The organism is Paenibacillus sp. MER 99-2, assembly GCF_023714095.1.
Taxonomy (GTDB): domain Bacteria; phylum Bacillota; class Bacilli; order Paenibacillales; family Paenibacillaceae; genus Paenibacillus.
Genome location: NZ_JAMAUZ010000001.1, coordinates 173,015 through 1,095,760, shown reverse-complemented (window position 1 = coordinate 1,095,760; position 922,746 = coordinate 173,015). Strand labels below are relative to the sequence as shown.

The following is a 922,746-nucleotide window of genomic DNA, read 5'->3' as shown; positions in this document are numbered from 1 at the left end:
GGCAATTATCACACTCGCCACAAGAATCCACCATACATCCAACACCTACGCGGTCGCCCACTTTATATTTGGATACACCTGTACCTACATCCGTTACAATGCCAGCAATCTCGTGTCCAGGAACGAGTGGATAGTTCACAGGCCCCCAGTCACCGTGTGCAGTATGAATGTCAGAATGGCAAATGCCCGCATATTTAATCTCGATCAGTACGTCACTAGTATCAAGATCCCGTCGTTTAATTTCGGCATTTCGAAATTGTTGGTCTGGTCCGTCAACTGCTCTCGCTTTAGCTATAATCAATGTAAAAACCTCCTATTCATTTCGAATACAGCATTATCGTACCCCCTACAGTTAACTCTAGGTCAAATACTTTTTTTTATTAAGTTCCAACTTTGACATCTAATCATGCGACATGGTAGTATTCACTCGGATCAATCCTATAGTTAACTCCAAGTCTATCCTTAATGGAAAGGAACATCATATATATGACATATTCGATTGGCGAGGTTGCCAAAAAATTAGATCTTACGGTGTACACACTGCGCTACTACGATCGAGAGGGACTCATGCCTTTTGTTGAACGGACTGCTAATGGAACTCGGTTATTCAAGGAATCTGACATTGATTTTCTTAAGATCATTCAATGTCTGAAAGCAACCGGGATGCCAATCAAAGATATCAAAGACTTCATTGCCTGGTGCTCTGAAGGAGACTCTACGTTGAAGCAAAGGTACGACATGTTTACAGAGCGCAGAGCTAGCGTAGAAGCTCAGATTGCGGAGCTACAGAAGACGATGGAAGTGATCGACCATAAATGCGCGTATTATGAGAGTGCACTAAGTGTGGGTACAGAAGAAATACACAAAGTGAATACGGGTAACCCTATCACTAACTAACTGTTACGTTAACATCCAATATCATCGACTTAACCTGTGATGTAACACTGAAATCTAATACCTTCAACTTCTATCCATTGCTACTTCATTCACACCTCATCATGAAGCTCAACTTCTATGCAAATTAGACCTCCGTAACTTAGACGGAAGTCTTATTTGTATTTGTATCTTTATTTTATATAGGTTACTTGGCTGACAATAGACTGTCAGTAATAAACTTCAGTTGACCCTCCAACGTTACCGGATCATTGTATGTATCCGAGGTAGGATCAAGTTGGAACACGTGATTCGCTTTAACTGCAGGCAGACTCTTCCATAGGTTGTGCTCGTAAACTTTCTTAGCATCACTTGTATCACCAGACCATGGGCTAGTGAAAATGATGTCTCCCGCATATTCGGGTAATACTTCCATAGAGATGGAAGCCCATCCTGTTCCACTGTCGATTGCTTCTGCTTGAGCCTTGGTTGGTGCCTTGAGCCCAAACTCGCCATAGATGATTTCACCTCCACGGCCGTAATTATGACCGAAGACATATAATCCTTTGTCGTAAGGATTCAGAATGGATACGGTACGATTTCCTACAGCCTCTTCCACTTTAGGCTTTAACTCGCCAATCTGCTTTTCCCAATTACTTATCCAAGCTTGCGCTTGGTCATCTCTATTGGTCAGCTTGCCTAGTTCGAGCAATAGCTCTCTGAAAGGACGTTTACCATATTCAATCTGTACTACAGGTGCAATGAGTGATAACTGATCAATTCCCTCTGTCCCCGTATATACGATAAATAAATCAGGTTTTAAACTAACCAGTTGCTCTGGTGTAGGCACTTCTCCCAGATCAGTAACTCCTGCTGCTGTGAGTTGATCCTTAATGTACTTGTTGTTCATTGCACCGGTTAAAGCTCCAACAATTGGAGCATCTAGAGCAACAAAATAGCCAGTTGTGAACGCGGTTAAGTCAACGATTCGTTTCGGATCTTTAGGTACCTGAACTTCTCCTGCATCGGATTGAAATGTAACTAACTCTTCTTCTGCAGTTGTAGATCCAGCTGACGTTGTATCCTGATCTGTCTTCGTTTCTGACTCTGCTGTTACATTAGTACCCTCACCTCTTGAAGCATTAGTGGCTACAGATTGTCCGCACGCACTTAGTACGAGCAGAACAGCAAGTGCCATCATGAGCCATATAGAAGTTTTCCCTTTACGCAAAATAAACCCACCTCTTATTTGATATTGATAATCATTATCAAATAATATCATGCTATGAAACAACTGACAAGCATATTTCATATGTCGTTGTTAGTGTTATTTTCTACTCTTTACGAAATTGAAACTTGCAAGTCAGTTAGCTAAACAACTATCATCAATAGAGTAGAATATCCTTTATAAGAGAAAAAGAGCTGATCATTGGAAGCATCAACGCCCAATGATACATATTCAAGGAGGACAAGATGGAAGACATTATATTGTGGTTAAAGTATTTATTATTAGGTATTGTACAAGGTGCGACAGAGCCCATCCCGGTTTCCTCCAGTGGACATCTGATTATTGCCCAACGACTTATGGGGTTGAAGCAGAACGGATTGTCATTTGAGATTTTGACCAACACAGCGTCTCTACTAGCGATCATTTTTATTTTCCGGGAAGATATCAAAAAACTGATTATCGGTGCATTAGGTTATCTGCGAACGCGAAAACAAGAATATAAAGCAGACTTCATGTTTTGCTTATACATAGTGATTGGTACAGTTCCAGCTGCTGTCGCTGCAGTGCTGTTCAAAGATCAGATTGAAGAAATCTTCTCGTCTGTATACACCGTTGCCATCGCACTATTAATTACTGGGGTTGCTCTATGGCTGATCCGTAATCTTCGTGGACGCAAGCAGGACGGGGATCTCTCCACTAAGGATGCGCTGTTGGTTGGTCTTGCTCAGGCCGTTGCGCTGATTCCAGGCATAAGCCGTTCTGGGGCTACAGTCATTGCTTCTATCGCCGTTGGTATGAAACAGGAAACTGCCTTAAAGTTCTCGTTTATGCTCTATATTCCTATTAGTATCGGCGGACTCATTCTAGGCGTATCTGACATTGCCAACGATCCGAACCGCGGCCAGCTTGCTATTCCTTATCTGATTGCATTCATCACAACCCTCTTCGTCACTTACTTCTCCATGAGATGGTTTATGGGAATTATGGCGAAAGGCAATCTTAAATATTTCTCGTATTACTGTTTTGCAGCGGGTACATTATTGCTTATCTTTTTATAAAAAAAACAAGTACACAAAAAAGGAACAATTGGCCCGTCGCCATTTGTTCCTTTTTCAATTCAACTACCCATTCTCCGTTTATAACCTTCCGTCTGATCGGCAGTCTTTGCATTAGGTGCCTAGTAGCCGTGGCATATATTCATCGTAGGCATCTGAGATCAATTGCTCGTGCAGAGGACTGCTCGTTATAATCGCTTTTCTTTTGGCTTTCAGTATAATCTGCTCCACATCTGCGAAGCTGCAGCCTTCTAAACGCTGACACATATAATGTTGCACATCAGGCTGGTGTTCGAACTGTCCGACCAGCTTGCTAATATAGCGTTGCCTGCTCGGAGCATCTGGCATAGCGTAATTCATTTTGGTATCAAATCTGCGCCAGATTGCATGATCCAATTGTGTTTCAAGGTTCGTTGCAGCAATACATATACTGTCCCCTTCGAACTCATCTAGGCATTGCAGCAACGTATTCACAACCCTGGCCATTTCTTTTACCTCATCGTTACTTTCTCTTGTGCGCGCAATGGCGTCGAACTCGTCCAAGAAGAGCACGCATGGATTCACCCTCGCGTATTCAAACAATTTACGCACATTGGTACTTGTTTCCCCAAGATGACTATGAATGATCGCATCCAGACGCACAAGCACCAACGGCAAGTTCAAACGATCTGCTACATACGATGCGGTTAACGTTTTCCCTGTGCCTGGCGGCCCAAACATGACCAATTTATTAGGGATCGGAACTTCATGTTCTGCAAAACGATCCTTCATCCCAAGAATCGTTATAAACTCTTCAATAATGCGTTCATTCTCCGCCGAGAATACAATATGTTTGGCTTTACGTGCACATTCCTTGGGTGAATAGAATGCAGCCATATCAATCCCTTTTGCTCGAGGGATACGATTGATGTGATTGGTTTTACTCATTACGCTAACTCTCCTTCAACGCTAATCAAGCGGTATCCATTAGAATTGTTGATGATCTATAAATAAGTATGATCCGTCATTCGATTTTTATTCGTAATAATTACTATTAAAAGATATCATACAATCTCCTTTTTGCCAAGGATGTACCTATTTTAATGAAAAAAGCACCACCATGGACTTGTCCTGTTGCAAGCTGAGACATTATTTGCTATTCTAAATGTGCATCGTTGTGTGTAACGCAAAAAAGCCCTCAAGTATTAGAGAGCAATAAAGTTCAGATTAGCAAGCGGCAACTTGCAGAATCTGAGTATGTCTTATACCAACGAATGTAATCCCACTACAAAGCGAGGTAATTAATCATGGCAAAAGACGTATTGTGTGAAGTAAATTCTTGTGTTCACTGGGCTCAAGAGAACAAATGTAATGCAAGCTCCATTTATATCGTAAGCCACAGCTCCAAAAAAGCAAGTGAGTCTGCGGAAACAGACTGCAAAACTTTTGAAGTAAAATAAGATAATTCATTGTTTGAAGTTAAAGGAGCCCTAGCCGGTTCCTTTTTCTTTTTGTATTGTAACAAGAATGATAATTATTATCAAGCCTTTCTTACAAAAAAATCGTTATTCCCTTAACGCGCTCGGATGCACACTGGACGTTCTTCATACGTAAACTACGAAAGCAGTGCGTATGCCTATGCACGATTAGATCCAAGAGGTGAATAACGATGCCCGTTAAAAATGGCAAACAGTATGTTGAACGTATCAATGCCCAAACTGTACCTGTGTGGTACAAAGGAAACCTAGTGACCGGAAACCGTTCAGACCATCTTGCTTTTGCTGGTTTAATGGATACTCAGGCCAAAATGTATGATATGCAGCACGACCCGTTGCTTGCGGCTAAGATGACCTATGCCTCCCCAGTAGATGGCAAACCAGTCGGTCTCTCCTTTCTGCCCCCCAAAAGCGTGGATGATCTAGAGAGACGCCGTATCTCCATGAATCTATGGTCTAATATGCATCATGGCTTCTTAGGTCGCTCCCCTGATTACATGAATACTGCAATTATGTCCTTTTATACTGCCGCAGACCTACTGAATGACTTATCGCCACAATATGCTGAGAATTTGAAAAACTACTATGCTTATTGCCGTGACAATGACATTACACTCTCTCATGCATTCATTCAGCCCCATGCCAGCAAAATCTCCGGACAGATTGATGCAACCGAGGATGCCATTGCGGCTAAGATTGTAGATCGAACACCTGATGGATTGATCATCAACGGTGCATTCATGATGGCAACTCAAGGTGCCACTTGTGATGAGATTTTTGTATATCCATCCCCTTCTCCAGCACCATTTGAAGATGAAAATCCGTTTGCCTTCTCCTTTGCTGTCCCGAATGATCTACCAGGCATCAGCATGATCTGCCGAGATACGTATGCAGCAGATTCACGTTATAACTATCCGCTCAGTTCCAGATATGAAGAGATGGATAACATCGTTATTTTTGACCATGTATTAGTGCCTCATGAACGAGTCTTCTTCGCCGGAGATGAAGAAATGTCCTCACGTTTATTCAGTGGAAGTCATTTCCACATCTACGCAGGACATCAAGTTTTGTGTCGCTATATTGCCAAGACTGAATTTATTTTGGGAACGATACAGTTACTTACGGAAACACTGGATCAGGTCTCCGAGACTCATGTCATTGAAAAAACAGCTCGCATATTAGCTGGGCTTGAAACGTTAAAGGCGTTAGCTATTGCGGCAGAAACCAATGCCATACCCGATGGTAGAGGATTCTTACTGCCTGCTCCCAAACCTCTGATGGCAGCGAACATCTTGTACCCGAAACTCTATCCTGACATGATGGATACGATGCAGTTGTTAGCCTCCAGCGGCATGATTATGATCCCGCAACAAGAGGAGTTCCAGTCCGATGTAGCTGCTCATCTTAATACGTATCTTAAAGGCACCAACTCATCATCTGTAGAACGCACTGCACTGTTTCGTCTGATCTGGGAGCTAGGTTCAGGTTCCTTCGGTGGCAGACAGACCCAATTTGAGCGGTTCTTCTTTGGCAATACGATAACGGTATCCAATCGACTGTATGGTACTTACTTGAAGGATCAGACCTACCGCGAACTCGTTCGCAGCTTCATCACAGACACAAAATGACGACATTTGTAACGTTTAATTCGGTTAAACGAGATGATCGTACACCGTCATAAGCTCAGAAGCGGGTCTTCCATAGTCCACATGCCTGAACGCTGGCTGGTCTCCATACCCGATATGAAACACACCTAGCACTTTCTCTTCAGGGGTTAGACCCATCAGATTCATGAACACTGGATGATGTTGATAGTCGTTCATCTTCCACACAGCATGCAAACCTTTTTCTGCTGCCAGTAAGGAGAATCGTCTGCTCCATGCTTTTGCTGGTAACAATTGATCCTCTCTGGCAGCAGATGGGGCTACGACGACTAGATGTGCTGGGATCGCTTCAGTGTACTGATACGTAGCCCAATCCCCATAACGATCAGCCAAGTGAGGAGGATAGCTCTGCCTAACAGCCTCCAAGTATAACTGGCGACCTTCCCCCGCGAACAACATAAAGCGCCACGGCTCTGAACTCATTACATATAATGATGGGTCTGCTTCATCCAACAATTGTCCAATAACAGCTTTTGGGACAGGAAGTGGACTAAATTCACAGCTTCCAGCTTGACTTCTCACATTACCCATCTCATGCTTCGTATGGCTAGACATGGTATCAATCCTCCTTCATCTCACTTTAGCTTCTCTACATTAACCAGGTTTTCTTCGTCTCAGTTTCACTTCTACGTCGATCAGCCTCTTCATGAATACGAGCTTTGTCACGCGCACTGAATTGGTCTGATTCTACATCTTCGGCTTGCGGTACACTGTCTCGAATCAAATGAATATAATCCATAGAACGAGCAAGTGACTTCCGTCCAGGCATAAAACGAATTTTACGTCCTTCCAACAAACAATACACTTCAATTATGCCAGGCAGTTTGCCAAAGGCCTCATAACAAAACACGCTTGTCATATGTTGAAAAGCTTCAACCACATTTGGGTCATAACCAACCATATATTTCTGGATTAACAGTGAGTCCCAGCCTTCAGGCTGCCAAGCTGCATGAAAAATCATCGACAACTCCATAGACAGAGAAGGAATCTCTGTTTTCCACTGCTCGAACAAAATCGAAGGATGCTGCAGGTCTTCGTTTGTCCGGATGATACGTGATAACTCATCAATGATCTTATTTTTTACTTCCCAGTATTGGAGCACCGATTCGAATCCCGTTGTTTTTTTGGGCCACCATTTCTCCAGCATGTACTGCACAGGCACTTCCTTACGCACATCCGGATCCATACTGTAAAAGGCATTCACGGCGTGACTGACTGCATACTGGACTCGATGTCTCCATAGGAGTTGAGATGCCTGCGTAATCTCCGGTTCTGGGCGAATGAACCGGTGTGGACTCCGCAGCATCTCCTCTAATTTGTAATCTTCAAGCAGTCGTGTTGAGATTCCCGATAACCCCAATGGAACGCCTGCTTGAACATGTTGTTTTAACATTTTCTCTAGGAAACCTGTAATCCGGCAGCAATGAACTTTTTGCCAAAGTCACGGCAAGTATCCTTCTCCTGCTCCAGCGGACTATATTCGATTTTAAGCATCTCTGGATATACTTCCGCCCCACGCTCCTGCAACTTCTCTGCCGCCAGATCAACCGCTCCGCAGTACTGCTCATAGGAAGTATCACCACTACCAAATACTGCGGCTCTTTTCCCGGTCAGATCCAACTCATCCAGCTCTTCATAAAAATCTAGAAACTCATCCGGTAGCTCGCCGTCTCCCCAGGTGTACACTCCAATTAGAAATCCATCATAATCCAGCACATCCGCTGCATTACAATCCGTTACAGACTTCAGATCCGCCTCATGACCACTCTGTTTGATTCCTTCCACAATCAATTCAGCAATTTCTTCCGTATTTCCTGTCATACTTGCATAAGCCACTAACAATTTAGCCATCTATTATTCCCTCACTTTATATAATCATGGATATTCGATTCACGAATGAAGTAACATTTGAATTATCAAAATCATATGTGATAATGATTATCATTGTCAAATTAAATTTTCCAATGTAATCAATTTTAGTATACGGAGCTACCTCAAAAACAACACTAAAATGCATATCGTTATAGAACTTTACATTATGACATGGAGCAACATATCTTGCGGGTTCGTTTTCTTATAGGTCTTGCGCCCCCCTAACTGGCGTATATGTCTATTTTTGTTGTACAATAGTATCCAAATGACTTTTGAAGGATGGATAAATGAATATGTACGTAGCTAATCAATGGAAGGATTATGAAGTAATTGATACTGGAGGCGGCGAGAAGCTGGAGCGTTGGGGCGATGTCATTTTGCGCAGACCCGATCCACAGATTATCTGGCCACTTAAACAAGAAACGAATGAATGGCGTCAGGTGCACGGTCATTATCACCGTAGTTCTTCTGGTGGCGGCAGCTGGGATATGAAACAGCCGATTCCAGAACGCTGGACAATCGGTTATGAGAACCTCAAGTTTCACATTAAACCAACTAGCTTTAAGCATACGGGTCTGTTCCCTGAACAAGCCGCTAACTGGAGCTGGATGATGGATAAAATTAAGAACGCAGGTCGTCCAATATCCGTACTGAACCTGTTTGCATACACAGGCGGTGCGACCGTTGCTGCTGCCTATGCAGGCGCTTCTGTTGTACATGTGGATGCAGCTAAAGGCATGGTACAATGGGCAAAAGAAAATGTGCAGTTATCTGGACTGGCAGATCGTCCTGTTCGATTCATTACAGATGATGTATTCAAATTCGTACAACGGGAAGAACGTCGTGGTAACCGTTACGATGCGATTATTATGGATCCTCCTTCCTATGGTCGTGGACCTAATGGAGAGACTTGGAAGCTGGAACAGAACCTGTATCCGTTCCTTAAGTCCTGCATGAATATTTTGTCGGATAATCCGTTGTTCTTGCTCATTAACTCATATACAACAGGTATCTCTCCAACGGTATTGCGTAACATGCTTACGATGACGATGTCCGCTCAATATGGAGGCAACATTACCGCAGGCGAGATCGGTTTGCCGATTACACGTAGTGGTCTTGACCTGCCTTGCGGCATCTTGGGCCGCTGGGAGTCCTGATTATGTCTGATCATTCACACAGTACGGTAGGTATCCCTATTTTGTTTGAGGATAATCACTTGCTCGGTATTGTTAAACCCGTGAACGTCCCAACTCAGGAGGATGCTTCTGGAGATCCGGATCTACTTACACTGCTTAAGCAGGATCTGAAGGAACGCTACAATAAACCGGGCAATGTGTATCTTGGTCTTGTTCATCGGCTCGATCGACCTGTCGGCGGGGCGATGATCTTTGCCAAAACATCCAAAGCAGCTTCTCGTTTGTCTGAGACTGTTCGGGGACGAGATTTCCGCAAAATATATACAGCTGTTGTACATGGCAAGCCACCAGCTCAACGTGGTACGCTGAAGCATACGTTGCTGAAGGATGCCCGTACAAATACAGTTACCGTTGTACCCCCAGGTACACGTGGTGGTAAAGATGCGGTATTAGACTACCAAGTGCTCGGCCAGAATGACCGGTACAGTCTTGTGCGTGTTGAACTACATACTGGCAGATCCCATCAGATTCGGGTACAGATGCAAGCCATCCATTGCCCTCTGTTCGGAGATCAGAAGTACGGCGCAGGAGTGAATAAACCAGGCCAGCAGATCGCCCTCTGGTCTACTATTGCAGGATTTCCCCATCCGGTGACCAAAGAAGAGATTACGCTAAAATCGCTTCCTCCACGGGAATTCCCTTGGGCTGAGTGGCCAGTTCAAGTGTATGAGCACGCTTTTCAAAATTAGTACAATAACCGTGTATCCCGCTTAGACATGGGTACACGGTTTTATTCTATTGTGAAAGGAAACTTCATTCTTATGACACCATTCACACAAAATGTCGTCTCCATCATTTCTTCTATTCCCGAAGGCAAGGTCATGACCTATGGACAGATTGCCGCTCATGCGGGGAGTCCACGAGCAGCAAGACAAGTTGTACGTATTCTACACTCCATGAGCCGGAAAGAACGTCTTCCTTGGCACCGGGTCGTGAATGCCAAGGGTGAAATTGCAATTCCAGATGAACATTCAAGACTGATCCAAGAAACCGAACTGATCAGTGAAGGTGTAGAATTCAAGCTAGATGGAACCATTAATCTTGAATTATTTGGTTACCAACCTGAGCTTGAATAGCAAAACAGAGCCCGGACAGATTGATCTGTCCAGGCTCTGTTTTTTTGTACGTTTATTTTACATGAAGCATTAATCCTTACGCTGTTGCGTTGACTTCTGCAGATTCTTGAGGAGTCGGATCGACAGCCGGTTTTGTTTTGCGAATAAAGAACGCCATTAGCATCGCCACAACCGTCATACCAGTCGCTACCGTGAAGGCATAGTTAACACCATAGATCGTTGCGTCAGCTGTCGCACGCAGCATTGCTGCTTGGTCATCTGGGTTAATCTGCCCTTGAGCAAGTGTATCTGCCAAGTGAGATTTCAGCTTACTACTCATAATAGTGACAAGGATTGCCGTACCGATTGCACCTGCCACGGTACGCAGTGTGTTAGACATTGCCGTACCATGTGCGTTGAGACGCTGAGGGAGCTGGTTCAGACCAGCAGTCTGAATTGGCATCATCAGCATGGACATCCCGAACATACGAGCTGTGTAGATAAACATCATATAACCATATGTTGTATCGATTGCTAAACGGCTAAGTCCCCAGGTTGTAATAGCTGTTATCGCAAGACCCGCGACGGACAACCAACGCGCCCCTACTTTATCGAAGATCCGACCTGTAATCGGGGACATAATTCCCATTAGGATTGCACCTGGCATCATCAGAAGCCCTGATTCAATCGGTGAGAACCCACGAATGTTTTGCAAGAAAATAGGTAGCAGGATCATACCTGCAAACATAGCCATCGTTACAAGCATGTTAATAATTGTTGTTAGAGTATACATGTTGTATTTGAAAATACGGAACTCCAGAAGCGGATGATCTGTTGTCAATTGACGGATAACGAATAGAACGAGGGAAAGCGCACCGACGATTAGACAACTGATAACAACTGCGCTACCCCATCCATCTGTACCTGCATCACTGAAACCATACAGCAAGCTACCAAATCCGAGTGTGGATAGAATAACGCCTGGATAATCCAATTTCGGTTTGGATTGACGTGTTACATTTTTGACAAATGCGATACCGATCCCTGTTGCGATAATAGAGAATGGCAGAATGATGTAAAATAACAGTCTCCAAGAATAGTGTTCTACCACGTAACCTGACAATGTTGGTCCAATCGCTGGAGCCAAAATCATCGCAATCCCCATGGTACCCATGGCTTGACCACGTTTCTCAATCGGGAAGATTGTGAGGAACACAACGGTCATCAGCGGCATTAGAATACCTGCACCTGCTGCTTGAATGACACGACCGACCATAAGGATCGCAAAGGTAGGACTAATCCCACAGACTAATGTTCCTAATGTAAAAAGCATCATAGCAGTGATAAAAATCTGACGTGTAGAAAACTTGGCAATAAGATATGCCGTAACGGGAATCAGTACCCCATTGACAAGCATATATCCAGTTGTAAGCCATTGAGCCTTATTCGCGTTAATCGCGAGGTCTTCCATGATCTTAGGAAGAGCTACATTCATCAGTGTTTGATTCAAGAAGGCTACAAAAGCACCAATTAACAACGCGGCAACGATTGGCCCTTTCTTGATGTTGTCCATCCCCATGGATGGCGCTGTAGCGGTTGTACTCATTGATTGTTCATCTCTCTTCCTTCTAACTTTTCAATCATTTGGGTATGGATTCTTAGCAGATGATCAAGATCTTCCTTCGGAATATCCAGAATAGGCGATACTCTTTCCATCCATAGGTGATGTGTCTCCTGCTGCGCCTTCTCCCCTTTATCCGTAATCTGCAACATAACGGATCGGCGATCAGCATGCGAACGAGTCCTGATGATGTATTCACCTTTCACGAGACGCTCTATAACCGCACTCATAGAGCTGCTTCCCATATGGCAAAGTTCTGCCACTTCGTTAACTCCGATTGAAGGTCGCTCCTTCAGAATGGATAACACCATAAACTGAATAGAGGTCAACTCGATCTGCTTGTTTTCATTCCAGAATGCTCGAAAGAGCATTTGATTCACCTGTCGGAACGAATTAATAATATAGAATACTTCATACGTATCAGTCATTGTTTCACCCGTTTACTTTTGGAATATAATATTTCGTACACGAAATATCAGGGGAACAATTACTTATTATAACAAAAATATTTACATAGTCAACTCTTTACATATGATTTTTAAAATAATATTAGAGCATATTATATTTGATATATAAATTATATAAGCAAGCCCAGTAGAAGCTAATCAGTTTGATTGTAGCTTTTCCTTGAACGATGAGATTATGCAGCCATAGTCTCGAACTGTAAGGTTGTTCTTGTCATCATAATCGCCAAAAACCTCTATTCCACTTGAGGTGAAATAGAGGTTTGATAAATTCGAGAGTAAGATTGAGTTAAGTTACGATTTTACACGTTTAGATAAACAAATTATGATTCGCCTGATCTGCTTGTCCGAGATAATAACCAACACCACCAATGACAGCCTGATCCATTAATTCCTCACGCTGTATGCCCATCAGATCCATCGACATCTGGCAAGCCACAATCTCTACCCCTTGTGAGATAGCAGACTGCATAAGTTGTTCCAGCGAAGCGACATTATTTTTTTTCATCAAACCTCGTATCATCTTCGGCCCTGCACCAAACATATTCATCTTGGAGAGTCCTAGCTTGAGACTGTTGCTTGGCAACATCATATCAAACATACGAGCCATACCTGTTTTAACAGGTGCTTGCAACCTCTCTTGCTTACGTATGATATTTAAGCCCCAGAAGGTGAAAAACATCGTTACTTTCCGTCCGCTTGCTGCCGCCCCATTGGCAATAATGAACGAGGCAATGGCCTTATCGAGTTCACCGCTGAATACTACCATCGTACTAGCTTTATCAAGTTGTTGTGAATGGCTTGTGACAGGTGTAGTATTCTTAGCCAAAACTGCTTCAATCACCCCGCCCTTGTCCCTCTCCAGCTTAAGGACGTCAGATCCGGACATCGTAGCCCATGCCTTCACATCCTCATAGAATCCTGGATCGGAAGCTTTCACTCGAAGTGTTTGCCCGTCTGCCAACTGGTCCATTTTTTGTTTCACCTCAATCAAAGGCCCTGGGCAACTCAAACCACATACATTCAATTCGTTATCGATGCGAAGTTCATCTGATGAATTTACAGATGATCCTTGCTTTGTTTCGTCATCCATCAGAATTCTCCCTTGCGTTTCCTGTACTTTATTCATTTCATTACCGTTAGTTCCATTATTGTTGTTACTTCCGTGATCCCCATCGCCGCTTCCACTTAAGACGGTTGCAGGTTTAAATTGCACCTGATGATAGGTTTTGTACCCCCCGCTTAAGTTTTTCACCTTATAGCCATGCTGACGCAGAATTTGTGTGGCGGTATAACCACGAAGGCCAACCTGGCAATAAACCCAAATTTCTTTGGAAGCATCCAGCTCATCGAGCCGTTGACGCAGCTCATCCACCGGAATGGACAATGAACCTGGAATACTCGCGTTACGGTGTTCAAGGTCACTCCTCACGTCTAGTAATATAGACTCCGCAGGATTGCGCTCTGAGAGTCGATCATACGTGAATGAGTCTACTCGGCCCTCGATCATGTTTTCAGCAGCATACCCAACCATGTTTACCGGATCTTTCGCAGAAGAGTATGGAGGTGCATAGCTCAATTCAAGTTCCGTCAGATCTCTTACATTTCCTCCGAAGTGAATCGCCACCGCAATATCATCAATTCGTTTGTCCACCCCCTCATAACCAACAGCTTGTGCACCTAGAATTTTCCCATCTGGAGCAAAGAGCAATTTTAATGTGACAGCACTGGAGCCTGGATAATAGGAAGCATGGGACGCGGGATGTACAATCACACTGCGATAGTCCTTCTGCATTCGTTTGAGCGTTTTCTCATTGCTTCCGGTAGATGCCCCCGTCAACCCAAATACTTTGATGATCGACGTTCCCTGAGTCCCTTTGTACGTAGTTGACAGACCAGCGATTTGATCCGCTACAATGCGTCCCTGTTTGTTCGCAGGACCCGCAAGCGGAATCGCTGTCTGCGTCCCATGAATGTAATCCTTTACTTCAATGGCATCACCGACCGCATAGATATGAGAGACACTGCTTTCCATCCTTTCATTGACGAGTATATGTCCACGCGAACCTAGAGCCACGCCACTGTTCTGCAAGAATGAAGTGTCTGGTGTAACGCCAATCGCCAGAATGACTAGATCAGCAGATAATACAGAACCATCCCACAGTTCTACGCCGATACCTTGATCCAACGTAAGGAAGCCTTGAACGCGTTGCGAAAATATAAGTTTTACTCCATTTTGCTCCATCTCTTGAGCTAGCGCAGCAGCAAGTTCAGGGTCAAGCGGTGTTAACAGTTGATCATTGCCTTCTATCAAAGTTACATCGAGTCCAGCTTGCTTCAAATTCTCAGCCATCTCTACACCTATAAATCCTCCACCAATAACAATTGAACTTTGGTTGTTATGAGAACTTATTTGTTCTTTGATTCGATCAATATCCGGAATGTTCCGCACGGTATAAATTAACGGGTTCTCTTTACCAGGCAGATCAGGCACAAGCGGACGTGCGCCAGGTGACAAAATCAAGTCATCGTAGCTTTCCTCGTATAGACCACGTTCAGCACTACGTACGTGCACAGTGCGTTTAGTTGAATCAACAGCTATAACCTCACTTTTGGTGCGAACATCGATGTTGAATCGTTCCTCCATACCTTTCGGAGTCTGTACGAGTAGTCGTGCGCGCTCTTCAATTGTACCTCCAATGTAATAAGGCAAGCCGCAGTTAGCAAATGAAATATAAGGTCCCTTTTCAAACATAATGATCTCGGCATGTTCGTCCAGGCGCCGGAGGCGTGCAGCAGCAGATGCACCCCCAGCGACACCTCCCACGATTAACACTTTTTTACGTTTATTCATCTTCGCATTCATCCTTCTCGAATAAAATCATGATCAACTGCTCTACACGTGCATCAGCAAGTACGTAATTCACTTCAAGACCATTTCGCTCGGTAGCAACAATTCCTGCACTGCGAAGCTTCTGCAAATGCTGTGACACCGTCGATTGCGGAAGATCCAAACACTCCTGCATATATGAAACGTTACATTTCTTTTTGCGCATCAAACCTCGAACGATACATAAACGCACCGGGTGAGACAGCGCCTTAAGAAACTCAGCTGGTTCGTCAAACTGTTTTAATTGATTCCGATCAAAAGCAGGAAACTCCAAAATAAGCCCTCCTAAAACGTTATAACGTAATATTACGATATAGTGATTTTAAAGTCAATTTTATTTTCTAAAAGTCTTCTAACATGAATTCAAATGTTGTGCTGTTGATACGATTCTAATAAATTCAGGCTCAAAAAACAGACTCCCGGCTAATAAAAACCAGAAGTCTGTTCAGTAATTCTTTTTTGTTTTCTAAATCACCAAATATGATACTACCTAAGCCACCCTTATAAATACATTAACTTAGTTTAACCTGAACTCGTTAAGGCTGGCTGTTGAACGTTGGTTTTGGGTGTTGTCATTTTGCCAAGGAGGTATACCAGTAGTTGTTGATTGTGCATCGAAATATTACTAAGCACTGAATTCATGAAGTCATTGCGAATAGCAATGCCTCGCTCTGTCTCCTTCCGTCCTTTATCCGATAGAGAAACCCAGACGATCCGTCTGTCCTGATTATCTCGATCTCTACGGATCAGATCATTCTTCTCCATGCGATCAAGCAACATCGTTACCGCCGCAGGCGTTGTCGCCAAAAAAGGAATCAAATCAGATGGCTTCATTCTCTGGTGATCCTCAAGAACCTCCAGTACAGCCAACTGAGCTTCAGTTAGGGAGGGGGCTAATTCTTGATCCATATGCAATTTATAGTCCTTCGTTAACCTTGACCAGCATTTAGCAAAATCGGAATTATACACGTTATATCGCTCCTCTCTGCATCCGGTTATCACTTCACCTGCTTAAGTTTTCGCCCTCGAAAGCCGCATTCCTGCTGGGTTTTTGCAATTTCCTAGCGATCGACCCTAATCGACGAAGGTTGTTAAACTTCGCATGAAAGCTCTCTTGTAATCCGCCTCATAGCTACAAAAAAAGACTCCTCACATGACAGCATTAACTGTACTGTGAAGAGTCTTTCATTAGGAACATTTTGAAACTTATAATGTTGTGCCAGACTGATCTTCCGTAAAGTCTGCCAGCAATTCCATAATTTCGTCTTGTTTATCTACATGTACAAGTAACTTACCGATGTGCTTACGCTCTGTGATCGGTACACCTTCCGAAGAAATCGCATGCGTATGCCCTTCCTTCGTCATTACATTGAAGCTACGTTTTTCACGACAATAGAAGGCTGCTGCAATACGGCTACCGTTCGGTTTAACGCGCTTGCCTTCCTTGAACTCAAATGTCGCAAGACCTTTGCCTCCGCGGCTCTGTAACGCATAATCGAGCAATAATGAACGTTTGCCATAGCCCAGATCAGACAACACAGCAATTTCACCTTCATCGCCCTCTACCCATAGAGCAGCAACCACTTCGTCTGTATCTTTTAGCTGTATCCCGCGTACGCCACCAGATACCCTTCCCATGGGATTCACTTCATCCTCACGGAAACGAATCGCCATCGCTTCTTTGGTAATCAGCATAATTTCTTTGTCACTCGTGCTTAAGTGGACAGATAATACCTCATCATCCTTGCCTACTTTGCACGCCGCCACAGCACCCGAACGTTTCGTTACATACTCTTTTAATTCGGTTCGCTTCACCTGGCCTTTACGAGTCACAAACACCAGGCTATGATTCGGCTCCTCAAATGACTTCACTGCAAGCACTGTGGATATCCGATCATCTTTGGCAAGTGGAATCACATTGACAATGGCTGTCCCTGGATCTTTCCATTTGAACTCTGGCACCTGATGAACAGGCAGAAGGAAGTACTGTCCTTTCTTGGTGAACACCAGCAGGTTTTCAAGTGTATTTACTTCGAGGACTTGCGCAATATAGTCCCCTTCTTTTACACCGCTTCCGTTACGTTCCCCACCAGATCGGGAAAAGGACTGCATACCTGTACGTTTAATGTATCCTTCCTTAGACAAAGTCACAAATACATCTTCCGCATTAACCAGCACTTCCAAATTAACCTTAAGCTCTTCGACTTCACCTTGGATTGCAGAGCGGCGATCAATACCGTATTTCTCGCGAATCTCCAACAATTCCTTGCGAATAACTCCGATCAACTTGCGGTCACTATCCAGAATAGCGCGTAACTGTGCAATCTTTTTCATCAGATCGCCAAGTTCCTTCTCCAGCGAAGTGATCTCCAGATTCGTCAGACGGTATAATTGCAGGGTCAAAATCGAATCTGCCTGACGCTCGGAGAACCCAAACATCCACATCAGATTATTTTGAGCATCCTGGCGATTTTTTGATGCTTTGATCGCAGCGATTACTTCATCCAAAATGTTCAGTGCTTTAACGAGCCCTTCCAGCACGTGTGCACGGTCTTCCGCTTTCTCCAGCTCATACTGAGTACGGAACGTCACAACTTCACGCTGGTGGGCAATATAAGCCTCCAGAATCGCTTTTAAGCCTAATTGCTGCGGCGCTTTGTTGACTATCGCCACCATATTAAAGTTATAGGTGACCTGTAAATCGGTTTTTTTGAGCAAATAAGCCAGAATACCCTGTGCATCTGCTTCTTTTTTCAACTCGATGACGATCCGTAGACCTTCACGCCCACTCTCGTCACGTACCTCAGCAATGCCTTCGACCTTTTTCTCCAGACGGATGTTCTCCATCGCCGTGACCAGGCGAGACTTTACGACTTGATAAGGAATCTCTGTAATGACAATCTGCTGTCTGCCACCACGCATATTCTCGATATCCGTTTTGGAGCGAATGTAGATACGTCCTTTACCCGTACGGTACGCATCCAGAATGCCATCTCCGCCCATGATCAATCCACCTGTAGGAAAGTCAGGACCTTTCATGAACATCATGATCTCTTCAAGTTCAATCGAAGGTTTCTCCATCACAGCAATACTTGCATCAATGACTTCCCGCAGATTATGCGTTGGGATCTCGGTTGCAAAGCCAGAAGAAATTCCACTTACCCCGTTAACCAGCAAGTTCGGATAACGTGAAGGCAATACAACGGGCTCTTTAGCAGTATTATCAAAGTTATCCTTGAACAAGACGGTACGTTTTTCAATATCACGTAACATCTCCATTGCAATCGGTGACAAACGCGCTTCTGTATAACGCATCGCTGCAGCCGGATCATCATCCTGCGAGCCCCAGTTACCATGACCGTCCACCAGCATATGGCCCATTTTCCATGGCTGTGCCATCCGCACCATACCATCATAGATGGAGGAGTCACCGTGAGGGTGGTAGTTACCCATAACGTCCCCAACGGTTTTGGCAGACTTACGATACGGCTTCTCAGGCGTATTACCTGAGTCATACATGGCATACAAAATACGCCGCTGCACGGGTTTTAACCCATCACGCACATCGGGGATTGCCCGATCCTGAATAATGTATTTGGAGTAGCGACCGAAACGGTCACCGACGACCTCTTCAAGAAAGGCCGGCATAAATTGTTCTGATAGACTCATTCCAAGCACCTTCTATTCTTCGTACTCTGTAAAGTCAACGTTCTCTACAATCCAGCGTTTACGCGGGTCTACTTTGTCACCCATAAGTGTAGATACCCGACGCTCTGCTTTTGCCGCATCGACAATCTCAACTTTGAGCAATGCACGCGACTCCGGGTTCATTGTCGTTTCCCACAGTTGATCAGGGTTCATCTCGCCTAATCCTTTGTAACGCTGAAGTTCGACGTTTTTACCTAATTCTTTCATGTAATTGGCCAACTGTTCATCCGTCCAAGCATAACGAACGGTTGACATTTTGCCTGATTTGCTAGTGATTTTGTATAGCGGCGGCTGAGCAATGTACACTTTGCCCTCATCAATCAAAGGTTTCATATAGCGATAAAAGAACGTAAGCAACAATACCTGAATATGCGCACCGTCTGTATCGGCATCTGTCATAATGATGATTTTGGAATAATTGCTGTCTTCAACCGCAAACTCGGTACCAATACCTGCTCCAATGGCAGCAGTAATGGCACGGTACTCTTCATTTTTCAAAATGTCAGCAAGCTTGGCTTTCTCTGGGTTGAGCGGCTTTCCTTTTAGCGGAAGAATAGCTTGAATTTTGGAATCCCGCCCTTGTTTCGCTGAACCTCCCGCTGAATCTCCCTCTACAATAAACAGCTCATTCCGGGAAAAATCCTTCGATTGTGCAGGAGTTAACTTACCGTTTAGATTGGAGCTTTCGCTACGCTTTTTGCCTGAACGCATCTCGTCACGTGCTTTACGCGCCGCTTCTCTTGCACGAGAAGCCTGAACTGCCTTACGAATCAGCGTCTGCGCAACCTGTGGGTTCTCTTCCAAAAAGCGCTGCATGTTCTCTGCTACGACAGAATCCACTACACTTCGAGCAGATGCGCTTCCGAGTTGGTCTTTCGTTTGACCGACGAATTCAACCTCAGACATTTTGACACTAATAACAGACATCATACCTTCACGAAGATCGTTACCTTCTAGGTTTTTGTCCTTTTCCTTAATCATGCTCGTCCGTCTTGCATATTCATTCATCACACGGGTGTAGGCTGTCTTGAATCCGGTCTCATGTGTTCCCCCACCCCTAGTAGGTATGGAGTTAACAAATGACGCTAGCGTTTCGGTATAACCTGCGTTGTACTGAATCGCCACTTCGACTTCGATATCATCCTTCTCCGCAACAAAATGAATGACATCATGCAGCACATCTTTATTTTCGTTCAGATATGCTACAAATTGACTTGCTCCACCTTCATACATGTACTCATCTTGATTCCCTGAGCGCTCGTCTTTGAGCACAATCCGTAGACCGGAGTTTAAGAAAGCAATCTCTTGCAGACGCTCCGCAAGTGTATCGTAATTTAACTGAATACCATTTTGAAAAACACGAATATCCGGCTTGAACGTAACCTTCGTTCCGGTACGATTAGTGTTACCCAGCACTTCAAGACCTGTAATAGGCTCTCCGACATGCTCCACACCTTTTTTATCTTGCCAATATTCGAATCGTTGACGATGAATCTTACCATCACGGAAAATTTCAACTTCTAGCCACTCAGACAAAGCGTTCGTCACCGAAGCACCAACGCCGTGAAGTCCGCCAGATTTTTTGTATCCTGATCCACCGAATTTTCCGCCTGCGTGCAAAATCGTAAACACGACCTGGGGAGTAGGAATCCCTGTTTTATGTATACCTGTCGGAATTCCCCTTCCGTTATCCTGAACCGTAATGGAACCGTCCTTATGCAGGGTGATATCGATTTTGGAGCAGAATTTGGCGAGATGTTCGTCGACAGCATTGTCAACAATTTCCCATACCAAATGATGCAGACCTGAAGAACTGGTGCTGCCGATGTACATCCCGGGCCGTTTCCGAACCGCAACCAGTCCTTCAAGTACTTGAATGTCGTCCGCGTCGTAGCCTGAAGACCCTTGTCCCCCGCCTGTCGAACCTGCCGACATATCGATTTGCTCGACCATTCATGCTCCCCCTTCTTCACTACCAACTAAAAAAAATTCTAAAATGCAAACAGATGTTTTCTTATCCTTGTCCATTTTAATTCAAGATATCCCGTTTCGTAAAGACAAGGAATGACACAATGAGTGAAGCAATGCCCCAAACACTAAGCACAATAAGGGAAAATGACAAATTCATTCCTTCAATTGGAGGTAATCCACCTGACAAATAATTAGGAAGTTCAAGGTTTACCATGAAGAGATATTTGGCTGTTTCCCACGAAGCCGCCATATTCGTAAGGATCGTTCCTGCGATAAGAGCAGCCATCATAATGACAATACTTGCAGCTGTACTCCGTACCAGAACGGATACCATAAAGGCCAGCATTGCCACAATCACACTAACAAACCAAATTAACCCCGCCTGCATAAGCATATACTGCCACTGATCTACAGCATGTACAGTTGACATATCCACTTCTGTCCCCACAATCTTGAAGCCCGTGAAGACCGGCATCGTAAATCCTTTATATCCAAAAACAGCGCCCGATATGGCATAACAGATAACATAAGCCGATACCACGATAATCGAGACAAACATGATCAGCGTGATCAGTTTGCTTAGCAGCACTTTCCATCGCCTAACCGGACGAGTTAAGAGCATTTTAATGGTTCCTGTTGTACGTTCTCCTGACACAAGATCTGAAGCAATCGCCATGATTAATAAGGGGATAAATAAACCAACCGCATTGTTCATGAACTCTCTCGTAAAGGTAACACCACCCGGTTCTTTCGGATTGATGTCATTTTCCAGATAATATTGCATCTGCTGGATATACACCGTTCTATATTTCTTAAATTCTTCAGGAACCCGATCACTGCCAAGCGAGTTCTGATTATCAGTAATAGCCTGTTGCAGTTCAAGTCGCCAATCGCCGTTAAACTTGTCCTGATTATTTTGCGAAGATTTCATCTGTGCATACGTAAACATCGGTACCAGAACGGCCAGAACGATAAAAATAATATAAAGGCGTTTTTTCTTCACCATTTTAATCGTTTCGTTGCGAATTAATGGCATGATATTATTCAATGGATTCACCTTCTGTCATTTTTAAGAATAGTTGTTCCAGTGTAGGCTGGATACGCTGCACACCTTCCACTTGAATCCCGGCTTGAACCATTTGTTGTACCAGATCAGGGATCCGTTCTTCGGGCATTTCAGCGACAACAGCGTTAGAACCAAGTCCTGCAACAAGGGTGTCATCCATCACATCGCCAGGTCGATCGACCAGCGTAATTCCTGCATCAAACAGCAACTTTTTGCCTTGTTCCAGGGGTGTAAGATGCCATATTGCTATCTTCGAATGGTCTTCAATTAATTCATGAACGCCACCAACCGCAAGAACACGTCCAGCACTAATAATGGCTACACGATCACAGAGAAGCTGAATTTCACTTAACAAATGACTGCTGACAAATACAGCCATACCTTCACTAGCGAGCTGCTTGATAAAGATACGTAATTCCTTAATCCCCTTAGGGTCAAGTCCATTCGTCGGTTCATCCAAGATGAGCAGACGTGGACGTCCAAGCAGTGCTTGGGCAATCCCAAGCCGCTGACGCATTCCCAGAGAATACGTTCTAACCTTGTCATGTATCCGCTGATCGAGCCGAACAATATCAACAACTTCCTGAATGCGGTCGTGATCCACACCAGGCTGCATACGAGCGAAATGTTCAAGGTTCTCCCACCCGGTCAAATATGTATATACCTCTGGATTCTCAACGATCGAACCAACATACTTCAGAGCTCTCTCCGGATCTCGGTTCACATCATAACCACAGACTTTAATTTTGCCTTCAGTTGGTTTGATCAGATCCACAAGCATACGAATGGTGGTTGTTTTACCTGCTCCATTGGGTCCAAGAAATCCAAAAATCTCGCCTGGCCTAACGTCAAACGTAACGTCCTTAATAATCCATTTACGTCCAATTTTTTTCTTCAGATGTTGTACGGATAATACCGAATCGTATTGCTTCTCTGCCATTTATTTAGCGCTCCCCTCTGCCGGTGTCTCTGCTTGATATTCCTGTGCAATCCGAACCGCAATCTGTTCATAACCTTGTCCATTCGGATGGAAATGATCGGATGATAAATATTCCCCGAGATGATTCTCAAATAGATCAAATGTAGGAACAAGGGTCATATTATCTTCGTTGTCCAGAATAGCAGAAGCCGCATCGTTCCATGCTGAAACTACTGCATTGCCGGGCTTCTCCAGTTCTTTCACATCACCAAACGGATTATACAGACCAAGGTATGCAATCTGCGCAGTAGGATTGATTTCCTTTACTTTCTTCAAAATTTCCTGAAGGCGTTTAGATGTTTCCGGTAAAGCGGCTGACAAAGATTCTGCCGTCGGTGGATCTTCCCCCTGCAGAACTTGTCCTCCCTGGAACAGGTCATTCGCACCAATTGAAATGAGAATAAAATTGGACTGTTTCAGCACATAACGTACGCCTTGTTCATCAAGTTTCGTCAATAAGGCATCCGTTCTCAGTCCATTAACACCAAGGTTATTCAAAACCTGAACATCGTAACCTTCATCTTTTAGAATATTTCCTGCACGTCTAACAAAGCCGAGACCCTGATCATCTCCTGTACCTCTTGCTAGGGAATCCCCAATAACAGCCATGCGTATCTTGCCATCCTCTACGACAGCCGGTTCATCCTGTTTATCGTTTGATGCAGCCGCCTTATCACCTGAGTTTAGCGATGTGTCCCCTTCAGGATAAATGACGTCTTTTATGGCGTACCCGAATCCAAATAACAGCAACAAGGTTGCCAGTATCGAAACTGTACCTACAATGCGCCAGATCCATGGCGCTGAATCCAGCATTTTTTTCTGCTTTTTCATCCATCACATCTCCACTCATCACACCGCTACGGTGTATATAAATTTATAAATGACTTTACACTAAAGATGATGTTTTCTTAAATAACATAAATCTTCTGTCGTTAATTTGCAAACTTTGTCATGGTAACTGTAAAATGCATTTTCATTATGTCATTTTACGGCAAAAAGGTTATACCATACACAGAAGTTTATCTGTGTTGGCATAACCTTTTTGGAAGCTTTATTTTATCATATATTATTCTTCATTACACATATAGCTGAACTTATTTACCTACGAACTCTTGAGCCCAGTATCCGTTGTAGTATCCAACACCGATTTGAGTATAGTTTTTGTTCAGAATGTTTGCACGGTGACCTTCACTGTTCATCCAAGCTGTAACAACTTCCTGTGGTGTTTTTTGACCTTGGGCAATATTCTCCCCAGCGTAGCTGTAAGTTACGCCAAACTGTTTCATCATGTCAAATGGAGAACCATACGTTGGTGATTGGTGAGCAAAGTACTTATTGTCACTCATATCTTTGGCTTTCGCAAGAGCAACTTTATCCAGGAGTGCATCGGAAGCCAGTGCATTTAGACCAGCTTTGGCACGTTCAGCATTCACCAATTTTACAACTTGAGCAGCAAAATCAGACTTAGTGCTGTCGGTGTTCGTGTTGTTTGTATTACCTGCATTGCCTGTGTTGTTTGTATTACCTGCATTGCCTGTGTTGTTTGTATTACCTGTGTTTCCTGTATTCGAAGGATCTTTAGCTGGCGTAGTCGCAGGCTTGTCTTCTTTAACTGGTTGTGCTGGTTTAGCAGGAGCAGTAGGTGTAGTCGGCTGAGCTTCAGGCTCTTTAACCACTTGGCCATTCGTAACAGTGAATCCATTGTCTTTCAACCATTTCTCCAAGAAGGTTTGCAAGCTACCTACATCTGTAATTTTGTATGATTGCTTATATGTGGATGGGTTAGCAGCAGATGCGGAGGCAGGGAGCATAACCCCTACAGCCAATACAGCTGTCAAACTTCCAGCGACGACAGTTTTGATCAAGTTCTTCTTCAAATAATTCATCTCCTCAAAAATTAATTATGACAACTTTGTAATGAATACTCTAGCAGTATATCAATTAAGAGGAGTGTTGTGAACCTTTAAAATATGGAAAAATGACTTTTTTGTCATTTTTATAACTGTTTCAAAGCTGACTCAACGGTTTAAATGACTGTGCTAACGGTATAAAACGACTTTATCACGGTGTACATCAAAAACTATTTTCTGAGATAGATCAGAAGAAAAAAGCCCACAATCCTACGCTTTATTGCTTTATGTAACTACATATCGAAAAAAAAATGGCATCCAGACCGATAAAGCTTGTCCGAATGCCATCATTTTGTCTTGTTAAACCACAGAGGGAGCCCTGTTGGGTTCCTCTAAAGGAAAAGACTTTACTATCTATAGAAGGACTTTACTGAAACGATATCCTTTTTTATTGAAGCCAATATGCTCGTAGAAAGAATATGTTGGTGAAGTAGCTTCGCGATTACCTCCGGTAACAAACAGCTGTTTGCCGCCTTTCTGTTTGCCCCAAGCCTCTGCACGAGCCATCAAACGACGACCAATTCCGCCTCCACGATGTTCTTCTCCCACAATTAAAGAAGTAATCTGTGCTGCTGGTTCTGGATAGGCATGACTTTGCACACATTGCAAGCCAATCACACCAATAATTTGTTCATCCACTTCAGCAACAAGCATGCAAGCATTCGGATTGTTCTCCAACCCTTCGATACGCTCTTTCATAACATTTGTTGTTGTTGGATAGCTGACCTCTCGCATCAATCCTGTTACCGCTTCTGCATCTCGCAGTTCACACTCTCGGATCATCAGTACAGGGGCCTGGGCATTATTGGACATGATTTACCTCCACTTTCAGCATATTTGCGGCTTGAACCGCTGTTTTTCGAGCTTCTTCCACATTTGAGTCTGCACTTAACGCTACAGCCATTCGGCGTCCAACCTTGGTCTCAGGCTTACCAAAAACTCGAACCTGAGTACGTGGAAGTGCCAATGCTTCTTCGATACCGCCTATAGTAAAGTCAGATGTTTCATCAGTCGCTTTCAGCGTAGCTGAAGCTCCCGGTGTGAGCAAATGTACGCCCGTTACCGGAAAACCAAGGATAGCACGGACATGTAATGCAAACTCAGAACAATCCTGAGTAATCATTGTAACCATGCCTGTATCATGTGGACGAGGGGATACCTCGCTAAACACAACACCATCCGCAGTCAGAAACAGTTCAACCCCGAAGAGTCCATATCCGCCAAGTTCATCGGTAACAGACTTGGCAATATGACAAGCTTGCTTCCATTGTTCCGGCGTCATCGCATGAGGCTGCCAAGATTCGACATAATCCCCATCCTTCTGAATATGACCGATCGGAGGACAAAATACCGTCCCTGATACAGATCTTACAGTTAACAGCGTAATTTCACTCTCAAATTTCACGAAGCTCTCTACGATGACACGTACAGACTTGCCTCTAGCTCCCGAAAGAGCAATGTTCCAGCAGTCCTCTACATCATCTGGCGTACGGCATACACTCTGCCCTTTGCCCGAAGAACTCATCAGTGGTTTGATCACACAAGGTGTACCCAATTCACGAACAGCTTCTTGAAGTTGTTCCAGATTGTCTGCAAATAGATAAGCTGCTGTTGGAAGTTTCAATTGTTCCGCTGCCAGACGACGAATACCTTCACGATCCATCGTTAAACGAGCAGCACGAGCCGTAGGTACGACACAAAATCCTTCTTCCTCAAGCTCAAGCAGAGCTTCTGTCGCAATAGCTTCGATCTCAGGTACAATATAATGCGGTTGTTCCTTACGAATCAATTGTTTCAGAGCCTCGGCATCTAGCATGTCGATGCAGTATGACCGGTGTGCAACCTGCATTGCAGGTGCATTCTCGTAACGATCAACAGCGATCGTTTCGACTCCCAGCCGCGTGGCCTCAATAACGACCTCTTTTCCCAATTCTCCGCTGCCTAATAGCAGCATTTTTTTGGCTTGAGCCGAAAAAGGAGCACCCCACATGTTCTTTCCAATCCTCCCAAAGAGAAATCTTCTATATCTGTCTCTCTATTTTCGGGGTTTTGGTTAAAGATTGCAAGAGTACTCCCTATTTTTCTTGTGAATTTTACAAGATTTTTTCTGTTTTTTCGATCAAATTTTACAATTATTGCTTAGCGTTTTGGCACTCTTTCCAATCTTCCCAGAAATAAGGATATAAATATAATGTTAAAGCTTGTCATGTAAGAGGCTCAACATCTCGGAGATCTCAGTCACCTTTCATGATAGAGGAGAAACCGATTGACGAACGATGAGAAAACGTAAATCTTCTCCTACATGTCTACGACAAAACATTTCATTGCCCACTTATGAACGGGATATACTCCGATTTTTATCACGGAAGAGCTCATTATGGGAGGAAACATACGCCATCCTAGCTGCCTCTGGATTCAAGTATAGTTTCGCACGATTCACCGCAACGATTGCATCATTAAAAGCCCCAGCTATGAGCCGTACTTTGCTCTCATTGGTGGCACAATCTCCAGCTGCAAATACACCCGGTAGGTTGGTCTCAGCGTGTTGACTCATCAAAACCATTCCGTCACTCATTTTTAATCCACAACTGGCAAGATCACTTAGATTACTTGTATATCCATGGCTAATCACTACTTCATCCACATCCAATAAGATATGCTCTCGGTTCAACGTATGCGTAATGCCAACCTGGTTAATGCGTTCACCATTGGTTTGTAGCTGTGTAATCTGATACGGAGTTCTTACATCCGCTATCTCGTACATCTCGCTGACATTCCGTTCCATTGCACGAAATTCAGATTGACGATGAACCACGTTAACACGTTGAGCAACTTTAGCAAGTTCAATGGCCCAGTCTACAGCACTGTTGCCTCCACCTGAAACAAGCACACGTTTACCTGCAAAGTATTCCGGGTTTTGCACCGTATAGTGAAGATTTACATGCTCATTATCATTTGATTCCTGGAGCTCTAGCCTCTGAATTTCAGCGACGCCACGACCTACTGCGATGATCATCGTTCGGGTATAGTGGATCTCCCCCTCAGTGGTATACATCGCCAATATTCCGTTATCCAGACGAGAGAAGCGTTCCATCTGACGATTGAATATAACCGTTGGGTTAAATGTGTTGGCCTGCTGTACAAGCCACTCTATCAACTTCGAACATTTCATAGGTGGTAACCCACCTACATCCCAAATCGTCTTCTCGGCATAGGTGTGCAGAAATCCGCCAAGTTGATCTTTACCTTCAATAATTTTGACCTTCATCTCACGCATGCCCGCATAAAAGGCCGCATACATTCCGGCAGGGCCGCCTCCAATGATGGTTACATCATAAATATCTTCTTCACGCATTGTGAACACATCCTGTATTCATTAGTTATGAAATGCGAGACTCGATAGCGGAGTCCATTTTCTACAATTCATTTTTCTCCTCAAAAGCAGCAACGATATCATCAATCACATAGCTATCTGCAAGTGGAGCCATACCTAGATTGAACCATTCCTTGCCACCTACCATGTACACATGATCTCCCTTGACGGCTTTTAGATTTTTCCACAATGATGTCGATAACATCTGTTCAAATTTCTTTTTAATTTCCGGATTATTCTCGTCATCAAGCTGAACGATTAGATGATCTGCATCGTACTCAGGCAGCACCTCCAGGGATACGGACATGGCCTTTTCGGACTGCGGGAAATTAGGAACCGGCTTCATTCCGAGTCGTTTGTGTACAAAGTTGCCTCGGTCGATGTTTTCACCATGCATTACAATTTCTTTTTCCATGACCCGAATATACAGCACCGTTTCATCACCAATCAGTTTGTTCAATGTGTCAGCAGCTGTCTTCTCCTTCTGCACTAAATCTTGTATGACCTTCTCGGCCTGCTCTTCCTTGTCTACAATTTTGGCGATATCACGAAGCTCATCACGCCAGTCATCACGACCTTGCAACAATACAGTTGGGGCTATTAGCGTCAACTGGTCATAGTCTTTTTCAGACCACCAGGCTGGAGCAATAATTAAATCAGGATTCGCTTCCATAATAGCTTCAAAATTTGGTGTTTTGCCAATGCCCATTTTCATCGTATTCGAGAAAGGCTCTGACAGATATGAAGGAAATTCGTCATGATAATTTTGTACAGCAACAGGCACAATACCAAGGGCATACAAAAATTCTGGATATACTACGGATAGACCAACCACCCTTTGTGGTGATTCTGGAATTTCAATTTCGCCCATCTCACTATTCACTGTTTTTACGTTACTTTCTTGTGACGTTGCTCCACTCTCCACATGATCCTGTCCGGAGCCCGTGCTTACTTCCTGCCCCTTCGCACCACACGCGGTAATAACGAGCAGAATCAAAATTGTGCTTACTAAAGTTAGCCATTTAAATCTCATTTCTGTATGTACCCCCTATATGTCAATAAGTAATGACAATGTCTAATTAATAATAATTATCATTATCATCGTGATATAGGAGTAGTATAATTAAATTTAGTCTAGCATGATATTGACGATTCAGACTTTTTACTATGGACGATCGTGCCATAGCTTTAATAGTTCGTGCAGCATAAGTTCATGGGTAAACGCAGTATAATCGAGCAGAACGCTAGACATTAATATGTCCACCTTACCGTTTCGTACAGCATCAATGTTATTCCATTCGTCTGAAGCTCGAAGGCGTGTCCAAGTCTGTTTAGAAGTCTCATCTTCACCTATGATCAACAATAATCTTGCAAAATGGAGCATGGATACTTCCCGTAGGGTGACGGAATCCTTGTTCCAGAGAGCCTCTGTTCCTGAAGGAGCATTCATTTCCATATCTTGATAAAAGACAGAAGCAATACTTCCAGGTCCAAGTACCTGCAGATGCTCACCGTACACTTTCAAGACGAGCAATTCGTCTTCACGAATCGTCACTGCAAGCTCCCTCTTCACTTGGGCTGCCTGCTCTTCGTACCGCTTAAGCCACACATCCGCGATATCCGATCTATCCAAAAATCGAGCAACAACTCTCAAATGCTCTTTCCAGTCATTGTTTTCCCAAGGAATCGTGCAGACGGGAGCAATGGTCTGAAGCTGACTTTGCAAAGACTCAGACTGATCTGTTGATACAGCAACAATATAATCTGGTTGAATGGATTCAAGCTGTTCCAGCCAAGTGTCCTCCACTTCTGCGAGTGGGATCACCTTGTCCGTCTGATATTTTCGACGGTAATAATTCGTCCACGGATGACGTGCTGGAGCGGCACATGGGATGATCTGCAATGCAAGCAGGATGCCAATACTGAACGGATGAACGGCAGCAATTTTTTGTTTGCTATTGCGTATGAATGCGGCTGGTGGAATACCCGAGATTTGTTTGAATTTACGGCGGAAATATGATTCATCCTGATAACCTACATATGAAGCAACATCCTTAAGTCGATAATTGTGATCGTTCCTCATCAAAATCTGGGCCTGCTTGATTCGGTAAGAGGTCAAATAGTCCACTACACTACAACCATATCTCTTTTTAAATACACGCATGAAGTGCCTTGAACTCATTCGCGCAACAGCTGCCAGCTCCGGAATGCTTATTTTATTCGTATAATTCTGCTCCAAGTAGATCTTCACCTGTTCAACAGGTAAAGCCTGTTCATTCTCATCTGCAAGAACACCATCGGAAAATATGGTATACATTAGCTCCTGAAATCGAATCTGACCGTAATACCGTTGCAAGCCGTCTTTGTCCATGATGAACTGATAGATCATCTGACAGAGTTCACCAACAACAACGGGTGAAAGGGATGTGAGCTCACCGTTTAGCTCATAACGGAGAAGCTGCTTCATTCGATCCAAAGCAACCAATCTGTCTTGCTCTCGTGTAAATATTACATCAAAGCTCATATGATACACACCGTATTCGTCTAAGGAATGTACATTCGCCTCTACTAATTGCCCAGGAAAGCCGATATACAGTCCACCTGAACGCAACTCCACAAAATTACCGTCGATCCTTAACCAGCCCTGTCCACTAACCACAAATATAAGCAGATAAGTTTCAATAAAATGCTTTTTCAAGAACCATTCGCTCATATTCTCATTTGTATGATCTATATAAGTGAGCTTAAAATGCATATGATCCAACGGCTCAAACCGAGCTGATGGTATAGTCGCAAAGGTATCGTGCAAAAATCTCCCTCCAGCCCTAAGTATCGATTTTCTCTAAGTTGTTTCAATATAACATATGAATTCTAGCTTGATCTAAGATAAACGTTTCATAAGATGACCATCGTTTGTTGATTGATTTTATTGAATTGACAGTAAGGGGAGTACTAGATAAAAAAACACCCCGGTAACCTTTATACTTGCCTCCAACGAATAGGTTGCTCTTATCCGAGAAGATCAAGTTAAAAGAATACCAGAGTGTTCTAGTTTAAAATCTTATACGCTTAGGAAGTGTTCAAGTTTGCTCTACAAAAATTTGTACTGAGCCTCAATAAGCCCATTATACACACCTTGCTGTTTAATCAACTGATCATGGTTTCCTTCTTCTTTAATTTCACCATGATCCAGTACAATAATATTATCCGCATTCCGAATCGTCGAGAGACGGTGAGCGACCATAAAGGATGTTCTACCCTGCAACAGAACCTTCAATGCCTCTTGGATTTTCAGTTCAGTTTCCGTATCAATACTTGCTGTCGCTTCATCCAGAATTAAGATACGCGGATTAGCTAGCAATGCACGAGCGAAGGATAACAGTTGGCGTTGACCCATAGATAAGACATTGCCGCGCTCTTCAACTTCGGTATCATACCCACCTGGAAGCTTCATAATGAATTCATGAGCGTTTACTGCTTTTGCAGCGTCCTCCACTTCTTCATTTGTTGCATCCAGCCGCCCGAATCGAATATTATCACGGATCGTACCAGAGAAAATAAACGTATCCTGCAGTACGATACTGATCTGACTTCGTAAGCTCTCTACGGTTACATCCCGAACGTCCCGACCATCAATCGTTAAACGCCCGTCAGATATGTCATAGAAACGGCTGATTAAGTTAATGATTGTACTTTTACCGGAGCCTGTGTGACCCACTAGTGCAATCGATTGACCTGCGGCTGCTTTAAAGCTGATTCCCTTAAGCGCCTGTCTGCCTTTCTCATATTCGAACACTACATTGTCAAATACGATGTCCCCTTTAATTGCAGGAAGTGGCTTCGCACCCGGTTTATCTGCAATGCTTGGCTTCTCATCCATGAATTCGAAGATCCGCTCCGAAGAAGCCATCGCAACCAGCAATTGATTGTACATTTGACCTAGACGGTTGATTGGATCCCAGAAGTTACCAACGTAGTTGGCAAAGGCAACCAGTAAGCCGACCGTCAGTTGATCCTGTTGAATTAGGTAAGCACCAAACCAGAACAGAATTAATGTACCAAAGCCACCCGTAATCTCAATGAGTGGTCCGAAGCCCTGGTTCATCGCTGATGCTCTATCCCAAGACTTCTTGCTGGACATGTTCATATTGTCAAAGTATTTCATGTTCTCTTTTTCCTGCGTATACGCTTGAGTCACTCGAATCCCTTGAATGGATTCATTCAAGTGGGAGTTAATACGGGAGTTCTTCATACGTACGTCCTGCCATGCACGACGGATCAACACACGCAGTTTGGTCGAGATAATAAACATAATTGGAACCGTGATAATGACAGCAAGCCCCAGCTTCCAGTTAATTAGCATCAAAATGACGATGATACCAAGCAACTGTACACAGTCGATCATGACGTTAACTGCACCATTCGTAAACAAGTCCTGCAAGGAGTTAATGTCATTCGTGACACGTACAAGCACTGAGCCTGCTGGTCTTTTGTCAAAAAAGTTAAAGGACAATTTCTGGATATGCTTGAACAGATCTGACCGAAGATCGTAAATCACTCGTTGACCAATAATATTGGTCAATTTGATTCGATACGTATTCGCACCCCACTGAATTAAATACAGCGCAAGTACGGAACCAGCGATTAAATAAAGCATGGTCATACTAGGTAATCCTGTTTGTGGTGCAATCGCACGGTCAATCGCCAAACTGATCAGGAACGGTACAGACAATTTTGTGATTGTTCCCAGAATCATCATTAATATAACAAGTGGTAAGAGTTGCCTTGCATAAGGTTTCATATATGCAAACAATCGACCAAACTCTTTCCAGTTAAACGGTTTTTCAATAACTTCGTCATCTTGATATACGAATCGTTCATTTAATTTCTGATTCGAAGTCCCCTTGACCTCGCGCCTATCTGCTACCGTATCGGCACTCATGAGTTCACCTGCTCCCCAGCCTCCCGCTTACCGCGGGCAATGTAATCTGCATATTGAATTTTATAAACATCCTGATATGGTCCAGGTACTTCAATAAGGTCTTTGTGTTTCCCGCGCTGCACGACACGCCCTTCATCGAGCACCAGAATCTCATCTGCATGTCGTAGAGAAGATATCCGGTGGGCAATAATAAATGTCGTTCTACCACGCATGACCTCTTGGAAGCCGGATTGAATCTCATGCTCGGTTTCCATATCTACCGCACTGGTTGCATCATCAAGCACTAGAATTTTCGGGTTTTTCAACAAAGCTCTTGCGATCGCAATCCGCTGTTTCTGACCACCTGAAAGACCCATTCCGCGCTCACCGACAACCGTGTCATACCCTTCCGGGAACTCCATAATGAAATCATGTGCTTTGGCCAGCTTCGCTGCCCGGATAATTTCATCCATCGTTACATTTTTCAAACCGTAGGAAATATTGTTACGAATGCTTGAGGAGAACAGGAACGTCTCCTGAAAAACTGAAGCGATCTGACTACGTAAACTACGAATACCGATGTCTTTAATATTTTTTCCATCCAGCTTAATCGTGCCCGAGTTCACGTTGTACGCACGCATCAGGAGCTGAATAATCGTCGATTTTCCTGACCCTGTTCCGCCAAGGAAACCGATGACTGTTCCAGGAGGTGCATCAAAATTGATATCTGTCACAGCTGCCATCTTGTTGCCATACGCAAAGGTTACTGACTCGAAGGTTACATGTCCTTTAACATGATCTGCCTCCATAATAAGTGGATCTTCTGTTTCTTGTACATCTACTGGCGTATTCAATAGTTCTAGTACGCGTTCACCCGAAGCTTTTGATTGAGTATAGTTGTTGATATGGAAACCGAGGTTCCACATTGGTCCAATTATGTACCAGATCAAACTGAAAAAGGCAACGAGTTCACCAAGTGTTAGCGTTTGCTGAATAACCATTCTGCCACCGATGACCAAGAGCAAGACCACACTTACAGAAGCAAGGATCTCCATGATCGGAAAATAATGACTCCATAAGGTTGCTGCATGAATCTGATTCGTTTTGTAACGTTCGTTGCGTGTAGAGAACTTCTCCACTTCATAAGGCTCACGAGCAAAAGATTTAACCGTACGCACGCCTGTAATATTCTCCTGTACGGCTGTCGTGAGTGAACTCAGCGCGAGTCGCATTTCCTGGAACGCAGGGTGAATTCGGGATTCGAATCTTAGCGCAACGAAGGCAAGTAGAGGAATGCAAATGAGTGTATACAGGGTAAGCTGCCAACTCATCGTCATCATCATAATTGCGCCGAATACGACCATTAATACCATGTTGAGAATCTGGGCGAAGCCAAACCCGATAAAGTTCCGGATCGCTTCCAAATCTCCCGTGAGGCGGGACATCAGATCTCCCGTTTTGGCCGTGTCATAATAACGGAAGGATAAAAATTGAAGCTTTTCATAACAAGCATTACGAAGCCGGTATGCCAAAAAGTTACCCAGTCGGCCTCCAAAGAAACCGTGTAAAAATTGCATGCCCGCTTTTAAAATAACAACACCTAACACCGTCAAAGCAAGTATGGGAACGTCTTCAAAATTTCGCGGTATAATTACGTTATCAATCAAAATCCTTAGCAGGTTCGGATATACAAGCCCGAGTGCAGTCGCTATGGCGAGGAACAAGATTGATACAAATAAATACGATCGCTTTTCCCAAAAAAAGGTTTGCAGTTGCCTGAGAACATCCATGTTTCTCCTCCTCTTGTCTAGTTCAAAATAGTATGAACATTTATGAAGTTTATCACCGTCCCCCCTTCGCGGCAAAGCGAATAACAGACCATATTCAGGCTACTTTCTCCTTAATGCGGCATTAACAGGGGTAAACAACCACCTATCAATCAAATGTTTGAATATTCTCTTCATTTCAGGTTGTTCGTACAAAAAAAAGGCTCCCTTGTTGACCTCTTGGTCGGGAGCCTTTTTGAACATGAATTTATAGGTACACACTTCGTGTAGACTTATTCGTGTACGAATTGCTGTATTTGTAGGGAAAGAGCATTCCATTCGTCTGCGAGTATGCCGCTAGTCAACGTTTCGTTCAACGCGTTTACTGCTTCTTGTAGTCTCTCCTCCAACTGTCTGGATTGATGCTGTAACGACTGCTGAAGCCGCACATCATAGAATTCAACAAGCTTTTGTTGCGCAGGAGGTAACACATCAGCAACCATTTGTTTGATGACAGGCTCCAGCACTTCTTGCAGTCGCTGACGTCCGCCTCCTTCGAAGAACTGCTTCGGATTGCGTAAATAACTCTGATAGATTTTCCAGCCGGATGGCTCCTCTAATCGAATCTCCTCAAGAACCGGTGTTGTCCATTCCTCATTAAAGGATAAAGATAGATCCATTCCGCCAGATAAACGTTTCAGTTCCTCAATACAATCCGTGATCTGCTTCTGCAACCATGTCTGACCTGTCTGTTCTAATCGCAGTGTCGTTGCGAGCAGTTCCTGTTCAAGCTCAACCGCGATCATGCGCAACAGCTCACGTCCACATGCGGCAAAGGCACTTTTCAACTGACCACGATCTTCTCGTAGTACAGAGGGATGGAATGCCTCAGCCATAAATGTACCAAGTCGATATCCGAGTCGCTGTCTGACATGGAAGAGCAATTCACCTGTCTCTTGTGTCAGCTCCTCTTTCATAGAACGTTCAGAGAGGGTGCGTATACGACCAACGGATTGATCCATGATGGCATTCAGCTCCAGACGACGCTGATCTAATACCTCTTCACCTTGTACCGCATCCTCTGCTCTCTGCTTCAAGCGCTGCACCACACGGTTCAACTCTTCTGCTGCTCCGTGAACAGCAAGATCGGCAAGCTCTCTACCAGCAAAGCGATTAAATTCTTCTTCAAACCGCGTGAAACCTGATTGCTGAAGCAGCTCTTCATTGCCCGTACTCTTGCCATCCATCGCAAGCAAGCTAGACACCGGGAATAATCGAGGTGAACGAATTCCGTTTGTTCGAAGCTGGGTGCTCACATGATCCAGAACCTGTTCCAATTCCTCTTCTGACGAAGAAAGATCACTCGCATTCACAACGAAGAACATCTGATCCATAGCGGAACTGTCCTTCACCCGCCCTAATTGATTCAGGAATTGTCGATCTCCTTGTGAAAAGGCATGGTTATAATACGTTACAAATATAAGCGCATCCGCATTCTTCATATAATTAAACGTTACTCCGGTATGACGGGCATTCACCGAGTCAGCTCCTGGCGTATCCACCAGGACAATGCCTTGCTCCGTAACTGCACAACTATAGTAGAGGTCGATGCTATCAACAAAACAGGACTTCCGTTCATTCGCCACAAAGTTACGATAACCAGCCAAATCAACTAACACATCTTGACCCAATTGATCCGCTGTATCCTCCCAACCAGCCGCAGCCGCTTGTAAAAAGCTATAATGCGGTCTTCCCGCTGGATGTACATCTTGAGGCGACAGAGATTGGACGCGCTTCTGCCAATCTGCTCCCGGTTCACCTAAGCCAAGCAAGCGGAACGAATATGCCAGATCCTCTTGGAAGGCATTCCGAGTCTTCATCCGGACTCGGGCAGTGCCATGCTCCGCTCCACCGGACGGAGCCATAATGCGGTTAATCGCCGCTGTTGTTGGGTGCGGCGAGACCGGTAAGATAGCTTCGCCGAGCAAAGCGTTGGCGAAGGAGGACTTACCCGCGCTGAACGCACCGAACAGCGCGAGTGTAAACGTGCCGCCGGCAAGCGAAGCCGCGCGTGCACGCAGATCCCGTACCGCCGACCCCATGGCGGGGTACGGCTCCACCACCGCAGCGGCGGCTTCCAGCCGTGCCGCCGCTGCGTCCAGGCGCCGGCGACGCTCAGCGCCAGCCGCCGGGTGCCCTTGCGCCGCTGCTGCTGTGCGCGGCGGCGTTGCCTGTGGCTGCGCAGCCACAGGCGTGGTGCCCGTGTGCGAGCCGGGAGCTTCGCTCGGCGGCTCATGCGCGGGCACTTGCGGGCTCCGCACCTCCGGCAATAGCCCGGAGGGGAGGGAGCCCGCAGGAGGCAGCAGGCTGCGCAGCCCTGCTGCCTCCGCTGCGGCGGCGCGCTGGAGCGCAGTGTAGCGCGTCGCCGCAGCGGATTGCGCCAGCAACGCTGTGCGGCTGGCGTCCAGCGATTGAAGCGCGGCTTCGCCTTGCGCGCTCAGCGCCTCAAGCATGCGGTCGACCAGCATCATGGCCGACTTGCGGTAGCGAGCCTCAATTTCGCCTCGCAACTCTTTGCTATATTGAAGTATATACTCAGGAGACAGCTCTGCACTGGCACTTCGTTTCATCTCTAGCAAAGTTTCATCTATAACAGGAAGCTCCGCATTCAGCGCCTGTTCCCAATCAGCTCCCCAGAGCTGATGAGATTCACCCAGCTTTCTAAGCATCGTGCGGATATGAACCTCCACTTGTCCCTGAACTTGATCTTTCAGCAAGCCAGCAAGCTCCGTCGCTCGCCGTTGTTTCTCCTGCTCTGTTTTGCCACCCGAAAATAGGAGCCCTACACGGAATCCAGGTTTGCGGCTTTCCAGAAATGCACCTGCCGACGTACGGATATCCGCTGGCGTGAGATTGGCATTAGCCAGAAGCGGTTCAAGCTCTGCCCGAAACTTCTCTCGTTCCCGTGACGGCTTGGAACGAAGCTCAGCTTCTTGCTGCTGAATTGCCGCTAGCTCATGCTCCAATCGCTGCAAACCTTCCTGCCCACCGATTTCCTCAAGCAGACTCGCTTCTTCCTCTTCTCGTTCTTCCGCTCGCCGCTCTAAATGTTGTTCTGTCACATGACTCGCGGAACTCAACAAACTATGCTGGATCAGTCCCTCTTTATGTTCCAACATATGTTCAATAAGCTCAGGAATCTGCTTCCACTGGTTGTAGCGGTGATCCTTATCTCGAAGAGATGTGAACAATAACCCATCATATCGAACTTCCCAAGCATTAAAGATCGTTTCAACACCCTCAATATACGTATCAAACGAAAGCTCTTTTTCTCGATGCTTATCAATCTGATTCACGATCAGGAACAGCGGTTTGCCCCAATCCGACAAACTTTTAGCAAACGACAGGTTACTCTCTGACTGCACATGATTATAATCCATCACATAGAACACAACGTCAGCTAAATGAAGTGCTGAATGTGTTGCCAATCCATGACCTCGATCTGTTGAATCCACACCGGGTGTATCTAACAGTACTGCACCATTTTTCAGCAAGGGAATATCATCCCACACTTCAATCGAACGGTATGCGCCACCATTCTTGCAATATGCTTCTAACTGCTCAGGGGAAACCTCCAGCGAACTGTTAGCACCTGATGCATTGTCAGCGCTTTCGTCATTCGTCATATGAATAATCGCTCGTGGAGCCCCATTACGGATCGATACGACGTTAGCACTTGTAGGCACAGGACTTGAAGGCAGTACCCGTTTACCACACAAACTATTAATCAGACTAGACTTACCGGCTGAGAAGTGACCGCAGAATGCAATGGTTAACTGTTTCATTTCCGCTTTGCGGATCAGATCTGTTATAGCCTGTACTGCCGTATGGTCTCTCGTCTGCTCCATTGCCTCTCGCAGTGGAAGCAGAGGTTTAGCCATCTCTACTGGATAATCTGTTTTCGTCATGACTGGCCTTTCCCCCTGGCTCCTTAATTTGGCATCATTCATGATAATGCCTTTCTCTTATAGAAGTTGTTCAAAAAGTCCGCTTGGATTATAAAACTAAAAAATCTCATACTTACTCAGCATTTTCAGCATTAAAGTTGGATTCCTTTTGAACTCGCATTTATAATAGTCCCATTTTAACATTACCTCGTGCGAATTTGAACGATTTCTATGTAATAACGCATAGACAAAGCATCTTTTGCACTACAGATTCTGTCAACGCTCGACTTCTGATTACACACTTGCCACTTCAATGACAGAATAATATTCCGAGCGCTGTTATCCCCAGTTTTTCTTGCATTCCCTTTTTCAATGGGAAAATTCGGATATAAAAAAATAAAACCGAATATATCGGTTTTATCGATGGTACTTCACGAACATGCTGCACCCTTAATATGCGGTATTGCTCCGTAATGAGCATGTCAACATAGATGCAACATATCCATGGGTATAGGTGTAATATTAAGAAACCGCGTTCTCCATTGTAGGCAACAAGATTTCAAATACTTGTCCGTGCTGAAGAATTGTAATATTTCTTCCTTTGTCTCTCATAACTACAACTTCTGGTTTTGTGGACATGCGCTCCAAATAATGCTCAGGCACGTCGCCAGAATGACTTACAGTGATACCTTCGACTTCTTTTTCTTCATTTTCAGCCATTTCCTGCTCCACAACTTGTTCAAAAATATCGGAGAAGGCTTCAAAATTGTCAGTGTACACGGAAATGCATTTCATCGTTACTCATCCTCTTCTAGTCATTAATTTATTTTTCGTTTTGGGGTACTGCTACGTTCCTTATCTTTCCTGATTTGGGACGTTTTCATACGCTTTTTCCCTTCTCTGCATATATCCAGCAGAGGGCAGATCTGGCACGCTGGGTTCTGGGCCTTACAATGGTAACGTCCAAAAAAAATGATCCGGTGATGGGTCAACGTCCATTCATCTCGGGGTACGCGCTTCATCAATTTTTTCTCGACTTCAAGAACAGAGTCATCCCAACCAGCTAGTCCTAGCCGCTTGGACACACGTTCTACATGCGTATCCACCGCAATGGCAGGAACGCCAAACGCATTAGAAACAACAACGTTCGCGGTTTTCCGTCCGACCCCTGGTAGCGTCACAAGCTGATCATGTTCCTGCGGTACATCACCGCCATACTGCTCTATTAAAATACGGCACATGTTCTGGATATGCTTGGCCTTGTTTCGATACAGACCGATTCGCCGAATATCCTGTTCCAATTCCTCTAGAGGAACCGCCAGATAATCAGCAGGGCTCGTATACTTTTGAAACAAGTCTGCGGTTACCTTGTTTACTGTTTCGTCGGTGCATTGGGCCGACAATAGGACAGCTACCGTCAATTCAAACGCATTGCTGTGATTTAATTCGCAATGTGCATCAGGAAACATCGATTCCATCGTATCGAGTATGTGCCTAACTGTCGCTGCATTCATGAAGAGCTACCTCCCACAGAATCACCACACATGGTGGAGCCTTACTTCCAAACTTATTTCGAGTACTTTACGAGGAGACAAAAGCTTGCAAAAAAAACGTCCTGATGCGGGAAAGATCCCGCATCAAGACGGTCATTCTTTGATCCTCGAAAAGAAACGATTACTGTTTTTGGATCTCCATCACGATGTTGTTCAGGAGATACAATACAATATTATCATTATCTCTGAGAGATTGCACGCTTAAAGTGTTGTCGCCCTGGTGAACATATACTCCTGTACCAAGTGCAAAACGATAGTTTGTATCCGTAGTTGTCTCACGTTTCACCAGAATTTGGTTCCCTACGCCATCGTAAGACCAGAACTGTTTGCTCAGGATTGTCATCACTCTGAAACGAGTGGAGTGATCCGTATCCTTCGTCATTTCAACCCGATCACCCACAGTAAGACTTCCCAGTGACGTTAAAGTAGAACCGGACTTAATTACTTTGACGGAACCGCTAACCGGAACTGTCTCGGATTGACCGTTGAATAGTTTCAATGTAACTGAAGTTGCATCAACTGAAGTGACCTCTGCGAGTGTACGTTTAACAACCTGAACAGCTTTAGGTGTAATTCCTTCAAACGTAACGTTGATCAAGTTTCCTACTGTCAATTGTGAAGTAGTTAACGTCTGACCGCTTTCTCCTGTCAGCGTCGCTTGATCGAAGTAAAATTGGCTTGTCAGCAAATCCGATTTTACACGAACACGACCATTGGTTTCAATACCCGTAATTTCGAATTGAGCAACGGTGTTCAGAGCGACCTTTTGGATATAATCCTGATTCGCGCCCAACGTGACCGTAACGTTGTCGCCAATTTTCAAATCTGAGAGACTTGCACCAGACTTATTATATATTTCCACTGTAGGAGCGATTGTATAAGGAACGGTTATTGTCTGATTGCCAGACAACAAACTAATTTTCCGGTTGGAAGTATCAATATTGCTAATGGTACCCTCATACTTGAAAATAACCTTAACGGAAAGCGCACGAGTACCTACATATGTTAGATCCAGCTTGCGTCCTTCGTTTAGCAGAGACTCCAGACCTGCCATAGTTGGCTTCGTTGAATTATAATCCAACTTTGTTTTTTCATCCAATGTAAATACAAACGGTTTTTTGTTGCTATCCAGCACAGTAAGTACTTTTGTTTTAGCGTTATAGGATACTACAGATGCACCATTCATCGGTTCCATTTGGCGGCCAATGACCTGGATCCGTGTAACACGATCTTCAGCGTTCAATGTTAACTCTACCTGATCTCCATTTGTTGCATCTGTGATGAGATCATTTAATGAAGCATCCTGTATTCCGTTAATAATAACTTCCGGTTTCTCAACCAGCAGCTTAGCTTCAAGGGAGCCACCTTCACGCTTGAATGTCAATGTAGACTGATTCCCACCAATCTCCACCAGTGTGCCTCGAACCGATTGCTCCACACCCTGTGACAATTCGATCGTTTGCAAGATGCTATCCCTCACCGTATATTTCACAGCGCTTCCCGGCTTAAGCTCAGCCAGTGTCAAAATCCGATCCTGATAACGAATCATAAGGCTGTCACTATACGTATATTGCTCTGTTGTTCCTGCTGTAGTAACCAGTTTAATCGTTTTGCCAGATGTTACGACCTCAGCGACTACACCCGTATCACTCTTGTTGACAATGCCCGACTTCACACGAATGACTACTGTCTTCTTGTCAGTGGAGAAGGTCTCACGTTGCACTTCAATGATACTGTCTGCTGTAATATCCGATAATTTAATTGCTGATCCGTTCTGATCAATGAATGCTGTGGATTCATCGTATCCGAATGTCTCGTAGTTTTCACCAACGAAGACACCAATTTTATTACCTGACAGCGAACGCGCAAACGTTCCTTCTACTGTCTCTACCTGAGGTGTTGCATCGATCACTTCCACATAGGAAGCATTACCCGCTGAACCAACCACCTGCACTTTGGTATACAATTGAACATTGGCTTGTGGTGAACGAGTTTCACTGTCCTTCGTGAAATAAGGCGTATTGCTGTTCACAGCAAAAGTCGTCAGTTTACCGTCAACGACCATCGTAATTCGGCCATCTTCAAGTCCAGTAACGTATCCTGTGTACGTGTTAGGATAAGCCGTATCTGTCAACGATTCACCCCTACTAAAGAACGTAGCAAGCTGTGCGCGTGTAACAGAGCCCGTTGGATTGAACTTGTTTCCGTCAACACCTTTGGCCAGATCTAGACTAACGGCCAGGTTAACATAACCTTTGCTGCCATCGGAGATGCTTGCATTATCGGCGAAGCTCGTTGATTGATTGTTTTGCGCTTTTGCTTCTGCATCCTTGTTCAACGAACGAATAAGTAGCTTCGTGATCCACTCACGAGTAGCAGGCTTCTGTCCCCAAGATGTTTTGGACACATCCACTGCTGCTTCTTCCGTTTTATCAATCAGTCCCAGTTCCAACGCCAATGCGACGTAAGGCTTGAAGTAGTTGCCTACTTCCATAGTTGTCGGTAATGCCGCAGCCGTGCTGTCATTCAACTGGTCTTGTTTATTCATAAATCGAATGGCCATAGTTACCGCTTCTTGCTGCGTTACCGCGTCTCCTGGACGGAATAAGCCTTTTTCACCGAGGAGAATTCCTTGGTAAGCCAGCTTGTATACGTGTTTCTCAGCCCAATATCCTGCTTTGATATCACTGAACAAACCGGTTGGTGCAGCCGTATTACTTACTGTTGTAGTCTGGCTCTGTCCAGCATCTGTTGCTTCAGCTGCCAAGGCAGCCCCGCCAGCACTAAGAGCCATCATACCTGCAAGCACGGCTGAAACTACTTTTTTAGAGTGTGATGGATTATTATATTTAAAAGTCACCTATGATTCCCCTCTCTCATGTAAAACGGCTGATATTCCGCAGAATACACGGTAAAACAACATATGAAGCTCTCTATTAAGATCTCGTCATTGGATGTTCCAAATCCACATGGCCCATCAAACTCTCGGACTGTTGTCCATCCACCAATAGATCAAGTGTCTTCACTTCATCAAACTGGAAGAACGTTTTTTGCAACGCTTCAATGGCATATGCTTCTCCACCAGCACCGAGCCTAGCCGTATCTGGCATATGGATATCGAGTGTGAGAGCACCATCCTTGAACTGAACAGACTTCAGTTCGATCTCCTTAGACCACAGTGGAACGAGTTTGTCATCTGAGCTTTGTTGTAAAGCTTCGAAAGCAGACTTATATTTGTCTTCTTCCGCTGCATAGGTCACAGTAGCTGTAGATTCATGCAGTTCTAGCTCCTCTGGGTCTGTGAAGAATACGTTGATAGTCTTCTTCTCTGTCGCTTGCGAAGCATCCGTCTTACCTGTGTTCTCCGAGCTCGGGCTTGTACCCCCTGATGAATTCGTTCCTTCTGATTCAGACGTAGTTGTGTCTGGTGTTGTTGTTGAAGTCGTTTCATCTGGCTCTACAGTGGTAGGTTCAGTAATTTCCGTTTCACCTTGCACTTCTGTCACAGTATCTTCGGAGCCTGCACCTTGCGTCTGAGGTGGAGCGGCTGTCGGCTTATTTCCACATCCAGCAGCGACCGCCATAACCGTTACTAGTAGTGCTGCAATCCATAATTTTTTGTTCATTCTAACTCCGCCTCCTGTACATAAGGAATTCACCCTTATTTAATTCCCAGATACTCCTTGATCCCTGCAACAATACCTTTGGCTACACTATTTTGGAAACTCTCCGTAAACAGTGCCGCTTCGTCACTCTTGTTGCTCAGGAATCCACCTTCCAGCAGAACAGCGGGCATTGTTGTTTCACGAGTTACATGGAGACTAGCCGTTTTAACACCGCGATCCTTCAATCCTGATGATTCCAATAAATGCTTGTGCATTATTTTGGCTAGCGCTTGACTGGTAGCACGAGAATAAAATGTCTCTACACCATTTGCCGCTGCAGGTCCACTGTTAGCATGAATTGAAATAAAAATATCTGCTTTCAGACTTTCAGCGATTCTTACACGTTCTTTCAAGGCCAAAAATGTATCATCGCTGCGCGTCAGCACAACGTCAATGTTCGATTCTTTTTTCAACAAGGCTTCCACTTTCAGTGCCATTGCCAAATTAAAGTCTTTTTCTCTTTTGCCCGTTACGCCGATCGCACCTGGATCTTGATCCCCGTGTCCTGCGTCAATAACAACAACCTTTTTACCATTGTTTCCAACAGGGGGCTGTGTTGTTGGGCCTTCTTTGTTCAGATCAACGATAACTAAACCAGAATCGTTCTGTACGTCATAACCTTTGCTATTTGTCAAATCAATAACAAATCTTACGGTTGATGGCGTATTGCTGTATAACGAATAACGAATCTTGGATACATCGGGATATCCGTTCACAACAAGTTGTCCATTCTGATTGCTGTCTAGAGCTTGTCCTTGGCTGAAAGAATCAGCAAATGCCGTATTAGGCAAATCGATAACAATTCGATCCGGTCCTGTCATCGTGAAGACGTTCGGCTTCGTATCTCCGCTAGTTGCAATTAAGAAGCGGTTATCGCTGAAGCTGATGCCGTTCACCAGTACAAGACCTTCCTGCGTATCTCCGCCGTTATTGCCGGAGTTCGGGGGAGTAGTCGTTCCGTTTCCGGAACCGGAATTCTGGGTAACTAATGTTACCGTCTTCGTGGTATTGTTCCAACCCACCTTTAGACCCATTTGTTCACCAACAAATCGGAGCGGAACAAGTGTCGTACCATTTTTTACGAGTGGCGGGACATCCAGGTTCACGTTACTGCCGTTCACCGTTGCCGTCTTCTGTCCAACAATCATCTGCATGGCAGTGTTGTCTTTGCTTATAGTCACGGTGCTTGTCTTCTGTTGCCAGTCCACACCATATCCCAGGCTTTCAGAAATAACCCGAATTGGAACCATCACACTGCTGTTGATGTTTTCCGCTTTGGCATCCGAAGGCTGCACAATCTCTTTCCCATCTAGGATAATTTTCGTATCTGTTGCTGCATGACTATAGCCCGGGAAAACGAGCCCAAAGACAAATAACAGTACCAAAAAACCGAACTTCTTCATCCTTCACCCCTACCATTCTCATATTTTTTTGCCACACGTTGCGGTATTTCAGCTCTGACTGACACTTGGGCATTACCAGACACCTATTAGACGCCTCCAACACTTAAAAGTTGCGAATATATTCCATCATCACTGAAAAAAAACGTTGTTAAATCAAGCTTTTTCTACATTTTTATGGTTTTAATTTCCCATTATTCACATCTATGCATCTTGAAACAACGAACTACCCTAATCATTAAAACAACGATATTTATGTTTACTTGCCCAAAAATTCTAAGATTCCATCAACGATGGCCTGTGCACATTTGTTCTGATAATCCTCGGTGAACATTATCGCTTCATCCGATTCATTACTTAGAAAACCAAGCTCTAGAAGAACGGCTGGCATCGTTGTTTCCCTTGTCACATGCAAACTTGCCATCTTAATGCCGCGATCCTTAAGTCCCGTAATAGGTAATACATATTTATGAAGGATATCTGCTAACTCTTTGCTTTCCGGGCGAGTGTAGAGCGTCTCTATCCCATTGGGGACAGGCGTCGTAAATTTATTACCATGAATGGACACAAAAACATCTGCATGATTCAATTCAGCTATATCAACTCGCTGCTGCAAGGACAATTCCGTGTCATCCTTACGTGTAATGACAGTCTGAATGTCCGTGTAGGACTGAAGTAACGCTTGCACTTTGAGCCCTACAGCCAAATTGAAGTCCTTCTCGTATTTGCCTGTAACGCTAACCGCTCCAGACTGTCTTCCTCCATGCCCTGGATCAATGATAACAACCTTTGTCCCATTAGGAATTTCCACAGCAGGCTGAGGAGTGATTGGTGTTTCATCACCATTTGCCGTAAGATCAATCAGTATCTCTTGATTTTCTCCATGCGACCACTTCGCAGTAGCGATATGACTTAAATCAAAGACAATTCGAACTGTAGCAGGAGAGTTACTGAAATTAGCATACCGAATCTGGGTAATGAATGAAGAGTCTGTGACTTGAAAACTGCCGCTTCCATCTGGCTTGGAGGCTTGTCCTTGAATGAACTGCTGAGAAAACGTAGTTCCCGGCAAATCAACAATGATTCGATCAGGATTCGTTAGCGTGGATAGCTTCGGAGTAATGTTTCCTTTGGTTCCCAAAGTAAGCTGATTTCCACTAAAGTTAATACTGTTTAGCTCTGCAAGAGAAACTGATCCAGGTGTTTCTAACGAATCTTCTTCGTTATCTGCTTCTACTACAGGAGGCAGACTGGATAGGCTTACGGTCTTGGTTCCATTGTCCCAACCTACAAGCAGTCCCATGCCTTCACCGACAAAGCGCAACGGAACTAACGTCGTGCCTTGTTTAATCAAAGGAGGTGCATCCAGACTTACCTTGTTTCCATTGACAGTAGCCTCCTCTTGCCCGGCGACCATCTGGATGCTCCTTGCTCCTTTTAGGACACTAACCGTCTGTGTCGCTTTCTCCCACTTAACCTCATAACCTAAATTTTCCGACACAACTCGGATGGGAACCATTACTGTCTTACCCGTATTTTCAGCAGGAGCTCCTGTTTGCTGCTCAATTGTTACACCATCCAGTACGATGGAAGGAGGCGTGTCAGCATGCACCATTGCAGGAAATACGCACAGAAATAAAATAAATACAAATACTGCTGACCATTTTCTCATACATCATCCACCATTCTGTTGGTCTGTTGTGACTCTATTTAACTCTTAGGTATAAACATATGTCTAACGTTATGTAGCCTTCCATAATCTACTAACCAGTTTATCAGATATCCTGTCATATTCCGGTTACAACGTTGTCATAATTGGTCGGAAATATGGCGAAAAAGAATAAACGTCCACAGATGTTTTCTACCTATGAATGCAGAATCTATCAATCATGTCTTTTATTGACGTCAGCACCTTCAATAAGGTAACTTTAATTATACATATTATGGAACTTCAAAAAGGTACTAAGGCTATATTATTACAATTACAATCCATCCAAATGGAGGTATGACATGTTTACTTTATATAAGAACAAACCAGACGGTAAACTACTGTACGCAGAATACTGGATCGAAGATGGTCAGCTTGTCGAGCATGTTGGAACTGTTGGTACAATAGGTACTTCAAGTCGAATAGATTTTCCTGGCGAATATCAAAATGAAGACGAATTCAAACGTAATTTCTTATCCCGTTACACTGGTCAGGGCTATGAAGAAGCTTCCAAGCAAGAAGGTGTTATGCTTCTCATCCAATATCCTATGAAGAGCCTATCTGGAAGCAAGCGTGATCTATGGCTAAGGGATAAAGCAACGGAGGCATTAACAAGTGAGCTGGGCTGGAGAGGTCTAGGCTTCGTAGACGGCTTCGATATGGGCAAGACTACCAATCCAGTAGAGCAATACGCCTTGAACATATACTGCCATGTTGTAGATGAGAAGCTCGGTATTCAAGCCGTCAAGCGTGTACTTAAAGAAACACGACTGGATCACACTCAGATCAAAATCGCTTCGAAAGTGATGAACAGAGATGCAGCCTACGTGCTCCAATATTCGGCTAAGAAAAACTCCCCATTTTATGTATAAAGCTCAATGAATGACATTAGTGCGTTTTCAAAAAGGACGGTTTTCAGTACCGAGAAGATGGGATGAAGATAGAAATGGAGTAGCGGAGCGTAGGCAGAACTACGTGAGCAACGGACATTTCGGCTGAATCCCATATTCCACGCTGAGATGCCATCAGGCATCCTTCGTAATCAAAAGCGAACTTTTTGAACAACTTCTATTAGCAATCGATCAACATATGGTGAAATGAAAAAAGCTTCTGTTTCACAGACTGGAACCAGGTCCATACTGTGAAACAGAAGCTTTTACTTTTATTATTTTAGCAACTAGCCAAACAATTTTGCTGCATGGCGTTGCTCATATGCTGTGATCTCATCATCATGTTGAAGTGTCAAACCGATATCATCCAGTCCTTGCAACAAGAACTGACGACGGTGCTCATCCAGGTCAAACTCAATATGCAGCCCGTGTGCATCTGTAATCGTTTTGTTCTCCAGATTCACATTCAATTCGTAGCCATCATGAGTTGCAGTGCGTTGGAACAGATCTTCTACTTGTTCTTCCGACAACTTGATTGGCAAAATTCCGTTTTTGAAGCAGTTGTTATAGAAGATATCCGCAAAAGATGGTGCAATCACACAACGGAATCCGTAGTCCATAATCGCCCATGGTGCGTGCTCACGAGAAGATCCACAACCAAAGTTAGCGCGAGAGATCAGAACTGATGCCCCTTCATAACGTGCTTTGTTCATTTCGAAGGAAGGATTGTTGTTGCCCTCTTCGTCAAAACGCCATTCGTAGAACAAAAATTGTCCAAACCCCGTGCGTTCAATCCGTTTCAGAAATTGTTTAGGAATAATTGCGTCTGTATCTACATTGACCCGGTCAACCGGTGCAACGATGCCTTGCAGTGTTTTGAAAGCTTCCATGTGATCCGTTCTCCCTTCTGTTCGTTACTATTAGATAACTGCTTCCGTTTTGAAATTCCAGTCACGTACATCAACAAAGTGACCTTTAACCGCCGCTGCAGCTGCCATTGCTGGAGATACCAGATGCGTACGTCCTCCGCGACCTTGACGTCCTTCAAAGTTACGGTTCGATGTTGAAGCACAACGTTGTCCTGGTTTCAATACGTCTGGATTCATCGCAAGACACATACTGCATCCTGCATCACGCCATTCAAAGCCAGCATCTGTGAAGATTTTATCAAGTCCTTCTTTTTCAGCCTGGATTTTGACACGTCCTGAACCCGGAACGACAATTGCCGTAACATTGCTAGAAACTGTGTGTCCTTTAGCTACTTGTGCAGCCGCACGCAAATCCTCAATCCGTCCATTGGTACAAGAACCGATGAACACATAATCCACTGGAATTTCGGAAATTGGTGTTCCAGGTGTAAGCCCCATATATTCAAGCGCTTTTTCAGCAGCTTTACGTTCATTTTCAGTAGGCAGTTCCGCAGGAACAGGGACCTTGGAAGAAATATCCGTTCCCATACCTGGACTTGTGCCCCAAGTTACTTGTGGAATCAATGACTCTACATCGATTTCAACTACGCGATCGAACTCAGCACCTTCATCGGTTACAAGCTCTTTCCAAGCCGCAACAGCTTCGTCGAATTTCGCATCTGCTGGCACATATTCACGTCCACGCAGATATTCAAAAGTTGTTTCGTCTGGAGCGATCATGCCTGCTCTTGCGCCACCTTCGATGGACATGTTGCAGACCGTCATACGCTCTTCCATACTCAGTTCACGAATAGATTCTCCTGTGTATTCGATAACGTATCCAGTTGCAAAGTCAGTACCATATTTAGCGATTACTGCGAGGATCATATCCTTCGCTGTTACACCTGGGTTGCGTTTACCAACAAAACGAACTTCCATCGTTTTAGCTTTGGCTTGTTGCAAACATTGCGTCGCCATAACGTGCTCTACTTCACTTGTTCCGATCCCGAAGGCAAGTGCACCAAACGCACCGTGGGTTGAGGTATGGCTATCACCACAGACAATCGTTTTACCTGGATGAGTCAGACCCAATTCAGGACCCATAACGTGTACAACACCTTGATCAATCGTGTCCAAGTCATATAGCTTAACGCCGAAATCACGGCAGTTCTGCGACAATGTATCGATTTGTTGTTTGGAGATTGGGTCTGTAATGTTAAAACGATCTTTCGTTGGTACGTTGTGATCCATCGTTGCAAATGTCAGTTCAGGGCGACGAACTTTACGACCGCTCAAACGCAAACCTTCAAATGCTTGTGGAGAAGTTACTTCGTGTACAAGGTGCAGATCGATATAAAGAATGCTTGGCTTGCCTTCTTCCTGATGAATTACGTGGTTTTCCCAAATTTTCTCAAACATCGTTTTTTTACTCATCATTTTCACCTCATTATAAGTTCGTTCCATGGAAGAGCCTTTTGTGTTCGTTCACATTAGCGAAGCTCTTGAATGACATAAATATATCACTCGTCCATTCATTGTTCCAAGATATAATATCTATAGATGTAATAGGATTGACCTATAACGAGGGAAAGCCAAATAAACCACTGCTCTCAGCAGAGGTTTTAATTGATAACAATTATCATTATCATAAATTTATACTACGTTCCTAAATGGATTGTGTCAATGTATTTTATGCAAAAAAGGATTAAACGACTTAAGGGTGATATAATAGTGGCAATAATGAAAGGAATGACCAATGACGATGGAATTCAGACAGCTCCAATATACATTGCAGATTGCGGCAGAACGGAATTTTTCCCGTGCAGCAGAGAAGCTGCATATCGCACAACCCTCATTAAGCCAACAGTTATCCAAATTGGAAAAAGAATTGGGCGTGCTCCTCTTTCAACGAAATACGAGTACAGTGGAATTGACCCATGCGGGCGTTACCTTTGTTGAACAGGCGCAGAAAATCGTGGATGCGGTTGAGCTGCTTAGACAGGAAATGTCAGACATTTCGCAACTTCGTAAAGGTAAAGTCGTTGTAGGCAGTATGCCAATTACCGGATCTCATCTGCTTCCACATGTTCTTCCCGCATTTCAACAAACCTATCCTGAGATTGAAGTAACGCTGCTGGAAGACTCCGGTCTTACGCTAGAGAAATTAACGGCAAGCGGCAAAGCCGATCTTAGCCTGTTATCACTTCCGCTGCAAGAACCAAGTTTATCCTATGTCGTGATCGGTGAGGAACGAATTGACCTGGCTGTGCCGCCTACGCACCCTTTAGCACAAAGAGGTGATCCTGCCAACCCTGTTCCTGTAAAGATGGAGGAGCTTCGTGAAGAGTCTTTTGTTGTCCTGAAAAAAGGACAAGGCTTCCGTAAACTAACCTTCGATCTATGTGAACAGGCTGGTTTTGATCCCAATGTAGTGTTTGAGAGTAATAACATTGAAACTGTACAATCCCTCGTAGCTACGGGAATGGGCATTACTCTGGTTCCGCGCTTTATCGCACGAGCACCTCGCAGTGAATTTGTACCGGTGTATGTGCCTCTGGCTGAGCCTGTACCAAGCCGTACTTTAGTGGTTGCGTATCGTCAGGGACGAGTTTTGTCCAAAGCAGCTGAAGCCTTCATCCACACCTTCAAGCAGACGGTTGCGAAACTGTCTGAAGGTGACCATTAGACGTATACTAATCTAGGTATAGTGCTGTGTTGATCTACACTTTACTCAAGACAAATAAAAAGGGAAGACCCTAGGGTCTTCCCTTTTTATTACATACAGCGCTTGCCTATGACAGCAAGGCATTCTTTAACTTATTCGAGCGTGTTGCACTGTTCGAGCACAATGTTTCACACATTTATTGTTTAATCATCTAAGTTAACGTAAAAACGTACATAGGTTGTTTCGATTTGGCGGTTTATTTACGTAAATTACGATCACTTGTCAACCTGTTCTGCTGATTCACCAGACGTCCTTCATCTGGCGTTCCTTGTTCAGGGGGTGATAGCCCTCCTGCACCATTCTCTAAGAATTGTCTTAAGTGATCTACCCTTGTGTTATCCTGTTCCAGTCTCCTGAGCGTATCTTTCACATGGTTGTCCATTGATTGATCATCCTCCTTGGTGACGGGATAGTTATCATTACCCGTCCACGGAGAGGATAAACACTTATTCTCAATATTTTTATAGATTTAAAACAATTTCATAACTCTTCAACAATGGATTAATGAAATTGATTTATTTAATTTCAGAATTTTATTTTTCACCAAAATAAAGTCCTGGTCTCCGATCCTCAAATACCGGAATTCGTCCACGAACCTCGTCAACCAAGGAGGGACGTATCATTCCCGTCACGATCTCCTCCCCTTCTCCGCCCTCAGCTACAATCTCCCCCCAAGGGTCGATAATGAGAGAATGCCCGAAGAATTCCGTATCTCCGCCCAGTCCTACACGATTACAAGCGATCACATACATCTGATTCTCGATGGCTCTAGCTGTCAGAAGTGTGCGCCAATGATGCAGACGAGGTTTTGGCCATTCGGCTGGTACGATCAGAGCTTTAGCCCCATTCAGAGCTAACGTCCGCGCAAGTTCCGGGAAGCGGATATCATAACAGATGGAAGCGCCTGCTGTAAGACCATTTTCCAACTCAAAAATCTCCGGTTCTGCACCAGGCTGCAAATACTTCTCTTCATCCATCAATCGGAATAAATGCAGTTTATCATAACGTGTTACTTCACGACCTTCTCGATCATAAGCGTACATCGTATTGTAAATTTGACCTTTGCGTTTCTCCGCAATGGAGCCACCAACAATTGAGATTTGATGCTTTTTGGCAAACGCAGATAACCATGCTCGCGAATGTTCGCCTTCCGGATCAGCCAGCTCATGAATTTGCTCCAAGGCATAGCCTGTATTCCACATCTCAGGCAATACAGCCAAGCCCAGATCAGGATAGTGCTCCACCGCTCGCTCAAGCAATGCTTGCATATGTTGATGATTAGCCTCAGGATCTCCTAATTGAATATCAGCTTGTATCAAGGCTACTCGCATTTCCCCTTGTTGTTGTGTCATGACCAGCACTCCTCCGAAATGTAATATGGGATATCATAGCTTGATCATCCTGACGTCTGCAAGTGCGTTTTAGAGGTTGTTCCAAAAGTCCGCTTTTGACTACCTATCAGAACGACGACCTAACAGTTCGGCAAGCAGGTTTAATAGATTCATGCGGGTAAGCGCATCACCCAAGTTCCATATCGTCTCTTCAAGCAGATATACGTGACCTTTTTTCACTGCGTTCAGCCCTTGCCAGACAGCACTTTGCATTAAAGCTTCTGTCGCCTGTCTTGCAATTGGATCTTCAGGTAACATAAGAAAAACCCGGTCTCCTGCGTATTGATACAACGCTTCAGCAGCAATTTCTTTATAAGCTCTACCTGCAGCGAGCGCTTCCTGTACTTTCACAACTGGCTGGAATCCGAGCGGATGATATAACATGGGAGCAAGTCCAATGTTACCCATCACGAATAACCGTGCACCCCGATGATAAACAAAGACAGAAGCGGTCTCCCCTGGTTGAATGAATGCCTGCATCTTTTGCCACATGTTCATCTCATTTTCGGTATACGTCGACCACCATGCTTCTGCCTCAGCATATTTTCCAAACCAACTTCCAATCGTGTGAATGCGATCGCTTAAGGTTGCATGAGAGTTATACGCAAGTGTCGGTGCAATCCGAGAGAATTGTTCAAATTGCTGTTCATCGCTGCTGTCAAAAATGATCAGGTCTGGCTTCATCTCCACGGTTTCTTCCACGTCAATCGGCTGCACCGCATCATATGCCTGTTGATGCAGGATCGGAAGATCCATGATCAGCATATCCCCTACCGATTCCCCGTAGTACATAATGCGTTCGGGTCTGGCTGGAATATTCACATCATGAGAAGAGAAGTCTTGAACAAGTGTCTGAAGCTGAAGAGATCGGTCATATTGGCGGGGCGCGAAACCTGTTGATTGGCGAAAACGTCTGCTGAAATAGTATTCATCTTTAAAACCAACCCTGCTTGCAATATCTCTAAGCGGTTCATCGGATTTGCCTAACCATTCTTTGGCGATTTGGATTCGCACATGATTCACATAGTCAAGTGGCTTACGCCCAGTGATCTGTCTAAACAACGTCGTATATTGAGCAGGACGTAACCCTGCTAGCTTTGCAAGTTTTTGTACAGTAATCTCCTCAGCATAATGCTCGTCCACATACTTTATCGTACTGTATACTTTTCCTTCTGGACTCAATTCAGTTTCCAATGAAGTATATCTAGTGATCATCATCTGCATTAGTTTCTGGAATTGCACATTCAGCCCAGCATATTCGCTGTCTGTACGATATTCACGCATAGGAAGCATGGATTCTAGTATCCCGCTCAACTGAGCGTATGCATACCCACCCAGTTTATTTCGATGCTCGAATAATGAACGCGTGTATAATTCTGGATCATCCGTTAACACATGAAATACATCATACTCAACCGCCACATAATGCAGAGTAGCCTTATCATCATGTTCGATCTGGTAGCTCTCTCCTGGAGCCAGCGGATAGATCCTTCCGGACGAAAATACATACTGTTTGTGACCAATATATAGACGTCCCGTGCCTTCCTCACAGATCAAAAATGTGTGTTTTAGGCAATCCTTCTCCAGCATCCTTTGTTCAGGTGTTCCTTTCGTTGCTCTATACTGCCAAACCGGAACATAAATGCCGAAAAGAACAACGTGTCCTCAACCTGCTTTGAAACAGGCATTAGGCTCACCTCATCATCTATATTCATATTTATTTCACCTATATTGAGAATAATTATCACTTCATTATACTTTTGGATTATATCGTAGGTATACACATTAATCCAGAACATCGCACGAATTTATACAGCAAAAAGAACATATCAACATAATGTTGAATGCTCTTTTTGTGTGAGTGTTCACAACGAACAACGATCAGGATATCCCGTAAACTCATTTGAAATTACATTTGCTATCCTGCATGTTATGGCGTGATTTGTTTAGGAAGTTCTTTTAGAAGCCACTCTCGCGATACCGCATCGCTTGAAGCTTTGACAATATCAAATTCGTACACATGACCCGCTTTGACCGCAGGCAAGTTCTTCCACACCGAGCTATCAAGCAGTTCTTTGGTTGATTGTTTCGCTTCCTCTGGTACAGGATTCAGAATAAATATTCGATCACCCGCAAAATCAGGCAACTTCTCTGTTGAAATCTCAACGAATCCTAACTCTTCATCCAATACTTTTTGGATCTCAGCTGTTGGTTTCAGACCCCCTGGTCCATACAACAATTGAGGCAGTCCTGCACCCGCCATGACGAACAGTCGATTGCCTGGATACATCGTGAACACCGATGCAGTCTCGTCCGCTTGCAACCCATTATCATGGAGTTGCTGCCACATCGCTTCTGTTGCTTGCTGATGTGCTGTGATCCAAGCTTTAGCTTCTTCCTTTTTGTTCAAAATGTCACCTAATGTGCTCATACGATCTTCAATGGAATCAAATGAATTAAATGTTACTGTTGGTGCTACCTTGGAGAGTGCCTCATATTGGTTCTCATCACTGTTGGAGAATATAATCAGATCGGGATTAAGAGAGAGAGACTTCTCTACACTAATCGGGAAACCCACATCCTCAGCTTCAGTGACTTGATCATCATACACGGTTCCTTCTTGACGAAGGATGCCCACGGGCACCACGCCGAGCGCCAGAAGATCTCCCGTAACCTCACCATGGTAAATTACGCGTTGAGGTGTTACTGGGATCTCTACCTCATGGCCTGTCCAATCTGTAAATTGCCGAGTTTGAGTTTCATCGTTATCCGTTGAAGTCGTTGTTTGCTCACTCTCTACTGTTGCACCAGACTGTGTCTCATTGGCTGTGCTAGATTGTTCTGTTGAATTGGCTGATGAAGTCGAAGCCTCATTCCCACAGGCAAGCAGAAGCATCGATAGCCATGTCAGCGTCAATAGAACTGCCGTATTTCGTATACCTTTTTTCATTACCATTTCTCCCCCTAGATCTGTTCATGTGCTTTATTTCTCTGTAAAAGAAAAATTGATCTTATTAATGATATTGATTATCATTATCGAGTTGTATCATAAAACAAATTATCATCTGTGCTCAATGGACAAACGCAATTCGTTGTTTTTCGTTTTGTACAAAAACCAAGAACAACCACGTAATTTAAAGTCATCAGTGCTCTTTCCCCTCTATACAGCTCGGGATTGACGTGATAAATTAATGAATACTTATTTCCATTTTTAAATAACCGGAGTGATGATAATAATGACGAACTCACAGGAACATTCAGGTCGCTCAGCCTTTACGATACCTACATCTGATGTAATGACACAGTTGCCTACTCAGTTCTTCGCAAGTCTTGTGCAGAATGTGAATCGCGAAATTAACGCGGGACATGATGTCATTAATCTAGGACAAGGTAATCCCGATACACCAACGCCACCTCATATCGTAAAAACGTTGCAAGAATCAGCTGAAAATCCGCTCTATCACAAATACTCACCTTTTAGTGGCTACGCCTTTTTGAAGGAAGCAATTGCGAAGCGATATAAGGAAGACTATAATGTCGATCTCGATCCAGACACAGAAGTTGCTATTTTATTTGGGGGCAAAACGGGGCTGGTTCAGTTACCACAGGTTTTACTTAACCCAGGTGACGTATGCTTGGTTCCAGATCCAGGCTATCCCGATTATTGGTCTGGTGTAGCTCTCGCCAAAGCACATATGCATTTTATGCCACTGCTGGAGACCAATGCTTTTTTGCCTGATTACGAAGCAATCTCCACTGAGGACAGAGCGAAGGCTAAACTAATGTACCTGAACTATCCGAACAATCCGACATCTGCCACAGCTCCTCTTTCGTTCTATGAAGACACAGTGGACTTTGCTGTTCAGAATCAGATTGTTGTAGCCAGTGACTTTGCCTATGGTGCAATCGGATACGATAGACACCGCCCTGTGAGTTTCCTCCAAGCACCAGGCGCCAAGGAAGTCGGAATTGAGTTCTATACCCTATCCAAAACGTATAATATGGCTGGATGGCGTGTAGGTTTCGCCCTTGGAAATGCGGACATTATCTCGAAAATTAATCTATTGCAGGATCACATTTATGTCAGCCTGTTTGGAGGAATCCAATCTGCAGCAGCAGTAGCATTGACCTCCTCTCAGCAATGTGTCACAGATCTCGTTGCACGGTATGAATCTCGTCGTAACGCTTTCTATGATGCACTTGAGCATATTGGTTGGCAGGCAGCCAAGCCGGGAGGTTCATTCTTCAGTTGGCTGCCTGTGCCTGAAGGTTTCACATCCGCTGCTTTTGCCGACTTACTCTTAAGAGAAGCCAAAGTAGCTGTAGCTCCCGGAATTGGCTTTGGTACGCATGGCGAAGGTTATGTTCGTGCTGGCCTATTGAGTGATGAGACACGGTTACGAGAAGCTGTAGAGCGCATTGGCAACCTCAAATTATTTAAGTAATTATCCTGCCGTATATCCCTTTGCATCTGGTGAGTTTCCATGGTATGTTATAGAGAAATATTGAACGAAACGTGATGACGGGACCAGTACGAGAGAAACAAGACACGCACAGAGAGTAAATTCAATTGGCTGCAAGAATTTACCGTGACTTCTCTCCGAAACCTACCCCTGAGCGGCCTGTTTCTATATATGCGTGTTCAAGAGGATTCTTTGAACAAACATGATAGGAACAGGACAGTGCCTTCTGTTACAGGGCATGAAGCCGGATGATACACTCATCAATAAAGGTGGTACCGCGGAAGTAACAAACTTTCGTCCTTTTTATTACAAAAAGGGCGGGAGTTTTTTTTATACCTGTATAGATTTTCCTATAAGAGGTAGTTCAGAAATTCGATTAAGTTTAAGGAAGTGAAAGCATGTCCTCACGTATAGTTGTTAAGATTGGTAGTAGCTCGCTAACTACGGAAGAAGGCGGACTCGACCGCGATTCTATTGCTTTTTTTGCTGGAGAGATTGCTGCTTTGATGCAAAATGGTCATGAGGTGCTTCTCGTCACATCAGGTGCTGTTGCGGCAGGATTCCGAGAGATCGGCTATGTACACCGCCCGAAAATGCTCCATGAGAAACAAGCAGCGGCGGCGGTTGGGCAGGCATTACTGATGCAAGCATATCAACAGGCTTTTGCGGCGCACCGCGTTACTACGGCACAAATTCTTCTGACTCGAACCGATTTTCATAGCAGAAAACGAATGGGCAATGCAGGTATGACCGTTGAAGAATTGCTGAAACAAGGTGTTATTCCCATCTTTAATGAGAATGATACGGTATCTGTCGATGAGCTCAAATTTGGAGATAATGATCTATTATCTGCTCTGGTCGCAAATCTGGTGAAGGCACAGCACTTGGTTATTCTTACGGATACTAACGGCCTCTACACCGCAGATCCACGCAAAGATCCTTCTGCTACACGTTATGATCGGATTACAGAGATTACAGCCGAGATTTATGCCTATGCCGGAGGTTCCGGATCATCTGTGGGCACAGGGGGTATGCGCTCTAAGGTCGATGCAGCCAAAGTAGCAACACGCGGAGGCGTGCCTGTCTTTGTTGGTCGTGTGAATGAACCTGGCGATATGCTTCGAGCCGTGGAAGGCACAGGTAAAGGAACCTATTTTGAAACCAAGCTTGCTGCCCTGTCTCGCAAGAAACAATGGCTCGGCTTCATGTCTACGCCACTTGGAACCGTCGTGGTAGACGCGGGTGCAGAGGAAGCTCTTGTTCATGGTGGACATAGTCTTCTGCCTGTCGGTGTTCAGCGGGTGCTTGGCACCTTTCATGCCGGTGATGTCGTCGAAGTCCTTGGGCTCGATGATACGCTGCTTGGTCGGGGGATTGTAAATTACGATGATGACCAACTGCGACTTATTGCAGGACTACCTAGTGGTGAGGTTATCAAAACATTAAATAGCATTCATCGACTTGAGGTTATCCATCGCGATGAATGGATTACTTTGAAATAAAACTGGGCAACAGTCTTAGGGTGGTTTATTTTTCAGACTAATCAGAGAAATGGGAGGAATACACAATGAGTGAAGTAAGACAAAAAGCCATTCAGGCACAAGCCGTAGTTCCACAATTGAACCGACTGACTACAGATCAAAAAAATAAAGCCCTCCTTGCCATGGCAGATGCGCTCCTGGAGAAATCAGACATCATTATTATTGCAAACGGCGAGGATCTGGAGCGTGGCAGACAACAAGGAACACCAGAATCCATGCTTGACCGGCTAGCGTTAGATCAGAAACGAATTGCGGGAATCGCTGAGGGACTTCGTCAGATCGTGGATCTGCCAGACCCTGTCGGTGAAGTGCTCGAAACCTTTACGCGTCCAGATGGATTGCACATTCAGAAGTTAAGAGTGCCGATCGGGCTAATTGGTATTATCTATGAAGCACGACCTAATGTTACAGTAGATGCTGCAGGCTTGTGCCTGAAGACCGGTAATGCAGTTCTGCTGCGCGGTGGATCATCTGCCCTCTCCTCCAATCGTAAAATTGTTGAGGTATTACACGAGGCATTGGCAAAGACAGATTTACCTCCAGACGCGCTACAGCTTGTGGAGGATGCTAATCGTTCGTCTGTGGACGAGATGCTCAAGCTGAATGGATTGCTGGATGTCATCATTCCCCGCGGGGGAGCTTCACTCATTCAAAATGTCGTTGCGAATGCGACAGTTCCAGTCATTGAAACGGGTGCAGGCATCTGCCATACCTACTTGGATGAATCTGCCAATCCGGTAATGGCTGCAGAGATTGCGATCAATGCCAAAGCACAGCGTCCCTCCGTATGTAACTCTATGGAAACTCTATTAGTACACAGTACTTTCGCAGAGCAGCATCTCGCAACCATCGCAGAACAGTTCCGTGAGCTTAATGTGCTATTAAAAGGTTGCGATACCGTACAACGTATCGTCCCTTCTGCCCAACCGGTTAGTGAGGAAGATTACGCGACAGAGTATAACGACTACATTTTGAATATCCGGGTTGTATCTGGTTTAGATGAAGCCCTGCAGCACATTGCACAATACGGCACCAAGCATTCCGAATGTATCGTAACGGCGAATACAGCAAATGCAGAACGTTTCTTGCATGACGTTGATGCAGCAGCCGTGTATCATAATGCTTCTACCCGTTTCACAGATGGCTTCGAGTTTGGTTATGGAGCTGAGATAGGCATCAGCACTCAAAAGTTACATGCACGTGGCCCAATGGGTTTACCTGCTCTTACATCAACCAAATATCGCATTACTGGCGATGGTCAGATCCGTCAATAAGTTCGCAGTTTAGTTATTTAGGAGGAAGATAATCATGAGTCAAGAACAACAGACGTTATTACAACAGAAAATTACTTTCCACGGAGCAGGTGCGATGGCCGAAGCAATCGTACGCGGATTAATCTCCCGCCTTGTCGTACGTCCACAGGACATTACAATGCTGAACCGCAGCAACCAGAAACGTCAGGAGGAACTCAGTAGCCGTTACGCCGTTCATACGGGAACTGCGGCACAATCCCAGGAGATCCTCTCGGGTTCTCCCGTTATTGTATTGGCCATGAAACCAAAGGATGCCGCTGCTGCTCTGCGGGAACTAGGTCCTCTTTTGTCTCCAGATCAACTGATCGTATCCGTCATTGCCGGATTATCTATACGTACGATGCAAACGCTGCTTGGTCGTAAACAGCCTATCGCCCGTACCATGCCAAATACATCAAGTACGATTGGACTTGGCGCAACTGGACTTGCCTTCTCGCCCGAAATTACAGATGAGCAGCGTAGCACGGTTATGACGATGTTTGAAGCTGTAGGGATCGTGACCATTGTGCCTGAGGATAAGTTAGAGATTCTTACAGGGATTTCGGGAAGTGGCCCCGCTTATGTATACTATTTAATGGAGGCTATGATCGCTGCAGGTATTCGAGGCGGCTTATCCAGCCAGCAGTCACGTGATCTGACCGTTCAGACGGTGCTTGGTGCTTCCCGAATGGTTCAGCAGACAGGACTGGAGCCAATGAAACTTCGCAGTGATGTTACGTCTCCTGGAGGTGCAACTCAAGCTGCACTGAAGAAGCTGGACGAAGGCGACTTCTTTGAAAATGTAATTGCAGCCGTTAACCGTTGTGCAGAGCGCTCACGGGAAATGGGGGCTGCTTTGGAAGGAGATTTAAAATGAATAACATGTGTACTGCGACGTATCGTTTGCATGACGATTATGCCGATTTTCGTAAAAAAGCGGAATCCATTGCCGTTGGTATGACTGTTGGCAGCTGGACTGAATTACCTCAGGCCAAACGCGAAGCGATGCAGAAACATCTAGGTGAGGTCATTAAAGTAGAGGTGCATGAAGCTGACGGGATGTCTTCTGGTGAGCGTTATGCAGATATTACCATTGGGTATCCGGATGTGAACTTTAGCCGAGATATTCCGGCTCTGCTTGTAACCGTATTTGGCAAAATTTCAATGGATGGACGCATCAAGCTTACACGACTTGGTTTCTCAGACAATTTCCTGAGTGCATTCCCTGGTCCTAAGTTTGGACTAAACGGTGTTCGTGATCTGCTTGGTGTACATGATCGTCCGCTGTTAATGAGTATTTTCAAATCCGTTATTGGACTGGATGCGGATGAATTACGTGAGCAGTTTATCCGTCAAGCGCTCGGTGGCGTTGATCTCATCAAAGATGACGAAATTCTGTTTGAGAACAAACTCACTCCGATCGAAAAAAGAGTCGAGGTCTGCATGAAAGCAGCCGAGCAGGCTCGTCAGGAAACGGGAAAGAAACTGCTATATGCAGCGAATCTGACCGGTTCGACCTCACAACTGAAGAAACAGGCTGAGCGTGCCATTAATGCTGGAGCTAATGCCTTGTTGTTTAACGTATTAGCGTACGGATATGACGTTCTGCATGAGCTTAGCAGCGACCCGGATATCCATGTGCCGATTATGGCTCATCCAGCCCTTGCAGGCGCGGTGTATCCATCTCCGCATTACGGGATCTCCGCTTCCGTGTTGCTCGGCCAACTGATGAGGCTTGCGGGTGCAGACATCGTCTTGTTCCCATCTCCATATGGCTCCGTAACGATGCCAAAAGAAGAAAATATGGCGATTACTGAACAGTTGCTCTCGACAGAACTTCCTGTGCGTGCAAGCATGCCTGTTCCTTCAGCAGGAATTCATCCTGGCCTTGTGCCGCTGATTCTGCGGGATTTTGGTACCGATGTGATTGTAAATGCTGGTGGAGGTATCCATGGACATCCTATGGGCACGGAGGCTGGCGGGCGTGCATTCTTGCAAGCAATCGAGGCATCGCAGCGTTCGATTCCTCTAGCACAACATGCATTGGAGCATCCAGAACTCAAGAGTGCATTGGATCTATGGGGTGGCGAACGATGAGAAGTGATAAACAAACCGTCATTTTCTGTGATTTTGATGGAACCATTACGCTTTCAGACAATATCGTTGCCATTATGAAACAGTTCAATCCTCCTGGTATTGAGGCTATTATGAAAGATACGGTTGAACAAAAAATAACGTTGCGTGAAGGCGTTGGGGCAATGTTCGCCCTCTTACCCTCTTCGCAAAAAAATGAGATTGTGGAATTTGTGCTCGGACAAGCCGGTATTCGTGAAGGCTTCAGCGAATTTCTTGATTTTGTTCGCCGTGAAGGTATTGAATTCAATGTAACTAGCGGAGGAATGGACTTTTTTATCGAGCCTTTGCTGGCACCATTTGATATCCCGCAAGATCATGTGTATTGTAACGGAGCAGATTTTACGGGTGAAACCATTCGAATCGAGTGGCCGCATCCTTGCCAGCCTCCTTGCGAGAATGGCTGTGGGATGTGCAAAACTACGGTTATCCGTACTTTCCCGGCAGAGCAATATAATCGAATTTTGATAGGCGATAGCCTTACTGATTTTGAAGGTGCCAAAATCGCCGATCTGGTCTATTCCCGTTCTATTTTAACGGATAAATGTATTGAACTTGGTGTCGATCATGTGCCGTTCACTACCTTTTACGATATCATCGAAGATATGAAACAGAAGCAAACACAAGGAGTGCTGTAAAGATGGGGTTTGAGAAAATTACTTTGGAACATAAACGTCAAGTTCTCGAAGAACTAGCGGATGTTAAAGCACTGTTTGCCAGCCGTAACTGGTTCCCTGGTACAAGTGGAAACTTGTCGATGAGTGTTGGTGAGTTTGATCCGGAACAGTTTTATTTTGCAGTAACAGCTTCCGGCAAAGATAAATCTCTGCGCACGCCAGAAGATTTCCTGTTCGTGGACAAACACGGTAAAGCGATTGAAACAACAAATCTGAAGCCTAGTGCAGAAACGCTAATCCACTGCGAAATCTACCGCTTAACAGGTTGCGGGGCGGTATTCCACGTACATACCGTGTTTAACAATCTAATTAGCGAGTTCTTCGGAGATGCTGGCCAAGTGCCAATCCAAGGAATCGAATTGATCAAAGCATTCAATATCTGGGAAGAAAATGCGGAGATTCGTGTACCGATTCTGCCTAACTTTGCTGATATTCCTTCAATTGCTGAGTTGGTTCCAGGTGTGCTTGATGCCAAAGTACCAGGTATCTTGCTACGTAATCACGGTATTTATGCGTGGGGTAAGGATGCTTTTGAAGCCAAAAGACATCTGGAGGCCTTTGAATTTTTGTTCGAAGTCATGTATCGTCAGCTATTGCTTAAAGGAGCTACATCGTAATTATTTGATAGAGTTCAAAACGATATAGCACCGAATCAAATCAAATAAGTACCAAAAACATAAAACACGCCAATGTTCCAATGAGGAACTATGGCGTGTTTTTGATTTAGGATCGGTCTTCACGATCTTTGAACAAGAATAGACTGTCCAGTTCATCGTCTGGATTTTTGCCATTGCCACTTTTGATCGGACGTTGCTTCCCAAAAAGCAGCTTCAATCCTCCAACAATAAGCAATAGCGAGACAATCATCGTATTCAGATAGGATCGAATTTCGTACGTCAAGAATATGTTCGGGAACATCTCACTGAGTTGCGGAATAATAAGGCGAATCGCTAAATAGTATAAGCCTAGCGCTGCAATTCCGAATCCAATCAGACGTTGATGACGCGCCCAATCCTTCAAGATAGGTTGATCCTCCAACGGTTCCCGTCCGTACCGGCTTGAGCATTGAAGACCGTCAAAGAAGCTATAGAACCAGATGAGTGGAATCATAAACAAAAATACGGATAAACGAAGTAAATCTAGGATGTAGATACTGCCCAAGAACAAAAACATGAGCTGCATACCTCTTTTTTGTAAACCCAAATAGAGATGCCCCGCGCCAGGAAACGCCGACAACAGCGTTGCAAGCATTCTGCTACGTCGTCCATTCACTCTACCCATTTCCAACTCTTCAAACAATGTGCGGTCTTCTAACACTTCACCTGCTTGCTTGCGATGAATATGCTGTACCGCATCAAACATGCAGTATACCCAAATGACAGGTAGAATGAGCAGGAACATCAAGAAGTTCTCTTCGTTCGTAATAGATGCAACAAAAACCATCATTGCAAAGGAGCCAAAGAAAGCAATTAAGAAAGATAACCCTCGGTGCAACAGCCCCATGTGAAGATGTCCAAGCCCTGGAATAAATGAAAGAAGGATTGTGAAGAATCGCTCACCCTCGGTGCCTTTGCGGTACATAGGACTACCGTACGCCCCTTCAGGACGATCATATCCTTCATATGTGTGCTCTACATGGCTCTCGTTCGGCTCCATCGAATTCATCATGCGGTCATGATAAGAATCATCTACTCGGCCGTAAGGTGCCCTATACCCTTTAAATTGTTCTTCCCGATAGCTTGTCGATCTTAACAGCACGATAATCATATCTAGCATGCTGATCCCCCAGAAGAATACGGATGCCAGAGCACCAATGATCACCAAATCCTGTTCCGATAATACAATCCCCAACATGAAGAAACCGACAAGTGTTCCAAAAAAGAGTAGCGGGTAGACTACTGCCCGAATAGGTTTTCTCCAGTATAGGAACCCAAGCCCAGGGATCAAATTTAGTAAAAATGCGAGTAATTTATTGCGATCTGATTGCACAAACGTCATCCTTTCTTTTCAGGCAATTCGAACTAATTTATGGTTTCGGTTTGAAGTTATCCAGCCACGACGTGGCTGCCTCCGTCCATTTCTCCGTAAATGATCCGCCATGCTCACCATCCTGCAGATGATAAGGAGCTACCCTGTCAAACACTCCCGAGGAGAGGAAAATTAGCGTCAAGCAGGCTGCCACAGCGTAATGAAACACTTTATGTTCAACCCAGCGGTAGCGATGTGAACGTGAGAGTGGCCGGACATTGGACGGTTGCATTTGATTAATCTGATGCATGATCGAATCGGCAAAGCCCGTTGGATCATTCAAGGAAGGTAATTCTCCATGAACAACGAGAGCTTCTACATAATTGTGCATTTCGTCTGGGTTCTCCATAAGTGCTTGTTCCATAAATAGCGACTGGCTGGGAGGTATTCGACCTTCTATATAATCGGACCATTCCTGAACGGTATATACACCTGATTTATTCACGCCACTCATCCTCCTTCCAATGATTTCGAATCCACTGCCGAGCACGATATAATCGGGATTCTACTGTTTTCACAGCTACTTGGGCATCGTGGGCAATTTGCTCATAGTTTTTCTCTTTTAAATAATATGCCGTGATAATATCACGATGCTGAGCAGGCAACTGGCTAATTCGCGCCCGTAGAGCGTCCTTACGTTCTTCCCGAATAAGCCTTGTAAGGACATCTTCTTCTCGTCCTGGTATGTGGTGAATTCTCTCTTCTCCACCGAGATCTTCACTGCTTCGTCTGCCAAGCTTACGTTTGGCATCAATTGCTTTGTGAAATGCAATGCGGGTTAGCCATGTCTTGAAGCCTTCGGATCGGTAATCAGGGAGAGATTTGTACATCTGTATGAACGCTTCCTGAGCTGCATCCTGAGCTTCCTGATCGTTTCGTAATACCGAGTAAGCCACGTGATATACATGCTGGCTGTACTTGTCGATCAACAAGCGAACCTGAGATGTGTCTCCTTCACGGATTCGTTCAATTATGTGCGCTTCATCAATAACTCTCCCCTCCTCTCCACTACATTAGACGACAGAGCTTCGCTCTGCCCCTGCATATTATTTCATTTTTTTAATAACTTGGTGTCTTTCGCCTGAAAAGCGGATTTTCATCCTGAATCATATCACATGAAAAAGACAGGCGCAGAATATCCTCTGGCCTGCCTGATTGTCTGAATAGAAATACGTCTACATCTTAAATTAACGACCACCACTGCGAAAACGTTGCGTATACGCTTTGGCGTCCTGAACCGTCTTCACTCGATTACGGCTCCATTCAAGCAAGATTCGATCAATGTATCGGAAATGTACTTTGCCTGCAAATACAGCCTCTTTCAGCGCCATCAGAATCAATTCTTCTTGATAACGATCCTGATCCAACCAACTGGAGATCGTTTCACATTCCATGGGTGAAAGTGGACGTCCGAATTCTTTTTCGAAGATGGAAAACATATTACGCTCTTCCTCTTCTATTTGAACACTGTTCGAATTCGAACGTGCGTTATGTTCCATCCGTTGTTTCTGGGCAATGGCAACATCCTCAGCTATACAAGTTGCTAATCGTGCAAACAACCCGTGCAAGTCATAGCGTTCGTACTGAATATCCCGTTCCTCATCCCGGTGTTCATCAATGGCAACATATCCATCCCTCATCAAGCGCTGTAGCATCCTGGCAATGCCTTCAGGGGCAAGTCCCATACGACCAGCGAGCTCTTCCAATGTAGGGAACTCATTGAACTCTGCCTGTTGAAACCCTAGGAGTTGAATGAGCAAGAGAACCTCTGCATCGGCTAGACCTAGCTGATGATAATAGCGTAATAACGCATAAGGAAGTTGCGCTGTTCCTGATGTCATCCCATAAGCTGCTCCATTGATCCATGCTTTGGAGCCGGTGTCTTCCATAGACTCGCGGTTAAACATTAAGGATACAAACGATAGAGCATACGTGGGAATGCAATCGTTTCACGTACATGATCCAGTCCACAGATCCAAGCTACCGTCCGCTCCAATCCCAGACCAAAACCAGAGTGAGGTACCGATCCGTATTTACGCAAATCCAAGTACCATTGATATGCTTCATCTGAAAGCTGGTGCTCATCAAAGCGCTGTTTCATCAGTTCTGGATCATCAATCCGTTGCGAGCCTCCGATGATCTCTCCGTAACCTTCTGGCGCAATCATATCTGCACAGAGGACAACTTCAGGGCGATTCGGGTCAGGCTTCATGTAGAATGCTTTGATACCTGCTGGGTAGTGTGTGATAAAGACTGGTGTATCATACTTTTCAGCAATTGCTGTTTCGTGTGGAGCACCAAAGTCTTCTCCCCAAGGGATATCGAAGCCTTGTCCATTCAAGAACTCAATTGCCTCATCATACGTGATGCGTGGGAATGGTGCGACAATACCTTCAAGTTTGCTGACATCGCGTCCAATCGATTCGAGCTCTGCACGGCAGTTCTTCACCACGGATTGTACAACATGAGCAATAAACTTCTCTTGAACTCGCAAGCTCTCTTCATGATCTACAAACGCCATTTCCGGCTCGATCATCCAGAATTCAATCAAGTGACGACGAGTTTTGGATTTCTCTGCGCGGAACGTAGGACCGAAGGAATACACCTTGCCAAGCGCCATCGCTGCTGCTTCCATGTATAACTGTCCACTTTGTGTCAGATATGCATCTTCGTCAAAATACTTAATGTGGAACAGATTGGTAGTACCTTCTGCAGAGGATGGTGTCAGAATTGGTGGATCAACCTGTGTGAATCCGTTACCATCAAAAAACTGTTGAACAGCGCGAATAATCTCTGCACGAATCACCATAACAGCACGTTGTTTAGTCGAACGCAGCCATAAATGACGATGATCCATCAAGAAGTCAACGCCGTGCTCTTTAGGCGTAATAGGATAGTTCTCTGTGAGATGAATAATTTCAACATTGGTAACTGTCATCTCATAGCCGGAATTGCTGCGAGGCTCCTCACGAATAATACCTGTAACATATAGCGAACTCTCTTGGGTCAGACTCTTCGCTGCATTCCAGATGTCTTCGCTAACTTCACTTTTTACGACAACCCCTTGAATATATCCGGTTCCATCACGCAGTTGCAAAAATTGAATTTTGCCGCTGGAACGTTTGTTGTTAATCCAGGCGCCGATCTTTACGGTTTCGCCTACATGTTCATTCACGTTACGAATTACACACTCCGTGCTCATGCCCATATCTCTCCCTTATTAGCTGAATTTGAAAATGCAGCGGGCAGGCTTAGGCCTGTCCCCTGCACTCCCTTGTCATGCTATATTCACTTTACAATTAGATTACTGAGAATTCAATACGATTCGGTGTGTATCTCTTGCAATCACCAATTCTTCGTTCGTTGGCACAACAAGAACATCGACTTTGGAATTGCTCGTTGTGATGCGACGTGGTTCACCAGAACGGATCGCATTCAAAGCTTCATCCAGTTCAACACCCAGGTACGTGAGCTGCTCACATACTTTTTGGCGCAGAACAACGGAGTTTTCACCTACACCTGCTGTAAAGACGATTACGTCTACACCGTTCATTGCTGCAGCATATGAACCAATGTATTTACGCAGACGGTATTCGTACATCTCGAAAGCCAGTGTGGAGTTAGCATCGCCATTCTCCATACCTTCTGTAATCTCCCGCATGTCGCTGCTGATTCCAGAGATCGCCAGCAAGCCACTGTGCTTGTTCAACATGGAGTTTACTTCGCTTACGCTCAGTTCTTCCTTGTTCATTACGTAAGGTACAATCGCTGGATCGAGGTCACCACTACGTGTTCCCATCATCAATCCTTCGAGCGGAGTCATACCCATAGAAGTGTCTACAGAAAGACCACCTTTAACGGCTGTTACACTACCACCGTTACCTACGTGACAAGTGATGATTTTCAGGTCTTCCAAAGGACGATCCAGATATTCTGCTGCTGCTTTACTTACATAATCATGGGAAGTACCGTGCGCTCCGTAGCGACGAACTTTGTATTTTTTGTAAAGGACACGTGGAATAGCATACAGATAAGCTTTCTCAGGCATCGTTTGATGGAATGCTGTATCAAAGACCATAACTTGAGGAACGCCCGGCATATTCAATTCAGCCGCACGAATACCCATCATTGCTGCTGGATTATGAAGCGGCGCCAGGTCGAATAAACGGCGAATTTCAGCTTTGGCTGCATCATCAACCAATGCGGATTCTTTAAATGCTTCACCACCATGAACAACACGGTGTCCGACAGCTTGAATTTCATCTACGGAACCTAATACGCCGTGTTCTTTGTCTGTCAGCATGTCGATAACTTTACGAATTGCAGTAGTATGCTCCAGAATCTCGCTAACTTCTGTCACGTCTTCGCGACCAGTTGGTTTGTGCGTGAGAATGGAGGAGTCCATTCCGATCCGCTCTACAAGACCTTTTGCGAGTACGGACTCATCTGTCATATTATACAATTGATATTTAAGCGAGGAGCTCCCCGCGTTGATTACTAATACTTTCACAGTCTGTCACCATCCTTGTCGTACTTGAAGAATCCTTCGCCCGCTTTGACACCCAGGTGTCCTGCACGTACCATTTTCTTCAGGACAGTCGAAGGACGATATTTCAATTCCCCGAATTCACGGAACATTCTTTCGAGTGCTGCTTCAACGGAATCAAGTCCGAAACGGTCAGCCATCTCAAGTGGGCCATGCTGGAAGTTGTATCCGATACGCATTGCGTCATCAATGTCCTCAGCAGAAGCAACACCTTCTTGCAATACATGAAGTGCTTCATTGATCAGAAGGCAGATCAAACGGGATGTAACGAATCCTGGGGATTCATAAATCATAACGCCTTTTTTATCTACTACTTCTTCAACGAAACGTCTAGTCTCATCAAATGTGGAATCAGACGTCTTCAAGCCACGAATAATTTCAACAAGATCAACCCGGGATACCGGGTGAATAAAGTGCATACCAATAACACGCTCTGGGTACTTGGTCGAGCTTGCAAGCTCGGTCAAACTCAGCGTGGATGTATTACTTGCAAGAATAACATTACTTGGGCAAACTTGATCCAGTTGGCTAAACACTGCTTTTTTAGCTTCCAGATCTTCCGAAATCGTCTCAATGACCATATCGCAAGAACCCAGCTCTGCCAAATGTGCAACTTTGTTGATACGGGAGAGGATCAGTTTTTTCTCTGCCTTTGTAATTGCCCATTTCTCTAGTTGTTTATCCAAGTTGGTCTCAATCATGTTATAAGCATAATCAAGCTTCTCCGTTGTATGCTCCACCAGAAGCACATCAAGTCCTTTGGCTGCGAGCATTTGGGAAATACCTTGCCCCATCGTACCGCCGCCGACAACTCCTATTTTTTTAAAAAACATGGTTCTGTTCCATCCTTTCGGTTCTCTATTTCTCTATTGTACCCTGTTCGCCGAAAATTACAAATTTCGACCCAACATATAATAATATCTTAGCACGACTGAAATGTAAAAAAAAATAACCGACATAAATAAATTATGCCGGTAAAAGGGCGCTGTCACGAAATTGACAACGAAATTGCTCCCCAGACAACACTTCTTCTCTCATCAAGGTATCTAGAGAATTGTCGAAAATTGTCCGTTGCTCTTCAAGCAGTCGTTTCGTCTGATTCATAAGCTCCTGCAAAATGACTTTGTTCTCTCTCATCAACTCTTCGGTAGTCACCATATCCATATTTACAATACCGAGTGATGTCAGGCCAGAAGCCATCATGGTCTGTACAACATTTGTCGCCTGTTCAAAGTCATTGCGCGATCCCGTACTACGACCACCGTAATACATTTCCTCTGCAGCCGCACCACCAAGGGCAATCATAATCTGCTCTTCCAAGAATCGTTTGGTATATAAATAATGTTCTTGCTGTGGATTATGACGCACATACCCGAGAGCCTGTCCACGTGGACTGAGTGCTACCTGACTAACACTACCCGGTCGAACTAACTCTGCCATAATGGCATGTCCCAACTCGTGAATAGCTACCCGTTTCTTTTCTTCCTCTGTCGATTCACGATCGGTCTTCTCACCCATCATTACTTTGTCAATTGCCATGGACAGATGACGCTGTTCAATGCTAGCAAGCTTTTCTCTCATGGCGTAGATCGCGGCTTCATTCATGACACTTTCCAATTGTGCACCGGAGAACCCATAAGACTCTTCTGCCGTCTTCTCAAGGCTCACATCTGTCATGAGAGGCTTATTGACCGCGTGTAGCTCCAAGATGTGCTTTCTCCCCTTCTTATCAGGCATATCCACCTGAATATGACGGTCAAAACGTCCTGGGCGAGTCAGAGCACTGTCCAGCATCTCTTTACGGTTCGTCGCAGCAATTACAAGGATACGAGGTGTTTCCGATGAATAGATCCCGTCCATTTCAGTCAGTAGTTGATTCAACGTCTGATCGTATTCGCGTTGTTGTCCACCTTCACGCTTACCACCAATGACATCAATTTCATCGATAAAGATAATGGCATTTTCTTTATTTTCCTTCGTTGCACGTGTTCTTGCGTCACGGAACAAATCACGAATTCTACCTGCACCGACACCGACGTACATTTCCACAAATTCACTTCCTGATGCAGCGACAAACACGGAATTTGTGTAATGAGCTGCTGCTTTGGCCATCAAAGTTTTACCTGTTCCCGGAGGCCCTGTGAGCAAAATACCTTTCAGCGGGCGAATCCCGAATTTTTGAATTTCTTCATGGCGAATAAGAAAATCTAGCGCTTCTCGCAGCTCCTGCTTGGCACTGTCCTGACCACCAATTTCTTCAAATGTCAGCTTAGACGGTCCTTTTTTCTTCCGTTTACGTTCTTGACTTGCTCCAACGGTAATGCCACCACGCATCTGCATCATGAACAGCAATCCTCCGACCAGCAATACAGCAATCAGAATTGGAACGATATTTACACCCACAAAAGCAAGAAAGATAATTAGCACAGGTACAAATCCAATTAAAATTTCTTTAGTCCACTTAGGCATTTGGCCACACTCCTATCTGTCCTGGCACACGTGGTAGAATAATAAACTTGCTCGCATCTCCATCACGTAGACTGACGTATACGTTGTTATCATCCATTGCGGTATTTACTTTAATTCCATTCGTAGCCATCTTAGATAAGGTCGGTGTAATTTCAGTATATTGTTTGTTTTCCATCGCTTGAGCTACAGTAAACATCGCATCGCCCCACCAGTTTTCCAATGCTTCGTTCGAATGATCAACAACATCAAGTTGCAGAGCGCGATTGCCGATCAGGGTCTGTCCTTCTTTATGAATATATTGAACTAATCTGCCCAAATCAACGTCTGGTTCAAGATCAAGTTTCAATTGCACACTATTGCGGTTAATAGTTAATTGAACATCATTTACTCCATCATACTGGGTAACGATTTTTTGAATCGGATTCTGCATGGCCACTTGGCGATACACAAACCAACCTCCAAACAACAGGACGGCAGAAATGACGGCAGTTAAAGCAATCGGTAATACTTTTAGCTTCAAATGAGTTTCCCTCCCAAATTTGGCCTATCCTATAGTCTGTAGGCATGAATAGATTTTGTAACCGAAGTCCTGTGACGTACTTAACAGGATTTATTTGTTTATTCATCATGTAATGTTGAATACATATCTGAGTATATCACATCGTATATACAATTTCGAAGGCTAAAATATGAATAAATTATTAATTTTAACTATTCAAATCCAAATAGAAACAATAAAACACCAAAGCTCCTGAGCAGTATAAACTTGCCTGCCAGTGCTTTGGTGTTTTATTTTGCGAAACGATTTTGACTCCATTCATAACTTTTGAGTAAGCATGCTTCCTACTCTAGCCTAGCTGTTTGGTAATGTGTAGACTAAATCTACCTGCTCCCCATTGCTAAACCGATAGAAACGATAATAATTGTGTGTATCATCATTGTAATATACTTGCCATACATAGATTCCATTCACGACACCAGGCATAATGCGCTTAATTTCTCCACCTGGTACCTCCGAGCTAAAGCGATTGCGAATCTGGGTTTCAGACATGCCATTCTGAATCAGTTCGCTGTGCACTGCATTAGAGCCTGTTACCGGTTTGTTTGTATTATCGAATTTCACCCATACGAGAACATCCTGGTTGTCCTTATTTTTACCGACAAAGGTCCAATAGATGTTGTCTGCGCCCTCTTTACCGCCCCAGACATACTTTCGCATGTCTTGAGTGAATGTAATATCTTGCTGCTGTGCAGCTTCAATAGCCATAGCTTCTTCATTGCGCTGATCCTGAGTGACATAGACATAATAACGTTGAAGTCCAAACAGGAGCAGAACCAGAACCAGCAACGATATCCAGATCCACTTCTTTTTTCTCTTCAAAAGCCGAACTTCCTTTCCTCTAAGACGCTGCATGATTAACGAGCAAGCAGACCATCAAATGCCAATTGAGATTCACGCAAGATGCGCTCTTCGTCCATCGTGAGACATTCGCCATGTTTAACTACTTGTTTACCATCCACCCACACATGCTCCACGTCTTTCGCTGAAGCCGAATAGATAGAATGTGAGATTAGATCGGTGTGCGGATAGAAATGAGCCTGCTCAATGTTGAGAGCGATAAAATCTGCCTTCATCCCTACTTCTAATAGACCCGTGTCATCTAAGAAAATAGACTTAGCGCCATAAGCTGTTCCTAACAAAAGAGCTTCTCCAGCTGGTACAGCCGTTGGATCACCCGATACCCCTTTATGAATAAGTGCTGCCAGTCTCATCTCTTCGAACATATCCAAGTTGTTGTTGCTTGCAGGCCCATCAGTTCCTAGGGATACCATCACACCGGCTTTCAGAAGATCCGGTACACGAGCGACACCCGAGGCAAGCTTCAAGTTACTACCTGGATTATGGGAGACTGCGACATGATTTCGAGCCAAAATTTCAATTTCCTCATCATTCAGATGTACGGCATGAGCGACAAGGGAAGGACGGGAGAAGAATCCCAGTTTTTCCAAATGAGCTACAGGACGAAGTCCATAATCCGTTACATTTTGCTCCACTTCTCGGATCGTCTCTGACATGTGTGTATGCAGAGGCAAATTCAAGTCATGTGCAACTTGTACAAGCTTCTCTATGTAATCCGGCGGACAAGTATACGGAGCGTGTGGAGAGATTACTGTGGTGATGCGGCCATCCGCTTGTCCATGCCATTCACGGGCAAATGCAGCCGACTCTTCCAGCTTACGCATCTGCTCTTCTTCTGAACACAGGCCAATAACACCGCGAGCCAGGGAAGCACGAATCCCGGATTGTTCTACCACTTTAGCCACTTGATCCATATGATCATACATATCGAGGAAAGCCGTAGTCCCACCTTTAAGCATCTCTAACACGGATAGGGATGATCCCCAGTACACATCTTCAGCTGTCATTTTTGCTTCCATAGGCCACATTTTCTCTTGCAGCCATACTTGCAGAGCTAGATCATCACCATGTCCTCTAAGTAAAGACATAGCTGCGTGACCATGCGTATTGATCAGACCCGGTAGGAAAAAAAGTCCTTTTCCATCCACTTTAGGCAGACTTTCGTCCCCTTCCGGCAACGTCTCACCAATATGCACAATCTTATCATTTTCCACAACCATGTAGCCTTGAACGACTTTCCAGTCCAGACCACTGTTTACGGCAAATTTGCCGTTATGAATAACCCATTTATTTGTTGTCATCTTCCTCGTCGTCCTTTCCATTCTCCAGGTAATAAGCAAGGCTGAGCAGATCCGTCGTAAAATCAGCATGATGGATGCGAATATGCGGCGGCGTTTTCAAAATCGTTGGTGCAAAATTAAGTATAGCCTCGATACCCGATTCAACCAGTTGATCAGCTACATTTTGAGCTTCTGTATCTGGAACTGTAATAATGCCGATTCGAATATTATCCTTTTGGACAGACTCTGATAATTCATTCATCGGTTGTACTTTCAGGCTATTAATTTGAGTACCGATTTTGGGACCGTAAGCATCAAACACGGCAACAATCTTCATGTTGTCTTTTAAATATGCATTGTAATTGGACAAGGCGTGTCCAAGGTTACCCGCACCAACCAATGCCACGTTGATTTGCTGGTCGATCTTCAAAATATGACGAATCTTCTCAATCAAGTAGGAAACGTCGTAACCAATGCCTTTGCGACCAAAATCACCAAAGTAGGCTAGATCCTTCCGAATCTGAGCTGGATTAAGATCCAAGCGCAGTCCTAGTTCTTGAGAAGAAACCGTAGTAACCTCGCGTTGACTCAATTCACTCAAATAACGCAAGTAAACTGGCAAACGCCGCACTACAGCTTCTGATATTTTATCTGATTTCATTCGTTTACTCCCCTTTACCAATGTGACCCTGTAGATAGATTAAATAGGAGGCACCCTGCATCCCAATAATTCACGTTTTACCTGGACAGGATGCCTCAATGATTGAATCTAATAAATTTTACAACTAATTGCATTCATGGTGCAATGCTTGTGCGTATAGCACTATTCCGATGCTTCTTCAGTAGGTTTGGTCTAACCACTCACGAATTCGTGGAACCATCTGTTCGGTGAGCATATGCTCCATTTTGGGACCTGGTAATGAATATAAGAAATACTTCCCATAATATGCTTCGATAACCCGTGTATCGTATACAATAACGATGCCTCTGTCCTTCGCTGTGCGTACAAGTCTTCCGAAGCCTTGCTTGAAACGAATAACAGCCTGTGGCACAGATAACTTCATAAATGGATTTTTCTTCTGTTGTTGCAACAGCTCGCTTTTCGCTTCCAGAAGTGGATGATTAGGCGGCTGGAACGGCAATCTAACAATAGCCAGACAAGTGAGTGCATCCCCCGGAATGTCCACGCCTTCCCAGAAGCTGCTCGTACCCAAAAGCACAGTAGCCTTTGCGTCTTGGAAGCGGCGTGTAAGCTTAGAACGACTACCACTATCCACCCCTTGACCGAGCAGAGAGATATCGTTACCTGCCAACGCCTCTTTCAGTGGGTCATACACCTGTCTCAGCATCCGATACGACGTGAAGAGTACCATCATCCGTCCACGAGTGGCAATGGCGGTTTCGGCTAATGAATGCACCAACATATCAACAAAGTGTGCATCCCCTACGCTGCCTTTTACACTTGGGAAGTCACGCGGAATGACAAGCAGTGCCTGATCCCGATAACGGAACGGGGACGGTAGCAAGGACGTAAGTAGGCGGTTATGGTCTGCTGCTTCCTGCAAGCCTAGTTGCTCAATCATAAATTGGAATGACTTATCTACAGAAAGGGTAGCGGATGTCAGAACAACGCTTTTCTTTTTGTCAAAAAACAATTCCTTCAGTTGTGCGCTGACATCTACAGGAACCGCATAGAGCTGTAGCGATTTGCTACGGAATTGTCCACTTGCTTCCATCCAATATACCGTGTTGGCATCATCCATTCGCATGAAGAAGCGTAGATTTTCTTTGAGTAAGGCAAGATCCTTCAGAAGACCTGTAATATCCGTAATCAAACTATCGGATTGATAATCATCTTGTTCTTCCTTCACCTCAAGTAACAGCTTATCGCCCTTGCGAATCAAGTCACCCAACGTTACGTATATTTGATTCTCATCCTCTTGTAGCGCCTTCCACTTATCCGGTTTCATTGACGGCTTCAATCGAAGAGAGAATTGACCCGTCTCCCCTGGAGAAGCATCACTGCGCTCAGGAAGAAGATTGAATAAAGACTCACTTAATCTGTCCCACATGTCCTTGACTTCAACAGCAAGCGGGAACATCTGATCAATAGCTGAGCCCCACTGTACTGATTTTTCGTGATTCGATAGCTGGGATCGAAGCATAGGCAACTGACCATTACGGCTATCTTTAAACAGACGTGTAAGCGTATGAACCATCGTGAAATATTTCATATGCAAGCCTAAATGCTTACCCGCTACGTCCTCCAGATGATGAGCCTCATCAATAACAAGACTTTCATATGCAGGAAGAAGCTGATGGCTTGCTTTTACATCGGTAAACAATTTGGAATGATTCGTGATTACGATATCTGACAATCCTGCTTCATGCTTCGCCCGGTGATAGAAACATTTGCGGAACCAAGGACAAGATCGTCCAAGACAGGACTCAGATTCGCTCTGCACCGTCTCCCAGAAGTCCCCACCACGCGCACTCAGGTTCAATTCCTCATCGTCACCTGTCTCTGTCTGTGCAAGCCAAACAATCATCTGTGCTGCGGTGAAATAGTCCTCTTTGGGTGTAGCAAATTCACGTTTGTTGATTTTGTGCTCAAATTTGCGCAGGCACAAATAATGCCCCCGCCCTTTAAATACAGCGGCTTTGAACGGAAACGGTACAACTTCCGTCAGCATCGGTATATCCCGTTCTCTGAGCTGCTCCTGCAGGTTAATGGTGTGTGTGCTCACCATCACTTTCTGTTCTTGCTTCACACTTTCATAAATGGCTGGCAACAGATAGCCCAGAGACTTACCTGTTCCGGTACCCGCTTCAATAAGCAAATGCTTCTCTTCATCAAGAGCCTGCCTAACACTACTGAACATTTGAGTCTGTGCTTCACGTTCCTCATAATGATCTAACGTATCTCTGAGATTGCTTCGAACCTGATCCATGAACTGATCAAAGCTGACACCATCCAGCGGATTACCCTCCAGCTCATTGCGAGGAGCACCAATATCCATCCAATCACTCACATTAAGCGCTAATTGGCGGTAATAGGTGTGTCCATCCAGATCCTGAATGGGTTCAGCTTCCCTCTCACTTCGCATGCCATCCAGATACCAACCAAAGTCACTATCCTCTGGTGCAAACAAGTCAGACAACCGCTGAATCGTAATAAGGGGCAGTTCCCGCAGCTCATCCAAGCATTTCAGTAGTACATGCGCGGTAGCTAACGCGTCGCTGTCCGCCTGATGAGGACGGTCGTGCACAAATCCGAATTCAGCCGATACATATCCTAATTGATAGGAGCTGAGTGAAGGAAATGAGATTTTGAGAAAATCAATGGTATCCAAAATTCGTCCTGTGAATGGCAAGTATCCACAACGATCCAGTGCATTTTGAAGAAAATGAAAATCAAATGCAACGTTATGACCAACCAGAACGACATCGTTCAACAGTGGAACCATCTCCATCATCATCTCTTCCAATGATGGAGCGTTCGCAACATCTTCCTCGGTTATACCGGTTAACCCCGTAATAAACGGGGGAATCGGTACACCCGGATTTACATAAGAACTATATATTTGAGAAATGCTGTAGTCATGATCTATGATGGCAAGTCCGGCCTGTATAATTTCACCGTCGGACTGCGTGCCGGTTGTTTCGAAATCCAATACGGCAAATTTCATTGCAATGTACGATCCCTTCCATTCCAGTCTATGTTACAGCATAGCAAAAAAAAGGACGTTTGAAAATTAACTGACAAAAAAAGGCGGTGCCTCCTCCGTATTTTCCTGAGGAAGAAACACCGTCTTCATGCTGGCTACTCCATTTCTATTCACAATGCAGTTAACCAATTCCAAATTGCAATTGTCCTTTATTTTGCCTGCAAGCTTCCATATTATACAGTGGTTCGGTCAACGTTGGGTCATGCTGAAGCGCCTGGGCAAACAATGAGCATGCTCCTTGTGGATTGGCAAGCTTGGCTTCAATACATCCAAGGGCATTACAGACCAGCCCCTTCAGACGCGGTGATCCTTTAAGTCGCAAGATTCGATGTAAGTGTGTTAATGCCTCTGTGTTCTGTTCCAAATTGAGATGAGCAAGCGCCAGATAATAACGAGTCAATGCACTATCTGGATAGTCGGCTACAATCCGTGAAAATTGGGTAATGGCTTGCGGGTACATTTGCAATTTGAAATAGCCTTGACCTCGGCTAAAGCATTCCAAATGAAGTTCAGGCAGTGCCGTAACGGCTTCCTGTTCCGGTTCAAGGGAAGCAGGTTTGACCAGCTCCTGTTCACGCACCTGACTCATTTTCTCTTCAAACATCAGCCACTCATCAATCATGCCGTCACTCATCCGCTTGAGCAAGTTCCACTTTTGCAGCAATTCCTGTTTGTTCAGGCCTTCAGCGGAAGGGTAGCGCTTGATAATTTCATCTAACATGTCGTTCATTTCTGCGAAAACATGCTGGAACATCGATGCATCCCCACCCTTGAAAAAATGAATTAGTGCAGTGACCTGTACTCATTTTTTGCTTGATGCACCGATTTCATTCCCCTTACCAGTCGATTACATAATCGTTGCGTGGATCTCTTGTTTTGAGGTTTGAACGGGCTTGTTATGCTCATCCACAAAAACAACGGTTGGTTTGTGCGTATTAGCCTCCTCCTGAGACATCATCGCATATGAAATAATAATAACGTTATCACCAGGCTGAACCAACCGGGCAGCCGCTCCATTGAGACAGATCACTCCGCTGCCACGCGGGCCAGGAATGACGTACGTTTCTAAGCGTGCTCCATTGTTATTATTTACAATTTGGACTTTTTCATTTTCCATCAAATCGGATGTTTCCATCAAATCCTCGTCAATGGTTATACTACCCACATAATTCAAATTGGCTTCTGTGACGGTAGCGCGGTGAATTTTGGATTTCATCAATGTTCTAAACATGAGACAGCACCTCCGATTTGTGCAATTTAATATTATCGATCAATCTGGTTTTGCCAAATTTAACTGCGAGGGCAATTAAAACATCCTCACGTCCGTATACTTTTTCATGGTCAGCTAAAGGTTGTAAACTTGGAAAAGCTTGAATTTCGGCATAATCAATGACCGCCAGAGGTGAGGCTTGAATCACCCTACGCAACATTACGCGGATGTCCTCCGCAGTTACTGAAGGACTTGTATCTATAGTCTCCTGAGCTGATCGTAGTGCCTGAGACAGTACGAGTGCCTGCTCACGCTGTTCTGCGCTTAGATAGACATTCCTCGAGCTTAGAGCCAGACCATCGCTTTCACGCACGATTGGGCAAGGTACGATCTCCACAGCCATGTTCAGATCATTGACCATCTGCTGAATGACCGCCACCTGCTGCGCATCCTTCATGCCAAAAAATGCACGCTGTGGTTGTACGATATTAAATAACTTGGATACCACTGTTGTGACCCCATCAAAGTGCCCTGGGCGGGAAGCTCCGCACAAACGATCCGTTAATTGGGAAACAGACACTGTTGTCTGTGTAGGTTCTGGATACATCTCGTTCACAGAGGGAATAAATACAATATCCACCCCTTGCAATCTTGCTGTCTCCACATCTCTAGCTTCATCACGAGGATAGCTGTCAAAGTCTTCATTGGGCCCAAACTGAATTGGGTTCACAAAGATACTCAGTACGACGATATCGCTCTGTTCCTTCGCTGCTCTCATCAGGCTTGCATGTCCTTCATGGAGATAACCCATAGTAGGTACAAAACCAACCACGGCTTCACTCGTACCCATACTCTGACGTAATCTGCTAATTTCCTGTCTGACCTCAGTTATTGTGCGGATTACTTTCATCCGTTGTTCGCCACCTTTTCTTTGCGATGTCCGTATAATTGATCTAACACGCCATCTGCTGCTGTGAATACATGCTCTTGTGCTGGGAATGAACGGTCTTTGACTTCCTTCACGTAAGCACTGATGCTGTTACGAATCAATTCGCCCACATCTCCATAAGTTTTGACAAACCGTTTGGGTGTATAGGGTGAGGCGTATTGCACCACATCATGGAATACCAATACTTGACCATCACAGCCACGACCCGCTCCAATTCCAATCGTAGGAATGGATAGTTCTTCCGAGATCGCTCTTGCCACTTCTTCCGTTACCAATTCCAAAACAATACCGAACGCACCAGCCGCTTCAAGCGCCTTAGCTTCGTCCATCAGACGTTTCGCATCTGCCGCATCTTTGCCCTGAATACGATAACCACCGATCTGATTGACCGATTGAGGGGTTAGACCGATATGCCCCAGAACAGGCACACCTGCTTGAACTACCGCTTTTACGGTATCAGCGATCTCGATTCCGCCCTCCATTTTGACAGCATGAGCATGCCCTTCCTGCATCAAGCGACGTACACCCTTAAGGGTCTCATCAGTGCTACCGTGGTACGTCATAAAAGGCATATCTGCAACGATAAAGGTATTCTCTGCCCCGCGAACAACAGAGCGTGTGTGATACACCATATCGTCAATCGTTACAGGGAGTGTTGAGTTATATCCGAGCACGACATTACCAAGTGAATCGCCAACCAGAATAAGGTCAATGCCTGCTTCCTCAGCAAGTTGTGCGGTTGGATAATCGTAGGCTGTAATCATGCTCAGCGGAACGCCATCCTGCTTATATTTTTTCATTTTTACAATATTTAATGCTTGTTTGTTTGCCATTTGGTCATGGCTCCTTTCCCCTTTTCAATGTAAACACAACAAAAAAACCTTTTAGTTTTCCACTAAAAAGTCCCGAAAAGTCAAAAAAGAGTCACTTGCGATCGTCCCTTCTGTCTCGGTCCTCTTCGGCTCAGAGCAGAATCCAACATCTCACTTCAACATCAATCATTTGCTGTTTACCGTTCAAAATCACGTATTCAAACGCGAACTATTGAACAACCTCTAATACTGTTCGACTCAAGCCAATAAGGCATACTGTTGTGCGGAGTGCAATTCGGTCTACATTTAGCCGATATCGCCTCACACACACAGTATACCAAAGTTCGGCTTAAACTTCACGTCTTATGTTCATTTTAATGTTGGAAATTCGACAATTCTCTAGTTCATTAACGAAATTTCGCCAGAGAATACTGTAATTCGTTCCCCATCCTTCTTCTGTACAATGAGTGCACCTGAGGAGTCAATTCCCATGGCCATCCCTTCAACAACGCCCTGAGCGTTAGATACCTTGATATCACGATGAAGCGAGACCGATAAAGCTTCCCACAACGCAGCAATCACATTAAAGCCTTGCTTTTGATACATATCATATAATTGCTCTAGCTCTGTTAAAATGGCTGCTGTCAGCAAAGTTCGGTCAACTGAATTGCCTGTTTCTATTTGGAGAGATGTTGCTATTGCAGACAGTTCTTCTGGGTAATCTTGTTTGTCAAAGTTAACATCTACTCCGATTCCTGCAATACAATATCTGAGTTCATGGTCTTCTAGAGCTGACTCCATTAGAATTCCACATATTTTACGTCCATTAACCAGTACATCATTCGGCCATTTTATCCCAGCATCCACACCTGTAAACGAACGGATAGCACGACAAACGGCAAGTCCCGTTAACAATGTTAGTTGCGGTGTATTACGAAGAGGCTGCTGGGGACGAAGCAGGATGCTCATCCATATGCCTTTACCTGGAGGTGAATACCAGCTGCGACCATAACGGCCTCGTCCACTGGTTTGTTCCTCTGCAAGTACAACAGCCCCCTCGCTGACACCTTCATCTGCGAGCTGTTGCACATCTGCCTGGGTAGAGGACGTCGACTGCAAGATGACAGCTTTACGTCCAAACACCTTCGTTTGCAGTGCCAACTGAAGCCCTGCTTCGTCAATGCCATCGGGCTTCGTAAGAAGCCGATATCCTTTTCGAGAGACCGCTTCAAACTCATAGCCAAGATCACGTAGCTTATTCACATGCTTCCACACAGCCGTTCTGCTGATGAGTAGATGTTTGCTAATCTCTTCCCCAGATACAAACTGTCCATCAGCCTTCAGTAACATATGTAGCAGTTCTTCATGCTTGGTCAATGGCTCCCACCCGCTTCACTTCTGCACTCAGCGCTTCAGACTGATTTGCAATATTTCCAATCGCAGTTTCTCTCAGCAGATGTTTCATCAACTGTCCTAACCAAGGCCCACCTTTGCGACCAAGTAAACCTAGAATTGCCTCACCGGTAATATCTAGATCCTTAATTTCCTGTACCTGCATCGAGTGGCTCCACGCTGAAGCGTGAGCTTGTATATAGTTGAATTGATCTTCCATGGCCATGGGTAGTTCTCTCCAAGCCGGTGGAAGAATGCTTTGAATGGTCAGCCAATCTTGCGTGGCACGGCTACCACATACCAGTACCGTTTGGATCCACTCCGCTCGTAGCGCCTCTTCAGATTGATTCTCCTGCACTAGGCTTCTATTCATTGCTTCCACCTGGAGAACTCCAGTCATACGGGTACGTTCCTCGTTGGAGAATGTCCATTGACGTAATAGCACATCCGCTTCATCCTTCGAATAGTTCCCTGCCAGGAGAAGTAATGCCCAACGGAGCATGACATGCTCACCCTTGAGTTGCTCCAGGTTCAACAGAAGTGTTCTATTAAACCGGTCTGCATCGACAGGGGCTTTGACTTCTTCCAAGATCCGACTGCGAAGCAGAAGCTCCATACCTGTGAGGGGATGTGATCCTGCCATCATTTTGACCATCTCGGTACGCACTCGTTCCATTGCGATATGCTTCAACAGATCTCTCTGAAGGAGAAGTCCCTTCCACGTGTTATAGGCAATGCTGAAGTGGAAAACCGATGCAAAACGCACACAGCGAAGGATTCGTAGTGCATCTTCGCCAAAGCGCGCCTTGGCTTCTCCCACACATCGAACTCGCTCCTCCTGAATGTCACCTTGGCCTCCAAAAGGATCAACGATATTTCCGGCTGAGTCCATTGCAAGAGCATTCATGGTGAAATCGCGACGTTGCAAATCCTCTTTGATATCCTTCACAAAGTGTACGGCTGAGGGTCTTCGATTATCCTTATATTCCGACTCTGTACGGAACGTAGTCACTTCGAAATAATAGCCACCAGAGCGAACGGTCACCGTACCATGCTGCAGACCAGTTGGGATACAATCTTCGAATAACTGCATCACTTGCTCAGGAGAAGCCGAGGACGTGATATCCATATCATCCACTCTTCGTCCTAGAAGCTCATCACGTACACAACCGCCCACCCAATAAGCTTCATAACCATGCTCGTTCAACGTACGAATCACACGTTCACTTTGTCGTGCCATCTCTTGATCCACCTGTAGCCATTGAACCACTGTACTCACCTCATTACTGTCCTGCACTTCGCTGAGCACTTCCATATGCTCTTACGCAGTCAGGATTGTATCATCCACATACCGGCTTAAGACTCGGAACTTCACGTCCCAGCACACGGTAATAAATTTCTTCATATTCATGACGAATCGAATCATTGCAGAAATCATGATGTGCCCGATGTAAACAAGCTTCTCTGAATTCAGCAGCCAGACGATCGTCGGTTAACAAACGAATTGCATTCTCCGCCATGGACTGAGTATCTCCGATCGGAGACAAGAATCCTGTTTTGCCGTGTAACACCAGTTCAGGAATACCGCCAGCCTGTGAACCAATCGTTGGAACACCACAAGCCATTGCTTCAAGCGCAACGAGGCCAAAGCTTTCCTTCTCCGATGGTAGCATCAGAACATCAGCCATGGAGATTACTTGTGCGATGTCATCCTGTTTACCTAGAAAATGCACACGATCACTCAAGCCCATCTCATTAATCTTCCATTGAATTTTGGGCAGATCCGGTCCTTCACCCACAAACAATAATCGAGCAGGAACTTGCTCCTGCACCTGCCGAAACACCTCTACCACGTCCTGCGTTCTCTTCACAGGACGGAAGTTGGAAATGTGCATTAATATCTTCTCATCCGGTGCTGCAAAATCTCGTCGTAAGCTCGCCGCATCACGTGGATAATAAATTCGCTTATCTATAAAATTATAAGTGAGGTCGATTGGACGTTGAATATCCAACAATTCCACCGTTTCACGGATCAAATCACGAGATACAGCAGTTACTGCATCACTTTCATTAATTGCCAGACGGATGAGATCCTTCAATGATTCATCCTGTGCAAGCACTGTGATATCTGTACCGTGAAGCGTTGTGACCACTTTCAAGTCATCCCCTACCATCTGCTTAGCCAAGAAAGCACATACCGCATGTGGAACCGCATAATGTACATGAAGCAAATCAAGTTGCTGCGCCTTAGCTACTTGTGCCATCTTAGTCGCTAGGGACAGATCATAAGGCGGATAACGGAACACATAATAGTCATTAACCTCTACCTCATGATAGAAAATATTTTTCTGAAACGTACCCAACCTAAACGGGATACTGTTGGCAATAAAGTGAACCTGATGCCCCTGTTCGGCAAGCAATTTGCCTAGCTCCGTTGCGACAACGCCAGATCCTCCTAGGGACGGATAACAGGTGATGCCAATCTTTAATTTTTGATCCATCCAATGGACGCTCCTTTGATCCCCCGCACATGCAGGTTAATGTAATGCAACGGAAAACGAATCATCATTCATCATCTATGATAAAAAGGTTCACCGTCTTTTATTGATCTGCTGAACCAAACTGACGAACGACATAAGGTGTTAAAGTGGCGAAACCTTCAGCAAAAGGGATGAGACTACGCTGACCTAACAAGGAATCCCTAGCTCTTACTCGCTCTATGTAACCTTGATTCAGTGGAGTGGAAACGGTGCCTACCCCCATCTCAAACTGTGAACGATAACACAGTAATGAATTTTCCTTTTGTTCATAGTGTTCCGAAATATCCACAATCAAATCCGCTCGACCAATATCGTTAATGAAGTAAAAATAACATTCCTTCACTTGCACAGCTGGCAATTCTGGCATGTAATTTCGTAGCTTTGCATTAAATATCGCTTCCTGCACAATTTTGCTACACATCACATGATCCGGATGGCGATCCTCCCAATATGGAGCAAATACCACACGAGGGGCGTGACGACGAATCTCAGCCGTTACCGCTTGAATGTGCTCTGGCGTTATGTACAAGCCCCGATCGGGCAGTCCCAGATTTGACCGACACGAAAGACCGAGGACGCGGGAGGCTTCCTCCGCTTCCTCGGCTCTGCGCTCCACCGTACCGTTCGATGACATCTCAGCTCGGGTTAAATCACACACGCCAACCTTTAATCCGGCTGCCGTGTGTTTGGCAATGGTTCCACCCATACCAATTTCCGCATCATCCGCGTGAGCACCGAAAATGAGTATGTCTAAACTCATTGCGTATCACCCTGTTCAATGCCAGCCTCTGGTTTATATTTGTGAACAAGCTCTCTCCATGCAAAATCACCACGATCCAATGCTTTCACAAGAATCTCGGCTGTTGCAATGTTGGTTGCGAGAGGAATACCCTGAACATCACATAAACGAAGAAGTGCGTTAATATCGGGTTCATGTGGCTGAGCCATCAATGGATCACGCAAGAAAATAATAAGATCCATTTCATTCTGCGCAACCAGCGCACCAATCTGTTGATCTCCGCCAAGAGGGCCGGATTCAAATCGGTGAATCTGTAGAGATGTTCCTTCCATTATACGAAGCCCTGTCGTTCCAGTGGAGTACAATTGGTGGTCAGTAAATACAGGTTCATAAGCTGTCACGAAGTTGACCATTTCTTCTTTTTTGCGATCATGGGCAATAAATGCAATTTTTAACATGACAATCTCCTTTTGGGTTCAGGTTCAAAACGTCCGGGTTTTGAACAGCCTCTTTTAGTCGATAAAGTTATCAAAACCGTAGATGAGTCCTGTATATTCCATAACTTTTTGAATACCAATTTTAACACCTGGCATGTAACCTGCACGTTCATAGGAATCATGGCGAATTTTGAGCGTTTGGCCAAAATCACCAAATACAACTTCCTGTTGTGCAAATATACCCGGTAGGCGAACGCTATGAATGCGGAAACCATTGTAATATCCACCACGTGATCCCTCGATAAGCTCTTCTTCATTCGGGTTCCCCTGGCGAAGTTCCTCACGGTTCGCTGCAATCAGCTCCGCTGTTTTGATCGCCGTTCCTGAAGGCGCATCCAGCTTCTGCTCCCCATGGTACTCTATGATCTCCACGTTAGGCATATGTTTGGCCGCTTGTGCCGCAAATCTCATCATTAATATCGCTCCAATGGAGAAGTTAGGAGCAATCAAACCTCCGATGCCTTTGTCCTGACACTGCTTGTCCAGTTGCTCAATTTGTTCGGTTGTAAACCCTGTAACACCCATAACGGGTCTTACCCCATAACGGATCGCAATTTCAGTATGTTTAAACGCATATTGTGGGATCGTAAAATCCACCATTACCTGCGGTTTAGTCTCAGCAAAAGCCATTTCAATATCGTCGGTCACCAATACGCCACACTCTGGAAGACCGACGAGTGTTCCGGCGTCTGTGCCGGCGCCGGAACGGTTAACTGCTGCTGCCAACTCTAATTCAGGATCTTGAAGCACCAATTTCACCACTTCTCGGCCCATCCGGCCAGCCGCTCCAATGACGGCAACTCTGATTTTTTCACTCATCTTGGCTGCATCTCCTCGCTATGTTTGATCAGTAGTCCGAATCCATTCTATGTTAATGTCGCCATTAGAATGGATTCTTATTGAATAGAGTTCATACGCTGTTTGATTTGGTCGAGCAATAGATGCAGTTGACCATTCTGTGGATCCAGAGACAATGCATCACGTACAGCCTTCATTGCAAGGTCAAACTCGTTCAGATCGCTGTATGCAAGAGCTAGCATGACAAGTGCCTCCACAGATAAAGGGTCAAGCTTAACGGCTTGCTTAAGCAGTCTAGCAGCTTGCACATAACGTTCATGTGTTCCACTTCCTGCCTGTTCTAACATACCCTTGGCTTGAATGCTTAGTTCCTTCGCTTCAAGCGTCTGCAAATGCAATCTGTACTCCTCCGTATCCTGAGACAACTCCACGGCCTTGCGAGCATATTGCAATGCAGGACTTAGGTGCTGACTGCGCGCATGCGTGATGGAACAGCGATAATAGAGCTCCGCATGTTCCGGGTAAGCGTTAATGGCTGATTCGAACCACCGAATCGCCTGCTCAAAATCATTTTGCAAAATACAGCGATAAGCTTGCTGCATGTAATCTTCCGGCTTCATCATCCAAGCTGTCCCTCCCCAATCGGGTGATGGTACAGCATATGTAATCTACGCCTAATCGGTGTTTTTTGGAGTCCACCGATTAGCATCGCGTGTATTAAATTTATGCATGACTTTATCGTGTGCCTGAGCCAGGTCAATGCCGAGCGAATTGGCAAAACAAATCGTGATAAATAAAATATCTCCAAGTTCCAGTTCGATCGAGTTATCTGCTTCAGAAGCCTTCTTCGGCTTTTCACCAAACTCATGATTCACTTCCCGCGCAAGCTCCCCTACTTCCTCTGACATACGAGCCAGCATGGCGAGTGGACTGAAGTATCCCTCTTTGAACTGTGAGATATATAGATCAACCTCACGCTGCATTTCTGCGATGCTTTTCTCCATGAGAACGGATTCTCCTTTTGAAATAATGTCGTATTTGTTCATAATAATATCAGTTATTTAGATACACTTCCACAATATAAACCACAAATCATTTTTAAAGAATCTACAAAAAGGTATACTAGGATGGGAATGATTGCTTTAAGTGCGTGTTCAAAAAGGAAAGCGGAATTTTTGAACAACCTCTTTGACATTCTAAATTTACATATGGTGAGGGATCTTATGAGTACAATAAAATCATGGGTACAATTCAAATTAATTCTGCCTATTTTGCTCGGTACAGCCTTGTACGCGTTCGGATTGCTCTATTTCATTATCCCTAACCAGCTGATGGAAGGCGGAGTCACCGGCGTTACCGTCTTGGTTAACTATGCGTTTGGCATCTCTCCTTCACTCACAACCTTAATTCTGAACGTGCCACTTTTCCTGATTGGACTCAAAATTTTGGGTGGCAAGCAGATGGTCTATACAGGCGTGGGGATCGGAGCGCTCACGATTTTCCTATGGTTGTTTGAAAAAATGATTCATATGGGCTGGATTGAACCTCTCCATACGGAAAACGATCTCTTACTTGCTGCGTTATATGCAGGTGTTACACTTGGCGCAGGCCTCGGGATCGTCTTTCGCTGGGGCGGAACGACAGGTGGTTCAGATATTATCGCCCGCATTCTGAATCGAAAATATGGATGGAGTATGGGACGTATACTGCTCGGCATAGATTTTATTATCATTGGGATCTCCCTAATTTACATTCCAAAAGAAAAAATTCTATATACCCTCGTGGCTGTATTCATCGCTTCCAAAGTTATTGACTTTATCCAGGAAGGGGCATACTCTGCTCGTGCGTTTATGATCATTAGTGACCATGCTCCCGAAATTGCTGATCTGATTACCCGGGAAATGGATCGTGGGGTAACACTCATTCCCGCTATTGGAGCCTACTCGAAACAAGCTAAGCACGTGGCATACTGCGTTATTTCTCGTCAGGAATTTAGACGTTTGCAAACCATCGTGCGTTCCGTTGATCCGCGTGCATTTGTCATTATAAGTGATGTACACGATGTTCACGGTGAGGGTTTCAAGGAAAACTAATCATATTGAAAAGACCTCTAACCCAAGATATCAGCTATACGACAGCCTTTCTTGTGGACAGAGGTCTCTTCTTATTTTACATGTTATTGTTACTTATCTCCGAAAAGGAAATATTCCTTGTTGCTGAGCCCGATATTTCCGAAATCCTGCGTAACTTAGAGCCGCAACAATCACTGACGTAATAAACATCCCCGCTGCTCTCCGATCCGGCCCTTGTACAAATGGAACGAAGGCACTTTCATCCTTTTCGCGTCCAAACAACTGATTCACCAACTCTTCACCGTGCATCATCATAGCCTGTAGTTGAGAGAGATCAGGCTGTTTCCCCATCGTCAGTCCTTTTGTATGGGACAGCCAGGCATCCAGTTGTGCAATCTCGTAGGGTTCGCGCCGAATCAGTGCTGCTGGACGAACAGTCTCGTAATGCTCTTCCAATGCTGCATACCGACTCGATAGTGACGCAGCATTTTGTTGCTGATTCGCCGCTAACGACAAAGCCTGGAGATCGTCTTTTATAATCTTATAGTACTGAAGCCATAGTGGCTTTGTAGGGTTAGCCAGGCTATCGGCAGCCAGTCTTAATTTCGCCGAAGCTTGCTGCAGAGCTGCAGTATCACTTTTAATACGCACAGCAGCCTCTTTCACTTCGACCACCGTCTCAGATAAGGCATGGATGCCCTCCACCGACGTTTGACCTTCGAACGATATATGTTCCAGCCCATTACTGATCCTAAGAATACTGCCTCTAACCTTCTCCACATCATGCTCCAGTGCATATCGGTATAATAGAGCTGCTTCCTCATTCATCTGCTGAATCGAAAGATTGGCAGAAACAGATTGTTCGGCCTGACCAGTCTCTCCATTACTTTGCGCAAAACCACTATATGACAAGTTCGCCCAGAACAGTAGAGCCATGAACGATATTATCCATAACCTTAGTGTACGCTTGAACCTTCTCTTCATGGACATCCCCCCCACCATCAATCTATGGCAGGTTTTCCTTCCTTAGAACAGGCTCGTACGTGAAATTAACTCCGTTTGGCTTGTCTCAATGCAAGCCATGATACCAAGATACTTAAGAGCGTTAAGACAACTGTAAAATTGCGTACGAGATCTACATGTTCCCACAGGGTGTAGGGCAGCCAAGGATAAATATCATACGTGTAATCCATTGTGTCATTTAGTAAAGTCCACAATGCCGCAATTAAAAGTGCTACCCAGCGGAAACCAAAAAACCGAACATACAACAAAGCCTCAATAGCCATAGCGCCATGTGATGCAATCAACATCCAATCCTGCCATGCTGCCACATTCCCCTGCGACCATCCCGCAAAAATGATAGAAATTGCCCATACACCATATTTCACAGAGGTCACTACAGCTAACGCTTGTATCACATGTCCAATACGATTAACCCATAGCGATTTCGGGTTATACAAAATCCATAATAAAGACAACGTAAAGAATAAGCTTGCCGTTGGACTATCGGGTACAAATACAATTTGCCATAGCGGCTGCTTCTCCAGCGTGTCTACCAACTGATCGCCATACCATATGTATCCATATACTGTTCCTAATGCATTACACCAAAATAGAAGCCACAGGAAATAGCGGTTTGTCAAAAATTCCTTGCTCCAGAAAAACGATAAAGACACGTTCGCTGCCCCTTCCTACAACCTTGTTTTCAAGTATAGCTAAAGTCTCAAAAAAACCTGACCGTGTAAACGATCAGGTTTCATTGGTTAATTCGATTTTACTGTTCTGCCTTCTGTTTCGCAAGCCATTCTGTCAGATGCGTAATCTCCTCATCGGTAACACCTTGAGCAATAGCATTATTGTACTGAGGCTGCATTTGGTTATAACCTTCTTTTACAATCGTCAGAATCTCTTCCTGGCTATGTTTGTCACCTACACCTCGAAGGGATGGGCCTGAAGGTCCACCCTTCATATCGGCTGCATGACACCCAATACAACCCGCTTTCTTGAACGTTTCCATCGCTGGATCATCCTTTTCGACGATAGCAACCTCCTGCTGTTGTCCTGGTGCATTAGAAGTAGGTAGTCCCTGTTCAGCCCTCTCATGCGCTTCTTCTTCCCGTTGAATGTGCTCAGGCTTCTGACCTGACGCCTCGAGCTCATGCTTGTAGTGCGTCCAAGCAACATTCGTGAGATAGAATACAGAAATGACAGACAGAATCATCAGCGATGAAGCAATCGGGCGCTTATAGAAGCGACGTTCCTTACCCGTATCAAGAAACGGCGCCAGCAGCAACGCACCAAAAGCAACTCCACTTACCCCCAATACGCCGAGCAGCACATAGTCACCAGAAGCATACGGATATTTCAAATACTGATACAGAAATAGGAAGTACCAGTCAGGCATCGGAATAACCGATGCGCTCGGATTAGCCGGATAACCTAAAGGTGCAGGTTCAGATATGGTAAGTACAAGAATACCGACCAAGACCACAACACCAACCATCCATTCCTTCAGCAAAAAGTTAGGGATGAACGCCTCAGACTTGCCCGGATAAGCCGTGTAGTCTGGCGGCGTGATGAAACCAGCACCCTTGCGGACGCGAGAATCACCGACATAGATAATCTTTTCCTCATCCTCTGACTTCGGTCCGTGAGCCATTACGATTCCTCCCTTCTCAAATTATAGTGGTCCTGAAATACCCTGTCTGCGGATCATAATAAAGTGTCCGACCAGTAGCACTAGAAGCACTGCGGGGAGGAAGAAAACGTGTAGGGCGAAGAAACGTGTTAACGTTTGTGCACCTACAATGGTACCACCTTGTAAAAACTCTTTAATAATTGGTCCAAGCCACGGAACTGTGTTGGCGATTTCCAAAGTAACTTTGGTAGCAAAGTATGCTTTGTTATCCCATGGCAATAAGTATCCTGTCAATCCAAGACCTAGCATGACGAAAAAGATTAACATTCCTACTACCCAGTTCATTTCACGCGGTGCCTTGTAAGAGCCTGTAAAGAACACACGCATCGTATGTAAGAACATCATTACGATGACAAGACTCGCTCCCCAGTGGTGCATTCCGCGTACAATTTGACCGAAGGCTACTTTGGTTTGCAAATACTCGACACTCGCATAAGCATTAATAATGTCAGGCACGTAATACATCGTCAGAAACATCCCTGACAAAATCTGAATTACGGTGATAAAGAACGTCAACCCACCAAAACAGTACACGAATGCGGAAAAATGATGTGCCGGGTTCACGTGCTCTGGAACCTCATGATCCGCAACGTCCCTCCAGATGGGCGTGATATCGAGACGTTCGTCAATCCAGTCATAGATATTTTTAAACATCTGCGTCCACGCCTCCTAATTCACTCTGGTGTTCGGAACGATCTCGCCGAGGTATACCCAGCCTTGTTCCTCTTTGACCACGTACTCATCCAGCGGTTTCGGGGCCACGGCAAGATTTTTCCCTTCCTTGTCATAGTGCGCACCATGGCAAGGGCAGTGATACTCATCAGGATAATTTTTGTCGCTGTTCCAACCTACGGTACATCCTAGATGTTTGCAGATAGGCGAAAGCGCATAAATTTGACCCTGCTCGTCTTTGCGAATCCAAGCCACCAACGAAGCATTACTTAGATACCAACCGTCCTGTTGTTGTAGTTCAAATGTAAATTCTTGAGGTTCAGTTGTAATTTTGCTGATCTCTGCTACTTTGACAGAGGTGCCTTCTCCCTTATGCTGCAAAATCGGATCCACCGCAAAACGGATCATGGGCAGAACTGCACCGGCGGCCATGTAGGCTGTAGCTCCACCAAGCGTGTACGTCAAAAACTGCCTGCGTGACATTTCCATCCGGCTTGGCGGTCTCTTTGAGTCTTCGTGCTGGTCATGCTCACTGCTCATACTGTCTCCAACCCCCTTTTTCAGCCAACTCTCTCAACCGTTTTCATTATCAGAAATTCCACGTCTTACTAGAACATACATAATCATATAGTAGCCCTAGAACACCGTCAAGAATTTGTCACACTTTTTTAAGGTTCAATTGTAAGCGTTATTACAAAAGTGTCGATATTTTGTCACATTCACCAATTAGAATTCATTTTTTCCATAACTCACGAATTTTCTCCCCGATATACCGAGGAATTTCGTTTTCTTTTATTTTTTGAACGATATCTGAGCGAAGTAAAATCAAATCTGCATCGGGCATATGTTCTTCCTCCAGAAAACCATCTGATGACATTATAACCACATATTTGAATCCAGACGCTTTAAGCTGTTTACACACGGTGTTTAATGCCATTGACATTTCCGGAATTTCAAAATGGAACGCCGGATAGGTCATTATTCGCCCTTTGAAAGGGATCTCTACCAAGTCTAAAAAATCTCTAAGTCGCTCCAACGCTTCGGTAGCTTCAACTGGTGATTGATTACCTGTGAGAGCTGTATAAGGAATTAGACATGTGTCCAGATAGAGTTGCAGCTCAGCCCAGCTGTCTTGAGTCATCTCACTGAATTTCACTTCCCTATTTCCCCTCTCCATCCATTTTATTCCCATATTATATATGAGCATATCGTATAAATCTATTGATTTAAATTTGACCTTTCTCTTTAAAAGCGTACAATTAGTACCGAACAGGGTACCCTACACTAGAAAATGCAATAAAAAACAAGGAATGCGATGTACGCACTCCTTGTTGTATATCCATTCTATATGAATGTTTATTTTAATATTGAATATCAGCTTATGGCTTTCAGTTCATCCGTTAGACTCCGGAAAGCTACTTCGTCTCCAGTAGCCAGCGCTTTGTCGATTTCCATATACAGCTTCTCGCTACGCTGTTTACGAAGCGCCTCGTCCCACACCATCTCAGCAGCCAGCCCCAACATGACTTCATACGTAACTTTCATTTTATCCAATAGGATGCACCTCCAAAAACGGATTTAAGAGCTCCTATATTCCTTTCCTTTGGCAACATAACCTAGTGAAGTTCTGGACATCCGCTCAAGATCAGCATCCGTCAATTCACGTATCACTTTGGCTGGTGTTCCCAAAGCAAGAGTATAGGGCGGAATTTTGGTATTCTCAGTAACTACTGAACCGGCGCCGATTAAGGAGTATTCCCCTATTTCGGCTCCATTAAGAAGTATGGCTCCCATACCAATCAGTGACCCAGTTCCAATCTGACAGCCATGAATAATAGCAGAATGTCCGACCGAAACATCATCTCCCATGATCAAGGGCTGATCTGTATTCACATGACCAACCGTATTATCTTGTATATTACAACGCTGTCCAATGATGATCGGCGCTAAATCCGCCCTCAGCACAGCGTTAAACCAAACGGTAGACTCCTCGCCCATTCTCAAATCGCCAATAAGTTTCGTACCTTCAGCAACGTATACCGAAGGATGCAGCTGCGGCAGTATGCCTTGATATGGAATTATCATTCGTATCACTCCTTAATTTGGGAGTGATTTTAGCAACTTGTCCTTCATTTGTCAAACAGAACTGGTGAAATGTCTCCAGAAAGTGAGCGACAGGAGTCAGCAAGACGCGCACCCCAAGCCGTCATTTGTACAGTTCGTCCATCCGCAGTTTCCCCGATCCGAAGCATCCCGAGATGCAGCATCATTTTGATGATACGGTTGTCGAAGATTGTCTCAGGCGTATCGTAGTAGAAAGGTTGAATAAACGAGCCTATCTGGCGAAACAGCGACTCTGTACTAGACCATTCATCGGCACATTCCCCTGTCCAATAGACGATCGAGGCTAGGTTTGGAATAGCACCTTTATACAGTCTTAACCAAAATCGAAATAGCTGTATCATTTCCAATGTTTTCTCTGTTGATTTCTCAGCAGCTAGTTTTTCCTCGCCAGCGGACGTCAGTTGCAGCATTCCTTGTTCCTCACGGATGAGCCGATAGTGAAATGCATAGTCATAGATTAAAGCGAATCGATCCGGATAATCCTTGAAGGAGCGACCATAGCCAAATCTCCAGCCTGCTTTGCCAACCAGCTCTTCGCTGACATGCAGATGCTCCATCAACTGCTGCTGTGAACGACGATACATCATGCCTTCAGCATTAAGTGCAATCTCGTGTTGCTGCACATATTGCAGAAACAATCGAAGATCATCGACAAGCAAGTGATATTCATCCCTATACATTGTCGGTTCACTTGTGTTTGTGATTTCGGCTCTCAGATGGTTTGATAACACATCTCGGAATCTTAATTTCAGATCAAGAGGGACTTGGTACAAATATTTTGTATGCTGCGTCGTTCCATTAAATAACCATCCACTCTTATGAAAACGAGTGATCAGATCACGTGGACTGGCTCCAGTCTCGTTTTCCTTTTTGTCCATGGATTGACGAGCTATCGCAACCAGTTCCTCAATACCGAGATATTGGCGGGGATCAAATAACAGATTGTTCAGAAACCGTAATTGAACGGGATTCAATTCACGAACCTGTTGTTCAAAAAAAGCTCTGCTCCCCAATGTGGTGAGAATACTCTGGATGAGTTCATGTTTGGAATTGGGCTTACACTCACACTGGTAATAATCTGCTATTCGATTCAGTTGGCCAATATCTGCAAAAGTAAGCATATCCGCTAGATTCATGGGTCATCGCCTCGCCAGCTAACTACTTATGACTGCTGATTCAGAGCCTAGAGTAGTTTGGTTTTGTAAACATCGTTGACGGAATTCCCATGATCTAAACCTCTTTTTTCAAATCTTTTATTAAATCTTTTATCTGTTAGTAACCATCCTATGCCTAGATGTGCCTGATCAGAAGAAAAACAAGAGACAAGTCTTCCTATTCCCTACTTCAATAGTCCGCAGAAGGCAAAAAAAAACAACCCGAGTTCATTACTCAGATTGTTTGGCTGAATTCATTATAAGATGCTCTGTACAGTTATATAACAGCGGACTCCAGTCAATCTCGTTCTTCTCCAAAATCGTAAGTGAGAGATTGCCTATTCGTTCTGTATACCGATCTTTAAAGATAGCGGATAACAGATTCGCCAGAAATGCTCCGTGGGATACAATCAGGACAGTTTTGTCCGGATATGTAGACCATATATCCTCCAAAAACGCCAGTGCACGCGCTTGAATATCCAAGATGTGCTCCTGCCCAAGATTCAGCGTCTCCCAGTTTACACCCCACCGTGCGATTCGTTCTTCCGAGGTCAAACCTTCGATCTGTCCGAATGCCCTCTCCTTCAACCTTGCATCTGGTTCAAGCATAGGTACATTCAGCAGCTTGGAAATAATCTCCCCAGTCTCCTGGGCGCGAGATAAACCACTAGTAATGATATAATCCCATTGATATTCCTCTGTGAGAAGGCGTTTACCCAAACGATCTGCTTGTTCACGGCCTTCTGCATTCAATGGAATATCTGTCTGCCCTTGAATACGTCCTGCAGAATTCCAATCCGTTAAACCGTGACGTATAAGCCCGATCCGCATCTTATCCCTCATTTCTCAATACACGGTAATGATCATATAACTAGGCACCCACGCCTTGCTTACGCTTGCTCGTTGTACGATGCATGCGTCCAAGCGAGAATAACGCCATACCAATGGCCAGTAAGGATAGAGCCATCCAGTATCCTGGATAGGTTGGTCCCATACTCACGACAAACGGCTCAATAATGCTGCCCCGATCTGCCCCTGGCATATTATACTGATACATTCCAGATGAAGATGGTTCGCTGCCAGCAACGGCTGTCTCCAATATACCTGTGGAGATGACGGGCGGTTGCCCTGCTTCCGATACGGCTGGTTTAAACATCGCCATGTACAGGAAGCTGCACAAAAAAATAGCCAGAAACGCAGCAATCCACAAAGACATATGCTTGCGCACTGCAGCAGAGAATCGATTTACTTTTGCCTCTTCAGGCAAGAGCCATGGTGACTCCGCATAAATGCGATCCATTACATTTCGATTTACCCTCTCTGCCTGTTGCTCTGTTACAGGTGTCGGTATGCTATGCAGCAAAAGTTGAGCTTCATGCCAAACTTCAAACTGCTGCGAGCACTCCTCACAACCAGCTAGATGAGCATGAAATGCAATCTGCTGAGGATGAGTTGCCGGCAAGTCCCAAACCAGTGCAAACAGTTCCTGGGCTTCATTGCAATTCATCGGTTCTTCATCCCTTCATATGGTTCGTACACCGGTTCGAAGAAATAAGGTTCCAATTGAGTTTTTACGCTTGATCTTGCTCTGAACAATAACGATTTCACAGAACTCACGCTCTGCCCAAGAATAGTAGCTATCTCTTGGTAGTCTAACTGATCATACTCACGGAGTATAATGGCAGAACGCTGCTTCTCCGGTAAATTGTTAATGGCATCCCTAACCAGCATCACCCGCTCACTACGCAACACAGCATGCTCTGGAGCATTCTCCGAAGGTGCAATCGGCACAACACCACTCTCTTCAAGTGGGACATTACCACTGCGCTGTTTGCGAAGCTCACTCAATACCGTATTTCTCGCAATGGTATACAACCACGTAGAGAAGGAGGCATCCACCTCACGAAATGAGTGTAAACTGCGGAACGCCTTATAGAAAGTCTCAGAACAGAGATCTTCCGCAAGCAGCTCCATATTGGAACTTTTCAACATATGATATACGAAAGCCAGTATTTTACGCTGATAACGACGCATCAGCTCGGAATATAACTCCAGGTTACCTTCCTTGATCTCTCGAATCAACTGGGAATCCGTCATTTGAGTGCGACCCCTCCTCGCCCATCCATGTGCTTCTCCCCGTTCGACTCTATCCATGTATTACCGAACAGGCACAAAAAAGTTGCGGTTCTCACCGCATATAAACAGCGTTCAGCGCCAAAAAACAGGCCTTCCCGCCAAATTCCCCTATGTAATGGCAATTTCCCCAACGTTTCTACATTAACAGTATTTATTGTACAACGGTCAGCCGTTGCTGGCAAATCTATTCCGTTCAACAGGAGCCCGACCAGACATTCATATGCTTTCTTTTTCTCGTCTATGACCCCGGTGACGCAAAATAATCCTCCAATGCCAATGAACTACCATTACTGAACTATTGCAGGAAACGAACACCCTATTTCATTCGGGCTTGTTTCGTTTCGTAATGCATTCTAAACTTCAAACGTATGAAGATTGAAAATGGTTGCGTTTATACAAACTTTTTCCTTAATTTACGGAAGCTATGATTATTTAAAATAATTACGCTTTATCTGTTGACAAAATGAAAACGTATACATATAATAAGGGTACAGTATGGTTTCTCTCCACTCCTATCCAATAACTGTATTGCTCCACGTGAGCAATGGCCGCTTATGTAAGCGGTCTTTTTTTTGTGTTTATTTCCCGATTTCAAGTAACAACATAAGAACAAGTGAATTTCACACGCAAATAAAGAGGGCTTTCGCCCTCTTCTTCACTTAACTCTACGCATGTTTAAACCCAAACCTGGTATCCAAGAGAAGCAAGCAATGTTTTCGCTCGCTCCATATCTTCTTCTTGGCGGAAGGATAATCGCATGATGCCGGGTACGTCCACACGATTCTCGATAATCTCCAAGTTGCTCAAGTTGATATCATTTGCCCCAAGCTCGGTAGCAATCTTACCAATCATCCCTGGCGCATCCTGGACATCCGTGTACAGATCGAATAAAGATGAGATCATACCTTTCCGACGCTCAGGAAGAACACTTCTGAACTCCCTCGCTTGACGAAAAGCCTGTTCAATTCCTTCCCCGTCCTGCTCTTCCAACATATCAGTGAACGCAGACATTTGGCTGTTCCAATCCTTCATTAAACCTAGGAGCACCTCACGGTTGCTAAGCAAAATATCTCTCCACACAATAGCATCACTTGATGCGATCCGGGTAATATCCCGGAAACCACCAGCTGCCAGCATTTTATAGAGTGGATTAGATTCGTTATACTCCCGCACCTGATTAACAAGTGCTACCGCGATAACATGTGGCAAATGGCTGATTGCTCCCACAATATCATCATGTAACAGCGGTTCGACTCGAACAATCTGTGCTCTAGTATATGCTAAGAGCTCAGACAAACGGCTATAGGCTTCCTCCGGTACGTGCATTGAAGGAGTCAATACATAATAAGCATTCTCAAACAATACAGCAGATGCCGCGTCAACGCCTGCACGCTCTGATCCAGCCATCGGATGTCCACCAATGAAATAAGCATCAGTCATTCGAACATGCTCAGCACACGCAGCGATAGAAGCCTTGGTGCTGCCAACATCCGTAATGATGCATCCTTTTTTCAAGGGAAGCTTCGCCAATTGTTGAAAATACGATTCCAGTAAACCTACAGGTACACACAAAAAAATGAAGTCGGCATCCTGCACCGCTTCCTCCAGTGATAGCGTAGCATCATCGACTACACCACTTGCTATGTACTTGTCCTTCAGTTCAGGCAGATGGGCATAGCCCATCACCGATACACCTGGCTTGCCTTTGAAGCACAGCGCCAGGGAACCACCGATGAGCCCTACACCAATCATTGCAATTTTTAGTTTCATGTAGTCCTCACTCTTTCATCGCTAGAATTAAGGGCGTGCGACCGCCTTCTCTGCCAGCGTGTTCTCCAGTGCCGCGATAAATGCACGGTTCTGTTCTGATGTTCCAACGGACACACGGATGTAGCTTGGATACACTTGGAAATTCGGACGCACGATAATACCTTGCTTAAGCAAAGATTGAAATGCTGTCGCTGATGGCATATCCAAGTCAACCATAATGAAGTTACCTTGCGAAGGGAAGTATGGCAATCCAAGGCGTGAGAACTCATTTTGCAGGAATTCACGCTCTTCCGTATTGCGCTGAGCACACTCTTTAACAAAAGCCTGATCCCGTATCGCTGCTGTCGCCGCCACCTGACCAAACCGCGAGGTGTTAAATGGCTCACGCACACGATTAATTAAGTCGATGATCTGCGGGCTTGCGATACCATATCCGATCCGTAAGGAAGCCAATCCATAAATTTTGGAGAATGTCCGCAAAATAACCAAGTTAGGGTAACGATCTAACAAAGCAATACTTTGAGGATAGGCTTGATCCGTTACGAATTCATAATAGGCTTCATCCAGCACCACCATAACATGTGAAGGTACCCGATCCATAAACGCAGTCAGTTCCTGTTCCGAAATGATCGTGCCTGTAGGATTGTTAGGGTTACATACCCACACCACTTTTGTTTTGTCGTTGATCTGTGCCAGCATGGACGTCAAATCATGAGTCCCATCCTTCAATGGTACCTCAATGCTTACCGCGCCCTCAATATCGGCATTGCTTTTATATACTGAAAACGTCTGATCTGCCATGATCGTCTCGTCTCCCGGAAGGAAGAACGCCCGTGTAATCAGGGCAATGATCTCATCCGACCCACAGCCAAAAATCAGATTGTTGCGATTCACGCCGAGATGCTCAGCAAGAACTCCTGTAAGCTCAGCCGCACTTCCGTCCGGATATATGCTAACATTCACGACTTCTCTAGTAATAGCTTCTAATGCAGCAGGAGAGCTGCCGTATGGATTCTCGTTGGAGGCCAGCTTGATGACTTGCTCAAGCCCCAGTTCACGTTTCACTTCTTCAATCGGTTTGCCTGGCTGGTACACCGGCAGATTAACAATCTGGGATTTAGGTTTCAATCCGACCACCTCCTGTTCATCAAATAAAGATCATGATGCTATTACATACTGAGGGATTCTTAAATACGTCCCTATCCTTTTAATTGTGCCACAAAGTTGCGAATTTGCAACAGTCCTGCCTGATGGGTCTCCGGATTCTCCAAAAGCGGGATGGCCTCCTCCACCTGACGAACAATAGCACTACCCACAACAACCCCATCACAAATACGGGAGAAATGTGCCACCTGTTCACGGCTGGATATACCGAATCCAACAGCTACCGGAAGGTCAGTTAAACTTTTAACCGTTTCAATAAACTGCTCAACGCCTTCAAAGAAGGATGCTCTTTCTCCGGTTACACCGAGGGAAGATACACAATAGATGAAACCACGTGCACCCGAGACGATACGCTCAATTCTGGCATTGGACGTAGGTGCAACAAGCGGCACCAAATGCACGCCCGCCGCTTCAGCACGACGACGCATTTCTTCAGCCTCTTCAATCGGAAGATCCGGGATAATCATGCCACTGATGTCATGTTTGAGCAATTCATCAAAAAATACATCAAGACCTGTCTGGAGCACAGGATTATAATACGTAAACAAAACAAAAGGCATCTTCACTCCAGCCTCACGTGCCTTAGCTGCCGTCTCCATACATGTACGAATGGTGATCTGACTTTTCAGCGCCCGCTCGGAAGCACGTTGAATGACAGGACCGTCGGCGAGTGGATCTGAGTAAGGTACACCCAGCTCTAAAATATCTGCACCTGCTTGTTCAAGCTCCTTAATGATCTCCACCGTTGTATCCACATTTGGATCTCCAACGGTCAGAAAAGGAATAAGTGCTGTTCGATTCTGCTCTTTCAATTGTTGGAAGGTTTGATCCATTAAATTCATGCGAATTGCCCTCCCGTATACTTCATGATGGATTCAACGTCCTTATCTCCACGACCTGATAGACAAATCACGACAATATCATCAGACGTGAGCTCGGGAGCAAGCTTAACTACCTGTGCAACGGCATGAGCAGACTCTAGAGCAGGTATGATTCCTTCAGTTCTGGAGAGCAATTGCAGGGCATCCAATGCTTCCTGATCCGTGATCGGAACATATTTCGCGCGCTCGATATCTTTAAGATATGAATGCTCTGGCCCTACACCCGGATAATCTAATCCAGCAGAGATGGAGTGAGCCGGCTGAACCTGTCCATATTCATCCTGCAACAAATAGCTCATAGAGCCTTGGAATACGCCATGTGTTCCTTTGCTCATCGTTGCCGCATGGAATTCAGTATCCACACCTTTTCCTGCTGCTTCGACCCCTATAAGCTTCACATCTGCATCACCGATAAACGGATAGAACATACCGATGGCATTACTTCCGCCACCTACTGCTGCAACAATGACATCAGGCAGACGACCTTCAAGCTCTTGAATCTGGCGACGAGTCTCATCCCCGATTACCCGCTGGAAGTTACGCACCATCATTGGATAAGGGTGTGGCCCTACAACTGAACCAAGGACATAAAATGTATCTTCTACGTTGCTAACCCAATATCTCAGAGCTTCATTTCCTGCATCCTTCAGCGTTCTCGTTCCTGACGTTACTGGAATGACTTCTGCACCGAGCAACTTCATCCGGAATACATTCAATTGTTGACGCTCGGTATCTTCCTCACCCATGAATACCTTACACTCTAAACCAAGCAAAGCAGCAACCGTTGCTGTAGCTACGCCATGTTGACCTGCTCCCGTTTCAGCAATGACTTTCTTTTTGCCCATCCGTTTAGCAAGTAATCCTTGCCCGATGGCATTATTGATTTTATGTGCACCCGTGTGGTTCAAATCCTCACGCTTCAGGTACACCTTTGGCCCACCCAGACGACGAGAAAGTTGCTCTGCATAATACAGCGGAGTCTCCCGACCAGAATACTCACTTAGCAGATAGTTTAATTCTTTATTGAATTCCTCATCTTCTGAAAAGCGGCTGTATGCTTCCTCTAGTTCGATTAATGCGTTCATTAATGTCTCAGGAACAAAGCGGCCTCCGAAGGAGCCGAAACGCCCGTGTTGATCCGGCAATTGATGTGTCATGCCTGCTTCACCCTCTCTACAAATGCTGTAATCTTTGCGATATCTTTAACACCGTCCGTCTCTACTCCACTTGATACGTCAACGCCATCCGGTGCATATGTCTGAATTAATTGTTGAACATTATCAGGCTGCAAACCACCAGCCACAAACAAGGCAATACCGTGATTTCTCGCCCACTTCGCATAGGTTGGAATCCGTTCCCAAGCAAAGGTATGACCAGAACCACCAACATATTGAGGATCATACGTATCAAGCAATATAGCATCTATTGTGTGCACGTAATTATCAAGTGTCTTTAGCGTGGTATCAACCGCTTCGGTACCGGACTCATTTTTAGGAAAAGAAAAAGCTTTGAAGACTTCAGTCTGAAAGCGTTGCTTCACCTGCTCACAGAACGCTGGTGTTTCCTGTCCATGTAGCTGTATTACATCTAATGCAGCAGCGTCCATGACCTGTTCAAGCTCTTCCATAGTTGGATTAACAAATACCCCGGTTAACTTCGGTCGATCCAATGCCGTCCACATCAGCAATACTTCTTTTAATTCGACAGCCTGCTTAGGTTCAATACGGCGACGGGATTTGGCAAAAACAACACCAACATAATCAACAGGCAAGTTTATCATCGATTTTAGCACTTCAACGTCCTGAAGTCCACAAATTTTTACGGCCGCTGCCGGTTGCTTGTGCAGATTCACGTCTCTGCTTCCAGTACCGCCATTCGTATATTCATTCATCATCGAGAACCCATTAATTCATTCACAGCCGCTTCAACGTCATCCTTACGCATCAGATGCTCCCCAACGAGGATCCCGTGAACACCGGCTCTAATTAATTCCTCTAGCCGCTCAGCACCATCAATTCCACTTTCGCTGATGAGTGTCACCTCTGATGGAATCAGTTTCATAAGATCAAGGGTTGTATTCAGACTGGTCTCGAATGTTTTTAGGTTCCGATTGTTAATCCCGATTAGCGTTGCCTGCGGAATCTCTAACACCTGCTCAAGTTCGGCTTGATCATGCACTTCAATTAAAGCGTCCAGACCTATACTTTTGGCAAAATCCAAGTAACGTCGCATCTGATCTGGTGTCAAAATACTGGCAATCAGCAGAATTGCATCTGCTCCTAGTAGTCTTGCCTCGGCAATCTGCCGCTCATCTATAATAAAATCTTTGCGAAGCAATGGAATGTTCACTGCTTGGTGGATCTCCTTCAAATACGCTGCACTTCCTTGAAAGTAAGAAACATCTGTGAGTACAGAGATACAATCTGCTCCAGCCCGTTCATAAGCTAATGCAATGTTCACCGGATCAAAGTCCGGTCGAATTAATCCTTTGGACGGTGAAGCCTTCTTCACTTCGGCAATAAGCCCCAGTTTTCGGTTACGCCCTTCTGCTAACGCCCGTTCAAACTCTCGTGTTGCTGGCAACTGCTCAATCTCTTTAAGCGCCTCATCCATGTTAAATGTTTGTGAGAGCACTTCAACTTCCTGCTGTTTGGTTGCAACGATTCGATCAAGATACATGACTGTACGCCTCCGTTGTGTATATTAACTGTTCCAGTTTCCCAGCAGCCTTTCCTGTATCTACAGCCTCAGCAGCCATAGTCACACCTTCCGCAATGCTATCTGCAAGACCAGACACATAGATACATGCCCCAGCATTCAGCAAAACAACATCACGATATGCGCTCCGCTCTCCCTGGAAGATCCGTTTAATAATTTCGGCATTTTGGGCTGCATCTCCTCCCAGTACCGCTTCAAGTGGGTGCAAGTTTAATCCCATACTGCGTGGATCAATGTCATATGTGTGTACTTCTCCATTTCTTAACTCCGATACTTGGGTAGGAGCAGAAATACTAATTTCATCCAAACCATCATGGCTAGCAACTACTAAGGCTCTCTTTAATCCTAAACGATTCAAAACCTCAGCAATCATTGGTGTGCGGCTACGGTCGTACAAACCGAGCAATTGACGATCTGCACCCGCAGGGTTAGTTAGCGGTCCAAGCATATTAAAGATTGTGCGAACACCTAGCTCTTTGCGCGGTGCAGCCGCATGTTTCATTGATGGATGATATACTTGAGCAAAACAGAAACAGATTCCAATCTCATCAAGACATTGTCTCGCTTGCTCTCCATTCAGATGAATATTAACCCCTAACGCCTCAAGCACATCGGCGCTGCCTGCTTTACCTGATGCAGAACGATTGCCATGTTTGGCCACACGAACAGAAACTGCTGATGCTATAATTGCCGAGGCCGTAGAGATATTAAATTTGTGAATACCTGAGCCACCTGTACCACAAGTATCTAACAGCCCATTACCATCGGTAAGAATTCTGCCCCCTTGACCACGCATAGCCTCGGCAAAACCAGTGATTTCATCCACGGTTTCACCTTTCATCCGCAGCGCCATCAGCAAACCTCCGATTTGAGCCGGAGTAGCCTCACCTTTCATAATGGAGTACATCAGGTCACGTGCTTCCGCTTGCTGGAGATCATGTCCCTCCAAAATTTTAGCCAGACCTTGTTTCATCCCCTCTTCAGACTGAGGCTTTGAATTCAGCTGCTGCAAGTTGTCATTCATTACAGGGTTCATATTCATTTCCGGTCTCTCCTCTCTCAGTTTTCTGCGACGCCTGCTGGACTTACAAAATAATCAGCATTAGCAAGTTTCAATCCATGATGTTTGCTCTTGGCCGGGAACATCGCTTCCGCTGTCCGAATCGCCTTGAGCAGCGCTTTGGCTTTGTTCACCGTCTCTTCATATTCCTTCTCAGGCACAGAATCCCATACAATTCCTGCTCCAGCCTGCACATAAGCTTTTCCCTTTTTGAAAATAATGGTCCGGATTGTAATACAAGAATCCATATTGCCCGAGAAGCCAAGATAACCAATCGCTCCCGCGTACGCCCCTCGTGCCTCACGCTCAAGCTCCGCAATAATTTCCATCGCACGCAGCTTTGGTGCACCAGACACGGTTCCTGCTGGCAGACAGGAGAGAAATGCATCGAAGAAATCCTTATCTTCTCTAAGCTCACCCGTCACATTGGACACCATGTGCATAACGTGAGAGTACCGCTCGATCTCCATAAACATGTCACACTTAACGGTACCAAAGTTCGATACCCGCCCCAGATCGTTTCGACCCAAGTCAACCAGCATCAAATGCTCTGCACGCTCCTTCTCATCCTGTAACAGATCTGCTGCAAGTGCACGATCTTCACTCTCTGTTGCACCCCTTGGACGAGTGCCTGCAATTGGGCGTGTCGCCACACGGTTTCCATCTATTTTAACTAGCGCCTCAGGCGAGGTTCCTACTATAATCTCATCATCCATCTTCAGATAATACATATAAGGTGATGGATTCAACGTTCTCAGCACTCTGTATACGTGAAGCGGAGAAACCTCGGTATCAATGTGAAAACGCTGGGAAAGCACTACTTGAAAAATATCTCCGGCGCGGATGTATTCTTTGGCCTGCTCCACATTGCCAATAAACTGCTCTTTCGTCAGATTGGAACGAACATCACCAAGGTCAACATCACCTGGAATCGAACGTGGATTCAAGTTTTCACCTGGCCCTTGTTGCTGCAAACGCTCTGCAGCCTGCTCCAGCTTCTCAGAAGTCAGTGCATAAGCTTGGCGGATTTCATCATCCGTAGCTCCATCTCGTACATGCACATTACCTACAAGCAGCATCTGTTGCTTCACATGGTCAAACACGATAATCTGGTCACAGAACATGAAGCGAATATCATCCATTTTTAGATCATCCAGTGCGTGTGCTGGAAGCTTCTCATAATATTGCAGTAAATCGTAACCGAAAAATCCAATCGCTCCGCCCGTAAATGGAGGAAGTTCATCATCTTTTGGGCTACGATACTTGCGCAAAAGAGCTTTCAGTTCTTCGATCGGCTTGCCCGGAAGCTCTCGCGTTTGCCCAGCCTCTTCAACTACAATTCGGCCTTTTTTGGCGGAAATCATCAAGAACGGATCTGTACCGATAAAGGAATATCTCGCCCATTGAATTCCACCCTCAACACTTTCCAACAGGAATGCCCGGTCATTGTCGGCATAACGGCGGAAGATTCGGATTGGCGTCTCCATGTCAGCCAAGATCCTTTTAACAACGGGAATCAGATTATATTCATTTGACATTTTCAGTACTTGATTAACGTTTGGCGTTATCATTAGATCACGTCCTTTCAGATTAGGTACATATATACAAAAAAACCTCTACCATCAGGTAGAGGTTTGGTTATAAGCTGTATTCAACAAGTTCGTGTTTTATAAATAACAAGTCCCTATACATCTTGTGCCGGATTCATCAGGTTATTGGTAGATTAAACGTACATCCACTTGTACACAGGTTCCGTTAAGGTGCACTAAATCAAATCTCTTCATCCATGAATGTATTCACAGAATCTGTCTCCATTTGACCAGGCTATACCAAAACAAAACGATGTCACTGGACACGTCTCTTTCCCTAATCCTGTAATCCTATAGCGCGACGTACCGCGAATCAGTTGACCGGCCTATGTTTCTCCGGCTACCACCCGCTGGACTCTGCTATTACTCCACTAGCTCAGCTGCTCTCAGCTCAATCTAAACTCTACTCAACTGCTTCTCACTATACATGATTCCATTCGGTTTGACAACCACTGGAATTATGAACCGGAAGGTGCTGCGAGATCAGGTCGCAATGCCTGCGCACCATTCAGGTAAACATGATTAATTTCATTCTGGGCTTTAGCTGTGTTCACATGCACCATAAAACGAATGCATAGTGGCAATGCCCCTTCTACTGGAACTTCCAGTGCGCACATTAGCGGCACAAGCTCCCAGCCTTCCAACTGGCGAATGGCTTTTGCAGGAAAAGCTGCATCCAAATCTCCCGTCATTGTGATCCAAACACTACAGATATCTTCCGGCGTAATATCATTACGATCTACGATCTCTTGTAACAATATGGCCGTCTCCTGCAAAATATGTTCTTCGGTGTTATGCGTGACTGTTGTAGCCCCGCGAATTCCGCGTGTCACCATGTTGTTAATCTCCCTTCTTAAGCAATTCAATCACTTCGATGACAGTTGACACAGGCACGTCTTTTTCAATTCGAGCTGCTCCAATACGTTCAGGAATAATGAAGACCATATGTCCTTCACGGAACTTCTTGTCATGCATCATCGCTTCCATTAATGCATCTGTACCTAGATGACTCGGCAAAGTTACAGGAAGACGCAAGGCACGAAGCATACGAACCGTATCATCATACAGCCCTGCTGGGGCTCCCAGCTTCTCTCCAAGCAATGCTGAGCCAGCCATACCAATCGAGATTGCTTCACCATGCAGGAATTCGCCGTATCCAGCAATTGCTTCAATAGCGTGACCAATCGTATGACCCAGGTTTAGCAGCGCTCGTTCTCCATTTTCGCGTTCATCTCTAGATACAATCTCTGCCTTAATTCCGCATCCACGCTCAAGTCCATAGCCAAGTGCCTCTGGATCTAATGCGAGTAACAGCTCTGCATGCTCTTCACACCAGTGTGCAAACGCTTCGTCACGAATCAAGCCATGTTTCAGCATCTCCGATAAACCAGCAGATACATCACGAGGAGGCAACGTTTGAAGTGTATCCACATCGTAGAGCACAAGCTCTGGCTGATGGAATGCACCGATCATATTTTTGGCAAGTGGATGATTGACAGCCACCTTACCGCCCACACTGCTGTCATGAGCCAGTATTGTAGTAGGCACTTGAACGAATTTAATTCCACGCATGTATGTAGCTGCAACGAATCCAGCCAGATCTCCAACCACACCACCGCCCAGAGCAATAATGGCTGAGCTTCGATCTAGCTTGCCCTCAATGGCAGCTGTCATCATATCTTGATAAACGGATAATGACTTCGAGGTCTCGCCAGCAGGAACAACGGCCGAGACAACTGTAAATCCAGCTGTGCTCAGCATTTGTTCAAATGTCGAAAGATACTTGGGAGCCACATTTTCATCCGTAATAATAAGTAACGGACTTTTTTTCGTTAAACCATATTGCTCAAAAAATTGAGGTGCTTGTGCTAATAAACCAGAACCAATCAGAATCGGGTATGATCTTTCTTCCAATTGAACTGTTAACTGGCGCATTTTAGTAGTTCTCCAATTGAGCTTGGTAGCTTGCAACGTTCGCGCGGATTTCCTCCATGGAGTCTCCACCGAACTTCTCTAGGAACGCTTTTGCGATCTCCCATGCAACCACATGCTCCATAACAACACTCGCTGCAGGAACTGCACATGCATCGGAACGCTCAACCTGAGCTGAGAAAGCTTCCTTGGTATCAATATCCACGCTTTGGAGCGGTTTATAAAGGGTTGGAATTGGCTTCATTACGCCTCGCACAACGACAGGCATGCCGTTAGTCATACCACCTTCGAATCCACCCAAGCGGTTCGTTGCACGGTGGTAGCCGCGCTCATCTGTATGCATAATCTCATCATGCACTTGAGATCCACGAATTGTACCCGCTTCGAATCCGATACCGATCTCTACCCCTTTAAAGGCATTGATGGACATTACACCCTGAGCAATTCGAGCATCCAATTTGCGGTCATACTGTACGTGGCTACCCAGACCAATCGGTACACCTTCAACGATACATTCAACGATACCGCCGATGGAGTCGCCTTCTTGTTTGATTTGATCAATGTATGCTTCCATCTTCTTCTCAGTCTCTGCATCAGTTACACGTACTGACGAAGCTTCTGTCACCTCGATCAATTCATCAATTGGCAGGTCACGATAAGGAGCCTCAATCTCTCCAATACGCAGGACACGTCCAGCAACTTTGATCCCGAATTCTGCTAAGAATTGTCTTGCAATTGCACCACATGCTACACGGACTGTAGTCTCACGTGCACTCGAACGCTCCAGTACGTTACGCAAGTCCTTTAGATTATATTTGAGTCCACCGTTAAGATCAGCATGTCCAGGACGTGGACGATGAACACGACGCTTCTCTTCATCACTTCCTTCGATTGGCTCAATGTTCATAATCTTCTGCCAGTGCTTCCAGTCATTATTTTCAACAACAAGTGCTACAGGTGCTCCTGTTGTATATCCATGGCGAATTCCACCAACAAATGTTGCCTGATCCTTCTCAATTTGCATCCGGCGTCCACGACCATATCCTTTTTGGCGGCGGTGAAGCTGGAAGTTCAGTTCTTCAAAGTCAATATTCAGATTGCTCGGTAATCCTTCAATAATAGCTGTCAATTGGGGTCCGTGCGTTTCCCCTGCGGTCAAATAACGTAAACTCATAATACGTTCCCCCTTTAAACTGTTAAACTGCACATTGCTAAAATCCCATAATTTCTTTGCTCATTATAGTATAGCTGACCCGCTTTGACAAGAAAGCACACGTTTTCTTGCATCAAAACGAGTTTATCACCCGTCCAATCTTCCTAATAATAAACTACTTCTTGATTCATTTTTCTGCGCTTTGCAAAATAACCGCCTGAGCACACATATTAGCATGTGTAACCCAGACGGTTATCAACAATATTTTGTATTTATGATATCAACTTATTTTTTGCGATAAAAGAACGTCTCTGCTGTCTCCAAGCCATACTGTCCAGGAGAGAAAATCTGCTCGGTGCTGCCCACGAACAAAACACCGCCTGGTCGCAAACTTGCTGCAAACTTGTGGTACAACAGGTTTTTAGCTTCCTCGGTAAAATAGATCATTACGTTCCGGCATACAATCAGATCGTACCCGTCATCGAAACGATCCAACAACAGATTTTGCTTCACAAACTTAACCGAACTTTTGAGCTTCTCATCAATTCGGTACACCAAGCCATCCTGCTTAAAGTAACGCTCAGCCGTTTCCTTAGGTACATCTTTGAGCGAACGCTCCATATAACGACCTTCTTTGGCTTTGGCTATTGCTCCTTCGTCCAAATCACTTGCTGTAATCGAGCTATCCTTAAGAATTCCCATTGTATCCAGAATCATAGCTAGCGTATACGGTTCTTCACCTGTTGAACAAGCCGCACTCCATACCTTCGCTTTACGCTTGGAACCGACCAGTTCAGGTAATATCTGATCCCGAAGGACTTCCCAACGGTTCGGATTACGCCAGAATTCAGATACGTTGATCGTCATACGATCCAAAAATTCATAGAATAGGGACTTATCCTTTTGCATAGCATCAAAAAAAATAGAAAATGTATTAAATCCATTTTTGTTGCGAAGTGTGGTCAGCCGTCTTTTCATCTGGCCTTCCTTGTATTGAGCAAGGTCAATGCCCGTGCTCTCTTTGATTTTACGAATGAATCCGGCATAATCCGGGTCTAGTTGTTGTTCCTGCTCCAGCATCGTATCACCCTTCTGGTTAATAAATTACAACCAGGCTGCGATGCTCTTGTCGTACGTTACCAATTCCTCAGAACCAAAGAAGTTTGCTGCTTCACGGGTAGCACTTTCCGGCGAATCTGCCCCATGAATTAGGTTATGCGGTGTGTGACTAGCAAAATCTCCACGAATAGTACCTGGAGCTGCTTCCTTTACATTGGTCTTGCCGATTACGATCCGCGCTAATGCCACGATATCGTCACCTTCCCAAACCATCGCAAATACAGGCCCAGATGTAATAAATCCTACTAATTCATCGAAGAACGGCTTGCCTTCATGCTCGGCATAATGCCGCTTAGCCTGATCCTCAGTCATCTGAACCAGCTTGCCCGCAACCATTTTAAACCCTTTGTCTTCCAGACGGCTAACGATACGCCCTATCAAACCACGCTGCACACCATCAGGCTTCACCATCAAAAATGTACGATCCATTGGCTCACTCCTCACTCACGGTTCAAAGTTATTTCAATATGTAGACGCAATCCCTTTGATTGTAACATACAAGAGCAATTCCTCCCAATGAGGATTGTCACTCCTACATTCGTGCATGAGTCATTCAACTGCCAATCCTGAATTGAATCGACAACTGAAATTAATGAGTACGTTTAACGACAAAATGAGCAATATCACGCAGATTTTTGCTGGTCTTGATGTTAGGTAGTTGATCCAGAGCATCGAGCGCTTTCTTCATATATCGGTCAGCGAGTGCTTCAGCTTTAGCGATTCCTTGACTTTGGCGAATCATTCCAATGGCATCTGATGCGCTTGCACGTCCGTCCTCATGCTGTACACGAGCAATTTCTTCTAGTAGCGGTTCACGTAACTGCTGTTCTTGTAATGCATAGAGCACGGGCAACGTAATGTTTCCCTGCTTCATATCACTGCCCGGAGGCTTGCCCAGTTGCTTCTCTGTTCCGATCAGATCCAATACATCATCCTGAATCTGGAACGCCATGCCCACATTGTATCCGTAGGTATACAGCAGAGAGGATACTTCCTTAGGCGCACGAGTCGCTAAAGCTCCCAATTGACAACTTACTGCAATCAGCAACGCCGTTTTACGCCGAATACGAAGGAGATAATTACGCACACTTTGTCCTGTGTTAAAAAAGTCGCGAATCTGCTCCATCTCGCCAATGGACATCTGCACCATCGCCTTCGCCAGAATACGATGAATTGCCGGATCAGATAAGCCAGCTGTCATTTGCAGCGCTTTCCCGTAAATATAATCCCCGGTGTACATAGCAATCCGATTATCCCACTTGGATTTCACTGTTGGCTTGCCCCTACGTGTTGCCGCATTATCAATGACATCATCATGCACAAGGGAGGCTGAATGTATCAATTCGAGCGGAACCGCAATGAGCTTCAGTCGCTCAATATCATATGTACCGTATTTCCCACCCAGCAGCACAAATACTGGGCGTAAACGTTTCCCACCAGCTTTGAGCAAGTGAAGTGAAGTTTCACTCAGCAACTTTTGTTCCCCTTGAACACTGCGATATAACTCTTTTTCAATGTAATCCATATCTTTTTTTAACAACCCGAAAATATCTAATAGTTTCATTCGTTCACCCGTATCAGCGTATTGTCAGTCCAAAAATCCATGCTTACCTTCCCCTCCAGCAATTCCGGCCTGCAGGCATAACGAAAGCCCGGGCTCGCCGTCCCTACTTGTGTTCTGTATATGTCGTACACTTTTCTTCGAATGCCATGACCGACATCCGGGATTTAAACTCTTCGACGTATTCTGAAACAAGGATACAGAAGTTGCCGGAGTATGGGTCAAGGCTGTGTGTCATTTCGAGCATTCATCAGCACTCACCAATACCCCGGGTGTGGGGCAACAACTCGAAGCTTAATCTCTTCTTACTAGTCAATGGATGTTTCCAGCTTCCAGTTGTTAACCCCGTTCATCCGGTTCTCCCCATCGCTTGAAGAGCTGATGCGGTATGCGCAAATTATCCAGCACTTTGCCTACCAAAAACATAATCAACTCTTCCATACTTTGAGGTTTGTAATAAAATGCCGGCATCGCCGGAATCATGCGTACACCTAGTCTGGAGAGCTTCAACATGTTCTCCAAATGGATTGCATGCAGCGGCGTCTCTCGTGGAACGAGAATTAACGGTCTCGCTTCCTTCATCATCACATCGGCTGCGCGAGACATCAGATTGTCAGATGAACCTTGCGCAATGGATGAGAGAGTTCCCATAGAGCAAGGCATGATGATCATACCATCAGCAAGATATGATCCACTTGCAATGGATGCTCCAATATCACTAACGGGATGGTAGATAAGTGAGCCGGAACGACCGCCGAATTTTTCTTCAAGCACAGCGTCACGGCTCGTAATATCCCAGTCCATTTCCTCTTTTAATACACGCCAGCCCGCATTAGAAATCACGAGATGTACGGTGTAGCTCAGATCAAGTAACGTTTCAATCAGCCTAATGCCATAAATGCTTCCACTGGCTCCAGTTATACCAACAACGAGGCGTTTATTGTCCGGCTGCTGCATCGTTACTTCACCGCCAGATCAATCAAAGTGAACGTAAACACTACAAGGCTTAGCACACTATTCATCGTAAAGAATGCCGTTTGAACTCGGCTCATGTCATTAGGTGAAACAATGTAATGCTCATAGAATAGAATACCGTACGTAATCAACATACCGGCACCATACCACCAGCTAAGATCAGTCATTAACAAAAGTGCTAAGAAACCAATCGCCGTAATGATATGGAAGAATTTTGCGATTTTCAGTGACTTAATTAATCCAAAGCGAGAAGGAATGGAATGCAAGCCCTCTCCCTGATCAAACTCCAAATCTTGACATGCATAGATGATATCGAAGCCCGCTGTCCAGAATACAATCGTAACGTAGAGTACAATCGCTGTCCAATCCATCGAACCCGTAACCGCGACCCAGCCCCCAAGTGGAGCCAGACCAATCGTCATACCTAGCACGATATGACATAACCAGGTGAAACGTTTGGTATATGAATACAGTACTAGCATAAACACAGCAATAGGCAACAATTGCATGGATAACACATTAAGATTGGATGATGCCCAGAATAACAATATAAACGATACGATAATGAAAATAACTACTTCGCCGTTCTTCAGCAATCCAGCAGGAATAGCTCGCATTGCCGTACGTGGGTTCTTACCGTCAATGGCTTGGTCAATGATACGATTGAGACCAAATGCTGCACTTCGCGCACCTACCATAGCGAGTAGTACCCAGAAGATTTGCATCCAGGATGGAAACGTGCCGTTGAGTAACATGGAACCGAGAATAGCTCCCATAAAAGCAAAAGGTAATGCAAAAAGCGTGTGTTCAATCTTGATCATTTCTAAAAAGATACGAATTTTCCTAAACATGCTGATTCTCCTTGGTTCCAATATGCAGTGCCGCGATGCCTCCGGTCAGAGGATAGGCCTGCACTTGCTGTAATCCGGTTTCTTCGAAAATGCTCGCCAGTTCCTTTCTTCCCGGAAATAGTGCCAGCGAGTCTGGTAGCCATTTGTACTGCTCATAACGTTTAGCAAACAGTTTGGCCAGATTAGGCAACATATGTTCAAAATAAAAATAATAAATGCCTTTAAAAGGCTGCCATGTTGGCTTGGATAGCTCTAGACATACCACTTTGCCTCCCGGCTTCACCACACGTTGCATCTCAGACAGAACCTGTCTCAGATCTGGTACATTCCGAAGACCAAAACCGATCGTCACGTAGTCGAACGTATTATCGTCAAACGGTAGTGACATCGCATTTCCCTGTACAAGTGTGATCTGCTTCTCGCGATTCACAGCATTAATCTTCGTCTGACCTACCTCAAGCATGTTACTGCTAAAGTCCAGACCATGCATGTGACCCGTTTCACTTGCTTCCGCCATGGCAAGCGTCCAGTCGCAGGTTCCGCAGCATAAATCAAGCCCTGTATCTCCTTGGGACATGTTCATCTTTTTCATGGTGAATTTACGCCAAGCCTTGTGCCTACGAAAACTTAGGATATCATTCATGACATCGTATTTACCTGCAATACTCTGAAAAACCGAATGGACAAATTCTTCTTTCGGTTTGGTCTCTGTGCTACCCATTCGTCTCCCCCTCAGTCTTCCCTAACTACCGCATGCGAAGGCTGCAAATAAGTGAGGTAAGGTTCCAAAATAGTCTGCACTTCATGCAGTCCTTCCCCCTCCACCTTATCTTGCAATAATTGCTGTATGCGGTGTGTACTATTACGAAGCTTGTCCAACAAGATTTCACCAATTCGATACTTCAGAACCAGTCCAGCCCATACACGCATATCCGGCTCAGGTTGAAGAAGAACCTTCCGTTCCTCATCACTGCCCTGCTTATAGATACTCCAGAAGGCATAACTGTAGACAAAGCATTTCTCATCATTTAGCTTCTGCAATTCTTCCACAATGTTCTCACAGGTACTAAATTCAGCAAGCAGATGCTCCCAGATAGACTGTTCCTTTTCACCAATTATGTCTGTAAAAGAAAGAAACAGCTGCATTTTCAGCTGTACCGTTTCACGTAAGTATTCATCAGGCGAAACGACTAGCTTCTTCATACGTTCATATAATGACATTTTACCCACGTTAACCTCAGCGACTGCACCACTAAGTTTACCAATCATTTCGATCCGGTCGGCATGGGCAAGCAGTTGATAGAATCGACTACTGAAATAATCGCCAGCGAGTACATTCAACTGACGTGAACGCATCTCCTGTTCTTTACGTGCTCCGGATAAAGTATCAATACGATCATGCGTATCCATGGCCAACTGAACGAGCGAGGTAGCTAGAGCATATATTTCATCATGCTGCTTCTCATCCGTGCGGCTCACAAACACCTGCAACAGACGCGCTCGGCTATCCGGAAACGGTGGTATTTCCGTATGTTGTCGAATCATGTCGTAATCCGTATATTTTTTTGCTAGTTGGGGTACGCGATATGAATTCATTCTCCAGCCTCCGAGACTTTGCATTGTTAAACCTTTTTCTGCACTACAATCTTATATATTATAGCATATGTTTATCTGACACGCACTGAATCCTGCTATTCTATTACCCCTGGTTCAACATTTCGAATTGCTTCCTCCAGAGTTCCGTCTCCATAATATGAAACCATGCTTTTAATTCGCCAGATAACGCTGGACTATTCCAATTTCGAAGGGCATCAATGGCTTCCAAAGGCCATTCATTTCGGCGAATATCCGCAGCAAGTAACAGATGTTGCTTATGCAGCCATTCATCCTCTGCCATGACACGAAGCAATACTTGTTCCACATTGCCTAAGCTGCGAAAACTCAGCTCAGCTACAGCAGCCATATTGGCGTATATTTCACTATGGCTTGTTCCCGTTCCAATCACTTTTAGATCGAGCTTCAAAATGGATTGCTTCCATTCTACTCTTGCGATGGGAGTTGTTAAATGCATAGAATGTAGCACATCGACCAAGTTTTTATCGGACAATTCCTCTGGTGCTTTGGTCGCTGTGACTGGTAATACGTGATCCCCACCCCATGTACGTGTATGTAAGTTCTGTATCGCTACAAGCAGAAAAACAACCGCGACCGTTGCTAACACTGAAGTTGTAAGGATCATTCCGGGTTTCATAAATGCCTCCCTGCCCTCACCTGTTAGTGTAGTCTGTCCGGTAAAGGCTCATACCTCATTGTACAATGAAAAAAAGCAGGCTATGCCTGCAATTTTCATTATTCGGACTGAATTTCACCATGCTTGGTAATCAGCGTAGCCTTGCCTCGGATTTTGATGGCAGAAGTATGATTCGTGAATTGAGCAAACATCACTTCTCCCTTATCGAGCTTTTCTGTATGATGAAAACGCGTGTCTTGGCCCCGAGTTAAGCCGATTACCTGTACACCGTTCTCCTCCGCTCGAATGACAATATAATCACTGCCGGTTGGATGGTCCATCACGTAACGTCCCCTCTCCTAGTTCAATAGCGTTAATGATGATTAAAATTTTTGCATTTGTCAACAGAGTCCTATCCATATGGAACGCAACAATTATTAAATGCTGGGTCATACTACAAAGTATCTAGATTCAGAAAGGAGAATTCATCTGAAATATACTCCAGCAACACTCACAGAAGAGCATGTGCATCAGATTCAAGAGATTGAACAGCATCTCTCTGAAGCCGCAGGCAAAGAACTGATTTTAATTGCTTATGCCCTGCAACCCGAAGAAGCTAATCCGTCAGACAATCGTTCAGATCCTCTTTAAAAAGGCAAAAGAAAAGGCCGTGAACAAGTCACGGTCTTTTTGTCGACATATGGAATATGTAGAAATCTTATTTAATTCCGTCTTTGAGCGCTTTACCTGGTTTGAATGCAGGAATTTTGCTCGCAGGAATTTCGATTTCTTCACCTGTTTGCGGGTTACGTCCTTTACGAGCAGAACGTTCGCGAACTTCGAAGTTCCCAAAACCAACCAATTGTACTTTGTCTCCGCTTTGAAGAGCCTCAGAGATTGCTTCGAATACGGCATCAACCGCTTTCGTTACATCCTTCTTGGACAGTTCAGTAGCTTCAGACACGTGTGTAATCAAGTCTGATTTATTCATTTGTTTTTCACCTCCTGAATCAATGTCCTGAATGTTATACTGTGTTTCCGTTTTATCGCGAAATATACGTTCATACGCAAAAAATCTACGTAAATCTTGAGCGTGATGAACACCATTCTCCGCTTGCGGTTAACAGTTCTTTCCGGCAGAATGCCGCCTGAAACCAAGCGCGCTCCATACGCGGAACAAATTTTATACTAATACAGACAGCACACAATTTCAAGTGCGGTTGCGGTTTAACACGTAAAATGTAACGGCCAAGGCTAGGACAAGAACGCCACCTTTTACAATATCGTGTGTAAAATACTGTACATTCATCATCGTCAAACCATTCACTAAAACGCCGATTAACACGGAACCTATAAATGTTCCGATCACGTTTGGCTTACCCGCCCCGAACACCGAAAACCCTACAAACACCGCTGCTACGGATTCCATTAACAACGGAGAACCAGCATCAATCTGTCCAGAACCAACCTTGGACGCATAGATAATACCACCGATTGCAGCAAACACGCCTGCTGCCACATAGGCTAGTGTTCTTACCTTTTTCACCTTGATTCCAGACAATCTTGCAGCCTCTTCATTGCCTCCAGTAATGTACATTTGACGACCGTATTTCGTATACGTTAAAAAGATGTGAACGCCGATTACCGCAATGAGCAAAAGGATGACCGAAATCGGCATGCCCAGCCATTTTCCCTGCCCAAGCTGCAAAAACGTTGGATCCATCTCCCCCGCTGCTTTGCTTCCATCCGGAAATTGCATATGATTATAGATCGTGTAACCTTGTGCGTACGTTTTGTGAATTCCACCAATAATGTACATCGTGGCTAGTGTAGCCAGCAGGTCAGGGATACGCAGTTTCACAATAAGCAGCGCATTAAGAAGACCAATGACAGCGCCAATTACTAGCGGAACGATGATAACGACTGCTAACGGCTGTTGATACCAGATCATCAAAGAGGCAGTAACCACCGTCGTTAGTGATACAGTTGCACCTACAGAAAGGTCGAATCCATCCACAATTAGAGATAATGTGACACCAATCGCCACAAACGTCACGATCGAGATGGAACCTAGAATATCGGTTAAGTTGCTGTACGTAAAGAAATAAGGCAATTTAATGCCGAAAAATGCAATAACACCAATAATAACGATAATCGCTCCATAACGGAACGCAAAATCTAATGATTTGTCCTTCATGCTTGCACCTCTTGTCCACCGCTTGCGTAGTATAGCAGCTGTTCTTGGTTAGTTTCGCCTCGTTTGAATTCCTTCACAATCTCACCTTCACACATCACTGCAATGCGGTCGCCGATTCCAAGTCCCTCATCCAATTCACATGTGAAATAAATGACCGCTTTTCCTGCCAGAGCCAGTTGGTTAATAATTCGAAAAATATCACTTTTGGCTCCAATGTCTACACCTTTTGTTGGCTCATCAAATATGAACACTTCAGCATCCGCGTTTAACCATTTGCCAATGGCTACCTTTTGCTGGTTACCCCCACTTAAATACTTGACCTCCTGACGAACAGACGAGGTTTTAATACCAAGTTGCTGAATCAACGTTTCCGCATTCTCACGTTCCCTTTTACGGCTTACAAAACCAAGCCTGCTGAGTCTGCTGAGCAACGGCAAACTTAAGTTGCGTTCAACATTCTCATGAATTAGGATACCCTGTTTGCGACGTTCTTCAGGTACGGAGACGATTCCCAATGCCGCAGCATCAGCGGGTTCAGCCATGCGAAGCTTGTTATTGTTCAAACGCACCTCTCCTGCCTCCAGCCGGTCTGCTCCAATCAATAGGCGTGAGCATTCCGTTTTGCCCGCACCAACAAGTCCTACTACAGCAAGCACCTCACCGCGGTGTACAGATAGATCAACGCCTTTGACCTTAAGCCCACGCCGGAGTCCACGTGCTTCAAGCAACAGATCACCGATTGGCGCTTCAATCTTAGGAAATTCTTCATCAAATGACTTACCTAACATCTGGGTGACTAGATCGTTAATCGTAAGTCCACGCGTATCCCCCGTAAACACATGCTGACCATCTCTCATCACCGTTACCCGATCACAATGACCCGTGACTTCAACCAGGCGGTGTGTAATGAAAATACATGCAACTCCACGATCCTTCAACAAATGCACAATGCGGAAAAAAGCATCTGTCTCTTCCTGACTAAGTGGTGCAGTTGGCTCATCAAAAATAATAACCTTCGCTTCCTGAACCAGAATACGCGCGAGCAAAATCATCTGTTTCTCTGCAAGTGTGAGATCAGCCACTTTCTTATGCACAGAAAAGTCCGCTCCCAACTGCTTCAACACCTCACTAGCGCGCTGCTGCAATTTTCGAGGACTCTTCCACCAGCCGCCAGCAGAAGACGCAAGTTGATCTAACATAATATTCTCTGCAGCAGTTAATTGAGGTACTAGGGCTGAATCCACTTCCTGATACACACAGTGGATCCCCTGGCTTTTGGCATCTCCAGGAGAGGTCAGACGCAGGATCTGCCCGTTCAGGTTAATCGTGCCCTGATCTAGCGGATAGGCACCGGACAGAATCTTCATTAGTGTACTCTTTCCGGCTCCATTAGCTCCAAGAAGAGCATGAATCTCTCCACCTTTTACAGAGAAATTCACATCTTTAAGTGCAGGAACGCCTGCAAACTGTTTATGGATATGTTCCATTGTCAGTAGAATAGATGCCGTTGTCATGATGTATACCTCCAATCTCTTCCCATGGGATTATTCGTATTTTTTTTATTTCATCGGAAAGCCCATTATCCAGTACGCGTCAGGTCTGTAGTTGCTGGAAAAAGCGCGCCTGACGGCGCGCTCGACTAACGCTTGTTGTTGCTATTGATGTACAACAGTGCTTATTTGGCAGTAATGCCGTAATCCTTCATCCAATCCTTGATACCCTGCGTACTTCCACCCCAGCCTTCTACATACTCTGACAGCTCGGAAGTAGAAATTTGTTTCTCAGGCAATGCTTCACGTTGTACATAAACCGGATTGAGTACCACTGCATCCTCCGTCTCGTCACCATTAATCTTTTGGTAAGCGTAACGAACTTGTACCCGTCCAATGTCCGTTGGATCAACTGCTGCGGATGCAACCCATGGATTTTTAGGATCTTGAATCATTTGCAAGTCTTCATCACTCATATCGATACCGTAAACTTTAATTTCATCACGGCCAGCTTGTTGAATTGCACGTGCTGCACCTTTAGCAAATTCATCCCATGCCGTCCACACTGCAGTAATTTCACCTTTTGGATATTGCTTCAGAATTGCTTCCATTTTCGCTTGTGTATCAAGCGCTGGATTTTGAGCTGAACCAAATGTTGCAATCTCTTTAATATCAGGGTTTTCGCTCATAAACTTAGCGTATGACACCTGGCGGCGTTCCATCGGTGCAAATCCAGCTACCCATACTTTAACAATATTGCCTTGACCGTTAATGTCCTTTTTCATTTGTTCTAAGGTAAGCTCAGCCATCTTCTGATCATCCTGGGACAACACTGTAGCACCAGGAACGCTGATATCCGCATCAAATACTACAACTGGGATGTTTTGTTCTACAGCCTTTTTGACACCTGGTTCAAGCAAAGAATCACCATGGTCCGTCAGAATCGCATCAAACTTTTGGTTAATCGCACTATCAAGCAATGATACCATTTTCGCTTTATCGTTATCGGCAACAAACGTCGTTAGCGTGCCACCGAATTTTTCAATCTCTTCTCGAACACCTTGCACATATTGTTGTGAGAATGTACCTGTGTTGAATTCCATAATCAGAGCAACCCGTTTACCACTTAGCGGGCCAGTCACCGCCTCAGTCGCAGGCTTGTCCTCCGCTCCAGAAGCTGGTGTTGCTGCTGGCTCTTTTTTGATTCCGCATGCGGACAGTGCCAATGTAAACACGAGCAGTACACTTAACCAAACCCATTTCGTAGCTTTTCTCTTCATCTCTATTCCCCCTAGTCATTCTCTCTCTGTGATCTCGATCACAATAGTTGAATATTAATATAACGGCTAATCCCTAGTATGTAAATGGGTTTTAGCAATTTAAAGCTAAAACTCGCTAAGTTTTTTTGAAAAGGCTAATCTTCCATCCATATCCTCCAGAATTAAGAAAAAATAAACATGATAAAGACCGCAAGGCATCCCTTGCGGTCTTTGATTTTACAGTATGATGGCGATTAATCCGCCCGATCCTTCGTTAATGATTCTTCCGAGCGTTTCCTGAAGCTTATAGCGGGCATTATCCGGCATCATAGCAATCTTGCCCTGAATACCTTCTCTTACGATGGAATGCAATGAACGCCCGAACATATCTGAATCCCATACCTTGATCGGATCATTTTCGAAGTCCTGCATCAGATATCTCACCAGTTCCTCACTCTGCTTCTCCGTACCGATAATCGGTGCGAATTCAGACTCCACATCGACTCTAATCATATGGATGGAAGGTGCGGTTGCCTTTAAGCGTACTCCGAATTTAGTTCCCTGACGAATCAGTTCAGGTTCATCCAATGCCATCTCAGCCAGAGAAGGTGCCGCAATGCCGTAACCGGTCGTTTTAACCATCTCCAGTGCTTCAGCGAAGCGATCATACTCTCTTTTGGCATGAGAGAACTCTTGCATCAGTTGTAACAGATGATCTTTGCCTCGAATCTCAATCCCCACAACTTCCACGAGGATCTGATCGTATAACTCATCTGGTGCATACAGATCAATCTCGGCTACGCCCTGACCCATATTCATTCCGCTTAGTCCAGCACGGTCAATGAATTCGTATTCCATGAACTGGGATACAACGCGATCCACATCACGCAAACGACGAATATCCTTCACCGTGTCACGAACAGAATTTTCATAGTTGCTACGCAACCAGTGTGTATCATTCAATACCATAACCCAGCTCGGTAAATTCACATTCACCTCATGTACTGGGAACTCATACAATACTTCACGAAGGACACCTGTCACATCGTCTTCTGTCATTGTCGCTGCACTCAGGGTCATCACTGGGATGTCATATTTCGCTGCAAGCTCGTTACGCAATTGAAGAGCCTCTTCACTGCGTGGACGAGTAGAGTTGATGACCAGTACAAACGGCTTACCCACTTCCTTCAGTTCAGCGATGACACGCTCTTCGGACTCTACATAGGAACTCCGTGCAATCTCAGCGATTGTACCATCCGTTGTAACAACAACGCCCAGTGTGGAATGTTCCTGAATGACTTTGCGCGTGCCAATCTCTGCCGCTTCCTGGAACGGAATTGGCTCATCGAACCAAGGCGTGGAGATCATGCGTGGCCCATTCTCATCCTCATATCCCTTGGCACCTTCCACAGCGTAACCTACACAGTCCACAAGACGTACATTGACATCCAATCCTTCGGCAACTTTAATCTGAACCGCATTATTCGGTACGAATTTCGGTTCGGTGGTCATGATCGTTTTACCTGCTGCACTCTGTGGAAGTTCATCCACTGCACGGGCACGATCAGCCTCACTTGCGATGTTAGGCAATACGATCGTTTCCATGAATCGTTTAATAAATGTTGATTTCCCCGTCCGGACTGCGCCGACAACCCCGAGATAGATATCCCCTCCGGTCCGCTCAGCAATGTCCTTAAAAATGTCTACTTTCTCCAATGAAATCCCCTCCCTAAATTACTCCGAAGGAAAAATGCTAAAGAGCATCCGCTTCGTTTTTTCAATCAGAAGACTGAAATCCCTGCAACGGTAGAGCCGCCTTTGTGAGTGCCCGGAAGTCGTCCGCCGCCGAACGTTGCATTCTGATGAAACCGGCGAAAGCGGCGTTAACTCGTACATGCAATTGGACTAGTATCATCTTATGTATCCGTATGCAGCATTATGACGCGTATTTTTGTTTTTTTCTTAAGGTTTTTTTTCTCAAGAAATTGCCCGGCTCCCGGACTGCGCGTCTTTATTACAGTCTACCTTATGAACACTCTGCGATAATTATGCCGTTTTGAATTTTTAGATTTCATGAAGGTGCGTTCAAGTACTTTGGAGAAGCCATCCGTCAAGGGACTCAACGTCATACCATCAACGTATACCAAAAAGGAGATATTCCTTAGAACGGAATTCTCCTTTTAAGTAAAACATATATCATTTAAATTATAATGAATCGCTTTTTGCTACAGGAGTATTGCTCTCCCAAGTATAAGTGACTGATTTTACAGGTACAAAATACGAGTGTTCCAACAGAAAGTCACGTACGTCCATTGTTTCCGTTGGCGTTTCTTCTGATTTCTCCACCGCCTGCATAATGTCAAAAGCATAATCGACATATACGTTACCTGCCTCATCCACTATAAAGGGTAGTTCTTGCCCCGAGTACACACTGTTAAGCGTAACCTCAGGTGCGCCAGCAACAGCAGCTTCTTTCATATCTACAACATGCAGACCAGGATATAACTCATCTCCTATGGGTAACTTCCCATTATGTACGGATTTATACTGATTAACCATTCGTTGCACATCATTAACCTTTTGCACAGTCTGCAGATCCATGACTTTAATTGTAGGCTCTACCTCTTCGTTCTGAATTAAAAAGTAAGCGCTACCACCGTTCTCAAAAGCCGTTGCTGGTATTTCATCAATGAATCCTTGCTGCTTCAACTTAGCCAGATCAACTCTGAACTTTTCGAATTTGGGCGTAGCTTCATCCGCATTCAGGATAGGCAATATCCCTTGATCTTTCTGAAAGGCTTCTACTGCAAGCTGTATTCGGTTAACACTTTCCCGATAAGCGACTTTGGGATCTGCACCACTTTGGGATTGATACATGCAACCACTACCCACAAAAGTAAATAATAAAAATACCAGCAGACCGCTGATTCGCTGTTTTCTTCCACTCCACTGCGTGTTATACGTGTTCTTGATCATCCGTATCCTCCTTGGATCTCATGAAGTACAACGTAATTAACTAATCGAAATTGATAGATGGCTGGCTCCCACAGTAGATTTTTAGAACCAGTCATCATCCTCCTGTTGCTGACGCTCCAGCTGTTTGCGAATTGCGGCTTTGAGGGGATCTTCAGGCACATGTACAGACAACGAAGCCCGAACCTTGGCTTGACACGCCAGTCTCGTTCCTTGTTCCAATAACTGCCCCAGTTTACGTTTTTCTGCATCGGTCGGAGGGTGCAACGCATGAGCATCAGCTTCATCTACTCTCACCTTGCACATCAGGCAAGCGGCCTTGCCATCACATCGTGTCGTTATTTTTACGCCTGCACGACGTGCGGCATTCAGTAAGTTTACGCCTGCTTTCAATCGAATGCTCTTCCGATCAGGCAAAAATGTAATGAGCTGCTCCATATGCTCCCTCCCATCTATTAAGAATACCAATCGAACCCTACTAGATCTTTAACCTCGGAATGAAAACGACTTGTCCACATATTTTGCTCGCTGAGTAACATCATTAGAGGTTGATGTTGATCTGGTTGCTTTCGAATCTGCTTCGCGATTGCCTCATACCGATCAACGCGTCCCCTCAACACGTTAAATAACAGTTCATGAGCTAATGGCATTAATTGGACTGAGTATGAACCAATCTGAATACAAGGCGCATGCTTAGCAAGTAAACGATCGATTTCAACCCGATACCAGCTATTTCTTGCCCAGATCTCAAAACCACCGACTAGTTCCAACGCACACTCTCCCACCTGGTAATGGCTAAGTAAGGAAGCGTACGGCCCTGTCTTATCAACCTGCGGTTCGTCCAGAACTGTCCCAGGTGCAGTTCTATGTAATCTTTTGGCCGCAGCAATATCCGCGTAAATATCAATGTCTCTTGGCGCTTGTTGCAATTCTACCTCCTGAAATAGTAACCCACAACTCCCGCCGAGCAGCCATGTGTAAGGTTCATTGCTCCAGACCTTCGCCGTTTCTAGCAGAGCAGCAAGTAATTCCGGATAATCTGCTGTTCGTTCCCCCATTTTATTCAGCTCCATCCGGGCTCACCTTCTTTCATCCGTGTTCATTGTGTCAGTTCTTATGATGTGCTTATTCGGATGTTATCCCTCAGGCTCTGGATAGGCTCAGGTTAGAGAAGCAATTCCGCCGAAAAAGCCAATTAACATAATCAGAAATGCAATAAGGGACAATACTCCGCGTATAATACCTTTCGTTTTGGCACGAGCAAATGTAATCAGGAATACAGATAAACCCATAATCAGAATCGCAACCAATGACAGCCACATCTTGTCCATTGCGCTCATAATCCAACAGTCTCCCCTTCAGTCCGTTAATTCATCACTGACACCGTGACAATTGGTTTTATTATAACACGAAATTCAACGTTTTTTTCCAATAAAAAGACAAAAAGCAAGCTGGCAGAAGCCAGCTTGCTTTTTCATCTTATTCATCCACAGCCTATGCAGGCATGATCAATTATTTTTTCATCATCATTTTCATAAGTGATTCCATGCTGTTTGGGTTCAATCCGCTCTTCTTGACCGCACTTACAATATCCTGAACCGTATCTTCAGACACCGGAACTTTCGCCATGGCGGATACCTGCTTAATCAATTGGCGCAACTGAGCTTCATTCTGCATCGTGGATGGTTTCACTGTGCTAGCCAATTTCTTGACCGCACCTTCCGTAATCGTTTTGCCTGTTTTTTTGTTGATCGCTTTCAGTGCATCCTTAGAAATATTGTTACCCATTCGTCTCCCCTCCTCCGGTAATACTCATGTGTATAGTATGAGTGCACCAGAGAAAAGGTGAATAAGCTTCAAGTCTGCGTTTGAAAAGATACAACGATTAAGAGTGCCATTGCTCCCATGTTTCAAGCTTCATAACTTCCATTTCAGTTTTAGGATCTCGTCCCATTAGCGCCTCAACCGCATCTCGTGGCAGCCTTTCCTGAAAAAGAACATGATACAATTGATCAGCAATTGGCATTTGCACATTATACTTTTGAGAAATAAAATAGGCAGCCTGTGTCGTACGAATTCCCTCAACCACCATGCCCATGGAGTTCAAGACATCGTCTAATTTCTTACCTTGACCCAGCATAGAGCCTGCTCTCCAGTTCCGACTGTGCTGACTGGTAGCTGTAACTACCAGATCGCCGATCCCTGCCAAACCAGAGAACGTGAGTGGATTCGCACCCATCTCCACACCGATGCGTGTAATTTCAGCAAGACCACGTGTTAATAATGCCGCTTTGGCATTATCACCAAACTGAAGTCCATCGGACATCCCCGCACCTAGTGCAATAATATTTTTGAACGCTCCTGCCAATTCAACACCAAGCATATCTCGGTTCGTATACACCCGGAAATAGGCATTCATAAACAATCCTTGGGCTGACTCAGCAGCAGTCTTGTCTAATGATGCGACAACTACTGTTGTTGGGCAACGCTTAACCACTTCCTCCGCATGACTCGGACCAGAGAGGACAACGACTTGCCCTTCTTCACATTCCAGTTCTTCGGCGATAACGGTTGACATCCGTTTCAAACTTTCTGTCTCAAACCCTTTGGTTGCATGAATAACGAGCATGTCCGGCTTGTAGTGAGCCTTAAGTTGATGTGCCACCGCTCTCATTGCTGAAGAAGGTGCAACAATAAGGACTGCCGATGCCCCTTCAACCGCGGCACCCATATCTGTCGTTGACCGAATCAGCGAAGAAAGTTTAGCACCAGGAAGAAAGCGAGCATTCGTATGCTGCTCATTAATTTCAGCAGCCTGTTCTTCCCCACGTGTCCACATCATTACATCCAACTGATTCGCAGCGAGCACACTAGCAAGAGCAGTTCCCCAACTGCCCGCAACCAGTACAGCAACTTTTTTAGACAACACGTTTTCCCCCTCCAGGGTTTTTCGATCCCAATTTATTTTCCTGTCCTTTGGCGAGCTTCGCAATATTGGTACGATGTCTCCAGAATGCAAACAGACAAATAATCAGACTCCCCCAGAAGATAGTCATTGAATATCCGGGTAAAACAAGAATAAAGATAGGTGTCAATGCAACAAAGATCAATGATCCCAATGAAACATACCGTGTCAATACGATGGACAGGATTGCGACAACTCCGGCGCACAATGCAGGAACAAGAGAGAGTGTCACAAGTACACCAATTGCCGTTGCAATTCCTTTTCCTCCACGGAAACGGAAGTATAGTGGCCAGTTATGCCCCGCAATAGCTGCTATACCACAGATCGCTGGAATCCATTCCGAACCGCCGCTAAGCCACACTCCGATCCATACCGCAGCAATCCCTTTGAGCACATCAAGGAGCAGAACCAGAATAGCTGGCCCTTTCCCAAGAATACGCAATGTATTCGTAGCTCCAGCGTTACCGCTGCCGTGTTGACGGATATCGATCCCCCGAATCGCCTTGGCAAGGAGGACACTAAAGCTGATTGAACCGAGTAGATAACTCAGTACAATCGCTGCGATTTGTAAAATCACAAACTTCTCCCCTAACTTTCGTCGGACTTCTTCCGAGTAAATATGCGAATTGGCGTACCTTCAAAGTCAAACGCACCACGGATTTTGTTCTCCAGGTACCGCTCATATGAGAAGTGCATCAACTCTGGGTCGTTTACGAAAATAACCATTGTTGGCGGTTTAACCGCTACCTGTGTTACATAGTTAATTCTCATTCTGCGACCTTTATCCGTTGGTGGTGGATTGATTGCAACAGCATCAGACACCACATCATTAAGAAGATGCGTCTGAATACGCAATGCATGCTGCTGAGCCACATGCTGAACAACCGGTAGCAATTTTTGTAAGCGTTGTTTTGTTTTGGCTGACAAAAAGACCACGGGAGCGTACGTCATAAACAAGAAATGATCCCGAATTTTTTTCTCAAATTCATTCATCGTCTTGTCTGTCTTGTCGACAACATCCCATTTATTCACAACAAACAGCGAAGCTTTACCTGCTTCAAATGCATAACCTGCAATATGCTTGTCTTGTTCAATAATGCCCTCTTCACCATTAATGACGATCAATACAACATCGGCACGTTCAATGGCACGCATCGCTCGCATAACGCTATACTTCTCGGTCGTTTCGTACACTTTACCACGTTTGCGCATACCTGCTGTATCGATTAATACATAACGCTGACCATCCTTTTCAAACGGGGTATCAATGGCATCACGCGTAGTTCCCGCAACATCACTAACAATAACCCGTTCCTCGCCCAGAATCGCATTCACAAGGGAGGATTTACCTACATTCGGACGTCCGATCAGTGCTACACGAATAACATCATCATCATACGTCTCTTCTTCAAGTTCCGGTAATTTCTCCACGATCGCGTCAAGCAGATCGCCAATACCCGTACCGTGACTACCGGATACCCCAATTGGATCGCCAAAACCGAAGCCATAAAACTCATAAATCAATTCACTGCGCCCAATGTTATCCACTTTGTTCACGGCTACAACGATTGGTTTACCTGAGCGGTATAGCATCTCTGCAACTTCTTCGTCAGACTGCGTAATCCCCGCCTTGGCATCACACATAAATACAATAACATCCGCTTCTTCAATCGCAAGTTCCGCCTGCATGCGGATGGATTTCATAATGACGTCCTCGCCGTCAATCTCGATACCACCTGTATCAATAATACTGAAAGCTTTACCGTTCCATTCACCGATTCCGTAAATCCGGTCACGGGTAATGCCCGGCTTGTCTTCCACAATGGCCAGTCTGTCGCCGATAACCCGATTAAATATAGTGGATTTACCCACGTTCGGTCGTCCGACAATTGCCACAACGGGTCTTGCCATACATTCCACTCCTCCTGTCCATACTTTACGATACTCATCATAGCAAAAAACACCTGTCTTGGCTAACCTTTCGTACCGATATTCTCGTAATAACAACAATCGGCGAACCCGCCTTGGGCTCGCCGATCTTGCTTTTATTGTTCAGCAAAATATGCAGTATATAACTTAGAACCATGCACAGATAACTTATTTGAATTTGCTGAGTTTGTCACCAAACAGTTCGCCAAGCGTAGTGCTCATACCTTGATTGCTCAGGGAAACGTTAGGATTGTTGATTTCTTCACGTGGAGCGTTGTTTCTAGCAGGTCTTTCTGCTTTAGGTTCTTGTGCTGGAGCTTCTTCTGTTTCCTTGATGCTCAAGCTAACACGTTGTTCAGCAGGGTTCATGTCCAAGATTTTAACTTGAACTTCTTGTCCTTCTTTCAACACTTCATGTGGAGTGCCGATGTGTTTGTGGGAGATTTGTGAGATATGCACAAGTCCCTCAACGCCAGGAGCGATTTCAACGAATGCACCGAAGTCAACAAGGCGTTTTACAACACCTGTTACGATATCGCTAGCATTGAATTGGTCGCCAGCTGTTTCCCAAGGACCTGGTTGAACAGCTTTCATGCTCAGGCTGATTTTACCTTTTTCAGGGTCAACTTTGAGCACTTTCACGTTAACTTTGTCACCTTCGGACAGAACATCGGATGGTTTGTCTACGTGAGTCCAAGCTAGCTCGGATACGTGAACCAAGCCATCAACTCCACCTACATCAACAAATGCACCAAATTGTGTCAAACGTTGAACTGTACCTTCGATAACTTGACCTTCTTGCAATCCAGCCATAACCTCAGCTTTGTTTGCTTCGAATTCTTGCTCCAATACGTCTTTTTGGGAAAGGATCACTTTATTGTTCTCACGGTCGATCTCTTTCACTTTAACACGCAGTGTGCGGCCTTTGTAGTCGCTGAAGTCTTCAACGAAATGACGCTCAACCATGGATGCTGGAATGAATCCACGCACGCCAACGTCTGCAACCAAACCGCCTTTAACTACATCAGCTACAACAACTTCGAATACGTCTTGGTCTTCAAAATGCTTTTGCAATTGTTCCCAAGCGTTTTCGCTGTCGATTGCACGCTTAGACAGAACGAGTTTTTCTTTCTCGTCGTCAATAGTGAGGACTTTTGCCTCAACTTCTTGCCCAACTTCAACTGCATCAGACGCGCTGTCTACATGCAAAGAGGACAATTCACGAATTGGAATAACACCGTCATATTTATATCCAATGCTTACATAAGCTTGGTTATCTTCCAATTTGACGATGGTTCCTTTTACGGTATCTCCCTTTTTCAAGGAAACGAATTGATCCAACTCATCTTGGGTTGCTTCTTGATTTTTAATTTCTTCCGACATGTCAAATACCCTCCTCAATTCAAAAACCCCATTATATTCAAACCTGCCTATAGCAGAGTTCAAAACACTTTCAGTACCAGGCGCTTCTATAGCTTCCCACATGTAAAATGGAAACATACACCCAGCAATTCAGGTCATAACCTTATTTACTTGGTACGCCTGTTTTCACCATTTCGTTGATTTTGGACATAATTTTCTCAGTTGCTCTTTCGAGTGCATCACCCGATGGATCTTCCTTGAACTCGTCCAAATTCACAGGTGCGCCATACACCACTTTCATCTTACGAAAAAGCTTGTAGTTACCGATAATAGCAGTAGGGATCACAGTAGCGCCACTCCGAAGAGCAAAGCTCGCTGCACCTTTTTTACCAATTCCACCATCATTGTGGCGACTTCCCGAAGGAAAAATCCCCAGCACTTCACCTTCACGCAAAATATTGAGCGAGGTTTTGATGGATTCCTTGCTTACGCCTCCCCGCTTAACGGGAAAGGCTCCTACAGCCTTGATAATACGGCCGAAGACGGGAATATCGAACAATTCGCTTTTGGCCATGAAACGAACCTGACGACGAATCTTGATTCCCACCGTTGGTGGATCAAAGTTACTAATATGATTGGAACATAAAAGTACGCCGCCTTTTTGCGGGATATTCTCCCGACCAACTGCTTCAAGACGGAAAAGAATGGTGTAGATGATCCGCAGTAAAGTGCTGCAAAATGTGTAAATCATAGACCGATCTCTCCTCTGACCATTGTGCAATAAGATACGATTTTGTCAACCACTTCATGGATGCTCATCTCAGTTGTGTCAAGAACAGTAGCGTCCTCTGCACACCGAAGTGGGGAAATTTCCCTCTCTTCATCCAATTTGTCACGGGTGGCAATGTCTCGCTCCAGTTGCTCCAACGTCAGTCCTTCAGAGGGATCCAGCTCTTTGTAGCGGCGAAGTGCACGCTCTTCCACACTGGCAGTCATGAAGATTTTCACTTCCGCATCGGGCAGTACTGTCGTTCCGATATCGCGTCCATCCATAACGACGCCCTTGCGCAAAGCCATTTGCCGCTGAGTATCCACTAATTGTGTACGCAGCCCCTCGATTTGCGCATATCGTGACACGATTCCCGTTACTTCACGGGAGCGGATTTCCGAGGTTACTTCTTCCCCATTACAGAACACTTTCTGTCCGTCGGGATCCGGTTGTAATTCAATGACCAGCTTCTGGGCTTCCTGAAGCACCTCTGCAACATGCTCCGGTTTAATTTCCTTCCGAATCATGTGAAGAGTTACCGCACGGTACATCGCGCCAGTGTCAACGTAAATGTACGCGAGCGCCTCTGCAACTAATCGAGCCACCGTACTTTTCCCGGCACCGGCAGGACCGTCAATTGCGACGTTCATTTTCCCGTTCTCTGATGTGTTCTGGCTTGCCAACGGGGCATTCCTCCTCAAACGTTAAGCCTCAATAAAAAAACAGGCATTGCCTGCATCGTGAAAATTATACCACACTATAAAGAGGGATGCAAAAACAGGCAAATCAATGATTTTGTTGCCATGTCGAGATTTGGTTCTGAATCGGCGTTCCTTCCATGTGGTCGATTATCGTCATTTTATTTCTCAAATAAGGGAATTGTAGAAGCAATTGATATATGATCAGCAGTAAACAAAGTACCGCAATCAGTTTGAGAAATCTTTTTTCCATACGCTGAGACCACACGTAATAGAGCCGTTCGAATCTTAGGGAATTCCGGCGGTTATCCATAACACACTCCACTGTTTTTCCATTACATTACCCACGGCAATCCCTATTTATCCAACATTACACATATTTATTTGGTACGGTAATCGAGTTGTCGCTCAAAACAAAATTTAATGATCTTCTGCCGCTCAGAATCCGTGATTTGCACAAACTTCAGCATACAGAGATGTCTGCCTGTCTCTAATTCTTTGATTCGCACGACTTCCGCCTCAAAAGCAACATGTTCAATTGTAGAGTTGCGATAGGGAACGAGTAACCAACAATTCAACTTTTGGCCTTCAACCAGCAAGAAGTTAGGTTCACCGTAGATGGATAATCCCCCACCACCAATATCCTCAGTCAGCGCTACTACTCTCGTCAGATCCTCAGCTTGAATGGCTAATTCAAGATTTGCGTGAACACGTAAGAAGCTTCGGCGCTGGATTTTGGAAATTTCATCAGGTAAAGGTTTGCGGATACGCACAAGTCGAACGACATCTTCTTCAAATCCAGTAACATACGTATTAAAATAATGCCGAACGCCATCCTCAGTAATATAATAAATTGATAATTCCTCACCAAAGAAGAGCCTTTTCAATCGACTGCTTCCTTGCTGCATCGGAACTTCAATCAGGAAACTGTTATCTTCTACATCAGCAATACGGGATTTGTATTCTTTGATCGCTTCTTTTTCATCTGCTGAGGCTATTTGAATGAATAAGATTTCATTTACTTTGGGATACACGACTACTCACCGTCACTTTATGTTTTGTCTTCATATGTACAAGGACCATTATACCATGACCTTTATCATAGTGAATAACAAAATAAAAGAACAGACCCCTTAGGATCTGTTCTTTCTTTTGGTTCCAAGATTTGATTCATTCTAACTTCAATCTGCTATGAAGTAGCATTCACCGGTTTAATTTCCTCAACAGCTTCCTCTGTGCCTGTGTCCGCATTAATATAGATTCGATATCTGGTTCCGTTGATCCGTCCACCGAATTCGTAACATAGCACTTCCTTACTGAATTCATTCTCAATCAATGATTTACGGGCATAATTTTCTTCAAAATCAGGATTCAATTTCTTCCGAGCTTGTTCAGCTGTAAGGCGTGCTTTGGGAATATTACGTTGATCTTTATGTTCGTTGACAAAGTCACTTGCTTGAAAACCTGTTACTTCACCTGTATCCAGACCAGCACGAACTGAAATTTTCTCAGGATAAATCAAGGTATCCCCTTGTTTACGTACATAGGTCAAGTTAGCCAAATTCCCATACTCATCGTAATTGACAGCTTTCATGTCTTTATAGCCTTTATCAGCCAAAAAGTGTTCCGCTTTAGTCATAACCTCTTTACGTGAAACCTTTTTTGTTCCAATCGGACGTGTGTCGCTATACGAGATTAGCAATCCACCATTGCGCGTAAAATCCATCATGAGTTTACTGTCATTAGCCTGTGCGACAGACGCAGTAAATGATTCCCAATCTGTGCCTTTACCATTTTCTTGCACTTGGATGTTACTGGCTGATTTATTGGAGAACTTGGCAGCTTTATGCTGAATCTGCTCTTTGGTCATCGGAATTCCATCAAGCTTCTTCACTGTTCGTTTGGTATACATACTAGAAACTGACGGTCCCCAGTCCAATTCAGGGTACTGTTGAACCTTTTGGTTCACGGATCTGAATCCATCCACAATGGTATTATCATTAACTTTACCCTGAGCGGCCATAGCCGTTTCTGCATCCATCCAGCGCAGGCGATCCGATAGAACCTTTTGCTGCACATCTTTCAGATTCTTCGTGATCTCAGATGAATTCTGGTACAACTGCTTCAGATTGCCCAGTTCCTTTTCACTCAATGGTTCATTCGTTAGATCTCGCATCGACGCCTTATACGCAAAGTTAGAGATTCGCGAAAGAAAATCATCGGTTTCATGGAAAGGTAGCATCGTCAAAGGCAGCTGACTAATCTCATTTTGAGCCTCACTAGTAAGTCGCCATACGTTCATCAGACCTTTACGATGCATTCCGAGTGAGCTTGTGTGAACAGCTAGTGTGTTACCGATTTCGGAATGCAACTTATCCATATGAAAAGATAGATCGTGAAATGCACGTTGGTATTGATTTTCCGCTTTAATTAAAATCGCATTTTTCTCTTGATTTTCTTGGTAACCCCAAACGAGAGCACCGATCAACAGGACTGCGACGATCGGAAACATGACTGAACTTAAACGTTTATACATCGGAAGTCTCCTTTCTTCTGAACCACTATCTATATTGTGGATCGAAGAAAGACCTCTTATGCATCGAATTTCCAGTGCAGTAATATAACTGAGAGAACATACTTACTTAATTCAGTTGCACCAATGAAGCTCTGCCCTCTTCTTCTATCTCGAATTGATCCCGATTGTCACACAAACATTGCTTAAAACCCGTTTCAATTCGACCTCTTTCCTTCTTTCCCCTTAACGTAAAACGCTCTCCACACTGCTTGCATCTAATTTTAATTTTGATCCGCATCGTAAGCTCAATCCCCGTTTCTGTTAGTTTCCCCCGGAGATTTCTGTCTTCAAAACAAAAAAACACACCGGAGGCATTGTGCGCAGCTTGCGCTTCATGTCCACCAGTGTGTCCGTATTTCTATAATTTAATCTCTTCCTCTCGCTTCACAAAACGAAATGGAGAACGATTATTGGCTCGTGTAATTTTGCCGATTGCACCATACCACAATCCCGCCATAAGTGGAGCAATAAACCATAACCAGTGATTAACCATTGTATTCATAATCACATCGTAGAGCGCATGCCAGAAAAAAGGTAAGATCAAGGATAACATTAGATACCAACGCTTTTTCTTACCATCGGTAAACTTAGCTCGCCCCATGTAATATCCCATAATCACTGCGAACATCGCATGACCGGAAACTGGGAGCAGTGCACGGAGAAACATCGCTGAGACTGAGGCATTCCCCGCAAAGGCATACAACACATTCTCAACCGTTGCAAATCCGAGTGATACCGCTACTGAATACAATATCCCATCATAAGGTTCATCAAACTCGGTGTGGTTATAAATGATGTGATAAATCACAAACCATTTGATAAATTCTTCGACACCACCAGAGATCAGGATGGATTCAAGATAAGGATTGTCTCCGAGCCAGATCATCATCCCACGTTGAATGATCATGATAGGCAACACCATCAGCACACCCATCACAAACACTCTTAGTACCATGTGAAGTGGCTCAGAGTCGTAACGGTCTTTCAGATAAAAATATGTTAACAAGGCGAGACCCGGAGCTACTGCTGCCGCTAATACCGAGAACAAAAGCACCGAAAATTCCCTCCTCTGACTAAGACGCGATTACAATGATGAACTTAATCTTGACGTTTGAAATGTGTGCAGATAACTTCAATGGCTTGTTCAGGAATGATCACTTTCCCGTACTCTTCCATCACTGCCGGTGTTACGGATGATCCCTCACCAAATTCTGCAAGCAATGCAATCAATGCTGCATGTTTGGTTGAATCAACATCATCGGGCTCCAAGTGCAGGAACCATTTGTCTTTATATGAATACAGTGTTCCGGCATTAGTGACATGTTGACGCAGCATATGCGCTGCTTCAATGAGCACCTCGAAATCTTTGAAGGCGTAAACGATCGTATCGCTCTGTTCAAGCGTAACTTCCATCTCATATACTTCCTCAGGAAGATCATCCTCGTTGCCTGAGCCATATTGTTGCGGATCATATTTCCCACGGGTAACAATGACAACCATGCCTTGAGCGGGAAGTGCGAATACTTCGACAGCAAGTGGACCAGTGGCATCAAATCCAAGTTCGGAATAAGCCTGATCCATCATTTCAGTGAACAGTTCATGAACTTTAGGTATTTCCTGCCACATATCTTCTTTTTGTATTCCGCGCTCGCTCAGATCGTCAAAGGTCAGGAAAATCCGTATCTTATCGTGACTTAATCGTTCTATTTTCATACAGGATCTCCCCTTTATAAGCAAGTCTTATAACAGATTATGAAGCACAAAACAATATGTGCTGAAAATAAATCTATGTAGTTATGTTATCATTTTATACCTGTAAATGCACGAAGTAAAATCGACAAAAAAAAGAATCAACCCACAGCAAATTTAGTCTGCGGTTGATTCTAAACAGAAGTTTTGGTTTATAAACCCGGTACAGTTGTGTGAGTTTGACTCAAAATCTGCTCAACTTCGCTTTTAACTTCTGGATTTGAACGAATAAAATCCTTAAGCATGCTCATATTTTCTTCTTTTTCTTGAGGTGTAACCACTCTTGCTTCTTTCTTCAACGAACTCTTATGGTTGTCGCTATGTGCATTAGGTTTAACACTGAATCCGTCCATGCCCGGAAATGTCATTTCCATCATTTTATGCTTAGCCTGATCCATCATGTTACGTGACGAACCAGAAGACAGCATGGGTACTTTGCCTCTGGCAATCCATGAGCTAGCAGCAACGCCAACGACGAGTCCCCAGAAAAAGGATGAACCCTTCATTCCACCAACCTCCTCTAAATGTTAAAATCATAACTATTGTTTGCTGGATGACAGCATCTCATTCCGCATAAATACAGGAAAGTGAGTTGTTACTGATGTTTAGACTAACTGCGACATGCTTAATCGCCATCTGCTTACTTCTGACAGCTTGTGGCAACGAAACAGAAACTGTTCTTCAAAATGCAAATAATACGCCTAGTCCATCTGTTAATCCGACCAATAACTCCATTGAAACCGAGAATACTGATCAAGTTAACAATACTGATAAGCCTGCGCCATCGGTGCCTTCTTCTTCGGAAAGTTCCGGTGAAGAAGATTCTGAAACCCTGCCGGATGCCGGAAACGAACCAGCACAAGAAGAGATCCCAAAAATGTATCATATGAATGAAAATTATTTTATTAAGCCCAATGACGAGTCAGTGGAGAAAAAGGTCGTCTTGTTGACCTTTGACGATGGCCCCAAAGAAGAAAGCATGATTAATCAATTAATCGACACACTGGATAAACATAATGCAAAAGCAATTTTTTTCGTTAATGGTTATCGAGTCAAAAACAATCCTGATCTACTTAAACTCATCCATGAGCGAGGTCAAATTATAGGTAATCATGCATGGGATCATGAAGATCTGAAAAAAATGTCCAATGCTGATGCAGCGAAACAGGTAGAAGACGTTCAAGACATCGTTAAAGATACGATTGGTGTAACACCTCAATTTTTCCGTCCGCCCTTCGGGTCTGGAAATGATGCTCTCAAAGCAGTTGTCGATAAAAATGAGATGCTGTACATGACCTGGTCTAACGGATCGCTGGATTGGGATAAAAGCACCAAGGATCAACCCGATAAAGTGATCCAAAATGTGTTAGATCAACTGAACCCTGGAAGCAACATATTAATGCATGAGTTGCCTTGGACTGCCGAAGCTTTAGATGGGCTGCTCATTAAACTTAAAGAAAAAGGCTACTCCTTCGTAGATCCTCGCTCGATTGAACTGAAAATTCGATAAAATAATACAAAAAACAGCCTAATTAACGCTAGGCTGTTTTTCTGCTTTCTTTTCTTTTATTCATATGAGGATAAAGCGACTACCCCAGCCAAGGTAAGAACGTATGCAGAGGTGGTGCTCCTTTTACTCCCCACCACACTAAACTAGCCGTGAGAAGGACGAATAAAAAAATAAGCGAATTTACAAAACGTTTGCTTAGTCGCAAACGGCGAGAAGGATGAAGCTCTGTACGCGTAGGAAGTGAACCTGCTTCCGATACGCTTTCTTCTCCATTCTGCTTCTGTGATGCTTTGGAACGTGCTGGAGCACGGCTTGGAAGTACCGGACTCTCCAGTGATGCTGACAAGGGTTTGCGTTTGGATCTAGGTAAAGAGATCGCGGTAATCGGTGCTGCTCCCCCCTGATCAACAGTTACAGCCGCCTCAGCAAAAATGTTCAATTCTGGCGTCAGAGTAGGCTCGGATTTCTCTTTTTGCTCCAAGTTTCGATGACGCTGACTTCCGTATGTTTTCATTCTACTCAATTGCTGGTTCATGATCCCCTCCGAAAACGTATCGCTAATCCGGACACCAAATCAATTAAAAAGTGACATAGTATAGGCGCCCACAATGTGCCGGATTGCAAGTATATCCAACCCAAACCATAGCTCGAAACAAACACCCACCCTGTTGGAATCCAATGCCGTAAGTAACGTATGTGGATCACTGCAAATAAAATACTTGTCCAGTACGGACCGATTACATGCTGTATAGCTCCACGGAATAACAGTTCTTCACATATCGCTACAACAGCTGCAATACATACAATGTGCCAAATGGGTCGATTTCTGAACAGCATATCATTAATACCGCCATCATCCATGCTTTCCTGAGGAATGACATAGGACAAAATCAGATCCATTACAAGCATGGCCCCTGCAAGACCAAGTCCCCACCAGATAAAATGAAGAGTATCAGGTAATGCAAGCACTTCGAACAAATTTCTCTTCTGTAATAAAATCCACACAACTCCAATAATTAAAGTCAAACCTTGTGTAAAGTATAAATTGATCAGAAGTAAGCGCTCGGTAAGCTGTTGGGGTTCAGCCTTCTGAATCTTGAACTTGGGAAACTTTGGTTTTTTCATTGACTGTGTCTATCCTCTTAACATAAATTTGATGGATAAAAAACGGCGATCCAATAGGATCGTACACTAAATGATAGCCAAAAAAACAAATTGGTTCAAGACCTGCCCCAAGTCCCGGTTTTGGAACCCCCTAGACTGATATAAGCACAAAAACGAATTTTGAAAACTTATTTCTTAAAACAGTTAGTAAACACACTGAATTTCTGCTGTAAATCGCCATATTTATAAAAGATAGTTCGGATTCTCCTGATTAAGCAAACTGTTTCGATACTTTCAAAGTAAAACATTTTAGCCTATTGACACGGTCATGTTAGCCATGATACATTATGAAAAAATTAGTCACGTTAAACACGATGATGGAAAAAAGATGTTGCTTCGTCTTTCAGAGAGCCGATGGTTGGTGAGAATCGGTGGCTGGCAAATGATCTTGAGCGTTCCTGAGTTATTGCATTGAAAAGTAGAGTAGGTGCAATCGGTTTAGAGCCGTTATCCTCTTCGGTCTTCATTGACCGCTAAGACTGTCGTTGCGAAACGGCGGTGAATTAGGGTGGTACCACGACAACTCTCGTCCCTTATTGCGCAAGCAGTATGTGGATTGAGAGTTTTTTGATTATTTTGGGAATATTGACGTGGAAATCACCCTATTGTTACATCCTCTCCCTTTGTTGCGACACCGCGTTGTTGGAGGGAAGGATTCAAATGGTTTTAAGGAATTCCTCTACGATGAGGAGCAGCCTTGACGATAAAGATACACATACCTAAGGAGGAAGAAACCATGTACAAAGTGTTAGTGTCGGATCCGATTAGTGATCTGGGGATTCAGCAATTGGTGGAAGCAAATGATGTAGTTGTTGAAAAGAAAACCGGTCTTAGTGAAGATGAGCTTGTTGCCATTATTGGGGAATATGATGCCCTACTCGTTCGAAGCCAGACACGTGTTACCGATCGTATTATGACTGCTGGTACCAACCTTAAAGTAATTGGCCGTGCGGGCGTGGGTGTAGATAACATTGATCTGGAAGCTGCTACACAACGCGGTATTATTGTAATTAATGCACCTGACGGTAATACAATTACGACATGTGAGCATACCTTTGCAATGATGATGGCGCTCGCACGTCATATTCCTCAAGCTTATGCCAAAACAATTCAAGGTACATGGGATCGCAAAACTTTCTTAGGTGTGGAATTACGGAATAAAACTTTGGGTGTCCTTGGTATGGGCCGGATCGGTAGTGAGGTAGCCAAGCGTGCAAAAGCATTCGGTATGGATATTCTTGCTTATGATCCATTCCTTACACAAGAGCGTGCAGAGAAGCTGCAAGTTAAGCTAGCAAGCGTTGATGATATCATTCGCAATGCAGACTTTATGACCGTACACACGCCGTTAACACCTGAGACTCGTCATATGATTTCGCGCCCTCAATTTGAAGTCATGAAAAAAGGTATGCGCATTGTAAACTGTGCCCGCGGTGGGGTTGTTGATGAGATGGCACTCGTGGAAGCTATTGATGAAGGTATCGTTGCCGGTGCAGCCTTTGACGTGTTCGAAAGCGAACCACCAGCAGCAGATCATCCTTTCCTCAATCATCCTAGCATCATCGTTACACCACATTTAGGTGCATCCACAGTAGAGGCACAAGAAAATGTTGCGATTGATGTATCGGAACAAGTGCTTCACATTTTGCGTAATGAGCCGTTCAAAAATGCAGTGAACATGCCTGCGGTAGCTCCTACGGTTATGAACAAATTGCAGCCTTACTTTAAACTGGGCGAAACATTGGGTAGTTTTGCAGCTCAAATTACTCAAAATGCCGTTCAAGAAATCCGAATCGATTATGCGGGTGATCTGTCTGAGGTCGATACTTCACCATTAACTCGTTATATTGTCAAAGGCATCCTTGCTAGACATCTGGGCGGAGAAGCGAATATCGTTAACTCCATGCATTTGGCTAAAACAAGAGATCTGAACGTTGTAGTTAGCCAAACGTCTACGACAAAAGGATTCACCAACTTGATCACCGTTACTCTGGTGACAACACAAGAAGCTGAGGAACGCCGCGTTGCAGGTACGCTCCTTGCAGGTTACGGTGAGCGGATCGTGCGTCTGGATAAATTCCCAGTAGATATCGCTCCAGAAAGTCATCAAATCCTCATTTCCCACAACGATAAACCGGGAATTATCGGACGTGTGGGAACCTTGCTTGGTCAAAACGACGTTAATATCGCATCCATGCAAGTAGGACGTAAAATTATCGGTGGTGCAGCCATCATGATCCTTACTGTTGATAAAGAAGTTCCAAAAGATGTACTTGTTCAACTCACGGCTCTGCCAGAATTAAATACAGCGGTTGAGATTGTTCTGTAAGTTCGGGATTATAATCAATCGGATGGAAAAGGGACGAACCTTCGCAGGTTCGCCTCTTTTTTTCATTTTAAAATTGCCTGCAACTATTACACAGTTACAAAAATTAGCTTAAGCGAATAATATTCAGCGTAGCACCTGGTGGTGACAGAACCGCTGTTGCAGCAAGCCCGAATAGTTGAAGCTGAATTGTTGATCCGGCTGTAACTGTAACTATAAAGTCTGTTCCTAGCTGGCTCAGAGAGAGTAATGGGGAAATTATACTAGCTGGAATAGCAGTCCCGTTGAGTACTATACGTGTCTGAACAGCAAGGGCAGCCGTGAGATTAATTTTGTAACTGATATAATAGCGGCCTGCTGTGGCTAGTGTAAACGTCTCATTTCCACCGCTGACTGTTATCCCTGTTCCGATATTTTGATTAGAAGGAAGAGGTACTGCTGTCCCACCCAAGAGAACAAGAATCGTTCCATTGGTGTTCTCGGCATACGCTGATGTTTCAGTGACTGAAGTACCTGTCACACCTGTGATTCCTGTTGCGCCAGTCGCCCCAGTAGTTCCTACACCAGTGGCACCCGTTACACCTACACCTGTTGCTCCTGTCACACCCGTGGATCCTGTGGCTCCCGTTACACCTACACCGGTTGCTCCAGTCGCACCCGTGGATCCTGTGGCTCCCGTTATGCCTACACCGGTTGCTCCTGTCACACCTGCGGATCCTGTAGCCCCCGTTACACCTACACCGGTCGCTCCTGTCACACCCGTAAATCCTGTGGCTCCCGTTATGCCTACACCTGTTGCTCCTGTTATACCGGTTGCTCCGGTTATTCCCGTGACGCCTACGCCGGTCGCACCCGTTAATCCGGTTTCTCCTGTTGCACCTGTTACCCCGAAACCAGTTACTCCTGTCACGCCTGTTGAACCTGTTTCACCTGTTACACCTACGCCCGTTGCTCCAGTGACACCTGTCGCCCCTGTTGTTCCCGTTATGCCTACGCCGGTCACTCCGGTCACACCCGTTGCTCCTGTGACTCCCGTTACGCCTACACCTGTGGCTCCAGTCACACCAGTGGATCCTGTGACTCCCGTTACGCCTACACCAGTCGATCCAGTTACACCTGTTGCTCCTGTGGCTCCCGTTATGCCTTCGCCAGTGGCTCCAGTCACACCTGTCGCCCCTGTTGTTCCCGTTATGCCTACGCCGGTCACTCCGGTCACACCCGTTGCTCCTGTGACTCCCGTTATGCCTAAGCCGGTCACTCCGGTCACACCCGTTGCTCCTGTGACTCCCGTTATGCCTAAGCCGGTCACTCCGGTCACACCCGTTGCTCCTGTGACTCCCGTTATGCCTTCGCCAGTGGCTCCAGTCACACCAGTCGATCCTGTTGTTCCAGTTCCACCCGTTGCACCTACGGCTGCCAACAACGTGTAATCCGGCGATGTGCCTGGTGTACCCGTTGGCGCTGCCACGTTTGCAACGTACGTGCTGCCATTAAACGTAACAACCTGACCGGCTGGATATGTCGGTGCCACCGCTGGGTCAAATGCCACAATGCCCGTTAAGCCTGCACCTGTGGCTCCAGTGAAACCTGTCGCCCCTGTAGTTCCCGTTATGCCCACGCCTGTGGCTCCGGTTCCTCCTGTTGATCCTGTTACGCCTACGCCTGTCGCTCCCGTTAAACCTGTTGCGCCCGTCACTCCAATCCCAGTCGATCCTGTGGCTCCAGCTACGCCTGTTACCCCAGTTGCTCCGGAACTCGCTAACAACGTATAGTCTGGCGACGTGCCCGGCGTGCCCGTTGGCGATGCCACATTCGCAACATACGTGCTGCCATTAAACGTAACGACCTGACCCGCTGGATATGTTGGTGCCACCGCTGGGTCAAATGCCACAATGCCCGTCAACCCTGCGCCTGTCGCTCCTGTTAAACCAGTCGCACCCGTCACGCCTACTCCAGTTGCTCCTGTAATTCCAGCTACACCTGTTACCCCAGTAGCTCCTGCACTCGCCAACAACGTGTAATCTGGCGATGTGCCCGGTGTTCCCGTTGGTGAAGCTACGTTTGTAACATACGTACTACCGTTAAACGTAACGACCTGACCCGCTGGATATGTTGGTGCCACCGCTGGGTCAAATGCCACAATGCCCGTCAACCCTGCGCCTGTCGCTCCTGTTAAACCAGTCGCGCCCGTCACTCCAATTCCAGTCGATCCTGTGGCTCCAGCTACGCCTGTTACCCCAGTGGCTCCCGCACTCGACAACAACGTGTAATCTGGCGATGTGCCCGGTGTTCCCGTTGGTGAAGCCACGTTTGCAACGTACGTACTTCCGTTAAATGTAACGACCTGACCCGCTGGATATGTTGGTGCCACCGCTGGGTCAAATGCCACAATGCCCGTTAAGCCTGCACCTGTCGCGCCGGTTGCACCTGTTACGCTTACTCCCGTTGCTCCTGTCACTCCAGCTACACCTGTTACCCCAGTAGCCCCTGCACTTGCCAATAAGGTATAGTCCGGTGACGTGCCCGGTGTGCCCGTTGGCGCTGCCACATTCGCAACGTACGTACTCCCATTAAACGTAACAACCTGACCGGCTGGATACGTCGGTGCTACCGCTGGGTCGAATGCCACAATGCCCGTCAAGCCTGCACCAGTCGCTCCAGTGAAACCTGTCGCCCCTGTAGTTCCCGTTATGCCCACGCCTGTGGCTCCGGTTCCTCCTGTTGATCCTGTTACGCCTACGCCAGTCGCTCCCGTTAAACCTGTTGCGCCCGTCACTCCAATTCCAGTCGATCCTGTGGCTCCAGCTACGCCTGTTACCCCAGTGGCTCCCGCACTCGCTAACAACGTGTAGTCTGGCGACGTGCCCGGCGTGCCCGTTGGAGATGCCACATTCGCAACATACGTGCTGCCATTAAACGTCACGACCTGACCCGCTGGATATGTCGGTGCCACCGCTGGGTCAAATGTCACAATGTCCGTCAGACCTGCACCTGTCGCTCCTGTTAAACCAGTTGCGCCCGTTGTACCAACGCCAGTTGCTCCTGTCACTCCAGCTACGCCTGTTACACCAGTGGCTCCCGCACTCGCTAACAACGTGTAGTCTGGCGACGTGCCCGGTGTTCCCGTTGGCGATGCCACATTTGCAATGTACGTACTCCCATTAAACGTCACTACCTGACCTGCTGGATACGTCGGTGCTACCGCTGGGTCGAATGCCACAATGCCCGTCAGACCTGCACCTGTCGCTCCTGTTAAACCAGTTGCACCCGTTGTACCAACGCCAGTTGCTCCTGTGATTCCAGTTACCCCAGTAGCCCCTGCACTCGCCAACAACGTGTAATCTGGCGACGTGCCCGGTGTTCCGGTTGGAGATGCCACGTTTCCAACGTACGTGCTGCCATTAAACGTAACGACCTGACCCGCTGGATACGTCGGTGCTACCGCTGGGTCGAATGCCACAATGCCTGTCAAACCTGCACCGGTCGCTCCCGTTAGACCAGTTGCACCCGTCACCCCAACCCCAGTTGCGCCCGTGATTCCAGTTACCCCAGTAGCCCCTGCACTTGCTAACAACGTGTAATCTGGCGATGTGCCCGGCGTGCCCGTTGGCGACGCCACATTCGCCACGTACGTACTTCCGTTAAACGTAACGACCTGACCGGCTGGATACGTCGGTGCTACCGCTGGGTCGAATGCCACAATGCCCGTCAAGCCTGCACCTGTCGCTCCAGTGAAACCTGTCGCCCCTGTAGTTCCCGTTACGCCCACGCCTGTGGCTCCAGCTACGCCTGTTACCCCAGTGGCTCCCGCACTCGCTAACAACGTGTAATCTGGCGATGTGCCCGGTGTGCCCGTTGGTGAAGCCACGTTTGCAACGTACGTACTTCCGTTAAACGTAACGACCTGACCGGCTGGATACGTTGGTGCCACCGCTGGGTCGAATGCCACAATGCCCGTCAGACCTGCACCTGTCGCTCCTGTTAAACCAGTGGCACCCGTCACGGCTACTCCAGTTGCTCCTGTAATTCCAGCTACACCTGTTACCCCAGTAGCCCCTGCACTCGCCAACAACGTGTAATCTGGCGATGTGCCCGGTGTGCCCGTTGGTGAAGCCACGTTTGCAACGTACGTACTTCCGTTAAATGTAACCACTTGACCCGCTGGATACGTTGGTGCCACCGCTGGATCAAACGGCAAAATCCCACTTAGTCCTACGCCCGTTGCTCCCGTGCCACCTGTTGCCCCTGTCGTACCTGAACCTGTGGCGCCAGTCGACCCCGTTACCCCTGTTACACCTGCACTTGCTAACAACGTGTAATCTGGCGATGTGCCCGGTGTTCCCGTTGGTGAAGCCACGTTTGTAACATACGTACTACCGTTAAATGTAACCACTTGACCCGCTGGATACGTTGGTGCCACCGCCGGATCAAACGGCAAAATCCCACTTAGTCCTACGCCCGTTGCTCCCGTGCCACCTGTTGCCCCTGTCGCACCTGAACCTGTGGCGCCAGTCGACCCTGTAACACCCGTTACACCTGCACTCGCTAACAACGTGTAGTCCGGTGACGTGCCCGGTGTTCCCGTTGGCGATGCTACGTTTGTAACATACGTACTTCCGTTAAATGTAACCACTTGACTCGCTGGATACGTTGGTGCCACCGCTGGGTCAAACGGCAAAATCCCACTTAGTCCTACGCCTGTAGTTCCTGTCACACCCGTTGCACCAGTAGGACCTGAACCGGCTAATAACGTATAATCTGGCGATGTGTCTGGTGTTCCTGTAGGCGAAGCTACATTTGTAATATACGTACTACCGTTATATGTCACTATCTGACCAGCCGGATACGTCGGCGCCTGAGCTGGATCAAAGGCAAGTGCACCATCAAGCCCTATACCCGTTGCTCCAGTTGCACCTGTTGTTCCTGCACCTGCAAGCAAAGTGTAGTCTGAAGATGTCCCTGGTGTGCCCAATGGATCTGCTACACTTGATATATAGGTACTGCCATTAAACGTGACCACTTGACCTGCCGCATACGAAGGAGCAGATGCTGGATCAAAGGGAACCGAACCAGACAGCCCAACCCCCGTCGCACCTGTTGCGCCTGTTGTTCCAGCCAACAGCAACAAGGTATAGTCTGGCGAACTGCCTGGAACTCCACTCGGGCCATTTACTCCAACAACGTAAATACTCCCATTAAAACTAACGACTTGACCTTGGGCATACGATGGAGCGAGTGCCGGATCAAAAACGGTGATATTGTTAAAACCAGTCCCCGGAGCGCCTGCCGGTCCCGGTGGCCCTTGAATTCCTTGAACTCCCTGTGGTCCGATTGGACCAGCAGGTCCAGCTACTCCCGCAGGACCATTTATTCCTGGAGGCCCTGGAGGCCCCGCCGGTCCAGGTACGCCTGGAACACCCGGCACTCCCGGTACACCTGGTGCTCCCGGAGGTCCAGCTGGCCCTGTAATTCCTGATGAACCAAATGTTGTTGTTGCTCTGCTAAGTGACACGGATATGGAGCGAATTAATATTACCAGTTTATCTTTTTCTGCCGGAGCGATTTCCAACAGTAAAGTTACACTTAACAAGTCATCTAGCAGATTTTGTAGATTCCCTGCCAGATTGATCAAAGCAACCGGAACCACTTCCGAACCTGCAATACTTAACTCTAAAACCGCTTGAAGTTCCGCCTTTACTCCAGCACGGAATCCTGAGTCATTGACAAAGGCAAGCAAATTCTTCAATCCAGTTTGTAATGTACTTATATTGGATGCCGTAGGTTGACTAATAGCCGCTGGAATACTGATAGCAAGGGTTCGCAAGATCGCTTCAAACTGTTCCCTTTCACTTTCGGTTATTGGTATAAATGGAGAACCTGCTCTAAATGATCTGCCTTCCAAAAATGCTTTAATATTTACTCTTTTGCGTCGATCGGACATGCGTATTTCAATCCTCCTTCAAATGATCTTGTTTTTCAAGCATATGAGCTTGTGGAAGGAAAATTATCTTGGACACATGTTTTGCTCAATAAATTGACATCATTTGTTCCACGTTGAACAAGATTAAACGGTAGACTTCAACAAAAAAACACCCTCCACAGGAGGGTGTCTTCGCACTTTTTGTATAAAATAAATCTATTTCGGAGAATCAACAGGAAATTGCATCATAAATTCGGTTCCTTCGCCAAGAATGCTATTCACCTGTATCGTTCCATGATGAGCATCTACAATGTTTTTCACAATAGCAAGTCCCAGACCCGTGCCTACACTTTCCCCACGAACACGAGCTTTATCGGCTTTGTAAAACCGTTCAAAAATGAATGGTAAATCCGATGTTGGGATGCCTACTCCCTCGTCCTTGATCGAGATTTTAGCTGCAGGAATTCGACTATCTGTTACAAGCTTTGCCGTGATTATTACGTTTTTATTCGTAGGGGTATGTCGAAAGGCATTGTCTAATAGATTGGTGAAGACCTGCTCAAGTCGATCCTCATCTGCGTGATGCAGCTTGATGGATGATTGTGCACAGTCCAGGTGCAGCGTGATCCCTTGTTCTTTGGAACGTACCGAGAATTTGCGATAAACTCGTTCAAGTACTTCCACCAGATCCACTTCTCTCATCGCCATATCTGTATGACCTGCTTCCATTCTAGCCAGATCCAATAGGTCTTTAACCAATCTTCCCATACGAAGAGACTCGTCATGAATAACCTGAATCAATTCTTCGCTCTCTTCCGGAGATGCTGCCATACCATCCAAAAGCGCTTCACTGTAGCCCTGCATCATAGATAAAGGCGTACGTATTTCATGAGACACGTTCGCAACAAAGTCACGACGCATCTTCTCCAGGCGGACTTCCTCTGTCACGTCACGAAGGACAGCAACAGCTCCTCGTATCACACTATCCGCATATAGCGGCGTCATCTGAACAGACCAAACTCCTTGTTGAACGTGAACGTTGGAACTTTGATCTCCGCCTCGCTCCATAACGAGCTTGAACAGAGGAATGAGCGGTTCTGGTACATCCCGAGAAGCACTTCCTCGTTCAGATGTATCATCCGTATCCGCTTGTGACCAATCTAGGTCGCACCAAACCTGCATAATCTTCTCGCCTGGAGGATTGGTTAGAATTACTTTACCTTCACCATCAAACGTAACTACTGCATCTGTCATGCTTCGGAGCACACTAGCTAGATGCTCTTTTTCATGATTCAGATTCCGGATATTATCTTCCAACTGTGCAGCCATATGGTTGAAGGTGTTTGCCAATTCACCAATTTCATCACTTGTCACGAGTGATAGACGGGTATCATAATTTCCTTTTCGGATGGAGTTAGCTGCTTGGATTAATTGCTGCATTGGCTGAGTGATTTTAGTAAAGAGAAATAACGCAAAGAATGTCGTCAGACTGAAGCCAATAATACAGACATACGTAAATAATCTCTTGATATCCCTCGACTCAGATTCAGCAAAATTGGTATCAATGTAAGGCAGCAAAAAAAGCCCCAGCGCTATGAGTACACAGCCCACAAGGAAAATAATCGTAATCCATAACTTGCCAACGAGCGATCTCCAGAACGCAAAACTATTTCGGTACTTCCAGTTTATAGCCCACACCCCAAACTGTCGTAATCATCGCCGCCGATTCAGGCGAAACCTTGTTTAATTTTTCACGAAGACGCTTAACATGAGTATCTACAGTACGGAGATCACCGAAAAATTCATAATTCCAAACATCTTTGAGAAGCTCTTCTCTAGAAAAAACCTTATCTGGAGAAGTAGCCAAATAATGCAACAGCTCATATTCTTTTGGCGTAAGACTAATCTCTTCGCCGCCTGCTGTTACCCGATGAGCATCATGTTCAATAACCAAGTGTGGGAATACGATGTTGTTGCTTGAGTTACTCTCTTTGGATAAGTACGCTGTTGCAGATGAACGACGTAATATCGCCTTAACTCGGTATATCACTTCGCGTGGACTAAATGGCTTGACCACATAATCATCAGCTCCAACTTCAAAGCCCTGAACCCGATTAATTTCCTCACCTTTTGCTGTCAGCATCAATACAGGAGTGGATTTAACCTGACGTAGTCGCGTGCATACTTCAACGCCATCCATTCCTGGCAGCATGACATCCAGCAGGATCAGTCCATAATCTCCTGCTGTAGCCTTCCGAAGAGCGGTCTCTCCGTCCTCTGCCTCATCAATTTCGTAGCCTTCTTTTTCAAGATACATTTTCAAAAGTCTGCGGATTCGTTCTTCATCATCCACAACGAGAATTCGATTCTCATGCTCTGCCATTCCAACTCCAGCCCCTTTGCAATAACTGCTCGTCACTTCTATTATGTTCGATCTGGCGAACAATATTTGAATGCCCACTTTTACCGTGAGGGCTCACACCTGTGTTTCATGGGTTTCTCTCCAGAACGTTATGAAACAACCGCCTTAATCTGCCCCAGCATAAGAGTGCAGCCCTGCGATGATCAGATTGACACCAACCAATGTAAACATCACAACCAAGAAGCCTAACACTGCTAACCAAGCAGATTTCCGTCCCTGCCATCCTCGAGATAAACGTAAATGTAAGTATACACTATAATAAAGCCACGTTATTAATGCCCAGACTTCCTTCGGATCCCAGCCCCAGAAACGACTCCAAGCAATCTGAGCCCATATCATAGCAAATATCAACGCGCCCAACGTAAAAATCGGAAAACCAATGGCAATAGCTCGATAACTAATCTCATCCAGATCATCAGCATCAATACCATCTAGTGCGGGTTGCAGGACTTGTCCAAGTGGTCTTCTTACAATTAAACGAATAATGCCATAAAGGATCAAACCAACAATGACAGACCAAACTACGGTGTTCAGCTTACGTCCAGCATTTACCCCGTTCATCCAAGATGGTGTCTCAAGTAACGGTTCTTTCATGCCAAGAAACGGTTTTATGCTCTCTACCTCACTCTGATACGGTGCAAAAATAGGAGGCATGCGATAAATCACTTTCTCTATTGTACTATTTCCCTGTACCTCTGTGTCAATGCTAGCTGTTTCTTTGACGAACACCGCTTCATACCCAGACGCACGAAAAGCAAATACGGTACCGATAAATCCAATGACAACCACAATCGTGATCAGTGTGAATTCGACCCATCCACGCTGACGTCTAGAGGATTTATCCTTGCCACTAAAATCAACGGTACGTAGCAGATACATAAACCCTGCCGCAAAGCCCACTGCAAAGAAGGCTTCACCTAGTGCTGCCAAGGTGACATGAATTTTCAACCAAATGGATTGTAGCGCAGGAATAAGTGGTTGTACTTCCTGTGGAAATACGGCTGCATACGCCATAATAATAATGGTAAGTGGTAACGCGAAAAGTCCAATCAATGTCTTACGATAAATGGCATAGACCACGATGAAAGCCACCATAATCATCATCGATAAAAAGCTCATGAATTCATACATATTGCTTACAGGAATGTGTCCTGCACCTGCCCACCGGGTGAAGAAAAAGATAAGATGCGCTGCAAGGGCTATCGTTGAGGCAATAAAGGCTCTCTTGCCCCATTTTTCAACATGAGCCTGAGGATCACGATTACTCCACTTTTTGCCCATAACCGCCACACCATATAACATAAACGCTGCACTATAGAGAAAAAAAGATACAATAAATGCGTCGCTGCTGAAATCCAATAAACTCATGCTTGGTTCCCCCCGTTATCCAACGACTTCTCATCTACTTCCACATTCATCTGTTTTAGCACAGTTGCAACCTCGCGCCTAAAGCCAAACCAATTTTTGTTGGTATGACCTCCAAGCGTAAGATGACCATCATCAATACGAATCCATATACGGCGGTGATGCCAGTAGAAGCCCATAATCAGACCCAACATGACAATTCCAGCCCCTACCCAGACAAAAGGCATCGCCTTATCAATTCGGATATTGAGATAACTTACCGATTGAATGATGTCTACTTTATCCATGCTATCCACTTCTAGCTGAAAAGGGATTGGATCACCAGAGAGCTGTTTGTTGATCGCATCTTGTTGAAAACGCTCTTTGTCAATCTGCTTGGCAAAATATAAATACTGAATGCCCCCTTCAGGCAACTCTGGGCCGGTAATCAAGAATAAGAAGGCCGGCGCATTGGGTGAGGGCGACTTTGAAGTGGGTTTACCTTGCGCATCCAAAGCAAAGTCCATAAATTTATTTTTGACCTCTAACGTGTATGGACCAACTTGGAAGCTTGGCTGTGTATCCACCATATCAATCTGCAGTTCCCCAATTTTCTCACCTGTCTGAGCATTAACCAAGTCAGGAGTCACCGATCGAATGGTCGGGGTTAGATCGTAATCAAACTGATATGCCTTCAGCCCGTTATAGTTCAGTGGATGATTCACTCGCACATCATGTCTTGCAACCTCAGCCAACTGAGGTTTTTTGGTTAGATCCGAACAATCAGCAGTACATTCATACAGTACAACTTTGGTCTCAAAGAGCTTCGGAACCATCCGGTTCAAATTACGAAATTGTTCCGTTATCTCTTCCTCACTGTAGAACTCCACATTAAACTGTTCATTCTTCAAGTACATGGATGTATTCGGAATCTTTTTAATCTCGCCTTCAGGAAACGCCACATGTTCATCCAGATTCAGTCCCGGTAAACCCCGAGCAAGCACAGCTAGTAAAAATATGATAAGTCCAATGTGGATGACATACGGTCCCCACCGGCTGAATCGCTGTTTCTCAGCAAGTAATGCATCACCTTCGGTATGTACGCGGTACCCCTTCTTTTTGAGCGGCGTAACCGCTTTCTTAATCCAATCTGCAGAATCACCCTCAATTGTACCTTGGTAGACCAGACGTTGCCGGGTAAGAAACTGCATATGCTTTCGGATTTTCTGCTTATTCAGCGCTTTGTAAAGTGGGAGTACTCGGTCGAGGCTGCATATGACTAGTGAGGCACCGATCAACACAAGTAAAAGTATAAACCACCAGGATTCGTATGTATGGGATAAGCCCAGTAGATAATAGATATGACCTAATTGCCCATACGTCTCTTTGTAGTACACGGAAGGGTCAATATTTAGAAACGTACTTTCTTGAGGATAGATTGTCCCAAGTATAGATCCAAGTAGCGTAAGCACAATCATGTACACAGCAATTTTTACAGATGAGAAAAAGTTCCATATCTTATCAATGATATTAGGATTGCTGCGCTGTGAACGTCGAGCCATTCCATCGTAACGCATTTCAAGCACTTCATCCGATTTGGCTTCAGCTTCAAGCAGCGGCTTACCACAGGCTTCACACAGCACTGTGCCTACTGGATTTTGGTGTCCACACTCACATTTTGTGTTTTGAAACACGACTAGACCTCCGTTCAGGGCTGTTTAGCCAGTTGTGAAATTTGAGCGTCAAGTGTGCCTAAATCTAGTTGACCAATGTGAATGGTAGAAATTTTGCCCGTATTTGACACGAAGAATGTAGTCGGCATCGGAGATATTCCATAGTCTCGAACTGAATTTTTATCACGATCGAGCATTATCGGGAATGTCACACCAACCTGCTTTACAAAATGCTCTACGGTCATCTGATCTTCCCCTACATTGATACCTATAAATTGAACACCCTGATCTTTCCACTTATCAGCTTGTGCTTGAAGAGCAGGCATCTCCTTCACACAAGGCTCACACCAAGTGCCCCAGAAATTGATGACTAGTGCCTTACCCTTGTATTCCTCAGACGTATGCACTTGACCGTCCAAGCCCAGCAGTTCAAAAGAAGGTGCTTGATCTCCTTCTTTTGGCTTGCCATTTGAGCCAGATACGGATGTACTAATCGCATAACCGCCCAACACCAGGATCAAAAACAAAATGACGATCTGCACCGGTCTTCTTGATTTCCCCATGTACGGCTCTCCTTTTTAAGGTGACTATATAAATTGAACTAAAGAATTCTCACACATGTGCCACTCGTGTAAATGTTTAGTCCAATTTATATAGATTATTCGCAATCGTAACTGTTCCAGATATCTGTGAACATCCTATGAACAATTATAGCGAATTCCGTCACAAAATTGCGGCAGTTTTATGAAAATTATGTGTCCTTACATTACCTTTTTTTCATTTTTCTGGCTGGTTCCGATTTTGCAAGCTGAATAAGGTTATTGACTTCTTCTTTAGATAGATTGCGAGTCAGTCCTCGTTTCAGGTTTTGTAGCAAAATCCCACCAAATGCAATACGTTTCAAGCGAGTTACCGGATGGTTAATCGCTTCAAACATCCGTCTAACCTGACGATTGCGTCCTTCGTAAATGGTGATGGAAATAACAGCTTCATTGCTCGCGGTGTCTACATCCTTGTATTCAACCTCAGCTGGAGCAGTCATACCGTCGTCAAGCATAATCCCTGTCTTTAGTTTCTCTAGAGCTGATCCATGCGGGACGCCTTTGACTGTTGCCAAATACGTTTTGGGTACATGGTGCTTTGGATGCGTCAGCAAATGTGCAAACTCGCCGTCATTGGTAAGAATCAATAAACCTTCCGTATCATAGTCCAGTCTTCCTACTGGATACACACGTTCTTTGACACCTTTCAGATAATCGGAAACAATTTTCCGTCCCTCTGGGTCAGATGCACTTGTAATAACACCTTTTGGTTTGTTCATAAGCAAGTACACTTTTTTCTCACTGCGGATTGGCTTCCCGTTTACCGTAATGATATCCTCTTCAGGGTTCGCTTTCGTGCCGAGTTCGGTCACGACCTCCCCATTGACTTCTACCTTGCCAGACTGGATCAATTCCTCGCTTTTGCGACGGGATGCAATGCCAGCTTGAGCAATAATTTTTTGTAATCTTTCCATGTTTGTCATGTCACCTCACACTAATGATACCCATCAAGGAGGGAAATCACAAGGATAATCCAAGGAAAATGTAAACAGAGGCTTGATTTAGCTGTTTGGAGTACTAATCAAATCACTTTTAACTCAAAAAAACTCACCCTTCCTATCTCTGTTTCCAGAAAAAGAAGGATGAGCCGCGTGCAACTATAGGTATTAGTCCGATCTACTTTTAGAACTCATAAGTACAATTAAATTAATTGGATACTTTGCCTGCAACAACAACTGGCTTTCTCGCAGGTGTTGCACTCCCTTTAATAAAGTCTTGCAGAGTTTGTGATGTAATGAAGTACGTTCTTGATCCGTAGACAAAAGTCATCATGCCAATGACTTGATTGTTTTGATCCAATACAGGCCCACCAGAGTTACCTTGTGCCATAGATTTTACAATACTGCCAATACCTTTTCGACCTGGTACATCGGTAGCATCAGGGCTCGAAACCCGACTTTTAGCAATTGTATTGTATGTAGCAGGGAATTCTTCATCAAGGATAACTAAATCCCCGTCTGGGTTTTTGGGAAAACCGATCGTATAGACCAGTTGATTATCCCTCGCATTTGCAAATGTCACCGGCTGTGCATTTATTTCTTCGTCCAGCTTCAGCAGCGCCATATCCGTTACCGGATCTGTCTTCACAATTTTGGCTTTGATCGGACGCTTTAGCTCGCCTGGACTGGCAACGGTTAATGTTCCCTCATCCCCCTTCGCAAGCTCCGCGTATTCCTGAACGACATGATAATTCGTAAGCACTTCATCCTTGGATATCAGAATGGAAGTCCCCACATCATAATAAACCATATCTGGTTCATCCTGTTTGACTAAGCGAACGTTAACGACTGGAAAGGAATCTGCGGTAACCGCAAACTTGTCTCGTAACTGTTTATCGAAGTATCCAGTAAAATGTATCGTGTTAACTGCCTGAGCATCGGCCATACCCATTTGTCCAGTTAGCAAACCTACCGCCATCACGCCTGACAACGCGAACTGAAGTACCTTTTTCCATCTCTTATTCATGTGCTACTCTCCTCCCGCTATCCATTCTAGCATATCTAGTATATCGGAAGAAGAAAGCCACTTGGTTAACTATATTTATAGAAGATATTGAAATGAAACTTATCCAAAAACGATCAAGCAGATAACAAGTGCTGCGATGAAGCCCACCACATCTGAAAACAGACCGACTTTGAGCGCATAACGACCGTTCCGGATGCCTACTGCACCAAAATATACGGTCAGTACATAAAGCGTTGTATCCGTGCTTCCTTGGATTGTAGAGGCCATACGCCCGATCATCGAGTCGGGGCCGTAGGTTTTGATTAGATCGGTTGTAAAGGCTAGAGAGCCTGTCCCTGTCAGAGGACGGAGAATCCCCAGTGGCAGGACTTCTCCTGGTACACCCATCCAGGATACGAGTGGTGCGAACAGACTAATCACAAAATCCAGTGCACCAGACGCACGAAATACACTTATCGCAACCATCATTCCCACGAGATGAGGAATAATGCTAATCGCAGTGGAGAACCCCTCTTTTGCCCCATCAACGAAGGATTCATAGACCGGAACCTTCTTGGTAAACGCATATAATGGAACAAACGCGATAATAACCGGAATGGCCCAGACAGAGATCCAGTTGACGAAGGTTAGCAAGGTTTCTCATCCTTTCATGCCAGGAGTGCCGTTTTTCACGATACGTGGCGGTTTGTTCAACGTTCTATTTCTGTACCAGCGATCTGCCATAATGGCTGCCAGTGTGGCTATAATTGTCGCAATTAGCGTTGTTCCCACAATCTCTGTTGCATTGGCGGATTGATAATTCAACCGAATCGCGATAAGCGTCGTAGGAATCAACGTAATACTTGCCGTATTTAACGCGAGTAATGTACACATTGCTGGGGATGCCGTCTGTTTATCGGGGTTGAGTTCCTGTAGCTGTTGCATTGCCTTAATCCCCATTGGTGTAGCAGCATTCCCTAGACCCAACAGGTTCGCACTCATATTGGATAAGATGTAGCCCATGGCTGGATGATTGCGAGGCACGTCAGGAAATAAAAAAGCTACAACTGGACCAAGAAGCTTAGCAATTTTGCTAAGCAGTCCAGCATCCTCACCTATTTTCATCATGCCCATCCAAAATACAAGCACACTGATTAGACCAAAACATACCGTCACTCCTGTAGCCGCCCCATCAAAGGCCGCTTGTGTGACCACTTCAATTTTTCCGTTCACTGCTGCAAAAACAAATCCAATGACAATCATTAGTAGCCAAATTAGATTAATCAACCAGGAAACCTCCTTTAAGGGGACAACAAGTGACTTATCACGGCACGCCATGCGGCTGCCCAAGTTGTAATTTCACCTATCCCAGCAAATGCAGCTTCTTGCATTTCAGGTTGGGGAGGAATATAACTTCCTTTGTGATAAACAGGAATGGTGCCAATCAACTTTCCATCCAGTTGCATCTCAATGCGACCAGCTAGCCCAAATGAATGATCATTCGATTCACTTTTATTTTGCGAATCATTTTGGCTACGATTAGCTGTTAGAATCAGCTTCTTGCTGATCGAGGCTACCTCGCTCTCAGCCAGTGGATATTGGAATCCACGTCCTGTAACGACGGAGGTATTCGCCACAGGCTGTTCTTTTTTGGCGATCTCCCTCAAGGGAAAGTTCTCAAATCCGAAATCCAGCATACGTGCATGATCGTTCCAATCGTCTCCATCGTTTAGCGTTACAGCCGCTAGCTGTTGCCCGTCTCTCGTTGCAGAGCTTACCAGGCACCTGAAGGCTTTTTTTGTATAACCGGTCTTAACCCCGTCAGCGCCTTCATACAATCGCAGCATTTTATTTTTGTTGTGCCATGAGTATTCCCAGCTTTCATTTGGATTCGGTGCCGATTTTTCCTCGGTTGCGACGATTCGCTTGAACACAGGATTATGGAGCGCATAAGCCGTTAAACGTGCCAGATCATTCGCCGTTGAATAATGTCCCTCGGCATCCAAGCCATGAGGATTCATGAAGTGTGAACGCGTTAACCCGATCTCCTCTGCCTTCTTATTCATCAGAAGCACAAAGCCTTCCTCTGAGCCACCTACATGCTCGGCAATAGCCGAGGCTGCATCATTACCAGAACGTAACATGAGTCCATACAACATGTTCTCCAGGGTCATCTCTTCACCAAGTTTGAGATACAGCGATGATCCTTCTTTCGCAAACGATGAAGCTGTCACCTTCACCTTATCTTGTAGATTCCCATGTTCAATAGCAACGATCGCTGTCATGATCTTGGTCAAACTGGCAATACGCAACTCTTGATCCCCCTCTTTGCTGTACAAAATCCGCCCAGACGTCACATCAATTAATGCTGCACTCTGAGCATGAGTCGATGGGCTTGGAATAGTTCCAGATGCATCGGCAATACCAACTGAAGACAACAGGAATAACGGAATCAGGACACTCGCAATGACTTTCGTTAACATTTTCATTCAACCATTCCTCCGGGTCACTTGGAATCTTGTACTACTTTATGTCTGGACAACCTGAAGTATGTCCCAGTGTTGCAAAACAACAAAAAATCCCTCTCGCTTGAGTAGCGGAAGGGATCTATTACATCCTTCATTTTAGCTGTAAGTAGATGGATCAGGATTGTGATTCGGAGTTTGGTCTTGGACTGTACTTGTCGCTGGATTACGACGAAACATCTCTTGAATTCGATCCATAACGTATGGCGTTGAATCGATTAGTTTCTCAAACAGATGCGTCGAATTATCAAGTGGTACAATATGAACCCCCTGTTTCCCTACCACCAGGAAAGCGATCGGACGAATGGACACACCACCCCCGCTACCTCCACCGAATGGAGAGGAGACTTTGGCTGAGCTAGCGTGTTCCGCAGTAGTTCCTGAATTCTCTTTATGTTTATCCACATTCACGTTAAAATCACTACCGCCTGCCGCAAAACCGAATCCAACCCGGCTTATTGGTAAAATTACGGTGCCATCAGGTGTTTCAACTGCGTCACCAACAATGGTATTCACATCAACCATACCTTTGATATTTTCCATTGCGGTTTCCATTAGACCTTGTATTGGATGATCTGACATGTAAGTTCCCTCCAGTTTCAATTTAACTAGTTTAATCTAAACCATATCATCCCCAAACTTGAAGGGACTTATGTAAAGCAGCCATTTAATATACCGTAATCCATCCCAGACCATTTGCTTGGCAAAATATAGATTGTACGATAAAATAACAGTGTTATTTTATTAATTTTAAGGAGGTGCCTCCCATCGCAACGACCAAAGCTGAAATGACGGAACAGAAGCTGCTGTCCTGCGCCAAATCTGAATTTTTGGAAAAAGGATTCCTCGGTGCCAGCATGCGCTCTATAGCACAAAAAGCAAGCATGACTACTGGCGCCATTTACCGATATTTCCCTGACAAAAATGCATTGTTTGAAGCTTTGGTTAAGCCAACTGCGGATGAAATTAGCGCTTATTTTGAAGAGATATCCAGTTACCAATTACAACTGCTGGAATACAACGAAACAGTTTTGGAGTATGAGTCTATGCAAAAAGGTATGCTGCAGATTGTTGATTTTATATACGATCGATTCGACATATTTGACCTATTAATAAACGGTTCCACTGGCTCAAACAAAGAGCATTATATCGACTATTTAATGGAACTTGACCTCTCGTCTACCCAAGCCTACATCCATAAACTATCACAATTAAACATTCTGCAACATAGTCCACCAGCTCATCTACTCTCCATTCTTGTTAAACAAAGTTACCGACAAGTACTGGAAATCGTTGTATCCAGAATGAATCGTGAAGAAGCATTTGAATACATGCAGCTCCTTATCCCTTTTTTGTATGCAGGCTGGACTAGTTTATTGGAAACACAAAATAATTCAAACAAAGCAAAGGAGGAGAAACAATGAATCGTTTCGCAATTGGACATGTTTTAATACAAACCCGACGGTTGGAACAAGCTGTGGAAAATTTTCGTGCACTCGGTTTCACCGTAACTTACCGAACAGACCCCGCCAAGGCACATAATGCGCTCATCTATTTGCAGGATGGCTCGTTTCTTGAATTGTTTAACCCCAAGCCCATCAACCTCCCTGATTCGCTTCTCACAACCGTATTTCAGCTTCTGCGGCCATTTCATCCAGCAATGGTCAATCGTTTCCTCTATTACCTGAACAGCCCGGAGGGCTTAAATGATTATGCGCTCGATAGCATCAATCCTGCGCAAGCTATGATAAACATCAACTACATCAAGCAGCAAGGTGCGAAACTGGGCAAAACCATAAACATGAGTAAAACATTAGCTACTGGACAAAAGCAGACTTGGTGGACGGCAGTTCCACGAGAACCGCGTCTTCCATTTTTCATGAGTGATTATGAGCCAGCAGTGACCTGCACAACAGAAGAAGTCACTCATCGTAATGGTGCACTTGGTATACATAAACTAGTAATCGATGTACCTGATCTAGAGGCTTGGATGTCTAAATACACCCCTTTCATCGGAGAAGCAATGAGCGTTAAAACCGAAGAAACATGTACAATCACGATAGGTAAAAATCACATCATTCTATTACGACAAGCCAATCAGTATGGTATATCTGAAATTCACTTACTAACATCACACCAAATGGAGAATCCAATCCAACTTGCACCTAATCATGCTCTTGGTTCAGCCATCTTCATGACATCTATATAGTCATTAGATTTGGACAATACAATCGTGGCTAAACGTGGGATTTACTGTGTTGTCCCTTGAGCTTATGCTTGCGTCTGTTCCGTTGCTGCTGTAACAGTCGGAACCACATGCGCCATCCACCTTCAACTTGAAGCACACGGGTAAGCAGCGTAATCCCAGCAACACAAAGTGCTGTCATCCGAATCTTTATTTTGCCATCAAGCTCTGTTCTGAATTCCATTTCGTCTGACCACACCGGCATAACCTGAAGTACGGGTGTTTGATCAAAACGAATCTGATATGTGAGATAACCAATGATAATGGACTTGATACTCCATACCCAACCGATCAGTACCGCTGTGTATGGTGCATCGCCAATCCCGATATGGGTAGTCCAGGAGAGCCCAGTCATATGTACATGTGTGAGTGTTTGCTTGAGCCAAAGCTTTAGCGCATCGGTCGCCCGCAACATTACCTTTACATCTTTCGCCCACTTCTTAACTTTACGTTTGTTAACCCGTTCACTTCCCTGAGTTTCCCCTCTGGAATGGTTCATGGATTGCTCCGTCTTGACCAGAAAACCTTCCTTCATATTGCGAAAAACAATGCTAGGGATCTCATAGTTCATTCGCACAATCCCATAGAGAAGTCGGACATTAATATTGGCGTAATCATCATTTTTATGTTTACGGAATGTAAAATGTACATGAACATTTGAGATGAGGACTGCGACAATCAGCAATACGAACAACAAACCGATTCCTCCAAGCCAAATCCACACAGGCCTTACCTCCAAGGCTACAATTCTTTTCCTGTTTAGTATGACACTATATATTGGAAAAAATTCATAGCTCATAGAAAAACCGCTGAACGTAAACAGTTCATGCTTTATCCTCTTCCGCGACAAGAAAACACGAATAGACCGAAACCTTTATGTACAAAGGAATCGGTCTATATATTCGAGTAAGACATTAACATCGGTTCAATCATTTACTTATTTTCGTAATCTCCGTCATCCAAGTCCTCAGCAATGTCTAATTCATTATTATCGATTACCTCATCAAATGAATCCGTCTGATCATTCATATCCAAGTTTACTTGCTGACCATCCAGCTTATCGAACAAGAGCTGCGTCTCTTCCTCCAGGTTCTCCGTATCCTCGAATAAGCCCGGCTCAGGAAGATCCTTAATTGTAGCAAGTCCGAAATAATCCAAGAATGACTTGGTTGTCCCATACAGGATGGGACGTCCAATAGCCTCTGCTCGTCCCACCTCATGAATCAAATCCTTGTTCACTAACGTATGAATGGCACGTTCAGACTTCACGCCGCGAATCTCTTCAATCTCCACCCGAGTAATCGGCTGACGATATGCCACGATCGCAAGCGTCTCCAGGGCTGCCTGAGATAACGAAGTACGCGCTGGAGAATAGGCAAGTTTCTCAAAATAAGAGGCATGTTCGGGCAATGTACCGAGCTGCACTACACCTGCCAGTTTGAGAATCTGAACCCCTCTTCCCTGATTTGCAAAATCAGCGACCATTTCCTCCACCGCATCAGACACCCGTTCCGGTTGTTGATCTACGATTTCGGCAATTTGTTTGATACTTAGACCTTCTTCTCCGGACAAAAACAGCAGGCCTTCAATAATTGACTTCAATTTCGGAAAATCCATGATTCCTTGCTTCCCCTCTCCACTCCATAACAATATCCTCAAACATCCGTTCCTGATAACAGACGATCTGCTTCATCTTCATAAGCTCCAAGATCGCAAGAAAGGTAACGACGATTTCATGCCGATAGATCTGATCATCTAACAACTTCGAAAACAACAACTTACCTCCTGTCCCTACACGCTCCAGAGCACCCACAACATCACGAATACGATCCTTAACCGATATTTCATCGCGTTGAATACGAGCAACGGTCGTTCTCTTCTCAGCCTTACGTAACGCCTTCTGAAAAGCAGCGATGAGATCCGAGGTATGAAGACCCTGTACCGGATTCGATTGTGTCTCCACAGGCATATAAGGTCTAAGATCTTCAGGCTCCTTGGAGAAAATGAGGCTGCGCTCCCACTCTCGCTCATGCAAATGTCGTGCAATTCCTTTGTACTTGCGATATTCAATCAGACGTGCAATCAGTTCAGCACGTGGATCATAATCTTCATCTTCGATATAATCATAATCCTCAAAATCCTCAATTACCGGTGGCTTGGGCAGTAATAGCTTGCTTTTGATTGACAAAAGTGTTGCAGCCATTACGAGAAATTCACTTGTAATATCAAGCTCCAATTCTTGCATCGAATGCAGATACGCCATATATTGATCGGTAATATCGCTGATGGGAATATCCTGGATTTGAATCTCTGCCTTGTCGATCAAGTGAAGCAGCAGATCCAAAGGCCCTTCAAAAGTCTCCAGTTTGTATGTAACTACCGTCACTAGACGAATCCTCCCGCCAGAAAAATACAAAACCCTGCTAAGCCGCCGAATTCGGTCTCCCGTTTTCGTCTGCGCAGAGCAGGGCACTACATTAAATAAGCACTATTTTAGCTGTTTCGTCAAGTTCGCCATTTCAATTGCTGCCGTAGCCGCATCCCAACCTTTGTTGCCCGCCTTCGTTCCAGCACGTTCAATAGCTTGCTCAATGTTCTCTGTAGTTACGAGACCAAAGATCGTTGGTACGCCTGTTTTGAGGTTAATTGCTGCAACACCTTTTGCCATTTCATTACATACATAATCATAGTGAGTTGTTGATCCACGAATAACTGTTCCTAGAGTGATAACCGCATCATACTTGCCACTCTCGGCCATTTTTTGTGCAATAAGCGGGATTTCAAAGGCTCCTGGAACCCACGCCACATCTACTTCATTGTCTTGTACGCCATGGCGTTTGAAAGCATCAAGTGCACCGCTAAGCAATTTACTCGTAATAAATTCGTTGAAACGTCCTACCACTACTCCATATTTTAATCCTTCTGACACTAAATGTCCTTCAAAAAAGTTTGGCATTATTAGTCAACTCCTATAATTAGTATGAGATATAAACGGGATAACTTATTAATTTTTTCTTCCACAAATTACATATGAATCGAAGTTCAATTATTTTTCATTTTGCTCGATATCGTCAAACTTCAGCATGTGTCCCAGCTTCGCTTGTTTCGTATGCAGGTACAGCGTATTATCCTCATTTTCTTGCATCTGAATCGGTACCCGTTCAACCACTTCTAGGCCATATCCTTCTAAGCCTTTGATCTTGCGTGGATTATTGGTCAACAATCGAATCTGGCGAACCCCAAGGTCTTTGAGAATCTGAGCTCCTATTCCATAATCACGAAGATCCGCAGCGAACCCAAGCTTCAGGTTGGCATCGACTGTGTCTAACCCTTCTTCTTGCAACTTATAGGCTTTGAGCTTATTAATTAGTCCAATGCCTCGACCTTCCTGTCTCATATAGAGCAGAATTCCATTGCCCTCTTCATCAATCTGTCTGAGCGCCGCATCGAATTGAGGCCCACAGTCACAGCGATGAGAGTGGAATACATCCCCTGTAAGGCATTCGGAGTGTACGCGTACCAATACAGGCTTGGAACCGTCAATCTCCCCCTTAACAAGGGCTACATGCTCCTTATTATCCACCGCATTGGTGTATGCAACTGCCTGGAATTCACCAAAATCCGTCGGCATCCGCACAGCCACCTCGCGCTGTACCAGCTGTTCCTTCTCATTCCGGTACCGAATCATGTCCTGAATGCTGATTAGCTTCAGATCATGTTTACGCGCGATTTCCTGTAGATCAGGCAATCTCGCCATCGTACCATCTTCCTTAATTACCTCACAGATCACGCCTGCAGGGTATGAACCACACATGATTGCCAGATCAACCGCAGCTTCCGTGTGTCCAGCACGACGCAGTACCCCGCCTTCTTTGGCGATGAGCGGGAACATGTGACCCGGTTTGCGGAAATCCGTACTTTTCGCATCAGGATCTATTAAGCCTTTCACCGTAACGGAACGTTCAAACGCAGAAATGCCGGTTGTTGTATCTTTGTGATCAACTGACACGGTGAATGCCGTTCCATGAAAGTCCGTGTTTTGCTGAACCATTGGTTTGAGGTTAAGTTCGTCCGCACGTTGTTGTGTAATCGGTACGCAGACCAGACCTCTACCCTCGGTGATCATGAAATTAATGACTTCAGGCGTAGCTTTATCTGCCAAAGCGATGAAATCACCTTCATTTTCCCGGTCTTCATCATCCACAACGATTACGGGTTTCCCTCGCATCAGATCATAGATGGCTTCCTCGATTGGATCGAGAATGGATTGCTCTGTCATACGTCTCCCTCCAATTCTTTTATCTGTCTTCTCCGTTCTCGTGTAAAAAGATTATTCATACCTATATTTTACGCAAAGCCGTGATTAGCTAGAAACTCTTCACTTAACATTTTAGGTTTAGTTTCTTTCGAGCTGGAGTGATCCCTTCCATATTGAAGCAAATGATCTACATATTTACCCAAGATGTCACATTCAATATTGATGGTATCTCCAGTTTTCTTAAAATTCAGCACAGTCTCTCCGATTGTGTGAGGAATAATGGAGACCGTGAATGATCCAGAAGAGGTGTTCACAACGGTAAGACTAATGCCGTCCAAGGTAACAGAACCTTTTGGAATCAAGTATCTGAAGAGATCGTTATCATCCGGTTTAATTTCGAAAACAACCGCATTCTGATCACGTGTAATACTGCCAATCACACCCGTGCCATCCACGTGCCCTTGCACAATATGTCCACCAAACCGGCCACCAGATAGCATTGCTCGCTCTAAGTTCACTTTGCTTCCAGATTGCAGGTGGTTCAAGTTTGTATGTCGATACGTTTCCGGCATCACGTCAGCGGTAAATCCATCGCCTTCCAGCGTTGTTGCCGTTAGACATACTCCATTTACTGATACGCTATCGCCAATTTTCAAATCATCCATGATGGCGGAAGCTCCGATGTTCAGCACCAACGCTTCGCCTTTTCGACCAATGCGTCGAATGTGACCAACTTCTTCTACTAAACCGGTAAACATGCTACCGCCTCCTTCTTGTATAACTTCTTAGCACTCACGCTTAATCGATCTCTCTTACTCTGGCCAGACCGGAATACCGCCAATGCTAATATTATCTCCAACTTGCTCGATTTCGAGTTGATTCAATTGAATCGCCTGACTCATACGCTCAACACCTTCAAACCGGAAACTTCCCGGCGTATCATAACCACCCACGATTTTGGGAGCGATGAACATGAGCATACGATCCACGAGTCTAGCCTCTAGCATGGCACCGTTCAACGTACCTCCACCTTCGAGCAAAATAGATCCAATCTCACGTTCACCCAGCTTGCTGAGAGCATTTAGCAGATCAACTCGTGGCCCTGGTCCACAGCGGATAACCTCTACACCATATGCCTCAAGACGCTCAGCCGCTTCAGGACTTGCCTCGTCTGTTGTCAGTACCCAGGTTGGTGCAATGCCATCCTTGACCATTTTCGAGCCTACAGGCAGGCGCAGCTTGGAATCCACTACGATTCGCACCGGATGGATGCCCTCCACTTGCAATCGAGTCGTTAATTCAGGATTGTCCGCGATGACCGTCTCAACACCAACCATAATTCCTTGGTGACGATGACGAAGGGCATGCACAATCTCGCGAGCAGGCTCATTAGAAATCCATTTACTATCTCCACTGCGAGTAGCAATCTTGCCATCTAACGTTGAAGCCGTTTTGAGGGTCACAAACGGTAAACCTGTGGTGATGTACTTAATGAATTTTTCATTCAGGCGTCTTCCACGTTCGCGTAATATGCCAACCTCAACTTCAATTCCTTGTTGTCGAAGCATGCTGATTCCTCTGCCCGATACTTGGGGATTAGGGTCTTCACAACACACCACTACGCGCTTAACCTTTTCATGGATCAGACGCTCGCTACATGGAGGTGTTTTGCCATAGTGACTACAAGGCTCCAAAGTAACATACACCGTACTTCCTTCGGCATCACTACCCGCCATGTTTAATGCGTGTACCTCGGCATGACCTGTACCACGTTTCAGATGTGATCCCAGCCCCACTACACGGCCTTCTTTAACCACAACACAACCTACAACGGGATTAATACCAGTCTGTCCCTGTGCCCGTTCTGCCATATCCAATGCGAGTCCCATATAAAATTCATCATTGATCATTTCCAAGTCCGTCACCCCACGGTCTAATCTATTTTGTTAATATCCTCTCCTACTGGAGAAAATGCTGTGCATCCTCATCATAAAATCTTTTCAAATTTCACTATGGAATATTTAAGAATTCTGTTATGAAAATAAAAAAATCCCCGTCGAACATTCCGTTCGATGGGGAGAAGAGAGACAAAGCGTCGTCGCAAGACAGCATTGATACATTGGTCATCTAGCGCACAGAATCACTACCTTGATTCGATCCAGGTAAGTGAAAACAAACACATACCCTAATGAAATTCATTCTAGGTAAAGCGCTTCTAAGACATAACCTATGTATGGAGCGAATGGGAATACCCGTTATCTCCATGTACAGCTGTATAACCCAACTGTACACCAACACATCTGCAAATGCAGCCAGAAGCTGCACTCTCTCCTTCTCCCATCCAGACTATACTGTCGGTTCTGGAATTGCACCAGATCAGCCATCTGCATCAGCAGACAGGTCACGGACTTTGCACATCCCCATAATTGATTACATGAACATGTGCATCACCGCCGGTAGGGAATCTCACCCTCCCCGAAGGATTGTTGCGTTATTAATTGGATGTTAGCACTTTAACGTCAAAAAATCAATTGTTTTTTGTTCCTTTTTGTCACATACTAACTTTTAATAAGCGAAGAATGCAAAAAAAACCTTAGTGCTTCTTCAACAGAAGCACTAGAGGTTTCCTGAAAAACATTATTGATGTCGTACGACTTACGCTTCAACAACTTCAACAGTTTCCATTTTGTCGCTTCCTTCGAAAGCGTCAACGAATTCCATACCTTTGGTCACTTTACCAAATACAGTATGTTGTCCATCCAAATGTGGTTGTGGTTGATAGCAGATGTAGAACTGGCTTCCACCTGTGTTACGGCCAGCATGCGCCATAGCCAATGTTCCACGCTCATGTTTGTTCGGGTTAATTTCACAGTTGATTGTGTAGCCAGGACCACCAGTACCATTTCCTGTTGGGCAGCCACCTTGAGCTACGAAGCCAGGGATAACACGGTGGAAAGTCAAACCATTGTAGAAGCCGGAGTTTGCCAGTTTCTCAAAGTTCGCTACTGTGTTTGGAGCTTCTTGATCGAACAGGTCGATCAGAACTTCTCCGCCGTTTGCCATTTTGATTTTCGCTTGTTTCGCCATATGTAAATGACTCCTTTCGTATTGACCATCATTAGTGGTGCTAGAAGCATATGACCCTAGGCCAAGCTTAATAGCACTTTTCATAGTGTACACCGAAATGCGTTCAACCGCAAAATAATCAGCAACTTTTTTCGCACAATACGGCTAAATAAAGGTGATATCTGCCCTGCTCGCCCTTATCTACATGTTGCAATTTTGCTGATATAACATTAAAAAGAAGGCAAAAGAGCAATGCTCCTTCGCCTTCTTCCTAAATGGGTTACTGATTTGCTAAGCTATTGCCCATGCCACCCACGCATCTATTACGATTAGCGAGTTACTGGCTGTTTAGCGATACGCTCTGGTACCAAGTCATTCTGAATGATGTCCTGATATGTCTCACGACGAACGACTACATCACCTTGACCGTCTTTGACAAATACAACCGCTGGACGACGAATCCGGTTGTAGTTACTCGCCATGGAATAGTTGTATGCCCCTGTGCACGCTACGGCAAGCAAGTCACCGCTTTGTACTTTTGGCAATTCCAGATCCCAGATCAACATGTCGCCACTCTCGCAGCATTTACCCGCAACTGAAACGGTCTCTTGAACGGCTTCGTTAGCACGGTTTGCAAGCACCGCCTCATACTTGGACTCATAGAGCGCAGGACGTGGGTTATCCGTCATTCCACCATCTACAGCAACGTATTTACGTACGCCTGGGATGTCTTTGCTCGTACCTACTGTGTATAATGTGGTTCCAGCTTCACCAACGATACTGCGACCTGGCTCAACCCAGATCTCAGGTACATCATAACCGATTGTAGCAAAGTGATTTTTAACCGCATCTGTAATAGCCTTCACGTATTGTGAAACTTCAAGCGGTGTATCTCCATCGATATAACGGATTCCGAATCCTCCGCCAAGGTTAACCACTTTGAATGCAACATTCAGACGCTCATACACACTTGCCGCAAATTCAGCAACACGCTGAACAGCCATCTGGAATCCTTCAACCTCAAAGATTTGGGAACCAATGTGAGAGTGAACGCCGAGCAGAACCAGGTTCGGTTGTTTGGATGCCAGTTCGATTGCTTCGAACGCTGTTCCGTTACCGATATCGAAACCGAATTTCGAATCAGTCTGTCCTGTGGAGATATACTCATGTGTATGGGCCTCAACACCAGGCGTTACGCGCAGCAAGATGTTAACTTTGCGGTTTTTGTCCGCAGCTACAGCTTGCAGCAAGTGAAGTTCATTAAAGTTATCTACTACGAAGCAACCGATCTCTGCATCCAGTGCCATCTCGATTTCTTCCAGCGTTTTGTTGTTGCCGTGGAAGTGAATACGTTCAGCAGGGAATCCTGCTTGCAATGCTGTGAACAACTCACCATCAGATACAACGTCTAGGGAAAGTCCTTCTTCTGCAGCCAGAGCACACATTGCCATTACGCAGAATGCTTTACTTGCATATGCAACCTGGAAGCCCAGACCCGAAGCTCGGAATGCATCCATATATTCTCTGCAACGATCACGCACTAATTGCTCGTCCACCACATACAGCGGTGTGCCAAACTGTTCTTTCAAATCTGTTGCGTCTACTCCACCAATTTCTAGATGTCCTTGTGCATTTATTTTACTTGTACCATGTAAATACATAATCTGCATTCCTCACTTTATATACTGGAATTTTAGCTATTCCAATGATTTTACACCAGTATACCAAATTAGGCACTAAGAAGAATGGATTTTTCAGCAGATCATTTGTGTTTTTTACTTTTTCGTGATTCTCCGTCTGGATCATCAGGCATTTTGGTATTATCACGAGTTTTGTTGAACGATGGACGTTTTTTACTTTCAAGCAATGGCAGTCGGAATAAAAAGTTACCAAGTGCCTTTGCATTAAACGGTATAAACGGCCACAGATAAGATGAATTGTACGAACGATGGATCGTCAGTGCAATAACCAATAGGGTGGTACCCACCACGAACCCGGGTACTTTAAAGATAGCCACCGCAATCAGAAGGAACAGCCGTACCAAGCGGTTGGCTAGTCCAAGCTCATAACTCGGCGTTGCAAACATCCCGATTGCAGCAATGGCCATGTATAGCACGACCTCATTGACGAAATATCCTGTTTTGACAGCGATATCCCCAACGAGAATAGCCGCAATCAAGCCCATCGCTGAAGCAAGTGGTGTAGGCGTATGCACCGCTGCCATCCGTAAGAGATCGACTCCAAGTTCTATCAGCAGAAACTGAAGAATAAGCGGAAGTTTAACATTCTCCTGTGGACCGATAAAATCAAATCCCATCGGTTTGATGGCAGGATCAATAACCATGAGCAGCCACAAAGGAAGTACAAACAGAGAGATTAAAATACCTGCAAACCGCACCCAACGCAGATAGGTTCCCATGAAGGCCGTTTGCCTATTTTCTTCTGCATGCTCGCATAGATCAAAGAAGGTCGTTGGCAAGATCATCACACTTGGCGAGGTATCTACAAAAATAACGACTCTGCCCTCAAGCAGATGAGATGCTGTAACATCCGGTCTTTCCGAGTATCGCACGAGTGGGAAGGGATTCCACCCTTTGTTGATGATCGCTTCCTCCAACTGCTTATCGGCAGCCGGGATACCATCGATATCGACCCTTTTTATTTTTTCCCGGACAGAATCCACTTGAACCTTGTCGACGATATCATCAATGTACACTACACATACATCCGTTTGAGTTCTGCGACCCACCTGCATTAGCTCGAACTTTAATCCAGGGTCGCGAATCCTCCGCCGAACTAAGGCCACATTGGTCAAAAGCGTCTCTGTAAATCCGTCTCTCGAACCCCTTACTACCCGTTCTAAGGAAGGCTCTTCCGGTGATCGAACCGGGTAACTCCGGGTATCCATAATAAGAACGGAGCGATCCCCTTCAACAAACATCGCACTCATACCCATAAGAACCTTCTTAATTACAGCGCTCATGCTATCTACTTTTTCCACCTGAATATGAGGAATATAGCATTCAAAGTAAGATTTCAGCGCATGTTCCGACACTTGATCCGGCGTGAGGTAGGTTAATCTTTTTAACACTTCAAGTAAAATTTCATCTTTGGCAAACCCAGTCAACAACAAAATTCCGACATGCTTGCCTCCCAGAACCATTTCACGCAGATCTACGTCGAAGGACTCTCCGAGCCCTAATATTTGTTTCATTGTATTTTTGTTGTCGCTCATGCGCGGAGAGATTTCATCATTTTCCTGCCAGTATTGCACGGATTCTTCAACACTATCAGACATCTCATTTTGTTTTTTCTTCTGATACGCCTTCTCTTCTTCTTCCTTCTGAATCTCATACGATGTCTTATTCATTAACTCTGCGGGAACACCTTCACCATGCTCCTGTTCACCGTGATCTGATCTCACGTCCATGTCCATCCTCCTTCAACCATTGCTCTCTAACGCTGGTATACAAAAAAATCGAATAACGAACCCGTCATCTTACCCAGAATCATGGCCAGCAGCAATCCGAATAAATATGGCTTCATTCCTAGCCTTTTGGCAAGTACAGGCAATACGTTTAACACTTCTGTCAATGCGGCGGCAAGCAAACCGATAAACACACCGCAGAACAGCCCAACGATGGGACTAAGTAACAGCACCCCATGAACTTTCCAGTGCCAGAAATCTGCAACCGTGCCTACTAGCGAACCTCCGATGAGTGCACCTTCATACCAATGTGTTTTGTCATAGGATTGGGTCAATTGCGCCAACCGTGGAATCATATCCAGTACCAAGATAAGTGCAATTACGCCACTTCCTACTGCGATTCCCCCAGCAATGCCGAGTACGATGCTAATCGCTCCATTAAGAACGCTCATCTGAACTCATCTCCCCATGTTCCTGGTCATGCATTCGCTCGGTTTCCTGAATAACGACATACTGGTCGACATTCTGCTGATATAAAAACATTTCCACTTCAAGAGGTGTCGGTTCTTCATTCCACTTCTTCTTGAATAAATGATTGAAGAACACAGCCATACCGAATCCAATTCCGATGGAATACGCCACCTGAAATAAATAAGGATGCTCATCTCGGCGGCCTGTAATCATCTCTACAATTCGTATTTGAACCTCCTGCATACTCACGTCAGCATGAAAATTCATGATGGTTAATGCTGAGCCAAAAAAAAGCAGCAGCCATACGAGAATAAACAACGATTTGGACGGTTTGCCATTCCCCTCGACGACCTCAACCAGCGTATGTCCCGAGCCGATTAACTCGACACTGACATCTGGCAGTACACCTCGGATCTGGGGAATAATCTGCAGAATATCAATGAGAATCAGATTGCCATCTTCCGGTCCAGGGCGCAGCAGTTCAAGTTCAATCAGTCTTCGCTCCTGTTCTTCTGAAGAGGTCAGTACATGGGCGATATCCCGAAGTCTCACTTCTTTTCCACGCTGGATGCGGACACGACTGCGCAAACGAATGTAGACCATTGGAGTGGGTGTCAGGGACATCCGAAACACTCCTTTACTGCGTAATTTAGGTTAGTATTTGAAGAATGTGCAAATTTATTACATGGGGGTTGGAAAAAGATCAGGAGCTTGGCGGAGGCTGCGGGATGGATTGGTTGCCGGTCGCTGTTATCCCCGGATTTCTTGAACTCTCCTTTGCAAGGAGGAAATCCAGTGCTAAAGGCGAACGCTCCGCTCCTTTAACCAATTCCATCCCTCCGCTGCATCAGCTCCCATTTGTCCAAACAGCTGCAAGAAATTTGCTAGGTGTGGGTATTGGAAAGGATATTAAGTGCGTTGCGCTGTTGGGGGAAGGCTGGATAAGATACACGCGGGCGTTCCAGTGGCAGACCAACCTTCCGATCGCTGTTGTCTCCAAATTCTTTTCATAATACTTTTACTCGGTTAGAAATTCGGAGACAAAGGCGAGCGCTTCGCTTCTACAGGTTTTTTCTGCCACCTCCACTGCTTGTGTATCAGAGTAACACCTTCGCACTCCGCTCCTTTAACCAATTCCATTCCTCCGCTGCATCAGCTCCCCTTTATCCAAACGCTTGAAAGAAATTTGCTGAGGAGGAGAGGTAACCAGACAAAAACAAAAAAAGTCACCCTATTGGCGACGAATTTTAGAATAATAATTATATTTTTTTGAATGGTGTAAACAAAGGATGGGTGAGTATGAGCCGTAAAGCTTTGGAAGAAGAACACTACCATGAAAATGAATCTGGGGCTTATGCTCATTATTCTTAGTTATTCACCTCTGCTCGGCTCTTTATCACCATCTCCCTTCTGAATTTCAAAGGGGTTGTGTTCATTATTTTGCCGAATTGATTAATGTAATAGCTTGTGCTGTTAAATCCAACCTGATATGCAATTTCGGTTATACTCATTTCGGGAAGCTGAAGTAATTCTAAACTCTTCCGGATACGATAATCCATCACATAATGAATCGGCGTGGTTCGTAACATTTGCTTGAAATAACGACAGGTCTCTGAACGACTCAATTGTCCTGCTTTTGCAATATCCTCTAGCTTGATCGGTTCAGCATAATGTAGATGAATCCATTCCAGCATACCTTTCATGCGCAGATTACGTGTCATCTCGTTCGGATCGTACTCCAGTAAACATCCGTTTGAAATAAACTGTTTCCAGATGGTGAGTAGTTGAGCAGAGATATCTAATTCATAGTGTAGAGGTTGATCTCGCAGGTTCTGCTTTAAAACTTGAATAGCTTCAAGGATCTTGACTCCCCAGCTCTGATCCCCTCGGATCAACAAATAGGGTACATTGGTCGCCGTAACATAAGGGTGTACAAATTTCATATATAGCTCTGCCGGCAGAATAAATTGCGGACTAAGATTCAAGCATATATATTTGCACACATTCCTCTCCCCAATGTCCTCCGCCATGTGCATGGAGCCACTATTGATAAATATTCCATTGCCTTTGGGCACAACAATCTCCTCCTGATTTACTCGAAAGAGTCCCTTCCCCTGCATCACATAAACAAACTGTAGTTCATCATGCCAGTGAAGCGGTATATGACCATGTACATTATGAATAATTGTCGTTTCATAACAAGCGATTGGCAACGAAACGGTGCGATGCTCTGTCAGTTCTTTCAAATTTTGATCGATATGAAATTCGGTTTTGTCCACCATGCTCAACATACATCCTCAATATATTTATATTTTTCTATCTAATATTGATATTAATATATACTATTCCATCCTAATATAACACTATTCTTATATTTTAGGACGAAGGTGTTATTACATGAGCAAAAAATCGGTTGTACATTTGAATTCAAGAAAAAAAGGATTGTTTTTGGTTTTGACCGGAGCGATCTGTTGGGGAGTTGGCGGAACCGTATCACAAAAGCTGTTTCAGCATTATGGCATCGAGGTCAACTGGTTTGTTACTGTTCGATTGTTAATTGCAGGCCTTCTGCTTCTAACCGTTCAATATTTCAGACCTAAGCGCTCACAAATTCTAGACATATGGAGAAACAAAGCTACAGCCTTCCAATTAATTATTTTTGGTTTGTTCGGAATGCTCGCTGTACAGTATACGTACATGGCCTCCATTCAACATGGTAATTCTGCTGTTGCTACTCTTTTGCAATATCTCTCCCCGGTTATGATCATGCTCTACCTGATCTGGCGTAAACAGGCGGTACTGGGCTCCAAAGATCTGATATCCATTTGTCTAGCTCTTGGTGGCTGTTATCTCCTGTTAACTAATGGATCCATTTCCCAGTTATCCGTACCCTTCATCGCAATCATTTGGGGACTTTTATCTGGTGTTTCCGCTGCCTTTTATACGTTGTATGCTGCAAAATTAATTCGCCAGTTCGATTCCCTGGTAATCGTCGGTTGGGCCATGATAATTGGCGGAACTGCCCTTAGTTTCATTCATCCACCTTGGAAATTCGAATTCACGAGCGTGCCCCTCGAAGCGTACGGGTATCTTATATTTACTATTATTTTTGGAACCATGATCGCTTTTTGGTTCTATGTCGAAAGTTTGCAAAGTCTTTCAGCTAAAGAAACCAGCTTACTCGGAAGTGCAGAACCACTAGCTGCGGTTGCCACAACAGTAATTTGGCTGCAAGAACCCTTTGGACTATTTCAATGGTTAGGCACGGCATGTATTGTTACCCTTGTAATTTTGATGCAAATGAATAAAGAAAAGCAAGAAGCACCTCTCGACCACCCAGCATAAACTTCATTTATGCTAACTTTTGAAGGCTCGAAAGATCGCTGTCTAAAACCTTACTTTCTCACCATTCTATTAACTATTGAACAGAAGGATGGCGAACAGAAGTTACCTGCATTAATATCACCATTTCGGCTTTAAGTACAAAAAAACAAGCCGCTGCAGATTTTGCGGCTTGTTCAATACAGTGCACTTACTCTTTTATGGGTTGTCTAAATCCTTCGAAGCAGGCATAACAGGGTATAACGCTTGCATACGTTCAAGTACAGATTGTGCTGAAACTTCATCCGTAGCTGGTGCTACAACTTGAATGACATCAATTGTATTATTGCTTAACTTGACATCTCTCATAAGCAAGTTTATTTCAGAATAATCGTCTGTAAAGAACATTAATACGTTACCTTGATCAAAAGTTTGACCATAAAAAAACGGAGAATAGTTTACTCCCTTTGCTTTTTCCTGAACTAGCGTTACCACTGCGTTATTCATTGTAGAATCTAAACTTTCAATCTCGATCTCACCCTCGAAATAAGATGCTTTAAGAAGTGGATTGTGTAAGGTTCCTCTAATATTGATAATTGTTGAGGATTCTATAGATTCATCTGTAGTTATAATGAAAGCTTCTTTACTCAGATTGATCTCTTTGGAAAATAGATTAGTAGACAATAAAATTGAAATTCCAGTCGTAATAGCAAGCAACGCTACTACAAAAAGCGAAATGATCATTTTCCTATTGAACATAAGTTTCTCCTTGTTGAATGTACTAAAAAATGAATACCTTCTATTTCTGATTGCAAAAAAACATTATCCGTAGCAAAAATCCATCACTTTTCATTTTTTTAATTTTACTACTAGTTCATATATTTTACATTTAATTATATTTTAAATAAAAATGGAATTGAAATAACTTTATCAACGACAAATAACCTTCTTCGCATTATAACGCGCGAAAGAAGGTTGTTAGTTGTCGTATATTGGTGACAAACCACGTTTCACATCACCATGTAGCTCATCCAAACACCAATCACTGCGCGATCTGATCGCGGATGGATTGCAGGATCTTTTTCTCCAGCCGGGATACCTGAACTTGAGATATTCCAAGTCTGCTGGCAACCTCAGACTGTGTCTGATCCCGGTAATACCGAAGGTATACGATTAGCCGTTCTCGTTCACTCAGACCACCGATAGCTTCGTTCAAAGCCAGCTTGTCAAACCAACGTTCCTGTGTTTCGTCAGCAATTTGATCCATTAGCGTAATCGGATCACCATCATTCTCGAACACCGTCTCATGGATCGACGTGGGCGGTTTGTTGGCTTCTTGAGCAAATACAACTTCCTCTGGGGTTACCCCCAGTTGTTCAGCCACTTCCTTAATCGTTGGCAGACGATCAAGATGTTTGGACAATTCATCTCTTTTTTTGCGAACTTTATTCGCCATCTCCTTAAGTGAGCGACTGACCTTAAGTGTGCCATCGTCCCGCAGGAAACGCTGAATTTCTCCGATAATCATCGGTACAGCGTAGGTCGAAAATTTCACATCATAGCTGAGATCGAATTTGTCCACCGACTTGAGTAGTCCGATACAGCCGATTTGGAACAGATCCTCTGGTTCATAACCTCTGTTCATAAAACGCTGTACGACAGACCAGACAAGTCTGATGTTGCAGTTTACCAGCGTATCTCGTGCATCATGGTCACCCGATTGACTGAGCGCAATCAATCGTTTGACCTCGGCATCATCCAAATAGGTCTGTGAAGATGGTTTCACTTCAGCATCCATAAGACCAACCCCTAATTATACAATGCTTTCTTGGATTCAATCCTTTTCTTCATCTTGATGGAGGTGCCTCTGCCGGGCTCACTGCTGACTTCGAATTCATCCATGAAGTTTTCCATAATCGTAAAGCCCATGCCCGAGCGCTCAAGTTCGGGTTTGGATGTATACAATGGCTGCTTGGCAAGGTCGAGATCTTCAATACCTTCACCACGGTCTTCCACAATGATCGTAATCATGTCTTCACGGATCTCCGCCTGAATGGACACAACCCCTTCTGGGTTGTTGTTATACCCATGAATGATACTGTTGGTTACCGCTTCGGAGACTACGGTTTTCAGATCGCTAAGCTCGTCCATTGTAGGATCAAGCTGCGAGATAAAGGCCGCAACCGTTACACGCGCGAACGATTCGTTCTCCGACTTGGCCGCGAATTGCAGATTCATGAAATTTGTCCCTGTTCCTTCATTCATGAGACGACCTCCAGACCCGAGAGAGCTGTTCCCTCATTTTCGTAAATCGGCATGATCTTGAACAAACCCGACATCTCCAGCAAACGGTACACTGGCGGATTAACATCACACACAACCATCTTACCGCCTTTATTCTTAATGAGTTTATATCTTCCCAAAATGACACCCAAGCCTGAGCTATCCATAAATTGCAGATCCTTCAGGCTGAGCACCAAGTGCTCGCATTGTCTCCGCTGGATCGCTTCATCCATCTGCATCCGTACCATATCCGCAGTGTGATGATCCAGTTCTCCCGATAGTCGCACAATCAGAATCCCGCGGTGATGTTCCATTTCCACATGCAAGTTCACGTTTGCTCACTCTCCTCCCTGTCTTGAACAAGGATTTCTACGTTGCCCAAAGCATTTCCTGCACCCCGACAAAACTAGAAGAAAACTCCTAATTAACTACAAAATACGTTCAAGGATGCAGGTCTCACACGTAAATTGACGCTTAATCAAAAAGATTGGAAGTGGTGCGCTTGAATAACTTCCACCAGCCGGCTTTGTTTACGTCTTGAGGAGCCTGAATGTCAAACTCCTTAATAACCTCATTCCCTTGATAAACCACCAGCTTACCGACACTTTGACCTGCTTTAATCGGAGCCTTCAGTTCTTTGGTCATCAACAGCTCATGTCGAATATCGTTCGATTTGGCGCCTTTGCGCATGAGCACACTGTAATTTTGTGTTGCATTCAGTGGTAGTTCGGCAACCTCACCTTTTTCGATTTTCAAACTGCCCAGCAGGTCACCTGCTTTGTATAACGGTTTCATCATGTATTGGCTAAAAGCATAATCGAACATGGATGAAACTTCAGCATTACGTGTTTTCGTGTTTGGTTCTCCCAGCACAACCGCAACTGTACGTAATCCATCCTTCATCGCTGTTGCTGATAAACAAAATTTAGCTTCTGAAGTGTAACCTGTTTTCAATCCATCTGCGCCTGTGTAGAAACGAACGAGTTTATTGGTGTTTACTAGCCAGAAGGGCTTCTCCGTATCTTTCCGGAGGTAGTCCTGATACGCACCAGTATACTTCGTAATTCCCGAATGTTTCAGTAATTCTCGACTCATGAGTGCAATATCATGTGCCGATGAATAATGATTTTCAACCGGGAGCCCGTTACAATTGGCAAAATTGGTGTCCTTCATGCCCAGCTCTTTAGCACGATCATTCATCATCTGTACGAAGGCTTGCTCAGAGCCGGCAATTTTCTCAGCCATTGCTACAGAGGCATCATTACCCGATGCCATGGCGATCCCTTTGAGCATGTCGTCTACCGTCATTTCTTCACCGGGTTCAAGGAAAATCTGTGATCCTCCCATGGAAGCGGCATACTCACTTGTTCTCACTTTGTCAGTTAGCTTCAACTTACCTGAATCAATGGCTTCAATCGTTAAAAGCATGGTCATAATCTTCGTAATACTTGCCGGAGGCAGTTGATCATGACTGTTTTTCTCGTAGATTACAGTTCCAGTGTCTGCATCCATTAATATCGCTGAACGTGCCGAAGGAGCCAAATCCGTGCCCCCTGTTGGGGTAGGTTTTTCTTCAGCAAGTGCTGTGGATGCCATCAGAGACAGCAAAATACAAAGGGTCATGAACGATGCCATTATACGTTTCTTCACGATCGGTAACCTCCTCAAATGACTTGCTTAATGCATTTCCATGCATGTACTGCTAATCATTGTCGGCTCGTTTCCAGTAAATTATTCCATGTAAAGCATGATTTCCCGAACTTTTTTTGTTAAATCTAGCATCGAAACGGGAACGCAAAAAAACATGCCCCTACTCACTGAATGTGATAGAGGCATGTTTCATTATTTTGCGTTAGCATCCTATGGAGCTGTATGTCTGAGAAGGAATGACCTTCTCGGCTTCAGTAGCCCAGTCAAAAGGTTAGATTAATAACCCGGCTCTATAATCTGTTACATTTGTGGAATAACGGCTACAACCAGCGCAAGGAAAGACTCACGCACTCGCTCTGTTGTCTCCATAACCTCATCATGGGAGAGTGGCTGATCCAGAATACCCGCAGCCATGTTGCTGATACAAGAAATACCGAGCACTTCCAGACCTGCATGACGAGCCACAATGACTTCAGACACGGTGGACATGCCGACAGCATCCGCACCCAAAGTACGAAGCATAACGATCTCTGCTGGTGTCTCATAGTTTGGACCAAGCAGCCCCGCATAGACGCCTTCACGTACGTTGAAGCCTTGGGATGCTGCAGTATCTTTTGCCAGCGCACGCAAGCGGCGGCTATATGCTTCGGACAGATCCGGGAAACGCACACCCAGTGCTGGATCATTAGGACCGATGAGTGGATTTTTGCCTGTAAGATTCAGATGGTCAGAGATCAACATCAAGTCGCCTGGTTCATAGGATGTGTTCACTCCACCTGCTGCGTTCGTTACAAGCACCGATGTAACCCCTAATTCTTTCATAACACGTACCGGAAAAGCGGTAAGCTCAGGGCCATAGCCCTCATACATATGGAAACGTCCTTTCATCATGACAACAGGACGACCTTTGATTGTTCCAACCAGCAGTTCACCCTCATGTCCTTCTACCGTAGATACAGGGAAATGGGGAATGTCTTGATAAGCGATACTCACACCATCTTCAATGAGTTCAGCCAAAATGCCAAGACCTGAGCCAAGAATCAAGCCTACTTCAGGCTTAACGGAGCTTTTGCTTTGAATATAAGATGCTGCTTCCAAAATCATTTGTTGAGTTAATGCTGTCATTACGATGTTCCTCCTTGAGTTGAAACGATCCGTTCATGTATGCAGATTAGCTCCAGGCTAGTCCCACTAGACGGAAGCATATGCTTATGTATACGGCGTTTAGTGTATTCAATTTATTTTATCCTAAATAGGCAACATGTTCTGCATTTTTTTGCAAAAAACATTTACGCGTCCAATCTATTTAGCCCGTGGATGATGTGTTTCATAGATTTCCTTCATCGTTTTGCGACCATGGTTGCCATATTGTTGACCCGGCTGTTCTACGTGACCTAACATGTCCTGAACGGCTCTGGTGTCGGCTCCGCTGGCAATAAGGTGAGCAGCAAACGAATGCCGTAACGTATGTGGCGTAATTTCACCAGGAATTCCTGCATCCACCGCAGCTTTTTTGAGCAATTTCCAGAATCCTTGGCGTGTCAGACGTCTCCCTGAGACATTGACAAAGAGTGCCTGCTCGTCCGAACTTGTTTTGAGCAATCGGCTGCGTTTCTCATCCAAGTACACATCGATCCAATGTGCTGCAGGAGCACCAATGGGAAGGATGCGCTCTTTCCCTGCTCCGCCGCAACGAATAAACCGCATACTCGGTTGCACATCACGGACATCCAGTGCAATCAGCTCTGAGACACGAATACCTGTCGCATACAATAATTCCAGCATCGCACGATCCCGAATTCCTTGAGGTGAACGCGTATCCGGTGCATTAAGTAATAATTCAATTTCATCAATGGTCAAGACTTGAGGAGGCGTTTTATCCGCCTTGGGAGCCTCTACATCAAATGTAGGATCTTGAAGGATATCTCCCCTGCGCATTAGAAAATGAAAGTAGGAACGCAAGGATACAATACTCCGGGCAATCGTAGCATTAGCGCGCCCTGACTGCTTTAGTTTGCCTACAAATAAAATAACGTGCGTACGCCGCACCTGACTGGCATCACGTATATCATATTCTTTCTCTGCAAATTCGATGAACTTGTCCACATCGCGAAGATACGACTCCAGTGTGCTGCTTGACATCCCTTTGTCTTCTTCCAAGTAAATGGCATAGGCGTGTATCGTCTGTTTCATGTACAACGCTCCTCATCTACAGAACTGCCTCGCGTGCAGCCTGTTACCGTATTTGCATTCCTAGATGCTTCAACTACTCCCCATACCAGTAAAACAAACGTAGCCGTTCCGCAAGTGAAGGTCGCCCTTCTCCATGAATTGTCCAATCCGTTTCCTGAAATACTTTGACCGCATTTCCTGAAGGAATCTGATACTGATCTACGGGTGAGATCCAGCCGTTGAACAGATCCAGAACATTATAGAACAAATAAACTAATGCTGAAAAAAAGATTATAAAACGAATAAAACGGAGCCCTCTCCGTAGTGATATAATCATCGTTTGTCCGCCTCCTAGTTTTCGATCCTGGCTCCAAGTTCTCTGAAACCGGAACCTCATTCCCTGCACATCTAATGGGCAGTGAAACGTCTACAGACAAGGTATGAGGACAAACACAAGAATATGACATTGAGAGAAGCTCACATCAGATCCGGTACCAAAAAAGCTCTCCCGTCAAAACCGCCGGTGAGAGCTTGAAGATATGCTATGTTATTCTTCATCTTTGGGTTTCTGGTCATTTTTTGCTTTGCAACGATAACAAATCCCGTGAAAATCCAATCGGTGGTCTACCACCGAAAAGTTAAATTCTCGCTCCAGGCGCTCTTCAAGCGGCCCAAGCCAGTCTTCGCGTATTTCATCCATACTACCACATTGAACACAGATTAAGTGATGATGATGATGCTTGGACGTATCTCCGCGCAAATCATAACGGGCAACGCCGTCGCCGAAGTTGATTTTCTCTACAACATGCAGCTCACTTAGTAGTTCGAGGGTACGGTACACGGTTGCAAGACCGATTTCGGGAGCCTTTTCTTTAACGAGCATGAATACATCCTCTGCGCTCAGATGATCTTCTTCATTCTCAAGAAGTACTCTTACGGTGGCTTCCCGCTGGGGCGTTAATTTGTATCCTTGGGACTGTAGTTGCTGCTTAATTTTATCAATCCGTGCTTCCATTTTCTCCCTCCCCCTAGGAAATCACTGCACACTGCAACTTAACCCACTTCTTTCATTATAGGGGGAGTGTATAATTAAAGTCAACAATTTACACTTTACTGCCTGCACCTATGCAGGTAGTAACATTGGCGTAACCCACCGCATCATCGCTGGCGTGACCCAAGTTTCAAAAGTAGCAACTCCAAGCAGCAGTGCAGCCATTGCCAAAGTTAACAATACATATGATGCAAAAGGTCTTTGACCACCGGGAGTACGCTGCATCAAAACCCGATTCCGAATGATATATAAGGAAAAAGTTATCGCAGAGACACTGCAGATGATCAGCACAGGAATGACAAATAAATTATGCGGAGCAACGGAGACAAGTGCAAATAGCAGGCCTTTCCATGAATATTGTCCAACTAAATATCCGACAGTAAATCCGATCAGCACACCTTTTAGAAAATCCAGCACGAGTATGCCGGGTAATCCAATAACGGATAAACCAAGGATCCAGATCAGACCGACCCATTTGAGATGCAGCATAGCAATTTCCCAGTAGGTACCCGTCTCTACAACCTGTCCCCCATGCTGCACCGTCATGAAAAAGTTCCCTAGATACCCTTCCAAATCTTGACGTTGCTCTAGGGACAGCGCATTAACCATCAACGCCCCGAAGATAACACCTACCAGAAACAGAACTGCTACAAATACATATAGCGAGGTTTGACCTTTGAATATTAAGGTAGAAGATCGCACAGACATAAGTCTCCTTTCCGGTTGTCATGCTGCTGAATTTCGAAAGAAACCCACACAGTCATTCTATGAATCGGAAAGAGTACGTATGACATCTTGTCCTGAATAGGTGTTATGCATATTTCAAGGCTGATTAACTCTATTGTAAAAGTTTATCGCTTCAATTAGTGATCTGCACCGTCTTTCCCGGCAACTTTACCATAAGTTCCACCGCCACCAGAGGACAGGACTAACTGCCCATTCCTTGCCGCAACGATCATAGCCGCCATCACAGGGCCAACAACAGTAGCAAGTTCGGCTTCGCTCGTACGGTGCAACACATTCATCTCTGTACCAAATCGTTCAAGCAATTGACGCAACTTCGCCTTTCCAAGACCCGGAATAAACTCTAATGGCACCTGATAATGATAGGCAGGTCTGTTGTCAGGCAATTCAGGATTCGCTCGATCAGCTATCGCCAGAATCCGGTCAAGCACGCCCTGAACAAGCTTTGTACTACCACAATGCGGACAACGTTCTGCCGATAATGCCTGCTCGTCCAATATACGACCACATGCCGAACAATACGTTCGATGATACTTGCCAAGCCTAGGGTTCAATCCATAGTTAGCTGTTATGCCTCTTCCACCCTCGTTTTGCAATGCCATACGAAATTCGTCAAAAGAAGGAGTCGCCAGAGCTAACTCATTATACTCTCTACCAATCTTACCTAGCGAATGAGCATCTGAGTTCGTCAAAAAAGGAACGTGATCCAGCTCCCGAATATAACTTGCCATTGTTGAGTCTGAGCTTAATCCAAGTTCCACGGCATCAACCAGGCTCGTATCAAGCACATCAGCCATTCTTGGAGCTGTACTGCCATAGATACCTTTATGCGGGGTAAATGCATGGGCTGGCACAATAAGTCCTCCACGAGCCTTAATTTCCGACTGGATCTCAAGTGTTGGCACGTATACACGCTGTGAACTTAAATTCACATTTTTCATATAACGCTGCATAAAAGCAGTAAACGACTTCATCGACGCTAAATCTCGAAAATAAGCAAGCAAATGATACTCCCGCATGCCTGGCTCCCGCAGTTCAATCTCTGTGCCGAGCAAAATAGTGGTGTCTTGATAAGCGATCCCTCCACCTTCCAGCTCAGACATTGTGCCGTCCTCCAGTAACTGCTCAATATCCATCTGCACAACAGGCGAATGACAATCAATAACACCAAGTAACTGGATACCTTTGCGATCTGATGACTCACGAGCGATGTTCTCAAACGTCAGATCCCGACTTCCACTAATCTTTACAGCTTCACCACGGGAGGTTCGCCCAATATGAATGTGCAAGTCTGCATAACATGGCTCCCACGGATTACGTACGTCTTGCTGCCGATCATTCATCTTTACAGCCGTCCCGTTGTTCTGTACAGATCCCATGCGTAAACAGCTAACATCGTTTTGGCATCACTAATCCGATTTTGATCCATTAAAGCGTAAGCCTCTTCCAGCGTGATTTCACTCACCTCTAGAAACTCATCCTCATCCAGAGCCATATCTCCGGCTTCCAATTCTTCAGCAATATATAAGTGAATGATCTCATCTGCGAATCCAGGCGATGTGTAGAAAGAACGTACAAGACGAAGTGACTTAGCCACATACCCTGTCTCTTCACGTAATTCACGCGCCGCTGCCACTTCTGGCTCTTCTCCTGGATCAAGCTTGCCTGCTGGAATCTCCACTTCGGTTCGCCCCATAGCTTGACGGTATTGATCCACGACCAACATCCGATCACCATTCAATGCAAGCACTGCTACAGCTCCAGGGTGGCGCACAATCTCTCGGGTAGCCGTCTGTCCATTGGGCAGCTTCACCGTATCAACCTGAAGTGTAATTACTTTCCCCTCAAAGATGGTTTGTGTTGATACCGTCTCTTCGTCTAATTTCGGATTGGCTGGATGTGATTGGTTGTTAGGATGCGTAGGATTCATGGTTGTCAACTCCGCTTCTTAGATTTTTTTATTATTGTTTTCTGTAATTACATGTGCATGTTCATGTATAAAGCATAGATTTTTGGCATATGGTGAGCGTATAGAGCAAGCTACCTAATATGATGAAATCAGGGGGATACCAATGAACAGTTATTTAACGCCGCGATCCGTACATTTGGTGGGACAAGCTAGACAGGTACAACTTATCCTTAGACAGTGGTTGCGTGAATGGGGTCCTGATGCCAAAATAACTGATCTTCTTGCTGGCCGTAAATAAGCTCTAATCCGTATGCTCGAAATATAACATGCTTTTGCAAAAAGTCCGAATCCGGTACCCAAACCGTTTTCGGACTTTTCACTACAGCTTCAAATTCAACTTATTTACTAAACTCTCCTACTTCGTACTCGTCGATGCTGTCTCCTTAATAATAGCAACAACAATTTCGGATAATTTGGCGATATCCTGCGCACGAATGCGCTCTTTCGTCGTATGAATATCCTCATATCCAACGGCGAGATTCGCTGTAGGAATGTTGAAACCGTTGAAAATGTTAGCATCGCTGCCACCACCAGACGGGAACGTGCTTGTCTCAAGACCTACGCTGCGAATGGCACGCTGTGCAAGCTGAACCACTTCATGTTCATCGTGGAATCCAAATGCAGGATACAGAATCTCACTGCGGAATTCAGCCGTTGCTCCGTATTTGCGACAAGTTGTTTCCAGCGCTTCACGCATCTGGGAAACTTGCAGTTCCACTTTTTCCTGAACAATACTGCGTGCTTCTGCTTCAATCTGAACAAAATCACATACCACATTCAAGGCAGAACCGCCTTGGAATTTCCCGATATTGGCAGTTGTTTCATCATCAATACGTCCAAGCTTCATTGCAGCAATCGCTTTGGCAGCTACCTGAATCGCACTAATACCGTCTTCTGGATTCACACCAGCGTGTGCAGACTTACCATAAATGCTCATCTGAATCTCGGCGCGTGCCGGGGCAGCAACACAGATCGTACCTACTGCTCCATTGGAATCGAGCGCGTATCCGAACTCTGCTTGGATATCATCAGGATTCATCGCCCGAGCTCCAACAAGTCCTGACTCCTCGCCAACTGTAATGACAAACTGGATTTTGCCATGAGGCACTTTGTTCTCCTGAATCGCACGGATCGCTTCAAACAGTGCAGCAATTCCAGCCTTATCGTCTGCACCCAAAATCGTAGTTCCATCACTGCGAATCCAACCGTCTTCACCCAGCTCAGGCTTAATTCCTTGCCCAGGTGTAACAGTATCCATATGGCAAGTGAAAAACATTGGGGTTACCCCTTCAGTGCCTTCTGCTTCCCATGTAACAACGAGATTACCGGCACCATGCCCTGTTTTCTCCATTGTATTGTCCTCATATACGCTGAGACCAAGAGCTGCGAACTGTTCTTTTAACACCTTTGAGACGTTCTGTTCGTTCTTAGTTTCACTATCAATCTGTACAAGTTCCATAAAATGATCTACGACACGCTTTTGATTAATCATAGGACTTTCCTCCCTTACGTGGATACGGTACAATAACATTACTGTGGTTTTTTATTTCTTGGTTGAAAGGAGTTCGCTCATCATGCAAAGAAAAAAATGGTTTCGCATCATTGTCTACATCATGCTAATCGCCATGGTTGGTTCCACCCTATTCATTGCTCTTGAACCATTACTATTTGGTTAAAACATGAAGTCTTGAACTGTCTCCATTACAGACGGTGAAGGGCTTCTTTTTCTGAGATCCAATTCATCTCATAGGAGAACAACCTGCTGAAATAGGGGACGATATCTTGTGCAACCCGTTGTATCTCGTAGGTGTGTCCTGTCATATCCTCTAGTGAGGTCACCCCATATTGCTCAATGCCACAAGGGACAATTCCTTGGAATCCTTCATGCTGAATCCCTGACGTAACATTAAAAGCAAATCCATGGCTTGTTACAAAACCTCTCCTCGTCTTACAACGATTGAACTTTACACCGATCGCGGCGATCTTCATATCCCCGATCCAAACTCCTGTGTACCCTTCTTTGCGTCCTGCATCAACACCTTGATCTGCTAAATAATCAATGATGACCTGCTCTAATCTGCGCAGATAGGCATGTAAATCGAGATCTTCATCTCGTCCGAGCACAAGCAAAGGGTAGCCCACAAGCTGACCAGGGCCATGATAAGTAATATCACCCCCGCGGTCAATTTGAAACACGGAAATTCCCTGCTCTCGTAATTGCTCTTCACTTAGAAGCAGATGCTCAGGATGATTTTGAGAACCAATCGTATAGGTAGGCGGATGCTGAAGCAAGAGTAGCTGCTCCACTCCCACGCCTTCATCAAGTTGCTGCACAATCGCTTTTTGTCGGTTCCAAGCCTCTTCATAATCAAGCATTGGTATGTATGCCACATCCATAGGCTTGTTCATGATCTCCCACACCCTTTTCTTTCAATGTGCAATCTATTCATGAGCGCTCAACCATATACAGCGGGAAAAGTGCACGGCCTACGGCCATACACTTCTCCATAACCCTTCATTTCACATCTACAATCGATGTTTCTGTTCGGAATATTTAGTTGCTATATCAGTTGAACTAAAGAATATTTACACGGACCACTCCGATGACAGAACAACATTCCGATCGCTGTTATCCCCAGATTTTTTGAATTCCCTTTTCCAAAGGGAAAATCCGGGGATAAAGGCGAACGCTTCGCTTCTTCACGTTATTTCTATCCTCTTCGTTCTTGTATAAATGTCTAGTTCAATCTATATAACCCTTAATATACTTTGGTCTCCATGTTATAACCTTCAAGATTCTCTTTGACCCGTTGCAAGAATCGCCCGCTGATTACGCCATCCAGAATACGATGATCCAGGGAAAGACATAGATTCGCCATGGAGCGAACCGCAATCATATCGTTAATTACGACTGGTTTTTTGACAATGGATTCAAATGTCAGAATAGCCGCTTGTGGATAATTGATAATCGGTTGAGACAGGATTGAACCAAACGAACCGGTATTGTTCACCGTGAATGTTCCACCTTGCATATGATCAAGCTTCAACGTTCCTTCACGGGTTTTCCGTGCCAAGTCATCAATCTCACGAGCCAGACCTGCGATATTACGCTGATCTGCATGTTTAATTACAGGCGTCAAGACGGAATCTTCTGTGCCTACAGCCATGGATAGGTTGATATCACGTTTCACAATAATTTTATCGACAGCCCATACAGAGTTCATAATTGGGTAGTCTTTAATTGCATTAACGACACCTTTCATCATGAACGATAAGTACGTCAAGTTGATGCCTTCTTTGCGCTTGAACTCATCCTTGAGTTTGTTGCGAAGCATGACCAGATTAGTAACGTCTACCTCAATCATGGTCCAAGCGTGAGGAATTTCGGATACACTTTGCCGCATATTACGAGCGATCGCATTACGTACAGGGGTAACATCAATAAAGTATTCTGATCTTCCCTGTCCGCCGCCTTCCACTTCAATTTGCGGAATTTTGGGACTCTCGGTCAGATGAATGCCCGAATGTCTGACTGGAATACCAGCATCAGCAGCCGGAACAGCAGCACCTGGAGCAGCATTAGAAACTTGTGCATCATTCCGATTCAGGCCACTAAACGGTGACGGCGAAGCAGCTGATCCTCCAACGGAAGCATTCTGCCCAGTCGATGGTGCAGCCTGCGTAGATACCGCTCCTTGTCCACCTTGTGCAATGACTGCAAGTACGTCTTTACGTGTAATACGTCCACCCGCACCTGTACCTTGGATGCTCTGTAAATTCAAGCCGTGTTCCGCTGCCAGTGTCTGTACTGCCGGGGAATACCGGTTACGCATCGGCTGATTCGGGTCATGTACCATTGAACCGCCAGCATTTGTAACCGTGGACTGAACCGAAGCTTGCTGTGCACGAACTGGCTCTTGATGTAGCTCCTGCGATGCCCGCGTCTCTTGTACAGCCAATTCTTGTTCAGATGCTTCAACTTGCATACGGCAAATCACTTCGCCTACAGCAATAGTCGTGCCTTCCTCTGCGAGAAGATCGCCCATAATGCCATCAACAGTCGATGGAATCTCAGCATTAACTTTATCCGTAATGACTTCACAGATCGGCTCGTACTGCTCCACTTGATCGCCCGGTTTTTTCAACCATTTCGCTATGGTAGCCGAGACCAGCGATTCCGCCAGTTGCGGCATAATGACCTCGATCCATTTCATACTCATTGGTTTTATCACTCCAAACTTTACATTTAACCTCATAATGGAATTGCGGCATTCTATTGAACATTAATACTCGGCAAGTGTGCGCATTGCTTGCTTAGCTTTATCCTTGCTCAGCATATAAAACTTCTCCAAGGTAGGGCTAATTGGCATAGCTGGCACATCTGGACCGCACAAGCGCTGAATCGGCGCATCCAGATCGAACAGGCATTCTTCGCTAATAATGGCAGCAACTTCGGCACCGACGCCGCCTGTTTTGTTATCTTCATGTACAATCAGCACTTTGCCCGTCAATCTTGCGGATGCAATAATAGCTTCACGATCAAGCGGTTGTAATGTACGCAAGTCAAGAACGTGGGCTGTAATTCCTTCTTCACGCTCGAGTTCTTCTGCAGCCTGCATAACAAAGTGTAATGGTTGACTGTATCCAATCACCGTAATATCCGCACCTTCGCGAAGCACGTTGGCTTTGCCGATCGGAACGATGTAATCATCCTCTGGTACATCTTCCTTAATCAGTTTGTAACATTTTTTGTTCTCAAAAAAGAGTACTGGATCTGGATCACGAACAGCCGCCTTGAGTAGCCCTTTGGCATCATATGCCGAATAAGGAGCTACAATCTTCAATCCTGGCGTACCAAAAAAGATTGATTCTGGACATTGGGAGTGATACAGTCCACCAAAAATACCGCCGCCGATTGGTGCGCGGATGACAATAGGACAACTCCAGTCATTGTTAGAGCGATAGCGGATTTTGGCTGCTTCGCTGATGATCTGGTTCGTTGCCGGCAACATGAAATCCGAATACTGCATCTCAGCAATTGGCTTCATGCCATACATTGCCGCACCAATAGCTACACCCGCAATTGCCGACTCAGACAACGGTGTATCCATAACACGCATGTCGCCAAACTGCTCTTGCAGTCCTTTGGTCGTTGTGAACACGCCGCCCTTGACTCCGACGTCTTCACCGAGCACAAACACATTCTCGTCTCGCTCCATCTCTTCCTTCATCGCCAGACGGATTGCATCAATATATTCCATAACCGCCATGTTTACCGTCCCCCTTCTTCGCTGTCCGCATATACGTGCGTCAGAGTGTCCTCAGGTTTCGGATATGGCGCGTTGTCTGCATATTCAGTCGCTTCTTTCATTTCCAGCGCGAGCTGGGAAGCCAGATCCGCATCCCGGGCTTCATCCCAGATGCCGCAATCGATCAAATAGTTTTTCATACGAGGCACGCCGTCTTTTTTCCAGTTTTCCTCAACTTCTTCTTTCGTCCGGTAAGCCAGATCGTTATCAGAAGTGGAGTGTGGTGACAAACGGTACATCATCGCTTCAATAAGTGTAGGTCCTTCGCCAGCGATTGCACGGCGACGTGCTTCCTTAACCGCAGCATATACTTCTAATGCATCGTTCCCATCCACACGAATACCTGGGAAACCATAACCCAATGCACGATCCGATACTTTACCACTAAGCTGCTTGTGAATCGGTACTGAAATGGCATATTGGTTATTCTCACACATGATAATTACAGGCAACTTATGCACACCTGCAAAGTTGGCTCCCTCATGGAAGTCCCCCTGATTACTTGACCCTTCGCCAAAGGTAACAAAAGAAACAAACTCCTGTTTCTTCATTTTGGCTGCAAGTGCGAAGCCTACGGCATGTGGAACCTGCGTTGTCACTGGGCTGGAGCCTGTAACAATCCGCAGCTTTTTGTGACCAAAGTGACCTGGCATCTGACGGCCGCCACTGTTCGGATCCTCTGCTTTGGCAAAGGCAGATAACATTAACTCACGTGGAGTCATGCCAACTGCGAGTACGAATCCGTAATCGCGATAATAAGGTAAATAATAATCGTTATTCCGATCAAGTCCAAAAGCAGCACCCACTTGTGCAGCTTCCTGACCTACACCAGATACGTGAAAGTTAATTTTGCCGGCCCGCTGAAGCAACAAGCAACGCTCGTCGAACTTTCGTGCAAGCAGCATATATTTGTACATGTCTAATACTTCTCCGTCGCTAAGTCCAAGCTGTTGATGCCGGTGAACCGCGTCTGCAGTACCTTGTGAACTCATATGAGGTACCTCCTTTTAATCAGAGCCTTGCCAGTCTTACAACCCGATCTTATAACCTGGTACTAAGACTTGGCTTAACCTTATTATAATCCCTTTTGCCCAAAAAAGGAAAGGACCTTTCTCATAACTCGTCTAAGTTACATGCCAATCGCTTTTCCGTCTACCGCCAGCATCGCTTCACCCATAATCTCCGACAACGTTGGATGTGGGTGGATGGTCTGTCCAACTTCCCATGGTGTAGCATCAAGCATTTGTGCCAACGAAGCCTCGGCAATAAGCTCCGTTACATGGGTTCCAATCATATGTACACCCAATATATCATTCGTCTTGGAGTCAGCAACGACCTTCACGAAGCCATCCCGGCTACCTTGTACGAGTGATTTACCGATCGCTTGGAATGGGAACTTACCTGTCTTCACTTCATATCCACGCTCTTTCGCCTCGGTCTCCGTGAATCCGATGCTTGCTGCTTCAGGACGTGTGTAGACACAGCGTGGGATCCGGTGCGATTCTACCGCGTGAACCTGCTCACCCGCAATATGATTCACAGCGAGAATGCCTTCATGACTTGCGGCATGAGCCAGTTGCAATCCACCAATACAATCACCAATCGCATAAATGTGTCCTTCACCAGTTTGCAGATACTTGTTCACCGCAATGAATCCTCGCTCCAATTTGATATCCGTGTTCTCCAGTCCAATATTCTCAACGTTTGCCTGTCTTCCCACCGATACAAGCATTTTCTCCGCTGTTAACGTCTCCTGCTTGTTATTTCCCAGCTCAACCTCGATCTGGATTCCATTCTTCTGCGCGCTATAGGTTTCAGTTAAAATCTTGCTGCCTGTGAGGAAACGAACACCACGTTTGCCAAGCAATCGTTGCATTTCCTTCGCCACATCTTCATCCTCTGCTGGAAGTACATGTTCCGCTGCTTCCACGACTGTGACTTCAACACCAAAGTCATTCAGCATCGAAGCCCATTCCAGTCCGATGACGCCTCCACCTACAATAATGAGGGAAGCAGGAAGCTCATCCATCCGCAGTGCTTCGTCACTACTCATAATGTATTGACCATCTGGCTCTAGACCAGGCAGTACACGTGGACGGGAACCTGTAGCAATAATTAGGTTGGTCGGCACCACGGTGTCCATCTCACCGTCTTCAAACTCGACAGCAACGGCTCCACTTTGCGGGGAGAAGATGGATGGTCCAATCACGCGCCCTTTGGCGTGTACAACCTGAATTTTATTTTTCTTCATTAGATACTGGACACCTTGGTGTAACTGCTCAACAATGGCATCTTTCCGTGCCTGCACTTTTGGGAATACAAGCGTTGCGCCAGTCGTTTCTATACCATAGGTTTCGCTCTCTTGAATCTCAGCGTATACTTCCGCACTTCTAAGTAACGCTTTGCTTGGAATACAGCCACGATGCAGGCAGGTTCCTCCGAGCTTGTCCTTTTCAATAATGACCACTTGCTTACCGAGCTGGGCTGCACGAATGGCGGCAACATATCCCCCGGTTCCTCCTCCAAGAATAGCAACATCACATGTAATAGGCATCTTATCTGTTCTCCTCTATCGTTATAATAATTTCAATCATGTTGAAATGCGTAATAAATACAATTTTGATAGATCATCTTATGATATAGCTATAGTTCTCTATACTCCATTGTACTCTCCTTCACCTAGCAACTCAAAGTTTGGCCTTAACCTCATGGACAGCTTAACAAAACCAAGCTATGATGGAATTAGACATCACCTGTAAGCGCAACCTTTATTTAACGTCGATATAAGGCAGAAGGGGTTTTGATGATGAATACAAGGCTTGTCTTTGCGCGATTTTTGGCCATTATGATCCTGGTAATTCCAGGTTTAATGGCGATGAAGGGTTTTCTAATGATGAAAGATGCACTTTTTCTCTTTTACGCCGAACACGGTAATGAGCAGATCTCACCTGGATTCCAGTGGCTGTCCTTTGGCGGCGGGCTTGTCCTATTTGCAGCAGGTATGAGCTTTCTGGGAGGCTGGATTCTGTTTCGTGACCGCAAGAGAAATTATGTAGGCCCTCGTTTTCGTTCCAAAAGCACACCCGAAGCGACTAAGACGCCCGGAGGGACTTCATAAGTCCGGGCTTTTTGTCCGTGTATACATATAGTTGAATCAACTTTTCGTACGTTATAAAATGATTCAGCCACATGCATTGATAGCAAGTCTCAGGGAATCGACGTGAGATCCTGTTTCACATTAATATAGATAGGATGAAATCAACATGATATCTTTTTTACTTACACTCAAACGGCTGCTGAAAGGAATTTTCCACGCCTTTAAAGATTCGCAGTTTATCGCTCTATTCGCACTAACGTTGGCCACTCTACTATCCGGCACTATATTCTACAGTCGTGTAGAAGGCTTACACTGGATCGATGCACTCTATTTCTGCGCCGTAACTTTAACAACGGTAGGCCATCCTGAATTTGTGCCATCCACAGGGTTCAGCAAAGCTTTCACCGTGATCTACATGTTTGCAGGCATTGGCCTTACCTTCGCCATGATTGCCAAAATTACAGCAGGTATTCTGTTCCCTCGTAAAAAGAAGACAGAAGAGAACCCGGAGTAGTCTCCGGGTTATTCGTATAACGCATCCCTAAGTTTTGTCGACATGCGTGATTCTTTGGAAGAAGATTTAAGAATTGTACGACGCAAGGCCATATTGCTGGTCTGTAACTTCTCTACTTCTGACAATAAATCAGCAATCAAGACCTGCGTTGTCTCATCCAATACCGCCTGGTCCTTCAAGCGATCATATCTTGTCTGTAACTCAGTTAAACCTTCACTCAATTGTAACACCTCTCTCTTTCGTTGCTGGATGGTAACCTGCCGTCGCCAACCACTTCACATTCCATATAGTAACACAAAGCCGCAAGGATTAGTTCTGGCTCTGAACAAAGATTTTGTGGTACTCTGTAATGGTCGCTTTTTTTGTCAGCATTTTGCAAACGTCATTCATAGAGGTCATTCAAAGAATAATATTTTTGCAGAGTGCTGTTCGTTAATTCTGTATGTGAGAGGAGTAGCAGCATCGTGCCAACAGGACGTATAACCGTTATTACTGGACCTATGTTTAGTGAAAAATCAGGGGAGCTTATTCGCCGCTGCCAAAAGTTAAGCCAATTTGGACGTAAAAAGGTGGTTGCCTACAAACCCGCCGAAGATGATCGTTTTGCCCAAGATGAAATTGTTAGCCGGATCGGCTATCGATTGACCGCACACTCCATTCCTCGTCAATTGACGAACGAGCTGGTGGAGACGATTATAGCTCAAACGAAAGATGCAGATGTTGTTGCATTTGATGAAGTTCAATTTTTCAGTAGTGCCATTATGGAGCTTGTCTCAGAACTCGCTTATTGCGGTAAACATGTCATCGTAGATGGACTTAACATGGATTACCGCGGCAAAGAGTTTGGATACATCGGCGGCCTACTTGCCATGGCTGATGATATCGAGAAGCTCTCTGCATTCTGCGCAGTATGTGGAAGCCCAGATGCTGCTTTTACGCAGCGAATTGTAAATGGAGAGCCTGTAACCCTTGGCCCCGTGGTCATGATTGGGGATTCGGAAGCCTATGAGCCACGTTGCCGGAGCTGCTTCATCCCACCACACAAGGTGGAGTGTTAGATCCACTGTATTTGGATATTGGTTTCTTAACAGCGAGTTCTGCTACTCCTGAAACCTAATATATTTAAAAGCCCCTTAGGGGCTTTTTTTCTACTGTTCACTTCATTATATTTTCTTAAGCGATCCTGTTTCAACTCCATCAAATCACCTTCTACCGCCCCGCTCAATGATCCTCCCAGTTTCACGTGTAGCAAAACAAAAAAAAGCACCGCTCACTGGCGATGCTTTCACAGATGAATCTCGCTAATCGCGAGAGACAAAATATTTGTTGGTCATGTAGTAAGCGTCACCTCGGGACGTTTCCACCATTCCTTTTTTGGCATCCAGAAATACAATCTCTTTACACTTCGTGCAATACCACTTGGTACGCTTGTAAGGAGATTCTGTCACGTAAGCCGTGCCACATTTGCAATCAATCTTCATCAATAGTTCGGTTGATTTATAAGCACTGGACAAGCGCTCCAGGTTATCCTGTTGCTGAGTAGGCATAATCGTCTGTTGATAATCGGATAAATGATTCTGAACCTTAAAGTCTGCCACAAGACCGGCGTTCAATCCAAAGAACTCTTTGCCGATCTCAGTCACAAAGCGCTTCTCATTTCTGTAGCAATCCAGCCACTCAATAATTTGCTTGTTAGACAGTGGAACCGTACCCTTGATACCGCTGTTTAAGGTGTAGGTCATGATGTATAAAGTATCGTCTTGTCTACCTGAGTACATTAGAATCCTCCTTCGAATACATTTGCTAATGTACTACAAAAACGCGCATAAATCAAAGTAATGTTATTTCCTTAGCGCATCTTTTCTAATTAAATGGGGAACATTTCCTTACGATATGCAATCGTTTTACAGGAACTGCATACACCTGTAACTTTTGCCTGTATATCGGCATAGTTGAGAACAGCGTTGACCTTTTTCTTGCATAGCGAGCAGAAGTACCTCCTCTCTTTTTGGGCAATGTATTTCGATAACTTTACTACGTTTTGAGACTGTATGGATCTGCGGATCAAGCCAAACCATCTCATCTCTCTCACTCTTCCTGTTTTCTACTTCATCGGAAATCGTTCTTGAGGCTGTGCAATTATGCTCTTATGTATACGTAACCAAGTTGTGCATGGCTATCTCATAAACTATTCGACGTTTTTATTATTTTTCCTGTTTTTATTATCGGTATACATACAAAAAAACCGACAAAACATGTCTCTTCTCTTAACATCAGAAGAAAAACTGCGTCGGTTATGTTACTTTATTTATAATACGTGCCCAAAACTTCAAGCGCAGATGACCGCTCAATGCGAAAAGGATAGATATAGCCCATGTTCATTCGTTTGAACTTTCTCCCCCACAGGTCAAGACCGGATGTAAACTGATATGCCTGATATATAAATTTGGAGCAGTAATTGCGTTCAATACTACGAAGATTGGTCTGTAGACGATACAACTTGACTTGCTGGTAGTGCTCTTGTACCCATTCAGCTGCTCGAAGACCTGCCATATTCATCCGAGAACGAAAAACAATAAAACGATCACCTGCATAAAAACGAGTCAGGTACCATTCCATCGAATCCGCAAATACAGGGCCATATGGATGCACATGATAGATCTTACCGTCGAGCCCAATAATGCCCATATGTCCAGCATAATATGTGGATTCAGAGCTCGGTGTATATACGATGTCTCCAGGCTCCAGCTTAATGTCATTCAAATCAGCGATTGGCCGATCCTGCTGCAATCGTCTTGAAGCACTACGCTCACGTCGCCGTTCCACCAATAATCGATGCAGAGCACCCGCTAACGCCAAATAAATAACGGAGCCTTTTACTTTCTTTTTCCTTAACGAGTTAAGCCACTGTACAATGTGGGTGGATGCACGTCGGATTACGTTCTTCATTAAAGTCTGCCTCCACTATTATTGAGTTAGATTTCCAAGTTGTTATGCTTTTTAAAGCTATTATAAACAGCCGAGCATAACCGAATCAATTAGACTGCATTTTTTAGAATGTACAGATAAGGGAAAATCATACAATTCCATGTAAAAAAGCGGCTTTGGGTGATCCAAAGCCGCTTCCTTATTTTGAAGATTTATTTATTCAAAGTCCACTTAATCGATCCATGAATTGATCTACTGTTCTACACCAAGAGCTTTATTTTTCTCTTTAAACCTGCTGTTATGGGAAGATACATAAGCTACTTTGTCTGCCTCCGGATCCATATACAGCTTCGCACTATTTACCGCAAGGGCTGCGTCCGTAAACGTACCTGCAATGAGATGCAGCTTGCTTCCATAATTTACAAAATCCCCTGCTCCGAACACTCCGGGAATATTCGTATGTAGCTTCTCGGATACACTCACGTGCCACTCTCCAAGATCTAAGCCCCAATCACGAATTGGTCCAAAGTCACTCTTCATACCGTGGTTTACAATAATTGCATCTACATCGAGCAATTCACTTTCACCCGTTTCGATGTGAGAGATGGTTACTTGCTCAATCACTTCACCATTCGTACTGTGCAGTGTCTCCACAGCATAAGGGGTACGCACATCTACCGAAGATTCCTTCATACGTAGAACGTTACGCTCCAATCCACCAAACCGCTCACGACGATGCACGACGGTCACCTGTTCAGCGAGCGGCTCAAGTTCATTCGCCCAATCGACGGCGGAATCTCCCCCACCAGAGATCAATACTTTCTTCCCACGGAAAGGTTCTAATTCCTGTACGGTATAATGTAGGTTGGTCACCTCAAAACGATCAGCTCCTTCAATCTCAAGCTTCGCCATCTTGTAGATGCCATAACCAATTGCCATAATGACGGTTCTAGTCCAATGCTTCTCCCCTGTGGAGGAAGTCAAAATAATAGTTCCATCTGGCTGACGCTCAAACCCTTCAATCTGTTGTTCAAAAACGATGGTTGGTTCAAACGTTCTAGCCTGTTGTTCCAATTGCTTAATCAAGTCAGCACATAGTGTAGGCGTAACACCGCCCACATCCCAGATCATCTTCTCAGGATAAAACAACATGCGTCCGCCAAGTTGATCCCGAGCTTCAATTAATTTGGTCTTCATATCACGCATACCACTATAAAATGCAGAGTACATCCCAGCAGGGCCTCCGCCAATAATTGTTACATCATACAATTCCAATGTTTGGTCCATTACGTTACCTCCGTTATTTCGATCCATAACACGCGACCATTTGATATCGATTCTCATTATCATTCAATTCCTAGTGTAATGGGAAACTTATCAAATTACAATGGATAAATAACAAACCTTTTTTGTACAATCATGATATTTATCTCATCATACTTCGTTTACTTCACTTTTGGTGCATCCAACAAGTGTTCGACCACGAAATCAAGCTGCTTGTTGATTGAATATACATCAGAGTAATAGAAGAAATCAAAATCAATTTCTATTAAACGGCCCTCTTTGACTGCTGGGATACTACTCCAGATCGGATTATCCGTCAAATTGTCCATGCCTTCATATGTGGAGCGGAACAAATAATCTCCTACATATTCAGGGAGAACTTCCATGGATACAGTGGAGCCAGCAGCATCCGAAACGACATCAATTTTCTGTTGAACAATATCAGGTGCTTTCATGCCCAGGTATTCGTAAACTGCTTGGGAGCCTCGACCAAATTGCTTGCTTTCCACGACCACCATGCCTTTGAAGCCACCCTCTACAATGGAAACTGTTTTATCCAGAATGCCTGCATCTGCAAGTGTCTTCTTACTTTCTTCAACTTTGCTGTTCAGATCGGTAAGCAATTTCTCGGCTTCTTGTTCTTTGCCGAAAATACTGGCGATGTTGACCAGCCTCTCTTCTGTAGTTAATTTCTCATAAGGAATATAGACTGTGGGTGCGATATCTTTTAATAGATTATATGTCTCCTCCGAAGGAACAATAATTAGATCTGGGTCAAGGTCAATGACTGCTTCAGGATTAGGTTCAAACCATGTTCCGAGCGAGTTTACACCTTCAAGCTCATTTTTGTAAGCTGCCCCATCATATACATCTGATGTAGCAATCGGCTTAATTCCTAGGGCTACAACATCTCCCTGAAGATACAATACAACGACTCTCTTAGGATCAGCTGGTACAACAATATCACCTTTGACCGTAGATACAGTGCGGGTTCCGCTATCTATATTCGCCTGATTGCCCTGCTCTGATGTTGAAGCCACTGTCGTATTGTTATTGTTGGAGCTCGCTGCCGTACCCTCATTTCCTGTTGGCGTGGCTGAACCTGCTCCACATGCGGATAACAGCATGGTTAAGCTTAACAACGCAATTATAAACATGCCTGATGTTGTTTTCTTTCTTCTCATCGGTGTAGACCCTCCGTCTATATATTGATAATGATTCTCATAACCAATATATCCTCGCTTCCATCTCCAGCCAATGGACGATTCGGAGACCTGTAATGGACGATCCTCTATAATCTCTTGCTCACGTACCTTTTGCTGATAGCGAATCGGGGAGATGCCGACGTGTTTTTTGAACAATCTACTGAAGTAATACACATCGGTATATCCCACTTCTACTGCAATTTCTTTCAGTGTCACATTCGATTTGATTAACATTCTGCGAGCCTCAGCCAGTCTGATCTGAATTAAATAGTCAATCGGACTTGAACCCGTTTTCTGTTTAAACTGCATAGATAAGTGGCGAGAGCTATAATTGAAGCGTTCAGCCAGATCATCCAGTGTTACCTGTTCCCTGTAGTGGTCATGAAGATAACGGAGCGTATGCTGCACCGGATCTGATATCATCACCGAGCTCTCTTCTGCGGACAACTGAAGCATTAACTCATGGATAAATTGATAAAACAGACTTTTCACATAGAGCCTATCCATATTATCCGCCTGAAACCATGCCCTCTCCAGATGATCCAAATGCCTCATTAAAATAAGTGGTGTGTGGGGAGTAAACGCATATTGTTGGACAAAGGGAGAAGACGATCGCTGCTCCAATCGCCACGTGTTTCGAATATTGGGGAACGCCAGAAATGCGCGATAAAAGAGAATTACATATTCGAATTCTTCTCTCACCTGAAGTTGAAGACGAGAACCTTTGGCTACATGGAGCATATAAAATGAATTCGCTTCATGCTCTTGTCCATCTATTCTAATCCATGCAGAGCCACGAGTTGTATACATAAATCCGTTTGCCGGCAATTCATAGGCTTTCACCTCTTCTCCTGGCCTAAGTATCACCCTACGAATATCCAAAATCTTCACAGCCGCTTGATTCCAGTGCTTAATTTGTTCGTTCAAATGCATCTATGACTCTCCAATCCACCTTCGTCATTATCTCTCAATTCATTGATAACCATTATCATTTAAAATGCGTATAGATGCAATACTTAGTTAACTACACAAGATAGATCCCAACGAAAATATTCACTTCCTTCACCTAACATCCGATATATGTAATTAAGTCTAGAAAATAACGAATAAGGAGAGAAGACGATGAGTGCAATATCGCCTGCATCCAAATCCAATAACAGTTTCAATCCTAGCCACATGCAGTCCAATCGAGATAAAGAAATTCAAGCACTGATGCAACGAAAGACCAAATTAAATGAAGATTTACAGAAAATTAGAGCTAATGATGAGCTTGATATTAAAACAAAAGCGGAACGAGTTAAATCCTTAACCAGTTCTATAGCCCAGGTTGACAGTCAGATTGCTCAGATTAAGGCAGAGGAATTACAGGAGAAGAATAAATCTAGACAACCTGAAAACAACCAGCAGCAACAAAACAATAAACCCAATGAAGAGAATCAGCTTCCTTCCATGGATCACCTAATTAAGAATAGTCAAACTTATGATCAGCTAGGGAAATTAGTTGGGATGCGCGAACGGATGAACAGCTCGATTCAAACGATTGAAGGCGAAACCAAATTCGATCGGCTGGTCTTGGAGATTAATGCGGAGAATGATACAGGAAAATCAGATATGCTCGCTAATGCGGAGCGCACCGTTTTCCAGAAAAAACGTGAGGCTGTACAAGATATGCAGTCCCAAATTCATAAAGTAGATCAGAAGCTTGGGGAATTAATTAAGGACATCCATCAGCCATCGAGCCAGAGAGCAACAACGGTTCCTTCTACTTCTGCATCCGAAGAGCACACTATTGAAGACAAACAAACAGGAGAGACTTCTAAGTCAGCCCAAGATTCATCGCTTCCACAGGATCAAAAATCTAACACAGCTACAACACAAGATAGCGCAAACGTTCAAACCTATCCGTCTATTGATGTTCGAATCTAGGCCAATTACATAATGTATACATGTAGACACGAAAAACCGTTACCAAATGTGATTTTACTCATCGATCTGGTAACGGTTTTTTATCGTTTTTAGAAGATAGATATATCTTTAAACTAAGGATTAAGACTTCTCACCGTCTCTTCATTGTCACAAATAATGCTGCCTATCGTTGATTTACAAATTTTCTTAATCCGTGTCGCCTCATGAATGACCTCATCAATGTGAGCAAAGCTTTTGGAGCGATTCGTAACAACCGATATAGACAGAGAAACGAGAGGAATCTGACCGTGTAGTCCAGAGCGTCCTGCCCCTACAACGTGATTATTTTCTAAATCTTGGCTGTTATAAAACTCCCTTTTGAGCTTTTCAAAGCCTGCAATAACTTCCTCGCAGTCTTTACGAAATTCATGGTGATTCAAAATAACAATAAAATCATCGCCGCCGATATGACCTAAAAATGCCTCTGGCACAGTAAAATATTGACGCAACAAATCAGCGGTTGCTTGGATAAGCGCGTCCCCCATTTTAAAACCATAACTATCGTTATATGACTTAAAATAATCGAGATCTAGATATAGCACGCTAAAGCGCTCCAGCAGATAGGATTGGCATAAACGATCATCAATAATTCGGTTACCTGGAAGACCCGTCAACGGATTCATGAAGCTTGCCATCTCGGCTCTAACATCAGCAACAGCTAATAACAAGCGACGGATACTGATCGCCCCACTCAATGCTCCTTTGGATGTAACCAGCACAAGGTCATACAGTTCTTCCTCTGAGCGATTCATAGCCTGAATACTAACGTCCGTGATCTGTTCCATATAATCAACCACGAGCGGGCCATTGTTCATCACAAGCTCTACAGGACGCCCCATATATAAGTTATACCCATACTGCGTGCCAATCTGTTGAAAAAAACGTGCCCGCATCAATAGTGACGGCATACCTTCTGCTCCTACAATTGCTACACCTTCCAGATTCGGATTAGATCTAAAAAGACGATATACAGCTTCACATTTCGTGTCAGACGTAATAACAGGAATATTTTCTGCGATATCACCGATGTGTGTAAATATACCGCTCACCTTCTTCTCATCGCTCTTTATGTAGAATCGGAAACTTCTATTAAATAGTATAATTTGGTATGCCTATAATGTTATAAAAATATGTAGTCATATCGTACCACCTTCACCTATAAAAAGAATCAATTTAACGTAAAGTTTGAAATTAAATCTGAGGTCCATTTTGGGTCAATGCCTATCTTGACTGAATACTCACGAAAAAGCTTCTAATGCTCCTCCTTACTGGCAGAATAGAACACTCCCAAGCCAATACTGATTAATCATGTAAGCCCTCCACTAGAAAACGTATACTTTTATACACCTTTTAAGAGAGTTGTTAACAGTGGATTGTAACAAAAAACCGCTATGTACTGGATTGTTATATCCAGTTACAAAAAAATAAAACCCAGTAAACTTAATTCGTCTACTGGGTTTAGATAAATTCATTTATGTGGATATTTGTCACGAATGACACTCATCCATAATAAGTTCTCAAATGTGTTGTTCCGGATCCTTTCAAGACACCTTATGCTCAATTCTCAGCTTGTCAGCAACCATCGCGATGAATTCACTATTAGTCGGTTTCGACTTGCTGATGTTGATGGTGTAGCCAAACAGGTGGCTGATGCTGTCGATGTTACCACGAGTCCATGCCACTTCAATGGCATGACGGATGGCACGTTCGACGCGAGACGGCGTGGTTTTGAATTTTTCGGCAATAGCTGGATACAACGTTTTGGTGATTGCACCCAAAATTTCGATATTGTTGTACACCATTGTGATGGCTTCACGCAAATACTGATATCCTTTAATATGCGCAGGAACGCCGATTTCATGTATGATCGATGTAATGCTCGCATCCAAATTTTTGTGTTTGCCCATAGGCACCACATTAGACTTACTCATAAACATGGATGAGCTGCTGTTGCTATTATTCGATGACATCGTTGTTTGTGAACCAACAAGCTGACGCACACGATTCGCTAGAACTTCCATGTCAAATGGTTTCAAGATGTAATATGAAGCTCCGAGTTGCACGGCACGCTGTGTGATATTCTCTTGCCCGAATGCAGTTAACATGATGACCTTAGGCTGTGGAGACAGATTCAAATTACGCAGACGCTCAAGCACACCCAGACCATCCAGGTGAGGCATGATAATGTCCAGAATCAATACATCCGGCACATTACGAGTCTGTTCCAGCAATTGCAGAACTTCTTCTCCGTTGTAAGCAATCCCGGTTACTTCCATATCTTCCTGTTCGGATATATATTCGGCAAGCAAATTCGTAAATTCACGATTATCATCGGCCAGCAATACCTCAATTTTTTGCAAAACGGTATCCTCCTTTAATTTAAACATCATTTCGTACATTTCCTTACAGGTTAAATTTTCGACATGAGAGAGGAAATTCCTTCTGTCGAAAATTATTTTTCTTTATTTTTTTTTCTAGTTGCTATATAATAAATAATTTATTTCATTATCCGAGCATTTATGTATTCATTCGACAAAAAATCTTAAGGCGGATTAACCTGCCTTAAGATTTTTAGATGTTTCCTTTTTGAGCATGACTCCTGCATCCTGCAACATCCATTCAATAAAGCACCCATAACCCGATTTAGGATCATTAACAAATACATGCGTTACAGCGCCAATCAGCTTGCCATTTTGCACAATTGGACTCCCACTCATCCCTTGAACAATACCACCGGTCTTCTCAATTAACTTTGGATCGGTGATTCGCAAGACGAGCCCTTTCGTAGCTGGTTCCGACTGATCTGCCACATGCACAATATCAATGGAGTACCGTTCAACATGTTGACCCTCAACGACAGTCAGAATTTCAGCAGGCCCTTCTTTCACTTCACGAGAAAAGGCTACTGGAATTCCCTTCGAATATAAGCTGTGATCAGGATTGTTAGACATTTTACCGAAAATACCAAATGCCGTATTACGCTCAATATTGCCCAAAATTTTACTTTCCTTCAGGAAATGTGCTCGCTTCTCACCTGGATCGCCAGATTCGCTTTTGGAAATAGACGTCACATTGGACTGTACAATCTGACCACTACCTACAACGATGGATGTTTGAGTATTCATATCGGTGATCACATGTCCCAGTGCCCCGTACACGCCTTGGTCAGGTGCATAGAAGGTCAGTGTGCCAACTCCAGCAGCAGAGTCCCGAATGTATAATCCCAGCCTCCATGTCTGATCGTCTGCATCATAGGCAGGTGTTAAACGGGTTTTGACTGTTTCCTCGCCCCGCTTAAGAACCACATCAATCCCTTTTTTACTTTTACCTGCTCGCTCGACTGCCTCAGCTACACCGCCTACACCATCTAGACGTTTACCATCCATATGAGTAATTAGATCACCAAGCTTAATTCCTGCATCTTCTCCAGGCGATACACGTTGATCTTGTCCAGCACGAATTAAGTGATGACCGACCACCAGAATGCCTGCAGATTTTACTTTGACGCCAATGGTTTGACCCCCGGGTACAACACGCAAATCTGGAATAACATTTACGTTAACCGTCTTTACCGGTATTTTGCCCCACAATTTCAAGGTTAATTTCGCTTGACCTGTTTGCTGTGGGTGAAGGTGAAGCGGCTCCTGCTTGGTTACGTTTACGGCTTGTTCTTGTCCATCTAGACCAACGATATCCGGTCGATCCACAACTGCACTTGAAGTAGCAGGCACAGCAAGACGAACCTCTGCTTGCCTACCTGCAAATACCTGAACTTCGTCAGGCAAAGAGGCATAACTTTGCACAGGCTGAATCGCCTGGCTAATTAAACAGAGAAAGAAGGCAAATAAAAGACCTAGCAATTTCTTCCTGAGGGGGGAATTCAATGGCTGTCACACTCCCTTTGCTTCTTTCGCTTGACGAAAGGTGGTCGCCAATTGCGTACCTATAAGATAACCTCGCCCCCAGGCTTTTATTACTGTCAATCATTACGCCAGCCGCTCGTTTCCCCCTTTTTTGGCTTCCGCCAAATTCAGCATTTCCTGTGCGTGATGCAGCGTCTTTTCTGTAATTTCCACGCCGCCCAGCATACGTGCCAATTCCTTCACTCTTCCCTCGTTTGACAGCGATTCCACTTGCGTCATGGTACGTCCATCCACAACGTGCTTCTCAATCAGATACTGATGATCGGCCATACAAGCCACTTGTGGCAAGTGTGTAATGGAGAACACCTGACAGGTAGAGGATAGTCTGAATAACTTCTCAGCGATGGATTGAGCCGCTCTACCGCTCACACCTGTATCCACCTCGTCAAAGATCAGTACAGGAATGCGATCATGACGTGCAAAAATACTCTTCATCGCCAGCATCATTCTCGATAATTCACCGCCTGAAGCAATTTTGCCAAGAGGACGAAGTGGCTCCCCAGGGTTCGGAGAGATCAAGAATTCAGCATTATCCGCGCCTTGACGAGTCAACCGAATACGTCGTCCATTCCACTCGATACCTTTAGGGTCTTCAAAAGGAGAAATTTGCACACGTAGCGTTGTACGCTCCATCTGCAGATCTTTCAATTCACTCTCCACCTGTGCAGCAAGGTCTTCCGCACATTGTTTCCGCACCCGGCTTAATTCCTCAGCCGATTCCATGACCAGAACAAGCAGCTTATCGCGCTGGTTACGGAGCTTCTCTAAGCGTTCATCTTTATTTTCAAGTTGATCGGTCTCGTGGCTAATCTGTTCGTAATAATTCAAAATAAGTTCAACACTGTCTCCATATTTACGTCGAAGCCCAGAGATTAAATTCAATCGCTGCTCGACTTCTTCCAGCCTGCCTGGATTAAATTCAATTTTCTCGCGATAATCCCGTAGTTGGAACGTTGCATCCTCCAATTGATAAAAGGCTGATTGCAGCTGCTCCACAATTGGCTGTAGGCCTTTGCTGTCATAACCAGAAATATCTTCAATTCGTGAAAGAGCGATACTTACGGCTTCTAAGCCACGTTGCCCACTTAGCAGATCATATGCACCCGCAACACTGTCCATCATTTTCTCACTATGGGATAGTTTGACCCGTTCTTCTCCGAGTAATTCATCTTCTCCGCTTGTAAGACTGGCTGCTGCAATCTCTTCAAGTTGAAAACGATACATGTCCAGCAACTGATATGCTCGCTGACTGGACTCCTGAAGAGCACGCAGCTCCTTCTCCGCAGCAATAAACTGGCTGTAACGCGCCTGGTATTCGGATTTAACCGATCCAATGACCGTCGCTCCATACGTATCCAGCAGCCCCAGATGGCTCTCTGGACGAAGCAAACTCTGATGTTCATGCTGACCATGAATATTGATTAACTTCTCACCAACCTCACGAAGCATCGTTAAATTCACCAATTGGCCGTTAATTCGAGAGGTGCTTTTACCTTGGGTATTCAATTCCCGCCGAATGACCAAATGCTCTTCAGGTTCACAGTGAATGCCTAGCTTCTCCAGCGTATCCCATACCGGATGTCCTTGCTCCATTTCAAATAGAGCCTCCATCTCTGCCTTCTCACAGCCATAACGGATAAGATCAGCAGAACTACGCCCACCTGCAATTAAACCAAGGGCATCAATGATAATTGATTTACCTGCACCGGTTTCCCCTGAAAGTACATGGAAGCCAGCATGGAATACTACGTCCACTTCTTCAACAACAGCCAAATTGCGAATTGATAATGTCACTAACATCTGCTAAACACCTCCGGATGACAAAACTCAGCACTTCGATTTATATCGTCTCTAGGAAATATAACCCATAATGCGTTCGATCACTGTAACGCTGTTATCTTCAGTACGGCAGATAATCAGGATCGTATCGTCTCCGCAGATCGTGCCCATCACTTCCGTCCACTCGATATTGTCCAGCAACGCCGCAATGGAGTTCGCCGTTCCTGGCAAACACTTCATAACAACCAGATTGTTCGTATGATCAATGTGTAGAAAATTATCCACTAATGCGCGTTTCAGCTTTTGGATCGGATTGTACCTTTGATCTGTTGGAAGAGAATATTTATAGCGCCCATCATCCATAGGGATTTTAATTAATAACAATTCTTTAATGTCCCGGGATACCGTGGCTTGAGTTACTTGAAAACCAGATTGTCGCAGTGCTTCAACGAGATCATCCTGGGTCTCAATTTCATTCTGACTTATAATTTCACGTATCTTAATGTGTCGTTGTCCTTTCATAAAAGCCTCCAGTTCTAATAATTGCCTTGATCTTAGTCCAGATCTTCACCATCATAAGCATCTTCCTCATAATCCATCAGTCGGATTAGCTTCACGTTTGAATCCTCAAGATCCACATATAACAAGCCCTCACAGCCGGGATATAACAATAAATAAGGAAGAAAACGATCTCGAAGGCCTGATCCTGTGAATTCCACAGGTTGTCTGCGCTTCGATGTCTTCACAAGATATCGATATCCATCCTGCTGAGCGACATAATCAATGAATAATCTACTGTGAAACACCGATTCATTCGCCTCAAAAGCAAGAGGTACCTTCATCTTACCACCGATGACTTCATACCCCTGTGCTTCGAGCAGGTCAATTGCAGGCGAATCCTGAATATCTACATTCAATTGCATGCCAGTCAAGCTTACAGGCTGCGGTCGATTAATCCAGTTGCGCAACCCGTAAAATAACCACACGATCAAACAGATAGCAAACACACCAATCATAATTGTGTCATATTGCCCATCCATTGTCTTCACCTCGAAGACTTATTCGCGGTTGATTGGTCATTCTCCTGTTATTAGGATCACCTTTCCAGCGAAAAGAAACCCATCTTATGATGAGTTTCCCTTAAATGTATGCGCAGCTTGTGTTGCAACCTTTTGTGCCAGTGCATCTAGGTCAGCCACATTGTTCTCTGGTTGTGTTGCGTCTGGTTCTTCCAGTCGCCAATGTGCAAGGAATTCAATGTTGCCTTCTCCACCAGTAATCGGTGAGAAGGTTAGATCCTTCAGCTTCAATCCGAGTTCATTCGCATAACGAAGCATCGTTTCCAGCACTTCCTTATGCACCCCAGTATCCCGAACAACACCTGACTTGCCTACTTTCTCACGTCCAGCCTCGAACTGTGGTTTAATCAGAGCTACGATATCCGCAGGCTGATGAAGTAGAGCGATTAGTGGCGGTAAAATAATGCGGAGTGAGATGAAAGAGACATCAATACTCGCAAAGTTCGGTACTGGCCCCGTCAGATCTTCCGGTGTAACGTAACGGAAATTGGTTCGTTCCATGACCGTAACCCGCTCATCGTTGCGCAAAGACCAATCCAACTGATTGTATCCGACATCAATAGCGTAAACATGGGAAGCGCCGTGCTGCAATGCACAGTCCGTAAAACCACCGGTAGACGAACCAATATCCAGCATAACCCGTTCGTTCATATCGAGATTGAAATGACGGATGGCCTTTTCCAGCTTTAAGCCGCCTCGACCCACATAGGGGTGAACAGAACCTTTAACCTTCAATTCTGCTTCCCGTGGAATCTTCATCCCAGCCTTTTCAATTCGTTCATTATTGGCATACACTAGTCCAGCCATAATGGCCGCTTTTGCTTTTTCACGGCTCTCATAATAACCTTGCTCGACCAGCAGAACATCAATTCGTTCTTTCGGGAGTGACATGTCTTTCTCCTATCATCAAGTTAATGCTAATCATTCAGGCGATGCACCCGCTGGGGATCACATCAAAAGTTTGTTACCAATTCATCTTAGGATCACACTTCTGAAACCCAGTTGTTATGATGGAAATTTGGTTCGCGTCATGTTATAAGATGACTGTGCTGCCATCGAACGCAGTTCAGAGCTTACATTTTCCACAGTAAGGCCAACTTCTGCCCGTTGCTCGTTAATGCTACCATGCTCGATAAATCGATCAGGAATACCCATTAAATGAACTTGAACATCGTGTAATCCTTGTTCTGCATAGAACTCCAGCACAGCACTACCCATGCTTCCCGCCTGAGAGACCTCTTCAAGCACAATAATTTTAGTGCCTCGTACAGCCAGTTCACGCAGCATTTGCTCATCTAGTGGTTTGATGAATCGAGCATTAATTACGCCAGCCGCAATGCCTTCTCTCTTCACTGACTCAGCAGCTTCCTCCGCGATCTGCAGCATGGAGCCTGATGCAATTATTGCGTACCCTTCCGCTGGTCTGATCTGCTCCCATGTACCAATTGGAATCGGCACAAGTTGCTCGTCAAGCGGTACACCAACGACATTATTCCGTGGATAACGGTACGCGATAGGTCCATCATTATACTCAATCGCAGTCTTCATCATATGGCGCAGTTCATTTTCATCTTTTGGCATCATCAATACGATGTTCGGAATATGACGCATGAATGCCACATCATACACACCTTGATGCGTTTCACCATCTGGCCCTACGAATCCAGCACGGTCGATAGCAAAGATGACATTAGCGTTATGACGGCAAATATCATGCACAATCTGGTCGTATGCACGCTGCATGAAGGTGGAGTATACCGCAAAGATCGGTTTTAATCCTTCCATAGCAAGTGCTGCGGACATCGTTGCCGCATGTTGCTCTGCAATACCAACATCAATCATCCGATCCGGGAATTCCTTACTGAATGGAATAAGACCCGAGCCCGTAGGCATCGCTGGTGTCACCGCTACAATACGCTTATCTTCCTTGGCCAGTTCAACTAACGTTTGACCAAATATTTCGGTATACATCGGTTTTCCAACAGCCTTTAGAACTTGACCAGATTCGATCTTGTACGGTGAGATTCCATGCCACTTATGCGAATCGGCTTCTGCTGGCTGATAACCTTTACCTTTGGTTGTAAGGACGTGAACTAACACAGGACCTTCAACGTTATCTGCCTGTTTGAACGCTTCGATCAGTTTAGGAATATCATGACCGTCAATCGGACCCAAATACTTGAATCCCAGCTCTTCAAAAAGAACGCCTGGAACCATCATGTATTTCACGCTGTCTTTGATCCAACTCGCTGATTTAGCCAATTTGTCACCAATGGCAGGAATCCTTTTCAGCATTCCCTCCACATCGTCTTTGGCTTTCAGATAGTGACGATCCGAACGGATTTTACTTAAATATTTATGCATCGCCCCGACGTTTGGAGCAATGGACATTTCATTATCATTGAGGATGACCATCATTTTCTTCTGCTCATGGCCAATATGATTGAGTGCTTCAAAGGCCATACCGCCCGTAAGCGCTCCATCCCCGATAATCGGTATAACTTTATTGTCTTCACCTTTAAGATCACGTGCAAGTGCCATACCCATCGCTGCAGACAACGAAGTGCTGCTATGACCGGCTTCCCATACATCGTGTTCACTCTCATTACGTTTAACGAATCCGCACAATCCATTGTGTTGACGTAAAGTATCGAATCGATCCATACGACCTGTAAGGACTTTGTGTACATATGCCTGATGCCCAACATCAAAGATCATTTTATCTACCGGACTGTTATAACAGTAATGCAGGGCAACCGTGAGCTCAACCACTCCTAAGTTGGGTGCAAGATGCCCCCCTGTAGCGGACAACTTCTCAATGAGAAACTGCCGGATCTCCGCCGATAATAAAACAAGGTCATCTTGAGACATCGACTTCAGATCGCTGGGTTGTTTAATTTGTGGAAGCAGCACGAGAATCTCCCCGCTTTCCTAGAATGTTTGAATTTTGTGTAATATGTTCATGCATAATTCATGAATTGACATTAAATCATTATAACATAAATGAAAAGGAATCATAATGTACGGTACTTTACTCCCCCTACCACGTATTATCACCAGCAGGGACACCCTATTCGATCATTATGTATCCTTGGTTAGCAAGACTCCGCTCCTATAAAAAGAACATCAATATCATTACACGGTTCTAAAACAATTGAAACAGAACTTTCAGAATTTAACTGAATTGAATCACAAGTTAATGGTCTCTACGCATTAAGTAATCTGCAATTTCCATCAGTCTGGAGGAATCAGTAAGGTCTGCTCTGTCGAGTGCATCTTTAGCTGATTGAGTCAGCTCTCTAACCTGCTCTTGCGATTGTTCCAAACCAATAAAGAAAGGATAAGTGACCTTTTGTTGGTTCACGTCACTTTGCGTTTTTTTGCCCATCTTCTGTTCATCGCCAGTGAGGTCAAGAATGTCGTCCTGAATCTGAAAAGCAAGCCCCAAATCTCTACCGAAAACTCGTAGTGCCTCCAGTTGTCCTTGTGTTGCTCCACCGATCCGTGCACCTGCAATAAGGGAGAACACCATTAGATCCCCTGTTTTGTGCAGATGGATGTATTGTAGCTGTTCAAGGTTCGTCAACCCTTGCTCGCCTTCCATATCAGCTACCTGTCCGCCAACCATACCTCGAGCACCGGCCAATTCAGACAGATCTTCAACGATGGAGAGCAGTGACTCCGCAGGAACCCCGCTCTTACGCCCTGCTTGAACGATACTGTAGAAAGCATGTGTTAGCAATGCATCACCTGCCAGAATTGCTGTTGCTTCCCCAAACACCTTATGATTCGTTAATTTTCCCCTGCGATAGTCATCATTATCCATAGCAGGTAGGTCATCGTGGATCAAGGAGTACGTATGAACCATCTCTACGGCGCAGGCTACCGGAAGCGCAGCTTGACGCTCCGCACCGAAAGCTTCCGCCGCAGCGACGACCAGCAGCGGTCGAAGACGTTTGCCTCCGGCCATTAATGAATACTGCATCGCATCACGCAGAGACTGTGGTACGTCCCATTCAGCAGGAAGGATTTCCTTCAACTCGTTGGTGATCTGCTCTGTGATCTCCTGAAGATACAATTCAAATACAGGACGATTATTCATTCACTTCACCACTCTCATCCGCAAACGGCTTCTTACGAAGTTCCCCATCTTCTTCTACGATCATCTCGATCTTACGTTCCACTTGCTCCAGCTTCAATCCACAAAGTTGCGAAAGCTTCATGCCTCGCTGAAACAAGTCAATAGCTTGCTCTAGAGGAACATCCCCGTGCTCCAGCTGACTTACGATGTCTTCCAACGCTGCCATCGCTTCTTCAAAATTCAGTTCCGGTTCATTCGCCATGGTCATCGTCCTCCTTCATCCCCCAAACCTGACAGTCCAGCTGCCCGTCTGTTAATTTAATCTTGATTGAATCACCGGGTTGTACATCTTTCAATGATTTAATTAAACGCTGCTCCTGATCGTCGTACACAAGACTATACCCGCGAGACATGACCTTTAGCGGACTGAGCGCATCTAAATGCCGAATTGAAGCTTTCCACTGTTGCTGCTTGGATCTGGTTATCGCCTTCATCGTAAGCTCCAATTGACGTCTGGCAGCTGCGTGCTCACGCTGAGCAACTGCAACCTGTTCACGAGGATTAAAACGCTGGAGCGCAGCGAGCAACCGTTCCTGCTTTTCTCCCGTCCATTTGAGCCTTGTATCCACCGTTCGAAGCATACGTTGATGAAGCATGTCCAAACGTTCCGTGTGCTGCATCAACGACCGCCTAGGATTCACAAGGACTGGAGAACGCTGCAACCTTGCAAGACGCTCACGATTATGCACAGCTCGTTGACGCAAGCTTTGCTGGAGTTGACGTTGTCTCCGCTCTATCTGGTCAAGCAGGTCAGCACGGTTAGGTACAGCAAGCTCAGCAGCAGCCGTAGGTGTTGCAGCACGTAAATCAGCTGCAAAGTCTGCAATCGTAAAGTCGGTTTCGTGTCCCACAGCAGAGATAACAGGGATTGTTGATGCAACGATAGCTCTAGCTACGATCTCTTCATTAAACGCCCATAATTCTTCAAGCGAACCGCCCCCACGACCAACAATGAGGACATCCGCTTCCCCTAGACGATTCAAGTTACCAATGGCTTTTACAATGGAGGGTGCCGCTGTCTTTCCTTGTACCAACACAGGATACAAAACCACCTTGGCCGAAGGATACCGCCGTTGCAACGTCGTTAAAATATCACGAACTGCTGCTCCAGTTGGGGAGGTCACGACACCTATGGTGTGTGGATAACGAGGAATCGCTCTTTTGCGTGATGGAGAGAATAGTCCTTCTTCCTCGAGCTTTTTCTTCAACTGCTCATAGGCTAAGTACAAACTTCCGATACCATCAGGCTGCATATGGGTGGCATAGAATTGATACTGTCCATCCCGCTCATATACGGATACGTTCCCTCTTGCGATTACCCTCGCACCCTCTTTGGGCACAAAAGGTAATCTCTGATTATGTGAAGCAAACATTATTGCTTTGATGCGACTGTCCTTATCCTTCAAAGTAAAATACATATGACCGCTGGAGTGATGTGTGAAATTAGAAATCTCTCCGCGTAACCAAACGTCCGACAGGATCTGATCGGACTCCAATTTCATCCGGATATACCGATTCAGATCTTTAATGGAATAGATCTGTTGCTCTGCCACAGACTGTCCTATGCCAATTCGTGCGCACGCTTGGCTGCGATTAATGTATTCTGCATCAACATTGTAATCGTCATAGGACCTACGCCGCCTGGAACTGGAGTAATGGGACCAGATACCGTTTTTACACTTTCAAAATCAACATCACCAGCTAGTTTGCCGTTCTCTAGACGGTTCATGCCAACATCAATAACGACTGCACCCGGCTTCACATAATCTGCATCTACAAAATTAGCTCGTCCGATAGCTACCACCAGAATATCAGCCTGGCGTGTAATTTCTTTCATGTTCGCAGTACGTGAATGGCACATGGTCACTGTTGCATTCTCACGTTGAAGAAGCAGGGACACTGGTTTGCCAACGATATTACTACGTCCAATAACAACCGCATGCTTACCTGACATTTCCAGACCTGTGCGTTTAATCAGTTCGATTACACCAGCAGGTGTACATGGAAGCAAGCTATCATCACCAATGACAAGGTTTCCCACGTTAACAGGATGGAAGCCATCCACGTCCTTTTCAACGGAAATTGCATCAATGACCGCTTTCTCTTCAATATGCTTCGGCAGTGGCAGTTGAACCAAAATTCCGTTAATGCTGTCCTGATTGTTCAGCTTGTCCACCAATGCTAGCAGATCCTCTTGAGAGGTGCTTTCATCTAGTCGATGTACTTCGGAATAGAAGCCAAGGTCATGACATGCCTTTTCTTTATTACGCACATAAACTTGGGATGCCGGATCTTCCCCGACGAGCACAACTGCCAGACCAGGCACTACCCCCTGTTCGCTAAGCTGCTTTACTTCTGCTGTTATGCCTGCGCGGATCTCTTGGGACACTTCTTTACCATTAATAATAGTTGCTGTCATTGTACTCTCTCCCTTATGCGAATATATCGTGTGTAATACTGATGCTTGAATTAAGACAATTTTTCTTTGAGCGTATTCACTTCTTGAATCATGCGGCCTAGCACACCATTAACAAACTTACCGGATTCATCCGTACCAAAGTGCTTCGACAGCTCAATCGCTTCATTGACTGCAACTTTAGCTGGAACATCTTCACGGAAGACCATCTCAAAAGCCGCAAGACGCAAAATCTGGCGATCAACACGGGACAGACGACTAATCTGCCAACCTTTAAGGTAATCCACAAGCAATCCATCGATGGCTTCTTTTTGGTTCCATGTTCCTTGCACAATGTCCGTTACATAGGTACGCATCGTATCAGCATCACGAATAACTACATCTGTTTCGTTCTCTTCAGCCGCTTCGTTAATCAACATGTTGACCGCCACAGCCGCACTCACTTCGTTCATTTCCATTTGATATAGACTTTGTACTGCAATTTCCCTTGCTAAACGTCTTTTCATGTCCTGCCTCCTGCAACGCTTACTGTTAAGCGTCATCCTGCTTATTTTATAATCATTCAGGGCATTCATACTCCACGTACAGATAACAAAATGCCCTTGATGAGTTAGTGTTAACCCTTTTCACAAAAAAACCTGCAGTACGTTTCCTCCAAAAAACGGGCATATTAAACTAAGCTCTATTTTCGGAAGAAACCTATTGCAGGGCTCAGATGGTCTTTACTTAAACATACGCCAGCGATCTCCCAGCCATTGTCCCCATTCCCTCCAGGGAATAAAAGATCCAACCTTCGAATCACTTCGTCTGCCTAACGTATAACCGATGAACACCAAAAGTGCAAAGAACAACATATCCCAAAAACCGATCCATACATAAAGAAATCCAAAAAAGATACCAAAGGCAATCCCTAATATTCGGCCTCTGTGACTATCCCATATCTCTCTCCACAGCATCAGTGAAACTCACCTCATTCCACTCGACTCTTGTAGTTAGGCGACTGGGTAACATTGGCAATATATACTGTGACAAAAGAAACCGGAATACCCGTAATCTCCTGTACATGATCATGTATTGCCTTTTGTAGATCGGAAGTCAGTGCAGGGATCGGGCTCTCCCCGTCCACTACTGCACGAATCATAATCTCCAACCCGGACTCCACCACGCGAATGCGTGCTTTTACATCACGAACCCCACGAAAACGCGAAGTCGCCTTCAAACAGAGATTCTCAATCGTCTCCATTGAGATCTGCACATCACCGTATTCTGTACGCTGATCTACAGATGGCAATGAAGCACGTTCACGCCGAACTGAGATATAGAAGAAACGCAAACTCAGGATAAACAAAATCGCTGATGCAACAATTGCTGCAACAATGACGTTCTGTTCCTGCTGGTAATTCAATTCGTAAGGCAGCACTCCACTAATCAGAAGAATAACTGCTGCCGATATTGCTCCAACGCTTATGCTGTATATAAACAACAGAAGCCGATCCAGTATTTTCGCCACGAACTGCACAGCCTCCCTTGCTCACTAACATTGACATCTGTTAATCACCCTTCATCTTCAGTCAGACTTCAGATGAACTCAAGACTTGTCCAAGACGGGATAACCCCCGGCAGTTATGCCGGGGGAATCTGCCCTTTGTTATTTGACGCGCTGTGTGTTCACGTCAATTTCTTCCACTTTCTCAGCGTTCTTGAATTGAACATCGTGAATGTGAACATTAACTTCGTTTACACTCAGTCCTGTCATATTCTCAATCGAACGTTTCACGTTTTGCTGAATTTCAGTAGCCACCTGTGGAAGGCGGTATCCATACTCAATAATAACGGAAACATCTACAGCAGCTTCACGCTGTCCTACTTCGACTTTTACACCTTTGGAAAGGTTTTTGCGACCAAGCAATTCAGCAAATCCGCCTGCGAATCCGCCACTCATGCCAGCTACACCTTTTACTTCGACTGTAGCCAGTCCAGCAATGACTTCAATGACTTCAGGTGCGATCTGGATTTCACCGATATCCGTTCGTTCAAATTCTGTCGGTAATGTACTCATAACTGTTCAACACACCTTTCGCGAGATAAGTTTGCGGCAATCCGTGAGGGCGCAGGTACCGAGGTCTACGACCGTCAGATACCGTTCCGATCCGGCTTTACCGGAACTCCTGCATTTTATCTCCGCAAAGCGGGCTTATCCTTTACAGGAGACATGCGCTCTTATTATTAAATACTATATCATTTGGGCTACATTATGACAAACAAGCCCAATATGCATATTAAATCTCGTTTTCCTCAAGAAATTTAATATCGAAGTCCCCACGAATGAACGTTGGATGCTCCAGCAATTTTTGATGGAACGAGATCGTTGTGGAGATCCCTTCGATTGCAAATTCCGCAAGAGCACGTTTCATTTTGGCTATGGCCTCTTCCCGGTTAGCACCCCACACGATCAATTTTGCGATCATGGAGTCATAGAACGGGGAAATTGTATAACCTGGGTAAGCAGCGCTATCCACGCGTACACCAGGGCCACCCGGTGCCAGATAGAATCCTATCTTACCTGGAGATGGCATGAAATTGCGATCAGGATCTTCAGCATTAATCCGGCATTCGATGGACCAACCTTTGATCACCACATCTTCCTGACGGAATGAAAGTGGATGACCTTCTGCAACCGAGATCATTTCCCGAATTAGATCAACGCCAGTAACCATTTCCGTTACGGGATGCTCTACCTGAATACGTGTGTTCATTTCCATGAAATAGAACTCACCATTTGGGCTGAGTAGGAATTCCAATGTACCTGCTCCAGAATAGTTTACAGCAAGCGCAGCGCGCACTGCAGCGTCTCCCATCAGGGTACGCACTTCTTCGTTTAGGACAGGGCAAGGTGCCTCTTCAACCAGCTTCTGACGGCGACGTTGAACGGAGCAGTCACGCTCACCAAGGTGTACTGCGTTGCCATGCTTGTCCGCGATGATCTGAATTTCAACGTGCTTCATGCCCGTCAAGAATTTTTCGAGATACACGCCAGCATTACCAAACGCCTTCTGTGCTTCTTGCTGAGCTGCCGTAATTTGTTTAACCAGCGACTCTTCATCCTCAGCAATACGAATCCCTTTACCTCCACCACCTGCGGTAGCTTTGATAATGACAGGGTAACCAATATCACGGCTGATCATCACTGCTTCTTCGATGCTTTCGACGAGTCCGTCAGATCCTGGAATAACCGGAACTCCCGCGTCCTTCATCGTTTGCTTCGCAACTGCCTTATCTCCCATTTTGGTAATAGCCTCTGGAGATGGGCCGATAAACGTAATATTGCAAGACTCGCAAATCTCTGCAAAGTCAGCGTTCTCTGCCAAGAATCCATACCCTGGGTGAACGGCGTCACACTCAGTAAGCGTGGCCACACTCATAATGTTGGTAAAATTCAAATAGCTGTCCTTAGACAACGTTGGGCCGATACAATACGCCTCATCCGCTAGACGTACATGCAGTGAATCTTTATCTGCTTCTGAATAAACGGCTACCGTTGAAATACCGACCTCACGGCACGCACGAATAATACGAACCGCAATCTCGCCACGGTTTGCAATCAGTATTTTTTGAAATTTCATTTCGTTATTGTCCTCCTTCGAAGCTCATGCGGTTGCCAATCTCGGGCAATAAACGTTATTCCGGTTTAACCAAGAACAGAGGTTGTCCGTATTCAACAAGCTGTCCATTCTCAACCAGCACTTCAACGATTTCTCCCTTGATGTCAGCATCAAGCTCGTTCATCAGCTTCATCGCTTCAATGATACAAACCGTTGTTTTTTCGGTAACTTTATCACCAGCGCTTACAAAAGGACCTGCTTCCGGAGAAGAAGCTCTGTAAAAAGTACCCACCATCGGAGATACGATTTTATGTAAATGGCTTGTAGTATCGGCTTGTGGTGCAGTTTCAGTAACCACTGCAGCAGGTTGCACCTGTGGAGCAGCAGCAACAACTTGAGGTTGCACAGCAGCAGCTTGAACATATTCCGTTTTACCCGGTTTGCGTATAGAGAGACGTGATCCCTCATTTTCAATTTCCAACTCCTGAACGGAACTTTCATCTACCAGTTTGATCAATTCTTTGATCTCGCTCAATTTAAACATTAGCATTATTCACTCCTTCGGCATCATGCCAGTCTCACTTAGACGGTCATATGGCTTTATGTATTATATCATAATCGTTAAAAATGGAAAGAGCCCGGGACTTTAACAAGCTCCCAGGCCTCTACTCCAGCCCTTCCTTACTGTTCTGTCACATATTGAACACTGATTTTATTCTGTGTGACAGCCAGTTCCTTCATCACCAAATCCACAATGGATACCGCTTGTTTTACATCCAGTTTGTCACTAAGCACTACGACTTTATACTTATCTTCATTTTCTTCGATAATCGCGTTGGAAAATTGCTGGGAGAGGGTCTCTTCAATTCCGTTGATCTTTGCAATTTTCTCTTCCAGGGCACGTACTTGCTCCGTAGCTTTTGCGTTTTCCTCTGGTGTTTTGCTGAGATCTCCAGCGATGGTCATGAGCTCCTCATATTTTTGATTGTTGCTTTCTTCCCGCTGCCATTGATAGTTTTGGAACTGACTGCTAGCCGAAACTGCAGTGTTCTGCTCTTCCATCTCTTTCAGAACTTCCTCATCCGTTTTAGCTGCATTCCCCTCTGTTGCTCCACTTGCATCAGGGCTAGCTGTTGTTCCTTTGTCTGATTCCTTACCTGGCTCACTCTTACCCTCATTTGATTCTGCAGCAGGGGTCTTGCCAGGCTCTGCCGTACCCTTACCTTCGGCAGCAGCTGGATCATTCGTTTCGGCTGTCGTACCTTCCGTTACTGTTGCATCCGTTTCATCAACTTCTCCGCCAGTAACAACTTCGTTCACAACCAAACCTTCTGTTGGATCCAGAATACCTGCTGTCTCTGTCGCCTCATCTTGCTTCATTCCATCCACTTGCTGGCTATCGGCAACTGGAGGATTCACTGGACCCGAGTCTTCTGTAAAGAGGTAATATGCAGACAAAATAACCATTAGACTGAGCATAGACACAAGCCATACCGTTTGGCGTTTGTTATTCATTAATACTTCCTCCTCGAATTAACTTCAATCTTGAGTTAGTTGATTACAATTGGATCATCGATCCTGGTTAGTCCTGCTTGCGCGGTACAACCGAGATACGGTAAGCCGCCACATTTAACCCTTTTTCCACAGCATCGGTAATCAGATCCTTCACAACTTTGTTCTCTGCACCTTTGGCTACAACAAGCACTCCACGAATTTGTGGTTTCAGTTTCTTGGTCACAATCGGTGTCTGATCCCCTGAAATTTCATAAGTAATAATCTCGCCATCCCTGGTGTACTGGGTCATGTGCCTTTTGCCGCCACTGGCATCCGTCTCTTCTGTTAGCTGCTGAGAGTCTTTCACATTGCGCTGAACCACTAATTCCTCCGTTGAATCGACTGTAACCATGACATCGACTGTTCCCACACCAACGATGTTCTCGAGCACACTCTTGATCTTGTCCTCAAATGCCGTCTCGATTGCCTGAAAAGGGTTTGGATCAGTCAAGTCATTCTGCATCGTTGCCATGGATGTGGCTGGATCAGGAGGTTCCCGGCCGATATTTTCCGTATCAATCTGTTTGACGTTAACAAATGAATTGAACAGCATGATGCCAACGCCGATTAACCCCAATATAATGAGCCATCGAAACGTTTGACTACGTCGACCTCCATCTTCGCCGCCGCCCAGCCACACCTCAATTTTTTTAAGCCACTTTCTCACCGCACACCCTCCTTCTTATAACGCCTGCGCGTTCTTTTGTTCTTTTACCTGTACCTGACTCGCATCGATATCCCATTTTTCCGTCAACAGCGCTATAATCTGTACGGCATGCTCCGAGCGTGATGAAGCTGTATCCCCGCCTTGAGGCTGAGTAAGTGTGTCCTGACTACCGGTAACCGGTTCAGCATCCGCATCTACCGTATTTCCATGAACATCTGGCTGCCCTGAAGGGGAGCTAACGGAAGATTGCTCATCCGTCCTCACCTTAATCTGAACCGAAGGAATGTGAATGGTACCAATTTGAATCGGCTCCTGCTTGAATGAGGATTCACCTGTTGCCTGAGCTTGGTCTTGTTCGAACACAGAAGCACTGTCAGCTTCGCCTTCATTACGTTCAGCGTTAATCCCTATTGCCTCCGGCTGACCGCTCATTTCGACCATAACACGTTGGATCACTGGTAAATGTACTGGAGAGGCGACTTCGGATTCCGGTTGAACCTTATCCATCAGGAGCTTCACCTCCACAGACTGAACACGTTCCCCCGTGCTTTGTTCAATCTGGTCTTTCATTACCTTGGCTAACTCTTTCGCTGTCCACGCTAAAGATTGCTCCTGCTCATTCAGCTGAAGACGTTTCCCCTGTGCCAATATCTGCTCCAAGGTGGCATTTCCCTCTGATGGAGATTCCATAGCCGTCATTGCCCTTTTGAGTTCAGCAACTGGATCACTCTTAAGCAACTTGGTTATAGGTGATAGGAGGGTAAGCAGGATAAGGAGGCTCAGCACAAGCTTGACGTAACGCTCCATTGAGCGATTGGGCAGTAACATATCCACAAACGTTGCGAGCAAAACGATCATGATTAATTCCTGAAGCCAGTTGCTCAGCCACCCCATCCTTCTCAGCTCCTTTCTGCGTATTGCACACTCACCTCATCATGACGGTCAGGTTCCCTGCTGTGAGCAGGATGGTGATTGCCAAGAAAAACATAAGTCCGACAGCAGCTAGCGCTGCGAACACGTAAATCATTGATTTTCCAATCGCTTGTAAACATCCAACGATCGGTGTATCACCTAGTGGCTGCATGATTGCTCCAGTAATGTTGTATATGAGTGCAAGGGCTAAAATTTTGAGAGCAGGGAAGGCACACAAAAACAGAATAATGATGACCCCCGTAAGACCAATTGCGTTTTTCACCAGCAGCGAAGCTGTAATGACCGTGTCTGTCGCATCTGCAAATGTCCTGCCTACGACGGGAACAAAGTTGCCTGCGATGTATTTGGCTGCCTTTAAACTGACACCGTCAGCAACAGAGCCTGATGCTCCCTGCACCGAAATTACACCTAGAAACATCGTTAGCAGAATGCCGAGCAAGGCAACGCTGATATTACGTAGTAAGTCTGCAAGCTGTGTAAGCTTGTACTTATCAGACAATGAACTAACAAGATGCAACACCGCTGAGAAGAAAAGTAACGGAAATACCAACATGTGAATTAATGTGCTCACCAGATGAATCATGAAGATAATCAGCGGATGAGTCACCGAGACGGTCACCACATTCCCCATCGACGCTAGTAACGTGAAGAGCAGGGGAACCATCGCCATCATAAAACTCACCATGCCCTCAATGGCGTCCTTGGCATAACCAATGGCTACACTGAAACTGTTGATTGCGATGACGATAATGACCATATAACAGATGGAATAGGCAATCTTGCTTATGTTGTTTTTCTCAAATGCCGTCTGTAATGTCTCCAGAATCATACTCAGTACACTTAACATCACAATAGTCACTAACAATTTGCCGTTATACAAAATTTCATGCAGCATAAACGTTCCAATCGCTATAAAGACCGACTTCAGGCTAAATCCTTCATTGCCCGGAATTAACATATCCATAAAAGAGGGCGTTTTTCCCTCCGGAAAAAATCCACCATATTGCCCCATGAGCTGATCCCAGTACTTCTCCACTTGATCCTTCGGAAGCTGGTCAGCCTGCTGCTGCATCCATTCTCCAGACGGTGCACTTGCGGTAACATGTCCGACCATCGCAAACAGAAAACATAGCATTAGTACAAGAGTAAGGCTCCACTGCGGCTTAAAATGGTTGTATTTCATCAAAGTCCGCATGCCTCCTTCTATACCGGCATTAGTTTCATGACGGTTTCGATAATAATGCTAATAATGGGAATCGCGAGAACCAGGATCAGAACTTTCCCCGCAAGCTCAATTTTGGAAGCAATGCTCTCTTGACCGGCATCCCTCACAATTTGCGCACCGAATTCAGCAATGTAGGCTATACCTATAATTTTCAGTACAGTTTTCAGATAGATGCTTTCCATACCTGAGTTTTCGGCGAGCCGCTTCAACACCTCGATGACCGCGCCAATCTTGCCAATCAGTAGCATAAAAATGACTATGCCTGTAGCGGCAGCGATGAGAAATGCAAACATGGGCTTTTGTTCTTTGATGACAAGAATGAGAACTGTTGCAATCAATGCTAGCCCTACCACTTGAATAATTTCCACAGGTCACCACCATCCTGGCTTCATGACCGTTTTCATTGGAAAAGGAAGATCGATTTGATCTCTTGCAGCAACCCATCTAACATACGAACAACCATGAATAACACAACAACGAATCCGATAACGGTTACCCAGTGCGCCATATCTTCCTTTCCCATTTGTTTCAGCACCGTGTGAATCATTGCAATGATGATTCCGATGCCCGCAATTTGGAAAATTGCGTTCACTTCTAGATTCATGACCTTGGCACCTCACTATCCCGGCAATTTCAGAAGATCAGAATGACGATTAACGCTCCGACAAGCATCCCAAGGCTACGGCTCATTCGTTCATATTTCATTTGGTCAGCCTGTGCACGGGATTCTTCATGCATGAGTTGTTGAATGGCTAGCGAGATATGTTTGGTCTGATCCTGACGGTCGCTGGTGCCAAGACTGAAGCTTAACTGCAACATGACTTCTCGCTCATCTGCTTTCATTGCAGACTTGTTCCACATGTATTCAATGCCAGCCTGAAGACTTTCGCGTGCAGTCTGTCCGTATGGCGGATTCATCTGATGTGCTGCATGGAGAAACAACGACCGTACAGGTTCCTTCGTCTGAGCTCCCATTTTCCCCATCGCATCAGGAAGCGGGGTCAATCCATAATTAATCTCCGTCATCAGTCGTTGCAATGCAGCAATTAATTCCCGTATCTGTCGTGGTCTAAGAGCGAATTGTCTTGCACGGTAGAAGCCAGCCAGTGTGCTTGCAAACAAGATAATGACAGCACCCAGCATGTTAACCAAATGCCTCACCTCCTGCATCTAGTTGCTGTAGACCACGCATTTTCCCATCAGCCAAACGAAAGTTCATCCCTCGGCTCGTCCGCCTAAGTTGTACATAACGCTGAAACATCTGCTCCTGGATAAGTGTTTTTAGCGCTGGCCTAGAAGATAACTCTGCCAGATCCCGCCCATGTGCTGTCGCAATCACCGATACCCCCGAATGCAGTGCCTCCATCACAGCTTCCGCATCCTCTGGACGACCAATCTCGTCCACAATGATTACGTCTGGAGACATGGAGCGAAGCATCATCATCATGCCTTCTGCCTTTGGACATCCATCCATCACATCTGTGCGTGGTCCAACATCAAAACCAGGTACCCCTTTATAACTTCCAGCGATTTCGGAACGCTCATCCACAATGCCTACCTTAAGTCGAGGACGTAGCCCTTGAACGAACTCACTTCCACCCACCAGTCTGCAACCATTGCTTATTTGTCTAGCTAGGTCACGTAACAGTGTCGTCTTGCCTTGTTGTGGAGGGGATAGAATTAACGTATGGAATACCTGTCCGCTTTTCATGTCCAGAAGATAGGGCAGAATGCGATCTGCCACACCATGAACCTCTCGGGCAACCCTTACATTGAATCCATTGATATCGCGTAAGGTTTCCACCCGTCCACCACTTAGAACCGTTCGACCAGCAAGTCCGATCCGGTGTCCTCCGGGAATGGTAATGAATCCTTTACGAAGCTCTTCTTCCAATGTATAGAGAGAGTGATTACTAATTAGATCCAGCAGCCTGTGCGTTACTTCTTTCTGAGGATTGTAAGCTTCTTCAGGCTTAGCTGTCAGACTGCCCTGTGCGGTAAGAAAGTGATAGGTATCTCCAGCATTAATCTCGAGCGGTCTCCCTTCCCGGATACGCACTTCCTCCACTTTCTCTAATACGGTAGGCGGCATTCTCCCTAGAATGGTTCGGATCGGTTCCGGAAAAAGCTCCTTCCAGTTCACTTTCATGAGTAGGCTCCTCCAACCTTGGTTTCAAATTGATCGCGTTGCTGGTGCTTGTTCATATCTCATGTTTATGCCTGTACATCGAATTTATGACGCTGAATCTAGCAATTCTTTTTAACTGCAAAATGAGAGACGTCACTTCTTGCTTCATGTCAAAAAGACGAAATAGGAAAGCATCGTTCATGCTTCCCTGTTTCGGTCTTTTGTCGAATTATTATAGATACTCATGAATTATCTTGTTAGTGTAACGGGTACCTCATCCGCATTTAATGCTGATACGGTGATATGTTGGTATTTGAGTGCTTCTCCATCTGCCTGACGTATATCAATGGTTCGCTGCTCCCCTGGAAGCAGATCAAAATAGTTATCACTCATGCGCACATTACCTTGCGGGATCAGAATCTGAACCATTCTAGCTACCGCATCATTTGCCTGCACAAGCAATTGCTGGGTTTCTTCATTATATGAAGCGTGAATACTGCTCAGGCTAAGCTGTACATCTTTTGCATCACGTAAATAATAAACGTTATCTAGGCACTCCCATGCAGGCGCAGACAACTTCAGCACCGCCTGTTCTGGAGATAGGTCTTTCAACACTTCCTGTTCGTCCCACTCCCCCAGTTTTACGACGCCATTAGCTTCCACCTGTGCATGCAGCTCCATACGATGAATGGATTGACCCTGCATATCATAAACCTCAAGAATCACCAGTCCATTAAGAGAAGATAAGTGATCATTAATCACCCACACCTCCAACAACTCGCCGGGTTCATGGTTCAGACTTAATAGTAATGGATGATAAAATTTACGCGCATAATAATAGGACGCTTTTGGTAGCAACTCATAATCAATTAACGACCAACTCGTTCCAGGCCAACTGTCGCCGTGCTGCCAGATTAAGGAACCACTTGTGCGCGTTTTGTTGCGCCGATAATGCTCAATTCCATATTTCAAGCCGTCAGCCTGAGTCAACATCGAAAACTGGATATACTCATCTAGATTTTGGGGTACTCCTGTGAATCCTTCCATGAGCAAAATGCCCTTCTGATGGTTCGTATCCTTGTTACGATAAGCCATCTCTACGCTTCCCCAATAGAATTGATCCTTTGGAATGTTTCGTTCCAACGTATACTTCGTGGCAGAGGCATGCATACCAAACTCACTGCTGAATAACGTGAAATCATTTTTATAGTTTTTGAACGTGACACCCTCCACACTGTAATCTAGCAAAGGCACCTCGCCAAATTTACGTGGATAGACGGAACCATGCCACACTTGCCAGTTGTGACGATCCCCATGATTCGGATCATTCGCATCATTGCCGCCATAAGGGGAAGAAGGCCAGTATTGGCGAGCAGGGTCAAGCTGTTCTAGCAATTCTGGTAAAATCTCATGATAGATCGTTTCACCGTAAAAAGGTGTCGTAATCTCTCCTGATGACGATTTCATATCGTACAGCCAGTCGATCTCGTTATTTCCGCACCATAAAGCAAGTGACGCATGATTGCGCAGCCTTTGAATGTTGCAGATGGCTTCCTGCCGAACATTTTCCACAAAATCAGCATTGTAATCAGGGAAAAGCGCGTTGGCAAAAGCAAAGTCCTGCCATACTAATAACCCAAGCTCATCACAAAGATCGTAGAAGACGTCTTTTTCATATATGCCTCCTGCCCAGATTCGCAGCATGTTCATATTAGCTTCTACGCCCAACATGATCAGATGTTTGTACCGAGAGTCAGGAGCCGCTCCAATCAGATTATCTACTGGAATCCAATTCGATCCTTTGGCAAACAACTTTACACCATTGATATGAAAAGCAAACGCAGGCTGTCCCTGATCATCTTCCAGCACCAGTTCCACGGTTCGAATTCCAATTCGTTGTTCTCTCCGATCTACCTCCACGCCGTCTGCAAGCAATACCGTTTCCAGTTGATAGAGGTAAGGTTTACCCAGATCATGCGTCCACCACAATTGTGGCTGCGATACCTGAAGATCGAATCCAACCTTACCACGTAGGAACTCACCCTCCGCATGAGCCACAACCTGCTGATCCGCATCAAGTAAACGAGCACGATAGGTCAGATGGCCACATCCGCGATACTTTTTCGCTTCAAGCTCAACTTTAATGTCCGCCTGCTGGTTGTCACACTGCTTCGTATATGCATATACCCCTTCCAATTTGGCTTGCACATGACGCTCCAGTCTAACCTTACCCCAGATCCCTACGGTTACGATGCGTGGCCCCCAGTCCCAGCCGTAATTCATCGCTGCCTTCCGAATCCATGGGCGTTCCTTTGTGTATGAAGACCACTGCATCAGTGCTTTATCTCTGTGATAGAGGTAGAGTGGGTCAAAGCGGACAGCAATCGTATTTTTGCCTTGGCGTATAACGCGGGAGACATCATACACGTACGTTCGGTGCATATTACTGGCCGTTCCAATCTCAAGACCATTCACATAAACCGTAGCATGAGTATCTAACCCTTCGAAAATCAGTTCCCAGCGCTCCTGTTGGGTTGGATCGGCATCCATCTGAAAACGTGTGCGATACCACCACTCCTTCTGCTCCACCCAGCGCGAATTGATGTCGTTATGCCCATAATACGGATGATCAATTAGCTTGCGTTCGATCAGAGTGGAATGTACATCACCCGGCACACTCGCACTAATCCAGAAACGGTCATCCAAATCTGCATCTGCAATGGTCAGCGGCGGTTTCTCGTCCACTTCATATTGCTGAATTCTCCAATTATCATGTAGTAGCATGGTTTCTGCCTCCATCTCAATCATTCAAATTCCATCCAATGAGTTTATTTATTTTATTTTGCTTTCGGCCTGTTTACCTTTCTCCACCAATACATCATAAGCTGCATCCAGTGTCACTTGACCAAACATAACGCTCTCCATCTCTGACTTATACGTTGCTGTAAAATCTTCAGCACCAGCAGGCGCAGGATAGAAAGGCAATGCCTTCGGTTTGGCAACATCAAGCAAATCTTTCCCGAAACGTTCTCCAGCCGTAAGATTAGATTCAAGTGAAGCGTACACTTCATCATCAATCGGAATACCACGTGTCATCCCCAAAATTTTGCCTGCTTCTGGATCAGATATGAACCACTTGATAAATTCCTTCGCTTGCTCCACATTTTTGGAATTCGCACTTACAGAGAAGAAAATCGTTGACTGAGCCCAGCCACCTCCGCTTTCGCCAATAGGATTGCTGTTCACTGCTAGCTGACCTGGTTTGAGTGCTTCGATTGCACTCGCCGATCCGACCGATGCTGTGCGAAGCATGACTTTACCAGAACCCAGCGAGTCGAGCTGTGGATCATTCTCTTTAAAAGCTAGCTGCTGATCTGCGGGCGGTACAACGCCTTCTTTTTGAAATTCAGCATAGATATTGTTAAATTCGAAAAAGGTATCTTTATCCAGATTGAACTTTCCATCTTGGAAAATGGGCCCTTTGCCTTTGGCAGTCTGATAAAATTGATAGAATTCCCAGATGTTGCGCATGTCGTCGATCGGATATTTATCCTCTGGCAGCTTGCTCCGTGCTTCTTTGGCATAAGCAAAGAAATCATCCCAAGTCCAGTTGTTAAAAGGTAATTTGATCCCGTATTGCTCAAGTGTCACTTTGTCATAGACCAATCCTGCACCATTGTAGCTCAAAGGCACTCCATATACCTTGCCATCAATCTTGATATTCTCCAGCACCTTCTCATCCACAATGCCACTCAAGTCCAGATCAGACAGATCAGCCAATTGCCCCCGTTTGGCATAGCCCTGAATATAAGCCGCATCCATCTGCAGAATATCTGGGAGAGAGGACGAGGCCGCAAGGGTAGGAAGCTTCTGCCAGTATCCATCCCATGATGTAAATTCTGTGGTGAGTTTGACATCCGTATGGTTCGAAGTGTACAGTTCAATTGCCTTTTTGGTCGCTTCGTGCCGAGCATCCGAGCCCCACCACATCATTTTGAGTGTGCCTGAACCTTGACCCCCACTTGCGCCCGAATTGGAACCTCCTGCACAGCCTGTCACCATTACTGCAGCCAGCACACCGATCGTCAAAGTCTTTAGCCAACGTTTACCTTTGATCACCATTGAATGACACTCCCTTGTATGTGAAGTTATGTGATACCTGTCATCAAAAATCAACCTTTGATCCCTGTTGTCGCGATACCTTCCACAAAATGCTTTTGAGCTACAAAAAAGACGATTGCCGAAGGGATAACGGACAGTAAAGACATCGCGAGCAATTGACCCCACTGCACCTCAAACTGATCAATAAACATCCGCAGCCCAAGCCCCACCGTAAACTTTTCTACCGAATTGAGATATAGCAATTGTGAGAAGAAGTCGTCCCAGCTCCACAAAAAGGTGAAGATCGCTACTGTCACGAGTGCAGGCTTGATTAGCGGAGCAATAATACGGAAGAAAATTCCGTAAACGGAGGCTCCATCAATCTGCGCCGCTTCATCCAGTTCGCGTGGAATACCACGAATGAACTGCACGATCAGGAATATGAAGAAAGCGCCGCCCCCGAAAAAATGTGGCAATATGAGCGGAACATAACTATCCACCAAACCAAGTTTGTTAAACAAAATGTACTGAGGCACAACGGTGACTTGCGAAGGCAGCATCATCGTGAGAAGCAGCACCGAAAACCAGAAGTTACGAAACCGGAAATTCAATCGACCGAAACCATATCCGACAAGGGCCGCTGTTACGACACCGCCTAGTACATTCCAAAACTCCATCATTAACGTATTGGCAAAAAAACGAGCAAACGTAAAATCAGACGTAAAGTTCCAGCCGTTGCTGTAGTTCTCCCATAACCAGGTCGTTGGCCATAATGACGGAGAGGATAGCTCTGTTGTGCTTTTGAAGGAGGCTCCAATCCACCATAACACCGGGTAAATCATGAGCAGTGAAAATGGAATCAGAATAAGGTGTGCCTTCCATGTCTTCTGACTGCTAGTTATCATTTTGATTTACCTCCCTCGGATTCATAGAACACCCAGTATTTCGACACGATGAAATTCAGTGCTGTGAAGACACCGATAATGACAAGCAGAATCCATGCCAGCGCTGAAGCGTAACCCATCTGAAACTGCTTGAACGCTTTGTCATAGAGGAACAATACATACATGTAGGTAGAGTTCGCCGGGCCTCCAGCGGTAATAACAAAAGCTGACGTAAACATCTGGAACGAGTTAATAATGCCGAGGACTAGATTGAAGAACATAACCGGAGACAGCATAGGGATCGTGATAGAGAAAAATTTACGAATACTGCTGGCTCCATCCACCGAGGCGGATTCATATAAATCTTTAGGGATTTGCTTCAATCCCGCTAGAAAAATAACCATGGTTGATCCGAACTGCCAGGCATTCAGCAATATTAGCGTACCCAGTGCTGTATTCGGATTGGATATCCAACCGATTCCGGTAATACCGAACCAGCCAAGTACGTGGTTAATGTAACCATCCATGCCGAACATGTTTCGCCACAACGCGGACACTGCAATACTGCCTCCGATCAAAGAAGGAAAGTAAATCGCTGTCCGGTAAACATTCATGCCCTTAATATCCTTGTTCAGCAAAATCGCAACCATCAGGGAGAAGAAAAGTTTAATCGGTACCGCCAGTAGCACAAATACGAATGTAACTGTAAGCGATTTCAAAAATAGCTTGTCGGATTGTAAAATTTCGCTATAGTTGCGCGTACCTACCCATGTTGGTGAATCTAAGAGAGAGTAGTCTGTGAACGAAAGATAGAACGATTGCAGAATCGGCCACAGCGTTAATAGCAGAAAACCAATCAGCCAAGGCGAGATAAACACATAACCAGCCACATTCTGCTGGTAGATCCAGCCGATTCCCCGCTTTTTGCCGAACATAGCATTACCCCGTTTCCATTGTAGTCTGTCAGCGTGAAACGCTGTATCTGAGTACATCATATTCATTATCTGAGTATTCTGTCAACTAAATTATCTATATTATTATGTTTACAAAATATTAATAGGTTTACTTTAAGCGTTTACATAGATAAATAGTACGAATATCTCTCATTTGACAGACATTCATTCCATATCAAATAGGCTATCCTTTACATTCGCCACGTAATGGATAACCTTATAGGGTTGTATGTTAGACTACGCTATCAATGCTGCCTTTGATCATTAACTCACCTTGAATGAGTCTCTTCTCATATGGCATTCCGATATGCTTCAGCCTCCATTGCATGATCTCAACTGCCTGAACTCCAAGCGCCTCTGTCTCTGCATTCACAGTACATAATTCAGGATATTGCGCCTGAACATCTGGATCATTATCAAAAGCAACCACCGAAATATCGGTAGGAATTCGTTTACCTTGTCTCTCCAGTTCAGCCATGCATAATGAAGCCACCTTATCATTAGCACATACAATCGCAGTAGTCGAAGAGGCCTCTATCAACTGTTGCATTGCTGTGCGGATCAGCTCCAGATTTTCCGGGTGATGCGTCGGCCTGATCTGTAACAACTCTTTGTGCGGCGTGTAAGGTATGCCATTTTCATCAAGAATCGCCTTGAACCCACTCCAACGATCAGCAAAACTCCGAGCATACGACCAGTCTCCTATAAACTGAATATGTCGATGGCCTTTACCAATCAGAAACTTCGTCAGCTTACGATAGATATCATAATTGTTCATAAACACCGTATCTGAAGCGACCAATTCATCCTCGTGATCGATGATGACAAAAGGAATACCGAGTGAGCGTAACTCAACCAGCATAGCTGTATCGATGAGTCCGATCCCAATGATGCCCAGTAACGCCTCGGGTCGCATAAGTTTGTTAAAATTATGAGGACTGTCGTCCGTAATGAGTACCGATGAAATCCCGTGCTCTTCTAAACCGCGAAACACCCCTTCAAGCACGCGCCCCCAATAAAAAGATTCACGATTTTGACTACGGATATTGGGAAAAAGTATTCCGATCATGCGCTCTTCTTCCTCGGTCTGCGTCTTCGGAGCCATCGTGCGTCTGGTTAGTTGTTGATCCAAATAACCCAGATTCGAAGCCACCTCAAATATGCGTTCACGTGTTGCCGTACTGATGCCTGCTTTGCCAGATAACGCTTTTGATACTGCATATTTGGATACACCAACCCTATCCGCAATTTCTTGCATCGTTACTTTTTTCTTTTTGTCCAACGCTACTCCACCCCGCCTCTTCTAAAAGGTTTACAAAACGATTTTGTAAACCAAACTAACACGTTTACATCATAACAAAAGAGAAGCATGCTGTATAGGAATGATGTCCTCGTTCCTAAGACTCATCGGGAGTCACAATGTTGATGAAGGCGACATAACGCATTTATACGAACCAAAAAAGGCTAATCGAAATGAGCTTCGATTAACCTTTTCTTATGCCTATAGGTCTATGTCCATACTGACAAGACTCCTAGACAAAATCGTTTATTTAATTATCGACGAACTTGCGGTCCACCAATGACAGCTTGCTCCGCTGTATCGAGATCATACGCTGTGTGCAACGCTTTGATTACATCATGCAGCTTCTCTCCATCGATGACACAGGAGACTTTAATTTCGGATGTGCTCACCATCTTGATGCTCACACCTTCACCAGAGATCACTTTGAACATCTTCGCAGCTACGCCTGGATGGCTAACCATACCTGCGCCTACGATCGACACTTTAACCAAGTTCTCTTCAGATGTCACTTCACGGTATGGTAACCGGCTGTGAAGGCTCTCAATGACATGCAAAGCGTTCTCACGATCAGACAGCGCAACGGAGAAGGAGAAGTCTGCTTTTCCATCCATTACACCACTTTGCACGATGATATCAACGTCAAGCTGCTCAGATGCCAAAGCACCGAACACCTCTGCCAGAACTCCTGGGACATCTGGAACACCCAAAATGCTGATGCGAGCTACGTTTTTGTCATATGCAATACCACTAACCACTACACCTTGTTCCATTGTTGCTTCCTCCTTCACAACCGTTCCTTCATTATGGTTAAAGCTGGATCTTACAATCAAAGGTACACCGGAATGTTTCGCGTACTCAACTGCACGCGGGTGCAATACGGCTGCGCCCAGATTTGCTAATTCCAGCATTTCGTCATACGAAATTTCTTTCAGCTTACGCGCAACTTTTACGATCCTTGGATCGGTGGAATAAATTCCATCCACATCCGTATAGATCTCGCACGCATCCGCTTGAATAGCTGCCGCCAGCGCTACGGCCGTTGTGTCCGAACCGCCCCGACCTAGTGTGGTGATCTCTCCGTCTTCTGTCATCCCTTGGAAACCTGCAACGATAACAATATTACCGTCTTCAAGTGCTCTTAACACACGCTCAGGCTGAATATCGCTAATACGTGCTTTGCCATGAACTGGCTCTGTGCGGAAACCAGCTTGCCAGCCTGTAAACGACACAGCTTTGCGTCCAAGCGCTTGAATAGCCATGGATAACAAAGAGATTGAGATCTGTTCTCCAGTCGTAAGAAGCATATCCATCTCACGTGCTGGTAACTCACTATTCAATTGTTTTGCTTGATCAATCAAATCATCGGTTGTATCTCCCATTGCCGAAACGACAACTACACACTGATGGCCTTCATCCATTTTCTCTACAACACGTCCAGCTACACGTTTCATACGCTCCGTGTCTCCGACCGAGCTGCCCCCAAATTTCATGACGTACAATGACAACGCAAATCCACTCCCTACCTTGTGCAGTATGCATAATTGATGTCCATCGCCATTATTCTCTCCGAAGAATGACTTTAACCCAGTATATTACGAAAGCGTCTGATAGGCTAATCTTTTTTCGAAAAAACCCTTTGCCAAACGAATGGCAAAGGGTTGATCTGACCGTTTATTATCTTACAGTCATTGAAAGTTACGCACGGGAAGAGTATTTACCTTCACGTGTATCGATCAGGAGAACGTCACCTTCGTTAATGAACAAAGGAACTTGTACATTCAATCCTGTTTCTACTTTCGCATTTTTGGTAGCACCTTGTGCAGTGTTACCTTTAACGCTTGGCTCTGTTTCGATAACTTTCAACTCAACGCTTGTTGGCAAGTCGATCCCGAGGATTTCGCCTTGGTAGCTAACGATTTTTACATTCATGTTTTCTTTCAGGAAGTTCAATTCCCACTCCAGTTGGTCACTAGTCAACGTGAACTGGTCATATGTTTCGTTATCCATGAACGTGTGCTCTGCACCACTTGCATACAGATAGGAAACGCCACGGTTTTCAATGATTGCACGGCCAATTGTTTCACCTGCACGGAATGTTTTTTCAACCGTGTTACCATTACGCAAGTTTTTCAATTTGGAACGTACAAAGGCAGCGCCTTTACCTGGTTTAACGTGTTGGAAATCAAGCACGGTATAGATATCGTTATCTACTTGTACAGTCAAGCCTGTTTTAAAATCGTTTACTGAAATCACAAAGATCCCTCCTGATATAGTTGAAAAGTAGGTGATATAGGACAATACGTTGATTGAAGGTGGGGAATCTTCTGATTCGCAGCAATTTACTGCTGAGACCGTTCCAGAGTCGGATCGTTCTTCCGATCGCTGTTGTCTCCCCATTTTTATTGATTAGACTATTAAAAGGTTAAAAATAAGGAGACAAAGGCGAACGCTGGCGCTTCTTTAGAATCGATTCCGTCTCTTCCACTACTTCGCAATATATTCCTCACCATTCAGGAGATAATCTCCCACCTTCTAAATCAAAACATGTCCTTTATCACCGGTGGATAGTCATTTAGCCGATAACGGTAAATTTCTTATCCGATTTTGTTAAAATATGAATGCCTGTCTCTGTGATAACCACATCGTCCTCGATGCGTACACCGCCAAGACCGTCGATATAAATACCCGGTTCAACAGTTACAACCATGCCCGGTTTCAATACATCGTCGCTAAGCTTGGACAAACGAGGAGATTCATGAACTTCCATACCCAAGCCATGGCCTGTGCTGTGTCCGAACTGATCTCCGTATCCGTAGCCTGCAATGATATCACGTGCCAGTGCATCGGCTTCGCGTCCGGTCATGCCTGGTTTCAGGTTCTCCAGCGTATGTAACTGGGCTTCCAGTACAATATCATAGATTTTACGCAACTCAGGTACCGGTGTACCTGTTGCGATGGTACGTGTCAGGTCTGAACAGTACCCATCCAGCAGCGCACCAAAGTCAAACGTAATCAATTCGTTCTGTCCAATGACCTTCTCACTTGCTACCCCGTGAGGCATTGCAGAACGTTCACCTGAGGCAACGATCGTATCAAACGATGAGGAAGTCGCACCATGCTTACGCATGAAGAACTCCATCTCCAAATCGACCTCACGCTCAGTCATGCCCGGTTTCGCAAACTGTAAAACGTGGCTGAACGTAGCATCTGCCAAATCTGCTGCTCTTTGCATTACAGCGATTTCATCTTCGTCCTTGAACATGCGAAGTTGTTCCACAATACCGGATACAGCTTTCAGTTCAGCAGGGTGAAGTGTTTCAGCATAAGATGCATGCGTACCAAATGTCACGCTATCCTGCTCAAAGCCAACTTCTTTGATGTTTGCGGAAAGCAGCAGTTCACGCACGGAATCCATCGGTTTTGGTCCGTGTTCCACAACGGTAAATCCTTTGGCTTGTAGAGGTGCCTGTGTCATATAGCGGAAATCAGTCAGCAAGTATGCTTCCTGTTCCGTAATAAGCACGTATCCCGCTGAACCCGTAAAGTTCGTCATGTAACGACGATTAATCGGATTAGTAATCAGCATAGCCGTGAGTTCACGCTCGCGCATAGCCTCACGTAACTTATTCACTCGTTTGTTTTCCATCGGTAACCCTTCTTTCTCTCACATTCCCGGGTTCCCGGCTCAGGTTTGTTTGTCCAGATGACGCACAAGAGCCAGCAATCCCAGTTCATAGCTTACTTCGCCAAATCCGGCAATCTGCCCGATCGTTTCTGCAGCAATTACTGAATGATGTCTGAACGCTTCGCGTGCATGAATGTTGGATAGATGAACTTCCACAGTAGGGACTTTTACTGCATTAATCGCATCCCGTATAGCATAGCTGTAATGAGTAAAGGCTCCGGCATTCAGCATGATTCCGTCGTCTTCCCCCATCGCTGCATGAATACGATCAATGATGTCCCCTTCGTGATTAGATTGATAAAAAGTGATGGAGACGCCCAGCTCTTCAGCCTGTCTGCGAATTTTGTCTTCAATATCCTTCAGACTAAGCGTTCCATAGATGCCAGGTTCACGTATACCTAGCATGTTTAGGTTCGGACCATTGATCACAACAATTCGTTTCATAGCTGCTCCATCCTCTCTGCAAATAACCATCTGCTATTTTAACACAGCCATTGCCCGATTGAGAAGCTTTTTTGCGGCTATGCTCCTGCTTTCTCTGGCTCACGCTTACGCTCGTCTGTGTACTCCATGGCTACTGTATAACCGATGAAGAGTCCCCACAGCAGAAAGAAACAGAACTCAGTGATGATTGTATCCCAGGTTAATTCATTCTGTGGCTTCACCATATGCACTTTGGGCCCAACCAGCACAAAGATAATGAGCCACCAGAAGATTCCGTAAATCATACCGGGGAATGGCCCTTTCAATTTGCGAATTGTGAAGGTATAAAGTACAGACGCTAGGATCGAAAACGCAATAAAAAATAACCATCCTGTTAGATGCCCTGCCATGGAATACACGAATTCATGTTTGAAAAAAGGCTCTGCCAAAAAACCTAAAGGTACAATCGTAAAATGGATGACATAAAACAGTAAATATATTGCCCCCCATATAAATCCCGCAAAAAATCCTAATTCCACAGCAAATGGAAACGGCTTGGTCAAGTAATGTGCTTCTCCTTGTTTTGGCTTTCCACGCCCCTTTCGCTCTGCTGAATTTTTACTCTCCGATATTTGGTCTTTCCGATGACCCCGATCTTCTGTGTGTTCTGTCATATGTTGAGCTCCTTCCAATTTACTTGTTCTTCATCAATACAAGGTTGGTATACCTTCTGCAAAGCTTCGATTCACACAAATTGTTTATCGGGTAGTATGTTCCATTCTGACCAAACTTAACAACATCCAGCACAGATTGTCCTGCAAACTAGAAATTGCTCTCAAAATTCGATACAATAGGGTTATTAAACCGCCTTCTACCATGAAGGTATAGAACAGAATAGGAAGGTGAGTAATTTGCCTCAACAATCCAAGCCTGTCAGCTATGGGGGGCAAGCTGTCATTGAAGGCGTAATGTTTGGTGGGAAACACGTCAATGTTACGGCTGTGCGAAGAAAAGACGGCGAGATCACGTATTTAGAAGTTCCCAAGCAAGACAAGTCCTGGGTCATGAAATTGCGGCGGATTCCGTTACTGCGCGGGATTGTCAGCATTATAGATTCTAGCGTTAAGGGCAGCAAACACCTGAATTACTCTGCTGACGCATATGCTGATGATGAACTGGAACCGGAAGAAAAAGCTAAACAAAAAGAAAAAGAAGGCTCTGGCTGGAGCCTGAGCATGATTATTGGAGTAACCGCAGTAGCCATACTTTCATTCTTATTCGGAAAGATTGTACTCACCCTGCTACCGGTAGTCATTGAGAATTTTCTTTTCAAGAATGCATTCGACAATCAGTTTTTGCATAATTTACTGGAAGGCGGCATTAAGCTGATTCTGTTGCTTGCCTATCTATGGTTAATTTCACAGACACCTATGATTAAACGTTTGTTCCAATACCACGGTGCGGAGCATAAAGTAATCAGTGCTTATGAAGCGGGTGAGGAACTCACGCCAGAAAATGTGCAAAAATATAGCCGACTGCACTATCGTTGCGGCAGTAGCTTCATCATGTTGACGGTGATTATTGGTGTATTCCTGTACTCCCTTTTCACGTATGACAACCTATGGGAACGAATGGGTCAACGGTTGATTTTGCTACCACTTGTACTTGGCATTTCCTTCGAATTGCTGAAGATCACCAATTCTGTTCGTGATATCCCATTCTTGCGCTATCTCGGATATCCGGGGTTGTGGCTACAGTTGCTAACAACGAAAGAGCCTACGAACGAACAGGTTGAAGTATCCATCGCCTCATTCAATCGTATGCGTGAGTTGGATGCAAAACTTGCAAATGCTTCTGCAGTATCAGAAATTCCTGTTGCATCACTTGATCCTGTGAAAGGGTGATTGATATGAATAAGCAGGCAGTCTTATTTTGGACGTTCATCACACTTGCTGCTATTGGAGCATTAGCTTTTTTAAGCAGCGGTGGAATCTCCCGAATTGTTATACCTCTAATTGTGTTAGGCGGAATATTCCTGCTGTATAAGTATCCTCCTAAGCGTTGGAGACGTAAATCTACGCCTAAGGTTAAACCATCGGTACGTACGATGGCCAAAGTTAATGCACAACAAAACAGTAACAAAAAGAGTAGTAGCGGATCTTCCAAGAAACGTAAAGATTATCCGTTCCAAGTCATTCAAGGTCAAAAGGGTAAAAGTGATGAAGATATCCCTAAATTTCACTAACTTTGAATAAAGTAAACACCAATAACAGCAACTCTCCTTCGTGAGAATTGCTGTTTTTTTGGGTATTTCATATGAACATTCAAATCTTCTCATACAGGTATCAAAGGTAGTGATTCGGTTTGTTTTTTTCGAAGTTCTTTGCGTTGCTTATTTAATTGTTCGTCATATATTTTTGTGTTCCACCCACTAAAAAACTCTGTGCCTGCTGCTACCCCGGATAAATATAACGCTGTGCTATCCTGTGCTGAGAGGTGAAACTGTGTTGGTTTAATGCCTAGCGTTGGTATTTTGACCGTACGGAAACGATTAATCTGTTCGATATATCGCTCATCATGAGCGGTAAGCATCGTCTCTACCAATGCCTGAAGCATGCTGAGCGGCCCTCTAATTCGTGCTGACTTCCCTTCAGTCTTGCCAACCATTTTAAAACCAACTACAGGAATCGGTTCACCCGTTCGATCTGAGCGTTCCCCATCAAATAACCACAACGGAAAATTACTGAGCAACCCACCATCCACCACATACACAAACTGATCGGAAAAACGCATGCCCTTGGACAATATAGGGGATCTACGAATGACAACTGGATCAAAAAAGTAAGGAATGCTACAGCTCATACGAACAGCTTTGGCTACCTCAAGCTTGCTGGGATCTATGCCAAAGCGTCCAATATCGTCAGGTAAAACCAGTATCGTACCGTTCGTAATATCCGATGCGGTAATAAGTAATTTGCCTTTGGGAAGATCCGCAAAGGTTCGAATCCCTTTTTGCTTCAGCATATTTCGGATCCATTCTTCGAGTGCTTCACCAGAGTAGAGCCCCTTCTTCAGAAACAATCTTGCCGCAGGTCCGATCCAGCGTGCATCAAATATAGGAGAACGACGTAACAATGAAGCAAATGGCGTATTCTCAATAATACTCTTCATCTCTTCCGCTCGATATCCTGCAGCGATCAGAGCTGCCACAATTGAGCCTGAGGACGTACCTGCCACGCGATGGAACTCCATATCGTTATCCTGCGCTGCTTGCACTGCACCCGCAAGTGAAATCCCTTTAACGCCTCCACCTTCAAACACCGCATTAATTAACATGCTAAATACCCCCGTTCTCCAGACAGCCATGTTTCTACTGCCACTGTATGAGAACAGGGGTTGGTTATATTACGTATATCACACTAAAAAATTTCTATAGTCCGTAATATGCTTTGAGTCTGGCAATCAAGCCCAATGTATTCTTCGTTAGATGCTGTGAGCTGAAGAAGATATCACCTTTGACCAAGTCATACTTTTCATTATAAATGAGCTGGTCTATGATCTCTTGTGAAGTATTCCAACCAATCTCCGAGGTTCCCAGCTTGTAAGGAGCGTGGCCAATGTACAGTTTAACGTTGGTGTTCGCTACCTCATTAACCCACCAGTCCACAACTTTATCATAACGAGCAGCACTCAGTGTCATACTCCAGTACACTTGTGGTGCAACATAATCAATCCACCCTTGCTTGATCCATGTACGAACATCTGCGTGCATGCTGTCATAAGCGGGTACTCCTGCTCTTGTATCCGATCCTGTCGGATCATCTGCTTTGTTACGCCACACGCCAAAAGGACTAATCCCGTATTGAACGTTTGGCTTAACACGATGCACACTCTCTCCAAGTTGCTTCACAAATTGATTAATATTGTCGCGTCTCCACTCCGCACGATCCTTAGTATTCAATGTATTATACGTCTTAAATGCCGCATCATCATTGAACGTAGCGTTAGACGGATAGAAATAATCATCCAGATGTACACCATCAATATCATACTGATTAACCACTTCCATGATCGTATCAATAATATGTTGTCTGGCTTGTGGTATACCTGGGTTGATATAAAGCTTCCCTGATACATTTACAATCCAGTCAGGATGTAATTTGGAAACATGATTTGCTGCGAGTCCGCTGGTACTTGCTGAATTCGTAGCACGGAAAGGATTGAACCACGCATGGAACTCCATTCCGCGTTGATGTGCTTCCTCGATCATGAACGATAGTGGATCATACCCTGGGTCTTTACCTTGAGTCCCCGTGAGAACCGTATTCCATGGTACAAGTCCTGATGGATAGATTGCATCAGCATTAGCCCGAACCTGAACGAATACCGCATTGATTCCCATGTCCTTCAGTGCATCCAACTGCTGAGTATACTCTTGTTTTTGTTTCGTAATATTGTTTCTCGCCCCAGATGACGGCCAATCACCGTTAACTGTCGAAATCCAAGCACCACGCATCTCTTCTGATGCAGGCGTCTGTCCAGTGCCTCCTGGTTCAGCAGGGACAGCTGGGGTTGGTGTAGGCGTTGGTACAGGTGTCGTTGATCCATCGTCAGTTATCAGATCGATAACCTGCTCCGATTGATTCCAATTCACACGAATTCCGAGATTCTCACTGACAAACCGAATGGGAACCATGACACGACCTTGCTTCAGTTCTACTGATGCGTCCAAACCAACTACCGTGTTGTCAACGGTAGCCTGCTGACGACCACTAGTCATGCTGATGACTGAATCAGCCTTTTTGATCGTAACGATACGTGTCGCTTGTGACCATAACACAGAAGCTCCAAGTCCTTCGCTAATGACACGTAAAGGAACCATTGTTACATTTACCTTAGGAAGAATGTAAGGAGCTACATCTGAATCTAAGCGTTGTCCGTCCAAATTAATGACGATTTCCTTCTGTCCTGCTGCCTGTGCTGTCATTCCTGCTGTCTGCAAACCCAGCACAAAAATGAGCAACAGGATTAATCCTTTACGAAACTTCATCGATAGCAATCCTCCATCATTTTTTAAACTCGCGGCAAATTCTGCTAGTTTAATAGACGCTCCTACTGATGGTTTAGTTGCGACATTCACCAAATGTTGGGTAGAAAAAAACCAGCTTACGCGCTTTATCACATTACGATAAGCATCGTTGGCTGGTTTTCATAAGGTTATTAGAAGACTTTTACAAGCATTCATTTGGCATCATTTCATTACTTATGATCTGATTGTGATGTTAGGAATATCTATTACGATTCTGTATTACTCATAACATCCTGCAGATTTTTGAGATCACGCAACCGACTTTCGTCTTGACGGAAATATTCGACTAAAGACTCGATACACGTAATGGAATCCCAGCTAAGATGGTGCTCAATTCCTTCTACGTCCTTATAAATATTTTCCTCTTGAACACCAATCGTCGTCAAAAATTGCTCCAGCAGATGATGGCGCTCCATTAAGCGTTTCCCCATCTTTTTACCTTTTGGAGTGAGTACCAAGCCGCGGTACTTCTCATAGATCAAGTACTCGTCTTTGTCCAGCTTCTGGATCATTTTCGTCACCGATGAAGGATGCACTTCCAGTCCTTCAGCTATATCAGACACACGAGCATAGCCCTTTTCATCAATTAATTTGTATATACGCTCCAAATAATCTTCCATACTGGGCGTTGGCATCTGCTTCCCTCTCTTCTCTCTGATCGGCAGCTGTCCCTGCCTGATCCCTATCTTATAATGATACATGTTATCAATACGCATTGGCAAGTCCTCTGAAACTGCATAAGCCTCCATTACCAATTGGAATGTCTAAAAAACCCCATCCTTACGCAAGTATTGGCACGGTTGACATAACCCTTCTTGAGACAAACTAAGTCCAGTTTCGTATCGAAAGGAGTGTTTATGTGAGTACAAGTGTAGCGCAACCCCCAGTTCGCAAAGCAAAGGGTACTAAACCCTTTATTCCCGATTTAGTGTATTTTGAACCTGGTGCGCTGGATTATGATAAAGGAAAAAGAATCATGGAATGGGTCACCTCTAGAGATATCCCGTACCAGATGACGACATCTCATAATCGGATCACGAACCTCCCCGGTGAGACGGAGCAGGAAAAGTATCGAATGGCCAAACGTACCCTAGTGGTCGGTGTTCGAAAAACTCTGAAATTTGATCAATCCAAACCTTCCGCAGAATATGCTATTCCGATTTCTACAGGTTGTATGGGTCATTGCCATTATTGTTATCTACAAACCACATTGGGTGCCAAACCGTATGTGCGGGTCTATGTGAATACAGAAGAAATTATTGAAGCTGCCAAAGGTTATATTGAGGAGCGGGCTCCTGAGATTACACGATTCGAGGCAGCCTGTACGTCAGACCCGGTTGGTCTGGAACACATTACTGAGAATTTAAGTGATCTGATTCGATTTATGGCTGATGAAGAATATGGGCGATTGCGATTTGTAACCAAATATCATCACGTTGATCCCTTGTTAAACCTGAAACATAACGGTCACACCCGAATCCGTTTCAGTGTTAATTCCGATTATGTCATCAAAAACTTTGAACCCGCAACGTCCCGCTTTGAAGAACGGATCGAAGCTGCTGGTAAGATCGCGCATGCCGGTTATCCTTTAGGATTCATTATCGCCCCAATTATGTGGTACGACGGGTGGGAGGAAGGCTACTCGGAATTGCTGCAAAAGCTTGCAGATACGCTGCCCCATGAAGCGACCAAGGATCTCACATTTGAGATGATCCAGCATCGTTTTACCAAAACAGCGAAAGCGACCATTGAGAAGCGTTACCCCAAAACGAAGCTTGAGATGGATATGGAGAAACGTAAAATGAAGTGGGGTCGCTGGGGGCAGTATAAGTATGTGTATAAAGACGACCAACAAGACGCCCTGCGTGAATTTATTACAGAACGCATTTTCGAGCATTTTCCTTTAGCCAACATTGATTACTTCACCTAAAATTACAAACGATCCAGGGTATGATATGGATACGGACTTCTATATGCATTCATAAAAACAAAAAAACAGGTTGCATGATCCAGAATCCTCTGGGCTCACATGTAACCTGCTTTTTTTATACCTTTATTCATATCCTTTTAGTAAACTCTCGGGTTAACTACATTAAGCCATTCGTTAGATGATCATCCAATCTGGTGTGATACTCTGCAGCCAAATCGTAATTTTAGTCATCTGACCTGTGTATAACAAAATACCCATGAACACCATCAAAGCCCCGCCGACCTTCATCAACACATTCGAATAACGCAAGATCCAGCGCGTTGAACCGATGAAGAAGGCTAATACAAAGAACGGCAATGCAAAACCGACAGTATACCCTGTAATCAATGCAAACCACGTTGTTGGCTCACTAGCGGCCATCGCAATAATCGTAGCTAGAATCGGCCCGATACACGGCGACCAACCAGCGGAGAACCCTATGCCGAAGATAAAAGAGCCAAGGTACCCTGCTGGTTTCCACTTCATATCCATCTTCCGTTCTTTCATCAGAAACTGTGGTTTGAAGACCCCAAGCAAGAACAACCCCATCAATATAATTAAAATAGCTGACAATTGACGAATCAATTCTCGATGATCATTGAAAAACTGACCAAACAGTCCGGCTCCCAGCCCAAGTGTATAAAAAACAGCTGAGAAGCCTAAAATAAACGCCAGCGTATGAGTCAGCGTCTTAAAACGAACTTCTCGCAGATTACGATCATCCTTCAATCGTTGTACCGTCATGCCTGTTATGTAAGACAAATACGACGGATACAGTGGAAGACAGCATGGCGATATAAACGAAGCTACTCCTGCAATAAAAGCCACCCATACATTAACATCAGGCATGATGTGGATGTCTCCCTTCTCCGGGCTCGCTTGCTTACTCGTTCAGTCGTTAGGCACGGAACCCTTTTTTGGCAATCATCGTAAGAATGAGCATCATAATGAGCAGCAATACAATCGTTGCCCCTGGTGCAAGATTCCAGATCCCTGCTACAACCAGTCCAATAACAACGGCAATCTCACCAATGACTACGGACAAAATAATAGCTGATTTGAAGCTTCGCGCCATCAGAAGGCTGACAGCTACCGGAATCGTCAATAATGCTGATACAAGCAGAGCACCAACGATTTTAATGGCTGTACTTATAACCAACGCAGTCATTATTGTAATCAACATGTTTAACAACCGGACGGGTAAACCCGTAACTGCCGCAGCATCTTCTTCAAAACTAAGCAGGAAAAATTCCTTATGTAACAGAGCTACAACGATGACCACAATTAGAGTGACCACCCCTACTAGTTTCAAATCCGTGGCATCCAGTGTATAGATGCTTCCGAACAAATAACTCATAACATCTGTGTTATAGCCTTTGCCTAACGTAAAGAACAGTGACGCCAGCGCTACGCCTCCGGACATGATAATTGCGATCGATAACTCTGCATAGCTCTTGTATGCCTTACGCAGCTTTTCAATCGCAAACGAAGCCAGTACCGCAAATATAAGTCCTACGCCAATCGGATATACTTCAATTAAGAATCCAAGTGCAACCCCGGCAATCGTCACATGAGAGAGCGTGTCCCCAATCATCGACAAACGTCGTAATACCAGAAACAACCCGATCAGCGGAGCAGTAATACCAATTAACAATCCACCGGCTAGTGCCCGCTGAAAAAAATCACTCATTAATATTTCCAAAACATACACGACTCCTTCTTCGGCCTTGCTCTAATCCAACTGCGCCCAACACAGCATCTATTTTACCAAGGAGGTAGTATGCTGTAGATTCGTTTCCGCACAGTCTTCAATCTCATGGGAATGGCGGACATGAAAATGAATTTTACCATTCGTTACAGCCGCCTGCGAACCTAGATAGTTCTCCATCCGATCCATATCATGGGATACCATCAAGAATGTCATCCGGTGGTGTTCATGCATATGGGTAATTAATTCGAAGAAGCTATCTTGTGATTCCGCATCGATCCCAACCGTTGGTTCGTCCAGAATAAGCAAATCAGGATGATTAATCAGCGCTCTTGCAAGAAACACACGCTGTTGCTGCCCTCCAGATAATTGACCAATTCGCTTGCTCGCTAAATCCTCAATGCGCATCACCTGTAAGGCATCTGTACATTGCTGCTGTGCCTTACGCGATATTCTTCGAAACATATTTTTGTTATTGTACAAGCCAGACATGACCACTTCACGCACCGTTGCTGGAAAAAGTGGGTTAAACGCATTCTTTTGCGGCACGTAACCAATTCGCTCCCAATCCTTAAACCGGCGAATAGATTGTCCGAACAGCTTAATATCACCCTGCGCAGGAGGTAATAGACCTACCAACATCCGCAATAAAGTCGTTTTCCCCGCTCCGTTCGAACCAATAATACCAACAAAGTCTCGTTCTTTAACCATAAAATTGAGATCATTAATCACTTTCTGATCTCCATAGGAGAAGGAAAGCTTCTCGATCTCGATGATTGGATCATGACATAGTGGCATGATTTGCTGCATTGCAAAGCCGCCCTTCATTATATATGAGGATTCTAAGTTAAAATCCTTCAGTCTACCTTATTTTAATGCGATCAATAGATTTTGCAAATTTTTTTCCATCAAAGTGAAGTAATCATCACCATTATCCACCTGTTCTTTAGTCAATCCTTCAACTGGATTTAATACCATCGTTTCTACGCCTGCTTCACTCGCGAGTGTTTTGGCAAGTTTATCAGATACAAGCTCTTCGAAGAAAATATATTTAATGCCTTCATCCTTAACGAGCTTCGCCAAGTTAACGATGTCCTGACCAGTCGGTTCAGCATCAGGAGATAGTCCCATAATCGCATGTTGAGTCAATCCATAATCGCGTGCCAAGTATCCAAACGCCTGATGTGATACAACAATTTCTTTGTTTGGAACTTTAGATAATTCTTCCGTAAAGTGCTGATCAAGTGTTACAAGTTTAGCATGCAGTTCTTCATAACGCTCTTCATAAGCAGCTTGGTGGGCAGGATCTGCTTCAACGAGACTATTTTTAATATTTTCTGCCATAATCATAGCGGATTTAGGACTTACCCATGTGTGTGGATCAACATGATGGTCCGCAACTTCTTCAGTCGCCGTTTCTTCATCAGAATGTTCATCTGTGTGCTCATCTGCATGTTCGTCCGCGTGCTCTTCATCATGCTCTGCACCATGTCCATGTCCATCATCACCTTCAGCTGTTAACAGCGTAACGCCTTCACTGACAGCAACAGATTTCACTTGTGTATCACTGTTTAGTGATTTGAGGAAATTCGGAACCCATCCCTCAAGACCTGCTCCATTGTAAAGGAACAATTGGGCTTTGGAGGTATTTACAATATCCTGGCTCTTAGGTGTCCACTCATGAGGTTCAACACCCGTAGGCAGCAAATTAATCACATTAGCATCTTCTCCACCAATAGCCGCTGTGAATGCATACACAGGATAAAAGGTCGTGATCACATTCACTTTATCTTCCACAATCTTGGCATTATTCGATGTATTCTGTCCACAAGCCGTCAAGAGAACCAAGCTAACAATGAGAAAACTGCTCCATACCCATTTCATCCGGTTCATGTCTGTATGCTTCGATAGATGATGCTGTCCATCCTTATTACTGTTAAAAAAACGCATAATTATAATCACTCCGTATTCTCTTAATCGTAAACATTACTGAAAGAATTATAGGGAACCTGTCTCTCATTGTCAAGCCGCTCTCCTATTCATTCTTACCTGGTATACAGAGTTCATAACAATATATGCTTGTTTTCTCACGATCAGATCAGAAGTTACAGCATAACCGAAAAAAGATGACCCGAATTATCGGGTCACCTTCCAATTCATAGCTATATGCTGCTCGATTCAAAATGTCCCTCAGAACAAGTTACATATGCATCTCGGCGTTATATAGCTTCTTATTTAACTTGAGCACCGTTAGGCATGCTATCAGGTACGGTAGCGAGTGTAAGCTGATCTCCGTGGGATGCAGCCAAAATCATGCCCTGAGACAGTTCTCCACGTAATTTTACAGGCTTCAGGTTGGTGACACAGATAACTTTGCGTCCAACCATCTCTTCTGGAGAGTAGAACTTGGCAATGCCAGACACAACCTGACGTTTCTCATAACCGAGATCGAGTTGAAGCTTCAACAGTTTATCTGCTTTTTTGACAGGCTCACATGCAATAACTTGAGCAACACGCAGTTCTACTTTTGCAAAATCATCAATGCCGATCTCTTCTTTGCCTTCTGGCGCAGAAACCGGTTCAGTCGTCTCTGAATTGGCTTGTGGCGTTTCAGATGGTTCTTCTGTTTTCTTACCACCAGTCATCGCCTCGGAGATATAAGCAATTTCCTGCTCGGAGTCAAGACGTGGGAAGATTGGGTCACCCTTCTGCAAAGCATTGCCAGCTGGAATTACGCCCCATTGCTTCGCAGTATCCCAAGCAGTAAGTTCGCCTTCTTGAATACCTAGCTGTTCCCAGATTTTACGCGGAGCACGTGTCAGGAACGGCTGTAGCAGGATGGAAGCAATCCGCAAGCTTTCAATTAAATGAGCCATTACAGAGGCAAGTTCATCGCGTTTAGCTTTATCACGAGCTAATGCCCACGGCTGTGTCTCATCAATATATTTGTTGCTGCGGCTAACGAATTGGCTGATAGCTGTCAATGCAACGGAGAATTGCAGATTCTCCATAGCTGTCTCTACTTTATCCACAGCCGCCTGACCTGCTTCTTCGAGTGATGCATCAAACTCGGTTACACCTGATGTAAACGCAGGCGCTTGACCCCCGAAGTATTTGTCTACCATAGCGACTGTACGGTTCAACAGATTACCCAGATCGTTGGCCAGGTCAGAATTCACACGATCTACGAAGCTTTCTGGTGTAAACGTGCCATCTGAACCAAATGGAACTTCACGAAGCAGGTAATAACGAAGAGAATCCAGACCATAACGATCAATCAAAGTTACCGGATCAACAACATTACCTTTCGATTTGGACATTTTGCCATCCTTCATCAACAACCAACCATGTGCAAACACTTTTTTCGGCAATGGCAGATCAAGCGCCATCAGCATGATTGGCCAATAAATCGTATGGAAACGAACAATCTCTTTACCTACGAGATGAACATCTGCAGGCCAGAATTTATTGTACAGTGTAGGATCAGATGAACCATAGCCTAAAGCTGTAATGTAGTTGGACAACGCATCAATCCACACGTACACGACATGCTTCGGATCTCCTTTTACTTTTACGCCCCACTCAAATGTTGTACGCGAAACAGCGAGATCTTCCAAACCTGGCTTGATAAAGTTGTTAATCATCTCGTTTTTACGGGATTCCGGTTGAATGAAGCCTGGGTTATCCTCATAATACTTGAGCAAGCGATCAGCATATTTACTCATGCGGAAGAAGTAGGATTCCTCTTTCACGAGTTCAACGGGATGTCCGCTATCCGGGCTCTTGGCCGAAATGATCTCACCTTTATCATTCTTCTCTACATCGACTAATTGCGTCTCCGTATAATACGTCTCGTCTGGAATACTGTACCAGCCTTCGTACTCACCTTTGTAGATATCCCCTTGCTTCAGCAAACGGTCAAAGATATCCTGAACTACCGTCTTATGACGTTCTTCCGTTGTACGGATGAAATCATCATTGGAAATGTCCAGCTTGTTCCACAACTCTTTGATGCCTACCACGATATCATCTACGAAAGACTGAGGTGATTGACCCTTTTCCTGTGCTTTACGTTCGATCTTCTGCCCATGCTCATCCGTGCCTGTTAAGTAGCGAACCTCGTATCCACGCAGGCGCTTGTAACGTACCATCGCATCACCAGCTACCGTTGTGTACGCATGCCCAATGTGCAATTTGTCGCTTGGGTAGTAAATTGGTGTTGTTAAATAAAATGTTTTTTGATCAGCCATGAATGACTTCTCCTCCTTTAATCCGTTACACATTTAATTGAACTTGAAAAAGAACACAAAAAACTCCCGTCCCTATGGGACGAGAGTTGTTCTCACGTGTTACCACCCAAATTCCCTGCATCTTTTGCAAAACACAGGCTCTGTCGGTCCTTCGACCGTCCATTAACGCTGGATCACGCCTCAGCCTTACGACAACAGGTCTCAATCCCTGTGTTGCACGCTCGAAAGAGGTTCCTCCAGGACCATTTCCATCCTCCTCCCAGACCGGTTCTCAGCTCATCCGGCTCTCTGCACTGGGGGTGTGTCTGTACTTATCCCTTCAATGGAAATCATTATACGAAAAATATACTGAAATACGGCCCTATTTGTCAAGTTCGTAGCGGCATTCACCTAGCGTGCCCAAATGCATGAAATCTCATTTTGAGAAATGACCTTTAATCCGAAATCACTATAGATTTCTCGGTCTTAGGTGGCACTAAATCGACTCCTCCTGGATGAAAAGGATGACATTTCGCAATCCGTTTCGCAGCGAGCAATGAGCCTTTGAACGCCCCGTGAACTTCGATTGCTTCCATCGCGTATGCTGAGCACGTTGGATAGAAACGGCAGCTCGGTGGCTTCAGGGGAGAAATATAATTACGATAGACCCGTATAGGGGCTTGCATAATTCGACGAGATATTTTCATTTTCAATGTTTCCCATGGGAATGATGATGTCCAGATGCAACTTTGGCTGGTGCATGTTCAGCACAGTCTTTGCAATAACCGAATACTTCAAATTTATGATCCACAACCTGAAATTGTTCGGGCGCGTCTGCGAGTTGCATTGGGCAGAACACGATCGGATATGTCTTCTGACATTTCAGACAGATCATGTGGTGGTGGTGATGATCCTCGCTACAAGAAGCTCTGAACTTCACACCATCTTCAAAAACGACCTGCTCCAATACGCCTAACTCCTGCATGACACGAAGATTACGATACACCGTATCAAAGCTCAGTCCACTATAAGTTTTCCCCATATATTCATAAACATCCTTAGGCGTCAAATACCCTGGAGATTCCGCAAACAAACGAGCCAACGTCTTCCGCTGATCCGTTATGCGAAGTCCCTGCGAGGACATCGTATTAATAATCTGTTCTGTTGACAGCATTACCTAAGCACCTCCTGTCATTCAAGCACTGCAATAATTGTTCAATAGTTTAACAAAATGAAAAAAATTCAACAACTCTCTTATCATAATGCCCTAAATTGAGTTTAGAGTCAACGAAGCTCCTTAATCGCCTATTTTTCACACTGTCTATATTAAAAAAGGACTCCATGAATGGAGTCCTTCCCGACGGTTCAGAAGAAATTAATCCTTCATAGACTTTTGGGGTGACAGGGTATATATGATATAAGCTTCACTCCAAACCGTCTCTTGCTGAAACAATAACATGTTACGGCTCAACTACTTCTCTTGCGGAAGTGGTGTGAACAAAAGGTTTACAGGAAGATTACTTCCTGGTGCAGCCGAGAAGATAATGGTTACACTCTCACCGTAAGAACCCGTACGATGAAGAACACCTTGCTCGTTCGGCGCACTCAGAGATCTGCTGTCACTTGCCAGTTGTACAACCTGACCATTAACAAGCGCAACACCCGAGTACTTACCTCCACGAGGGTTAAATGAAATCAACGTACGTGGAGCCACATTATTGAGCGTGATTTTGTAGAGAACTCCAAAGTTACCTGCGTTGGAAGCAATGGTGTGAGCCATTGGATCTGTTCCTTCCAAGTTTGGATCACTTGAATTGTCTCCGAGTGGAAGACGTGCAGGCTTCGAACCTACTTCTTGATCGTACGTAATTACACGTGTTGCGTTAGGATACGTTCCACGGTTATGAACACCATCACGATCCAGAACTGGCAGCGTTGGTAATGCTTCAAATGGATCTTTGTTTTCGTCAATCAAGATGACGTTATAGTCGAGTGTATAATCGCTGAAAGTATCCGAATAAAGGGAGATAACTTGTCCTTCTTTCATCGGGATTGCATTAAGCTCAGTCAGGATCAGCTTGCTTTCGCCAGGGAGGATATACATTTTCTTCGTATCGGCTCCAGTTTGAATCGACTTGAACCATTTATCAATGGACAATTTACCTGCTACAGTAGCAAACGGTGTAGGGCCGGCAAAGCCCATATTTTGCTGTTCGAACACAGCTGTATACGGGTTGTTGTTTGTTGCGATTACATACATTTTCACTCTTTTACCTGTGTTGTTTACATGGTGAATCATGAAACGTGTTTGCCCGAATGAAGATTCCTGGTACACAATCCCTTCCGTGTTCACGGTTTCTGGGCTGTTACTACGAATCAACAAACTTGGCTCATCCGTGTACGTATAAGGAACTTTCTCCATCGCAGGTACTTCGCCGCCGTTGAAGGTGAATTTGTCACCTACAGGCGTGAACAACTGATTGAAATCGGACAAGCTGTAGAGCGTTTCGCCTGTAATATTAATCGTCTTGGTGTAGCTATCACTTGCACCATGTTTATCCGTAACAGTAATCGTTACGGTCTTCGGACCCGGTACAAAGAATGCGAGGGCATTATTGTCCCATACCGTTTTGGTAATTGCATTTTCGTCATCTGTACTTTGGTCAATGTAGGTGATCTTCTCACCCATTTTGTATTCTTCCTTGTCTGTTGTAAACATGGCTACTGGCGGAAGGTTAGGTTTCTCCACCTTGATCGTCAGCGAGTATGGATCACTCCATTGACCGCTTGAATCTTGGACCGCATAGGTTACCGTATATGTACCTGGTTGGTCAAATATGTCTTGGCGGCCTGTCCAGCGCTCGTCCACAATGTTAAGGCCTTTTGGAGAACTGGATTTCGTTGTATACGTCACTACATCACCCGCAAAAATTTCTTTTTGCACGGCGAAGCTAGCTACTGGCTTTGTATTCAGGTTCAATACTACGGTCTTCGCAGATTGATTAACTGTATAAGTAATGTTGAGCGCCTGTGTAATGGAAGTCAAAGGCACCATAAACGTATTTTTCTCTTGATAAGCAGGACCCTTCATGGATCTTGATTCACCATTTACGGTATAGATCGTGCTGTTTGTCTTAAAACGAAGTTCATCTTCACCACTAATAATAATGGTTTCTTTCGTTGTGTTATCGTATTTCACATCATATCCAACCCGATCTACCAGAGCACGGATTGCGACATAAGATACACCATTTTTGACAGCCATCGGTTGTCCTGCAAGATACGTCTTGCCATCTTGCATCATTTTGTTGCTGTTCATGTACAGCGTCAGATCACCGCCTGTAGTTCCGGAACTCGCTTGATTGCCAGTGGCTGGCTGTTCAACTTCTACCGGTGTAGGTGCAGGAGTTTCTCCCTCTTCACCTTCAGCCTCTGGTGTGTCTGTTTCCGTTACAGGTTCAACTGGAGTTACATCCGTTGCTGTAGGTTCTGTCGTTTCAGGTTGTGTTTCTTCCGTCGCATTATTTTGCTCCGGCTGTGTTTCTGTACCGGTTTTCACTTCCGATTCAGCAATCGTTTGTTCTTTTTTCAAAACCTCCACGGATTTCACTGTGGCTTTATTTACGGGTGTAGTTTCGCTTTGGTCGGTTGATTGTGCGCTAGCTGGAAGTACTGCAAACGCTTGAAAAACAGCTAAAGCGGTAAGTATGGACAAGTTCTTTTTCAGATTCATTCTTTGTCTTTGGCTCCTTCTGCTCCCATTTTATAAATATCCCCCTCAAAAAGTCATACTATTAGACGCTTGTAAACGGGAAAAGTTGCTAAAAATATTTTAATAGAAATGTAAACTTTGAATAATGTGAACAAACCTCGCCAAAACCGTACCTACAAGGCTTTATACGAGTTCACGATTTTATTTCACACTATGAAAATACTGATCTATCAACATTTACACCTGGTATAAACGTTTGAACAGACGTTTTGGTTTCAACCGATGCAAATAAAAAAGCAGCCAAGACGATCCATAATCGCCATGGCTGCTTCTGCATATTTAATCATTGGTCTGAACAAGCTACCCCTGATGTCTCTTCTCTACCTTGCTGGATCAAACGATAAGCTCGCTCAACCTCTTCTTCACTTGGTGATGGAACACCTTCAAGCGGGTACACCTTGCCAAGTGCCTCCCATTTGTAGATTCCCATCTGGTGATACGGAAGAATTTCGAACTTCTCCACCCCGTTTAAAGTACCAATGAATCTTCCAAGGTTAAGTAAGTCCTCTTCGTCATTGTGAATGCCAGGCACATATACGTGGCGTATCCACATTTTACGTCCTTGCTCAGATAGCCACTTGGCTGTCTTCAGCGTTCTTTCATTGGATTTTCCAGTCAACTTCATATGTTTCTCATCATCGATATGCTTCAGATCGAGTAACACTAAGTCTGTGTTATCCAGTAGTTCATGGATACGGTCAGGTTCGTTAAAACCATTACTATCTAGTGTAGTATGAAGTCCCCAGCGGCGTTTGACTTCCTTGAACACTTGGGCTACAAAGTGTGCTTGTAAAGTTGGTTCCCCACCGGATATGGTGAGTCCCCCGCCTGAACTACGATAGTAGGAAAGATAAGGCTCAATTTCAGCCAGTACTTCCTCTACGGTCGTTTCCTTGCCTCCATCCAGTGCCCATGTATCGGGATTGTGGCAATACTGACACTTGAGTAGACATCCTTGCATAAAGAGCACGAAGCGGATGCCGGGGCCGTCAACCGTCCCGAAAGTTTCGAGTGAATGAATATGTCCTTTAACCATGCTGCCTCTTCCTTTCTATATCCGCATCCGCTGTGCGTTTAATTGTTGACCAGATGTTCCACTGGATTCGTTCTTATACTGTAAATTGGTTTACATGGAGCCGTGGAACGTACGGTTAATGACATCGAGTTGTTGTTCACGAGTCAGTTTGATGAAGTTAACCGCATATCCGGAGACCCGTACAGTAAGCTGTGGATAATTTTCCGGGTGCTCCATCGCATCCATTAATTGTTGACGATCAAACACGTTGACGTTCAGGTGATGGGCATTCTGACCAAAGTATCCGTCCATCATCGCAGTCAGATTAGATTTACGTGTATTCTCCTCTTTACCCAGTGCTTTTGGCACAATGGAGAAGGTGTTAGAGATACCATCAAGGCTGTGTTCGTAAGGCAATTTGGCTACTGAGCCAAGGGATGCCAGTGCACCTTTTTTATCACGTCCATGCATTGGGTTCGCACCTGGTGCAAATGGTTCGCCTGCTTTACGGCCATCCGGTGTAGTTCCTGTTTTCTTACCGTAAACTACGTTGGAAGTGATGGTCAGTACGGATTGCGTTGGTACCGCGTTACGGTATGCTTTGTGCTTACGAATCATGCCCATGAAGCTCTCAACCAGTTCAACAGCAATGCTATCTACGCTGTCTTCATTGTTACCGTAACAAGGGAATTCTCCTTCAATTTCAAAATCAACAGCAATGCCTTGTTCGTTACGAATTGGTTTTACTTTGGCATATTTGATTGCACTGAGTGAATCCGCTGCAACCGACAGACCTGCAATACCGCAAGCCATTGTACGAACGATGTCACGGTCATGCAATGCCATCTCGATCCGCTCGTAGCTATATTTATCGTGCATGTAATGGATGACGTTCAAGGTGTTCATGTACAGCTTCGCCAGCCATTCCATCATTGGTTTGAAGCGTTTCATAACTTCATTGTAATCCAGCACTTCGCTTGTAATCGCGGGGAATTCAGGTCCTACTTGTGCTCCAGATTTCTCGTCACGACCACCATTGATTGCGTACAAGAGAGCTTTCGCCAGGTTCGCACGAGCACCGAAGAATTGCATTTGTTTCCCGATCTTCATTGCAGATACACAACAAGCAATACCGTAATCATCGCCATAGATCGGACGCATCAGATCGTCATTCTCATATTGAATCGAGCTCGTTTCGATAGATACTTTACTGCAATATTCTTTGAATGCTTCCGGCAGTTTAGTGGACCAGAGTACAGTCAGGTTTGGCTCCGGTGCAGGTCCCAGGTTATGCAGCGTGTGCAGGAAGCGGAAGCTGTTTTTCGTTACACGTGTCTCACCATTTACGGACATCCCGCCGATGGACTCGGTTACCCATGTTGGGTCTCCACTGAACAGTTCGTTATAGTCCGGCGTACGCAGGAATTTTACAATCCGCAGTTTCATAACAAAATGGTCAACCAGCTCTTGAGCCTGCTCTTCGGTCAGAATGCCTTCTTGCAGATCACGTTCAATGTAGATATCCAGGAAGGATGATACACGTCCCAGTGACATTGCAGCACCGTTCTGCTCTTTGATCGCTGCCAGGTAACCGAAGTACAACCATTGGAACGCTTCTTTGGCTGTTGTTGCTGGCAAGGAAATATCGAAACCGTGCATTTCGCCCAATTGTTTCAGTTCTTGCAAAGCACGAATCTGCTCAGACAACTCTTCACGCAGACGGATAACATCTTCATCGATAACATCCACTTCCAAGGCGTTCAATTCGCCTTTTTTGTTACGAATCAGGAAGTCTACACCGTACAACGCTACCCGGCGGTAGTCCCCGATGATCCGGCCACGACCATAAGCATCTGGTAAACCTGTAATGATCCCTGCTTTACGCGCTGCACGCATCTCGGAAGTATAAGCGTCGAATACACCTTGGTTATGTGTTTTACGAATGTTTGTAAATATATCAATGACACCTTGAGGCATTTCGAAGCCATATGCTTCACATGCATCAATCATCATGCGAATTCCGCCGAATGGCTGAATGGAACGTTTGAATGGAGCATCGGTCTGAACGCCGACAATTTGCTCTTTGGATTGATCCAGATACCCTGGTTGGTGAGAAGTAATTGTTGCAGGCGTATTAACGTCTACGTCAAGGACACCACCGTTATCCCGTTCTTTTTTGGTTAGATCAGATACGATATCCCACAACTCTTTTGTATTCTGGGTTGCACCTTCAAGAAATGCTTCATCGCCATAATATGGAGACAAATTGTGTTCCAAAAAGTCATTCACATTAACGGTTTTAGTCCAAGTTCCTTTGGTAAAGTTTCTCCAGCCTGTTTGTTGTTTGACATCTTTTTCGATCACCGACATCGTAATCCCTCCACTAATTTGGATTTCTGGACACATAACATGCTGCGTCTTCGTATCATTGTGTGTCCAGAGCCGCGATTAATGTGAATTGTTTCACATAAACCGGAACACGTTCTCTCTACTTGGGAACCGGAACCGCGGAATGAATGTTTTTCTTACATTTTCAGTATACGTCTTGGCGATTTCATCATCTGTGATTTTTATCACAAAGTAAGTGAACTAACGCACTCCACCTGCGGTGTGTCATGTTGAACCGTGGGAAATGGTTCACACTGGCCACTCCGCGGACAGAACAACCTTCCGATCGCTGTTATTCCCGGATTTCTCAATTTACTTTCTCAAAGGTGAAAATCCGGGAATAAAGGCGAGCGCTTCGCTTCTTCAGGTTTTTTCTGTCCTCTCCGTTAACGTGTGAACGGGTGGTTCAAACTGCCACATCACGGATTCCGTGTTGCATTTCTAAATGATGGGCGGCTCCTCCTCGATTTGGAGCCGAAACATGAAGTGATAAGTTCCTGAAAAAGCAGGGGCTTCGCTCCTCTGTTTTTCTGCCCATCTCCTTTCCCTGCGAACCTTTGGTTCTCCTTGCTACAACCCGGACTCCTTGTTGCATCTTTTCTGGAGCCGAAACATGAAGTGATAAGTTCCTGAAAAAGCGGGAGCTTCGCTCCTCCGTTTTTCTGCCCACCTCCTTTCCCTCCCAACCTTTGGTTCTACCTGCTACATCACGGATTATGTGTTCCTCAAAACATACGGCAATCGGGGCTCCCCATTTCGGGGAACCCTGAACCTATTGCCATCCTCAACAAGCTGTTGCATGTTTTGGAAGATTATTATTATTCGAATTTGCCGTAGAATGCGTTGCGGTATACATCTGCTAATTCAGTTACCAGCGGCAGCTTCGGATTCGCAGTTGTACATTGGTCTTCGAAGGCACGATCAGCCAGGTAATCTACATGTGCTTCAAAATCTTTTGCATCAAATCCGATCTCTTGGAACGATTCCTCGATACCCAATGTTTTGTTCATTTTGCGGATAGCGTTGATTAAGCTGTTAACCCCTTCTTCGGTTGTGCGAGCAGGCAATCCGAGAATGCGGGCAATTTCGGCATATCGCTCATCTGCCACAAAGTGCGAGTATTTCGGGAACGATGCGAATTTGGTCGGTTTTTTCGCGTTGTATCGAATAACGTGTGGCATCAAAATCGCATTGGTACGTCCGTGGGCTGTATGGTACTGACCGCCCCATTTGTGCGCCAAGCTGTGGTTAATACCCAAGAATGCGTTGGCAAATGCCATACCTGCAATCGTTGAAGCATTATGCATTTTCTCACGTGCCAGTTTGTCGCCTTGTAATGCTGATTGCTCCAAGTACTGGAACACCAGTTGAATGGCTTTGATTGCTAACCCATCCGTATAGTCATTCGCCATAACGGATACATAAGCTTCAATCGCATGTGTCAATACATCCATACCTGTGTCAGCTACAGCTGTTTTTGGCAATGAGTATACAAACTCAGGGTCTACGATCGCTACGTCAGGAGTCAGCTCATAGTCAGCCAGTGGATATTTGGTGTTTCCTAGATTTTTATCCGTGATAACAGCAAATGATGTTACTTCCGATCCTGTGCCCGATGTTGTTGGGATCGCTACAAATTTTGCTTTTACGCCAAGTCTAGGATATTTGTAGATCCGTTTACGGATATCCATGAATTTTTGCTTCAGATCATTAAAGTCTGTGTCTGGATATTCATAGAACAACCACATCGCTTTGGCAGCATCCATTGGTGATCCGCCACCGAGAGCGATAATGCAGTCCGGTTGGAAGCGACGCATCATTTCGGTTCCGCGATCTACAGTCGTTGTGGATGGATCCGGCTCAACATCCGAGAACACTTCAATGGCTACCGGCATTTGGCGTTGACGCAGATAGTGCTCTACCTTTTCCACATAACCCAGCTTCACCATCATGGCATCCGTAATAATTGCAACACGGGTGATATCCGGCATTTTGGCGAGATACTGCGTCGCGCCTTTTTCGAAGTAGACCTTGTTCGGTACTTTGAACCATTGCATATTCACGGTACGGCGAGCCACCCTTTTCACATTGATTAAGTTGACAGCAGTTACGTTCGACGAAGTCGAGTTACGTCCGTATGAACCACATCCCAGTGTGAGCGATGGCATATTCGTGTTGTAGATATCGCCAATTGCTCCGTGTGTGGAAGGTGAGTTGACGATGATCCGTCCTGTTTGCAGGCGATCTGCAAACTTGTTAATCACTTCTTCATTGTTGGAGTGAATAACGGATGAGTGTCCCATTCCGCCAAAAGCAACCACTTCTGCTGCACGTTCAATACCTTCTGCTGCCGTTTTGACTTTGTAACAAGCCAGTACCGGGCTTAATTTTTCCGCAGACAATGGGAATTTGACGCCAACACCCTCAATTTCAGCAACCAGGATTTTGGTGCTTGCTGGAACTTCAATACCGCATAACTGAGCAATCGCTACGGCGGATTGACCTACAATCGCTGGGTTAACTGCACATTTCTCAGCATTGATAGCGCCTGCGGTCAGCTTAGCTGCTTCTTCCTTGTTAACGAAGTAACATCCATTGGCAATCATTTTCTTTTTGACTTGATCGAAGATAGGTTCTTCAATAATGACCGCTTGCTCGGAAGCACAGATCATCCCATTATCAAATGATTTGGACAAAATCAGATCCGTCACTGCCTGATTGATATCCGCACTTTTTTCAATGAAGCAAGGTACGTTACCTGGCCCTACACCCAGTGCTGGTTTACCACAGCTATATGCTGCTCGCACCATGCCTGATCCGCCTGTCGCCAGAATGAGTGCCACATCGTTGTGGTTCATCAGGGCATTGGTGCGATCCATGGATGGATCATCAATCCACTGAATACAGTCGGCTGGAGCACCATGCTTCACTGCGGCTTCAAGCAAGATTTTGGCTGCTTCGCGGCTACAGTTCTGTGCAGAAGGGTGGAAACCGAAGATAATCGGGTTACGAGTCTTGATGGAGATCAGTGCCTTAAACATCGTCGTTGATGTTGGGTTGGTAACCGGCGTAATCCCCATGATGATGCCAACCGGCTCGGCAATTTTCTGGAAGTTCTCATATTCATTATCTTCAATGACACCAACGGTTTTGTCATATTTGATGCTATGGTACACATATTCTGTAGCAAATATATTTTTAGTGATTTTATCTTCGTACACACCGCGGCCGGTTTCTTCCACAGCCATTTTGGCGAGCATCATGTGTTTATCCAGACCTGCAAGCGCCATTGCTTGCACAATTCGATCGATTTGCTGTTGATCCATGGACATGAATGCTGCGTGTGCTTTGTTCGCTTTGTCAATTAATGTTTGAATATACTGACCTGCTGTCGGTTCTTTTGCTGGGGCGACCTCGTTCTTTACAGCCATCTCCCTCATCCTCCTAAAGGTTCGTATTATGTTGTCTCTCTTCTTTACATTCACATCGTATCATGGGACATGATTTAATTATGTGATTTTTTTCACAAAGTATTACGAATTTAAATTTAGATTCTTAATGTCTGCTAACAAGTGCACTGCTACTCCCTTTTTTTACATGGCTCTTTCAGCTCCATACTTGCCCACAAAAAGTGAATTTAATCACAATGTTTGAAATTTCGCCATTTTTGTTCCCTTTCTATCCCCCTCAAACGGTAAGATTAGGTATATACTGAACTTAAAAATTGAACCACCGCAATTTGTACCGTCCTTCCCGGCCGAGATGACCCTGAACGGACGGCACCCGTTTGCGGCGAACCACAAAGGTCATGTAAGCCACATGCAGCCTTTGATTGGAGACAAAGGGGAGATAGACTTATGAGGGACCAACTAGTGATGGAAAAACGCGGGAATACGAACTGTTTCTCGGATGTGAACTTCAACCATTTACTTGTAACGATGAAAGATAGAACCTATCCCGAAGGAACACATCTGTATTGGGAAGGCGATGTCTCTGACAAACTTTATTATATGAAAAGAGGCCGTGCCCAGATTACGAAGTCAACTGATGAAGGTAAAGAATTGATCATGTACATGTATCAATCCGGAGATATGATTGGGCAGGCTGATCCTTTCTTCGGTTCGAAGCATTCCTTCTCGGCAGAAGTGCTGGAAGACAGCGAAATAGGTGTATTGGAGCATAAAGACCTGGAGATGCTGATCTGTCAGCATTGTGACTTTGCCATTGATTTTATGAAATGGATGGGGATTCACCATCGACTCACCCAGACCAAATTCCGTGATCTGATGTTGTACGGCAAACCTGGTGCGCTCTGCTCTACCTTAATTCGTTTGTCTAATTCTTATGGTGAACCACACGGCGATCATATGATCATCCACAAAAAAATTACGCATACGGATCTGTCCAATATGATTGGTGCTACCCGTGAGAGTGTAAACCGTATGTTAAGTGATCTACGTAAAAAAGACGCGATCGAATATGATAATGGCATGATCGTTATCAAAGATCTGAAAATGCTGCAAGGCATCTGTCACTGTGAACTATGCCCTAGCGAGATCTGCCGGATCTAAGATAGTTATTCATTATTCGCTTACAATAATCCTAAGTAGCAATATGTAAATAACAAAAAAGGCCCAATCTTCTCACTGTAGAAGATGGGCCTTTTGATATTTAGGATGTCGTCGTTAATTCAAGTTTAATCGCGTCACGTGGACTCAGCTTCATATCCAAGCCGTTATCCATTAATTCCTTATCATTCACCTTAATAACCCAACGTTGATTCATTCGTGGGATGACATTTTCAACAGCAACCACATATTTGTTATTCTCAGACATTCTCACAACGCCGCTGGACTTTAATACATCACGAACGGTGCACTCCTGAATATACACACCAGCATATTGCCGATTAAGATTTGGCATAATGTTGCCGCCGCTCACTTTGAGTAAGGTCGTCTGATACGCTACGCCTTCTCCTGAACTGTCAGCGGCTTTGACATATATTATCACTTCATCTTTGGCATGAAGCTCCATATTCCAATCTTCTGGATCAATATCTTTGCCATTCAATTTGACAGCCCAGATTAACGAGGAATCGAGCGAGACCTCTCCGACGGATTGAATTCGTTTTCCATCAGCCGTGAAATCAACAAGCCCACTGTTCGTTAGCGCCTTCTTAAGCGTTAATCCTTCGCTAAAGTCCCGTTTGATCGACTTAGTTGCATCTGGTAAAAAGGTACTGCCATCTATGGCAACCGTAATAGAATTCGTGGATTCGGTTTCCTGCACCACTGGCTGCTCCGAAGGCCGCGTCTCTGTACATCCGCTGAGAATAACTAAAATAAGTAGGCATATGCCTATGAAACCGGGGATTTTCTTATTCATGTAGGTAACACCACCCTGCGTAAAATCATTCACCCTGTTGTCCATACCCTCTATTATGGCACAGAATCCCGTTAAAAAAAGTGTCAATGCCGTTACTTTTATTGGATAGCATGTGTAGGAAATGGAACGTTTAGACATTTGTCTGCTGTGATCTGACCCAGTTTATAAGAGAATAACTATCGTCGTATTTTCACAGAAGACAGACCGCGTTTAATTGTATTTTTCATGCGATACTGCCTTGGTTCCTCTCCGCTGGAAACTTTACATTCTATTATCTTAACAAAAAGACGCTACAATTCACATCTCAGTGAAATGTAACGCCTCTTAATATAAAGTGATTAGTACTTCCAATCACCACAAGTTTATCGTTATTTACCTTTACTGAACGCAGGCTTGCATATACGTTCTGCCTCCGTCTCCATCTTTTAGATACGGATTCAGCCCAGAGAACTGTTCCCCGGAAACATATACACCTGTAAGTAGTCGTCCCTCTAACATCTCGCCATCCAGCTGCACACATAAAGAAGGTGCTGTCACATATTCCTGATACAACGGAATCTGACCATAAGGACGATGGACTTTGAACAATTTGCCTTGCTCATTGAGTGGACGCTCTGAGAAGTAGGTAGGCACGATGTAGCGTGCAATGGTATCCAATTCATCTGCTGTGTAGAATGCTTCATCACCAAGCCATGGGGCAAACATCCGAATCTTCTCATATTGAGCCCACACAATCGCTTGAATCAGCATTTCCGGCTTGAACACATGTCCTTCCCCATTCGCTGTAGATGATGAGCCACGAAGGAAGGCGTCTGCATGTAATGGCATAATCTGATCTTCATTATGTCTCAGTTCGCATCCTATGCATTTCCAGCCTCTAGAAGTCTGAATCCATTTTTGCAGCACAATCGGAGCTAAACCTGAGCCCTTGCTGCGATCCAACCGATGCTTATCGGAATCTTGATTCCTAACCGATTGAGAATACGAATTGCGAACAAATAGCTCTGCTGCTTTCTTATAAATCAAATGTACCTGAATGGATGCGTTCTCAAGTTCTACGATATCTTGTTTGCCGTAGCGTACTTCACGGGATAAGCTTTCTTCTCTCATGACAAGTGGCCTCCTCGCTCCGACCGTATACGGCCATAGTTGTAAGGAATAGACGTTGTTCTTGATCTTACAATTATACTACAACTCGTGACAACATGTGCAGAACACACAAGAATTATGTCAGGGATTCCATTATCTATATCATACATAGTTAAGACCCATAACATACCTACATTGAACGATGAGGGTACGAACCGATGAAGTTTTGCTCTACATGCTTTCTTGGTATCTTAAAACAAAAAGCTCTCGATTTCCAGTGAAATCAAGAGCTTCTGTCCATTACCTGCTTCAAAATTAGGGTTCATATTGAAATACATCAATTAGTCAACCCAATGCTCCGCCCAGTCCTGAATTTGATTCATAACCGGCTGGAGCGCCTTGCCTTTCTCTGTCAACTCGTATTCAATACGAACCGGCGTCTCTGGATACACATGACGGATTAGAATGCCTTCACTTTCCAGATCCTTCATCCGCTCGGATAACATCTTGTCACTCATTGATGGAATGAGGTTGGAAATATCCTTAAATCGCTTAGACCCACTCATCAACGTTTGAATAATCAGCCCGTTCCAACGTTTACCCAAAAAGGAAAACGCGGTTTCAAAACGCGGACACATCCGCAAATCTTGGCCTTCCACATTAATCACCTCTTTAGAGATCACTACACTTACGTTTTGTTAGTATATTTCATAATAACATATTTGAGAGCTAAAGGAAACGTCTCCCGCTAAAAACTTTCAATTGGATAAACCGGTTTCATCTTCTTTGATGATATTACACAGTATACCATTACATGGGGCTGAAGAACCATGGGAAATATCGTCTCACGTTCTTACAGCTAAATTACCCAAAAAGAACCCTACTGCCACAGTCATACAGACTTGGAGAAGGGTTCTTCGGTATAATGCTACATTTATCCATTCACGAGAGATTGCGGCTTAGACCAGCACGCCACCAAATGGTCTTACAGGTTCGCTCTTACCGAATTCCGGCTTGAAGCTGCGGGCAGGATATGCCCATTTCACTGCATTGCTGATCACTCTTAAAATTTCCGGTTTGTAATAGGTCGGATATGTCTCATGACCTGGTCGGAAATAAAAGATTTTACCTTCGCCGCGTCGGAACGTGCATCCGCTCCTGAATACCTCTCCACCCTGGAAATTACTCACAAATACCAGTTCATCCGGTACTGGAATATCGAAGAATTCGCCGTACATTTCTTCTTTCTCCAGTACGATCTTGTCGTGGATGCCATCCGCAATCGGATGGGATGGATTGACACACCATACGATCTCCTGCTCGTCAGCTACACGCCATTTCAGATCGCAGCTTGTTCCCATCAGCGCTTTAAACGGTTTGGAGAAATGACCGGAGTGTAGCACGATCAGACCCATGCCGTTTAACACACGCTGTGTCACCTTCTGAGAAACTTCATCGCTTACGCGATCATGTGCCATATGTCCCCACCATATCAGCACATCCGTGGAATTCAGCACCTCATCACTTAACCCGTGTTCAGGCTGATCCAGTGTAGCTGTCCGAATCACAAAACCTTCGCCGCCAAGTCCGTCAGCCAATGCTCTATGGAGACCGTCCGGGTAGACTTCTCTAACTTCATCGTGAATTTTCTCATGGACAAATTCATTCCAAATGGTGACGTTGATCATCATTAATTTCCCCCTAATGTAGCTCTAAACCCACCACATGTCGCCCAGCGGTTCCTCAATTAATACCTGCTGGAGATTTTGTACGGCTTTAGAGAATCCTTCTTCAACCGACATCAGACCGTCTTCGTGTTCAATACTTACAACATAATCATATCCGACAAGGCGCAGAGCGCTCATAATATCTGCCCACGTTTTGTTATCATGTCCATAACCAACCGAGCGGAACTGCCAAGCTCGATCCAGCATGTTCGTATAATCCTGCATATCCGTCACACCGTGCTTATTCACGTTAATTGGATCAATGGTTGTATCTTTGGCATGGAAGTGATGGATCGCGCCTTCACGTCCCAGAATGTGAATCGCCTGTACAGGATCAATTCCTTGCCACCACATGTGACTTGGGTCAAGGTTAGCTCCAATGACTTCCCCTGCTGCTTCACGCAGTCTAAGCAATGTAGCAGGTGTGTGTACTGAGAATCCGCCGTGTAGCTCCAGACCTACTTTAACATTACGATCTGCGGCAAATTTACCCCACTCTGTCCAGTAAGGAATAACTTTGTTCTCCCATTGCCATTTCAAAATTTCTTGGAAATCATTCGGCCACGGTGCAACAGGCCAGTTCGGATATTTAGCATCCTCATGATCACCTGGACAGCCGGAGAATGTGTTCACTACAGGTACTTCTAGCTTCTCAGCCAGCTCAACTGTTTTGACAAAGTCATCATGGAATCCTTTCGCAATATCCTTTTGCGGATGCAATGGGTTACCGTGACAGCTCAGTGCGCTGATCATCAAACCTCGTGATTCCACTGCGTTTTTGAAGTTTTTCAATGCCGCTTCATTGCCAAGCAATTCTGCTGGGTTACAATGTGCGTTCCCCGGATGTCCTCCTGTACCGATCTCAACGGCTTTCAACCCTTTGGATGCCACATAATCAAGTGCGTCTTCTAATTTACGTCCTCCGAATAGTACCATAAATACGCCGAGTTTCAAGTGCGATTCCTCCCTAGAATAAATGTCGTATAATTGCTGATTCGTTAAGCTGTATAAATAACCGTTCAGATCACTTACTCGTCTCATTATTGTGGAAAATGAAGATCATTTCTATCCATTCAGGATTCAAAATAAACGGCTTTTCCTGTTTGAGCCGATTCGTAGATTGCCTCAAGAATCTGAGTTACTACGAGAGCTTGCTCTGGTTTAACGACAGGCTCTTTGTCTTCAATAATCGCTTCAAGCCACATTCTGGCTTCACGATCTGCTTCATTTTCAGCACTGCCACTGTAAAAGGCTACTCCACCTGCATCAAGATCAACCTTCGTTTCATACAACCGGCTTCGCTTCTCACCATTGATGCGCAATCCATCCTGCATATCAGCACCGCCTTCGGTGCCACAGAGTAACGATTTGGCTTCACCGAACTCGGCAACATTCAATGCCCAGCTTGACTCGATGATGATCGTAGCTCCATTCTGCATGGTGATAAAACCAAATGCCGAATCCTCCACCTTGAATTGTTCTGGATCCCACGGTCCAAATGCATTTGCCGCATTTTCACGCTGACCAAGCTTGTGGAAGGTCGAGCCCATTACACTCTTAGGCTTGTAATTATCCATAAGCCATAAGGTCAGATCCAGTGCGTGTGTACCAATATCGATCAGCGGACCTCCGCCCTGCTTCTCTTCATCCAGAAATACACCCCAGGTTGGAACAGCACGTCTGCGAAGGGCAATCGCCTTACCAAAGTAAATATCCCCTAACTCGCCATCCTCACACATCTGCTTCAAATACTGACTATCGCTACGGAAGCGGTTCTGATATGCAATGGATAACTTCTTGCCAGTACGTTGTGCCGCCTCCAGCATCGCTTTAGCCTGTTCAGATGTCTTCGCCATCGGCTTCTCACACATGACATGTTTACCAGCTTCCAGAGCGGCTACAGTGATAACGGAGTGAGAATCGTTCGGTGTACACACATGAACCACATCAATACTTTCATCCTTCAGCAGTTCATGATAATCCGTGTACACTTTGGCGCCCTCTGCTCCGAATTCAGCTGCCGCCTCTTCCGCCCGTTCTTTCACAATGTCACAGAAAGCGACCATTCGACCCTGAGATTGCTTGGACAGACTCGGCATATGTTTTCCTTTGGCAATGCCACCACAACCAACAATAGCAATGTTAAGTACTTTAGACATGAATAGGTCCTCCGTTAGCGGCATATTTGCGAATCCAGTTCATGCTGTTCTCAATGCTCTGTAATGATGGATTTTGACATTCGTCCTGTTCAACTACAAGCCACTCAGCTTCAGCTTGGTCTGAGGCTACAGCAACCGCTTCCAAGTCTACTTCCCCCTGGCCAAATTCAACGGTTAACACACGCCCTTCTGACCGACTCATGTCTTTCCAATGCACCAATGGCAGGCGTCCTGCATACTTCGCAATCACTTCCGTTGGTGGATAACCAGCAGCATGCGCCCAACATGAGTCCAGCTCTACCTGTAGGTGAGAAGCAGGAACAGTCTCGTACATCGCATACAGTGCCGGACGACCGTCAACTTGTGTTGTAAATTCAAAATCATGATTGTGATAGAACAACACCAGATTCTCTGCTGCGATCTTCCCACCGATTGCATTCAGCGAAGCAAATACGTCATCCCATTGTCGTTGTTCCTCTGACAAATAAGGCACGATTAAGTTCCGATTGCCAAGTTCATTGTGATAAGCGATAACCGCATCCAAATCTTCTTTCAAGCTATTATATTGCACATGTGTACCTACAATTTCCAATCCGAGTTCATTTACGATCGCTCTGACTTCCTCTGCACTGTGTCCATAGAAATTATGGAATTCCACACCCTGGTAGCCGAGCTCCGCAATCTTAGCAAGCGTTCCTTTAAAATCGCGTTCCAGTTCATCCCGTACGGTGTATAACTGTAGTCCGATCTTCAACATTTCCTGCTTCACCTCATCTGAAATCAATTAGTGGATGGTACAGTCTCCGTCTGATTGTCATCTGTTTTGGTTGCTGCATTGTATTCATAGTTGCTTTCAAGCAAAATGTGCTTGCCCTCAAGAGACGAGCGCTGGAATGCATGCATAGCTTCTAGTACATGGTATGCCAGTTTGCCACTTGCTTTGCTCTCGCGTCCGGCACGAATGGACTCAACCATCTCGTTTACACCAAGACCACGCTCATTTTGACCACTTTCAAATATCGGTGTAACCGTCTCCCACGTATCCTGACCGTATTTGCGAAGCTTCACTTCTCCATTAAAATAATTCGGGTCAGGTACACTGAGCGTGCCTTCTGTACCGTAAATTTCAATGCGTGGCAGATCTGAAGCGCCCCGAATATCGAAGCTTGTAATCATCGTTGCAATGGCACCGCCATTAAAATCAATGGTTCCCGCAAGATGCGTTGGTGTTTGTACTTGCAACGAGGTGCCTTCCTTAGGACCAGAACCAATCTTACGATCTACAATCTGAATCCCTGCCGAAGAGCTAATTCTACGAATAGACCCAAGCAATGTTACTAGAGCTGTAAGGTAATATGGCCCCATGTCAAACATAGGTCCGCCTCCATCCATATAGAAGAATTCTGGATTCGGATGCCATGCTTCTGGACCACCGCCCATGAAGAAGGAAGTAGCTGCAATCGGCTTACCAATCAGGCCGTCTTCAATCGCTTTACGAGCCGTCTGAATGCCTGATCCGAGGAATGTATCCGGTGCTGATCCGACGTAGAGTCCTTTTTCTTCAGCCAGTTCAATGACTTTGCGACCATCTTCTATAGAAATAGCCAGCGGTTTCTCAGCATACACATGCTTACCTGCCTCAAGAGCAGCTATGTCCGTCATTGCATGACTACCAGGAACAGTCAAATTAATGACAAGCTCAATTTCCTTATTTTGCAGCAACTCATCTACATTGTAAACGTTTGCGATATTAAATTCATCTGCCCGTTCTTGTGCGCGTTCAAGGATCAGATCCGCTACGGCAACAACCTCAATAACGGGACTGTTCTTCAGATTCTCCAGATAAATGGCGCTAATATTGCCGCACCCTATGATGCCTGCTTTCATTTTGTCCACGTTGACCTTCATCTCCTTACGTATCGTGAGAAGTGTTTTTATTAAATTGTAATTACTGTATCTTGAATCTAACACTATGGTATTCCTTTTTGGCTTCAATTAAAATGAATAATATGATCGAAACATGAACTATCTGGTCATAATTTTTGATTTGCAAGGAGTATGCCTATGCCGACCGATCATTCCTGCCAGGTTCTCACGGCAGGCTTCTCATTTCACCGTAAACCCTATGCTATGGTACAGCCCGATGGGGTGAAGAACTACTTGATGAGGCTCCAGACGGATGGGCGTTGCCGAGCTCGTGTAGATGGTGCCATGTCGCTAGTCGATGCGGGCGATCTGCTTGTTTTTAGCCCGGACGAACCCTATGAACTGAAAATAGACAATGAGCTTAATCCGATGGGAGAACGTCTCGTCGAGAGTGGAGATTATCATGTCTTCTTCAATGGTTCTTGGGTGGATGAATGGTGGAAACGACACAAACGACCAAACCGGATTAAGGTGGAGCTTTCCGAGAGCCTGCTCACACTGTTCCGCCAGCTTATTTTGGAGCAACGCCGAATTTCCAATCCGTATCCTGAGATTTCAAGTTATTATATGCGCATCCTATGTCTCGAAATCGATCGACTATTATCCGAACATCCAACGATCACGAATACGAATTATGTAGCTTATGAAATTAAAAGTTATATTGAGGAGAACGCGTCCTCATTGTTTAAGCTTGAGGATGTTGCTTCTTCTGTGGGAATTAGTGTTTCGCGGTGTGTTCATCTTTTTAAAGAGGCGTTTGGCAAAAGCATTATGCAATATACCTTGGATGTGAGGCTGAACATGGCCAGGGAACGGATTATCTTCAGTCCGATGACCCTGGAACATGTGGCCGAATCCTCCGGTTTTAACAATTATACGTATTTCCACCGTGTATTCCGCTCCCGTTTCGGCATGTCGCCTAAGGAGTTTCGCATTATCCATCGGGAGCAGATGTAGTCGGTTATTAATGCTGTACTCTAAAAATTATTTTCTTGCAGTAATCGCTTCTGATACAACCATTGCTAGATCATCATTGCCAAACATCGCTAGAACACCCAGCACGGTATCATCCGGAATATCGCCGGCTTCCTCCTTGGATACAACCAGTTTTAGCACCTGCTGTAAACGCTCGTTGCTCTGCTGATCTGGGTAGGCTTGCCGGTACATCTCTTCCGGATCCAGCCCTTGATTGACACACCACTGGGCAAAAACCAGAATCATCATCTCTTCTTCCTGTTTATAACTTTCAATGACAGCTTCCTCAATCTGCTTGTTTCGTTCCTTCTCATACTCGTCCATACGTTACTCCTCCTAATGTGTACGCTATACCGGATTACTTACGAATCAATTGTTCAGCCAGCTCATGACTCTCCATGACATGACTTGCACTGATCAGGCAATCGTCAGGTGTTTCTATGGAAGCAAGGAAATGATCTACCGCTCCAGCAAAACCCCGTCGAGCCAAAATACCATCCCAGCTTCCAAACATCTCTTGCTGTTCAAGTCCGCCGCGCTCCGCATATCTGGCTATTTCCATGTTAACGACTTCCACAGATCTACCTCTACCGTGCAGCTCAATCTTCTCCAGATCTGCCCCAGCCTCGCGCACCATATCATATCTTCCGTAGGCTGTTCTTCCAAGCTTCACCGCGCCCGATGCATGCAGTAGCCTGTCTGTATCGGTTTTACGAATCCAATGTTGAAGCAACTCCACATCGCCATCTGAATACCAATATAACAAATCAAGCATGTGAATAAGATCATCGTAAATCGTTTCCGCCGCAGGACGATCCTGAATGCCTGTCCGATGCTTCGTAACAGTTAAGGAGTCATAGCCTCCACCGGCACGCATCCATTCTTTGGCCTTTTGATACAAGGGAGCGAATCTGCGGTTAAAGCCTACTCCTAGCAGCAAGCCTTGCGCTTCAGCAAAAGCGGTCATCTCTTCTGATTCACGCAGCTTATACGACAGCGGTTTATCCACATAGACGGCAAGTCCCTGCTCCAAACATTGCATCACTATTTCAAAATGCGCTTCCGTTGCTGTATGTACAAATACGGCATCCAACTCCCAGGATAACAATTCCTTGATATCCGTTGTCCCATTACTTAATCTATAGGCTTGTTGCACGTTCTCCACTCGTTCTATGGAGCGATTCATTACACCTGCAATTTCCACCTTCGAATGCGTGCTTAATAACGGTAAATATACTTTACTTGCAATCCCCCCAAGACCAATGATTCCAACACGGGTTCGCTTAGTTGTGTCCATGATGAGCATTCCACCTTCAACGAGAGTTCTTTATTTCTACGTCCTATAGTGTAACCCTTCAGAGGGCAACATGCCAGTAAGGTTCCTGAGTCAGCTTCCAACTAAGCGCTCACTGAACGAACATGGTACAATTAATCAATGTGGTTCAGGCAAGTTTACTTTTGATTAAACGTAGCTCAGAATGTTCTGATGCTGAAAGGAGCATTAAGATTTTGCGAAAATGGTTTTGGCTCCTGTTATATGTTTTGCTTGCCGGAGTCATGTTTATGTACAGATATGAACTGTTGGAATGGACGGATACCCATCAATCCATCCCTATGCTTATTATCATTGCAATGTTATTTGCCCTTGTCCCTGTTATTCCATATAAGTTTGTTATTGCTGCTCTGGGTTACAGTTATGGTACCACCATGGCTGCCTGGGTAAGCTGGTCAGGAACAACACTCGCAGCATTGCTGGTATATGCAGGTGCACGATATGTATTTAGAGCTCAGGCTAGATCCTACTTGGATCGTATACGAGGACTTAACCGATTCACCTCTTGGATGGAAGCACACCCTTTTATGGGCGTTATGACTCTACGACTGCTTCCCGTTGTTCCTCAAACAGCCGTCAATATTTATGCAGGCATCACGTACACTCCCTTCTGGACGTTCATGATTGCTACTGCCATTGGCAAAATGCCCGCTATTTTTGTATTTGCATATGCAGGAGCCCAAGCAAGTGAATCCATCTGGCTCAGTCTACTCGTTCTTGGCGTTTATTTATTGTTCATGACGGTTATTTTACTTGTGTTCCGTTTTCGTTCTCGAAAAAAGGTCTAAGTGCCTGTTAGTAAGGATTGTCTAGAGACTGAGTTAGGTACCAAAAGAGCCTTGCTCTCTATCCGACTTGGTTGGCTTGCCAATTCAGGATATAATAGAGGGGTAAACAATCTTCATCAGAAATGGAGTGACTATAGCATGGAACAACACACAAGTGAAAAAGCAACTTTTGCAGGTGGGTGCTTCTGGTGTATGGTATCCCCCTTTGAGGAATTGCCTGGTATTCATGGAATTGTATCAGGCTATACAGGTGGACATACCGAGAACCCAACTTATGAAGAAGTATGCTCCGAAACAACAGGACACGTAGAGGCGGTTCAAATTACGTTTGACCCATCAATTTTCCCTTACGAGAAGCTTGTTGAATTATTCTGGCAGCAGATAGATCCTACCGATGCAGGTGGACAATTTCATGACCGTGGATCCTCTTACCAAACTGCGATCTTCTACCACACGGAGGAACAGCGTGAGATTGCCGAAGCATCCAAAGCAGCACTAGAACAGAGCGGACGGTTTGATAAACCGATCTTCACACCTATTTTGCCAGCAAAAACGTTCTATGAGGCAGAAGAGCATCACCAAAACTACCATCGGAAGAACCCTGCCCATTATAAGCGGTATAGCAAAGGTTCTGGTCGCCAAGACTTTATTGAGCGTAACTGGTCGGCCAACGTGGATAAAAATAGCCTGAAAGAGCGCCTGACTCCTCTGCAGTTCGAGGTTACGCAGAACAATGCAACGGAGCCTGCTTTCCATAACGAATTCTGGGATCACCATGGAGATGGCATTTATGTCGATATCGTGTCTGGGGAACCACTCTTCAGTTCTACAGACAAGTACGACTCGGGTTGCGGCTGGCCAAGCTTCACACGCCCTCTTCGCGACTACAACGTGAAGGAAAAAACCGATCTTAGTCACTTCATGATTCGTACTGAGGTGAGAAGCCGGGAAGGCGATTCCCATCTGGGTCACCTGTTCAACGACGGTCCTGCGGAAGCTGGCGGTATGCGGTATTGCATTAACTCGGCTGCCCTTCGTTTTGTACCCAAAGAGGATCTTCAGAAGGAAGGCTATGGCGAGTACGCCGTACTTTTTAACTAATCCCGTTAAATTTAAGATGCACGCACTCAAATGAAACTTGAGAACGACACACAGAAAAGCAACGGCGAGTATGCCGTTGCTTTTTATTATGGCTATAGCCATGCCATACACCTTTTGAGTTAATTCAAAAATCTAAATATTGGCTGCTCAAATATGTTGTTACCCCTCAAGGTCAGGAGAATTTAATGTATTAAACCTACGATCCAGCCGATCCAATATGCAAAAGGTATCAACAGCAGCTGTGCAAGCAACGTACCGAACAAACGGGATATGAGCATGCAGCCATAGATCTGGTTCATCCGATCCAGCTTGATCTCACCGCGTAATGATTTGTCACTAAGAAGAGAAATGCGCGGATCAATCAGGATCGTGAGCAAAATGGTTGCAATACCGTTGATTAATCCTGTGGATTGGGAAGCAGCGATTGCCTGACTAGGGTACAGGTATGATGCATACAAACTTGAGAGCACACCTGTTGTATAGATTGCCGTCACGGCAATGTTCAACGTCATCAGACGTCTAGGCATGCCATGCTGGACTAGTCGCTTCGCCATCACCCATGACGGTGGAGTAATATAATACATCGCATTCTTCATCTTGCTACGCTTCAGCATTCCGCGAACCATCGTTGGAATGGAACCTGCTGCTTCGAAATGCACAACCATTCGGGAAGACAGCTTCACCATCGTGGGAAAGCAAAGAATAGCAAGTGCTGTTCCGATCGTAGCCGCCCCCATTAACCAATGAAGCTGTGTTGCAAAATTCGTTGTCCCCCCACTGGAAGCTGTGTCTACCAGATTGCCGACCATTGGCCCTTGAGCCATATTGGACGTACGTGACACTAACAATAAAATTCCAGATAACGATATTGCTAGGGCAATCCGACGCGTACGTAATCCACCAAGACGCAAAGCATAGGATAAACTATCCGCTGCATGAATTAACATGGTAAATACCATTGGAATCGCTAAGCTTAGACTGAACATATGTAAATCTCCTTTATTCCCCTAATTAGTTCATTACTACCTGAACAGCATTATACCCCTCGTTCCTTCAAAAGTATAGGAAGCGGCTTCTATCTAGATCAGCTCAGCCACATCTTCTCAAACAAAATCCATTCGTTTATCCCCTCCCGGAGAGGGTAATATACAACTAATCCAATACTGCACAGGAGGGAATTCATATGCCTTGGAACAAGCACGATTATCCTGTCTCAATGAAAAATCTAGAGCCACGTATCCGACATAAGGCTATTGAGATCGCTAATGCTCTGCTGGACGATGGTTATGAGGAAGGACGAGCTATTCCGATCGCTACAGCGAAAGCCGAAGAATGGGGCGAGAATCATCCCGAATCCCAAAATTCTAAGCAGAACTCTAACTCTAACTCATCATCCGGAAAAAAAGCAGATTATCGCCAATCCTCCTCTAAGGAGCGTCGTCATTCAGAACCCGTAGCCTCATCGAAGAGTCATGACAACATTCATGTTGTGCCTACAGATTCTGGCTGGGCGATTAAGGAGGAAGGAAAGTCCTCCTATCAGTCTACATTCGATACAAAGGCAGAAGCCGTGGATGCAGCCAAAGCACTCAGCCATAAACAGAACATTCGAGCCATTATCCATAATCAGGATGGACAGATCGCTTCATCGATTAAATCCTAATATGTCCTTAACAACAAAATCCCATTTGCCGCTGATTTTGCAGGCAAATGGGATTCTGTTGATTCAAATATCTTGTTGTACCGTTCATCCATCTATGGTTCTGAAACGTATGGTTAATGTGTTACCCCTCTTGCTACCGCAGTGCGTTGTGAAGCAACGTTCACAGCCTTGGTCGCTACCGATGGGATCGGCAGTTTGACAGCAGAAGTTGTAACAACCGTTCCGCGTGCCGGGATACTCACGACGTACGTGATGACTTTACTCGCAATCCATACGGCCAGAATCGTATATAAAGTTTCTTTTACCGGAAGAAAGAAAAGCGACAATCCTAATACAAATGCATCGCTGACGAAGAAAACTGTTCCCAGCTTCCATCCCTTCCAGCGGCTTACCAGCACCGCCAGAATATCGTCTCCACCTGTCGCTCCGCCAAATCGAAGCACAATCCCTGCGCCTATCCCTGTCAACACACCGGATAGCACTGCGGGAATCCACAGGTTCCCATTAAACGACATCACTAGTGTAGAATATCGTTCAAAGCCATCATAGAATAGGGAGAATGCACCTACACCAAGTAGCGCCTGAATCATGAATCTCCAGCCCTTAAGGTACCAAGCTAGAATCATGACAGGAATGTCCAGCAGCAGCATACCAATCGCTGGAGATAAGCCTGTTGCGTATTTCCCTAACAGGGCCAGACCGACAAATCCGCCCTCCGATAAATGATTCTGAAAATTAATGTGATAGTAGGCAAACGCCAAAATAAATGTACCGAGCAGCATAATCGCCAGCTTGCTTGCTTCTGTCTTCACTTGTTGCATTGTTAACGATGTTCTCTTCATACAGGTTCCCTCGCAGTTTGTAGGTTGGTTTTTTAGACCGACCGTACCCTGCAAAAGGCAAGCCTGGAAGAAATCATCGTATATGTCCTTCGAATCTTCATTTCCAATCCCCTCTTTCGCAGAGTCAGCCGTTTTTTTCTACGGTTGGTTTACTCTACAAGGGGCGCTATGTGTATGAGAGATCGTAACGTTTCCAGATTGTCCTTGGGGAGATTGTCCTTCGGGAACTCATGGTATCCTGATCCTTTCTATCTTTTGTTGGTTAGCTGTGTCTGGTTAAACGAACTGAAACATTACAGAGGCACAACATTGAACACCTTGTTTCACACCTAACCACTCCGATTGCAGTACCCTCTTTCGATCGCTGTTATCCCCGGATTTTTGTGATTCCTTTTTTTAAAAGGAAAAATCCTGTGATAAACGCGAGCGCTTCGCTTCTACAGATGGGTTCTGCACTCTCCGTTTCTGTGTGAATATAAGTTCAATAACGTGACTCCAAACCTGTAATCATTCAATTCTGCTTAAACACCAAAGCTAACTTGCTTGTTCTTTTATTATATAACACCGACGGGAGTGGGTCTAAACAACCGACCCAGCAAAAACGTGCATAAAGCAGGCTCTGTCCTTGATTAACCGTCAAACAGCCACACCAGTACTAGGTTATCTTACTAATCGTGCAACCTGCTCCTTCATTCTATGACCGATGGCTTCAAATATAACTGTCCAGTCACCCATCTGTGACAAATTGGGGCTTTTTTTTATTTTTTCGAGAAAAGTAAAGGAATCAATCCCCCGTCATACATACACTGTAGCAAATGTATTTCAAATAATTCGGCAACAGGTACAGACGTTTTTCAGACTTACTCTGCTTTTTATGGTATAATATAACAATTGAATCCCACTACCGTTTAAGCGAGGCGGATTGATGAAAACGTTAAAGCCAAGAGTGTTTATTGGCTGCTCGCTGGAAGCGAAGCCGATTGCAGCAGCAGTACACGAAAACTTGCGTTTCTCGGCCGAGGTTACCCCTTGGTACTCTGGGGTTTTTAATCCAAGCAGTTATACAATGGATGATTTGGAAGCAGAAGTACGCACAACCGACTTTGCCATTTTTATTTTCCATCCAGATGATATATCCAAAATCCGTGGAAAGTACTACGCCTCGGTTCGTGATAATACAATGCTGGAAATGGGTTTGTTTATGGGACGTCTGGGACGAAAACGTATTTTTTTCATTCTTCCTGAAGATATTACAGATATCAAGGACGCTGCAAAAGTCGAAGGATTACGTATGCCCACAGATCTATTGGGGTTAAATCCATTGGTATATGAAATTCGATCAGATGGAAAATGGGCGCCAGCCGTCTCCGTAGCTTGCTCCAAAATTGCGGACAGTATTGAAGAACAGGGACGCTGGAGCGATCCAGAGATGGAGCGAATCATTGAGAAACACAAACGAACCGAAGGAGAGGCGCGGGTGCAGCTGCTCAAGCTGCTGCGATTCTTTAGAGAATTGCTGCGCACCCGCAGAGCAGATGACAAGATGCTGGAGCGAATGAGCGACGCACTACGAACTGCCTTTGTATCTCAATCTCCATTCGCTGTTAGAGGTACAGCCATCTACCGTACAGATGATCGTGGTTATATAGAGCAATTATGTGGTAATGTTGGGGAACCGGGAAGAAAATATGACTTATCTGCTAATGATGACAAACAACCTGACGATCCAAAGCGAATACTGGTCATTGATTCTTACCGCGAAAATAAAATCAAAATTAATCTATACGACGATTACCTTGAGAAAGAATATCTGCTATGCTATCCTGTAGCCAAGAGGTATGTCATTACGGTGCATATCATTGGTCATATTGAAGCGGATGAGGCGATATTCCAGCAGATTGACCTTCAGAACCGTCAACTGTTCAACGCCATCAACGATTTGTTAGGAGGCGACCCGGAATGAGACCGGAAATGAAAAAAATAAGCAAGCGCTGGGGCAGCGAGAAAAAGGTACGCCTCAGTTCTGCGCCTGAATCATCACGACCGGTTCCGGAACCTAAGGAAGAGGAACGTTTCCACAAACCGGCCGTACCACTCATTACAATTGGTCCTTCTCTGAAGGGTAAAGAACGACCTTATAAGGTCATTTTGGAAAAAGAAGCTCTTTACGAGAAACCACAATACCTTGCTTAAGCTTTCGCTTGAAGTGTTGTATTCAAGTCTGAACACATCATCTGACTGCCGCGGAATCGGCAGTATTTCACAGGCTCTGCCGCCCAAGGCAGAGCTTTTTTATTGCTTGTCATCAGGAAGCCAAAGAATACGTTGGAGGATTCCTTCTTCTCTGGCTTCCTACCGCAATTTGTTGCATTTCAGCGTATTCATTTATTCATTCTTGTTGTTTATCAAAATCGTTCTATCTATTACTGTGTTCACTTGTACTTATTCATTTACAGTTATTCAATTGTACTAGATTCACTTTCCGACCAACTCCGCCGTGCACCCTCCATGGTCAAAGCCTGCGTAACATCATCAATTCCGGTTACTTATGCCTTATGTTTCCTTCTGCACGCTGAAATTATACCTAAATTTTGGAGAGAGCCTGTCCCTTTCTCTCAGCTCCGAACTATCTTCTAATGACGCTTGCACATTCAGTCAGTTCTCCACAGCTATTCATCTGATTGCCTGCTTCCAATATTTCTCTGTTGTAATACGTATCTATATTTCATATATTGATTATAATATAAGAACATACGTTCTGTAAATGTAAAATTCCAATTATAGGATAAGGAAGTGAACTTATGTCATCCTCTCCTTCCGCCCCATCCCCTGCGGATGAGGATCACCGCCTAATTAAAGGTCTCGTTGTCCGCACATTGCTTCTTGATGTACTTGAACGAGATATTCACACACTAGATACGTTACTGCTGAAGATGCCCGAGGTATACATCCTCTCGTTAACGAACATTCAGAATGATGTACTTCAAGAGATGCTGCACCTTCGTCAACAGATGAGAACGCGCGGAGTCAAAGTGCTGGAGGAAAAAAGGCAAACTGAGGGGATCGAGACCGTGTACCTGTGCAGAGGATACTGGCAAAGGTTCTATATGCTGTGGACATTTGCACGCAATGAAGTAAAAAAAGAGCTGAGCCGCCATCTGCAAACGGATCTAACACAATCTTGATCTTTACATACAAGAGGATAGATTCTGTAGACATAACAATAACAGGCTCTGCCCACCTGTTCTTCTTTTCCCTTTACAGGTAACGTTTATGCACTTCTCCCCCCTCGTAAGGCTTCAGCTCGACTTAACCAGCTTAACCAAATAGGTTGACCTCTCAAGGTCACTTTCATTAAGATGGAGTAGACATATCCAACCATTCCAATCAGACATGAACCCGAATCGTTTATGAACCAAACAAGACACGTCCCAACGTCTTATCTATCAAGGAGTTGACTTATGGATTCAAATTCTATACAACCATCCAAAAAATATACAGGCATTGCCGCCGATGTCACCGAACTCATCGGTAACACCCCTGCTGTCAAGCTGAGCCGGCTCACGGGCAGCGATTCTGCCGAGGTGTACGTTAAACTAGAGTATTTTAATCCAAGCGGAAGTGTTAAGGATCGTGCGGCCTACAACCTGATTTACCAGGCTGAACAAGCCGGACTGCTGCTTCCTGGAGCGACCATTATTGAGCCAACCAGCGGTAATACGGGAATTGGCTTGGCTATGAACGCGGCAGCCAAAGGCTACAAAGCCATTCTGGTCATGCCTGATAATATGTCGAAGGAACGGATTAACATCCTTAAGGCATATGGCGCAGAAGTCGTCCTTACTCCCGCAGACGAGCGGATGCCTGGTGCTATTCGCAAAGCGAAAGAGCTTCATGCGAGCTTGCCCGGAAGCTTCATTCCTCAGCAATTCGAGAATCAGGCAAACCCAGATATTCATCGCATCACCACCGCTCCTGAAATTATAGAGCAGATGGACGGAAAGTTGGATGCATTCATCGCAACAGCTGGAACCGGCGGTACCATTACAGGGACTGGAGAAGAATTACGCAAACAATTGCCTGGCATCCACATCTATGCAGTCGAGCCCAAAGGTTCACCAGTGCTGTCCGGCGGCGAGCCTGGACCGCACAAGCTTGTCGGTACAAGTCCGGGGTTCATTCCGGACATTCTCAATACCGACATATGGGATGCCATCATCCAGGTGTCCGATGAGGACGCACTGGATACGATGCGGCAGCTTGCTGCCCGGGAAGGGCTGCTACTAGGCCCTTCATCTGGCGCTTCGGTGTGGGCTGCCCTTCGCATCGCGAAGGAATTAGGCCCAGGGCACCGGGTGCTCTGCATTGCGCCGGATACCGGGGAACGGTATTTGAGCATGGGTATTTTTTAACACATCAACCATATCTGTGCATAGGACAACTTCTATGATGCAACACACACAAGCGTTTAGCCTAAGAAATGCAGTACATCATTAATCTTCTTGCGGTTGGACAGCAGCCCATAATTCATCCAGCTTAGAAAATCCACCTCATATACGCGCTTGTTCTGTACGGCACGCAGGCTGTTCCAGACTGGGGAAGATAGATATTTGAGACCCATTTTTTGACCATCTTCATTATCAAAGGTGATAAAAATATGATCTGCATCCAACAAGCCTAGCTGCTCTGCCGTTAATTCAGCCTTGCGAGCTCCCTTGGTCAATTGACGAACTAGTGAATGTGGCTCCAAAGCCAAATCACCGTACAGCACTGGTCCCGTATAACCGTGCTTCTCTCCGCCATATAATGTGAACCCGCATGAGGATAACCGCAGCATCGCAACCGTTTGTCCTTGCACGCGTCTCTCCAGTGTGCTACGGGCGGCGGCTGCCTGATGCTCGTATTGCGCGATCATCTCTTCGGCTACTGATGTTTTTCCAAACATTTCGGCAACAGATACCAGCATTTGGCGCCAGTTCTCACTATGGCTGGACAGTGTAATATGATGTGCAATCTGCTGATATTCGTTCAGCTTCCATCTAAAGGATGCCGACTCCAGCAGGATTACGTCTGGCTTATAAACACTTAGCCTGTCCGGATCATCCCCCTCAATATCCAACTCAGGAATATGGTTCAAGCCAAGATAATCCTGCTTTCCCCAGCCTGCATGGCAGGACTGCACAACAGGAACAATACCCAGAGCGACCAAATAATCCTCCATGAAGGGGCTAAAGACGCGTACGTGATCCCGGCATTGACGACGATATTGACCCGGCGATACACCTACGGATTTTTTAAATTTTTTGCTAAAATAGTATTCGTTGCTCAGACCCACATGACTCGCTATATCAAACATACGATCCTCCGTGCCACTAAGCAACTGCTTGGCTCTGCTCATCCGCAGTTGACTGATATAGTCAAGCGGCGTTTTCCCTGTTACTTGCTTGAACATTCTTGCATAGCGCCAGCGCTCCATATTGGCGTGATCCGCCAGATCATCAACTGTAAGCGGTAGATTGTAATGCTCCTGGATATACCTCAGAGATTGCCTAATGTGTTGATGCCAGTCAGTCCCAGCAACAACACCTTGTGCAATGAGCATCATTAAAAACTCCTGTAATAGAATATGTCTTCGCATCTCGCTCATCATATCCTGCGCGTCCTTAATACGAAATATCCCTTCAGCAAGCTCCAGGCAACGCGAAAACGGGTAGCACGAAAGCAGCACATCACAAGGAAGCGCATCTGTATATGTTGTGGCTGAACTCGGCAAAGGAGCAAAAATAATTCGATAAATCTCAACGGCACCAAGCCTTGACTCTATCTCACACTCATGGTCCGGCTTCGCAATAAAACAACTTCCCTGTGTAAGCTCGTACTGTCCTTCATTCCACAACAACTGACCTGCACCTGCGGTGACAATCAACAACGAGTATTCTTGCACGCACCACTTTATTTGCTGCTTGACTTGACCAGCTTCTATTATTTTTCGCACAATGTGCTTATATCCATACATCAGTTCATCAACCCTCGGCATTAGCGATAGCTCTAATTGATTTTAATTCTCAATATTAATTGTAAAAGAAAGCTGCTCACGTCGCAACACAAAACAGCGGGCTCTGACCTGCACACATCTTCGTGCAAATCGGAGTCCGCCAATCTGTTTCAGCTTATTTGACAAGATTCTTCAGCAGATCGTCTGCCTTCATTAAGTTTGCTTTCATAGCACCAGACTGCCAGTGCGATCTGTCCACAATATAAACCTGTCCCTTTTTAAGAGCCGGAACGTTCTTCCAGAGCGAGCCTTCCAACCAGGCAATTGCTTCCTTGTTGTTCTCCGAATCCCAATTGCCATCAGAAGTAAACAGGATGATATGATCAGCTTCGAGTTCAGGAAGCACTTCCTCGGACAGTAACTCGTTAAAGCCTTCCATACGCGTAGCGAGCGGTGCTGGTGTTAACCCCATTTGATCATAGATATTGCCAATATAGCGATTGTCTTCACTAAACATAATAAGCGACTTTTCACCGACTTCAAGACGCAATACGGCGACCGTCTCATCTCCAACAGCCGCTTGCAGTTGCTGCTTGGTCTCATTCATCACCTGTCTATACTGTTCCATAGCTGCTACAGCCTGATCCTGAACACCCAGCAAATCTGCAATCGTACGGAGAATAGCTTCCGGATCGAGCAGAATCTCTTCCTTTAAGCGGTAGGTCGGCGCTACCTTTGAATACATTTCGTATTTAGCCGCATCCACGCTTCCATCCACAATAATGATATCTGGCTCTGCGTCCAGCAAGGCTTCAATACTACCTGTCATATCAAAGAGCGGAACATCCAAATTCAGATAATCCTGCTTGCCCCACCATGGATGATACCACTGGACGATCGGTTCTACATTCAAAACGGTTAGATAGTCTTCCAAATAAATAGCAGCGACCCGCTTGGGAGCTACTGGTATGACTACATCGCCAAATTCATCCTGTACGACCCTCGTTTGTCCTTCCGTATTTTCCTGCTTTGTCTCTTCCTGTGCTGTCTCGGGGCTTGCAGTATGTTGAACTGGCTCCGTCGTTATTGCCTCCGGCTCTGTAGCTGCTTTGCTTCCACAAGCCGTCAGTATCAGAACCAGAGCAAGTACAATTCCTATACCCGTTTTCTTGCTAAACATTTTTTTCCTCTCCTATTCAAGTAAATAAGATAATGATTATCATTATCATGATAAGTATTTTGATTCTAACAAGTCTCTCTTCTCTGTTCAATGTACAATCCTAGCAGCAATCTTATACATTTCGGACACTTCTCAGGCACCCATAATGCGCTAGTGAATGGTTTCAACCCCATTTTGATCCAACGCTACTATTAGAAAGTAAAGCCTAACCAAACAAAAAAAAGTCCTTGCTCTCACACGGATTGTAAACCCACAGAGAACAAGAACTGAAACTGCTAAGAAACTTACCTGTAATTGTAACAACCTAATCTCAATTGCGTTTCACTCAACCACGTTCGAGTAGTCGCTATTTAATGGGTCAGGGTTGTCCATTCCACACCTTCAGGAAGCAGAGCTGCAATGCGGTCTTTGGCTTCCTTTTTGGTATACAATGCTTCATCAAGGATCGCCGCCGAACCTGAGTCACTGCTTGTCCGAATCAAACGTCCAAGACCTTGCTTCACACGAAGCAACATGTACGGAAGATCGATCTCTTCATAAGGAGAAGAGGATGCATTCCGTTTGGCATTGAACACAGGATCCTGCGGAGGATATGGAAGCGACCAGATCATCACGTTGGACAACGACGGTCCTGGCACATCCAAGCCCTCCCATAGGTTAACCGAACAGAGTACACTTTCCTCATCCTGCTGGAATGCTGCAATTAGATCGCTGATCTCCCGGTCTCCCTCATACATGAACCGCAATCCTTGCGCTTCAGGAACTTGAACGATATCCTGCTTAAACGTCCGCAGCTCTTCCATCGTACGGAATAGAATGAGTGCACGTCCCCCGCTTGCTTGGAGCAATGACACTGCGTCACGCAAACGATTTTCGTTTTCGGGGTGACCTGATGTTGCTTCATCCGCAATCTTCATCTGCATTTTATCCGCATAATCATATGGAGAAGCTACCGAGAATGATACAAAATCATCGATACCCAGACTGTCCGCCACATAACGGAATGAATTGTCCACGGATAATGTTGCTGAAGAGAACACAATTGGAATGCCCGTATTAAACACACGCTCATTCAGAATTTCCTTCACGGTACGTGGCATAATGGACAATGTCGTCTCATCCTCGTTCTCTTCCGCCCAGCAGATGTAGCCATCTTCCTTACGGAATAGAGATAACGCCGTCTGAATCATATCCAGATGTTCTTCCACGACACGCATCTGATAACCATCCAGCGAGAACAATCCACTCTCAAATACCAGTTCCTCGCCAATCGCATCCAGCACATTGGTCAGTCGTTCAATCTCACGTAGCAATGGCGGTTCTACCCGAACTTCCTTCCGTTCCGACCCGGGAATCGCCACCGTATACGTATCCAGCAGTCTGAACAATCGCTCACTACTCTCAATCGCCTCATCCACTCGCTCCGCAAGGGATTCACGAATCTCACCTTCAAGCAAACGAGTAACCAACTCTTCGAAGATACGATGTTTCAATTTGTAGCTCAGTGCGTTCAGAGCCGCCTCTTCCAGCAAATGCCCTTCATCAAATACAACCGAGCTATGATCCGGAAGCAGCGGCAATTGTCCTTCACGCTTGCGCGCTTCATAGGTCCACACATGCTCCATGTAATAATCATGGGAACAGATAATGATATCTTTGGAACGACGGTAATGATCGCGTGATAGCGTCAGGCCGCAACGTTGTCTTTTTGGACATACAAAACAATCCTGGAATGGATCCCAGTTGATTTTGTTCCACTGACGATCGTTCAAATGTGGGTATTGCTTCCGATCCCCATACGGATGGAATGCCTGAAGTGTTCCGGGAGAATTCACAAAGTCCGGTAGACTCTCGTGCACTTCTTCGATCACCTGCGCATCTTCGTCCGCGAATCGTACCGCACTTAATTTGTTCAAACATACATATTGATCAGGGGACTTACCTAGACGTGCGTCCACTTGCAGATCCAAATGCTCTGCCAGCTTCGCAATATCTCCACCTGGTTTCACGAGTTGTTCAATCAGGGATTCATCGGCACAAGCAATCACCGCTGGTTTCCCCGTATAACGTGCATAACAGACCGCATAGAGCAGATAGACTAACGTCTTCCCTGTTCCAACACCGGCCTCTGCCATAATTGTCTTTTTATCTCCATAGGCCCGTTCGAGCTGGTACGCCATAAAAATCTGTTCATCCCGCACCTCGAAACCGGACTCAGGCAAAATATCATAGAAAACATCGGCAACCCATTCTCCCAGACGGGATACAAAAGGTTCTGCCGGATCATACGCAAAAGGATAACGTTGTGTAGACAATCCTAGGTCAGCCTCCATTCTTATATAGGTGGTGCATTTTTATCTAAAAACCGTCCATAGGGCAAAAGTTAATTATCCCACACCATAGAGTGAGTGACAAGCCTTTTTTGGTAGATACAATGCATAGAACGAGCCAAAAGGGAAAATATATACAGGAATCCATCTTAAGGAAAGGCGGTGCTCCATGAATAACCATTCTTCACCATCCGAGCATTCCCCAGACAAGGCCTCGGACACATTAACAGATCGACAGGGTCATCCCATCACAGATAATCAGAATGTACGCACGGTTGGCAGCAGAGGACCCACAACGCTGGAGAACTATCACTTTCTTGAAAAGATTACACACTTCGACCGGGAACGCATCCCGGAACGGGTCGTACATGCCCGCGGTGCTGGCGCTCATGGTGTATTCGAAGCATATGGAACGGCAGGCAATGAACCGGTATCGAAATACACACGGGCACGCCTATTTCAGGAAAAAGGCAAAGAAACCCCTGTGTTCGTTCGCTTCTCAACCGTCATCCACGGCGGGCATTCTCCCGAGACGCTGCGTGATCCGCGCGGCTTTGCTGTCAAGTTTTACACGGAAGATGGCAACTGGGATCTCGTCGGTAACAATCTCAAAATCTTCTTTATTCGGGATCCACTCAAATTCCCGGACATGGTTCATGCTTTTAAACCCGATCCACTGACCAATGCACAAGATATGGAGCGTTTTTTCGATTTTGTGTCACTTAGTCCTGAGGCTACGCATATGGTGACGTTTCTCTTCTCCCCCTGGGGTATTCCGGCCAATTACCGGCAAATGCAAGGATCAGGTGTCAATACATACAAGTGGGTGAATGAGGAAGGTACTGGTGTGCTTATCAAATACCACTGGGAACCGCTGAAACAAGGTATACACAACCTGCTGCAAAAAGACGCCAGCGAGATTCAGGGTCAAGATTTCAATCATGCAACATTGGATCTGTACCATGCCATTGAACAAGGAGACTATCCCGAATGGGAACTGAACGTGCAAGTGATGGAAGATGGCGAGCATCCAGAGCTGGACTTCGATCCACTCGACCCGACCAAGCTATGGCCACAGGATCAATTTCCTTTTTTACCTGTAGGCAAAATGACGCTGAATCGCAATCCCGAGGATTATTTCAATGAAGTGGAACAAGCTGCGTTTGGCACAGGCGTTCTGGTGGATGGACTTGATTTCTCGGATGACAAGCTGCTGCAAGGCCGTACCTTCTCCTATTCGGATACGCAGCGTCATCGGGTGGGTGCAAATTATCTACAGTTGCCTGTGAATGCGCCGAAAAACCGGGTTGCCACCAATCAAAGCGGCGGACAGATGCAATATAAGGTGGATCGTGCACCGGGTCAAAATCCGCATGTGAACTATGAGCCTTCCTCGCTCGGCGGACTGAAGGAGGCTACTCCACGTGGTAAGGATCATGAGCCGTTAGTGGAAGGTAAACTGGTTCACGAGAAGATTGAGCGTACCAATGACTTTGGACAAGCCGGTGATACGTACCGAGCTTTCGAGGAGTGGGAGCGAGACGAGTTGATCAGCAACATGGTTGGTGCGTTGGCAAAATGCAAACCGGATATTCGGGAGCGTATGATCTCTCACTTTACCCAGGCGGATCGTGACTACGGTCGGCGTGTAGCTGAAGGACTGGCATCTGTATCAACAGACGATAGTACAGCGGTACAACCCAAGCGTGAACCCAGTGTGGAGGAAGCGAAGCAACGCGGTCGGGAGACGGACGGGTATTAAGATTTGTTTGCTTTTGAGATGATGTACTTTAGACGATGCACTGTTGGATGGTCTGCTATGAAAATGTTATGCTTCATTGCCTTGAACTTGGAATGAAGTCATGAGTTAGCTTAAGCGGTGAATCTGCATGGCTGTGCTCGTTTTTTTGAAAGTATGCCCGATAGTATGGTTGCTTCTCGCAGCCTCTATTGGGCTTTTTTATTTTCCAATGCTTATCCTCTATTTGGTGCTCGATATATTGGGATGGGGAGAATCGATTATGTGCTTATGTTGAATGGATTGTTGTATTGAGTTGCACTTGGGGCAGGTTGAATGGAGTGGATTATGAGTAAGTGTTGTGCCGTTAGGGCAGTGAAACTGGGTTATTTTATGTTCATTTCGGACGATTCACCGTTAAAATAAGGCGATTAGCCAACAAGCGGATTACATGCAGCCTTTGAAACTTGAGCATTTGGACACAACCACGCCTGACCTGCCTGCATTTAACTCCATCTGATCAAATGATTATTGATGATAACGCTTACAACATTTACCATGAACCTGTGCCACACGGATGCCGTCCACTCATCGAATTGCTATTCCAATCCTTTTTACTGTATGGCATTCCGCATTATTCAACACTCATCTATTTATCCCAATTAACCAAGGAGGTCTATGTAATGAAATTATTCCCTTCCACTTCTACCCATGCATCTGCTCGATCGGAACGTTCCTTGAAATCGAAAATGGCTCATATCTGTCTGAGTGCCACATTTCCTCTATTATTGCTAGGTGGCGGATCAGTTGGTGCTGCGGAAGTGCTAGAGAATAGCTCATCTATCTCTTCTGAATCGGCTGTGGCTAATTCCAATATCACACTTGCTGCTGGGGATCTATATGTGTCACCTAACGGCTCAGCGAGCAATCCGGGAACGATCAACAGTCCGACTTCACTGGCTAACGCGCTAACCCAGATCGCTCCAGGCAAAACGATCTATTTGCGTGGAGGCACATACAGCTTCTCGGAAACCATTACCATTGAACGTGGTAATAACGGTACATCCTCCCAACGTAAAAATCTGGTGGCATATGGTTCAGAAAAACCTGTTTTTGATTTCTCCGCACAATCGTTTGCCTCAACGAATCGAGGATTACAAATGTTCGGCGACTATTGGTTCGTAAAAGGGCTGGAGGTTAAAGGTGCTGGAGATAACGGCATTTTCATCGGGGGCAGCTACAATCGTTTAGAACAAATCGAGGCTCACCATAACAGGGATACAGGTATCCAGATTGGTCGTTATGCTTCGACTGCAGCCAAAAGCGAATGGCCTTCTTATAACGAAGTCATCCGTTCCTATTCCCATAATAACTACGATCCAGATGATGGTGAAGATGCCGATGGTTTTGCCGCAAAATTAACAGTTGGTCCGGGTAACGTATTCGATGGCTGTATCGCCGCCTATAACGTAGACGATGGTTGGGATCTGTATAGCAAATCGGATACAGGCGCCATCGGCGTGGTCACGATCCGTAATAGTATCGCTTTCGCCAATGGAGCAACCGCAGATGGCACTTCAACCTCCAACAGCGATGGCAACGGCTTCAAACTCGGCGGTGAGAAGATCTCCGTGAACCACATTGTCGAGAATAGCATTGCCTTCAATAACAAAAAGCATGGCTTCACATATAACAGCAATCCAGGTTCAATCCAGATGAAAAATAACACGTCATGGAACAATGGACAGAGCAACTTCGCCTTCGATAAAGGCACCCACATCTTTACGAACAACCTATCCTTCCAAGGCGGCGCAAGCGACAAAACAAGCGGAACCGACGTCAGCAGCACCAATGTTTGGTGGAAAAACAAAAAAAGCGTTAACGACAAAGGTCTTCTCGCCAGCGCAGCCGACTTTGTCTCCCTCGTACCTTCGGTGACACGCGGTGCAGATGGCACACCTATCTTGGGTGATTTCCTGAAGCTTGCGAATGGCAGTGATCTGATTGGTTCGGGCACACCATCTGGGACGAATGTGGGAGCAAGATAAGTTTAATTTGGATTGGATTTGAATAGCAAATCCCCTTCGTCAGACCAGCTTGTAGCGTGGTTATGACCAAGGGGATTTTTGTTATGTATGTTATAGAGATTTTACAACAATCCACAGACTCTATCTAAACTCTAACTCATGCACCTCGATACTTTTTTTATTGATCCAGTCTATTGCTAAATCTGCTTCATCTTTTAGTATAACGCCTCGCTTGCACTTATACTGAAAATTCTCTTTTGCCCATAAGAGTATGATTTTTGTGAATTCTAAAGTCTCAAGTTTACATGTACTGTCCTCTTCATCATCTTCAGCAAAGATGTCATCAATGGTTGTAAAAATTTTATCAGATCTAATTATGTTCACATTTCCCCCACCCTCGTATAAAGTTGACTTTCCTGCTATTAAATCAAATAATTTTTCGATTTCTTCCTTCACAGTAGCAAAATCGCTAAAAATATCCGAACCCAGTGAATCACTAATCGAGTAGCCATTCTTTAAAGATGTATCCATACTGAAATCCAAAATAACTTCATTAAAATCTTCATTATATTCAGTTGTATACGTATATCTAATCATGTCGTTATCTCCATTCTTCTTAATACAATGGGTATGCTGATGTGATGTGATTTCCCTATTATTTGTATACATCAAAATACTTCCCATCTAGACAGCAAGCTCTTTCATCCATTGCCATTCCAGCGCCCATTGCTCTCTATTCCTTAATAGATCGCATACTCTGGCTTATTAAGAACATCTTGTTTTGCTTTGTTCAAAGTGATACTTCTTAAGCAGTACCATTAAAACCAAAACAGTAAGTCATTCAGGTCTCTCTTATGTTGCAACAAGCGAAAATAAAGACACCAAAAAAACAGGTTAATTAAGGTAGTGTCTGACCATAATTAACCTGCTTGATGTATCGGTAGAGCGTTATTTCGGCTATAAAATTAAATCATTTTATATGCTTACACCCGCGTTGACGAAATCTTTATACGGATATTACATGCGTTAATTGTGTTATTGGTTGAATGATGGATTCATTCGGCGCCAGATGTTTTTTTATGGAGATCCGTCACAAAATTAATCAATATCTCCATTATCAAGTGCATCTAAAGTTTCATCGCTTATATCAAGTGGCTCCCTTTCAACTCGATTTGCAAGCGAAAGAAGATCAGTAGAACCAGCTACATTTAAATAGCCAGACCTTATAAAGAAATGCCCCCCTCTTTCATATAGCTTTATTGCTGGCTCAAACAAATCTTTATTATCAATAGCAATTTGATTACCTTCATCAATGAGTGCGTTTAACTCTAAATAACTTTTTGCAATATCTCTAACATAACTATTGTCAATCTCCTTTAGTGTTTGTAAATCATCAACACTCGCTTGTGACTTAGTTATCGAATTTGAAATGATAATAAAAGGGTACCTACAGGGACCAGGATAACATTGGAGGAATATTGATGATCTTCTTAAGTATTCTTTACTCAAATGAACATGTGATCTTGCTTGTTTGTTTCCAATACAACTCCAATCTATTGCAGAGATACGCTTAACTGCCTGATTAAAATTTTCCATGAAGTATTCCGCTCCATCTTTAAGATTTTCATGGATCAAATATTATTTGGAAAAATAATTACAATGTTACTATATAATCTTTCATTTCAATCCCCTTGAGGGTTTAATTTGGACAATGTATTACATCAATTTGACCCGTTCTAGATTCGCTAAAAGTCTTCTGTCAATATATGACTCTGTTATCACTGAGAAGTCGTCAGAATTGTTGTGAAGCCCGTGGGACAGTATAAATTTTTCTCCATTATCCATAACCAGCTCGACACCAACTTCATTCTGTAATTCAGCAAGCAATGCATTCTGTGGGTCTCGCTTGATAATGTTTATCATCTTTATATTCTGCCCTACTATTTTATTCCAGTAAGAATTGCTGTATTGATTATCCAAAGCGCTAATTGTATAGAGATCAGTATCATTTTCGATAGGCTCTTCAGTTACATATCCTGTATCATCTCTTTCAACCCATATAACAACAGAATTCTGTGCTGGGTCACTCGCTGCTCCTACTACTAACCCTGATTGAAAATATAATAATACTGGCCCCGCAGTTAATGAGAAGACGTCTTCATGTGCTATCTCACATTGCTCCATTGCTTCACTACTTTCCCACCAGCTAAATCTTGTCAACTTGCTGAGTGTCTGATTCTTTAAAACTTCAAATAATTTAACTTTATCAGATGGGGTAGAACTTTTTTTATCGTCTGCATTCATCAAGAGTTTCCTCATTTCAATCTATTTTTTTCGCAGCCTTAATAAGTAGATCTATCATTCTTATATTTGTTTTTTAGCAATTAGGTCATTAATACTTTGTTGGTTTAATAAAGGCGACTCCCCAACTATTCTTATTTTACCATTCTGTAACCTTACTATGTCCTTGGAACCTTGAGCAAATCTGTCGAATAAAATTCCTGGGTTGTTCTCAACATCTACTGAAAGCTCATTAACGGTTGGAAAGCCTAGTTCATCTAATGACCATCCATTTTGCATAATTCTCTGAAACAGGTTTACCCGAAAATGGATTAATGCCGAGCTCAAACGCCTTAATGTGAAGTGCAGACTCCGTAAATGTCAGGGTTGGAGAATCGCTCACGAATCTCCTATTCAGAGGAACTGTCGCACTTGGCTTGACAATCCGTCAATTTGTTTTGTTCATCAAACACATAAATAGTTTCGCAACTAGGACAACGCCATATATTATTTCTTGGGTTAGGTAAGTCAACAATATCTGTAAGGTCTGTTATAATCTCATCCCACTCACGATCAGTGTAAGCCCAAATTGTTACATCATCTAGTGCTTGGCTATTTGAAAGTGTATATCCACATTAGAAATGATGCCATTTAACTCCATCTCCCTTTATTTTTAATAATAGAGCCATCATTCTGATAAATTTTTGGTGCATGGTGCCTTAGAGAAAACTTGTAAAACAACTTAAGCCACTATCACTGAATAAGTTGCGATTCTAAAAGCAAAAACAAAGATACAAAAAAACAGGTCAATTACGGTGGCATCTGACCATAATCAACCTGTTTGATGTATCGGTAAAGCGTTACTTAGGTTATAGAATTAAATCATTCTATGTGCCGTACATTCGTATTGACGAAATCTTTTTACAGGTATTACATTGGTTAGTTGTGTTATGGCTAAATGATGAATTTATTCGGGTCTGGGTAGCCCTTCCGACCTGTTCAGTGTGGTGAACGAGGTTTTATTCGTAGAAGCAACAATCCCTTCTTCTAAGTCCTTCCTTTTATCAACCGGAATATCATAGAATATATATCCCACAATCTCATCACCCTTATTTAATAGTAACTCAATATTTGGTAAAACTAATCTTTGCGTAATTTGTTCGATGCGTTCTAGCAGAAGAAATAGCTTATTATCACCATACATGACTTTAAAATCATCTTTTGAGTCTATGATCTTTTTACCGTTCCATATATCAACATCAATTATTGGATTTCCAACAGATTTAGGTATATCACTAACATTTGTTAGTTCTTTTGAAGAATATTCAATATCGTTGATAGATACTACTGTAATAGAAAATATTTTATTTGACTCGCTGTTCACTTTAACTTCAATGAAAGATGATTTGTTATTAAGTACCCTGTAATAAAATAACTCCTTTGATGAAATATCATTTAAAGGAAACTCAACGGTTATTGGTACGTAAAAGTCTGTCTCCAAATAAGATTTCATCTCATCTTGTGATATTCCTTGTAATTTCAGCATCTTCTTCCTCCCTGTTTAAGGTATATAAAGGGCATGTTTAATGACTGGTAATTGCCCAGCTTCCCTAGATGGACTAAATATTAATTCCCAATTGCTAACTACTATTGGTTCATTAAACTTGTATCCCTTTTTAGTAGCTTCTTTTACAGATGATTGAAAACTAGTTAATAATTGTTGTTCAGTTAACTTTTGTCCATGCGATATAGTTCTGGTTGAATACTCTACCATATGTTTAGTAGCATTTGGATTTACCCAATACTTTTCTCCATTCACTGATACTTCAAATGATTTAGGAATGTTTGTACCTGGATTATTAGGTTGTGTTCCTTTGATATTATCCCAAACGGTCCCAGTTTCACCATTCCCGCCATTAGCCGACCCTGCTTTTTCTGAACTCTTTCTCTTCGCCTTTTCGGCCTCCTCAATATATCCTTTCATCTTCTTTACGGAGGAATGGGAAGATGGCAAACGGAGAGGCCCTTGGCGGCCAGGTATGCTCCCACGAATCATTTGAAATCCCATAAAAATCTGTCCAGCCTTCAGACTTATAACCATCCATTTTGCATAATCCTCTGAAACAGGTCTACCCGAAAATGGATCAATACCGAGCTCAAATGCCTTAATCTGGAGTGCAAATATGTCCTCTCCAGGAGGTTCGACATTCACAGCTTGCATTTTATTAAAATCCAGATGTCCTTGATCCTTCTCATAAGCTTGTAGAGAGGCCTGATCCGCAACACCATTCTCATTGACAGGCAGCCACATCCACCTACCATAAAAATTAACATGAGCCATCCGGTAGCCTTTATCACCTGAGCCAGTACCACTTGAATTGGTCATCATAGCTGCTGCGCCAACAGCTCCAGCTGCACCACCGAGACTTACACTCTGAGCATCTGCATCCTCGAAACGTGTGGCGATGACCTTTAATTCCTTAGAGGTGTTGACCATACTCTCTAACGCCTTATCAAGTATAGGACCTGATCGCTCAAATTCATAGAAAAACCGCTCTTGTGTTGCCCCCGTCCACATCATTCGGACAAACATGATCTGCCTTGTTAGTTCACCACGTATCTGTTCTAACTGTTGTCTCGCCTGCTCCACCTGAGTCGATACGTGATGTAGCTGTTCAGGGGTGATTTTAATTGTACTCATACGATTCTCAACTCATTCAAAATAGGATTATCCCATGTTAGCAGAAGCTTGATCTTGTTTCATCCAGCATAACTCCTAAATTTATCCACCAAAAACTTATACTGAAGTCCTAGTACGAATCCCCCTTCATCCTATGTAGTTAAATTTTGAATTGTACGTGTCTAAAATACCGACGTTTAGACCTAGTTCTTTATATCCAGTTGCTCTTAATACTTGCTAGTATGATCTTATCTGAAGTTGAGTCGTTCTTCTCACTGAAGAAACGATTGCGGAGCCTATATCGCTCGTTATCCATCTTAACACTAAGGAGTTATAATCATTGAATTTAAACCTTATCAGGAATAGTTTAATGTTATGGCGCTACAGCTCAAACTCCACTTGCTTTTCATTTTACAAGTGGAGTTTATTTTTTTACCACATTTAATTAGTGAGAAAGTTGAATCAATTTCTTAACTCATTAAAACGATTTTTTATGTGACTAGATATAGACAAATCAAACCGTTTTGATCTGTATCTAACCTTGATTTAAGCAGCTAAAGGTATTATGAAATGGATTCAGTTATACATTTATTTCAAACCACAAATTAAGGAGCTACATTCCCCGTGTTGCTATTCTGTTCTACTTTAGTACCCGGTAACTGAATCATTGGCGTATTAGATCCACTTACATATGGTAGAGCCCCATCCCATTTCTTAATGGTTTCATATTCAACGAGTTGACTTGATAATGATTGTTGAAGTTCTTTATTTGCTTTGGCTTGACCTTCCGCTTCGATCAATAATTTATCTGCATTACCTTGTGCCTCGACGCGCTTGCGCTCTGCTTCTTTCTTCGCAATCTCAAGTTCAGTTGTCTTACGTTCCAGTTCTTGAGAAGCCTCGACACGCTTATCAATGGCTTCCTGAGTTTTCGCATCAGGTTGAGGAACACCTACGGTAACGTTTGATACAATAAAGCCTAATTCTTTCACATCATCAGAAAAACGTTGTTGCACGTCTACGCCTGCCTCGGATGACTTTTCACCATACACATCAATGACAGTAAACTTGGAAATACCTTTACGGGCTGCGTCACGGAAACGTGTTTTGAGATATGTATCCTCAATTTCTTGAATGCTTATGGGTCCAAATGTGTTGAAAATAGAAGATACTTTACTTGGTTCTACCTGGTAGTTGTAAGCAAAATCGATTGTGATGTTTTTCCCATCAGAAGTAGCAATCTGGATATCTCTGTATTCAACCGTTTGAATTCGAATCGGATATTTCGTCACTTTATCAAACGCTCCAACGAGTTTCCATCCTTGACTCAGTGTACTATCTTTTACCCCTCCGTTTGGTGAATACACGACCCCAACATAACCATTCGGAATTCGTGTGACAAAGAAGGTTACCAGCAATACGCCCACAATAATAACTAGTGCAACCGCAATGGCCCCTGCTCTAAACGTCTTTGAATTTTTCATCTGCATTCTCCTCTTGTTTGAATTTATCGTACTTTTTCAGAATTCTACTACCTATTTTATTGAATAGCGGGATCATTAATGCCCATAGAATAAATGCTAGGATTATTATTAAAATGATTCCCCCAATAAATGGCATGTTTGTCCTCCTCTCTTTGTATCCGGCGCAAACCTGATCTGTACGAAGAAACCCCATAGTTAAATTCATCTGCGCTTCATCTACATTCATTAAACACATCCACTTATATGTTACTTCCCCGTACATCTAATTAATAACAATAAGTTATATCCTTATTTATATATACTTTGTAAATACGTATTCGGTTTCACAATATCTAGCACTTCTTGTAGCTTTAGAACATTGAATAGGATTCGATCCAACTTATTTTAAGGCTTGTTAGCATCCATAATTGAACTATTTTAGGCAAATCAGCTTTAAAAATGGGTACACAAAAAAGAGCCATCCGTTTGATGGCATCTTCTAATACGAATTCTTTTTTCCTAGTTTTATCCAAACTTAATAACAGAATCCTCACCATATGTAAAGGAAAGCCCATGTATTTTAGTCTAATTTCTCTCTACGTGTAAGAATACATAAGTTCTCTCATCCGATAACGCTTCGGAAAAACTAAAGTCTAACCGATCAAAGCTTCTAACGTCCTTTAGATCTGTAACCTTACGTTCTGCCATATAACGTACCATCTCACCTCTGGCCATCTTAGCACGCGTTGCCTTCTCGACAAGCTTCCCTTCGACCATCTGTCCAAATACACATGTGATGAACTCTGTTTCCTCGCTCAGAAAAGGCGTGATGTTCTTGCTGTACTCTTTGGAAGCTAGATTCAGGATGCAGTTACTTTCCGATTGAAGCTGATCTGCCAATTTGCTGCCCCAGAATTGATAGAGCGACTTGAATCCTGGCCCCTGCAACTTGCCCTGCATTTCCAACCGATATGGCGTGACACCATCCAAAGGCCGTAACATACCATAAAAGCCGGATAAAATGCGTAAATGCTGCTCCAGATACGTCAGTTCCTCCTGTTGAAAAACACCAGGCGCCATATATTGATACTGAATTCCTTCATAGGCATAGATGGCTGGCGTAAGATTTGTCTTCAGATTCATATTCTGAATTCGCTCCACATTCTGCTCGGCGATAGCATCGTTACACTTCCACATTGATTTAAGTTCGTCGTAGGTTAATTTCTGAAGCAAACTCAGGAGTTGCTCAGTTTCGTTTATAAATTGGGGTAACTGCTTAGATGCCATCAGATCGGTATCGACCTTCATCTTTTTGGCTGGTGAAATAATCATTCGTATCATGGTGATCATCCTTAATCTGCTGTTGTTTTGTCGTTATTCATTGTACAGGATTGGACAGATGAATCCAATGATGAGGCAGATTAACTTTTACCCAGGTCTTCCTGCCCCTTGACCAAACTGGCTTTTAAGTCTACATTATCCTGAAGAATATTCGATTCTGATCAATCCGCGAGAGGAGGAGCTCTTATTACACAATCCTATGACGTCATTATCGTTGGAGCAGGCTCCATGGGGATGAGTGCAGGTTATTATCTGGCACGAAGCGGGCTAAAAACCCTGATGATTGATGCTTTTGATCCCCCACATACCGAAGGAAGCCATCATGGAGAGTCCCGATTAATTCGCCATGTCTACAGCGGAGGGCCTGATTACATCGCGTTGGCACTTCTTGCCCAGAATTTATGGCAAGAGCTAGAGGATACAACGGGCAACAATCTGCTTGTTCGTTCAGGGGTTATCAACCTGGTTAATCCAGAATTCCATTCGTTTCGCGACCGCTTGACTCATGCAGATGATGCCGGAGTCCGATATGAAATGCTGCGTGCAAATGAAGTGATGAAGCGCTGGTCAGGGATTACAATTCCTGAACATTATGAAGGCATGTATGAACCGGATGCTGGTTATCTGTTCAGTGAACGCTGCGTTCAGACTTATCGGCAAGCCGCAGAACAAGCAGGTGCCACCCTGCTAACGCATACCCTTGTGGAACATGTGGAATGCGGAGCTCAATCCGTATCCGTAAAAACCGCTGGAGGAGATACATATCACGCTAGTAAGCTCATACTTAGCACAGGTGCCTGGTTTCAGACATTGAAACCGTTTGTGAATCTTCCGATTCGAGCCGTTCGCAAAACGGTAGGATGGTTTGATGCGCCGGAAGCATTGTTCGGGGAAGAACATTTTCCTGGTTTCACTATATCCGAACAGGCTGGTGTCTATTATGGATTTCCCAGTATCGGCGGGGCTGGAGTGAAGATCGGCCGTCATGATACGGAACCTACATGGACGCCAGGAGAGCAACAGACACCATTCGGAGCGGAAGAAACAGACGAGGGTGAACTCCGGAGGCTGCTTGAGCTTCGAATGCCACTAGCGGCTGGCCAATTGAAGCGTGGCAGTGTATGCAAATACGAAATGACACCCGACGAGGACTTTATTATTGATCATCATCCGATGCATGAGCATGTTTGGCTTGCAGGCGGCTTCTCGGGTCACGGCTTCAAATTTGCAAGCGCAGTTGGCAAGATCCTGTCCGACTTAGTCCAGACAGGGCATACGGATCAGGATATTAGCAGGTTTGCCCTGTCCCGATTCTCCAAGACCGGCATCTAATCATAACTATAAATCCAAAAGACGTGCACGGACATCATCAATCATTATCGATTGGCGTCCTTGCACGTCTGTTTCATGAACACTTTTAATATCAAAAATTGATTTTAGTAATACTCACTCTCACCTTGTAAAGTCATGCTGCCCAATGGTCAGCAGTGTTGGTCTGCTCTTACTCCACAGCGAGGTGGCAATCTTCGGATTGTAATAATAGAGTGCACCATGCGTTGGATCAGCGCCGTTCAAGGCTTTACGTGCTGCTTTGTACGAGGTTGCCGTCGGCTTCTGATTGAACTGCCCATCGTCTACTGCTGTAAACTGACCTTTCTGGAATATAACCTTCGGAATCGACGAAGGGAATTCTCCCGAGTGTACCCGATTTAACACCACAGCTCCGACAGCTACCTGTCCTTCAAACGATTCCCCTCGCGCTTCCCCATGAATTAGCTTGGCGAGCTGGCGCAGTGTATTGCCTTCGGCTTTGACCTTATGGTTCAGTCTGTTCAGCGTTTTCGGGCCTGCCACACCATCGGCGCTCAGTCCTTGCGCCTGTTGGAATTCGCGGACAGCACTCTTCGTAATGGCACCGTAATACCCCGTCATTCCTGCGTCAAAGTAACCCAGATCGCTTAATTGCTCCTGCAATTGCAGCACATGTTCACTACGAACACCTTGTTCCAGTTTCTGCGCTCCCGCAGAAGGGGCTGCCACTGTAAGACCGAGAGCCATCGCGCAAGTACCGAGGAGCATACCAACCTTTCCTGCTCGTTTGTTCGTTTTTCTTCCCCTTTGATGGGTTACTTTGCGACTCACGGTTATAGAACCTCCACTCACGCTATGCTGTTGATTTATCATATTCTTTTCATTCATTTCACTCGTATGGTTCTTTTCAAAATTACGCTTTATCATGTCATTACCCTCCATTTTTCTGAATCCAGATCCCACTTCTTTCCCCTGAATCCTCACGGTTCGACATCCCGAGTGTCATTATAGGATATCACCCAAGGGGCGTCTATCGGACCGATGGAGCATGAAAAAATGAGTCTCGAACATAACAAAAAGAGGCATGAGCCCATGGTCGTATCAGGGTCACACCTCTTCTTGTATCAACCTTGTACCGCTTGTCCAGCCTGCATTTCCGTAGGCAGACAGACCCGCACAAAAGTTGCGCTTGAATTTAGGACGTTTCTCAAAACTCGCTGAAGTGCATCTTTTACCCCCTTTTCGCCCCCTCCTGCGTCAATTTCCCTTGACGTGCCCCGGCACGCCTGCTGAAAATTTCCTTGTTTGGAACGAAAATTCGGCAAAATCTAATCCTTCGGAGTTTTAAGACACGCCCTAATACAATTTACTCAGCCAGCTCTTGTCCCTTCGTTTCCCGACCCCAGAACAGCACAGCCGCTGCACCAATGAGGATGGTTACGAAGAAAATGGTGAAGATCAGGCTGATTGGAACTGCTCGCTGAACCAGCATACCGACCATGAATGGTGCAATGACGCCCCCAATCCGGCCTACCGATGTAGCTAGTCCAACGCCTGTTGAACGAACAGAGGTTGGGTACAATTCCGGGCTGTAAGCATACAGTCCGCCCCAAGCTCCCAAATTGAAGAATGACAGACAGATTCCTGCAGCCAGGATCGTTGCTTCCGTCGTTGCCAGCCCGAACGCAATAGCACTAATCGCGGTCAAGGTAAGATATACGACAAGCACGAATTTGCGACCATAACGTTCAATGAAGTACGCCGCGGTAAAGTATCCTGGCAACTGTGCAATCGTCATGATCAACACGTACTGGAAGCTTTTCACGAGCGTAAATCCTTTAGCCATAACTACAGAAGGTAGCCACAAGAACATGCCATAATAGGAGAAAATTACGGTAAACCACAAGATCCACAGCATCAACGTTGTACGGCGATGAGGTGCTGACCAGACAGTAGCCACTTTTTCGCGGAACGTGATTTTATGCAGCTTGGTATGATTCTTATACCGCGGTGGGTCTTGAATGGCACGGCGCAGATACAATGCATAGAACGCCGGAAGTGCTCCGATGGCAAAGGCAATTCGCCAGCCGTACTCTGGGATAACAAAGTTAGCAATGAGTGCCGATACAATCCAGCCACCTGCCCAGAAGCTCTCCAATAATACAACCGCACGCCCACGTTCTGCCGTAGGCATGGATTCCGATACCAATGTAGAGGCTACGGGCAGTTCTCCGCCAAGTCCAATCCCTGCAACCAGACGCAGTGCACACAGGACTGCAAATCCGGTAGCCAGAGCAGATAGACCGCTTGCAATCGTGAAGATTAAGAGCGTCCACATCAGAATAGCCTTACGTCCAAAACGGTCTGCAAGTGCACCTGCAAGCAAGGCACCTAACGCCATACCGATAGAGTTAATACTTGTTAACACGCCGACTTGTCCAGGGCTGAGACTCCATTCCTTGGCAAGTGCAGCCACGATGAAGGAGATCATGCCGACCTCCATCGCATCAAACAGCCAGCTCATGCCGGCGCTGAACAGCAGCTTGCGCTGCTTGGGATTCCGCAATACTTCCAGTTTGCTCATCACTCATAGCTCCCTTGATCTCTATGTAATCATTCTGACACACTAAACCATTATTATGCAGAATGATGCAGAAATCAATGCAAAATACGCAGATACGTTGATCTGTTCCTATAACCTTACCCTTTGAGTGAACCTGCTGTCAGACCTGCAACAAAATAACGCTGGAGCAGAAGGAACAACACAATCATTGGAATAGCTGTAATCATCACACCCGTGAGCATCATCGGATAATTGGTCACATATTCGCCGCGGAACTGCATTAGCGCGAGCGGTAACGTTAGCTTGGATTTACTTGTAAGCATGAGCATTGGAATCAGCAGGTCATTCCACACCATAACGAGTAGGAATGTTGCTGTTGCCGCGAGCGATGGTGCAGCAAGTGGTAACGCAATCTTGGTGTAAAGCCTCCACTCACTGGCTCCGTCCATACTGCCTGCTTCCAAGATCTCTGTGTTAAGCATACGCATGAAACCGGTCAACATAAATACCGAGACAGGCATCAGCATTGCAGCGGACACAATGATTAGCCCAGTCAGACTGTCCGACCATCCCAGTGTACGTGTTAGGGAATAAATCGGCAGCATACTCACCTGAGAAGGAACGATCAGACCTGCTACGAACAAAGCAAATACGATTTTGCCTACACTCCCGCCCCAGCGCACAATCGCGTATGCAATCATACTGCTTAGCAACAACTCAATTGCAACCGTACCTAACGTCACGACCAAGCTGTTTCCAAAATATTGCCACATCGGCTGGTTACGAAACATGCCAATGACGTTGTCCCACGTAAATGGATCAGGCCAGCTAAATGGACTGGTAAAAAAATTACTGCTTGTTTTGAACGAGGACACAAATACAAAGTACAGCGGCACAATGATGAGTAACGCGTACACCAATAGAATTAGTCGATTGAACCATTTTAAAACCATACGAACTCCCTTCTGCCTTAGATCTGCTTCAATCTCAATAGCTTACCCTGTCGGCGCGCAGTGCCTTGAACTGCAACAGCGTCAAAAGCGCGAGCAATACGAGGAAGATCATCGAACCGGCAGAAGCCAGACCAAATGAATAGCTGCCAAAGGCGGTATGATAGATATATGTCGTCAAAATTTCAGTTGCATAGTTCGGACCGCCGTCCGTCATTGTAAAAATGAGGTCAAACGCCTTAAATGATTGAATGGTGGTATATGCCACAACAATGGTTGCTGAAGGCGCAAGCAAAGGCCAAGTCACCGTGCGGAATACCTGCCACTTGCTGCCTCCATCCATTCGAGCTGCTTCGTACAACTCTGCTGGAATGCCCTGTAGACCTGCGATGAACACAATCATCATCTGTCCGGCATGAGCCCAGACCTGTACTGCAGCGATAGAATAGATCGCAATCTTGGGATCACCGATCCAGTTACGAGCTATACTGCTCATACCCGCCTCATTCAAGCCATAGTTGATCAATCCAATGGATGGGTCATACATAAATGCCCAGATTAGTCCGACCGATACAGATGACAGAATGGTAGGCAAGAAATACAACGCCCGAAGCACAATACGTGTCTTTGTATTACGAACCAAGAGCAAGGCAAGTACAAGTGAAATAAACGTTTGAGCGATAACTACCGTTAACATGAATTCAACGTTGTTGCCAAAGGCTTTGCGAAATACGATGCTGCTGAGACTGTCCTTATAATTATCCAGCCCTACAAATGCATACGACGGGGATACCCCGTCCCAATCCGTAAAGGAGTAGAACAGCCCCGTCAATGTAGGAAATACGAACAATCCAACGTACAGCAGCAACCCAGGTAATAGAAACAGGGATAGCTGAATACGATTTTTCATCGTTTATTTCCCGATATGCTGATCAATGATCGCCTGCGCCTGCTGCGCTGCTTCTTCTGGCGAAGTACCGCTTAGTACAGCCTGGATGGAGTTTGTAACAGCCTTCTGGTTATCTCCATTCAGGATGGTGAACCGTGGCTGGAACACGGTCTTTTTGCTTGCCCATTCTCCGGCAACTTGAAGCTCAGGTGTATCGTATTTTACATCATTAACCGTTACATTCTGTCCGGTCTGGTTAGCATACTCGCTAGCGACTTCCGGTTTGCTCAAGAACTCGATGAACTTCTTCGCTTCTTCCGGATGCTTCGACTTGCTATTCACCGCAAGCATAAATGTGGTGGTGTGCACCCCTTCATACTTCGCCTGATCGGCACTTACTGTAATTGGTGCAAGCAATTTTTGCTCCAGATTCGGGTTTTGCAGCTTGTTCTGAGCAAGTTGATATGATCCACTTGCGAGCATTGCTGCTTTTTCCTGAATAAACAACGCTCCTGCCGCAGGGTCTTTCGTACCCAGTGCATCCTGCTGGAAGTATCCTTTATCGTTCAGTTCTTTGATCTGAGTCAACGTTTTCACCCAGAACTCATCCGTCAGTTTAGCTTCGCCTGCTTCTACTTTGGTAAAAATGTCGTCACTCGGCGCATTGTTCATGACCATCGTGTTCATGAATTGGCCTGGGCCAATGTCCGCTCCGGCAAAAGCAATTGGAATGATGCCATTGTCTTTCAGCTTCTGGCACAGTGCCAGGAAACCTTCCCAATCCGTCGGTGGTGTTAAACCATATTGTTCAAACAGCTTCACATTATAGATAGGATCGTTATACACGAGTTGATACGGAATTGCATATTGCTTGCCATCATGTTGCCCTGCTTCTATCAGCTTCGAATTAAAAGCAGACAAGAATGATGCTCCCGTCAGGTCTGTGAACAATCCAGCTTTGGTGAAGGCTTCGAATTGGGCACCCGGGAAGGATGCAAAGACATCCCCGACCGAACCATCACTGATTTTGGATTGTACGGTGGATTGATACTGATCCGAAGGCAATGTCTGCATTTCTACCTCGATGTTTGGATTTTCCTTTTCAAACGCGTCGATGGTCTTATTCAATGCTTCTACATCTTCTCCACGCCAGTGGATGAAGCTGATTTTCACTTTCCCTGAACCTGAACCCGAGGAATCATTCTCTCCGGATGCCGCGTTATCTCCGCCGCCGCAAGCCGACAGCAGGATGGACATGACCAGCATACTGATAAGGGGCAGGATATACTTTTTCTTATTTTTCATTAAATACGACCTCCTGAAGGATGATTAATGTAAGTTCTACGAATGTTTCACACTGGGCACTCCGAGTGCAGTACCATCTTCCGATCGCTGTTATCCCCAGATTTCTCTGAATCATTTCTTTTAATGGTTAAAATCCGGGGATAAAGGCGAGCGCTACGCTTCTTCAGATCGGTTCTGCCCTCTCCGTTAAAGTGTAAAAAAGTTAACTTACTTAGTTGGTAGTAACGGAGTGCTGCTTTTGTCTTGTTTTCCATTGGTCTCGAATGATTGGCATAACTGTCCGCCCGAAGATTTCGGCTTCTTCCAGATGTGGATACCCGGAGAGAATAAAGGTGGTCACACCTATATCTCCATATTCCATCAAGCGTTCTGCAACCTGTTCAGCTGTGCCCACGATAAGGATTGCACCGCCGGAGCGTACGACAGACAAGCCCGTCCACAGGTTAGGACCCACAACAAATTGTTGTTTCTCCGATAGTTCCCGCAGCTCATTTTGTCTACGCTGGTTGGTAGCATCCGTCTCGGCAAAGGCTGCTTTGGCCTTCTCGATTGCCTCTGGCGGTACTTTACTAATAATCTCCCAAGCGGCGGCCCATGCTTCTTCTTCCGTATCCCGAATGAGCACTTGCGCACGCATGCCGTAACGCATCTGACGATCTTGTCCTGTTTCCGCTTTAACCTGCTCACGAATGACCTCGATCTCTTCGATCTGCTCTTGGATCCAGTCATGGGGTTCGCCCCACATGAGGAATGTATCCGCATGCTCCACAGCAACTCGCTTCGCAATCGGGGAGCTTCCTCCCAAATAGAATGGTGGATGAGGTTTCTGTACCGTTTCTGGCATGCCTACTGGACCTTTGAAGGTATAGTGTTGCCCGTTAAACTCTGGATATGGATCACTGGACGCATCCGCATTCGATTGTGCGCCGCTACCTGCGAATTCAGTCAGATTGAGTCCTGTGGACTGGGTCCACGAACGCTTCATGACTTCCATATACTCGCTTGCGCGTACATACCGCTCATCATGTGCATGTGCCAGCGGATCACCCAGCTCTTCCAGATCTCGAACCGAGCTACCTGTAACCACATTCATCATGGCGCGGCCTCCCGAGAGCTGATCCAGCGCCGCACCCATGCGTGCAGCAAGAACAGGTGTAACCAGGCCCGGGCGAATAGCGACAAGGGGACGCAATGTCTTGGTATGGCTCATCACAGCCGAGCCGACAACCCACGCATCCAGACAGGCTCCCCCTGTTGGGATAAGCACGAATTCGAACCCTGCCGTCTCCGCCGTCTGTGCTACCTGAACCAGATAATCCAGACTCGGCGCTCGCTCTGGTTCAACTCCTACATACTTACCATCCCCTGCTGTTGGCAAAAACCATCCAAACTTCATCTCTTCCTGTTCGCTCACCAAAGTCATTCCCTTCTATGGATAAATTGCTCTAAAAATGTTCCACTTAAGCACTTCGGTGACAGAAAACCTTTCGAGCCCTCTTGTCCCCAGGTTTTTTCCATGCCCTTTTAAAGGGGAAACCCGGTGACAAAGGCGCACGCTTCGCTTCTTCAGGTCTTTTCTGTCTCCTACGTTGTCGTGTCATTCTTTAAATTAAATTTATTAGGTGTACATAAGCTCCAAATACCGATTAATTAACTTGGTTTAATAGGTATGGACATCATATCAATTGATTTGTCTGTGATCAATGTCATTTCGCGGCAATTTTATTTTGTCATTTTGTGGTCTTTTCTCAGAATTAGGTCTTGTTGATCTTGAATATGTATAAAACCCACCTGTATAATAGGTTATAAGTGAACCTTTTCGATCGTATCTACAATACTTATATATTAAAGAGGTGTTCCCGATGACCGAGAGCATGAAGGAGGACCACCACGAGTTTTTGGATATTATTTTTTTCACTCCATCTGAATTCGAGAAAGCCGGTGGCGCCTGGCCGATTCGTATCGGCCGCAATCTAGCCAAGAGCAACTATCATATTGGCCCTCGCACCACACCTTATCATTATTTGCTGTTTGTGTTAGAGGGGGAAGGTACGTTTATTCAGAATGGGCAACATCATGCCTTGCGAGCACGAGATGCGTTCTGTCTATTTCCGCATGTCACTCACGAGTACTGGACCACCCCTGAGAACACATTGCAGAAAATATTTATCGCCTTTGACGGCTCACATGCGGCTGAACTGCTCTCCCGGATCGGTCTGACTCCAGACTCGCCTTATCGTTCAGGTGTGTTAACACCAGAGACAGCTAGTGCAATGCGTGCATTTATGGAGGATGTTCGCAAACCGCAGGATGGAGCAAGTGATCTAGGGCGACTTACTCGATTTCTAAGCCTATTTGACCGAATTGCACGTTCTCCGGCGACCAAAGGATTACAGCCAGACTCAGCCACTCCCTGGCTCCAGAAGGGCAAGGAGTATATGGATATCCATTTTGCTGGCGGCATTACAGTTGAAGGCGTGTCCGCTCATGCCGGTGTGGATCGAACCCATTTTGCCAAACAATTCCGCAGAGCGTACGGTCTCTCTCCCGTCCAGTATATTCAGCAATTAAAAATGGATCAGGCTAAGCGTTTACTTGTGCAGACCCCGCTAAGCTTAACTGAAGTGGCTCATTCCGTCGGTTACCCCGACTTGTTCTCCTTCTCCAAAGCGTTCAAAAAACAGGTCGGTCTGCCCCCCAACCGTTATCGGACAACGGAGAGCAGCAAAGAATAGACCGGAGCACATTCCACCTTACGTTCTAAGCCGCCTATGCTATGATGCCGATCTCTTCGTCTTCGCTAAGCCGACTTAACCGGCTAGGAATGAACTCTTGACCATCTATGGCATCTGTTGCGATTATCTTTTACCACTCATAACAACAAGAAAGGCAAGTCCCCTTTATCCCAGGACTTGCCTTCCTTGTTCACTTCACTTGTTCATTTCATATCGTCTGCGCGTTGTAAGGTTCCACTGATTCTCGATCCTCATAACGGTCATTCCTATTTCCGCTCATCATCCTTGCGCGCAAGCGGAATGCCGTTCTTCTTCGCATACCATGCTTCATAATGATGCACGGCAACACCTGCAAAGGAAGAATGAGAGGAGCCAAGTTTGAATACCTTCTCCATTTCCTCATCCATATTGCTGATTGGTTTACGGAAAAAGGTCAGGTGATCGCCCTCATGCGTATCGGCCAACTCTGCTCCGATCCAAACTTTCTTGCCTAGCTCGTCCGCCTCGTCCAGTTCCTCCTTGGACAGATCGTACATCTGCTGCCCACTGTCGCGATACGCCATGATAGCTACTGCATCGAAGTGAGAAATGACCCAGTGACTGAACGTGCCTTCATTCCCAGATGACTGACGGGCATCCAGCCAGAACGGAATGGCAGCGCTCATGTACAATCCTGCATCCTCTCCCGCTTCCGTCCAGGCCTTCATGTTATCTTGCCACTCTGCAATGACACGGCTCTCCTCATTCTCCCACCGTTTCAGTTGATACGGCTCGACATCCAGTTGGATACCTTCAAAACGTTCATTCTTGGCGGAAGCTGCATTATATGCTCGCACTCGCTCAATAAAAGCCAGTCCTTCTTCCCGTTTCTCCGTATAAGCCCAATCCGCATGACCGTTCAGAGCGTGTACCTCAATCTCCGCCACCTTCGCAGCAGCGATAAATTTGCGGTACGTATCATCGGATACTTCATCCTGTATTTGCAGGAAGATCACATTCACACCCTGCTCTTTGGAAAATGAGATAATTTCCGGTGTCTGCTCTGCAATAATGGAAGCGTCCCACAGCCAAGTCGCTTTGCGTTCCTCATGAGAGAACCACTTGAGCAGCCAGGGCAGAAGCAGAAGGCAAAATATTAGCGCCAGAAGTACCCATTTTGCCTTCACCGGAACCTGCCTCCATCGTTTCATTGGATTCCTCAGACGAGCAACGCTTCACTTGGTTCAAGCACGGGGTGTTGTACCGAGTGACCAATCTTATAAATATGAGGCTGCGTATATGTGCGGAATGCATTACGTGTATCAAGAATTGGTACACCGAGCTCCGAAATTTCACGATATGGAAGATCCTTATGATTGGTAATCAGCACGATGCAATCGTATGATTTGAACTGTTCCAGATTGAATGCTTCGCTGTGTACAGTCTCGCCATGTTTGTCCAAGAATGAATCAGCATACGGATCGTAGTAGCTTACATTGGCTCCACTTTCCTTAAACAATTCGTATACTTCCAGTCCTGGGGACTCACGCAGATCCGCAATATTCGGCTTGTAGGACATACCAAGCAGCAATATATTGGAATTGCGAACAGACTTGGCGTATTCGTTCAGAATCGTTGACGTTTTATTCAGAACATAATATGGCATATTGTCATTCGTCGATTGTGCCAACTCAATGAATTTGCTGTAGAAACGGAAACCTTTTGCTTTCCATGACAGATACATTGGATCCAGCGGAATGCAGTGACCACCGATGCCTGGACCCGGATAGAATGGCATGAAGCCAAACGGTTTGGTTGCAGCTGCATCAATGACTTCCCAGATGTCGATGCCCATGCGATCACACATCATCGCCATTTCATTCACGAAGGCGATATTCACGCTGCGGAATGTATTTTCAAGCAGTTTGGACATCTCCGCTACTTTTGGTGAAGATACAGGTACAACCGTTTGCACATATTTACCATACAACGCCGTTCCTAGCTTAAGGCAAGCTTCGGTGGTGCCTCCAATAACCTTAGGCGTATTAAACGTAGTGAATCGTCCGTTGGACGGGTCAACCCGCTCTGGCGAGAAGCAGAGGAAGTAGTCTTTGCCTGCTTCATGTCCGATTTTGTCCAGCTTCTGTTGAATCAGTTCTTCCGTAGTTCCCGGATAGGTTGTGCTTTCCAGCGTAATCAGCATACCTGGTTTCATGTGCAGTTTAATCTGATCAACTACCGTCTCAATGTACGATGTATCCGGATCTTGGTTCTCGCTCAGCGGTGTTGGCACACAGATGCTCAACGCATCGATGACACGCAGCATACTATAATCTGTCGTTGGTTGGAAACGACCCGTCTCCATCACTTTTTTCAATTCCTCAGAGGAAATGTCATGAATATATGAATCCCCATGATAGATACTCTCTACCTTAGAAGCATCGAGATCAATTCCGATGACCGTGAAGCCTTGATTGACCATTTCTACAGCAAGTGGAAGCCCTACATAACCGAGCCCAACTACGCCGAGTACCGCTTCTTTATTTTCAATCGCATTTAATAATGAGTGGAAATGTTGATTATGCATGATAGTCCCTCCAACAATGATTTTGATTTTGTGTGATATTTGTTCTTTTTGTCTATCGTTATCTCTTTGGCATTTGCATAAATTCACAACTATTTAGTGCAGGCACCGCCGAATACGAGCATCCAGCTCTACAGGTGAGAACGGTTTGGTCATATAATCATCAACCCCGCTACGGAAGCATTGGCTGATCGTTTGCTCCACACGCTGCTCCGTCAGAACGACGATTTTGGGCGGCTGCTCTATCTCTAACTTCTGGATATGATGGATGAACGGCAAGCCGTCAATGCCATACAGGTTCAATTCAGTCAGTACCAGATCCGGTGTCACTTTCTCGATAAGCTCCAGTGCAGCCAGACCATCTACAGCTTCATACGTTTCGTAGCCTTGCATCTTCAATCGCAATTGCAGAAACTCACGCACGGTTGGATCATTATCTACAATCAAAATACGTTCCGGATCTGTTGATGTCTTGTCCAGCGTATAGATATGAATCTCAGATGAATCTACCAGCTTCGAGGATTCAGCCATATGCTGAATGGTCGCCTGCGAAGGACGATCCTTATCCGTGAAGCTAGCCAGTGTAATCTGTGGATCGGCACCAGGTACCGTTTCCTGCAGCTCATGCTTGATCCGAAGTCCTGCATAGTGAATCTCATCCAAGGTTAATCTCGGCAATAGAACCGCAATCGTCTGCGTAGCTCCATCCTTCCACAACTGAAAATCATAATCATGCGTCTGTTCCAAATGTGTTCGGATCTGCTGCTCTGGCTGAATATTCCCTGCACAGTGGATGAACATTAAACCGCATGTTCCGGCACCCGTTTCCTTCAACCCTTGCTCTACACTTCGATACACATTGACCGCAGTCTCACGCTGCAATGTTGCCGTATTTGGCATGTTCTTTTCCACCCTTCTCCTTCAGTTATGATCAAGCAGCTTCGCTTGTACCCTTTTCTTCTTCTGACCAGCTCTGGCGTGTCATCGTGCCCCATGAATTGTTGTTTTGCATAAACTGAACGTGACCCTGCAATCTCCAGAGCACACCGAGCTGATGGTAACCTACAAATTTCAAGGCAGAGAATACCAGCATTTTGACCAAATCAGATAGCTTGTTGTAACGCTTAAATGCAATTTCCTCCAGCACTAGCGCGCCTACACTCAGCAGATAACCACTCACAAAGTTCAACAATCCGAACAACACGAGAATCGGCCACTGCGTCATATCCATCAGCACGTATCCGGCGAGTGCCAGAAGTCCGGTAATCCGGAAATACGGGTTGAGTGCTTCAAAAATGACATTGTATGGCATCGTCACCATGCCCATTACTTTGTATTTCGGGTTGAACAGCATGCCACGGTTCTCGAGCATGTTCTTCAGATTTCCCCGTCCCCAACGCTTGCGCTGACTGGACAAGATCCGGTAGGAATCGGGAGCTTGTGTCCAACATACCGCTTCAGGACAGAAGGCCACGCGATACTTCAATTTATTTTCCAGCATATAGCGGTGAAGCTTGATAATAATGTTCATGTCCTCCCCAGGATAACCGTCCCGGTAGCCTCCGACAGCAATAACTGCATCCTTACGGAACATACCGAAAGCACCTGATACGATAATCAAACCATTCATGTGGCTCCAGCCAATTCGTCCGCCGAGAAAGGCTTTGAGGTACTCAATAGACTGGAACATTGGCCACATTTTGCGAGGAAGCGATACATCCTGCACGGCTCCGTTTTCGATCTTACAGCCATTGGCTATACGAACATCGCCACCAATCGCTACCGTCTCTTCCGGGTTCTCCATGTACATGCGTGCCATACGGATCAAGGCATCTTTCTCCAGAAGCGAATCGGCATCGATCGAAGAAATAAGAGGGTAGTGAGACAGATTAATACCTGCATTAAGTGAATCCGCCTTACCACCGTTCTCCTTATCGATCAAATACAGATCCGGGAATTCTGGATTATGATAAATGCCCCGTATGTTTTTACATGCAATTTTGCCATGCATTTTCGTATTGGTCATGGGCTTAAGATTGTACTCTTGCAGCAACACCTTCAACGTGTTGTCACTGGAACCATCGTTAACCACGATAACCTCATACGTTGGATAATTCAGCGTCATGAGACAGTTTACATTTTCAATAATCGTCAGTTCCTCATTGTATGCCGGTACCAGCAAGGAGACCGAGGGCACCAGTTCCGAGCCTGACAACGTATTGTATTTGGAATAGTGCGAACGCCGGAATATCGTCCATATGTTGCGGAATGAAAGGGCTAAGATGGAGAAATATAGTGTGTTAACAAAAACCACATAATATATAGCCACCATACCGTAGATTAATAATAGATCTCTAAGCAGTGTAATCCCCTCCTACCGTTGCCACACCTGTACGTTTCTTGCTTGTGCGATGGTCTATTGGTGAGCCAAAATACCGATCATAGAGCAGCCTTTTTTTGTTATGTGCGATCATCTGTTCAACAGCTTTATGATCTGTTCCCGTGTGTTGCATCGTGCTCTCAATCTGCTGCATCGCGATTTCACGCTCAACATTTGTACCCTGTACAGCAGCTTGGCACAATGCTTCGAATCCAGGCTCGCCCAGCTTCGCCAGACTTTCGGCACTGTTATATCGCACTCCCCAATCTTCATCTCGCAGCGCTTTGCGAAGTAACGGGATACTGCCTGATGCATGCTTGGAGCCCAGCGCTTGTGCGACTTCGGCACGTACCTCGGGATCTGCATCCTGCATTAATTTCAAAATCGTCTCATCTCGTAGTGCAGGACTTGCACTAAGGTACAGCTTCACTGCCTCAGCACGCACATCCTGCTGCTCTGCGCCTACCAGTCTGTGAAGAGCAGGCATCACTTCTGGAACAGCCTGTCCCCACATGGCTACAAGTCCTACTTTTACAAAATCGGGATTACGGTCCTCCAATAATTCAATCAACAGCTTACTCGTATCCATGCTTGTTTCAAGCAGAATATCTGCGGCTAGGTGATGAATGGATTTGCCTTTGGTTAACAACACCTCAAGCATTTCCTTTAACTCCCCTTGACGAACCGTGCTTCTCGCAATCGAGCGAGCAATCATGATGGCCATCGGACCAGGCTTCTCATCCTTCAGCAATTCCATCAGCCCCGGAACAGCCTCTGGACAACGCATGCCCCCTAAGCGATACGCCGCATCGATCTGACGACCGTAACGCAATCTGCCCAGTTCTTTCAGATCATGCTCTACAAACCCTGACTCACGGCACAAGGCAATTAATTTGTCGCGGTACTCTCCCTTGAACTGATCGATCCATTCAATCAACTTATTCTGGATGACTCTGCGCTCTAACGGAGCAAGCTTGCCTGGTGGCAGCTTCAGTTCACGATTCTCCGTCAGTGCAGTTTGCAAGTACGTAAAGTAGTCCCGCTGTTTGGATTCGTACCACTCCATCTTGCGCTGTTTGCCATTGTGGGACATTTTCATGGCAAACAGCAGGATTACGCCCACAACAACAAGCGCTATACAGATATATAGAAATAGATAAGCCAGTGCCAAATTGGGAAACATGTGAAAAAGTCCTCCTTATAGTGCGTGTTCAAAAAGGTCGGTTTTCAGTACCAAGAAGATGGGATGAAGATAGAAATGGAGTAGCAGAGCGTAGATTAAGCTACGTGAGCAACGGACATTTCGGCTGAATCCCATATTCGATGCTGAGATGCCGCTTACGCATCCTTCGTAATCAAAAGCGGACTTTTTGAACAACCTCCTTATATTGATTTATTCGGTCTGAAAACTAGGTATTAGTTCAAAACGTTTCTTCATTTCCTCATAACTTAGCTTCAAACGTTCGCTGTACTCTACCTGCTCCCAAGGCTGCCACTTGTACATAGGCAATGTCTTCAAGTCCAGTGTGTTCGCTTCGCCTCCTGGCCATGATACCTTACCAGTAGATCGCTCCATCAACCAAGGAACCAGTGTAACGCCCTCTACGGTTTCAGTTTGGAACTGTCGTCCTTCCTGAAGTGCTCCATAGCTGATGACCTGTAGTGAGCTTGGATCACCGAACCCAAGTAACATCCAAGGGATTCGCATCTCCACCTGATTTCCGTTATACTGCCAGGCTGTTAACGAATCTGTATCAGACTGCCCTGCCGCTGTAGTTCCTCGCTTCAGCGCCCCCACCTTTTCGTTCATAAATGGGTGAGCCGATCTGGTATCCGGCGGTGTCATCCTCAGGCTTACCGCCAGGTTCCACGGCTGGAATGGATTAGCTGAATCCGCTGAATCCTCAGGCAACATATCATAGCCATCCTTGCCATACAAACGACGATTAAAATCGTAATCCTTGGCGATCTCCACTTGAGATTCAGCATCCTGCCCCAACGTGATTACCGTTTCGAGTCCATCACTGATCGTTCGATCAGGAAGTCGCTCGCCAGGCTGATTACCTCCTGCAAGTGTATCTGTACCAATGTGCAGCACCGTCTGATCCGGGTCAAATGGCTGATCTAAGGTCATGCCGATGTACAGGTAAGCTTCGTCATGCGTCAGCTTCATCTCCTGAATGCCCTCCACTTTCCCCTGCCAGACCGTTACCTCATCATCCTTCAGCTGCTCCCAATCATCCAAGCTGCCATCAATGGTCAACTGCTCCTGTTTCCCAGGATCCATCGCGAGCAAACCAAACATCTTCTCGTTGGTCAGCACGTTTAACCAATACGCACGTCGGTCTGCTGGAATTTCGAGTGGCATCGTGTTCCAGGTTTTCTTGAACCATTCGTCCTGCCACATGAACAAGATCGCTCCTGCATACCCTTCATCGTAGATATCTTGAGTCAGGGAAGCGTCGATCTCACCTTGCTCTGCCTCGTTATGCCCTCCCTGATTCCTTCCTCCCATGCCCAGATGAGAAATACCAAGCGAGGAAGGTACACCGTACTCTGTAATCATTACAGGCATATCGGAAAACTCGGCTTTGAGCTTGCGTAGGTAGCTTTTGTACGTGTTGTACTCTCCATTGGCATCCTTGATCGTTTGAAGCGTCTTATCGATGTGGAACAAGTCAGGATAATAAGGATACACATGATACGCTGCAAAATATCCTCCTTGCCAGTCCTTAGACTCAATATGACGGGCATCCACACTGACCAGATCCTCTTCATACAATGGTTCACCTGGATGGTCGAGTACATCGGTCGTCACCCAATTCGTAAACGTCATTGGATGCTCCCAACCGTACTCTTTCTCTAATACAGCGGTGTAGTCCAGCAATTCGGCCAACCAATTCTCAAATGGTGAAGCATCTGGGGTTCCCGAAAAATGAACTCCCTTGTACTGCGGCACATCAGGATGTGTCTTATTCGTGTTATCCACCATCATAGGATCCCACTCGGTTCCTACATGCCACGCCATCAGATATTTCCCTGCATTCGCCTTATACTTCCCGCTAGAAGCTCCCGGTTTATCAGGAATGTCTGCATCCCCATAGACAGCAGATACTGCTTTTTCAATTTCCTGTTTAAACGTTTGTTCGATATGGTCGAGATAAGCATCCTGCTTCTCAATCAACTCTTCCTCAGGCGACCATATCCCCTGTATAAAATATAAGGGCTGCTGCCTACCGCGATTATAATCGACCAAGGCTGTGTAAAAAATCGGTTCGTGAACCGTATATACCCGGATTACATTAGCGCCCAGATCCTGAATCTGCTGGAACCACCTCTGATAGTCCTCTTTAGTCAGCGGGAATTCTCCTGGGTAGTGTCCTGGTGACGTTGCGCCCAGATTGACGCCTTTGACGAACATCTCCTTCCACGTACCGTCCGATCCGTACTCCATGAACCGGTCTCCCTCTGTTTTAAACTTCATTTCTGTACCATTCTGCGCTGTATAGGTGACCAGTTTGGGCTGCATATAGTACATGCCGGCAAAAATCCCTCCGGTCAATACTACGGCTCCAGCCAGCACCGTTAGCATCCAGCGTTTTCGTCTTCGTCTACTCATGCTCTCGATTGCTCACCTCTCTAGTATGCATCCCGTCTTATGCCTGTGTTATGGATCAAAACAGGAAGACACGCGGTATATTCCGCATGGGATGACCGCAATGGATAGAGCTGTCAGCGGTGTAGTTCTCACTATAGCGCTAAGCGTCTGCATTTGTAACTAGGCTGATGGGAGCAAACATAAACTGCAACATTCTGCCCATTATTCGTAAAATGCACCATCAACTAGTACACCGTCCCTCGGAACTTCATCCTCTGCTCACCGTTGTATCTTCCCCCTGTAAACGGAGGATTTACGTTCCATTCCTCTACGGACGTATATGCCTGTTATTGTTATATGCAACGCGGATTACAGCCTCTGAGTGTGCTTGGACACTTATCCCATTAAACGCAGGTTGTTTTTTAAAGTTGCGGCCTTTTTTACAGTATTAACCATAAAGATTACAAAATTGATACTATAGTCCGATAACGCATCAGTGAAAATCCGCGTCCTATCAAGCTTTTCTGAAAAATGCAGAAAATCAAAAAAGGACATCAGTCCTGCACTGTAGGACTGTGCCCATTTATATCCCTTTTACAAATCATCGAATGAACAGGGGGTCATCGCCCAGAGGTCACAGATCTCTAACATTAAATGTAAAAATCCACATCTTATTTCCTACAATCTGCTCTTCACCAAGCTATTTCGTATTTGTGTCCAATTTGCAAAATAATTCCGCTTGCCGCATTTTAAATTGTCAGATATGCTTATAAAACAAGAACACATGTTCCATACTGTAAATAAACTGTAAAATAATCAATCAGAATGAACCTATTTTGATTCAAACCCTATGGATTGAGAAGTCAAAGGAGAGACTGTTATGCCCCGCAAAGCCACACGCGTCATTATGCTAGCCGATTGCCAGTCGTTCTATGCCAGCGTAGAGAAATCTGCACACCCTGAATACAAGGATCGTCCACTCGTTGTAGCCGGAGATCCCTCACGCCGTTCGGGTATTATTCTGGCAGCCTGCCCTTTGGCCAAATCCTATGGCATTACGACTGCTGAGCGACTAGGCGAAGCCTTAGCGAAATGTCCGGACGTTGTTGTCATTCGCCCAAGAATGGCGGAGTACATTCGGGTCTCCCTGCACATTACGAGCATTCTACAGACGTATACCGATCTTGTTGAACCCTATAGCATCGACGAGCAGTTTCTGGATGTCACCGGAAGTCTTGATCTGTTCGGCAGTCCGGAAGTGATCGCTAAGAGCATTCAAGCCAGAGTCATGGACGAGACTGGCGTATACATCCGTATTGGTATTAGCGACACGAAGGTCGTCAGCAAAATGGCTTGTGATCTATATGCCAAAAAAGTCCCTGGAGGCATCTACACGATCCCCCGTAAGGACGTACAGACAACATTATGGCAGAAGCCAGTCAGAGATATGTTTATGGTTGGTTCTCGTATGGCGAATCATCTCTATAAGATGGGCATTCACACGATTGGTGAGTTGGCTCAGACTCCGCTCTCCCGACTTCGAGATCGTTGGGGCGTAAACGGTGAGGTGTTGTGGAGAATTGCTCGTGGCATAGACGATTCTCCGGTGAAGCCGGGAACATATGCCCACCAGCAAAAGGGGATTGGGCATCAGATGACTTTGCCTCGGGACTATGAGTCTTGGGAGGACATCAAGGTTGTGTTGCTTGAACTAGCCGAGCTGGTTAGCCGGCGTGCACGGGACAAATCACTGATGGGCAATGTCGTATCTGTCGGATGTCGTGGACAGGATTATGATCGTCCTACTGGCTTTTCGCGCCAAATGAAAGTGAATGAACCTACGAACATTACGGATGAGGTATACGATGCTGCAGCCGCCCTCTTCTTACGCCATTGGGACGGATTACCCATCCGCCGAATCAGCGTATCCTTAACCGGGCTGGTCGCTGATTCCGACATACAGCTATCCTGGTTCGACGATCGTGAACGAAAAAGAGAACTGGAACGCGCCACAGATGATATCAAACGCAAATTCGGAGATACCGCGATTATGCGGGCCTCTTCCCTATGCTCATCTGCCCAAGCACAGGATCGTTCTCATAAAATTGGAGGTCATTACAAATGAGTAAAAAATTGCAGCAAAACGGACTCTTTGAATCTTCTCGCATGATGCTTCCTGAACACCGGGAAGCTTATATTCTTCATCAAGAGCAATTGGCTCCACGCACTCGTCCTTCTCTGGATAGTCAAGCGGCAGAGGAAATGTCTCGTTTACTCAGCGATTCGATGGTGTTAGGAGATATCATTACCATTACGCTGTTCCACGAATATGACGATATTCGTATCACCGGGCAGGTGCTGCGAATGAACCGTCCCGCCCGCACCCTTAAGCTACTTACGGATAACGGGACTCGGGACATTCAGATGAATCTGATCACAGATGTCACTCTAGCCAGTGACTAATACATCTCCCACATACACATGTCTATATCCTCAATAGGAACTATTCACTCGCAAAGTCAGGTTTGCGAATCTGCGGGGATAGTTGCAGCTAAATTAAATGGGACAGGACTGCTTTCCTACATGGAATGGACTCAATTCATGTGTTAAGAATAACGATACCGACGGCAGCACCTCTCATACTAAAGAAGCAAAAGGAGCTAGAAGTGATTCAAAAGGTCATTTTAAGGGTATATCTCGCATTTTTAGTGCGTGTTCAAAAAGATCGGTTTTAAACAACCTCTTTAGAAGAAGCTCCAGTCGAATTCCTTAGAGAGACGTTCAAGCAGATGCACTCCGGCAATACTATTTCCTTTACGATTTAAAGCCGGCCCTACCAGTCCTATACCGAATTGACCTGGCACAAGCGTCAAAATCCCTCCAGATACACCGCTCTTCGCAGGCAGTCCAACCTGGATAGCAAATTCACCGGATGCATTGTACATTCCGCAGGTGGTCATAAATGTTTTGGCAATCTGTACATAACGACGTGGAATTAACTCTTCTCCGGTGATTGGGTCTGTCCCATTGTAAGCAAGCACCAATGACATACGTGCGAGATCCGCACAGGTTACCTCAATCGAGCAATGACGGAAATACACCGCAAGTACATCTTCGACATCATCCTTGAGCACCCCGTTGTGCTTGAGGAAATATCCAAGTGATCGGTTTAGATGACCGCTCTCGGACTCAGACTGAAATACGGCCTCATTATAGTTTAGTCGTTCATTGTTTGCCAGCTTACGGAAAAACTCTAGGATACGTCGGGATTTTTCTTCCTTACAATCGCCTGCAATTAGGGAGGATACGGTGATTGCACCAGCGTTAATCAGTGGATTAAATGGAATACCTGGTTCAACCAATTCGAGCTTGATCATGGAGTCATAATCGTCGCCGGTCGGTTCTTTTCCTACATTAAAGAATACAGCTTCTTCTCCATGATCCATCAAAGCGAGAATTAAGGTGAACACTTTAGAAATACTCTGCATCGTAAAAGGTACACCACAATCGCCAGCTGATACATGGTTACCCTCAGCGTCCATGATATGTATGCCAAGCTCATCCTGCGAAGCTTTGACCAGCTCCGGAATATAGGAAGCCACCTTACCTTGCCCTGTATGCAAACGGCTCGTTTCCAACCATTCGGGCAGTAGTGAGTTTAGTCGCTCCATCGTAGAATTGCTCATCTCCATCTCCTCCATCTCTCTGCTTATTATCTTACGGTATTAGAAAGGATTACCCGGAGTGGGTAATCCTTTACCATATTATCGTCGTCTTAGCGTTTCGCTCGTAAGTTCAGTTCGAGTATCTCTCCGGGTAACCCGTCATAATCGCCTACCCAAGTGGAAACAAAGTTCTGTCTAAGCAGTATTTGACGTGAAGCTGCATTCGTGGGATCAATTACGGCGTAGAGCTTACTAATGCCTGCAGCCTGTGCCTTTATAATTAACCGAGCGGCAATGGAAGTCCCATGACCTTGTCCCCAATGTTCAGGCAGTATCATATATCCGATCTCCGCTCGATCTGGATTAGCCTCATCTGGAATTAGTTTGGCGTAAGCTATGCCGTTTCCCTCCTTGCCAGAGACCCGATAGAATCCGGTATCATTGTTGAGGTTGTAGTCCAGCATGCTTCCGAATTCTTCTCTTGCTTCCTGTTCAGGAAATGCACGTTCGGTAATCTGTTTCATCACTTCACTATTGGAGACAAGCGCATAATAATCTGCAAAATCAGGCTCTGTGTATTTCATAAAATTCATTATATTCGTACCTCCTCTGAATTAACATCAGGGCTTGCCCTTTTGATTTCCCCTAGAGTATACCAGAAGCAAAGTATGCAATGCACATCCCCCATACCTTCAGGTTCGAACCGCAAAAAAAAAGCGACCTTTTAGAGGTCGCTCAGGCTCATTACATATTCCAATATATATGTCCGTTCTAGATTAGCTTGCCCGGGATGAAGGATGAAGACTCAGCTTTCCTTCACGCTGACGTGTACGACGTTGTTGCCCCGGAGGTGTAATGATACATGCAAGCAACAAGGAGATCGTACAGAGAACGGCAATCACGATGAAGGTAAGATGGAACCCGCCCAGCAATGCGCTGATAAATGATCCGGCAAGTGCACCAAAACCAAACCCTTGATAAATGACACCATAGTTTTTGCTCTGATTTTTCAATCCAAAATAGTCGGCCACAATGGCTGGAAATACTGTGATATTCCCGCCAAAACAAAAAGCAATGGCTGCCACACAGGCGAAGAACACTCCAAAACTTAGCGGCACCAAACTCAGTGTCATCACGGCTACTGCCGTCACCAGCAACGCTCCAGCGATGACCTTCATCCGTCCTACTTTATCCGACAATGCACCTAGGATGATGCGGCCAGCCGTATTAAATATGGCAACCATAGCAACCGCGTTAGCAGCCGTGGCTACATTTAGACCCGCGAGCTGAACACCGATGTCTTTCACAATTCCGATAAGGTACAAACCACTCATACATGCCGTGAAGAAAATAACAAATAACATGTAGGCTTCTTTTGTACGCAGCATCTCTTTGACCGTATAATCCTGGCGTACATTCGATGGTTGGTCTCCCTCTTTTTTGCCGGCTGCAGCTTGATTACGAACAACTGCTTCACGGATCAAGAACGAGCCTGCCACAATCAGAACGAGTACGATGATTCCCCAGTACATAAATGCCTGAGCAGGACCTACCGAACTAATAAGTGCGGAATTCACATATTTGAACAGAAGACTGCCTGTACCAAAAGCTCCGACCGAAATACCTGAGATCAGACCTTTGCGCTCGGGAAACCACTTAATCAGATTAGACAATGAAGTGATATAAGCAGTACCGTCTGCAAATCCAACCACAAATCCAGCCAGAAGATAGAGCAGTGTTAACGAAGTAACTTGAGAACTAAGAACAAGTCCAAGCCCAAGCAGAATTCCTGCAATACGGATCAGGCGCTGAAGACCCCATCGTTCCTGCAAACGTCCTGCAAACAATGTAGCAAATGCTAATGCAAAACTCGTTATTGAAAAAGTAATCGCAACAGAGCTAACATCCCATCCGAATCGATCGGAGAGCGGTTGGTTGAACAAGCTCCATGTGTAAATTGTACCTAGACCCATCTGTACAATAATAGTGCCAAGTACAATAAGCCAGCGATTAATGGATGTAGATTCAGTAGATGATGCCATATTAGGTGCTGATGAAATGTTTGCTTTCATCGTGATCTCCCCTTTGCCGATGTCAGATGCATGAATGCGTTCACAAGCTAATCATACATGAAAGGGGATTCATTACACCGATTTTGGCATGAGTTGCATCAGAGCGGGAATGAAATGCCTCTAAATGCGCATGAGCTGCCTGAACTCTTTTACCTTTCCACGACTTACAGGCACTTCTGCCTCCAGATCACGCAGGCGTAGCAGATACGTATTGTTAAACCAAGGCACAATTTCACGAATTTGGGCTAGATTCACCAAGTATGAACGGTGGCAGCGGAAGAAGGTTTCTTGTGGTAAACGTCCATGGAAATCCGTAATACTAACGGGCATCGTAAATTCACCATTTTTCGTGTACACCTTGGTTACCTTTTCCTGTGCTTCCGCATAATAAATATCCGTAGTATCCGTCACAATGATGTTGTCGTTCCGTAACAGGTTAATCCGCCTCACATCATGGCTGTTCGCTTCCTTCACCTGTTGCGTTCCAGATGCCGAGCTTGATACAGACGAATCGTCATGAACAAGAGCCGTATGCAGAATGGATCTATCGTTCATGCCACGTTCATGCTCACCCTGCTCCTGATCCCGGCGGAATGTCGATTCCAGCTTGTGCAGCATGGCTGCAATGCGTTTCTCGTCATACGGCTTCAATATATAGTCCAACGCTTCCAACTCAAATGCCTCTGCTGCATGTTCTTTGTACGCTGTCGTAAATACGATGTAAGGCTTACGGGCAAATTTTCCAATATGATGCGCCAGCGTCATACCGTCTAACGAAGGAATATTAATATCCAGAAAAATAACGTCAACTTCCTGCTCTTGCAGAAACTTCAGCACATCCAGTCCATCTTCAAGGCAAGCAACGACTTCAATCTGGCTGTGCTCCTGAATTAAATAATTCAATTCCTCACTCGCGAGGATCTCATCTTCAACAATAAGGGCTCTCATCGACCAATCACCTTGTTATGCATCTCCTTTGGGCACATCAAATAAAATATCTGTTCCTTGTTCCAGCCGAGTAATGGTTAAGCCTTGTCCATAAATAAGCTTCACACGGCGGTGTACGTTATATAATCCGATCTGATTCCCGGGCATTCGATCATGGTACACCTTCTCAATAATATCTGGACGGATACCTGCCCCTGTATCGCTGACACCCACTCGCACAAAATCAGGATAATCCTGTACTCGAATACGAACCGTCCCCGGGCCTTTCCCTTTAAGAATGCCGTGGATAATGGCATTTTCAACAAGCGGCTGAATCACCAGACTTGGAATATGCACAGCGACCTCATCAATCTCATAGATCACTTGCAGCCTACTACCGAAGCGGGCCTTTTCGATTTCCACATAATTACGAACCTGCTCTAGTTCCTTATGAATATCGATCAGTTCGTCTGACAGCTCCAGATTATAGCGCATATATCCTGACAAATTCACAATTAACTCTCTTGCTCGATCAGGCTTGGTACGAATGGAGGAGGCAATAGCATTTAACGCATTAAACAGAAAATGAGGATGGATGGTCGTCTGCAGAGCTCTAAGCTCTGCTTTGTTCGCAGCAGCCTTAATCTCCTCAACACGGGATACCTCCATCTGCGTGGAAATAATCTGTGATAGCCCTACCGCCATCGTTTGCAAAGGATACGTAATCTTGTACGCTTTTCGATAATAAATTTTGAGCGCACCTGTCACTTCGCCCCGCTCTTCTAGCGGAATAATGAGCAGGGAGTGAATATCTGGCGTTTTCTCATCGATCACATCATTACTAATGGTAATCTCACCGCTGGAGATCGTTTTCTTCGTCATCTCACTAATAATCTCATTTCCGATATGATACCGTTCTTCACCAAATCCCACATAAGCGAGTACATTTCGTGTATCGGTAATGGCTACTGCATCTGCCTGGATATCCTCCTGAATAATTCGGCAGATGGTACGAAGAGAATCTTCGTCAATGGAACGGAAATACGGCAGCGTTTTGTTGGCAATATCTAATGCGAGCTTCGCCTGACGAGCTGCGATCATTTCTTTTTCCCCTTCAACACTCTGCACCAGAAGCACAATCAACCCGATATTCATCTCACCTAAAATCATCGGCAGTGCAATCTGAGAAACGATATCTGCCCCCAGTGGGTCTGGATAGGAGTACAACAAAATAAGTAACATCGTAAGTGCTTCACAGATCATTCCAGCGGCGATCCCGATAATCCAGCGTTTGGACTTAGGGGTGTACTTGTGAATGTAACCAGATACGAGACCTGCGATAATACTTGTGATGAGACAAGGAACAGCCGTTACTCCGTCCATATCAATCAAATAACGGTGTACTCCAGATACAATCCCCGTAATGATCCCCACAGGTGCGCCAAACAAAATACCACCAGATAACACAGCGATGATTCGTACATTGACAAGAGAACCCTCTACATTAATTCCCGTATATGTCCCGAAGATAGCAAAAGCACAGAACAGTAGTGTAACTGCTACATATTCCTGCCACCTTAATTTGCCCTTCTGCAGGATCTGCCTAAACCGGGGAACTCTGGACAAAAAGAATAAAAAGATAATTAACAATGCCGCCCGTTCAAACAAACCAAGCAACATAATAAACATTTCAGACAATCGAACTTCCTCCATATCTGTTAGACATTAGCGTAACTCTGTTAGTTCAAGCTCCACTGTGTAGAACCTGCTCACCATGCTCGTATGCAACAGTTTACCGCTACCCCCACAGGAAAGCAAAGTCATCCCTAAAAAAACACCAGATAGATTCACTTAGACATAAAAAGTAAATATGATTACATCTCTGGTTGTCCTAATAATACGAAAGGGCTGTCCCTCGTCATGTTCATGACAAATAGGACAACCCCTCAATACTCATCATCGTCCGATGTGATAAACCCAACATCGCATCGAATACCTCACCTAAACATTCCCCATAGCTTAATCAGATGGAACGTATTATTCGGGTCAATCTTCTGCGCGATCACAAAGGCTACAAATTGCTCCTCTTGAGCAGGCGAAAAGCTCTCATTCATAATGACTGCTGAAGATTTCACAAGTCTTCTCACCTTTGCACGATCCTGGAGATCCGACTTTGTTACACCATCGATTAGTTTTTTGATACGCTCTTTTACAGCAGGATTTTTCATCTTTTTTTTGATCCGCTCCACTAACTGCGGACTAATTCCATATTGTTGATAACCCAACGGACTTAGCACCTCCTGAATAATGAACTCACTTCTTATTCATATGACAGGAGGGCTTGTACACTTGACCTTTTTCCTAAGGAAATACGAAAACCGGACTTTATCATCTATTCGATAAAGTCCGCTTTTCAGTACCAAGAAGATGGGACGAAGCTAGAAATGGAGTAGCGGAGCGTAGATCAAGCTACGTGAGCAACGGACATTTCGGCTGAGTCCCAGCTTCGCCGCTGATGATGCCGCTTGGCATCTTTCGTAATCAAAAGTTGACTTTTTGAACATCCTTTAAAGTTAATCGATGAGGTCGCCTTGAAACACTTGCTGCCCCTGTAAATACTCACGCAGTGGTGCGTAGTCGATGGATGTCCAGAAGTTTGCGTCTGTAATTAAACTGGAGACGTCATCTCTGGCCTGCTCCAATACTGCAAAGTCAGCAACCATATCGGCCAATCGAAACTCGGGCAATCCACTCTGCTTGGTGCCGAAGAAATCACCAGGACCGCGTAGATCTAAGTCACGCCTAGAAACCTCAAAACCGTCATCTGTTTCCGTCATAACCTTCATGCGTTCTTGTCCAACTTCTGATTTTGGATCAGCAATAAGCACACAGTAGGAAGCATGCGCCCCGCGGCCAACCCGGCCCCGAAGCTGGTGGAGCTGTGACAATCCAAAACGATCCGCATCCATGATCACCATAAGCGTAGCGTTAGGTACGTCCACCCCTACCTCGATGACCGTCGTGGAAACGAGAAGCTGAATATCGTTACTGTAGAAGTCACGCATCATTTCTTCTTTTTCAGTCGCCGTCATTCGTCCATGAAGCAAGCCCACACGATAGTTCGGGAAATTCTGCTGCATCTGCACATGCAGATCAATCGCATTCTGAACGTCCAGTTTTTCCGATTCTTCAATGAGCGGACAGATCAGATAGGCTTGCCGCCCTTGATCCACTTCTCGGGATATAAAGCCCAGTACCCGCTCCATCTTGTCATGCTTCACCCAGTAGGTGGAGATCGGGATACGCCCTTTAGGTCGCTCTGAGATCGTAGATACTTCAATATCTCCAAAAGCTGTAATCGCCAGTGTCCTAGGAATCGGCGTAGCTGTCATCGTCAACACATCCGGGTTATACCCTTTACGACGGAGAACACTACGCTGATTCACACCGAAACGATGCTGCTCATCGGTAACCACCAGTCCTAAATCACGGAAGAATACATCCTCCTGAATCAGAGCATGCGTCCCTACTACAATATCAATCATGCCCATTTGTAAGGAAGCAATCAGATCTTTCCGTTTGCGGCCATTCACACTACCTGTCAGCAGGCCAACGGTCACACCGAATGGTTCGAACAGCTTTTGCAATGATCTCATATGCTGCTCTGCCAGAATCTCTGTAGGCACCATTAGAGCCCCCTGAAACCCAGAGCGCACCGTAGTATAGAGAGCAATCGCCGCAATGACAGTTTTGCCTGAACCTACATCTCCCTGAAGCAGGCGGTTCATCGAATAAGGCGAGCGCATATCATGCAAAATTTCAAGCTCTACCTTCTTCTGAGCATCTGTCAGTTCAAACGGCAAACTGCGTACAAATTCACGAATCGTCGTATTATCCGTCGTATGCACGACCCCATCCATGCGATCTCGATTAAGGGCTCGATAGGCCTGCATTTTAAGTTGGAATAAGAAGAGTTCCTCATACACCATCCGTTGTCTTGCCTGCTGGCCTTCCTGGTTATCCTGGGGATGATGAATTCCATTAATCGCTTGTTTACGAGGCATGAGACTGTATTTATTTAACAAGCTCCGCGGCAAAATTTCAGGAACTAACTCACCAAATTGCACAAGCCCTTGCTGAATGGTTTTGCGCATCCACGATTGTGTGATCTTACCTGTTACTGAATATACAGGCTGAAGTGTACCTGAACGTCCTCCCCCTTTATCGGGAAATTCGGAATCGGATACCGTCATCTGCATGCGCTTTTGTTCCCATTTGCCAGTGATGACAATCTCACGGTTAGGCGTTAGCTGATCTTTCAGGAAATGTCGATTAAACCACGTAGCTGTAATCATCCACTCCTCGGTCATCACCTTACACGTAAGCCGTGATTTCTTACCGTATCTTTGTAACACAGGAATGCCCATAATTTGGCCCTGAACCGTGATCTTGTCTCCATCCTTCACTTCACTGAGAGAACGCAGACGATAATCCTCATATCTAAACGGATAATATTCTAATAAATCTTTTACAGTAGAGATGCCAAAGGCGTGAAGCTCTCCCTCTTTGAGAGCACTCACGCCGTTGATTTGTTTTACGGATATTTCATCCCATTTCATGTCTAATCCCTCATTCCGGAACAGGCCACATAAAGATCGCAATTACACCAGGACCGACATGGCTACCGATGACAGCGCCAATGTTGGTATACACTACCTCATTCAGTGTAAAATGCCCACGTAACTGCTCTGCACAAGCAATAGCTGATCCGGGATCTGCGGTGTGGCCGATTGCCACATTCACGCGTTTACCCGCGAAATCCTGCTGAAACAGCTCAATGATGCGAGCCATGGCCTTTTTTTGACCTCTAACCTTCTCTACGGCATAGATAATGCCTTCTTCATCAATAGATAGAATCGGCTTAATATTCAAAAGGGTTCCAAAAATCGCTGCCGCTTTGCCAATCCGACCGCCTTTCTGTAGATACTCCAGCGTATCCACAAGAAAGAACAGCTTACGCGTTCGGTGCATACCTTCTACAGCACTAGCGATGTCGGCTGCCGACTTGCCTTGTAAGGCTAGTTCAGCGGCCTGCACCACCAGCAACCCATATCCATAAGATGCCGACTTGGAGTCCAGCACCGTAATGTCACCTTCACGCTCTAACAGAGACTTGCCAAGCAGAGCTGATTGATAAGTGCCACTCATGCCAGACGACAAGTGAATGGATACGATGGCACGTTCCGGATCCTCATCCAGCAATGACTGATATACGTTCATGAACTCGGTTGGAGAAGGTTGTGACGTCGTTGGCAATGTCGCAGCCTTTCCAAGTTTCGTATAAAACTCCTCTGGGGTCAGTTCAACTCCGTCAGCATACGTTTCTTCACCAAACAATACACGCAACGGCACAACATGAATCCCATACTTGCGAATCAGTTCTTCCGGTATATCTGCTGTACTATCCGTTACGATCGCAACCTTATGGCTCACTAGATCCCCTCCTTCTTGGCTAGGTGAACACTAAGACTCTACAGAGAACAAGTAATAATAAACTGGCTGTCCTCCAGCATGTACCTCTACTTCAGCATCTGGATACTGCTCTTCGAGCCATGCAACCAGCGCAGTTGTAACCTCAGAAGACGCCTCTTCCCCTTCGAGCAGGGTAACAACCTCGTCTCCACTCTCTAACATGCGTGTAAGCAAACCTTGGCATGCCTGCAACAGATCTTCGTCCGTAGCCACAATTTTGGAGTTGTGAATCCCAATATAATGACCTTCCTTAATATCCAGTTCATCATATTGGGTATCTCTCACCGCATGGGTCACTTGACCCGATTGCACTCGTGAAAGAGCATCTAGCATCTGATCCCGGTTCACCTCTGCCGATTCATCTTCCTGGAACGCAAAAGCAGCAGCCATGCCTTGTGGAATGGTCTTACTTGGAATTACAGTAATACGGCGTTCGTCCTCCAGCAATTCACGTGCCTGCTCTGCAGCAAGTACGATATTAGAATTGTTCGGCAAAATAAAAATCTGTTCCGCTGCGATTGAACGCACCGCTTTCACAAAATCCTCCGTGCTCGGATTCATTGTCTGACCACCAGACAAAACGACATCCACACCAAGGCTACGGAAAATCTCAGCAATACCTTCACCTGAAGATACAGCGATAAATCCATACGGTGCCATCTCATCCGCAGGTGGTACAGCTTCCTCGAGACCACGCGACGCTTCTGGTGGAATCTCCGCAAACAGTTCAGGCGAAGGAGCGATATCCATACCTGCAGTAAGCAGATCTCTATGCTGCTCACGCATGTTCAGAATGTGAATCTGCGTAATTTCACCATAGCGTAGAGCCAGGTTCAGTACATCGCCAGGCGTCTTGGAATGCACATGCACTTTGATGACTTCATCATCGGCAATAATGATAATGGAGTCTCCGTTCACTGATAACGCTTTCTCGAAAACTTCCTCATCGAATGTTACTCCTGCGTTGTCGCCAAGCTGACGGTTAATGAAAAATTCCATATCGTACAGGAATTCAATATCTTCCGTAACAAGTCTTGCTTGTGCCGATAAAGGCATCTCTGGCGCGATAACCTGTTGTATAGGCTTCGCAGGTGTTACTTCCGGCTTCGCAGCAGGTTTGAGAGCAGAAGACGCCACCGAAGGTGAAACTTCTTTTGGCAAAGTCGTCAGACTTCCTCCATCTTGCTGCAACAGAACTTCCATGAAGCCTTCGTAAATATATACAAGCCCCTGACCACCTGAATCCACAACCCCTACCTGTTTCAGTACAGGCAGCAATTCTGGAGTCATCGCCAGTGCTTCTTTTGCTTTTAACAATACTTCATTCATTAATTCAGTGATATCATTCGTCCGTCTAGCGTAATAGTTCGCATGCTTAGCAGCTTCCTTAGCTACGGTCAGAATGGTGCCTTCTACAGGCTTTACCACTGCTTTGTATGCTGCATCCACACCGTTCTGGAGGGCTGCCGCAAATTGGATTGTATTCAGTTCCTCATAAGGCGCAGCAGAACGGCTGAATCCTCGGAACAATTGCGATAAAATAACTCCTGAATTGCCGCGAGCACCCATAAGCAAGCCTTTCGATAAAATACCAGCAGCTTCTCCGATTGAGGCGGAGCTCTTGCGTTTAATCTCAGCGACTCCTGCACTCATTGTCAAATTCATGTTCGTTCCCGTGTCGCCATCTGGCACAGGGAACACATTCAGGGAATTGACGTGCTCTGCATGCTGCCCAAGTTGTTCCGCTCCGGCAAGTACCATTGCGGTGAAATCTGTTCCATTTAAAGAACGTATACTCAAGTGAGAATTCCCCTTCCTAGCTTGATACACGAACATCTTGCACCAAGATGTTATCTGGTCTGTTCATGCGTTAACGCTATCGCGTTATTCTTCGTCCATACCTTGTCCGGCATAGGCATATAATACAACATGTCAGCCGGGTTTAACGGTCTGGGCGGCCTGACCACCGATATCCTGCAACCAATTACAGCCCCAAGTTCGGGGCATACGGATATGCACCGGTATCGAGAGCCGGCATGAATGCCGCATGGAGACTGGTGCCAATGATGGAATGCCGCAGCGCGCAGCGTTGCCAAAAAGCAGACCCCCGACCTTTAAGGCCGGTCTTTTCTCCGGCTTCCCCGCGGCAAAAGCCTGTTCACCGCTGTATTATGGACTATTCAACATTGTACTATATTAGACAGGAGAAATAAATAAAGTTTTTGGATCAGTTGACGAAGCTTTTTTCAATATGATATTATATTCAAGTATTGTTTTAGGCAGGTTTAGTAATGGAAATGATCCGGCGATGCTGGCTTGAACAACCCATTAGCTACTGGAAACTGACTTTTTCTAGTCAGGTAGAACAATTTAGTCCTTGTGGAATGACTTTCGTCTCTCCGAAGGCACTGGTTATTTTAGGATAGGAGGTGTAATCTATGTCTCGCAAATGTTATGTGACAGGTAAGAAACCGGGCACCGGTAACCACGTATCCCACGCTAACAACCGTAACCGTCGTTCTTGGGGCGTAAACGTTCAGAAGGTCCGCATTCTCGTGAACGGCAAACCGAAACGTGTATACGTAAGCACCCGTGCACTGAAAGCCGGTAAAGTGACTCGCGTATAATCACGCAAAGCTACTATAAATCGGATAAGCAAAAAGCACCTTGTCTATTGCAGGTGCTTTTTTGGTATTTAAACATGAAAGCCCCCACCTTAAACACCATAGACATGTGAATGGCCGCCGCATCGTGCTTCGAAAGCTACTTTCCAGATCGCTCTGAAGCCAACAAAGCGGCGGTATTCGCATTGTAATGGATCAGTTCTTTTGAAACGTATTAAGAATCGCCTTCACAAACCCTCCCAAAAACTTCGGCAGTTTGAACGTGTAAAATTTCATACTTCACCCTCCCCATCATGCTCATACATCCGCCGTATCCTATGCTCCATGCCTTCTCCACCGCAAACACGACAAAAAAGGCTACATGAGAAACCTGCTCATGTAACCATATTTATGCGGAACTACCTGTCCCTATTCCATAATGACGAGCCTGAAACACGGCATTTACATCTGAGTCGGAACAAATTGATAGACAGCGATCATGAATACACTCATTAAGTAGTAGAGTATGCTAAAAATGACAAATGTAACCCGAAGTCTCGTTCGGTCAAATTTACGGAAGTACAAAATGACAATCCCAACCCCTAGTAGAGAGGTGAATGCATTAAAAGGAGATTGTACTACCGCAAATAAAGCAAGTACTAATCCTGTAACGAGACTTGCAGCCATGGTCCACAGCGTCTCCTTCAGATTCATGTTTATCCCCCGTAGCTGTTGCGAATTTCAGTAATTGCAGCTGCACGATCTTCACGTCCAAATACTGCACTTCCTGCAACGAGTACATCCGCGCCAGCTTCCACCACGAGTGGAGCCGTATCCGCAGCAATCCCGCCATCGACCTCAATATGAACGTCATGACGGCCTTTTTCATTCAGCCAACTGCGAATCTGCTTGATTTTGTTCATTGTTCCTGAGATGAAGGCTTGTCCACCAAACCCTGGGTTAACCGTCATAACAAGCACCAGATCCACATCATCAAGAACTTCCTGAATCGCACTAGCAGGTGTACCCGGGTTCAAAGCAACGCCCGCTTTTACACCCTGTTCTTTAATCAAATGAATAACACGGTGCAGGTGCACACAAGCTTCAGCATGAACGGTAATGACCGCAGCGCCAGCTTTGGCAAACTCCTCAATATACCGCTCAGGGTTCTCAATCATCAAATGCACATCAAGTGGCAAGCTTGTATGAGGCGCAATGGCTTTTACAATTGCAGGGCCTAGCGTAATATTAGGGACAAAGTGACCGTCCATGACATCAACGTGAATCCAGTCTCCACCTGCGGTTTGAGCTTCCGCTACCTCTGCACCAAGACGGGCAAAATCAGCAGATAAAATGGATGGGGCAATTTTAATCATGTTAGTACCTCCGCTTCTTGTCTTTCATTTCTGTTAGAAACAACACATAGTGCCGGTACCGGCTTTCTGCGATTAGTCCTTCTTCCTTAGCTTCAAGTACCTTGCATGATGGTTCATGGGTATGTGTACAGCCTCGGAATTTGCACTGCTCTGCATACTGGGCAAATTCACGGAAACAGGTGGAAAGCTCCTCTACACCAATCTCTAGAAAGTCCAGCTGGCTGAATCCAGGCGTATCAGCAACAAAGCCGCCATTATCCAGTGGAATCAACTCCACGTGCCTAGTGGTATGTCTGCCTCGTCCTAGACGAATGCTAATCTCACTCGTTTCCAGCGTAAGACCTGGCATCAAGGCATTCAGCATAGAAGACTTCCCTACCCCGGATTGACCTGCAAATACGCTAATCTGACCTGCAAGACGTTCCTTCAGCAGTTCACTACCTTCCCCGGTTCGCGAACTGGTCGAGATGACCTCGTAACCAATCTGTTCGTAGAGCGCCTTCACTTCAGCAACAGTATCTTTATCATCTGCTCCGGGGTCAGCTAGATCTTGCTTCGTTACCACGATTAGCGCATCCAGTCCTGCCTGTTCAATATGAACAAGGAACTTGTCCAGCAGATTCAGATTCATATCCGGTTCCTTGACGGAGAACAGGAGAACAGCGAGATTTACATTAGCCACAGGCGGACGGATCAGTTCCGTCTCACGCTGTTTAATTTCATCTACTGTCCCTTCCCCATTCTCAGTCAACATGTAGCTAACACGGTCACCCACAAGCGGTGAAGTGCCTCGCTTTCTAAAAATGCCTCTAGCTCGACATTGAACGGCAGAGCCTTCAACCGAAGGCACCCCGTTATCTTCCAGTGGCATGACATAGTAGTAACCGCTTAGCGCTTTAACGATAATACCTTCAGGCATAGCTCCGTCGCCCTCCTTTGAATTGGCAATACGATTGTACAAATTCCAGACATACGATCTTCAGTCAACTTTTAAGACCTTTAATTCGGCTAAACGTCAGCAATAAGCCGTCCTTTAAGGACGGCTTGATGCATTAACAACTTCCTTGGCTCTACCCTTAGCCTTACCATTGCCATTTCCATTTCCTGGATTCATCGCAGAGGTATCTCCCTCTTCGTTGTCACTTTCACCATCCGCAGGTGTTGACTCAGGTTCACCTTCCTGGTTGGTTTCTGTATTATCCTCTTCCACATTTCCTGGATCCGGCTGTTGCTCATCCGGTGGTGGCTGCACGCCCCCCTCAGGCTCAATGGAAGGCACCGTAACGGTTCCATTCTTGGCATCGATGTAGCTAACAAGGTACGTATCAAGGAATTTCCCATCCCGATAGACGGACACAGCGCCATTCTCATTTGGTGCAAGTACCAGTGGGATCGTCAACGCTTGATTGGACTTGTTGATGGTACGCGTTCCCCACTCTTGGTTTTTGCCACGTGCATCTTCAAATGTAATTCGAATACTGCTGTTTTTGCCCTCTTCTTTTGGTGAGACATTAATATTAAATGAGTACTCTAACGCTTCTGGTGGATATCCTGTACTAATGTAAATGGTAATATTGTCACCAGGATTAACCTCTGCACCCGCTTCGTAAGGCCATTGTTGCGTTACTTTACCGCGGTCAATGGTATAACTCGATTCCTCTTGAACCTGTGCCAGCGTTAATCCAGCGGATTTGAGCAGCCGCTCCGCCTCACTGCGGGTTTGATTTTTGAGATCAGGCATTTTAACCGTTTCAGCGCCTTTACTTACGGTTAAAACAATTTGAACCTCTTCCGGATCAAAATCTTCATTAACTCCAGGTGTCTGGGAGATTACGTTTCCGGATTGGACTTCATTGGAGTGTTCATCCTTACGCTGGATCTGATCCTCCTTGATTCCTAAAGCGGTCAGACTCTTCACAGCAGCATCATAGGAGGAGCCTTTGACATCTATCATTTTGGTTGGCTCTTTCTCCATGCTGACACTGAGCTGAATCTCAGAGCCCTCTTTGACGACATCGCCTTCTTTTCTACTCTGGTCAAAGACAATGCCTGGATCGAAACCTTCTTCATGGGCGCGAATGACCTCATTACTTACGACAAGGCCACTATCTTCCAAGATCTTGCGGGCATTTTCTTCAGTCTCGTTAATGACACTAGGCACCGTTATTTCAGGTACAACGAGCATACCCTTGACGTACCACACCACGCCGACCATAGCTATCAGAATTAGAAGTGTCAACGAAATAAGCAGCGTTGGCTTTTTCCAATTCTTTGTTTTGCCCTTCTCTTTGCCTTCCTCAGCGTCAGATTCCATAACAGGAACTGCACCCGTTGAAGTTACACCACGCGGTTCAGGCTTGATTGCAGGCATGACACGTGTTTGATCAATATCATCCTCATCCGGAAAATCAATCTTCGTTTCATTGCGACGCTCTGGCATCAAACAAGTTTCCAGATCTGTCTGCATTTCTTTTGCCGATTGATACCGCTCGTGCGGGTTTTTACGCATCGATTTCAGAATTACATTTTCCACACTTTGCGGAATCAATGGATTGAATTTGCGTGGTTCATCGAATTCTTCCTGCAGATGCTTCAACGCGACGCTAATTGGACTCTCTCCCAAAAACGGAAGCTGCCCAGTCAGCATTTGATAGAGTACGATACCAAGAGAATATAAGTCCGATTTTTCACCTGTTACGATGCCTTTGGCATGCTCAGGCGAGAAATAATGAACAGAACCGATTACAGAACCCGTCTGGGTAATTGTCGTTGAGGTTACGGCACGAGCAATTCCGAAATCCGTCACCTTCACACGCCCATTACGTCCAATCAATATGTTATGCGGTTTAATATCCCGATGAATAATTTGATTATGATGTGCATGATCCAGGGCATCTGCAATCTGGGAAGCAATACGAACTGCTTCATCGACTTGCAGAGGCGCCCTTTCCTTTATAATTTCATTCAGGTTTTTGCCTTCGACGTATTCCATAACAATGTAATGCACATCATCTTCTTGCCCTACATCATAGATACTCACTACGTTAGGGTGAGACAATGATGCAGCAGACTGTGCTTCTCTACGGAAACGTCGAATAAACTCTTCGTCATGGACGAATTGCTGTCTCAACACTTTGATCGCGACATTTCGATTCAGCAGAAGATCCTGTGCTTTATATACAAGCGCCATGCCGCCACCACCGACACGCTCAATCACTTCATAGCGTCCGCCTAACTGGTGCCCAATCATGACTCGCACCCCGTTTCAGCAACTACGGAATTATCCTCTTGAATCTCGAACAACGCAACCGTGATGTTATCATCTCCACCAGCAAGCAGTGCAAGCTGAAGTAGACGATCCGCTCGTTCCTCCAGAGGAAGATCCAGATTGCCAGCAACTTGAATGAGCTGCTCATTGCTGACCAGGTTGCTTAACCCATCACTGCATAACAACAGGACTTCGCCCTCTTCCAGCTTAACAGGATCTAAATCTACCTTTACCTCAGCATCTGTGCCAAGTGCACGAGTCAGTACGTTACGACGTGGATGGTGCGTAGCGTCTTCCTTCTTAATGATCCCGTTCTTCAACAGGTCATTGACAAGCGTGTGATCTTCTGTCAACTGGGTCAATGATTTGTTGGCAATTTTGTAAGCGCGGCTATCACCGATATGACCGATAACACCCTCAGCATCATTTAATAAGGCGGCAACAACTGTCGTCCCCATATTATGGTACTTTTCATCTGCAGATGCTGTACGGAATATAACCTCATTGGCATGCAGAATCGCGTCGCTGAGAGCAGCAGACAAAGAGGCATGCGACAACCCCGGTTCTAATGTCCCCAGATCGCTCACGAGTGTCTCCACCGCAAGACGACTTGCGGTATCTCCCGCAAGATGTCCGCCCATGCCATCGGCAACAATCCCTAAGATATAACCTGTTTCCAAATTGCGAATCCAAGCTGAATCTTCATTAACCGAACGTACACGTCCGATATGGCTCACCTGAACTGTTTTGATCAAAACGTTCTCACCTCAACTCCATATGCTTGGCACGAAGCTGACCGCAAGCGGCAGCAATATCATGTCCCTGTTCACGACGAATCGTTACATTGACGCCTTGCTCCGAGAGGATTCTCTGGAAGTTAAATATATCGCTTCGTGATGTTCTTACGTATTTGCGCTCAGGTACGTGGTTGACCGGAATCAAGTTAACATGACACAGCATGTTCTTGAGCACACCCGCTAGTTCAGCAGCATGTTCAGGCTGATCATTAACTCCGCCAATCAGGGCGTACTCAAACGTGATTCTACGACCTGTTTTGGCCAGATAATAACGCAAGGATTCCATTACGTCTTCAAACGGGAAACGACGGTTGACCGGCATCAATTTGGAACGAAGCGCATCATTCGGTGCGTGAATGGAGATCGCCAGGTTGATCTGTGTATCTTCATCCGCAAACTTGTAGATGTTCGGTACGATTCCGCTCGTAGATACGGTAATGTGACGTTGACCGATATTCAATCCTTTTTCATGAATCATTGTGCGCAGGAAGGTCATCGTAGCTTCATAGTTTTCAAATGGTTCACCTGAACCCATAATAACAATGCTGCTGACACGCTCGCCACGTTCATCCAAGATTTTCTGTGCCTGTACCACTTGAGCAGTAATCTCTCCAGCCGTAAGGTTACGTTTGAGACCACCCAGAGTAGATGCACAGAAGGTACAACCAATTCGGCAACCGACCTGTGTCGTTACACAGATGCTGTTTCCATAGTTGTGCTTCATAATAACTGTCTCAATGGCATGATCATCATGCAGACCAAACAGGAACTTAACCGTTCCATCCTTGGATTCAAATTTCGTAATTTCTGTGAGCGTTACAAATTCGAATTGTTCTGTCAATTTTTCACGTAGTGCCTTCGGTAAGTTACTCATTTCATTGAAATCATTCACACGTTTCACGTAGATCCAGTCAAAAATCTGACCCCCACGAAACGCAGGCTCCCCGTTATTAACAGCCCACTGCTGCAGCTCTTCTAGGGAATAATCATATATAAAAGGTTTCATTTTGTTTTCAACACCTATTCCTTCTTTTCTTGTCGTTAGACTTCCTTCTTATCGTTCCATTCGTCCTATTCTATCATAAAGACCACTTTACATCCATGTATACCCTCGAAGCACACACTTCATGCATTATAACACCTCTATGCGTCCCTCGCACCCTTACATCGTTCGTCTATCACGAAAATTATCCACTTCTACCGCTGAATCATGCGATTTTGGAGTGATCATATTTTCATTATCACCCCATAAAAAAGACATGCTTCTCACAAAGAAATCCGCCGAAGTTTCCCTCGGCGGCTCTTGCTCAAGCGCTATACAATTGATCCATTCGCTGTACGAATTAAACGGGCAATGTAAAAACCGTCGCTGTGTGCATATTGCGGCAAAATCTGCACACCTCCATTTACGGATTTCCATTCAGCCAATGACGTATCAGACCATGTCGAATCAGCTGCTTCGAATTCTGGGTGACGTTGCAAGAAATCAGACACCATCATTTCATTCTCCGCTGGTTCAATCGTACATGTGCTGTATACCAGCACCCCTCCTGGCTTCAAAAGTGGAGCTACACGATCCAGCAACTCACGCTGTAGGCCGGAAATATCTTCGATATCTTCAGGAGACTTGGTCCATTTGACATCTGGCTTACGACGGATAACACCAAGACCCGAGCATGGCGCATCCAGCAAAATCCGATCAAATGAAGCTTCAGCATAGCGTTCATTCAGATCAAGTGCATCACCGGTAACGGCATCAATACAGCCCAATCCCAGACGATCCGCCTGATCCATAATCAATTGACGTTTATGCGCATGCAGATCATTCGCTATAATTCGTCCACGATCCTGCATTTTCTCAGCCATATGGGCTGTCTTGCCACCAGGAGCCGCACAGCAATCGAGTACGGTTTGTCCTTCTTCGGGTGCGACCGCTTCAGCCACCAGCATGGAACTCTCATCCTGCACAGATAACAGACCATCCCGATACCAGGATGTAAGAGCCATATTGCCTCCGCTAAGCACCAGAATACCATCAGGACTTAATCGGGAAGGCTCTACGTTAGCTCCTGTGTTCTCCATCTCACGCATCAGTTTCTCTCGCGTTGTCATCGTTGTATTCACACGAACACTGACAGCAGGAGGTTCATTATTGGCACGGCAGATGGCCTCTGCTGTCTCTTCGCCATATTGAGCGATCCAGCGCTCTACCATCCAGAGCGGATGTGAGTGCTCCAGCGTAATCCGCTCAGCAGCAGGTAGATGTTCCGGTATTCGAAGCTCATCACGATTACGAATCATATTCCGCAAAACGCCATTCACCATACCAGATATACCTTGGTGACCCAGCTTTTTCGCCAGATTCACCGCTTCACTGACAACTGCATGCTCAGGAATTCGATCCAGATATAACATCTGATACACACTAATCCGTAACAAGCTTCTTACCCACGGCTGTAACTTAGACACACCTTTGGCTACGTAACGTTCCAAATAATAATCCAGTGTGTTCCGCCTTGCGATTGTTCCATAGACTAATTCGGTCGCCAGACCTACGTCTGCTGGGCTTAGATCTGCCTCTTTTAATCGGCGATTCAACTCTAAATTGCTGTATGCGCCGTCTTGTTCAACTGCACTAAGTACCTTTACGGCAACGTTACGGGCAGATGTTTTGGGAGCAGACGAACGTTCAGTCCCTCGTGAAGCAGGCCTAGCAGCACTTCTATTTTGAGTATGCGCAGGTTTACCGCTGTTTTGGCTTTTCTTAGAGTGGATATGATTCGTTGAATTTTGCGTTTGTTTCCCCTGACCTGAGGCACGACCTGATGTATTTCCGTTCATCGTAGCACCGTGCCTGGTTTCAAGGTACCACCACGACCAAAGTCTGCAGCTTTCATCACTTTTTTACCTGCTGGCTGAACTTCGGTTAACCAGAGTGAACCGCTGCCTGTTGACACCTCGATACCATTAGCACCCAGTTGCAGAACAGTTCCTGGTTCAGTCTGACCCGTTTGAGCAGTTCCCCGCGCATCTGGATGATTCGGATTCGTCGCTGCCCAGACTTTGAAGACTTGATCATCCCACATGGTGAATGCTCCAGAGAACGGCACCAGACCACGGATCTGATTAAACAGCTCTCGTGAGGAGCGATTCCAGTCTAGTTTTTCATCTTCACGAGTCAGATTGCGGGCATACGAAGCTTCGGCATCATCCTGAGGGACAGCCGTTGTTTCCCCTGCAATTAATCTAGGCATTTCTTCCTGCAGCAGTTTGGATCCTGCGTCACTTAGCTTGATAAACATCGAGCCTGATGTATCTTCATCCGTAATCGGCACCTCCACGCGTGAGATCATGTCTCCGGTGTCCAGTCCTTCTGCCATATACATGAGCGTTACTCCAGTAACCGATTCCCCATTGATGATGGAGCGTTGAATCGGAGCACCTCCGCGATATTTAGGCAAAAGTGATCCATGTACGTTCACACAACCGCGAACAGGCATGTCCAACACGGCTTTGGGCAGAATCTGCCCAAATGCTGCGGTAACAATGAGATCAGGCTTCCACTCTGCAAGCCGAGCCACTGCTTCTGGATCACGAAGTTTAACCGGTTGAAATACAGGCAGGCCATGACGCTCGGCTGCAGCTTTCACAGGTGTTGGTGTAAGTACTTTTTTGCGGCCTTGTGGTTTATCCGGCTGTGTTACGACACCGACCACGTTGTACCCTTCCGCAATCAGCATATCTAGAGAAGGAACAGCAAAATCTGGAGTTCCCATAAAAACAATATTCAAATCCATCACTCCTTAATTACGTCGAGGTCCTGTCTGATCTGCAGAAATTTCGTACACTTTCTCGGCAATATCAGTAAAGAGCACTCCATCCAAATGATCAATTTCATGTTGGAATGCGCGGGACAACAAGCCGCTGCCCGTAATAATCAGTTCATTACCTTCACGATCCAGTCCTTTAACGGTCACCGTCTCAAAGCGACGCACATCCCCATTAATTCCAGGAATACTCAGGCAACCTTCTGGTCCAAACTGCTCACCTTCACTTGAGATAATTTCAGGATTAATCATTTTGATCAACCCCTGCTCATCTCCAGCATCAATGACAATCAAACGTTTCAGAATACCTACTTGTGGCGCCGCAAGCCCTACACCCTCAGCGTCGTACATCGTATCTGCCATATCATCCAGCAGCTTTTGTACATTCGGTGTTACCTTCGTTACTTCCTTAGCTCTTTTGTGTAGCACTTCATCCGGTTCTTTCACGATAATGCGAATCGACATGTTGTAAGCACCTTCCTAATCCTCATCATAATTTCAAGACATCAGGCTATGTAGTCAAACATCCAGCCATGATGCATGTTTTTACTATTCTATGTTTATACCGCCTGTTTACATTAACATTTGCGGGTCTACATCAAGACTAATTAGCAACTTCTGCGCTTGCACATCATCGTCCATACGCCGAGCTGTCGCTAGAGCGAGCCCAATTGCGTCTACATCCCCACGCCATTTTATCATACATTGGAATCTGTATCTATTCTTGATCCGCGGAATCGGGGAGGCTACAGGTCCGAGTACGTCAAAGGCTTCGTTGCTAAACCGATCTAGACTCCCTAACCAGCCTGCTGCGTTTGCGCGTTCTTTTAACATTCGAGTATAGTTTTCGGCTAGTCGAATAAGTACAGGTAGCTGCTCATGTGAAAAAGTAACCAGAATAAGCCGACAATACGGCGGATATTGAAGATTACGTCGATGTAGCAATTCTTCACGAACAAACGATATATAATCGTGCTGGCTAGCATGACCGATTGAGTAATGCTCCGGCGTATAAGATTGCACAAAAACTTCACCTGGAAGCTGATGTCGTCCTGCCCTGCCGGCAACTTGCGTTAGCAGTTGGAATGTTTTTTCCGCAGCTCGGAAATCAGGCAAATTCAATGCCGAATCTGCTGTAATGACCCCTACCAGCGTCACATCTGGGAAGTCGAGCCCTTTAGCGACCATCTGTGTACCCAGCAGGACATCTGCCTTTTTCTCCCGAAACTGTTTCAGCAGCTTCTCGTGTGAACCCTTCTCCGTTGTTGTATCCACATCCATCCGAATGACGCGAATACCAGGGAATAACTTCGCGAGCTCTTCCTCTACACGTTGGGTTCCTGTTCCGAAATATCGAATGTGCTCACTACCACAATCCGGACACACTTCTGGAGCCGCTTCCGCATAACCACAATAGTGACAACGAAGATTATTGGAGCGTTGGTGATACGTCAGGGAAATATCGCACTCCGGGCAACCGGCTACATATCCACAGCTTCGGCACATCACAAAAGTAGAGTATCCACGGCGGTTTAGAAGTAAAACGGTTTGTTCTCCACGTTCCAAGCGTTCCTCTATACCTTTGTGCAGTGCACGGCTGAACATCGAACGATTGCCATCCTTGAGTTCCTCACGCATATCAACAATGCGTACGTCAGGCAAGTTATTACCAAGCGCCCGCGTTGGCATCTCCAGCAGGAGAGGTGCGAATTCATCATTACTTTGAGAACGAGCAGCATAATAACTTTCCAGCGAGGGCGTAGCAGAACCTAGAACCACAACGGCCTGGTGCTGCTGAGCTCTTTTCACCGCAACATCACGGGCATGATATTTGGGCGTTTCCTCTTGTTTGTAGGAGGTCTCATGCTCCTCGTCCATAATAATCAATCCAAGGCGACTGAACGGTGCGAACACCGCAGATCGGGCACCAATCGCCACCTTGACCTGACCCTCTCTAATTTTACGCCACTCATCGTAACGTTCCCCACCCGACAGACGACTGTGCATGACCGCAACTTGGTTACCAAAGCGCCCTTTGAAACGCTCAACCATCTGAGGAGTCAAGGCAATTTCAGGTACAAGCACGATGGCCTGCCGATCCTGATCAATGCACTGCTGTATCGTTTGCAGATAGACTTCCGTTTTGCCACTTCCCGTAACACCATGAAGCAAAAAGACGCCGTGGCGTCTCTCCATTAATCTACCATTGATGCTATCATACACATGTTGCTGTTCTGGCGTGAGCGAGAGCGGTTCGGTCGCCCGAAACTTTCTGCCCTGATATGGATCACGAAAGACTTCAACGTCCTCTGTTACGAGTAATCCCTTCTCTTCCAGTCCTTTGACAGTGGCCGCAGACACCTGAAGTGTTGACAACAATTCTTTCATGGGCATAGGTAACAGTTCTTTCATCTGGAGCAAAAAGGACAATACTTCCTTCTGACGCTGAGCCTTCGCCGGGAATGCATCAAGCGCTTCTTGTGCTGCCATCGCATCAACCGCAAGATCCACCGATTTCATCGTTTTTTTGCCCATTTTGTCCTTGATGGCCTGGCTTTCCAGCAACACGCCACCCAGGAGCAGTTTTTTGATCAAGGACGCATGATTTGGGTACTTTCGACTAAGCTGTTGAAGCGGGACTTGTCCACGACTCTGTACGAACCGAATGATGTCCTGCTGTACCTTTTCTGTGGTCGATTCTTCTCCCCATACAAAAAGAACCTCTTCATTCGGCGACGAACTCGCCGACGTAGTATCCAGTCCATCTCCAATGGAGATGTAACGCTCTGCCTTCCCTTTTAAAGCTGTCGGTACCATCACCTGTAATGATAAAATGCGATTGCTCGCATAACGCTCACTCATCCAGTCCGCGAGTTCCACCAGATCTTTGGATAAGGGCGGAACAAGATCCAGCAGCTCCTGAACGGGCTTAAGCTTGAATGTCTCATTTCCGGTGCGAGGTACAAGATCAACGACGAATCCTTGCACCGTTCGATGTCCAAAAGGTACCCCAACCCGACTGCCAATTTCGATCCATTCACGCATTGATTCTGGCACAAGATAATCAAAAGGTCGGTCGGTTTCCTTCACAGGAACATCGACAATCACCTTGGCGATTTCCATATTAATTCCCCCCGGCAATGCGCTCCGCCGCAATTGAAAGCAACTGGCGTGCCACGTCTTCCTTGGCCACCACCTGAAGCTCTTCTACCAAACCCTCACGGTCATAAATATTCACCGCATTGGTGTCTGTTCCAAATCCTACACCTGCACGGGTGACATCATTGGCTACGATCAGATCACAGTTTTTCCGTTCCAGTTTTTCTCGTGCATACCGTTCAATATCATTCGTCTCTGCTGCAAAACCGATCAAAAATTGATGGGTCTTCTGCTTCCCTAATGTTTCGAGAATATCTATATTTTTAATAAGTTCAAGCGATAATGTATCACCTGTTTTCTTCATCTTTTCCTTATAAACTTCCTTTGGACGATAATCAGCCACAGCCGCTGCCTTAACTACAATATCGGCGTCATCCCATTGTCGTAGGACAGCAGCATACATTTCATCAGCAGACTGTACCTGTATCACCTGCACATTCGCAGGCGGGCTAACCTGTGTATTGCCCATGATTAGCGTGACTTCAGCTCCAAGCTCCTGCGCAACTGCCGCAATCGCAAAGCCCATCTTGCCTGAAGAGTCATTCGTAATGTAGCGAACAGGGTCAATACGTTCAATGGTTCCTCCCGCTGTGACAACCACTTTTTTTCCTGTTAATTGCTGTGGTTCTATAGTAGTTTGTGTCGTCGTTTGCTTAGTTGCTGGTGCCGAAACGTAGGAGACCTGTCCAGCATTGTTACCACTCGCTTTGTTAGCAAAAAATTGTTCAACCACATCAACGATTGTATCTGGTTCCTCCAGCCTTCCTTTGCCTACATAACCACACGCTAATTGCCCTTCGCTCGGCTCAATCATTAACGTTCCACGCTGGACTAGTAAATTCATGTTATGTTGCACAGCCGGGTGGTCATACATATGAACATTCATAGCTGGTGCAATCATTACTGGAGCAGTTGTAGCTAGGAGCGTGGTTGATAACATATCATCCGCCATACCATGTGCCATCTTCGCAATCACATTGGCGGTAGCTGGAGCCACCAATACGAGATCTGCCAGATCAGCTAAATGGATATGTGAAACAACCGATGGTTCACGCTCATCAAACGTATCGCTATAAACAACATTACGCGTCAACGTTTGCAGCGTTAACTCCGTAATAAACTGTTTGGCAGACTCCGTCATGATGACATGGACATCCGCCCCTCTTTGCACAAGTCTACTGCATAGCGTTGCTGCTTTGTAAGCTGCGATTCCTCCTGTAACTCCAAGCACGATCTTTTTGCCGTTCAACATGTTATTTCCCCCAGTCTATGCGACATTTAAACGCTGAATAGGAATCTATCTCGTAATCCCTTTAGAGGTTGTTCAAAAAGTCCGCTTTTGATTACGAAGGATGCCTGAAGGCATCTCAGCGTCGAAGATGGGATTCAGCCGAAATGTCCGTTGCTCACGTAGGTTTGCCTACGCTCCGCTACTCCATTTCTACCTTCATCCCATCTTCTCGGTACTGAAAACCGACCTTTTTGAACACGTACCTTTGGTTCGTTATGAAAAGAATCCAAATAGAGAAAAAAATAACAACCTCGCGGTTGTCAAATAAATCCGGCTTACGCCGTATGCAGTTGAAGAGCAGCCGCTAACGGCTTACTCTTCCTCTTCTTCGTCCTGTCCTTTGATGACAACGAGCAAGTCACCATAAATCTCTTCAAGCGCAACGCCAACCTGCTTATTAGATTTTGCATTTCTCAGATCGGATTTTTCGCCTTCGCGAAGTTGTCTAGCCCGGCGAGAAGCAGCAACAACAAGAGAATACTTGCTGTCGACTTTGTTCATCATTTCATCAATAGAAGGATACAGCATAGTTACAAAACACCTCTTTACATTAGTATAATCACCTTTCACCGCCAGACCGAACTTCATGAGGTTGTTCCTATCTGAACACACCTACACAGTCCAGTCTGTATGCGTCATCCACACCAACACGTTCTTCTATATATATCCTATGACTTTAGTCGTGTGGAATATCGCATGCTGCTGCGGTAAAAGAGATTATTTATTGATCTTACAATGTTCGGCGATAATGATGCTTTCTATTCGTTTACACGCCATATCAATTTCATCATTAACAACTGCGTAATCATACTGCTCCAACAAGCTGATCTCATCCACAGCAACGGACATCCGGTGATCAATTGTTGCCTGACTTTCCGTACCACGGCCTTGAATACGATCTTTAAGCTCGTCCAAAGATGGAGGGAGTAGAAACACAAAGATCCCTTCCGGGAACTTTTCTTTCACTTTTAGTGCACCTTGGACTTCAATCTCAAGAATGATATCCCGGCCTTCGTTAATCGTTTTCTCCACAAAATCACGCGGAGTTCCATAATAGTTGCCAACATACTCTGCATGTTCCAGCAGTTGATCTTCGGCAATCATACTCAGAAACTCATCATGCGAATGGAAGAAGTAGTTGACTCCATGCTCTTCACCCAGACGAGGCTGGCGGGTTGTTGCCGATACAGAATAAGTCAAATTCGGCACCCGTTTGCGCAATGCGCTGCATACTGTACCCTTCCCGACCCCTGATGGGCCGGACAACACTATCAGTAATCCCTTAGACATATTACACTCCATTTTATTCGTCGTTATCATCATCTTTCGAAGAAAGACGATGGGCAACCGTTTCTGGCTGTACTGCAGACAGAATGACATGATCACTATCCGTAATAATTACGGCACGAGTACGTCTTCCATACGTTGCATCAATTAGCATATGACGGTCTCTTGCCTCTTGTATAATTCTCTTGATCGGCGCCGATTCCGGACTTACGATGGATATAATCCGGTTGGCCGATACGATGTTACCGAATCCAATGTTAATGAGTTTGATTGCCATAATCAGGTTCTTCCCCCTATACATGCGACTCTTCTGCCGAAATATGACCGTTCATTCGATATTCGCTGCTTGCTCGCGAATCTTCTCCAGTTCCGCCTTCATCTCGACAACACGGTTCACTAGAGCCAAATGGTTGGCTTTTGATCCAATCGTGTTAACTTCACGATTCATCTCTTGAATTAGAAAGTCCAGCTTGCGTCCCACAGGTTCCTCACTCTTCAGCAGTTCCCTGCTCTGTCCGAAGTGACTGAGTAAACGCGTAAGCTCTTCTTCTATGTTAGAACGATCGGCAAACACAGCAATTTCCATACCCAATTTATGCTCATCAAAAGGGAAAGAGCCTTCCTCCTGCATTTCCGTAAGCCTTTGTCTTAGCTTGTTGCGGTAATCACTTACCACAGTAGGTGCAAGAGTAAGCATCTCGGTATGCAGTGACTCCAGTCGACTGATCCGTCGTTCCAGGTCACTAGCCAGATGAAGACCCTCGCGAGCGCGCATCTGTTCCAGACCGGACAGAGCTTCTTCAAGCCCCTCCTGCAGAACACGTTCCCATTCGTCCTTCTGCTCTTCCGTCAGGAGATTAACCCCTTCTGAATGAACCATGACATCTGGCAACGAAAGTATGTCCATAATGGTCGGCTTGCCCTGCATCCCATACCGGGTCTCCAGCTGCTCTGCAGCCTGCAGATAGGCTCTAACCGCCTGCTCATTGAGCACGGCAGGCAGAGCCTGGTCTTCATCTTTTTCTTTCATTACATAAACATCAATCCGCCCGCGCTTCAAGCGGCTCTGTACCATTTTCCTCAATCCGTCTTCATAACATGTCCACTCTTTCGGTAGACGCATCATCACTTCACAATAACGATGATTGACCGATTTGACTTCCAACTGTACCTTATAGCCTCCAAAATGAAAGGCGGATTGACCGTATCCGGTCATACTGAATGACATCGGCATCACATCCGTTACACTATTGTAATTGATTATTAGGGTTGAAACAAGTAGGACATTGGTGCTCTGACTTCTCCCACACATATTGTGTAAGTTCCGCCGTCATGTTGTAGAACATAAATGGCGTCATCAGATAGATGCCTTTAAAATACGTGGTGGCTACATCTAATAGTTCCTTGGCGATTTTCACGCCCATCGCGCGGCCTTCTTCGCCTTCCAGACCAGCCATGCGTGACCGAACCTCATCGGACAGCTGAATTCCCGGCACCTCATTATGGAGATATTCCGCATTTCGTCCACTTGCGAGCGGCATTACACCAACGAAAATAGGGATTTCCAGATGTTTGGTCGCTTCATGCATTGCCACAATTAATTGTGGATCGTAAATCGGCTGGGTCATGATGTAATCGGCGCCGGAGGCGATCTTTTTCTCCAAACGTTGGATGGCTTTGTCCAGATGCTTCACGTTCGGATTGAATGCAGCTCCAATAACGAATCCGGCTTTTTGCTTAAGTGGTTTACCTGAGAAGGCTACACCATCGTTCAGTTGCTTGATCATCCGAATAATTTCGAAGGAGGTTAGATCATATACCGAGCTTGAACCCGGGAGGTCACCGAAACGGGCTGGATCTCCAGTTACTGCGAGCACATGATTAATTCCCAGCGCATCAAAGCCCATCATGTGGGATTGCGTACCGATCAGATTACGATCCCGGCATGCAATATGCACAAGCGGACGCAATCCCGTGCGATCTTGAACGAGATGTCCCAGAGCCATATTACTCATCCGGGTAACTGCAAGCGAGTTGTCAGCGAGTGTTAGTGCGTCAGCTCCTGCTGCTTTGAGTATCTCGGCACCTTTCATGAATTTGGCGATATCCAGATCACGTGGTGGGTCAAGTTCAACGATAACCGTATGGCGTTCCTTCACCAGATCTACAATTGTTGGTTGTCCACCACGACCTGCACGTTCATCTACATTTTCATGTAGAACAATACGTGGTTTGGAATCCGTTAGGTCAGGCTGGACAATTGGAGCAGCTTGATAGTCGGCCAAGGCTCCAGCCATAGCAGCGATATGATCCGGCGTTGTTCCGCAGCAACCACCGATAATTCGAGCACCCAGATCGGCAAACTGCACTGCTGTCTGACCGAAGTACTCTGGAGTTGCACCATAACGGAATTCACCATCTACGTAATCTGCTGCTCCTGCATTAGGATAGACGGACATTGGAATACCGATCTGCCCAGATACCGTTTCCATCGCACGCATGATACCGTTAGGACCTGTTCGACAGTTGAAGCCAATCACATCGGCACCTTGTTCACGCATAATCCGGAACGCCTCAGGCATCGTATATCCATCCAGTGTATGACCAACATGCTCAACAGCAAATTGTCCAATCACGGGTAGGTCACTCAGCTTGCGAGTCTGTAGAAGGGCGATGTCCATCTCCTCAATGTCATAGAAGGTTTCAAGTAGAATACCGTCTACCCCTTCGTCAAGAAGTGCAAAAATCTGTTGCTCGTAAAAGCGTTTCAGCTCACTTGTAGATACATTCGTGCGTTTCCCCCCGCGAATTGAACCTACAGCACCAAGTACATAACCTTGGCTACCTGCCACTTCCTTGGCGATGCGTACACCAGCCCGGTTCACACTCTCAACCTTAGATTCCAGGCCAAACTTGGACAACTTATCATAATTGGCAGAGTATGTGTTCGTCTCAAATACTTCTGTACCTGCATCTCGATAACGACGATGTACATCAGCCACCACTTCAGGTGAAATTAAATTCAACTCTTCATATGAAATGCCTACCGGGAATCCCATTTGATAAAGGAATGTTCCCATCGCCCCGTCTCCCACGAGAACCCGCTCCTGCATTACGCTCCGTAAATCCGCCTTCATCCCATTTCCTCCCGCCTGGCTGTGATCAATTTCATACTAATGTAACACAAAAAACGCTAAAAAACGAAGGAAAACACAGGTTTTTTCCCGAATCATGATGATATATGTTCTGTCCTGCATGTTCTCATGTAATGTATGGCTGAACATATATACCCAAATTCGACTTCTGCAATTAAAAAAGAGAGGCTCACAGGCCTCTCTTGACTTAAATCTCCGTTTTACGAGGTGATCCCTTTGAAAACAACTTCTGCAGGCCCCGTCATATAAACGTGGTTGTCTGTTTCATTCCACTCAATGTGCAAATCTCCACCTTTGAGGCTAACGACAGCTGTACGGTCGGTGTGTCCGTTCAGAACAGACGATACGAGTGTTGCACAGGCTCCTGTTCCACAGGCCAGCGTTGGACCTGCTCCACGTTCCCACACACGCATATCCACATAACCGCGGTCACGCACAGTTGCGAATTCCACATTAATTTTTTTGGGGAACATCGGATGTACCTCCAGTAGAGGTCCCCATGTCGAGAGATCAAAATTCACAGCATCTTCTACATAAATAACAGCGTGTGGGTTCCCCATGGATACGGCGGTAAACTTGAATTGTTGACCATTCGCTTCAATGGAATGATTAACCACAGGGTTTGCATCCACGGTCGTTGGAACTTTAAGCCCGTCCAGAATCGGCTCACCCATATCCACACGAACCGTCTCTACCTTACCATCACGAATGTTAAGATTAACCGGCTGTACGCCAGCACCAATCGTTTCAATTGTAATATTCTCTCCGGATACATGACCGTGATCATACACATATTTTGCAACACATCGAATGGCATTACCACATTGCTCCGCTTCGGAACCGTCTGAATTCATGATGCGCATCTGAAAATCTGCTTTCTCGGAAGGCAGTATATAGACGAGCCCATCCGCACCAATTCCGAAGAATCGGTTACACCATTTCACAGCCAATTCTGGCGCATCTGCGGGAAGCTTCTCTTCTCCAAATACAACGATAAAGTCGTTGCCTAGTCCGTGCATTTTTGTAAATTCCATATGATCTTCCCACTCCTTTTGGCAGTCTGCTGCCAAAGCGTTTATTCATTTCAAGTTATGTTTTTTGAAAAGTCAGGCTCTCATGACTGGAAGAAGAGATGAAGCTCCGCTTCCAAAAAAAAGCTATCCTGCAAAATGGCGAAGCCGTTCGCTTCGACGCATTTTGAGGATAGCATAACGAAATTGGGAAGTAAAAGGTATTGATTTTATGCAGAAAACTTTGTACTTTTCGGAACGAAGCCACCAGGTCCAATACGGCGACGGTTGCGACGGCCTCCCCACACGCTGCCTGCTCCCATAAGGAACGTAGGAATTCCAGCAGCAACGATACAGATCGCCCATTCACGCAAGCCAAGTGGTACCGTTTTGAAGATCGGTTGCAACGGCTCTACGTACATCACAACAAGCATCAGCACGACAGATGAAATGACGGCAAGAACCAAATATTTGTTTTGGAGCGGATTCCGATGAAAAATGGAACGTGAGCTTCGGCAGTCAAAGACATGGATCAGTTGAGCCAGAACCAACGTCGCAAAGGCAACAGACTGTGCCTTAATCAGTTGACCCGGATGATCCGGAGCAGCTTGTAATGTGAGCCAGAAGGCTCCAAGAGTACATAAACCGATCAGGACACCACGACTTATAATTTTCCAGCCCAATCTACGGGCAAAAATATTTTCCTTCGCACCACGTGGCTTGTGCTCCATGAGATCCTTTTCTGGCTGATCCACACCCAGTGCCATAGCTGGCAGACCATCCGTCACAAGATTGACCCATAAAATCTGAATGGGTACAAGCGGTAAAGGTAGCCCCATCATCATGGCGAAGAACATGGTCAATATCTCACCCACATTGGAGGCAAGCAAGTAACGAATAAATTTACGAATGTTCTCATAGATGTTACGCCCCTCTTCAATAGCAGCTACAATGGTTGAGAAGTTATCGTCACTCAATATCAGGGCAGAAGCTTCTTTGGTTACATCGGTGCCGGTAATACCCATCGCGATACCGATATCTGCCGCTTTGATCGCTGGAGCGTCATTAACGCCATCCCCTGTCATCGCAACGACATGTCCTCTCCTTTGTAGTGATTTGACGATGCGTAATTTATGCTCAGGAGATACTCTGGAGAAGACATAAATGCCCTCAACGTGTTTGTCCAGTTCGTCATCCGTCATGCCCGCCAGCTGAAGACCACTTAATGACTTTCCTCCTCGCGGAAGAATGCCGAGTTGTTGTGCGATTGCTTCAGCGGTTGTACCATGATCCCCCGTGATCATCACCGTTCGTATGCCCGCTCTGCGGCAGGTGGCAATAGCATCCCTCACTTCACGGCGCGGTGGATCAATCATGCCTGCTAACCCTACGAATACAAGCTGGCTCTCCGCAGCGTTCTCATCTTCGACCCTTTCTTCTGGTCGTACTTCACGATAAGCCATGCCAAGCACTCGAAGTGCGGAAGCAGCCATATTTTCGTTCGCAGCCATGACCTTCTGCCGTAAGGTTCCTGTGAAGGGCACTACTTTGCCCTCCCAGAGGATGTAATTACATTGTCCAATTAGGACATCAGGCGCACCCTTGGTGTAGATCATTCGTCCGCCCTGATGATGAACAAGAACTGACATACGCTTCCGATCAGAATCGAAAGGAAACTCTTGCTGACGTGCGTATAATTCTTTGAGCCCGTTAGGTGTTAGTCCCATTTTAGAAGCCAGTGTAACTAGTGCGCCCTCTGTTGGGTCACCTTTCAGTTCCCAGACTACACTTTGGTCAGTGACGGTATCTTTCTTCGTTTCTTTGCCTTTTTTCTTATTGCGAAGCTCGTCTCCTCTATTCTCAACAATACTTGCGTTATTACAGAGAGCGCTAATCTGCAACAGGCGTCGCAACGTCTGGTCACTCTTCAGATCAACAGGACGCCCATTCTCAAGCATCTGTCCTTCTGGAGAATATCCATCCCCGGTCACCTTAATCCCGCGACCCTCTAACCAGACATCTGTCACCGTCATTTTGTTTTGGGTGAGCGTACCTGTCTTATCTGAACATATGACTGATGCACAGCCTAACGTTTCAACAGAGGGCAATTTGCGAACGATGGCTTTTCGCTTGATCATACGCTGCACACCTAACGCCAGAGCAATGGTAACAATCGCGGGTAATCCTTCTGGAATTGCGGCAACCGCAAGGCTGACGCCAGCGAGAAACATACCTACAGCCGGTTGCCCATGAAGAATACCTGCAACGACAACCATGACGGTGAGCCCAAGTGCGACGAAAATTAGTATTTTTCCCAACTGTTCAAGCCTGTGTTGTAGTGGTGTTTCCTGTTCATCGGTATTCTGGATCAGATCAGCAATTTTGCCCATCTCGGTATCCATACCCGTACGAATAACAACCCCTCGTGCTGTTCCGCGTGTAACCATCGTTCCCATGAATCCGATGTTCTTCTGATCTCCGAGCGGCACATCATCAGCGGCAATAGGCATACAATGCTTGCTTACAGGTACGGATTCACCTGTCAGAGCGGATTCTTCCACATCCAGACTGTTCGTTTCCAACCAGCGCACATCGGCAGGAATACGATCCCCACTTTCAACAAGCACAATATCACCAGGCACAAGCAGTTTAGCCGCAACCTGAATCTCTTGTCCTGATCGAAGTACTTTCGCGGCAGGAGCTGATAATTGCTTCAGAGCACGTAGAGATCGCTCCGCGCGAAATTCCTGTACAAATCCCAAAATAGCGTTTAGCACAATAATGGCCACAATCGTTACCGCGTCCAGATACTCTCCCAGTAGTCCGGATACCAGCGTTGCTCCCATCAACACCAGCACCATAAAATCCTTAAACTGATTCAGCAATAATGTGATTGGAGATATGCGTTTTCCTTCGCTCAGTTCGTTTGAACCGGCAACTTTCCTCTTCTCAGTTACAGCTTCGTCCGTTAATCCCTCCTGCGGGCTAACGCCAAGAGTATTACGCAGCTCTTCATCACTTAGCTGATGCCACTTGGTATGTTCCATGCTTCAAGGTTCCCTCCCAGTCTGTATTTCATCTGCAAAACTTGCTCACATGCTTCACCGGCGCGCTGGTCGACAGGCTGTACACTATGCCGGACAAACTACCTAATCTATATGTATTCGGACAGGACCTTGATTAGCACACGGAAGGTGAATCCTTTCCCTAAGGGGCATAATAGGCTAAAATAAAAGTCTGTGGTTATATACGCAACCAAGTTAAGCGTTCCATAGGTAAGTAACAGAAAAACTACAACCGCCCTATCTTTTGTATACATAGCCCGGTTGCTCGTTTCAGTTAAAAAGGTTGTTCAAAATTTGGTCTTTTTGAACCCGCACTTATAGATGTAGCATCTGGCATGAAGCCAGACGCTCAATAGAGAGGAAGTGGAATAAATGGCACTCGACGGCATTGTAACCCGAGCCATTGTTCATGAACTGCAAGGTTGTATCGGCGGACGTATTAGTAAGATCCACCAGCCTAATGGTCATGATGTTGTGCTCACCCTGCGTGCTCAGCGCGGAAACAGCAAACTGCTTGTATCGGCAAGCCCAACATATCCCCGCGTGCATTATACGGAAAAGACGTTTCTGAATCCTACGGAAGCACCGATGTTCTGCATGTTGCTTCGTAAGCATTGTGAAGGGGCAATCATAGAGAACATTCGTCAGATCGGCATGGAGCGTATCATCCACATCGATGTGCGGCAGCGCGACGAATTGGGAGATGTTTCAGTTAAACGCATCATCATTGAACTTATGGGACGGCACAGTAATATCATCTTGCTTGATCCCATTACCGAAACTATTCTAGACGGTATTCATCATGTCACTCCGTCCATCAGCAGTTACCGGGTGGTCATGCCTGGTTTCTCGTATACTGCACCGCCAGAACAACATAAGAGTAATCCGCTTGAAATCAGCACAACGGAATTCCAGAACAGCTACACCGCCGCCGAAGAGGATGCTTCACGCTGGCTCGTAAATGCGTTTAGTGGTCTTAGCCCACTAATTGCAGGTGAGATTACTGCTCGGGCAGTTGCTGCTGACAGCGAAATGCCAAGTTCAACCGAGGGTGAGAGCCGTATCGAGGCGGAAGCGCTATGGATTGCTTTTGAATCCGTGATGGGACTCGTTAAGGACAATGTCTATACCCCTGTCACCGGCATGAACGCCAAGGGCAAAATGATCTTCTCTGCCATCCAGCTTCAGAGCATCCAGGATGGAGAGAAAACGTACGATACGATTAGCAAATGTATGGAAGATTACTACGGAGATAAAGCTGAACGGGATACCGTGAAGCAAAGAGTGAGTGACCTGCTCCGCTTCCTGCAAAACGAACGAAGCAAAAATATCAAAAAGTTGGACAACCTGAATAAGGATTTGCTAGAAGCGGATGATGCCGACAAATTCAGACTGTGGGGGGAGCTTCTATTTGCCTCTCTGCATCAGGTTAACAAAGGCGACAAAACGGCTCAGCTTGTGAATTTCTATGATGAGGATCAAGCGACCATTACGATCCAGCTTGATCCGTTACTTACACCATCTGATAACGCACAACGTTACTTCAAGCGCTATAACAAGTATAAGAACAGTCTAGCTGTCATTCATGATCAGCTTGGAAAAACGAAGGACGAGATCGCTTATCTCGATAACCTGCTGCAGCAGCTATCCATCGCATCCATGAATGACATTGAAGAAATTCGAGATGAGCTTGTGCAACAGGGATACCTTCGTGACCGTAACAAAAAGGGCAAAAAGAAAAAGAAAAATGATCGACCTACTGTACATCAGTTCACCTCCTCAGAGGGGATTGATATTCTTGTAGGTAAGAACAATTTGCAGAATGAATATGTGACGAATCGTCTTGCATCCGCTAATGATACGTGGCTGCATACAAAAGACATCCCGGGTTCACATGTTGTCATCCGCAGCACAGACTTTGGCGAAGCTACATTGGAAGAAGCCGCGCAGCTTGCAGCCTATTTCAGCCAAGCCAAAGAGTCTAGCAGCGTACCTGTGGATTACACATTTATCCGCCATGTTCGTAAACCGAGCGGTGCCAAGCCTGGTTTTGTCATCTATGATCATCAGAAAACCTTGTTTGTTACACCCAATGAGGAACTGATCAAGAGTCTGCCTTCCACCATCAAAAATGGATAGATCATTTCTCATCCGATAAATGTGTAAATAAAGACAAGCAATCCCCTGACCATCGCATGGTTCAGGGGATTTTATTTTGCAGGAATAGATGGGCTTACTTATCAATCCATATAAACATCATTGCATTTTTATTCATTAAACTGTATTATAATTCAATTAATATGATTATCTTATCGAAAAGAGGATTATTACATGACTACTATTATCAGAACTACACAACCTAAGGATTTAATCCCACTTACTGCACTGATGCATGAATATGTAGTAGGATTTTATAACAACCTTTGGCCTGGTGACGAAGCTATCCAACTTTTGATCAACAACCTGCTCAATCATCAGATCGGGGTTCAATTCGTGGCGGAGCAAGATAATCAACTGATTGGATTCTCCACATTATATTTTACCTACAGCACAATGAAAGCAGAACGTGTAGCGATTATGAATGATCTTTTTGTTGTAGAAGCATTCCGAGACAGCGAAGTTGAAACTAAATTATTCGAACAATGTCAGCAATATACGCGTGAACACGGGTGCCCTTATATGTCCTGGATCACAGCAGAAACCAATGTACGCGCACAGCAATTATTCGAACGTCTCGGAGCAACGCGTGGTGCATGGGTGAATTACTCAATCACATAGATTTATGATTCAAAAAAACATGTGAGCACGATGGGTTACCCCCTCATGTTCACATGCCCTACAATGATTATTTAACCTGGCTACCCATCTTCGGAAAAGAGAAATCATTTCTACGTTGTTCTTAGGCTCTCCTCTCTAACCAACGATCAAGGCTCCCTATTGCGTCTCGCTGCTGTTTGCAGACTCTGCAACACATCAACTGTGACCGACTTGCTGCCAAGATCCCCATGGAAAACCACACCTTGTCTCACACCGTGATAATCCGACCCTCCGGTCTGAATCAAGCCAAATTCTTGGGCAAGGTCTGTATACTTTCGCTCCTCTGCCAAGTCATGATCCGAATGGAATACCTCAATGCCGTCTGGTTTCGAGTTCTGAATGATCTCCCGCACAAGCTCATCATTCTCATACAAACCAGGATGCGCAATAACAGCCGCTCCGCCTGCCTCTCGAATCCATCGACACGCTTCCTCTGGGGCAACCCGCGGGACTGACACAAATCCCGGCTTTCCTTCTGCCAGATAACGATCAAATGCATCACGCATATCCGTCGCATATCCTTTGCTTACTAGTACATCAGCCATATGTGGTCTGCCAATGCTCTCATCCGGCTCCAGTGGACGCCCAAGTCCTTCAATTACGTCCTGCCAGTTAATCGCGAGTCCAAGCTCTTGCAGCTTGGCAATAATCCGCTGGTTGCGCTCCTCGCGGGCTTCCCTTAAGTTTCGCAAGCGCTCCAGAAACGTCTGATCCTCTATATTTACATAATAGCCAAGCACGTGGATGTCTTTTCCACCCGCACGAGTACTAATTTCAACGCCAGCAACAACCTCAATTCCCAGCTCTTCACCTGCACGTAGCGCTTCAGCAACACCGGCCACCGTATCATGATCCGTAAGTGCCATTGCCGCTAGACCTTTTAGTTTAGCAAGCTCCACATTGGCCGTGGGTGACTGCATCCCGTCAGAAGCTTGGCTATGAGTATGAAGATCGCAACGTCCGTTAGGCTGATTCATAAAGAATGACTCCCTTCGATATGGCTTGAATTATTGTTGTAACTCGACCTGCTCCTGCTCCCGCAAGTAGTTTAGAAAGGCTACCGCTGATAAGGGCAGCAACGAAGATTTGAGATGAATCGCATAGAACTGACGTTTGAATTCCAAACCACGAATATCGACGATATGAACCAGTCCAAGCGCAATTTCGTGTTGAACAGATGACGGCGATAACATCGTTATGCCAACACCAGCCTCAACGGCTGATTTTACCGCACCTGTACTACCAAGCTCCATGACTACATTCATGTCCTGTGGGTCTATTTTTCTTTTCTGCAGCTGATCCTCCATCACTTGCCTTGTCCCCGAACCCTTCTCCCGCAATACAAACGGATAGGACATTACCTCTTCCAGCTCAACCTCACCTCGCTGGGCAAGAGCATGACCCGCTGGTACGATCAGCTTCAGCTCATCCCGCATCACAGGCTCTACAATCATATCTGGATGATGAATAGGCGCTTCGATCAAACCAAAATTTAGCTGGTGCTTCAGGATTTCATCCATAATTTGAGTTGTATTCATGACTTTCATTACGATTGAAATATCCGGATATTGACGAGCAAAAGGTCCTAGCATCCGAGGCAACACATACTCACCAATTGTCAGGCTTGCTCCAAGCTGTAATCTACCCTGAAGCTTTTGTGTGAAAGCAGACATTGCTTCATCCGTGTGTCTAACCAATTCAACACTGCGTTTCGCATGAGGTAGCAATGTCATACCCGCCTCAGATAATTCTATTTTTTTGGTAGAGCGGTGAAGGAGCTTGGTACCAAAGTAATCCTCCAGCGACTGAATCTGCATCGTCACCGCAGGTTGAGTCATATGTAATGCCTGTGCAGCCGCTGAGAAGCTCCCCTTCTCGGCAACTGTATAGAAAATGTGTAATTGATGAAAATTCATATCTTCGCCCCTCTTCTGTACACTACCCTCATTGTATCCGATTTCGTGAATTCCAACAAAAAAAGCATGCAGCTTGTCTGCATGCCATGTAGCCTAAATCTATCATTTAAGAAAATGTGAAATCTCCCGATATCACTTATGCTTGCGACTGTTCTTGACTAGAGTCATCCGCCTTGAATGTCGTAGCCACGAATAATACGATTTCAAATCACGTAGCTCAATGGTCTCTGACATACGACCCAAAAACGTAACCACAATCATTTTGTGAAGTGGATTGCCAGCAATATCATATTCCCCTTCAAGCTCGGAAAATTCAGCAACAACAACCAGGTCTTCATCGATGAGGTATACGTCCTGCTCATTACGGTAGTATGGTGTAATACGATCCTGCTTCAGACACTCCCATAACCATGCCGCAATATGGTCATCATCATTACGTGTCGGCTCAATGCGATCTGCATACCGCATCTTGGCATGATGGGTAATGACGATGTCTGCCACTTTTTTGTCTCCAAGAGCTACGAAAAACGGCTCGTAGGTGCTCCAACGTTGCATCACCTTATCACGCATGGGAATCACTCTCCACCAGATAGGACTTTCTATCTATTTATTACCAAATATATTACAACATAAGTCCCGCAAGCTCAAGGTATATGTTAAGATTTTTTCACAAGACTTGTTATGATGTCATATTGAATAAAAGAGCGACTCCGAGGAGTCACTCTATATACTTATTGCACCACGAATCGTGGCCATCCGTTTGTTTTGCGACCATAATTGGGCATTTAGATACCGTAATAACTTGTCTTGTCCATTGTTTTACTTGCGTACTCCGTTTTGATCTCATTCCGATAGGAACGTTCAATTTTGCGCACATAGGAAAGTCGTTTCACATTTTTCATCGTATCTTCAGCACGTTCTGCATTAACATACATCACAACATAATGCATACGACGGGAGATGTAATGAACAGTGCCATACTTTTCTAAATTACGAGCCGCTTTCAAATCACTTACCCAAATAATGAATCCTGTCCTTTCCGCAAACATCTTCTTCCCCCGCCTTTCAATCATGGAGGCCGGATGCTCCCGCAGTCCGGCCTAATGGATTTAATTAAACGTCACTTTAACCGCAGCTGCACTTCCCGCCACTCCCGCAACCACCTTTGGGATTCGGATCATTGCTTGGAACTTTAATCGTAGTAGACACAGCATATGCAATCGTCTCTGACATCTGATGCAGCATGTCATCCAGCGCTTTCTCAGCCTGCTTGAAGCGTGCTACCGCCTCGAAACCCTCTAATTCTAATTCCAACGCTGTAACCTGATCCTTGGCTGCATGGAAGTCTGGATGAAAATGCCCAAAGCGCTGGGTTTCCTCGAATAGCTCTTTCTTGGCATCCAGCTTGCGTATACCGGCTTGAATCTCCGGGTTCGTCTCAACTTGCTGTTTCCAATATAAATAATCCGATACTTCGGCAGATTGGTTAATCATGTCGCCTAATTCATATGCGCCCGTTAACACTTGGGCCATATCGACCGTGTTCAGTTCCGCTACGCTCATGAAATTCATCCTATCTATATATAAAGTTCTACGTAAAGTAGATTACATTATCATAGCATATCCCCGATTAGTTAAGAAGCGTTTTTCCTGCAAATAGAAAACAAGGTAACGCGGAGGGTTATGCTAATCAAGGTCTATTGCATGTTGTTTATCTCACTCTTAGTCCCTTACTAAGTGGCACTTCGTTCATGATCAGGAACAATTAAACGTATGTTGCCCCAGTCTCTTGGAGAAAGAACTTGCCGTTCAAAGACATTCTCACCGAGACTGGATGTCACCCAACCCGATAACATCCAGTCACCATGACCCTCAATCCGATCCGGTATGATGTAGACTATATCTTCATTTCTTTTCAACTCTAGCTTTGTCTGCCATTCAATCGCCTTTGAGGCAATTTGCCGAACGGTTGATGCGTGGTACTTACGCCATTCCCTGTGCCACATTTCAGGAATATCCTTATAGCCAGGCCAAAGTTCATCTAATTCTGTGCTCACATGTGATTCATCATCTTCCTCGTAAGGCGTCTCCGCTGTGTTTATGGTACCCTGACTTCTTACATTTAGATTTATGACTAATTCATCGGCTCGATGCGACGCTTCTAAAGTGGGTTCACTTGGGTTAGGCGCTTTAGCTAGATGGTCTTCCGGCACTTGTCCCCATTGCTGCAGCGCCAAATGTACATGCTCTGGAATGCCAGTCATGGCATGATTATTCAAGAAAAGAACGATCTGATCCAGTGTAAAGCCAATCCTTACTGCTTTCATTACCGATTCCTTTGTAAGTCTGTAGATACTCATTCTATCTCGAGTCACAAGCTCAGCACATAGCTCCAATCTCCAGCGGACATGAGGTGGAGCTTCGGGGGGAAGCAGAATCTCAAAATCAGGCTGTATAAATAGTCCAAATTTCTCTTTATCTAATTTTTCATCATATATCGGATCACCCGAGCAGCATAAATCGGCCGGCTGAACTAACCAACGATAAACCACTTCGCCTGTAGCATCGTGACCTACTTCACCGAATCCCAAACCTACAAGCGCTCGGAGCCAACTTTGAACAAGATGTAGAGGCGATAAACTCTTTGGATTGGGATTATCGCATCTCAATAGATCTTGTTCTTCGACCTGCACCTCGTCCCTCCACGGGAGCAAAGATCTTATAGGAAACCACTCATTCATTGCGGGTGCAAGAATGAGCAATCGGGATCGAAAATGCTGAGCATAAGGTTCGGACATCCCGTAACGTTCTGCACAAATGTTATAAATTTCACAATGCATAGATGACCAAGATCGATTAATCCAGACTTGAAGTCGTTCATTGGATATGTACACATGTGTATCACTCTTTTCAAGCAATCCCAATCTCAAAAGCAAATCCAACGCAATAGCGATATGAACAGGATATCCCTCTTGATCATCATCATGAATATGCAGGCCTTGAAAATGACTTTCGTGCAGCGCAGTAATGCTACATAATTGTCGAAGCGTTCTTTTGTGGATCATGCCTTTACTAGTTAATGGCAAGCCGTCATGTATTATCCATGCCATAAGATGAAGAAATTCAGCAGCAATATCTACTTCGGCCTCATGAAGTACCTGAATGTGATTCCTTGTTATCATATGAGATTGCCCAATATGCTGCGCTTCTTCTGACCCATCATGTGTGTTACCAGAGCCAACTTTAATTGCAAAAACTTCAGTCAATTGCGGAAGCAGAACATTGGGAATATAGTACAGAAGCTCCCCCCAGGTTTTGCGAGTCGTTTTGATCCAGCCCTTCTGCCTAAGACCGATCAGACCCACCCTAGCTTCGGCACCACTCAATCCTTCTGTTACCCACACTGCGGAAGAAAACTTCGGAGAGATAAAGGCTCCAGCATGCTGCCGAAAAAGGGTACTTAGTACAATTTGCTCCGCACGTGATAGAAGCTCTGTACTCCATTGCACTTGTTGCGTATTATTATTCCGCATTGGATGGTGTACTCCTTTCACGAACAACCGCATATTCATAACCCTGTTCCACCAGAAACATCTGACGCCGCAATGCAAACTCTTGTTCTTTGCTATCCTCGGATACAAGCGCATAAAAATAAGCTTTATTATCTCCTGGCTTAGGTCTTAGAATTCGTCCCAAGCGTTGTGCTTCTTCTTGCCTTGAACCGTAACTACCCGATATTTCCAAAGCAACAGCCGCATCAGGCAGATCAACAGCGAAGTTCGCTACCTTAGAGACCACAATGGTTTGAATTTCCCCGCGTCGGAATGCAGCAAACCATTTCACTCGTTCTTGCTGTGACATTGTACCCGATATGAGAGGTGCCTCAATTTCCCGGGCAATGGTCTCCAGCTGATTTAAATACTGCCCGATGACAAGTGCCGGAAGACCTCGATGGTATTCTAAAAGCCTTCTAATCACATCTAATTTAGCTGGATTCTCAGCAGCTAGACGAAACTTGTGCTTCCCTTCGGCTTCCAGATAGGTCGATTTTAAGTCAGAGGGCAACGGAATCCGTATTTCCTGACATTTCACATCTGCAATCCAGCCCTGCTGCTCTAGCTCCTTCCAAGGCATGTCGTACAACTTTGGACCAATCAGCGAAAAAACGTCTTGTTCACAGCCGTCTTCACGAACCAACGTTGCCGTCAATCCCAGTCTACGCGTCGCTTGAATATCTGCTGTCGCGCGGAATACAGGTGCTGGAAGCAGATGAACCTCATCATAGATGATCAATCCCCATTTTCGTTCACTCAGCAGCTTGATATGGGTAAAATCAGCATCCTTGGACTTTCGATGGGTTAGAATCTGATACGTTGCCACAGTGATTGGCCTTACCTGCTTTTTCTGACCTGAATATTCGCCGATGGATTCTCCCGTAATCGTTGTCTTACGCTGTAGCTCATCAACCCATTGTCGCACCGATGTTGTATTTGAGGTCAAAATAAGACACTCACATTGCAGTCGTTCTAACACGCCCATGCCAATAACCGTTTTGCCTGCCCCGCAAGGTAATACCAGCAGTCCACTTCCGCCCATTCCTTCGCTGCCCTCGAATGCTTCTATCGCCTTTTGCTGATAGGAACGTAGCTCAAACGCTTCATCGTTGTCTGCCTGTTTCCAGTCAAACTGAAGCTGTGTCCCTTGACGATAACCTGCATAATCAAGAACCGGATAGCCCAAGCGAGTGAGTTCCTGCTTCAACAATCCACGCTGTTCTCCCCGCACGATGAATTCTTCAGGTGCAGCACGCTCCATTCGAAAGGCCGCAACTGTTTTCATCGTGGATAATTCATTCAACAGCTGCTCATGGTCTCCAACTAGGCGCATATTCTCCTGATCTTGATCCCACTGCAGCTTCAGTCTGCCATACTGCTCAACGATTCTCCGAATATCTTGTATCAACGCTACTGGTACCGTCCAACGGGATATAGACTCCAGGCTATGGATAATGCGATCCACATTCCAACCAATGGCCGCCGCATTCCATAGAGATAAGGAAGTCATCCGATACGTATGGAAGCCAGCAGGTGTTTTAACGAGTTCAGCATACACACTGATCTGTGATCTAGCTTGTTCAAATTGGGGATGACCTACTTCAAGTAATAAAGTAAAATCTCGCTGGACAATACAGGCACCTGAGATTTCCATTACACACGCCTCCTAACTGCTAGTCTGTTCGTTGCTGAATGGGGATCACATGCATGACAAAAAGCCCAGTCCCGGTAAGCTCCGAAATTGAACCTTATGAACCTACTAACGATCTGGCTCACCATATAAAAAAAGAGCATCCTATGTTCAAGGATGCCCAATGAATTGGTTAATCATTCTATAAGTGCGTGTTCAAAAAGGACCGTGGACTTTTTGAACAACCTCTATAATTCAGCCGTATAGCCTGTCGCCATAGCAATAAACAGCTTAACTGCATGCTGCATCGCATCTTCATCAAAGTCAAACTTCGGATGATGGTGCGGGTAGATTGCGCCTTTATCTGGATTGCCTGCACCAACAAACATAAAGCAGCCAGGAATCTGTTGTAAATAATAAGCAAAATCCTCTGCAGGCATGATCATCGGTGAAGCTTGCACATTTTGTGCGCCAAACACTTGCACCGCTTCTTGGAAGAACCGCTCTGTTTCCCGTTCATCATTGACGACTGGCGGGTAACCCATAATATATTTAATATCCGTCTTAGCGCCATAGGCTGCTCCCGTCTGAGCCACCATGGTGTGGATGCGTTCTTTCATTCCCGATCGGGTCTCTTCATCAAACGTTCTTACCGTACCGCTCATTTTACATGATTCCGCAATAACGTTCTGTGCAGCTCCAGCTTGCATCGTGCCAATCGTCAGCACTGCAGGGCGCAATGGATCAACGGAACGACTAACCACCGTCTGTAATTGCATCACGAGAGCTGAGCCTGCCACCAAACTGTCAACGGTTGACTGCGGCATGCCGCCATGACCGCCTTTGCCTGTGATCTCAATATAGAAATCATCCGCCGCGGCCATCATCGGCCCCGCCGTACTTGCTGCAACACCTACAGGTAGAGGAGTCCACAGATGAATACCATAGATGACATCTACTCCATCAAGAGCACCATCGGCAATGACTTGAACAGCTCCGCCTGGCAGTAACTCTTCTGCAGGTTGGAACAAAAACCGAATCTCCCCTTTGATTGCTGCCTTATTACGACTGAAATACAATGCTGTTCCTAGCAAAATAGAAACGTGTCCATCATGACCACATGCGTGCATGGCTCCATCTTTTCTAGAAGCATATTCTACATCCTTCTCATCTTGGATAGGTAAAGCGTCCATATCAGCTCGAAGCATAACCACAGGGCCTGGCTGATCCCCTCGGATCGTCCCGATAACTCCATGCCCTCCCACATGACGCTTCACTTCCACGCCAAAGCTCTCTAACATATCTGCTACAAATGATGAGGTCTTCTCCTCTTGAAAGGAAACTTCAGGATTGCGATGAAGATGACGGCGCCACTCCACCATATGGATTTGCAGATCATCCCACCATATATTATTTGTCATATTTCCTCATCCTTTCGCTCTGGATCGGTACTTTCATCAAGCCCGAACCTCTCACTTCAAACCTATTGCAGTATATTGTAGCAGAATTGGAAGAAAACCGATATGAACGAGCCCTTGAAAGCTTGCACGGGAAGGTGAAACATACTATCATAAACTAGAGAAACAACGAGAAATTATACTCGGAAGCTTATGAGGAGGATCAAACGCTTATGATATTTGAGAATACAGGCTTAGATGGCTTGAAAAGCGACTTGGCATACCTGGATGAGAGCGCCGAGAAAGTCGGATTTGTCCGGTGGCAATGGGAGTATTACCGTGCTACATATGACTACAAAATTGAAGATGAACTAACTAAATCGGAATACTTTGTACGTATTAATACCCGTGTGGTGGATGGCAAGCTTGAAAAACCAGATTCTGTTCTTTCCGTAGAAGCAGTCTATCTTGGAAAAGCGACCTTCCCGCATGGTCTGGATTATGACTCTACCGTTCCACAGCCAGTCGTGAAGCTGGCCGCACAAAAATTACAGCAGCTCAAAGAACTGCTGGAAGCTTAGGTTGGGCTGAGCGATGAAACAACAAACGGCCCAAACGAAAACGAAGAGAGGCACGCCGGATTTCCAACTGCTAATCCTCACTTTATTGTTGGTGGGCTTTGGACTGGTGATGGTATTCAGCTCCAGTTCCAGCATTGCAATTGCAAGCGAACGCTTTAACAATGATCCCCTGTTCTTCACGAAAAAACAACTTATGTGGGCGCTCATTGGTGTAGTTGGTATGTTCTTTGCTATGAATATTCGCTTTAACAAGTACAAGAAGCTGTATGCACCTTTTTTTCTCTTCACGACCGTCATGTTACTGCTTGTTCTCATTTCTGGTAAGGTGCTCAACGGTGCTCGAAGCTGGATTCATATTTTTGGTTTTAGTGTTCAACCAGCCGAATTCGCCAAAATCGCCATTATTTTGTATCTCGCTGCGCTAATCACTAAGAAAGGCGAACGCTTTAGAGATCTTAAAACTGGTTATTTTCCTGTCCTTATCATTGTAGGCTTCATTGCCGGACTTATCATGCTGCAGCCTGACTTCGGTACGTGCTTTATTCTGGTCTCCACGTGTGGTCTGGTCATCTATGCAGGCGGGGCGAGCATGAAGCATATTATGGGTTCAATTCTGCTCGTTGTGCTAGGAGGCGCGCTGGCTTTTGGAGCCAATGCCTTGTTCTCCTCCATGTCTTCTCCGGACGATGCGACAAGTACAATAACCGAAGCAAAGGCGAACTATAAAATCGGACGGATTCAGGCATTCCTTAACCCGCTCTCTGACCCTACGGATGGAAGCCTTAACCTTTATCGCTCCCTTGTAGCGATTGGAGATGGAGGAATTACGGGTTCAGGAGTTGGACAAGGTACGATTAAACTACATTACCTGCCCAATGCATATAACGATTTTATCTTCTCCGTCATCGGTGAAGAGCTTGGATTCTTAGGAAGTACCTTGTTCCTACTTGTTTATCTCTACTTTATCTGGCGAGGCATCATTGTGTCTCTCCGCTGTCCCGATCCTTTTGGTACTTTGGTCGGCATTGGGATTATGGGACTTATCGCCATCCAAGCATTTATTAACATCGGCGGTGTTACTCAGACCATACCGGTAACAGGGGTCACGCTTCCGTTTATCAGCTATGGAGGTACGTCACTTTTCGTTATGATGGTCGCCATGGGCATCGTGCTCAGTATTTCACGCACCAATAATCTGGACGTCATCAAGGAAGAGAAAACGAAATCGGTTACCGTACAGACTCGTACCTCTCCTGCCCTCCGTTCAAGAGAAGCGATCCGTCGTATTCGATAATCATAGAACGTAAAAAAAAGACTTCCCATCCATTATGGATAGGAAGTCTTTTTTGGATGAGTTTCACTTCGTGAGCACATGCTCTTCGAATAAACCCTTTACACTGGAAGCCGATCAGCTTATACGTCGTCGCCTTTGAAAGATACACCTTCTACCTTCACATTAACTTCGACAACTCGTAATCCCGTCATGGTCTCAACCGCTTCTCTCACATTCTGTTGAAGCATGCGGGAAACTTCATGAATCGGTGTCTCGTACAGGACGATGATGCGCAGATCAATGGCTGTTTCCAGCTGGCCGACCTCAACGCCCACGCCTTTCTGTACGTTTTTACCGCTGAGACGTTTGGCCCAGCCCTCTGACAATCCTCCAGACATTGCGGCAATCCCCGGTGTCTCAAGCGCAGCCATTCCGGCAATTTTCGCCACCACGTCGTCAGCAATCCGGATGTTACCGCCATCTAGTTGAAGTTGTTCTGCCATGCCACATCCTCCTTCACTTCGTTAATCGTATTTTAAATCCTTTCTACCCCAAAAAGCAAATTAAACTCAAAAAGTTGCGTTTACAACCTACTATGATTTGGTTATATTGAAATATGAAAATAATCTCATAATCATTTCGTCACCTTTTCACAAGATGTGGCGAGATTCGAATGATTATGAAGACCAACATGTGATCACGTGTTGCAAACCAAATAATATGTAACCGAGGTGTGTCTTAGTGAGAAACCGGATTTCATCCATTCTGCTGATTGTTACTTTTGCACTCAGCGCGATCGCCCACTACATGAAATGGGATTCGATTCTACAGTTTGTGATTTCAGCCATTTCGGTTATTTTTGTCGCTGGTTTTTTAGGCAAAGCTACTGAAAATGTTGCCCACTATGCCGGACAGCGGCTAGGTGGATTTTTGAATGCTACCTTCGGCAATGCTGCCGAGCTGATTATTGCGATCTTCCTAGTCAAAGAGGGATTGTTCGATATGGTTAAAGCCAGTTTGACGGGCTCCATTATCGGAAACCTGTTACTTGTTCTAGGATTGAGCATTTTCGCGGGTGGTCTCAAGTTTAAAATTCAGAATTACAATGTATCGCTTGCAGGTCTAAACGGCTCCTTGATGATTGTAGCCATCATCGCTTTATTCATTCCCGCTGTGTTCCTTAACACCCATTCTATCACCCAACAAGACACAAATACACTCAGTCTTATTGTTGCGGGACTGTTGATTGTCGCCTACATTGCTTGGTTGCTGTTCTCTATGGTCACACATAAGAAGTATCTTGCCGATGTCACGGTAGACGCAGATGAAGAACTCCCGCATGAACATGCACCTGAATGGTCGAAGAAAAAATCGATCCTTTATCTCGTATTGGCAACCGTTATGGTAGCCTTTGTCAGTGAATGGCTGGTCGGTACGCTTAAAGTGTTTACAGAGCGATTCGGGCTAAGTGAGCTATTTGTCGGCGCGTTCCTTGTAGCCATCATCGGTAACGCAGCAGAACACAGTGCAGCCATTATGCTCGCCATGAAAAACAAAATCGGTGCCGCAGTAGAGATTGCGGTTGGCAGCAGTTTGCAAATTGCATTATTCGTTGCACCTGTGCTGATCTTTGTCAGCTACTTCACAGGCAGAACGATGGACATTGTATTTACGACCATTGAACTTGTCGCGATTGGTGTATCCGTATTTATTGCGAAGTCGATTACGCAGGATGGTTCAACGAACTGGTATGAGGGCCTGCTGTTACTTGTAGTCTACATCATCCTTGGAGTGTCGTTCTTTCTGGTATAAGATAATCGGGTCACTCCATAGGCAACTTAGATTACATATATAAATAAAGCTCATAAAAAAGGTAGCTAGGTGATTTTTCACCAAGCTACCTTTTTTTACGTCCTTTCCCCTAAAGCCCCACTTCACTCTCAGCCTGTGGCTGTGGCTAATCCACTCCTGACAAAGAGTCAGAGTAATACGTGCTGAAGTCGCACACATTATCCAAAGTGAGAATTACAACAAAGAGCATACAAAAAAAGCATGCAATAACCTGCATGCCTTCTATTCTGACCCGCGCATATGCAGGCTATTGCTCATTCTTTTTGTTCAAGGCTTCATATAGAATCGCCAGATTCCGCTCAAGCGCGCTAACCATCTGCTTACCAGCACCTTCTGGAAGGAGACCTGCACGAACAGCAAAATCAACTTCCTTGGAGAACCCATACATCTGTGTATCCAATACTTCCTCATAGAGAGGGCAGTAGCGGGTAGCCAGATTCTCCATCTGTACTTCAATAAGCTTCTGTATTTTATCTGCATCTTCTTGAAGAAGACTGATCGCTTTCAAATTCAGCTGGTCCTGCAGATCAGATGAAGTCATGCATTTTTCCCCCCTATGTCCCAAAAATCGCGTAAAGACGTTCTATCTCTAATATTAGACGAAATCAGTAGGTAATACAAGAACCTGACCAAAATATCCGAACAAAGTCAGTGCCTTCATGATTGCTTTTTTCGGATATAGCACAATGGGCTTTTCGTATGATTCAGCTCATCATACAAAAGAAGCACCCTCGCCACTACTGGCGAAGGCGCTTCTCATAACCATTACTCCGATGCGATCTTTACATTCAGTCCATGCTTAGCAAATACATCAGACATGGCTGCTTTGGCCTCATCGGCATCTGGACCATGAACATGCAATTCATAGCTATGAGTGCTGATCAGTGTTGTAAACAAGCCCAAGATACTTTTCACATCGATATACTTGTTCTCTGAATGAAGCACGATTGAAGAAGTAAACTTGCCTGCTGTTTGAGCAATTTCCACTACAGCCGCGTTATTACTCGACATAGGAATCCCTCCGTCTTTTCACTTTTGGTATCATCTATTAATTACCACTACATGATACCGTGAATCCGCTTTCCTAGCAACAGCAAAATACCGATGCTATTTCAAACGGTCTGGATTCAGGCATTCCAGCTCAGGAATAACGAAAATACCATCTTTGCGGATCAGTACATCGTCAAAATAAATCTCTCCTCCGCCGTAATCTGGACGTTGAATCAATACCAGATCCCAGTGAATGGATGAACGGTTTCCATTATCTGTTTCTTCATAAGCCTGCCCTGGTGTAAAATGTAGGCTTCCAGCGATTTTCTCATCAAACAGGATATCTTTCATAGGATGAAGAATGTATGGATTGAATCCAATAGCGAATTCACCAATATGACGTGCACCATCATCCGAATCCAAAATATCATTCAGGCGCGCTGTATCATTACTTGTCGCTTCTACAATTTTGCCGTCTTTGAATGTGAACTTAATATTCTCAAACGTAACACCGTTATACAGCGTTGCTGCATTATAGCTGATCGTTCCATTTACGGAGTCACGTACCGGAGCACTGTATACTTCTCCATCTGGAATATTTTTTTGACCAGAACACTTCACTGCACCGATATCCTTGATGGAGAAGCTGAGATCTGTTCCTGGCCCTGTAATACGCACTTTATCCGTACGGTTCATGAGGTTAGCCAGTGCGTCTTGTGCTTTATCCATTTTGGCATAATCGAGGTTACATACATCGAAGTAGAAGTCTTCAAATGCCTCTGTGCTCGTGTTCGCGAGTTGTGCCATACTTGCATTCGGGTAGCGCAACACAACCCATTTGGTATGCTTCACACGCTGCTCGCTATGTACAGGATGAGAATACAATGAATTATACATTTTCATTTTCTCCTCAGGTACGTCGGACAGATCGTTTACGTTCTCACCCGCACGAATCCCGATGTAACAATCCATTTGTTTCATCCGGTTCAGGTCAATCTCTGCCCATGTTTTCATCATTTCTTCTGTTGCGTTTTTGAGCATCGCACGTTGTACCGTTCTGTCGGTCAACTGGACAAATACATTACCGCCCTTTTTCCCTACTTCCTCAACCACAGCGTTGATTAAGTCACGCTCGCTTCCGATCATCTCGACCAGAACGTTCTCGCCTGGTTGTACATCTACAGAGTAACCGACCAAGTTAGCCGCCAGCTTCTGGATTCTTGGATCTTTCATCTTGTATAATCCTCCTGTCATCTGCCATTCATAATTGAACAACGGTAAATTACGATACTATTGTAGCACGCTACCGTGATCCCGTCAGCAAGCAACCCTTAACTAGGGTGTGCTTTATTGATACTCTCCAAAGTTTACATCCGTAACGAGAGCCTCTGTACTCTTTTTATTATTCATATCCTGATAACTAATCTGACTCTCGGATGAAAGCCGAAGAGGTAAGCTGGTTTTGCGATCTACGGTAAGATGATATACGGTCTGCACACTAGCTGGCTCCATCATTTTATCCATCGTACTCTCTCCCTGCTCCCACACCCGCTCAAGCTCCTGTTCAAGCTTCGTCTGATTCACGCCTCCGATTGCACTTGCCTTGTGCATATATTCCTCTCGCATAGCACTCATCTCGGCATCTAGCTGCGTCATAGCCCATGTCTTGGCATCCTCAGGGTTAAGCTCAATCCGTAGAATCTGAGTGCGTCGTCCCCCGCCATATTCTGATTTAATCGTTTTATTCATGCGATCGATATTCTCCAGCTGTGAAATCGGATTATAGCGAGATAACGCCCCACGCAAAGGCTCCTGTTGATTAGATAAAGCCATCCATTGCCCCTTCTTCCGCTGAAAGGAAGCACTGAACCCTCCAGGTTGCCCAGTAGGCAGGACAGAGGTTGTGCTCATTTGTGTACCCCCAGAATTGACTACACCAGGAAGCCGAGTCTGCAAAGTCAGACGGTTATGATCCTCCAGTTTGCCTGCAAATTTAAATTGATTCTCGAACACACCATTATTCTCGCGTCGAAGCCCAGCCTGACCCTCGAAACTGAGCTTCTCCTTTCCGGCAAGTCCGGATAAAGCAAGTGAAAATATCTCCTCTGGTGTTTGAGCTTTCTGTACCAATCCACACCCAGGCGTGCAGAGGAGTATTAAGCTCAAAATCAATAACATTACGCGTGCATTCCGATAATTAAACATGGCTACCCCACCTTTTTGTCAAACGTTCTCCATAGGCTACCCCTCCGTTAATGACTTATACTGTGTGATACATAATCATTCTGTTCCCAAATAAAAAAAGAGAGAACGACTCCGACATCGGAATTGTTCTCCCTTAACGTGTAACTTCTTGTTCTTCTAATACAATACGGTTACGTCCTCCATGCTTGGCTTGGTAAAGAGCCATATCTGCGCGATAAAATAGGGACTCTACACTCACCTTTTCATCCATCCAGCTCCACTCCGCGATCCCGCTTGAGACTGTTACCGACGGCCTTGTCTCTTCTGACACCCTCTGGCGTATGATCTCCGCGTATTCGAGAGCCTGTCGTATCCCTAATTGAGGCATATAAATGGCTAACTCTTCACCGCCCCAGCGGGCACATACATCCTCTGGCCGAACAGAGCTTACGACGATGTCACTCACCTGCTTAAGAACCTGATCCCCCGTTTGATGGCCAAATGTATCGTTTACCTGCTTGAATTGATCGATATCAACCACAATGAGAGAACCACAGAACTCATGCGCCTGTCGTTCATGAATAACATTATCTAAGTAATGACGAACATATAATCCTGTTAGCATATCCAGATTAGCCAGACGGCGCACTTCGGCATGAAGCGTTGCATTGGACAGCGCAAGTCCCATATGAATTACTAACATCTGCAGCAAGCGATAATTATCGTAAGAGAAAAATTGCTCCTGTGTATGTCCAAGCATAATTACACACTTCACTTCACCGTTCACCCGAACCGGTGACGCAATCAGAGATAACGATTTCGTATGATCCATAAATTGAGAAGGAAATGGAGCATGTTGAAGATAGTTAGACATAATAAGCGGCTCTTCCGATTGATACAATGCACCTGCAATACCGTAATTGTTCGGGAATGATTGGCGGCGTAACTGATGAACATTAGAGGACATCACTTCAAACTGGTTCGTACTATCATTCATTTGGAGAATACAGCATGATTCAGCTTGGAACATGCCAAGCATCTCTTGTTCAGCGAATTGAAAAATTTCCATCAGTTGCAGACTTTTATTCAACCGTTGTGTCAAATCGTTAATTAGACGAAGTTCCTGGATAAGCATATTGGATTGTTCATGCAGTTTCGCATTCTCGAAGGCTGTACCTGCCGTATCTGCCATCATCGTAATCAATTGCAGATCTGATTCCTCCATCAGCTCATCATTCATCTCAATGTAAAACACACCGTATATGCCCTGTTTTCCTTTGAGAGGTAACCCCACCTCAATAATTCTGTTCTCACCATCGATCGATCGAACAACAATAAGGCGTCCTTCCATGAAGGAACGTACACAGATATCTTCGCCTCGTTCATGAACCAGTAAAGGTTTGATCCGGGCATTAGAGCTGCTCTGGTCTTGGGACATAAAAAGCGTAATTCGCATCGTAGGATACAAATAATCCATGCTGCTAAACACTTCATCCAATATCGTATCCACGTCCATATTGTCGTGCATCCGTTGAACAATCTGGAACAGTATTGATCTACGATGTTCTTCACGTGCCGATTGCTCATGAGCATGTAACAGATCCGTCATAAATATGTATTCAAACCTGCGGTAAAAGCAAGTCCGATAGTGTGATGCCTCAGCTCGAACCAAGGCTTCTGACGTTTCATATTGGTTAGGCTCATAGATCAATGCAGTGAATACAGCGAACATATCCTTATTGCTTCTCGAACGGAGTGGAATAGCAAGCAGATGAAATTGCCCATGCTTATCACTGCTAAGCAAGGCTTGTTCTTGTCCCGTTTCCAGACATCTTAATACCGTGAGGCTCACGTCCAAGCTTACATCCTCATATGGATCTCCTACGCTGACGCCTTCGGTATCCCATACATTGAATATCGTAGCTGCATTGTTTGGTATGGGGTTGCGTTGTTGTTGCCAATCGGTAAAGGCCTGCTGTAACAGACTCCCCAAATATGAAAAATCAAAAGGTGTGATATCCACTTGCTGCATCCAGAGCGCATGCTCATTATGAAGAGATGCAGCAGATGCGGGATCGCCCGAACTTGGCGAATTCAGACTGGCTGGTAAACTTCCTAGATGTTCTAACATGTCAGGCGCTCCTTTGCACCGTTTTTGCATCTCATAGATGCATTAATCTGCATAGGTTATCGCAAACCTGCAAATTCGTCTGATAACCTTACAGGATAAGTTTATTTAAAGTTAAGATAGAATCTATTTTACTCCCTTTACAACTTTTTTGCATCCATATTTCAGAAAATTGTCCCATTATTTTAGGCCTAATGACCTATCGACAAATTTAGACGTTTTTTTGCTTTTATCTTAACCTTGACTTTGTGTCTCTCAAACTGTAATATAAATTGTTGATGAAGACTACTAAATGGGTCTTTAAATTTGGGCATTACCGGTTGTGTCACCCTCATTCTTTTTGTTGCTTTCAGGACAGCGGCTGAACTCTCCTGATCGACTTATGCGTGGCTGAGCCAGCATCAACAAATTGGAGCGCAAACAGAGCCCTATATGAACTTTAACTAAAAAGGAGCTACTTTAAACATGGCACGTTACACTGGTCCTAAATTTAAATTGAGCCGTCGCCTCGGCATTTCCCTTAGCGGAACAGGCAAAGATTTGAAACGTCCTTTCCCTCCAGGTCAGCACGGAGCTAACCAACGCAGAAAAATGAGCAACTACGGTATGCAGTTGCAAGAAAAACAAAAACTGCGTCACATGTACGGTTTGGGCGAAAAACAATTCCGCACTCTGTTTGCTAGAGCGCAAAAAATGCAAGGTATCGCGGGTGAAAACTTCATGTTCTTGCTTGAGTGCCGCCTTGACAACCTCGTTTACCGTCTTGGATTTGCTAACTCCCGTGCAGGAGCACGTCAGTTGGTATCCCATGGTCACATCACAGTAAACGGCAAAAAAGTCGACATCGCTTCTTACCAAGTAAGCACTGGCGACGTAATCAGCTTGCGTGAAAGAAGCCGCGGTTTGTCTTCTGTTAAAGAAGCATTGGAAAACCGTACGCATCTTCCAGCATACGTTGAATTCAACGATACAGCAGTTGAGGGTAAATTCATCCGTCTGCCTGAGCGTTCGGAATTGTCCCAAGAAATCGATGAGAAACAAATCGTCGAGTTCTACAACCGTTAATCGTTGCGATTACATTAAATCTTCAAATAAAACAGCTGTCGAGATTTTTTCGACAGCTGTTTTTTATGCTTTTGACTAAGAAAGGCAGAAGTTGAGGGCAATATAGAAAATTTCGCCGTATCCATCAGAAGAATAACACGTGAAGAACACCGTTTTGATCAGGAAGTGATGATCTAATATCTTAAGAACTTATATGCAAAGTACGTCACAGCAGAAAAAATACCACTCACCATGATAATAATCGCTGATTCAAACACCTCTATTTCAATTCCAAACTGATATATCACAAGCATTGTAATTATGACCATTATCATAACTATAAATCCAAGTGAAAATGAAGATTTACAATGCGAAATTATCCTTTCATCATGTTCAGAGTCCACACTTCGTTTAACCCCTTTGTTGTCCATAGCCAAAATGATTAAGTTTATCATTGAGCACCCGATTAATCCAAAGCCTAAAGGCATAGCAAACGACAGATTAGAATTATTTAACGCAAACTTCTGGTAGAGAGCAATCGAAAAAACGAGCAGTCCGATAATACACATAACAATAGATACCACAGTCCATTTCCTCACTCAACATCCCCCTCTTCCTCAAAAATAAAAACTTGTTCAATGCTTTTATTGAACACCCGGGCTATGAGATAAGCCAGCATAATCGATGGATTGTATCGCCCTCTTTCCAATGAAATAATGGTCTGACGTGATACGTTAACCTTCTCCGCCAGATCCTGTTGTGTCATGTTAAGCTCTCGACGGTAGATCTCAATTTTATTCTTCATGAATTTCGTGTCCTCACTCTTCATTTGTAAAGCTAACTTTACAAAAAATATATCTCTCACTCCTCAAAATGTCAAGCTAACTTTACACCAAATTCGTGCCCTAAAACAGGCTGATAGAAAGGATCTTCTCAAGCCATATTGTTATCTCCTTATGATATGGTACATTTACAAGCATAATAAATAACATAATTTCGAAAATAATGGCATTATTCGACTATTGCTTGTATTTCTCAGGCATGCAAACCCACCTTTTTATGCTATAATAAGTGCTGTTAAAAGGAGGAAGACACTGAATGGTTGATGTTAATAAGAAAAAGCCCGATGAACAGCCTGTCCGCAAGCGTAGCTTCATTCGCAGACTAGGCAGTGTCGTCAAATGGATGGTTGTCCTGGGAATCATGGGGGTACTATTCGTAGGCGGTGCTTTAATGGGGTACGTCAGTTCCATTGTGAAAGACGAGCCTGTCCGATCCAGGGCCCTGATTGAACAGAAAGTCAGCGAAAACTCCATCACAGGCTTTGCTTACTTCGCCGATGGCAGTCCAATCGGTCAATTACGTACAGAAGAAGACAGACGTCCGGTCACCATTGACCAGATCCCACAGAAAGTTATTGATGCAGTTATTGCCATTGAAGACAATCATTTTTACGAACATAAAGGTGTAGACATGAACGGTACACTTCGTGCCGTAAAACAGAAGGTGCTTAAAGAGTCTGTCCAAACAGGCGGAAGTACACTTACACAACAGTTAGCACGTCGTGTGTTCCTCAATCTAGATCGTACAGAGGATCGGAAAGTAAAAGAAATTCTTCTCTCGCTCCGATTGGAACGTTTCTTGACGAAGGACGAGATCATGACTGCATATTTGAACAAGGTTCCTTTCGGTAATGGCTCCAGTGGATACAATGTCTATGGTATCAAGGCTGCTGCCAAAGGTTTGTTCAATATTAATGATCTGGAGAAAATAAATACGGCTCAAGCTGCTTACCTTGCCGGCTTGCCTCAGCTCCCCTCTTCATACTCTGCTTTTAATGGTAAAGGCGACTTTGTTGAGGACAATTTTGAGCGCGCAATTAATCGCCAGCACTTGGTTTTACGTCGAATGTTAGAACTAGGTAAAATCAATCAAACCGAATATAACGAAGCGCTTGCTTTTGACATCAAGAGCTCGCTCGCTCCCAAAACGGTTAAAGCTTACAACACTTATCCTTATCTTATGATGGAAACTGAACGACAAGCTGCTCAAATCTTGATGACACAATTGAATGCAGACGCTAGCAAAGACACTGGTGAAGCTACAGACAAGGATGCAGCGACTAAAGATAGCAGTGCATTATTGGAAGAAGCTCAGCAGCAATTACGCACGGGTGGATATCGCATTTACACTACAATTAACAAAAGTGTATACAAAACCATGCGTACGATTGCTGAAAATGACAGTAATTTTGCCGCAGACGATCCCAAAAAAGGGAAAGAACAAACGGCAGCTATGTTGATCGACCATAAGACTGGTGCCATTCTAGGCATGATCGAAGGTCGAAGCTTCCAAGATGAACAGATGAACTATGCTACGCAGATGGTGCGTCAACCAGGTTCTGCTATGAAACCAATTGCAGCATATCTGCCTGCTATGGATGAAGGCTTGGTTCAGCCAGGTTCCGTCGTGGATGATTCACCGATTATTCTTAAAGACGGTCCAAGCGGATATCACATTCCGAAAAATGCAAATAACCGGTACCAAGGCCTCATCACTGCTCGTAGAGCACTGAATTACTCATTGAATACCGTGGCGCTTAAGTTGTTTAATGAAGACGTGGGAATTGATAAAGCCTGGGCTTTCGCCAAAAAACTTGGCATTACCACCATTCAGAAAAACGATTATCAAGCACAAACAGGTGTTCTTGGTGGCCTTCAGTACGGTGTGACCGTCGAGGAACTCACCAACGCCTATGGTGCCATTGCCAACAACGGTGTGTACAACGATTCTTATATGATCAGTAAAATTGTAGACTCCAAAGGTAATATCGTTTATAAACACGAAGCAGCTCCTGTTCAGGCCTTCTCCGAGCAGACGGCATATCTCATGACCGACATGCTTCGTACGGTCGTTACAGAAGGTACAGCGGATAAAGTACGCGAAAGCTACAAATATTCGAAGAGTGTACCGATTGTCGGAAAAACAGGCTCTACCCAGAACTACGCCGATGTCTGGTTTGAAGGCTACTCGCCAGATGTCACTTTAGGTGTATGGGTTGGATACAAACAGCCAGTAAACACACTAGAGACCAAGTCTCAGCGCAAACGCGCACAGCAGCTATGGACGCAAATTATGAATGAGGTCATCGCCTCAGACAAAGAGCTATTTGTTACAGATAAGTTCGAGAAGCCATCAGGTATAGTGACGAAAACCGTCTCCGCTTATAGCGGTAAACTTCCTACGGCTCTGACAGATCGTTTTGTTACAGATATTTTCAACAGTAAATTCGTTCCTAAAGATAGCGATGATGGCGTCGCTAAGGCGAAGTACATCACTTACAATGGTGTAAACTACATCCCTCGTGATGAAACACCTAGCGATATGCTCAAGGAAAAAACCGTAATCAAGCGTAAAAAACCAATCTCCGATCTCATTAAAGAGTTGCAAAATGCATTCTCTCGTATGAGCCGGCATGAGTCACTTGCATATTACCTGCCACAGGATGCAGATTCAGACATGCCAACGCAGATTGATCCAAGGCAAGACAACGGTAAAGCTCCTGATGCTCCAGGCAATGTAAGACTGTCTATGTCGAACGGCAGAGCAATCATTACATTTAATGCTACACCGGAAAGTGATGTTGTCGGGTATCGCTTGTATCGTTCTGTTAATGGCGGAGGATTCCAGAATCAAGGGCAAGTCGTTCTTGCGGGTGAATCTCGGTCATTTACGGCTTATGCACAAGGTGGTAACTTCTCCTTCTACGTTACAGCAGTTGATGTAGCTGGCAGAGAGTCTGCACCTAGCGCCATTGCGACTAGCACTGCCGTTGTAGAACCGCCACCAGAGGAAGAAGTGAAGGAACCGATTAACGTTCCTGGAACGATCATCACGCCTGGTGAAGGATCAGACGATACTTCGGCTTCGACTGCTCCAAGCACACCGAGTCAGGTAAGTGTTACAGCCCTATCTCAAGGTATTCGTATCCAGTGGGGTTCAAACGCTGATACGGAAGGTGTACAGAGCTATTCCGTCTATTACAGCGAAACGGGCAATGCTCCATTCAACAAAATCGGCTCTACCTCGGGTACTTCGCTCGACTTCGGTGTACCGGCAACAACCAGTGGATGGTTCAAGGTATCTGCGAGCAACAGCGCAGGAGAATCTGAGCCTTCAGCAGCGGTACATTATCAGCCTTAAAGTAAACATTACATTTACACCAAAAGACCTCCTAAGTTTATCCTTAGGGGGTCTTTTGATTAATACGTCAAAAAAGCCTAATCTGATGGACATCCAGATCAGGCTTTTTCATGCTACCTTTCATTCCAATACGGCTAGCATGCTAGCCACCTTTAACATTTAGTCCTCAATGGTGGACAGGTCACCTGTCGGCAAATCCAGCTCCCAGGCTTTCAAGACACGACGCATAATTTTACCAGAACGTGTCTTCGGTAATTTATCCTTGAATTCAATCTCACGCGGTGCAGCATGGGCAGACAGGCCTTCTTTTACAAAACGATAAATCTCTTCCTTCAGCTCCGGTGTTGCCTCATACCCATCACGAAGCGCTACAAAGGCTTTGATGATCTCACCCCGTGTTACATCCGGTTTACCGATAACCCCAGCCTCAGCTACAGCAGGGTGCTCTACGAGCTTGCTCTCCACCTCAAAAGGGCCGATACGTTCACCAGACGAATTAATTACATCATCAATTCTGCCCTGAAACCAGAAGTAACCGTCCTCATCCATATAAGCCGAGTCCCCAGATACGTACCAGCCAGAGAGTCGGAAATATTCCTCGTATTTGGCAGGGTTGTTCCAGATCTTGGCCATCATCGACGGCCAGGGGCTACGTATTGCCAAATTCCCCATACTGTATGGAGGTAACTCCTGCCCACGATCATCGATAATCGCAGCTTCAATTCCGGGCAAAGGTCTTCCCATGGAACCTGGCTTAATCGGCATACCCGGATAGTTACAGATCAATTGTGCACCCGTTTCCGTCATCCACCACGTATCATGAATTCGCTGATCATACGCTTTCCAGCCCCAACGAACTACTTCAGGATTGAGCGGCTCGCCAACAGACATGACGTGACGCAGACTACTCAGATCATGCTGGGCGATCGTCTCGTCTCCTGCACCCATCAACATCCGGAATGCCGTTGGTGCGCTGTACCAGACGGTCACTTTATTTTTTTCGATCGTGCTATACCAGTCTTGTGGACTGAACCGACCTCCACGAATCACATTGGTTACCCCGTTTAGCCATGGTGCAAAAATACCATATGATGTGCCTGTGACCCAACCAGGGTCTGCGGTGCACCAGTACACATCATCCTCGCGTAAGTCGAGCACCACTTTGCCTGTATAATAATGCTGAATCATTGCATTCTGTACATGGTATACACCCTTGGGTTTCCCTGTAGAACCCGATGTATAATGGATAATGAGTCCATCCTCACGCGTGAGCCACTCCACGTGCATCTCATCTGAAGCCGCAGACATCTCTGCATCAAAATCAATGAGTCCATCCTCTGTCTGCTCCCCACCACCAACGACAAATATATGCTTTAGCTCCGGTAATTCGGAGCGCTTAATTCGCCCTAGAAGCTCGGGTGTCGTTACAAGCGCAACTGCCCCACTGTCTTCCAATCGATCTTTGACGGCGGTCTCCATAAAGGCTTCAAACAGCGGCCCTGCGATGGCACCTACTTTCAAAATACCCAAAAGGCTGAAATACAGCTCAGGGCTTCTTGGCATAAAAATAAATACCCGATCTCCCTTGGTCACGCCATATTTCCGAAGCACATTACCAAACCGGTTGGATTGCTCGCTAAGATCGGCAAAGGTGTACGCCTCTTCCCGTGAAGCATCACTGTATAACAATGCCGTTCTGCCGCCTCTTCCTTCCAGTACATGGCGATCTATCGCCTCATGAGCCATATTCACTTTTCCGCTGGCGTGCCACGTAAAGTGCCTTTCCACCGATTCCCAATCAAATCGGCTACGAGCCTCCGCGTAATCGCCCAAGTTAGATTCAGACACAACCGTTTGCAGCATCTCTTCAAATGCTTGACTCATGCTTGCCAGCCTCCTTCAACTCGACATTTCGATTCCCTTAAATGGGTGACTTCTCATTGCCTTGTGTTGACTGAACTTCCAGTTAGCGCTTACATTAATAGAGAGAACATTCTCTTTATTTACTTGCTTGACCTACTGAATGAATTTTGAGCTGCACTTGAATTGTGAACATTTTTTGTCTACGCCATTATAGCAAATCTTCTCAATCATCGTCTAGGGGGAAGAAAGGAGCATGAACTATGGAACATATTAAGAAGCATCATATGCGTTCCATCTTCAAATCCGGTCACCACATCACGATTGAAGGCCCTATGCCCGCTGAGGCTATTTCACAGCTAGGTTTCCATCCGGATCTCGATGCTTTTCGGAGACCATCAGAGCAGCAGGAAGCCCTGACGGAGATTGCCGCTCTGCCGGAAGGTCGTATCATTCTAGCACATGAAAATAGCATGATCATTGGCTACGTTACGTTTCATTACGCTGACGAATGTGAACGTTGGTCTGAGGGCAATATGACGGATCTCATTGAACTGGGAGCCATTGAGGTTGCTGATGAGTACCGCTCGCTAGGCATCGGACGTGAGATGCTGCTCACTGCGTTCGAAGGCGGTCAGATGGAGCGATATATCATTTTTACGACCGAATATTACTGGCATTGGGATCTGAAGGGTAGTGGCCTGTCCGTGTGGGATTATCGCAAAATGATGGAGAAGTTGATGCAGGCTGTGGATATGACCTGGTACGCGACCGATGATCCTGAAATCTGCTCTCATCCGGCTAACTGTCTTATGGTGAGAATCGGCAGCCAGGTACCACTCACATCCGAAGAACAGTTCGATCGTGTTCGCTTTCGTTACCGGTTTATGTACTAAGTTCAGCTTAAATACAATTGATCATCATATTGAAGTAAAACGGACTACATTCGAACAACGCTTAAAATATGCTTACATAAGAATAACGTCTATCGTCGTACCTTCACAAAAGACAAACGTTGTTTAGTTGTAGTTTTTCGTGCGATAATCGCATGATTCAGCTCCGCCGAAAACGTATAAATCCTATTAATTTAAAAAACCGCTTCTCACCCAGCTCTGCATACCTTAAGAGCTATCCGTTGAGAAGCGGTTTAATTTAATTTTTCTATTTGAAGTGGCTCACTGCGAGCTTGTTTATCTCTTACATGAGGGCTTACATGTTCTCCAACATATGCTCCACGATGCGATGTGAGCGCTGGGATGACTGCACTGTAAATTCGGCAAAGTTCACATGTGCAGAACCATCCGCCTTATCGGACATGCCTCTCAGAACGACAAAAGGTACACGGTTCATGAAACTAACCTGTGCAACAGCCGCGCCTTCCATTTCCGCACACGCTCCATCCATCTGGGTATACAGCATATTTACCGTCTCTTTGCTGGCAATAAACTGATCCCCTGACAACACCTTGCCAATCCGGTAATGGGCTCCTTGCGCCTTACACGCTTCTTCGGCAAGTGCAATCAGTGAAGCATCGGCAGGAAATGCAGAGGTCTCTTGATACGGAATAACGCCACGTTCGAACCCTAGGGGAGTCACATCCATATCATGCTGCACGCATACCGAGGAAATAACGATATCACCGATATTCAGCTCAGGATGAACCGCTCCAGCAACACCTGTAAAAATAATTCGATCCACTTGGAAACGGTCAATTAGAATTTGCGTGGTTACTGCCGCGTTAACTTTACCCACACCTGATTTGCAGACAACAATCTGTTTACCCAACCACTCGCCTGCAACATAGGTGATTCCGGTCTGCTTGACCGTCTCCAACTGCTTCATCCCCGCAAGTAACAGTTCTACTTCCTCATCCATAGCACCAATAATACCGATTGTTTCGCGCATGTCCCAAGCCCTCCAGTAGATTCTATTCAGCACAAAAGCTCCGTCACCGGAGCTTCTGCCAATTCGATATGTAGAGAGAATGTCTTCTCCCTGCCTTATACCATTTCCAATGCTATATTTACTTATCCAGCATGGCTTACAGACAAACGTAGAATTGTTTCATGTGGCAAAATAACCCGTGGGTTCTCCACATTTTCTTTTTTCATCAGCTTCGTGAGCAGACGCATCGCGACAGCACCAAGGTCATACATTGGCTGAGCGACCGTTGTCAATTGCGGACGCACCATGGAAGCCATACGAATGTTATCCACACTAATGATGGAGAAGTCATCCGGTACTTTCAGACCCTCATCCTGAATGCTGTGAATCGCGCCAATAGCCATCTCATCTGTTGCAGCGAAGATTGCCGTCGGTTTCTTCTTCAGTCCGAGGAAATATTTCATCGCTTCCACGCCGGACTCATAACGGTAGTTACCGATGCGTACCAGATCCTCCTGATACTCCATACCCGCTGCTTCAAGAGCTTTCTTGTATCCTTGGAAACGCGCATAGCCGTTAGCAGGATCTTGCAACGTACCACTAATCATCGCAATTTCCTTGTGACCATGACGAATCAATGTATTCACCGCATCAAACGCAGCAGCTTCATGATCGATATCTACAGAAGGATATGTTCCCTTCTCGTCACTTGTCGCACAGAGCACGATCGGTACTGCTGCTGATTGGAAGGCTTGGATATGTTCATCCGTTACCGTTCCGCCCATGAAAAGCAAACCATCGACTTGCTTTTCTAGCAACGTGTTAATAACACGAATTTCTTTTTCTTTCTTCTTGTCCGCATTACATAGAATAATATTGTAGTGATACATATTAGCAATATCCTCAATTCCGCGAGCAATCTCAGCGAAAGTCGAGTTCGAAATATCAGGAATTACCACACCGACTGTTGTCGTCTTTTTGCTAGCCAAACCTCTGGCTACCGCATTTGGACGATATCCCAACCGATCAATGGCTTCATATACTTTTTTACGTGTTTGTGGCTTCACATTGGGGTTATTGTTCACTACCCGTGATACTGTTGCCATGGACACCCCAGCTTCGCGTGCCACATCATAAATGGTTACCGTCACAGTACTTCTCTCCATTACCAGTAAATTTTCAACCCATTTTCATTAAGAATTATATTACGACAAATTTTTGCATTAATCAATTAAAATAGGCTCTAGGACTCACTTAAAACCTGCGTGAGCGTGCTCGAAGTAATATCAGAATGGGAAGTATGCCATACAGGCGTTCCCTTTTTAACTAGAATTGCCTGTGGAGATTCATGCTTAACACCCAGTTTCTCTGCTGCTTCGTTAGATACAGGGCGGTCTTCCACAACATAAATAATGCCGTATTTCACTTGTTCATTAGGATTGTTCTGCAAATAGTTGTTCATCTCCTGATATGCATTCGCGCTGATTGGGCAACGCGTACTATGCTTAAACAGAAGCAAAGGTTGATCCTCGGTAGCCTCCACTGCGGAGTTTAGCTGTTCAATACTTGTCATTTTAGTCATGTCAGCCATTGGATATACATCCCCCTTTTTCAGGAATACCGCTAAGTTGAGCGTTTTCACTCTTCGATATCTTAACAAAAAGCGCGCGAAAAAGCCAATTTTCATGAAAACAAGCATTTTACACGTCAAAATTAGACAGCATTCGAGAAATGTGCCTGCCAAACAAAGCCCGATAACTGACCCAGTCTACGCTGAGTCGTCTCGATCCATTCTGCATCACCCGACTTTTGAGCATAACCCAAAATATCCAGCAATAGATTAATTCTTTCCTTCACGGCCTGCTGCATCTGATCCTGTATCTCTTGATCTGTTGCATCGGGTCTAGCAAGCAGTTGCTCGTGGAACAGGTCTGCAAGCTCATTTTGTTCACCGAATAAAACATCCTGCTTATTGGGCTGTTCACCCAATTTACTAATACATTCTTTCAGGTCAGGTTTGACCGGTTGAAGCACTTCGTATGAGATACAATCTGTACATGCAAATACGGGTACGTTGCGAATCTCTACTTTTTTGGCGTACACAACCGTTCTTAATTCTAATTCCATTACATGTCCGCATCTGCACGATTTACGCACATCCATCACCTCATTCGTTCTATCTCGTATACTGTTACCATTCGACCTTTTTCCGCCTAAATCCTGCTGCAAACCAAAGGTTGCACAAATTACCACTGTCGCCAGGTTAAGGGTTATATGCGTATGCTAACAACGATTGAAATCGGTTACCTATTTGGGAGGTTGTGTGTCCCGTGAAGCGAAGCCATGAATCTGTTACAATAAAGTCGATACATGCCACCGCAAAAGGAGAGATGGATGTGAGATTAACAGGTAAAAAAGTTATCGCTCTCGTTGATGAAGAATTCGAGGATCTGGAGCTATGGTATCCCGTACATCGTGTACGTGAAGAAGGTGCCGAGGTGCATCTAGCTGGGGAGAAAAAGGGTAAAACCTACATCGGAAAATATGGTGTTCCCGCTGAAGCGGAGTACAGCTTCGACGAGTTGGACAGTTCTGCATATGATGGTATTCTTGTGCCTGGCGGTTGGGCGCCGGATAAGCTGCGTCGCTATCCCAAAGTGCTTGAACTTGTGAAGGAGATGCATGCAGATCGCAAGCCAATCGGACAAATCTGTCACGCCGGCTGGGTGCTGATCTCTGCCAAAATTCTCGAAGGCGTTACCGTGACCTCCACCCCAGGCATTCGAGACGACATGGAAAATGCAGGTGCGATCTGGAAAGACGAGCCTGTTGTTGTGGATGGACATATCATATCGGCGCGTCGACCTCCAGACCTTCCCCCGTATGGAAAAGCGTTCTGTGATGCATTGGCTGATGCCAAAACGCAATAAGTACCCAATCACCAAAAACCCCCTCGCTCTGTAGCGTGGGGGTTTCATGGTTTAGGTGGAGCTCTTCTTATCAATCCACTTAAATAGATAGAATACGTGAAGATTGATTGATGTCGAACCTATTAGTTGAAGAGCATCTAAGATATTTTTACTAAGATTAGATTCTCAAGAGGCATTCGAGCCACTCTGTTCATCCGGGCTGCCTGCTCCGTCATTAAATGTCTGTAAACGTTGTTCGATATCCAGGCTTGTTCGCAACGTGAAGCACTCATGGGCTACTTCTTTAGCGGCTGTTGCAGTTGTATTGAGCACCCTATGTTTCACACGCAAAAGAGATTGAGGAGACATACTTAGATTACGTATGCCTAGCTCAAGCCATAGTGGAATTGAACGCTCGTCCCCTGCCATCTCACCACATACACTAATCTCAATCCCAGCAGCATGAGCTGCTTCTACCGTAGCTCGCAGCATACGCAGCACGGCTGGATGATATGGATGATACATATGGGCGATCTGTTCGTTCATCCGATCCACAGCCAAGACGTATTGAACAAGATCATTCGTACCGATGCTGAAGAAATCCGCTTCCTCTGCCAATAAGTCTGCAATCATCACCGCTGCAGGCACTTCAATCATAATACCTACCTGGATATGTGGATCATATGGCAAATTACGCTCATCCAGATCAGCCATGGCCTCACGCAAAATTTCATTGGCCTGTTGCAGTTCTTCGACTGACGAAATCATAGGGTACATGATCTTCACATTCCCTGCAGCACTTGCCCGCAGAATTGCTGTAAGCTGGGTTTTGAATAGATCCTTACGATCCAAGCTGATGCGGATGGCACGGTATCCAAGAAACGGATTATCCTCTTCAGGTAGCTCGAAATAATCAAGCTGCTTATCTCCGCCAATATCCAATGTACGAATGACAACAGACTGACCAGCTGTCTTTTCAGCGACCAATCTGTATACCTCATACTGTTCCTGCTCACCCGGGAATGTAGCCCGATCCATATAAAGGAACTCGGTACGGAACAGCCCTACTCCCTTCGCCCCATGCTTCAGAGCGAGATCCAGTTCCTTCACCGAACTGATATTGGATGCTAGATGAAGTACTGAGCCGTCCTTGGTTACGGCATCAACTGTAGCAAGCACCTGTAATTGTTCTTTTTTCTGCAATTGTTTGTTACGAATCATCGTGTAACGTTCAATCGTTTTGCGATCTGGCTCCGTGAATACAAGTCCGTTATCCCCATCTACCACAAGCATATCGCCTGTCTCAACTGGCATGCCAAGACTCGCCTCCAGACCGGAAACGAGAGGTATGCCTAGGGCACGAGCCATAATAGCGGAATGAGACGTTTTACCACCAATGAGAGTAACGATGCCGAGCACATGCGTAGGGTTAAGATGTGCCAGTTGTGAAGGCGACAGCTCTTTGGCTACAAGGATGTACGGCTGAGTATCTGAAGGGAGGGTAATCTCCGGTGCACCTAACAGATGCTTCAACAATCGATTGCCGACATCCTTGATGTCGATCGCTCGCTCCTTCATGTACTCATCATCCAACAAGTCAAACATCGTTACAAAGTGGTCAATCGCTTCTTTTACGGCCACTTCGGCAGCCTTATATTGTCGTTCAATAATGCCTCGAATTTCGTTCATAAACACAGGGTCTTCCAAAATCGCTAGATGCGCATCAAAGATGCTTGACTCTTCTGGACCCACAACTTCCTTGAATTCATTCTTGATGTACTCTATCTCATCCCGAGAAGTCCGGATGCCCTCATACAGCCGTTCGAATTCCTGGGCGAGATCCACCGAATCCATCTTCTGATCCGGCAGATCCCATTCCCAACTGGGCAGGACAAATGCTTTGCCGATGGCTATGCCTGCAGCGCCGTTGATGCCTTGTATCTTCATTCTACCCCTCCAACGTTCCTGTCATAGAGCACCACGGACATAACGGATGCCTGACCTTTCTTGACTTGCTTAAATGGAGCAAAGCTCCATGATTTGACACGATCCGGATTGGTAATTACCATCGGCGTTGTCAGTGATGCTGCTTGTTCACGAAGAACAGCGAGATCAAATTTAATCAGCAATTGTCCAGGCTCGACAGTATCGCCCTCTTGAACAAAAGCTTCAAAATGACCTTTTAATTGTGAAGTATCTATCCCGATATGAAGCAGAACCTCAAGCCCTTCTCGGGTGGAAATGCCTAACGCATGCATCGTTGGATACAGATGCATAATTGTACCGAATACAGGAGAGACCAGCTCTCCCCGCTCTGGGACAAAGGCTACCCCATCCCCAACAAGCTTGGCTGCAAATATCTGATCGGGCACCTCTTCAATCGGCAGCATTTTCCCCTGTACAGGCGCACAGAACAGCACTTGCGGCAGATCTCGTTCCAGTAGCTTCGCAATTTCTTCACGAATCAATTCGGAATAGGTACCGAATACCACCTGTACGTTTCCTCCGCCCAGCTTGATCAACCCGGCTGAGCCCATGCTCTTCATCGCACCCGTGTCGATCAGGCGATCGTCATGCACCGTCAGACGAAGACGTGTGATACACGCTTCAACCTGCACAATGTTGCTTTTGCCACCGAGCGCTTCCAAAATCAACGGAGCCTGGTAAGGAATATTACCTACCCAATCCTCTAACATCGAGCCTTCTTCACGTCCTGGTGTAGGAATCTTGAATGTACGAATCGCCCAGCGGAACAAAAAGTAATAGACTAGCCCGTATAGTATGCCAATCGGAATAAGCTTCCAAGCATTCTCTGATAGATGAAAATTGAGTATGTAATCAATTATACCTGCAGAGTACGAAAACCCGTGTCGTATATCAAGCCAATAACTAATCCACATCGCAATACCAGACATAACCGCATGCACAATAAACAGATAAGGAGCTGCAAATAAAAAGGCAAACTCGATCTGTTCGGAAACTCCTGTCAGGAAACAGACTAATGCTGAAGTAAGAAATGTTTTCTTGATCTTCGGCTTCAAGTCTTCCCGAGCTTCCTGAATAATGGCAAACGCAATCGCTGGTATAGCGAACATCATGATCGGGAACAACCCGGCCATGAAGAAACCTGCGGATGGATCACCAGCAAAGAACCGAGGCAAATCCCCCTGTACAATGTTTCCGTCAGGCGTTTCGAATGTACCCAATTGAAACCAGAATACATTGTTCAGCAGATGATGTAAGCCAAAAGCAACCAATACCCTGTAGAGCACGCCATAGATGAACAATCCGAAACCACCGAGACTGTATTCCCATGTGGCAACCGCGTTCAATCCATGCTGCAGTATTGGAGCGATCCATAACATAAAACAGGAGAACAGGGCCGAGCAGAGCCCAACGATGAGCAAAACGAATCTAGAACCGCCAAAAAATTGCAATATTTCGGGCAGCTTAATGCTCTTAAATCGATTATGCATTACCCCAGCCAGTGCGCCGAGTATAATTCCGATTAAGGAAGCAGGCTGCACGGTGCCATCGCCAAAGTTGCGAGTCACCTGATCATATATGACGATACCAGCCAGCGCAGCGAGTCCCGCTTGTCCGGCCTGGTTGGAGAGTCCCAGCGCTACACCGACCGCAAATAAATAGGGCAAAAAATAAAAAATACCGTGTCCAGCCACGGTAGACACTTCACCAACAACGTTCATCCCCCAGGCGTCCCAGGGCAAACTGCCAACACTAAGCAAAATTGCGGCGGCGGGCAGGACCATTGTAGGCAGCATTACCGCTCTTCCGAGCTGCTGCAAGGATCCGAGCCAATTCATGGCGACCTCTCCTTTCTATCCTTGATGGTAAGCTTTAAGAAACGTTTTGTCAAAGCAAAACAGCAACCTGCTAGAAAGTTAATTATACTCTGCAATCACATACCAAAAAGACCACTTGTTGATGTGGCCATCACAATAAATAAAACGTTATATAGTCTTTAGAAAGGCTGGAATGTCATCTAAGCCATTGGTACTATATTTCGATCAACCTAATGCAGTTATGCTATATAAAAAAAGAAAATCCCCGTTAACTTTGCCTTCGTTAACGGGATTTTCTGCGTGTATCACCTGATCGTATAAAGTTTTCTGTCCTATCACTAGGCATAACACAATTTCATGACCGCCGCAAAACGACGTAAATGGCGTTTAGTTGCGTCCAGCACCGCGCAGAACGATGGAATCTTCGACCTTGATACAACGATTCGTAACAACCGTCAGACCGTTCTCAGCCGCAATCTGCACTGCCTCATCGCTATGGATGCCCAGTTGCAGCCACAACACGTTAGCTTTGATCGCCGCAGCCTCTCGTGCTACATCAGCACAATACTCTTCCCGACGAAACACATTAACGATATCTACTGGTTCTGGAATATCCGCGAGCGTGGCGTACACCGTTTCTCCAAGAATCTCACCTTGCGCCTGTGGGTTCACAGGAATGATGCGATATCCTCTGCTTTGCATAGCTTCAGCAACCATGTAGGATGTGCGATCTGATTTGTCTGATAATCCAACGACAGCGATGTTGCCTGCATTACGCAAAATTTGTCCAATTTCTTCACGAGTAGGGTTGTTAAATTCCATGTTCAAGCACCATCCTTTTCTGCTCAAAGATTTCAGCTGATTTCGAACTTCGATGCTGATCATATACCGCCAGGGGGCATGCTTCATAACCACAAGTGGACTTTTGGAACGACCTCTCAACGTGAGGGTTGTTTTACTCTTTTACCCATTGTACGGAGGCACCAAGCGCCTGCAAGTGATCGAAGTATTGTGGGTAAGACTTGGCTACATGGTGTGCATCCCGAATGCGAAGCGGTTGCTTGGCACGAAGTCCAACAACGGTTAGAGCCATGATGACCCGGTGATCATAATGAGCATTAATCTCAACGCCACCTTCAACGCCCTCTGGACGTCCATGCACGATGATCTCCGCCTGACGCTCTTCGACGTTCGCTCCCGCCTTACGAAGCTCATTCAAGTAATCCGTAATTCGGTCACATTCCTTATAGCGCAGGTTCTCTACATTATAGAACCGTGAGGTTCCTTCCGCAAACACAGCCGCTGCTACCATGGCCAGAACAGCATCTGTTGCTGCATCTCCGTCGAATTCGATCGCCTTTAATTTCCCGTTCCCTTGCACGTGCACAACATTGTTCTCATGTGTCAGAGGCACTTCCATCATGCGCAGCACGTCCACGATGGCACGTTCCCCCTGCTTGCTCTGTTCCATCAAACGCAAGATTTTCACATCCGACTGTGTCACCGCTGCCGCCGCGAGAACCGCCGCTGAACCTGGGTAGTCTCCTTGAACGGTATATGTCTGTGGTTGGTATGACTGGCCGCCAGGTACACGGAAGGACATGTAATCATCGCTTGCATGGATAACGATTCCTGCTTGCTCCAATACCTCCAGCGTTTGTCCGATCACGACCTTGGACTTCAGATCATTCAGCACTTCGATTGTGCTATCTTCTGCAAGCATAGGTGTTACAAAGAGTAATGCACTCAGATATTGGGAGCTCACCGAACCGGATACACGGATATGCCCACCTTTGGGTTTGCCACCTTTGATCGTAATAGGTAGACGTCCTTGTTCATGCTGAACTTCCACACCAAGTTGTCCCAGAGCATCAATCAGATCATCATGTGGACGCTTGCCAAGTGAATCTGGATACGTATTGACAAAAGTAACCTCAGGACATAATGCCGTTACACCCATCAAAAAACGTAAAACAGCACCCGCGTTGCCTACATTCAGTTCACGTACATCGCGTGGGTGGCTACCGAAACCTTGGATTACGATTTTGCTATCGTCTTCTTCCAGAACTGCACCTAGATCACGAATACATCTACGCATCGCGTCACTATCTTCACTATGCGCAGGGAAATGGATTGTGCTTGTGCCTTCTGCCAATGCAGCAGCTAGCAAATAACGTGTTGTGTAGTTTTTGGAGGACAAGGCTCCAATTTCCCCTTTCAGGGAGGGAGTAGGTGTTACGATAACGTCCATGAATGAATTCTCCTTCATTATTCAAATTATTAAGATACTATAATCATACCAAAAGGCATCTTGCCTAAATTGACATTCCCTGCATCGCTTGGGTATCATTATAAGCGATAAGTCGATACAGAAAAGAGGATCTGAATATGACGCAAATTGCTGAAATTGAAACGTCTGAACTACGCCGCCGTTTACAGGCTGGCGAGAAGTTGCAGATGATAGACGTCCGTGAGGACGAAGAGGTCGCACAAGGCATGATTGAGGGAGCGAAGCACATCCCCCTAGGTCAAATTCCAGACAGACTGTCTGAAATTGAGAAGTCAGGTGAGATCGTCCTCATCTGTCGCAGTGGTTACCGCAGCGAGCGTGCTGCCGAATATCTGCAACAACTTGGCTACGAGGGCTGCACCAACATGGTTGGCGGCATGCTGCAATGGCAACAGGAAGACTAGTCGAACGAGCCGCTCGGCTCGTTTTTTCATTACACTGTACTTCTCACACCTCTATAAAAAAACACACGGCGATTACAGGCTTAGACGCGGTAATGCGCTAAAATTAAACGAGTCACTTCAGCCGCGGATAACGACGTAGTATCCACTGTGTAATGCGCAAACCGATACGCGTCTTTGCGTTCCTCCATAATCGTCTGGATTCGTTCCTCCGCATTGCCTGCCAGTAATGGACGATTGTCACAACCACTCACACGCTCTACAATCACTGCGGGATCTGCAGTCAGCGCAACGACCCAGCCATTCTTGGACATCACATCACAGTTGTCAGCACGCAGTACAACTCCGCCTCCAGTTGCAATGATCTGTGCTTTCTTCTCTAGTACAGAGCACAGCACCCGACTCTCTGCATCCCGGAAGTAAGTCTCGCCTTTGCTTGTGAACAATTCAGGAATTGTACATCCTTCCTCTTTCTCCACTGCGGCGTCCACATCAACCAGTCGATAGCCTAGTTCGCGTGCAAGTAAATCTGCAACTGTTGATTTGCCGGTTCCCATCATACCGATGAGTATAATATTGTTAGCCTTGCTCAAAAGGTACACTCCTTTATTTCAAGAGGTTATTCAAAAAGTTCGCTTTGGATGACGAAACATCATTTTGAATTCGCATTTCAAGCATTTCTTGAGCACTTTTGTCCTATCATAACACAGCCCTGCTAACTGGGGAAGGCTAGAGCGCTGACAGTGGAAGTCAGAGAGATTTATGACCTTCTATCGCGCAATGAAAAAGACCCAGCAACTCCGGCATAGCCGAGATTGTGGGTCTTCTTATTAGAGGTAATCGCAAGCGATCCTCCCTCCGAGACTACTCCATCCAGTTGTGGTGGAAGCTGCCTTCTTTGTCCACACGTTTGAACGTGTGTGCACCGAAGTAGTCACGTTGTGCTTGCAACAGGTTTGCAGGCAAACGCTCTGTGCGGTAGCTATCGTAGTAGGACAACGCGCTGGAGAAGCCAGGAACCGGGATTCCTTGTTGTACAGCAGCCGCTACGACTTCACGCCATGCGCCTTGGTAAGATTCAACGATGTTTTGGAAGTATGGATCTAAGAGCAGGTTTTTGAGCGCTGCATCTTTATCGTATGCTTCTTTGATGTTTTGCAGGAACTGTGAACGGATGATGCAGCCACCGCGGAAGATCATAGCGATGTTGCCATATTTCAGATCCCAGCCGTACTCATCCGATGCCGCGCGCATCTGAGCGAAGCCTTGAGCATAGGATACAATTTTACTTGCAAAGAGTGCTTTACGCACGTTCTCAATGAATGCTTTTTTGTCGCCAGAGAATGCTTCTGTCGCAGGGCCATTCAAAATTTTGCTTGCTGCTACGCGCTCGTCTTTCATCGCAGACAAGAAACGGGAGAATACAGATTCGGTAATCATGGACAGTGGTACGCCGAGATCAAGCGCACTTTGGCTTGTCCATTTACCTGTTCCTTTTTGTCCAGCCGCATCCAAGATCACGTCGACCATTGGTTTGCCGGTTTCTGGATCGTATTTGGAGAAGATGTCTGCTGTAATTTCGATCAGGTAGCTGTCCAGCTCCCCTTGGTTCCATTCCGTGAAGATCTCATGCAGTTCTTCTACGGAAACGTTAAGTACGGATTTGAGCAGGTGGTATGCTTCGCCAATCAATTGCATATCCCCGTATTCAATACCATTGTGAACCATTTTGACATAGTGCCCTGCACCGTCTGGTCCAATATATGTACAGCAAGGATCATCGCCAACTTTAGCTGAAATGGCTGTCAGAATCGGCTCTACTAATTTGTAGGCACTCTCTTGTCCACCTGGCATAATGGAAGGACCTTTCAATGCGCCTTCTTCACCACCAGATACGCCTGTACCGATGAAACGGATACCTTTGTCTTCCAGCTCTTTGCTGCGACGTTGAGTATCAGGGAAGTATGCATTTCCTCCATCAATGATGATGTCGCCCTCATCCAAATGAGGCAGCAATTGTTCGATAGTTGCGTCTGTCGCTTTACCTGCTTGAACCATGATCAAAATTTTACGCGGGGATTCCAGGGATGCTACGAATTCTTCAATCGAGAATGTACCTGTCAGATTTTTACCCTCGGCTTCTTTCAGAAGATCCTCTGTTTTCTCTTGGGAACGGTTATATACCGACACCGTGAAACCTCTGCTTTCAATGTTAAGGGCCAAATTTTTGCCCATGACAGCCAGTCCGATTACACCGATCTGTTGTTTAGTCATCTGGTCTCCCATCCTTTACTCCAATTGATTTTTAATGATATTGTTCTCAACAACACTCTCATTTTAACGGTTTTACGTATAGAAGTGAACCCCGCATAGCTTCTACACAACGAGAAAACACACCAATCTGCCAAGGTGTTCATTGTATTTTCATAAATATGCTGGCTGGGGCAGATACATCTTGTGTAAACCGGTTCAAGGCTGGATACCTCTGATGCTATACTAGAGTCCATTGAATGACATGAAGAGGAGGAGAGAATCGATGGAGGTTGAGCAGCTCTCGAACGAGGATCGGTTATCATTAGATATTCGTAGGACGCTTCTTCTAGGCGCATACATGGCCGAATGGGGGATGCCACAGTTCAGAGTCATCCTATCTAAGCTAGAAAGAAATGTGTATGTGGAAATCTATTATTTTCCGGCAAAAGCCCAATCAGGCGTGGCAAGATTTGTCACGGTAGGATTGTCACAGGCAGTCCGTCCATCAGGTGATCGGGTAGCGGCTGAATGGATGCTTGCACTGCAATCGGATCTTGGCGGTGAACATGTAGAGCGAATCAACACGTATCTGGCTGATATCATTTCACATCATATTGAGAATATTCCGAATTCAAGCATTCCCCGTGTAATGCCACCAAGCAACATTGCACCAGCTGGTTGGAATGCAACTGCTCTACTTATTGATGAATTACGTGGAGAAAACGAATCTTTGGAACAAATTCATGTAGGTCAAGAGATGATTCCACTGCTCTGGGTCGTGCCGATTACTCCATATGAAGCTGATCTCATCCTCAATCAAGGGATAGATCACTTCGATGCCTTGGTTGAAAGCTCGAGCTTCTCCATTATCGACCCTTCTCGCCCGTAACTTCACCATTGTTCCTTTCATGAGGATCATCCGATACAGCAATGAAAGCCCTGGCGTGTGCCGGGGCTTTATTTACGAGTGTAATCTACAATTTGTATGTTTCATGCTTCCAGCATCAACAGATGTCCGGATAAACGCTGCAATACTTCGCGGCAGGCGTTTGCTTTTTCCGTATTATTGAGCTGTATGGCGTTATGCAGACGTTCCAGTTCATCATCCACTTCCATGCGCAACAGCATCAGCCGCTCCTCACCTTCACGCGAGAGGAACATTTCTTCCATTTCTTCCGCCGTAGGCGCAGGTTCCTTTTGAAAAATAACCCGTTGCTTGAACCCGGATACCTCCACCAAACGAATCACTTCACCAAACAAAATGTTCTCTACCGTCATCTGCTGATCCTTGAATCGTTTTACAACGGCATGCCCTCGTGTGTCACCGATAAGCTTCTCCAGCCATTCCGCTAGCTTCGCGTCCTTGATGAGGTAATCACCCGTCATTTTGTAATTGCCACTGCGTGTCTGTTGAAAACGGAGCTTTACCAGCTTACGCCCAGTACGGACTGACAAGATAAAGAAGGATTCGTCCTCGCTCCAATATAGTGAATAGCCCTCACGAATAAGGTCTTTGATCAAATTTTGGATATGCCGACGGTTGAACCGCAGCTCCAGATTGCAATATTCAACTTCATAACTCTTATTCACGGCACTCCCCTCCATCTGTACCGGATCTACACCGGTTCGCTTCTTACATCGCTTTTTACATGGCTTCTTCTACATCGGCTTACCCTATTTTATACTTCATTTTATGTAAGGGTACTTGGTTATTTGACTATTTTTCACTGAATCAACCGAAGGACCAGACCTTTCCGCAGGCGCACAGGGGCAAGCCCCCTGATTTTCATGATATAATAGACGCGAAATGGAGGAATACAGATGGATTTTTCCAAGGGATGAATGCCATCTCACAAAAATGGAGCTTGTTCTCTAACGGACTATAGCTATCTTCAAAAGGTTAGAAATAACAAAGGGAATGTCACAACCGATCTGGTTGACGACACTCCCTTTTGGTGTTGAATCCATTCTTCATAGATATGCGTTATTTGGCGGGTGCAGTTCGAAATGGATTGCGTGACAATATAAAATGCACGATCGCAAGCCCTGCCATCACAATTGCACTGCCGATGAACGGTGCCGGATGGCTGACATGATCCCACAACAAACCTGAGACGATCGGCCCAACCACCATGCCCGACCCCTGTAACGTTAGGAAAAATCCCCAAATGGCTCCCCGCTCTCCCTTGGGAATGAGTGTAGCTACAAATGCGTTCCATGCCGGCAAAATCATGGCGTAACTAACCCCAACAAGCATTACAATTCCAAAGACCACCGGTATGGCGGTAATCGAAGCGAACGCGAACAAACTTGCGGATGCCATCAAAAAACCGATGTGCAAAAACACGGATGTTCCGAACCGATCTACCATTTTCCCTACGGGCAGCAACGCAATCACGGTAATCCCTCCACCCGCAATTAATAACAGGCTGTAGAGATTGGGTGAGATATGCAGGTCGGTACGCGTATACAGTGTAATGACCGGACTGAGTAAGCCGATAACGAACGATTGCATAAACAACGCAGGGTATACGAGCGGGTTCACATTAAGTGTACTTCGCACACGCTGTAACGTGCCCTGAATGCTTCTTTTGAGCTTAATAAATGGTGTAAGTAGGCTCGGCTTGGGTGGATAAGGTGCAGGGGTACGTTTTGCCTCTTCATGCGCATGCTCTCCTTCCACAACGACACGTCCTGGCAAGATCAAAGCGACTAAAATGACAAGAATGGCACAGCCCATTAAGACTAGAAATACCATACGATAATCATGATGAGTACGCTCCAGCATCCAGTTCATGCCCACAGGGCCAAGCCCCGTTCCTCCTAGAGCGGCCATTTCCAGTGCACCCATCGCTGTGCCATTTTTGTTCTGTGGGCCTGACATCGCCGTCACACCTGTCATGGCGCAAGGCCAGAGCGGTGAAGTCCCTATGCCAAGAATGAGACAAGCCATAGACAGACCAAAAGCACTTTTGAAAAATATAATCATAATGACCGCGATCAACGTACAGATTAAAGCAGTCACCATCGTTGCACGAAACCCAATTCGTTCAGCTGCCCAACCCGAGGGCGCTCGGAACAGGTTGTCACCCAAATATTGAAGGGCAAATGCTACACCGATCACACCTGCTGACAACCCCAAAATGTTATCCATATATACAGGCAATACAGCTACCAGTAGAGCTCCTTTGATAATTTCGACTAAGAAAAGCGTCAGCCACATTGCGATAAAAAAAGGCGACCGCAAAATTTTGGCAGGTTTCGTGTTGGTTTGCATTCTTTTCTCTCCTTTCGACGCTCCATTGCCCTTCCCCTAACCTTAGTGTAACCGCGGGGAATGTGACCAAATCTCGGCAATTCAAAAATTTGTCGCTCATACCGCTTGCATTCGGTTCTTAATTTGCTATACTCATCTTTGTTTACCAATTTTATTAGGAAGGGTTGTGACAGCACTGATGAATCACCACCGTACGCCGCTGTTTACCGCTTTAAAAAATCATGCGGCACTCAATCCGGTACAGTTTCATATTCCGGGACATAAAAAAGGATTGGGAGCGGATACCGAATTCCGTGAATTTATTGGCGATAATGCCTTCTCCATAGATTTAATCAACATCGCACCACTGGATGACCTGCATCAGCCGACAGGTGTCATTCAGGAAGCTCAGATGCTGGCTGCCGATGCCTTCGGAGCAGATTATACCTATTTTAGTGTACAAGGTACAAGCAGTGCGATTATGACGATGATTCTATCGGTCTGCGGACCTGGCGACAAAATTATTGTGCCCCGTAATGTGCATAAATCGGTACTGTCTGCCATCATTTTCTCAGGTGCTAAACCTGTCTTCGTTTCTCCTGCACAAGATGTCAATCTTGGCATCGATCACGGAGTAACGATTCAATCCATACGTCGCGCTCTTGAGCGCCATCCGGATGCTAAGGCGTTACTTGTCATTAATCCAACCTACTACGGCGTATGTACGGATCTAAAATCAATTGTTGAGCTGGCTCACAGCTACCAAGTTCCTGTCCTTGTGGACGAGGCACATGGCGTACTTATTCATTTCCATGAGGATCTTCCCCTGTCTGCTATGGCAGCAGGAGCCGATATGGCTGCAACAAGTGTCCATAAGCTCGGTGGTTCCATGACACAGAGTTCTATACTCAATCTGAATACGAAGAATGGATTCGTGAATCCACAGCGTGTACAGACAATCCTGAGCCTTCTCACATCAACATCAACATCATACATTTTGCTTGCTTCACTCGATACATCTAGACGCAATTTGGCTCTGCATGGACATGAGATTGCACAGAAAGCGATCGATTTGGCTGAATTCGCGAGACGAACCATCAATGATATCGATGGATTGTATTGCTTCGGCAAGGAACTGCTCGGTACGGAAGCAACGTTTAATTATGATCCAACCAAAGTTACGATTCATGTTCGTCACTTGGGTATTACAGGTTATGAAACGGAAAACTGGCTACGCGAACATTACAACATTGAGGTCGAACTCAGTGATATGTACAATATTCTGTGCCTTGTGACACCAGGTGATACAGACGACTCTGTAGGAATCTTACTCAATGCTTTGCAGGATCTGTCCAGAACCTACTATCAGGTTAATCCAGCTCACGAGCTTGTTGTTAAAGTTCCAGATATTCCGCAATTGATGCTCACACCGCGTGATGCTTTCTACGGAGATACGGAAGTCATTCCTTTCAGAGAATCCGCAGGACGTATTATCTCGGAGTTTATCTATGTGTACCCGCCAGGCATTCCAATTTTACTTCCAGGTGAGGTCATTACTCAAGAAAATATTGACTACATCATCGACCATGTTGAAGTTGGATTGCCCGTTAAAGGCCCTGAAGACCGAAGCGTAACGAATGTAAAAGTAATCGTGGAAGCAGATGCGATCTTCTAGAGATCTGCTGCAGCCATATATAAATGCTTAGACTAAGAGCCAGGCCTGCCCGCCTGGTTCTTTTTTTGTGCAAAAGAACAAACAAAACAACAAGACCCCTTGATATCAAGGAGTCTTGTTGTTATTCCAAAAGAATGACTATTCTTGGCTTGCAACGAGTTCGTTGTATGCCGCTTCAACACGGCTCCACTCGGCTTCGTCTTCAATATTGTAGAGCACCATTTCCTCGTCTTCTTCTTCCATACGCAGGATGATGCCGTCAGCTTCAGGATTATTACGTTCCAGCAGGAGCGCATAAACATGGTTCTCCACGTCAAACGTCTCCACCAAAACCATCTCCACGTCGTTTCCGTTCTCGTCTGTTAGTGTCAGAAGAACTTCTTCATGCTCGTGGTCGTGGTCATGGTCGTGACCGCATCCGCAGTCAGCGCCGTGTTCATGTGTGTGATCGCTCATTGAAATACCTCGCTTTGTAAATAGTAATAGTGTAACCTTGCATATCGTAACATGTTCATGAATCCAGGTCAATTTACCCAGCTAGGTTATTTTTGGTTCAATCGTTCAGAGCGGTAATGATTTTCTCTGCTACCAGAACGTAATTGCTGTTTGCATTTTCTTTAATATGAAAACCGACTTGGTATTTACCAGCACGGCTGAAGTCGTACGTAAAGTCATAGGTGCGGAACCAGAAGTTATCCTTCTGCGTTGTAAGCTCCTGCGACTGAATATCTTTCACTTGACCACTTGGATTCGTAATGGTTACTTTAACGGCAGCCACATCCGCTGTTAGACTGTCCACTTGAGAGAACACGTTGAATTTCAGTTTGCCAACGTTGACGTTACCAAACACAGTGTCTCCTTTGAACAGAAAAATATGTACATTCGGCTTGATCACCGTGACCCTCTTGTTGTTGCTATCCCATCTGGCGATGCCGCCAGCTTCTCTAACAGGTACATATGTCGTTCCATCAATTAAATAACCGCCATCAGCCGCTTCCTTGCCATTGATTAGAACTCGAATCTTCTCGTTCACTGAATCTGCAAACAATAATGACCCGCCGAGCAAGGAAAAAACCGTGACACACAGCAAAACTCTCTTCCATTTCATCCCGTCATATTCCCTCCCCGCTGCTAGGTGTTGTACATTTATACTCCAGATTCAGCCACAAAGTTGCGCTGTTTTTCATCATTTTTCATTTTTTATCCAGAATTTTTTCCACGCCTTGGAACGTTCAAAAAGAAGCACTCCCTGTAAGGAAATGCTTCTATAATATGATTCTTATGAATGCGCTATTATACGCAGCTATTACGTATTGCTTGTTGTTTCCATTTATTAGGTTCAAGATGACGTATGACGGGTCAAAATGCAAGGTACACCTTTACCGATTGCTCCATCCACCCGCATTCTGGCTGCATAGTCCATGCCCCGGGTACAGGGCGTTTTACAGCGCTCACATACATCCGATGTAACCAATTTCATGGATACACGCACTTTGTCACTCTTTAATGCAGCCGTCTTTTTGCCTTTTGCTTTTGCCATCCCGGATTCCCCATTTCCCCAAGTGCTTACTGAATGTAGTGCATCATATGGGGGTTTGCCCAGTTTGGTGTCAATCTTAGGTTATTTATCAAAAATTTCAGGCCTATTCCTCGGAGAAGTAATGAGCAATTGGATTTTCTACTTTTTTGACAGCTACCTCTTAACCTTGCTCATCCATCACATAGTACTAATAGTAGTCGTTAGTAAATCTAATTGTGTTCTGCATTTGCACTACATAAGCTTGGGAGGTCTCTTCACTCAAGTGATCCTCATTCCAGAAATAGTGCAGCATTAACCGATTCTGGTTATACGGATGTTTGGTGATATATGCTCCTGCGGCATGAGGCTGCTCCATCGTATCTTTCCAAGCAAACCAATCTGCTTCGCTCGATCCGTAATGCTGGGCTTCAACGATTGCACGAATCCACTTTTCGTCGCTTTACCAAAGACAATCAGATTGCTCGGCGATATCTCGCTGTTCATCTTTTGCTTCAATTCTCCGCGATCCTTGACCACATCATATTCCACACCACTTGTATTGAAAAACCCCGTTCAATTGACTCATTATCGCCTCTTGCTGCTTATCCGCTTGCTTGTTCACCTGATCACTAAGGACAATCGTTAATGGCTCATCATGAAGATCCTTGGCCATCAGACGATTCATCAAGATATATATTGATCAAAGTTAGGGACCCCCATCTATTGGTAACCGATTTGACAGCATGCTGTTCATTACATAATATGGAATAAATATACCATTTTACAAGTGCTCAATGTTTGGGGGAATGAAAATGAAAAAGGTTTACTTGTTATTTTTATTTTTACTTTTTATCGTGCTTAGTGCATGTACAAATGTTAATGTGGATAACGCAGAGGTAGTCAGCCCTGTTACAGAAGTTCAGCCAGAAGTTACAAACCCAGAGAATCAAACGACTACGATCACCGAGAATAATCCGAATACACCATCCACGTTTGTAGCATTGGATCAGAATAGTCTGTCTGTACGAGATTTCGAATCAGCTTATGCCATGTGTGTATCTGCCCTCACAGCGTATTACAAAGCCACTTGGAATGACTCGAAATTTGATGTAAACACTTATTTTGACAACGATAATTTAAAACAATATATGCAAGCGAAAATCGATTCCCAGCATGAAATATTTCTCCAAAATGACCTTACGGATAATACAGTAACAGGTCTTAAAGCAGGTGTTGAGAAAGCAGAGTTTCATGATGAAGGTGACTTTTTCTATCTTAAAATAGACGCAGAGGTAATTAAGGATGTGGGAAGTTATGCTGAGCCTACTGAATTTCTCATTCAGAACTCACGTGGAAATTTAGTTATCGTGGATTGGTATACTGGCGGAAAAGATAGCTATGATTCTATGATCCGCGGGGAAGACCAGATTATTGATAATCCTGAGATTTGGAATGATCACGAATGGGTTAAGAGCTTGCAGCGGACTGCGAACTAAATTGTGAGGTTAAACGGATTAGAACAATGTCGTGTAATTAAAGCCCGATAACTGTTCCTAAATAGGGAATCGAAAATTTCCTCAAAACTTTTAATAGTTAAACGATCAAAAAGCCCTTAATAGCCTGGATAGCCAAGGGCTTTTTTGATCTTTAGTGAAATCACGGACACTATCTCCCAGCATAAGTCCTTCCACTGGATTAATGTCCTAAGAACTCTTTGAGCCTACCCTTAATTTCTACTGATATTTTCTCTCTACTGACATAAACCACATCAATAATAGTACTTAACATCATTTTCTTCTTTTCCGTTGATCCTTTATCAAAAACATCTTGCCAAACAGGAATATATTTTTTTAATGTTTCCATCTCAGATAATTCAATTTTCTTAAAAGAAACTATTCTTTCAATTTCGTTGATTTCCTTGGTGGTTTGTGTGATATCCAGTTCTTTCTTTTCTATAAGTTGATTAAGCATATCTGGTTTGAATGCACTTTTGCCCATAATTGATTTTGGGACTTCGGCGTTGAGTACAGATAATTCATTATAATGTTCTTCAAGTTCTAATTGCATTTTCTTAATATTTTTCTCTTCTTCTTTGAATATTTTCTTTTTAATTGAGTCAATTTTCGAACTGAAATCTAGTGCTTTGAGTTGATCTAAGTAAATATTCACTTGTTTAATTACTTGTCTCTCAACCTTCTGAGAGGAGAAAGTTGCTTGACCATTACAATCGGTTTTCCCTTGTAATTTTCCTGTGCATCGATAACTTTTATTTTGATTGTATCTAAGAATTTCACCATTAACTGCCTTGTATTTGTTTACAAATGTTGTTGAGGTTAATCTTGAATTACAGCATCCACACCTTGCTATCCCCGTTAAAAGTAAACTTCCCTTCGTACTCATTGGTACAGAGTTCTCGTTATTTTTTTGATTCTTGGGATTCTTTTTTTCTCTAATGTCTTGAACAGAATTCCACTCTTCTTCGGATACTATAACTAACTCAGGGATGGGCTTTGAGAATGTATCATTGCCTGATTCTTTTCTGTATCTCATTATCCCCTTATAAATGGGATTCTTGAGTATAACGTTTACAGTCGCTGCGCCCCACTGCTTGGCCTTTCGTGTGGGAATACTTTCTTCGTTCAGTAATTTAGTTATCCTTAGTTGCCCATATCCTTCATCTAGTACGAGTCGAAAAATTCTATGTACTACTTTTGACTCTTCTTCATGTCTTACTAATTTAAGCAGCACTTTACCCTTTTTATTGACCTTTCCAGAATCTACTCCCTTGTAGCCGTAAGGTATACCACCCCCTCTAAAAATTCCATCCTCAACCATTTGCATATGTTTTTCGTTAACACGCTCAGATGTCTTTCTACTTTCTCCGCTCGACTGCCAGAACCTAAGATAGTTGATCAGCCTATCTGTATGTGCTTCAATTTTTTGTTGTCCGTCTATTACAGACCACATTTCGATTCCTTTGTTTACAAACCACTCAAGTACAAATGGAGTCTCGTCATCTTTCCTGCCCAATCTATCAAACATGAACACTAGCAATACATCGAATAATCCATTTTCTGCATCCTCTTTAGCCTGCTGGATCACATCACGATTAGAAGCGGATACTTTGAAACCAGAGACTCCTCTTTCAGTATATTCTTTTACTAACTTCCAACCCTCCTGATTTTCAATCATTGCTCTACAAGATCTTTGTTGCATTAGTATATCATTTCCATCCAACTGTCCTTTTGTAGATACACGATACAAAGTTGCAACCCGCTTAATTTGTAGCATTTTTTCACCACCGTATCTTTTTTCTGTTATATAATTAGAACTCTCTATTGCTACTTTAGCAATTAAATAGCACTTATATTATAGCATTGAATCAATAAAATATAGAAGACCACCCACATATTTATTGCAGGCAGTCTTCTGATTAATACCATATTTATTTGTTGTTCTAAACTCAACTTCCTCAACTTGAAACAGGTAAATAAACTTTGATGTGATTGGGTAGAGCTGAGATCCAATACTGCAGTTAACTTTTGATCACGGCGGATATTTTTTTGCCACCTGTTTGGCAATCTCATTCATCATTTCTACCAGTTGTTGCAAAGCAACCAGCCAGTCCAATATTCCCACTTCATCGCAAAGCTAATAAAAGAGCCCACCGAGCGTTCGTTAATCGGTGCGTTGCCGAGGCTGCCAAGCCAGCAGAATATAGCAAAATGACAATCGTTGTATGCCTAACTAGTAAATTGCAGGAGAGGCCTTGAAACTCTTTTTGCAGGCGTAACAAGGATTGGGCGCATTTGAAAAAGACTTCGATATCCCATCAAAGCGCATAGGTTTGAATAATTTCGGGTGCCATCGAGATGAGATCCGTTGATAGAACCGTCAGTCATTTTTCTTGAAACGATGGTGAATAAAAACGACCACAACCGGAATTCCAGTATCAAGTTCCGTCTGATCTGACGCAATACATGACTATGCTTCCCCTTTGAGATGCATCCGTTTGCCTTGAACCAAGCACCCCTTGTTGTCGTTTTTAACCATACTGATGACAGATCGACCATACGTCTGATGAGTGGCGCATTTCATAAACACAGAAGTTCGTGTAGCGGAGGTTAATGTTTCGACTGGCTGAACCGTGTCACTGTTGAGCGAAGTTAAAGAACGCCGCCAGGCGAAAGTTTTTCTGATGAAAGAGCAGGACAAAAACAAGGTGGGAGTTAAGCCAGGAAAGACTTTTGATTTTTCATGGAAGAGGCACCACTTTCTGTGGTCTAGTGGACTTCGACAATCTCATTTTACTAAATGAGGAGGTATTTTTCTATTTTGGTAGGATGACTATTCAAATAGGGTTCAACTTAAAAATTGGCTAGGGTTAAACTTGATTTCACCCAATTAAATTGCGAGTATTGTATTCGTCCCCTTTGATTGGATGGGGTTATTAAGGTTATTTCACAATGAGATTAAATCAAAAAACAGCCACAATAGGCTGTCAATTAATTTTCAATTTATAGGACGAGTGGGGATCGAACCCACGACCCTTACCCTGTCAAGATAATGCTCTCCCGCTGAGCTATCGCCCTTTATTAATTAAATTATACGTGTTTATCATACCAAGTAACCGCGTACATTGTCAATTGTTTTGTGGTTAGATTATACCCGAAATGGAGAACAATAAAGGAATGATTCCCATTTGAATAAAGAGGTGATTTTCATGAAACACATTCGATTACGCACAGTACGTTATGTGACTACCAAACTAGTCGCTCTGCTCGGTGCCTTTCTAATGATCATTATTGCTTCTGGGTGCAGTTTGGAACGGGATGAGCATACTGTACAATTTCAACAGTTACAGAGCCCAGGTGGGGCTGAAGCACTCCCGGTCTGGCTTGATGTATATTCCAAATCGATTATTAAGGATGTGTATTCTCCACAGGGAAATAGTGAGGTTCTACCTTAAGCTTTACCTTAATCGCGTTGCACACGACTACTCATCTTCGTCCCACTTCTTAGAATATGCCTTCTTGGTGACGTAATATAACAAAACAAACATGCCGGCAGATAACAAGAGTGTTATGGTCATAACTCCTGCCATACCCATCATCACCACCCCTTTCCATTATGTTCCACTTTAACTATACAGGAATTGCATTTTTTTGTATAATGCATTCTTACACGTCGCGAAAGAGCAGAAAGAAGGAATGGAATTGGCAGCGGAAATTAGTTATGTAACAACAGAATCACAGCTCCAAGAAGCTCTAGAGATTCGTAAACAGGTTTTTGTAATCGAACAACAGGTGCCAGCCGATCTGGAAGTTGACCATTATGATGTTATTAGTCCAGATGCACACCATGTGTTATTGTATACGGACGGACAAGCGGTAGCAACGGGACGTTTGATCTATTACAGCAAGGATAGTGCCAAAATGCAACGTATCGCTGTACTTCAATCCCACCGTTCTTTTGGCTATGGACGCGTGCTTTTGTTAGCGATGGAAGAACAGGCACGAGAATTAGGCTTAACGTATTCTGTACTGGATGCACAATGTCAGGCTCAGAAATTCTATGAGAAGTTAGGGTATGAAGTTATTTCAGAAGAACCTTTTTATGATGCAGGGATTCTGCATGTTCGCATGAGAAAAGCGCTATAATCAATACTTACGACTTAACATCGTTCTCTACAGATGCATACTTTCTACTGTTCCGGACAGGATAAGGTTGTAACCAGAATCCTACTTGTTCAGATAAGGAGAGTGTGACAACATGGATCAAACAACTCGTGAAAGCTTCACCGCCGTGCAGAAGAATGGAGATGGAGATCTAACCGCCTTTCAAACTTCAACAGGTCGGGTGTTGGATTATCAACAGGCTCTGGCAGAAGTACAAGCTGGTGCGATTGCTGGAGTGAATGTGTTCAAGGGCAAGGATGGGGAGATGTATATCCGTGGTGACGCCGATGGCGATCCAACGAATAATCTCGATCAACTGCCAAGTTTCTAAGTTGAGAGCATCTATCTGATATATAAACGCTAATCCGTCTTAACGGGTTGGCGTTTTTTGATTATTGCCCCCCTTTTGCCTACTTTAATATTCCGTAAAATATTTCAAGGCATCCGCTTTAGGTTTGGGCGTATGAATCGGTGTAGACACCTGTTCCCATGCCTGCAATATCCGAATGCCTTCGAGTGTAGACTTGTTCTCCCAGTAAATATATTGTCTGCGTTCAAGCTCTTGCAGGGACTCTTGAATGAGCGCTTTACTTCTCCCTGTCTTGCTCTCCAGCTCATCCATACGAGGCATACGACGGCGCTGTCCCGCATAATTCACTATAATTCGTAAAACTTTACGATCAAAATCATTTAGCATAGTCCAGCTTCCCTTCCTTATGAAGTACTGGTCGCCATGCTAGAATCCCTTGTTCAAGAAATGTTCGGGGCGCCCCATCTTTACCTGCGGATGCTTTAATCAAGCCACCCCGTACACTATTAATTCGAATCTGTCGCTGTGTAATGTGCCCTGCACGATCCATGTATACAAGCTCAACCATCTGACCGATATATTTACCTAACATTAACGACCCCTCCTAAATAAGAACGTATGTTTGTTAATTATTATATGCGAACATAAGTTCTTTATTCAACAACTAAAAAAAGGATTTAAGTAAAAATAAAACCAGACCTCCCTTGGATCAGGGCAGCCTGGTTTCTATGGAGCGTTCTCCGATAAACATTCTTTACGCTCAATGTCGATCTGATTCTGTAAATTGTACGTTTTTCAATTGCTGGGTTGAAGGATTAAAATCAACATTGACATACACCGCGAATTCTTTACCGTCTTTGGCTCGTACCCATAACTTGAATTGCTCCCTAGATTGATTAGCTGTAAGAGAGGTACGACCAATATGTTTATAATCCACAATATCGACATTATACTTGGTCTGGGTTTCCTTGACCGCAATAATCCCCCACTTCGCATAATCCGGGATCGTCGTTTCAGTACCTGTTGCAAAAACTCCCGTAAAACTGAGAAGCACCGACATGAAGGTTACGATGAGCATTTTCATTTTACTCACTCCTTGGGATTGTTTCCCGTTATCCTGCCCTGCCGGAGCTTCGTTTACACTAAAGAGGTTAAGATAAAAGTGACTGGGTGCCGAAACCAGAGAAGCATACTGATAATGATTTCATACCGAGTCGTTGAAGGATCGAAGCTCATTCCCCAATCGCCAGACCACAAATTTGCTTTAGGTAACTCGTCCTTCGTCTGTTCAAGACCATACTTTTCGGCTATGGCATCCCTCGTTTGCTGATCAAGCTTAACTTCACTCGTCACACTTGCCTCAGCGTTTCCTAACCCCACATTTACGAATAAAAGAATCATCCAACCTACGATTATCCAACTTTTACGCACTCACCATTTCTCCTTTTATCCTGAAAACAACTGAATGTCTGTTCTTTATTGATCCTTTTTCTTTATTGATCTTTGTTCTTTACATCCATGACAACTTGAAAGCCCTTCGCTTTACCACTGAGGTATCCCTGTTCATAAAAATCAATTCCATCAGGAGTTATTGTAATTGCCACCATTTCATCATCATTTTCTACAGAATTGGCTGCGATATATTTTCGCTCTAATAAATATGTTATGGATCTATGTTTTTCTATGTGTTCCGTTTGGTAAAATGCGCTTTTGGGAACAACGACAGCTTCAGTTTTCGTAAACCATACAGAATAAATTTCTGCCAAAATATCGTACCTTTCTTGTATCCTCTCTTTTATCGCTATTTCCAGTTCATCAAACATTTTTAATATCTCCTTTATAAAAGGTGTATTCCACTTAGACTTATATCGAATTGTACATAAATTTCACCACATTGGAAATAACAAGACTAAACTCAATTACACTACGTGGTTCATCCTTCATTAGAACCATTTATGTATAAAATTGTTTAATTGAATCAATGTAAGTGTAATAGGCAAGTGACAGAACGACTTCACTGATCTAGCACCTATTCTAGAGGAGGTTACATTTGAATGTTCAAACGCATGGATGAAATCGCAATTGAAATTCCTGATGTCGAGAAGCCGGATCCGAACGCAGCCGCAGCGATACAAGAATTGTTGGGTGGTAAATTCGGAGAAATGTCAACATTGAACAACTACCTCTATCAGTCCTTTAATTTCCGCTCCAAAGAGAAGTTGAAGCCGTTCTATGACCTGGTGATGAGTATTACTGCGGAAGAACTAGGCCATGTTGAGCTCGTGTCACACGGCATTAACAAATGTCTTAGAGGCTCAACGGAGTACAAAGAGCCTGATGACACACCGCTAGGTTCAGTGAAGGATGCCCGCCTCTCGTATCACTTCCTGGCAGGGGCACAAGGGGCGATGCCTTTCGATTCGATGGGGAATCCATGGACGGGCGCTAACGTCTTCAACAGCGGCAATCTCGTCGAGGATTTACTGCACAACTTCTTCCTGGAATGTGGTGCACGTACCCATAAAATGAAAGTGTATGAAATGACCGATCACCCTGCGGCACGAGAAGTTGTTGGTTTCCTGCTCGTTCGGGGCGGCGTACATGTTGTCGCTTATGCTAAAGCATTGGAGATCGCAACCGGCGTCAATGTAACAAAGCTGGTTCCGATTCCTTCTTTGAACAATAAAGCCTTTAATGAGACTCGAAAATATGAAGATAAAGGCGTACACACCAAGCTGTATACGTGGAGCGATAACGATTTTAATGCCATCAATCAGATTTGGAAAGGAACTCACCCTGAAGATGGGCTGCCTTTAGAAGTTATTCAAGGTGCTCCTGAAGGTGTTCCTATTCCTGAAGCTCCTCCGGTGGAGGAAGAGTTTGCTCCAGGCATTTCACAAGAGGACTTCAAGGAAATTGCACGCCGCCTCAAAATGGCCGGCAATATTACAGATTAAGCCGGTTTCTTATGAAATGTAGTTTATTCCATACAACGGATAAAGCATAAAGTAATACCCTCAGCTCCTGCTCATTGCATGGAAATGAGGGCTTTTTTGCTTTTGTATTTCACTTGTAATCTATCCGATTATTTATTTCTTGCCTGCTTATACATGTATCTTCCCCAGATTACCAACGTGACACATAACAAAATGGTACAGTAGCCCCACACAAACAGCATCGCAAGCCCCAATCCAATATTTGCATCCAGACGTTCATCGAACATCTCCGTATACAGTGAAAATCCAAGGGGCACTGCTCCCACAACAAACAGTCCAATCAGCCCAGCACCCCAGCGTTTTAACTCCCAGCCACTTCCGCCGCTGGAGAGCTTGCGAATACCTTGGATCAAAAGTATTAGAATGATAATAAATCCAGCACAGGTTATCAGAATTTTCAGCATTTTCGTTACCTCCTTCTATAGAATCAGGACTCATAATAATATTTCATTTCACTATTTTGGATATATTCATGAACGACCTTAATCACATATGACATATGGCTGATATATAAAATTACCCATTTCGCATGCACATACCACAATCCTTCTCTATACCAATCAATGAGTCCCTTCGCCATCAACCTCCCCTTCTCACTCATTTGTATACGTATCATCTAACCATACGCTATTCTCATTTCATTCATAACAAAAAAGCCACCACCTCGACTCCTTCCAAGCCGCGGCGATGGCACATATAGAACTTCCTCTGAACAATTCTAGAACTATGTCACAAGTTATGCCCCAAACTGCGCGTAATGCAGACGACTATACACGCCTCCTGCGGCCAGTAATTCATCATGACGTCCTTCTTCGGTAATACCCTGCTCAGCCACAACGATAATGCGGTCAGCATTCTTAATTGTAGCCAGTCGGTGAGCGATGACAAGCGTTGTCCGACCTTCAGACAATTCAGCAAGAGACTGCTGGATCGCTGCTTCTGTTTCGGTATCTAGTGCAGATGTCGCTTCGTCCAGAATCAGAATAGGTGGGTTCTTCAGGAACATTCGTGCAATGGACAAACGCTGCTTCTGTCCTCCTGATAACTTCACGCCACGCTCACCAATTAACGTATCCAGACCTTCAGGCATGGACAAAATCAAGCTTTCCATCTGGGCGCGACGAGCCGCCATCCAGATCTCTTCTTCACTCGCATCCAATTTCCCATATGCGATATTCTCACGAATCGTGCCATCAAACAGGAATACATCTTGTTGAACGATACCGATCTGGCCACGCAATGAATCCAGTGTCATATTCCGGATCTCCTGTCCGTCGATCAAGATGCGTCCTTCCAACACATCATAGAAACGAGGAAGTAGACTACATAGCGTTGTTTTACCCGCTCCTGACGGCCCCACAAGCGCTACCGTTTCACCAGCTCGAATACTGAGATTAACGTTTCTGAGTACAGGCTCCTGATCCGGCTCATCGGAATAACCGAAGGTCACTTGCTCGTAGCGGATATCTCCACGTAGCTGTGACACTTTCACTGCGCCAGGACGATCTTCTACATCAGGCTCCATATCAAGCAGATCTGTATACCGTTTGAAGCCTGCCATGCCTTTTGGATAGGTCTCAATGACGGAATTAATCTTCTGAATTGGTGTTAGGAATACGTTAGATAACATAATAAATGCAATAAATTGACCGTAACTCATATCTCCCTGAATGACAAACCATGTTCCACATACAAGTACAAAGAGGGAAACAAGCTTCATTAACATATAACTGATGGATGAATTCCACGCCATGATCTTGTAAGCAATCAACTTGGTTTGACGGAAACGACTATTGTTAACTGCAAATTGTGCTTTCTCATGCTCTTCATTAGCAAAGGCTTGAACAACACGAATACCTGTTACATTGTTTTCTACACGAGCATTGAAATCGGCGATATCTCCGAACATTCGGCTAAACGCTTTGGACATCTTACTACCGAAGTATAAGGATATATAGATAATTAATGGCACAATGATAAATGTTAAAATAGCAAGGTTACCATTAATGCTCATCATGATGCTGAATGCACCCACCAATGTCATCACGGCAATAAATACATCCTCTGGGCCATGATGGGCAATCTCGCCGATATCCATCAGGTCATTCGTCATTCGGGAGACCAAATGACCCGTTTTCGTATTATCGAAGAAACGGAATGATAACTTCTGCACATGATCAAACAATTTTTTACGCATATCCGTCTCAATATTAATCCCCAGTTTATGACCCCAGTAGGTTACCACATAGTTCATGAAAGAACTGAGAAAGTACACACCGAGCAATCCAAGACATGCCCATAAAATCCAGTCCCAGCGCCCTCCTGGTAGCAATTCATCCACGACTTTGTTGACGGCTAGCGGAAAAGCAAGCTCTAAAGCTGCTACGAAAATCGCACAGCTAAAGTCTAGAATAAATAGTTTTTTGTAAGGCTTATAGTAGGCCATAAAACGGCGAAGCATATACAGATTTCCCCCTTATAGCAACCACTCCATTATGATTACTTTCTATTTCGTCCTGCTCAAGAGATACAGGAAATATGGTGCACCAATAATTGAAACTAAAATACCCGCTGCCATCTCAGAAGGCTGTAGAATGACGCGTCCTACCGTGTCTGCCACCAGAACCAGCAACGAACCGATTAAAGCAGATGCAGGCAGAAGAAATTGATGTTTGGGTCCGACCAAACGACGAGCCAGATGCGGACCAATGAGTCCAACAAACCCAATACCGCCACTAACGGATACACATGATCCAGCAAGCCCCACGGCTGCAGCCAATAAAATTAAACGTTCCCGGTTTACCGGCGTACCAAGGCCGGTTGCTGTCTGATCCCCAAGATTAAGGACATTAAGTACACGAGCTTTATATAGTACCAATGGAACCAAAATGATGATAAACGGCAATAACGCTCCTACAAACTTCCAGTTTGAACCCCAGATACTACCCGCCATCCAAGTGGCTACGAACTGATATTTCTCCGGGCTTAGTCTAAGGGTTAGCACGATCATTGCGGAACTAATCCCTGCCGCTACCCCAATACCTGTGAGCAGCATACGCGTAGGCATGATGCCCTCTCCCTTTTTATAAGAGAGTACGTAAATAATGAATGCAGCAAAGCTTGAACCGATCAATGCCAAGATCGGCAGCAAAAATATAGGAGCCGCTGTCGTTGTTGGAAAAAATGAAACAAACAGCATGACGACAAGTCCAGCTCCTGCGTTAATCCCCAGGATACCTGGATCTGCCAACGCATTGCGTGATACCCCCTGCAAAATCGCGCCTGATAAAGCAAGTCCAGCCCCAACCAATACAGCAATGACAATTCGCGGCAAACGAAATTCAAAGAGGATTAGCTCTTGCTTAGGCGTTCCGGCTCCAAACAGTGTTTTCAATACCTCAATTGCCGACAGCTTGGTAAAACCCGTGTTCATGCTTATGATGAATGCAGATATAATTAGCGCACCAAGCACCAATAGAACAATCGTGCTTTTTATTCTCTTCTTACGCTCTGTTCCAACCATACTTGAGGATGCCATCTTTACAGAGCTCTCCTTTCTTTCCGCGCCAGATACAGGAAGAAGGGTACCCCGATCAGGGCAACCAGAGCGCCTATTGGCATCTCGTATGGCGGGTTAATCATGCGTGCAGCCAGATCTGCAAATACAATCAGCAGACTTCCCAAGACGGCCGAACAAGGAATAATCCAACGATAATCTACTCCAACCAGCTTACGCGTAAGATGGGGAATGATAAGTCCAACAAACCCAACAGCTCCAACGATGGATACTGCTGTTCCTGCCAGAATAAGTACAACAATAAGACCCACGAGCTTAATGAGACCTGTACGTTGACCTAATCCCATTGCGATTTCTTCCCCGAGACTTAGCAGGGTAATCGATCGAGAGATGATCAAGCCTCCAATGAGCGCAAGCACCACCCAAGGGAACATAATCTCAAGTTGAGACCACTTGGTTCCTGCAACACCGCCTGCTGTCCAGAAGGCAATATCTTGTCCAACTCTGTAATACAATGCAATCCCTTCGCTAAAAGCAGACAACATTGCAGTTACCGCAGCACCAGCCAGAACTAATCGCAGAGGTGTGAGACCCGATTTGGATGCTGCACCGAAGCCGTAGACGAGCAGAACCCCGAGCCCTGCCCCGAGGAAGCAATACATAATGATGTACATATACGACAGACCTGGGAAAAATGCAAAACAGATCGCAAGTGCGAACCCTGCACCTGCGTTCAGTCCGAGCAATCCCGAATCCGCAAGCGGATTACGAGTCATCCCTTGCATAATCGCGCCAGCTACAGCGAAGCAGGCACCGACCATTGCACCACCTAAAATTCGTGGTAACCGAATTTCCCAAATGATCTGATGTTGGTTAATATCCGGATTAAAGTTGAAGATTGCTTCCCATACCACACCCAACTTGATACTTGCAGCTCCGAAAGAAACGGATAACGCCATGCTCAACACAAGTAATATGGTTCCGCCGATCAAGATTAGCGTTGCAGCCCAGGGACGAGTATGTATTTTGGCTGTCGGCGATTCTGTGTTCTGACTTGCTGATGAATCTTGAGGAATCATATGCTGTCACCCGCGTTATGAGTGCAAACCGATTCTATGTACATAACAATCACCCCTCTGTAAATACCGAACTTTAATGATATTGATTCTCATTCCCATACAACATTGTATGTCAATGAACGATTTCTCGCAATGGACAAAATGGACAAGTTTGTTGCACTTATTTTAATGGACACCAAAATAAAGGCATAAAAACTTGAGAATCAGCAGTCCACAGCTGATTTCTCTAACACGAAAAAAAAGCCATACTGGTAAAAAATCCAGTGTGGCTATATGTAGAATGATACGTCTGCACGATGTGTCGTGCGTTATTTCTTTATTCATTTTACCAATACAATATGAAAAAGATGATCAACGTGTATGTGCAGCAGTTAATGCTGCCAATACATCCGGTACATCCGTAATGATGCCCTGAACCCCCATCTCAATCATCGCTTTCATCTCTTCAGGATCATTCACAGTGAATGGATGAGTCGCCACGCCCTGCGCGATCGAAGCAGCCACCTCTTCCCGAGTCACAGCGAATTTATAGGGATGCAGTGCAGAGGCCTCCAGCTTAACCGCATAGTCATAGGGACGATACAACTTTTCCATATAGAGGAGCGCTGTACGAATTGCGGGCGCCAGACGTTTACACCTCACTAATGATGCATGATTAAAGCTAGAGAGAATAACCTGTTCTTCTAGATCCCACTCTCGAATGACCTCTACGACCTTCTCTTCCATTCCTTTGTAAGGAACAATCCCATTTTTCAGTTCAAGATTCAGCAGGATGTTTTTCCCTTGAATTAGTCCGAATAGTTGTTCTAAAGAGGGGATGCGCTCTGCTGCAAACTCTTTATGAAACCATGAGCCTGCATCAAGCTCACGCAATTCCTCATAAGTCTTATCTTTCACCCAGCCCTCTGCACCTGCTGTTCGCGTTAATGTCTCATCATGTATAAGCACGAGTCGACCATCACTAGTCATCTGCACATCCGTTTCAATACCTGTAGCACCCAGCTCCAAACACCGCTCAAAGGCAGCCATTGTATTTTCCGGGCATACTGCCGATGCTCCCCGATGAGCAATAATCTCTAATTTTCTCAACTCCATTGCCTCCTCACTTCACGATCCTTCAACCTCTTCACTATACATATGGTTTGTCATTCCTGTATTAACAGAGGGTTTAATTATGTACTTACGCCCCCTCCAAAGTAGCGATATAGGATAACATCCAGCAGGCTGGGGATTCACTCATTTTTGCGAACTCAATCTGCAAATTGACATAACATAGTATGAACGATAGAAGTTTCTCACTCCGCCATAAGGAGGTTGACTATTGAAACCTTCAAACAAAAATTCATCTAGCCAGCGCTACCGCACATCACAGCCACAGTCGGCTTCCAGGCTTTCCAGACCTACTGCACATATTAAAAACAAATCCACAAATTCAGCCAATCAGAGCAATTCCAACTCCAACTCCATCACAAGCAAGACGTTGGATCAGCTTGCTGTTATCGCGGCAATTCTTTCCTTGATCGCAGCTGCCCTCGGGCTGTATATCGCCTGGAAATCCTTAGGTCTCCCCGACCAAACTGCTGTTGTGGTATAGGCTGTGCAAACTAAAATGCTCTACGCTTGCGACGACTGATCCTGTTTCTCCACATCCGTTTGGAGGCAGGATTTATTTTTTTCTACTCAACTCAATCCTTGGTTACAAAGCAAAAAAAACCATTCCCCCGAAACGCCGGAACAAACCCGGCGTTTCTTGGAAAGGCCATTATTTGCTAGATTCGGTCACACGGCTGTACCCGATCCTAGAATGGCTGACCGAATTACAGAATGAATGTACGGGAGATAATAACCAGCAAAATGAACAATACCAGAATCGCGCCTGTAGATGTCCATGCTCCACCGCCGAAACCTCCGCAGTAACCGTACCCTGCACCTTTAAGTCCGCTCATGAGTGACACTCCCTTCTGTAAGAAAGTACACTATAGACTATGTCTAAGGCTGTTAATTGCTTGGGCAGAACGGAAATTTTTCCATATCAGCTGCAGCACCCCGTTAGTTCACTTCTTATCTAGCTGAGACCACTTTTGAGAAAGTTCAGCTGGAACATAGGCAGACATTTGCTGTAGTAATGTTGCTGGATCTGATTCCAAACTCCACAAGCTAAGATGGGAAGTATTCGAAAATCCTTCATGCACGCTATGCTCCACCATTTTCATAAGGGGCTCATAGTATCCTTTTACATTTAATAGACCTACAGGTTTACGGTGAATGCCAATTTGAGCCCAGCATAACACTTCGAACAACTCCTCAAACGTTCCCATTCCCCCAGGTAGAGCAATGAAACCATCCGATAACTCAGCCATCATAGACTTCCGTTCATGCATCGTTCCTACCTCAATCAGCTGTGTGAGACCTCCATGTACAATCTCTCCTCGGAACAGCCCTGTAGGCATGACACCAATCACTTCACCACCCTGCTGCAACGCCGCATCGGCTACTGCACCCATTAGCCCCATACATGATCCGCCATAGACGAGAGTATAACCGCTTGTGGCAATTTGTTTACCTAATTCGATAGCTTGCTGTGTATATTCTGGCTGATGACCTGGATTAGAACCTGCAAAAACACATATACGTTTCAAACGTCTTCACTCCTTGTCTCTTGTTGTTTATCTCACTAGTATATATCACAAATGTCATTGCTATGTTACTCCAATTTACATTCCTATATAGCCAGAAAAGCCCGACCGTTTGCAGCCGGTCGGGCTCCCATGTTATTACACATCATTTAGAAGGGGTTGTTACACTTAATATAACGACTAAAGATTAAATCCAGATGATCTGAACATGAAATGAATATTAAATCTATTCATAAGTTTAACGAATTCCTCGCCGTGAACGTACGACAAACATATACTTGTCCTTACGAAGAAATCGCCCATCTGCAATTTCAACCTGGTCTTCGTCATGGCGAAGGATGGTGGTGGACAAAGCTACAATTTTGGCTCTTCTCCATATCATCACTTCTGATTTAAAATATATCGCATTATCAAACTGTATTGCCTTCTTCATGACATATCCAACCTTATGCACCTCAGATCGCGCCTTCTTCAAAGGCAGGCTCTCCTCGGGCAAGGGTCTGATCATTGCGATGTTATCAAACGATACTTTGATACGTTTGGGTCCAATCCGTACACAACCCGATTCTTCGTCCCAATCGACCAGCGTTCCTTTTAACGGCTCTCGTATGCCAGTCGCTCGGTATACAGCTACTTTTCGTCCCACCCAATGTCGCAATGTCCTCACCCTCATTTATCTAGTTTTGCGGTATATTCCAGTCGATCGGTTCAATACCTTTGGAGGTCAAGAAATCATTGGCCTTCGAGAAGGGACGACTGCCAAAGAACCCACGATGGGCAGCAAGTGGACTTGGATGTGTAGACTCCAACACCAGATGCTTGTCTCGATGGATAAAGGCACCCTTCTTCTGAGCATGACTGCCCCACAGCATAAATACCATAGGCTCTGAACGCTCGTTTAATTCCCGTATAACGGCATCCGTAAACGTCTGCCAGCCTAGACCTTGATGTGAATTAGGTTGACCTTCACGTACAGTTAACACATTGTTAAGCAGCAATACCCCCTGTTTGGCCCAATGAACCAAATAACCATGTGCAGGGATTGGAAGACCTAGATCAGCATGCAATTCCTTATAGATGTTTCTCAAGGATGGTGGAATGCGCACACCTGGCATAACCGAAAAACTCAACCCGTGAGCCTGACCTTCACCGTGATACGGGTCTTGTCCAATAATAACTGCTTTCACCTGATGAAACGGGGTCAGCTTCAGTGCAGAGAACAAATTTTCCTTGGACGGATAAACGGTTTGAGTTTTGTACTCTGCGGCCAGCGCATAACGAATTTTATTGAAATACTCGGCATTCACTTCATCATGCAACACCGAATCCCAATCATTTTCAAACATAGATGTAGGCTCCTTCCCATGGATGAATACGTACGTTTGCAGCCATCTAGCTGGCTGCTAGCTGTGTGAGCCGCTACCGTCAGCTCATAGACTATCCATCATTTTAACATAACCGAAGTCCACAGGCTAGAAATCTGCACAGCATATGCCATTAGAGCCTTCCTCTGCTGCTGTACTCAGTCAAACAAATCTTACTTTTGGTTGTAAACCTGCCCTGATCTAGAGCGTTAACAACATATTAATGCATACACAAAAAACGCCTTCCCCAAGGCGGGTATCCACCGGAGAAGGCGCTAATTTGCACCATTTCAAGTCATGTAATCACATCGTTGCGGCCAATGTTTCTGGATACTTAGTACTTGATCAGGTCAAGTGTCTCATCGAACAAGTCACGTTGTTCCTCGATCTTACTCTCGTTACCAATGACGCAGCGATGTTTCTCCTCAAGGATTGCAGAGATCAGCTGAGCAAAGTTAACGATATCCGCTTCTGTAGTGCTCAGCACCTCATCTCTTTCTTTCTGGAGGTCTGCCTCGGTCACGTTAGACAAGTAGCACTCCAACGAGAAGGTTCCCTCTGCATACGGCGTTCTAGGCGCATCAAGATCTTGAATTGCACCAATGATATAACGAGTCATTTCGCGCGAATCCGCTTTGAAGTTTTGCAAATACTGCGGCATCTCTTCGTACACGTTATAGGTTTTCTCCAAGTTAGGGTCTCTGTAGGATGCCATATAGCTGTCGCCACTGCGTCTGAAACCTGTCATACAGCCATAGGCTCCGCCTTTAGCGCGAATATTGGTCCATAAATAATCCAGTGACAGAATTCCCTGTAACACACGAAGCGAGCCTGTATACTCGAAGCCTTTATGGATGAAGTTACCTGTCTGCACGACGTACTGAACCTCCGATGGAGACTTGAAGCCCTCGTTGTGATGGACTGCTTGGAATTCAGTATGTTCTTTAACAACCTCTTGCGTATATAGCTTCGCTTTTAGTTTTGATACGTGCTGCTCTAGGGTAGCATATCCCTGATCATCAGCCGTGTAACTTACCAGTAGATTCTCGGGTCTGAAGATCATTCCCGTCAGCTCTTTCAAACGGGTCGTAAGCTCTTCTTTGCGATCATCATAGTTTGCCTGAAGCTCCTCAAGCCACTGGTAGAACGCCACTCCACTTACCGCTTCCCGGAAAGCAGCTACGGCTGAATGCTTGGCAGAGGATCTGCCCATCGCTGCCGAATGCCCACTATTAATCAAGCTACGCTGCAGTCTTCCCTTCAATTGGGAAATAATCTGGTATAACCGCTTCGTATCGTGGAACTGTGAGGTCAGTACAATCTCTTCAATCATATCAAAAGCAAAATCCAGCTTGTCGTACAGAATTTTAGCTTCAATCTCAAAATGAGCTTTATACGTATTGTATTGACGAGCATCCGCGCTCGCACCTACGCTCGCACTGATTCCACCGGAATGGATGTGAATTTCATTAGATAATCCATTGAATTTGAAGTTTGCCGTATCCACGTAACCTAACACACTTTTCAAAAGTCCTAGGTACGGCTGTAAATGCTCCGGAACTTCCTTCACATTAAACAGCAATTTCAAATAACCAATTCCGTTCGTGTACAGATTGTGATGTACAATTGTTGTTCCGTCGACGGACTTTAATGTATTCGATAATTTGGACGCTTGCGGATCAATATCTTCAATCGACAAAGTTGGGATGACCTGCTGCTGCTCTTTTGTTGAAGGTTCATTCTGATAATCCGCGAGTTCCTTGGTACGTTGAACCAGTTGCTCGATCTCTTCCTTACTCAGACTTGCTTGGAGAGATTTCAAACGAGATTTCAGCGCCTCTTCTTTACGCAAACTTAACCCTTTATCCGGAGTCACGGCGACAAAAGAAGTATGTGTATTTTGCAATAAATATTGCTCAATCAATTGCTCAAAGTACCCTTCATTCATCTTCGTTCTAAGTGAAGCAAATACGTCATTAGCCTCCAAATGGTTAAATGGTGCCTCGTCGTCATATAACCAGCTCTGTAACGTGTAGAAGCCATAGATCAGTCCTTTTGGCATTCTTCCAAAGTCCGCTTCCCGATGATTGAATTCATATGAATTAATACCGGCTAACAGCGCCTTCGGATCGATCCCTTCCCGCACAACGCGCTCAAGCACTTCTTGAACCGTATCAAGGAACACCTGTTTACTTTCCAAGTTGCTCTTCTTCAGTCCAATCGTCATGACTGGCTGGTACAAGCTATCATCATAAGAGCCATATACGTCCTTCGCAATTCCTTTGTCGAGCAACGCCTGCTTCAATACCGCACCAGGGGCGTTCAGAAGCGCATACTGCAATATTTGAAAGGCGATATTCAGTTCCTGATCCAAGCTTGTTCCAATAACCGCATTATAGGTCAAAAAGCTGTTGTCCACTTCCGACTCTGTCGTTCCGGCCGAATACGTTTGTACGACATCAACACGTTCACCGAATGCAGGCTGCAGTCCAATCTCTGAATCCGTCTCCATCCGATCATATTGACTCAGATAGGTTTCATCCAGCCATTTGAGCTTCTCCTCCATATCCATGTCCCCATACAAATAAATAAAGCTGTTGGACGGATGATAATACTTCGTATGGAAATCCAGAAGTCCTTGATAGGTTAGATCCGTTATCTCGTCCGGGATACCTCCGGATTCCTTCGAATACGTCGTGTCGGGGAATAATGAGTTGAGCACAGCTCTGCGAACAATCCGTTCAGGTGAAGAAAAAGCACCTTTCATTTCGTTATATACAACACCGTTATATGTTAATTCATCCTCTGCAGAAGCTAGTTTGTAGTTCCAACCTTCCTGCAAAAATATTTTTTCGTTCTCATAAATATTCGTATTTAACACCGCATCCAGATAGATGTCCATCAAATTATGAAAATCATGCTCATTGCGGCTGGCAATAGGATAGATCGTTTTGTCCGGGTACGTCATTGCATTCAGAAATGTATTGAGTGAACCCTTCAACAATTCAACAAAGGAATCCTTCGCTGGAAACTTCTTAGAGCCACATAGTACGGAATGCTCCAGAATATGAGGTACGCCTGTATTATCGCTAGGTGGTGTTCTAAAACCGATACTAAATACTTTATTGTCGTCTTCGTTGGACATAAGTACAATTTTGGCGCCTGACTTTTTGTGTTCCAGCAAGTAGCCGTCAGATTTCAGTTCCTCCATCCTGCGTTCCTGGATTACTTGATAAGACTGAAGCTGTTTCAACATATGTCGAGTCCTCCATTAAAAATGTATTTGGTTAACTTTGAGCTCCGCAAGATAAAGGTAATATATGCCTATAGACAGTATACACCATCGCCCCTTGTCTTCATAATGACCACCACGGATTGTTTCATTACCCATCCACAATGCCAAAAAAAAGATCGGACACTGATCTGAACGCAAAAAAACGCAACACGAATAAAAATATTCAGCTATACTGTACCTAAATATTCATAGCCAACATTGGCGGAGGTTTTAAATTTGTCTAAGTACACTAAATTCTATGTATTAGCTTTTGTTTGGATGACATTAGGGGTCTTGCATCCAACAGGTTATGCACCAAAAGAAATTTACTTTTTCACATATTTACCTGGCTCAACTCTGTTTGTAGTCCTTAACATTATCGAATACAAGAATTCGAGAAAGTAATGTTGCTTTTCATTTAGGAGCTGTGACGTAACGGTAAAGCTTCCCAAAGAAAGAAAAAAGAGGCTTACGAACAATAAATCAAGGCTCTTTTTGAAAGTATAAAAAAAGGAAACTCCCTGATATATCAAGGAGTTTCCTTCTTCTTAAATGGATGCCGAGGACCGGGATCGAACCGGTACGGTAGTCACCTACCGCAGGATTTTAAGTCCTGTGCGTCTGCCAATTCCGCCACCCCGGCATGTGTATGTATTACTTAATCAATTGTGGCGACAAGAAATATCTTATCATGTATTTTAATATTATGCAACACTTTTATAAAAAAATATTTGAAAAAATGAAACAGGCACCACCAGCGTGAGCTAGCAGTGCCTAGAAAGTTCGAGTTGCGGTCTCGAACTTTCTTATAAACCATCTATATTAAGGGAGGTGTAAGGTAAGAATACCTCCCCAACATTAAAGAAACCTAAAATCAGGATTAAATTAAGCTAAAAAAGAAAATAAGTTCACATTTCACGCTTCTTAGTCACGTTTCATGATTATAGGCGCGACGCGAGCAATCTCGTCTTCACTCGTTTCCACAATCACAAGCAAATGTTGTTGCATCAGCCATTGCTCGTAATAGTTTGCATCCTTCTCAGTAATACCAGCTTCCGTCAGGGTAAGCACAAAATCATCGGTCTCTTCACCGATTTCATTGCCTGCAAGCCGGCGAACGGCCTTCCCGGCAGACATCGTATGATCCTTCCTTTTACCGAGCGCAGCCAGCACACCTTTAAAGGCTCCAAATGCCCCATCCGTGCCAGCACCTTTAAGTGGTTTCGGTAAGCCTGCCTTCTCACTGATCAACTCCAAGTTAATCTCTTCTTTAGCGACTACACCGAGCGAATCCGAATCAACCCCCGCCTGTAGAAGCTGATTCAGCATCAAAATGGCTTCATTCTCAGTACGTACCAGTCCAATCAATAACTTTGTCATAGACACTCCTCCTTAACATCCATTAGCTCAGTACCCTTTATAACCCTCTAACTGAAGGAAGCAAACGCTGAGCACCCGCTAAGACGAATCACCTAACCCAGAAAAGTTACTTCTCTTCTGGAAATTCATACCTAGTTCTGATAGACTAGATAAAGAAGACAAATTAACCATTGAAATTATTGACATATAGAATCCAATCTCATAACCAGGAGAAATGACATATGAACAAAGAGGTAGAAATTGCCATCCGCCGTAATCAACAAATTATTGTACGTAATACAAGCGGTCAATCCGTAACCGGATTTCCTGAACGCTCAGCCGACTCCTCCATTCTGCTTCTACGCACAGTACAAGGAAACCTTTGGATTCCGTTTGAGGAAGTTGATCAGGTTACTCGTCTATTAAGCATTCGTTCGCATCATCTGAGCAGTATGGCACTATAAACGGTCGATTGTAACCAGTAGTGATTCATTATATGATGAAGAAAGCCAGACTTCTCAAAGTCTGGCTTTTGTCATTTCTATATAATTAGGGCGTATCTTACATCCTGCTATTCAACAACAAACTTCACTCGTGTTCCATCTGGATATGTACTGAGTTGATTACCAACCCATGAACCTGCTCCGCGATTGTCCTTTGGCGTAATGTATTGAATATCTGCATTAGCACCGCCCTCCGCACACATGGCCATCGGCCACTCGTCTCGATCCTTCCCCTTCTTGACCGGGACTCCTTTTAACGAAAGATCCCTATTAGTCTCGGCACCTTCACGATCAATCGTACACACATCAGAATGCCCTGCCTTAATGGCTGATCGAATATGATTAGCTGTCTCTGGATAGCGTTCAGAAGGGAAGATCAGTGTATGATCTACACCTTGGTTGCTACTTCCATTAAATATTGAAGTCCAATCCTCCAGCTTATAGTCTCCATTAAACCATGCTAAACAGGCGACTAGAGCAAGCGTGACCAGTGTGATCCATTGCTTCTTCAATCTGGCTGTCCCTTTATTTCTTCTCCTTGTGCGCTTACGCGTCATGCTGTCTCTCCCCCATTCATCGTTCTCATTATATCAGAACATTCGTTCGCGAAACAATGAAAATGTACAGAAAAAAAACAGCCCGGATCTACCCGAACTGCCCTCTTCTGATCATTTAACTCCCCTTTAGCCTACATTACCCACGTTTGGCATCATTCGCTGCCGCTTGAGAGGCACAGTGACCTGGAATTGTGTTCCCTGACCTTCTTGACTCTCTACCCTAATTTCGCCATGCATCAATTCCATTAGTTCTTTGCAGATGGTTAATCCAAGACCGCTGCCCCCAAACCTCCGTGCATGAGACACATCAGTTTGAGTGAAGGCTTCAAATAACTGATTCATCTGGTCTTGTGGAATCCCAATACCCGTATCTTGAATGCTGAAGACCAGGGTCGTAACATCCTTTAACGTCTCTTTAACGTCCACTTGAATATGCACTTCACCCTGCTCTGTAAACTTAATAGCGTTGTTTATTAAGTTATCCAGCACCTGTCGCAAACGTAATGGATCTCCAACGAGCACCTCTGGCACTTCAAGATCAAGATGGCAGACTAGGCTGATCTGCTTCTGTCTAGCAGCCACTTCATGCGTCTTGATAATCTGCTGAATAAGCTTGGAAGGCTGAAAATCAATTTGCTCTACCTTCATTTTCCCACGACCCAGCTTCGCCACATCCAGGCTCTTGTTTACAATGTTCAGCAAGGCCTCTCCAGATTGACGAGCAAGCTCCAGGTATTCCTTTTGCTCGTTACTGGTTTCTTCCATTCCCACCAGCTCAATCATTCCCATAATCCCATTGAGCGGGGTTCGTAACTCATGATTCAGTTTGCCGATAAATTCTAATTGTCCCCGGCTGTTCATTTCAGCCATGTGCGCTGCCATACGAAGCTGTTCCTCCGCATATTTCCGTTCTGAGATGTCATATTGTATCCCAACAAAAAAGAGGCATTCTCCCTCGTCATTAAAAATCGGATCTATATTCAACTCATTCCAGAATTTTCGTCCGGTTTTCGTGTAATTCAGAATTTCTGTCTTGATTGACTGCTGCTGTCTGAGCGCTTCACGAATCTTGCTTACTGTCTCTGGCAGGGTATCCTGTCCTTGAAGAAACCGACAATTTTGCCCCACAGACTCTTCATATGAATATCCTGTCAACGTTGTAAAGTGCTCGTTTACATAAATCAGGGGCAGTTCTGGTGAGGTTGCGTCAACCACAGTTACGGAAGATTTAAGCTTAGAAATTAAAAACTCCCATTGAATGGGCATGGAATGCTGATTTTGAATGCTCATGCTTCCCTCCTGCTTCTATCTGCCTTCAACAATTATGAATAATAAATCATTGCATGTCATCAATTTGATATGTGATCATACTAATTCAATATCTATAATTGTATCATAGTTGTTCAAACGGTGCCGAAAAGGTTAATGATTTCATAAACTTAGGAGGACTGCACATGAAGTTTCTGTTCATTCTCATCATCATTATTTTGATCTTAGTCATTTTCAGTAGACGTCGGCGATAAGCTGATTTGAGGCCATGCCTGAATGAGGAAGGAAGATCGCGCATGAGAACTCTCTTTTTTATTTTCATGTTACTGTGCATTATCAATCTTTGTTTCCCCAAGTTCGGATGGTTTCTACGTTATGGCTGGATGGTTAAGGGGGAATCAGAGCCTAGCAAGCCATATATGGTTTTTGCGCGAATGACTAGTTTAGTGATGTTATTAATTGCATTTTCACTAGTCGCCGCATGATCCACACACACAATCGCTCATGTATATGTCTGAGTAAGAGGCATTTATGCATATAAAATATTCGTTATTCTTACTGTGATATTTATGTAAAAATGAGATCTCACAATCATAAAAAAAGACGAGCAGCATTCGCTCGTCTGTGTCTGATCCAAGCACGACTGGATCGGATTTTTTTTATTTGATCAACCCATCTTACTGGTTTACATCTCATTCAATTTAAAGGGTAATCCGTCAAAGGTTTCCCCTGCTTGTAGTATAGCGTTGGCTCCAGAATACTAAAAAATATGTGTACGTCCGGCAAACCTGCTTCGACCAAAATGACGTATATGGATGAGGCTATTCGATTATGAATTTCCTGATCACGTTGAAACATAACAATTTCTATAGAAGCTGGAGAAGGAGTGAGTGCTTGTACATCATAACGCTCAGCCTTGATTCTTTCTTGCGGAATATTAGAAGTAAGCGACATCTGCTCTGTAATTTTAGGTACAACTTCCTCTAACTGATGACCTGTAAAGCCTCTGAAGCGAATAAACGGCATTGCAATCCCTTCAATCTTTAAATTTAGTTACTTATGTGATTTTAAGTACATTGTTTTCTATTGTCAAATGTCACACTCGCTACAGCTATTCTATATCATAAGGAAAAGCTCCACTGAGATCTCAGCAGAGCTTGGTGTAACCGTCCACTTAGTTTAGTTACAAACTAACACCAGAAAGACTTCGTGATGATAACAAGCAGGATGAAGAGTACCAGAATTGCAGCAGTAGAAGTACACATTCCAGTTCCGATTCCTCCGACATTACCACAACCGTATCCAACATGACTCATTTGATTGGCCTCCTTTGATTTTAAAAGGTATGGGATAACATATGCCAATGCTGAGTAAATGACCGGGCTACTCCCTATATGCAATGCCCAATCTCATGTGATCAACCTATCCCCGTCACTTTTATCAAAAAACGTTCTTTCCTCGGTGTAGTTGTCCTGTGCACTTCTGCACGTTCCACCACCACGACTCGGGTTCGAGTATCATTGTGCGATGCGAATACAATCTCGCCATCAGGAGATATACAGTAAGCAATAGGAATGGATATGCCACTGTCACGGTAAGAACCGTCAGCGTGACTGGTTCCCATCACCATGCATTGATTACGAATAGCGATTCCGCGAGCCTCCTCCAGCCACTCCGTATACTGTTCCTCACTGAACATCCCTACTCCAATCGAATGTAAGAGCAGGTCAACTCCCTCATCATCGTACTGAAACCCTTGCAAAACGATCTCATCACACAATAGTGTACTGATCACCACATCCTGCTGCGTAACAACTAAGGCAGATGTGTACTTCGCTTTCTCCATCACAATCTGTCCCTGCTGGTCAATGATAATAGTTCGATCCTTGGGACGCTCATTCAGTCTACGGTGTCCGGATACAATCATCGTTCCATACGTAGCCGCAAGCCTGCAGGCCTCTTCTACATTCTGGTTTAAATAACCTTCGGGATACAACAAAATATCTGCATCGCTGTATTCCCTGAGCTCTTTTTCCAATTGGTTTAATCCAGGCTCAAGGCTGGGCTGTCCAATAACAATCCTCATTTCCCATCTCCCTTATAGCAAACATTAATGTATACTTATTCCATCAGCTTAACCTACACCAGTCAATCCCGCGTCATATTAAAATTGTGTATTTCAGGAGGGTTAACATGCGAAAATTGGGAAAGTGGGACAAAGTAATCATTGGTGTTCTCTTAGGATTGAGTGCTCTGTTCCTCGTTGCTTTAGTTTTCTTCTACTGGGTTCTAACTAGCGTATCCTTTGCACCTTAGTCAGGATCAATCATACGTTTTCTAAACTTTCAAGCATCGAAAGAGCCTCTTCATGGTCTGGATCCAACGCTAGCACTTGACGGGTATACGCCAGTGCTTCTTCTTCCATCTCAAGCTCATAACAGCAAATAGCCAGATCATACAATACAACGGTATTACCACCGTATTTAGCCCCCTGTATGGATTGTTCTAGAAAATACTTTGCATCCTCGTACATGTACATCACATAAAATAATTGACCTGTTAGGAAAGCCAAGTCACCTGACTTCTCCATCACATAATACGAAGACCACATGGAACGAATCCCGTGCTGGATATCCATCATTTCTTCATCACTTGCATCTGGCAACAGATTAGAAATGCGTTCCGCACAGCGAATCAGAAACTCTGCATCATATCCACCTAGTCGCCAGAAAGGCAAGATTTGTTTGAGCTCCATGCTAGCAATCTGCTGATCAAACCATTCTTTTAAACTAAAAAAGTCATCCGGCCCAAAGCGATCAACCTCTCGCAAGTATGCTAGACGGGTATTCACATAACTTATAGGCTCTTCAACCATCAGGATACAGCCGACATTGATATCCTTGTAATGATGCGTTGTAAAGCAAGCCAGGCCACCTTGCTGCTCCAACGTAAACTGAATCGCATGATAGTTCGCCGTCAATGAGAAACTGCCGTGTAATACGAATTCAGGCGGCTCAGCGAATTTCCAGTAATCGAGTCGGTGATCACCCTTATCCGCTGTAATAAGCATATACCCTGCACGGGATAAAGTTCCAAGTCGTTCAAGACATGATAATCCAGCCGCCGGAAACAGAATATGTGAATCTTCCAATTCTTCCTCATACAATGAAATCACATCCCGATAAGGAGACATTTCCGCAGTATATTGCGGCGCACGGCGGTAAGCATAACTTATTTCCATTGCCTTTAACTTCTCTGAGGGAGCAAGATCCAGCTGTTCTTCCGCACTAGAGAGTATGAGATCACATTCATAAATCTGTCCTTCACCTACATATAGCAATTCCTGCGGGATACTATCAAAAAAATAATTCGCGATAATAAGCAAGGGCTGCTCCAGATCTCCCGGCTCAATTGTTTCGCCTGCAACTACTAAATTCAGCGCAGTATCCTTCATTGCATCGAACGGAGCAAAATCGAGCAATCCCTGCTGAATATAAGGTTCCATGGACGAATGATTTCTCCATCCAACTACGTTCTCCATCGCTAGATCTGTCATCACGTAACGAAAAGCAGGCAATTCTGTTGCGGCATACTCCCGCAATTCAATCAGTTTCGTAATAATCTGAAACGCTAGACGACCTACTCCAGCGCCTAGTTCCAGAATCGTAACTGTCTCCGAAGTCTTTCCTTTCGCTGCTAAATCTTGGAGAAAACCAAAAATCATTTCGGCGTACGCCGCAGCAATCATCGGGTTACTGGTGATATATTGTGGAACTTGGTTTTCACTCCACGCGTCAAGCCCACTCTGTTCATAATATGCACGCTGCCATTCCCACACAGGTGCTTCACTGAAACGAAATCGTTGTCCTTCACTCTGCATCATTAATTATAAACCGCCTTTTATCCATAATTCTTAACGTTCTTAGACTTTGTGCCATCTATGCTACTCAAACAATTTAGACATGTAAACGCTACACACTGTTATGCATTATATCATAACCAGAATTACTTCAAGTAAAGGCCTCTCTTGAATCAGATATGGTAAATCGATATGCATATCAGTTTTCTTTTAAAATAGAGGGAACAGGTTCACACATAAAAAATAACAGCCATACTAAACAAAAAACCTGCCTTAATCAAGGCAGGATTAATCATTAACGTGCAGCCTAAATACACTTTTCTGTAGGGTTATAGCTGTAGGATTAGTCCGAATACAATACCCCGTCAAAGTTCTCAGGGCCTACACGAACCGTACCTAACAAGTTGGAACTTACAAATGCGGTATACGTCAGCTGTGGCGTGATAGGTGGGTTGTAATCATCGGCAGAGAATGTGATAATCTGAGGTGCCAATACGCTCAAGTTAAACGTAGAAGTAGCTGAATAAATAACCGGATCTGTTGGCTGAGTTCCTCTGACAATCGTAACGGTGATCCCTACAAGCGCCAATGGTAGCTGAACTGACACCGTACCCTTGAATTGCACCCGTGGGTTAGCACCAATACCCGCAGTGGTTACCAGTCCAATCTGACCAAATAACTGGGGTGTATTCAGAACTAAGATTGGAATGGCAATAGAGTTGGCCAAACTCGCATTCTGCGAAGTTCTTGCATCAATAAATTGACTCATGAAATCTACCTCCTAATTATGGAATACGATAATATATGCGAGATTTATAATATGGCATGGACACTGTCACTAGTTTGCATAAATAAAAAAGACCATCAGGCTTTTTACCCGACGATCTTCATCACTGATTCCTCATTATTATTTAGTTTCGCATATGTTACTTATGTGTGTAGACATTCTCTTATTCTTCATTTCTATCAACTGTACGACGGTCATTCCGATCCACTTTGTCCTGCAAAACTTGGATATCTTTACGAAGATTAGAGATTTCTCTTTGTACACTCCCCGATCTCTTCGTAACCCTTGAAATGATTAGAGAAACTATAAGCACAATGACTGCTACAAATAATACTAAAAATAATAAACCTGGCAAACCTACTGCAGTTGCACCACCGCTGTTCATGTATCCAACCCCACCTTATGCTAAATTATAACAATTATATCATATATCTCAATAATTATAGTTATTAGGATCTATCAGCCAGGCCTCATCAAGAGGTATTGACTTTATGATTGGAACTATTTCAAAACATTTCCGTATATAAAAGATAACATTACTACCAAGGGGGTGACCATAATATTCATGATTATATTGGGTGTGATTATCATCGCGCTCTCCCTGTATGACTATAAAAACCCTAACTCCAAAATATCTCAGTTTTTCAGTCGAATTTCACGTACAGAAAGCAATGTACATAACTCTCAAACAAGTGGAATTATAGGCATAAGCTCAGGTGTTATCTTCATCATGATCGGTGTGATCGCCATTTTACTGCCTTTACTATAATAGAGTCAATTCACTTGTCCCAAGCTGGACACTGGTCAGATATGCCAGTGTTCTTTTGGTTTGTAGTCCTTATAAACGCGCAAGTTTAGTTAAAAAATCGATTGATCCCTGTCATCCCTGATTGTTCCGAATTGACAGAAAGCTCCTCTAACAGTTGAATCCACATTTTATGATTAACTAAATCATTCCAATCAACCTCACTGACACCCAACGATGTCGCTTCAGGCACATATTTTTTGACTATTTCCGACCATTGATTGTTCAGCTCTCGTATTTCTGTTAGTTTCATACTTTGCGTCGCATCTAGTGAAATCGTTGATTCGCTCATGCTGCAGTCCCCAAGAAGACCATTTCCGATCACGGATCGTGCCAGAAAAAAGGTTATATCCTGCGCAACATTTCCTAAGATAGGGTTGATATCTGCTTGGGTCACCTTATTTAAATGTATCGCTGTATTTAGTAGATCGTTATACTTCGTACTTACAGTTGTGAAATTGGCACATAGATTGGTTGCTTGTTCAGGTAGCAGGCTTTCCCTTCCACCTGAAGTGTATTGCTGGAGTATCTCATCATTTGCCAAAATTGCGGTCACCAATTCTGATAAAGATTCATTTAACTGAGCAGATATAAATTGTTCATATCGTTGATTCTCCTGAACGTTTTTATACAAAAAGAACATGCAGATCAGCAACAATAGCGTAGTAACCGCTATCATAATAATATGACGTTTTTGAGCCACTCCCCATCTTCTCCTCTCGTCCCAAACTCTATAAATAACGATATAGCACATTGAGGGATACTATATCACCTTACACTCACCCTAATTGAATCACAACTGAAAAAGAAAAAAACCTTGCTGTATAAGCAAGGTTTCAAGAGTATGGGCCCTACAGGACTCGAACCTGTGACCAATCGGTTATGAGCCGACCGCTCTAACCAACTGAGCTAAGGGCCCTCGACATAATGTATAACGTTCAGATGATGGCTGTAAATCATCTAGTAAAAATTAAATTGCGGGGGCAGGATTTGAACCTGCGGCCTTCGGGTTATGAGCCCGACGAGCTACCGGGCTGCTCCACCCCGCGTCAGTTAAAATGTAAAACAGCGACTTAATTAATATACATCATATTCACCCAATAAGTCAAGGGGTAATGTTAGGGAATAAATCGTACACCATATCGGCCTTTACGTGAACGGTACACTTCTATTTCAGCAGGTTCATTGTGACCATAGATCCATCCATCCTGCTCTAAGCGTTTGGCAAGGCAGCCCGCCTGAAATTTGGTTGCATATAACTTACTGAAATATACCCAATGCATGATGCTCGTCCTTTCTTCGTTGTAATGTATCCTGCACCTCTTTTTGTAGGATGCCCCAATTCAAGTAAAAATAGCCGCTGAAGAACTTATTCTTCAGCGGCTATTTTATGGAAGCCATGCTCATCAAGCTTAGCCTACATGTTCTCCAGAACAAGTAACAAGCATTAGAACGTTGCTTTTGGATCTTTCTTCAGCTTCTCAAGCATTTCATTACCTTTAGCTGCCCACTCACCAAGCGCTTCTTTTGGTGTTTTCTTATTTTCTAGAACCTGATTGAAATATTCCATTCCTTTGTCACTTACCTGCCAAAGATTAGGCATCTTCTGATACAGCTTATCCAGGTTGGTATTTGTTGGTGGAACAGGCTTCAACGTATAGAACGCTTGGATGTTATAGTCTAAACCGTCTTTTGGTTTAATAAAGCTTTTCCGGGATACCATCTCGTAGCTGCTGCGTGCTTTGATTTTGGCCCAGTCCTCACTGTTCATGTACTTAATTAATTCCCAAGCATCATCTGGATTTTGAGCTGAACTATTGATGGACATCAAACTGCTCAGATAGATATTGCCTCCAATTTCAGGTGCTTCAGGATGAACTGGTGGTGTTACTACTTCCCAATCCACCTTGGTGAATCCTTCCATTTTATCCGCATTTTTATTCGCATCAATGAGTTGATTAATATAGCTATAATCCCCAATAACCATCGCTGCTTTGCTGCTAAGGAACAGATCGCCCTGGAGCGGATTATATCTTCCGCTTGGATCCTGATCCTGTGGCTCATCGCCTTTAGGAATGATTTTGTCGATAGCCAGCTTACTAACCGTACTCCATACTTTTTCCCATTGTGGTGAGTCAACGGTCATTTTCTCCGCTTTATCATCAAATATTTTTAGCTGGAGGGAGTTGTAATATTGCTGCATGGAATAGTATGGCGATCCCCCTTGATACGTACTGAAGGAGAAGCCAAACACATGGTCCTTACCCTCACCTTTGGTCATACGTGTCGCTAGGTTGAGAATGTCATCCCAAGTCATGTTATCTGTTGGTGGCTCTACGCCTGCCTTTTGGAACATTCCCTTGTTAAAAAATAGCGCAGAAGAGGAGAACGTTGGCGTCAAGGCATAGATACTTTGGTCTCCCAGATCCTTAATGCCTTCCAATACACTTGGCACAATATCCGTTGTATCGAATTTGTCTTCTTGCATCAACGGATCCAATTGCTTCAACATATTCTCCTGAATCAAGGACTTCACGGTAGCTGTATCCGCAACAATAACATCGACAGGATTGTCACCAGTCATAATTTTCTTCAGACTCTCTACCGTATCAGGAATCTCCTGATTCTCCCCCTGCATGCCAAAACCATAACTGCTCTGTTCAACAGCAGGAACGACTTCAACCGTAATATTCGGATGAGTCAATTCAAACGCATCTGTAAACTGTTGGCGGAAGTAACTGTCGTCTTGACCGCCCCATAGTGTTGCTACGCGTAATACACGCTGTTCCGTGTCCTTAGCCTCACTTGCCGTACAGCCTGCTAACAATGGCAAAGCTAAACTCGCGGTCGCCAAAACAGCGAGCACCCGTTTTCCCCACAACCTGTTCTTCATCTCCCAATTCCCCCTATTCATTATCTTGGCGGTGTAATCACAATACGTTCACCATCAAATTCCAATGTAGCCCGATTATCAATGGATAAGGCCTCCAGATACTCCTTAGGTACCTGAAGACGTCCTGCACGGTCAATAATGACAAATGCTTCATGTATATCCTGGGCACCGATCTGTGATAAGCCTTGATCATCATCCAAATTCGGGTTACGTTTCACAAACTCCGTACTCGTCAGTCCGTCACGGATCGCAACGATGCGATCCACCTTACCTGCAAGTGTTAAGTCATGCGTAACAATGACAATTGTGACGCCAAGTTCTTTGTTCATTTTGCGGAAAATCCCCATAATCGTGTCACAGGTCTCGGAATCCACTGAACCCGTAGGTTCATCGGCAAGCAGCAGTTTAGGACGGTTCGATAGGGATATCGCGATAGCGACCCGCTGCTGCTCTCCACCTGACAACTGATGAAGCTTGTTGTGCATCCGATCCTTAAGCCCTACCCATTCTAATAGTTGCATGGCATAAGAACGGTCACGTTTACCACCAAGAATCATAGGTGTCTCCACGTTTTCGAGTGCCGTTAGATAAGGCAATAGGTTTCGACCATTGTTCTGCCAGATGAAGCCTACCGTATGACGTTTGTATTCAACCAGTTGTGCATCCGTCATCTTAAGCAGATCCCAATCTCCTACAACGGCTGTGCCTGCTGTTGGACGATCCAGTCCACCCAGAATGTTGAGCAATGTCGATTTTCCGCTACCACTGTTGCCGATGATCGCCATCATCTCACCTTGGTTGACCGTCAAATTGAGACCTTGAAGGGCAACAACTTCCACGTCGCTGGATTTAAAAATTTTCACAAGTCCTTCGCACTGGATCATGTTTACCTCTCCTCTCCCATTTTGACCGCCTGGTGTACACGTAGTCTACGAATCTGCCAGAGCAGCATCGTCGCCCCGATAATGAGCATAACGACAGTCACGCCGTACAGCTGCAACATATCCTTCTCTTCAAACACAATTCGGAATGGTGGTACCTGTGCAGATACATTATCTGTCGTTTGTAGAAATGGTAAGAATAGACGACTCGATACTTGACCAATTCCAATACCCAGAAGGATTGACAACCCGGCAGTGAACACCTGCTCCAGCAGCAGCATCCCACTTAATTGAGCACGGGATAATCCCATGGCTCGCAGAACGCCAAACTGTACGACACGTCCTGAGAGGTTGAAGAACCAGTACAGAATATAACCAATCAGAGATATGATGACTGATACAAGGAAGCCGAGACTCAATATACCGAATACGCCGCCCCGTGATGGATGTTTCCCCTGCGTTACCAATTCGGTACGCACGTCACGCACAGATGATAGCTCAATACCTTCTGCTGCAAGCTTTTCCATCAGTGGTGCGACTTTGGCATCCGGCTCCATCTTCAGCCAGACTTCATATGGAATAAGTGGTACTTGATCATAGATATAATCCAGATTCGCAATAAAGAACGGTGTCTGATCTGGATACTGCGCAGGCCAGTATGGAAGAATGCCGAAAATTACAAATTCAATTGCCTGACCTTGCACACCAATGGAGACTAGATCTCCGGTTTTGAGCTTATACTTATCAGCAAATTTGGAGGATACCAGCACAGCTCCTTCATACTTACCGAGCAAATCAAGATACTTATAAGGATGTGCAGGGAAAAGATCGTTACGGAACCAGCCTACTTGGGCAAAATCCACATTATCAATCCCTACGAGCATCCCCTGTCCACCTGATTTTCCAGACACGATGATGTTTCCCTTGGTCTGCATCACCCTTGCTGCATGCTCTACTCCGTCTAAACTACGGAATACTTCAAAGGGGGGTTCAGAATAAATCACTTTGGTCGGTTGTGAACCTCCGCCAGGAGCACCTCCACCCCCACCAGCGCCACCGCCTCCACCTGGTGAACCTCCACCGGAAGAGCCTCCGCCATTGTTGCCGCTCCCTTGCTGCCCTCCGCCTGATCCACCGCTTTGGCCAGAACCTTGCGGGGTCACTTCAGGTGAACCTTCCCAGACCGTCTGCATGATGACATCCGTTCCGTATCGGTATAATGTACGTTCCGTAGAGTTCAGATCAATCGTTCTGGCTGCAGCCGAATTATATACTCCAAGTCCTAAGGTCAGCACTAGCAATATCATCAACGGATAATATGAAGACGACGAGCGCGAGAGCTGCGTCAGAGTCAGATATAGTGGAACTGGTAGAAACTTCTTACCCATCCACTGGATCAGCTTCAAGATCCATGGGAATATTCGCAGGAAGAACAGACCCAGTGCAAAGATAGCAAGTGCAGGCACAAAGAACAAAAACGGTTGCACTTGCAGCTGATCTGTAGTCATGCCCGTCTGGAAAGTCAACATCTGTCGTTCATAAAACAGATAATATCCGTACCCCGCAAGTCCAAGCAGAACAACATCGAGGAACCAGCGCTGCCAGATTGGGGCACGATCCGTCCGTGCCTGTCTTCTCTTCGCCGATACAATCGTAGCGCGTGCATAAGTAATTGCAGGAATTAGAGACGCTATGATTGCCACGAGCACAGCCACAAGTCCTAGGAGAATCGCTTCCTTCGATACTCCAATCGGGATTGACTTTCGATCTACGAAGGATAGGAAACCACTCGCTGAACCAATACTCTTCGCCATAAACCATCCGAGCAATGGACCTATAATCAAGGCAATTGCGCCAAGGAATATGCCTTCTAACAGATATAAAGAGAAAATCTGTCTTGCAGAAGCACCACGACTCCGAAGAACAGCAATGTCACTTTCCTGCTTCTGGAGCGATTGCCTTGCATTCATTGCAATAAAATAAAAGACCATCGCAATCATGGGTGCCGCAAGGGTGAACAGCATCGTCTGCAACTGCAGGCTCTGACTGCGGAACTGCTTCAGCAGATCACCGAAGGTGATATCTACTTTTGTATCCTTTAGTCGTTGATACAGATCAATATCAAGTCTCTCCAGCACAGAAGAAAGCCCGGAAATTTGGCTAGTCTGAATGTCTTTCAGATCAAACGCAAAATACCAACGGGAATTCTGAAGCGGGATTCCTTTTTCCTTGAGCAACACATCATTAAAAACGGTTTCATCGATGTAAAGTCCATTCATCATGCTATCGAATCCTTGCACCCAATACGGGCTACTTGCATCATCTGCTGTGAAGGCACCCGTAATCTTCACACGGAGCGTAATGTCCAGGCCACTGTATACGGGATATTCAAGAATATCTCCAATATGCAGATCGTTTCGATACATGCCTTCTTCCAGCATAACCGCCTCAATGATCCCATCTTTCACCTGGTTACCAGGCTTAAGCCCTGTGGAATAACTGACCTGGGCATCCAAGCCAGACATCGTTCCTAGACTCATGCTACGCACCCGGCTTGCATCTACCTTGGTTGGATCCTCTGGATTCACCTCGGTACTGCGGATTGAACGAGAGTTCACATACGTATGGAAAGGGAAACCAATATCGCGCGGCACATCCTCACGAATATATCGATCCACTTCCTCCAATCCGAGTGTATCCGTCTTCACTCCACCAGGAGCCTGGTAACTCATCAGCAATGAACCTGCTGGCAAACCTTCGCTATTGTCCTGTAAGGTTTGAGCTACAACTCGTTTCAGCGCACCATCGGCATACATCGGAATACTGACGGTGAACGCAACCGCCACGATCAATCCAATCAGTGTGCTGAAGGTCATCCAGCGAGTATTCCACATTTTGCGGAACAGCAGCCGAAGCAATGGCAGCCCCATTAGCGACCCACTACTTTCTGTCCCACAGTAAGACCTTTTAGAATCTCTACATCTGTAGAAGTCTGCTGGCCAACCTCAACATCCACTTCTCGTTTGCTGCCATCGTTCTCGATGACCTGGACATAGGTTCTTGATCCAATGGAACGAAGAGCCGACACTGGAATAACAACTGCATCCTTGGTACGCTGCGTTACGATGGATACCGTAAGTGGTGTACCGCGTTCAACACCCTTGGGCATTTTCGCCAAGGAAACGATCACATATTGATCAAGGGATTCTTTCGCCGGAGGTGTGTTGGTATCTCCTGAACTTCCCCCACTACCACTGTCCGAAGATGAAGCAATCGGCATTACTTTAATGACTCCAGAGACCTTGCCTGCGCCATTAATATCAACGTCTGCTTTCATGCCTACCGAGAATTTCTCTAGATCCTCTTTGGCAAACGTAGCTGCAACGACCAGATTCGAAGTATCAGCAATCGTGGCAATTGGATCATACGCCTTGACAGCAGCACCCTTCTCTACCTGAACGGCAATGACTGTTCCCCCAAATGGAGCCGTTAGAGTCGCTTTCCCCAGCTTCTCCTCCAGATCAGCCAATTCTTGACGCAGCTCTTCAAAAGCTATGGTGGCTTCTTCAAATTCTACCGGGTCCATCTCATCCCGCTTACGCAGCGTTTCCTTCATCTGGACCTCAGCTTTGCGGATCTGAAGGTTCTTCGCCCGAATTTCCTTCTCCACGCTCTCTACATCAAGCACAGCAAGGAGCTGACCCTTTTTGACCTTATCGCCAGGTTTCACATTCAGCTCTTTCACATGCATACCGTCCAGCGTAAAATACACCTTTTCTTCCCTTTGGCTCATCATTTTACCGCTTCCGCTAACTTTCTTCTCCAGGGTCTCAGTCCGGACTTCATACTCCGGCTTTTTGGAGATCGTTGGCGGTGTAATTGGCGGAAGTACTTCCTCCTCTGTCTCAGCCGGTAACAATGAACATCCCGACATCGTTGCAACAACTATCGCACTAAGCACGATAAGCGCTGCGCGTTTCCCCCTCTTCGTAGCGGCAGCTTTACTTGATAAATCTGCCGTCCGCCATTTCATAAACATGGTCCGCAACCTCCAGAATCGTAGGATCGTGTGTAGTCATACATATCGTTACTTGTTCTACTTCAATAATATTGCGAAATACAGCCATAACTTGTGCACCCATCTTGGAATCAAGTTCAGCTGTCGGCTCATCCGCAAGCAACAATCTCGGTCGATGTGCAATGGCTTTGGCAATAGCGACCCGTTGTTGTTCCCCCCCGGACATCTCAAATGGTCGGTGCTTCACCCGTTTGGTCAGACCAACCAGATCAAGACAATGACCTACTCGTTCCTTCCATTCCGAGCGAGGCACATCAGCCATTCGCAGCGACAGCTCTACATTTTCCCAAGCAGATAATAAGGGCATAAGCGCATATGCCTGAAAAATAAATCCAATTTCCTTACGTCGTAACGCCGTACGCCGCCTGTCTCCCCAATCTTGCAGAGGCTGTCCAGAGAACAGGATATCACCGCTAGAAGGCTGATCCAGCCCACCAAGCATATTAAGGAGTGTTGTTTTACCAGAGCCGGAGCGACCTTTCAGCATCACAAGCTGCTGTGGGTTGACTTCCATATCAATGCCTTTGAGCACATGTATAATTCGGCTTCCTGTCTGAAAACTACGGTGCACATTACGCACTTCCAGCACAGGCCCATCATATGGAGGCAACAAATCCCGCTTCTTCACAGTTTTGGGTTTCTTGTCTTGAGCAGCAACAGCAACTGCCAGTTCATCGGAGCTAGATTCGTTCTGTTCAGTGAGACTCTCATCTGAGAGGCTCTCCTTCACTTGAATCTCTGCTTCGCTTATGTAGGTTTGATCTTGCTGCTGGGCAGACTCCGGCTGCTGTGTTCCCCCGATATCAGGCTCATTCCCTGGCTGGCTTTTGGCTGATTTGATTTTGGAAAATAACTTCTTCATGCCAGCAATCACACTCATCCTCTCTTCACATTCCGGTCGTTTCATGAAGACTCTAAAACTAGAAATCTATTCCATACTACACTGCATTATAAACGACGAATCACAACTAAAAGTTACAAGCTTTTTACAACGTTCCAGAGAAAAAGTTAATATTCTGTAGAGAACAACAAAAAAGCACCCCAAAGTGCGGGATGCTTCATACTAAACGGTGGAATTTGCCTGTATACCAGCAATCGTTACAATTTTGATACCGTTCGTGTAAGGACTACTTTTTTGTGCCTATATGATATTATTTACCAAAAGAAGAAGGATCTTCACGCCAGGATTTAAGCAATGCGAAGTCGCTCTCTTGAATCGTTCCTTGAGCCAGAGCCACATCCATCAGCGCTGTATAATTGGACAGGGTTTGCAGTGGAATTCCTGCTTCCTCAAAGGCTTTGATACCTTTATCCAACTGGTAGCTGAAAATAGCAAGTACGGCGAGTGGTGTTGCGCCAGCATCTTGTACGGCTTGTGCGGCTTTAATGGAGCTTCCGCCGGTTGAGATCAAATCTTCAATGACTACAACCTTCTGACCTTCCTGAATCAAACCTTCAATCAGATTTTCTTTACCATGTCCTTTGGCTTTATCACGAATGTAGGCCATTGGCAGATTCAGTTTCTGAGCTACCCACGCCGCGTGAGGGATACCTGCTGTAGCTGTCCCCGCAATGACTTCCGCTTCCGGATATTGTTCACGAATAATCGTTGCAAAAGCTTCTGCAATGTCCTCACGAATCTCAGGATAGGACATCGTCAGACGGTTATCACAATAAATTGGCGATTTGATGCCGGATGTCCACGTAAATGGTTGCTGTGGACGGAGCGCTACAGCTTTGATTTTCAACAATTGGGAAGCAATATGATTCGGAATCTCGTTAAGTGTAATCATGCGTTTAACATCTCCTTCAAAATAGCCTCTGCCGCTTCACGCGGATTCGGGGCACCTGTAATCGGTCTTCCTACGACGATATAATGACTACCTCTAGCGATCGCTTCTCCAGGAGTCAACACACGTGTCTGATCTCCGAGACCGCTTCCTGCTGGGCGAATACCTGGAGTGACGGTGTGAAACTCACTTCCACACGCCGCTCGAATGGCTGGTACTTCCAAAGGAGAAGCTACAACACCATCCAGCCCTGATTCATGGGCAAGACTAGCATAACGGACAACCGTCGCTTCAACTGAGCCATCAATACCGATTTCTGTATTCATCGTTTCTTGGCTTGTACTGGTAAGCTGCGTAACCGCAATGATCTCTGGTCTCGTCAGTGAAGCATCAGCCAACAGTGCAGCTTCTGCGCCCTCACGAGCTGCTCGCATCATGGCTGTCCCCCCCGCTGCATGCACGTTGAACATATCTACTCCAAGACGAGTGATACTCTCTGCCCCTCCGCGCACGGTATTCGGGATGTCGTGCATTTTGACATCAAGGAATACCGAATATCCTTTGGACTTCAACTCTCGAATGAATTCTGGTCCTGCTGCGTAGAACAACTGCATGCCAACTTTGAGGTAACAAGGGATCCCTTCAAGGGCCTGTACAAGTTCCTTTGCTTGTTCCGCTCCAGGATAGTCCAGTGCAACCATTAAGCGTCCTGCCATCTGGTTGAAATCAGGATGGTTCATTTCGCAGCAACTCCTCTGCCTGTATGGCTTAATTTTGGTGTTTTTGCCCGATATAAAGGACATCCCGCCAACCCGGAGGTTGACTGATGTCCTTCATCAGTGACAAATCTGTCTTATTAGAGGTTGTTCAAAAAGTCCGCTTCTTCTAGGTAATGAAAACCATCCTTTTTGAACATTCACTTTTTAGTTTACAAAGGCTGGCATAGCCTCAGAGGAGAAGTTGATCGTTTCCAGCATTTTCAGCAGGGCACCGATCGTATCCAATGAAGTCATACACACAACACCGTTCTCTACCGCTTCACGGCGAATTCTGAATCCGTCACGCTGTGGAGTTTTACCTTTGGTCAAGGTGTTGAACACAAAGTTCGCTTCACCACTGCGGATCATATCCAAAATGTTCGGTGAACCTTCGCTTAATTTGTTTACTTTCGTTACCGGAATGTTGGCTGCTTCGAGAGCTGCTGCCGTTCCGCCTGTAGCCATAATTTTGTAACCCAGTCTGTAGAAACCTTCAAGCAAAGGCACTGCTTCGTCTTTGTCTTTGTCCGCTACAGTAACCACAATTGCTCCCGTTGCTGGAATTTTCATACCTGCTCCGATAAGACCTTTAAACAGCGCTTTAGCGTAATTCGGGTCACGACCCATTACTTCACCTGTAGATTTCATCTCAGGACCAAGCGTTGGTTCTACACGACGCAGCTTCGCGAAGGAGAACACTGGAACTTTAACCGATACATGATCCGTTTCAGGCCAGAGACCATCCACATAACCCAGATCTTTCAGTTTCACGCCGAGAATAGCTTGTGTTGCCAGGTTAGCCATCGGAATGTTCGTTACTTTACTCAAGAATGGTACGGTACGGGATGAACGTGGGTTCACCTCGATCACATACACTTGGCCATCATGGATGACAAACTGGATATTCACCAAACCAATGGTTTTCAATTCTTTCGCAATTTTGATTGTAATTTCTACAATCTTCTCTTTCAGATCCTGGGACAAGTGTTGTGGCGGATATACCGCGATGGAGTCACCAGAGTGAACCCCTGCGCGTTCGATATGCTCCATGATTCCTGGAACCAGTACCGTTTCACCATCGCAGATCGCGTCTACCTCTACCTCTTTACCCAGCATGTAACGGTCAATCAGAACCGGATGCTCTGGGTTGATCTTAACTGCTTGCTCCATGTATGTCAGCAATTCAGCATCGGAGTATACAATCTCCATGGCACGACCACCAAGTACGTACGATGGACGAACGAGTACTGGATATCCGAGACCTTGAGCTGTTTCTACTGCATCATCCACTGAAGTGACAGTTTTACCTTTTGGCTGTGCAATCTCCAGACGGGAGAGAAGATGCTCGAACTTCTTACGGTCTTCCGCTTCATCGATGCTTTCCAGATCCGTACCAAGGATCGTTACACCTGCATTACGCAGTGGTGCTGCGAGATTGATTGCCGTTTGGCCACCAAACTGTACGATTACGCCCACCGGTTGTTCTTGTTCGATTACGTTCATAACATCCTCGAAGAACAGTGGCTCGAAGTACAGACGATCTGATGTATTAAAGTCCGTAGACACCGTCTCCGGGTTGTTGTTGATAATTACCGCTTCATAGCCTGCTTTTTGCAGAGCCCACACCGCGTGTACTGTTGAATAGTCAAACTCAATCCCTTGACCAATCCGGATCGGACCGGAGCCAAGTACAACTACTTTTTTCTTATCCGAAGGAAGTACTTCATTCTCTGTTTCGTATGTCGAGTAGTAGTAAGGCGTAGTCGCTTCGAACTCTGCCGCACATGTATCTACCATTTTGTATACCGGACGAAGGTTTTCCTCTTCACGACGCGCTCTTACCTCAGCTTCTGTTGTCAATGTGCTTCCAGGTTGACCCTGAGCACGCAATTCAGCAATCGCACGGTCTGTGAATCCAAGACGCTTCGCTTGGTATAATGTTTCGGATGACAGTTCGGATTCTTCACGAATACGATCTTCGAATTTGATGAGGCCTTCGATTTTGTCCAGGAACCACCAGTCAATCTTAGTCAGATCCTGCAATTGTTGCAAAGTGTATCCTCTGCGGAATGCCTCAGCAATCAGGAACATACGCTCATCATCCGCTTTGATCAGACGCTCGTTCAGCGTTGCTTCATCAAGTGTTTCCGCCTCTTTCAGGTACAGACGGTGTACGCCGATTTCCAGGGAGCGAACCGCTTTATGAATGGATTCTTCAAATGTCCGTCCAATCGCCATAACTTCGCCCGTTGCTTTCATTTGTGTACCAAGCTTCCGGTTAGCTGATGTGAATTTGTCGAACGGCCAACGCGGAATTTTGCTTACGATGTAATCGAGTGTAGGCTCGAAACAAGCGTAGGTTTGACCTGTTACTGGGTTCACGATCTCATCCAATGTGTATCCCATAGCAATTTTGGCAGCCATTTTGGCAATCGGATAACCCGTTGCTTTGGAAGCAAGCGCGGATGAACGGCTTACCCGTGGGTTAACTTCAATTACATAGTATTGGAAGCTGTGCGGATCCAGTGCAAATTGCACGTTACATCCACCTTCGATGTTGAGGGCACGGATGATTTTTAAGGAAGCCGAACGCAGCATTTGGTATTCACGGTCAGACAACGTTTGACTCGGAGCTACTACGATACTGTCACCTGTATGAACGCCAACCGGGTCAAAGTTCTCCATGTTGCAGACTACGATACAGTTATCGTTTTTGTCCCGCATAACTTCATACTCGACTTCTTTCATACCAGCAATGCTTTTCTCAACCAAACACTGTCCGATTGGGCTGTAACGAAGACCTGCAGCTACCGTTTCGCGCAATTCTTCTTCATTCGCACAGATTCCGCCGCCTGTTCCACCCAGTGTGTAAGCAGGACGAACGATGATCGGATAACCAATCTCATTTGCAAAATCTAGTGATTCTTCCAGTGTTGTTACGATTACACTCTCAGGTACAGGCTGCTCCAGTTCACGCATCAGGTCACGGAACAAGTCCCGGTCTTCTGCTTTTTCGATCGAAGTTAGCTGTGTACCCAGCAATTTCACATTTTCACGTTCCAGTACACCTGCACGCGCAAGTTCTACCGCCATGTTCAAACCGGTTTGACCACCCAGTGTTGGCAACAATCCATCTGGACGCTCTTGACGGATAATTTGAGTTACGAAATCCAATGTGATTGGTTCGATATATACTTTGTCAGCCATGTTTGTATCGGTCATGATCGTTGCAGGGTTGCTGTTGATGAGGACAACTTCCACGCCTTCTTCTTTCAACGCCTGGCAAGCTTGCGTACCGGCATAGTCGAACTCGGCCGCTTGACCGATGACGATTGGTCCGGAACCAATCACCAGGATTTTTTTGAGGTCTTTGTTAATCGGCATGTTATTGTGCTCCTTTCACTGCAGCTGCCAATACGGCTTGACGTGGCTGTGGTGGGTTAGTGATTTTGTGCTCACGAATCATCTCGATGAAGCGATCGAACAGATAGCTGTTATCGTAAGGACCTGGCGCTGCTTCCGGGTGATACTGTACGGAAAACGCTGGGAACGTTTTATGTTTCAGACCTTCAATGGTCTTGTCGTTATTGTTGATATGTGTTACTTCCAGATCAGTGTTCTTCACAGAATCCTCATTCACCGTGTAACCATGGTTCTGAGAAGTGATGAAGCAACGTCCACTTTCAAGTTCTTTCACCGGATGGTTTCCGCCGCGGTGTCCGAATTTCAGTTTCTCTGTATCTGCTCCTGCTGCAAGAGCGAAAAGTTGGTGACCCAGGCAGATGCCGAAGATCGGATATTCGCCAAGCAACTCACTGATCATTTTAACCGCGTGAGGTACATCTTTTGGATCCCCAGGGCCGTTGGACAACTGGATGCCGTCTGGGTTCAAGCGACGAATCTCGTCTGCAGTTACATCATGAGGAACAACAACTACGTCACAGTTACGTTTGCTAAGTTCGCGCAAGATCCCTGTTTTTGCACCATAGTCTACCAACACAATGCGCTCAGCCGTTCCTGGGCTATTGTACACATGCGGAGTCGACGTCAGTGGAACTTGGTTGCGCAGCTCAGCAATTGTTGTATCACCCATCATCTCCAGCAGTTCTTCCACAGGCTTCGATCCTGTTGTGAGAATTCCCTTCATCGTGCCGTGGTGGCGAATCCGGCGAGTCAACATGCGAGTATCAATTTCGCTGATACCTACAATGCCGTATTCTTTAAGCAAATTGTCTACGCTGTACTCTGCACGCCAGTTACTTGGCGTCGGCTCATGACGACGTACTACGAAGCCGTGTACAAATGGACGAATCGACTCAAAGTCATCACGTGTAATTCCGTAGTTACCAATCAACGGATACGTCATGGTTACGATTTGACCGCAATAAGAAGGATCCGAAAGCACCTCTTGGTAGCCTGTAATTCCCGTATTAAAAACGACCTCACCTGTAGTTTCACCTTCAGCTCCGAACGCTTTACCAGTGAACAGTGTGCCGTCTTCCAACAATAATCTCGCCTGTGCCATCCCATCTCACTCCTCTGTGTTTATCAACGGTTGAATGTCATTTAGGTTGAACTTAGCTTAAGTTTGAGCGGCTCCGCGGACAGAAAGCCCTGCGATCGCTGTTATCCCCGGATTACTTTTTATCAATTTTTCAATTGATGTAATCCGGTGATAAAGGCGAGCGCTTCGCTTCTTCGGGTTCTTTCTGTCCGCTCCGCAGTTACTTCAGCGTCCAAGTTCAAAAGACTGCATTCAACGTGTGCTTGTTTCTTATATTGGACTCTCGGTATAAGCTGCCGTGAGTTAGTTAGTTGTAAAGATGTTACTCGTTAACATTTGTAGAATAGTTCAGTAATTTACTAATTTACTGTTGTACCGTATTATTCCATACACTTTTGCCATCTACCCACGTTTGTACAGGCCAGCCTTTTAGCTTCCATCCTGTAAATGGTGTGTTTCTTCCCTTAGTGGCAAATGTAGATGGATCAACTGCTTTTTCTTGATTCAGATCAATCATCGTAATATCGGCTGGAGCACCCTCTTCAAGCTTACCTGTATCCAGTCGGAATACTCGTGCTGGATCAGCAGTCATCCGTTTAACCAGGAAGTCGAGTGTCCAGATTCCTGTCTCCACAAACTTTGTGTAGAGGAGTGGGAAAGCTGTTTCGAAACCGACGATTCCGAATGGTGCCAGTTCCATGCCTTTTGCTTTCTCTTCTTCGCTATGCGGTGCATGATCCGTTACGATCATATCCAGTGTTCCGTCCTGCAAGCCTTCAATGCAAGCCTGCACATCGCGTGGTGAGCGTAGCGGTGGGTTCATTTTCCAGTTGGAGTCCATGCCCGGAATGTCTTCATCGGATAGGAGCAAATGATGCGGACATACCTCAGCGGTTACCTTGATGCCGATGGACTTCGCCAAGCGGATCAAACGAACCGATTGTTCTGTGCTAACATGGCACACATGGTAGTGAACTCCTGTTGCTTCAGCAAGCAGAATGTCCCGCCCTACATGAATCGCTTCGGATTCATTCGGAATACCTTTGATGCCGTGACGTTTGGAGAATTCCCCTTCGGTCACATAGCGACCCACAACCAGTGAATCATCTTCACAGTGGGCAATAACCGGCATATCCATGCTTGCTGCGAGTGTCATGGCGTCCTTCATCATTTGAGCATTTTGTACGCCTACTCCGTCATCCGTGAATCCAATCGCACCCGCTTCTTTCAGCGCGGCAAAGTCGGTAAGTTCACGACCAAGTTCATTTTTGGTGATCGCCGCATATGGCAGTACTTTAACCAGATCAGCTTCCTTCGCTTTATCCAGTACCAGCTTCACAGTATCCGGATTATCGGTTACAGGTCTAGTATTTGGCATACATGCAATCGTAGTGAAACCGCCTTGTGCCGCTGAACGCGCGCCTGTTTCAATCGTCTCTTTGTGTTCAAATCCCGGTTCGCGCAGATGCACATGCATGTCGATCAGACCTGGGATAACCAGTTTGCCTGAAGCATCCGTTATCTGTTCAGCTGATTTTTCTGCACTTAGTACCGCCTCGTCTTCTACACCAGCGATGATTTGAATTTTTCCTTCATCTATAATGATGCTTTTCCGTTCAAGTTCCCCTTTTTGATTCAAGACGTTCGCGTTTTTAATGATCTGTACCATGATTGCCCTCCGCTTCGGTTCTGTCCGACTTCCTAGAAGCCGGATGATTTGGTTTATCGTTTACCCTCTTATTGCTCTATAAGAACTATCGCCCGTAAGCCTATGCCCTTGAGCCCAACGTTGCTACAGCTTCATCGCACGTTCCATAACCGCCATGCGGATTGGAACTCCGTTCGCCATTTGCGGGAAAATCCGCGATGCCGCACTTTCGACAACCGCGTCGTCAATTTCGACGTTACGGTTTACAGGTGCTGGATGCATAATGATGGTGCTTGGTTTAAGACTTGCTGCCCGTTCTTCCGTCAATCCGTAGTGTTCGCGATAATCCTCTGCTGAGGTAATAATTCCTTGCTTGTGACGTTCAAGTTGAACCCGAAGCATCATGACTACATCCGCATCCAAAGCATCTTGCAGCTCTACATATGGAGCATGCTCTGCCAGTTCAGGTGCCTGCATCGTTTCTGGAGCACAGAACCGTACATCTGCACCAAACTTCTGTAACGCCCACAGGTTGGATCGAGCGACCCGGCTATGCTTAATGTCTCCGATGATGGAAACACGCAGACCTTTCAGCTCACCAAACGCTTTGCGCATCGTATACAGATCCAGCAAAGCTTGTGTTGGGTGCTCGTTATTGCCGTCTCCCGCGTTCACTAGTGGCACATTCACTTTTTGCGCCAGCTGCTGCAGAACTCCTGAAGGCTTCAAGCGAATAACCCCTGCATCAATGCCCATGGATTCAAGCGTGCGCACCGTATCGTAGATGGACTCGCCTTTCTCTACACTGGATGCCGCTGCAGTAAAGTTCAGCACTTGAGCACCTAATCGTTTCTCTGCCATTTCGAAGGAGAAGCGAGTGCGTGTGCTGTTCTCGAAGAACATGTTAGCGACAAAGCGTGATTCCAGAACAGGAACGAGTTTCTCTTGTTGTGCTTCCCAGTGAGCCGCTCTGTTTAGGATTGATTCAATCTCTCCACGACTTAGTTCTTTCAGTCCTAGCAGGCTGCGATCTTTCAATGCTGGTTGTGTAATCATCATGCTTGCTCCCCCCGGTTCTGAATGATTTTGACTTCGTCCTGTCCATCTGCCTCCATGAGTGCAACTTCGATCTCCTCTGATTTGGAAGTCGGCACATTTTTGCCGATAAAATCAGGGCGAATCGGAAGCTCGCGGTGACCGCGATCCGCAAGAACAGCCAGTTGAATGTTTTGCGGTCTTCCGCAATCCATCAGAGCGTCCATCGCTGCGCGAATCGTTCTGCCGGTATACAGCACATCATCGAACAAAATCACTTTTTTGTTATGAATGGAAAGTGATTCAGGTGTCATAATCAAAAGTTCCTTCCGCGTCTCGCCCGCTATATCAAGGCGATCATCACGGTAAGGAGTCACATCCAGTTCTCCCCAGGGGATTGGCGTACCTTCGATCTCTTCGATCTTGGCTGCAATTCGTTCTGCAAGGTATACACCCCGTGTGCGAATTCCAATAAGTACGCATCCATCAATTCCTTTGTTTTTCTCCAATATCTCATGGGCAATCCTTGTTAAAGCGCGGCGGATCGCCGTTTCATCCATAATGACATGTGTTTCTGTGCTCATGCGTTCAGCCTCCTCAGGATTCCCTTCAGATCATGGCCCCGTGACGAGGAGAACAAAAAAGACTCCTTGCCGTGTTTAATGGCAAGGAGTCTCCGAACTTCAGTCTACGCTGAAGAAAGTTTACTCTCGGGGATGCATCGCTTCATTTGCCGCAGCAAATAAACGACGTATCGTTCACGTTACCTTGCCAGTCTCACGGGACTGATTTAAAGGTGCTATTCATGACGTCCATCTGGCAGTACCTCACAGGGTGCCGTTATCCATCAGGTCGTTTTATCTTCATGAATTATGACAGAAAGACAACCCCCTGTCAACACCTCACCATAACAGGCGAAATTCCACTGCTGTGATTCTCTTAGAATCAGCATTTGGGCTGAAAAACATCCATGCACACTACATTTCATTCGTCATTCATAATTATACAATAAATCTGTATATTTATCCATAGGTAATTATTCAAGGCTGTACACCAAAATAACCCTTTTCCCACATAAACAGTGTGGTAAAGGGTTATAAATTGTTATGTGAATGTATTCAATAATACGGAACGACAACATATTTTTCGGTATATGGGTTCCATCGCTTTTTATTATCTCAAGGAGAGCAATCAACGGATTAATTCCAGTTTGGCTACTTAGCTACAACCTTCTTCGCTAGTTGCTCATAAGACTGTTTAATGGTCGAGAGCGTCTCCATGTGGCGATATATATTATTGCCTGCTGTTATAAGTATACTTACGATCAATAAGCCAACCAGAATTTTTTTCCCTAACCCCTGACGTAAACCAATAACAAATCCTCCACCTAATAAGAAGAAAGCGAACAAATAATGCCCAGCATACAGATACATGTCATATTGGAATACAGCGAGTCCAAAACCAACAACGATATGAAGCAAAAACGCAAATAAAATATAAGGAAGAAGTGTCCACATTTCTCGTTCCCGAATGCCTCTGATTACTCCAGTAAGAGCCAGAAGCAAGATGAATACACCAGTAATTTGCACATACAGTGGGTTGGATCTTGTAAGATCCGTGACAAACGCAACCATACCCGGATCAAGCAAAATCACTTTTGGCGTCAAGATCGGATTGATGGTTAATAGATTCAGTGCTTTCCAGTGTACGGCGAATTGAAAAGGTGTTGCATAACTCGTTCCTCCGTTTTGAATACCCAGCAACCAGTTGGTTACCCAGCTCCGTCCACCAAGAGATACATATTGAATAACGGTAAATACCACGATCAAGCCAGCCGCGAGCAGCATAATGCCGATATATTTTGTCCATCCAGCCTTGCTCCTCCAAGTCCGCATATTCCCAAACAATGCAGCAGCAAATGGAACGATATTCGTTGACGTCAATCCAAAATTCACAGTGGCCAGAACAGCATGAGGTACAACACGAACTTCATTCTGTTCCCGGGAATATTGCAGATAAACCACAGATAACAAAATCATAAATTGCACATAGGGATACGAGTCAGGAATCAGAGCCGTGAACATCAAATACGAGCTGAAACCAAAAAGAAGCGCAAAAAGCAACGGTACCGTGATCGATCTATCCTTCTTACTTAGAAAAATAAATACCAATACAACGGAAGCAGCATTAATTAAAGATTGCAGCACGAGAAAGAATCCATTGCCGCCTAACAACTGCGCTCCAGCGCCCAGGGCAAGAGCCAAAAATGAAATTAACGGATGAATAATGGATGAGCTATTGGTGCCGTAATACATTGATGGATCAAAATTGAATAAATTAAGCGGAAAAAGATGAGTACTAAATGGCGAGTATACTGCCAAACGATCTGCATTTTCCGAAATATAACTTACATATGCCAAATTCATTACACCGTAAAACAGAGCAAAACCAACGAACAAGTAAAGCGCTGCCCAATTCGTTTTGCGATTGTAAAATATGTATTCTAAAAATTTCATGCACTCACATCCAATTTCTTTGATTACAAACATGTTATAAGCATTAGCCCAAGCTGCAATTAAACCAGACTCGTCTTCGGACTACATTACAAGGAAACATAATCCACCCATGATGCAAATGACGCCTAACCAGCGTAGTGTGCCGACCGTCTCCTTAAATGCAAATCGAGCGATGAACAGTGTCCACACATAGGTGAGGGCATTGGCAGGTAATACCACCGTCAGTGGCAGAAACTTCAACAATAAAATATTCAGGAGCGCTCCTGTACCATAGAAGCCAAGTCCCATGAATACATGTATTCGTCTGCGGCTGGTCGCATAGGCTTTCAACCCCGCTCCCCCCATGGCTCCGCATAACGTCATCACAATGAGCACTACAACCATCCAGCTATCGATCAACACTGGTCAATGTCACCCCAATTCCGAGCAATACAACAGCTGCCAGCTTTTGAACGGTAATATCCTCACCGAGTAGGAAATATCCATAGATCAGTGCAAAAATGTAACTGGCACACATCAAAGGATAGGCAACCGATAACTTTTCCATCGCAAAGGCTTTGATCATCAAAATCGCACCCAATCCGTAACAGAGAAAGCCCGCCCCCAAGAAAAACCAGTCCGTCAGTCCCCATTTCCAAAACAGTTGACCGGTTGCGGTAAGAAAAGCAGAGATGAGCATTAGCAGCTTCCCTGTGTGGCGACTTCTTATTTCCCCCACGATAATGCCTCCGTCTCTGGCACATGTCTGTTGATAAAATATCGCTGTGCGACGAGTTGCATCACCGGCATATCAGACAAAGAATCTGAGTAAGCGCAGGACTGATCGTAGTCAATAACCATGCCCTTCTGATCGAGATAAGCTTGTATGCGTCGCACTTTTTCTTCCCCTTTGCAATTCAAGCCTTCAACGGTACAGGTATATCCCTGATCTTGGCGTACAAGCTCTGTTCCAATCACATGATCAACCCAAGGGAAATTTTCAAAATATTTCATGTACGCATGTGGGGATGCTGTAACAAGCAAAACATGATAACCTGCCTCCTTGCGGTGTTGCATCTCCACACTGGCTTCAGCAAAGATGGCCTTCCGCAATCGGGAATCAAAAAAATGAGACAGATCTTCTTCCGTCATGCGTTCAATGCCTTTAAAATACGAGCGTTTGACTTGTTCAACACTCATAAGTCCTGCCTTGAACATCAGTGTGTGTAGCGCAATCACAGGCAATCTCCACGACTGTCCTGGATAACGCCGAACACCATAATGCACGAATTGAAACATGGAATCGGTACGTATAATCGTTTTATCAATATCAAAAATTGCAATTTTTGTACTTCTCACTCTGATCCCCCTTACACTCTCTACAAATCACAACATTTATTCGAAAATAGCAAAAATGCAGATTACACTGATAACATACAGAATCACGGTAATGAGGATAGGCTTGTCCTCAAACAACACCCGATCCGGTGAACCACCCTGGTTCTTCATATGAATCAAATACAAGTAGCGGAACATACCATAAATAACTAAAGGAATCGTCCACATAAGGTGTATGGTTCGATCCGACGTAAATGTAAATAACGAGTAGCTGATAATGGTCGCTGTTGTGACAATGGTATTAAATTGATCCAACAAGGTTATTGAATAGTTATCTAGAACCTTGCGATGAGAGCCTGTATTGCCTTCAAGCAGGGTAAGCTCGTTTCTCCGTTTCCCAATGGCCAGAAATAGCGAAAGCAGCAGTGTGCAGATCAGAAACCACGGTGTAAAAGGAACATGAATTAACACTCCCCCTGCAATCGCCCGCAATACAAAGCCGGCTGCAATGGTCATCATATCCAATATTACGAGATGCTTCAGCAATAATGAATAAGACACATTCAGTATAAAGTACACGATACACAAAACGCCGAATAACGGATTGATCACAAACGCTGTTCCTATTGCTCCGATCAACAGCAAGGCACCAAATAGAAGGGCATGCGCCCCATTCACCTGTCCTGAGGCAAGAGGGCGAAATTTCTTCACCGGATGTTGCTGATCCCTTTCTCTGTCCACAAAGTCATTCAAAATATATACGCAGCCTGCAACCAAGCTAAATAAAATAAAACCAAGTATCGTCGTTAGAACCGTTTCCGTGCGAATTTCTTCAAAGGAAAACAGTAATGCTGCAAATAATAACCCATTCTTCGTCCACTGTTTGGGTCTTAACAATCGCAATAATCCCGATACTGTGTTACCGGTTCCCACTGAACTAGAGGACACTGTGTTTGTACGTGAAGATAACAATTTCCATAACTCCCTTCAATAACAACTTCTACCTATAAAAACAACGTAAAGACTTTATAATATGTTGCTTGTATATTTTTGTAAAGGGAAATTTATCCTAAAACACAAAAAAAGAGACCGTTACCGGTCTCTTCTGTGATCTATCTGATTCATACAAATGTTTGTATTGAGTTAAAAGTTACAATTAGAATTCAAACTGCACATCGCTCAGGCGGCGTTTGATTTCAGCAATGACACGTTTCTCTTCCTCTTCCCCTTGCGCTACAAAGGTAACGGAGAAACGAACGAAATTACCTGCATCATCCCAAGGTACAGAAGAAATCAATTTTTCACGGATCAAGAATTGGGAGAAGTCTTCCCCAGACTCGAAGCGACGTCCACCAACTACCCCTTTTGGTGCTTCAACATAAAGGAAGAATGAACCTTTAGGTTTTTCAGCTTGGAAGCCCAGTTCGTTCAATGCAGCAACAAGCATATCATGACGACGGGAATACTTCTCTGCAATTTTTTCTGTGATTTCCGGGTGGTTCAATCCATAAGCAGCAGCTTTCTGGATCGCAATGAATTGACCGGAATCGTTGTTGTCTTTTACATCACTGAATGCTTTGACAACAAGCGGATTACCCGCTACGAAACCAATTCTCCAGCCTGTCATGTTGTAGGACTTAGACAAGGAATGTAGCTCGACACCAACGTCTTTTGCACCAGGCACAGACAAGAAGCTGAATGGTTTTTTGCCATCATACGTAAGAGCTGCATAAGGAGCATCATGCACAACCACTACGTTGTATTTCTTCGCCCATTCTACAACCTCGGTGAAGAACTCTACCGTTGCACTTGCACCCGTTGGGTTATTTGGGTAGTTCAGATAAAGCAATTTCGCACGTTTAGCGATGTCTTCAGGAATCGCTGTCAGATCAGGCAGGAAGTTATTTTCCTTCGTCAACTGAATGTTGAACACTTCTCCACCAAGGTATTTCGTGTGTGTACCCATTACTGGGTATCCTGGCACCGTCATAATTGTTACATCACCTGGGTTAATGAAACAAGAAGGCATCATAGCCAGTGCAGGCTTTGAACCGATGGAATGCACGATTTCCGTATCTGCATCAATGCCGTCTACGTTAAATACGTTCTTCAGGTAAGCTGCTGCAGCTTCCTTGAATTCTGGAATACCATTGTCAGCATAACCACGGTTCTCCGGCTTGGAAGCTTCCTGTGCCAGTGCAGCTACGATCCCTGCATCTGCCATCTCGTCAGGCTCGCCTACACCAAGGTCAATCAGCTCTACATCAGGGAAATCCTTTTTAGCTGAAGCTTTGGCGCGTTTGATTTTCTCAAATTTATAAATGTTTGTGTCTTTACCATAGTTGGAGCCGCCAATGCGGTCGGCAAAATTAGTTTGAATGTACGTTTCTTGATATTTATCGATACTCATTACGTGTTCATCTCCTCGTTTGACGCAAATTTCTACACTTTAATATGAAGCATTTGCGGAGGCTTAGCCATGGACAAAGTATCTGAACATTTGTACTTTCACGAGATGTCAGCGACTACGCAATGAGGCGAGCACATCTTCCATATCCTGCGGAAGCGGAGCAGAGAACTCCAGATACTCTCCAGTTGTCGGATGAACAAAACCCAAGATCGCAGCATGTAAGGCCTGTCCTTGCATTTTGATACCTTTGTTCCGTCCATATACCGGATCTCCTACAAGCGGATGTCCGATAAATTTAAGATGTACACGAATCTGGTGGGTTCGGCCTGTCTCCAGCTTCAATTCCAGCAAAGTATAGTCGTTAATCCGCTCTGTCACGTTGAAATGAGTGACCGCATGTTTGCTGTTACGCTCGGTCACAGTAAACATCTTACGGTCATTGGTGTCACGCCCAATTGGTGCATCAATTGTACCTTGATCATGACTCAAATGACCATGAGCAAGCGCAATATATCGTCTGTTGACGCTATGATCCTTAAGCTGTGCAGCTAATGAGGCATGCGCCCGATCATTCTTGGCAGCCATGAGTAGACCAGACGTATCTTTATCAATGCGATGTACAATGCCTGGGCGAAGTTCTCCATTGATCCCTGACAAGTCCTTGCAATGATGCATTAGCGCGTTCACAAGCGTACCCGAAGTATGTCCAGGTGCGGGATGCACCACAAGACCCCGAGGTTTATTAATGACAATAACGTCACTATCCTCATATACAACTTCAAGTGGAATATCTTCAGGAATGATCTCGACCGCTTTCGGTTCAGGGATCTGTAACACAACAAGATCACCTTCTGCCAGTTTGGCATTGGCTTTGACCACACCGCTATTAACAGTAACATGACCCTCTGATATCCATAGCTGTACTTGAGAACGGGATACATTATCTATAGATTCAGTTATATATTTGTCGATTCGTTCTTTCTTATGTTCAGAAGAAACGGTCCATTCCATACGTTCATCATTTGTGAGTTCATCATCAACATTCATCTGCATCTCCTCAATTGATGTGTTCTCATTATTGTGTTCTTCCTTGTGTAAATTACTCATGGTGTTCATTCCTTTCAATCTGTGCAGCAGCTTTCTCTCGACGTCCCTCAAGCAAAGTTTCAATGATGATCAGTGCTACACCAATACAGATTGCCGAATCAGCAATGTTAAAGATAGGGAACGTGTAGGTTCCAAAATTAAGCTGCACGAAATCGACAACTTCTCCGGTTAATGCGCGATCAAGGAAGTTTCCGATCGCTCCACCGAGCACTAAACTAAGCGCTACAGGCAGCAATTTGTGCGGAGTATTCTTTACTTTTTGCAAATACCAAACCAATGCAACAACGACAACCAATGTAACGACAATAAAGAACCAACGTTGATTCTGCAGTATGCCAAAGGCTGCACCCGAGTTGCGATGTGATGTGATGATAAAGAAATTGCCGATTACCGGAATTTCTTCTCTTAGTTCCATCCGAGTTGCAATTAAGAATTTTGTTCCCTGATCCACCAAAAATACGATAAAAGCGAGGATATAATACACCACGTTTGTTTGTCACTCCGATCTTGTCTTTTCCAAACGATACCAGGCTTAACGCCAGACTTGTTCATTGTAGCACAGCTGTTTAGAAATCGTCCACGGGCGCGCTGTACTGCAGATCGGTTGGTAAAAACGATAACATTTCCCTTCTGTAATCCCGTACGCAATGGTACATCCTACAATAGAGTCCACATCCGGCTTACGCACGGAAGCAGAAAGGGGGAACATGATGTCACATTTTACAGCCAAACAACTGCAATCCCTTCAAGCTCAGCTTATTACTGAAAAGCAGGATATTGAGCACAGGCTCAAGCAAAACGAACATTATGGCCTCGGGGATTCAATGCGCTTTCAGACAGGTGAATTATCTCCAATCGATAATCATCCCGGTGACTTAGCTACCGAGATGTATGATCGTGAGAAAGATATTTCCTTGCTGGAACACGATGAGTTCCAATTGGAGCGAATTGATTCTGCTCTTCATGCCATGCAAGAGGGACATTACGGTATATGTGCTGTCTGCCAGCAACCGATTGATTATGAACGCTTGCAGGCGGTTCCTTACACCAAATACTGCAAAAAACATCAACCCGAAACCGTTGTTTCTGAAAATCGACCGGTAGAAGAGGAATTTCTTGCGCCTGCATTTGGTCGAACCAGCTTGGATGAACGTGAGGATCAAAATGGATTCGACGGCGAAGATGCTTGGCAGATCGTTGAAAGTTGGGGAAGCTCTAACTCCCCGGCGATGGCTGAAGGACGAGACATTGATAGTTACGACGTTATGGCAATCGAAGCCACCGATGAGATTGAAGGTTGTGTTGAAGCTTATGAGAGCTTTGTGGCAACCGACATCTATGGTCACGATGTGTCCATCGTTCGTAATCGGCAATATCGGCAGTATTTAGAAAACCGAGAAGGCGATAACCTGCTTGAGCCTGAATCATCATCAGACGATCTGTACTAACCTTCGAGCCGTCGTTCAATAGGTGCTCAGCTCAGTTCGAGCTGACGTTGTACGATCCTTACGATATCCGCAATGTAATCACCTACAATAGGTAAATTAAGCGCTCCGAGCACCTGTAACACATAAATGATCGTTGCTGCAAAAAAGGTAAAGCCAATCGCAATCCCTACACCTCGTGCAGTGCCAGATAAAAGGTTAAGCCCGATTAATTTCCATGGTCGGTTTAACAGCTCTGTATATTGAGCAATACGTGACCGTTCGAGCTCATTAGCAATGCGATTGGTCAGCGTATGTAGCTCTCCGATTTTATCATCCGCATCTTTCGTCGTTGACGAGAGTGAGGCATCTTGCTTTTCTTTATCATTCATGTTTCGCTCAGTCCTTTGGAGTAGAGTGACTGCCCAATAGCAATCATTGCCCATTTGCCGAAAAACCAAACGAGCCAAGATACAGGGATTATTATCCTTGCATCTAAGGCTCGTTTTGTCTTTAATAGGTTGTTCAAAAAGTCCGCTTTTAATTACGAAGGATGCCTAAGAGCATCTCTGCGTCGAAGATTGAATTCAGCCGAAATGTCCGTTGCTCACGTAGTCCTGCCTACGCTCCGCTACTCCATTTCTAGCTTCATCCCATCTTCTCGGTACTGAAAACCGTCCTTTTTGAACATGCGCTTTAGGGTATATTCTGTCCCATTTAAAATAGGGTTACTCCATCGTCACTGAGATCATGAATTGTTTCACCTTTACACAAGCTTCTGTTCACGATACTACGCTTCGATATAAACACCGAACGTTTTGCCACCTGCTTCGATCTGTACCATGTTATCCACTTTAGCAAATGTAACCTCGGTTACGAGGACATTCTCACGCAGTACATCATCAAACGCCTGAATAGCTGCTTGAAGCTCAGCATCTACGTCTAGTGTCAGACGTACTCTTTTCTCAATCGGCAGATCCAGCTTCTTCCGAGTATCCTGAACAGCACGCACCACTTCACGAACCCAGCCCTCTTGCTCCAGCTCTGTTGTGATCTCCGTGTTGAGCGCTACTGTCAAACCATAACCTGATGCAGAAGCAAAACCTGATTTGGCATGTTTATCTACGAGCAGTTCCTCTTGGTTCACTTGCAGCTCTTCTCCTTCTGGAGAAACGACATTCAGTACACCTTCTGTAACCACTTTGCGCGTTTCGTCAGCAGACATGCCTTTGAAGAAATTCTGCAGGAAGCCAACATTTTTACCATACTTCTTCCCTGCGACTTTCAAATTCAGTTTCAAGGAGAAATCAACGAATTTCGCATCATCATTCTCGGTACGGATTCCTTTTACATTAATCTCTTCCTTGATGATCTCTTCATAACTATCCAGGTCGAAGCCTTTGTCTAGTGAAACGATCAACTCGGACAATGGCTGACGTGTCTTGATGCCTGTTTCGTTACGTACGTTACGAGCCAATTCAACGACCCGGCGTGCTGTCTCCATATCCTGTTCCAGCTTCAGATCAATCATATTCTCTTGAGCTACCGGATAATCCTCCATATGCACACTCTCGCCTGTAGTCAGGTTCAGATAGATATCCTCTGCCAGCATCGGCGTAAATGGAGCCACCAGCTTCGCTGTAGTCACGAGTACTTCAGTAAGCGTACGATAAGCATCCAATTTATCTTCTGTCAATCCCGCTCCCCAGAAACGGTCACGGGAACGACGGATGTACCAGTTGCTCAGTTCATCCACAAACGCTTCAATCGCTTTGGAGGAATTCAAGTAATCATTCACAGCCAGCGCTTTTTCTACAACCAGGATCAGACTATTCAGTCTGGATAGAATCCAACGATCCAGCTTGTGTGAAGAGAGCTTGAACGGATGCTCCTGTGGATCAAATCCATCAATCGTGGCATACAACGTTAGGAATGCATGTGTGTTGACAAGTGTATCTACCATTTTGGATTTAGCTTCACCGACAATTCCTTTGGAGAAACGTTTGCTGTTCCATGGTGCACTGTCAGACAACAAAGCCCAGCGGAATGCATCTGTACCATATTCTTCGATAACTTCCCAAGGGTCGATAACATTGCCTTTGGATTTGGACATTTTCTGTCCATTCTCATCCAAGACGTGGCCTGTTGCCATAACGGCTTTGTAAGGTGCTTTGCCTGTCAGAAGCGTAGATACTGCCAGCAAACTGTAGAACCAGCCACGAGTCTGGTCGATACCTTCACAGATCATATCTGCCGGGTATTGCTGCTCAAAAGTCTCTTTATTTTCAAACGGATAGTGTTGTTGAGCAAACGGCATCGATCCACTGTCAAACCAAACGTCGATGACTTCTGGCGTACGTGTCATCTCGTATTTACCACAAGAGCTCAGAACCTTCACATCGTCTACATACGGCTTGTGCAGCTCCAAGTTCTCAGGTACATCCCCTACGGCACGAGCACGCAATTCAGCGATGCTATGTGGGGCGAATTGTTCTCCTGTCTCTTCACATACCCAGATGTTAAGCGGAGTTCCCCAATAACGGTCACGACTGATGTTCCAGTCCACCAGATCTTCAAGGAACTTACCGAAACGGCCTTCACGAACGTGACCTGGATACCATTCTACTTCACTGTTGTTTGCGATGAGTTGATCCTTGATCGCTGTTGTTTGGATAAACCAACTGTCCATTGCATAGTACAGAAGTGGTGTATCACAACGCCAGCAGAATGGATAGCTGTGCTCATATTTTTCTTTGCTAAACAAACGCCCATTCTCTGACAGATAACGTACGATATCAATATCGCAGTCCTTCACGAAACGTCCGGCAAAGTCCGTAACCTCAGCTACAAACTTACCTTCAAGATCCACCATGTTGACGAAGCTGATTCCATTCTCACGACATACACGATAGTCATCCTCACCATGTGCAGGGGCCATGTGTACGATACCTGTACCGCTTGCATCTGTTACGAAGCTTGCTCCAAGGACAATGTTTGCTTTCTCAGCCTGTACGTAATTGAACGGAGGGCTATAGGTTTGACCAACAAGGTCAGAACCCTTCAAGGCTCCGATCACTTCATACTCCCCTTTGGAGTCCTTCATTACTTTTTCTACAAGATTAGTCGCCATGATATATACTTCGTTATCCTGACGCACACGGGAGTAGTCCATATCCGGATTCACCGCAAGTGCAACGTGGGAAGGAAGTGTCCAAGGCGTTGTTGTCCAAGCAAGGACAAATTCACCGCTGTCATCCAGCTTGAATTTCGCTGTAGCACTTAGATCCTTAACATCCTTGTATCCTTGTGCAACTTCGTGGGAGCTAAGCGTTGTTTGACAAGAAGGGCAATACGGGCTAACGCGGTGACCACGATAGAGCAATCCCTTTTCGTGAATAGTCGCCAAGATGTTCCATACACTCTCGATGTAGTTGTTATCTAGCGTGATGTATGGATGATCCATATCTGTCCAATAGCCGATTCCTTCAGTCAGGTCACGCCATTGCTGTTCATATTCAAACACGCTGGCTTTACATTCATTGATAAATTTCTCTACACCGTAATCCTCGATCTCCCACTTATGAGAGATGCCCAGTTTCTTCTGTACACCCAGTTCAACGGGAAGTCCGTGTGTATCCCAACCTGCTTTACGAACGACACGGTACCCTTTCATCGTGTTGTAACGTCCTACAAAGTCCTTGATGACCCGACCTAATACGTGCCCGATATGCGGCTTACCATTCGCTGTTGGTGGCCCTTCGTAAAATACAAAGTTTGGCTTGCCTTCACGGTTCTGAATCGATTTTTGGAACGTATTTTCTGTTTTCCATTTGGTTAACACGCGCAGCTCTCTAGCCCGCGCTTTTTCTTTGACATCAACTCGTTGCATGATTGTCATCCTTTCAGTTGTTAAATTGTGGACCGTCCACAAAAGCGTTTCAATCCGCCTAAATCCCCCTTGCCAAGGGGGACCCCATAGGCGCTTCGCCCTCTGGACACCCGGGATGGGTTGTCTTGGGACAGTCTGCGGCGCTATGGGATGTATTGTTCGTGCGGTGCGGCTCTTATACGGCTTGTTCCCTACGTGAACGCCGCAGAGCCCTCACTGCGTGAGATCGGTTGCCGTCCGCTTCGCTCGAACGGCGCTTAGCTCTCTACCTTAGCCCCCTGCGGGGCTCATGGACGTTCGCCCTTTTTTAGACACAAAAAAACCTCATCCCTGGAAAGGGACGAGGTTGTGCTCGCGTTACCACCCTAATTCTGTTCATCACAAACCACATCCAATACAATTGGGTATGCTCTGTCATCAACAGCGCTTATGCCCCGCTAACTTCAGCAGGGTGCCGATATAACGTTCGGCTCACGGTTTCGCTTACGCACGGCATAGGTATCACCGCTTCAGCGTCACTTCTCCGGGGAGATATTCGGCTATAACTCATCCATTGGCTTGCACCGGTATGCCAACTCTCTGAGGGATGAGATCATAACGTACTGAACCCGTCATGGAATCACTATTCATTATGAATATAGTTATAGCCTCTTTGCAGACAAAAGTCAACCAGGCGCGTGACCTAATAAATTTCCTTCATTTCCCGCTCCCGATCACGGACTTCCTGCTCCCGGCTCTCCAGCGCTTCCCAACCATCTTGAGACAGCAATTCAAGCTGTGCCTCAACAAGTGTACGGAAACGAGCACGATAGATAGAAGCTTGCTTCTTCAGCTCTTCAACCTCTAAAGCAATTTTGCGCGATTTAGCCAAAGATTCGTTGACGATGCGGTCCGCATTTTTTTCTGCTTCCTTCACGATCAACTGTGCTTCCTTCTTCGCGTTATTCTTCACATCATCGGCAGCTTCCTGCGCGATAATAATCGTTTTGCTGAGCGTTTCCTCAATTGTCGCAAAATGATCCAGTTTTTCCTGAACGGACAGCAACTGATTGCTCAGTTCTTTGTTTTCGCGAATGACGCCTTCATAATCTTTGATGACTTGATCCAGGAACTCATTGACTTCATCCTCGTCATACCCACGCAAGCGTCGGGAAAATTCCTTGTTATGTATGTCCAGCGGCGTTAATGGCATGCTGTCCACCTCCTGTAAAAGTTCCTTCCCTGCTTGAGAAGGTTTGCAGCATATGGGTTCGACCCAAGAATCCGTATGCAGAATCCCGTGGAAACCTATACGAGTATAAGGCTAGACCAACTTGTGATCTGTATCGGTTAGGATAACCCTTTGCACTTCAATGTATATCGGAAACATCGAATGTTTTTTACACCTTTATTTTAAACATTTCGACAAGAAAGCTTGTTTTCCTGCAACACACTTAGGCAAATTTGCCGATTTTTACGCGACAGCGTCCTTTTTTGGTCATACCGTTCTGCTCCAGCACCTTGAAACGGCCAAAACCTTGGATCGAGACTACGTCCCCAGCCTTCAGTGATTTGGAAGGATCCTCTTCCACCCTCCAGTTCACACGGCAGCGCCCTGCCTTAATAGGAACCAGAACTTTACTGCGACTTAAACGGTAGACATCTGCACAAATGCCATCCAGACGCAGCGAAGCGACCGTGATGTCCATCGTGTCCAGCTTGCTCGCTGACCATTTCATCTGATCGATTGGCAACAACTCTGTGAAAACATGTACACGGTGTACTTGATTCAATTGAAGCGATAAAAAAGCGCCGGTCTCCGCAGCCACTACAGTGTGGCATCCGTCATCCAGCACTTGGATATCTCCAATCTTACCCCGCTTCATCCCAAGCCCGAGCAGGGCACCCATATAGTCCCCATGCTCTAGCTCACTGATCTTCTGGTCATCCGACGTGATACTCATGACCTGCATACTCATGTCTTCATCATCCAGATAACGATAGTCAGGTGCGATCAACGCCCGTTTACGTTCAGCCGCTTCATAACCACCATCTAGACGAATCTGTACATCATCACGGCGATTCACAAGCGTTTGCAAAATAAAAGCCTGTCTCGGATCAAGAAAATCAGTAAGTTTCATATCATGATACTTACCTGCACGTTCTACCCAATCGGAGGCTTTATCCACAAAGTCTCGTTCATCATGACTAAAATGTTCGTAAATTTCACCACTCATCTGTGCTCACCCTGCCTAGAATAAATAGCCCAAAATTGTGAATAGCCCCATACGAACTAACGTCAGCGTAAAGAGCGCTACGATTGGAGAAATATCCAATGTCCCGAATAGAGGAGGGATAAACCTTCTAAACGGACTTAAGTATGGCTCTACAAATTTACCCAACATCTCACCAATGAAACTTTCTCTAGCGTTAGGTAGCCACGACATCAGAATATACGCAATAATCATCCAATAATAAATGTTAAACAATGTATCCAAAAAACTAAAGATCATCGGACTCAAAAAAGGCTCACCTCATTCTGTTATAATCTTGCTCGCTGTCAGCCAGTATTTCCGAAATTGCTCCCTGAATTTCAACTGTATCTGGCGTACAGAGAAAAATGTTGCCGCCAATTTTAGAAATCCCGCCACCTAGGGCATATACCGTACCACTCAAAAAATCGATTACGCGTAATGCCTGATCCTGACGCACTCGCTGCAAGTTAACAACAACCGTGCGATGGGAACGAAGATGATCGGCAATCTCTTGAGCTTCGTCATATGAACGCGGTTCATAAAGGACAACTTTAACATTTTTCTGGGAATGAATGCTCACGACATTATTACCCCTTTGGTTTCTACGTTTATCCAGACTGGAGGTTTCATTTTCTTGATGTTCTGCCTCAGTTTCCTCTTGTGCTGCCAAACGTTCACGCTCCACAATCTCTTCTTCTTCCTGGAGCCCTAGGAAATTCATGAATTTATTCATTACGCCCATCGTGAACCCTCCTCTTTTCCTACAAGAATTGAACCCAGCCGAACCCATGTTGCCCCTTCTTCAATGGCCACTTCAAAATCATTAGACATGCCCATAGAGAGCTGGCTTATCGGTTCTGAGGTCAAGGCTTGTCCATTTAAGTCGTCTCTAAGCTCACGAAGTCCACGGAATACAGGACGGGTAAGCTCAGGATTTTCCTCATGAGGCGCCATCGTCATTAAACCGACGACTTTTAGGTTGCTAAATGAACTGATCTCACGCAAAAATGGTTTGGCCTGTTCGGGCTGTAATCCATATTTGCTCTCTTCACCCGAAATGTTAACTTGTATAAACGTCTCCACCTGAATACCGAGTGCAGCCGCCTTTTTATCCAGTTCCTTCGCAAGCGATAAACGATCCAGGGAGTGTATGTAGCGGAATTTACCAATAACGTCCTTCACTTTGTTCGTCTGCAGATGACCAATAAAATGCCATATGCCCTGTTGGCCAAAAGCCTCCCATTTCGCCTGCGCATCTTGCCAGCGGTTTTCTCCAATATGCTCAAGACCATGCTGCAACACAGCTCCCGTCGTTTCAAGCGAGACGTATTTGGTAACTGCAATTACGTTCACTTCCTCACGTGCACGGTTACTGCGCTGACACGCGTCTTCAATCTTCTGATTTACCTGTTGTATACGCTCCTCCAATGACACAGAGGTCACCTCTCTTCCAGCCCAATCCAACTCGCCATTCTACCCGTTGTTCCATTTTCTTTACGATATGAAAAAAACAGTTCTGTATGGCAGCTTGTACACCAACTTGTACATTCGATATGATCCGGCAATATTCCTGCTTTCATCATAATGTGTCGATTACATTCTTTCAAGTTTAACATCGTTTTTCCATTATTGGCAGGTTGATAAATGCGATTAGAAGCAGACTCCATGTATTCATCATTACCCGTAGGATCGTCTAGCCAAACCCGTACATGCTGCATAACATTCTCGTCTACTTCATAACAGCAGTCTCCAATTGAAGGCCCAATAGCACAGCGAATGTCTTCTCTGCGACTCCCATAGTTCTCTTCCATCGTTTCTATCATGGACTGCGCGATCCCAGCAACAGTACCTTTCCATCCAGCATGTGCAAGCCCAACCGCTTGTTGAACAGGATCATAGAAATAGAGTGGTACACAGTCTGCATAGAACGACGTTAATAATACACCTGGTACATTCGTAACCAGTCCATCGGTATCCTGAAGAGCAGACTGCCGATCTTGCAGACCTCTGCCTCGATCCTCTGCGGTGATTACCGCTACATGTTTGCCATGCACCTGTTCTCCGCAGGTCCACGCTTCTACCGAGAAACCGAGTTGTTCAGCAACAAGTTTACGATTACGGAGAACATCGTCTGCGTTATCTCCCACATGATATGCACAGTTCAGACTGGCGTAAGGAGCAATCCCAACGCCTCCCTGTCTTGTAGTAAATCCTGCGGTCATCTTACTGAATTGCTGTCTCCACGGCTCCAGATGTAATAACCTTGGTTCAGCAATGAATTGTTCTGCCTGCTTTATATCTTGTTCTGTATCATCATGATCTAAAATAAAGGGTTCCATCTTCTCACCTCACAACTTCCAGTTTACCAAATGTAATGCATTCTGTCTTGACTAGATCATTGTCGCTGACTGCGCTCTAACCGCTCAATTCGTTCCTCACGCTGTAAACGACCTTGTTGTTCATCGTACATCCGTGCTTCGCGGTCACGATCATCTAGAACTGTTTCCTTTATCTCATCCATTTTGACCAGAATAACGTCCGAGCCAATCTTTACGATATTTCTCCACGGAATGACCAGATCCGTTCCACCGCCAAATAACCCCATAAACCGGCTAGACCCCGGCACCACAATCGCCTCAATACGGCCCTGTCTCAGATCCAGCTCCAAGTCGCTTATCTGGCCTAGCCGCTTACCATCGGTAATATTGATGACTTCCTTCGTTTGGAAATCAGAAATCTTCACACCTCTTGATACGGATTCCCCTGTATTTCCTTTCATCCGGTTTCCTCCCGCCTTTGCCCACCATCACACTTATAGGGGTTGTTCAAAAAGTCCGCTTTTGATTACAAAGGATGCCCTGTGGCATCTTAACGTCGAATATGGAATTCAGCCGAAATGTCCGTTGCTCACGTAGTTTTTCCTACGCTCCGCTACTCCATTTCTACCTTCATCCCATCTTCTCGGTACTGAAAACCACCCTTTTTGAACACGCACTTATATATAATTATATGTTCCTGTTGCGAAAAATGTCCTATTTCTCGGCTCACAGCAAAAAGGCGACCCCAGGTTATTTCCCTCTGATCGCCTTCTTGGCTCTACTTCACCTTACGACTTAACATGCTTTTGCATCTGTTGTATGGCCGACTTCTCCAGGCGCGATACCTGCGCTTGGGAAATGCCGATCTCATCTGCTACTTCCATTTGCGTTTTTCCTTCAAAAAAACGCATGGACAAAATCATTTTTTCGCGTTGACCAAGACGATGCATCGCTTCTCGAAGTGCAATCTCTTCAATCCATGATACATCCTTGTTTTTATCGTCACTGATCTGATCCATCACATAGATCGGATCTCCACCGTCATGATAAATCGGTTCAAAGAGTGAAACCGGGTCTTGGATGGCATCTAATGCAAACACGACATCTTCCTTAGGCACATTCAGTGCTTCGGAAATTTCGAATATCGTCGGTTCACGGGAATTTTTATTAGTCAGGCTGTCACGAACCTGAAGTGCTTTATAAGCAATGTCCCGCAAGGAGCGAGATACCCGAATCGGGTTATTGTCGCGCAAGTATCTACGGATTTCCCCAATAATCATCGGAACCGCATACGTTGAAAATTTAACATTTTGGGATAAGTCAAAATTATCAATGGCTTTCATCAGGCCAATACATCCAACCTGGAACAGATCATCGACAAACTCCCCTCGATTGTTAAAGCGCTGAATGACGCTGAGTACCAGACGCAGGTTGCCATTCACTAATTTTTCTCTTGCTGAGCGATCGTGATGTTGCTGAAGGGAATGAAATAATTCCCTCATTTCAGTGTTGGTGAGAACAGGCAACTTTGCGGTGTCCACGCCACAAATCTCGACTTTGTTTCGGGTCATCGTGATTTACCTCCCAAGGAGAAACATTAATGTACATTATCTCCGGGGCAGGCTTTTTTATTCGTCCTTGGCAACCTTGCCATTAATACCCAACTTTACATTTCACGCTGTTCAGACCATTTTATTAAACTCTTTGCGCAGTCTTTTAATGATTCTTTTTTCGAGACGAGAGATGTAGGATTGCGAGATTCCGAGTAAATCGGCAACATCTTTTTGCGTCTTTTCTTCCCCATCGGTTAAGCCAAAGCGAAGCTCCATAATCATCCGTTCACGATCGGTTAATTTTTCCAGAGCCTTATGCAGCAACTTACGATCTACTTGTTCTTCAATATTTCGATAGATTGTATCGTTCTCTGTACCGAGTACATCGGATAATAATAGTTCATTTCCATCCCAATCAATATTTAGCGGTTCGTCAAAAGAAACCTCTGTACGAATTTTACTATTACGCCGTAAGTACATTAGAATTTCATTTTCAATACAACGCGATGCGTAGGTTGCCAGTTTAATTTTCTTTTCCGGATCAAATGTGTTCACCGCTTTAATAAGTCCAATGGCTCCGATGGAAACCAAGTCTTCGATGTTAATGCCCGTATTTTCGAATTTGCGTGCAATGTAAACGACCAATCGCAGATTCCGTTCAATCAGCATCGCTCGGATCGCAGCGTCTCCTGAGGATAACTTTTGAAGCAAAAATTCCTCTTCTTCACGGGTCAACGGAGGTGGCAGCGCTTCACTCCCACCGATATAATAAATCTCTTCACTCTTCAGACCGAACAAAAACAACACACGATAGTATTGCAGCTGAGCTACCAATTTCCATTTTACAAGCATGTTCGTCCCTCCTATACCACATTCAGCGGCTTTTCTGTTGCTCCCACCGTGAGAGCCGTAGACTGTGTGTTAACAGCTTCTGACACGAGTTCAGGATGAATCACAGCACGATACTTGCCCTCTGAAGACAATACGCCGCCATCCAGACCTACCAACACCTTCGTTGTTTCATAGCATATTTCACCCAGACTCACTCGAACGAGATCAGGTCTTATCGCGAGCATAAAAGCAGTTCCTTTGTTAATCCCGCGAAATGGGACAAGCCTTAAACGATCCTGCCAACGAAACTGCTCTTGATCCAGTTCCATAATAAGGTTGTCCGGTGCCTCGTCCTTCAATCTGCCTTTCCAAGCCTCAGGCAACAGATCTTGCCACAGTGAGACTTCCATGACCATGACCGGTAACCGAGAAAGAGGATCTGTCAGCTGATTGCCGGTATCCACAAGGCCTGTACAAGTTATGGTCACCTCATCAATCACAACTTCGACTCTACCTAAATAAGTTGTCATTCGATCTGTTTTGCGTTTGGAGTTCTGAACAACCTTGAATAAAAATAAAACAGTAAAGAACACGATAAACGTAAACCAGAACGCAATTTTCAGATCAAAGGACATCCCACCAGACGTGGTAAACCAGATACCGTTAAATATCTCACCTGAATTCTGAAGCATATAGTGCATACCTAGAATGCCTCCAGCGGCCACAAAATTGATGACGTAGAAGGTACCCAAAGTCCTTACGAAAGACTGAAGGCCTTTAAACCCGAATGCGATGCTGAGCATCACCAGTGACAAGCCGAACTTGATCAGAAAGGTGAACATGAATTCCAGCTCCGGCACAAACATCATAACCACATACAGCGCACCTACTACTGCTGACAGTAGCCATCTCCACCAAACTAACTTGATGCCGCGCATCCATGCCGTAAGTCCAATAAGTGCACCGTCAATACACAAGTTCGTCAAAAAGATAAGATCCACATAAACAACCAACGCTTCACCTGCCTACATCCATATCAGAATTCGATATAATGCACCGCTATACACCTATCAGGATATTCACAAGTATACGCAGCCCCCTCTTCAAAGTCTGTCTAATCATGGAGGGATCGGCTCAACTATTTTTGTCGGATTACGCTTCTGATTGATTGTTCAGAATTTGTTCATTACTGTATGGTACAGTTAATTTGATTGCATTATGGGCTAACTAAGCTACGTATACATGGCGCAAAAAACATAAAAAAAACCCGGAACTCCATATGGAGAACCGGGTTTAGAATACAAACTATATTTTGTTTAGTCGTTATTAGTGTTACGTGAACGATTACGCAAAAATGTCGGAATGTCCAACTGATCGCTGCTTGGCTGATTGCCGAACGGACGCAGATTAGGCGCACGGTTATCCGTAGGCTCACTAGTTGGAGCAGTTTTACGAGCTGGTGGCGGCGATACAGGCTTATCTTCAAAGCCAGTCGCGATCACCGTAACCTTGATTTCTTCCTTCAGGTTCTCATCAATGATGGCACCGAAGATCATGTTTACTTCCGGATCGGAAGCAGACGTGACGATTTCTGCTGCTTCGTTAACTTCATATAGCGACAGGTTAATGCCACCTGTGATGTTCATGATTACGCCACGAGCACCTTCAATTGATGTTTCAAGCAAAGGACTCATGATCGCTTTACGAGCTGCTTCAGCTGCACGATTTTCACCAGTAGATTCACCAATACCCATCAGCGCAGATCCACGTTCATGCATAATCGTTTTGACGTCAGCAAAGTCAAGGTTGATTAGACCCGGAACAGCGATCAGATCAGAAATACCTTGTACTGCTTGACGCAATACGTTATCTGCTTGACGGAATGCTTCCAGCATCGGTGTCTTTTTGTCTACAATCTCAAGCAAACGATCGTTAGGAATAACGATTAGTGTATCTACTTTTTCCTTCAGAGCTTCAATGCCTTGCTCTGCATGGCTAGAACGTTTACGTCCTTCAAAAGTGAATGGGCGTGTTACTACGCCAACTGTAAGTGCACCACATTCTTTGGCGATCTCAGCGATAACTGGAGCGGCTCCTGTACCTGTACCACCGCCCATACCGGCTGTAACAAATACCATGTCTGCACCTTTCAGTGTATTCATGATCAAATCGCGGGATTCTTCCGCTGCTTTCTTACCAACATCGGGGTTAGCACCTGCGCCAAGACCACGTGTTAGTTTGTCACCGATTTGCAATTTATGTTCGGATTTAGCCAGATGCAATGCTTGAGCATCTGTATTTACCGTTATAAATTCCACACCTTGTACACCATTTTCGATCATTCGGTTAACAGCATTGCTTCCGCCGCCGCCTACCCCGATGACCTTTATTTGAGCCAAGCTCTCCATCTCGAAATCAAATTCCAACATATTATTCCATCTCCCCCTCAATGTGCATGGATGGCTCGTCCAATTTTTGATTGAACCGAATCAATTTCATATATCGACGAACGAAAGCGTTTATGTTAGTTTCAGCGCATTCAGACGTCTTCAAGAAGTATGAAAGAGATTCAACCTGTTATATAAATTCGCTGAACATATTTTTCAGCCGTTCGAACAAACCCGGTTTTTGCTCCGATTCCGGAGACGCATTCGGCTTAACACGGTTGGTCGGTTTCTTGTTGTTATTGTTATTATTGTTGCTGCCACCGCCGTTGCTGCTCGAAGGACGAAGACGCAAACTGCGGATTACATTGTGCAGAATACCAACCCCGCTAGTAAAGCCTGGGTCGCGTACACCGATATAATCCGGAACGGCTACTCGCACCGATGCAGCAAGCTCATGCTGAGCTACTTGCAGAACACCTGGCATAGACACGGTTCCTCCCGTTAGTATATAACCTCCAGGAAGCTCTGTGTAACCAAGTCGCTTCACTTCTTGAGAGATCATCTGGAATATTTCCTGAACTCTTGGTTCGATAATGGCTGCCAAATCCTCTTGCGAGAATTCTTTGTCCACATTGCTACCGATTCGTGTCACTTTGAACATGACATCCGCGGCAGCATCATCCAGCCAAGCACAGCCATATTTCAGCTTCACCTTTTCTGCTTGATCCGTTAGCGTACGCAAACCATAGGCGATATCATTCGTCACGAACTCTCCGCCAATGGGTAACGTTGAAGTTGCTACAAGACTATCCTCTTCAAAGATAGCAATCGTTGTAGCCCCTGCTCCAACATCAACAAGTACAGATCCCATTGCTTTTTCATCTTTAGATAAAGCCAATTGGCCTGCACCAAGTGACATGAGTACCAAATCACTTACTTTCAGACCCGCTTTCTCTACGCAGCGCAAAAGATTATGTATCGCGGTTTTTGCACCCGTAATGATGGTCGCCTCCACTTCCAGACGAACACCAATCATACCACGGGGATCCTGAATGCCTTCCAAGCCATCAACAACGTACTGCTTGGCGACAACGTCAATAATTTCCCGTTCCGGCGGAACCGCAATAACTTCGGCTGCTTTCAACACCCGCTCCATGTCTTCTTCTCCGATTTCACGATCCTCGTTAGATACTGCCACGACGCCGTGACTGCTCATCAGTCCGATATGATTTCCCGAGATTCCAACATATACTTCGGATATTTGAATACCTACCATACGTTCAGCATGATCCACAGCATTTCGAATCGACTGTACCGTTTGATCGATATCTACGATTACACCTTTGCGAATTCCTTCCGAGTCGGCAGATCCAACTCCAATAATATTAAAGGTTCCATTATTAATTTCCCCAATAATAGCGCGAATTTTGGATGTACCGATGTCCAAACTAACAATGATGTCATTGTTACTCAAGTCTGTGGCACCTCCTGACTCCAATAGTAAAATACGTTCGGGTTTAAACACTCTTAAAACATATTCAACACACTTTAGGCTTTCCCTCTTTTTTCTACAATTTTTTTGGGTGCCAAGATCTGGTTGCGAGACATAAAACCTTGAAGAAAAAAGAAGGAGGCAACTCCAGTGCCATAAGTTCAAGTGTATCATTTTTTCTTCATCTCAGAAAGAACAACTTTCACAGGTTAGACGTGGGCAAACCCTGATTCCGTAGGGATTTTAAATTCATTTCAAACCCAACAATCCGGAATCAAGGATTTGCTCCTGGTTCAACATCGTCCTCAGGGTTGTCGGCGATAAAAGGTACATAGGTATCGGCCTCCAACATCGTTATTTTTCCTGGCCGCTCCGTCTCAATAACCTGATTAAGATATTCCACCTTGTCCGGCAACATAGACACCGTCGTAATCACTTCAAACTGCGATTTTGTATAAATCCGAATCTGATCCGGAAATGAGGGCGTAGGATTCGGAATAATCTCCGAAATGTCCGTTGTAAGCTCATTCGGTATGGTAGCTAAGACTTCACTCAATTTGGCTTTGAGCGGATCGTCTGCTTTCCACTGTGTCAGAATGGGTTTCTCTACAGCTACACCAATGGTAGGGGGTACAATCAAGCTTGTCCCGCTGGCAAGTATCGCTTTGAGTGCTCCATCCGCGGCAAGTTCATATGCAACCGTTGGATATTCCTCTACCTTGATATGAATCGTACCAGGAAATTGCTTGTCCACCGTTACATTAGAGATCGCTTTATCTGTCTTCAGTTGTTCGATAATCTCTGACGAGCTTGTCCCAAAAAATTGTTCGCCTACCTTCAGACCACTTTTCTCCAACAATTCCGAAGTTGATGTGTATACATTACCCGTAATCTCAATCTCCGAAATCCGACTCATTGAAGAGCGAAAGAATAACACTGCAAGTAAGGCAATAAAAAGAAGTAGCAAAATAAATACAATTTTACGGCTTGTGTTTCGTTTAGGCCGATTCTTTTTGAGAACCGGAATTTGACTTTTTGGCATAGATCGCGCTCCACAAAGCCTTCAGCCCCCTTCCCTTGAAGAAGGGGACTCAAAGGACGTTAATTGGCAAAATCGAGCTGTTTCGAAACGGGAGATTGTCTTTCAACGGAAGCTCCGAGACTCTGGAACAACTTTTCGATACAATCATACCCTCTGTCAATGTGATGAACTTGCTCTACAACCGTCTTGCCCTGTGCTGCTAAACCAGCAATAACCAGAGCTGCACCTGCACGCAAATCGGTTGCTTCCACTGTGGCTCCGTATAAACGGGGAACACCACGTATAAAGGCTGCATTCAGATCTACCGATATATCGGCTCCCATTACATTCAGCTCATCCACATGTTTAAATCGACCTTCAAACACCGTCTCCTTCATTACACTAAACCCATCGGCTAGACTAAGCAGAACCATAATTTGCGACTGCAGGTCTGTGGGGAACGAAGGATAAGGTGAAGTTACAATTCGATCTACTGATTTTGGACGGCTCATACAGCTCACCGTCATTATATCATTGCATACTGTAATTTGAACACCAGTGCGCTTCAACACATGTATAAGAGAAGTAAGATGTGCCGGATTGCAATGTGTAAGCGTTACATTTCCTCGCGTAGCTGCGGCTGCGATCATCACCGTTCCAGCCACAATTCGATCAGGAATAATTTCGTATGAGCATGGTACCAGCTTTTCCACGCCATTAATCGTAATGGTATCCGTTCCCGCACCAATGATACTTGCGCCCATAGCATTCAGAAAGTGCTGCAAATCCTGAATTTCAGGTTCACGTGCTGCATTAAAAATGGTTGTTGTGCCCTTGGCTACCACAGCTGCCATCATAATATTCTCCGTGGCTCCCACGCTCGGGAAATCCAGATGAATATCCGTTCCAACCAACTCACGACCACGACAAATGATCTGTTGATCCTGTTCCTCGATTGTCGCTCCGAGCGCTTCCAGGCCCCGGAGGTGAAGATCAATTTTACGTTCTCCAATCGCACAACCACCTGGCTGATACACGGATACTTGCCCGAATTTAGCGAGCAGTGGTCCCATTAAGAAAATGGAAGAGCGCATCTGTTTCATAAGCTCCTCAGGCACATCATAAGACTGAATGGACGACGTATTAATCGTCACTGTTCCCTGTTCATGCCGACACGTGCATCCAAGCCGTTCCAGGATATACAGCATTACTTCAATGTCCAGCAAGTGTGGTACGTTGTGCAGTGTGACTTCCCCATCTGCCAACAAACTTGCGGCCATAATCGGTAAAGCGGCATTTTTTGCTCCATGGATGCGTATGGATCCTGAGAGGGGTTTCCCGCCTTCAATCACCAATTTGTCCAATGTATCACCTCCGGGGTTTACCGCTCACCCACTACGAAGACTTCCGGTACCAGGTCAATACCGTTTTGAGATGATATAGTGTTCTGAATCTGCTGCATAAGGGTGATAACGTCCTCTGCTGTTGCTTGGCCGGTATTAACAATGAAATTGGCATGCATGGTGGATACCTGTGCGCCTCCCTGTGTCTTACCCTTTAGCCCTGCTGCTTCAATCAGTCGGGCTGCATAATCACCAGGTGGGTTTCGGAAAACACTACCTGCACAAGCCATCTGCAGTGGCTGTGTGCGACGCCTGCGATCCTTATAGGCCGCCATCGCTTCCGAAATGACCTTGCGCTCGCCTTGCTGAAGAGCAAACGTAGCCTCAAGTACAATGCCTCTCTTGTCATGCAGTACAGAGTGGCGGTAGGCAAATTTCATGTCCTCCTTGCTGTAACGTACCAATTCCCCTGTTCCCAGCACAATCTCAGCGGATTGAAATATCCGTGACACATCCGATCCATGGGCTCCCGCATTCATATACACAGCTCCACCAACAGTTCCAGGAATGCCGCTACCAAATTCCAAACCGGTAAATTCTTTTTTAGCAGCCATCACACTCAGTTTAACAAAAGAAAATGCAGCTCCGGCCGTTACGCCATCTTCGTGAAATTCCGCAAAATCAAAGCCTTCTCCCGGTTTCACAACAACACCACGTATTCCTTTGTCAGATACTAACATGTTGGATCCACGTCCGAGTTGCATCCACGGGATCTCATGCTTCTGTAACAACTGAATTAGATTGACCATTTGCTCTTTGTTTTCCGGTATGACTAGCACATCCGCAGGACCACCGATTTTCCATGTTGTATATTTTGCGAGCGGCTCGTTTTCAAGAACTTTGCCGACATTATTCTGGGATAGTAACGATATCCACTGCTGCATGTTGAAAACCTCCTTTACTTCGAACCGGTGAGCAAGCCTGCTGCTGTCTCAACAGGCTGTGCTACGACGCTATGGAACGATTGTCACGATTTATACGGTATCTTATGTCAGTCCCGCCAGGGATGTGACAGTCGCCCAGAACACACTTTAGCGGCGCACAGCGAGTCGCCGAATTTCATTCACAAGCACCTCTGCTGAGTCAGGTTTGCCAAGCTGCTTGGATGCTGCAGCCATCTCCCTGCGAGTCCCTTCATCATTCATGATGCCGGCAATGGTTTCATAGAGCTTTTGGCCCGTCAGATCTTTTTCCAACATCGTAATGGATGCTCCTCCACCTTCAAGGGTACGCGCATTCGCTTCCTGATGATTATTCGTTACATTCGGCGAAGGTATGAGAATAGATGGAATGCCAAGTGACGTAATCTCCGCAAGGAATGACGCCCCAGCACGATTTACAATCAGAGAAGTACAAGCAAGCACTTCAGGCATATTGTGCACATAAGGCAATACGTGCAGATGATTAGGCATCGTGCCAAGTGAACTTCGGATTGCTTCTCTTGTTTCATCGAAATAGGTATCGCCGGTCACGTATACCACATGAACATCATCCAGCTCAGCTAACCTAGGAGCCATATCTACCATTGCTTTGTTGATTGCTTTGGCTCCGCGGCTGCCCCCTACAACAAGAACAACACGGCTGTCCATCGGAACACCCAGTGTAGCAAAACCTCGATCACGGCTCGCCTTAGCAACCGTAGTTGCCCGTGGATTACCTGTATAGATGACTCGTTTAGCCCCGGAGAATGCTTTTTCTGCACCTTCAAAGCTAACAGCTACGGTATCCACATAACGTGTGAGGAACTTGTTGGTCAGACCTGGGATGGCATTCTGTTCGTGAATAATACTTGGAATACCTAGCTTGGCCGCAGCGTAAACGACAGGACCACATACATATCCGCCCGTACCAATCACGACATCAGGTTTAAATTCCTTGAGCATTTTTTTGGATTTGCTTACACCTTGAATAAAACGCATAACGGTCTTCAAGTTGTCAATCGACAGCTTCCTACGAAAGCCAGTGATGTCGATGGATTGAAACGGAATATTTTCTTGAGGCACCAGTTTGCTTTCCAGACCTCTGGTTCCTCCAATATATAAAAATGTCGAGTCGGGATTCTCCGCCTCCAATTGTCTTGCTATGGCAACAGCCGGATAGATATGTCCACCCGTACCGCCGCCGCTTAGAACGACTCGCATCGTTTTCACCTCGCATAACGGGATAAGTTTAATAAAATGCCTAGAGCAGTGAGCATGAGTGTTAGAGACGATCCACCGTAACTGATTAACGGCAGTGTAATCCCAGTAACAGGCATAAGCCCAATAACAACACCGATGTTAATGATCACCTGAACAGCAACCATACCTACGATCCCTACGCCGAGCAAACTGCCAAAAGCATCAGGAACTGTCATTGCTACACGCATCCCTCTCCAGACCAACACTAGAAATAAAAGCAAAACAATTAATCCACCGATAAAGCCTAACTCCTCGGCCAAAATAGAAAAAATAAAGTCCGTCTGTGGCTCTGGCACATAACTGTACTTCTGACGGCTCATGCCGAGTCCAAGACCCGCGAGTCCTCCTGGCCCAATTGCATATAACGATTGAATAATCTGATATCCTGCACCCAGTGGGTCAGACCATGGATCTAGAAAGGCTGTAATCCGTTTCAAACGGTAAGGCGCTGCCGCAATTAACGCCGCGAATCCAGCCACACCGCCTAGAGCCAGGAACAATAAATGCTTCATTCGTGCACCTGCCGTAAACACAATCAGCATGGATGCACCCATCATAACTGTGCCTGTCCCCAAATCGGGCTGCAGCATAATAATGCCAAAAGCCAAACCCATCAATCCAAGTGGCGGTAATAAACCGGTGGTGAAGGTTTTGATTTTCCCAGGGTCTTTACTAAGCCAGTGTGCCAAAAACAATATCATGCCTAGCTTCATGAATTCTGAAGGCTGGATACCAAAGGAACCAATCCCAAGCCAGCTTCGCGCTCCGCCGCGAACAACACCAATGCCCGGAATCAGTACAGCAATCAGCATAATAAAACAGGCGATTAAAATCGGCTTTGCATACTTCCGCCAAACACGGTAATCCACATTGGCCGTTACAAACATCGCGGCAAGTCCAAGTCCTGCGAACAGAAGTTGTCTTTTGGCAAAGTAAAATGAATCCCCATAGTCGTGAAAAGCAAGAACCGAACCTGCACTGTATACCATAATAATGCCGATGGCAAGCAATGCCATAATACATATCAGGAGCCAGAGATCTGGCGCCGGTCGCGACTGTTTCATCAGGAGGCCACCCCTTGCATGGAAGTAGGGGCTTTTCCACCCCCCTACTTACAAGTTATGCGCCGCCTCTTTAAAAATGCGTCCCCGCTCTTCATAGGATGCAAACATGTCCCAACTTGCGCATGCTGGTGACAAAAGAACTACATCACCTGGAGCCGCAAGCCGAGATGCTTCCTGCACCGCAGCGGTTAACGTCTTGGCAGCGTCCTCTTCATTATCGACGACCTTAATTTGCTTTAACCCAGCCAATTCAGCTACATGAGCGATTTTCGCACGATTTTCACCAAGTGCAACAACAGCCTTAACTCGTTCCTGGAACAGTGGTAAGAGCTCCATCATATCTGAACCCCGATCGAGTCCGCCTGCTATAAGTACAACGGGCTCTTTGAAAGAATTCAGCGCCATAACCGTAGCTTTGGAATTGGTTGCTTTGGAGTTATTGAAGTATGTAGCTCCATTGTGTTGCAACACATATTCAAGTCGATGCTCAACTCCCTTGAACTCGATTAGAGGAGTTGCAAGCACAGCAGGATCAGCTCCAGCGGATACCGCTATAGCTACCGCTGCCAGCGCGTTCTCTACATTGAATCTTCCGGGAATGCCGATATTCTCCACATCAACAATCACATGACGATGACCTTGCTCATCCGCATAGATCACCTGACGCTTCACATCATCTTCTTCTCCATCCACATAAGAAGGATCAGCATATACGCCTGTTTCTAACTTCTCGGTCATGGAGAACGGAAGCAGTTTGCTCTTGATGTAAGGTATTAGTCCACGACATACAGGATCATCCCAATTCAAAATGGCGATATCATCTGATTGCTGATTGGAGAACAACTTGGCTTTGGAAGCTACATAATCATCCATATCCCCATGGTAGTCCAAGTGAGTCTCAGCTACGTTGAGCAAACTAGCAATACGTGGACGGAAATCACTAGTGCCTTTGAGCTGGAAGCTACTAAGTTCCACAACCATCCAATTATCGGCCGTAGCCTGTTGTGCTGCCTCCGAAAGCGGGGTTCCGATATTACCAGCAACGATAGGCTGTAAGCCAGCATGCTGAAGCATTTTGCCTACCCACGTCGTCGTGGTAGTTTTGCCATTGGAACCCGTAATTCCAATCATCGGAGCAGCACACAGGTGATAGGCAACTTCCACTTCAGTCACTACCTCGATGCCTAAATTCAATGCTTGCTGAACGGGTGGTGCTTGATAAGGAATTCCAGGATTCTTAACCACTAGCTTTACATCACTGTGGATCAGATCATCCGGATGTCCTCCGCATACAACAGAAATTCCCAAAGCCTCCAATTCGGATGCTTCGGGACACTGTTCTCTTTCTTTTTTATCATTTACTGTGACAATTGCTCCAACGTGATGCAGTACTTTGGCTACTTGCACACCACTCTTGGCAAGTCCCAGCACAACGATTTGTTGTCCGCGATACGATTCAGGATGGTTCATGATCTACAACCCCTTGTTGAGATAAAGTCCAAGAGCGGCCAGAATTGCGCCTACCGCCCAAAAGGTAATAACAACTCTCCATTCAGACCATCCACTTAATTCAAAGTGGTGATGAATAGGACTCATTTTGAACACACGTTTGCCTCGTGTTTTGAAAGATATCACCTGAATAACTACAGATAGAATCTCAATCACGAACACACCGCCGATAATGACGAAAAGCAGTTCTGTCTTGGTTACTATAGCTACTGCACCAATTGCACCACCGATCCCAAGAGAACCGGTATCTCCCATAAATACTTTGGCAGGATGTGCGTTGTATACTAGAAAACCAAGTACAGCACCAATCATGGCAGCCGCACACACCGCAGCAGGCATCGAAGTTGCTTGCATCGCAACAATCGCAAATGCTCCGAAGGCTATAGCGCTAATCCCGGATAACAATCCGTCTAGTCCATCGGTAAAGTTAACCGCATTGGTGATCGCAAGCATCATGAAGACCACAAACGGATAATAGAACCATCCGGTCCAATCGAAGGAAACCGATGTACCTGGGATGGAGATTGCCGTGCTGTGTCCATTTTGAATTAACAAGTAACACATCACTGCACTGAAGAACAACTGACCGAGCATTTTTTGTCTAGCTGTCAGTCCAAGTGAACGTTTAAATACGATCTTGATGTAATCATCTAAGAATCCAATCAGACCAAAGCCCAGTGTAGCTACAAGCAGGACATAGAAGTCTGTATTCTTAACTGCTGAAAATTTCAAAAATGCCAATGTGAACGCGAGCAAAATCACGACTCCGCCCATTGTCGGTGTTCCGCTTTTTTTGAGATGGCTCTGTGGGCCATCCTCCCGTACCTGCTGCCCGAATTTCATACGTCGCAGCAATGGAATCAGGAGCGGTGCGGCAATCACCGCCAGAATAAATGAAACGCCGATTGTTAACAGTAATACCTGGAAATCCATGGGTTCACCCCTCTAGTCTACTTCATTTCTGTAATGGTGCTATTTTTAGTGCTTCGACCACGTCCTCAAGCTTCATTCCCCGGGAAGCCTTGAACAAGACAACATCTCTTGGCTGGAGCTTCTCCATAAGGTAACGGGTCAGTTCCTCTTTATCCTCAAAGGCAAGAACGGCTTCTGCAGGCATATGCTGCCTAGCCCCTTCAGCGATACTTGCAGCAAGAGAGCCATATGTCAGTACCATATCCATCTTATCTGGAGTCACATATGACCCAATGCCATAGTGAAGCTCTTCCTCTTGGGGCCCTAGTTCAAGCATATCTCCTAGTACAGCGACTTTGAAACGATATCCTCGTAAACTTTCAAGAACATCCACCGCTGCTTTCATTGAAGTTGGACTAGCATTATACGCATCATTAAGTATCGTGAGTCCACTGGAGGACTGGAGTACCTCAATACGCATACCTGTGAGCTTTAATCGGGACAACCCGTCAGCAACCTGCTCAGATTTCACACCGAAATGACGCGCAACAGCAAGGGCTGCCAGACAATTCACCACATTATGCGTACCTAACAGCGGAAGTGCATAGGCTGCTTCTCCCGATTGCTTACTCGTAAAAACAACGCCACTCGGAGCGTTCATGATCCCTGTCGGGTAATCGTCATTATCGGTTTGAAGTCCAAACGTTACTCGCTGCATGTCATTTGGCTGTATCGTTGATGGTTCAGCCAGCACTTGATCGATTAACGGCTCGTCTCCGTTGTAGATCAACACACCGCTAGGCTTCATGCCTGCCGCAATTTCAGCTTTGGCTCTAGCAATCTCCAAACGAGACCCCAACTGAAGTAGATGAGATTCTCCAATATTCGTAATGATTGCCACATCAGGCTGGGCGATCTTGGATAGAACTTCAATCTCTCCCCGTCCACTCATGCCCATCTCCAAAATAATAATTTCGGTGTCTTCGTTCATGGACAGAACGGTCAATGGCAAACCGATATGATTATTAAAGTTACCTTGCGTTTTGTGTACTTTGTACGTCGTAGACAGAACTGCATCCACAATGTCTTTTGTTGTGGTTTTACCATTACTGCCTGTAATACCTACGACAGATGCACGACTCTCGTTCAGATAAGCCGATGCAAGTGCCTGTAGTGCGAGCAGTGTATCATCAACAAGGATGATTGCTCCGTCAGGAGCAGCACCATGATCCTTTTGCCACAACGCAGCTGCAGCTCCTGTCTCTAAACAGGTTTGCACAAATTCGTGCCCGTCAAACCTCTCACCTACAAGCGGAATAAACAAGCTGCCGACCGCTCGCTTACGTGAGTCTGTAAATACGCCTTCTACAAGCGTCTCACCATATGCGGCAGTGTCACACAACGTTCCTCCGCACATCTCCGCCAATTGTGCCAATGTTCGTTTTATCAATTGGATTTGCCCCTTATCGCTTCTTTGGCTATGATTCGATCATCAAAATCGGTTTTGGTTGTTCCGATAATCTGATAGGTTTCATGACCCTTGCCCGCAATCAATACTACATCGGCTGGGCTTGCCATTTCAATAGCCTCATGAATAGCCTGGCGTCGATCAACAATCATAACATAGCGATCCGCTGGAACGGATTCTTCAATCAGCCCTTGCTCAATGTCCTTAAGAATCAGGTCAGGATCCTCTGTCCGTGGATTATCTGAAGTGACAAAAACGACGTCACTATATGAAGCTGCAATTTTGCCCATCAACGGACGCTTGGTGCGATCGCGGTCGCCACCACAGCCAAATACGCAGATTACACGTCCTTCAGCAAATTCTTTGACTGTTTTAAGTACATTCTCTAATCCATCCGGTGTATGGGCATAGTCAACAATGACTGCAAACGGTTGTCCCGCATCAACTGCTTCTACACGTCCATCTACCCCTGGCACGGTCTCCAGGCTACGTTTGATTTCTTCAAGAGGAATGCCCTCAATAAGTGCTGCAGCAATTGCAGCCATGGCATTATACACATTGAATTTACCAACCATACGTAGAGAAATATCCGTACTGCCTGCAAATGTATCCACATGGAAAGCTGTACCCTGAGAAGTAATTGAAATTTGGGATGCACGTACGTCTGCATTTTCACCCATACCATATGTAATCACTTCAGCCGCCGTAACGGAAATGAAATAATCTGCTGCCGGATCATCCGCGTTAATGACCGCAAATTTCCGTTTGGAAGCTTCTGCGGCATATCCATTGCCTAGGCGGGCAAAGAACAACCCTTTTGCTGCACGATATTCTTCCATGGAATGATGGTAATCTAGATGATCCTGTGTCAAATTGGTAAACACCGCTGTGCGAAATTCCGTTCCTTTTACACGACCCTGTTCAAGAGCATGAGAAGAAACCTCCATAACGCAGCACTGCGTACCCGATTGTACCATATCATGCAAACTCCGCTGCAAATCAAGTGCTTCAGGTGTCGTACCTGACATCGGGTACGTACGACCGGCATAACGCATTTGGATCGTACCGATCAGCCCTGTATTTTGTCCATAGTCACTCATGATTTTTTCGATCAAGTACGTGGTCGTTGTTTTACCATTCGTTCCTGTTACTCCAATCATATTCATCTTGTGACTTGGCGAGTCAAAAAAGAAATCAGCAAGTACAGCCATGGCTACGCGGCTATCTCTCACAAGAAGCTGTGGCACGGGTAGATCGAGCAGTCGTTCCACAACCAGAGCTGCGGCTCCTGACTGTACAGCCTTCTCCGCATAGTCATGTCCATCCACGGTATGTCCCGGAAGACAGATAAACAGATCTCCCGGTTGTACCTGACGAGAATCTGTCTGCAAGTTTGTGCACTCTGTATTTGGTTCACCATTCAGACGAGCAGTTATAAGTTTTGATGCAAGTTGTTTTAAGAGCACATGAATAACCTCACTTCTCAAAGTTTACTACTTCTGTATATGTCTTTATTATACTATCGTCAATATAACCAATTAATGAAACGCATCTAGATGAATTTTGTTGCGGTCAGGCCTTGAATAAGACTCAAGGTTCCTGACCTTCTTCTGCTGAATGATTATGAGCATCGTTCAGGACATCGCCCATATAGATACGTATGGTTGAACCTTGATCAACACGTGCTCCAGGCTTAGGTGCTTGATTAATTACATATTTCCCGCTGCCGGACTTCGCGAGCATGAAGTTCATATTCAGATCCTCGTACAAGTCCTCAACCGTCGCGCCTGTTAAATCAGGTACGGTTACGATTTTAGTTTCACCATATTTATATTCTTTGGCAACTTGATCCTTACGCACAGGAACTTTCATATAGTGAAGTGCATCCTCTAAAATATTTTGTACAATCGGCGCTGCTACCACACCACCGAATTGAATTCCCTTAGGATTATCCACAGCGGTATACACGACAATCTGAGGATCATCTGCTGGGGCAAAGCCGATGAAGGATACAATATGTTCACTGGAAGAATAGCGCCCATTAATAACCTTTTGCGCTGTTCCTGTTTTACCACCTACACGATAGCCATCAATAAAGGCTGGTCGACCGGTTCCTTTTGCCACAACACTCTCTAACGCTTCACGCACTTGTTTGGACGTATCCTCCGAAATGACTTGCCTTACAAGCTCTGGCTTAGCTTCTTCCATCACTTCACCTGTCTCAGGATGAACCCACGCTTTGGTAACATAAGGCTTGTAGAGCTTACCGCCATTAATTGCAGCAGAGACTGCTGCAACTTGCTGGATCGGGGTCACAGATACACCTTGACCAAATGCAGTGGTTGCCAGTTCTACAGGCCCTACTCGTGAGAGCTTGAATAGAATACCACTCGCTTCACCACTAAGATCGATGCCCGTTTTGGTGCCGAATCCAAAGTTTTTAATATACGAGAAGAGCGATTCCTTCCCTAGCTTTTGACCCAAAGCTACAAATCCAGGGTTGCAAGAGTTCTCGACAACCTGTAAGAATGTCTGGCTCCCATGCCCGCCCTTCTTCCAACAACGTAGCCTTGCACCGCCAACCTCTACATAGCCAGGATCAAAAAACTGATCCTGCTGCAGATTCACTTTCTTTTCTTCCAGTGCTGCTGCTAAAGTGATAATCTTAAACGTTGAACCTGGCTCATATGTCATCCAGATTGGCAGATTGCGGTTATAAATCTCCGCAGGATATTGTTGATAGTCAGCAGGCTCATATCCTGGTCTACTTGCCATTCCCAATATTTCACCCGTTTTGGGATTCATGGCAATGGCAAGCGCAGAGTTTGCTTGAAACTTGACCATCGCCTGATCTAACTCGCGCTCCATGATAGACTGAATGGACTTGTCGATCGTCAGTTCCAGATTCAGCCCGTCCCTCGGTTCCACATACTTCTCAGATGAGCCCGGCATTAGCCTTCCGGCCGCATCGGACAAGTAGGACACGCTGCCGTTCAAGCCATTAAGCTTATCATCATACTTTTTCTCTACCCCGGTTAAACCCTGATTGTCGATCCCAGTAAACCCAAGAATATGAGCAGCCAAATCACCATAAGGATAGAAGCGTTTATTGTCCTCTGCAACAACGATACCCGGAAGCTTCAAATCACGGATGCGTTGAGCTTTATCCATCGTAATTTTGCGGCCGCCGGGCTGTAGTCTGACAATGAGTTCTCTTTTCTTGATGGTTGCCAGCACTTTCTCTTCCGTCATGCCAAGCAGTGGAGCGAGTGCTTTTGCGGTGACCTCTGCTTCCTTCACCTGGGCAGGAATAGCCATGATGGTTGGACTCGTCACATTATAAGCAAGCGAGGTTCCATTCCGGTCCAGAATCTCTCCCCGTTTTGCCGAATACGGAATGTTCCGACGCCATGATTCCTCCGCCTTAGCCGACAGTTCCGGCCCCTTTCCCAGTTGCACATAAGCCAGTCGTATCACGAGAGCCGAGAACAATAAGATTAAAACAACTAAACTCCATAACAGCCTGCGCCGTAAATTTACACTTGATCCCTTCACGAAAAAGATCCCCCCACTCGTCCCAAAATCATGAGCTTCCTTACATTCATGAATATTCGGGACAACCAGGGGTTAGAACAAGCTGTATTTTATAATGCCGTTGCGTATTATGGAAGTGAACTGTCCGTCTGATTACCTTCAGATGATTCGTTCTCACTTGAAGATGCAGCATTTTGATTGGCCTGATTCGCTTCTTCTCCCTGCCCGGCAGCATCTGATTTTGAATCTTCGGCATCCTTGTCAACCGCTGCGTCCGAAGAGTCTGGAGCATCATCTGCAATACCCGTGACAGCCGCCTTAGCTGTTTGAAGTACCAACTGAACCGTACGCTGCTCACCTGATACCTGTTCAGTCTGTTTCACAACAAAGCCTTCTCCTTTAACGGTTACGCCTACTTTGATCAAAGAGAGTACTTCAAGTGCATCCCGGAGAGATGAGCCCTTCAGATCCGGAATCTTCATCTTGCTGCTTTCTTCCGTTAGTAGGTAGATTCGCTGTCCAGGATTCATTAAATCTCCGGCAGCTGGATACTGACGAATCACATTTTCGCCTTGACCTAATGTCTCATATGCAATACCAGCATTCAGTAATTGACTTCTCGCTTGCTTCGCTGTTTTGCCAATTAGATCAGGAGCCTTGATTTGAATGACAGGATCAGCCTTCGCTTTGCTATTAGCGGTTGATACCGTTTCTTTTGGAATTCCCCAATATTGAAGGGTTTGGCTAACGATTTTCTTAAATACCGGAGCGGCGGCAGTTCCGCCTCCAATATTAGCACCGCTTGGTTGGTCGATAAGAACCAACATCGCGATTTTGGGATTGTTCACAGGTGCGAATCCAATAAAGGAAACGACGTCTTTGGATTTACTGTATTCCTTACCGTCCCATTTTCTCGCTGTACCTGTTTTACCCGCTACTCGATATCCTTCAATATAGGCGTTACGTCCTGTACCAATCGTTTGGTCTGCCACAACCTGCTCCAAATATCCACTCACAAGTTTGGAAGACTCTTTCGAAATAACCTGACGTACTTCCTTCGGCTTAATAACCTCTGTCGTTCCATCATTCGGATTAATGATCTCTTTAACCAGATGAGGTGTCAGTAGCTTCCCACCGTTGGCAATCGCTGAAATAGCTGCCACCTGTTGAATCGGTGTAACTTGTACGAGACCATGACCATAAGCAGCCGTTGCAATCTCTGACTTATACACCAGTGGTTTGATTGGTGAAGCCGACTCACTTGGAAGATCAATGCCTGTCTTCTTACCGAAGCCAAACTGGTCAATATAGTGACGTAACCGATCACCACCCAGCATGTTATAACCGAGATTAACAAACGCAATGTTACTTGAACGTTTTACACCCTCCAAATACGAAATCCAGCCATATGCATGACCATTGTCACTGATCGGATAACCGCCAATATACACTCGTTTCGATTCAAATGTAGCATTCGGATCGAATAATTTCTCTTCAACTGCGCCTGCTAGAGTGACAATCTTAAACGTGGAACCTGGTTCATAGATTGACTGCGTCGCATGGTTAATGAAGTTTTTCTGATCCGGTGTTTCTCCATACGTATTCGGGTTAAAGGTTGGCCAGTTCGCCATACCTAGGATTTCCATTGTATTTGGATCTGCTGCAATAACAGTCATACTCAGCGGATTGTACTTAGCCACAGCTTCTTGCATGGCATCTTCAATATAATATTGAATTGTATCATCAATTGTCAGTTTTAACGTTTTACCATTCTGTGGTGGCAGATACGTATCCTGAGAGCCTGGCAGTTTAATGCCTTTGGCATCCTTTTGGTAATTTAAATGCCCGTCCGTGCCTGTCAATACATCATCATAAGACACTTCGAGCCCGTTGACCGCTTTTCCATCCCGATTCATATAACCTAGCAGATGCGAAGCAAGTGTCTCCTCTGGATAATAGCGCTTCGATTCCTGTGTCATTACAATAGCATTTCGTGCCTTATACTTTTCCTGCAACTCTTCCCGAAACTCATTCACTTTCGCTTGGAGGTCAGGTCCAATCTTGTACCCCTCACTGCGCACTTCACGTTGGGCATAGAATCCGCCATTATCTGGTTTCTTCGCTGTGACGATCGCACGCATTTCACTTTCATTTTTACCTAGTATAGAAGAGAGTCTACTTGTAACTTCATCCTCAATACCTAGCTCATTAATTAGCAGGGGGTTTACAGATACGGTGTATGCAGGAGCATCCGTTGCCAGTATATTTCCGTTTCGATCTGTAATTGAACCTCGACTGGCCTTAATCGTCTGATCCCGTTCGATCAATCCGGAGGCTTCTTTTGTCCAAAAATCATTATTTACGATCTGAATGAAGAAGATTCGAATCACCAGTACAAGAAAAAAGAGGGTAATACAGCCCCCTATAAGTATCGTGCGCAGTTTTATTCTTTTTACCATCGGTACACCTCTTTACTTACTTTGCTGTATCCGAAGAAGACCCTGTCTTTGTTGAACGTGGTACATAAATCACGTTTTTATCTGTCGCTTCAACGTAACCAAGTTCACGTGCATGTTCGATGACCAGATTGTTTAATTTCTCACGTTCCACTTGCAAATCAGCAATCGTCTTCTCAGCTTCTCTTACCTCGGATAACGTTGATTGTGCCTGTTTGTTCAGATCATAGATCTGAGCATAACGGGACATCATTACGCCACCTACCACGATTACTGCGACCAAAGTGATTAAGTATAGAAATTTTTCACGTGCTGGAAGTCCGGTACGACGGGTCACTACTTTCGTAGTTTCCTTGTACCGTTGCTGGGTCACACGCTGTTGTGACGCTTTTTCTTTTACAGCCAGATTACCACGTGTATATGCCATGCATAGGCTCCTCCTTCACTCTCAAGTTTACAATTTCTCTGCTACGCGCAGTTTGGCTGAGCGAGCACGGGAATTTTCAGCTAGTTCTGATTCCGTCGGAATCATCGGCTTCCTGTTGACTAAACGCAACGTTCCCTTACCGCCACACACGCATAAAGGGAAATCGGGAGGGCATGTACACTTCTCCAGATAACTGCTAAAAATCTGTTTGCATATCCGATCTTCAAGCGAGTGAAACGTTATGACAGATACACGTCCACCTGGTGCCAGGCATCGAACGGCCTGATGCAAGCCTTCCTCAAATGCCCCTAACTCATCATTAACTGCAATTCGTAGAGCCTGAAAACTTCTCTTCGCAGGGTGTCCACCAGTACGACGAGCCGCCGCAGGGATCCCTTCCTTAATTAATTCGACAAGCTCACCTGTAGTTTCAATAGGCGACTGACTTCGCTTATCTACAATGACACGTGCAATTCTTCTTGAGAACTTCTCTTCACCATAGCGATAAAGAATCTGAGCAATCTCATCCTCTGGCCACTCGTTTACGATTTCTTTGGCAGTCAAAAATGCATCCTGATCCATTCGCATATCAAGCGGAGCATCGTGATTATAACTAAACCCACGTTCTCCTTCATCAAATTGCGGTGAGGATACGCCTAAATCGTATAAAATACCATCAACTTGTGGCACACCATCCTTCTGTGGAATGTCCAGTTCTTTCAGAACTTGTTCCAAATCACGGAAGTTGGTTTTGACCAATGTTACACGGTCTCCATAGGCAGCTAACTTCTCACGTGCATTATCCAAAGCCCAATCATCCTGATCCAGTGCGATCAGACGTCCCCCTGGACCAAGCTTGGAAGCAATTACGGAACTATGTCCGCCACCGCCTAAAGTGCAGTCCACGTATATACCGTCCTGCTTGATGTTTAATCCCTCTGTTGCCTCTTCTTTGAGTACGGTTATGTGGTGAAACAACCTGCACCCCTCCTGACTTTATAAATCAAAATTAAAATCGACCAGCTTTTCGGCAATGTCGTTGAATACTTCTTCTGATTGATTAAAATAATTCTCCCAGATGTCTTTGCTCCAGATCTCTACCCGATTCGATACACCAAGAACAACACAATCCTTGTCTAGTTTGGCATATTCCCTTAGATTGCCCGGCAAATTTACCCTACCCTGTTTGTCCAAATCACATTCAGTCGCACCAGAGAAAAAAAATCGAGTAAATGCACGTGCATCTGACTTCATTAAAGGTAGGGCTTTGAGTTTCTGTTCCATGACCCCCCACTCCTCCATAGGGTACACGAAAAGACATTGATCCAACCCCCGTGTGACAACGAAAGACGGTCCTAGAGATTCGCGGAATTTGGCAGGAATAATAACCCGCCCTTTATCATCAATGCTATGTTGGAACTCCCCCATAAACATTGGCCCACTCACTCCTCACCCGTTTCTCCCACTTTGCCCCACTTTCCACCACCTAAGCATAATAGATTCGCACTAAAAAATCAAAACCCTTCTTACTTGCTTAACTTTTTTCATTTCAGCCACCAAAAAAAACGCCTCTGACCCTGCAACTCAGGATCAAAGACGTTTCCTTCTACGGGCAACTAAACCTTTACCCGATTATGAGCCATATCATCAATACACTATTGTAGACCGTTTGAATCAGTTATTCAGCTTGTAATTATTGGGATTCGATTAGAATTTCCAGCTATCCAGGTATTTTTCTTGTTCTGTGGAGAGAGTATCAATCGTAATATTCAGGCTTTCAAGCTTATAACTAGCTACCTGTTGATCGATTTCATAAGGTACATTGACTACATTTTTGCCAAGACTTGCATAGTTTTCACTCACATAACGCAAACCGAGCGCTTGAAGTGCAAACGTCGTATCCATGATCTCAGCAGGGTGGCCGTCAGCTGCTCCCAAGTTTACAAGACGACCTTCTGCCAACAAGTACATCTTACGTCCATCTTTGAAGCGATATTCTTCAATGTTACGACGAACCGTGCGAATGGACTCGGAACGTTTAGCAAGTTCAGGCTTATTCACTTCGACATCAAAGTGACCTGCATTGCTCAGGATCGCACCATCTTTCATGACATCATAATGCTCACCCGTGATCACGTCTTTGTTTCCTGTAACTGCGATGAAGAAATCACCAATCTTAGCTGCTTCTACCATCGTCATCACGCGGAACCCATCCATATGTGCTTCTACTGCTTTGATCGGGTCAATCTCGGTTACGATGACATTCGCTCCGAGCCCTTTAGCACGCATAGCTACACCTTTTCCACACCAGCCGTAACCAGCAACAACGACATTTTTCCCTGCTACGACGAGGTTGGTTGTACGTATAATACCATCAAATGCAGACTGCCCTGTACCATAGCGGTTATCGAACAAGTATTTGCAATAAGCGTCATTAACTGCAACCATCGGGAATTGCAATTGGCCTTCTTTCGCCAATGCTTTCAGACGGATAATACCCGTTGTCGTTTCCTCTGCACCACCACGAATCGTTGCAGCTAAGTCAGGGCGTTCTGATGCGATAATTGTAGCAAAGTCTCCACCATCATCAATGATGAGATCAGGCTTCACTTCAAGAGCGCGAAGTTGAAGTTGTTTGAACTCCGCAGGCTCTGGATTGTATTTTGCATATACCGTTACACCGTCTTCAACAAGAGCGGCACACACATCATCCTGCGTGGACAACGGGTTACTGTGGGTAATCGTCACTTCTGCCCCACCAGCCTGAATGACTTTAGCAAGATAAGCCGTTTTGGCTTCAAGGTGCAAGCAGATCGCAACTTTGAGTCCTTTAAATGGAAGATCCTGCTCAAATTGACGACGAATCCGGTTGAGCACAGGCATATGCGCCTCGACCCAATCAATTTTCAAATGTCCTTCTGGAGCAAGCCCCATGTCTTTCACAATACTATTTTGCAAAGCGGGTGTTGTCATTACAGATCCTCCTTAGTTTATATTCCTTCTATTATAAAGAGCGTTACAGTGAGATCACTTGATGTTGCCCCCGGAATTCACGCTGATCTTGAATCAATTCTTCAATCCACTCAGTTCCGTAGCGGTTCAGATAATAGAGCGCATTATGTACGCGTTCTTGTGGTTTATTCATTGGGAACAGAGCATTTTGTATGCCATTCCAATGTCTAAGCCCAACCTGATGTTTGAGTGATATCGCTTTGTTCGTCTGCTTTTGCAAATACTGAATTTGTTCGTTGATTTTCTTTAAATTCGTATCACAGATTCGATCCAGTCCGGGATGAATGGCCATAACTTGATCAAGTAAAGGACGATAGATATCAGCAATCGCCTGACTCGCCTGGCTGAATTGTTCCTCTACCTGAAACGTCTCCTGACCAGCAAGCCATTGATCACGTTTTTCTTCGAGATGGTATTGTACATCTTGGAAAGAGAGTCCGTACTGATTCATATGCTTCTGATGAACATCCTCAAGGATGGTGAATGACAAACGTGGTAACAGAATTGGCATCTGGAGACCAAACTGTGTAAATGCAGTACGTGTCAAACCCCAATAAGAGATCTCACCTTGCCCCAAAATAACGGCGACAACAGGCAGAATCGAATCCTGCATTAACGGACGGGTAAGCACGTTATTACTGAATCTCTCGGGATGTTCCGTTAACTCTTGTAACAAACGTTCTTCTGAAAAGGATACGAGACCTTTCCGATCCGTGTACAGACCGTCTTTCAAAAGCAACAGCAGCCGTGCCCCTCCATGAATGTAAAACAAGTTGGCGCCATCGTCTGCCACTTCTGCTGGCATGTCATAGCCTGCTTCTTTGACTAATGAAGCTCCGTGAAGATAAGCCTCACGCAAGATATCATTTTCACGAATGATCCGTTCAAAAACGGGTTGTTCTAATCGGCGAAGTTCGGGCGAAGCAGCATCCATAAGGATTAGTCCACTTTTGCCAAACAACGCAGCGATCAATCGAGCAAAAGCGTCACTGAGATTGGAACTTGAGTTATGGATATCAACCAGCAGTTTCATTAAACTCGGTTTATGTACCGTGTCAGGTAACAGATGCTCTACCTGCTCAATTGAAGTCATCCACTGTTCTGTGTCAACCTTAACGTTACTGACCGAATCACGTCCTTCAAAGCGTCCATGGAGCTTCAGCTTCGCGATATCGCCTTGGGTATCCGGTAAATAGGTGTGGTTAACCTCATCCCAATCATGATCTTCTCCCGCAATCCAGAAGACGGGTACAACCGGGCGTTGTAATCTAGTCTCAGCTTCACGCGCAGCTGCTACTACACTGGCTGCTTTGTAAATAACGAACAAGGGTCCTGTCAACAAACCACTCTGCTGCCCCCCTGTGACTACCAGCGCATGCTCTTCAGCCAAACGATCGAGTGATCGTTGCACAGCATCATCAGGGTTTAATCGCTTATTATATATACGTAGATATTCTACCAAGTCCTGACGGTTAATACGTGTGTCCTCCGATTGGTCGAGCCATTCGGCACGTCTTCCTAGTTCAGATTCCCAGTGAATGTCATACTCATAAAGGCCACGCGCAGCATCACGTGAACAGATGTAATCTTCTGCAAGCCGTGATCCGCTGCGGAGCGCCTCTGTAACACCTTTCATGAGGTCTGCCTCCTATTCTGCTTCAAAGCCTTTCTTGATTGTACCGAATCCAATGCCTCTTCGTCAAAAGAAAGTCACAAAAACTACAAAAAAACCGCCGAACAAGTCGACGGTTTAAGATACATAGATAAGTCCAGTTACAATTGGTTTATACGTAAGGCTCTGAAACCCAATGACCTTTGGAAACTTCAATTAATTGAGCATTTTCCAGGTTATATGGATCGTTTACAGGGCCATTACCTGCATTCTGGATTGGGCCTGATTGCTCATCCGGCAACAAAATACGACGTTTGTTCGCTTCAACTTCCGGATCAGGTACCGGAATTGCAGACAACAATGTTTTCGTATAAGGGTGGATCGGATTAGCGTAGAGCTCTTCACTTTCAGCAAGCTCAACCACTTTACCCATATACATAACCGCTACGCGGTCACTGATATGTTTAACCATGGACAAGTCATGTGCAATAAAGAGGTATGTCAAGCCAAGACGTTGTTGGAGCTCTTCCAACAATTTAACAACTTGAGCTTGGATCGATACATCCAATGCAGACAAAGGCTCGTCACAGATGATGAATTTAGGGTCTACAGCCAAGGCACGGGCAATTCCGATCCGTTGTCTTTGACCACCGGAGAATTCATGTGGGTAACGAAGAGCGTGGCTTGGATTCAAGCCTACCAGATCAAGCAGTTCTTCAACGCGTTTTTTACGCTCAGCCCGGCTGGAAGCCAAACCGTGGATATCTAGAGATTCACCGATAATATCCATAACGTTAAAACGAGGGTTCAAGGATGCATATGGATCTTGGAAGATCATCTGCATGTCTTTACGCATTTCCTTCATCTTACGTGGAGACAGCTTGTAGATATCTGTTCCGTTAAAGTTAACATTTCCGCCAGTTGGTTCATAAAGGCGCAGAATGGTACGACCTGTTGTAGATTTACCACAACCAGATTCGCCTACAACCCCAAGTGTTTCGCCTTCAAAAATATCAAAGCTGACATCATTAACCGCCTTAAGAATGTTACCTTTACCCAGATTGAAGTATTGTTTCAAGTTTTTCACTTGAACTAGCGGCTTGTTGGCACCTTTGATAATACCAGCCGGTGCAGGTTTTTCTTTCTTAGGCTCATCCAAGCGTGGTAGAGCGTTCAGCAATTTAATCGTGTATGGATGTTGAGGATTGCTAAAGATTTCGGCAGTTGTTCCTGTCTCAACCACTTCGCCTTCCTTCATAACAACGACACGGTCACACATACCAGCAACTACACCAAGGTCATGGGTAATCAGCATGATCGATGTTCCGAGTTTTTGTTGCATATCCTTCATAACGTCCAGAATTTGCGCCTGAATCGTTACGTCGAGTGCTGTTGTTGGCTCATCCGCGATGAGAAGAGATGGACGGCACGCCAGCGCGATCGCAATCATCGCACGTTGACGCATACCACCGGAGAATTGGTGTGGATAATGGTTCATGCGAATAGCTGCATTTTTGATTCCCACGAGTTCCAACATTTCCAGTGCGCGTTTTTCCGCTTCTTTCTTGGACATATTTTGGTGCTTACGCAGAACTTCAGTGATTTGTTTACCTATTTTAATTGTAGGATTCAATGAAGTCATTGGATCTTGGAAGATCATACCGATATCTTTACCACGAATAGCTTCCATTTGTTTATCTGTCTTATTTAATAGGCTTTGCCCGTGAAAAGTAATTTCTCCACTTTTGACCTTCGAAGGCGGGGAGGGAATCAACTTCATGATCGTTTGGGCGGTAACACTCTTACCACTACCCGATTCACCAACGATCCCCAACGTCTCTCCTTTGCCAAGTTCAAAACTCACATTTTTAACGGCATCAAATTCTCCAGAACGCGTCGTAAAGGACACGCTCAAATCTTTGACTGTTAAAATCGGCTCCATTAATCCCACCTCCTATTTCTATTTACGTAATTTCGGATCGAGTGCATCACGCAGACCATCACCGAGCAAGTTAAATGCTAACATTGTGATAACCATCAAACCTGCTGGGAACCACATCCGCCATGGGAACAGTGTCCAACCTGTCAGTGCATCGTTGATCATTGAACCTAGTGAAGATCTCGGTGCAGATACACCTAGTCCGAGGAAGCTCAAGAAAGCTTCGGCAAAGATCGCATTTGGAATAGACAATGTCAATGTTACGAGAATTGGACCGATAGCGTTAGGCAGCAAATGACGGAACAACTGACGAGTTGTGCTTGCACCCATCGAACGTGCCGCGAGAATAAAGTCTCTGTTTTTGAGTTGCATAATCTCTCCACGGACAATCCATGACATACTGATCCAGCCCGTAATGGTGAGTGCAATGATAATGGTAGTCAAACTTGGTTCCAATACAACCAACAACAAGATTACAACGAGCATGTACGGCAAAGAGTAAAGAATTTCGGAGAACTTGTTCATAATTCCATCTACACGTCCACCGTAGAAGCCCATGATTGCCCCATAAATAACACCGATAATAAGGTCAATCAACGCTGCTGCCAAACCTACAGTAAGGGATACACGTGCACCGACCCATGTTCTTACCCATACATCACGACCGAGCTCGTCCGTTCCGAACCAGTGCTCCGCACTTGGTGCTGAGTTGGAATTCATTAGATCATTGGAATAATAGTTATACTGAGTAAACAACGAAGTTGGACCGATTATAGAGAAAATCACGACAAGGATTAAGATACCTAGACTAATCATTGCGGCTTTGTTGGCTGCAAGTCTATACATAGCATCTTTAAAAAGAGATATGCTTTCTTCCGATTTAACCGCTGCCTGACTGTTCAGGTCAGTGTTAGCCGTTTCATTTTTTTTATTGTTCGTGCCAGACAACGTTATGCCCCCTTCCGGCTTTCCAGCTTAATTCTAGGATCAATTAGCACGTAAGCAATATCTGTGAAGAAACGTGCCAACATCAGGAGAATACCGTAGAAGATCGTAATCCCCATGATCATTGTGTAATCACGGTTTGTGATACTTTCTACGAATACTTTACCAATACCACCAATGTTAAAGATTTGTTCAATAACTACGGAACCTGTAATAATATTTGCTGTCATTGGACCAACATAAGTCACAACAGGAAGAATACCGTTACGTACAACGTGTCTGAACATAATTGCAGGCCATTTTAGACCTTTAGCTTTCGCTGTTTTGATGTAGTCAGCATGAAGCACTTCCAGCATGCTTGAACGCGTCAAACGAGCGATAAAGGCGATCGGAGATGCAGATAGAGCTGCAACCGGGAGCACATAGTCGAGTGGTCCGTCGAAGCCCATTACGTTAAACCATCCGAGTTTGGATGCAAAAATGTATTGCAATAGGGACGCTAACAAGAAGCTTGGTACCGCGATCCCGATAACAGCAAGCACCATCGTGACATCATCAATGAGTTTACGGTGATACACTGCTGCGATCAGACCAAGCAGTACACCCACTATAACGGAGATAATAATTGCGAAGACACCCAGTTTAAGTGACGCTGTAAACGTTTGAGTAATCATGTCGGTTACTTCTTGGTTCAGGTATTTCATAGAAACCCCGAAATCCCCTTGAATAATTCCACCCATGTACTTCAGATATTGAACAAACATAGGCTTGTCTAATCCATACTTCACTTCTAGTAGTGCCCGAATTTCAGGCGTTACTTTTTTCTCGGATGTAAAAGGGTCACCCGGAATGGCCTTCATTAGGAAGAAGGTTGCTGATGCGAGTATGAAAAGCGATAGCAGCATAAATAGCAGTTTTTTCAGCACGTACTTAACCAACCCTTGCACACCTCCAAAAACAATATTTTGTATACAAATCGATTGTAGAATTAGACAACAATAAAGTCCAATCCATTTATCGGAAATTTCAAGAATTATAAGGAAAATCAGTTCACATACAAAAAAATCGGGATATATATGGAATTCCACATATATATCCCGAAGTAATCATATAGACTTCAGAACAACTTATTTCTCTTCCAGATATGCACGAGTGAAGTCAATTGCTCCACTGAAATCAAGTTGTACGCCTTTCAGGTAAGGCTTAGTCAAAGATACGTTAGTGTAGTAGTAGATTGGCATAACAGCCATTTCATCTTGAATCAGGATTTTCTCAGCGTCAGCGAAAGCAGCCATACGAGCAGCTGGTTCAGCAGATTTTACAGTGTCTTTTACATCTTTGTCATACTGAGCGTTGCTGAACTTGGAATCGTTGTTTGTGTTTCCAGTAGTCCACATTTCCAAGAAGTTGTACGGGTCATTATAGTCTGCAGACCAACCTGCACGAGCGATTTGGAAGTTTTGGTTTTGACGGTTCTCAAGGAATACGCCCCACTCTTGGTTTTCAGTTTTCACGTCAACACCAAGATTGTTTTTCCACATATCAGCGATAGCCAAAGCGATTTTTGCATGGTTGTCACTTGTGTTGTAGATCAAAGTGATTGCAGGCAACGTAGTGTAACCTTCTTCTTTCATACCTTCTTCAAGCAATTTTTTAGCTTCTTCTACATTTTCAGTGAAGTAGTCATCTTTGTGCTCATCACGGAATTCGCCGTTTTCACCGCGGATACCTGGAGGTACGAAACCGAATGCTGGAATTTGTCCACCTTGAGTTACTTTGTCAACGATTGGTTGACGGTTAATAGACATTGCAAATGCTTTACGGATTTTAACGTTGTTAAATGGAGCTTCATTTACGTTAAATTGGTAGTAGTACGTACTTGCGATACCAGTAGCTTTGAACTCATCTGGCAATTCTGCTTTCACAGAAGGAATTTGGTCAGTTGGGATCTCACCGTTAGGTGCACCAGTGTAATCCAATTGTCCGGATTTGTAAGCTTGCAGTTCAGAAGCACTGCTGCTTGTCAGGGACATATCGATTTGAGTCAATTTGATATCAGATGCTGCATGGTAGCCATCATTTTTCTTAACTACGATTTTTTGACCTTTAGCGTACGTATCCATAGTGAATGGTCCGTTAACGATCATGTTTTTGTAGTCTGTGAAGAATTTGTCATTTGTATCAGCAGACTGGTGTACTGGGTAGTACGTATAGAATGCTGTCAGACCCAAGAAGTAAGGTGTAGGGTTTTCCAAAGTAACTTCAAGCGTATGCTCGTCTGTCGCTTTAACACCTACTTGTGCGAAGTCAGTAACTTTAGTACCTTCGAATGTTTCATCAGAGCTACGGTTGTAACCTTCAGCACCTTTGATGTAGTACAATTGGTAAGCATAAGGAGAAGCAGTTTCTGGTTTCAATGCACGCTCCCAAGAACGAACAAAGTCTTCAGCAGTGATTGCATCACCGTTGCTCCATTTTGCTTCCGGGTTCAGGTTGAAAACATATTTCAAACCATCTTCAGAAATTTCCCATTTTGTAGCGACACCTGGTGCTTCTTTACCATCAGCATCGATGCGTACAAGACCTTCATACAAGAATTTCAAAACTGTGTTGGTTTGGCTGTCTTTTGCTTGAGCCGGGTCCAACGTAGGAGGTTCAGCTGTCAGGTTGATTTTCAGCACTTGATCTTTCGCAAGACCATTACTTTCGCTTGCAGAACCAGTATCGGTGTTGTTACCTGTGCCTTCATTTTTCGATCCGCACGCTGCAAGTACGGTACCGAACGCCAAGATCAGCGTCAAAAGGACTAATAGACTTTTCCTTTTCATCTAACACTTTCCCCCTAAATTGATGTGGTTTATGTTTATAGATTATACAACCACCGGTCAAAAAAATCTACATTACTTTTTCAGAAAGTAATGTTTTTTTCACTTTTCGACAAATTCGACACATTTTTTAACCCTTTTGCGTTATGTAACCTTACATCACTTTCACAAAATATCTAAAAAGTCCAAATATAGTAAACAAAATGTAACCAAAACTCATCATTACAAATGCCATACGCCAAACTGCCCGGAACATTCGTCCCCCATCCACTTTACCTTTTAGTCGATTTTGCGCCCCTCCTACCAATCCAAGTGCTATTAGTATGAAAATAAGCGTCAAATAAAAACCAAAATTCGTTTCAAATGTTAAGTTGAATAACGCAGATACAGAGAAAATTAGAAATAACGTTGTAACATCCATCGCTTTTCGAACCGCAACCCGTTTATCCTTTTTCCAAGCATACATAACCCAATAGACAATAATGAAAGGAAAGAAGGGCAGTATACTCAACGTGATAAAAAAGCTCATCAATTCACTCCTTCCGGATGCATACCTTTGATTAAATGCAGCAATGTTTCATGCAACGGAGCAGTCAGTCCACATTGGTGCGCCAAATTTACAACTTGCCCATTAATGGAGTCAATCTCAGTACGGCGTCCTTCCAGAACATCTGCAAGCATTGAGGAGGTATTCGAAGCCGTCGCCTGGCATACGGACAACAGTTGTTCCCAGAGATCTACATCCATCGTAATTCCGTTTTCTTTATATACCCTTGTTGCCTCATCATAGAGCTGGCGCATGACCATGGTGCGTTCTTTATTTTGAAGTAATTGACCATTTGGTACTCGCCAGATTGCCGTAAGTGGATTAATGACTGCATTGATGATCAACTTCCTGTATATCAGCTTATCGATTTGATTCGACACTGTACAGTCAAATCCTGCCTGTTGTATAGTCTGCACCAAACTTATTAGTTCATTCTTCCCTATCTGCACTACAGAACGGGGTGAAGCATCTGCGCTTTGACCAATCCAAGTCTGGCCTTTACCAGCACGAATTACCTCGTTACCTAGTCTTTTTGCTCCTTCTGTAGTTATTGCATTATATATAGTAGCTGTTGGCGTAGCTTTTTGTATTTTCGAGACATGCCCGATCCCATTTTGGAAAGATACAATATTAAGAGGTTCCTGCTCTATCGTACCAATGTCACGAATGAGTTCATCCATTGCTGTCTGCTTCACCATCAGAAGTAACCAATCCCCAGGTGAATGTGCCCATGTCTCGCCCAACTTCTTGATGCAATAGGCCTGAATGTCCCTTCCGCTTATTTGCAGCGCTTCTGCTTCGCTCGGCTCTGTAATTTGCAATCCACGCTCCTTCATGTCGGACGCTTGCTCAGAAGTTCTAGTCCAATATCGCACCTGATAGCCAGCAGCATGTAGTTTACTCCCATATAACAATCCAAGTGATCCTGCGCCTATAATGTCAATAATCATATGACACCTTCCTCTCGCCATTCTCCATTCCTTAGATTATATCTATATATCATAGAACAAAATGGTTAAACAAAAAACCCGCACACACCGCCGTATATAACGGAAATGTGACGGGTTTATCCCTATATCAAAGACTAAGCACGTATCTTTACTACTCAATTCGCTCCAAATTTCCGTTAGCATCCATTTTAAACCGTGTTTTGAGCTCCTCTTCTTCTTCTGACAAAAATGCAAGTCTTCTTGCACGATCCATAATCTGAATCAGTGCCTTGTAATCGTCGTTCACTACACGGTAATCGGTTTGAACTTCATTAACCTGCTTCGATAAACGGTCATTCTCACAGCGAAGCTCATGAAGTTCGTCTTCCTTTTCTCGCAATTCTTTTTCCAGCATTTTAAGCTGACGTCCATTTTCCTGCACAGTGCCTCTCCACTGACGTAAGAAACGGATCACCGCATCGATGGATAGAGTCTCTTCCGAAATTCCATCTGATTTATACAAGGTTTCTTCCGTTTCTAGTGTAGAGAGAGCGGCAACTTGTGGCCCAAGCAATGCAGGCTGTTTTCTAAGATAACTACGTTTCTGGCGTTGCGCTTTAGCATTACTGATGGCAGATTCATACTTTTTCCGCACAAAACTGTTCCAGCGAAATCCGCAAGCGGCAGAGGTTCTGCCAATTTTATCGCCTACTTCCTCAAATGCAGCGAGCTGCGTGCTTCCATCTCGAATATGACGTAACGTAACCTCAGCCAAAATCAAATCGTCCTCTGTACTCCAAGCATCCTGTCTCACTGCAGTCATGCTATAATACCCTCCTAACAACATCCTAAAATAACCGTTCACATCACCGATCTCCCGGCTTGTGAATGAGGTATAAAAGCTGCTTCATTCATTCTTATGCCTCTCATAGAGTTCATAGAATTGATTTCATACTAAAATGTATTTCCACATTTAAGGGCACTCATACGTCACATGTGTAAAAGAAAGCATGATTGAGCCTTTCCGGGCAAAAAAAAGAATTCGCTTTCATATCCAATTTTGTTTACACCTTTTTCCTTTCCCGGTATAATGTTGTGTAGACAATCTATGATCGTACATAGAGAGGAGGACTTACCGTGGCACGCATGTTTCGAGTACTCGGGTTCTTCACACTCACGATTGGCCTGATGGCTTTTGCAGGGAATTTGGTCGAGATGGCCTTGCTTTTTTTCTTGCAGACTGCGTTTTTCGTCATTTTGGGATACCTGAAATTCACCGAAAGAACGTACATATTGCTCTTCTGGGGTTATATGATCGTTACCTTTACGGGGTTCAGTTACTGGACCGTATTCCAAATGGATTTGCCGCTCTAATCCGCCAACAGCAAAAAAGCGATCCAGCTCATACCGGATTGCTTTTTTTGTGTTTCAAAATGGATGACAACTCTGGTGATTGAAGTGCGGTTGAACGCGTTATGTAACCACTAAGGATATTTCACAGGTTTGTTTCATATATTGTTTGGAAGAGAGAAGCCTGTACAATAGATATGAACCAAGGAAAGGAGAATTGATATTGGTGAAACGTCGATATAACATACTTGTTCTATTTATCTTCGTCCTACTTTTTGTCCACCTTACATCGACTTCCGTTTATGCCGATCCCTCTCCTGAGGAAACACGTGAAATATTGCAAAAGAGCTTGTCCATCGTCGAAATCGATAACGAGATAGAGCGTATCGCGCAAAGACAGAATGATTTGGATCAGCAGCAACTTACACTCGCGAGCCAGCTTCAAGAGCAAAAGGAACAAATACATATCCAGCAAGATCGGGCGGGATCGGTTGTACGATCCTATTATACAGGGGAACGTGATAGCCTGCTCATGACCGTTCTTGGCGCGAGATCATTTAAAGATCTATTCATTCTTTACGATTACTATCAGATTATTATTGGCAGAGATCAGGCGGTATTGGATAAGTATCAGGAGAGATATCAAAGCATGCAGCAAACTTCAGCTCGTATTGCTCAAACAACCCAAGAGCTTAATGAACTAAAAACCAATTTACAGAATCAGCGGGAGCGTGTAGTCACCTTACAAAAAGAAGTGGATGGGCAAGTTGCAGCGAGCGGTAATGCAGACGCCATTCAAAAGCTAATGAACGAACTTACGATCTATTGGGAGAATATCGGGATATATGAGGTTAAACGTTATTTCAAAGCTTTGGCATCAGCCATGCAAAATCTACCCGACTTTATTCAAAATCAAAATGGTGGAATTTCTACAACGGGAACAACCTATACCATTCGAATTGGACAGAATGAGCTTAATCAATTTTTACGTGAGCAGAATTCTATTTTTAATGATTTTGCTTTTCAATTTGAAGAAGATCGAATTACAGCTTCGGGTAAACGTGACCAATTAGAGTTAAGCATTGAAGGTCATTATACCGTGGAGAACGAGCCCCAGAATTCCATTCGATTCCATGTTGATAAACTTGTATTTAACCAATTGGAGCTGCCTGATACAACACGAAGGATGCTGGAAAAGGAGTTCGACCTCGGATTTTACCCACAGAAAATCCTTTCTTTCGTGAGGGCTACAGAAGTATCTACGAGCGAAGGTGTGCTTGAAGTGAAATTAGCAATCTCATTTTGATTCATTTGGATAAGCCTCGTAATTCAACAATACTGTTCATGTACTGAATCGCTGAGATCTGGCCTTGGATAAATTGCTTTATCTTCTGTTGAACCTTTCCAGTGGGCACATAGGTTATCTCAGCTTCGGATGATGCAGGCTTTGTAGCAAACAGAGCTTTAACGTCCATTTTGTCAAAAAGTGAAGCCAATTTGCCAGACTGAGCATTCATCTCCTCTTGTTTGGCTGGCAAATAATGCGCTTGTTGAAACCATTCGGACTGTACTGAAGCGGAAGTCATGCCTTCAATCCACCGACTGGCTCCATCTGTCTCAGAAGAACCTGTTGTAATGACAAAGCTTCGCGACTTAACAGGCATCAGAGCTGTAAGCGCTATCTGCTTTAATGAGCCCGTGTTCTGCATTATTATCTTATTCTCATCAAGAAATCTGGATAATGACATGACGGTCATCGGAACCTCATTTTGTTGAAGTTCTCCTGAAAATTCAGCATTCCCTGCTTCCAGCTGCAGGTGTGGTTGGATCTGCTCTATTAGCTGTAACTCCTGTTGATAATCCCCCTCTAAAAGACTCCCCTGTTCAGCATTCAACATCCGTTCTGTCGCAAGCCCAGGTTCAAAATGATTTAACCACGCACTTGTTGCATAGATATCATTGCTGTCAATCGATAACAGCTTCGTCCCCGCGCCACTCGTCTGCTGTATAAGTTTAATCCATTGATCTTCCCGTTGTGGCAATGTGTCTAGACCCACTTTAGTAAGAAATGCAGAACGCGCCGCAAGCACATAAGTGTCAAAATCAAACGGCATTGCCCATTGGTAGCCATTCCATTCTGTCATTTCCCGCAATGGAATTATGGTTTCTCCAAGTGACTTCGATAACGTAGTCCCATTCAGAGGGTACAAATATCCTCTTTTGGCATAATCCTGAACCTCGTTACTATCAAGCAGAATTACATCTCCACTGTCCCCAACCGCAAACTCTGAATCAAGCACACTCTCGAATGTATCCTGCTCCACATTACGCAACTGTATTTCTACACGAGTTGTAGCTGCAACTTGATTCGCTATCGTTTCAAACACAAGAAAATCCTCTGAAGGCATGGAAACAACAATTTCGACTGGCGCATGCTGATCCTCCCCACGGGATGTTTGATTTGGAAACGTAGTACGATCTGGATTACGCTCTTCGCTCGATTGTGATCCACCAAAATCAAAGCTTGGAGAAAGTATAGTTAATGAAAGCAGCAACACTGCAAACAATACAATTTGATGTCTCCGCTTCATTACCTCTCCTCCTTGCTTCCTAATTATTTCCTGCGATGTCCATTGTAACAAATTCATAGTGCTCTTGTCCTACTCTGCCTAAAAACTGTTTTTCTAACTTTTGCATAATTTGAGCATATCGAGTTCTGAACATTATGCGCTGTTCCTTTTTTTCGCAATAAAAACCGGCTCAAAAGAGCCGGTTTTGCTAGAAACATTTTCCGGGAAATAACCACTTCTGTATTCACATGAATCACAACAAATCTGCCGCTAATTGAGCAAGCTTGGAACGTTCTCCTTTTTCGAGCATAATATGTCCGCTGATTCCTTCTTGTTTGAATCTCTCCACAATATAGGTTAGGCCATTACTCGCCGAATCCAGATAAGGATGATCAATCTGCTCAGGGTCACCCATCAGAATGATTTTACTGCCTTCACCAACCCTTGATACAATCGTCTTTACTTCATGACGGGAGAGGTTCTGCGCTTCATCTATGATAATAAATTGTCCTGGTATGGAGCGCCCACGGATATACGTGAGGGCTTCAACCTGAATACTGCCCAGACCCATCAGGATTTTATCAATATCTCCTGCTTTTTTGGTATCGAACAGAAACTCCAGGTTATCATAGATCGGTTGCATCCACGGGCGTAGCTTCTCTTCTTTCTCCCCTGGTAGATACCCAATATCTTTTCCCATCGGAACGACAGGGCGAGCAATCAATAGCTTTTTATATTTATGATCATCTTCTACTTTTAACAGTCCAGCCGCCAGTGCCAATAAGGTTTTGCCTGTTCCTGCTTTTCCCGTTATTGTCACGAGAGGGATATCATCGTTCAGCAATAGCTCAAGAGCCATGCGTTGTTGTGCATTACGTGCACTAATTCCCCACACATTATCATTACTAAGAAAAAGCGGCTCAAGCTTGGTACCCTCTGTATTTACCTTGAGCAAAGCTGATTTATTCGTACCCATCTCATCTTTGAGAATAACAAATTCATTGGGATAGAGTGAATAGGATAGCTGCAATGGTTTGATCGGAAGAAAGCGATATGTGTAGAACTCATCAATAACGGATGGGTGCACCTTCAAGGCTGTATACCCGGGATATAACTCGTTCAGCCCAGCTGTCCGATCTGATAGGTAATCTTGTGTAACCAGACCAAGGACATCGGCTTTGATCCGAACAAGAACATCTTTACTAACCAGAACGACCTGTCGTTCCGCAACCTCTTTTTCATTTTCTTCAATCTGATAATTCACAGCAACAGCCAAAATACGATTATCATTGGATACTTCTCCAAACATCTCCTGTACCTTTACGAAACTGCGATGATTCAACTCTACTTTTAGGTTCCCTCCATTGGCAAGAGGCACACCACTATGCAAATGCCCTAGCTCACGTAGTCCATCGAGAAGCCTTGATACGTTGCGGGCATTGCGGCCTATTTCATCGGCATTTCTTTTCTTGGAGTCGATCTCCTCCAGTACAACCGCGGGAATGATTACCTCATGTTCCTCAAAGGCAAATATGGCATTGGGGTCATGCAGAAGCACGTTGGTATCCAATACAAAAATCTTTTTCATTCAATCCCCTCCAAAGCGGCGTCGTTAAAGGCATGGATAAGTGCGATCTTTCAGCAGCGGCATGGACAATCATGCTCCCATACATAAATGTATTCGACTAGGACAAAATAATTGTCAACCATTCTGAAAAACTCCAAGAAAGGATGAACATTTATGAAATTTGGGATATGCACGCTGCTTCTGATCTTTATACTTACAGGCTGTAACAGTGCTTCGCATAACGCTTCACAGCAGCAAGGTCAGCATGCTAAAGGTTATGGAGGTAATGTTACAACTCAGCAAGATCGGATGAGAGGATCTCATATGCTGGACGCACAGGATGATCTTAGAAATCCTACAGGACTTGAACCAGTTCCTGAAAATACAGGTGAAGTCCATGATACAAATATCGTAGATGATGCACAAACAGGCCGGATGCCTAATGATCAACGAATTCTTCACCTTAAAACACTCGCCAAACAAGTGGAAGGTGTGGAGGATGCCAATTGTGTCATCCTAGGTAATACTGCAGTAGTCGGTATCGATGTTGATGGTGAGCTTGAACGTGCACGCGTAGGAACCATCAAATATGCTGTTGCTGAGGCTCTTCGTAAAGACCCTGAAGGTGTAGATTCTATTGTTACGGCCGATGCGGATGTCACTGAACGAATCAAAGAAATTGGTGAGCATATCCGTCAAGGACACCCGATCTCCGGTTTTGCCTCCGAGCTTGCTGATATGGTGGGACGAATCATCCCACAGCTGCCAAAAGACGTACAGGTTCGACAAAATCCTGATGAACAAAACGAGCAGGAACCACAGATGCAGCAACATCAGCAACATCAATCCAATGACAAAAGACAACAAAAAGCCCAGTGATCTCTCACTAGGCTTTTTTCATCGCAGTAAAAACCTGCTCATCTAATTTTTCAGCAGCACGCTGATCGTATATTTTGACATATTGAGGCACGGAAGATAACTGAGCTCCATAAAACAAGGCATTCCTCACAGCTTCAATTGAAATGTCGAAGCAGCACATATTAAATGGAACATCCTGTAACGGATCTTGTCGCACCGACGCACGGCCGTTAATGGCATACACCATTTCTTCTCCAAATACAGTGACAGTTATCAATGGATTATGCTGCATATTCTTCACGAGACGTGAACGATGATCCAGCGCAACACGAAGAGTCGAAGCATTCTCCGCATAAATCCATGAGATCGCAGTAGATGTAGGGCCTCCGAATTCCAGATCAACGGTGTTCAGGAGGACAAATGTCTCATGTTTGAACTGTTGCAAAAGAGATTCAGTTAATTGTGTGACGGCTTCGGACATTCAACCAGCCCCCTAATCTTCTTTAGGCAAGACTTGCTTCACTGCTTAAGTCATTATAGCATACCGCCAAGCTTGCTTCCAATCCCCAAAGAAGGAGAGGTTATTCTGCTGCTGGAGACGCAGTTACTTTACCGGATAACGTATCCTGCAAAGCTTGCTTCGCATTCGCCAGCTCCGTCTCATTGATATATACATATGGACTTCTCCACTCACCTGTCACAGGTGTATAGTGTACATCCGATTTAGAAATGTCCCAATACGTAGAAATAAAATTCTTCATTTGTTCCGATTCCACATCTGTAGTCATATTGTCACCCACTGCCCCAATAACCTTACCGATTTTGGTTACACCACCCAGTGACTTCATCTGATCCAGCATGGAATTCAGCACTTGGTTTTGGCGTTTATTTCGGTCAAAATCGTTAGATTCTTGTGTTTTGGGATCACAATTGGATTTACGGTAACGGACAAAATCAAGTGCTTCTTTACCGTCCAAATGCTGCGGACCTGCAATCAGATTAATATCCGTACCATCTGCTGTATCTCGGTAACACATATTTTTATCAACAGTTACGTCTACACCACCAACCGCATTAACTACATCGCGGAAAGCTTGGAAATTCAGGACGGTGGTGTAATTGATATCCACACCCAGATACTTGCCCATCATTTCTTTCATCTGATCTTCTGCTTTTTTACCGGAGTTTTTTTCCTGTGCCTTAAATCTTGGATAGTATGAGTTCAATTTATTCGATTTATATCCATCTAGCACAATTCGTGTATCCCGTGGGAGCGACACAATCGTTGCCGTTTTGGTCTCGGGATTCATGGAAGCCACCATCACTACATCGGATAGGTAGGTTCCTGTCTCAGGACGATTATCCGTACCTAATAATAACATCGTAATTGGTTTGGTTTTGGCTGACATGCCTGGAGGTACCGGTTTATCAATACCTGTATCCGCTACTTGATTATAGACCCAATAAATATATCCAGCGCCCACCAATATACCGATGACTAACAGGCTGAGTACAATCTTCGCAAATGCTCGCAACCCTTTTCTCTTTTTCTTCGGTTGACCCTTGCTATTCTTCGATCCAGAAGTACTTGATTTCGTCGGTGCCTGTCTCCGTGGAGGTAAGCCGTTTGAATTCATATCTTCAACACCTTTTTCACATCTGTTTTTTGTCTAAATAAAAGACAACCGCTTTCCCGAGGGAAAACGGATGGATTGTACAAGACAACATTTATGAGTTTCGTGCGGAAGTTTCCGCCTTTTTCTTTTGTCGACCTTCAATAAAATAGCGCACTCGTACTAACAACATCAAACCAACCGCTACCAGCAAACATTGAATGATGGGAAGCTTATCGATCTGAAAAATAAGAAGCATGAATGTGCCCATCGCCATCAACAGATAGAGGAAAATTTCCTTAACGAGTGGTAACTTCTGACGTACCCGAAACACCTTATTGTATACGTAAGTTATTAGCACAAAGATGACGATATAGGCTACGATCGGGTGTGATGCGAACCATGCTTGCATGTTAAGGCATCTCCTTTCGTGATCATGCTTGTATAAGTAAATTGGTTGATGAAACAACACTGCCAAGTTGATTACAAAACCGTCGTATGAGACCGTTCCGGATTCGGATCGTTCTTTCGATCGCTGTTATCTCCAGATTTTTTGATCCATTTACCCAATGGGAAATCCGGAGATAAAGGCGAACGCTTTGCTTCTTCAGAATCGATTCCGTTCCCTCCACTACTTATGCTGTATCAACCTAAGTAACAGTTGGAAAACATCAAACGTTAACTTATACATTCTATTTTTTGTTAGTTATGATTAAGCGTTATTTTGAGCCATTTTGCGTTGTTTTTCTGCACGCTCACGCTCGGATTTGTTCAGAAGTTTCTTACGAAGACGAATGGATTTCGGCGTGATTTCACAGTACTCGTCATCGTTCAAATATTCAAGCGCCTGTTCCAATGAGAAGATAATCGGCGTTTTAATTTTAACCGTATCATCTTTACCAGCAGAACGAACGTTACTCAGTTGTTTTTCTTTACAGATGTTAACTACGATATCATTGTCACGTGTATGCTCACCAACAATCATACCTTCGTAAATTTCTGTTCCTGGCTCAAGGAAGAGCGTACCACGATCCTCAACACCCATCATTCCGTAGAACGTAGATGTACCCGTTTCAGTTGAGATCAGTACACCTTGGTGACGTCCACCCACTTGACCGGATACCACTGGAGCATAGCTGTCAAATGCATGGTTCATTACGCCATAACCACGAGTCAATGTCAGGAAGTTGGTGCTGTATCCAATCAAACCACGTGCAGGAATCAGGAACTCCAGACGTACTTGACCAGTACCATTGTTGATCATGTTAACCATCTCTGCTTTACGTGCGCCCAGGCTCTCCATGACGGAACCCATGCTTTCTTCAGGGATATCAATCAACAAGCGCTCAAGAGGTTCCATTTTCTTACCGTCGATTTCCTTAACGATAACTTCTGGTTTGGAAACTTGAAGCTCATATCCTTCACGACGCATATTTTCAATCAGGATACCCAGGTGAAGCTCACCACGTCCGGAAACGATAAATGCATCAGGGCTCTCTGTTTCATCAACACGAAGAGATACGTCTGTTTCCAATTCTTTCAACAAACGCTCGCGCAGTTTACGGGATGTTACCCATTTACCTTCGCGGCCTGCGAATGGACTGTTGTTTACGAGGAATGTCATTTGCAGTGTTGGCTCATCAATTTTCAGAACCGGCAAAGCTTCAGGGTTGTTCGGATCAGCAATCGTTTCACCGATGTTGATATCCTTAATACCCGCGATCGCAACGATGTCACCTGCGCCAGCTTCCTCTGTCTCCACACGTTTCAGACCTTGGAAACCAAACAGTTTCTCGATACGAGCTGTTTTGCTTTTGCCATCACGCATAATAACAGTAACGGATTGGCCTTGACGAATCACACCACGGTTTACACGACCGATAGCGATACGTCCGAGGTATTCATTGTAGTCCATCAGAGTTACGAGGAATTGCAGTGGCTCTTCAACGTTCTCTGTTGGATGAGGGATATGACTTACGATGGTATCGTAGATCGCCATCATGTTGTCATCTTGTTTGGCAGGATCGTCTTCCATGCTGGATGTTCCGTTCAATGCGGAAGCATATACAACAGGGAATTCAAGTTGTTGATCGTTGGCACCCAGTTCGATGAACAGGTCAAGTACTTCATCAATAACCTCAGCCGGACGAGCCGCTGGACGGTCAATTTTGTTTACAATAACGATTGGAGTCAGGTTATGCTCAAGTGCTTTACGAAGTACGAACTTCGTTTGTGGCATACAGCCCTCATAAGCATCAACAACGAGCAATACGCCGTCAACCATTTTCATGATACGTTCTACTTCACCACCGAAGTCGGCGTGACCAGGTGTATCTACAATGTTGATCAGGAAATCTTTATAAGTTATAGCCGTGTTTTTGGCCAAAATCGTAATACCGCGTTCACGCTCCAAATCGTTGGAGTCCATTGCGCGCTCCTGTACCGTCTCGTGATCACGGAATGTACCGGATTGCTGGAGCAACTTGTCGACGAGTGTCGTTTTCCCGTGGTCGACGTGGGCAATAATCGCAATATTGCGAATGTGTTCTCTTGAATGCATGGTTTGTATCCATATCCTTTCCAATTTCAATTCTTATCTTATCTACTAAACTTCCCGCAAAATCGCAGGTTACTCACAAAATAAGCGTCGGTGATAACCCGACGCATGTCTATATCCCTTATATTATAGTTTATCATAGGTAAAAATCAAGATATTTCGCTTGAAATCAGCACTGAGATTATTACCAGCCCTTACCGCGACGTCCCCGTCCTAGTAATAACCACACTCCACCTAAGATCAACAGGACAGCAAGTACGTAGACGATCCCTGTCTGAAGCAAGGTAAATCCGAGCAATATGACAGCTACTGCACCTATAATCATTCCAGCAGGTAACACATACTCAGGTCTTCGACGTTCAGCTAGTCCGTATTCTAATAAACCTACAGCAACACCTAACAGAAGAACCGGCCACAACCTTGCCATCAGTCCCGTTCCCCATGTGTTCGTTATGCCGAACAACAAGCCGTATACCGTTAGAATTCCCGCAGGAACAAGTGACCACGAAGGCGAGAGTCGTGCATAATACAGCGCATGAAGAGCAATACCCGGAAGAAGGATCAACAACGGCCAGAAATGGCGCCCAATGAATCCAAACACCCCTAGTTTACCGAGCAAAATAATCACACCTGCAACAACTATAAAAATCCCGATTGCTTTTTCATTTCTCATTCTCATTTTCTGCAAGTCACCTCTTATCCCATTTGGCTATGTATCTCGCCTGGCTAACATACAGTCTTTTTTCGCGATGCCAGACATGCATCTATAGTATCTAGTGTAGCTGAAGTTTCGGCAAAAAACTATCCTTTATGTCATACGCTGCGGCGACTCCATATTGTTGGTTCTCTGATGTCATTCGATGATAGGCATATACTTCCTATTCTTCTCAGCAACCTTCTTGAGCAAACCAAATTCAACAAAAAAACCGCTCTAACCCGAGCGGCTTGGACTTCTTCGGAGATGTGCGATCCACTTTTACAGAAAGTATATTTAAATGTTTCGCCTTACAAACTTATTTGCTCCTCCAACAGCAAGAACTAGACAAGCCATGGCTACTGGGAGCAGCGTATGTGCTTCGGTTGTCATTCCGTTTAACCACTGCCCAAGCTTCGGATCGTTCATCACCATCTCACCGGCTGTAAAAGCCAAAATTCCAGAACCGACAAACACCAAGATCGGGTATCGCTTCAACAGTCCCACGATCAGACCACTTCCCCATACAACGATAGGAATGCTAATGGCAATACCAATAACGATCAGCGCCAGATCACCTTTGGCTAATGCAGCAATGGCCAGAACGTTATCTAAACTCATGACAAAGTCAGCGATCAAAATCGTTTGAATCGCTTTCCACGTCGTCTTTGCTTCACGAATATGTACCGCATCCTCATCCTGAAGCAATAGCTTCATGGCAATCCAGAACAACATCAGTCCACCAGCAGCTTGAATGAAAGGAATCCCCAGCAATAAAACGGCGGCAAAGGTCAATACACAGCGTAATACTACCGCTCCAAATGCCCCCCACCACACGGCTTGCTTACGCTGCCTCACAGGTAGATCCTTACTAGCAAGCGCAATGACAACCGCATTATCTCCACTCAAAACCAGATTGATCATTAATATTTCCGTCAACAGCCATAAAGTATCCATAATCATCCCCCCACTCTAACTTGTATGTCAAAGTTGTCCATGCTATTCTTATCGATTGAACAAGCTTATTTTAGACAGGCAGGTAAATGAAGGAGTGACAGCAAATGGACATATTTAGCGCTGTTTTTTGGATTGCTTTAGTTAAAATTGTATTTATTGATCTCATGTTAGCCGGGGACAATGCCATCGTCATTGGTTTAGCTGCACGTAATCTCCATCCCTCAGTGCAGAAAAAAGCGATCCTATACGGAACAGCAGGTGCACTCCTCATACGAATTGTAGCAACCGTCGTTGTACTCTGGCTCCTTAAAGTGCCTTGGTTGCTCCTAGCTGGAGGCGTGCTTCTCGTCTGGATTGCCTATAAATTGTTAGCAGATCAAGGAGAAGAGCACAGCGATATCAAAGCAGGTAACTCGCTGTGGGTTGCAGTACGCACCATTGTTATCGCAGATGCAGCCATGGGACTGGATAATGTCATTGCTGTCGCTGGCGCAGCCGAGCAGCATCTCCTACTCGTTATCCTTGGACTTCTTATTAGCGTACCTATTATCGTGTGGGGCAGCACGCTGTTCATTAAGCTGATTAATCGTTTTCCATGGATTATCTATCTTGGCGCGATTGTCTTAGGTTACACCGCTACCAACATGATTACAGAGGAACATCAGCTTGTTCCTTTCTTCACTGAGCATCCGGCACTGCGGATATTGTTCATCATTCTTGTCGTTGCTGGCGTTGTTTTGGCAGGGTACCGGAAACGTGTAAGTCATGACCGAGCAGCCAAAAAGCACGAGCGATCCTATTCGTAAAAAGGATTGCGATAATCGAATTAATCAGCTCTGCTGAACAATTTAAATGCTATTATTTTCAAAAAAAAGGACTGATCGATTAATGTCGACCAGTCCTTTTTCTGTTTAACTTTGTCATGTTTTAAGATGCGGGTAAACATATTCCTTGTTATGTCTTTCCAACCACATAAGATCATTATGATGATTAGACGATTAACTTGTTAAAACCAGTCTTCTTTGATTTCAGAGTCGTCACTAGAACTCGCTCCAGTCACAGGTTCACCTGCATGTAAAACAATCGTTTCGGTCTGCGCTACGGCTTCATCAACCCATGCGGGCAGATGACTCATCGTCGCCTCAATTTTATCCACAATGCGTAGGTTAGGATTCGTCGTTGGCGATTTTGGCACAAACAGGGTACAACAGTCCTCATAAGGCAAAATGGAGATGTCATACGTTCCAATTTGCTTGGATAGCGTAATAATTTCCTGTTTATCCATCATGACTAGTGGTCGCAGCAACGGTAGTTCCGTTGCACGCCCAATCACGTTCATGCTGGGAAGTGTCTGACTGGCAACCTGCCCCAAGCTATCGCCTGTAATCAAAGCAAGCGCACGTTCACGTTCAGCCAATTTGGTTGCAATCCGTAACATAGAGCGCCGCATCAGTGTAATAATTAAGTTGTCCTGTCCGAGCTGCGTGAATGCCGTCTGTATTTCGGTAAACGGAACAAGATGCAGCTTAATTGTACCCGCATGATCCGCGAGTGCACGGGCAAGGTCGATGACTTTCTCCTTCGCGCGCTGGCTTGTGAACGGATAGCTGTAGAAGTGTACACATTCTACTTCGAGTCCCCGACGCATCGAAGACCAAGCTGCCACAGGACTATCGATACCACCGGACAACAGAAGCATCGCTTTTCCGTTTGTACCTAATGGGAATCCTCCTACAGCAGGTATTACTTCATTGAAAATATAAGTGCCCTGCTCACGAATCTCTACGCGCAGCTCGATATCTGGCTCACGCACATCCACGCTTAGATCCTGAAAAGTTCTAAGGATAGGAGATCCCACCATATGGTTCATCTCATGCGAGGAATACGGGAACTCTTTCCATACACGGCGAGCATTTACTTTGAAAGTCATACCGCCTTCGAACTCGTGCTTTCTCTCCTCCATAAAAGCAACCGAAGTCTCCACAATGGCATCCCGCTCAGAAGGAGTCACTTTAACCGGACTGATCGACATCACGCCGAAAACTCTCTTCAATACCTTGATCATATCCGTATAGGATTCATTACCGAGATCCACATACAGACGACCAAACTCTTTTCGCAAACTCGCAGTTGGGTAAGGCTTGAGCAAGGAACGTACTTGAGTAATGATCGTTTTCTCGAAACGTGCACGATTTTTGCCTTTTAACATAAACTCTCCAAAACGGAGAAGTAACATATCGTATTTCATTTGACTTTACATCCGCCTTTCCAACGGGCGCAATTGCGCCATCATCTGATGTATGGCCTGCTTCAGCAGGGTTACATCTTCTTCTGTGTGTTCATCACCTAGACTAATACGTAATCCTCCAGCTGCACAAGCCGCATCTTTGCCCATCGCAAGCAGTACGCGACTTGGTTCAGCAGAACGGGAAGAACATGCTGACTGGGTGGATACCGTTACCCCAAGCTGCTCCAGTGTATGAAGCACTACTTCGGCTTTCATGCCAGGATAAGAGAAATGAATGATATGAGGTGCTCCCTGTCCATCACTATTTAGGACTAGACCCGGGATTCCCTTAATAAACGCCATGATCTCGTCACGATACACCGTCACACGTTCAACAAACTGGGGTTGACGCTCTACAGCAAGACGTATCGCCTTCGCCATACCTACAAGCAATGCTACATTTTCCGTACCTGCTCTCATGCCGTTCTCCTGTGAGCCTCCCGATAATAGCGGAGTAAGTTCAATCCCACTTCGCACGTAAAGCAGTCCAGCTCCTTTGGGGCCGCGGAATTTATGAGCAGATAGACTATATAGATCGGCATTCCATGAGGCAGGTTTGGCTTCCAGTTTCCCGACTCCCTGCACACCATCTACATGAAATAAAACACGGGGAGCTTCTTTTTTGAGACGTTGACCGATCTCAGCAACCGGGTGAATCGCACCTGTTTCATTGTTGACATGCATTAAGCTTACAAGGACAGTATCCGGTCTTAACGCTTCAATAACCTGCTGTGCGGTAACCCTCCCAAGTGAGTCCACAGGAATCCATGTGACTTCCCATCCCCACTGTTGCAATTGGAGGAAGCTCTCATACACTGATGCATGTTCGGTAGCTGTAGTTATGATGTGTTTGCCTCGGGATTGGTAGCGTAATGCCGCCCCCTTAATCGCTAGATTGTTGCTCTCCGTTGCTCCTGAGGTGAAAATAATCTCTTCAGGCTTAACCCCGATTGCTGTAGCACAACCCGCTCTCGCTCGCCGCAATAGTTGGTGCGCCCGCTCACCGTAGCCATGGATGGATGAAGGATTCCCATACTGTGCCTCCATCACTTCAGCTATGGTTCGTACAACATCTGGATCTGGAGGCGTCGTCGCTGCATAATCAAAATATTTCAAAACGAGGTTAAACCTCCTTAATATGTGTTCAAACTTCATGATTCTACAGTGAGCATTGTAACACGATACCGCCACAACACAAAAAGACCAAGCAGAAGCAGGTAGAGAAGCTCCCTACAGGTTCCTGAATTGATCTTTATGCTGAACTCACTGTACATGCATTACATCCAAGTTACAGCGTATATTTCGCTTGCGCCTTCTCTACCTTCGCGATATAAGCTTGCGTCTCGGTAGGCAGAAGCTTCAGTGCATTCATCAGTTCTGCGTCATTGGATACACCCAGGCGTGATACACGTCCCGGTCCCGCATTGTACGCAGCGAGAGCCATTTTCACTTCTCCCCCAAAACGTTGAAGCTGAAGCGAAAGATACTTCGTTCCCCCATCAATATTCTGTGCCGGGTCGAATGAATTGCTTACTCCAAGACCAGCAGCCGTTCCGTCCATCAACTGCATTAAGCCCTTGGCTCCGGCTGAGGAAACGACGTTTGGATTAAAATTGGATTCTGTATCAATAACCGCCTTGATTAACGACTCAGGCACCCCATACTTTGCACTCGCTGCAGCGATTAAGGAATCATAATCGGTGGGTACAGTCTCTTCCCCGTTCGTTGACACTGCATTCAACAGAGAGGAAAGGGATACAGTTGGACTGCTGCTTGAGGATTCTGTCAGTGGTGTACCCGAATCTGAACTATATTGGCTTCCCAATTGTAACCATAACAACCCGTCATTTGATCGTTTGGACAAACCAAGAGATGCTGAAGCTGCATCGCTACTGCTTGATCCACGGTTTCCAGTGCCTAATAGCCCGTCCATCATGTTAGCAAAATCTACAGACGAATTGGCCGCTCCCGCTGACCCGCTTGATGGATTGGCAACGTTGGACAATTGCAGTTCAAGCAACTGCCGTGACCCAGTGGGATCAATCTGCATGTGTATATCCACTCCCGTAAATTAAAACTATATTCTGCCTTTATTCTACATCGTTTTACATGAATCTGCCATCATTTTCAAAAAAATAAGCGCATATATATTCTTTTTTGCACATAGACGAAAAAACCTTTTTCCATCCCAGAGTCGGGAAAGAAAAAGGTCATCATATAAAGTACTGTGTTCGTTTAAGAAGCTGCAAGAAGCATGACCTTTCGCTTTTATCGCGCGAATGGAATCATGAAGAAATAACTGAGCGTGGCTACAATGCCTAAACCAATTGACCAGGCACCTGCCGTTTTACGCCCATTTACAAAAGCATAATATCCGAGTACAGCCGCGACGGGTCCAAGCACGATCGACCACATGAATAATGAAGCGATCCCTGAGGCTAACCCTACATAACCTGCAACTCTGCCTGTGGATTCCATCATTGCGTCTGCCTCATGATTTTCCTGTGTACTTACCGGACGCTCAGAACGCTCGGTACGCACAGCCGATGGAGGAGCAACCTCCGCACCGTACTCTTCTCGATGTTCGCGTCTTGGATAGTCAACGCGTTCCCGAGATTTCTTGTCCTCTGCTTCAGAGCGCTTAATCAGAAGATCTTTGTAATCATTTTTCATTACTAAGCACCTCCATTAAGAATAGGAATGACTGCTCATTTGGGTTTGAACGTGTGACAGCATGTGGCAGAGGATGTTCTGGCATGATCGTGATGATCGGAATCAAATGTCTCTCCAGCGAATTCCTCATGCAGACGGCGGGTAGCATGCTGATCGATATCAATCATGATGGCATCCGCCTGACAGAAGTTGTTTTCGCCCCAGTAGTTACAGTTAGAGACGCTGCATTTAACGATTGGCTTTTCATGACTCATTATTTATCACCTCGCACCTATTGTCTCCACGGTAATAATCAGCTATTCCCGTTCAAAATGTCAGATGATGACATGCATCTATTCCCTCTCCCAGCTATTGGTCAGAACACAAAAAAGCCGCCAAAATAGGCGGCTTCATTCATTGATATCTTTAGTTTACATGTAATCTGAGCTTAAGCGTGGTTACGTTGGTTCTGCATCCGACGCTGAGTCAAGTAATCACTTTCATAGAAAGCCAAATCGTCGCGCAATTCTTCATACGTTTTGGAAATCTCAAGAATGACGTCACGGACTGCACGGATAGGCTTGTCACGGAAGCGAATTGCATCTTGCCCTGTGTAAGCATATCTGCCGTCTTCAGAATAACATTCATTTTTGGGATAGAAAAAGCTATTCACACTTTGGTGATACGTATTATAAAGCGCCTTTTCTGCAAAATCGACATCGAAATTAGCACGACGCAGCACAACGCCAAGTTTTTCGTAAGAAACTTCAGAAAAAACAAGCAAATGACGGAGATCCGAAAGAAATCCTTTGTAGAACGTTGTTGATTCTTCCGTCTGATTCTGATCCAGTTCAGGCAAAGCATTTTCGTTCAAAAATTGTTCAATCCGGTCGATAGCAGGTTTTAACTTTTCCCTAGTTGACTCACAAATTTTCTGTACATTGGCTGCTGACATAAAGGTAGCTCCCCCTTAAATAAGTCCTTACATATAGGTAGGTCGGGCGGTGAACTTCACCTGACCTTCAATTCTCAGGTACTATCCTACCATAAAAAGCTGACGAGCGGTATCCCATAATCCAAGCGTTGTATTCATGTGTTCCACGATCTTCATTGCAAAACGCTACGCATGGTCTGGATCTGCATAAAAATATCTGCTTTTCCTAACGATAGAACTATGCACGGACAACGATGAGAACCTAAGCAAGGTTCAGATTATTGTCCTAATTCCAGAGGAGGTTACCATCTCGATGTCTAAACCAAAATGGATTAACTGGGTTATCGCTGCAGGTGTAGGAACACTTGCACTAACCCTGCTTCTACCAACATCCAACAATCGCACACTGCCAGAACACAGTGCGTTACCTGATGCTCCTCACGTGGAGCAAGGGAATAAACAGCGCCTGAAAGTACAAGACGTAAAAAAAACGGATCTCCTCACCCGAATGGATGCGAAACAGCATCTAAGCACGATGTTAGAGAAAACCTCCAGCATGTCAGATTCAGAATTGCGTAAGTATGTGCAAGACCTTCAACATTCTCACAAACACATTCGTTCTCTCATGTTCATGGACAATACATCCGGTTCACAGCGTCACCAGTTTGGCAAAGACCTGCCACAAGGAAGTAAATTGGAGCAACAACGATTCGATCATTCTCTTAGCCTAGCCAAAAAAGCCGTTATGAAACGTCAAAGCTTCGAGTCGTCTTCATTTTCCATGGGAAAAGAAAAGTACTTTGTGCTAGGTCAGCCTTCCAAAGATGGCAAACAAGCAGTCATCGCCCTATTCAGCCAAAACGTGCTTAATGCAGTCGAACAGCACCAACGTAAAAATCTACGTATGATTCCTTATCCTCGAGAAGGCAAATTCAAAATCGAATCGGTGCATCCGGATACCTTAAACGAAATCACGGTCAAAACAGGGCATGATAACGCAAATGCCAGCCATTTTTATGAAAATGAAATCGTAATTCGTTTCCGACAGGAGCCGGGTGAACGTGACATGCGTATCATTAAATCTGACTTGCGAACACAGTCTGCTCGCAAATTGGGATACACGTATGTTTTCCGGTCAGAACATATGAATTATGAACAGCTGCATTCCTATTTCGAACGTAAATGGAATCCACTTTATATGGAGCCCCACTACATGTATTTAACCAATGAAACACTGTCTGAAAAGGATAATTCGGCCGAAGTCACCGTTCCTAACGATATTTTGTTCACCGATTATCAATGGAACCTGCCTGCGATCGAAACCAACCGAGGGTGGAACATTTCAAAAGGAAACAAGGATGTTATTGTGGCCGTGGTGGATACTGGGGTAGACGTCAATCACCCTGATCTCAAAGGTAAGCTGCTTGAAGGATACAATGTAATCGACCCAGCTAGCAAACCTCTTGATGATGTCGGTCACGGTACACACGTTGCTGGAATTATCGGGGCGATCGTTAACAACAATGAGGGTGTGGCCGGAATGAGCTGGTACAATAATGTACTTCCAGTTAAAGTTCTGGATAGTTCGGGTTCAGGCACGACATATGCTGTTGCTGAAGGGATTATTTGGGCAGCAGATCATGGAGCCAAGGTCATTAACATGAGCTTAGGAAACTACGCCGATGCTCAATTTCTTCATGATGCAATCAAATATGCATTTGACCGCGACATTGTGCTGATCGCCGCCACAGGTAACGATAATACAGAACGTCCTGGATATCCGGCAGCCTATCCCGAAGTATTTGCCGTCTCTGCTACTGACCCTGACATGAATAAAGCCTCTTATTCCAACTATGGAGACTACGTTGATGTCATGGCACCAGGCACGAGCATTGCGAGCACTTACCCGGACAACCAGTATGCGGCATTGTCGGGAACATCCATGGCGAGTCCCCATGTGGCCGCGCTTGCAGGTTTAATTCGTTCGATCAATCCTGATCTAACGAATACTGAAGTGATGGATCTTATGCGCCAGAGCGTGATTGACCTTGGCGATCCTGGTCACGATAAATATTATGGATACGGCCAAGTGGATGTCTACAAAGCATTGCAAGCGGCATCGAGCAACAGTGCCCCTCTGCAATTTTGGCCACAACATGTGAGACAGCAAATGGACAATACGATGAAAAAATATACGAAGTGAGCGTATATATATATCCTACAACAACAAAAGCAGCTGCGCCCCCGGGCGTATGCTGCTTTTTGATATGGTATCACTGTTGTTATTCCCGGGGGCTTAGGCTGCGCTTAACGTTTACGCGAAGCTGTACGGGATTTGCTTGATTTTTTGGCAGATTTCTTTTTGCCTTTGTAGCTGGATACATAACCCATGCCCATGTCTTCTTCTTTCACTACGACAGGATACATATGGTGAGGAATCGGCACGCAGTGGTGTTTTTTGATAACCTCGATTGGATGAATCACAGGTACGATTTGTGGAATGTAGTAGTCTTGCACAACCTGGATAGGATCACAGACAATCGGGCAAACCGGTGGACAGAAATGGTTCATTTCAAAACCAACTCCCTTTAAAGTGATACTATAACGTATTGCATGAGGACGAAAGTGGATTGGATGTATGTCCATTTTTGAGAAATTAAATAAGCGGGAGCCTGTCCGCACTCGCCCCTCCCTTAAGCGGGGCTTCGTTTGCGATCACATGACATAAGACACGCAGACCTTCGCACAAATGCTCCTGGTCTGTCACTGTGAAACAAATTCGCAGACTCGAAGTGTCCGGTTCCCCTACATAACAAGCTGAGCCCGGCAAAAAGGAAACCCCTGCTGCCAGCGCGTGTCTGTGCAGTTCCCGCATGTCCATGCCATCAGGCAGTTGCAACCATAGGTTCAACCCTCCGTCCGGTAAAACCCAGAACATGCCTGGTGGTGCATGTGCTTCTAAGACAGCCGATGCCGCACACAATCTAACATACAGCTCATCTCGGAGCTTGCGGATGTATAGGCTATACTGATGCTGAATGAAGGACTGCAACGCTTTTTGAGTTAACAGCGGACTGCCTAGATCTGCCGTAGATTTCGCAGCTACCAATCGGGTTAGGACACTCCCATCTGCAATAGCACAGGCCACACGACAACCTGGTGATAATACTTTGCTGAACGTTTTCAGGTATACGACATGCCCGGTTGAATCCATCGACTTAATGGAGGCTGGGGGCGGATTGCGAAAATAAAGATCAGAGAACGGATCATCCTCCAGAATGAGGCAATGGTAGCTTTGAGCCAAATTCAGCAACTGCGCTCGCCTTTGAGCACTCATTGTGATGCCCGTGGGATTATGAAATGTTGGAATGGTATAGATCAACTTCGGCGGATGAGTATCGCATAACCGGGTCAACAGATCAATGCGCATCCCCTCTTCATCCATCGGTACGGTAATAATTTTGGCGCCTCTGCTCGTAAATACATCAATGGCACCCGTGTACGTCGGGGCTTCCATGTAAACCACATCACCAGGACCTACAAATGTCCGAGCCACCAGATCAATTCCCTGCTGCGTACCGCTAGTAATTAACATGCGCTCAGGCATGACCTGCAGACCTCTTTCTGCAAAATGCTCCGCAAACGTCTGACGAAGCTCTCGATCTCCTTGGAACGAACCATATGCAGCCATCCGTTCCGGATGATCTGAAGAGAGGCGATAAGCACTCTCAATAATCTCGCGTGTAGGCAACAATTCAGGCTGGATGGCAGACATATGGAGCTCATATCGCACTTGTGGGGAAGCGTCGAAGTGTCGCCAGAGCTGAGCCCGGGGTAAATAATCTACTAATGCCATCTGCCAGTTCCACGGTGTGTTTTTCTCCCCGTTTCCTTGAACAGGATACATTTTATCTATATTTTCGCTTCTCTCGGACTCCTGCACTCCCCGAACATAACAACCTTTGCCTTGAGAACACGTAATTAATTGAATTGCTTCAAGCTCCGCATATGCTTTGGACACCGTCACTAAACTTACACCAAGGTCTGAGGTGAGCTTTCGGACGGATGGCAGACGGGTTCCTGGTTCAATAAGCCCAGATCGGATACGATCTGCAAGAGTAAGTGCAATCTGTATGTACAATTTGGTGCGACTTCCCCGTTTCAGTTCGATATGCATTGTTCCCGTCCTTCCAACTGTTATGATCTACATTTTACTGTTATACAGTTTCGGTCTATTATAGAATATAACATTACTTTAAGTTCGTGTTCAAAGGTTCGTTTTTCGTACGAAGACGATGGAAAAAGCTGCAAAACGAACTTTATGAGGCACCTCTATAACAGTGAATAACAGGAGATGAGAACACAATGAATATCCCTTGGTCTAAAATGGCACTAAACACACCGTCCTCTGTCGTTCGCGACATGTTGCAGGCAGCTCAGGCTCCGGGCATGATTTCATTAGCAGGAGGTTTACCCGCACAATCATCCTTCCCTTTGGAAGCGATTCGGGTGGCGTATGAAAAAGTATTTGCGTCCGGATCATCCGCTCTTCAATATGCAGAAACGGAAGGATATCGTCCACTTCGTGCCAAAATCGCGGAGCGCCTTGAATCTAAAGGCATCCCCGCTTCTCCAGATCATATGCTCCTGACTACAGGATCTCAGCAATCCATTGACCTTGTATGTCGTATTCTGCTTGATCCGGGTGACCGTGTACTGGTTGAATCACCAACCTATCTGGCTGCGCTTCAAGTTATTCATTCCTACCAGGCAATATCTCACGGTGTAAGCTGTGATGACGAAGGAATGTTACCTGAATCATTAGAAGAACTGCTGCAATTGCATCGTCCAAAATTGGTCTACATCAACCCAACCTTCTCTAACCCTTCGGGTAAAGTGTGGAGCCGTGAAAGACGTCAGAAAGCAGTAGATCTTTGCCGAAAATACGGTGTCCTGATTTTGGAGGACGACCCGTACGGCGAGATTCGTTTTAATCCAGAAGAACTGGATGCACCTGCGCTTGCAGAATTGGATGCTGCTTATGAAGGACCTTCCAACGTTATCTACACCAGCACCTTCTCCAAAACAGTTGCTCCTGGACTTCGTACAGGCTGGATCCTGGCTGCACCAGATATTGTTAAAATAGCGGCAAGAGCTAAACAGGGTGCGGATCTACACTCTAGCAGCATTGACCAAAGAGCCCTTCATGCACTGATGGAGACATTTGATCTGGATGAACACATTCGTGGAATTTCCGCTGATTATAAACAGCGCATGGAGAAAATGACTGAGCTTATGACGAAGAAAGCTTGGGAAGGGATCTCGTGGAATTCACCGCAAGGGGGAATGTTCCTCTGGCTCGAATTACCTGAATCGATGTCTGCCAGCAATCTGTTCACTTACGGCATTCAGGAAAAAGTATGTATCGTTCCTGGTGATTCCTTCTACGCCGGCACACCTGAATTGAACCGGATGCGGATTAACTTCACCCACACCGATCCAGACCTGCTGCCTGAGGCTGTAGAACGTATGGATCGCGCGATTAAACGCTGGCATGCTTCGGTACAATCCGATGCTACAGTGACCATGTAATTACTGATAGAGGACGTTCAAAAAGTCCGTTTTTGATTACGAAAGATGCGCGAGCGACATCTCAGCATCGAAGATCGGATTCAGCCGAAATAAGTGGAGGCTTACGAAGCTTGTTTCCTTCGGAAACAATGTAGTTGCTCACGTAGGTTTGCCTACGCTCCGCTACTCCATTTCTACCTTCATCCCATCTTCTCGGTACTGAAAACCGTCCTTTTTGAACACGCACCGATAGTCGCATTTATATTGCATATTGCAGTATAAATGCGACCATCGCTCACTTGATCAATAGCAAATAAATATGGCGTCAGATTCCGTAAAGATCGGATTCTGACGCCATCTCTGTTATTACGCTATGTTCATCATGAGAATTACCATTCACATGAATGAATTCCAAATGACTAGCTGTTGTTGCAGTTAGGAAAGCTTACCGTAAGCCGGGTTCTGTGCTCTTCGTGGTCCATACGGGAACTACCCTCCCACCACAAGCGACAATCATCTATCTAGGCCATACATTGCTGTACAGCTCAAGCGACCAACCTAGACACACCTCGGGCTAAGGCTGTCTCCTCCAAAGAGTCGACTGTGTCCCATTAGGTCTTGCTCCAGATGGGGTTTACCAGGAACGAAGTCACCAGCGTTCCTCGGGGTCTCTTACACCTCGGTTCCATCCTTGCCTGTGCCGGAAAATCCGGCCATCGGCGGTCCATTTCTGTGGCACTATCCTTCAACTCGCGCTGACTGGACGTTATCCAGCATCCTGCCCTGTGGAGCCCGGACTTTCCTCTCGTGGCAACAAGGCCACCAGCGATTGTCTGTCAAGCTTTCCGAAACAACATTACATAGTATACAAGGATTTCAGTTTACAAACAAGCTTAATATTAATGGAAGCATTGGAACAAGCACGTTTAGAGGAAACGGAATACTTCTGTATTTACCTCTGATGCTGTCACCTGTGTTTCATAACGTTTATGAACTAAGCGCTCCCGCAGCCAATCGGCTGTTTTTGGCTTCATAATTTTCTCGGCATTATGTCCAACATCAATGATGCTCATGCCTGCCATCAACGCATCGTGAGCCGTATGATAATCGATATCCCCAGTTACGATCACATCTGCTCCTTTGAAGCGTGCGGTAAGTGTATAACGGCTACCTGAACCACCAAGAACTGCCGCCTTTTTCACCTTACGGCTTAAGTCTCCTACCACGCGGACGTGAGACACGTCCAGTTGGGTCTTCACGACGTCAACCAGCTCTTCGAGTGTCATTGATTGTTTGAGCGGTCCCAAGCGCCCCAGACCAAGCGTACGGCCTTTTAAATCCATAGGATACAGGTCGTATGCAACTTCTTCATAAGGGTGAGCCTTTAACATCGCTTGTATAACCTGACTACGCAGACTTTGCGGCACAACCGTCTCGATACGCATTTCCTCTACACGTTCCATCTGCCCCTGTGTACCAATAAAAGGCTGTGTGCCTTCTCCAGGTACAAATGTACCCGTGCCTTCTGTATTGAAGCTACACTTGTTATACTGCCCAATGCTGCCAGCGCCTGCTTCTAGAATAGCGTTTAACACTTGTTCATGATGTGTACGAGGAACGAATACCGCCAGCTTGAAAAGATGATCCGTATGTACATCTTCCAGTGACTCTTTGCTATCGATTCCGATCGCTTCTGCCATCCAATCGTTCATACCGCCCTCTGCTACGTCTAGGTTCGTATGACTGATGTACACCGCAATATCATGCTTAATAAGCTTTTCGTACAGTTTTCCCATAGGTGTATCGGTTGTTAGTGATTTAACTGGACGGAATATAATGGCATGATGCGCAATAATGAGATTGGCACCTATGCGAATCGCTTCCTCGACTACTTCATCAGTGACATCCAAAGCAACAAGAACGTGTGTTATTTCCTTTTGCAGACTCCCCAGCTGCAGTCCGATTCGGTCATCAGGTACAGCTAAATGTTTGGGAGCAAGCTGCTCCATCAATTGAATTACAGTTTGACCTTTGGCAAACATGCCAATACCTCCTTCAATTTCGCAATCAGTTGTTCTACATCCGCGGCCTTCTCACGAGCAGATTCTTGATCGGATTTCATGATCGATTGCACCACTCCCTGCAGCTTAACGATCTCACTTTCCCATTTGGCGAAAAATACGTCTGTCGGTTGATCTACCAGATATGGCCCCATGCGAAGCAACAGTTCCTCCGTCAACTCTACATCATTCGTGATGAGACGAGGCTTGTATACTTCTTCATTCGCAATGGGACTGCTCGCTTGTGGCATAGCCGTAATAATTTCATAGATCTTGCCATCTTCCTCAAGCAGCTTCTCCGCAACGACCACCCAGTTGTGAGCTAGAAGCCACCGTCTCAGGATATCCTCACCTACATTGGGTTGTAGGATAAGCAGGCTAATCCCCTCAAGCTTGGACAGACCACGATCCAGAATGGATGCAATTAACGCTCCGCCCATACCAGCAATTGTAATTACGTCCACTTCACCTGGCTCTACCACATCAAGACCGTCTCCGCGGCGAACCGTAATTTTCTCTTGTAGACCTGCATCACTCACTTGTTTCCGCGCTGCTTCATAAGGTCCGGGATTCACTTCACCAGCTATTGCACTTACAACGTTACCGCTGCGAACTGCTGCTACAGGTAACAACGCATGGTCTGAACCAATATCCGCTAAACGGCTTCCCTCCGGAATTTGTACATGTATTTGCTGTAAACGATTCGAAAGTTTCATGACACACCTACACCATTCATTAAATTTATTGATTTGCATTGAACAACGAAAAGCGATAAAATAAAATCCAATCAAACATTTCAAGGATGAATTACCAAAACCAAGAAATTAAGACACTCAATTTAAACATAAAGGAGACCCCGCAGCCGCGTTAGCGTCTTGCGGAAAGTCTCCCATAGTGTTGTTATTCGAGGAAATCCTTGAGTCGTTTACTGCGACTCGGGTGACGCAATTTACGAAGAGCTTTGGCTTCGATCTGACGGATCCGCTCACGCGTAACGCCAAATACTTTGCCGACTTCTTCTAGTGTTCTCGTCCGTCCATCATCGAGACCGAAGCGCAGACGAAGTACATTTTCTTCCCGTTCAGTCAATGTATCCAGAACATCCTCAAGTTGCTCTTTCAACAGTTCATACGCGGCAGCATCAGCAGGAGCCAATGCCTCCTGATCCTCAATGAAATCGCCCAGATGGGAATCATCTTCCTCACCAATTGGCGTTTCAAGGGAAACCGGTTCCTGTGCAATCTTCGTAATTTCACGCACTTTCTCAACACTCAGATCCATTTCGGCAGCGATTTCTTCTGGTGTTGGTTCACGCCCAAGCTCTTGTAATAGCTGACGGGATACCCGGATCAGCTTATTAATCGTTTCTACCATGTGTACAGGGATACGAATTGTCCGTGCTTGGTCAGCAATGGCACGAGTGATCGCTTGGCGAATCCACCATGTCGCGTACGTACTAAACTTGTAACCTTTTTTGTGGTCGAACTTCTCAACTGCTTTGATCAGACCCATGTTACCTTCTTGAATCAGATCGAGGAACAACATGCCGCGTCCAACATAACGCTTAGCGATGCTGACAACGAGTCGCAAGTTGGCTTCAGCCAAACGACGCTTCGCTTCCTCGTCCCCATTCTCAATCCGTTTAGCGAGTTCTACCTCATCGTCTGCGGACAATAGCGGGACACGACCAATTTCTTTGAGATACATACGGACAGGGTCATTGATTTTGATGCCTGGAGGCAAGCTCAGATCATCATCAAAGTGGAACTCATCGCCCTCTTCTCTGTTGTTGTTTTCCGAATCCTCGCTCGGACGAAGAGTTACCTCTTCATCATTCTCGTTAACAACATCAATACCGAGATCGCTCAATTGCTCATAGAACTCATCCATTTGCTCTGCGTCCTGCTCAAACGGGGAGAGTTTTTCAATAATTTCTTTGTAATTTAGCGAAGCTCTTTTCTTACCTGATTCAATCAATTGATCTTTAACCTGATCCAGCGTCAATTCTGTCTCTAGTTCAGTATGCTGATCATTCGCCATAATTCGACTCCCTCCTCCCTAGAAACATCCAACACTCAGACGTTCACTGTCTCTCTAGGGCAATCATTTCAATTGCAATTTGTGCCGCACGTACAGAATCACCTGCACGCTCTGCAGCAATCATTTCTTCTTTCTTCAAGTCGTACTCTTTCTTACGCGGATACTTCAGCACTTCTCTGATGCAATCGTCGAGCACTTGAACACTCCATTCACCCGGACCATCCATCATCGAGATTGAACTGACCGTCTTCTCAAGGCGGTCATCATGCAGCGAAGACATGAAGCGGCTAGTATCCGGCGGTTTGCCTTGCGCATAGTAGGCATATAGATAAGCAGCAATAGCTGCATGATCATCCAAGTTGAAAGCTTCACCAAGATGCTCGTTAACATACTGGGCAGCCTCGTCGTCCAGAAGCATCCAGGCAATCAGCTTACGCTCAGCAGCGTGATAAGCCGGCAACAGATTAGGTGTAGGCACCTGCCTATTTTGTTGCCTACCATTATTCCACCTTTTCGAATTATTATCCCCAAACTGCTCGTTATTTTTCATGGCTTCTCGCTCTTCGTTGCACTCCTGCTTCAATGTTTCAAACGAAACGTCAACTTCTGCAGCAAGCTCACGAAGGTAAACTTCCCGTTCTGTCGGGGAAGGCAAAGGTGCAATAAGTTTCACAGCTTCCTTTGAATAAGCGATTTGTCCGCCACCTTCTAGCAGTATATGGTTTTTCTTAAGGTTTATAAGCTTAAATTTTGTTGTCGTTACGGCACCATCTATAATCTGGTTCCGGAATCGTTCGCCACCATGCTTGCGGATAAAATCATCCGGGTCAAGCCCTTCAGGAATGAGTGCTACTTTAACTTGCAGCCCTGCTTCCTCAAGAATAGGGAAGTTTTTGAGCGCTGCAGCCTGTCCAGCTCGGTCGCCGTCATAACAGATAATAACCTCATTGCACATGCCTTTCAGCATTAAAGCCTGATTCTCGGTAAGTGCGGTTCCCATTGCTGCTATACCGTTATGGATGTCTTGATCCCAAGCGGAGATAACGTCACCGTATCCTTCAAATAGTATGGCTTGACTTTGTTTACGAATTGCATTCTTGGCATGATGCAGATTGTAGAGCACTCGGCTTTTGTTAAACAACCGGGTTTCCGGAGAATTAAGATACTTAGGCTGCCCATCTCCCAAAATGCGACCTGCAAATGCAATTGGTTTCCCGCTCCTGCCATTAATCGGAAACATGACTCTGTCACGGAATCGATCCACATAACCTTGACCTTCATTTCTCGGTGACAGAAGACCGCCCTTCTCCATCTCTTCAAGCGGAAAATTGCGTTTCTCCAAAAATTGAACCACGGTATCCCAGCGATTAGGTGCGTAACCAATCTGGAAATGGTCAATCAGCTTGTCATTGAAGCCCCGTGAGCGTAAATAATCCATAGCCGCTTTGCCATGCTCTGTATTTTTCAATAAGAAATGATACAGCTTCGCGGTAAGCTCGTATGCCTCCAGCAGACGCTCAGTCTCCGGACTCACATGAGCAGATTCACGCCCTTGCCAGTCACCCATTGAAATATGGCTTTCTTCTGCCATCGTCTTAACAGCCTCGGGAAAGGATAACCCTTCGATTTCCATCCTAAATTTGATGGCATTTCCACCCGTGCCGCAGCCGTAGCAATAGAAAATTTGTTTCTCTGGTGTAACTGTAAACGAAGGCGTCTTCTCAGAATGAAAAGGGCAGAGGCCTTTCATATATTTCCCCTGCTTGGTCAGATGCACAAATCGACTCACCGTATCGACAATATCATTCTGCTGTAACACCGATTCAATAATACTTTCCGGTATACCGCCTTGTCCGGTACTCATCTCTGGCCACCTTCATCTCTTTAGCACGTAAATATAATTCGCTAAACTTACACATTCTCCTGCAAATCTTTTAAAAGTTTTGTCAGTTTATGTTGAAATATTTCACGATCCTGCTCTGTGAAAGGCTTTGGCCCTTTCCCATAGTGACCTCTTTTTCGTGCTTTAGCCGCAGTGTGGCGGGAATCAAGCATGAAATCAATGTCACGATCGTTAAACTCACGACCACGAAATGATAAAACATAACAACGCTTGCCTAAAGCGAGCGCAGCCAAACCATAATCCTGTGTAATGACCACATCGCAAGGCTTAATATGATTCGCAATATATAGGTCAGCGCTTTGGTCACTACGATCTACCTGAACCGTGCGAACCCCTTCTCCACCTTGAAGCAGATGGTCAAAAGAAGAAACCAGCAGCACAGGAATTTTGAAACGACGAGCCGTTTCCGCAATCTCGGCCTTAACCGGGCAAGCATCGCCATCTACAACAATGTGGCGTACATTCAACTCACTCAATCCCAGACCACCCAGCTTCAGTTATAGTTCGCATGTTGTCATCATGTATAGAGGTTGTTCAAAAAGTCCGCTTTTGATTACGAAGGATGCGCGAGCGGCATCTCAGCATCGAACATGGGATTCAGCCGAAATAAGTGGAGGCTTACGAAGCTTGTTTCCTTCGGAAACAATGTAGTTGCTCACGTAGCTTAATCTACGCTCCGCTACTCCATTTCTATCTTCATCCCATCTTCTTGGTACTGAAAACCGACCTTTTTGAACACGCACGTATAGATTCAAAATGCACAAAATAAACTGCATATTGTTATATACGACCTTAGTTAGGCGAAATCCTTCTGCCGAGTTAAGGTAAATCAAAGGCTAAAATACGGAACAGGTGTTTAAAGTAAATTTCACAACCCGTTCCGTATATTTATACCCTGTTATATCCCGCTTTAATACTGAAATTATGCTTTGTCTCTGAACCACCTTGTAGTGGTGCTCAGAAGAAGGATTACCACACTAATTTGGAGAAATCAGCGAATTGTTTCAGATCACGATCAATTGCCGCAAGGAGTGCCAAACGGTTAGCACGTACAGCTTCATCCTCGGCCATTACCATAACGGAATCAAAGAATACAGTAATTCCCTCTTTCCATGCTGAAGCGATCGCTAGAGCCTCGGCAGCCGAATGTTTGGACAACGCTTGACGATACTCTTCGCTCGTTTTGCTCCAAGCTTCGTGCAATTGGCGCTCCCCTTCTTCTGTAAACAACTCCGAATGCACGGTCGCATTAGAAGCTTTTGCCGCCAGATTGCCCACACGGTTGAATGCTTCAACGGTTGTTTTGAACGCATCTCCAGTTTGAACAGCCGACATCAACGCTTCACCCTTAGGAACTACCGCACTAATATCATCGAAGCCGGAAGAGATCACTGCATCAACCACGTCGTAACGAACTGTCTCGGACAGCAATTTTTTCACACGAAGTCCGAAGAAGTCCTGCAAATCTTTACGTATTTCTTCGTCTGCACGTTTCAACAGATTCATCTGAGCGTGCACTTCAAGTGCAACTCCGAATACGTCTGACAACGTCAATGGAAGCTGATGATCTAGCAAAATCTGCACGATGCCTGCAGCCTGACGGCGAAGCGCATACGGATCTTGAGAACCTGTCGGAATGATGTTGATGGAGAAACAACCTACAATCGTGTCCATTTTGTCCGCAGCACTCACAATCGCACCGATCAGTGAACTTGGGGATTGATCTCCAGCAAAACGTGGCTGATAGTGTTCAAATACGGCTTTAGCCACATCTTCTTTTTCGTTAGCTTTGCGTGCGTAATCCTCACCCATAACCCCTTGCAATTCTGGGAACTCACCAACCATAAGGGTAACAAGATCGAACTTACAGATATCCGCAGCACGGCTAACCGATTCCGCAACAACATTCGACACCTGCAGCTTAGCTGCCAAAGCATCTGCAATTTTGCGAATACGGCGAACTTTATCACCAACAGTACCTAGTTCTTCCTGGAACACGATCGTTTCCAGCTTAGATAGTGCGTCTTTGATCTCTAGCTTTTGATCTTCTTCATAGAAGAATTTTGCATCCGAAAGTCTTGCACGCAATACCTTTTCGTTCCCTTTGGCAATGACCTCAAGTGAATCCGCACCACCATTACGAACCGTAACGAAATACGGCAGCAATTGTCCTTCACTGTCAAGCACAGGGAAATAACGTTGGTGCTCTCTCATGGATGTAATCAGAACATCCTGAGGAATGTTCAAGAATGAAGAGTCGAATGTACCAAACAGCACCGTTGGCGTCTCAACTAAGAACAATACCTCTTCAAGAAGATCTTCTTTGATTCCAATATTCCATTTTTTTTCAGCAGCTAGCGCTTCAATTTGCGATACAATCATCTGTTCACGTTCAGCGATGTCTACAATGACATGCTCAGAACGAAGAGTCTCTACGTAAGAAGAAGCACTGCTGATCACAGTATCTTTGCCCAAGAAGCGATGTCCCCGAGTAACATTACCAGACTTCACGCCAGCTACTTCAATCTCAATGACTTCACTGCCGAACAAAGCAACAATCCAACGGATTGGACGTACAAACTTGAAATCATAGGTTGCCCAGCGCATGAATTTAGGGAACGTCATCGCATGAAGGATAGACAACAGGCCTTCACCAATTACAGAGGAGGTTTCTACCCCTTTGCTGCTCTTGGTTGCATAGATGTACTCCACGCCACTAAGTTCCTTAAACGTGAATTGTTCCGGGTCTACACCCTGGCTACGAGCGAATCCTAAAGCCGCTTTGCTCCAGTTGCCGCTCTCGTCCAATGCAATTTTGCGCGAAGGTCCTTTGACTTCTTCTTCCACGTCCTCTTGCTTCTCTGCGACGCCTTGAATCAATACAGCCAATCTACGTGGTGTTGCATAGGCATTCACTTCACCGTAAGAGATACGAGATGCGTCCAACCATTTCACAACGCGTTCCTGTAACTGCTCGATCGCACCGCGCATGAAACGAGCTGGAACTTCTTCAAGACCAATTTCAAATAATAGATCCTTAGACATGCTCAGCTCCCCCTTTCTTAATCAGCGGGAAGCCAAGCTTCTCACGCTCTTCCATGTATGTGGCAGCCACTTGCCGAGCTAGATTACGAACACGTGTGATGTAACCTGTACGCTCTGTTACGCTGATTGCACCTCGAGCATCCAGCAGATTGAACGTATGTGAACATTTCAGCACATAGTCATATGCGGGGAATACCAAGTTTTGTGCCATTGCTTTATTCGCTTCTTCTTCATGCATGTTGAAAAGCGTAAATAACATTTTCACGTCTGATACTTCAAATGTATATTTAGAATGCTCGAATTCTGGTTGACGGAATACATCGCCATAGCTAATGCCTTCAACCCATTCCAGATCAAACACATTCTCTTTATCTTGAATGTAAGAAGCTAGTCGCTCCATACCATACGTAATCTCAACAGCAACCGGATTCGTCTCGATTCCACCTACTTGTTGGAAATACGTAAATTGGGTGATTTCCATACCATCTAGCCATACTTCCCAACCCAAGCCCGCACATCCAAGAGACGGATTCTCCCAGTTGTCTTCAACAAACCGAATATCGTGTTTGAGCGGATCAATACCTAGACGTTTCAAGCTCTCCAAGTAGATCTCTTGGATATTGTCTGGAGAAGGCTTGATAATGACTTGGAATTGATGATGCTGATACAGCCGGTTTGGGTTCTCACCATAACGTCCATCCGATGGGCGACGGGAAGGCTCAACATAAGCTACTTTCCATGGTTCAGGTCCAAGTGAACGCAAAAAGGTCATTGGGTTCATCGTACCTGCCCCTTTTTCCGTATCATACGGCTGAACAATAATACAATTGTGCCCAGCCCAGAATTGCTGCAGCGTTAGAATCATCTGCTGAAAATTCATAATCATGCTCCTTTTCAATGGTTTGTTGGCAAGCCTAGAACGGTTTAGACAATAAAAAGCCCCCGTCCTACGCCTGTTGTCCAGACGTAGGGACGAGAGCTATTCCCGCGGTTCCACCCTACTTGGCTCAAGGAATACAGGATATCCTGGTAAACCTAAGCCCACTTTTCCGTGTCCATTCATGCTCCCGAGTGCCCTTTCATAGACCAATTCATCCAGGCTTCCACCATCCCCGGCTCGCTCTATTATGATCGTAGAACTAATGCCCTCAATCATAAATTATAGAATTCTGTCTACTACTCTCTCGTTCAATGCATGTCTCCAAAAGAGAAATTATAGTTCATCATATATAAAAATAAGAATGAAGTCAAGTTGTATTTCAGCACTGCTACAAACAACTCAAATCCCGTACTTCTCCATTTGATCGAGAAAGGAACGGGACTTCAAATTTAAGCCTAGTTGGTGATCCATAAACGAGCGCATGATTTTTTTGATCTCAGCTCGAGTACCTTCACTCACCGATATATTACCCAGCCGTTGCAAATCAAGCTGTGCGAACAATCTCAACAATTTCAGTGCTTTAGGACTTACTGACATGGCAGGCGGATCAAAATGCTTACATGCACGGCATAATACGCCCCCAAGTCTAGGGCTCACGAACAATTGCTCATCTGGTCGTTCCTGCCCACAAGAAATACAATCATCCAGTGCAGGCCCGTAACCAGCCGATTGCAAAATTTTCATTTCGTATAAACTAGTCATTACAACTGGATCCTTATCTTCCTTTAATGCTTGGAGACAGGCCTTTAGCTGTTTAAACCAGAAGGTACCTGTCTCCTCATCCTGCAGCACGCGATCAAGCAGCTCACACGCATAGGATGCATATGCCGCTTTGACCAGATCCTCACGCAGCTCATGGTATGACTCAATAATTTCGCCTGCATTCAAGTTTCCCAAGCCCGTGTTACGAAAGTAAACGTACTGACCGAACGTAAACGGCTGCACAAGTGCAGCGTGTCGACTTTTGGGCTTTTTGGCACCACGGACAAGCACACCTACTTTTCCACCGCTTTCGGTGCAAAGCGTAATAATTTTGTTTCCCTCGCCATAGTCCATGCTGCGGATGACAATCCCTTCCACCCTGTATAGCATGCCTCGTCACCTAACCATTCCCGAATCCGCCAATCATTGCTCGGCTTCTTCATCTTCAATCACTTCCCCTGCATGATCCGACTCTTGCTCCAATGAGTTGCATGCTTCCGCATACAGTAAGTAGGATTCTACATCCCCCGTCATCGCAAAAACCTTCCACGAAAAATCTCGCATCGGAATTTCATCCTCTCTTCGGAAATGACGTGTGCATCTAGAAGATAGGATGGAGTCTTGCAAGGTAAACTATGCGTTGCAATTACTGGATACAGCTCGGAGGATTATTCACGACCGAAACCAAGGTCACGTAGTACACGATCCTGATTTCTCCAGTCCTTTTTCACCTTTACCCACAGATCCATAAAGATCTTGGAGCCTAACAGGTTCTGAATGTCCTGCCTAGCACGTTTACCGACTTCTTTGAGCAAGGCACCTTGCTTGCCGATAATAATCCCTTTTTGCGAATCACGCTCTACAAAAATAACTGCCGAAATGTAGACAACGCCATTATCCTGCACCTTCATATCTTCAATCGTTACTGCAATGGAGTGCGGTACTTCTTCACGAGTCATTTGCAGAATTTTCTCCCGAATCAGCTCAGCGCAAACGAATTGCTCCGGGTGATCTGTCACCTGATCCTCAGGGTAGTATTGCGGGCCCTCTGGCAGGTATCTGCTGATCTGCTCCAGCAATGTATTCACATTACTACCAAGCTTAGCGGATACAGGAACAATCTCTGCAAAATCGTGAAGTTTACGATATTCCTCAATCAAAGGAAGTAACGCTTCAGGTTCAACTTTATCAATCTTGTTCATTACCAAGATGATTGGAGTGCGTACATTTTTTAGCTGTTCTGCAATGTAACGATCCCCTCCACCCATACCTTCAGAAGCATCAATCAGGAATAGCGCAGCTTCAACCTCGTGAAGTGTGTTCAGTGCAGTTTGATTCATGTAGTCACCCAACTTGGATTGACGCTTATGGATACCAGGTGTGTCTAGAAAGACGATCTGTTGCTGTTCAGAAGTGTATACACCATGAATTTTATTACGTGTCGTTTGCGGCTTGTCCGACATAATGGCAATCTTCTGACCAATAACTTGATTCATTAACGTCGATTTCCCGACATTGGGACGTCCAACGATGGCTACAAAACCGGATTTAAATGCTTGTTTTTTCATATGTTCCTCCTCAGGCGCCTAGGCCTGGAATGTAATGGTTTATTTTTGGGACGAATTCAGATCGGATGGGCCAAAAGCATATGGAATCAATTCGGCAACCGTAGTCTCACGCAGGTCACCTTTCATGTTTCCTAGAATAACCTTCATATCTGGTTCGCATAATTCAAACATCACTTGACGACATACTCCGCATGGAGCAATCGGATCATCCGTGTCACCTACAATAGCAATGGCTTTGAAGCTTCGCGGCTGCTGCCCACCAGCAATCGCACTAAACAAAGCGGTCCGTTCAGCACAATTACCAGGCGTGTACGCTGCATTTTCAATATTACATCCATGGTGCACATTACCTTCTTGATCAAGCAATGCCGCGCCTACACCAAAATGCGAATAAGGAATGTACGCTTTGGTACGCGCCTTAATCGCTTCTTGCATCAGCAGTCCGTTATCCATACTAAATTCTCTCCCTTAGGTCATATAAAGCTGCGCTCTATAAATTAAATTCAACTACATCAAAAAAATTAATACAACCCTAACCAGCTCAGTACTGGCTTGAGGAATACAACACATCCAATGATGACAGCGAATACCGCAGCCAGAAGTACTGCTCCAGCCGCGGTGTCTTTTGCCGCTTTGGCAAGCGGGTGAATATGCGGATGTGCGAGATCAACCGCAGCTTCCACAGCAGTGTTCATTAATTCGGTCACCAGTACCAAAAAAATAGCTGTCAAAACAAACATCCAATCTGTTCTGGAAATCCCGAAAAAAAATCCGGCTACACACATGATGAGGGCTACTCCTGTATGGACTCTTACATTCCTCTGAGTTCGGAAGCCGTATGCGATTCCTTCCGCTGCATTGCGGAACACCAGACCCCAGGAGCGCCGCTTCATTATCGTGTCAACCCGGCCTGAGCCAATACTGCTTCCTGCTTACCCATCATCTCAGCCTCACTGGCCTCATCCTGATGGTCATAACCGAGCAGGTGTAAAAATCCATGAACAAATAGAAACCCTAATTCGCGTTCAAAGGAATGTCCGTACTCCTCACTTTGCAGAATCGTACGAGGAACGGAGATGATAATGTCGCCCAGCACATCTGGCATTTCTTCCATTTCCTCATCTTCGTCCAACTCATAAATGATATCCAGTTCTTCATCCACCGTCTCATTCATGGCAAATGATAATACATCGGTTGGACGGTCGATACCACGATAATCGCGGTTCAACTCATGGATCTGCTCATCATCTACAAACGTTAGAGCTACTTCTCCTTCAGCAACACCTTCGGCTTCCCCTGCAAGGTTGAGCAGCTGCTCCAACATTGCGATCATAGGCTCTGTAATTTCTTTATCCTGTTGTTCATTATTCCATGCCAGGTTAAGACTCATTCTTTCATAACTCCTGTCTACTGATTATTAGAGGTTTTATCAATTAACCTGCTTCGGGTGAAGTAGGTTTCGGTTTCTTCATTTCCTCTGGATATTCGATCCGGGAGTGGAAAATGCCCATTACCGTTTCTTTCAGAGTTTTGGCAACAATATCAAGTTCCCGCATCGTTAGATCACAATCATTAAACTGATGGTCGTCCAATCTACCTTTGATAATCTTCTCAATCATGGACTCCACTTGCTCTACCGTCGGTTTACGCAGCGAACGAACAGCCGCTTCCACACTATCTGCTATACCCACAATGGCAGACTCTTTGGATTGAGCTTTCGGCCCTGGATAACGGAAATCCTCTTCCGTAAAATCAGGTTCGATCCCCGCTTCTTCAGCCTGTCTTAATGCCTTATGGTAGAAGAAGTGAAGGAATGTTGTCCCATGATGCTGTTCCGCTATATCGCGAATCGGTCTTGGCAGCTTGTAATCCTTCTGCATTTCCACTCCATCTCTAGCATGAGCAACGATGATCGACTTACTCAGCTTTGGATCGATGGAATCATGGGGATTTTCCATATTATTTTGGTTTTCGATAAAATAAATAGGTCGCTTCGTCTTTCCGATATCATGATAATACGATCCAACGCGGCAGAGTAGCCCATTAGCTCCAATAGCTTCGGCCGCAGCCTCTGACAGGTTGCCCACCATGACGCTATGATGATACGTACCAGGCGTTTCGGTCAACAGCTTACGTAATAACGGATGGTTTGGATTGGATAACTCTACAAGTTTGAGAGCAGACAAGATGCCAAACGATGTTTCAAAGAATGGCATAAGCCCAATGACAAGTATAGCGGTTAACACACCACCAGCAAAGGCGAAACCTATACCATACAATGTCGTTGTACGGTTCCAGTCACCTGTATCGATTAAAGCGAGTGTGAAGACAGCAATGGAGCCAAAGAGACATACCATAATGGCACCCTTTAAGATCGTTGAGCGCTGACTAGCCTTATGGGTTGCAAAAATAGCAACAAAGGAAACCAATACAGCGAAGAAACCAAATTCGAAGTCAAAAATCTGACCCTGATGCGTATTAAGAATGATACTTGAGAGCATGCCAATGATTATGGAACATACAAAAGCAAGTGAAGTATCCAGCAGCAAAGCAATCAGCATCGCTCCTACAGCAACTGGTGCAAGGAATCCTACATACGACTGTTCGTTTGTCTGGATGAATGCGGTCACATGCATAACTACAATCGTAATGATGAATATAAGGACAAGCATTAGCAGCTGTGCGTTGTTGTATTTAAAATGTGTGCCGCTACATTGCTGAATATACATGAGAATCGCCGCAGACAACAGACAGGACAGCATGAGCAATCCAACTTGCGGCCAATAATTCACTTCATTTTTCAACAAATCATTCTCATCCAGCAGTGCATACATCTCTGGGGTAATTATTTCCCCCTTGGCAACTAGGGTGTCTCCTTGCTTGATAAACACGGTTTGCGTGTTCTCACGAGCCTGTACCTTCGCCTCTTTTGTCCCCTCTTCATCGTAGAAACGATTTGATGTCAGAACAAGTCGTCCCAGCTCCTGCACAACCTCACGCTGTGTACGTTTGCTAAGCGAGCTTACACTAACCATCTCGGCGACTTTGGCACGAGCCGTTGTTGCATCACTGATCTGATCCGTCATCAGTCTAGAGACAATGTCCCTCGCAACAGGTTTCATCTCCTGAATATCATCTGAAGTGAGACGAGATATTTTGATATATGTCTCTTCCGGGATTCGGTAGCTTTGCTCCTGTACTACATTTCTGATTTCTTCCAGTAACGTTTCGGAGTATGTACCTGATTTCCGGTTGTTGTTGATAAAATTGGACACAAAATCCTTCTGTCGCTGCGGAATTTCTTCCCGGTAAATGTCAATCTTATCTTGACTTGATATCTGATCATCCTGATTCAATCGGTCAATACGATCAAGTAATGTCGTCATCAGATTCTCATTGCGCATCTGCACAATTTGATAAATAGGCTGCACACGTTCGGCGGCTTCTTCTTGCGCTTTTAGCGTAGCTTTATTGTTTGGAATCTGCATAGGTGCAGCAATATCCACTTCACTGCGTGTCCCTTCCTGAATATCATATCGCTCAGGAAGCAGCTTGGGAGCTAGACTTACGAAGAAGAGAATCACCAGAAACAAAAACAGAAGATAGCGTGCCCACACGCTATACTTCCATCCTGTAGCTCTATTCTGAAAAGATTTGCCTTTTGACAGTTCCTTAGAGGTCACCTTAGACAATCCCTTTCTATTCTTGATTTTCTGCGGCGTGGTTGTATGCAACGATAATTTTCTGAACGAGAGAGTGTCTTACAACATCTTGCTCTGCAAAGAACACAAATCCGATTTCTTCCACTTCATTCAGTATCGTTTTGGCTTCCACTAATCCAGACTTCTTGCCGCGGGGTAAATCAATTTGTGTAACATCGCCGGTAATGACCATTTTGGAACCAAAACCAAGACGGGTCAAAAACATTTTCATTTGTTCAGGCGTTGTGTTCTGGGCTTCATCCAAAATAATGAATGAATCATCCAGCGTACGTCCACGCATGTATGCCAAAGGTGCAATTTCTATCAGCCCTCGCTCTAGCGCTTTTGCCGTCTGCTCTTGTCCCATCACATCATATAATGCATCGTACAGTGGACGTAAGTAAGGATCTACCTTCTCTTGCAAATCGCCCGGGAGGAAGCCTAGGCTTTCACCAGCCTCAACCGCAGGTCTTGTAAGTACAATCCGCTTTACACTACCTTCCTTGAGTGCTGCCACGGCGAGCACAACCGCGAGATAGGTTTTTCCTGTACCTGCAGGACCAATACCGAATACAACGTCCCGTTTCTTAATCGTAGTTACATAGTGCTTCTGTCCAATCGTTTTTACCCGGATCGGCTTGCCTCGATAGGTCGTTGTAATCTCACCCTTGAACAGGTCAAGAAGCTGGTCTGCACGCAGTTCCTTCGCTAGCTCAATCGCGTATTTAACATCCCTCTCCGTTAACACATATCCGTTACGAACCAATTGCAATAATACATCAAATAACTGTTCTAGCGATTCTACGTTCTGTGCATTCCCGAAGATCACGATCTCCGCTTCACGGGATGAGATCTGAGCAGGGATTTCAGCTTCAATTAATTTCAGAAAAATATCTTGGGGTCCAAACAGAGATTGACCCTCTCCCGCGCTTTGGAGGGAGATTCGTATGCTGCGTGTTTGTTCTGACAAATAGCCTCATTCTCCTTGACTATGGACTAGCGGAAGTTCCTCCGCAATACTTTCTTCTACTTCAAATAATACTTTCATATAAACTTTACCATTCTCTTTCTTCTCATGCAAAATTTTTTCACTTATAATTTTAGTTTCTTTCCCATTTTTAGCGATAATATCGTTTCTAGCCCCTTCCAACCCTTTGCTTCTAGCCCATTCTACACTCTGCTGAACTTCATGTGCACGGGTTTCTCTATCTGTCTCTGTTAACCACCCCATAGGAAGAGTAAAGGATCTCCATGTGAGTGGATCATGGTTGCTGGATGTTTCATACGAGTTGAAAGGAATCTTACCATATCCCCATAGCTGTACCGCCCATTTCCCCAGCACAATATAAAATCGCTCTTTGCTCTCACCAGTCATCGTATTGAGCTTTTGGGTAAGCGGCACTTCAACTTGATATTCACGCCACACCAAGCCACGAATATCACCTTTGGCCACCACTGTTTCTGTATTTTCTTCATCCCCTAAGATGCCTGAGATCAACACTTGTCCCTTTTTTACACGCATGTTTTCCTGCACAACCGGCCGCCCCTGCTCCGCGTAAATCTGAGTAACTACTGCGTCGGATTTACTTACTAGATGTCTAGGGTTCATTAAAGGCTCTCGCTTCGGTTGTGCCGACTCTACAACCTGAATGGTGACGTTGGTACCTTCTTTGGTTACACCAACCCATGTTACATCCGGCAACGTCAATGCGAGCTGTTTGGAGAGCTTGTCCTGGCTAGGAAGACGAAATGACCATTGAAAAGGATATAACCCCTCTTTTTTGGCAGCTGTAAGAATTTCATCTGTTGGAATCTTCACATTGCCCTTCACTTCCACATTCCAGACCATAGACGTTAACGCAAATAATGCTGCCACAAAAAATAACATTCCACCAAGGAAAAATTTTCTTTTCCATAGTCGGGCAACAAAAAACGGGAATCCTCTGCGATGAGTCACCTTCACTTTGCAGCCTGTCCGTTTCAGTAACGGACGCAACTTGAAGAAATGCGGCAGCAAAATATTCATATCTGCCCGGCGCCCATCTCTGGCACGCAGGTTCCAAACTTCCAGTCCCTGCACTGCCAGCAAGTTAATTAACCCTTCAATGTCTCCCCCAGTAACCGTGATTCGGACCGCTCCACGCAGTTTGTACAGACTGGGCTGCTTCATTCGTTTCCCTCCGCTCCATTCATATGAATATCTAAAATCTTGCCCTCCACAGCTACCTCATCCGGTAAAATATTTCGGATCATCAGTTCGGCTCCTTTAATCTCCAGTTCGCCTTGGGATAGAGCAAGCACGATGCGGTCAGGTGTAAAATGGATGACACCTCGATGATTCTCTATATACAATTGCTTATTGCCAATCAGGGTTAACCGTGGCATATCGTAAAGCACATCCTGCGGCAGATCCAGTACCTCACTAGTCCATCTGCGCAGCTTGCGGCTAATTCGAGTCATTCGAAGGTCTTCCCCCTTCCTCTACAATTCAACTTATGCGGTTAAGCCTGAATATATGAGAACTATGGTAAAGGATGAGTTCGAAACAGATAAAAGTATTATAAAAACAAAAAAAGAGCCGTCATCTGGCTCTAACACTCACCAGAGACGACCCTTTCCTCATTCATTTTTAAGATTATTACAGTTTACCCCGAGTCCCAAATGGTTGTTTGGAACGTGGGGAACCCAACACTTCAGCCCATAAAACACCCGTACGAATATCTTCTCTGCGAAGCAGAGACTGCCCAGATTCACCTGTGGTTTCATCCCAACTGGAATCAGAGACAACTGGAGTATTGGCTGATGAAATACGATTCAAACGCTCTTGTATTTCACGTTGTTGCTGTTCCATCTGCTTCATCTGCTCTTCAAGAGAACTGCTCATCGCACTTACCGTGCTCTGGCCGCTGTATTCATCGGATTGTCTAGAACTTGACGCAGGCTCAGAATACATGGGTTCATAACGATCATCATACGTTTCCTCGTCATACCTTCTATCATCATAACGATCATCGTATTGCTCATCATAACGAGTATCTCCCTGATTAGAGGGTCCTGTGGATTGCGTTCTCGTGTCTTCAGAAGAACGTCCATTTCGATCAGAGTCACCACTTCCACCAAAGGTAGGCATCCCGTTGCTCGGTCGCTTTTTGTTCGGATCAGCGGACTTGGCGGCTTTTCCCAGGAATGAAAACAGCATAAATCCAACAACCGCTACAATGTAAAGATTGTCAAATACCCAATCTAATAGGCTCATGTGTATTCACCGCCTATCTTCCGTTTTTGGAATCACCCTGATCATTGGAATTGGAGCCTTCACCAGGTTTTCCTAATGTGTTACGCATTTGAGTATCTGCTTCAATATTTTTCAGGTTCATGTAGTCCATAACACCGATTTTACCACTACGAAGTGCTTCAGACATTGCCAAAGGTACTTGGGACTCAGATTCAACTACACGTGCTCTCATCTCTACAACGCGTGCTTTCATCTCTTGCTCTTGGGCTACGGCCATTGCACGACGCTCTTCGGCTTTTGCTTGGGCAATACGCTTATCCGCCTCTGCTTGTTCCGTTTGCAAGAATGCACCAATGTTTTTACCTACATCTACGTCTGCGATATCAATGGACAGGATTTCAAAAGCCGTACCTGCATCCAAACCTTTAGACAACACCGTACGAGAGATCAAATCTGGATTTTCCAATACGTCTTTGTGGGAATTGGAAGAACCGTTCGTACTTACGATACCTTCGCCGACACGGGCAATGATTGTCTCTTCACCAGCACCACCGACGAGGCGATCAATGTTTGCACGTACCGTAACACGCGCTCTAACTTTAACTTCGATACCATCTTTCGCTACAGCGGATACAATTGGTGTCTCGATTACACGAGGGTTAACGCTCATTTGCACGGCTTGCAATACGTCACGACCCGCAAGATCGATTGCAGCAGCACGTTCAAACTCCAATGGAATGTTTGCACGTTGTGCAGCAATCAAGGCATTAACAACGCGGTCTACGTTACCACCAGCAAGGAAGTGACTTTCCAATTGGTTGATATTCAATCCTAGTCCCGCCTTTGTTGCTTTGATCAACGGGTTTACGATCCGACTAGGTGTTACACGTCTCAATCTCATAGCTACCAGTGTAATAATTCCGACACGCACACCGGATGCAATGGCTGAGATCCAGAGCATAACCGGGAAAAAGCTGAAGAATACGCTAAGCACGATAATCGCAACTACCGCAATTAGCAAAACCGTAATCAAGGTTGGTTCCATAGTCAAAATTCCTCCATTTGCATTTTAAATTTTGTACCAATATACAGCATAACAAACCTGAGTTAAATCTGCTGTTTATTTTGATCCCCCACTCTGGCAACAGCCTCACAGAATGGATATGTACGTTGCCGAAGACCTCATCGGCTCCGGCAATGAAGAAGGTTACACAGGTAGAGCTTGTTGCACTACAATACGAGTACCTTCTGCCTTAATGACGATAATCGGTGTATCAATAGGAATAAAATCACCATCTGATACAACATCGACCCGCTCCCCATTCAACATGGCGGTTCCAGACGGACGAAGCGGAGTAAGGCTGATTCCTTGCATTCCAATCAGTTCCTTGCGTTCTGTCGCTGAGGAGAACCCACGATCAGCAGACAGCTTCTCACTCAATATGAATCGATTCCAGATGCCCTTATCCTTAAACAGAATGACAACGATCGCGATAACTACGAGCGCAGCTCCAAAGGCAATACCGAGTGATACAAACGCATCGCTTGTGTCGTACGCTGCTCGCACAACACCAGCAACGAGTGCGATAGATCCGAGAATACCCAGTATTCCGAAGCTCGGTATAAACATCTCAAGAATCATCATGATGAGGCCAACAGTGAATAATACCCATGTCTCTGCTCCGGCAAAACCAGCAATATAGTTTCCGGAGAAATAAAGTACAAAACATACAATACCAACAATACCAGGTACTCCGAAGCCAGGAACGATCAACTCAATGATCACCCCTGCAATACCGAGGAATAAGAGCACAGTCATAACCACAGGGTTCGTAAGGAATGTAGAGATGTTCTCAGCTGTGGTTCTTTCCACTTTGAACACATCATCCTGACTGTATCCTAACCAGGCAGCCGCCTCTTCTGGAGTGTTACTAATATGGTCTGCGTATCCAACTTTTAAAGCTTCTTCTGCCGAGAGTGCAATAATTTCACCTTTTTGCTTGGTTTTATTAATCTCTGGCATTTCTACGACCATATTAACGTCCGTCATTCCAGCGGCAATTTTGCCATCGCGACCACTTTTTTCAGCCGCTCCTTGCATTTTACTTTTCCAAAAGGCAACGAGTTTTGGATCATCTACATGTTTACCCGTACTGTCCACCATCGCTGCCGCACCAATCATGCTTCCTGGCGACATTACGATCTTATCCGCATTCAAGGCCAAAAAACTACCTGCAGAAGCAGCGTCACCGCGCACAAAAGCTAAGGTTTCAATCGGGCTATCTTTGATCAAGATTCCCAGTGCTTCCGCAGTATCAACACGTCCTCCCGGCGTATTAATATCCAGAACAATCAGGCCAGCGTTCATGCTCTCAGCTTCTTTGAAGCCGCGCTCCATAAATTTGCCAAGCCCCTGCTCGATTGGTTTGTCAACCGGAATAATGTATACGGCGCCGCTCTTCTCAGCCGCATGTGCTGAAGGCGATCCAATCCAAACAGGAAGCAACAGCGTCAGCAGCATCAAGAGCATGAATGGCCCCGTAAGCATCTTCCGGTGCTTTCCCTTCACCAATAATCCCCCCTTTTCCTTAATTGTTATACTGTCCAGCTTATGGTTGTTATTACGTACCAATCAGCATTTCGTTTCAAAATCTTAAAATTATATTTGAATCTTGCGACAATTGCAACATTTATAATCCAATATCATGTTCAATATCCAATTTAAAGAAAAAAGTAACGCATTTATTCACCATTTGTCCAACGCTGTAAAACATAAATTTATTCCTGCTTCAAAAAGCCAACATGCTCGCTTATAGTGTTTCACTAAGAGTGCTTCACTAAGAGTCTTTCACTAAAGAGGTATTAACAAAGGAAAAAACACTCCCTGACAAGTCAGGAAGTGTTTATTGATTGCTTTATTGCAGAAATTGTTGAACTGCTTGGTTAACCAGCTTGCCGTCCGCTTTGCCTTTGACTTTCGGCATAAGGGCCGCCATAACTTTCCCCATCTCGGCTTTCGAAGAAGCACCGGTTTCCTGGATGGTCTGCTGTACAATAACTTTAATTTCTTCTTCGGTAAGCTGTTCGGGAAGGTATTGACCGATTATATCAATTTCCGCTTTTGCATTTGCCGCGAGGTCTTCACGGCCCAATTTTTCAAATTCTTGGAGGGCATCTTTGCGCTGTTTGATTTCACGACTTAGGATATCAAGCACTTCGTTGTCATCCAAATCTCTTTTCAAATCTATTTCAAGATTCTTGATCGTCGAACGAATCAACCGAATGGTGGAGAGCTTGAACTTGTCCTTGCTCCTCATCGCTTGCTTCATATCTTCGTTCAATCGTTCGCTAAGATTCATGTAGTTAAAATCCTCCTAAAACTTTCTCTTACGAGCAGCCTCGGACTTTTTCTTGCGCTTCACGCTTGGCTTCTCATAATGCTTACGTTTCTTCACCTCAGCCAAGACGCCATCTTTAGCGATGGAACGTTTAAAGCGACGAAGTGCAGCATCAATAGTCTCGTTTTTGCGAACTTTAGTTTCAGACACCAGTTTTCCCTCCCTCCGACCAGACCGTCCAAGAGCAATAACACGGTTCATCACCTTTCATTATAGGCGAAAGGTAATAAACGTGTCAACCTCAACGTAAAATAGTCGTTTAATTCAAACAACATCGATGCTTTCCATCGTTAGATAGTGCAAACAATAAAAGTTGATTTTAAGCATTTCAACTGTTTATTTGTGCGAATCAGATAGGCTAGTCAAAGCTCCGAGTCTTGTGCCTCCAAGCAGGTGATAATGCAAATGATGCACCGTTTGCTCGCCATCCTTACCACAGTTATTGATCAGTCGGTAACCAGACTCGTCAATGCCTAAGCGTTTTGCAGCTTCCTGTGCAGCCAAATGCACTTGTCCAATTAAGGGCAGATCCTCTGCCGTTACTTCATTCATGGAAGCAATATGTTTCTTAGGAATCACTAACACATGTGTTGGCGCAGCGGGCTGTATGTCATGGAAGACGACAACATGGTCATTCTCCAGCACCTTGTTGGAGGGAATGCTGCCCTCTACAATTTTGCAAAACAAGCAATCCATTGTTCATACCCTCCTTTAAACAGCAATTATGTATACCTTTCCTATCATACCGGATGTGCCGAGCAACGTCCAATTTCATGAAATGATCACTCAAGTACAGAGATACAGGATTACTGTTTTAAAGCCATAAAATTCCATATTTTTCTTTTAATTTACACATTTATAGTATATAATCCCCATTGATATAGTTGCTTTTATTTCGAGCGTTACCAAGGAGGATATTTAGGTAATGGGCAGAGAGTTTGTTCCTTTATTTGACCAATGGTCTAATAACTATGATCTAACCGTAACAGGACACAACGGGCAGTATCAGGAAGTGTTCGAAGATTATGAGAAAATTCTGCATTCTGTAGTCTCCGAGGTACATGGTACGATTTTGGAATTTGGCGTAGGGACGGGAAATCTCACCGAAAAACTAGTGGCAGCAGGTCATAAGGTATATGGAGTAGAGCCTTCACAAGGTATGATTCAACAGGTTCAACGACGAAAAATAAATTTTCAATTGTTTGAAGGTGACTTTCTGGACTTCCCTCCGTTGACTGAACCCATTGATGCCATCGTGAGCACGTATGCCTTTCATCATCTAACAGATGCAGAGAAGGAACAAGCGATTTCAATATACGCCAAGCTGCTGCAGCCTCATGGGAAAATCGTATTTGCGGACACGATCTTTCAAAATCAGGACAGTCGGCGCCAGATTGAAGAAGAAGTGGCATCTCAGGGCTATTCGGGACTGCTCACCGATCTACGGACGGAGTATTATACAACGATTGAGGTACTACACCCCATATTATCGAAGCATGGTTTTAGAACAAACTTCTCCCGCTTGAATAAATATGTATGGTTAATGAGTGCACAAAAGGAGATTGGTTAATGTGACTGTTTATCAACATGTACAAGAACTTATAGGCAATACGCCTTTGCTTGAATTATCTCGTTATCCCTTACCTCAGGGAGTGCGTTTGTATGCCAAGTTGGAATTCATGAATCCTGGAGGTAGTGTAAAAGACCGGATCGGCAAGTTTTTGTTGGAGCAAGCCTTGGCACGGGGAGATGTTAAGTCAGGGGGGACGATCATAGAAGCTACCGCAGGTAATACCGGCATTGGTCTTGCGATGGCCGCGGTAGGCCTGAACTTAAACGTTATTTTCACAGTTCCTGAGAAGTTCAGTGTGGAGAAGCAGCAATTGATGCGTGCACTGGGTGCTACGGTCATCAATACACCGACATCAGAGGGAATGATGGGTGCAATCCGCAGAGCAGAAACACTAGCAACCGAGATACCGGGTTCCTACATTCCAGCACAGTTCTCTAATGAGGATAATCCCAAAGCTCATTATGAACACTTGGGTCCTGAGATTTGGCGTGATCTGAATGGAAAAGTAGATATATATGTCGCTGGAGCCGGGTCTGGCGGAACTTTTATGGGCGGATCACGCTTCTTGAAGGAACAGAATCCTTCCATTAAGACCTGCATTGTAGAGCCCGAAGGCTCAATCCTTGCTGGTGGTTCACCGGGATCACATCGCACAGAAGGTATCGGGGTCGAAGCATTATCTTCATTTATGGATGTAAGTTACTTTGATGCTATTCATACCATTTCAGATGAGGACGCCTTTGATCGGGTTAAGGATCTGGCAATCTTGGAAGGTTTGCTGGTAGGAAGTTCTTCCGGAGCAGCTATGCAGGCTGCATTAAATGAAGCGCATCACGCCCTGCCCGGAAGTAACATCGTCGTTATTTTCCCGGATAGCAGTGAGCGTTATTTAAGCCAAAACATCTATAATGGAGGACAATAAAATGAGACAAAAAACAAAGTTAATTCATGCTGGAATTGTTGGTGATCCTCATACGGGAGCCGTGAGTGTGCCGATCTATCAAGTAAGCACGTATGAACAAGAAGCCGTTGGTGTGCACAAAGGCTATGAGTATTCACGCACGGGCAATCCGACTCGTCATGCCTTGGAAGAAGTGATTAAAGAGCTGGAAGACGGCGTTCGGGGCTTCGCGTTCAGTTCAGGAATGGCTGCCATTCATGCCGTAATGTCTCTGTTGAAAAGTGGTGATCACGTTATTCTAACAGATGATGTGTACGGTGGGACTTATCGCATTTTCACCAAAGTGCTCCACCGCCTAGGAATCGAATCCACCTTCGTGGACACAACCTCGCTGCAAGCACTGGAACAAGCTCTTCAACCGAATACGAAGGCTATTTATGTTGAGACACCAACAAACCCCCTACTTAAAGTGACTGATATTGCTACTGTATCGAAATGGTCTAAAGCTAACGAACTGTTATTCATCGTGGATAACACCTTTAGTACACCGTATTGGCAAACCCCTCTCGCTCTCGGTGCGGATATTGTGTTACATTCAGCCACGAAGTATATTGGTGGTCATAGTGATGTTGTTGCAGGACTTGCCGTCGTGAACAGTGAACAGCTTGGTGAAGATCTACATTTCTTGCAAAACGCAATTGGCGCAGTCTTAGGACCGATGGATTCGTGGTTATTGATGCGTGGACTCAAAACATTAGGATTGCGTATGGAAGCGCAGGAACGCAACGCCGAGCAAATTGTTGACTTTCTGAACCAACATCCTGCCGTGAGCAAGGTCTATTACCCAGGATTGTCCGATCATCCTCAGCACACTCTCGCTTCTACCCAGGCAAGAGGGTTTGGCGGGATGGTGTCTTTTGACGTAGGCAGTGCCGCAAAAGTCGATGAAGTATTGAGTAAAGTCCGTTATTTCACCTTGGCTGAGAGCCTGGGTGCGGTAGAAAGTTTAATTTCTGTACCTGCGCGGATGACACATGCTTCCATTCCATATGAACGTCGTCAAGAATTGGGGATTACGGACGGGTTGATACGCATCTCGATTGGCATTGAGGATGTCCAAGATTTAATCGAGGATCTGAGTTCTGCCTTAAAATGAATCCAATTTATATTGTAAAATAAAGAAATCATGCCGCTTCAGAAGAGAACTTCTGTGAGGCATGATTTTTTGAAGTTTTTCTATTCTGTAGCATCGGGGTTCCCCAACTGCCCAAAATAACCCTCGTGTTAAGTTAAGGACATAAGTACTGATCACTTCGAGTTATGTCAGCGCAATGCAAACACTACATCTATGTGCTCAATCAGAGCTCACACATCAGATATGAAAAGAAACTTTATGACAGATCTATGCTAACTTCTCGGCTTAGTAGTACGGTAACAAGGTCAATGCAGTAAGGGCAAACAGCGGGAGTACGAGCCGATTAAAACGTCTGCGCCCGTATCCATAATAAGGATATGGTGTATGATAACCGTAGCCTGGGTAAAATCCACGCGCATGTGCTATTGGATAGTTCGCTCCAGGCATTGCATTCGGTGCCCAGTTCGCTTGATTCATCGCTGCTTCCGGTCCAACGGGAACAGCCAGATAGATCATGTCATCATCCACATTTTCCATAATCCCGTCATAGTGACTACCATCCTGCATCTGCACACATACATACCGATGCATGTGCTCTTTACAGATCTTCTTCGCTTCTACCTTCTCCACTTCTTAACGCCTCCCTGATCATTGCTCATCATCACCCTTTCATCGTATTCAGCTCTGGGCGAATTGACACTGCAAGAACAGGTAAAAAAAAGAAGCACCCCGTGTGAGCTTCCTAGCGGAAGTCACTGCTTGCGGACGTCTATTCAGGATCATTCCTGATCAAACGTCCGCCGGGGTACTTACATCAAGTTTGTCGGCTTAACTGTAGTATAACAATGCGATGAACCTGTATCTGTGATGTAACTCACTCTGTAGTCAAAATGAATTAAGCATGGGTGCAGGAGGATCGAAAATGTAGCATAGCGATGTGGAAATTTCTCCAGCCGGGTACACCACCACTACAATGTTTCCAGCATAACTCTGGAGCCGCCACCAGCCTCACTTGCCGGAATGACAACCAACTTACGTGCTAGACGAGCCCGCAGTTCAGGCACGTGGCTAATCACACCAACGGCCAGGCGGTCGTCATGTAATTTTTCCAGCGAGGTTATCACCGTGTCTAACAGTTCAGGATCAAGTGTGCCGAACCCTTCATCCAGGAAAAAGAACTGCAGTGGGTACTGCCCACGAAGCTGAATCTGTGCGGACAACGCCAATGCTAGCGACAGCGAGGTTAAGAAGGTCTCGCCACCCGACAAGGTGGACACCGGGCGTTTCACCCCACCGTTTGCATCGTCACAGATGACAAATCCACCACCAGAATCGACTTCAAGCGAATATCGCTGTTTGGTCAAGAAGCGTAATCGCTGGGATGCTGCCTGGCTAACCTGCATCAGTTGCTCTTCAGCAATATATTCTACGAATGCGTTCCCGCGGAAAGCCGATTGCAATTTACTTAGCAGCTCGCCTTCTCGGCTAACGTCCACTCGCTTGTTCTCCAGTTCAGTCCAGCGTACGTGACGTTGCTGAACATCTTCCAAATCCCGCTCAGTCCGAGCTTTGGCGCTAAGTGCCGCTTCATCCTCAGTCCTTCTCTGCCGTAACTGTTCCGTGCATGCCATCCACTGCTCTTCAGACACCTCAGCTCCCGCAAGTTTCTGCTCCAGTTCTCGTAATTGGGACGCCAGCTCACGTTCCTGTTCGCGGTGTTGCTGGATGGCCGCAGCTAGTCGTTCTGCCTCCTCGGAAGCGATGGCTGCCTGCATTACAGCCTCCTCCGAAGTGAATGGCGATTGCTCCAGCAGTTGCTTCCAGCGCCCTTGCGCCTGCTGCAGATGCTCGCCAGCAGAGGCAGCTGCCTGATGAGCAATAACGTCTTTCTTCGCTGACTCTTGTTTCAGAATATCTGCTTCCTTGTAACGCTGTGCTGCTTCTGTTGCAGAAGTTCTTAATCGATTCAGCTGAGCCTGCGCAGCAGCAATCAGGTCTTCTACTCGTTGTTCACCAACCCATTGCCGTAACCGTTCTTCCTTCTCGGCAAGTTGTTTACTGTTGCCCTGCCACTCCGTCTGCCACTGGATTAATTGTTTATCCAATTCAACCAGCTTACGCTGAAGTGTTTGAACGATCTCTTGCTTCTCCTCAAGGAACGTCACGCTTTTGTTCAGACGTTCCTTGATGTCCTCGGCGCGTGCATCGCGCTCCTGCATCGCCTGAACTAAGGCCTTGGCCTGCTCCGGGGCGATGTCAGGCAGTTCCGCGACCCAGCGATCGCGCAGCGCTGTCGCTGTCGCCTCGCTCTCGGCCAGCTTGCGCTCCGCCTGGGCGAGCCCGGCACGGCCGGCTTCCTGCGCAGCAGCCGCCTCCATGCGGCGCTGCTGTGCGCCTGAGGCCGCCTGCTGCAACGCAGCGGCCTCCGCTTGCAGCGGCGCTGCGGCGTCAGCCAGCGTCCGCGCGGCTTCGCGCAGCGCGGCGGCACGCGCTGCCCAGTCCGCCGGGGAGCGCCCGTGAACGGGCGACTCGGCGGGCTCGGGCTCCGCTGCCGCAGGCGCGGCCTCGGCTGCGGACGGAGCTTCGCCGGCCGCTGCGCCAAGCTGCGTCAGCAGGCTGCGACGTTCGTGCAGCTGCTGGCGCAGCCCGAAGCGCAGCTCCTGCAGCTCCGCGTGCAGGCTGCGCAGCAGTTCCAGGTCCGCATCGTCTGCGTGCGGACCTTCTCCCGCCGGCGCAGCCGGGAGCTGGTGGTGTGCGGAGCCGCACACCGGGCAAGGCTCGCCATCGCGCAGCTCGGCGCGCAAGGCGGAGGAGAGCCGGTGCAGCTCCTGCTCACGCATCGCACCCCGAAGCTGTTCCTCCGCCCCAGCCAGCATGCGCTGCTCGCGTCCGATGTCCTGCTCGCATGCAAGCAAGGCTTCAAAACCTGCAGCCGCCTGCCCAATCAATTGCTCACGCTTTATGCTCAGGCGACTCTCCTCTTCCGTGATCGCCTCCAGCTTATTGGCTCCCTGTGTAGCTGATTGCTGGCTCGCCTCCAGCTCCACCTTGTTCTGACGTAACTGCTCTGCAGCTGTATCCATCCGGTGCTGGAGCTCCAATGCAAACTGTAGCTGTCTCCGCTCATCAGCTTTGACTTCGTTCGGTTTCAAGCTCTCCTGTAATTCTTCCCGCCGTTTACGTCCACGCTGTTGCAGCTCTTGCTCTTTCTCCAATTGTTGACCTACAACCGTCTGCTCTGCTTGACCTTGCTCAAGTAATTGCTTCAGACGTGAAGCATCCTCCCTAAGCCCGTCACGTTCCTTTTGCAATTCTTTTGCCTGTTCCAATTGCTCCAGGCGCAGCATCAATTTGGGCTCTTCCTCAGACAATTGCAATCGGGTAGCCTCTGCCTTTTCCGCTTCGAGAACAGACAGTTTCTCATGTTCTATCGCTTGCTGATGAGCAGTCTCAGCTAGCTGCTGGCGCAAGTGGTGCTCTGCCATAGCTTCACGCATCGTTTGTAGTGCAGGCAGAATCACATCAGCTGCACTAGCTTGCTTCAAACGTTCTTCGCCTTCAACAATGCGTGCATCTTGTGCGTTCAACTTCCGCTGTTCCTCTAAGCGAGACTGACGCTCCTGACTCCATTCACGAATTTTGCCCAGCTGTTCGGCTTCCTTCGTGGCCTCTTCTAACGCTTTACGGGACGAGGCCGCCGCACGGACCGCCTCTTGAAGAAGCCGAGCCGTCTCCTCAAGCGTCTCTTTACTTGCATTGCCTAATCCTTGCTGCTCCGCAACAAGGGATTGATGAACCATGTCATTGTTCTTCACTCGTCTGCTCAACTTGATAGCTAGCTGATCTCCGTATTTCTCCAGATGAAAAAGCCGCTGCAGCATCTGACGTCGCTCGCTGCCCTTCAAGGACAGAAATTCAGCAAACTTTCCTTGTGGAAGGACAACCGCACGTGTAAAATCATCCATTTTGAGCCCGATCACATCCTCGACAGAGCGGTTAACCTCGGCTAATTTATCCGCGAGTACATGATCTTCCCCGTCAATGGTCTCAATAAATTTACTAACGGTATTGCTTACAGATACTTCATTATTGCGTTTGAACCGCCGCTCCACACGGAATCTACGCGTGCCTTCCGCAGATGATAATTCAAACGTAAATGCAACCGATAATGCGTCCTCAGCATGATTCATAATGCCCTGCGTACCATTCACCGCACGTTCTACTTTTCCGTACATCGCTAAGGTAATGGCATCAAGCAACGAGGATTTCCCACTTCCTGTAGGCCCAAAAATACCGAATAACCCTGTCTCTGTCAGCACGGTAAAATCAATTTCCTGCGTGTCACGATAACTCTGTAGACCAGCCACTTTTAATGAAATAGGCTTCATTTCGCCTCAGCCTCCTCACGAACACCTGGCTCATCCTCATCGACAAGCTCCAGGAATAGCTGTACAAGCTTCTCTTCAGGCTCTGCACCACCGGTCTGCCGCTGGTAGAATTTCCGGAACAATTCATGCACAGGCAGCTCTGAGCGTTGCTCTAACAGACCCGCGGCAGCCATCTCGGGATACACCGGACGGATATGAATGATACCGTCATGGGATCTTCGAAGCTGCTGAATTTCTTTTAACGACATCGCATCCTCTAGCCATACTTCCATATCGACAAAGGCCTGGGCATCTCGTCCTTCCTCTAACCAACGATGTACCTCTGCAAGACCTCCTCGTGCCTTCCAGCGAACAAGGGGACGACCACAGGTTAAAAGCACTTCTTCCACATGTGGAACACCACCGGGTGCTAGATCTACCATCGTCACTGATTTACTCTGTCCGGCTTCCGAGAAGCTGTAGGCTAATGGCGAACCGCTATAACGAATAATTCCGTCTCCCTTTACCGCCTGAGCACGATGTAGATGTCCGAGTGCTGTATATTGTGCCCCTATAGACAGAGCTGAAGGATCCACCGTGTAGGCACCACCAACCTGAATGGGACGTTCGGAATCACTTTCTACGCCGCCAAGCACATAGATATGACTCATGGCTAGATTCACTGTATCTGGTCGGAATGATGCCGCCAAATGCTGCATCAGCATCCCTACACGCCGGCTGTAAGCTTGACGAAGTACATTCTCATCCCCATCCGTTGTCAGCAGTTCGTTTAATCTAGCTTCAGACGGATAAGGTAATGCAGCAATGTTAGCCGTTTCACCTGTACGCTTTGCATGAATGGTCACTGCTTCCGAAGTAGGCATTCCTACAAGCGTGATCCCCTGTCTATTTACAAGTGGCGTAACCGATGCAACCCGTTCAGGCTGATCATGGTTTCCCGCGATGACCACAAGCGGTCTGCCCCGCTCGGTAAGCCTTGCAGCTGCCTCATAGAATAACTGCTCTGCAGAAGCTGGAGGGTTCACTGAATCATACACATCACCAGCCATTAAAATAGCATCAGCCTGCTGATCGTCTGCCAGTTTAACAAGCTCATCAATAAAGTCTTCCTGTTCCCGCAGACGGCTCCGACCTTCGAGTGTTTTCCCCAAATGCCAGTCTCCTGTATGCAAAATACGCATTGTCCGCTCATCCCCTCTCCCAAGAACATTTCAAAAATACTGCCCTACTATCCATAAAATCCATCTCATAACTCACTAAACATGATGTATGTAACGAGATATAGACAAAATAAATAACCCCTTTTAATCTATATCTCGTCCTGATTAAGTTAGCTAAAATGATATGAAATAAATGACTATATTCAGCATTTCACCGCATGTCCACCATCAAAGAAATAGAGCCACCGGTGATCAACCTTACGTCCCAAAATATCCTCAATCGCGCGGCTATATAACTCTAGCTGGAAACGATAGTTTGCAGTCAAATCGTCTAACCCTTTTACATCATTCCAGACACGATCTGTTTTATAATCTAGCAGCACAAGTTTGCCATCCACCTCATAGAGGCAGTCTATAATGCCTTGTACTAATACTGTCTCATCTACTAGTGATGCCTGAAGTCCTTCCCCTTCATCTACGGTCTGCATCCCTTCATGTGGCGTTATATCATGCAACCACTCAGCAGGAGAATGATGTGCTGGCAGTCCGTAAATAAATGGAATCTCCCGTTTCACCCAATCTGCGCGCATAAGTTCCAATCCAGGCTCAGTCTCAAAAAAAGCAACGAGCTGCGTAGCATCAATGACCTCTGCCTGATGAGGCAGTAGAATTTGCAGTTGCAACAATCGTGCAAGCGTATTATCCACAACCTCAACATTGATCCCTGTTCCATCCATAGGAAGATGCTGCATCAATGTATGGTACACCGTTCCTCGTTCTGCACCTGTTAGCTTCTTCTCTTCCATGAATTTAGGACGACGCAGGTGCAATTTGAAGGACGAATCTGGATCATGGCTTCTACGATTGTCAGGCTGTACTACTGGATTCAACTTCTCATCGGGCGCATCATCTGTAAGCAAAGTGTTACTTTCGAGCCGTCTTGCCATCTCTTCCATCACCTGTAGCGGCTGATATTCCTGCTTGGCGAGCAATGTCTTGAGCTCAGAAACGGATGTACTTGCTGCAACCTGCGTTGCCGCTGTGTGTGGATATGCCCAGGATAATCGTTGATAGACTTGCTCCATAAGCGCGACATCTGCATGCTCAGCTTCAGTAACTTCATCACCATCACCGTTAACTTGCTGAGCTATTTCTAACACATCAACAGCTTCATTGCTTCTTTCTTCAGAAGTGCGTAACTGAACAGGTTGTATGGCTTGCAACGCAGCAATTCGTTCTTTTCGAACTTCTGGCATTGCTTCTTCCTCGCCCTTGGGATGCCCAAGAACCATATCCCGTGAAACCTGATCTGCAGAAATCACAGCGATGTTCCATCGTGACTCGTCATCCATTAAGCAAGATGAATAGGAATCACTTCCTCCAGCCAATTCACGCAGGGAAGACGCTGCTGGGTGACGAATAAGGGACGGGCCAATCCAGTCCAAATAATTCCGTCCTGCTGCCAGTAAATAGTCTGGCAGTAACAGCTCCGGACTGTCCTTCACTTGAGACCAGGCGGCTGCCTTTTTGGCAACATCCTTCACTGTCCCAATGAGGATCATTTTTTCTTTTGGACGAGTAAGTGCCACATACAGCACCCTCATCTCCTCAGCTAACAACTCAAACTGAGCCCGGCGTCGGATCGCCAGATTTGCCAGTGTCGGGTACGCAACCCGATTCTCTTGATCCACAAACCTTGGGCCAAACCCAAGTTCCTTATGCATGAGAAAGGGTGCGTTCAGATCTTGCTGATTGAACATTTTGGATATCCCCGCCACAAAGACTACCGGGAATTCCAATCCTTTGCTTCTATGAATGGTCATAATTTTTACTGCGTTGTCTTGCTCAGCAGAACCACCAACCGTTCCTAAATCTCCACCATTCTCACGCAGTCTGGAGACATAGGTCAAAAAGCGGAACAAACCACGATTGGCCGTCGCTTCCTCATATTGTCGTGCGCGGTCGTATAACGCTTTGAGATTGCTTTGTCGTTGCATGCCGCCAGGAAGACCGCCTACCCAGTCCAAGTAACCCGTCTCTCGGTAGATCCGCCAGATTAATTCACTCAGACTTCCTTGACGAGCTTCCAATCGCCATTGCTTCAATTGACGTGCAAACTGAACCAATTTCTGCTGCAATGTTACATCCTCATCAGGCTGCACAGAATTGTTTTCATCACTTACAAGATCAACCAATCCTGCCCAATGAGCCGCATCTACATCACTGCTTGCTGGTTGCAGGTCATCTATACGATCTACTTCAGCAGTAACTGCCGTCTCTCGCCGTGCTTCCTCCAGCTCTGTCCAAGCTTCAGGCCAATTCATCTGAACAACTTGAGCATCTTCACTTACTTGCTTGTATTGCTCATCCGAGTTACGGTCATGCAATGGATGATCTAGTTCTCCTGTAGCGAGGATTACTGCATCATAGAAGGATTGACCTTTATTACCAAGACGAATCTGTGCCAATTCCTCTTCGTCCAGACCCACAATCGGTGACCGAAGTACCGCAGCAAGAGGAATGTCCTGCCTAGGATTATCAACAATCTGAAGTAGGGACAACATGACCTCCACTTCTATAGCCTGAAAATATCCTTTGCTCTGCTCACCACCGGCAGGAATACCCTGTTGTCTAAACTCTTCAATCATGAGCGGTGCCCACATTAGAGCAGAACGCAGCAAAATGACAATGTCACCGTACCTTGCCGGTCGCATCGTTTTTAGTGCTTTATCATACACTTGCAGCGCAGGTTGATCTGCGTCGCCCACGATCTCTCGAATACGTCTAGCCATTGCACGTGCTTCCAGTTGAGCCGTCTCTAACTCAGCGCTCTCCAGTTCAGCAGTAGCCAGTGTATCTTCTTGCTCATCCGTGCTTTCAGACAGATCTGGCCCCCCACCCTGTCGATCAATTAATATGACCTCAGGAGTATATGCTTCGTCTTGTAACGTCTCTGAGGGAAACGATGCTCCATAAGCAAGTTGGGCTCGTTCATCATACGCAATCTCCGCCACACCTTCGTTCATAATCTGTCGGAAGAGCATATTGACCGAATGAACGACTTCTTCACGACTTCGAAAGTTACGTGCAAGATCAATACGTCTGCCAGTGCGCTCGTTGGAATCTTCTACCTGATCCAGTTCAGCGCTTGAAGCATATTGACGATATTTATTAAGAAATAGTCCCGGCTCAGCCAAACGAAAACGATAAATGCTCTGTTTCACATCACCAACCATAAATCGATTGCCGGGATTCTCTCTGGAAATGAGTCTTACGATATCTTCCTGCACCGTATTCGTATCCTGATATTCATCCAATAACACTTCATCAAAACGTGCACGGAATTCCATCGCCGCATCTGAAGGCATGGACACAGCTGGCGTAGAATCCTCATGACGCAAAATTTGAAGACAGTAATGTTCCAGATCACTAAAATCGACCTGTCCACGTTCCTGCTTCGCCTGTTGGTATCGTCCTCCAAACTCACTAACGAGTTTAGACAACTCGTGCATAAGTGGTGCGGCTTGCTCTAATTCCTGCCAGAATGAAAAAGCAGTTCTCCCGAACAATGATCCTTTCAGATCCGTTACTGCTTTTTTGGCTGCTTCGCGCAGCTCCTTAACTTGCTCTTGAAGCCCCGGGTCTGTCTGATCTTTCTTACAAGGCTTGAGCTTGCCAAATGCAGCTAATTGGAACACGTCTGGCAACTTGTCCCATGGCATGATCTGCACAGCAGAACGAAGCTCCTCCACCATCGCCAGATCTTCCTTAAGCGTATCCGCATAAGGTGCCGGCCCTTCTGGCTGCATTGCAATCTCAATCCCTTGGCGCAACACTCCGGCAGCGCCGCTGAGCGTAAGTGAAGCATCTCGTAAAATACTCTGTACCCAAACCGTGCGACCAAGTGCCTCTACACTCTCTACCTGAAAAGCAGACGCCATTTCTGCGAGCCAGTGATCTGGCCAAGAATGACTGCGAGAGAAGTCATACAGCCGTTGTACGAGCCGATGCATTGCATCGTCGTTCCGCTCACCACTGAACCAATCTACTAATTTGCGGAATGTACTGCCTTCATCCTGCTCCCCATACTTTTCTTCGAAAAGCTGTTCCAGCAGTTCCTGCCGCATCATTTCAGCTTCATTTTCGTTCAATATCCGGAAGGCGGGATTCAGCGGAATCTGTTGATAATAACGGCGAATCACTTCCATACAGAATGAATGAAGTGTCGTGATAGACGCACGCCCAAGCAGTGAAAGCTGCTTACGTAGATGCTCCTCCCCAGGCTGATCTTCCAGCGCACGTTCCAATGCTTCCCGTATACGCTGCTTCATCTCGGCTGCGGCAGCTTTCGTAAATGTGGCCACCAGCAAACGATCTACGCTGAATCCCTGAGAAGGGTCGGCAATTTTACGAATAATCCGTTCGACCAATACAGCCGTTTTACCCGATCCTGCAGCCGCGGCAACTAGAATGTCTTCTCCGCTCTGAGAGATCGCACTCCACTGGTCATCACTCCAGAAACTACCTTCTGGTTTTGGCATATTCGTCATAACGTTTCCCCTCCCTTGTTGTGGGATAACAACTCCCATATTTGCTGTTTGCCTGGTCTCGATAAGAGATTATATTCATTACCTTCTATATTCTCATCAAACTGACAGACTGGTTTATACGGACAGAAAGTACATGCCACTTCCTGCTGGATACGATAAGGCTCGATGCCCACGTCCCCGTCCGTAATCCGTGTACCAATCTCTTGAATATTACTTCGTACTGTTGCAAGCAGCGTATCCCATTGCTCAGGCGTAGCTACAGCCGCACTGCTGTAAAAACTACCATCTGCTTTCAGTGCAACCGGAATGATCGCAGAATAACCTTTTTCCAAGGTATGGTCCATTTGAGCGATGTTATCTCGATCTGCGAGCAATAGTCCTTTCATTTTGAAACGTTTCAGTAGCTCTTGTCCTGCCTGCTCCGAGGTCATGCCATTAGAGGATTGCAGTAGCGGATTATGCACATGGAAATATAGCGTACCCCCAGGCATCGCAGACTCGCCAAGCCATTCCTCAGCCGAACTCAACAACACTTCCAGATACGTAAGCATCTGTAGTGACAGACCATAATAAACTTCGTGTAGCTTGAGATCCGTCTGGCTTGACTTATAGTCAATGACTCGTAGCAAAAGTCCATTTTCCCCTTCAGCCACATCTACACGGTCAATTCGACCAACAATCTCCATCACACAGCCATTTTCCAGCTCAAAACGTAGCGGCGGCAACGGCTTACCTGGCCCAAAATCAAGCTCAAGCCCGATTGGCTCATAGCTCCCTCGTCTGGACTGTTCTCCCAAAATAACGGAAGCTCTGCTGACAATTTCCTTCAGCTTACGGAAAATGTATCCGTACCGTTTGGTGCTAAGCAAAATTTCTCCTTGAAGCTGTGGAGCGATCTGTTCTACCGTCTGCTCTGCCTCTTGTCGGCATTGCTCTGGCGATAAGCTTCCCCAGCTACGATTTTCTTCACGTAAGCGCATCGCCAACTGACTGAGTGCAGCATGAAATAATTGTCCGATGTCTGGTGCTTGAAGACGGTAAAGCTGGCGATCCTTCAATCGTAATCCATGAGAAGCAAAGTGAGAGAAAGGGCATGCTACAAAACGTTCCATCCGGGAGACACTTGTGCGAACTTCCGTACCATACAATCTCCGACTAGTGGATGTACGAAGTGGTAACGCCCGATTGCGATAAAAGACAGATCCCAGTAATCTCTCTAATAGCGGTTTGCTGCTTTCTTGCGAAGCATGCCAGTTGTACACCGCCCACCATAATTCTGGAATGTCTTCACCCCGGCGCCATCTGCGCAATTGTCCAATTAACGTAGATAAGCTCTGTTCAGGATGACGAACATAGGCCCAATGATTCTGTGAAGCTACTGATCCCTGAGGTTCCGTCAAAAGAGGCTGTTCCTGTTTGCCAAACATGTTCCGTACATGTCGTACAATTTCCGAAGGAAGCAGCGACTTCCCTTCATCATCCGCTACAGGATAACTTAACCACAGCTGGTCACTAGCTGATGTTAAGGCTGTATAGATTAGAAAACGCTCGTCCAACATTTGTCTGGTCACACCAGGTCCCAGAGGCAAACCTCTTTCTGTTAATAAAAGCCGTTCCTGCTCAGTCAATACACCATCCTCTTGAGGTACAGCCGGAAGTTCTCCATCCACCGCCCCAAGAATAAATACATACTTGATATCCTGCAGGCGCGTCCGATCCATTGAACCAACGAGCACCTGATCCAGTGCAGGTGGAACCAGACCCAATTTAAGTTCCGTTAGTCCAGTCTCGATCAATCCAGCAAACAAATCCAAATCCAGTCGCTCGGCTCCCATCATATCGACCATCTGATCCAGCAGATCCAGAACGGCTCCCCACATTTGCCGATGCTCGCGCGAACGTTCCGGATCACCTTGAGCGGTAGCCTCTGTAGACATCGTCTCCAGCTTCCACGGAATCTCGGCATCTTCAAGCAACGTGTATAATGCAGCGCACTGTTCCTTGGCTGTCTTCGCCTTGCTCATTCGTTTCTCAAAAGCACCCATGGGATCTGTAATAACCGTACGGCACTTTTCCATCAACGATAACATTTGTTCACGTCCGCGGCTCCGATTGTCCTGACCGTTGTCCTCCAGCGACAAGCTAGGCACATACTTCCAAGGCTTGCCGTCAGTCCAGCGGTATCCGTAAATACCACAAGCCAGGATGTAATTTTCGAGTTGATCCATGTCCTCACGACTCACTGAACCATCACGAGGCAGAAGCAGGTCTGTTTTGACACAACGAAATACATCTTCGTAGCGCCAGCGACGACGAACAACATCCAGTGCCGAACGAATAAACTCTGCGAGCGGATGATGCAGCTCACTTCGTCTACGGTCCAAGAAGACAGGGATGTTATAATCTCGGAACAATGGCTCGGCAATATCTGCATAAGCATCTAACTGACGAACCAACACAGCCATCTCTCGGTAACGAGCACCCTCATCCTGAGCCAAACGTCTCATTTCCCGTAGTGCACCTTCAAGTTCCGCACGACGATTCTCAGCTGCATACAACTTAATGCCAGAATTGCGCCCCTCACTTCTCCAGCGAACTCTACGATCGAATCCAGCTTCCAAATGCGCTAATCCTGGACTACCTTCATATCTTGGAGCAACCTCTGGCTGAAGAATCAACGTTTCGCTCGGCACGCCTAAATCATCAGCCATACCTTTGAGGCGTGCATAAGCACTCGCTGTAGGATAGAACAGATCTAAATCATTAGGAAGTGCACCATGCTCGTATGGGCGATCTAATGTCAATGCAATCGTAACGTTAGAAGACTGTAACATCAGTCTACTAATCACACTCATTTCCTGCGGGGTAAATCCCTGAAACCCATCTATCCAAATCTGAGCGTCCTGAAGCATCGTGCCTTCAGACAACCGTTCGGTCAATTCACTAAGCGTATCTTCATCATCAATGTAAAGATCCGTTAATTCCTGTTCATAATCACGATATATAAGAAGCAGATCATGGAGCTTGTCTCCCAATATCGGTGCTGACGAAGAGGCATTCCACATGGAAACCCCATCCCCCAGCGATGCAGGATCAAGCTCATAACGTTTAAATTCACCATATAGATTATTCAAATGACTAATAAAGCCTAATTGGCTACTTGAAGCACCAAATAATTTCAACTCTTCCTTACGCCGTTGCAGTACTTTATAGAGCAGCATCTTCTTACCTTCAGCACCAATGGGAATACGCGCCGAACCACCAGCCTCCTGCATGACGCGGTAGGCTAGTCTTCGGAAACCAAGCACTTCAGCGCGCATCGATCCTCTGATCATGCCAGAAGAGACGAGTGCTTGCTCTGTACGGAATGAACTCTGTTCAGGTACTAGTAAAATAAGCGGATTCCCCTGTGGCTCCTGTTGAAGCAGGGTAGTAATTTCCCGAGTAACCAGGGCACTCTTGCCACTGCCTGCCCGGCCAATAACGAAGCGTACGGACATGTCTAATCCTCCAAATCATCACGAACAAGATTTTAATTCCCAGTATAACATACCTGACTCGGTTCGGAACATACGTTTGCCACTATTCGGCAGCATCGGAAACATCTCCATAAGCATAAAAAAGGCCTACAGCTAAATAACTGCAGACCTCCAACTTAATGTTGATATGGTTGTTGATGTTTTTTAATTGGTCGTTTACATGCTCGTGTGACTGACTACATTACTTTGTTTTACTACGAACCTCGAAGATCGCAAATTTCAGGTAATGTCCTTCATCTACACCTAAAATCTGTGGATGATCCTTGCCTGCTGCCTTCCAATCAATAAGGCGAAGTACTTTGCCCGCATCTTCAGCCGCATCTGCGATTGTTTCGAGGAAAAGGTCTGGGCGCATGTGATATGAACAGCTTGCCGTTACAAGATATCCACCTTCATTGACCAGCTTCATGCCATGAAGATTGATATCCTTGTATCCACGGCATGCACCTTTGACTGCTGATTTCGTTTTGGCAAATGCCGGTGGGTCGAGGATTACGACGTCGAATGACTTACCTCCACCAGCAGCGAGAGCTTTGGATGTATCTACTTTTTGCTCGCCTGCACGTGCACGTACATTGCGTTCTTCCAGACCTTTAACCTGTTCACGCAAGTACTGGAACGCATCTGCTACGACAAATTCAACTCGATCTGTGAATCCATTCAACTCTACATTCGTTCTAGCACTCTCGATCGCATGCTCTGAAATGTCCAGACAAGTTACCTTCTTCGCTCCGTACTTGCAAGCATTCAACGTGAAGCTGCCCGTATGAGAGAAACACTCTAGTACCGTCGCACCATCCCAATAAGGGAATGTTACAACTTTACCACTTTTGTTAACAGGCAACCATTGCTCACTACCATCCTGCTCCACTTGCTCAAGGCGGATACCGCTTTTATAACCCCAGCCCTTCATTAAGGGTTCGATGGCCGCACGGTTTTCACGCTGATCGAAGAAATAACCTGTTTTCTGACCTTCCACGATATCTACTTTAATAAGCAAGCCGTTCTCTGTTACTGTCACATGACGTGGGCACTCTCCGTAAAGAGGACCTTTGGTCTGCTCCAAGCCTTCCAGCTCACGAATAGACACATCGCTCCGCTCGTAAATGCCTTCAGGCTGCATCACTTCAATCAGAGCTTGCACAATCGCCTCACGGCAACGATCCATTCCCAGTGTCAATAGCTGTACCACAAGTACACTACCGAAGCGATCAACGATCAACCCAGGTAAAAAGTCTGCTTCCCCGTATACCAAGCGATACGCTTCTCCGTCTTGGATGAAACGTTCACGATGGCGTAAGCAATCCTGGAAACGTGCTGTAAAGAACGCCGTGTCCATCTGAGCAAAATCTAACGGTTGGTAAGATACAACCCGTACGGTAATTTGTGATGCCGGATTGTAATACCCTGTCGCCAAATAGCGACCTTGATGATTTAATACATTAACCAGATCTCCAGGCTCTGGATTTCCGTCAACTGAGGCGATTTCATTGTTAAAGATCCATGGATGTGCATGTTCAAGCCGCTTTTTGCGACTGCGTTCTAGGGTAACCGATGGCAAGGTAAATCCACTTCCTTTTGAGTTAGTTGAAAAGATAGGTTTAGTGCAAAGGAGGCGCTCCGGGGACGGATCGGTCTTTCGATCGCTGTTATCCCCAGATTTTTTGGATTCCCTTTCTCGAAAGGGAAAATCCGGGGATAAAGGCGAACGCTCCGCTTCTTCAGATCCGATTCCGTCCCCTCCGCTCCGTTTGCACGAATCTCCGTATCTTTTGAATATGGCGTTACGTAGGGTAGACCCTTTAGGTGTGGCTGTTCCTCTTATCAGTTCCCTTTTTCTAAAAGGGAACTGATAAGAGGAAGGCGCTCGCTTCGCTTATTAAGTACCGTTTCGTCTGCTTCGCTCCGATTGTACGGACCCCGTATCTTTGGAATAGCTGAACCGTAGGCAAACCGGTAAAAGATTACTACCAGCGACTTGATCTTTTGATTTTAACTCTCTGTAATTCCTCATGCTTGTCATGGTTGTCCTTCCTTCCTCATAGGATGAAGGTAAGAGCAATGCAGGAAGGAATGAGGTTACGGATGTTCAGAGAAGTTGTGTTTCCTTTATTATATGGGCTTGTTATCTTCTTTACTGGCATGAAGGTCATGGAAATGTCGTTGCAGCGCATGGCTGGACCTATGCTCGCCGGGTGGCTCAATCGCGCCACTTCTGCCCCATGGAAAGGGATGGCTTTCAGCGCAGGCGCAACTGCACTGCTCCAGAGCAGTACCGCAGTTACCGTGCTAACCATTGGTCTTGCCAATACAAGAATCATCACCTATGGGCGCACGCTTGGGATTATTTTAGGTACAAATATCGGCACCTGTTTAACCACTGAGCTTGTTGGATTGCAGATTGGGCGTGCTGCACTACCTCTACTCGTTCTTACCCTGCTTGGCTGGGCTACTTTTGTTGTCCTTACAGAACGCAATCAGGCGGCTCATGAAGAAACCAAGCGAACGCTTTTTCAGATACAATGCAGTTTTTTGGCAGCCGCAGGATTTGCATTCGTCATGACAGGCATTCAGGTCATGCAATCCATTGCAGTTCCACTTCGAAGCATGGGTGTGTTTCAATGGTTTTTGGATCGCTCCGCGGATAGCCTATGGTGGGGATTTCTTGCAGGAGCCTGTCTGACCGCCCTCATTCACAGCAGTGCAGCCGTCATCAGCATGGCGATAACTCTTGCCGCGACAGGTGTGTTGCCCGTAGAGATTGGCATTGCCATTGTAATTGGATCCAACGTGGGCACGTGCATTACGGCCGTGCTTGCTGCCGCTGGTGGAGCATCCGCAGGCAAATTCGTCGCAGCTGCACACGTCATCTTAAACGTGGCAGGCGCACTATTGTTTATGCCGCTCATTGATCAGCTTCATACAGCTTCTGCTTGGCTCTCTGCGGATCACGGGGCACAGATCGCCCATGCACAGACGTTGTTTAACATCATCTGTTCACTGTTAGCTCTACCCTTATGTTATTTACCAATCTGGCACAAAAAACCACCGGTCTCCGCCCCATCGGCGAAATCACCCGTGGCATAATGCTTCTGAAACGATATAAGTGCGTGTTCAAAAAGGTCGGTTTTCAGTACCGAGAAGATGGAATGAAGATAGAAATGGAGTAGCGGAGCGTAGGCAAAACTACGTGAGCAACGGACATTTCGGCTGAATTTCATCTTCGATGCTGAGATGCCCTCAGGCATCCATCGTAATCAAAAGCGGACTTTTTGAACAACCTCTACAAGTTCAACTAAAGAAAGTTTAGTCGCACCTATATAATCTTATTGATATCCAAAACGTAAAACGTAAAGATCTTGCTCTCGATAATTAAACGTTAATACCCAGTTTGTTCAGTGCGTCACGTAGAATGCTATCATTGTTATCATAGCCGTTACTTTCCTGTCTTGACCATGCTTCCTCAGGTGTATACCAGTCTACACCTTTAATTTCTTCAATCTGAGGTTGCATATCGCCGCTCTCTGCTTCCACTAAATAATAGTGAACTTCCTTGTCTACCGCGCCAAACTCTGCATGTTGGTACGTATAGGCGATAACATCGACAGGTTCTACAATTCGTCCAACCATGCCTGTCTCTTCCAATATCTCACGCAGCGCTGTCTGCTCGATCGTTTCGCCTGGTTCCATTTTGCCCTTAGCCAATGTCGTTTTCCCATAACGATCCACAATCAATTGGATTTGCAGTTTTCCGTTATAGTCTTGGCGATAAACAACGCCACCTGCTGAAATTTCTTTTTTGTTCATTTTGTTCTCCCCCAATCACGGAATACTTATGGTCTGTTCACACAACTTTTTAACCATTTTATTGCAAAAGAAGGATTTCATCGCCCGGGTACGTTCCCCAAGGAAATGAAATCCTTGTTTTTGTCATCTCGATTACATCGCTGCAGACTTCAGTTGATCTTCCAATACACGAACCAACGTAGCCTGGCTCTCATTGACACCAGCCTCAGTGAGCTTCACGCGGCATACTTTGCCAATCATATCCTGGGAACCATCGAATATTAATTGAATGTAATTGTCGCTGTATCCTTGAAGTTTACCGCTGCCTTCGCGACCCTTGGCTTCACCCTCAGGAATAACATCCAATACTTGTCCCACGAATTGCTGTGCATAAGCTAGCTGCATCTGCTCAGACAGATCGATCAATTCATGTACACGAGCATTTTTTACTTCTTCATCCACCTGATCTTCCATACGTGCTGCCGGCGTTCCGGTACGTTTGGAATAAGGGAATACGTGCATTTCGGAGAAACCGATCTTCTTCATCAGCTCATAGCCATTACGGAACATCTCATCCGTTTCACCCGGAAATCCTACAATAACATCTGTTGTAATGGCTACGTCTGGCATAGCTTCACGAATGCGGAGCATTTTATTGTAGAACTCTTCTGTTGTATATTTACGGCGCATCCGTTTCAATACTGTATCGTCACCTGCTTGCAGCGGAATATGGAAGTGACGAACCAATTTATTCGAACGTTTAATCACATCCAGCATACGATCATCGATCTGGCTAGCCTCAATGGAGCTAATGCGAATACGTTCCAGACCTTCGACTTTATCCAGATCCCAGAGCAGATCGGTCAGGTCGTAGTTTTCCATGTCGTCACCATATCCACCCGTGTGGATACCTGTAAGCACGATTTCTTTGTACCCCGCATGCACCAATTGATGCGCCTGTTGAACAATACTGTTCGACTCCCGGCTACGAGACAGACCACGTGACCACGGAATGATACAGAATGTGCAGAAGTTATTACATCCATCTTGAATCTTCAGGAAGGCGCGAGTTCGATCAGCAAAATCAGGCACATCCATTTCTTCAAACACACGTGTCTTCATGATGTTACGCACAGCGTTTACCGGTTGACGGGATTCCTGAATTTCTCTAACATACGGCAAAATTTTATCACGATCTTGTGTTCCGATAACCAGGTCTACTCCTGGGATATCTAGAATCTCGGCAGGAGAGGTCTGGGCGTAACAGCCAGTTACTGCCACTATGGCATCCGGATTCCGACGAATGGCACGACGAATAATTTGACGGCTTTTCTTGTCACCTGTATTCGTCACCGTACAAGTATTAATTAAGTATACATCGGCCGTCTGTTCATCAAAGTCCACTTGATCGTATCCTTCGTTCTTAAACAGTTGCCAGATTGCTTCTGTATCATAAAAGTTAACTTTGCAGCCTAAGGTGTAAAACGCCACGGATGGCATAATTACATTCCCCCCATTTCTCCAGATTCGTATAAAACACAAGTCAGCGCGGCCATACCAGCCGTCTCTGCACGCAAAATCCGTTTGCCCAGTCCAACCGATACAGCGCCAGCCTGATCCGCTTCCACCGTTTCCTTTTCCGAGAATCCGCCTTCTGGGCCTACTACGATTAACACATTAGCTGTATCATGCGGTCCGAGCTTTTCTACGAACGGTTTTAGCGCATCGCGCAGTTGCTTACCGTTTTCTTTTTCATAACAATAGCATACCAGATCATATCCCTCAAAAGAAGACAACAGCCCTTTCCAGGAAAGCGGCTGCTCAATGGACGGAATACGATTGCGATGACTCTGCTCAGCAGCTTCCTTGGCAATCTTCCCCCACCGCTCTAACCGTTTGCTCTCCTTCTTGGCATCATATTGCACGATCGTCCGTTCCGAGAGAAAAGGAACAAACGCTACCGCTCCGATCTCAGTGCATCGCTGAATGACCGTTTCCATCTTGTCACCTTTAGGCAAACTTTGAGCTATCGTTACATGAATACGAGCCTCATGATCCATCTCCAGAGGCTCCACAATATTCGTTGTCACTTCACCAGCTTCTATGCCTTCAATCTCCACCAGAGCTTCTCGGGTACGTCCGTCACTGACAATCAGCTTATCTCCAGGTTTGCCACGCATAACCTTACTGATGTGACGCGCATCATCCCCTGTGATCACAACCGAACGCTCTTGGAATTGTTCCTCAGATACAAAATAACGCTGCATAGGTCTGTCCACCATTCTATCCTGTTATGAATGGAATTCACCCTGCTCCCAAGCAGGCGTGAATCCATACGCCACAGATGATCATACAACTTTTACGTGCTTCTGACCAGTATTTCAGTCCAAAACGTTATCATTCGTTTGCTAGAAGTACGTGTTCAAAAAGGCCTCTAAAATAGACCCTTAATCAAATTCCCAAAATCGTCATACATACTGTATGCGAGCATGTATAACGGATTAATCGTTACATCTCGTAACGGAGGCACGATGAGAATAAGCAAGAAAATAAGAATAGACCATTGCTCCACACCCTGTAGCTTACGACTAATGGAGGGCGGTAATAATTCTTCCAGAACCCGATAACCGTCCAGTGGTGGCAATGGAATCAGGTTGAATAGAAATAGGAAAAAGTTCGTGAGATTGAACATGAAGAAGAAGGTTGCAATCGCTGTATACAATCGTTCATTTTCAATATTCTGCATAACGCCAGTACCAACGAGCGTAGCAAATACGATGGTTCCTATAATTGCAAGCAACAAATTGCTCAGCGGACCTGCCAAGGAGACAATCAAACTCATTCTCCGTGGGTTATCGAAATTAGCTCGATTCACGGGTACAGGCCGAGCCCAACCAAAACCAGCGATCAATAGCATTAGTACGCCTAATAGATCAAAATGCACAACAGGATTAAGTGTTACTCTCCCTAACAGTTTCGCTGTTGGATCTCCAAATTTATTGGCAAAATACGCATGTGCAAACTCGTGCACGGTAAAAGCAATCAAAATTGTTATCAAGAAAAACGGTAACTGATCTAGTGGGTAACGAAAGAGCGAATTTAGAAAATCCATCCGTTACCTCTTCCTAGCTACGTACGCCAGCCAGTCCTCATCACGGTGAACGGCACTTATTTCGAATCCAGCAGCAATGAGCCCGTCATGAACCAGCTGCTCTTTATTTTTCCAGATGCCTGATGCAATATATACGCCCCCTGGTTCAAGTGCATTGTAGACATCGTCCACAAACAGCATAATGATCTCAGCCAGAATATTCGCCACAATGACTTTGACTGGAAGTTTTACGCCAAGCGTTGGGTCTTCGCTCCCTAGAACAGATAGCAGATCACTTTCCTTCACCGTAATGCGATCATCAAGCCCGTTCAAATGTGCATTGTCCTTCGCGCTGGATACAGCAACTGGATCCAGGTCTAAGGCTAGAACATGCTTCGCACCAAGTTGTACCGCCCCAATGGCAAGAATACCTGAACCTGTTCCGACATCAATAACTTCTTCTCCGCCTTGAATCACTGTTTCCAGTGTACGCAAACAAAGGGAAGTTGTCGGATGCGTCCCTGTACCAAAGGCCATGCCTGGATCAAGCTCGATAATTTTTTCGTCCGAACTTTCCGGCGTATAGTCTTCCCATGTCGGTTTGATCGTCAAACGTTCTGACACACGCACAGGTTTAAAATACTTTTTCCAAGCATCTGCCCAGTCGTTCTCATCAACCGTTCTGGTCTCATAACGCACGTCACCCACATGAATATCGAATTCAGGAAGTTGCTCAATTCTCGGGCGCACTTCTGCCTGTAATGCTTCCATGTCTGTATCTTCGGAGAAATACCCTTTGATCTCAGCAAAACCTTCAGGGATATCATTCAAAGGAAACTCATACCACTCACCATAGGGTGCATCACGCTTTTTATTTAAAGTACCGGACTCTTCAATGGAAACCCCTCCAGCACCTGCTTCATGCAAAAAATTCGAAATCATCTCCACCGCTTCTTCGGTAGTATGTATTGTTAGTTCATGCCATAACATACGTTATATTTCCTCCTCATTTTTCAAACATCCCCATCATTGTACTACACAAGCGAGTCAGAATACAAAATGCAGTAATTGAGAACAAAAAAACAGGACCTCGTAGCGAAATGCTGGAGCATCCTGTTCTAATGACTTGTTTTACTGCAAAAATTAATAAAAACGTCCACCGTTTCGTGTAATCATCTCGGCAGCCTGTGGAAACGAATCGTTCGTCACCGACACGGTCAATAAAATACCTTGGTGGGGTTGCCCTGTCGATATGGTCTCAGGCATATCATATACCTGACCATTGGATAGCATTTCCGGATCATCGCTAATTAGCGAAAGAACGTTAAGTTCCCCGCTAAATCCACCAATTACCGCCGTGGGAGAGAATTCTCCCTCCTCATCCTGTTTGGCAACCGGTTCATCAGATTGCAGAGGAAGACTCTCAATACGTAATTGATTGGGGTGTAACAGTTCTAGAGCTCTTCGAGCAGACTCTGCATCAGACCAACTCGTAAAGACTGCCTCAATCATTACTGTGGAATGAACGTCTTCACTCATGCAGCTCTCTTCCTTGACGACGATCGGCAGCTTCACTTCGACGCAATGCCTCTACATCATCATGATCAGCTGACTCACTACTAAATTCCACATCTTCATTTTTTGCAGATTGCAATCGTTTCATTTTCTCAGTCTTCGTCAAAATTTTGCCCGGGCGTTCATGTTCTGCCATGTCATCTTCCTCCTTTAGTATCAGTGCTCTATTATGGATGGGGTCTAACTAGATCATGCCACCAGCCTGCTCAATAATGGATAGGGCACGGTGATGTACTGATTCATCTACGACTACAGTGAGCAGAACATCCCTACCTGTTGGGCCTTCTTGTCCACCATCGCTCATGCCGCTTGCGGCAGGATCTGCAGCAGCCATAATTCCAGCGGTCACATTCATGCCCATTGCTCCAGGCACCCAAGAAGAGTAACTACCAGAAACTCCTGGTGTATAGGAGGCTCCACTTGGCCCTACCCCTGCATAACGGCTGAAACGATTAATCGACAGGTCCTCCACACGTAACGCCTCCAATTTTTTGGCAGCGCCTTCTGCTTGCTCTGGGCTATGGAAGTACGCCAAAATGTTTTTCTCACTCATCTGGTCACACCTGCTTCCCTAGTTTTCGTATATGGGCTATCCCTTATCGTTCTCGCTCTGCTATTCTGCCGCAATGTTCCTCCATTTATGCACAAAAAAGGACACCATGCCGAATAACAGCAATGATGTCCTTTCATATTTACAATATTGATGGCAAACGATCTAAATAAATTTCCCCGACTTTATGACATACAAGCCGATTGGTTAATACAGCAATACGTCTATTAGTCACCACGGAATGCGCGTTTTACTCGGTCAAAGAAGGATTGCTCATGCTCATGAGTTTGTTCTCCATCTAGGGCAGCAATTTGGCGCAACAGATCTTTCTGCTCGTCATTCAGCTTGCTAGGTGTAACAACAACCACTTTCACATGTTGATCCCCTTGACCCATACCGCGCAGGCGTGGAACCCCTTTGCCTTTGAGGCGGAAATAAGTTCCGGTTTGTGTACCCGCTGGAATTTTCAACTTCACTTTTTCAGTCAACGTTGGAATCTCAATCTCGTCTCCCAATGCTGCCTGAGCAAACGTCAGTGGAATCTCGCAGTAAATATCGTCTCCTTCACGTTCGAAGAAATCATGTGATTTCACACGAATAACAATATACAAATCTCCCGCTGGGCCACCACGCAGACCGCCTTCACCTTCACCTGTCATACGCAGTTGTGCACCATCATCTACGCCCGCTGGAATGCGAACATGGATTTTGCGTTGCTTACGTACTTTACCGCTACCACTGCACGTTGTACATTTTTCTTTAATAATTTGTCCTGTGCCACTACAGTTCGAGCACGCACGGCGATTAACCATACGACCGAATGGAGTGTTCTGAACAACTTCCTGTTGTCCACTACCTTTGCAGACTGTACATGTTTCTGGTTTCGTTCCTGGTTTAGCACCTGAACCGTGACAAGTGTCACAACCTTCAGTACGCGGAATCGTAATGTCCGTTTCTTTACCAAAGACAGCCTCTTTGAACTCAATGGTCATGGTGTATTGCAGATCGTTCCCACGTTGCGGTGCATTAGGATCGCGTCGTCCGCCACCACCACCGCCAAAGAACATATCGAAGATATCGCCAAATCCACCGCCACCAAAATCGCCGCCACCGCCGAATCCACCTTGATTCGGATCAATATGCCCATATTGGTCATACTGCGCACGTTTCTGGCCGTCACTGACAACATCATAAGCTTCCTTCACTTCTTTGAACTTGGCTTCCGCATCATCCGCTTTGTTTACGTCAGGGTGATACTGACGTGCAAGCTTACGGTATGCCTTTTTGATCTCCTCGTCGCTTGCATTTTTGCCAACGCCGAGCACCTCATAATAATCACGTTTTTCAGCCACTCTTCCACCCCCATAACATTCACCATATCGCACATCGTGACAAAAGGAAAGTCAAAGCACGGGAGCCCCGGCTATGACTTTCCCCTCAATCCGAACGTCACCGATGTTTCATTCGCCTACATGCGCGAATTAGTTTTGTTTTTTATCTTCGTCTACTACTTCGTAATCCGCGTCAACAACGTTATCACGTTTAGCAGAACCTTGTTGCTCTTCAGCACCTTGAGCTGCTTGCTCTTGCGCTTGTGCTTGCTCATACAGTTTTACAGACAGTTGTTGAACGATCTCTGTCAGTTCTTCTGTAGCTGCTTTGATGTCTTCCAAGTTGTCCGTAGCTACTACACCTTGCAATTTTTCTTTTGCAGCGTTAGCTTTTTCAACTTCACCAGCGTCAGCTTTTTCACCAAGATCTTTAATCGTTTTGTCCACAGAGTAGATCAGTTGGTCTGCACTGTTTTTAGCTTCAACGAGTTCTTTACGTTTTTTATCTTCTTCAGCGTGCAGCTCAGCATCTTTCATCATTTGCTCAACTTCAGCATCGCTCAAACCGCTGGAAGAAGTAATTGTAATTTTTTGTGTTTTGTTTGTACCTTTATCTGTTGCAGATACGTTAACGATACCGTTGGCATCAATATCGAAGCTAACTTCGATTTGTGGAACTCCACGTGGAGCTGGTGGGATATCTCCCAGCATGAAGCGTCCAAGTGATTTGTTACCCGCTGCCATCTCACGCTCACCTTGCAGGACGTGGATCTCAACGCTTGGTTGATTGTCCGCATAAGTGGAGAACACTTGAGATTTACTTGTAGGAATCGTTGTGTTGCGTTCGATCATTTTGGTAAACACGCCACCTGCAGTTTCGATACCCAGGGACAATGGAGTTACGTCAAGCAATACAACGTCTTTCACATCACCTGTCAGTACGCCCGCTTGTACAGCAGCACCCAAAGCTACAACTTCATCCGGGTTAACGCCTTTGTGAGGCTCTTTACCTGTCAGTTTTTTAATTGCTTCTTGTACTGCTGGAATACGTGTGGATCCACCAACCAATACGATTTTGTCGATATCGTTAGCAGTCATACCCGCATCACTCAATGCACGACGAGTTGGTTCAAGCGTACGCTCAACCAGACCAGCAGAAATTTCTTCGAATTTCGCACGGCTCAGGTTCAATTCCAAGTGTTGAGGAACGCCGTCAGCCACAGTAATAAACGGCAGGGAAATCGTTGTAGTCAATACGCCGGAAAGTTCTTTTTTCGCTTTTTCCGCTGCATCTTTCAAACGTTGAACCGCTGCTTTATCTTTGCTCAGATCAATACCTTGATCTTTCTTAAATTCACTTACGAGGTAATCAATGATTACTTGGTCGAAGTCATCTCCACCCAATTGGTTGTCACCACTAGTTGCTTTAACTTCGAAGAATCCATCGCCAAGTTCAAGGATAGATACGTCGAACGTACCGCCACCAAGGTCATACACGAGGATCGTTTGATCTTCGGATTTCTCCATACCATATGCCAGAGCTGCTGCTGTTGGTTCGTTGACGATACGCAGAACTTCCAAACCAGCGATTTTACCAGCATCTTTCGTTGCTTGACGCTGACTGTCATTGAAGTAAGCTGGAACTGTGATAACCGCTTGAGTTACCGTTTGACCCAGGTAAGCTTCAGCATCAGCTTTCAGTTTTTGCAGGATGATTGCAGAGATCTCTTGTGGAGAATAATCTTTGCTGTCGATTGTTTCTTTATGGGAAGTACCCATGTGACGTTTGATCGAGATGATCGTACGATCTGGATTCGTAATTGCTTGGCGTTTTGCAGTCTCACCTACAACGCGCTCACCATCTTTTTTGAAACCTACTACGGATGGAGTGGTACGTGCGCCTTCTGGGTTAGGAATTACGACAGCCTCGCCGCCTTCCATAACCGCTACGCATGAGTTAGTTGTTCCTAAGTCAATACCGATTACTTTGCTCATCGGAAAATTTCCTCCTTCGACAATTGAGAAGAATCCTTCGATTCTTCATTCTATTATGGTTTATTTATTTTCTTGCTCTATGTGTGCAAACCTCTATATGAAGCTTCGCTGGCATTATACCCTCATGGAGAGGAATTATGAGCTTACCTTAACCATAGCCGGACGAAGCACTTTATCTTTAAGCATATAGCCTTTTTGGACTTCCTCAACAACGGTACCTTCTTCATACTCGTCGCTTTCCACTTGCATGATCGCTTGGTGGAATTCAGGATTGAACGGTTGTCCTACCGTCTCCATTGCAGTCAGACCTTCGTTGTTTAACACGGACTCCAACTGGCGGAAGATCATTTGAATGCCTTTGGAAAAAGATTCACTCTCTGTACCTTCAGGTACAGTTGCCATAGCACGCTCGAAATTGTCGATAACCGGCACGAGTTCGGTGATCAGCTTCATCGAAGCATATTTCGCTAGTTCTTCTTTTTCCTTTTGAGTGCGGCGACGGAAGTTGTCAAAATCAGCTTGTGCACGGACAAAGCGTTGCTGATGTTCCTCAGCTTCTGCCGTCAAACGTGCGATCTCACCTTGCTCTTGACCTACCATCTCCTCAGCCTGTGCTTCTGCAGCACCTGCTTCGTTAACAGGCTCCTGGCTTTCAGCCGCTGTTGTGTCCTGTTGTTCCTGCTCTTCTGCTGCGAATGATTGCTCCTCTTTCAAGATGTTCACCTCCTTATAAGAATGAAATGGTTCATTTCCCGTTCGTGATAAGCATCATGCAGGATAACCCACACAATGCTTATTTGAAACGATGCGTTAACATCGAAGTCAAGTCACGAGAGAGTGTATTTAAAATATGAATGACACGCGCGTAATCCATTCGTGTTGGCCCCAGTATACCAATGGAACCTAAGGCCTCTCCATCCAATGAGTAAGATGCTGTAATCAGGCTGCAATTGGCAAAGGCTTCATGATCATTCTCGGTACCAATCCGTACCTGAATGCCAGATCCACCCGGCACGGGCATCATTAACTTCATCAGTGTTGGCGTTTCATCTAACAGGTCAAGAATATCTTTAACCTTTTCAACATCTTTAAACTCAGGTTGAGTTAACATATTGGTAGCACCGCTAAGGAACAGACGATTGTCGTGCTCATTGTCAAAAGCGCTATTCAGCACCTGCATTACTTCTTCATAGCGATTAATATGTCGTTCCATCTCTTGCCCAAGCTCTGTATAAAGGCGTGATTTGAGTTTATAAATAGGTACGCCAACCAATTTGGTATTTAACAGACGTACCACATTCTCCATCTCGGCAACCGAGATTTCCGGTGGAATCTGTACCGTTTTGTTCTCAACTTGGCCTGTATTCGTTACAATAATCGCCACAGCTTCCCGTTCATTGAGCGGTAACAGTTGAAAGTGGCGAAGTGAGGTGTGAAATACTTCTGGCCCAAGCAAGATCGAAGTATAGTTGGTCATATGTGACAATATGACTGATGCATGCTGTATGACCTGTTCCATGACATTTAACTTCTCAGCAAAAAATGATTTCAGATCGTCCAATTCTTGAGGCTCCACTTGATTCCACGGAACCAGATGATCGACATAATATCGGTAGCCCTTGTGGGAAGGAATTCGTCCAGCAGATGTATGCGGCTGTTCCAAAAATCCCATATCCTCAAGATCCGCCATCTCATTACGGATCGTCGCTGGACTGTATCCAACATCTCCTCGTTTGGAGATGCTTCGGGACCCTACGGGCTCAGCTGAACGGATATAGTCATCCACTATAGCGTTCAGAATCATACGTTGACGCTCTGTTAACATGGTGAGTATCCCTCCTTCTGACTGCAATGTCCCATGTCGTTAGCACTCAGGTCAGATGAGTGCTAAGCGGTAATACAAAAATACCAAACTGACACGAACATTGTCAAGTCAGTTTCATGACGATGCTCATCAATTTATTACGTATGTTCAAGCTGACATGTTTTTTAGGTCAGATTTGAAACGAAGAAGTTAGTAATCAACTAAATATTCTTCTTATAGTATAGACCATTCTTCGGGTGTCATAACACTCATTATACATATTATGCATGAAAAAGGATCGCATGAGAGAGAGCTGTTCACTCAAGACTCTGTTCATGCGATCCATTATGCATCAGGCGGAAATTTCTAGTTCTTTCAGCACTGCAATTTCGTCGCAGCAATTTTGTTTGCTGCAATGCACGCAGTCTGTCCATACTTTTTCAGGGAAAATCTCTTTATCTACAATGGCAAAGCCATTTTTCTCAAAGAAAGAAACTTCATACGTGAGTGCCATCACTTTAGGAATTTTCTGATTCTGAGCTTCTTCCACCAGTCGATCCAGCAACCGGGAACCTATGCCGAGTCCTTTGTGTCCTTCTGAGATACCAAGGGATCTAACCTCAACCAGATCGTTGCCCAAACGGCAAAGCGACCCACATCCCACGACCTCACCATCCACTTCTGCAACGACAAAGTGTTCCAGCTGCCTATGCAGTACTTCCCTTGATCGCGGAAGCATGATCCCACGCTCTGCGTATCCCTTAATCATTTCATATAGCGGTTCAACATCTTCCGGCACGGCTTTTCTGCATATTACCGACATTCTGCTCTCCTCCTATTACCAAGCTTTCCGAAGGAAAGCCAACTTCGTAGTTGTTAAATTACACGCTCTGTCAAATCAATATGAATAAATATACAACAGAGCGTATAGAATTTCAAGCTACGAATTCAGCGATATTGAGCCGATAAACTCAGCAAAAACGTCGTTGCCGAACAGGATACCCTGCTCGCTCAGCCGGAAGCCGTCTGGCGTCCGCTCAAGTAGTCCTGCGTTTAACATTTTGCCCAAAGGCTTCGCGAACACCTCTTCAATGGATTCTCCGAATTGCTCACTGAAACGTGAGGCCGAAGCACCCTCCAGCATTCGGAGTCCAACCATGAGATAATCCTCCATGGCTTCTGGACGACTGATTTTAAAGTGATCTAAACGCGGCAGTCCAGTTTTGGCAGCTTCAACATACGGATTTATGCCTTTGATATTCATATGCCGTTCGCGGCCTACGTATCCATGTGCCCCTGCTCCAAGTCCATAATAATCCTCGTTGCGCCAGTAGGTGATATTGTGACGACTCTCGAAGCCAGGTTTAGCAAAGTTACTGATCTCATACTGCTCGTATCCCGCTTCTTTCATTCGACTCATTAATAGAAGATACATCTGCAATTCATCATCTTCATGCGGCAGCGGCAATTGATTTTTCTGATACAGCGTATGGAACAGGGTGTTCTCTTCCACTTTCAAGCTGTAGATTGAATAATGCGGCAGATCCAGCTCCAGCGCTCTGTCGATACTCTCATTCAACATCTCTACTGTCTGGTTCGGCAAACCAAACATTAGATCGATGGACAAGTTGTTAAGTCCTGCCTTACGTGCATTCTCCAAGCTACGATATACATCATCCGTGTTATGAATGCGGCCAATGCCAGTAAGTAGGTCATTTTGGAAAGCCTGCACGCCAAAGCTGACACGGTTAACGCCGCCTTCTTTCATCGCAGCGAGCTTCTCCGCATCTGTTGTTCCCGGGTTAGCTTCCATTGAGAATTCAATATTGTCTGCCCAATTCGGGAAGTACGTTTTGACGGAACGAAGGAAGTACGCCATTTCGTCAGGTTTCAAGGCTGTGGGTGTGCCCCCACCTACAAATATCGTTTTAATTTCGCCCGGCGGATTCGCCTTAACGGTATGCTCCATTTCCCGTTCCAGCGCCTCTAGATACTGCATCACAGGCTGATCCTTCAGAACATAAGAGTTAAAATCACAGTAAAAACATTTATTCGTGCAAAAGGGAATGTGAAGATACACCGCTTGGGGTGAACCTGTTTTCCGGCTTTGTGATGTCAATGTCATGGGTAAGTCCCCCTCTATTTGAAAAAAGGAAAGCCATCCGGCTTCCCCTCTCAGCTTCATTATATAAATTGAATTTACTTGTAAGTGTCCGTTCAATCTATATCATATTATTATTTGCAAGCAAGCGTCTTATCTTACAATTCAATTTCGATACACACATTCTGTGCTGTACCTCAAAACTTCGCTTACCCTTTCATACACAAATCATTGATGTACCAAAAGGATTCACGTGACGTTTGCAAGCAAACGTCTTAATCATCAATTTTCAATACAGCCATGAACGCTTCTTGTGGTACCTCAACGTTACCAACCTGCTTCATCCGCTTCTTACCTTCCTTCTGCTTCTCCAGCAGTTTCCGTTTCCGCGAGATGTCACCACCATAACATTTAGCAAGTACGTTTTTACGCATTGCTTTTACCGTTTCACGCGCCACTACCTTCGTTCCAACGGATGCCTGAATTGGCACCTCGAACATTTGCCGTGGGATCAGCTCACGCAGTTTCTCACAGATAATGCGGCCACGGTTATATGCACGGTCACGGTGAACGATGAAGGACAGCGCATCGACCTGTTCGCCATTGAGCAAAATGTCCATTTTCGCCAGATTAGACTGACGATAGCCAGACAACTCATAGTCGAAGGATGCATAACCTTTGGTACTCGATTTCAATTGATCGAAGAAGTCATATACAATCTCGGACAACGGGATCTCATACGTAATCGTAACCCGCGTAGTGTCCAAATACTCCATATTAACGTATTCGCCACGTTTGTTTTGGCACAATTCCATAATGGTACCTACATAATCATTCGGTACGATAATGGCTGCCTTAACATAAGGTTCCTCTACATAATCGATCCGTCCTACCTCGGGGTAGTTAGATGGATTGTCAATCTGAATCATCTCACCGTTAGTCAGAGTGACATGATAGATTACGCTTGGTGCAGTAGTGATCAACGGAATGTTGAATTCACGCTCAATCCGCTCCTGAATAACGTCCATGTGCAGCAATCCGAGGAATCCGCAACGGAATCCGAATCCAAGCGCACTGGATGTTTCTGGCTCAAAGCTCAGTGAAGCATCATTTAATTGCAATTTCTCCAATGCCTCACGCAGATCCACGTAATCCGATGTTTCAATCGGATACAGACCGCAGTATACCATTGGATTAATTTTGCGATAACCTGGCAACGGCTCTGCCGTCGGCTTTTTGGCATCGGTTACTGTATCCCCGACCCGCGTATCTCCTACATTACGGATACCTGCTACGATAAATCCAACGTCACCCACGTTTAGCTCGTCCACAATGGTCATGCGTGGTTTGAACGCACCCACTTCAATAACCTCAAATGACTTGTCTGTTGCCATCATTTTGATCTTCGAACCCGATTTGATCTTACCATCGATGACACGTACATATACAATTACGCCTTTGTACGGATCATAGTGCGAGTCAAAAATCAGCGCTTTCAGTGGTTGATCTGGGTCACCAGCAGGAGCAGGTACGCTTTGTACCACTTGCTCAAGAATCTCCTTGATCCCAATTCCAGCCTTGGCGGAAGCCAGCACTGCATTACTTGTATCAAGCCCTATCACATCTTCTACTTCCTGCTTCACACGATCAGGATCAGCGCTTGGCAGGTCGATTTTGTTGATGACTGGTAGAATTTCGAGATCGTTATCAAGCGCAAGATATACGTTAGCTAATGTTTGCGCTTCAATCCCCTGAGCCGCATCCACCACCAACAGCGCGCCTTCACATGCAGCCAAACTCCGTGATACTTCATACGTGAAGTCTACGTGTCCTGGCGTGTCAATCAAGTTCAATAAATACTCTTCACCATCGTCTGCTTTGTAAGTCAGAGCTACAGCTTGCAGTTTAATTGTAATTCCACGTTCGCGTTCAAGATCCATCTGATCCAGCACTTGCTCCTGCATCTCACGCGATGTAAGCGCACCTGTGTACTCCAAGATCCGGTCCGCAAGTGTTGATTTGCCGTGATCTATATGTGCAATAATCGAAAAGTTACGAATTTTACGTTGTCTTGCCCGAATGTCAGTCATTCCTTACCCCCAGAAACAGCCTAGTGTCAATCACTTCATTATAACAGTTGATGCAGGGTGCATCAATCCCATGATGTTTCAACTTTATCATAATTATCACTACCAAGAACTGCCGAGGGTATATTTTGCCTTGAATGTATTGCTTTTTATTCAGCAACGCCACTAAACAGGGAGACCACCCATTTGATACCGTTATGAGAAAGGTTCTGCAGAAGTCCTGCTGTTTTATCAGCAAGAACATCAACCGGTGCCTGGCTCTGCTCTGCTCCTAATACCTGACTTGGCGATTGGACAGGTACAACCGGAGGTTCCTTTTTTTCGACCTGCTCCACAGGCTGCTCTGGCTCAGATTCGACTGCAACGGATGCTGGCTCTGACTTCACAAGTGTAGGACTCTCCTGTTGATCATTCCCAAGCTGAAAGTTACTGCCTGCCAGTTGCATACCAAACAGGATTCCCAGCAACATCAGAACAGCTACCGATAGCAGCTTTTTCCCGAATCTGGACACACCTTCGCCCCCTCTATACATGTTTTAGAATGTTCTCCATCTGACTCAATTACTAACCACCTTGTGTTTCCTTTTTCGCACTTGCCTTATCTACCTTCTGGTCTTGCCAATACACTTCGGCAATCATGTCTGCCAGTATTTTAGAGGTTCGCTCTAATTCTGCTGCGGTATTGTCGATACCTCCGATTTCAATGAGGATACTGTTTGGAGAAAGTGTCTGATTATATTCGCCATTATTAGCGCCTCCCCCATTTTTCCCCCAGACTCCGCGGGAAACACCGGGATACTTGGCTTCAAGCTTTTTGTGAATCTTAGCCGCAAAGGCTTCATTTTGCTGCCAGTTAGGGTTTTCATGCCCAATGATAAAGTAAACCTTCGCATATCCAAGACCTTCAATCGTTGTCGTTGTTTTATTATGACGCTGTGAATCTCTATGGATATCAATGAGATAGGTAAGATCATCATTTTGGGCGAGTGCAGCTTTTACCGTCTGGCGTGAATATTTATAGGAATAATTCCAGTTATAATCCTTCACTTTAGTAGGGTAATCATCTTTGGCATGTTCCACCCCTATCCCTAGCTTTTCCAAACTATCTGTTAAATAGCTCCCCACTTGAAATACATTGCCTGTGGACTTACCGGAAGAAGGATTATCACTCTTGGTACCTAATAGTGGGTTGTATCCTTCCCGTGGATGCGAGTGATAGATGAGTACCGTCTTTTTATCTAATGTAGGTTTGGAATCATCGTCTGGGTTCTTCGAAGGCGGATCTTCCTGAGCTTCTGGATCTTTAGAATCTCCAGGATTTTCAGGCTCGTCCGTGTCTGATGAGGTCGTGTCATCCTCCCCTGGTGGCGTATGTAGCTCTCCCTCGCTTTTCCCTCCACTGTTTGAAGCTGTGTCCGTTAATCCGGGTCCGGGTTGATAATCCTCTGGCGCTTCTGCCTTTTCATTTCCCGAGCCTGGCCGAAGCAACACAGGTTGATTCGAACCCATTCCTGGCATTTCTCTAGCAATTAAGCTTTTGGGATCCTGAGGATTAACGTTCGTTAGCAGCTGAAAAACAAACGTAGTTAAATTCTCACCTGAGAACGCAGACGTCTGTTCCTTTTGAGTTAAATGCGGCACTTCCATACCCAGCATGTCTACAAAAAAACGACTAGACACGGTACTGGCGAATCCTTTCATTGAAGAAACTGGCGAATTATTCAATTGCTTCTCTGCCATTCCTCCTAGGCCTAGTACTACAAAAAATAGGACAGATATAATCATAAGCAACAGCAACGTACGGCCCATGGCCAGTACATGCAGCAATCTTTTTCTCCACTTACCAATATTCCAAGCCAATATTTTGTTCATTGCCTCTGTCTCCTTCCCTGCTGGACAACTCTTATACTCCAACTCTATGAGCTAGTTAGAATTGATAGAACTAGAAGAGGACAATCTCCAAAAAAAAAGAAAGTCCGATAGATTCGGACTTTCTTCTATAGGCTTGGCCAGTTGCAATTTCCAATTTAATATAGGAGGAAGATAGAAGTGGTTAACTTCATCAAGCCAGTTTCACCAGTTTTCAATTTAATGTGTATAGGCGGCTACATTGTCAGGATTTACAGCATCATGTAGTGCTGCATTTAGGCCTGTCGCAATAACGTTAGCGATATCTTCAATAAATTCGTCGATCTCTTTAGGGGTTACGATTAGATCATGCCCCAACGGTTCAAGCACTTCTTTCACTAAACTAAGGCGATCATTTTCACTAATGTCGTCAAGCATGCCCATAATCTGTTTTGTTTGATCCGTCTCCTGGCGGAAATGATGCCGCATCATCTCGATTGCGTTATTCACAATCGTCGATGCATAACAAACCGTAGGAACACCAATCGCAATACAAGGCACACCCAGAATATCCTTAGTTAAGCCACGTCGCTTATTCCCAATGCCAGAACCCGGGTGAATACCTATATCTGCCACTTGTATCGTCGTATTGACACGTTCTAATGAACGGGAGGCAAGAGCATCAATCGCAATGATTGCATCTGGCTTGGTTCGATCAACAATGCCTTGTACGATATCACTCGATTCGATCCCCGTAGTTCCGAGTACCCCAGGAGCAATAGCACTTACTTCTCGATAACCCGGCGCTACCTGATCAGGAACTAATTCAAAATACTGACGGGTAACCATGAGATTCTCCACAACTAACGGGCCCAGTGAATCAGGTGTCACATTCAAATTTCCCAACCCTACAATTAACACTTTAGAGTCTTTGTTGATGCCTGCTTTGGTCATAAAGTCTTCCATTTCTCGGGTGAACTCCGCAGCAACACGCTCCTGTAGTTCCGTATCTCCATTGCGAAGTGTTGGAACCTCCAACGTCACATAATGTCCCTTCACACGACCAATGGCTTGTGCCGCAGCATCGTTCAGGACATCGATTCGCGTAATCTTAATTCCTTCTTTCTCCTCTACATCTTCCTTTAAACCTGGAATGGTCTGTTTCTGATCACCCTGAACCATTTCTTTTGAATCAATAGCCAAATCAGTGCGTACTGTATAGTTCTGTAAATCAAGTGTCATCCGTTCTTGCCTCCCTTACCGCATTTGAGCATATTGTGTGGGAAAAAGGGCTACTTTATGCAGCATACCCGAATATGATAGGAATTTCTGTTGCAATTTACATGCCATCATGCTAGAATATTTTAAGTTGTGAAACGTTTGTATTCATGCGAATGCCTTACAGGAGGTGAATGTAATGCCAAACATCAAATCCGCTGTTAAACGCGTAAAAACGAGCGACAAGCGCCGCGCACTCAATGCTTCCCAGAAATCCGCACTCCGTACAGCTGTTAAAGCTGCTGATGCTGCCCTGGTAAGCAACGAAGTTGATACTGCTAAAGCTGCGATTCAAGCTGCTTCCAAAAAGCTGGACAAGGCTGTAACTAAAGGTCTAGTTCATAAAAATGCTGCAGCTCGCAAAAAGTCTCGCTTGGCGAAAAAACTGAACGCTCTTTCCGCACAAGCGTAAGAAGCGTTACTTATACGATCCAATGGAAAAATCCTGAACAGCACGTGCTTTCAGGATTTTTTAGCTATGTGGTCTGTTAGGTACAGTTCAGAACAAAAAGCGGCTCTCACTCGGTTGATCAACGATCAACGGAATGAGAGCCGCTTTTGTTATCTTTGATTGGTAATCAAGTTTCACAATAATGATTGGCAATAATTTAATTATCGTTCAACATTATTATGCACCAAGTCTTAGCAAAAACAGTTCCAGACCAAGCACTTTATCTACAGCGCCTGTTTTCATTTGATAATCCAGCTCACTCAAATGGCTTAAGATCAGGCGTAAACGTTCAGGCTGAAATTTTCGAGCCTGCTCCCCAGCAATTTTGACTGCATACGGATGAAGTCCAAGCTGGCTTGCAATTTGCTGCTGTGAATAGCTTTGCTGTCCAAGCTCCTTCACCTGAATCATGATTCGGAACTGCCTCGCGATCAATGCTGCAATTTTGATAGGCTCTTCGCGCTGTTTTAACAACTCGTAGAATAGAGCTAACGCTTTCTCAAGCCTTAAATTCGCTAATTCCTCCACTAGGGCAAACACATTCTGCTCCGTGCTACGTGCAACGAGCGATTCAATATCCTCACGCTTAATCACGCCACCATTTCCAGCAAATAGACACAGCTTGTCTACCTCAGCAGATAACGTCTGCAGACCTGTTCCCGCATAACTAACAAGCATATCCGGAGCTCCAGGCTCAAAGGTAACCTCGCGTTGTTTAGCCAGCTTCACAATCCAATTCAACAACTCTTCTCCACTAAGCGGGGCAAACGAAAGCACAATGGCTTGCTTCTTGGCAGCCTTCACCAGCTTCTTACGCTCGTCCAATTTATCCCCTTGGGCCAAAAATACAATTGTACTGTAATCTGCAGGGTTATCCATGTACGTTAATAAGCGATCGACCTGATGTTCAATTTTAGAGTCCTTACCGGCCGTAAATAGATTCGCATCCCTAACAATAATTAGTTTACGTGGCACAAGAAAAGGAACCGTCTCTGCTTCTTCAATAACAACTTCTACAGGTGTCTCCGAGAGATCATAAGGTACAATCGCAAAATCACGATGCTCCTCCTCAATAACCTGTTCCTTTAACATATCCGTAAATTGCTGTATCTGGTATTTCTCCGTTCCGTACAGCACATATATCGGAGCCGTATCTCCATTTCGTATTGCTTTTGTTGCACTCTTCACATCCATCACGGTGCCTCCTTATCCCTCTTATCCTACCAGAAAACGTGACAGACAACAAAGGGACCTTCCATCCACAGTGTGGATAAAGGCCCCTCAGTCCTACATCTATATAAACGCAGCATCAACCACTCTAGAAGAGGCTGTTACATAACTAGTAGAGGCTGATGCGCGGTCATACGACGTCAGTTGTTATAACTGATATAGGACGTGGTTTACTTCCATTATATTCGGATGAAGCTAGAATGTGCTTCCATCGACAGTTAATAATCGAAACGTTCTACAATTATTTGCCGGAATTCCCGCTGTCTGCAGCTGGAGCTACATTAAATGACTTTTTCACCGCTGTTCCGTCTTTCTCTGTCTCGTAATTAAATACAGTGCTATCCTTGGACCAGCTAGCCGATTTTAATGTTCCTTCCAGATCACGCTGTTCTACTAGATTCAGAACGTCAGAATCACTGGCAGACTTAGAATAGATACTGAGCTGGTTCCCGATCTGTAAGACCAGATAAGATCCATTCGGAGACTTCCACTCGGTTGCAGGAGGAGCCACCGCAGCAAACCCACGGTCTGAACCTGCTAATCCATTGTTGCTTTCTGTCGCCTGCTCTGGGTTCTGATCTGCGTTAGGAGCGACCATCCCCGTTGCTGGTTCATCATTATTTACATGCGGCACCACATCTTGCGTTGTAAAGGATTCCGCTTCTCCATTTTCAGGTTCAGTTGCAGCACCGTCATCCGAACCCGCTTGAGGAGCATCGGCACTTCCTGGATCTACACTCTTTTGTTGATCAGGTTGTACTTGATTAGCATTCCCCTGATTTTCCGAAGGTGTTGACGCAGAAGGCGTTTCTTTTGGTGCATCGACTTTGGCTCCAGCATCAGCCGAAGGCTGTTTCGGTGCTACATCTTCCTGAGGTTGCGTTTCCAGCTTCTCCGTCTCATTCTCCTCAGGGGTTACTTCTGAAGTAGATTCTTGTGTATCAGGCTGTGTATCATTCTGTTCATTAGACAGCCCTGACATTGCACGGTTATCTCCTTCTGTTGGAGCAGATGAATCGTCGTTGCTAATTTCCATTCTGAGTGCGTTCTGATCTTCATTACTGCTTTCTTGAGCACTACCTGCACCCATCATCGACTCTGCATTTTCAATTTTCTCAGGCTTAGGACCCCATATAGCTACGCCCAATACCAAGACTGCTGCCGCAGCCCCCATAGACATTCGGCCAACCATAGAATTAAACCATGAGGGTTTAACTTTCCGCTCACTTGATCGTTGTAAATTTTCAAATGCAGCAGGGACAGGACTCATTTCTTGCATGGTACTGCTCTGTTCCCTCCGCGCTTCGTCGATCGCATCTAATTGAGGCATGATTGCATCCACTAAACTAAACTTCGGGGTTACTTGCGGTAAATCTTCCAGTTCTCTGGACAAAGCTCTGAGCAAACTAAAATTCTCGGCGCACTCCGGGCACTTGGCCACATGCTGTAGCAACTGCTCGGTTTCCACCTCACCCAGATCATGATCCAGATACCGGTGCATCCATTCCACCACCTCTTCACATTTCATCCTGTCACACCACCTTTCTGATACTCCTGTAGTAGATTTTGCAATTGTTGCCTAGCTCGGAATAAATAAGATTTCACCGTATTTAACGGAAGATCAAGACAATCCGCAATTTCGTTATACGATAAATCCTGTAAGTATCTTAGAACAATCACGGTTCGATGATGCTCTGGAAGCTTGTTGATCGCCTCCTGAATATCTTTTGCCACATACGTGGACATGACTTCAAATTCTACATTTTGATTATCTTGAAAAACCATCTCATGCTCGTCAATTGAAACAGAAGGCTTGGTTCTTCTAAATTTATCAATACAGATATTCGTTACAATGCGTTGAACCCAGGTTTTGAATTGTGCTTTTTCTTCATAAGAATTAATCTTGGTGTAAATTCGGATCAACGCTTCCTGAGCAGCATCCAAAGCGTCTTGTTCATTATTTAAAATGTAAAATGCGGATCGATAAACATGCTGTTCAATGTTCCGCAATAGGGTAATTAGAGCGTCGCGATCGCCCGATTGAGCGGCTCTGATGAGTTCCGGCTCTACCACAAAGGATCCCCCTCTCCCTGCAACCTTACAGACGTGACCATCAATAAAATTGTTGCAAAGTTAAGTATTTTTTTTATCGGCATCATAAAATAACGGCTTATGTATTAAGGGCCGCCCAAAATCTTCTCTTAGAATAACAGAAATTGCATAAAGCGTCACCACAGCAGTAAAAAGCGATTCCAGTACTTACACGATTCAATTGCTGAGCAATAGCATATATTATAGCAAACAGCCCTCAGAAGCAAAAAAATAAAAAAAAGTCGAATTTTGTACAAATTTAAGCTCTTTTTAATGCAATTTTCATGAAAATAGTGTATTGTAAATTTACATTCATAATACGAGGTGATGAGCATGCCAGCTCTAGCGAAAATTCAGTTGTTAAAAGAACAAATGCCTAAGGAATATCAAAGCATTTCTCATTTTGTAGAACATGCACTGGAATCCATTGATACCCTGGTAGAGGAACATCGGAAATATACTGCTGCACAAGCGTTATACGGCGATAAAATTGTCGGATCGGAAGAACGCTTGTACAGAGAAACTGTACTTGATGTTCGTGAGCAGCTTCTGCTTACGCTTGAGAAAACAGTAGAAGACCTTCTGCATAAAGGTGACAAACACTGGAATAAACATTTCAAAGATGGCGTTGAATAGTTTCAACTAGCAGTTAAAAATAGCCCGTTTCCGTTCCCTCTCAGTTGGAGGGTACGGAAAGCGGGCTTTTTTGGTGCAGTCCAGTAACTTGCAATTAAAAGAAATGAATAATTCGTGTAATGTTCAGTAAATCACAATCAGTTTGCCATTGGCAAACCCTAAGGCTCTTACACCTGCAGAGCTAGCATATACCCAAGCTTCGATCTTGCCTTTAGAACTTGTTTCATACGAAATGCTCGTTGGATCCCCCCACGCCAAGCGCGCCTGCGTCATGTTCATTCCTAGAGCTACTTCTCTAGCAATAATTTTATTCCATGTGGACTGCGACCAATTGTATTTCTTATAAGGATCAGAAGAGAAGAACCAATGTCCTGCAATATCCGAAAATTCATCATTCCCCACCCTCCAATTTATATCGAATATCTATTTCCCCATCTTTGACCCTCATCTGGATCTCTCCCATCTGATCTGTTCGATAGATCTCGGATCCCGTTTCCCCCAGACGTTCCATTACTCCCGGATTGGGATGACCATAGGTATTGTTGAGTCCAGCAGAGATTACAGCGGTTTTGGCATTCCAATATTGAAGCCATGCTTCGGTTGACGACGTTTTGCTACCGTGATGAGCCACCTTCAAGACGTCAATGGAGATCGACTCCTCCTTCGCTGCCGTCTCTTCTGCATCACCAGTGACTTTCCGAGCCGTTTTGTTGCCCGAAATCATTTTCATTAGCTCCAGAGGAACATGCTTATCAACATTTCCACCTCTTACATTCTGTCTTTCAAACTGGGTAGCAAGCGATCCATCCTGAATCATGTAGAGTAAATTTTGCTCGGCTGCTGCATCCATATCTCCCGTGAACAAAAATGAAGCGCCAGCCATATCCAGCAAAAAGACAACCGAATCATGATTTTGATGCTCAGATACAGGAATGCCATCCTCAGCCTCAAGATGCAAGGTATCTAGATCTGGATTAATAAAATGTAACGTAGTCTCCTCATCCGCCACATAAGACAGTCCTTGCCGAATTGCATATAGCGGTATATTACGCTCAATAGCTGTATCTATTAGTTTATCAAAATTGCTCTTACCACTTGTTGTGCCATTAAACATAAAACGCTCCACTGGAATCTGTTCCAGTACAGCTTGTAATCCCCCAGCATGATCCTGATCGGCATGGGTCACGATAACGGCATCCAGCCGATGTATGCCTCGTTTTTTCAGCAAGGGTACAACCACCTTCGCTCCAACTTCATAGGGATCACGCCGAGTTTTCCACGATTGATCAGGCTTGCCGAAGCTAACCGTACCCCCACCATCAACCAAAATATGCTTTCCCTCAGGCGTCGTAATTAACGTGCTATCCCCCTGACCAATATCGAGAAACTGCACTACACCCGTCCGCGAAGGCTGTGGAGTCTGATAGGCCCACCATAGCCCTGCAATCAAAGTAATCACAAGTAACCCGCATATCCAGCGTTGAGAAACAGGTCGTTGTCTCCCCGAGTCATCTCCCGCTCCTCTAGCCCGAAATGCACTTGTGTACTCTGGCCAGGCAATACTTGCACTGAGTGTGGTCATCGAACCCTTGTGCTTTGCTTGCGCGCTATGATTCTGATTCGGTGGGTAAAGAGAGGACTTGAAGGCAAGTTTGCCATTCATCCTAGAGGTCGCCCATGCTGCATCTTCCCGTTTCAACGGTTTGGTCTCTTCATCAACATGATTGCTCCACTGTGATTCTTGACCATTCCCTTGAAACCATATACGTAATAGTGCATACAACACTCCGTAATAGACTCCAACCCACAGCCAGGTAGGCGTAGCCCAGATGAGTACAAAACCAGGCAAACTATTCAACCATTCAATGCCAGCAAAGGTTAGTTTATTTAGGAGGATGACCAGCCAAGCGAACGGTTTGGCCAGAGGTAGCCATATCATAGATAACAGCAATGCAACCGCTCCAAGGGGCAGTACTACAGCGCTTATGAGTGAGACAAAGAGGAAATTTGCTACAAACGATAATATTGAAAACTGATTGAAATACAATATGGTCACCGGAAAAGAAATGAGCTGCGCTGTAACAGTCACCGAGGCTGTCGCAGCCAGTGCTTTCGGTAATTTTCTAAACAGACGATTAATAAAAGGCATGTAGATCATTAAACCGGCGGTGACGAGAAAAGAAAGCTGGAAGCTGACGCTCAGCAAAAAATAAGGATTCCACCACATCATTAACAATGCTGCCGCACTGATCATCTGCAATCCATCCCTAGCTAACCCTCGTCTAGCCATATACAAGCCAAGCATGGACATAATGCCTGCACGAATGACCGAGGGAGAACCGCCAGATAACATGACATAAGCAGGGATAAGTAATAATACAATCGTGAGTGACGTTTCTCTAGTTAACCTCAGCCAAGACAACAAAAACAACAACGAAGCAACATAAACGGCAACATGTGTGCCAGATATCGCCAGGATATGGGTAAGTCCAAGCTGTGAGAAGTGACCATACGTATCCGGATCAATGTCCTTCGCCATACCTATGATTAGACCCTTCATGTATCCAGCATGAGGTTCGGGAAATAAAACTTCTAAAGCGCTACCCAATTGGTGTCTGATCCTGTCATTCCAACGAAAAATATCAATACGGCTCCAGCCTTCAGGCTGCATGTTTTTAATGGAGTTGGCACCTTTGACTTTAAACAACCAATGTATCTCCTGTGTCCGCAAATAATTCCGATAATCAAAGCCACCATAATTCCGGGCTTCTCCCGGCCTTGTGAACGAGCCAGTCAATATTATGGAATCTCCCCGGCTCCACGCCATCGCTATGTCCTGCTCTTCTTCTTCGGCTAGTTTGACTTGTACCATTAAACGCTCGCCCACATCATGTATGGGCTGCGGCTTCGTATCTACTCTTTCTTCAGTGCCAGATAACGGGTCTGCTTCCGGATATATTGTAGAAAGTAATAGCTCAAAATCCGCCCGATCTCCATCCACACGAACAGCTGACGCGATCGTACCTTCTAGCTTCGCTACATAACCGTCCAGCTCCCGCTGACTCATTCCAGTGATCTCAGGCAAGATGCTGACATTACGCAGATCATTCCATTCCCAGTGGGCAAGACCACCTAGAAGCGATGCAACAAGTAGTATACGAGTCCAGCCGCGGATATCCATCCAACGAAAAAAGAGAGGCATACATGCCAGCGCTCCGATCACCCCCCACATAAGTGTCCATCCTGATAATGCACATCCCAATACACTTCCGCATAACCAACAGACTGTAAATAGCAATAACGGCCTACCTTTCATCCCAATCCCCTCCTTATCGTTTCTTTACAGAAGCTTATTTGTAATCAAAAAAAAACGAAGAAAAACCCCCGGTAGCTGACGTAGCTAACCGGAGGTTCTTCCCCAATTTAAAGCGTAATTAAGTTAAGTAATATCACATTACAATACACATACCTGACAACAAAGACGACGCATACGTAGCCTCCATAGCCTTCCCGTGCCTAACCGTTTAGTCGCTAATTGTCATCATCGTCTCACGTGGTGGCTGATATTGCTCCAGCTTGCGGAATGTGATTCCTTTTTGCGCCATCATACGTGTTACTTTTCCTGTATCCTTAGGATATGGGCGATGGAAAACAATTTCCGTAATACCACTGTTTGCAAGCATATTAGAGCAGGTCCAGCAAGGTTCATCCGTCACATAAACAGAAGAGCCCTCCCGATCGATTCGATCCGTGAACAGAAGCAAATTTTGCTCCGCATGAATCGTGCGAATACACCGCTGCTTCTTGACCATTTCCTCTTTACCATCCGTGACAACCAGCTCATACTCTTCGGATATCATGCATCCTGCTTCTGAACAATCCGGCACTCCCATAGGTGCACCGTTGTATGCTGTTCCGAGCAATTTTTTCCCTTGCACAAGCACTGCACCTACATGCCGACGCGAACAGCGGGAGCGGGTAGAGACCATATAAGCAATATCCATGAAGTAAGTATCCCAGTCTTTGCGTACATCTGTTGTACTCATATTTGCATCCTCTCCCCATTGAAATAATCTAAATTACCGAATTTGCACATACGGAGCCATCTTCTCCAGCATTTTCATACCTATTCCTTTTACCTTGGTCAAATCACTGACTCTTGTAAACGGTCCATGTGCATTTCGATAATCAACGATGGCCTGCGCCTTCTTCTCTCCAATGCCTGGAAGCTCAGTAAGTTTAGAGACAGGTGCTGAATTGATATCAATTTTACCATTGTCGACAACCTCTTGCTCGGGCGGGCTTGAAACTTGCTGCTCGGGCTTCACTTCTGCTTCGGTTGTAATATTCGTGATAGCTACAGACGTAGCGGATTCCGTACTAGCAACGTCTGGAATTTTCCCATCTGATGTCTTCTCCTGAACCGTAGAGGAAGCCTCACTGCTTCCAGCAGGATTCACCCCCGCAGCGACCGGTGTTGCTTGTTCTACTACAGCATTCGTTGACAACTCACTATTTTGACCCAAAACAGCCGACTCTACAATAGCAGCTTCCTGCTTGAGCGTCGGCGTTTGGGTGGCGAGCTGCATCGGTTCCCAGCCAGAAGGCGGCTGTTCACTTTTGCCCGACCATAATATAAGTATCGTTCCAATTACCGCAGCACCAATCGTCCATCCTTGTTTCCATCTCATTCGTCTACACCTCTCCCAGTTATCAAAATAGATCAATTTTGAACACGGGCGGTGCTTCCGAACCGTCTATAAATGGACTACAAACTCCACATTCCTTTTTTTCATGTCATGTCAAACAAGTCATGCTGCATAGACTAGAAGGAACGAACTACGCCAGTACCGTAAAGCATGAAAGGAGGCCTGAAACAATGAAGGTTGGATTTATCGGAACCGGCAGCATGGGAAGCCTGCTGATCTATGCCCTGATCCAATCCGGAGCATTGGAGCCGCGGCAGATCGCCGCAAGCAATCGAACCCCTTCCAAAGTGCGTCAGTTATCCCTCCGTTATCCCGGTCTGCATGAATCACAGAGTAATCGGGAAACCGTTATCCGAAGCAACATCATCTTTCTCTGTGTGAAGCCGCTGGAATTCAAACATGTTATTGACGAGATCCTGCCTGTCGTGAATCCCAATCATATGATTGTCTCGATCACTAGTCCCGTGCAGCTGCGTCATCTGGAATCTTCACTTCCTTGCAAAGTCTCCAAAGTTATCCCCAGCGTCACACATCAGGTCGGCAGCGGAGCGTCATTATGTATACACGGTGAACGAATGACAACTGAAGATCGCACTGTGTTGGAAGGCTTGCTGAGTCATTTCAGCAAACCTTACCAAGTGGATGAAGCGTGTACCCGCATAACATCCGACTTTTCCAGTTGCGGACCTGCATTCATATCGTTCTTTTTGGAACAATGGATTGAGAGTGCCGTCAAGCTTACAGGGATCAAACGAGCAGATGCCTGTGCTCTTGCAGGCGAGATGCTCCTCGGAACAGGTAAACTGCTCACTGAAGGAGGCTATACGCCTCAAGAACTTCAAGCACGTGTTGCTGTTCCCGGTGGCATTACTGCCCAGGCTTTGGCACTACTCAAGATTAGTCTGGATGGTGTATTTGATAGTCTCATTCACACCACCCACGACAAATATGATGAAGATCTGGTAAAGCTTAATGAACTATTTCAAACCAGTGAGATTAACCGGCAACAATATTAACCAGTTTGCCTGGAACGGCAATGACCTTACGAATGGTCTTGCCTTCCAGAGCCTGCTTCACAGGTGCAAGCTCCATCGTGAAGTCTTGCATACCTTGTGCATCCAAATCCTTCGCAACGGTTGCCCGTGTTACAATTTTGCCATTCACTTGAACGACAATCTCCACTTCAGCGTCTACCGTCATAGCTTCGTCGTATTCAGGCCAAGCTACATAAGTAATTCCACCTTCATGACCTAAGCGACTCCACAGCTCTTCGGCCATATGCGGTGCCAATGGTGAGAGCAATTGTACGAAGTTCTCCATTGATTCACGCGGCAGTGTATCTGCTTTGTAAGCGTCGTTGATGAAGATCATCAGCTGACTGATCGCTGTGTTGAAGCGCAGATGCTCCAGATCATCAGTTACTTTCTTAATCGTTTTGTGAGCAGTACGCTTGAATTCTTCTGTACCGCCATCCGCTGTGATTTTATCATTAATCGCGCCTGTATCCTCGTTGATGAAGAGACGCCATACGCGTGACAGGAAGCGGTACATACCTTCAACCCCGTTAGCATTCCACGGTTTTGTTGCTTCCAGTGGCCCCATGAACATCTCATACAAACGCAGAGTATCTGCACCGAATTCATTTACAATTTCATCCGGGTTAATAACATTACCACGAGATTTACTCATTTTCTCATTATTGGTTCCCAGAATCATACCTTGGTTCACGAGTTTATGGAATGGCTCTTTGGTCTGAACAACGCCCAGATCGTACAATACTTTATGCCAGAAACGTGCATACAGCAAGTGAAGCACAGCGTGCTCTGCTCCCCCGATATACAGATCGACAGGCAGCCATTGCTGTTGTTTCTCCTGAGAGATCAGTTCCTTGTCGTTATGTGGATCGATAAAGCGCAGGTAATACCAGCAGCTTCCCGCCCATTGTGGCATCGTGTTTGTCTCACGGCGTGCTTTCATTCCCGTTTCAGGATCAACCGTATTCACCCACTCGGTTACATTCGCCAGTGGTGATTCCCCTGTACCCGAAGGCTTGATCTGATCGATATCTGGCAGCAACAATGGAAGCTGATCCTCTGGTACGGTCTTCATCGTTCCATCTTCCAGGTGCAGAATTGGAATAGGCTCTCCCCAGTAGCGTTGGCGGCTGAACAACCAGTCACGCAGACGATATGTCGTTTTGCCTTCACCTTTACCGTTGTCTTCCAGCCAAGTAATCATCTTCGCAATCGCTTCTTCGTTGTTCAGACCATTCAAGAAATCAGAGTTAACGTGTGGTCCGTCTCCGGAATACGCTTCTTTGGTCACATCGCCACCAGCAACAACCTCAATGATGTCCAGTCCGAATTGCTTCGCAAATTCCCAGTCACGTGCATCATGCCCAGGAACCGCCATAATTGCACCTGTACCATAACCAGCCAGAACATAATCAGCGATCCAGATAGGCACCTTCGCTCCATTTACTGGATTGATGGCATAAGCCCCTGTAAATACACCTGTTTTGTCTTTGGCCAAATCGGTACGTTCCAGGTCACTCTTACGTCCAGCTTGCTCCTGATAAGCTTTGATCGCTTCACGTTGCTCTGCAGTCACAATGGCTTCTACCAGCTCATGTTCCGGTGCCAGTACAGCATAACTAGCTCCAAACAAAGTATCCGCACGAGTCGTGAATACCTTGATTACTTCCTCACGTCCCTCGATGGCAAACACCACTTCTGCCCCTGTAGATTTACCAATCCAGTTACGTTGCATATCCTTAATGCTCTCGGACCAATCCAGCTCTTCCAGATCCTCCAAGAGGCGCTCAGCATATTCAGTAATTTTCAATACCCATTGACGCATCGGTTTACGGACAACTGGGTGATTACCGCGCTCACTTTTACCGTCAATGACCTCTTCATTAGCCAATACTGTACCCAATGCTTCGCACCAGTTTACAGGCACTTCGTCAACGTAAGCGAGGCCTTTGTTGTACAACTGGATGAAGATCCATTGCGTCCATTTGTAATAATCCGGATCCGTTGTGCTGATCTCCCGATCCCAGTCATAGGAGAACCCAAGGGATTTAATTTGACGACGGAAGTTGTCAATGTTACGGAATGTGATCTCACGTGGGTGTTCACCCGTATCAAGTGCATGCTGCTCAGCAGGCAAACCAAAAGCATCCCAGCCCATCGGATGCAAAACATTGTATCCGCGCATACGTTTGTAACGAGAAACGATATCCGTTGCAGTGTATCCTTCCGGGTGACCTACGTGCAGTCCCGCGCCAGATGGATATGGGAACATATCCAATGCATAGAACTTCGGTTTAGCCGGGTCCTCGCCTGTTTTGAACGTTTTATTCTCATCCCAAAATTGCTGCCAACTTTTCTCCATCACTTGTGGCTGATAGCCGTGCTTCGGCTGGTGATTCTCACTCATCTATTGTTCCTCCTCTGGTTGATTCACATAAATTACAACAAAAAAACCTCAGCATCCCATAGCGTTTGCAGCGCTAGGGACGAGAGGTTGAATTCCCGTGGTACCACCCTAGTTAGCGGACGAACGTGCTTCGTCATCCACTCCCTTTGAACCTGTAACGGCGGTTAACCGATGCGGATTTCCATTCCTGCAACCACCGAATAGACTTCGGTTAAGTATCGGATGGTGTAATCACCGCATTTCTCCAAGGCGAGTTCATGAAATACTGTCAATCGGCTTGCACCAACCGCCGACTCTCTGTCATGTACAGAATTCACTACTGATCCTTATCATCGAAATATGTATACAATATCGGAAACATTATATAAAAAAGTACCGCCAAAGTCAATGACAGACCTCAGCCTAACCGAAAACGTTCAATGCTTTCTTCCAGATTATGAATCGTCCACTGAATATGTTTATGATCATCAAACTGCCGGTATGCACATTCGATCCGAAGTAATAGATCAAAGTACAGATCATATAACCCTCTTCTGCTTCGTTCACTTGGTGTTGTAATGGATCTACCATATCCCTTCAAAAACCCAGGTGTGTAATTAAAGTGACTAAAATAATGCTCCATCAATGGATCCGCCCAGAGTGAACGCTCAAAGTCAATAATGGCGGTAATACGGCCTTTCTCCACCAGTACATTGCCATCCCATAGATCCCAGCTAATAAATGCAGGTTCTAGAACATCATTGAGGACATCTGCTCTTGCCAGAATTAAATGCTCCAACTCCTCATAGGACATCGAAAACGTAATTCCTGCCTTTTGCCCATCGATTAATACATCATCCATTAGCTGCAAGAAAGCTTCTTTCCATGTGGAATAACGTTGTCGTCCCGATGAGAAATAACCAAAATGTTCTCCTGTGATTTTGTTCAGTCTTCGATTGTAACGCCCTAGCTCTTCCTCAATCGCTTCCTGTTCTTCAATGCTATAGTGCTCTTTCACTTGGTTATACGGCTTGCCTGTCATATGCTCCATAATAAAATATTCTGAAGGCGCAAGGGTTAGTGAATCATCATAAGCAAGTACACGAGGAACAGGCAGAGCCGTTAGCTCCGACACAAGACGCAGTGCCTCAACTTCAGTATTCATTAACCCTTGTTCACAACGCATCAGATTGGATTTATCCGTAGGAGCAATTTTGAGTACTACCGTCTGTCCATCTTTTAAAACGATCCGGTAAGCCTGGTTCGCCCAGCCTTCATTCATTTCCTGATATTCAGATAGCTCACGATTTAAAATCTGAGTTGCTATTCGCTCTAGCTGTTCCGAAGTTAGCTTTGTTTTATATTTACTTTCCACCCCATAATCACCTGACCTTCTATAGTTCGTCACATTAACCACTCAAAAGAAAACGCTTTCCATCAGTGTTATTATGGCTCCCCCACACTTAACTGGCAATAGCTTAGATCACAATCCAGACTATCCTACTCATCTGATATTGAACAAAATAAAAAAAATGCCCTTACACTAATGCAAGGGCGATAAGCGATAAACAAGATCATTATTTAATAGCTACATAGAACAGACGCTGCGCGCCTTCTCCTGCTTCTTGCCATTCAAAATCTGCGTACACGCTGACATCGCGGAATCCCGCCTTCCGTAACTCTAGCTTCATCCACTCCGGATCGTATGCACGCTGCACATGCACCTCTTCGAATCTCTGATAGAGATCCTTACCACCTTCATCAACACGCGAGAAAATGCTGAGATGATGTTCGATCTCACAACGTTCCGAGTCTAACGCACTTGTCCAGATATAAGATATCGAGCGTTCATCCAGTACAAACGGCTGTTCTTCCTCATATCGGATAAATGTATTGGGATGATGCACATCGAACAGGAATGTTCCTCCAGGCTTCATCATTTCATAGGTTCGTTGGAAGGTGCGAATGACATCCTCTTGCTCTAGCAAATAGTTAATACAGTCACAAAATGATATAACCGAGTCTACAGGCTCAGGCACTCTCCATTCGCACATATCCTGCTGTACCCACCGTACACTGCCTTCACGGTACAAGCGATGACCTTGGGGTGTAGCTTCCATCTTGCTACGAGCCACGGATAACATATCAGCCGACAGATCAATGCCCGTCACCTCGAACCCTGAGTTAACCAAAGGAATCGTAATCGAACCTGTACCACAACCAAGTTCAGCTACGCTTTTGGGCATACCGTGGCGCTCCCAAGCTGTTCTCGCGAACCTTATCCAGTCCGGATAAGGCATATCTTCCATTAATTCATCGTAAACATAGGCAAATTTACGGTAAGACATGTCAGGCACCGCACTTTCAATTCATTTTATTATATAACTCAAAAATATTTACACTTGCCACTCCGATGACAGAACAACCTTCCGATCGCTGTTATCCCCAGATTTTTTTGATTCCCTTTTCCAAAGGGAAAATCCGGGGATAAAGGCGAACGCTTCGCTTCTTCACGTTATTTCTGTCTTCTCCGTTCTCGTGTAAAGAATTAGTTGAACTTATATAAATTTGTTATAAACGAAAAAGCAGGGGCGTCCGGAGTTCACCCAGCCTTGCCCTGCTTTTACATTGGATTCACAAGAGTCCTCGTTTAGCTTTAGTTTAACGTTACTAGTTCTTGTCCGAATCTGGAGCAGAAGCTTGTGAAGCAGCTTCAGTCAGGTATGTCCAGTTTTCTTTCTGGGTCACCAGTCCATCCTTCATCAGTTTACCTAACGCACGTTTGAAGGCGGATTTGCTGATGCCAAAACGCTGTTTGATAATATCCGGTGGCGTTGCATCCGAATACGGCATACCACCTGTTGGACGCTCCTTCATGAACGCGAGCAGCTTATCAGCATCCTCGTTCCTGCCTACCTCTTTGCGAAGAGACGTCGCCAGGTTCACACGTCCATCCTCACGAACCAGCGTTACCCGGCATTTCACCTTCTCACCAAGACGCAGCAAGTGGGTACGCTCGGAGGAATGGATCATACCAATGGCTCCGAACCCAAGTACGCCACCTTCTACAAGTACAAAAGTACCCATTTGCAATGGCTTGTACACCGTCGCTTCAACCCATTCATTAAGCCATGATGTCGGTGCATGGAAGGCTAACGGTGCAAGTTCACGCTCTCCAGCCAATTTCGCACGAAGACGACCTTGTTTATCATGCTCCATGATAACAAAAACCTCGTCCCCAACATGTGGACGCAGCTCTTCTAATTCAGGCAATTCACGGATTGGAAGCAGCAGTTGCCGACCCAAGCCCATTTCTAGAAAACAACCGAGCCGTGGATGTACGTCAGCCACAACAAGTCGTGCCATTTCACCAAGGGTGAGGTAAGGCTTCTTCATTGTCGCAGCAAGGCGATCTTCCGTATCGAAAAAGATAAAGACTTCCAGCGTCTCATCGATTTTGATATCACGTGTCAGCTCCGTATAGTGAAGCAGTACATCTTCCGTTCCAGTCGTCAAAAAGTAGCCAAACGGAGATACTTCACGTTCAACCCGCAAAGAGACAACAGTTCCTGCAATCAAACTCATACCGTCTCCACCACTTTAGCATCCGACCACAAACGTTCGATGTTGTAATATTCGCGCTCGTCGCGGTGGAAGATATGAACAACCACGTCTCCCAGATCCATCAGAACCCAGCGTGCAGAATCCATACCCTCAATCCCTTTAATCGTTACACCTGCAGCATGCGCCTGTTTACGAATCTCTGTAGCAATAGACTGTACCTGTGTATCCGAGTTACCGTGACAGATTACAAAATAGTCCGCTACCAGTGAAATTCCCACCAGATCCAGTGCTACAATGTTGGATGCCTTTTTATCGTCTGCGGCTGTAACCGCCATATTCATAAGTTCTTTCGATGATAATGTCATGAACCAACCTCCATAATTTATAATTGTGTAATCAGATCATTCCGAGCAAACATGGTTAACGGGTAGATCACTCGTCGTTGTGACAACAACAAGCTAATGGTTGAGTCAAAACCAGCAATTAACCCTTCTTCCAAACTGTGCTCAGCCTGTTCGCGAATCCGATCCACACCCGGGAAGTCTCTTCCCGGTTCGATATAATCCGCAAGACATACCACCTTATCCAGTAGGCTCATGCCCACTTTCCCAGAAGTATGCCAGCGAATAGCATTAATGATCTCCAGATCATCGATTCCGTAATCTCGCTGTGCCACAAATGCACCGACCTCTGAGTGCCAGAGCTGTTTGTCATGCTGCAACAATTCTTTGTTCAGTTCATTGTCACGGATGACTGCTTCCATCTCTGATACTGGCCAGTACTTGGCAACATCGTGCAATATAGCAGCCAGATCCGCCTTCATAGGATCTGCACCGTATTTTTCAGCCAAATATACGGCAGATTGCATCACGCCAAGTGTATGCTTCCAGCGTTTCTCCGGCATTTGACCCGAAACGGCTTGAATGAGTTCCTCACGGCTTAGTGCCATATAAACCGCTCCTTACAATATATTCATGAACTGCAGCAGGAATCATGAAGCGTACCGATTGTCCCTTGGCAAGACGTTTACGTACGGCCGTGGATGATATATCTACGAGCGGCATCTCTGCCATCAAGACTTTGTCTTGCAGCTCATCGGGTAAGTCGTCCAGATGTAGCTGAAAACCGGGTCTGCCTACTCCGATAAAGGTCAAGCGTGCTGCAAGCTCCTCGATCTGCTCCCATTTGGGTAGATAGTTCACCATATCTGCACCAATGATAAAATAAAAATCATGCTCTGGATAACGATTCCATAGCTCCTTCATCGTGTCGATCGTATACGATACGCCACCAAGCTCCATCTCAATATCCAGCACCTCATATTGCTGTACATCTTGGATCGCCGCTTCCGTCATATCGAGACGTTGCTGCCCAGAAGCCCCGGCTCCACGCTTGTGTGGTGGAACATGGGAGGGCATGAACCAGATTTCATCCAGTGCATGGGAATCCCTCGCAGCTTCGGCGGCCAACAGATGTCCCATATGGATTGGATCGAACGTCCCACCCATGATACCAATCTTCATGATGTCACCGTCCTAAGGAAGTTCGATTTGTTTGTTGTCGCGTGATTCCTTATACAGGACAATTGTACTGCCAATCACTTGAACGAGCTCGCTGCCTGTCTCACGAGCAAGCTCTGTCGCGATTTCGTTTTTATCATCAAGATTGTTGTTCAGAATTTGAACCTTCATCAACTCGCGTTTCTCAATTGCATCTTCAATGTGACGGTACAAATGCTCGTTCGTGCCACCTTTACCGATCTGAAACACTGGGGTTAAATGATGTGCTTGTGAACGCAAAAAGCGTTTTTGTTTACCTGTTAACATGAATACTCCATACTCCTTATGCTCAGCACGCCCGTAACAGAAGGATCTCTGTCAGGCTTGGCTGTTCCATTATATTTTAATGTTATAACTTTATGATTCCCTTAACCTTGCTTGTTACTTATCGAAGCTGTCTAGTACCGCTTGTCTCATGGTGTCCACAGGAGCCTGAATACCGAACCAATGCTCAAAAGCCACCGCGCCCTGATATACAAACATCCCCAGACCACCATGCACTGTACAACCACGTAAGCGTGATTCACGCAGCAGACGTGTCTCCAATGGATTATAGATGAGATCACTTACGGCTGCATCTGCACGAATCAGTGCAGGATCAACCGGAACATCATCCACATGGGGATGCATACCAGCAGCCGTTGTATTGATGACAATATCAGCAGAAGCAAGTACAACCGCCGCTTCTTCCATTCCACTGCCTCTAATCTCACCTAACCCATGTGCTCGCAGATCCGAAGCGAGTTCAATGGCTCGCTCGGCTGTACGGTTCAATATGTGAATACGGTCAGGCTTTTCTAGAGCCAGCGCATATATGACACCTCTAGCAGCTCCACCTGCCCCCAGTACAGCAATCCGTTTGCCTGCTAGGTCAGGCACAGCTTCTTCCTTAAGTGACCGCACATAACCAATGCCATCCGTATTATAGCCTATCAGCTTTCCGTCCATATTGACAATGGTATTGACTGCACCAATCAACCTTGCACTCTCATCGATCTCATCCAGATAAGACATAACTTGTTCCTTATGAGGTATGGTGACATTCACACCACGATACCCCAAAGCAACGATGCCTCTAATCGCAGCCTGCAATTGTTCTGGATGAACATGAAGAGGCATATAGATCCCATTCAGTCCTGCCGCCTTTAGTGCCGCATTATGCATAGCCGGAGATTTGGAATGAGCAATAGGATCACCCATAACGCCCAGCAACACTGGAAGTGAAGAAGTTATTTTCTTTTGTTCAGACAATGTGTCCGCCTCCGATCTGATGAAAATGTTACTGATCTGGTTAGACTGACTTGATTAGATCAGAGAAGGACGGACAAGTACCCGGATACCTTTAGGGACATGAACAGCCACGAGAGCCCCATTGTCCCCGTTCACTTTAACCCAGCCTAGACCGGAGATAAAGATATCGGACTGACTTCCACGTTTGATGCGGAATTCATGACGCGTCCATTCTGGCATCTCTGATGCACCTTCACGTGTTGGCGGGGTGAGCAATTCTCCTAGATGATCACGGTACAATTCATCCGCGCGTTCTAACTTCGTCCGGTGGATATTCAGCGCCGTGCTGATAAAACATGTGAAGGACTGGCGATCCCCTTCTACAAAGTCGAAACGAGCCATACCGCCAAAGAACAGCGCTTGACCTGCATTTAATTGATAAACGGCAGGTTTAAGCGGCTTGTCCGGCATAATCGCAGCCAAGTCTTTGCGAGATACGATCTCACTGAAACGCCATGGATATACGATCCCTGGGGTATCAATAATGAATTTCCCATCTTCCAATGGAATGTTCACCATATCCAGCGTTGTTCCCGGATAACGGGATGTTGTGAGTTCCTGCTCCAGATCGCTGTAGTCACGAATCAATCGGTTAATCAACGTAGATTTACCCACATTGGTTCCCCCGACCACATAAACGTCACGATCTTCACGATAGGTGCTTACCAGTTCAAGGAGACGATCGAAGCCCTGGTTTTGCTTAGCGCTCACGAGCAGCACGTCGACAGTGCGCAATCCCTGCTCCTTAGCCTGCTTCTGTACCCAGTTGCGAACCTTGTTCCAGTTTGTTACTTTAGGTAGCAAGTCCGTTTTGTTCACTACAAGTAGAACCGGATTGTTACCGACAAAACGTTGTAGGCCAGAGATCACACTACCATCAAAGTCAAACAGATCAACGATATGGATGACAAGTGCATCCTTATCCCCGATTTGGCTCAGTAGTGCTAGGAACTCGTCTTGGTCAACGGTTACAGACGATGATTCATTATAATTTTTGATACGGAAACAACGCTGGCATATTACAGGTTCACGATCCAACGCTTTCTCAGGAATAAAACCCGGTTTATCCTGGTCTTCTGTTTGCAGATGCACGCCGCATCCACTGCATCTTACGGCAAGATTGCCGTTATGCGTGTCTGTCATTTCTTATTTTCCTCCTCAAGCCATAAGCCTTTCTTGCGCAAACTAGTTAGAGCAATCCGTTCCACTCGCCGATTGAAGCGCGTCATGAATCCTTCATCGCCGATGGAGATGGGCAATACCAGCACGGTATGAAGCCCTAGCCGGTTACCTCCATATACATCAGTCAACATCTGATCGCCTACCACAATCGTTTTGTCTGGCGTTAGCTCCATCATTTTCATTGCTTTACGAAACGGTGTATTCGATGGTTTGCGTGCACTGTGCACAAACTGGATATCCAGTGGCGTAGCAAACAAGGATACACGATTCAAATTATTATTGGACACAATCATTAGTTTGAAGCCTGCCTCTTTCACACGCGCAAACCATTCGATCAGTTCAGGCGTTGCATCAGGCGCTTTGGCTCCAACAAGCGTATTGTCGAGATCAGTTATTATTCCGCGATAGCCTTGAGCGTACAGCTCTTCCAGATTAATGTCAAAAACCGTGTCTACTCGCAGCTTGGGCATTAACATTTTAAACAATCAAGTCACCTCAGTTTCATACGACACACTATATCACAAATCTGTCTTTCCTGAAAATGCATACAACGCTTGATGCGCTAGAAAAAAGGAAAAACGGGACGGGCAATAATTATGCCCGTTCCGCTTTGAGTTCCTTCCGTAGCTTCAAGGCCGTCTCATACACTGCCTTCCAATCATCCGCCGTTACAGATGCTGGACTATAACGCGTGCGCTCAAACCATGCTAACAATTCTTGAAGCGTGGCCGCAGATGCGGGCACAGTTTGGCTCCAGCGGTTTACTGATTCACGCAATGTTTCATCCCCACTGCGGGTTAAACCTTTGCGTTTCACATAACGAATCCAACGCTCTGTTTCAGCTACAACCTTCTGCTCCGGAGTAAGTGGCTCGCCTGTTCGCAAACGAAGCAACAGGAAGCGAAGAGAGAAGCGGTTCCGCCAGAACATGTAGGCAACCCACGCAACAAGAATCGCTACAGCAACCCAGATGACGAATGTTGGAATGCCGGATGCTGCCTGCTCGGATACAGGTGTCTGTTCTTCTTCTTGCACTGGTTCTTCTTCCGGCTGTTCTTCAGGTTCATCAACCGGTTGCACATCAGGTGCCTCTGTTAACAAAGGCATATCAAATCCTGGTGTAGCTTCAACTGGAATCCATCCATACTCACCAAAGTAAATCTCAGCCCAAGAGTGAGCATCTGCATTGGTTACTGTATAGGTAGTCTCGATCTCAGAACCAGGCTGACGAGGTGCCTGCATGTCTGAGTTGAGAGACAGTTGACCTGGTGCGTAACCTTTAACCCAGCGAGCTGGAATACCTTCAGAACGCGCCATCATTACTAGAGCTGTGGAGAAGTAGTCACAGTAACCTTCCATAACATCGAATAGAAACCCTTCGACAAAGTCACTGCTCACTTTCCGGGATAAATCCGGATTATTGGTGTATTCAAAATTGGTTTGTAAATAGTTTTGCAGTAATGCTACTTTTTCATACGGAGTATTTGCAGAAGCCGTAATTTCGTTCGCCAGCTCCGTGACTCGATCCGGGAAACGGGACGGCATCTGTAAGTACATATCGTCAGCTGGATTACTTCCGTACAGATCGTCAAAAGATTTGGTACGAAGCTCATCCTCTACAACCACTGGCGCTTCCGATACAACCGTATATGTCTTAGGATACTGAGGTTGTTGACGATTTGTCGTCAGCAGCAATTCAGCTTGCTCTGGATTCCAGAGCATTCGATTAGACTCCGTCTGTCCATCAATGGAAGTGACTTCTGCAATGGAGTACGCTCCAAACATAATCGGATAAACCGTATCATTCAGCATCGTTACTTTTTGCGTCACTTGTTTCGTATTCCCACTACCTGCATCATCATTCTGCAATGTTTCGCCAGGCTGCACCTCTTCCGTCGAGGCTCGTCTGCTATCATCCCAGCCTGTTCCGGTGTACTCTTCACGAGTCTCACCACGCCAGTAGCTGCGTTCATTAGTCTGTACAGACATCACAGGTGTGTAGTCAAAGTTAAAGCCACCACCGAGCTGATTATCTTCACGACTATATCCAGACTCGGTTGAATTCGGAATATCAAGTGTTCCATTGCCAGCCTGACTTGCTGACGTTCCAGTATAGTTACGCCATGCTGTATACGGATCTGTCAACGTCGGCGGTACTTCCGGCATGTTCACACTTGCTACAATAATAAGTGAAAAAATGATGGCGATATTAGCAATGATTTTGTAAGGATACCGGATGAGTCGCTTCCAGCCTTGTGGATAGTAAACCTGAAAGTTGCGGAAGTGCTGACATACTAACCAGCCCATACCTGCAAACATCACCCAAGCAACCTCAGTCCATAAAGAAATCTGGGTGAAGGAATCCAGAATGCCCATGGATATTATATTAATACCCAAGAAAACCAGTATTCGCCGGGTTGTGTTCACCAAGCGTAACGCAGCTTCCAGCATGACCCATGCACATAGGGAAAACCAGATATATGGATTAGAGTGAAAGATAAATTGCTCCACCCGTTCCGTAAACGTACCATAAGGAATATACACGGAGTAATCAATTAAGGTTTTATGCAAAATATAAATAAGAACAATGGCTTTAATAATCGTGCGATAGATAAGCTTAAAAGGCAAAATCACTTCAAGTACGCTCATAGCTGCCAGCGTCCACAGTACCAAAGAGGTCGTCTCGTTGTACCAAGATTCCTCGGTGAACGACAACCACTGCATTGCAATCAGGAAGATCCACAGCAGTGATGCAGCCTGATACCACGATCTCTTGCCAGGTGCTAGTTGTTTGCCTGTTGTATTCATGCGGAACCTCCCCCCATAACCGTTGGAAGCTCCTGAAGATGGGCAACCGTGAAGGATCTTGTGCCTCTACCACGCAGCATGGCAGACCACTCTGCGCTCTGACGAGAGCTTTGAGGATCAATCAGGACATGGCAAGGTGTCATCCCCCGGGTATCTGCCCATCTCAACAATTCTAATACCTTCTCATCCTTCTGAGGTGAAATCAAAACGAAATAAGCTCCTTGCGGCAACTGACGCCCAAGCTTCTCTACACCCGGAAGCAAGCGACGATCCTGCCCGTTGGATTGCACGTCCACCAAGTGATGCATCATCTTCTGACGGTCAATGAGACTTTCGCTAGGTGCGAGGAATGTATGCTTATCAGACAAGGTCATCAATCCCATCCCCATCCGCTCTCTAGAACCATATTCCAATAAAGATGCTGCAGTGGACACCGCTAATTCAAATGTTTCACTCTGTTCATAGCTGGCTGCGAGTGCATCGATAACCAGAACGGTTTTGGGCACAGATTCGTGCTCAAACTCCTTCGATTTCCATGAACCGGTCTTCGCTGTGGCATTCCAATGAATACGAGAGAGACGATCCCCGTAGACATAGTCGCGGACACCATTAATCTGGGTTGTTTCTCGGCGTGAACGTGTCTGTGCTGTCTGCGGTCCAGATAATCGTGACTTTCGATCATATAACTGCCAGTACGGGATAAACACAGTTCGTGGTAACACTCGAAATTCGCCTTTGGCCTTAAACGTTCCGCGATGCTCAATCAGTCCGAAGATATCTTCACTCGAACATTCCGTTTCGGAAAAAACATATTTTCCACGTTCTAGCGGCGGTGTCTGAAACGATAGCTCACCAACACCCCTCATATTGGGAATTAGGCTCTCACGGAATGACCATGATTCACCGTTATGGCGATGCAACATCTCACGTACGACCACATATGGAAGTGGCAAAAATCCTGGAATGTTCACTCGAAGCTGAACTTGAACCTGATCACCTGCATGCAGCAATTCTTCATGATCCTGCCCTGATGACAGTGCCCTAGCCCCCCTAGCTCGTCTTACACCACTAAAACCAGCAATAGCAAGGTACAGACAGAGCAGGGTTACCATTGATAATAACATGATGGATGTCTTGCCACCTTGAAACAGAACATACGCAAGGCAGCACATCCACACCGCCGCGATGCTCCAAACGCGGGGGTGTCGTATCCCTCTTTTGACAGTACTCAAAAGCGGCTTCATAAACTATTGCCCCATAGAGACAGGCACACGCACCTGCTGGAGTACAGAGCTCAGAACAGCTTCAGAACTCATGCTGTCCAGTCTCGCCTCAGGACGAAGTACAATCCGATGAGAAATAACATATGGTGCCATTGTCTTCACGTCATCAGGCAGTACATAGTCCCGTTCCTGTAGGAAGGCGAAGGCTTTTACCGCAGACATAAATGAAATAGCCGCCCGCGGGCTGGCACCAAGCAATACGGATGGATGGGAGCGTGTGGTACGAACAACATCCAGCAAATAATCCATCACTGGATCGCCAATGAAAACTTCCTTGATCTCCTGCTGGATAGCAGAGATTTGATCCATATGAGTCACCGACTCAAGCCGGTCAACCGGTTGACCCGACTGATGCTGCTTCAGCAATATTTTCTCGATATCCTTATCTGGATATCCAAGGCTTATTTTCAACATAAACCGGTCGAGCTGTGCCTCCGGCAATGTATATGTTCCTTCAAAATCAATCGGGTTCTGCGTAGCACAGAGCATAAACGGATGTGGCAGATCGTACGTATCCCCGTCGACCGTTACACTGCGTTCTTCCATAACTTCCAGCAATGCCGATTGAGTCTTCGTTGTAGCTCGGTTAATCTCGTCTGCCAGCAAAATGTTGGTCATGACTGGACCTGGACGGAAGTAGAAGCGCTCATCACGTGGATGGAACACGGATACACCCGTAATATCACTCGGTAAGATATCTGGATTACATTGAATACGTCGGTATTCGCCGCGCATGGATTTGGATAAGGCCTTGATCAATTGTGTCTTGCCTGTTCCCGGTACGTCTTCAATTAAAACGTGGCCGCCTGCAAGCAAAGCTGTGAGCAAAAGTTGAATTTCAAAGGATTTCCCCATTATGCAAGATTCTAGATTAGAACGGACTGCTGAAATGATTTGGATCGACTCTTTGCGCACAGGCATATGTCTAACCTCCTAAAAAAGCATACAGATTTCCTTATATTGTACATGATCCATGGGCGCGAGTACACTCGAAGAGAATCATAATTTGTTTCCAGCCGTCCGATTCACCGCTATTCACGCATGAATACGACAAAAAGAGACCCGGATAAGAGTTATCCGAAGCCTCTTTTGTAATCTTTTTAACTATCTGCCCAAACTTTACCAACGCCACTTCAACGATTACCCTTTTGGACGAACAACAAGTGCCGCAAGAAATGAGAAGATAATCGCTGCGGAAATCCCCGCTGCAGTTAGATCGAAGATACCGGTGATTACGCCAAGCCAGCCCTCTTTCTCCAGTTCGGTTAATGCTCCATGGACTAGAGAATTACCAAAACTCGTAATCGGTATGGACGCACCCGCACCCGCAAATTTCACCAGTGGATCATAGAGACCAAAGGCATCAGCCACAGCACCTGCAACCACCAACGTACTCATCGTATGTGCAGGTGTTAACTTGACCCCATCCATAAGAAGCTGTCCAATGACACAGATCAAGCCGCCAACGATAAATGCCCACAGAAATTGCATTTTTATCCCTCCTTCTCGATGGAAACGGCATGTGCAATACAAGGAATACTCTCGCCCTGCTGGTAAGACAGCGGTGACAATAAAGCTCCCGTAGCTACAACGAGAACACGCTGCAAGTCACCCTTTTGCATTCGGTTTAGAATGTGCCCGTAGGTCACTGATGCGGAACAGCCACACCCACTTCCCCCTGCCACAACCTGAGGCTGTTTCTCACGGTTGTAGATCATTAACCCGCAGTCGTTAAACACCGTTTGTTCCATTGGAATGCCTTCTTTTTGCAAAAGTTCTTTGGTAATCGGTAGCCCTACCGAAGCAAGGTCTCCCGTAACAATGAGATCGTAATAGCCCGGCTCAAGCCCTGTATCACGGAAATGGGAAACCAACGTATCCGCAGCCGCTGGTGCCATAGCTGCTCCCATGTTAAACGGATCTTTAATCCCCAGATCCATAACGCGACCAATCGTTGCATGTGTAATGACAGGCCCTTCGCCTGTTCGCGATACAACTCCGCAGCCTGCACCTGTGACGGTATACTGTGCATAAGGCGGCTTCTGTGACCCGTATTCAGTCGGATAACGGAATTGCTTCTCTACGGTACAGTTGTGACTGACCGTTCCTGCAAGCACATAGTCACCGCCACCTGAATCCACGATAAGAGAAGCCAGCGCCAAACTTTCCATCGAGGTGGAACATGCACCAAATACACCGAGGAAGGGCGCTCCTAGCTTACGAGCCGAGAACGAACTGCTGATAATCTGGTTCATGAGATCACCACCAACGAAGAACTGAAGCTCTTCTTTGGTAATATTCGCATTGATCAATGCCAGTTGAGTCGCTTGCTCTAATAGCTTGCGTTCACCCTTCTCCCATGTCTTCTCGCCGATCTCCAGATTGTCGTATACATAGTCAAAGTCAGATGCGAGCGGCCCTTGTCCTTCGTCAGGCCCAACAACAGCAGCCCTGCCGACAATCCGTGGACGATTTTCAAATTTCCAGGTTTGACGTCCCAGTCGTTTCATAGATGTCCTCCCCCAAATCCGAGGAAGGCATATACGATCCCGATAATAAATGCTGCAACTACACCAAACACGATAACAGAGCCAGCCAGCTTAAACATGTTTGCACCTACACCAAGTACCAAGCCTTCTGCTCTATGCTCCAGTGCCGCAGAACACATCGAGTTGGCAAAGCCTGTAACGGGAACGGCTGTACCTGCCCCTGCCCATTGTGCGATCTTATCGTATACACCAAGACAAGTCAGCACAACCGAAATGAAGATCATCACCGCTACGGTGGGACTTGCCGCTTCCTTTGATGTCATATCAAACCCTGCCATAAAGGCTTCCTGGATAGCCTGTCCAATCAGGCAGACAAATCCGCCGACAAAAAACGCTTTGATACAATTGGTCCAAAGAGGACGCGCAGGCTCATGCTTTTTGGCTACTTTTTTATATTCCTGTTCACTAATGGACAGTGAGGGTGATTTTTTGCTGCTGCCGGTTCCTTTCGTCTGAGCTGGCATTGTACAGAACCTCCTTCGAATGGAATGAGATCGCAAATTCATTCCTGTATGCAATGGTTGGACGTGTGTAATCCTAGATACATTGTTTGTCAATGTTCAAAAGGTTATGTATCCGGCGAAATGCAGCATATGTTTCCAGTGTGTCGAGAATATGAATGACTGTTCTATGCGCCGGATCATGTTCTGTTCATAAGCTACAAACTACACCTACGTTCCATGAAGCTTTTTCATGATTCATTGCTTGAATGTATACAATCATGCTCTTACAAATAAAGCAGGATGATAACGAGAAGAATAAACAAGACGATGAAAAGAACTGCTTCATTACCTTCATCAGGTGGCTTCATCTAGTTGTACGCAACTCCTTCCTATTGCTCAGACGAAAAGAATAAGGCGTGTGGTTCCCACGAGAGGTAAACCATTCCTATCTATGTATTCCTATTCAAACAGCCAATTGGTGGAACAGGGCTTGTGCGGATTTCACACGAACAAGAAGCGAAAATCAACCTCGTTATGCCTGATATACGTGACGTAACCATGGACAATTACGTGCGCAAGGTTCATACTGGTTATGACCGGTGGTTAATAATTGATCCTGACATTGAATTGAACGGATCTCATGTCCAGCAGCCGTTCTGCTGAGACTCGAACTACATAAGAACAGAGGAGTTGTCCACATATGAATGAAAAAACAATGGATATGTTTCGCACACTGACTGAATTCCCTTCTGCTTCGGGCTTTGAACGTGAGCTTCGTGGCTGGATGAAAGAACAGCTATCCGCCTACACGGATGAATTTGTACAGGATCGCTTGGGTAGTCTTTTTGGTGTATTACGCGGGGATGAAACGGGACCTAAAGTCATGGTCGCTGGACATTTTGATGAAGTCGGCTTTATGACGACTGGCATTACAGAAACAGGGATGATTAAATTCCGTCCACTGGGTGGATGGTGGAGTCAAGCAGTATTGTCACAACGACTTCAGATCATCACTCCTGAGCGCCGAATCACTGGGGTTGTTGGCTCGACACCTACACATCTACTGGATGAGTCCCAGCGCAGCAAGCCGGTAGATCTCAATACGATGTATCTGGATATTGGTGCAGATAACCGAGCTGAAGCGGAGTCATGGGGCATCCACCCGGGTATGCAAATTGTACCTATTTGTGAATTCACGCCGATGGCGAATCCGAAAAAAATCATGGCAAAAGCGTGGGATAACCGTTATGGGGTTGGACTCGCACTGGAACTCGTTGAGGCACTTCATAAAGAAAAATTGCCTAATATCTTATATTCGGGAGCAACTGTTCAAGAGGAATTGGGGCTACGCGGCGCACGTACCGCTGCCAATCTCATTGAGCCTGATATCTTCTTCGCACTCGACTGTAGCGCAGCGAATGATATGACAGGCGACAAGCAATCCTTTGGACATATTGGACAAGGAGCATTGCTGCGTATTTTCGACCCAGGCATGTTTACCCATCGCGGCATGGTTGAATATGTGCAGGATACAGCATCCTCCAACCAGATTAAGATGCAATACTTCATCTCACCGGGCGGAACAGATGCAGGACAGGTTCATCTGAGCGGTATTGGTGTGCCTTCCACTGTTATTGGCATCTGCGCTCGTTACATTCATACCTCTTCCTCCATCATCCATACAGATGACTATGATGCAGCGAAAGAATTGATTGTGAAGCTGGTTAAAGGGCTGGATCGCTCTACGATGAATACAATTATTAATAATGCGTAACATCTAAACATACACTCTGTTCCAAGAGATATCCTGACTATGTCGGGATATCTCTTTTTTCGTTATCACGAAAAATGCGTGTTCAAAAGGGTGGTTTTTAGTAACGAAAAGATGGGATGAAGCTAAAAATGGAGTACTGGATCGTAGGCCAAACTACGTGAGAGACTATTGGTTTCCCTCTAATAGATTAGTAGGTCGAACATTATAGAAAATTACACATAAGATACAAGAACGGAAGATGAATCAAACACCAAGCAGCGGGGGAGCTTCTATGGCAGTAAGGAAGAATGGAAAGTCGAATAAGGGCTCCAAAAAAGAGAATGCTGCCAACTCCCTTCTTGGCGGTAATCTTAAAGGAAGAAATCTGGAGCTTATTGTGGCAGCATTATTGGTCAGCGGAAAGCTCAGAGTGGATGCAGTCACGCTGTTTCGTGAAGCTACACTTGTCGTTGAATTGGTCGGGCAATATAAAACGCTGCAACAGATCACTCCATCGAATCAAGACAAACTTGTACAGTTTCTGGATGAGATCGGTGGCGATATGACGTTAAACGATGTTATTCGGGCATTTCAACAAAGAATCAATTCTTAACACAAGAAATGAGGTTGAGATCATGTCTGACTTCGATGGAACTGGATTCGCAGAGCTAATCATCATCGTCATTCTTGTTGTTTTATTCGTATATGGTTCTTCAGATATTGATAGCCTAACAGATGCACCTTCCCAAGGCTGAGTCGGCGGCAGCTCCACCCTAGTATGCAAAACAATATCATCTGTACCCCTATAAACGCCAGTCTGAGCTTCATTGTACAGACTGGCGTTATTGGGATCGTTAGAGAAATAGTGGTGAAAATGCAATCCAGGCAAGTATGAGAGTAAGTACAATGCACACATTCTCAACTACGGCTCCATGCTTAGTTCCCGTACTCATTAGATTCGCACGTATACGCCACTTAAGTGGTGGTAGTGGACGAATTCCCCGATTTGTTAGCGAATCCGCAAGAAGATGTATGCCATAGGCTGTAGCCCCAGCAATCCAAATCTCCGGTTGTTGCTGAGCAGTCGTAGTGTACAGCAGTCCTGCCCACACCGCAGTTCCATAGACTGTATGCGTTAGTCCCCTGTGTGTCAGCGTTGTACATAACATCAACAGGCTACCTGCAATCCAGTTCCAAGGCGCAAATGCATGGCCATAGAAAACCAGTCCCAACCCAATCGCAAACATTAACACTTTACGGAGTGATCGTGAAGGTAAAAAAGATACCATACCAATCAAAATAGCAAGTAACAGATTCCAAGGTTGACTGTGAACATAGAAATACACAAACACCGCCGTTGGTAGCAGAATCGTCTGTAGCAGCCTAATAAGACTGTTGGGCAGAGCCTTTGAAACCAATAGCGAGTTGGGTTCATCGATGTCTGGCAGCAGTGAACCAATCAGCGCCACCGTTACTGCTGGAGCTGTTACAGGCAGGCCTGTAAATTGAAGAACAGACAGCGATACCCCTGTTCCAATAATAAGGTGGGATCTTCCCATCATGATGCCAAAACTTCCTTTCTAAGAAATAGGGAACATAGCTGACCCATTTTGATATTACACCGAATTCAAAATGAGAACAATAGTTCGTATTACCTTATTTATTTTCTGAAAAAAAATTTTAATTCTGTGACCGGGACCACACTTTTTATTTTGTGAGGAGTTTATCGTTATTTGTGAAATTTATCACATTAGATGATGTCAATCGTCTGTATGATTAAAATATAAACCAATAAAAATATTAGTAAATGCGTGTTCAAAAGCGGCGGTTTTCAGTACCAAGAAGATGAGATGAAGATAGAAATGGAGTAGCGGAGCGTAGGCAAAACTACGTGAGCAACGGATATTTCGGCTGAGTCCCATATTCGACGCTGAGATGCCGACAGGCATCCTACGTAATCAAAAGCGCGAACTTTTTGAACAACCACTAGTAATGTACAGTCTATCCAAGGAGGCTTATACACATGAACGGAAATAAAGAAAAACTGGTCGTCATCGGTAACGGCATGGCAGGAATTAGTACAGTTGAGCAGATCTTAAAATTAAGCTCCCGCTTCGATATCACAGTTATTGGCACAGAACCCTACCCTAACTATAACCGCATTATGTTGTCCTATGTGCTGGAGGGCAGCAAAACGTTGGATGATATTGTATTGAACGACCTGCATTGGTATGAAGAATATGGTATCACGCTGCATATGGGCACAACGGTATCCAAAATCGATTCCGATACACGCGAAGTGGTGACTACAGACGGTTCGCGCGTCCCTTATGACAAGATCATCATTGCCACAGGCTCCAATTCCTTTATCCTCCCTGTACCTGGACACGATAAACAGGGCGTTGTTGGATTCCGGGATATCGCCGACTGTAATACGATGCTGGATGCGGCGAAGAATTACAAAAAAGCAGCTGTCATTGGTGGCGGATTGCTCGGTCTAGAAGCGGCAAAAGGACTCGTTCAGCTCGGTATGGAAGTTACCGTAGTTCACTTAATGCAGGATCTCATGGAACGCCAGCTGGATTCCCAAGCTTCTGCGATGTTAAAAGCTGAACTTGAGCGTCAAGGTATTCAATTCAAAATGGGCGCACAGACATCCGAATTGCTTGGCGGCGATCGTGTTGAAGGTATTCGTTTTGCAGATGAATCGGTACTGGATGTTGATTTTGTTGTCATGGCTGTCGGAATCAAACCGAATATTGCTGTTGCTCGCGAGAGTGGCATGGAAATCAACCGAGGCATCATTGTTGACGACTACATGCAAACTTCTCTCGAAAATGTGTATTCCGTCGGAGAATGTACAGAGCATCGCGGTGTGTGTTACGGCCTCGTCGCTCCATTATTCGAACAAGGTATGATTCTGGCTAAACATATATGCGGTGTTGAAACTGCACCTTATGAAGGTTCTGTCGTATCCACGAAATTGAAAATTTCGGGCGTAGATGTATTTTCGACAGGTGAGTTTATTGATGGCCCTGAGCACACCGTTATCTCTCACAAAGACGAATGGAAACGCACGTACAAAAAAATCCTGCTTCGCGATAATGTGATGGTCGGCGCTGTGTTGTTTGGTGACATCACGGATTCAGCGGAGCTGCAAAAACTGATCAAGCAACAGACTGAAATGACCGATGACCTGTACTCTTCACTCATGGGCACAGGCTGCGGCGGACACAAAAAAGCGACATCGGTAGAAACGATGGCTGAGGACGAAATCGTATGTGGTTGTAACGGTGTTACTAAAGGTCATATTATGGACGCCATTACGAATCAAGGATTAACCAGCATCGACGAGATCAAAGCCAGCACGGGTGCAACACGCTCATGCGGTGGCTGTAAGCCAGTCGTTGAACAGATCTTGCAATATGTACTTGGTGATAACTTCACAACCGGTGCCAAACAGGGCATTTGCGGATGTACTTCCCTTAGCCGTGATGAGATCGTAGCGGAGATCAGACAAAAAGGTCTGCAAACGACCAAAGAAGTGATGAACGTATTGGGATGGACTCAGCCTGAGGGTTGCTCGAAATGCCGTCCTGCAATCAACTACTACCTGGGTATGATCGCACCGGATACGCATGAGGATGAGAAGGAATCCCGCTTCGTCAACGAACGGATGAACGCCAATATTCAGAAAGACGGAACCTATACTGTTGTGCCGCGGATGTATGGCGGGGTTACGACACCTGAAGACTTGAAACGTATCGCGGATGTGTCGGTCAAATACGATGTAAAAGCGGTTAAAGTGACTGGAGGACAGCGTCTAGACTTAATTGGTGTCAAAAAAGAAGATTTACCTAAAGTATGGGCTGAGCTCGATATGCCTTCAGGTTATGCTTATGCCAAATCACTTCGTACCGTCAAAACATGTGTAGGATCACAGTTCTGCCGCTTCGGTACACAGGATTCGATGGCAATGGGTGCCCTAATAGAACGCAAATTCGAACGCTTGGATCTACCTGCTAAATTCAAATACGCCGTGAACGGCTGCCCACGTAACTGTGCAGAAGCATGTACGAAAGATATCGGTATCGTTGGTAACGACGGCGGTTGGGAAATATTCATCGGTGGTAACGGCGGGATCAAAGCCAGACTTGCGGACTCCCTCTGCAAAGTGAAAACAGATGAAGAATTGATCGAGCTCTGCGGCGCTATCATGCAACATTACCGGGAGACTGCCAACTACCTCGAACGGACTTCGGAATGGGTAGAACGTGTGGGTCTGGAATCGATACGCGCGGTTGTGGTTGACGATATCCAAGAGCGCAAAGCGCTAATGGAACGGATTGAGTTTGCACTTGGACATGTGGAAGAACCTTGGCAAAAAGCAATTCGAAATGAGCAAGGTGAGAACAAACTATTTCACGGTATTGAAGTAACTGCTCGTCCGTAAGTCAAACTATTACAGATAAGGAGAGTTCAATATGACAACTAAACCAGCTGGTACCTACTACCCTGCAGGAACGATTGATGAATTTCTACCTCGCATTGGTAGAGTCGTTGAGATTCAAGGCAAACAGCTTGCTGTATTTCTTGCCTCAGATGGCACCATCTTTGCTGCCGATAATCGAAACCCGCATCCGAAAGGCGGGCCACTTGCTGAAGGAATCGTCTCAGGTCATTATCTCTATGATCCGCTGTACGATTGGAAAATCGATCTTAGCACAGGTCTAGTGCAAGCTCCCGACCAAGGACAGGTTGAGATGTACTCGGTTAAAGTGGAAAATGGAACGGTCTGGATTGCAGTATAGCTGCAGTCCAGGTAACACATGTGATTGATGCTTAAGTATGGGGGAAACCGACATGTACACACCTAATGTTGAAGGAATTATTGAAGCTGCGGTCAAAAAAAGAGATCAAATGAATTCAGGTCTAGCACGTTATATGGTATCCGCCTTGATGGCTGGTGCGTATGTAGGCCTTGGCATTATTCTAATCTTCAGTATCGGCGCTCCGCTTCTGGCGGCGCAATCACCTTTTCAAATGATCCTGATGGGCATGTCCTTCGGGCTCGCTCTCACCCTTGTTATTTTTGCAGGATCGGAACTGTTTACTGGCAACAATATGTTTTTTACCATGAGTACGTTAGCAGGTCGCACGACCGTTAAAGACACCATGAAGAACTGGGGACTCGTCTTCCTCGGCAATCTGATCGGTGCGGTCATTCTAAGTCTGCTCATTGTAGGCAGTGGTTTATTTAAGACAGCTGCACCGGAGCATCTGCTCTTTGCCGTTTCTGCCAAGAAGATGGCAGCCCCCGTTACTGAGCTATTCTTCCGAGGCATTCTCTGTAACTGGCTCGTCTGTCTAGCCATCTGGATGTCTTCACGCACAAAAGAGGACATTGCCAAGCTTGTATTGATCTGGTGGTGTCTGTACGCATTTATCGCCAGTGGATATGAGCACAGCGTTGCCAATATGACATTGCTCTCCTTGTCTTGGTTACTGCCAAACCATCCGGATACCATCACGCTAGCAGGCTGGTTCCATAATATGATTCCTGTTACACTTGGCAACATTGTCGGAGGCGCTTTGTTTGTAGGTATGGCCTATTGGTTCGTATCACCTGTGAGAAAGAAAACCCGTCAATGACTCATGCTCTCATGCTATACACCATGCATTCTCTGGACTCTCAGAGGGCATGGTTTTTTTACGTTATGGTGTTCTTACATTATGTTTTTTTATCCTGTTTTCACGAGAATTACGTTATGACTTTATTTACCTTATGACCTTTTACCTTTCACACCCTCAGCGTTAATCCACCGTTTACATATTAGTCGTATAGTCGAACCATGCCTTAACATAACTAATGACCAAAGGATGATCGCTTATATGGGAATACACACGTACTTCAGATCACTCAATGATCTAGAACGCATTATCCGTACGCCAGGCAAATTCAAGTTTGAGGAACACAGCGTGTCCGCACATTCATGGAAAGTCGTGCAATACGCCAAAACGCTCGCGGATATTGAAGAGCAGAACGGCGTAGCGATTGATTGGAAAAAGCTTTACGAGATCACCAGCAGCCATGATTACGGCGAGATTTTCATCGGAGATATCAAAACTCCGGTCAAGCATTATTCACTTGAGCTTCGTGCGATGTTACAGCAAGTCGAGGAAGGTATGGTTGAGCATTTTATTAACGAGAACATTCCCGAAGAGTTCCAAGCCATATTCCGCCGTCAACTGCGTGAAGGTAAAGATCAATCTGTGGAAGGACTTATTCTTGAAGTTGCCGACAAGATGGATCAGGTGTATGAAGCCTTTGCAGAATTACAACGGGGAAATACGGAGAAAGAATTCATTGTAATGTATCGTTATGCCCTGATCAAAATCAAGAACATTGACCTTCATTGTGTTCACTATTTCCTCCATCACATCCTCCCCGACATTATTCAGGAAGGCATCCGTTCCCCGATTGATATTCGCAAAATAACTGAAGAGGCACTCGCCGAATAATCAGCTCAAGTCGCCATGGCTCTCATGATCCAGGGACAGAGCTTTTTTTCGTTCTGTACACTGTTGCCGATATTCACTCGGATATACCCCTGTTTTATTTTTGAAAATTCGGCTGAAATAATGAGAGTCCGCGTAGCCAACGGCTTTTCCTATCGATTGAATGTCCAGGTTCTGATGCGCAACCAGCATACGCTTCGCTTCGTTAATTCGTAGCCCTGTCATATATTTGAGCGGAGTTTCGCCCGTCACTTTTTTGAAACACTTACCTAGATAATCCACGCTAAAGTGCATCTGTCCCGCCATATCCTGAAGGCTGATCTCATGCATATAATGCTGCTTCACATACAGTTTGACCGCCTCTGCGATATCCTCTGGCTTCCTCTGCTCCTCCACAGCCGCACTCACATGCGTGAGAGAATCAACCACATTCCCAAGCTTGAGCTCCATTGCATCCAGCAGTCCACGAATCTGGTCTTCTGAGATCGGTTTGAGCAAATAATCCTCCACTTTATAGCTAATCGCCTGACGCGCATACTCAAACTCATGATGGCCGCTCAGGATTACAATTTTCACTTGTGGATAGGCAAAATACAGATGCTTCGCCAGTTCTAATCCATTCATCACGGGCATCTGAATATCGGTGACGACAAGATCAGGAACCGTCTGTTCGATCAGTTGCAGTGCCTCCTGCCCGTTCCTCGCTTCGCCAATCACCTCGAATCGTGTACCCAGCTCACTGAACTTCCGCGACACGTTACGGCGGATCAGTGCCTCATCCTCCACAATAATGGTTCTGTAGTTAACCGTCATTTCAGCCACGCTCCTTTCGAATAGAACCACCCACGGTAATTCTGACCCCGCCGTTAAGCCTATTTTCGATGTGCATCTGTGCCTTAGAGCCGTACCACAACTTCAGTCGTATCCAAATATTTCTCAGCCCCATGCCGTTAATCGCAAGATCAGGAATACGCTCCCACTCCTCTGAAGATGCAATATACGCTTGTATGGATGTTAATACCTCTGGCTCCATGCCCGGTCCGTTGTCTTCAACGATGATCCGCCAGGTTTCTTCCGCTTCGTTCAACTCTCCTCCAACATACAGTTTCCATGGAGGTGAATCGCCAAGTCCGTATTTGATGGTGTTCTCCAGTAAGGGCTGGATCAGCAGCATAGGAATACGTATATGGTGCATGGCCTCTGGAATATGAAACGTATAATGCAGATCCTCTTCAAACCGAATTTTCATACACTCCAAATATCGCTCGCAATAATTCATCTCCTCTGATAAAGTCACCCCTTCAGGGTTAGGTGCTGAGATGTAACGAAGCATCGCTGTAATATGTCCACAAAAAGCAACAATCTGTTCATTCATGCCCTCTTCGGCCATGATGCTGATATTCGTGATGTTATTGTACAAAAAGTGAGGATTCATCTGGGATTGCAATGCGAATAGACGTGTATCCGTCTCCTGTGATTTGAGAGCAAGCACGTCCTGGAAGGACTGCATAAGCTGTTGATTCAAACGCACAAATGTATCATTCAGTTCATCCATCTCGCGGATGGAGCTTGGATGATCCAACTTGAACAAATGACCCGAGTCCTGGCCTGTGGCGAGGTCTTGTACACCGATCTTCTGAATGATCCGCTGTAGCCGATGAAGGGGTAACGTCACCCTTTTGGAGATCAGATATGATAACACTAGAATGAGCAATAACATGCCTAACGTAGCGCCTATAAATAGCGTAGCCATCCGGTTCAGGCTCACGAACAACGATTGCTTCGATTGTGTCACAATCACTGTCCAGCCCGTTTCGGCTGAGGTCATGTATGTCATCATCTGAGGAGATTTGCCGTCCGTGTGGACGACCTCTTGCATTTCCCCTGGTGGGTACTGCCCCGTGCGAATCATAGCCAGATCCTCTGGAGTAATCATCATTGTTGCCTCAGCATCCTCCGAAGAAGAGCGGGAGAAGGGGTAGAGTAATGATCCTCGCTCATCGATTACATCAATATGCAGCTCTTCATTGCCAGCCTGTATTTCATGTAAATAGTTGAACATCGTCTGAGCATCCTGCAAAATTTCGACGACGCCCTGGCTAACGTAATTCCCGTTCTTGTATACACGTGTAAGCGAGATATATCGATTATCCGACTCTCCTTCACCTGTAGGCATAGGTAGATTTCCCCCATCTAACATCGTGATAACTCGCCAGCCATTGCGATTCCAGGTTTCGTTGTACCAAGGTCTCTGCGTTAAGTCGACATTCATCTGTCCGTTAAAAGCACCCGCCCCCAGCATTTTGCCATTCACATCATAGATGTTAGCCTGCTTGGCTGTATTCGAGCTGCTAATGATGGCTAATATGACGTCGATTAGCGTGGTTGTATCTTTGTAAAATGCTGGATCTGCCGCAAGCCCCTGCTCGCTTCCTTCCGCAGGAGACAAGTAGTGACTAAAGTGCTCCTTAACGAGATTGGAATAGACGATATTCATCGAGAAATTGTTCATCTTGACTACTTCCTGATCTAGATTACTCACAAGGGATGCACCGAGCTGCTTCTGCTGTTCTTCGCTGCGACTGCGAATATCATTGGCCAGAAAGACGTACAACAGCCCTGCCACAATGAGCGCAAACACAATAAAGACCGCCGAGTAATACATAAACAAGCTTTGCTGCAGAGTTCGAAAACGGTATCGAATCATCTTACACCTCAATCTACGGGTTCGAAAATGTCCACCCAACAGACCGCTTTTGTCTATTGAGCCCATTCCTCAATCAGCGTAATGTTGAACACATAAGAATACGCTTACATTACGTTGTACTGCAAGACATCATATCTTATTCTTCCAGGAGGTTCAATGATGAAAAAAAGATTTTTGGTATCAATAGCTAGCTTGTTACTCGTATCTGGATTGCTGCTAGCTGGCTGTAACTCAGCTAAAACATCGGAAGGTTCAGCTAAGGTAACCCTTACGTTTGGAACCAGCCAAAGTGGTATTCCACGCACCGGGATTATGCAAACGATGGCGAAGGAATATGAACAAGAAACGGGTGTGAAAATTGACTTCCAGGTGGTACCTGATGCCCAGTGGCGTGATCTGATCAAAGTAAAACTCGCTTCTGGTGAAGCACCGGATATCTTCAATGTGGATGTAGACCCACTTAGCATGCCAGCTAATGTGCGACCTGAAGAGAATGCGATTGACCTGACCAATGAGGAATTTGCCGGACGAATGTCCGAAGAGATTCTGCCAACCGTCAGCCATAACGATAAAGTTTACGGCGTTTCATTCGCTCCATCAAAAATCTGGTATGTGTACTATAACAAACGGATATTTAATGAGCTGGGCATCGAGCCCCCAACCACATACGCCGAGTTTAAAGCCATTAGCGAGAAAATTAAGGCTCAAGATATCATCCCATTCTATCAAGCACCAGCAAGCGGATGGTATCAGGTACTCCCCCTGTTCGAGACAGGGCCTAACTATGAACATACGACACCGGGAACTTATGAGAAGCTGAACAACAATGAGATGAAGGTCGCAGATCTGACGCAGTTAAAGACCGTTATTGAGCAATTAAAAGAATTCGCGGATCTCGGCTATTTCGGCAAGGACTTCTTGTCCAACACCGTTGAAGCTGGTATCGAAGCCTTCGGTCAGGAAAAAGCAGCAATGCTGCTGCGTGTGCCTGGTACTGAAAAAGAAGTTTCCGAAGCATACCCTGCCATGGAAGACAATATGGGATTCTTCGTCATGCCTTGGGGTGATAACCAAACGATTGGTGTCAATCCAGGTGGTTCCGCAGCGATGTTTGGCAACAAAAACAGCAAGCATCCTGAAGAAGTGCTGAAATTCTTCCGCTGGATTACGGAGCATGACAATCTACAACGTGTATTTGACGGAGGCGAGGGCAATCTGACCATCTGCTGGCCGGAGATTGAACCTAAGCTGACGCAAGATTATATCGACTATGAGAAAAATCATGAAAAGGGCACAGTTATGCAAGCAGCCGTGAAGTATATCGATCCTCAATGGATGGATATCGGCAAAGATATCTCGGGTATGTTTGCAGGTGCGATGACTCCTGATCAAATTTTGCAGAATATCGATAAACGTCGGGCGGAACAAGCCAAAGTGTTGAAAGATGAGGCATGGCAGTAGTTGTGTCGTGTCACTACAGTGAAGCACGCGGCAGGAAGGACAGGTGTTACATGTTATGAATGCGAACAAAATTTATCCTTGGTACTTCTCATCCGGAGCGATTGTGCTGTACCTCCTATTCATCGTCGCTCCCGCCCTGCTGGGTATATATTATTCCTTCACCGACTGGAACAGCTATAGCTCGGAGAAGAACTTTGTTGGACTGGAGCATTTTCGCACCATTCTGGCGGGTGATCCAACCTATCTGCTTTTTATCAAAAACACAGTGTTATTTACGTTAGTTACATCGATTGCCAAAACGGTATTGGGCCTATTTCTCGCCTTGCTACTCGTTAGTGGTGTAAAGGCAGCCAATCTGCATCGGATGATTATTTTCTCACCGCAGGTGCTGTCCTTCCTCATCATTGGTCTAGTATTCAAGAGTCTGCTTGATCCAAACAATGGCTTCGTTAACGTTACTCTGCGGTCACTCGGACTCGATTTTCTCGCGCAGAACTGGCTCGGCTCACTGACATGGGCGATGCCGTCCATTATGGCTGTGGATACGTGGAAAGGCATGGGCTATATTATGGTGCTGTTTATTGCGGGATTGCTCGCCATTCCCCGTGATTATTACGAAGCGGCATCCATTGACGGCGCAGGTTTCTGGCAGAAGCTGTTCAAGATCACCCTGCCGATGCTGATGCCTACCATCACCATTGCAACGGTATTAAATATTACGTATGGCTTGCGGGTATTCGATGCTGTTTACGTGCTCACCAACGGCGGGCCGGGTAATGCAACAGATGTAATTAACACAGCAGTATATTCGTCTTTTGCCAAAGGGTATTGGGGACTCGGTAGTGCACTATCCACCATCTTGTTTGTCATTATGGCGATCATCTCCTTCTTCATTATTCGCTTGATGAACCGAAAGGTGGAATTCTAGATGCGCTTGAAGAAACGACTTGTTTCCCTATGTCTGAACGTGCTGGCATGGATCCTTAGCCTTGTTGTGTTGATTCCTTTTGCCGTCATCGTCCTGAACTCGTTCAAGTCTGATGCAGAAGCTAAGGTGTTGAAACTAACACTTCCAGAGACGTTTATTTTTGAAAATTATAAAATTGTATATGAGCAAGGACATCTGGGTAGCTCCTTCTTCAACAGTCTGTTACATGCGGGAGCATCCTCCCTTTTACTCGTATTTGTCGTGGCCTTCTCGGCCTTCACGCTATCTCGGAATCACTCCCGGTGGAGTAAGTTCCTATACTTCTTCCTCATTCTAGGCATTACATTGCCTCTGAACTATATTCCATTGATGGAAGTGATGAAGACGCTAGGCATGATTAATTCACACATGGGTATGATTCTGCTCTACACAGCGATGGGCATTCCCATCTCCCTGTTCATTACGTTTGCGTTTGTATCGAATATTCCAAGAGAGTTAGACGAGGCTGCCATCATGGATGGATGCAACGGGATCAAGCTTTTCTTAAAAGTCATTGTCCCCCTGCTCACCTCCGTGCTGGTTACGGTATTTGTGTTGAATTTCCTCAGTGTATGGAATGAATTCACCGCTCCGCTCTACATGCTCAATACGGTCGAGATGTGGCCTATGACGCTGGCTGTATATAATTTCTTCGGACAGTTCAGTGCACAGTGGAATCTAGTTAGTGCGGATATTGTACTTACGTCACTGCCAGTGTTAATTGTGTTCCTCATTGGGCAAAAGTATATTGTAGGCGGGCTCACTTCCGGAGCTGTCAAAGGGTGATATGGCAGGATTTCATAAGGATACGCAAGATGGAAAATGGAGTTCAGCTAACATGAATCAAACACATGCTGTGGAGGACAACGTAAAAATTTCATTTGACTTCGGCGCATTTTGTAACTATTATGGTTACAACGGTGGTGATTAACAATGAAACAAATCAGCAGTCGTTTCTCCATTGCAGTTCATACATTATCTCTGATTGCCGTTGTACCTACAGAGTGCACCGGAGATTTTATAGCTAGAAGTGTCAATACCAATCCCGTCATCATTCGCCGGATCATGTCCACGCTGAAGAAAGCAGGCTTGATTGATGTCAGACCTGGCGTTGGTGGTGCGTATCTTCTCAAGCCGCCTGCGGAGATCACGTTGTTGGATATCTATCATGCGCTTGATGTCGTGGAGGACGGTCAGCTGTTTAACTTTCACAAACATCCGAATCCAGCCTGTTCGGTAGGTAGCATGATTGAGCATACATTGCGTGCCGAACTGGTAGAGGCTCAGCTTGCCATGGAGGAACGGTTGAAGCGTGTAACAATTCAGCAGTTGATGGATCAGGTTCAACCAGATGCATAGCCCAGTCACTGTACTTCGTTTCGATTTTTCGATTGGTTCGGTGAAGAGAACTGGCTATTCCGGTGAACATAAAAAAAGCTCAGGGTTGAGCTTTTTTTATCCCTTCGTTGTAATCACACCTGTTATAACGTATATGGTTACATCAATACTTTTACATCAGGAAAGTTATATTAACGCATCTACTTAGGCATTTCCCTATGATTCTAAAACATACCTATTGGAGGAATTAACAATGACAATTTTAATTACTGGCGCAACAGGACATCTCGGTTCACTCGTTGTAGAAGCTTTGCTACAATCCGTTCCGGCTTCAGATCTTGCAGTAAGTGTTCGTAATCCAGAAAAAGCAGAGCACCTACGCTCCCAAGGTGTCGACGTGCGTCATGGTGATTTTGATCAACCGGAAACATTGGCACAAGCCTTTGCCGGTGTAGATCGTCTGCTCTTGATCTCTGCTGATGCAGATAACGAAACGCGTATTCGTCAGCACAAGGCTGCCGTAAGTGCAGCGAAGCAAGCTGGAGTTGGCTTTATCGCCTACACGAGTGTTGTCAATGCAGGACAGAGCTCACTTTCTCTCGCAGAAGTACACCGTGCAACAGAGAGTGCGATTCTGGAGACAGGCATCCCTTATTCCTTCCTACGCAATAACTGGTACTTGGAAAATGAAGCTGGCAGTATTCAAGCTGCGATTCAAGGCGCACCTTGGGTTCATGCTACGGATTCCAGCCAGGTAGGCTGGGCTACCCGTCGTGACTACGCACATGCTGCCGCTGCTGTGCTTACAGGTGAAGGTCATGAGAACACAGTCTATGAACTGTCTGGTAAACTTCTAACTCAAGCTGAACTTGCTGCCATCGCTGGTGAAGTACTGGGCAAGGACATCCCCGTTCAGAACGTAGACGGTGCTGCTTATGCTGAAATCATGAAAGGCGCAGGTCTACCAGACTTTATCGTATCCATGCTAGTGGATATGCAAGCTGCAATTAAAGATGGCGCACTTGCAGTAGAGAGCAACACACTCGAACAATTGCTTGGACGTCCAGCTCAGCCACTTCGTGAAGGCATTCAAGCCATTGTTGGTCAATAAGATCTGATGAGCCGTTGAGCTGATTAGTTTCACCGACATCGATTCTATCAAGGAATGTCATGATCGTACGAGAAAGGGACACACCAACTCCATGTTGGATGTGTCCCTTTTTGTATAATAACAATCGATTATAGTGAGCATCCTCTGTGAGACCGAACCTGATCATAGATCGATATTGGTATCGTTTGTATCTTTACTGATGCTCTTTCTTATACTCATCTCATGGTTGCTGAATGTACTGTACAGGAATATAATCAGCCAGCCAAATATTCTCATTTCCATGATAGAACCGTATTCCATCTTGGGCAGCCTTAGCAGCGTCGATTGTCAAAATAATAGGCTGGTCATCCCGCCTGCGTCCCACCTGAGTGGCAGTTTCCATATCTGCGGATAAATGTACGTATTGCCGTTGTCTTGGTTGTAAACCCTGCTCCATAATGGAATCTACTGCACGCAAAGGCGTGCCGTGGTAGAGCGTCTTTGGTGGAGTTGCAGGTAATTTCGCAATCTTGTGCGGAGTCGAATGTCCATATAAGGCACGAATCCGACCAGCTTGAATCTCATGTCGCTTTTTCTCCGAGACTGCAATCATCTTCTCTAGATCCGCTTCCGTCACATGTTTCCACTGTGGGCTCTCATGCAGCGCCACAAGCAATTGTGAGATCTCCACCCAGCCCTCTTCGTCTAGCTCCAGCTCATATTCCCACGGAGCGTGACGCAACGCATAAGAGAGTTCTTTACTCAACTTCATCAGATCCATCGCAATCAACTCCTAAGTAGGTTAATAGGTTCGATGTAAGAAGGTTTCCACTAACCACTCTGATAACAGAAAAAACTTAAGGTTAGTAAAACTATATAGATTGAACTAAAAATATTTACACGGACCACTCCGATGACAGAATAACCTTCCGATCGCTGTTATCCCCAGATTTTTTTATTCCCTTCCCATAGGGGAAAATCCGGGGATAGCGTATGCTTCCGAAGTAGCTTTCTTTCAGAAAGCTTTTAGGCGAACGCTTCGCTTCTTCACGTTATTTCTGTCCTCTCCGTTCTTGTGTAAATTTATTGTTTAATCTATATAGTTAAACATATCTTCTTCGTAACAAAAATACCCCTTTAGGAGCGTACAGCCGTTAAAATCTCTTGTATATTCCGTGCAAGTCCCTCGTTATCATCCTGTGTAAATTGGTAGTGACCATCAATACCTCGATGAATAATTGTATTCATGACTGGATGAGCCTCACGATCTGAAGCCACTCGAATGAGGTCGTCGGCAAAGTCTACTGCCTGTTGTTCACTATAAAGAAACGGCTTAATCAGCATTCGAATACTTAGGGCATGTGCCTGCGGCTCTCGAAGCTGATCCCGATGAGTGATGCCATATACAGCGCCGAATCCAAAAGCAGCAATAACTTGTCGTTCCAGTTCTGTCGTCTGCTCCAACGGCGTGCCAATCAGCTCGCAGATTCGATTCACCATCTCCTCCAGCTCGTTCGCTGCAGCAGCCAAAATTACATCATTAATATCGTCAGCGTTAATAAAATCAGTCATAGGTAATTCTCCATTTCTGAACCAGTTTGGATCCATTCTATGAATCACTTGCCCCTATTGTAACGAGATAGGGCGTTCAGTTCAAATCTATGAATATGCTCGATAGATGCTATGAACTGGAATAAAAGGGCAAGGGCGAACAAGGTTCATTCCATATCATGAGCAATTAACTATTTTTTATGAATGGTAGGACTAGGAAGATTTTCGTAAGCATGAATGTTAATACCCGCCTGGTTCATGATCTCACGCAGCTTCGTCGCAAACTCTGAATAATAATAGTCTGTGTTCAGACTTCCCGCATAATCTCGCAGATCATACTCGGATAACTCTACTCTTAGGTCAACCAGATCATCCACCAGCACCTTCTTGATCGCTGCATCCGTTATGGATGGATCGATATGACATTCGTTGACTAGCGTCTGTAACGTTTGTTGCAGCGTCTGCTTGTCATACGTGGGATGCGTTAACAAGAAGCTCAGATCGTATAGGTCTTTGAACCGGGGTCTAACAATCGTCTGATGCAGCTTCCACGCAACTTGAATCGATAATGGAACAGTATACGGAACAACAAAAGGCTCTCCCATAAGCGGTTGGTACGTGATTGGGATCGGCGCAACCTCCATATCCAGGTTAAATGAGATATCGAGAAATAACTCCTCTTCATAAGTATCTCCCTGTCTAGGTTCACTCGTGAAATAATAAGCTAGATCGGTATTAATCGTTGGAAAGTCATCCGCCATCGCGTAATCAATTCTTCTCCAAAAGGCGTTCTCTCGAAAACTTCTAAACATGACACCATCGTTCAGATCAAGCTCCGTGACCTGGATCATCCAGTCGGTAAAAAGTTTCTTGGCCTGCTGATCATCCTCGACCTTCCCCATGTACAAAAAGTCGATATCCTCCGCATCCCGAATATCTCGGTTGCTTAGATATTGTCTCGTTAACAAGCTGCCTTTCAATACAAATGGCATACCTACATGAGATGCTCTTCGTAGCAGTGCCTCTAACGCAATAATTAATTTCTCTCCCCAGCTGAACTGGTGTAAATGCTTCACTTCAGACATCTCAATTCCTTCTTTCCCTATATGTATGTGTGATTAGATCCAGCCACGATCCAGTTCTTCTCTACTGTCATAGACACATAATTCGTACTGTTCCTTGATGAGCTCGATTCCGTTGTGTTGCAGGATATGATGTATCTGCTTCACTGTGTTGTAGAACTGTTCAGAACTGTTATATTCTCTGACCGTTACAAATCGTATTTTGCCATTTGCATTAAGCGAGTTTCTTGATATATGTCCACCGTTACCTTCGCATAATGCTTTTAAATGATTCACATCATCTACGTTCACTTTACCGTGCCATTCAAAATAGGGGGTGGAGTTAGCTACCATCCGCTGATGAAAGTACGTCTCCTCCTTCGCTGGAACCTCTACCTTGGTTCGCACAACCGTAAACCCCCTATGTTGGAACCTTGCTGCCATCTGTTTAATCGTACTGTGTACTTCATCAAAATTCGTACTATGTATTACGCCTGTAATCATCGGTTGATGAATGTAATCCCCATGATCTAACACAATCATCACTGGTTTAACCTGCTCTATCTGGCAACGTTCAATAAAACTTGCCTTCTCTTCAAGACTTAGATCATTCACTGTAATATGAAACTCAAATTCCATGTGCTCACTCCCTGTCGTTTCTTATGATGTTTTGATCGTTGTAAGGATGTTAGGTGTACTAATATACTCACAATTCTCTGGAAAACTTCCTAAATTATACATCGGTATTTTGCTAGATTTGTTTCAGTTTTCTTTATTTCCTGACTAAACATATTGAAGCCTCTTTAGAAGTAGCCACCAATCATCCGCATCAACAACCGGTGCAAAACTTCTATACTTTTCGCCAAATACATAGTTGAATAGGAAATTATCCCACTCCCCCATGTTCTTGTCTTCTTCTAATTCCTCTTCATCTTTCAGAATGTATAACAAACCCGAGCTTCGGTTAATTACTACTGGCTCATATAATATTTGCCCAACCTCAAGCCAGTCACTCACATCATTCATCCAACTGGTCATGCGATATTGATTCTTGTTCAGTTCCTCATATGACCATAGATCAATCACACCACAACGGGCACCGTTACTCCTTCCAAGAAACTCATAGTATTGTCTCAAGTGGGAGCCATCGGAAGGGATGTATCTTATACCTGAATTTAGTTGACCATAGATTATACTGTCATGATCCTGCGCCAACGCTTCTTTAACTTGATCTATGATTCTTTTAAGTTGCAGGTTCATAACTTAATCTCCTAATCTAAGTTAGTACTTACTTAATACTTAATATATGACATCTGAATATCCACAAGATTATGCAAACTAATTTCAATCCTCATATCTTCATGTTCATTAACGGCTATTAATGTTGTGTCTTGAATACTTAACTGTTTAATAGGATTGGTTGCATCAAAAAAAATTCCCCACACCATATTGGCGTTTGCATCCGTGCAAGCAATGAAGCCTTCATTTCCCATTTGTCCGTCTCCGCCATAGATTTTCCCACCTTGATAATCAATACTCGCCCATGGGTCAACCATAGTCCAGCAATCAGCGTTATATTTCTCCACACTCTCAATCGTAGTATCACACAGGGGAGAACAGTATATTCTGCGCTCATTGTTGTTCGGGTCGTAATACGTCTCGACATTTAACATGATGATGTTCCCATTGGAGAAAGCAATACAATTCAGCCCCGGCAACTCACGTTGTTCGGCAGACCAATGTTTCATTATTAAGCTGTTCATAGCGTTATCCTCCTTATCCATTCAATTTTTATCTATGTGACAAAACATTCCCCTGATGCAATTCGAATCTACATGCAAGATGGAGTCCAGTCTTTTTCACTCTCTTTAATATATGTAACATACCCATTTGCCGAAAATCGTTCATCAAGCATCCTGGTTGCGTAAGCCTTACTACATCCCTGTTCCACAAGGATCTCATCCTGCAAAAATAACATAAATATAGATTCAGACGCTTCATCATTCGATAAATATAATCCCAGTAATTCGTTGTATTGAGAACCGAAAACCAAACCTATGTATTCGATTTTGAAGGTCAGCTTTTCTTTGCATTCGAGTAGTCCTTCGTATGTAGCGTACAAATTAAAATCATCCACATCATTTATTCGATTTGCCGAAATTAACGGATTCATTCCCCTGATGTATATACCTATGACATTACCATCACTTTTTTCAAGGAAAACAACCTGGTCTAATCGTTCATGATCCTCTTCATCCTGTAGATAAATGATATTTGCAATTTCTTGTTGGCTAAAATAGTAGTCTACCTTTTTGGTAACAGAAGACATATATTTGTTCATGGAGAACCTCACGATTTATTGTGGAATAATCATCATGTATTATAATTATGAAACCGAAATAAGTTTTTATGATTTAAATAGTTTAGTAAATGTACAATGTACCTTTTGGCCATCTTCCCTTCCATCCGCATGGACAGTGCCCTGATCTAAGAACCAGTAACATTTGCCCAAAGAAACTGGGACAACCTTTAAACTCGCCAAACGCACGCTCAACACCAGCATTAAGCAATAACCAGGCTAGTGTTCCTGCAAATTCATCTTTTATATTCTTCTCTTCAATAACATCGTTAAGTGTAGCAATAGCCTTTTTATACTGCTGTGACTCTCTTACGGCAACAACAACTGCATTAAAATCTCTAACACTATATCCTAATTTCCTCAGAATAAATTCCGCAAGACGATCTCTACTATTGGAGATTATCGCCTCCCATTCTTCCTTATCATCCAATTCTTCTGCTGTCTCCCAATCCTCCACTTGTTGTATTGAACAAAGTAATTCCATGGCTTCGATTTTTCCGCAATTTTCAAACCAATGGATATCCTCAAATTCATTCAACAACTCTTGACTAACAATAATCTCTTTCATAGAATAAACCCCGCCTTCTTATCTTTCTATGATAATCTTTCCAGTACTCTTTAAGTATCATATTTAGATGATGGAATAAGTTTGCAAATCATTACATATAAACACTATAAACTCAAGTATTATCTATATGTATTCTGTACTTCCCTTTTTTTGATAAAGATTCAAACAAATACAACCCTATATCATCAAAGATTGAATCTCTATTAAAACCATAATTTTCATTTAGTATCAGTCATACAACGAAATTAAAAATTCAGAGAACGTATCACTAACTTTCTTGAATTCAGTTAGATCTAGACTTTCATCATAAAGAAACACTGGCGGATCATCACCCTCGTCCAAATTAAAGTACCAGAACATATATCCCTGATGCATCATAAATACAAACTGATTATCTGTTAGTTTCTCAGAATAATTATTTTCTTCTAAAAGTTCAACTGCCCATTCCTTAAGCTCTAATATATACCTCATAGAATAATCTGTTCCTGCCAGAAATTTAGCTCCATTACCTGCTTTGTACATAAATTCCAAATAAGTTAAGGGGAGTTCTTTGGTTGGACTTAGATTCTTCAATGTTGAGATCTCATCGTCATTGCAAGGTTTCATTGGATATAACTTTGCTTCTAAGGTCAATAAGAAAGTCCTGATATCATCGCCTCTTAAAAAATTCATTCTAAATTCCTCCACATTATAATCATCTATGTTTTAGACTCTCGTAGCTTTAATATTCGGAACTTCACCTAACATTGTTAACAATTCATTGCAACTTCGATAAACACCTCAAAGAATAGTGCCTTTTAACTATGTAAATTCTTCTTTTATTCACCAATCCTAACAGGCAGGCTCCGTATTCTAACCAGAACCTGCCTGCCTTCTTTTATCAATCACTATTAGACATAATACTGAATATGTCGCTCTTTTTCAGGAATATCCTCATCCCCTAATAAATCAACCTGCGTTAAAGCATCCTTGTGTTCAAGTTCAGCAATGAATAGCGCATAGAAATCACCTGTTGTCGGATAGGTGTATAGACCATATCCCTTTGGAGAGATCAACTTGTTAACTTCTCTGATCTTCTCCGGAAGATACTTGTAGTCGAACTCTCCCAACTCTTCCAGTTCATCCGGGGTTCCCAATTCAATGTCGTGATTGAACTCGTAATCTAAGATATAGTTTACGATCTCATGGCTCTCTTCTCCCTTGTAATCCAAAAACAAAAATCTTTTGGTTTCCAGACCATAGTTCAGCATACTGAAATACGCAAGCGACTCCTCTGGATCATTCAAGATACGTTCAACGTCATCCGGATCTTTGAAAATCAAAGGCACCAAATCTTCCTCTTCCATATTGTATTCCTCCCCTCTTATTGAAATAGTTCTCCATGTTGATTAGGAATATATTCAGGGTAATTCTTACGATAGAATTCATCTACCATTATGAGCAGTGGGTCTAATTCTGGATACGGTTCAGGGTCTTGTATATTCATTTTGGCTTCAGGTGTATTCATGAGAAAATCATCAAAGTGCTCCGGATTAGGTAGTCCTTGTTTTTTTCGTACATGAAGTAAGAAGAGAATTTCATAGGGGTAAAACGCGTATCTAAAATCACCAAATTCAAGAGATTCTCCTAGTCCAGATGCTAAAATAGAATGATATTCCACCATTTCATTTACTAGAGATTTTATTACACTTAATTCTTTAGTTTCCCAATTTGTTAAAACTTCATTATACACCTCTAAGTCGTCAGGTATTAAATCATTTTTCACTTTCGCTTTCAAACATTTCTCTTTTACTGTTTTGGATAAATTATGGTTACTTTCCCATAGTTCTTTATTTCTATATTTTAAGTACAGCTCTAGTAAAAACCATGTATGTTTATTGGATTCCTCCACTTCTAATATGCTTCCACCAAACTGCTCGACAATAAATTCAAATAGAATATTTTCTTCTCTGTTCCAACCAAACATCGTGAAATGAATTAACGTCATAACTACTTCTCTGAATCTGTATTCTGTCATCATCTGAGGGTAACGAACTTTGTATATATCTTGAGCCATACATTGCTGATAGACCGCTATTTGCATTTGCTTTAAAGCTTCTACTCGATTATTTTGAGATATCAGCACATCATTCTTCCAAATTGAAAGATAATAAGAAATAACTGATCCTACATTAATCAATAGTATATGGTCTCTTTCTTTATCATTTAGTTCACTTAGTTCCATTACCTCTTTTTTATTGTTCAGGTACCTAGCTTTGATTCTTTCAAATTTAGTACCTGTTTCAAAATTTTGTTGATATCTTTTATATGCCAAATTCACTTTTTTTATATTCAACATAATATCCCTCCATCATAGAATACCTAATTCCAATCTTTTACTTTAAGCACATCCACACCAAATCCTATATCTGTTATCTTTATATCTGTCTCTACTCTAATATAATCAAGCTGTAATCCAGGATGATCTTTCTTTAATTGTTCAAATGCTTCCTCAAAACCATCATATCGAGCGTCAACTTCTTTTTTTGATTTGTTTCTGGCTTTTTCCTTTTGATTTATTTTTCTTGCCACTACCACCTGTGCTACCCACAATCATCATGGCCGACAATAATATATTCGAATCCGCATAATTACTAAGCATATCTATTGCGGCAGAGAACATCGCATCCGACATCAAATCTGCCATCAGACCATGTGTGAAATCAGTTGCTTTCGTGAGCGCGTTCGCAAGCTTCGGCGACTTCATCATCAGAGCATCCAGCTTGCCTTTGAGCTTGTTCGCTAGATCTGCTGGACTGAAGTTACTGGTAAGCCTCTTCTCCTTGGTCATGACTTGCACTATCTTAGAGTACGTTTCTATTAACTATGTACAACAAACCCAAGTTTCTATCAATTATAAGAGGCAGGCTCCCGTATTCTAACCAAAGCCTGCCTAAATTTTTTCATTCGCAGTCGTGGGGTAAAGTTTTATTAACCATAACCTTTGGAATTTTCAACTTGTTGACTTCTCTGATTTTCTTATGAAGGAAAAATCTAATTAAATGAAGCAACAACTAACTCATACCATTTTAAAGATCTATACCAAAGATACTAACTTAAATTGGATTATCAGGAAATTCCTCAGTGTATCTAGCTATTAGGTTTTGTAAATCCACGTCTTGAGGAAATTCTTTTAAATATTTATACTTCCAAATTATAAGTTGGTTACTAAAGCTGTAACTGGTATCAAACCAATTTGTATAGTCAAAGTGTACTTTTAAACTCCCGGATATTTCTAAACTTAGCGTGAAAGAATACCATAATTCTTGCCCTTCTTCTTGAAATAATTCTCTCAATTCTTCTGCTAATGACAGGAGTTTTCTTTTATTTAATTTGAATTCTCTTTCGTTCACTTGGTACTTAAAAGGGATCTCAAGACTATGTTCACACCTATCAGGCTCTTTTTCTGGTTGGTAGTAAAAGTAAGTTCCTCCACCATCGTCAGAAACCTGAGCATAAAAATAAAACTTTTTCCAACCCTCAGGTATCATTTCATTAACCGTCTCAGCGATCTGTCGATATAAATGATTCAGTGTTTCCTCCATTTATTTGTCCCTACTTTTATTGTTTATTGTTACTTCGATGCCTTTACCGAGTACCAGTGTTCCTTCTCACTAAGATATAAGGTGATAACTTTTATAAGCTTATTCCAACTTTACTATGAGTAGGAATGAGCTTTTGATTGGAGTGAATCTTCTGCGTGAACCAGTTTTCCCACCATTATGAGATATTAAAAATTGCTTATGATCATCTGGAAAAGAAATACCATACTCTGCTTCAAACAATTCAATGTCTTTTGAATTCAACCCAGGAAATGGACCTTCAATAAAAAACTTATTATTCTTCATGATTCATTACCTCTCTTTATATGCAGGAACATTTATTTTTCACGTTTTTCTTTTGCTTCTAATTTTTCTCTTGCTAACCTCATTTTCTCCATAAAGTTACTACTCATATTAATGCCAATGATTTTAGAGTTAATATCCTCTACGATATTATCATTTTTCATCTCTAGGCTTCTTATAAAATCAATAAAAGATTCCGCGATTAAATAAACATTATCCCAATAATTATCAATGCTAGATACATCTTTCAAATCTTCGTCCAACATCACCTTTGCAACCAATTCATTTTTGTGATCCCAAAAGTAAATTTTTCCTCGATATTCGTCATCTTTAACTCTAATACATATTAGATTTCCTGCTGAATCATCAGCAATTGGAAAAATTGATGTTGGAATTCGTTCATAATATTGTTCAATTTTTTTTCTAGTTTATTTGTTCCATCTGAAGTAACAAAAAATGAAGCTAACGACTCAAAGCCATCACCATGAGACCATGGCGTGTTTTCAATAGTTTTAAATTGAATTTCTTGCTCGAATTCAACTTCTTCGTACCTCAACAGAAAATGTTTATATAATTCTGGTAAAGATATCCAATACTTTTTTCAATATCTTCAACTTTTCTCTTATCAACTTTATTGTCACCCATTGTCGACATGCCTAGTTTAGTTAGTCGTGCCTCCATTTCATTAAATAACTCATCCATCATCGTCATCTTTTGGAGCTCCTCCTTTTTTTGTATCTTCTTTTATGTATTTTTCTTTAGTGGTTTGATATTTAGGAAGTACATCGGATATGGTTGCAAGTCGTAGTTCTTTCATATAAGGTTTTCATCCTCTGGATATACGTAATCCTACTTCTCCCTCTGCTTGATATTTTCTTATCCAATCTCTCACTGTGCTTGGATCAATCTTCAACTGCTTAGCTTCAAAGTTTGGATTGGTTTTGTGCTGTAAGCAACTCACTACAATTGAATTTTGTTTCATACGCAATCCGTCTTCGTTTAGACATTACAAAAACTCCCATCATAGTAGAAGTAGTTTTTTTTCCACTGTCTACTATGATAGGAGCATATCAAAGCTCGAAAAAGCTTTTGAGTTTGATTCTTGGTTCATTTATTCGATATTGATAAATCTGTTAAAAGTAGTTTCTAAATAGCAACATCCTGATATCCTACTTCAATCACCTTTTCATCTAATAGACGAAGCCCTAGCCCATTTTCGATGTCCCATGTACAATTAAAAAGTATTCCAATATCTCTCTCTTCATAGATGTCGCCATGGGTATAACTATTCCATCCATAGAGATCATCTCAACGAGCTGGTCTGTTGTTTCAATATGAGGATAGTTCTCATTATATGAAGTATCATAACCTAGTTCATATCGCTTTTGATTGTAATAATCTAATATAGGTTGTAAAAGGCTTCGTTGTACATCCTCCCAATTTTGCATCAGCAGTTTATAAGCTACATACTGTTCATTATCAAATTTACCGTCTTCATCACCTTTAACGATAAATGATATTCCAATTTCTTTTCCTAGAAAGTTTATCTGCATGTCCTTAGACCAAACATAGTCATATTCAAGTTCACCAAAAACGGAGTCTTTTATTTTCATGTTAGAATCCTCTTTACTTATTTATTTACAAATCCCCCGGGTTCGAAAGCTCCAGCGTTTATCTCTCCTACACCACCAAGGTGAAAATTTACTATTTATTATAGTCGGCACGAGTTGTATTGTTTTTCCATCATTTAATTCATGCCATGTGAATTTGTTTTTATCTCGGTATTTATCAATATCCCTCGCAGTGACTTTTCCAGGAACCATTCCGAATTGGCTTGCTAGTTCAGGAGATTTATTAATTTGATCTGCCAATTTTTGATCTGCCTGAGCAAAATTGTTTATTCTGGCTTTTCAACTATATTTTCCCTTTCCACCTAACATATAATCAATTTCTATTTGAGCCTTTGCAACTGGCGAAAAATCAAGAACAGCATTTTTATATTGTATCCCCTTAATACCAGCTTCATCTAATATTTTCTTTATTTTAGGATCTGGTGGTGGCTTAAGAGTACAGAGAGATTCCCCTCTCGCGTCCACATCCTTAAATTCAACTGTTCGATTATCTGGGGAAGGAGTATAATTATATCTTGCTTCGTACGGACTTGAAAACTCAGTTTGTTTGAATGCAGGTGGAATATCATCTGTTCTATCCTTACCCTCGGTACCGTCCTTATCCTTCTTAGAGTCTGATGATGACGAATCCTCTGGATTGTCTCCCGTTTTCCCTTTAGATTTGTCCGTTTCCTGATCCTTCGGTTTAGGTTTGTTTGGTTCATCCTTAGTTTTGTCTTTTGTTTTGTCCTTCGTCTTATCTTTGTCTTTCGGTTTATCCTTGTCCTTATCCTTGTTACCTGAATCCTTATCTTTATTGCTCTTATCCTTATCACCAGAACCTTTATTATTGGAAGTAATCCCTTGGTTCTGACTCTTCTTGAACTTGCCACTTAGCATACTCATCAGAATCATGGCTTTAGTCATTGTATCCGAATCGACGTATTGGCTTAATTGTTCCAAGCCATAATTCATCGCTTCACTCATGAGTAGATTCTGCATGAAGCCTTTGGCCATGCCACCCGCCATTTTAAGTCCGTTTTCAAGCTTCGGCGACTTCATCATCAGAGCATCCAGCTTGCCTTTGAGCTTGTTCGCTAGATCTGCTGGACTGAAGTTACTGGCAAGTCCCTTCGCCTTGGTCATGACTTTACCGAGTGAACCCGTGATCGCATCGCCAGCTTTATTGGCGAGATCACCGATGGCCTTCGCAACTTGACCTGCCTTATCTGCAATCTTTGTGGCTGCCCCTACGACACTGTCGACCACTTTGCCCGCTTTTTTAACTAGCTTGGCGCCTTTGATGGCAAACTTGGCACCCGTTGCTGCCCAGCCTACGAACGGGATCGCCGCGGCAGCGGACAACGCCGCATTGGTATAGTCTCCTCGTGCTGCATAAATTTCACTACTTAATTTTAAAAAAACATTCTCCGATTAATAAAATAACCAGAGAATGTTGATGTGATGACTAACACCAATTGTCTTTATTAGACTTAAAATATCTAAATTAAAACTAATAATTTTTTTAACTTTTAAAAAACTCAAGATATTTAGGATCCTCATCTTCAAAGCATCTGCCTTCAGACTTTTTAAATGCAAAATTAAAAAAATCTCTGGCTAGATCAAATTTTCCTAATTCAAAAGCTGCTTTTGCCGAAATAAATTCTTTTGTTCCTGTATCGAAACGCATGAAACCTGTAATAAATATTTTTTTTGACCATTCATATGCTTTATTGAAATCTTGCAAAAGAAATAATGTATCAATTATATCCTCTACCAAATGATAACTTTCACTATAGATTCCTTTTGGTTCTGGTATTAGCTCCCATGCCTCTTCAAGTAATACAATAGATTCTTTTTGCTTACCATTCTGAAATTGTTCATTACTCTCATTAATTATTACTTCGAATTTTTCTTTAATATTTGCTTCTAACTGAGCCATTTTCTACACTCCTTTGATTGAATCTTTAATCAACTCATAGTATTTTTCATCTTCTTCTGAAAAAATCTCATACCCTTCTAGCATGTAAGCTTTTAAAAGATATTCCTTTGCTCTATTAATTTCTCCACATTCTACTAGACTCTCTCCAAGGTTCAACAAAATTAATGGGTTTGAAATCCCGTCTGGACAGTTTAGAGCGTTAAAGTAATTGTTTTTTGCAAACTCATACTCCTCATTAATAAAATATGCATCACCTAATGCAGTATATATCCATGTACTTGCTTCCCATACGTGCTTCGGAACAGGCACCAAATTTAAAGCAGTTAAATATTTTCGTATAGCTTGATCCAGTTCCCCTTCTTCTGCATGAGCATCGCCTTCATTGCACAATGTTACGATCTGTTCATATAGATTCTCATCAAGTTCCAACTTTTTTCCTCCAATTACTTTTTAGGTGGTAGATATTTTTGATTCAGTTTTGCCCCATCCGATCGATTAAGGCTGTAATGATCTAATACATAGTTATTAGAATCTAACATCCAATCCCTTACTTCTTTGGATTTCGCTCCATGGTACCTACCTACGTTGTTCCACCATGTAACTGCATCAGTGTGAGGGGGATCATTACGATGTGCCATATCTGCTGTACTAAGATCATACCATGCATCATCGCTCGCCTTATACTGGATTTTGCCACTACGTGTTTTTCTGATTTTAGGAGGTTTCTCATTTTTCATTCTTTCTATTACTTCACGCCCGGTTCTAGACTTTTTCCCGGGTGTTCTGCCTAAGTATTGTTCTCTTAATTTCTTTTTCTTTTTAGCTTTCTTTTTCTTCTCTGGGTTCGTAGTGCCCTTCTTGCCACCACCACCTGTGCTACCCACAATCATCATGGCCGACAATAATATATTCGAATCCGCATAATTACCAAGCATATCTATTGCGGCAGAGAACATCGCATCCGACATCAAATCTGCCATCAGACCATGTGTGAAATCAGTTGCTTTCGTGAGCGCGTTCGCAAGCTTCGGCGACTTCATCATCAGAGCATCCAGCTTGCCTTTGAGCTTGTTTGCTAGATCTGCTGGACTGAAGTTACTAGCAAGTCCCTTCGCCTTGGTCATGACTTTACCGAGTGCACCCGAGATCGCATCGCCAGCTTTATTGGCGAGATCACCGATGGCCTTCGCAACTTGACCTGCCTTATCTGCAATCTTTGTAGCTGCACCTACGACGCTGTCGACCACTTTACCCGCTTTTTTAACTAGCTTGGCGCCTTTGATGGCAAACTTGGCACCCGTTGCTGCCCAGCCTACGAACGGGATCGCCGCGGCAGCGGACAACGCCGCGTTGGTATAGTCTCCTCGAGCCGCATAGATGGCTGCGTTAGCTAGGTCAGCGACCTCACCCACCACCGGGATCATGCCGACAACATCCAGTACGGTCTGAGTTACATCCAGCACTTTTCCCCAGAAGCCCTTCTTCTCCTCTTCGGGTTCCTCTTCCACCTGTACCTCAGACACAAATGGCGCTTCTGGTACTGGCTCAAGATCCTCCACGGTTACAGGCATTTTGATTAAGCCATCGAGCAGCACTTCACTGCCCTTCAGGTCGGTCATGCCATCCAGAATCATACTGCTGTCTCCGCACTGTAGGAAAATACTTTCCTGTGCCTCAATCCCTATCTTCTTCTCGCTCTCAAGCGTAATCTCCTGCCCACCGGATGCTACAATTCCGCTATTACTCTGAATGGTGACCCCGCCGCCGTCCAATGTAATGAATAGACTGCCTTCTGTCGCAATGAGAGACATTTCCGAATCCGTCATTTTCATTTCTTTGCCATAATTCGTTCCCCAGCTCTTCGTTGCTGGATCTGCAGTCTTGGGAGAAGGCTGACTGCCCCGACGCACAGAACCCATCGCGAATGCGTCGCTCTCTTGACCACTAGCAAAATACACTTGAACAGCCGAGCCGGATTCTGGCATGCTGTAGAATCCACCGCCATCTCCGGCATATACAGCCGAATAAGGCATCCAGCTTGCTTCCGCTTCCGATTGCGAGGCATCCACATCCAGATGGACTTTTACCGTGTCTTTGGTAACACCGATAATTTTGCCTTCTAGTGCTGCTCCGGCAATGTCATCGTTCCTGATTTCATTTTGCCGAATTCCACTTTCTGGACTAAGCGTAACCGTATGTCGAAGCAACCCTCCTACCGTTTGGCTTACACAAGCGGCTACTTTCAGCTCCTCCTCGTGGAAGAGCACAGTATCTCCAAGCGCCAACCAGCGATGGGTATCTATCATATAACTCGTGAAGTCTTTCTCCGTTACCCCCGTAGCACCTACCGACCAAGCTTCTTTCAACGCCTTCATATCTCGCCTTAGCGTATACGCTTGATCTGGCAGTTCCGTATACCGACCATCTGGCACGCCAATATACAGTTTAGGAGAGTCAGCTGATATTTCCGGAATAATCGCTGCGCCGAACCGTGACGCAAGTCGGCGTAAGAAAGCCCAATCCGTCTCTCGATATTGCAGCGTCAAGGCTCCCAGTTTCGAGCTTCCACTCACATAATCAATGACATCTGATTTCGGATAAACCTTCAATACCTGCCGAATGACGTCCTCACAGTCCTGATCCTTGTTCTGGAACGAACGAATACGAGGTTCAATGTCTAGCAGATACGAATAAGACACTGCCTCTAGCTCCAATATGTATATCCCTTGTACTCGGCGGATGCTGACATCCAGTACAAGTCCTTGGAACAGCTTGCGAATTTCCTGCCCCTGTTCTCCGATCTCCACCAACGACACGGTCTCATCTTTGGCGAGCCGGTTCAGATCCTGATCCTGATGTTCCTCTGGAATAATGCCTTGTAGATACAAGCGAGCATGTTCTCCTGCACTCCGCTCGATCCGCAAATGTTGTATGTTCTGCAACGTGTATGGAGATATACATCGGATATTCCCCATACCCACTGCCGCTTCCACTACACTCATCGTCTCACTTCTTTCCTAGCAATGTCAGCACACGGAAAAAAGGTCTCAGCTATAGCTCTAAGATGTTCATTACCTGATGTTACCGCCAAACCCGGTTGTGCCGCCTATGGAAGACCCTCCAAGCTCTTGACCATCATCTTCAATCTGGATGTAGCCTCCGTGGAGACACATATTCATGCAGGTACTTAACAGTGCAGGTTCATTCTCAATGAGCACATCTGTTTTGCCCTCCATCCATGGCGTAGAGATGGAAGGAATACAGGGAGCCTTCTGAACACCTTCAATATCGAATTCACCTGTCTGAACGACAGGATTCAATTGGCTGGTACAGTTACCAAACGGCATGATGTGAATCATCGGTGTTGCATCAGCCACGTTCAGTTGTGCTTTCTCCTTTAGATGCACGCCATGGCTGTAAGGTATTTTCAATCGATTCAACTGTGTACCACAAGAACAACTTAAGATCGCTCCTGCCACAACATACGTTGGGCCTCCAGCCCCTTCATCCACTACATCCGGTCTCGTCGCTCCAATCGCTTCAGCCATTGATTTTCCTCCTCCGCTGGGTTTCACCCAGATGATTTTATAGACTCAGTAAACGGTTCTCCCCTTCAACCTGATTCACACGTTGCAGCCGCAAACCAGTATAGTCCCTTCGTAATATCGCTTCAGCCAGAGCAAGATTCACCAATATCACTGTTTCTTGCAATCGTTCATCCGCCAAATAAATAATGGGCCAAGATGTGCTCCTTAATTGATCCACATCAACTTGAAGCACATTTAACTTGCCACTATTGTCAAAGGTACTGTTTCTAGATAGAGCTTGCAGACGTGGAGGCACCATGAACCAATACGGGTGCAATTGCTGTCTTTCCATGTCCATCAATCCAACCAAACGAAACATGAGACGTGGGGCAAAGGTATGTAACAGGCGTTTAAGCTCATCCGACCACAATGGATATGGGCGTTCAATCAGATCTACAGCTACAGGCCTTCGATTCGGACGGATGGTAAACTGTAAATTTGATTGTTCGAGTTCATTTAATTGCTCGCCTCTCATCCACTCAGGCTGAATAATATTTTTGACTCCCACGGGCTCAATCGCTCCTGTTACACGTGTATCCTGTATGATTTGGAACCAATTGTGCCTCATACGAGCTTTCCTCCTTGCCCTGGGCTCTTATCCAATAATTGCGCTAACTGTTCATCCATCATGCCAGCCATATGATCTATTCCTTCTCGTATCCGTACTACCGGGCGATCCAGAATGCGGCAAGAAGTTCCAAGATCCATTTGCGCTCTGTCCAAACGGGAACCTGTGAAATCCACTTTAGATACATCTGTACCTCGAAAATCCGTATCAGCCAAATTGCATACGCCAAACACGGTGTTTTCAAACGATGCTTCTCTAAAATCGGCTCCTTGAAGATCTGCCAGTATAAAGTCAGCTTCTCTTAGATCTGCCCCTGCAAAGGAAACTGGGTTGAATCCAGGTGCATCCCAGATCTCTGGATTAGGCATCCCCTGCCTTGCTTCAATTCCATGAAATAAAGCGCCAACCATCCTGCAGTTTCGGAACCGGGCGCCGTACATCTGGCTGCCATTCCAGCGAGTGTCCGTTAAGTCACATTGTTCCCACACCGTGTTTACCAGATTGCTATTTTCGAATTGACTCCCGCCAAGTGCAACATCTCGAAACGCTGTGAAACGGAAATCCATTCCACTGTAGTCTCCTCCAGCCAGATCCAGATGTTCTAAGGCTGCATAGCCATAGACTTCTTCTGTTCTTTCAGCAAGCCACTTTCGAATCTCGGCTTCATCCGCAGGTTCAGCATCTGTTTTGTATACCGACTCACTGACATCCAAATATTCACCTACACGTACTTCAATAGCAGGACACTTCTCTAGATGAATAAATGATTCACATTGCACTGCCTCGGGCATCGCTTGGTGGATCAGATGAGTTACATAAGCATGTCCATGCGCTGCTTCTCGTAATAACAAGCGTTCCAGTTCTGGTTGTGTAATGGAGCCTGTATAGGAAGATCCCGGTCGCTCCAATTCCTCCTTCCAGCAAGCCAGCATAATATCCAGATAGCCAAACGCCCATGAAGCATCGTAAGCTCCCTCAATAGGAGAAGGATCGAATAACCACGTTTCGTCCGCAGCTTCGGTCAAATAGAGAGCCTTCCCTTCTAGCAATTGTGTTCGAAGTAGAGAATACGTGAAGTGTCCCACGGCTCCATGTTCACCGATGTTCTGCATGTCCAGTACCAACTGACACTGCTTGGCAAAATGCCGAATAAATTCTTCTTTCAGTCGTTCGCGATTCTGCTGATAGACCTGCTCCCATTGCAGCATCACACGATTCCGCAGAGGTATTACGATCTCTTGCTTGAACTGCTCAAGCGCAGTAGTCACGAGCATCCCCTCTTCCTTGAATGTCATTAATCCGTTGTCAGATGAATATTGTAAACATTTTTCACTTTATACTCTTTGTTACTAGCGTTTAATTGGTTTTCAATTCAGTTCCTACTAGAGAGGTCGTACCATCCATTTTAATATTACTCTCTTTGCAGGTTAGACTGATTTCTTCCTTCGCAGAGAACACAATGCTTTTCTCAGCATTCATCATAATATCTTCCTTAGCAGAGATCGTGATCTGCTGACTACTAATAATCTCAATCCCCCCGCCTTCACTGAGACGAATAAAGATCTCCCCATCCTTGCCAGTAACAATCACCTCTTCAGGTGTCATCTTCAATTCCTTCCCTGCTGCTGTACGGAAGTATTTGTGATCTGGGTTGCTCAGCTTGTTGCTCTCACCCTCATCCGAGTTCTGACGTACCGAGCTTGTAGCGACCCCTTCTTCTTCCTTGTTACCAGGGAAATACACGCGCACATGATCGCCATTCTCAGGCATAACGTACCAACCACTGTTTCCTTCTGCGGTATACACAGATTGGTAAGGAAAAGCATGTGCCTCACCCTCATTCTGAGCTTGATCGATTTGCAGATGTATCTTCAATTTATCTTTACTAATACCGATAACGACACCTTGCAAGGAAACGCCAATAATTTTATCGTTATAAAATGTATTTTGTCTGAGACCCCGGTGAGTACTCAGTGTATAACGGTGCTTTAATAGTCCATTTTTCATTTCCGTAAAAGCTTCATATACGTACAGCAGCTTGCCTTTAAATTCAATGGCATTTCCCAGATCAAGTACACGGTTCGTCTCAACCTCGTAATACACATAGTCCTCCTCACCCACCTCAACCTTCGTGTTCTGAGAAGTGTATCGGAATTTATCCATCCGTTTGCGAACTCTGTAGTTAAAATCCTGCAGCTTGCCTTTAGATGAAGTATCGAACAAACCAAAATAAAATTTGGGTGTATCAAATACGGAAGCAGGCATGAGTCCTGTCCGCAGTCGAGATGCAATTCGCTTCAGAAATTGCCAATCCGTCTCCTCATACTGAAGAGTAAACTTTCCAATCGCTGCTCCGTCCGTCGCCGCATCCATAATATCGATATTAGGGTAACCAGCCGCAATCTGATCCAATAGCTGGGGATATGTCATACTGTGGTTTTGAAAAGAACGACTTTTCTTACGGATATCGAGTTCATGGGTATGGGAGATACCCTCGACTTCAAGTAAGTAGACGCCGCCCTGCACCATAACGCTAACATTAAGGATTAGACCGCTGAACAATACAGATGTACTGCCTTGATCATCGACTTGGCTAATCTCCACAAGTGTATCGGAACCACTTAACCGTACATAAGAATCCTTCTTCTCTTCATCTACAATTCCCGTGAACCTCACACGAGCGTGCTCATTCATCTGTTTAGTAATCGTTAACTCACGAAGACTAATTACCTCAAATGGACTCACTCTCACATTTTTATAAGATAAGGCTTCAATGCTCATTCTCCAGCATCCCTTTCGTCATGGACTTCAAATCGAACCGAATTCATGATTGCTGAAGCCACGCGCTGCCAGTCATCCAGTTCATGGTCTGTACAATTGAAAGTACAGATTAGTGCCCGATCCTCCAAAGAAGTAAATAACATCAAATGATATAAGTTTGCGTTTACGACAGGAGTCAAAAATTCACAAGTCACAGCTTCACGTCCTCCGACCATGCGATCTCCATCCCCGTACCACTTCGCGAGCTTCTGCGTGCGCCGCAATATCTGAATCATGCTCTGTTTAAATAACGGTAGATCCTCTGCAGGTAATGGATTTATCGTATGGTTTACTGCGATATTAATCGTGCCCTCAGCATTGGTGTAGATTGTGCTTGGTCTATGCTGTGAAGGGTACTTCATATTCATCATTTGTTCAGACATCGGTTTGAACGTTCGAGGCAGCATCATCCACAGCTTGCCTTCCAGCAGTTCTGTTTCTTGAAAAGAATACGGGTTGCCGCCAATTTGTAGAAAAGCTGCCTTCAAATCCGGCTCAGGGTCTTCTGGGATATGCCCATAATCATCATCTTCAACCGAATTCATTTTCATGCCGTTCATCATTGCAACAATCTTCTCATCCCAATGCTTCATTGTTACATCCTCCCTTGCTGTTCCAAATTCAATCCACAATCATCCGATGTGGCCCGCCCACCGGCATACCTGAGCGACCGGATCCGCGGCCAGCATTTGCCAATATGCGGTCTAGGTATCGATGAATCTGTGCGTTGTCATACTCCCGGTACTCGAGTCCCAACCGATTCGCAATGTGATGCAGGATGACGGTTCGTGCAATCGTGCCTTCGTTCAGGCACATCATGGCAAAGATCAGATCCTGTGGATCGGGGGTTCCTGTGCGAAGCAGCCTCTCTGCATAATCTTTCATAACGAGAGGGGATAATGTGCTAATACCTTCCGCAGCATATGCGACATGAATAACATGAAGCGTGTTGAACTCTGTTGCTAGATCCGCAAAGGTCTGATAATCCCGTCTTAGTCTGGCGCCTTCCTTCAGCTTGAACCGTGCGAGCTCCATTTCACTCGAATCACAGGCGATTTCCTCATCCAGCCGAAGTTCTGCCTGACTGACTGTCATGTCGCTTATCTTCTCATCCTCGGTAAATCGAAGTTTCAGCACATTCACCCTGCCCGTAGCCTGATATTCCAGCTCAGCAGACTCGGTTAACATATACAATCTTCCCTTGTGCAGCACCATTCCCGGAGTAACCACCAGCTTGTCCGGGTATACCTCCACCTCTGCGCCTGCAAGGATACCATCCGCGTAACTACGGTAGTACAACTCCATGTAGTCTCGGGGATAGTCCCGTAGTTCCTCCAGCATTGATGTCTTTAGAATTCTGCCTTTATGAAAATGGGGATAGGAATACGTGAACATGAACGTTTCCCCTCCTTTCTGCTGACGATGTTCATTTCATTCCGTCAAAAAAATCCAGCTCGGACAAATCCGTCTCGAATGGGAGCAGCTTCTGCGAACCGAGATACAATCGTTCATTTCTACGAGCTACAGGAAGTACGTGGAAGCCCCAATGCCGATCATCCGGGTAAACAAAAAACTTCGTCTCTCCGTTTACGATGGAGTCCGTATCATCCTGCGGAATTTTGTCTCCATATTGCGCACGGATATCTTCGTACAGAACCTCTTTATACGCGTCCTGACGATTGGAATACACAAATTTCTGTCTCAGTTGACCATCGTTTCCGCTCAGATATAATTCCACTTCTGCTGTCTCGAACGGGCGAGATATGCTTCCAGGGATTCCGTCACTGCGATCCAGACTACTGATCAACACTTTTTCACGTCCATTGTGGGTGTATGCACTCACGGTATACGGGATAACAGCCGCATCATGTGTAATCTCTGCCTGAACAGCACCTGTTTTGCGGGCACTCAGATAACGAATCGCACCTCGGAGACAGGCAAGTTTGAGATCAGGTACACGTCCTTCCGCAGGTTTTTGCCGAAACTCAATGCTCCTGCCTGGAACAAACTCCTTCAAGGCTTCCCGAAATACATCAATGCGACAGGATTGGCCTGTCAGCTTGATAATGGAGTATTGACTCATCTTTCCTTGCCGATAGAAGTCATCCAGAAACTTCCGCACTACCTCATAGATATCTGCTTTAATCAGTTGAGTAATCTCTTTGATGTTGAACACAACATCAGGGAACTCGTACTCGTCCTTCAGTTCCCCGCCACGTTCCACAGACAGAAACCATCGTTCCATGGTTGTGATCTGTAGATCACTATCTCGATCATCTTCCATCTCAGAATGGAATCGATTACGTAGGATACCTGTTTTGCGGAAAAATTGCTGCTTCATCTCTTCGGCGATCTCCCACAGAAAATAAAAGTTGCCTCTTACCCGCAAGTATTCATCCCGTGAACGGTTCTCCCTACGTGCAAAAGCAGTAGGTATGATCTGTTCGGCCTCCTCGTAACGCTGCTCCAGCTTCTGATACACGGACTTCACGCCTTCTTCGTCCACTTGGCGAAATACATCTGCACCAGGTGCTTCAATTAAATGATCAATATCCGTTACTTGGCGGCGGCCACTGTAATAATCGGCGAATACAATTTTCATGAACTGCATGATGCGATATGTAATGTTGTGACCCCCGAAGTTGGTATCCCCATTTTCGTACGTGGTATGGATGTCCAGCTTATACGCCATATGTCCGTCTTCCATCGTAAATGCGCAGGATGACAAGTCGGTCGTTCCACCGCCGCAATCAATCACGAGTGCATGATACATCTGCCCTTCCATGAACACACCGCGTTCCATACCATCCGCAAGCGTGTTATAGAGAACAGCCATCCCCTCATCCAGCGCATAAGTCTGTTCAATCTGATAGTCGGGAAGCATCTCCCCGAACATCTGCAAAAACTGTGTTTTCATCTTCACCGGACTCGTAAAATGCACATGGCGGAACTTGCACTTGAATTGATGCTCTGCGGTTCGAATAATATAGCTCATGTACGCGCGTAGCAGATCCATCCGAGAAACGTTAGCTGCATTTCCATGAACATCGACGATTTCTTCTAGCTTGGTATAATTGTTCACCCAGCGCTTCATACTCCGGAACACACTGGCTCGGCTGCTGTATCCTCCGCGACGCATGCTTCGCAATGCCTCATAGCCGAATTCGTAACGAATATTTGCCGGATCGGAGCAATCTGCTACACCAATGGCCGTAGGTAACACTTCAATCCAGTCGGTGTCTTTGTAAGTAGGATCAGGAAATGCAACATAGTTAATGGCATCCATTCGAACCCGTCCATTCAACAGATCCTGACTGCTGGGTGCTTGAATATAACCGTTATGCAAAAAGGCGCCTGCCGTCGTATTGGAGGTGCCAAAATCTATCGCAAGCACAGCTTCTGTTGGCTCAAGCTCCCGAATATCCAGATCAGCCAGTGGAATCTGAGTATATTGAATATGAACCGGAGGAAGAGGGCGGTTGGAGTAATACGTCTGGTACAAATATTCCGAATCGCGTTTACGGAAAAAGAGAAGACTGTACTGTCTGTTTCCCGAACGCTTCCAAGTCGATCCACTGCCTGCCGTCAGATAAAAAGTACCAGCTACAGTGTCATCCTTAACGAGGTTGAAGATGCCACACAGCTCCATGCTCTCATTGACCAACAGCACATTAGACTCCGTTAACCCTCCGGGTGCGGTGACGACGTATTGATCCAGCTTGTCCACCTTCAAACCTTCGTACAGAATAAGCCTTGCGGGAACACTGATTCCTCCATCACTGCTCATAGGAGCTGTCATATGACGGGATATTGCCTTTTGGATGCGCTCAAATCCACCATCATACGACTGATCGATCCACAATACATCGTCAGCCCCCAGAAATTTCAGAATGATTCGAATCAACTCTTCGCGCTCCGTTCTGGGCCCCAATCCCTCAACTAAACGCTCTTTGTAACAAATGTTCCGCAATTGGAATGTCGTCATATCCATTAGTTCTTCACGCGTATAACGCATCGTGCCTCTGGCTCGCTCCCTGCCGGTGGCGTCAGGATACAATCGGTATGAATAACCGTTCATCTATGTTTCCTCCTTACAACTGTTACCGCTGCTAATATAGCGCAATACCGTCCTGTATCATCGTATAGTCCACATCCAATATGCCAAAATGATGACCCCAATAGATTTCCGTATCGAAGCGAACCGGCAAAAATAATTCTAGAATCAGCTCCAACTTCTCCTTCGCCTCTGTGCGTTCCGCCTGTCCAATATATAAGAGCAATTCGTCCTTCTCCTCACAATTGGCATATAGAGTGGAGCGGGGAAACATCCGAACAAGTGTATCTCGTAGAAGATGTACAGCCTCGCCTGTATCGTACAAGCGGAGCATATTACAAGCGATCACTTCCTGCTCCTCCGGGCCAAACAGCTCCAATCGCCGCTTAATTCGCTCCCCGTATACACCCGAATGCATATCATTCAGAATGAAACGAATGTAGTACTCCCGCTTGTTCATCCCCTGCATCAGATCCATATTCGCCAGAAAATGAATGACCAGATCAAATAACGCTTCCCGTAATTCCACCTGTTCTTCATTGTTGATATCAAACAAATCTCGGAATATATCAAAAAAGCGATAATACGGATTCACTTCGATCGTCCGTTCTACCCCTGAAGCATTTAGATTGGTATGACTAAGCTCCATGTAAGGCGAGTACACGCGTGCAGGCACAAAAGATATATCGCGCAGATCAGCTCCACTTCGCTTCGCTCGAATGACGAGATCCCATATATAGTTCATGCCATACTCACACCCATTCCCCTTCACAACAGTATTCCGGGAAGGCAAGCTGGACTTCCGATACTAGAAAGCTCAGCAAATCATCTAAGAAAATAGCCATCTCCGGCTGAATTCCTTGTTTGCTGAACCTCAAAATCATTCGATGTTTATCCGCCTCAACACGAACATGATCACTGACAAATTCATTGAGTGGATACGTTATCCCAAGTCCCGAACCAGGTGCGACAACCTGCACATCCTCTAGTTCCAATCCTTCTGCAGACTGAAAAGCATGAATCATGCGGGCAATCTCGCCTTTGGATCGAACAGATCGTCCCTCCTGACGCGCATACTTACCAGCAAAACCTTCCCGTTTGTTATTGGAAAATAGCGGGTAGTCCATCCTGCTAATGCGGGTAGGAACAGGCACCGCTACCTTAAGCACCGTCCAAGAATCTGACTTTTCTAGTGGAGATACGATGGTAATCTCCTCTTCTGATCTTTTAATATATCGGATGTGCGATTCTTCTCCATCAACCAGATATCCGTGCTCTGTTCCTGTTTTGCGGAGTGGTAATACATGCTCATAATTAATTCGATCCGATGCTGGTACAGGGAAGCCTCCTGTTTTCATGTCAAGCTTCTGAATGTTCCACAGTGGAATCATATTCGTTCGTTTGTAGGACTCAAATTCTTCTAGATGGATAGAGAGTTCCTTGACGGTTTGTTGTTTGTCCCATTCGTCACCGTCATCCGAACTGACCAGAACACAATCAACGAATTTGAATATGTAGGGTGCATTAACTGACTTCCAAGGAAGGCTGTTTTTACGAAATACTCGGTACAACTCTTCAACTTTGGAGATATATGCGGTGCTTGGTTTCAATCGAACGGTTATAGCATGTCTACCCTCACTCGTTACAATTTCCCCGCGAAATGTGCGATTACTATGTAACAGAGATTGCAGCTCACGATGTCCGCACTCCATATAACATGTAAATAACTTCATCTCTTCCTTGCGTGACAAAGCTTCTGATGCTTCGCTCAAATATACCTTCTGAGGAACAGCATCCTCGGGAAGAATCGGATATAAGAATTCATGAATCGGATCTAAATCTTCATGTGCACATAACGTGACATATACATCATGACGTTCCTCTTGTGGGAGAACCTCATCGAACACACGCTGCTCAATCTGCTTATTCAGCGTCTCCTGATATTCCACCAAATTCAGAAAAACGCCAGTCATGAGGTTCTTTAGCATGCTGCGTTGTTCAAGATCCTCCATCTTATTGAGGCGGTCACGGATAATGTCTTTCATTATGAATCTCCTCCTTCCGTTGATGGCTGCTCTTCAGACTCTATTTCAGTTGTATTATTGCTAACCGCATTCGTAGCTCCAGTTCCTACGGATGAATTCGTGTCACCATTGGTAGTATTGTTGGATGTGTTGGATGTGTTGGATGTATTGGAAGAACTGCTTCCCACCGAATTATTCGTGTTCATCCCGCCTGTGCTGCTCGACAGATCTGTGTTCATCCCTGACATATCCGCTGATCCGAATCCCGCGGTATCCGTATTTAGGTCAGCCGCGGGTACAGGTGGATTGAGCTTTTCGTCCAGCTTGTTAATTTTGCGTTCCATCGCCAGCACACGTTCCAGCATATCAATCTCCTGATATATTTCCTGTGCTTTCTCGTAGGCTGTTAGCGCACCCGCATAATCGCCCGCTTCATTGAATCGATCACCCTTCTGTTCCAACGTATCTGCTTGAAGCTGGCGCGACTGGCGTTTGATATCTGCACGTTTCGTCTCTGCCGTCTCCAGTTTGGTGGCGATTTCCTTCAAGGCATCCTTATAGGCTGTCTCCGTTGCGGCTGTTCGAGCTCGTTTATACAAAATAATAGCCCCACTATAGTCCCCGTTCTGAAGCTTCAGATCCCCTTCAGTGATCCAATCCTGCACTTGTTGGAAGGTCGTCATTTGCTCCAGTCGCTCTGAAATAACTTCTCGATTGAACATGCTGTATGACTCCGTCAATTCGAGTGCCTTCGTATAGCTAGCCGTTGCCTTTGTAATATCGCCTTCCTTCAGATGAGCGTCTCCATCGACGAGCGTTTGAGCAGCAGCCATTTTTTCAGTAAATAGCTTCTTATGTATCGGGTCCTTGACCTTAATAGAATTGTTGCGTGCTAGACTGTAATCCGAGACCGCCTTAGCGTACTCCTGTTCCTTCACATACTGGTCAGCATTCTGCTCGTATTGCAGCATATCTACAACTAGCTCAGCCTTCTTGGCTGCACTTTTTACCGCATAGAAAATTCCCGCCCCACCAAAAATGAGAAGCATGATTAACATAATCGCAATCCGCTTAATCCACTTCTTCCGATTCTTAGGCTCTTCGTGAAAGATTTTGTTCACATAAATAGCAGCCGCACTGTAATTTTCAATTCGCGCACGCTGCTTGCTCAGCATCACTTCTTCAAGTGTATCCGCTAGCGTCTGTGGATCATTGGCTCCCTCCACGGCATCAATCATCTCGGCATCCTGTACACCTTCCCACAGACCAGGCGTACAGAGTACAAGCACATCTCCGTCGGCAAGCTTGATTTTGTCGGATACATAAGGCTTAATCATACCGGGCTTGCCCGCATATTCATTCAGATTGCCGCGTTCATCATGTTGGTCAACACGATCCTCTGCAATCTGTCCTTCCACAGCAAGTCTTGCAGCTACACTATGATCCTTGCTTTTCAGAGCAATACGATTGCCTCGAAAATGATACAACCGGGTATGTCCAGCCGATGCCCAGACCATACGTGTATAATCTGTGACCACAATGACGAATCCCGCTTTGAGTCTGACCCGGCGGCTCTCATACTGCAACCATTCATGGGCGATCTTGATATATTCGGTGAGTCTGCGTTTCGACATCGTCGGTTTGTCTAGAAAGGATTCAAGAATGGTCTGCACCGTGATCTGTGCACTGTTCACCTCTGTGTCGGTGTCCAGTCCATCTGCTATGACATAACAAGCCCAATCCTCCAGTTCTACACAACCGTAGAAATCTCGATTTTTCAGGAAAGATCCCGCTTCCGAGACAAATGCTGTATTAAATTCACTGTTCTCCTTCCTCATCCGTCTCCCCATTTCCCGTCCCTGTGCGCTGCCTTATCCGTTACCATCCTTGCTCCAAAATGATAATCGTGGCATTATCCTGATGCACGAGCTGTTTTTCTTCAATTAGATCAATAATGGCCTGTGCAGCATCAAATGGCGGAATACTTTGCGCCAATATGGTTTCCAGTTCCATCTCCGTGAGCGAGTTATATACACCATCACTGCATAACACAATCTTGTCCGCCGGATGCAACGCAAACGGCTCGTCCGCGATTTCCATTTGCTTAAAATGGTCGTATCCCAAATAGTTGACCAGCCTTTTGCGCTGCGGGTTATCCAGTGCCTCCTGCTCCGATATCTGTCCAGACATGTATTGTTCTTCTAGCTGACTTTCCAACGTATGTTTGTGATTGATCGGAATAAGTTCACCTTGGCGAAATACAGATAAAACACTATCTCCAACGGCTCCCCAATAGAGATTTCTCCCCCGAATCATGACTGAAACTAACGTTGTGCCCCCTGGAACACCAAGCAGATTACGGAGAATAGCTTGATTCGCTAAATGCGCAGACTCACTCCAGAACTCGTCCGGATCTGGGAATCGATCCAGTGCCTCAAACTCACGGATGAAGGTTTCAACGGCTGTCGTACTCGCAACCTTTCCACCCGATAATCCACTAATTCCATCAGCAAGTACCGCAAGCACGCCATGGGGCTCTACAGCACAGGCAAAATAATCATCTTGCTCACTTCGGGCGCCAATCGTCTGTCCATTCCCAATCTGAACTCCAACCGGTCTATCGTCACGCTGCCTTACCGGAATCCGGCTTCGGACGAATAATAGTAATCCAATGGACAGACAACCTGCTAAGATCACCCAATAAGGGGTTAGCTCCTTGTCGTTCCAGAGAATCATGAACGTATTCACTGCTGCTCCCATTCAAAGTGCACACCGCACAATGGAATGAAGATGAATTTACTTCGACCTAATTGAATGACATCGTATGCAGCCAGTTCCACCGGAGAATAGACCGCTTCATTGTTATGATACGCAAGGCCAGAGGCATCACCGGGCAACAAGTAGAAATTTCTCTTTTTGGGATCATATACGATCACCGCATGATTACGCCGGGAAATGGTGTTATCTCCGAGGATGCGAACATGCATCTCTTCTGAACGTCCAATAAAGTTCTTCTCCGCCATAATCCGATAATCCTGACCCATCTGTGCACCTTCAATGCACACGAGCCAGCCTGTTACTGGTTCAATCCCCGTCGTTTCTCCCAGATACGGCATGGTTTTGTCTTCCTCAGACGTACGAGGTGCCCGCGGGATTGCCCCCGCCCCATCACTACTACTTGAAGCTGGTGATTCCACTGCTAGATTGCAATATGGACACGTATTTCCGTGCCGTCTCGTGCTGAACATATGTCCGTTTCCGCATCTTGTCAGACTCATTTCGTTTCATTCCCCCGTAAGCTTGTATGATGGTACGCCAACGTCATTTCACCAAAATTCGGGTATTGGCAATATAAATTAAATCCCCCGCCTCAATTAGACTGGGTTCCTCGATTTCCAATTTGGATGCTCGGCTCTGATTGCCCTTACGCACACCTACACCACTGGCTGAATCGATATCCTCGATAAACCATTGGCCTGATGCTTTGTTAAGCACGGCATGCTGTTGGCTGATTAGAGATGCATAAGGTGTATCTGACAGATCGATGTCTGCCTCACTATGTTTCGAACTTTTACCGATAAGCACACTTGTCTCACCCTGGATATACCATTCCTTCACACTTGTTCCGTCATCATCGAGCAGTACAAGTTTTACAACGCGTGAGGATAGTTTCTTCTTTTCCGCCTTGGTAGCAGGCATATATTTAAAAAATAGATAAGCCCCTCCCGAGAGAATCACGATACTTCCAGTAATCCACTGGGCACCCATATCCCGGTTCACAAAAAATATGTAATAGAGCACGGTTAACGAAATGATGGCGACACATGCATCAAGCCCTATCGTCAATACCGACCTTCCTTGTCTCACGTTTCATAACCTCCGCCTGAGCCAGAATCACTTATAAAGGTTGTTCAAAAAGTCCGCTTTTGATTACGAAGGATGCCTGTCGGCATCTCATCATCGAAGTTGGAATTCAGCCGAAATGTCCGTTGCTCACGTAGTTTTGCCTACGCTCCGCTACTCCATTTCTATTCTTCATTCCATCTTCTCGGTACTGAAAACCGACCTTTTTGAACACGCACTTATAGCTTGTTAACTTCCTACTTTTTTCGAACTCCGAAATAACGGTCAAACATGGCGGACATATCCATTCCCTTATGAGAATCGGCTTTATTCCCACTGTTCGGACTTTCTTTCCCCTTTGGTCGAATCCCAAAAAACTGTTCAAATTGCTCATGCATTCGCGAAGGATCTGACCAGCCAGTTACCGGATTTCCTCCGGAAGCTGAATGGTTTTCCCTTGTTGCATGATTGGAGCCTGTTCCCTTGGAGCTACTACCTCCTCCAGATCGAGGTTGTTGGTCATACGCAGCCTTAAGCTCTGGATTGCCAAGTGTGCTGTAAGCCTCATGAACCTGCTTAAAGCGCGCTTCGGCCTGAGCATCGCCACCATTCACGTCAGGATGATACTTTTTGGCTAATTGGCGATAAGATTTCTTAATCTGTTCAGGCGAAGCGTCTCGACTCACCCCAAGAACAGCATAAAAATCACTCATTCGAATATTCCTCCCTCCTTACTGCTATCAGTACAAAATAAAGATTAAGGGGCACAGGGCCCCTTAACTTATGATGCTTGTCCCATGTAAGTGCCAGTAGCATTCGTATGGGACATCAGACGTTTCCTATTAAACCGGGAAGCCACCTTCAATTTTCGTGAATTCAGTTTTGTCTTTTTTCTGTTTGATGAACAAGCTGAATTCGCCCACACCTTCGGTATCTCCGAAACGCTCTGTGTAATCCACTACAAACGCGTTAGGCATGTAAATTTTGCGTACCACTTGGTCAGCTGCAACAACTTCCAACGTTACTTTGCGATAGCAATCTGCTTTTTCAGCAGGAACGAGGGACCACAGCGCCAACTTCATCGTGTCATCTGCATTGTCGCCATCCGTTGCTGTAATGATTTTGCCGCTGATGCGCAGTGTTGCGCCCACATCTGTGGAACGTGCATTGGAATCATCCGGCGTATCTGTGTCGTACGCGACTGTACGGATATTATCCATTCCCAATTCGATTGTTTCTGCGCCTTCTACTTTCAATACAAAACCCATTAATAAAAACCTCCTTAAGATTAGGAAAAATGTGCCCGCTATCCTACTACAAAATCTGAGGAAAGACAACGGAATATATGTATAAAGGCAAGCCGGTAAAGGCAGCCTCTAACACCAAATTAATGTTTTCAATACGTTGTTTAAAGAACTATATACACTGTTAAAACTTATATATACTTAAACTAGCTAGACTTTCATTGCACTCGTGCCTTTGGTAATCATGACCTCAAGGTTCTTCACGTTGCCGTTGAAGACCAGGTCAATATGGCACATATTGCTCTTCTCATCGATGATAAAGCTCATGTCATCACCCTCTTGAATGATCGAATTGATCGATCCACGAGTTCCCAGCCACCGGCTCTTCTGACTGCTCGGATTGTTGCTGAAGAATTTGACGATATTTTCATGCTTGAAATCACCGGTTTGGAAACGGAGCAAGCGTTCAATGTATGTGCTAACAAGTGTCTTATACAAGGAGTCAAATCCATCTTCGGACATCGCCATGCTTCTAGCTTTATACACGGTGATTCGTTTGATATCACTGTCCTGAATCTGAGCATTTTCCGATGAGAAAATAAATCCAAAGTTCTTCCGGTTAATGGAATCCTTAATGGTGTTCGTGAAACCCGAAATTTCCTTGGTCATCGTCGTAACAACACGCAGACTGTTATCGCCAGCTTCGATATCAAAACGTACCCCTGGATAATCGCGGTTGACCGTTTTGAATGCTCCACGCAGGTACTCTGGACATTGATAAGCTGCCACAATACCAGCAGATACATAAGATGCTCCTACATAAACACCCTCGATCCAAAGTCTCAGGATATCTTCTTTTTCCTTCGAAAGCTCAACACCATGCTCGGTTTGAAGCATACGGCTATCGATGACTACACCTGACTTCTCCTTCGGAATAATGGTGAAATTCGGCGCACTTGGAATCGCAAACTCACTATATTCCTTCCGCGTTAACACAGAACATTTCTCAATGTACTTATCAATGCCAGCGGTAGCCATACTGCTGAACGTCGTCTCTTCCCCGGATTCAAAACTGAAGAAGATCTGCACTTTGTAGTCCTTCACGACTTGCAGAAGCATTGTCAGGGATTCCATGCTATTCCCGTCCTGCTTAACCACCTTGTCATTACCACGGAAACGAGTACGACTGACCTTAACTTGGCTTGTATTGTCCAGTTCAACCGAAGGTACAATCCCGAACCAGATCGTATCCGAAAAATCATTCTTCGCGTTAACCGTGTTAAGGTACGTCTCTAGCCGTGGAATATTGCTACTCTTCACAAGCATATCCAGCTTCGTGTTGGAGATCAGCATGGAAGGAACCATACCTTTGTTCTTCGTTGCATATTGATCAAAGAACATTTTGACACCCAAAATCTTCTCCACCAACGGCTTCACTGTTTTGACAAAGTCATCCTTGGCGTTTTTGTAAAACTCCAGGTATGTATTGTAGTTCTGTACCTCCACAGATGTATCCACATCGGTCTGTACCGCAGGAAGTGGGGAGAATGTACGAACAACCAGATCCTGAACATAAGGTGAAGGTGTCTCGGACAATGAATTATAATCCTCGGCAAATACCTGAGTCAGATCTGTACTACTCGCTTCATCCAATAACATTAACTCGTTGTTATCCGATTTAGGAGCTTCGATAATTTTCAATTCTCCGCTCTCACCGATGGTCAGTTGACCCACTTGAATCGCTTCGGAAGAGGTCTCTTCCTGTGCACGACCCAATAACAAACGGGTTTTGATATCTTCAATTGCAAGCGGCAGCATCGCCATGACATTGTTGTAATTCCGGCTAGCTTCCTCGAACATCACATTCAATTTGTCGCCGATATCCAGCTTCTTAGGATCTCCATCATCCAGCTTCTCATGCTGGCCGTACATGTAGTGAATTTCCTTCCGCACTTGGCGGATGTCATCCATCACTTTCTTCGGGGAGATCATGTCGAGCAGATTCTCAAACTTGAAATCTACGTTGGTAATGCCTTGGCTACGCTTCGTATCGATCAGGGTAAACAACATTCTTAAAAAATCGTTACTCTGATCAATTTTGATCTCCGAGATGGCTTCATCCGGAATACCTTCCGGTTTTTTAAGCGTATACATGACTTTCTGGTTCACCGCATTGAAAAATGAATATACGCTCGGTGAGAACTTATCCAGAAACTCATCAAAGCTGCGAACAAGCAAGTGCTCGTTAATCTCTTTGATTTTGTCATCGCTCAGGCTATCAATGCCCTTCACGTCACCAACGATTGTGATGAGATCCAACTTCTCGGGATTGATCTCTTCAAAAAGCATCGTTCGGTTCGTTTGATTAATAATGTCCATTCAGGCAGCATCCCCACGAGCAGGCTTAATTCGGGCGAATGCTTTCCCCCCTCCATCAATTTTTGACACTCCGCACGTCTTTTCGGCCTTTGGTCTTGATCTTCAAGAATCAAACTAGGCAGAAGGAAGACGATCGATAGAACGAGCTGTCAACATGTAACTGGAACTTATGTACCAGTTTATGCCGTTTGCTTTGGAGATTTATGGAATTCATCTTAATCATCAGCGACATGTTTTGTCAATATTCCCCACTATAGGTCTAAAAGCTCATTTTATAACCTTCGATATACCTATAGAACTAATTTTTGGAATTCGCTTCATTTCCTTGTAAGTCGAACCGATGATATAGAATATCCTATAATTTGGGTCTTGTTCAAGGATTTAAGACCGATGGAGTATTCCCCCTATTCGAGCGTGTAAACACATAACCTATGCGAGGTTGCACTTCTTTTGACAATGCAAAACTACGCATAACCACGTTAAAACGTGTGGAAGTAGCAAAAAATTAGATTTTGTAGATTTATTTCAAGAAACATAAGCTAGTTGTGTGCAAACAGAAAGGAGACTTGAAGCCTCACATGATATTAATTAAATTCAAAAAAGCATGGCTTACCCTATTGGTGGTGAGCATCTTACTTCCCAACTGGGACACAGGAAACGTGCACGCAGATTCATCCGTCAAGACCCAGGCTTATGAAGGCCTAGATGCTATGTTTGTTCTAGATGTTAGCTACTCGATGAATGAGACTGACAAAGATCGCATTGCCGAAGAAGTTATACATATGTTTATGGATATGAGTAGTGGACCTAAGACCCGACTTGGCTTTGTAGCCTATAACGACAAGATCACGTCATCTGTACCGTTGATGGATATCTCCTCTTCCGGAGCTCGCAATAATCTTCGCAGCCGTGTGGATGGATTGAAGCGTTCAGGTTATACAGACCTTGGACTCGGTTTACGCCGAGGTGCCAGCTTGCTTGAACAATCTAAGACAGATCAACGTAAACCATTTATGATTTTGTTATCTGATGGGGAGACAGACTTAAGGGGTTCAACCCATCGAACACCTGCCGATTCTTCCGAAGATGTCGACAAGGTAATTCAAATGGCACAACAAGCCGGTTATCCGATCTATACTGTTGGGCTTAACCGAGATGGAACTGTAAATCCTGCTGAACTTGAACGAATTGCCAAAGAAACAGGTGGTTCTTCCTTTATCACCGGAAGTGCAGACGACTTACCCGAGATTTTCAATCGAATTTTTGCCGATCAGATTCAATCTGTCCTCGTTTCTGTAGCTGCTGTTACAGCAACTGGAGCAATGCAAGAGGTCACAGTAGACATTCCGAATTCAAGTATGGCGGATGCGAATATCATCATGCTCTCGGATCATGCGGTCTCTGAGGCTCAGCTCTATTATCAATCCAGCAATGTGAGCTTTATCCGTTCAGACAAATATGCTTTGATGAAGATCATTCGACCGGTTAAAGGACAGTTCAAATTGAAATTCAAAGGACGTAGCGGAGATCTTGTGAAGATTAACCTGCTCGGCAATTACAACGTGTCTGCATCTGCAAATATGGCAACTGAGCTGCCAGTCAAGGGACAGAGCATTACGTTTAACGCCGCGTTATACGATCAAGCTACCGAGCCAAAGCCAATTCAGGATCTGGATGTATACAAAGGACTTGAAGCTGAGCTAATCGTGAGCACATCGGAAGGAACGAGTGAACGCGTAGCTCTAACGAATACAGGCAGTGGGTTTACGGGGAATTATACGTTTCCGAAGTCTGATCTGTATACGTGGGGACTCCGCATCGACGGTCCAGATTTTTATCGAGAGATCACGCCGGTTGAAGTAGATATTACGAACCAGGCCCCTGTAAGTACGGGCACTTCCATGGACTTGTCCAAAGATGATGGGGATGCTTATCTGGATCTAAATACATATTTTGATGATGCCAATAATGACCCTTTAACTTATACGCTCGGTGCAGCTCAGGATGCCAGTACACTTGGTAATGCGAGCATTAATGGCAATATGCTGCACTTGTCTTCTCTTCACACCGGTAGTTCGTTCGTTCAAATTACAGCAACGGATTCCGAAGGTGCGAGTGTGACCACCGACATCCCATTGCGGATTCATTCTTTACGTGAAAAGATTTTCTTATTTACTGGTTTGGGGATCCTTGCCGCAGGTGGGATCTTTGCTTTGTATTGGTTTGTGTTGAAGCCTAAGCCTGTGTTTCGCGGAAGGTTGGAGGGTTATTTTCTTGCAACAGCGAGTGGTGAAGATATTCCGGTTACCCATTGGCCTCTAACTTCGCTGAACAGTCGAAAGGTGAGCTTAAGTGAGCTTTTTGCTCGAATGGATATTGGTGTAAGAGTACCTGAAGCTGGTCGAATTTGGCTGGAAGCAGGCAAAAAAGAAACATTGCTGATCCGGCATGATACCAATTGCACCGTCGTCCGAGGTCGAACACCTGTGAAACGGCGCCATACGGAGGCTCTGGAGTATAATGAGAAGTTGTATGTGACCTTCGAGGATGGGATTACCGAGATTGAAATTCGCTACAAGCCTATTAAACCGAGTACTAATATTTCAGTTGGGCAACGGAGAGAACCTTACCAGCCATAGTGAATATGGTGGGTTCTGTTGGGAACGAATTGTAACTCACTTACCAACTAAAGGTATTCGTAGGTAGCGGAAGGACTTGGACGTTCGAGAAATTGAGGATGGATTATCATTTACTCTCTTATAAATAAAACAGGTTAGATACAACCCATCGGGGTTAATCTGACCTGTTTTTCGTATGCATATGATATGTAACACTACTAGCCTATACCCGCGATCTGGTTCAGGCGGTCTCATGCTGTTTGCCCGACTCTGCTTCGTAGATCTGCGTATGTTCATTCTCAGCCAATGACCACTCCACCGTGCCCGGTTTACGCACTTTCCACACCAAAGCCTGCATCTGCAATGACCTTCTTACCCACCGTAGAGAAGCACAACGCTTCTCAGAACGAACGGATAGTCCCCAGTGAATGACATGAGCGAGCCAAGGATTCACATATTCATTGTGCGAACGCACTGACGGGAGTTCATCCTGGAATAGACGTTGCTTCACATCCATTGGTGGCTGTCCACATGTCCAGTAATGAAGCAGTGCTGCTAGACTATATATATCGGACATCGGCCCTTGACTGGACTTCTCTGAATAAAATTCGAGCGGAGAATATCCGGCAGATGTGAAAATCACCTGTTTCTCACCAGATGGCATCGGCCAGCGAACGGCAGAACCGAAATCTAATAATTTAGGCGTACCATCCTCCATCACCATAATGTTAGAAGGTTTAAGATCCCGATGCAGAATGCCTTGCTTGTGTATATGTTCAACGGTATCGACAATCGGAAGCAGCGTGCCTTTGATAAAATCAGCATCTAATGCATGATTGCGTTCTTTCAAATAATCATTCAACATCGTACCGGTACAGTATTCCATCACAAGATAGCCGGTATCATTCGCTTCAAAATGATCCACATATTGAATGATATGAGGATGATTCAGACCTGATAACAGTTCTCCTTCAATTAGGAAAGAAGCAAGTAACTCTTGATACTGCCCACTGTATCCTCGTGAGGAACAATACACACTCCGTTTGTCAGACTGACGGGAAGCCAGACTTTGAGGGAAGAATTCTTTGATCGCAACTTTCGCGCCTGTATTCCGATCTCTTCCTATGTATACAATAGCCAGCTCGCTACAAGCTAGGACTTGTCTTACTTGATATGTATCGTTCAATATAACATTGCGTTGCAGTGCCATTTTGTAGTTATCTTTTCTCATAACTTCCTTCGTCTCACCCCTATCTAACTGAGGAACTTTCCGCAGGTGCATCATTTCGTTCAGTCAGCAAACAATTGAATCGCCAACCATCTATATAAACCAAATGATGCAATATGAATCATATTCCTGCGAAAAAAATAAAATTATTTTATGCTAATACTATACTTGCTTCCCTTCATTCTATTACTTGCTCGCACCTTACTCGTACCCATAATTGTTGCATTCTTCTATTTATGTTATCGACAGAACGGAACATTTATTTAATGTATTTGAACAAAAAGTGTAAATGTTCCGCTCAATCCATAGATCGTTTTCGTTTAATAATTCTCTTGCAGGAACAGCTTGATCTCCTCGTTCATCTGAACCAGCACATCCTGGGATGGATAATGTCCGGTATCATACTTAACGGTTCTCACATTCGGGATAATCTTTCGTGCTCTCTCAATCAACTTATCTCCTGGGAAAAAGATATCCTTCTCACCTGCCAAGAGCAGGGTTGGAGCAGTATAGTTCACCAATTCTTCTTGGTCGGTCAGCTTCGGCATATCCTGTTCTAGACTTACATGTTTGAAAATTTTGCCGATGATGTTCTTATCTACTTCCTTCATACAGTTACAAGACATGGTGTCTGCAATTTTTTGCAGTGAATTTGGTGAAGAAGTCATTCGGTAAGTCACAATCGGAAGCATGAAGTCCTGAGCCACTTTCATTTTGGAACGAGCAATCAGTCCCGCTGGTGCAACTAGAACGGAGCACGCAATTCGATCCGGGATATACGTCGCCAGTCTCAGAATAATTCCGCCGCCAAAGGAAGGACCGATAAAGGCACTTTGATCAATCTCATAGTGATCTAGCAGATCCGTAACCCACATCGCCAAGCTATCAAACCTCGCTGAGATTCGGGTATCCTCACTGTAACCTGGGTGACCGATCGTATCCGGTGCGATAATTCTGTAATCCTTAAATAAGGAAGAGAACCATGACAGCGTCATCGGGTTCACACAATTCATGCCTTGGAGAATAAACAACGGCTTGCCGTCCTTAGGACCAGTCAATAACACATGTGTCTGTCCAAAACGTGTCTCAACATACTCACGCGTAAAACCTTCACCCAACTGATCTACATATGCCTCGTATTCCTCAAGAATACAACTCTTACCTTCTTCACTTCTGTAAATGGAACTCATGTCTGCCTCCTGCAATGTGTACTCAAATAACCCATTTTCATGATATTCGTTTCATATAACCTGTAAAAATAACGACCCAAAAAGATAAAGAGGGCCTGCAGACGGCAGGCTCCTCCATATGTGCAACTTATCATATTGACTGATTATAGAATGGAAATTGGAAATTGTAAATATCGTTTCTAATAGACAACGAATAACATGATTGGAGATCGCAGCGACAGCTTATTTTCGGCCATAATCGGCTTTAATTTCGCCCCATTGTTTAGTCTGCCATTTCAGTACTTTATTGCTGTATGTGTTGGTTCGCAGCCATTGCTCAGCACGGTCAATCATAAGCCAGATTTCTTCTGTTGAAGAATCTCGCGGCAATGTGGTCGATACCGCCTTTTGCTTCAACCATTTCATCGCATTGACTGAGTCGGTGTAAACGGTCTTATTACTGCCCTCTTTCTTGAGATGAGCCAGTGCATGTACAATCGCCAGAAATTCTCCAAGATTGTTGGTGCCTTTTGAGATTGGGCCAACCGAGAAGATGATCTCACCAGTACGGGTATCAACCCCCTTATACTCGACCGGCCCTGGATTACCTCGTGTACCTACGTCAACCGAAATGCTGTCATAATCGACCTCTTCTGAAGTTTCCATGCCAGCGCTACGTCCACTGCTTCCTGCCTTCGTCTTGGACGAACCCTTAGCACCAGTGCCCCAATTGCCTTTCCAACCTGCACGATACGCTTCTTCTGCCGCAGCTTTGGATTCATATGACTTATATTTAGCCCCAGTATATTGATCTGTCTGTGCCTTGCATTCTGCCCATGTACTGTATACGCCTGGCTGTTTGCCTTCCCAGACTACATAATATTTAGATTTGGCCATCGTTACCCGCTCCCTTATTCGCTTACGTTCAATACCCTATTGTATACGATCTACAGGGTGGATTGAAAGTTATTGGGGGTTATCACCTATATCTCTCTAACGAATGAAGGGGATTGGCAATGTGTTCCCCAATCTCTGCAATGGTTTCTTCAATCTCACTGCGAATGGCTGGATCTAGCTTGCTGTTCTGTTGTAAAGAACTTTGAACTTGTGCAAAGCATTCTTTTAACCCTAGATTCACTATTAAGGATAGCATGATATCTACCTCATCATAGGAGTCCGTATTCCACAGCTTTCGAAGCACCTGATCTATATCATCCCGTAGTTCCTTTTCTAGTAACTCATACGTCATTGCTTGTCGATCAGTTAGCTCGCTAAGGATCAGTAAGAATTCTTGCTTATCATTTGTACCGTTCTCAAAATCATGCAGTGCATCATGGAACAGCGTATGTAAAAAGTCAGCAGCACAATGATCAGGTAATTTGCAGATATCTTCGTAATTCATAATTGATGGTGAAATCTCCTTTCTTGCTAGGGTATATTTAATCATTCTCTTGGTTAGTAGTTGTGAGCTTCGGACAAAGTTATATTATCTTCATTTTAACAGATTGATTGAATTTTGATATTTTGCCATTTGCATAAATTCTCCTTATCCAGAACACGCTAATCCTAATGATGGAAAAGACTTGTAATGGAAAGGAGATCGAGTACATGGATTGGATATGGAAGTCGATCTTACTTGTACTTGTGGGCATGCTTTTATTGCGAATTGCGGGGCGGAAATCCATCTCACAGATGAGTGTTGCAACCACGGTTATTATGATTTCAATCGGAACTACAATCGTACAGCCCATTGCCAATCATGAGCTTGGCAAAGCCATTGGATCAGCAGCGGTTTTTATTGCAACTTTGCTGGTTGTGGAGGTACTTCAGATGAAGTTTAATTTTTTTGAAAAACTGATGAGTGGTAGCTCCAAGATTGTCGTCGAGGACGGCAAGATCATTGTTCCTAATCTGAAAAAAATGCGTTATACCGTGGATCAGTTAGAAATGCATCTTCGCCAGATTGGCATCTCTAGTGTAAACGATTTGGAAATGGCAACCGTAGAGCCGAACGGCCAATTGGGTTATGTATTGAAACGACATGCGCGTCCCGTCACAATGGGAGATTTGGAGCTGTTGCTACAAGGTCAGAATACCAAAGTAGAGCAGGATAATAATTCAGAAAACATTTTCAATGAAGTTAGCCATGGTGAGCATCAGCAGCCAGTTGATCCTATGCTACGCTGACCCGCTAGTCTGATCAAATAGAGCCGTTCCATAAAGCAATGCCACATTGCAATCGGGACGGTTTTTGCTGTTATGTTCATTTCATTCTTCTCCGTATCGTTCAAAATTAATAAACAGAAAAAAGCCGAAGCCATAGGGCTCCAGCTAGGGGGGTGTCCGAAAACTCCGAAGGAAGCAGATTTTGACGAATTTTCGTTCCAAGCAAAAAAGTTTTCCGCAGGCGTGCAGGGGCACGTCAAGGAAAAGTGACGCAGCAGGGGGCGAAAAGGCGGTAAAAGATGCACTTCAGCGAGTTTTGAGACACGCCCTAATTAAATATCGTTAGTTTGTCTTCCGCAGCAGTTCGCGGACGCGGCTGAGGAATGACTTCGGGATAACCAATGTGCAGTAAACCTACGATGCGTTCACCTGGCTGTACCCCTGCCATCTCACGGAAATTAGGAGAGAATTGGTACGCATTCGTTTTCCACACAACCCCAAGTCCCTGTTCCCAGGCAGCCAACTGAAAACTCTGTATCCAGCTACATACTGCGCCAAAATCCTCAATCCATTGTTTGGGACGAGGGTCTTCCTTCATGACCACAATTAAGTGCAGCGGAATGATCGCATACTCGGCTCTGCGTGACTCTTCATATCTACGACGGTCGTCGGCTGACAAGGCATCCAGTACTGCTTCTGTAAATAGATGACGGGAATCACCCGAGAATTGAATATAACGCCAAGGTTCACGTAAGCCATGATTAGGTGCCCAGTTGGCTGTATTTAACAACGACAGCAACAGCTCCTGAGGAACGGGAGTACTCTTGAACTGCCTGATTGTCCTGCGATCCGTAATCGTCTGTGCTACGGGTGTTAGCTGATTGACCTCCATAAGTTCACTCCTTGTGTAATGTATGGTCCAATAGTCACACTTATATGAACATGATCTCTCCTCTTGAACTTACCGCGTGCTTAGATAAGCAATCCCAAGCCCACCTGTTACGGGATTTTGGTAGATTTCACAATCTACCTCAAATACTTCACCGATCATCTCACGGGTTAATATATCAGCAGGTTTACCATGAACCACAATCTGTCCCTGCTTCACCACATAGAGATGATCACAATACGAAGCGGCGAGTTCAAGATCGTGCAGCGCAGCAAGAATTCCGATATCTAAGCTTTTCACAATATTGAGAATCTGTAGTTGGTATTTAATATCCAGATGATTGGTCGGCTCGTCCAATATCAGAAATTCTGGTTGCTGAGCCAACACACGAGCCAAAACAACACGCTGCTTCTCCCCGCCGGATAACGAAATATAGTTACGGTCTGCGTGTCCGGTTAGATGTACCTTTTCCAAAGCCTGCTCGACAATTTCAAGATCCCGCCCATTATCCGTCTCCAGCAACTTCTTATGTGGGGTACGTCCCATCATGACCATCTCACGCACCGTAAAATCGAAGCTTAACTCGTTAAATTGCCCAACTACACCCATATGCCGAGCCACGACTTTAGGACTGGACTTCAATATATCGGTATGATCCAAAAATACATTGCCCTGCTGGGGCTTAATGACCTTATAGATGCTCTTGAGCAGTGTGGATTTGCCACAACCGTTAGGTCCGATCAAGCCAACGAACTGCTTTTCTTTTACCTGCAAAGAAATATTACGGATAATATCTGTGTGCTGCACCGTGATGGATACGTTCTCTACATTCAGTTCCATGGTTAGTTTCCTCCAAAACCGTAGCCTTTTTTGACTAACATATACATAAACATCGGTGCACCTATCATCGCTGTAATGATCCCGATTGGCAGCTCTACACTGGATATCAGAGATCTTGCAATAACGTCTGTCCAGATGAGGAAGATCGCACCAAAGAGCACGGATACAGGCATGACTTTGCGATGGTCTGAACCGACCAGACCTCTAACGATATGTGGAATAATGAGACCGACAAAACCGATCATGCCACAGCTCGCCACCATAACCCCTGTCACCAGCGCCGTTAATAACATGTATAGCCTACGGTACACACTCAAGTTAATGCCGAGCGTAACTGCTGCTTCATCACCTAGTAACATCGTGTTCAGCACACGGGACTGCAATAGGAAGAACACAATGGACATGATCACCACGATGCCGATCAAAGGCAGCTTGTTCCACCCGGAGGCGGCAAGACTTCCCATGGTCCAGAACGTTACCGTTTTGATCCCCTCAGCGTTGTTAGCAAAATAGATAATAAAATTAGAAAAGGCTGTACACAGCGCATTAATAACCATCCCGGCAAGTACAAGCTTGACTGAGGTCATCTTGCCTCGAATACCTGCTAACGTCAGTACCAACAAGGATGCCCCCATGGCTCCAGCAAATGCCCAGAATGCTACTCCCGTCTGACCTAACCAACTAATAGCACCGAACCCAATCAAGATCGCAAACGTTGCTCCGAGTGAAGCTCCCGAAGATATACCCAATATGTATGGATCGGCCAACGGGTTCTGTACGGCTGCCTGCATGACTGCACCACACATCGCGAGACCCGCACCAATAAACATAGCCATCAGAACACGCGGAAAACGAATCTGCCAGATGATATCGGTAAATGATCCGGCTTCAATCGGTGCTTGACCGATTTGGAATCCTGTCAATTTGAATACAAGAATGCGATAGGATTCAGCAAGCGGGATACTCACCTGCCCGATCGATACGGCAATGCCAACAGAAATAATCATCACACCAATCAGAAGCGCGATTAATAGTGCAAAACCGGATTTGCTGTGAATAAGAGATTCTTTTTTCCCCACACGCGGTGTCTGAAGCTGAACTGTCTGTGCCATCTTGTCCCCCATCATTTCCTACGAAAATAAAATAAAAAGAATTTAGCTATTTACAAAGTATTTTCTCGGATTATAATTGAGAATGATTATCTTTGTCAATTTACATTACAGAAAAGGGGCTCTCTTCATTATGAAATTTACATCCAGAAAAATACTCATCACCTGTCTAAGTCTTATGCTGCTACTTCTCGCTGCCTGTTCCAATGCTACAACTTCCAACACGGATCAAACCGCATCAGGTGAAAATACAACCAGTACAGAATCAACCACTACCACTGCAGATACCAATAAAACGTCATATCCGCTGACGATTGAGAACTTCAGTATCTCCGGTGAAGGCGGAGAATGGAAACCAAAATCTCAGACATTCGAAAAAGCACCTGAGCGCGTTGTAGCCAATACACAATCTGTTGCTGAGATGTTGATCAAGCTTGGTCTAACGGACAAAATGGTCGGTGTGGCTGCATTGTATGGCTCTGTAACTCCAGATGTTGCTGACGATTTCGCTAAAATTCCAGTCCTATCTGAAAACTATGTAGGTAAAGAACTTGTCGTAGGCGCAAGCCCAGATATCGTGTTGGGTCGTGGCGATCTGTTCGCGGATGCGGACTGGGGCGTGGGTACCGTGGATGGACTGAACGACATGAATATCCGTACATTCCTGCAAACGACGAACCATAAGGGCACATTGGACAGCCTCTATAATGATATTGCACAGCTCGGACAGATCTTCGATGTACAGGAAAATGCCAAAACCTTCACAGAAAGCCTGAAAGCACGTGCTGAGGCGATCAAGGCAAGTGTAGCGGATCAGCCTGAGCATACGTTTGCTTACATCGTACCTGCGTCAGAAGATTCCATTACGGTAAGCAGCATGCAAAACGATACGTATCAATTGGATGCACTCAGCCTGCTGAAATTGAAAAATACATTTGATGGCGTACAGGGCGAAGTCAGTGTAGAGCAACTGATCACATCTAACCCGGACTATCTGCTGCTGTCTGCGTATACCGGTTCCCCGGATATCGACAAACTGATTCAAAATCTGTATGCTAACCCTGCATTGCAAAGTATGAACGCGATTAAGAATAAACAAATCTATGTCACTGATTTCGGTCAGTTCTGGGGTTATGGACATCAAATTCTTGATGGCATCGAAAAGATGCAACAGCAAATGAATGAAAATCCAATTCAATAACAAGCATGTTCGTCTCGATTGAGATAGATACATTATGAAATAAATTCAATCAGTTAATATGCTGGACAACGCAACGCTACATGACAAGAGCAGGAGATGTTAATCTCACTGCTCTTTTTTTGGGGGATATTAATACGTGTCTGACCTTATATGACGAAATACCACGGAATGGATCTAATTCTTGCACCCAAAAGACATATTAGCGTGTCAACGATTCGTTATCTTTTCCGAAATGTAATTTTCCCGCCAATAAGGCCTACTGAGTTCTTAGAGATGGAGGTTAGCGCTCAACAAAAAAGGTTGCCCCAAGTCATATGAACGACTTTCGAGACAACCCCTTATTAACTCCAGATAGGCTTTTCGCTTCGCTACCTCATTCCTTACTTCCTACTTATCGTTACGCCCTGTTCTACCAATCAGCTCTTACTCACACCACGTCTTCTCTTTTGCACTAGATATACGCCCACCAGCAGAATAAACCACACCGGCGTTACAAATAACGCTACCCGGGTATCTTCAGCGAATCCGAGGATTACCAGAACAAAGACCAGGAAAGCGAGAATGATGTAATTGGAGAATGGATAAAGCGGTAGTCTAAACTTTGCACGATTAGCAAGCTCAGGCTGAGTACGGCGATATTTCAGGTGACTGATGACGGTAATGCCCCACACAAAAATAAAGCAAACGGTCGATACACTCGTAATTAGAACAAACACGCCCTCAGGCATGACATAGTTGAGAATAATCGCGATTAGAATAATTAACGTCGAGAAAAACAGCGCATTAGACGGTACCTTTCTCCGATTAACACGTGCAAATGAAGAAGGTGCATTGCGATCCTTTGCCATCGAGAATACCATACGACTTGTACTAAAAATAGCACTATTACATGCTGAAGCCGCCGACGTCAGCACGACAAAATTTACAATCCCTGCGGCTGTGGCGATACCTACAGCGGCAAATACCTGCACAAATGGACTCTCACTCGGCACAATGGCGTTCCAAGGATAGATGCTCATAATGATCAACAAGGCGCCGACGTAGAATAACAACACCCGGATTGGAATCTGATTAATGGCCTTGGGAATGACTTTCTCTGGATTCTCCGTCTCCCCAGCCGTAAGTCCTACAAGTTCAATACCGACAAAGGCAAAAACAACCATCTGGAACGATAGCAAGAACCCATGTAGTCCATGCGGGAATAGTCCACCATGACTCCAGATATTCGCGAAGCTCGCCGGCCCTTGATCTGTGGAGAAACCTCTGACAATCATGAATACTCCGATAACAATGAGTGCCACAATGGCAATGACTTTAATTAAAGCAAACCAAAACTCCATTTCCCCAAACCATTTGACTGTAGCCAAATTCATGATTAACAGAATAACCAGTGCAATTAAACCTGGCATCCACTGAGGGATGTTCGGAAACCAAAATTGTGTGTATAGCCCAACCGCTGTAACATCTGCCATAGCAATCGATATCCAGCAGAACCAGTAGGTCCAACCGGTGACAAATGCCGCCATCTCTCCCAGATAATCACGTACAAAATCCACAAATGAGTGGTAGTTCAAATTGCTTAACAACAACTCTCCTAAAGCTCGCATAATTAGGAACAGCACGATCCCAGTTATGATGTAGGCAAGTAGGATCGACGGCCCAGCCAATTGAATGGTCTTCCCTGCCCCTAAGAACAGTCCCGTACCAATCGCTCCCCCAATGGCCATCAACTGCACATGCCTGTTTTTTAACCCCCGCGTTAATGTTTCTTCTTGCATCGTACTCAACCACTCTCTTTCTGCTCATGCTCTCTAAGTTGCTAAAAATAGTTATACCCCATCATATAATAATCTCCGCAGAATACAATCCCTGTTTTTTTATTTTTAAGACTGTCGAATCCCTTCTGCAGAAATATCAATGATTGCTTGGAGATTCAAACCCTTTTTCACGTGTACGTGCACTTCTGGGCAACAGCCTACATACAATAAATCGACCCTGTTCCCTTATGTGCTCAGGCCAGATCGTTGTAAAACTGCAGGAGGTGTCATCTGTGCCCGGATTGTTTACTGCAATTGCCCTATTTATCAAAGAGTTGACGTTGCTCGTCTCGTATGTCAAAAATAATGCATTCCCTCAACCGCTCGCTGAGGACGACGAAGCCAAACATTTACGCCTCATGGCTGAAGGCAATGCCCATTCTCGAAATTTGTTGATCGAACACAATTTGCGCCTCGTCGCACATATCGTTAAGAAATTTGATAATACAGGCGAGGATCAAGAAGACCTGATTTCGATTGGAACGATCGGTTTGATTAAGGCTATCGAAAGCTTCCAACAAGGAAAAGGAACCAAGCTTGCTACGTTTGCGGCTCGTTGTATCGAAAATGAAATTCTGATGCATTTAAGATCCCTGAAAAAAACACGTAAAGACGTATCTCTGCATGATCCCATCGGTACGGATAAGGAAGGTAATGAAATTACACTGATAGATATCCTAGGAACAGAAGCAGATGATGTCGTAGATCGGGTGCAGCTCAAGATTGAGAAAAGCAAAATTTATCGCAATCTCGATATTCTCGATGATCGGGAGAAAGAAGTGGTTATTGGTCGATTCGGTCTAGAAGCAGGTGGGGAAGAACGTACCCAACGTGAAATCGCTAAGGAACTGGGAATCTCCCGTTCTTATGTGTCTCGGATTGAGAAAAGGGCACTCATGAAGCTATATCATGAATTCTATAAACAAAAGAGTTAGCATTCCTCTTCACCATTGAAGTGGGGTTATGTATCGTAACCAAAAGGGAGCTTATCAGGTGCGTAAAAACTGCGCCCATAGCTCCCTTCCATTTATACTACATCTCCTCAACCTCAAACTCCCCATCCACGGATCTGACTAGATATAACGTATCAAACCCTTCAGCGTATGTAGGCATTTGCAAATTCTTCAGTGTGCTTTTGAGCCCAACCTCGGGAATCTTGGCAGTTCCTTCTCTCAGCTCATTTCTTGCATAGGACAACTCATAGTCGGGTTCAAAATAATAACCAACGACCTTAAATCGGTTTCTTTTGGCTGCATCAATATACTTCTTGCGTTCTTCAATCGTAGGATTCGTATTGTCAATGACAAAGGGCTGCTTCGCCTCAAATGAAGCGGTCAAATAAATCTGCTCACGATGCCTTGTTCTCAACATATCCAGATTGATTCGCATATGTGTCTTGAAAAAGTTTGTTTGATAAAATGTTGATTTGCCAGAGGCCTGTATCCCAACAAAAATTATACACTCCACGGTTATTCATCCTTTTGTAGATAAACGTATTGATTAATATATTCACGATCCTGACTAAAAATAGGCGTTTCAAAATCTACATCCCATTTGCTCCGCGTAGCTTCACCCTTTTTATAAAATTGCTTCGTTATGCAGGCTCCACGTTTTTGCCAGATCGGTAGGTCATTCCAATTGATGCCTTTCTCAAGGAATAACTTATCCTGTAGACTTTTGCCATCCAGACCCTGTAGCTCGTTATGTGGGAAATGAGCTTGCGCTACCATGGAGATGCTGTTCTTCGTTGCATCCTGTTGTCGCCAGAGAAAATAGTTAGTCACTTCATCCGGTGGCAGCACCCAGGCTCTACTATCAAAGGTGGCCAGTGGCTTGTCCGGATAATGATCTCGGATCACTTCATTAAATTTGGCAGTTGCCATCGAGGCAGATACGGAAACCATCTTTTGCAGGTTATTTTCAAACCATGATTTCGTTGTTAATTTATCGTAATTCGTCAGCAGCAGAGATATTTCATCGCTCTGGTGATACACTATTTTGCACCCCATAATGTTCTGCGCCAAGTATTTACTTGTCTCCCACAGAGCTCCTGTCAACGCTTCATCAAACGGTTTCTTCAAGCCACGTGTGAACGTGTGAAAGTGGCATCCATCAATTCGAATAATAATCGGCAGCCGCTGAGGTAGGGATTGTCTGAATGTATTTTCATATCCCTTCATTCGATTTCCAAAATCATCTTTTCTCATCTCTTACCCTCCTGCAAAACCTATGTAATTTTAACCCTCGTTGTCTTGTCTATGCTTGCTGGTTCATCCATTGTCTGATGTGCAACTTCATCAATAGCTATGAATTGCTTCATTATACAACGTGAGAAGGTTACGAACTACGTGTTTCTTTTGAAATGCCGGTTTAATCTTTACTTTTACTCTTAATTATCCTGATATAAAGAAACCTCCATTCCACATCCAAAATGTGTGAACAGAGGTTTTGCTTTTAGATAATGATCATTATGCTCACCGAGCAGATTGATAAACGATCATATGGACTTACACACTTTCACTTCACTTTCACTTAAACTTACCCTCTCGCTCCAGTTGCATAAACTTCTTGTTTAATTCGCCGACGCAACTTCTACGATTTCCGCCTTATTGATTAATCGTTTTCTGCGATCCATTCCTACACTAATCACTAACCCTAACAATCCACAGGCTGCAATAACTGCTGCGTAGAGCGGTATGGAACCCAGTCCCGTATGGGTAATTGCAAAGCCACCTAAGTAAGCACCCCAGGCATTACCGAGATTAAAGGCTGAATGACTTGACGTCGTAGCTAGCAGTGGTGCTTCTCGCGTCAGGTTCATAATGCGAATCTGCAATCCTGGCATAATTCCGAAGGCAGCCACACCCCAGCAAAATATTGTAATTACCGCAAGAGTAGCATTCTCGATCGTGAACGTAAGTACGGCCAGAAGCACCGCTAATATACCGAAATTAACCATTAGTGACGGCATCAGCTTCCAATCCGCCAGACGCCCACCTACCATATTGCCAAGTGTAACACCTACACCGAACAGCACAAGAATCCACGTTACACTCTGCTCAGCAAAACCACTAATATCCACTAACATTGGAGTAATGTAGGTAAACACAGCAAAGAGACTGCCACATCCTAATGCACCAACTAGCAAAATCAGTAATACCTGCGGACGAATCAGATTGCGGAACTGCTGCATCAGATTAGCCGGAGCACCTTGCGGGATAACCGGAATAAAGCGAATGATTCCAATTAACGAAATGATGCCCAGGATAGTTATTGCACCGAACGATGATCGCCAGCCCAATTGTTGTCCGATAAATGTACCAAAAGGAACACCAATGATATTCGCTATCGTAAGCCCTGCAAGCACAACGGATACAGCCCCTGCCCTTCTTTCTGGAGCAACCAGCTTCGTTGCCATAATCGATCCCACGCCTAGAAACGTACCATGCGCAAATGCCGTCAAAATACGTGCGGAGATCAAAAGCCCATAGGTTGGTGCAATGACAGACAAAGCGTTGCCTAATATGAAAATGCACATTAATAGGACAAGCAATCTCTTTTGCGGTATTTTATGTGTAAACACCGTTAAGATCGGTGCACCTACAGCTACACCAAGCGCATATCCCGTAATCAGTTGCCCTGCTTGTGGAATGCTTACATTCAGATCTGTCGCTACGTTAGGCAACAATCCCATAATGATAAATTCGGTCATACCAATCGCAAATGCACCTACAGTGAGGCACAGCAAGGACAATGGAAATGCGCCTTGTTGACGGGATGACGAAGCCTGCGCCTTCTTGCTCTCTGTCTTACTCATACGATGTCTCTTCTCCTATCCGTTTAACATGATGAAACCTTGAACATCTCTATAAACACAACTTATATAGTATACCGCTCTGTTCAATTCCTGAACAGTAAATCTCGGTTCCGTAAGGCGATAAGGAACGTATGTAGGCTGTAGGACTTTAGTTTTAAATCCTTCTTTTACGCATAGGTCAGACTTACCTTTTATCCCATTTTTTGTTGAAATACTCCTTAGTATATGTTTAATTGGTATGAATTCATAAGGAGGTATTATACATTGATAAGAATAGAATTTAAGGCATTTTTGGCTTTTGTCATGTTCGCCACTGTTGTATTAGGAACTTTCCAGCATCCCCAAGCAAGTGCCGAAGAATCAGTTAACAACGAAATAACAACCGAAGAGAATTGGTGGGATGAGGACACAGCACAAAGCTTAAAAGCAGCAAACGACCCCTCTAAGCAACTAACCAAAGAAGAGGTCTTAGATATCGCTAGAGAACAACTTGAGAATCAGAATGCATCACAAGAGAGCATTGATTACTTCACTAACCTTATTGAGAACGAATATAACGCCATGCCTAACGAAGGAATAACAACGCAAGCTCAGGCTACACAAGCCGCAACTGCTAATTTCAAACAAGTATTAATGAAGAGAGGTGGAGAGGATTACTATCAGTCTTATCTGGGAAGTAGATATATCGCAACTCACCGAGTACAATACTTACCACCTACGGTGACAGCAGATATTATCGACAAAAAGCTGCGTGGAAACCTGACTACTTGGCAGCATGTGATGACGGCGTTACTAGGCTGGCCGATCTCTGCCAAATTCCCTGTGATTGGACATATTATTTCAGCAGTAGGTGTGCTCAACACGATTGATTCATATATGACGTCTGAAACAATCCGTAAGATTGAAGCATCTACCGGAGCATCCAGAATTATTAGCTATAACTCCTCACAGGGAGAGGACACGCTGTGGGTTCCTTGGACAGAATACCCATACGCTAACGTTAGCGTCGATTCACAGTACTCTAAGAATTCCAGTCATGTGATCTATTAAGATTAAGTTGAAATGATTAATAAATATTAATAATCAAGTCATGATACGGCTTACTATTTTCCAACGTGAAAGGGACTTAACATGAATACTCAACCTCTGAAGAACAAAATTTGGTATTATTTCACCATTGTTTCTTTTGGGCTCCTACTTCTCAGTTCATTCATGTTAGACCAGATGACCACCCGTTCTGCGGTAGAGCAATTGCTGGGTGGATATATTATTCCTGTGTACGTAGTCACTCTCGTTGTAATCTCCACCTTCATTCGGCAGAGAGATGAGCTGTTTAATTTAGCACTTATTATCTTCGCCACGTACGTACATGCAGACTACCCAGATACACGTCCAACGCATTGGATTGTTTCAATTGCCTTTCCTGTTCTATTTGTCCTACGGCTGGGATCCATCGCTAAAAGGAAACATAGAACCACGATTGGCATTGGAATAGGAGCCGCTGTTATTTATCTCTTCTTCTACCTTCACTATACGCTTGATATCATATAACACGAACAAAGCCAAAATCACAGGATCTTACCCGTGATTTTGGCTTTTATTCGCTTTGTGCCATAACCCATTCACTACCTCATCCAACGTTTCTTGCATAGCCAGCTTCTCTCGCCAACGGATTGGAATACCACTGAGACCGTAATACGCACCAGCGATTTGTCCATATACAGCTCCGGTTGTATCCGCATCATCTCCTAAGTTCACCGCCAAGAGTGCTCCTTCTTCAAAAGTAGAAGATGTATAGAACGCCCACAAAGCTGCTTCAAGCGAACGAACGACATAACCACTCCCTTGAATTTCGGGTGGCTCCTTGCGTTGATAAGACCCTTCCACCACTTCCTCTATGCCAGGGGAAAATGTCTTCGATTCCCGCCACTGACGAATGGTCACGGGTGACAACATGGTTTCTTTGCTAGCCCCCTGAAGTCCAGCCACCAGAATCGCAGCCAACACACCACAGGCTTCTACGCTTTCGGTCGTTGCATGCGTTGTTCTTGAACTCATCTCGGCATACCGAACCGCTTCTTCCGGATGATTAGCATAGGCCATTGCCACTGGAGCAAGACGCATAATGGAGCCATTGCCTGCGGTATTCGGATTCGTTGAGCCGCTATATGCTTCTCCGGTCACTGCAAATCGTTCCAAGGCATTCCGAGTAGCTCCGCCAATATCGAAGCATGTTCCCGTACTACTCATATAGCCCACCTGATACCAGTTCGTATATCTTCGCATCTGGTCTGCAGGGTCAAACTCTTCCCTTCGCACCAAACTTTCTGCCAAACACAGAGCCATAGACGTATCATCTGTCCATTGCCCAGCCTCTAATTCAAATACACCACCACCCACCATATCCGTCATGGGTTCAAATGTACCTGGGTGACTGAACTCTACCGTTGTACCGAGCGCATCACCAGCGGCAAGTCCAATGAACGTACCATTAAAGCGATCTTGATTAAGCATCTGCCATTCCTCCTCTTCCTTTCACCTTTCACCATTCACTCTTAATTAACTTCTTTCATTTTGACATAAGCCTCAATGTGGCGCAAAAAGATTAATAATTCACGCCCATTTACGCCTAATTCAATTGCTTTTCTTCTATTATAAAAGTGTCGAAACCTGTTGAACGGTTGAATTATTCGATTATCTATAAAAAAAGTTTAAAAAACTTAAACTGAAAATTCCGTTTTTTCAGTACACCGCTTACATGTAAAAGGCATAACGGTTTATGACTTTTCAATTTTTCTGAAAACACGTCATTCATATGCAAATTTTCAATGTAAACATTCATAACGCGCTTGACCCCTAACTTTGTCCTATGTTACGGTTTTATTAGATACAGCGCATATTTATTTCCAATTTTATTACTTTAACCTATCAGTTGCGTCAACTAACTTGCCGCGGGTTAATTAATACAGGAAATGAATTTGCAGAAATTTTTCATTTTATTTCAACCCAAAACTAATTCTGACACAGGAGGAAACAAATTTATGATTAAGGCACTGGTTTTTGATTTCGACGGAACGATTATTGATACAGAAACAGCATGGTATGTCGCATTTCGAGACGCCTATAAGGAACATGGTGTTGACCTGACCCTGGAGATGTATTCACAATGCATCGGTACCAGTCTGAAAACATTTAATCCCTATGAGTACTTAATAACAGATTTGAATCTTCCGATTGATCGGGATGCGTTCAGGGAATCCGTTCAGTTGCATCACGCTGCTCTGATGAACAAAGAACAAGTAAGACCCGGTATCCAGAACTACCTCGATGCAGCACGTGAAGCAGGACTGAAACTGGCCGTTGCGTCCAGCTCGAAACGCGAGTGGGTCGAACAACACCTAGAACAACTGAAGCTCAAAGATTATTTTGAAGTAATCCGTACAGCTGACGATGTAGCCAATGTGAAGCCGGATCCAGAATTATATAATCAAGCGCTTGAAGCCCTTGGGGTAACTGCAGACGAAGCCGTAGCCATTGAGGATTCACCTAACGGCGCGCGTGCAGCTGCTGCGGCAGGTATTCACTGTGTCGTTATCTCTAATACCATTACGGGGACACTTGAATTTGATATGCCTCACCAACGGCTATCCTGCTTAACCGACCTCGAATTTAATGATCTGATCTCGAAGCCACTCGTCGCTACCGTTTAAGTCTGAACGAATGCCGCTTCATTTCTATGATTAAAAGGGGGAGTTCACACATGAAAGCTGTACATTTTGGTGCGGGCAATATAGGCCGCGGTTTTATCGGTCATATGTTGTCCGCTTCCGATTACGAAGTCTGCTTTGTCGCACGTAACCCAAAGAAAATCTCCATGCTCCAAAAGAGAAAAGAGTATCCAATTACGCTTGCAAATAGCGATCAGGATACAACGATTGTAAATAACGTAACTGCCATCAACATTGGCGAACAGGATCGAGTAGCCGAGCATATTGCCTCAGCTGATCTGATAACAACGGCAGTAGGTGTGTCAGCACTTGAGGATATAGCTCAACCTATAGCTAAAGGCATCTACCTTCGCATGAAGCAACGTAACCCTGCTCCGCTCCATATTATCGCATGTGAGAATGCCATCGGAGGAAGTACTCGGCTCAAGAAGCGTATCTATCCGTTACTCGATGAACAAACTCGCGCAAAAGCCGAGCGTTACATCGCCTTCCCTAACGCAGCTGTAGATCGGATTGTTCCCGCGCAGGATCATCAAGATCCCTTGCAGGTGACGGTTGAACCTTTCTACGAATGGGTTGTACATCGTCAGGCACTATTGGATGGTTTCAAGAAAATCAAAGGTGTACATTACGTCGATTCCCTTGAGCCATATATTGAACGTAAAATGTTTACCGTCAACACAGGGCACTGTGTTGCGGCATACTTCGGATATCTCGAAGGATTCAAGACCATCCGACAGGTGATGAGCCACAAACCGCTTCGTGCGAAAATCCGCCATGTGATGGAAGAAACCGGAGCTATGCTCATTCAGAAACATGGCTTCGATCCACAGAAGCATAACAAGTATATAGATACCATTCTTGAACGCTTTGCCAATCCGAACCTGACAGATCAGGTGACCCGGGTCGGCCGCTCACCTCTTCGCAAGTTATCGCCTTACGACCGGCTTGTTCGCCCAGCGTTACAAGCCAGCGAATTCGGAATAGATATCCCTCATTTAACTTCCGCTATGGCAGCCGCGATGTTGTTCAACGACGAACGAGACGAGGAAGCCATGAAGCTCCAACACATGATTCGTGAGGACGGCGTCTCTGCCTTTATTCGCGAACACATGGGTATTCCCGACGCACATCCCGTTCATGGGCAAATTGTCGCCCGTTATGAAAACATTAAAGGGCACAAGGAAGCTACCATTTTGACTTGATCAGATCATATGCTATGTCATTCCATCATGAATAGGTCATTCTCAAAATGAATAGAGCATAAGTTCACAATATAGGCCTTAAATATAAACCAAGTAAAAAACCGGGAGGAACCCATGCTCTTAAGCATAGTCCCTTCCGGCTTTATTGTGTTTCTATCGTTAGTTATTTAGGAGGAGAAACCTCTTCGTTCATGATGGAATTCAAAGATGCATATGCCATGGGCAAGAACCCTTCAGACGGCTCACCAATAGGTGCATTCACACGGAAGATAAACCCGTTTCCATCCAGCTCTTTCACAATATAATATTCTGTCTTCTTATCGTTCTGAGACATCATGTACAGCTGCGCATCATTCATCGATCCCGTGCTAAGCTCCTTCTTTGTTAATTCCTTAACCTCTCCCGTCTCTGACAGTTCTTCTTTTGCATCCATTTTCAAGAAATCCAGATTATAGTCAGCAGGCAACTTTTCAATCTCTACCTCATAATCAGGATCAATCTTCATCGTCAATTCATTCTCATCTGCGTCGAATGCCATCGGTTCAAAAACATACAACGAATATCCATTACCCTGTGCCAGCGTGACTGGACGTTTCTCTGTCATTCCTTCTACTGTCACTTCTAACTCGGATGTTTTGGGACGATTCGATGTGCCAATAGCACCTGTACTCGCCCCATTGTCATCGTCATCTACTTCAACCTTCGTAATTTCCTTGACCACAAGTTGTTTGATCGTCGTATCTCCCGCAAAGGTTCTCTCTACATACTTGAAACGAACAGTATCCTCATCATCTATATCGTCGAATAAGGGTTGAACACTCTCTTCTACCTGGAATGACATCGGTTCATCCTTCACCCGAATCTCTACCGTATGAGGATCCGCCCAGCCTGTAAGGATGCCTTCCGCTTCGATGACATCACCCTCAGCAGGTTGCTCCTCCGGTGCAGGCGCAGGTGTCTGTTCCCCTGTATTGTTCGTAGGTGGTTGCACCGCCGGATTACTGTTACCACAGGCGACGAGTGAGAACCCCATCATTAAAACTAGAATTGATGCACTAATATTCATTGTACTTCGCATATGAACACCTCCGTTAGCTTATACGCAATGATGCTTGTCCATGTTGCTTGACATTTAACTGAGCTACTTACTAGTACTTACACCACTGACGTTATACTCAATCAAAAGGATGCTCTAGCAGACTAGCATCTCACTGCGCTTAGCTTGCCTGATCCATCTCCACAAGCTTGGCATTCGCACTGTTAAACGTTTTGGTCTGGAGATTGAACTGCTTCCTGAACTCGGCAACTTGCACATATTGCGCATTCCGTTCTCGAATCGCTCGTTTAATCTTCACAAGGTTCGGCTTAACATCGACTCTCATCATTGAATACAGCATTTCTTCTGCATCCAAGCTCTGCTGATAGGACGCAACGAATCCGTCGAACGTAGCCGCTCTTACCTGATATTGATCCAGCACAGCCTGTGCTTGAGCCAACGTCTCTTCTTTTTCAAAAGACAATTCATCTAGAGACGTTCGAAGACTATCGATCTGCTCCAACGTCTGCTTCATGACCGAATCAGCCTCGTCCAGCAATTTCCGACGCTCATTAATGTGCTCGTCTGCCTGATCTAACAGACCCTCGATATCACTGTTTTTGTTCTTTCCTTTACTCAAAATTTCCGTATATAACTCCATGTCCTCCCGCTCATACCGGGAAAGCTCCTTAAGGATCTCAGTAATCCCTTCATCATGCTGAAGCCATTGGTTCACCTGATTCGCCGCTGGTTCCTGCGGCTGTCCGCAGGCGGTAAGAAGCAGGATCAGCCCTATACTGACTGCCGTCCACATTGTTTTTGTTCTGCCAAGCACCGATCGACTCTCTCCCTTTTGCATCTGTTATGCCATATCTCAAACGTTCCAATGCTCTCCTACAGTACGTGTTCTTCAACCACATCTTATAAACGCGTATCTCCGCTAAAATTAGCAATCCAATGCGCACTCGGATCATATACTTCGAACTCATACCCTCGATCTTCTAGTAATTTCAAAATACGTGGCAAAGCCTGTACGGTCTGTTCACGTTCATGCATAAGAATGACTTCTTTATCCCGATGCACGCTATTGCTGACGCGATCTACAATCTTGTCTGGCTGTCCAGGCAGATTCCAATCCAGGGAGTCTGTAGTCCAATCCCACATTTTGAAACCGGCTGCCGCAATGTCTCCCCGGAATTTCTCTCCGATCTGTGGGCTGCTCCCATAAGGGGCGCGAATCAGATGAGGTGTGAAACCAATCAGCTCCTGCACCATCTTCTGTTCCTTCTTAAACTCCTTGACAAAATTCGAGGAGCTACCGCTCTTATATAGCTTATTATAGTTATGCGTCATACTATGAAGACCGGGATAGCTGCCTTCTTTTACAAGCCGTTCGACCACCTCTTTGTGCTGATTCAACTGTCGTCCGATCATGAAGAAGGTAGCCTTTGCCTCATGTTGCTTCAAAATATCCAGCAGTGTGGCGGTATGTTCACTTGGTCCATCATCAAATGTTATGTATGCCAACTTGCGAACCTGACCTTGGAACCGCACAGGCTCTTCCTTCACATCTGGAGTCATTGCAATCATGCCAAGCTTTGTCGGTTGCTTAATGGCCGTGATTGGTGGGGGTGCAACGTAATCTTTGATCCAATGTGTCATTCCAATGAAAATATATGTTAAACCGGTTATCAGCACTACCAGAATCAGCAACGCTGCACTAAGTCTCCCATACCGGATTCGTCTACGTTTGTGCGTCTTCATTCGGCTTGTTGTCTGCGAGATCGCGCCGTTCTTTCCCGCTGTCTGCTCTACTTTCACTACCAGGCCACTTCCTTAATTTCATTTTTTCCCGAATCTTGGTATATTATATCGTTTCATGTCTCTATATAGAAGATTAATAGAAAAGCCCTTTGGGAGAATGACAGAATAGTTACAAGCTCGGTTACAATCTACTTATCTATTTTCACATGATGCATTTCCTGCGGAATCATTCTCCTGTATAATGAATTCATTTACGCCATTTGACTTCAAGAAGGAGCTACACCCATGACAAGCTTTAAACATACCGGCAGATCGATCTATCTGTTATTCTTTGTCGGTATTATTGCCATCTCTTTTTCTTCTATCTTTGTACGCTGGTCCTCCGCAGATGTTGCGGTAATCGCCATGTATCGTCTCTTCCTTACTAACCTGCTGATGCTTCCGTTTATCTGGAAGTACAGACATGAAATGTTACGTCTCAACGTCAGACAATGGGTATTGTTGGTCGCATCTGGCGTCATGCTTGCACTTCACTTCCTGCTCTGGATGGGATCTCTGCGCCTAACGAGTGTTGCCAGCTCAACCGTGATTCTAGCACTCGAACCGATTCTAATCTTGGCCGGCTCCATCTGGCTGTTCAAAGCCAAAGTGAACCGGATGATGATTATCGGAATGGGTATCGCACTCCTCGGTTCCATCGCCATTGGCGCAGGAGATTTTCAGTTAGCGGGAACCGCGCTTCAAGGAGATATTCTCTCGTTGTTCGGCACCATTGCTGTAGCGGTACACATGCTGTTAGGTCAGTTTTTGCGCTCAGGGCTTAGCGCCTTTTCCTATAATTTCTGGGTATTCTTCGTCGCTGCCTGTACGCTAGCTATATACAATCTAATCCAGGGTCATGCCTTCGGCGGTTATGCAGCATCCGAGTGGGGAATCTTCCTGTTGCTTGCCATTGTGCCAACAATCTTCGGACATTATCTCTTCAACTGGCTGCTTCAATATATGAATGCAACGACGGTATCCATGGGGGTACTTGGGGAGCCTGTATTCTCGTCCCTGCTTGCATGGGTGCTGCTTGGTGAATCGCTTAGCACGTTGCAGATGTCTGCTGGTATAATCATCCTATTCGGGGTATGGATCTTCATTCGATATGGCAAAACGAAGCCCCAACTTGCTCCTGCTGAAGACAGTATGGTAGGGAACACCCCTGCTAAGCCAACTGTTGTGTAAAGTAGCGCGGGCAATGCTATAGCTATATGAAACTCATGCGTCACTAATAATCTCATTCTTTAAGGCGGTGTATTGTTATGAAAAATATTGTATCCATGCGCTGGCTGCTCGCCAGAATGTACGAACCGGATGTTGTTATCGCGGATTGCCGTTTCCTACTCGGTCAACCGAATGCCGGAAGAGAGGCGTATGAAGCTGGTCATATTCCAGGTGCAGTCTACCTCGATCTAGAAAATGATCTATCCTCTCCAGTATCCGCCCATGGCGGACGTCACCCACTGCCTGACTCGGCTTCACTCGCAAGTCGTCTAGCCAAAGCGGGTATCGGATCGAATAGCCGTATCATCGCTTATGATGATCAAGGCGGCATGAACGCCTCGCGTTTATGGTGGCTGCTACGTTATATGGGACATGAACAGGTGTATGTCATGGACGAAGGCTTTACCGCTTGGCAGAATGCCAAATTCCCTGTTACAACGGATGTACCGGTTCAGATTCCATCTTCGTTCGAGTGGAACTTACAGCCACAGATGCTGGCAAGTGTAGAGGATGTGCAACAAGCGTCGGCAAGCGGTAGCGCCGTGCTCATCGACTCCCGCGATGCCCGTCGTTATGCCGGGCTGGAGGAACCGATCGATGCCAAGGCCGGACATATTCCGGGGGCGATGAATTACTTTTGGAAAGATGTGTTGGATTGGGATGGACGTTGGACAGGTACTGAGGTGTTAGAAGAGCGTTTCAGTAAGCTGGACAAGGATGGTGCAATTATCGTGTATTGCGGCTCCGGCGTATCCGCTTGCCCGAACGTGATTGCGCTGGAAGAAGCGGGATACTCGAATGTGAAGCTGTATTCCGGGAGCTGGAGCGACTGGATTAGTTATGAGGGGAATCCGGTGGCGACAGGGGACAAGTAAGTACGGAACACGGGTCTACAGTATCTCAAAGACGAATACACCGCCATACAGGCTGATGCCCGGGGCGGTGTATTTTTTACAGTGCATGAGCGTCAACAGGAGATCAACATGCAGAAGGTTAAGCCATATTCACTCTAATAAATACTACTAGGCTGAAGGCAGCCAATTTGAATGTCTTTGTTAATATCCTGGAATACGCGAGAGATAAAGTCATTTTTGCAAAAGCAGACTTATCCATTTCCTTTCCCCTCAGTGAAATAAAATCTGCAACAGAACATGAGGGGATGCATTGATGAGTCCGTGAACCAAGATAATCACCCACACTCTACGATAGCGGGCCCATAAATAACCAAGAAACAGACCCGTAACCCCATGATTTGCAATCACTGTTGCCACATCAATATCCCACTGACCATAACCTTGAATGGCAACATGCCAGATGGACCATAGTATTGAAACCATTAGTATGGCAGGCCATCTTCCAAGCAATGCCTCCAATCGAGTCTGCAACCATACCCGATAGAAAACTTCCTCCAATACACTATTGATCATAAAACCAATGAACACCAAGAGAAATAATTCTGTCAAATCAGTTGCTTCAATTACTCCTTCTGGTTGTGCAATTGGGGAATAGAACTTTAGATAACCCCAGACCACAATAATGATTAGTGGTGCAATGACGTTTCTGCGAGAGCGAGGCTTTGCCGAGATAATTTGTTGCTGCGCGCCAGTCGTTTTGCGAAAAATTAGCAAGAAAATCAGTGGAATGCACAACAGTGTCGTTAACTTGAACGCTAAATAATATAGCTCGAAATGTAATCGTTGAGGGTCTATCATTACAAGAGCAGCCGTAAATAAAACACCTGATATTAATAACACAATCGATTGAACAACCAAGTGAGGTATCTCCATTTGTTGGAAGGACGTATGATTTTGACTTTTATAAGGAATCAGACGGATTAGCAAAATACCAAGGAATGCCGGCAACCAACTATGCCATATTGGAATTACTCCCTCATGGTCGGCCGTGTACCTTATACTAAAGTTTCCGGTCCACACTAACCACAGTACAGCAGCAAACATAATTATCATGCACAATAAGCCAATTGCCTTTCCCCATGCAGGAAGCATTACTTTAAATTGCTGGTTCATTCCCTTTGCACTCCTTTGAGTTGCATGCGGCATTTGCCCCTTTTTTTTAATTCAGTTGAGTTAAATAAACTTTAGCACATTCCATCTTAATCGTCTATTTAATTCACTCGAGTTAAATAATATGATATTCTGTGTGTATGCCAAAAATCGTAGACCATGAGAAAATGAAAAATATTATCGCTGAAGCAACTTGGAAAATCATTAGCGAGAAAGGCATTCATCAGGCAACCTCAAGAACGATTGCGAAGGAGGCCGGATTATCTCAAGGAGCCTTAAGACACTACTTTTCAAAACAAGAGAGCCTATTAGCGTTTGCGATGGAGTTAGTTAAGGAAAAGGTTCTTATTCGGTTAAGAAATCTAAATGCAAGAGAACTGGCGCCTCAAGAAAGAATTGTTGAATACTTGCTTGAGCTAGTCCCGACTGATGAACAAACATTATTGGAAATGGAGGTTTGGTTTGCATTTGCAGCCTATGGAAAAACGCAAAAAGGGTTCGATACCAATTATGAAGACCTCCAAAACGCAATCAAGAATTGCATTATATACTTGAAAAATGAAGGTCTTTTGAGCACAACCGATGAAGAGAAAGAACAAGAAAAATTGTATGCCTTCATGAATGGAATGGCTCTCAATTTGTATCTAGAGCCGGATAAGATAAATCGAACACGAAGCAAAGAAATGATACAAGACTACATTAATTGGATCATACGTTAAAGGGAAGATTGACGTATAAATCGGGGAGTTACGTCTGCTGGCCAGAGTCAAGCAGAATACGCTTTCCGTGCCTGTGCATATTAAGGTGTGCATGGATTGATATTTTCTTGGGTCCAGAGCTGCCTGCTGTGTAACCAATTGCAGAAACCAATCTACAGCTGGAGCGACTGGATTAGTTATGAGGAGAATACGGTGGCGACAGGTAATGCCGAAGCGAATAAAGACGCATAACAGTGTATTGATGTTGAATACATCGCCAGGTGACTTATCTGCCTCGGGGATGTATTTTTCTATGTTCGGAGTCAACAACAATATCCAACTGGCATTTGATTCAACGGCAGATCGACCCATTCACCCTTCGTAGACACATCGTTGTATATGGCTACAAAGCATACAAAAGTAGACATCAGAAGGCAGCTTGTAGGGATCATGATAACAAAAAACCGCGTTAGACATCTGTCCACCACGGTTGAATAATGAAATCGATTTACTTTGTACTTAACGATACATTGGCTGTTAACGTCTTGTCGATCGTCGTCCAGTTTACATAAGCACCTAGTATTTCATTAATAACAGAAACCGGAACTACGGTTTCGCCATTTAAAAGCTTAGGTACCTTACTATTGAACACTAGTTTCTCGTTAATTGAATACACATCTGAACCAATTTGAGCACTTATATTTTTCGTGCCTAATTTGATTTGCGTTGTACGCGTCTTATGATCCCATTCTACTGTGCCACCCAATAGCTCCGAAATGGTTCGAATCGGTACGTAGAACTCATCGTTATGAACAACTGGCTTGATTGACGTACCGCCTACATTCATTATAACGTCAACATATTCAAGGAAATCGGTCTTTCGAATGAGTCCATGAACCCCTTTCGTTCGGTCTACAACCTGAGATACTTCATAATCCGTTGCGGCCGATAGGTACGCATAAGCTACACTTCGATCCATATCAAGCTTATCGGATAAGAATTGAATCGATTCACGTACGGATTCTTTCATTGCTTCATCCAAATCAGGATCCAGTCCAATGGGAATCCAATAATCCTCCGTTTCAGCAAAGGGTTGCGTGAATTCTCCACGATGCGGTATTGACGGATCACCTTTCTTCAACACCGTTAACCGAACTGTCCCTCTTAAGGAGGCTTCCAATGCAGTTAATGCAACTTCTCCATCTCCTTGAGCAAAGTGTGGATCTCCAGTATAGAATAGCCCGCCTTTAACTTGAATCGGATAATAAATAGTTGAACCAACACCTAGCTCATTAATATCCATATTCCCTCCTGTTTCAATAGGTGGGATAGAACTCACAACTTCACTGGTATTTGGCGCAACCCCCATAACACCTAGAAACGGGTTAATTGGGAAACGTACATTCTTGCCAGCTTTTGTTGGTAATAAACCATACCAATTGCCGTTGATTTCTTCAATCGGCGTAAATATAGATACATTATTTTATAATTCCGGTTTCGTTGCGCTAGCCCCCTCTTGTGAGCCTGTATTTTCTGGAAATTCGCCAGGAAGGGCACCTTTACCATGGCGGTTAGAAATGACACCATATGGAACTCGCGTTTGCAACGAAAGGACTTCCACTTTAAGAACATCTCCTGGCATCGCTCCCTCAACCGCTACGGGTCCAGTGATAATATGAGGTCCGTCCTTTACATAATCATGCTCAATCTCCGAAGCCGCAATTGCCTTTGCATCATCCAATACGCCATCGGGCGAGATACTATATTTGCCGAAGTACTCCACTGGATTTCTCCCTTGATCCTCGATCAGTCCCTCATGCGATACCGTATCAAATGTTACAGCACTTCCTGATGGTACAGTAAGAATAGGAGAGCTATCTCGATTAGGCAGTGATCCCCAGCGAATGTTCTCAATCGCAGACGTTACATAATAATCGCCTTCTACCTTATCGATGGTTGTTGGTTGCAGCGGCATACTAAAACCCACTGAAGGTAGAGCAAATGTAAACATACTTACAATCCCAACTGAAACCCCTAATTTCCTAATCGTTCGGTTAATAAACATTACATCTCCTCCATCACATTATGTAATATTACCTAACACTTAAATACACACTAACATATAAATATATTTACAACAATGCACTTATGTGAGTAAACTTTACATAAATTAACTATATATCAATAGAAACTTATACAAATAAATGGAATGTCATTATACTTTTCATATCTAAGACATATAAAATTTAAATACATCTAGCAAACTTGAGGATACTCCTTTGGAGATTTGGTTGAAGGCATAATTACCTACCCGAACGTGATTGCACTGGAAGAAGGAGGATATACGAATATGAAGGTGTATTCCGGAGGCCGAGTGACTGAATTAGTTATGAGGGGAATGCGTTGGCTGCAGGCATGAATAACGTCAAAGAACCCGCGCTCTGCGCAGGTTCTTTGTGTTCGGCTTGGGTGGTGTCCCTCTCGGTACATAGTGCTCTGAGATACTCCGAAACAATTAAAAAGTAAATTTTCACTCTCATTCCACTTCACTGTTGTCGTTGTCGCCTGGAATAAATTCCAGAATGTCTCCAGGCTGACAGTCTAAGATTTCGCAGATTGCTTCCAAGGTAGAGAAGCGGATCGCCTTCACTTTCCCCGTTTTCAGATTGGACAGATTGACATTGGAGATCCCTACCTTATCAGCCAGGTCATTCAATTTCATTTTTTTGTCGGCCAGAACTCGGTCGAGACGTATAATAATCGGCACTGTCATCAGTCTCCATTCTCATAAAGTCGAATCATGCTCTTCCTGCAGAAGAGCGCCATATTTGAAAATCTCGGAGACGAACAGCACGAGTATGCCGATGATAATTCCGATTAAAGAGATACTGCCCAGATTAATGGAGAAGATACGAGTTACGAACAGGCAGATCAAAATGTTGAGAAGCAGCTTCGCCAGCAAAGAATACAGGATAACGGCAACTCCCAGCCTTCTTAGACGAGTGGCATTCGCCAGGCTAAACGGGCTGCTTCCGCTAAGTATGCTACCTATTATATAGCGAATCTGGCCAATCGAGTAGATGTAAGTAAGGAAAATAAGCATAGTGTTGGTCAAAGTGACGACCAGATAAGCCGTCTTGGCATCGAACATATCAGGATTGATCGGTTGAAAATAAGTGAAAGGCACCATGACACTATTCGTCACAGTATCCGATAATGGTACTGAAAAAAACCAGTGCGCAACTCCCTTCTCTGCAGTGAATAACTCCTGAGGCTTTAATCCGATCCATAGTTTATAACAGACTAACGCAACGAGTAGCGCAATTCCTCCCCAATATCCGATCATAAGTGCGACGTGCATTCTTTTGAGGCCAGGCTTGGCTCTAAATTCAATTCCGTTCATGAACAATCTCCTTTCCATGTGAGCTTACAATATATACTAAATCATAAATTCACGAAAAACAATATAAATTTAATGATAAACATTAAACTATTAACGAAAAACTACTTCAAACTTCTTGATGATGAGCGATCTGCTCGCACAACTTCGCACAGACAAGCAGGAAGCTAGAGTCTCTTCACTGTATTGACCGATGGTTTTGTGAGCTGAATGAGGAGTTCAGATTGGTTTTAAATCACATCGATTGTAAATTCATTCTGCCGTCATCCTGAGATTCAAACTAGATTCGAATTATAATACGATGTAGATGATTGGTATTATCCCCTAATTCTCTTATAATGGATAAGTTAAAGAATAATATACTATTTTAGGGAGAGAGAGTATGAGAAAGAGTAGTAGGCGCTTTACCACATGGTTTTTAACTGTAGCAGCTATGATTTTGTTTAGTGGGTTGCTACCGATTACAGGTGGAAGAGCAGAAGCAGCACAAGAGCGGTTTAAATCCGAATTCGAATTTGAATTCAAGTATGAGGAGGAAGCATCCAGAGTTATACCTCAGGTTCGTGTAACGAAGTTTTATTTTGATGACGGTCGTGTGGAGACTGAACTTCATGAATTTCCTAAGCAGGCACGGGCTGTATCGAAAGATGCGCAATCCTTAGAGAGTGCACGCAAAAAAGATGATCCAGCGCTGAAGCAAACATTTTATCCAGGCTGCGGTTGGGGCTTTGGCACACAAGTGATGAACACAGAGAAAGGTCCACTAGCTTTTACGATTTATTGTGATTCAACGACAGACAAATTACCAGATGCAAAAGGTGAAAAGAAGTCAGTAAGCAATCATGTTATCTATAAATATGATCTCGAACGCAATCTTCTAAGCGTGTTGAATCAGGTACAAACGTTCGGGAAAAGCCGACCTCCGTTTCAAATGTATTATGACTTTGGAGGATATACCTTGCAAGAAGATAACGGAGAAATAAACTATGAAGAACGAAATACCCGAGTCTATTCACTGCTCAGTAACAAACTGCTGGCGCGTATTGCTGGATATCCACAGGTAATTGGCCAAACCTTAAGGTACACCGAGTACAAAAAGATATCCAATGATCCAAAAGTTCTCGCCAAAATCGGCAATTATCATACATATGGAAATAATCATTTCTCGGTAGAAACATTCATTTTGAATTCAGACGGAACCCGAACAAAAAGCAAGATTCCCGCCGCACTGCCAAACAATGTTTTTTATGAAAATAAAATCGGTTCATTAACCTATGTCCTGTATAAAAATCCAAAAGGCGAAAATACCATGGTAGGTTATCGAACTTCTACAAGTGCAGCAATCAAGCCATTATCTCGCGTAGATGCTTCAAGTTCCATACGATTCTCTAAGTACGAACGTTACGTTCTGATTCATCAGCAAACAGCCAAAGAAAAAACGATAAGAATCATCGATACAAAAACGGCAAAAGTTGTATCCGAAATTCCGGATACCGGCTTTTCAGTGTATAGGGAAGTTGGCGATTCAATTCTTTTATTCCAAGCCGAAAAGAAAGATTACTACCTGCATGTGCCAACAGGAATTGTCACCCGTAATATGGAAAACTCCCAATTGGTACAAACCGATACAGGTGGCTACACGGGTGACCAATCGAAGCTGATCTCCATACAGGCTCCACCACAAATGCTCGTAAACGGCAAACCGATGCGTTATGCCGGCCAAGGCCCCTTCCTGACCAAGGACAACCGATGGTACGTAGAAGTGAACGATTTTGCAAAGGCAGCGGATGCTACAGTGTCCAAAACTTCCAGTGGACTTATGATCAATCGTGGTAATTACAAAATGACCGTCTCCAAAACCGATAAAACGGTATTAACCTGGGCTGGGCAGACCTTCGTTCCGTTGGAGACACTGAACGAAAAATTAGGCATGGCTGGAGGTTTCTTGAATTCCCTTTTAGGTAAAGGCTACGAATACAAAGTGCTCCATGTTTTCTCCAAAGATCTGAAAGAAGCAGATGTGATCGCTCGCCCTGATCTGTATGAGGCCATCGAAAATCATTCAGGAAATTATTATACAATGGAAAACGGTAAACCTGCCGCAAGGCCGTTGTCGGAAGCCAACAGATATTATTATGATGGAACTAATCTCATCTTCAAAGATGGCTCACTCGTAAATGTTGCTTCTATTCACAATGCGGGTGGCCGTACCTTGCGAAATATTATCTTCGATATCAATAAACTGAAACATGTCATTGCCGTCTATGGTACGCCGAATGCAACCAAAACTGGAGGACAAATGGTACGCTGGTACGAGGTGGAGGGTAACGTGCTGGTATTCGAGAGTAACACGAATTTGAACGGCGCTTATTATATTTCACGATAAACCATGAATTGCTCCAAGCCCGATTCCTAATAAGGACTCGGGCTTTTTCAATAAAACTTACGATGAAATGAATTCTGATTCCCCGCTCTCCACCAACTTAACGATCTCGTCCAATTGTCCATCGACCGCCAGCGGTGTGTACATCCACCATTTATCGTAGGATACGGTGTGTACGTTCCCTTTACGAACAACATTTAAGTTGCCCCACACTTCTGAGCGACACAGCTTACGGAAAGCGGCTTCGGCATACGGATTTTGTCCATTCACCATGACAAACAGTCGATCCGCATCATAATTGCGAAGCTCTTCGAAGGGTAGCTTGTCCGAGAAGGCATTATGACCGTTATAGTTGTTAATGAATTGCTGTACGAGTGGATGAGGGGTCAACTGAAGAGAGCGATGTAATACATGTCCCATGTTCCGGTTACCTGCCACACGAAAGCCTGTGTCATCGATGACCAGTGCCGCATACGTATCTTGTATTCCAATAATGGAAGCAAGTCGCTCTTTGGTTTGGGCAACTCTAAGCTGATGCTGTTCCATCCATTCTCTGCTTCTACTGCGCTTGTTCACCACAGCAGAGACGCTGTCCAACTGTTGGTATACATCCTGAGATTGCCAGGGGATGCGAACCACTTCAGCAATCTTGGAAAACTGCTCGTATTCTCCCGTCGTCATATGCTCATATCCCAGAATAAGATCAGGCTCCATACCACGAATGGCCTCGAGATCGTACGGTTCCCATTCAAATGGTTTGATTTCAGGCAAATACGGACGAACATACTCATTACGATACAAATGATAATCAGGTGCTCCGATGGGCGTCATACCGAGTGCAAGCAAGTGAGAAGTGAATAACAGACCGATTACACGCGGCTCGCGTTGCTTCATATACATACTGGGAGATACTCCTTCTTGCTGCTTGAACCTGCGGCTGAAATAAAACTCGTCCTTGAAGCCAACCTGTGTGGCAATCGCGTGCATATCCCGGCTTGGTGAACGAAGCAAACGCTTCGCATGATCGACTCGCACGCGATGCAAATAATCCATCGGACTTGTTCCTGTGATCTGTCTGAAAATATGGCTATACTGCCTTGTGCCAACACAGGCCATGGCAGCCAGCTCTCCCACCTTCCAATGTTGCTGGTAATTTTCCTCGATATGAGTAATGGTTCGAAGCACAGCTTCCTTCGTATTGGCAGGTTGATCCGCACACGCCTTAACTGCAAATTGAAAAATCGTCTCCTGAAGCAAAATTCCCCGCCTAAAGCGGCTCATGCCTATGTCTGTCGTCCTTAGCTCTGCAATCTGATCCAGGAGTTCCATCAGATTAGCCAAAGGCTGTATGGAAACCAATCGATTCCCGATTATTGTTAATGGATGCTCCTCGGTCTCTCCATCCCAATCTGCACTAAATTCCAATTTATGCGCATGCACGATCTGCCCAGGCTGTTGTTCCCACTCTATGACCGTTCCAGGAAGAACCAGAATACTACTGCAAGGAACAATTGGGAAGCGTTGTCCGTCTACAACGGCAATACCTTCGCCCTCATTCATCACCCACAATGCATAATTGCCCGAAGTGAACACCCGATGTTCTATATCCGAATGAAACGTATACACTTCGAGCCCGTTCCACCGCAAACGTACATGATCCAAAGGTAAATCAAAGTTCTGCCAATCCACAGTTGTTCACCTTCCTCCAAATGAAAACGATTCTCATCTACAACTCATTGTACGATAATTTAGACATGCAGAAAAGCCCCCTATATATAGGGAGCTTGTACACTAATTCTTCCTTATTGTTTATGTTGTTTAAACAATTCCACTGCTTCGTCCAGCAGCGCATCGGTGGAAAATAACGTATAAGACCACCATTTGTCATGCGGTACGATAAATACGTTGCCGTTTTTGACCGCAGGCAGGTTCTGCCACAGCTTGGACTCCTTCATTTTCTCATAAAATTCCGTTGAGCCTGGTTGGGTATCATTCACCTTAATGATCAAGTAATCCGCCGTAAGCTCAGGCAATTTCTCCAGTGATTGCGGCTCGGTATACACGAGGAATCCATCACTTTTATCAACCTCTTCCTGAACCCATGGCATGCGTTTCAATCCGAGCAGTTCATGCAATACAAACCCCATATTGCGATTACCTGCGACTTGGAAAGAATCTTTGAAAATTTCGACAGCCGCTACTGTCTGGTCTGCTCCAACAAGGCTGCTCATTTCTGCTTTGCGTTCTTCTACCTTCGCCTCATGCTTCGTAATCCATTCTTCTGCTTCTGACTTTTTGCCAACGATATCACCGATATATCTCAGTTGATCGTACAGATTGTCTTCCCATGGATAGACCACCGTCGGAGCAATCTTCTCCAATTGTTCAAGCACATCCGCTTCGACAAAGGAGGACGCGATGATCAGATCTGGCGCAAGTGCTGTCACAGCTTCCATATTAGGTGGATAGTCACCAGCGATTTCAACTTTGCTAGCCGCGTTTTTGAGATAATAATCCTGATCAATTTCATACTGGAGTCCGCCTACCGGCGTAATACCAAGGGCAAGTAATTGCGTCGTTGCACTGATTGAGAAAATACGCTGTGCTTGTACAGGAATCTCTTTGGTTCCCGTAGGATCTGTAAAAGATTTCGTTTGTGAAGCATCAGTGGATGCCACTTCTTCCTGCGTTGTCGTTCCTGTGTTCGTTGACGATGAAGCCGTCTGGCTTCCAGTGGATGAACCACTATCGGCTTGCGTTCCACACCCCGCCATAATTAAGATCAACAGCAATACGATTGCTGCAGACATCATGCTATGCAACCCTTTTCGTTTCATTAAATGGATCTCCTCGCTATGCAGTATTCAGTAATGAGAATCAATATCACTTAGACTAGAATACCGGACAGCCCTCTTCTTTGCACATGGAGAATTCGGCGATTTTTCTTAGATCATTGAGAGATTAAGTGTTCTCCGTTAAACAAGATTTGAATCTGCTATCTTCACAATAGGCTATAACATGATTATAATAACTCAATCACATCAAAGGCTGGCCTCAGCAGCTCTTGAAAGGAAGAAACTCCTCATTGAAATCAATCCTGAATATACAAGAGCACTTGCTAATCTGGAACTGTGCGGCGATCAATGTTATGGATGTACGACATATTGTAGTTCAAGCGGGCGAGTACATCCCATCTTACCTATTACCTGCCAATGCCTTTCTCTATACAACGCAGGGGAATGCGACTGTTATTTTAGATGGAAACGAACATGCAACCAAGCCTTTTTATATGCTTCATGGGGGCAAAGGTACCAAGCTTGATATCATCCTCACGGATGAAATCTTTCAATATTATCTGATCTTCTACAAAGCTTCCATCCCAGCTTCTGCTGGGCAGCGTGCACTTCGCCATATCGATCAACACTTGCCGTTTCGTATGCAATATGGTTTTGTTCCCCTCCATCCTGCCATTCTCTATGAACTATCTGAACGGATGCTGAGCGAGTGGCTTGTATCGGAACGTTTGGAACGGTTACATGTCAAAACTCTATTCTATCAATTTGTATATGAACTGTTTCGACAAATGAATCAGCAGCAGGTCAACCTAATCAGACCTAACTTAACCTCTCAGCTTATTCACTACATGCAGGCAAACTATGCAGAACCAATCACCCGGGAATCTCTTGCACGTACGTTCCATTATAGCGCTCCTTATCTGTCCAAATCCTTCAAGCGCGAAATCGGTACAAGCATCATCGATTATTTAATAAACATTCGAATGGACAAAGCAAAAAATTTATTACAACAGACGGATCTATCTATACAAGAGATTGCAACAAGTATCGGATATGCAGACGTATCTTACTTCATCAGAATTTTTAAAAAGTCTACCGGAGTAACACCGAAACAGTTCAAGCACAAGTCTATGTCTGTAGAAAAAAGAACGGATCATCCTACGATTAAGCTTGGATCGTCCATTGCCGCACGCAATTTGCGTCGTTATATTGATAACAAAGATGATAATCATTATCAATATAGCGAAAAAGGGGATTTACAGATGTATAGAAGCAAGCTACCGATAGGAATCGCCTTACTGCTATGCCTAACTCTTCTCGTTAGTGCATGCTCCAGACCAGTAACCACGAATGGAGGTGCAGGCAGCGCAGCCCCAACAGTAAGCAATACAACCAATACAGCAGCGGGAACAGCAACGGGCAGCCCAGAATTGATAACGTACTCTGCTATTAACGGCGAGGTGCAGATTCCCAAAAATCCTCAAAGGATCGTCATGGTGGCAGGAGCTTTCACCGGTCATCTGTTAGCCCTTGGTCTTAAGCCGGTAGGTGCTGGCGATGAGTCTTTTAACAACTACACCGAAGGCAAGTTGGACAACGTGGTCAACATTGGAAACGATGTGCCCTATGAGCAAATTATGGAGCTGCAGCCCGATTTAATTGTTGTCTGGAATGATCCTGAAACGATTGAAAAGCTGTCTAAAATTGCCCCAACAGTAGCCGTTGAGTATGGTAAGCCTCTTCGGGAGCAACTCATGGATTTTGGTCAAATGACTGGTAGAGAAGAGCAAGCGAAAGCTTGGATTGCAGAATGGGATGCAAAGATCAATGAATACAAGCCACTCGTGAAGCAAGTGGTAGGTGACAGCACGGTCTCCATTTTCGATTCGGGAAGTGCGAAGGAATTTTATGCTTACGGCAGTTTTGGCCGAGGTGGAGACATCATTTATGGTGAGTTCGATCTGAAGGCACCGCCAATCATTCAGAAAGAAGCCATTGATAGCGGCAAAGGCTGGGCTAAGCTATCTCTTGAACTGTTACCTCAATACGCAGGGGATTATATCTTTATTAGTGGCTGGACAGGCGATGAGAAGGCCTCTTCTATATTTGAGGGGAATATCTGGGATAACCTCCCTGCTGTTCAGAATAATCACGTTTATGTTGAGAATAGTCGTGGCTTCGTGTTTAGCGACCCGATCTCGCTAGAAGCCCAACTTGAATTTGTGGTTAATAGCCTAACAAAAGTGGATTAAAACGCAGTACCCAATGAGGAGCGATCCTCGCAATATAATCAAAAGCCCACGGACACCGCGGGCTTTTGTTATGGTCAGATTTATAAATTATAAGCATGCAGACATTCCTGGAGAATCCTCATCTTACAAGGAAAGCACTACATCCTCTTACCTTTCAAATGTGGCTACGATTACGGCTCTGCCTAATGTATGAGTTAACATGTTAAACCCTAAAAATGCCGGTGTGGCATGAGCGGGAACGCCGAGATCCTCAACATCCAGAGCGTGTACAATAAAATAATAACGATGCGGACCGTCTCCGACTGGTGGCGCTGCACCAATAAATCCTGCAAACAACCCATCGTTCTTCAATTGAATAGCGCCATCCGGCAAACCTGAACCATGCTCATGACCTGCTCCTGTTGCCAATGCTGTCACGTTAGCAGGGATATTAAAGACGGCCCAATGCCAGAATCCAGATCCTGTTGGTGCATCCGGGTCATATACGGTAACCGCATAACTTTTGGTTCCCTCTGGAGCACCAGACCATTTCAATTCAGGCGAAATATCTTGCCCTCCCTCTACTCCGAATTTCCCCGAGAGTTGCGGAGCAGATAATACACTATTTTCACGAATATCTGAACTTGTCACATTAAAACTAGCCACTTCAGGCAATCTTGCAAACGGATTATTTTGTTCACTTCTCATGATAAACCTCCACGTTGTTCTCTTATATGTAGGAGCGGCCGTTCCATGTTCGAAGTATAACAAACATTATTTCATTGTAAAAATAGATTGTTTTAATTATAATCATTGTGATTTTGAATGATTGGAGAGAAGCCCTTTGGAGTTGAGACATTTAGAAGCATTCAAGACGGTCTGTGAACAGTTGCATTTTACCAAAGCAGCCGAGATGTTAAACATTGCACAACCGACTCTAAGTCAGCAGATCAAAGCGTTAGAGGAAGAGATTGGGACGCCTTTATTTGATCGGCTAGGCAAGAAGATTTTAGTTACAGAAGCAGGCCAAATTCTCTATAACCAATGCACCCAAATTTTTAGAAATCTAGACTATGCCTATGATGCGATTAATGACTTACGGACGATGCAACGTGGCAAATTAGTGTTAGGTGTACTCCCTTGTGATGTGGATGAGCTATTGACACCTGCTGTGATTGATTTTCACCAAACTTTTCCCAACATTCAGCTCTTGATCCAAGATTCCGATCGAATTGTAGAAGAGGTGCTGGAAGGCAGCATAGATATTGGCATCACGACAGTTCCTGTAATCCATGACAGTAGGCTCATTCATTTGCCTTTGTATACAGAGCAATTTGCAGTAGCTGTATCTAAAAACAGTGAGTTAGCAGTACGTTCTGAGGTAACACTGAATGAACTTAAAGATTGGAAGCTTGTGTTATTTCCCGATCATCATCCTTGCCGTAAATTAATTAATAGCCTGTGTGAAGAACAAGACTTTAGCGTGAGTCCTATTATTGAAACGTCTGCCATGATTTCTTTAATGCGATTAGTTAAAAATAATGTCGGTGCAGCTATTCTGCCCAAACCACTTTTGCAATCCTGGGATGAGCGGTTCTATCACATAATCAATCTGATCGAGCCCACCCCGGAACGAGATATTAGTATCATCTATCGATCTGACAAATTCCTGAGTCAGGCGGGTAGAGCGCTTATTAGCAAAGTTATGAAGCAGTTCACATAGATCACTTCCATGATCGCAGGGTAGACTCTGACCAACGATCATTATGCATATGTCAAAAGCCGGTCAATTCAATTTCAGCCTGCACTTCTTGCAGGCTTGTTTGTGTTCCATGGCACGCTTGCCCCTTATCATTGCATAGAGCAAGCACTCCAATGTAAAACCCGCCAAGTTTGTATTTCCGCCATCTCAACCTCTCCTCTCTAATCAAGTTACGTTTACAAAATTAGATAAAAAGTGATTGTATTCTAGCAAAAATATGATATGATAGCGTCAAGTTAATAAACATTTAAAAGAAAATATGAAAAATAATTACAATTAATTTCGTTTTTTTATGGATTGATATCATTTAATCCATTGTATTGAAAGCGATTGCAACAAACAACCGGAGAGATTATAGCGTTTCTAGCAGCGTCCTTCGATTGCAAAATTACTGTTGGGTTATAGCTGTCCGTGGCCGTCGTGATATGTACACGCCGTGCAAGTCGTATGGCTTGAGCCATAGATGATGCATCCCAGATCTAACGACGAAGAAATACAAGAAGAACGGAGGTGAAGTGAGGTCATTCCCGTTTTCACATTTTAACTTATGGAGGCGAAATGTATGATCCGTAAACCCCTTGCCATGATAATGTCTTTTCTTCTGGTGCTGTTCCTCTTCCCCGCTCAATCAAGCCATGCAGCCAATGCACCACTTGCCAAGCTCCCTGGGAACGCCAACCCCCTTATCGATCATAAATTGGGAGCAGACCCGTATGTGCTTGTACATAACAATCGGGTCTATGTATATATGACGGGTGATTCATATCTGTATAACAATGATGGCTCCATTAGAGAGAACCAGTACAGTACCATCGGCAGAATCAATGTAATCTCCTCTTCCGATCTCGTGAATTGGACAGATCATGGCTCTATTCCAGTAGCTGGTGCGAACAATGCCAATAACGGTCAAGGTATAGCCAAGTGGGCAACCCAATCCTGGGCTCCTGCAATGGCGAAGAAAACGATCGGTGGCAAAGATAAATTCTTTCTCTATTTTGCAAATTCCGGTGGCGGTATTGGTGTACTAACAGGTGATTCACCTATCGGCCCTTGGTCAGATCCGCTGGGACGTGCACTTCTGACACATAGCACACCGGGTATGGCTGGGGTAACCTGGTTATTCGATCCGGCTGTTCTTGTCGATGACGATGGTTCGGCTTATCTGTACGCGGGTGGGGGTATTCCAGACGCCAATAATGCAGCATCCATCGCTAATCCAAAAACAGCTCGGGTGATTCGTCTCGGCGCGGATATGATCAGTGTGGTAGGAAGTGCTGTAACGATTGATGCCCCTTATATGTTCGAGGATTCGGGCATACACAAATACAATGGCAAATATTATTACTCCTATTGCATCAACTTTGCGGGGACACATCCTGCGGCATATCCAAAAGGCGAAATCGGATATATGGTAAGTGACAGTCCAATGGGTCCATTTACGTATCAAGGACATTTTCTCAAAAATCCCGCAACGTTCTTCGGCGTAGGTGGGAATAACCATCATGCCGTGTTCCAGTTCAACAATCAATGGTATGTCGCGTATCACGCACAAACAGTAAGCAAAGCATTTCTTGGCGATGGTAAAGGATATCGTTCGACGCACATCAACATGCTGACACATAACGTGAATGGAACGATTCAGGAGGTACAAGGCAACATGGCTGGTGTTCCCCAAATTGCCAACCTGAATCCGTATGTTCGCGTAGAAGCTGAGACCATCGGCTGGCAAGCGGGAGTTACAACTGAACCGAGCCAAGCGAGCGGTGGGCCGATTGCTAACCAGAACGTGACGAACATTCATAATGGAGACTGGGTTGCTGTGAGTAATGTTGATTTTGGCTCGGCTGGTGCTTCAAAATTCAAGGCCAATGTCGCTTCTACAGGAAATGGTAACATTGAGGTTAGACTGGACAGTCCAACTGGCCCTCTAGTTGGAACTTTGAACGTAAGTCCAACTGGCGGTTCACAGACTTGGAGAGAGCTAGAGACGAATGTGACCAATGCTGCGGGGGTACATGATCTGTATCTAGTATTTGCCGGCACGGGGAATGGGAACTTGTTCAACCTGGATTACTGGCAATTCACATCCGGCTCAGGCACTACTCCGAATCCCAACCCTGTCGTGAGCCGTTATGAAACTGAAACAATGACCATCGGTGGTCCCTATGCTGGCCTGATCAGTTCTCCTTTTAATGGCGTAGCTCTATATGCAAATAATGACTATGCGGCATATAATCAATATTTTGCCTTCCCAACTCACAACTTTTCGGTTCGCGGAGCGTCCAACAACAATAATACCGCCCGTGTTGATCTGGTGATTGGTGGAGTAACAGCTGGCTCCTTCTACTTCACTGGAACCCAACCCACAGTGCAGACACTGTCGAACGTTACCCATGCCACAGGGAATCAGGAGGTTAAGCTGGTGGTCACCACAGATAATGGTACATGGGATGCATACATCGACTACCTTGAGCATTCCCAATAATTCAAGCACCTAAGAGAGTGCTCTTTCGAATCGATCTATAGCTGTACTGAGCATTATCCAATAAGTAAATCACGAGGAGTGAGGAAATGGTCAAAGCAGTGGATGTACCCTCCTAAATTAAATATTTTATTTTTAGGAGGGTGAACATTGAATTTTAATATCATTGATATGCATCAATGGGGGAGAAAGCCTTATTTTGAACATTATCTCAACCATGTCTGTTGCACTTACAGTATGACTGTGCAGATTGATATCAGTCGGATGCAAGAGGAGCTTAAGCGGACAGGCATAAAGCTGTATCCGGCTTTAATCTATATGATTACGAAAGTCGTTAATCGACATCGTGAATTCCGGACTTCTTTTGACCCTGAAGGACGGTTAGGGGTTTGGGAACAGATGTCTCCTAGCTTCACGATCTTTCATGAGGAACATCGAACGTTCTCAAGTATCTGGACAGCGTTTAGTGAGCATTTTCCAACATTTTATCAACGGTACCTTGAAGAAACGGCGAAATACCATAATGCAGATCAATTATTTCCTAATCCCAATGTGCCGCCGAACACGTTCCCCATTTCATGTATACCGTGGGTTAATTTCACTGGATTCAACTTAAACGTCTATTCGGGAGAGCGTTATTTACTTCCTATTTTTACGATTGGGAAATTCCTTCGCCAAGATGATAAGGTTCTGCTACCTCTATCGGTTCAATTCCATCATGCAGTATGCGACGGGTATCATGCTAGCTTGTTGTTTAATGAACTTGAAGAATTAGCAGCAGAATGTACAGATTGGCTGAAGGGCGTTAAATATCCTCACTGAATATCAACGGTGTATGTAGAAGCCAGAAGCTCAGCATAGCTGTCATAACCAACCACAATATAATGCTTTAGCTGCAGTCGATCCGTTGGATCGTATTTTTCACGTTCTTGTTCAAGCCACTGCGAATCCCTAACCTGGTATATACCTGTATCTGGGTTACTTCCATTCATCTCGTATGTATTATGGTTTGCCTCATAGAAATTAAGTGTAATACACCGAAGCTCAGCCACATTAGAAAAACTCAACTTCATCTGGTGATACTTCATTTCTCCGGATTCTACGAGCGGTGTAACATCAACGTTAATATTCACGCCATTCTGTTCTGTATAACGAACCTCCATCTCGGTTGTAGAGATGCGGTAGTCTAATCGTTCTGGTTTCAATGAAAGCATGAATCATATCCTCCTTCGTCTTTCGTTGGCTTAAGCTGTAATCGGAAAACGTAAGAGGTCATCCATAAAAAAATCCCTCTATAATAGACAGATTAATCGACTTTCTTATCTCTGTCTATTATAGAGGTTTCATATCAAGTACTACGTTACCCCTCAGCATGATCCGCAAGGAGCTCCCTGTTTATGAATTTGATACAAAGCGTGAAATTCTGTTAAGTGATAGTAAGACTGCCGCTTGCATATCCGGCCAAGGTTGTAGCTACATCAATTCCGGCTGTTACGGATGCCGAGAACACCATAAGCAGGCGGTCACCCGCAGCTACTGGAATACTTAGTCCCGTGGTCAATCCGCTGGATATTGTGCCCAGTGCCAAAACGCCGGTCAGTGAAGGAGCCAAGGTAACCAATGCACCAGGTACAGCTGTAAAGGTGTTATTAGGTGTAGTGGAATGGAACAGTTGTGCAGTTATGGTTACTGTAGATCCCACCAAGCTAAGCCCAGCTGTCGTGCTGAAATAGGCAGCCAGTGAAGAAATCGTTCCTGCACGAGATGCTGAGAAAGCAAAGTTAAGCAAGGTGCCTGCAGCGCCCGTGAGATCAATAATGCCTCCGTTAATACTTATTCCTGTGGCACTGTTGCCAAAACCAACCAAACTCGAGGTATTTAAAAGTCCACCTAATACTGTAGTCAACGCGACTGGTAGTCCCGATGCATAAGGAATAATCGCTCCAGAACCTGCTGCACCTGTCGCTCCTGTTGCTCCCGTTACTCCTGTTGTACCCGCGGTGCCTGTTGCTCCCGTTACTCCTGTCGTACCCGCGGTGCCGGTTGCTCCGGTCACTCCTGTCGTACCCGCGGTGCCTGTTGCTCCTGTTACTCCCGTTGTACCCGCCGTGCCGGTCGCTCCCGTTACTCCTGTTGTACCCGCCGTGCCGGTCGCTCCGGTAACTCCCGTCGTACCCGCTGTCCCGGTCGCTCCCGTTACTCCTGTCGTACCCGGTGCGCCGGTTGCTCCGGTCACTCCTGTCGTACCCGCCGTACCTGGCGAGCCAGTTGCTCCTGTCGCTCCCGTTGTACCTGGTGTACCTGTCGCTCCCGTTACTCCTGTTGTACCCGCCGTGCCGGTTGCTCCCGTCACTCCCGTTGTACCCGCGGTGCCTGTTGCTCCCGTTACTCCTGTCGTACCCGCGGTGCCTGTTGCTCCGGTCACTCCTGTCGTACCCGCGGTGCCTGTTGCTCCCGTTACTCCCGTCGTACCCGCGGTGCCGGTTGCTCCCGTTACTCCTGTTGTACCCGCCGTGCCGGTCGCTCCCGTCACTCCCGTTGTACCCGCGGTGCCGGTCGCTCCGGTCACTCCTGTCGTACCCGGTGCGCCGGTTGCTCCTGTTACTCCCGCTGTACCCGGCGTGCCAGTTGCTCCTGTCGCTCCCGTTGTACCTGGTGTACCTGTCGCTCCTGTAGACCCGGTTGCGCCGGTGATGCTTGGGATTTCACCTAGCAATTCTGAAGAAACCAAACGATGAGCTGCTACCAAAGAGCCTGTGCTGCTTTTTCCCCATACGGATACTTGAACAGGATCATTAACCACCGCTGTTGTTGAAAAAGTAAACTCGAACGCATCAAAATTAGCAAAATAATTGTTGGTTATCACTTGATTTGGTGCAATGTCGAACGACTCACTGACATATAGAATCCTGGATCCATCAGTCATATAATACCCTTGTAATTGTATAGTGGAAGTTGCTGAATTGCTGCGATTATCAATTCTGATCGTAACGGACTGAGTCGGTCTTACACCGCTAACAGAATTATTCTCTATCGGTCCTGTTGATAAAAAACTCATCGCCACATCCTCCTCTTATGAGTGAATTCTACCTGCTAGATGTCCTTAACTGTTGTTTCGTGTACCACTATCCGATGTGCATCAACTAATTGCCCGGACGCTTGTTTGCCCCACACTGAAATCCCTACTTCCTCAACACCTTCCGTACTAGTCTCAAAAGTAAACTCAAAAGCATCCAAATCTGCGAAATAATTTTTGCTCAAAACTTCGTTAGGCGCCACACTGATTACTTCATGCACATACAGCGTTCTTGTTGTGCTTAATACATAACCCTGCAATAAAATGGTTACTGAATCCACATTAGCGCGATTGACCAATCTAATCGTGACCTGTTGTGTCGGTCTAACGCCAGAAACGGGGCTATTTTCAATCGGCCCAGTTGATAAAATACTCATTTTCCCCATCCCACCTTTTTATGAACCTCTAACTCTGGAAGTATTTCGTATATTGGGACACTAAGCCAACGGTGCGGATCAAAGACAGCGGGCAAATTCACCATTATCAATAAACAATAACAGTCTACACCCAGTGCTTAGCTATAAAAGGCTGGATTATGTACAGCAAGGAGGAGAAATAATGCAAGTGCAACTATGAGTTTTTTCCATTGTTACCCGCAGGTTGACTCTTTGTGTCTTAGCCAAAATGATTTCCAGAAGAAACTAAACGACTGTTTCCAGTAAATTATATGGAAACAGCCGCAGCTTAAGACTTTTTTTCGTGTTTACTTGGTCAATTTTTATGTAATCTAATGTGCTGTTCTTATGTCTGTCTCTACAATCTCCGCAATATATCCTTCTTCTTCAAGCCGTTCTTTTTGGCAGTAGCCTCCCAGAACGAATGCTTGGCTGCCCATTTCCAAGCAAAACGTGGGAAATTGGGACTGAAAAAGCGAGATTGTCCCGTCCCTTGTGTATTAATATGGTGTGCAAGTTCTTGGATTGCTCTGCCGAGATTCCGAAGAGGGCCTTGCCCAAGTGGAACCTTTTCTAGAAAACCCAACATCTCACCACCACCTTGCCCAACGCCTTGTCCAAAGGTAACGCCAGTGCGTAGACACCAATTTTGAATGATTTCAATAGCAATCTGATTCTGGTGTCCCTCATAAAACCCATTGTTCATCATGACATATAGATAAATATCCTTGTTACGTTCTTTTTTCATAAATTTCTCTAAGGTGACAAGCGTACTAAATAAATGGGATGGCAGGCCGTCCACGTACAGTGGCGATGCAATAACCAGTACATCCATATCGCAAAGTTCAATGAACTGCGCTTCTGTAAGTGCTCTCTGGCGAATTGGGAAGTGTTTAACTTCATGCTCTTCATGGATAAGAGGCTCCAGAGCTTGTAGCATGAAAGCAGAGTTGCTTTGTCTAACTTTGGGACTTCCGTTAATCATCGCGATTTTCATTGCAGCATCCCCCTAACATCTTGGACATGTGTGTGAAAGAACACACTATTATTGGTAGAAGCCCAGTTAAGACTATTGGCAGCAACAAGCTTCTTCGCTGTTTCCTTCTCATGTTCCGCAATGTCTCCACCATAAAAATGGACTGACAAGGCGAAGCGATTTTTGTACCGTTGCTTGTGGTGAGTCTCCCCATTCTTCGTAATGAAGTAAGGCAACACGTAAGAGATACTTCTGTTAAGTACGTTAAGCACAAAAGGGCTATAGCTTCCATACATACACTCGCTGACAATGATCAGCTCATCGATTTTGGAGAGACGTTCTCCCATATGTTGATAATCATCCCTTATAATACATACCCCAGGCGTTCTGGTCCAGCATCCAAAACAGCCAACACATTTGCGAATGGAGCCATTGTTGGTGACAACGTCCAGCTCCAAAGCATCTGTAGGATTATATATCTGACTCAACTGCTGTTCAGGCAAATCGTGAATTAACATTTTCATTATTTCCCCTCCTGAAATGGAGTTTGGATCGTGATATAATCACGCCAATTTCCAGAGAAACGAACACCATTGTTGGTGAGCAGTGAGGCTATACCGTGCACCATCGCCCACAATGCAATTAACTGTTGTGGACATTGCTCTTCGGGCAGGCCAACGGAACGAAACATACGATATGCAGTCGTGCGAAACAGTACAAACGGTGGGTAATCATCTTGGTCATAGTTATCCAGATTAATCGAAATTTTAGAATGATAGAACAAGAACTGAAAATAAGGCGGATGATCCACAAAAAAATCAATGTACGCCTGACCGAGCAAAGAAACTGCTTCGCGGCTGTCTTCCTGTCCATCGATGGCGGTGTGAAGCTTGTTCATAAATTGTGCCGTCACATGCTCCCCCATAGCAGCAAGTAATTCATCCACATTTTCAAAATGACTATAGGGCGCGGTGTGACTAACGTTACATTTTGCAGCCACCCGGCGCAGTGAGAAGCTCTTTAAACCATCCTCGTTAATTAGTCGAATACCTGCTTCAATCAGTTGACTTCGCAGATTGCCATGGTGGTACGGCTTTTCCTTCATGAAATAAAGTCCTCCCTTCTTAACAACTTAACACTGTAAAGATTGTAGCACATAATCTTTACAGTGTTAAGTTTAATTTCTGAATAACTTTATTCTTTTCACACAATGAGCAAAAACTCTATTTCTAGCAGTAGTTTTTGCTCATGTTTGTATTAACAGTTTTTCGCTCTATCTTTAAATTGGAACCGTTTATTTATTCATCTTCCGTCCAAGAAAATCTAGCATGAACCGATTCACAATTTCTGATTTTTCTAATGGAAGCCCGTGTCCAGCATGGGGAACAACAATAGCTTCAATACCATTTATGGTTTCTCTGGCTCGTTTAATAGCTCGTTCGACATCATACTGTATGTCTTGATCTCCAATTAGTAGTAATGCGGGAACGGTAATCTGTTCTAATTCATTGTCCTTTATGTATGAGACAAACAACTTTGTCCGTGGAAGAGCATTTTGCATAGACACTAGAAACTGATTCTTAATTGCCTGATTAATGATATTTCCATCACCAGTCATATAATCCATTAGATTTTGAATTCTTTTGGTTGTAGGCCTCATTCCCGCCAATAGACAACGTATGAAAAAGCGTATGCTCTGCGGCTGTAATCCCGCACCAGGACTAATGATCACGATTTTCCGAATACGTTCTGATACTCTACTGGCAAGAACTAATGTAAGAAATCCTCCATAGGAATGCCCACACACATGAGCCTGATCAATATGAAGTCTGTCCATCATCTCTATAAACCATAAAGCACAGTCCGTTTTATTTTTGATTGACTGGGCTGAAACACTCCTATTGATGTCACCCGGAAAATCGATGGCGTATACCCTGTAATGGTCGCTAAGAGCGCTAATGTTTTCCGACCACATCGTCGAACTGAATCCAAACCCATGCAGTAACACCATGGGTTCAGCATTTTCTTTCCCAGAAACGAGCACATGTACTGAACCAAAAGAAGTAGACACATATATTGAATCAAAGGGTACTTTCCATTGCTTAAGTGTATTATTATAAGCATTCATTACAAGATCGGGGTTTCCCCTCTTTCTATAAACCGAATTTACACGTTTCTCCACATTCATTCCTGCCCCTCCTCCTTTATGTAGTATTAGACTCGAACCATGCCTACAAAAAAGCGAATATGTTCCATCATGTTTTGCTCAATTTCTGTAGTTTTCTCCCCATCCAACCTTTTCAAAATATACAGAGAGACCATTTGAAGCAACGGGTATTGATAGTTAACCGAAAGCATTTTAGGATCGTGATATTGAATTTGTCCTAATGTAAAATATTTCTTAAATACGATCTCCATAAAATTTGACATACCCTCAACAATATCATTTAAATAAATTGATCTTGCTTTCTCGTCTCTTACCTGCTCCAAATAGATTATTCTCCAGATCTTCTCCATCTTCGGATTCTCAATATGATCCATAAAATTCTTCAAACCTTGTATGAGAAATCTTTCAATATCCATAGAAGACACAATCTCATCCAGACCTTCTTGTGGTGGAATAATATTGGCTACGTCCATCCGAAAATTAAAATAAATCGTTTCTAGTATCTCGATCTTATTACTAAAATGGTTATACAAAGAACTTTCCTTAATTCCTACCTTTCTCGTAATATCTCTAATTGAGACAGCATTATATCCATCTTGAGAAAAAAGATCGATTGCAACATGAAGAATGAGATTTTTATTAGCGTTCTGAATCCTATCCCCATTGATATCTATAAACCACTCAGATTCAAACGTTTTTTCCATATAAATCATCCCCTTCAAACTAACGAGTGTTCGTTTTTTTTAATATTATAACTAACAATTGTTAGTTCGTAAAGTTCATTGAATGATTCTCTCTAGCAGAATTTGGAGCTACATATCACTAGATGATATAGTTAAACCTGTAGTCCTTTTAATAATTAATATCTTGTATACATATAAGAAAGAGAGGCATGAAGATGAAAAGTTACCTTGTATTTGGTGCAAGTAAAGGGTTAGGAGACGCTTTTGTCAGAGGAGTGCCTCAGGAGGGCGATAAGGTTTGGGTTGTGTCCAGAAGTAAGCCCGAGAGTCTGAATTTGAATGATGGTGTAGAGCGAGTATGGATACAGGCCGATCTTGCAGATCAACATGCGGCTACCATTGTTACGGATCAGTTAAAACACGAAAAGCTGGATGTTCTCATCTACAATGTGGGGATCTGGGAAAAGGAAGGCTTCGAGGATCACTATTCGTTCGATCGGGATGAGCCTGCAGATATTAGTCAGCTGATCCATGTAAATATTACTTCAACGATTGTATGTATTCAGGCCTTATTGCCTCATCTCCGACAATCTTCAGGAGGAAAGATCATTCTCATCGGTTCAACCGCAGGGCTCAACAATGCCAATAGCAAACAGGTTTCTTTTGTCGCTTCCAAATTTGCTATTCGTGGAATTACAGAAGCATTACGAGAACATACCAGACAGGACGGCATCGCTGTCACATGTATTAACCCTGGGGAGCTTGCAGCCGAAATTCCTTATGAACAAGGGGCTGAGCGAGCGCTTGAGGAATATAACGGAACACGCATCCCGCTTCAGGATATGGTCTCCATTGTGAAGTGCATCGTTAGCCTATCCAATGCGGCTTGTGTGAAAGAGATAAACGTTCCTGCGCTAACAGATACCAACACCTAGTGCATTAACCATATGACCGCCAATATATCGCTTCAAAAAAACTAAAATCGGCGCGTTCCTTCTTACAGGAGCGCGCCGTTTGTATTCGTCCCGCCAAACGACGGATTATTGCATACCTTGCATAATTGCATTAATAATTCCTTGCTGAGTTACCGTATTGTTGTACCGGTTAAACAAACCGAATCCGTGCTGGCCGTTGTAACCATTGTCCCAGTATACAGGCACCGCTTTATACTTTTTGGCTGTTTTCGCAACAGCTTTTGCAAATATTGCACGATACGTATTGTTGGTGGAGTCATATGACGTTTTGTCAATGGAGCCGAATTCGCCGATCACAACAGGGTAGCCTTGTGTCACAAACTTATCATGCATCGATTTCAACTGTGATTCCAAGTAATCCTCTTGCCCCCAAGTAGACTTCTTAGATGGGTTAGTCGCCGTTGCCCCCCATTGAGTGATGTTACCGGATTCTTCACCGGCGAAATCCCAAGGAGAATAATAGTGTGCCGAGATCATAATTCTTTTTTCCGAACTCGGAATGGTCGAAGATCTGAACGTATCTGTTGGCAGAACGAAACCATAGTTGCCTACCGTATAGTCAATATTCGTATTCCAACCTGGGATCAGCAGCCATCTGGCGCTGTTGTTTCCTCCTGTTTTCCGAACGGTATCCACGAAGATCTGATTGTAAGCATTGAGGTTTGCATAATAGGCAGGATTCGGATTCCCGTAAGTACCGTCAAATGTTTCATTCATGGACTCCAGAACAAGGCGCTCATCATAATTAATGAACGTATTGGCAATTTGTTGCCACACACGTTGATACTTTTCTTTGATCTGTGTTTGATTTGAGCCATTCACAAGCAACCATCCACCTTGAACAGAGTTGAATCCATCCCCGTGAATGTTAATGACCACGTAGAGGCCTTCATTGTAAGCATAGTCAACAACCGTTTTTACCCGGTTCAACCATGTAGCATTAATTGTATAGTTGGGAGCGCTTCCAATATGACTCAAATAGGACACAGGGATACGGATCGTATTAAATCCCGCTGCCTTCACCTTTTTGATTAACTCTGGAGTGACCGTAGGATTATTCCATGCTGTCTCGCTTGGCGTACCGTTGACTGATGCCTCCAGTGAATTCCCCAAATTCCATCCGGCACCCATCTCATAAACGATCTGCGAAGCAGACAAAGATCTGAAATCTGAAGTAATCGGTGTTGCCGCCGATGCCTTAGAGCCCCATCCAGAGAAGACCACTGAAGCCAACAAAACGAGAGCTAAGCTATGAATGCCTAATTTCTTCATTTTCATAAGCATGTCCAACCTCCATTTAAATGAATAGTTTGTGCTCACCTACATAACCGTTCCGTGAATAGATTCAATCAATGCTTGGAGAATACGGAGCCTCCCTTCTAGTAACTTAAGGAGATAAAAGTGGTAACAAACTTTACCGATAGATTCCCTTAATCATCTATGCTGATTGAATGATATGTTACCCAAATAATACCATATATTTGCAAAATAAGGAACTATACTTCTTGGGAAATTTATCTATTTTGTCGAAGAATATATTATTATGCATTACTCTACATCAATATACGAGATAGATGCGCAAGCGCCATCGATTGAATTCGATTTTCTTCGGGAATATTTTCATAGAGAAGCTCCGCTTTCCCTGCCTCCACCATATGTTTACGCAACGCATCAATTCGTCTCTTATTGACATCCATATAACGAAAATCCACCTGCCGTAAACGATCCATTTCCGCCATACGATCAAAGGACTCCGCCTTAAGCTTTGGATTAATCTCTTTTAGTTCAAGCACCTCCAGTTGATTTGCATTCCATAGATGATCTATATCCTGCAATGACTTCATGTAATCTAGTTCAAGCTGTCTTAGGTTGCTCAACCTGGAGAAATCGCATAAACGTTCTACTTTGGGAAGGGACAACCGTAGATAGACCAAATTCTTCAATGTCTCCAATGTATCAATGTTGCTTAAATTACGAACGGCAGATAGCCGCAGCATGCTAATGTTTGAGGTAGATAGAACATCGAGTGAGTCATTGAAGGTACAGCTGTCTATGGATAGATACGCTAAGAATGGTAGATCTACAACAAAATCAAGCTTCTCGATAGCACAGTTCAGAACAAGCGTTTCCAACCGGATACAATCCTCAATCGGCGAGAGATCATTGAATTTACCACTCAGTAACAGGTACTTTAAATACTTGAAATTACGAATAAAATCAAGCGATTGTGCCTTCGGTGAATGGATCTCCAGATAATTCATGCGCTCTAACGCACTTAATTGAGTCAAATGCTGTCTCTGCTGAAGGTGGATCTTCAGCGCGGTAACATGCTTCATCTCAGCAAGTTGTGCCACCACTTCCTCTGGGCAAGAACTATTCTTCTCCACATTAGATACGTACAAAATTAAATCCGGTCTTTTCGCAAATACGTGTTGATCTAGCCCCATGAGATCGTCCAGCTTGTCTACACCAACAACATAACTAACCGTCGCTCGATTCCGCAAATGTCTCACAGCGTCATCCATCTTGTCGATCGTCCAAGGAGCCCCGCTCATTGAAGCAGCCCATACTTCACTCATCGTTCGCCATCCTCCATTTGCACATTATTTTATTGAAAGTAGTATTTACCGATCTAGCGATCACTTCCTATAATTGTAAAGGAGGCTGATTAAATTGAGAAGTACGCGGTGGAATATTCATCACAAAAAATACACCCGTCTACCGATAACATGAAGGCCTCAGACCCATCATATTCGGTACAACAGGGTGTATTTCTGTCTCTATTTCAACATATTATTGATGAAGTATTCTCATTTTAACTCAGGATCTATATTTTAAACCCTTTAACAAGATCGTTTAGTCGTGCAGCACTTTCCTTCACTTGATCCGACTGGTCGGCTACCTGCAACGATTGCTCCGAGGAGGATACCATGTGTTCAGCAATATGCTGACTCGATGCAGCCGATTGCTCACTAGCGGTTGCGATCTCATGAATCGCTCGTACAAGCGTATCGACCGTTTCTTTTACCTCTTGAGCGGTCTTATGAAGATCGTTAACAGTATTGGCTTGATCCACTGCATTGTTGTGATACTGCCCGACCGTATTCTCCAGCAATTGATAGTCGCTCCCCACCTGATTATACATAAACGCAAGCATTTCCTTAGCGCTAGAGGATAGATGAGCAACCGATTCAGTAACTTCACTGGTGACATGCCGAATCTGATCTGCCGCTTCTCTAGAGCCGTCTGCCAATTTGCGAATCTCCTCAGCCACAACGGCAAATCCTCTTCCTGCCTTCCCTGCACGTGCAGCCTCAATGGAAGCGTTCAATGCGAGCAGGTTGGTTTGCGCCGTAATATCCAGAATAGATTGGGACAAAACACTAATCTGGTCAACCGCATTGGCACGTTCCAATGCTTCATTCATTTTCGCACTTGCACTTGTATACATGTCTTGCGCGGCCTTACTAGATTCACTAGCCTCCTGCTTCAGAGCCTCAGCTTTCCCGCTGGTAACGTTCGCGGACTCTGCCTCCTCCTTCGTACGAGAAGAGATATATTCCGTAGCTCGGAGCACCTCATTAACAGATTGATTCATATTTTCAGTATATGCCGAAGTCTCTTCCATCGTAGCAGATAACTCTTCCACGGTAGCAGATACTTCCCGTATACGCTCGTTAAGCTCCGACATATTCTGGTTGGTTAGATCACTCATCTCGTTGATCTGACGAGACTCTTGAACCACACTCGTAATAACAGTTGAAGTAGCCCCGGTCATGCTATGGATTCCACGTGCAATGACACTAATCTCGTTATTGCCCTGGAGTAGATTCGGATCGAGAGTAGCTGTCAAATTCCCCTGCGTCACTTCAGCACAGTAGTGGTTGATCGCACGCATCCGCACAATAATATTTCGAATCGTGATAAACGAAACAGCCCCAAGAATAGCAAATGTAGATAACAACACAATACTAAGCATAACCGCTTTTTCTCTAATGGTTTCCTGAGCGGCAGCGTATAGCTTTGCGGATTCCTCTTCGTTATATGTACTTAGCTTCGTGATCGTTTCTACAATGGCTGTACTACTTTTGTTAATTCGATCTCTCTCTTCATCATCGTAAGTTCCCGTTGTTTTCTTCACGTTCATAATTCGTTCGATATCCTGATCATAGACTTCAAGCTTAGCTTGTAGATCAGTAAAAATCTCTTGTTCTGTTGGATCTAATGATCGTGCAGAGAACTCTTCCATTCCAGCCATTACATTGCTCTTATTTTTCTGAACTTGCTCATATTGCTTATCCGTATACTCTTGCTTGTCGAGAAGCTTCGTATAATTAGCTCGCATGTTATAGAAGTCCGCTTTGATCTCCAGAATGTTCGTTTGATGCAGGAAGCGATCGGTGTAGAGCTTGCCCTGTCCCTCTTTTACCTCATTCATGCCGAATATCCCAGACAGGAATAAGACAAATAGACCCACTAAACTAACTGCAAGCATTAGGATTAAGGTTGTCGTTAATCTCAGATGTTTAATTCCCCTCCTTTTGGATTCACTATGTAATGATTTTTGTTCCATGTGTACTCCCCCGGTATGTTCATATGACTTAAATTTCACATCGTGATAACTATATATCGGTAAAATGAGGTTCCATTTGTTAGATACCCATACAAAGTATAATTACTTCATTGCACAAATGTGAAAGAACTTTGCCCTCGTAGACATGCTCTAAACCCTTTCATTTATTTTCATTCAACCTACAAAAACCTACATAAATCTAATTATTTTTCCGACATATATTTAGAAGCATTTAGCTTAATACTCATCTGGGAGATGGAACATGAAAAAAATGTTGAAGCGGGGATCTAACAACGGTGCCAGAGTAACTAGCATCGCGAACACAGTATCCATTGTATTGTTAATTATTATCGTAGTCGTCTTCACCGTTCTTGGCACATTTATGTTTTCGAGTACACGGAATATTCTGATCAAGCAGCAGGAATCCATGCTACAGACCAAGACACAAGCTATTGTCAGTGAATTTGATGCGATGTTTAAGGAAAAAGGATCACTCGTGAAACAGATGTCGACGAATACACTTTTCCAACAATATATCGAAACCACCGAATCAGCAGCAGTGGCGACAACCTCACCACATGCGGCAGAGACACAAGCAACATTAGCTGCCATCGTCAAAGAAGAACCTTCATTTGCTGATGCTTGGATCGCAGGGTTAGAGGGAAAGGGATTCTGGCTGCAAAATGATGGCGTCTCTTCCGCGCCAGATTTTGATATCCAGACACGTCCTTATTACGAGCCTGTTCTAGCTACAGACGGTCTGTACTATTCAGATCCATACATCGACATCGCAGCAGGTAACGTACTTATGGGTATTTTCTATCCGATCAAAGAAAACAACCAACTCATCGGCTTTGCCGCAGCGGATATCGCATTCAAAGACATTCCCGCTATTATGGAAAGCTATTCCCTTGGGAACACGGGTTATTCCATGCTGATCTCCAAGACCGGAGAGATTCTGTACCACCCGGATGAGGAGAAAGTTCTAAAAGAAAACATTACGGACAACACAGGCGATTTTGGGGAAATCGGTAAGAAAATGATCGCTGGAGAATCCGGTGTCCAGCTTATTACAGACGACAACGGGGAACGTCGTTATATCGGTTATGCTACCAGTAAAGATACCGGATGGGCAGTAGGTCTAACGATATCTGAGAAAGAAGTTCTCGAAGAACTGAAGACCTTCACCTGGATTACGCTTGGCGGATTTGCTGTAGCTACCCTTTTATTGGTGATCATCTGCTACATTACTCTTCGTTACCTATTGAGATCCATTCCACAACTGCTCACCAAGATCAAATTGATTGAGCAAGGGGACTTAACCATTCAACTGGATGCCCAAGCGAATAATGAGATCGGTCAAATATCTCGCGGTATCAATACGATGGTGCAAAAAATTCAGGGCATGCTGCAAATCGTAGGCAGCTCTGCTCATGTACTGAATCAGTCCTCAACGGATCTGCAATCGATCTCTTCAAGAACGGCTACAACGATGAATGATACATCTACAGCCATTAATGAGATTGCGAATGCGACCAACTATCAGTCGATTGAGACAGAGAACATTTTACGCAAAACAGGTTCGCTATCAAGTCAGATCGATGAAATCGCCACCGATGCTCAAGCCATTGAAACGATGGTACAGACATCGGCTGATCAGAGTGGACAAGGATTAACGGTAGTAGCGCAGCTGTCCCAATGGGCCGAAGAGAATCATAATTCCACACAAGCCATCTCATCGATTATTCAGGAAATTGACCAGAGCCGTCATGAGATTTCCAGCTTCGTGGACACGGTCAATCAGATTGCAACACAGACCAACCTGCTTGCACTCAATGCTTCGATTGAGGCGGCACGTGCAGGAGAACAAGGTCGCGGATTCGCTGTTGTGGCGGGAGAAGTACGTAAGCTTGCTGAACAGACCGCCCTTGCGACCCAGGAAATATATAAAAAAGTACGTGTTATTGAAGAAAAAACAACAACATCTGTTGAGCATACTGCTCGTGGCATGAAAATCGCCGAGGAAAATGCAAAATCCGTGGAGGATACTAAACAGGTATTCTTCAGCATCAACAAAGACTTGGAAGATCTGAAATTGCGCATGATTCAGATCAGTACCAATACCGCCAATGTGCATAAGCACAAAGATGAAATTTTGCAGGCGCTAGAGATTATCTCCTCCACCACCGAAGAGAACTCAGCTTCAACCGAAGAGGTTAGTGCGAGTACGCAAGAACAGTTAGATAGTATTGAGCAAGTTGCTGACTTATCCAGTCAGTTGAATCAACTGTCCAGCAAATTGCAAGAAGAACTCAAACAGTTCAAAGTTGAATAAGCATCTGGATCACGTATCACGTGGATCATGTACGCCTGCTCTTCTCATTTACGCTCAGTCCATCTATTATAGATAGATATGTGTACGATGAGGAATGGAGGATATAACATCATGGAATTTGCAAAACGTATGAATCACTTCAGTGAGGGGATCTTCACCCGTCTGCTCGAAATCAAGCGCGAACGGCTGGAGAAGGGACAAGCGGTGATTGATCTTAGCGTAGGAACACCCAATATACCGCCTGCCCCACATATTATCACAGCACTGTGCGAAGCTGCGGCAGATCCCCAAAACTACATTTATGCGGTAAATGACCAGAGTGAGCTATTACAAGCGGCGAGTACATGGTATAAACAGCGCTATAATGTTGATCTGGATCCAAAGACACAGATCTGTTCTTTACTCGGCTCACAAGAAGGACTCGCACACATTTCCCTATCCATCGTCGATGAAGGAGATTTGGTGCTTGTTCCTGATCCATGTTACCCGGTGTTCGCAGATGGGCCTCTACTCGCTGGAGCCGAATTGTATTATATGCCGCAACAAGAAGAACACGGATATGTCATTCAACTAGAGGATATTCCGGAGGATATCGCAGCTCGTGCGAAATTCATGCTAGTGTCTTACCCTAACAATCCAACAACAGCGATGGCACCAGAGCAGTTTTACTTGGATCTGATTGCCTTTGCCAAAAAGCATAATATTATTGTTCTTCATGACAACGCCTATAGTGAACTTGTATTTGATGGAAAGACTTGTGGGAGCTTCCTCTCCCTGCCCGGCGCCATGGACGTAGGTATCGAATTCAATTCCTTGTCCAAAACCTATGGACTTGCTGGCGCAAGAATTGGTTTCTGTGTAGGTAACGCATCGGTTGTCTCTGTGCTTAAGAAATTAAAATCCAACATGGATTATGGTATGTTTCTACCGATTCAGAGAGCCGCAATTGCAGCCATTACCGGAGATCAGTCACAAGTTGAACAGGTACGAGCGATTTATGAGGAACGTCGGGATATCCTGTGCGATGGCTTCAGCCGGCTCGGATGGCATATCACGAAGCCCGAAGCAACAATGTTTGTCTGGACGCGGATCCCTGCGCATTACACCACCTCAGAACAGTTCGCAACAGACCTGGTTAACCAAACAGGTGTGATCGTTACGCCAGGTAGTGCATTTGGTCCTTCTGGTGAAGGATATGTTAGACTCGCTCTTGTGCAAAGTCAGGAACAGCTGGAACAAGCACTTCAATACGTGGAAGCCAGCGGAATCTTAGACCCTAAAAATTAAATACACCAACAACTAGACACAACAGCATCAGCTAAGAAGAGGAGCACGATTTCCCTTTATAGGAAACACCGTGCTTCTCTTCTTTGTTGTGTTACTTTTTATTCATGCTATCCAGGAATATACTAAGCCTATCGTGTCCATGCAGAAAAGCCCGCTACATGAGCGGGCTGCAAGTTTATTTTACATGTGCACCTGAGCTGAAATATCCTTATCTATTCACCTTACTTTTACTTGATGGACTTGCGCCAGTTGGAACGATACATCAAGTAGAGGAAGTATGGTGTACCAATAAGCGCGATTAATATCCCTGATGGGATCTCCGTTGGTGCCATAACCGTTCTACCGATCGTGTCTGCCAATACCAACATAACCGCACCAACTAAAGCGGACAAAAACATCGAGCGTCTTAACTTATGCCCAGTAAGTAACCGAACCATATGCGGTGCAATCAGACCGATAAAACCGACAGTACCTACACAGGCGACAGCACCAGCTGCCAACAATACACCTGTTGCCATTGCCAGTAACCGTGTTCTGCGTACACCTAAGCCAAGTCCTGACGCACTATTATCATCGAATACTAATAACTCGAATCTACGAGCCAGCCACCAGGCAACAGGTACGAGAATGACTAAAAATAGTCCAATGACTCTCACCTGTTCCCAGGTGCGTGCATACGTGCTTCCTGTCAGCCAAATATATCCGCTGCTTCCATAGACCGCGCCACGCACGATTAAAATCTGGATGCCTGCTCCAGCAATAGCGGACATCGCGATTCCTAGCAAAACCACCGCAGAAGGATTTAATCCTTTCTTCCACGAAAGAGAGAACACGACGGTTGCGGCGATACTTGCACCGATAATTGCTGCGATAGGCAGCAGGAATGCCGGTAGACCTGGCCAGAGAATAATGACCATCATCGCTCCCAGACCTGCGCCTGAGGATACCCCAACGATGGAAGCATCCGCCAGTGGGTTGCGTACTGCCATCTGGATCAATACACCGCTAATAGCCAGGGCAGCTCCAGCACCTGCAGCAACAAGAGTACGTGGAATACGCAACTGAATTATGCCAGAGAACAACCCATCCGAGGTGAATAGACTCGGTATTAGATCACCTAATGGAATACGCATACCACCAAACATCGTACTGACCAAAATCAGAAGTACCGTGGCGGCACTAAAGACAACCGCCAATGGGCCAAAAGCCCAGCGGCGACGTGCACCCGTACTCATGGAGGTGGTCATGCCACCGCCATTCGCTGCTTTCATCCGGGTAAGCACCAGCCAGATTAACCATGGTGCCCCAATGATCGCCATCACAGCACCCGTTGGCAGCTCCATACTGGAGTTATGTACCATTTTGGCAAGTACATCCGCGCCGATGAGCAGTGCAGCACCCCATATGAACACACCTGGTAATAATAATCGACTGGAACGCACTCCACTTAATCGAACGAGATGGGGTGCAACCAATCCAACAAAACCAATCGGCCCAATAACGCTGACGATTACGGCTGCCAGCAATACCGCGATGAGCAAACCACCCGCGCGAGCAAGCCCAACCTTCTGCCCTAATGAGGAAGCGGTTGATTCATCCAGCTCTAACATGTCCCACTGCCGAGATAACAACAGAGCAAGGATTGTAATGCCGACCACCCAAGGCCAAGCATAGGCAACACCACTCCAGTCATTTTGCACAAGTGTTCCGGAGCCCCAGAGGAATAATCCCTGTGTTTCCATGGAGAAGAAAATATGTAATGCACTTGTGAATGAACCAAGTACCATCGACACAATCATACCTGATAATGCAAGTCGAACCGGGGTTGAAGTTCTTCCGCCGCCCATGAAATAAGCTGCAAATGCAGCCACCAATCCACCTAAAGCAGCAAATAAGAAGGGCGATTGGCTCAGCAAGCTTGGAAATAGAATCGCTCCGAGCACTACAATAAAGTATGCTCCAGCATTAATACCTAGCGTATCCGATGCAGCCAGTGGGTTACGCGTAATCGTTTGCAGTAAAGCACCTGCTACAGCTAATGCTCCCCCAGCAAGAATACCAATAACGGTTCGAGGCATACGAAGATCCCAGATCATATTATGCTCTAGTGTATTCTGTCTACCAATCAGAGCATCGACAACAGTCTGCAATGGAATGGCTGCTTCCCCATAACAGAGGCTTACAAAAAAAAGCACGATGAGAGCGGTTAAACCGCCCCCATAGATGCTTATTGTGCGCCAGTTCACGGCTGGCTTAGCTTGAACCGAACTCATTGCGTAATCGCTCCAACGACTCCATCAACGAGAACTTTGGATGAGATTGGCCCACCAAATGTCCATGTTGTGCTGTCCAATTGATATGTGCGTTTGTCTTTAACAAAGTTCAGTCCATTCCAAACGGAATTATCTTTCATTGCCGTACCAAACACGTCATCATCTGGCTGTGTGATATAAATAAAGTTGCTATCTTGTACGGCAGACAGGGATTCAATGCCTACTGTGGAGAATCCGTATCCTTCCAATTTGTCCGGCTGCCAGTCATTAATAAGTCCAATTTTGTCCAAAGTACCAATTACAACGGAGTTATCCGTAAACATACGCAAGCTTGCAGCGTTTTGGTAGGTAAATGCCTGTGTCAGTGCAAAGTGGAAGTCTGATTTACCCGCATCAGCCAGCTTTTGTTTCGCTTCTTCATAATGCTGATCAAGGTCAGCAAGAACTTCCTTCGCTTTATCCTCTTTTCCAAGTGCAGTTGCAATCGAATTGAAGATCTCTGTCATTTTGTCATAGTTATAACCATCGCCGTTGTATGGATCAAATTCAAGCGTTGGTGCAATTGCATTCAGTTGATCATAAACAGCATTATTATTATCAGCATTTGCAATGATTAGATCGGGTTTGAGGGCAGCAATGGCCTCCAAGTTTGGCTCACTGCGTGTTCCAATATCCGTCACACTATCGTCGAGAGCAGCTTCGGAAGTCACGTACACTTTATAGTTAGCGTTGTCTGCGTTACCTACTGGCTGAACGCCCAGAGCAACCACATCTTCGGTATAAGTCCATTCCAATGTAACAACTCGTTCTGCAGGCTTGTCTAATTTAAGCTCACCACGATTATGCTTCACCGTTACAGGGCCTGCTGTCTCTTCAGTAGGGGCACTGCCCGAATCGGCTTCTTTGCTTGTATCATTCGTAGTGCTAGTAGATTGACCACACCCTGCCAGCACAAGCGCGAATACTAGCATCAACAAAAGTCCGTTCAAACTCTTTTTCATATTTCTTTTCTCCCCTATTTATATATATTTATATGATAACAATTATCATTATCACTATTGGATTATCCCCTACCTGTACTATTTTGTCAATGGGATTGCCATGTGTTTGGGGTGATCTGAACAAAAAGAAAAAGGATCTGCTCTTGAGCTATCCTCTCTCCTTAGATATACAAGCATGTTTTAACTTAGCTGCATTGTTGTGATGCACGTATTATCCTTTTCATATGTAGACAACTGAGTCTCCGCAACTTTTCCATTATGAACGACACGAATGAGATAGGTTCGATCTCTCGGCAGCCACATATCCATAAATCCGTTGGCACCTGACTTCATTACAGATTCCTTCATGAAGCTGTTACCCTCAGAATCATGAATCGTTACACTAAACTGCTCGTTGATCATTTCCCCCTGACAACCGGTCAGGCTATGAATTTCACAGGGATGCGTCTGCGCCACATAAGGCGCAATGGACAGAAAGAAGTCATCCTGAGGCAAATCATAGGTTGTCGTGTGTTTATCTTGATCTGTGACTATTAATTGTTTAGCATCAATAGAGGCAGACACAGGCGACTCTTTACCCGTACTGATATCTTCAACCAATTTTCTAACATTGGTCGCATTCACTGTACCTGCCTCTTCCCTGCCAGTGTTGGTTGCAACTAGATAGGTTCCTAACACCATCACAACCACTATACTTGCCATGATCCACATTGTTTTTTTCATCTGGAGTCCATCTCCTCGTCCATTTTCATTAAGTATAATAGAGAATGGATTACCACGGACTTATACAGCAAGGATTTCACCAGATATTCACATATATGTATAACTCATCGCCTGAAAATTGATTATGTTAATCTACATTCTGATCTCATATTCACAGTGCTCGTGTCCACTCACATTACATTTCGTTTCCTTCACGGTAACTCTACGCTGCATCATCTTCGTCAGTGCACCCTCAAGAATTGCTCCCTCAAGATCACAGACCAGTTTTTCTTCTTCCAGAGTTGGCAGCCCTTTGCAGAAACAGTCATCCACTGCAACAATCATCTTATGTTCCTCTTGGTGCAAAATCCTGGGAATGCCAATCCGTAACTCCTCAAACAGTTGCAGCAACTCTTCAACCGTATGTACAGGGAGATTCTCTCCAATTTTACGCCCAATCGTTAATGTTGTGCTTCTGCCTCCCATCGGCAGCCCTTGGTTCAATCCAATTAAACGGATGGTACGAAACAGCTCGAGTGGTACCATGCTGCCTAGCTTGTCGCGATTTATTAGTTTCATATCGTCAAACGTATAATCCAACATCGTTATGACCTCCCAGTAATGATCTGTAGCTCTATACTGACAGAAGAGACCATGCTCTGCCTTGATTTGAATCAATAATACATGCCAAGTCTTCAATAAAATCTAACCTACGATTCGGTAATAAGATCAGCCAAATACGAATAATAAAAAAACCTTACCAGCCGTCAAGAACATCTCGACGTTGGCAAGGATAATGGTTGGTCTTCATATGTCTCCATAGATGTGATTATTCCATAATATCAGCTCGATCAGCCCGTCTACCTGTTGGAGAGAGCTTTATTTTTCTCATAGAACCGAACATTATGCGAGGATACCCCCGCCGTATGTGTAGCTGTCGGGTCCAGATAGTTGCTAGCACTGTTCACGGCAAGTACGGCATCGGTAAAAGCCCCGGCAATCAAGCGAACTTTACTTTGATAAGTAATCAAATCACCTGCTCCAAAGACACCAGGTATACTGGTACGCATGTTTGGATCAACGGTTACTCCGTAATCTTCCCGCTCGAGTCCCCACTGTACCAGGTTGCCAAAATCACGATCATAACCATGACTTACGACTACCTCATCCACTTCAATTTGTTTGATCTCCCCGCTCTCCATATGAGCAAGTTCAACACAATCAATTTTGTCCCCTGCACCGTATAGTCGAGAGATGCGGTACGGTGTCATCACTTGAGCAAAAGCTTTCATCTGGGCTACAGGTTCCTCATGCCCTGCAAATTCATGGCGTCTGTGTACTACAATTACTTCCCCTGCCAAACCCATCATTTCGTTCGCCCAGTCAATCGCGGAATTGCCCCCACCAGAGATTAGAACACGTTTCCCGGCGAATCTGGATAGATCCGTAATTGTATAATGAAGATTGGTTAGTTCATAGCGGTTGGCGCCCTCGATATCAAGTTTCTGGATCTGAGTCATGCCTCTACCAGCACATAGCAGAATTGTACGTGTATAGTGTTGCTCTCCCGTTTTGCTAGTAAGTACAAATACACCATCCTCACGTTTTTCCATCCCCGCTATTTCCTGTCCAAACACAATCGTTGGATCAAACGTCTTCGCCTGTTTCTCCAAAGAATTAATCAATTGCTCGCACCGAACAGGCTCTACTCCGCCCACATCCCAAATCATCTTCTCTGGATATGTGCGCATAAATCCGCCTAGTTCCGCTTTAGCCTCTATAATTTTGGTGCGCATTGCTCGCATTCCACTATAAAATGCGGCATACATTCCCGCTGGCCCACCACCGACAATAGTAACATCATAAATATCCACTAATTGCTGTTTTTTCATCTTAAGGCACCAACTTTTCAACCACATAATCCATCAGTTTGACGGAACCGATTGGCCCTACGCCTGATGTAAAATCACTCGTTTTCAGTGGGTACACACGATCATTTTTTACCGCATCCAGGTTCGTCCACACAATGCTTTCTTTCAAGTTTTCCATCGACTGCTTCGTATCATAGCCTTTCAAAGATCTGTCTTCTAAGAAAATATAGTCAGGATTCATTTCACTGAGAAATTCGAGTGAGAATGGATTAAACCAGACATCCGAATCTTTGATAACCTCTGGGCTATTCAGTCCCAATGTATCATAGAAAAACACACTGCTATTGGCCGCTTTGGGACCCATGAAACGATAACGGTCACTTTCCACTCGAAGCACTAGAACCGTTTTGTCTCCGATGCCATTGGCAATTTTCTCTCTAGCCAGCTTCGCCTTCTCATCGAATTCGACTAATAACTGGTTGGCTTCCTCGGTCTTATTGAAGATCGCGGCCAGCTTCGGCATAGCCAGATTCATCTCATAGTTGGTATCCATAGCTAGCGTTGGCGCAATTTTTGATAGTTCATCATACACAGCTTGCTCCATCCCCGCACCCCTCATAATGATTAAATCCGGAGCTAGTCCGAGCAGTTGTTCATAGTTGAATTGATATTGCTCAGATTGCACCATCTGCACGCCATGTTCCTCAAAATAAGGTGCTCGATAGTCTGGCTCTATCTCTGGTACAAAGGCCACCATCTGTGGGGTAACACCCATTTCAATTAAAAACTCAGCATAAATGGAATCAAGCACAAGCATATTTTTAGGCTCAGTCGGAATGGTTACTTCTCCAAACTGATCCTGAATAACTTTGGTTGTACTTACCTCTGTTTCTTCTCCCGCCGTTGCAGTCTCATTCGTAGTTCCATTGGAACACGCGGCTAATATCAAACTTAATACCACCAGCAAAATGCCAAACCTCAAATTCTTCAATCCTGGTAACATGATGTACTCGCCCCTTATATTGATAATGATTATTATTATCAGATGTTATCAAATAAGAAGCGGCTCTTCCATAGTGAATCGTGCGTATCCGAATGGATTATTGTGCTCCAGCATGATCAATATTCGTCAACTTCTCCACGATCTGATGCAATATCTGAGTATGCCCGATGAGTCCATATCCATCCGCCCACAAGCGAGTATCCACGTAAAATACCCGATTATTCCTCACAGCCTTTAATCCATTCCATGCCGGAGTACTCGTTAAATGATTCATGCTTTCTTCTGCATTGAAATGTTCCATGACACGTTTCTCCACAAACAGAATATCCGGATCAGCCATTTTCAATTGTTCGATTGAGCAAGGATTGAACCAGGCTTCTCCAGCCTGCAAGGAGTCTGGAAGAGCTAAACCAAGCTGCTGGTAGAGTAATCTGGACACCCCGTGCGAATAACCTCCTAAATAGCGATATCCAAATGGTTCCACACGCAATACCATAACTTTCGCAGAAGCTTGGATAGTTTCTTGCAAATGCTGCCGTGCCGAACTCACTGCATCTTTCATCCGCATATGAATGGCAGCAGCTTCCTCTTGTTTATGAAAAATAGCTGCTAACTGCTGTAGTAGAATCTCGGCATCCATTTTCAGTCCCGTAATTAGTGGTGCAATTGTGCGCAGGCTCTGCTTCAATTCATCCGCCCACACATTGCCAATAATCATCTCTGGCTGCTCTTGTTGGATTAGTTCCACATTCAATTCATATTGAGAAGTTGGCAATATACGTATACCGTGAGATACAAAAAGTTCATGCTGATCGGGTGGTACTAGCAGCGGTACGACGACAACGGCATATGGTATTATGCCTATTCCGATGAGTACTTCGGCACAGAGTGGGGAAAGACATACAATTTTACGTTCTGATAAGGTTGTGATATAACTTCGAGGAGACGTGCCAGCAAATTGTTTGAATCTACGACTGAAATAGTGAGCATCCTCATAGCCTACCTTTTTGGCTATATTCTGTGATGTTTCGGTGGTTAATATCAGTTCTTCCTGAGCTCGGTACATTCGGTAATGCGTCAGATAATCTAGCGGTGGCTTACCATAACGTTCGCTGAACTTGCGGGAATAATGCCATGGACTTAGTCCTGCAATCTGAGCCAATTGATTGCGGGTAATATTCTCATCATAATGACTAGTCATATGAGCAATGGAACGAAGAATCCCCTGTTCAACGGTCTGCTCTTCGCTTGGCTGGTTCTCATATACAACATTCAGCAGTTCGTGTATGAGGAGTTGTTTGCCTACCCATCGCGCATGCTTCGCGGACGATCCTGCATTCATGTGCTGACTGATTCTCGCCAAGTCTCCAGCCATTAACTGTACAGATTGGTAAGAGAGACTTGTCGGAGTTTTCCAATCAAAAGTAGCCATACGCCCCTCGTGATGTATGATGGAATAGGTATTGAACTCCACAAGCCATCCCGCCAGATCCATATTTCCACCATCTACAACTTCAATTACCGAATCTTGTTGTAATGCAATCAGTTGTCCGTAGGACACATGAACCTTCTGTCCGCTGATACTCCAAGTAGCTTTACCATCAACAATAAGAATGAACGCATGATGATGAAAATAATGCAGCTCACCTGTTGCAATCCATTTGTCCGTTAGTGGTTTAGTAGAATGCCATTCCGCAATCCACCCCTGTTCAGCTGGATTCATAACGAGTGCAGGGCATATACGCCCATATTATTCTTTATGTACTGCATCTTGACTATTAACTTGTTAATACTGTTCATTACGCCTCTCCTTTATCGCATCGTGCAGCCTTAGCAATCTCGAAATCTATCTAAATTGAACTAATCATTTACACGATAACGGAGAGGACAGAAAAAACCTAAAAAAGCGGAGCGTTCGCCTGAAAGCTTTCTGATAGAAAGCTGCATCGGAAGCATAAACTATCCCCGGATTTACCCTTGAAAAAGGGATCAAAAAAATCTGGGGATAACAGCGATTGGAAGGTTGTTCTGTCATCGTAGTGTCAGTGTAAATAATCTTTAGTTCAACTTATATAGCTCATTGAATCACAGTATACATGAAAACCCCACACCATGTCGGCGCGGGGTTATACAATCCTGTGGGAACTACTATAAATTAATGCTGAACGGATTTAGACATTCTTCCAGCTAACCAATAAGTCAATGCACCTGCTACTACAAAGGATACTGCCAATCCTATGCAAGCATGCAATACATTCAATGAGCCTTCTTCTATGAACAATGGAATCTGGAGCACACTGCCGAAACCACCGCTAATTACAGAAATACTAACAGATGTAAGTCCCATGTACAATCCACCTATCCCCCCACCTAGTAGTGCTGAGTAAAAGGCGATCCTCTTGCTCATATTCACTGCGTAGATTGCAGGTTCAGGTATGCCTAGAAGTGCTACAACGGAGGACCATACGGCTGTTCTTTTCGTTTCTCCCCTTCTGCTTCGAAGGGCAACTGCCAGCGCTGCACCCGCATGTCCAAACATCGCAACAAACATCGTAGGAAGTACAATAGAGTAGCCCGCGTACGTAATTTCATAAATGATAATTGGAACTAGACAATATTGCACTCCAGCAATCATCAACAGGGAGAAAAATGCAGCAATTAACATAACCGCCAGCACGGGAGCACTCTCCACAAATGAGCTAATCCACTCTCCAGCATAATCATCCACGAATGTTCCAACGATACTTAGAATAAGTAAGATGACTGGCAAGAGGATCACCAAACTCATGAATGCAGCGGCAATTCCTTGGAACGCTCTAGGTACTCTTCTATTAATCTTTCTCTCCAGATATGCTGATGCGATTACAGCTAGAATAACCCATGGAACGGAAGAATAGAGAGTTGGCTGTGAGATAATTTCCACGCCAAACAAACGAGCTGTTTTCTCACCGTTTAACCACATGGTAACCTCGGGATAGAACATAAATCCGCCGAGTGTGGCAGCCACATACATATTGCTTCTCAACCGGTAAGCCGTGCTAACGGCGATAAGCACAGGTAGTAGATATACCGGGGTATTTGCGATCATGCTCAGCAAATTGAATATAGGCTCATCCATCAACATCGGATCATCCGATATGAGTTGATTCAGTAGTAGAATGATGCCCAACAGGACCTTAATAAGGCCCGCCCCAAGAATCACGGGCAGTAATGGTCTAAATACATCGGATATAAAGTGCAAAACTGAAAAGGATTTCTTTGCCTCAAGCTTGGTTTCTTGCTCTCCATCCTCAATCTTATGTACATAATAGCTGCCCGTAAGGGTGTTGAATACATCTAATGCTACACTTTCTGATTCTAATTCGATCCGGCATCGTTCACCTTCAAGGCGAATATTGGCTGTAAACTGCTTCGTAGAGAGAATAGAAAAGTCCGCCTGAGTCCGATCTTTCAGCACCAGTGTGATTGCCGTTAGTTCATGCTCTGCGCCTCTAATATTGTCCTCCCCTCCTGCAATTTGCAAAATGTCTAATACAACTTGCCTGTGATTCATGGATATATCTTCTCCTCTTACAACGGTAAACCGAGTTATTTAAGTCCTCTATCTATATATCCATTTCCACAAATAAATCACAATAGGATAAATAAACCAATTATAATTGCGTATCTGAGTATGTACCTAGGTGAAATGAACCACCAGAAATACAAAATAAAGTAAAGAACCTACCATACAGGTAGGCTCTATAATTCAACATATATAAGTCATAATTAAGACAATGCCAGCATTGCATTCATGTCTTCTTCAGCAGTTGTAATGAGTTTCAGGCCAAACATCTCTACCAACACTTCCAATACTCCTGACGAGATGAACTCCGGCGGCTTCGGTCCAATGCGAATATCCTGAATGCCTAAGCTGAACAAGCCCAGCAAGATCGCAACAGCCTTCTGTTCAAACCATGACAGCACAATGCTGACAGGCAATTCATTCACGCTACAACCGAAAGCATCAGCTAATGCCATAGCGATTTTCACTGTAGAACCGGAGTTATTACATTGCCCCAGATCGATATAACGGGGAATACCGGTATCACCTACAGTGCCATAATCCACATCATTGAAGCGGAATTTACCGCAGGAGGTTGTTAGGATTACCGTATCATTCGGCAGAGATGTTGCCAACTCCCGGTAATAGTTGCCGCCTTTACCTGGTGCATCACAGCCTGCGATGACGAAGAATCGGCGGATATGTCCATCTTTGACTGCTTGGATAATCTCCGGTGCCAGTCCGATGACTGTTTCATGGTGATACCCCGTAGTTAGTACCTGTTCCGATTGTACGTTTGCTACAGGCAATGACAAAGCTCGCTCAATTAAGCGTGAGAAATCATCGTTCTCTACCTTCTCAACGCCTTCCAATCCGGCAACTTCGTAGGAGAAGAAGCGATCAGCATACGTTCCTTTGATCGGCATTACACAGTTCGTTGTCGCCAGAATAGCTCCAGGGAACTGTTCGAACAGTCTGCGCTGATCATACCAAGCCTTACCGATATTGCCCTTCAAATGCGCGTACTTCTTGAGTGCAGGATAACCGTGTGCTGGTAACATCTCGGAATGCGTATAAATGTTGATGCCTTTCCCCTCGGTCTGCCGCAGCAGCTCCTCCAGAGCATACAGATTATGTCCTGTCACTACGATACAATGTCCTTCGATCTGATTCTGACTAACCGTGATGGGCTGCGGAATACCGAAGCGTTCTGTGTGCGCCCGATCCAGCACATCCATAATGCGAATAGCCGCATTACCCACTTGCATTGCCATATCAATATGCTCTTGAACATTAAAATTGGAATTCGTTAGTGTCATGTATAAGGCTTCATGCGTAATCCGATCTACTTCAGGATCGGTATATCCCAACTGCCGTGCATGCGTGGCATAAGCGGCAATTCCTTTTAAAGCAAAGATCATCGTATCCTGCAAACTGGCTACTGTTTCATTTTTTCCACATACCCCAACGACGGTACAACCCCCACTAGGCGTCTGTTCACACTGATAACAAAACATATATCGTTCCCTCCAAACTTGGTAACAACTCATTAATAACAAGCCTAGCAGAGACTTCAGGGTGCAAGTGTGATTAAGAACACAGTTCCGGAATCTTCCAACTTCTGTAACTTTCCAAATAGAATATTGCGAAAATAAGTGCAACCCCATTCATTTCGAAGCGTAATGCTAACCAAGCGAATGAGATTGAATCCCGTCGGAAATTATACGTTAAGGTAGGCTGCAAAAAAATCTAAACCCGTTTAATTTTTCTAGTCACACCGTGTCTACACTTTGTTCTGCAAATATCTGAAAATGGGATGGGATTCACTGATTCTATTCATTCTACAGGGTTATATAAAACAGAGAAATCCATACGCAAGGAGCTGGTCCATTGGAACATTATAGACACAGTACAGAGGAGACGCTTGATGAAGTACAGAGTTCACAGAACGGACTCACGACCTCTGAAGCAACCAAAAGACTCGAAACCGTTGGATACAATGAAATAAAAGGAAAAGACGCCACACCTGTGTGGAAGCTGTTTATTGAGAATTTTAAAGACCCCATGGTTATTGTCCTGCTCATCGCTGCTGCGGTACAGATTGTGCTTGGGCATCTGATTGAATCACTCATTATATTTCTCGTCATTCTGCTGAATGCCGTTATTAGTGTCGTGCAGACGAAGAAGGCAGAGAGCTCTCTTGATGCCTTACGGCAAATGTCAGCGCCAGAAGCGAAGGTCATTCGGGATGGTCAGAAAAGGACAATTCCAGCTAGGGAGCTAGTCCCGGGTGATATCGTTCTGCTTGATGCCGGAGACTATGTGCCAGCAGACGGTCGCATATTGGAATCAGGAAGCCTGAAAATTAACGAAGGTATGTTAACAGGAGAATCCGAAGCTGCGGAGAAACATGCTGATGCCATTGCAGAAGAGGCTCCACTCGGAGATCGACGTAACATGGCGTTCAGTGGCTCACTCGTCGTGTATGGTCGAGGAACCTTTGTGGTAACAGGTACCGCACTTCAAACAGAAATCGGTAAAATCGCTGAACTCATCCAGAATGCTGAAGCAAAGGAAACACCGTTGCAACGCAAACTAGAAGCATTTAGCAAAAAACTAGGTTTCTTCATTCTTGGCCTATCCATTCTGATCTTTGCCATTGAAGCAGGACGTGTATGGTTAACGGAAGGTACAGAGAACATTGGCCCATCGATTATTAATGCCCTAATGTTTGCTGTCGCCGTTGCTGTTGCAGCGATCCCCGAAGCTTTATCCTCCATCGTAACGATCGTCCTATCACTGGGAACAAATAAAATGGCTAAACAGCATGCCATCATTCGTCGTCTGCCTGCGGTCGAAGCACTCGGATCAGCTAGCATCATCTGCACAGACAAGACCGGAACCCTCACCCAGAATAAAATGACGGTGGTGGATTATTATATCCCGCACGGTACCAAAGAAGAGTTTCCCGATGACCCGAAAGAGTGGTCTGAAGAGGAACGTCGTTTATTACATATTGCCGTGCTCTGCAATGACTCCAATATCAACCAGGAAGGTAAGGAGCTAGGTGACCCGACAGAGGTTGCGCTCATTGCTTTTAGTAACCGAGTAAACAAGGACTACAACGAGATTCGTGATCAGTTTCCACGTGAAGCCGAGCTTCCTTTCGATTCAGATCGTAAATTGATGAGCACCGTGCATACGTTTGAAGGACAGACTGCTCTATTGACCAAAGGTGGCCCTGATGTTCTGTTCAGCCGCTGTACCCATGTGTTTATTCACGGTGAAGTTCAGCCGCTGACACCAGAGATTCGTACACAATTCGAAGAGAAAAACGAAGCCTTCTCCAAGCGTGCATTCCGGGTCTTGGCATACGCCTACAAGAGATTTGATGACAAAAAGCAGGTTACCACTGAGGATGAACATGATCTGATCCTTGTGGGTCTAACGGCTATGATTGATCCGCCCCGTGAAGCGGTATACAGCTCTATTGAAGAGTCCAAAAAAGCGGGTATCCGTACGATTATGATTACGGGTGACCATAAAACAACCGCTCAAGCCATTGGTATCGATATCGGGCTTGCCAAACCGGATGATCTAGCTATCACAGGCAGCGAACTAGACAAAATGTCTGATGAGGAGCTGGATCAAAAGTTAGACCAAATTTCGGTATATGCGAGGGTATCGCCGGAAAACAAAATCCGTATTGTACGTGCATGGCAACGTAAAGGCAAAATTGCTGCAATGACTGGGGACGGGGTCAACGATGCCCCTGCCTTGAAGCAGGCCGATATCGGAGTCGCGATGGGAAGCGGAACCGATGTTGCCAAAGATGCCGCAGCTATGATTCTGACGGATGATAATTTTGTATCGATTGTGAATGCGGTAAGTGTGGGACGGATGGTATTTGATAATATCAAAAAGGCAATTGCGTACCTGTTTGCTGGTAACCTAGGTGCCATTATCGCGATCCTGTTTGCACTGGTGGTTGGTTGGGTTAATCCTTTCACTGCTCTGCAGTTGCTCTTTATCAACCTGGTCAATGACTCTCTACCCGCCATTGCGCTAGGCACTGAAAAAGCCGAACCTGATGTGATGCGGCGGAAACCGCGTGATATCAATGAAGGCATTTTTGCCGGTGGAACACTACAGGCTGTTATTACGCGCGGGCTTCTGATCGGGATTGCCGTCATTATATCCCAGTATATTGGACTTGGTATCTCTGAGGAGATCAGTGTGGCGATGGCCTTTACAACGCTGATTCTAGCACGTAGTCTACAGACGTTTGCGGCACGTTCTAATACACAGACTATTTTTCAAGTAGGTTTCACAACGAACAAATTGGTGCTTGGCTCCATCTTTGTGTGCCTATGTCTGTATGGAATCACGTTGATTCCAGGAGTACGTGGGATCTTCGCTATTCCAGACGCATTTGGCTGGTATGAATTCCTCATTGCTGGCGGGCTTGCCCTTGCCGCAGTGATTCTAATGGATCTGATCAAATGGATTCGTAATCGAGGTAAAGCTACAAGCGTCGCTTAACCGAAACAGGCTTCCTTCCATAGAAGGGAGCCTGTTCATTTTTATACAATACGATATATAGCCTGCTGTCTGCCTACAAAGTTACTCACGCGGTATCCCTTGTATGGAAAGATTATTTATCCCCCCGATTCGTACACTCCCCTTGCTCTATGAAATCCATCCACGCATATTGATCTGATTGTCCATGATCCGGATTTTCTATACTTGCATCGGGACGAAGGCATCTGGACACTCCTTCACCTTCTAGAGAATCAACATAGATGCTATCGATCCGCACAGGCAACGTCTTCTGCCACCGGTACAGATCACCAAAAGCACCAATCTCATCTTGACTACTCCCGTCAGGCAGTCGTACCTGCAATTCATGAATATCACAACCTTTCGACTCAGCACAGCTATACGCTACAAAAAAAGTATCTCCATAGCTCGACACATACCGCTCTGGCACCTCGTATCCTTTGGCTGTCAATTCTTCTGCATATGTATCATTAAGTTCTAACATCTGCATGTTCGCATAATCTTTGGAAAACTCAAAGTCGGATACCCTGCCGCTATCATCATCCACTAGCATTCGAAATGAAGTCTGATGCTCATTCTGAAAATGCCCATCAATGAGGTAGGAGAGATATCCGCCATGGAGAAAAACACGATCAATGATCACATCCTCATCATATTCTTCAGCGGCATACTTAATAGCAATAGCTTCTGCCTGCTTCTCACTGATGGACGAGAAGAACAAGGGGCGAAGTATAACAAAAAACAGAACACCTATGCTGATCACAACAATCAGAACAATGAGTTGAATAATATGCTTGATACCTAATTTCAATTCAGGCACATCTGCCCACTCCTTCTATGTTATATAACTCGTCCATTTCAATCGAAACTCTCACGAACACGTATGACATTATTGCCATATTCAATACACTAACGTAAAATGTTATAACGAACGCATATGACTGCATGAAATCACGAGCACTTATCGTTCCATATCGAACATATAGACAGGAAGGATTACATGAAAGATCACATTGTCATGCCACTGTGGACATGCTGCCTGTTCATTGTGGTGATGAATACTACGATGTTTAACGTATCACTACCTATCATTATTCATGATCTGCAAATTACGTCTGACCTAGGTTCATGGGTCATTTCCAGCTACTCCATCGGATACGCTTTATCTACCGTAATCTACAGCCGATTGTCGGATCGGATTCCGGTACGTAAGCTGCTAACCATTGGGTTGCTCATTCTAGGGCTGTCTTCCTTACTCGGTCTGTTTGCACATAGCTTCGCCGTGTTATTGCTTACTCGAATTCTGCAATCGGCTGGAGCAGGAGTTATGGCTGGCTTAGGACTCGTCATCGCAAGTCGTTATATCCCACTGGAGCGAAGAGGTGCTGCAATTGCTCTAATCTCGTCGGGTAGCGCTATGGCCTTTGGTCTCGGTCCAATCGTTGGTGGATTAATCAGTGAATATTGGGGATGGAACGGGCTCTTTGCAATTACCGTGCTGGTATTGCTTGCACTGCCTGTGCTGCTCTATTTCCTGCCAAACGAAACGACCAAGACGGATCAGCCTTTTGATACAACAGGTGCAATTCTAACCACACTGAACGCTGTGACATTATTGGTCGCCATTACCCAGCAGTCGCTTTTATGGTTTGTGCTAGGTGTCCTATCTCTTGTGGTGCACATTCTGTATATTCGCAGAGCCAAGCTGTCGTTTATTAATCCACAGGTTTTTAAGGTGCCAGGTTACACACGATTAGTCATGATTGGCTTTTGCGTCCTAATTGTTAACTTAGGCAATCTGTTCCTCATGCCACTTGTGCTCGCCGACCTGTTCGCGCGTTCTTCGCTGGCAATTGGACTGCTCATTGCGCCTGGAGCTATCGTTGCTGCATTTATGGCGCGGTATATAGGCCGCTGGATTGATCAATACGGCAATATGCGCTTTCTGATTATCGGGCATGTGTTGCTTGCCGCTGTGCTTACGTTATTTATGCTTGGATTGCATCAATCGGCATTTGTTATTACAGCAGGTTATTTATTTTTCTCTCCTGCAATTTCGGCGTCCATGTCATCACTCAATAACGAAGCATCACGTATCCTGCCCAAATCGCAGATTGGTTCAGGGATGGGTCTGCTACAGCTTGTTCAGTTCTTCGGCGGCTCGGTATCTGTTGCAGCTTGCGGTTTGTTGCTCCATAAGATTCCACACGTTACAGTTGAACAAGCTTACCACTATGTCTATGGATGTCTGTTGATCGTTGCTATGGTTTCGCTAGTGCTTGTAATCTATCACCATCGAGCATCCCGCCCTACATCTCCCGCATTAGTGTCGAACAATTCCTAGGGTAAACAAAGGGAAACCTCTTTAGAGAGCTTGATATGCCCTCAGCTTTGCCAGAAACGACGCAAAGCTGTCGGCAATCTCTCTCACATTTCCCTCCATTAACCGCTGAGCTTCCTCTAGTGTATCTGTCTCACTCTCAGCATCTTCCCGCACGATAGCTTCTTCATGCTCCATAAGCAAAACTGCCGGGCTCGCTGAATGTTTACGATAATCCAGTAAATAGTTATTGCCACTGCTGACACTCCATGCAATTGGGATAATACGCTTCGGATCAGGATTAACCTCATCTACCATCTGAATGTTATTTGTGATGAACTGATCATCCAATACTGAGAAGCGGATCTGCCAATCTAATACCTCTCCGCTCTCCATAAGATTGAAGGAACTACCGCTGTTCGTCTGCTGAAAATCCAAATATTCCTGCGGAAATACAATGCCGTAATGATCCTGTATACTAGTAATATCAACTTTACTCATTTCTTCACGCCTTTCAGCATCACATTTGCTAACTTGTATGAATTATCTTTCACCCCGCGCTATTTTCCAGGCTTCCATGATCGCAACAGGTGTTTTTTGACTTGTCTGACCTCCACCTTCCTTTGTCCAAAGTGGCGGATAATAAGCAAACACCTGTCCTTGCTGTAGCTGGCTCATATCGTTCTGCCAACCCTGCCAGCGAAATGTCTGATAGAACTGCTCCAGATCTCCATGCGCTAACCAGTTCATAAATTCAGAATACGTAAGTTCCGTCGATTCCCATTCCAACGTATCTGGTGCGAAATAGTATACGTGACCGCTTCCTTCGAACTTCCCTGTATCCATTGCAAAGAATCCGCCAGCAACATCATATGCAACGACCAGCACCCCTTCAAGAGCCTCTAGAGCGGGACGATCTGAGAGCCCATTCCAACTTATCAGACTTCCCACGACCTGTTCTGTCTCAGCGCCAAGCAAGGTGATCCAGCCATGATCCACCAGAACTCCTCCTGTTTCATAGGCTATAACACCTAGATAAGATTTTGTGCTCACTTGAAGGGCATAGATCGCCTCTTCCCCCTTACTCCGTTGTGCTGGAATAACGGTATACGTGTTGCTGCCTTCCTCCAATAGCTGCTTGAGTTCAGGCCATGCATCGTTCTCCAGATCCAACAGTTCATGTACCGATAATTTCTGCATCGTGATACTCCTCCTTAATACGTTCAATTTTTTTGTGTTGCAACCATACACCTTTTCCTTCGTTTCTTGTTTGCTCATTAATTTCGAACTAATTCAATTTCAATTTCTACCACCGTATACTCTCAATACTTCACCACATTCACAATCCAAATGCACACATAAGTCTATTTCCTCCCAGCTACCATCCATCCAATTATCCGGAGTGATCTCATGGGGATAAAACCATACGGAATAATAGGGCTTGCCATACTGCCTGGTATCATCCTCCAGAGATAACTGAATGTGATAACACGTAATATCTACATTCCAATGCTTTGCCAGCTCCGACGCTCTGACGGCATCAATTGCCCGAACAAGATGCGAGGTGTACTGTTTATCGACCTTCAAAATTTCATTCATGCTGGAATATGCCCCTCCTCTTCCGACTTCGAGATTCAATTACCTGTGCACGTCATTTTCATCTCTGTCCAAAAAAAACAACAAGAGCCCGCGAATAATTCACAGGCTCTTATTTTCAACAACCTTTTATAGATGATCTGCATGGGTTACACGGTTTCGACCTGCTGTTTTGGAAGCATAGAGTGCCTGATCTGCCCGCTGGAATACAGAAGTATCTGTATCCCCTTGTACCGCCGTAGCAGCACCGATACTTACGGTAATGTTATATTGCCCCCAATCGGATGAAGCAACTTCAGAACGATATCGCTCTGCTGCCTCCATTGCTTGGTCATGATCGCATTCTGCTAGAATGATTACGAATTCTTCCCCGCCATATCTTGCGACCACATCGCTACTGCGTGACATGGATTGCAGCAACCCAGCCAGATTTCCGAGTACCAGGTCACCGATTGGATGCCCATAGGTATCGTTAATGCTTTTGAAATGATCAATATCGACGACCAGCAGGGAGAAATCGCGTTGCTGCTGCTCAAACAGAATCAGGCTTGCCAGCAAGCTATTCTGGAAGAACCTCCGATTTTTGAGACCCGTTAATGGATCTGTGGATGCCATCGCTTCTAATTGGTCGTTTACTTTGAGCAGTGCTTGTTGCTTTACCTCGTATTCCTCATGTAAACGTTCAAGCTCTTTGTTGGCCTCTTGTGTCGCCTGGTATAGCTCCTGCAGTTTAGTTTTGGTCTGCAAAATATCCTTCTCATGCTCAATCCGTTTACGCATGACAACGACAACACAGTCCACCACACTCTCTCCATCGCGCGTCTGCCGTACACCGTTCAGAAGAACCGGGACATCCTGTTGGTCACTGGTGCGAAAAGAAAAATACATTTCATCCACATGCCCATATAGCTGGATATAAGGATAGAAATACGTATGGAAAAACAATTTGTTCGTTACCGACATAGTCGATTCAATATGACTCCCCAGCAATTGGCTATGCTCTACCTTGAGCATATTCAGCAATGTCTGGTTTACTGATCGCACAATACCTGAATCCGAGATAGAGAAGTATCCGCAAGGAGCCTGGTCTAGTTGGATATCCATGTAACAACTGCCTTTCGTTCAAATTAAACGCTTGCCAAGTAGTCTTTAATCAGACGACTCGTTTCCTCAGGCTGGCTTAGATGAGGATAGTGCCCCTTCGCCGTCATCTGTTGTAATCGGCTGTTTTTCAGATGAGCGTGCAGATAATCCCCAACCTCAACTGGAGCTATACTATCATCCGAACATTGCAGAATTAGAGAAGGAACCGAAGCTTGCTCCAGATCGACTCGACAATCCGAGAAAAACGTCACTTCAGCAAATTGTCGTGCAATATGCGGATCTCTGGAGCAGAAGCTTTTTTCCAGTTCTTCTGATAGCTCTGCCCGATCCGGGTTCTGCATCACAATTGGTGCGAGATAACTAGCCCAACCGATAAAATTCAACTGCATCATTTCAAGCAACTCATCAATGTCCCGTTTATCAAATCCACCATAATAATTCGGAAGGTCGTTCACATAACGTGGGGATGGCCCCAGCATGACCAATCGTTCAAAATACTTGGTTTCATGGATGGATGCAAGCATCCCTATCATGCTGCTAACGGAATGTCCTACAAAAATGCTGTCTCGTATATCTAGCGTTTCCATAATCTCCAATACATCCTGCGCATAGCCATGAAGATTATTATATTTTCCAGCATCATAATAGTTAATTTGAGATTGTCCTGAGCCTACATAATCGAACAATACCACACGGTAGTTGTCTACAAAACTAGGCACGATGTAACGCCACATATCCTGATCACATCCAAAGCCATGTGCAAATACAATCGTTTGGCTTCCCGTACCAAGTACCTTCACATTGTTGCGTTCGAGGACGTCAACTTTCATCAAAATCACCTCTCTGAGGTAGTAGTCTACACCTTGATTTTATTCCATTATTATATCGGAAAATGTTGGAATATGGCTAAAAAATATTAATTTTTCATGCATAAAGTATTCAAATGATAGAAAACACGTGCTAACTCACTCTTTACAAACTGACCATCGTCAGATAAAATCATTCCAACATGCTTCATCGCATAGAACATCATACGGAGGAAGATTATGAGTACTTTAACAGCAGGAACAGCCTCACAAAAATTATGGGGAAGATCGTTTATTTTCATTATGCTAGCCAATGCATTATTATTTATGGCCTTTGAAATGCTTCTCCCTACCTTGCCCCTATTCGTTTCAACCCTTGGGGGAGAAGCATCACAGATTGGACTCGTGACAGGAATTTTCATGTTCTCTGCAATTCTAGTTCGCCCCTTTACCGCTGTGCTTGCCACATGGATGGATAAGAAGTATTGGTTAATTATCGGTATCGCCATCTGTGCACTAATGACAGGATCATACTACCTCTCGTCAGGTATAGGTATGATTCTTGTATTTCGAGTGATCCACGGCTTCGGTTTTGGCTTAGCGACAACTTATTTCGCAACGATTGCAACCGAAAATATCCCCAAAACACGTCGCGGTGAGGGGATTGGCTACTTTGGCGTCGGCGAGACAGTAGCGGTATCTATTGGTCCTCTGATCGGAACGACGCTACTGCTGCAATCCAGCTATCAAAGCCTGTTCATGGGTGGCATGTGTATCTTATTGCTTGCACTACTCATGGCTGTATTTGTATCGCGCAAACCTAAACAGGTATCTGAAACTGAAGCACAGACTGCACCTGCAGCTACCGTGAAATTGATTGAGAAAAAGGTTCTTTTCCCTTCCCTTCTCATTATGCTGGTTGGTATTGCTGCTGGAGCAATTATGTCGTTTGTCGCCCTGTTTGCTAATGAGAGGGGCTTTACCAATATCGCATGGTTTTTCTTTATCGTGGCGATCGCCAGCTTTGTTGTTCGGCTGTTCTCCGGTAAAATGTTTGACCAGCTCGGCCCCGGTTCTGTGTTGCTGCCTGCGGCGGGATTTGCTATCGCTGGACTTTTGGTTCTGATCGTCGCCCAAAACGATATCCAATTCCTCATCGCGGCTGCATTATATGGCTTTGGCTTTGGGGCGATATTCCCGGCAATTCAGACTTGGTGCGTTAATCTAGTGGAAGAACATGAGCATGAAAATGCGATGGCCTCATTCTTTAATTTCTTCGACCTCGGCATTGGCGGGGGTTCACTTGTATTAGGGGTCGTTGCCTCTGCATTTTCTTATACAATGGTGTATGCTATATCTATAGGTATTTTTGTGGTGTATATTTTGCTGTATCTGATCTACAGCTCTAAACAAAAGAGCATCAAGAACCGTCCATTGGAGGTACACATTGAGTAAACAACGTATCAAAGAAATTGCGATTCAGCACTTTAACCGTTATGGGTATGAAGGAACCAAAATGGCTCAGGTTGCAGAGGAGGCTGGCATTCGTAAACAGTCCCTTGCCTATCATTATGCAACGAAGAAAGCATTGCTGCTGGAGATCTATGAAGAGGTCGTGCAGGAGGAGCAGCAATTTGTCCGTCAATTTTTTAGCGAATCCAGCACACTTCCGTTAGAGCAACAGTTGCATTCTTTTTTGTTAGAGCATAAAAACCGCTTTTTGACCAATCCCAATGTAGCTTTTATGTACATTCTCTCCTTTATTACGCCACTAGAGGTTCACGACTTTGTATTAGCTCAGTATCGAACCTACCTTGGCACACTGAAGGAAGAATTATCGGCTACCTTTGCAACCGTTCAGGATACAGATATTCGTCTAAGTCCAGAAGAGGCGACGGTTGCCTTCGTTACCCTGATGGATGGACTTGACGTTCAGCTCGTCTATGAGACACGCCAGTCTTACGAGCAGGCACTAGCCATCGCTTGGAATGTATTTTGGTCAGGCATTCAGCGCAAGTAGCACGCTCTTGTTCATTTGTACAGTTGAATTTTCGTAGTCATATTTAAAAGCATTTCTTGATAAAAAAGCCCTGATCATTAAGATCAGGGCTTGCTTCTCCATATGGACGAATTCATCTGCATGAACAAGGTTCAATCCATTCGAATGGTTTATTGCACTGTTACAATGACACGTTGGTAATGCTTCAATTTATGCTCACCGTCATCTTGTACCTCTGCGATGATGTGAAGAGTGTCACCAGATTTGGCATCTTCAGGTACCTGGAATGTTACCGTGTCTGTGTCTTTTCCTTGGAGCTCAAGCTCATCTAACTTCTCATCCTTAGCCAATGAGCGCTGTAATCCAAGCTGTAGATCTCCAGCCATCTCTGGTGTTGCCTTGCCTTCCTGCTCCTTGGATTCCTGATAGGTGTCAGCCTCGAAATATCTCCACCATTTATATGTCAGCTGATCGCCATCCGGGTCTTGTCCTTCCGCGTGTAGCGTTAATTGTTCGCCTGGAGCTGCGGTCAGATCCAATCCTTCCTTAATGGTGAGCGTTGGGTTATGATTGGCATCCTCATATCGATCTGTTACACCCCAATCTGCACGTGCTGCAAAATCATTCTGAATGTCATCAAACCATCTCATGAGTGAATATTCAGCTTCATACCGTTTGGAGTACGGATCGTAGTCTAATACATTATTTCGGTAGAGCTTATCGTTAACGACGCCAAAGCGTCCACCCCAGCCACCATACGATGGATCTTCCATACTGCGAAGACCGTTATCAATTAAATAGAAGAAAGATGGGGAATCCCCTTCCGAGATAAAATCATACTTGTCATATTGCGGATTGTTCTTGAGATAATCAGCGCTGCCACGTTGTTCCTCTGCTAATTCTCCCTCGATCATTTTGCCGTCACCCATCGTAGCGTACATATCCATCAGCTTGCCATGTCCGTTCAGAAGGTTCTTGCTCATCCAATCCCCGTGCAGCTTGCTGTTTACTTCTTCGGCATGCAGCTTCCATGCATAGGCAAAATGCCAGAAGTTCGACTGATCGTTCAATATACGAATATCCGGCCAGTTCTTCGCAATATATTCGTTGTAGCTGTCATCCTGGTCAAGGATGATATATAGCAGCAACTTGTCACTGACCTTTTTCTGAATATCAGCCCAATCGGAAGTATCCTTGTATTGTTCTTCAATGGATTTCAACGCCCGAGCCGTTGTGTTCGTTCCTCCCCAGGTCTGTACAACTAAATCCCTTGAGTCGTCATCGAGAAACAGCGTTTTTAGAAATTCCGAGCCTTCTGTTTCCTTGTCCATCTCACCTTTATCGGAGATATTGCCAATTTTGGTCATGGCTCGAATATCTTCAGGCTTAGGATAACCATCTGCATGTGTGCTCAAGTTAGGATAAATCTCCTCGTAAGCATTCAGCATGTCATATAGCCACTGGGTTCCAGTCCAGCGGAATGGTTCGATGCCTGCCTCCTTATCACCAGCATAGTGATAAACTGAACTTGTAAGCACAATTCCGGCTAGATCCATCTCATTGGCATAATAGAGATAACGAATGACAGAGTTCATGTCATCCACTTCTCCATCCGTCGTGATCACCGTTCTTGCCTTCTGTTTCTCGTTGTCCGTCGTCTGCTCAGGTTGGTTACCTTCTTGCTCTGTCGCCTGATTCCCTTGATTATCCGATACTTGTGGCGCTGTAGAAGTACAACCACTCATGATGAGCATACAAGCCAAAAGTGCAGCCAACATGCTAAACCCTGTTTTCTTAGTCATTCGTACTCTCCCTCTCGTTCTCGTGGTGATGTGTGTTCGGAATGTTCTGTTCGCTCTCTGTGCTTAATATGAGCAATATAAAGCAAAAAAAACCCAAACATCAACATGGGTAGGGCAGAGCCTACACATATCGATATTTAGGTTTTGCCTGCGAGAGCAGTAACAATCCTTTAACTGACTGAAAGTATAGCATGTTCACGCTTACTTGTAAACGCATTCAACACTAAATAGGTCAAATAGACCTAGGTTCATCCTCATCTTTTCTACGCTATCCTACCGCTGGTCTAAGCCAGTTCACCTCGAACCCTAGTTGCTCCAGCTCTTCAAGTCCATCTTCAATATAGTAGTTAGTGGTTCCATCCCAGCCCTGCTGTACAGCAATTTCAATCCATTGCCTAATCCTCGCCGGATGGTTCAGATTGTAGTTTTCCTTCACGCCGGTGCGATGATTGAACAACAAGACGCCACTATTTAATACATATCCTACGATATGATCATCCCAAGTATGGAATTGAACATATAGCGCATGTGTTTTTGAACCGTCATTGAAAACCTTAAGTTCTAACTTAGCTGTTTTATTGACTACTCTAGCTGTAATGATGTACTTATACGTCTGACCACCAACAACTATGTATCGCAGTTTCTTTTTCATCATAATCACCTCTACTACCTTTACAATATGGAGTAAATACAGATTCGAAAATAAATGCCACCTTCCACTATTTTCATGTAAACTAAATCTTAGCTACAGTACAACAATGTATGGAGGAAACACGTCGAGCACAAGTACAAGTAAGTACCGTCCATTGTCTGATTAGGAGGATTAGAAGACTATGAAGGAACTAAATACAGCGTTAATCCGTTTTATCGAGCAACAGAATGTATACAATGAAGCCTATGGACTATTCAAAGACCATGATATACGTCCCCTCGCCAACCCGCAAGCACCCGTTATCGATGAGCGAATTCCGCTCTCGCCGGAGCTGATCTACTTCTACTCCAACTATGAGATGGTGGATGCTAAGGCTGAGGGTACACTTAAAATGAAAAGCGCTGCTGTAGAGATCGGTGACGCTGCCCTGCTGTTTTTTGTTGCACCTGAGCATCTCTATCGTCAACAGTTGGGCTATCGCTGGATTGGCATGCAAGAGCCTTATCAAGAATCGCCAGACTGGAAGCCACAGCATGTCGTTATTGCTAACTTGAATGATGATCCTCTTATTGTGGATACACAAGCATCACAATCGCCTGTGTATGCAGCCTTTGCAGGTGGAGAGCCTCATCCAATTGCGAGATCATTTGCGGAATTTTTCGACGTACTTGCTATTCTCATTGAAGCTGCGCGAGTTTACGAGGGAGAAGTCAAGGACGAGGAAACGTATGAGACCAAACCCGAATACCTGGAGCACGTCATACCTCTATTGCGCGAAGTGCTCGAAGAAGAAGACTACGTCACTCATTTACTCGCTTATCTATCTTTACAAGAATAATTGAATCATTATAGGAATGGAGATATGGATATGATCTATGTTGCGTTGCTGCGGGGTATTAATGTTGGGGGTAACAATAAAATTAACATGAAGCAGCTTAAAGAAACATTTGAGCAGGCTGGCATGCAACAGGTTCTGACCTATATCAACTCAGGTAACATTATCTTTGCTTATGAGCCTGAACTTGAAAATGCCAATACAGAGCTGGCACATATTCTGCAGGAAGCTATTGCCGCAGACTTTGGCTTGCAGATCCGAGTTGTGGTGCGAAATATCGAGGAAATGCACACAGTTATTACTGCACTGCCGGAGGAATGGACTAATGACGATCAAGCGAAGAGTGATGTTATGTTCCTGTGGGATGAGGTCAATGACGTGTCTATACTGGACAAGCTACCCCTCAAATCTGGCATTGGCACGTTAATCTATGTCTCAGGCGCCTTACTGTACAGCGTTAGTCGCGAAGATGCCACCAGAAGTGGAATGAATAAGCTGGCTGGTTCAGCTGTCTACAAACAAATGACCGTTCGCAATGTCAATACGACTCGCCAGATTTATACCCTAATGCTGGCTGCAAGCGAAAAGTCTTAAAAGCAGGAACACCAGTAACTCTTCAACGACGTTATATTGAAATAAGGAAGTTAGGTCGTGTCTGAAAAATCCCTAGAGACAACAGAAGGGACAAGAGATTAGCCCTCTTGTCCCTTCTGCTATTCATTTTTACAGTTCAGTCGCACACACTTAAAATCGTTTTATTCCCAGAAAAAACGGCCTGCGAATACTTTTTCCGTCAGCAGCTTGTACGTCTCTTCAGGCAATTCTTTTTTCATTTTCGCCATGACTGCTTCTTTGCCTTGATAGTACTGTGAAGACATGCCAATCTCAGCCTTTGTATTGCTCGCATCTAAACGCATGATTGGTGTCGCTGCATTCTTCGTCCAAGGTGTCCAGTCTTCGAGGTTGGCAGATCCGCCATCCCCAGGGTGCCCTGTATACAAGAACTGTTTCAGATATGCCGCCATAGCTGTGGACAGCTGGTCACGACCTGGTTTGTTCGTCTCACTAAAGTACCCTTCTGGGAAGTAAGCAGCTATACCAGCTGCATGCCCTGTGTAGAAGTCCATATCTGCGCCGTGAGGAGCACCAAGCAGCGTCTGCAAACGTTCCGAGATTACACCAGGCTGCGTACCCCACGCAAACCGATATGCATAAACGGAAGGCTGTCCTGCAACACTTGTCAGTCGCTCAGCTACCCGCTCTGCGTTAAAGCCGGCATATGCTTCACTACCGTATTGAATAGCGGCAGCGTATTGTTCCGCTTTCGTTTTATCTGTGAACAATGTTCCATCGTTAATCGATGGGGAGAAGTTCGGATCACCGAAGGCAAATGCCGCGAATTCGGTATCCAGACTACCCAGTAATACTGGAACTTTAGTGTAGTTCCCTTGCTCCAGAACTGAGAAGCCCTCTTTTGGAATGACTGTGCCATCACGGAACAAATGTGGGAATGGCTCCATCCGAATTGCCGTACCACCAAACACCTTAACCAGCTTGTCTGCAGGCAGTTCACGTAGATACGTAGCTAGCTGTTCCTTAGACTGCTTCGCAATCCATGCTTTAGCTTCATCGGGGGTAGTTGCTTTGCCTTCCTCTACCAGCAATTTCTCCAGAGCACTTTCCGACTTTTGCTCACCTGCTTCTGGTGCTGAAGTCGTTAATCCACCACTGAATGCAACGGCTTTCTGGAATAGCCCTTTTCCAAGTGGTGAGATAAGCGTAGCCAGCACATCCCGCGCTCCAGCAGACTGACCCGCCAGCGTTACGTTATCCGTGTCACCACCGAAGCCTTCGATATTATCCTGTACCCACTCCAATGCACGAAGCGCATCGAGCAATCCGTAGTTACCGGAATCATCCAGTGCATTACCTGTCTCCAGCGCTTCATTCTTGAAGAATCCAAGTGCACCTAAACGATAGTTTACCGAGATAATAATGCTGTTTGTATTCCGTGCAAGTTGTTCACCTTGGAAGTCCTTGCCTGATCCAGTCATGTTCCCGCCGCCGTGCAGGAATACCATTACCGGAAGTTTAGAACTCGTTGTATCGGGTCTCCAAATATTCAAATAGAGTGAATCTTCACTGCCTACCGTATTTTGCCCAGACAGTTGCAAGCTGTTGGCAGCAAATTCCTTCGCCTCACGTGTTCCCGTCCATGCTTTTGGTTCAACTGGCGCTTTCCAGCGCAGCTCTCCTACAGGTGGTGCTGCATAAGGTACACCCAGCCAGCCAAGTGTTCCGTACTGCTCATAACTCTTACCATCAATGGAGCCATATTTCGTCTGCTGAAGCGTTTGTGGCGTAAATCCTTGATCCTGCTTATGCTTCAGCCAGCTTTGTTCAAGGGTTCCACTCCCGTTCTTGAGTTGCACTTGCAAAGCCTGAGCTGTTGCCTCGGCCATTTGACGATTCGAGAGCGCCCCCTTGCCACCTTGGAGTGCTTTGATTCCTTTTGATGCCGCGAAGGATACTGCCTCACCTTGTTTATAATCTGTGCCAGCCTCATAACCAAGCGCCTTTAACAACAGTGTTGCATAATCTTCAGGCGTAAGTGTTGCATTGGGTTTAAACGCATTCGCTCCGTCAGCAATCCCCAAATAAGGGTGCTGCTTTAGATACCCAACCACAGGCTGTAGGAATTTCCCAGCTGATGCCGCATCTTCATACGTATCTGTGCCAGTATAGGCAAGCGCCTCTTTTTCCAATCCAGTCAAACGCAAGTACAGAACAGCAGCCTGAATACGTGTTGCTTTTTTGTTCAGATACGCTGCGTTAACCCCTTGACCATTCCCCTTAATTAATTGGGATGAGATCAGCTTGTCGATCGCTGCATTGGAAGCTGGAGTTGAAGCTCCGGCTGCATAGGCAGGCATTGCTGATAAACATAAGCCTAGAACGGTTGCTACCGCGATGGATCGTTTGATTTTTTTCATGTCGTAAATCTCCTCCCTGTCAGATAGTGTGTGATGGGATATACGATGGCACACCATTACGGATAACCATAGTATTCCAAACCAAGATCATCCTAAATCTCTGTCTGTGAACCGAAAATGTCCCCCTTCCGGTTATGATTCTGCTACGGCGTTTCAAGCGAAGACAATACCAACCAGGCGTTTATCTGTATAAAAAAACCTGAATCGAAGGCAAACAGACGTCGCTACAGCGTGTCTTCTGCCCTCAATTCAGGTTTTGCCTGTCTTCAGTAACAACCCTGAGAATATGAGGTCATTCAATAAAACATATATTCAACTTAAGTATGTTTACACTTGCCACTCCGTTGACAGAATAACGTTCCGATCGCTGTTATCCCCAGATTTTTTTATTCTCTTTTTGAAAGAGAAAATCCCGGGATAGCTTATGCTTCCGATGCAGCTTTCTTTCAGAAAGCTTTGAGGCGAACGCTTCGCTTCTTCACGTTATTTCTGTCCTCTCCGTTCTCGTGTAAAAGGTTTAGTTGAATATAAGTAAGCGTATTCAAAAACATAACAGGTATTGCCCGGAGTTGGTTACAATCCTGTTGTTATGGTGATGTTAGCACATAATGTAAGCGTTCGCAATATCTTTTTATTACATTTTATATTTTTTTTAAAACTTACCAGACGTACGAAAAATGTCTCTACGATATATCAGCTACGCTAAACGATTCGCTCGATATGATTTCTTCAATTATAGCAGCCCTTGACTCAATATAAGTCCCACCGCTAGACCCTCTTCTACATCTAGCTTTTCACGCTAAATCAATCATTAATTCTTGGCTTCCGCTCATAAAAAAGACTGCTCTTGAAGCAAATTCAAGTTGAATTCACTTTAAGAACAGACCAGGAAATTAAACATGTTTAACGGCATCTTTCAGACCCATGACCATGTATATAAAAAGTTATTTCTGTAAATGGGACACCTGTTCCATAAGAACATCAACACCTTTGTCCACCGTATACGGTCCGTAGTTCCAGAAGTCACGGGATACATTAATAATGCGCTTGTTCTTCACAGCAGGAATACTCTGGTACACAGGTTCTTTGAACAGATCCATCATCTGACCCATCTCTTCATCTGTCATCTGCGTGATAAAATAATCGGCTGGCTCAGCAGCGAGCTTCTCCAGAGATAACACCGTACCTCCGTCGGCAAAGGCTTTGTATTCCTCCGGCATATCGAAACCAAAATCTTCATAGATTAATTTGCCGAGTGTACCGCCCTCTCCGCCTAATAACACTTCTCCGTTGTACAACACAAAAGACATTGCAGTGGTTCCTGGTGCGATAGACATGCTGAGTTTACTCCGAATGCCGTCTAGCTTGGTTTCAAAAGTGGAAATCCATTGCTCCGCCTGATCCTTACGATCCATAATATCACCCATCGTCCGCAAGGTATTAATGACATCAGGGTCACCACCCCAAGCTACCGCTACAGTTGGCGCAATTCGTTCATAGGTTCCAATAACGTCTGAGCTTGTGTAATCGGGAACAATAATGATATCTGGCTCAAGTCCCACGATAACTTCTGTATTCCCGGTACCTGAACCAATATCAGTAACGTCCTTCATCTCTTCAGGATATTGATCCAACGTTTGTTTATCTACACCCGTAGGCGCTATACCCAAAGGTAAAAGATATCCCCCATAGGTTATGACAACTGGCTTAGTCGGTTGTATAGGTATGTTAACCTCTCTTCCCAGTGCATCTATATACATGCGGGTCGTTTCCTGAGGAGTTTCATCATTGACAGTCTGTGTTTGCGTCTCGCTGGCACCACAAGCAGCCAAGAGTAATGCTAGACTAAACAGGAAACTTACAGCTAAAGAAGGTTTAAAACGTACATTCAAATCATTCACGCTCCAAGTGTTGTATTGATAATGATTATCGTTATTAACAATATAACGTTGTCTTGAAGTGTCAGCAATGTACGATTGCGACCTATTATTGGTACGATTTGAACCTTGGATAAGATAACTATGCATCTTGAACTGCGTTGGCGTCTCTCCTGTCGTTTTTTTGAAAATCCGACTGAAATAATACAGATCCTTATATCCCACAGAATCGGCCACATCCTTAATCTGCACATCGGTTTCCATTAACAATATTCTGGCACGATTCATCCGTTTCTGGATGACATAGTCCATCGGACTACACCCATATTTACGCTTGAACACTCTGGCGAGGTAACGACTACTATAATGAAACATACTCGCCAGCGTCTCCATCGAAATCGGCTCTGCATAATGCTCCTGAATGTAACGGGCAATCTGTTCTGCAAGCTCGGGCTGAACCGGCATTTCATTCGATTGGCTCCATTGACGAAACTGCTCATAGACCCATTGATAGAAAAGCCCCTTCACCTGAAACCTGCTTAAATCATCCGTCTCTGTCCAGCCATGGTATATTTGCTCGGCGATGGAGACCAGAGTTAGAGGATATGAAGGTGCAAAATAATAATTCTGTAACAAGGGCTGCTGTGACCGCTTACCCTCATCATTACCGGGAGACACCCACCCGATCTGAGGTTTGTATAAAAACATATATACATCCATAATCTGACTGCCATTCTCTATGCTTAGTGATGTTCCCTTGCCACCATGCAACAACTATACACCTGATGTGTGCAACTCATCCTGACCAAGATAAATCACGGCTTCTCCTTGAAGAGTTAAGAGAAATACGCTGCAAGGAAGAACATAGGATTGAATCGTCTGTCCAGGCTGTAAGGCGAATTTACGAATATCCATGATTTTGATCGGAATGCTATTCCACGCCTGAATGACCGTAGCCAATTGTTCCTTCATTACAACACCCCGTACTTGTATAATTCACAGGAGCATACGTAAAAAAACACCCCTGCCCCGTATTTATCTGCACATTTTTTTCTTCTAAACATACAAAAGTGTCACATCCTCTGTCTAGTAAGTCCATACCAATTTAATCGTAAAATTTACATTTAGTTAATCTACAGGTAATGCTCATTTATCATTCATTGATTACACTTGGTTCTGGATACCAAACTATACATATATTATAGGAGGCTGTGTTCATGTTAACTCGCTTTAACGCTCGTGCAGCAAAAATGATGCTCGCGGTGACTACGATTGTAACCGCTACCCTCGGTGGAAGTAGTGCCGCTTGGGCTGTGGAGGACAGCACGCCCAGTGCGTCTCCAATCAAAAATGTGATTATCCTGATTCCAGACGGAATGGCTAATGATGCTACCGCTCTTGCTCGCTGGTACAAGGGTTCATCTCTTACACTGGATTCTATGGCAAGTGGTCTGGTACGTACTCACTCCGCGGATGCGCCGATTGCGGACTCGGCGCCAGCAGGAACAGCTTTTGCAACAGGCTACAAATCTCACACGGGTTACGTTGGCGTCCTGCCAGATAAAGCGACCATGCCTGGACAGAAAGCAATTGCACCAGGTGATGCCAAGAAGCCGATAGCCTCCATTCTTGAAGCATCCCGACTTGCGGGTAAAGCAACGGGAATCATCTCTACTTCCGAGATTATGCATGCTACGCCAGCTGATTTCTCGGCTCATTATCCAGATCGCAAAAACTACGACGCTCTGAGCAAACAACAGGTTTACAATGGTATGGACGTTGTACTCGGTGGCGGTAGCCGTTATCTTGAGCCTGCTGGTCGTCAAGATGGCGAGAATCTCGTCTCATCCATTAAAGCGCTGGGATATGATTATGTAACTACGCCTGAAGCAATGAAAGCATCTAACTCGAACAAGCTGTGGGGTATGTTTGCACCTGCAGGTATGTCTTATAATATGGATCGTGATCCAGCCAAACAACCAAGCCTTGCGGAAATGACTTCTAAAGCGATTGATGTTCTTTCCAAAGATGAAGATGGCTTCTTCCTCATGGTGGAAGGTAGTAAAGTAGACTGGGCAGCACATGCCAATGATCCAATCGGTATCATTAGCGATGTCCTTGCCTTTGATGATGCAGTGAAAACGGCTATGGACTTTGCCAAGTCCAATCAAGAAACCGTTGTTGTTGCAGTAACAGACCATGGTAACGGCGGACTTACCATTGGTAACAATGCAACCACAGGCACGTATGACAAAGAACCATTGTCCACCTTTATCGGACCTTTGAAAAAGGCCAAGCTGACAGGTGAAGGTGTCGAAGCGAAGCTGAATGCTAAGCGTACTAATATCAAAGCCGTCATGAAACAATACTATGGCATCTCCGATCTGACTTCAGAAGAAGTGAAAGCGATCAAAGAAGCTGATCCAGGTAGTCTCAACTATGTTGTTGGACCAATGATTAGTAAACGTGCGGGGATCGGCTGGACAACTGGTGGTCACACGGGTGGAGATGTCGTTCTGTATACGTATGCTCCAAACAATGACCGTCCATTTGGTGTGATCGACAACACCGATGTAGCGAAGTACATGGCTCGTGTGCTTAACCTTGATTTGGACAGCGTAAGCAAACAGCTATTTGTTCCTGCGAAGCAAGCATTTTCGGCTAAAGGTGCAACGTACAAGCTGGACCTTACGGATGCAAAGAATCCTAAAATCCTTGTAACAAAAGGTAGTACCAAGCTGGAACTGCAAATCTACAAAAACATTGCTCTTGTAAATGGCAAGAAAACAATGCTGGACGGAGTTATTGTGTATAATGGTGTTGATGCATTTGTACCACAAATGGCTGTTGATCTGATTCAATAAAAGTATAACCTGCTATGTATTGACAAGAAAAAGTCTGCCGAACTGTTCCATTCGGCAGACTTTTCCGTTTCCTCTTTTCTACTTGATCATCAAAACACCATCACGCAATTCAAAGGGAGCTACTCCACTTTCCAGAGCGCTTAAAGATTCGTATAACAACTTCCCATCCTTCGAATATCTCAACTCCGCGAGCTTTCGATAGAGTTCCCTTTCTGGTACATTCCCTTGGAAAGCATGCATGATAATATGCGTAATAAAATCCATCTCGTTCTGAATTGTAGCGGATTCTCTAGCCACGATAATTACATCATATGAACCAATCAGCAGAAACTGTTTGCTCTTCTTCAAAACATCAATTAACAGATCTTCACTCCAAGGTAATTGATCGGCTAATCGAGGTAATTGTTCCTGAATCATAAGCTCCAGAGATAAAATATAAGGTTTGAGTTCACCGTTAGACTTTCGGAGAGTTCGATGTACCCAGCTCATTAGTTTCTCTTCATGTTCTTGCTTCCAAGCCAAATTATTTTTATGGATGTATTCACCATTCTTGCCACGTGTGTAATAGAACAAGTCACGTGAGTTACTAAGGACAATATCCAGCGTGTTCTCTGTTGCACCTAACTCTTGCGTCAGCCAGTCCCAGACCTGACTTCTGGACACAATTCCACCTTGATCCAGAATATATTGCTCTGTCAGCATTTGAAGCGTAAGATTTTCAGACTCTTGATCTGCGACAGCAACAAGAGGATATCTTACGAAATTGAAGTTGGTTAGCTCTGCTTCCTCCGTCTGCAGCAGATCATACAACGTATACGTAGATTCAATGCCGTGCATCTTGCAATAATCCAACATTTCTTCATACAGACGTTTAATATGAACGACAGGAGCCTGTACTAACAATTCGTTTAATCTATTACTTAGGGGTAAGTACTTAGAAGAACTTAACGGGTAGAACTCCTTTAGACCAATCATCCCAAAGTCAGAACGTACAAAATCGCCATCCGTAGACAAGTTGAAGTCCAATGTAAACCATTTCCAGCCTCGACCGACAACAAATTCTTTCCTTAGTTGTTCTTTAGAAACTGCCGTGTTATGTTCTCTAATAAAGCTTTTTATCATTTCGGCGTTACTTAACTGGAATCCATCGTTCTCATGCCAAATATGCGGGAATTTACGAAGTTGAAGCCCCGATGAGCCATGCTTACGCAAGAGCGTATATAGTGCATATTCATTAGGCACTTGAGCATGAAGCAGTTCTGTTTCGAATTTGGTGAATATATGTCTTACGGTAATGGGACTCCTCACTTCCAGAAGTTTTTCGATTTCAATAGAAATCCCCCTAATGAGCGGTAGTTCGGGCTGAACATAGCTATGGTGTATATAAACTCCCCGGCCCCATAGATAGGCTGTATCTGCGTACTCATCGCGACTTACGACGGAAACGATATCCCGTTTTTTCTCAAAATCACCGGGCCACAAAGATTCAGCATTTTCTAACAGTTCGTCCACTCTCTTGTAGATTTCGATGCCTTCAGGGTACATTCGCAACAACATTTCTACTTTATCAGCCTTGGTACTGTTCGATAGTATGAAGTACCTATCATTGATTGAATGAATAGTGTCTTCTGCCCATATTTTCATCAATTGCACTGGCACATGATCATCAATGATCAGTCGTTCTAGAACTTCCTGTTCAATAGCAGCTTCAATCAATATTCCCTTGTAATTTTGTTTAAGCAGCCTAACTAACTGCTCCTTAAGAGCATCTGTCTTCTCTAATGAATGCGTCGTCCACCATCCATTGAAATGAGTGATACCGCTGATCTCTAACGATTCAACAATTAGGTCATTTTCGAAGGAAGACGCATCTAAACTAAAGTTGTAGAACCCATTCCCTCCACTAATTGCTGCTCGTAATTCACGTTCAATGAGGACCATATCTTCCTTTAACTTGGCATGCTGAGCCTTAATAATTTGTCTAGTCCGCTCTCGTGTAAACCCAAACTGTTGCCCTACCTCCTCAAGGGTTGGCTTTCTTTTCCCATTTTGATTCTGCCAACGATACCGCATAACTTCACGATTTCTGTCTTTTCCCCGACTTAAATCGTCACCATTGATCCAAGGCTGCCAAATGTCTGTCGTTCTCTGTATAGCTTGATCTAAGCGTTCCTCCTGACTAAGCAATTTCCATTGTTCATCCAGTAATTGCTGTTGTCTGATTTCGTTAAGTTTAGAGCACAAATGACGATAAAACTTGTCCACCATCGTAACACCCACTTGAGGCAAGGTTAACAACTTCTCGAACTTCCCAGGTAAAAATTCTATTGTATGTATACCTGATTGTTGTAACTCGAAGATCAGATTAGACAGACCTTTGTACATTATCTCATCTAATCTGGTATGCATTACAGCTTCATCAACGACATATTGCTCCATCTTCCACTGAATTAATCCTGTATTACCCACACGAGCATCTAGTTTAATTTTTTCAGAAACGACGCTGCCTTGTTCCGTTTCTGGTGGATTTTGATCATCGCTTCTTTGGATAAGACCGCGTAATTGATCATAGAACTTTTGAACAGCAGTGGAACCTACACCTTTGATTTTGGAGGGCAAGATAGATAGAACCTCTGGTAGTTCCTCTAATGTAACTATATTCCAATTTTCCTGAATGCCACGAATCAAGGATGCACATCCTTGAAATGACAAATCTCTAATTGGTTTACTTCTCAGATTGGCAGGGAGCAAGAGTTCCATTCCATTTAGCCGGAGGAACTTCTCCCCCTCATTTTCGGAGCTTTTAGCATGTACCTCGTTCAGCTTGTCCTCTACATGTTCCGCCTGTTCAACATTACGCAACACAGAAATAATTTCTTCATGGCCTTCTTTTAGCAACCATTTCAACGAGTATACAGGTATCCCACTTAGCTGGTCAGATTGGATGATCCCAAATCGTTGTAACATTCGACATGCATGTGGCGGAAGGATTTCATCAAGCGTAATTCCTTCCTTCAATATACCAATCGTTTCTCCCTGAGGTTCATGTTGTAACTTCAAGAATCTCCCGAGCTTATCCTCGAACTGAAAACCAAAAAACCATAATTGAACCATGACATCATGCAGCAGCTTTGATTGTTGATCATATAATTCAAGCAGCTTCTCCTCCGTCCATCCGCCGAACATCTCAATTCCATATGTCTCAGACAGATCGGCAAGCCTAGATGAAGTAAAACCTTTTATCTTTTGATGAATAAGCCTTTCCGGAACCTTGACTGAGCCATAGTGCTCCGTATTAGTAATGAATACTACTTCTTCTGTAGGTTGAATCACTGGAGATGGAGGTGGAACCTTCACATCAGAAATAGATTCTGACAACTGAGGAGCCGATTCTACTACTTCCCCAACCTCCACTACATCTATATCAGTATTTTGTAATACAGTTATCTCGCTCTCAGAACCAATACTCGTCTGATCTTCGTTACTTAACCAAGTAACCCAACGTTCAGCGGAAGGATTTTTCCCCATCATAAACCAAGCAGGTTTGCGTCTCGTCGAATTACTGCCATTTCGGGCGAATCGAAAGTAAATACCTTCTGCATTCCAGCGGTTAAGTATCTCTTTCAATTCCCAGCCACCAACGACCCATAACGCCCCGCCAAATGATCTCTTATCTACCAAATCGAGACTTTCCTGCCCGAGTACAACTGCTATTTCAAGTTTTCCGTTATTTTGAATTAGGATTTCTGCATATTCTTTCTTGGGAGAATGGATATTTTTTTCGTTAAAATGTGTAACTATGGATGGGCTCTTTTCCAATGTTGCTGCTAACTGTTTCTCCGATATTTGCACAAGCACTTCTTCAATACTGCGAAATTTCTCATCAAGCGTAGGGAGTAGCTTTGCTTCCAATTGATCTGCAATCACTTTCTGCATCATCTCTTGATCCAATGCAGGAGGAGCTTCGATCGGACGAACGATTGACTCTACTGGCTGCACAGGCATCTGGTAAGGTGGCAATTCAATTGCCACCGAACCGTACAATTCAACATACCATATCGCAAGTTCGAAGATATGCCGATGCGCTGTTAGAGCCGTATCTACATGAATTTCCCGGCTATCATGCGCAGCCGTATTTCCATTTTTACGGAGCCACTCGAATTTATCACGAATTGATTCAGAGATTAACCCTTCCCGTGCTAGCTTGTGCAAACGTTCAATCTGCTTAATTGCATAGACGGGCTCGACTTTTTCGTGTACGCTAACCGTTGTCGCCAAAAGTTCCGCATATAATCGTCCTTGCATAAGTGTTCCTCTTGGATTCAACCAAATACTATTCTCCGCCTCTTTGGCCAATGATGCGAGTTCCATGTTAAGCTCATTCAAAAAACGAAAGCCGGGTTGCGTCATATTGTTGAATCCCTCCTAGTAACGGTACTCCGTTGCAGCTTGACTGCTCATCGCTTCAGCCTGCTTCAGAACCATATCAATGGCAAGTTGCTCCAAATCAGGCGGATAACCGTATTTCTTAAGTAATCGTTTGACCGTTACTTTCATCTGAGCACGAACATTTTGTCTTAACGTCCAGTCCACACTAATGTTATTTTTTATCGCTTGTGTCAGTTCATGGGCAATCTGCTTTAACATAAGATCCCCCATTAATTCCTTAGCCGAATGGTTGGACGCTAGTGCATCATAGAATGCTAATTCTTCAGCAATCATACCCAGTTCTTCCCCACGCTGTACCTCACGATTTATATCCTTGGCCATTTGAATCAATTCTTCAATAATTTGTGTGGTTTCAACGGTACGATTGTTGTATTTACGAATAGACTCTTCCAGCATATCCGAGAACTTGCGTGCCTGAACTATACTCACCTTCTCAAACGTCTTAACCTTGCCTTGCAAAAGTCTCCGCAGTAACTCAACCGCTAAATTTTTTTGCTTCAAGCCCCGAACACTATCCAGAAAATCATCAGACAGAATGGCAATATTCGGCTTTTGTAGTCCTGCGGCTTCCAGTATATCCACAACCTCTTCGGAAATAATGGATTTAGAGATGAGCTGATTCAATTCTGCATCTAGTTCAGCCGTTGTCTTTTTCTTATTTTCGGTCGTAATCAGCTTCATGATCCCTGATTTGACCGCCTTCATGAAGCCGACTTCCACATTAACGGACTCCGCCTGCGGCGTGGTCGAGCATAAAGCATAGGCTTTGGACATCTCTGTGACCCAGTTCATAAAATCACGTTTACCTTCTTCGCCGAGACCAAGCACAAAATCTACTGTTTCTACAATGGCCCTCATCCGATCAGAGGCACGGAACGAGTTAAACTTGCTATAATCATGACCATGCAGCAGATCATGAATCAGATCTAACCGTTCCAGCATGTAGTCGATTGCCTGATCCGTATCAATCCCTGCCGTTTGACGATCATTCTCTGTATATTGCTGCAAGGCTGACTTCAACATATCCGCTATGCCAATATAATCAACAATCAGACCACCCGGTTTATCCCTGAACACGCGGTTAACACGTGCAATCGCCTGCATCAAGTTATGTCCCTTCATCGGTTTGTCGATGTACATCGTGCTCATGGATGGCACATCGAAGCCAGTAAGCCACATATCACGAACAATCACGATTTGCAGCGGATCCTTCAGATCTTTCATTCGTTTCGCAAAGTATTCCCTACGTCGCTTCGTGCCTATAAATGGCTGCCACTCTTCGGGATCGCTTGATGTTCCTGTCATGACAATTTTGATCTTGCCTTGGCTATCCTCATCGCTGTGCCAATCTGGGCGTAATTCAACAATGGCTTTATATAGATCAATAGCAATACGGCGGGACATGACGACAAACATCGCTTTCCCAAACATGCCTTGCTGCCGTTGCTCGTAATGAGCGACCATATCTCTGGCAATGGCTTTGACCCGATTCTCCGAGCCAGCAAGCGCTTCAAGCCGAGCCCATTTGGACTTTAGTCGCTCCTTTTGTGTTATTTCCTGGAACTCAGTGATCTCCTCATACGCTCCATCAACCAACGGACGCTCTGCTTCAGGCAAATTCAAACGAGCTACACGACTTTCGTAATAGATTTTGACCGTCGTTCCGTCTTCCACTGCACGTGTCATATCATAAATATCGATATAATCCCCGAACACCGCTGGCGTATTTTTGTCACTCAATTCAACCGGCGTTCCAGTGAACCCGATATAGGATGCATTAGGCAAAGCATCGCGCATATATTTGGCATACCCGTATTTCACATCAGCCTCGCCCGTCTTGTTGTTCGCCACCATCTCCGCCTGAAAGCCATACTGACTACGGTGAGCTTCGTCGGCTATGACAATGACGTTTTTGCGCGGGGTTAATTCGGGATACGTATCTTCGTCACCTTCGGTACTGAATTTATGAACGGTAGTGAAAATGATTCCACCAGATTCAACAGCAAGAAGTTCGCGTAAATGTTGCCGATCTGTAGCTTGCTTCGGAGTCTGACGCAATAGATCCTGTGACTTGCTAAACGTCGTGTATAGCTGTTCATCCAGATCGTTACGGTCAGTCACGACCACAATCGTCGGATTATCCATTGTCAGAACCAATTTACCAGCATAGAAGACCATAGATAAGCTTTTACCTGAGCCCTGCGTGTGCCAGATGACGCCGATTTTGCGATCACCCTCTTCTTCCGTTGCTCGCTCTGTGCTGGATATTGCTTTGTTTGTTGCATGGAATTGATGATATCCCGCCAAAATTTTAGTCACTTTCTCGCCGTCCGTCTGGAATAATACAAAATGCTTGATCAAATCCATCAGACGTTGTTTATCAAACATGCCTTTAATGAGTACCTCCAGCTGCGGCATTGAGGAAGGAGCGACGTCGCTTCCCTCAATCGTGCGCCACATCATGAAACGTTCGGCATCCGCCGTCAAGGTACCCGCTCGGGCATTCACACCGTCGCTAATGACCATAAACGAGTTATATGTAAATAGAGTAGGTATGCTGCTCGTGTAGTTCTGAATCTGGTTGTATGCTTCACTGATGCCTACTTCCTCGTTTGAGGCACTTTTTAATTCAATCACAGCAAGTGGGATGCCGTTCACAAAGACGATCAAATCCGGGCGTTTTTCACTATTTTCGATTACCGTATATTGATTGACGACAAGAAAATCATTCTCTCCCGCCCGTTCCGGTTCGGTTGCAAACAACCATACTTTGGCAACCTTACTTTCCCCTTTCACCGTTCGATACTCGGCATCAATACCATCCGTGATCATCCGCTGAAAAGCACGGTTATTAGTGAGCATGTTGGGGTTTTGCGGAATCTCCACAATCCGAATCGCCTCTTCGATCGCTTCGCGCGGCACACCCGGATTAATCCGGGTTAGTGCTTCACGTAGCCGTTCGCTCAAGATTACGTCACTGTACAGATAACGCTCCGGATATTCGCCTTCTGGCGAAATCTCCGGGCCATAGACCCAGTTGTAATTCAATTCCTGAAACCATTCAATCGCCGCTTGTTCCAAGTCGCTCTCTGTATAGGATGTTACATAGTACATGCCGCACCTCCTAAGCTGTTGTGTAACGATATGAATTGAGTCACGCTAATTGTTGGTTACTTGTTCTTGCTCATCCATTGGAACGCGAATTTCTCCAGACATGAGTCTGGGGAGAAGGGAATCGCGAATAAGCCCGATATTATTAGATTCGTTACCAGTAGTTTGTATTTTTATATACAACGCATTAAATATTTCTGCAAATTTATTAATTATTGCACTACTTGGTATAGAGATTTTATGAGTGCTAAACAAACTACCCATATCTAAATTTTTGATTCCTGTCGTACCATTCTCAAATTGATACATGTAATCTTCCATATAAAAATACGATAGATAGCAAAATAGAAATTCTGAATACTTCTTATTAGGTCTGATTACTTTACAAAAGTTGGTAGCTATAACTTCTGTCGAAAATTTAGATAGAACTTCGTTACTAATCAATACTGTTCTTCCTGTCGATTGAGTTGGACTTCCACCTGAAATTTCTATAATAGTATCTCCTGCACATAGCTTTTTCTTCTCAAGATTCTTCTTTAGGATGTATCTTTCTACCACTTTTCCTGTATTCCCTTTAACAATTTCAGGTATGTCAGCACCACGTATGCATGTAACTTCTTCGGTATAGTTCCCTTGAGACGTTTCCTTGCCCCAGTCTCCTCCAAATACGTCAATTACTAAATCCTGAAAAACACCTACATTCCACCCCTTCGGAATTAGCCCCAATTCACTTTCCTCGAACTCTCCACCACTTGATTTGTAAGGTTCACCATTCTCATTTGGAAATTCAAAGTCAATAAACCAACGTTTAAACAAAGCCTGTGCCATTTCTTCAAGATTTTTGTTGATAGCATTGTTGAGTTCGATTTTATCATCAAGAGAAGAAAGTACACATCCTATTTTATATTGTTCAGGTTTACTAGGAATCTTAACAAGCAAGGAATGAATATGATTTCGATTTAAAGTTGGAACGCTACTACCTGAATTATAGTTATGGAGTTTTAAAGTCTTTAGAAAGTAATAGACAAACTTAATATCGTTTCCATGAAATTGTTTGCCATACAGAGTTGTATTTAATGGCCAAAAATCTTTATTAATAAACATCACTTCGCCAAGAGTCCCACTTCTCCCAGTAACAATTCCTGGTCCTTTAACTTTAAATTCATTATGAAATCCCGTTATACCGTTCGACGCTAGAATTGGAAAAATTCCATTGAGACGATTTGCTTTAGGAAGATCATATCCCCTCTTTAAAGTTACAAGATCTTGCAAATGAACTTCTTTCCACTCAGAACTCAAACCCTATCCCCCCCAACTGCTTACGAATCTCATCCTCCAACTGACGTGATTTGGCAAACTGCTCTGCCAGCTCACTAGTCAAACGCATCATTTTGTCCTCAAATGGCTCGCTATCCTCTTCCACATCCTCAATGCCTACATAACGACCCGGAGTCAAAATGTATTCATGCTCCTGCACCTCAGTCAGCTTCGTTGCTTTGCAGTAGCCCTTCACATCTTCATAGTCTCCAGCTTCACTCTGTCCACGCCATGCATGATACGTATCTGCAATTTTCTTAATGTCCTCTGCACTCAGTTCTTTATGAGTACGGTCTGCCATATGTCCAATCTTACGCGCATCGATGAACAGAATCTCACCGCGACGGTCACGTAGCCCCTTCGGAGCTTTGTTCTTAGCCATAAACCACAGGCACACCGGAATTTGAGTGGAATAAAACAATTGTCCTGGCAGTGTGACGATACAATCCACCAAATCTGCATCAATCATTTGACGGCGAATCTCCCATTCACTCGTTGTGCTGGTTGACATCGAACCGTTCGCCAATACGAATCCAGCAACACCGCTTGGGGCAAGCTTAGAAGCCATATGCTGAATCCAGGCATAGTTAGCATTTCCTACTGGTGGAATACCATAGTTCCAACGTACATCTTCGACCAGACGCTGGCCACCCCAATCGCTAATATTAAACGGAGGATTGGCGAGAATATAATCTGCTTTCAGATTTTTGTGCACATCATTATGGAAGGTATCGGCATGATGCTCTCCCAGATTGCCATCAATACCACGAATCGCCAGATTCATCTTACACAGACGCCACGTCGTCGGGTTCGATTCCTGCCCATACACCGCGATGTCTCCCATTTTACCGTGATGCTCCTCTACAAACTTTTCACTCTGGACAAACATGCCACCTGAACCGCAACATGGATCATACACCCGTCCCTTGTACGGTTCAATCATCTCGACCAGCAGCTTTACAACGCTGGATGGCGTATAGAACTCCCCACCATTCTTACCCTCAGCACTAGCAAACTTGCTCAGGAAGTATTCATAGACCCGACCAAGCACATCTTTGGAGCGGCTATCTTTATCCCCAACTTTGAAAGAGAACACGTCGATGACTTCACCCAGTCGAGTTTTATCTAGAGCCGGACGAGCGAAATCTTTGGGCAGCACCCCTTTGAGGGACGGATTTTCTTTCTCGATCAGCACCATGGCGTTGTCGATAATTTGCCCGATTTCTGGCAGCTTGGCGTTCTTTTGAATATGGCTCCAGCGAGCCTCTTGCGGCACCCAGAACACATTCGCTGCTGTGTATTCATCCCGATCCTCCACGTCTGCATAAGGCTCCAGCTCTAATTCTGCATACTTCTCTTCAAACGCATCCGATACATATTTTAGAAACAGCAGCCCAAGCGCTACATGCTTGTATTCTGCTGCATCCATGCTTCCACGCAGCTTGTCTGCAAGGCTCCATAGTTTCTCTTCAAATCCGATATTCGCTGTTGCCATTCTGTAAAATCCTCCTAGTCGCATTCATATTAAAATAACTCCGTATACATCTGTTCCTTCTGCTGTTCCCACCGTTTTGTGGCAGCCTGAATCGTGTCCATATACAATTTTTTTTCTTCCCTATACTGTTGACTCATCGCAAGTTGTCTCTCCATAGGCCATAACGGAATCTCAATCTCTCCTACGTCAGCAGGATTTAGATTCATAACAGTGGTCCCACGCTGAAAACTTTGGATCAAGGCAAGACCGACCGAGCTTTCAAGAAAAATCTTGGCATACATGCTATCTACCTGCTCCCGAAAACGAATCACGATCATATTAGCAGAGGCGATCACCATCTGTGAATGACCTGGAAACACTGCAAGTTTCGTCTGCGTACCTCGGCAGGTCATCACCAGATCCCCTGACAGTACTTCGTAACGCCTCACCTTCCGTTCTTCTTCCTGAATGGTCTCCAGTTGGTTCAGTATCACTTCCCCATTCTCAAGATTGGAGATGTTCAACACGGAGACTGATCCGGGTTGCAGATCCTGCTTCAATATGGACTTCCCCCTGAAGAGATCCGCGGCTGCTTTAAGTTTAATCTTCGGAATAGCTGCCTGCTGAAAAGCCGCCAAGGTCTGACTGTCCTGATCAAGCAACAACTCAATACGCCAATCTTCAAGTTGCTGAAAAGCCGCTTGCTTATATCCAATCACATCCACTTCTTGTAATGTGGAAGAAATCAGCTTATATCGTCCTAATTGAATATCAGCACCAGACTGCTCATTACAGAACAAGATCAGATAGGTTTTAACTGAAGTGTACGGTCGAAACAAGCCCTCTGGCAAGACATGTATCGCTGATACTGGAAAACGATTATTCATTTCACGGCGCCACTCTCCGATTGCACCGGATTGAAACATCATACGCGCTGGCAACACAGACATCAGTTTCCCACCTGGAGCAAGCAAGGGAGCAACGTACTGAATCGCCACTCCTTCCGCCTCACGCATTTGGATGTCCTGTTCTTCCAGTTTCAATCCGAAATTGGGTACAGAGAGTACAGCGTCAAAAGATTCGTTTAGCGGTAGGGGATGGTAGATCGAGCCTTGTATTACCCTAACAGCGGGTTGATCCACGTAGTACGTTTTCAACAGTACCGCTACTATGTAATTATCCGTCAAAAGAGTAAGCTTCACGCCTTCCGGTAGTACCTGTTCTTTGGATAGTCCCTCGAAAAACTTCTCCGCTTCAGTCACTAGCCAATTTCGACCATTCTTCTGTCTTAATCCATATTCGATGAAAGTCCGAAATAATCCGGAATGCACTTGCAGCGAGGCAATCACCCGATCCTGGCGAATCGTCTGTAACCCATATTCCAAAAGGTCGATATCTTTGCCCAGATGATAAAGCTTATAAAACAACTCCCGATCTCCCGGGAAATGTCCAAGTTCCAGCGTGCCAATATGTTCTTTCATTCGCCCAAACAACAATTCAGGGTCTTTTGCAATGTCATCACGTTTAACAGGAATCTGATCCATATACTGCTTCATTTTAGCTACTCGAACGGCTTCACGCAGAAGGTGATCACGTGTTTTTAAATCATGGCTCCAACATAAATCCCAAAAGCCCTGGAACAACTGTACACCTCCTTTGTACCCTATTGTTCATAGTTACACTATATCATTCATTATTTTAGTATTGCAATACTAAAAACCAATAACATTCGTCAGAGTGTTTACTCTCCCGCGTTACTGGTTTCCAAATTTATATTCCCTTCAGCACTTCGTCCTCAATGCTTAATTTCTTACTGGATACAATAATAGATGACGCCATCTCCTGTTTTTCGCTCAAGATCCGGTGGACGATTTCTTCGACCGCGCCTTGTTTGGTCATGCCTCGCGTGTCAGTAACAATCGGGTAATATACCGTCACAGGCTTGTCCTGACCGATCCGATATGCTCGGTCTGTGGCCTGATTCTCTACTGCTGGATTCCACCAGCGTGTGTAATGAACCACATGATTGGCAGAAGTAATCGTCAGCCCTGTTCCTGCTGCTTTTGGAGATAAGATCATTACGTCGAAGCCTGCCTTGCTGTTAAAGTGATCCACTTGCTCTTGCCTACGATCGGTCATGCCGTTAATAATGATGGGCGTAATTTCAAAGCAGTCACGTATCGTCGTTCGTAAAATGTCCTGCATTTTAATATATTCGGTGAAAATCAGGACTTTTTCCCCTTTTGCCTTAACTTGACGAATCAGCTCCACCGTTTCTTTGAGTTTAGGTACTTGATGATAAGGGATATCCATGTATTGATTCGCAACCAATCCCGGATGAGAACTAAGTGCCTTTAATTTCTGAATAGCCTGCAGACCGTCCATGGCTCTGTTTTTGACTAATGTCATGACTTCGCTATATAAACGTTCCTGTTCTGATCCCAAAGGTACATGGATGATGACAGCCTGTTTCGCTGGCAATTGATCGCCAAGCTCCTCTGATTTCGTGCGCCGCTTGTACACCATTGCCATTCGAGCCAGGAGCTGCTGTTCGACATCTGCATCTTTAGCATCCGTAATAAGCTTGTTCACAAATTCTTCCTTAAACTGACTGAGACTACCCAACAAGCCTGGTTGCACATAATCCATGATCGACCACAATTCACTCAACCCATTTTCAACAGGCGTTCCTGTCATAGCTAGACGGAATTTGGATTTCATTGCTTTCAGTACCTTAGAAGCAGCCGTTGAGGGATTTTTTATCGCCTGCGCTTCATCACAGATCACCGCTTGCCAATTGACTTGTCCAAATGCCAATTGGTCCTTCGCTAATGTATGATACGTCGTCACCGTAATACCGATGTGCTTCAGCTCTTCCGCATCCTTCAGTCGTTCCGTTCCACGATGAAGGTATAATGACTTCAACAAAGTAGGAGCAAACTTGCGCACTTCCTTCTCCCAGTTATCCATCAGCGTCTTGGGTACCACAACCAGTGAGGGTGCAAGCCTTCCAATGTCTTGGAGATAGGAAAGAAAAGAAATTACTTGTATCGTTTTGCCAAGCCCCATATCATCGGCTAATAAACCTCCCAATTTACGATAATGGAGTGATTTCATCCATACAAATCCGTCTGTTTGGAACGGTTTCAAAGAAGCAATGAACGATTCGGGCGGCTGTTTGGCGAATACGCCTAAATCCTTCATCTCTTGCTGGGCTTGTAGAATAGGTTGATTAAACTCCAGCCGACTGATATTCTCGTAAATTTCCAATACATACGGCAGCTTCGTTATATCTACCAAGTTACCTTTACTCAGCATCTCTCGTTTTGCAGTATCCGCATTTTCTACAAAGGCCTCAGCATCTTGAGGCAATTTGAGCCAGTTTCCGTTCCACTCGATATAGTCCTCACCTTGTTCCTTGGCCTGTGAGATTAAATCCAACATTTCAGAAGCTTCCCACGTGTGTTGTACTTCTCCAGTTTCGTCTTGAGCGGTGAAGCCAAAATCTAGTTCAAACCATCCTCGCTCTTGTTCGGACGCATGTACGAATGGCTGGGCTTTATAGACTCGAATACCTAGCGACTTTACTCGTTCACCGAACAACGACAAATCTATACCTTCCATTTCAGGCAAATAGGCTTCGGGGTTTTCGACAAACTTCGGAATATCTGCTCCCTCAATTGCAGGCAACTCCCGAATACGATCGGCATGATCCGCAACCGAAGGCTTAACAAACACCTTTCTGCGTTCACGATCCACCGCATAACGTTGAGAGGAAGAACCCATTTCATCTAACATTTCTGGGCTAACTGGATCCGAAGAACGATATTCTGGATGAAACGAAATGCTTTCTGAATTGTATTCAAATCCGATATCCAGTTCATCAACGAACAAGTATTCCTGATGTAGCAGATAGTCATCCATAGGATATCCATGATGTGTTGCCCAATGGCGAACTTCCGCCACATAACTGAAGATACGTTCCTGGTCTATCGGATTAGGGGCCTGATCAATCAACTGTTGAAATTGATATTGTTCCGAATCCATAAGCAGTACCTGCTGATCAGGCAGTACATGCCATGGACCGATTCTTTTTGCGGTACGTTCTAAATGGTTCCACGAACCATGGGCCTTTTCCAACACGAATTTAAAATGAGGCGTCCCCACTGCGCTCTCATGACCTAACTTCAGGTCAAACTTCGTCGATGCAGGAATACCCAATCGATCCCGCAGTTCTTGGGGTACATCGTCAAACTTTTCTATATTTAAGACATAGTTGCTATCTTGCTGATCCAAGTATCCTTCGAACCACATGTCCTCTAATGTCTCTAACAGCTCTGCATTGCTAATCTGCCGCAATTCGGAGATTCTAAGACCAATGGGGAATTGAAGTGCCTTTCCTTCTCTAACAATGGAATACAACAGCCCATTCGGAACCACTTTTTTCTCAACCTGGATGTCCGAAGCTGTGCCATCTTCCGACTTTCGACGCTTACTCAAGAAACCAAAGAGACCCGCCATTTGCTTTCGCCTTCCTATCTTCTAAAATCTTCCGTTCAAATACTGTCTCATGTAACTATCGAATTTGTCATCCCAGTTTCGACCAAGATGCCCCAATTTCGTTATAAATAGAGGGATGCCTCTCCGAGTCGTTTCAGGGATCTTAAGCATCGCTTCTTTATTGCTACTACTTCTGCTGTTTCTAAAAGTCGGCGATGTGCTTATCGGGCGAATGATTTCGTCGAATCCTTCACGATGATAGAAATAGGCCGCTCCCATCTGACCGTATTCAACGACAACGAATTCATTGAAATATATGAATGCGATCATGGGATCCTGGATAAGCTCTACATCCTGCATATAATCAATGAATCTCTTCCAATAGTTCAAACGTTGATTATCTTGGTCATTTTCAAATAAAATCTGCAATTTCTTTTGGATAAGCCAGCGTTTGACTTCTTCAAGGGCTTCGGAACTTAGAAATTGCCAATCTGTGACGCGTTCTCTGGGATCTCTCAATCTAGCGACAGCCTGCTGAACAATCGCAACATGAAATTGAGTGTATTTACGTGGTTCGAAATAGTTTTGTATGAGCTGCTTGTATTCGTCCATTGAATAATTCTCTAACAGCCTTACAATATAATCGGCTCCATCTCGGTTAATGATATGATCTTGCGCAAGACCCTGCTCCAATATCTTCCGCATCAAAGTCGATTCCAATTTGGACTCTTCTTCAATTTTCAAAGCATGAAATGCTTCTGTCGTTTTGGTTCCCGTCAGTAAGAGGGCAGAGATAATCCCCTGTACGATACCAGACTTGTGATACATTGCATTTTCCATGTGGTGCTGCATTTTATCTTCAAGCAACAGAAACCCAAATTGATCTACTTGATAGATTGCGCGTAAAAGTTCCATTAAGTAAGTTTCCTCGTATTGATGCTGGAAAATTCCCCACGCGGTCTTCCCTACTTCCACAGAATAACGCGCTGTTAAAATACGATTAATCTTCTGTCGGGTATCCTGGTTTTCATTAGGAAAAGGATAGTCGTTATAGATTAGCATCAACACTTCCATTTTCTTCAGCGACTGAGCCAATTCCACGATATTTTCCATGGGTGTAACACGAATTACTTCCAGCAATTTCGGAAGCAACATTCTGCTGCGCTGCCTGATAATGTCCGCTTGTTTGTTTTTATATTTCCGTTCCATTTTAATTCTTTCTTCCGTGAGCATTTGCGGTTTAAACGAGAATTGATAAAAGTATTGGTTAATTTCCATCTCTTTCACCTAATCCCTGAAGCTGATCTAATAGTTGATCGTCTTTCAAGCGGAATTTGAATTCCACCCGTCTAGATTTATTGGCATCAATCGACCCATCTTTTTTCAGAATCGGTATGCTGAAGGAACGACCATTAGCCGTAATAACTGATTTTAGTTCATCCTTATATTTGAAATCTGGGAAGTTAGGCTGAAATACTTGCTCAACAACAGAAAGTGCGCGGTCTTGGGAAAGCTTTAGATTGTAAAGATATCCACCTGCCGTATCTGTATGGCCTTCAACAATTATTTGCGATATTTCATTCCGGAAGCGATCTGACAGCAAAATATTGATATACTGTGGAATGAACTGTTCCAAGTACGTTCTGCCATTAACCGAAACTTGACTGCTATTCGAATTAAAGAATACACCACCGGAAAAACGAATTGCTCCTGTCTGAGGATCGACTTCCAAAGCCAGATCTGAATCTTTAAACGCTTTGATCAGTTCCTGAATGATTTCCGACTTGACACCAATTACTTCCTCAATCATCTGGTTTTTCTCATTAATTGCTGCTTCTTTCTCTTCATACGCCGATTGGGTATTATATATGGTAATCATAAGTACGAGAGCAAATATGACAAGCAACGCCGACATGAGATCGGTGTAAGATACCCAAAAACTTTCCTTCTCCCCTTCGTGTGCTCGCGACATATGGCGCTCATTGCGAAATCCTCTAGCCAAAATGCATCATCACCTTACTCTGAAGTTACCGGATTCATAATCCGTTTGGATTGACGGTTGATCTCCAACACCGTTTGCTTCAATGTCTGCATAGCATCGGGTAAATCGATCAAACCTTCCTGAATCGCGTCCACCCCACTCGCTAAATGCTGAACAGACTTAGTTAGTTCTTGATCAAATTGGGTGAACGTGTTTTGGAGACCCCGATGCATATCATCTGTAAACTGATTCATAGAAACTTCCAAATGTTTATTGGTCTTAGACATCGATTCGCTAGCTGAAGTCCACACTTGTTGTAGCTGTTCTACCCGTTGATCCATACTTTCCAGTTGTTCGGTCAGTTGGTCTTGCACCCTGGTTGATATACTCTCTACGACTTCGCGTTCATGTTGAATGTCTTTCATCAGCGACTGCATATCGCCTTGGATATGAACAAACTCTGCATTATTATTCGTGAATTTATCAAAGATAAGTTCAAGTTCTTGATTCGATCTTTGACTGAGCTCAGCTTGATGAGACAATGTGACAGCCAGTGTTTGTTGACTCTGTGTGATAATGGATATCCTCTGCAGATTCTCTTCTAAGCGTTGTTGGAAATTCACTTGTAATTCTGTTTGGTTTACAATCGAATCTACATTGTCTTTAAGCGTGTTCATATGACTTTCAAAATAACCATTAAACGTGTTTCGTTCTTCCGTCATCTTGTCTAACAGATCCGCTGTAACCTTTTGAAGCTCACTATTTTTCTCGGTTGTGTCATTTAGTTCGGATACGGTTTTCTCCAACACGGTCTGGTAATCCGTAATTTGCTCTGTATAGTTATGGATTTGCTCCGTAAGAAGAGTAGTCTTATCTACCATTGCTGACTGTCCCGCAGCCGACTCCTGCATGGATTGCACAAGGGCTCCCATCTCTTCATGTACTTTCTTCTGCCATTCGACGGTATTATTTAATGCTGCTCCAAGATTCTTCATATGATCCCCAGTTAATTCATTCAACTGAGTAACGAATTGATTAACCATCTGCTGCATACCCTCGGATTGGTTCAATGTCGTTGTCTGCATCAAGTCAGTCATCATTCTCTCTGTTCGTTCCATCTGAGGTGCAAGTGATTTCTGAATTGAATCTGCCACACCGTTAACCATATTTGGGATAAGTACATCTGACAAAAAAGACTGAAAATCCTGCATCTGCTTTTCTTGCCGTTGATCCATGCTAAACAATAATGTACTTTGGTCTTGTGTTGGAAACGCCTCATCAAGCTGTTGGCGAATACTACCAAATGCATTGGTAAGCTTCGGATAAAAAATCCCCTTATCAATTAACTGCCAAATAAGAGACAGTAGAACTCCGACAATCGACGATGCAAATTTAACTTTCATTCCTGTAAGTAAGGAGCTAATTCCATCTTGCATAACACTCGAGCCGCCGTTAACATGCACTTGGGATACCCCGAATGCAATTCCAACGAAGGTTCCTACAATCCCCATGGAGAGAAAAATTCCTGCAACAACTTCTGCAAACTTTCTTTTTCCAAATTTATGTACTAAAGGCTCTTCAAAAAAGAAATCATACACATCCGGTGTGTAAAGTATGCCTTTTTGCTGATAGCTCATGTACTTCCCATAGAAACTCTTCCATGAGATAAACAAATGTTCCTTTATGTACTTGTTACTCTGATTCTCCATCCAGTCATTATAAGTTTGAAACTTAGTTGTCGTATCAGTGAGACTGGATAGTTCATCAAGTTTAGCTCTAATAATAGACTCAGCTTTTTTGCTACTTCCATATGGGAGAAGAACACGCGTGAAACATATAGCAAAAATTAAAACCATTAAACTAATGTACCCCCATGCGAATTCGGGAGATGTAAAAAATGCTGCCATATTTCCTCCTTAAATGCTATCTTAGTTAGCTGAACTAATAATTTTCTATGATGTTACATCTGATATTCACAAAAGTTCTATTAAATTTAATTAGGAGAACTTAAACAGATAGATACACCTCTTGGAATACCATAATTTTCATCACTAGTAAGTTCATTATACCTATTTTCCCACTATGGAGAAATGAAAAATTAGAAGTAAATAGTTCTTATGAACCTTTCTGCTATATTAGCATTTATCCGTTCCCATTCAACGTTATACTTTTGTATAATGAACCTAACCTTGATGAATACGGCATACAAAAAGGAGAGATTTCTCTTATGTTGGTCAAACTAAATTGGATCACCCTGCGAGTGAGCAACCTAGAGAACTCGCTTGAATTTTACAACGGAAAGCTAGGACTTCCGATTCAGCGCAGATTCGAGAGTCGCGGACGACAGATTGCTATGCTGGGCATGGAAAATGAAACAAAGCTAGAACTGATTGAGGGGAGCGAATCCATTCTTAAACCGGAGGCCGGCATATCGATTGGCTATGAAGTAAACTCCTTAGAGGAAGCGATAGAGCAACTAAAAGCGATGGATATTCCGATTGTACGCGGCCCGATTCAACCCAATGCTCATCTGCGCTTTATTTACATTACTGACCCAGACGGATTTGAGGTACAGCTTGCTGAACATATATGATTAGCAAGCTGCGGTTGCGAGCCTAAATGCTCTGGATCAATGAAACTATGTTTTAGTGGAGGAGCCCCAGCCAGACACTAACTAAATTGCTAATCGTTGTTGTCACTGTTCAACCAACCTTTTTTCACATGATCAGCAATTCGCTCACCATGCTGTAAATGTAGAAGTGTTCAATGTTGCTTTGTTGTAATTCCTGCTGCAACTGTTCTACTATGGCTTTCTCGATACGAGAGTCCATTATTGCTCAACTCCTTCTGGACTGTCTATCAGACAACTGCTCTGCGAGCAGACGATAAGCAGAGCCGTCAACACGCTGGTGCACCTCATCCTCATCCATCTCAAGCCAGTAGTCTGCTTCCATTAACTCTAGCATATCCAGTTGTGTTATCTGTGCACATGCCGGATGTTCACAAACAGCCAGCATCGGCTCAGGTCCATCATCCCAGTTATATTCGCTAACAACGGCATGCACCAGCACTGCGGAATCCAGTTCACGAATCTTGGCAATGGCCTTCTCTATCGATTCTTCGTATATAATGGCATCCACCTTGCTTTGCTCGTCTTCGGTTAACTTCAACCGGATTGCACCTGGTGTATCTACTAGCAGATCAGCGATGTTTGGATTAGAGCGTGCAGCGTTCCATGCCGTGCCTAGAATGCCCTTAGGAGAATCAAGTTTAGCTCCAAATTCAAGTAGAAGCGAAATGGCATCCACCTGCTTGAATCGTATCGCCTTTTTGAGTGCGGTATCCCCAAGTTTATCTTCGATCTCCAGATCTGGGTTCTGTTCTAATAAACAGCGTATGCCTTCAGCAGGCATGCGCGCAGTTAAGCAGAGCATCAATGGTGTCCGTCCCCGCTCATCTCTCTCATTGATATTCAAACCTTGCACTGCTTCCCGAATTTGATTTACATCTTTTATTTTGCTAATTTCCACCCAATTCATCAGGCTTGCCTCCTCCTCTACCTCTAACCCTATGTATATTGTTTAAGCTTTTGACAATATATTCTTCTCCCTATTATATTGAATCTTGAACACCGTGTACAAATCTTGTAAAACCCTTATTTCGGAGGTGCATCATGTCTTTTTATTCCGTTCCACTTCCTGAGCTTCATCCTTCACCTGGAACATTAATAGCCATCCAAGAACTAACCGAGGAATCCCCTGACCCAGAGCGGATCATGGCCCTTGCCTTAAATGACCATGCTGAGTTATGGAAGCTTAACCTACATACCGGAGTAACCGAGCGAATTCTGCAAACGAACATCCCTGATCTTAATCTACTTCATCCTGTTCAGATCGTTATTAGTCCAGATGGAGCTGTCGCTGCAGTATCTAATGTGTATGGACAACATGCGGCTGTATATGATCTATTAGATGGAAAAGAAATCCTGCAATTGTCGCGAGACGACTATCATTATGATGTATCTACATACCCACTAAGCTTTGCTTATATAGATCAGCGTTTAATCTTAGTCCATGGCACAGAGTGGAATCGGTTAGATCTAACCGACGTTCTCCTTGGTGAATCTCTTACAGTAAGACACACCCCAATACACCATAACGATTCCAGTCAGAATACGGATGAGCCTGATACAAGTGAACATTATCTCGATTATTTTCATGGTAAATTAAGCGTGTCTCCTGATCAGAAATGGATTGTAGATAGTGGTTGGGTATGGGCGCCTCTAGGTATTACGCGTTCCTGGAGTTTGGAAAACTGGTTAAGCCATGTATGGGAATCGGAGGACGGATCTTCGATCCATGATCTATGGCAAACCATGGATTGGGACCTGCCTTCCGCCTGGATTGCCCCTCATACCATAGCAATCTGGGGTCAAGTAGACGAAGAAATGGTGGATGAAGAAGATTGGGAGGAAGAGGGCGTATCACCCGCTATCATTTTCTTTAATGCACAAACAGGTGAGCGAATCGGCGTCATCACTTCTGTGCCTGCCTTCAACACAACGAGTCCAATAGAAGGTGTCTTCCCCCATGCTCAAGCGGGCATGGCCGCAGATGAAGATACGCTTTTTACATGGAGACATGGGCTGGATTTGCACGTATGGAATTGCCCTACCCTGACTTGTATTGCGACCACGACAGAAGTTCACCCACAGTTGTATCATCACCAAGCCAAACTTTTCATCGGGCTGTCTACAGAAGATGCACCACATCGTTTACTGGCTTGGAGATATGATCTGGATAAGGCGTAGATATTGATCTGCTAGTTCTCATCAAATACGGTTTATGATTAGGCGGCATCTAGCGATGCTGCCTTTTCACCTTTATAATCATGGAATTTATATATAAATAAACGTATTTTCCTCTTATTTCGCTTCATTCTCCTTTAATCAGCCATGTAGAGAAATGTTTTATTTTTATATGCTTATAGAGGTTGTTCAAAACCGATCTTTTTGAACACGTACTTTTACGAAAGCCAAATCTTATTAAGCGGCTAAAAATAAACAAAGGAGATTTTTTCGTGAACTCAAACACTGCTCTTATAAGAAAAGATGATGTTAATATGTCGTCTTCCTTACGTTTTCCGTGGGTTGGGCTGTTGGCCTTAGCTATGGCAGGATTCATCTGCATTCTTACAGAAAGCCTGCCTGCTGGATTATTACCGCAAATTGCACAGGATCTTGGGGTCACAGAAGCTCTTGCTGGACAATTGGTCACTCTCTATGCGGTTGGCTCTCTTCTTGCCGCCATTCCTTTGACAACCGCTACCCGCAGTTGGAGACGCCGGCCGCTTCTGCTGCTGTGCATTATCGGCTTTCTAGTATTTAACACGATCACCGCGTTATCTTCCTCTTATGTGTTGACGCTTGTCGCGCGTTTCTTCGCAGGTGTGTCGGCAGGTGTGCTGTGGGGGATGACGGCTGGTTATGCACGTCGTATGGTGCCTGATTCGCTGAAAGGTAGAGCGATGGCCGTAGCCATGATTGGCACCCCGTTGGCATTAGCATTGGGCGTTCCACTGGGCACTTTTTTCGGTGCTTATACAGGATGGCGTTTCATTTTCGGAGTAGTATCCTTACTAGCTGTAGTTCTTATTGGATGGGTGCTCTGGAAGGTACCAGATTATGAAGGTGAGCCTGCGGGTGATCAACTGCCTTTGTACAAGATTTTCCTGGTTCCTGGTATACGGACGATTTTGTTTGTCGTGTTGACTTGGGTATTAGCTCATAATATTTTGTACACTTATATTGCACCCTATCTTGCGGAAACCGCGTTTGCGGAGCGAGTGGATCTAGTTCTTCTTATTTTCGGAATTACCTCGGTTGTTGGCATCTGGGTGATAGGCATGCTGATTGACCGTTTTCTAAGAATGTTAGTATTAATCAGCATTACAGGATTTGCTTTGGCTTCTGTAGCCTTGGGAATTGGAATGAATCAACCTGCAATCATCATTCTTGGTGTTACAGCATGGGGGCTTACATTTGGCGGAGCAGCCACTTTACTGCAAACGGCGATAGCACAAGCTGGGGGAAAAAGCGCAGATATCGCTCAATCTATGCTGGTTACCGCATGGAATGTGGCAATCGGCGGCGGAGGCATAATTGGGGGATTTCTTCTCCAGCTGTTTGGCGCCGGCTTCCTTCCCGGATCATTAATTATCCTCTTGCTCCCCTCCTTGCTTGCAGCTTGGCTAGCAAAAAAGCATGGCTTCCCTTCCTAATGGAATCCATAAGTATGTATAACCAAAAAAGAATCCGTCCTAGAGCGGGTTCTTTTTTGGGTGTTTATAGAAATACACCTTATGCAAGCAAATTCGTTTCTCCAATCAGATTTTTGTAAGCGATCTGTGAAGACATCACGATTAGAGTCGTATAGGTGCCATATTGATCGCATCTGTTTTCAAACTCCTCCAGCTCCTGGGTTGTTTCTGTGAGAATCTTCAATAAATAATTATGCTCCCCACTTATCCGGTAACACTCCGTAACCTCCGGTGAAGAACGACAAAAATCAAGAAAAGGATAACAATTCCTGGTTCGAATAAGCATATAGGCCGTGCATTGCTTACCCAATTTTTGCGAAGATATGACAGTCCGGTATTCCTCGATAACTCCCTTTTCTTCCATGCGTTTTACACGTTCCGTAACGGCTGGCTGAGACAGCCCCACCAGTTTTCCTAAATCTGTCATTGATAATCTAGCCTGATTCTGCAAATGGAGCAGAATGTTTTTATCGATCTCATCCAAGAAAATCACACCCCTTTAATTTAAAAGTTATTTCTTCTAAACGCCTTAATAATCATCGGAAGTTTCTTTATATAACTTGTTTCTTTTATGTAAGGTAACAGAAATTATTTATATAATAAACTCACTTGCTATATATAATCAAGTAAATTACAGCAGAAAAGGATGAGACACATGAAAACTATAGATCCGGAATTGTTGCACGAAAGCGTCAATGAAGTAATTGAGCGCACACTTGAGGAAAAAAGAATCGTGGGTACAGTCGTGCAAATTGCGTTAGACGGAAACCTTGTTTACAGTAGGTCTGCTGGTTGGGCCGATCGCGAGCAGAAACGACCGATGCAGGAAAATGCGTTGTTTAGATATGCTTCGGTAACCAAGCCGGTCGTTTCAACAGCAGCCTTAGTATTAGTTTCGCAAGGAAGATTACAGTTAGACGATCTGGTGGAAAAATGGTTGCCCACCTTTCGTCCCAAACTGCCCAACGGACAGTATGTTCCAATGACCGTACGCCATCTGATGACACATACTGCAGGCTTAACTTACCGTTTCTTCCAAGAGGAAAAGGGAACTTATGAGCTTGCCGGGGTATCGGACGGCATGGATTCGGTTGGAATTACACTTGAAGAGAATCTGCAAAGACTCGCGTCTGTCCCGCTTTTATATGAGCCAGGGAAAATGTGGAGATATTCCATAGCAACAGACGTGCTCGGAGCAGTCATCGAAAAGGTAACTGGAATGCTGCTTAGTGAAGCTGTACAGGTGCTTGTAACACATCCGCTATCAATGATGGACACCGATTTCAAGGCTGTGGATGCAGACAGATTGACTACGGCTTACGCAGACAGTACTGGAGAACCCCGGCGCTTGCATGATTTTGATACCATTCCTTTCATCGAGGGGACCGCAGGATTCCTCCTCTCACCCAATAGGTTTATGGATAAGACAGCTTACCCTTCCGGGGGAGCCGGCATGATTGGCAGTGCAGGGGACTTCCTTAAGCTGCTGGAAGCTTTGCGGCAAGGAGGACATCCCATTTTGCCGAAGGCTCTTGTCACAGAAATGACCACCAATCAAATTGGTAACCTTGAGATGCCCTACTGGCCAGGGAGAGGTTTTGGACTTGGTTTCACGCTACTAAAAGACTCAGAAGAAGCCAATACACCTGAATCGCCAGGAACGTGGCGGATGGGCGGTACCTATGGGCACTCCTGGTTTGTTGATCCGAGCCAGGAGCTTAGTGTCGTAGCGTTCACCAATACGGCGCTTGAAGGAATGTCAGGCAGGTTTACAACGGAGCTGTGCGAATCTGTCTATAAGTGCGTGTTCAAAAAGGGCAGTTTTCAGTACCGAGAAGATGGGATGAAGATAGAAATGGAGTAGCGGAGCGTAGGCAAAACTACGTGAGCAACTACATTGTTTCTGAAGGAAACAACCTTCGTAAGCATCTACTTATTTCGGCTGAATTCCATATTCGACGTTGATGATGCCTTTAGGCATCCTGCGTAATCAAAAGCGGACTTTTTGAACATCCTCTATAAAGGTATTCGAGAAATGAAGTGAGTTGTACATCTCTACTAGGTCAATAGAAAGACCGCCATTGAAGGCGGTCTTTCTAATTTATATTTCTGCACGAATATACATCCGGAGATATGAAAGCTTGCTGTCAGGTCACAGCCACCCCACTCCATCTAATTAGAGCGTCTCAGCCAATTTCTGAATTTTCGAGTGGGCAATTAAATATATAGGACCCATTGTTTCTATTACGCCGTCCTTCACACGCATCGCGCTCTCCTGTTCTGCCGCATAAACATCCATTTCCTCAGACAAGGGGAACAGATAGCCTTGAACAAACGTGGCGTAGTTTCGTTGCGAGTGAGATTCATAGGCAAAATGACCAAAGCCAATCCCATCATAAATCGTACTTGTTTCAATTTCGTCGGCAGTGTTCCCCAAGTTCAACCATTTGGCAGCCATGTTTAACGCACCAGCACTGGCACCCAGAATGACGGCATTACTTTTCTTAATAACATCCGTTAATTCATAATCTTCCAAAAAATCGTGCTGCAAAGCAGGATATCCACCGCACAAAAAAATGACAGAAGCGTTCTGAATAACTCGCTGAGCATCTTCCTTCTGCATACGGTAATCAATGAAATGATATTCATCAAACTTAAGGTTGGCCTGATTCAACCATGCCCATTCCGTAATATCATCCAAGTTAACCTGCTCATCTTCATAATTAGAAGGATCGGCGCTGATCATAACAAGCGATTGTCTGTCTGTAATATCCTCATGCAACGATTTAACCAGCTTCTCTGGAAAAAAGTTATTAAACCAACTGAAATAGTAATGAGTACTCAAACGTTGTTACCTCCGTATATGTATTATTATTTTAATGGTTCTTCCTACTTCATTCGCTACTTAACATCGCTTCAAGTATTTCTATACCTACAGAGTCTATCATCATTGCTTGAGCTGGCTCTTTTCTCGTAATCCATTTCTTTAATTGAGACACATAATGATCGATAAGCGCGTTAGAGAAAAAAGAATAATTCGACAACAATACAACTCCTACACGGAGTTCCTTATTGAAAGCTAGATAGCTGTTGAAACCCGCTGAACCTCCGTTATGCCAGAGAATCTCTTTATCTTGAATGTTATCCCCAGCCCAGCCAAAATAAAGATTCGCATTTCCAATGGCGTTAGGAAGATGACTTTTGGCTAGGATAGAGGCGATCGGATGATCATCATTTAGATTGGCTTGAACCAATAAACTCATATCACGGATAGAAGACTTGATCCCACCAGCTCCTTCATGTATCGAAAGATTCCAATGTGGGACTCTTCTGCCAGTCGAAGCATGTCCATTCAAAAATCTGCTATCCTGTTCTGAATTAAGCAGAACGGCTGTTTCTTTCATTTGTAGTGGTTCAGTTATATATCTTTTTAACAGCTCATCATATGTACTCCCTGACACCTTACATAAAATATTGCCCAGCAAACCCACAGCAAGATTGGAATATGCAAATGAACCAATGCCATCCGTGAAATTAGCTGTAGCTAAAAAAGAGGTTAAATCTTCCTCAGTATACATTGAATAAGGATCCGATCTTTTCTTAGCCATATTATGGTTGGTTGCCAAAATAGGTAATCCCGAGGTATGAGTAGCAAGGTTCTTCAAGGTGATTTTATTCAAATAATCATTCTTAACGCTTGGCAGGAACTTACCAACCATATCATCTGTGGATAGCAACTTTTCCTGCTCCATCGATAATAACAGCATGGACGTGAAAACCTTGGTAATGGAACCGATTTCAAATAACCTATTTTCAGCAGGGATCATACTTTTTTCCGTGTCATTACTAAACGAAAAGTATTCAATATCATCCCCTCTTATCATCCCAATAGCAAGGTGTAAATGCTTCTTATCTTTCGTGTAATCTGAAACAAAGTTATGTAAATCCTTCATCGTAAAATTAACTCCTTTTCGTTGAATGAGCTCACCCTGCTCCAATGTTACAATCACATTTCCTTTTAGTTCAAACCACCATCCATCTTAGAACTACACATTCCTTTGAAGCTTGACATTACATTCTGTGGTTGATGCAGTCACGTACTCCATATAATTCACAGAACCATTAAAGTTCAAATATGCTTCATAACGCTTACGAATTCCAGGTAACGTAATGAAGTCCAGAACATTTTCCTTGGGAACCCACCTGCACTCGCTCGTTTCATCAGAAGTAGCTAACTCTCCACCCACAGCTTTACACACAAAATCAAACATGACCTTAGTAGGAACATCAGTCTCACCGTCATACCATTTATGGATTGCTGTATTTGAAACAATACTAATTAAATGGCTAACCGTGGCATCTATTCCACTTTCCTCTTTGATCTCGCGAATGACGCCATCAATCAGGTTTTCCCCAACTTCAGTTATCCCGCCAGGATACACCCAACCATCGTCATGCGCTTTTACTAAAAGGATATTTCCAGCTCCATCTTCTACAATTCCCCCTGCAGATACAATATGTGTCGGAAAAACCATTTTACAACCTCCAAATAAGATGAATTTGTATAATTATTCCACACAATCACCATACTTTCCTTTGCCTATTTATAAAATTGTCGATATTTATCCTTTCATAAGAAATGAGGTCTTGCCTAAGGCCAGAGAAAGCTATAAATCAAACGAAAAGAGCCTATCCAATTACGTTATCACGTAAGGACAAGCTCCATTTTCTTCGAATCCTACTTCTTCAAACTTATGCTGTTTGCTCACTTGGAACAGTAGCATGCGATGAATTCTCATGATCTGCTACCAATTCATTCAAACTTCTGATTAACAATTCTAACTCATCAAAGCTACTCACAATGTTCTGCGTAAGATTGCGCTGCTCCTCCATACTTGCAAGAATCTCTTCTGCCGCTGCACTGGACTGCTCCGTCACACTAGAGATTTCAGCGACTTCATTGACTACTTTCGTTGAAGCATCCTTCATCGTCGCTGAGCTACCTTCAATATCCATCGCTTGACTCAAGACATGCTGAGAATTGCCGTTAATTGTACGGAACACATCTTCAGCCGTTTCCACAGCTTCTTTGCCTTCTGAAAGTGACTCTCGAATGTTAACAAAACGATCGGTTAGCGCCTGTGTCTGTCCTTTCAATCTAGCTAACACCGTAGCAATCTTTTGTGCCGATTGTCCAGAATGCTCGGCCAGCTTGCGAACCTCTTCCGAAACGACGGCAAAACCACGACCTTGCTCTCCAGCACGGGCTGCCTCAATCGCAGCATTAAGGGCAAGTAGATTCGTCTGACTGGCAATATCCGTGATACTGCTCAGCAGTATGGTCATGGACTCACTCTCTTGATTGAATCGCTCCATGTCACCCGCAGTGGTCTTAATCAGTTCAGACATCTCTTGCATCTGCACGTTTAACTGTTCCATTTGCGTACTTCCCGTTTGCGTGCTTTGAGTCATATGCGACGATAGTTCTTTCATTTTAGACGAATTAGCTGCTACGTCTCTAATATGCTGATCCGACTGGGACAAGGAATCCGATATTTCTGCAACACTCGAAGCTTGGAACTCCACCCCTCGTGCCACTTCACTGAACCCTATCGTTACCTCATTCATGATTGAACCTGTTTGGTCAACTTTGCGCTTCAACTGATCGGTGAAACTCGTTAATCCTGTAACCGATACCTTAACTCGTTCCAGCATCGTTTCCACTCTAACACGAGATTGCTCCACCTCAGCCCATCTTTTCTCACTTTCACGGAAGAGCCTCTGAGACATATGAGAGACCATAAACAAAATTCCGCCAATCATACCTACAAGAACCACATTGGTTACATTGTCATAGAAAAGCTCTGGCGTTGCCGTTGGGACAATCAACAATTGTAGAAGATCATTAGCAAACATAACCAAGAAACCAATCAAGAATAATCTCTTGTCTGGATAAATCAGCAGTAAAGAAGAGATCAGAATCGTAAAGAGCGCCTCATTGCTCCCCCATCCTGCATATATTCCACATGCAATAACAATAACGGTAACCAGCCACGGAATAAGGTGAGTGTGCTTTTTCTTAACATTGGCATAGGTCAGCCAGATTGCAAATAAGGCAGCCACAATATTGGACATAATCAGCTTGGGTTCAAAGAAACTCACGGCAGAGCCAACCACAACAACAATCCAAAACATGATGCCAATGATCTTATTCCTATTCCATATAATTTCATCAAAACGATTCATGCTTACCCCATCCTTTAGATAAAATAAACTACATTTGTAGGGCGCACTTGTATGTACATCGGCCTAATCATGATTTGCTTCATTCAATATACGCAACATCTCAGGCTCTTCTTGGTTCAATCATACCTCACATCTGTGAGAGCAGCGCTACACTAGGTTATATCGGCTTTTGTACACTGAATGTAAATATGCAATTTGAAATTACTATTTGCGTTTAACTTAGGGCATACATTTGAATTCTGATCTCTCAAAAGCACTGCTGAAACAACAGAAAGACCCACATCATAGATGGGGTCTTTCTTTCAAATAAGCAACTTATTTACCGAATACAAGAGTTGTATTCGATGAACCTGCATATTTCGTTACAAACTCTCTGGCATAGCTAGCAGATTGAACTTCGTAACTGTAGTTCGTGCTAGGTCTCCAGTTGGTTTTAGGAGAAGTTTTTGCGCTCAATGCAGGTGTGCTACCTGTATCCGTGAACTCACCCTTGCCTTTATCATCGAGGATGCCGCCTTTTTCAGCACCTGCACCGAAATAATTATTTTCGGAATAAATACGAGCTTTTTCACCAATTGTAATGGATTGATTGAAATTGTTCGCATAGTTGTTTTTCAAATGGAAGTAGCCATATCTGAATAGCCCCGGACCACGTACATACACATTTTCAAAGTAATTGTTGGACATTGTAATGTGAGGAACCCCATTGTAACTGCTGTTTCCATCATTAGGGTGACCTAGAATGACGCCATACTTATGATTGGAGAATTTAGAATTGCTGATGGTGATAAAATCTGCCCGGTCACCAATGTAGAGCAGTTTATCCAGATCGTTGCCGTTGGAGCTATAGCTATGTCCAGCAAATGTCACGTGATCAATCCAATAGTTGTTACCTGAAGTAATGTACAGTTGAATATCATCATTTGCATTAATATTGGCAGAGTGTTCAAAGGTCAGGTTCTGGAAAATCACATTGCTTGAGCTAGCTGTAGATCTAAAGTTGATGTTGGTGAGCTTATGATTGTCATAGGAACCAACAATGGTCTTGTTAGCACCAAAGTTAACTTTTTGCAGGGTGGATGAAGAGATATTTTTCTCAATGACCAAAATTTTAGGCGTAGTATCCGCAGCATGTGTTCTCAGATCGTTCAGATTGTTAATGTAGATGACCTGACCATTCTTACCACCTGTTATAGCAGACTTGGAAACACCCGACACACTCTTGGCATTACCGGCAAAACCCGTCAAACCAGTTGTTCCCGTATTCGGGAAATTAGCCGCACCATATGTAGTAGGAGGAGCTGCCGAGACGGTTAACAACAACAAAGTGACTGCAAGTAAAAGAGCCGAAAATTTCTTCAAAATTCCACCATCCTTTGTAAAATTTTTCTTACAAGCCGATTATATAATGTAACCCGCCGTGTGACAATACAAAATATGCAAAAAATATAATTTTTATTTATTTCGCAACAACGCACTGAGTCTGCATATATAAGAAGACGAAGCCCTTTCCTCCGAAGAAAAAGGGGCTTCGCCCTGGTTGTACTCGCTATTGAATTTTCGCATCTATTTAATTTTGATCTCTAACATATCCTTCTCCACTTCATTCATTGAATCGTACACTTTGCCCGGCTGAGAATGAAGCCTGAATGTTAGTGATTGTGGGTCATCCAACAAATTACTACCTAGAATATAGATTATTCCATCTTCCGAGACACGATCGGATCCTAGTGATACTAAAGCATCTCCTGAGAAATAATTAGATAAGGAACCTAGTAATGTGACTTCACCACCCTTTGTTATAGATACTATATTGACTCCTCTAATCAGATCCATCATGGATTGTTTCTCTTCATCATCCATGTTCTCAACATTCTCCATTTGGATTAGGACTTTTGTTGAGAGTGGTGACATCTCTACTTCAGATAACAAAAACGAATGACCTTCCAATGTAAATGAATAGTTGGGCTTTATTACATCTGTCTTAGCTTTAACAAATCTTGAATCCAATGTAAATGAGATATTCATCTGCTCCGAAAATCGAGCTGTCTCGTTTTTGACTGTAGCTGAACCTTGTTCAACATTGGGAGTATTGGACGAAATCTGATAGGTCATCGTTATCTTCTCAGGCATCGGTTCATTCGGATCCAACATAACGTACGTCCGACCATATATCGTATTTTCGTTTGTCGGTACATTGAGGCCTTGCATTGATCCAAGAGATTGATTCGTCTCCGCATTTACAACCTTCACTTGGTTCACGGAGTAAATATCTTGCGTGGCATCCGTCTTACCTGTGTATAACACAATTAATCTGGTCCTGTCTGCCGTAACTGCATTCACCGTGAGCTCATAGGAGTCTGATACGACAGTCCGGTCAACCATCTGCACATAGCCATGATTAATAGCAGACAACATCGTGCTCCGATCAGTATCCCTTTGAAATAAGGTACGAAAAGGCTCAAGCTTCTCCCAATACGTTGCTTGCTCTCCTGCTGTTAGTTGCTTCGATGTTTGATCATAGAGTTCTGACACCAGCCAAGCTCCACCGATGACCACCACAAGAAGCACCGAAATCCACTTCATCGCTAGGCTTCGATCATGTCTCCTCGCCCTACGCGCCCTCGCGAGTCCACGCTGGATCGCATGTGTGGTCTCGGACTTATTCATCTGCCGCACATCCCGCTGTAACCGGGCAGCATCCGCGATTAATACCTTTTCCTCTGGACTAGTGTTCATGCCAATCCCCCCGGTTTTTCATCAATTTACGAAGCTGTTCCAGCCCTTTGTGCTGCCATGTCTTAACCGTACCTTCGGGTTTCCCAAGAATTGTTGCAATTTCAGCTAACGTCATATCGTTATAATATTTTAGCAGCAACACATGGCGATACTTCGGTTTAATGGATTCCAGAACGGTACGGATCGCGAGCTGATCGGCCTGGATTCCGCCTACGGTAGCACCGTTAAACGCATCATCCAGTTCTTCATTAGAGATCACTGTTGTGCGCTTACGTAGTCTCTGTTCATCAATGCAGATGTAGATCAGAATGCGGATGATCCAGGATTTGAACGCTTTGTCGTTTTTGAGAGAACTTCTTTTCATCCAAGCCCGGCATGTCATCTCCTGAATGGCTTCCAGCGCATCATGACGGTTCCGCAGATAACTGTAGGCAATGGAGAACAATGTATCCTGATGCTCCATGATGGATTGAACAAACGCCGTTTCATCGTTCGTCTGAATGAAAACCATCTTTTTCATCTCAGCATTGGTTCCCAACCTCGTACCCCCTCCTCTTCTCTCTTTCTATATGTAATGACGGGCGAACCGCCCAAACGGTTTTTTTATAGCAAAAAAAGCCTCTCTCCTTAGATGGGATCAGTCCCGTCCCATGGGAGAAGCCTCTTTCATGATATGACTGCACTGGCATAACCTATCTTCTTTAGAGTTCAAACCATTCACTCATCCCGTCTAAACCTTCTGTCTCGATCTGCATCTGCCTTAACCAATTGGAAGCTAATTCGCCTCCGATATGGAACAAACAATAGATGTATTGCATTCCATCCTCAACTTCTTCAAGTCCAGCAGCTTGTTCAATCGACAACTGCATCACTTCCGGCCAAGCCGCATGATCCTGTACAATGGCAAACCCTGTTGGAGTGCGTTCTATGCTATAGTTTTCAGGCACAATAATAACATTGCTTAGTCGTTCTATAACTTCGGAAATCTTCACGGCAGGTGTTACCTTGATTCCATACTCCCAGCCCATATGTACGCCTCCCTTCCCTGGCTCACCTTACATTGTTCTCAAGCTTTATCCTTAATGTTAGCATTCGATGCTTTTATTTCTCGTTCTTTCCATTCATGCAGTGACTGATCCAGCCACAATTCATACCAGTCCAGGAAACAAAGCCGTTCCTTATTTCCCATATAATGATCCGGATATATTCCGCTACTGTTGGCACGGTCATCTGCCCAGATCTCTCCATAGGAAGAACCCTTGACGACTAGATTCATGGAAACTCCACATCCAAAATCACTGATGCGCAGCATCCCAGCAGACCACTTCGGATCATAGTATTCATGTTCAAGCTGGCTCCACTCTTCTTCTGTTCGGCTATCATCATACCAGTCATAATCCCAATTCCAAGCTTCCGTTAATGTGCAAGGATCGGATATCGCATTTAACTCATCATCATAACCCAGCACCGCATAAACCCCATCCTCGGGCTTCTCCAACCCATAATAAGGACCTACGCCTCCTGAACCAACCGTTAACAAAAAAGCCTGATAATCTTCCGGCAGTTGCACCTTCCATTTCTGTTCAAATTGTTTAATCTGTTCGGTAGTCCATACCGGCTCAAGCACATACTCATGACTCTCCGCTCCGAACAAGCTTAGCTCTACATCCGCATTTCGCAGTGCATTCAGCTTGTCCTGTATACGTGCTAACTGTTGTTCATACATCCAAAGTTCCTCCTTTTCATTCAGATGCGTATCAAATCCTCCAAATGGTTGCTTCCCTTCACGCTGGGTTCCATCGTCACATGGATACGGTTGCTCTCCCTCCATATGATGCATGCATAACTACCTGGTTCGAGCTCCAGCAGCACACCTTCACACGCCTCATCAGGCTCAAGTTCGTCCGCTGTGACATCCTCTGCCGCACCCATGAAGATCTTGCCTGTAGGCACGTTAAGATAATATATCTGCCCTTCACCCGTTCGTTCACCTTCTGACAAGGAAGCGTTCAGGCTCCAATCCACATCATATGCTCCATCTGCACCCAGATTAATGAAAAGGCAATGCCCAGCGTTAACCTCGGCCAGTTCATCTTCAGGAATCGACCACCAGTCTACCGTGTCCTGCAAACGATGTTTCAACGTACCCAAATCATATATACACATCGTTGACGTGTCTGTAATAAAGCTAAATGATGCCTGTCTCATGTCCAGCCCCTCTTCTCTATAACACATCTGAATTTTGTGTTCTATGTAGTCGTCCAACCCTTTTGAATACAGCAAGTCTCTTATACTATGTTCAGCATTATATCAAGCTCTCTTCAACTGTTAAAGGAACTTGAGAACGATCTTTAGTTTGCTCCTTCTACCGGGACACATTAGGTTAAGAGTGTATTCTTTTATTTTAATGAGACCACCACCCTCTGACTTCCTTAACTTCTCTTCATTTCTGCTGTTCTTTTGACGATATAACGATAACTGACTTTTTTGAAATATATGGAGGAGTACATGTCAATCAACCAGAGAAAAACACCTTTTCGCTATTTTTTAAAGCAACCTATAATATCGGAAGTGTACATTATTAGCATTAACGGGTCACCTGCGCCAGACAAACCCATTCAAGCCGAGCTATGCGATATCAGTCGTTCTGGCTGTCAGCTCTCCTTCCCGCTCCGGTTAAACGTAGATTCCAATGAGATCCGAATTGGGCTTGATACAACGCTCACGGAAGAACCTTTATATATGGAGGGATTACTGCGTTGGGGTGCGGAAAAAGGAAACCACTGGCACTATGGCGTTGAGTTTGAGGTAGCGGAAGACCAGCAGGAACGTCTATTCAGAGAAATGCGCATGCTTGCAGGACAAAATAGAATTATCGTCAAATAGATCCAAATCACAAAAAACAGCCCTATACCCTAGATAGGACTGTTATTGAAAAAGAGTTCTATTGCTAACTTTAAGCCGCTTTACTCGTCCTGGCTGAGTTATCCATGTTAGACCATCTCACCGTAGATTCCAACACAAGGGATATCACCACACCGATGACAAGACCATTGCTAATCATAGGAATGAGATAGATCGGCAGACCTTGAAAAGCTTCTGCTGGTATGTTCATAATAGCAACACCTGTAAGAATGGGAAGAGCAATACGATAAATCGTTTTGGAATTAAAGACCGTACCCTCAAGCGTTCGTATTGCCGTACCAAACATTTGCAAATAAGCTACAAATAGCACAGCACTGCCCACACTCGGTGGCATTTGAGCAAAGAACGATGTCAACATCGGCATCAGTCCCAGCATACATAACAGCCCAGCTCCCATGATAAAAGCCGATCGACGTAAAATACGGGTGCTCTCCAGAAACCCGATCGAAGAAGCAAATGCACCAAAGGGAATCACCCCCACACATGCCGCGATAACCGTAAACAATCCAGTCCATCCATAGGAACGTTTATACTGCTGAGCCGTCGTTTGAACCCCAACCATTTTCTCCACAGCCCCTAAGGTTGTAATGGAATTCGTCATATTCACCAGCCCAACAATAAAAGCGGTAATGACGATTCCAGGCTCCCACTTCGGCGTACCCCATGGAAAAAAGGTGAAGAACTCGCCCACTGCCTGCGTCCCTGTGCTCTGATGTCCAGGAATGAGTAAGCGATAAGCAATCCAACCCGCAATAATACCGATCAGGATCGCATAATTAGCAAGCTTGCCTCTCCCCTTCAATTGAATCCACGCAACAAGAACTGCAATGAGTATAGATAATGCTGCAACCGGCAGATTAAATGTGCCAAACTCTGTATATCCAATCATGCCCTTGAAGAAATTCATGGTCAATTGAATCGTTAATAAAAATAACATTGTACTCTTCACCATTGGCGTGAACAGCCTCTGAAGCACATGAGAAGCGCCCATCCAGCCTAAGATGGCCATCGTTAATCCAGCCAGTATAAAGCCTGCTGTCAGTCCACCACCAACCCGTTCAAGGCTCATTCCTGCAGATGAAGCGGAGACCGTTAAGCTAAGTGTCAGCCCCCACCACAGGCCTGATGGTCCGTCCATCACCGCATAGCGGTGTCCACATATCGCTTGTAAGATACACACAGCTCCTGTCAGCAAAAAGGAGTGCTGCATTGCTGTAGCAATAGCTTCTGGTGTAAGTTGAAAATTATGCCCAATGGATAACGGCACAACAACGGTATTCGTAAATAAAAAGAAAAACCATTGGATGCCAGCAAGAATTAGAGATGAAAATTGTTTTACATTTGAAGTTCGTAGATGCTCTTGTTGTTTGGTCATACGTGATAAGATCCCTTCTCGATACAATATATTGCATGGCTTGCAATAGCCCTACCTCACTAGGTAAATGCCTAAACCTTATGTATAGTAACATGAAGATGTAGTATATTAAAAATACATGTTTTATTGGCTTTCTATATGATCTACATATACTTTGTTAGTAAGGAGCGTCCTTTTGGATATTAAACAGTGTCGTTATTTTATAGCCATTGCCGAGGAGAAACAGATTACCGCAGCAGCACGAAGACTACACATGGCGCAACCTCCCTTAAGTCAGCAACTTAAGCTAATGGAGGAAGAACTAGGTGTCGCGTTATTTGAACGCCAAGGACGGACAATGGAACTGACACAGGCAGGTCGAAGCTTCTATGAATATGCCATTACGATAACCAAATATATGGAAGAAGCCGTCATGGAAATACAAGACTTTCGCGATGGCATCCGCGGTAAACTGAACCTAGGCATGAATACAATCTCGGACAGTCTGCTGCCCCGCGTACTTCAACAATTTCGAATGACACACCCAAAGGTTACTTATAAAATTCAGCAAAATGAATCTGCGCAACTGTGTCAGCTGCTGGATGATGGCAAAATAGAGCTAGCCTGCGTACGGATGCCCGTGCGGACAGAGCATTACGAAGTGCTTCATCTACCGCAGGAGCCTCTCTTCTACATCTCAGCTACACCTCTTGAAACCGGAATGCACGGTGAGACTTATTTGAAGCAGCTCGCTCATATTCCACTCTTGTTACCCAGCACAGAAGGGCTCGGGATGTTTGAGCTGATTCTCGATCGATTTCGTGAACATCACGTAAGTCCATCCGTTATGGGGGAATGCTCGGATGTTGCGATGCTGATGGAGCTTGTACGTCTAGGTTTTACAAGTTCAATCGTGCCCCGCACCGTCCTTCAACTGCATCATGAACATGCCTTACATATCTATCGCATTATTGACCAATCCTCAACCGTTGGATCAGCGCTTGTATGGCTACATCACCGTCATCTATCCAAGCCGGCTCAACACTTTGTACAAATGGTTGAAGATATGCTTCCCTTCGTTACCGAGAAGTCACCAAGAACGTCGCAGGCGGATAGCTAGCTAATTAAGGGAGCTGGATGGTCTAAAAAATATATATCTCATCTCCCATAGGCTGCGACAACCGCTGAGAGGCAATCCGACACCAGTGAAGTTCTGGAAGTAATATGTGAGCAGCATATGCTGATTAGACGCTACAATTAAATAAGCTACCAAAAAAAGCAGTAGCCTTACGAATATTCTCCGTAAGGCTGCTGCTTTTATTCTTATTAATCCAATGCTTATGCTTTAACCGTATAGATCAATTCTTTTTCTTTGATCGTTGTACGTCCAGCAGATTCAACGGATTCATACTGGTGCATGTTTGTAATAATGACAGGTGTAATTGTCGTGTAACCGGCTTTTTCGATCTCTTCCCGGTCGAACTCCATCAATACGTCACCCACGGACACCTTCGCTCCAGCTTGAACTTTAGGAGAGAAGAATTGACCTTTCAGCTTAACCGTATCGATCCCGATATGAATCAGCATTTCTGCACCCGTATCACTTACAAGACCAATCGCATGTCCACTCTTCGACAATGAGAACACCGTTCCGTTAATCGGAGATACGGCACGTCCTTCTGTCGGCTGAATAGCAAAACCTTTACCCATGATTTCTTCGGAGAACGCTGGATCTGGTACTTCGCTAAGTGGTTTAACTTCCCCAGTCATTGGGCTGAAAATTTGCTCATCCTGAGCTTTTGCTTCTTCTGTTACAACTGGAGCAGAAGTTGTTGTTGCTGGTGTAGCAGGTTCAGCAGCCGGTGTTGTTGCAGCCGGTTGTGGAGCATTGTCTTCTTTGAAGCCCAAGATGTACGTGATGATTGCTGCCGCTACGATAGCAATCAAACCACCAATTAGGGCATAGATCAATGTGCTTACTGCTGGACTGATAAATGCTGCGATACTCGGAAGACCCGCAAGTCCTGTAATAACATAAGATTTAACATTGAAGATCCCCATAAACGCACCAGCGATAGCACCACCGCTTAGAGCTGCGATAAACGGTTTTTTGAATTTCATGTTAATTCCGTACATTGCAGGCTCGGTGATCCCCATAATAGCAGTCAAACCTGTGGAATATGCAAGTGACTTGGTTTGTGCATTTTTGGATCTGAGACCTACACCAAATGCTGCACCACCTTGTGCCAAGTTAGCTGCGAACATCAATGGAATAATAAAATCGTAACCCAGTGTTGTCATCGAACCAACGACGATTGGCAACAAAGCATAGTGCATACCTGTAATGATCAATAGTGACATCGTACCACCGATCAAAATACTTGCGAAGATAGACATATTGTCGAACAACCAAGAGATACCGCCAGACAAACCATTACCAAGAACCGTACCCAATGGTCCAACCGTCATCAACGTCAGAGGAACCATAATCAACAGGGTAACTGTTGGAACAACGAGTAGCTTAAGTGATGCATGTACAACACGGTCAACGGCTTTCTCTACATATGAAGCGATCCAAACTGCAAGAACAATCGGAATTACTGTAGAAGAATACGATGCTGCAATTACTGTAATCCCCATAAACGATGAGTTGTGACCATCAGCTAGCAAAGCTGTAATGGTCGGGTGCATAATCCCCGCAGCAAGCGCCGCAGCAATATACATATTACTACCCAGCTTACGTGCCGCACTGACTGCCAGAATGATTGGCAAGAAGTAGAAGGCACCATCACCAATGGCAGACAAGATGATATACGTTGAGCTTGTATCAGACAACCAACCGAGTGCTACAAGGATAGCCACGATCCCTTTGATCATACCTGCACCGGTAATCGCAGGCAGGATTGGTGTAAACATACCTGAGATGAAGTCGAACAACGCGCTTATTGGATTTCTCTTTTTCTTCTCGCCTGTAGAAGCCGAAGCACTAGAAGATCCAGCGTTAGCACCTTTGGACATGTTACCTACCAGTGCGTTATACACGACAGGTACATCGTTACCGATAATAACCTGAAACTGTCCACCGTTCTCCATAACACCCATAACACCTGGTGTATTTTTCAGTGTCGCTTTGTCCGCAATTTTGTTGTCATTCAAGTTAAATCTGAGTCTTGTCATACAGTGTGTGACTTGATCAATATTCTCTTCGCCACCGACCAACTTCAAAATGTCCTTGGACAATTGTTGTTTATCCATTGTGAATTTGCTCCTTTGATGTGTAATGAAGGTTTAAAAAAAACCTAAACACTGAATTATGACAAAGCAGTAAGCTTATCATGATTCAACGTTTAGGTTTTGCCTTTTTTGCAGTAACAATCCCAAATTTATTCGATTGTTTATTCGTTTCTAACAATTCGTTCAATGTGAATGGTCAGATACAGTATTTCTTCCTTCGATAATACCCGATTATAGATCTTGCGGGTGTAGTCACTAATCCGAATTGCACAAGCATGTGCCTCAGGATATTGTTTGCTTACGAGATCATGAAGCGGATTATCTTCTTCCTTATCTTCAATTGCCGTCCCTTGTAACACACGTTGCGCAAAGAACTTCAAATGAGTCAAAAAGCGATAATAACTTAAAGAATCTTCATCAAGCTCGATTACAAAGCTACGTCTTACGATGTTGAGTATGTCTTTGACAATATTCGTAATGCTGATGGTTTCCCGCATCTCACCGTTCATCTGGGCATTGACCAGATGCATAGCAATAAATGCGCATTCATCTTCGGGCAGAAGTACACCCAACGTTTCTTCAATAATCTGTAGTGCCTTGAGACCGATTGCATATTCCTTGCGGTACATGCGCTTGATCTCCCAAAATAGAGCATTGCGGATCTGTAATCCTTGACGATGCCGATCAATGGCAAAATGAATATGATCCGTTAGTGAGATATAAATACTCTCATGCAGTTTCTCACCTAACACCGTCTCTGCATAACGAATAATTTCATCAGAACATTCAACATATTCAACAGGGATGTCCGACAGGAGCGTTTTGAGCTTCTGCGATACTTCCTTGCTCTCCAATGAGAATATCTTCTCGATCAGACTTTCGTCTATCGTTTCACCGGTATGCTTCTTGAAGGCAATTCCCCGCCCCATGACGACCAGTTCGTTTCCACCCGGATCGATCACAGTAACTACGTTGTTATTAAGCACCTTCTCAATTTTCATTTTCTCCACATCACCTTGCACCGTCAAAAGTAGTAAAAGGCAAAACCAAAGCAGGTCACGAGAACATGTCCTGCCTCCGGTTTTGCCTGATTGAACAGTAACAATCCGTATTCATTAGCCTTAGGTCCCATCTTACCACAGAATTGTGCATATGACAATGTTTTTGTGAAAGCGGTTAATGTCGTATAATCTGACATAAGCAAGATACTCCTAGCTTATATTCAACAAAATTCGACTTTGAGTACCGCGAAGATGGACTGAGTCTTTAGAACCAGAACGATTATTCGTTCATGCCTTTAAGGCTTGCACCATTCGAACCAATAACTTCTTTGTACCAGTGGAAAGATTTCTTTTTGTAGCGCTCTAATGTACCTGAACCATCATTATTACGGTCTACATAAATAAACCCATAACGTTTCTTCATCTCAGCAGTGGATGCACTCACAAGGTCAATACAGCCCCAAGATGTGTAACCCATCACTTCTACTCCATCTTCGATTGCTTCGCCTACTTGCACCAAGTGATCATTCAAGTATTGAATGCGGTATTCATCATTCACCGTTTTATTGCCATTCTCGTCCGTGATCAGCTCGTCCACGGCGCCTAGACCATTTTCAACGATAAACAACGGTTTTTGGTAACGGTCATAATACTTGTTCAAGGTTACGCGCAAACCTTGTGGATCAATCTGCCAGCCCCACTCGCTTGCTTTGAGATAAGGGTTCATTACACCTGCAAACAGGTTACCTTTACCTTCTTTGCGTTTCTCCAGATCTCCCGTCTCACAGATACTTACATAGTAACTAAATGAGATGAAGTCCACGGTATGCTTCAGAATCTCAGCATCGCCATCTTCAAACTTAATGTTGATATTGTTCGCTTTGAAGTAACGATTAATGTATTTTGGATAATATCCACGTGCATGAATGTCTGCGAACAGGTCGTTACGCTGCTCTGCATGCATCGCTGCAACAACATCATCCGGGTTAGGCGTTAATGGGTAAGTCGGCATGCTCAGCACCATACAACCAATTTTGGCTTCAGGCATAATCTCATGTCCTAGCTTAACCGCCAGTGCACTCGCCACCAGTTCATGATGGATGGCTTGGTACAAGTCTTGCTTCGACAATTCCGATTTTGGTGTGAAAATCCCACCACTCATGAATGGTTCTTCAAGAATAGAGTTGATCTCATTGAATGTCAGCCAGTATTTCACTTTACCTTTGAAGCGATTGAACAGCACAGTTACGTAACGCTCATAGAAGTCAACCATTTTACGGTTAACCCATCCGTCATACGTTTTGGACAAGTGCAGCGGCGTCTCATAATGCGAAATCGTTACCAGCGGTTCAATACCGTACTTATGGCACTCATCGAACAGATCATCATAAAATTGAAGTCCTTTTTCGTTTGGCTCCAGTTCGTCTCCTTTTGGGAAGATACGAGACCATGCAATGGATGTGCGGAATACTTTGAAGCCCATCTCTGCAAACAATTTCACGTCTTCTTTATAACGGTTATAAAAATCGATCCCGATCAACTTCAGGTTATCTTCAGTTGGACCCTCAGTTCTTGGTGTTGTAATCCCGTGTGGCATGACATCCTGTACAGACAGTCCTTTGCCGTCAGTATTGTATGCTCCTTCAAGCTGGTTGGCCGCTACAGCGCCGCCCCATAGAAAATCTTTTGGAAATGGTGTAGTCATTGTATTCATCCTCACATTCTAGTATTAGTTTAGGTCGTGTCTGAAAACTCGCTAGTTTGTTTCTATCTGATTGAGTCGATTAAGGATTAGCTGCAGTTGAGTGCCCGTAACAACCTCTGTTGCACCAAACTTTTGTTGTGTAACGCCCGACATGACGCCTGCATTTGCACTGTTCTGAATTGCTTCATACGCCCAATGTGTACGATTCACATCGGTAAAAGGCATCATTTGCTGACTGGCAGCAGGCTTCCAACCCCGACTTTCCAGAATATGATTGACGATCATTGCCATCTGAGCACGCGTCAATTCAGCGTCTGGTGCAAAGATCTGGCTGCGAATACCGTTCATCAAGCCCGCTTGCGTGACCTTGGCAATTGCCGAATCTGCCCAATCCGGTGCAGCATCTGTGTACAGATCGTCACTAGATGCTTCTGGTAGGTCTAGTGTTGTAGCAAGTACAACCGCGATTTGCGCTCGTGTCACTGCCTCCAACGGCTGAATCTCTTGTCCTGTGTTACTCTCGGTCTGTTCTCCAGTCACATGCTTCGTCAGCTTGAATAGATCCTCAAGCAATGCTTGATCGTTGAAGGCAGGCACCCATGACCAGTGCTTCATTGCTCCGTATAATCGTTGACTGTCCATATATGCATCATCATATCGTGTTAACTTTACGTTTTTTGCACCAAGTTCAGATAGGGCTTTGTAAGCCAAAGTGCTTGTCCGGCTGTCTGTAGTTGGATCATTATCAGCATGAATAATCCACATCGGCACATTAACGATATCTTTTAATTCTTGCTTAAATGCTTCCACAGTTCCCGTGTAATCCGCAACTGTATCTTTGGCAGCCACAACAATCGCTCCAGCAAAGAGATCCGGGTATTGAGTCATGAAGCGGAACGCTCCACCGCCCCCACTAGATACACCTGCTAGATAAATCCGATCCGCATCTACTTCGCCCTCCGCGACCAACTGCTGAATCAGTTCATACTGAGTCACAAAATAAGCTTGCATTTGAGCCAGTTGTTCGGGATTATCATAGATCTTAAAGCTGTAATTCTGTGGGTATTGAACTGCTAGAACAGATGTATCATATCCAGATTCCGTCCATACGACAGCACCACGGTTGGCCGTAAGATGACTCCGTCCATCCGTTCCGACTTCTCCACCGCCGTGAAGCCAGACCACAAGTGGCTTAGGTTCCTCAGACGGACTTCTTTTCAATCGATAGGACAACGTTTCACCATTACTGCCGGTATATTGCCCCTTTTCAAACTCATCCACTGTGCGCGTCTTCACTTCGGTCACCGATTTCTCATCAAATGACAACTCAGGATAAGTGGCACTTGTAACAGCAAATGTTGACTTCATACCCCCGGGAAATTTGAAGGGTTCTACCGTCATATGGATGGTATGATCCTGAATGGTCAACTTTATCCCATCATCTGAATAATTATCTTGCACAATTTCTTCCGCCTGATTTAACGGATAACCATTATAATTCCCAGTAATATCAAAGTCAGATGCCTTAAGGTCTTTATACTTCTCTGGATTGGAGACGGTAATGTCGAAGGATTCTACCATTTCTCCCGGATCACCAACATATGTATTGGCTTGAATACGAGTCACTTCGGTACTTTCTGCACCTGCAACAGCAGGAAGCACTGTAGTCAAACAAAGTGTAAGCGCTAACAACAATCCCATGTTTTTTGCATTTCTATTCCATCTACTCACGATATAACCTCCCGCAATAGAATCACTTCTGGATACTGATACGTATATAAAAAGCGGGCAAGCACCTATTAAAAGGGCAGTAGAAAGCATAAAGCTTCTTAGAATGCCTATTTTCCTAGGTTTTGCCCGCTTCATATTACGGTAACAATCCCGAATTCACTCACATTATTCGGTTGGAATCAGGTGAAAAGCGTATTACAGTTGTTCACCATTCGTTGCAATTACATTTTTGTACCAATCAAAGGAATCTTTCTTCGAACGTTCCAATGTTCCGTTACCTGCATCATCCAGATCAACGTAGATGAAGCCATAACGCTTGGACATTTCAGAAGTTGACATACTTACAAGGTCAATTGGACCCCAAGCTGTGAAACCAATCAACTCTACGCCATCTTTGATAGCTTCTTTCATTTGCTCGATATGCTTCTTCAGGTAATCTACACGATACGTATCGTGAATGGAGCCATCTTCCTCCACTTTATCGTATGCACCCAGACCATTTTCAACGATGAACAATGGTTTTTGGTAACGATCCCAGAAGTTGTTCAATGTTACGCGCAGACCGATCGGATCGATCTCCCAGCCCCAGTCGGAAGCTTCCAGATAAGGGTTTTTCACGCCACCAGTCAAGTTACCTGCTGTTTCTTCCAAATCAGCGGAAGCTGATTTTGTTACAGACATGTAGTAGCTGAAGGAGATGAAATCAACGGTGTTGTTCAACAAGATTTCGTCATCGCCAGCTTCTTTTTGGATCACGATGTTGTTTTCTTCAAAGTAACGAGCCATGTAGTTCGGGTATTGACCACGAGCATGCATGTCTGTGAAGAACAGGTTAAGCTGGTTCTCATGCTGAGCCAGTTGAACATCTACTGGATTACAAGTTGCTGGATATGTCTCCATACGTGCAAGCATACAGCCCACTTGGGAACCTGGGATAATCTCATGCGCAAGCTTCGTTACCAATGCACTTGCAACAAATTGGTGATGCAACGCTTGATATGTGGTTTGCAGTTTGTTATCAACTTTATCAATGAGAATACCGCCGCCAGTGTAAGGACTGAACACCATTACGTTAATTTCATTGAAAGTAAGCCAGTATTTTACTTTGTTTTTATAGCGATTAAATACGGTCTCTGCGTATCTAACATAATGTTGGATTACTTCACGGCCAGCCCAGCCGTTATATTTTTGCGTCAAACCGAGCGGAGTCTCATAGTGAGACAACGTTACGAGCGGCTCAATGCCATGTTTCAACAATTCGTCGAATACTTCATCGTAGAATTTCAAACCTGCTTCATTTGGCTCTTGATCATAACCGTTCGGGAAAATACGTGCCCAGTGGATGGACAAACGGAATACTTTGAAGCCCATTTCTGCAAACAATGCGATATCTTCTCTGAAACGATGGTAGAAATCAATACCAAAACGTTTAGGGAAACGTTCTTCGATTTTGCCAGCCAGAATCTCTTCAATGCGTGAAGATGAAATTTCCATTGCATGGCCGCCTGTACGCTTCTCTTTCGGAACATGTGCGATCATATCCGCAGTGGAGAGACCTTTGCCATCCTTATCAAATGCACCCTCCAATTGGTTCGCCGCTGTAGCGCCGCCCCATAGGAAGTTTTCAGGGAATCCTTTTTTAGCTGTGGTCATGAATAACAACCTCATTTCAATTTGTATTTTTATTGACAAGTCAGAAAGATAGAATATCCAGCAGAGAGCAAAATCAACACCATACCCACGACATTATTGTTCAATCGCAACAAAATATACACGTATATTTTTACGCAAAAACAAGAAAAACCTAAACTCAAGGTAAAATAGCATCCCGAAAAAAGGAGCCTTCATTTCACCATCAGTTTAGGTTTTGCCTGTCTACGCAGTTACAATCCATCAAAAGATGTCGTTTACGTATTCTGTTGTGTTCTCTTGTGATGTAAGCGTAACATAATCATTTCACAAAATCAACTTCACTGTACATCAGTATATTTTGAACACTGTAAACTTACCGTGGCATACGCAATATTGCTGCTCTAAGCGCGTTGGCTCCCTCTTCTGTTTCCAAATAACTTACAGGACTATGGTCCCCCAGAGCAGGGGTGTTCTTCTCTAGCCATTTAAATGTATACTCCCCCATTTCACACAAAAGCACTTGACTCACATCTTCCGGAATTTTCTGTAATCGTGCGCGTTCTATCCACTTCGGATCCACCTGCGCATATAACTCATCAAACAATTGAACGAACGCATCCCAACTAGCCTGATTAAACTCTTCCGAATAGATCCCTTTCATACTCATGTAATATCAATCCCCATATGACTAGTCCGGTCTCACACAAATTCATCCTAAAGCCGCTTTGAAACCGCTCCTGTAACCGTTAGACTTAATTTTAAATGTTTTTCGGGGGAAAGAATAGTCAAGGAGGATTCATCATGTCTCAAGAAGAAAACACTTCCGGCTGGGATGCTATTGATGCTGCGGCTCGCGCACTCTATGGTAATCAACAGCCTAAACACTACGGGACTGCGATCCCTTATATGCTTGGTGGTTCTGATCCTCTCAATGGAATAAGCGCATATCGTGTGGAGATACCAACGCCGCATTGGCATTTCATCACGTATGGCTTCTCAGAACTCTACGATAAAGAAACAGCTGACCCTGAACATAGTGGTTATGGATTTGAATTGACCTTCCGACTACTGCGGAATGTGGAGGAAGAAGAACCTCCCGCATGGGCACTGAACCTGTTGCAAAATATCGGAAGATACGTCTTCAACAGCGGCAATATCTTTCATGCAGGAGATTATATGGACGCTAACGGTCCAATCTGTCTTGGCTCTGACACACTGCTAACTGCACTAGCTTTTATCGAGGATCCTGATCTTGAAGAGATATCTACACCGAACGGTAACGTTCAATTCATTCAGATGGTCGGCGTGACATGTAGAGAGCTGGAAACGATACAGACATGGAATACACGTGGATTCTTAGCTGCATGCGCTAGCTTTATGCCGAAATATGTTACCGATCTCATGCGTAACTCCTATGTGGATATTCCTGTCGTGGAAGAGGCTGTAGCCAGAGGTATCGAGCAAGAAGGTTCCAGCACTGCCTTCCTGTTCATACAACAACTTGAATGGACGTCTAATCATCAAGAAACGCTTCGAAATACTGAATCTGCTGTACTTCAAGTTGGAGCCAAGCAGGCTCGACTTATCGGCAGAATATTACGTAGTCGCACGGCAAAAGGAGATTCTCTCTCCTTAATCGGACCTAACGTGAACATCACGTTTAAGGCTGGAGACGAGCCATCTTTTCACGAGAACGAAAACGAAGTTACCTTAACTGTAAATGAAGCAGCGGTCGCTGAACTTATGGAGAAACTTAAACCAAAAGCGCAAACGTTCGATTTGAACACCCTTCCGGGTATCACCTTCCGCATTGTACGTACGGAAATTACCGACCCAGACGGGAACATCATTGATACGATTGGCTAATAACGAGAGATATAATGACGACAAGTTGCATCGCAAGGAGGAAACGATATGAGTGCGACAACAACCGCTTTAAGCAAGCATTGGCCTACAACCCAAATGCCTGTACCCAAGGCAGCGCAGATCAACTATTTATCCAAACCCCAGCTCGACCGGGTTCTAAAAATCAATCATTTTCTAATTCGTGCCTTCCAGCACAGCATCTCTAATATTAAAGAAAATTTATCAGGAACGTATATGTTCCTCCTTACAGATTCAGATGGCGTTCTCATCGCTATGGATCACAGTTGTGATCTAACCTCTGAAGTGCAGCAGTCTCCTATTCGCCTGGGGATGATCTTCACAGCCAAGAGCTGTGGTGTCAACGCTATATCCGAAACGATGGATCAACATAAACCGATATTTCTACCACCAGAGTTGCATGAAAACCCACTTTTCCAAACCTGGCACTGTTATGCTACACCCCTGTCTGTGGGTCTGAAGCATTCCGGTTATTTAGATGTGTCTACGATTAACGCAGATCTGCAGAGTGAACTTATTGCTATAGCCAAGCTCATTCCTGCATTTATGCAAAATAGCTATCAGAGTCTGCAAGCCTCTCAGGCTACTGGACAGAATTCGGTGGAATTCACCGATCGCCAGTTAACGATCCTCGAGATGATCTCGAACGGACTTACCGTTAAGGCGATTGCACTCCAATTAAAAATTAAGGAATGCACCGTTAATCATCACAAAAAAGTAATTTTTAACAAATTAGGTGTGCAATCGAGCACTGAAGCTGTTTCAATGGCTAGTCGATTGTCTTATTTATAACAGGTACCCCTATAGATTCCTATAGGTGGGAAAAGAGAACAGGTGTGCTAACATTATAGAGTACATATGTACACTTGAAATGCGTGTTCAAAAGCGGACTTTTGAACAGCCTCTTTATTCAAGTTAAGAGAACACACATCAGGAGGGTATTATGTCTATTTCTAAAAAAGCTTCACTATTTGCCATGTTAATTATGATTGTACTCGTTGCAGCTGCTTGTGGCGACAAAGCCGATACTGCTGCAGGCACAGATGACACGACCAAAACAGAAACATCCACTGCGGGCACAGATACAGATAACACCGCAAAAGAGGATTCAGAAAACACGGAAAGCACAGAAACCACTACGGAAGCAGCTTCAGAAGATAACACCCAAAATGTCGAGCTTGGAACAACGGAAAAAGGTAGCTATAACAACGATTACTTTGGTGTATCCCTGAAATTCCCTGAAGCATGGGAGTTCCAAGATGCTGCGGGTATGAATCAATTGACTAGCGCTTCTTCCGAAGCTATTGCTGGTGATGATGCAACGAAGAAAAAACAACTAGAATTGTCCCAGGAAAAAACACTCAACCTGCTAATGGCATCTGAATTGCCACTTGGCGGACAACAAGTTGGTCCTTCCGCTATGGCAATCGCTGAGAAGGTAAGTTTGCTGCAAGGCATCCGTACAGGTAAAGACTATCTCGAAGCAACAAAAGAGTTCATGCAAGCGAGTCAGTTCCCGTATGATTACAAAGACATCACCACTGAAACGATCGGTGGCAAAGAGATGGATCTGATGCAAATCACGATGGACGCTGGCAATGGCACAACGATTACGCAAGACTACTACAGTGCTATTATCGAAGGTTATGCTTTTAACTTTATCTTTACGTACCTTGACGACAAGAGCAAAGCAGAGATTGATACGATCAAAAAATCTGTACAATTCAAGTAATCTTCTTGCCATTATAGGTATACATCATACGTATAGAACCCCGATTAGAATCTTGCTGATTCATGGCCGGGGTTCTTTTTCGTTACAACGCTGTACCGTCACAGCTCCGTTTAACTAGATATGGCTACCCAATGCCCGTCAGACACTTCGACCCAACTGGAATGTTCCAATTGATAGCGATCCACACCAGCATCTCGGTGCTCATCACTTACGATTCGTTTCTTCTTCGACTCGATCGCAGGGTCTGGAACAGGAATGGCCGATAACAATGCCTTCGTGTAGGCGTGCTGAGGGTTGCTGTATAACTCTTCACTCTCAGCTAACTCGACAATTTTGCCATTATACATAACCGCTACACGGTCACTGATATGTTTAACCATCGATAGATCATGCGCAATGAAGAGATAGGTCAGACCAAGACGCTGCTGCAACTCTTCTAGTAACTGCACAATCTGCGCCTGAATGGAGACATCCAGTGCGGATAAAGGCTCATCACATACAATAAACTCCGGTTCCACGGCCAGCGCCCTTGCAATCCCAATCCGCTGCCGTTGCCCTCCTGAGAATTCATGTGGATAACGCTGGGCATGCGATGGATCAAGCCCTACTAGTTCTAATAATTCCTCTACCCGCTTCTCACGATCCGACGTATTTTTAGCTAACCCGTGAATATCGAGCGCTTCGCCAATAATGTCCATGATTCTCATTTTGGGATTCAATGAAGCATACGGATCTTGGAAGATAATCTGCATATGCCTTCTCATGGTTTTCATCTCGGAAGCAGACAGACGATTGAGCGGAACTCCTTTAAACAACACTTCACCGCCCGTAGGCTCATGCAATCTAAGAATTGCACGTCCAGTCGTGGACTTACCGCTGCCTGATTCCCCCACGACCCCCAGCGTCTCCCCTTGGCGAATATAAAAGCTAATATCATTCACGGCCTTCAGCGTATTACCCTTGCCCAGATTGAAATGCTGGCGAAGAGACTTCACCTCCAGCAAAGGTTGATGATCCTCCAGATCACGAGGAACAAGGGAGACCGGCTTGGGCTTCTTCTTCTCATCCAGTCGAGGTAAAGCGTTAAGTAATCTGGAAGTGTACGGGTGTTTCGGACTTGCAAAAATCTCGGCCGTTGTGCCCGTTTCTACGATCTCCCCACTTTTCATGACCACGACCCGATCACACATACCTGCAACAACCCCAAGGTCATGGGTTATCAAAATGATCGAGGTACCTAGTTGCTGCTGCATATTTTTCATCAAATCCAGAATCTGTGCCTGAATGGTTACATCAAGCGCAGTCGTGGGTTCATCGGCAATCAATAGCTCAGGTCGGCAAGCAAGTGCAATAGCGATCATGACACGCTGACGCATTCCCCCGGAGAACTCATGTGGATACTGATTGTAACGTACCTCGCCTTGTGATATACCCACCAGCTCAAGCATTGCTATCGCTTGTTTTTTTGCTTCTCGCCTGGACACTTTCTGATGTTTAATCAAACTCTCCGAAATTTGTTTACCAATCTTAATGGTCGGATTAAGTGAACTCATTGGATCTTGAAAGATCATTCCGATATCCCGACCTCGGATACTTTCCATTTCCTTCTGCGTTTTGTTCACAAGATTGGTTCCCTTGAACCAGATCTCCCCCTGTTTCATACGTGAAGGTGGAGATGCCAGCAATCTCATAATGGAGCGAGCCGTTACACTTTTGCCACTACCAGACTCTCCTACAATACCAAGTGTCTCACCTGGACGCACCTCGAAACTGACGTTCTTAACCGCCTCAAACTCATTCTCCCCAGAATGAAAAGAGACCGATAGATCATTTACCTTTAACAAAGGCTGCATCACAACACCTGCTTCCTTCCATATTTTCATAACCTTACGTATGTACACTCTTTATTCCTTGACAATCCGTAGACCCTAAAATAATATATACTATATCCATCGGAATAATGCAATTTTAACTTGGATGAAAGGAGGTTCACCTGGGTTGAACTTAGCAGAAGGCAGCAGAATGTCACGGCTTGCGCACACCTTGGGCTTTATCTACGACAAAATGTTGCTCCACCCCTCCTATCGATATGTTCTATTCATTCTCGGCTTGCCCGTTAATTTAATCGTGTTATTGGTCTGGAGATCCAGAAGACAACAGGATGGCTGGAAGGTCGCTAGGCAAGAAGCAGAAGAGGAAATGCTGACCCACGCCTATCGAGATCAACTTCGCGGAGAAATAGAAGAACAACTTCGACGGAAGCATCGCTTCTTCAAGCAGCATGTCAGTGAGAGCGAATTTCAACGTGAAACGCAAGAATGGCTAGAAGAAACACTTCGCAAAGAGGTGAACGAGCGTACAACATTCAAGCTTCGGGAAAAAGGACAACAACGAACAACGATGGCGGATACCTTCCGCTCACTGATTAACCATCCGTGGTTTCTCGTCTTATCCATTATTCCAGGCTGTCTGATGTACGGCATTTTATTGTTGTATGGCAATCCCTATCTCAAGTACATATTTGAAAGACTACTCATGACTATATTCGTCATAATGGGCGTAGCCACACTTGTATTCACCATCTTATATCTGTCGCCGTTTAATCCGGCAGCTAACATTCTGGGAGAGACAGCGACACCAGAACAGATTGCAGCTTTTAATCACGTGTATGGACTAGATCAGCCCTATCTCGTGCAACTCTGGAATAATATCAAAGGAATTGCCTTATTTGATCTAGGGAAGTCGTTTGCGGGGAATGAAGATGTCACAGCCACCATAGCTCGGAAGTTTCCGATTACGCTGACTTTGGCTGTCATCTCACTGTTGATTGCGATTGTGATCGCATTGCCGATCGGCATTATCTCAGCCATCAAGCCGAATTCATTATTTGATTATACGTTCATGTTTATCGCATTGATCGGATTATCGATTCCTAACTTCTGGCAAGGACTTATTTTCATTCTGAATTTCTCAATCAAAATGCAATGGCTACCCGCTACCTTTAATCCTCAGAACTGGTTATCCATGATTATGCCAACCATCGTTCTGGGAACCGGACTCACGGCGGCTGTTGCACGGATGACCCGTTCTTCTACGCTCGAAGTCATTCATGAAGACTACGTCATGACTGCTCGGGCTAAAGGGCTAAGTGAGCGACATGTCCTGCTAAAACATGCCGTTCGTAACGCATTGATTCCTATCGTAACGGTTGTCGGTCTACAATTTGGCGGAATGCTCGGCGGAGCCGCGGTAACAGAGAAAGTGTTTAACATCAGCGGTCTGGGCAGCTACATTGTGGATAAGCAATTTATACCCGATATTCCGAGTATTATGGGCGGAGTAGTATACACTGCAATTACGATTTCGATTATCAATGTGATTGTTGATCTGATGTACGCTTTTATTGATCCGAGGGTACGTTCCAAGATGAAACAATATTAAAGTTTGTGTTCAAAAGTCTGGTCTTTCTGGTCTTCCTTATCTTTCTTACAACCGCTTAAAGCAGGTGCAATTTAAATGAAAAAATCAGGTTCTATTACACAAGAGATGCGTTTTCGACTGAAGTCTTCTTCAGAATATAGTCAGGCTAGCTTTGCCTGGATCACTTCGCTACTCTTGACATTGCTATTAATGTTCAATAGCTATGATTATGGGGAGAACGTGTTCAAACCATTTATTCTAACTGCATTTCTGGCTTACCTGTTCTTCACACTCGTTCAGAGCTTCGTGACCTATCAATTACGCAAAGACCTGATGCGCGATGGCTCAATCTCTGTCTGGACTCGCAGGATGGGATGGATTCAACTTCTGGCCATCATCACAGGTAATATTTTTCTTGTCACGGCTGCTTTTCATCTGATTCGAAGAGGTAAGAGCGTTGGGTATACCTTCGCTGTTTATACCGTGCTGACTCAGCTCTTCGTAATTGGCGTATCTGGCTTGAATATATTCAAACCCTACGTGGCGGATACATTTCTTCCAGCAATGGCGGTACTTCTTCTGATTATGGTCATTGATCTGATCGTGCTGTTCGTCGTATCCCAGTATGCGCCAGCACAGATGCTTCCTCGCTGGATGCTAATCGTCAGTGTAGTGCTTATTCTGACTTCAATTACAGGCAACCTGTTTGCTCTGTTGCTGGGTGTTACCCTTCTGGGACGGATACGCCGCCAAGGGAAGCAAAAATCTAACTTCTGGAACGATCTATGGGAACGACTCGCTCCAAATGTAACTGCGATGTCAGGCTTGTTCTTCATCGTTTTCCTATTCTCGATCTCGATCTGTAGCTTCTACACGTTCGACTACAGCGTAGCCGTGGAGAACAATTACTCAGCCCTGTTACAACCACCTTCTCTCGCCTACCCGCTTGGGACGGATGATTTTGGACGCGACCTGTTCTCCCGAATTGTATTCGGTGCTCGAATTTCTCTCATTGTAGGTTGTATGTCAACCATCATTCCCGTATTGATTGGTGGAGTGCTTGGAGCATTCTCAGGCTTCTATGGTAAACATACAGACAATATCATCATGCGACTGCTCGATGTACTGTACGCTATTCCAGGTATCCTGCTTGCCATTGCGATCATCGCGGCATTTGGAGCGAATACCGTCAACCTGATCCTGGCGCTTAGCCTTGGCTCTATCCCGACTTACGCTCGAACAATGAGAGCGAGTGTGCTCTACGTATCTACCTTTGAATTCGTAGAGGCAGCACGTGCACTCGGATATAACAATCGTTCCATCATTTTCAAACACATCATTCCGAACTCACTAGCTCCAATGATTATTAAGTCTACACTTACGATTGGTGGAGCCGTCATCGCCACGAGTAGCTTAAGTTATCTCGGACTCGGCGTTGAGCCGCATATTCCGGAATGGGGCAACATTCTCAAACTCGGCAGTACGTATCTGGAGACACATTCGTATCTTGCCATTTATCCTGGTCTTGCCATTATTCTACTTGTTCTTTCGTTTAACTTTCTCGGTGACGGACTGCGCGATGCGCTTGATCCTAAGCTTGAAAAAGCATAATTTTATTTAATTTTTATGTTCTACTAAACGTTTTACACGAGAACGGAGAGGACAGAAATAACATGGAGAAGCAGAGCGTTCGGCTAAAAGCTTTCTGAAAGAAAGCTGCATCGGAAGCATACGCTATCCCCGGATTTCCCCTTAGAAAAGGAGAATCAAGAAAATCTGGGGATAACAGCGATCGGAAGGTTATTCTGTCATCGGAGTGGCAAGTGTAAACATTTTTAGGCGAACTCATTCATTCCAATAGGAGGTATTTTCATGAAAAAACGTACACTCATTTCGCTGTTACTTATCTTGGTCATTGTGATCTCCGGATGCAGCGTTAAAACAAAGAGCGACACTCAGTCTGAAGCATCAACTTCGGATACAACAGAAACTACCACGAATCAAGCACCAGTAGACATTACATTGCTGGCACAAAGTTCTTCCGAGAACGATGTAAACATCATCCGTGACCAACTGACTAAGAACGGGTTCAACGTGAAGTTGAACCTGCAACCGGATTACGGTAGCTACAAATCCCAACAGGACGCTGGGAATTATGACATTGCTTTGTCAAGCTGGACAACCGTTACGGGAAACCCGGACTATGCCGTTCGTTCTCTGTTCAAAACAGGTGGAGATTACAGCATTTTGGCTGATGAAGAAATCGACAAGTTGATTGATGAAGCAGCTACGCAAACGCCAGATCAATACAAAGAAACGTACAAGAAATTGGAGCAACGTCTGGTAACTGATCAAGCGTACATCGCTCCAGTCTATAACTCCCTCAAAAACCAGGCACTGAATAAAGATGTGATTAACCAAGATACTGTGCGTTTGTCCAAATCACGTGCAATGGCTTGGGAACCGATTCAATTCAAGGACAGCTCCAAAAATGAAACTGATCCTTTGATCTTGACGCAAAGTGCGTCTGTTCTAACTTCTCTTGATCCGATCAAAGGAAATGACGGTTCCATCAACCAACTGAATACCAATATGTATGTACGTCTAGTCAACCTGACGGATGACGACCAACTGACTGCTGAGGGATCCCTGTCCCATAACTTCAGCATCGCGGATGGAAACTCCGAGTACTACTTCGTCTTGAGAGATGATATTAATTTTGCCAAAATCGAAAACAAAAAAGCAGTAGATACAGGTGAACGCGTTGGTGCGGACGACGTAATCTTCTCCATGGATCGTGCCAAAAATAAAGATTCCGTACCTGATCACCGGACATACAGCTTGCATGAGCACATCCAAAAAACCGAGCTGGTTACAGATCTGAGCGTGCTTGAGTCTACGCAACAAACTGGTGGTGGCGGTTCAATCAAGGATGCATTGGAACAAGGATTAGACAGCAAAATTACAGAGCTTGTATCTGACAAAACCAAAGCAGACAACGGAGCAGGTAAATATCAAGTTATCAAACTGACAACAACTGAACCGTTCCCGCAAGTATTGAACTACCTGGCTCACCAATCGGCTGGTATCGTGTCCAAGAAACAAGTGGAAAGCATCAACACTTATGATGTAGCATCCTTTGATGTGAACAAAGACATCCCTTATGGCGATCAGAACACAGTAACCGAAGGAGCAGCGTACAACAATACGTTGTATACAAGCGGACCATACATTTTGTCATACAAAAATGACTATGAAGGTGTATTCCTCAAAAATCCTGGCTATCGCACAGGAAGCGAGTATGCACCGAAAATTTCACAAGTAAATGTACGCTTTATCGCAGATGCAGACAGCGCACTTTCCGCCCTGCGTAGCGGTGAGATCCACCTCTACTACGGTGTGCCTGAAACGAAGTATGACATCGTTGAGAGTGACAGTAAGCTGCACCTACAGAGCATTCCGAGTAACGCAGTTTCTTACCTGCTGTTCAACACAGCAAATCGTGAAGTATCCAAGAGCAGTGACCTGAGAAAAGCTGTGCTGTACTCTATCAATCAGGATGAAATTCTACAGTTCTACAAAAACAACAAACTAAAAGCATTCTCCACATTAAGTCCACTGGTTGACACAGGCAATGAATTAAAAGCTGATCCAGCCAAAGTAAAAGAGTTCTTGAGCAACTACAACGCTTCAAAATAAACGGTTAACAACAAACGGCTGTACCAGATCGCTTCTTGATCGTGGTACAGCCGTTTTGCATCCAATTTTTAATATATCTTCATAGTTATTTAGTGCGAATATCTTTGTTGTACCCCAGGCCATAGGGTTACGATCTGAATTCCTATGCCCCATGCAAAATAGATTAAGTGTATCAACGAGGCGGCCTGAATCCAGTACACCTGTGCCATAATCCAGATTAAGAGTGCAAATCCGGTATATAAGGAGAACGTCCAACCCCAGTAGCGGTCAGGAAAGAGATTAAGCTTCTCACAGAGCGCTGAGCGAATGTGGCGGATTAGCGAAATACCGATGATCAAAGGCATCACGCCAAGAACTAACATTAACAATATGCCCGGAATCAGAAAGTTGGCAAATGGAGAATGCTCCAATAACGTATTCGGTAAACCAATTGCGTTCCCCGTCGGATCGATAATTAACATTATTCCTCCAGCAAGTGCTCCTATCCCTAATATCCCATGCATCATTGCAAGTAGCCACGATCTGCCTAATGTTGGCTGTACCATGAACCCCGCCTCCCACTCATCTCATTACTTAATCTCCTGCCAAACGCTCCAATGCATGAAGATTATATTCGACCACACTAAGAACATTCTCACACAAGGTGACTCAATGTTCCTATGCTTCTTGTCACTACAAGGATTCGACAATATCTATCATGGAAAAACTTGATAAAAGAACGTATGTTCGGTATAATAGAAATCTATCCTGAATGAGCGAGAGGCAGATATGGACGACAAATTTATTAAGGAATTACGCGAGATTAGTCGGGATGACAGACGGAGATCTGAATTCATGATCCAAGGCTTGAAAGAAACGTTAGAGGGAAGAAAAGCAGAGAATGCATTTAAACGTTGGATTCGGCGCAAGAAGGAACAGAAGAGAATTACGGAACGATTCAATCAAGCTTCATCATCGGACCATAAGTAGTTAAAGTAGTAAATAGAAAAAAAGGAGGCTTTCGCCTCCCTTGCATTTTACATAATACATTTGTATAAGACGATACCTTAATTAGATTTATGGCAGAATAGCAAAGGATCTGACCGGAAACCCGGACGCTTTCTCTGCTTTGGGAACGAGATTGAAGATGACTGCGCCTTTGGCAGGAACCTGATCCAAGTTTGTCAGAAGCTCCACCTGATATGTATCCTGTGCCAAGACATAGTATTCGGCGAGTAAAGCTCCATTTTTGCGATAATCTATTGCTGAATCTGTATCAAAGGTCTCGTGACCGATAGCCTTTACGCTCCGTTCTTCAAACAAAAATTTTAGTGCGCTTACCGACCATCCTGGTGCATGACTGTTGCCATCAGCATCTTTATTATTGAATAACTCATGGCTAGGCCAACGCTTGCTCCAATCGGTACGTAGAGCGACGAAGCTGCCCGCTTCAATCTCACCGTGTTCTTGTTCGAATGCTAGAATATGCTCTACATCCAGCGTAAAGTCAGGGTTGCTTGCTACGGCTGCCGACTGATCAATTACAACTAGTGGTAATACTAACTCTTTCAACCCGAGTTGATCCAGATAACGAGTATCACGCACAAAATGGATCGGTGCATCTAGATGCGTGCCATATTGCCCAGGAAATCGAAAACTTTGTGCAAAAAATCCTTGGTCGTGATTGAATAGCGTATCGAATTGAGCTGCATCAAAGGCTGAGAAGTGAGGTGAATCTGGCCCAAAGGTATGTGTCAGATCTACCCACTTTTTTTCTTTTAACAATTGAATAGCTTGAATAAGTTCAGTCGACATCAGGATCACCTCATATGTAGAATGGAATAAATTCCCCCTATTATATCTCAACGCTGCACATTGGTGAAGAATTTGTTGTGCTGCAAACTTCATACGAACGAACAGGAACACATTAAAAAACCGCTCTCCTGTATGGAGAACGGCATATGATCTTAAGGTTGTGAAGCGTTAATTCCACTGCAATATTCACCCTTTATCCATCTTCAGCTTGCTTGATCAACTCATGGATTTCGAACTAATTCGTGGTAATAACTAGCTTACCCCGTGTATGATGTGACTCACTTTTTTCGTGAGCATCACGCAATCCCTGTTCAGTTAACGGATACGTTTCATCAATGATCGACTTCAATTTCCCTTCAGCTGCGAGCTCGGCCAACTGTTCAAGTTGATCTCCCTTAGGCTCCATCATGAACACGCTGCCTATCACGCCAGTCTCCTCCGCCAGCTTCTCATCCGGCTGCTGCACAAGTGATACTAGACGTCCTCCAGACTTCAACACCTTGAAGCTGTGCCGCTGTATATCGCCGCCCATCGTATCCAATACAACATCGTAGTCTGAGAGAATCTGCGAGAAATCCTGTTCCTTGTAGTTAATGAAATGATCCACACCTAACGAGCGAAGTAACTCTTCATTTGCTGCACTCGCGGTGGAAGCAACTTCAGCACCCAGCGATTTGGCAATTTGAATGGCATATGTGCCTACTCCACCCGCACCGGCATGAATAAGCACCTTCTGTCCTTTGCCCAGACGCCCATGATCCACTAGTGCCTGCCAAGCTGTCATCGCGGCGAGTGGAATCGCAGCTGCTTCCTCAAAGCTCAACTGCTCTGGTATGCGGGCAACAATATCTGCATCTACAGCAACATATTCCGCATAGGTTCCGAATTGCCGCGGACGAGCGAATACCCGATCCCCTGCTCTGAAACGCGTAACGTTTGAACCCGCTTCTACCACAGTACCTGCGACATCACCACCTAGAATCATCGGTAGCTGATCTGCCGCTTCTTTCAAGTGACCTTGTCTTATTTTGAAATCAACTGGATTAACAGATGTCGCCTGTGTGCGGATCAAAACCTGATTCACACCGCATGACGGTTTATTAACTTCCTTTTCCTTCAATTGCTCAGGTCCACCAAATGCTTCAATCACTATAGCTTTCATGCTAAATCCCTTCCTTTCTTGAAAATGGAATGACATGTCATGAGCTTATTCTCATAATCTTCTCTATTTATGATTACCCCATTCATCGGTTTACTTGACCTGAGGTCACAGCATTTTCATTCCATAAGCTAGGGAAGAGCTAGTGACACTATTGAATTTTTTGTAAAAATCTTAGAACTGCTTCTTCCAATTGCTTCAAACCCGGTTGTTCTATAGGGAAATGACCTGCTCCCTCCAAAATGACACATTCCTTCTCCACGGCTAGACGGTCAAAGAATGATTGACTGAAGTGTAACGGGGTCATTGGATCCTGTTCAGGATGAACAAGTAGCACCGGGCATTGGCTGAATTGTTCAGGGCTCACCTCTAGCGTTTTATTAAGGAATGTTCTTAATAGCTCCAAAGGGACAGACGTGCCCGCAGCCTGTGGATCATTCATAATGAGACGGGTTAAGTCCTTATTATTCGTAATTAGTTCCATGCGAGAGACCCGTTTAACCGAAATACGTATCGGATCTAATAGACCGGGTAAAAGATCCATCATACGCTTACCTACACGACTGACTAATCGATTCGAAGTAATCTGGTCACGCAGATCAGGGTCACTTGTATCTACAAATGTAGTTGCAATTAATCCCTTAACATGTTTATTTCGTACACTGGCGTGATAGGCCAACATTCCACCAATGCTACTGCCCAATACAACGAACGGTTTACCGTCTTTACTGTACTCTCTTTCCATAAGGTCAACTAACAGTGTGATCCATAATTCATAGTTTATCCGCTTGCCATGCAATGAATAGCTTAGTCCATACGGTGGTAGATCGGGTGAGATCACCTCGTAACCATTGTTCTGTAACATTCGTGCATAGGGAGCGAGTAACCGCCCATTTCCCCCAGCGCCATGAATAAACAAAATTTTGATAGGAGACTCTGGTACAGGTAATCGGTCAATGTGAAGATGAATTCCATTGCTTTCCCACCATTCCTCCTCAGGGGAAGTACTTTCACTCAATCTAACTTCTTCAGGAAAAAAAGACTGATACTGCTTCCAATACAAATGCGTTGTCTGGTATGAAGGCAAACTTTTTTGCATATGTACACTCCTACTCCTATGTCTACCAAAAAAGCCGTACGATGTACGGCTATATGACTCGTCTATTAATCATACTTAATCTTATACCACATATCCCTTCATCCGGGAACTGCACGTTACCCGTTACCATGTATGCACCGCCTCATCCATCGTTTGACAGAGCCAAAATACTATCATACAGCATATATCTCGAATGAAGGTGCAAAAAAGCGCCACACCTCGGAGACGATAATTCTCCAAAGAAGTGTGACGCCTTTCTTGCCTTATACCTGTCAACACAGCTTATCATGTCTATCAAGGCTATTGAAATTACCTGCTTATCCGTTTTCCTTTCGTTTCCCCCGATTCCGGAACCGTTCATACCTCGCATACAGGCGAGGAGATTCTTTTGTCAGAATAGGTCCAAGCACTGCCAGAATCAGCACGTATAACACGGCAAATGACTGAATGGAAGCCATCAGACCTCCAGCCTTACCGATATTCGCCATAATGATGGAGAACTCTCCCCGCGAAACTAGAGTGAAGCCTACATTCAACGAAGCCTTCGTCGACATACCCGCCATTTTACCAGCAATCATGCCTGCACCGTAATTGCTAACAATGGTCAGAACGACGGCAATCAGTGTCATCCCGACAGCACCACCGAGAGAAGATGGCTCAATGGTCAGGCCAAAGCTGAAGAAAAACAGCGCACCAAAGAAGTCCTTGAACGGCATAATTTGCTGTTCAATTCGGCTGACATGTCTGGATTCACCAAGCACAAGTCCAATCATTAACGCACCGATGGCCTCAGCGACATGCAGCGTTTCCGAGAATCCAGCCACGAGGAACAGGAGTGTCATGATGGTAAGCAAGAATAATTCCGATGACTTGATGTTGAGTGCTTTATCAATAGCTTTGATACTCTTCCTGCCAATAATCAGGAACAATACGATAAAAAGCAGAGCAGAGAGCGATACTAACAGCACACTCAGGAACGAGGTCGCCCCGCTCAGTACAAGTCCAGTCAGAATCGAGATATGGATTGCGATGAATAGATCATCAAACATGATCATGCCCATAATAATTTCCGTTTCAGGATTCGCCGTCCGCTTCAAATCCACAAGCACTTTGGCTACGATCGCTGTAGATGAACTGGTCATGATGCCGCACACAACCATCGTTTCCTGAAGGGGCAGACTCATCAACCAGCCTAACAGCAAACCTGAAACAAAATTAAGACCTACATAGAATACACCACCCGTAAGGATGGCTTTACCCGATTTCAACAATCGGGAGACCGAGAACTCCAGTCCCAGATAAAACAATAAAAATAAAATACCCAGCCTGCCCATAAACTCAATAAAAGACGAGCTTTCGATAAATCGTAAATCCACAATGCCAAACTGCGGTGCATGCGGTCCAACAGCCATACCGACCAGGATGTAAAATGGAATAACTGAAAATCGTAGTCGTGCAGATATTAATCCTGTAAGTGTAATTAGCGCAACGGCAATTCCCACCTCAAATATGAGCATATCCATAGGCTATAGCCTTCCGTCAACAAGCAAACGTTTGAGCTCTCTGAGCTGCTCGCGCTCTCCTGCAACAACAAGGGTTGCCCCTGCGGTAAACGCATACTCAGGCCCTGGGTTAAGCTGCTTCGCCCTATCCTTCTCCACCACAGCCAGAATGACTGCGCCTGTAGCCTGGCGAATGTTCAGATCCCCGATGGTCTGCCCAACACTTGCCGCATGCGGCTCAATCCGCAGCCATTCAATCAGCAACCCATCTAGCATAACCTCGCGCTGCTCCTGAAATTGCGGTTTATACGTCATCCCACCGACTATAGCGGCGACCGCTCTTGCCTCATCATCATCCAATGTCACCAAAGACCTCATATCTCCAGGTTCATCCGGTAGATCTCCGGACTCCATATGAAATAGATCCCGCCGCTCGTCATTATGAATGACAATCACCAGATGCTCACCGCTGCGTGTGTGCAGCCAGTACTTCCGACCAATGCCGGGCAGATCTGTCTCTTTAAAGTGCATAATCTGCACCTCCTTCGACCTTCCGCGTAACCGGCTCGCGCTGCAATTCAATATCTGTAATGCGCACCCGCATCGAACCTGCAGGGATGTTCACACTCCGGGTTTCCCCTTTGTGAGCAAGCAACAACTGTCTCCCCACCGGGGAAAGGAACGAAATGCGATTCTCATCTGCATCTGCCTCTTCCGGCATGACGATCCAGAACGAATCTGATGTATGGAAGTCCACATATTCGAAAGTGATCCAGCTTCCAATTAGCACAGTTGAATCCAACAGTTCATCTGATCCCAGCAGCAGCTGCTCCACATGTTCTGTGTACGTGGTAAGCATTCGTTCCGCCTGGAACCATTCAGGTTCACGCACGTCAAAATAGGCGTTGAGAAATGTTTTTTTCTCTTCACCCAAAGTAATGAGCTGGCTCACCAGCATCTCTCTGCAATTATGGCAATGGGATCTATGGTTCATAATAGATCTCACCTCCTATACAAGCCTTGTTCTCTTGGTTCATGTGTCTGAATCTTTGCAACATCTTGTATGCCTCCTTGAATATAAAATGAAGATCCCGGTTGCCGAGATCCCTACATCCATCTTACCAAAACTAATTATTAAATCCAGCTAAATAGGTAACTTGAACTAAGTCTTAACATCATATGGTAGATCTATAGAACATTTTAATAACGTCATAAAAAACATTTTATGGATTTCTATCTCGTATTTTTATAGCATTTCCTGTATATTTAACTACAAACTTTTGTGCAATTTATGCAAATGGGTAATTACAGACTTTAACACGACAAAGGAGTGCATCAGAAAAGTGTCCACACTAACGAAAGAATCTACTCAGTCTATCGCTTCACAATATGTTCATTCCGTCTATGAATCCGTAGTCGCTAGAAACCCGCAGGAGAACGAATTCCACCAAGCGGTAAAAGAGATTCTGGACTCACTCATTCCTGTCATCGAGGCTCATCCTAAATATATGGAGAACGGTCTGCTGGAACAATTGGTTGAACCTGAACGTGTAATTACCTTCCGTGTACCTTGGGTGGATGATCAAGGCAAGGTTCAAGTTAACCGTGGATTCCGCGTACAGTTCAACAGTGCTATCGGCCCTTACAAAGGTGGAATTCGCTTCCATCCATCCGTATACTCCGGCATTGTTAAGTTCCTTGGTTTTGAGCAAATTTTCAAAAACGCTTTAACAGGTCTTCCGATCGGAGGAGGTAAAGGCGGCTCGGACTTCGATCCAAAAGGTAAATCAGATCAGGAAGTGATGCGGTTCACGCAAAGCTTCATGACCGAACTCTATAAATATATCGGTGCAGACACAGACGTTCCCGCGGGCGACATCGGCGTAGGTGCTCGTGAGATCGGTTATATGTTTGGACAATACAAACGCATTAGCGGAGGTCACCAAGCAGGTGTCCTGACAGGAAAAGGTCTGCTCTACGGCGGTAGCCTTGCTCGTACAGAAGCGACAGGCTTCGGTTGCGTGTACTTCGTGAACGAGATGCTTCAAGCCAAAGGATTAAGCTTCAAAGACAGCACGGTTGTCGTTTCCGGCTCAGGCAACGTATCCATCTACGCGATCCAGAAAGCTCAGGAGCTTGGAGCCAAAGTTGTCGCTTGTAGCGACTCTGGCGGATACATTCATGATCCGGAAGGAATTAACCTGCAAACCGTGAAACGTCTGAAAGAAGAGAATCGTCTACGGATTAGTGAATATGTGAAGGAACATCCTCATGCGGTGTACACCAGTGGTTGTGAAGGAATCTGGTCTATTCCTTGTGATATTGCATTGCCTTGTGCTACTCAGAACGAGATTGATGAACATGCGGCAGCTACGCTTGTGGAAGGTGGAGTAAAAGCGATTGGCGAAGGAGCCAATATGCCTTCAACGTTGGCAGCTATTGACCTCTTCCTCGAAAAAGGCGTCCTGTTTGGACCAGCAAAAGCAGCTAATGCTGGCGGCGTGGCTGTGTCTGCACTTGAAATGTCACAGAACAGCATGCGGTTGTCCTGGACATTTGAAGAAGTAGACGCGAAGTTGCACCAAATTATGAAAAACATCTACACAAGCTGCGTAGAAGCTGCAGAAGAATACGGCTGCTCAGGAAACCTCGTTGTAGGCGCAAACATTGCTGGCTTCCGTAAAGTAGCTGATGCTATGCTGGCTCAAGGGATTGTATAGTTCTCCGAAACCTGTATAAACGATGCGAACAGGTTCGTATGGTAATGGTATAAATATGCACTAGATTATGATGTGCATGACAAAGGGCAGCGATCCGTGAGGATGAACGCTGCCCTTACTTTTTACAACCAATTCCAATGAATTCGTATACAAGAACTCTTTTATTTAACGCTGATTAGAGCCGCACCCTGTTCCACCTGAGAAGAAGAATTGATCTGAATATCCGAATACGATGAGGTATTGGATACAATGACCGATGTTGTCGTATCATAACCAGCCGCTTGAATAGCCGCAAGATCAAACTCCACGAGCTTATCCCCCTTACGAACGACATCCCCATCGGAGACATACGAGGTGAAATGTTTGCCTTTTAAACTCACCGTGTTGATCCCAATATGGATTAATATCTCTACGCCATCTTCAGATAATAGCCCAATCGCATGTTTGGTCTTAAATATCGTCACAATCACGCCATCAAAAGGTGCATAGGCTACGCCTACACTAGGTTTAATTGCTACTCCTTGCCCCATTGCGCCAGTTGAAAATGCCTCGTCACTAACTTCCGTTAATGGAATGATTGTACCTGTAAGCGGACTATATACCGTGTGCTCTGTTAACGTTCCTGTTGCAGTCTGTGTAGCAGAACTCGAAGTTGTACCTACAGTAGCATTTGCGACACTCGAACCAACGACAGTTTGCCCCTGCTCTACGCCCCCTAGTTTAGCCGAAGACGACGCTACCGCAACGGAAGGAGCAGTATTTCTATAACCAAACATATACGTCAGAATAAACCCAAGTACAAAGGCGATAACAATCGAAAGGATGAACCCAATAAATCCGGAATCAATTCCCTGAGGATTAATGAACAATGGAATACCGAACACCCCAGCACCAAAGCCGTACGCGGTAGAACCCATGAAACCAGCTACAGCTCCTGCAATACCACCTGCGATGGATGCCATCACAAATGCCTTTTTCGCTGGCAAGGTTACACCGTAAATAGCTGGTTCTGTTACTCCCATAACGCCTGAGATCGTCGCAGACATCGCAATCGGCTTCAGCTTCTTATCCCGCGTTTTGATTGCAATTGCAAAGGCCGCACCCGTTTGAGCAAAGGTAGTACAGTACAACATCCCATTGATCGGGTCGAATCCGTTGGTCACCAGGTTATTGAGTAGGATCGGTACAAAAGCCCAGTGTAGTCCAAAGATAATAATGGTCTGCCACAGACCCGCCAGCAGCAAGCCAGCAATAATTGGACTAAGCCCATATGTCCACATGGCCCCTTTGGCAAGCAGATCACTGATCAGTGTTGCTACTGGACCTACCGCCATAAAAACAACCGGCGTAATGACCGCTAGTGTAATCAGCGGTACGAGAAACATTTTAATAGAAGAAGGAGATACTTTCGTAAGCCATCTCTCGAAATTTGCTGCCAGATAGGATGCGATAATAATCGGAATAACGGACTGTGTGTAATTGATTAACACAACCGGGATACTCAGGAACGACATACCGGTTCCCGCTGTAGCGGCAGCCGTCATCGTGGGATACACAAGTGCAGCACCGATGGTCGCTGAGATGAAGGGATTGCCTCCGAACTTCTTACCTGCCGAGAATCCAAGTATGATCGGGAAGAAATAGAACAATGCGTCTGCGGTTGCAAATAAAATTTTGTATGTGTTCATGTCTTCCGTGAGCCATTTTAATGTAATGAACAGAGCGAGTAAGCCTTTGAGAATACCCGCTGCTGCAAGCACACCGACCACTGGCATAAATACACCGGATACAACATCAACAAAACGGTTGAACAGACCACGCTTTTCACCTGCGTTCCCCTGCTCTGTCGTGGATGCCGAAGGATCTCTGCCCATTGTTTTCAACAGAGATTCATATACCTTGGGCACCTCATTGCCAATGACAACCTGGAACTGACCCCCACTTTCCACAACAGTAAGCACGCCATCAATCTGCTTAATCTCATCCTTGTTCGGAGACTTCATGTCCTTAAGATTGAAACGAAGACGCGTTACACAATGAATCACACTATTAATGTTATCATTGCCACCAACTGCGCTTAGAATTTCCTTAGCTGTTTTGTCATGATTCATGGTCTATACTCCTTCACATTCATACTGTAGTGTTGATAAAACTAAATTATACGAACCCATTAGTGATCCTGACTAATTCATTTTGGAGTCTGATGTGCTCGTCCATGCGGCTACCAAGGCGGCGCTGATGCCACCTGCCAGCTTGCCAATGATCATGGCGGTCACCATTGTTCTGTCCATTCCTGCTACAAATCCCAGGTGTCCACCGAGCACAAAGGAGCCACTCACCGCAAAAGCAATACTAATTACTTTACCTCTCGGATTCATATCCTTTACTAAGCGAAACGTCGGAATGTTATGTGCCAGTGAAGCAATAATCCCGGCTGTAGTTGGCGCATCCAAATGTAACATTCGCCCTGCTCTTGCGAGCGGCTTCTGACAAGTTTTGTTGATCACTGCGACCATGGGGAAAGCTCCTGCGAGCACAATGGCAATGGTGCCGACAATGGTTATCCCTTCAGATAAAGGAGCCATACCCGGAATGATCACCCACCCAGTGAGTGTCTCAACTCCAACAGCCACAAGTCCAATTAAGGAAATCAACGTGATACCGCTTCCAAAATACTTAAATACCTTCACCGTCAGATCTGTATATAGATACAGTGCGAGCATAATGAACACGGATAATATGACGGGTATGATCAAATTTCTTAGAATGATCTCCATCTGAATTCCAGCTACGATACCTCCAACCAAGCATCCAACAGGAATGGTGCTAATGCCAATCAGTACACCTTTAGCAAAATACGGATGATCCTTGCGTTCAACTAAACCCAAGGCTACGGGAATGGTGAATACAATGGTCGGTCCAAGCATCGTCCCGAGAAATACCCAAGAAAAGAGCCCTGCCTCAGCACTCTGAGCCATCTGACTGGCGAGTGCATATCCTCCCATGTCCACAGCTAGAATTGTATTAGCGAAAGATGCCGGATCGGCACCTATCGCTTCATACAGAGGAGATATTACGGGAATGAGCAGACCTGCCAGTGTTGGCGCCAGCGACACAATTCCGACCATAACCAGCGCAAGTGTCCCCATTGACATCATGCCTTCCGTGAACGCCGATCCAAGACCCATCCGATTCCCCAATGCCTTGTCCAATGCACCAAGCACCATGAAGGCGGCAATGACGGTCATGACCATATCATTCATCGACATAACTTCTCCCCTTAATACAACTGAACCTTATGATTCGCCGCACTGTCATACGTATCAAATACAAGACGTAACGTCTTCAGATTGTCCAAGCCGCTGGTCTGGAACTCTGCACCTGTGTTCAAACAGTCAATAAAATGACCCTGTAGCTTCCGATGACTATCCTCATAATTCAATGCTGTCTGATCTGCTATGACAGTCTCTACACCAGCATTATCAATGATCGTTAATCTGCCCGTATGATACAGTTTAATGGTTGCTTTATCCCCTTCGATGATGAGCTGTTCCTTATGATTCGGCAGCACCTGTTCTCCCAAAGGCTCCTGTAGCTCCCGCCGTGTAGCCCAGCTCATATCCATCAGACCCATGTAGTCTTCATAACCGATGAGGATCATGCCACTGTCTTCCCCCACGGTATAAGGGCTCACTTTACGAGTCTCCGCATACAATCTGGAGGGCTCACCGAATAAGAACCGCCACGTATCCAGCCAGTGCACACCCATCTCATAGAATAATAATTGCGGCATATCTCTGAAAAACGGCTGTGGAAGCTCTTGATCTGGATCAAACCGTGGTGAATAAAAATCAGTATGAATATAACGAATGGTGTTTAGCTTACCCACTGCATGTTCAAGCAACAGATTTTTGATGATCTGGAACGGCTCTAACCAGCGCCAATTCTCAGTAACCATTAATCGTACGCCTGCCTGCTCAGCAATCTGAACCATTTCTTCTGCCTCTGCAAGCGATCTCGCAAACGGCTTCTGACACATAATATGTTTGCCGGCGGCTGCCGCCAGCTTCACAAGCTCCAGATGTGTTTCTGGTGGAGTAATAATATCCAGGACATCAATATCAGCCTGCTCCAGCATTGTTACTACATCTGAATACCGATACGCTTCTGGAATGTTATATTGATCTGATTTGTCACTCAGCAATGCTGTATTCTTGTCGCAAATGGCCGTGATCGTTGTATCCTCAATATGCTGCCATGCTTTAATATGTTTTTCAGACCAGTACCCCGTACCCACAATACCAATGTTCCACATACGTTCACCTCATCTATAAATGTAAGTCTTAGAGATGGAGTACAGTTTCAAGCTGTAATTCCCCATTTATTTTTTGGTGCCAATGATGACCACATCATGCTCAAATTCGTGCATCGGCAACACACTATATCCATTCTCGCGATACGCGTCTGTTCGTGCAAAACGACGATGCATGAGATCAATCGTAGTGAACGAATACGCTTCTGCTTCGAAATCTAATCGTACCTTCGTATTCACTGGCACATACAGGATCACGGTATCTTCATTACCTGCTGCCCGAATCTCCTTAGTCTGGTTCAGTACGATATCTAGCGGCTTCACCCCGACCAGATTGTACATATCAAATACATATTTAATGAATGAATAATCCCATGCTCCTTCAAATCGTAACGCCGCTCTCCAGTCGTATGGACTATCGAAGCCCTCGCCTTCCACAATGCCAAAATTCTGCCCTTTTTTATGCCAGCTCCAGATCCCGTGCGCACCATACGTCACGCCTGCTGCACCTCCTGCAAGCAGGCTCTGCCATGCTGCTCGGCGAGCATCCAGCGCCGAATAACGTCCATAGACATTACGACTGTAGCTAATCTGTTCATAACAGGGTTCACCGTTAATAACAGGACGCTCCGGAGTAAGGTTGTAAAAATGCTCTGCAATCTCATGTGAATAATGTTGGAATTCGGAATTGTGCCCGGACTGATACATATAAAAATCAAGTCCTTCATGATTCATGAACACCTCTGGAATCTCCCGAAGTCTTCCCTGTATGTGCAGAGTAGCTACGCTGGATGGACTCATTCGTTTTACCGTGTCCAGTGCGGTTTGATAATAACGATTAGCCAATTCGGATGGAAAATCCGTATCCCCGCTCACCAGATAGATCGGATTAAACGCCGAGAATCGCTTCACCGCATAAGTTACATACGGTTCTATAACCTCCAGCGGCATTTTATTCCCTTGCTGGAACGGAGTTGCCCATGTATCTGGAACATAGTTACACCACAATAGAACCAGTGCAGGTGTGAAGCCTCGCTCAACCGCCATACGTACCATCTCTGTTGCACGATCAAAATAAGCTTCATTCAACTGACTGTAATCGTACGAACCATCCTCCTGAAGAGCGAACGGCTCCCAATCCAGATCAGATCCACTTGCATCCCATTGGCGTAACACATTCATTTGCAGCACATTAAAGCCCTGCATTTTGCGATAATCGAGATACTCTTCCCATTCTTCTAATGTGGCATTGGTAAATGCACTCCACACCGTATCTGCCAAGTAAAAGAAGGGACTGCCCTGTTCCTCAAAACTTCTTCCGTTCATCGATATCGTTGCGCTCATCTTCTCATCCGTCCTTTCACTTTAGTAGATTCACCAGGAACTAAACTTAACAATTAACCTATATAATTTATTTTGTTTAGTTTATTTTAGTAATTAAAACATAATAATAAGATCTTTAAGCTTAATGAATGCGTTTCACAATTGAATATTAGCATCGCTCGGGTAAACAGTCAATCATAATTTTAGTTTACACCATCGTATTTTAGTTAAGTTTAGTTTAGTTGTGAGCTAAAATTTCAGCTTAATTCATGATATACTTAGAACATGCAGGCCATTTAGGAGGTTGTATATTGAAAATTGATGATATTGCGCGGCTTGCGGGGGTATCGAAGGCTGCGGTCTCACTTGCGTTTAACAATAAACCTGGGGTTAGTGAACAGACCCGAGAACATATATTAGATATTGCTCAGGCACACGGGTATAGACCGAGAACATTGAAGTCCGATAAGGAAATTCAGAAACCTCATGCCATTATCCGTTTTGTCGCCTGTAAAAATGCAGACATCGTTACCGAACATTATGATTCATTACCTTTTTTCAATGAGTTAATTCATCATATTACCGATCAAGTGAAGCAGCATGGGAATACCTTGGTCATCTCTTCCATTGATATACAGAATCTACATCATGAATTACTGGCCTTGGAAAAGGATCAGCCATCCGCTGGCATTCTGCTATTAGGTACCAATCTCACGCCAGATATGATCGAGCCTATACGATCTCATCATGCTAATGTGGTCATTTTGGATACGTGCTTTGAATATATGGATGCAAGCTTTATCTCCATTAATAACAAGCTTGGTGGTTATCAAGCAGGTCAACATTTAATTAAACTTGGACACCGTCGAATAGGTTATGTTCGGTCGCATACACGCATCGTCAATTTCGTGCAAAGGGAAGAAGGCTTTAACGCCGCTCTTCGTGAGCATCAGCTCGCGGTAGAGGATGGATTATTTTTCGATATGCATCCCATGCGCGTTATGCCACAGGAGGGATTCCAACAGTCGATTCAACAGCTGGCGGAGTTACCTACAGCTATATTTTGCGAGAATGATTACATTGCCATCAGTGCGATTAAATCACTACAGAATATAGGCGTGCGTGTGCCTGAAGATGTGTCGGTGATGGGGTTTGATAATATCTTTGAAGCCAAAGTTATCAGCCCCGAATTAACCACCGTGCATGTCAAAAAGGATATGTTAGCCAAGAGCGCAGTGAAGCTATTGATGGAAAAGATCGATCATACGGATGCAAATGCAGTTCAATTGGTGGTGAATACCGAGATTGTGGAACGGAGATCTTGCATACCTGTTGTGGTCAAAAATCAAAAGTAACGTTTTTTTGAACAACCTCTTAAAGGAAGTGTACAATAATGTCTAACCACCCCTTCGTCAGCACAGAGGCACCCCTGCATTTGAGCGCGGACTGCGAGCAATGTTTTGGCTTATGCTGTGTGGCACTGCCGTATGGCAAATCTTCCGATTTTGCTTTTGATAAATCCAGTGGCACGCCTTGTCCGAACCTCCGCAACGATAATCGATGCGGCATCCATACAGAACTTAGACAAAAAGGATTTAAAGGTTGTACGGTATACGATTGTTTTGGAGCAGGACAGAAGCTCTCACAGCTTACATATGCAGGTAAGGACTGGCGAGATCACCCCGAGCTTGCTTCAGAGATGTTCGACTGCCTACCTGTGATGAGACAGCTACAGGAAATGATGAGCTATGTGAATGAGATGCTGGCGTATCCTGAAACAAAATCGATCCATTCACGTCTCCGTGCAAAATATGAAGAAACAGAGCAACTCACACTACTGGAGCCGACAGCCATTTTACGGCTGGATATCCCCACTCACCGAGCCAGTATAAGCGAGCTCTTGCTACAAGGAAGCGAGATGATACGTACCCAAGCGACCTCCAGCATGAAACAACCAGATAAGTCATCAGGTCATGGAAAATCCAAATCGAAGTCCAAAATAAATAAACGTGCCGGTGGAATGGACTATCTAGGCGCCAACCTTAAAGGAGCAGATCTTCGTGGTAACAGCTTCAGGGGAGCGCTTATGATCGCGGCTAATCTTCGCAATGCAGACCTAAGAACAGCTGACTTCATAGGTGCTGACTTACGCGATGCAGATCTTGGTGGGGCGGATCTGAGAGGCAGTCTTTTTCTAACACAGTCACAGCTTAACTCAGCCAAGGGAAATAACGCGACAAAGCTGCCCTCTCATGTGAAAACGCCTGAGCACTGGACTGCATAAGATTAAGTGTATCGCATGCATACATGCTTATCTTGAGAGGTACGAACCCCATAACAGCCATATGAAACTCAGCAGCACTGTCTGATGACCTGATGAGACAAATAAGAGCCCGTCCTTCATTCAAGCGAAGGACGGGCTCTTTTGTATGAACTTCACCCGCCCCTACTCTGTTCAAGCGTGAGTATGGCGATAAAGCTCTTTTTTCCATAAAGTCTAAACTAGTTGATTAGAGCAGATCACGACGAAGCTCTTCAGCGGATTTAGGAGACAGGTGACCCAGTGGAATATCAAACACTGTTTTGGCACCTTTGTGACCTTCAGCGCTCAGGCGATGTGCAGCTCTTGCATATGCAACCAGTACACTTGCCGTGAATTCAGGGTTGCTATCCAATTTCAAGCCAAATTCAATAATTTGCTTGGAAGCTGTACCCGTTACTCCACTACGAATCACGAATCCACCATGCGGCATACCTTCGTGTTCAGCTTTCAATTGCTCTTCCGTAATAAAGGTTACCGTTGTATCATAGTCAGCAAAATAGTTCGGCATGGATACAATCGTTTCACGGATCTCATCCTCGTTCGCTCCTGCTTCAGCCACCACGTAACATTGTCTCAAATGTTTCTCACGCGTAGACAACTCTGGCGTTTCACCTGCACGAATACGGTTAATTACTTCTTCTACAGGTACAGTGTACTGAACTCCGGCTTTGACACCTGGTACACGACGAATCGCATCGGAGTGACCTTGGCTAACGCCAGTTCCCCAGAATGTATATTCTTTACCTTCAGGCAGAATGGATTGTGCCAACAGACGATTCATAGAGAACAATCCTGGATCCCAGCCCGTAGAGATGACACTTACATGTCCACCTTGCTCGGCAGCGGCATTAACCTCTGCATAGAATTCAGGGATTTTCGCATGTGTATCGAAGCTATCTACCGTGTTGAATAGACGTGCAATGACAGGTGTCTGCTCCGGAAGATCTGTAGCCGAACCTCCACACAGCAACATCACATCAATTTTGCCTATGTATTGCTCAGCGGCAGAGATATGTTCGAAACGAGCGGATGTATCTTCGCCTACCATCTGCTCCGGATCACGGCGTGTAAATATAGCAACCAGTTCCATATCATCGTTTTGCTTAATTGCTTTCTCAACGCCTCTACCCAAGTTACCGTAACCCACAATACCCACTTTAACCATGTTCAATCCTCTCCTGTCTTCGTCAGTAGTTGTCTATCTTTCTATAAAGATATAACATACCATGTAACCTGTTGCGTTTCCAGATCTAAATGAAAAAAACCTCACATTTAGGTGGCAACAGAGCCACCGACAATGTAAGGCATGACGTATCATATGTTCTATATTGAGTTGTTCCAGCTATCAAGATTCAGCCCACGTAAGTGTCAGCTCAATCGTACCTTCCTTGCTAGCCAGGGCTCCGCCAATCAATGACCATTGCTGCTTCGTTTCAGGATCAGTCCCTTGAATAACAATGTTTTTGTCATCCAATGTCTGGCCTGCATCCGTTAATTTTTTGGCTTCGAAATAATCCTTATACATCTTGGAGACTGTCTTCATATCCTGCTCCGTGGTGTAGATCACCATAGCTGTCTTCTTACCATCATTGTCACCAGAGTTGGCTAGTTGAATACGAGCATCATCTGGCATAGGGAAGTCTGTTGGCAAAACTTCAGGTAACTCTTGAGTACCTTCTGCTGCTACGTTATCTCCACCAGCCTCGGAATTGGCCTGCTCATCGGTATCCACAATTTCTGCTGTACCATCCGGGGAACTCACTTCCACTGTGGTTGCTTCGTTATTCGCCTCATTATTCACTTCACCCGCTGACTCCGATGATTCAGAATTCACCTGTCCTGTATCCTGTGCTGGCTGTTCTGTCCTGCCGCTACAAGCACTTAGGGCAATAACCATGGCTACAGCAGCACACATCATGAGATGCTTCTGAGGTATTTTCATTATGTTCACTCCTTATGTTGTGTATGTTGGACTAAGCACTATCGTATACATATTTTGCTCAGTCGATGTAATGTGGACTTATCCTTGAGTTGACTTAACCCACATCTACATTCATTATTTGGTTATCTCTCCACCCCCTTACCCTAATTAAGGATCTAAGAAACCTAAGAAATCCTATCCTACAATCATTACGATGAACTCATCGTAAGAAGATGTGATGAATGTATATATGAAGCTGCTTCAACGTACGTTGAGGCATACAGCATCATGACAGATAGTGCTGCGATGGATAGCAAGAAGCTGACCAGAAACCAAGCTAGGAATCCGCCCATCACCTTTACCTTCATCCCTCTTCCTCCTTCTCGGCTATGATTCAATCAAGCCACAATTCGCTTATTCATATAACTCCAGGTTCAGTGAAGATTTCAGATGCTCATAAACTTGTGTAAACTCTTCAACCAAGGTTGAATCTTCGGGATCAGAAGCAAGCCTTATTCCACCTGAATGTAACGTGCTAGATGTATTCACCTGTACATGACCCCTGTTAAACTCATCTATTCTTTCCGTTGGCAGATAAGCCTGCCTCGTTTGTACGTCCTGCACTACCATGTAGCCCGCCCCGACAAATAAAAGAACACCTGTTACAACCATCACACCGCCAACAATTCGAATACCTCTACCCAGCAATCTATCCATTCTCGTCCTCCCCATGCAACTTGATATCCGTTCCGAATCCATGCTAAGCCAAGACTCCTTATGTATGTATTAATCCTAACCCATGTTCTCGTGGCAAGAAACGATCCAGAGCCTAGTCTAATCCCCAACTTTAGTCTAGTATGTAATCCTCTCCGGGATCGTTGAAAATAACTAAAAAACCGCAAGTCTCCTGTCACTCCTAGGAAACTTGCGGCATATTGCATTCGAATTATTGCGATTGAACTAAAATATTTACACTGACCACTCCAATGACAGAACAACATTCCGATCGCTGTTATCCCCAGATTTTTCTGATTCCCTTTTTCTAAGGGAAAATCCGGGGATAGTTTATGCTTCCGATGCAGCTTTCTTGCAGAAAGCTTTCAGGCGAACGCTTCGCTTCTTCACGTTATTTCTGTCCTCTCCGTTCTTGTGTAAATGTCTAGTTCAACCTTTACAATTTAATGTTAGCCCGACAGGACAATGATCGCTACCCATCACATGGCAGTCAATATGTGCATCCTCGACTTTTGAGACCAGTTGATTGGATACCAGAAAATAATCGATACGCCAGCCAACGTTCCGTTCTCTAACCTTTGGCATATACGACCACCAGCTATACACATCCGTGCGATCCGGATACAGGTGACGGAAACTATCCACATATCCTGTCGCGAGCAAGTCCGTCATTTTACCTCGCTCTTCTAATGTGAACCCTGAATTGCCCATATTGGGCTTTGGATTCTTCAGGTCAATCTCTTGATGAGCTACATTCAGGTCACCACATACGATAACCGGTTTGGTCGCTTCCAATTGCTGAAGGTATTTCAGGAAACGATCCTCCCATTCGAGACGGTAAGGTAATCGGGTCAGGTCACGCTTTGCATTAGGTGTATACACATTCACCAGATAAAATTCATCAAACTCCAGTGTAATCATTCGACCTTCCGGCTCACTGTCTTCCTCCATCCCATACCAGACGGAAAATGGCTTGATCCGGGTAAATACGGCTGTGCCGGAATAGCCTTTTTTGATCGCATAATTCCAGTATTGATATACATCCTCACCCAGATCCATCTCGATCTGGCCTGCCTGTAGCTTCGTCTCTTGCACACAGAAAATATCAGCCTGGCTCTCCTGATAATAATCCATAAATCCCTTGGTCACACATGCCCGTAATCCATTTACATTCCAGGACACTAATTTCATATCCTCATCTCCTCACATCTCTCCAATATAGCATGAACGAATTCGCAAGGACAAGGTTATTAAGGGTATTCGATTTCCGTTTTCTTACCATTTTCGTCAAAAATGATCTCGGTTTTCCTGCCATCTGCATATTCCTTAATCATTTTTTCATTTTCTTCATATACAATGGGTACACCATTCATCTTAGCTTCTTGTCTGGCCGATAATGTAGCTTTTGCTAAAATTTCATTTAGTTCAGAAGTTGATATACGTTTCATGTGAAAACATCCTCTCTGTATGTATAATACTTTAAGTTTAATAGAATCGATTTCGCTTATTCCATTTAACACGCAAACTAAACATTATGGCTTAAGCTTCACTTCTCAGTTTAGAGAACACGGCAAGGTCAACGTATCTTCCCTTCTCAAACTCATGCTCCCGCAAAACACCTTCCTACTGAAAACCAAGCTTGCGCAACAGTTTAATCGACGCCTCATTCTCCGGTTCAACTTCACAAAGGAAAGCGTCAGAAACCAACTGAAACTCGCGGTAGATTCAGGATTGGAAAGCCCATTGCTCAGCGTCCTCAAGAGGTTCGCTCACGTGAAACATTTGGACACTGTGAGCTAGACACGATGGTTTCGAGTCGTGGAAAAAGCAAAGGATGCATCGCCACGTTCATTGAACGAAAGACTCATCTGTATACCGCCATACTCATGCCAGATCGAACGGCCTTGTCAATGGAAATCGCCTTTGGTGTAGCTATTTCACAGTACTCGAAGGGGACATTTCTGACCGCTACAGCAGACCGTGGCAAAGAGTTTGCTTGCTATGCAAATGTGGATGCCATCCTGATCCATACTCCTCTTGGCAACGGGGTTCCAATGAGAATGCAAACGGGCTGCTTCGGGAGTTTTTCCCGAAAGGGTTGATCTTGCTGAAGTGGAGGATGATGACCTCGCCCACTCACTCGTTTTAATCAATAACAGACCACGTAAATGTTCGGGTTGGAGAACCGCTCACGAATCCTTTTCAGAGGAACTGTCGCACGTGGCTTGACAATCCGTCATTAATAAAGACTCTCGACAACGAGAACCACACCTTTTGCCTTACCTCCAGCAGCGAAACGGGTGATTTAATACTATAACTTTCTGCCCACTTCTTCGAACCAATCATCTAATATATGACTAGATAATTTTTCAGGATCATTTGTATATTTTATCTCGTAACTGTACTGACCATCTAATTTGTTCTTAGATACATCATAAGTCAATTTCATCTCTGTAGGCATTTCCATATTACTTTTTTTGCACAACTCACTAATTTCACGGAGATTTTTATTTAAAATGTTAAGCAAAGTAACTTGTCTTTCTTTCGAAGTATTATAAACAAGTCTTGACTTACTATCAGTGTCTGATACTGCATCATTAACCTTATGTTTTTTCACAAAAAAATTGTTAATTTGATAAAATACATCTGTACTAAATTGCCCAAATTCATTAGAACCGTATATATATATCATATCTGCCTTATTGCTAACATACTAAAGACAAATTGACACCATATCTGCCTGTAGTTCTGAAAAATAATCTTCAAATACCTTTGTCATAATCCAATCTCCTTTCGATTTATTATATCGAAAACTTTTAGCTCACCATCTATTGTGTAAGTTACATTAAATCTAGACGGTCGGAGCGAATACCCATCATATTCTGGTGGTATCTGACATAATTGACCTATTAAATGTAACGGAATAGCATTATTTAATTTATAAACTTAAGCAGTTGATGTGCGTACAACAGAAATGGAGAAATCTTTATATGTTATTACATGAGTAATGTTTAATTGAAACCAGCCGCTAAAATAATAGGAAGGTATTATCTTATATACTCCCGATCCTTACACCTCCCCCTCTTCATATGGATAATTCAATAGTGCTAGATTTTCTTTTGTCAGATACCATGCTCTATAATCTAAATTGCTATTAATAATCAAACGCCCTTTAATTCTTTTAAATAGAGGGCACGCAGTTTGATCCTCAACAACCAAATCCAGATTGTTTAAATTCAATAGTTTTCCAACGACTTCAAGTAGTTTTAGCCATCCGATTTCAATCGTATGCGTTTTAAATTGAATACTAATAAAAACATTCGTATCTACACCATACGCTTCAAGATTTGCCTTCCGATAACGTTCTGTATAGTCCTCATCATCATCTAAATTAATGCTCATTGAAAAATATGTGCAACCAACACTTACGCTGTGAGTATAGGATCTGTCCCATACTTCTGCCTCATAATCAATTAATTCTACAAATAATACTTCGCATAACATACTATACAGCAATTTGCTCAATTCTTCTTTAGGAAAATCAGAACCAATACTTAACGAATAATCCACTTACTCATACCTCCAATATGCTCTAGTTACTTGACGGCCTTCAATGACTAATAGTTCATTTAAATGTTTAAATCCTTGTGAGTCTGACCTAATATAAACTCTATAAGTTCAGTTCTTTTTTCAAAAGGATAATCATTTAAATTCAACACTATTCTCCTTGCTTAATTTGTGGTTTTATCTCTGAGCATTTTACTAATAGTACTTAGATTAGTTGATTCAGGAGCATAACAATCAAACACTTGTCCTTCAATTATGAAATCTGGACTTTTTCGTGGACCAATACCATCGACTTGGATTTGCTGAACGGATAGGTTATGAAAGATGGCATTCAGTACACGATTTCCTTGTCCACTGGCATGGTCTTTTCCCTTGCCGCCCGAACTAAAGCGGACAGGAACGATTCCGGTAAAACGGGCTAACTTGTCGGCATTGGAGAAGGGACGAATATCTCCGATTTCAGCAATCAGTTCCGCCGCTGTAACGGTGCTAATTCCATCCATCGACTCTAGCCTGTAATCAGTCTGTGCCAATACGACCCAAAGCTGTTCCTCAATATACTTGATGAGTTCCCGACTTCTTCGCATGTCCCCCACCATGTTGACGATGAGGAAGTCTCCGTATTCTTGGAATTTCCGCTTCGTCTCGCCATCCTGCTTCACCAATTCCAGTATTCCTTCTGCCTTACGGGTGGAAAAGGTGTTATGATTTGCTTCACGTAAATACTCCGCCAGTTCATCTACCCCCACCGTCAACGCCTGATGCGGTGCAGGATACTTCTCCCAAAAAGCAAGGGCGGATTTACCGTCAATGTCACAAAAGGACTTCTTGTAAGACGGATAGTGATAACTTAACTGTTGATGCATTTGATTCTTCAAGCCACTGCGAATTGGTTGAAACGTTATTACCATTATATGGAGTATGCACCTTGCTTTCCTGCATCTACTTTTGGTGCTCCATTTATACCTGCGTCAACCGTACCTTGACTCGGTAACTTATCAGAATATCCCGTCCCCTAGGTTGTAAAGCTATTTGGCATAACAAAAAGCGATAACTGGATTACCAATTATCGCAAACGATATTAATAATTTAATTTGTTATAACGTCACAGCTATATTATTTTCTAGTATAGTTCTAAAATTAGAATAATTCCTCATCATATTATTACCGTACGCACTCACGGCCTCATTACCATTTATCATACTCTCATAATTTTCTTTAAATTCTTTTTTATGGGCTCATCTAAACTTGCATAGTACCTTTTAGTGGCTTCTTCTGCTAATTTACGAGAACCATGAGTTAATATAAAATTAATATCAACCACATAACCATTTGAAGGATAAAATCCTCTCATAGCAACTTGTTTCACAAAGTTTTCTAGGTCATTCATACAGCTTTCTACAATTGGCATGAACGAGCTATCTAACCAACTAGTAAATTCTTCAATTGTCCGATCCCAATCTTCTTCATTTGCTATGTTCCAATATAAATGACCTTTTGGTACATTACTTTGACGGGTATTATTATGAAATATTTTATCTTTTGATTTTAATGGGATAATTGCACATTCACCATAAAATGCTACATTTTTATCTGATATATTATTCCAACTTGTATAAAAAAATATCTTACACATGAAATTCCCGTCTTTTTTTGTCATCCAATGACCTGACTTAGAATATTTCCAACCACTATTTATATACTTTTCAGATATTAAACTACATACATTATCAAATACTTCGTTTGATTTCATACTTTCACCCCAAATACAAGTAATCTAGGATTCATATATTTTAAACTCGATTCTCAAATCTTGAATATTATTTCTAAATACATCCAACATTCTATTGCAATTCTCAGTTGGTTTATATTTAAATCTTAAATCAAAAATAAACCCATCTACTGACTTAGCATCTGGATAGATGCTATAGGCTTGCCCACTTTCAATAAATGATATATATGCATTAATTTTGTCTTGCAAAAATGTTAAGTGTTGGAGTTCATTTTCCCAATCTAAATGGTCTGCAATCATTAACGCTAACTTATTTTCATTTTTACCCTTTCCAATTCCATCTATTTTATTTTTATCCAATACTGACATTTGCATCTCTCTTCGGTTAACGTTAGCATGGTGATCGGATGAGAGGATCGATGAAATCAATCTTTTGAAATCAGCCCCCAGACTCTTTCGGCACAGGATGGGCAATTTATAGTACCTTAACATCAACTAAAAAAGCTCTACTCTTTTAGCATTTCAAAAAATTCAGTTATATTACAGGCAACCATTTGTATCACAGGAGAAAATTCCTCAGACTCTTCATGAAACCAAATAACTACTGTAGGCTCTTTTGTTTCTCTGAAATCTAAACAAATAAAATCTCCTGAAAAAAGCGCTGCGATCGGGACTACATTCATTCCGACTAAATCTTCATTGTCAGTTAATCTATCCCCTATTTGTGTAATAGTAACCTCAATATCATACCAACCATTTATGGGATCAGACTCACTGTCATCTAGTACACACAAAAATTTCTCAATAAGATATTTATGCTGATTAAAACTAAAAACATTAGTGATTGGTACAGCTCCATTATTCTCCTTAATAAAGATTCTATAAGCTTCGGGAAATGAAACTCTCAAGCTTCGTTCGACTACATCTAATAATTCATCGCTCGGTAATGGTAGAACAACTGTATTAATATCCATTCTCATCTTTTTCTCTCCCTATATTTTATCTTTTAGCGTGCGCCCAACCACCAGGAGCTCTTCCACCTTTATGATTTATGGAATTATGTATACCAAAAGGTACTAGTTCCATTCTACCGTTAATTTCAGAATGAAAATTATTTTTTTGATGGATCTTGTATAACTAAACCTCATACACAATCCTCAAATTGTTCTTTCACGATAACCATCGCGGCAAGCAATCCTGTCATTACGTACAAGTTGCAGCTAAGTCTTGACATGATTAATGGTCGGGCTAACTACCCCGAATGATGCTTTGTCTTTTCATCTTCCCAATCGAGGCGAAGTATACTACAGTTACGAAGAATTTTATAAATCGGTGAGAAAGCGAACATTACAAAAAACAGGTCGATCATGGTGGTATCTGACCATTATCAACCTGCTAGATGTATTGGAATAGCGTTATTCAAGTTATAAAATTAAAGCATTTGATGTACGTACAACAGAAATGAAGAAATCTCTTTCGACGATCATATCGATTACTACTGTAATATTAACCGTTGTTTAGCTAACCTGTCCCCCGCCGTTGTGCGGGGTTTCTTTTTTATACAGGTCTTAACTGCCACGTCACCATTGGACAGCGCTAATCTTCTTTTAACTCATCCATTTTTTGTGTATTTCCCCAATTATAGTCGAGGCAAGTACTTGTCTATATTACTAAGATCTAATGACTATGAGCGAATATCTAGTTAGTTTATGCTACTAGCACAGGAGCTGAAACTTCAATCATAACTGAATTTCTCGAATTGAGCCGCCAATCATACTGATTTAAGAATTGAGCAACTTTGCTTCTCCTGTTTGAACAGAAACTCTATTCGGTGTCGTACAAACTACCAATAAACTCATTAATATTCTTCGCCAAAAAAAACATGTTTTCCATAGCCTCATCATACTCTTCATCATGTATCCAGAAATAAATCTGCTCATAGAACTCTTCAGTAACACCTAAACAAACCTGGTTACCACCTGAATCACTAGCAATAGGAATAAAGCCAATTTCCAATATATCATCAAAAAAATCAAATTTTTTTTCTAGATTACTTCTCATGCTGCCAATTCCATAAAATATATTTAATGCACTTTCACCCTCATCCGAGGAGATTTTAAAGACATTCGGTTGAACACGCCCCCCATTATATTCTAATAAAAAATCTCTATATAACGTAGGTAATTTGATATTTGTAGTATTCTCAAAATTTTCTATTTGCTCTAAAGATACCTTATCATGTACTCGTACAACTTCAGCCATAGAAACTACTCCTCACTATTTTTTGTTTTGTTTTTACCATTGACCTTAGATTGCCCACCAATATGTTTGAATTCGTCATGAATATCTTCTTCCACTAAAACCATAGTCTTACCATCTTCATGATGATGCCATGTATATCCATCAGGGGGTTCATTTTTACTCGGCACTGGTGGATCAGAATCTTTACTTAAGCCCGCTTCTTTATTTGCGTTCTCGAAATCTTTATGATTATTTTTTGGAGATGAAACTTTTATGGTTACTGGTGCCACAGTAGGATGATAGTATGGTGAAAAATCAGGGTAGCCGCCTGGATAACTTACTGAAATTCCATTTTTGTTAGTATATGTCCAAGTTCCATTCTCATCAATTGAAATAGTTCCTCCCTTATCATACCATTTTTTTGGAACTCGTGAGTTCATAGGTTTTGTTTTCATTATTTCTTTAGTGAAATCTGATAGGTCTAACTTCCCTGTCTTTTTACCCGTCCCCTCAGTTCCACCCTTGAGGTCTTCCTTATGGTTACCTGATGAACCCTGCTTGTCCATCTTCATAATGACTGGTACGTTCCCACCGTCGGGTAATTGTACGTACCTAATGCGCCACGGAATACTGGCCGCAGCACCTTCCGTCATTTTCCCCACCGCTTTAGCGATGAGTTCGCCCAACTCATTCAGAGATGGAGGAAGTAATGCCGCATTGGTCTTGAATTTCCCATCTTTTAATACTGCACTGGTGCTGTCTGGGCCATCTCCATCCCCATGAAGGAAACCTTTTGGCCCCGAACCATCTCCATGATCCGACTTACGTCCCAATTTATTGATTTTCATGGCGCTTTTCTTGACTAGCGAACTGCCTCCTAGCGCCATTCCCGCAATGTCGAGCTGAGCTAAACTCGCTTCCGCATCCGAGACACCCGCCTGTTTACTCTCTTCTTCGGTGAACGTCAGCATGGTGATCGGATCTTTTTTGGCCTGGTTCATGAGAGGAGTGATGAATTCACTCGCGACCCCTAAGGCATCATTCCCGAGCTCACCCCAAGACTTTTGAAGTGTCACCACATCGCTTGCATAGTCCCATGTCTTGACTAGACCTTGCCACGTTGCATTCCTCTCCTCTAACGGGCCGACATATCCACCATCTTTGAAGCTACTATACGTGGCTCGGACTTGATCGGGGCCTTCGAGTCCGGTATATAAGATGTCCGCGACATCTCCTACCATGCGGAGCAAGCTCTTGCCTTCATCAATGTTGCGATTCAGTTCGCTTTGGTGTCTAAGCTCCCAATTGCGCGCTAAGCGTTCTTGCTTCAATTACGCTTCTCCCATGCTTGCCAAAGCTTGGTCGAATGCCGACTCAATCATCTCAAATGAACGATGAATCTCTGCTTCAAGCAGCACCTTCTCACTCTTGCCGTTTACCTCTTCGACTAATTCCACATGATCGGTTGCTGTTTGAATGAAGAGACCCTCAGCCCCGGTGAGCGAGACATTCCCAATATTTTTTTGATAATCTATATATGTATCTTGTATATCTGAACCTCATATACAAATTTCCTGTACAAATAATATTGAAGATCTTTGGGTAAAAGAAAAGAGATCCCAGTAAGTTCTGCTCTCTTCCAAATTTTTGATGAATTTCGGGCTTAATTAGAGGGCAGGTGGCTAGCCTCTAAACGTTACCCTACCTGTTCTATGCCAAATGGTCGTCACCAAATTGTTCGTTCACGAAAACCATCTCAGCAAGCAGTCCATTCGTTTCGGACAAGTTGCAGATAAGTCCTGATATTATTAATGGTCGGGCTAACTACCCCAAAAGATGATTTGTCTTTTCATCCTCCCTATCGAGGCGAAGTGTACTACAGTTGCGAAGAATTTTTGTGAAAATCAGTGAGAAAGCGAACACAACAAAAAACAGGTCAATTATGGTGATATTTGACCATAATCGACCTGTCCAATGTAACGGAATAGCTTTATGTAAATAATAAAATTAAAGCATTTGATGTGCGTACCAACGACAAGGGTTAGGTCTACTTGAAATCAGTCGCCCGACTTATTCGCACAGGGCGGGGATTCGATCTTCAAAGCTATAGCTCACTGATTTCGTTATTATAAATTGATAGCAACTCCCGTTTGAAATCCTCATACATTAAAAATGACTCTTTTAATATCATTTTGAGATCTTCATAATTACGAAAAATAGGATACTTAATGTTCTGATCAGTATTACCCATCAAACTTTTTAACAGAATCCAAGGGATACCTGTTTGTAGTTCTCCATTTTTCCATACAACCCAAATTATTTCAGCATGTCCAACTTTTACAGAAATATTCACTTGAAATTTATAGGTAGAAAACTCCTCAACAAATTTGAAAAAGTTCTCTTTCTTGTCGAAACTAACACTGTATCCCAAATCTTTGAATATAGCAATAACAAGATTATTATCATAAGTCTTAAATCTCTCATTCGAACCAAACGTATATTTCATATACAGCTCTCTATATCTATTGATAAAATCAATTTTATTTAGTGATGTTCTCACTTCTGACTTTAACTCCACATTTATTCCTCCCTAAATCGAATTTCAACATTATATTTGCTTTTTGCTAACTCAATATACTCCTGCATTTTATCAAAGTTTTTATTTGAATCTGGTATTTCAAGTATCTGTTTTCCCGTAAGAGGTTGTCCATCAATTTCAGGATACTTGTTAGATCTAATAACTGTACCTGAAGGATATTTATTTTTCAATTCTTTCAAATAACTTTCAAATGTAGATTGGTCAATAGACTCTAGATTAGTTGCTTTTCTTGACACAATTTCTTTTGTAATCGGGTCATAGGAATCTACCCGTTTCCCAGTACTAAGATGTACTTCATTAAATGGATACCAAAGTTCTTCTTCAGCCTTATTGTTGAATGCATTTCCTCTTGCCATTGGCGAATCATTTAACCAATATTCCCTTTCTTGTTTCCAATCTAATCTATCCCTCGCAGTTTTACCCTCTTTAGCTTTACGAGCAAGATACTTTTGATAATCCGATTCTAACTTAGAGTCTATAAAATTACCATTAGGGGAAAGTAAATCTTTACCCGTCCCCTCAGTTCCACCCTTGAGGTCTTCCTTACGGTTACCTGATGAACCCTGTTTGTCCATCTTCATAATAACTGGTACGTTCCCACCGTCGGGTAATTGTACGTACCTAATGCGCCACGGAATACTGGCCGCAGCACCTTCCGTCATTTTACCCACCGCTTTAGCGATGAGTTCGCCCAACTCATTCAGAGATGGAGGAAGTAATGCCGCATTGGTCTTGAATTTCCCATCTTTTAATACTGCACTGGTGCTGTCTGGGCCATCTCCATCTCCATGAAGGAAACCTTTTGGCCCCGAACCATCTCCATGGTCCGACTTACGTCCCAATTTATTGATTTTCATGGCGCTTTTCTTGACTAGCGAACTGCCTCCTAGCGCCATTCCCGCAATGTCGAGCTGAGCTAAATTAGCTTCCGCATCCGAGACACCCGCCTGTTTACTCTCTTCTTCGGTGAACGTCAGCATGGTGATCGGATCCTTTTTGGCCTGGTTCATGAGAGGATTAATGAATTCACTCGCGACCCCTAAGGCGTCATTCCCGAGCTCACCCCAAGACTTTTGAAGTGTCACCACATCGCTTGCATAGTCCCAAGTCTTGACTAGACCTTGCCACGTTGCATTCCTCTCCTCTAACGGACCGACATATCCACCATCTTTGAAGCTACTATACGTGGCTCGGACTTGATCGGGGCCTTCGAGTCCTGTATATAAGATGTCCGCGACATCTCCTACCATGCGGAGCAAGCTCTTGCCTTCATCAATGTTGCGATTCAGTTCACTTTGGTGCCTAAGCTCCCAATTGCGTGCTAAGCGTTCTTGCTTCAATACTGCTTCTCCCATGCTTGCTAAAGCTTGGTCGAATGCCGACTCAATCATCTCAAATGAACGATGAATCTCTGCTTCAAGCAGCACCTTCTCACTTTTACCGTTTACCTCTTCGACTAATTCCACATGATCGGTTGCTGTTTGAATGAAGAGACCCTCAGCCCCGGTGAGCGAGACATTCCCACCGCTAATGTTAACGTCTCCCATCGATTGAATCTGGATATGCGTCGTACTGTTTAGGGTCACCCCGTTACCCGCCGCCATGGAAATGTATAATGAGCCCTCTTGAGCAGTCATGACCAACTCGCTGTCTCCGAGCGTAAATGACTTTCCTTGTGGATTTCCAAACGACTTGACGCCGGGATCTTGCATCACCTTGCTGCTTTTTGCGGCATGCGTTGCTTCCTTGGGCTCCTCCCGAACCGATTGCATGACCATCGCTTCATCTTCTTCAGCACTAGGAAAGTACAGTTTCACCTTTGCACCATGCTCAGGCATCATGTACCATACTTGACTGCCTTCTGCGGCATATGGAAACCATCTTGCTTCGCCCGCTTGCTGATCTTCATCCATATCAAGGTGAACTTTGACCTGGTTTCGCTTTACATCAATGATTTTACCATCTATGGAAGCGCCAATGATATCCGTCTGCAACTTTTTCGTCAAAGGATGGAAGGTTGGCAACGCGCAGGTATACGTCCACTGTAACAATCCACGATCCATGACTGCTTCGCGGCGGTTGATAAGGTACGTCGCTCCATCACAAGATACTTCGTCGCCTGGCTGTAGTTCCTGACCCAAGTTAAAGGTAAACGTCGTATATTGCTCTTCGTTCACTTGATGCTGCTCATGAGCTACGGTATGTAAATAGTTCTCCAGATTACGCGCCTTCTCATACGGCAGTTCCTTCAGTTCGAAGCTCCTTATACCTTCCGGATAACCAATCCAAAAACGAGGCTTGTGCGCGGTCACGTCAGGAATAAGATCCGCTCCCATGTGGGAAGCAATCCGCTTCAAAAATGCCCAATCTGTCTCCTGATACTGCATAAGAAAGACTCCGGTCTTGTTTTCCTCCAAGGCATAGTCGATATAGTCTCCTTCAGGATACGCGTCCATAACGCGATGGACAATATCCAGATATCTCAGGTTTTCATTTTGAAAGGATCTCGTTCGCTGAAACGTGTCCAATTCGTAGGTATGAGAGATGACCACCGCTCTTACATAAGTCATTCCTCTGAACGCTTCAATGGAAATGTCATGTAACTGCCCTTTGAACAACGGAATTTCCCGTCCCGTATTATCTTTTCGAATGAATCCGACACGATCGTGGCTCCCCGCCTGTTGAAGAATGGTCTCTTCCCAATCTTCATCGATCCAGCCACTAAAGGATAAACGGGCATGTGTACCGGCCTGCTGAACCCACTGCAGCCGATCCAATCGTACAGGCCCATACGGCCAATGGATTAGGATGTCCTCGTATGTCAGTGTCGATTGTTCTTCGTTCTGCACGACGTTCCCCTTTCTTCTCCTTTTTACTTTTAATTACAGTTGTCCGTCCTCATTTATTGTTATCGTTCCACCCTTGCGACAGATCAGTTCCGACCTGTTAAGAAGAGCTGACTCCCCCTCCACTAACACGTCCTCTTTGCCTTGGGTCCATTTGTTGAAAAACGTATCTGGCACACATAACGCTCCATCCACTTTGCAAAACCCGCAACGTCCCACGTTGGCCAGTGGTATAACGTCGGCAACGTTCATTACAGGCTGTTCTTTAATATAAATTCCGTGAGAAAGCGGTAGATTTAGCACGCCGGGTTCCGAGCCCTCACTGCAGGATATCTCTGCACCACGAACCACATACGTAAACTCACCGCTGAACCCTCCGGACAGGAGGGCTTTGACAAGTATGGGAAGCAACATGTTTTCTCCTCCTCTGCAAAATATGTGTTGGCCATCCGTCTATGCGGTGACCTGAGCACACATGAATATAGCCCTTGTTATCGGTCGCCATATTTGAAGCTGTTCCATAGGAAAGCGAACATTGCCCGTAACCAGTCTGCCGTCCACCGAAGTTACGAAGAATATGTCGTAAGCGATGCCTCGCACCGATGGTTGGATCGATTCACTGTAAAACATAACAAGAGGATCTCCATGCACCGTTTCTTCATGAAGCCACTGTGCATCTTTTTTACGGATTCGCATCTGCTCAGTCATGGCATGACCAATGACTTCAACCTGGCTGGCTTCAAGCGGATGGTTCAATCTCGTTAGACCGAAGGTAATCCCATGTATTTCGTCTGTCCACATAGCTTCTTCATGTCCCTGACGGTTATGATCCTGCTGTAACTTTCCCCGGGGCACTTGAACCAAAACATCTGGTAACGGAAGCAAAAATCCATCCCCCCAAAATTGTTGTGGAGTAAACCTGATTAATGTTCCATGAAGGGTGAGATTGCCATGCCTAACACCGTCGAAGATCTCTTCTTCCGTCAATGCATTGAGCTCCAATATCTCGTCTTCCTGGGCACGCTTCGCGAGACGGATACTACGATCTAATTTCAGTAGCACTTCGTCACCATAGGGTTTCATTCCATCTCCACCTTCCGAAACACAAAGCCTGTGAACCCCCGTCGGAGAATGCTTTCGGCCAAATCAAGACGAACCAGTACACGCGTTTCTCTTACATCACCCAACATCCATATCCGCTGATCCTGCACCGCTTGCGCATCCAATACGAGTTGTTTCAATGAACCATCCGGATGAAAAACACTTTTCTTGGAGAATGTGGATGCGTTGGAGAGTTTAAAAACCCAGTAGCTGAATGGTTCGCCGTTCTCTTCATTGATAAAGGTTACCGATTTAAACGGAATCGTTTCGTCGACGTTCTCCATAAGCCGCTTCATGCGATCGCTCATATAGTAGGCAGGCCTTGTTATCCAATCGGTCATTTCGTCATGAGGTTTTCGCTCGATCCTCCGAACTGAAGAGAATGGCAATTCATCATAAGGCGTATCTATAACTGGTGGCCTGAATACATTCAATATTCGTTGGTCTTCGATCAGTTCGTAATATTGCTGGACCATAGTCCCTCCTTGTCTTCTCGCGTGGGTAGTGCCACCCAAAGTACCGATGCCAGTTGCTTGTCGCTCCATTGGTCTTCATACTTATCGCGATCATGAATCCATACCTGTGCACCTGTAAGATTTGCCTCTTTGAAATCGGCTTGAGCCAAGTTCGCGCCTCTCAAATCCGCGTTTTCTAGATTGGCTCTCTCGAAGGAAATACCTTGAAGTCCCAGCGAAGTTGTTGCAAATCCATCCCCGTTTCCTCCATCCGAGGTTTCCGAAAGGTTGGCTCCCTTCAGGTTACATCCCCGAAAACTGGCATCGGTGAGCACGCTTCCGCGAAGATCCGTTTCGCTTAGGTTGCTTCGGTGCCACTTTGTGCCGATGAGAACGGAATTTATGAAGCTACATTTCCTAAAGTCAGCGTCACTGAAGTCCGAATACCGAACATCGACATGATCAAATGAACCCTCAGGCAAAGAAAGCGAAGTATAGTCCCCATAAGCATTTTCCAAACCGTCTGCTGTTGATATTTTTTTTCGAAGGTGTTGTATATTTCGGTGATCGCCTTCCCTGATGTGCACCGGTTCACTATAGTCCTTATATTCCCCAACCCTGATCTGGAAGCGATCTGATCGATCTAATGCTTGCATCTCTGGCAAGTTCAAGATATGGGGTACAGCCATTCGGGCGATGGTCATAACGAAGGCATTGAATTGTCCTGCCGCTTGCAAGATCATCCGTTCTGCATCCGATGCGTTCAGCTTTCCTCCATAGCGTTTCATTTCTACAATTAGCGAATCCTGCAGTTCGTTCAATGGCGCAAAGGCCCATGTTGCGTCGTATTCGTGGAAACATCCGATGCTATCCCAATACCAGTCCTCGGAGTAAGCCTCCAAGAGGTAGGCATAGCTACCATTAACTAGCGACATTCTTAGCATGGAACAATGAATGAATGCGACAGAACTCTTGCCTTGCTGTTCCTGATCCATTTTGGCTTGAATACATAGCTGTCTGATCGACTCCACGAAAGCTTGGATTAATTCCTCTCTGTGTTCCACAACATAAGTTCTAAGGGTTGAAAGAGCATAGTGAATGGCAGGTTCCAGTACGACCTGATTGAAGTGGGTTAAGGCCTCTTCTTTATTCATTGTTGTTCCTTTCCAACGTGGTAGCCACTGTTCTTGTTGTCATGGCCAGAAACTAGTTCAGTTTGATTTCAGATCCATGCATTTTCAGCTCTTCTTCTAACGTAATCGTGTTGCCCTTACCGGTCAGTTCGATTTTACTGCCAGCAATGCGAATCGTTTGTCCAGACATGACAACGTCCTGTCCGGCTGTGATACTCACATTCTGATCGCTAACAATCTCAATGCCGCTTTCATCACTGACGGTAATGTACATGCCTCCTGCAGAAATGACGATTTTATCCGGAGCAAGCATGATTTCTTTGCCATACTTCGTCCGGAAAGTCTTGATGTCCGGGTTGCCCATCCGATCTTCGGGGACAGGAGCGGGGGGAATTACCCGTACGCTCTCTGAAGAACTTCCCGCGCCGGCGGAACTAACGCTGCTACGTTTAGGACTGGAAGCACCCGAACTTCCACCCGAGTATCCTCCGTTTGGAGATGCTCCTGTCGTCGTTCCAGACGAGCCTGATGGTTTAACGGCCTGTTCAGGATCCTGCCGCTTGACAGAGCTGATGGCGATGCCTTCTTCTTCTTTTTTACTCGGAAAATAGATTCGGATATGATCGTTCACCTCAGGCATGCAGTACCAGCCGGTATTATTCTCAGAGGCGTAAATAGTAGAATACGGAAAATAGTAAGCCGTACTCTCATCCTGCTGCTCATCCATATCCAGCTTCGCTCGGACTTTATCCCCTTTGACCTGAAGCACTTTAGCCTGAATCGATGCGCCAATGATGGACGTATTATAGCGCTTCTTTTGCCGCAGTCCTTCAAAGGGAAATAATGAATAGGTATGCTCCAACAGGCTATCTTTAAAACGCGAGGTGACCTCGCCGACATTCCATCTTCGCCCTTTGAATTGAACTTCCGATCCCAAAGCAAACCATTGCCTGCTATCCGCCTCGTATACGATATAATCAAGGTCTTTTGCACCAGGCATCTTATTTTCCATTGCTGAACGGTAATCGGCAATTCGTTTGGTAGCGATATAATGTGTAGCCAAGAATTCTCCCTTATACTGACCTTCGGGCACGCCAAAGTAGAACTTGGGCTTCCCTGACGTCGAATCGGCAATCAGCCCCGTATAGAAATGGGAAGCCATCCGTTGAATGAATTGCCAGTCTGTCTCTTCATACTGCATTACAAAATCGCCAATTTTCTTTCCTTCCGTCACGTAATCAATCACATCCGAACCGTCATAGGGGGATATGATTTTCCTGACCAGATTGGCATAGGTGAGGTTCGGATTTTGGAATGAACGTTTGTGTAGCTTCAGATCCAGCAGATGGGTATGGGATATCGCATCTACTAAAAGCGTATGTACACCGTTAACGACCTTCACTTTGACATGAAGCACAATACCGGAAAAAAACGTAGTTTCATTCCCTTCATCGTCCACCACCTTCACTGTGATATCTGTCTGAGATGTCGTGGCTTGTACATAACTGTCTTTTCGCACCTCCGGTATGACCGCTTCCAATTTTAATCTGGCATGTCCATTTAACGATCGGTGAACTTCAAGTGTTTGCAAACGAGTGATTTCGTACGGTGTTATCTTCACCTGACCGTACGTAATAGCGGAAATACTCACAACACGCCTCCTTGTATCCAACATTATTTTCATAATAATCCTAAATAACATGTATTTATATTAATCGGGATTTTATGGACAATATTGAATACGAAGAAAGTATCAAATTATGAGGTGTATTTGTGCAATATGAACGGTTTCATTTCCTATGAATTTGACCACATAGTGCCTCTTCGTTAATGAGGATATATCAACTCTGAGATAGAATCGAAGTACAGAGGGAGGATGGAACGTAATCGTTCCAATTTGTATAAAGTCTCTAAAATATAAAGTCACAGGGTAATTAAATATACGGAACAAGACGCAAGCGGAAACCTGGATGGGATGGTATTGTAGCGGTCAATGGAGAATCGTTAACCAGTACAACGACGGCAATAGTCGAGGCTACATAACTTACTGTAACTCAATTCGTATTCAAACAAGCTAAATAGCCAGTCACCGGTTCATTGGCGACAACTGGCTGCTTAAAACTTGAAAGGTGTTTTGATCCCTATCTCACAAATAGGATCAGTCCCTAATCTTTAAAACTAAGTGTGTTTTAATCGATCAAGCCGTTAACCGTGATTACGTCCCGGGTTTGATCCGTTTAATAGCTTGACCCATTGACAAACACGAATTTGAGACACATCAACAGCTCACTCCATTTCTTCTGGGCTACGTGCGGATTCTTTTGCATGACCTTTTTCACTTCTCAGTTTAGAGAACACGGCGAGGTCAACGTATCTACCCTTCTCAAACTCATGCTCCCGCAACACGCCTTCCTGCTGGAAACCAAGCTTGCGCAACAGGTGAATCGACGCCTCATTCTTCGGTTCTACTCTTGCTTCGATCTTATTGAGCTGCATGCTGGTGAATCCAAATTGCATAACTGCTCCAGCTACCTCAGTCATGACACCTCGTCCCCAATAATCAGGGTGTAGATCGTATCCAATCTCAGCACGGTTATGTACTTCTTCCAAGTTGAGAAACCCACAGGTTCCAATGACTTTCCCAGATTCACAATCCTCAATCATCCAACGCAAACCTGATTTTTCTCTGAAAATCTTCGCATACCAACTCATCTCATCCTTGGCATCATCCACCGACTCAAAAAGGGTAAACGGCATAAACTCAATGACAGCTTCATTCGAATATAATTCCAAAATATCATGGCTGTCCTTGACCTCTGCCGACCGGAGGTTGAATCGTGCTGTCCTTAGTTGGGGAAATTCATCAAAATCAAATCGATTACTCATACGTCATCTCCTTTGTTTTAGAATATTTTACAACGCTTCACTATAGATAAGGAAGCCTATCTTAAACAGCCCTCCATCAGCGATTGTGCATTCAATCATGTTGTCTGCATATGCATCCACTGTAAAAACAAAAACGTGTATTGGCACCCCGTCGCTACTTAACGACTAGGCACCAACACACGTCTTTGAACTACAATCATTTCACCGAAATATCCACTATTTCGTCTACTTGATGCTCACCCACGGATACTGGGATGGCTCGTCAAACAATAGACGGATTCGATCTGGCGAGCGTCCTTCTTCATCAAATAACAATAGCTCATTCTCTTCCTGTAACCAGGCAACAGGGATTTTGTAATCCTCCTGTGGACCAATCTGCCAGTAACGTCCAAGATCATGACCATTGAGATGAAGCGTGCCTTTGCTCATTCCAGTAAGTCTTACCTTCACATTCACATCATACTGGTCGGATACAGCTGGCATTTTAAAGTTCCAACGGTACCATGCAGGCTGACCTTCTCCCTGATTGGCAGTACGATTGCCAGTAGTAGCCGCATGTTCGCCCAGAAGACTAGATGGCGATCCTGCCTCTTGTGTCTCCCACTGCTGCGGAAGCAATGCATCATTACCCGCCATACGCCAACCGCTCAATTCATCGGCACTACGATACCAGATCAGTTCAAGCCGCTCAAGCGGTGATTTGGAATAAGGCATCTCCAAGGTATTCACTTCACCTTGACGCAGATAGCTGGAAAGGTCAACCGTAGCGAAGGAGAACCAATCATGATAACCTTCCATCGGTACTTCGGTGCCGTTCACGCGTAGGCCTTTGCTTACAGCACCGACCAGAATCGCGCGGTCATTGCCATTTAGCTCAAAGCTTCTGCTCAGAAGTGGAGCTTCCGCTAGATTGTTAACTTCATTCAGTTGTATAGATGCATCTGCCGCCTGCCAGTCACGACGAATATCCTGTACCGAACCGCCCAGATATGCAGGACCAGCAAGTCCTTTGCTCTCTCCGAGATTCGGTGAGAAATTCAACCTACCCATTTGCTGCACGAGAATCTGCAGCGTATTATGACCTTGGGCTGCTTGAATGTTCACACCTGCTGCACCAACCTGACGCACTAATGCCTGTTCTACCTGATTCACATAGACTCTTGCGGTATCTTGAAGATCAGGAAGTACAATATGTGTCATTCCGCCATTCGGACTTTCGAAATCACACTCGTAGAGCAGATAACCGAAATCTTGTCCGTACTGTGAGAAGTGCTCGGGTTGCCCACTTGCTGGACGCTGATCAGCTGCCAGCTTCACACGTGCTACCTCTGGAGAACGTGACAATATTGGTGCCACTGGAGGTGTAAGTGCTGCAACCGATGAAGCTGACAACGGCTCACTTGTTTCTGTCCGAGCGATGAATTCACGCCCTGTCCACGTCTGCTCGCCATCCTGCCAATCGCCGAGTAACACTACAGTGCGATCTAGATCAGTGATCGACCCTTTCACCTGGCCATTCGGTAAGACTTGAACTTCATCAAAACCAATCGCATAACGATGTTCATTCTGACTAACACCATCTAAGCGCCATGTACGGTTCATCGACTCGCGATCCAGCACAATCAATCGAATGGACACATCGCCCGCCTGCAGACGAATGAATCCCGGTTCACGGAAGTGGAACAAGTCGAAGCGATATAGGTCTCGTTCCCAATCCTTCTCCACAAGAACCTGCATGCTACTGCTAACGACTTCCAATGCAGGCGCTTCCAGATCCAATACAGATCGCTGTCCGGAATCTGCTGAGATGAACAAGTTCAGCTCTCCGTTAATCATCTCATTACCCGTAATCAAGGCTCCGCTCGTTACATAGACGTTATCCGCAAGGCGGACGCGATCCAGCACCGGAATGATCTGTCCAGGATTTACAGTAATCGGGAGTGTTCGACCATCTTCAAACGTTATGGTAGTTCCCTCACGTTCACCTTTGTGGCTTTCTACAAACCAGATATTCTGGTTATCCGCAGTGCGACCACGTACGGACAATCCTTCAGGATGACGGATTTTAACCTGCTCTGTAGGAACCGCTTCCGATTCAAGAAGCAGTGGCCCAAATGCATCTACAAAATAAGATACCGTTTTCGTCACCGCGTATTTCTCGGTTACACGCCCATATTCATTCAGCGGAGCATCGTAATCGTAGGAAGTGATCATAAAGATATCGCTGCTACCTATCGTTCTACCGCCATATCCACCGAAATTCGTACCACCAAAGAACATGTAGTGACTAATGCCCGTATATCCGGTTTGGAGAATTTCCATCATTCGTCTCTCCAGTAGAGCCGGCGTCTTCTGGATCGCGGAAGGCCCGCCCCAGTTCTCAAACCATCCCGTCCAGAACTCGGTCACCATCTTCGGCGTATCTGGCTGCTTCGCTCTGAGCTTCGCATAGTGCCCATCTGCACCCGACCAGAAATTAGCGCCCTCAATAGTGCCTTCTGCTCCTCCGACACAAGTGATCAATGGCACATCAATTCCACGCTGTAATAACCCATCGCGCAGATAGATCATATGCTCGCTTGCCGCTTCGTCATCCTTGATATATTCATACTCGTTCTCGACTTGCACCAGAATGACAGTGCCGCCAGAGGAAATCTGACGCTCACGGATAATCGGTACGAGTTGGTCAAAATATAGATCCACATAATGGAGATACGTTTCATTATTTTCACGGAACTTCATGTCAGGCTTCGTTCCGAGCCAATAAGGGAAGCCGCCGAAATCCCATTCAGCACAGATAAACGGCCCCGGACGAGCGATAACCCACATTCCGAGCTCTGCACACAGATCAAGGAATTCTCCACAATCGTTGTCTCCTTCGAAGTTCCACTGCCCTTCCTCAGGCTCATGGACATTCCAGGCAAAATACGTATCAATGCAGTTCATGCCAGCAAGTTTGGCTTTCACTAGCAACTGTCTCCACTCTTCCTTTGGCATCCGGAAGTAATGAATTGTAGCACTATTCAGAAATACGCGCTCTCCATTTAGCATGAAGCTACGCTGGTCATACGTCAGCTCCAATGGAAGCTGGTCTGATGTGGAGCCAATAATTTGGGAATCGACATTGTTCTCGCCTGCTTGATCTTGAACCAACAGGGATGGTTTCTCTCTCATCGATGTGTTCCCCTCCTTCTATCTAATTCAGTTCAACCTTGTATAACATACCATTATTGAGATTGAAGTGTAACCCCTTCCAATACAACGGTTGTAATCGAATTTTCTGCCGTATTGACCTCTATTCCATTTGAATAAACTTTAATGTCCTCCAACTGCTTCATATCTGAGTCCGGTGAGGTTTGATAGACCTGTGCAGTAGTTGAATTCCCATAGGTAAACGGCTCCAGTGCAAACGAGGTTTTGCCAGCAGATAACTCGTTACGAATCACTAACACCAGCCGTTGACTGGTCTTGTCATATGCCGCCAGTGTCCGCCCATCATCCGTTGGAATGATCGTTGCACCCGGACGGATGAACTTCGTGAATTGAGCCATACCATAATACTGTTTGGTGAGTTCATACGAATCTTGTGCAGCAAAATCCGCATGGATGAAGCCCCAGTTGTTATTTGCACCTTCATCTTCTACCGCCTGCCAGTATACCCAAGCCGAAGGCTGCATCACTTTGAGGTCGAACATAATGCGCTCAGCCAGTTCCTGTACGGATGTCATATCGTCATGACTATGCGGCTCGCTGCCACCTGTTCCATACTCGGACATCCACAGCTTCTTACCCTGTTTCTTAGCAAGCTCGCGGAGCTCCTCCATTTTGCTTCCATTATAAGAGTGAGTGTTGATCTGTGAGATCGCATCCAATGTGTCCTGATCATAGAGGCTGAAATTGAATACCGTCTCATCAATACTATTATCGTCCGCTGCGCTAACGACCGTGCCGTCCAAACCTTTGCTTTGAAGAGAAGCCGCTACCTTCTTGATAATCTCTGCCTGCTTGTCGTTGCTAAAATGACTGCCTTCCTGCATATTGCCCTTCTTCCACCAGTCCGAGGACGGCTCGTTCAAAGGGTCAAGTGTGCGGAACGTAATGCCCCACTCATCACGATAATGTCTAACCACTTCTGTTAAATAATCGGCAAATGCATCATACTGATCTTCCTGCAAATTGTTACTTCCATCGACTGCTCCCGTTACAGACCCACTGATCGTCATCCAGTACGGCGGCGAATTCGAGAAGGCTTCCGCAATGTCAGCGCCTCGTTCCAATGCACCTTTCAATACCGCACGTTGACCTGCATCCGCCTCCCAGTCCCATTCGCCCGGTTCAGGTTGGAAGCCAGGAACATCGCCCCCGGGACGTAACGCTTTCATCTCAGGGTTCTCCTCGCCTCCAATGTTGTAACGAACAATATTCAGTCCAAGCCCTTTGGCTGGGTCAAATACCAGATCCATCACTTCATCTACCTTCGCCTGATCCTTCCATTCACCCATATTGTTCGCCCACCACGCAAGTGATGTTCCCCAACCTTCAAAGTGATCATAGGACTGCTCCAACTTCAAATTCACAGGTTCTCCCTCAAAGGCAAGTGGCTTCGATTGTCCATTGGCAAATTGATTCAATACAATTCCTCCTCCAGCTAGCAGTACAACCAGGGCTGCACCCATCAGGATGTAGCTTCGTCTGCGTCTGCTACGATGTTGATCACGACTCATGGTTCACACAATCCTCTCTCCAGTGCACCGATCGTGCATGTGTAGTCACCTTTGTGTGTCTGACACTTGTTTGCCTATACATTTTGGTTTCCTAACGTTAAATTGTTACGTTGGAGCGGCACATGTTAGGTAACATCTCGCTACATCACTTTCGTTACTTGATACCGCTGCTGCCTCCGCTAATGTTTGCTTCATATACATAACGTTGTCCGAATAGATAAACGAGTACCATCGGAATCGTTAGGAATAGCGAAGCGATCATGACTAAGTTCCATGGAGGCATCTGCCCGCCACCAACGGTTGTCAGAAGTTGAACACCAAGGGCAAGTGGCATTTTCTCCGGATCATTGATATAAATGAGCGGCCCCATGAAGTTCCCCCAGTTATAGGAGAACGAGAAAATAGCGATAGCAGCCAATATTGGATAGGTCAGCGGCATAATAATTTTCCAGTAGATCCCCGGATGACCCATGCCGTCAATCATCGCTGCTTCATCCAGTGATTTTGGAATACTCATAACAAATTGCCGGATCAGGAATACGTTGAACGCACCCGCGAAGAAGCTTGGTACGATCAGTGGATAGAAGGTATTAATCCAGTCCAGATGACGGAAGATGATAAATTGCGGCACCATCGTAACCTCACCTGGAATCATCATTGTGCTGAGCAGCACGATAAATAAGAAACGACTGCCTCTCGCTTTAATTCGCGCGAATCCATACGATACGATCGATGCAGACAATACAGATCCGATAATCGTGAATACCGTGATAATAATAGAGTTTTTCAGATAAGTGCCAAGATTATTGTTCGTAAAGATGGTGTAGAAGTTCGACCATTGGAATTCGAGTGGAATAAACGTAAAGGCTGATTTTACCGTCGTTGCGTCACTCGCCAGTGCAATAGAGATCATGTACAGGAAAGGGGAAGCCAGCAGCACCCCGACCAGAATCAGAAAAATGTAGGATATCGTCTTCTCGACAGTCGATGGATTACTCATTCGCTTTTCCCTCCTCGTAGTGCACCCATAGCGCTGATGAACGGAACACAACCAGGGTCAGTGCCATGATGATGATGAATAATACCCAAGCAATTGCGGATGCATATCCCATTTTGTAGAACTGGAATGCATTCTGGAACAGGTATGGTACAACCATCTGACTTGAATTATCTGGTCCACCAGCTGTAACGATAAATACCTGTGCGAACGTCTGGAGCGCGCCAATCATGCCTGTTACCAGGTTGAAGAAAATGACGGGCGTAAGCATTGGAAATGTAATGTGAAAGAAGGATTGCGAGCTTTTGGCTCCATCAATGGCAGCGGCCTCGTACAACTCCTGAGGGATACCCTTCATACCCGCCAGCAGCAGTACCACGCCGCCCCCAACGCCCCATAAGGACATGAGAATCAATGCAGGTTTTACCCAATTCGGATCAAGGAGCCAAGCAGGACCTTGAATACCGAATACAGCAAGCGCCTGGTTAATCAAGCCCTCTGTTGGTGCAAGCAAGTGGATAAAGAGCAAGGAGCTTGCTACGACTGGAACGACAGAAGGTAGATAGAATAGAATGCGGAAGAACGTAATTCCTTTAATTTTTTTGTTGAGATAATAGGCAATCCAGAGTGAGATGGACATCCCTAGTGGTATTGATATCAAGGCATAGAAAAAGGTGTTACCCACCGACTTCCAGAAGATCGGGTCATCGGTTAACAAGGTTTTGTAGTTATCAATACCGATGAAATTCGGGGACTGGAACAGATCCCAGTTGGTGAAGCTCATGTAGATGGAAAACAAAATCGGGCCCAGGGTAAGTCCTAGGAAACCAATTAGCCAAGGCGAGATAAAGATATAAAACCATTTCCCGTCCTTTTTCTTCACGTTAAGCCCTCCCATAACAAAGCGAGCAGACGGAACCCGGGTTCATGCCGAATTCCGTCTGTCCCCCTGTCGATCTATTTGTTCGTGTTCAAAAGGTTCGCTCTTGAACAACCTCTATTTATAGATTCTTTCCAGTCCACTCTGAATCTCGTTTACGGTATCATCGAGTGCAGCTTTGTTGTTGAAATACACGCCGAGCTTGTCATTGATCAGCTTCATCATTTCATTCCATTGTGGATTGAACGGTTCAGCGTAAATGGTAGATTCACTAAAAGCAGCCATATTGATTTTTTTGCCACCATATTCCGCATTAAGGAACTCGTCGCTGGAGAGACCTGCTTTCGTTGCTGGTGCATCCTGGCCTGCTTTGATCATTGGCATCTGAGCTTCAGGGGTCGTGAGTGCTTCGATCACCTTGAACGCTTCATCCTTATGTTTGGATGCATTGGTAATCGTGAAGCCATTGAAGAACGCGTTGGTTTCACCCCAGATCGGAGAGATATCCCAGTTGATGCCTTCTACCTTAGCAAGTGAACCAATATTCCAGAATCCTGTCGTTTCCATCGCGATTTTGCCTTGAGCAAACAGCGGGTCAGCACCGATATTTCCCATATCCGCAATCTCCGTTGGTGTCGGGCTTGCACCGTGTACAAACGTTAAGTCATTCATGAACTGCAACGCTTTGCGCACAGGCTCTGTATTGAACGAAGGTTTACCATTCTCGTCGAAGATTCCGCCACCGTTCTGGTAGATCAATTGCATCCATTGCGGCCACCAGCTACCTGGATAGTAACCCCATTGAACCGTCTTGCCGTTCTCTTGCACGGTCAGCTTCTGAGCTGCCGCCAGCAGATCTTCTTGTGTCCATTCCTTGGTTGGGTATTCTACACCAGCCTTGTCGAACAGATCTTTGTTATAGAAAAGCACCATCGCGCCAGCGCGGTCAGGCATTCCGAATTGTTTGCCATCATATTTCATCAAGTTCGCGATATCGTCTGAATAACGCTCTGACATGTTCACATTGTGCTCCTTGATCATGTCATCGAGCGGAATAATCTGATTCTTAGAGGCGTACGCCTGATAGTTCTCGGCAATCATCATGATGTCAGGTGCAGTACCGCCGGCAATCATCGTCTGTACCTTCTGGTCATAATCCCCTGCAACAACGTTGAGCTTCACGTTAATGTCCGGATAGGTTTGTTTCACAATGTCGAGCCGTTCCTGATAAATCTTCTTCTCATCCTCTGAGCCCCAGATCGTCATACTTAGATCGACTTTGCCACCTTCCGAACCGCTTGCTCCACCATTCTCGCCTTTACTACAGGCTGTCAGACCAAATACCATGACCAGCATCAATAACGAAATGACCTTTAAACTTCTTCTCATACTGTACGCCCCCTTGGATAATGAATGGATTATTTCATTGAAACCCATTTCATGAAATGGGTTTCATTAAGCTGAAACATAAAACCCGCTTCACTTTATGAAAGGGGTTTCATTTACGCACTCATTATATTTCACCCTTGGAGAAAATGTCAACGCTTTCTTTTTGAGAACGTAACCCTTTTCATCGTGGTGCTGGCCCTGTACTTTGACGTATGATGAGTTCAGGTTGCAGGATCGTTTGCTTCTTCACTTGTCGCTGATTAATCAGCTCATGCAGCTTATCCACCGCCAGTTTGCCCAGTTGATACGTGTTCTGAGAGACGGTTGTAAGTTCAGGAATCACAGCACTTGCGAGTGGTGTATCATCGAAACCTACGATCGAAATATCTCTCGGTATGGATAAGCCGTGCTCAATGGTCGTCTTCATTGCACCAATCGCCGTATTGTCATTCACGCAGATGACTGCTGTTGGCGGATTATCACACTCCAGAAGCTTAGCCATCTCCCGCTTACCGTCATCAATGGAGAAGCTGCCCAATAAGAGTCTGTCCTTCGGGATTTCGAGACCATGCTCACGGAGCTTTTTCTGAACCGCCTTGACCTTAACCATCGTGGTCGCTAACTCCTTCAATCCACCCACAAATGCAATGTCCTTATGTCCCAATTCGAGTAAATGTTCAGCAGCTAGAGCCGCCCCAGCGCCTTCATCCGTATACACGCGGTGGAAGCCACCTTTGGCAATATTGCCATTGACCAGCACAACCGGCGTACGCTTGCCAACATCAATCAATTCTTGAGCCATGTCATCCGGACAGGACTGCATATTAATGCGCCCGCCTAGGAAAATAATACCGTCTACCCGCTTCTCGCGCAGCATGGACAGGTATTCAGACTCTCGATTGTAATCACCTGCGGTGTTACAGAGAAAGAATGTATATCCCAGACCACGCGCCTCGTTCTCTGCGCCCCAGAATACCTCGGGGAAGAATGGATTCGTAATATCTGGCAGAATGATTGCAATGGTGCCTGTTTCTTTTTTGATCAGACTGCGCGCTTGGGCGTTAGGTTGGAATTGGTGCTTGGCGATAATCGACATGATCTTTTCCCTCGTGCTTGCACGTACGGGTGCCGTATCATTAAGCACCCGGGAAACCGTGGATACAGATACGTTCGCCTCTTTGGCAATATCATATATCGTAATAGGTGTCATATGTAGAACCTTCCTTTTTCGCTGATTTTCCTGCTTATCATACCAGATTAGGATTATCGATGAAACGGGTTTCATTGGACGACTTTGGAGCCAGAGCGGCTCACCTGCCGTGTCATGAGAATGCTTAACCCTTCTCAGACTTTCCATCCTTCTCTTTTGTAAAAATAAACAGCTTACTGTCGGCATTCACAATTTGTGTGCCATTGTTTAGTTGCACGAGCGAGGTCTGCCAGTGGGTATGCCCGCAGAACACGACCGTTTCCGATCCGGCTTCCAACGCCTGACGGATCAATGCTTCACCCCTCAGCCCGAGCTCGGCAATGCCTGGGCTCTGGTGCAGTACGAGGCAATCCGGCTGCTGCTTCAGCAGCTTGCTCAAGGATTGCAGGTACTGCTCTTCCGGCAGCCGGTTCGGCTTATCCGGCCTGCCGATGATGCCGCCAAGGCCAGCAACGCGTAGCGGCTGACTGGCGGCAGAGGACGCGAGCCCATCCATGGGCAGGCTCGCGTTAATCACGACGGGCGCATCCATGTAATGGATAGCCGCGTCGCTGTGTAACCGATGGGCGCCTGCCTCATCGGTGAGATCATGGTTGCCGTCCACGCCGGCAACCCAGCCGAAGGCGTCCCTGAAGGCAAGCCAGACGGGAACCGGATTGCCGCTGGCTCCCCTTTTCCCGCGCCGGGCATATAGGTCACCACATAGCAATACACCCACTCGATTCGGATCAATCTCAGGCATCTCCACCTCAAGTAGCAAGCGAACATAATCCGGTAACACCTCGCCCAATAACGAATCCTCCTCTCTGCTCAATGTTGGTTCATCTTGAGATGGTCTATGTGTAGAAATCTGAACGTCTGAATTCGAAGCAATCCCAGTGTTGTCTCTGACGTAAGGCAGAGGTACAATCCCCTGCAAATCCGAGCTTACAATCAGCGCATCCAGTCCGTTCGGAAGACCCGAGATGGTTCCAACATAGATGGGAAGTTGTGCCGCTTGCACTTCTCCGCCTGGGACAGCATTCAGGTAATCCAGTGTTTCAATCGGGTGCTCTGACAGTGTAATAATTCTCAATGATGGTACCTCCTTGCTCTTAACAATGACTTAACTATTTCCTATGCTTATTTCTGAACTACTCCTTAGTCTACTTCTTCAACTATATGTTGGGCTAGCTCCTGAGTTGTTCATGATTCGCGTGATGAAGACAATACATATTTATTTTTCTCCATTTCGTTCTCGATTTCATCTTCTATTTGCCAACGATTCTCCATATATTATTAATGTAAGCGAATTCATTTGGCGATTAGAGGAGTGTGAACGTTGTATGATCATTCAGGTTAGCCCATTGGCAGAATCACGACTTAGCGCAAAACTCAAGGATCAGCCGGGCTATTTCAAGCTATTTTATGACACGGATGGATGTGGATGTGACGGTATTGCTGTGCTCCTAATCGTTAATGAACCAGACAGCGATGACATCCCGATTGAATCCAGTACGCTCCCTTTTCTTATCAACAAGCAGCAGCAAATTTATTTTGAACCCAACTTACGCCTGCAGTCGGAAAACAGCTTCCCCTGCTTTCGCCTATGCAGCGATTCCATGATCTATGGCAGCAATGTGAAGGTGTACGATCTTCGGGATACGGCGGAAGTAGCCCCGCAGCCAACTGGATGGGTTGTACGATAAAAATATAGCATAAAAATGCACAAAAACCCAAAAACCTCCATCCCTATCATACATGGGAATGGAGGTTTTTGCGTGAATCCATTTTTAGCATACTATTCGGTTTTGAACTTCGCTGATTCTGCAGCAAGCTGCTCCGTCAGACCATTAATCGTATCCACCATCTCAGCAAGATGTCCTGTCATGCCAGACTGTTCCTGCATCGTCGCTGTTACTTCCTCTACAGAAGCGGATACTTGCTCACCTGAAGCAGACAAGTTCTGTGCCGCACCTAGAACGTCATCTTTATCTCGTTCAATGGATTCAATCTGGGAGGCAATGGCTTGAACCTGATCCATGAGATCATTCATATGCTCTGTTACGAAATTAAAGGTCTGCTTCGTCTGATTCACACTCTGTTTCTGTTGCTCCGTAATCGTCTCAATCGCTTGTACACTGCGGTTATTTTGCTCCACATGCTCAATCGTCTTCGTCACAATGCGACTAATATTCTCCGATTGGGACGTAGTCTGCTCCGCAAGTTTACGAATCTCGGAAGCAACTACGGCGAAGCCGCGTCCATGCTCCCCCGCTCTTGCTGCTTCAATGGATGCATTGAGTGCTAACAGCTTCGTTTGCGTCGCAATCTCCGAGATGGTACCCGTGATCTGATGGATATCGGAAGAGCTCTCCGCAAGCTGAAGGGTTGTCTGTGAAATATTGTGCACTTCAGCTTCGTTCTGATCGTTGACCATAATAAGTGCATCAATCACGGCATGGTTATTCTTGAAGGCATCTGTAATGCCATCCGCCTTCTGCTTCACTTCTTGTGACATCCCATTCACGCTCGCGATCTTGTCGCCCACGTTCATGAATTTATTAACAATCGCTTCGGTATCATTCGCCTGAGACTCCATAGCGCGCGAGATTTCCACGGCTGTTGTAGTTGTATCGGCAATCGATGCTGACGTCTGCTGTGTGGAACGGTCTAACTCTGTCGTGCTGGTATTCAGGACTCCAATGGAATGATTCATCCTGGAGATCAATTGTTTATTGCCTTGTGCCATAGCATTGAAGCTATCGACCAATGCCTTGAATTCACCGCTGTATTTCCCCTGTGCTTGAACGGTCAAGTCACCGCCCGCAAGTTGTCTGAACAGAACTGTCAGACGGCTGATTGGCTTGGTTACCAGGCGTGAGATTAAGATGCCCGATAGGATCGACACAGCAATTGCAACGAGCAGCACAATAATCATTTTGTTTGCCATCGCAGTTAACGGTTTCTTGACATCCTCGTAGCTGTCCTCCACAATAATCGTCCAATCGGATCTTGGAATCTTGGAGTAAAATACGACTTTATCCTCCGTGCCTGCCTCGCCCTGTTGCAGTTGATCACTCGCAGGCAGATCAACCAGAGACTGATATTCTCCGTCTGTCATCTTCTGGCTAATCAATGTCTCATCTGCTGAATGGTAGATTACCGTTCCTACACGATCCAGAACAATGACTTTTCCAGCCTCATTGATTTTAATACTATGCAGTTGATCTACGAAGAACGCAGTGGATACAACCGAAGTGAGTATGCCCAGCACTTGATTATTCTCGTCATAGATCGGCATCGCGAAGACATTGCCCAGTGTGCCTAACGACTTCGAGATTACACCTTCACTGATGATGTTCTTACCTTCCATAGCTTGTTGAAAATATAATCGATCTGACCGGTCACCCTGTAGCGCTTCGGGATTGTTCGATGCTACCACGAGCCCGCTACGATCCAGTAGAATAATGGTGCTATTGCCCTCCATACCTGCCAGATTATCCGCCAGTATTCCGTTCGCTTGATCTATCATTTCACTATTGTCCGCAAAAAAAGCCTCTGTATCTTGTCCCTCTTGATTTCGAATGGCCAGTAAATCTCGAAACACTCCATGTGTCGTAATAAGGAATGTAGATTGTTCCTCCATACTTAACGTTGCAAATAAACCCTCCCCAACCCGGTCAGAAGTTGCTCGAATCTCATCTTTACTTTTGTCCAGTGTGATGCCTTCGGCCACTTTGTAACAAAGCACGGCTGTCGCTGCCAGTACGATACATACCAGCACACTGATCATCAGCGGCAGTTTTACTTTGAACGACATGTTGGCCATTCGCTCCCTCGCCTTAGCGATTAACTTCAATACATTCACCATCCATTTTAGGTCATAATTAGCGCCCACTTCATATGGGTTAATTCTATATCGGCAGATATAATATAAACCTACAGTATGGAAAGCGTTTTAAATTTAAATTATTTTTCAACTACCTTTTTCATCCAAAATTTGAGGGTATAAATTGAAAAGAGGGCTTACCTTTAGTAGAATCGGTATTTACCATACCAACGATTCAGCGAGGTTGTTTTGGTAGCGTTTATGCAGTTTTTCTAATTGCAATGCAGAATAAATACATACACACTTGTAGAAGGAGGACAATGACTGAATATGAATATTTTTATTATTGAAGATGATCCTCTTCTCCTGGAAGCACTTCGAGAAGGGTTAGGTCAGTGGTCATATGAGGTTAGTAGCCCAACCGATTTCGCATATGTGATGGATTCCTTTGTAGAGCGTCGCCCTCACCTAGTGATTATTGATATACAACTTCCTAAGTTTGACGGCTTCCATTGGTGTAGGGAAATACGTGCCGTGTCCAAAGTTCCTATTATCTTTCTCTCCTCAAGAGATCATCCGATGGACATGGTAATGGCGATGAACTTAGGGGCGGACGATTATGTGCCTAAACCTTTTAATATGGATGTATTGATTGCCAAGGTACAGGCTATTCTTCGTCGAACCTATACATATGAAGAGGCTTCCTCCGATGTTATCGAGTGGAATCAAGCGATTATTGATCTAAGAAATGGTGGAATTTATAAGGATGGGGAAACCATTGATCTGACCAAAAATGAATTTTTTATTTTATCGGTCTTGGTTAAATCGAACAATAAGATCATCTCACGTCATGAACTGATGAAGATGCTCTGGGATGATGATCAATTCATCAATGACAATACACTTACAGCTAACATCACAAGATTGCGTCAAAAGCTCTCCTATCTTCATTTAGCCGATGGGATTGTGACCAAAAAAGGTCTGGGATATATGGCCATTACCCTTTAGGAGGTTCCCATTGTTTATCGCTTATCTCAAGTATAAAAAAAGTTGGATTCTCTTGATTGGACTACTGCTGCTTCTTACCAATGCTTTGATCCAATTGGATGCCGGCATTCGTGTAGAGCCTCATTCTCTCATCTATTTGAATTCGTTGTTTCTAATTATCTTTGTAGGCTTCTTGATCTGGAGATATAAAAAGGAAATCGCCTATTATAAATCGCTGCTTGCCCTTTCTAATCCGATCGAAGAGGACTGGTTCCAAGACATCCCCGAACCTCATAACTATTTTCCAGATCGTATCGTATACACGCTATTGCAAAACATTCATCAACATCATCAAAGCCAGCGTCGTGAGGAACAGTCCCACCAGCTCATGGAACATACGGATCTTGCCTCATGGGTTCATGAGATGAAAACGCCCCTTACTGCGATGAAAATAACGATGGATGCACATCGTTCGAATGAGCTGGCTCAACGGTTAAACGCGTCCTGGCTGCGAATGCACTTATTAATTGATCGACAGCTCTACATTTCGCGGTTAGCTAACTTGGACTCCGATTTACTTCCAGAGCAGCTGGACGTGAAAGATCTGCTAAGAGAAGAGATTCGAGAGTTATCCACCTGGTGTATGGAGAAAAATATATCCATTGATCTGACAGCGAGCTCCGCGATTACTGTGTACACCGATAAAAAGTGGTGCGGGTTTGTAATCAGACAGCTTTTGACCAATGCGATTAAATACAGCCCAACCGATGGGAAACTATTCATCCACATTGAACTTCATGAACATGATTCCGTGATTGTAACCATTCAAGATGAAGGGCCTGGAATTCAACCACATGACCTGCCTCGTATATTCGATAAAGGCTTTACGGGCGAAAATGGGAGAGTACAGCACTCCGCTACGGGAATGGGACTGTATCTTGCCAGAGAAATAAGCAAGAAATTGCATGTTCGACTTGAAGTTGATTCTACTATTTGCGAAGGAACCTCGATTTCGATGATATTCACGAATGGCAATCCGTTTGATCAGCTCAGACGATCATTACTATAAACACGGCAATATTGAAGCAGTCAGGACGTTTATATAACCTGACTGCTTTTTCATTGGCTCGTGTAGTCGGCAAAGTGACAGAAATATCACATTCAATCCAATTTTATCATCCAAAGCTTACGACCCAGAGGCTGAAAAGAACTACACTGTATGTAGAACAACTCGATTGGAGTGTATGAAATGACACATCACAAGGTACCAAAAACCGTCTTAAACGCTGAAGGCGTAAGTAAGTCTTACGGTTCAAAAGGAAATGCCCAACAGGTACTAAAAGGAATTGATCTTCGCGTGACCGAGGGTGAGTTTGTCGGCATTATGGGACCTTCAGGCTCAGGCAAAACCACTCTTCTCAATACGTTAGCGACAATTGACCGAGCGACCGATGGGAAGATTTTTATACAAGAGCACGAGATTTCCAAAATGAAGGATAGACAGCTTTCAGATATTCGTCGTCAACATTTGGGCTTTATCTTTCAGGACTACAACCTGCTGGATACGTTAACGGTAAAGGAAAATATATTACTGCCTGTGTCTTTAACCAAGATAAGTAAAGTGGAAGCTGAAAACGCGTTTAATGCGATTGCGGACATTTTGGGTATCCGGGAATTAGCTGATCAGTATCCTTCTGAAATTTCAGGCGGCCAGAAACAACGTACCTCTGCGGCACGAGCGTTAATTCATTCGCCCTCGCTTGTATTTGCAGATGAGCCTACCGGTGCGCTGGATTCCAAAGCAGCCTCTAACCTATTAGAGAATTTACATGAGATCAACGAGTCAAGACAGGTCACCATTGTCATGGTTACTCATGATCCGCTGGCTTCCAGCTATTGCAGCCGTGTGGTGTTTCTAAAGGACGGTAAAATATTCGCTGAATTATACCGGGGCGAGAAAACAAGAGAAGCCTTCTTTAAGGACATTCTGGATATGCAGGCCGTTCTTGGAGGAGGCACCCCCAAATGAACACTCAAAAATTAGTGATTCGCAGCATGCGGAAAAACATCAAAATGTATTACCTCTACTTTTTCGCGATGATTTTCAGCATAAGCCTGTACTTTATTTTTTCGACTCTGCAAAATGATCAAACCGCTGTTGACATGTTTCAAGCCAGCGTGAACTTCTCCACAGCCTTTCAAATCGCAGGCATATTACTCATTCTAATTACGATTGTGTTTACGATGTATGCAACGAATATCTTTATGCGGCGACGCAGCCAAGAGATCGGACTGTATCAGTTAATTGGCTTGTCCAAGGCTTGGGTCGCTCGTGTACTGATCTTGGAACACATGATTCTTGGTCTAGGCGCTTTACTGATCGGAATGATCGTCGGAACCTTGCTCTCACGACTCTTTCTCCTATTGTTCATGAATGTGTTGGGAATCGAAGCCCAGTTTGGCTTAACCTTCTCCAGTCAGGCACTCCTTCAAACCATTGTGGTGTTTACCTGCTTGATTGCTGTCACATCGTTACAGATCACATGGACGGTGTATCGCAGTACGTTACTCCAACTATTTCAAGCCAGTCATCAAAAGGATACTTATGTCCAACGTCCAAGCATCGTTTCAGGCATAATGGGTTTCGCTGGATTAAGTCTAATCGGCTTGGGTTATTATGTGTCCACCTTTATTGCAACCAATGCGGATGCTCTCATTTTTCTCATGTTAATCGTGCTTGCCAGCACGATCCTTGGAACTTATCTAGTCTTCCATACGACCATAAGCTGCATATTATATGTATATCGAAAAAGGAAAAATGGAAATCTCGGCTTGGTTAACAGCCTCTCCGTGGCATCCTTAATGCACAGAATGAAAGGTCATGCCAATTCATTAACCTTAATCACGATATTGTCTGCTATGACCATTACGATGATCTCACTTTCCTACTCCTTTTATTATTCAACCGAAAAGGATGTAAGGTTGTCGATGCCCTTTGATTTTGCAATGGAAAATATGTCTGAAGAAGCTGCTGAGATCACAAGTAAATTAGCAGAGGCTCAGGTAGATTTCAATCAATATCAAGTCGATGCCATTCGATTCCATGGCTCGTGGGTAGATGAGAATCAGCACTCAGAACCAAGTCATCGTAACAGACCGTTTTTGCTTTTTTCCGCAAAGCAGATGGCACAGGGGGGCGTAGATCAGGAGCATCCCCAAGATGATGAAGCCATCTATCATAGTTCACGAGCCAGGATCGAAGGAATGGAGATTTCATCTCCAAAACAAGTACAGTACGCATCCAATAATGAAACTAATCTACTAACCGTCTCCAAACACAGGCTACAGAACGTGATGAATTACATTTTCTATGGCGATCAATTACTTGTTTCTGAGGATACGTTCAACAGAATGAAAGACAGCATTCAGGAGGATGAATACAAAGAATTAGTGACCTTTGATGTCTTCAATATCGTAGATACGGAGCAATCCGCTACGGCCTCGGACATCTTTCTAGCCGATATGGACAGTGACTTGTATCTCACAGACTTCTATTCTGCGTACGAGGGATCACGTCAAACCTTCGGACTCCTTATTTTCATTGCCGGATTTCTAGGCTTGGTATTTATCCTGTCCACAGGAAGCATTCTGTACTTCAAACAAATGACAGAGGCGGAACAAGAAAAGAATCATTATCGGACACTGCGACAACTCGGATTTCAAATCGACGATATGATGAAAGGTATTATCCGTAAACAGCTCTTTGTTTATCTAATTCCGTTAGGTATTGGGTTAACACATGCAGCTTTTGCCCTTAACGTAGGTTCTATTCTCATCGCTGCAAGCATGCTTACCCCGATCCTCATGAGTATGGCAGCGTATATTCTCATCTATTTGACGTTCACCGTCGTTACCATTCGATATTACAAAAGCATCGTCACGAATTCGCTATAAAGCTATAGAAAGGAAGAAAGTAATGAAAAAAAGGATCTTCATATCATGTCTCATTGGGGTCGTTATCATCTCTGGTCTATATCTCTTCGCACGGGAGCCTTTCGATCGTTTCAATCCATGGATTGAACAGCAATATGTATATGTTGAGGTTCAAGAGCAACCTGTAGATGATGATGGTAGATATAAATATAAGGAGCAGGGTGTGACCGAAAGTGGTGAGACGAAACGAGTGGTGTTCAGCACCAGTACCAGACTAGAGCAAGGCACATTCTTAAAAGTACTCGCCAAAGGTACGTATACTGAAAATTATGAATTCATAGATGAAGGTGAAATACCTTCTAAATAAGTATGATGCAATGTTATGTTTAATCTAACTAAAGCTTTCTCATATTAGGCGTATTGATTATCCACACTTGGTTAATCAGTACGTCTTTTATTTGAGAAATTACTGGATGTAAGTTCAGGAGAGATACTGATTAATAGACGTATTTACAATGGTAGTAGTGATGATAAATTTTACATTTCGTTATTGCGCGTATTTTGGCATTTGCATGCTTATGTAGTGCATTATGAATCTTCCACAAACCTATTTTAGGACATATGCCTCTATTTGCCCGATTGGAAAATATAGACTTTGGGTTAATACAAAATATGACATCCTCACCGTATAATTAGAGAACTACATATTGATTAGGGAGAGAAACGTATTGAATGCCAAAATGCCAACACTACTTAATGTAATTCGCGCTTTACTAGGGGTGCAATCTATCTACATCGTCATCTCGATGGTGGCTGTGCTTATGGAGCTATTCCAGTATAGGGCTGCTTACGCGGCATTACCTATGTTCGACTTAATTGCCTTATACGCTAATATCCTGCTTCGTATCATACTCATCGTAGGGCCGCCAATCCTGACCATCGTGTATATTTCGAAGAGACGATATAAGCTGACGATCACCTTCATGAGCATGACACTCTTCTTCGGAGTGGTCTTCCTACAGAATTTCCTGGTTGTATTGCACTTCTTCATGTTACTTGTACTACTGCTGCATCAACCAATTAAGCGTTACCTCAAGCAAGAGAAAGATACTCGGCATTATCATCCGGGTGACCTGAGACTATAGATTAAACGTGTGGTATTGTTTATCTTGTTCGTAGCTCTTGTTAATCAGCATAAGGACCCGTTAAGATGAGTCATTAAAGAAATTAGAAAGAGCCTGACATTCAGTGGTCAGGCTTCTTTTTGTTGTTTTTTTGGGAGAGAAGTATGGATAATATTAAACCATTGAAGTTTACGCGGGTGGTCTCAGCTCCTCCGTGCATTCCGTTGGTTCGACTGATCGCCGTCATCACTACGCACTGGGAGCTTGTGCTGTCAGAGTTCAGGCGTCAGCTGTATCCACTGATCAGTTTGAAACACATAGATGTATTCTTGGGGAGTATCATTGAATTGCACCACAACAGGATACATCGGCATCTTGCTACGCCGTGCTTCAATACTTACAATACGCTTCTCATCCACGCCTTGATCAACAATTAAATGGGTTCGTAGCCTTTCTTCCAGTTCACGCATGTCCTTCTGATATGAGCTGTACCACGTTACGGACGCCATAATTATAATAGCCACAACAATTAGACCACTCTTGAGTATTCTCGTACCTTCACCCCACTTCTTAGTCATTAGTAAGCCATTTTTCAGATTTTAGTCTAGATAAGCTAAATGTTGTAATACATCTGTCTTCAGTGCTTGTAGCTGCGGATTGTTGGCTCTGGTCGCCTGCTCTTCTGTATCTCTATGATCTACATTGAACTTACCCTGCTCTAACGAACGCACCCAATAGCCTTGCCGTTGTTCATCCCAAGACAGGAACAAGACATACCGATGATCCGCGTACATGGGGGTATAGTGACCATAGTTATAACGAGTCACACCCGTATATAGCCCTCTATTGCGCATGACATACGTAGGCTCCAGAATATCAAGTTGATCGTGAAGCTCCCGCTGAGTTGAATTCGCAAAAACTTGATTCACCGCTACACGAGTCACTGTATGACCTCTTCCGCTCCTATCCTCAATCACCTGGGTAGACTCGTCAGTTGTCGTCACCTCAACGATCAGGTCAGCATGTTCCGCCAGTTCTTCATAGTCTGCAAAGATATGATGATCACTGCTACTTATGGTTTCTGTGTTCTCTATCGTCTGATCTGCAATAATGTAACTGATGCCTGCGATTAGAACGATGATCAACACACCGAATACAAATGGTTTGTTTTTCACACCATTCGCCCCCTACCTTCAAACCGTATATATACTAGATGGTACTTGCCTATGAAAAGTTACACTCATTTGTACAAAACATCAAAAAGAAACCCATCTCTAAAGTCAGACATGGATTTCAACATGAAGTCGTTTATGATTATGCGTTTGGCTTTACTTCAGATCCTCAATTTTCATTCGATCCAACTCTTCTTGTTGTGGGCTCTTTCTCTTATTCAATTGGGCGTTATATTTAATAAAATATCTAATGACGAAAAATAATGCTAAAGCTCCCACCAACATGAGCAAGGGGACAATAATTATTGTTATTAAAGTAACCGTCATCATTACCTCTCTCCTTTATCCTTCGAATTGTGGTATTCGTTGACAAGCAGCTTGGCTGTTTCAAAATCAATCTTATCGTTGATGGCCAGTCTTTTAACGAGAGAGATGAACGGATCTTGATCTTCCCTTTCCGTGATCTGGATCTTCTGAATTAATCGGTCGAGTCTGAGACGAACTGTCGGGTATGTAACTTGATAAATGGAGGCGATTTGTTTCAACGATCCGGATTGAAGAATGAACTTTTTGATAAATGTAACATCCTCTTCATCGAGATTAATCATCCATTCAGGGACACTTTTGATCGTCATAAGAGTACCTCCTTAACACTTATTTACTTTAATATTATTATAATAAACTTTAACTTTGTTAAAATCAATGATTATATAATCTTTAATATTATATAAATGATTTCAGTTGAATATTATGACTACTTCCTACACTATTGAAAGAATAAGCTTAATATTCGATAACTTTAAAAAAACTCGCTGTAACTCCGAATGCCTTCTATTCCGTTACGTTACTACAAGAAATTTTCTAGGGCGGTCACATCACTCCCTTAATAAAAAAACACTGACGTTTATCTCCCTAAGGAGAAAAGTTCGTCAGTGTTTGGATCAAATTCATTTGCCTATTAAGATGCCATATTTCTGTGGTCAGATGAGTTCCTGTCTTCTTTTCAAATACACGTACAACACGATGCCAGACACCGCACAGATGACTGCACACAGTCCAATAAATCCATAGCCTGCCTGAAGTCCGCGCAGTAGACCGAGCTGCGTTGTCGCACCATACATTTGCTTCACGCCTTCAATGACCCAGCCGATTACATAGTTACCAATAACACTACCAACCCCCATTAGGGTGACAGTGAAGGTTATCGCGGTATCACTGCCATTCGGATAACGCTTGGCGATAAACGCCATAACGGTTGGATAGATCATCGCAATACCTGCGCCAGATACAGCGAACAGTACAGCCAGACGCTCTCCGCCCAAGATAGCCGCAAACGTACATATTGCCGAGAACGCCGAGAACACAATCAGGGACAATACGAATCCGATCCGGTCTGTCAGTGGTCCAAGCAACAAACGTCCCAGCGAGAAAGCAAGGAAGAACGCAGATAACAATCCAGAAGCTTTCACGGTGTCCCAGGTATAGGCTTTCTCCAGGAAGTTAACGAGCCAACCTCCAACCGCAAGTTCAGATACTACGCCAAAAGAAAGAATCATCACCATCAGCCAGATCGCTGGATCACGCGTTAATGTCTTGAGAGAAGTCCGATCTTCGTGAGCAAGATCATCCCCTGGAAACTTGCTACGCAGTGCCGCAATGATCGGCAATAGACAGAGCGATAGCATCACCAGGTACATGCCGCGCCAATCCAGTTCGTGTCCAAACACCTTCAGGGACATCACTCCTGTTGCGAGCAACGGAGCAACCGTTGAACTCAATCCATAGAAGAAATGAGATAAGTTCATCATCGTACCTGTGTTTTTCACAAAAATCCGTGCACCCAGAATCGCTAGTGCGATTTCGAGCATCCCGTTTCCGATGTACATGAAGAAGTACGATGAGGCAAAGAGTGGGTAGTTATGCGACATATAAATGAACACACCAGACAGAATCATGGAGGCAAATGAAATAATGCTTACCGCCTTGATGCCCCATTTGCGAACCAGTATAGCCGTGAACGAACAGGCGATCAGATACCCTAGTGCGTTCAGGGACAACAACGTTCCGAGCTGTTTCTCATCGAGATTGAAGTCGAATTGAATGCGCGGAATGGCTGGCCCCTTAATATTTTCCGATATACCAAATACGATAAAGCCCAGAAAGATCGTTGCCAGTTGCATGGCATATAGCTTGTTGAACTTTCTCTTGTTCCCTTGGGTATCTACTTGCTGACTCAAAATAAGTTCCTCCTGTAAGTTCAGAAAAAAATGATTACACTTCACCACTGCGATTGCAGTACCATCTTCCGGTCACTGTTATCCCCAGATTTTGCTGATCCCCTCCTAAAGGGGAAAATCCGGTGATAAACGTGCCCTTCAGATTGCTCCTGCACTCTCCGCTGCCGTGTAAAAGCTTTGCTTAACTCATATAAAAGTAGTACCTACCACTGCTTCTCGATGACCTGAATGCGGTAGGTTAAGCTCTCAAGCGTCACAGCCACCAGCCCTGTAACATATGCGCGGCGCGTATCTTGCTGGATGATCAGCTCCGGCATGTGCTCCTGCGGAATCAAGTGATCCAGACACCCCTGTGTGAGATCATCCAGCATCGCCGGGTTCATCGTATCTCCTGTGACCACAATCGTGGCAGGGTTGATGATCGCAATAATGGAAACTAACGTGCGAACCACCAATTCCTTCACCCCATCGGTTGTTTTCAACATGCGCAACTGTTCTTCTCGGGACACACCAAAAGGCAGGAAGGACACCTCACCCCCAAAGTCTGTGTTCCCCGTCAGTGGACGACCGTCAATGATAAAACCTGCACCCGGAAAATGATTCTCTGGAAACGTCACGACCGCAAAATTCTTCTCTTCTTCAAATTGTTGTTGGTTATATAGCCCGTACACCGTCAGGTTCATGTCGTTGCCAATGACCACTTCCACATCCTCATATTGCTCCTTGAGTCTCTGCCCCAGCGGTTGGAACATTAGCTCCGGAACATCACAGAGACCAATAACACCGTTATGTGCCACACCAGGTATACCAATACCAATTGCCTGTACGTTGTGATGCTGTTCGATAAGCTTGGCAATCAAATCCTCAACTACCGTCACATTGATCTCGTCCAGCATGAGCGTCTGCTCATCCGACCACTCTCCGTTCAGATTCGAAACCGTATGTGTAATCGAATGGATGCCACCATCTGTTCGAATAATGAGGCACAGCACACTCGCATAATCTGCATTAAATTGATATCGACTTGCGGGTCTTCCCCCGCTAGATTCATCCGGACCCAGATCCACAATCTCACCGGTCTGAAGCAACTCATTCAGGATCGTGCCGCATGTCGCCACGCTAAGTTTCGTTAAATTCGCGATGGAAGCCTTCGTACCCACACCGATCGTTCTGAGCGTATTCTTCACGAGTTCAACGTTAATCCGCTTCACCTGTTGGGTGTTGTGTGATGTTGGTAACATCGTTAGATGTGCGCCTCCCTTCCTTCATTTCACATGATTCTAAAATGTTCAAACATTGTTTTTAAAAGTGTTTTAATAATTGACAGTGTAGGTGGATTAAAGAAGAAAGTCAATGCTTTATTTGGAAACGAAAACGGTTTTGGTGGAAAAGAGAAAGGACAGCTCAATATCATACTAAGATGATCTATACTGTCCCTCATTATAATTGTGGCTATGTAGACTGGCTCATGTGGTTTGCCAAGATGCTTTTCTTCAGTATGACTTCAAATAACTTTCGGTTTAGATCCTGTTCCATGTTGTGAAGGTGATATGCCGCCTGTGTCCATATGCAAGACTTTTGCACGCTTCGCGATGATATCCATCGCGTCCAAGATCAGCTTGTTGCAGGTAACCAGTTGATCGACGTATTCGTCTTCTATTTGGACGAATTGAGCGTACTGTGAAGCAAGATCCTCGCTGTTGGTACTTGTCATGTTACCACTCCTTTGTTTAAGGAGAGATTAACATTTTGAGAAGCGCAATGCGGTACGTAAAAACGTATAAAAGCTCTTCGTTACTTTTTCACTTTTCATAATATAACTCTTTATAAATCATTAAGAATACTCGAAAGGTTTATGAATATATTATTATAAGAATTCTTCACCGCACAACAACTCAAAAAGCGACCTTCCCTATGAATATTTAGAACAGATTAAGCCGTTGTCATATCAACTTCAATCAAGCATGAGCAGAATACTCACTCATTCACCGCCACAAATTAACATTGTTTTACGTCAGGAAAAGATTATTTTATTTTTACATCACATAAAAATCAAAATTATTAAATGAATGTATAAGTACAATTACAAAGTAAATAATAAAAAACACAATAATATTACTATTTCTGAGGGGGATTTATGACAATTAAGTTTGAAGTAGGACAACCAATCATTGTAAATGGACTGCTACCTCTTCACATATTACATCAGTTAAAAAACAAGAAAAGAACAGGTATTGTTATAGAGGTGAATTTATTCAAATCTTACCCTATAACAATACTAATTAACGGAATTTTTTTTTCAGTTACAAGTGACTCCATTAGACAAATAAACTAATCCTTATGCAAGTAATTTAATTCTATTGCATATATAATCAAATTCACCATCAACTATACTTGAAACCACACCATGTACATGCCCAATTTGATAATTGTTTTTTGTCTTCCATAGGCATTTATTTAAAACTTTAGTTTTACAGAAATTGCATTTGTTTATTAAATCATTATCACAAGCTATATGTAGTTCTTTTATAAGATGTGTAAGAAAATTTGTGTAAACATATAATATCCACTTCCCTTTGGCGATCTTTCTTAAATCACCTATTGTAATCTCATGTTCTTCAGCAAAAGCTTCCAATTGTGATTTTCTTTTAAAAATCTCTCTTATTATATCCTTACCTCTCTCTTTGCTAAAAATATTACCCGCCTCTAAGCCATAGCTTACTATCCCAATATATTGTTCGTCACAAGCAACTTTTAAAGCATCAAGAGCAATATAGTATAGATTATCAAATTCATTGTTATGTAATTTGGACTCAATATACGATATCGTTCTATGATCTAACAACCTTTCATGAGCATCCGTTAGATGACAGATTGTTTTTCTCAAATTATTCGTAGATACAAAATGGCTCTCAATTGAGTAATACTCAAGTATCAATAAACTTTCTAAATTTGGTATTTCCCCTCTGTAGTATCTTGCATCTCTATCTACAATTCCGAGTATATACTTTTTGTTTTCCTCGCGCTCTTCTAGCTTTCCTTGAACATCAGTTATAAAATCTATCACTCCTCCCGAACCTTCTGTGTAACCTTCAATATTCTCAACAGCCTCGACCCAACAATTTTTCTCACTCTGATTTACTAGGTAATTATATATTTGAATATCATTTCTTCCTTCTACAACAATGACAGGGGTCTCTGACATAATAGCCTCAGTAATTAATTCTTCAAAATCATGTTTCATAATTTAATATTCCTCTCACTTTAATCTTACTAAATAACTTGTGTTACTTTTGGATATTGACGGACTATGAGATGCGACAATAATTTGAGAATTTGGTGCAAGTTTACTCAATAATGGAAGAAGCTCTCTTTGCCATTTTATATTAAGTGAAAGTTCTGGTTCATCAATCATTAAAAAATTCTTATCCGTTCCAACGATAAGAAACATTGTCAAAAAAGTAAGAAGGTGTCTTTCTCCACTAGATAGTTCATTTAAACTGTGTCTATCTTTTCCAAGATTTATATAAACCTCATCGTTATTGATAACAATTTTTTTGTTATCTGATAAATGACTATTGAAAATTTCCTGTAAAGTGCTTATAGATTCAAGAACTGCATCTTCTTTTTTCAACTCTTTTATCATTCGTATTAACAGGTTAGACAGTAGCGTATTTTTAGAGCTATATTTAATTATATTTTCTGGATCATTATTACTCAGTATCCCTATAAGTTCATTTCTTAATCCATTCTCAGCGGCATTCATCAAAGCTTCAAGGAGTTTATCTTTATTACTATAGAGCTCCTCTATAAAAGTATTATGATCCTCATAATAATTGTAATCATCACTGTCCCTACTCTCTGGATTTATCGCAAATGAGAGAGTATCAAAAAGTGCTTTTTGAACTCTTTCAGAAGAAATTTTTTTCGCCAAGGCATATCTGCGAAAAATAAGCTCTTGAATAGTGTCTATGTCAATGTTATCAACCAGTAAATTTTTATTATCAAACGTTAAATTTTTTCGATCAAATGCATATTTTCTTCTATTTGAAAAGCTTTGATCTTTAAAATAACTAACAAATTTCCGAGCAAAATCTGTAGCCATAAGACTTGTTGTAAACATATCATTATAATTCCTAGCTATAAATCTGAAAACTTCATGCTCCTCTAGGGAAAACCTACTTGGGGCTCCTCGATTCACTCCGAATAAGATTGATGTGCTTCCAGACAGTTCAGTCTGATCATAAGCATCCCAATTATAATATCTTCTTTCTTTGTCCATCTCTCCATTATCAAAGTAATTCTTTTCCAAATATATTATCACTTTATCTTCATCTGAGTGTGTCGGTGTGTAGTATATTACAACATTCTTCACTTTCTCACTGAGTAAAATCTTTTCATCCTTTGAAAGAATTGCATGTACTAATCTTAGAAGAGTAGATTTCCCACTACCATTGTTACCATATACTACTGAAATATTTTCTCTTGAAAATTCCAATTCAAATTTTCTTTCAGGATTTTTGAAGCCATAAATTATAATCTTATTAATCTTCATTTTATTCCCCTCATTTCATAAAACTAAAGTTAAAGATAATTTGTTGCTTTATATGATTCGACCATAAAACTCCATTTCCCTCTCTTATGTTTAGATTTTTATTCTCTTTCAATTTATCTTTAAGTTACTATTAATTAATCTTTGCAACTTGTTAAAACAGCAACAATCTCTAGGTATAGAATAGATAACCACAAAATTTAATACATCGCCAAGTAATATATATTATATTATGCTTTGCTCCTTCGAATTTACTATTGAAGATTCGTTCACGAAAGTGAAAAGAAGAATGACGAGGTTAGAAAAGAGATTGAATAAGGCTCTCAAAGTTTTCCTTAGTAAGGCTAATGGATGCCAATATAAAAAATATTGCGAGTAAGATTGTGATTATCTATTTAGGATTAAAGGCAAGATCTAACAACGACAAGAAGGAACTTGTATTAGCTGCTGATCTAAATTAACAAGACTTATCTCAAGAATTAAAACAGATAATATGGAGATTATTATCAAATAGAAATTGAATTTTCTGGAAACCACTACTTTCAACGTGATCAACTTAAATCAAGAATAACTACCCAACAAATTCCAATCGACAGTCTACTACACCTATAGTAAAATAATGGAATGCCATTGAAATAACTATATGAAAGGATAATTCAAATGAGAGAATACAAAGTTGTTCCTGATCCCAAAAACGTTCAAGTAAGTCGAGGCGATACTCAATCCGCTGTTAATTTATTTTCTGATATCATCAATTACAAAGTACAATCTGGATGGATTTATCAATCAATGAGTCACTGGCTGTCACTGAGAAACCCGGTTGTCTTCAACAACCCATTACAACGCATCATTATATGCTGATTTTCTACAGAGAGATTAGTAATAGATAATAAAAATGAGACAATCAGAATCTGAGGAAATAGTCTATAATAACCGACCATCACAAGAAGAACTTATAAAACTCTTACATACACATCATGATGAGAACGATCCACGAAGCAATTTCTACAAAAGGACTCATGTTATTCCAGAAATTGATTGGTTAAATTCTTGGATTAACGTTATACTTTCTACATTCTCAGGCCTAATTATCTCTATAATTTTCTTCTACTTCTTTAATCAACTCATCCCAAGCTATGCTTTGCTGAATGCTCAGATTGTTTTTATAGTAAGCATGCTGATCATAATTTTATTACGTACTAGATCAATTCTGATATGGACTATTAAAATTTTTCAACGTCTGGCTCCTATTAAAGTAAGAAACAAATGTCGTTTTGAACCAAGCTGTTCTGTATATATGATTTAAGCTATTGAGAAATACGGAGCCATCAAAGGCCTTTCGCTAGGAATTAAGCGCCTTCGTAAATGTAATATTAACGAAGGAGGATTTGATTATCCATAATTCAAAGGGGACCCTTAGACAACCTACGGGTCTTTCTTCTGTCCATGTAAATAGCTTTAATACGGCTTCATAATAAAAGATTTATGGGAGGATCTCTTGCTAATAAAACAGCTACTTCATTATTATCTAGATTGTATAAAATTGGAAAGCTATTACTCTGTACAACTTAAAGATGAAGATCTTGTACATTCTCAGGTCTACCCTAATGATCCAGAAGGGATTGCTAAACATTATGAAAAACTAAGTACTAATTTAACCTCGAAGGAAACTATTTTGTTTGGTTATCCACTTTTAAGAACAATTCAAGGGAATAAACCTATATATATACCTTTATGTTTGTGGAGTAATCCAAGCTTCTTATCAAATCGTGACTTATTCAAGGCAGATTATGTTGGGTTCCATCAAGAAATATTCAAGTCATTTACAGATAAAAAGTCAAAGGAATCGTTGCATGAATTACAGGAACAATTCGCTATTTCACCCAGGACCTTCCTAAGTAATCAGCAGAATTTTGAGAAACTTATAAATTTATCTGAATACAATTCGCAAAATATTATTTCAAATCATGTAATTTTACTTGCAAATAACACCACTGGAACTAATTATTTGATTTCAAAAGAGATTGAAGATATTTTGACAGATAAGAACCAGCCAAGTTCTGTACTCAGCAGCTTTCTTACCCATAGCTATTCCTTATCTGCTTCAGAACCTCAGAGAACACAGCTACATATTGTGCCCAGTAATTATCCTCAAAACGTCGCATTAGCTGATCTTCAGCAGACCATTAGTATAATTAAGGGACCTCCTGGAACTGGAAAGACACAAACCATAGTAAACTTGTTGGCTAATCAAGTTGATCAACTAGAGACTTGTATGGTAGCTAGTACGAACAATCAGGCAGTTGATAATATTTCAGAGAAATTAATAAGTAAAGGGATTTCAAACTCCTTTTTTGGTTTTGTACGACTAGGAAGTAAAAATCATAATAAAAAACAGACTTTAGAAATCAAGACAGCAATTGAACGTATGAAACAAGAAATAAGTGGCTTGTTATCAGATGAAACTTATAATTATTATTTACATAAGAGTAAGTTATTAATGGATCAGATTAATCAACTTGAACTACAAGAACAAAAGATAGTCGATCTAAAAAGCTCTATTAAGCAGCTTAAAGATTTAATAGATATCCTAAACAATCGATTGCGTTTAAACCACCTTACGACTATGAAGTATAGTTTTGAAGCCCTTGATATTCCTCATAAGCACATGGAAAACAGATTGCGTGAAATTGTAGATGAACCATTACATTTATATGGAAATGATGTTTTCCGCAAATTTCGTGCTTACATTGCTAGTAAGCTCAAATTCTATATGAGGAGACGTATTCAAAAATATTTGCATTCAATTGCTGCTTCTCAATTGTGGGAATATGTCGATACAACCATGCCAACAAATTCACTCGCTCAATGCGAAGAGATTATTAAAGTCATTAATCTAGAACAAAGATTGAAGCAATATCAGGATCAGCTTCTACAGGTACAGAAACAGCAAATAGAACAGTCAGTTAACATAGATAAGTTATATCAGAAAAAAAACGTTATAGATCTTGCGATTGTTCGCACTAAGTGGCTTAGAAAAGCAGAACCTATTCTCCGTAATCCAAAAGAAATGCACAATATTATCGAACTTATAAATGAACTAAATCAAAAAGGGGAAATTAAAAGAACTTCTTTTGCCTTCCCTTCCTTTTTAAAGTTATTTCCTGTTTTACTTGTAAGCAGTTTATCAGCTCGGCGCTGTATTCCGTCTGGGTCATCCATAGACCTAGCTATTATAGATGAATCATCTCAATGCTCTATCGCAAGCGTTTTTTCTCTATTACAAGTTTCAAGAAGAGCCTGTTTTTTGGGTGATATCCAACAGTTAAATCATATTGTTACATTACAAAGTGAACACAGTAAATCATTGTTTGATATTCATGCGAAAGGAATTGATTACTCACCCTATTGCTTTCACAACGTATCAGCTTTTCAAAGAGCAGTCCATGCTTGTGAACAGAATGAACATGGGCAACATTTGCTTAACTATCATTATCGTTGTATTCCTTCTATTGTATCTTTTAGTAATCAACATTTCTATCGCAATCGTTTGTTCACAATGCGTCAAGAACCTGACCGGAAACCTTATCATAGAGGGATCTTTTCAACGAATGTATTCGGAAGAGCCAGTGGAACTTCCAACGATTATGAATTAAAAGAAATCAAGTCCATTGTTGAAAAATTGGAACACAATGGCATCAACGATATTGGTATTGTTACACCATTTGGCGCACAAAAAAGGAAATTAATACAGCTGTTTAAACGTAACCCAAACATTAAGGTTGGAACTGTACATACGTTTCAAGGTGGAGAATGCCAAGCTATCATTTTCAGTGCTGTTATCTCTAGTGGTTCAACTGCTTTTCAGATTAATTTTGTTCAAAATAGTTATCGTTTAATTAATGTTGCACTAACTAGAGCTCTTGACTATTTTATCCTTGTTGGTAACCTAGCTGAGATAGATAATAGCAGTGGATATCTAACCAAATTAAGTAAATATATATATACAATAGAAGCTAGTAGTTTCCATCGCCCTGCCATCATGTTATCCATCAAATTCAATCAGCTCATACGTCAAGAAAGTCGAAAGACTCTAATGCATGTGGGAGAACGTATGATTTATAATAAATTACTGATACTTCTTGAAGGTATGCCCTTCATTGTATTTCCCAAAGTTCCTATTAAAGACGTACTCTCTATTCAAATTGGATTAGATAACGAATTAAAATCTTACTATTTTACTAGTCATATGGATTTTGTAATCTACGAGAAAGAATCTCTTCAGCCTTTATGCTCCATAGAATACGATGGTTTCTATCATAGACGGAATGCTAAAACAATAGACAATGATCTAAAAAAAGATAAGCTTTGTGGTTATGCAGACTTTCAGCAATTCCGAATAGCTTCCAATGATGAAGATGACGGTTGGAATAAACTAAAAACTTATCTTCATTCTTTTAATTAAGCTATACAATATCAATCTTGCTTATCATAAAAAAACAGGCTCATCATATTCAGAAAATAGAATGGTCAGCCGTTTCAAGTGATACAAAATAAAAATACGAAACAAAAATAAGGAGCACTTGCATAAGTGCTCCTTACTTATACCTCTATAATCAGGAATATATTCATTCCCTTCCACCGTTTTCTACGTCTCACAATGAGAAATAAGAATAATAGAATCAGAACATCAACCCACTACCCACCCGCACCTTGATACCTATTCACACTCGACATCCATATCCGATAACCAAGGAAATAATATAGCGGGCCCATTATAGGTACAAGCCACATCGTCCAAGACGATAGAAGCGCGGTTTCCTTTGTTAGCAGAAATGCAGCCGGATAGAAATTGATAAATGCAAATGGAATGACAAACGTTAACAGCACTTGGATGAAGGTACCGAATACCGGAAGTGGGTACGATACGAACTCCTTAAATTTGAAAAATAAGGTGAACAGGAAGTTTGTTTTGACCCATACAAAGGATACAGCCCCGATCACGGACATAAAGCCCGCCTGGATCATGGCACCGCCAATAATACAGAGGATCAGGTACACCACTTCCACCCAGCTCAGACTCAGGTTTAACTTAAACAACGCCCACAACAGCACAGACCCTGATATCGCCACATGCGCAAGGTAGCCCAGGTTAAATCCTCGGCATACGATGTACAGATACGGATTGACGGGTTTAATCAAGATCGAATCAAACGTCCCATTCTTGACCTGACTCTCCAGTTCTCGCATTTGCACAAATGAAAACGACGCGCCGAGTGCGTAAGTGAACAGCCCTAAACTGTATAAGAGCGCAATTTCTGGCCAGGTCCAACCTGCTAATGTATCAAATTTACGTAGGAACAGCCAAATAATAATATAGTCGCCGGTATAGTTGATGATTTGCGCAATCACGGCAAGCAGGAAGTCCCCGCGATATTCCATTCGTTCTTTGGTTAACAAAAAGACTAATTTTCCGAACAATTTGAAAGTCATTTAGATCAGCCTCTCTACTTTATCCACCTTGTACAACCAGACGTTTGATCGCTCGATTCCATAACCAGCACACGAGGAGCGTAAGTCCGGCAATCCATGCCATACCTGTGAGAATCAACGTCGCTATCTCTTGAAGTGGGATCGCTCCCAAATAAACTGCAGCAGGAAAATATCCCAAATATAAAAAGGGTAAAAGTTTGGTCACAGTCATCCACGAATCTGGAAAGAACCACAAGGGTAAAAAAGAACCCGAGAAGATGGTAATGAGGCCGCCCAACATCCAGTTCAGTGCAAAATGATTCATTAGCCAGAAAGCCAGTAAGGATATGAGATACCCTAACAAGAAAGAGATCGCCAAGGCCAAAAGCAACGCAATTAAGAATAATAACAGATGGGTCGCAGAAGCTGGTGGAAGAAAACCAAAAAACACCCATGCAATGAGTAATGAAGGAATGGAGGTGAAGAGCAACTGGTACACCGAATTTCCCAGTCCTTCTGATAATAGGTGAAGCGGATAAGACATCGGTTTGATCAGTTCAGAAGCTATGGAGCCTGTTTTGAGACTATTATCTACCTTAGAACTAATGCCAGTTAGCAGCAAGGCAGCCAGAAGGGTGTTAATAATGCTATATGTAATCATCTGCTCTACACCGATGCCTTCAATGGTTCCATTCCCTAATACGGCCTTCCATATTTCAGTCAGAATCAGAATAGCAACGAAATTCCCTAACAATCTTAGCCATACTTCAGAACGATACGAAAGTTGATTGGAGAAAGTTTTTACCCCGAACATAATGTACGTTTTCAACCTTAGGCTCTCCTCTCACTCGCATTCGTTCGATCTTCTTCCTCCAGCTTTTTATACAGCTTTCGAATGACTGAATCGATGTCTACGCTTTCAATTGAGGCATCTTCAATGGCATGTTTACGCGCGATTTGATTCACGCAATCAAATACGGTTCTGTCGCTTTTTTCAAACAAATACGTTTTCCTTAATCCCTCGTCTTTCATTAATTGCATTTCAGGGATTGCGATGACTCCAGGCTCTTCCTTGAAGTCAATGATCACCTGTCTTTGGTCACCTAGCGTTCTACGTAGTTGTTCCACAGATCCGTCGTACACCATATTGCCTTTGTTCACAACAATCATCCGGTGACAGATCTCTTCGATATCCTTCATGTCATGTGTCGTCAGTACGATGGAGACTTTTTTCTCCTTATTAATCATTCTTAGAAATTCTCGAATCTGTTCTTTGGCCATGACATCTAGACCTATTGTCGGTTCGTCCAAGAATAAAATTCTAGGATCATGTAATAGAGCCATTGCGATCTCCACCCGCATTCTCTGCCCCAAACTTAATTGCCGGACTGGCTTCTCGATAAATGAGGATAACGATAGAAGTTCGGAATACATGGTGAGATTTCGGTGATACGTATCGTCTGATAGCTTGTATATGTATTTATGAAGATCGAAAGAATCCCGAACGGGAAGATCCCACCACAACTGACTTCGTTGTCCAAACACAACACCGATATGCTGCGAATTATGCTGTCTATTCTCATGCGGGATCGACCCCAGCACGCTCAATTGCCCTGAAGTCGGAACCAATATACCCGTCATCATCTTGATCATGGTCGATTTACCCGCACCGTTTGGCCCTAGATATCCTACTGCTTCTCCTTCCTCGATTGAAAATGAGATATTGCGTACAGCTACCTCTTCCGTATATTGCCTCGTGACCAAGCTTCTCAAGGAACCGATCAGTCCAGGGAATCGCTTGTATTGCCGATACACTTTCGTGATACCGCTTACATCAATAATACTCATGAATCACACCTCGTCTGCTTCTTTAGGAGTCATGTAACAGAACTCAATTTATTACAATTTTCACCAATCAACTCTTTAGAAACATGTTAGCTTTTTGCTTATGAAATAAGTACCAACATTATTAGATTATTTTTCATATCATAATTAGACATATGTTCTCAAGCACCTTATGAAGTTCCATTTGACAACCTCTCCAAAAAGGTCTACCCTAATAACGAATCATCCATTCACTATTAAGGAGTCGTTCCCGATGGTGCAAGCCAAGAAAGACGAAGTTAGGAAAGAGATTGAATACGCGGCGCTCAAAGTTTTCTTTGAGAAAGGCTATATGGATGCCAAAATGAGCGATATTGCGAATGAGATTAACATTTCCGTGGGTAATATCTATACCTATTTTAAGAATAAGAAGGATCTATTCTATGCAGTCGTGCCGCCAGATCTCGTTGATTATCTGAAGAAGGTGCTGGTGGAGACGATTCACTTTGATAACCAAACCCTGTTCGAAGAGACCGATAGCGAGCGTAAGGCGGCACTGTTGCAGGAACAAGTGGATGTATTACGGAAGTATCGGAATCAGATCGTTATTATCTTTGAGAAAAATAAAGGCACCATCTACACCAACGCCAAGAATGAACTTGTTGAGCTAATGATCGAGACCAAGAAGGCTTATCTCAAGAATCAATATAAACGGTATGAGATTGGCACCGTAGAAAACTTAATCTTGCTCGATATTCTCGCCCACAACGTGATCGACATGAACCTGGACTTGTTAAAACGCGAGATGACTGAGGACAGCCGCAAACAGATATTTGAAGCATTGTACGTATACAGACTCTACGGGATGAAGAGCTTGAACGAATAACAGCCCCTGATCCGTCATCCCCTATGCATGGGTAGAAAATAATACAAAACGTGCAGATTAGATCGATTTAACTTCATCTAGTTTGCACGTAAAAAATCCATATCAGAAGTCACCCTATTTTTTTAACCCAAAAATGAATTAATAATTCACTTTTAACACATTCAAACCACATACAAATACCCATAATTCAAGGAGAGACATCACATGAAACACAACATGAACACCGCTTATGCATTGAAAAACGTCAATCTGATCCACGGAGATGCGAACCGTAATCTGCAAAAAAATATGACCCTTCTTGTCAATGAGCACGGACTAATTCAGGATATTGGTCAAGATCACGAGCTACCAATCCCAAGCCACTACACTACAATGGATCTCTCAGGAAAATATGTGATGCCAGGGCTCATTAACGCACATGTGCATCTGTTTGCCGATGGGAAGCCGTTCAGTCTCTCGGTTAGTGAGGGGATGCTGCAGTTTGCCTATGATCGGATACTGAATACCACATTCGGTAGACGTATGTTGAAAAAAAGAATGAAACGCAACGCTCTCACCGCACTTCATGCGGGGGTAACGACAATGCGCAGTGTGGGAGAATTCTTTTACACCGATGTTCAGCTTCGGGATGAAATTAATAACGGTGAATTTGTAGGCCCTAACCTACTTGTCTCGGGGTTCTTTTTGAGTGTGACGGGTGGGCATGGTGCTCCTTACCTGGCACTGGTGGGCGACTCACCTTGGGAGGCACGAAGAAATGTACGCATCAATGTGAAGCATGGCGTCGATCTGATCAAAATCTGCGTCACAGGTGGTGTGACAGATGCCAAGATGGTGGGGGAGGCTGGACGTCTACAGATGACGGTCGAAGAAGTCGCGGCGATCTGCGATGAAGCGCATAAGATTGGTATGCGAGTTGCAGCCCATGTGGAAAGCACAGAAGGTGTTCGAGTTGCGCTGCAAGGTGGCGTGGATACGATTGAGCATGGCGCAGAGATGGATGATGAGATTATTCGTTTGTACCAAAATAACCCTAATGCTCTGCATGGTTACACCGCACTGATTCCAACTTTGCAAGCCGGTTACCCCTCTGCTTCATTGGATACAAGTGTGACCAAGGTTAGTCAAACGGCGAAGGAGAATTCCAGATTGGTCTATGATTCCATGCTCCAAAGTATGAGACAAGCGATTGAAAATAACATCACGGTTGGGATTGGCACGGATGCCGCAATGCCTTTCGTGACTCATTATGATATGTGGAGAGAGATGGATCATTATATGAGACAGACCAACCTGAGGAACAAGCACGTCATTGAAATGGTAACCCATACAAATGCGAAAATCCTAGGTGTCGACAAGGTTACAGGTACGCTGGACATTGGCAAACAGGCTGATCTGATTGTGCTGGAACAGAATCCGTTAGAACAGATTGAAGCCTTGTCAGACATCTCGATGGTTATGGTCAAAGGCAATCTCATTGATAAACCATCCTTGACGAGAATTCCAGAAGTTGACGCTGTTCTAGACTCTGTTTGGTGAGTTATCGCAAAAAAAAGACCCATAGACAATCCTATGGGTCTTCTCATCTCAAGATTCAACCGCTACCTCGCTCCATCTTCTCCATCCACCGGATGGACTAATGTTCTCTGCCCCTTCTCCGGCATAGGCTTCACATACGAATCCACTTACGGTACGCCCATCGATCAACTGCACTTTGCCAATGCCAAGGGGAGCAGGAATCGAGGCTGTGAATGATCCAAATGAAGCGCGTGGCATATCCCAGAGTTCAACCAGAATGGATGAACCGCCATTGGATACTCGCACCAGACCCGGTTTGGCCGGGATCGTCGGAAGCTTATACATTTCATATACGGGAGCTGTTGAAGTCTCCTCCCGAAATACCGCGCCTAAACCAGTCATCTGAGGTTCTAACGGCATGCCGCGCATATGCAGTCCACATACCGCCACCGTAATGACATCCTCCTGCTGGATTAGCAATTCGGATGCTGCGATCAGATTCGCTTCTTCATCTGGACGTGTGAACAGAGTCACGCCAAAAGGAACCCCTTCCTCTGCCCAGCCTGCGGGAACCGCGATTGCACTGAGATCAAGCAAATTACAATGATTCGTATATAAGCCCATCTTGCTATTGGTCTCAATCGGATTCGCCATCACCTGCTCCCGCGTCCAAGTTCCTCCACACGTCGGCAGCACCAGCACAGCATCCTCAAGCATCATTGCAGCGTGCCGTCGAATTGCCGCCAATCGATGCTGAGCCTTGAATAAGGCCGAGGCTGTGAAAGTTTCTTTTTTACCAGATGAGAGAACCGTCTTCGTTACAGGAAAGATTGCTGCTTCATGTGTTTCCACAAATTCATCTAGGTCAGACCAGCGTTCAGCAACCAGAGGACCTTCGTATAGAAGCGCCGCCGCTTCCTGAAGCAACGTAATATCAACTTCCTTCACGGTTACGCCGGAAGCTTCGATAGCTTGTTTCTTCCTATTCCATGCTTCTTCGTATGCTGTGGCATAAGGCCCATAGAACTCAAGCGGGTGGTCAGGGACCAAAAATACCTTTGGCAACTGCCCTCGCTTCAACGGACGATGTATAGAGTACGGATCTTCTTGCTCCAACCCTCGCACAACGTCGTCCACTCGCTGGGCATCGACCAGTTGGTGGGTAAATACGGTCACACAATCAATGCTACGGCAGGCCGGAATAACCCCCGTCGAAGGCCACGCACCGACTGCTGGCTTATATCCGATGAGATGATTTAATGCTGCGGGCACACGACCAGATCCTGCCGTATCCGTTCCAAGAGCAAAGGCCGCCTGACCAGAAGCTACAGCTACTGCAGACCCTGAACTTGACCCGCCACTAATCAGCTCCGAACGCAGCGCATTATGAGTATCCCCATATGGACTTCGAGTACCGACCAGTCCTGTAGCGAACTGATCCAGGTTGCATTTGCCAACTGGGATTGCACCAGCAGCAATTAAACGCTCTACAACCGTCGCATGCCGATCTGGAACATAAGTGAACTCAGGACAAGCTGCCGTCACCGGCCAAGAAGCTACCTCAATGTTATCTTTGATTGCAAACGGGATGCCCCATAACGGACAATCCTCCGGATTCATCTGTTCCAGTTGATCAAGGTAAGGCTGAATTCGCGTTAGTGATGGTGGCAAAATCCAAATATTTTTCTCCTGCGTATGCTCTGCTCTATGAATAATAGCTTCAATTACATGCTGCGGTGTAAAATGCCCATGACGATATGCCTTTTGCAGATTATCTACCGTTAAACGCTCCGGTACCGATTGCCTAGTCATGATGCAGCCTCCTCCTCTACAGGATATATAGCCGCAATGCAGTCACCTGCGCGAACATGATCACCGGATGAAACATAGAGTGAGGCAATCACACAATCGTATGGAGCCTTATGCGGGAACTCCATTTTCATACTTTCTTCTATTATAATGTCTTGCCCCTTCAACACCTTCTGCCCAACTTCTACGAGCACCTTCCATACACTGCCGGACATGGTACTATTGACCTCCACACTTCCCTCTGGCAGAGCTTCCTGCTCTGTCGAACTCACGCCTTCCGGTTCAGATACATGCTCAGCAATACCAAGCTCCTTCCAATACTCCCGTTCTTGCTGGAATGCAGCCTGCCTTGATTCACGGAACTGAGCAGACGGCTCCTGAATCTGCTCCAACCAATTCAGATAGTCTCCCAGGTTAAACGTCGTCTCTTCTACTTCAACCACCATCTGTCCCCGCGGGAAATCCTCTCGCATCTGTAACAATTCCTCCTGGGATACAGGATAGAATTGAATCTGGTCGAAGAACCGCAATAACCAAGGTTTGCCTTGTTCAAAATTGGTTGTCTCTCTGAACTTGTTCCACATCTGAATCGTGCGACCTACAAACTGATAACCCCCAGGGCCTTCCATACCGTAGATGCATAGATACGCGCCCCCGATGCCTACTGCATTCTCAGGTGTCCATGTCCGCGCAGGATTATATTTGGTCGTGACGAGTCGATGACGTGGATCAAGTGGTACAGCTACAGGTGCTCCAAGATATACATCGCCAAGTCCCATCACCAGATACGAAGCATTAAATACAATCTCAGCGACTTCTTCAAGCGAACCAAGTCCGTTAATTCGGCGAATAAATTCCAGATTACTTGGGCACCATGGGGCGTCTGGACGCACATTTTGTTGATAACGTTCTATCGCTTGCTGCGTTGCAGGATCATCCCAAGATAATGGCAACTTCACAATACGGGACGGAACTTCAATGGAATCCAGCGACGGCAATTGTAGATCCAGTTCCATAATGATCGCTGCAGCCTCTTTCACCGTCATTTGCGTACGATCCAAGTGAATCTGCAATGAACGAATACCCGGTGTCATCTCAATGAATGGAATCAGACCACTATCTTTCACTGCTTGCATCAAGACATAGACCTGGAATCGATATAGAAGATCAAGTTCACGTTCACCGTATTCAATTAGAATGTTCTCATCACCTGAACAACGAATGCCAATCTTGAAGCGTCGCCCTTGCTCCTCATAGGCAAGGATCGGCATATATGCACCAGAAGATATATCCAACACTTTAGGCAAAGGCAGACGTTCTCCATCTCCAATTAATGTATCGAGAAATGTTTGTTGTGCATCCCTAAGTTCCTCGGCTTCCTCCACCGTAATCAGCTTAAAGCGAATCTTGTCACCCGGGCGTAACTGTCCAACCTTCCAGAATTCTGCCGACGCCGTTGTCACCGGACATACAAATCCCCCCAGACTCGGCCCATCAGGTCCCAGAAGAATCGGCATATCTCCAGTCAGATCAAGTGCTCCAACAGCATAGGCATTGTCATGAATATTGGACGGATGCAATCCTGCATCACCACCGTCCTCCCTCGCCCACAGCGGTGCTGGCCCAATTAGACGTACGCCTGTACGGGAGCTATTAAAATGAACCTCCCACTCCGTTTCGGTCAGTTGTTCCAGATAGTCTTGTAGCAGATACTCTTCTGTACAATGCGGACCTGGAATGACACCGATTGTCCATCCATGGGTTAATTCCGGCTGATGCTGAACGGAGAGCGGCTGAAGTGGTATACCTGACTCTGGATGAACCTTCAATACGGCACCTGTTCGCAGCGCACTACCTGAATGTCCACCAAACTCACCCAAGGTGAAGGTCGAGGCACTACCTAGCGTCAGCGGCATATCCAGTCCTCCCGCAATCAGGAGGTATGCACGCATTCCTACCACGGACTCGCCAAGGATTAACGTAGAGCCTGAAGGAGCTAGTGTAGGTGTATAGAGCGGCACAGGAGTTCTATCCAATGTAGCTGTCATATCTGCTCCCGCAAGGCAAATCATCATCTGATCTCTGAAGCGGTAGGAACCGCCGCGCAAAGTCATTTCTAATCCAGCCGCACTCTCGTCATTACCAAGCAACCGATTTCCCATTCGGAATGCGAGTGAGTCCATCGGTCCGGATGGAGGTACACCGATATCCCAGTACCCTTTGCGACCTGGATAATCCTGAACCGTGGTCTGAATCCCACCATCGAGCACTTCAATGGTATGTTCTACCGGATTGAAACCGCTCAGCATATTGGTGTATACCAAACCTTCTCGAAATAGCTCTGTGTCCAAAAAGGCATGAATGTATGTCTGATTGGTTGTTATGCCATATACACGCAAGCGAGCAAGTGCATCTATCATTTTCGCAATGGCTGCTTGCCTTGATTCCGCATGAACGATCACCTTAGCGAGCATTGGATCATATAGCGTGGTGACTTCAACACCACTGCGAATCCATGTTTCAATACGTGCCTCTTCCGGCCAAACGACAGCATCAATACGACCATCACTTGGACGAAAATCATGGAAACAATCCTCCGCATATAGACGCACCTGCAAGCTATGACCTTGAGGCGGCTCCACAAGCTCGGTCAAATTGCGAAGCTCGCCAGCAGATTCTCGCACCATCCATTCCACCAGATCTATGCCCAGCACTTCTTCTGTTACACCGTGCTCCACCTGAAGGCGGGTGTTCACTTCTAGAAAATAAAATTGCTCCGTCTCGGGGTCATACAGAAATTCTACTGTACCTGCGCTACGGTATCCTGCTGCGGCTGCAAGTCTCTGTGCACTTTGATGCATCGCACTTCGCGTTGCCTCCGGCAGGTTCGGCGCAGGTGTCTCTTCAATGATTTTCTGATTCCGCCGCTGTACCGAACAATCTCGCTCTCCCAGCGCAACCGCTTCGCCAAAGGCATTACCAAAAATCTGCACTTCAACGTGTCTTGCTCTGGCAATGTATTTCTCCAAAAACACACCACCATCGTTAAAATTCGTAATTGCGAGTCGAGTAACGGAGTCATATGCTTCTCGCAGTCCCTGTTCATCCGAACAGATTCGCATCCCGATCCCGCCACCGCCCGCCGTGCTCTTCAGCATGATGGGATATCCAATCTCGGCAGCTCGTTCCACAGCCACGGTCAGGGACGGAACCAGTCCCGTACCAGGAAGCAGGGGCACATGAGCCTGTTCCGCAATGGATCGTGCAGTATGCTTCAGACCGAATAATTCAATATGCTCTGCGGATGGTCCGATAAACGTGATTCCCTGTTCTTCGCACGCTCTGGCAAAGGAGGCATTCTCACTTAGAAACCCATATCCCGGATGAACCGCATCCGCCCCAACGTTTACTGCTGTCTGCAGGATAAGTTCTGCATTCACATAGCTTTCTTTGGCTGGACCTTCACCAATTAGGATGGATTCATCAGCGAGCTCTACGTGAAGGCTATCCCGATCAGCTCGGGTATAGACAGCTACAGAAGCAATGCCCATCTGACGTAATGTGCGAATAATTCTTACAGCAATCGCTCCGCGATTGGCAATGAGGACTTTGTTAAACATGTGATTCGCTCCCTTCCGTATCCCAGATCAGCACCTGTGCAGGTGTTGGATTATAGGCATTACATGGGTTATTAAGCTGCGGACAATTGCTAATTAATACAGTAACCGGAGCCAGAGCAACCAACTCTACATACCGTCCTGGACCAGACACGCCATCTGCGAACGTAAGCTTACCTTCAGGCGTGACCGGTACATTCATGAAAAAGTTGACATTAGGCGCAAGATCTCGTTTGGAGAATTCTGAGCGTGTGGAGAGCATCAGCATGAACGTATCTCGGCAGTTATGCATATGCAGTGTGTCATGTGAATAACGAACGGTGTTACTCTGTGCCGAACAAGCTCCACCGATCGTATCGTGTCTGCCGCAGGAGTCCGCAGTGATCTTCAGCAACTCCCGCCCAGATTCAGCAACCAGTACCGACCCCGTTGTCAGATACAGGTTCTGCTGTCTAGTGATTGTCTGAATTGCACTATAGTGATCGCTTGGATCTTCCGTAGCGTAGAAGAGTGTATCCACCGCCTGATTCCCTTCCAGATCAATGATGCGAAGGACTTGACCTGCCGCAAGGTCATGAATCCATCCATCCCCAGCAGGGATGACTTGATCATAGATTACCTTCGCCGGTTCCAATGAACTAAGGGTAGGTACGAATGCTTGTGTCGTCATATTAATGAGCTCCCTTCAATAACGCGTATGCTTGCCAGGTATTTTCAAAAGCTCTTCGGTTCTCATCGCAGTGTACAACGCAGCGATCATCTAATGTCACAGGTTCAGCTTCGCTAAATGTCAGTTCAATGGCGGAATCAGGATAACTTGTTTCAGGGTCTAGTGGATTAGGCGTGTTGGATACAACGAGAAGGAGGTCCATTTCTGTTCGGAGCGTTACGGATGTGCCCGCTGTAGGTTGCTGCTCATATCGCATCGCACCATCGAGTTCACAGATCACTTTGGAGAAAAAGTTAATCGGTGTACCCAGATCACGAGGCGTTAGCTGGTGTCGATACATCTCCACGATCAGATTTTCGTAGCCGCTGCGGTACCAAGCATTACGTTCATTCTGATACGAGGTGAGTCCATATTGGTGATCGGTACTTTGACGAGTGGTGTAGCCGGACAAGGTGTCATGCCAGCCTGTCGTATCATCTGTGATGGAGGCAAGAACGCGCCCTTGATCACTCATTAACACATGACCTGCTGTCAAGTAAGCTGTATGTTGAGCTTTCAGCGAGTCCGGCATGTTATAACGCTCAGTAGGATCTGAAGCGTGGAACAGAAGGGTGGTCAGATTGGCTCGATCCATTGTTGCTGTCATTCGAATGTTCTTCCCCCGGCTAATGTAACCAGACCACTTGCCACCTGCTTGGATGCGAATTGAAGTCATATCAGTACCTCCTGTGTAGTAAAAAAAATAAAAAAGCCCGGGAGAAATACCAAAAATGAATTTTGGTACATTCTCCCGGGCTTTTTTCCCGCCGTGTACATGGTTGCCGTTCACACTGCATCCATGCGTTTTCTCTCGGACCAGACAACGACACTAGCCGTTCGGAACCCTAGAAAACATTTTTATTTGATTTGATGTTAACAATCCTAACACACAATAAAAAGTGTGACAAGAGCATTTTTATTTGAAAATATTCACTTCAATATAGCGATCTATTTTACGTCATTATTTTTGACATTTAAACTCGTTTTCACGAAAAAAAAGCTTGTGCTTTCAGAAATTCCTTGGTTAAATGTGAGGTGTCATGACAAAGACCACGGTATATCATCGATTCATTCCGAAACCAGGAGGAGATTTTATGTCAGATAAACTAACTTTGAAGAGAGAACTCTCTCTAACTCACGTCGTGACCATGGGGCTATCTTGGATGTCACCAATGATCTTTTTCACAAGTTTCGGTGTGTTACATGAAGGATCTGGGGGCATGCTGTTAGCCGCATATGTACTCGCATTTATCGCGATCTTATTCACTGCATTGAGCTATGGTCAGATGGCCCGTGCGTTCCCCGTATCTGGATCAGCCTACACGTACACGACTAAATCCATGAACCCATTTATCGGTTTCATGGTGGGGTGGGCAATCCTGCTCGATTACCTTTTCTCATGCATCATTGCTGTGCTCATGTTCGGTATTAATCTACATGCACAATTCACCTCAGTGCCTGCCTCTGTCTGGATTGTGTTGTGCACACTTGTAGTCATGATCATCAATATTATCGGAATCAAAACATCAGCCAATGTTAGTAAAATTTTTGTGTTGATGCAGATTTTGTTCATCGCCGGTTTTTGCGCTCTATTGGTGTACAGAGCGTTTCAAGGCGGGATCACCGCAGGCTGGAACCCTTTGGCTGTTCAGGAGGGAGTTTCATTCTCTACGATTCTTGCCGGCGCTTCCCTCGTTTGCTTCTCATTCCTTGGCTTCGACTCCATTACAACGATGACTGAAGAGACCAAGCAACCCAAAAAGACGATTCCACGCGCTATTCTTATTATCGTGTTGATGGCGGGCTTGATGTACTTTGTTACCGCATTTCTGATTCAGCAAATGTACCCTTCGTTTACGTCCAGCAATATAGACTCCGCAGGATTTGAACTCATGCAAGTTATTGGCGGTCCTTTGCTAGCCTCCATCTTTACGTTTGTCATTATTTTCTCCGTTCTCGCTCAGGGCATGTCTTCCATGACTACTGTTACCCGTCTGATGTTTGTGATGGGAAGAACCTCTTTACTTCCGCGTATGTTTGCATCCATTCATCCAAAATATCGTACACCGACATTCAACATTATTCTGATGAGTATTATTTCGTTATCTGCCATATTCATCAGCCTTGAAACAGCTATTAAGTTCGTTAATTTTGGCGCATTAACCGCGTTTCTGTTCGTCAATCTATCCGTGATTTCGCACTATATTATTCGTGAAAAGCAGCGCTCGCCAAAGGACTTGTTCGTCCGACTGGTATGTCCACTGATCGGTGCAGGGTTTGTATTTTATCTCATCATGTTACTGGATCTATCTTCGTTACTACTTGGCGCTGGATGGCTCGTTGCAGGATTAATTTACTATGTCATCAAAAAGGTAAAGCCAGCAACAGTGAACATGGCCAAGGTGGATGAAGCTGTATAATAAGAAGAGGATGTAAATGGAACGAATGAGTTCGTGCATGGAGTTTGGGATTGGAAAGGAGGGATCTGATGACGTTGGATCGAATTAAAGAAGCTTCCCTGCTGTTATTTTCCAAGCATGGCTTCGAGGGAACTTCTTTGCATGAAATTGCGACTCAGGTGGGTATTAAGAAACCCTCACTTTATACTTATTTTTCAAGTAAAGACGAGCTATATCTTGATCTTCTGCATGATGCACTACAAACCGAATTAGATTATGCCCGTCAGTTACTGGAGCGTAGACATGAACATGAAGGGTCACTACAAGAGGTATTACTTCGTTATTTGTCCCACTATATGGAACGGTATGAGCAGGAATCAAGCGTTGCTTTTATCATTCGAACATGCCTTTATCCGCCGCAACATCTGCGGGCTCAGATCCATGAACGGCGCACATTTTATATGCAATCGCTAGATCAGCTATTGTTTACTCTGTTCGAAAACGAAAGATTGGGTTCTGTACCCGCACCTTCTTCAGCCGTAGAGATCTCCATAGCCTTCTTCAGGGTATATCTGCAAGGGTTGTGGGTTGAATTACTGCGCAGCGGTAGGGAGTATGCTTACGCCAGACTGCAATCGACATGGCCTGCTGTCTCGAATACCTTGTGAATGAATGTGAATGGAGGTTACGTTCATGAAAATCACACGTAAACGCGGAATTACGATCATACTCCTTGTATTAAGTCTATTGGTGCTAAGTGATGTATGGCTATGGTCTTCAGGGAAAGTTGGCGTGTTCAACACAGCGAAGAGAGTTTTGTCAGGCGCACCTCAGGTCACGCTTAACGGACAGACTTTATCCTATCAGGGAAAGGTTGATTTTGAGGGTATGGATACGCTTGAGGAGTATGCTACCAGCGATGCAGGAATCCCTTTGTACAAAGCATTACACACTCCCCCATCACCGCCCTGGATCTATGTTCAGCATGAACATACAATCTTTTTCCGTTATAACATCCCGAAGGCTCCTTGGAAAATGTGAACATAAAAAAGTCTTTCAGAACCGATCTGAAAGACTTGCATCTGATATTTGATATAGCAGTCATATAATATAACTTGTAATGCGCTTGCTTGATCAGCCGAATCGACCACTAATATAATCCTGTGTGCGCGAATCAACGGGACTTGAGAATAAATCTTGAGTTGCACCGTACTCCACGACCTCACCATTGAGGAAAAACACGGTCTGTTGGGATACCCGCGCCGCTTGCTGCATATTGTGGGTGACCATGACGATGGTGTAGCGTTCCTTCAACTCATGTGTCAGCTCCTCAATCTTGAAGGTGGAGACGGGATCAAGGGATGCTGTAGCCTCATCCATCAGCAGAATATCCGGCTCCACCGCCAGTGCGCGTGCAATACAGAGACGTTGCTGCTGCCCTCCAGATAGACTTAATGCGGAACGCTTCAAGTTATCCTTCACTTCATCCCATAACACAGCCGAACGAAGACTCTGTTCAACGATCTCATCTAGCTTTTTCTTGCCATGAATCCCATGTTGTTTTGGTCCAAAGGCTACGTTCTCGTAGATGGATTTGGGGAAAGGATTGGGCTGCTGGAAGACCATTCCGATTTTTTTGCGAAGAGATTCCACATGCACTTCCCCATGGTAGATATCAGTTCCTCCTACAGCTACTTTCCCCTCAATGCGTGTGCCGGGAATGCGATCATTCATCCGATTGAGCGTGCGCAGCAGCGTGGACTTCCCACATCCAGACGGCCCGATAAAGGCAGTAATGGCTCGTTCCGAGATATCCATCGAGACCTCTTTAAGCGCTTGGAATGTACCATAAAATAAATTCAGCTTATTAATTTCGATAATAGGTTGCACAAGGTGCCCTCCCAGTGGTGAAATGAATTACGTTCCTTATTTGCTTATGCGAAGGATAACCAGATAAACGATATTGCCGTAAATTAACCTATACATTTAGATTCAATATTGACGTAAGCATAAGCTCTTCCTCGCACGTTGCCTCTTCAAATTAGACTAAGCATACAGCCTCAGACTTGAGTCTTGCGTGCATTGAACCACAGTGGCACACGGAACAGAATGTTAATGAGCAAAGCTACGAAGATCAGTACAGCCGTCGTTTTCTGTGCAATCAGTTCGGCATCCGGTACAATCGCTTCGGATTGGATATACCACAAATGCACGGCGAGGGTTCCTCCCGGCGAGAACAGATTGAAATCCCACATCTCTCCTGATGTGGATACACCTGCGGTCAAAATAATAACGGCACTCTCACCGAATGCTCGACCTGCAGTAAGGCAGATCCCTGTCATAATCCCGTTCAGAGCAACAGGCAGTAATACACTGCGAATCGTCTGTAGATGCGTTGAGCCTAATGCAAACGATGCATTGCGGAGTTCAACCGGAACCGCTCGAATCGATTCCTCGGTCACCCGCGTCAACACCGGAAGATTCAAGAAAGCAAGGCTAATCGCTGCCCCCAAGATGGTTAGACCAATTTCGAAAAACTCCACAAATAAGGCAATCCCAAACAATCCAAAAATAATCGACGGAACAGAGGACAACCCTTCCACACAGATCCGTACAAACTCAATAAGTTTATTGTTCGGAGCGAACTCCGCCAGATAGATTCCGGCTGCCATTCCGATAGGAATAGAGACGAGCAGCGAGATAATCAGCACATAGAATGAATTAAATAGTGCCGGCCCGATCCCTCCGCCTTCTTCAATCTCACTTGGTATGCCATATAAGAAGTCCCAGCTCAGCTCTGGAAGACCTTTTTGCAGCAAAAGAAATAGCAGTCCAATGATAAATAGAATCACAATGATGCCTATGCCCCAGACCGTGCCCGTAAACAGCCGATCCATCAGCACGGAAGCTCTTCTGCGTTTACTGAATAAATAAGGGGAACCCGCACTTACCTCTTTTCTCATACTCATGAGCCTTGTACCCCTTTTCTCTGAAACATTCTTACGGCAACAATCATCAATATGGAGATCGCGAGCAAAATAAAGCCCATCATGTACAGACCCCGATTCCAGGTCGAATCGAACTCTACACTTGAAATTTGCATAACGATATTACTCGTCAACACGGATGTTGGTGTAAACAGACTATTTGGCAGCTGCGCTGTATTCCCAATGACCATCACCACAGCCATCGTTTCACCAATAGCACGTGTCATTCCGAGAATGACCGCATAGGTAATCCCACCCCTTGCAGCAGGTAAGACAACACGAGTTATCGTCTGAAAACGGTTGGTACCTAGGGCATACGCCGCATCCCTGTATTTATTCGGCACGGCTGATATCGCATCATCACTAATCCTACTAATCGTAGGCAGAATCATAATGGTCAGCACGATGGAGGCTGCGAGCAGACCGTCGGCAAGATCATTGCCACTTATCTCCCTAAGCCATGGAATGAGAATCGTCAGTCCCAAGAAACCATATACGACCGAAGGAATACCCACCAGTAGATCCAGCACAGGACGTAACACTTGACGAAGCCATTTCGGTGTCATTTCCGCCAGAAATACTGCAACGATGACCGAGATCGGGATGGCAAACAGCATGGTGAGTCCTGTCAGAGCCAGCGTGCCCAGAATGAAGGTCAGCGCACCGTAATGTTCATTTTCGGGGTCCCAGTTCGTGGAGAAGAAGAATTCCTTCAATGAAACATCTGCAAATGTGAGGACACCCGTCCGAAGCATGAGAACTAGAATAGATAACAAAATCAGACATACCAATAGTGCACTGCTAATACAGATCACGCGAAATAGTTTGTTAGACCACCTTAGGCGGGCCTTCCGGTCAAAGCGTGTTCCCGAGCCGGGAGCCTTACCCACACCTGAGCCAAGCTCATTTGGCGCAGAGCTGTTGGCAGGTGCATTCATATCCATCATGACGGACTCTTCCTTTCACATAGAGAAGCCAGCTTGGCGACCACGCGCGGAAGCTGGCTATCCCTTGCCTTATGAAATGTGGAATTAACGAACGGCTACATATAAGAGGTTGTTCAAAAAGTCCGCTTTTGATTACGAAGGATCTTCTCGGTACTGAAAACCGACCTTTTTGAACACGCACTATAAGTTATTTAACAGCTGCGAGTGGAATGAATTTCAGTTTTTTCAGGGAACCATTCTGGAACTTGCTGCTCTGAATATACTCGATGAACGCTTTGGTAGCCCCTGTTGGCTGACCTTTTGTCATGTAGTATCCAATGCCCCATACTTTGTACGTTTTGTTCAGAACGTTTTTCTCTGTTGGTGCTACACCGTTAATGGAGACAGCCTTCATTTTGCTCGTTACATACGGAAGGTCGATATACCCGATCGCATTAGGTGTCGTTTCAATCGTTGTTTTCATATCACCGCTGGAGCCAACCTCTTTGTAGTTGTCCCCTTTGCTCATGAAATCCTTGCCATCCAGTGCTTTTTGTTGGAAGTTAACACGTGTGCCTGATCCGAATTTACGGTTAACTACAACAATGTTTGCATCCGAACCGCCTACCTCTTTCCAGTTCGTAATTTTACCAGAGAAGATATCCTGCAATTGTTTGGTTGTCAGGTTGCTTACACCGACATTCGTATTCACAACTGCCGTGAACACTGTTACAGCTACCGGATTCGCTACCAAGCCATCAAATTTCTTGAAGCCAGGTACGTCCTTGGAAGCATCCCAGTCTACCGCGCCAATATCAGCAATGCCTTTACGAACGGATTGAGGGCCTGTGATAGAACCCGCTGCGGAAGCAGAGATTTTGACCTTTGGGTTATCTTTCTTGAATTCACTAGCCGCTTGAAGGGTAAGTGGCAGCAACGCCGAGGAACCGTTAATTACGATTTTGCCTTTCTCCGTGCTTTTGGCAGCAGATGCCGTCGTAGCGCCACCAAGTCCACCAATTAGTGATACCGCCATAAGCATTGCTGTGAAGGGTTTGATCCATTTTTTCATGGGAAAATAAGCTCCTCTCAATTTAACAAGCATTGTTAATATTTGATTTTTTCAAGTCTTACTTTGTTACAGCTCTCCAGCCCTGTCCTGAACTCACCAGCACCTGACCATTCTCCACCACTGCAATCTGAGATCCAACAACCGCAATGGAGGATACGTTCGAGGATACCGTGAATAGCTTCGTCTGGTTGCCTGTGATCGTATCGATGGAATAAATCACGCTGTTGTTATCATCTTGAGCGGCAAGTACAACCAATTTTCCGTTCGATAGAATCGCTTGCTCTACGTCATAATCTGCATACACAAAGCTCACCTTTTGGGATGAATCAACAGACATCAGTGTTGCCTTACCCTCTGTAGACGGTACGCTAACGTAATAAGCCTTCTGTCCATCTGCAGACCATACAAATAGCTTGTCATCCGTTGTTGTTGTGAGTTTCACCGCTTCTGGTTTTGAATCACCCATGTTATACGAATAAATCTGCTGTTGATCAGACGAGAAATCAATCGATACATTATCTTCGTCAACATTCGTTGAATCCGAAGTGACTTTGCTAAGTGACGTTACTGTATAAACAAATTTCTTGCCATCTGCGGAAACGTTCAAATTCTCTTTATAATCCACCTTGTCTTCCACCAGCTTGGTAATGGCTCCGTCAGCCAGGTTCAGCTTGGCAATGACCGATCCTTTTTCCCCTTGCAAAAAGTAAATCGCACTACCATCTGCTGCCCACACCAGATCGGACTTGATGCTGTTATCACTCGTAATTAATTTTGAATTTTGGGTGGTGAGGTCAATGGTGTAAACGGCGCCTTCGGCATTGGTATAGACCGCTTTGTCACCGTTCGGGGAGATAACGAGATCTGATCCGCCGTCTGTCGTGAACAACAATTCATATTTACCGTTCGTTGCATTCACGAGATAGTCGGATCTGCCCTTGTCGTCATTTTTGGATACAATCAGCTTGTCCGTTCCAGCAAAACGTGGACTCTCGGCTTCTGCCAACAATGGGATGGTGCTAACCTCAAGTACACCCGCTCTCTTCACGAGAGTACCGCCAACTCCAGCAATGAGCGGACGAAGTGCAACGTAGCTTGTTCCCCCAATCAGGGTAACCGGTTGTGTCAGATTCGTTGTTGTACCATCAACTACGAACTGTTTAGAATTCTGTTGAAGTTGCACAGTATGTTCATTTAACTTGATCGTTGTGGTTCCTTTATGTACCTCGGTCTGTGCACAGATGGCTTTGGTCACATCACGAAGGGATACCAACGTCTCACCGTTCTTAACGATCGATCGAATCGTGACGGTACTGCCATTTATGGTAAACGTGGAATGTTGGATCTGAGCTGCATTGGAGACAGGTTTCACGGCAGGAGCAGCCGAGACCGCACTTACAACAGAAGTGCCTAACGCTGTGGCTACCATGGAAACTACTAACGCCTTTTTCATTAACATCGGCTATGTTCACCCTTCTTTTCCCATATAATTTGCCTTGTTTGTCGTGTCCTGCTGTTCATGTACTACATATCATTGCTCGGATCTGCATTTTGCATCATTTGCTGCGAGAATCACCTATTGAATTGATGCAAAATGACCGTTAACAACCAGCTTGCTCATCCCCCCAGACTTCCACGTTTCTACTCAAAATCACCTTGTACGATTGCTATTATAGGAGCGATTTGTAAAAAGGAAATCTGTGGATTGTGTATGAATTGTAAATAATTTCATATCACCCCAAAGAGCGCGTAGAACGTGATCTGTGACTCGCTAAGAACACTAAATATGACTCCACGTGATAAATAAAATTGTCGCTTTTGCTCATTTCGATCGCTTACTACATTAAGCGCTGTTATATGAATGTAAATTCATATCGTCATTTAACGAAACTCTTGATTTTCGATCAACATAAACCGCTTAATCTACTTATTTATTTCCTCGTATATTGCTCCAGACTGCCCATCACAACACCTAACAACAGTCGAATCCGACAAAATCCCGCCTAAGACTCAAGACCGACGATAATGTCACACCAGCGCACGATTTGAAATGATCACCGATCAAGTAACATAAGGGTATACATTCATGAGCAACTAACACATGGATAAATTTGAAGTAGAAAGGTACATACCCTATGAAAAAGGTGAAACAAACGATGTTGTTATGCTTGAGTATTACAGTGTTGGCACTCAGCATTACCGTTCTTTATTTTCCAACATGGACATCCTCCATAGAAGGTTCTAACAGTATCCATATACTAGAGCAAGTGAACATCAATGGCACAGATCATGAGATCATGATCCGGGGTCAGGATCTGAATAATCCCGTTATTCTATACATACACGGTGGACCTGGTGCATCTGAAATCCCTTACGCTAAGGAGGTTCAGGATCTATTAGAAACGAGATTTACGATAGTCAACTATGATCAGAGAGCAAGTGGCAAGTCCTATCACTTTTTCGAAGACTACTCCAATCTCTCCGCTAACTTGTTAGTGCAGGATACACTAGCTATCACGGATTACATCACTACACGTCTGGGAAAAGAGAAAGTGATCTTGATGGGTCATTCCTACGGCACGTACATCGGCACGCTTGCTGCACAGCAAGCACCGGACAAATATGAAGCCTATATCGGAGTTGGACAAATGGCGGACATCCAGCAGAGCGAGACGGACGGATGGAATCATGTGATGGAACAAGCCCGACTGGCTGGTCATGATGAGGACGTACACCAGTTGCAACAGATGTATGAAGCCATGACACAGGGGAAGGCCTTTGTACCGCGTGATATCGTGAAGCGATATGGTGGTGCTTCAAGGTTGATCGACAGTCCTGAAGCCACCTTCTTCGGAATGACGTTCAGCAGTGAATATACGATGCTTGATGCCATCCGCTACAATAGAGGAATTACATTTTCACAAGAGGTGCTGATCGGTGAGGCTATGAATCATCCTTTACCATCCAAAATTACGAAGCTGGATCTGCCCTTTTATTTCATTATGGGAGATTATGACTATATGACCTCCTCCCATGCAGCCCAGTTTTTCTTCGACAACATTGAAGCAGAGCACAAAGAATTTATCTCTTACAAGCAGTCAGCTCACTATCCCCACTATGAAGAAAAACAAAAATTCTTCAAATGGATGGTAGATACTTTTAATCATTAGACGTGCAGTATAAGGCATCCAGCCCACTCGCTCGCGCCAGAACTCGTAAAAGCTCTGCAAGTCATGGAACGACTCGCAGAGCGATCTATATAACTTGAACTAAAGAATATTTACACTTGCCACTCCAATGACAGAACAACCTTACGATCGCTGTTATCCCCAGATTTTTTTGATTCCCTCTATAAAGGGGAAAATCCGGGGATAAAGGCGACCGCTCCGCTTCTTCAGGTTATTTCTGTCCTCTCCGTTTCCGTGTAAATGTTTAGTTCAATTTATATAGCATTGGATATGAATGAGCAGACTGGCTCAGAAGGTACGGTATAACCTATTTTGCAAACAGGATTGAATCCGTCTCGCCATCCAAGGTCAACGTAACATACTCGTTAAGAACGGGCACAGCGTCATTGAACTCAATAGGCAACACGACATAACTGGACTGAAAATAATCCGACCCATTCCAGCGATCCGAAAAATACAGGTACTCCTGCGCTGATCGCTTCAGTACAAAAGCCGGCTGTGTACGATACGTCGTCTCATCACCGAAGTCATGGAGCATGCTCCACGAACCTTCCATTGAATCCGCCATCGTATACTTCCCTTGGTTCGGGTCCCATCCTGTGCAAAAAGAGGTAACCATATAATACTTCTCATTCCGCTTGAACACGGCTGGGGCTTCCCGATATTCTCCCTGCCACAGCTTCGAAACTAAACGTTCCACATTCAGATAATCTTCCTGAAGACGATAGATATGCAGATCCGCATTGTCTCTAGCAGCTGAGATAAAATAGGCTGTTCCATCATTATCCTGGAAGAGTGTGCAGTCTCTCGACATATACCCGTAAGGATTGAAGCTCCCATGATAGACAAATTGACGATCCGGATAATCGGAGGTGGCTACAGCACATGCCGCATCATTGTAGTTCTTTCCATTTTCATAGTGCACCCAGAGCACAAATTTCTTAGTCACGGAATTAAACAGAACTTTGGGGCGCTCAAGGTTTACCTTCCCACCCTCATCATTCACTAATTCCAGCTTGGTGCGGACTCGAATGGATGCCGTGGGAGTCGAAGTCGTCAGGATGTGATTCCGAAACTCCCACTGGAATAGATCCTTGGATCGGTAACAACTCACATAGTTATCATCTCTTCGGTCTTCACCGTACCAATAATAGTAACCTTCATGATATAACATATGCCCACCGTGAGCATGAATGGGTTCACCGTTCATATCATTCCAGAGACTACCGTTGACTAATGTTGTCTTCATGACGTTACCTCTCTTCTGTTGTCAGTCGCGCGCTTACTCAATGTCCTCTCCAAACACTTTGACTTCCCATAGTCTTGGTGTGTACCAGTTATTAGGATTATTGTGAAGCGTAGCACCCTGCATATTGATTCGCACATATCTAGCCGTGCTAGAGAGGGTGTCCGAAGTAAATCCGTAGGATTTATTATCCGTTCGATCCAATGCAACAGTCCAATTCACATTATCGTTGCTCGTCTCGATTTTATATTTATAGAATCCTTCGGAGCCTTTTTGCATCCACCATGAAATCTGTACATTATTAATCTGCTGTTCCGATCCGAGGTCTACCTTCCACCAATGTGGCCACGCAACGCTAGTACCCACCCATTCGGTTTGATAGCTGCCATCATTGGCGTAACTTGCTGGTTTCGTTCCCGTAGCCGTTTGTGCGGTTGCCTCTTTCCCTTGTGACAGCAGTTTTCCATGCTGTACAGGCACGACGACATCATTGTCCGTATCGTAGAGAACCTGATCAAAATAATCATAGAATGCGTATCCATTAGAGAACCAAACAGGTAACAATCGTTCCTCTGTGGTTCCATTTTGCGTGCCTGCCCATCCGAACATCCAGCGATAAGCAACCATCACAACATTGTCACCCGTATCTGGCGTCACCCGCATAACTGAGCCAGACTGTGCCGAGAAGGTCGAGGTATTGCCAATTACGCGTAGTTCAGACCACTGTCCATCGAGGCTTGTGGCAGATGAGTACATCGGTATGCTTGGATACCAGCCCGCAGCTTGGGAGGAAAATAAATAATAGATGCCGTCTTTCTTGATGACCTTGGGCAGTTCCCGGTGCTGGTTCTGATAAATAGTAGACACTTGATGATCGATATCCAGCCAATCGGAGGTTAACTGATACAATATCGTATCCGAATTATTATTCGCCGTTGAGATCAAGTACGCTGTCCCATCATCATCTTTGAAAATAGAGATATCTCTCGATTCGTTTCCACCTGGTCGGAAGCTCTTATGAAATGTAAATTCTTCTCCAGGTGTGGCAGATGCCACCGAAACTCTGGCAAGTGTGTAATCTCTGCTGTTCTCATAGTGAGCCCAAAATACAAACTTATTCGTGGACTCATGATATAGAATATTGATTCCCTCAAATTTGCTATCTGCTAAGTCTGGATGATCGGTATAAGATAGCACCACTTTATCGTTACCATAGGTAATATCATCGGTTGACGTCTGTTGGATCATCTGACCGAATCCACCTGTAGGCTTTTGCACAAAGTTGAATCTGTAGTAGGTATCCCCGACTTTCAGCTCATTCGGCAGGTTCAGCGTTGACTTAGTGGTGTTATCAAACGTCGTAAGATTCGCTGGAAGCACATATGGCGTATATTCGGGTGAAACCGCGGAGGTTATCACGGAGCTTCCCCCATACGCCTTCACTTGATAGGTGTACGTGCTACCTAGTTGAAGACCATAATCATCTGTTGTTGTCCCGGTTAAGGTCTGTAATAACTGATAAGCTCCATTGTTCTCGGATCGAAGCAATTCGTACCCGGTTGCTCCGTCAACAGGCGCCCAGTGGATCTTGGCATTGTTCACCTCAGAATCGTTCTTTAGTACAAACAGCGTTGCAGCAATATTCGTCTCTTCGCCAGCGGCTTGAGTAGTTGGTACAGCAGCAGAGAAATGGTATGCCAGCAATAGAAATGCAACAATGATTGCTATTCTTGATTTTTTTATCATCACGCTGAGTCATCTCCTTATTATTTCAGATTCATCAATGCCATGACATCTGTCTTGCTCGCTTGATTGTACCAATCGTTGACTTCCTCGGTTACTTCATCGCCGCCCTTCTCATGCCATTCCTTAACAAAGGTATCGAACGCTTCGAGCGGTTCATTGCCATAAATGATTTTGGTGAATATCTCCTGTTCCATCGTGGTCAACTGTTCCCATATATTTTGCATTGTTGGTGTAGGTGGCCCGTTAAAATCATTGGGTATCAAGGAATCCCGGTTCTCATAAGAGATTCGATATCCGTCTTTGGTCGTTTGATCCCTTGAAGCACTCTGAAGAAGAACACCTGTATCCGGTTCTACGCCATTAGCCAGATCATAGTAAGACTGACCAGGGCCGTCGACGCTTGGTGTGTTTTTCGTAAAGGCCATTTTCCCGACCCCTTGCACGGCTTCTAACGGTGTATTGAATTGCTGTGGGTCAAAAATGACTTCTTCTTTGACGATATCGTAGTCATATCCCTGCGCATAGCCGTATTTAAATTCTCCTGTGCCAAACGCCGCATCGTACATTTTATCGTAGTACAGGAAGAAGGCTTCCATGTTCTGAAAGTCTTTGTTAAACATAAATACGCCATCGTTCAATTGAGCAGTCTGATAGGTTCTATCCCCGTTCACACCTTGGATGGTTGGATAGGGAACAACTTTGGCACCCTCAATATTTTTCTCCACATCCTTCACACTGCCGTATAACCAAGGTCGACCGACGATAATGCCTGCCTTGCCTTCCGTAAAGTCTGACAAAGCGTCCCATGCTCCCTGCGTAGCCAGCTCTTTGTTCAAATATCCTTTAGCGTACCAATCACGCAGCTTGCCAAGTGCCTCATTGTTGCCTGGAGCGACCGATCCATAGGTCAGTTTGCCATTATCATTAACCCATTGTCTTGGAAGATGTTTACCTGTATATGCACTGAAAATCATGACTGGATCACTCACCCAGCCTGTGTTGTACGAATCTTTCCCCGAGAAAGTAAAGCCATATGTATCCTGCTTGCCATTACCATCCGGGTCATCATTCGTAAATGCCGCAATGACTTGCTCGAACTCTTCCAGTGTTGTTGGCGCTTTCAATTGCAGTTTGTCGAGCCAATCTTGGCGAATCAACATGACTTCACCTTCTGTGAGATTTGGCGCAATCGCCATACCATACACTTTGCCGTCGCGAACAACCGGATTGAAGGTCGATGGATATTGTTTGTGAATTTCCTTGATGCGGTCAGGCATGTATGTTGCGATATCTTCCGTAATTTCCTTTACCTGTCCAGATTCGATCAAGTCGTTAATCAGCATTGTGTCATAGACCGGTAGAACGTCTGGCAGCTTCTCTGAACCCGTTAGTGCAAGCCGTAACTTGGTATTATATTGTGAAGCATCACCCCCAAGCAGCGTAGTTTCGATCTTAATGCCGAGCTTTTCCTCGCCCCAGCGAGTTAACACATTGTCATTCAGGCTTTCGCCGTTGATGTATTTGCCCGAATTCTCATCCTGTTGTTTGGCAATCGTCATGGTCAATGGCGGATCATACTTTCCATCCTTCAGCACGGATTCTGGCGTAGCAACGTTATTGCTCTCTCCACTGCTACAACCGGCGACGACAAGTGCTGACAACATGATTGTACTTAACATTTTCCACATCACACTTTTTCTGTTCACGGAACTATTCCCCCTCTGCTTGACTGGTGTTGCTATGAATACTAAACTACGGAATCCAAACCATGTAAGCATGAATCCCGAACATATACTTACCTCTTCTTACTCTTTGACAGCCCCTAGTACAATTCCCTTCACGAAATATCGTTGTAAAAAAGGATAGACCATAATAATCGGCAGTGTGCTCACGAAAATTTGGGCTGCCTTGATGCTCTGTTCCGACATCGCTTCTACTTCCGACTGGCTCATCGCCATGTTCTGCATGTTGCTCTGCACCACTACGGTCTGTAGGAAAGAAGCCAGCGGATACTTACTCGCATCCGACATGTACAATATACCGTCAAACCAGGAGTTCCAGTGCCCCACCATAATAAACAAGGATACCGTAGCTATTCCGGGCAGTGACAACGGTAAATAAATTTTGCTAAGGATTGCAAAAAAGGACGCTCCATCGATAAATGCTGCTTCTTCCAGCGCTTTCGGAATCGTTTTGAAGAAGTTAACAAGAAGAATCAGATTATACGCTCCAAAAGCTCCTGGCAAGACCAACGCCCAGATGGTATCCTTCAAGCCAAGACCTGTGACCAAAATATAAGACGGAATTAATCCCCCAGAGAAGAGCATCGTGAAGATAAAAAACCACATCAGCGCGTTGCGTCCCCGGAATTCCTTGGACAGCGCATATCCCGCGCAAGTAAGAATAAACATGCTGATGGATGTTCCGAGAACCGTTCGAAGAATCGAAGTCCACATGGAACTGATAAAGTTGGAATTGCTAAACGTTTTGACATAAGCGTCCGTATTGAAGCCGACTGGCCAAAATGATACCAGATTACCGCTTACTGCCGCTTTACTACTGAGGGATTGCGCGAGCAAATGAAGCAGTGGAAGAAAACACACCAGTCCAGCCAAGATCATAAATGCATAATTGAATACGGAGAAAACTCTATACCCTGTCGTCTTATGGTACATGCTGCCCCTCCCTCCCTGTTAGAAGTTGTTCAAAAAGTCCGCTTTTGAATACGTACTATTTAGAATATTTTGTAGTTGGCATACTTATAGGCCAGCCTATAGGATACGACGATCAAGATTAGACTGATCCCCGATTTGAACAACCCTACCGCTGTACCGAATCCGTATTGCCCATTCAACAAGGAAGAACGATAAACATAGGTGTCAATAATATCTCCCGTACTGTAGACAAGTGGGTTGTAGAGGTTGAACACCTGATCAAACCCTGCGTCCAGAATATTTCCCAGACTGAGCGTAGAAATGACAATAATCATTGGCAACATACTTGGCAGGGTAACGTATAAAATTTGCTGGCGACGTGTCGCACCGTCAATTTCGGCCGCCTCATAATACGAAGGATTGATGCCTGCAATGGTCGCCAGATAGACGATCATGCCAAACCCGAAGCTTTTCCATACATCGCTGACCACCACCGTATATCTGAAGAGATCTGGATCACCCAGAAAATAAATGGGAGAGATACCGAACAGCTGGATCAACACTTGGTTAATACCGCCATCCAATCCAAGGATGTTAATCATGAGCCCTGCAACCGTAACCCATGACAAGAAATGAGGCAGATAAACGAGTGTCTGCACACTTTTCTTAATGCCAACATTCCGCAGCTCGCTCAGCAAAATAGCCATGATGATTGGAACGATAATACCCACGATAATTTTGGAAACGGCGATAATTAACGTATTGATAATGGCTTGCGTTGCTTCATCATACCGGAAGATTCTTTCGAAATTGTCCAGCCCGATCCAGCGGGAACCTGAGATCCCGAGCCATGGTTTGTAATCCTGAAAAGCCATGAGCAGACCGACCATCGGACCATACGAAAAGATACAAACAAATACGAACGCGGGAATACACAATACATACAGTGGCCAGCTCTTCTTCAATTCCTTTTTCCAAGGCGTTCGCCGGGACACCCTGGGCGTTATATTCGAGCCTGTTTTTACGGAACCAATCTCATTAATGGTGCATACCTCCTCTGTGATGGCTCTGGGGACGCGTCCTCGTAATGTAAGCTTAACAAAAGCGCTTTCATGTCAAAATGCCAAAATGTGAAGATCATAACCTCAATCTGAATCAATTTTAAACCGCTTTCATTTTAAAGCACGGTTACTCTTCCGCTTTTATTTAGATTGGCTTATGATGAAAATGGAATTGCGATTGGTCTTACTTCAAGTTCTGCGTGTAGGAAAGGAATACACATGATTAGAAAAATGTACATGAAACGTTTTATCTATTTCTTTGTTTTTTTTCTGTTATTAACACTGAGTTTATTCTTCGTGATGAATCGATTGAGTTCGAAGACTTTGGAGGAAAATTTGATCACAGCCTCCAAGAACCAACTTGATTATGTAAAGGGCATTCTGGATGGAATGATGTATGAGGCTAACATGTACGGGGTTCAGTTTGCGGCTGACAGTGACGTCAGGTTTTATCAGAGGCAAGTGCTGGAGCTGAGTAATTACGATTCCCAGATGAAGAAAAATGACATTGTTGATCGCTTACGCCAGACCCTTCTGTCTAGCCGCTCGATTGAATCCATCGGCATCTATTGGAAAAACGAAGGAACGTTTCTCTCTACCAGCAATTCGCTGGAGGCGCGACTCCCATTTAACGAGATTCAGCGAGCCGGCTGGCGTATTATCGATGATAGCTTGTATTATTTTGCAGCCTACCCTTATATCCAAAAATCCGAGCAAGTAAAGCCGGTTCAATATGTCGTTGGTGTTAAGCTGAACAATGATTACCTGAAGAGCCTACTTCAGAAGGCCGTTAACAATGATAGCTCGAACGCTTTTCTATGGTTTGATGACCACCGATTATGGGACGAGGATGAAGTAGATAATGATTTATTGAAAGCGATTTCAGATCTTCTATTACCACAAGAGGGAGCCACACTTAAATATGATTATCATACGAAATCCGAAAACTACTATGTTCTTTCCCGTTATATAGAACCACTCGACACCTATCTGATCACTTATACGCGTACAAATGATTTCCTTAAACCACTTGATCATAACCAAAAGGTATTCTTTATCAGTATTATAGCCGTTCTGACCCTAGGTCTGATTGTCATCTTTACGTTCTATCGGAATTACGATCGTAACATTCGCTTAATGGAGCGAAAGTTCTTGCAGGTTGAGCAGGGCAATCATAGTACACGAATTACGGAAAATACGGATAACGAATTTTACGTCCTGTTTCGAAGTTTTAATCACATGGTAGCCGAGATTCAGGACCTGTTTGTCTCCTTGAAGACCGAGACGGAACTCCGAAGGAGTGCGGAGCTGAAGCAGCTGCAAGCCCAGATTAATCCTCATTTTCTGTACAACAGCTTATTCTTCATTATGTCGGTAGCCAAATTCTCCCCTGATGCTGTTATGCGAATGAGCAAACATCTGGCTGAATATTATCGTTACTTGACCAGACTGGATAAACATGAAGTCACGTTACAAGAGGAATTGCAGTTTGCAGAACACTTCTTAATCATCATGACCCTGAGTAAAAAAATAGAATATGCCATCGATCTTCCGCCAGAGCTTACTTCCCTTCCACTCATGCCACTGATCATCCAGCCTGTCGTGGAGAACGCGATTCAGCATGGTATTGAAGGTCAACAGGGAGCCAATCGGGTAAACATCGATGTTAAGCAATCAGAAGAAGTCATTCTCATTCGGGTATCCGATGACGGAAAAGGTCTTACACCGGATGAAATTCGAAAGCTAGAAACTCAGCTTGATAGTGACACCCCGCCTGAAGGAACCCGAGGTGTGGGTCTGTGGAATGTTAACCGGCGTTTAAAAAATACGTATGGCGAGCGTAGTGGGCTAGCATTTTCAACCAATGACTGGGGCGGGCTATCTGTCCTGCTGATGATTCACGTTCCAACAGAGAAAGGAGAGCGTATATGAAGCTGTTAATTGTTGATGATGGGCATTATGTCGTGGAGTATATGAAGCATTTGGTGGATTGGCGTTCCTTCGGTATTCATCAGATTGAGACAACGACCAATTCCATCGAAGCGAGAGAAATGTTGAATGGAAGCATGATCGATATTTTGATTACGGATATTCGCATGCCTGAGGTTTCGGGAATCGATCTGCTGCACCACATTCATCAGAACGACTTGGCAACCAAAGTCATCATCCTCTCCGGATATTCCGAGTTTGATTATGCACAGCAAGGCATCCGTCTCGGGGCTTTGGACTATTTACTTAAACCAGTTGATAAAGACGACGTGGAGAAAGCGATGTCCAAAGCCATTCAAAAAATTCAGAAATCACGCCCTGTTCACGCCGTCAATTGGGAACACTTCAATGGTATGGGCTATCTACTCTCGCTACTTGCTCAGAACGAAACTTTAAAGGAAGAGTATGATGTATACACAGCATGTTTAGGAGAAACTCGTTATTGCTACTTCAAGCTTGAGCATTACACGGAAGCAGATGTAGCACGTATCAGGCACACTGTTGCCGAACCATCTAATCCATTCGTTTGGACTTCAGGATCACATCTGGTCGCCTGTATACCCGAAGAAGCAGCACGAAGACTCGCTACCGAGTTGAATCAAGCGATCTTGTCCTCACCGTTCGCATTGACCAACCGGAATGAGACACGGGAACAATTCTATCATTTTTTTCTGAATGAAGACGTAAGCTCTAGCGATTTTGTTGGGTTAGGGGCCCTTTCTTCGGTGGAAAGTGATTCGGAAACGATGGGCAATATCATACATACGTATGAGCGAATCGCTGATAGAAAACATAAACGAATCTATCTAATGGAGATCATCACGTCGATCTATCTTAAGGACAAAAATCAGGATACAACAAAAATAGCCGATTGGATATTCCATCGGCTTCAAGATCCCGACAAGTTCGGGCCAATTCTCATCGATACATTCAGCAGAATCCGTATCAACAAACAAATGTCCATTCAAACGATCGTTGATAAAGTACGAAGATACATTGAAGACCACCTTTCCCACGCTCTTAGCCTGGATGAATTAGGGAAAGTTGCTCATCTTCATCCGGTCTACTTTTCCAAGCTGTTCAAACAAGAGACGGGAGAAAACGTGTCCAACTACATTTCGAGAAAACGGCTGGAGAAGGCTTCCCAGCTGCTCCAGGATTCCGAACTCCGAATAGCTGATATCGCGCAAATGATCGGTTACCGTAAGATTCAATATTTCATTCAGTTGTTCAAACAGGAGTACGGCGTCACGCCATACCAATACCGGAGAAATATGACTCACCAATAAGGACGCATTTCACTAGCACACGGGTCATTTCAAGCTTTTAACATGCAACATTCAACATCGAGCTTTCATGTTCATCATCTCAACCGTTCCCAGCCTTGGAGCGGTTTCTCTTTGTTCCTGTTTTTTTGTTCCAACTAGCTAGCTTAAAGGAATAAGCCCATCGACTGTGTTCATGTGCCACTTAACAGAAGCTCGAACCTATTTTGCAGTTTCAAGTGAATATCGATTATGTGGAATCGGAAGACCCAGGTTACCCCGCAATGTATCCTGCTCATATTCTGTGCGGAATAAGCCCCGCTCTTGTAATACCGGAACGACTAGATCCACGAAATCCGCCAAGCCATTAGGAACCACGGTACGAATGTTGAAGCCATCCGCCGCGCCACCTTCGAACCATTCCTGAATTTGGTCAGCGATTTGCTCGGGTGTACCGATGAAGGATGTTCTTGGCGTTGAAGCAAGCAGAGCTACTTCGCGTAGGCTCAGCCCTTGCTCACGAGCCTGCTGCTTGATTTTGTCCGTTGTACTGCGGAAGCTGTTGCTGCCCAGATCACCAATATCAGGGAACGGTTCATCCAATGGAAATTGAGAGAAATCATAATGCTCAAAGTACCGTCCTAAGTAATTCAGCGCCTGATCAATATTGACCAGTTCAGCACTCTCTTGATACTTGCGCTCAGCCTCCTCTTCCGTTCTGCCTACGATAGGCCCAATGCCAGGGAAGATCAGCACTTCTTCGGGATTGCGTCCATAAGCTGCTGCTCTTGCCTTCACATCCTGGTAGAACTCGCGCGCCTCTTCTAACGTCTCATGTCCCGTATAGATTGCATCAGCCGATCGAGCAGCCAGATCCTTACCGGATTCAGAAGAGCCTGCCTGAAAAATAACCGGTTGTCCCTGCTTGGAACGTGCAACGTTCAGCGGACCTTGAACAGAGAAGTGTTTTCCTTTGTGATGCAACGTATGTAACTTCGCCGGATCGAAGAACACCCCGTTCTCCTTATCCCCGACAAAGGCATCATCCTCCCAGGAATCCCACAAACCTTTGACAACTTCGAGATGCTCCTCAGCGATCTCATAGCGTAACGCGTGATTCGGATGCTCACCTTTGCCAAAATTGAGGGCAGATCCTTCCAGCGGTGAAGTCACCACATTCCAGCCTGCACGCCCTTGACTGATGTGATCCAGTGAAGCAAACTGTCTAGCCACCGTAAACGGCTCACTGTATGATGTCGACAATGTGGCTACGAGACCAATGTGAGAGGTTGCTCCCGCCAGCGCAGACAAGAGTGTTACCGGCTCAAATCGATTCAGAAAATGAGGATTGGATTTCTCATTAATAAAGAGACCATCTGCAATAAAAAGCAGATCGAACTTGCCTTCTTCTGCTTTGAGTGCTTGTTTTTTATAAAAATTCAGGCTTACACTCGCATTAATCGGAATATCCGGATGTCTCCAGAATGAAATGCTATTCCCAACTCCGTTTAGATTCGCTCCCAATCTCAACTGTCTTTGCGCCATATCGAAGCCCTCCCTATAATTTGTTAAGTGTTGTCTCACGATCACTCGTCACAACCTGCCGGACATTTTCTTGCTTGAACTCCTTCGCCCTAACCACCCAAGCCGCAGTGAGCAGTACAATTCCCGTGAGTAGGAATATAAAAGGAATACCTGTCCACCCTCCCAGAAAGCCACCGAGAAGTGGTCCTAGCACAATACCGAACTGGCTTGCACTCTGACTTAAGCTAACGGCTCTACCTCGAAATTCCTTAGCAGCATATTGAATAATGAGTGCATTAAGAGCCGGGTACACAGCCGCGAAGAAAAGCCCATACACAAACCGCAGACTACCGAAATAAATGAGATTCGTCGCAGTCAACTGCAATAGGCTACCGATGCCTCCACCCAGTAGACCGATAAACAACGTTTTCTCATATCCGATCCTTCCACCAATCCGTCCCCAACGAGGCCCCATAATCACCGTTGCTATGCCGATCGCGGAGAAGACAATTCCCGCACTAAGTGTCGCACGGCTGACGTCCCCACCTATCTGCACAACGTACAGCGTCAGCACAGGTTCAATAATTAACACTGAAGTGGAGACGAGCAAAATCAACCCATAGATTCGCATAAGACCTGGTGTGCTCGCTGCTTGCTTCACGTCATCTAGAATGCTGGAACGAGCGATGTTACGAGGCTCACGTGATTCCTTGACACCCAGCACCATGAGAGCAGATAGCAGTGTAATGATACCTGAGGCAATGAAGCAGCCACGTAGACCTACCCATTGACTAAGAATTCCACCTGCCAGCGGACCAAGAATGCTTCCAGCGGCTGTAGCTGTTGAGATGACTCCTAGTGCATAACCCACATGTTTCTCTGGCGTGTTGGTACCAACCAGCGTAAGCGATGCCGGATTGAAGCCAGCCATTAGTCCCTGGAAGACCCGAACAGCAATAAAGGTAAAGGGATCGTATACCCAATAGTTGGCTAAATGTGCAATCGCCAGACCGACCCCTGAGCGAATCAGCATCAGCTTGCTACCGTACCTGTCCGCTAGTGATCCCCAGAACGGGGCACAGAGTCCACTGATCAGAAAGCTAATGGAGATGGCGATGCCAGCCCAGACCTCCACCCCCTGCTGGATTCCAAGATCATTTTGCAGAAACAGTGGAAAGAACGGGACAGATAAGGTGTATGCCATATGATTGAAGAACAAACCCAGCCACAGAATATACAGATTCCGTTTCCAATGAACCATCGACATTCCTCATATTCAATAATTCCTATATAAAAAGTAGGTTATAGAGTATATTAGAATATCTCACCGTGAATGTATAATAGAAAAGTTCAATAGACCCATTCAACAATTAAATAAATGGATCTATGTTCTGTTTAACATATTTAATGATTATGGTTAGACTCCTGTGGAACTAGCTTGGACATAAACACGTCAACCTCATCTTCCGTATCCAGTACAAACCCAAGACGCTCATACAATCGCCGCGCTGGACTTCCTTGCAGCACATTTAAGGTAACTCGTTTGCCCCGAATCTCTTCCCGATCCAGTAACATGTTCAGCACCTGCGTTCCAATTCGTTTGCCCTGATGGTCTGGATGAATATAAAAGTGTTCTAACAAATATTCCTCTGCTCTAGGCTTAAATGCAATACATCCCACCATAGAGCCTTCAGCTTCAATAATCCACGTATAGGCGGGGTCGAATGTTGTACGGAAACGTTCACGTACCCTCACCTCATCATATCTCCCTAACCGCGTTAGATCATCGTACAGAACCAAGGCTCTTAATTCTGCAAGCTGTTCCTGGTCTTCCTGATGTGATTGTCGCAACATAACTGGAATCACTTCAACACCTCTCTCTCGAAACTCACTATACCTCGTTGAAAACAAAGTTACATTATTTTTTTGCTTACTAAAGCAACAAAGCCATTAAATGAACTACAAATTTTCACATTACGCAGTTGCTTCTGGTAAGTAAACTACTCTTCATTTTTGTAGAAAAATGCGGAAGATGGGAAATTTGTGTTGTACCAAATATATTCGTTCGTATATAATAAAACAAATTACCAGTTCTATAAATATAGAACAAAAAATGATAGATTACATACTGAAAGGAAAGGAAGCACAATTATGAACTACCAAGTAGAGGTTGATTTTGCACCCATTTATGAATGTGTAAGCAGTCTGTCCGCTTTTATGGGCAAACAGAATCATTCGGCTCTCGATGCGGGTAAACAGTGGATTCGTGATGTACAGGATCAATTTGCACCAGCCAAGCTGCAAAACATGCGAGATACGATGAAAGCCACGGATAACTTCAGTCTTGCGCCATTTATATGGCATTGCCCTGGGGATCGCTCGGTCAATGGTTTTTTGGATTGGCTTGAAGATTTGTCTACAGGACAATTGTATGATATCGCTGCTGGCTTAAAATTGTCTGTACCTTCTAATCTGCCCGATCTTCGCAGTAGGACATCTGAAACGATACGTGAATGGGATGAACAATACTTTAAGAACATTAATCCGGCAATTATCGATGGTCTCTCGCAGGAAGCAATGACTAGACGTGCCAGTTTGCAGGGAGAAAATGACCAAGAGGTCTACGAGCAAGCCACACAGGGCATGCGAATCTATCCTAACGACGTGCTGAAAAAGGTCATTCTTATCCCTCAATACCATGCGCGTCCATTTGTCACATCATCGATCTTTGACGAGATCATCTTCACCAGTTACTCTTGTGACGTCCTTCCCACTGAACCGGGAAGACCGAACCCTGGATTACTGCGCTTAACCCGTGCGCTATCGGATGAAACTAGACTGTTCATTTTACGATTACTCGCTGGTCAACAATTGACCTTTACTGAGATCGTACGTGAGGTAGGACTATCCAAGAGCACGATACACTACCATCTCATTGCCTTGCGAGCAGCCGGACTAATTATTGTACATTATGATCAGAAGAACACGGAATATAGTCTGCGCTTGGACGCTTTGAACAGCCTCTCACAGCAGATTGGAGCTTATATTGAAAGTTGAAATCAAGCAACTCCCTCTGTACAAAATGCATGATATTATGCTGCGGAGGAACCTCTATGCTCAAACGTAATTACTATGGCTTATTAGCTACCGTTACACTTAGTTCCCTAGGTGACGTATTTGGCCTGTTGGCTATGGAATGGCTGGTCTATGAGTTAACTGCCTCGAAGCTTGCTATGGGGGCTATGGCACTCAGTTTCAGCACTCCCGAGGTGACCTTCAGGCTGCTTGGGTCGCCCTTATCCGACCGTCTGCATCGTGGAAAGTTTATGGCTGGACTAGCCTCAGTAAGGCTTTTGGCTCTTTTGCTTCCACTGAGTATGGGGATTACAGGACAATTGCAACTCTGGCATCTGTTCGTTGCCGCAGCGCTCAGTGGAGCCTGCTCCGCTCTATTTATGCCCACAGCCATGGCTGTTGTACCGGGTGTCGCTGGTGAACATAAACTGTTACGGGCATTTGCAGTCATTGATGGTTGTCGTAACGCTGCTGCTTTGCTGGGGCCAGCCATCGCCGGTGCGCTAACGGCAGCTGCTGGTGCGTTGCCTACGCTTGGTATCAATGCTATATGTTACATTGCAGCAATTACTGCACTGCTTTATCTACCCACTATGCAGAAGCCCACAACATCACGAGCCACCTTCTCACTTCAAGCTTATGTTCGGGATATTGGAGAAGGCTTCTTATTCTATCGGAGATTCCCAGCGATGCTCTCGATCATGATTATGGTTTCCATCAGCAACATGTCGTCGGTCGCCATCTGGACGATGATGATACCTTTTGTCCGCGAAGTGCTATACCGAGATGCTGCCGCTATGGGGACCCTTACCACTGCTTCAGCATTTGGTACCCTAGTGGGTCTAGCCATAATCTCATGGATCGGTGAGATCAAGAAAAGACGAACCGTCATGCTGTGCAGCCTAGCTGCTATTGGACTCTGTAATGCCTTATTGGGGTTATTTCCAAGTTATCCATTTGCACTTATTGCCTTATGTATCGCAGGATTAGCTGGTCCTTTCTTCGGCTCTCTCAGCTCTTCGTTACACGGTACACTTGTACCTAGTTCCATGCAAGGTCGAGTCAATTCTATTCGTTTCTTAATTGGTGGTGGACTTCAACCCATAGGTGCTTTTGCAGGTGCGGCCGTTGCAGAAAGGTATGGTCTGTCCTTCCTATTTGTGTCTCTAGGACTTCTCCCTTTCATCTGTTCGATCGCTGCGGCGTTTCTCCCGAACCTGAAACATTTGAACGGTGATCTCTCTGATCTACAACATAAGTCTTTGAACGAAATTCATATAACAAGGTAATAATTACATCCAAAAAAAAACACTTAAACGTTTCCTTCCAAAGACGACGCTTTAAGTGTTTTGGTCTTTTTATGTTTTGTTTTGGTATTTTTGTTTTTCGTTGTTTCAAATTGGGGCACGCCCGAGGTTTCTAATCGTCGTCCTCTTCCTTTATACATAGCTCCAAAAACGCAAATAACCCCGAAGCCTCCACAGAACGTTTCCCCCAATCATGCCAAAAATACAGGACTTGACCCACATTTCCTGAAGATGCAGGATCCGTGTCCAGACATAAATAATCTCCCCCGCCATTCTCGGCAATAGGAATCCATTTGGCGTTCCAGAGCAATGGTTTAATCTCATCATCAATGTCAGGTTCCAACTCATCGGGTTCAAACTCTTCCTGAAGAAAAGCCCAATTCTCCTTCACTTGCGCAAGAGGGGTTAACGTTAGATTTCGGACAAAAGCAGCCCCGCCGATATCCCATATCTGTCCGTCATGGATACGATATAATGCCTTCATCTCTTCTGGTAATATCACACCCAACTCGTGCTCTACAGAGCGAAAATCTTCCTCCTTCGCTCCCGGCTGGAGATGAAGTGCCACTTCAAAGCCTGGATCAACGCTCGTCCCTTTGGCAATGATACGTTGCCATAACTGCTCAGCCTGTCTACTCATTCCACCTCATCCTCCTTATGATTGGGTCACCTCTGCCTGAGACGCAAAGGCTATACTTCTCGCTTCTCCTCTGGCGAATATATAATTCGCTGATAATCCATATCTCGGCTATCCATATCGCCCAAATACATCCGTTGGTGCTCGGGTACCCGTTCATATTTTTCCTTCAGCACAGCTCGGTTGAATTCACTCGGATCTTCCAGATACATGTGGTAGGCATGTCGACACGCTTCAAACGTTGTTTGTTCTCCGGTCAGTTTCTTATACATATCCAGCAGTTCCTGGTACTTATCCTCAACATTCTCGGCATATTGCTCTTCTGAGAACGTCACTTCTCCCAGATCCAGTATTCGTATAGCTACCGGGCGATCAATCGTTGTAAAGAAGGTTCCATCCTGAAACCACGCTGCCAATTCGTCTATAGCCATCTCGACATGATTAGGTAACTGATAGATCACCACCTTACCATTCTCATATACCACCAGATGAACCAGGTAATGCTGCCCTTCGTATTTCATGAAAATAGAGAAGCCATCGCCTTGAATCGTCTCATAGAACAGTTCCTGCACTACTGCAAAATCAACGGCTTGCGGCGAAGGTGACACCCTTCTATTCTCCTTCAGTTGTTGTAGACGTGGTGTGACTTCGAATATATTACGAAATTCGGGATTAAGCGCTCTGACCTTACGCTCAATATGTTCATAATAACTGCTATTGTTATGCGTCCAGTTCGCTTGCTCCACTCGGTAAGCACCTAATCCATGGATGGAGATCGTCTCTCCAACAGGTACATCAGGGCCTAACCAATACTTCTCAATTTTCTGCTTCAGCTCTTTCAGATCAACCAGTTCCCAGCAATTAATCATGCCGTCTTCATAAATCTGCACCGGTATGAGAAAATGATGTCCGCCATTATGTATGATGCCAGGTGTTGTTGTGCCTTCAATCTGCTTCGTTCTTCTAATGTTCTGCACTTAAGATACCTCACTTTCATGGATCTTCACGTTCCCATATCCTACAACTGTACAATAGGAGAAGTGAAAACACGAGTGAACTTCCGCTCATTTTGCTATGCAAATGGACTCATCATTTATGTAAACTTTTTTCAATAAAAATATGCACATAAAAGCATTGCCCAGACAGATTCACTCCATCTTGGACAATGCCCTTATAATCACCAACTTACAATATTGGGAGAGATGCAGCTCTTCCGATTACATCTCTTGCAGAATACCTTTGACAAGTCCCGTGAACGTTGTTTTTACTTTGGCAGCAACTTCGATGACTTCTTCGTGATTAAGCGGCTGATCCAAAATACCGCAGGCCATATTAGTAAGACATGAAATACCCAACACTTTCATGCCCCCATGAACCGCAATAATGGCTTCAGGTACAGTCGACATGCCTACTGCATCTGCACCCATCGTACGGATCATGCGAATCTCCGCTGGGGTCTCGTAGGCTGGACCGCTCCACCAAGCATAGACGCCTTGCTGCAAGCTAACCTTCTGCTCATCTGCGACACGCAGCGCAATACTGCGCAATTCCGGGTTGTACACTTGGGACAAATCTGGGAAACGTGTGCCCAGTTCCGGATTGTTTGGCCCCATCAGTGGATTGTTACCTACCAGGTTAATATGATCTGTAATAATCATAAGCTGACCGGGTTCGAAGCTTGTATTGATCGCGCCGCAAGCATTGGTGATAATCAATTGCTCTACACCTAATGCTTTCATCATACGTACCGGGAACGTCACTTCCTCCAGTGTAAAGCCTTCATAATAATGAAGACGTCCCTTCATCGCAACAACGGTTTTGCCCATCAGTTCTCCAATGACCAGTTCGTTGGCATGACCCACAGCCTCGGATTTAGCAAAGTATGGGATTTCACTATACGGAATGACCGTTGCGTTCTGAATTTCATCAGCGAGAGCGCCCAGTCCTGAACCGAGTATCATACCTACAGTTGGCTTGGAGCTGGTTCTGCTTAATATGTAATCTCTAGCTTCTTGAATATGTTCAGTTTGATGCATGGATGGATTCCTCCTGATGATATTAATTTGCGTAAACAAGTTACGATACCTCAAGTGTAATCAACTACAGAGTTGATGTAAATGGAAGCTCGAAAAGTAAGCTCACTATGTCACTTTCCCCACTACATTTAGGGTTTGCACCCCGACTTCAATGCTTGGAAATATTCCTGCAAGATCTCATCGAAGTCAACTTCATGATCATGGTCACGCTTCTCCACATACTTCCACAAAATCAGTCCTTCCGACTCGATATTCAAAACCTCATACTCCATCTGTCTCGATTCCCAGACAGTCACTTGACCCATAGCAAGTCTCGACTCATGCCTGAATCCCGTGGAAGGATCAAGTATGAGCCGTTCATCTACATTATCCTTTTGAACCTGTTCCGTCTTAATCTGCTCGGATTGCAGCGTAACTGCTCGACGCTTGGCCCATTGTTCAAAACGATGTCGAAGCAATTGACAGCACACCTCCTTGGATGCAAAATATCGACCCATATATAGTCGGTCATCTTTGTTTATTTTACTCCACATAGATTGTCTCTTCTTGATCTCGGTTCCACTGAATGTGAACCGGAATCGGAAGTATCTCAGATTCATAATCATTCGAATCACTCTTAAATGAAATCTCCTTATAAGGAGCACTTAGCTTCTCCATTGAACCACTCGGTGAAATCGCCTGTCCAGCAAATTGATAACGGACATTTCTCGGCTGATCTTCTTCCCCTATGTATCGGATTATGAAGCTTATAGGGCCATTTTTATTTTCACTACGAACACTCACGTTCCAGTTCACACTTTCTCCATGAAGCGATAGCTTATTACTAGAGCATCCTACCAACAAGAGCAACATCATTAGGATAGGCAAGATTCTTTTTCTCATAGATTGTTACCTCCTGAGCTGTGAAAGGATAATTATTCATATAAATTTTACCATATTATCCATGCATGAGGCACACTCACTATCCTTTTGTTCCAAATTGCATGAGCTATCTTCGTCCATTAATCAATATAGAAACTACATAAGCTCAAAAAAACCGGTCATCCCATGACCGGTTTCATTCTACTATTCTTTTGCTACAGCTTCTTCAAGTCGCCTGTATTTCCACGTTGACGCTCGTCTACTCTTTCACGCCTCCAAGCTGTAATCCATGCACAAAATACTTCTGCAAGAATGGATACACCACCAGGATTGGCAAAGCTGCTACGATTGTAATGGCCGCACGAATCGATACAGGTGTAACCATATTACGAGCTGCGCCGAGATCGGCTCCGTTAGCAACAGCAGCACTACTGTTGGAGTTCATTGATGAGGATAACAGCTTCATCAGTTCGTATTGCAGCGTGCTCAGATTCTGCTTGGATGATGCGTACAAGAACGTATCAAACCATGAGTTCCATTGACCCACTGCGATGAACAACGCCACCGTAGCAAGTACAGGCTGACATAAAGGCAAGATAATCGAGATAAACGTTCTGAAATCACCGGCTCCATCAATCTTAGCAGATTCAATCAGCCCTTCCGGCAGTGTCTGAATATACGTCCGGATCACGATCATGTTAAATGCACTGATCAAACCCGGAATGATATACACTAGGAAGTTGTTGAGCAAATGCAGATCCTTGATTAGGAAGTAGGTTGGAATCAGACCTGCACTGAAATACATCGTCAGTACAACGATAATCGTAATCGGTTTACGCAGGATATAATCTCTGCGGCTTAGCGTGTAAGCGAGCATAGAGGTCAGAAATAAGCTGAGCACCGTGCCTAGCACGGTTCTCGCAACAGAGATCCCGAAGGCTTGGAAGATGGTTCCCCCAGCAAATACGGCTCGATAGTTCTGTGCTGTCCACTCCCGCGGCCATAGATAGATGCCTCCACGGATCGTGTCATTACCTGCATTGAACGATATGGCAAGTGTGTTCAGAAACGGATACAGGGTCACGACTGCAATAAAAATCATCAGTGCGCCGTTAAACGTATGGAAGACAATCGGCTCAAGCCGAGACTTGTTTATTCCCATCGATATGTCCTCCTCATATTAATCGGTCCTCACCGAAGCGTTTGGAAAGCGAGTTAGCTGCAAAGATCAGTGTGATGCTGACAATGGTTTTGAATATACCCGCAGCGGTTGCGAGTGAATAGTTACCGATCTGCAAGCCGTATTTCAGAACGAAGATATCTATGGTCTGGGACCAGTCCACAACGACCCCATTCCCCAGTAAGTACTGTACTTCAAAGCCTGCTTCCAGAATCCATCCCATGTTCATGATCAGCAAGATAATGACGATGGACTTGATTCCAGGCAGTGTGACATACAGCATTTTATGATAGCGATTCGCTCCATCGATCTCAGCCGCCTCATAGAGCGAAGGGTCAATGGAAGTAATGGCTGCCAGATAGATAATGGCGTTCCAGCCGACCTCTTTCCACACGTGGGAAGCGCCGACAATGCCCCAGAAATATTCCGGTACACTGAGCCACATAATCGGTTCGTCAATGAATCCGAGCTTCATCAACACAACATTGACAATCCCGCCGTCTACGGATAACGAGCTGGCTACAATGCCCGTAACGATGATCCAAGATAGAAAATGGGGCAAGTACGAGATCGTTTGAATCGTCCGTTTATAGAGCTTGTGTTTGATCTCATTCAGTAACACCGCAAATAAAATGGCTGTCACAAATCCGAGAATCATATTGATCAAACTCATTGCGATCGTATTGCGAAGCACGTTCAGAAACGCGTCGTCCGTAAGCAGAAACTTGAAGTGCTTAAGTCCGACCCACTCCTGCTGCGCGAAGCTCTTCGCTGGACTGTAATTCTGGAATGCCATGACCCAGCCCCAGATTGGATAATACGAAAATACTAGAATATACGCGACGATCGGCAAAGACATAAACATGAGCTGCTTCTGGCTACGTAAACGCTTGAACATAGACGTCTTGGCAGCAACGGTTGGAGCTGA

Annotated in this window: 842 protein-coding genes, 4 tRNA genes, 1 other RNA gene, 6 pseudogenes, 2 riboswitches and 3 other annotated features (1 of these 858 running past the window's edge); of the genes and pseudogenes, 159 read left to right on the top strand and 694 right to left on the bottom strand. The window is 44.8% G+C overall.

What is annotated here, in order from left to right:
- Window positions 1–301, bottom strand: partial view of an NAD(P)-dependent alcohol dehydrogenase gene (locus M3636_RS04995; protein WP_251381434.1) — the 5' portion only. 740 nt of this gene lie to the left of the window's left edge; only the first 301 of its 1,041 coding nucleotides appear in the window; the start codon lies at window positions 299–301; the stop codon falls past the left edge of the window.
- A gap of 185 nt (window positions 302–486) precedes the next feature.
- On the opposite strand from M3636_RS04995, the gene M3636_RS04990 reads away from it, so the two are divergent.
- The gene (locus tag M3636_RS04990; protein ID WP_251381433.1) at window positions 487–897 is read left to right on the top strand and encodes a MerR family transcriptional regulator; all 411 of its coding nucleotides are present in this window, start codon (window positions 487–489) and stop codon (window positions 895–897) included.
- Between the two features lie 184 nt (window positions 898–1,081).
- Here M3636_RS04990 and M3636_RS04985 read toward each other — a convergent pair whose 3' ends face one another.
- Window positions 1,082–2,104, bottom strand: coding sequence for an ABC transporter substrate-binding protein (locus M3636_RS04985; protein WP_251381432.1), 1,023 nt, complete (start codon window positions 2,102–2,104; stop codon window positions 1,082–1,084).
- A gap of 242 nt (window positions 2,105–2,346) precedes the next feature.
- Between M3636_RS04985 and M3636_RS04980 the strand changes: the two genes are divergently transcribed.
- Window positions 2,347–3,159: an undecaprenyl-diphosphate phosphatase gene (locus tag M3636_RS04980; RefSeq protein WP_128102477.1), complete on the top strand. Its 813-nt coding sequence runs from the start codon at window positions 2,347–2,349 to the stop codon at window positions 3,157–3,159.
- 111 nt (window positions 3,160–3,270) lie between these two features.
- On the opposite strand, the gene M3636_RS04975 is transcribed toward M3636_RS04980, so the two are convergent.
- Window positions 3,271–4,083, bottom strand: a complete 813-nt coding sequence (locus tag M3636_RS04975) for an AAA family ATPase (RefSeq protein WP_251381431.1) — start codon at window positions 4,081–4,083, stop codon at window positions 3,271–3,273.
- Between the two features lie 359 nt (window positions 4,084–4,442).
- Between M3636_RS04975 and M3636_RS04970 the strand changes: the two genes are divergently transcribed.
- Together M3636_RS04970 and M3636_RS04965 are read left to right on the top strand one after the other, a co-directional pair.
- Entirely contained in the window at window positions 4,443–4,595 is a 153-nt protein-coding gene (locus M3636_RS04970) for a DUF1540 domain-containing protein (RefSeq protein ID WP_128102478.1), read from the top strand.
- 209 nt (window positions 4,596–4,804) lie between these two features.
- A complete protein-coding gene (locus M3636_RS04965; RefSeq protein WP_145408903.1) occupies window positions 4,805–6,259 on the top strand; it encodes a 4-hydroxyphenylacetate 3-hydroxylase family protein in 1,455 nt (484 codons plus the stop codon).
- A gap of 24 nt (window positions 6,260–6,283) precedes the next feature.
- On the opposite strand, the gene M3636_RS04960 is transcribed toward M3636_RS04965, so the two are convergent.
- Genes M3636_RS04960 through M3636_RS04950 form a run of 3 tightly spaced genes read right to left on the bottom strand, consistent with a single transcriptional unit; the run spans window position 6,284 to window position 8,146 of the window.
- Window positions 6,284–6,850, bottom strand: a complete 567-nt coding sequence (locus M3636_RS04960) for a nitroreductase family protein (protein ID WP_128102480.1) — start codon at window positions 6,848–6,850, stop codon at window positions 6,284–6,286.
- A 34-nt stretch (window positions 6,851–6,884) separates the two neighbouring features.
- On the bottom strand, window positions 6,885–7,688 hold the full coding sequence (locus tag M3636_RS04955; protein ID WP_251381430.1) for a hypothetical protein: 804 nt from the start codon (window positions 7,686–7,688) through the stop codon (window positions 6,885–6,887).
- A 5-nt stretch (window positions 7,689–7,693) separates the two neighbouring features.
- Window positions 7,694–8,146: a flavodoxin gene (locus M3636_RS04950; protein WP_056689646.1), complete on the bottom strand. Its 453-nt coding sequence runs from the start codon at window positions 8,144–8,146 to the stop codon at window positions 7,694–7,696.
- 314 nt (window positions 8,147–8,460) lie between these two features.
- Here M3636_RS04950 and M3636_RS04945 point away from each other — a divergent pair, with 314 nt between their 5' ends.
- The 3 genes from M3636_RS04945 (at window position 8,461) to M3636_RS04935 (ending at window position 10,439) form a co-directional block, all read left to right on the top strand.
- Entirely contained in the window at window positions 8,461–9,324 is an 864-nt protein-coding gene (locus M3636_RS04945; protein WP_128104499.1) for a class I SAM-dependent methyltransferase, read from the top strand.
- 2 nt (window positions 9,325–9,326) lie between these two features.
- Window positions 9,327–10,052 (top strand): RluA family pseudouridine synthase, encoded by a 726-nt coding sequence (locus M3636_RS04940; protein WP_251381429.1) that lies wholly within the window; start codon window positions 9,327–9,329, stop codon window positions 10,050–10,052.
- A gap of 72 nt (window positions 10,053–10,124) precedes the next feature.
- Window positions 10,125–10,439, top strand: a complete 315-nt coding sequence (locus M3636_RS04935) for an MGMT family protein (RefSeq protein WP_128102482.1) — start codon at window positions 10,125–10,127, stop codon at window positions 10,437–10,439.
- 76 nt (window positions 10,440–10,515) lie between these two features.
- Here M3636_RS04935 and M3636_RS04930 read toward each other — a convergent pair whose 3' ends face one another.
- The 25 genes from M3636_RS04930 to M3636_RS04810 form a co-directional block, all read right to left on the bottom strand.
- Window positions 10,516–12,024 carry a DHA2 family efflux MFS transporter permease subunit gene (locus M3636_RS04930; RefSeq protein WP_251381428.1) on the bottom strand — a complete coding sequence of 503 codons (1,509 nt, stop codon included), beginning with the start codon at window positions 12,022–12,024 and terminating at the stop codon, window positions 10,516–10,518.
- Entirely contained in the window at window positions 12,021–12,467 is a 447-nt protein-coding gene (locus tag M3636_RS04925; RefSeq protein WP_128102484.1) for a MarR family winged helix-turn-helix transcriptional regulator, read from the bottom strand. The genes M3636_RS04930 and M3636_RS04925 overlap by 4 nt, the downstream gene beginning before the upstream one ends.
- Before the next feature lie 346 nt (window positions 12,468–12,813).
- Window positions 12,814–15,357, bottom strand: a complete 2,544-nt coding sequence (locus tag M3636_RS04920; RefSeq protein ID WP_251381427.1) for an FAD-dependent oxidoreductase — start codon at window positions 15,355–15,357, stop codon at window positions 12,814–12,816.
- Complete coding sequence (locus tag M3636_RS04915; protein WP_128102485.1) at window positions 15,350–15,667, bottom strand: ArsR/SmtB family transcription factor; 318 nt, start codon at window positions 15,665–15,667, stop codon at window positions 15,350–15,352. Before M3636_RS04915 ends, M3636_RS04920 begins: the two co-directional genes overlap by 8 nt.
- Before the next feature lie 248 nt (window positions 15,668–15,915).
- A complete protein-coding gene (locus tag M3636_RS04910) occupies window positions 15,916–16,362 on the bottom strand; it encodes a MarR family winged helix-turn-helix transcriptional regulator (RefSeq protein WP_145408897.1) in 447 nt (148 codons plus the stop codon).
- 237 nt (window positions 16,363–16,599) lie between these two features.
- A complete protein-coding gene (gene gyrA, locus M3636_RS04905) occupies window positions 16,600–19,062 on the bottom strand; it encodes a DNA gyrase subunit A (RefSeq protein WP_145408896.1) in 2,463 nt (820 codons plus the stop codon).
- Window positions 19,063–19,074: 12 nt separating this feature from the next.
- On the bottom strand, window positions 19,075–21,054 hold the full coding sequence (gene parE / locus M3636_RS04900; protein ID WP_145408895.1) for a DNA topoisomerase IV subunit B: 1,980 nt from the start codon (window positions 21,052–21,054) through the stop codon (window positions 19,075–19,077).
- 76 nt (window positions 21,055–21,130) lie between these two features.
- A complete protein-coding gene (locus M3636_RS04895) occupies window positions 21,131–22,120 on the bottom strand; it encodes an ABC transporter permease (RefSeq protein WP_128102487.1) in 990 nt (329 codons plus the stop codon).
- Window positions 22,113–23,078, bottom strand: coding sequence for an ABC transporter ATP-binding protein (locus tag M3636_RS04890; protein ID WP_251381426.1), 966 nt, complete (start codon window positions 23,076–23,078; stop codon window positions 22,113–22,115). The genes M3636_RS04895 and M3636_RS04890 overlap by 8 nt, the downstream gene beginning before the upstream one ends.
- Window positions 23,079–23,948: a GDSL-type esterase/lipase family protein gene (locus M3636_RS04885; protein WP_145408893.1), complete on the bottom strand. Its 870-nt coding sequence runs from the start codon at window positions 23,946–23,948 to the stop codon at window positions 23,079–23,081.
- Window positions 23,949–24,211: 263 nt separating this feature from the next.
- Window positions 24,212–24,994: a CAP domain-containing protein gene (locus tag M3636_RS04880; protein ID WP_251381425.1), complete on the bottom strand. Its 783-nt coding sequence runs from the start codon at window positions 24,992–24,994 to the stop codon at window positions 24,212–24,214.
- A 387-nt stretch (window positions 24,995–25,381) separates the two neighbouring features.
- Window positions 25,382–25,840: a GNAT family N-acetyltransferase gene (locus tag M3636_RS04875; protein ID WP_128102490.1), complete on the bottom strand. Its 459-nt coding sequence runs from the start codon at window positions 25,838–25,840 to the stop codon at window positions 25,382–25,384.
- Complete coding sequence (gene purT, locus M3636_RS04870; protein ID WP_128102491.1) at window positions 25,830–27,017, bottom strand: formate-dependent phosphoribosylglycinamide formyltransferase; 1,188 nt, start codon at window positions 27,015–27,017, stop codon at window positions 25,830–25,832. Before purT ends, M3636_RS04875 begins: the two co-directional genes overlap by 11 nt.
- Window positions 27,018–27,359: 342 nt before the next feature.
- Window positions 27,360–28,382: an NAD(P)/FAD-dependent oxidoreductase gene (locus M3636_RS04865; RefSeq protein WP_251381424.1), complete on the bottom strand. Its 1,023-nt coding sequence runs from the start codon at window positions 28,380–28,382 to the stop codon at window positions 27,360–27,362.
- Between the two features lie 61 nt (window positions 28,383–28,443).
- Complete coding sequence (locus tag M3636_RS04860; protein ID WP_128102492.1) at window positions 28,444–29,433, bottom strand: ABC transporter substrate-binding protein; 990 nt, start codon at window positions 29,431–29,433, stop codon at window positions 28,444–28,446.
- A gap of 132 nt (window positions 29,434–29,565) precedes the next feature.
- Window positions 29,566–31,098, bottom strand: a complete 1,533-nt coding sequence (locus M3636_RS04855) for a helix-turn-helix domain-containing protein (RefSeq protein WP_251381423.1) — start codon at window positions 31,096–31,098, stop codon at window positions 29,566–29,568.
- Window positions 31,099–31,491: 393 nt separating this feature from the next.
- The gene (locus tag M3636_RS04850; RefSeq protein ID WP_251381422.1) at window positions 31,492–33,342 is read right to left on the bottom strand and encodes an ABC transporter ATP-binding protein; all 1,851 of its coding nucleotides are present in this window, start codon (window positions 33,340–33,342) and stop codon (window positions 31,492–31,494) included.
- Window positions 33,339–35,111 carry an ABC transporter ATP-binding protein gene (locus M3636_RS04845; protein ID WP_251381421.1) on the bottom strand — a complete coding sequence of 591 codons (1,773 nt, stop codon included), beginning with the start codon at window positions 35,109–35,111 and terminating at the stop codon, window positions 33,339–33,341. Before M3636_RS04845 ends, M3636_RS04850 begins: the two co-directional genes overlap by 4 nt.
- A 269-nt stretch (window positions 35,112–35,380) precedes the next feature.
- Window positions 35,381–39,055, bottom strand: a complete 3,675-nt coding sequence (locus M3636_RS04840; protein ID WP_251381420.1) for a dynamin family protein — start codon at window positions 39,053–39,055, stop codon at window positions 35,381–35,383.
- Between the two features lie 501 nt (window positions 39,056–39,556).
- Entirely contained in the window at window positions 39,557–39,829 is a 273-nt protein-coding gene (locus M3636_RS04835) for a hypothetical protein (protein ID WP_056696846.1), read from the bottom strand.
- Between the two features lie 23 nt (window positions 39,830–39,852).
- On the bottom strand, window positions 39,853–40,548 hold the full coding sequence (gene nth / locus M3636_RS04830; protein WP_128102497.1) for an endonuclease III: 696 nt from the start codon (window positions 40,546–40,548) through the stop codon (window positions 39,853–39,855).
- Window positions 40,549–40,708: 160 nt separating this feature from the next.
- Complete coding sequence (locus M3636_RS04825) at window positions 40,709–43,447, bottom strand: S-layer homology domain-containing protein (RefSeq protein WP_251381419.1); 2,739 nt, start codon at window positions 43,445–43,447, stop codon at window positions 40,709–40,711.
- A 76-nt stretch (window positions 43,448–43,523) separates the two neighbouring features.
- Window positions 43,524–44,213, bottom strand: coding sequence for a GerMN domain-containing protein (locus tag M3636_RS04820; protein WP_251381418.1), 690 nt, complete (start codon window positions 44,211–44,213; stop codon window positions 43,524–43,526).
- Window positions 44,214–44,248: 35 nt separating this feature from the next.
- On the bottom strand, window positions 44,249–45,655 hold the full coding sequence (locus M3636_RS04815; RefSeq protein WP_128102499.1) for an N-acetylmuramoyl-L-alanine amidase family protein: 1,407 nt from the start codon (window positions 45,653–45,655) through the stop codon (window positions 44,249–44,251).
- Between the two features lie 256 nt (window positions 45,656–45,911).
- Window positions 45,912–47,324: an N-acetylmuramoyl-L-alanine amidase family protein gene (locus M3636_RS04810; protein ID WP_251381417.1), complete on the bottom strand. Its 1,413-nt coding sequence runs from the start codon at window positions 47,322–47,324 to the stop codon at window positions 45,912–45,914.
- 338 nt (window positions 47,325–47,662) lie between these two features.
- Here M3636_RS04810 and M3636_RS04805 point away from each other — a divergent pair, with 338 nt between their 5' ends.
- Window positions 47,663–48,232 carry a hypothetical protein gene (locus tag M3636_RS04805; RefSeq protein WP_251381416.1) on the top strand — a complete coding sequence of 190 codons (570 nt, stop codon included), beginning with the start codon at window positions 47,663–47,665 and terminating at the stop codon, window positions 48,230–48,232.
- 305 nt (window positions 48,233–48,537) lie between these two features.
- Here M3636_RS04805 and leuD read toward each other — a convergent pair whose 3' ends face one another.
- Both leuD and leuC read right to left on the bottom strand, forming a co-directional pair.
- Window positions 48,538–49,140 (bottom strand): 3-isopropylmalate dehydratase small subunit, encoded by a 603-nt coding sequence (gene leuD / locus M3636_RS04800; RefSeq protein WP_251381415.1) that lies wholly within the window; start codon window positions 49,138–49,140, stop codon window positions 48,538–48,540.
- Window positions 49,141–49,170: 30 nt separating this feature from the next.
- Window positions 49,171–50,592: a 3-isopropylmalate dehydratase large subunit gene (gene leuC, locus M3636_RS04795; RefSeq protein WP_251382485.1), complete on the bottom strand. Its 1,422-nt coding sequence runs from the start codon at window positions 50,590–50,592 to the stop codon at window positions 49,171–49,173.
- 328 nt (window positions 50,593–50,920) lie between these two features.
- Between leuC and M3636_RS04790 the strand changes: the two genes are divergently transcribed.
- A complete protein-coding gene (locus M3636_RS04790) occupies window positions 50,921–51,844 on the top strand; it encodes a LysR family transcriptional regulator (protein ID WP_251381414.1) in 924 nt (307 codons plus the stop codon).
- A gap of 235 nt (window positions 51,845–52,079) precedes the next feature.
- Here M3636_RS04790 and M3636_RS04785 read toward each other — a convergent pair whose 3' ends face one another.
- The 4 genes from M3636_RS04785 to M3636_RS04770 form a co-directional block, all read right to left on the bottom strand.
- Window positions 52,080–52,265 (bottom strand): hypothetical protein, encoded by a 186-nt coding sequence (locus M3636_RS04785; protein ID WP_145047428.1) that lies wholly within the window; start codon window positions 52,263–52,265, stop codon window positions 52,080–52,082.
- Window positions 52,266–52,416: 151 nt separating this feature from the next.
- On the bottom strand, window positions 52,417–53,235 hold the full coding sequence (locus tag M3636_RS04780; protein WP_251381413.1) for a carbon-nitrogen family hydrolase: 819 nt from the start codon (window positions 53,233–53,235) through the stop codon (window positions 52,417–52,419).
- A 99-nt stretch (window positions 53,236–53,334) separates the two neighbouring features.
- Window positions 53,335–54,918, bottom strand: a complete 1,584-nt coding sequence (locus M3636_RS29705) for an ABC transporter substrate-binding protein (protein ID WP_353056285.1) — start codon at window positions 54,916–54,918, stop codon at window positions 53,335–53,337.
- Window positions 54,919–55,204: 286 nt separating this feature from the next.
- Window positions 55,205–56,224 (bottom strand): ABC transporter substrate-binding protein, encoded by a 1,020-nt coding sequence (locus M3636_RS04770; protein ID WP_251381411.1) that lies wholly within the window; start codon window positions 56,222–56,224, stop codon window positions 55,205–55,207.
- Window positions 56,225–56,510: 286 nt separating this feature from the next.
- Here M3636_RS04770 and M3636_RS04765 point away from each other — a divergent pair, with 286 nt between their 5' ends.
- The 7 genes from M3636_RS04765 (at window position 56,511) to M3636_RS04735 (ending at window position 63,997) form a co-directional block, all read left to right on the top strand.
- Window positions 56,511–57,719, top strand: coding sequence for a pyridoxal phosphate-dependent aminotransferase (locus tag M3636_RS04765; RefSeq protein WP_251381410.1), 1,209 nt, complete (start codon window positions 56,511–56,513; stop codon window positions 57,717–57,719).
- 416 nt (window positions 57,720–58,135) lie between these two features.
- Window positions 58,136–59,239 (top strand): glutamate 5-kinase, encoded by a 1,104-nt coding sequence (gene proB / locus M3636_RS04760; protein ID WP_251381409.1) that lies wholly within the window; start codon window positions 58,136–58,138, stop codon window positions 59,237–59,239.
- A gap of 65 nt (window positions 59,240–59,304) precedes the next feature.
- Window positions 59,305–60,552: a glutamate-5-semialdehyde dehydrogenase gene (locus tag M3636_RS04755; RefSeq protein ID WP_251381408.1), complete on the top strand. Its 1,248-nt coding sequence runs from the start codon at window positions 59,305–59,307 to the stop codon at window positions 60,550–60,552.
- A gap of 34 nt (window positions 60,553–60,586) precedes the next feature.
- Complete coding sequence (proC, locus tag M3636_RS04750) at window positions 60,587–61,447, top strand: pyrroline-5-carboxylate reductase (protein WP_251381407.1); 861 nt, start codon at window positions 60,587–60,589, stop codon at window positions 61,445–61,447.
- A complete protein-coding gene (locus M3636_RS04745; RefSeq protein WP_251381406.1) occupies window positions 61,444–62,667 on the top strand; it encodes a 2,3-diketo-5-methylthiopentyl-1-phosphate enolase in 1,224 nt (407 codons plus the stop codon). Before proC ends, M3636_RS04745 begins: the two co-directional genes overlap by 4 nt.
- Window positions 62,664–63,341, top strand: coding sequence for a 2-hydroxy-3-keto-5-methylthiopentenyl-1-phosphate phosphatase (locus tag M3636_RS04740; RefSeq protein ID WP_251381405.1), 678 nt, complete (start codon window positions 62,664–62,666; stop codon window positions 63,339–63,341). Before M3636_RS04745 ends, M3636_RS04740 begins: the two co-directional genes overlap by 4 nt.
- Before the next feature lie 2 nt (window positions 63,342–63,343).
- Window positions 63,344–63,997 (top strand): methylthioribulose 1-phosphate dehydratase, encoded by a 654-nt coding sequence (locus M3636_RS04735; RefSeq protein ID WP_251381404.1) that lies wholly within the window; start codon window positions 63,344–63,346, stop codon window positions 63,995–63,997.
- Window positions 63,998–64,103: 106 nt separating this feature from the next.
- Here M3636_RS04735 and M3636_RS04730 read toward each other — a convergent pair whose 3' ends face one another.
- From M3636_RS04730 to M3636_RS04610, 25 genes are all read right to left on the bottom strand, one after another.
- Window positions 64,104–65,369 carry a DUF6677 family protein gene (locus M3636_RS04730; RefSeq protein ID WP_251381403.1) on the bottom strand — a complete coding sequence of 422 codons (1,266 nt, stop codon included), beginning with the start codon at window positions 65,367–65,369 and terminating at the stop codon, window positions 64,104–64,106.
- Between the two features lie 37 nt (window positions 65,370–65,406).
- The gene (locus M3636_RS04725) at window positions 65,407–65,853 is read right to left on the bottom strand and encodes a hypothetical protein (RefSeq protein WP_251381402.1); all 447 of its coding nucleotides are present in this window, start codon (window positions 65,851–65,853) and stop codon (window positions 65,407–65,409) included.
- Window positions 65,846–66,337 carry an RNA polymerase sigma factor gene (locus M3636_RS04720; RefSeq protein WP_251381401.1) on the bottom strand — a complete coding sequence of 164 codons (492 nt, stop codon included), beginning with the start codon at window positions 66,335–66,337 and terminating at the stop codon, window positions 65,846–65,848. Before M3636_RS04720 ends, M3636_RS04725 begins: the two co-directional genes overlap by 8 nt.
- A gap of 258 nt (window positions 66,338–66,595) precedes the next feature.
- The gene (locus M3636_RS04715) at window positions 66,596–67,297 is read right to left on the bottom strand and encodes a DnaD domain-containing protein (protein WP_251381400.1); all 702 of its coding nucleotides are present in this window, start codon (window positions 67,295–67,297) and stop codon (window positions 66,596–66,598) included.
- A 17-nt stretch (window positions 67,298–67,314) separates the two neighbouring features.
- The gene (gene asnS / locus M3636_RS04710) at window positions 67,315–68,610 is read right to left on the bottom strand and encodes an asparagine--tRNA ligase (protein ID WP_128102515.1); all 1,296 of its coding nucleotides are present in this window, start codon (window positions 68,608–68,610) and stop codon (window positions 67,315–67,317) included.
- Between the two features lie 102 nt (window positions 68,611–68,712).
- The gene (locus M3636_RS04705) at window positions 68,713–69,918 is read right to left on the bottom strand and encodes an acetate kinase (protein ID WP_251381399.1); all 1,206 of its coding nucleotides are present in this window, start codon (window positions 69,916–69,918) and stop codon (window positions 68,713–68,715) included.
- A complete protein-coding gene (locus M3636_RS04700; RefSeq protein WP_145047441.1) occupies window positions 69,915–70,787 on the bottom strand; it encodes a 3-hydroxyacyl-CoA dehydrogenase family protein in 873 nt (290 codons plus the stop codon). Before M3636_RS04700 ends, M3636_RS04705 begins: the two co-directional genes overlap by 4 nt.
- A 133-nt stretch (window positions 70,788–70,920) precedes the next feature.
- Window positions 70,921–72,423, bottom strand: coding sequence for an AAA family ATPase (locus tag M3636_RS04695; RefSeq protein WP_251381398.1), 1,503 nt, complete (start codon window positions 72,421–72,423; stop codon window positions 70,921–70,923).
- Window positions 72,416–72,943, bottom strand: a complete 528-nt coding sequence (locus tag M3636_RS04690) for a hypothetical protein (protein ID WP_251381397.1) — start codon at window positions 72,941–72,943, stop codon at window positions 72,416–72,418. Before M3636_RS04690 ends, M3636_RS04695 begins: the two co-directional genes overlap by 8 nt.
- A 333-nt stretch (window positions 72,944–73,276) precedes the next feature.
- Entirely contained in the window at window positions 73,277–73,804 is a 528-nt protein-coding gene (locus M3636_RS04685) for a hypothetical protein (protein ID WP_251381396.1), read from the bottom strand.
- Between the two features lie 35 nt (window positions 73,805–73,839).
- Entirely contained in the window at window positions 73,840–75,144 is a 1,305-nt protein-coding gene (locus tag M3636_RS04680; protein WP_251381395.1) for an amidohydrolase, read from the bottom strand.
- Entirely contained in the window at window positions 75,131–75,784 is a 654-nt protein-coding gene (locus tag M3636_RS04675; RefSeq protein ID WP_251381394.1) for a redox-sensing transcriptional repressor Rex, read from the bottom strand. The genes M3636_RS04680 and M3636_RS04675 overlap by 14 nt, the downstream gene beginning before the upstream one ends.
- A 178-nt stretch (window positions 75,785–75,962) precedes the next feature.
- Window positions 75,963–78,812: an ATP-dependent DNA helicase DinG gene (dinG, locus tag M3636_RS04670; RefSeq protein WP_251381393.1), complete on the bottom strand. Its 2,850-nt coding sequence runs from the start codon at window positions 78,810–78,812 to the stop codon at window positions 75,963–75,965.
- Between the two features lie 160 nt (window positions 78,813–78,972).
- A complete protein-coding gene (locus M3636_RS04665; protein WP_251381392.1) occupies window positions 78,973–79,605 on the bottom strand; it encodes a tetratricopeptide repeat protein in 633 nt (210 codons plus the stop codon).
- 93 nt (window positions 79,606–79,698) lie between these two features.
- Window positions 79,699–80,082: an aspartate 1-decarboxylase gene (gene panD / locus M3636_RS04660; protein ID WP_145408867.1), complete on the bottom strand. Its 384-nt coding sequence runs from the start codon at window positions 80,080–80,082 to the stop codon at window positions 79,699–79,701.
- Complete coding sequence (panC, locus tag M3636_RS04655) at window positions 80,075–80,971, bottom strand: pantoate--beta-alanine ligase (protein WP_251381391.1); 897 nt, start codon at window positions 80,969–80,971, stop codon at window positions 80,075–80,077. The genes panD and panC overlap by 8 nt, the downstream gene beginning before the upstream one ends.
- The gene (gene panB, locus M3636_RS04650; protein WP_128102525.1) at window positions 80,968–81,843 is read right to left on the bottom strand and encodes a 3-methyl-2-oxobutanoate hydroxymethyltransferase; all 876 of its coding nucleotides are present in this window, start codon (window positions 81,841–81,843) and stop codon (window positions 80,968–80,970) included. Before panB ends, panC begins: the two co-directional genes overlap by 4 nt.
- A 378-nt stretch (window positions 81,844–82,221) precedes the next feature.
- Entirely contained in the window at window positions 82,222–83,199 is a 978-nt protein-coding gene (locus tag M3636_RS04645; protein ID WP_251381390.1) for a biotin--[acetyl-CoA-carboxylase] ligase, read from the bottom strand.
- Window positions 83,186–84,493: a CCA tRNA nucleotidyltransferase gene (locus M3636_RS04640; RefSeq protein WP_353056264.1), complete on the bottom strand. Its 1,308-nt coding sequence runs from the start codon at window positions 84,491–84,493 to the stop codon at window positions 83,186–83,188. The genes M3636_RS04645 and M3636_RS04640 overlap by 14 nt, the downstream gene beginning before the upstream one ends.
- A 61-nt stretch (window positions 84,494–84,554) precedes the next feature.
- Window positions 84,555–85,715, bottom strand: coding sequence for an N-acetyl-alpha-D-glucosaminyl L-malate synthase BshA (gene bshA / locus M3636_RS04635; protein ID WP_251381389.1), 1,161 nt, complete (start codon window positions 85,713–85,715; stop codon window positions 84,555–84,557).
- 100 nt (window positions 85,716–85,815) lie between these two features.
- The gene (bshB1, locus tag M3636_RS04630) at window positions 85,816–86,514 is read right to left on the bottom strand and encodes a bacillithiol biosynthesis deacetylase BshB1 (RefSeq protein ID WP_251381388.1); all 699 of its coding nucleotides are present in this window, start codon (window positions 86,512–86,514) and stop codon (window positions 85,816–85,818) included.
- Window positions 86,511–86,951 carry a methylglyoxal synthase gene (gene mgsA, locus M3636_RS04625; RefSeq protein ID WP_251381387.1) on the bottom strand — a complete coding sequence of 147 codons (441 nt, stop codon included), beginning with the start codon at window positions 86,949–86,951 and terminating at the stop codon, window positions 86,511–86,513. The genes bshB1 and mgsA overlap by 4 nt, the downstream gene beginning before the upstream one ends.
- 54 nt (window positions 86,952–87,005) lie before the next feature.
- Window positions 87,006–87,809, bottom strand: coding sequence for a 4-hydroxy-tetrahydrodipicolinate reductase (gene dapB, locus M3636_RS04620; RefSeq protein ID WP_251381386.1), 804 nt, complete (start codon window positions 87,807–87,809; stop codon window positions 87,006–87,008).
- Window positions 87,810–87,886: 77 nt separating this feature from the next.
- Window positions 87,887–88,411 (bottom strand): tetratricopeptide repeat protein, encoded by a 525-nt coding sequence (locus M3636_RS04615; protein ID WP_251381385.1) that lies wholly within the window; start codon window positions 88,409–88,411, stop codon window positions 87,887–87,889.
- Window positions 88,412–88,462: 51 nt separating this feature from the next.
- On the bottom strand, window positions 88,463–88,792 hold the full coding sequence (locus tag M3636_RS04610; protein WP_056696770.1) for a nucleotide pyrophosphohydrolase: 330 nt from the start codon (window positions 88,790–88,792) through the stop codon (window positions 88,463–88,465).
- A 219-nt stretch (window positions 88,793–89,011) separates the two neighbouring features.
- On the opposite strand from M3636_RS04610, the gene M3636_RS04605 reads away from it, so the two are divergent.
- Window positions 89,012–89,881 (top strand): YitT family protein, encoded by an 870-nt coding sequence (locus tag M3636_RS04605; protein ID WP_251381384.1) that lies wholly within the window; start codon window positions 89,012–89,014, stop codon window positions 89,879–89,881.
- 93 nt (window positions 89,882–89,974) lie between these two features.
- Here the strand turns inward: M3636_RS04605 and M3636_RS04600 are convergent, their stop codons facing one another.
- The 32 genes from M3636_RS04600 to mtrB form a co-directional block, all read right to left on the bottom strand.
- Entirely contained in the window at window positions 89,975–90,844 is an 870-nt protein-coding gene (locus M3636_RS04600; protein WP_251381383.1) for a sporulation protein YpjB, read from the bottom strand.
- Window positions 90,845–90,909: 65 nt separating this feature from the next.
- Complete coding sequence (locus M3636_RS04595) at window positions 90,910–91,536, bottom strand: DUF1405 domain-containing protein (RefSeq protein WP_251381382.1); 627 nt, start codon at window positions 91,534–91,536, stop codon at window positions 90,910–90,912.
- Window positions 91,537–91,634: 98 nt separating this feature from the next.
- Window positions 91,635–92,519 (bottom strand): menaquinol-cytochrome c reductase cytochrome b/c subunit, encoded by an 885-nt coding sequence (locus M3636_RS04590; protein ID WP_251381381.1) that lies wholly within the window; start codon window positions 92,517–92,519, stop codon window positions 91,635–91,637.
- A gap of 21 nt (window positions 92,520–92,540) precedes the next feature.
- Window positions 92,541–93,212, bottom strand: coding sequence for a menaquinol-cytochrome c reductase cytochrome b subunit (gene qcrB / locus M3636_RS04585; RefSeq protein ID WP_056696759.1), 672 nt, complete (start codon window positions 93,210–93,212; stop codon window positions 92,541–92,543).
- A 15-nt stretch (window positions 93,213–93,227) separates the two neighbouring features.
- Window positions 93,228–93,770, bottom strand: a complete 543-nt coding sequence (locus M3636_RS04580; RefSeq protein WP_251381380.1) for a Rieske (2Fe-2S) protein — start codon at window positions 93,768–93,770, stop codon at window positions 93,228–93,230.
- Window positions 93,771–93,963: 193 nt separating this feature from the next.
- On the bottom strand, window positions 93,964–94,386 hold the full coding sequence (locus M3636_RS04575; RefSeq protein WP_251381379.1) for a DUF2487 family protein: 423 nt from the start codon (window positions 94,384–94,386) through the stop codon (window positions 93,964–93,966).
- Between the two features lie 218 nt (window positions 94,387–94,604).
- The gene (locus M3636_RS04570) at window positions 94,605–94,784 is read right to left on the bottom strand and encodes an IDEAL domain-containing protein (protein ID WP_056696754.1); all 180 of its coding nucleotides are present in this window, start codon (window positions 94,782–94,784) and stop codon (window positions 94,605–94,607) included.
- A 24-nt stretch (window positions 94,785–94,808) separates the two neighbouring features.
- On the bottom strand, window positions 94,809–95,315 hold the full coding sequence (locus M3636_RS04565) for a gamma carbonic anhydrase family protein (RefSeq protein WP_251381378.1): 507 nt from the start codon (window positions 95,313–95,315) through the stop codon (window positions 94,809–94,811).
- A gap of 44 nt (window positions 95,316–95,359) precedes the next feature.
- Complete coding sequence (locus M3636_RS04560) at window positions 95,360–96,490, bottom strand: hypothetical protein (RefSeq protein WP_251381377.1); 1,131 nt, start codon at window positions 96,488–96,490, stop codon at window positions 95,360–95,362.
- Window positions 96,491–96,739: 249 nt separating this feature from the next.
- Window positions 96,740–97,339 carry a histidine phosphatase family protein gene (locus tag M3636_RS04555; protein ID WP_251381376.1) on the bottom strand — a complete coding sequence of 200 codons (600 nt, stop codon included), beginning with the start codon at window positions 97,337–97,339 and terminating at the stop codon, window positions 96,740–96,742.
- Window positions 97,340–97,379: 40 nt separating this feature from the next.
- The gene (locus M3636_RS04550) at window positions 97,380–98,015 is read right to left on the bottom strand and encodes an anti-sigma factor family protein (RefSeq protein ID WP_251381375.1); all 636 of its coding nucleotides are present in this window, start codon (window positions 98,013–98,015) and stop codon (window positions 97,380–97,382) included.
- The gene (locus M3636_RS04545) at window positions 98,012–98,605 is read right to left on the bottom strand and encodes an RNA polymerase sigma factor (RefSeq protein WP_251381374.1); all 594 of its coding nucleotides are present in this window, start codon (window positions 98,603–98,605) and stop codon (window positions 98,012–98,014) included. The genes M3636_RS04550 and M3636_RS04545 overlap by 4 nt, the downstream gene beginning before the upstream one ends.
- Before the next feature lie 714 nt (window positions 98,606–99,319).
- The gene (locus tag M3636_RS04540) at window positions 99,320–100,414 is read right to left on the bottom strand and encodes a prephenate dehydrogenase (RefSeq protein WP_251381373.1); all 1,095 of its coding nucleotides are present in this window, start codon (window positions 100,412–100,414) and stop codon (window positions 99,320–99,322) included.
- A gap of 27 nt (window positions 100,415–100,441) precedes the next feature.
- On the bottom strand, window positions 100,442–101,542 hold the full coding sequence (gene hisC / locus M3636_RS04535) for a histidinol-phosphate transaminase (protein ID WP_128102544.1): 1,101 nt from the start codon (window positions 101,540–101,542) through the stop codon (window positions 100,442–100,444).
- A 71-nt stretch (window positions 101,543–101,613) separates the two neighbouring features.
- A complete protein-coding gene (trpA, locus tag M3636_RS04530) occupies window positions 101,614–102,420 on the bottom strand; it encodes a tryptophan synthase subunit alpha (protein WP_251381372.1) in 807 nt (268 codons plus the stop codon).
- Window positions 102,417–103,616: a tryptophan synthase subunit beta gene (trpB, locus tag M3636_RS04525; protein WP_251381371.1), complete on the bottom strand. Its 1,200-nt coding sequence runs from the start codon at window positions 103,614–103,616 to the stop codon at window positions 102,417–102,419. Before trpB ends, trpA begins: the two co-directional genes overlap by 4 nt.
- Entirely contained in the window at window positions 103,613–104,350 is a 738-nt protein-coding gene (locus M3636_RS04520; RefSeq protein WP_285858715.1) for a phosphoribosylanthranilate isomerase, read from the bottom strand. The genes trpB and M3636_RS04520 overlap by 4 nt, the downstream gene beginning before the upstream one ends.
- Window positions 104,350–105,138, bottom strand: a complete 789-nt coding sequence (gene trpC, locus M3636_RS04515; RefSeq protein WP_251381370.1) for an indole-3-glycerol phosphate synthase TrpC — start codon at window positions 105,136–105,138, stop codon at window positions 104,350–104,352. The genes M3636_RS04520 and trpC overlap by 1 nt, the downstream gene beginning before the upstream one ends.
- Window positions 105,128–106,201: an anthranilate phosphoribosyltransferase gene (gene trpD, locus M3636_RS04510; RefSeq protein ID WP_251382482.1), complete on the bottom strand. Its 1,074-nt coding sequence runs from the start codon at window positions 106,199–106,201 to the stop codon at window positions 105,128–105,130. The genes trpC and trpD overlap by 11 nt, the downstream gene beginning before the upstream one ends.
- Before the next feature lie 35 nt (window positions 106,202–106,236).
- Window positions 106,237–107,808: an anthranilate synthase component I gene (trpE, locus tag M3636_RS04505; protein ID WP_251381369.1), complete on the bottom strand. Its 1,572-nt coding sequence runs from the start codon at window positions 107,806–107,808 to the stop codon at window positions 106,237–106,239.
- 476 nt (window positions 107,809–108,284) lie between these two features.
- Entirely contained in the window at window positions 108,285–108,662 is a 378-nt protein-coding gene (gene aroH, locus M3636_RS04500; RefSeq protein ID WP_251381368.1) for a chorismate mutase, read from the bottom strand.
- Window positions 108,663–108,666: 4 nt separating this feature from the next.
- Window positions 108,667–109,761 (bottom strand): 3-dehydroquinate synthase, encoded by a 1,095-nt coding sequence (aroB, locus tag M3636_RS04495; protein WP_251381367.1) that lies wholly within the window; start codon window positions 109,759–109,761, stop codon window positions 108,667–108,669.
- Between the two features lies 1 nt (window position 109,762).
- The gene (gene aroC, locus M3636_RS04490; RefSeq protein WP_056696727.1) at window positions 109,763–110,932 is read right to left on the bottom strand and encodes a chorismate synthase; all 1,170 of its coding nucleotides are present in this window, start codon (window positions 110,930–110,932) and stop codon (window positions 109,763–109,765) included.
- A 264-nt stretch (window positions 110,933–111,196) separates the two neighbouring features.
- A complete protein-coding gene (locus M3636_RS04485) occupies window positions 111,197–111,991 on the bottom strand; it encodes a CheR family methyltransferase (protein WP_128102548.1) in 795 nt (264 codons plus the stop codon).
- Window positions 111,992–112,015: 24 nt separating this feature from the next.
- Window positions 112,016–112,459 (bottom strand): nucleoside-diphosphate kinase, encoded by a 444-nt coding sequence (gene ndk / locus M3636_RS04480; protein ID WP_128102549.1) that lies wholly within the window; start codon window positions 112,457–112,459, stop codon window positions 112,016–112,018.
- A 160-nt stretch (window positions 112,460–112,619) separates the two neighbouring features.
- Window positions 112,620–113,594 carry a polyprenyl synthetase family protein gene (locus M3636_RS04475; RefSeq protein ID WP_128102550.1) on the bottom strand — a complete coding sequence of 325 codons (975 nt, stop codon included), beginning with the start codon at window positions 113,592–113,594 and terminating at the stop codon, window positions 112,620–112,622.
- A 336-nt stretch (window positions 113,595–113,930) separates the two neighbouring features.
- Entirely contained in the window at window positions 113,931–114,548 is a 618-nt protein-coding gene (locus tag M3636_RS04470) for a UbiX family flavin prenyltransferase (RefSeq protein WP_251381366.1), read from the bottom strand.
- A gap of 2 nt (window positions 114,549–114,550) precedes the next feature.
- Entirely contained in the window at window positions 114,551–115,417 is an 867-nt protein-coding gene (locus M3636_RS04465) for a UbiA-like polyprenyltransferase (protein ID WP_251381365.1), read from the bottom strand.
- Window positions 115,410–116,138 carry a demethylmenaquinone methyltransferase gene (locus M3636_RS04460; protein WP_145410882.1) on the bottom strand — a complete coding sequence of 243 codons (729 nt, stop codon included), beginning with the start codon at window positions 116,136–116,138 and terminating at the stop codon, window positions 115,410–115,412. Before M3636_RS04460 ends, M3636_RS04465 begins: the two co-directional genes overlap by 8 nt.
- Window positions 116,139–116,149: 11 nt before the next feature.
- Window positions 116,150–117,013: a heptaprenyl diphosphate synthase component 1 gene (locus M3636_RS04455; protein ID WP_251381364.1), complete on the bottom strand. Its 864-nt coding sequence runs from the start codon at window positions 117,011–117,013 to the stop codon at window positions 116,150–116,152.
- 103 nt (window positions 117,014–117,116) lie between these two features.
- Window positions 117,117–117,668, bottom strand: coding sequence for a hypothetical protein (locus M3636_RS04450; protein WP_251381363.1), 552 nt, complete (start codon window positions 117,666–117,668; stop codon window positions 117,117–117,119).
- A gap of 98 nt (window positions 117,669–117,766) precedes the next feature.
- Complete coding sequence (gene mtrB, locus M3636_RS04445) at window positions 117,767–117,988, bottom strand: trp RNA-binding attenuation protein MtrB (RefSeq protein ID WP_056696710.1); 222 nt, start codon at window positions 117,986–117,988, stop codon at window positions 117,767–117,769.
- 184 nt (window positions 117,989–118,172) lie between these two features.
- Here mtrB and M3636_RS29455 point away from each other — a divergent pair, with 184 nt between their 5' ends.
- Window positions 118,173–118,298 carry a hypothetical protein gene (locus tag M3636_RS29455; RefSeq protein WP_285858496.1) on the top strand — a complete coding sequence of 42 codons (126 nt, stop codon included), beginning with the start codon at window positions 118,173–118,175 and terminating at the stop codon, window positions 118,296–118,298.
- Window positions 118,299–118,365: 67 nt separating this feature from the next.
- Here M3636_RS29455 and M3636_RS04440 read toward each other — a convergent pair whose 3' ends face one another.
- The 21 genes from M3636_RS04440 to M3636_RS04340 form a co-directional block, all read right to left on the bottom strand.
- Window positions 118,366–118,638 (bottom strand): HU family DNA-binding protein, encoded by a 273-nt coding sequence (locus tag M3636_RS04440; protein WP_024630670.1) that lies wholly within the window; start codon window positions 118,636–118,638, stop codon window positions 118,366–118,368.
- A gap of 219 nt (window positions 118,639–118,857) precedes the next feature.
- Window positions 118,858–119,844: an ABC transporter permease gene (locus M3636_RS04435; RefSeq protein ID WP_128102557.1), complete on the bottom strand. Its 987-nt coding sequence runs from the start codon at window positions 119,842–119,844 to the stop codon at window positions 118,858–118,860.
- Complete coding sequence (locus M3636_RS04430; RefSeq protein WP_251381362.1) at window positions 119,841–121,358, bottom strand: sugar ABC transporter ATP-binding protein; 1,518 nt, start codon at window positions 121,356–121,358, stop codon at window positions 119,841–119,843. Before M3636_RS04430 ends, M3636_RS04435 begins: the two co-directional genes overlap by 4 nt.
- Window positions 121,359–121,519: 161 nt before the next feature.
- Window positions 121,520–122,614 carry a sugar ABC transporter substrate-binding protein gene (locus tag M3636_RS04425; RefSeq protein ID WP_056696704.1) on the bottom strand — a complete coding sequence of 365 codons (1,095 nt, stop codon included), beginning with the start codon at window positions 122,612–122,614 and terminating at the stop codon, window positions 121,520–121,522.
- Window positions 122,615–122,830: 216 nt separating this feature from the next.
- The gene (gene spoIVA / locus M3636_RS04420) at window positions 122,831–124,309 is read right to left on the bottom strand and encodes a stage IV sporulation protein A (protein WP_128102558.1); all 1,479 of its coding nucleotides are present in this window, start codon (window positions 124,307–124,309) and stop codon (window positions 122,831–122,833) included.
- Between the two features lie 489 nt (window positions 124,310–124,798).
- Complete coding sequence (locus M3636_RS04415) at window positions 124,799–125,569, bottom strand: hypothetical protein (RefSeq protein WP_251381361.1); 771 nt, start codon at window positions 125,567–125,569, stop codon at window positions 124,799–124,801.
- An 81-nt stretch (window positions 125,570–125,650) separates the two neighbouring features.
- A complete protein-coding gene (locus tag M3636_RS04410; RefSeq protein ID WP_145410875.1) occupies window positions 125,651–126,004 on the bottom strand; it encodes a 2Fe-2S iron-sulfur cluster-binding protein in 354 nt (117 codons plus the stop codon).
- A gap of 17 nt (window positions 126,005–126,021) precedes the next feature.
- Window positions 126,022–126,639 carry a hypothetical protein gene (locus tag M3636_RS04405; RefSeq protein WP_251381360.1) on the bottom strand — a complete coding sequence of 206 codons (618 nt, stop codon included), beginning with the start codon at window positions 126,637–126,639 and terminating at the stop codon, window positions 126,022–126,024.
- Window positions 126,640–126,726: 87 nt separating this feature from the next.
- Entirely contained in the window at window positions 126,727–126,906 is a 180-nt protein-coding gene (locus M3636_RS04400; RefSeq protein WP_056696694.1) for a DUF2768 family protein, read from the bottom strand.
- Window positions 126,907–127,078: 172 nt separating this feature from the next.
- A complete protein-coding gene (locus M3636_RS04395) occupies window positions 127,079–127,354 on the bottom strand; it encodes a stage VI sporulation protein F (protein ID WP_056696692.1) in 276 nt (91 codons plus the stop codon).
- Window positions 127,355–127,451: 97 nt separating this feature from the next.
- Window positions 127,452–128,492 (bottom strand): NAD(P)H-dependent glycerol-3-phosphate dehydrogenase, encoded by a 1,041-nt coding sequence (locus tag M3636_RS04390; RefSeq protein WP_251381359.1) that lies wholly within the window; start codon window positions 128,490–128,492, stop codon window positions 127,452–127,454.
- Window positions 128,485–129,108, bottom strand: a complete 624-nt coding sequence (gene plsY / locus M3636_RS04385) for a glycerol-3-phosphate 1-O-acyltransferase PlsY (protein WP_145410873.1) — start codon at window positions 129,106–129,108, stop codon at window positions 128,485–128,487. Before plsY ends, M3636_RS04390 begins: the two co-directional genes overlap by 8 nt.
- A gap of 11 nt (window positions 129,109–129,119) precedes the next feature.
- Window positions 129,120–130,442, bottom strand: a complete 1,323-nt coding sequence (gene der, locus M3636_RS04380; protein ID WP_128102563.1) for a ribosome biogenesis GTPase Der — start codon at window positions 130,440–130,442, stop codon at window positions 129,120–129,122.
- A 186-nt stretch (window positions 130,443–130,628) separates the two neighbouring features.
- Complete coding sequence (gene rpsA / locus M3636_RS04375) at window positions 130,629–131,843, bottom strand: 30S ribosomal protein S1 (RefSeq protein ID WP_128102564.1); 1,215 nt, start codon at window positions 131,841–131,843, stop codon at window positions 130,629–130,631.
- Window positions 131,844–131,985: 142 nt separating this feature from the next.
- Entirely contained in the window at window positions 131,986–132,573 is a 588-nt protein-coding gene (locus M3636_RS04370) for a lysophospholipid acyltransferase family protein (protein ID WP_251381358.1), read from the bottom strand.
- Entirely contained in the window at window positions 132,570–133,274 is a 705-nt protein-coding gene (gene cmk / locus M3636_RS04365) for a (d)CMP kinase (protein WP_128102566.1), read from the bottom strand. Before cmk ends, M3636_RS04370 begins: the two co-directional genes overlap by 4 nt.
- A gap of 395 nt (window positions 133,275–133,669) precedes the next feature.
- Entirely contained in the window at window positions 133,670–134,323 is a 654-nt protein-coding gene (locus M3636_RS04360; protein ID WP_145410872.1) for a flagellar brake protein, read from the bottom strand.
- Window positions 134,324–134,478: 155 nt separating this feature from the next.
- Window positions 134,479–135,825 (bottom strand): germination protein YpeB, encoded by a 1,347-nt coding sequence (gene ypeB, locus M3636_RS04355; protein WP_251381357.1) that lies wholly within the window; start codon window positions 135,823–135,825, stop codon window positions 134,479–134,481.
- Between the two features lie 397 nt (window positions 135,826–136,222).
- A complete protein-coding gene (gene prsW, locus M3636_RS04350) occupies window positions 136,223–136,918 on the bottom strand; it encodes a glutamic-type intramembrane protease PrsW (RefSeq protein ID WP_128102568.1) in 696 nt (231 codons plus the stop codon).
- Window positions 136,919–136,962: 44 nt separating this feature from the next.
- Entirely contained in the window at window positions 136,963–137,577 is a 615-nt protein-coding gene (locus tag M3636_RS04345; RefSeq protein WP_128102569.1) for a genetic competence negative regulator, read from the bottom strand.
- Between the two features lie 188 nt (window positions 137,578–137,765).
- Window positions 137,766–138,119 (bottom strand): hypothetical protein, encoded by a 354-nt coding sequence (locus M3636_RS04340; protein ID WP_128102570.1) that lies wholly within the window; start codon window positions 138,117–138,119, stop codon window positions 137,766–137,768.
- Window positions 138,120–138,214: 95 nt separating this feature from the next.
- Between M3636_RS04340 and M3636_RS04335 the strand changes: the two genes are divergently transcribed.
- Window positions 138,215–139,123, top strand: a complete 909-nt coding sequence (locus tag M3636_RS04335) for a polysaccharide deacetylase family protein (protein WP_251381356.1) — start codon at window positions 138,215–138,217, stop codon at window positions 139,121–139,123.
- A 79-nt stretch (window positions 139,124–139,202) separates the two neighbouring features.
- Here the strand turns inward: M3636_RS04335 and M3636_RS04330 are convergent, their stop codons facing one another.
- A complete protein-coding gene (locus M3636_RS04330; RefSeq protein ID WP_186323648.1) occupies window positions 139,203–139,658 on the bottom strand; it encodes a hypothetical protein in 456 nt (151 codons plus the stop codon).
- Window positions 139,655–140,248: a type II CAAX endopeptidase family protein gene (locus M3636_RS04325; protein WP_128102573.1), complete on the bottom strand. Its 594-nt coding sequence runs from the start codon at window positions 140,246–140,248 to the stop codon at window positions 139,655–139,657. The genes M3636_RS04330 and M3636_RS04325 overlap by 4 nt, the downstream gene beginning before the upstream one ends.
- Before the next feature lie 344 nt (window positions 140,249–140,592).
- Window positions 140,593–140,824, top strand: a binding site (T-box leader).
- A gap of 199 nt (window positions 140,825–141,023) precedes the next feature.
- Between M3636_RS04325 and serA the strand changes: the two genes are divergently transcribed.
- On the top strand, window positions 141,024–142,616 hold the full coding sequence (gene serA / locus M3636_RS04320) for a phosphoglycerate dehydrogenase (RefSeq protein ID WP_128102574.1): 1,593 nt from the start codon (window positions 141,024–141,026) through the stop codon (window positions 142,614–142,616).
- Window positions 142,617–142,719: 103 nt separating this feature from the next.
- Here serA and M3636_RS04315 read toward each other — a convergent pair whose 3' ends face one another.
- The 12 genes from M3636_RS04315 to ytfJ all read right to left on the bottom strand — a co-directional run bounded on the left by M3636_RS04315 (window position 142,720) and on the right by ytfJ (window position 159,625).
- The gene (locus tag M3636_RS04315) at window positions 142,720–148,554 is read right to left on the bottom strand and encodes a BclA C-terminal domain-containing protein (protein ID WP_251381355.1); all 5,835 of its coding nucleotides are present in this window, start codon (window positions 148,552–148,554) and stop codon (window positions 142,720–142,722) included.
- A gap of 195 nt (window positions 148,555–148,749) precedes the next feature.
- Window positions 148,750–150,231 carry an ATP-binding protein gene (locus M3636_RS04310; RefSeq protein WP_353056263.1) on the bottom strand — a complete coding sequence of 494 codons (1,482 nt, stop codon included), beginning with the start codon at window positions 150,229–150,231 and terminating at the stop codon, window positions 148,750–148,752.
- Window positions 150,200–150,916, bottom strand: coding sequence for a response regulator transcription factor (locus tag M3636_RS04305; RefSeq protein ID WP_017687664.1), 717 nt, complete (start codon window positions 150,914–150,916; stop codon window positions 150,200–150,202). Before M3636_RS04305 ends, M3636_RS04310 begins: the two co-directional genes overlap by 32 nt.
- A 144-nt stretch (window positions 150,917–151,060) precedes the next feature.
- On the bottom strand, window positions 151,061–152,323 hold the full coding sequence (gene ccsA / locus M3636_RS04300) for a cytochrome c biogenesis protein CcsA (protein WP_128102575.1): 1,263 nt from the start codon (window positions 152,321–152,323) through the stop codon (window positions 151,061–151,063).
- Window positions 152,320–153,993: a cytochrome c biogenesis protein ResB gene (gene resB / locus M3636_RS04295; protein ID WP_145408347.1), complete on the bottom strand. Its 1,674-nt coding sequence runs from the start codon at window positions 153,991–153,993 to the stop codon at window positions 152,320–152,322. The genes ccsA and resB overlap by 4 nt, the downstream gene beginning before the upstream one ends.
- A 14-nt stretch (window positions 153,994–154,007) precedes the next feature.
- Window positions 154,008–154,535 carry a redoxin domain-containing protein gene (locus tag M3636_RS04290; RefSeq protein WP_128102577.1) on the bottom strand — a complete coding sequence of 176 codons (528 nt, stop codon included), beginning with the start codon at window positions 154,533–154,535 and terminating at the stop codon, window positions 154,008–154,010.
- Window positions 154,536–154,738: 203 nt separating this feature from the next.
- Window positions 154,739–155,488 carry a pseudouridine synthase gene (locus M3636_RS04285; protein WP_128102578.1) on the bottom strand — a complete coding sequence of 250 codons (750 nt, stop codon included), beginning with the start codon at window positions 155,486–155,488 and terminating at the stop codon, window positions 154,739–154,741.
- 232 nt (window positions 155,489–155,720) lie between these two features.
- Complete coding sequence (locus M3636_RS04280; protein ID WP_251381354.1) at window positions 155,721–156,539, bottom strand: S1 family peptidase; 819 nt, start codon at window positions 156,537–156,539, stop codon at window positions 155,721–155,723.
- Between the two features lie 99 nt (window positions 156,540–156,638).
- The gene (locus tag M3636_RS04275) at window positions 156,639–157,172 is read right to left on the bottom strand and encodes a spore maturation protein (protein ID WP_128102580.1); all 534 of its coding nucleotides are present in this window, start codon (window positions 157,170–157,172) and stop codon (window positions 156,639–156,641) included.
- Window positions 157,173–157,178: 6 nt separating this feature from the next.
- Window positions 157,179–157,805 (bottom strand): nucleoside recognition domain-containing protein, encoded by a 627-nt coding sequence (locus M3636_RS04270; protein WP_145408349.1) that lies wholly within the window; start codon window positions 157,803–157,805, stop codon window positions 157,179–157,181.
- Between the two features lie 14 nt (window positions 157,806–157,819).
- Window positions 157,820–159,007 (bottom strand): D-alanyl-D-alanine carboxypeptidase family protein, encoded by a 1,188-nt coding sequence (locus tag M3636_RS04265; RefSeq protein ID WP_251381353.1) that lies wholly within the window; start codon window positions 159,005–159,007, stop codon window positions 157,820–157,822.
- 135 nt (window positions 159,008–159,142) lie between these two features.
- Window positions 159,143–159,625: a GerW family sporulation protein gene (gene ytfJ, locus M3636_RS04260; protein ID WP_128102582.1), complete on the bottom strand. Its 483-nt coding sequence runs from the start codon at window positions 159,623–159,625 to the stop codon at window positions 159,143–159,145.
- 206 nt (window positions 159,626–159,831) lie between these two features.
- Between ytfJ and M3636_RS04255 the strand changes: the two genes are divergently transcribed.
- Window positions 159,832–160,467, top strand: a complete 636-nt coding sequence (locus tag M3636_RS04255; RefSeq protein WP_251381352.1) for a TetR/AcrR family transcriptional regulator — start codon at window positions 159,832–159,834, stop codon at window positions 160,465–160,467.
- A complete protein-coding gene (locus M3636_RS04250; protein ID WP_128102584.1) occupies window positions 160,464–161,252 on the top strand; it encodes a VOC family protein in 789 nt (262 codons plus the stop codon). The genes M3636_RS04255 and M3636_RS04250 overlap by 4 nt, the downstream gene beginning before the upstream one ends.
- A 28-nt stretch (window positions 161,253–161,280) precedes the next feature.
- Here the strand turns inward: M3636_RS04250 and M3636_RS29700 are convergent, their stop codons facing one another.
- The 12 genes from M3636_RS29700 to M3636_RS04190 all read right to left on the bottom strand — a co-directional run bounded on the left by M3636_RS29700 (window position 161,281) and on the right by M3636_RS04190 (window position 173,134).
- Window positions 161,281–162,012, bottom strand: a complete 732-nt coding sequence (locus M3636_RS29700; protein WP_251381351.1) for a DUF2953 domain-containing protein — start codon at window positions 162,010–162,012, stop codon at window positions 161,281–161,283.
- Window positions 162,013–162,221: 209 nt separating this feature from the next.
- Window positions 162,222–162,905, bottom strand: a complete 684-nt coding sequence (scpB, locus tag M3636_RS04240) for an SMC-Scp complex subunit ScpB (RefSeq protein WP_128102586.1) — start codon at window positions 162,903–162,905, stop codon at window positions 162,222–162,224.
- Window positions 162,874–163,674, bottom strand: a complete 801-nt coding sequence (locus M3636_RS04235) for a segregation and condensation protein A (RefSeq protein ID WP_251381350.1) — start codon at window positions 163,672–163,674, stop codon at window positions 162,874–162,876. Before M3636_RS04235 ends, scpB begins: the two co-directional genes overlap by 32 nt.
- A gap of 102 nt (window positions 163,675–163,776) precedes the next feature.
- Entirely contained in the window at window positions 163,777–164,244 is a 468-nt protein-coding gene (gene ribH / locus M3636_RS04230; protein ID WP_056696627.1) for a 6,7-dimethyl-8-ribityllumazine synthase, read from the bottom strand.
- Window positions 164,245–164,334: 90 nt separating this feature from the next.
- The gene (locus M3636_RS04225) at window positions 164,335–165,567 is read right to left on the bottom strand and encodes a bifunctional 3,4-dihydroxy-2-butanone-4-phosphate synthase/GTP cyclohydrolase II (protein ID WP_145408356.1); all 1,233 of its coding nucleotides are present in this window, start codon (window positions 165,565–165,567) and stop codon (window positions 164,335–164,337) included.
- A 68-nt stretch (window positions 165,568–165,635) separates the two neighbouring features.
- Window positions 165,636–166,304: a riboflavin synthase gene (ribE, locus tag M3636_RS04220; protein ID WP_251381349.1), complete on the bottom strand. Its 669-nt coding sequence runs from the start codon at window positions 166,302–166,304 to the stop codon at window positions 165,636–165,638.
- 54 nt (window positions 166,305–166,358) lie between these two features.
- On the bottom strand, window positions 166,359–167,462 hold the full coding sequence (gene ribD / locus M3636_RS04215; RefSeq protein ID WP_164848736.1) for a bifunctional diaminohydroxyphosphoribosylaminopyrimidine deaminase/5-amino-6-(5-phosphoribosylamino)uracil reductase RibD: 1,104 nt from the start codon (window positions 167,460–167,462) through the stop codon (window positions 166,359–166,361).
- 409 nt (window positions 167,463–167,871) lie between these two features.
- A riboswitch (FMN riboswitch) is annotated at window positions 167,872–168,033 on the bottom strand.
- Window positions 168,034–168,201: 168 nt separating this feature from the next.
- Entirely contained in the window at window positions 168,202–168,633 is a 432-nt protein-coding gene (locus tag M3636_RS04210; RefSeq protein WP_056696621.1) for a peptidylprolyl isomerase, read from the bottom strand.
- Window positions 168,634–168,941: 308 nt separating this feature from the next.
- Window positions 168,942–170,273: a diaminopimelate decarboxylase gene (lysA, locus tag M3636_RS04205; RefSeq protein ID WP_145408486.1), complete on the bottom strand. Its 1,332-nt coding sequence runs from the start codon at window positions 170,271–170,273 to the stop codon at window positions 168,942–168,944.
- Window positions 170,274–170,374: 101 nt separating this feature from the next.
- Complete coding sequence (locus M3636_RS04200; protein WP_251381348.1) at window positions 170,375–172,042, bottom strand: spore germination protein; 1,668 nt, start codon at window positions 172,040–172,042, stop codon at window positions 170,375–170,377.
- A 26-nt stretch (window positions 172,043–172,068) separates the two neighbouring features.
- The gene (locus M3636_RS04195) at window positions 172,069–172,491 is read right to left on the bottom strand and encodes a stage V sporulation protein AB (protein ID WP_145408359.1); all 423 of its coding nucleotides are present in this window, start codon (window positions 172,489–172,491) and stop codon (window positions 172,069–172,071) included.
- A complete protein-coding gene (locus tag M3636_RS04190; protein ID WP_251381347.1) occupies window positions 172,478–173,134 on the bottom strand; it encodes a stage V sporulation protein AA in 657 nt (218 codons plus the stop codon). The genes M3636_RS04195 and M3636_RS04190 overlap by 14 nt, the downstream gene beginning before the upstream one ends.
- Before the next feature lie 104 nt (window positions 173,135–173,238).
- Here M3636_RS04190 and M3636_RS04185 point away from each other — a divergent pair, with 104 nt between their 5' ends.
- A complete protein-coding gene (locus M3636_RS04185; protein ID WP_251381346.1) occupies window positions 173,239–173,523 on the top strand; it encodes a hypothetical protein in 285 nt (94 codons plus the stop codon).
- Between the two features lie 354 nt (window positions 173,524–173,877).
- On the opposite strand, the gene M3636_RS04180 is transcribed toward M3636_RS04185, so the two are convergent.
- Entirely contained in the window at window positions 173,878–174,792 is a 915-nt protein-coding gene (locus tag M3636_RS04180; RefSeq protein ID WP_251381345.1) for an AraC family transcriptional regulator, read from the bottom strand.
- 115 nt (window positions 174,793–174,907) lie between these two features.
- On the opposite strand from M3636_RS04180, the gene M3636_RS04175 reads away from it, so the two are divergent.
- Window positions 174,908–175,855 carry an EamA family transporter gene (locus M3636_RS04175; protein WP_251381344.1) on the top strand — a complete coding sequence of 316 codons (948 nt, stop codon included), beginning with the start codon at window positions 174,908–174,910 and terminating at the stop codon, window positions 175,853–175,855.
- 195 nt (window positions 175,856–176,050) lie between these two features.
- On the opposite strand, the gene M3636_RS04170 is transcribed toward M3636_RS04175, so the two are convergent.
- The 12 genes from M3636_RS04170 to M3636_RS04115 all read right to left on the bottom strand — a co-directional run bounded on the left by M3636_RS04170 (window position 176,051) and on the right by M3636_RS04115 (window position 185,661).
- Complete coding sequence (locus M3636_RS04170) at window positions 176,051–176,590, bottom strand: hypothetical protein (protein WP_251381343.1); 540 nt, start codon at window positions 176,588–176,590, stop codon at window positions 176,051–176,053.
- Between the two features lie 283 nt (window positions 176,591–176,873).
- The gene (gene sigF, locus M3636_RS04165; RefSeq protein ID WP_128102595.1) at window positions 176,874–177,629 is read right to left on the bottom strand and encodes an RNA polymerase sporulation sigma factor SigF; all 756 of its coding nucleotides are present in this window, start codon (window positions 177,627–177,629) and stop codon (window positions 176,874–176,876) included.
- A gap of 11 nt (window positions 177,630–177,640) precedes the next feature.
- Complete coding sequence (gene spoIIAB, locus M3636_RS04160) at window positions 177,641–178,096, bottom strand: anti-sigma F factor (protein ID WP_128102596.1); 456 nt, start codon at window positions 178,094–178,096, stop codon at window positions 177,641–177,643.
- Entirely contained in the window at window positions 178,093–178,446 is a 354-nt protein-coding gene (gene spoIIAA / locus M3636_RS04155) for an anti-sigma F factor antagonist (protein WP_036663380.1), read from the bottom strand. Before spoIIAA ends, spoIIAB begins: the two co-directional genes overlap by 4 nt.
- A gap of 142 nt (window positions 178,447–178,588) precedes the next feature.
- Window positions 178,589–179,764: a D-alanyl-D-alanine carboxypeptidase family protein gene (locus M3636_RS04150; protein WP_145408365.1), complete on the bottom strand. Its 1,176-nt coding sequence runs from the start codon at window positions 179,762–179,764 to the stop codon at window positions 178,589–178,591.
- Window positions 179,765–180,064: 300 nt separating this feature from the next.
- Window positions 180,065–180,889 (bottom strand): purine-nucleoside phosphorylase, encoded by an 825-nt coding sequence (locus M3636_RS04145; RefSeq protein WP_145408366.1) that lies wholly within the window; start codon window positions 180,887–180,889, stop codon window positions 180,065–180,067.
- A 177-nt stretch (window positions 180,890–181,066) separates the two neighbouring features.
- Window positions 181,067–181,957, bottom strand: a complete 891-nt coding sequence (locus tag M3636_RS04140) for a tyrosine recombinase (RefSeq protein WP_145408367.1) — start codon at window positions 181,955–181,957, stop codon at window positions 181,067–181,069.
- Between the two features lie 73 nt (window positions 181,958–182,030).
- Window positions 182,031–182,273 carry a DUF4227 family protein gene (locus tag M3636_RS04135; RefSeq protein WP_128102600.1) on the bottom strand — a complete coding sequence of 81 codons (243 nt, stop codon included), beginning with the start codon at window positions 182,271–182,273 and terminating at the stop codon, window positions 182,031–182,033.
- Between the two features lie 210 nt (window positions 182,274–182,483).
- Window positions 182,484–182,951 carry a ferric iron uptake transcriptional regulator gene (gene fur, locus M3636_RS04130; RefSeq protein WP_024630961.1) on the bottom strand — a complete coding sequence of 156 codons (468 nt, stop codon included), beginning with the start codon at window positions 182,949–182,951 and terminating at the stop codon, window positions 182,484–182,486.
- A gap of 108 nt (window positions 182,952–183,059) precedes the next feature.
- Complete coding sequence (gene spoIIM / locus M3636_RS04125; RefSeq protein WP_251381342.1) at window positions 183,060–183,695, bottom strand: stage II sporulation protein M; 636 nt, start codon at window positions 183,693–183,695, stop codon at window positions 183,060–183,062.
- A 155-nt stretch (window positions 183,696–183,850) separates the two neighbouring features.
- Window positions 183,851–185,074, bottom strand: coding sequence for an endonuclease Q family protein (locus M3636_RS04120; RefSeq protein WP_251381341.1), 1,224 nt, complete (start codon window positions 185,072–185,074; stop codon window positions 183,851–183,853).
- A 2-nt stretch (window positions 185,075–185,076) separates the two neighbouring features.
- A complete protein-coding gene (locus M3636_RS04115) occupies window positions 185,077–185,661 on the bottom strand; it encodes an NUDIX domain-containing protein (RefSeq protein ID WP_251381340.1) in 585 nt (194 codons plus the stop codon).
- Between the two features lie 142 nt (window positions 185,662–185,803).
- Between M3636_RS04115 and M3636_RS04110 the strand changes: the two genes are divergently transcribed.
- Window positions 185,804–185,938: a Z-ring formation inhibitor MciZ gene (locus tag M3636_RS04110; RefSeq protein WP_145408370.1), complete on the top strand. Its 135-nt coding sequence runs from the start codon at window positions 185,804–185,806 to the stop codon at window positions 185,936–185,938.
- A 117-nt stretch (window positions 185,939–186,055) separates the two neighbouring features.
- Here M3636_RS04110 and M3636_RS04105 read toward each other — a convergent pair whose 3' ends face one another.
- Window positions 186,056–187,192, bottom strand: a complete 1,137-nt coding sequence (locus M3636_RS04105) for a M20/M25/M40 family metallo-hydrolase (RefSeq protein WP_251381339.1) — start codon at window positions 187,190–187,192, stop codon at window positions 186,056–186,058.
- Between the two features lie 82 nt (window positions 187,193–187,274).
- Between M3636_RS04105 and prli42 the strand changes: the two genes are divergently transcribed.
- Window positions 187,275–187,376 (top strand): stressosome-associated protein Prli42, encoded by a 102-nt coding sequence (gene prli42 / locus M3636_RS04100; protein WP_128102605.1) that lies wholly within the window; start codon window positions 187,275–187,277, stop codon window positions 187,374–187,376.
- A gap of 25 nt (window positions 187,377–187,401) precedes the next feature.
- Here prli42 and lipB read toward each other — a convergent pair whose 3' ends face one another.
- The 5 genes from lipB to lpdA all read right to left on the bottom strand — a co-directional run bounded on the left by lipB (window position 187,402) and on the right by lpdA (window position 193,563).
- A complete protein-coding gene (gene lipB / locus M3636_RS04095) occupies window positions 187,402–188,109 on the bottom strand; it encodes a lipoyl(octanoyl) transferase LipB (protein WP_251381338.1) in 708 nt (235 codons plus the stop codon).
- A gap of 350 nt (window positions 188,110–188,459) precedes the next feature.
- Window positions 188,460–189,920 (bottom strand): dihydrolipoamide acetyltransferase family protein, encoded by a 1,461-nt coding sequence (locus tag M3636_RS04090; RefSeq protein WP_251381337.1) that lies wholly within the window; start codon window positions 189,918–189,920, stop codon window positions 188,460–188,462.
- 63 nt (window positions 189,921–189,983) lie between these two features.
- Complete coding sequence (locus M3636_RS04085) at window positions 189,984–190,970, bottom strand: alpha-ketoacid dehydrogenase subunit beta (protein ID WP_251381336.1); 987 nt, start codon at window positions 190,968–190,970, stop codon at window positions 189,984–189,986.
- A 2-nt stretch (window positions 190,971–190,972) separates the two neighbouring features.
- Window positions 190,973–192,001 carry a thiamine pyrophosphate-dependent dehydrogenase E1 component subunit alpha gene (locus M3636_RS04080; RefSeq protein ID WP_251381335.1) on the bottom strand — a complete coding sequence of 343 codons (1,029 nt, stop codon included), beginning with the start codon at window positions 191,999–192,001 and terminating at the stop codon, window positions 190,973–190,975.
- A 137-nt stretch (window positions 192,002–192,138) separates the two neighbouring features.
- On the bottom strand, window positions 192,139–193,563 hold the full coding sequence (lpdA, locus tag M3636_RS04075) for a dihydrolipoyl dehydrogenase (protein ID WP_251381334.1): 1,425 nt from the start codon (window positions 193,561–193,563) through the stop codon (window positions 192,139–192,141).
- A 249-nt stretch (window positions 193,564–193,812) separates the two neighbouring features.
- Between lpdA and M3636_RS04070 the strand changes: the two genes are divergently transcribed.
- Both M3636_RS04070 and M3636_RS04065 read left to right on the top strand, forming a co-directional pair.
- Entirely contained in the window at window positions 193,813–194,127 is a 315-nt protein-coding gene (locus tag M3636_RS04070) for a DUF2627 domain-containing protein (RefSeq protein ID WP_251381333.1), read from the top strand.
- Window positions 194,128–194,272: 145 nt separating this feature from the next.
- On the top strand, window positions 194,273–194,620 hold the full coding sequence (locus M3636_RS04065) for a potassium channel family protein (protein WP_128102611.1): 348 nt from the start codon (window positions 194,273–194,275) through the stop codon (window positions 194,618–194,620).
- A gap of 8 nt (window positions 194,621–194,628) precedes the next feature.
- Here the strand turns inward: M3636_RS04065 and M3636_RS04060 are convergent, their stop codons facing one another.
- Entirely contained in the window at window positions 194,629–194,841 is a 213-nt protein-coding gene (locus M3636_RS04060) for a hypothetical protein (RefSeq protein ID WP_251381332.1), read from the bottom strand.
- Window positions 194,842–195,084: 243 nt separating this feature from the next.
- Between M3636_RS04060 and M3636_RS04055 the strand changes: the two genes are divergently transcribed.
- Complete coding sequence (locus M3636_RS04055; RefSeq protein ID WP_128102613.1) at window positions 195,085–195,678, top strand: thymidine kinase; 594 nt, start codon at window positions 195,085–195,087, stop codon at window positions 195,676–195,678.
- A 243-nt stretch (window positions 195,679–195,921) separates the two neighbouring features.
- Here the strand turns inward: M3636_RS04055 and M3636_RS04050 are convergent, their stop codons facing one another.
- The 4 genes from M3636_RS04050 to M3636_RS04035 all read right to left on the bottom strand — a co-directional run bounded on the left by M3636_RS04050 (window position 195,922) and on the right by M3636_RS04035 (window position 200,970).
- Window positions 195,922–196,398 carry a hypothetical protein gene (locus M3636_RS04050; RefSeq protein WP_017687614.1) on the bottom strand — a complete coding sequence of 159 codons (477 nt, stop codon included), beginning with the start codon at window positions 196,396–196,398 and terminating at the stop codon, window positions 195,922–195,924.
- A gap of 526 nt (window positions 196,399–196,924) precedes the next feature.
- Entirely contained in the window at window positions 196,925–197,569 is a 645-nt protein-coding gene (locus tag M3636_RS04045; protein ID WP_251381331.1) for a hypothetical protein, read from the bottom strand.
- Window positions 197,570–197,800: 231 nt separating this feature from the next.
- Window positions 197,801–198,835 (bottom strand): NAD(P)/FAD-dependent oxidoreductase, encoded by a 1,035-nt coding sequence (locus M3636_RS04040; RefSeq protein WP_128102614.1) that lies wholly within the window; start codon window positions 198,833–198,835, stop codon window positions 197,801–197,803.
- A gap of 158 nt (window positions 198,836–198,993) precedes the next feature.
- Complete coding sequence (locus tag M3636_RS04035; protein WP_251381330.1) at window positions 198,994–200,970, bottom strand: AraC family transcriptional regulator; 1,977 nt, start codon at window positions 200,968–200,970, stop codon at window positions 198,994–198,996.
- Between the two features lie 189 nt (window positions 200,971–201,159).
- Between M3636_RS04035 and M3636_RS04030 the strand changes: the two genes are divergently transcribed.
- Window positions 201,160–201,963, top strand: a complete 804-nt coding sequence (locus M3636_RS04030; protein ID WP_251381329.1) for a hypothetical protein — start codon at window positions 201,160–201,162, stop codon at window positions 201,961–201,963.
- A gap of 113 nt (window positions 201,964–202,076) precedes the next feature.
- Here the strand turns inward: M3636_RS04030 and M3636_RS29695 are convergent, their stop codons facing one another.
- The 36 genes from M3636_RS29695 to M3636_RS03850 form a co-directional block, all read right to left on the bottom strand.
- Window positions 202,077–203,051, bottom strand: coding sequence for a GGDEF domain-containing protein (locus M3636_RS29695; RefSeq protein WP_251381328.1), 975 nt, complete (start codon window positions 203,049–203,051; stop codon window positions 202,077–202,079).
- 492 nt (window positions 203,052–203,543) lie between these two features.
- On the bottom strand, window positions 203,544–204,362 hold the full coding sequence (gene spo0A / locus M3636_RS04020; RefSeq protein ID WP_128102617.1) for a sporulation transcription factor Spo0A: 819 nt from the start codon (window positions 204,360–204,362) through the stop codon (window positions 203,544–203,546).
- 192 nt (window positions 204,363–204,554) lie between these two features.
- Complete coding sequence (gene spoIVB, locus M3636_RS04015) at window positions 204,555–205,886, bottom strand: SpoIVB peptidase (protein ID WP_251381327.1); 1,332 nt, start codon at window positions 205,884–205,886, stop codon at window positions 204,555–204,557.
- 102 nt (window positions 205,887–205,988) lie between these two features.
- Window positions 205,989–207,725 carry a DNA repair protein RecN gene (gene recN, locus M3636_RS04010; RefSeq protein ID WP_251381326.1) on the bottom strand — a complete coding sequence of 579 codons (1,737 nt, stop codon included), beginning with the start codon at window positions 207,723–207,725 and terminating at the stop codon, window positions 205,989–205,991.
- 51 nt (window positions 207,726–207,776) lie between these two features.
- Window positions 207,777–208,226 (bottom strand): transcriptional regulator AhrC/ArgR, encoded by a 450-nt coding sequence (gene ahrC, locus M3636_RS04005; RefSeq protein WP_062324373.1) that lies wholly within the window; start codon window positions 208,224–208,226, stop codon window positions 207,777–207,779.
- 32 nt (window positions 208,227–208,258) lie between these two features.
- Complete coding sequence (locus M3636_RS04000; protein ID WP_251381325.1) at window positions 208,259–208,744, bottom strand: hypothetical protein; 486 nt, start codon at window positions 208,742–208,744, stop codon at window positions 208,259–208,261.
- An 84-nt stretch (window positions 208,745–208,828) separates the two neighbouring features.
- Window positions 208,829–209,674: a TlyA family RNA methyltransferase gene (locus M3636_RS03995; protein ID WP_251381324.1), complete on the bottom strand. Its 846-nt coding sequence runs from the start codon at window positions 209,672–209,674 to the stop codon at window positions 208,829–208,831.
- A gap of 114 nt (window positions 209,675–209,788) precedes the next feature.
- A complete protein-coding gene (gene dxs / locus M3636_RS03990; protein ID WP_251381323.1) occupies window positions 209,789–211,696 on the bottom strand; it encodes a 1-deoxy-D-xylulose-5-phosphate synthase in 1,908 nt (635 codons plus the stop codon).
- Between the two features lie 283 nt (window positions 211,697–211,979).
- Window positions 211,980–212,885, bottom strand: coding sequence for a polyprenyl synthetase family protein (locus M3636_RS03985; protein ID WP_128102622.1), 906 nt, complete (start codon window positions 212,883–212,885; stop codon window positions 211,980–211,982).
- Window positions 212,878–213,126, bottom strand: coding sequence for an exodeoxyribonuclease VII small subunit (gene xseB / locus M3636_RS03980; RefSeq protein ID WP_128102623.1), 249 nt, complete (start codon window positions 213,124–213,126; stop codon window positions 212,878–212,880). The genes M3636_RS03985 and xseB overlap by 8 nt, the downstream gene beginning before the upstream one ends.
- Window positions 213,116–214,477, bottom strand: a complete 1,362-nt coding sequence (gene xseA, locus M3636_RS03975) for an exodeoxyribonuclease VII large subunit (RefSeq protein ID WP_128102624.1) — start codon at window positions 214,475–214,477, stop codon at window positions 213,116–213,118. Before xseA ends, xseB begins: the two co-directional genes overlap by 11 nt.
- An 8-nt stretch (window positions 214,478–214,485) precedes the next feature.
- A complete protein-coding gene (folD, locus tag M3636_RS03970) occupies window positions 214,486–215,343 on the bottom strand; it encodes a bifunctional methylenetetrahydrofolate dehydrogenase/methenyltetrahydrofolate cyclohydrolase FolD (RefSeq protein WP_128102625.1) in 858 nt (285 codons plus the stop codon).
- Window positions 215,344–215,393: 50 nt separating this feature from the next.
- Entirely contained in the window at window positions 215,394–215,846 is a 453-nt protein-coding gene (gene nusB / locus M3636_RS03965; RefSeq protein WP_128102626.1) for a transcription antitermination factor NusB, read from the bottom strand.
- 216 nt (window positions 215,847–216,062) lie between these two features.
- On the bottom strand, window positions 216,063–216,296 hold the full coding sequence (locus M3636_RS03960) for a DUF2273 domain-containing protein (protein WP_251381322.1): 234 nt from the start codon (window positions 216,294–216,296) through the stop codon (window positions 216,063–216,065).
- Window positions 216,297–216,310: 14 nt separating this feature from the next.
- Window positions 216,311–216,850, bottom strand: a complete 540-nt coding sequence (gene amaP, locus M3636_RS03955) for an alkaline shock response membrane anchor protein AmaP (RefSeq protein ID WP_128102628.1) — start codon at window positions 216,848–216,850, stop codon at window positions 216,311–216,313.
- Between the two features lie 138 nt (window positions 216,851–216,988).
- Complete coding sequence (locus M3636_RS03950; protein ID WP_128102629.1) at window positions 216,989–217,399, bottom strand: Asp23/Gls24 family envelope stress response protein; 411 nt, start codon at window positions 217,397–217,399, stop codon at window positions 216,989–216,991.
- A 220-nt stretch (window positions 217,400–217,619) separates the two neighbouring features.
- Window positions 217,620–218,963, bottom strand: coding sequence for an acetyl-CoA carboxylase biotin carboxylase subunit (accC, locus tag M3636_RS03945; RefSeq protein WP_251381321.1), 1,344 nt, complete (start codon window positions 218,961–218,963; stop codon window positions 217,620–217,622).
- A 55-nt stretch (window positions 218,964–219,018) separates the two neighbouring features.
- Window positions 219,019–219,486 carry an acetyl-CoA carboxylase biotin carboxyl carrier protein gene (accB, locus tag M3636_RS03940; RefSeq protein ID WP_145408382.1) on the bottom strand — a complete coding sequence of 156 codons (468 nt, stop codon included), beginning with the start codon at window positions 219,484–219,486 and terminating at the stop codon, window positions 219,019–219,021.
- A 137-nt stretch (window positions 219,487–219,623) separates the two neighbouring features.
- Window positions 219,624–220,457 carry a SpoIIIAH-like family protein gene (locus M3636_RS03935; protein ID WP_251381320.1) on the bottom strand — a complete coding sequence of 278 codons (834 nt, stop codon included), beginning with the start codon at window positions 220,455–220,457 and terminating at the stop codon, window positions 219,624–219,626.
- A 67-nt stretch (window positions 220,458–220,524) separates the two neighbouring features.
- Window positions 220,525–221,163 (bottom strand): stage III sporulation protein AG, encoded by a 639-nt coding sequence (gene spoIIIAG / locus M3636_RS03930; RefSeq protein WP_251381319.1) that lies wholly within the window; start codon window positions 221,161–221,163, stop codon window positions 220,525–220,527.
- A 15-nt stretch (window positions 221,164–221,178) separates the two neighbouring features.
- Window positions 221,179–222,057 carry a stage III sporulation protein AF gene (gene spoIIIAF / locus M3636_RS03925; protein WP_251381318.1) on the bottom strand — a complete coding sequence of 293 codons (879 nt, stop codon included), beginning with the start codon at window positions 222,055–222,057 and terminating at the stop codon, window positions 221,179–221,181.
- Window positions 222,058–222,088: 31 nt separating this feature from the next.
- The gene (gene spoIIIAE, locus M3636_RS03920; protein WP_128104509.1) at window positions 222,089–223,279 is read right to left on the bottom strand and encodes a stage III sporulation protein AE; all 1,191 of its coding nucleotides are present in this window, start codon (window positions 223,277–223,279) and stop codon (window positions 222,089–222,091) included.
- Window positions 223,280–223,299: 20 nt separating this feature from the next.
- Window positions 223,300–223,689 (bottom strand): stage III sporulation protein AD, encoded by a 390-nt coding sequence (spoIIIAD, locus tag M3636_RS03915; RefSeq protein WP_017687586.1) that lies wholly within the window; start codon window positions 223,687–223,689, stop codon window positions 223,300–223,302.
- A gap of 32 nt (window positions 223,690–223,721) precedes the next feature.
- Window positions 223,722–223,925, bottom strand: a complete 204-nt coding sequence (gene spoIIIAC / locus M3636_RS03910; RefSeq protein ID WP_056696521.1) for a stage III sporulation protein AC — start codon at window positions 223,923–223,925, stop codon at window positions 223,722–223,724.
- 29 nt (window positions 223,926–223,954) lie between these two features.
- Entirely contained in the window at window positions 223,955–224,473 is a 519-nt protein-coding gene (gene spoIIIAB / locus M3636_RS03905) for a stage III sporulation protein SpoIIIAB (protein ID WP_128102634.1), read from the bottom strand.
- Window positions 224,466–225,470: a stage III sporulation protein AA gene (spoIIIAA, locus tag M3636_RS03900; RefSeq protein ID WP_251381317.1), complete on the bottom strand. Its 1,005-nt coding sequence runs from the start codon at window positions 225,468–225,470 to the stop codon at window positions 224,466–224,468. The genes spoIIIAB and spoIIIAA overlap by 8 nt, the downstream gene beginning before the upstream one ends.
- A 228-nt stretch (window positions 225,471–225,698) precedes the next feature.
- On the bottom strand, window positions 225,699–228,233 hold the full coding sequence (locus M3636_RS03895) for a beta-mannosidase (protein ID WP_251381316.1): 2,535 nt from the start codon (window positions 228,231–228,233) through the stop codon (window positions 225,699–225,701).
- A 48-nt stretch (window positions 228,234–228,281) separates the two neighbouring features.
- Entirely contained in the window at window positions 228,282–229,571 is a 1,290-nt protein-coding gene (locus M3636_RS03890) for an ABC transporter substrate-binding protein (protein ID WP_164848737.1), read from the bottom strand.
- Between the two features lie 50 nt (window positions 229,572–229,621).
- Complete coding sequence (locus M3636_RS03885) at window positions 229,622–230,455, bottom strand: carbohydrate ABC transporter permease (RefSeq protein WP_128102637.1); 834 nt, start codon at window positions 230,453–230,455, stop codon at window positions 229,622–229,624.
- On the bottom strand, window positions 230,452–231,369 hold the full coding sequence (locus M3636_RS03880) for a carbohydrate ABC transporter permease (RefSeq protein WP_056696959.1): 918 nt from the start codon (window positions 231,367–231,369) through the stop codon (window positions 230,452–230,454). Before M3636_RS03880 ends, M3636_RS03885 begins: the two co-directional genes overlap by 4 nt.
- A gap of 250 nt (window positions 231,370–231,619) precedes the next feature.
- On the bottom strand, window positions 231,620–232,669 hold the full coding sequence (locus tag M3636_RS03875; protein ID WP_251381315.1) for a LacI family DNA-binding transcriptional regulator: 1,050 nt from the start codon (window positions 232,667–232,669) through the stop codon (window positions 231,620–231,622).
- A 272-nt stretch (window positions 232,670–232,941) separates the two neighbouring features.
- The gene (locus tag M3636_RS03870; protein ID WP_251381314.1) at window positions 232,942–234,195 is read right to left on the bottom strand and encodes an aspartate kinase; all 1,254 of its coding nucleotides are present in this window, start codon (window positions 234,193–234,195) and stop codon (window positions 232,942–232,944) included.
- A 190-nt stretch (window positions 234,196–234,385) separates the two neighbouring features.
- On the bottom strand, window positions 234,386–234,943 hold the full coding sequence (gene efp, locus M3636_RS03865; RefSeq protein ID WP_056696506.1) for an elongation factor P: 558 nt from the start codon (window positions 234,941–234,943) through the stop codon (window positions 234,386–234,388).
- 319 nt (window positions 234,944–235,262) lie between these two features.
- Complete coding sequence (locus tag M3636_RS03860) at window positions 235,263–236,336, bottom strand: M24 family metallopeptidase (protein WP_128102640.1); 1,074 nt, start codon at window positions 236,334–236,336, stop codon at window positions 235,263–235,265.
- Window positions 236,337–236,375: 39 nt separating this feature from the next.
- The gene (aroQ, locus tag M3636_RS03855) at window positions 236,376–236,819 is read right to left on the bottom strand and encodes a type II 3-dehydroquinate dehydratase (protein WP_128102641.1); all 444 of its coding nucleotides are present in this window, start codon (window positions 236,817–236,819) and stop codon (window positions 236,376–236,378) included.
- A 77-nt stretch (window positions 236,820–236,896) separates the two neighbouring features.
- Entirely contained in the window at window positions 236,897–237,472 is a 576-nt protein-coding gene (locus M3636_RS03850; protein ID WP_251381313.1) for a YqhR family membrane protein, read from the bottom strand.
- A gap of 237 nt (window positions 237,473–237,709) precedes the next feature.
- On the opposite strand from M3636_RS03850, the gene M3636_RS03845 reads away from it, so the two are divergent.
- Window positions 237,710–238,702 (top strand): DUF1385 domain-containing protein, encoded by a 993-nt coding sequence (locus tag M3636_RS03845; protein ID WP_251381312.1) that lies wholly within the window; start codon window positions 237,710–237,712, stop codon window positions 238,700–238,702.
- A gap of 5 nt (window positions 238,703–238,707) precedes the next feature.
- Window positions 238,708–239,043, top strand: a complete 336-nt coding sequence (locus M3636_RS03840) for a hypothetical protein (RefSeq protein ID WP_128102643.1) — start codon at window positions 238,708–238,710, stop codon at window positions 239,041–239,043.
- Window positions 239,044–239,132: 89 nt separating this feature from the next.
- Here M3636_RS03840 and M3636_RS03835 read toward each other — a convergent pair whose 3' ends face one another.
- The 3 genes from M3636_RS03835 to mntR all read right to left on the bottom strand — a co-directional run bounded on the left by M3636_RS03835 (window position 239,133) and on the right by mntR (window position 242,522).
- Window positions 239,133–240,134: a patatin-like phospholipase family protein gene (locus M3636_RS03835; RefSeq protein WP_128102644.1), complete on the bottom strand. Its 1,002-nt coding sequence runs from the start codon at window positions 240,132–240,134 to the stop codon at window positions 239,133–239,135.
- A 94-nt stretch (window positions 240,135–240,228) separates the two neighbouring features.
- Window positions 240,229–241,848, bottom strand: a complete 1,620-nt coding sequence (locus tag M3636_RS03830) for a family 10 glycosylhydrolase (RefSeq protein WP_251381311.1) — start codon at window positions 241,846–241,848, stop codon at window positions 240,229–240,231.
- A 245-nt stretch (window positions 241,849–242,093) separates the two neighbouring features.
- A complete protein-coding gene (gene mntR, locus M3636_RS03825; RefSeq protein WP_056696954.1) occupies window positions 242,094–242,522 on the bottom strand; it encodes a transcriptional regulator MntR in 429 nt (142 codons plus the stop codon).
- Window positions 242,523–242,746: 224 nt separating this feature from the next.
- On the opposite strand from mntR, the gene splB reads away from it, so the two are divergent.
- Entirely contained in the window at window positions 242,747–243,817 is a 1,071-nt protein-coding gene (splB, locus tag M3636_RS03820) for a spore photoproduct lyase (protein ID WP_128102646.1), read from the top strand.
- A gap of 174 nt (window positions 243,818–243,991) precedes the next feature.
- Here the strand turns inward: splB and M3636_RS03815 are convergent, their stop codons facing one another.
- The 11 genes from M3636_RS03815 to adhE form a co-directional block, all read right to left on the bottom strand.
- Window positions 243,992–244,705, bottom strand: a complete 714-nt coding sequence (locus M3636_RS03815; protein ID WP_128102647.1) for a cytochrome c biogenesis CcdA family protein — start codon at window positions 244,703–244,705, stop codon at window positions 243,992–243,994.
- 49 nt (window positions 244,706–244,754) lie between these two features.
- Window positions 244,755–245,558 (bottom strand): metal ABC transporter permease, encoded by an 804-nt coding sequence (locus M3636_RS03810; RefSeq protein ID WP_145408395.1) that lies wholly within the window; start codon window positions 245,556–245,558, stop codon window positions 244,755–244,757.
- A 57-nt stretch (window positions 245,559–245,615) separates the two neighbouring features.
- Window positions 245,616–246,374 carry a metal ABC transporter ATP-binding protein gene (locus M3636_RS03805; RefSeq protein ID WP_251381310.1) on the bottom strand — a complete coding sequence of 253 codons (759 nt, stop codon included), beginning with the start codon at window positions 246,372–246,374 and terminating at the stop codon, window positions 245,616–245,618.
- A 57-nt stretch (window positions 246,375–246,431) separates the two neighbouring features.
- A complete protein-coding gene (locus tag M3636_RS03800; RefSeq protein WP_251382477.1) occupies window positions 246,432–247,457 on the bottom strand; it encodes a metal ABC transporter solute-binding protein, Zn/Mn family in 1,026 nt (341 codons plus the stop codon).
- A gap of 338 nt (window positions 247,458–247,795) precedes the next feature.
- Window positions 247,796–249,814 (bottom strand): methionine--tRNA ligase, encoded by a 2,019-nt coding sequence (metG, locus tag M3636_RS03795; RefSeq protein WP_251381309.1) that lies wholly within the window; start codon window positions 249,812–249,814, stop codon window positions 247,796–247,798.
- Between the two features lie 434 nt (window positions 249,815–250,248).
- Window positions 250,249–250,500, bottom strand: a complete 252-nt coding sequence (gene yidD / locus M3636_RS03790; protein WP_128102652.1) for a membrane protein insertion efficiency factor YidD — start codon at window positions 250,498–250,500, stop codon at window positions 250,249–250,251.
- 2 nt (window positions 250,501–250,502) lie between these two features.
- Window positions 250,503–250,967, bottom strand: a complete 465-nt coding sequence (locus M3636_RS03785) for a Fur family transcriptional regulator (RefSeq protein ID WP_128102653.1) — start codon at window positions 250,965–250,967, stop codon at window positions 250,503–250,505.
- Between the two features lie 297 nt (window positions 250,968–251,264).
- The gene (locus M3636_RS03780) at window positions 251,265–253,526 is read right to left on the bottom strand and encodes a stalk domain-containing protein (protein ID WP_145408397.1); all 2,262 of its coding nucleotides are present in this window, start codon (window positions 253,524–253,526) and stop codon (window positions 251,265–251,267) included.
- A 322-nt stretch (window positions 253,527–253,848) separates the two neighbouring features.
- Window positions 253,849–254,601 (bottom strand): pyruvate formate-lyase-activating protein, encoded by a 753-nt coding sequence (gene pflA / locus M3636_RS03775; RefSeq protein WP_145408398.1) that lies wholly within the window; start codon window positions 254,599–254,601, stop codon window positions 253,849–253,851.
- 90 nt (window positions 254,602–254,691) lie between these two features.
- Complete coding sequence (gene pflB / locus M3636_RS03770) at window positions 254,692–256,950, bottom strand: formate C-acetyltransferase (protein ID WP_145408399.1); 2,259 nt, start codon at window positions 256,948–256,950, stop codon at window positions 254,692–254,694.
- Window positions 256,951–257,786: 836 nt separating this feature from the next.
- Entirely contained in the window at window positions 257,787–260,399 is a 2,613-nt protein-coding gene (gene adhE / locus M3636_RS03765; protein WP_145408400.1) for a bifunctional acetaldehyde-CoA/alcohol dehydrogenase, read from the bottom strand.
- Between the two features lie 426 nt (window positions 260,400–260,825).
- Between adhE and M3636_RS03760 the strand changes: the two genes are divergently transcribed.
- Window positions 260,826–261,539, top strand: coding sequence for a Crp/Fnr family transcriptional regulator (locus M3636_RS03760; protein ID WP_128102659.1), 714 nt, complete (start codon window positions 260,826–260,828; stop codon window positions 261,537–261,539).
- A 100-nt stretch (window positions 261,540–261,639) separates the two neighbouring features.
- Here M3636_RS03760 and M3636_RS03755 read toward each other — a convergent pair whose 3' ends face one another.
- The 8 genes from M3636_RS03755 to M3636_RS03720 all read right to left on the bottom strand — a co-directional run bounded on the left by M3636_RS03755 (window position 261,640) and on the right by M3636_RS03720 (window position 269,224).
- Window positions 261,640–262,353 (bottom strand): hypothetical protein, encoded by a 714-nt coding sequence (locus tag M3636_RS03755; RefSeq protein ID WP_128102660.1) that lies wholly within the window; start codon window positions 262,351–262,353, stop codon window positions 261,640–261,642.
- A 378-nt stretch (window positions 262,354–262,731) separates the two neighbouring features.
- A complete protein-coding gene (locus tag M3636_RS03750) occupies window positions 262,732–263,463 on the bottom strand; it encodes a hypothetical protein (RefSeq protein ID WP_251381308.1) in 732 nt (243 codons plus the stop codon).
- Window positions 263,464–263,783: 320 nt separating this feature from the next.
- Window positions 263,784–264,080, bottom strand: coding sequence for a winged helix-turn-helix transcriptional regulator (locus tag M3636_RS03745; RefSeq protein WP_164848841.1), 297 nt, complete (start codon window positions 264,078–264,080; stop codon window positions 263,784–263,786).
- 321 nt (window positions 264,081–264,401) lie between these two features.
- A complete protein-coding gene (locus tag M3636_RS03740) occupies window positions 264,402–265,130 on the bottom strand; it encodes a ThuA domain-containing protein (RefSeq protein ID WP_128104511.1) in 729 nt (242 codons plus the stop codon).
- A 24-nt stretch (window positions 265,131–265,154) separates the two neighbouring features.
- Entirely contained in the window at window positions 265,155–266,123 is a 969-nt protein-coding gene (locus M3636_RS03735; protein ID WP_128102662.1) for a sugar phosphate isomerase/epimerase family protein, read from the bottom strand.
- Window positions 266,124–266,242: 119 nt separating this feature from the next.
- A complete protein-coding gene (locus tag M3636_RS03730; protein ID WP_251381307.1) occupies window positions 266,243–267,328 on the bottom strand; it encodes a Gfo/Idh/MocA family protein in 1,086 nt (361 codons plus the stop codon).
- Entirely contained in the window at window positions 267,321–268,085 is a 765-nt protein-coding gene (locus tag M3636_RS03725) for a sugar phosphate isomerase/epimerase family protein (protein WP_251381306.1), read from the bottom strand. Before M3636_RS03725 ends, M3636_RS03730 begins: the two co-directional genes overlap by 8 nt.
- A gap of 23 nt (window positions 268,086–268,108) precedes the next feature.
- Window positions 268,109–269,224 carry a Gfo/Idh/MocA family protein gene (locus M3636_RS03720; protein WP_128102664.1) on the bottom strand — a complete coding sequence of 372 codons (1,116 nt, stop codon included), beginning with the start codon at window positions 269,222–269,224 and terminating at the stop codon, window positions 268,109–268,111.
- A 168-nt stretch (window positions 269,225–269,392) separates the two neighbouring features.
- Between M3636_RS03720 and M3636_RS03715 the strand changes: the two genes are divergently transcribed.
- Entirely contained in the window at window positions 269,393–270,211 is an 819-nt protein-coding gene (locus M3636_RS03715) for an AraC family transcriptional regulator (protein ID WP_128102665.1), read from the top strand.
- Between the two features lie 27 nt (window positions 270,212–270,238).
- On the opposite strand, the gene M3636_RS03710 is transcribed toward M3636_RS03715, so the two are convergent.
- Window positions 270,239–270,553 carry a hypothetical protein gene (locus tag M3636_RS03710; RefSeq protein WP_145408404.1) on the bottom strand — a complete coding sequence of 105 codons (315 nt, stop codon included), beginning with the start codon at window positions 270,551–270,553 and terminating at the stop codon, window positions 270,239–270,241.
- Between the two features lie 34 nt (window positions 270,554–270,587).
- On the bottom strand, window positions 270,588–271,526 hold the full coding sequence (locus M3636_RS03705; RefSeq protein ID WP_128102667.1) for a Gfo/Idh/MocA family protein: 939 nt from the start codon (window positions 271,524–271,526) through the stop codon (window positions 270,588–270,590).
- 212 nt (window positions 271,527–271,738) lie between these two features.
- On the opposite strand from M3636_RS03705, the gene M3636_RS03700 reads away from it, so the two are divergent.
- Together M3636_RS03700 and msrA are read left to right on the top strand one after the other, a co-directional pair.
- Window positions 271,739–272,350, top strand: a complete 612-nt coding sequence (locus M3636_RS03700; RefSeq protein WP_164848738.1) for a TVP38/TMEM64 family protein — start codon at window positions 271,739–271,741, stop codon at window positions 272,348–272,350.
- A 138-nt stretch (window positions 272,351–272,488) separates the two neighbouring features.
- Window positions 272,489–273,451, top strand: coding sequence for a peptide-methionine (S)-S-oxide reductase MsrA (gene msrA, locus M3636_RS03695; RefSeq protein WP_145408407.1), 963 nt, complete (start codon window positions 272,489–272,491; stop codon window positions 273,449–273,451).
- Window positions 273,452–273,633: 182 nt separating this feature from the next.
- Here msrA and M3636_RS03690 read toward each other — a convergent pair whose 3' ends face one another.
- Window positions 273,634–274,437: a lipid II flippase Amj family protein gene (locus M3636_RS03690; RefSeq protein ID WP_251381305.1), complete on the bottom strand. Its 804-nt coding sequence runs from the start codon at window positions 274,435–274,437 to the stop codon at window positions 273,634–273,636.
- A 197-nt stretch (window positions 274,438–274,634) separates the two neighbouring features.
- Between M3636_RS03690 and M3636_RS03685 the strand changes: the two genes are divergently transcribed.
- The gene (locus tag M3636_RS03685; RefSeq protein ID WP_251381304.1) at window positions 274,635–275,114 is read left to right on the top strand and encodes a DUF2188 domain-containing protein; all 480 of its coding nucleotides are present in this window, start codon (window positions 274,635–274,637) and stop codon (window positions 275,112–275,114) included.
- Between the two features lie 113 nt (window positions 275,115–275,227).
- On the opposite strand, the gene M3636_RS03680 is transcribed toward M3636_RS03685, so the two are convergent.
- Complete coding sequence (locus M3636_RS03680; protein WP_251381303.1) at window positions 275,228–275,956, bottom strand: YitT family protein; 729 nt, start codon at window positions 275,954–275,956, stop codon at window positions 275,228–275,230.
- 925 nt (window positions 275,957–276,881) lie between these two features.
- Between M3636_RS03680 and M3636_RS03675 the strand changes: the two genes are divergently transcribed.
- The 4 genes from M3636_RS03675 to cysK all read left to right on the top strand — a co-directional run bounded on the left by M3636_RS03675 (window position 276,882) and on the right by cysK (window position 280,368).
- Entirely contained in the window at window positions 276,882–277,919 is a 1,038-nt protein-coding gene (locus tag M3636_RS03675) for a nucleotide-binding protein (protein ID WP_128102673.1), read from the top strand.
- The gene (locus M3636_RS03670) at window positions 277,916–278,149 is read left to right on the top strand and encodes a hypothetical protein (protein ID WP_056696440.1); all 234 of its coding nucleotides are present in this window, start codon (window positions 277,916–277,918) and stop codon (window positions 278,147–278,149) included. The genes M3636_RS03675 and M3636_RS03670 overlap by 4 nt, the downstream gene beginning before the upstream one ends.
- 608 nt (window positions 278,150–278,757) lie before the next feature.
- Entirely contained in the window at window positions 278,758–279,141 is a 384-nt protein-coding gene (locus M3636_RS03665; protein WP_128102674.1) for a YhjD family protein, read from the top strand.
- Between the two features lie 276 nt (window positions 279,142–279,417).
- Entirely contained in the window at window positions 279,418–280,368 is a 951-nt protein-coding gene (cysK, locus tag M3636_RS03660) for a cysteine synthase A (RefSeq protein ID WP_251381302.1), read from the top strand.
- Window positions 280,369–280,424: 56 nt separating this feature from the next.
- Here the strand turns inward: cysK and M3636_RS03655 are convergent, their stop codons facing one another.
- The 3 genes from M3636_RS03655 to M3636_RS03645 form a co-directional block, all read right to left on the bottom strand.
- Window positions 280,425–281,951, bottom strand: a complete 1,527-nt coding sequence (locus M3636_RS03655; protein ID WP_251381301.1) for a helix-turn-helix domain-containing protein — start codon at window positions 281,949–281,951, stop codon at window positions 280,425–280,427.
- A 175-nt stretch (window positions 281,952–282,126) separates the two neighbouring features.
- Complete coding sequence (locus M3636_RS03650; protein WP_251381300.1) at window positions 282,127–283,131, bottom strand: ABC transporter substrate-binding protein; 1,005 nt, start codon at window positions 283,129–283,131, stop codon at window positions 282,127–282,129.
- Window positions 283,132–283,481: 350 nt separating this feature from the next.
- The gene (locus M3636_RS03645) at window positions 283,482–285,464 is read right to left on the bottom strand and encodes an ATP-dependent DNA helicase (RefSeq protein WP_251381299.1); all 1,983 of its coding nucleotides are present in this window, start codon (window positions 285,462–285,464) and stop codon (window positions 283,482–283,484) included.
- 166 nt (window positions 285,465–285,630) lie between these two features.
- Here M3636_RS03645 and M3636_RS03640 point away from each other — a divergent pair, with 166 nt between their 5' ends.
- A complete protein-coding gene (locus M3636_RS03640) occupies window positions 285,631–287,223 on the top strand; it encodes a catalase (RefSeq protein WP_251381298.1) in 1,593 nt (530 codons plus the stop codon).
- Between the two features lie 659 nt (window positions 287,224–287,882).
- The gene (locus M3636_RS03635) at window positions 287,883–289,247 is read left to right on the top strand and encodes a right-handed parallel beta-helix repeat-containing protein (RefSeq protein ID WP_251381297.1); all 1,365 of its coding nucleotides are present in this window, start codon (window positions 287,883–287,885) and stop codon (window positions 289,245–289,247) included.
- A 120-nt stretch (window positions 289,248–289,367) separates the two neighbouring features.
- On the opposite strand, the gene M3636_RS03630 is transcribed toward M3636_RS03635, so the two are convergent.
- The 9 genes from M3636_RS03630 to yaaA form a co-directional block, all read right to left on the bottom strand.
- Window positions 289,368–289,823, bottom strand: coding sequence for a hypothetical protein (locus M3636_RS03630; protein WP_251381296.1), 456 nt, complete (start codon window positions 289,821–289,823; stop codon window positions 289,368–289,370).
- 501 nt (window positions 289,824–290,324) lie between these two features.
- Window positions 290,325–290,822 (bottom strand): hypothetical protein, encoded by a 498-nt coding sequence (locus tag M3636_RS03625; RefSeq protein WP_251381295.1) that lies wholly within the window; start codon window positions 290,820–290,822, stop codon window positions 290,325–290,327.
- A gap of 120 nt (window positions 290,823–290,942) precedes the next feature.
- Window positions 290,943–291,530, bottom strand: coding sequence for a hypothetical protein (locus M3636_RS03620; RefSeq protein ID WP_251381294.1), 588 nt, complete (start codon window positions 291,528–291,530; stop codon window positions 290,943–290,945).
- A gap of 60 nt (window positions 291,531–291,590) precedes the next feature.
- Window positions 291,591–291,806 carry a hypothetical protein gene (locus M3636_RS29940; RefSeq protein ID WP_483311499.1) on the bottom strand — a complete coding sequence of 72 codons (216 nt, stop codon included), beginning with the start codon at window positions 291,804–291,806 and terminating at the stop codon, window positions 291,591–291,593.
- A gap of 667 nt (window positions 291,807–292,473) precedes the next feature.
- Entirely contained in the window at window positions 292,474–293,052 is a 579-nt protein-coding gene (locus M3636_RS03615; protein WP_145408423.1) for a hypothetical protein, read from the bottom strand.
- Between the two features lie 15 nt (window positions 293,053–293,067).
- A complete protein-coding gene (locus M3636_RS03610) occupies window positions 293,068–294,207 on the bottom strand; it encodes a WXG100 family type VII secretion target (protein ID WP_251381293.1) in 1,140 nt (379 codons plus the stop codon).
- Window positions 294,208–294,791: 584 nt separating this feature from the next.
- Window positions 294,792–295,670, bottom strand: coding sequence for a prohibitin family protein (locus tag M3636_RS03605; RefSeq protein ID WP_128102684.1), 879 nt, complete (start codon window positions 295,668–295,670; stop codon window positions 294,792–294,794).
- On the bottom strand, window positions 295,648–295,896 hold the full coding sequence (locus tag M3636_RS03600) for a hypothetical protein (RefSeq protein ID WP_251381292.1): 249 nt from the start codon (window positions 295,894–295,896) through the stop codon (window positions 295,648–295,650). Before M3636_RS03600 ends, M3636_RS03605 begins: the two co-directional genes overlap by 23 nt.
- 338 nt (window positions 295,897–296,234) lie before the next feature.
- On the bottom strand, window positions 296,235–296,990 hold the full coding sequence (yaaA, locus tag M3636_RS03595) for a peroxide stress protein YaaA (RefSeq protein ID WP_251381291.1): 756 nt from the start codon (window positions 296,988–296,990) through the stop codon (window positions 296,235–296,237).
- Window positions 296,991–297,176: 186 nt separating this feature from the next.
- Between yaaA and solA the strand changes: the two genes are divergently transcribed.
- Complete coding sequence (gene solA, locus M3636_RS03590) at window positions 297,177–298,322, top strand: N-methyl-L-tryptophan oxidase (protein WP_353056283.1); 1,146 nt, start codon at window positions 297,177–297,179, stop codon at window positions 298,320–298,322.
- 120 nt (window positions 298,323–298,442) lie between these two features.
- Here the strand turns inward: solA and M3636_RS03585 are convergent, their stop codons facing one another.
- The 6 genes from M3636_RS03585 to M3636_RS03560 all read right to left on the bottom strand — a co-directional run bounded on the left by M3636_RS03585 (window position 298,443) and on the right by M3636_RS03560 (window position 305,431).
- Complete coding sequence (locus M3636_RS03585; protein WP_128104514.1) at window positions 298,443–299,069, bottom strand: cell wall hydrolase; 627 nt, start codon at window positions 299,067–299,069, stop codon at window positions 298,443–298,445.
- A gap of 598 nt (window positions 299,070–299,667) precedes the next feature.
- Entirely contained in the window at window positions 299,668–300,885 is a 1,218-nt protein-coding gene (locus tag M3636_RS03580) for an MFS transporter (protein WP_056696420.1), read from the bottom strand.
- A 116-nt stretch (window positions 300,886–301,001) separates the two neighbouring features.
- Window positions 301,002–301,817, bottom strand: coding sequence for a carbohydrate ABC transporter permease (locus M3636_RS03575; protein WP_128102687.1), 816 nt, complete (start codon window positions 301,815–301,817; stop codon window positions 301,002–301,004).
- 34 nt (window positions 301,818–301,851) lie between these two features.
- Window positions 301,852–302,724 (bottom strand): carbohydrate ABC transporter permease, encoded by an 873-nt coding sequence (locus M3636_RS03570; protein ID WP_174715302.1) that lies wholly within the window; start codon window positions 302,722–302,724, stop codon window positions 301,852–301,854.
- Between the two features lie 3 nt (window positions 302,725–302,727).
- Window positions 302,728–304,008, bottom strand: coding sequence for an ABC transporter substrate-binding protein (locus tag M3636_RS03565; RefSeq protein WP_145408426.1), 1,281 nt, complete (start codon window positions 304,006–304,008; stop codon window positions 302,728–302,730).
- A 211-nt stretch (window positions 304,009–304,219) separates the two neighbouring features.
- A complete protein-coding gene (locus M3636_RS03560; protein ID WP_251381288.1) occupies window positions 304,220–305,431 on the bottom strand; it encodes an LLM class flavin-dependent oxidoreductase in 1,212 nt (403 codons plus the stop codon).
- Between the two features lie 439 nt (window positions 305,432–305,870).
- Between M3636_RS03560 and M3636_RS03555 the strand changes: the two genes are divergently transcribed.
- On the top strand, window positions 305,871–306,743 hold the full coding sequence (locus M3636_RS03555; protein ID WP_128102690.1) for a helix-turn-helix transcriptional regulator: 873 nt from the start codon (window positions 305,871–305,873) through the stop codon (window positions 306,741–306,743).
- 266 nt (window positions 306,744–307,009) lie between these two features.
- On the opposite strand, the gene M3636_RS03550 is transcribed toward M3636_RS03555, so the two are convergent.
- From M3636_RS03550 to M3636_RS03525, 6 genes are all read right to left on the bottom strand, one after another.
- A complete protein-coding gene (locus M3636_RS03550; RefSeq protein WP_251381287.1) occupies window positions 307,010–307,909 on the bottom strand; it encodes a hypothetical protein in 900 nt (299 codons plus the stop codon).
- 32 nt (window positions 307,910–307,941) lie between these two features.
- Window positions 307,942–309,309 (bottom strand): nucleotide sugar dehydrogenase, encoded by a 1,368-nt coding sequence (locus M3636_RS03545; RefSeq protein ID WP_128102692.1) that lies wholly within the window; start codon window positions 309,307–309,309, stop codon window positions 307,942–307,944.
- A gap of 93 nt (window positions 309,310–309,402) precedes the next feature.
- Window positions 309,403–310,206, bottom strand: coding sequence for a response regulator transcription factor (locus M3636_RS03540; RefSeq protein ID WP_128102693.1), 804 nt, complete (start codon window positions 310,204–310,206; stop codon window positions 309,403–309,405).
- Window positions 310,207–310,237: 31 nt separating this feature from the next.
- Window positions 310,238–311,638: a glycosyltransferase family 2 protein gene (locus M3636_RS03535; protein WP_174715303.1), complete on the bottom strand. Its 1,401-nt coding sequence runs from the start codon at window positions 311,636–311,638 to the stop codon at window positions 310,238–310,240.
- Window positions 311,639–311,660: 22 nt separating this feature from the next.
- A complete protein-coding gene (locus M3636_RS03530) occupies window positions 311,661–312,869 on the bottom strand; it encodes a HEAT repeat domain-containing protein (protein WP_128102694.1) in 1,209 nt (402 codons plus the stop codon).
- Between the two features lie 210 nt (window positions 312,870–313,079).
- On the bottom strand, window positions 313,080–315,305 hold the full coding sequence (locus M3636_RS03525; RefSeq protein WP_128102695.1) for a hypothetical protein: 2,226 nt from the start codon (window positions 315,303–315,305) through the stop codon (window positions 313,080–313,082).
- Window positions 315,306–316,164: 859 nt separating this feature from the next.
- Between M3636_RS03525 and M3636_RS03520 the strand changes: the two genes are divergently transcribed.
- Both M3636_RS03520 and M3636_RS03515 read left to right on the top strand, forming a co-directional pair.
- Complete coding sequence (locus M3636_RS03520; RefSeq protein WP_251381286.1) at window positions 316,165–317,409, top strand: DNA polymerase IV; 1,245 nt, start codon at window positions 316,165–316,167, stop codon at window positions 317,407–317,409.
- The gene (locus tag M3636_RS03515; protein ID WP_128102696.1) at window positions 317,406–317,747 is read left to right on the top strand and encodes a YolD-like family protein; all 342 of its coding nucleotides are present in this window, start codon (window positions 317,406–317,408) and stop codon (window positions 317,745–317,747) included. The genes M3636_RS03520 and M3636_RS03515 overlap by 4 nt, the downstream gene beginning before the upstream one ends.
- Window positions 317,748–318,028: 281 nt before the next feature.
- Here the strand turns inward: M3636_RS03515 and glsA are convergent, their stop codons facing one another.
- From glsA to M3636_RS03470, 9 genes are all read right to left on the bottom strand, one after another.
- Window positions 318,029–318,970, bottom strand: coding sequence for a glutaminase A (glsA, locus tag M3636_RS03510; protein WP_145408435.1), 942 nt, complete (start codon window positions 318,968–318,970; stop codon window positions 318,029–318,031).
- 89 nt (window positions 318,971–319,059) lie between these two features.
- A complete protein-coding gene (locus tag M3636_RS03505; protein ID WP_128102698.1) occupies window positions 319,060–319,542 on the bottom strand; it encodes a GNAT family N-acetyltransferase in 483 nt (160 codons plus the stop codon).
- A gap of 183 nt (window positions 319,543–319,725) precedes the next feature.
- Window positions 319,726–321,021 carry an L-lactate MFS transporter gene (locus M3636_RS03500; protein WP_128102699.1) on the bottom strand — a complete coding sequence of 432 codons (1,296 nt, stop codon included), beginning with the start codon at window positions 321,019–321,021 and terminating at the stop codon, window positions 319,726–319,728.
- Between the two features lie 120 nt (window positions 321,022–321,141).
- Window positions 321,142–321,969 carry a LytR/AlgR family response regulator transcription factor gene (locus tag M3636_RS03495; protein WP_128102700.1) on the bottom strand — a complete coding sequence of 276 codons (828 nt, stop codon included), beginning with the start codon at window positions 321,967–321,969 and terminating at the stop codon, window positions 321,142–321,144.
- A 15-nt stretch (window positions 321,970–321,984) separates the two neighbouring features.
- A complete protein-coding gene (locus M3636_RS03490; RefSeq protein WP_128104517.1) occupies window positions 321,985–323,628 on the bottom strand; it encodes a sensor histidine kinase in 1,644 nt (547 codons plus the stop codon).
- A 317-nt stretch (window positions 323,629–323,945) separates the two neighbouring features.
- Window positions 323,946–324,233, bottom strand: a complete 288-nt coding sequence (locus M3636_RS03485; RefSeq protein WP_128102701.1) for a stage VI sporulation protein F — start codon at window positions 324,231–324,233, stop codon at window positions 323,946–323,948.
- A gap of 288 nt (window positions 324,234–324,521) precedes the next feature.
- Window positions 324,522–326,567: an ATP-dependent DNA helicase RecG gene (gene recG, locus M3636_RS03480; RefSeq protein WP_251381285.1), complete on the bottom strand. Its 2,046-nt coding sequence runs from the start codon at window positions 326,565–326,567 to the stop codon at window positions 324,522–324,524.
- Between the two features lie 10 nt (window positions 326,568–326,577).
- A complete protein-coding gene (locus M3636_RS03475; RefSeq protein WP_251381284.1) occupies window positions 326,578–327,441 on the bottom strand; it encodes a DegV family protein in 864 nt (287 codons plus the stop codon).
- A 30-nt stretch (window positions 327,442–327,471) separates the two neighbouring features.
- The gene (locus tag M3636_RS03470) at window positions 327,472–329,280 is read right to left on the bottom strand and encodes a DAK2 domain-containing protein (protein ID WP_251381283.1); all 1,809 of its coding nucleotides are present in this window, start codon (window positions 329,278–329,280) and stop codon (window positions 327,472–327,474) included.
- A 638-nt stretch (window positions 329,281–329,918) separates the two neighbouring features.
- On the opposite strand from M3636_RS03470, the gene rpmB reads away from it, so the two are divergent.
- Window positions 329,919–330,107, top strand: a complete 189-nt coding sequence (gene rpmB, locus M3636_RS03465; RefSeq protein WP_024631107.1) for a 50S ribosomal protein L28 — start codon at window positions 329,919–329,921, stop codon at window positions 330,105–330,107.
- 192 nt (window positions 330,108–330,299) lie between these two features.
- On the opposite strand, the gene spoVM is transcribed toward rpmB, so the two are convergent.
- From spoVM to M3636_RS03370, 19 genes are all read right to left on the bottom strand, one after another.
- On the bottom strand, window positions 330,300–330,380 hold the full coding sequence (gene spoVM / locus M3636_RS03460) for a stage V sporulation protein SpoVM (protein WP_019424875.1): 81 nt from the start codon (window positions 330,378–330,380) through the stop codon (window positions 330,300–330,302).
- Between the two features lie 165 nt (window positions 330,381–330,545).
- Window positions 330,546–330,797, bottom strand: coding sequence for a hypothetical protein (locus M3636_RS03455; protein WP_056696385.1), 252 nt, complete (start codon window positions 330,795–330,797; stop codon window positions 330,546–330,548).
- Between the two features lie 2 nt (window positions 330,798–330,799).
- On the bottom strand, window positions 330,800–331,459 hold the full coding sequence (rpe, locus tag M3636_RS03450; protein WP_145408438.1) for a ribulose-phosphate 3-epimerase: 660 nt from the start codon (window positions 331,457–331,459) through the stop codon (window positions 330,800–330,802).
- A gap of 1 nt (window position 331,460) precedes the next feature.
- The gene (gene rsgA, locus M3636_RS03445; RefSeq protein ID WP_251381282.1) at window positions 331,461–332,378 is read right to left on the bottom strand and encodes a ribosome small subunit-dependent GTPase A; all 918 of its coding nucleotides are present in this window, start codon (window positions 332,376–332,378) and stop codon (window positions 331,461–331,463) included.
- A gap of 114 nt (window positions 332,379–332,492) precedes the next feature.
- A complete protein-coding gene (pknB, locus tag M3636_RS03440) occupies window positions 332,493–334,709 on the bottom strand; it encodes a Stk1 family PASTA domain-containing Ser/Thr kinase (protein ID WP_251381281.1) in 2,217 nt (738 codons plus the stop codon).
- Window positions 334,706–335,482, bottom strand: coding sequence for a Stp1/IreP family PP2C-type Ser/Thr phosphatase (locus M3636_RS03435; RefSeq protein ID WP_145408440.1), 777 nt, complete (start codon window positions 335,480–335,482; stop codon window positions 334,706–334,708). Before M3636_RS03435 ends, pknB begins: the two co-directional genes overlap by 4 nt.
- Before the next feature lie 7 nt (window positions 335,483–335,489).
- Window positions 335,490–336,530, bottom strand: a complete 1,041-nt coding sequence (gene rlmN / locus M3636_RS03430; RefSeq protein ID WP_056696377.1) for a dual-specificity RNA methyltransferase RlmN — start codon at window positions 336,528–336,530, stop codon at window positions 335,490–335,492.
- A gap of 308 nt (window positions 336,531–336,838) precedes the next feature.
- Window positions 336,839–338,365: a 16S rRNA (cytosine(967)-C(5))-methyltransferase RsmB gene (rsmB, locus tag M3636_RS03425; protein ID WP_251381280.1), complete on the bottom strand. Its 1,527-nt coding sequence runs from the start codon at window positions 338,363–338,365 to the stop codon at window positions 336,839–336,841.
- Entirely contained in the window at window positions 338,362–339,321 is a 960-nt protein-coding gene (gene fmt, locus M3636_RS03420) for a methionyl-tRNA formyltransferase (RefSeq protein WP_251381279.1), read from the bottom strand. Before fmt ends, rsmB begins: the two co-directional genes overlap by 4 nt.
- A 6-nt stretch (window positions 339,322–339,327) precedes the next feature.
- Complete coding sequence (gene def, locus M3636_RS03415) at window positions 339,328–339,816, bottom strand: peptide deformylase (RefSeq protein ID WP_056696370.1); 489 nt, start codon at window positions 339,814–339,816, stop codon at window positions 339,328–339,330.
- A gap of 108 nt (window positions 339,817–339,924) precedes the next feature.
- Window positions 339,925–342,474 (bottom strand): primosomal protein N', encoded by a 2,550-nt coding sequence (gene priA, locus M3636_RS03410; protein ID WP_251381278.1) that lies wholly within the window; start codon window positions 342,472–342,474, stop codon window positions 339,925–339,927.
- A gap of 1 nt (window position 342,475) precedes the next feature.
- Window positions 342,476–343,762 (bottom strand): bifunctional phosphopantothenoylcysteine decarboxylase/phosphopantothenate--cysteine ligase CoaBC, encoded by a 1,287-nt coding sequence (coaBC, locus tag M3636_RS03405; RefSeq protein ID WP_251381277.1) that lies wholly within the window; start codon window positions 343,760–343,762, stop codon window positions 342,476–342,478.
- A 351-nt stretch (window positions 343,763–344,113) separates the two neighbouring features.
- The gene (rpoZ, locus tag M3636_RS03400) at window positions 344,114–344,329 is read right to left on the bottom strand and encodes a DNA-directed RNA polymerase subunit omega (RefSeq protein ID WP_056696365.1); all 216 of its coding nucleotides are present in this window, start codon (window positions 344,327–344,329) and stop codon (window positions 344,114–344,116) included.
- A gap of 189 nt (window positions 344,330–344,518) precedes the next feature.
- Window positions 344,519–345,091, bottom strand: a complete 573-nt coding sequence (gene gmk, locus M3636_RS03395; protein WP_128102713.1) for a guanylate kinase — start codon at window positions 345,089–345,091, stop codon at window positions 344,519–344,521.
- Window positions 345,092–345,104: 13 nt separating this feature from the next.
- A complete protein-coding gene (remA, locus tag M3636_RS03390) occupies window positions 345,105–345,365 on the bottom strand; it encodes an extracellular matrix/biofilm regulator RemA (RefSeq protein ID WP_006209218.1) in 261 nt (86 codons plus the stop codon).
- Between the two features lie 51 nt (window positions 345,366–345,416).
- Window positions 345,417–346,316: a YicC/YloC family endoribonuclease gene (locus M3636_RS03385; RefSeq protein ID WP_128102714.1), complete on the bottom strand. Its 900-nt coding sequence runs from the start codon at window positions 346,314–346,316 to the stop codon at window positions 345,417–345,419.
- A gap of 19 nt (window positions 346,317–346,335) precedes the next feature.
- Window positions 346,336–348,225, bottom strand: coding sequence for a bifunctional homocysteine S-methyltransferase/methylenetetrahydrofolate reductase (locus M3636_RS03380; protein ID WP_251381276.1), 1,890 nt, complete (start codon window positions 348,223–348,225; stop codon window positions 346,336–346,338).
- A gap of 218 nt (window positions 348,226–348,443) precedes the next feature.
- The gene (gene dapF / locus M3636_RS03375; protein WP_251381275.1) at window positions 348,444–349,277 is read right to left on the bottom strand and encodes a diaminopimelate epimerase; all 834 of its coding nucleotides are present in this window, start codon (window positions 349,275–349,277) and stop codon (window positions 348,444–348,446) included.
- 206 nt (window positions 349,278–349,483) lie between these two features.
- Window positions 349,484–352,300, bottom strand: coding sequence for a calcium-translocating P-type ATPase, SERCA-type (locus M3636_RS03370; RefSeq protein ID WP_145408448.1), 2,817 nt, complete (start codon window positions 352,298–352,300; stop codon window positions 349,484–349,486).
- Between the two features lie 390 nt (window positions 352,301–352,690).
- Here M3636_RS03370 and M3636_RS03365 point away from each other — a divergent pair, with 390 nt between their 5' ends.
- Both M3636_RS03365 and M3636_RS03360 read left to right on the top strand, forming a co-directional pair.
- Window positions 352,691–354,457, top strand: a complete 1,767-nt coding sequence (locus M3636_RS03365) for an Rqc2 family fibronectin-binding protein (RefSeq protein WP_128102717.1) — start codon at window positions 352,691–352,693, stop codon at window positions 354,455–354,457.
- A 192-nt stretch (window positions 354,458–354,649) separates the two neighbouring features.
- Window positions 354,650–355,096, top strand: a complete 447-nt coding sequence (locus tag M3636_RS03360) for a GNAT family N-acetyltransferase (RefSeq protein ID WP_128102718.1) — start codon at window positions 354,650–354,652, stop codon at window positions 355,094–355,096.
- Between the two features lie 146 nt (window positions 355,097–355,242).
- On the opposite strand, the gene M3636_RS03355 is transcribed toward M3636_RS03360, so the two are convergent.
- The 8 genes from M3636_RS03355 to M3636_RS03320 all read right to left on the bottom strand — a co-directional run bounded on the left by M3636_RS03355 (window position 355,243) and on the right by M3636_RS03320 (window position 363,656).
- Entirely contained in the window at window positions 355,243–356,112 is an 870-nt protein-coding gene (locus M3636_RS03355; protein WP_251381274.1) for a PHP domain-containing protein, read from the bottom strand.
- Window positions 356,113–356,142: 30 nt separating this feature from the next.
- Window positions 356,143–357,051 carry a selenium metabolism-associated LysR family transcriptional regulator gene (locus tag M3636_RS03350; protein WP_128102720.1) on the bottom strand — a complete coding sequence of 303 codons (909 nt, stop codon included), beginning with the start codon at window positions 357,049–357,051 and terminating at the stop codon, window positions 356,143–356,145.
- A gap of 132 nt (window positions 357,052–357,183) precedes the next feature.
- Window positions 357,184–357,621, bottom strand: a complete 438-nt coding sequence (locus M3636_RS03345) for a hypothetical protein (RefSeq protein WP_056696348.1) — start codon at window positions 357,619–357,621, stop codon at window positions 357,184–357,186.
- Window positions 357,622–357,836: 215 nt separating this feature from the next.
- Window positions 357,837–358,100, bottom strand: coding sequence for a YlbG family protein (locus tag M3636_RS03340; RefSeq protein WP_056696929.1), 264 nt, complete (start codon window positions 358,098–358,100; stop codon window positions 357,837–357,839).
- 76 nt (window positions 358,101–358,176) lie between these two features.
- Window positions 358,177–358,614 (bottom strand): YlbF/YmcA family competence regulator, encoded by a 438-nt coding sequence (locus M3636_RS03335; protein WP_128102721.1) that lies wholly within the window; start codon window positions 358,612–358,614, stop codon window positions 358,177–358,179.
- Between the two features lie 170 nt (window positions 358,615–358,784).
- Window positions 358,785–360,584, bottom strand: a complete 1,800-nt coding sequence (locus M3636_RS03330; protein ID WP_251381273.1) for a helicase-associated domain-containing protein — start codon at window positions 360,582–360,584, stop codon at window positions 358,785–358,787.
- The gene (locus M3636_RS03325; RefSeq protein ID WP_251381272.1) at window positions 360,574–362,259 is read right to left on the bottom strand and encodes a DNA repair helicase XPB; all 1,686 of its coding nucleotides are present in this window, start codon (window positions 362,257–362,259) and stop codon (window positions 360,574–360,576) included. Before M3636_RS03325 ends, M3636_RS03330 begins: the two co-directional genes overlap by 11 nt.
- A 224-nt stretch (window positions 362,260–362,483) precedes the next feature.
- Entirely contained in the window at window positions 362,484–363,656 is a 1,173-nt protein-coding gene (locus M3636_RS03320; RefSeq protein ID WP_251381271.1) for a M20 family metallopeptidase, read from the bottom strand.
- Window positions 363,657–363,865: 209 nt separating this feature from the next.
- On the opposite strand from M3636_RS03320, the gene M3636_RS03315 reads away from it, so the two are divergent.
- Complete coding sequence (locus M3636_RS03315; protein WP_145408453.1) at window positions 363,866–364,213, top strand: YugN family protein; 348 nt, start codon at window positions 363,866–363,868, stop codon at window positions 364,211–364,213.
- A gap of 13 nt (window positions 364,214–364,226) precedes the next feature.
- On the top strand, window positions 364,227–365,507 hold the full coding sequence (gene ftsW / locus M3636_RS03310; protein ID WP_128102728.1) for a putative lipid II flippase FtsW: 1,281 nt from the start codon (window positions 364,227–364,229) through the stop codon (window positions 365,505–365,507).
- Between the two features lie 119 nt (window positions 365,508–365,626).
- Here ftsW and M3636_RS03305 read toward each other — a convergent pair whose 3' ends face one another.
- A complete protein-coding gene (locus tag M3636_RS03305) occupies window positions 365,627–365,989 on the bottom strand; it encodes an Asp23/Gls24 family envelope stress response protein (protein WP_056696336.1) in 363 nt (120 codons plus the stop codon).
- A gap of 238 nt (window positions 365,990–366,227) precedes the next feature.
- Between M3636_RS03305 and cax the strand changes: the two genes are divergently transcribed.
- Window positions 366,228–367,298, top strand: a complete 1,071-nt coding sequence (gene cax, locus M3636_RS03300) for a calcium/proton exchanger (protein WP_251381270.1) — start codon at window positions 366,228–366,230, stop codon at window positions 367,296–367,298.
- 286 nt (window positions 367,299–367,584) lie between these two features.
- Here cax and M3636_RS03295 read toward each other — a convergent pair whose 3' ends face one another.
- From M3636_RS03295 to M3636_RS03275, 5 genes are all read right to left on the bottom strand, one after another.
- Window positions 367,585–367,878, bottom strand: a complete 294-nt coding sequence (locus tag M3636_RS03295) for an Fpa/YlaN family protein (protein WP_056696331.1) — start codon at window positions 367,876–367,878, stop codon at window positions 367,585–367,587.
- A 224-nt stretch (window positions 367,879–368,102) separates the two neighbouring features.
- The gene (locus M3636_RS03290) at window positions 368,103–368,348 is read right to left on the bottom strand and encodes an HPr family phosphocarrier protein (RefSeq protein ID WP_128102730.1); all 246 of its coding nucleotides are present in this window, start codon (window positions 368,346–368,348) and stop codon (window positions 368,103–368,105) included.
- A gap of 96 nt (window positions 368,349–368,444) precedes the next feature.
- Window positions 368,445–369,560, bottom strand: a complete 1,116-nt coding sequence (locus M3636_RS03285) for an aminopeptidase (protein ID WP_128102731.1) — start codon at window positions 369,558–369,560, stop codon at window positions 368,445–368,447.
- Window positions 369,561–369,674: 114 nt separating this feature from the next.
- Entirely contained in the window at window positions 369,675–370,532 is an 858-nt protein-coding gene (locus M3636_RS03280) for a hypothetical protein (RefSeq protein WP_251381269.1), read from the bottom strand.
- A 133-nt stretch (window positions 370,533–370,665) separates the two neighbouring features.
- Window positions 370,666–372,642, bottom strand: coding sequence for a sensor domain-containing diguanylate cyclase (locus M3636_RS03275; RefSeq protein WP_251381268.1), 1,977 nt, complete (start codon window positions 372,640–372,642; stop codon window positions 370,666–370,668).
- Window positions 372,643–373,104: 462 nt separating this feature from the next.
- Here M3636_RS03275 and rpsD point away from each other — a divergent pair, with 462 nt between their 5' ends.
- On the top strand, window positions 373,105–373,704 hold the full coding sequence (rpsD, locus tag M3636_RS03270; RefSeq protein ID WP_056696322.1) for a 30S ribosomal protein S4: 600 nt from the start codon (window positions 373,105–373,107) through the stop codon (window positions 373,702–373,704).
- Window positions 373,705–374,278: 574 nt separating this feature from the next.
- Here the strand turns inward: rpsD and M3636_RS03265 are convergent.
- A complete protein-coding gene (locus tag M3636_RS03265; protein WP_145045482.1) occupies window positions 374,279–374,488 on the bottom strand; it encodes a helix-turn-helix transcriptional regulator in 210 nt (69 codons plus the stop codon).
- A 293-nt stretch (window positions 374,489–374,781) separates the two neighbouring features.
- Here M3636_RS03265 and M3636_RS03260 point away from each other — a divergent pair, with 293 nt between their 5' ends.
- Window positions 374,782–377,886: a transglycosylase domain-containing protein gene (locus M3636_RS03260; RefSeq protein ID WP_251381267.1), complete on the top strand. Its 3,105-nt coding sequence runs from the start codon at window positions 374,782–374,784 to the stop codon at window positions 377,884–377,886.
- A 159-nt stretch (window positions 377,887–378,045) separates the two neighbouring features.
- Here the strand turns inward: M3636_RS03260 and acsA are convergent, their stop codons facing one another.
- Window positions 378,046–379,770, bottom strand: a complete 1,725-nt coding sequence (acsA, locus tag M3636_RS03255) for an acetate--CoA ligase (RefSeq protein ID WP_145408461.1) — start codon at window positions 379,768–379,770, stop codon at window positions 378,046–378,048.
- Window positions 379,771–380,009: 239 nt separating this feature from the next.
- On the opposite strand from acsA, the gene M3636_RS03250 reads away from it, so the two are divergent.
- Window positions 380,010–380,642 carry a GNAT family N-acetyltransferase gene (locus M3636_RS03250; protein ID WP_251381266.1) on the top strand — a complete coding sequence of 211 codons (633 nt, stop codon included), beginning with the start codon at window positions 380,010–380,012 and terminating at the stop codon, window positions 380,640–380,642.
- A gap of 313 nt (window positions 380,643–380,955) precedes the next feature.
- Here M3636_RS03250 and M3636_RS03245 read toward each other — a convergent pair whose 3' ends face one another.
- The 4 genes from M3636_RS03245 to M3636_RS03230 all read right to left on the bottom strand — a co-directional run bounded on the left by M3636_RS03245 (window position 380,956) and on the right by M3636_RS03230 (window position 383,757).
- On the bottom strand, window positions 380,956–381,651 hold the full coding sequence (locus M3636_RS03245) for a 5'-methylthioadenosine/adenosylhomocysteine nucleosidase (RefSeq protein WP_128102740.1): 696 nt from the start codon (window positions 381,649–381,651) through the stop codon (window positions 380,956–380,958).
- 122 nt (window positions 381,652–381,773) lie between these two features.
- Entirely contained in the window at window positions 381,774–382,781 is a 1,008-nt protein-coding gene (gene ccpA / locus M3636_RS03240) for a catabolite control protein A (protein WP_128102741.1), read from the bottom strand.
- Window positions 382,782–382,873: 92 nt separating this feature from the next.
- Complete coding sequence (gene ytxJ, locus M3636_RS03235; RefSeq protein ID WP_128102742.1) at window positions 382,874–383,221, bottom strand: bacillithiol system redox-active protein YtxJ; 348 nt, start codon at window positions 383,219–383,221, stop codon at window positions 382,874–382,876.
- Between the two features lie 122 nt (window positions 383,222–383,343).
- Window positions 383,344–383,757 (bottom strand): hypothetical protein, encoded by a 414-nt coding sequence (locus M3636_RS03230; RefSeq protein WP_128102743.1) that lies wholly within the window; start codon window positions 383,755–383,757, stop codon window positions 383,344–383,346.
- A 263-nt stretch (window positions 383,758–384,020) separates the two neighbouring features.
- Between M3636_RS03230 and M3636_RS03225 the strand changes: the two genes are divergently transcribed.
- Entirely contained in the window at window positions 384,021–384,560 is a 540-nt protein-coding gene (locus M3636_RS03225) for a type 1 glutamine amidotransferase domain-containing protein (RefSeq protein WP_251382476.1), read from the top strand.
- 165 nt (window positions 384,561–384,725) lie between these two features.
- On the opposite strand, the gene ptsP is transcribed toward M3636_RS03225, so the two are convergent.
- The 4 genes from ptsP to aroA all read right to left on the bottom strand — a co-directional run bounded on the left by ptsP (window position 384,726) and on the right by aroA (window position 390,593).
- Window positions 384,726–386,486 (bottom strand): phosphoenolpyruvate--protein phosphotransferase, encoded by a 1,761-nt coding sequence (ptsP, locus tag M3636_RS03220; RefSeq protein ID WP_128102744.1) that lies wholly within the window; start codon window positions 386,484–386,486, stop codon window positions 384,726–384,728.
- The gene (locus M3636_RS03215) at window positions 386,483–388,363 is read right to left on the bottom strand and encodes a glucose PTS transporter subunit IIA (RefSeq protein WP_128102745.1); all 1,881 of its coding nucleotides are present in this window, start codon (window positions 388,361–388,363) and stop codon (window positions 386,483–386,485) included. Before M3636_RS03215 ends, ptsP begins: the two co-directional genes overlap by 4 nt.
- A gap of 366 nt (window positions 388,364–388,729) precedes the next feature.
- Entirely contained in the window at window positions 388,730–389,164 is a 435-nt protein-coding gene (locus M3636_RS03210) for a CoA-binding protein (RefSeq protein WP_145408465.1), read from the bottom strand.
- 133 nt (window positions 389,165–389,297) lie between these two features.
- Window positions 389,298–390,593 (bottom strand): 3-phosphoshikimate 1-carboxyvinyltransferase, encoded by a 1,296-nt coding sequence (aroA, locus tag M3636_RS03205; RefSeq protein WP_251381265.1) that lies wholly within the window; start codon window positions 390,591–390,593, stop codon window positions 389,298–389,300.
- A 137-nt stretch (window positions 390,594–390,730) separates the two neighbouring features.
- On the opposite strand from aroA, the gene M3636_RS03200 reads away from it, so the two are divergent.
- Window positions 390,731–391,036 (top strand): rhodanese-like domain-containing protein, encoded by a 306-nt coding sequence (locus M3636_RS03200; protein WP_056696298.1) that lies wholly within the window; start codon window positions 390,731–390,733, stop codon window positions 391,034–391,036.
- Window positions 391,037–391,116: 80 nt separating this feature from the next.
- Here the strand turns inward: M3636_RS03200 and M3636_RS03195 are convergent, their stop codons facing one another.
- Window positions 391,117–391,626, bottom strand: coding sequence for a shikimate kinase (locus M3636_RS03195; protein WP_251381264.1), 510 nt, complete (start codon window positions 391,624–391,626; stop codon window positions 391,117–391,119).
- Window positions 391,627–391,897: 271 nt separating this feature from the next.
- Window positions 391,898–393,307, bottom strand: coding sequence for an NADP-dependent phosphogluconate dehydrogenase (gene gndA / locus M3636_RS03190; protein WP_128102748.1), 1,410 nt, complete (start codon window positions 393,305–393,307; stop codon window positions 391,898–391,900).
- 262 nt (window positions 393,308–393,569) lie between these two features.
- On the opposite strand from gndA, the gene M3636_RS03185 reads away from it, so the two are divergent.
- Window positions 393,570–394,175, top strand: a complete 606-nt coding sequence (locus tag M3636_RS03185) for a suppressor of fused domain protein (RefSeq protein WP_251381263.1) — start codon at window positions 393,570–393,572, stop codon at window positions 394,173–394,175.
- A gap of 101 nt (window positions 394,176–394,276) precedes the next feature.
- Here the strand turns inward: M3636_RS03185 and M3636_RS03180 are convergent, their stop codons facing one another.
- Together M3636_RS03180 and M3636_RS03175 are read right to left on the bottom strand one after the other, a co-directional pair.
- The gene (locus M3636_RS03180) at window positions 394,277–394,876 is read right to left on the bottom strand and encodes a hypothetical protein (protein ID WP_128102750.1); all 600 of its coding nucleotides are present in this window, start codon (window positions 394,874–394,876) and stop codon (window positions 394,277–394,279) included.
- A 394-nt stretch (window positions 394,877–395,270) separates the two neighbouring features.
- Window positions 395,271–396,563, bottom strand: coding sequence for an MFS transporter (locus M3636_RS03175; RefSeq protein WP_251381262.1), 1,293 nt, complete (start codon window positions 396,561–396,563; stop codon window positions 395,271–395,273).
- A gap of 178 nt (window positions 396,564–396,741) precedes the next feature.
- On the opposite strand from M3636_RS03175, the gene M3636_RS03170 reads away from it, so the two are divergent.
- Complete coding sequence (locus M3636_RS03170) at window positions 396,742–398,217, top strand: aminotransferase class I/II-fold pyridoxal phosphate-dependent enzyme (RefSeq protein ID WP_128104520.1); 1,476 nt, start codon at window positions 396,742–396,744, stop codon at window positions 398,215–398,217.
- Window positions 398,218–398,355: 138 nt separating this feature from the next.
- On the opposite strand, the gene M3636_RS03165 is transcribed toward M3636_RS03170, so the two are convergent.
- From M3636_RS03165 to M3636_RS03150, 4 genes are all read right to left on the bottom strand, one after another.
- Window positions 398,356–398,673: a DUF1292 domain-containing protein gene (locus M3636_RS03165; RefSeq protein WP_128102751.1), complete on the bottom strand. Its 318-nt coding sequence runs from the start codon at window positions 398,671–398,673 to the stop codon at window positions 398,356–398,358.
- Between the two features lie 97 nt (window positions 398,674–398,770).
- Window positions 398,771–399,325 carry a stalk domain-containing protein gene (locus tag M3636_RS03160; RefSeq protein WP_128102752.1) on the bottom strand — a complete coding sequence of 185 codons (555 nt, stop codon included), beginning with the start codon at window positions 399,323–399,325 and terminating at the stop codon, window positions 398,771–398,773.
- Window positions 399,326–399,556: 231 nt separating this feature from the next.
- On the bottom strand, window positions 399,557–399,757 hold the full coding sequence (locus M3636_RS03155; RefSeq protein ID WP_251381261.1) for a hypothetical protein: 201 nt from the start codon (window positions 399,755–399,757) through the stop codon (window positions 399,557–399,559).
- A gap of 291 nt (window positions 399,758–400,048) precedes the next feature.
- The gene (locus M3636_RS03150; RefSeq protein WP_251381260.1) at window positions 400,049–400,273 is read right to left on the bottom strand and encodes a hypothetical protein; all 225 of its coding nucleotides are present in this window, start codon (window positions 400,271–400,273) and stop codon (window positions 400,049–400,051) included.
- Between the two features lie 275 nt (window positions 400,274–400,548).
- Here M3636_RS03150 and M3636_RS03145 point away from each other — a divergent pair, with 275 nt between their 5' ends.
- Window positions 400,549–401,232, top strand: a complete 684-nt coding sequence (locus M3636_RS03145) for a hypothetical protein (protein WP_251381259.1) — start codon at window positions 400,549–400,551, stop codon at window positions 401,230–401,232.
- A gap of 199 nt (window positions 401,233–401,431) precedes the next feature.
- Here the strand turns inward: M3636_RS03145 and M3636_RS03140 are convergent, their stop codons facing one another.
- The 3 genes and pseudogenes from M3636_RS03140 to M3636_RS03135 form a co-directional block, all read right to left on the bottom strand.
- Window positions 401,432–403,027, bottom strand: coding sequence for a recombinase family protein (locus M3636_RS03140; RefSeq protein ID WP_251381258.1), 1,596 nt, complete (start codon window positions 403,025–403,027; stop codon window positions 401,432–401,434).
- A gap of 247 nt (window positions 403,028–403,274) precedes the next feature.
- Window positions 403,275–403,807: pseudogene (locus M3636_RS29935) on the bottom strand (IS4 family transposase); the annotation flags it as partial.
- Window positions 403,808–404,256: 449 nt separating this feature from the next.
- A tRNA-Val gene (locus M3636_RS03135) sits at window positions 404,257–404,328 on the bottom strand.
- Window positions 404,329–404,459: 131 nt separating this feature from the next.
- Here M3636_RS03135 and M3636_RS03130 point away from each other — a divergent pair.
- From M3636_RS03130 to M3636_RS03120, 3 genes are all read left to right on the top strand, one after another.
- Window positions 404,460–404,705 (top strand): hypothetical protein, encoded by a 246-nt coding sequence (locus M3636_RS03130; protein WP_251381257.1) that lies wholly within the window; start codon window positions 404,460–404,462, stop codon window positions 404,703–404,705.
- 247 nt (window positions 404,706–404,952) lie between these two features.
- On the top strand, window positions 404,953–405,396 hold the full coding sequence (locus M3636_RS03125) for a GNAT family N-acetyltransferase (RefSeq protein WP_145408503.1): 444 nt from the start codon (window positions 404,953–404,955) through the stop codon (window positions 405,394–405,396).
- Between the two features lie 112 nt (window positions 405,397–405,508).
- Window positions 405,509–405,745 carry a DUF3892 domain-containing protein gene (locus M3636_RS03120; protein ID WP_128102759.1) on the top strand — a complete coding sequence of 79 codons (237 nt, stop codon included), beginning with the start codon at window positions 405,509–405,511 and terminating at the stop codon, window positions 405,743–405,745.
- Between the two features lie 84 nt (window positions 405,746–405,829).
- Here the strand turns inward: M3636_RS03120 and M3636_RS03115 are convergent, their stop codons facing one another.
- The 5 genes from M3636_RS03115 to M3636_RS03095 all read right to left on the bottom strand — a co-directional run bounded on the left by M3636_RS03115 (window position 405,830) and on the right by M3636_RS03095 (window position 407,547).
- Entirely contained in the window at window positions 405,830–406,111 is a 282-nt protein-coding gene (locus M3636_RS03115; RefSeq protein WP_251381256.1) for a hypothetical protein, read from the bottom strand.
- The gene (locus M3636_RS03110) at window positions 406,101–406,316 is read right to left on the bottom strand and encodes a hypothetical protein (protein WP_145408473.1); all 216 of its coding nucleotides are present in this window, start codon (window positions 406,314–406,316) and stop codon (window positions 406,101–406,103) included. The genes M3636_RS03115 and M3636_RS03110 overlap by 11 nt, the downstream gene beginning before the upstream one ends.
- A 168-nt stretch (window positions 406,317–406,484) precedes the next feature.
- Window positions 406,485–406,808 carry a DUF3889 domain-containing protein gene (locus tag M3636_RS03105; RefSeq protein ID WP_128102761.1) on the bottom strand — a complete coding sequence of 108 codons (324 nt, stop codon included), beginning with the start codon at window positions 406,806–406,808 and terminating at the stop codon, window positions 406,485–406,487.
- A 53-nt stretch (window positions 406,809–406,861) separates the two neighbouring features.
- Window positions 406,862–407,155 (bottom strand): hypothetical protein, encoded by a 294-nt coding sequence (locus M3636_RS03100; RefSeq protein WP_128102762.1) that lies wholly within the window; start codon window positions 407,153–407,155, stop codon window positions 406,862–406,864.
- A gap of 62 nt (window positions 407,156–407,217) precedes the next feature.
- Window positions 407,218–407,547, bottom strand: a complete 330-nt coding sequence (locus M3636_RS03095) for a hypothetical protein (RefSeq protein WP_251381255.1) — start codon at window positions 407,545–407,547, stop codon at window positions 407,218–407,220.
- Between the two features lie 231 nt (window positions 407,548–407,778).
- Here M3636_RS03095 and M3636_RS03090 point away from each other — a divergent pair, with 231 nt between their 5' ends.
- The gene (locus M3636_RS03090; RefSeq protein WP_128102764.1) at window positions 407,779–408,681 is read left to right on the top strand and encodes a manganese catalase family protein; all 903 of its coding nucleotides are present in this window, start codon (window positions 407,779–407,781) and stop codon (window positions 408,679–408,681) included.
- 128 nt (window positions 408,682–408,809) lie between these two features.
- On the opposite strand, the gene M3636_RS03085 is transcribed toward M3636_RS03090, so the two are convergent.
- The 5 genes from M3636_RS03085 to M3636_RS03065 form a co-directional block, all read right to left on the bottom strand.
- Window positions 408,810–409,124 (bottom strand): hypothetical protein, encoded by a 315-nt coding sequence (locus tag M3636_RS03085; protein WP_251381254.1) that lies wholly within the window; start codon window positions 409,122–409,124, stop codon window positions 408,810–408,812.
- Window positions 409,125–409,456: 332 nt separating this feature from the next.
- On the bottom strand, window positions 409,457–411,181 hold the full coding sequence (locus tag M3636_RS03080; protein WP_145408476.1) for an ABC transporter ATP-binding protein: 1,725 nt from the start codon (window positions 411,179–411,181) through the stop codon (window positions 409,457–409,459).
- A gap of 45 nt (window positions 411,182–411,226) precedes the next feature.
- A complete protein-coding gene (locus tag M3636_RS03075; RefSeq protein ID WP_145408477.1) occupies window positions 411,227–412,258 on the bottom strand; it encodes a FecCD family ABC transporter permease in 1,032 nt (343 codons plus the stop codon).
- A gap of 2 nt (window positions 412,259–412,260) precedes the next feature.
- Complete coding sequence (locus M3636_RS03070; RefSeq protein WP_145408478.1) at window positions 412,261–413,316, bottom strand: FecCD family ABC transporter permease; 1,056 nt, start codon at window positions 413,314–413,316, stop codon at window positions 412,261–412,263.
- A 351-nt stretch (window positions 413,317–413,667) separates the two neighbouring features.
- Window positions 413,668–414,405, bottom strand: coding sequence for a glycerophosphodiester phosphodiesterase (locus M3636_RS03065; RefSeq protein ID WP_251381253.1), 738 nt, complete (start codon window positions 414,403–414,405; stop codon window positions 413,668–413,670).
- A 232-nt stretch (window positions 414,406–414,637) separates the two neighbouring features.
- On the opposite strand from M3636_RS03065, the gene M3636_RS03060 reads away from it, so the two are divergent.
- A complete protein-coding gene (locus M3636_RS03060) occupies window positions 414,638–414,910 on the top strand; it encodes a hypothetical protein (RefSeq protein WP_128102768.1) in 273 nt (90 codons plus the stop codon).
- A 223-nt stretch (window positions 414,911–415,133) separates the two neighbouring features.
- On the opposite strand, the gene M3636_RS29440 is transcribed toward M3636_RS03060, so the two are convergent.
- The 7 genes from M3636_RS29440 to M3636_RS03030 all read right to left on the bottom strand — a co-directional run bounded on the left by M3636_RS29440 (window position 415,134) and on the right by M3636_RS03030 (window position 421,970).
- Window positions 415,134–415,262: a hypothetical protein gene (locus tag M3636_RS29440; RefSeq protein WP_260865799.1), complete on the bottom strand. Its 129-nt coding sequence runs from the start codon at window positions 415,260–415,262 to the stop codon at window positions 415,134–415,136.
- A 108-nt stretch (window positions 415,263–415,370) separates the two neighbouring features.
- Complete coding sequence (locus M3636_RS03055; protein ID WP_251381252.1) at window positions 415,371–415,955, bottom strand: LOG family protein; 585 nt, start codon at window positions 415,953–415,955, stop codon at window positions 415,371–415,373.
- Between the two features lie 235 nt (window positions 415,956–416,190).
- A complete protein-coding gene (locus M3636_RS03050; RefSeq protein ID WP_056696236.1) occupies window positions 416,191–416,610 on the bottom strand; it encodes a hypothetical protein in 420 nt (139 codons plus the stop codon).
- Window positions 416,611–416,629: 19 nt separating this feature from the next.
- On the bottom strand, window positions 416,630–417,298 hold the full coding sequence (ung, locus tag M3636_RS03045; protein WP_145408481.1) for a uracil-DNA glycosylase: 669 nt from the start codon (window positions 417,296–417,298) through the stop codon (window positions 416,630–416,632).
- Between the two features lie 352 nt (window positions 417,299–417,650).
- On the bottom strand, window positions 417,651–420,572 hold the full coding sequence (locus M3636_RS03040; RefSeq protein WP_251381251.1) for an insulinase family protein: 2,922 nt from the start codon (window positions 420,570–420,572) through the stop codon (window positions 417,651–417,653).
- Between the two features lie 575 nt (window positions 420,573–421,147).
- Window positions 421,148–421,233 (bottom strand) — tRNA-Leu (locus M3636_RS03035).
- A gap of 281 nt (window positions 421,234–421,514) precedes the next feature.
- Window positions 421,515–421,970: a general stress protein gene (locus M3636_RS03030; RefSeq protein WP_251381250.1), complete on the bottom strand. Its 456-nt coding sequence runs from the start codon at window positions 421,968–421,970 to the stop codon at window positions 421,515–421,517.
- Between the two features lie 221 nt (window positions 421,971–422,191).
- Between M3636_RS03030 and M3636_RS03025 the strand changes: the two genes are divergently transcribed.
- Window positions 422,192–422,413 (top strand): hypothetical protein, encoded by a 222-nt coding sequence (locus tag M3636_RS03025; RefSeq protein ID WP_251381249.1) that lies wholly within the window; start codon window positions 422,192–422,194, stop codon window positions 422,411–422,413.
- Between the two features lie 107 nt (window positions 422,414–422,520).
- Here the strand turns inward: M3636_RS03025 and M3636_RS03020 are convergent, their stop codons facing one another.
- Window positions 422,521–423,009 carry a NucA/NucB deoxyribonuclease domain-containing protein gene (locus M3636_RS03020; RefSeq protein ID WP_128102822.1) on the bottom strand — a complete coding sequence of 163 codons (489 nt, stop codon included), beginning with the start codon at window positions 423,007–423,009 and terminating at the stop codon, window positions 422,521–422,523.
- Between the two features lie 126 nt (window positions 423,010–423,135).
- Entirely contained in the window at window positions 423,136–424,299 is a 1,164-nt protein-coding gene (locus tag M3636_RS03015; protein ID WP_251381248.1) for a sensor histidine kinase, read from the bottom strand.
- A gap of 275 nt (window positions 424,300–424,574) precedes the next feature.
- Here M3636_RS03015 and M3636_RS29930 point away from each other — a divergent pair, with 275 nt between their 5' ends.
- Window positions 424,575–424,763, top strand: coding sequence for a DUF6199 family natural product biosynthesis protein (locus tag M3636_RS29930; RefSeq protein ID WP_128102824.1), 189 nt, complete (start codon window positions 424,575–424,577; stop codon window positions 424,761–424,763).
- 211 nt (window positions 424,764–424,974) lie between these two features.
- Here M3636_RS29930 and M3636_RS03010 read toward each other — a convergent pair whose 3' ends face one another.
- The 3 genes from M3636_RS03010 to M3636_RS03000 form a co-directional block, all read right to left on the bottom strand.
- Entirely contained in the window at window positions 424,975–425,304 is a 330-nt protein-coding gene (locus tag M3636_RS03010; protein ID WP_251381247.1) for a DUF1904 family protein, read from the bottom strand.
- Between the two features lie 164 nt (window positions 425,305–425,468).
- Complete coding sequence (locus M3636_RS03005; RefSeq protein ID WP_128102826.1) at window positions 425,469–425,594, bottom strand: sporulation protein YjcZ; 126 nt, start codon at window positions 425,592–425,594, stop codon at window positions 425,469–425,471.
- Window positions 425,595–425,695: 101 nt separating this feature from the next.
- Entirely contained in the window at window positions 425,696–426,364 is a 669-nt protein-coding gene (locus tag M3636_RS03000; RefSeq protein ID WP_251381246.1) for a carbon-nitrogen hydrolase family protein, read from the bottom strand.
- Window positions 426,365–426,471: 107 nt separating this feature from the next.
- On the opposite strand from M3636_RS03000, the gene M3636_RS29435 reads away from it, so the two are divergent.
- The gene (locus M3636_RS29435; protein WP_285858459.1) at window positions 426,472–426,594 is read left to right on the top strand and encodes a hypothetical protein; all 123 of its coding nucleotides are present in this window, start codon (window positions 426,472–426,474) and stop codon (window positions 426,592–426,594) included.
- Between the two features lie 10 nt (window positions 426,595–426,604).
- Here M3636_RS29435 and M3636_RS02995 read toward each other — a convergent pair whose 3' ends face one another.
- The 3 genes from M3636_RS02995 to M3636_RS02985 all read right to left on the bottom strand — a co-directional run bounded on the left by M3636_RS02995 (window position 426,605) and on the right by M3636_RS02985 (window position 429,309).
- The gene (locus tag M3636_RS02995) at window positions 426,605–428,161 is read right to left on the bottom strand and encodes a tetratricopeptide repeat protein (RefSeq protein ID WP_251381245.1); all 1,557 of its coding nucleotides are present in this window, start codon (window positions 428,159–428,161) and stop codon (window positions 426,605–426,607) included.
- Between the two features lie 319 nt (window positions 428,162–428,480).
- Window positions 428,481–428,906 (bottom strand): hypothetical protein, encoded by a 426-nt coding sequence (locus M3636_RS02990; protein ID WP_128102827.1) that lies wholly within the window; start codon window positions 428,904–428,906, stop codon window positions 428,481–428,483.
- A gap of 181 nt (window positions 428,907–429,087) precedes the next feature.
- Entirely contained in the window at window positions 429,088–429,309 is a 222-nt protein-coding gene (locus tag M3636_RS02985) for a hypothetical protein (RefSeq protein ID WP_251381244.1), read from the bottom strand.
- A 180-nt stretch (window positions 429,310–429,489) separates the two neighbouring features.
- Between M3636_RS02985 and M3636_RS02980 the strand changes: the two genes are divergently transcribed.
- Window positions 429,490–429,693: a hypothetical protein gene (locus M3636_RS02980; protein ID WP_128102829.1), complete on the top strand. Its 204-nt coding sequence runs from the start codon at window positions 429,490–429,492 to the stop codon at window positions 429,691–429,693.
- A gap of 85 nt (window positions 429,694–429,778) precedes the next feature.
- On the opposite strand, the gene M3636_RS02975 is transcribed toward M3636_RS02980, so the two are convergent.
- The 24 genes from M3636_RS02975 to lspA all read right to left on the bottom strand — a co-directional run bounded on the left by M3636_RS02975 (window position 429,779) and on the right by lspA (window position 455,153).
- Entirely contained in the window at window positions 429,779–430,432 is a 654-nt protein-coding gene (locus M3636_RS02975) for a hypothetical protein (protein WP_251381243.1), read from the bottom strand.
- Window positions 430,433–430,574: 142 nt separating this feature from the next.
- Window positions 430,575–430,648: transfer RNA gene (locus M3636_RS02970), tRNA-Ile, on the bottom strand.
- A 56-nt stretch (window positions 430,649–430,704) separates the two neighbouring features.
- Window positions 430,705–430,778, bottom strand: a tRNA-Met gene (locus M3636_RS02965).
- Between the two features lie 69 nt (window positions 430,779–430,847).
- A complete protein-coding gene (locus M3636_RS02960) occupies window positions 430,848–431,012 on the bottom strand; it encodes a hypothetical protein (protein ID WP_164848746.1) in 165 nt (54 codons plus the stop codon).
- Window positions 431,013–431,176: 164 nt separating this feature from the next.
- A complete protein-coding gene (locus M3636_RS02955; RefSeq protein WP_145409941.1) occupies window positions 431,177–432,622 on the bottom strand; it encodes an ABC transporter substrate-binding protein in 1,446 nt (481 codons plus the stop codon).
- 20 nt (window positions 432,623–432,642) lie between these two features.
- The gene (locus M3636_RS02950; RefSeq protein ID WP_251381242.1) at window positions 432,643–433,506 is read right to left on the bottom strand and encodes an ABC transporter ATP-binding protein; all 864 of its coding nucleotides are present in this window, start codon (window positions 433,504–433,506) and stop codon (window positions 432,643–432,645) included.
- A gap of 2 nt (window positions 433,507–433,508) precedes the next feature.
- Window positions 433,509–436,433: an ABC transporter permease gene (locus M3636_RS02945; RefSeq protein ID WP_251381241.1), complete on the bottom strand. Its 2,925-nt coding sequence runs from the start codon at window positions 436,431–436,433 to the stop codon at window positions 433,509–433,511.
- The gene (locus tag M3636_RS02940; protein ID WP_145409939.1) at window positions 436,433–437,542 is read right to left on the bottom strand and encodes an efflux RND transporter periplasmic adaptor subunit; all 1,110 of its coding nucleotides are present in this window, start codon (window positions 437,540–437,542) and stop codon (window positions 436,433–436,435) included. The genes M3636_RS02945 and M3636_RS02940 overlap by 1 nt, the downstream gene beginning before the upstream one ends.
- Complete coding sequence (locus M3636_RS02935; protein ID WP_251381240.1) at window positions 437,505–438,461, bottom strand: ABC transporter ATP-binding protein; 957 nt, start codon at window positions 438,459–438,461, stop codon at window positions 437,505–437,507. The genes M3636_RS02940 and M3636_RS02935 overlap by 38 nt, the downstream gene beginning before the upstream one ends.
- Before the next feature lie 271 nt (window positions 438,462–438,732).
- Entirely contained in the window at window positions 438,733–439,374 is a 642-nt protein-coding gene (gene pyrE, locus M3636_RS02930; protein WP_128102832.1) for an orotate phosphoribosyltransferase, read from the bottom strand.
- Window positions 439,371–440,111, bottom strand: a complete 741-nt coding sequence (gene pyrF, locus M3636_RS02925) for an orotidine-5'-phosphate decarboxylase (RefSeq protein WP_285858456.1) — start codon at window positions 440,109–440,111, stop codon at window positions 439,371–439,373. The genes pyrE and pyrF overlap by 4 nt, the downstream gene beginning before the upstream one ends.
- Window positions 440,112–440,294: 183 nt before the next feature.
- Complete coding sequence (gene carB, locus M3636_RS02920) at window positions 440,295–443,513, bottom strand: carbamoyl-phosphate synthase large subunit (RefSeq protein WP_128102833.1); 3,219 nt, start codon at window positions 443,511–443,513, stop codon at window positions 440,295–440,297.
- Between the two features lies 1 nt (window position 443,514).
- Window positions 443,515–444,654, bottom strand: coding sequence for a glutamine-hydrolyzing carbamoyl-phosphate synthase small subunit (carA, locus tag M3636_RS02915; protein ID WP_056696192.1), 1,140 nt, complete (start codon window positions 444,652–444,654; stop codon window positions 443,515–443,517).
- 343 nt (window positions 444,655–444,997) lie between these two features.
- Window positions 444,998–446,302 (bottom strand): dihydroorotase, encoded by a 1,305-nt coding sequence (locus M3636_RS02910; protein ID WP_251381239.1) that lies wholly within the window; start codon window positions 446,300–446,302, stop codon window positions 444,998–445,000.
- A gap of 123 nt (window positions 446,303–446,425) precedes the next feature.
- Complete coding sequence (locus M3636_RS02905; RefSeq protein WP_128104530.1) at window positions 446,426–447,337, bottom strand: aspartate carbamoyltransferase catalytic subunit; 912 nt, start codon at window positions 447,335–447,337, stop codon at window positions 446,426–446,428.
- Window positions 447,337–447,900, bottom strand: coding sequence for a bifunctional pyr operon transcriptional regulator/uracil phosphoribosyltransferase PyrR (gene pyrR, locus M3636_RS02900; protein ID WP_145409937.1), 564 nt, complete (start codon window positions 447,898–447,900; stop codon window positions 447,337–447,339). Before pyrR ends, M3636_RS02905 begins: the two co-directional genes overlap by 1 nt.
- Before the next feature lie 630 nt (window positions 447,901–448,530).
- Window positions 448,531–449,832 carry a DUF6080 domain-containing protein gene (locus M3636_RS02895; RefSeq protein WP_251381238.1) on the bottom strand — a complete coding sequence of 434 codons (1,302 nt, stop codon included), beginning with the start codon at window positions 449,830–449,832 and terminating at the stop codon, window positions 448,531–448,533.
- An 81-nt stretch (window positions 449,833–449,913) separates the two neighbouring features.
- A complete protein-coding gene (locus M3636_RS02890) occupies window positions 449,914–450,234 on the bottom strand; it encodes a permease (RefSeq protein ID WP_251381237.1) in 321 nt (106 codons plus the stop codon).
- Window positions 450,221–450,511 carry an EamA family transporter gene (locus M3636_RS02885; protein ID WP_128104531.1) on the bottom strand — a complete coding sequence of 97 codons (291 nt, stop codon included), beginning with the start codon at window positions 450,509–450,511 and terminating at the stop codon, window positions 450,221–450,223. The genes M3636_RS02890 and M3636_RS02885 overlap by 14 nt, the downstream gene beginning before the upstream one ends.
- Before the next feature lie 26 nt (window positions 450,512–450,537).
- Window positions 450,538–451,170 carry an HAD family hydrolase gene (locus tag M3636_RS02880; protein ID WP_251381235.1) on the bottom strand — a complete coding sequence of 211 codons (633 nt, stop codon included), beginning with the start codon at window positions 451,168–451,170 and terminating at the stop codon, window positions 450,538–450,540.
- Between the two features lie 36 nt (window positions 451,171–451,206).
- Entirely contained in the window at window positions 451,207–452,121 is a 915-nt protein-coding gene (locus M3636_RS02875) for a decaprenyl-phosphate phosphoribosyltransferase (protein WP_285858455.1), read from the bottom strand.
- A 184-nt stretch (window positions 452,122–452,305) separates the two neighbouring features.
- A complete protein-coding gene (locus M3636_RS02870; protein ID WP_128102837.1) occupies window positions 452,306–453,559 on the bottom strand; it encodes an LL-diaminopimelate aminotransferase in 1,254 nt (417 codons plus the stop codon).
- A 108-nt stretch (window positions 453,560–453,667) separates the two neighbouring features.
- Window positions 453,668–454,666 (bottom strand): RluA family pseudouridine synthase, encoded by a 999-nt coding sequence (locus M3636_RS02865; protein ID WP_483311498.1) that lies wholly within the window; start codon window positions 454,664–454,666, stop codon window positions 453,668–453,670.
- Window positions 454,659–455,153, bottom strand: a complete 495-nt coding sequence (lspA, locus tag M3636_RS02860; RefSeq protein ID WP_251381234.1) for a signal peptidase II — start codon at window positions 455,151–455,153, stop codon at window positions 454,659–454,661. Before lspA ends, M3636_RS02865 begins: the two co-directional genes overlap by 8 nt.
- A gap of 223 nt (window positions 455,154–455,376) precedes the next feature.
- On the opposite strand from lspA, the gene M3636_RS02855 reads away from it, so the two are divergent.
- The gene (locus tag M3636_RS02855; RefSeq protein ID WP_128104534.1) at window positions 455,377–456,114 is read left to right on the top strand and encodes a TraR/DksA C4-type zinc finger protein; all 738 of its coding nucleotides are present in this window, start codon (window positions 455,377–455,379) and stop codon (window positions 456,112–456,114) included.
- Between the two features lie 26 nt (window positions 456,115–456,140).
- On the opposite strand, the gene M3636_RS02850 is transcribed toward M3636_RS02855, so the two are convergent.
- The 37 genes from M3636_RS02850 to M3636_RS02670 form a co-directional block, all read right to left on the bottom strand.
- Entirely contained in the window at window positions 456,141–456,482 is a 342-nt protein-coding gene (locus M3636_RS02850; protein ID WP_128102840.1) for a DUF5665 domain-containing protein, read from the bottom strand.
- 398 nt (window positions 456,483–456,880) lie between these two features.
- Window positions 456,881–459,979 (bottom strand): isoleucine--tRNA ligase, encoded by a 3,099-nt coding sequence (ileS, locus tag M3636_RS02845; RefSeq protein WP_251381233.1) that lies wholly within the window; start codon window positions 459,977–459,979, stop codon window positions 456,881–456,883.
- Between the two features lie 333 nt (window positions 459,980–460,312).
- Window positions 460,313–460,603 (bottom strand) — a binding site (T-box leader).
- 58 nt (window positions 460,604–460,661) lie between these two features.
- Window positions 460,662–461,171 (bottom strand): DivIVA domain-containing protein, encoded by a 510-nt coding sequence (locus M3636_RS02840; protein ID WP_056696170.1) that lies wholly within the window; start codon window positions 461,169–461,171, stop codon window positions 460,662–460,664.
- 241 nt (window positions 461,172–461,412) lie between these two features.
- On the bottom strand, window positions 461,413–462,195 hold the full coding sequence (locus M3636_RS02835; RefSeq protein ID WP_251381232.1) for a YlmH family RNA-binding protein: 783 nt from the start codon (window positions 462,193–462,195) through the stop codon (window positions 461,413–461,415).
- Window positions 462,196–462,210: 15 nt separating this feature from the next.
- A complete protein-coding gene (locus M3636_RS02830) occupies window positions 462,211–462,471 on the bottom strand; it encodes a YggT family protein (RefSeq protein ID WP_128104535.1) in 261 nt (86 codons plus the stop codon).
- Window positions 462,472–462,487: 16 nt separating this feature from the next.
- Complete coding sequence (locus M3636_RS02825) at window positions 462,488–462,955, bottom strand: cell division protein SepF (protein ID WP_128102843.1); 468 nt, start codon at window positions 462,953–462,955, stop codon at window positions 462,488–462,490.
- Window positions 462,946–463,647, bottom strand: coding sequence for a YggS family pyridoxal phosphate-dependent enzyme (locus M3636_RS02820; protein WP_251381231.1), 702 nt, complete (start codon window positions 463,645–463,647; stop codon window positions 462,946–462,948). The genes M3636_RS02825 and M3636_RS02820 overlap by 10 nt, the downstream gene beginning before the upstream one ends.
- A 5-nt stretch (window positions 463,648–463,652) precedes the next feature.
- Window positions 463,653–464,552, bottom strand: coding sequence for a peptidoglycan editing factor PgeF (gene pgeF / locus M3636_RS02815; protein WP_145409930.1), 900 nt, complete (start codon window positions 464,550–464,552; stop codon window positions 463,653–463,655).
- Window positions 464,553–464,608: 56 nt separating this feature from the next.
- Window positions 464,609–464,992, bottom strand: a complete 384-nt coding sequence (locus tag M3636_RS02810; protein WP_128102846.1) for a YlmC/YmxH family sporulation protein — start codon at window positions 464,990–464,992, stop codon at window positions 464,609–464,611.
- Between the two features lie 327 nt (window positions 464,993–465,319).
- Window positions 465,320–466,102: an RNA polymerase sporulation sigma factor SigG gene (gene sigG, locus M3636_RS02805; RefSeq protein WP_056696161.1), complete on the bottom strand. Its 783-nt coding sequence runs from the start codon at window positions 466,100–466,102 to the stop codon at window positions 465,320–465,322.
- 111 nt (window positions 466,103–466,213) lie between these two features.
- Window positions 466,214–466,936: an RNA polymerase sporulation sigma factor SigE gene (gene sigE / locus M3636_RS02800; protein ID WP_056696160.1), complete on the bottom strand. Its 723-nt coding sequence runs from the start codon at window positions 466,934–466,936 to the stop codon at window positions 466,214–466,216.
- Between the two features lie 11 nt (window positions 466,937–466,947).
- Window positions 466,948–467,928 (bottom strand): sigma-E processing peptidase SpoIIGA, encoded by a 981-nt coding sequence (gene spoIIGA / locus M3636_RS02795; RefSeq protein WP_128102847.1) that lies wholly within the window; start codon window positions 467,926–467,928, stop codon window positions 466,948–466,950.
- 303 nt (window positions 467,929–468,231) lie between these two features.
- Window positions 468,232–469,344, bottom strand: a complete 1,113-nt coding sequence (ftsZ, locus tag M3636_RS02790; RefSeq protein WP_128102848.1) for a cell division protein FtsZ — start codon at window positions 469,342–469,344, stop codon at window positions 468,232–468,234.
- A 148-nt stretch (window positions 469,345–469,492) separates the two neighbouring features.
- Entirely contained in the window at window positions 469,493–470,776 is a 1,284-nt protein-coding gene (gene ftsA, locus M3636_RS02785; protein WP_145409927.1) for a cell division protein FtsA, read from the bottom strand.
- Between the two features lie 292 nt (window positions 470,777–471,068).
- Complete coding sequence (locus M3636_RS02780; RefSeq protein WP_128102850.1) at window positions 471,069–471,836, bottom strand: cell division protein FtsQ/DivIB; 768 nt, start codon at window positions 471,834–471,836, stop codon at window positions 471,069–471,071.
- A 59-nt stretch (window positions 471,837–471,895) separates the two neighbouring features.
- Complete coding sequence (gene murA, locus M3636_RS02775) at window positions 471,896–473,179, bottom strand: UDP-N-acetylglucosamine 1-carboxyvinyltransferase (RefSeq protein WP_128102851.1); 1,284 nt, start codon at window positions 473,177–473,179, stop codon at window positions 471,896–471,898.
- 17 nt (window positions 473,180–473,196) lie between these two features.
- Window positions 473,197–474,102 carry a UDP-N-acetylmuramate dehydrogenase gene (gene murB / locus M3636_RS02770; protein WP_251381230.1) on the bottom strand — a complete coding sequence of 302 codons (906 nt, stop codon included), beginning with the start codon at window positions 474,100–474,102 and terminating at the stop codon, window positions 473,197–473,199.
- Between the two features lie 147 nt (window positions 474,103–474,249).
- Complete coding sequence (murG, locus tag M3636_RS02765; RefSeq protein ID WP_145409925.1) at window positions 474,250–475,359, bottom strand: undecaprenyldiphospho-muramoylpentapeptide beta-N-acetylglucosaminyltransferase; 1,110 nt, start codon at window positions 475,357–475,359, stop codon at window positions 474,250–474,252.
- A gap of 5 nt (window positions 475,360–475,364) precedes the next feature.
- Window positions 475,365–476,462, bottom strand: coding sequence for a stage V sporulation protein E (gene spoVE, locus M3636_RS02760; RefSeq protein ID WP_251381229.1), 1,098 nt, complete (start codon window positions 476,460–476,462; stop codon window positions 475,365–475,367).
- 48 nt (window positions 476,463–476,510) lie between these two features.
- Window positions 476,511–477,932: a UDP-N-acetylmuramoyl-L-alanine--D-glutamate ligase gene (murD, locus tag M3636_RS02755; RefSeq protein WP_128102855.1), complete on the bottom strand. Its 1,422-nt coding sequence runs from the start codon at window positions 477,930–477,932 to the stop codon at window positions 476,511–476,513.
- Window positions 477,933–477,935: 3 nt separating this feature from the next.
- Window positions 477,936–478,904, bottom strand: coding sequence for a phospho-N-acetylmuramoyl-pentapeptide-transferase (gene mraY, locus M3636_RS02750; RefSeq protein ID WP_056696140.1), 969 nt, complete (start codon window positions 478,902–478,904; stop codon window positions 477,936–477,938).
- A gap of 22 nt (window positions 478,905–478,926) precedes the next feature.
- Window positions 478,927–480,330 carry a UDP-N-acetylmuramoyl-tripeptide--D-alanyl-D-alanine ligase gene (locus tag M3636_RS02745; RefSeq protein WP_353056282.1) on the bottom strand — a complete coding sequence of 468 codons (1,404 nt, stop codon included), beginning with the start codon at window positions 480,328–480,330 and terminating at the stop codon, window positions 478,927–478,929.
- Window positions 480,330–481,817, bottom strand: coding sequence for a UDP-N-acetylmuramoyl-L-alanyl-D-glutamate--2,6-diaminopimelate ligase (locus M3636_RS02740; RefSeq protein WP_251381227.1), 1,488 nt, complete (start codon window positions 481,815–481,817; stop codon window positions 480,330–480,332). Before M3636_RS02740 ends, M3636_RS02745 begins: the two co-directional genes overlap by 1 nt.
- A gap of 124 nt (window positions 481,818–481,941) precedes the next feature.
- Window positions 481,942–483,906: a stage V sporulation protein D gene (locus M3636_RS02735; protein WP_251381226.1), complete on the bottom strand. Its 1,965-nt coding sequence runs from the start codon at window positions 483,904–483,906 to the stop codon at window positions 481,942–481,944.
- Between the two features lie 107 nt (window positions 483,907–484,013).
- A complete protein-coding gene (locus M3636_RS02730) occupies window positions 484,014–486,344 on the bottom strand; it encodes a penicillin-binding transpeptidase domain-containing protein (protein WP_251381225.1) in 2,331 nt (776 codons plus the stop codon).
- Window positions 486,345–486,360: 16 nt separating this feature from the next.
- Window positions 486,361–486,768: a hypothetical protein gene (locus M3636_RS02725; protein ID WP_128102858.1), complete on the bottom strand. Its 408-nt coding sequence runs from the start codon at window positions 486,766–486,768 to the stop codon at window positions 486,361–486,363.
- Window positions 486,769–486,795: 27 nt separating this feature from the next.
- Window positions 486,796–487,746 carry a 16S rRNA (cytosine(1402)-N(4))-methyltransferase RsmH gene (gene rsmH / locus M3636_RS02720; protein WP_128102859.1) on the bottom strand — a complete coding sequence of 317 codons (951 nt, stop codon included), beginning with the start codon at window positions 487,744–487,746 and terminating at the stop codon, window positions 486,796–486,798.
- An 18-nt stretch (window positions 487,747–487,764) separates the two neighbouring features.
- Window positions 487,765–488,202, bottom strand: a complete 438-nt coding sequence (gene mraZ / locus M3636_RS02715; protein WP_145045895.1) for a division/cell wall cluster transcriptional repressor MraZ — start codon at window positions 488,200–488,202, stop codon at window positions 487,765–487,767.
- A 273-nt stretch (window positions 488,203–488,475) separates the two neighbouring features.
- On the bottom strand, window positions 488,476–489,741 hold the full coding sequence (locus tag M3636_RS02710) for an adenosylhomocysteinase (RefSeq protein ID WP_145409919.1): 1,266 nt from the start codon (window positions 489,739–489,741) through the stop codon (window positions 488,476–488,478).
- 43 nt (window positions 489,742–489,784) lie between these two features.
- The gene (bshC, locus tag M3636_RS02705; protein WP_251381224.1) at window positions 489,785–491,416 is read right to left on the bottom strand and encodes a bacillithiol biosynthesis cysteine-adding enzyme BshC; all 1,632 of its coding nucleotides are present in this window, start codon (window positions 491,414–491,416) and stop codon (window positions 489,785–489,787) included.
- A gap of 148 nt (window positions 491,417–491,564) precedes the next feature.
- The gene (locus M3636_RS02700) at window positions 491,565–493,334 is read right to left on the bottom strand and encodes an ABC transporter ATP-binding protein (protein ID WP_251381223.1); all 1,770 of its coding nucleotides are present in this window, start codon (window positions 493,332–493,334) and stop codon (window positions 491,565–491,567) included.
- Between the two features lie 18 nt (window positions 493,335–493,352).
- The gene (locus tag M3636_RS02695) at window positions 493,353–494,234 is read right to left on the bottom strand and encodes an ABC transporter permease (RefSeq protein ID WP_251382472.1); all 882 of its coding nucleotides are present in this window, start codon (window positions 494,232–494,234) and stop codon (window positions 493,353–493,355) included.
- 47 nt (window positions 494,235–494,281) lie between these two features.
- Entirely contained in the window at window positions 494,282–495,214 is a 933-nt protein-coding gene (locus M3636_RS02690) for an ABC transporter permease (protein WP_128102863.1), read from the bottom strand.
- A gap of 189 nt (window positions 495,215–495,403) precedes the next feature.
- A complete protein-coding gene (locus M3636_RS02685; RefSeq protein WP_128102864.1) occupies window positions 495,404–497,104 on the bottom strand; it encodes a peptide ABC transporter substrate-binding protein in 1,701 nt (566 codons plus the stop codon).
- Window positions 497,105–497,255: 151 nt separating this feature from the next.
- A complete protein-coding gene (locus M3636_RS02680; protein ID WP_128102865.1) occupies window positions 497,256–497,630 on the bottom strand; it encodes a DUF3397 domain-containing protein in 375 nt (124 codons plus the stop codon).
- Window positions 497,630–498,598, bottom strand: coding sequence for a ketopantoate reductase family protein (locus M3636_RS02675; RefSeq protein WP_251381222.1), 969 nt, complete (start codon window positions 498,596–498,598; stop codon window positions 497,630–497,632). The genes M3636_RS02680 and M3636_RS02675 overlap by 1 nt, the downstream gene beginning before the upstream one ends.
- A 151-nt stretch (window positions 498,599–498,749) precedes the next feature.
- Window positions 498,750–499,400: an RsfA family transcriptional regulator gene (locus M3636_RS02670; RefSeq protein WP_128102867.1), complete on the bottom strand. Its 651-nt coding sequence runs from the start codon at window positions 499,398–499,400 to the stop codon at window positions 498,750–498,752.
- A gap of 314 nt (window positions 499,401–499,714) precedes the next feature.
- Between M3636_RS02670 and M3636_RS02665 the strand changes: the two genes are divergently transcribed.
- Both M3636_RS02665 and M3636_RS02660 read left to right on the top strand, forming a co-directional pair.
- On the top strand, window positions 499,715–499,951 hold the full coding sequence (locus tag M3636_RS02665) for a DUF2626 domain-containing protein (RefSeq protein ID WP_056696109.1): 237 nt from the start codon (window positions 499,715–499,717) through the stop codon (window positions 499,949–499,951).
- Between the two features lie 202 nt (window positions 499,952–500,153).
- Window positions 500,154–501,233 carry a coiled-coil domain-containing protein gene (locus M3636_RS02660; RefSeq protein ID WP_251382471.1) on the top strand — a complete coding sequence of 360 codons (1,080 nt, stop codon included), beginning with the start codon at window positions 500,154–500,156 and terminating at the stop codon, window positions 501,231–501,233.
- Between the two features lies 1 nt (window position 501,234).
- Here the strand turns inward: M3636_RS02660 and M3636_RS02655 are convergent, their stop codons facing one another.
- Both M3636_RS02655 and M3636_RS02650 read right to left on the bottom strand, forming a co-directional pair.
- The gene (locus M3636_RS02655) at window positions 501,235–502,518 is read right to left on the bottom strand and encodes an extracellular solute-binding protein (RefSeq protein ID WP_251381221.1); all 1,284 of its coding nucleotides are present in this window, start codon (window positions 502,516–502,518) and stop codon (window positions 501,235–501,237) included.
- Window positions 502,519–502,750: 232 nt separating this feature from the next.
- On the bottom strand, window positions 502,751–504,085 hold the full coding sequence (locus M3636_RS02650) for a PhoH family protein (RefSeq protein ID WP_128102871.1): 1,335 nt from the start codon (window positions 504,083–504,085) through the stop codon (window positions 502,751–502,753).
- A gap of 153 nt (window positions 504,086–504,238) precedes the next feature.
- On the opposite strand from M3636_RS02650, the gene M3636_RS02645 reads away from it, so the two are divergent.
- Entirely contained in the window at window positions 504,239–504,943 is a 705-nt protein-coding gene (locus M3636_RS02645) for a YhcN/YlaJ family sporulation lipoprotein (protein ID WP_251381220.1), read from the top strand.
- Between the two features lie 7 nt (window positions 504,944–504,950).
- On the opposite strand, the gene M3636_RS02640 is transcribed toward M3636_RS02645, so the two are convergent.
- The 6 genes from M3636_RS02640 to M3636_RS02615 all read right to left on the bottom strand — a co-directional run bounded on the left by M3636_RS02640 (window position 504,951) and on the right by M3636_RS02615 (window position 510,743).
- A complete protein-coding gene (locus M3636_RS02640) occupies window positions 504,951–505,403 on the bottom strand; it encodes a pyridoxamine 5'-phosphate oxidase family protein (protein WP_251381219.1) in 453 nt (150 codons plus the stop codon).
- Between the two features lie 100 nt (window positions 505,404–505,503).
- Window positions 505,504–506,559, bottom strand: coding sequence for an LCP family protein (locus M3636_RS02635; RefSeq protein WP_251381218.1), 1,056 nt, complete (start codon window positions 506,557–506,559; stop codon window positions 505,504–505,506).
- A 91-nt stretch (window positions 506,560–506,650) separates the two neighbouring features.
- Window positions 506,651–506,947: a YlaH-like family protein gene (locus M3636_RS02630; RefSeq protein WP_128102874.1), complete on the bottom strand. Its 297-nt coding sequence runs from the start codon at window positions 506,945–506,947 to the stop codon at window positions 506,651–506,653.
- A gap of 300 nt (window positions 506,948–507,247) precedes the next feature.
- Entirely contained in the window at window positions 507,248–509,095 is a 1,848-nt protein-coding gene (gene typA, locus M3636_RS02625) for a translational GTPase TypA (protein WP_128102875.1), read from the bottom strand.
- Between the two features lie 181 nt (window positions 509,096–509,276).
- The gene (locus M3636_RS02620) at window positions 509,277–509,771 is read right to left on the bottom strand and encodes a hypothetical protein (RefSeq protein WP_251381217.1); all 495 of its coding nucleotides are present in this window, start codon (window positions 509,769–509,771) and stop codon (window positions 509,277–509,279) included.
- A gap of 312 nt (window positions 509,772–510,083) precedes the next feature.
- Complete coding sequence (locus M3636_RS02615) at window positions 510,084–510,743, bottom strand: TerC family protein (protein ID WP_251381216.1); 660 nt, start codon at window positions 510,741–510,743, stop codon at window positions 510,084–510,086.
- 104 nt (window positions 510,744–510,847) lie between these two features.
- On the opposite strand from M3636_RS02615, the gene M3636_RS02610 reads away from it, so the two are divergent.
- Window positions 510,848–511,549, top strand: a complete 702-nt coding sequence (locus M3636_RS02610) for a TerC family protein (RefSeq protein WP_128102878.1) — start codon at window positions 510,848–510,850, stop codon at window positions 511,547–511,549.
- 200 nt (window positions 511,550–511,749) lie between these two features.
- On the opposite strand, the gene thiI is transcribed toward M3636_RS02610, so the two are convergent.
- From thiI to M3636_RS02580, 6 genes are all read right to left on the bottom strand, one after another.
- On the bottom strand, window positions 511,750–512,991 hold the full coding sequence (gene thiI, locus M3636_RS02605; protein ID WP_251381215.1) for a tRNA uracil 4-sulfurtransferase ThiI: 1,242 nt from the start codon (window positions 512,989–512,991) through the stop codon (window positions 511,750–511,752).
- Window positions 512,992–512,997: 6 nt separating this feature from the next.
- Window positions 512,998–514,146: a cysteine desulfurase family protein gene (locus M3636_RS02600; protein ID WP_251381214.1), complete on the bottom strand. Its 1,149-nt coding sequence runs from the start codon at window positions 514,144–514,146 to the stop codon at window positions 512,998–513,000.
- A 172-nt stretch (window positions 514,147–514,318) separates the two neighbouring features.
- A complete protein-coding gene (locus M3636_RS02595) occupies window positions 514,319–515,080 on the bottom strand; it encodes a lytic transglycosylase domain-containing protein (protein ID WP_251381213.1) in 762 nt (253 codons plus the stop codon).
- Window positions 515,081–515,298: 218 nt separating this feature from the next.
- Window positions 515,299–515,703, bottom strand: coding sequence for a hypothetical protein (locus M3636_RS02590; protein ID WP_145409777.1), 405 nt, complete (start codon window positions 515,701–515,703; stop codon window positions 515,299–515,301).
- Window positions 515,704–515,738: 35 nt separating this feature from the next.
- A complete protein-coding gene (locus tag M3636_RS02585) occupies window positions 515,739–515,957 on the bottom strand; it encodes a DUF1540 domain-containing protein (protein WP_128102883.1) in 219 nt (72 codons plus the stop codon).
- Between the two features lie 173 nt (window positions 515,958–516,130).
- Window positions 516,131–516,637: a YpuI family protein gene (locus M3636_RS02580; RefSeq protein WP_056696072.1), complete on the bottom strand. Its 507-nt coding sequence runs from the start codon at window positions 516,635–516,637 to the stop codon at window positions 516,131–516,133.
- 292 nt (window positions 516,638–516,929) lie between these two features.
- On the opposite strand from M3636_RS02580, the gene M3636_RS02575 reads away from it, so the two are divergent.
- On the top strand, window positions 516,930–518,819 hold the full coding sequence (locus M3636_RS02575; protein ID WP_251381212.1) for a S8 family peptidase: 1,890 nt from the start codon (window positions 516,930–516,932) through the stop codon (window positions 518,817–518,819).
- A 104-nt stretch (window positions 518,820–518,923) separates the two neighbouring features.
- Here the strand turns inward: M3636_RS02575 and M3636_RS02570 are convergent, their stop codons facing one another.
- Window positions 518,924–519,187: a hypothetical protein gene (locus M3636_RS02570; RefSeq protein WP_128102885.1), complete on the bottom strand. Its 264-nt coding sequence runs from the start codon at window positions 519,185–519,187 to the stop codon at window positions 518,924–518,926.
- A gap of 85 nt (window positions 519,188–519,272) precedes the next feature.
- Window positions 519,273–520,793, bottom strand: coding sequence for a MocR-like pyridoxine biosynthesis transcription factor PdxR (gene pdxR, locus M3636_RS02565; RefSeq protein WP_251381211.1), 1,521 nt, complete (start codon window positions 520,791–520,793; stop codon window positions 519,273–519,275).
- A 188-nt stretch (window positions 520,794–520,981) separates the two neighbouring features.
- Between pdxR and M3636_RS02560 the strand changes: the two genes are divergently transcribed.
- Window positions 520,982–522,208, top strand: a complete 1,227-nt coding sequence (locus M3636_RS02560) for an aminotransferase-like domain-containing protein (RefSeq protein WP_251381210.1) — start codon at window positions 520,982–520,984, stop codon at window positions 522,206–522,208.
- A 415-nt stretch (window positions 522,209–522,623) separates the two neighbouring features.
- On the opposite strand, the gene rnpB is transcribed toward M3636_RS02560, so the two are convergent.
- The 24 genes from rnpB to M3636_RS02440 form a co-directional block, all read right to left on the bottom strand.
- An RNA gene (gene rnpB, locus M3636_RS02555) (RNase P RNA component class A) lies at window positions 522,624–523,032 on the bottom strand.
- A gap of 81 nt (window positions 523,033–523,113) precedes the next feature.
- A complete protein-coding gene (locus tag M3636_RS02550) occupies window positions 523,114–524,229 on the bottom strand; it encodes a Nif3-like dinuclear metal center hexameric protein (protein ID WP_128102887.1) in 1,116 nt (371 codons plus the stop codon).
- On the bottom strand, window positions 524,205–524,963 hold the full coding sequence (locus tag M3636_RS02545; protein ID WP_251381209.1) for a tRNA (adenine(22)-N(1))-methyltransferase: 759 nt from the start codon (window positions 524,961–524,963) through the stop codon (window positions 524,205–524,207). Before M3636_RS02545 ends, M3636_RS02550 begins: the two co-directional genes overlap by 25 nt.
- A 184-nt stretch (window positions 524,964–525,147) precedes the next feature.
- Window positions 525,148–526,287: an RNA polymerase sigma factor RpoD gene (gene rpoD, locus M3636_RS02540; RefSeq protein ID WP_128102888.1), complete on the bottom strand. Its 1,140-nt coding sequence runs from the start codon at window positions 526,285–526,287 to the stop codon at window positions 525,148–525,150.
- A gap of 43 nt (window positions 526,288–526,330) precedes the next feature.
- Window positions 526,331–528,151, bottom strand: coding sequence for a DNA primase (dnaG, locus tag M3636_RS02535; protein WP_251381208.1), 1,821 nt, complete (start codon window positions 528,149–528,151; stop codon window positions 526,331–526,333).
- A 47-nt stretch (window positions 528,152–528,198) separates the two neighbouring features.
- Window positions 528,199–528,666: a YaiI/YqxD family protein gene (locus M3636_RS02530; protein WP_397349601.1), complete on the bottom strand. Its 468-nt coding sequence runs from the start codon at window positions 528,664–528,666 to the stop codon at window positions 528,199–528,201.
- A 493-nt stretch (window positions 528,667–529,159) separates the two neighbouring features.
- Window positions 529,160–531,235 carry a glycine--tRNA ligase subunit beta gene (gene glyS / locus M3636_RS02525; RefSeq protein ID WP_128102891.1) on the bottom strand — a complete coding sequence of 692 codons (2,076 nt, stop codon included), beginning with the start codon at window positions 531,233–531,235 and terminating at the stop codon, window positions 529,160–529,162.
- Window positions 531,228–532,115, bottom strand: a complete 888-nt coding sequence (gene glyQ, locus M3636_RS02520) for a glycine--tRNA ligase subunit alpha (protein WP_128102892.1) — start codon at window positions 532,113–532,115, stop codon at window positions 531,228–531,230. Before glyQ ends, glyS begins: the two co-directional genes overlap by 8 nt.
- Before the next feature lie 399 nt (window positions 532,116–532,514).
- Window positions 532,515–533,267: a DNA repair protein RecO gene (recO, locus tag M3636_RS02515; protein ID WP_128102893.1), complete on the bottom strand. Its 753-nt coding sequence runs from the start codon at window positions 533,265–533,267 to the stop codon at window positions 532,515–532,517.
- A 33-nt stretch (window positions 533,268–533,300) separates the two neighbouring features.
- Window positions 533,301–533,441 carry a YqzL family protein gene (locus tag M3636_RS02510; protein WP_251381207.1) on the bottom strand — a complete coding sequence of 47 codons (141 nt, stop codon included), beginning with the start codon at window positions 533,439–533,441 and terminating at the stop codon, window positions 533,301–533,303.
- A 104-nt stretch (window positions 533,442–533,545) separates the two neighbouring features.
- The gene (gene era / locus M3636_RS02505; RefSeq protein WP_128102895.1) at window positions 533,546–534,445 is read right to left on the bottom strand and encodes a GTPase Era; all 900 of its coding nucleotides are present in this window, start codon (window positions 534,443–534,445) and stop codon (window positions 533,546–533,548) included.
- A 39-nt stretch (window positions 534,446–534,484) separates the two neighbouring features.
- Window positions 534,485–534,898, bottom strand: a complete 414-nt coding sequence (locus tag M3636_RS02500; protein ID WP_128102896.1) for a cytidine deaminase — start codon at window positions 534,896–534,898, stop codon at window positions 534,485–534,487.
- Window positions 534,899–534,966: 68 nt separating this feature from the next.
- Window positions 534,967–535,338 carry a diacylglycerol kinase family protein gene (locus tag M3636_RS02495; protein WP_128102897.1) on the bottom strand — a complete coding sequence of 124 codons (372 nt, stop codon included), beginning with the start codon at window positions 535,336–535,338 and terminating at the stop codon, window positions 534,967–534,969.
- Window positions 535,338–535,835: an rRNA maturation RNase YbeY gene (ybeY, locus tag M3636_RS02490; protein WP_128102898.1), complete on the bottom strand. Its 498-nt coding sequence runs from the start codon at window positions 535,833–535,835 to the stop codon at window positions 535,338–535,340. Before ybeY ends, M3636_RS02495 begins: the two co-directional genes overlap by 1 nt.
- Before the next feature lie 43 nt (window positions 535,836–535,878).
- Complete coding sequence (locus M3636_RS02485) at window positions 535,879–538,128, bottom strand: HD family phosphohydrolase (protein ID WP_128102899.1); 2,250 nt, start codon at window positions 538,126–538,128, stop codon at window positions 535,879–535,881.
- Between the two features lie 16 nt (window positions 538,129–538,144).
- Window positions 538,145–539,116 carry a PhoH family protein gene (locus tag M3636_RS02480; RefSeq protein ID WP_128102900.1) on the bottom strand — a complete coding sequence of 324 codons (972 nt, stop codon included), beginning with the start codon at window positions 539,114–539,116 and terminating at the stop codon, window positions 538,145–538,147.
- 6 nt (window positions 539,117–539,122) lie between these two features.
- The gene (yqfD, locus tag M3636_RS02475) at window positions 539,123–540,316 is read right to left on the bottom strand and encodes a sporulation protein YqfD (RefSeq protein ID WP_128102901.1); all 1,194 of its coding nucleotides are present in this window, start codon (window positions 540,314–540,316) and stop codon (window positions 539,123–539,125) included.
- On the bottom strand, window positions 540,313–540,606 hold the full coding sequence (gene yqfC, locus M3636_RS02470) for a sporulation protein YqfC (protein ID WP_128102902.1): 294 nt from the start codon (window positions 540,604–540,606) through the stop codon (window positions 540,313–540,315). The genes yqfD and yqfC overlap by 4 nt, the downstream gene beginning before the upstream one ends.
- Window positions 540,607–540,784: 178 nt before the next feature.
- Window positions 540,785–541,402 (bottom strand): hypothetical protein, encoded by a 618-nt coding sequence (locus M3636_RS02465; protein WP_128102903.1) that lies wholly within the window; start codon window positions 541,400–541,402, stop codon window positions 540,785–540,787.
- Between the two features lie 13 nt (window positions 541,403–541,415).
- On the bottom strand, window positions 541,416–542,426 hold the full coding sequence (gene floA / locus M3636_RS02460; protein ID WP_164848750.1) for a flotillin-like protein FloA: 1,011 nt from the start codon (window positions 542,424–542,426) through the stop codon (window positions 541,416–541,418).
- Window positions 542,427–542,588: 162 nt separating this feature from the next.
- The gene (locus M3636_RS02455) at window positions 542,589–543,929 is read right to left on the bottom strand and encodes an NfeD family protein (RefSeq protein ID WP_128104537.1); all 1,341 of its coding nucleotides are present in this window, start codon (window positions 543,927–543,929) and stop codon (window positions 542,589–542,591) included.
- A gap of 367 nt (window positions 543,930–544,296) precedes the next feature.
- Entirely contained in the window at window positions 544,297–544,740 is a 444-nt protein-coding gene (locus M3636_RS02450; protein ID WP_128102905.1) for a GatB/YqeY domain-containing protein, read from the bottom strand.
- A 15-nt stretch (window positions 544,741–544,755) separates the two neighbouring features.
- A complete protein-coding gene (gene rpsU / locus M3636_RS02445) occupies window positions 544,756–544,929 on the bottom strand; it encodes a 30S ribosomal protein S21 (RefSeq protein ID WP_005547957.1) in 174 nt (57 codons plus the stop codon).
- Window positions 544,930–545,115: 186 nt separating this feature from the next.
- Window positions 545,116–545,475 (bottom strand): histidine triad nucleotide-binding protein, encoded by a 360-nt coding sequence (locus M3636_RS02440; protein WP_128102906.1) that lies wholly within the window; start codon window positions 545,473–545,475, stop codon window positions 545,116–545,118.
- 229 nt (window positions 545,476–545,704) lie between these two features.
- Between M3636_RS02440 and M3636_RS02435 the strand changes: the two genes are divergently transcribed.
- The 3 genes from M3636_RS02435 to M3636_RS02425 are packed head-to-tail and all read left to right on the top strand — an operon-like array spanning window position 545,705 to window position 548,409.
- Entirely contained in the window at window positions 545,705–546,349 is a 645-nt protein-coding gene (locus M3636_RS02435) for a class I SAM-dependent DNA methyltransferase (protein WP_251381206.1), read from the top strand.
- 1 nt (window position 546,350) lies between these two features.
- The gene (locus tag M3636_RS02430) at window positions 546,351–547,274 is read left to right on the top strand and encodes a PLP-dependent cysteine synthase family protein (protein ID WP_251381204.1); all 924 of its coding nucleotides are present in this window, start codon (window positions 546,351–546,353) and stop codon (window positions 547,272–547,274) included.
- Window position 547,275: 1 nt separating this feature from the next.
- The gene (locus M3636_RS02425; protein ID WP_251381202.1) at window positions 547,276–548,409 is read left to right on the top strand and encodes a bifunctional cystathionine gamma-lyase/homocysteine desulfhydrase; all 1,134 of its coding nucleotides are present in this window, start codon (window positions 547,276–547,278) and stop codon (window positions 548,407–548,409) included.
- Window positions 548,410–548,673: 264 nt separating this feature from the next.
- On the opposite strand, the gene M3636_RS02420 is transcribed toward M3636_RS02425, so the two are convergent.
- The 6 genes from M3636_RS02420 to M3636_RS02395 form a co-directional block, all read right to left on the bottom strand.
- A complete protein-coding gene (locus tag M3636_RS02420) occupies window positions 548,674–549,018 on the bottom strand; it encodes a hypothetical protein (RefSeq protein WP_251381200.1) in 345 nt (114 codons plus the stop codon).
- A 338-nt stretch (window positions 549,019–549,356) separates the two neighbouring features.
- Complete coding sequence (locus tag M3636_RS02415) at window positions 549,357–552,776, bottom strand: SbcC/MukB-like Walker B domain-containing protein (protein WP_251381198.1); 3,420 nt, start codon at window positions 552,774–552,776, stop codon at window positions 549,357–549,359.
- A complete protein-coding gene (locus M3636_RS02410) occupies window positions 552,773–553,957 on the bottom strand; it encodes an exonuclease SbcCD subunit D (RefSeq protein ID WP_251381197.1) in 1,185 nt (394 codons plus the stop codon). Before M3636_RS02410 ends, M3636_RS02415 begins: the two co-directional genes overlap by 4 nt.
- Before the next feature lie 182 nt (window positions 553,958–554,139).
- Window positions 554,140–558,486, bottom strand: coding sequence for a helicase-exonuclease AddAB subunit AddA (gene addA, locus M3636_RS02405; RefSeq protein ID WP_251381196.1), 4,347 nt, complete (start codon window positions 558,484–558,486; stop codon window positions 554,140–554,142).
- Window positions 558,483–561,986 (bottom strand): helicase-exonuclease AddAB subunit AddB, encoded by a 3,504-nt coding sequence (addB, locus tag M3636_RS02400; RefSeq protein WP_251381194.1) that lies wholly within the window; start codon window positions 561,984–561,986, stop codon window positions 558,483–558,485. Before addB ends, addA begins: the two co-directional genes overlap by 4 nt.
- Window positions 561,987–562,206: 220 nt before the next feature.
- Window positions 562,207–563,586, bottom strand: coding sequence for a class I SAM-dependent rRNA methyltransferase (locus M3636_RS02395; RefSeq protein ID WP_251381193.1), 1,380 nt, complete (start codon window positions 563,584–563,586; stop codon window positions 562,207–562,209).
- 524 nt (window positions 563,587–564,110) lie between these two features.
- On the opposite strand from M3636_RS02395, the gene M3636_RS02390 reads away from it, so the two are divergent.
- The gene (locus tag M3636_RS02390; RefSeq protein WP_251381192.1) at window positions 564,111–565,112 is read left to right on the top strand and encodes a Na/Pi cotransporter family protein; all 1,002 of its coding nucleotides are present in this window, start codon (window positions 564,111–564,113) and stop codon (window positions 565,110–565,112) included.
- Between the two features lie 285 nt (window positions 565,113–565,397).
- Here the strand turns inward: M3636_RS02390 and M3636_RS02385 are convergent, their stop codons facing one another.
- The 18 genes from M3636_RS02385 to gpr form a co-directional block, all read right to left on the bottom strand.
- The gene (locus M3636_RS02385) at window positions 565,398–565,832 is read right to left on the bottom strand and encodes an NUDIX hydrolase (protein ID WP_251381191.1); all 435 of its coding nucleotides are present in this window, start codon (window positions 565,830–565,832) and stop codon (window positions 565,398–565,400) included.
- Between the two features lie 132 nt (window positions 565,833–565,964).
- A complete protein-coding gene (gene mtaB, locus M3636_RS02380) occupies window positions 565,965–567,311 on the bottom strand; it encodes a tRNA (N(6)-L-threonylcarbamoyladenosine(37)-C(2))-methylthiotransferase MtaB (protein ID WP_251381190.1) in 1,347 nt (448 codons plus the stop codon).
- Between the two features lie 2 nt (window positions 567,312–567,313).
- Window positions 567,314–568,078 (bottom strand): RsmE family RNA methyltransferase, encoded by a 765-nt coding sequence (locus M3636_RS02375; RefSeq protein WP_251381189.1) that lies wholly within the window; start codon window positions 568,076–568,078, stop codon window positions 567,314–567,316.
- A gap of 167 nt (window positions 568,079–568,245) precedes the next feature.
- The gene (locus M3636_RS02370; RefSeq protein WP_251381188.1) at window positions 568,246–568,923 is read right to left on the bottom strand and encodes a site-2 protease family protein; all 678 of its coding nucleotides are present in this window, start codon (window positions 568,921–568,923) and stop codon (window positions 568,246–568,248) included.
- A 3-nt stretch (window positions 568,924–568,926) separates the two neighbouring features.
- On the bottom strand, window positions 568,927–569,892 hold the full coding sequence (gene prmA, locus M3636_RS02365) for a 50S ribosomal protein L11 methyltransferase (RefSeq protein ID WP_251381186.1): 966 nt from the start codon (window positions 569,890–569,892) through the stop codon (window positions 568,927–568,929).
- Window positions 569,893–570,045: 153 nt separating this feature from the next.
- Entirely contained in the window at window positions 570,046–570,441 is a 396-nt protein-coding gene (locus M3636_RS02360; RefSeq protein ID WP_128102919.1) for a hypothetical protein, read from the bottom strand.
- On the bottom strand, window positions 570,434–570,613 hold the full coding sequence (locus M3636_RS02355; RefSeq protein WP_128102920.1) for a YfhD family protein: 180 nt from the start codon (window positions 570,611–570,613) through the stop codon (window positions 570,434–570,436). Before M3636_RS02355 ends, M3636_RS02360 begins: the two co-directional genes overlap by 8 nt.
- 48 nt (window positions 570,614–570,661) lie before the next feature.
- Entirely contained in the window at window positions 570,662–571,030 is a 369-nt protein-coding gene (locus tag M3636_RS02350; protein WP_056695977.1) for a hypothetical protein, read from the bottom strand.
- Window positions 571,031–571,254: 224 nt separating this feature from the next.
- Window positions 571,255–572,379 carry a molecular chaperone DnaJ gene (dnaJ, locus tag M3636_RS02345; protein WP_128102921.1) on the bottom strand — a complete coding sequence of 375 codons (1,125 nt, stop codon included), beginning with the start codon at window positions 572,377–572,379 and terminating at the stop codon, window positions 571,255–571,257.
- 129 nt (window positions 572,380–572,508) lie between these two features.
- A complete protein-coding gene (dnaK, locus tag M3636_RS02340) occupies window positions 572,509–574,353 on the bottom strand; it encodes a molecular chaperone DnaK (RefSeq protein ID WP_128102922.1) in 1,845 nt (614 codons plus the stop codon).
- 135 nt (window positions 574,354–574,488) lie between these two features.
- On the bottom strand, window positions 574,489–575,067 hold the full coding sequence (gene grpE / locus M3636_RS02335; protein WP_145409749.1) for a nucleotide exchange factor GrpE: 579 nt from the start codon (window positions 575,065–575,067) through the stop codon (window positions 574,489–574,491).
- Between the two features lie 79 nt (window positions 575,068–575,146).
- Entirely contained in the window at window positions 575,147–576,178 is a 1,032-nt protein-coding gene (gene hrcA / locus M3636_RS02330; protein ID WP_056695970.1) for a heat-inducible transcriptional repressor HrcA, read from the bottom strand.
- Between the two features lie 331 nt (window positions 576,179–576,509).
- Window positions 576,510–576,980 carry an N-acetyltransferase gene (locus M3636_RS02325; protein WP_056695968.1) on the bottom strand — a complete coding sequence of 157 codons (471 nt, stop codon included), beginning with the start codon at window positions 576,978–576,980 and terminating at the stop codon, window positions 576,510–576,512.
- Window positions 576,981–577,097: 117 nt separating this feature from the next.
- Entirely contained in the window at window positions 577,098–578,282 is a 1,185-nt protein-coding gene (hemW, locus tag M3636_RS02320; protein ID WP_251381185.1) for a radical SAM family heme chaperone HemW, read from the bottom strand.
- A 251-nt stretch (window positions 578,283–578,533) separates the two neighbouring features.
- A complete protein-coding gene (gene lepA / locus M3636_RS02315; protein WP_128102925.1) occupies window positions 578,534–580,348 on the bottom strand; it encodes a translation elongation factor 4 in 1,815 nt (604 codons plus the stop codon).
- A gap of 146 nt (window positions 580,349–580,494) precedes the next feature.
- Window positions 580,495–580,857, bottom strand: coding sequence for a DUF3679 domain-containing protein (locus tag M3636_RS02310; RefSeq protein ID WP_251381184.1), 363 nt, complete (start codon window positions 580,855–580,857; stop codon window positions 580,495–580,497).
- Between the two features lie 52 nt (window positions 580,858–580,909).
- The gene (locus tag M3636_RS02305) at window positions 580,910–582,217 is read right to left on the bottom strand and encodes a stage II sporulation protein P (RefSeq protein WP_251381183.1); all 1,308 of its coding nucleotides are present in this window, start codon (window positions 582,215–582,217) and stop codon (window positions 580,910–580,912) included.
- 216 nt (window positions 582,218–582,433) lie between these two features.
- Complete coding sequence (gene gpr / locus M3636_RS02300; RefSeq protein WP_145409746.1) at window positions 582,434–583,435, bottom strand: GPR endopeptidase; 1,002 nt, start codon at window positions 583,433–583,435, stop codon at window positions 582,434–582,436.
- A 175-nt stretch (window positions 583,436–583,610) separates the two neighbouring features.
- Here gpr and rpsT point away from each other — a divergent pair, with 175 nt between their 5' ends.
- Window positions 583,611–583,883 (top strand): 30S ribosomal protein S20, encoded by a 273-nt coding sequence (rpsT, locus tag M3636_RS02295; RefSeq protein WP_024628504.1) that lies wholly within the window; start codon window positions 583,611–583,613, stop codon window positions 583,881–583,883.
- A 216-nt stretch (window positions 583,884–584,099) separates the two neighbouring features.
- On the opposite strand, the gene holA is transcribed toward rpsT, so the two are convergent.
- From holA to M3636_RS02280, 3 genes are all read right to left on the bottom strand, one after another.
- A complete protein-coding gene (holA, locus tag M3636_RS02290; RefSeq protein WP_128102928.1) occupies window positions 584,100–585,116 on the bottom strand; it encodes a DNA polymerase III subunit delta in 1,017 nt (338 codons plus the stop codon).
- Window positions 585,117–585,393: 277 nt separating this feature from the next.
- Window positions 585,394–586,680 carry a zf-HC2 domain-containing protein gene (locus tag M3636_RS02285; RefSeq protein WP_251381182.1) on the bottom strand — a complete coding sequence of 429 codons (1,287 nt, stop codon included), beginning with the start codon at window positions 586,678–586,680 and terminating at the stop codon, window positions 585,394–585,396.
- Window positions 586,677–587,225 (bottom strand): RNA polymerase sigma factor, encoded by a 549-nt coding sequence (locus tag M3636_RS02280; protein ID WP_056695951.1) that lies wholly within the window; start codon window positions 587,223–587,225, stop codon window positions 586,677–586,679. Before M3636_RS02280 ends, M3636_RS02285 begins: the two co-directional genes overlap by 4 nt.
- 351 nt (window positions 587,226–587,576) lie before the next feature.
- Here M3636_RS02280 and M3636_RS02275 point away from each other — a divergent pair, with 351 nt between their 5' ends.
- A complete protein-coding gene (locus M3636_RS02275; RefSeq protein ID WP_056695947.1) occupies window positions 587,577–587,879 on the top strand; it encodes a hypothetical protein in 303 nt (100 codons plus the stop codon).
- Between the two features lie 123 nt (window positions 587,880–588,002).
- Here the strand turns inward: M3636_RS02275 and M3636_RS02270 are convergent, their stop codons facing one another.
- The 4 genes from M3636_RS02270 to M3636_RS02255 all read right to left on the bottom strand — a co-directional run bounded on the left by M3636_RS02270 (window position 588,003) and on the right by M3636_RS02255 (window position 592,570).
- A complete protein-coding gene (locus tag M3636_RS02270) occupies window positions 588,003–588,281 on the bottom strand; it encodes a hypothetical protein (protein WP_128102930.1) in 279 nt (92 codons plus the stop codon).
- Complete coding sequence (locus tag M3636_RS02265; protein ID WP_251381181.1) at window positions 588,271–591,195, bottom strand: ComEC/Rec2 family competence protein; 2,925 nt, start codon at window positions 591,193–591,195, stop codon at window positions 588,271–588,273. Before M3636_RS02265 ends, M3636_RS02270 begins: the two co-directional genes overlap by 11 nt.
- 208 nt (window positions 591,196–591,403) lie before the next feature.
- Window positions 591,404–591,925 (bottom strand): deoxycytidylate deaminase, encoded by a 522-nt coding sequence (locus M3636_RS02260; protein WP_128102932.1) that lies wholly within the window; start codon window positions 591,923–591,925, stop codon window positions 591,404–591,406.
- Window positions 591,926–591,958: 33 nt separating this feature from the next.
- The gene (locus M3636_RS02255; protein ID WP_251381180.1) at window positions 591,959–592,570 is read right to left on the bottom strand and encodes a ComEA family DNA-binding protein; all 612 of its coding nucleotides are present in this window, start codon (window positions 592,568–592,570) and stop codon (window positions 591,959–591,961) included.
- A gap of 188 nt (window positions 592,571–592,758) precedes the next feature.
- On the opposite strand from M3636_RS02255, the gene comER reads away from it, so the two are divergent.
- Complete coding sequence (gene comER, locus M3636_RS02250) at window positions 592,759–593,604, top strand: late competence protein ComER (protein ID WP_128102933.1); 846 nt, start codon at window positions 592,759–592,761, stop codon at window positions 593,602–593,604.
- On the opposite strand, the gene leuS is transcribed toward comER, so the two are convergent.
- The 17 genes from leuS to spoVAC all read right to left on the bottom strand — a co-directional run bounded on the left by leuS (window position 593,585) and on the right by spoVAC (window position 610,707).
- Window positions 593,585–596,029, bottom strand: a complete 2,445-nt coding sequence (gene leuS / locus M3636_RS02245) for a leucine--tRNA ligase (protein WP_128102934.1) — start codon at window positions 596,027–596,029, stop codon at window positions 593,585–593,587. The genes comER and leuS overlap by 20 nt on opposite strands.
- Window positions 596,030–596,101: 72 nt before the next feature.
- Window positions 596,102–596,371, bottom strand: a binding site (T-box leader).
- 55 nt (window positions 596,372–596,426) lie between these two features.
- Window positions 596,427–597,383 carry a phosphotransferase family protein gene (locus M3636_RS02240; protein ID WP_251381179.1) on the bottom strand — a complete coding sequence of 319 codons (957 nt, stop codon included), beginning with the start codon at window positions 597,381–597,383 and terminating at the stop codon, window positions 596,427–596,429.
- A 202-nt stretch (window positions 597,384–597,585) separates the two neighbouring features.
- Window positions 597,586–598,356, bottom strand: coding sequence for a class I SAM-dependent DNA methyltransferase (locus M3636_RS02235; RefSeq protein ID WP_128102936.1), 771 nt, complete (start codon window positions 598,354–598,356; stop codon window positions 597,586–597,588).
- Window positions 598,357–598,678: 322 nt separating this feature from the next.
- Window positions 598,679–599,593 (bottom strand): CvfB family protein, encoded by a 915-nt coding sequence (locus tag M3636_RS02230; protein WP_251381177.1) that lies wholly within the window; start codon window positions 599,591–599,593, stop codon window positions 598,679–598,681.
- Window positions 599,590–599,937 (bottom strand): ribosome silencing factor, encoded by a 348-nt coding sequence (rsfS, locus tag M3636_RS02225; protein ID WP_056695926.1) that lies wholly within the window; start codon window positions 599,935–599,937, stop codon window positions 599,590–599,592. Before rsfS ends, M3636_RS02230 begins: the two co-directional genes overlap by 4 nt.
- A gap of 17 nt (window positions 599,938–599,954) precedes the next feature.
- A complete protein-coding gene (gene yqeK, locus M3636_RS02220; RefSeq protein WP_128102938.1) occupies window positions 599,955–600,521 on the bottom strand; it encodes a bis(5'-nucleosyl)-tetraphosphatase (symmetrical) YqeK in 567 nt (188 codons plus the stop codon).
- Window positions 600,505–601,095 (bottom strand): nicotinate-nucleotide adenylyltransferase, encoded by a 591-nt coding sequence (locus M3636_RS02215; RefSeq protein WP_128102939.1) that lies wholly within the window; start codon window positions 601,093–601,095, stop codon window positions 600,505–600,507. Before M3636_RS02215 ends, yqeK begins: the two co-directional genes overlap by 17 nt.
- A gap of 12 nt (window positions 601,096–601,107) precedes the next feature.
- Complete coding sequence (yhbY, locus tag M3636_RS02210; protein WP_128102940.1) at window positions 601,108–601,398, bottom strand: ribosome assembly RNA-binding protein YhbY; 291 nt, start codon at window positions 601,396–601,398, stop codon at window positions 601,108–601,110.
- Between the two features lie 114 nt (window positions 601,399–601,512).
- Window positions 601,513–602,382: a shikimate dehydrogenase gene (aroE, locus tag M3636_RS02205; protein ID WP_251381176.1), complete on the bottom strand. Its 870-nt coding sequence runs from the start codon at window positions 602,380–602,382 to the stop codon at window positions 601,513–601,515.
- 54 nt (window positions 602,383–602,436) lie between these two features.
- Window positions 602,437–603,564 carry a ribosome biogenesis GTPase YqeH gene (gene yqeH, locus M3636_RS02200; RefSeq protein ID WP_145409735.1) on the bottom strand — a complete coding sequence of 376 codons (1,128 nt, stop codon included), beginning with the start codon at window positions 603,562–603,564 and terminating at the stop codon, window positions 602,437–602,439.
- Entirely contained in the window at window positions 603,561–604,088 is a 528-nt protein-coding gene (locus M3636_RS02195; protein WP_128102943.1) for a YqeG family HAD IIIA-type phosphatase, read from the bottom strand. The genes yqeH and M3636_RS02195 overlap by 4 nt, the downstream gene beginning before the upstream one ends.
- 109 nt (window positions 604,089–604,197) lie before the next feature.
- Window positions 604,198–606,411 carry a transglutaminase TgpA family protein gene (locus M3636_RS02190; RefSeq protein ID WP_251381175.1) on the bottom strand — a complete coding sequence of 738 codons (2,214 nt, stop codon included), beginning with the start codon at window positions 606,409–606,411 and terminating at the stop codon, window positions 604,198–604,200.
- Window positions 606,408–607,655, bottom strand: a complete 1,248-nt coding sequence (locus M3636_RS02185) for a DUF58 domain-containing protein (protein ID WP_145409733.1) — start codon at window positions 607,653–607,655, stop codon at window positions 606,408–606,410. The genes M3636_RS02190 and M3636_RS02185 overlap by 4 nt, the downstream gene beginning before the upstream one ends.
- A 3-nt stretch (window positions 607,656–607,658) precedes the next feature.
- On the bottom strand, window positions 607,659–608,615 hold the full coding sequence (locus tag M3636_RS02180) for an AAA family ATPase (protein ID WP_128102945.1): 957 nt from the start codon (window positions 608,613–608,615) through the stop codon (window positions 607,659–607,661).
- A 219-nt stretch (window positions 608,616–608,834) separates the two neighbouring features.
- The gene (gene spoVAE, locus M3636_RS02175; protein WP_056695903.1) at window positions 608,835–609,185 is read right to left on the bottom strand and encodes a stage V sporulation protein AE; all 351 of its coding nucleotides are present in this window, start codon (window positions 609,183–609,185) and stop codon (window positions 608,835–608,837) included.
- 2 nt (window positions 609,186–609,187) lie between these two features.
- Window positions 609,188–610,204: a stage V sporulation protein AD gene (gene spoVAD / locus M3636_RS02170; protein ID WP_128102946.1), complete on the bottom strand. Its 1,017-nt coding sequence runs from the start codon at window positions 610,202–610,204 to the stop codon at window positions 609,188–609,190.
- Complete coding sequence (spoVAC, locus tag M3636_RS02165; RefSeq protein WP_145409731.1) at window positions 610,201–610,707, bottom strand: stage V sporulation protein AC; 507 nt, start codon at window positions 610,705–610,707, stop codon at window positions 610,201–610,203. Before spoVAC ends, spoVAD begins: the two co-directional genes overlap by 4 nt.
- 679 nt (window positions 610,708–611,386) lie before the next feature.
- Here spoVAC and M3636_RS02160 point away from each other — a divergent pair.
- Window positions 611,387–612,460: a M42 family metallopeptidase gene (locus M3636_RS02160; protein ID WP_128102948.1), complete on the top strand. Its 1,074-nt coding sequence runs from the start codon at window positions 611,387–611,389 to the stop codon at window positions 612,458–612,460.
- Window positions 612,461–612,731: 271 nt separating this feature from the next.
- Window positions 612,732–613,052 carry a hypothetical protein gene (locus M3636_RS02155; RefSeq protein ID WP_128102949.1) on the top strand — a complete coding sequence of 107 codons (321 nt, stop codon included), beginning with the start codon at window positions 612,732–612,734 and terminating at the stop codon, window positions 613,050–613,052.
- Between the two features lie 241 nt (window positions 613,053–613,293).
- On the opposite strand, the gene M3636_RS02150 is transcribed toward M3636_RS02155, so the two are convergent.
- Window positions 613,294–614,001, bottom strand: a complete 708-nt coding sequence (locus M3636_RS02150; RefSeq protein ID WP_145409730.1) for a metal-dependent hydrolase — start codon at window positions 613,999–614,001, stop codon at window positions 613,294–613,296.
- Between the two features lie 461 nt (window positions 614,002–614,462).
- On the opposite strand from M3636_RS02150, the gene nirB reads away from it, so the two are divergent.
- From nirB to M3636_RS02130, 4 genes are all read left to right on the top strand, one after another.
- Window positions 614,463–616,892, top strand: a complete 2,430-nt coding sequence (gene nirB / locus M3636_RS02145; RefSeq protein WP_251381174.1) for a nitrite reductase large subunit NirB — start codon at window positions 614,463–614,465, stop codon at window positions 616,890–616,892.
- A gap of 31 nt (window positions 616,893–616,923) precedes the next feature.
- Window positions 616,924–617,250 (top strand): nitrite reductase small subunit NirD, encoded by a 327-nt coding sequence (nirD, locus tag M3636_RS02140; protein ID WP_251381173.1) that lies wholly within the window; start codon window positions 616,924–616,926, stop codon window positions 617,248–617,250.
- 52 nt (window positions 617,251–617,302) lie between these two features.
- Window positions 617,303–618,091 (top strand): formate/nitrite transporter family protein, encoded by a 789-nt coding sequence (locus tag M3636_RS02135; protein ID WP_128102953.1) that lies wholly within the window; start codon window positions 617,303–617,305, stop codon window positions 618,089–618,091.
- Between the two features lie 240 nt (window positions 618,092–618,331).
- A complete protein-coding gene (locus tag M3636_RS02130) occupies window positions 618,332–618,961 on the top strand; it encodes a YfbR-like 5'-deoxynucleotidase (RefSeq protein ID WP_056695875.1) in 630 nt (209 codons plus the stop codon).
- Here M3636_RS02130 and M3636_RS02125 read toward each other — a convergent pair whose 3' ends face one another.
- Both M3636_RS02125 and M3636_RS02120 read right to left on the bottom strand, forming a co-directional pair.
- Window positions 618,962–619,771 carry a response regulator transcription factor gene (locus M3636_RS02125; protein ID WP_251381172.1) on the bottom strand — a complete coding sequence of 270 codons (810 nt, stop codon included), beginning with the start codon at window positions 619,769–619,771 and terminating at the stop codon, window positions 618,962–618,964. It lies immediately after the preceding gene.
- A 1-nt stretch (window position 619,772) separates the two neighbouring features.
- Window positions 619,773–621,665, bottom strand: a complete 1,893-nt coding sequence (locus M3636_RS02120; RefSeq protein ID WP_251381171.1) for a cache domain-containing sensor histidine kinase — start codon at window positions 621,663–621,665, stop codon at window positions 619,773–619,775.
- A gap of 159 nt (window positions 621,666–621,824) precedes the next feature.
- Between M3636_RS02120 and M3636_RS02115 the strand changes: the two genes are divergently transcribed.
- The 5 genes from M3636_RS02115 to M3636_RS02095 all read left to right on the top strand — a co-directional run bounded on the left by M3636_RS02115 (window position 621,825) and on the right by M3636_RS02095 (window position 626,542).
- A complete protein-coding gene (locus M3636_RS02115) occupies window positions 621,825–623,126 on the top strand; it encodes an ABC transporter substrate-binding protein (RefSeq protein WP_251381170.1) in 1,302 nt (433 codons plus the stop codon).
- A 55-nt stretch (window positions 623,127–623,181) separates the two neighbouring features.
- A complete protein-coding gene (locus M3636_RS02110) occupies window positions 623,182–624,054 on the top strand; it encodes a carbohydrate ABC transporter permease (RefSeq protein WP_145045791.1) in 873 nt (290 codons plus the stop codon).
- Window positions 624,055–624,879: a carbohydrate ABC transporter permease gene (locus M3636_RS02105; protein WP_251381169.1), complete on the top strand. Its 825-nt coding sequence runs from the start codon at window positions 624,055–624,057 to the stop codon at window positions 624,877–624,879.
- Window positions 624,880–625,026: 147 nt separating this feature from the next.
- A complete protein-coding gene (locus tag M3636_RS02100) occupies window positions 625,027–625,452 on the top strand; it encodes an Rrf2 family transcriptional regulator (RefSeq protein ID WP_251381167.1) in 426 nt (141 codons plus the stop codon).
- A gap of 232 nt (window positions 625,453–625,684) precedes the next feature.
- On the top strand, window positions 625,685–626,542 hold the full coding sequence (locus M3636_RS02095) for an SDR family oxidoreductase (RefSeq protein WP_251381166.1): 858 nt from the start codon (window positions 625,685–625,687) through the stop codon (window positions 626,540–626,542).
- 220 nt (window positions 626,543–626,762) lie between these two features.
- Here M3636_RS02095 and M3636_RS02090 read toward each other — a convergent pair whose 3' ends face one another.
- From M3636_RS02090 to M3636_RS01905, 40 genes and pseudogenes are all read right to left on the bottom strand, one after another.
- Window positions 626,763–627,302 (bottom strand): RNA 2'-phosphotransferase, encoded by a 540-nt coding sequence (locus M3636_RS02090; RefSeq protein WP_251381165.1) that lies wholly within the window; start codon window positions 627,300–627,302, stop codon window positions 626,763–626,765.
- 356 nt (window positions 627,303–627,658) lie between these two features.
- Window positions 627,659–628,093 (bottom strand): Imm48 family immunity protein, encoded by a 435-nt coding sequence (imm48, locus tag M3636_RS02085; protein WP_056695853.1) that lies wholly within the window; start codon window positions 628,091–628,093, stop codon window positions 627,659–627,661.
- Window positions 628,094–628,263: 170 nt separating this feature from the next.
- Complete coding sequence (locus tag M3636_RS02080) at window positions 628,264–629,157, bottom strand: nucleotidyl transferase AbiEii/AbiGii toxin family protein (protein ID WP_251381164.1); 894 nt, start codon at window positions 629,155–629,157, stop codon at window positions 628,264–628,266.
- A 33-nt stretch (window positions 629,158–629,190) separates the two neighbouring features.
- Window positions 629,191–629,772 carry a hypothetical protein gene (locus M3636_RS02075; RefSeq protein WP_251381163.1) on the bottom strand — a complete coding sequence of 194 codons (582 nt, stop codon included), beginning with the start codon at window positions 629,770–629,772 and terminating at the stop codon, window positions 629,191–629,193.
- Window positions 629,773–629,916: 144 nt separating this feature from the next.
- Complete coding sequence (locus M3636_RS02070) at window positions 629,917–630,393, bottom strand: hypothetical protein (protein ID WP_251381162.1); 477 nt, start codon at window positions 630,391–630,393, stop codon at window positions 629,917–629,919.
- 32 nt (window positions 630,394–630,425) lie between these two features.
- Window positions 630,426–630,896, bottom strand: a complete 471-nt coding sequence (locus M3636_RS02065) for a hypothetical protein (protein ID WP_251381160.1) — start codon at window positions 630,894–630,896, stop codon at window positions 630,426–630,428.
- Window positions 630,897–630,964: 68 nt separating this feature from the next.
- Window positions 630,965–631,474 carry a hypothetical protein gene (locus tag M3636_RS02060; protein ID WP_251381159.1) on the bottom strand — a complete coding sequence of 170 codons (510 nt, stop codon included), beginning with the start codon at window positions 631,472–631,474 and terminating at the stop codon, window positions 630,965–630,967.
- Window positions 631,475–631,556: 82 nt separating this feature from the next.
- The gene (locus tag M3636_RS02055) at window positions 631,557–632,060 is read right to left on the bottom strand and encodes a hypothetical protein (protein ID WP_251381158.1); all 504 of its coding nucleotides are present in this window, start codon (window positions 632,058–632,060) and stop codon (window positions 631,557–631,559) included.
- A gap of 228 nt (window positions 632,061–632,288) precedes the next feature.
- A complete protein-coding gene (locus tag M3636_RS02050) occupies window positions 632,289–632,732 on the bottom strand; it encodes an SMI1/KNR4 family protein (protein ID WP_251381157.1) in 444 nt (147 codons plus the stop codon).
- 218 nt (window positions 632,733–632,950) lie between these two features.
- Window positions 632,951–633,406, bottom strand: a complete 456-nt coding sequence (locus M3636_RS02045; protein ID WP_251381155.1) for a DUF6630 family protein — start codon at window positions 633,404–633,406, stop codon at window positions 632,951–632,953.
- Window positions 633,407–633,423: 17 nt separating this feature from the next.
- Window positions 633,424–634,398: a hypothetical protein gene (locus M3636_RS02040; RefSeq protein ID WP_251381153.1), complete on the bottom strand. Its 975-nt coding sequence runs from the start codon at window positions 634,396–634,398 to the stop codon at window positions 633,424–633,426.
- A 23-nt stretch (window positions 634,399–634,421) separates the two neighbouring features.
- Window positions 634,422–634,631, bottom strand: coding sequence for a hypothetical protein (locus M3636_RS02035; RefSeq protein ID WP_251381152.1), 210 nt, complete (start codon window positions 634,629–634,631; stop codon window positions 634,422–634,424).
- On the bottom strand, window positions 634,573–634,890 hold the full coding sequence (locus M3636_RS02030) for a hypothetical protein (RefSeq protein ID WP_251381151.1): 318 nt from the start codon (window positions 634,888–634,890) through the stop codon (window positions 634,573–634,575). Before M3636_RS02030 ends, M3636_RS02035 begins: the two co-directional genes overlap by 59 nt.
- Window positions 634,891–635,155: 265 nt before the next feature.
- The gene (locus tag M3636_RS02025) at window positions 635,156–635,644 is read right to left on the bottom strand and encodes an immunity protein YezG family protein (protein ID WP_251381150.1); all 489 of its coding nucleotides are present in this window, start codon (window positions 635,642–635,644) and stop codon (window positions 635,156–635,158) included.
- A 99-nt stretch (window positions 635,645–635,743) separates the two neighbouring features.
- Entirely contained in the window at window positions 635,744–635,947 is a 204-nt protein-coding gene (locus tag M3636_RS02020) for an SMI1/KNR4 family protein (RefSeq protein ID WP_251381149.1), read from the bottom strand.
- Window positions 635,948–635,979: 32 nt separating this feature from the next.
- Complete coding sequence (locus tag M3636_RS02015) at window positions 635,980–636,360, bottom strand: SMI1/KNR4 family protein (RefSeq protein WP_353056281.1); 381 nt, start codon at window positions 636,358–636,360, stop codon at window positions 635,980–635,982.
- 136 nt (window positions 636,361–636,496) lie between these two features.
- Window positions 636,497–636,655 carry a hypothetical protein gene (locus tag M3636_RS02010; protein ID WP_251381148.1) on the bottom strand — a complete coding sequence of 53 codons (159 nt, stop codon included), beginning with the start codon at window positions 636,653–636,655 and terminating at the stop codon, window positions 636,497–636,499.
- A complete protein-coding gene (locus tag M3636_RS29430) occupies window positions 636,639–636,761 on the bottom strand; it encodes a hypothetical protein (RefSeq protein WP_285858439.1) in 123 nt (40 codons plus the stop codon). Before M3636_RS29430 ends, M3636_RS02010 begins: the two co-directional genes overlap by 17 nt.
- A 9-nt stretch (window positions 636,762–636,770) precedes the next feature.
- A complete protein-coding gene (locus tag M3636_RS29690) occupies window positions 636,771–636,926 on the bottom strand; it encodes a helix-turn-helix domain-containing protein (RefSeq protein WP_353056262.1) in 156 nt (51 codons plus the stop codon).
- 164 nt (window positions 636,927–637,090) lie between these two features.
- Window positions 637,091–637,557: pseudogene (locus M3636_RS02005) on the bottom strand (DUF6985 domain-containing protein).
- 17 nt (window positions 637,558–637,574) lie between these two features.
- A pseudogene (locus M3636_RS02000) lies at window positions 637,575–638,139 on the bottom strand (HNH endonuclease).
- A 940-nt stretch (window positions 638,140–639,079) separates the two neighbouring features.
- On the bottom strand, window positions 639,080–639,496 hold the full coding sequence (locus M3636_RS01995; RefSeq protein WP_251381147.1) for a hypothetical protein: 417 nt from the start codon (window positions 639,494–639,496) through the stop codon (window positions 639,080–639,082).
- 3 nt (window positions 639,497–639,499) lie between these two features.
- Window positions 639,500–639,925, bottom strand: a complete 426-nt coding sequence (locus tag M3636_RS01990) for a hypothetical protein (RefSeq protein ID WP_251381146.1) — start codon at window positions 639,923–639,925, stop codon at window positions 639,500–639,502.
- A gap of 14 nt (window positions 639,926–639,939) precedes the next feature.
- Entirely contained in the window at window positions 639,940–642,498 is a 2,559-nt protein-coding gene (locus tag M3636_RS01985; protein WP_251381145.1) for a contractile injection system protein, VgrG/Pvc8 family, read from the bottom strand.
- 69 nt (window positions 642,499–642,567) lie between these two features.
- Window positions 642,568–643,044, bottom strand: coding sequence for a DUF4280 domain-containing protein (locus M3636_RS01980; RefSeq protein ID WP_056695786.1), 477 nt, complete (start codon window positions 643,042–643,044; stop codon window positions 642,568–642,570).
- A 37-nt stretch (window positions 643,045–643,081) separates the two neighbouring features.
- Window positions 643,082–643,651 (bottom strand): hypothetical protein, encoded by a 570-nt coding sequence (locus M3636_RS01975; RefSeq protein ID WP_251381144.1) that lies wholly within the window; start codon window positions 643,649–643,651, stop codon window positions 643,082–643,084.
- Window positions 643,648–644,919, bottom strand: coding sequence for a pentapeptide repeat-containing protein (locus M3636_RS29685; protein ID WP_251381143.1), 1,272 nt, complete (start codon window positions 644,917–644,919; stop codon window positions 643,648–643,650). Before M3636_RS29685 ends, M3636_RS01975 begins: the two co-directional genes overlap by 4 nt.
- 88 nt (window positions 644,920–645,007) lie before the next feature.
- The gene (locus tag M3636_RS01965; RefSeq protein WP_251381142.1) at window positions 645,008–646,432 is read right to left on the bottom strand and encodes a contractile injection system protein, VgrG/Pvc8 family; all 1,425 of its coding nucleotides are present in this window, start codon (window positions 646,430–646,432) and stop codon (window positions 645,008–645,010) included.
- A complete protein-coding gene (locus M3636_RS01960; RefSeq protein WP_251381140.1) occupies window positions 646,429–647,064 on the bottom strand; it encodes a hypothetical protein in 636 nt (211 codons plus the stop codon). Before M3636_RS01960 ends, M3636_RS01965 begins: the two co-directional genes overlap by 4 nt.
- Before the next feature lie 28 nt (window positions 647,065–647,092).
- Window positions 647,093–647,866, bottom strand: coding sequence for a DNA and RNA helicase (locus M3636_RS01955; protein WP_251381139.1), 774 nt, complete (start codon window positions 647,864–647,866; stop codon window positions 647,093–647,095).
- 31 nt (window positions 647,867–647,897) lie between these two features.
- A complete protein-coding gene (locus tag M3636_RS01950) occupies window positions 647,898–650,549 on the bottom strand; it encodes an acetate and sugar kinases/Hsc70/actin family protein (protein ID WP_128102991.1) in 2,652 nt (883 codons plus the stop codon).
- 31 nt (window positions 650,550–650,580) lie between these two features.
- Window positions 650,581–651,270, bottom strand: coding sequence for an iron-dependent peroxidase (locus tag M3636_RS01945; protein WP_128102992.1), 690 nt, complete (start codon window positions 651,268–651,270; stop codon window positions 650,581–650,583).
- Window positions 651,271–651,277: 7 nt separating this feature from the next.
- Window positions 651,278–652,570, bottom strand: a complete 1,293-nt coding sequence (locus M3636_RS01940) for a normocyte-binding protein (protein ID WP_128102993.1) — start codon at window positions 652,568–652,570, stop codon at window positions 651,278–651,280.
- Entirely contained in the window at window positions 652,570–654,387 is a 1,818-nt protein-coding gene (locus tag M3636_RS01935) for a SpoIIE family protein phosphatase (protein ID WP_164848756.1), read from the bottom strand. The genes M3636_RS01940 and M3636_RS01935 overlap by 1 nt, the downstream gene beginning before the upstream one ends.
- Before the next feature lie 40 nt (window positions 654,388–654,427).
- Complete coding sequence (locus M3636_RS01930) at window positions 654,428–655,309, bottom strand: PP2C family protein-serine/threonine phosphatase (protein WP_251381138.1); 882 nt, start codon at window positions 655,307–655,309, stop codon at window positions 654,428–654,430.
- Window positions 655,294–655,827 (bottom strand): FHA domain-containing protein, encoded by a 534-nt coding sequence (locus M3636_RS01925; protein ID WP_145046582.1) that lies wholly within the window; start codon window positions 655,825–655,827, stop codon window positions 655,294–655,296. Before M3636_RS01925 ends, M3636_RS01930 begins: the two co-directional genes overlap by 16 nt.
- 43 nt (window positions 655,828–655,870) lie before the next feature.
- On the bottom strand, window positions 655,871–656,416 hold the full coding sequence (locus tag M3636_RS01920; RefSeq protein ID WP_251381137.1) for an FHA domain-containing protein: 546 nt from the start codon (window positions 656,414–656,416) through the stop codon (window positions 655,871–655,873).
- A gap of 233 nt (window positions 656,417–656,649) precedes the next feature.
- Window positions 656,650–657,105 carry a J domain-containing protein gene (locus tag M3636_RS01915; protein ID WP_128102995.1) on the bottom strand — a complete coding sequence of 152 codons (456 nt, stop codon included), beginning with the start codon at window positions 657,103–657,105 and terminating at the stop codon, window positions 656,650–656,652.
- A gap of 129 nt (window positions 657,106–657,234) precedes the next feature.
- A complete protein-coding gene (locus M3636_RS01910) occupies window positions 657,235–657,660 on the bottom strand; it encodes a membrane-associated protease 1 (protein WP_128102996.1) in 426 nt (141 codons plus the stop codon).
- Between the two features lie 186 nt (window positions 657,661–657,846).
- Window positions 657,847–660,015, bottom strand: coding sequence for a transcriptional regulator (locus M3636_RS01905; RefSeq protein WP_128102997.1), 2,169 nt, complete (start codon window positions 660,013–660,015; stop codon window positions 657,847–657,849).
- A gap of 578 nt (window positions 660,016–660,593) precedes the next feature.
- On the opposite strand from M3636_RS01905, the gene M3636_RS01900 reads away from it, so the two are divergent.
- On the top strand, window positions 660,594–662,654 hold the full coding sequence (locus M3636_RS01900; protein ID WP_251381136.1) for a vWA domain-containing protein: 2,061 nt from the start codon (window positions 660,594–660,596) through the stop codon (window positions 662,652–662,654).
- Window positions 662,655–662,874: 220 nt separating this feature from the next.
- On the opposite strand, the gene M3636_RS01895 is transcribed toward M3636_RS01900, so the two are convergent.
- From M3636_RS01895 to M3636_RS01880, 4 genes are all read right to left on the bottom strand, one after another.
- Complete coding sequence (locus M3636_RS01895) at window positions 662,875–663,864, bottom strand: serine/threonine protein kinase (RefSeq protein WP_251381135.1); 990 nt, start codon at window positions 663,862–663,864, stop codon at window positions 662,875–662,877.
- A gap of 317 nt (window positions 663,865–664,181) precedes the next feature.
- Window positions 664,182–665,051: an alpha/beta fold hydrolase gene (locus tag M3636_RS01890; protein WP_251381134.1), complete on the bottom strand. Its 870-nt coding sequence runs from the start codon at window positions 665,049–665,051 to the stop codon at window positions 664,182–664,184.
- A gap of 222 nt (window positions 665,052–665,273) precedes the next feature.
- The gene (gene rnhA / locus M3636_RS01885; protein WP_239288216.1) at window positions 665,274–665,927 is read right to left on the bottom strand and encodes a ribonuclease H; all 654 of its coding nucleotides are present in this window, start codon (window positions 665,925–665,927) and stop codon (window positions 665,274–665,276) included.
- Window positions 665,928–666,009: 82 nt separating this feature from the next.
- Window positions 666,010–666,432, bottom strand: coding sequence for a hypothetical protein (locus tag M3636_RS01880; RefSeq protein ID WP_251381133.1), 423 nt, complete (start codon window positions 666,430–666,432; stop codon window positions 666,010–666,012).
- Window positions 666,433–666,638: 206 nt separating this feature from the next.
- Here M3636_RS01880 and M3636_RS01875 point away from each other — a divergent pair, with 206 nt between their 5' ends.
- The gene (locus tag M3636_RS01875) at window positions 666,639–667,217 is read left to right on the top strand and encodes a DUF421 domain-containing protein (protein ID WP_128103004.1); all 579 of its coding nucleotides are present in this window, start codon (window positions 666,639–666,641) and stop codon (window positions 667,215–667,217) included.
- Window positions 667,218–667,524: 307 nt separating this feature from the next.
- On the opposite strand, the gene M3636_RS01870 is transcribed toward M3636_RS01875, so the two are convergent.
- From M3636_RS01870 to M3636_RS01860, 3 genes are all read right to left on the bottom strand, one after another.
- The gene (locus M3636_RS01870) at window positions 667,525–668,088 is read right to left on the bottom strand and encodes a nitroreductase family protein (RefSeq protein WP_251381132.1); all 564 of its coding nucleotides are present in this window, start codon (window positions 668,086–668,088) and stop codon (window positions 667,525–667,527) included.
- 69 nt (window positions 668,089–668,157) lie between these two features.
- The gene (locus M3636_RS01865; RefSeq protein ID WP_128103006.1) at window positions 668,158–668,925 is read right to left on the bottom strand and encodes an ABC transporter ATP-binding protein; all 768 of its coding nucleotides are present in this window, start codon (window positions 668,923–668,925) and stop codon (window positions 668,158–668,160) included.
- Window positions 668,926–668,927: 2 nt separating this feature from the next.
- Window positions 668,928–670,037 (bottom strand): FecCD family ABC transporter permease, encoded by a 1,110-nt coding sequence (locus M3636_RS01860; RefSeq protein ID WP_251381131.1) that lies wholly within the window; start codon window positions 670,035–670,037, stop codon window positions 668,928–668,930.
- Between the two features lie 130 nt (window positions 670,038–670,167).
- Between M3636_RS01860 and M3636_RS01855 the strand changes: the two genes are divergently transcribed.
- Window positions 670,168–671,235 carry an ABC transporter substrate-binding protein gene (locus M3636_RS01855; protein WP_251381130.1) on the top strand — a complete coding sequence of 356 codons (1,068 nt, stop codon included), beginning with the start codon at window positions 670,168–670,170 and terminating at the stop codon, window positions 671,233–671,235.
- Between the two features lie 416 nt (window positions 671,236–671,651).
- Here the strand turns inward: M3636_RS01855 and M3636_RS01850 are convergent, their stop codons facing one another.
- On the bottom strand, window positions 671,652–673,013 hold the full coding sequence (locus M3636_RS01850; protein ID WP_251382468.1) for an amino acid permease: 1,362 nt from the start codon (window positions 673,011–673,013) through the stop codon (window positions 671,652–671,654).
- A 272-nt stretch (window positions 673,014–673,285) separates the two neighbouring features.
- Between M3636_RS01850 and sigK the strand changes: the two genes are divergently transcribed.
- Window positions 673,286–673,987, top strand: a complete 702-nt coding sequence (sigK, locus tag M3636_RS01845; RefSeq protein WP_056695710.1) for an RNA polymerase sporulation sigma factor SigK — start codon at window positions 673,286–673,288, stop codon at window positions 673,985–673,987.
- 97 nt (window positions 673,988–674,084) lie between these two features.
- On the opposite strand, the gene M3636_RS01840 is transcribed toward sigK, so the two are convergent.
- The 3 genes from M3636_RS01840 to M3636_RS01830 form a co-directional block, all read right to left on the bottom strand.
- Entirely contained in the window at window positions 674,085–674,519 is a 435-nt protein-coding gene (locus M3636_RS01840; RefSeq protein ID WP_251381129.1) for an AAA family ATPase, read from the bottom strand.
- A 2-nt stretch (window positions 674,520–674,521) separates the two neighbouring features.
- On the bottom strand, window positions 674,522–675,259 hold the full coding sequence (locus M3636_RS01835; RefSeq protein WP_251381128.1) for a tRNA(His) guanylyltransferase Thg1 family protein: 738 nt from the start codon (window positions 675,257–675,259) through the stop codon (window positions 674,522–674,524).
- A gap of 365 nt (window positions 675,260–675,624) precedes the next feature.
- Window positions 675,625–676,869 carry an MFS transporter gene (locus tag M3636_RS01830; protein ID WP_251381127.1) on the bottom strand — a complete coding sequence of 415 codons (1,245 nt, stop codon included), beginning with the start codon at window positions 676,867–676,869 and terminating at the stop codon, window positions 675,625–675,627.
- A gap of 264 nt (window positions 676,870–677,133) precedes the next feature.
- Between M3636_RS01830 and M3636_RS01825 the strand changes: the two genes are divergently transcribed.
- Both M3636_RS01825 and M3636_RS01820 read left to right on the top strand, forming a co-directional pair.
- Window positions 677,134–677,919, top strand: a complete 786-nt coding sequence (locus M3636_RS01825; RefSeq protein ID WP_251381126.1) for a hypothetical protein — start codon at window positions 677,134–677,136, stop codon at window positions 677,917–677,919.
- 81 nt (window positions 677,920–678,000) lie between these two features.
- Window positions 678,001–678,420 (top strand): hypothetical protein, encoded by a 420-nt coding sequence (locus M3636_RS01820; RefSeq protein ID WP_251381125.1) that lies wholly within the window; start codon window positions 678,001–678,003, stop codon window positions 678,418–678,420.
- Window positions 678,421–678,447: 27 nt separating this feature from the next.
- Here M3636_RS01820 and M3636_RS01815 read toward each other — a convergent pair whose 3' ends face one another.
- Window positions 678,448–679,383: an ADP-ribosylglycohydrolase family protein gene (locus tag M3636_RS01815; RefSeq protein WP_251381124.1), complete on the bottom strand. Its 936-nt coding sequence runs from the start codon at window positions 679,381–679,383 to the stop codon at window positions 678,448–678,450.
- A gap of 527 nt (window positions 679,384–679,910) precedes the next feature.
- Here M3636_RS01815 and M3636_RS01810 point away from each other — a divergent pair.
- A complete protein-coding gene (locus M3636_RS01810) occupies window positions 679,911–680,579 on the top strand; it encodes an HAD family hydrolase (RefSeq protein ID WP_128103015.1) in 669 nt (222 codons plus the stop codon).
- 50 nt (window positions 680,580–680,629) lie between these two features.
- Window positions 680,630–681,802: a mannitol-1-phosphate 5-dehydrogenase gene (locus tag M3636_RS01805; RefSeq protein ID WP_251381123.1), complete on the top strand. Its 1,173-nt coding sequence runs from the start codon at window positions 680,630–680,632 to the stop codon at window positions 681,800–681,802.
- 163 nt (window positions 681,803–681,965) lie between these two features.
- On the opposite strand, the gene M3636_RS01800 is transcribed toward M3636_RS01805, so the two are convergent.
- The 3 genes from M3636_RS01800 to M3636_RS01790 form a co-directional block, all read right to left on the bottom strand.
- Window positions 681,966–682,880 (bottom strand): hypothetical protein, encoded by a 915-nt coding sequence (locus M3636_RS01800; protein ID WP_251381122.1) that lies wholly within the window; start codon window positions 682,878–682,880, stop codon window positions 681,966–681,968.
- Between the two features lie 139 nt (window positions 682,881–683,019).
- Window positions 683,020–683,673, bottom strand: a complete 654-nt coding sequence (locus M3636_RS01795; protein WP_186323577.1) for a YkyA family protein — start codon at window positions 683,671–683,673, stop codon at window positions 683,020–683,022.
- Window positions 683,674–683,759: 86 nt separating this feature from the next.
- Window positions 683,760–684,659 carry a polysaccharide deacetylase family protein gene (locus M3636_RS01790; RefSeq protein ID WP_251381121.1) on the bottom strand — a complete coding sequence of 300 codons (900 nt, stop codon included), beginning with the start codon at window positions 684,657–684,659 and terminating at the stop codon, window positions 683,760–683,762.
- A gap of 228 nt (window positions 684,660–684,887) precedes the next feature.
- Here M3636_RS01790 and M3636_RS01785 point away from each other — a divergent pair, with 228 nt between their 5' ends.
- Together M3636_RS01785 and M3636_RS01780 are read left to right on the top strand one after the other, a co-directional pair.
- Entirely contained in the window at window positions 684,888–685,832 is a 945-nt protein-coding gene (locus M3636_RS01785; protein WP_251381120.1) for a DMT family transporter, read from the top strand.
- Between the two features lie 77 nt (window positions 685,833–685,909).
- The gene (locus tag M3636_RS01780; protein WP_251381119.1) at window positions 685,910–686,746 is read left to right on the top strand and encodes a sulfurtransferase; all 837 of its coding nucleotides are present in this window, start codon (window positions 685,910–685,912) and stop codon (window positions 686,744–686,746) included.
- Window positions 686,747–686,995: 249 nt separating this feature from the next.
- On the opposite strand, the gene M3636_RS01775 is transcribed toward M3636_RS01780, so the two are convergent.
- The gene (locus tag M3636_RS01775) at window positions 686,996–687,898 is read right to left on the bottom strand and encodes a CPBP family intramembrane glutamic endopeptidase (protein WP_251381118.1); all 903 of its coding nucleotides are present in this window, start codon (window positions 687,896–687,898) and stop codon (window positions 686,996–686,998) included.
- A gap of 137 nt (window positions 687,899–688,035) precedes the next feature.
- On the opposite strand from M3636_RS01775, the gene M3636_RS01770 reads away from it, so the two are divergent.
- Window positions 688,036–688,614: a TetR/AcrR family transcriptional regulator gene (locus M3636_RS01770; RefSeq protein ID WP_128103021.1), complete on the top strand. Its 579-nt coding sequence runs from the start codon at window positions 688,036–688,038 to the stop codon at window positions 688,612–688,614.
- Between the two features lie 96 nt (window positions 688,615–688,710).
- The gene (locus M3636_RS29420) at window positions 688,711–688,845 is read left to right on the top strand and encodes a hypothetical protein (RefSeq protein WP_285858436.1); all 135 of its coding nucleotides are present in this window, start codon (window positions 688,711–688,713) and stop codon (window positions 688,843–688,845) included.
- Between the two features lie 256 nt (window positions 688,846–689,101).
- Here M3636_RS29420 and M3636_RS01765 read toward each other — a convergent pair whose 3' ends face one another.
- The 4 genes from M3636_RS01765 to M3636_RS01750 form a co-directional block, all read right to left on the bottom strand.
- Complete coding sequence (locus M3636_RS01765; protein ID WP_285858435.1) at window positions 689,102–689,962, bottom strand: stalk domain-containing protein; 861 nt, start codon at window positions 689,960–689,962, stop codon at window positions 689,102–689,104.
- A gap of 114 nt (window positions 689,963–690,076) precedes the next feature.
- Entirely contained in the window at window positions 690,077–690,658 is a 582-nt protein-coding gene (locus M3636_RS01760) for an acetamidase/formamidase family protein (RefSeq protein WP_251381116.1), read from the bottom strand.
- A gap of 471 nt (window positions 690,659–691,129) precedes the next feature.
- Window positions 691,130–691,360, bottom strand: coding sequence for a helix-turn-helix domain-containing protein (locus M3636_RS01755; RefSeq protein ID WP_128103022.1), 231 nt, complete (start codon window positions 691,358–691,360; stop codon window positions 691,130–691,132).
- Between the two features lie 18 nt (window positions 691,361–691,378).
- Window positions 691,379–691,996, bottom strand: a complete 618-nt coding sequence (locus M3636_RS01750) for a DUF2975 domain-containing protein (protein WP_128103023.1) — start codon at window positions 691,994–691,996, stop codon at window positions 691,379–691,381.
- Between the two features lie 379 nt (window positions 691,997–692,375).
- On the opposite strand from M3636_RS01750, the gene M3636_RS01745 reads away from it, so the two are divergent.
- Window positions 692,376–694,379, top strand: coding sequence for a hypothetical protein (locus M3636_RS01745; protein ID WP_128103024.1), 2,004 nt, complete (start codon window positions 692,376–692,378; stop codon window positions 694,377–694,379).
- 57 nt (window positions 694,380–694,436) lie between these two features.
- On the opposite strand, the gene M3636_RS01740 is transcribed toward M3636_RS01745, so the two are convergent.
- Both M3636_RS01740 and M3636_RS01735 read right to left on the bottom strand, forming a co-directional pair.
- Window positions 694,437–696,065: a helix-turn-helix domain-containing protein gene (locus M3636_RS01740; RefSeq protein ID WP_251381115.1), complete on the bottom strand. Its 1,629-nt coding sequence runs from the start codon at window positions 696,063–696,065 to the stop codon at window positions 694,437–694,439.
- Between the two features lie 113 nt (window positions 696,066–696,178).
- Window positions 696,179–697,213 (bottom strand): ABC transporter substrate-binding protein, encoded by a 1,035-nt coding sequence (locus M3636_RS01735; protein WP_251381114.1) that lies wholly within the window; start codon window positions 697,211–697,213, stop codon window positions 696,179–696,181.
- 248 nt (window positions 697,214–697,461) lie between these two features.
- Between M3636_RS01735 and M3636_RS01730 the strand changes: the two genes are divergently transcribed.
- On the top strand, window positions 697,462–699,423 hold the full coding sequence (locus tag M3636_RS01730; protein ID WP_251381113.1) for an ABC transporter substrate-binding protein: 1,962 nt from the start codon (window positions 697,462–697,464) through the stop codon (window positions 699,421–699,423).
- Window positions 699,424–699,570: 147 nt separating this feature from the next.
- Here M3636_RS01730 and M3636_RS01725 read toward each other — a convergent pair whose 3' ends face one another.
- Window positions 699,571–700,110, bottom strand: coding sequence for a YbhB/YbcL family Raf kinase inhibitor-like protein (locus M3636_RS01725; RefSeq protein ID WP_145411295.1), 540 nt, complete (start codon window positions 700,108–700,110; stop codon window positions 699,571–699,573).
- 136 nt (window positions 700,111–700,246) lie between these two features.
- Here M3636_RS01725 and M3636_RS01720 point away from each other — a divergent pair, with 136 nt between their 5' ends.
- From M3636_RS01720 to catA, 3 genes are all read left to right on the top strand, one after another.
- On the top strand, window positions 700,247–701,125 hold the full coding sequence (locus M3636_RS01720; protein ID WP_251381112.1) for a LysR family transcriptional regulator: 879 nt from the start codon (window positions 700,247–700,249) through the stop codon (window positions 701,123–701,125).
- Between the two features lie 601 nt (window positions 701,126–701,726).
- Complete coding sequence (locus tag M3636_RS01715; protein WP_128103030.1) at window positions 701,727–703,649, top strand: carbohydrate-binding protein; 1,923 nt, start codon at window positions 701,727–701,729, stop codon at window positions 703,647–703,649.
- 147 nt (window positions 703,650–703,796) lie between these two features.
- Window positions 703,797–704,468: a type A chloramphenicol O-acetyltransferase gene (gene catA, locus M3636_RS01710; RefSeq protein WP_128103031.1), complete on the top strand. Its 672-nt coding sequence runs from the start codon at window positions 703,797–703,799 to the stop codon at window positions 704,466–704,468.
- On the opposite strand, the gene M3636_RS01705 is transcribed toward catA, so the two are convergent.
- The 8 genes from M3636_RS01705 to M3636_RS01670 all read right to left on the bottom strand — a co-directional run bounded on the left by M3636_RS01705 (window position 704,462) and on the right by M3636_RS01670 (window position 710,964).
- Entirely contained in the window at window positions 704,462–704,860 is a 399-nt protein-coding gene (locus tag M3636_RS01705) for a hypothetical protein (RefSeq protein ID WP_128103032.1), read from the bottom strand. The genes catA and M3636_RS01705 overlap by 7 nt on opposite strands.
- A 212-nt stretch (window positions 704,861–705,072) precedes the next feature.
- Window positions 705,073–706,704 carry an exosporium glycoprotein BclB-related protein gene (locus M3636_RS01700; RefSeq protein WP_251381111.1) on the bottom strand — a complete coding sequence of 544 codons (1,632 nt, stop codon included), beginning with the start codon at window positions 706,702–706,704 and terminating at the stop codon, window positions 705,073–705,075.
- A gap of 35 nt (window positions 706,705–706,739) precedes the next feature.
- Window positions 706,740–707,099, bottom strand: coding sequence for a hypothetical protein (locus M3636_RS01695; RefSeq protein WP_128103034.1), 360 nt, complete (start codon window positions 707,097–707,099; stop codon window positions 706,740–706,742).
- A gap of 376 nt (window positions 707,100–707,475) precedes the next feature.
- The gene (locus M3636_RS01690; RefSeq protein ID WP_128103035.1) at window positions 707,476–708,114 is read right to left on the bottom strand and encodes an NADPH-dependent FMN reductase family protein; all 639 of its coding nucleotides are present in this window, start codon (window positions 708,112–708,114) and stop codon (window positions 707,476–707,478) included.
- Complete coding sequence (locus M3636_RS01685; protein WP_128103036.1) at window positions 708,111–708,617, bottom strand: flavodoxin family protein; 507 nt, start codon at window positions 708,615–708,617, stop codon at window positions 708,111–708,113. The genes M3636_RS01690 and M3636_RS01685 overlap by 4 nt, the downstream gene beginning before the upstream one ends.
- Window positions 708,617–709,198 carry a TetR/AcrR family transcriptional regulator gene (locus M3636_RS01680; RefSeq protein WP_251381110.1) on the bottom strand — a complete coding sequence of 194 codons (582 nt, stop codon included), beginning with the start codon at window positions 709,196–709,198 and terminating at the stop codon, window positions 708,617–708,619. Before M3636_RS01680 ends, M3636_RS01685 begins: the two co-directional genes overlap by 1 nt.
- Window positions 709,199–709,387: 189 nt before the next feature.
- On the bottom strand, window positions 709,388–710,281 hold the full coding sequence (locus M3636_RS01675) for an alpha/beta fold hydrolase (RefSeq protein WP_251381109.1): 894 nt from the start codon (window positions 710,279–710,281) through the stop codon (window positions 709,388–709,390).
- A 26-nt stretch (window positions 710,282–710,307) separates the two neighbouring features.
- A complete protein-coding gene (locus M3636_RS01670; protein WP_251381108.1) occupies window positions 710,308–710,964 on the bottom strand; it encodes a TetR/AcrR family transcriptional regulator in 657 nt (218 codons plus the stop codon).
- Window positions 710,965–711,158: 194 nt separating this feature from the next.
- On the opposite strand from M3636_RS01670, the gene M3636_RS01665 reads away from it, so the two are divergent.
- Complete coding sequence (locus M3636_RS01665) at window positions 711,159–711,878, top strand: SDR family NAD(P)-dependent oxidoreductase (RefSeq protein WP_251381107.1); 720 nt, start codon at window positions 711,159–711,161, stop codon at window positions 711,876–711,878.
- Window positions 711,879–711,983: 105 nt separating this feature from the next.
- Here M3636_RS01665 and M3636_RS01660 read toward each other — a convergent pair whose 3' ends face one another.
- The 3 genes from M3636_RS01660 to M3636_RS01650 all read right to left on the bottom strand — a co-directional run bounded on the left by M3636_RS01660 (window position 711,984) and on the right by M3636_RS01650 (window position 716,490).
- A complete protein-coding gene (locus M3636_RS01660) occupies window positions 711,984–713,201 on the bottom strand; it encodes a glycoside hydrolase family 5 protein (RefSeq protein ID WP_217363753.1) in 1,218 nt (405 codons plus the stop codon).
- 269 nt (window positions 713,202–713,470) lie between these two features.
- Window positions 713,471–714,496: a leucine-rich repeat domain-containing protein gene (locus M3636_RS01655; protein ID WP_251381106.1), complete on the bottom strand. Its 1,026-nt coding sequence runs from the start codon at window positions 714,494–714,496 to the stop codon at window positions 713,471–713,473.
- Window positions 714,497–714,744: 248 nt separating this feature from the next.
- Complete coding sequence (locus M3636_RS01650; RefSeq protein ID WP_251381105.1) at window positions 714,745–716,490, bottom strand: methyl-accepting chemotaxis protein; 1,746 nt, start codon at window positions 716,488–716,490, stop codon at window positions 714,745–714,747.
- Between the two features lie 271 nt (window positions 716,491–716,761).
- Between M3636_RS01650 and M3636_RS01645 the strand changes: the two genes are divergently transcribed.
- Window positions 716,762–718,825: a methyl-accepting chemotaxis protein gene (locus M3636_RS01645; RefSeq protein WP_128104554.1), complete on the top strand. Its 2,064-nt coding sequence runs from the start codon at window positions 716,762–716,764 to the stop codon at window positions 718,823–718,825.
- Window positions 718,826–718,936: 111 nt separating this feature from the next.
- A complete protein-coding gene (locus tag M3636_RS01640; RefSeq protein WP_251381103.1) occupies window positions 718,937–720,112 on the top strand; it encodes an aminotransferase class I/II-fold pyridoxal phosphate-dependent enzyme in 1,176 nt (391 codons plus the stop codon).
- A 227-nt stretch (window positions 720,113–720,339) separates the two neighbouring features.
- On the opposite strand, the gene M3636_RS01635 is transcribed toward M3636_RS01640, so the two are convergent.
- The 9 genes from M3636_RS01635 to hcp form a co-directional block, all read right to left on the bottom strand.
- Window positions 720,340–722,385, bottom strand: coding sequence for an iron ABC transporter permease (locus tag M3636_RS01635; RefSeq protein WP_128103042.1), 2,046 nt, complete (start codon window positions 722,383–722,385; stop codon window positions 720,340–720,342).
- Window positions 722,382–723,386, bottom strand: a complete 1,005-nt coding sequence (locus M3636_RS01630) for an ABC transporter substrate-binding protein (protein ID WP_128103043.1) — start codon at window positions 723,384–723,386, stop codon at window positions 722,382–722,384. The genes M3636_RS01635 and M3636_RS01630 overlap by 4 nt, the downstream gene beginning before the upstream one ends.
- A 180-nt stretch (window positions 723,387–723,566) precedes the next feature.
- Complete coding sequence (locus M3636_RS01625; RefSeq protein ID WP_128103044.1) at window positions 723,567–724,109, bottom strand: CueP family metal-binding protein; 543 nt, start codon at window positions 724,107–724,109, stop codon at window positions 723,567–723,569.
- A 132-nt stretch (window positions 724,110–724,241) separates the two neighbouring features.
- Window positions 724,242–724,691: a V4R domain-containing protein gene (locus M3636_RS01620; RefSeq protein ID WP_251381102.1), complete on the bottom strand. Its 450-nt coding sequence runs from the start codon at window positions 724,689–724,691 to the stop codon at window positions 724,242–724,244.
- Between the two features lie 257 nt (window positions 724,692–724,948).
- Window positions 724,949–725,980, bottom strand: a complete 1,032-nt coding sequence (locus tag M3636_RS01615; RefSeq protein WP_251381101.1) for an NAD(P)/FAD-dependent oxidoreductase — start codon at window positions 725,978–725,980, stop codon at window positions 724,949–724,951.
- 1 nt (window position 725,981) lies between these two features.
- A complete protein-coding gene (locus M3636_RS01610) occupies window positions 725,982–726,962 on the bottom strand; it encodes an ABC transporter substrate-binding protein (protein WP_251381100.1) in 981 nt (326 codons plus the stop codon).
- 97 nt (window positions 726,963–727,059) lie between these two features.
- Window positions 727,060–728,685 (bottom strand): helix-turn-helix domain-containing protein, encoded by a 1,626-nt coding sequence (locus tag M3636_RS01605; RefSeq protein ID WP_251381099.1) that lies wholly within the window; start codon window positions 728,683–728,685, stop codon window positions 727,060–727,062.
- A 432-nt stretch (window positions 728,686–729,117) separates the two neighbouring features.
- Window positions 729,118–730,515 (bottom strand): PTS sugar transporter subunit IIC, encoded by a 1,398-nt coding sequence (locus tag M3636_RS01600; RefSeq protein ID WP_251381098.1) that lies wholly within the window; start codon window positions 730,513–730,515, stop codon window positions 729,118–729,120.
- A 215-nt stretch (window positions 730,516–730,730) separates the two neighbouring features.
- Entirely contained in the window at window positions 730,731–732,023 is a 1,293-nt protein-coding gene (gene hcp, locus M3636_RS01595; protein WP_056701675.1) for a hydroxylamine reductase, read from the bottom strand.
- 373 nt (window positions 732,024–732,396) lie between these two features.
- Between hcp and M3636_RS01590 the strand changes: the two genes are divergently transcribed.
- Window positions 732,397–735,048 carry a cation-translocating P-type ATPase gene (locus tag M3636_RS01590; protein WP_251381097.1) on the top strand — a complete coding sequence of 884 codons (2,652 nt, stop codon included), beginning with the start codon at window positions 732,397–732,399 and terminating at the stop codon, window positions 735,046–735,048.
- Window positions 735,049–735,160: 112 nt separating this feature from the next.
- On the opposite strand, the gene M3636_RS01585 is transcribed toward M3636_RS01590, so the two are convergent.
- A complete protein-coding gene (locus M3636_RS01585; RefSeq protein ID WP_251381096.1) occupies window positions 735,161–735,886 on the bottom strand; it encodes a hypothetical protein in 726 nt (241 codons plus the stop codon).
- A gap of 180 nt (window positions 735,887–736,066) precedes the next feature.
- On the opposite strand from M3636_RS01585, the gene M3636_RS01580 reads away from it, so the two are divergent.
- Entirely contained in the window at window positions 736,067–737,410 is a 1,344-nt protein-coding gene (locus M3636_RS01580; RefSeq protein WP_251381095.1) for an MFS transporter, read from the top strand.
- A 21-nt stretch (window positions 737,411–737,431) separates the two neighbouring features.
- Here M3636_RS01580 and M3636_RS01575 read toward each other — a convergent pair whose 3' ends face one another.
- The 5 genes from M3636_RS01575 to M3636_RS01555 all read right to left on the bottom strand — a co-directional run bounded on the left by M3636_RS01575 (window position 737,432) and on the right by M3636_RS01555 (window position 740,916).
- Complete coding sequence (locus M3636_RS01575) at window positions 737,432–737,887, bottom strand: SMI1/KNR4 family protein (protein ID WP_251381094.1); 456 nt, start codon at window positions 737,885–737,887, stop codon at window positions 737,432–737,434.
- Between the two features lie 42 nt (window positions 737,888–737,929).
- Entirely contained in the window at window positions 737,930–738,586 is a 657-nt protein-coding gene (locus M3636_RS01570; protein ID WP_251381093.1) for a DUF2625 family protein, read from the bottom strand.
- Between the two features lie 99 nt (window positions 738,587–738,685).
- A complete protein-coding gene (locus M3636_RS01565; RefSeq protein ID WP_251381092.1) occupies window positions 738,686–738,985 on the bottom strand; it encodes a hypothetical protein in 300 nt (99 codons plus the stop codon).
- A 126-nt stretch (window positions 738,986–739,111) separates the two neighbouring features.
- The gene (locus M3636_RS01560; RefSeq protein WP_128103058.1) at window positions 739,112–740,086 is read right to left on the bottom strand and encodes a sensor domain-containing diguanylate cyclase; all 975 of its coding nucleotides are present in this window, start codon (window positions 740,084–740,086) and stop codon (window positions 739,112–739,114) included.
- A 23-nt stretch (window positions 740,087–740,109) separates the two neighbouring features.
- On the bottom strand, window positions 740,110–740,916 hold the full coding sequence (locus M3636_RS01555; protein ID WP_128103059.1) for an alpha/beta fold hydrolase: 807 nt from the start codon (window positions 740,914–740,916) through the stop codon (window positions 740,110–740,112).
- Window positions 740,917–741,132: 216 nt separating this feature from the next.
- Here M3636_RS01555 and M3636_RS01550 point away from each other — a divergent pair, with 216 nt between their 5' ends.
- Together M3636_RS01550 and M3636_RS01545 are read left to right on the top strand one after the other, a co-directional pair.
- Entirely contained in the window at window positions 741,133–742,347 is a 1,215-nt protein-coding gene (locus M3636_RS01550; protein WP_251381091.1) for an MFS transporter, read from the top strand.
- A complete protein-coding gene (locus tag M3636_RS01545; RefSeq protein ID WP_251381090.1) occupies window positions 742,340–742,912 on the top strand; it encodes a TetR/AcrR family transcriptional regulator in 573 nt (190 codons plus the stop codon). Before M3636_RS01550 ends, M3636_RS01545 begins: the two co-directional genes overlap by 8 nt.
- Window positions 742,913–743,061: 149 nt before the next feature.
- Here the strand turns inward: M3636_RS01545 and M3636_RS01540 are convergent, their stop codons facing one another.
- The gene (locus M3636_RS01540) at window positions 743,062–744,693 is read right to left on the bottom strand and encodes a DUF1593 domain-containing protein (protein ID WP_251381089.1); all 1,632 of its coding nucleotides are present in this window, start codon (window positions 744,691–744,693) and stop codon (window positions 743,062–743,064) included.
- Window positions 744,694–744,961: 268 nt separating this feature from the next.
- Complete coding sequence (locus tag M3636_RS01535) at window positions 744,962–745,348, bottom strand: hypothetical protein (protein ID WP_251381088.1); 387 nt, start codon at window positions 745,346–745,348, stop codon at window positions 744,962–744,964.
- Window positions 745,349–745,526: 178 nt separating this feature from the next.
- On the opposite strand from M3636_RS01535, the gene M3636_RS01530 reads away from it, so the two are divergent.
- Together M3636_RS01530 and M3636_RS01525 are read left to right on the top strand one after the other, a co-directional pair.
- Entirely contained in the window at window positions 745,527–746,183 is a 657-nt protein-coding gene (locus M3636_RS01530; protein WP_251381087.1) for a hypothetical protein, read from the top strand.
- 30 nt (window positions 746,184–746,213) lie between these two features.
- Window positions 746,214–746,774 (top strand): DUF1697 domain-containing protein, encoded by a 561-nt coding sequence (locus M3636_RS01525; RefSeq protein WP_251381086.1) that lies wholly within the window; start codon window positions 746,214–746,216, stop codon window positions 746,772–746,774.
- Between the two features lie 161 nt (window positions 746,775–746,935).
- Here M3636_RS01525 and M3636_RS01520 read toward each other — a convergent pair whose 3' ends face one another.
- The 3 genes from M3636_RS01520 to M3636_RS01510 all read right to left on the bottom strand — a co-directional run bounded on the left by M3636_RS01520 (window position 746,936) and on the right by M3636_RS01510 (window position 752,022).
- Window positions 746,936–749,173 carry a carboxylesterase/lipase family protein gene (locus M3636_RS01520; RefSeq protein ID WP_251381085.1) on the bottom strand — a complete coding sequence of 746 codons (2,238 nt, stop codon included), beginning with the start codon at window positions 749,171–749,173 and terminating at the stop codon, window positions 746,936–746,938.
- A 944-nt stretch (window positions 749,174–750,117) separates the two neighbouring features.
- On the bottom strand, window positions 750,118–751,821 hold the full coding sequence (locus tag M3636_RS01515) for an AraC family transcriptional regulator (protein ID WP_251381084.1): 1,704 nt from the start codon (window positions 751,819–751,821) through the stop codon (window positions 750,118–750,120).
- Window positions 751,822–751,824: 3 nt separating this feature from the next.
- Window positions 751,825–752,022: a hypothetical protein gene (locus M3636_RS01510; RefSeq protein WP_251381083.1), complete on the bottom strand. Its 198-nt coding sequence runs from the start codon at window positions 752,020–752,022 to the stop codon at window positions 751,825–751,827.
- 245 nt (window positions 752,023–752,267) lie between these two features.
- Between M3636_RS01510 and M3636_RS01505 the strand changes: the two genes are divergently transcribed.
- Window positions 752,268–753,914, top strand: coding sequence for an alkaline phosphatase (locus M3636_RS01505; RefSeq protein WP_251381082.1), 1,647 nt, complete (start codon window positions 752,268–752,270; stop codon window positions 753,912–753,914).
- A 78-nt stretch (window positions 753,915–753,992) separates the two neighbouring features.
- Here the strand turns inward: M3636_RS01505 and M3636_RS01500 are convergent, their stop codons facing one another.
- The 9 genes from M3636_RS01500 to M3636_RS01460 all read right to left on the bottom strand — a co-directional run bounded on the left by M3636_RS01500 (window position 753,993) and on the right by M3636_RS01460 (window position 772,383).
- Window positions 753,993–758,324 carry a sigma factor-like helix-turn-helix DNA-binding protein gene (locus M3636_RS01500; RefSeq protein WP_251381081.1) on the bottom strand — a complete coding sequence of 1,444 codons (4,332 nt, stop codon included), beginning with the start codon at window positions 758,322–758,324 and terminating at the stop codon, window positions 753,993–753,995.
- Between the two features lie 15 nt (window positions 758,325–758,339).
- Entirely contained in the window at window positions 758,340–761,477 is a 3,138-nt protein-coding gene (locus M3636_RS01495; protein ID WP_251381080.1) for a type I restriction endonuclease subunit R, read from the bottom strand.
- A 45-nt stretch (window positions 761,478–761,522) separates the two neighbouring features.
- Window positions 761,523–762,773 carry a restriction endonuclease subunit S gene (locus tag M3636_RS01490; protein ID WP_251381079.1) on the bottom strand — a complete coding sequence of 417 codons (1,251 nt, stop codon included), beginning with the start codon at window positions 762,771–762,773 and terminating at the stop codon, window positions 761,523–761,525.
- A complete protein-coding gene (locus tag M3636_RS01485; protein WP_251381078.1) occupies window positions 762,763–764,286 on the bottom strand; it encodes a class I SAM-dependent DNA methyltransferase in 1,524 nt (507 codons plus the stop codon). Before M3636_RS01485 ends, M3636_RS01490 begins: the two co-directional genes overlap by 11 nt.
- A 29-nt stretch (window positions 764,287–764,315) precedes the next feature.
- Window positions 764,316–765,908, bottom strand: coding sequence for an N-6 DNA methylase (locus tag M3636_RS01480; RefSeq protein ID WP_251381077.1), 1,593 nt, complete (start codon window positions 765,906–765,908; stop codon window positions 764,316–764,318).
- A gap of 127 nt (window positions 765,909–766,035) precedes the next feature.
- Window positions 766,036–768,786 carry a DEAD/DEAH box helicase gene (locus tag M3636_RS01475; RefSeq protein WP_251381076.1) on the bottom strand — a complete coding sequence of 917 codons (2,751 nt, stop codon included), beginning with the start codon at window positions 768,784–768,786 and terminating at the stop codon, window positions 766,036–766,038.
- A 21-nt stretch (window positions 768,787–768,807) separates the two neighbouring features.
- A complete protein-coding gene (locus M3636_RS01470) occupies window positions 768,808–770,043 on the bottom strand; it encodes a hypothetical protein (RefSeq protein ID WP_251381075.1) in 1,236 nt (411 codons plus the stop codon).
- Window positions 770,033–770,767 (bottom strand): OmpA/MotB family protein, encoded by a 735-nt coding sequence (locus tag M3636_RS01465; protein WP_251381074.1) that lies wholly within the window; start codon window positions 770,765–770,767, stop codon window positions 770,033–770,035. The genes M3636_RS01470 and M3636_RS01465 overlap by 11 nt, the downstream gene beginning before the upstream one ends.
- Window positions 770,768–770,781: 14 nt before the next feature.
- Complete coding sequence (locus M3636_RS01460) at window positions 770,782–772,383, bottom strand: hypothetical protein (protein ID WP_251381073.1); 1,602 nt, start codon at window positions 772,381–772,383, stop codon at window positions 770,782–770,784.
- A 590-nt stretch (window positions 772,384–772,973) separates the two neighbouring features.
- On the opposite strand from M3636_RS01460, the gene M3636_RS01455 reads away from it, so the two are divergent.
- Window positions 772,974–773,339 (top strand): VOC family protein, encoded by a 366-nt coding sequence (locus tag M3636_RS01455; protein ID WP_251381072.1) that lies wholly within the window; start codon window positions 772,974–772,976, stop codon window positions 773,337–773,339.
- A gap of 244 nt (window positions 773,340–773,583) precedes the next feature.
- Here the strand turns inward: M3636_RS01455 and M3636_RS01450 are convergent, their stop codons facing one another.
- On the bottom strand, window positions 773,584–774,285 hold the full coding sequence (locus M3636_RS01450) for a DUF4274 domain-containing protein (protein WP_251381071.1): 702 nt from the start codon (window positions 774,283–774,285) through the stop codon (window positions 773,584–773,586).
- Between the two features lie 134 nt (window positions 774,286–774,419).
- Between M3636_RS01450 and M3636_RS01445 the strand changes: the two genes are divergently transcribed.
- Together M3636_RS01445 and M3636_RS01440 are read left to right on the top strand one after the other, a co-directional pair.
- The gene (locus tag M3636_RS01445) at window positions 774,420–775,556 is read left to right on the top strand and encodes a hypothetical protein (protein WP_251381070.1); all 1,137 of its coding nucleotides are present in this window, start codon (window positions 774,420–774,422) and stop codon (window positions 775,554–775,556) included.
- Between the two features lie 269 nt (window positions 775,557–775,825).
- Window positions 775,826–777,025 carry an MFS transporter gene (locus tag M3636_RS01440; protein WP_251381069.1) on the top strand — a complete coding sequence of 400 codons (1,200 nt, stop codon included), beginning with the start codon at window positions 775,826–775,828 and terminating at the stop codon, window positions 777,023–777,025.
- Window positions 777,026–777,104: 79 nt separating this feature from the next.
- Here M3636_RS01440 and M3636_RS01435 read toward each other — a convergent pair whose 3' ends face one another.
- Window positions 777,105–777,548, bottom strand: coding sequence for an Lrp/AsnC family transcriptional regulator (locus M3636_RS01435; protein WP_128103078.1), 444 nt, complete (start codon window positions 777,546–777,548; stop codon window positions 777,105–777,107).
- A gap of 171 nt (window positions 777,549–777,719) precedes the next feature.
- Between M3636_RS01435 and M3636_RS01430 the strand changes: the two genes are divergently transcribed.
- On the top strand, window positions 777,720–778,928 hold the full coding sequence (locus tag M3636_RS01430; protein WP_251381068.1) for a serine hydrolase domain-containing protein: 1,209 nt from the start codon (window positions 777,720–777,722) through the stop codon (window positions 778,926–778,928).
- A 312-nt stretch (window positions 778,929–779,240) separates the two neighbouring features.
- On the opposite strand, the gene M3636_RS01425 is transcribed toward M3636_RS01430, so the two are convergent.
- The 10 genes from M3636_RS01425 to M3636_RS01380 all read right to left on the bottom strand — a co-directional run bounded on the left by M3636_RS01425 (window position 779,241) and on the right by M3636_RS01380 (window position 788,257).
- Window positions 779,241–779,909, bottom strand: a complete 669-nt coding sequence (locus tag M3636_RS01425; protein ID WP_251381067.1) for a type 1 glutamine amidotransferase family protein — start codon at window positions 779,907–779,909, stop codon at window positions 779,241–779,243.
- Window positions 779,910–779,958: 49 nt separating this feature from the next.
- Window positions 779,959–781,017: a serine hydrolase domain-containing protein gene (locus tag M3636_RS01420; protein ID WP_251381066.1), complete on the bottom strand. Its 1,059-nt coding sequence runs from the start codon at window positions 781,015–781,017 to the stop codon at window positions 779,959–779,961.
- A gap of 93 nt (window positions 781,018–781,110) precedes the next feature.
- On the bottom strand, window positions 781,111–781,599 hold the full coding sequence (locus tag M3636_RS01415; protein WP_251381065.1) for an NUDIX hydrolase: 489 nt from the start codon (window positions 781,597–781,599) through the stop codon (window positions 781,111–781,113).
- A gap of 217 nt (window positions 781,600–781,816) precedes the next feature.
- Complete coding sequence (locus tag M3636_RS01410; protein WP_251381064.1) at window positions 781,817–783,310, bottom strand: methyl-accepting chemotaxis protein; 1,494 nt, start codon at window positions 783,308–783,310, stop codon at window positions 781,817–781,819.
- A gap of 315 nt (window positions 783,311–783,625) precedes the next feature.
- Window positions 783,626–784,672 carry a pectate lyase family protein gene (locus M3636_RS01405; protein WP_251381063.1) on the bottom strand — a complete coding sequence of 349 codons (1,047 nt, stop codon included), beginning with the start codon at window positions 784,670–784,672 and terminating at the stop codon, window positions 783,626–783,628.
- A 204-nt stretch (window positions 784,673–784,876) separates the two neighbouring features.
- Window positions 784,877–786,049 carry a DUF4179 domain-containing protein gene (locus M3636_RS01400; protein ID WP_251381062.1) on the bottom strand — a complete coding sequence of 391 codons (1,173 nt, stop codon included), beginning with the start codon at window positions 786,047–786,049 and terminating at the stop codon, window positions 784,877–784,879.
- Window positions 786,039–786,587 carry an RNA polymerase sigma factor gene (locus M3636_RS01395; RefSeq protein ID WP_251381061.1) on the bottom strand — a complete coding sequence of 183 codons (549 nt, stop codon included), beginning with the start codon at window positions 786,585–786,587 and terminating at the stop codon, window positions 786,039–786,041. Before M3636_RS01395 ends, M3636_RS01400 begins: the two co-directional genes overlap by 11 nt.
- A gap of 163 nt (window positions 786,588–786,750) precedes the next feature.
- Window positions 786,751–787,077 (bottom strand): hypothetical protein, encoded by a 327-nt coding sequence (locus M3636_RS01390; protein WP_251381060.1) that lies wholly within the window; start codon window positions 787,075–787,077, stop codon window positions 786,751–786,753.
- A gap of 38 nt (window positions 787,078–787,115) precedes the next feature.
- Window positions 787,116–787,775 carry an SMI1/KNR4 family protein gene (locus M3636_RS01385; protein ID WP_251381058.1) on the bottom strand — a complete coding sequence of 220 codons (660 nt, stop codon included), beginning with the start codon at window positions 787,773–787,775 and terminating at the stop codon, window positions 787,116–787,118.
- 20 nt (window positions 787,776–787,795) lie between these two features.
- Window positions 787,796–788,257 (bottom strand): DUF6386 family protein, encoded by a 462-nt coding sequence (locus M3636_RS01380; RefSeq protein ID WP_251381057.1) that lies wholly within the window; start codon window positions 788,255–788,257, stop codon window positions 787,796–787,798.
- A gap of 300 nt (window positions 788,258–788,557) precedes the next feature.
- Here M3636_RS01380 and M3636_RS01375 point away from each other — a divergent pair, with 300 nt between their 5' ends.
- Entirely contained in the window at window positions 788,558–788,935 is a 378-nt protein-coding gene (locus M3636_RS01375) for a PilZ domain-containing protein (RefSeq protein WP_251381056.1), read from the top strand.
- Between the two features lie 70 nt (window positions 788,936–789,005).
- Here the strand turns inward: M3636_RS01375 and M3636_RS01370 are convergent, their stop codons facing one another.
- Window positions 789,006–790,349 (bottom strand): uracil/xanthine transporter, encoded by a 1,344-nt coding sequence (locus M3636_RS01370; RefSeq protein ID WP_251381055.1) that lies wholly within the window; start codon window positions 790,347–790,349, stop codon window positions 789,006–789,008.
- Window positions 790,350–790,524: 175 nt separating this feature from the next.
- Here M3636_RS01370 and M3636_RS01365 point away from each other — a divergent pair, with 175 nt between their 5' ends.
- Window positions 790,525–791,448: a LysR family transcriptional regulator gene (locus M3636_RS01365; RefSeq protein ID WP_251381054.1), complete on the top strand. Its 924-nt coding sequence runs from the start codon at window positions 790,525–790,527 to the stop codon at window positions 791,446–791,448.
- Window positions 791,449–791,666: 218 nt separating this feature from the next.
- Here the strand turns inward: M3636_RS01365 and M3636_RS01360 are convergent, their stop codons facing one another.
- The 7 genes from M3636_RS01360 to M3636_RS01330 form a co-directional block, all read right to left on the bottom strand.
- The gene (locus M3636_RS01360) at window positions 791,667–793,583 is read right to left on the bottom strand and encodes a beta-glucoside-specific PTS transporter subunit IIABC (RefSeq protein WP_251381053.1); all 1,917 of its coding nucleotides are present in this window, start codon (window positions 793,581–793,583) and stop codon (window positions 791,667–791,669) included.
- Window positions 793,584–793,723: 140 nt separating this feature from the next.
- A complete protein-coding gene (gene licT, locus M3636_RS01355; protein ID WP_251381052.1) occupies window positions 793,724–794,563 on the bottom strand; it encodes a BglG family transcription antiterminator LicT in 840 nt (279 codons plus the stop codon).
- 23 nt (window positions 794,564–794,586) lie between these two features.
- Window positions 794,587–794,760, bottom strand: a complete 174-nt coding sequence (locus M3636_RS01350; protein WP_186323424.1) for a hypothetical protein — start codon at window positions 794,758–794,760, stop codon at window positions 794,587–794,589.
- A gap of 83 nt (window positions 794,761–794,843) precedes the next feature.
- Entirely contained in the window at window positions 794,844–796,268 is a 1,425-nt protein-coding gene (locus tag M3636_RS01345; protein ID WP_483311497.1) for a glycoside hydrolase family 1 protein, read from the bottom strand.
- 51 nt (window positions 796,269–796,319) lie between these two features.
- On the bottom strand, window positions 796,320–797,999 hold the full coding sequence (locus tag M3636_RS01340; protein WP_251381050.1) for an S-layer homology domain-containing protein: 1,680 nt from the start codon (window positions 797,997–797,999) through the stop codon (window positions 796,320–796,322).
- Between the two features lie 195 nt (window positions 798,000–798,194).
- The gene (locus tag M3636_RS01335) at window positions 798,195–799,652 is read right to left on the bottom strand and encodes a glycoside hydrolase family 1 protein (RefSeq protein WP_128103091.1); all 1,458 of its coding nucleotides are present in this window, start codon (window positions 799,650–799,652) and stop codon (window positions 798,195–798,197) included.
- A gap of 352 nt (window positions 799,653–800,004) precedes the next feature.
- A complete protein-coding gene (locus M3636_RS01330; RefSeq protein WP_251381049.1) occupies window positions 800,005–800,298 on the bottom strand; it encodes an antitoxin Xre/MbcA/ParS toxin-binding domain-containing protein in 294 nt (97 codons plus the stop codon).
- Between the two features lie 134 nt (window positions 800,299–800,432).
- Between M3636_RS01330 and M3636_RS01325 the strand changes: the two genes are divergently transcribed.
- From M3636_RS01325 to M3636_RS01315, 3 genes are all read left to right on the top strand, one after another.
- Entirely contained in the window at window positions 800,433–801,497 is a 1,065-nt protein-coding gene (locus M3636_RS01325) for a suppressor of fused domain protein (RefSeq protein WP_251381048.1), read from the top strand.
- A gap of 48 nt (window positions 801,498–801,545) precedes the next feature.
- Complete coding sequence (locus M3636_RS01320) at window positions 801,546–802,307, top strand: LuxR C-terminal-related transcriptional regulator (RefSeq protein WP_251381047.1); 762 nt, start codon at window positions 801,546–801,548, stop codon at window positions 802,305–802,307.
- 151 nt (window positions 802,308–802,458) lie between these two features.
- Window positions 802,459–803,247: a hypothetical protein gene (locus M3636_RS01315; RefSeq protein ID WP_251381046.1), complete on the top strand. Its 789-nt coding sequence runs from the start codon at window positions 802,459–802,461 to the stop codon at window positions 803,245–803,247.
- Window positions 803,248–803,357: 110 nt separating this feature from the next.
- Here M3636_RS01315 and M3636_RS01310 read toward each other — a convergent pair whose 3' ends face one another.
- Window positions 803,358–805,100, bottom strand: coding sequence for an ABC transporter ATP-binding protein (locus tag M3636_RS01310; protein WP_128103095.1), 1,743 nt, complete (start codon window positions 805,098–805,100; stop codon window positions 803,358–803,360).
- 145 nt (window positions 805,101–805,245) lie between these two features.
- On the opposite strand from M3636_RS01310, the gene M3636_RS01305 reads away from it, so the two are divergent.
- The 3 genes from M3636_RS01305 (at window position 805,246) to M3636_RS01295 (ending at window position 810,366) form a co-directional block, all read left to right on the top strand.
- Window positions 805,246–806,688, top strand: coding sequence for an ABC transporter permease (locus M3636_RS01305; RefSeq protein WP_128103096.1), 1,443 nt, complete (start codon window positions 805,246–805,248; stop codon window positions 806,686–806,688).
- Window positions 806,689–806,763: 75 nt separating this feature from the next.
- Window positions 806,764–808,278, top strand: coding sequence for an ABC transporter permease (locus tag M3636_RS01300; protein ID WP_251381045.1), 1,515 nt, complete (start codon window positions 806,764–806,766; stop codon window positions 808,276–808,278).
- Window positions 808,279–808,539: 261 nt separating this feature from the next.
- Window positions 808,540–810,366, top strand: coding sequence for an ABC transporter substrate-binding protein (locus M3636_RS01295; RefSeq protein WP_128103098.1), 1,827 nt, complete (start codon window positions 808,540–808,542; stop codon window positions 810,364–810,366).
- 89 nt (window positions 810,367–810,455) lie between these two features.
- Here the strand turns inward: M3636_RS01295 and M3636_RS01290 are convergent, their stop codons facing one another.
- Window positions 810,456–810,911: a hypothetical protein gene (locus M3636_RS01290; RefSeq protein WP_251381044.1), complete on the bottom strand. Its 456-nt coding sequence runs from the start codon at window positions 810,909–810,911 to the stop codon at window positions 810,456–810,458.
- Window positions 810,912–811,134: 223 nt separating this feature from the next.
- Here M3636_RS01290 and M3636_RS01285 point away from each other — a divergent pair, with 223 nt between their 5' ends.
- Entirely contained in the window at window positions 811,135–811,335 is a 201-nt protein-coding gene (locus M3636_RS01285) for a hypothetical protein (protein WP_128103100.1), read from the top strand.
- An 87-nt stretch (window positions 811,336–811,422) separates the two neighbouring features.
- Here the strand turns inward: M3636_RS01285 and M3636_RS01280 are convergent, their stop codons facing one another.
- The 6 genes from M3636_RS01280 to M3636_RS01255 all read right to left on the bottom strand — a co-directional run bounded on the left by M3636_RS01280 (window position 811,423) and on the right by M3636_RS01255 (window position 816,914).
- Complete coding sequence (locus M3636_RS01280) at window positions 811,423–812,160, bottom strand: cyclase family protein (RefSeq protein WP_128103101.1); 738 nt, start codon at window positions 812,158–812,160, stop codon at window positions 811,423–811,425.
- A gap of 235 nt (window positions 812,161–812,395) precedes the next feature.
- On the bottom strand, window positions 812,396–813,322 hold the full coding sequence (locus tag M3636_RS01275) for an NADP-dependent oxidoreductase (protein WP_251381043.1): 927 nt from the start codon (window positions 813,320–813,322) through the stop codon (window positions 812,396–812,398).
- 148 nt (window positions 813,323–813,470) lie between these two features.
- Window positions 813,471–814,418: an alpha/beta hydrolase gene (locus M3636_RS01270; RefSeq protein ID WP_251381042.1), complete on the bottom strand. Its 948-nt coding sequence runs from the start codon at window positions 814,416–814,418 to the stop codon at window positions 813,471–813,473.
- Between the two features lie 317 nt (window positions 814,419–814,735).
- A complete protein-coding gene (locus M3636_RS01265; protein ID WP_145408275.1) occupies window positions 814,736–815,941 on the bottom strand; it encodes a cation:proton antiporter in 1,206 nt (401 codons plus the stop codon).
- 3 nt (window positions 815,942–815,944) lie between these two features.
- Complete coding sequence (locus M3636_RS01260) at window positions 815,945–816,451, bottom strand: cation:proton antiporter regulatory subunit (protein WP_251381041.1); 507 nt, start codon at window positions 816,449–816,451, stop codon at window positions 815,945–815,947.
- Window positions 816,441–816,914 (bottom strand): GreA/GreB family elongation factor, encoded by a 474-nt coding sequence (locus M3636_RS01255; protein WP_251381040.1) that lies wholly within the window; start codon window positions 816,912–816,914, stop codon window positions 816,441–816,443. Before M3636_RS01255 ends, M3636_RS01260 begins: the two co-directional genes overlap by 11 nt.
- A gap of 349 nt (window positions 816,915–817,263) precedes the next feature.
- Here M3636_RS01255 and gdhA point away from each other — a divergent pair, with 349 nt between their 5' ends.
- On the top strand, window positions 817,264–818,640 hold the full coding sequence (gene gdhA, locus M3636_RS01250; RefSeq protein ID WP_128103104.1) for an NADP-specific glutamate dehydrogenase: 1,377 nt from the start codon (window positions 817,264–817,266) through the stop codon (window positions 818,638–818,640).
- 161 nt (window positions 818,641–818,801) lie between these two features.
- Here the strand turns inward: gdhA and M3636_RS01245 are convergent, their stop codons facing one another.
- The 4 genes from M3636_RS01245 to M3636_RS01230 form a co-directional block, all read right to left on the bottom strand.
- Window positions 818,802–820,751, bottom strand: a complete 1,950-nt coding sequence (locus tag M3636_RS01245; RefSeq protein ID WP_251381039.1) for a beta-glucoside-specific PTS transporter subunit IIABC — start codon at window positions 820,749–820,751, stop codon at window positions 818,802–818,804.
- A 72-nt stretch (window positions 820,752–820,823) separates the two neighbouring features.
- Entirely contained in the window at window positions 820,824–821,909 is a 1,086-nt protein-coding gene (gene eutH / locus M3636_RS01240) for an ethanolamine utilization protein EutH (protein WP_128103107.1), read from the bottom strand.
- Between the two features lie 11 nt (window positions 821,910–821,920).
- A complete protein-coding gene (locus tag M3636_RS01235) occupies window positions 821,921–822,955 on the bottom strand; it encodes a Gfo/Idh/MocA family protein (protein WP_128103108.1) in 1,035 nt (344 codons plus the stop codon).
- Between the two features lie 66 nt (window positions 822,956–823,021).
- Window positions 823,022–824,296, bottom strand: a complete 1,275-nt coding sequence (locus M3636_RS01230) for a glycoside hydrolase family 140 protein (RefSeq protein WP_251381038.1) — start codon at window positions 824,294–824,296, stop codon at window positions 823,022–823,024.
- 290 nt (window positions 824,297–824,586) lie between these two features.
- Here M3636_RS01230 and M3636_RS01225 point away from each other — a divergent pair, with 290 nt between their 5' ends.
- Both M3636_RS01225 and M3636_RS01220 read left to right on the top strand, forming a co-directional pair.
- Window positions 824,587–825,630 (top strand): LacI family DNA-binding transcriptional regulator, encoded by a 1,044-nt coding sequence (locus tag M3636_RS01225; protein WP_251381037.1) that lies wholly within the window; start codon window positions 824,587–824,589, stop codon window positions 825,628–825,630.
- 38 nt (window positions 825,631–825,668) lie between these two features.
- Complete coding sequence (locus tag M3636_RS01220; protein ID WP_251381036.1) at window positions 825,669–826,559, top strand: pentapeptide repeat-containing protein; 891 nt, start codon at window positions 825,669–825,671, stop codon at window positions 826,557–826,559.
- A 226-nt stretch (window positions 826,560–826,785) separates the two neighbouring features.
- Here M3636_RS01220 and M3636_RS01215 read toward each other — a convergent pair whose 3' ends face one another.
- The 6 genes from M3636_RS01215 to M3636_RS01190 all read right to left on the bottom strand — a co-directional run bounded on the left by M3636_RS01215 (window position 826,786) and on the right by M3636_RS01190 (window position 830,702).
- On the bottom strand, window positions 826,786–827,763 hold the full coding sequence (locus M3636_RS01215; RefSeq protein ID WP_397338675.1) for a diaminopimelate dehydrogenase: 978 nt from the start codon (window positions 827,761–827,763) through the stop codon (window positions 826,786–826,788).
- 180 nt (window positions 827,764–827,943) lie between these two features.
- On the bottom strand, window positions 827,944–828,540 hold the full coding sequence (locus M3636_RS01210; protein ID WP_251381035.1) for a hypothetical protein: 597 nt from the start codon (window positions 828,538–828,540) through the stop codon (window positions 827,944–827,946).
- 188 nt (window positions 828,541–828,728) lie between these two features.
- Complete coding sequence (locus tag M3636_RS01205; protein WP_164848766.1) at window positions 828,729–828,887, bottom strand: hypothetical protein; 159 nt, start codon at window positions 828,885–828,887, stop codon at window positions 828,729–828,731.
- 46 nt (window positions 828,888–828,933) lie between these two features.
- Window positions 828,934–829,236, bottom strand: a complete 303-nt coding sequence (locus tag M3636_RS01200; RefSeq protein WP_145408267.1) for a hypothetical protein — start codon at window positions 829,234–829,236, stop codon at window positions 828,934–828,936.
- A 447-nt stretch (window positions 829,237–829,683) separates the two neighbouring features.
- Window positions 829,684–830,445, bottom strand: coding sequence for an exodeoxyribonuclease III (locus M3636_RS01195; RefSeq protein ID WP_251381034.1), 762 nt, complete (start codon window positions 830,443–830,445; stop codon window positions 829,684–829,686).
- 59 nt (window positions 830,446–830,504) lie between these two features.
- Window positions 830,505–830,702, bottom strand: a complete 198-nt coding sequence (locus tag M3636_RS01190; protein WP_145408265.1) for a hypothetical protein — start codon at window positions 830,700–830,702, stop codon at window positions 830,505–830,507.
- 234 nt (window positions 830,703–830,936) lie between these two features.
- On the opposite strand from M3636_RS01190, the pseudogene M3636_RS01185 reads away from it, so the two are divergent.
- Window positions 830,937–831,483 (top strand): annotated as a pseudogene (locus M3636_RS01185) (IS30 family transposase); the annotation flags it as partial.
- Between the two features lie 82 nt (window positions 831,484–831,565).
- Here M3636_RS01185 and M3636_RS01180 read toward each other — a convergent pair.
- The 25 genes and pseudogenes from M3636_RS01180 to M3636_RS01065 all read right to left on the bottom strand — a co-directional run bounded on the left by M3636_RS01180 (window position 831,566) and on the right by M3636_RS01065 (window position 858,089).
- Window positions 831,566–831,946, bottom strand: coding sequence for a DUF600 domain-containing protein (locus tag M3636_RS01180; protein ID WP_353056261.1), 381 nt, complete (start codon window positions 831,944–831,946; stop codon window positions 831,566–831,568).
- Window positions 831,947–832,323: 377 nt separating this feature from the next.
- The gene (locus tag M3636_RS01175; RefSeq protein ID WP_251381033.1) at window positions 832,324–832,824 is read right to left on the bottom strand and encodes a hypothetical protein; all 501 of its coding nucleotides are present in this window, start codon (window positions 832,822–832,824) and stop codon (window positions 832,324–832,326) included.
- 161 nt (window positions 832,825–832,985) lie between these two features.
- A complete protein-coding gene (locus M3636_RS01170) occupies window positions 832,986–833,732 on the bottom strand; it encodes a transposase (protein ID WP_251381032.1) in 747 nt (248 codons plus the stop codon).
- A gap of 186 nt (window positions 833,733–833,918) precedes the next feature.
- A pseudogene (locus M3636_RS01165) lies at window positions 833,919–834,574 on the bottom strand (hypothetical protein).
- A 24-nt stretch (window positions 834,575–834,598) separates the two neighbouring features.
- Window positions 834,599–834,922 (bottom strand): DUF6572 domain-containing protein, encoded by a 324-nt coding sequence (locus M3636_RS01160; RefSeq protein ID WP_128103117.1) that lies wholly within the window; start codon window positions 834,920–834,922, stop codon window positions 834,599–834,601.
- 137 nt (window positions 834,923–835,059) lie between these two features.
- Complete coding sequence (locus tag M3636_RS01155) at window positions 835,060–835,533, bottom strand: SMI1/KNR4 family protein (RefSeq protein ID WP_128103118.1); 474 nt, start codon at window positions 835,531–835,533, stop codon at window positions 835,060–835,062.
- A gap of 19 nt (window positions 835,534–835,552) precedes the next feature.
- Entirely contained in the window at window positions 835,553–835,651 is a 99-nt protein-coding gene (locus tag M3636_RS01150) for an HNH endonuclease (protein WP_353056280.1), read from the bottom strand.
- A gap of 726 nt (window positions 835,652–836,377) precedes the next feature.
- Window positions 836,378–836,815, bottom strand: a complete 438-nt coding sequence (locus M3636_RS01145) for an SMI1/KNR4 family protein (RefSeq protein WP_128103119.1) — start codon at window positions 836,813–836,815, stop codon at window positions 836,378–836,380.
- Between the two features lie 5 nt (window positions 836,816–836,820).
- Window positions 836,821–838,125 (bottom strand): HNH endonuclease, encoded by a 1,305-nt coding sequence (locus M3636_RS01140; RefSeq protein WP_251381031.1) that lies wholly within the window; start codon window positions 838,123–838,125, stop codon window positions 836,821–836,823.
- On the bottom strand, window positions 838,126–838,251 hold the full coding sequence (locus tag M3636_RS29410; protein WP_285858418.1) for a hypothetical protein: 126 nt from the start codon (window positions 838,249–838,251) through the stop codon (window positions 838,126–838,128). It abuts the gene before it with no gap.
- Window positions 838,252–838,898: 647 nt separating this feature from the next.
- Window positions 838,899–839,372: a hypothetical protein gene (locus tag M3636_RS01135; RefSeq protein WP_251381030.1), complete on the bottom strand. Its 474-nt coding sequence runs from the start codon at window positions 839,370–839,372 to the stop codon at window positions 838,899–838,901.
- Between the two features lie 2 nt (window positions 839,373–839,374).
- Window positions 839,375–842,242, bottom strand: coding sequence for a phage late control D family protein (locus M3636_RS01130; protein WP_251381029.1), 2,868 nt, complete (start codon window positions 842,240–842,242; stop codon window positions 839,375–839,377).
- Window positions 842,243–842,275: 33 nt separating this feature from the next.
- Window positions 842,276–842,653: a DUF4280 domain-containing protein gene (locus M3636_RS01125; RefSeq protein WP_251381028.1), complete on the bottom strand. Its 378-nt coding sequence runs from the start codon at window positions 842,651–842,653 to the stop codon at window positions 842,276–842,278.
- Between the two features lie 39 nt (window positions 842,654–842,692).
- A complete protein-coding gene (locus tag M3636_RS01120) occupies window positions 842,693–843,322 on the bottom strand; it encodes a hypothetical protein (RefSeq protein WP_251381027.1) in 630 nt (209 codons plus the stop codon).
- Window positions 843,319–843,816: an imm11 family protein gene (locus M3636_RS01115; protein ID WP_251381026.1), complete on the bottom strand. Its 498-nt coding sequence runs from the start codon at window positions 843,814–843,816 to the stop codon at window positions 843,319–843,321. The genes M3636_RS01120 and M3636_RS01115 overlap by 4 nt, the downstream gene beginning before the upstream one ends.
- A complete protein-coding gene (locus tag M3636_RS01110) occupies window positions 843,792–844,949 on the bottom strand; it encodes a pentapeptide repeat-containing protein (RefSeq protein WP_251381025.1) in 1,158 nt (385 codons plus the stop codon). Before M3636_RS01110 ends, M3636_RS01115 begins: the two co-directional genes overlap by 25 nt.
- 52 nt (window positions 844,950–845,001) lie before the next feature.
- Entirely contained in the window at window positions 845,002–846,579 is a 1,578-nt protein-coding gene (locus M3636_RS01105) for a contractile injection system protein, VgrG/Pvc8 family (RefSeq protein WP_251381024.1), read from the bottom strand.
- A 635-nt stretch (window positions 846,580–847,214) separates the two neighbouring features.
- Entirely contained in the window at window positions 847,215–847,814 is a 600-nt protein-coding gene (locus M3636_RS01100; RefSeq protein WP_251381023.1) for a GNAT family N-acetyltransferase, read from the bottom strand.
- Window positions 847,815–848,039: 225 nt separating this feature from the next.
- On the bottom strand, window positions 848,040–850,988 hold the full coding sequence (locus tag M3636_RS01095) for a beta-galactosidase (RefSeq protein WP_251381022.1): 2,949 nt from the start codon (window positions 850,986–850,988) through the stop codon (window positions 848,040–848,042).
- 53 nt (window positions 850,989–851,041) lie between these two features.
- Window positions 851,042–852,538: a glycoside hydrolase family 30 protein gene (locus M3636_RS01090; protein ID WP_251381021.1), complete on the bottom strand. Its 1,497-nt coding sequence runs from the start codon at window positions 852,536–852,538 to the stop codon at window positions 851,042–851,044.
- Between the two features lie 154 nt (window positions 852,539–852,692).
- Window positions 852,693–853,538, bottom strand: a complete 846-nt coding sequence (locus M3636_RS01085) for a carbohydrate ABC transporter permease (RefSeq protein WP_056701540.1) — start codon at window positions 853,536–853,538, stop codon at window positions 852,693–852,695.
- On the bottom strand, window positions 853,531–854,418 hold the full coding sequence (locus M3636_RS01080) for a carbohydrate ABC transporter permease (protein ID WP_128103126.1): 888 nt from the start codon (window positions 854,416–854,418) through the stop codon (window positions 853,531–853,533). The genes M3636_RS01085 and M3636_RS01080 overlap by 8 nt, the downstream gene beginning before the upstream one ends.
- A 114-nt stretch (window positions 854,419–854,532) precedes the next feature.
- The gene (locus M3636_RS01075) at window positions 854,533–855,804 is read right to left on the bottom strand and encodes an ABC transporter substrate-binding protein (protein WP_128103127.1); all 1,272 of its coding nucleotides are present in this window, start codon (window positions 855,802–855,804) and stop codon (window positions 854,533–854,535) included.
- Between the two features lie 181 nt (window positions 855,805–855,985).
- Entirely contained in the window at window positions 855,986–857,014 is a 1,029-nt protein-coding gene (locus tag M3636_RS01070) for a LacI family DNA-binding transcriptional regulator (protein WP_128103128.1), read from the bottom strand.
- A 124-nt stretch (window positions 857,015–857,138) separates the two neighbouring features.
- Window positions 857,139–858,089 (bottom strand): metallophosphoesterase family protein, encoded by a 951-nt coding sequence (locus M3636_RS01065; protein ID WP_251381020.1) that lies wholly within the window; start codon window positions 858,087–858,089, stop codon window positions 857,139–857,141.
- Window positions 858,090–858,339: 250 nt separating this feature from the next.
- Here M3636_RS01065 and M3636_RS01060 point away from each other — a divergent pair, with 250 nt between their 5' ends.
- Complete coding sequence (locus M3636_RS01060; RefSeq protein ID WP_128103130.1) at window positions 858,340–858,702, top strand: iron-sulfur cluster biosynthesis family protein; 363 nt, start codon at window positions 858,340–858,342, stop codon at window positions 858,700–858,702.
- Window positions 858,703–858,794: 92 nt separating this feature from the next.
- Here the strand turns inward: M3636_RS01060 and M3636_RS01055 are convergent, their stop codons facing one another.
- The gene (locus M3636_RS01055; RefSeq protein ID WP_251381019.1) at window positions 858,795–860,816 is read right to left on the bottom strand and encodes a methyl-accepting chemotaxis protein; all 2,022 of its coding nucleotides are present in this window, start codon (window positions 860,814–860,816) and stop codon (window positions 858,795–858,797) included.
- Between the two features lie 339 nt (window positions 860,817–861,155).
- Between M3636_RS01055 and M3636_RS01050 the strand changes: the two genes are divergently transcribed.
- The 6 genes from M3636_RS01050 to M3636_RS01025 all read left to right on the top strand — a co-directional run bounded on the left by M3636_RS01050 (window position 861,156) and on the right by M3636_RS01025 (window position 866,890).
- Window positions 861,156–861,833 (top strand): response regulator transcription factor, encoded by a 678-nt coding sequence (locus M3636_RS01050; protein WP_164848769.1) that lies wholly within the window; start codon window positions 861,156–861,158, stop codon window positions 861,831–861,833.
- A 10-nt stretch (window positions 861,834–861,843) separates the two neighbouring features.
- Entirely contained in the window at window positions 861,844–862,881 is a 1,038-nt protein-coding gene (locus M3636_RS01045; protein WP_251381018.1) for a sensor histidine kinase, read from the top strand.
- A gap of 180 nt (window positions 862,882–863,061) precedes the next feature.
- Window positions 863,062–863,841 carry an ABC transporter ATP-binding protein gene (locus M3636_RS01040; protein ID WP_251381017.1) on the top strand — a complete coding sequence of 260 codons (780 nt, stop codon included), beginning with the start codon at window positions 863,062–863,064 and terminating at the stop codon, window positions 863,839–863,841.
- The gene (locus tag M3636_RS01035) at window positions 863,838–865,766 is read left to right on the top strand and encodes an FtsX-like permease family protein (RefSeq protein WP_251381016.1); all 1,929 of its coding nucleotides are present in this window, start codon (window positions 863,838–863,840) and stop codon (window positions 865,764–865,766) included. The genes M3636_RS01040 and M3636_RS01035 overlap by 4 nt, the downstream gene beginning before the upstream one ends.
- 22 nt (window positions 865,767–865,788) lie before the next feature.
- Window positions 865,789–866,112, top strand: a complete 324-nt coding sequence (locus M3636_RS01030) for a YxeA family protein (RefSeq protein WP_251381015.1) — start codon at window positions 865,789–865,791, stop codon at window positions 866,110–866,112.
- 361 nt (window positions 866,113–866,473) lie between these two features.
- Entirely contained in the window at window positions 866,474–866,890 is a 417-nt protein-coding gene (locus M3636_RS01025; protein ID WP_251381014.1) for a hypothetical protein, read from the top strand.
- 251 nt (window positions 866,891–867,141) lie between these two features.
- On the opposite strand, the gene M3636_RS01020 is transcribed toward M3636_RS01025, so the two are convergent.
- From M3636_RS01020 to M3636_RS00980, 9 genes are all read right to left on the bottom strand, one after another.
- Window positions 867,142–867,447 carry a hypothetical protein gene (locus M3636_RS01020; RefSeq protein ID WP_251381013.1) on the bottom strand — a complete coding sequence of 102 codons (306 nt, stop codon included), beginning with the start codon at window positions 867,445–867,447 and terminating at the stop codon, window positions 867,142–867,144.
- 21 nt (window positions 867,448–867,468) lie between these two features.
- Window positions 867,469–868,044, bottom strand: a complete 576-nt coding sequence (locus tag M3636_RS01015) for a hypothetical protein (RefSeq protein WP_251381012.1) — start codon at window positions 868,042–868,044, stop codon at window positions 867,469–867,471.
- A 153-nt stretch (window positions 868,045–868,197) separates the two neighbouring features.
- Window positions 868,198–868,371: a hypothetical protein gene (locus tag M3636_RS01010; protein WP_251381011.1), complete on the bottom strand. Its 174-nt coding sequence runs from the start codon at window positions 868,369–868,371 to the stop codon at window positions 868,198–868,200.
- Complete coding sequence (locus M3636_RS01005) at window positions 868,371–868,676, bottom strand: DUF2089 family protein (RefSeq protein WP_128103138.1); 306 nt, start codon at window positions 868,674–868,676, stop codon at window positions 868,371–868,373. Before M3636_RS01005 ends, M3636_RS01010 begins: the two co-directional genes overlap by 1 nt.
- A 345-nt stretch (window positions 868,677–869,021) precedes the next feature.
- Window positions 869,022–870,221 (bottom strand): MFS transporter, encoded by a 1,200-nt coding sequence (locus M3636_RS01000; RefSeq protein WP_251382467.1) that lies wholly within the window; start codon window positions 870,219–870,221, stop codon window positions 869,022–869,024.
- Between the two features lie 260 nt (window positions 870,222–870,481).
- Window positions 870,482–871,519, bottom strand: coding sequence for an ROK family protein (locus M3636_RS00995; RefSeq protein WP_251381010.1), 1,038 nt, complete (start codon window positions 871,517–871,519; stop codon window positions 870,482–870,484).
- Window positions 871,520–871,782: 263 nt separating this feature from the next.
- Window positions 871,783–871,992, bottom strand: a complete 210-nt coding sequence (locus tag M3636_RS00990; RefSeq protein ID WP_251381009.1) for a hypothetical protein — start codon at window positions 871,990–871,992, stop codon at window positions 871,783–871,785.
- 624 nt (window positions 871,993–872,616) lie between these two features.
- Window positions 872,617–873,522, bottom strand: a complete 906-nt coding sequence (locus M3636_RS00985; RefSeq protein WP_251381008.1) for a DUF4435 domain-containing protein — start codon at window positions 873,520–873,522, stop codon at window positions 872,617–872,619.
- Between the two features lie 15 nt (window positions 873,523–873,537).
- Window positions 873,538–874,833, bottom strand: a complete 1,296-nt coding sequence (locus M3636_RS00980; RefSeq protein WP_251381007.1) for an AAA family ATPase — start codon at window positions 874,831–874,833, stop codon at window positions 873,538–873,540.
- Between the two features lie 892 nt (window positions 874,834–875,725).
- Between M3636_RS00980 and yidD (M3636_RS29680) the strand changes: the two are divergent.
- Window positions 875,726–876,232, top strand: a pseudogene (gene yidD, locus M3636_RS29680) (membrane protein insertion efficiency factor YidD).
- Between the two features lie 96 nt (window positions 876,233–876,328).
- Complete coding sequence (locus M3636_RS00970) at window positions 876,329–879,295, top strand: AAA domain-containing protein (RefSeq protein WP_251381006.1); 2,967 nt, start codon at window positions 876,329–876,331, stop codon at window positions 879,293–879,295.
- A 233-nt stretch (window positions 879,296–879,528) separates the two neighbouring features.
- On the opposite strand, the gene M3636_RS00965 is transcribed toward M3636_RS00970, so the two are convergent.
- The 3 genes from M3636_RS00965 to M3636_RS00955 are packed head-to-tail and all read right to left on the bottom strand — an operon-like array spanning window position 879,529 to window position 882,150.
- On the bottom strand, window positions 879,529–880,323 hold the full coding sequence (locus M3636_RS00965; protein ID WP_251381005.1) for an ABC transporter permease: 795 nt from the start codon (window positions 880,321–880,323) through the stop codon (window positions 879,529–879,531).
- A gap of 19 nt (window positions 880,324–880,342) precedes the next feature.
- Window positions 880,343–881,131 carry an ABC transporter permease gene (locus M3636_RS00960; protein WP_251381004.1) on the bottom strand — a complete coding sequence of 263 codons (789 nt, stop codon included), beginning with the start codon at window positions 881,129–881,131 and terminating at the stop codon, window positions 880,343–880,345.
- Window positions 881,132–881,133: 2 nt separating this feature from the next.
- Window positions 881,134–882,150 carry an ABC transporter ATP-binding protein gene (locus tag M3636_RS00955; protein ID WP_251381003.1) on the bottom strand — a complete coding sequence of 339 codons (1,017 nt, stop codon included), beginning with the start codon at window positions 882,148–882,150 and terminating at the stop codon, window positions 881,134–881,136.
- A gap of 250 nt (window positions 882,151–882,400) precedes the next feature.
- On the opposite strand from M3636_RS00955, the gene M3636_RS00950 reads away from it, so the two are divergent.
- Window positions 882,401–883,012 (top strand): TetR/AcrR family transcriptional regulator, encoded by a 612-nt coding sequence (locus tag M3636_RS00950; protein ID WP_251381002.1) that lies wholly within the window; start codon window positions 882,401–882,403, stop codon window positions 883,010–883,012.
- A 204-nt stretch (window positions 883,013–883,216) separates the two neighbouring features.
- The gene (locus M3636_RS00945) at window positions 883,217–884,551 is read left to right on the top strand and encodes an amidohydrolase family protein (RefSeq protein WP_251381001.1); all 1,335 of its coding nucleotides are present in this window, start codon (window positions 883,217–883,219) and stop codon (window positions 884,549–884,551) included.
- A 48-nt stretch (window positions 884,552–884,599) separates the two neighbouring features.
- Here M3636_RS00945 and M3636_RS00940 read toward each other — a convergent pair whose 3' ends face one another.
- From M3636_RS00940 to M3636_RS00925, 4 genes are read right to left on the bottom strand one after another with little or no spacing between them, the layout of a single operon-like run.
- Window positions 884,600–886,342, bottom strand: a complete 1,743-nt coding sequence (locus M3636_RS00940; RefSeq protein ID WP_251381000.1) for an allophanate hydrolase — start codon at window positions 886,340–886,342, stop codon at window positions 884,600–884,602.
- Window positions 886,339–889,959: an urea carboxylase gene (uca, locus tag M3636_RS00935; protein ID WP_251380999.1), complete on the bottom strand. Its 3,621-nt coding sequence runs from the start codon at window positions 889,957–889,959 to the stop codon at window positions 886,339–886,341. The genes M3636_RS00940 and uca overlap by 4 nt, the downstream gene beginning before the upstream one ends.
- Complete coding sequence (locus M3636_RS00930) at window positions 889,952–890,626, bottom strand: urea amidolyase associated protein UAAP2 (RefSeq protein ID WP_251380998.1); 675 nt, start codon at window positions 890,624–890,626, stop codon at window positions 889,952–889,954. Before M3636_RS00930 ends, uca begins: the two co-directional genes overlap by 8 nt.
- A 1-nt stretch (window position 890,627) precedes the next feature.
- A complete protein-coding gene (locus M3636_RS00925) occupies window positions 890,628–891,341 on the bottom strand; it encodes an urea amidolyase associated protein UAAP1 (RefSeq protein ID WP_251380997.1) in 714 nt (237 codons plus the stop codon).
- Between the two features lie 70 nt (window positions 891,342–891,411).
- Window positions 891,412–891,525: riboswitch (guanidine-I (ykkC/yxkD leader) on the bottom strand.
- A 234-nt stretch (window positions 891,526–891,759) separates the two neighbouring features.
- Between M3636_RS00925 and M3636_RS00920 the strand changes: the two genes are divergently transcribed.
- The 3 genes from M3636_RS00920 (at window position 891,760) to M3636_RS00910 (ending at window position 894,105) form a co-directional block, all read left to right on the top strand.
- Window positions 891,760–893,085, top strand: coding sequence for an APC family permease (locus tag M3636_RS00920; protein WP_251380996.1), 1,326 nt, complete (start codon window positions 891,760–891,762; stop codon window positions 893,083–893,085).
- A 68-nt stretch (window positions 893,086–893,153) separates the two neighbouring features.
- Window positions 893,154–893,732, top strand: a complete 579-nt coding sequence (locus M3636_RS00915) for a TetR/AcrR family transcriptional regulator (protein WP_251380995.1) — start codon at window positions 893,154–893,156, stop codon at window positions 893,730–893,732.
- 25 nt (window positions 893,733–893,757) lie between these two features.
- Window positions 893,758–894,105, top strand: a complete 348-nt coding sequence (locus tag M3636_RS00910; protein ID WP_251380994.1) for a hypothetical protein — start codon at window positions 893,758–893,760, stop codon at window positions 894,103–894,105.
- 93 nt (window positions 894,106–894,198) lie between these two features.
- On the opposite strand, the gene pstB is transcribed toward M3636_RS00910, so the two are convergent.
- The 5 genes from pstB to M3636_RS00885 all read right to left on the bottom strand — a co-directional run bounded on the left by pstB (window position 894,199) and on the right by M3636_RS00885 (window position 899,508).
- Window positions 894,199–894,954, bottom strand: a complete 756-nt coding sequence (gene pstB / locus M3636_RS00905) for a phosphate ABC transporter ATP-binding protein PstB (RefSeq protein WP_251380993.1) — start codon at window positions 894,952–894,954, stop codon at window positions 894,199–894,201.
- A gap of 170 nt (window positions 894,955–895,124) precedes the next feature.
- Window positions 895,125–896,033 (bottom strand): phosphate ABC transporter permease PstA, encoded by a 909-nt coding sequence (gene pstA / locus M3636_RS00900; protein ID WP_251380992.1) that lies wholly within the window; start codon window positions 896,031–896,033, stop codon window positions 895,125–895,127.
- Complete coding sequence (pstC, locus tag M3636_RS00895) at window positions 896,030–896,989, bottom strand: phosphate ABC transporter permease subunit PstC (protein ID WP_483311509.1); 960 nt, start codon at window positions 896,987–896,989, stop codon at window positions 896,030–896,032. The genes pstA and pstC overlap by 4 nt, the downstream gene beginning before the upstream one ends.
- Before the next feature lie 196 nt (window positions 896,990–897,185).
- Complete coding sequence (locus M3636_RS00890; RefSeq protein ID WP_251380991.1) at window positions 897,186–898,049, bottom strand: phosphate ABC transporter substrate-binding protein; 864 nt, start codon at window positions 898,047–898,049, stop codon at window positions 897,186–897,188.
- Window positions 898,050–898,107: 58 nt separating this feature from the next.
- The gene (locus M3636_RS00885; RefSeq protein WP_251380990.1) at window positions 898,108–899,508 is read right to left on the bottom strand and encodes a stalk domain-containing protein; all 1,401 of its coding nucleotides are present in this window, start codon (window positions 899,506–899,508) and stop codon (window positions 898,108–898,110) included.
- 676 nt (window positions 899,509–900,184) lie between these two features.
- On the opposite strand from M3636_RS00885, the gene M3636_RS00880 reads away from it, so the two are divergent.
- Window positions 900,185–901,219, top strand: coding sequence for an alpha/beta fold hydrolase (locus tag M3636_RS00880; protein WP_251380989.1), 1,035 nt, complete (start codon window positions 900,185–900,187; stop codon window positions 901,217–901,219).
- Window positions 901,220–901,544: 325 nt separating this feature from the next.
- Here the strand turns inward: M3636_RS00880 and M3636_RS00875 are convergent, their stop codons facing one another.
- From M3636_RS00875 to M3636_RS00855, 5 genes are all read right to left on the bottom strand, one after another.
- Window positions 901,545–902,486 carry a family 43 glycosylhydrolase gene (locus M3636_RS00875; RefSeq protein WP_251380988.1) on the bottom strand — a complete coding sequence of 314 codons (942 nt, stop codon included), beginning with the start codon at window positions 902,484–902,486 and terminating at the stop codon, window positions 901,545–901,547.
- Window positions 902,487–902,519: 33 nt separating this feature from the next.
- Window positions 902,520–904,229, bottom strand: coding sequence for a galactose-binding domain-containing protein (locus M3636_RS00870; protein ID WP_251382466.1), 1,710 nt, complete (start codon window positions 904,227–904,229; stop codon window positions 902,520–902,522).
- 20 nt (window positions 904,230–904,249) lie between these two features.
- Window positions 904,250–905,935, bottom strand: a complete 1,686-nt coding sequence (locus M3636_RS00865) for an extracellular solute-binding protein (RefSeq protein WP_251380987.1) — start codon at window positions 905,933–905,935, stop codon at window positions 904,250–904,252.
- Between the two features lie 99 nt (window positions 905,936–906,034).
- Window positions 906,035–906,904 carry a carbohydrate ABC transporter permease gene (locus M3636_RS00860; RefSeq protein ID WP_128103159.1) on the bottom strand — a complete coding sequence of 290 codons (870 nt, stop codon included), beginning with the start codon at window positions 906,902–906,904 and terminating at the stop codon, window positions 906,035–906,037.
- Between the two features lie 59 nt (window positions 906,905–906,963).
- Window positions 906,964–907,848, bottom strand: a complete 885-nt coding sequence (locus M3636_RS00855) for an ABC transporter permease (RefSeq protein ID WP_251380986.1) — start codon at window positions 907,846–907,848, stop codon at window positions 906,964–906,966.
- 315 nt (window positions 907,849–908,163) lie between these two features.
- Between M3636_RS00855 and M3636_RS00850 the strand changes: the two genes are divergently transcribed.
- Entirely contained in the window at window positions 908,164–909,876 is a 1,713-nt protein-coding gene (locus M3636_RS00850; protein WP_251380985.1) for a sensor histidine kinase, read from the top strand.
- Window positions 909,873–911,222 carry a response regulator transcription factor gene (locus M3636_RS00845; protein ID WP_251380984.1) on the top strand — a complete coding sequence of 450 codons (1,350 nt, stop codon included), beginning with the start codon at window positions 909,873–909,875 and terminating at the stop codon, window positions 911,220–911,222. The genes M3636_RS00850 and M3636_RS00845 overlap by 4 nt, the downstream gene beginning before the upstream one ends.
- A gap of 198 nt (window positions 911,223–911,420) precedes the next feature.
- Here M3636_RS00845 and M3636_RS00840 read toward each other — a convergent pair whose 3' ends face one another.
- The 3 genes from M3636_RS00840 to M3636_RS00830 all read right to left on the bottom strand — a co-directional run bounded on the left by M3636_RS00840 (window position 911,421) and on the right by M3636_RS00830 (window position 914,588).
- Window positions 911,421–912,743, bottom strand: coding sequence for an LLM class flavin-dependent oxidoreductase (locus M3636_RS00840; RefSeq protein WP_251380983.1), 1,323 nt, complete (start codon window positions 912,741–912,743; stop codon window positions 911,421–911,423).
- Between the two features lie 13 nt (window positions 912,744–912,756).
- The gene (locus M3636_RS00835; protein ID WP_251380982.1) at window positions 912,757–913,983 is read right to left on the bottom strand and encodes an MFS transporter; all 1,227 of its coding nucleotides are present in this window, start codon (window positions 913,981–913,983) and stop codon (window positions 912,757–912,759) included.
- Window positions 913,984–914,126: 143 nt separating this feature from the next.
- Complete coding sequence (locus M3636_RS00830; protein ID WP_251380981.1) at window positions 914,127–914,588, bottom strand: GNAT family N-acetyltransferase; 462 nt, start codon at window positions 914,586–914,588, stop codon at window positions 914,127–914,129.
- Window positions 914,589–914,873: 285 nt separating this feature from the next.
- Here M3636_RS00830 and M3636_RS00825 point away from each other — a divergent pair, with 285 nt between their 5' ends.
- Together M3636_RS00825 and M3636_RS00820 are read left to right on the top strand one after the other, a co-directional pair.
- Entirely contained in the window at window positions 914,874–915,779 is a 906-nt protein-coding gene (locus tag M3636_RS00825) for an ArsR/SmtB family transcription factor (protein ID WP_251380980.1), read from the top strand.
- Between the two features lie 56 nt (window positions 915,780–915,835).
- A complete protein-coding gene (locus M3636_RS00820) occupies window positions 915,836–917,086 on the top strand; it encodes an MFS transporter (RefSeq protein ID WP_251380979.1) in 1,251 nt (416 codons plus the stop codon).
- Window positions 917,087–917,216: 130 nt separating this feature from the next.
- Here M3636_RS00820 and M3636_RS00815 read toward each other — a convergent pair whose 3' ends face one another.
- From M3636_RS00815 to M3636_RS00785, 7 genes are all read right to left on the bottom strand, one after another.
- Window positions 917,217–917,744, bottom strand: coding sequence for an SMI1/KNR4 family protein (locus M3636_RS00815; protein ID WP_251380978.1), 528 nt, complete (start codon window positions 917,742–917,744; stop codon window positions 917,217–917,219).
- 50 nt (window positions 917,745–917,794) lie between these two features.
- Window positions 917,795–918,718: a DUF7638 domain-containing protein gene (locus tag M3636_RS00810; RefSeq protein ID WP_251380977.1), complete on the bottom strand. Its 924-nt coding sequence runs from the start codon at window positions 918,716–918,718 to the stop codon at window positions 917,795–917,797.
- Window positions 918,719–918,958: 240 nt separating this feature from the next.
- Window positions 918,959–919,777, bottom strand: a complete 819-nt coding sequence (locus M3636_RS00805) for a purine-nucleoside phosphorylase (protein WP_145408224.1) — start codon at window positions 919,775–919,777, stop codon at window positions 918,959–918,961.
- 128 nt (window positions 919,778–919,905) lie between these two features.
- On the bottom strand, window positions 919,906–920,235 hold the full coding sequence (locus M3636_RS00800) for an immunity protein TriTu family protein (RefSeq protein WP_251380976.1): 330 nt from the start codon (window positions 920,233–920,235) through the stop codon (window positions 919,906–919,908).
- Window positions 920,236–920,299: 64 nt separating this feature from the next.
- Complete coding sequence (locus M3636_RS00795; RefSeq protein WP_145408222.1) at window positions 920,300–920,659, bottom strand: hypothetical protein; 360 nt, start codon at window positions 920,657–920,659, stop codon at window positions 920,300–920,302.
- 238 nt (window positions 920,660–920,897) lie between these two features.
- Complete coding sequence (locus tag M3636_RS00790; RefSeq protein ID WP_056701450.1) at window positions 920,898–921,800, bottom strand: carbohydrate ABC transporter permease; 903 nt, start codon at window positions 921,798–921,800, stop codon at window positions 920,898–920,900.
- 13 nt (window positions 921,801–921,813) lie between these two features.
- On the bottom strand, window positions 921,814–922,716 hold the full coding sequence (locus M3636_RS00785) for an ABC transporter permease (protein ID WP_251382465.1): 903 nt from the start codon (window positions 922,714–922,716) through the stop codon (window positions 921,814–921,816).
- Between the last annotated feature and the right edge of the window lie 30 nt (window positions 922,717–922,746).

Coding starts and splice junctions, on each gene's coding strand:
- M3636_RS04990 (WP_251381433.1), top strand. CDS start 487: ATGACATATTCGATTGGCGAGGTTGCCAAAAAATTAGATCTTACGGTG.
- M3636_RS04980 (WP_128102477.1), top strand. CDS start 2,347: ATGGAAGACATTATATTGTGGTTAAAGTATTTATTATTAGGTATTGTA.
- M3636_RS04975 (WP_251381431.1), bottom strand. CDS start 4,083: ATGAGTAAAACCAATCACATCAATCGTATCCCTCGAGCAAAAGGGATT.
- M3636_RS04970 (WP_128102478.1), top strand. CDS start 4,443: ATGGCAAAAGACGTATTGTGTGAAGTAAATTCTTGTGTTCACTGGGCT.
- M3636_RS04965 (WP_145408903.1), top strand. CDS start 4,805: ATGCCCGTTAAAAATGGCAAACAGTATGTTGAACGTATCAATGCCCAA.
- M3636_RS04960 (WP_128102480.1), bottom strand. CDS start 6,850: ATGTCTAGCCATACGAAGCATGAGATGGGTAATGTGAGAAGTCAAGCT.
- M3636_RS04955 (WP_251381430.1), bottom strand. CDS start 7,688: ATGTTAAAACAACATGTTCAAGCAGGCGTTCCATTGGGGTTATCGGGA.
- M3636_RS04950 (WP_056689646.1), bottom strand. CDS start 8,146: ATGGCTAAATTGTTAGTGGCTTATGCAAGTATGACAGGAAATACGGAA.
- M3636_RS04945 (WP_128104499.1), top strand. CDS start 8,461: ATGTACGTAGCTAATCAATGGAAGGATTATGAAGTAATTGATACTGGA.
- M3636_RS04940 (WP_251381429.1), top strand. CDS start 9,327: ATGTCTGATCATTCACACAGTACGGTAGGTATCCCTATTTTGTTTGAG.
- M3636_RS04935 (WP_128102482.1), top strand. CDS start 10,125: ATGACACCATTCACACAAAATGTCGTCTCCATCATTTCTTCTATTCCC.
- M3636_RS04930 (WP_251381428.1), bottom strand. CDS start 12,024: ATGAGTACAACCGCTACAGCGCCATCCATGGGGATGGACAACATCAAG.
- M3636_RS04925 (WP_128102484.1), bottom strand. CDS start 12,467: ATGACTGATACGTATGAAGTATTCTATATTATTAATTCGTTCCGACAG.
- M3636_RS04920 (WP_251381427.1), bottom strand. CDS start 15,357: ATGAATAAACGTAAAAAAGTGTTAATCGTGGGAGGTGTCGCTGGGGGT.
- gyrA (WP_145408896.1), bottom strand. CDS start 19,062: ATGAGTCTATCAGAACAATTTATGCCGGCCTTTCTTGAAGAGGTCGTC.
- parE (WP_145408895.1), bottom strand. CDS start 21,054: ATGGTCGAGCAAATCGATATGTCGGCAGGTTCGACAGGCGGGGGACAA.
- M3636_RS04890 (WP_251381426.1), bottom strand. CDS start 23,078: ATGGCAGAGAAGCAATACGATTCGGTATTATCCGTACAACATCTGAAG.
- M3636_RS04885 (WP_145408893.1), bottom strand. CDS start 23,948: ATGAAAAAGCAGAAAAAAATGCTGGATTCAGCGCCATGGATCTGGCGC.
- M3636_RS04875 (WP_128102490.1), bottom strand. CDS start 25,840: ATGTCCAATAATGCCCAGGCCCCTGTACTGATGATCCGAGAGTGTGAA.
- purT (WP_128102491.1), bottom strand. CDS start 27,017: ATGTGGGGTGCTCCTTTTTCGGCTCAAGCCAAAAAAATGCTGCTATTA.
- M3636_RS04865 (WP_251381424.1), bottom strand. CDS start 28,382: ATGCGTGAAGAAGATATTTATGATGTAACCATCATTGGAGGCGGCCCT.
- M3636_RS04860 (WP_128102492.1), bottom strand. CDS start 29,433: ATGAGATTTAAATGGCTAACTTTAGTAAGCACAATTTTGATTCTGCTC.
- M3636_RS04850 (WP_251381422.1), bottom strand. CDS start 33,342: ATGAGTGCCGATACGGTAGCAGATAGGCGCGAGGTCAAGGGGACTTCG.
- M3636_RS04845 (WP_251381421.1), bottom strand. CDS start 35,111: ATGGATGTTCTCAGGCAACTGCAAACCTTTTTTTGGGAAAAGCGATCG.
- M3636_RS04840 (WP_251381420.1), bottom strand. CDS start 39,055: ATGACGAAAACAGATTATCCAGTAGAGATGGCTAAACCTCTGCTTCCA.
- M3636_RS04835 (WP_056696846.1), bottom strand. CDS start 39,829: ATGAAATGCATTTCCGTGTACACTGACAATTTTGAAGCCTTCTCCGAT.
- nth (WP_128102497.1), bottom strand. CDS start 40,548: ATGAATGCAGCGACAGTTAGGCACATACTCGATACGATGGAATCGATG.
- M3636_RS04820 (WP_251381418.1), bottom strand. CDS start 44,213: ATGAACAAAAAATTATGGATTGCAGCACTACTAGTAACGGTTATGGCG.
- M3636_RS04815 (WP_128102499.1), bottom strand. CDS start 45,655: ATGAAGAAGTTCGGTTTTTTGGTACTGTTATTTGTCTTTGGGCTCGTT.
- M3636_RS04810 (WP_251381417.1), bottom strand. CDS start 47,324: ATGAGAAAATGGTCAGCAGTATTTGTATTTATTTTATTTCTGTGCGTA.
- M3636_RS04805 (WP_251381416.1), top strand. CDS start 47,663: ATGTTTACTTTATATAAGAACAAACCAGACGGTAAACTACTGTACGCA.
- leuD (WP_251381415.1), bottom strand. CDS start 49,140: ATGGAAGCTTTCAAAACACTGCAAGGCATCGTTGCACCGGTTGACCGG.
- leuC (WP_251382485.1), bottom strand. CDS start 50,592: ATGAGTAAAAAAACGATGTTTGAGAAAATTTGGGAAAACCACGTAATT.
- M3636_RS04790 (WP_251381414.1), top strand. CDS start 50,921: ATGGAATTCAGACAGCTCCAATATACATTGCAGATTGCGGCAGAACGG.
- M3636_RS04785 (WP_145047428.1), bottom strand. CDS start 52,265: ATGGACAACCATGTGAAAGATACGCTCAGGAGACTGGAACAGGATAAC.
- M3636_RS04780 (WP_251381413.1), bottom strand. CDS start 53,235: ATGACACAACAACAAGGGGAAATGCGAGTAGCCTTGATACAAGCTGAT.
- M3636_RS04770 (WP_251381411.1), bottom strand. CDS start 56,224: ATGAAAAAAGGTATACGAAATACGGCAGTTCTATTGACGCTGACATGG.
- M3636_RS04765 (WP_251381410.1), top strand. CDS start 56,511: ATGACGAACTCACAGGAACATTCAGGTCGCTCAGCCTTTACGATACCT.
- proB (WP_251381409.1), top strand. CDS start 58,136: ATGTCCTCACGTATAGTTGTTAAGATTGGTAGTAGCTCGCTAACTACG.
- M3636_RS04755 (WP_251381408.1), top strand. CDS start 59,305: ATGAGTGAAGTAAGACAAAAAGCCATTCAGGCACAAGCCGTAGTTCCA.
- proC (WP_251381407.1), top strand. CDS start 60,587: ATGAGTCAAGAACAACAGACGTTATTACAACAGAAAATTACTTTCCAC.
- M3636_RS04745 (WP_251381406.1), top strand. CDS start 61,444: ATGAATAACATGTGTACTGCGACGTATCGTTTGCATGACGATTATGCC.
- M3636_RS04740 (WP_251381405.1), top strand. CDS start 62,664: ATGAGAAGTGATAAACAAACCGTCATTTTCTGTGATTTTGATGGAACC.
- M3636_RS04735 (WP_251381404.1), top strand. CDS start 63,344: ATGGGGTTTGAGAAAATTACTTTGGAACATAAACGTCAAGTTCTCGAA.
- M3636_RS04715 (WP_251381400.1), bottom strand. CDS start 67,297: ATGGAAGACACCGGCTCCAAAGCATGGATCAATGGAGCAGCTTATGGG.
- asnS (WP_128102515.1), bottom strand. CDS start 68,610: ATGAGCACGGAGTGTGTAATTCGTAACGTGAATGAACATGTAGGCGAA.
- M3636_RS04700 (WP_145047441.1), bottom strand. CDS start 70,787: ATGTTTTTTAAAAAAATAGGAGTTGTCGGCGGCGGTACGATGGGGCAA.
- M3636_RS04695 (WP_251381398.1), bottom strand. CDS start 72,423: ATGCCTAAGTGGACTAAAGAAATTTTAATTGGATTTGTACCTGTGCTA.
- M3636_RS04680 (WP_251381395.1), bottom strand. CDS start 75,144: ATGACAACAAATAAATGGGTTATTCATAACGGCAAATTTGCCGTAAAC.
- M3636_RS04675 (WP_251381394.1), bottom strand. CDS start 75,784: ATGAAATCAGATAAAATATCAGAAGCTGTAGTGCGGCGTTTGCCAGTT.
- dinG (WP_251381393.1), bottom strand. CDS start 78,812: ATGAAATTTGCCGTATTGGATTTCGAAACAACCGGCACGCAGTCCGAC.
- M3636_RS04665 (WP_251381392.1), bottom strand. CDS start 79,605: ATGTTCCAGCATGTTTTCGCAGAAATGAACGACATGTTAGATGAAATT.
- panD (WP_145408867.1), bottom strand. CDS start 80,082: ATGTTTAGAACATTGATGAAATCCAAAATTCACCGCGCTACCGTCACA.
- panC (WP_251381391.1), bottom strand. CDS start 80,971: ATGAAAGTAATCCGCACAATAACTGAGGTCAGACAGGAAATTAGCAGA.
- panB (WP_128102525.1), bottom strand. CDS start 81,843: ATGGCAAACAAACAAGCATTAAATATTGTAAAAATGAAAAAATATAAG.
- bshA (WP_251381389.1), bottom strand. CDS start 85,715: ATGGATCAAAAATTAAAGATTGGCATCACCTGTTATCCGTCCCTAGGA.
- bshB1 (WP_251381388.1), bottom strand. CDS start 86,514: ATGAGTTTAGACATACTCATTTTCGGTGCTCACGCGGATGATGCGGAA.
- mgsA (WP_251381387.1), bottom strand. CDS start 86,951: ATGTTAAAAATTGCATTTATTGCCCATGATCGCAAAAAAGAAGAAATG.
- dapB (WP_251381386.1), bottom strand. CDS start 87,809: ATGAGTGAAAAAATCAGAGTTGCCGTCATTGGAGCGGCTGGCCGGATG.
- M3636_RS04615 (WP_251381385.1), bottom strand. CDS start 88,411: ATGATGAAGCCGGAAGATTACATGCAGCAAGCTTATCGCTGTATTTTG.
- M3636_RS04610 (WP_056696770.1), bottom strand. CDS start 88,792: ATGGAGAAAAGCATCGCAGAAATGCAGCGTGAGGTTGATCTATATATC.
- M3636_RS04605 (WP_251381384.1), top strand. CDS start 89,012: ATGAGTACAATAAAATCATGGGTACAATTCAAATTAATTCTGCCTATT.
- M3636_RS04600 (WP_251381383.1), bottom strand. CDS start 90,844: ATGAAGAGAAGGTTCAAGCGTACACTAAGGTTATGGATAATATCGTTC.
- M3636_RS04590 (WP_251381381.1), bottom strand. CDS start 92,519: ATGGCTCACGGACCGAAGTCAGAGGATGAGGAAAAGATTATCTATGTC.
- qcrB (WP_056696759.1), bottom strand. CDS start 93,212: ATGTTTAAAAATATCTATGACTGGATTGACGAACGTCTCGATATCACG.
- M3636_RS04580 (WP_251381380.1), bottom strand. CDS start 93,770: ATGAGCAGTGAGCATGACCAGCACGAAGACTCAAAGAGACCGCCAAGC.
- M3636_RS04565 (WP_251381378.1), bottom strand. CDS start 95,315: ATGATAATTCCATATCAAGGCATACTGCCGCAGCTGCATCCTTCGGTA.
- M3636_RS04560 (WP_251381377.1), bottom strand. CDS start 96,490: ATGAATCTAGCGGATATGCTTACTTTTGCAGATATTGGCCAACTGAAT.
- M3636_RS04555 (WP_251381376.1), bottom strand. CDS start 97,339: ATGCGGATCGGGCTTATACGTCACGGTTTAACGGATTGGAATTCTGCA.
- M3636_RS04550 (WP_251381375.1), bottom strand. CDS start 98,015: ATGAATTGCAATGAAGCCCAGGAACTGTTTGCACTGGTTTGGGACTTG.
- M3636_RS04545 (WP_251381374.1), bottom strand. CDS start 98,605: ATGACGGATTCCCAGTTGATTCGAGAGATCAAGGAAGGTAACCTGGAG.
- M3636_RS04540 (WP_251381373.1), bottom strand. CDS start 100,414: ATGAAACTAAAAATTGCAATGATTGGTGTAGGGCTCATCGGTGGTTCC.
- trpA (WP_251381372.1), bottom strand. CDS start 102,420: ATGAATTTAATGGATCAAACCTTCCAACAATTGAAAGAGCAGAATCGA.
- trpB (WP_251381371.1), bottom strand. CDS start 103,616: ATGACACATCAATTGCCGGATCAACACGGGCGTTTCGGCTCCTTCGGA.
- M3636_RS04520 (WP_285858715.1), bottom strand. CDS start 104,350: ATGAATGAATATACGAATGGCGGTACTGGAAGCAGAGACGTGAATCTG.
- trpC (WP_251381370.1), bottom strand. CDS start 105,138: ATGTATCTTGATCGAATCGTTGCAACCAAACAGCAGGAAGTTGAAGTG.
- trpD (WP_251382482.1), bottom strand. CDS start 106,201: ATGAATGACAACTTGCAGCAGCTGAATTCAAAGCCTCAGTCTGAAGAG.
- trpE (WP_251381369.1), bottom strand. CDS start 107,808: ATGATAACGCCAAACGTTAATCAAGTACTGAAAATGTCAAATGAATAT.
- aroH (WP_251381368.1), bottom strand. CDS start 108,662: ATGGTGACACGCGGAATTCGCGGGGCTACAACAGTCACGCATAACACC.
- aroB (WP_251381367.1), bottom strand. CDS start 109,761: ATGCGCCAGTTAACAGTTCAATTGGAAGAAAGATCATACCCGATTCTG.
- aroC (WP_056696727.1), bottom strand. CDS start 110,932: ATGAGTTTACGTTATTTGACCGCAGGGGAAACGCACGGACCCCAATTG.
- M3636_RS04485 (WP_128102548.1), bottom strand. CDS start 111,991: ATGCTGGAGCAGGAACAACAACTAGACCCGGATTATGCCGGATTCATT.
- ndk (WP_128102549.1), bottom strand. CDS start 112,459: ATGGATCGTACATTTTTGATGGTGAAGCCTGATGGTGTGCAGCGTGGT.
- M3636_RS04475 (WP_128102550.1), bottom strand. CDS start 113,594: ATGAAACTATTAGATATTTTCGGGTTGTTAAAAAAAGATATGGATTAC.
- M3636_RS04470 (WP_251381366.1), bottom strand. CDS start 114,548: ATGCAGCAGCCGGACAATAAACGCCTCGTTGTTGGTATAACTGGAGCC.
- M3636_RS04465 (WP_251381365.1), bottom strand. CDS start 115,417: ATGTTTAGGAAAATTCGTATCTTTTTAGAAATGATCAAGATTGAACAC.
- M3636_RS04460 (WP_145410882.1), bottom strand. CDS start 116,138: ATGGGTAGCACAGAGACCAAACCGAAAGAAGAATTTGTCCATTCGGTT.
- M3636_RS04455 (WP_251381364.1), bottom strand. CDS start 117,013: ATGAATTCATATCGCGTACCCCAACTAGCAAAAAAATATACGGATTAC.
- M3636_RS04450 (WP_251381363.1), bottom strand. CDS start 117,668: ATGAAACCCGGAATGATCCTTACAACTTCAGTGTTAGCAACGGTCGCG.
- mtrB (WP_056696710.1), bottom strand. CDS start 117,988: ATGGACCATCCAACCGGCAGTGATTATATTGTCATTCGAGCGGAGGAG.
- M3636_RS04440 (WP_024630670.1), bottom strand. CDS start 118,638: ATGAATAAATCAGACTTGATTACACACGTGTCTGAAGCTACTGAACTG.
- M3636_RS04435 (WP_128102557.1), bottom strand. CDS start 119,844: ATGAAGGACAAATCATTAGATTTTGCGTTCCGTTATGGAGCGATTATC.
- M3636_RS04430 (WP_251381362.1), bottom strand. CDS start 121,358: ATGACAACGGCATCTATTCTACTGACAATGGAACATATCCATAAACAG.
- M3636_RS04425 (WP_056696704.1), bottom strand. CDS start 122,614: ATGAAGAGAAAAGCTACGAAATGGGTTTGGTTAAGTGTACTGCTCGTG.
- M3636_RS04415 (WP_251381361.1), bottom strand. CDS start 125,569: ATGATCAAGAACACGTATAACACGCAGTGGAGTGGAAGAAAACAGCGA.
- M3636_RS04410 (WP_145410875.1), bottom strand. CDS start 126,004: ATGGAGCAGCTCATTACATTTTTGCCTGATCGGAAGAGCATTCGATTG.
- M3636_RS04405 (WP_251381360.1), bottom strand. CDS start 126,639: ATGGAGCTGAATAAAATGGGGGAACGAACAGCAGATTATCCGGAATTA.
- M3636_RS04400 (WP_056696694.1), bottom strand. CDS start 126,906: ATGAGCGCAATGGACAAGATGTGGCTGTCATTGGTTGCGATTCTGATT.
- M3636_RS04395 (WP_056696692.1), bottom strand. CDS start 127,354: ATGGGTAACAATATTTCTAAGGATGCACTGAAAGCGATCAACAAAAAA.
- der (WP_128102563.1), bottom strand. CDS start 130,442: ATGGCAAGACCCGTTGTGGCAATTGTCGGACGACCGAACGTGGGTAAA.
- rpsA (WP_128102564.1), bottom strand. CDS start 131,843: ATGTCGGAAGAAATTAAAAATCAAGAAGCAACCCAAGATGAGTTGGAT.
- M3636_RS04370 (WP_251381358.1), bottom strand. CDS start 132,573: ATGATTTACACATTTTGCAGCACTTTACTGCGGATCATCTACACCATT.
- ypeB (WP_251381357.1), bottom strand. CDS start 135,825: ATGTATAAACGTTTAAGTTCAGTCATGTTTCCGATCGTCGCAGTCCTG.
- M3636_RS04345 (WP_128102569.1), bottom strand. CDS start 137,577: ATGAAAATAGAACGATTAAGTCACGATAAGATACGGATTTTCCTGACC.
- M3636_RS04340 (WP_128102570.1), bottom strand. CDS start 138,119: ATGAAGGGTTCATCCTTTTTCTGGGGACTCGTCGTTGGCGTTGCTGCT.
- M3636_RS04335 (WP_251381356.1), top strand. CDS start 138,215: ATGTTTAGACTAACTGCGACATGCTTAATCGCCATCTGCTTACTTCTG.
- M3636_RS04330 (WP_186323648.1), bottom strand. CDS start 139,658: ATGAACCAGCAATTGAGTAGAATGAAAACATACGGAAGTCAGCGTCAT.
- M3636_RS04325 (WP_128102573.1), bottom strand. CDS start 140,248: ATGAAAAAACCAAAGTTTCCCAAGTTCAAGATTCAGAAGGCTGAACCC.
- serA (WP_128102574.1), top strand. CDS start 141,024: ATGTACAAAGTGTTAGTGTCGGATCCGATTAGTGATCTGGGGATTCAG.
- M3636_RS04315 (WP_251381355.1), bottom strand. CDS start 148,554: ATGTCCGATCGACGCAAAAGAGTAAATATTAAAGCATTTTTGGAAGGC.
- M3636_RS04305 (WP_017687664.1), bottom strand. CDS start 150,916: ATGGCAGAGCATGAGAATCGAATTCTCGTTGTGGATGATGAAGAACGA.
- ccsA (WP_128102575.1), bottom strand. CDS start 152,323: ATGAGTTTATTGGATTTCAGCAGCGACGCATTTATTGTATCTTTTTTT.
- M3636_RS04290 (WP_128102577.1), bottom strand. CDS start 154,535: ATGGGGAAATCAAGAAGACCGGTGCAGATCGTCATTTTGTTTTTGATC.
- M3636_RS04285 (WP_128102578.1), bottom strand. CDS start 155,488: ATGGAAAGATTACAAAAAATTATTGCTCAAGCTGGCATTGCATCCCGT.
- M3636_RS04280 (WP_251381354.1), bottom strand. CDS start 156,539: ATGAATAAGAGATGGAAAAAGGTACTTCAGTTCGCGTTGTCAGGCGTG.
- M3636_RS04265 (WP_251381353.1), bottom strand. CDS start 159,007: ATGAAAATGTTAACGAAAGTCATTGCGAGTGTCCTGATTCCGTTATTC.
- ytfJ (WP_128102582.1), bottom strand. CDS start 159,625: ATGTCAGATCATCCAATACAAGGTCTAATGGAAACCGCAATGGAAAAT.
- M3636_RS04255 (WP_251381352.1), top strand. CDS start 159,832: ATGACGGAACAGAAGCTGCTGTCCTGCGCCAAATCTGAATTTTTGGAA.
- M3636_RS04250 (WP_128102584.1), top strand. CDS start 160,464: ATGAATCGTTTCGCAATTGGACATGTTTTAATACAAACCCGACGGTTG.
- scpB (WP_128102586.1), bottom strand. CDS start 162,905: ATGGATTTTCCGAAATTGAAGTCAATTATTGAAGGCCTGCTGTTTTTG.
- ribH (WP_056696627.1), bottom strand. CDS start 164,244: ATGCCAAACTTTTTTGAAGGACATTTAGTGTCAGAAGGATTAAAATAT.
- M3636_RS04225 (WP_145408356.1), bottom strand. CDS start 165,567: ATGACAGAGCAATCCATTCTCGATCCAATCGAGGAAGCCATCTATGAT.
- ribE (WP_251381349.1), bottom strand. CDS start 166,304: ATGTTTACCGGTTTAGTAGAAGAAGTTGGTCACATTCGACGCATTGGT.
- M3636_RS04210 (WP_056696621.1), bottom strand. CDS start 168,633: ATGGCGAAACAAGCGAAAATCAAAATGGCAAACGGCGGAGAAGTTCTG.
- lysA (WP_145408486.1), bottom strand. CDS start 170,273: ATGTATTTACATGGTACAAGTAAAATAAATGCACAAGGACATCTAGAA.
- M3636_RS04200 (WP_251381348.1), bottom strand. CDS start 172,042: ATGGACGTGAGATCAGATCACGGTGAACAGGAGCATGGTGAAGGTGTT.
- M3636_RS04195 (WP_145408359.1), bottom strand. CDS start 172,491: ATGAGCGTTCTTAATGGAGCGATTAGCATCGTACTCGGCATTGCTGGG.
- M3636_RS04190 (WP_251381347.1), bottom strand. CDS start 173,134: ATGTCCCTGACACCCACTCCAATGGTCTACATTCGTTTGCGCAGTCGT.
- M3636_RS04185 (WP_251381346.1), top strand. CDS start 173,239: ATGGATTGGTTGCCGGTCGCTGTTATCCCCGGATTTCTTGAACTCTCC.
- M3636_RS04180 (WP_251381345.1), bottom strand. CDS start 174,792: ATGGTGGACAAAACCGAATTTCATATCGATCAAAATTTGAAAGAACTG.
- M3636_RS04175 (WP_251381344.1), top strand. CDS start 174,908: ATGAGCAAAAAATCGGTTGTACATTTGAATTCAAGAAAAAAAGGATTG.
- M3636_RS04170 (WP_251381343.1), bottom strand. CDS start 176,590: ATGTTCAATAGGAAAATGATCATTTCGCTTTTTGTAGTAGCGTTGCTT.
- sigF (WP_128102595.1), bottom strand. CDS start 177,629: ATGGATGCTGAAGTGAAACCATCTTCACAGACCTATTTGGATGATGCC.
- spoIIAB (WP_128102596.1), bottom strand. CDS start 178,096: ATGAATGAAGGAACAGGGACAAATTTCATGAATCTGCAATTCGCGGCC.
- M3636_RS04145 (WP_145408366.1), bottom strand. CDS start 180,889: ATGACAGCATTAACTCAACAAATGATTTTGGAAGCAGCATCTTATATT.
- M3636_RS04140 (WP_145408367.1), bottom strand. CDS start 181,957: ATGAAACAGACGATACACGCCTATGCCATTTACTTGGAAGAAGACAAA.
- M3636_RS04135 (WP_128102600.1), bottom strand. CDS start 182,273: ATGATTATATCACTACGGAGAGGGCTCCGTTTTATTCGTTTTATAATC.
- fur (WP_024630961.1), bottom strand. CDS start 182,951: ATGGAAGCACGGATTGATAAAATTAAGCAGCAACTACAGTCCCAAGGA.
- spoIIM (WP_251381342.1), bottom strand. CDS start 183,695: ATGTCTGTGCGATCTTCTACCTTAATATTCAAAGGTCAAACCTCGCTA.
- M3636_RS04120 (WP_251381341.1), bottom strand. CDS start 185,074: ATGAATGATCGGCAGCAAGACGTACGTAATCCGTGGGAGCCATGTTAT.
- M3636_RS04115 (WP_251381340.1), bottom strand. CDS start 185,661: ATGAATCCTACGCATCCTAACAACCAATCACATCCAGCCAATCCGAAA.
- M3636_RS04110 (WP_145408370.1), top strand. CDS start 185,804: ATGAACAGTTATTTAACGCCGCGATCCGTACATTTGGTGGGACAAGCT.
- M3636_RS04105 (WP_251381339.1), bottom strand. CDS start 187,192: ATGATTAATCAAAAGCGTGTCGTAGATCATTTTATGGAACTTGTACAG.
- prli42 (WP_128102605.1), top strand. CDS start 187,275: ATGCAAAGAAAAAAATGGTTTCGCATCATTGTCTACATCATGCTAATC.
- lipB (WP_251381338.1), bottom strand. CDS start 188,109: ATGAACAAGCCTATGGATGTGGCATACATACCAATGCTTGATTATGAA.
- M3636_RS04090 (WP_251381337.1), bottom strand. CDS start 189,920: ATGAGTATGAAATGGATCGAGGTCATTATGCCGCAACTGGCGGAATCG.
- M3636_RS04085 (WP_251381336.1), bottom strand. CDS start 190,970: ATGGCGGTTATGGAATATATTGATGCAATCCGTCTGGCGATGAAGGAA.
- M3636_RS04080 (WP_251381335.1), bottom strand. CDS start 192,001: ATGAGTTCACAAGGTACTGCAGACGCGGTTCACCGGCATCAACAGCTT.
- lpdA (WP_251381334.1), bottom strand. CDS start 193,563: ATGCCTATTACATGTGATGTTGCTATTCTTGGAGGAGGAACCGGGGGA.
- M3636_RS04070 (WP_251381333.1), top strand. CDS start 193,813: ATGATGAATACAAGGCTTGTCTTTGCGCGATTTTTGGCCATTATGATC.
- M3636_RS04065 (WP_128102611.1), top strand. CDS start 194,273: ATGATATCTTTTTTACTTACACTCAAACGGCTGCTGAAAGGAATTTTC.
- M3636_RS04050 (WP_017687614.1), bottom strand. CDS start 196,398: ATGTACTCAGGTAGACAAGACGATACTTTATACATCATGACCTACACC.
- M3636_RS04045 (WP_251381331.1), bottom strand. CDS start 197,569: ATGAAGAACGTAATCCGACGTGCATCCACCCACATTGTACAGTGGCTT.
- M3636_RS04040 (WP_128102614.1), bottom strand. CDS start 198,835: ATGGACCAAACATTGGAATTGTATGATGTAACAATTATTGGCGGAGGC.
- M3636_RS04035 (WP_251381330.1), bottom strand. CDS start 200,970: ATGCATTTGAACGAACAAATTAAGCACTGGAATCAAGCGGCTGTGAAG.
- M3636_RS04030 (WP_251381329.1), top strand. CDS start 201,160: ATGAGTGCAATATCGCCTGCATCCAAATCCAATAACAGTTTCAATCCT.
- recN (WP_251381326.1), bottom strand. CDS start 207,725: ATGTTAGTGACATTATCAATTCGCAATTTGGCTGTTGTTGAAGAAGTG.
- ahrC (WP_062324373.1), bottom strand. CDS start 208,226: ATGAAAGGACAACGACACATTAAGATACGTGAAATTATAAGTCAGAAT.
- M3636_RS04000 (WP_251381325.1), bottom strand. CDS start 208,744: ATGGATGGGCAATATGACACAATTATGATTGGTGTGTTTGCTATCTGT.
- M3636_RS03995 (WP_251381324.1), bottom strand. CDS start 209,674: ATGTCACTCCCGAAAGAACGAATTGATGTTCTGCTGGTCGAGCAAGGT.
- M3636_RS03985 (WP_128102622.1), bottom strand. CDS start 212,885: ATGAATAATCGTCCTGTATTTGAATTGTATCTTCAGGAGATCACAGAG.
- xseB (WP_128102623.1), bottom strand. CDS start 213,126: ATGGCGAATGAACCGGAACTGAATTTTGAAGAAGCGATGGCAGCGTTG.
- folD (WP_128102625.1), bottom strand. CDS start 215,343: ATGACAGCAACTATTATTAATGGTAAAGAAGTGTCCCAAGAGATCCGC.
- nusB (WP_128102626.1), bottom strand. CDS start 215,846: ATGAAAAGACGTTTAGCAAGGGAAATTGCAGTACAAAGTCTATATCAA.
- M3636_RS03960 (WP_251381322.1), bottom strand. CDS start 216,296: ATGCTGTGGAGAGAGATATGGGATAGTCACAGAGGCCGAATATTAGGG.
- M3636_RS03950 (WP_128102629.1), bottom strand. CDS start 217,399: ATGAGTACATTACCGACAGAATTTGAACGAACGGATATCGGTGAAATC.
- accC (WP_251381321.1), bottom strand. CDS start 218,963: ATGAAATTTCAAAAAATACTGATTGCAAACCGTGGCGAGATTGCGGTT.
- accB (WP_145408382.1), bottom strand. CDS start 219,486: ATGTTTAAATTGAGCGAGATCAAAGAATTGATCAAACTGGTAGATGAA.
- M3636_RS03935 (WP_251381320.1), bottom strand. CDS start 220,457: ATGAATAACAAACGCCAAACGGTATGGCTTGTGTCTATGCTCAGTCTA.
- spoIIIAF (WP_251381318.1), bottom strand. CDS start 222,057: ATGGGGTGGCTGAGCAACTGGCTTCAGGAATTAATCATGATCGTTTTG.
- spoIIIAE (WP_128104509.1), bottom strand. CDS start 223,279: ATGAAATACAACCATTTTAAGCCGCAGTGGAGCCTTACTCTTGTACTA.
- spoIIIAC (WP_056696521.1), bottom strand. CDS start 223,925: ATGAATCTAGAAGTGAACGCAATTTTCCAAATTGCGGGCATCGGAATC.
- spoIIIAA (WP_251381317.1), bottom strand. CDS start 225,470: ATGAAAGTGAACTGGAAGGAGCTTTTTCCGGAACCGATCCGAACCATT.
- M3636_RS03895 (WP_251381316.1), bottom strand. CDS start 228,233: ATGCTACTACATGATAATTGGAGAATTCAGCAATATGAAGTGGACGAG.
- M3636_RS03890 (WP_164848737.1), bottom strand. CDS start 229,571: ATGGTGATCAAAGGTAAACGTTGGCTAAAGACTTTGACGATCGGTGTG.
- M3636_RS03885 (WP_128102637.1), bottom strand. CDS start 230,455: ATGATAACTAGCAGTCAGAAGACATGGAAGGCACACCTTATTCTGATT.
- M3636_RS03880 (WP_056696959.1), bottom strand. CDS start 231,369: ATGTTCGGCAAAAAGCGGGGAATCGGCTGGATCTACCAGCAGAATGTG.
- M3636_RS03860 (WP_128102640.1), bottom strand. CDS start 236,336: ATGGAAAACAAACGAGTGAATAAGTTACGTGAGGCTATGCGCGAGCGT.
- aroQ (WP_128102641.1), bottom strand. CDS start 236,819: ATGAAACGAATTGTTGTGATCAATGGTCCGAACCTAAACATGCTAGGT.
- M3636_RS03850 (WP_251381313.1), bottom strand. CDS start 237,472: ATGACAGAACACACAGAAGATCGGGGTCATCGGAAAGACCAAATATCG.
- M3636_RS03840 (WP_128102643.1), top strand. CDS start 238,708: ATGAATAAGCAGGCAGTCTTATTTTGGACGTTCATCACACTTGCTGCT.
- M3636_RS03835 (WP_128102644.1), bottom strand. CDS start 240,134: ATGTTAATTAATGCGGTGTTTGAAGGTGGAGGCGTTAAAGGGATTTCA.
- M3636_RS03830 (WP_251381311.1), bottom strand. CDS start 241,848: ATGAAGTTTCGTAAAGGATTAATCCTGTTGCTCATTTTTGTGCTGGGT.
- mntR (WP_056696954.1), bottom strand. CDS start 242,522: ATGCCAACGCCCAGTATGGAAGATTATTTGGAGCGTATATACAAATTA.
- M3636_RS03815 (WP_128102647.1), bottom strand. CDS start 244,705: ATGCCTGATGTTAATGTATGGGTGGCTTTTATTGCAGGAGTAGCTTCG.
- M3636_RS03805 (WP_251381310.1), bottom strand. CDS start 246,374: ATGCAGCAAATCATGCCACTATGTCATGATCCAATCATCGAGATCGAG.
- M3636_RS03800 (WP_251382477.1), bottom strand. CDS start 247,457: ATGAACCGGATGAAATGGGTATGGAGCAGTTTTCTCATTGTTAGCTTG.
- metG (WP_251381309.1), bottom strand. CDS start 249,814: ATGGCTGATCAAAAAACATTTTATTTAACAACACCAATTTACTACCCA.
- yidD (WP_128102652.1), bottom strand. CDS start 250,500: ATGAAAATATCTCGTCGAATTATGCAAGCCCCTATACGGGTCTATCGT.
- M3636_RS03785 (WP_128102653.1), bottom strand. CDS start 250,967: ATGCTGTCAACAGAACAGATTATTAATACGATGTCCTCGCAGGGACTT.
- M3636_RS03780 (WP_145408397.1), bottom strand. CDS start 253,526: ATGAATCTGAAAAAGAACTTGTCCATACTTACCGCTTTAGCTGTTTTT.
- pflA (WP_145408398.1), bottom strand. CDS start 254,601: ATGGTTAAAGGACATATTCATTCACTCGAAACTTTCGGGACGGTTGAC.
- pflB (WP_145408399.1), bottom strand. CDS start 256,950: ATGTCGGTGATCGAAAAAGATGTCAAACAACAAACAGGCTGGAGAAAC.
- adhE (WP_145408400.1), bottom strand. CDS start 260,399: ATGGCTGTAAAGAACGAGGTCGCCCCAGCAAAAGAACCGACAGCAGGT.
- M3636_RS03760 (WP_128102659.1), top strand. CDS start 260,826: ATGAGGGACCAACTAGTGATGGAAAAACGCGGGAATACGAACTGTTTC.
- M3636_RS03755 (WP_128102660.1), bottom strand. CDS start 262,353: ATGAATAAGAAAATCCCCGGTTTCATAGGCATATGCCTACTTATTTTA.
- M3636_RS03750 (WP_251381308.1), bottom strand. CDS start 263,463: ATGAGAGAAGAAAGCTTATCCCGTGAAGTACGCTACGGCAAACAAGAT.
- M3636_RS03745 (WP_164848841.1), bottom strand. CDS start 264,080: ATGTGTCCGCGTTTTGAAACCGCGTTTTCCTTTTTGGGTAAACGTTGG.
- M3636_RS03740 (WP_128104511.1), bottom strand. CDS start 265,130: ATGATCAACGTCACCATTTGGAATGAATTTGTCCATGAGAAAATTCAC.
- M3636_RS03730 (WP_251381307.1), bottom strand. CDS start 267,328: ATGTCTAAAGTACTTAACATTGCTATTGTTGGTTGTGGTGGCATTGCC.
- M3636_RS03725 (WP_251381306.1), bottom strand. CDS start 268,085: ATGTTGAAGATCGGACTACAGTTATACACCGTACGGGATGAACTGGAA.
- M3636_RS03715 (WP_128102665.1), top strand. CDS start 269,393: ATGCCGACCGATCATTCCTGCCAGGTTCTCACGGCAGGCTTCTCATTT.
- M3636_RS03710 (WP_145408404.1), bottom strand. CDS start 270,553: ATGGACGAGTATGAGAAGGAACGAAACAAGCAGATTGAGGAAGCTGTC.
- M3636_RS03705 (WP_128102667.1), bottom strand. CDS start 271,526: ATGGACACAACTAAGCGAACCCGTGTTGGAATCATTGGTCTTGGGGGG.
- msrA (WP_145408407.1), top strand. CDS start 272,489: ATGGAACAACACACAAGTGAAAAAGCAACTTTTGCAGGTGGGTGCTTC.
- M3636_RS03690 (WP_251381305.1), bottom strand. CDS start 274,437: ATGTTCAGTCTAAGCTTAGCGATTCCAATGGTATTTACCATGTTAATT.
- M3636_RS03685 (WP_251381304.1), top strand. CDS start 274,635: ATGCCTTGGAACAAGCACGATTATCCTGTCTCAATGAAAAATCTAGAG.
- M3636_RS03680 (WP_251381303.1), bottom strand. CDS start 275,956: ATGAAGAGAACATCGTTAACAATGCAACAAGTGAAGACAGAAGCAAGC.
- M3636_RS03675 (WP_128102673.1), top strand. CDS start 276,882: ATGAAAACGTTAAAGCCAAGAGTGTTTATTGGCTGCTCGCTGGAAGCG.
- M3636_RS03670 (WP_056696440.1), top strand. CDS start 277,916: ATGAGACCGGAAATGAAAAAAATAAGCAAGCGCTGGGGCAGCGAGAAA.
- M3636_RS03665 (WP_128102674.1), top strand. CDS start 278,758: ATGTCATCCTCTCCTTCCGCCCCATCCCCTGCGGATGAGGATCACCGC.
- cysK (WP_251381302.1), top strand. CDS start 279,418: ATGGATTCAAATTCTATACAACCATCCAAAAAATATACAGGCATTGCC.
- M3636_RS03650 (WP_251381300.1), bottom strand. CDS start 283,131: ATGTTTAGCAAGAAAACGGGTATAGGAATTGTACTTGCTCTGGTTCTG.
- M3636_RS03645 (WP_251381299.1), bottom strand. CDS start 285,464: ATGGAGGCTGACCTAGGATTGTCTACACAACGTTATCCTTTTGCGTAT.
- M3636_RS03640 (WP_251381298.1), top strand. CDS start 285,631: ATGAATAACCATTCTTCACCATCCGAGCATTCCCCAGACAAGGCCTCG.
- M3636_RS03635 (WP_251381297.1), top strand. CDS start 287,883: ATGAAATTATTCCCTTCCACTTCTACCCATGCATCTGCTCGATCGGAA.
- M3636_RS03630 (WP_251381296.1), bottom strand. CDS start 289,823: ATGATTAGATATACGTATACAACTGAATATAATGAAGATTTTAATGAA.
- M3636_RS03625 (WP_251381295.1), bottom strand. CDS start 290,822: ATGGAAAATTTTAATCAGGCAGTTAAGCGTATCTCTGCAATAGATTGG.
- M3636_RS03620 (WP_251381294.1), bottom strand. CDS start 291,530: ATGAATGCAGACGATAAAAAAAGTTCTACCCCATCTGATAAAGTTAAA.
- M3636_RS29940 (WP_483311499.1), bottom strand. CDS start 291,806: ATGCAAAATGGATGGTCATTAGATGAACTAGGCTTTCCAACCGTTAAT.
- M3636_RS03615 (WP_145408423.1), bottom strand. CDS start 293,052: ATGCTGAAATTACAAGGAATATCACAAGATGAGATGAAATCTTATTTG.
- M3636_RS03610 (WP_251381293.1), bottom strand. CDS start 294,207: ATGAGTACAATTAAAATCACCCCTGAACAGCTACATCACGTATCGACT.
- M3636_RS03605 (WP_128102684.1), bottom strand. CDS start 295,670: ATGAAAAATTCAAAGACGTTTAGAGCAGGGGCCATTGCGGTTGCACTA.
- M3636_RS03600 (WP_251381292.1), bottom strand. CDS start 295,896: ATGAATGTAGATGAAGCGCAGATGAATTTAACTATGGGGTTTCTTCGT.
- yaaA (WP_251381291.1), bottom strand. CDS start 296,990: ATGATACGAATGATTATTTCACCAGCCAAAAAGATGAAGGTCGATACC.
- M3636_RS03585 (WP_128104514.1), bottom strand. CDS start 299,069: ATGCTCCTCGGTACTTGCGCGATGGCTCTCGGTCTTACAGTGGCAGCC.
- M3636_RS03580 (WP_056696420.1), bottom strand. CDS start 300,885: ATGAGCAAACTGGAAGTATTGCGGAATCCCAAGCAGCGCAAGCTGCTG.
- M3636_RS03575 (WP_128102687.1), bottom strand. CDS start 301,817: ATGGTTTTAAAATGGTTCAATCGACTAATTCTATTGGTGTACGCGTTA.
- M3636_RS03570 (WP_174715302.1), bottom strand. CDS start 302,724: ATGAAAAATCGTATTCAGCTATCCCTGTTTCTATTACCTGGGTTGCTG.
- M3636_RS03565 (WP_145408426.1), bottom strand. CDS start 304,008: ATGAAAAATAAGAAAAAGTATATCCTGCCCCTTATCAGTATGCTGGTC.
- M3636_RS03560 (WP_251381288.1), bottom strand. CDS start 305,431: ATGACTTTGGTGAGCGAACAGGAAGAGATGAAGTTTGGATGGTTTTTG.
- M3636_RS03555 (WP_128102690.1), top strand. CDS start 305,871: ATGACCGAGAGCATGAAGGAGGACCACCACGAGTTTTTGGATATTATT.
- M3636_RS03545 (WP_128102692.1), bottom strand. CDS start 309,309: ATGCATAATCAACATTTCCACTCATTATTAAATGCGATTGAAAATAAA.
- M3636_RS03540 (WP_128102693.1), bottom strand. CDS start 310,206: ATGCCAAATACGGCAACATTGCAGCGTGAGACTGCGGTCAATGTGTAT.
- M3636_RS03535 (WP_174715303.1), bottom strand. CDS start 311,638: ATGGTGGCTATATATTATGTGGTTTTTGTTAACACACTATATTTCTCC.
- M3636_RS03530 (WP_128102694.1), bottom strand. CDS start 312,869: ATGTTTCCCAATTTGGCACTGGCTTATCTATTTCTATATATCTGTATA.
- M3636_RS03525 (WP_128102695.1), bottom strand. CDS start 315,305: ATGAGTAGACGAAGACGAAAACGCTGGATGCTAACGGTGCTGGCTGGA.
- M3636_RS03520 (WP_251381286.1), top strand. CDS start 316,165: ATGCCCCGCAAAGCCACACGCGTCATTATGCTAGCCGATTGCCAGTCG.
- M3636_RS03515 (WP_128102696.1), top strand. CDS start 317,406: ATGAGTAAAAAATTGCAGCAAAACGGACTCTTTGAATCTTCTCGCATG.
- glsA (WP_145408435.1), bottom strand. CDS start 318,970: ATGAGCAATTCTACGATGGAGCGACTAAACTCACTACTGCCCGAATGG.
- M3636_RS03505 (WP_128102698.1), bottom strand. CDS start 319,542: ATGAATTTTATGAAATACACAGAGCCTGATTTTGCAGATTATTATGCG.
- M3636_RS03500 (WP_128102699.1), bottom strand. CDS start 321,021: ATGAAAGCAAACATTTCATCAGCACCTAATATGGCATCATCTACTGAA.
- M3636_RS03495 (WP_128102700.1), bottom strand. CDS start 321,969: ATGAGAGCCCTTATTGTTGAAGATGAGATCCTCGCGAGTGAGGAATTG.
- M3636_RS03490 (WP_128104517.1), bottom strand. CDS start 323,628: ATGTTGCTTGGTTTGTTTGAACGGGCGGCATTGTTAATTATCTTTTTA.
- recG (WP_251381285.1), bottom strand. CDS start 326,567: ATGAAATGGGATGAAATATCCGTAAAACAAATCAACGGCGTGAGTGCT.
- rpmB (WP_024631107.1), top strand. CDS start 329,919: ATGTCTCGCAAATGTTATGTGACAGGTAAGAAACCGGGCACCGGTAAC.
- spoVM (WP_019424875.1), bottom strand. CDS start 330,380: ATGAAATTTTACACGTTCAAACTGCCGAAGTTTTTGGGAGGGTTTGTG.
- M3636_RS03455 (WP_056696385.1), bottom strand. CDS start 330,797: ATGAATCTGAAGGAGACGCTGTGGACCATGGCTGCAAGTCTCGTTACA.
- rpe (WP_145408438.1), bottom strand. CDS start 331,459: ATGATTAAAATTGCCCCATCCATTTTATCTGCTGATTTTGCCCGTCTT.
- rsgA (WP_251381282.1), bottom strand. CDS start 332,378: ATGCCTGAAGGTATTATCGTTAAAGCGCTAAGCGGTTACTACTATGTC.
- pknB (WP_251381281.1), bottom strand. CDS start 334,709: ATGATTGGGCACCAGTTAGGCGGACGCTATGAAGTGATTGAGCGTGTC.
- rlmN (WP_056696377.1), bottom strand. CDS start 336,530: ATGAAACCTTTTATATATGATTATTCCCTAGAAGAGCTGCAGCAGTGG.
- rsmB (WP_251381280.1), bottom strand. CDS start 338,365: ATGAACGGAAATACATCAGGTCGTGCCTCAGGTCAGGGGAAACAAACG.
- fmt (WP_251381279.1), bottom strand. CDS start 339,321: ATGGATTTGAATATTGTTTTTATGGGAACTCCAGATTTTGCTGTTCCT.
- def (WP_056696370.1), bottom strand. CDS start 339,816: ATGTCGATTCGCATTATCGTGAAAGAACCGGATGAAGTGCTACACAAA.
- priA (WP_251381278.1), bottom strand. CDS start 342,474: ATGGAAATCGCCAAGGTGATTGTCGATGTTCCTGTGAAGGAAACCGAC.
- coaBC (WP_251381277.1), bottom strand. CDS start 343,762: ATGTTGAACGGCAAAAAGATCGTGCTTGGAGTTACAGGAGGAATCGCA.
- rpoZ (WP_056696365.1), bottom strand. CDS start 344,329: ATGCTGTATCCTTCTATTGATGAAATGATGAACAAAGTCGACAGCAAG.
- gmk (WP_128102713.1), bottom strand. CDS start 345,091: ATGTCTAAGGGATTACTGATAGTGTTGTCCGGCCCATCAGGGGTCGGG.
- remA (WP_006209218.1), bottom strand. CDS start 345,365: ATGGCAATCAAACTCATTAACATTGGATTCGGTAACATCGTATCGGCC.
- M3636_RS03385 (WP_128102714.1), bottom strand. CDS start 346,316: ATGTCATTCAGTATGACCGGATACGGTCAATCCGCCTTTCATTTTGGA.
- M3636_RS03380 (WP_251381276.1), bottom strand. CDS start 348,225: ATGAAGGCGGATTTACGGAGCGTAATGCAGGAGCGGGTTCTCGTGGGA.
- dapF (WP_251381275.1), bottom strand. CDS start 349,277: ATGGAATTTACAAAAATGCACGGACTAGGCAACGACTTTATCGTTGTA.
- M3636_RS03370 (WP_145408448.1), bottom strand. CDS start 352,300: ATGGAACATACCAAGTGGCATCAGCTAAGTGATGAAGAGCTGCGTAAT.
- M3636_RS03365 (WP_128102717.1), top strand. CDS start 352,691: ATGGCACTCGACGGCATTGTAACCCGAGCCATTGTTCATGAACTGCAA.
- M3636_RS03360 (WP_128102718.1), top strand. CDS start 354,650: ATGACTACTATTATCAGAACTACACAACCTAAGGATTTAATCCCACTT.
- M3636_RS03355 (WP_251381274.1), bottom strand. CDS start 356,112: ATGAATCAGCCTAACGGACGTTGCGATCTTCATACTCATAGCCAAGCT.
- M3636_RS03350 (WP_128102720.1), bottom strand. CDS start 357,051: ATGAATTTTCATCAATTACACATTTTCTATACAGTTGCCGAGAAGGGG.
- M3636_RS03345 (WP_056696348.1), bottom strand. CDS start 357,621: ATGCGTGATAAGGTGATGCAACGTTGGAGCACCTACGAGCCGTTTTTC.
- M3636_RS03340 (WP_056696929.1), bottom strand. CDS start 358,100: ATGTTTGCGGAAAGGACAGGATTCATTATTTGGGTAAGTGATTTGAAA.
- M3636_RS03335 (WP_128102721.1), bottom strand. CDS start 358,614: ATGAGCGTAGCGGAACTGAACACGGTCGATATGGCCCAAGTGTTAACG.
- M3636_RS03330 (WP_251381273.1), bottom strand. CDS start 360,584: ATGCGGAATAATAATACGCAACAAGTGCAATGGAGTACAGAGCTTCTA.
- M3636_RS03325 (WP_251381272.1), bottom strand. CDS start 362,259: ATGGAAATCTCAGGTGCCTGTATTGTCCAGCGAGATTTTACTTTATTA.
- M3636_RS03320 (WP_251381271.1), bottom strand. CDS start 363,656: ATGACAAATAATATATGGTGGGATGATCTGCAAATCCATATGGTGGAG.
- M3636_RS03315 (WP_145408453.1), top strand. CDS start 363,866: ATGATATTTGAGAATACAGGCTTAGATGGCTTGAAAAGCGACTTGGCA.
- ftsW (WP_128102728.1), top strand. CDS start 364,227: ATGAAACAACAAACGGCCCAAACGAAAACGAAGAGAGGCACGCCGGAT.
- M3636_RS03305 (WP_056696336.1), bottom strand. CDS start 365,989: ATGGCAGAACAACTTCAACTAGATGGCGGTAACATCCGGATTGCTGAC.
- M3636_RS03295 (WP_056696331.1), bottom strand. CDS start 367,878: ATGACTTCATCTGATCTGCAGGACCAGCTGAATTTGAAAGCGATCAGT.
- M3636_RS03290 (WP_128102730.1), bottom strand. CDS start 368,348: ATGTCGAGTAATAACGCGGCTGTAGTGGAAATTGCTCAAACAGCAGGC.
- M3636_RS03285 (WP_128102731.1), bottom strand. CDS start 369,560: ATGAAAGATCCAAGAATCCAGAAGCTGGCGGCTAACTTGGTCGGTTAC.
- M3636_RS03280 (WP_251381269.1), bottom strand. CDS start 370,532: ATGTTTAATTATCGGAATGCACGCGTAATGTTATTGATTTTGAGCTTA.
- M3636_RS03275 (WP_251381268.1), bottom strand. CDS start 372,642: ATGTTAGAACATCTAGGAAGTTTACCAGCCAGTCTGAATTCGCCAAGT.
- rpsD (WP_056696322.1), top strand. CDS start 373,105: ATGGCACGTTACACTGGTCCTAAATTTAAATTGAGCCGTCGCCTCGGC.
- M3636_RS03265 (WP_145045482.1), bottom strand. CDS start 374,488: ATGAAGAATAAAATTGAGATCTACCGTCGAGAGCTTAACATGACACAA.
- M3636_RS03260 (WP_251381267.1), top strand. CDS start 374,782: ATGGTTGATGTTAATAAGAAAAAGCCCGATGAACAGCCTGTCCGCAAG.
- acsA (WP_145408461.1), bottom strand. CDS start 379,770: ATGAGTCAAGCATTTGAAGAGATGCTGCAAACGGTTGTGTCTGAATCT.
- M3636_RS03250 (WP_251381266.1), top strand. CDS start 380,010: ATGGAACATATTAAGAAGCATCATATGCGTTCCATCTTCAAATCCGGT.
- M3636_RS03245 (WP_128102740.1), bottom strand. CDS start 381,651: ATGCGCGAAACAATCGGTATTATTGGTGCTATGGATGAGGAAGTAGAA.
- ytxJ (WP_128102742.1), bottom strand. CDS start 383,221: ATGGCTGACATGACTAAAATGACAAGTATTGAACAGCTAAACTCCGCA.
- M3636_RS03230 (WP_128102743.1), bottom strand. CDS start 383,757: ATGGAATTAGAATTAAGAACGGTTGTGTACGCCAAAAAAGTAGAGATT.
- M3636_RS03225 (WP_251382476.1), top strand. CDS start 384,021: ATGGATGTGAGATTAACAGGTAAAAAAGTTATCGCTCTCGTTGATGAA.
- ptsP (WP_128102744.1), bottom strand. CDS start 386,486: ATGAAGATACAAGGCATCAACGGCGCTGCAGGCATAGCCATCGGCAAA.
- M3636_RS03215 (WP_128102745.1), bottom strand. CDS start 388,363: ATGAATTGGCTCGGATCCTTGCAGCAGCTCGGAAGAGCGGTAATGCTG.
- M3636_RS03210 (WP_145408465.1), bottom strand. CDS start 389,164: ATGGAATTTAACAACCCTACTCGTGAAGAAATTGGACAAATTTTGCGT.
- aroA (WP_251381265.1), bottom strand. CDS start 390,593: ATGGACGTTATCGTAACACCTACTCCCTCCCTGAAAGGGGAAATTGGA.
- M3636_RS03200 (WP_056696298.1), top strand. CDS start 390,731: ATGACGCAAATTGCTGAAATTGAAACGTCTGAACTACGCCGCCGTTTA.
- gndA (WP_128102748.1), bottom strand. CDS start 393,307: ATGACTAAACAACAGATCGGTGTAATCGGACTGGCTGTCATGGGCAAA.
- M3636_RS03185 (WP_251381263.1), top strand. CDS start 393,570: ATGGAGGTTGAGCAGCTCTCGAACGAGGATCGGTTATCATTAGATATT.
- M3636_RS03175 (WP_251381262.1), bottom strand. CDS start 396,563: ATGCAAACCAACACGAAACCTGCCAAAATTTTGCGGTCGCCTTTTTTT.
- M3636_RS03170 (WP_128104520.1), top strand. CDS start 396,742: ATGAATCACCACCGTACGCCGCTGTTTACCGCTTTAAAAAATCATGCG.
- M3636_RS03165 (WP_128102751.1), bottom strand. CDS start 398,673: ATGAGCGATCACACACATGAACACGGCGCTGACTGCGGATGCGGTCAC.
- M3636_RS03160 (WP_128102752.1), bottom strand. CDS start 399,325: ATGAAATGGAAGAGAGTTTTGCTGTGTGTCACGGTTTTTTCCTTGCTC.
- M3636_RS03155 (WP_251381261.1), bottom strand. CDS start 399,757: ATGGCAAAAGCAAAAGGCAAAAAGACGGCTGCATTAAAGAGTGACAAA.
- M3636_RS03145 (WP_251381259.1), top strand. CDS start 400,549: ATGAAAAAGGTTTACTTGTTATTTTTATTTTTACTTTTTATCGTGCTT.
- M3636_RS03140 (WP_251381258.1), bottom strand. CDS start 403,027: ATGCTACAAATTAAGCGGGTTGCAACTTTGTATCGTGTATCTACAAAA.
- M3636_RS03130 (WP_251381257.1), top strand. CDS start 404,460: ATGAAACACATTCGATTACGCACAGTACGTTATGTGACTACCAAACTA.
- M3636_RS03120 (WP_128102759.1), top strand. CDS start 405,509: ATGGATCAAACAACTCGTGAAAGCTTCACCGCCGTGCAGAAGAATGGA.
- M3636_RS03115 (WP_251381256.1), bottom strand. CDS start 406,111: ATGCTAAATGATTTTGATCGTAAAGTTTTACGAATTATAGTGAATTAT.
- M3636_RS03110 (WP_145408473.1), bottom strand. CDS start 406,316: ATGTTAGGTAAATATATCGGTCAGATGGTTGAGCTTGTATACATGGAT.
- M3636_RS03105 (WP_128102761.1), bottom strand. CDS start 406,808: ATGAAAATGCTCATCGTAACCTTCATGTCGGTGCTTCTCAGTTTTACG.
- M3636_RS03095 (WP_251381255.1), bottom strand. CDS start 407,547: ATGTTTGATGAACTGGAAATAGCGATAAAAGAGAGGATACAAGAAAGG.
- M3636_RS03090 (WP_128102764.1), top strand. CDS start 407,779: ATGTTCAAACGCATGGATGAAATCGCAATTGAAATTCCTGATGTCGAG.
- M3636_RS03085 (WP_251381254.1), bottom strand. CDS start 409,124: ATGCTGAAAATTCTGATAACCTGTGCTGGATTTATTATCATTCTAATA.
- M3636_RS03080 (WP_145408476.1), bottom strand. CDS start 411,181: ATGCTTCGCCGTTTTATGGCCTACTATAAGCCTTACAAAAAACTATTT.
- M3636_RS03075 (WP_145408477.1), bottom strand. CDS start 412,258: ATGGCATCCTCAAGTATGGTTGGAACAGAGCGTAAGAAGAGAATAAAA.
- M3636_RS03070 (WP_145408478.1), bottom strand. CDS start 413,316: ATGATTCCTCAAGATTCATCAGCAAGTCAGAACACAGAATCGCCGACA.
- M3636_RS29440 (WP_260865799.1), bottom strand. CDS start 415,262: ATGAGCGGACTTAAAGGTGCAGGGTACGGTTACTGCGGAGGTTTCGGC.
- ung (WP_145408481.1), bottom strand. CDS start 417,298: ATGTTTGAAAATGATTGGGATTCGGTGTTGCATGATGAAGTGAATGCC.
- M3636_RS03040 (WP_251381251.1), bottom strand. CDS start 420,572: ATGTTGAAACAGCTTCAGTCTTATCAAGTAATCCAGGAACGCAGGATG.
- M3636_RS03030 (WP_251381250.1), bottom strand. CDS start 421,970: ATGACAAAGTTATTGATTGGACTGGTACGTACTGAGAATGAAGCCATT.
- M3636_RS03025 (WP_251381249.1), top strand. CDS start 422,192: ATGAACAAAGAGGTAGAAATTGCCATCCGCCGTAATCAACAAATTATT.
- M3636_RS03020 (WP_128102822.1), bottom strand. CDS start 423,009: ATGACGCGTAAGCGCACAAGGAGAAGAAATAAAGGGACAGCCAGATTG.
- M3636_RS03015 (WP_251381248.1), bottom strand. CDS start 424,299: ATGAGCATTCAAAATCAGCATTCCATGCCCATTCAATGGGAGTTTTTA.
- M3636_RS29930 (WP_128102824.1), top strand. CDS start 424,575: ATGAGAACTCTCTTTTTTATTTTCATGTTACTGTGCATTATCAATCTT.
- M3636_RS03010 (WP_251381247.1), bottom strand. CDS start 425,304: ATGCCGTTTATTCGCTTCAGAGGCTTTACAGGTCATCAGTTAGAGGAA.
- M3636_RS03005 (WP_128102826.1), bottom strand. CDS start 425,594: ATGAGTCATGTTGGATACGGTTGTGGTAATGTCGGAGGAATCGGAACT.
- M3636_RS03000 (WP_251381246.1), bottom strand. CDS start 426,364: ATGAGGATTGTTATTGGACAGCCCAGCCTTGAGCCTGGATTAAACCAA.
- M3636_RS29435 (WP_285858459.1), top strand. CDS start 426,472: ATGCGAAAATTGGGAAAGTGGGACAAAGTAATCATTGGTGTTCTCTTA.
- M3636_RS02995 (WP_251381245.1), bottom strand. CDS start 428,161: ATGATGCAGAGTGAAGGACAACGATTTCGTTTCAGTGAAGCACCTGTG.
- M3636_RS02990 (WP_128102827.1), bottom strand. CDS start 428,906: ATGAGTCAATTTATTGATGCAAGAACTTCGCAGAATGCGAGTTTGGCC.
- M3636_RS02985 (WP_251381244.1), bottom strand. CDS start 429,309: ATGAACAGCGGTGGTGCAACTGCAGTAGGTTTGCCAGGTTTATTATTT.
- M3636_RS02980 (WP_128102829.1), top strand. CDS start 429,490: ATGATTATATTGGGTGTGATTATCATCGCGCTCTCCCTGTATGACTAT.
- M3636_RS02960 (WP_164848746.1), bottom strand. CDS start 431,012: ATGCATTGGGTATATTTCAGTAAGTTATATGCAACCAAATTTCAGGCG.
- M3636_RS02955 (WP_145409941.1), bottom strand. CDS start 432,622: ATGAAGAACAGGTTGTGGGGAAAACGGGTGCTCGCTGTTTTGGCGACC.
- M3636_RS02950 (WP_251381242.1), bottom strand. CDS start 433,506: ATGATCCAGTGCGAAGGACTTGTGAAAATTTTTAAATCCAGCGACGTG.
- M3636_RS02945 (WP_251381241.1), bottom strand. CDS start 436,433: ATGGGGCTGCCATTGCTTCGGCTGCTGTTCCGCAAAATGTGGAATACT.
- M3636_RS02940 (WP_145409939.1), bottom strand. CDS start 437,542: ATGTTTATGAAATGGCGGACGGCAGATTTATCAAGTAAAGCTGCCGCT.
- M3636_RS02935 (WP_251381240.1), bottom strand. CDS start 438,461: ATGAGTGTGATTGCTGGCATGAAGAAGTTATTTTCCAAAATCAAATCA.
- pyrE (WP_128102832.1), bottom strand. CDS start 439,374: ATGATTACACTTAACGAGATTCCGAATCATATTGCTTCCCAATTGTTG.
- pyrF (WP_285858456.1), bottom strand. CDS start 440,111: ATGAACCATCCTGATTTCAACCAGATGGCAGGACGCTTAATGGTTGCA.
- carB (WP_128102833.1), bottom strand. CDS start 443,513: ATGCCGATTAACAAAGACCTCAAAAAAATCCTGGTGATTGGTTCCGGA.
- carA (WP_056696192.1), bottom strand. CDS start 444,654: ATGGCACAGGCGAGATTATTGTTGGAAGACGGCACACTGTTCACTGGT.
- M3636_RS02910 (WP_251381239.1), bottom strand. CDS start 446,302: ATGGTACAGATCATTAAAAACGCGAACGTCTTGAATCAAAAAGGGGAA.
- M3636_RS02905 (WP_128104530.1), bottom strand. CDS start 447,337: ATGATTACACAACCAGCATTGAAAGATCGCAGCCTGCTAGGACTGAAA.
- pyrR (WP_145409937.1), bottom strand. CDS start 447,900: ATGAGCACAGAAACACATGTCATTATGGATGAAACGGCGATCCGCCGC.
- M3636_RS02895 (WP_251381238.1), bottom strand. CDS start 449,832: ATGAAATTTTTAGAATACATATTTTACAATCGCAAAACGAATTGGGCA.
- M3636_RS02885 (WP_128104531.1), bottom strand. CDS start 450,511: ATGCTCATCTCTGCTTTTCTTACCGCAACCGGTCAACTGTTTTGGAAA.
- M3636_RS02870 (WP_128102837.1), bottom strand. CDS start 453,559: ATGAGTATCGATAAATATCAAGAAACGTACATTCAAACTAATTTTGCC.
- M3636_RS02865 (WP_483311498.1), bottom strand. CDS start 454,666: ATGAGTAATTTACACAAGGAAGAACACAATAATGAGAACACATCAATT.
- M3636_RS02855 (WP_128104534.1), top strand. CDS start 455,377: ATGTCACATTTTACAGCCAAACAACTGCAATCCCTTCAAGCTCAGCTT.
- M3636_RS02850 (WP_128102840.1), bottom strand. CDS start 456,482: ATGAATGATAAAGAAAAGCAAGATGCCTCACTCTCGTCAACGACGAAA.
- ileS (WP_251381233.1), bottom strand. CDS start 459,979: ATGCAACGAGTTGATGTCAAAGAAAAAGCGCGGGCTAGAGAGCTGCGC.
- M3636_RS02840 (WP_056696170.1), bottom strand. CDS start 461,171: ATGCCATTAACGCCGCTGGACATACATAACAAGGAATTTTCCCGACGC.
- M3636_RS02835 (WP_251381232.1), bottom strand. CDS start 462,195: ATGAGTGGTGAAATTTACGAACATTTTAGTCATGATGAACGAGACTTT.
- M3636_RS02830 (WP_128104535.1), bottom strand. CDS start 462,471: ATGATCTTTAGTTTTTTGGATACATTGTTTAACATTTATTATTGGATG.
- M3636_RS02825 (WP_128102843.1), bottom strand. CDS start 462,955: ATGGGCGTAATGAATAAATTCATGAATTTCCTAGGGCTCCAGGAAGAA.
- pgeF (WP_145409930.1), bottom strand. CDS start 464,552: ATGGAACCCTTTATTTTAGATCATGATGATACAGAACAAGATATAAAG.
- M3636_RS02810 (WP_128102846.1), bottom strand. CDS start 464,992: ATGAAAGGAAATACAGGGGAATCCGTATCAAGAGGTGTGAAGATTTCT.
- sigG (WP_056696161.1), bottom strand. CDS start 466,102: ATGACCCGAAACAAAGTCGAGATTTGTGGCGTGGACACCGCAAAGTTG.
- sigE (WP_056696160.1), bottom strand. CDS start 466,936: ATGCTTGTAAAATGGAAATTGGTAGCTCAGCTGCAATACTATCGTGTG.
- ftsZ (WP_128102848.1), bottom strand. CDS start 469,344: ATGTTGGAATTTGATTTCGAGATGGAGAGCTTGGCTCAAATAAAGGTC.
- M3636_RS02780 (WP_128102850.1), bottom strand. CDS start 471,836: ATGCCAAAAAGTCAAATTCCGGTTCTCAAAAAGAATCGGCCTAAACGA.
- murB (WP_251381230.1), bottom strand. CDS start 474,102: ATGCAGCAGTGGATATCGTTACTATCCCAGAATAATGTCGGCAAAGTT.
- murG (WP_145409925.1), bottom strand. CDS start 475,359: ATGCGAGTCGTTCTAAGCGGCGGCGGTACGGGTGGACATATCTATCCG.
- spoVE (WP_251381229.1), bottom strand. CDS start 476,462: ATGAAACAGTCGCGACCGGCGCCAGATCTCTGGCTCCTGATATGTATT.
- murD (WP_128102855.1), bottom strand. CDS start 477,932: ATGAACCATCCTGAATCGTATCGCGGACAACAAATCGTTGTGCTGGGA.
- mraY (WP_056696140.1), bottom strand. CDS start 478,904: ATGGATTTCCAGGTATTACTGTTAACAATCGGCGTTTCATTTATTCTG.
- M3636_RS02730 (WP_251381225.1), bottom strand. CDS start 486,344: ATGGTAAAAAGAATAAAACTGCGCACGATACTTATAGGGGGCTGTATT.
- M3636_RS02725 (WP_128102858.1), bottom strand. CDS start 486,768: ATGGCATATACACGTGGTAATCTGGCTGTAAAAGAAAAAGCGTCACAA.
- mraZ (WP_145045895.1), bottom strand. CDS start 488,202: ATGTTTATGGGGGAGTTCCAACATAGCATTGATGATAAAGGGCGGGTT.
- M3636_RS02710 (WP_145409919.1), bottom strand. CDS start 489,741: ATGACAACACCCGCTTTGCAAAATAGTATTGTGAAAGACATGGGGCTT.
- bshC (WP_251381224.1), bottom strand. CDS start 491,416: ATGAAAGGTGTTACAGAGGCGCTCCGCAGCGGATCACGGCTTGCAGAA.
- M3636_RS02700 (WP_251381223.1), bottom strand. CDS start 493,334: ATGGAGCCGATTTTAACAGTCAAAGATTTGAGCGTGTCCTTTACGACG.
- M3636_RS02685 (WP_128102864.1), bottom strand. CDS start 497,104: ATGAAAAGGAAAAGTCTATTAGTCCTTTTGACGCTGATCTTGGCGTTC.
- M3636_RS02680 (WP_128102865.1), bottom strand. CDS start 497,630: ATGAGCTTTTTTATCACGTTGAGTATACTGCCCTTCTTTCCTTTCATT.
- M3636_RS02675 (WP_251381222.1), bottom strand. CDS start 498,598: ATGATTATTGACATTATAGGCGCAGGATCACTTGGATTGTTATATGGG.
- M3636_RS02670 (WP_128102867.1), bottom strand. CDS start 499,400: ATGACTGCAGTGAGACAGGATGCTTGGAGTACAGAGGACGATTTGATT.
- M3636_RS02655 (WP_251381221.1), bottom strand. CDS start 502,518: ATGAAGCGGAGACATCAAATTGTATTGTTTGCAGTGTTGCTGCTTTCA.
- M3636_RS02650 (WP_128102871.1), bottom strand. CDS start 504,085: ATGAAAAAGATTTTTGTATTGGATACCAACGTGCTTCTGCATGACCCC.
- M3636_RS02645 (WP_251381220.1), top strand. CDS start 504,239: ATGAAATTTGGGATATGCACGCTGCTTCTGATCTTTATACTTACAGGC.
- M3636_RS02640 (WP_251381219.1), bottom strand. CDS start 505,403: ATGTCCGAAGCCGTCACACAATTAACTGAATCTCTTTTGCAACAGTTC.
- M3636_RS02635 (WP_251381218.1), bottom strand. CDS start 506,559: ATGAATTCAAACGGCTTACCTCCACGGAGACAGGCACCGACGAAATCA.
- M3636_RS02630 (WP_128102874.1), bottom strand. CDS start 506,947: ATGCAAGCATGGTTCGCATCACACCCGATCGTAGCCTATATCGTCATC.
- typA (WP_128102875.1), bottom strand. CDS start 509,095: ATGCATTCAAGAGAACACATTCGCAATATTGCGATTATTGCCCACGTC.
- M3636_RS02620 (WP_251381217.1), bottom strand. CDS start 509,771: ATGAGAATGAGAAATGAAAAAGCAATCGGGATTTTTATAGTTGTTGCA.
- M3636_RS02615 (WP_251381216.1), bottom strand. CDS start 510,743: ATGGATACTTTATGGCTGTTGACGGAAATATTAATGATCAATCTGGTT.
- M3636_RS02610 (WP_128102878.1), top strand. CDS start 510,848: ATGGACATATTTAGCGCTGTTTTTTGGATTGCTTTAGTTAAAATTGTA.
- thiI (WP_251381215.1), bottom strand. CDS start 512,991: ATGAAATACGATATGTTACTTCTCCGTTTTGGAGAGTTTATGTTAAAA.
- M3636_RS02595 (WP_251381213.1), bottom strand. CDS start 515,080: ATGCAGATTGATCCCACTGGGTCACGGCAGTTGCTTGAACTGCAATTG.
- M3636_RS02590 (WP_145409777.1), bottom strand. CDS start 515,703: ATGAAAAATGATTACAAAGATCTTCTGATTAAGCGCTCTGAAGCAGAG.
- M3636_RS02585 (WP_128102883.1), bottom strand. CDS start 515,957: ATGAGTCATGAAAAGCCAATCGTTAAATGCAGCGTCTCTAACTGTAAC.
- M3636_RS02580 (WP_056696072.1), bottom strand. CDS start 516,637: ATGTCAGCAGCCAATGTACAGAAAATTTGTGAGTCAACTAGGGAAAAG.
- M3636_RS02575 (WP_251381212.1), top strand. CDS start 516,930: ATGTCTAAACCAAAATGGATTAACTGGGTTATCGCTGCAGGTGTAGGA.
- M3636_RS02570 (WP_128102885.1), bottom strand. CDS start 519,187: ATGAACCATTTCTGTCCACCGGTTTGCCCGATTGTCTGTGATCCTATC.
- pdxR (WP_251381211.1), bottom strand. CDS start 520,793: ATGCATATCGAACTGAAACGGGGAAGTCGCACCAAATTGTACATACAG.
- M3636_RS02560 (WP_251381210.1), top strand. CDS start 520,982: ATGAATATCCCTTGGTCTAAAATGGCACTAAACACACCGTCCTCTGTC.
- M3636_RS02550 (WP_128102887.1), bottom strand. CDS start 524,229: ATGTTTGCCAAAGGTCAAACTGTAATTCAATTGATGGAGCAGCTTGCT.
- M3636_RS02545 (WP_251381209.1), bottom strand. CDS start 524,963: ATGAAACTTTCGAATCGTTTACAGCAAATACATGTACAAATTCCGGAG.
- rpoD (WP_128102888.1), bottom strand. CDS start 526,287: ATGGCGAATGATCAGCATACTGAACTAGAGACAGAATTGACGCTGGAT.
- dnaG (WP_251381208.1), bottom strand. CDS start 528,151: ATGAGTACCGGACAAGGCGGTATACCGGAAAGTATTATTGAATCGGTG.
- glyS (WP_128102891.1), bottom strand. CDS start 531,235: ATGTCTAAGGATCTATTATTTGAAATTGGTCTTGAAGAAGTTCCAGCT.
- glyQ (WP_128102892.1), bottom strand. CDS start 532,115: ATGAATTTTCAGCAGATGATTCTAACGCTGCAGCAATTCTGGGCTGGG.
- recO (WP_128102893.1), bottom strand. CDS start 533,267: ATGCTATACAGGGTGGAAGGGATTGTCATCCGCAGCATGGACTATGGC.
- M3636_RS02510 (WP_251381207.1), bottom strand. CDS start 533,441: ATGCGAGATTTTTCGTGGAAGGTTTTTGCGATGACGGGGGATGTAGAA.
- era (WP_128102895.1), bottom strand. CDS start 534,445: ATGAAAAAACAAGCATTTAAATCCGGTTTTGTAGCCATCGTTGGACGT.
- M3636_RS02500 (WP_128102896.1), bottom strand. CDS start 534,898: ATGGATAACGGACTGCTGATGCAAGAAGCGATTAAGGCGCGTACCAAA.
- M3636_RS02495 (WP_128102897.1), bottom strand. CDS start 535,338: ATGAAGCGGCGCTCCTGGGGTCTGGTGTTCCGCAATGCAGCGGAAGGA.
- ybeY (WP_128102898.1), bottom strand. CDS start 535,835: ATGAGTCTTAACCTGGCATGGAATAATGAACAACAGGATAAAGAAATT.
- yqfD (WP_128102901.1), bottom strand. CDS start 540,316: ATGAAGCAGCCCAGTCTGTACAAACTGCGTGGAGCGGTCCGAATCACG.
- yqfC (WP_128102902.1), bottom strand. CDS start 540,606: ATGACTCGAATTAGCCGCAAGCTGCGCAGATGGACTAGTGAGGTACTG.
- M3636_RS02465 (WP_128102903.1), bottom strand. CDS start 541,402: ATGAGCCTATTAGATTGGGTATTTGACAATCTTTACATTGTAGCGGTT.
- floA (WP_164848750.1), bottom strand. CDS start 542,426: ATGGAACCAACCTTGATTACGGTTTTGCTAATTGCGGTAGTTGCGATT.
- M3636_RS02455 (WP_128104537.1), bottom strand. CDS start 543,929: ATGCTTACGGGGCCATTCATGCTCTTGATGCTGCTGACGCTGTTGCTT.
- M3636_RS02450 (WP_128102905.1), bottom strand. CDS start 544,740: ATGAATCTTAGCGAACGATTGAACGAAGATATGAAGCAAGCGATGAGG.
- M3636_RS02440 (WP_128102906.1), bottom strand. CDS start 545,475: ATGGATTGCTTGTTTTGCAAAATTGTAGAGGGCAGCATTCCCTCCAAC.
- M3636_RS02435 (WP_251381206.1), top strand. CDS start 545,705: ATGGGCAGAGAGTTTGTTCCTTTATTTGACCAATGGTCTAATAACTAT.
- M3636_RS02425 (WP_251381202.1), top strand. CDS start 547,276: ATGAGACAAAAAACAAAGTTAATTCATGCTGGAATTGTTGGTGATCCT.
- M3636_RS02415 (WP_251381198.1), bottom strand. CDS start 552,776: ATGAAGCCTATTTCATTAAAAGTGGCTGGTCTACAGAGTTATCGTGAC.
- M3636_RS02410 (WP_251381197.1), bottom strand. CDS start 553,957: ATGCGTATTTTGCATACAGGAGACTGGCATTTGGGGAAAACACTCGAA.
- addA (WP_251381196.1), bottom strand. CDS start 558,486: ATGACGAATATGCCAAAACCAGAAGGTAGTTTCTGGAGTGATGACCAG.
- addB (WP_251381194.1), bottom strand. CDS start 561,986: ATGTCCGTACGCTTCGTTATTGGCCGGGCAGGCAGTGGCAAGAGTGCC.
- M3636_RS02390 (WP_251381192.1), top strand. CDS start 564,111: ATGTTCAGAGAAGTTGTGTTTCCTTTATTATATGGGCTTGTTATCTTC.
- M3636_RS02385 (WP_251381191.1), bottom strand. CDS start 565,832: ATGAACAAAAAAGAAATTTCAGCAGGTGGCGTTGTTTATCGCCAAGAC.
- mtaB (WP_251381190.1), bottom strand. CDS start 567,311: ATGCCATCCGTGGCGTTTTACACCTTAGGCTGCAAAGTTAACTTTTAT.
- M3636_RS02375 (WP_251381189.1), bottom strand. CDS start 568,078: ATGCAGCGTTATTTTGTATCTGAGGAACAATTCCAAGAGCGTTCGGTT.
- M3636_RS02370 (WP_251381188.1), bottom strand. CDS start 568,923: ATGGATTTTCTAAATTCGCTCTTTCGTTACCCACTAGATCAGTTACCG.
- prmA (WP_251381186.1), bottom strand. CDS start 569,892: ATGTTATGGCATGAACTAACAATACATACTACCGAAGAAGCGGTGGAG.
- M3636_RS02360 (WP_128102919.1), bottom strand. CDS start 570,441: ATGAGTGAAGACGTTCATTCCACAGTAATGATTGAGGCAGTCTTTACG.
- M3636_RS02355 (WP_128102920.1), bottom strand. CDS start 570,613: ATGGCAGAACATGAACGCCCGGGCAAAATTTTGACGAAGACTGAGAAA.
- M3636_RS02350 (WP_056695977.1), bottom strand. CDS start 571,030: ATGAGTGAGAAAAACATTTTGGCGTACTTCCATAGCCCAGAGCAAGCA.
- dnaK (WP_128102922.1), bottom strand. CDS start 574,353: ATGAGCAAAGTAATCGGTATTGACTTAGGAACAACTAACTCATGCGTA.
- hrcA (WP_056695970.1), bottom strand. CDS start 576,178: ATGTTAACAGAGCGTCAACGTATGATTCTGAACGCTATAGTGGATGAC.
- M3636_RS02325 (WP_056695968.1), bottom strand. CDS start 576,980: ATGTCGGTAATATGCAGAAAAGCCGTGCCGGAAGATGTTGAACCGCTA.
- hemW (WP_251381185.1), bottom strand. CDS start 578,282: ATGACATTGACATCACAAAGCCGGAAAACAGGTTCACCCCAAGCGGTG.
- lepA (WP_128102925.1), bottom strand. CDS start 580,348: ATGACTGACATTCGGGCAAGACAACGTAAAATTCGTAACTTTTCGATT.
- M3636_RS02305 (WP_251381183.1), bottom strand. CDS start 582,217: ATGAACAAAATATTGGCTTGGAATATTGGTAAGTGGAGAAAAAGATTG.
- gpr (WP_145409746.1), bottom strand. CDS start 583,435: ATGACACTTGATTTACAGAACTATACAGTACGCACTGATTTGGCTATT.
- rpsT (WP_024628504.1), top strand. CDS start 583,611: ATGCCAAACATCAAATCCGCTGTTAAACGCGTAAAAACGAGCGACAAG.
- holA (WP_128102928.1), bottom strand. CDS start 585,116: ATGGATGTGAAGAGTGCAACAAAAGCAATACGAAATGGAGATACGGCT.
- M3636_RS02285 (WP_251381182.1), bottom strand. CDS start 586,680: ATGAAATGTGAAGAGGTGGTGGAATGGATGCACCGGTATCTGGATCAT.
- M3636_RS02275 (WP_056695947.1), top strand. CDS start 587,577: ATGCCAGCTCTAGCGAAAATTCAGTTGTTAAAAGAACAAATGCCTAAG.
- M3636_RS02265 (WP_251381181.1), bottom strand. CDS start 591,195: ATGAAAGGTAGGCCGTTATTGCTATTTACAGTCTGTTGGTTATGCGGA.
- M3636_RS02260 (WP_128102932.1), bottom strand. CDS start 591,925: ATGAGTACAACAGATGTACGCAAAGACTGGGATACTTACTTCATGGAT.
- M3636_RS02255 (WP_251381180.1), bottom strand. CDS start 592,570: ATGAGATGGAAACAAGGATGGACGATTGGTGCTGCGGTAATTGGAACG.
- comER (WP_128102933.1), top strand. CDS start 592,759: ATGAAGGTTGGATTTATCGGAACCGGCAGCATGGGAAGCCTGCTGATC.
- leuS (WP_128102934.1), bottom strand. CDS start 596,029: ATGAGTGAGAATCACCAGCCGAAGCACGGCTATCAGCCACAAGTGATG.
- M3636_RS02235 (WP_128102936.1), bottom strand. CDS start 598,356: ATGTCTTACCGTAAATTTGCCTATGTTTACGATGAATTAATGGAAGAT.
- M3636_RS02230 (WP_251381177.1), bottom strand. CDS start 599,593: ATGAGTTTGATTGCAGGAACTGTTGTCTCTTTGCGGGTTGAACGTGAA.
- rsfS (WP_056695926.1), bottom strand. CDS start 599,937: ATGACATTATCATCGAAAGAACTTATGAATATGGCGGTTACAGCCGCA.
- yqeK (WP_128102938.1), bottom strand. CDS start 600,521: ATGGCACTAAGCCGTGAGGAACTCATTCAAGCCGTTTCGGGTCAAATG.
- M3636_RS02215 (WP_128102939.1), bottom strand. CDS start 601,095: ATGAAGATTGGTATCATGGGTGGGACGTTCGATCCAATCCATATGGGA.
- yhbY (WP_128102940.1), bottom strand. CDS start 601,398: ATGTTAACAGGTAAACAAAAACGCTTTTTGCGTTCACAAGCACATCAT.
- yqeH (WP_145409735.1), bottom strand. CDS start 603,564: ATGACAGACACGCATAACGGCAATCTTGCCGTAAGATGCAGTGGATGC.
- M3636_RS02190 (WP_251381175.1), bottom strand. CDS start 606,411: ATGAATACAACAGGCAAACAACTAGCACCTGGCAAGAGATCGTGGTAT.
- M3636_RS02185 (WP_145409733.1), bottom strand. CDS start 607,655: ATGAAGCCGCTTTTGAGTACTGTCAAAAGAGGGATACGACACCCCCGC.
- M3636_RS02180 (WP_128102945.1), bottom strand. CDS start 608,615: ATGCCTGTGCGCAAAGAGTCGATCCAAATCATTTCAGCAGTCCGTTCT.
- spoVAE (WP_056695903.1), bottom strand. CDS start 609,185: ATGCAATTTCTGTGGGCATTTATCGTTGGCGGCTTGATCTGTGTCATT.
- spoVAD (WP_128102946.1), bottom strand. CDS start 610,204: ATGAAACGACTGGGACGTCAAACCTGGAAATTTGAAAATCGTCCACGG.
- spoVAC (WP_145409731.1), bottom strand. CDS start 610,707: ATGCCAGCTCAGACGAAAGGAACCGGCAGCAGCAAAAAATCACCCTCA.
- M3636_RS02160 (WP_128102948.1), top strand. CDS start 611,387: ATGAATGAAAAAACAATGGATATGTTTCGCACACTGACTGAATTCCCT.
- M3636_RS02155 (WP_128102949.1), top strand. CDS start 612,732: ATGGCAGTAAGGAAGAATGGAAAGTCGAATAAGGGCTCCAAAAAAGAG.
- M3636_RS02150 (WP_145409730.1), bottom strand. CDS start 614,001: ATGATGGGAAGATCCCACCTTATTATTGGAACAGGGGTATCGCTGTCT.
- nirB (WP_251381174.1), top strand. CDS start 614,463: ATGAACGGAAATAAAGAAAAACTGGTCGTCATCGGTAACGGCATGGCA.
- nirD (WP_251381173.1), top strand. CDS start 616,924: ATGACAACTAAACCAGCTGGTACCTACTACCCTGCAGGAACGATTGAT.
- M3636_RS02135 (WP_128102953.1), top strand. CDS start 617,303: ATGTACACACCTAATGTTGAAGGAATTATTGAAGCTGCGGTCAAAAAA.
- M3636_RS02130 (WP_056695875.1), top strand. CDS start 618,332: ATGGGAATACACACGTACTTCAGATCACTCAATGATCTAGAACGCATT.
- M3636_RS02125 (WP_251381172.1), bottom strand. CDS start 619,771: ATGACGGTTAACTACAGAACCATTATTGTGGAGGATGAGGCACTGATC.
- M3636_RS02120 (WP_251381171.1), bottom strand. CDS start 621,665: ATGATTCGATACCGTTTTCGAACTCTGCAGCAAAGCTTGTTTATGTAT.
- M3636_RS02115 (WP_251381170.1), top strand. CDS start 621,825: ATGAAAAAAAGATTTTTGGTATCAATAGCTAGCTTGTTACTCGTATCT.
- M3636_RS02110 (WP_145045791.1), top strand. CDS start 623,182: ATGAATGCGAACAAAATTTATCCTTGGTACTTCTCATCCGGAGCGATT.
- M3636_RS02105 (WP_251381169.1), top strand. CDS start 624,055: ATGCGCTTGAAGAAACGACTTGTTTCCCTATGTCTGAACGTGCTGGCA.
- M3636_RS02100 (WP_251381167.1), top strand. CDS start 625,027: ATGAAACAAATCAGCAGTCGTTTCTCCATTGCAGTTCATACATTATCT.
- M3636_RS02095 (WP_251381166.1), top strand. CDS start 625,685: ATGACAATTTTAATTACTGGCGCAACAGGACATCTCGGTTCACTCGTT.
- M3636_RS02090 (WP_251381165.1), bottom strand. CDS start 627,302: ATGGATCTGATGAAGTTGAGTAAAGAACTCTCTTATGCGTTGCGTCAC.
- imm48 (WP_056695853.1), bottom strand. CDS start 628,093: ATGACTGATTTTATTAACGCTGACGATATTAATGATGTAATTTTGGCT.
- M3636_RS02080 (WP_251381164.1), bottom strand. CDS start 629,157: ATGTCTGAAGTGAAGCATTTACACCAGTTCAGCTGGGGAGAGAAATTA.
- M3636_RS02075 (WP_251381163.1), bottom strand. CDS start 629,772: ATGGAATTTGAGTTTCATATTACAGTGAATGATCTAAGTCTTGAAGAG.
- M3636_RS02070 (WP_251381162.1), bottom strand. CDS start 630,393: ATGAACCTGCAACTTAAAAGAATCATAGATCAAGTTAAAGAAGCGTTG.
- M3636_RS02065 (WP_251381160.1), bottom strand. CDS start 630,896: ATGAACAGCTTAATAATGAAACATTGGTCTGCCGAACAACGTGAGTTG.
- M3636_RS02060 (WP_251381159.1), bottom strand. CDS start 631,474: ATGAACAAATATATGTCTTCTGTTACCAAAAAGGTAGACTACTATTTT.
- M3636_RS02055 (WP_251381158.1), bottom strand. CDS start 632,060: ATGAAAGAGATTATTGTTAGTCAAGAGTTGTTGAATGAATTTGAGGAT.
- M3636_RS02050 (WP_251381157.1), bottom strand. CDS start 632,732: ATGAATTTTTTAAGAGGCGATGATATCAGGACTTTCTTATTGACCTTA.
- M3636_RS02045 (WP_251381155.1), bottom strand. CDS start 633,406: ATGGAAGAGGAAGATTTGGTGCCTTTGATTTTCAAAGATCCGGATGAC.
- M3636_RS02040 (WP_251381153.1), bottom strand. CDS start 634,398: ATGTTGAATATAAAAAAAGTGAATTTGGCATATAAAAGATATCAACAA.
- M3636_RS02030 (WP_251381151.1), bottom strand. CDS start 634,890: ATGACCAAGGAGAAGAGGCTTACCAGTAACTTCAGTCCAGCAGATCTA.
- M3636_RS02025 (WP_251381150.1), bottom strand. CDS start 635,644: ATGGAGGAAACACTGAATCATTTATATCGACAGATCGCTGAGACGGTT.
- M3636_RS02020 (WP_251381149.1), bottom strand. CDS start 635,947: ATGAAGAATAATAAGTTTTTTATTGAAGGTCCATTTCCTGGGTTGAAT.
- M3636_RS02010 (WP_251381148.1), bottom strand. CDS start 636,655: ATGACGATGATGGATGAGTTATTTAATGAAATGGAGGCACGACTAACT.
- M3636_RS29430 (WP_285858439.1), bottom strand. CDS start 636,761: ATGAAAGAACTACGACTTGCAACCATATCCGATGTACTTCCTAAATAT.
- M3636_RS29690 (WP_353056262.1), bottom strand. CDS start 636,926: ATGAAACAAAATTCAATTGTAGTGAGTTGCTTACAGCACAAAACCAAT.
- M3636_RS01995 (WP_251381147.1), bottom strand. CDS start 639,496: ATGGCTCAGTTAGAAGCAAATATTAAAGAAAAATTCGAAGTAATAATT.
- M3636_RS01985 (WP_251381145.1), bottom strand. CDS start 642,498: ATGAGTGTAGTGGAAGCGGCAGTGGGTATGGGGAATATCCGATGTATA.
- M3636_RS01980 (WP_056695786.1), bottom strand. CDS start 643,044: ATGGCTGAAGCGATTGGAGCGACGAGACCGGATGTAGTGGATGAAGGG.
- M3636_RS01975 (WP_251381144.1), bottom strand. CDS start 643,651: ATGAGGCACAATTGGTTCCAAATCATACAGGATACACGTGTAACAGGA.
- M3636_RS01965 (WP_251381142.1), bottom strand. CDS start 646,432: ATGAGCATTGAAGCCTTATCTTATAAAAATGTGAGAGTGAGTCCATTT.
- M3636_RS01960 (WP_251381140.1), bottom strand. CDS start 647,064: ATGAAGCATTGGGATGAGAAGATTGTTGCAATGATGAACGGCATGAAA.
- M3636_RS01955 (WP_251381139.1), bottom strand. CDS start 647,866: ATGTTCACGTATTCCTATCCCCATTTTCATAAAGGCAGAATTCTAAAG.
- M3636_RS01950 (WP_128102991.1), bottom strand. CDS start 650,549: ATGAACGGTTATTCATACCGATTGTATCCTGACGCCACCGGCAGGGAG.
- M3636_RS01945 (WP_128102992.1), bottom strand. CDS start 651,270: ATGAACTATATATGGGATCTCGTCATTCGAGCGAAGCGAAGTGGAGCT.
- M3636_RS01940 (WP_128102993.1), bottom strand. CDS start 652,570: ATGAAAGACATTATCCGTGACCGCCTCAATAAGATGGAGGATCTTGAA.
- M3636_RS01935 (WP_164848756.1), bottom strand. CDS start 654,387: ATGAGGAAGGAGAACAGTGAATTTAATACAGCATTTGTCTCGGAAGCG.
- M3636_RS01930 (WP_251381138.1), bottom strand. CDS start 655,309: ATGGGAGCAGCAGTGAATACGTTCATGATTCTCTGGAACGACAAGGAG.
- M3636_RS01925 (WP_145046582.1), bottom strand. CDS start 655,827: ATGAGTCTGACAAGATGCGGAAACGGACATATGTTCAGCACGAGACGG.
- M3636_RS01915 (WP_128102995.1), bottom strand. CDS start 657,105: ATGAGTGATTTTTATGCTGTTCTTGGGGTGAGTCGAGACGCTTCGCCT.
- M3636_RS01910 (WP_128102996.1), bottom strand. CDS start 657,660: ATGGGTTTTGTATTGAAAGTAGAAGGCGCAGAAACAATCGAATTGGGA.
- M3636_RS01905 (WP_128102997.1), bottom strand. CDS start 660,015: ATGGACATTATTAATCAAACGAACCGAACGATGCTTTTTGAAGAGATC.
- M3636_RS01900 (WP_251381136.1), top strand. CDS start 660,594: ATGATATTAATTAAATTCAAAAAAGCATGGCTTACCCTATTGGTGGTG.
- M3636_RS01895 (WP_251381135.1), bottom strand. CDS start 663,864: ATGAGAAAAGATAACTACAAAATGGCACTGCAACGCAATGTTATATTG.
- M3636_RS01890 (WP_251381134.1), bottom strand. CDS start 665,051: ATGAGTTCCATTTACAGAAGTGAAGAAGGTAAGAGTTGTATTCTTGAG.
- rnhA (WP_239288216.1), bottom strand. CDS start 665,927: ATGGCCAAATCTAAATATTATGTAGTCTGGGAAGGCAAACAGCCAGGC.
- M3636_RS01880 (WP_251381133.1), bottom strand. CDS start 666,432: ATGAATTACGAAGATATCTGCAAATTACCTGATCATTGTGCTGCTGAC.
- M3636_RS01875 (WP_128103004.1), top strand. CDS start 666,639: ATGGATTGGATATGGAAGTCGATCTTACTTGTACTTGTGGGCATGCTT.
- M3636_RS01870 (WP_251381132.1), bottom strand. CDS start 668,088: ATGGAGGTCAATCAGCTAACACCCGTAGCACAGACGATTACGGATCGC.
- M3636_RS01865 (WP_128103006.1), bottom strand. CDS start 668,925: ATGGAACTGAATGTAGAGAACGTATCCATCACGGTGCAGCACACAGAT.
- M3636_RS01860 (WP_251381131.1), bottom strand. CDS start 670,037: ATGGCACAGACAGTTCAGCTTCAGACACCGCGTGTGGGGAAAAAAGAA.
- M3636_RS01855 (WP_251381130.1), top strand. CDS start 670,168: ATGAAATTTACATCCAGAAAAATACTCATCACCTGTCTAAGTCTTATG.
- M3636_RS01850 (WP_251382468.1), bottom strand. CDS start 673,013: ATGCAAGAAGAAACATTAACGCGGGGGTTAAAAAACAGGCATGTGCAG.
- M3636_RS01835 (WP_251381128.1), bottom strand. CDS start 675,259: ATGAGAAAAGATGATTTTGGAAATCGAATGAAGGGATATGAAAATACA.
- M3636_RS01830 (WP_251381127.1), bottom strand. CDS start 676,869: ATGAGTAAGACAGAGAGCAAGAAGGCGCAGGCTTCGTCATCCCGTCAA.
- M3636_RS01820 (WP_251381125.1), top strand. CDS start 678,001: ATGAATACTCAACCTCTGAAGAACAAAATTTGGTATTATTTCACCATT.
- M3636_RS01815 (WP_251381124.1), bottom strand. CDS start 679,383: ATGCTTAATCAAGATCGCTTTAATGGTACGTTCATTGGACTTGCCGCT.
- M3636_RS01810 (WP_128103015.1), top strand. CDS start 679,911: ATGATTAAGGCACTGGTTTTTGATTTCGACGGAACGATTATTGATACA.
- M3636_RS01805 (WP_251381123.1), top strand. CDS start 680,630: ATGAAAGCTGTACATTTTGGTGCGGGCAATATAGGCCGCGGTTTTATC.
- M3636_RS01800 (WP_251381122.1), bottom strand. CDS start 682,880: ATGCGAAGTACAATGAATATTAGTGCATCAATTCTAGTTTTAATGATG.
- M3636_RS01785 (WP_251381120.1), top strand. CDS start 684,888: ATGACAAGCTTTAAACATACCGGCAGATCGATCTATCTGTTATTCTTT.
- M3636_RS01780 (WP_251381119.1), top strand. CDS start 685,910: ATGAAAAATATTGTATCCATGCGCTGGCTGCTCGCCAGAATGTACGAA.
- M3636_RS01775 (WP_251381118.1), bottom strand. CDS start 687,898: ATGAACCAGCAATTTAAAGTAATGCTTCCTGCATGGGGAAAGGCAATT.
- M3636_RS01770 (WP_128103021.1), top strand. CDS start 688,036: ATGCCAAAAATCGTAGACCATGAGAAAATGAAAAATATTATCGCTGAA.
- M3636_RS01765 (WP_285858435.1), bottom strand. CDS start 689,962: ATGGGGGTTGCGCCAAATACCAGTGAAGTTGTGAGTTCTATCCCACCT.
- M3636_RS01760 (WP_251381116.1), bottom strand. CDS start 690,658: ATGTTTATTAACCGAACGATTAGGAAATTAGGGGTTTCAGTTGGGATT.
- M3636_RS01750 (WP_128103023.1), bottom strand. CDS start 691,996: ATGAACGGAATTGAATTTAGAGCCAAGCCTGGCCTCAAAAGAATGCAC.
- M3636_RS01745 (WP_128103024.1), top strand. CDS start 692,376: ATGAGAAAGAGTAGTAGGCGCTTTACCACATGGTTTTTAACTGTAGCA.
- M3636_RS01735 (WP_251381114.1), bottom strand. CDS start 697,213: ATGAAACGAAAAGGGTTGCATAGCATGATGTCTGCAGCAATCGTATTG.
- M3636_RS01725 (WP_145411295.1), bottom strand. CDS start 700,110: ATGAGAAGTGAACAAAATAATCCGTTTGCAAGATTGCCTGAAGTGGCT.
- M3636_RS01715 (WP_128103030.1), top strand. CDS start 701,727: ATGATCCGTAAACCCCTTGCCATGATAATGTCTTTTCTTCTGGTGCTG.
- M3636_RS01705 (WP_128103032.1), bottom strand. CDS start 704,860: ATGCTTTCATTGAAACCAGAACGATTAGACTACCGCATCTCTACAACC.
- M3636_RS01700 (WP_251381111.1), bottom strand. CDS start 706,704: ATGAGTTTTTTATCAACAGGACCGATAGAGAATAATTCTGTTAGCGGT.
- M3636_RS01695 (WP_128103034.1), bottom strand. CDS start 707,099: ATGAGTATTTTATCAACTGGGCCGATTGAAAATAGCCCCGTTTCTGGC.
- M3636_RS01690 (WP_128103035.1), bottom strand. CDS start 708,114: ATGAAAATCGCGATGATTAACGGAAGTCCCAAAGTTAGACAAAGCAAC.
- M3636_RS01685 (WP_128103036.1), bottom strand. CDS start 708,617: ATGAAAATGTTAATTCACGATTTGCCTGAACAGCAGTTGAGTCAGATA.
- M3636_RS01680 (WP_251381110.1), bottom strand. CDS start 709,198: ATGAAGGAAAAGCCGTACCACCATGGCAATCTGCGAAGTCAACTGATT.
- M3636_RS01675 (WP_251381109.1), bottom strand. CDS start 710,281: ATGAATGTGGAGAAACGTGTAAATTCGGTTTATAGAAAGAGGGGAAAC.
- M3636_RS01670 (WP_251381108.1), bottom strand. CDS start 710,964: ATGGAAAAAACGTTTGAATCTGAGTGGTTTATAGATATCAATGGGGAT.
- M3636_RS01665 (WP_251381107.1), top strand. CDS start 711,159: ATGAAAAGTTACCTTGTATTTGGTGCAAGTAAAGGGTTAGGAGACGCT.
- M3636_RS01660 (WP_217363753.1), bottom strand. CDS start 713,201: ATGCTTATGAAAATGAAGAAATTAGGCATTCATAGCTTAGCTCTCGTT.
- M3636_RS01655 (WP_251381106.1), bottom strand. CDS start 714,496: ATGAGTGAAGTATGGGCTGCTTCAATGAGCGGGGCTCCTTGGACGATC.
- M3636_RS01650 (WP_251381105.1), bottom strand. CDS start 716,490: ATGGAACAAAAATCATTACATAGTGAATCCAAAAGGAGGGGAATTAAA.
- M3636_RS01645 (WP_128104554.1), top strand. CDS start 716,762: ATGTTGAAGCGGGGATCTAACAACGGTGCCAGAGTAACTAGCATCGCG.
- M3636_RS01640 (WP_251381103.1), top strand. CDS start 718,937: ATGGAATTTGCAAAACGTATGAATCACTTCAGTGAGGGGATCTTCACC.
- M3636_RS01635 (WP_128103042.1), bottom strand. CDS start 722,385: ATGAGTTCGGTTCAAGCTAAGCCAGCCGTGAACTGGCGCACAATAAGC.
- M3636_RS01630 (WP_128103043.1), bottom strand. CDS start 723,386: ATGAAAAAGAGTTTGAACGGACTTTTGTTGATGCTAGTATTCGCGCTT.
- M3636_RS01625 (WP_128103044.1), bottom strand. CDS start 724,109: ATGAAAAAAACAATGTGGATCATGGCAAGTATAGTGGTTGTGATGGTG.
- M3636_RS01620 (WP_251381102.1), bottom strand. CDS start 724,691: ATGTTGGATTATACGTTTGACGATATGAAACTAATAAATCGCGACAAG.
- M3636_RS01615 (WP_251381101.1), bottom strand. CDS start 725,980: ATGAAAAAACAGCAATTAGTGGATATTTATGATGTTACTATTGTCGGT.
- M3636_RS01610 (WP_251381100.1), bottom strand. CDS start 726,962: ATGTTACCAGGATTGAAGAATTTGAGGTTTGGCATTTTGCTGGTGGTA.
- M3636_RS01605 (WP_251381099.1), bottom strand. CDS start 728,685: ATGAATCCAGCTGAACAGGGGTGGATTGCGGAATGGCATTCTACTAAA.
- M3636_RS01600 (WP_251381098.1), bottom strand. CDS start 730,515: ATGAATCACAGGCAAGTTGTATTAGACATTTTGCAAATTGCAGGAGGG.
- hcp (WP_056701675.1), bottom strand. CDS start 732,023: ATGTTTTGTTATCAGTGTGAACAGACGCCTAGTGGGGGTTGTACCGTC.
- M3636_RS01580 (WP_251381095.1), top strand. CDS start 736,067: ATGAAAGATCACATTGTCATGCCACTGTGGACATGCTGCCTGTTCATT.
- M3636_RS01575 (WP_251381094.1), bottom strand. CDS start 737,887: ATGAGTAAAGTTGATATTACTAGTATACAGGATCATTACGGCATTGTA.
- M3636_RS01570 (WP_251381093.1), bottom strand. CDS start 738,586: ATGCAGAAATTATCGGTACATGAACTGTTGGATCTGGAGAACGATGCA.
- M3636_RS01565 (WP_251381092.1), bottom strand. CDS start 738,985: ATGAATGAAATTTTGAAGGTCGATAAACAGTACACCTCGCATCTTGTT.
- M3636_RS01560 (WP_128103058.1), bottom strand. CDS start 740,086: ATGGATATCCAACTAGACCAGGCTCCTTGCGGATACTTCTCTATCTCG.
- M3636_RS01555 (WP_128103059.1), bottom strand. CDS start 740,916: ATGAAAGTTGACGTCCTCGAACGCAACAATGTGAAGGTACTTGGTACG.
- M3636_RS01550 (WP_251381091.1), top strand. CDS start 741,133: ATGAGTACTTTAACAGCAGGAACAGCCTCACAAAAATTATGGGGAAGA.
- M3636_RS01540 (WP_251381089.1), bottom strand. CDS start 744,693: ATGACTAAGAAAACAGGGTTTAGCATGTTGGCTGCACTTTTGGCTTGT.
- M3636_RS01535 (WP_251381088.1), bottom strand. CDS start 745,348: ATGATGAAAAAGAAACTGCGATACATAGTTGTTGGTGGTCAGACGTAT.
- M3636_RS01530 (WP_251381087.1), top strand. CDS start 745,527: ATGAAGGAACTAAATACAGCGTTAATCCGTTTTATCGAGCAACAGAAT.
- M3636_RS01525 (WP_251381086.1), top strand. CDS start 746,214: ATGATCTATGTTGCGTTGCTGCGGGGTATTAATGTTGGGGGTAACAAT.
- M3636_RS01520 (WP_251381085.1), bottom strand. CDS start 749,173: ATGAAAAAAATCAAACGATCCATCGCGGTAGCAACCGTTCTAGGCTTA.
- M3636_RS01510 (WP_251381083.1), bottom strand. CDS start 752,022: ATGAAGGAACAATTGGCTACGGTCATTCAGGCGTGGAATAGCATTCCG.
- M3636_RS01505 (WP_251381082.1), top strand. CDS start 752,268: ATGTTAACTCGCTTTAACGCTCGTGCAGCAAAAATGATGCTCGCGGTG.
- M3636_RS01500 (WP_251381081.1), bottom strand. CDS start 758,324: ATGACGCAACCCGGCTTTCGTTTTTTGAATGAGCTTAACATGGAACTC.
- M3636_RS01495 (WP_251381080.1), bottom strand. CDS start 761,477: ATGTACTATGTAACATCCTATACAGAGAGCGACTTGGAACAAGCGGCG.
- M3636_RS01485 (WP_251381078.1), bottom strand. CDS start 764,286: ATGGCAACAGCGAATATCGGATTTGAAGAGAAACTATGGAGCCTTGCA.
- M3636_RS01475 (WP_251381076.1), bottom strand. CDS start 768,786: ATGGCGGGTCTCTTTGGTTTCTTGAGTAAGCGTCGAAAGTCGGAAGAT.
- M3636_RS01470 (WP_251381075.1), bottom strand. CDS start 770,043: ATGGAAATTAACCAATACTTTTATCAATTCTCGTTTAAACCGCAAATG.
- M3636_RS01460 (WP_251381073.1), bottom strand. CDS start 772,383: ATGAGCTATCAGCAAAAAGGCATACTTTACACACCGGATGTGTATGAT.
- M3636_RS01455 (WP_251381072.1), top strand. CDS start 772,974: ATGTTGGTCAAACTAAATTGGATCACCCTGCGAGTGAGCAACCTAGAG.
- M3636_RS01450 (WP_251381071.1), bottom strand. CDS start 774,285: ATGAATTGGGTGGAAATTAGCAAAATAAAAGATGTAAATCAAATTCGG.
- M3636_RS01445 (WP_251381070.1), top strand. CDS start 774,420: ATGTCTTTTTATTCCGTTCCACTTCCTGAGCTTCATCCTTCACCTGGA.
- M3636_RS01430 (WP_251381068.1), top strand. CDS start 777,720: ATGAAAACTATAGATCCGGAATTGTTGCACGAAAGCGTCAATGAAGTA.
- M3636_RS01420 (WP_251381066.1), bottom strand. CDS start 781,017: ATGAAGGATTTACATAACTTTGTTTCAGATTACACGAAAGATAAGAAG.
- M3636_RS01415 (WP_251381065.1), bottom strand. CDS start 781,599: ATGGTTTTTCCGACACATATTGTATCTGCAGGGGGAATTGTAGAAGAT.
- M3636_RS01410 (WP_251381064.1), bottom strand. CDS start 783,310: ATGAATCGTTTTGATGAAATTATATGGAATAGGAATAAGATCATTGGC.
- M3636_RS01400 (WP_251381062.1), bottom strand. CDS start 786,049: ATGAACACTAGTCCAGAGGAAAAGGTATTAATCGCGGATGCTGCCCGG.
- M3636_RS01390 (WP_251381060.1), bottom strand. CDS start 787,077: ATGGGCTGGGAGTATGGAATCAAGGTAACACCTGCCGTGAAGATTTCC.
- M3636_RS01385 (WP_251381058.1), bottom strand. CDS start 787,775: ATGTATGAACAACAGTTAGCACGTATACAGGACAAGCTGAATGCACTG.
- M3636_RS01380 (WP_251381057.1), bottom strand. CDS start 788,257: ATGAGACAGGCATCATTTAGCTTTATTACAGACACGTCAACGATGTGT.
- M3636_RS01375 (WP_251381056.1), top strand. CDS start 788,558: ATGTCAATCAACCAGAGAAAAACACCTTTTCGCTATTTTTTAAAGCAA.
- M3636_RS01370 (WP_251381055.1), bottom strand. CDS start 790,349: ATGACCAAACAACAAGAGCATCTACGAACTTCAAATGTAAAACAATTT.
- M3636_RS01360 (WP_251381053.1), bottom strand. CDS start 793,583: ATGGATAAACAACAATTGTCCAAGGACATTTTGAAGTTGGTCGGTGGC.
- licT (WP_251381052.1), bottom strand. CDS start 794,563: ATGAAAATTGAGAAGGTGCTTAATAACAACGTAGTTACTGTGATCGAT.
- M3636_RS01350 (WP_186323424.1), bottom strand. CDS start 794,760: ATGTCAGATTATACGACATTAACCGCTTTCACAAAAACATTGTCATAT.
- M3636_RS01345 (WP_483311497.1), bottom strand. CDS start 796,268: ATGACTACACCATTTCCAAAAGATTTTCTATGGGGCGGCGCTGTAGCG.
- M3636_RS01335 (WP_128103091.1), bottom strand. CDS start 799,652: ATGACCACAGCTAAAAAAGGATTCCCTGAAAACTTCCTATGGGGCGGC.
- M3636_RS01330 (WP_251381049.1), bottom strand. CDS start 800,298: ATGAGTATGAAAGGGATCTATTCGGAAGAGTTTAATCAGGCTAGTTGG.
- M3636_RS01325 (WP_251381048.1), top strand. CDS start 800,433: ATGTCTCAAGAAGAAAACACTTCCGGCTGGGATGCTATTGATGCTGCG.
- M3636_RS01320 (WP_251381047.1), top strand. CDS start 801,546: ATGAGTGCGACAACAACCGCTTTAAGCAAGCATTGGCCTACAACCCAA.
- M3636_RS01315 (WP_251381046.1), top strand. CDS start 802,459: ATGTCTATTTCTAAAAAAGCTTCACTATTTGCCATGTTAATTATGATT.
- M3636_RS01310 (WP_128103095.1), bottom strand. CDS start 805,100: ATGCAGCCTTTGTTAAAGGTAAATGATCTATCGGTCTCTTTTCATTCT.
- M3636_RS01300 (WP_251381045.1), top strand. CDS start 806,764: ATGAAAAAATCAGGTTCTATTACACAAGAGATGCGTTTTCGACTGAAG.
- M3636_RS01295 (WP_128103098.1), top strand. CDS start 808,540: ATGAAAAAACGTACACTCATTTCGCTGTTACTTATCTTGGTCATTGTG.
- M3636_RS01290 (WP_251381044.1), bottom strand. CDS start 810,911: ATGGTACAGCCAACATTAGGCAGATCGTGGCTACTTGCAATGATGCAT.
- M3636_RS01285 (WP_128103100.1), top strand. CDS start 811,135: ATGGACGACAAATTTATTAAGGAATTACGCGAGATTAGTCGGGATGAC.
- M3636_RS01280 (WP_128103101.1), bottom strand. CDS start 812,160: ATGTCGACTGAACTTATTCAAGCTATTCAATTGTTAAAAGAAAAAAAG.
- M3636_RS01275 (WP_251381043.1), bottom strand. CDS start 813,322: ATGAAAGCTATAGTGATTGAAGCATTTGGTGGACCTGAGCAATTGAAG.
- M3636_RS01270 (WP_251381042.1), bottom strand. CDS start 814,418: ATGCAAAAAAGTTTGCCTTCATACCAGACAACGCATTTGTATTGGAAG.
- M3636_RS01265 (WP_145408275.1), bottom strand. CDS start 815,941: ATGGATATGCTCATATTTGAGGTGGGAATTGCCGTTGCGCTAATTACA.
- M3636_RS01260 (WP_251381041.1), bottom strand. CDS start 816,451: ATGCACTTTAAAGAGACAGATCTGCCCGGCATTGGTCGGAAGTACTGG.
- M3636_RS01255 (WP_251381040.1), bottom strand. CDS start 816,914: ATGAACCATAGATCCCATTGCCATAATTGCAGAGAGATGCTGGTGAGC.
- M3636_RS01245 (WP_251381039.1), bottom strand. CDS start 820,751: ATGAATCATGACAAAACAGCTAAGGAAATTCTAAGCGCAGTTGGTGGC.
- eutH (WP_128103107.1), bottom strand. CDS start 821,909: ATGTCGATGAATGATATGGTCATGACCGTCATTGCCGCCTTCATGGTG.
- M3636_RS01235 (WP_128103108.1), bottom strand. CDS start 822,955: ATGTGGAACATTGGTATTGTGGGTACGGGGTACTGGTCTGAAAAACAT.
- M3636_RS01230 (WP_251381038.1), bottom strand. CDS start 824,296: ATGAGCGCAACGATATCGATGAACGGAAGAAGTTTTGAGGAACAGGGC.
- M3636_RS01220 (WP_251381036.1), top strand. CDS start 825,669: ATGTCTAACCACCCCTTCGTCAGCACAGAGGCACCCCTGCATTTGAGC.
- M3636_RS01215 (WP_397338675.1), bottom strand. CDS start 827,763: ATGGTTAAAGTGGGTATTGTGGGTTACGGTAACTTGGGTAGAGGCGTT.
- M3636_RS01210 (WP_251381035.1), bottom strand. CDS start 828,540: ATGAAAATACCTCAGAAGCATCTCATGATGTGTGCTGCTGTAGCCATG.
- M3636_RS01205 (WP_164848766.1), bottom strand. CDS start 828,887: ATGAAGGTAAAGGTGATGGGCGGATTCCTAGCTTGGTTTCTGGTCAGC.
- M3636_RS01200 (WP_145408267.1), bottom strand. CDS start 829,236: ATGGATAGATTGCTGGGTAGAGGTATTCGAATTGTTGGCGGTGTGATG.
- M3636_RS01195 (WP_251381034.1), bottom strand. CDS start 830,445: ATGAAATTAGTGTCCTGGAATGTAAATGGATTACGGGCATGTGTGACC.
- M3636_RS01190 (WP_145408265.1), bottom strand. CDS start 830,702: ATGAAACGTATATCAACTTCTGAACTAAATGAAATTTTAGCAAAAGCT.
- M3636_RS01180 (WP_353056261.1), bottom strand. CDS start 831,946: ATGATATATATATACGGTTCTAATGAATTTGGGCAATTTAGTACAGAT.
- M3636_RS01170 (WP_251381032.1), bottom strand. CDS start 833,732: ATGGTAATAACGTTTCAACCAATTCGCAGTGGCTTGAAGAATCAAATG.
- M3636_RS01160 (WP_128103117.1), bottom strand. CDS start 834,922: ATGTCAGTATTGGATAAAAATAAAATAGATGGAATTGGAAAGGGTAAA.
- M3636_RS01155 (WP_128103118.1), bottom strand. CDS start 835,533: ATGAGAATGGATATTAATACAGTTGTTCTACCATTACCGAGCGATGAA.
- M3636_RS01145 (WP_128103119.1), bottom strand. CDS start 836,815: ATGGCTGAAGTTGTACGAGTACATGATAAGGTATCTTTAGAGCAAATA.
- M3636_RS01125 (WP_251381028.1), bottom strand. CDS start 842,653: ATGTTGCTTCCCATACTTGTCAAAGCCCTCCTGTCCGGAGGGTTCAGC.
- M3636_RS01120 (WP_251381027.1), bottom strand. CDS start 843,322: ATGAAACCCTATGGTGACGAAGTGCTACTGAAATTAGATCGTAGTATC.
- M3636_RS01115 (WP_251381026.1), bottom strand. CDS start 843,816: ATGGTCCAGCAATATTACGAACTGATCGAAGACCAACGAATATTGAAT.
- M3636_RS01110 (WP_251381025.1), bottom strand. CDS start 844,949: ATGAATAAAGAAGAGGCCTTAACCCACTTCAATCAGGTCGTACTGGAA.
- M3636_RS01100 (WP_251381023.1), bottom strand. CDS start 847,814: ATGAGTAATCGATTTGATTTTGATGAATTTCCCCAACTAAGGACAGCA.
- M3636_RS01095 (WP_251381022.1), bottom strand. CDS start 850,988: ATGAGAGAGAAACCATCCCTGTTGGTTCAAGATCAAGCAGGCGAGAAC.
- M3636_RS01090 (WP_251381021.1), bottom strand. CDS start 852,538: ATGAGTCGTGATCAACATCGTAGCAGACGCAGACGAAGCTACATCCTG.
- M3636_RS01085 (WP_056701540.1), bottom strand. CDS start 853,538: ATGAGTAATCCATCGACTGTCGAGAAGACGATATCCTACATTTTTCTG.
- M3636_RS01075 (WP_128103127.1), bottom strand. CDS start 855,804: ATGAGAAGAAGTTTAAAGGTCATTTCGTTATTGATGCTGGTCATGGTA.
- M3636_RS01070 (WP_128103128.1), bottom strand. CDS start 857,014: ATGACACCTATTACGATATATGATATTGCCAAAGAGGCGAACGTATCT.
- M3636_RS01060 (WP_128103130.1), top strand. CDS start 858,340: ATGATCATTCAGGTTAGCCCATTGGCAGAATCACGACTTAGCGCAAAA.
- M3636_RS01055 (WP_251381019.1), bottom strand. CDS start 860,816: ATGTCGTTCAAAGTAAAACTGCCGCTGATGATCAGTGTGCTGGTATGT.
- M3636_RS01050 (WP_164848769.1), top strand. CDS start 861,156: ATGAATATTTTTATTATTGAAGATGATCCTCTTCTCCTGGAAGCACTT.
- M3636_RS01040 (WP_251381017.1), top strand. CDS start 863,062: ATGACACATCACAAGGTACCAAAAACCGTCTTAAACGCTGAAGGCGTA.
- M3636_RS01035 (WP_251381016.1), top strand. CDS start 863,838: ATGAACACTCAAAAATTAGTGATTCGCAGCATGCGGAAAAACATCAAA.
- M3636_RS01030 (WP_251381015.1), top strand. CDS start 865,789: ATGAAAAAAAGGATCTTCATATCATGTCTCATTGGGGTCGTTATCATC.
- M3636_RS01020 (WP_251381013.1), bottom strand. CDS start 867,447: ATGACTAAGAAGTGGGGTGAAGGTACGAGAATACTCAAGAGTGGTCTA.
- M3636_RS01010 (WP_251381011.1), bottom strand. CDS start 868,371: ATGATGACGGTTACTTTAATAACAATAATTATTGTCCCCTTGCTCATG.
- M3636_RS01005 (WP_128103138.1), bottom strand. CDS start 868,676: ATGACGATCAAAAGTGTCCCTGAATGGATGATTAATCTCGATGAAGAG.
- M3636_RS01000 (WP_251382467.1), bottom strand. CDS start 870,221: ATGCAACTGGCAACGATCTTTCTGGGCTTTATCGTATTTGGTATATCG.
- M3636_RS00995 (WP_251381010.1), bottom strand. CDS start 871,519: ATGTTACCAACATCACACAACACCCAACAGGTGAAGCGGATTAACGTT.
- M3636_RS00990 (WP_251381009.1), bottom strand. CDS start 871,992: ATGACAAGTACCAACAGCGAGGATCTTGCTTCACAGTACGCTCAATTC.
- M3636_RS00985 (WP_251381008.1), bottom strand. CDS start 873,522: ATGAAACATGATTTTGAAGAATTAATTACTGAGGCTATTATGTCAGAG.
- M3636_RS00980 (WP_251381007.1), bottom strand. CDS start 874,833: ATGAAGATTAATAAGATTATAATTTATGGCTTCAAAAATCCTGAAAGA.
- M3636_RS00965 (WP_251381005.1), bottom strand. CDS start 880,323: ATGACTTTCAAATTGTTCGGAAAATTAGTCTTTTTGTTAACCAAAGAA.
- M3636_RS00955 (WP_251381003.1), bottom strand. CDS start 882,150: ATGAGTATTATTGATGTAAGCGGTATCACGAAAGTGTATCGGCAATAC.
- M3636_RS00950 (WP_251381002.1), top strand. CDS start 882,401: ATGGTGCAAGCCAAGAAAGACGAAGTTAGGAAAGAGATTGAATACGCG.
- M3636_RS00945 (WP_251381001.1), top strand. CDS start 883,217: ATGAAACACAACATGAACACCGCTTATGCATTGAAAAACGTCAATCTG.
- M3636_RS00940 (WP_251381000.1), bottom strand. CDS start 886,342: ATGACTAGGCAATCGGTACCGGAGCGTTTAACGGTAGATAATCTGCAA.
- uca (WP_251380999.1), bottom strand. CDS start 889,959: ATGTTTAACAAAGTCCTCATTGCCAATCGCGGAGCGATTGCTGTAAGA.
- M3636_RS00930 (WP_251380998.1), bottom strand. CDS start 890,626: ATGACGACACAAGCATTCGTACCTACCCTTAGTTCATTGGAACCGGCG.
- M3636_RS00925 (WP_251380997.1), bottom strand. CDS start 891,341: ATGACTTCAATTCGCATCCAAGCAGGTGGCAAGTGGTCTGGTTACATT.
- M3636_RS00920 (WP_251380996.1), top strand. CDS start 891,760: ATGTCAGATAAACTAACTTTGAAGAGAGAACTCTCTCTAACTCACGTC.
- M3636_RS00915 (WP_251380995.1), top strand. CDS start 893,154: ATGACGTTGGATCGAATTAAAGAAGCTTCCCTGCTGTTATTTTCCAAG.
- M3636_RS00910 (WP_251380994.1), top strand. CDS start 893,758: ATGAAAATCACACGTAAACGCGGAATTACGATCATACTCCTTGTATTA.
- pstA (WP_251380992.1), bottom strand. CDS start 896,033: ATGAGTATGAGAAAAGAGGTAAGTGCGGGTTCCCCTTATTTATTCAGT.
- pstC (WP_483311509.1), bottom strand. CDS start 896,989: ATGAATGCACCTGCCAACAGCTCTGCGCCAAATGAGCTTGGCTCAGGT.
- M3636_RS00890 (WP_251380991.1), bottom strand. CDS start 898,049: ATGAAAAAATGGATCAAACCCTTCACAGCAATGCTTATGGCGGTATCA.
- M3636_RS00885 (WP_251380990.1), bottom strand. CDS start 899,508: ATGTTAATGAAAAAGGCGTTAGTAGTTTCCATGGTAGCCACAGCGTTA.
- M3636_RS00880 (WP_251380989.1), top strand. CDS start 900,185: ATGAAAAAGGTGAAACAAACGATGTTGTTATGCTTGAGTATTACAGTG.
- M3636_RS00875 (WP_251380988.1), bottom strand. CDS start 902,486: ATGAAGACAACATTAGTCAACGGTAGTCTCTGGAATGATATGAACGGT.
- M3636_RS00870 (WP_251382466.1), bottom strand. CDS start 904,229: ATGATAAAAAAATCAAGAATAGCAATCATTGTTGCATTTCTATTGCTG.
- M3636_RS00860 (WP_128103159.1), bottom strand. CDS start 906,904: ATGTACCATAAGACGACAGGGTATAGAGTTTTCTCCGTATTCAATTAT.
- M3636_RS00850 (WP_251380985.1), top strand. CDS start 908,164: ATGATTAGAAAAATGTACATGAAACGTTTTATCTATTTCTTTGTTTTT.
- M3636_RS00845 (WP_251380984.1), top strand. CDS start 909,873: ATGAAGCTGTTAATTGTTGATGATGGGCATTATGTCGTGGAGTATATG.
- M3636_RS00840 (WP_251380983.1), bottom strand. CDS start 912,743: ATGGCGCAAAGACAGTTGAGATTGGGAGCGAATCTAAACGGAGTTGGG.
- M3636_RS00835 (WP_251380982.1), bottom strand. CDS start 913,983: ATGGTTCATTGGAAACGGAATCTGTATATTCTGTGGCTGGGTTTGTTC.
- M3636_RS00825 (WP_251380980.1), top strand. CDS start 914,874: ATGAACTACCAAGTAGAGGTTGATTTTGCACCCATTTATGAATGTGTA.
- M3636_RS00820 (WP_251380979.1), top strand. CDS start 915,836: ATGCTCAAACGTAATTACTATGGCTTATTAGCTACCGTTACACTTAGT.
- M3636_RS00815 (WP_251380978.1), bottom strand. CDS start 917,744: ATGAGTAGACAGGCTGAGCAGTTATGGCAACGTATCATTGCCAAAGGG.
- M3636_RS00805 (WP_145408224.1), bottom strand. CDS start 919,777: ATGCATCAAACTGAACATATTCAAGAAGCTAGAGATTACATATTAAGC.
- M3636_RS00795 (WP_145408222.1), bottom strand. CDS start 920,659: ATGAGAAAAAGAATCTTGCCTATCCTAATGATGTTGCTCTTGTTGGTA.
- M3636_RS00790 (WP_056701450.1), bottom strand. CDS start 921,800: ATGGGAATAAACAAGTCTCGGCTTGAGCCGATTGTCTTCCATACGTTT.
- M3636_RS00785 (WP_251382465.1), bottom strand. CDS start 922,716: ATGTTCAAGCGTTTACGTAGCCAGAAGCAGCTCATGTTTATGTCTTTG.